This window comes from Pseudomonas sp. NUPR-002 (assembly GCF_056322725.1).
In genome coordinates, this window is record NZ_CM150476.1 from 4,591,433 (window position 1) to 5,504,487 (window position 913,055).

The following is a 913,055-nucleotide window of genomic DNA, read 5'->3' on the forward strand; positions in this document are numbered from 1 at the left end:
TCCGTTTCAATGCAACCTACCGCAATCGATAGCAAAAACCCTTCCCACGAGCGCGTCGCCTTTATCCAGGCCTGCTGGCACAAGGATATTGTCGATCAGGCACGTAAAGCCTTCGTCGAAGAAATGGGTGTTTTGGGCTATCAGGCAAGCGATATCGATTTCTTTGAAGTCGGTGGCGCCTTCGAAATTCCTTTGCACGCCAAGCTGCTGGCCCGCAGCGGCCGCTACGCCGGCATCGTTGCCGCAGGCCTGGTGGTTGATGGCGGCCTGTACCGTCATGAGTTCGTGGCCCAATCGGTGATCAGTGGCCTGATGCAGGTGCAACTGGAAACCGAAGTGCCGGTCTTCTCGGCGGTGCTGACCCCGCACCACTTCCATGCTGGCGATGAACACCAGAACTTCTACTTCGAACACTTTCTGGTCAAAGGCGCTGAAGCGGCAAAAACCTGTGCGGACACCCTGCAGAAACTGCGCGCCCTGCGCCGCAATGAGCTGCCACAGAAACGCGTAGGCTAAAACCAGGTGGGAACGGGCTTGCCCCGCGATTGCGCTCTGCCAGGCACAGCGCGATCGCGGGGCAAGCCCGCTCCTACAGGTTCAGGCCAGGTGGTCTGGGGTGGTTGGTACCACCAGAATGCCGGCACGCAAGCCGTTCTTGACTTTGGGGTTGGGGAAAATGATGCGCGCACCCTCCTCCTCGACAATCCAGCGCGTACTGCTCAGGTCTTCTGCTAGCAGATAACCCTTGGACAACTCGGAAAAGTTCTCGATGTCCGCCGGCAGGTGCAGGTGGAAGCTGTCGCTGTGCTTGATGATTTCGCGGGCAACACTGAACAGCTGCAAGCCATCCAATGCGTCAGGCTCGGAAGGCTCATTGCCTTCGATAATCTGCTTGAGCCGGGTTTCCAGGCGATCAAGGTTGACCTGCTCGTTCTGCCCGAACGGCCGTGCCTTGCCCAGCTCCAGGGTAAAGGCTTCAGCTTCCAGCTGCTCATAGGTGAACGCGGTGAAGGTCACCGACACCTTGCTTTGCAACAGCACCGCCTCCATACCAGCGGCGCGCAGGCGTGCCAGCTCGCGACGCGAATGCTGACGCCCCTCCTTGAATGGATACAGGGCGAACTGCTCGATCTTCGAACCACGAATGGCGGTATGCAGGTCGTAGTGCAACCGGTTACGCCCGGGAACACTGAAAAAAGTGGTGGCCAAACGCTCAAGCTCACAGGCGCGCAACGCCTCCGAACCACTGGACAGTTCATGCCGACCATTGAACAGGCGATTGACGTCCTGCTCGATATAGCGCTCCCCCTTGCGAATCGCTTCGGGGTTGCCAAACAGAAACAGAATCCGCGCCCGCGGCTTGATCTCGCCCCGGGCAATGCCATGCAGCAACTCGTCGAGCAACTCGATGGGCGCGGTTTCATTGCCATGGATACCCGCCGACAACAGCAGGTCCATGCCATTGTCACGAGCTTCAGGAGGACGCACTTCAAGTGCGCCCTCACCCAGCCAGCGCATGCGCACGCCGTCGACAGTCAACTGGGTCTTCTCTGCCGGTTCACGACCGGCCAGGGTCAGTTCGAGCAGTTTGCCGAGGGCGAGCATGGGCTATTCCTTAGTGATGGTGGCCGCAGTCAGGACCATGAACGTGATCATCATCGTCGCCGGCGTCGGCCGGTTCCATTTCCAGTTGCAGGCTGACCAGATTGGTGGCCAGCGGACGCAGCAAGAGGTTGGCGTACTCGGTGTCGTCTTCTTCAACGTCGACGCCGATCAACAGCTGACCACGGCCATCCTGCTGAATCCAAACCTCCTTGCCTTGCCAGACCACCGCAAAGCGCGTGCAGGATGTTTCCAGCTGGGTACCATCGTCATCTTCAAGGATCAGCTGCAGGGCGTCGGACATAGTCGAATTCTCTCTCAAGGTTGGAGTTGGAACGGATAGACCGAACCCAGTTTGAGGATCTGGGTCAGTTCATCCAGTGCCGTACGACATTCGAGCAACAGCTGCGGGTCCGCTAGGTCGGATTCGCTCAGGCGGTCGCGGTAGTGCTTGTCGACCCACTGGGTCAGGGTGTCGTACAGCGGCGCCGTCATGATAACCCCTGGATTGACCGCTGCCAGTTCAGTTTCGTTGAGTGCGACGCGCAACCGCAGGCACGCCGGGCCACCGCCGTTCTGCATGCTCTGCTTGAGGTCGAAAACCTTGACCTCGGTAACCGGACCGCCAGAAGCAGTCAGGCTCGACAGGTAAGCCCAGACCCGCTCGTTGTTGCGGCACTCTTCCGGCACGATCAGCAGCATCGAACCATCGGCACGGGACAACAGCTGGCTGTTGAACAGGTAGGAACGCACTGCGTCCTCCACCGTGACAGCCGAGCGCGGTACACAGATCGCCTTGAAGTTACCGCCCCGTTTAGCCAGTTTAGCTTGCAGTTGGCCAAGCATTGCCTCGGTCTCGAGGAAGGCATCTTCGTGATAGAACAGCACCTCGCCGTTGCCCACGGCGATCACATCATTGTGAAACACCCCCTGGTCGATCACGGCAGGGTTCTGCTGAGCATAGACAACGCCCTCTTCGCTCAGCCCATGCAGGCGCGCGACGGCCTGGGAAGCCTCAAGGGTCTGGCGGGCCGGGTACTTCTGCGGGGCCGGGTAACGGGTGTCGAATGCACTGCGGCCATACACGAAAAACTCAACCCCGGCCTCGCCGTAGCTACGGCAAAAACGCGTGTGGTTGGCCGCGCCTTCATCACCGAACTGTGCCACCGCGGGCAACGCGGCGTGATGCGCAAAATGCTTGCTGTCGGCGAACATCGCGCCCAGCACGCGGCTGGTGGTCGGGTGTTCGATGCTGCGGTGGTACTTGCAGTTCAGGTTGGCCGCGGTGAAATGCACACGGCCGTCGGCGGTATCAGCACTCGGGCTGACCGTCGCAGCGTTGGCGACCCACATGCTCGATGCCGAGCAACTGGCGACCAGCAACGGCATCGCCTCTTTGGCGGCACGCTGAATCACCTCGGCGTCGCTACCCGAGAAACCCAGACGGCGCAGTGCAGCCACATCCGGGCGCTCCTGCGGAGCAAGGACGCCTTGCTGGAAGCCCATTTCCATCAGCGCTTTCATCTTCGCCAGGCCCTGACGCGCTGCTTCGCGCGGGTTAGAGCCCTGCTGGCTGTTGCTTTGCGAAGCAACGTTGCCGTAAGACAGCCCGCCGTAGTTATGCGTCGGTCCCACCAGACCATCAAAGTTCACTTCAAACGATTTCATCGGCAAGGCTCCGTGGACCTTTTGTTATAGGGAGACGCCTGGCGTCAGCGTGGCAGGCAGGGTCAGGCTGGCGGTCTCCAGCGAGGCTACCGGGTAAGCGCAATAGTCGGCTGCGTAATAGGCACTGGCACGGTGGTTACCGCTGGCACCCACACCGCCAAAGGGTGCACTGCTGGCCGCACCGGTCAGCTGCTTGTTCCAGTTGACGATGCCGGCACGGCTTTGCAGCCAGAAGTACTGGTAGCGTGCATGAGAGTCGGACAACAAGCCGGCCGCAAGGCCGTACTGGGTGTTGTTGGCCTCGGCGATGGCCGCATCGAAATCGCTGTAGCGGATAACCTGCAGCAGCGGACCAAAGAATTCTTCGTCTGGGCGGTCGGCTACCGCCGTCACATCGACAATACCTGGCGTCAGCAACGCCGCAGAGGCTTGCGGCTGGGTCATTGTCAGCAACGACACCGCACCATTAGCCAGCAACTGCGCCTGAGCATCGAGCAAGGCCTTGGCTGCGGCCAGGGAAACCACCGAGCCCATGAACGGCGCAGGCTGTTGATCGAAGGCACCAACCGAGATGGTTTTGCACACTTCAACCAGACGCGTGAGCAACGAATCGCCCCATGCGCCTTGTGGCACCAACAGGCGACGCGCGCAGGTGCAACGCTGACCGGCGGAAATGAAGGCCGACTGGATGATGGTGTAGACCGCCGCATCGAGGTCTTTGACCTCATCGACGACCAGCGGGTTGTTGCCGCCCATTTCCAGCGCCAGGATCTTGTCCGGGCGACCGGCGAACTGCTGGTGCAACAGGTTGCCGGTACGGCTGGAGCCGGTGAAGAACAGCCCATCGATGCCTGGGTTGGCGGCCAGCGCCACACCGGTTTCACGGGCGCCCTGAACCAGGTTCAGCACGCCCGCCGGCAGGCCGGCCTCAATCCAGCATTTGACGGTCAGCTCGGCGACCTTGGGGGTCAGCTCGCTCGGCTTGAACACCACCGTGTTACCGGCCAGCAACGCCGGAACGATGTGCCCATTGGGCAGGTGGCCGGGGAAGTTGTAAGGGCCGAACACCGCCACCACACCATGCGGTTTGTGGCGCAGCACTGCGGTGGCATCGGCCAGCGGGCCGCTTTTCTCACCGGTACGTTCGCGGTAGCTCTGCACGGAAATGGCAACCTTGTTGACCATGCTGGTCACTTCGGTAGCGGCTTCCCACAGTGGTTTACCGGTTTCTTCACCGATGCAGTGGGCAAGTGCGTCAGCGTTAGCCTTGAGCGCTGCGGCGAAGGCTTCCAGCACGCTGATGCGCGCCTCCAGCGACTGCAACGCCCAGCCTGCAAAGGCCTGGCGCGCGGCCCGAACAGCGCTGTCGACCTGGGCGGCGTTGGCGCCCTGGCCTTGCCAGATAACCTGTTGGCTGACCGGGTTCAGCGACTGCAGCGCCTCGCCCTGCCCTGCCTGCCAATGGCCGGCGATATAGTGAGTCGTCATTACTTGGCCTCCCGGGCGGCAGACAGCGGCACGGCACGCACCTGATCACCGGCGCTCAGGCGCAGGCGTTTTGCAGTCAACGGATCGACCACCAGGGTACCGGCCGCCAGGCGCGCCGGTGCCGCGGTGATGCGGCACTCTTCGCGCTTACGGTTATGAATGATGAACGGCGTGGCGTCGTCGCCTGGCGTGCCGACTGCCAGCACCAGGGCCTGGCTGTCGTGCACCGCACGAATCTTGCTGGTTTCGCATTCCACCGCCGGGCCTGCGTCGAAGATGTCGACATAGCCCTGGTAGCTGAAACCTTCACCCTTGAGCATCGCCAGCGCAGGCTCGGTGTCGGTATGAACACGCCCGATCACGCTGCGCGCATCCTCGGAAAGGAAGCAGGTGTACAGCGGAAACTTGGGCATCAGCTCGGCGATGAACGCCTTGTTGCCAACACCGGTCAGGTAGTCAGCCTGGCTGAACTCCATTTTGAAGAAGTGCCGCCCCAGGCTTTCCCAGAACGGTGAACGCCCCTGCTCATCCGACATGCCACGCATTTCGGCAATGATCTTGTTGCCGAACAGTTCGGCAAACTCGGCAATGAACAGCAAACGCGCCTTGGCCAGCAGGCGGCCATTGAGGCCGGTGCGATAGTCGCTGCGCAGGAACAACGAGCACAGCTCGGAATTGCCGGTCAGGTCGTTGGCCAGAAACAGCGTGGGGATCTCCCGGTAGATGTTCAGTTCCTGGGAGGCACTGACCGTCAGACCGACCCGGTAGTTGTACCAAGGCTCACGCAAGCCGACGGCACCGGCAATGGCGGAAATACCGACCACCACGCCTTCGTCGTTTTCCAGCACGAACAAGTAGTCTGCGTCACCGCGCTCAGCTTCGCCACGGAAGGTCTTCTCAGCCCAGCCGACCCGGTGCGACAGGCGCTCCTCGTTGGCCGGCAAGGTGGTCAGGCCGGTGCCGGTGCTGCGCGCCAACTCGATCAGCGCAGGTAAATCGCTGCTGCGTACGGGACGAACGATCATGCTATCTCCTCGGGCGGCGGCCTTTGGCCTGCCGCAAAACTCGACCTGGGGTGCTCGGTTATCGAACCGCAGGGATCAAACCGCTACCAGACGCACACTGGCGCCCTCACCGACGCCCAGGGCTTCGGCCGCTTCAAGACTCAGGGTCACCGGCTTACCCGGCACCCAATCCAGCTCCAGCAGTACCGCGCGGTAATCCTGCAACTGGCCATTGCAAACCAGGTAAGGCCGCCCGCCTTTGACCACGGTGCTGTCGAGCTTGACCGGCACCACACGGCTCTGGGCGATGGAACGGATGCTCGACACCCGCGCATGCAAGGTCGGGCCGCCGTCGAAAATGTCGATGTAGTGATCGGTCTCGAAGCCTTCGCGCATCAGGATGTCGAAGGTAATCTGCGCGCGCGGATGCACCTGGCCCATGGCCTCTTGCGCGGCGTCCGGCAGCAGCGGTACGTAGATCGGGTAATGCGGCATCAGTTCAGCCAGGAAGGTCCGGCTCTTGAGGCCACACAAGCGCTCGGCCTCGGCATAGTTGAGGTCGAAGAAGTTACGCCCGATGGCGTCCCAGAACGGCGAGTCGCCGCTTTCATCGCTGTAACCGACGATTTCGGTCACCACCGAATCAGCGAAACGCTCCGGGTGCGCCGCCATGAACAGCAGGCGGCCGCGGGAATTGAGCTCCGACCAACCGGTGCCGACCAGCTCTGGCAACACGTAGAAGCTGGTCAACAGGCTGTTGCCGGTGAGGTCATGGCACTGCGAAAGCACGTGGATCTTGTTGTGGATCTTCAACTCGCGCGAAGCATGCACAAAGGTCTCGTTACGAAAGCTGTAGAACGGCTCGGAATAACCGGCCGAAGCGACAATCGCCGAGCAGCCAACCAGCTTGCCGGTATCACTGTCTTCGAGCACGAAGAAGTAACTTTCTTCGCCATTGAAACTGACCTCGGCTGCGAACGACGTCTCCGAGGCGGCGATCTTGTCGCTCAGACGACCGGCATCATCCGGCAAGGACGTGACACCGATGGGGCTGTCCGCTGCCAGACGCTGTACTTCGCCCAGATCAGCCATTTGCGCGGGGCGCATCACCAGCATGGTGTCACTCCTTTCGGGAAAACAGGCCAGCCACTGCCGGCACAGAAAAAAAACAGCAAGCGCCCACCAGGCACGTGCTCTGAAATTCGGATTCACCGGCCCCCCAGGGCCGGCGAAAGGACCGCAGGCGCCTATCAGGCCTGGGTCAGGGTTGCCGCAGCGCGCTCGAAACGATCCAGACCTTCATCGATATCGGCATCTTCAACCACCAGGCTCGGGGCCAAACGCACCACGTCCGGGCCAGCCTGCAGCACCATCAGGCCTTCTTTTTCGGCAGCGTTGAACACGTCTTTGGCCTTGCCTTTCCAGGCATCGGACAACACGCAGCCAATCAGCAGGCCAACACCACGCACTTGGGTGAACAGGCCGTACTTCTCGCCGATCTGCTCCAGGCGAGCCTTGAACTTCTGATGCTTGGCCTTGACGCCCGCCAGCACCTCAGGGGTGTTGACCACGTCCAGCACGGCATTGGCGACAGCACACGCCAGCGGGTTACCGCCGTAGGTAGTGCCGTGGGTGCCAACGGTCAGGTGCTTGGCCAGGGCTTCGGTGGTCAGCATGGCGCCGATCGGGAAGCCGCCGCCCAGGCTCTTGGCGCTGGACAGGATGTCTGGGGTTACGCCGTAGTGCATATAGGCGAACAGCTCACCGGTACGGCCAACACCCGTTTGCACTTCGTCGAAAATCAGCAGCGCGTTGTGCTTGTCGCACAGCTCACGGGCACCTTGCAGGTAGGCGATATCGGCCGGAACTACACCGCTCTCACCCTGGATCGGCTCGATCACCACCGCGCAGGTCTTGTCGGAGATCTGCGCCTTCAGCGCTTCCAGATCGTTGTACGGCACATGGCTGATACCGGTGATCTTCGGGCCGAAACCGTCGGAGTACTTCGGCTGACCGCCGACGCTCACGGTGAACAGGGTACGACCGTGGAAGCTGTTAACGGTGGCGATGATTTCGTGCTTTTCCGGGCCGAAACGGTCGTGGGCGACACGACGGGCCAGCTTGAAGGCAGCCTCGTTGGCTTCAGCGCCGGAGTTGCAGAAGAACGCGCGCTCGGCAAAGGTGGCATCGACCAGCTTGTGCGCCAGGCGCAGGGCCGGTTCGTTGGTGAACACGTTCGACACGTGCCACAGCTTATTGGCCTGTTCGGTCAGTGCGCCGACCAGCGCCGGGTGTGCGTGCCCCAAAACGTTCACGGCGATCCCGCCCGCGAAGTCGATCAGCTCGCGGCCCGACTGATCCCAGACTCGGGAGCCCGCACCACGAACGGGGATAAAAGCCGCCGGTGCGTAATTGGGGACCATTACCTGGTCGAAATCGGCGCGTTGCACCGGAGCTTGCTCAACGGACATCGGAGTCTCCTGAAGAGGAACGCCTGCCTGGAACTGGCGAGCGATGGGGGGATTGTAAGGACAGATTGGCGCCCGACATTGCCGCCAAGCGACAACTTCTTATAGCGCCAAACCCTGTTTTACCAAGGCTTTCGGCAATGCGACAAATAGGGTCGCAAAGGCGCAGTTTAAACGGTGCGGGGAATGAGTGGGAAACTCTGTAGGAGCGGGCTTGCCCCGCGATTGGGATCAATCGGACACACCGCTATCGCGGGGCAAGCCCGCTCCCACAGAGGATGAGCAGGACCGTTGGATCAGCCGCGCTCGGCGGGTACCGAGGACAATTCGAAGGGGCTGCTGCTACGTCGCTGGTTGCGATCTTCCCGTGGCGTTGCACCAAAGAAGTTGCGGTACGCGCTGGAGAAGTGCGGCCCCGACGAAAAGCCGCACGACAAGCCAATCTGAATGATCGACTTGCTGGTTTGCATCAGCATCTGCCGCGCCTTGTTCAGGCGCAGCTCAAGGTAATACTGACTCGGCACGCGATTGAGGTACTGCTTGAAGATCCGCTCCAACTGACGCCGCGACACACAGACATGCTGGGCAATTTCGTCGGTGGTCAACGGTTCTTCAATATTGGCTTCCATCAGCAGCACGGCCTGGGTCAGCTTCGGATGGCTCGAGCCCAGACGATTCTGCAGCGGAATACGTTGACGCTCGCCACCCTCACGAATGCGCTCGACCACCAACTCTTCCGACACCGCTCCGGCCAGCTCTGCGCCATGATCCCGAGCCAATACTGCCAGCAACAAATCGATCACCGACATGCCGCCACACGCCGTCAGACGATCACGATCCCAGTCAAACAGATGGCTGGTGGCGATGACCTTGGGGAAGCGCTCGGCAAAGTCATCCTGCCAACGCCAGTGCACTGCTGCGCGGTAACCATCCAACAAGCCCAACTGAGCCAGCGGATAAACACCCGCCGACAGACCACCGACCACACAACCGGCACGCGCCAGCTGCTTGAGCGAACTGGCCAACCCCGACGCCACCGCCTGTGGCGGCTCATCGGCAAGCAAAAACAGCTTATGGCACCCTTCGAGACGCCCCGCCCACGGCTCACCCGGCAAGCGCCAGGCACCTTCGGCCGCGGGTTCGGCCTGCAGGAACGACAATTCGTAGACCACCTCTGGATGCACGCGCTGAGCTACCCGCAAAACCTCTTCGGCCAGCGCCAGGGTCAGTGCTTTGGTGCTGGGCCAGATGAGAAAACCGATGCGTTGGGTGGTCATGGGGTGCGGTCCGAAACCTGAGAGAGGTCAACAAGATAAAGCCTGGTCAGGCTGCGAATGATTCGCAGCATGACCCATTTTGGTGCAATACGGCAATCTTACTTCAGGCTGCCCGACAGGAACTGCTGCAGACGCTCGGATTGCGGGTTGACCAGGACCTCACGCGGGTTACCGCTCTCCTCCACCAGCCCCTTGTGCAGGAACACCAATTGGTTCGACACCTCGCGGGCAAAGCCCATTTCGTGGGTCACTACCACCATGGTGCGGCCTTCCTGAGCCAGCGACTGCATGACCTTGAGCACGTCACCCACCAGCTCCGGGTCGAGCGCCGAAGTCGGCTCATCAAACAGCATGACTTCCGGCTCCATGGCCAGCGCACGGGCAATCGCCACACGCTGCTGCTCACCACCGGACATGTGCCCAGGGTAGGCGTCCTTGCGATGCGCTACACCAACCTTGGCCAGGTAGTGCTCGGCTTTTTCCAGCGCATCTTTCTTCGACATGCCCAGCACATGCACCGGTGCTTCGATGATGTTTTCCAGTGCAGTCATGTGCGACCACAGGTTGAAGTGCTGGAACACCATCGACAGGCGCGAACGCATGCGCTGCAACTGCTTGGGATCGGCCGCCTTGAGCGCGCCATCCTTGTTCGCCACCAGCTTGAGCTCTTCGTTGTTGAGCAGAATCTTGCCGGCATGCGGCTGCTCAAGCAGGTTGATGCAGCGCAGGAAAGTACTCTTGCCCGAACCGCTGGAGCCGATAATGCTGATCACGTCGCCCGCTTTTGCCGCCAGGGACACGCCCTTGAGCACTTCGTGGCTGCCATAGCGTTTATGCAGGTCTTGGACTTGAAGTTTGTACATGCTGTCGGTTCTCACAAAGCTGTCAGTCTTGAGCTAACGCCCAGGGCAAAAAAGTTACCGCAGGCCTCAGGCCTTGCGCGGCGCCATGTAGCCGAGCCAACGCCGCTCGGCCAGCTTGAACAGGCGCACCAGAATGAACGTCAGGCACAGGTAGAACAGGCCGGCGGTGATGTAGGCTTCGAACGGCAGGTAGTACTGGGCATTGACGGTGCGCGCCGCGCCGGTGATGTCGATCAGGGTAACGATCGACGCCAGGCTGGTGGTCTGCAACATCATGATCACTTCATTGCTGTACTGCGGCAGCGCACGGCGCAGCGCCGAGGGCAGCAGAATGCGGCGGTACATCTTGATCCGCGACATCCCCACCGCCTTGGCCGCTTCAATCTCGCCATGCGGTGTAGCGCGCAGGCTACCGGCGATGATTTCTGCGGTGTAGGCGCTGGTGTTGATGGCAAACGCCAGGCACGCACAGAAGGTGGCGCTCGACAGCCACGGCCACAGGAAGCTCTCGCGTACCGCCTCGAATTGCGCCAAGCCGTAGTAGATCAGGAACAGCTGCACCAGCATCGGCGTGCCACGAATCACATAGGTGTAGAGCCAAGCGATCAGGTTGACCAATGGTTGCTTCGACACCCGCATCAGCCCCAGCGGAATAGCCGTCAACAATCCAAAGAACAGCGATAGCGCCAGCAACTTGAGGGTGGTCAGCAGTCCGCTCAGGTACAGCGGCATTGCTTCCCAGATGACGTTGTAGTCAAAAATCATAGTTCAGCCGCCCTTACGCCAACCGAGTAGCGCTTCTCAAGGTAACGCAGGGCCAGCAGCGAGACGCTGGTAATCACCAGGTACAGGGCTGCGACCGCCAGGTAGAAGGTAAAAGGCTCACGCGTGGCATCCGCCGCCTGCTTAGCCTTGAACATCATGTCCTGCAGGCCGACCACCGAAATCAGTGCCGTGGCCTTGGTCAGGACCAGCCAGTTGTTGGTAAAGCCTGGAATCGCCAGGCGGATCATCTGCGGCACCATGACCCGGAAGAACACTTGAAAGCTGCTCATGCCATACGCCACACCGGCTTCGGCCTGACCCTTGGGAATGGCCATGAACGCGCCACGGAAGGTTTCCGAAAGGTAGGCACCGAAAATAAAGCCCAGGGTACCGACACCCGCCGCCAGCGGATTGAGATCGATGTAATCGTCATAACCGAGCAGCGGCGCCACACGGTTGAGCAGGTCCTGACCGCCGTAGAAAATCAGCAAAATCAGCACCAGATCGGGAATTCCGCGGATCACCGTGGAGTACAGATCGCCCAGCCAGGCCAGCCAGCGCACTGGCGACAGGCGCAGGGCCACACCGATAAGACCGAGTACAATGGCCAGGGCCATGGACGACAAGGCAAGCTGCAGCGTTAGCCACACGCCGTCGAGGATAACTGCCCCGTAGCCTTTCAACATGATGAGGTCCTCGACCTTAGGGATGAAAAAATGGTGCAAACCTCAGAGTCTCTGCTGCTTGCACCATTACACAGGTGAAACGTCGATATTTACTTGGCTTCAGGGCCGTAAATGTCGAAGTTGAAGTACTTGTCCTGAATCTGCTTGTACTTGCCGTTGGCGCGGATGGCCGCGATGGCAGCGTTCAGACGATCCAGGTTGGCTTTGTCGCCCTTGCGTACGGCAATGCCGACGCCGTCACCGAAGTACTTCACGTCAGTGAAGGATGGGCCAACGAAGGCAAAGCCTTTGCCCGCGTCAGTTTTGAGGAAGCCATCTTCAAGCAGCGTAGCATCGGCAACGGTGCCATCCAGGCGACCGGCAGCTACGTCCAGGTAGATTTCGTTCTGAGTGCCGTAAGGAACGATGGTCGCGCCTTGCGGAGCCAGGACTTCCTTGGCGAAACGGTCGTGGATCGAACCGCGCTGCACACCGATTTTCTTGCCCTTGAGCTCAGCCAGGTTGTCGCTGACGGTGGTGCCTTCCTTCATCACCAGACGCGCTGGAGTCAGGTAGTACTTACCGGTGAAGTCCACGGACTTCTTGCGATCTTCAGTGATCGACATGGACGACAGGATGGCGTCGATCTTGCGCACTTTCAGCGCCGGGATCAGGCCATCGAATTCTTGCTCGACCCAGGTGCACTTGACCTTCATCTCTTCGCACAGGGCGTTGCCGATGTCGTAGTCGAAGCCGACGATGCTGCCATCGGGGGCTTTCGAGGCGAACGGTGGGTAGGCGGCCTCGATACCGATTTTCAGCGGTTTCTCATCAGCCAGCGATGCCAGGGAAAACACGGACAGCGCCAGTGCGCCAAGCAGTGCGAGTTTCTTCATCTGGAACTCCATCGGTAAAGGGCAATACCAGGCAACGGATAACAGCCACCTGATTCGCGAATGGGTACAACGCGAGCTGCGAAGCGTAGTCAAAAGGGCTGACAACACCACGAGCGAGTGATCGGCATTTTAGCGACAGCACCGAAGCCGATATTTCTTCAATGCGACAACTAGTTACAGAAGCGCAGGAACGCGGGGGCGGGGATATTGACAGATTTCACGGAATATGCAAAAGCAAAAAGACAAATAACCAATCAACGAAGCAATAAGCGGGCCTATTATTGGCAAAGCCTTCTAATCCGGCAAGCGTAGCGTTTCAGCTTGTTTAAATCGGTGGCGAGGTTGCACTGATTGCGGGCGAAACGTTTCCCTACGCCCCGTTACTGAGCTTAGGCGGTGACAGTTAAGGTTACCGATGATTGTCGAAGTAACAGAATGCACAAAGCCCCGCATTGCGGGGCTCTTTTCGCGGGGCAAGCCCGCTCCTACAGGATCTACTCTGTGGGAGCGGGCTTGCCCCGCGATGCTTGATCAGGCCGAAGCCAGATTCATCGACTTGTGCGTATCGATCAAATGCTGCACCACACTCGGATCAGCCAGGGTCGAGATATCTCCCAGCGCATCGTACTCAGCAGTAGCAATCTTGCGCAGGATACGCCGCATGATTTTGCCTGAACGGGTCTTCGGCAAACCTGGCGCCCACTGGATGACATCCGGCGAGGCAATCGGGCCAATCTCTTTGCGCACCCAGTTCTTCAACTCAAGACGCAGCGCTTCGCTTGGCTCTTCACCACCATTGAGGGTGACGTATACGTAGATGCCCTGCCCTTTGATGTCGTGCGGCACACCCACCACCGCAGCCTCGGCCACTTTCGGGTGGGCAACCATGGCGCTTTCGATTTCGGCGGTACCCATGCGGTGCCCGGAAACGTTAAGCACGTCATCCACACGCCCCGTGATCCAGTAGTAGCCGTCTTCGTCGCGACGCGCGCCGTCACCGGTGAAGTACATGCCACGGAAGGTCTTGAAGTAGGTATCAACGAAACGATCGTGGTCGCCGTACAGCGAACGCGACTGGCCCGGCCAGGAATCGAGAATCACCAGGTTGCCTTCAGCGGGGCCGTCAATCAGGTTACCCAGGTTGTCGACCAGCGCCGGCACCACACCGAAGAATGGACGCGTTGCCGAACCCGGCTTGAGCGCGGTAGCCCCTGGCAGCGGGCTGATCAGCACGCCTCCGGTTTCGGTTTGCCACCAGGTATCCACGATCGGGCAGCGCTGCTTGCCGACGGTCTGGTAGTACCAGTTCCAGGCTTCCGGGTTGATCGGCTCGCCCACCGAGCCCAGCAAGCGCAGGCTGGAGCCATCAGCACCGGCAACTGCCGCCTGACCTTCAGCCATCATTGCGCGAATGGCAGTCGGCGCGGTGTAGAGAATATTGACCTTGTGCTTGTCGATGATCTTCGACACCCGGGTGATGTCCGGGTAGTTCGGCACACCTTCAAACAGCAAGGTGGTCGCACCGTTGGCCAGCGGGCCATAGACAATGTAACTGTGACCGGTAACCCAGCCCACATCCGCGGTGCACCAGTACACCTCGCCCGGACGGTAGTCGAACACCCGCTCGTGGGTCAGCGCGGCGTACACCAGATAGCCACCGGTGGTGTGCAGCACACCCTTGGGCTTGCCGGTAGAGCCGGAGGTATAAAGGATGAACAGCGCTTCTTCGGCACCCATTTCTTTCGGCGCGCAATGGCTGGAAGCAACCTTCATCAGGTCTTCGTACCAGATGTCGCGGTGCTGGTGCCAGGCAATGTCGCCACCGGTGCGCTTGCACACGATGATCTTCTGCACGCTGGCCGTTTCCGGGTTGGTCAGGGCCAGGTCGACGTTGGCCTTGAGTGGCGTACGACGGCCACCGCGCAGGCCTTCATCAGCAGTGATCACCACCTTCGACTTACAGTCAATGATGCGCCCGGCCAATGCCTCAGGAGAGAAACCACCGAACACTACCGAGTGGATCGCACCGATACGGGCACAGGCCAGCATGGCCACAACCGCCTCGGGAATCATCGGCATGTAGATGGTGACCACATCCCCCCGGTGCACATCCTGACCGCGCAGGGCGTTGGCAAACTTGCACACCTGTTCGTGCAGTTCGCGGTAGGTAATGTTGCGGTGTTCGGAAGGGTCATCACCTTCCCAGATGATTGCCAGTTGATCACCACGCTCGGCAAGGTGGCGGTCCAGGCAGTTGTAGGAGACGTTCAGAGTGCCGTCGGCAAACCATTTGATATCGACGTGGTGGTCGTCGAAGGAGGTCTGCTTGACCTTGGTAAAGGGCTTGATCCAGTCCAGGCGCTGCGCCTGCTCACGCCAGAAGCCGTCCGGGTTGATCACCGACTGCTGGTACATGGCCTTGTAGGTCGCCTCATCAGTCAGCGTGGTGGCCGCAACCTCGGGACGAACGGGATACAGGGGAGCCGCACTCATCTTTATCTACCTCGGTGTAATAGTTGTTTTTGTATGACCTCGTTGTAACTGTACCAGACCGCGCCGGCCATTCGACGTTGGTAGTAACACCACGCTCATTTGCGCCCGTGCAATTGACCGCAGGCTCAAGACCGGGCACCCGCAGGAAAAAATATATTTCTGCCGCGCCAAGTAAGCGATTGTTACAGTTTTCGCTAAAAGTGTTTATCAAAACGTCATCTGTTTCAGCTAGACGCCGCCCCCTAAAATTCACTCCGCCAGCAACGGCATCGAGATTAACTTCTTGTAACAGCCCCCACGAAGGCCGTTAATCCCGAGATAACTGTGATAGTTGAACTTTAGTAGTACACGCGGCGCCACAAGTGCCGCGCACCCTCTTACGACCTTAGACAGGTAAAATGAAAATGAAAGCTTTACTGGTATTGGCACTTGGCGGTGTTTGCAGCGTGGCGTTGGCCGACGAAGTTGCAAACGGTGGCGCCGAGCAGATTCCGGTTGAACAGTACAGTTATTCGCAACATCTGGACATCGCCAAAGTCATTTCCATGAGCGAAGTCCCGAACGTCTGCGAAGTGGTGCCTGCGCGCATGACCTATGAAGACTCGCAGGGCCAACGGCATATTCTTGAGTACCGTGTAATGGGCAACGGTTGCTCCAACGGATAATCAAACGATTACCGCTCGCCGCGCCTCGATCACCCTGACCGGGGCGCGCGGTTCAAACACTCAGGACACCTTTGTTATACCCACCCTCAATAATCCTGAAACTTTAATCCCGTTATTCTGCCGACTTGCCGACTCCATGTTCGCGCAACTTGTTGGCTATCGTTGTATGTGAAACACCAAGGCGCTTACCCAACGCCCGGCTGCTTGGAAACTCACTCATCAATTGTTCCAGCACCGCTTTTTCGAAACGTCCGACAATCTCGCCCAAATCACCTTCCAGGGAAAACTCGCCCAGCGGTTGCCGCGCGCCATAGTCGGGCAAACGAATGTGTTCGACTTTGACCACCCCGCCATCACACAGCGATACCGCCTGAAACAGCACGTTCTCCAACTGGCGCACGTTACCCGGCCAGTGATACTGACTCAGACGCTCCATTGCCGCTGGCGCCAGGCGTGGCAACGGGCAACCGATCTGGCGGCTGGCCTGATCGAGAAAGTGCTCGACCAGCGGTGGCAAGCCATCCAGGCATTCGCGCAACGGTGGAATATGCAGGGACAGCACGTTAAGGCGGTGGTAAAGGTCCTGACGGAACTCGCCGCGCGCGCACAGCTCGGACAAGTCGACCTGGGTCGCACAGATCACCCGTACATCCAGGTACACCTCTTCATCGCTGCCTACCCGCCGAAAGCAGCCGTCCTGCAGAAAGCGCAACAACTTGACCTGCAAGCGCGGGCTCATCTCGCCCACGCCGTCGAGAAACAGGGTGCCGCCAGCCGTCAACTCCAGCAGCCCCAGCTTGCCTTCAGCCCGAGCGCCCTCGAAAGCCCCCGGACCGTAGCCGAACAGCTCGGTCTCAGCCATGGACTCAGGCAAACCGGCACAATTGAGCGCCATCAACGGCGCCTGCCCACGCGGGCTGGCCAGGTGACAGGCACGCGCCAGCAACTCTTTGCCGGTGCCGGTCTCCCCCTCAATCAGCAGTGGCGCGTCCAATGGCGCCATACGCCGCGCCTCGCGCACCACCGCCGCCATCACCCGCGAACTTTGGAAGATGCTGTCAAAGCCGCGCAGCTCCTGTTTGCGCACGTTGTAGATGCGCTCACCAATGCGGTCCGCGCGGTGCAGGGTCAACACTGCCCCGGCCAGCGCTTCGCTGTCGTCGTGCTCGGATTGCAGTGGCGCAATATCGGCCAGGAACACATCACCTTTGACCTTGACCCGCAGGCCATTGATACGCGACTTGTTGGCGCGCACCAGCTCAGGCAAATCAAAGTCTTCGGCATAGCGTGACAGCGGGATGCCCGGCACTTCGTCCACCCTCACCCCGAGCAACTGCGCCGCCGCCCGGTTCGCCGCAACGATGGAGCCACCCATGTCGATCGACAGCACCGGAAAATCCAGGGCCCCGAGCAAAGCATTGAGTTCCATGTGCCGCCGCTCGCTCGGCATCAGCCCCACGCGTTTGACCCCGAACACCCCGGCAATCGACTCAAATTTCGGGCGCAAGGCCTGAAACTGCAGATTGATCAGGTTGGGGCAATGCAGGTAGATGGCATTGCCGTGCTCGCCACCCACCTCACCGCGGGCCACGTTGATGCCGTACTCCACCAACAGGTTGAGGATGTCACGCAGGATGCCGATGCGGTTTTGGCAATGCACTTTGATACGCATGAAATGTCCTACAAATAGGTCTGGAACGCGGCGTAACAGCTGCCGGGGAGACAGCTTTTTGCTTATCCGGCAGAATTTCCGTAAAGATTACGTGACAAAACGCGGCGTAGCGACGGTGATTACCCCTCGATATTTCAGCCTTTTGCCCAATTCGTAAAATAATCGTTACAGAAAACACCCCGTTTAGCCAGCCCTACTCCCTGTCGCAGCGATGCAAAACAGCGCGTTGCGGGTTATCTCTTAAGCAACGGCTTGAACACATAACAAGAATGGCCCTCAGCAGGAGAGCAGTATGAAACAGACGCAATACGTGGCTCGCGAGCCCGATGCGCAAGGGTTTATCGACTACCCGCAAGAAGAACATGCGGTGTGGAACACCCTGATTACCCGCCAACTGAAAGTGATCGAGGGCCGTGCATGCCAGGAATACCTGGACGGCATCGAACAACTGGGCTTGCCACACGACCGCATCCCACAGCTGGGCGAAATCAATAAAGTGCTGGGCGCCACCACTGGCTGGCAAGTTGCCCGCGTGCCTGCGCTGATCCCCTTCCAAACCTTTTTCGAACTGCTGGCGAGCAAGCGCTTCCCGGTTGCGACCTTCATTCGTACCGTAGAAGAGCTCGACTACCTGCAGGAACCGGACATTTTTCACGAGATCTTCGGCCACTGCCCGCTGCTGACCAACCCATGGTTCGCCGAGTTCACCCACACCTACGGCAAGCTCGGCCTGCAGGCGACCAAAGAAGAACGTATATACCTGGCCCGTCTTTACTGGATGACCATCGAGTTCGGCCTGGTCGACACGCCACAAGGTCGCAAGATCTACGGTGGCGGCATCTTGTCCTCACCTAAAGAGACTGTGTACAGCTTGTCTGAAGAGCCAGAGCACCAGGCCTTCGACCCGCTGGAAGCCATGCGCACGCCATATCGCATCGACATCCTGCAACCACTGTACTTTGCCCTGCCGAACCTCAAGCGCCTGTTCGACCTGGCCCACGAAGACATCATGGGCATGGTCCACGCGGCGATGAAGATAGGCCTGCACGCACCGAAATTTCCACCTAAGGTTGCTGCCTGAGCCACCTTGCAAACCAATAACAAACCACTTGCGGAAAACCTTATGAACGCCTTGAACCAAGCCCACTGCGAAGCCTGCCGTGCCGATGCTCCACAGGTCAGCGATGAAGAACTGCCGGTACTGATCAAGCAGATCCCGGATTGGAACATCGAAGTCCGCGACGGCATCATGCAGCTGGAAAAAGTCTTCCTGTTCAAGAATTTCAAACACGCCCTGGCCTTCACCAATGCTGTTGGCGAGATCTCTGAAGCCGAAGGCCATCACCCAGGCCTGCTGACCGAGTGGGGCAAAGTCACCGTGACCTGGTGGAGCCACTCGATCAAAGGCCTGCACCGCAACGACTTCATCATGGCCGCGCGCACCGACGAGGTCGCCAAAACCGCCGAAGGTCGCAAGTAATGCACTTCGGCGCGATTGAGCGCGTACCTGGCGATCCGATTCTGGGGCTGATGGAGGCTTACGCCAACGACAGTAACCCGCACAAGTTCGATCTCGGTGTGGGCGTATTCAAGGACGCCCAGGGCCTGACGCCGGTCCCTGCTGCAGTCAAACTCGCCGAACAGCGCCTGCTCGACCAACAGTCCAGCAAAAGCTACGTCGGCGGTCATGGCGATGCCGATTTCGGCCGCCTGATCAGCGAGCTGGTGCTCGGCAGCCAGTCACCAGTACTGGCCGCCAAGCGTGCCGGCGCCACCCAAACCCCGGGTGGCACCGGCGCCCTGCGCCTGGCGGCGGAGTTCATTGCACACTGCCTGCCCGGCCGTGGCATCTGGTTGAGCAATCCGACCTGGCCGATCCATGAAACCATCTTCGCCGGTGCCGGCCTCAAGGTCAGCCACTACCCTTACGTCGGTGCCGATAACCGCCTCGACGTCGGCGGTATGTTGGCCAGCCTGGAAGCTGCACCCAAGGGCGACGTGGTGCTGCTGCATGCCTGCTGCCACAACCCGACTGGTTTCGACCTGTCTCAGGATGACTGGCGTGCAGTGCTGGAAGTGGTTCGCCGTCGCGAGTTGCTGCCACTGATCGACTTCGCCTATCAAGGCTTTGGTGACGGCCTGGAACAGGATGCCTGGGCGGTGCGGTTGTTTGCCGCCGAACTGCCCGAATTGCTGATCACCAGCTCCTGCTCGAAGAACTTCGGTCTGTACCGCGACCGCACCGGCGCGCTGCTGGTGTGCAGCCACGATGCCGAAAAGCTGCTGGATGTACGCAGCCAACTGGCATGGCTGGCACGCAACCTGTGGTCGACGCCGCCGGATCACGGGGCCGCAGTGGTCGCCCTGATTCTTGGCGATGCCGCACTCAAGCAGTTGTGGGTCGAAGAAGTCGAGGCCATGCGCCAGCGCATTGCCGAGCTGCGTATCGGCCTGGTCGAAGCACTGGCGCCGCACGGCTTGAGCGAACGCTTTGCTCACATTGCTGCGCAACGCGGCATGTTCTCCTACACCGGCCTGTCGCCGGAGCAGGTCAAGCAACTGCGTGAACGGCACAGCGTGTACATGGTCGGTACCGGCCGGGCGAACATCGCTGGCGCCGATGCCACCCGCCTGGGTGCACTGGCTGCAGCCATCGCTGACGTCTGCCGCTGAACCACATCCTGTGAGGGCGGGCTTGCCCCGCGATGCGATCTGACTGACAAATCGCTATCGCGGGGCAAGCCCGCTCCTACAGGGTGAGTCCGCCCTCTCACCTGCCACTAAGCAGGAAAATTCATACTGTCATCCAGACTCCTGTATCCTGCACAGGCTTTTTACAAGCCACGCGCGCCTTGCGCAGCCTTTCCACACAACTTGCGAGGAACGACGAGATGCATGAAATCCCGAATCTTCCCTTCCCAAGCCTGAACCCAGAAGAGCAGACACCTGCCACTCACAGCGCCGAAGCAGCCCAGGCTGACCACGACGGCGACGAAAACCCCAGCGCCGACCAGGAATAACCGCGCAACAGTCAGACTGTGTGAAAACGGCTGATGCAGGGACTACCCCGTCTATTCGTTTTCACACCGTCAAGAATCCTCACCGACGAATCCCCGCCCATGCCCCATTCACCGCGCCCCCTTGCGGTCACCCTGCAAGTCGTCTCCATCGTCCTCTTCACCTTTATTGGCTACCTGAACATCGGCATTCCCCTGGCCGTGCTGCCCGGCTATGTGCATAACGACCTGGGCTTCGGCGCGGTGGTCGCCGGCCTGGTCATCAGCGTGCAGTACCTGGCCACCCTGCTCAGCCGCCCCTACGCCAGCCGCATCATCGACAACCTGGGCAGCAAGCGCGCGGTGCTGTATGGCCTGGCCGGATGCGGCCTCAGTGGTGTGTTCATGCTGCTTTCAGCCTGGCTGCAGCATGCGCCGTGGTTGAGCCTGGGCAGCCTGTTGATCGGCCGCCTGGTGCTGGGCAGCGCTGAAAGCCTGGTGGGTTCTGGCTCGATTGGCTGGGGGATCGGTCGGGTGGGCGCCGAGCACACCGCCAAAGTGATTTCCTGGAACGGCATTGCCAGTTATGGCGCATTGGCGATTGGCGCACCGCTGGGCGTGGTACTGGTGCAGCAACTAGGGCTGTGGAGCATGGGCGCCAGTATTATCCTGCTGTGCCTGCTGGGGTTAGCGCTGGCCTGGCCGAAAACCGCCGCACCGATTGTTGCTGGCGTGCGCTTGCCCTTTTTGCATGTGCTCGGGCGGGTTTTCGGCCACGGCGCCGGGCTGGCCCTGGGTTCGATCGGCTTTGGCACCATCGCCACCTTCATCACCCTGTACTACGCCAGCCACACCTGGAACAACGCAGCGCTGTGCCTGAGCCTGTTCGGCGCCTGCTTCATTGGCGCACGCCTGCTGTTCGGCAACCTGATCAACCGCATCGGTGGCTACCGGGTAGCGATCGCCTGCCTGTCGGTCGAGACCGTGGGCCTGCTCCTGCTCTGGCAGGCGCCCACCGCCGAGCTTGCGCTGGCCGGTGCAGCGCTCAGCGGTTTCGGCTTTTCCCTGGTGTTTCCAGCCTTGGGTGTAGAGGCGGTGAACCTGGTCCCAGCCGCCAACCGTGGCGCGGCGGTGGGCGCTTACTCGCTGTTTATCGACCTGTCGCTGGGCATCACCGGGCCGCTGGCTGGCGCCATTGCTGCCGGCTTCGGTTTTGCCTCGATCTTCCTGTTCGCCGCTATCGCTGCCCTGGGCGGCTTGCTGCTGAGCCTTTACCTGTACCGTAAAGCCCGCTTACAACCCGCACACACCTCACAACCGCTTCAGTAATCGACCTTGCCACGCCCGGCCTTGATCGCCCCACGCTTGCCCTTGGAGTCAAGGCGTCGGGTTTTCGAGCCCAGCGTCGGCCGGGTTGGGCGGCGTGCTTTCTCCACCTTGACCGCCGACACAATCAGCTCACGCAGACGCTCCAGCGCATCCGCTCGGTTCTGTTCCTGCGTGCGGTACTGCTGCGCTTTGATCACGATTACCCCATCACGGGTGATGCGACTGTCGCGCAAGGCCAGCAAGCGCTCCTTGTAGAAAGGCGGCAACGACGAGGCCTGGCTATCGAAGCGCAGGTGTACCGCGCTGGAAACCTTGTTGACGTTCTGCCCGCCAGCACCCTGGGCGCGGATGGCATTGAGCTCGATTTCCTGATCGGGAATCTGCACGGTATTGGAAATGATCAACATCGATTCACAGGCCTGACAAGGCCATGAGGATACCGCAAAAGCAAAAGCCCGGCGCTAGGCCGTAATACTGTTCATTTACGTCATTGGCTTTGAGGATGTGAACTTATCCATTCAGTGTGGCGGCTCCACTGGTCCTTTCCGCCTTTACGGCGAAAACGACAAGCGACAAGCCTACAGGTCACACCAACCGAGACAAGCGAAACTAACGCCAGCCCAGGCGCCACCCGTAACTTAGCGACTTCCGGATCGCGGTGGGAGCGGGCTTGCCCCGCGATCTGGTGCGATATTGCAAATCGCGGGGCAAGCCCGCTCCCACCCTGTGTCCGCTCCATACACCAAGAGCAAAGGAGGCCGCCGTAAGGGCGGAAGGGGCCAGCACAGCCGCCACACTGAATGGATAAGCCCACATTCGCAAACACAAAGCCAAAGCCAATCTCCCCGGCAATCCGTGCCCCCTAAAAAAAACGCCACGACCTCATCAGGATCGCGGCGTTTTTCTTAAGTGCGCTTCATTAAGGCGCTAGGCCGGGCTTTTGCTGTTCACTGCAGCTTACTTGGTTGCAGCGTTCGCCTCAGGCAGGCGACGGGCACTGCGATTGTTCTTCAGTGCATAGCAGGCATACATCACCACCAGCCACACCGGAATCGCATACACCGACACCTGGATACCCGGGATCAGCAGCATGATGCCCAGGATCAGCACCACGAAGGCCAGGCAGATGTAGTTGCCATAGGGGTACCACAGCGCCTTGAACAGCGGCTTCTGGCCAGTCTTGTTCATGTGCTGGCGGAACTTGAGGTGCGAGTAGCTGATCATCGCCCAGTTGATCACCAGGGCAGCTACCACCAGCGACATCAGCAGCTCCAGCGCATGCTGCGGGATGAAGTAGTTCAGCAGTACTGCCACCAGCGTCACCGCCGCCGAAGCCAGGATCGAACGCACCGGCACACCACGCTTGTCGATCTTCGCCAGGCCTGCCGGAGCGTCACCCTGCTCGGCCATGCCGTAGAGCATACGGGCGTTGCAATAGGTACCGCTGTTGTACACCGACAGCGCGGCGGTCAGCACCACGAAGTTGAGGATGTGCGCAGCGACATCGCTTCCGAGCAACGAGAACACCTGAACGAACGGGCTGGCGCCATAGGTGCCACCGGAGGCATCGAGGCTGCTCACCAGGCTATCCCACGGGGTCAGCGACAGCAGTACCACCAGGGCACCGATGTAGAAAATCAGGATACGGTAGATCACCTGGTTGATCGCTTTCGGGATCACGGTTTTCGGTTTGTCGGCCTCTGCAGCGGTGAAACCGAGCATTTCCAGGCCACCGAACGAGAACATGATGATCGCCAGCGCCATGACCAGGCCGCTTACGCCATTGGGGAAGAAGCCACCGTGCTCCCACAGGTTGCTCACCGAAGCCTGCGGACCACCGCTACCACTGACCAGCAAGTAGCTACCCAGGGCAATCATGCCAACAATAGCCAGCACCTTGATGATCGCGAACCAGAACTCCGCCTCGCCAAACACTTTGACGTTGGCCAGGTTGATGGCGTTGATCAGGATGAAGAAGGCTGCAGCCGAGGCCCAGGTCGGGATCTCCGGCCACCAGTAGTGCACATACTTACCGACGGCAGTCAGCTCCGACATACCGACCAGAATGTACAGGACCCAGCAGTTCCAGCCGGACAGGAAGCCGGCAAAACCACCCCAGTATTTGTGCGCGAAGTGGCTGAACGAACCGGCCACTGGCTCTTCGACGATCATTTCGCCGAGCTGGCGCATGATCATGAAAGCGATGAAACCACAGATCGCATAGCCGAGAATCATCGACGGGCCCGCCGACTTCATCACGCCAGCCGATCCCAGAAACAGCCCGGTACCAATTGCACCGCCCAGGGCAATCAACTGGATATGGCGATTTTTCAGGCCGCGCTTCAGCTCGCCTGAATGCGTGTTTTGTCCACTCATGAACGGAGTCACCTACATTGTTTTTATCTGTGACGGAATCGGACCCACCGCGCTCGTGGCGCAGCGGAATTATCAAGGGGGTTACCTTGAGGATCTTGGACAACTGCTGCCCTTCCAGGGCAAAAGCCGTGGGCGAATCAGCCGGGTGTCAGCAAGAGTGCGCGGTACGCATTGGGGTCACAGGTAAAACGCGGCGCATTGTATACCCCTGCTGACGCGCAGGGGTCAACACGTTGCGTGATTGTCTGATGACAAAACGCACCGTTCCTGAGGAAAGAATGAAGCCTGGGGAGGTAATCGGCGTGCATGGCGCCTCCATTTGTTCTTATTGAATGCCCGGCTCTCCGGCCTGGCTTTGCACTCGGCAATGCGCACATCTCACCGCCCCGGCGCGTTGCGGGCAAGCACCTGAGGTGTGCGTAAATGCCGCTGGGCGGATTTTTCCGGCAAGTTCTGTTTACAGCTGCGCCGGGCTGCGGAAACACCAATGCACAGCGGGGCAAGTTGTAACGATTTATTTACAAGATGGTGCAAAAAGTTGCCAGGGCGGACGAGCGTGTTCGTAAGGTGATGAAATTACAGGCAAAAAAAAGCCAACCTAACGGTTGGCTTGATCGACGTGGGGGCGGGTTTGCCCCGCGATGCGATGAGACTGACAGATCGCTATCGCGGGGCAAGCCCGCTCCTACACCCGTCAGGGCCGTGGCTTGTTACGGGTGCTGCCTGGGCGCTTTGGCGCTGGCTTGCCACGTTTGTTCATTTCACTTGGGCGTTCAGCCACGGTGCTACGACCACGGCCACCCTCCTTGCGCGGCGCTTCTTCACGCGGCTGGCGAGCCGGACGTTCAGCAGCGGCACCGTCGTGCGCCGGGCGCAGGGTCCGTACGCGCTCACCACGGCCCAATGGACGGGTGGACTTGCGCTGCAGGCGCTCCAGCTTGTCTTTGGTCTTGTGGTTGAGCGCTGGCATCGCTACCGGCGTCAGGCCCACTTCGGCAGCAAGGATGTCGACTTCCTGCTGGCTCATTTCGCGCCAGCGGCCCATCGGCAGGTCGGAGTTGAGGAACACCGGACCAAAACGTACGCGCTTCAGGCGGCTGACCACCACGCCCTGGGATTCCCACAGGCGACGTACTTCACGGTTGCGGCCTTCCATCACCACGCAGTGGTACCAGTGGTTGAATCCTTCACCGCCAGGCGCTACCTGGATGTCGGTAAAGCGCGCCGGGCCGTCTTCAAGCACCACACCGGCCTTGAGGCGTTCGATCATGTCTTCGTCGACTTCACCCCGTACACGCACTGCGTATTCGCGGTCCATCTCGTAGGACGGGTGCATCAGGCGGTTGGCCAGCTCACCATCGGTGGTGAACATCAGCAAACCGGTGGTGTTGATGTCCAGGCGGCCGATGTTGATCCAGCGGCCTTCTTTAGGCCGTGGCAGGCGGTCGAACACGGTCGGACGGCCTTCCGGGTCGTCACGGGTGCAGATTTCGCCATCGGGTTTGTTGTACATGATTACCCGACGCACGGTCTCGGCAGACTCTTCGCGCTTGATCAGGCGGCCATCGACAGAAATGGCATCATGCAGGTCGACGCGCTGGCCCAAGGTGGCGTCTACGCCATTGACCTTGATCCGGCCCTGGCTGATCCAGGCCTCGACGTCACGGCGCGAACCCACGCCGATACGCGCGAGAACCTTTTGCAGTTTCTCGCCTGAGGGTGGCAATGGTTGGGTTTCTTGCAGGTCTTTATCACTCATCTGGGCACCTCCCGGTGTACATATTGAAAGCTGATTCAGGCGAACGAGCGCCAAAAAGGTCGCGAATCATACGCTGATCGCGCCGTAAGCGCACCTGAGACTAGCTGAAATTCTTCAGGTCGGCGGCTGATTCGCCTTCTGCGTCCGAAACCTGGGTTTCTTCAACTGCAGGCTCTTCTTCCAGCAAATCGTCAAAGTCGGTCTTGAGCCCCTCTTCCATCGCATCGAGCTCGACCAGCAGGCTGCGGAAACTGGTTTCCTCAGGCGCTGCCTGCGGCTCGGCGCTTTCATCGGCCAAGGCCTGCAGGTGCTCCGGTACCGGTGCGTCATCAAGCTCCAGCAGCGGTTCAGGCTCCATTTCGCGCAAGTCGGCCAGGGCTGGCAAGTCGTCGAGGTTCTTCAAGTTGAAGTGATCGAGGAAAGCCTTGGTGGTGGCGAACATCGCCGGGCGGCCCGGCACCTCACGGTAGCCGACAATACGAATCCACTCGCGCTCCAGCAGGGTTTTGACGATGTTGCTGTTAACCGCCACGCCGCGCACATCTTCGATTTCGCCGCGGGTAATGGGTTGGCGATAGGCAATCAGGGCCATGGTCTCCAACAGGGCGCGCGAGTATCGCTGTGGCCGCTCTTCCCACAATCGCCCTACCCAGGGGGCGTAGTCTTCGCGAATTTGCAGGCGATAGCCCGACGCCACTTCCTTGAGTTCAAACGCACGGCCATTGCAGGACTTGCGCAGCACTTCCAGGGCTTTCTTGAACACAGCGGGTTCAGGGCGCTCAGCTTCTTCGAAGAGTTCGAACAGGCGCTCCAATGATTGCGGTTTTCCCGAGGCCAGTAAAAAGGCTTCAAGCAGGGGCGCCAGGTCGCGCGGATCGGTCAGGTTCATGGCGTTGCTCGTGGTCACTCAGCCCGGGCGCGGACGTGGATCGGCGCAAAAGGCTCATTTTGCACCAGTTCGATCAAGGATTCCTTCACCAACTCAAGAATTGCCATGAAGGTCACCACAACACCCAGCTTGCCTTCTTCGGCGCTGAACAGCTCGACGAACGGTACAAAGCCACCGCCCTTGAGGCGCTCCAGCACCTCGCTCATGCGTTCACGGGTCGATAACGCCTCACGGCTGATCTGGTGGCTTTCGAACAAGTCACCACGGCGCATGACCTCGGCCATCGACAGCAGCAGCTCTTCCAGGCTGACTTCCGGCAGCAGCTTGCGCACCTTGGCCTGCGGTGCATCCAGGCGCGGCACGATAATCTCGCGGCCTACCCGGCTCAAGCCATCGATGCCTTCGGCGGCGGCCTTGAAGCGCTCGTACTCCTGCAGCCGGCGGATCAACTCGGCACGCGGATCACCCTCTTCCTCCTCGATTTCAGCCGAACGCGGCAACAGCATGCGCGATTTGATCTCCGCCAGCATCGCCGCCATCACCAGGTACTCGGCCGCCAGCTCCAGGCGCACCGACTTCATCAGCTCGACATAGCCCATGTATTGGCGGGTAATTTCCGCCACCGGAATGTCGAGAATGTCGATGTTCTGTTTGCGGATCAGGTAAAGCAAAAGGTCCAGCGGCCCTTCGAAGGCCTCGAGGAAGACCTCCAGGGCATCGGGCGGGATGTACAGGTCGACCGGCATTTCGGTCATGGCTTCGCCATATACCAATACCAGCGGCAGTTCCTGCTGCGCGCCTGCCTGAGGGTCGACGCTCTGCTCGGTAGTGGGGGCCTGGGTCACGCTTCAACCATGAACGGTGCCGGATCGCCGCAACCGACGCGAATGACCTCCGGTTCATCGCCGGTCAGGTCGATCACGGTGGAGGCCTTGAGGTCACCGAAGCCGCCATCGATGATCAGATCGACATGGTGCTCAAGTCGCTCACGGATCTCATAGGGGTCGGTCATAGGTTCTTCATCACCCGGGAGAATCAGGCTGACGCTCATCAAGGGCTCGCCAAGCTCTGCCAACAGCGCCAGCAGGATGGGGTTTTGCGGCACGCGCAAGCCGATGGTGCGGCGTTTTTCATGCAGCAGCAGGCGTGGCACTTCACGCGTGCCGTTGAGGATGAAGGTGTACGGGCCCGGCACATGGGCCTTGAGAATGCGGAAAATACCGGTGTCGATCTTGGCGAACACACCCAGCTGAGACATGTCGCAACACATCAGGGTGAAGTTATGGGTCTTGTCCAGCTGTCGCAGGCGACGAACCCGCTCCACGGCACTCTTGTCACCGATCTGACAGCCTATGGCATAGGCCGAGTCGGTGGGGTACACCACCACACCGCCCTTACGAATGATTTCCACGGCCTGTTTGATCAGGCGCGGCTGCGGATTCTCCGCATGAATCTGGAAAAATTGACTCACATGCTCTTCCTGTTCAGTCGGCCGCGATAGGCTGCTCATGTTTGAATCGACGCCACAAAGGTGGCAGATCCTCTGGCAGTGGCCGGTAGGCACCGATCTCGCCCCAGGTGCCGGGGCCATGGAAGTCACTGCCGGCACTGGCCAGCAGACCGAACTCACGGGTGAGGATGGACATGGTCCCCACCTGCTCGGCCGGCATCATCCCATTGACCACTTCCAGTGCCTGGCCGCCTGCTTGAATATAGTCGGCAATTAGCCGTCGGCGCTTGCTGCGGGTTAATTCGTAGTGCATCGGGTGCGCCAGGCTGACCCAGGCATCGGCATTGCGCAGGGTTTGCACGGTCTCGTCCAGGGTCGGCCAGTGCAGTTTGACGTCACCCAGCTTGCCGGCGCCCAGCCACTTGCGAAACGCCTCGGAACGGTCCTTTACAAAGCCTGCACGCACCAGGAACTCGGCAAAATGCGGGCGCGCTGGGGCGTTTCCGCTGTCACCCAGTTCCTGCTGGATGAGCCGCGCACCGTCGAGCGCACCCGGCATGCCTTTGAGCGCCAACCGTCGGTCGATTTCTTCGGCGCGCAGCCAGCGCCCACGGTGCAGCGATTCAACCGCTTCAAGCAAAGGCGCAGCGTCCAGGGCAAAGTTGTAACCCAACACATGGATGGTCGCGCCACCCCACGTGCACGATAGCTCGATACCGCTGACCCACTGCATGCCCAGAGTCAGGGCTGCGGCGCGGGCCTCCTGCTGGCCTTCAAGGGTGTCGTGGTCGGTCAGCGAGAGCATCCGCACGCCGTGCTCATGGGCCCGGGCGACCAGTGCCGTCGGCGACAAGGCGCCGTCGGAGGCCGTACTGTGGCAGTGCAGATCAACATTCATAGGTGGCGCTTTCGCTGTCATTGATGTTTGTTATTATGCCGTCACATCCTGCTTCTGGCTGCCACTGTGAAACAATTCATCGATTTCATCCCGCTGCTCCTGTTTTTCATCGTCTTCAAACTCGAACCTCGCGCCGTCGAATTCGCCGGACACAGCTTCGAACTTGGAGGCATCTTCAGTGCCACAGCGATGCTGATCATCAGCTCGGTGGTGGTCTACGGCGCGCTGTTCATCCGCCAGCGCAAGCTGGAAAAGGGCCAATGGTTGACGCTGATCGCCTGCCTGGTGTTCGGCGGCCTGACCCTGGCCTTCCACAGCGAAACCTTCCTCAAATGGAAAGCCCCGGTGGTCAACTGGCTGTTTGCCGTGGCGTTTGCCGGTAGCCACTTCATCGGCGACCGCGTGCTGATCAAGCGCATCATGGGCCATGCCATCAGCCTGCCAGACGCCGTCTGGACTCGCCTGAACCTGGCCTGGATCGTGTTCTTCCTGTTCTGCGGCGCCGCCAACCTGTTTGTTGCCTTCACCTTCCAGGACATCTGGGTTGACTTCAAGGTGTTCGGCAGCCTCGGCATGACCGTGCTGTTCCTTGTAGGCCAGGGCTTCTACCTGTCCCGCCACCTGCACGACAGCGACCCGACAACCCCGCCTACCACCCCGAAGCATGAGGACTGAGATGCTCTACGCCATCATTGCCAGTGACGTTGCCGACTCCCTGGAAAAACGCCTGGCCGCCCGTCCGGCGCATATCGAACGCCTGCAACAGCTCAAAGAACAAGGTCGCGTGGTGCTGGCCGGCCCGCATCCGGCCATCGACAGCAATGACCCAGGCGCCGCCGGTTTCTCCGGCAGCCTGATCGTCGCCGAGTTCGAGTCGCTGAGCGCCGCACAAGCGTGGGCCGATGCCGACCCGTACATCGCCGCCGGCGTGTACGACAAGGTAGTGGTCAAGCCGTTCAAGCAAGTCCTGCCGTAACCTGCTGTACGCGGTGCGCCACTGCGCGCACCGCTCCCTGCCTTTTACCGACGCAACTGCTCATTATTCTCGTCTGTCAGCCGACAACCTGCTGAATCGACAAGAATCAGGAGTTCCAATGCGTCAAGGTCCGTTGTCCCTGCTGCTGTGCCTGTTGTTGCTGACCCCGCTCGCCCAGGCCGAAGAGCCCGCTACCTCCAGCACCCCGCTGTCGCTCAGTGCGGGCAGCCAGATCACCGAGTTGCAACAACGCCTGCAGGAAAGCGAACGCCTGCGCGAAGCGCTGAGCCAACAACTGCACAATGCCGACAGCGAGCGCGAAAGCGCCCAGCTCACCCGCCTGCGCCAGGAAAACCAGCGTTTGAAGCTGGCCCTCAAGGAACTCCAGGCCAATGCCCCGCAACGCCTGATCACCGACCAGCAACAATGGTTCGTGATTGGCGGTGCAGTTGCCCTCTTTGCCGCACTCTGCGGTATCTTTGCCAGCGGCGGACACAGAAAGCGTCGGCAATGGTTGAATTGAGTGAGTCATGAGCGAGCTGTTACTGATTGATGATGACCAGGAACTGTGCGAGCTGCTCGGCAGCTGGCTAACCCAGGAAGGTTTTGTCGTGCGCGCCTGCCACGATGGTCAGAGCGCCCGCAAGGCACTGGCCGAGCAGGCGCCGGCAGCAGTGGTACTGGATGTGATGCTGCCCGATGGCAGCGGCCTGGAGCTGCTCAAGCAATTGCGCCATGAGCACACCGAACTCCCGGTGCTGATGTTGTCGGCACGTGGCGAACCGCTCGACCGGATTCTCGGCCTGGAACTGGGCGCCGATGACTACCTGGCCAAACCGTGCGACCCACGTGAACTGACCGCGCGCCTGCGCGCCGTGCTGCGCCGTAGCCATCCCAACGCCACACCCAGCCAGATCGAAGTGGGCGACCTGTCGTTCAGCCCCGCCCGTGGCGTGGTCAGCATCGACGAACATGAGCTGACCCTGACCCTGTCCGAGAGCCGTATTCTTGAAGCCCTGCTCAAACAGCCGGGCGAACCGCTGGAAAAACAGGAGCTGGCGCAAATTGCCCTGGGCCGCAAACTCACCCTGTACGACCGCAGCCTGGACATGCACGTCAGCAACCTGCGCAAGAAAATCGGCCCGCACCCCGATGGCCGCCCGCGCATCGTGGCCCTGCGCAGCCGTGGTTACTATTACAGCCTGTAATGTCAGCAACGCGCCGGGGCATCTTTACCGAAGCTTTACCCTTGCCTGACCGCCGCTGACCTTGATCTCCCTAAACTGGGCTCATCCGGTAATCACCGGCCCTTGAAAGGAGAGACACCATGCGCAAGACCCTTATCGCCCTGATGTTCGCTGCCGCACTGCCGACCGTCGCTATGGCCATGCCAGAAGACGGCCCGCGCCACGGCGATCACCACCGCGGTGGAGCGCCTTTCGCCCAGCTGGACCTGAGCCGCGAACAGCGTCAGCAAATCGGCAAACTGATGGGCGAGCAGATGAAAAGCCGTCAGGAAATCACCAAGCGCTACCTGGAAAAACTCCCGGCAGCCGACCAGAAAGCCCTGAAAGACGAGCTGCAAACCAAGCGCGACAAGACCCAGGCCGATATCCGTGCCCTGCTCAAGCCTGATCAGCAGAAGAAGTTCGATGAGCTGAAGAAAGAGCAAGACCAACGCCGCGCCGAATGGAGCGAGTTCAAAGCCTGGAAAGCTGAAAAAGCTACCAAGGCCCAGTAAGCTGACAACCACCCGCCCGGCCTGCCCCTGCGCAGGCCGGTTTTTTTGCCGTTAAGGAGCCTGCCTTGCGTTCATTGTTCTGGCGCATCCTTGCCAGTTTCTGGCTGGCCATTGCCCTGGTCGCGGGTTTGTCGATCCTGCTCGGGCACATATTGAACCAGGATGCCTGGATTCTCAGCCGCCACCCGGGCCTCAACACCTTGGCGCCGAAGTGGACCCAGCTCTACGAACAGCAAGGGGTGGAGGCGGCTCAACGCTTTCTGGAACGGCGCAAGCACCGCTACAACATCGACGTACAGGTACTCAACGACAGCGGCGACGCGGTGGTCCCCGGGACCTTTCCACGCCGTGCAGCAGCCTTCGAGGCACGCCGTCACAACGACGATCGACGCTTGCCCTGGCGCCGCCTGACCGAGGAGTACACCAGCCCCGAGAGCGGCGACACCTACCTGTTGATCTACCGCATTCCGCACCCGGAACTCGACGCCTGGCACCGCGAAAGCCTGTTGTGGCCGCTGAGTGCCCTGGGGATTGCGCTGGTGGTACTGACCTTGTTCAGCCTGTTTGTAACGCTTTCGATTACCCGCCCGCTCAGCCGCCTGCGCGGTGCGGTGCATGACCTTGGACAAACCACCTACCAGCAAAACAGCCTGGCGCGCCTGGCCAACCGGCGTGACGAATTTGGCGTGCTGGCCAATGACTTCAACCGCATGGGCTCACGCCTGCAGAGCTTGATCGGCAGCCAGCGCCAGTTGTTGCGCGACGTTTCCCATGAACTGCGCTCACCCTTGGCCCGCCTGCGCATTGCGCTGGCCCTGGCCGAGCGGGCAGAACCGGAACAGCGCCAGGCCTTGTGGCCACGCCTGACCCGCGAGTGCGATCGCCTGGAAGCGTTGATCAGCGAGATTCTGGTACTGGCGCGGGTCGATGCCGAGCAAGCGCGCGCGGAAACGGTGGATGTGGATGCCCTGGTGCAGGCGGTTTACAAGGAAACCCAGTTCAATGCCCCAGACCAACTGATACAGCTGAATTTGCAAAGCGGGCTAACCCTGCAAGGCTGGCCAACCCTGATCGAACGGGCGCTGGACAACCTGCTGCGCAACGCCCTGCGCTTCAACCCGCCGGGGCAGCCGATCGAGGTCACGGTGGTACAAGACGCTGAGCGCATCGTGCTCAGTGTGCGTGATCATGGGCCGGGGGTGGCCGTGGAGCACCTGGCGCAGTTGGGCGAGCCGTTCTTTCGTGCGCCGGGGCAAAGCGCGGCAGGCCACGGCCTGGGGCTGGCCATTGCGCGCAAGGCGGCCGAGCGTCATGGCGGTAGCCTGACACTGGAGAATCATCCGCAGGGTGGCTTTGTGGCTCGGTTGGAGTTGCGTGGTTGATGGGTAAATCGCATCGCGGGGCAAGCCCGCTCCTACAAAACCTGTAGGAGCGGGCTTGCCCCGCGATCAGCCCTCAACCCCAGGCTGTCACAAAGTCCGCAGTAGCCAGCACCGGCGCTGTGCGCGGTTCAGTTTGCGGCGTCCCCACGTACAGGAACGCCACGATTTCTTCCTTTTCACCCAAACCCAAACCCGCAGCAACCTGCTTGTTGTACGCCAAATCACCGGTACGCCAAACCGCCCCAACGCCCTGAGCATGGGCCGCCAGCAGAATGCCGTGAGCGGCACACCCCGCCGCCAGACGCTGCTCCGAGACCGGCACTTTGAAGTGATCCTGCAAGCGCGCAATCACCACCACCAGCAACGGCGCACGCAGTGGCATGGCGCGGGCCTTGTCCAGGTCGGCGGCGCTGGCATCGCCTTTGCTTTTGACGGCGTCGGCAAACAGTTCGCCCAACTTCACCCGCCCCTCACCCTCGACCGTCAGGAAGCGCCAAGGCCGCAATTGGCCGTGGTCCGGCGCCCGCAAGGCGGCCTGAAACAGTGCCTCGCGCTGTGCGGCATTGGGCGCAGGTTCGACCAGGCGTGGTACGGAAACACGGTTGAGCAATGCGTCGAGAGCCTCCATCGGCTACCCCCTAAAGAGAAATGTGCAGCTATTCTAGCGTTTACTTAAAAAGGTCCATAGGTAGAATGGCGCCCTTCCGTTACGAGTCAGAGCAGATCACATGGCGTTGCCGACCTTAAGGATCATTGGTTTCATCATCGGCATCTTCCTGATCACCCTGGCGATCAGCATGGTCGTGCCCATGGCCACCCTGGTGATCTTCGATCGCACAGGCGACCTGCCATCGTTCCTCTGGGCCAGCATGATCACCTTTGTCGCCGGGCTGGCCCTGGTGCTTCAAGGGCGCCCTGAGCACGTCCATCTGCGTCCACGGGACATGTACCTGCTGACAGTCAGCAGTTGGCTGGTGGTGTGCATCTTTGCGGCCCTGCCGTTTCTGCTCACCCAACACATCAGCTACACCGACGCATTCTTCGAAAGCATGTCCGGCATCACCGCCACCGGCGCCACCGTGCTCAGTGGTCTGGACAGCATGTCACCGGGCATTCTGATGTGGCGCTCGCTGCTGCACTGGCTGGGTGGCATCGGCTTTATCGCCATGGCCGTGGCCATTCTGCCGCTGCTGCGCATCGGTGGCATGCGCCTGTTCCAGACCGAATCCTCGGACCGCTCGGAAAAGGTCATGCCACGCTCGCACATGGTCGCCAAGTCGATCGTTGCCGTGTATGTGGGCTTCACCGCCCTGGGCGGGCTGGCGTTCTGGCTGGCGGGGATGAACGTGTTCGACGCCATCAACCACGCTATGTCGGCGATTTCCACCGGCGGGTTTTCCACCTCCGACCAGTCCCTGGCCAAATGGCAGCAGCCCGCCGTGCACTGGGTGGCGGTGGTGGTGATGATCCTCGGCAGCTTGCCGTTTGCGCTGTATGTATCGACCCTGCGCGGCAACCGCAAAGCCTTGATCAAGGACCAACAGGTCCAGGGCCTGCTGCTGATGTTGGTGGTGACCTGGCTGGTGCTCGGCACCTGGTACTGGGCGACGACCAAACTGCACTGGCTCGACGCCTTGCGCCACGTGGCGCTGAACGTCACCTCGGTGGTCACCACCACCGGCTTTGCCCTGGGCGACTACAGCCTGTGGGGTAACTTTTCGCTGATGCTGTTTTTCTACCTGGGCTTCGTCGGCGGTTGCTCCGGCTCGACGGCTGGCGGGATCAAGATTTTCCGTTTCCAGGTGGCCTACATCCTGCTCAAGGCCAACCTCAATCAGCTGATTCACCCGCGCGCGGTGATCAAGCAGAAATACAACGGCCACCGCCTGGACGAAGAAATCGTCCGGTCGATTCTGACCTTCTCGTTTTTCTTCGCCATTACCATTTGCGTGATCGCACTGCTGCTGTCGTTGCTCGGCGTTGACTGGATGACGGCATTGACCGGCGCCGCCAGTACCGTCTCCGGCGTTGGCCCGGGCCTGGGTGAAACCATTGGCCCGGCCGGTAACTTCGCCACCCTGCCCGATGCGGCCAAGTGGATTCTGGCAGGCGGCATGCTGCTGGGCCGCCTGGAGATCATTACGGTGCTGGTGCTGTGTATGCCGGCGTTCTGGCGTCACTGACCACGGCTTCAGCGCCCTGCTCGGGCGCTGGCGCGACACTGCCTTCGCCCATACGCGTGCGATACTCGCTCGGCGTCAGGTCGAACCAGCGGCGAAAGGCGCGGAAGAAGTTGCTTGGGTCGGCAAACCCCAGCAGGTAGGCAGTTTCCAGCAGGGTCATAGTGGGCTGCGCCAGGTACTGTTCCGCCAGCTCACGACGGGTATCGTCGAGCAACGTCTGAAAACTGGTGCCCTCTTCCTGCAGCCGACGTTGCAGGGTGCGCTGCGACAGGTGCAAGGCCTGGGCAACCATCTCGCGCTTGGGTTCGCCTTGTGGCAACACCCGGCACAACACCTGGCGAGCACGATGGGTTACCCGGCTTTCGGAGAAACGCGCCAGGTACTCGCCGGCAAAACGATCATGCAGTATGGCCATGGCTTCGTTAGCGGTCGGCAGCGGCGCCTCCATGTCGGCGCGCTCAAACACCAGCGCATCATGGGCCGCCCCAAACACCAGTGGCGCATGAAAGGCGGTTTTGTAAGGTGTGACATCCAACGGCTGCGGCCCCTGGATCAGCACGCGTCGCAGTTGTATCACCCGCCCACTGAGCCAGCTGCACAGCGACAGCGCACACGCCAATGAGGCTTCGGCGCTGTGGCGGGTGGGCGGCAGATGGTCACCGTGCACGGTAAGGACCAAAACGTAGCCTTCCGGCCCCAGGGTGAAACTCAGATCGGAACTTTCGGCGATGATGCGCTGGTAGCGCACCAGGCGCTCGAACCCTTCAGCCAGGGTGCGGCTGGACATCAACGCGTAACCCACGACATGGAATGAAGCCGGCCGAACCACCCTGGCCATGTTCAGGCCAATGGCCTGATTGCCGGAAAGCTCGACCGCCAACTGCCACAGACGGGTCATGGAGTCCTGGGTAAAGCGAGCGTCGGGGTCATCCAGCGCGGCAAAGTCCAGACCGAGCTGTTTGAACATGGCGCGGCAATCCAGCCCTTCCAGCTCGAGTGCCTTGACGATCCCTGATGCCCAGCTTGCTGACGTGGTTCTCTCGCTCATGGCTGGCTTCTTATGTTCAGGCTGTCCGCTCCTGCGGCGAACGCAAAGGATACTTAATTGGCGCCAATTGTCACTGCCCAACGATTTTACTCACTCTAGACTCAGTTCAGGCTCCACGTCGTGCATCTTCGTCCCTATCGTGAGCCTTGGGAGTTGGGTTATGAGCAGTCCTCAGCAATTTCACAGTTTCGCCGAGTTCTATCCGTATTATTTACAAGAACATAGCAACCCGGCCTGTCGACGCCTGCACTTCGTCGGCACTACCCTGGTCATCGCTTTACTCGCCTTTACCCTGGGAAGCGGCAAGTGGCTGCTACTGCTGGCGGTACCGTTTGCCGGCTACGGTTTCGCCTGGATCGGCCATTTCTTTTTCGAGAAAAACCGCCCCGCCACCTTCACTTATCCGCTGTACAGCCTGATTGGCGACTTCGCCATGTACCGCGACATGCTGCGCGGTAAAGTGTCCTTCTGATTGTGCCCCGCTTCAACGTCGCGCCTGCGACGCGGTACACTGCTGCCACGGTTTGGAGGACAGCCTGATGAGCAACAGCTCGATACTCTCTGTGCGCCATTACAGTGACGCCTTGATTGCCCACAGCCATGCACACCCGCAACTGGTGTTTGGCCTGCGTGGGCAATTGGACTTCGAGCTTGACGGTTGCGGGGCGCGCATCGAACGCCAAGGCCTGATCGTGGTGCCAGGCGGCTCCCACCACACCTGCGCCAGCGTCAGTGGCAGCCAATGCCTGGTGCTTGATGTGCCTGGCGATAGCTGGCTCAGCAACAGCCTCGGTGAACAGGCCTCGGCCAGTCAACGCCTGCTTGAGCGTCGTGGCTCACTGATGCTGAACCACCACCAACAGCAACTGGTCGACTGGTTGGCGGCCGGCCCGGCGGTCGACCCGTTGATGGCGCAGCAAGGTGCCGTGTTGTTATTGGCCAGCCTGAACCGCACATCAGCCCCGGCTGCCGAGCACAAGCAACTGCCCTTTGCCAGTTTCGATGCCTACATCGAGCAAAACGCTGCCTACCCCTTGCAGGTTGCCGACCTGGCCCGTTTGGCTGGGCTGTCCAGCGCTCGCCTGCATGCCCGCTTCAGCGCTGAGGCGTCGATCACGCCGATGGATTACATCCGCCAGCGTCGCTTGCTCAAAGCCCGCCGCCTGCTGCGCGAGACGGCGTTGCCGATCGGCGAGATTGCCGCTCAAGTCGGCTACGCCTCACAAAGCGCTTTCGCTGCCGCCGTACTGCGCACCTTCAACTGCTCGCCCCGGGCGTTGCGGCAAGAGTCTGGCGACAACTGACGCGAGGCGTGCGACAGACACCGGGGCGATGTCCTTTTACACTGCCTGACAATTTCTCGGTGGCAACAACTGTCTTGCACCACCTGTAGGAGCGGGCTTGCCCCGCGATAGCGAAGTAACTGAGCAGACGCGATCGCGGGCCAAGCCCGCTCCTACACAAGGCCGTCAACAAGGATCATCATGAATCACCGCACCGCCCTCGGCGCCCTGCATATCGGCGCACTGTTTTTCGGTCTGACCGGCGTTTTCGGCAAGCTGGCCCAAGCGGCGCCGTCGATCATCGTGTTTGGCCGCGCAGCCTTTGCGGTACTGGCTCTGGGCATCTTCGCCCGCTTCGCACAAAAAGCCTGGCAACCCTTGCACACTCAGGACTGGCGCCGTCTGACGCTGGGCGGCGTGTTACTGGCCGGGCATTGGGTCAGTTTCTTTATTGCGGTGAAAGTCGCGGGGGTAGCGATTGCTACCTTGGGCTTCGCCAGTTTTCCAGCCTTCACGGTCATCCTTGAAGGCCTGCTGTTTCGCGAGCGGGTGCGCAGCAACGAAATCATTCTGGTGGTGCTGGTGAGTATCGGCTTGGTTATGGTCACCCCAGACTTCGACCTGGCCAGCCAGGCCACCGGCGGCCTGCTCTGGTCATTGCTTTCCGGTTTGCTGTTCTCGCTGTTGTCCCTGACCAACCGGGCGTCCAACGGTCGCGTGCCCGCCGTGCAGGCAGCGCTGTGCCAGAACGCGGTAGTCGCGCTCTGCCTGTTGCCGGTTGCGGCCCCTGCGTTATCCGAAGTGCCAGCGCTGGACTGGCTGTGGATCGCCCTGCTCGGAGTATTCTGCACCGGCGTCGCCCACAGCCTGTTCGTCGCCAGCCTGGCGGTGATCAAGGCGCGCACCGCTGCGGTGGTGTTCGCTCTGGAGCCGGTCTACGGCATTGCCCTGGCCTGGCTGATTTTCGCCGAGGCGCCGACCCTGCGCATGCTGTTCGGAGGTGTACTGATCATCCTCGCCATCGTCATCTCCAGCCGCCTGGCCGCCAGCAATCAAAGCACTAAGGCGGCTGCGGCTTGAGGCCGCTGAAGATCACGGGCGGTCGTTGTGGCCCAGGTCACGCTGCGGATCAATCTGGTCACGCACCCGCTGCTTGAGTACTTTGGCTTCAGGGAAGCCGCCATCGGCCTTGCGCTCCCAGATCTGCACGCCATCGCAGGTAATCCGGAAGGCGCCGCCGGTGGCAGGCTCAAGCGATACCCGGGCAAGGTCTTGCCCGAATGTGCTGAGCAGTTCCTGGGCCAGCCAGGCGGCACGCAGCAGCCATTGGCATTGGGTGCAATAGGTGATGACAATTTCGGCTTTGTCGACATTCACAGCGATCAGTCTCCTGACAGGCGGGGATGCTTATACTAGCGGTCTTTAGCCTTTGCTCCGAGAGTGCATGATGCACCGCTTGCTGTTTTGCCTACTGCTGTTGTTCATTTCCTTCCCACTCCTGGCTGCCGAACCACCCCAACCGAAAATCGGCCTGGTGTTGTCTGGCGGTGCGGCCCGTGGCCTTGCCCATATCGGCGTGCTCAAAGCCCTGGAAGAGCAAGGCATCAAGGTCGATGCCATTGCCGGTACCAGCATGGGCGCGGTGGTCGGCGGCTTGTATGCCTCGGGCTACAGCATCGAGGAGCTGGAAAAGCTCGCCTTGGGTATCGACTGGAAGCAGGCCCTTTCCGATGCCCCGCCACGCAAGGACGTACCCTTCAGGCGCAAGCAGGATGACCGCGACTTCCTGGTCAAGCAGAAACTCAGCTTTCGTGACGATGGCAGCCTTGGCTTGCCGCTGGGCGTGATCCAGGGGCAGAACCTGGCGCTGCTGCTGGAAAGCCTGCTGGCCCACACCAGCGACACCCGTGACTTCGACAAGCTGCCCATCCCCTTCCGCGCCGTGGCCACCGATATCGCCAGTGGTGAGAAAGTGGTGTTCAACCGCGGCCACCTGCCGCAAGTCATTCGCGCCAGCATGTCGATTCCGGCGGTATTCGCCCCGGTCGACCTGGATGGCCGGCTGCTGGTCGATGGCGGTATGGTCGACAACATTCCCCTGGACGTTGCCCGCGAAATGGGGGTAGACCTGGCCATCGTCGTTGATATCGGCTCACCACTGCGTGATCGCAAGCAAATGACCACCGTGGTCGATGTGCTCAACCAGTCGATTACCCTGATGACCCGGCGCAACTCCGAGGAGCAACTGGCGCAATTGCATCGCGACGACATCCTCATCCAGCCGCCGATGGCCAGTTTCGGCGTGACCGATTTTGGCCGCGCCCAGGACATGATCGACGCCGGCTACCGTGCGGCCCGCGCCCTGGACGCACGCCTGGCAACACTCAAACGCCCCGACAGTAACGACGCCGAGCTGACGGCTGCGCGCTCACCAAGCCAGCGCACACCCGTCATTACCGCGATCAGGATCGAGAACGACTCGAAAGTCAGTGACGATGTGATCCGTTTCTACATTCGCCAACCCATCGGCGAGCCCCTGGAACTGGGCCGCCTGCAGACCGACATGGGCACCCTCTACGGCCTGGACTATTTCGACCGGGTTCAGTACCGAGTGGTGCACAAGGGCAGCGACAACACCCTGGTGATCAATGCCCGCGGTCGCCGTGGCGGCACCGACTACTTGCGCCTGGGCCTTAATCTGTCGGATGACATGCGCGGTGACAGTGCGTTCAACATAGGTGCCAGCTACCGGGTCAACGGTATCAACCAGCTCGGTGCCGAATGGCTGACCCGCGCCCAGATAGGCGACCAGCAAGAGCTGTACAGCGAGTTCTACCAACCACTGGATGCCGGCTCACGCTACTTCGTCGCCCCGTATATCGACCTTGGCTCACAGAACATCGAGGCCACCCTGGACGACGATCCGATTGCCGAATACCGCCTGGAACGCTACGGCTTCGGCTTGAACCTGGGGCGCCAGATCGGCAACAGCGGCGAAATCCGCTTTGGTGTGGGCCAGGCCTGGGGCAATGCCGAGGTGCGGATTGGCGATCAAGACCTGCCGCATTTCAGCTTCAATGAAGGCTTCTATGAGCTCAAGTATTCGTTCGACACCCTCGACAATGTCTACTTCCCGCACAGCGGTGAGGACATCAGCCTGACCCTGCGCCAGTACGACCCGGACCTTGGCTCTGACCAGCGCTACCGGCAATGGAACTTCAAACTGGACAAGGCGCTGAGCAGCGGCCCCAATACCTGGGTGCTGGGCGGCCAGTACGGTCGCACCATTGATGACGCCGAAGTGGTCACTTCCAGCTTTGTATTGGGTGGCGCGCGGCAGCTGTCTGGCTTTCGTCAGGATTCGGTATCTGGCCAGAACATGAGCCTGATGCGCATGGTCTACTACCGCCGACTGACGCCACGGGCGTACCTGCCACTGGACTTCCCGCTGTACCTGGGTGGGTCATTGGAACGTGGCAGGTTGTGGAACAATGACAACGAATTCGACAGCGGCTACATCAATGCCGCCAGTATTTTCGTTGGCTTTGAAACGCCGCTGGGCCCGTTGAACTTCAGCTATGGTGCCAACAGCGAAAATCAGAAGGCGTTGTACCTGAACCTGGGTCACACCTTCTGAGGCCGGTCAGGACTTTTCCAGGTTTGCCAGGATGCGCGCGTGAACCTTCATGCACACGCGCATGTCCTCTTCGTCAACACCGCTGAATAGCTCGGCGCGCAACGCATTGGCAATGGTTTCGATCTGGTCGATCAGTGGCTTGGCCGGTGGGCACAGGTGAATTTTCTTGGCCCGCCGGTCTTCCAGCACCGCCTGGCGCCGAACCAGGCCCTGAGCTTCCAGGCTGTCGAGCAAACGGGCCAGGGTCGGCCCTTCAACCCCCACACTTTGCGCCAGCTCACGCTGAGTGGGGGCTTCGTCAAATCGGGCCAGATGCAGCAGCACCAGCCAGCGGGCCTGGGAAAGATTGAGCCCGGCCAGGCGGCGGTCCAGTTCGGCGCGCCAGCCTCGTGACATCTGGGCCAGCTGCATTCCGAAACGATGTTGATCGGTCAACGACATAGAGAACTCATCATCAGAACTAATTATTAGTCAGCTAACCATGCTCCTGCGTAACAGGCAAGGCTCAGCAGGGTTGTAGCTGTCTGACAATCGTTTTAAAAGATGACAAAACGCCGCTTACATCTCAAATTCCGCTGCCAACGCCGCCCTTACGCAATACAGCACCCCTTCCGGCACCCGCGCACCAAACTGCTCGGCAACCGCCGATACCGGTGGTAACTCGCCTTCACCGTCGAGGAACGCATCCTGGATTTCTTCGAGCAGATCTTGCGGTAGATCCAGGGCTTGCTCCAGCGACAACTGCTGACGGCCAATGGCTTCGGCCAGCAGGCTGTAAACATTCTTCTCGCTGCAGTTCAGTTGCCCGGCGATCTGCGCCGGGGTCATGCCGGCACGCGCCAGGCTGGTCAGCTCGTGACGCAGGTCGGCCACCTGAGGCGGTGCCTCGGCAGCGCCACCGAGCACTTCGAGGAAGGCCGCGCCGTAGCGTTCCAGCTTGCGCGCACCGACACCACTGACCTGCGCCATTTCGCTGAGGCTGGCGGGCTGGCTGCGGAGCATTTCCAGCAGGGTCGAGTCGGGGAAGATAACGTACGGTGGCACACCATGCTCTTCGGCCAGCTTGCGCCGCAGCGCGCGCAGGGCTTCCCACTGTTCGCGCTCGTCGCCACGCACCAACTGGCTGGCCGGGCTTGCGCCACTGCTGCTGCCTTTGCTGGTGGTCTGCGGCTTGAGGTCACGGCGCAACTCCAGGCTCACCTCACCGCGCAACAAAGGCCGGCAAGTGTCGGACAGGCGCAGGCCACCGTAGCCTTCCAGGTCGATGTCGGCCAGACCACGCGCCACCAACTGGCGGAACAAGGAACGCCATTCGCCCTCGGAGCGGTCTTTGCCAACGCCGTACACCGCGAGTTTTTCATGGCCGAAGTTACGAATTTTTTCGTTGTCGCGGCCCAGCAACACATCCACCAGGTGACCGACACCATAACGCTGGCCGGTGCGGTACACCGCTGACAGGGCCTGGCGTGCAGGTTCGGTGGCATCCCAGGTCTGTACGCCATCGATGCAGTTGTCGCAGTGCCCACACGGCTGCGGCAGTTCTTCGTCGAAGTAGTTGAGCAAGGTCTGACGGCGGCAACGGGTCTCTTCACACAGCGCGAGCATGGCGTCGAGCTTGTGTTGCTCGATGCGCTTGTGACGCTCGTCACCTTCGGAGTTCTGCAGCATCTGCTTGAGCATCACCATGTCTTGCAGCCCGTATGCCATCCAGGCATCAGCTGGCAGGCCATCACGCCCGGCCCGACCGGTTTCCTGGTAGTAGGCTTCCAGCGACTTGGGCAAGTCCAGGTGGGCAACGAAACGTACGTTGGGTTTATCGATACCCATGCCGAAGGCGATGGTGGCGACCATGATCAGGCCTTCCTCGTTGAGGAAGCGGCGCTGGTTCGAGGCTCGGGTCTCGGCAGGCAGGCCCGCGTGGTACGGCAATGCCGGAAAGCCCTGGTCGCACAGGTACGCGGCAACGTCGTCAACCTTCTTGCGCGACAAACAATAGACAATCCCGGCGTTGCCACGCCGATCACCGAGGAACGCCAGCAACTGCTTGCGTGGCTGTTCCTTGGGCACGATACGGTAGAAGATGTTCGGCCGGTCGAAGCTCGACAGGAAGCGCTCGGCATTCTGCAGGTGCAGGCGCGTGACGATCTCTTCACGGGTACGCATGTCCGCAGTGGCGGTCAGGGCGATGCGTGGCACATGGGGAAACAATTCGGCCAACTGCCCCAGTTGCAGATACTCGGGACGGAAGTCATGCCCCCATTGCGAAACGCAGTGGGCCTCGTCGATGGCAAACAGGGCAATGTCCAGGTTGCGCAGAAAATCCAGCATGCGCGGCTGCACCAGACGCTCCGGTGCCAGGTAGAGCATTTTTACCTCGCCACGGCGAATACGCCCGGCCAGGTCACGTTGCTGCTCCGCACTCAGGGTCGAATTCAACGATGCGGCGGCCACCCCCAGTTCGTCGAGGGTTGCCACCTGGTCTTCCATCAGCGCGATCAGCGGCGACACCACCACCGCCAGGCCCGGACGCAACAGTGCCGGCACCTGGAAGCACAGGGATTTACCGCCACCGGTGGGCATCAACACCAGCGCATCGCCACCTTTGGCTACGCATTCGATGATCGCCCCCTGGCGGCCTCGAAAGCTGTCGTAGCCGAAGATGTCCTTGAGGACGCGCTGAGCCTGTTCGAGCATAAAAACTCCATAAATCGCAAAACCATCCTGGCCACAGGCTGGATGAAAACCTTCGCCGCCACAGCTAAAAATGCGTAAGCGGCTTTTACCTGAGCGCCCTGTTGCAGCGCCAAGGTGCAAAAGCCCGGCAGTATACCCGAGCGTCACCTTGCGCAGGGGCCTGCGCGATAGGCGTGATCCTTTGCCTTGCAGGGGCCGCAAGATGCTAGAATTCGATCATCGTTTATTCCCAAGGTAGCCCTGTAATGTCCTTCGCCGAGCAATTGACCCGCCTGCAAGCCTTCCTCGACGCCGATGAGCTGCACGAAGAAGCGCTGGACTACGTTGCCGCCCACGGCTACCTGACCGCTTTGTCGATTGGGACCGAAGCAGTTCCGGAGCGCGAATGGATCGACGCCCTGTTTGCCGAAGAGCCCCGCTACAAGGACGACGCCCAGCGTGAAGAGATCGAAGCCACGCTGATCCAGCTCAAGGCGCACATCGCCCGCCAGCTGGCCAGCGACGAGGAATTCGAGCTGCCGTGCGACCTCGACCTGGGCGACGATCCGGACGATTCCGAACTGCGCGGCTGGTGCATCGGTTTCATGGAAGGCGTGTTCATGCGCGAAGAAGCCTGGTTTGAAACCGCCGAAGAAGAAGTCAGCGAGATGCTCCTGCCGATCATGGTCGGTTCCGGCCTGTTCGACGAACAACCGGAATTCGCCGACATCGCCAGCGACGCCAACCTGATGGACGACATGATCGTGCAGATCCCCGAGGCCCTGACTGCGCTGTACCTGCTGCAGCACGCGCCTGACGAAAAACCTGCACCAGCGTTGCTCAAACCACGCCACCACTGAGTTGGCGTCAGTGCGCTACCTGCTGCTGGCCATCGGCTGGCTCAGTGTTGCGTTGGGAGTGATCGGCATTTTCCTGCCGGTATTGCCGACCACTCCGTTCCTGCTGCTGGCCGCCGCCTGCTTCGCCCGCAGTTCACCGCGCTTTCACCAGTGGCTGGTCAATCATCCGCAGCTGGGGCCGTGGATTCGTGATTACCTCAGTGGTCAGGGCATTCCGCTCAAGGGCAAGGTGTATGCCATTGGTCTGATGTGGTTGAGCATTGGCTTGTCGTGCTACCTGGTGCCGCTGCCATGGGCGCGCGGATTCATGCTGACCAGTGCCGTGCTGGTCAGCATTTACATCCTGCGGCAAAAAACCCTGCGACGGCCCTCCTGAGCCGTCTCCACTGTAGGAGCGGGCTTGCCCCGCGATGCGGTGTGGCTGACCCACCGCAATCGCGGGGCAAGCCCGCTCCTACTTACACCGTGTCCACCTTCAATGAATGATCATTGAGCATGCCGTTGATAATGGTGGCGGTGTCCTGCCCTGCCGCAATCACGCCTCCGGCACCTGCAGTCACGCCGTAATGCTGAGCCAGGTTGACGCCCTCCAGATCAATGATCTGGCTCGGCGCCGCACCCGCCACGGCACTCACTTCGATGGTCGACACCACCCCTGCCCCACTGCCGGTGACTTTGAAGTGCAGATAATCATCCAGTGACGCCGTGGTCGGGTTCTCACCTTGCAACAGTTGCGACAGGTCCAGACGATCCGTGCCCGGGGTGAAATCGGTGACCACATCATGCCCGGTATTACCCTGTTGCCAGAGGAAGGTGTCGGCACCTGTCCCGCCCGTCAAGGTGTTGTTCCCCGGCCCGCCGATCAGCACATCATCACCGCCACCACCCACCAGGGTGTCATTGCCCTTGCCCCCCACCAGCAGGTTGGCAACGCTGTTGCCGGTCAGGCTGTCGTTGTAGTCCGAACCGATCAGGTTTTCGATCGAGCCCAGGGTGTCACTGCCTGCACCCAGGGTATTCTGTGCCCCTGTCAGGTTCAGGTTGACCGTCACGGCACTTGAAGCACTGGCATAGCTGGCGGTGTCGATTCCCGCGCCACCGTCAAGCAGATCATTGCCCAGGCCACCTATCAGCAAGTCGTTGCCATTGCCGCCATGCAAAGTGTCATGGCCGCTACCGCCGACCAGCACATCATTGCCGTCACCACCATTGAGTGTCGTGGCGGTATTGCCGGCCACCAGGACATCGTCGTTGCCGGTTCCGTTGAGGGTATCGCCAGCCTGATAGCTGATGTCCACCGCGCCGGTGCTGCTACCGCCATGTCCATCGCTTACGCTGTAGCTGCCGTTGTGCAGCGGTGTGCTGTCCTGGGCATCTGCGTAGTTGATGCTCATGTTCAACTCGTAGTACTCGGAGCGACCAGTAGTGCTGCCGCTGAGGTTGGTACGGTTGACCAGGTTAATGGTGTAGACCCCGTCATGGCTGGCGGTAAAACTGTCGCCATCGACAATCGTCTGGTAGGCGCCACCGGCATCCTTCCACTGCATCAACAGATTGTCACTGGCCAAGCGGTTGTGATCGAGGGTCAGCTTCTCACCCTGCTTGAGGGTGACGGTGATCAGGTCCTCATCGTTGGCGTTACCGTTGCTGACTGAACCGAGGAAGCCACTAACGATCACCGCCGCAGTCATCGACGCTGCCGGCCCGGTGAACGAACTGCGCGCCACGTTGAGCAATTGGTTGCTGGCATTACCGGCGCTGGTGCCGCTAAAGCCCAGGGTTGGTGCCGTGCTGCCCACTGTGAAGTCGCCACCACGCGCCGCCCAGCCGGTATTGAAGGTTGTTTGCGAAGCGCTCAGTGGATCCTTGTTGGCATCGCTGTCGTTGGCCAGCAAGGCTTCACCTGGCAGGCTGATGCTGTTCGACAGAATGTTGGTGATGACATGGTCGGCACCCGCCACCGGGTCAGCGTTGGAGTACACCTTGACCACCAGCGTGGCGCTGCTGGTGTCGCCGTCATTGTCACTGACCACAAAGCCGATCTGCTCGACCTTGGTGCTGCCGGTGTCTTTGGGCGGTGTGTAGGTAAAGTCTCCCGTGTCCATGTCTACCACAATACTGCCGCCTAGCGCGGTTTTCACGGTGATGCTGTTGGTGGCCGTATCGAAGGTGCCACGATCCGCTGCGCCGCTGGTGGCGTAAGCGCCGGCGCCGCTGTTGCCCTTCGGATCGAAGGTGTACGTGGTGCCATCAATCAGCAACGACTTGATGAAGCCGCCGTCGGCGCCGAAGGTACCGCCACTGATCAGGCTGCCGGTAACCGGCGCGCCCTGCACGGTGCCAGACAACACCGAATTGAGCTGGTTAAGGTCAGTGACGATGTTGGAGTTGGTGTTGGTGTGGGTACTACCGTCATAGGCCAACGGGTTGAGGTTGTCAGCATTGACGCCGTTCCCCAGACCAATGGCATACGACTTGATCCCGTTGGCATCAAGAAATGCCTTCCACGACGCCTCATCCGTTGTATCAATACCTTGCGAAGTGCTGGAAGGCTCGCCGTCCGAGAAGAAGTAGCCGATATTTTGCGCACCGGTGAGCTTGCCACTGGTGGTGAAGGCCGATTTCGCCCCCGCAACCGCCGCGTCGTAGTTGGTACCACCACCTGCACTGAGACCGGCGACAATCGTCTTGGCGTCAGCGACCGACACCCAACTGGTGGTTTTCACCGTTGAGTCGGAACTGAAGGTGACGATTTGCACTTTGACATCGCCCATCTCGTCATATTTGTCGAGCAAGGCGTTGATCGCTTGCTTGGCAAGCCCCAGGCGGCTTAGCCCGGACACACCGGAGCCATCGTTCATGCTGCCGGACACGTCGATGGTCAACAGCAGGTTCGAGTCGATCTGCCCTGGTGTCACCGAGCGCTCAGCGCCCACCGCCGAAGCCACATCATCGACAATATTGACGTCGATGGTGGCCGTCTTGGTGCTGCCATCAGTGTCGGTCACCGTCACCTTGATGGCTTCATTGAGGTTATTGATGCCATTGCCATCGGCATGGCTTTCGCTGTCCTTCAGGGTGTAGGTGTAGCTGACTACTCCGGTGCTCGGGTTGTAGCCGGTAATGGTGATCGAGTTGCCCAGCGGCGTCACACCGGTTTGTGGGACACCGTTGACCACCCCGCCGCTGACCAGGGTAATGCTGCCTACGGTCAGGGTTTGCAGGCCATCAGGCGCCGTCACCGTGAAACTGCCAGAGCGGGTCAACGCCGAAGCATCAGGGCTGCTGCCGTCACTGAGGTTTTTCTCGTAAACCGTCAGCTCACCGCCATTAACGTTCAGGCCGTCGATCGTAACGGGGTGGTCCTGATTGCTGACGTTAAGCGTCAACGTCGCCTTACTGCTGTCACCGTCAGCGTCCTTGAGGGTGTAGGTGAAGGTTTCGACACCGTTGCCACCACCGTGCAGGTTGATGAAATCCGGATCATTGGTGTTCAGGGTGTAGGTGTACGAACCGTCAGCCGCCAGTACCAGAGTGCCGTAAGTGCCTTGGATGGTTTGCGGGGTGATCGGGCCGCTGGTGATGCGGTCGGCGCCCTGCACATCGTTGGTCAGCACGTTGCCGGTCAAAGTCAGCTGATTTTCAGTGGCAGTGATCGGGTTGACGTCGTCCATGGCCTTGGGTACGTCATCAACGATGTTGATGTCCACCGAGGCGGTGGCCGAGCTGCCGTCGGTGTCGATCGCCACCACCTCAATGCTTTCCACGAGGTTGTTGGCGCCATTGCCGCTGGCATGCGCTTCGTTATTGAGCAGCGTGTAGGTGCCGGTCACGATGCCCGTGATCGGGTCGTAGCTATGGATGGTGAAGGTGTTACCCAGCGGCGTCGGTGCATCGATCGGCAAGCCCACGGCGACACCGCCGCTGACGATGCTCACCCCGCCGATGGTCAGGGACTGCAGGCCATCCGGGGCGACCACGGTGAAGGTTCCGCCTTTGGTCAGTGCCCACTGGTCCGGGCTGCTGCCGTCGCTGAGGTTCTTCTCGTAGAAGGTCAGCTCGCCACCGCAAATGTCCAGGCCGTTGATGACCACCGGGTCGTTGATGTTGCTGACGTTGAATTTCAACGACGCGGTGCTGCTATCGCCGTCGGCGTCCTTGAGGGTGTAGGTGAAGGTTTCGACACCGTTGCCACCACCGTGCAGGTTGATGAAATCCGGATCGTTGGTGTTCAGGGTGTAGGTGTACGAGCCGTCAGCCGCCAGTACCAACGTGCCGTAGGTGCCCTGGATGGTTTGTGGGGTGATCGGGCCGCTGGTAATGCGGTCGGCGCCCTGGATATCGTTGGTCAGGACGTTGCCGGTCAGGGTCAGGTGCTGTTCGGTGGCAGTCACCGGGTTGACGTCGTCCATGGCCTTGGGTACGTCATCAACGATGTTGATGTCCACCGAAGCGGTGGCCGAGCTGCCGTCGGTGTCGATCGCCACCACCTCAATGCTTTCCACGAGGTTGTTGGCGCCATTGCCGCTGGCATGCGCTTCGTTATTGAGCAGCGTGTAGGTGCCGGTCACGATGCCCGTGATCGGGTCGTAGCTATGGATGGTGAAGGTGTTACCCAGCGGCGTCGGTGCATCGATCGGCAAGCCCACGGCGACACCGCCGCTGACGATGCTCACGCCGCCGATAGTCAGGGACTGCAGGCCATCCGGGGCGACCACGGTGAAGGTGCCGCCTTTGGTCAGCGCCCACTGGTCCGGGCTGCTGCCGTCGCTGAGGTTCTTCTCGTAGAAGGTCAGCTCGCCACCGCAAATGTCCAGGCCGTTGATCACCACCGGGTCGTTGATGTTGCTGACGTTGAATTTCAACGACGCGGTGCTGCTATCGCCGTCGGCGTCCTTGAGGGTGTAGGTGAAGGTTTCGACACCGTTACCACCACCGTGCAGGTTGATGAAATCCGGATCATTGGTGTTCAGGGTGTAGGTGTACGAACCGTCAGCCGCCAGTACCAGAGTGCCGTAAGTGCCTTGGATGGTTTGCGGGGTGATCGGGCCGCTGGTAATGCGGTCGGCGCCCTGCACATCGTTGGTCAGCACGTTGCCGGTCAAAGTCAGCTGATTTTCAGTGGCAGTGATCGGGTTGAAGTCGTCCATGGCCTTGGGTACGTCATCAACGATGTTGATGTCCACCGAGGCGGTGGCCGAGCTGCCGTCGGTGTCGATCGCCACCACCTCAATGCTTTCCACGAGGTTGTTGGCGCCATTGCCGCTGGCATGCGCTTCGTTATTGAGCAGCGTGTAGGTGCCGGTCACGATGCCCGTGATCGGGTCGTAGCTATGGATGGTGAAGGTGTTACCCAGCGGCGTCGGTGCATCGATCGGCAAGCCCACGGCGACACCGCCGCTGACGATGCTCACGCCGCCGATAGTCAGGGACTGCAGGCCATCCGGGGCGACCACGGTGAAGGTGCCGCCTTTGGTCAGCGCCCACTGGTCCGGGCTGCTGCCGTCGCTGAGGTTCTTCTCGTAGAAGGTCAGCTCGCCACCGCAAATGTCCAGGCCGTTGATCACCACCGGGTCGTTGATGTTGCTGACGTTGAATTTCAACGACGCGGTGCTGCTATCGCCGTCGGCGTCCTTGAGGGTGTAGGTGAAGGTTTCGACACCGTTACCACCACCGTGCAGGTTGATGAAGTCCGGATCGTTGGTGTTCAGGGTGTAGGTGTACGAGCCGTCAGCCGCCAGTACCAGGGTGCCGTAAGTGCCTTGGATGGTTTGCGGGGTGATCGGGCCGCTGGTGATGCGGTCGGCGCCCTGCACATCGTTGGTCAGCACGTTGCCGGTCAAAGTCAGCTGATTTTCAGTGGCAGTGATCGGGTTGAAGTCGTCCATGGCCTTGGGTACGTCATCAACGATGTTGATGTCCACCGAGGCGGTGGCCGAGCTGCCGTCGGTGTCGATCGCCACCACCTCAATGCTTTCCACGAGGTTGTTGGCGCCATTGCCGCTGGCATGCGCTTCGTTATTGAGCAGCGTGTAGGTGCCGGTCACGATGCCCGTGATCGGGTCGTAGCTATGGATGGTGAAGGTGTTACCCAACGGCGTCGGTGCATCGATCGGCAAGCCCACGGCGACGCCGCCGCTGACAATGCTCACACCGCCGATGGTCAGGGACTGCAGGCCATCCGGGGCGACCACGGTGAAGGTGCCGCCCTTGGTCAGTGCCCACTGGTCTGGGCTGCTGCCGTCGCTGAGGTTCTTCTCGTAGAAGGTCAGCTCGCCACCGCAAATGTCCAGGCCGTTGATGACCACCGGGTCGTTGATGTTGCTGACGTTGAATTTCAACGACGCGGTGCTGCTATCGCCGTCGGCGTCCTTGAGGGTGTAGGTGAAGGTTTCGACACCGTTACCACCACCGTGCAGGTTGATGAAGTCCGGGTCGTTGGTGTTCAGGGTGTAGGTGTACGAGCCGTCAGCGGCCAGCACCAAGGTGCCGTAGGTGCCCTGGATGGTTTGTGGGGTGATCGGGCCGCTGGTAATGCGGTCGGCGCCCTGGATGTCGTTGGTCAGGACGTTGCCGGTCAACGTTATCTGCTGCTCGGTAGCGGTGACCGGGTTGGTGTCATCGATGGCTTTGGGTACATCGTCAACGATGTTCACATCGATCGAGCCACTGGCCGTGCTGCCATCCGTGTCGGTGGCCACTACGGTGAAGCTTTCACTCAGGTTGTTGGCGCCATTGCCAGTAGCGTGAGCCTCGTTGTCGAGCAAGGTGTAGGTGTACGTCACCACCCCGGTGCTGGCGTTGTAGCCAGTGATGGTCAGGGTGTTGCCTTCTGGGGTGACCGTCGATTGCGGGAAGCCGACCGCGCTGCCGTTCGACACCACCGTGATGCCACCAACGGTGAGGGTTTGCAAACCATCTGGGGCAGTCACGGTGAAGCTACCGCCTTGGGTCAGCGCACCGGCATTCGGGCTGCTGCCGTCGCCGAGGTTTTTCTCGAAGACCGTCAGTTCACCGCCTTCTACGTTCAGACCATTGAGGGTGACCGGGTCGTTGAGGTTGCTGACGTTCAGCTTCAGGGTCGCGGTGCTGCTGTCACCATCGGCGTCCTTGAGGGTGTAGGTGAAGGTTTCGACACCGTTGCCGCCACCGTGCAGGTTGATGAAATCCGGATCATTGGTGTTCAGGGTGTAGGTGTACGAACCATCAGCCGCCAGTACCAGCGTGCCGTAAGTACCCTGGATGGTTTGCGGGGTGATCGGGCCGCTGGTAATGCGGTCGGCGCCCTGGATGTCGTTGGTCAGGACGTTGCCGGTCAACGTTATCTGCTGCTCGGTAGCGGTGACCGGGTTGGTGTCATCGATGGCTTTGGGTACATCGTCAACGATGTTCACATCGATCGAGCCACTGGCCGTGCTGCCATCCGTGTCGGTGGCCACCACGGTGAAGCTTTCACTCAGGTTGTTGACGCCATTGCCAGTAGCGTGAGCCTCGTTGTCGAGCAAGGTGTAGGTGTACGTCACCACCCCGGTGCTGGCGTTGTAGCCAGTGATGGTCAGGGTGTTGCCTTCTGGGGTGACCGTCGATTGCGGGAAGCCGACCGCGCTGCCGTTCGACACCACCGTGATGCCACCAACGGTGAGGGTTTGCAAACCATCTGGGGCAGTCACGGTGAAGCTGCCACCTTGGGTCAGCGCACCGGCATTCGGGCTGCTGCCATCGCCGAGGTTTTTCTCGAAGACCGTCAGTTCACCGCCTTCTACGTTCAGGCCATTGAGGGTGACCGGGTCGTTGAGGTTGCTGACGTTCAGCTTTAGGGTCGCGGTGCTACTGTCGCCATCGGCGTCCTTGAGGGTGTAGGTGAAGGTTTCGACACCGTTGCCGCCACCGTGCAGGTTTATGAAATCCGGGTCGTTGGTGTTCAGGGTATAGGTGTACGAGCCATCAGCGGCCAACACCAAGGTGCCGTAGGTACCCTGGATGGTTTGTGGGGTGATCGGGCCGCTGGTGATACGGTCAGCACCCTGGGTGTCGTTGGTCAGCACGTTGCCCGTGAGGGTCAGTTGATTCTCGGTGGCCGTCACGAGGTTACTGTCGTCGACCGCAGCAGGCGTGTCGTCAACGATATTCACATCGATCGAGCCACTGGCCGTGCTGCCATCCGTGTCGGTGGCCACTACGGTGAAGCTTTCACTCAGGTTGTTGGCGCCATTGCCACTGGCGTGAGCCTCGTTGTCGAGCAACGTATAGGTGTAAGTCACCACCCCGGTGCTGGCGTTGTAGCCAGTGATGGTCAGGGTATTGCCTTCTGGGGTGACCGTCGATTGCGGGAAACCGACCGCACTGCCGTTCGACACCACGGTGATACCGCCAACAGTCAGGGTTTGCAGACCATCGGGAGCGGTCACGGTGAAGCTGCCACCTTGGGTCAGCGCACCGGCATTCGGGCTGCTGCCGTCGCCGAGGTTTTTCTCGAAGACCGTCAGTTCACCGCCTTCTACGTTCAGACCATTGAGGGTGACCGGGTCGTTGAGGTTGTTGACGTTCAGCTTCAGGGTCGCGGTACTGCTGTCACCATCGGCGTCCTTGAGGGTGTAGGTGAAGGTTTCGACACCGTTGCCACCGCCGTGCAGATTGATGAAATCCGGATCATTGGTGTTCAGGGTGTAGGTGTACGAACCATCAGCCGCCAGTACCAGCGTGCCGTAAGTACCCTGGATGGTTTGCGGGGTGATCGGACCACTAGTGATACGGTCCGCGCCCTGGGTGTCGTTGGTCAGCACGTTGCCGGTGAGGGTCAGTTGATTCTCGGTGGCCGTCACGAGGTTACTGTCGTCGACCGCAGCAGGCGTGTCGTCAACGATATTCACATCGATCGAGCCACTGGCCGTGCTGCCATCCGTGTCGGTGGCCACTACGGTGAAGCTTTCACTCAGGTTGTTGGCGCCATTGCCGCTGGCGTGAGCCTCGTTGTCGAGCAAGGTGTAGGTGTACGTCACCACCCCGGTGCTGGCGTTGTAGCCAGTGATGGTCAGGGTGTTGCCTTGTGGGGTGACCGTCGATTGCGGGAAGCCGACCGCGCTGCCGTTCGACACCACGGTGATACCGCCAACAGTCAGGGTTTGCAGACCATCAGGAGCAGTCACGGTGAAGCTGCCACCTTGGGTCAGCGCACCGGCATTCGGGCTGCTGCCGTCGCCGAGGTTTTTCTCGAAGACCGTCAGTTCACCGCCTTCTACGTTCAGACCATTGAGGGTAACCGGGTCGTTGAGGTTGCTGACGTTCAGCTTCAGGGTCGCGGTACTGCTGTCACCATCGGCGTCCTTGAGGGTGTAGGTGAAGGTTTCGACACCGTTGCCACCGCCGTGCAGATTGATGAAATCCGGATCATTGGTGTTCAGGGTGTAGGTGTACGAACCATCAGCCGCCAGTACCAGCGTGCCATAGGTACCCTGGATGGTTTGTGGGGTGATCGGGCCACTGGTGATGCGGTCGGCGCCCTGCACATCGTTGGTCAGGACGTTGCCGGTCAGGGTCAGCTGGTTTTCAGTGGCGGTGGTGGCGTTGCTGTCGTCAACGGCAGTCGGCGCATCGTCGACAATGTTTACGCCAATGGCGCCACTGGCCGTGCTGCCATCGCTGTCGGTGGCCACCACGGTGAAGTTCTCGCTCACATTACTGGCGCCATGAGCCCCAGTTCCAACAAGCGTGTAGGTGTAACTCACCACCCCGGTGCTGGCGTTGTAGCCAGTGATGGTCAGGGTGTTGCCTTCTGGGGTGACCGCCGATTGCGGAAAGCCGACCGCACTGCCGTTGGACACCACAGTGATGCCAGCAACGGTGAGGGTTTGCAGGCCATCCGGGGCGGTGACAGTGAAGCTGCCGCTCTGGGTCAGGTCGGCGCTGTTCGGGCTGCTGCCAACATCGAGGTTTTTCTCGAAGACCGTCAGCGCGCCGCCTTCGAGATTCAGGCCATTGAGGGTAACCGGGTCGTTGAGGTTGCTGACATTGAGCTTCAAGGTCGCGGTGCTGCTGTCGCCATCGGCGTCCTTGAGGGTGTAGGTGAAGGTTTCGACACCGTTGCCACCGCCGTGCAGGTTGATGAAATCCGGGTCGTTGGTGTTCAGGGTGTAGGTGTACGAGCCATCGGCGGCCAGCACCAGGGTGCCGTAGGTGCCCTGGATGGTTTGCGGGGTGATCGGTCCACTGGCGATGCGGTCGGCGCCCTGGATATCGTTGGTCAGCACATTGCCGGTCAGGGTCAACTGGTTCTCGGTAGCACTCACCGGGTTGCTGTCATCCAGCGCCTTCGGTGCGTCGTCGGTAACGACGATGTTCAATGAACCACTGGCCACATCGCCGTCGGTGTCACTGACCGACACGCTGATGCTTTCACCCAGTCCGCCATTACCGGCCGGATGCGTCTCAGCGCCGGTCAGGGTGTAGCTGTAACTGACCACGCCGGTGGCCGGGTTATACCCGGTTATGGTCAACAGGTTACCCAATGCGGTGGTGATCGACTGCCCCACTCCAGTCACAACGCCAGCGGTGACCACATTGATGCCACCAACATTGAGATTGAACACCCCGTCCGGGGCCAGCACGGTAAAACTTCCGCTTTGGGTCAATGCCGCCGGGTCACTGGCCGAGCCCTGGGCCAGGTTGGCTTCGTTCAGGGTCAAGCCACCGCCTGCCAGATCCAGGCCATCAAGGGTGACGGGGTGATCCACAGGAGGAACTACGGGCGGAATATCGTCGTCATTCGTGATCAGACCGAACTCCCGATCGGCCGGCTCGGCGAAACCATTGAAGCCTGCCGTGGGGAAGCCAATGGTCGGATCGACCCGTCCGGCCACTTCGCTCAGCAACACAAAAGAGTGACCACCACCCAGCGCCCCCGATGACCCGCCACTGCCAGGACCGGCTGCGGTCGGGTCGGCCTCTTGGCTGGGGTCAGCACCGGCAGCGATGGCTTGCTGGAGTTTTTCCACATCGGTGAGCTGCGCCTGGCTGGGTGCCTGGGCTTCAGGTGTATCCACCTGCGGCGCTTGATTGGCCAGTAGCTGCGGCGAGAGCTCCAGACTGCTGTCACGGCCCAAGGTCAATTCGCTGCCATTTTGCAGATGAACGGCAACCGCCCCGACCGCACCGGTCTGCAGCTGCTCGCCAGCAAACAGCCGGTCACCTTCGCTGAGCTGCCGACGTGTGCCGTCATTGGCCACCGCGAAGACCTCGCCGACGACTTTGCTGACAACACCGATTAACTTGGCCATGAGCGCTCTCCTCCGCTGCGGAACGTTTTTTCGCAGAAAAGCGCTGTGAATCTCGCGTGGTCAGCCCGCTGCACCTGCACTGAGCCAACACTCGGAAAGTGCCGCAGGCGTAGGTGGACTTCAATGAAATCAACACCTTCGCCAGGCAGTCACTCAATGAACGTGGAAATCAATCTGGCACTTTGGCATCTGCCAAAAAATTGTCGCCAATGACTGACCTTCCTCCATCCCCTCCGCTACATCCGTGCCCTTTGCCGCAAAAACTTCTGATTATTGTTTGACGCCTGAAAAACGCACCCTCGCGCAGAATTGAGAGGGCGCCTGATATGAACAATGTCTTGCTTTCCTTAGACCGCATAAGTTTTTTTTCGCATAACCCTTATGAAAAATTCTTCTTAGCTCGCCTTATAAATGTTCTTAGCTTTCCTGTTACAAGCCTGAAACGGTTTGCACTTAAATTTGCGTCAACTTTATGACGCCAGCTGCACAAAAAATTAGAAATCAGGGAGTAGTACCCCATGCGCGTTTTGACCCCCATCACCGGCGCAATTCTTTTGGCTATGGCATGTGCCAATGCTCAGGCGATGTCACTTACGGAGGCTGTACAAAGCGCCGTGGACCAACATCCGGAAATCAACGCCAGCCGTAACAGCCGCTTGTCAGCAGATGAAGACGTCAACGTCGCCAAAGGCGGCTGGTACCCACGCGTCGATCTGGTGGCGGGTTACGGCCGGCAGAAGTCAGACAACACCAACACCCGCAGGACCAACCCCGACGGCAGCACCGATCACAACAAGGAAACCCTGAACTACACCCAATCTGACCTGCGCCTGCGGCAGATGCTGTTCGACGGTTTCAACACCCCGAACGAGGTCGGCCGCACCGAAGCGGTGGTCAACTCCCGTGCCTACTTCACCCAGGCCACTGCACAGAGCGTTGCCCTGCGCGCTATCGAGGTGTACCTGGAGGTGCTCAAGCGCCGCGAGCTGGTGACCCTGGCCACCAACAACCTGCAGGCGCACCTGCGCGTCAACGACCAGATCGGCTTGCGCAGCGAGCGTGGCGTCGGCAGCACCGCTGACCTTGACCAGTCCACCGCCCGTCGCGCCCTGGCGGAAAACAACCTGTACACCGCCGAAGTCGACCTGGCCGATGCCGAAGCCAACTTCTACAGCGTAATCGGCCGCGTCCCGGACGAGCTGGAAACCCCGGTCACCATCAAAGGGGAAATGCCCGCCAGCCTACTCGACGCACGTCAGGACATGCTTGAGCACAACCCCTATCTGAAGTCGGCCCAGGCCGACGTACAAGCTGCCGAGCAGCAGTACGAGGTCGCCAAGTCGCCGTTCTATCCACGCCTGGATGCAGTGTTGGCCACCGGTGCCAACAACAACACCGCTGGCCAGGTCGGCCATGACAACAACGACTGGCAAGCCGGTGTCGAACTCAGTTACAACCTGTTCCGCGGCGGCAGCGACAAGGCCCGCCTGCAGTCGGATGCCCACAAGATCAACCAGGCCATGGACATCCGCAACAATGCCTTGCGCACCCTCAACGAGGATCTGGCGCTGTCCTGGAACGCCATGACCAACGCCCGCAAGCAAACCCCGACGGCACGCGAATACGCCGACACCACCACCCGTGTGCGCGCGGCCTATCAGGATCAGTTCGGCCTTGGCCAGCGGACCCTGCTCGACTTGCTCGACAGTGAAAACGAGCTGTACAACGCCAATCGCCGCTACACCGAAGTGCGCTACACCGAGGAATTCTCGATGTACCGGGTGCTGGCCAACATGGGCGAATTGCTCAACAAGCAACGGATCTCACTACCGCCTGAGGCCATCGCCAAGAGCGAAGTGAGAAGCGAGGCGCGTTTGCCCGACATGCGTTAATCCCCCGACTCGCTGCAGGAGTAGGCCATTGTGACCAGCATGCAACCTGCGAGCTCGGCGGCGGATCCGCGCCTGAGTTTCGACGACCCGTTACTCGATGGACTGCTGATTCTGTGCAAGCTGCATGGGTGCACGGTCAGCCGCACCGGCCTGAGTGCCGGGCTGCCGCTGGCCCAGCAACGCCTGGGCCTTGACCTGCTGCCACGGGCCGCTGCCCGCGCCGGTTTGCAGGCGCGGGTGCTGCGCCGGGAACTGGGCGCCATTTCCGCGCTCAACCTTCCGGTGCTGCTGCTGCTCAAGGAGGGCCGCTGCGCGGTGTTGCGCCGCTGGGGCGATGACGGCAGGGCGTTGATCCTGCCGAGCGAAGCCGAAGGCGGCGAACAATGGGTCAGCCGTGAAGAGTTGGCCGAAGCCTACAGTGGCGAGGCGTTGTTCGCCCGCCCCCGGCATGAGCTCGAAGACCTCCGCACGCCGTTGATGCCACGGGTCAACGCCTGGTTTCGCGACACCCTGAAGCTGTCGCGCTGGCTGTACAGCGATGCGGTGTTGGCCAGTTTGCTGATCAACCTGCTCGGTCTGATGGTGCCGTTGTTCGTCATGCAGACCTACGACCGTGTGGTGCCCAACCAGGCCATCTCAACCCTGTGGGTATTGGTCGCCGGCTTGTTGATCGGCACCCTGTTCGAATTGATTCTGCGCGTGGTTCGCGCCCATTTGCTCGATCAGGCCGGGAAGAAAACCGACCTGATCCTCTCTGCCACCTTGTTCGAGCGCATCACCGGCATGTCGATGAAGGCGCGCCCGGCCACCGTCGGCGGCTTTGCGCAAAGCATTCATGACTTCCAGGGCTTGCGTGAGTTTCTCACCGCCGTGACCCTGACCAGCGTCATCGACCTGCCCTTCGTCGCCCTGATGCTGCTGGTGATTGGCCTGCTCGGCGGCTGGCTGGTGATCATTCCGCTGATTGCCTTCCCGCTCACCATCATTTTTGCCCTGTTGATCCAGGTGCGTCTGCGCGACACCGTACAAAAAAGCCTGGCCCTCGGAGCCGTGCGTCAGGCTTTGTTGATCGAAACCCTCGGCGGCCTGGAAACCCTCAAGGCCTGCAGTGCCGAAAGCGAGCGTCAGTACCAGTGGGAAAGCACCCATGGCGCCCTTACCCGGCTCGACGCCCATGCCCGCAACCTGTCGGCGCTGGCCACCAACGGCACCCTGTTCATCCAGCAGTTCTGCGGCATGGCCACCATCGTCGCCGGGGTCTACAGCATCATTGCCGGCAACCTCAGCGTCGGTGCGCTGGTCGCCAGCTACATGCTCGGCAGCCGGGTGCTGGCACCGCTGGGGCAAATCGCCGGGCTGATCACCCGCTACCAACAGGCGCAGCTGACCATGCGCAGCACCGACGCCCTGATGGCATTGCCGCAGGAACGCCAGGCCGGACAGCAACCGCTGGAGCGCACGCAACTGCGCGGCGCCCTGGAAGTCAGCCATGTCACCTTCCGCTATGCCGGGCAGAACGCCGCCGCGCTCAACGCAGTGAACTTCAGCGTCAAACCCGGCGAACGCATCGGCATCATCGGTCGCAGCGGCTCGGGCAAAAGTACCCTGTCGCGTCTATTGATGGGCTTTTACGAGCCGGACGAAGGGCAGATCCTGCTCGACAACCTCGACCTGCGCCAACTCGACATCGCTGACCTGCGCACGCAGATCGGCTACGTTGCCCATGATCTACCGCTACTCGCCGGTAGCCTGCGCGACAACCTCACCCTCGGTGCACGCTATGTCAGTGACGCGCGCATGCTGGAAGTCGCAGAGCTGACCGGCGTCAGCGAACTGGCACGCCAGCATCCGCAAGGTTTTGACCGCCCGGTGGGCGAACGCGGCCAGTTGCTTTCCGGTGGCCAGCGCCAGGCCGTGCTGCTGGCCCGGGCGATGCTACTGGAGCCGCCGATCATGATCCTTGACGAACCCACCAGCCACATGGACAACGCCAGCGAAGATCAGCTGCGCCAACGCCTGCATGGCTGGGTGCAGGGCAAGACCCTGCTGCTGGTGACTCACCGTACCTCGATGCTCAGCCTGGTTGACCGCCTGCTGGTGCTGGACAACGGCAAGGTGGTGGCCGACGGGCCGAAAGAAGCGGTTATCGATGCTCTGCGCAAAGGCCGGGTCGGGTCGGCCATCTAGGGGGTCCAGTCATGTCCATCAGCCAAGGCCTGCGCAGTTACTTCCAGAGTTTCGGCAAAACCGCCGAACACGACTACATGCCGGATCTGGCCGGCGCGACGTTACAGGACTCACCGCGCCTGTCGCGCGTCACCGTGTGGCTGGCAGCGGCGCTGCTGCTGGTCGCGCTGGTGTGGGCCTGGTTTGCCGTGCTCGACGAAGTGACCATGGGCGAAGGCAAGGCCATCCCCTCCAGCAAGGTGCAAGTGATCCAGAACCTGGAAGGCGGCATCGTCACCGAGATTTTTGTCCGTGAAGGGCAAGTGGTGAACAAGGGCGATACCTTGCTGCGCCTGGACGACACCCGCTTTCAGTCCAACAAAGGTGAGAGCGAGGCCGATCGCTATGCCCTCACTGCCCAGGTCGAACGCCTGTCTGCCGAGGCCGAAGGGCGCCCATTCGAGGTGTCGGAAGAGGTACGCAGCAAGGCGCCGCAAGTGGCCGAAGACGAGATGTCGCTGTATCAATCCCGGCAGCGGCGCCTGAGCAGTGAAAAGCAGACGCTCAATGAACAGCTGCGGCAGAAAACCCAGGAGCTGGCCGAGTTCCGCTCCAAGGCCGAACAATACCGCTCAGCCTTGGCCCTGCTGCAGCAGGAACTGAATATGTCGACACCGCTGGTAGGCACCGGAGCCATTTCACCGGTCGAGATCCTGCGCCTCAAGCGCAGCACCGTGGAAGCCCGTGGTTCGCTCAACGCCACCACCCTGGCGATTCCCCGGGCTGAAGCGGCGGTGGCAGAGATCAAAAGCAAAATCGAAGAGTCGGAAGCGGGATTCCGCTCGGAGGCAGCCAAGGAACTCAACGAGAAACGTACCGACCTGTCGAAGATCACCGCTTCAAGCATTGCCATCGATGACCGCGTTTCGCGTACCACGGTGGTCTCGCCCGTGCACGGCATCATCAAATTGCTCAAGGTCAACACCATTGGCGGTGTGGTTCAGCCGGGTAGCGACCTGGTGGAAATCGTACCGCTGGAAGACAACCTGCTGATCGAAGCCAAGGTCCGCCCGCAAGACGTAGCCTTCCTGCACCCGGGGCAGTCGGCGATGGTCAAGTTCAGCGCCTATGACTACACCATCTATGGCGGGCTGAAAGCCAAGCTTGAGCTGATCAGCGCCGACACCGTGACCGACGACAAGGGCAACTCGTTTTACCTGATCCAGGTGCGGACTGATAAAAACCATCTGGGCGGTGACAACAAACCCTTGCTGATCATCCCCGGCATGACTGCCACCGTGGACATCATCACCGGGCACAAAAGCGTGCTGGACTACCTGCTCAAACCGGTGCTCAAAGCGCGGACCGAAGCGATGCGTGAGCGTTGATCGATCGCCTGTGGGAGCGGGCTTGCCCCGCGATTGCGGTTTGTCAGCTACATCGCATCGCGGGGCAAGCCCGCTCCCACAAAGCCTGTAGGTTTACCCGCGAGATCGTCAGCGCAGGTGGTTGCGCTCGAAAGTCTCGCGGCCCATCGCCGCAATCTGCCCCTCGATCAGGGCTTCGAACGGCGTGAGCAAGGCATCGAAACTCAGCGGCGCCTCCAGCACATTCAACGCCTGCACCACCGCCTCCAGCGTCGACAACGCCCCTTCTGCCGGCGCTTTGCGCAAGCGATAACGCGAAGGCAGCACCTGAGCCAGGGTCACCCGTGGCAAGCCGGCCAGCAGTGGATTCACATGCAGCAACTTACTCGCTTTGCGCCACGTACCATCTGGCACCACCAACAACCACGGCCGCTCATCTGCAGCACCACTGTAAGTCATCAGCGGCTGCGCGCCCTCCCCCGGAAACAGCAAGGCACTGCGATACCCTGGCACTTCGATCAACCCAGCCAGATCCTCGAACACTTCACCCACCCGCAGCTCGCAATTACGCAAACCCAACGCCGCCAGTTTTGCGGTGTTGAGGGCGTGACGCACTTCACTGGGATGCTGCAACAGCAGCACGCGGGTACGGCTATCGAGCGAGGGGATCAGCGGGCAAAGGCAATGGGTTTGTGGGCGCAGGCAGCGCTCGCAGTGGATTCTGGACATCGGGTTCTCCTGGGCAGGCAAAGTGTGCCACAGCACCCCCGAAAAAAGCCCACTTCCCTGTGGGGAAACGAAAAGCTTCAGCGGTTGAAACGTTCGGCCAGGCTGTACAGATAGTCGGCCATGCGCTCCAGGTCCTGACTGATCTCGGCGCCCTGCTTGGCCTGCCCGGCACTGTGATCGCACAGTTGAGCAATGCGGGTGATCTGCTGATTGATATCTTCAGCCACATGGCTTTGTTGCTCGGACGCCGTGGCCATTTGCTGACTCATGCCGGTAATCCGGCTAACCGCTTGCGTGATCCCCACCAACGCCGACTGCACCGCTTCGACACGCTGCACACTTTCCCGGGAGATCTGCTCGCCTTTGCTTGCCGTCGATACCGCGCGCTGCGCCCCGTCACGCAGCGAAGCAATGATCTGATGGATTTCCTCGGTGGAGCTGCGGGTACGTTGCGCCAGCGAGCGCACTTCATCGGCCACGACGGCAAAACCACGCCCCTGCTCTCCGGCTCGCGCCGCTTCAATGGCGGCATTGAGTGCCAAAAGATTGGTTTGCTCGGCAATCGAGGTAATCACATCCACCACGCTGCCGATCGACTGGGTCTGCTCGGCCAGGGCGTTGACCGCCTGACCAATGTCGTTCACCGCATCGCTCATGCTGCCCATGGCCCGCAAGCTTTGCTGGGCCAGGTCACTGCCCTGCTGCGCCAGTTGATCGGCATCTGCCGCTGCGGTGGCGGTGTTCTGCACGTTGTGGGTAACTTCCTGAATGGTCGCCGCCATCTGCGCAATCGCCGTTGCCGACTGATCGGTCTCACTGCGCTGACGGTCGAGCATCTGTGCCTGAGCACCGGACAAATCGGACGACTGCGCCGCCCGTGACTTGACCCCGACACCAGCGTCCACCAATCGGGTCAGGGCGGTTTGCAAGCGCGCTTCTTCGCTGATGATGGCCAGGTCCAACTGCCCCTGCAGCCCGCGGTTGTCGCTGTAGGTCAGGGCCACAATCGGGCTGGTGAAGGCTTTCGGGTGCTCCGCCAGGGTGCGTTTGATCACCCGGTTCTGACGTGACTCGATCAGGTACCAGGCACTGAACAGGCTGGTCATCAGCACACCCAAGGCAGCGTACTGCGGCAACCACAGGTAACCGGCCGTCGATAGCAGCCCGGCACCGAGCAGCGGCCAGCCATGCTCGACAACCTCACCCACCCGCGCCGCCAGGGGCACTGCCGCACGCCCCTGGCGCAAGCGTGCATACAACGCCGTTGCACGGCGGATCTGCTCACGGCTCGGCACCGAACGCACCGACTCGTAACCACTGATCCGCCCGTTCTCGTAAATCGCCGTCACATAGGCGCTAACCCAGTAACAGTCGCCGTTCTTGGCCCGGTTCTTCACCACGCCCATCCATGGCTTGCCCTGCTTGATGGTCTCCCACATATGGCCGAACACCTCCGGTGGCATGTCCGGATGCCGTACCAGGTTGTGTGGCTGACCGAGCAACTCGTCGTAGGTGAAGCCGCTGATGGCGACAAACGCGTCATTGCAATAGGTGATGCGGCTGTTGAGGTCCGTGGTGGAGATCAGCCGTTGTTCGCTGGGGAAGGTTCTTTCGTGTTCAGTGACGGGCAAATTCATCCGCATAGGTGCGATACCTGCCGAAAGATGATGGGAAAGTGACATCAACGCAGTACAGGTTTAGCAGAGCATTTGCGGGAAAGTAGCCGGTTTGCCGAACAAATTTCCGGTTCTATTGACGTTTTTCAGGTGTCATTTCGGTCAGGCCGGGGTTAGCTGCGCCTTGAGCAAGTCGCGGAAGGTCTGAATCAAGGGTTCACGGCTGCGCCCACGGCGAATGATCATGGAGAACGGCGCCTGATAGCCGAAGGTTGCCGGTGACAACACGCGCAAATCGCCCTTGTCGGCCCAGGCCTGGGCATAGTGTTCTGGCAGGTAGCCGATGTAGGCGCCAGACAGCACCAGGATCAGCTGCGCCTCCATACTTTCCACGGTCGCCGCACTGTGCTTGAAACCATGGCGGGCCAGCTCGGCCTGGCTCCAGTAGCCGCGCCCGACCATGCGCTGCTGAGTAATGACCTGCTCGGGAATGCGCCGTTCATGGAACAGCGGGTGGCGGTTACTGCAGTACAACCAGTGCTGCTCGCGGTACAGCGGTTGATAGACCAGCCCGCTCATGCGCGTCGAAAACGCGCCGATGGCCAGATCCAGACGGTTGTCTTGCACGCCCAACTGCAACTCGTAGGGGCTGGAGACCGACAAGTGCAAATGCACCGCCGGGTGCTCCTGGCTGTAAGCACCAATCGCTTCGGCCAGCGGCAAGGCGCGGTCGCCTACCGTCGAGTCGATCACCCCAAGGTTCAGCGTACCGCGCAACTCGCCTTTAAGCGCCGCAGCGTATTGCTCGAAGCCGTCCATTTCAGCCAGCAGGCGCAGGGTTTCCTGGTGGAACAGTTCGCCCTTGCTGGTCAGGCTGAAGCCGCCGCGCCCGCGATGACACAGCACGATGCCCAGCGCCGCCTCCAGCTGGCTCATGTAGGTACTGATCGCTGAGGTAGACAGGTTGAGCTCGCGCTGGGCGTTAGCGAAGCCTTGATGGCGCACAACACTGACGAAAATGCGCAGAAGTTTCAGGTCAGGCAGTGCAGAGGCCATGGTTTACAGGTCCGGAAAGGCAACAGGATGGCAAAAGTCTAACCAGATCGCCGCCATTAGTTTAGAAAAATCTGAACTAAGTATTTGCCTGTAGCGATTCTTTTCACTCACTACCTTTTGCAAACTCTGCCGCAATGCACCTGCTTGCCAGCGTTTCAGGGCTTTTTATGGCCCCGCAAGACAGGTTCCAACAACTAGAACAATCGAATCGATGAGGCCCGACCGTGGACAAGATTCTGCACCAACCACTGGGCGGCAACGAAATGCCGCGCTTCGGCGGCATCGCCACCATGCTCCGTCTCCCGCACCTGCCAAGCGCCGAAGGCCTTGATGCTGCTTTCATCGGCATTCCCCTGGACATCGGCACTTCGCTGCGCTCCGGCACCCGTTTCGGGCCACGGCAGATCCGCGCCGAATCGGTAATGATCCGCCCGTACAACATGGCCACCGGTGCTGCGCCGTTCGATTCGCTGTCGGTGGCCGATATCGGTGACGTGGCGATCAACACCTTCAACCTGCTTGAAGCCGTGCGCATCATCGAAGAAGCCTACGACGAGATCCTCGAGCACAACGTCATCCCGATGACCATGGGTGGCGACCACACCATCACCCTGCCGATCCTGCGTGCGATCCACAAAAAGCACGGCAAGGTAGGCCTGGTGCACATCGATGCCCACGCTGACGTCAACGATCACATGTTCGGCGAGAAAATCGCTCACGGCACCACCTTCCGCCGCGCCGTGGAAGAAGGCCTGCTGGACTGCGACCGCGTGGTGCAGATCGGCCTGCGCGCCCAGGGCTACACCGCTGAAGACTTCAACTGGAGCCGCAAACAAGGCTTCCGTGTGGTCCAGGCTGAAGAGTGCTGGCACAAATCGCTGGAACCGCTGATGGCTGAAGTTCGCGAGAAAGTCGGTGGTGGCCCGGTGTACCTGAGCTTCGACATCGACGGTATCGACCCGGCCTGGGCCCCAGGTACCGGCACCCCGGAAATCGGCGGTCTGACCACCATCCAGGCCATGGAAATCATCCGTGGTTGCCAGGGTCTGGACCTGATCGGCTGCGACCTGGTGGAAGTCTCGCCACCTTACGACACCACCGGCAACACCTCGTTGCTCGGTGCCAACCTGCTCTACGAAATGCTCTGTGTCTTGCCGGGCGTTGCTCGCCGCTGACCGACAGGCACCAGGAGCTACAACGAGGCAGGAGCCATGATCGCCGGTGTGCACGCACAGCCGGCGAAGCAGACGAATGACCGGCGCCAGGCTTGCCTGGCGTCAGGATCGCTCTCACCATAATAAAGATAATTGGAGACACCCATGGCCTTAGACTTATTCGTTGTCTTGATCTATGCGGCCGGCATGCTCGGGCTGGGCTGGTACGGCATGCGCAAAGCAAAAACCCACGAAGACTACCTGGTAGCCGGACGTAATCTGGGCCCAAGCCTGTACATGGGCACCATGGCCGCCACCGTTCTCGGCGGCGCGTCGACGGTAGGTACGGTAAAGCTGGGCTACGTGCACGGTATCTCCGGCTTCTGGCTGTGCGCGGCCCTGGGCCTGGGCATCATTGCCCTGAACCTGTTCCTGGCCAAGCCCCTGCTGCGCTTGAAGATCTTCACCGTGACCCAAGTGCTGGAGCAGCGCTACAACCCTATGGCCCGTCAGGCCAGTGCGGTGATCATGCTGGCCTATGCGCTGATGATCGCGGTGACCTCGACCCTGGCGATCGGTACCGTACTGCAGGTGCTGTTCGACATGCAGTTCTGGGCTGCCATCCTGCTCGGCGGTGGCGTTGTCGTGGTGTACTCGACCATCGGTGGCATGTGGTCGCTGACCCTGACTGACATCGTTCAGTTCGTGATCAAGACCGTTGGCCTGATGTTTGTCCTGCTGCCAATCTGCCTGTACCGCGTCGGTGGTTGGGACGAGCTGGTCGCCAAGCTGCCAAGTGCCAGCTTCAGCCTGACCACCATCGGCTGGGACACCATCATCACCTACTTCCTGATCTACTTCTTCGGCATCCTCATCGGTCAGGACATCTGGCAGCGGGTGTTCACCGCCCGCGACGAGAAGGTCGCCAAGCGCGCCGGTACCGTTGCGGGTGTCTACTGCGTGGTCTATGGCCTGGTGTGTGCGCTGATCGGTATGGCCGCCCATGTGCTGTTGCCAGACCTTGCCAATGCCAACAATGCCTTTGCTGCGATCGTTAAGTCCGCCCTGCCAGATGGCATCCGCGGCCTGGTAATTGCTGCTGCGCTGGCTGCAATGATGTCCACTGCCAGTGCCGGTCTGCTGGCTGCTTCCACAGTGCTGACCGAAGACCTGCTGCCCAAACTGCGTGGCGGCAAGCAGTCGAGCCTGGCGGTCAACCGCCTGTTCACCCTGCTCACCGGTATTACCGTACTGGGTATTGCTCTGGTGGTTGAAGACGTGATCAGCGCCTTGACCCTGGCCTACAACCTGTTGGTCGGCGGCATGCTGGTACCGCTGATCGGTGCGATCTACTGGAAACGGGCAACCACCGCTGGCGCAATCACCAGCATGGCCCTGGGCTTTGTCACCGCCCTGGCGTTCATGGTCAAAGATGGTATGGACGCCAACACCCCGATCTACTACAGCCTGGCGATCGCCTTGGTCAGCTTTGTGGTAGTGAGCGTAATGACTCGCCGTCCGGCGGGTGCTGTGAATCTGGCCTGATTGGCCTAACGGTGGCCGTCGCATCAGCTAGATGCGGCGGCCCAAGCCAGGCGCCTAGCGACGTGGCTGGCGCTTGCGCTGCTCCTCATCGGTAGGGATCGGCACTGGCTGTAATGGCGGTGGAATCAAACCCAGAGCCGCAGCCAGGTCATGAAGCCAGTTGAACAGATTATTTCTCATAACTCCCCCTCACGGGTCAGCCTGCACGGCATTTCAGTCCTGCGATGCTTCATACAGATCATAGTCCTATGTCGTACTTTACGCATGCTCTAGGACTACAAGTTGGGTCGAAGTTGATCTTAATCAAGCGCTGACCGCCACTTGCGCCGACCGTTCAACTGTTTCCCCTTGTTGCAGGTCGATCCAGGCGCTCAGATTCGCCCCGCACATCCCTTTACGCCACATCAACCAGGTAGTGGCCAGATCAAACGGCGCTTGCAAGCGGTGCGCGGCGACACGCTCGCGACCTGGCAAGCTGTCGAGCATCGACTGCGCCATCAAGGCCACCCCCGATCCGGCGATCACACAGGCCAGCATGCTCGGGTAAGACTCGATCTCCATCACCCGCCCCATCACCGCATGATCATGTGCATACCAGGCCTCCAGGCGCATGCGGTAGGAGCAGCCCTGACGAAAGGTAAATACCGCACGCCCAGCGACATCCACAGCGCTGCGAACCGGAGGGTGATCGGGCTCGGTGATCAGCACCAGGGTTTCATCGCAGAGCGGTACACCATCCAGCCCGGCCAGGGCCAGCGGGCCGTCCACCAAAGCGGCGTCCAGGCGGCCGCTGAGCAAGCCCTCAAGCAGTTCGCCGCTGGGCGCCGCCTGAACCTGCAGGTTCACCGCCGGATAGTCCTGGTGATAACGCGCCAGCAGCGCCGGCAGGTGAATGGCGGCGGTGCTGTACATGGTGCCAAGGGCAAAATCCCCCGCCGGTTGCCCGCCCTGCACGGCAGCGAACGCTTCATCACGCAGCGCCAGCATGCGCCCGGCGTAATCGAGCAGCACCTTGCCCGCCGGCGACAGCTGCAAACGCTGACGCTCGCGGCGAAACAACTCGACGCCCAACTGCTCTTCAAGCTGACGCAAGCGCGTAGACAGGTTCGACGGTACCCGATGCAAGCGCTCGGCGGCCCGGGTGATCGAGCCCTCCTCGGCGACCGCCTGAAAAATGCGCAGTTGGCTGAGCTCCACGAGTTATTCTCCAGAACAGAACAAGTTAGTCATGATTATTCAATTTTACTGAAAGTCAATCACTCTTAGCCTGACGGTCATCGCCCACCGCCTCAGGAACATCGCCATGCCGCCGCTCATTCAACTCCTCGCCAGTGCCATTGCCCTGATGATGGCCATGGGTATCGGACGCTTCGCGCTGACCCCGCAATTGCCGCACCTGCTCAGCGAAGGTCAGATCAACCTGACCGCCGCGGGTCTGATCGCTGCGGCCAACTACCTGGGTTATTTTCTTGGTGCCCTGGATGCCATGCGCGCCCGCCGCCCGGGTCAGGTCCGCGCCCGCTTGCACGTCGGCTTGTGGCTGTGTGTGGTGCTGACCCTGGCCTCGTTCTGGGCCAATGGCTTCTGGAGTCATCTGGCCTTGCGCTTCGGTACCGGAGTGGCCAGCGCCTGGGTGCTGGTGATGCTCACCAGCCTCAGCCAGCAGGTAGCCGCGACGCACAACCGTGCCCGACTGGGCGCCATGGTGTTCGCCGGGCCTGGCGTGGGGATCATGCTCACCGGCCTGCTGGCGCTGCTCAGCAACCTGTACGGCCTGGGGTCTGCGCCCCTGTGGCTGATCTATGCCGCTACCGCCCTGTTCCTGCTGCTGGCGGCGCTGCCGTTCCTACCGCGTGTGCACGCTACAGCGCCCGGTGCCAGCCCCACTGCCGGACATGGGCCAACGAGGGAGATTGCACGTTTAGGGCTGATCTATGCGCTCTACGGAATCGGCTACATCATCCCGGCTACGTTCATGTCACAAATGGCCAGCGCACGCTTTCATGGCCAGTGGCTGGCTGACCTGTTCTGGCCAGGATTCGGATTGGCCGCCGCCGTCGGTGTCATCGTGGTCAGCCTGCGCCGAGCGCACTGGGGCAGCACCTCACGCTGGTTATTGGCGACACTGTGGTTGCAGGCTGCCGGGGTGTTCGCCTGCCTGCTGGGCAATGGCCTTGGTCTGGCCCTGGGCGTGCTGTTGTGCGGCACGCCGTTTCTGGCCTGCATGCAGCTGGTGATGCAGCGCTCGCGAGAGCTGTCGCCCCATGCCAGTCAGCGTAACACCGGTTTGCTGACCGCCTGCTTTGCTCTCGGCCAGCTCAGCGGCCCCTTGCTCGCGGCCTTGAGTAACCAGTTCGCCGCAGGCCTGCAACCGGCGCTGATGGTCGCCGGCAGCGGCCTGCTCGTGGCGGGGGCGCTGCTATGGCGCAGCCAGCCTAGCCGAGCCACTTGCGCAAGTGGCGGCGCACCCACTGCTCAGCACTAACCAGGGTAACGCCGAGCAACACCATTACCGCGCCCAGCACGAAGTTCAGGCTCAGCGGCTCATCCAGCAGCAACACACCGAAGGTCACCCCGAACAACGGGGTGATGAAAGAGAACACCGCCAGGTTCGACGCCAGGTAACGGCGCAGCAACCAGAACCAGGTCAGGTAACTGAAGAACGACACGATCAGGCCCTGGAACAGCAAGCTGCCGATCGCCAGCGTGGTGAAGTGCACCTGCGTGACCTGACCACTGAGCACCGCAATCAGCAACAGGCCGACAAAACCCACCGCCAGTTGATAGAACAGCGTCAGGGTCGCCGGTGCTTCCGACAGCCGTGAGCCGCGCACCACCACCGTGGTTGCGCCCCAGGCCAGACCGGCCAGCACGCCAAAGGCGTCGCCCAGCAACATTCGGCTGTCCATGTCGGACCATGACACACCGCCAGCGAAGGCGTAGGCAATACCGCCAAAGGCCAGCACGATACCCAGCCACTGCAATGGCCGCAGGCGCTCGCTGGGCAACAGGAAATGCAGGCCCAGGGCCGTGAATACCGGGGCGGTGTAGAGGAACACCGACATATGCGCGGCTGAAGTCAGCTTCAAGCCTTCAGCGATGAACAAGAACTCCAGGCCGAACAAGGCACCGGCCAACAGGCCGCCACGCCAGGTGTGGGCTACCTGATCCCAGCCACCGCGAAAGCACATCAGCAAGCCAACCAGCACGGCCGCCATCCCCGAGCGCAAGGCCTGTTGCATCACTGGCGCGATATCTGGCGCTGCGAGCTTGATCATCACCTGCTGAATGCCCCAGATCAGGCATAGCACCAGCATCACTTGCAGGGCGAAGGCATCGGTATTGCGACGGGTGGCGCTCATTGCCAGCACCGGCTAATGGCTAACAGCATGGAAAAATCTCGGCAGTGTGGATCCAACGGCAATTATCCACGGCGGCGGCGCTTGATTGCCAGTCTTTGTGTTTGAACTTTGCCTGCCGCCAGGGCATCAACCGCAACACCCAGTCAGCGGAGCGCTGCCGATGAAAACCCTATTGAACATTGCTGCCGCCGCCAGCCTGTTGCTGGCCCTGCCCAGTTGGGCGTGCACGCTTGAAGAGGCGACGGAGAAACGTGAAGAACTGGCCAAGGAAGTCTCGCGGCTGACGGAGCAGAATCCGCAGAAGGCCAAGGAGATCAATGATGAGTTGAAAGGCATGAAGCTGGAGAGCGCCAGCAAAGACTTGCCGGACAAGTGTCAGCTGATCAATAAACGGTTGCAGGAGCTGCGGGAAGCGCAGAAGCAGGTTTGAAGCCATCGCGGGGCAAGCCCGCTCCCACAGAGCGTTGTAGGAGCGGGCTTGCCCCGCGATTCAGGCGTTACTCAGCAGCCGGCTTACGACGCTTGAGTGGCGCCAGGCCGTCAGCACTGGCCAGCGGCGCATTCGGTTTTGGCTTGGCCGTCGGCTTGCGCTTGGCAACGACTTTCTTGTCGCCCTTCTTGTCGGTCTTTTTCTTCTTCACGCCTGCGGCCTTGCCCGACGCCTTGACCTTCTTCGGCCCGCTGTAGGTGCCTTTGACTTCCTTGATGACACGACGCTCGAAGCTCTGCTTGAGGTAGCGCTCGATGCTCGACATCAGGTTCCAGTCGCCGTGGCAAATCAGCGAAACCGCCAGGCCTTCGTTACCGGCGCGGCCAGTACGGCCGATACGGTGCACGTATTCATCACCGCTGCGTGGCATGTCGAAGTTGATCACCAGGTCCAGGCCGTCAACGTCCAGGCCACGCGCAGCGATGTCGGTTGCCACCAGCACTTTCGCGCCGCCTTGCTTCAGGCGCTCGATGGCCAGCTTGCGGTCTTTCTGGTCTTTGTCGCCGTGCAGAACGAAGGCTTTGAAGTCTTTGGCCACCAGGTGACCGTAGATGCGGTCGGCCATGACCCGGGTGTTGGTGAAGATGATCGCCTTCTGGTAGGTCTCGTTGGCCAGCAGCCACTGCACGATCTGCTCTTTGTGCTGGTTGTGGTCAGCGGTGATGATCTGCTGGCGGGTACCGTCGTTGAGCTGGCTGACGGTGTTGAGCATCAGGTGCTCAGGCTCTTTGAGGACCTTGGTGATCATGTCGCGCAGGCCTGCACCGCCGGTGGTGGCGGAGAACAGCAGGGTCTGTTCGCGGTTCGGGCACTCGCCGCACAGGCGTTCGACGTCTTCGGCAAAGCCCATGTCGAGCATGCGGTCGGCTTCGTCGAGCACCACCACCTGCACGTGCTCAAGCTTCAGGTTGCCGGCGTTCAGTTGCTCAAGCATACGGCCCGGGGTGCCAACCAGGATGTCCGGCACCTTGCGCAGCATGGCGGCCTGTTCCTTGAAGTCTTCACCGCCGGTGATCATGCCGGCCTTGATGAAGGTGAACTGGGCAAAACGCTCGATTTCCTTGAGGGTCTGCTGCGCCAGCTCACGGGTTGGCAGCAGCACCAGGGCGCGGATCTCGACACGTTTTTGCTTCAGATCGACCAGGCGGTTAAGCACCGGCAGCACGAACGCTGCGGTTTTGCCGCTACCGGTTTTCGCCGTTACCCGCAGGTCACGCCCCTGCAAAGCCAGAGGAATGGCGGCCGCCTGCACTGGAGTCGGCTCTACGAAGTTCAGTGCAGCAACGGCTTTGAGCAGGCGTTCGTGCAGGGCGAATTGGGAAAACACGGGTGTACCTCGGGCATGTGCAGAAATTCAGCCGTATAGGGTAACGTTTTCCAGCGCCTTAGCCGAATTTCTTTTGGCACTGTTGGACCTTTCCGGGCTCTAATAGTCGCTCTTTTTCACTTCGGACACGTCAACTACCGCATGGCTATTGAACAGTTCTGGCAAAACGCCCTCGATTTGTGGGGCACCCTCGACCAACATCCCGTACTGCACGCAGGCCTTGGCCTGGGCCTTCTGCTGGCCATCGCCCTGGTGCTGGGCCGGGTGGCACGCTTTCTGATCCTGCATGCTGTCAAACTACTGGCCAGACAGCCGGCACTGCACTGGGTCAACGACCTGCTGCAAAACAAGGTGTTTCATCGCCTGGCGCAAATGACGCCGTCACTGGTGGTGCAATTCGGCCTGAAACTGGTGCCGGAGCTCAACGCCACCAGCCAGCATTTCCTCGGCAACGTCGCGCTGGCCTTCACCATCCTGTTCCTGATGCTGGCGATCAGCGCCCTGCTCGATGCCCTGCTGGACATCTATGCACGCACTGAACACGCACGCACCCGCTCGATCAAAGGCTACGTACAACTGGCCAAGATGGTGCTGTACGTGTTTGGCGCGATCATCATCGTCGCCACCCTGATCGACCGCTCACCGCTGTTGCTGCTGTCGGGTCTGGGTGCAATGTCGGCGGTCATTCTGTTGGTGTACAAAGACACCCTGCTGTCGTTCGTCGCCAGCGTGCAGTTGACCAGCAACGACATGCTGCGGGTCGGCGACTGGATCGAAATGCCGCAAGTCGGTGCCGATGGCGATGTGGTGGACATCACCCTGCATACGGTCAAGGTACAGAACTTCGATAAAACCATCGTTTCCATTCCGACCTGGCGGTTGATGTCCGAGTCGTTCAAGAACTGGCGCGGCATGCAGCAGTCAGGTGGGCGACGGATCAAGCGCAGCCTGTTCATCGACGCTGGCGGCGTACGTTTTCTGAACAACGATGAAGAACAGCGCCTGAGCCAAGTGCGCCTGCTGACCGATTACATGACCCGCAAACGCAGCGAGCTCAAGGCCTGGAACGAGGCTCAAGGCAATGTCGCCGAGCTGTCGGCCAACCGTCGGCGCATGACCAACCTCGGCACCTTCCGCGCCTATGCCCTGGCTTATCTGAAGAGCCACCCGGAAATCCAGCCGAACATGACTTGCATGGTCCGCCAGATGCAGACCACCGCCCAGGGCGTGCCGCTGGAAATCTACTGCTTCACCCGCACCACCGCCTGGGGCGATTACGAACGCATCCAGGGTGACATCTTCGACTACCTGCTGGCGGTCATGCCGGAGTTCGGCCTGAGCCTGTATCAGCAGCCTAGCGGCAACGACCTGCGTGCCGGGCTGCTACCGTCGAGCCTGCCCAGCCCACAGCGGACGCTGACTGCCGAGACGACCGAGCCATAGCGAGGCGAGGATCACCGCCCCACCGATGAACAACCTGCCCAGCGGCTCGTGCTGATTCCAGATCAGCAAGTTGAGCAGCAGCCCCACTGGCACGTGCAGGTTGTTCATCACCGCCAGGGTCGCGCCGGATACCAGGCAGGCCCCCTTGTTCCACCAGTACAGGCCCAGCGCCGTCGGGCACAGCCCGAGGAACAGCAACACCAGCCATTGCACATCGGTGCTCGGCAGGTGCTGGCTGTTGCCGAATGCCAGGAACGCTGGCAATACCACCAGCAAAGCGCCCAGGTAGAAATAGCCAAAGCGCCGGTAATGCGGCAGGTCGCTGGGGTTACGAGCAATCAGATGACGGTACAGCACCTGACCGGCGGCATAGGTGAAGTTGGCCAGTTGCAGCAACAGGAAGCCGATGAAGAAGTCCGGGCTGATGCTGTCGAAGCGGATCACCGCCGCACCTGCCACGGCTACCAGGGCTGCCACCAGTGCCCAAGGGTTGAAACGCCGGTTCAGGGCGTCTTCGATCAGGGTTACGTGCAAAGGCGTGAGGATGGTGAACAGCAACACCTCCGGCACCGTCAACACCCGGAAGCTCAGGTACAGGCACACATAGGTGATGCCGTACTGCAGCGCGCCGATCAACAGCATCGAACGCATGAAGCGCGGCTCAACCTGACGCCAGCGGGTCAACGGCAAAAACACCAGGCCAGCCAGCACCACACGCGCCAGCACTGCGAAATAGCTGTCGACGTGCCCCGCCAGGTACTCGCCAATCAGGCTGAAAGAAAATGCCTGGATCAGCGCGACGATCAGTAAATAGCCCATGTTTGCCCCTTGCAGTGAAGGCGGCGACCTTAGCTTTTCACCGATCGCGGGGCAAGCCCGCTCCCACCGGGGCTGTGCTCAACCTTCGGTGGGAGCGGGCTTGCCCCGCGATTTTCAGGCATAAAAAAGCCCGGTCATGGACCGGGCAGGCACACCCAAGGGAGCAACAGGTGTCAGGCGGGAAAATTCAGTTGCTGACTCAGGCCACCGCAGCCAGTTGAGCCTTGGCGTGATTGAGGCCCTTCTCATGGAAGTCACCGCCCAGGTTCAGGCCTTCAGCGTGAATGAAGGTGACGTCATGGATACCGATAAAGGCCATCACCTGACGCAGGTACGGTTCCTGATGGTCGCTACTGGCACCTGCGTGGATACCACCGCGGGCGGTCAGGATGTAGGCCTTCTTGCCGGTCAGCAGGCCTTGCGGGCCGGTTTCGGTGTACTTGAAGGTGATGCCGGCACGCAGCACGTGGTCCAGCCAGGCTTTCAAGGTGCTCGGGATGGTGAAGTTGTACATCGGTGCAGCCAGCACCAGCACATCAGCCGCCAGCACTTCGTCAGTCAGCTCGTTGGAACGGGCCAGGGCCTGCAGTTCGTCGCCGCTGCGCTGGTCTTCAGGCTTCATCCAGCCACCGAGCAGGTTGGCGTCCAGGTGCGGCACCGGGTTGACGGCCAAGTCACGCAGGGTGATCTGGTCGCCAGGATGGGCGGCTTGCCACTGGCTGACGAAATCGCGGGTCAGTTGCCGGGAGATCGAGTCCTGCTGGCGGGCGCTGCTTTCGATAACGAGTACATGGGACATGGGGTTGCCTCCATCGGCAAATGCGGTAAGTCGATGGAGGTAAGATTAATCAGCTACTGATCGATTAAAAAGCGTAAAATCTGGGTGCAATCTATCAGTTTATTTGTTTTATTGTGGCAGTACGCTAGCCTCTACAGCACAACCCGCGACTTACTGCGGCTTGCAGTCCAGGCTGATACGCAGCTTGATGATTTCGCGGTTGAACTTGGCCGTGACGTCTTTGCTTTGCTTGGCCGGCACCTGTACCCGGCGCACCCTGGGGGCTTCCGGGCCATTGCGGAACAGTACCTTGCACTGCGCGGCCACTTCGCCGTAGTTGTTTAGGGTGATCGACCCCATGTCACGGTCAGTGTCGTACGTGGTGTAGTCGAGCTTGACGCCATCGAGCTGTTTTTCCACATCGATGGGGTACGCCAAGGCTGTGAGCGGAAGCAGGGCCAGCAGTACAGCACAACATTTCTTCATACGACGCTCTCCATGAAAGAGCGCCAGCTTAGGACAACAGGAGCCGAAGATGAAAGCGCCGCGCGTTACCCTGGATCAGTGGCGGACCCTGCAAGCAGTGGTCGACCACGGTGGTTTTGCCCAGGCGGCCGAAGCGCTGCACCGTTCGCAATCTTCGGTGAGCTACACCGTGGCGCGCATGCAGGATCAACTCGGCGTGCCATTGCTGCGCATCGACGGACGCAAGGCGGTGCTGACCGAAGCCGGTAACGTGCTGTTGCGCCGCTCCCGGCAACTGGTCAAGCAGGCCAGCCAGCTGGAAGACCTCGCCCACCATATGGAACAGGGCTGGGAGGCTGAAGTACGCCTGGTGGTCGATGCCGCTTACCCCAACGCCCGCCTGGTGCGCGCACTGAGTGCCTTCATGCCGCAAAGCCGCGGCTGTCGCGTACGCCTGCGTGAAGAAGTGCTGTCCGGGGTCGAGGAAGTCCTGCATGAAGGCATCGCTGACCTGGCCATCAGCGGTTTCAATATTTCCGGCTATCTGGGTACCGAGCTCAGTTCGGTGGAGTTCGTCGCCGTCGCCCACCCGGAGCACAGCCTGCATCGCCTGGGCCGTGAGCTGAACTTCCAGGACCTGGAAAGCCAACTGCAAGTGGTGATCCGTGACTCGGGCCGCGCCCAGCCGCGCGACGTCGGCTGGCTTGGCGCGGAACAGCGCTGGACCGTCGGCAGCCTGGCCACCGCCGCGACCTTTGTCAGCAGCGGCCTGGGCTTTGCCTGGCTGCCCCGCCACCTGATCGAGCGGGAGTTGCGCGAGGGCGTACTCAAGCCCCTGCCACTGGATCAGGGTGGCAGTCGCCATCCACTGTTCTACCTTTACTCCAACAAGGACAAACCCCTGGGCCCGGCCACGCAGATTCTTATCGAATTGTTGCGCAACTTCGATACCGCGCCGCTGGACGTGCCCTTCGCCGCCCCCGCCCAAGCCTGACAGGAATCACGCCCATGGCCTATTTCGAACATGAAGGTTGTTCGCTGCACTATGAGGAATATGGCCAGGGTGATCCGCTGGTGCTGCTGCATGGCCTGGGCTCCAGTTGCAAGGACTGGGAGATGCAGGTGCCAACACTGGCCCGGCACTACCGGGTGATTCTGCTCGACATCCGCGGCCACGGCCGCTCCGACAAACCCCGCGAGCGCTACAGTATCCAGAGCTTCAGTGCCGACCTGCTGGCACTGCTCGAACACCTGCAATGCGGCCCGGTGCACCTGGTTGGCCTGTCGATGGGCGGCATGATCGGCTTTCAGTTTGCCGTCGATCATCCTGAGTGGTTACGCAGCCTGTGCATCGTCAACAGTGCTCCTGAAGTCAAACGCCGCACCGCCCAGGACTGGATCTGGTGGGCCAAACGCTGGGCCCTGGCCCGTGCGCTCAGCCTCGAAGCCGTCGGCAAGGGCCTGGCGGCGCGCTTGTTCCCCAAACCGCAGCAGGCCGACCTGCGCCGCAAGATGGCCGAACGCTGGGCGCAAAACGACAAACGCGCCTACCTGGCCAGCTTCGATGCCATTGTCGGTTGGGGCGTGCGCGAACGTCTGGGGCAGATCCGCTGTCCTACCCTGGTTATCAGCGCCGACCAGGACTACACCCCGGTCGCCCTGAAAGAACATTACGTGCGCCTGATGCCTCAGGCGCGGCTGGCGGTCATCGAAGATTCGCGGCACGCTACACCCTTGGATCAACCCCAGGTTTTCAACCAGACGCTGCTGCAGTTTCTGGCAGCGTCCACCACCTCTCAAGGAACATTGAGCCCATGCTGAAAAAACTTCTGCTTGCCACCTGCTCGGTCGTCTTCGCCGCCAGCGTCATGGCTGCCGACAAAGCCCCCCACGTTCTGCTCGACACCAGCTTCGGCCAGATCGAAGTGGAACTCGACCCGGTCAAGGCACCGATCAGCAGCAAGAACTTTCTGGAGTACGTGGACAGCGGCTTCTACAACAACACCATTTTCCACCGTGTGATTCCTGGCTTCATGGCCCAAGGCGGTGGTTTCACCGCTGACATGCAGCAAAAGCGCACCAACGCCCCGATCAAGAACGAAGCCAGCAACGGCCTGCATAACACCCGCGGCACCCTGTCGATGGCGCGCACCTCCGACCCGAACTCGGCCACCAGCCAGTTCTTCATCAACGTGGCGGATAACGATTTCCTCAACCCCGGCCGCGATGCGGGCTATGCGGTCTTCGCCAAAGTAGTCAAAGGCATGGACGTGGTCGACCAGATCGTCAACTCGCCCACCACCGTCAAGCGCGGCATGCGCGACGTACCGGCCGACCCGGTGTACATCAAGTCGGCCAAACGCATCGACTGACCCACTGCCTCACAAGGACGTGAGCCAAGGCCTGAGGGTCTACCTGAACAGGAGTTGCCTTTTTCATGTTGTTCCGTCGTTTCGAAAAGCTGATCGATATTTTTCGTGAAGCCCCCAGCGCGTCGCCGCCCAGTACGGTATTGCCGTTCTACCTGTACTACCTGCGGCAGGTGTGGCCCAGCTTTGCTGCGCTGCTGGTGGTCGGCCTGATCGGCGCAATCATTGAAGTGGCACTGTTCAGCTACCTGAGCCGGATCATCGATCTGGCTCAGGGCACCCCTAACATCAACTTTTTCAGCGAACACGCCGGTGAACTGATCTGGATGCTGGTAGTAGCGCTGTTGCTACGCCCAGTGTTCGTTGGCCTGCACGACCTGCTGGTGCACCAGACCATCAGCCCCGGCATGACCAGCATGATCCGCTGGCAAAACCACACCTACGTGCTCAAACAGAGCCTGAATTTCTTCCAGAGCGATTTTGCCGGGCGCATTGCCCAGCGCATCATGCAAACCGGCAACTCACTGCGTGACTCGGCCGTGCAGGCGGTGGACGCACTGTGGCACGTCCTGATCTATGCCATCAGTTCGCTGGTGCTGTTTGCCGAGGCCGACTGGCGCCTGATGCTGCCGTTAATCAGCTGGATCCTCTGTTACATCGGCGCGCTGTACTACTTTGTGCCACGGGTCAAAGCCCGTGCGGTGGTGTCGTCCGATGCCCGCTCCAAACTGATGGGGCGCATCGTCGATGGCTACACCAACATCGCGACCCTCAAGTTGTTTGCCCACACCGATTTCGAACAACAGTACGCCCGCGAAGCCATCAGCGAGCAGACTGAAAAGACCCAACTGGCCTCCCGCGTGGTGACCAGCATGGACGTGGTCATCACCAGCCTCAACGGCCTGCTGATCGTCACCACCACCGGCCTGGCCCTGTGGCTGTGGAGCCAGTCGCTGATCAGCGTTGGCGCCATTGCCCTGGCCACTGGCCTGGTCATCCGCATTGTCAACATGTCCGGATGGATCATGTGGGTGGTCAACGGCATCTTCGAAAACATCGGCATGGTTCAGGACGGCCTGCAGACCATCGCCCAACCGGTGACCGTGACCGACCAGCCCAACGCCCCGGCGCTGAACGTCGAACGTGGGGCAGTGAAGTTCGAGAATGTCGGCTTTCGTTACGGCAAAGGCAGCCGCATCATCGATGGCCTCAACCTGGAGATCCGTCCCGGCGAGAAAATCGGCCTGATCGGCCCCTCGGGCGCGGGTAAATCGACCCTGGTCAACCTGCTGCTGCGCCTGTACGACCTGGAAAGCGGACGCATCCTCATCGATGGCCAGGATATCGCGCTGGTATCACAAGCCAGCCTGCGCGCGCAGATCGGCATGATCACCCAGGACACCTCGCTGCTGCATCGTTCGATCCGCGACAACCTGCTGTACGGGCGCCCCGACGCCAGCGAGGAAGCGCTGTGGGAAGCCGTGCGCCGCGCCCGCGCCGACGAATTCGTCCCGCTGCTGTCCGACGCCCAGGGGCGCACCGGTTTCGATGCCCATGTCGGAGAGCGTGGGGTCAAGCTCTCGGGCGGGCAGCGTCAGCGCATTGCCATTGCCCGGGTGCTGCTCAAGAACGCCCCGATCCTGATCATGGACGAAGCCACCTCAGCCCTGGACTCGGAAGTCGAAGCGGCGATTCAGGAAAGTTTGGAGACCCTGATGCAAGGCAAGACGGTGATCGCCATCGCCCACCGCCTGTCGACCATTGCACGCATGGATCGCCTGGTGGTGCTGGAAAAAGGCCGGATTGCCGAGATGGGCAGCCATGCCGAACTGCTCGCCCAGCAGGGCTTGTATGCACGCTTGTGGCACCACCAGACCGGCGGATTCGTGGGCATCGAATGAACCAAACTGTGGGAGCGGGCTTGCCTGTGGGAGCGGGCTTGCCCCGCGATGCGGTGTCACAGGCAGATCGCTATCGCGGGGCAAGCCCGCTCCTACAGGCAAGCCTTCAGCCTTGGCGATAGGGCAAGGCGCTGCGTGCCTCTTCGGCATAGGCCAACACCCCTGCCCGCTCTTGCTGCAGAAATTCGTCTACCGCCCGGCGCAATCCTGGATGCAGCAGATAGTGCCAAGACCGAGTAATCACCGGCTCAAAGCCACGAATCAGTTTGTGCTCGCCCTGTGCACCGGCATCAAAGCGCTGCAGCCCCTCGGCAATGGCAAAGTCCATGCCCTGATAGAAACAGGTCTCGAAGTGCAATCGATCGAACTCATCCACGCAGCCCCAATAGCGGCCATACAGGCTATCGCCACCGACCAGGCTGAACGCCATGGCAACCTCGCGCCCGCCCTGGCGCGCCATGACCACGCGGATGGCCGACGGCATGCGCTCAGCCAGCAGGCTGAAGAATGAACGCGTCAGGTACGGTGCCCGGCGACGCACCGCGTAGGTGTTGGCGTAACAGGCGAAGACAAAATCCCACTGCGCCTCGCTCAACTCATCACCGCGGTACCAGCGAAACTCGATGCCCTGCCCGGCCACTTGCTCACGCTCCTTGCGCATCTGTTTGCGCTTGCGTGAGCTGAGGCTGTCGAGAAAGTCCTGAAAATCCCGATAGCCCTGGTTGCGCCAGTGGAACTGACACCCCAGACGCTCCATCCAGCCCGCTCGCGTGCGCATGAGCGCGTCGCCTTCGGCATCGGTGAAGTTGATGTGTGCCCCCGACAGCCCTTGGCCTGCCAGGTCCTGGCTGAGCTGATCGATCAGTTCGCCAGCAGCCTGCGCGCTGCCCAACAGCCGCGAGCCTGTGACCGGCGAAAACGGCACCGCACCAAGCAGCTTGGGGTAATAGGCAATGCCGGCCCGCTCACAGGCGTCGGCCCAACCGTGATCGAACACGTACTCACCGAAGGAGTGGGTTTTCTCGTAAGCCGGCAACGCCGCCTGCACCTGCCCTGCCGCATCGGTTAGCAAGCGATGCGCGGGCGTCCAGCCAGTACGTGGGCTGACGCTGCCGCTGTCTTCCAGACTGCTGAGGAAGGCATGGCGTAAAAACGGTTGTGCACCCGGCACCAGGGCATCCCAGCTGGCAGGTGAAAGTTCGGCGAGTTTTGACAGGATTAGGCTAGGCATTGGCGCAGTCTGCCTCTTCACGCCAACGAAAAAAAGGTGCTTCACGGATTATTGGACTGAACCAGTGGGAGCGGGCTTGCCCCGCGATTGCGGGCTGCCTGCCACATCGCAATCGCGGGGCAAGCCCGCTCCTACCCGAGACAAAAAAAGCCCCGCACAGGCGGGGCTGAAGATCTAACGGATGAGGAGCGGTATGGCTTAGAACACGTACTGCGCGCGCATGACGAAGCCGTCGCCGCTGTCGTCGCCGACACTGTTTTCGGCGTTGTCGACTTTGGCTTTGACGTATACGCCGCTGAGCTTGATCGATTCGTTGGCGTACCAGTTCACACCGACGTTGTGCACCTTGGCTTCGATGTCGCTGACATCGGCGAATGCACCGTTGTCATCGTCAGTGCTCAGGTGGTCGTAGCGGTAGAACACTTCCCAGGCGCCGATCTGCTTGTTCTGCGGCTTGATCGCATCGAATTTGCCCAGCTTGTAGCCACGCGCTTCGCCGGTCAGGGTGTAGGCCAGTTGACCGTAGTAGCCAGTCGATTTGATGTCAGAGAACGCGTCGTCGTCGGCCTGAGTGTCACGCTTGATGTATTCGCCCTGTACCGAGAACGGGCCCATGGCCCATGCCGCTTCCAGGTTCCAGGCCTTGTCGGTGTCAAAAGCACCGGCAGGGGTGTTGTTGGCACCACCGAGGACCAGACGGTTACCGTTGTCACCGGCATCCTGACCACCATCGGTGCTCACCCCGCGCATGCCCAGACGGCTGCGGATGCGGCCATCGAACGCGGTGTCGGAGAGATCACGCTGGGCGTAGTTGATACCGAAGTGCAGGACGTTACCCGCTTCGTGCATCGGCGCGAAAACGCCGCGCAGGTTGAACTGCTTGGTGCTGTCGCCATCCTTGTCCTGGTTGGTGGCATCTTTGGCGAACACACCTACCGAACCGTACAGCGAGTCACCGGCGTTACCCGATGCCTGCAGACCCATGCCGCCGTTGTGCGAGTTGGTCCAGTCAACCAGGTCGTAGGCAGCGGTACGCTCTTGCGCGGTGACCCACTTGGAGCTGGTGGCTTTTTCCAGACCGAATTCAGGGTCGAAACGACCCACCTTGATCGACACTGGCTTGAAGCCGTTGTAGGCCAGCGAGGCTTCGTCGAAGTAGCCATCTTCGGAGCGGTTGTCGCCACCGGAGTTGTGCGAGAAGTCGTAAGCGATGGCGTAGGCCCAGTCGGTGTACATCACACCGCCCAGTTCCAGGTAGGCGCGGCGGAAGTAGCCAGCGTCGGCAGTGTTGCCGTTTTTGGTGTAGAAACCGTCAAAACGGCTGTAGTCCGCCTGAACACGACCGCCCAGCTTGAAGCTGAATTCCTTGTCGGTGGTAGCGACCTCGAGGCCACCTTTGGTCTTGACTACGATATCGGCGCCGTCGGTGGTCACGGTACCCGCGAAAGCCTGGGCGGTAACGGCCATGGCCAAGGCGCTGGCTGCGAAACCTGCGAAGTGCTTACGGATCATCGAAGAAGCTCCCCTACTTTATGGTCTTGATAATGTTGGAAAAACACGCGGCTTGAGCCACTTGTGCTGGGGAGGAATCTTGGCGGGGGGTTATGTCAGATCAGTGGCTTTTATATAAATGTTTTATTACAGGGGAACTTTTTTACTTCGAATACGAATAAGCAGAAAAGCCCCATTGCAGGGCCTTTCAGCGGGTTTCAGGGCTGTTTTGGCGGCTGTTGCGCGCGGGTCATGCGCTGGACGATTTCGTCAACATCGTCTACCGCAGGCTCCGGCATCGCCTTGATGGTTGCCTGAGTCAGGCGCAATTGTTTGATGAAGCGACGGCAGTTTTTACAGAACAACAAGTGCTGGCGGGCCAGCAGCTTTTCACCCAGGGCCAATTGCCCATCCAGGTAATCGCTTGAGCAGGCCACCAGTTCCTTGCAACTCAGCATTGGCCGGTCTCCTCAAAGTGTTCAAGGGTGGCAAAGACTTTCAGCCTCGCCCGGTGCAGCAGCACGCGGACATTGGAGAGCGATAGGTCGAGAAGATTACAGATCTCCTCCAGCTCCAGGCCCTGACGCTCGCGCAGCACCAGTACGCTGCTTTGCAGTTGCGACAGGCTGAGCAGGGTGTGCTCCAGGCACTCGCGCAACTCATCCTGGCTGAGCAGCGCTTCAGGCGAGTCAGTGTGCCAGGAGGAAGGCGCCAACAGCCAATGACCATCACCGGCAAAGCGCTCATCACCGACAGTGCCATGCGGGGCAGGCAAGTCATCCAGCAACACTTCGCGGCGGTTCTGCTTGTAGCGGGTTTTGGCAGCATTGGCGGTGATGGTCAGCAGCCAGGTCTTGAGGCTGGAACGCCGCTGAAAACCCGGCAGGCCGCGTACCACGGCCAACCAGGCATCCTGCACCGCTTCGTCGGCCTGACGGCTGCCAAGAATGGCGTAGGCCACCGCGCGCATGGCGCCCTGGTAGGTGTTGACCAACTCCTTGTAGGCCTGTTGATCTGCTCGCAACAGGCGCTCTAGCAGGCGCGTTTCGAAATCGGCAGACATTGCCACCTTATCCTTAGCAGGCGTTGTATTACCCGCCGATTCAGCGCTTGCGCAAAATCACGCTGCCGATCGAATAGCCAGCACCAAAGGAGCTGAGCACGCCCAGGGAACCTGCGGGCAGGTCGTCCTGATGTTTGTGCAGGGCAATCACCGAGCCGGCTGAACTGGTGTTGGCATAGCTGTCGAGAATCACCGGTGCTTCGGATTCCAGGGCGTCACGGCCGAGCAGTTTCTTGACGATCAGGTGGTTCATGCTCAGGTTGGCCTGGTGCAGCCAGAAGCGTTTGACGTCGCTGACGCTGATGCTGTTGTCGGCCAGGTGCTGGGCGATCAGCTCGGCCACCATCGGGCAAACTTCACGGAACACCTTGCGGCCTTCCTGAACGAAGAGTTTGTCGGCAGCGTCGATACCCTCTTCGGCAGCACGGTTGAGGAAGCCGAAGTTGTTGCGGATATTGTTGGAGAACTGCGTCAACAGTTTGGTGCTGACGATATCGAACTGATGCGCCGAAGTGGCGAGGTCGGCACGTTCCACCAACACGGCGGTGGCAGCATCACCAAAAATGAAATGGCTGTCACGGTCGCGGAAGTTCAGGTGGCCGGTGCAGATTTCCGGGCTGATCACCAGAATCGCGCGGGCCTGGCCCAGTTGCACGCTGTTGCAAGCCGTCTGGATACCGAAGGTGGCCGATGAGCAGGCAACGTTCATGTCGAAGCCAAAGCCGTTGATGCCCAGTGCCTGTTGCACTTCGATGGCAATCGCCGGGTACGGGCGCTGCAGGTTGGAGCAGGCGACGATCACGGCATCGACGTCGGCGGCCGTACGGCCGGCGCGTTGCAAGGCCTGCTCAGCCGCAGCGACACCCATCTGGCAGAGAATCGACGGCTCGTCGTTGGAACGCTCCGGCAAACGTGGCTTCATGCGCTGCGGATCGAGAATACCGGCTTTGTCCATGACAAAGCGACTCTTGATGCCCGAGGCTTTTTCGATGAAGGCGGCGCTGGACTCTGCCAGTGCCTGCACCTCGCCGCGCTCGATGGCCTGGGTGTTGTCAGCATTGAACTGCTTCACATAAGCGTTGAACGATTCCACCAGCTCTTCGTTGGAGATGCTGTTGGCCGGGGTGTACAGGCCGGTGCCGCTGATGACGACGTTATGCACGGTCGTTCCTCTGTTAAGGGTCGATGCCCGCCGGGCAACGGCCTGTTCGATTCGGTCAGCTAGCACGTTAGTGCCAACTTATGTGCGTACTCAACCCGCCAGCGGACGCGCTGCCGGGCACTGCATTCGGTATCGGTTGCTGCCGGCAAGATCGGCGCAGCAGCAACGAATATCGGCCAAGTGTGCCACAAGTAAAGGGCTTTAGGCTTCTACCAGACTCCACTGCTTGCTGAGTCTTTTGTCAGAAACCGGCACTTTTGTACCCAGTTGCTGAGCGAACAGCGACACCCGATATTCCTCCAGCCACCAGCGGTAGAGGGTCAGCTGCTCATCGCGCTTGCCTTCCTGGGCGTGCTTGTCTGCGCGCGCTTTAAATTGCGCCCACAGATTGCCCAGCTCACCGCTCCAGACCCGGTCCTTCTGCACCTGGCTGCCCAGCTTTTCCAGGCGCAGCTCGATGGCCTTGAGGTAGCGCGGCAGTTCCTTGAGCCACAGCCCAGGCGTTTCGCGGACAAAGCCTGGGTACACCAGGTTGCTCAGTTGCAGCTTGATGTCATTGAGGGCGACGGCCTGAGCCAGATCGATCTTGCCTTTGAAGCGCTTCTGCAAGCCGTGCCAGAGTTTGAGGATTTCCAGGGTCAGGCGGGCCAGACGCTCGGCATGCTCAGTCCAGCTACCGCGCTTGCGCTCGGCCAGCGAGGCCAGCCCAGCACCATCGCGCGGCAGGCTGCTTTCACCGTCGAGAATGCAGCTGTCGAGGCTGGCCAGGAGGATGTCTTCGACCAAGGCCTCGATTCGTCCCAGCTCGCGGTACAGCAAGCCCAGTTCGGTCAACCCCGGCAATTTGCCGCGCAGGAACTTGGCCGGCTCGGCCAGTTGTTGCAAGAGCAAACGCTGCAAGGCGCGGCGATGCTGGAACTCGGCTTCGGCCAGGGTCGAGAAGCGCCCTTCCTTGACCGTGCCGTTTTCTTCGACCAGCGCCGGGTACACCGTCATCGACAGGCCGGCAATCTTCTGCTGGGCCGTCTCGGCGACCTGGGCAAAGGCCTTGGCCTGTACCGGCTGCTGGCTTTTCTCGGTCTGTGGCACTGCCAGTGCGGCCTGGCTTGCGGCAACGAAACGTGCGGTCAATTCGGCCAGGTCGCGGCCTTCGCCGAGGAACTTGCCTTGGCCATCGACCACTTCCAGGTTCATTTTCAGGTGATTGTCCACCTGCCCCGCCGCTTCGGCCCAGGCTTCATCGCTGACTCGCGCGCCGGTCATGCGCAGCAGTTCACGGCCCAGCGCCTGCGGCAACGAGCCCTCGGCGAAAGTCATGCGCTGCAAGGCGGCCCTGACAAAGTCCGGTACCGGCACGAAATTCTTGCGCAAGGCCTTGGGCAGGTTGCGCACCAGGGCAATACATTTGGCTTCCAGCAAGCCCGGCACCAGCCACTCCAGGCGCTCGCCCGGCAAACTCGGCAACAACGGCGCCGGCACACGCACAGTCACACCGTCGCGCGGATGGTTGGGCTCAAAGTGGTAGCTGAGCGCCAGGCTCAGGTCACCCAGACGCAAGGTATCGGGATACTGCGCGGCAGTGACCTCGCTGGCCTCACGCGCCAGCACGTCTTCCTCGCGCATGATCAGCAGTTGCGGGTCTTTCTGGCTGTGGACCCGGTACCAACTGTCGAAGGTCGCAGTCTGATGAATCTCGGCGGGCAAGCGCGCTTCGTAGAAACCGTACAGGGTTTCGTCATCGGCGAGAATGTCGCGACGCCGGGCCTTGGCCTCCAGTTCGTCAAGCTGTTCGAGCAGACGGCGATTGGCGCTCAGGCACTTGGCCTTCGACTGGATTTCCCCGCCCACCAGCGCCTCACGGATAAACAGCTCCCGGGACATCACCGGATCGACCGGGCCAAAGTGCACCGGGCGACGGCCCACCACGATCAAGCCATAGAGCGTGACCTGCTCGTACGCCACCACCTGGCCGCGCCTCTTCTCCCAGTGCGGCTCGAAATGGTTTTTCTTGATCAGGTGGGTGGCCAGCGGCTCGATCCAGTCCGGCTCGATTTTCGCCACCATGCGCGCATAGAGCTTGGTGGTTTCCACCAGCTCAGCAGTCATGATCCACTGCGGGCGCTTTTTACCCAGCCCGGACGACGGGTGAACCCAGAAGCGCCGTTGACGCGCGCCCAGGTAGTCACCGTCTTCGCTCTTCTGGCCAATCTGGCTGAGCAACCCGGAGAGGATCGCCTTGTGCAGTTTCGGGTAGTCGGCCGGTTCTTTGTTGAGGCTCAACTGCAGGTCACGGCAGATCAGGCTCAGTTGCCGATGGGCATCGCGCCACTCACGCAGGCGCAGGTAGTTGAGAAAGTTCTTCCGGCACCAGTTGCGCAGCGGGCTGGCGGTCAGGGCCTGGCGTTGCTCTTCAAAACCACGCCACAGGTTGACCAGTGCAGCAAAGTCCGAGTCGCTATCTTTCCACTGCGCATGGGCCTGATCGGCCGCCTGTTGGCGCTCTGGCGGGCGCTCTCGCGGGTCTTGCACCGACAAGGCACTGGCAACGATCAACAGTTCATTGAGGCTGCCTTGCTTGGCACCTTCAAGCAGCATGCGCCCCAGTCGCGGGTCGACCGGCAAGCGCGCCAGCTGCCGCCCCAGCGGCGTGAGCTGGTTTTCCCGGTTGACCGCTGACAGCTCCTGCAGCAGGTTGAAACCGTCGCTGATGGCCTTGCCATCCGGTGGCTCAATGAAGGGGAACGCATCGATTTCACCCAGGCGCAGGTGCAGCATCTGCAGGATCACCGCCGCCAGGTTGGTTCGCAGGATCTCCGGATCGGTAAATTCAGGCCGCGCGTTGAAGTCTTCTTCGCTGTACAGGCGCACGCAGATACCCGGCTCAACCCGGCCGCATCGGCCTTTACGCTGGTTGGCACTGGCCTGGGATACCGCCTCGATCGGCAGGCGCTGAACCTTGGCGCGGTAGCTGTAGCGACTGATTCGCGCGGTACCGCTGTCGATCACGTAACGAATGCCCGGTACGGTCAACGAGGTTTCGGCAACGTTGGTCGCCAGCACCACACGGCGGCCGGGATGGGATTGGAAAATCTTCTGTTGCTCGGCCGGTGACAGGCGCGCATACAACGGCAGGATTTCGGTGTGGCGCAACTGCGCCTTGCGCAGCATTTCTGCGGCATCGCGAATCTCCCGCTCGCCGGGCAGGAACACCAGGACATCGCCCGAGCCCTTGCCTTGGCTGCGTTCGAATGCAGCGATTTCGTCGAGGGTGGCGAGAATCGCCTGGTCCACGGTCAAATCGTCTTCGACCTGATTGCCCTCTTCATCCTGCTCGCTGGTCAGCGGCCGGTACCAGGTTTCCACCGGATAGGTACGGCCAGACACTTCGATGATCGGTGCATCGTTGAAGTGTTTGGAGAAGCGCTCCAGGTCGATGGTCGCCGAGGTGATGATGACCTTGAGGTCGGGGCGCCGTGGCAGCAGGGTTTTCAGGTAGCCGAGCAAAAAGTCGATGTTCAGGCTGCGTTCATGGGCTTCGTCGACGATGATCGTGTCATAGCGCTCAAGAAAACGGTCGTGCTGGGTTTCTGCCAGGAGAATACCGTCGGTCATCAGCTTGACCAGGGTGTTGGCATCGCTCTGGTCTTCGAAACGCACCTGATACCCCACCAGCGCCCCCAGCGGTGTGCCGATTTCCTCGGCCACCCGGGTAGCGACGCTGCGTGCGGCAATCCGCCGTGGCTGGGTATGGGCAATCAGGCCATGCTGACCACGGCCAAGTTCCAGGCAAATCTTCGGCAACTGGGTGGTTTTACCCGAACCGGTTTCGCCAGCAATGATCAACACTTGATGCGCCGCCAACAGCTTCTTGATTTCGTCACGCTTGGCGGCAATCGGCAGGCTGTCGTCATAACGAATGCTCGGCACACTGGCCTTGCGCGCCGTGACTTGGGCGCAAGAGGCCTGGACCTTCTCGACCCACTGCGCCAGCTTGGCTTCGTCGGGGCGTTTGCGCAGTTCATGCAACTGCCGGCGCAGGCGATGGCGCTCGGCAATCATGGCGTGATCGAGGTTTTTCAGCAGTTGATCGATAGCGTGGTCAGTCATGGGGGCTTTTTAGTCGTGCAGGTGAGCCTGCTTTTTCATGATCGGCATAGGAAGGGTTGCGATTGTCGCAGATTTACCCCCGCTCGGCACCGCACCCGTAAAGGCCAGGTGACTGTAGGAGCGGGCTTGCCCCGCGAAGCGATGTGACAGAAAGATCGCGATCGCGGGGCAAGCCCGCTCCTACAGGCAGGGCCTGATGGATAAGCCCACCTCAAGCCCCCTTTGTTTAGCCGCCCACAACCTAAAGGTATACAAAGGCTGATTTAATGAACCTTCACTGGCGTGGGAGTATCCCGGCATGACTTCGCCCCTGTGCCTACCCCGCCCGCTATCGCGCCCTTCGTTCCCGAAGGTACGGGCCCGCTCCGGGGAAAATCCGCTGGTTCATATCATTCTCGCCTTTTGGGCCTTGTGGCACTGCCGCCATGCCCGCCCACCAGACGCCCTGCTCGCACTAGACTGAATCGAACGGCCAGTCCCTGGCCGACCCTATTTGTCATGACTGTTGCCCTTCGGCGGCTGCAGTCCTGTGCGCCTGACAGCGCGAGCGAGAGCACCATGCAATTTGCCCCCATCGAGCAAGCCCGAACGTTCCTGGCCAACAACCCTGATATCGAGATGATCGAACTGTTCATTCTCGATGCCAACGGCGTACCACGCGGCAAGCTGCTGCACCGCGAAGAGCTGCTGGCGGTGTATGAAAGCGGCCGTCCGCTGCCCAGCACCATCCTTGGCCTGACCCTGAACGGCGACGATGTGGAAAACTCAGGCCTGGTGTGGGACGTCGGCGACATCGACTGCCGTGCCTATCCGCTGGAAAACAGCCTGGTGCGCCTGCCCTGGCGGCAGATTCCCACGGCGGCAGTACAGGTCAGCATGCACCCTACAGAAGGCATGCCGGCAACCATCGCCGATCCGCGCCACCTGCTGGTCAAGGTTATCGACGCGCTTAAAGCCGAGGGTTACCACCCGGTGATGGCCTGCGAGCTGGAGTTCTACCTGCTCGACCAGAAACGCGACAGCCACGGTCGCCCGCAGGCCGCACTGGACGCCGACGGCGGGCGCCCGCGCAGCACTCAGGTGTATGGCTTGCGCGAGCTGGAACAGATCGAACCGTTCCTCGCTGACCTGTATAGCGCCTGTAAAGCCCAGGGCATTCCAGCGCGCACGGCCATCTCCGAATACGCCCCCGGCCAGGTCGAAATCACCCTGGAGCACGGCGATGCATTGCTGGCCATGGACCAGGCCGTGCGTTACAAGCGCCTGGTCAAAGGCGTAGCGCACAAGCACGGTATGCAGGCCTGCTTCATGGCCAAGCCGTTCGATCACCTGGCTGGCACCGGCATGCACATGCACGTCAGCCTGGCCGATGCCCAAGGCAATAACCTGTACGCCAGTGAAGACAAGGCCGGTACACCGCTGCTGCGGCATTCGGTCGGTGGCATGCTCAAGCACCTGCTCGACTCGCTGCTGCTGTTCTGCCCCAACGCCAACTCCTACCGCCGCTTCCAGGCCAACAGCTATGAGCCGCTGGCCCCAACCTGGGGTGTCGATAACCGCACCGTAAGCCTGCGTGTACCCGGCGGCCCGGCCAACAGCCGACATGTCGAACACCGCATCTGTGGCGCCGACGCCAACCCTTACCTGGCGGCTGCAGCGATTCTGGCCAGCCTGCACCACGGCATCCGCCAGCAGCTTGATCCCGGCGCGCCGGTGGAAGGCAATGGCTATGCCCAGGCCAAAGAACTGCTGCCTACCGACTGGCTCACCTCGCTTAAAGCGCTGGAGTCGTCGGAGTGGGCACGTGAAGCATTCGGAGAGGCCTTCCTCGGCGTGTACCTGGCAGTCAAACGCGCTGAGTACCGGCAGTTCATGGCCGAAGTTGGCGAGCAGGATTGGCGCTGGTACCTGACCCAGGCCTGATGTCTTTTTATTTTTGCGCCAAGGATTTGTTATGAACGCAGCCGCAAATACCGGCACCGCTCAACGCAGTGCCTCCTACTACACCGCCAGCCTCAATGACAGCACCGAATACCCAACGCTCAAAGGTACGGTAAAGGTCGATGTGGCGATTATCGGTGGCGGATTTACTGGCGTGGCCAGCGCCGTAGAGCTGGCCGAGCGCGGCCTGAAGGTGGCCATTGTCGAGACCAACCGCATCGGCTGGGGTGCCAGCGGACGCAACGGTGGCCAGGTCACCGGCAGCCTGTCGGGCGATGAGGCGATGCGCAAGCAGATGCGCGAAAAGCTCGGCGCAGACGTCGATGACTTCATCTGGCACCTGCGCTGGCGCGGCCATCAAATCATCGAACAGCGTGTCGAGCGCTACGGCATTGCCTGTGACCTTAAACGCGGCCACTTGCATGCCGCCATGAAAGCCTCGCACCTGCAGGAACTGCAGGCGTTCGAAGCCGAAGCACAGCGCCGCGGCATGGGTGAGCAGGTGCAGTTGCTCGACCGCAAGGCCGTGGCCGAACACCTGCAAAGCCCGCTGTACATAGGGGCGCTGAAGAACCTGCGCAACCTGCACCTGCACCCGCTCAACCTGTGCCTGGGCGAGGCGCGCGCCGCCCACAGCCTGGGCGCGCTGATCTTCGAAAACTCCGAGGTGCTGGAGATTGTCCACGGCCCGCAACCGGCCGTTGTCACCGCGCACGGTCGGGTCGAGGCCAAGCAGATTCTGTTGGCCGGTGACGTGTATCACAAGCTGGAAAAGCGTCAGCTCAAAGGCAAGATCTTCCCGGCCATGGGCGGCATTGTCACCACCGCACCGCTGGGTGAGCTGGCTGCGCAGATCAACCCCCAGGACCTGGCGGTGTATGACTGCCGCTTTGTGCTTGACTACTACCGCCTGACTGGCGATGGCCGCTTGTTGTTCGGCGGTGGTGCCAACTATTCGGGCCGTGACTCACGGGATATCGCTGGCGAATTGCGCCCCTGTATCGAGCGCACGTTCCCGGCGCTCAAGGGCGTGCCGATCGAGTTCCAGTGGAGCTGTGCCATGGGTATCGTGGTCAACCGCATTCCGCAGTTGGGCAAGCTTTCCGACAATGTCTGGTACTGCCAGGGTTATTCCGGGCACGGTATCGCCACCAGCCATATCATGGGCGAAATCATGGCCGAGGCACTGACCGGAACGCTGGAGAAGTTCGATACCTTCGCAGGCTGCAAACACATCAAGGTGCCGATGGGCGATGTGCTGGGCAACCCGTTGCTGGCGGCGGGGATGTGGTATTACCAGATGCTTGAGAAATTGCGTTAAGGCTGAAAAGCATCGCGGGGCAAGCCCGCTCCCACAGTGGATACCTGTAGGAGCGGGCTTGCCCCGCGATCATTCATTGCCTCAAGCGATCTTCTTCAGGCCCAGCTTCTTCAACTCTTCATCACGCAATTCACGACGCAGGATCTTGCCAACGTTGGTGGTTGGCAGCGCATCACGGAACTCGATGAAACGCGGCACCTTGTAGCCGGTCACATTGGCACGCATGTGGGTCATGACTTGCTCTTTGGTCAGCGTCACACCCGGCTTGGCAACGATAAACACCTTGATCACTTCGCCAGATTTTTCGTCCGGCACACCGATCGCGGCACACTGCAGCACGCCCGGCAGGGTCACCAGCACGTCCTCCAGCTCGTTGGGGTAAACGTTGAAACCCGACACCAGAATCATGTCTTTCTTGCGGTCGACAATGCGCATGTAGCCATCAGGCTGGATCAGGGCGATGTCACCGGTCTTCAACCAGCCTTCGCTGTCGAGGATCTCGGCGGTAGCTTCCTGGCGCTGCCAGTAGCCCTTCATGACCTGCGGGCCTTTCACGCACAGCTCACCAATTTCGCCCAGCGGCAGTTCGACACCGGCATCATCGATGATTTTGCACAGGGTCGAAGGAACCGGAATACCGATGGTCCCGACCTGGTTCTGCTCGGCCGGATTGACCGTTGCCACCGGGCTGGTTTCGGTCATGCCATAACCTTCACAGATGGCGCAGCCGGTGACCGCTTTCCAGCGCTCGGCAACACTCAGCTGCAAGGCCATACCACCGGAGAGGGTGATTTTCAGCGCCGAGAAATCCAGCTTGCGGAAGTTTTCGTTGTTGCACAGGGCTACGAACAAAGTGTTCAGGCCGACAAAGCCACTGAACTTCCACTTCGACAGTTCCTTGACCATCGCCGGCAAATCGCGCGGGTTGCTGATCAGGATGTTGTGGTTGCCGATCAGCATCATCGCCATGCAATGAAAGGTGAAGGCATAGATGTGATAGAGCGGCAACGGGGTGATCAGGATCTCGCAACCTTCGTTGAGGTTGGAGCCCATCAGCGCCCGGCACTGCAGCATGTTGGCCACCAGGTTGCGGTGGGTCAGCATGGCGCCCTTGGCCACACCGGTAGTACCGCCGGTGTACTGCAACACGGCAACATCGTTGCTGCCCGGGTTGGCTTCCTGCACCGGCTTGCCAGCACCTTTGCTCAATACATCATTGAACTTCAGGGCCTGCGGCAAGTGATAGGCCGGCACCATTTTCTTCACGTACTTGATCACGCTGTTGATCAACAGACGTTTTACCGGTGGCAGCATATCGGCCACTTCGGTGACAATAACGTGCTTGACTTGGGTCTTGGGCACCACCTTCTCGGCCAGGTGCGCCATGTTGGCCAGGCACACCAGTGCCTTAGCGCCGGAGTCGTTGAACTGGTGCTCCATTTCCCGCGCGGTATACAACGGGTTGGTGTTCACCACGATCAGGCCCGCACGCAGGGCACCGAACACCGCAACCGGATACTGCAACACGTTGGGCAGTTGCACGGCGATACGATCGCCGGGCTGCAGGTCTGTATGGTGCTGCAGGTAGGCGGCAAAGGCCCCCGACAACTCGTACAGCTGGCCGTAGGTGAGGGTTTTGCCCAGGTTGCTAAAGGCTGGTTTGTCAGCAAAGCGTTGGCAGGACTGTTTCAATACTGCCTGGATGTTCGGGTACTCGTCAGGGTTGATCTGCGCCGCAACCCCGACTGGGTACTTATCCTTCCAAAAATTTTCGATCATGGAAGCCCACTCCTCAAGCACCAGCGAATTCTTCACCGCAGTCGATGCGATTATTATTGATATAAGATTACGGTTTATTGCAAACCAGATCATCAAAAGCGGGCCGAGAGTAGCAGCTTTACCAAGGGTCGCCTAGAGCTAAAGCAGCCCGGATAGTCACAAAAATGACTCTTGATCAACGCGTAGTCATTTTTAGAGTAAAAAGACTAGCAGGAGCGGATTTGCCCCGCGATTGCGGGGTTGCCCGCACAATCGCATCGCGGGGCAAGCCCGCTCCTACAAGGGGTTAGGCGATGTCGCGCAGCTCGCGGCGCAGGATTTTACCGACCGCCGTCATCGGCAATGACTCACGCAAAACAATCTGTTTCGGCACTTTGTAGCCGGTGAAATTGGCCTTGCAGTAGGCTTTGAGCTCTTCCAGGCTGACCCCGCCTTCACGCGGCACCACAAACAGCTTCACCGCTTCACCGGAGCGCTCGTCCGGGATGCCGATGACCGCGCAGTTGGCCACTTGCGGGTGGCCCATGACCACTTCTTCGATCTCGTTCGGGTACACGTTAAATCCCGAAACAATAATCATGTCTTTTTTGCGGTCGACGATGCGGGTAAAGCCGTCGGGATCGATGACGGCGATATCACCGGTCTTGAACCAGCCCTCGCTGTCCAGCGCCTCGGCCGAGGCCTCCGGATGCTGCCAGTAGCCCTTCATGACCTGCGGCCCTTTGATGCACAGTTCGCCGCGCTCACCCAGCGGCTGCTCGATGCCGGCATCGTCGACGACCTTGAATGCCGTACCCGGCACCGGAATCCCCACCGTGCCCAAACGTGCCAGCTTGCCATAGGGGTTGGTACTGGCCACCGGCGAGGTTTCAGTCAAGCCATAGCCTTCGACGATGCGGCAACCGGTGAGGCTTTCCCAGCGTTCGGCGGTGGCGGTTACCAATGCCGTGCCGCCCGAATTGGTGACTTTAAGGGCAGAGAAGTCTAGGTTCTTGAACTCTGGATGATTCATCAGCGCCACGAACAAGGTGTTCAACCCCAATAGCCCGGAGAACTTCCACTTCTTCAGCTCTTTGATGAAGCCCGGAATGTCCCGCGGATTGGTGATCAGCACGTTGTGGTTGCCGGTCACCATCATGCACATGCAGTTCGCGGTAAACGCATAGATATGGTAGAGCGGCAGGGGTGCAATCATCACCTCCTGGCCCTCTTTGATCAGGCGCTGCCCATCGTCGCCATGCTGGGAAAACACTGCCAGCACCTGGAGCATGTTGGCCACCAGGTTGCCGTGGGTCAGCATCGCGCCCTTGGCCAGGCCAGTGGTGCCGCCGGTGTATTGCAGCACGGCGATGTCATCGAGGCTCAGGGCAACCTGTTTCGGTACCGTGCCACGCCCCTGGCGCAGTGCCGTCTTGAACGACACGGCCTGAGGCAGTTGGTAGTCCGGCACCATCTTTTTCACCTTGGCGACGATGGTGTTGACCAGCCAGCCTTTGGCGGCGGGCAGCATGTCGCCCATCTTCGCTTCGATGAGGAAGTCGATGCTGGTGTCGGGCAGTACTTCTTGCACCAGCTTGCCGAACATGTTCAGGTAAACCAGCGCCCGGGCCCCGGAATCCTTGAACTGGTGGCGCATTTCACGCGCGGTGTACAACGGGTTGGTGTTAACCACGATCAGCCCGGCACGCATGGCGCCGAACACCGCAATCGGGTACTGCAGCACATTGGGCATCTGCACTGCGATACGGTCGCCCGGCACCAGGTCGGTGTATTGCTGCAGGTAGGCAGCAAAGGCCGCTGAGTAACGATCCAGCTCGGCAAACGTCAGGGTGACCCCGAGGTTGGTGAAGGCCGGACGATCAGCAAATTTTTTGCACGAGCGCTCAAACACCTCGACCACAGACTTGTAAGCATTCATGTCTATGCTTGAAGGAACGCCTGCGGGGCGCTTGTCATTCCAGAAATCAGCCTGCATTTATTCTTGTCCTCATACCTTAGCCGCTCCTGCCCTCTTGCCTGCTTGGCATAGAAGGTGTTGTGCCGACGTTAGCAGGTATGAGGCATACGGCAAATACGCCAAGCGCTGTCATTAACATTGTGAATCTTGTTTGTCGCTGCCCTTCGATTGCACGCTTGGGTTATACACTGAGCTGACTTCTCATCTGTGCGCACAAGGACTCGCCATGCACCACGATGCGTTCTGGCTACCGGCCAGCGATCACTGCAGCTTGTATGTCTACCAATGGCTGCCGAGCACGCCAATCAAGGCGGTGGTGCTGCTGGCCCATGGTATGGCCGAACATGCCGGTCGCTACCAACGCCTGGGCCAGGCCCTGAGCGCGGCGGGCTTTGCCTTGCTGGCCCACGATCAGCGCGGTCATGGCCGCACTGCTGAACTGGGCACCCTTGGCCTGTTCGCCCGCCATAATGGCTGGAGCGCGGTAGTCAATGACCTGGGATTGCTCAGCCAGCACATTGGTCAGCAATTTCCTGGCACTCCGGTGTTCCTGTTTGGCCATAGCATGGGCAGCTACATCGCCCAGGCTTACCTGATGCACCATGGCGCCAGTCTGCAAGGGGCGATTCTCAGCGGCTCGAACTTCCAGCCTCCGGCGCTGTACCGCGCAGCCTGCCTGATTGCTCGCCTGGAAGCCTGGCGCCAGGGGCCACTGGGGCGCAGCGGGCTGATCGACTGGTTGTCGTTCGGCTCATTCAACAAAGCCTTCAAACCCACCCGCACGGCCTTCGACTGGCTCAGCCGCGACAGCGCCGAAGTCGATCGCTACGTGGCCGACCCGCTGTGCGGCTTTCGCTGCAGCAACCGCTTGTGGATCGATTTGCTGATGGGCCTGGAGCAAATCAGCTTGCCGGCCAACCTCAAACAGATCGATCCGAACCTGCCGATTCTGGTAATGGGCGGTGAATGTGATCCGGTCAGTGCCGGCAAGCGTCTGAAGGATCTGGCCGGTGCTTTGCGCCTGGCAGGCAATCAGCATGTGCAGTTGCAGCTTTACCCGCAAGCGCGACATGAACTGCTTAATGAAACCAACCGTGACGAGGTCACGGCCGCCGTCATCGACTGGCTGGAGCACACGTTGGCCCTGTGCCGCCCTGCCCGCAGCGAATGATGGTTGTGCCCTTGTCCCACGCAGGAACCTACTCGATGACCCAGGTCACCAACACGCCTTACGAAGCCCTTGAAGTCGGCCAGACCGCCAGTTTCAGCAAGACCGTCGAAGAACGTGACATCCAGCTGTTCGCAGCCATGTCCGGTGACCACAACCCGGTGCATCTGGATGCCGAGTTCGCCGCCAAGAGCATGTTCAAGGAGCGCATCGCTCACGGCATGTTCAGTGGCGCGCTGATCAGCGCTGCGGTGGCCTGCGAGCTGCCTGGCCCAGGCACCATTTACCTGGGTCAGCAAATGACCTTCCAGAAACCGGTGAAAATTGGTGACACCCTCACCGTGCGCCTGGAAATCCTCGAGAAGCTGCCCAAGTTCAAAGTGCGCATTGCTACCCGCGTGTTCAATCAGCACGACGAACTGGTGGTCGATGGCGAAGCGCAGATCCTGGCGCCACGCAAACAGCAAACGGTTGACCTGGTCAGCCCGCCAGCGATCAGCATTGGCTAACGCGACAACTCACTCAGGCGCCGTTCGATAAACCGCCGTTCGGCGCCTTGCAGAGTCAGACCCAGCGCCGTCTGGTAGGCATCACGCGCCTGATCCAGTCGCCCCAGTTGCCGACACAATTCGGCACGGGCGGCATGGGCCAGGTGATAGTCCTGCAACTGGCCGCGCGCCAGAATCGCCTCCACGGCCAGCAACCCCGCCAGCGGCCCGTCACGGCTGGCCAGGGCAGCGGCGCGATTGAGCTCCACCACCGGTGATGGCCAACCGCGCAACAGCACGTCATACAACCCCACGATTTCTTCCCAGTCGGTTGCTTGGGCACTGGCCGCTTCGGCATGCACGGCAGCAATCGCCGCCTGCAGGCTGTACACCCCGAAACGCTGGCTGCGCAATGCCTGTTGAACCAGCTGGCTACCCTCGGCAATCAACTGGCGGTTCCACAGGCTGCGGTCCTGTTGATCGAGCAGGATCAATTCACCGTTGGCATCACTGCGCGCGGCTTGGCGCGATGCCTGTAACAGCATCAGCGCCAACAACCCCAAGACCTCTGGGTCCGGCAGCAGTTGCTGCAGCAATCGTCCCAGGCGGATGGCTTCATCGCTGAGGTCATTGCGCATCAGCTGGTCACCCGAGGACGCCGAATAGCCCTCGTTGAAAACCAGATAAATCACACGCAAAACGTTGTCCAGACGCTCGGGCAGTTCCGCCAGCGACGGTACTTGATAAGGAATCTGCGCATCACGGATCTTGGCCTTGGCCCGTACGATACGCTGGGCAATGGTGGCCGGGCTGAGCAGGAAGGCGCGGGCGATTTCCTCGGTGGTCAGGTCGCAGACTTCTCGCAGGGTCAACGGCACCTGCGCATCATCGGCCAGCGCAGGATGACAGCACGTGAAGATCAGGCGCAGACGGTCGTCTTCCAGCTCCTCGGCTGTCACCTCATCCTCCTGTAGCGCCTCCAGCGCCATCATCAATTGCGTCTGCGAGCGATCGAAACGCGCCCGTCGCCGCAGGCCATCAATGGCTTTGAAGCGGCCGGTAGACACCAGCCAGGCGCGTGGATTAGTGGGGATGCCATCGCGTTGCCAGCGCTCGACGGCGACGAAAAACGCTTCGTGCATGGCCTCCTCGGCCAGGTCGAAATCCCCCAACAGACGAATCAGGGTCGCCAGAATCCTTCGCGACTCGTGCTTGTAGACCGACTCGACTTCGCTGCGTACCGAGTCCGCGACCGTCATCAGCCCGGCATCTGCTTGGTCACCAAGGTCACCAGACGATCCAGGCTTTCGCCCCAGCCGCGATGAAAGCCCATTTCCTCATGGGCCAGGCAATCGGTCGCGCTCCAGTGCCAGGCGCGTGCGGTGTACTGGGTTTTGCCCTTGACGTCTTCAAAGGTCACCACCGCGGTCATGAACGCCTTGTTCGACGGCACCCAGCCCGGCCCGAAGGCATCGGTGAAGACGATCCGCTCCGGGCTGACAATTTCCAGAAACACCCCCTGATTGGGGTACTCGGCACCGTCCGGAGCCTGCATCACCGTGCGAAACAAACCACCCACCCACAACTGCATTTCACACAAAGGCGTGGTCATGCCGTTGGGGCCCCACCAGCGTGCGAGCAGATCGGGTTCGGTCCAGGCCCGGAACACCTTGCTGCGCGGCGCGTCGATCAGGCGGGAAAGAAACAGCTCGTATTGCGCTGCCCCGGGTGGTTGAAAGCTCATCATGTGGTTCTCCTGCGCTTTAGGGTTGCAACTCGCGGATCGGCCTCACTTCGATGCTGCCTACCCTGGCGGCAGGAATGCCCTTGGCAATGTTCAGGGCTTCGTTCAAATCACGGGCATCTACCAGATAAAAACCCGCCAATTGCTCTTTGGTTTCGGCAAATGGCCCGTCGGTCAGGCTCATGTGCCCACCCCGCACCCGCACGGTGGTGGCGGTCTGCACCGGCTTGAGTGCTTCGGCCGCCAGCATCCGCCCGCTGCCCTGTATCGACTCGGCATAGGCCATGCATTCGGCATCGGCGGGACTGTCGGGCAGGCTGTGCAGCAGCCCTTCTTCACAATAGACCAGGCATAGGTACTTCATCGTCATCTCCAGCGCAGCGGCAAAGTGCAATTCGGCATAATGCTCAAGGTGCTCAGCTCAAGGCTTGAGCGAGAACAGCGCGGCGCCGGTCTCCATGTCGAACGGTGCCGACCAGTGCTCGTGAATGACTTTCCATTGCCCGTTGATCCGTTTGTATCCAACGCTGACGCGCATGTAGCAGCTTTTATCCTCACCGCCCTCTTCACTGGCCGGGCCGCAACGATTGAGCCAGTGCGCCAGGGCCAGCTCTGGGGTGGCATGAATCTGCAGCTGTTCCATTTCAAAGATCATGTCGCCAGGGCAATGCTCCATGCAGGCCTGCCAATGGGCCACATAGGCCGCCTTGCCTTTGAACTGCAAGGCTTTGACCGCGTCGAAGGCGACGATGTCGTCAGCGTATGGCGCGGTAATGGCCGGGATATCACGGGCGCGGACGGCAGGAATCCAGCGTTCGATCAGTTGGCGGACTTCGTTTTCGGCAGCACTGCTCATGGTCATGTCCTCATGGGGGTCGACAAAGGTCAGGCGCCGAAGCAATCAGCGCATTCACAGATGGTCGAACGACGAAGTGAGGAATCGACAGGCTCAGTAAAAGTTTTCGCTACTTTACGGAAGGCTGGTAGGAGCGGGCTTGCCCCGCGATTGCGGTCTTTCAGTTAAATCGCATCGCGGGGCAAGTCGGGTCGCCGCACCGCCGCTCCCACTGAATAGCCATTCAAGACATTTACTCCTACCTGGCTATTACCGAAGCGGCAGCCAGATTTCCATCACGCTACGGCTGTCGAACGGATCGAAATCCTCGCCGTAACGCTCGAACTCCGGGGCCTGCGCGGCTTGCTCGCCCGACGCTGGCAACCAGTCGTTCCAGATGGCCTGGAACGTCGCCTTGAGGTTGTCGAGGCTGCCGTGATGTTCGAACACCGCATAGCGCTGGGGCGCGAGGTGAACCTGCTGGAAGTCGGCAGGCAGCACTTGGCCATCGGCAACCTGCACGCCGGCAATGTAGTCGAAGTGGCCTTTACCGTCGGCGTTGCAGCACACGCCATAGGTATGCGCCCCCAGCTGGCCGGGCACCCGGCCGATGTGCGGTTCGAAACGCTGCCACAACTGAGGAATACTGCTGATCGTAGCCGCCGTGAAGCGCCCGCCGATACCGGCAATGATCAAGGCATCGGCCTGTTCAAAGCGTACGGGGTGCACTGCAGCATCAATCGGGGTCGACATATCCTTTGCCTTATTTGAACAAGGAGCCCCTCGCGGGGCTCCGGGTTGATCTCATGGGAGGAAACCACTGGCTGCCGAGCGTTTGGCACGTTTGGCGGCACGTTTTTCTTCAGCGGTTTTCATAGGTTTTTTCTTGGCCATTTTTTTCGCATCAAGACCTTTCATGTCGAAGATCCTCCGGCCTGACGGCGCCTGCACACGGGCACCCCGAGTGATTATAGACCCGCTGTGGCCGCCGGCACGGCGAGGATGAACTCGCGGTAGCCGGACACAATCACATAGACCGCGAAGTAGCCAAAAATCGCCGACGACAACAGGTAACTCCAGGTGAGCAAGCGGTTACCCAACAGCCGCCCGCCATGACTGGCAATCAAGCACAACGACACACACCACAGCACCCCGGCGGCAAAAAAGCCGGACAAAAACAGGCCGGCATCCATCAGACTGCCACCGCCGGATCGCGAAATCAGCACACCGCCGACCGCCGCGAACCAGAGGATCGAACTGGGCGACGACATCGCCAGGAAGATTCCGCGCAAAAACTCACGCCAGGACGACTCCACCACCACTTCCCCGGGTTGCACATGGCCTTCCCCGCGCCAGGCTGCCAGAAACATCTTCACCGCAAACCACACCAGCATCACCGAGCCGCCCAGCCACAGCACCCAGCGCACGGTCTCGAACTGCAGCAACACAGTCATGCCCGCCAGCGCTGCGATCGCAAACAGCAAATCGCCGACACAGGTCCCCAGGCCAAGCCAGAACCCCTGAAGGAAACCGCGCTGCATCGCCAGGGTAATCATGGCGATATTGGCGATACCAATATCCAGACACAGGGAAAGGCTGAGCAGAAATCCATTGGAAAAGGGCATGGGTATTCCATTAGCGGGCAGTGAAGACGGGCGCTATTAGAACGGGAATAACCATGGTTGTATTGGAAAAAGTTGCCCTTTGCCTTAGCCCGCCAACACCTGCGCATACCGCTGCCGATCAACATTGGCGCCACTGAGGACCACCGCCACCTTGCGCCCCTGCTGACGTTCGCGCTCCTGAAGCAATGCCGCCAGCCCCGCCGCCCCTGCGCCTTCTGCGGTGTTGTGCGTATCTTCGTGGTAGATGCGCATGGCCTGGGCGATCTCGTCATCGCTGACCCTGACGATCCGCGCGGCATGCTGGTGGATGATCTCGAAGGCTTCCGGCACCGGCATGCGGCAGGCCATGCCGTCGGCAAAGGTGTTGGCCGTGGCGGTGGTAACGATGCGGCCTTGCTCGAAACTCAAGGCAAAGGCGTCGGCGGCGCTGGACACCACACCCACGATCTCGGTCCGCAGCCCCAGCAGGTTGCGCGCCTGGATCAACCCGCAAATGCCGGAGCCCATGCCAATCGGCACATACACACAATCGAGCTCGGCCACCGCGTCGAACAGTTCCAGTGCATAGGTGGCAACCCCGCGCACCAGTTGCGGGTGGAACGACGGCACCATTTCATAGCCATGCAGTTGCGCCTGACGCGCGGCTTCTTCCCGGGACTGATCGAAATCAGCACCGTACTCGATCAGTTCAGCGCCTTGCGCGCGCATCGCCGCGTTCTTTTCTCGGGAGTTGCCTTGTGGCACCACGATAATGATCGGCAACCCGGCATTGCGCGCGGCCAGGGCCATGCTCTGCCCGTGGTTACCACGGGTGGCAGTGACCAGGCCACGCACCTGCGGCTTGTGCTCAAGCAGCCACTGCACATACAGCAGGCCGCCGCGTACTTTGAACGCACCGGTCGGCGCATGGTTTTCATGTTTGACCCACACCTCGCAGCCCAGGCGCTCGGCCAGTCGCGGCCAGGCATATTGAGCCGTGGCAGGCACATGGGCATGCACCAGGCGGGCAGCTTCACGCAGGGCACTCAGGTCGAACATGGAACACCTCGGTCGCAGTGGATTTGACCTGATCCTAGCGCCGGGCCATTGTATGGGTAAAACCTTATATTGCATGGCCAACAATAAATGTGGACCCCTACCCTCCCCGACAGCGAGCAACCGCGTTACCTGGCACTGGTCGATGCGATTGCCGACGCCATCGAGTGCGGCGACCTCAAGGTCGGTGAACGCCTGCCGCCACAACGCCGCCTGGCCTGGGCGCTCGGGCTCAATCCCAGCACCACCCAACAGGCCTACCGTGAAGCGGCGGTAAGGCACCTGGTCAGTGGCGAGGTCGGGCGCGGCACTTACGTGCTGGCCGGCAGTAAAGAAGCCACGCTGTTCCACCTCAAAGAACAAAGCGGCCCGTCGCAACTGATCGACCTGTCCACCAACGTGCCAGTGATCGATCCCCACAGCGATGACATCGAACGTACCGTGCAGACGTTGCTGCACGAGGGCGCGGTGCGCAGCCTTGAGCATTACCTGAGCGCCGACGCATTGTTGATGGCCCGTGCGCAAGGGGCGGCGTGGCTGGCCAATCGCGGCTTGCACCTGAGTGCCAGTCAGGTTCTGTTATGCGGCGGCGCGCAACAGGGGCTGTTCAGCCTGCTGCTGTCGCTGTGCCAGGCCGGTGAGCCGGTGCTGGTCGAGGCCCTGACCGCTCCCGGCATCAAAGCCGCCTGCCGCCAACTGCGCCTGCCCCTGCACGGTATCGCCCAGGACGACCAAGGCATTCTGCCAGACGACCTTGACCGGGTTGCCCGGGCAACCGGAGCGCGAGTGGTGGTGCTTACCCCGAGCCTGCAGAACCCTACCGGTGCCTGCATGGGCCGTGAACGCCAGCAGGCCGTGGCCGAGGTGGTGCGTCGGCATGGCCTGCTGCTGATCGAGGACGATGTCTATGGCGCGCTGACCGATCAACCGCCGCTGTGGCCCTTGCTGGGGCAACAGGGAATACTGATCAGCAGTTTGTCGAAAACCGTCGCAGCGGGGCTACGTCTGGGCTGGATCGTCGCTGACCCGCTGCTGCTGGCCAGGGTTGATCCGCATGCCCAGGCCACCCATTGGCAGGTATCGCCGCTGAACCTGCAGATTGCCTGCCGCTGGATCAGCGACGGCACAGCAAACCGCAGGCTGGCCTGGCAACGCGAGGAGGTTGCCCAACGCTGGCGCCTGGCGCGCAAGCTGCTGGGCAGTGAGCGGCTTTACGCCCAGCACCCTTCGCCACATATTTGGCTACGCTGCCCGCTGCCAGCCCAAACCCTGGTGCAGCGTTGCCGGGCCAATGCAGTCGAAGTGGTGCCAGTCGATGTATTTGCGGTGAAACAGAGCGAGTTGTCGGCAGTGCGCATCAGCCTTTCAGCCGCCAGCAGCCGTGCACAGTTGAAACAGGCCCTGGTGCGGGTAGCCCAGGCGATGGAGGCAACATGAGTGGTGTGTTTCGTCAGGCCGAGCAATTTCTGGCCGCCCTTGATCCACAGTGGGCCGCGCACATTCAGGCCATCGGCCCGTGCCTGCACCAACCGCGCCCGGAACGTGATCCGTACCAGGCACTGGTACGCGCCATTGCCTACCAGCAACTGCATGTGAAAGCCGGCGATGCCATTCTCGGGCGCTTTCTGGCGCTGTATCCAGGGTGTGACTTTCCCAGCCCGGAGCAAGTACTGGCGACGACACCGGAACAACTGCGCGCCTGCGGTTTTTCCGCCAACAAACTGGCCACGATCCAGGGCATCGCCAAGGCGCGCCAGCAAGGGCTGGTGCCCGACCACCAACAGGCGCTGACACTCGACGATGAGCAATTGATCGAACGCCTGGTGAGCTTGCGTGGCGTCGGCCGCTGGACCGTGGAAATGCTGCTGATCTACACCCTCGAGCGCATGGACATCCTGCCCGCCGATGACTTTGGCGTACGCGAGGGCTACCGCCGCCTGCAAGGCCTGGACGCGCAACCCAACCGCCGACAGATGATCGAGCTTGGAAATGCCTGGCGCCCCTATCGAACCATTGCCGCCTGGTACCTGTGGCGCGTGCCGAGTACACGAATTTGAACGCAAGACCCGGAGTTTCCATCGCGGCTCACTCCCCTACTCTGGACCTGTCCCTACTCACCCAGAGCATCCCGGCATGAGCCAAGACAAACCCCGCATCAGCGAAACCGACCCACGCTGGCAAGCGATCCTGGCCCGCGACGCAGCAGCCGACCAGCGCTTCGTGTATGGCGTGCGCACCACGGGTGTGTATTGCCGACCCAGCAGCAGTGCGCGGCGACCACGCATCGAGAACGTCGAGTTCTTCGACACCCCGGCACAAGCCGAAGCCGCCGGCTATCGCCCGAACAAACGGCACGCGGCAGACCAGACGCTAATGGCCGAACAACACCGGGCACAGGTCACCCGCGCCTGCCAGCTGATCGTACAGGCCGAGTCGGCCCCCAGCCTCAACCAACTGGCCGAGCAGTTGAACATGAGCCCTTATCACCTGCACCGTGTGTTCAAGGCCATCACCGGCGTCACCCCCAAGGCGTACGCTTCGGCGCATCGAGCAAGTAAAGTGCGCACACAGCTACACAGCGCCGGTAGCATTACCGATGCGCTGTACCAAGCCGGGTTCAATTCCAACAGCCGCTTTTACGAATCCAGCAATGCCCGTTTGGGCATGACCCCGGGGTCTTACCGGGCCGGAGGGGCTAACACCACGATTCGTTTTGCCATTGGCCAATGCTCTTTAGGGGCGATTCTGGTGGCGCAGAGTGACCGCGGTATCTGCGCCATTCTGCTCGGCGATGATCCGCAAGTACTCCTGGAAGATCTGCAAGACAAGTTTCCCAACGCGAACTTGCTCGGTGGCGATGCCGAGTTTGAATCGCTGGTGGCCAGAGTGGTGGGATTGATAGAACTACCGGCGGTCGATCTGGATCTACCGCTTGATTTGCGTGGCACTGCTTTTCAGGAACGGGTCTGGCAGGCCTTGCGCAGTATCCCGGCAGGCACCACCGCCAGCTACGCCGAAATTGCCCAACGGATAGGCTCGCCCAAGGCGGTGCGCGCCGTCGCTCAGGCCTGCGCCGCCAACGCCCTGGCCGTGGCCATTCCCTGCCACCGCGTGGTGCGCAGCGACGGCAACCTCTCAGGTTACCGTTGGGGCGTTGAGCGCAAGCGCCAACTGCTGGAACGTGAACGTCAGTAAAGCGCTAAGGGTTGCTCGGGCCGGGTTGATCAGCCGTTGCTGCAACCATTACCCATGGCGCGGTACTCAAGGGTATGACGCTGCCCCTGGTGGTCTTCATAGACCATGGTGGCGGGTACTACTTCACAGACATTGGGAAGCGTCGACAAACTGATCACCTTGGCAATATCCAGGTTGGTCGAGTAGTCGTATTGTTCATACACCGGCTGAGTATTGGCTGTTTTAACTTCATCAGCCAGGGCAAAAGAAGAAACACCAACAAGCGCAAGTACAAGTAAACTTTTCATAATAATAAGCCTGCAAAGCAATCAAACTAATCGATTGACTTCATTGGCCAACAGGGGCGCGGAGAAGTTGCTATATCTGACACTAGGACATAACACGAAGTACCGGTCCCGCTGCTATTTCTTGTGGGGACAAACATAGTTTACAAGTTGCCAAACACGGTTAAATCCCTGAACTTAACATTCACTGTTACCGAATCGGTAACAATCCGCCGGGATTCTCACCCTCGACAGGCGCCGTCACTGCGTGTAAAAGCCCGAGCCAGAGCCGCTGCCGGGACATTGCCATGACCACCTTACGCTACTGCCTGCTGACCGAAGCCGAACGGCCGCTGCTGAATAAATTCTACAAAAGCCAGGGTTCGTCCATGCGTGCAGCCGCTCAAGGGCAGCTTTGGGTGGCACGGGCAGAGGCAATCATCGCCGCGTTGTGCCTGAGCGCAGTACCGGGTGGCAATTGGCTGACAGGCTTATGGGTAGCGCACGATTTCCGAGGCCAGCAGATTGCCCGAGGTCTGGTCGACGCGGCGCTGCAGCGCTGCGAAGGCAGCGTCTGGCTGTTCTGCCACCCCGACCTGTTGCCCTTCTATCAACGCCTGCAGTTCGACCCTTGCACAGACATGCCTGCGATTTTGGCTGAACGCCTGGAACGCTACCAGCGCAGCAAGCGCTTGCTGGCGATGCTGCGTACTCAGTCGTCGCTGGCAGGGTCTAGCCCGGGAAACAACACGTCGGTGTAGCCGAACTTGTTGAAGTCATGGATGCGCGACGGGTACAAACGCCCGATCAAGTGATCACATTCGTGCTGCACGACGCGGGCATGAAAACCGTCGGCCAGGCGATCGATCACCTGGCCTTGCGGATCGATGCCTTCATAGCGAATGCTGCGAAAGCGCGGCACAACACCGCGCAAGCCCGGCACCGAGAGGCAGCCTTCCCAACCGTCTTCGACTTCGCTGCCTAATGGGGTGATCTGCGGATTGAGCAGGATGGTCTGCGGCACCGGCTCTGCATCCGGGTAACGCTCGCTGCGTTCGAAGCCGAAGATCACCAACTGCAAATCGACACCGATCTGCGGCGCCGCCAGGCCTACACCGCCGACGTGGCGCATGGTTTCGAACATGTCAGCAATCAGCTGCTCGAGTTCGGCGCTGCCGATCAGGTGCGCAGGTACCGGTGGCGCGATACGCAGCAGGCGTTCATCGCCCATTTTCAGAATGTCACGAATCATGGGATGTACGACTCAAGGGTTCACCTTCCGGCGTGGCCGGGTGGTCGAGCGAATGATCGCGGCCCAGCCCGGAAACATGCTTTTTATCATGATCCTCCGTCAGCTCGCCTGCTTCTTTTTCACCCGGATTTTTACCTTCAGTAGACATATGCTCGATCACCGCATTCATCTCCGCGCCTAACAACAGCACGGCAGCAGAAATATAGAAATACAGTAGCAACACAATAATCGCGCCGATACTTCCATACATCGCGTTGTAGTCTGCGAAGGTTTTTACGTAATAACCAAAGCCTAACGAGGCAACAATCCACACCACCACCGCCAGCACGGAGCCGGGGGTAATAAAGCGAAACTCCTGTTTGACGTCGGGCATCACGTAGTAGATCAAGGCGACCGCCACCATCATCAGAATGATGATCGCCGGCCAGCGCAATATCGTCCACAAGGTGACAATGAACTCCTGCATGCCAATCTGCGCGGCAATCCACTCCATCACCTGCGGCCCCAGCACCATCAGGGCGGCCGCTGCCAGCAACATTCCGGCGATACCCACGGTGTAGATGATCGACAAGGGAATGCGCTTCCACACCGGGCGGCCTTCAACCACGTCATAGGCGGCGTTCATCGCCCCCATCATCAGCCGCACACCCGCTGAGGCCGTCCACAGGGCAATGACAATACCCACCGAGAGCAAGCCGCCTTTGGACTGCTGCAATTGGTCGATCACCGGGTTGACCTGCTCCAGGGCCTGGGGCGGCAACACCAACTCCGACTGCAAGCGCAACCAGGAGAAAAAGTCCGGCAGGTGCAGAAAACCAATCAGGGCGATGAGAAACAACAGGAAGGGAAACAGCGAAAACAACATCTGGTAGGCCAATGCCGAGGCATAGGTAGACATCTCGTCATCGAGAAATTCCTTGACGGTGCGCACCAGCACGCGATGCAACGGCAAGCCGCGCAAGTCGGGGAAAATCATAGCGTCTCCTTTCGCCACTGGAGGGTCATGGCCACGGTTCCTCATTAAGGTCTGCAGTAAAGTCTAAACGACGATCAACGCAAAGTTGCTATTGATTGCTGCAGATAGCACAACGGCCACTTATCGCGGCCGTTGCGGAACTGCTCCTACATCAATCAAGGCTTTTTCACTGCATCCTTGACCTTACCGGCCACTTGCTGGGCTTCGCCTTTGATTTCCTGAGCCTTACCCTCGGCGCGCAGCCGGTCGTTGTCGGTGACCTTGCCGATGCCTTGCTTGATGTTACCAACCGCTTCGTTGGCCATGCCTTTGACTTTGTCTTTAGTGCCACTCATGGGAGTTCTCCTGAAGGGGAAAAACGGGCTGTCAGCGTTGACAGTCAGTGGACCCATGGCCGATTGGCAGAGTTTCAATTATTTTCCCGGCGGCCAACTCCCTGGCCGGTCAGCGGTTCAACGCCTGGCACTGGTTGCGCAGGTCACTGTCTTTGATGCTGCCGCAGCCGCCCTTGCCTTGCTTGGCATAGCAATAATTGCGTTGGTCACTGTCAGAGATCGATCCGCAACCGCTACCACGGGTTTCGGCGTAGCAGGCATTGCGCAGGTCAGCATCGCCGATCGAGCCACAGCCGCTGCCGCTTTGACGGGCGTAGCAGTAGTTGCGCTGATCGCTGTTGGAGATCGAGCCGCAACCACTGCCGCGGGTTTCGGCGTAACAGGCGTTGCGCAAGTCAGCATCGCGGATCGAACCACAACCACTGCCGCCTTCCCGGGCATAGCAATAATTGCGTTGGTCAGCATCGCGGATACTGCCGCAGCCGGCATAGGCATAACTGCTGAGCAGCATCAGCAGCGCTATCAAGACTTTCATGGGTAATCTTCCGTGGGGGCAGGTCAATACTGGCAACACCTTAAGATGCCATCAAATTGAGATCAAACCCTGTGTAAAGTTCCGCCCACGCGCACGCCGCTTTATGTTTGCGTGCGATCCCAGCACAATAGTCGACCTTTCAAGCGTCACCCGTAGGAACCTGCATGAAACTCGACAAACCCGCCGCCATCGCCCGTCGCAATCTGGAACTGGGAAAACCGGTACTAACCAGCGACAACACCCTGTTTGCCGTGCTCGACAACAAGCGCAGCCTGTGGTGGTTTGATGTGCCGGTGAAACTGGTATTGCGCAAAGGCGCGGCCGACTGGGTCAACCTGCTGCTGCACACGCCTGAAACTGACGAGTTGCAACATTTGAAGGTGCCGGTGAACTTCCTCAAGGCGCATCTGGAAAAAGTGGAAGTGCGCCACCCCGGCAAGCGGCGCTCCACCATCAGCCTGGCCCTGAGCGCCGACCGCGACTCGTTGCTCCAGGACCTGCGCCCGGGCGGCGAAAACCTGAACTTTGCAGGCTTTCGCCAGGCCTGATCAGAGCAGTTCGATGCGGTCAGCGTGGATGACGATGCGGCCATCCTTGTACAAGGCGCCGATGGCCTTTTTGAAGTTGCCCTTGCTGACCCCGAACATATCGCTGATCACCTGCGGGTCACTCTTGTCGCTGACCGGCAGCACGCCATTGGCGTCCTTGAGTTTGCTCAGGATCTTGTCGTTCAGGCTGCTGGCCAGCGCCTGGCCGACCGGCTGCAGGCTCAGGGCAATCTTGCCGTCGCTGCGCAGCTCCTTGATGTAGCCCTTCTCCTGCTTGCCCGAACGCAGGAACTTGAACACCTCGTTCTTGTGAATCAGGCCCCAGTGCTTGTTGTTGATGATCGCTTTGAAGCCCATAGGGGTTTCTTCGACCACCAGCAAATCGACTTCCTGGCCGGTGCTGTAGTTGGCTGGCACCTTGTCCAGATAGCGATCCAGACGCGCAGTGGCGGTGATCCGCCGCGTGCGTTTGTCCAGGTAGGCATGCACCACGCAGTACTCGCCCTGGCGCATCTGGCGCTTTTCTTCGGAGTACGGCATCAACAGGTCTTTAGGCAAGCCCCAGTCGAGGAAGATACCGATGCTGTTGATTTCCTTGACCTTGAGGCTGGCGAACTCGCCGACCTGCAGTTTGGTCTTTTCAGTGGTTGCGATCAGCTTGTCTTCACTGTCCAGGTAGACGAAGACGTTCAGCCAATCTTCGACCTCGGTGGGCGTGTCCTTGGGAATGTAGCGGTTAGGCAGGAGGATTTCGCCATCCGCGCCGCCATCCAGGTACAGGCCGAAGTCCGTGTGTTTCACGATTTGCAAACTGTTGTAACGCCCAACTAAAGCCATTTCCGGAAATCCTCATTGCGAGCCCGGCATTCTACACCCAACCGGCAAAAGGAACCGCAATGAGCCATGCTGTTCTATAAACACAAGCAAGCCACTGCAAGGATTTGCCATGTACGCCTGCCTGTCCAAGTACTTGCGCCCCTGCCTGTTTCTGCTTGTCCCGGCCCTCCTGGCCGTGGCCTGCAGCCGCATTGACCTGGCCTACCGCAACCTTGATGTGCTGGTGCCCTGGTCGCTCGACGACTACCTGAACATGAACCGCGAGCAAAAAGCCTGGCTCAACCAGCGCCTCAAACAACACCTGGCCTGGCATTGCCGCACCCAGTTGCCGGGCTATCTGACCTGGATCGATGAAGTCCGACAAATGGTCGTCAGCGGTCAGGTGACCGATCAGCAGGTACAGGCCCGCACCCAGGAGGCCAAGCAGGCCATTGCCAAAGTGGCCGACCAGGTCACGCCTTCTGCGGCGCAGTTGCTCAAGGCGATGAACGACGAGCAGGTGCGCGAGATGCGTCAGGCTTTTGCCGAAGACATCCGCGAGCGTCAGGCCAGGTTGGCCAAAACACCCTTGGCCCGCCAGGTGGAAGCGCGAGCCGAACGCATGGAGAAGCGCTTGACGCCCTGGTTGGGCGAGCTGAATACGCAGCAGCAAGTGCGGATCATGCTCTGGTCGCAAAGCCAGGGCGAACAGAGCCGTCAATCGATTGCCAACCGGGCCAACTGGCAGGCGCAGTTCAGTGCGGCCATGGATCAGCGCAACAGCGCGGCTTTCGAGCCGCGCCTGGAGCAGCTGTTAAAACACCGCGACAGCCTCTGGACCCCGGAATACCGCGTGGTCTACCAGCGCAGCGAACAGGCCGCGCAGCAGTTGCTGGTAGACCTGATGGCGCAAAGCAGCGCACAGCAGCGCCAGCACCTGGAGCTCAAGCTCAGCCAGGTGCGCAAAGACTTCAGCGAGCTGAAATGCCTGAAAAGCTAACCCACCCTCAAAAAAATGCAGACACTGTGGGAGCGGGCTTGCCCCGCGATAGCGATCTATCTGTCACATCGCTTCGCGGGGCAAGCCCGCTCCCACCGATCCTGCTTGGACAGTTGCTCCCACCTACCGCGGTTTGCGGCGGTAGGGGAAGACGTCGATCACTTTGCCGCCGCGGATCGCTTCCTGCAGGCTCTTCCAGTAATCGGCATCGTACAGCTCGCCATGCAGTTGGCTGAACAGCCGACGCTGACCGCTGTCGGCAAACAGGAACGGCGGAAACTCTTCCGGGAACACGTCATGCGGGCCGATCGAGTACCAGGGCTCACCAGACATTTCGTCTTCCGGGTAACGCGGCGGCGGGATGTAGCGGAAGTTGACCTCGGTGAGAAAACAGATTTCGTCGTAGTCATAGAACACCACCCGGCCATGGCGGGTGACGCCAAAGTTCTTCAGCAACATATCGCCGGGAAAGATATTCGCCGCCGCCAGTTGCTTGATGGCCATGCCATAGTCTTCCAGCGCTTCGCGCACCTGGGCGTCGTTGGCGTGCTCCAGGTAGAGGTTGAGCGGGGTCATGCGCCGCTCGGTCCAGCAGTGGCGCACCAGCACGGTGTCGCCCTCCACCGCCACCGTCGACGGCGCCACCTCCAGCAGCTCGGCCAGGCACTCGGGCTCGAACTTGCTCAACGGAAAGCGAAAGTCGGAAAACTCCTGGGTATCGGCCATCCGCCCAACCCGATCAACGCTTTTCACCAAACGGTACTTCTCGATCACCGTGGCCCGATCCACGCTCTTGGACGGCGAGAAGCGGTCTTTGATGATCTTGAACACCGTATTGAAGCCCGGCAGAGTAAATACGCTCATGACCATACCGCGCACACCCGGGGCCATGATGAAACGATCGTCAGTGCTGGCCAGATGGTTGATCAAAGCACGGTAAAACTCGGATTTACCATGCTTGTAGAAGCCGATCGAGGTGTACAACTCGGCGATGTGCTTGCCCGGCAGGATGCGCTTGAGAAAGCTGACAAAGTCAGCCGGTACCGGCACATCCACCATGAAATACGAACGGGTGAAGGAAAAGATGATCGACACTTCAGCTTCATCCGTGATCAACGCATCGATCTCGATGCCATGCCCCTCGCGGTGCAGCAAAGGGATCACCAGTGGCCACTGTTCATCCTGGGTATATAGGCGCCCAACCAGGTAAGCGCCCTTGTTGCGATACAGCACCGGTGAAAACAGCTCCACCGCCAGTGCCGGGTCTTTGCAGACCCAGTCCGGCAGGCTCTCGCGCAACTGCCCTTCGAGCCGCGCCAGGTCCCCTTCGAGGTCACCGTAGGCGACGTCAAAGCAATAGTCGTCGAAGATCTGCGTCAACACACTGGCCAGGCCACTTCGGGGCCGATAGGTGCGCGTTTGTGCCGCTCGCTCGTGACTGCGCAACGATGGCCTGGTGGTGTGAATGAACATCGAGCCGTCACTGATCAGGTCGTGACTGAACAGGCTGCAGAAGATCGAGTTGTACCAGGTCTCCGACAGTTCATCGTCCAGCCGTGGATCAATCAGGCCGATGTAGGCGCTTTTCACCAACGGCCACTGCGCTACATCCAGCAGCACTTCGTCCTCGAATGCCTGATGCAGCCAGCCGCTTACCTCGCTGACCTTTTCCTCATACAGATTGATACGCGCAGCCGACGCGCTCTGGGTCTGTGGCCACTGCGCTTGCTCGAAGCGGGCACGGGCGCCGATGGTGATCTGACGAAAATGCTCACGGTAATCGTCGAAACCATCGAGGATCATCCGGGCGATAGCGGCGGCCGGCCAGTGCTGGGGCATACATCAGACCTCTGCGGGAATGTCGAAGCCTGAGCTTAGCCAGTCGCCGTGAGCAGGGAAAGCCTGGCGGCACGGCGGTAATGGCCAAAATTAACGACACAGGAATTTCAACGCAAGAAAGGGAGAGAGCCTGCAATGGGTTATGGCGTAAACTCGCGCCCCGCCCCATTGGATCCAGAGCCGCCACATGAGCCCCATCGCCATCACCCGCCTGTTGATACTTGCCGCTGTGTGGGGGGCCAGTTTTCTGTTCATGCGCATCATTGCGCCGGTGCTGGGCACCATTCCCAGTGCGTTCTTTCGCGTATCGATTGCCTGTGTGGGGCTGCTGGTCATTCTCGCTCTGCTGCGGGTGCGCTGGGACTTCAACGGCAAACTCAAGGCCTGCCTGGTGCTGGGCATGATCAACTCGGGGATCCCGGCCACGCTCTATTCGGTAGCGGCCCAGGTGTTGCCGGCCGGTTATTCGGCGATTTTCAATGCCACTACGCCGCTGATGGGCGTGTTGATTGGCGCGTTGTGCTTTCGTGAGCCAATGACCCTGACCAAACTCAGCGGGATTTTCCTGGGGTTGTTCGGCGTCGGCATCCTCAGTGGCGCGGGGCCGGTGGCGTTTGACCATCAACTGCTGCAAGGCGCCCTTTCGTGCCTGGCGGCGACCACTTGCTACGGCTTTGCCGGCTTTCTGGCGCGGCGCTGGCTCGACCAGCAGGGCGGTCTCGACAGCCGACTGTCGGCGCTGGGCAGCATGATGGGGGCGACGTTGTTGCTGTTGCCGCTGTTTGCCTACAGCGTGATGACGCAACCACCGGCAAGTTGGGGCGGTTGGCAGGTGTGGCTTTCATTGTTGGGGCTGGGCCTGGTGTGCACGGCGTTTGCCTACATTCTGTATTTCCGCTTGCTCAGCGAGATCGGCCCGGTCAAAGCCAGTACGGTGACCTTTATGATTCCGGCCTTCGGGGTGCTGTGGGGCGCGTGGCTGCTGGATGAGCCGCTGTCGATGGCACACCTGTACGGTGGCGTGTTGATTGCTGTGGCGTTGTGGTTGGTGCTTAAACCCACTGCAGTGCGTGCCTGATCGCGGGGCAAGCCCGCTCCTACCGGTAGGAGCGGGCTTGTCCCGCGAAAGCGAGGTCAATCAACCTGAAGCTGTAACCCCGGCTTGCGGAACACGAACAGCAACCCGATCACGATCAGCCCCATACCCAGCACACTCAATGCCGCCAGGCGGTTACCGAAGATCAGGTAGTCCATCAGTGCCGTCACCGCTGGCACCAGGTAGAACAGGCTGGTGACATTGACCAGATTGCCACGGGCGATCAGCCGGTACAGCAGCAGGGTCGCCAGCAGCGAAACCACCAGCCCCATCCATAGCAAGGCCCCGATAAAACTGCCGGTGAACTCGACGTGCAGCGGCTGCAGCGGCGCAATCAGCGCACACATCAGCAGCCCGGCGATGTACTGCAGCGGCAAGGTTCCCATCGGGTTGCTGGTGATGCGCTTTTGCATGATCGAGCCCCAGGTCATGCTCGCCAGCGCCAGCAAGGCGAACAGCATCCCGGTCAGGGAAACGCCGCCCAGATTGATGCTCTGGTAAACCACCATGATCAGCCCGCTCAAGCCCAACCCCAAGCCGAACAGGCGACTCCAGGAACGCTGACGCTCCATCACCACCACAGTGAGGATGGGTTGCACCCCCATGACCGTGGCCATCACGCCAGGGGTAACCTGAGTGTTCAGTGCCAGCAAATAGAAGATCTGATAGGCGCCGAGCAACACACACCCGGTCGCCAGCGCCTGCCACACCGCCGCTCGCCCGCGCGGCCAGCGCAACTTGAGCAACGGCGCGAGCAGCAGCAAGCCGCACAGGGCCAGCGCCGAGCGCATCAACAGAAAGGCAAAGGGACTGGCATGGGCAAGGCCCAGCTTGGAAACGATCGCCCCGCTACTCCAGAGCAGGACGAACAGGCTGGTGGTGGCCGCCGAGGCCACGGTTTCTTTCGATAGAGCAAACATGAATGCCACCTGTAATTCGGGCAAATAAGCCGAACGGTGCCGCCCGCGCGGGGCAACTAACCGTATTCAGTAGGGTGCAAAAGTGTCGGGACGCAGCGATTGGCCGCTTAGCCCAGCACTACCACGCGACTGACAGGTGGTGGGTAGTGACTGATCATGGCCGGCTGCTGAGCCCCACGCACGACTACCACCGCGTTGGGCGCGGTAGCGAATACGGTGCTGAGTGGGGAAGCTGGCATGAGCAGGTCTTCGGTGAGGTGAAGTGGATCTGACTATAGCGGTGAGTTTATCGCGGGGCAAGCCCCCACCTGGCCTGTGGGAGCGGGCTTGCCCCGCGAACACGGGCGAAGCCCGTGCCATTCACCGCAGTGCCTGCTTCGCGGGGCAAGCCCGCTCCTACAGGAGCCCCGCGATGCTTTATCAGAACAACCAGCGGTACAACAGGTATGCCACCACCACCGCCAGCACCGGACGCAGCACCCGGTACATCTTGGGATTGGCACGCTTGAATTGCTTGACCTGGCCACTGATCACGTTGCTGAAGCGCTTGCTCCAGGCATACGCCTGGTTGATCCCGCCGACCCGTTCGTCATCGGTGTTCTGCGGCGCGGTAGCACGGCCGAGGAAGGCACTGACCTTACGGTTGATACGGGTCATCAGCGAGCTGTTGAGCGGGCGCTCGACGTCGCAGAACAGGATCACCCGCGTCGTTTCGGTTTCGTTCTTCACCCAGTGCACGTAAGTTTCATCGAACATCACGTCTTCACCGTCGCGCCAGGCATAAGGCTGACCATCAACGTAGATCCGGCAGTTGTCTGAGTTCGGCGTCGACAGGCCCAGGTGATAACGCAAGGAACCGGCAAACGGATCACGGTGCGGGTTGAGGTGACTGCCACCAGGCAGCAGCGCAAACATCGCGCCCTTGACGTTGGGGATGCTGTTGACCAGTTCCACGGTTTTCGGGCACAGCACCTCAGCCGACGGCAACGCTTTGTCGTACCACTTCAGGTAGAAACGCTTCCAGCCTTTCTTGAAGAAGGAACCGAAGCCTGCGTCGTTGTCTTTCTCGGCAGCCCGGATGTAGCCCTCATCGAACAGGTGCATGGCCTCTTCGCGAATGACTTGCCAGTTGTCCTTGAGCACGTCCAGCTCGGGAAAGCGTTCGCGGTCCAGGTATGGCTTGGATGGCACGCCAGAGAACAGGTACATCAAGGCGTTATAAGGGGCGAACAGCGCCGAGTGGTTGACGAACTGGCGCAGCATTGGCAAGCGCGCCTTGCCGCGCAGGTGTACGTACAGCGTGCTGCCGAAAAACAGCAGCAATACACCGGCCTTGGCGACAAAGGAAAAAGTCATGCATCACTCCTTGGAATTTCGATCAGGCTATCGCTGCCTGATTAATCGAGCATCATAAACTGATCCGGCCCCGGTAAAAATAACCGTTGCCAGCATTCAGTGTTAAGGATTGTGCAATAAACCCCGGCGCATTTTTTTGCGCCGGGTCAGCCTCGAAGCCCGTTACTGCAGGTTTTCCTGGTCGGTGAACAGGTCGCTGAAGAGCATGCTCGACAAGTAGCGCTCACCGGAGTCGGGCATAATCACCACGATGGTCTTGCCTTGCATTTCCGGTTTTTCTGCCAGGCGCACCGCCGCCGCCATGGCCGCACCACAGGAAATCCCGCAGAGAATCCCCTCTTCCTGCATCAAGCGCAGGGCCATGGCCTTGGACTCCTCGTCGCTGACCAGCTCGACCTGGTCGACCATGCTCAGATCAAGGTTGTTCGGCACAAAACCGGCACCGATGCCCTGGATCTTGTGCGGGCTTGGCTTGATCTCTTCACCGGCCAGCGCCTGGGTGATCACTGGCGATACCCGTGGCTCTACCGCCACCGAAAGGATCTGTTTGCCCTGGGTCTGCTTGATATAACGCGAAACGCCAGTAATGGTGCCGCCGGTGCCGACACCAGCGACCAGTACATCGACCGCGCCGTCGGTATCGTTCCAGATTTCCGGACCGGTGGTTTTTTCGTGGATCGCCGGGTTGGCCGGGTTATCGAACTGGGCCGGCATGAAGTATTTGGACAGGTCGCTGGCGACGATTTCGGCGGCCTTTTCGATGGCGCCTTTCATGCCCTTGGCAGGTTCGGTCAACACCAGTTCGGCGCCGAGGGCCTTGAGCACCTTGCGGCGTTCGATACTCATCGACGCCGGCATGGTCAGCATCAGCTTGTAACCACGGGCTGCAGCGACGAACGCCAGGCCGATGCCGGTGTTACCCGAGGTCGGCTCGACGATGGTCATGCCGGGCTTGAGCTTACCGCTGCTTTCGGCATCCCAGATCATGTTCGCGCCAATCCGGCATTTGACTGAATAGCCCGGGTTGCGCCCTTCAATCTTGGCCAGAATGGTCACCCCACGCGGGGCGATGCGGTTGATCTGAACCAGCGGCGTGTTGCCGATGGAGTGCGCATTGTCAGCAAAGATACGGCTCATGACGGGGGTCCTTTTAGCACCGGAGCAGAAAACTTCAAGGGTAAGCCTGCCTCTTGGGCGAGTCCACCCCTGACACCTTTTGCAAGGTTCTGGCCCTGACCAAGTCAGCAAGTGACGCTCCATTCAGAGACTGAATAGAGCGTCTGCGTTCCCAGTCGCCCGGAGCCCGCGTTATAGTCGCGTATAACAATTTTTCCGCCAGGGGCTGCTTACCCCGGCGCTACGGTAGAGGATCGGTTCATGAAGTTCGAAGGCACCCGCTCATACGTCGCCACAGACGACCTGAAACTGGCAGTCAACGCGGCGATCACCCTGGAGCGGCCGTTGCTGGTCAAGGGCGAACCCGGCACCGGCAAAACCATGCTCGCCGAACAGCTGGCCGAATCCTTTGGCGCCAAGCTGATTACCTGGCACATCAAATCGACCACCAAGGCCCATCAAGGCCTCTACGAGTACGATGCGGTCAGCCGCCTGCGCGATTCGCAACTGGGCGTCGACAAAGTCCATGACGTGCGCAACTACCTGAAGAAAGGCAAGCTCTGGGAAGCGTTCGAATCCGAAGAGCGGGTGATCCTGCTGATCGACGAAATCGACAAGGCCGACATCGAGTTCCCCAACGACCTGTTGCAGGAACTGGACAAGATGGAGTTCTACGTTTACGAGACCGACGAGACGATCAAGGCCAAACAGCGCCCGATCATCATCATTACCTCGAACAACGAGAAAGAACTGCCCGACGCCTTCCTGCGCCGCTGCTTCTTCCACTACATCGCCTTCCCGGACCGCGACACCCTGCAGCAGATCGTCGATGTGCACTACCCCAACATCAAGAAAGACCTGGTCAGCGAAGCGCTGGATGTGTTCTTCGATGTGCGCAAGGTGCCAGGCCTGAAGAAAAAGCCGTCCACCTCCGAGCTGGTCGACTGGCTCAAGCTGCTGATGGCCGACAACATCGGCGAAGCCGTGCTGCGTGAGCGCGATCCGACCAAAGCCATCCCGCCCCTGGCCGGTGCCCTGGTGAAAAACGAACAGGACGTGCAACTGCTTGAGCGCCTGGCGTTCATGAGCCGTCGCGGTAACCGCTGAGTCGGGAGGCAATTGCCATGCTGCTCAATCTGTTCAATGAAATGCGCGCGGCCAAGGTGCCGGTGTCGGTGCGCGAACTGCTGGATCTGCTCAATGCACTCAAGCAGCGGGTAACCTTCGCCGACATGGACGAGTTCTACTTCCTGTCGCGGGCGATCCTGGTCAAGGACGAGCGCCACTTCGACAAGTTCGACCGTGCGTTCTCCGCCTATTTCAAAGGCCTGGAGAACCTTGACCGGCATCTGGAAGCCTTGATTCCCGAAGACTGGTTGCGCAAGGAATTCGAACGTTCGCTGACCGATGAGGAGCGCGCGCAGATCCAGTCGCTCGGGGGCCTGGACAAACTGATCGAAGAGTTCAAAAAGCGCCTGGAAGAACAGAAGGAACGCCATGCCGGCGGTAACAAATGGATCGGCACCGGTGGCACCAGCCCGTTCGGCTCAGGCGGCTTCAACCCCGAAGGCATTCGTGTCGGCGATGCCGGCAAACGCCAGGGCAAAGCGGTCAAAGTCTGGGATCAGCGCGAATACAAGAACCTTGATGATCAGGTCGAACTGGGCACGCGCAACATCAAGCTGGCCCTGCGCCGCTTGCGTAAGTTTGCCCGTCAGGGGGCGGCTGAAGAGCTGGATATCGACGGCACCATCGACCACACCGCCCGCGATGCCGGCCTGCTGAACATTCAGATGCGCCCGGAGCGACGCAACAGCGTGAAATTGCTGCTGCTGTTCGACATTGGCGGTTCGATGGATGCGCACGTAAGAATCTGCGAGGAGTTGTTCTCGGCCTGCAAGACCGAGTTCAAGCACCTGGAGTACTACTACTTCCACAACTTCGTCTATGAGTCGGTGTGGAAGAACAACATGCGCCGCACCTCGGAACGCACCTCGACCATGGACCTGCTGCACAAGTACGGCGCTGACTACAAAGTGGTGTTTGTGGGCGATGCGGCCATGGCGCCTTACGAGATCACCCAACCGGGGGGGAGCGTCGAGCACTGGAACGAAGAAGCCGGCTACGTGTGGATGCAGCGTTTCATGGAGAAATACAAGAAGCTCATCTGGATCAACCCCTACCCCAAGGACACCTGGGGCTACACCGCCTCGACCAACATCGTGCGCGAGTTGGTCGAAGACCGGATGTTCCCGTTGACCTTGCGCGGCCTTGAAGAAGGCATGCGCTTCCTGTCCAAGTAACACCACCCGGTAGGAGCGGGCTTGCCCCGCGATAGCGGTGTGTCAGGCAAACCGAAATCGCGGGGCAAGCCCGCTCCTACCAGCGCTGCAGATAATCTCGATGCTGCTGCCAGGCCAGCGCCTGCACCACCGGCCTGAACCGTACCACACTCCCCGGCAACCGCTGCGCCAGCCTGGCCAGGGCCAGCGGCGTCAGCGCCCCGAGGCGCGGGTAACCACCAATGGTCTGGCGATCATTGAGCAGCACAATCGGCTGCCCATCCGGTGGCACCTGCACTGCCCCCAACGGAATCCCCTCGGAAATCATCGGCGCCCCTTGATACTGCAAGGCAGGCCCTAGCAAGCGCATGCCCATTCGATCAGCGCGGCTGTCGAGGGTCCATTCTCGGTTGAATGCCTCGAACAGGCTGGTGCCGCTAAAATCACCGATCTGCGCGCCGAGCACCAAGTCGAGCGGGCTGTCGTCACTCAGGTCTGGCCGCAGTGCCTCGGGGACGACCTGCAGTTCAGGTGCAGCCCCTCGGTACTCCAGTGTTTGCCCCTTTGCCAGCGCTGATCCCAGGCCATCGAGCCCACCCAGTTCCTCGCGCACCACACTGGCACAACTGCCCAACACCTGCGGCGCCGTGAAGCCACCCGGCGCCGCCAGATAGGCACGCGCACCCTGCAACGGCTGATTCAGGCGCAAGCGCTGGCCGCGTTTGAGGGTAAAACTGGCCCAGGGCTTGAGTGCTTCGCCGTCGATTCGCGCATCCAGATCAGCCCCCGCCAAAGCCAGGCAGCAATCCTCTTCAGCCACCAGGCTGAAGCCACCGAGGGTGACTTCCACCACCGCCGCATCGCCCGGATTGCCCAGCAGCCAGTTGGCCCAGCGCATCGACACCCAGTCCAGCGCGCCGCCCTGGGTCACGCCCAAATGGCGCACGCCAAAGCGCCCAGCATCCTGCAACAGGCACAGCGGGGTGCTGGCCTCAATCGACAAGCGGCTCATGACAACGCCTCCAGCGGGGTATCGTCGCCGCCCAGGTTGATGAAGGTGGCGTGATCCACGGCGACAAAGCGCACCCGGTCGCCCGGCTGCAACAGGCTGTAGCCATCACGCTCACGGTCGAACAGCTTGCTCGGGGTGCGCCCTATCAGGTTCCAGCCACCGGGAGACACTGCAGGATAAGCAGCGGTCTGGCGCTCGGCAATGCCGACGCTGCCGGCCGCCACACGCTTGCGCGGGGTCGCCAGGCGTGGCGCCGCCAACGCTTCTTCAACCAGGCCCATAAAGGCAAAACCCGGGGCAAAGCCCAAGGCAAACACCTGATACTCGCGTTCACTGTGGCGGCGCACGATATCGGCCACGCTGGTGCGGCAACGCTCGGCCAACAGGCTCAGTTCCGGCCCCACACTCAGGTCATACCACACCGGCACCTCATGTTGCCGCCCGCCACTGCCGTTGTCGGCTTGCAGATGCTCCAGTGCTTCGCGAACCAGTATCCGCGCCTGCTCCGGCGACAGTTGCAGCAAGTCGAAATGCACCATCACCGTGGTGTAGGACGGCACCAGATCAATCAGCCGCTCGGCGAACACCGCGCGCAAACGCTGAGCAGCAGCCAGCATCCACGGCATGTTGGCCTCATCGATGGCGTCGAACAGGCGCACCATCAGGCAGTCGATGGCCACCGTTTCAATGCGGTAGTTCATACCGCCACCAGCGCATCAAGGGCCTGGCGGATCTGCTGTACCGCTGCCACCGAACTGTCGTTATCGCCGTGCACGCACAAAGTATGGGCCTGCAGGCGCAGTTCACTGCCGTCCACGGCGATCAAGGCTTCGCCGCGGGCCAGGCGCAAGGCCTGGTCAACAATGCGCGCCGGATCATGATGCACCGCACCCGGCAGACGCCGCGACACCAGGTGACCGGCCGCATCGTAGGCGCGGTCGGCAAACGCCTCGAACCACAGGCTGACGCCGTATTCATCACCCAACGCCTGGGCAGCGCTGTTATCGGCCGTAGCCATCAGCATCAGCGGCAAGTCCCGGTCATAGCTGGCGACCGCTTCGAGCACTGCACGCAGTTTCAGCGGGTCGGCCATCATGTCGTTGTACAGCGCGCCATGGGGTTTGACGTAGGCAACCCGGGTTCCCTGGGTACGGCAGATGCCATCCAGTGCACCGATCTGGTAATGCAGCAGATCGCGAATTTCCTCGGCACTGCAAGCCATCGAACGGCGGCCGAAGCCGGCCAGGTCCTGATAGGCCGGATGGGCGCCGATGCGCACGTTGCTGGCCACAGCCAGGGCCACGGTCTTGCGCATGATGCCAGGGTCGCCGGCATGGAAACCGCAAGCGATATTGGCGCAATCGACAAAGGGCATGACCTGGGCGTCCAGGCCCATGGTCCAGCTGCCGAAACTCTCACCCATATCGCAATTCAGTAATAGGCGGCTCACGTCTGTGACTCCTTCAGGCTCGGCCTTAGTGGGCTTCAAGTTCTTTGCCGCGGGTTTCCGGCAGGCTCAACGCTGCCAGAATTACCACTCCGTAGGACACGGCGGCAAATCCGCCGATACCCAAGCTCAGTGGCACCTTCTGGCTGAGCATACCGATCAGCAGCGGGAAGAACGCCGCCAGTGCGCGGCCGATGTTGTAGCAAAAGCCCTGCCCCGAACCGCGAATACGGGTAGGGAACAGTTCAGTCAGAAACGCCCCCATGCCGCTGAAAATACCCGAGGCGAAGAAGCCCAGTGGAAAGCCCAACCACAGCATCACGCCATCGCTGACCTGCATCTGGGTGTACAACAGCACGATAATGAACGAGCCCACGGCGAACAGAATGAAGTTCTTTTTCCGGCCCAACAGGTCGGTGAGATAAGCGCTGATCACATAGCCGACATAAGAGCCGACGATCACCATGGCCAGATAGCCGCCGGTACCGAGCACGCTCAGGCCACGCTCGTTCTTGAGGAAGGTCGGCAGCCAGGAGGTGATCGCGTAGTAACCGCCCAGCGCACCGGTGGTCAGCAGCGAGGCACGAATCGTGGTGAACAGCATGCCCGGGGCAAAAATTTCATAGAAATGCGACGGCGCTTCGGTTTTTTCCGCGGCCTTGGCCTGACGGTAGATTTCCGGGTCTTTGACCAGGCGGCGCACAAAAATCACAAACACCGCTGGCACGATGCCCAGCAGGAACAGGGCACGCCAGGCATCTTCCGGCGGCAGCAGGCTGAACAGCACTGCGTAGAGAATGGCGGTCAGGCCCCAACCAATGGCCCAGCCCGACTGCACCATGCCCACGGCTTTGCCGCGATCCTTGGCGCGAATCACTTCGCCGATCAGTACCGCGCCTGCAGTCCACTCACCGCCAAAGCCGAAGCCCATCAGGGTGCGTGCGATCAACAGTTGCTCATAATTCTGGGCAAAGCCGCAAAGGAAGGTGAAAAAGGCGAACCACAGCACCGTCAGTTGCAGGGTGCGTACCCGGCCGATACGGTCGGAGAGGATGCCGGCGATCCAGCCGCCCAGCGCCGACGCGATCAGCGTGGTGGTGTGAATCAAGCCCGCTTCAGCGGTGGTGATGCCCCACAGGGCGATCAGGGTGGGGATGACGAAGCTGAGCATCTGGGTGTCCATGCCATCGAGGCCGTAGCCGATCTTGCAGCTCCAGAAGGTCCGTCGTTCCTGTTTGTTGATATTGCGGTACCAGTCAAAAGGACCGGCCACTGACCTGGATTCGACCTGTTGCTGCACGCCCGATGGGTTCATGGTTGCCTCAGCTTGTTGGTATTGTTTTAAAGGCGGCGATCTTTGTCGCAACCTGACTGTCATTTTTCGATGGGCACGTTTTGTCGTCCAACGAGAAAAACCAACGGTCTGGCATAAGAAAAATTTGATCAGTGAGTGCCGCATGAACCTCAAGTTCCTTGAAACCTTCGTCTGGGTCGCCCGGCTCAAGAGTTTTCGCCTGACCGCCGAAAAGCTCTTCACCACCCAGGCGTCGATCTCCAGCCGTATCGCTGCACTCGAAGCCGACCTTGGGGTCAAGCTGCTGCTGCGTGACTCACGCGGGGTGAGCCTGACCCCTGAGGGCAGCAAGGTCCTGGAGTACGCCGAGCAGATGCTCGACACCGCCAAAGCGCTCAAGCAATCGCTCGACAGCGACCGCGCCAAGGTCGGGCGTGTACGCCTGGGGGTGATGGACACGGTCATTCACACCTGGATGAGCCCGCTGGTCTCGGAACTGATGGAGCGCTACCCACAGGTAGAAATCGAATTGGTCGCCGATACCGCGCTCAATTTGCGCGAACAGCTGCAAAAAGGCTTTCTTGATGTGATTCTGCAAACCGACCTGCTGCGCCAGGAATCGATCCGCAGCCTGGACCTGGCGCGCTACCCGATGGGCTGGATCGTTGCCAGCCAGTCCATCTACAACCGCGACTACGCCTCGCTGGCCGAATTGGCCCGCGAGCGCATCGTGACCTTTTCGAAAAACTCCCGGCCACACCAGGAAGTCCTCAGCCTGCTACAGGCCGAAGGCGTCAGTGCACCACGTTTGAACTGTGTGAACTCGGTGGCCGCCATTACCCGCTTGTTGCGTGACGGCTTCGGCATCGGTGCCCTGCCCCCCGCACTGGTCAGCGAAGAACTGGCGCGCGGCGAACTGACCCTGCTGCCGCTGGCGCAGCAGCCGCCAAGCCTGGAACTGGTGGTGGCCTGGCAGACTGGGGTCGAACTGGTGGATGAAGTGGTAGCGCTGTGCCGCAATGTGCTTGAACGCTATGCCGCCAACGCCGGCCCTGAGCGGATCCGGCTGGTTTAGCGCCAGCTCTCCGCCACCGCTTTGCGACGGCCACCAAGCAGCACCCAGCCGATCAGCAACAGCAGGCTTTCCACCAGCAGCGCCAGCAGCAAAGCACAGCTCAAGCCCCAGGCCAGCGCCTCGGGAGCGAGCAGAATCTGGTAGCTGTAGCCTTTGAGGGTTTCCTCACGCAACTGGCTGTCGGCATTCACCAGCACATGCCAGGTCCGCTGCAGCCAAGGGCCCTGAAGAATCTGCCATTCACTTTCAAAGCGTCGATTGCGGATCAACAGGCTGTCGATGCTGTTGGCATCGCTGTTGAACACCGGATCATCGCTGCTGCGGTAATGACGCACCAAGGCCTGCAGGTCACCATTGAAGAAGCGCCGGGCGGTTGCTTCGAAGCCTTTCAGGCCTTCGCGGGACTCCAGCAAATGCGCCTCGACGCGCTGGCTGTAGTCATTGATCAGGCCAGGTACCTGCAGCCCTACCAGCAAGCCGAAGGTGAACAACAGCAACCGCAGGTAACTTCTGAACATGACCTATCCCTTAGCGTTGTCCTTGAGCGATGCACTCACCACGGCGCCACAAGGCCCATTGACCCGGTTCGTAACGCTGCCAGGTTTCGTTCTCGGTCAGCGCTTCGGTGGCGATTACCGTGACCACATCATTGGGTGTGGTTTCGGCCTGAAAGTCGACGATCATGTCGACATCCTTGAGCCGCGCCGGGCCGAAGGGCGCGCGGCGAGTGATATGCACCAGCTTGGTCGAGCAGAAGCAAAACAGCCAGTCGCCATCGCTGAGCAGGCAGTTGAACACACCCTTGCCACGGTACTCGGCACAGGCCTCAACCAGCACCGGCAGCAGCTCTTCAACCTCCACCGGCTCGGGAAACGCCTCGCGCACACGGTTGAGCAGGTCGCAGAAGGCCGCTTCGCTGTCGGTATCGCCAATCGGTCGATAGAAGCTTGCCTGACCTTTGAACTCGCCCAACTGGCCGTTATGGGCGAAGCACCAGTTGCGTCCCCACAACTCACGCACGAAGGGGTGGGTGTTGGACAGGCAGACCTTGCCAACGTTGGCCTGGCGAATATGGCCGATCACCACCTCGCTTTTGATCGGGTAGCGCTGCACCAGATTGGCCACTTCCGACTCACAGCTGGCCGCAGGGTCCTGGAACAGGCGCAAGCCGCGGCCTTCGTAGAAGCCGATACCCCAGCCATCGCGGTGCGGCCCGGTGCGTCCACCGCGCTGCATCAGCCCGGTGAAGCTGAAGACGATGTCCGTCGGCACGTTGGCACTCATGCCCAATAGTTCACACATGCTTGGCTGCTCCCGAGCAAAGACTACAAGCGCGGTTCAACCCGCGGACGGTTGCCACCCTGCGGCGCCTGGGGCGCATCGCGATAACGGTCGCGGCTGTCGGCGCTGAACGCCTCGTCGGCCACCGCCGGCCCGGCATCACGCTGTACGGCGGCTTCGGCCTGCTCGCGTCGCGCTTTGGCGCGTTTTTCCAGCGGCCAGCGCAGCACCACGAACACGCCGTACAAGGCGAATGCGATCATGCCGTACATGGCCAGGTCGGCGGCGGCACGCAAGGCGTTGTTACCGACCTTGAACAGCAGGTCGAGCGCGGTAATGGCAATGGCGGGGGCGAACTTGTCTTTGACCGGGTCGATGATGGTCGGGGTCAGCAGCAGGACTGCCATCAGCACCCGCAGCGGTTCACGCAACCAGCGCCACATCCAGCGGGTCAGGCGAAAGCCCACCGCCAGGCAACCCAGGGCAGCCAGGGCGTAGAGGCCCCAGGCGAGCAGATAGTCGTTCTCGGTCATGGTGTCCGTGGCAAGCTAAGCAAATAGACGCTTATGATAAACACATTTGAGCGCGCAGGCGCCCCCCAGCCAAGAGATCACCGCATGTCCGCAGACGCCACCGCCCCCCTCGCCCCGATTGCCCGCAAGGCCGAAGGCGCTGATCCTTATGCCTGGCTTCAGGAACGCGACAGCCCCGAAGTCATCGACTACCTGAACGCTGAAAACAGCTATCAGCAAGCGCAACTGGCCGACCAGGCCGCGCTGCGCGAACAGCTGTTCGAAGAGATCAAAGGGCGGATTCTGGAAACCGACCTGTCGCTGCCCTCGCCCTGGGGTCCTTACCTCTACTACAGCCGCACCACGGCCGGCGAAGAGTACCCGCGCCATTACCGCTGCCCACGCCCGGCGGACGACTCCAACAGCGTCGATGAAAGCCAGGAAGAACTGCTGCTGGACCCGAACCAACTGGCCAACGGCGGGTTTCTTTCGCTCGGTGCCTTCAACGTCAGCCCCGACCACCAGCGCCTGGCCTATAGCCTCGATACCAGCGGCGACGAGGTCTACACCCTGTACGTCAAAGACCTGACCAGCGGTGAAATCGAGCAACTGCCGTTCGAAGAGTGCGACGGCAGCATGACCTGGGCCAACGACAGCCAGACCCTGTTCTTCGCCACCCTCGACGACACCCACCGCCCGCACAAACTGCTGCGCCATCGCCTCGGGCGCGAAGGTAGCCAACAGGTATTCGAAGAAACCGACGGGCGTTTTTTCCTGCATTGCTACCGCGCCAGCTCCGAGCGTCAGCTGATCCTGCTGCTCAACAGCAAGACCACCAGCGAAGCCTGGGTGCTCGATGCCGAACAGCCTGACGGCGACTTCACCTGCCTGGCGGCGCGGGTCGAAGGCCATGAGTACTTCCCCGACCATGGGCAGCTTGACGGCCAATGGCGTTGGTTCATCCGCACCAACCAGGATGGCATCAACTTCGCCCTGTACCAGGCCGACAGCGAACAGGTCCCGACCCGCGCGCAATGGCAGTTGTTAGTGCCGCACCGCGATACGGTGATGCTCGAAGGCCTGAGCCTGAACGCCAGCGCCCTGTGCCTGAGCCTGCGTGAAGGCGGGCTGCCAATCATTGAAGTGCACCCGCAGGGCCTTGCGCCTTACCGGGTCGAACTGCCCGATGCGGCCTACAGCCTCTATGTGCAAGACAGCCTGGAATTTGTCAGCAGCCGCATCCGTCTGCGTTACCAGGCCCTGAACCGCCCGGCGCAGGTACGCCAACTGGAGCTGGCCGACGGCAGCCAGCAGGTGCTCAAGGAAACCCCGGTACTCGGCCCGTTCGACCCGGACGCCTACGTCAGCCAGCGCTTGTGGGCCACCGCCAGTGACGGCACCCAGGTGCCGATCAGCCTGGTGCAGCGACGCAGTGACCTGGGCAAGCCGGTGCCGCTGTACCTGTATGGCTACGGCGCCTACGGCGAAAGCCTCGACCCGTGGTTCTCGCATGCGCGCCTGAGCCTGCTCGAACGCGGCGTGGCCTTCGCCATTGCCCATGTGCGTGGCGGTGGTGAGCTGGGCGAGGCCTGGTACCGTGCCGGCAAGCAGGAGCACAAAACCAACACCTTCAACGATTTCATCGCCTGCGCCGAACACCTGATCGCCCAAGGCGTGACCCGCGCCGACCAATTGGCCATCAGCGGCGGCAGCGCGGGCGGCCTGCTGATCGGCGCGGTGCTCAACCAGCGTCCTGAACTGTTCAAGGCAGCCATTGCCGAGGTGCCGTTCGTCGACGTGCTCAACACCATGCTCGACCCGGAACTGCCGCTGACCATCACCGAATACGACGAGTGGGGCAACCCGGAAGATCCCGAGGTGTACGCGCGGATCAAGGCTTACGCGCCCTACGAGAACGTCAAAGCCCAGGCCTACCCAGCCCTGCTGGTAGTGGCGGGCTATAACGACAGCCGCGTGCAGTACTGGGAAGCGGCCAAGTGGGTGGCCAAGTTGCGCGTTACCAAGACGGACAACAACCTGTTGCTGCTGAAAACCGAAATGGATGCCGGCCACGGTGGGATGAGTGGGCGCTATCAGGGTCTGCGGGATGTGGCGCTGGAATACGGCTTCGTCTTCAAAGTGCTGGGTATCGCCTAGTGGGAGCGGGCTTGCCCCGCGATGCGGTGTACCAGACAGACCGCAATCGCGGGGCAAGCCCGCTCCCACAAGGGGTGCAAGACAGGCTTAGTCCGCTGGTGACTTGTATTTGCTGTCTTGGGGCGTCAGCCCCGGCAAAGGCTGGTCCCTGGGCGGAGCCGGTACTTTGATGGCCGGCAGCAGCGGCGAGCCCGGCTTCGCATCGCCCGCACGCGGGATGCTGCTGGGGGTAATCTGTGGGTACGGGGTCGGGGTCGCGGTGCCCGGCGCCCCCGGTACCGGGGCGATCGTTCGCGGCTGCAAATCGGCAGCCAGCACCGGCTGCAGGCAGGCAAGCATGAGGATGGCAATGGTCGAACAGCGCATGCGCAGTCTCCTTGAAACACCTCCTCACAGGCTACGCCCAAGTTCAGCGCTTTGCCTGTCCGAACAGACCATCAGCACGCTAAACTTCAGGGTATAACCGTACCAAGCCCGATAAAAGGTAATCCCATGAGTTCGTCATCCTCTGCCGCCGCCACCGCACGGCTCGACCGTATCCTCGCCGACGCCAAGCGCGACAAGGAGATGGGCTATCGCGACAAAGCGCTGAAAATGTACCCGCACGTCTGCGGCCGTTGCGCCCGCGAGTTTTCCGGCAAGCGCCTGAGCGAGCTGACCGTGCACCACCGTGACCACAACCACGACAACAACCCCCAGGACGGTTCCAACTGGGAGTTGCTGTGCCTGTACTGCCACGACAACGAGCACTCGCGCTACACCGACCAGCAGTACTTCAGCGAAGGCTCCACCAGCAGCCCGACCACCGCCAAGGCCACCCACAACCCGTTTGCAGGGCTGGCCAGCCTGCTGAAAAAGGACTGATCACAATCCCCTGCCCCACGGCGGCCGGCAAGCCCGTATAATCGCGTTCTTTTTTGCGAAGGGCCCCGGCACGTGGCGAACAAACGGTACAGCTGCATTGGTCTGTTCAACCCCAAGTCAGCGGAGAACGTCGGTTCAGTGATGCGCGCGGCGGGTTGCTACGGCGTCAACTCGGTGTTTTACACCGGCAAGCGCTATGAGCGCGCGCGCGACTTCGTCACCGACACCAAGCGCGTGCACTACGACATTCCGCTGATCGGCATCGACGACCTGCAAAAAATCATTCCGCTGGGCTGCACGCCGGTGGCGGTAGAGCTGGTCGACGGTGCCCGACCTTTGCCTGAATACACCCACCCCGACCGCGCCATCTACATCTTCGGCCCCGAAGACGGCTCGCTCGACCCGAGCGTGCGGGCCTGGTGCGAAGAAACCATCTACATTCCAACCCAGGGCTGCATGAACCTCGCCGCCACGGTCAATGTGGTGCTCTACGACCGCCTGGCCAAGGGCCTGAACACGCGCTCCGGGCCAAAGTTCAAGTAATCCGCATTAGCGCAGCAGTTTGCTCGACAACACTTCAGACTGACGCCCCAGCACACTCTCGCTGAGCTGGATGAACTCTTCGGTGCTGACGGTGCTCAGGCGCATCAGCGCACGGGTGACGTCGTCCAGCGAGCGCTGGTTGTGCGAATGCAGGCGGATTTCCCGGTCCAGTGCCTGCAGCAGCAGTACACCGCGCGCGGTCACGGCACTGTCAACCTGCTCGCCGCGCAAGCTGGTGACTTTGCCGCCACGCAGCTCAAGCCCGGCCTGCAGCGCCTGATAGCGATCGTCCGTAATACCGCCAGCACGGCGCAGCAATTCGATGGCGTAATACTCGTTGATACTCTCAGCGATCCAGTCGCTGGCCTGGCGGTCGTTGATCTGCGCAAAGACATGCACCAACTCGCGCAACAACGGGCTTGACCCGGTTTCACTGACCAGCGGCCGGCTGCTGTGCAGGTAAATCGAATGATGGCCGGCCCGCGTACCGCGCCACAGCTGATCGCGAGCCCCGACCAGCAGCAGTTTCGGCGGATTGCGCGGGAACACCGCCTGCAATTGCGGCCAAACGAAGGTCAATAGCGTCAGGTTATCCAGACGGCGCATGCCCTGCCCTTGCGGCGCGGCCACACTGACTTCGGTTTCACCCAGGCGCGCGCGCCGGGTACCGATGCTGCCAGCGACCATCCAGCCAGTGGGGCGGTCGAACAGGCGCGAGACGTTGTCGATACGAAAGCGCTGTTTACCAATACGTGGCCAAGGCGTCTCGACGCTCTTCCAGCCGCTGGGCAGTTCAAACGTCAGACGGGCCACCAGCTCGGTGCCATCCTGCTGGTCAAGGCGCGCTGGCGGCACCAGGTCATCGCCGCGAAACAATGCCCAGTCGGGGGTTATCCGGGTTTCGTAGCTGCCGTTGCCCAATCGATGAGCCAGCTTTACACGGTAGCTCAGCTCGCTCTTGCCGGGCGCCGGTTGCCACTGCCCGCGCAGGCCTTCGCCTTGCAGTTGCCATTGGCCGTCGGCCTTGAAATCGCTGTAGGCATGCTGCTTGCCCAGGTCGAAATCCAGGCTGCGCACCGCAGCGCCCTCGGCCAGGGTCAAACGCACCTCGGCCTGCTGGCTGTCGGGGAGCAGACGAACGTGATAATCCAGATTGACCTTCTTCGCCCAGGCCGGTGAGCTGGCCAACAGACCCACAGCCAACAGCCAATGGCACTGCACACGCATACAGAAACTCCTTGTTCCCCAACGCGATGTCCGGCGAGCCAGAGCGGCTCAGCCGGCGCGAAAAATCAGATGCTCTTCCCAGTCATCCTCATCGACGCTGTTCTCGCTCAACATGCGTCCAGACTGGGAAATACGCTGTTTGTGTACCTGTTCGCGGTCGCCGCACACCAAATGGTGCCAGTCAGGCAGATCCTTGCCTTCGCTGATCAGGCGATAGCCGCAGGTGGTCGGCAACCATTTGAACTGATCGGCCTTGCCGGGCGTCAGCTGGATGCAATCGGGTACCACCTTGAGTCGATTCGGGTAGTCGCTGCACTGGCAGGTGTTGAGGTCCAGAAGTTTGCAGGCGATACGGGTGTAATAGACGCTGTTGTCGTCTTCGTCTTCGAGCTTTTGCAGGCAGCACAGGCCACAGCCATCACACAGCGACTCCCATTCCTGGCGGTCGAGCTGTTCGAGGGTTTTACGCTTCCAGAAGGAATCGGCGCTGGCAATCATGTAACGGATGTCCTGTTTCAATAGAGGCGCCGCAGTGCGGCGGCGCCAGTCTAGGGCGAGTCTTGCGCCATTGCCAGACCGCTTGTCAGGGCCGACACGACACAGTAGTTTGGCCCAGGTTTTCAATTCCCCATTCCAGCTGCCAAGGAACTCGCCATGAGTGCTAATCCTCGCGTTGCCGACCACGCCATCGACGATCAATTCATCCAGCGCTGGTCGCCTCGCGCCTTCACCGCCGAACCGATCAGCGAAGCCACCCTGCTGAGCTTCCTCGAAGCCGCCCGCTGGGCGCCTTCGGCGTACAACTCGCAGCCATGGCGGTTCCTTTATGCGCGTCGCGATACGCCGAACTGGCAGCGTTACCTGGGCCTGCTCAACGAGTTCAACCGCAGCTGGGCGCAACACGCCTCGGCGCTGGTGATCGTGATCTCCAAGACCACCTTCGCCGCCCCTGGCAGCAGCGAAGAAAAACCGGCCTTGTGGCACACCTTCGACACCGGTTCTGCCTGGGGTCACCTGGCCCTGCAGGCCAGCATCAGTGGCTGGCACACCCATGGCATGGCGGGCTTCGACCAGGAACTGACCCGCAAAGCGCTGAAAATCCCTGAAGGCTACGACCTGCACGCCGTGGTCGCCGTGGGCAAGCTGGGCGACAAAGCCAGCCTGGCAGAGGCCCTGCAGGCCCGTGAAATGCCTAGCCCGCGCCGTCCGCTGAGCGAACTGGCAGCTGAGGGCGATTTCAGCTTGTAACAGCAGGTAGGAGCGGGCTTGCCCCGCGATTGCGGTGTGTCAGTGACGTTGCATCGCGGGGCAAGCCCGCTCCTACTAATAGCCCCGCAAGAAATCCACTTCCCCGCGCAATGCCTGCCCTGCTTCATACGCCCGCAGATTCTCGACAAACAGCCGCACCATCGCCGTCGGCGAGGTCGGTGCCGAGCTGTGTCCGGTCAACAGCAGGCCAAGCGCCGTCCAGAACGGATGGCGGGCCGGCAACGGCTCCTGACGACACACATCGATCACCGCCCCGGCCAGATGCCCAAGCTTCAGGGCCTCGACCAGGTCGCCGTCCACCACGGCAACACCGCGACCGGCATTGATGAACAACGCATCAGGATTGAAACGGGCAAACAGCGCAGCATCGTACAGGTCATGGGTCGCCGGGGTATCCGGCAACAGGTTGACCACATAATCAACCTCGCCCACCAGCCGCCCCAGTTCGCTGAGCGCCGCCACTTCGATAAAGGGCGCCTGCTCACGTGCCTGGCTGGCGACGCCGTACAACTTGACGCCAAAGGGCAGAAGAAACTCGGCAACGCGCTGACCGATGTCACCGGTACCGACGATCAACACCCGGCGCCCTTCCAGGCTGTGCCCGGTGCGATCATCCCACTTGCGTTCCACCTGGCTGACCAGGCGCGCCAAGACCTCACGCTCGTGCCCCAGCATGTAGGTCAGCACGTACTCGGCCATGACCTGGCCGAAGATGCCAACCGCACGGGTCAGGCGATAGTCACGTTGCAAGCCGCTGGCCAGCAACGGGGTGATCCCGGCCCAGGTCGACTGCAGCCATTGGGGCTGGTGCCCCTGGCGCAACAACGTCGCGAGCAAATCGGGCTGTCCCAGCCACACCGGGCACTGGCCAGCCTGGTCAGCCAGTTCGGCCGAGTCTCCACTGGTCAGCACCTCAAGGTCCGGGGCGGCCTCGCGCAGCAGGCGGGCGTAAAGGGCATGATCCTGTTCAGCGATCAAAACACGCATGTTCGTACAACCTTGGCAGAAACACTGAAGGCCGCCAGGCCCTGGGCCGTGGCGGTATCACAGCAAACAGGCCGGGCTCAGACCGGGTCGTTGCGACGCAGCAGCTCTTCGGGCAGGTGCTCGATGTACTCGTCTTCGGCGGGCGGCATCTGCAGGTGGTAACCCTGCTGCTCGAGGTTTTCCAGGACCTTGGCGATATCTTCGCGGGCCAGTTGGCGCTCTGGGGTGAGGACCAGGTCGAAGGCGTGCACCGGCTTGCCGAAAAATGGCAGCAACCCTTCAGGGACGCGCTCCAGGCCATCGGCCTTGAGGACGTAAAGGTACATTTCGTTCTTGCGCGGGCTCTTGTAAATCGAGCAGATACGTTTCATTGCGGTTCTCCAGCGCTGGCCAGACAGTCGAGCAGCGCTTGCCCCATACGTTCACGGCGCCAGCCGCGCAACGAATCGGGTAGTTGATAAGGCCCAGAGGGATAACCACTCTTGAGCAGCGACTCCAGGATCTTCTTGCGCAACATCAGCTCGGGAGCAATGTTCAGGCGCTCGGCCTCAGCCTGGCCAATGGCGCGCAGTTGTTTGAGCAGCGCCGAGGCTTCGATCGGCAGCGGCTCGGGCACCGCGGGCGGCCATTGCGCAGGCGGCAGGCTGGCGGCCTGCTTGATCAGTTGCAACAGGAACTCGCCATCCTGACGAATGGTGCGCGGATGCATGTCTTCGATTTTCGCCAACGCCGACAGCGAATCCGGCTGGGTTTTGGCCATTGGCCACAAAGCATTCTCACGCAAAATGCGGTTGCGTGGCAGGTCGCGGGCGCGCGCTTCCTGCTCACGCCACGCACACAGCTCGCGCAGAACCGCCAACTGTGCCCGGGAGAGTTTCCAGGCCAGTTTGGCGTCGCGGTACAGCTCACGCGGGTCGGTTTCCCGGCGCAGTTGGGCAACCAGTTCGGCGCCGTCTTCCAGCACCCAGGCGTGCTTTTCGTCCGACAGTTGCGGGCGCAGGCGCTCGTACAGTTCGGCCAGGTGTACCGCATCTTCAGCGGCGTAGCTGACTTGGGTGTCCGACAACGGCCGCTGCAGCCAGTCGGAACGCGTCTCGCCCTTGGGCAGTTCGATACCCAGCACTTCTTGTACCAGGCGCGAATAGCCCATGGAAAAGCCCAGGTTCAAATAGCCGGCGGCCAACTGGGTGTCGAACAGTGGCGTAGGCAAACTGCCAGTCAGGCGTGAGAGCACTTCAAGGTCTTCACTGCAGGCGTGCAGCACCTTGATCACGCTGGTGTCTTCCAGCAACTCGGCCAGTGGTTGCCAGTTACCGATACGCAGCGGGTCGATCAGGTAGGCACGCTCGCCGTCGCCGATCTGGATCAACCCGGCAATCGGATAAAAGGTTTCAACCCGCATGAACTCGGTGTCGACTGCCACGAAGGGCAGTTGGCGCCACTGCAGGCAGTGTTCAGCCAGGCTGCTATCGTCGCAAATCCAGTGAATATCGATGGCCACAAGGCTCTCCCACTAACAATGGCGCGCAGTATATACGGCGTAGGCCATTGCCGGTAAACCTGTGGGAGAGGTAGTCAGCCACCTCGCATAACGGGTCAGGCCCGCTTCTGAAGCGTCGGCCGGCAACGAGCGAACATGTCTAATTGTTGATCGTAGACCGCCGTACGCACCTGCAACAGACCGAGCATGGAATGGAACAGATTGTCCTGGCTCAGGGGTTGGTCACGCTCCTCGTTCAGACAATCGGTATCAACAGCGAAATCCTGGCGATAACTGTCAGAAAACCAGGCCAGCATCGGTACATGCTTCTGCTGCTCCGGCGCCAGCATATAAGGCGTGCCATGCAGGAACAGGTTGTATTCCCCCAGCGACTCGCCATGGTCAGACAGGTAAAGCATGGCGGTATCGACCTTGTCTTGCTTGCTGCGCAGGATATCAATCAGCGACGCCAGCACATGGTCGGTGTAGACCAGGGTGTTGTCGTAGGCATTGATAATGCTTTGCTCGCTGCATTGGTTCAGCGCGTTGCTCAGGCACACCGGAGTAAAACGCTCAAATTGCATCGGGTAGCGCTTGAAGTATTCCGGACCATGGCTGCCCATCTGGTGCAGCACCAACACGGTGTCTTGTTGCAAGTTGTCGATCATCGAAGCCAGTCCTTGCAACAGGATCTCGTCATGGCATTCGCTGTCGGTGCACAGCGGTGAATCCTTGGTATTGCTGACATCTTCGAATTGCACCCGGTCGCAGGTGCCCTTGCAGCCAGACTGATTGTCACGCCAATGCACACTCAGGCCGGCGCGCTGCAGTACATCAAGCAAGCCTTCCTGGCTCTTGGCCTTGCTGGCTTTGTATTCGTCACGGGTGAAACCAGAGAACATGCACGGCACCGACACCGCTGTTTCGGTACCGCAGGAGTGGAAATCACTGAACGCAATCAGCCCTTGCTCCTTGCTCAATTGCGGCGTGGTGTCACGGCTGTAGCCCAACAAACCAAAGTTCTGGGCCCGTGCGCTCTCGCCCACCACCAGTACCGTCAGCGACTTGCGGGTGTGTTGTTGCCAGGCTGGGTCACGCTGGGCGTCCTCGCCGATTTTGACAAACGGCTTGGTCGCCGTGCCGAGCTGTTCACCGACATAACCGAAAGAGGCGCCGACCACATTACTTGGCACCAGCATCAGGCGAATTTCATGATGGTTGCGAAACAGCGAAGCCAGCCCCTGATAGTTGAGCAACGCCACTACACCCAACAACGCCACGCAGGCAATACTCGCAACGAACTTACCAAACAGCTCACGGTACCAGACGCGAAATTTGATCGGTGTCTTGTACAACAACAAGGACGGCACGACACCCAACAACAAAATATAAACACCTAATTTTAACGAGAGTAAATCACGCACTTCCGCCGGATTAGTTTCAGCGGTATTTCGCAACATGCCCACATCAATCAATACACCGTATTGATTCATGAAATAAGCCGCGCCCGCACCGGCCACAAACAACACCACCAACACCGGCTTCAGCACCCGGCGAAACGCCACGAAGGTCAGCACCAGGTTGAATGCGCAGAAGATCAATACTGCAAAGGCCAGACGCAGCAGGACACCTGAGACACCAGGTTCAACAACGCTGGACAAGTGACTCCAGAGTACCGAGTTGTAGGCAACAAGCAGGTACAGACTGGCAAGCAACGTAACCCATTCGGCCCGCAGTGGTTTGATCTTCAAGATGATGCTCGCTTGGTAATTATTCGGTAAACGCGCCGTTGCAGCGCACTTCTCAGACCAAGCGAACGTTAATTAGAGCGGTATGAATTTTTTGTGAAAAAGACGCCAACATTTAGTGGGCTGGCGTCTATTTAATCATTACATTTTTTTCACATTAGTTATGCACGCAGCACTAACCCGGCAGGTGTAGTTTTGAATAAGAGTCCCGATCAATATCCAGCACCTCGACACACAGCTGGATATCCACCCCCGCCGTGCCCGGCACCTCCTCGTGGAGCACCGCCAGCAGGCTCGCTGACAATTGTCGCTTCACCTCGGCAGAGCGGCCGCTGAGGATCGCCAGCTTGATATGGGCGAAGGCCCGCGCGCTCATCGCCGTGCCCACCCGGTAATGGGCCAGCGCCACCGCACGGCTTTTGATATCCAGCTCATCGGCGAACTGACCGCTGCCAACCAGGGCATGGTTCAGGCGCAACAACAGGCGGTCGACGTCCAGCGCAGGCAGGTTTTCGCTGTATTCCACGTGTAGATGAGGCATTGCAGGGGCCTTGGGCTCAGAAATGTTGCAACAGACTACCTCAACCACGGAACCCGACAAACACGGCTATTCTCATAGTTCATGACTTCCACCCCAACCCCCGAGAGGTGAAGAAATGCCGACCAAGCACGATCTGCTCGCAGACTTGAACATCAAAAAAGATGAGTTCGACGCCAAGAAGAAAACCGATTCACGGTTAAGCGAGCTGCACGACAAGTACAACGCCATCGATGCCGAAGTGCTCAAGGCAGAATCCAGCAGCGCCAGTGATGATCAAGTCACGTTGCTGCGAAAAAAACGCCTGCTGATCAAGGACGAAATAGTGTCCCACCTGAAACCGTAACACCTGTAGGAGCGGGCTTGCCCCGCGATAGCGGTTTGTCAGGTACCACGCTATCGCGGGGCAAGCCCCCTCCTACGTGCGTCAGGGCCGGGTCCAGACGACTGGGAACCAATCTTCACGCATACGCTCGCCGGTGCTCAGGCCAATCCCCGGAAACGGTGGCGAAGTGCGCCCCGGGCGCTGAATGTAGCGCACGTCATCCCCCATAAAGCGTGTTGAAAACGCCCGCCGACGATTACTCCCAGCGTTACCGGCAGCGCCGTGCACGGTGCGAAAATCGAACACCACCGCATCCCCAGGCTCAAGCTCCGGCGAGAGAATCTCATACTCGCCGTTCTCCACATCCGGCATGTCCATGAACAGGCTTTCACCGGAGCCGGCATCGGTAGCACCATAAAAATCCTTGTTGCTGGCCCAGCTTTTCGGCCGCACTGGCTTGGGCCAACGATGCGACCCCAGCACCACGCTCAGGGTGTTGTGGCGGGTGACCGGATCCAGCGGAATCCAGTAGCTGGCGGTCTGCAGGCCATCGACACAGTAGTAGGGTAAGTCCTGGTGCCAGGGCGTCGGTTTGGAGGTGCCAGGCTCCTTGACCAGAATATGCTCATGGAACACCTGCACTTCACGCGATTGCATCAGTTCACCGGCAATCGCCGCAGCTGGAGAACGAAGCACGAAATCGGTGAAGGCCGGAATGCGCTGCCAGTTGCAATAGTCTTCAAAGAAGCGCCCGCCTTCACCGCTGCCGACGTTCTCGATGGCAAAGGCGCTGGGGTCCGCGAGATTCTGTTCGAAACCTTCACGCAAGCGCTCGATCCAGTCGCTGAATACACCGCGTAACACGATCGCTCCATCACGTTGAAACTGTTCGATATCGGCTTTCATCGGGGGCAGTCCTCTCTTGTTGTAGTGAACAAAAGTATTGGACGCCGTTCTTGGCCCGGTAAACGACACTTTGCCTATTCGCCACTATCAGCATTCTGTATGGCCCGCCTTATTGTCAGGCCCGGCAATTGGCCGGTTAATAACCCTGCCTGTCTCCTTCGGCGCCTTGCCACTGAACAATAAGAACAATGAGGAGTTACCTGGGATGAACGATCACAACACCGTCCTGCGGCGGGGTTTGAGCACCCGTCATATCCGCTTTATGGCGCTCGGTTCTGCAATTGGCACCGGGCTTTTCTATGGTTCCGCTTCGGCGATCAAACTGGCAGGGCCTTCGGTGCTGCTGGCGTACTTGATTGGCGGGGCGGCCATTTACATGATGATGCGCGCCTTGGGCGAGATGGCCGTGCGCAATCCGGTGTCGGGCTCGTTCGGCCAATACGCAAGCCAGTACCTGGGCCGCTTTCCCGGCTTTTTGACCGGTTGGAGTTATGCCTTCTCAATGCTGGTGGTGTGCCTGGCAGACGTCACCGCGTTCGGCGTTTACATGGGCTTCTGGTTCCCGGAAACACCCCGCTGGATCTGGGTATTGGGCATCGTGTTTTTCATCGGTGCCTTGAACCTGTGTAGCGTCAAAGTGTTTGGCGAACTGGAGTTCTGGCTGTCGCTGCTGAAGGTCACCGCGATTGTGTCGATGATCCTTGCCGGTGCCGCAGTGCTGATGTTCGGCATCCAGTTGGGCGGCTCGGGCGAGACAGTGGCCACGGTCAGTAACCTGTGGAGCTACGGTGGCTTCTTTCCCAATGGTGTGGGCGGCATGATCGCCTCGTTCACCGTAGTGATGTTTGCCTTCGGTGGCGTGGAGATGATCGGCATTACCGCCGGTGAAGCCCGCGACCCGCAGCGGGTCATCCCGAAAGCCATCAACTCGGTGCCGCTGCGCATTCTGCTGTTCTACGTGTTCACCCTGTTCGTGCTGATGTCGATTTACCCCTGGACCCGGATCGGCAGCGAAGGTAGCCCCTTCGTGCAGATCTTCAGCGGCCTGGGCATCGAGTCAGCGGCAACCTTGTTGAACATCGTGGTGATTTCAGCGGCGGTGTCAGCGATCAACAGCGATATTTTCAGTGCCGGACGCATGATGTACGGCATGGCCCAGAACGGCCAGGCACCGGCCAGTTTCTCTCGCCTGTCACGCTTTGGCGTACCGTGGATGACCGTGGTGGTGATGGCGATTGCCCTGTTGTTCGGGGTGCTGCTCAACTACCTGGCACCAGAAAACCTGTTCCTGATCCTGGCGGCGGTAGTGACCTTCTCGATCGTTTGGGTGTGGCTGATGATCCTGCTGTCGCAGATGGTCATGCGCCGTGGCATGCGCGCTGACGAAGTGGCCAAACTGCACTTCCCGGTGCCGCTGTGGCCGGTAGGCCCGGCTTGTGCGGCGCTGTTCATGCTGTTCATCTTCGGCGTTCTGGCCTGGTTCCCGGATACCCGCATGGCCCTGTATGTCGGTATCGGCTGGTTGTTGCTGCTATCGCTCGGCTACTGGCTGTGCCTGGCGCGCAAAGGCAAAGCCCTGGCGCCCGCGGCTGATCCGGCGAGTTAAGTCAGACCGCGAACTGCTCGCTCGCCCAGTCGAGAAACGCCTGCGCCGCCGCAGACGGGCGCATGGCGCTGGACTGGGCCAACACCACTGGCTGAGGGCTGACGCTTTCGAGCAGCGGCCGACAGGCCAGTGGTTTGCCGTCGTAACTGCAATCCCCCACCGGCCGCGTGCACGACAACGCCACGCCATAACCATGGGCGACCAGCCCGCGCTGCATCTCGAAGGTCTGGGTCAGCTGTGTTGCTGCGGGTTGCAGATCGTGGGCCCAGAACAATGAGAGGAAATACTCGCGGGTTCTGGCGATGTCTTCGAGGATCAGGCACTCGGCGGCCAGATCGACCAGCGAAACCTTCTCCTGCGACGCCAACGGGTGATCGGCAGGCAGCAGCGCATACGGCGCCAATTGCGCCAATACACGTTTCTCGATTGGTGAATCCAGGCCGACATCGTAGGTCAGTGCCAGCTCGGCCTTACCATCGCTGAGTCGGCGGTTGACTTCGGCCAGGTCGGCTTCGAACAGGGTGATGGTGACTTCGGGATAGCGCAGGCGAAAGCCGCTGAGCAGACGTGGTGCGTAGTAAGGGCCCAGGTCCTGGAAACAGATCAGGCTCAAGGCACCGCGCACAGCGGGTTGTTCCTCGCTGCGGCCACTGATTGCCGTGGCCAGGTTGAGCATCTCCCGTGCCTGCTCCAGCAGCGTGCGCCCCGTCGGGGTCAGCTCCAGGCCGCGGCTGACCTGACGGTGAAAGAGTTTTTCGCCGAGGGTCGCTTCCAGCTGCGACAACGCCAGCGACACCGAGGGTTGGGAGATGTGCTTGGCGCGCGCCGCTGCGCTGACGCTACCTTGCTCGGCAGCGGCAACGAAGTACTCCAATTGACGCAAGGTGAAACCAATCATCGCAGCGCCCCGACAGTTGCTTGCACAGTCGGGGCATTATGGCGGGTTTGCCCGCAACCCGGTAGGAGCGGGCTTGCCCCGCGATAGCGGTCCGTCTCTCACACCGCCTCGCGGGGCGAGTCCATTTAATTACACGCGTTCTTTTACCGCTTCCTGCGGCGGCTCGCTGCTGTGCGCGCTGCCCCAGATTTCTGCGTCGATCTTGCCTTCAAGCTCCGGGTAGTCCTTGGCGTTGAACTCCGGCGTACCTACCGCGTTCTGGGCAAAGTAGTCGCGGGTCAGCTTGATCACTACACCCGACAGCAAGCAGATCGCAATCAGGTTGATAGTCGCCATCAGGCCCATGGCCGCGTCAGCCGCATCGAATACGGTAGCGACACTTTCGTAAGCACCCCAGACCACCATCAACAGCGCAGCAGTACGCAGCACGGTCAGGCCCAGCCGGGTGTTCAGCTTCAGGTACACCATGGCGTTTTCGGCATAGGTGTAGTTACCAATGATGGAGGTGAAGGCAAAGAAGAAGATCGCGATGGCGATGAAGTACTGCCCAGCCCAGCCGATGTGCTCGTTCATGGCCGCCTGAGTCAGCGGCGTGCCGGTCATGTCAGGGCCAGGCACCACACCGGAAAGCAAGATCATGATGGCTGTGGCGGTGCAGATCAGCAGTGTGTCGATGAACACGCCCAACGCTTGCACAAAGCCTTGCGAGGAAGGGTGATGCGGATTGGGGGTGGCGACCGCCGCGATGTTCGGCGCCGAGCCCATGCCCGCTTCGTTGGAGAACAGCCCGCGCTTGACGCCGTTGAGCAATGCCCCGGCCACACCGCCGACTGCCGACTCAAGGCCGAAGGCGCTCTTGACGATCAGCATCAGCACGCCAGGCACTTCGCTGATGTTGGTGACGATCACGTACACCGCAACCAACAGGTAGGCGCCCGCCATGAACGGCACGATCCATTCGGCAATACGGGCAATCTTCTTGATGCCACCGAAAATCACCAACCCGGCCAGCACGGCAACCACCACGCCGGTGGTCAACTTCGGCACGCCAAACGCGCCAAGGGTGGCATCGGCAATCGAGTTGGCCTGCACCGCACCAAACACCAGGCCAAAGGCAATGATCAGGCACACCGAAAAAATCACCGCAGCCCACGGCGCATTCAGCCCCCGGGCAATGTAGAACGCCGGGCCACCGCGATACTCACCGTTGCTGTTACGGACTTTGTACAACTGCGCCAGGGTGCTTTCGGCATAGGCCGTAGCCATGCCCAACGAAGCGACCACCCACATCCAGAACACTGCGCCCGGGCCACCGAGGGTAATGGCCACGGCGACACCGGCCAGGTTACCGGTACCGACCCGCGAGGCCAGGCTGGTACACAACGCCTGGAACGGGGTAATGCCCGATGCATCATTGGCAGGTGCGCGCAGCACCGAGCGAAAGAACTCGGGCAAATGGCGAAACTGGATAAAGCCCAAGCGGACAGTGAAGAAGATACCTGCAGCCAGCAGGCCATAGATCAGAACATACCCCCAGAAGAAGGTATTAAGTGCGTTGATCACGGCGGTCATTGTCTGTTCCCAAATAAAGCGCAGGGCCGGTTAAGGGCCCTGCTCAGTCTGTAAAGCTACCGACGTCGAGAGCGACTCGGGCTTACTTAAATGTGCGAAGCCTGTAGCCAAGGCAGTAGCCCGCAGTTTCAACAACCTGTTTAGGCATCACCGGCTTGGTGACGAACGCTATCGAGCGTCAACGCCCGAATCGACCAACCTGCACGGACAGGTGAGTTGGCGATTGTGATGAAGGCCGACATGATAGCAGATCCCGTCGCCGCCATCGGCGATGAGGCATTTGCAGCGCCTCAACACCTCGTAGAAGCCGCAAGCATTAACCAACGGCAATGCTCTGGTCACCTGACATTTCTATCAGTATCGAGCAATCGCGGCAGACGGTAGCCTCGTGTTCACCCACGACTTGAGGTGATCAACATGGCCGGACAATTGGACCCTGAGTATGGCAACAATGGCGCCGCCCCAATTCCTGCAACGCCACCTCGTAATCCGGATACGGAAACCCTGCAGACACTCACCCAGTGCGTAGACGCAAACGGGGTCAGCGCATTTTGTGGATACCTCGCCGATGAACCCAGCGATGAAAACCCGCTGTTCACTCGACTGCTGGCGAACGGCGAGTGGGATGAGGTTACCGGGCATGTACCGCCAGAACCAACAGGCGATCCGAATGAGCCCGACGGCCTGTTCGCGTTTAAAACCCTGAACTCAGTTGAAATCGGCAGCGAAACTAACTACCTGACTGTTTCGGCGCCGGTCTACTTCAACTATAAGAAAGGCACTTATCTGGAATACTTTGCAGTAGGGCGCTTCGATGAAGACTTCAGAGCCGTCCCGGACTTTGGTTACAGAGGCTTTGCTTACCCACACCCAGGAGCACCTTGGGAAATTCTCAGCAACAAAATGCTACGCTCACAGTGCAGCCACTATAGTTCTACCCGCGCGCTGCTTTACTGGACCAGGCGCCCCATTGCACTTATCAACAATACAATCCGGGTGATCTATCCACAGTTCATCTCTGACATAGATGATAATGAGTCGACTTCCACCTGGATAGCACTGCTGTCGCCACAAACAGGTCAATTGGCTGCGGGGTTAGGCAACAACCGTGACAAGTACCAGATGCCACTCACTGATGCCTGGGGTGAACCGCTTGAGTTGCATCGCGCTGTTTTTCTGAATGACGGCGGTTTTCTGTTGCTGGCACGCACGCAAGACACCCGTAACGTTGTGCTGCGCCGCTACTTCGACAACGGCCTGCCCGACGAAACGTTTGCCAACGGTGAAGGTCAAGTAGTGCTTCCCAGCTCGTACAGCAAGCGCTACGGCATGGGCGTAAAAAACAATCGAGTTATCGTTTCCGAAGGGACTCAATACGATGTGGATGAACCTTCAACTGTTTACTGCTACCGCCTGGACGGTTCAATCGACGAAACCTTCAACGCCGGTGAGGCACTGAGACTTGGCAGTGGCTTAAAACTCGATCACGCACAGTTCGACGCACAAGGGCGAATTGTATTGGCAGGCACCCAGTATCTTCCGCCACCCGACAGCGCTCTGAATGTGGTGCGATTGCTACCTTCCGGTGAGCTCGACGAGACGTTCGGCGAAGGTGGATTTTATGACGGAGCCCCCTACTATGCTGCCGCCAACGACCTGTTCGTGACCGACAATAAAATACACGTGCTGTCACTGTTTCCCGTGCAAGGCGCTGCCCCCTTCTATGAAGTCATGCTGAAAATCCTTGATTGAGCCTCGGCTAGCCGTTCATCGCGGGAGGGGGCCGCGATGAACGGTGCCCTCACCTTTACCGCGTACCGCGCTGGCGCAACGCCGACGGCATGAAGTAGGCGTCTTCAGGTATCGGCTGGGAGAAGTCCACGGTTTGTGGCTCTTCGTTGTCCAGGTTCTGCACGTAGTAACGCCGCGCCTGCAAGTCATGGAACACGTCCAGCGAACTCCAGGTGGTAGGCAGGTCGTAGAAGTTTTTCAGGTAGCCCATCGACACCCGCCACAACTGCCCACGGCCGTCATACTGATCAACCAGGGCCGCCCCCCAGCTATCTTCGTCGAGAAACAGCACGCGCTTGGAGTAGATATGCCGCGCGCCACTTTTCAGCGTGCCTTCGACGACCCACACCCGGTGCAACTCATAACGAGTGTGCTTGGGGTTCAGATGCCCAGGCATGAGCAGATCGGCGTACTTCACTTCAGGGCTTGATACTTTGTAGTTGTTGTACGGAATGTAGATTTCTTTCTTGCCCACCAGCTTCCAGTCATAACGGTCTGGCGAGCCGTTGAACAGGTCGGTGTCATCCGCCGTACGCAGGCCGTCGGACGAGGCGATCGGCACGTCGTACGCCAGGTTCGGGGCGCGCCGCACACGGCGTTGACCGGCGTCGTAGATCCAGGCCTGGCGTGGGTCGGCGACCTGGTCGAGGGTCTCATGCACCAGCGTCGCGCCACCGGCCAGTCGCGCCGGGCTTTTCACGAAGGTCAGGTAGTAGAACAGGATGTTTTTCAGATCAGCAAACTGCCCGCCCGGGCGGTAGTAGTTGAACATCCCTTCCTGTTGCGAGGTCACCAGGGCGAAGCTGCCATTGCGCTGCACCGGTGCTTCAGATGCCCGCCGCACCACATAAATGCCGCGGTAGCGGGTGATATGGTTCCACAACGCCTCTACGCCATCTTTGGGGATCGGGAACGGCACACCGCCGTAGGCGTCGCTGAAGCCATTGCCGCCTTCGAGCAACTTGGCCGAGGTGGCGTTCTTGAAGGTGTTGTCGTACAGCCACTGCGGTGCTGCACCGGAACGGCGGCTAGGGTAGACCGGCATCTGGAAGGTGTCGGGGTAGCTGTTGAACAGGGCGATCTGCCCGGCACTCAACTGGTCTTTGTATTGCTCCAGATTGGCCTTGGTAATGGTGAACAACGGCTGGTCTGCGGCAAACGGGTCAACATGGTGCTTGCCCGGCACATAACCGGCCGGCGCCTGGGTGATACCGCCGTCCCAGGCGGGGATGGTGCCGGCAGCGTTACCGGCACGCTCGGCGCCCATCGGCGTCAAGGTGGTTTTCAGTTGTTCGGCCTGCTGGGGCGAAACCGCCGCCAGCGCCGTGCCAGCCGCCAGGCTCAGAACCAATGCCAGGCTGGTCTTGAGCAATCGTGGTGTGTGCAGCATAAACATTCTCCGAGTTGAAACCGAGCCTCAGGCCTTGGGGGCTGAGCGCTTACAGGAAGTACTTGAGGTTGAAGCCGACGTTGTCACGGTCGCGAATGCCGTTGTTCTGGCCACCGCCATAGAACTCGGTGTACTGCAGTTCTGCTTCGAACTTGTTCTGGTAGTTGGCCTTGACCCCGAGGCTGTACGCCTTGCGGCCCTCGATGGTGTTGCCGGCCTGGTAGCTGTTGCCCTCGAAGTCATCCTTGTAAACGATGTAGGGCGAGAGGTTGACCCCGGCGTAGACATCGTTCCAGGTGGCGTTGAGCATCGCCGTGTAGCTGTAGGAATTGCGGTTGACCTGATCCCCACGATCACCACCAGACACGTACGAGGTATTGCCGCTACCGGCGTAATAACGGCTGCTACCGTCATAGGCGGTGTAATGCAGGCTGCTGCCGCGCAAGTGCTCGGACGCCACTTCGAAGACGCCGTAGATCGAGTCAAACGACAGCCCCGGGCCGAAGCTGTAGATCGTGCCCAAGGATGCGTTGAAGGCTTCCACCCGTTCGGCGTTGTTGATCTGACTGTCGAGCTGAACCCTCTGCCCGCCGACGTTGATGGTTTGCCCGGCGGCAGCGGCAGCAGCGCCATTGGCCAGGTCGCCGATCAAATCGTTGGTGGCCGCGATGCCGATCGGCAGGTTGGGCCGGTACGCCAGCTCACCGAACACCGAGGCCTGGCCGACGGTGGTGTTGAAACTGAAGCCGTACATGCGGATGTCTTCGGCGTAACGCCGATGGGCCTGGATGTTGCCCATGACGTCGGCAGTGGCCAGACCACCCGCCAGCGCTCCGGCCTGGCTGCCCGCCACACCGGCCAGCATATTGGCCAGGGCGTTCATGTCGATGCCCTGATAACCGCCCAGATCTGCCGAGATGGTCGGTTCCTTGGCGTGGTAGTTGACCATGTACAGGCCGAACTCGGTGCTGTTGAGCTCTTCAGCGATGTAGCGGAAAGCAAAACCGAACTGGCCGTCGTTGCGGGCGTTGATGTCTTTGCCGATGGTTGCCACCTTCAGCGTATTGCCAAAGGCGGGTGTCACACCGTTGGCATACAAGCCGGTGCTGCCCAGCACCTGACGGAAGAACGGGTCGTTACCCAGGGCTTCGTAGACGTTGATGACGTTGCCGAAACCCGGCACTGGCGAGTCCAGCGCGGTGCCGCTGAAGTCGTTGTAGGCGGTGTTGCCACCATCGGCAAACAGGTCGGTCTGCGAATAGAACGTGCCGACCGGGTCGATGCGGGTTTCTTTCCAGTTGGTCTGGTAGAAGCTCTCCATCGTCAGGTTGTCGGTCAGGCCGATGTTGAAACTCACCGCCTCCACCGGCATCAGCACCTCTTTGACCTCAGCACCCGGCAAGCGGAACTTCGCCGCGTCCACCGGGTTGGTGGTGTTGATGCCGCCGCGATAGAACATGCCTTCGCCCCAGTTGAACACCTGGCGTCCCACACGCGCGGTCAACGGCATCTGCGCTACATCCCAACTGCCATAGACATAGGCGTCGAGCATCTCGATGCGGCTGCCGGCGATGTCGCGAGTCTCGTCGGTGAAATGGTCGTCGTTGGGGTAGCTCTGGCTTGGCTGCGACGGGCTGTTGTTGCGGTAGTAGTCGTTGCGTTTGTCCATCAACTGGGTGTCGTAGAACGCGGTACCGCGCATGAACACACCGTAGTTCTGGTAGTTGGCTTCCAGCTCCGAGGTGATCTTGTACACCTCGGAAACCAACCCGGTATCGAAGTTACGGTTACCGTCGTTGGTGTTGATGTCATCGTTGCTTTTGTCCCGCCCCTGCACCCGCCACAAGCGGCCGTAAGACAAGGTGGTGTCGAGCGAGCCGGTGACCTGGTTGTCGAGCAACTTGAACTCGACCGCCTGTGCCCCTTCGACGGCGAACAGCTGCAACAGCCCTGCCAGCCCTACCCCGGATATCACTGCGCCGGATTGGCGTAATCGAATCCCCATGGTGTGTTCCTCCCTTTGCAGATCTTGTTGTTTTTGTGTCTGGTCAGCGGCTACGGCGCTGCGTTGCCAACAACCGATGGCGCCAGCCCGGCTCCGACATAGATGCGGCTGTGCGCACCGAAATGCCCGAGCAAGGCAAACAGTTGCTGGTTCATTGGCGGGTGGTCGTAGTGTTCGCGCTGCAGCTGATTACCCGCACTGAAACTGCTGGTGGCCGGCGCGCTGGCCAGCCATTGACCAATGGCCTCATCGAACGCCGCCCCGGCGTCGGCCGACTGCGCGCTGACCACCTCGCGCAGGTAGTCCACTGAATACGCGGGGTAGTCGGCGTCTTGCGCGGTGTCGACATAGGCCTGGATCATCGGATGCAGCGGTTGAGCACTGCGCAGCAGGCGGGAGAGCCAGGCGGCCTGATACTTCTCCACCTCCATGTGGCGCGTGGCGGCCTGTTCGATGGCTTCGCGCTTATCGCTGTCATCGCCAGCCAGGGCCTTGCCTTCCATCAGCAGCATGCTCAGCAACCCCACCCCGGGCAGCGGTTTGGCGTGATACGGCTGGGTCAGGTCTTGGACGTGGTGCAGGCCCCAACCGAGAAAGCGGTAGCCCCAGTAAGGATGGCCAGTATCGAAGGCCAGGCGCGCCAGGCCCAGGTACTGGTAAGCGCGCCAATCTGGCCAGCTGCGCTCCAGAAAACCGGCGGCGGCATACACCACCGGGTTTTCGTGAAAAAAGCCCATATGGAACGGTGCCTGCGAGCTGTACTGGAAGCGCTCATCACCGAATGGCTGCGGGCCGAAGCCATACAGCGCCGCCACCTCACCCTGGTTGTCACTGAACAGATTGATGTCGTGACCGTAATCCGGCTCGTCGGCGGCGCTGGCCAGCACCGCCAGGGGTGCCACTTTTTCGCCATTGGCCAGGGCGATAAAACGCTGCTGATTCCAGGGTGATAGGGTCTGCTCGACCATCACCTGCTCGGCCTTGAGGTGTGTACGCTGCGGTTGGTCCTGCCCGGACAACGGCTGGATAACCATGGCCAGGTGGATCTGCGGGTTGATACGCAGGGCCATGAGAAACGCCTGACGCGGATTGCTCCCTGCTTCGGCGGGCAGTTTCAGCGCATCGGGGCGTGGCGGGTACTGGGTGAAATGCTGACGAGCGAAGCGCTCCTGTTCGTCCAGCAGTTGCACGATGGCCGGGTACTGCTGAGTGAGAAACTGCTCCAGCGGCTCGACTTCTACCAGCGGCGCATCGCGCAAAGCGGGCAGGTTCTGCAAGGCGAGATAACTGCCTACCGTATGGTTCGACCAACCCCAGGCGGACGGCGCGATGCTGCACAGCAGCAGGAGAGTTTTCAGCTTCATTGCTTTTGTTCTTATAGGAAGTGCTTGAGGGCTGAGCCTAACAACCGGCCCTGCCCCTGACACTGTCCGATGTCGCCAAAAAAACTCTCCAATAGCGCCACAAGCAGCCTCTGTGGGAGCGGGCTTGCCCCGCGAAGCGATGTACCAGACAGACCGCAATCGCGGGGCAAGCCCGCTCCTACAAAGGGCCTAGGCCGGGTAGCCGGTGATCTGCCGGATACTCTGGTACAGCGGCTTGAGCCGACGGTACATGCGCAGGTACACCTCGTTGTACAACCGCTCATACACCTGCTGCGCTTCAGGCTGCGGCTGGAACACCGCACCGACACGGGTCATCGCCGCAATCGCCGTAGAAAAGTCGGCGTACAAGCCCAGCCCCACCGCACAACAAATCGCCGCGCCCAGGCCAGAGGCTTCATACACATGCGGACGCTCTGCCGGCAGGCCGAAAATATCCGCCGTCAGTTGCATCGCCGCGTCGCTTTGCGAGCCACCACCGGCAACCCGCAAACGGTTGATCGACTGCTTCGAGCGCTTCTCGAGTTTGTCCTTGCCCTGACGCAGGGCATAGGCCAACCCTTCCAGGATCGCCCGGTAGATATGCGCACGGGTGTGCACATCGCCAAAGCCAATCATCGCGCCTTTGGCTTCCATGCCCGGCTCACGAATGCCCGGCGACCAGTAAGGTTGCAGCATCAGCCCCATGGACCCGGGCGGCACCGCATTAACCAGCTCATCGAACAGTTGCTCCGGCTCCAGCCCCTGCTCTTTGGCCTGCTGCATTTCCCGCAGACCGAACTCGTGCTTGAACCAACTGACCATCCAATAGCCGCGGTAGATCATCACTTCGCAGTTGTACTGATCCGGAATCGACGCCGGATACGGTGGAATCAACGGCACGATCTCCAGGTAGCGCGAGCGCGTCGTGGTAATCGTCGCCGTGGTGCCATAAGACAGACACACCGTAGAGGCATCCACCACCCCGGCACCCAGCACCTCACAGGCTTTATCGGCACCCGCCGCAATCAACGGAATGCCCTCGGGAATGCCGGTCACCCGGCTCGCTTCGGCACTGATGTGCCCCAGGGTTTCCCCCGGTTTGAGCAAGCTCGGCAATTGCTCCGCACGCACAGCCAGCGCCTGCCACTTCCAGTCTTTGGGCGCGGCCCAGCGCAGGCGTTTGAAATCGAATGGCAGGTAGCCGACACAGCAGCCCACCGAGTCAACGAAACGGCCGCACAGACGATGGGTGAGAAACCCCGAGAGCAGCAAAAATTTGTCGGTCGCCGCCCATACCTCTGGCTGCTGTTGGGCGATCCAGTTGGCCTCGGCCTGGGCGCGGAAATAATCCACGGTGGCCTGCGCCCCGACCAGTTTGAACAACCAGCCCCACGGTCCCTTGATCCCGCCCTCGACCTCGGCCTGACGCTGATCGAGCCAGAGAATCGCCGGGCGCAGCGCATTGCCCTGGGCGTCGACGTTGATCACCGTGCCGCGCTGGGTGGTCAGCGACACACCGGCAATCTGCGAGCGATCAACATTGGTTTGCTGCCACAGCAACTGGCAGGCTTCCCCCAGTTTGGCCCAGTAGTAATCCGGTTCCTGCTCGGCCCAGCCGGGATGAGCCGAGGTGTAGGCCTGCAGCTCGACCTTGCCCTTGCCCAACAGGTTGCCCTGCAAATCGAACAACAACGCGCGCACGCTCTGGGTGCCATTGTCGATTGCCAGCAGGTAGCGCTTGTTCTTATCGTTATCCATGGAGCTCTCTTCAAGGGGCAATCAATGTGTGGCGTCCGGCAAGCCATGATGGCGTTGCCACAGATCCCGATAGCGCTGCTCTTCCGTTTCCCAGCGTAGGTCGTCCCAGCCCAGGCGTGACTGACACAACTGGCGAATGGCCGGCAGATACGCCTGCGCCCCTTGCGCCAGCAGCAGGCCGATGCGGGTGCGGCGCAGCAACAGATCATCCAGGTGCAGCACCAGTTCGGTGTCGCAGGCCAATGCCAACTCCGCCCACAGCGTGTTGCTGGCACCGACCGTGGCGCAGCCCAGTTGCTCCAGCAACAACGCCAAGCGTGGCAGATCGCGGCCATAACGCCCGGACACGCGACGCCACTGGCTGCTGCTGAGGGCGGGAATCGGCAACGCGGGCACCGGCGCAAACACCGCCGCGCCGTCGTCGCTGAGCTCGCGCCCGAGCATCTGCGCGCACACCTTGAGCACTTCCAGCGCCTGGGGTCGGAAGGTGGTCAGCTTGCCACCGGCGAGGGTCACGCAACCGGGTTCCTGCCACAGCACATGCTCACGAGTTTCATTGGACGGGCTGCCCTGCTGCCCACCCTGCGCACTGCCGACCACCGGGCGAACACCCGACCAGGTCGACAGCACATCGCTGGCAACCACCTCGGCCTGGGGAAACTGCTGGGCACAGGCAGCCAACAGGTAATCGAGTTCTTCGCCGCTGATGCTGGCGCTGTGGTCGAGATCCTCCTGGTGATCGAGGTCGGTGGTGCCGACCACCGTGGCCCCTTCCCAGGGAAATACAAACACCGGCCGCCGGTCGCGGGCGTGTAAAAAGGTAAAAGCCTGCGCCACCGGCAAACGCCAGCCAGGCAACACCAGATGGCTGCCACGCAGCGGTCGCAATTGATGGGGCGCGTCGCTCGGGCGCAGGCGTTCGGCCCAGGCGCCGGTCGCCACCGCCAGGGCGCGGCACTGCAGTTGCAGCGACTCACCGCGCTCAATGTCTTCAACTTGTACGCCACACACCCGGCCGTTTTCACGCAGCAGTTGCTGAACACGCATGCCATTGAGCGCCAGTGCGCCATCGGCGCGTGCTTCGGCCAGCACACGCATGACCAGGCGCGCGTCGTCGGTCAGGGCATCGACAAAACAGGTGCCACCCAACAGCTTCTCTTGCTTCAACCCCGGCGCCAGAAAACTCAGCTGCTGCGCGTTGTGAAAGCGATGATTGCGCCGTCCGGCCAGGGCGTCGTACACGCTCAACAGCCCACCGAACACACGCGGCCCGGGAAAACCACCGCGGTAGTGCGGCATCAAGAAGCTCGCCGGCTCCACCAGCCCCGGCGCCTCATCGAGCAGGCGCTGGCGCTCGTGCACCGAGTCGCGGGTCAGGCGCCATTGGCCCTTGGCGATATAGCGCAAGCCGCCATGGACCATCTTCGACGATCGGCTGGAGGTGCCCCAGGCAAAGTCGCGCTGCTCCAGCAACAGGCAGCGCCAGCCACGCCGCGCGGCTTCGCGCAGAATCCCGGCGCCACTGATACCGCCACCAATGACGATCAAGTCCCAGGTTTCAGCCGCCAGGGTTGGCAGCACCTGCTGACGCCACGCGGCATTCCAGTCCTGGCTCATGCCGTCACTCCTGCAACAGGGTGCCGGGATTCAAACGCCCGGCCGGGTCGAAGTGCTGGCTGAGTACCTGCAGGGCATCCAGCGTCAATGCGCCTTTCTCGCGCAACAGGTAAGGGGCATGGTCTTTGCCCACGCCATGCTGGTGGCTGATGGTGCCGTGGTTGTCGACGATGGTCTGGCTGGCCGCATGCTTGAGTGCCTGCCAACGCGCCAGGGTCGCCGCATAACTCTCAGCCGGGCGGAACACATAGGTGGTGTAGATACTCGAGCCTTCGCCATACACGTGCGACAAATGAGTGAACACATGCACCCGCTCGCCCTCTGCGGCCAGGCCATCACGCAAGCTGCTTTCGATACGCGTGAGCAGGTTGTCGACGTTGCTCCAGTCGGTGGCCGTTTCCAGCGTGTCGACCACATAACCGGCGTTCCACAGGTTCTCGCGCAGGTAGGGAAACCGAAAGCGATTCTGTGCCCACTTCTTGCCCAGCAACGTACCAGTGAACACCCCGCCGAACGCCTTCAAATGCTTGCGCGCCTGACGCAGCGACAGGGCATTCTGCTGACGGTTGCCGGTAACGCCGAAGGTCAGCAGGCACTTCCCCGCGCCAGCACCACGCAGGGCCAGGTACTTCTCCAGCCAGGCGATCTGCTGTGGGTGCCCGGCCAGGGCCAGTTGGGTCTCGGTTTCCACCGTATTCGACAAGCGCAGCATCGACAGCGGCACACGCGCCTGGGCCAGCTCGCGGATGGCTTGCAGGGCACGCTTCCAGTCCGGCAGGAACACCCCGTAAAAACGCTCATCGGCAGGCAGCGCGCAAACCCGTACCTTGACCTCGGAAATGATCCCGAAGCGGCCCTCACTGCCAAGCACCACTTCGCGCAGGTCAGGCCCGGCGGCCGAGGCCGGAAAGCTGGCGATCTCCAGGGGGCCGGCGAAGGTTTCCAGGGTGCCGCCGGCAAACAATTGCTCGATCCGCCCATAGCGCAACGACTGCTGACCACTGGAGCGACTGGCCACCCAACCGCCCAGGGTCGACAGCTCCCACGACTGCGGAAAATGGCCAAGGGTATAACCGCGGGCGCGCAACTGGCTTTCCACTTGCGGCCCGGTGGCGCCGGGGCCAAAGGTGGCCAGCAGGCTCTGCTCGTCAAGATCGAGCAAGCGGTTCATCCGCGCCAGTGAGACCGTCAGCACCGGGCGCGTGGAAGTCGGCGGGTTGATGTGCCCGGCAACCGAGGTACCGCCACCGTAAGGAATCAGGCACAGGTTCTGCGCCTCAGCCAATGCCAGCAACTCGCGTACCTGTTCGGCACTCTGTGGAAACGCCACCGCATCGGGGTAAGTGCCCAGCCGCCCTTCACGCAACGCCAGCCAGTCCGGCAGGCTCTGGCCACGGGCATGCAGCAGGCGATCGTGGGTCTCTACGCTGTACAACGGGTGCGCGGCCAGGCGCGACGCCGGAACGCGAGCCAGGGCCGTATCCAGCGAAGCATCGGGCAACGCCGCGCCAGCCCCCACCCGCGCGGCGAGAAACCCCGCGCCCTGGGCCGGCAGCTCGACCACCGTAGTTGCATCCCCCCAGCCGTTCCAGCGTCGCATGCACGTGTCCTTTTATGGTTCTTATTTGGTTACAGTTATGGCGCCTATAGTAGCCAGTTGCTCCAAGCTGTCACGGTCGCATCCGGCCAGCCGAAGTAGCCAATTGAGCCAACCCGCACACGCCTGCAGCCATTTACTTTGGCGGCGCTTTCAACTTACCTTGCAGGGCTTACCGCTGCGCCAGCCGGCCCCGATCAAAGGAACCCGATCATGCACTCCCTCGGCTACACCTCGCTGCCGCCCCTGCTCAAGTACGTGCGTCATGCTGAACAGCTGGGCGTTGCCATTGAACCGGCGCTAGCAGTGGCCGGTTTGCAGGCCGAACACCTGAGCGACAACAGCCTGCGGCTGCCGGGCGAAGTCCACGAGCACCTGCTCGACTACTTCTGCGAACACTCCGGCGACCCGTTGTTTGGGCTCAACTCGGCGCGCTTCGTGCTGCCCAACTCCTGGAGCGTGCTGGGCTACATCACCATGAACTGCGCCACCCTGGGCGATGCCATGAACCGCATCATGCCGTTCGAGAAACTGGTTGGGGACATGGGCGTGAGCCGCGCCGAACTGCAGGGTGAGCAGGTACACCTGATCTGGAACTGCCGCCACCAGCGCCCGCGCATCCGCCGCCACCTGGTGGAAAACGTGCTGGGCTCGTGGCTGCAATATGCGCGCTGGATCGCCGACACCCAACTGTCACCGGCGGCGGTATGGCTTGAACATGCGCAGCCAGCAGACACCGAAGCGGCTCAATACGAGCAGTTCTTCGACTGCCCGGTGCTGTTCGACCAGCCCTACTCGGCACTGATTGTGCCGCTGCCCTACCTGCAACTGCCGTTGCGCCAGGCCGACGCGCACCTGCTGCGCACCCTCGAAGAACACGCCCTGAGCCTGATGGCCAGCCTGGAAGATGCGTCGCTGGAGCAACGCGTGAAAAACGTTTTGCGTCAACTGCTCAAAGAAGGCCTGCCACGCAAAGAACAAGTGGCAGAACACTTCGCCATCTCAGTACGCACCCTGCAACGCCAGTTGCACCAGGCCAACACCTCTTACCAGCAGATCCTCGACAGCCTGCGCCAGGAACTGGCCGAACACTACCTGCTGCACAGCACCTTACCGATCCAGGACATCGCCCAGTACCTGGGCTTCACCGAACCGCGCTCGTTCCACCGCACCTTCAAAAGCTGGCGCGGCATACCACCGGGCGAGTTTCGCCAGACCTACCGGGAACCGACCGGCTAAGCAAAGCGCTGCCAGCGCTAGCGCTTTTGCTACTGCAGCAGCGCGCAGACTCATCACTTTCTCTAATCAACAATTACGAGTATTCATTCAACTAATAGCGCCAGGCACGGCAGACTACCCCACTTACCTGTACTGGAGCTGATCGATGGCTGGCGAAAAATCCATATCCGCGTTACTGCAAGGCATGAGCCCTCACCTCAACCAGGGCGAATATGTGTTCTGCAGCGTTACAGACTTTTCAGGGCTTGCTCCCGAGCAGATCATCGGTAGCTTCCGCGAGCAGGAAGGCCTGACGCTGATCGTCGAACGCAGCCGCGCCGATGCACTGGGATTGAAATACGACTTCGTCGCGGCGTGGATTACCCTGACCATCCACTCGGCACTGGATGCAGTGGGATTGACCGCCGCCTTCTCTGCAGCCCTGGGCAATGCCGGGATCAGTTGCAACGTGATTGCTGCGTACTACCACGACCACGTGTTTGTGGGCGTTGATGACGCTCAGAAGGCTATGTCGGTGCTGGAGGGGTTGTCGCGGGCTGCGGGATAACCTGCCTCACACCCTACAAGCTTGCTGGCGCTACGCGCACCGGGTTGGCTATTAGTGCAGGGTGTTACTTGAACCAGTCGGGGGCTCTTCGGCCAGGGCAATTTTACTGGGGACATCAACCCTCTATAACTTTCCGCCTAGCGCCCTCTTGCAAGCAACAATCTTATATCCACTTCAGAAAGCCGCACCTCAGCAGAGGTTAAACTGTGAACCTTACCGGACTTGCAAATTCGTTATAGGACCTAGTAGAAGGCGAGAACGCCAAACAGATTGCCTCTCCTTCAACCTTGTATTTCATATAATAGCTACCTATTTCAAAATCGAGAAACACTCCTTGAATTGCATCTGACCCATCAGGCTCTAACCCCCCTCCAGTAGCATCCTCCCCTGCACCAATGAAAACGCGCCCAGAAGGAAATTTCAAATAAACACCACCAAACTCCCTAAGCAAATCCTCCTGTATCTTTACTTGATACCTACCATCTCCCCCCACATTCAAAAAAGCAATATTGCCCTCGTTCATCTCTAAAAGCTCATCAACCTGAATACTCCACCAATCACATGTATCATCTATTCGATGCTGTATTGCTTGAAGATCAAACACAACCAAAGTCGCAGTATCAGTAACCACAGAAAACCCTTGATTCATATATCACTCCAAAAATCATCTCAAAAATAACATTTCCGAATTTCCAACCAACCCACCCACCAACAATCAAATCAACAGGATTGATCCTTTACAAACCTGGGCTTTCAACTAATCTCCTTGACACTTAGGCACGCCTATCGCATACATTGAGCACCAGTATAAATGGCTGACCTTGCGGTCTTTCGCCAGGCCACTGCAACCGGTTTTTTAAGCAGATCACAACCAACTCTTTGCGCATCGAGAAACCTGACTAACCAATTATAGCTCTTTGATTGCTTGACCAACCATATCGCTAAAAAACCCTTGAAAACTATGATAAATAATATTTTTCTCTTTTGTCCGCTTGAAGGAGGGTTTCGTTTCTACTATAACAGGTTCCCCAGACTCACCGATGACCGAGGTATCTATTGAGTAAATTGGACCATACCCTGAAGCTTTAACTACAATCATCGAATCGTCTGCATCACCATCTGCACGAGCACTTTTTGTGGCAAAGGCAACACTAGGGATAGCTACTGCATCAACACCGCCCTTGGTAATCCCATAATAGGTATCACCTGCAAATGATAAGGCTCCATATTTCTTGAGAAACTCAACATATGACTCAGGAAACTTTACACCCAACGCCTTTTCGAACTCCCTTATCACTTCATCGGTTGCACCACCAGAAAATGCAGGATCCTCTCCGCTCGCATTAATTTTCAACTCCAGCTTTTCAATATAGCTCATATGCGTACCAGTTAACCCGCGAAATCGTATTGGTAATGGCGGCGTTCTAGGTTGTAGGCATGTTCCACCTGTAGCAACGTGTTAACGCCAGTGTTATGCATCTTTGAAAAGTTGTCGGCAGGCAGCATTGACGCGGACGGCCACGTTTGCGCCACATCGCGTCGTAACCAAAGCAACTGATAAGTTTCCCCTGAGTCCGATACATCTCGCGGTGCAGGTCATCACGCCCCATATCGCTAATCACTTGGCCGCCCAAGTTCAGCTGGTGCAGGTGGTCACTGCCGTGACTCGCACTTCGTCGCTGAGCCGACTGATCGTAAGCAAAGCTGTAGGTGGCGCTGTTCTCGTTGACCAACGCGGTCAGGCGCAGGGCCTTGTCGTATTCGTAACGCACCCGCTGGCCTTTGGCATCCTGCCGGCTGCTCGGCAGCCCGCGAGCGGTGCGTAGCAGGCGGGTGGTCTGGCCCTTACCGTCGGTGTGGCTGAGCACCTGGCCGTAGACGTTGTAGGCGAAGGTTTCCGCGCTGCCGTCCGGGTAGTCGATGCGCAGTACTTCGCCGTCGGGTTTGCGCTCCAGTGTGGTGGTCTGGTTCAGCGCGTCGGTGACGGCGACCAGGTGCTGGCGTTCGTCGTAGCGGTAGTAGGTACTTTTGCCCGAGCAGTCCTGATAGCGCTCGACTTGCGCCAGGGTGTTCCACCACAGGTATTTGGACTTGTAGGTCGCGTCGATGATGGTGTGCGGCAGGCCATCGTCGCCGTTGAGGTATTCGGTCAGGTTCCCCAAGGCATCGGTTTCGGCAAGCAGGTTGCCCTTGTCGTCGTAGCGCGCCTGCCAGGTGCTGCCATCCGGGTAGGTGACTTTCGTCACCAGCCGGGTCAGGTGGTGGTATTCGTAGGTGGTCTTGCGACCGAGCGGGTCGCGCTCTTCCAGCAGGCGGGCGAATTCGTCGTAGGTGAAGCTGAGCTGGTTGCCGTCCGGCAAGCTCAGGCCGACCATGTTGCCGTGTTCGTCCAATTTTATTACGAGTTGGCGGCCAGCTAGATATCAAGCCTGAGGTGGACTTTATGACAAAAAAAATGAGGCGAAAGTCGCCTCACTGAATTACTCCAATTTTTAAAGATCAGCCGCACTCGATACGTAAAAAAACATATCCAACCGCGACCATCAATCAAAAAAACCAACTTCCAGATTAACCAACCAACTTAACCCGCAAACTATACAATTAATTCCCAGCCCCACAAATTAGCGGCAGACGACGCAGGTACACTTTCCAGACTCAAGCAAATCTTGTCGCAAGCTGATTTTAACGAAACCCGTAAAAATCACGCTTCCTCAATCATAGCCACATCTCCACCAAGGGAGGAGACGAGCGTATCGAACAACCCATCAATATCTTTTGCTACCAAATACAGGTGACCACACTCACCCTGCTCTGCGATGTCATATTTATTAACTGAATCGCCCTCATGCAAGTGAGTTCGATCCCAGTAATAAACACCTTCCCGGCCGGGCTCACTTATCAGTACGTAGGGATTCCCACCCCCATCCTCGCCAATGGCAAACACGCCTTTTATGAAACTCAACTCGTCAATAAATTCACTATTGAAACTAACCAAGTCGTTACACTCCTCCTCCGGAACGACCCCGAAAAGTCGGTCAAAGCTGATAACACCCTCATCAATGGCTGGCAACGGCAATTGACCGAAATCTGGCTCAGTCAAATAAAAACCGTTCATACGCTTTAGCAACTGCCTATAGCTATCAGGCAGCACTACTTTCAGCGCAGACTCAACTGCATTTATCTCAGAATCACTTAGGCCAGCTTTATATACAATCGGCATAATTTCACCCAATTAACAAGAAGTCTTCATATTTTTGACACCACCGGAGTGGGTAAATCTGTTATGTATCTTTTTAGGGACCTCTTGCATCGTCTTCATATTTTCATGGTGATGCCAAGTGTTCTTTGAATAATCAGCCTTTCCTTTAGGTGCAAGAGCATCCGACTTACCGAAATCGCCACCAGGGTTCTTACCATGATTCCCTTTCAGGTCAGGGACATCGACCTGCTGCCGTTGATACGGTGTGAAATCCGGATGACCTTCAGGATACCTTACGATATTACCTTCCCAGTCTTGATAAACCCAAGTACGACCTTCAACTTCCATGTGAACCGACCCGCCCTTATCCAGCCATTTAGCTATATCGGGGGAGTGAGATGGCTTTGCATTCCAACCCCACGGGTCGATCCATGCAATTGGATTTACTGCATATTGATAGAGGTTTATACCTCCGGACAGACCTATTGGGTCCTGTGTGATGAAGCGGCCCGATTCAGGATCATAGAATCGGAATGTATTGTAGTGTAGACCTGTCTCTGAGTCAGAGTACTGCCCCTGAAGCCGCAAGTTCTGCTCAACTTCATTGACCGTCAGTTGTTCAATCGCGCCCCAGGAGCGATAGGTTGCCTGCCAGACAATCTCGCCCTCGCTGTCGGTCAGCTCCAGCGGCGTACCAATCTGATCAGTATGGAAGTAGTAGACCTTCTGCTCTTCCCCTTCCGCCTGATCAACCCGCGCCAACGGCGCATAGCTTCCCGGCTCATACAGGTACAAGATGCTCTGCCCAGGCGTCTCCTCGCGCAGCATCCGCAGCCCTTGCCAGAGGAAGCGTTTCTGCTCAACCTCACCGTTGAGTTCTGCCTGCTTGCCAACCCGCCGCCCCAAGCTGTCGTACCGATACCGTCCGGTACTTTCCAGCTTGCCATTGACCAGCGTCTCAGCCCGCACCAACCGGTTTTCACAGTCATAGCTAAAGCGCTGCAACTTGCTATGTCCCGAGCGCTTCTCAATCAGGTTGCCCCACGGGTCGTAGCGGTATTCCTGATCCCGCCACCGACTGATGCGGTTGTCCTTGACCTTGTCGAACTGCCGGGCATTGAAGTCCAGGCGGTTGGCGGCTGGGTCGTAGCGGAACTCTTCACTGCCAATCAACGAGCCGGTATCACGACTGTGCAATTGGCCATTGGCTTCGTACTCGTATTTGATCTCGCCGCGTAGCTTGTCCAGCGTGCGCACCAGTTCGCCTGCCGGGTCGTATTGATAGCGGCGGTGAATCGGGTTGTAGGCATGCTCCACCAGTAGCGACGTGTTAATGCCGGTGTTGTGCACCTGGGACAGCTTGTCGGCAGGCAAGGTCGAGGCAAACTGCCACGCCTTGCGCCCCATCGCGTCGTAACCAAAGCAACTGGTGAGCTTGCCCTGGGTCCGGTACACCTCGCGGTGCAGGTCATCACGCTCCATGTCGCTGATCACCTGACCGTCCAGGTTCAGTTGGTGCAGGTGGCCGCTGCCGTAGTACAGGTGGTTGACCTTGCGGCCATCCGGCAGGGTCAGTGTGGTGAGGTTGCTGAGGGGGTCGTATTCATAGGTGAGCGTGCCATCCGGGGTGACCTCTTGCGTCAGACGCCCCAGCCGGTCGTAGGCGTACTCCAACTTTTCTTCGCTAACGCCGAGTTGCTTACCGAGCCCAGTCGGTTGCCGCTCGATGCTCAGCAAGCGGTCGCCATCGTCGTACTGGAAGGTTTGCTGCGTATCGCTGTTGATCTTGGTAATCAAGCGCCCAATGCGGTCGCGTTCGAACAGGGTATGGCGCTGCGGGCGTTCGGCGTTTTCGCCGTAGCCGATCTCGTCGAGCCGGGTCAGGTGGCCGCCGTCGTTGTAGCTGAAGCGCCGGGTCAGGTTATCGACCCGCACTTCTTCACTGAGCCGATCCGACAGGTCGTAAGCAAAGCTGTAGGTGGCGTTGTTCTCGTTGACCAACGCGGTCAGGCGCAGGGCCTTGTCGTATTCGTAACGCACCCGCTGGCCCTTGGCATCCTGCCGGCTGCTCGGCAGCCCGCGGGCGGTGCGCAGCAAGCGGGTGGTCTGGCCTTTGCCGTCGGTGTGGCTGAGCACCTGGCCGTAGACGTTCTAGGCGAAGGTTTCCGCGCTGCCGTCCGGGTAGTTGATGCGCAGTACTTCACCGTCGGGTTTGCGCTCCAGTGTGGTGGTCTGGTTCAGCGCATCGGTGACGGCGACCAGGTGCTGGCGTTCGTCGTAGCGGTAGTAGGTGCTCTTGCCTGAGCAGTCCTGATAGCGCTCGACTTGCGCCAGGGTGCTCCACCACAGGTATTTGGACTTGTAGGTCGCGTCGATGATGGTGTGCGGCAAGCCAACATCATCCGACAGCATCAAATCTCACTAAAAGCTTCTTACTTTCAACCTTACGTACAAAAGTCTCCGACACAATCGGGTCAATCCATATCACGCCTTCAACAAATAAAAAATCCAGACCACCAGTCTTTAACTCATCAATACAAAGCTTTTTTATACCTCGAACCTTGTAGTCATTATCCAGCTCACCCGCCTTAACCTTATTTAAAATCATGGTTTTCCCAGAGTACTCTGACTGCTCATAGTCAAAGCATGAGACCTTCTCGTCAACATGGATAAGAAAGTACTCCTCCTCAACAGGCTTTCCGCTAAAATATTTCACTTCAGCACGAATAAAACTCGCCTCAGAATTGACTTCATTAAAAACATTTTTCAATTCTCCAGATACGAAAAATGCGCCACATGTTGTCAAAAAGAAGTCAGAGCTCAGATTGCGAACCCTCTTATCCAAGATCACCTCTATGGACAAACCTGATATAGACAAAAGCCTCCCGACTTGATAGTAATCTTCAAGCACTGGAAAAATAATACCTCACCATCAGTGTACCCTCCATCTACCACCTCATGGCACATTGAGTAATAATTCATAACACCTCCTAAACACTCAAAACCTAAAATCCCCCACGGACTAACGCCACGTCATCTACCAACAAAAACCTACCCTATAAATGACAAGACTTGCTTAGCATACTCCCCTGCCTTCGGAACCCTAGACTCTTTTAGGTATTTCTCTAAGTACCTCCCCCCTTTTTTCGCAAGCAGAAACTCTATCGCATTAGCCAACAAAAAGCCTGGGGCATAACCTAAATTTTCGCTTTCAAACTCATCATCTTCTTCATCAGGTTCTTCACCCACAGGATATTCCTGCTCTTCTGAAGCCCCGTCTAAAGCCTTATACTTTCTAATTGAATAGTCTCTTATTTCATCTGATCCAGCCTCAAATACAGCTTTAAGCTCTTCAATCGACAACCCCGATCGATCAAAAGCCGCCGCATCAAAATCACAAAACAACTCCGAAAGCTCTTCACATATAGTAATACCCACATCTTTCTTTAGTTGGGAAACTATATTCTGATAAGCCTCTGAATTGACAACGCCACTTACAACATCTGAACTAGTACTCACCAAACATTTACTCCCTTAATAACTTTTATCAAATCGTACCCAACATGGCGATACAAATCTACGGCCTCATGCTCCCACGGAGTTAGCGAAAGTAAGTTTTCTTTATCATGTACCCCGGCCCCACCAACTCGCTGCGGGATGTCATTATGATGAAGCTCCAAAGTCATTTCCTTTTTGGTCACCGCGAAGGTTTTCCTGTTCCTTACTAGAACAGTCATTTTAGGAGCTTTACCTTCCGCCATCCGAGCAAGGTTGGCAGGAGAATATGCCTGAGTAGGGGCTTTAGCCTCAGCTTTCCAGTAGTTCTTACGCGCAGTCCCCCAGCACTCCCATCCCCAAGGATCAATCCAGCCCGTTGGGCTCGGTACGTATCGATAAAGGTTGAACCCTCCATCCAATCCAATCGGATCCTGCGTTACAAACCGCCCGACCTCCGGATCGTAGTACCTGAACGTGTTGTAGTGCAGCCCCGTCTCTGAGTCAGAGTACTGCCCCTGAAACCGCAAATTCTGCTCGACTTCATTGACCGTTAGTTGCTCAATCGCGCCCCACGACCGATACGTCGCCTGCCAGACAATTTCTCCATCGCTGTCCGTCAGCTCCAGCGGCGTACCAATCTGATCAGTATGGAAGTAGTAGACCTTCTGCTCTTCTCCCTCCACCTGATCAACCCGCGCCAGCGGCGCATAGCTTCCCGGCTCATACAGGTACAGGATGCTCTGCCCGGGCGTCTCCTCGCGCAGCATCCGCAGCCCTTGCCAGAAGAAGCGTTTCTGCTCAACCTCGCCGTTGAGTTCTGCCTGCTTGCCAACCCGCCGTCCTAGGCTGTCGTACCGATAACGCCCGGTACTTTCCAGCTTGCCATTGACCAGCGTCTCAGCCCGCACCAACCGGTTTTCACAATCGTAGCTAAAGCGCTGCAGCTTGCTGTGCCCCGAGCGCTTCTCAATCAGGTTGCCCCACGGGTCGTAGCGGTATTCCTGATCCCGCCACTGCTTGATGCGGTTGTCCTTGACCTTGTCGAACTGCCGAGCATTGAAGTCCAGGCGGTTGGCGGCAGGGTCGTAGCGGAATTCTTCACTGCCAATCAATGAGCCGGTATCGCGGCTGTGTAACTGGCCATTGGCTTCGTACTCGTATTTGATCTCGCCGCGTAGCTTGTCCAGCGTGCGTACCAATTCCCCCGCAGGATCGTACTGGTAGCGCCGGTGAATCGGGTTGTAGGCATGCTCCACCAGTAGCGACGTGTTAATGCCGGTGTTGTGCACCTGTGACAGCTTGTCGGCAGGCAACGTTGACGCAAACTGCCACGCCTTACGCCCCATGGCGTCGTAACCAAAGCAACTGGTGAGCTTGCCCTGGGTCCGGTACACCTCGCGGTGCAGGTCATCACGCTCCATGTCGCTGATCACCTGACCGTCCAGGTTCAGCTGGTGCAGGTGGCCGCTGCCGTAGTACAGGTGGTTGACCTTGCGACCATCCGGCAGGGTCAATGTGGTGAGGTTGCTGAGGGGGTCGTATTCATAGGTGAGCGTGCCATCCGGGGTGACCTCTTGCGTCAGACGCCCCAGCCGGTCGTAGGCGTACTCCAACTTTTCTTCGCTAACACCGAGTTGCTTACCGAGCCCGGTCGGTTGTCGCTCGATGCTCAGCAAGCGGTCGCCGTCGTCATACTGGAAGGCCTGCTGCGCATCGCTGTTGATCTTGGTAATCAAACGACCAATGCGGTCGCGTTCGAACAGGGTATGGCGCTGCGGGCGCTCGGCGTTTTCGCCGTAGCCGATCTCGTCGAGCCGGGTCAGGTGGCCGCCGTCGTTGTAGCTGAAGCGCCGGGTCAGGTTATCGACCCGCACTTCTTCACTGAGCCGATCCGACAGGTCGTAAGCAAAGCTGTAGGTGGCGTTGTTCTCGTTGACCAGCGCGGTCAGGCGCAGGGCCTTGTCGTATTCGTAGCGCACGCGCTGGCCTTTGGCATCCTGCCGGCTGCTCGGCAAGCCGCGGGCGGTGCGCAGCAAGCGGGTGCTCTGGCCCTTGCCGTCGGTGTGGCTGAGCACCTGGCCGTAGACGTTGTAGGTGAAGTGTTCTGCTGTGCCGTCCGGGTAGTTGATGCGCAGTACTTCGCCGTCGGGTTTGCGCTCCAGTGTGGTGGTTTGCTTCAGCGCGTCGGTAACGGCGACCAGGTGCTGGCGTTCGTCGTAGCGGTAGTAGGTACTTTTGCCTGAGCAGTCCTGATAGCGCTCGACTTGCGCCAGGGTGTTCCACCACAGGTATTTGGACTTGTAGGTCGCGTCGATGATGGTGTGCGGCAAGCCGTCGTCGCTGTTGAGGTATTCGGTCAGGTTCCCCAGGGCATCGGTTTCGGCGAGCAGGTTGCCCTTGTCGTCGTAGCGCGCCTGCCAGGTGCTGCCATCCGGGTAGGTGACTTTCGTCACCAGCCGGGTCAGGTGGTGGTATTCGTAGGTGGTCTTGCGACCGAGCGGGTCGCACTCTTCCAGCAGGCGGGCGAATTCGTCGTAGGTGAAGCTGAGCTGGTTGCCGTCCGGCAAGCTCAGGCCGACCATGTTGCCGTGTTCGTCCAGGTCGATGGCGTAGCGTTCGCCACCATAGTCCCGGCTGGCAATCACGCGGTGGTCGGCGTTGTACTGCACCTGCAGCTCGCGCCCGAGCACATCAGTGGCCCAACTGCTGCGGGCGTCGAGGTCGTAGCGAAAATGGAAGTGCTCACCATCGCTGGTCCAGTGCTCCACCACGCGTGGCGCACCGCCAAGGGTTTGCCAGCGGTAGTGGCAGCCCAGGCCCAGGGCGTTGCTGTGGCTCACCATCACGTCTTCGGCGTAGCTGAAGCGCCGCACCGAATCGCCGTTGCGGTTGATCACTTCACTCAGTTGGCCGTGTGCGTCGTAGCGGTACTGGGTGAGCGTTTCAACCGGCTGGTTGTTCACCACACGCTTGATATCGGTCAGACGGCCCAGCGGGTGATCGTAATGCAGGTGCACGCGGGTGCCGCCGGTGGCGCTGATGTCGGTGAGTGTGCCGTCGGGCGTGCGGGTGAAATGCAGGAAGTGGCCGAGGGCGTTTTCGATACGCTGCAGCGGGACGTTGCGGTTGTCGTCTGGCACTTCACCGAAGTAGAAGAACAGGTTGTCGAGGGTTTGCAACAGGTAGTGACCGCCCTCGCTGCACACCAGGTACACCTGCTCGTGCGGGTTGTAGATACGCTCGCCCGGTTGCAGGGTAACGAACGGGACTTCCCGGCCCTGGTTGTCGGTAAGGTAGATGAAGCTGCCTTGGCGGCGCAGGCTCTGTTCCCAGGGCAGCACCCAGCCGCGACCGAGCACGCTGTCGACGGTGAGGTCGCTGGCGTAGAAACGCGACCATTCAATCGGCATCAGGCCGGGCAGGCTGAAGTCGATTTCATCGGGAATCAATTTGCGCCCGGTGGTGAGATCGACCGGGTTGCCGATCAGCCCGCCAATCGCCTTGCGCGCCACCGGCTCCACCACGTAGCGGCTGGCCACCTCGCCAGCAACGAAGCCTGCGGTGAACTTCAAGGCGCAGGGCATAACCGCTTTCATGCCGGCCTGGGTGCCGGCCTTGAGCAATTGAGCAATCCCCCCGGCGGCACCGGCAATGGCCATCAGCACATCCACGGTGGTGCGCAGCCATTGCGGGATTTCGTCGTCGACTGGCAGGTAGCGGTAGGTGCCGCCGCCGATGATGACGTTGTCCGAACCGCCAGAAATCGTAGCGCCGCAGGTCAGCTTGTCGCCCTTGCGCGCCGCCGCCACGCTGTTGATGAAGACGTTGGTCGAGCCTTCGGCAATCTGCACCGGCCCTGGATGCTTGTCGCAGGCGCCGATGCTTTTCTCGACGCGCGCCGCTTTACGGCTATTGATGAACACATTGGGGGAGGCAGTGGTAATCGTCCCGGAGGGGGATGAAAACAGACTGCCTATCGCCTCCCCGGCGGCAGTCAGCAAGCTGCCTCCGATGCCCGCTGCGAGGCCGGCCAGCAAGGCCACGCCAAACCCGCAAGTGAACGTGGCGATGGCCACTGTAGCCACCAGCGCAATGCCCAGGGCAGCTCCGATCAGGAACCCGCCCAGCGCGCTGGTGTGCGATATGTCGTCGCCGAACCTGGCCGCTTCGAACATGAGGAATTACTCCTGTTCGCCGTGCTCGGCACTGGTGTTGGCAGGCGTGCGCGGGGTGAAGCTGGCGAGCAGGTTGTCCCAGTCCTGATTCTGCTGGGGGCTGAAGTCGGCTTGTGCGGTGGTGGAGAAAATCAGCGCACGCCCGGGGCTGATGATGAAGGCGGCCTGGCGCTGGTACAGCGGGCGACCCTGGTTCATGTAATAGGCGTCGATCTGCACGCCAGCGATTGGCGCAGTGGCCGAAAGCGAGACCGCCTTGTTGCCCATGCGTGTGTAGCCGCGCAACTTAGAGGTCAGCATTTTGACCTGGCGATCCACATAGGCCTGCAATGTTTCGTCAGGCAGCAAGACGTCACGCGAGACAGTGATGCTCAACGGTGCAGGAACACTGGCCCCCAAGACGAACATGTTGACCGTGCGATCCTCAAAACCTGCTGGCAGCGCAATGCCGCCTTCCTGCAACGCGTAATCCATACGATGAAAATTCCTGATAGCAAAAATAGTGGGGGGTCAGCGCAGCGCGAGGTTATCGAGCATGCGGTCGAATTCAGCCAGCCACTGGCTCAAGCCCGGCTTGGTCGGGTCAATCACGCAGGAGATGTCCAGCCATTGCGCGGCGTCGCTGCCTTCGACAGGCACCAGCGTCCCGACCAGGCGCCCGTGTCGGGGCTCATGACCGGCAGCGAAGTGAAAGTCCAGCGCCTTGGCCGGGCTGCCTGCCACATGGCAGTCGCGCTGACGAATCACGCGCAGCTGTGGGTTCACTTCACGCAAGGCTTGAATTGCAGCGTCGAACAGTTGCTCCAGCGTCTGCGTGGAGCGCACATCGCGGCGGCGGATGTTGAGGGTTACCGATTCCCCTTCGTGCTCGAGGGTGGTCTGGACGTCGCGAAACCGGAAACCCACCGGAAATAGCAGATTGAAACCGCCGAAGGTAAAACCGCTGGCGACGTTCTGCAGGGCAACTGGCAGCGGTTCTGGTTCGGGCAGAGGGGCTGGTACGCTGGCTGCTTGCGCCAGCTCGGCCAGGCGACTTGCTTGCTGCTCGGCTTCGCGCCGCGCAGAAATGCGGTCGTAGATAGAGGACCTGCTCATCGTCAGCAGCCTCAGTCGTTGATCCGCACGGCGGCGCCGGTGATCTGCGTGGTGTCGGTGCTGGTGGTGGTAATGACCTTGCCTTTGATCTCGATACCTTCCGGGGTCAGCGTAATGCTGCTAGCCCCCACCTGCAGGATGATGTGCTGTTTGGCGCTGACCTGAATGAACTGGTTGTCCACCTGCAAGGTGTACGAGCCTTCCTGAACATTGACCAGCGTGTCTTTCTTGATGATTTCCTGATGCGCACCACCGACCGTGATCGTCCGGTTATTGCCCACATCATGGGTCTCATCCAGTTCGATCTCGGTGTCCATGTTCCGCTCGGCGTGCATGATGATCTGCTCGGCGCCAGACTTGTCTTCGAAGCGGAAGAAGTTCGCGGTACCGCCATCGCCTTTCATCGAGCGGGTCAGAAAACCACTCTGCGTCTTGTTCGCCGGCAGCGACCACGGCGGCGTGTTGCTGCTGTTGTACAGGCTACCCATGATCAACGGACGGTCTGGGTTACCGTCGAGAAACACCACCACGACTTCATCGCCAACCCGTGGGATCTGGATGCTGCCGAAACCGCCGCTGGCGCCGGATTGGGCGACGCGCACCCAGCATGAGCTGTGGTCGTTGAATTCGCCGTTGCGGTCCCAGTGGAACTGGATCTTCACCCGGCCCAGTTCGTCGGTGTAGATCTCTTCGCCGGGTGGGCCGACGATGATGGCTGTTTGCGGGCCAGCGATGCTCGGCTTAGGCGTGCTCAGTTGTGGACGAAACGGAATTTTCTTGCGCACGCAGATGAAGGTGTTGAAGTAGCTGGCCTGCTGGCCGCTGAGGTAGTTGTTGTGGCCTTCACTTTCCACGCGCATCAGCAAGAATTGACGGTCTTCTACGGCGCCCTGATCGTGGGAGTAGTGTTGTAGCAACTCGAAGGTGTAGCCGGGCTTCATGGCGCGGCAGTTGCTCGCGCCTTCGAACTTCTTGCCGCGCAGTTCAAGGGCTTCAATGCGCAAGCGCAACAGGGTTTCGCCTTCGTCGTAGGTGCCGTGGGTGTACTGGCCGGGGAAGTCGTAGATTTCAAAGCTCTCGACATCACCCTGCTTGTTCACACTGTTCATCGCCACCGGCAGGCGGTTGTTGGGTTGGCGGTAATCGAAGGTTTGCGTGGCCATCTTGCCGGACTGCAGCTGGCGGTTACCGCTCCACTGGGTGATGGAGTCGGCGGTCTCGGTAACCGAAGCGCTGTGGAAACGGATTTGCGGTTGCTCGGGGATATCCACCAAGGTGCTGGAGTCATCGCAGATGATCATCGTGTGACCTTCGGCGGTGTGCTCGAAGTAGTAGAACATCCCCTCTTCCTCCAGCAGCCGCTGGACGAAGTTGAAGTCAGACTCGCGGTACTGGGTGATGTAGGTATAGCGCTTCTGCGGTCGGGTCAGGCGGAACTCGTGGCGGGAAAACGCCGGGCACAGGGCGAACACCTGGGTGACCACTTCCTCGACCGTATTGCCCTGGAATATCCGGGTGTCGAAGCGGTTCTTGAGCATCGAGAACCACGGGTTGAGGGTGGCAGTGTAGCGGGCCATACCGCCGTCGCTGCCGATGCTGGCGAAGCGCGTGAGGTAACCGGTGATATAGCGTGGGCCGCCAGCTGCCAGCTCAATTTCGATGCTGACGTGCTGGCCCATCATCGACTTCAACGGCACGCCGGAGTCTTCACACACCAGCAGCAATTCGTAGTTGAATGCCCGCGACAGGCCCTCTGCGCCCTTGAAGGTTTCCAGCAGCAGTTCCTGCTCGGGGTTGGCCAGGTTGTGAAACTTGAACAGGCGGCGGTTCTGCGGCGACAGCAGCGCGGTGGCCAGGTCCATGATCATTCTAAATCTCCTTGAAAACACGGCCAGCACGCTTGCGCGATGCTCAGCTACAACTCTGATCTTGCGGGCGCATCAGGCAGGCGCGCGTCATGCGTGTAGCCTGTGGAATCATGCGACTGCCCGCTGCGCGGAAAGTGCCATCACTCACCTTGATTTAATGCGACCTGGTTCACATTCCCGAATACCAGGCGAGCAGAAAGGCCCAAAGGAGACACTGGCAAAAGCTACCCTGTCAACTCGCTGCAGCCCACATGGCACACGGGATACAGCGAAATTCAGCAGTAGCATATAGCCACCACCGACACCCTTCACCGGTTGCCCTGGGCAGCCGTGTCCCTTGCCGAATCGCCCGTGGCAGAAGGACTTAGGGGCGTGCACAACGGCGCAACACAAGGGCTTGTGCATGCGCACCAATCACGTCGAATTGCTACCTGCCGCCCGAACGAAAAATCGAAGAAAAATGTTACATAACGTGGCCTGGTTCAACTTTCTCAGCATTTTTTCGCCCTGGCCTAAAGCTTCCAAGAACGCCAGCAGTTCTGGCGCTCGCGGCTATCACTTAGACCAGACAGGCCTAGCGATATTTAATTGCCATCATTGCTGTGCAGGGTCGGCATGAGAACAATGAGCACCCGTCTGGACCTTCTCGCAAGCGCTGAGGTCTGACGCGAAATGCAGCGCAGGACGCCGAAGCGCTGCCTACTGCCATGGACAGTGAAGCGAAAATGGACCTTTTAGCCAACACCCCCAGTTGGGGAGACATCGAGCGCAACCTCGAGCAGAAATTCAGCGCACTCAACCAGAGCGTCGATAGCGGCCTGAACAGTGCCCACGAGGCCTGGGATGGTTTCAGCCGACGGGTGAGCAACGGCGCCAATCAGACCTATGGCTACCTCGGTGGCGAGCGCATCGACAACGTGCGCCAGGCCATGGCCCTGTCCTACCCGATCATTCAATACAACCTCAAGCGCAAGTGGTCCTCGATTGGCATCGAGCAGATCCTGCCGGTGCTGTTGCAACTGGTCAAAGAGGTCTCCATGATTCTCGGCGGCAGTGTAGCGGTGGGCACCCTGGCCGGTGGTGCGGCCGGTGCGTTCGCCTTTGGTGTCGGCGCGGCCCCTGGAGCCGTGGCGGGCGCCGGTATTGGCCTGCAGGTGGGTAACCTGATCCTCATGGGGCTGGGGCTGTCGGCGATTGCCGAATACTTCTACCAAGGCCTGCCAGCATGCCTGTCGACCTTGCAGCAAGGGATGGCCACCGCCTGGTTTGCCGAGGATGGCCTCAAACCTGCCGGCCTTGACCCAAGCGGCGGCTCCGCAGCGCAGGCCGAGGAGCGTGTCGAGCGCGCGGCGCGTCAACTGGCCCGCGGACAGGAGCAATTAGTGCTGCTGTTGTTGACCGCCATCGTCACCTACCTGACGCGTGGGCAGATGAAGGCCGGGGTGATGAGCAGCATGGAAAGCATTGCCACACGCAGTGCCCGTTTGCAGGCCGAGATTTCCAACAAGCAGTTGGCGGCCTGGTTGGCGAAAAACGAGCAGAAGCTGCTGACGCAGGCGGAGCTGTTGGTGAAAGAACCCACACCGCTTAATCGGACCTATCCCGAATCTGCTCCTTCGTCGCAACACGCTCCAGCCCCCCAGAAGATCGACAACACACCTTTAAATGCCATTGAACGCCCGCTGCTCGGGAAAACGACTTTGCCAGGCAGGGTAATTGGTGAGTTTGACATGGTCAGCAATCCTGGTCCTCTGGCAGAAATCAGAGGAAATCCAGCCGCAAACTTTTCTGGGGGCCGCTATCGCGCCATCGAGCTTTATGAGGATACGGTGCTTCATCGCGGCGGAGACATTAATGGGAAGTCACTAGGGCAATGGTTTACAGAAGCTCCCCCTACATCCGTTGCTCAAGTTCGGATTGACACCGCTGTCAAACCTCAATGGATTGATGGATTGACTGGTGAATTGACGGGAAGCTCACCAATTAATACCGTGTATTCGGTTAAGATTCCTGCAGGTAGCATCGTTTACGAAGGCCCCGTAGGCAACCAAGGCGGCATTTATGTCGGAGGTCAGAATATCCATCAGATTTTCGTGCAAGAACCTTGGAAAATGCCAGGCGTTGAAACGCTGGGACAGCCAACTCCATTAAAGTAAAGTCAAAATGAATAACATTAAAGCGGCAGAACTCCTGAAAGAACTTAAAGAGATTTATCACCGAGAAGGCTGCTACAGCTTCGACGGAGGTATAAACTCTACAATCAAGGCACTTTCAAACAGCGTCACTCGGAACGACCCGCATTGGGAGCGTGCAGCCTCCCTATATAGAACTATGGCCGGATCCAAGTCGGGCTTCTCAGATGTTTACGTTGACGCTGGCACTTCGCAGGAACGGGTCGCAGCCAATATCAAGCTGGACAATATTCGGCAAGATCTATGGGAGGCTTTTGAGAGGGTTTGATTGATAGTGTCGATCTCGTCGCACAGCTGAGCAGGGCTTGCGCTCGCAATCCACTCTACGGGATTCTGTTCAATAAACTCGACTAAGCAAAAGCCGTTTTTGAAGGGCGGGAGCCAGACAAATACAAGCTCCAACTCAGCATAGGCACCATCGCATCGAAGGAGTTCGAAGAAAATGATCCCGATTGAAGGACGCCTACTACGTGGCCATTCAGTCTGCTCGCGGACTCAAGATCCAATTTCCCGATTGTTTGCCCACGCGACTCCCGCCTTTCAGCTTGCCAAAGTTTTAATAATGACCACACACCAACCCTATGAATTCCACGAGCGATCCCCACTTCTATTTCGCCTCGTGGCTTTTCTTACTTGTCTATTGACCGCTACCCTAGGCTTACTATCAGCCTACTGGCTCAAGAGCGACGTACTGCCGTTACTCGGCAATCTTTTTAGAAATGCACCCATCGTGATTACGCCATACTTGGGCTTTATGCTGATCGCCATGTGCACAGCTAGCCCAATACTTGTCATAACCTCGGCATACGCATGCTGGCACGCCAAAAAATTTGATCCGCCGGCCAACACTCGACTACACCGATTTCAATACAACTCATATAAATTGACACTATGGTCAATGATCTGCATAGCGCCGGTACTGGCGATACTAGTAACACTAGCCTTGTGGGCCAAGGGATACACACCCTGTCAAAAGTTACTAATTTCCGGTTCGGCCTGGAAAGTGTATTGGGTCAACGATTCGCGATATTGCTTCAAGCCTGACTCCTATACTAGCGACAATAAGCCCTGTAAGCGCATAGGGGATAAGAATGTATGTGTCCAGTTTGATGAGTGACAATAATTACCAAGCTGCTTGTTTCGAACAGTTTGATCGTGTCTTGCTCACGTACTGCAGGGTAGCCATCAGCATCGAAGTTTCGCAGCGCACTATAATGCGACCCACCTATCGCCTGCCCGAGCCCTGACGATGGCATCGTACTCCACACAGTTGCCCCCTGGCCTTTCGCCTCTCAAGCTCAGGCTGCTAGCCGTCGGCATGATCGCCACATTCCTGCTGGTAGGCGCCATCTCGGTTTATGCGTACATCCACTACCTGTTCCCGCTGTACGGCAGACTGCTGCGCGGCGCTCCCGTCGTGGAAACCCCGTACCTCGCGTTCGGTCTGCTCATGGCGCCGCCGGCACTGGCCATCCTGCTCGTTGGCAGTACGATTTGCGCCTGGACCGGAGAAAAGTTCGACCCTGCCCCTGGTTCACGGCTGCACCGTTTCCAGACACTGATGTTCGGGGTGTCGCTGAAGACGCTGATCTATGTAGTCCCTGCCGTGATGGTTTTAACGACCGTGGCATTGCTGGCCAGGGGATATTCGCCCTGCTCGAAACTGTTGATATCAGGTTCTGCCTGGCAGCTGTTCTGGGTCAATGATGAGCGGGTATGTTTCAAGCCAGACCATTACATCAACGACAACTGGCCATGCAAGGTGATCGATGGCAAGGACGTCTGCGTTCAGGTCGATGGCCGTTGACAGCGTCGGTGGTTGAGAAACGAATAGTCGCGCTTGTACGACCAATGCCAGGTAAGCCATGAAACCCACAACGCCCCTCGACTATGTGCAGAAGGCTATCGATCTCACTGAAGAGCGGAAAAGGGTTTGCCCTCGCAATCCACTTTACGGGATGCTGCTCAATCAATTGGACTTGGTAAAAGCCGTGTTCGAAGGGCGCGAGTCAGACAAATCCAAGCTCCACCAACTCAGCATGGGCGCCATCGCAGCAAAGGAGTTCGAGGACAATGATCCCGAACTTGCCCGCGTCTTGAAGGACGCCTACTACGTGGCCATTCAGTCTGCTCGCGGCCTCAAGATCCAGCCGCCCGATCGATTGCCAACGCACAGATCCGGCCGCCCTGTGAATACTGATCGCTTGAAGCTCAAATCGCTGGCACTGCGGGCCATCCTCGACAACCTCAAGCTGCACATCCCAGCCGCCAGGCGGTTGGGTGTCGAACTGGAACCGCTGCTGGAGTTGGCTGAGCAGCAGATGATCCTGACGCCCATGGAATGGCATGAAATACCGGGTCGCTGCCTGCTCACCGAAGAAGGGCTGCAGCAGTACGCCGAGCTTGAACACGCCTTTGCAGAGTTTCGTATCGAGTTGACGGGCGGCGAGTCCCCTGTCCTGCGTCGGCTGATGGCGAACATGGGTGGAAAGCCAACGGAGGGGTAACGGGGTATGGGTGGGAAATTTACGTTATGGGCTGGGGTACTGCCATGAACCAGGATGCACTTGAATATGCCGCTATCCATCTGCGCAACCTGCTAGAGCGGTACCAGCTCCAAGAGCCTGCTGCAGCGCTCTTACTACGTGAGCTGAATGGCTTGATTGATCGCGCTTTGAGACAGGAAATTACTGCGCCTATGGAGCCGCGGGATATCCCCGGCCATCGCTACTTTACTGAAACCCCATTAGGTTCATATCGTGACCTCGAGGAGCTATACGCTTCATTTTATGTGGAGCTCATCGACGGCCGAAGTTCAAGAGCCTTTCAGATGCTACAAGCCAAAATGAATAGGCCCTGATCACTCAACGAGTGAGAGGCGTCACCTGCGTCTATCCTCGTAACGCCATGAAATTGAACTCGTCTATAGGCAAGAGGCAATTGCATGAACACTGATCGCTTGAAGCTCAAATCGCTGGCACTGCGGGCCATCCTCGACAACCTCAAGCTGCACATCCCAGCCGCCAGGCAGTTGGGTGTCGAATTGGAACCGCTGCTGGACTTGGCGGAGCAGCAAATGATCCTGACGCCCATGGAATGGCATGACATTCCGGGTCGCTACCTGTTCACCGAAGAAGGGCTGCAGCAACACGCCGAGCTTGAACACGCTTTTGCGGAGTTTCGTATCGAGTTGACGGGCGGCGAGTCTCCTACCCTGCGTCGATTGAAGGCAAGCATGGGTGAAAGGCCAACGGAGTGGTAACGGGCTGCCGGTGGGAAATTTACGTTGCGGGCTGGGGTACTGCCATGAACCTGAATGGACTTGAACACGCCACTAGGCTCTGTACAAAACTCAGGACACTCTCGATGACAACCCACCCCAGGACATTCAGCGACACCTTCACCAGCCTTGAATTCCGCTTCTCCCTGGGCAGCGAGACAAGCACCAACTGCCGTTATCTTTCCATCCCCGTCAGCAACGGCATGGTCGATTACGAGGAGCACTATGCCATCGAGGATGCACATTTCCATGCCTGGATGCGTGAGCCTTGTGCGGCGCTGCCAATGGTTATCCGCTGCCGTCGCCGGCAGATGGATCATGCGTTGTTGATGCCGCCAGGTGCCAACCGAGGGACTTCGGGTGAGCGCGGTTTCAGCGTGGTGGAAATCGCGACGATCATGGGGCGGATTGCCCAATTGCTGCGTGATGGGCATTGCCCCAGTTGGGCCAGTGGCATCGAGGATCAACGCGCACGGTTGTCGCACGAGAGTGATGAAGTGCGCAGGAGCATCTTGGGGATGTATGGCGGCATGGGGTCGATCTGCGATCTGGTGCTGTATCGCGACGGCGTGCTGTTGCGACAAGCCACCGATGAGCTGCATGAGCTATTGGGATGGCTGCATGAATGGGGCGCGAGGCTCGTTTAGCCAGCGGTATACCTGTAGGAGCGGGCTTGCCCCGCGATTGCGGTCTGTCAGTCATAGCGTATCGCGGGGCAAGCCCGCTCCTACAGAGGCTTCGGCGCGACGTATTTCGTCGCAATGCCATCACTGATTCTCCATTTGTCAAGCCCCGCCCGAGGCCTGCAATGCGACAAAAAATGAGACTCACCTCACATTTTCTTAAATAATTTCTCAGCTATTTTCTCGGCTGTTTTTCCCGCCTAAGACCCACGCCTTACAGGGCCTGCCCCAGATTTTTCGCACCCTCCGCAGACATGAGATGTCAATGAGACACCATTGCGCCCGTTCATAAAACAGGGAAAAAATCGCCGCCCTCGCTGGAACTAATTCCAGGACGAGCTGCCCTATTCGGCATTACTGGCAACACGATATTCATGTGCCAGTACCGTGCCTCAGGCTTGCGCCCGCGGCGTTTCAGGACGAACACCACGCTTCATGGATGATGTACCAATGACACAGACGTTTGACGTCGAAGCACTGATCAAACTGCGTACCCAGACGCGGGCAATCTCCGATGCGCTCAAGGCGCAGGCGGCAGATTATCTCGCCACGCTGGCACCGCTGATCCGTCCTCAAACGCTGTTCGGCGAATACCTGCAGGGCGCGCAACGCAGTAGCGGGCGCGAAACCCAGGGCCATTTTCAGTCGCTCATCGAACTCTACGAACGCATCGGCTCGGCCGCACCGTTCCAGCTGGTCAGCGCGCTGGACGTACCGCTCAACCTGATCAGCACCACCCCCGAATTGTTCCCGCTGGAATACGACAAGGTCCTCGAGCAGAGCGGCCAGGTCATCCGCATTACCAGCCCGACGCGCTGGGTGGTGGGCTTTCACGCCTTCGACCTGGCGCAGTTTCGCAACGTCATCAAAGACCCCAACCGCAGCAGCGCCGAGCTGTACCGCTTCGTGGTGCACTACCTGGTGCTGTTCTACTGCCTGAGCAAGTCGCCAGGCCTGGGCCGACTGTTCGAAGGCCTGCGCTACGGGCTGAGCTTCGAGCGCCTCAAAGGCTTTGGCGACCTGCCCTTCTGTGTCATCAGCTCGCCGGTGCGCTCGCAACTTCCTGACGACGCCGTTATCCGCAGCAGCACGCAGATTGCCGGTAACACCAGCTTCGAAGAACTGGTGGGGCGCGACAACATCATGGAAATGAATGACGACATCCGTCAGCGCCTGCTGCTGACGATCGAAGGACTGTAACGCGCAGCGCCCAGCAATGGGCCACGCAATGATTCGCAGCGAATTGCTCGCACTGGAGAACACGATGGCGAAGAAGGAAAGCACCCAGCACAAACTCGACCGCGTTCGCGCACCTCGGGTCCATATCACCTACGACGTGGACATCGGCGATGCCATCGAGAAAAAGGAACTGCCCTTTGTCGTCGGCGTGCTGGGCGACTTCTCCGGCAACCCGCTGGAACCCCTGCCCAAGCTCAAAGACCGCAAGTTCGTGTTCATCGACCGCGACAACTTCAACGGTGTGCTCAAGGGCATCAAGCCCCGCCTGACCTACCGCGTCGACAACACCCTGGCCAAGAACGGCACCCAGTTGGGCGTTGAACTGAACTTCAACAGCCTCGAAGACTTCGAGCCTCAGAACGTGGTCAAGCAGGTTGAGCCGCTGCGCAAGCTGCTGGAGGTGCGCAACAAGCTGGCTGACCTGCGCAACAAGATGGGCGGCAACGACAAGCTCGAAGAGCTGCTGATGGACGTGCTGCAGAACACCGAAAAGCTCAAGACCTTGGGCAAGGAATTCGGCCGTGAAGCCGAAGTGAACCCGTCCAGCGACGATCGCGCCTGAGCAGGAGCCTGAACATGACCGACAAACAAACCGCACCGCAAGAGGCCGGTGATCTGGTCGAAGTGGAAAACTTCGCCCCGCAACCCTCGCTGCTCGACAGCATCATTTCGCAAAGCCGCGTGGCCCGTTCCGAGACTGAACGCAGCCGCACCCGTGACCTGATTGGTGAGCTGGTGAGCCAGGTACTCGAGGGTGAAATGACCCCGAGCAAAGACCTGATCGCCGTGCTCGACGCACGCATCGCCGAGATCGATTCGATGCTCTCCGAGCAGATGAACGAGATCATGCACGCCCGTGAGTTCCAGCAGCTGGAAGCGTCCTGGCGCGGCCTGAAGTATCAGGTCGACCAGACCGAAACTAGCACCACGCTGAAAATCCACCTGCTCAATGCCTCGAAGAAAGACCTGGTACGTGACCTCAAGGCCGCCAGCGAATTCGACCAGAGCGCGCTGTTCAAGAAGGTCTACGAGGAAGAGTACGGCACCTTCGGTGGCGCACCGTTCGGCATGCTGATCGGTGACTACGAGTTCAAGCGCAGCCCCGAAGACATGTACCTGCTCGAAGAGATCTCGCATGTTGCCGCCGCGGCCCACGCGCCGTTCATTTCGGCTGCTTCGCCCGAGCTGTTCGGCTGGGACTCGTTCACCGAAATGTCTGGCCCCCGCGACCTGGCGAAGATCTTCGACACCGTCGAATACGCCAAGTGGAAGTCGTTCCGCGCCTCGGAAGACTCGCGCTACGTTGGCCTGACCTTGCCGCACGTACTCGGCCGCCTGCCCTATGGCCCGGATACCACCCCGGTGGAAGAATTCAACTTCGTTGAAAGCGTCGACGGCCGCGACCACGGTAAGTACCTGTGGATGAACGCCGCCTACGCCCTCGGCACCCGCGTTACCGATGCCTTCGCCCGCTACGGCTGGTGCGTGGCGATTCGCGGTGTCGAAGGCGGTGGTCTGGTCGAGGGCCTGCCTACCCACACCTTCAAGACCGACGACGGCGAAATCGCCCTCAAGTGCCCGACCGAAATCGCAATCACCGACCGCCGTGAAAAAGAGTTGTCGGACCTTGGCTTCATTCCGCTGGTGCACTGCAAGGGCACCGACTACGCCGCGTTCTTCGGCACCCAGTCGGCGCAAAAACAGAAGCAGTACAACACCGACATCGCCAACGCCAACGCACGCCTGTCGGCGCAACTGCAGTACATCTTCGCCACCTCGCGCATCGCCCACTACATGAAGGCGATCATGCGCGACAAGATCGGCAGCTTTGCGTCGCGCATGGATGTGGAGCGTTTCCTCAACCAGTGGCTGGCCAGCTATGTGCTGCTCGACGACACCGCCAGCCAGGAAGCCAAAGCCAAGTTCCCGCTGCGTGAAGCACGTGCCGAGGTGTTCGAGGTACCGGGCAAGCCAGGCGTGTACAAGGCCGTGACGTACCTGCGCCCGCACTACCAGCTCGACGAACTGACCGCCTCGCTGCGCCTGGTCGCCGAACTGCCGCAAGGCGCCCGCGGCTGACCGCCCCGTGTGTACAGGGATGACACATGAGTAACCAGGCCCGCCTGCTGCCCTCACTGCTCGACCGACTGCTGGACGACCGTCCGCACCAGTCGGCCGAGCCGGCAGTGCAGCGCACCTGTTCGCTGGCCGAGTACAAGGCGAGCATCGTCCGCGACCTGGAGGTGCTGGTGAACACCCGCCAGCCCCTGGTCGCCGAGGAGCTCAAGGGCTTCAGCCAACTCGGTGGTTCCATCCTTGAATACGGCATGCCCGACTTCATCAGCCGCAGCGTGCTCGACCCGCAAGATCGCCGGATCATTCAGCAACAGCTGGAGCGCGCGATCAGCACCGGCGACCGACGTTTTCGCCGGGTTCGCGTACAGCTGTTGGCCCAGCAGAACGGCCACCGCATGTTGACCTTTCGCGTGGACGCCGTGTTGCGTCTGCAAGACATCAGCCGCCAGGTGTCATTCGACGCCGTGCTGCAGGTCAACACCCAGGAATACAAAGTGCAGAACCTCAACTGATGCTCGACGAACTGCTGCCCTACTACGAAAAGGAACTGTCGCACCTGCGCTTCCTCGGCCAGGAGTTTGCTACGCAGTACCCGAAGATTGCTTCGCGGCTGCTGATCGAAGGCGACAACTGCGAAGACCCGCACACCGAGCGCCTGATCGAGGCGTTCTCGTTCCTGTCTGCACGGGTGCACAAAAAGCTCGATGACGAGTTTCCGGAAATTGTCGAGTCGTTCCTTGAGGTGCTGTACCCGCACTACCTGCGCCCTACCCCGTCGATGTCGATCGCCGAGCTGAGCCTGGGCAAGCATGAAAAGGTCACCGAGGCCTACCACGTAGCCCGTCATACCGAAATGCACGCCAATGCGGTCGAGGGCGTGGTCTGCAAGTTCCGCACCTGCTATCCGGTGGAGCTCTGGCCGATCGCCGTGCAACAGGCGTCGTTCACTGAAATGGAACGCTCGGCGTTCAACGGCCACAGCGCCGATCTGGTGGCGCGCCTGCGCATTCGCCTGGAAGCGACGGGCGATGCCCTGTTCGGCCAACTGGCGCTGGAGCGCCTGCGCTTCTTCCTCGATGGCGAAGCCACGCTGATGCTGCAGCTGTACGAGCTGCTGTTCAACAACCTGGCCAAGGCCACCTTGAGTTTCCAGGACCAAGGCCGCAACCGTGAAATTGCCCTGCCAGCCAATGCCCTCAGTGCCGTCGGCTATGGCCGCGACGAAGGCCTGGTGGACTACGCCGAGCGTTCGTTCCTGGGCTATCGGCTGCTGCATGAATACTTCACCTTCCCCGACAAATTCATGTTCTTCGACCTCAGCGGTTTTGCCCGCATTCTGCAGGGCAAGGCCATCGAGCACGTCGAGATCAATTTCTACTTTTCCGACTACGACCTCAGCGAGCGCCTGGCGCGGCTGACCCAGAACATCGGGCGTAACAACTTCAAGCTCAACTGCACACCGATCATCAATCTGTTCCGCCAGCAGGCCGAGCCGATCAAGCTCACCCACACTCAGCACGAATACCCGGTTACCCCGGACATCCGCCTGCACAATGCCGCCGAAGTGGTGTCGATCGACCGCGTGCGGCGGGTGCGCAAGCTCGGTGGTATCGACCAGGTCGGCACCTGTCAGCCGTTCTTCGAGCCGCGTGGCGAACAAGATCCGCACACCAGCTTCTGGATCGCCCGCCGCCGCAACCAGGGCGATGCCACCGCCATGAGTATCCGTGTGGTTGACCGCGACCTGGAACTGATCGACGGCAACAGCGACACCCTGAGCATCAACCTCACCTGCAGCAACCGCGATGTGCCGCTGATGCTGCCGTTCGGTGGCGAGCGTGGCGACTTCAACATTCCGGCCAATTCGGTGATCAAGGACATCCGCTGCCTGCGCAAGCCTACCGCCACGGTACGCGTGCCGCTGGGCAAGGGCCTGATCTGGCGGCTGATCGCGCACCTGTCGCTCAACCACCTGTCGTTGGTCAGCCAGGGTCGCGAAGTGCTGCTCGAACTGCTGTCGCTGTACAACTACCGCAACGTCGCAGCCATCCGTAAGCAGATCAACGGCATCAAGGCGATCAGCAGCGAACCGGTGGTGGCACGCATCGGCCACCCGCGACCGAACTTCGTCCGTGGCGTGGGCATCACCCTGACCCTGGACGAGAGTCAATTCACCGGTAGTGGCGTGTTCCTGTTTGCCATGGTGCTGGACCACTTCTTCGGCCAGTACTGCTCGATGAACAGCTTCACCCAACTGACCTTGCGCACCCAACAACGAGAAAAGAGAGTCGTCCAATGGCCAGCACGCACTGGCGATCAGCCCCTGGTCTGATCGATCAGGCCCGAGCCGAGCCGCACCGATTCGAATTCTTTCAATTGGTGCGCCTGCTCCGCCTACATTACAGCCGCACCGGGCGAATGGATCTGGCCACCCGGCCGCACGAAGATCCACTGCGCTTTCGCAGCCAACTGTCGCTGGCGTTTCCGGCCAGTGAGGTCAGTGACCTGCACTTCGAACGTGAAGGCAAAGTGTCGCCGGCCGGGCTACCGCTTTCAGAAATCCAGGTCACCTTCATGGGCCTGGTCGGGCCGTCGGGCGTGCTGCCACGGCCGTACACCGAGTTGTTGCTCGAACGCCACGTGCAGTACCGCGACGATGCCGCCCATGCGTTTCTCGACATTTTCTCGCACCGCATGACCACGCTGTTCTACGAGGCCTGGCAGAAGTACAAATTTCATATCGAGCACGAGCGCAACGGTGCTTCGGGCTTTGATGGCTACCTGCTCAACCTGGTCGGCCTGGGCCCGCGCGCGCAACAGTTGAAGTTCGAGCAGCAGCCGTCGGCGCTGCGCCGCGAACTGTTCAGCTACTTCGCCGGGCTGCTCAGCCAGAAGCCACGCAACGCGCTCAATCTCGAAGTGATGCTGGGCTTCTACTTCTCGCTGCCCGTCAAGGTCAAACAGTTCGCCGGACGCTGGCTGAACCTGCAGCCTGAACAGTGCACCCAGCTCGGCCGCAAGAACGCGCAACTGGGCCACAGTGCCGTAGCCGGTAAGCGCGTGTGGGATTACCAATCGTGCATCCGTATCGAGCTGGGCCCGTTGAGCCTGGCCGATTACCAGCGCGTGCAACCCGGTACCGAGGACTTTCGCAAGCTGGTCGAGCTGGTGCGCTTCTATATAGGTGCAGAGCTGGACTTCGAAATTGCCCCCCGCCTCAAGCGCGAGGCCGTTCCACGCGCCCAGCTGGGCCGTAGCGGCAACGTTGCCCTGGGCTGGCTGGGCTGGCTCAAACGCCCTGAGCGTGACGTAGAACCTTCGCGTTGCGCCGTCTTCCACATTCCTTACGATGGGGTCGCCTTGTGAACCTGAAGTCTCTGTTCGCCAAGCTCAACGAAACCAGCCGCACGGCCACTGAAAGCGCGGCGGCCCTGTGCCTGTCGGAACACCACTACGATGTCGAAGTGGAGCACCTGCTGCTGCAACTGCTCGACTCCAGCGACAGCGACTTGCCGCAGATTCTGCGCCATTACGAGGTGGTCGCCGAGCGCCTGCAGGCACAACTGGTGACCGCCCTGGGCACCTTCAAGAAAGGCAACAGCCGCACCCCGGCACTGTCGCCGCACATCACCCGCCTGATCGAGCACGCCTGGGTACTGGCCTCGATCGAATACGGCGTCGGCCAGGTGCGCAGCGCCCATTTGCTGCAGGCCTTGCTCGACGACGCCGAGCTGCGCCGCGTGGTGATTGCCTCGGCGCCGGAGCTGGAGAAAATCAATGTCGACGACCTGCGCCTGAACCTCACCGCCCTGGTGGAAGGCAGCGCCGAATCCAGGCTCGCCAGCCCCCTGGGCAGCCCCGCAGCGCCGGTAACCGCTAACACCAAGGCCGGAGGCAAAACCCCGGCCCTGGACCAGTACACCATCAACCTCACCCAGAGCGCCCGGGAAGGCCGAATCGACCCTGTGCTGGGGCGTGAGTTCGAAGTGCGGCAGATGGTCGACATCCTCACCCGTCGGCGCCAGAACAATCCGATTCTCACCGGCGAGGCTGGGGTCGGCAAAACGGCCGTGGTCGAAGGCCTAGCCCTGCGCATCGCCCAGGGCGACGTACCGGCCGTACTCAAGACGGTGGCCCTGCACACCCTGGACCTCGGCTTGCTGCAGGCCGGCGCCGGGGTCAAAGGCGAGTTCGAAAATCGTCTGAAGGCGGTGATCGAAGAGGTCAAACGCAGCGTGCACCCGATCATCCTGTTCATTGACGAAGCCCACACCTTGATCGGCTCCGGTGGCCAGGCCGGGCAGAACGACGCCGCCAACCTGCTCAAGCCGGCCTTGGCCCGTGGTGAGCTGCGGACCATCGCCGCCACCACCTGGGCTGAATATAAAAAGTACTTTGAAAAAGACGCCGCCCTCGCCCGCCGCTTCCAGGTGGTCAAGGTTGAAGAGCCAGACGAAGACAAAGCCATCCACATGTTGCGCGGCCTGCTCGGCAAGATGCGCGAGCACCACAAGGTGGCGGTGATGGACGAAGCGCTGGTACAAGCCGTGCGCCTGTCCAACCGTTACATCACCGGTCGCCAACTGCCCGACAAGGCGGTCAGCGTGCTCGACACCGCCTGTGCGCGCATTGCCCTGGCGCAGTCGTCGCAGCCCGGTGCGCTGGAAGACTGCCGCCGGCAGATCGACAACCTGCAGGCCGAAATCGCCGTGCTCGACCACGAAGCCGGCAAAGGTCACGACCATGCCCGCCGCCTGGGCGAACTGCAGGCCGCACTAAAAGTTGAACAGCAACACGAACAACAGCTGAACGAACAGTGGCAACAGGAGCTGGCGCTGGTCGAGCAGCTCAAGGCCCTGGACGCCGCCAACGACGCCGATGCCCAGCAGCTCAACGCCCTGCGCGCCGAGTTGAGCCGGGTGCAAGGCGACCAGCCGTTGGTCCACGCGCTGGTCGATACCGGCGCCATCGCCCAGGTGATCAGCGGCTGGACTGGCATCCCGCTGGGCAAGATGCTGCGTGATGAAATCGACACCGTGCAGCGCCTGCCAGCCCTGCTCGGCGAACGCGTGCTGGGGCAGGACCACGCCCTGCACGAGATCGGCAAGCGCATCAAGATTTCCCGCGCGCGCATGGAAGACCCGAACAAGCCTATCGGCGTGTTCCTGCTGCTCGGCCCCAGCGGCGTAGGCAAGACCGAAACTGCCCTGGCCCTGGCCGACACCTTGTACGGCGGCGAGCGCAACCTGATCACCATCAACATGTCCGAGTACCAGGAGGCCCACACCGTGTCGAGCCTAAAAGGCTCGCCACCCGGCTACGTCGGTTACGGTGAAGGCGGCGTGCTGACCGAAGCGGTACGGCGTAAGCCATACAGCGTGGTGTTGCTCGACGAGGTGGAAAAAGCCCACCCCGACGTGCTCGAACTGTTTTTCCAGGTGTTCGACAAGGGCGTGCTGGACGACGGCGAAGGCCGTGAGATCAACTTCCGCAACACGGTGATCATCCTTACCTCCAACACCGGCACCGAACGGATCATGCAGACCTGCCTGTTTGCCAACCCGTTGCCCACCCCTGAAGCCATCGTTGACGGTTTGCGCAGTGAACTGAACCAAGTGTTCAAACCGGCGTTCCTCGGTCGCCTGAGCATCGTGCCGTTCTACCCGGTGCAAGACCAGGTGCTGGAACGCATCGTCGCCCTCAAGCTCGAACGCATCGCCAAGCGCTTTGCCCGCAACCATCAGGCCGTACTCAGTTACGACGAGGCGCTGGTCAAGGCCATCGCCGAACGCTGCACCGAAGTCGACAGCGGGGCGCGCAACATCGACAACATCCTGTCGCAGACCCTGATGCCCGAACTCGCCCAGCATGTGCTCGAACGCATGGCCCAGGACACGCCAATCGAACGCCTTGTGATTGAGCTGGGCAGCGATGGCGATTTCGCCTATCGCCTGGCCTGACGAGTACCCGGAGGTTTAACCGTCATGCACCACAACCCGACCGTCCTCAAGCGCCTGATCGCCGCCGCCCTGCTGCTGACGCTTGCCGGCTGCGGCGTCACCGACCGTATCGGCAAACGCATGGAAGACAGCTGGGCGGCCGACATGCTGGCCGACAGCGAGAAAGTGATTCTGACCGCCGATGGCGGTAACCAGCTCAACCCTGATGTCGAGGGCAAGCCGTTGTCGGTGGTCATGCGCGTTTACCAGATGACCGACCTCGAACGCTTCGCCTCGGCCGACGCAGACACCCTCTGGGATGCACCGGAAAAAGCCTTGGGCAACACCCTGGTCGAAGCCCGTGAGATCACCTTGCTGCCGGGCATGGGCCAGATCGACCAGTGGCCGCTGGCCAAAAGCACCCGTTACGTCGGCGTCGCTGCGTTCTTCCGTAATGATCAGGATGCCCGCTGGAAGGTCGCCTTCGACGCCAACTCGCTGCGCAAGGACGGTATCTGGTTCTCGTCCGACGGCCTGCGGGTGCTGGTGGACGACACCACGATCACCGCCATGCGCGGCATGGATGTGCTGAACAAACCCGCCACCGCCGAACAGCTTGCCATCGCCCAGCCAAAGGCTGTGGCGCCGAGCCTTGCCGACAAAGCGCAAGACGCCGTCATCGACAAGGCCAGCGACGCCGCCGGCCAGTCAGCGCGCAACGCCATGGATTCAACCTTCAACTCTTTAGTGGATAGCGTCAAATGAGCAAGCAGAGCCGGGTGATGTGGTCAGAAGGCATGTTCCTGCTGCCCCAGCACTTCCAGTATCAGGATGAGTTCCACCAGCATCAGCTGGCCGAGGCAAGCCTGCGCAGCACCCCGTTCCACTGGGGCGTGCAAACCTTGCAGGTGGACGAAGATGCCCTGGCCAACGGCTCGCTGCAGCTCAAGCGCCTGAAGCTGGTGTTCCCCGACGGCAGCCTGTACGACGCACCGCAGCACGACCCGCTGCCGGCCGCTCGCGACCTCAAAGACCTGCTCAAGGCTAACGATCTGAAGGTCTACGCCGCACTCAAGTTGCCCGAGCCGTTTGGCCTCAACTACGTCGAGGACGGTCAGGAGCACAAGGCCTCGCGGCGCTTTCGCAAGCAGTTCGACACCCTGCCCGACCTCAACGAAGGCGAGCTGGAAAACGAAATCACCAGCCTGCGCCTGAACGTGGTGTTGCTGGTCGATGGCGACAGCCTCGATGGCTATAGCCACTGCCCGCTGGCCAAGTTAACGCGCAACAGCATGGGCGGTTTCAACCTCGACCCGCACTTTGTTCACCCTACCCTGCACCTGGGCAGCCACGAGACCCTGGCCGGTATTGGCAAGCGCCTGCTCGGTGCCCTGCAGGCCAAGAGCAAAGCCCTGTCGGGGCGCCGCCGTGAACGTGCCGACCAGATCGCCGAATTCGGCTCCAGCGACGTCACCCTGTTCTGGCTGCTCAATACCGTCAACCGCGCCCACCCGCAACTGGCTCACCTGCTGACTCACCCGCGCCTGCATCCGGAACGCCTGTACCTGTTCCTTGCCGACCTTGCCGGTGGCCTGCTGACCTTCACCCTCGACAGCCAGCTCAGTGACCTCCCCGAGTACGACCACCACGACCCGGCAGCATCGCTGGTCAAGCTCGACGAGATGATCCGAGTGATGCTCGACAACGTTGTGCCCAACCAGTGCATCGTCATCGACCTCAACCAGACCAAGCCGTCCTACTGGCAAGGCCAACTGCGCGATCCACGCCTGGCCGAGGCCGATTTCTATATTTCGGTGCACGCCGACATGCCCGGTGCCAGCCTGCTGGAACTGGTGCCGAGAGCGTTCAAGGTCGGTTCGCCGGAAGACATCGAGGTGGTGGTCAACAGCGCCATGCCCGGTGTCACCCTCAACCATGCGGCTCGCCTGCCTAACGCGATTCCGGTGCGCCTGGACAACCAGTACTTCGCCATCGAGCCGCACGGCCATGTCTATGAGCGAATGATGAGCGCCCAGAGCATCTGCTTCTATGCGCCCAGCGCCTTTACCAACCTCAAGCTCGAACTGATGGCGGTGCTCAAATGACCGAAGCCGTACTGCAGCAGGGCGCCGATTCGGCCGCCCACGACAAGCCGACCCTCAAAGCGCTGGCCCAGGATTTCATCAGCATGGCGCTGATTGTCCGCCGCGGGCGTCAGGTCACCTCGGTGCCGGCCTTCGAGGGTAGCGTCGAGCGCTTCTTCACCAACCTCGAACACGAAGCCCGCGCGGCCAACTATAGCGTCGAACAGGTCAAAGACACCCAGTACGCCCTGTGTGCATTCCTCGACGAAAGCGTGCTGCGTTCGGGCGACAACGAACTGCGTCGGCACTTCGAATTGCAACCGCTGCAGTTCCGCTACTTCGGTGTGCACCTGGCCGGTGAAGGCTTCTTCGAGAAGGTCGACGCGCTGCGGGCCGACGTCAAAGGCAACATCGACGTGCTTGAGGTCTACCACCTGTGCCTGGCCCTGGGCTTTGAGGGCAAGTTCAGCCTCGGCCAGAAAGACCAACTGCGCTACCTGGCCAACACCCTGGGCCAGGATATCGCCCGCTATCGCAAGCCACCAAAAACCCTGGCACCCGACTGGGCGCTGCCCGACCAGGTGTCACAGATGCTGCGCCACGAGGTGCCGTTGTGGGTGTACCTGGCGTTGATCGCGCTGGTCTGCGTCGCGGTGTACCTGACGCTCGACTGGCTGCTCGACAAGGACGTCGCTGCCCTCTCCGAACAAATCCGCCAGCTGTTCAGTGCCTGAGCACACCTCAGGTAGCCGAGTCAGGAAGACATGAAAACACTACTGCGTCTGTTGAAGAGTTTCTGGATTCTCCTGCCACTGTTGTGGCTGGCGAGCCTGTTGATGTGCTGGCTGCTGGCGCCACTGCTGCCGTGGTTGCACAACCATGTAGCGGAGGCCATGGCGATCATCAGCGCCTGCTTCTTGTTGCTGATCGTGTTGCGCCAGTACCAGCGTATCCGCGCCGAACACAACCTGGAAAACCTGCTGCAGATCGAGGTCGACCGCTCGTGGAATGCCACCGGTGAATTCCGTGACCAACAGGTGCTGCGCGAGCGCCTCAAGCATGCCATTACCATGCTGCGCACCGACCGCTCCACCGGTGGCGGTGGCAAGGCGGCGCTGTCTGACCTGCCGTGGTACCTGGTCATGGGTATGTCGGCTGCGGGCAAAACCTCACTGCTGACCCACTCGGGCCTGTCGGCCAGCATCGCCACGGCCAACGACAGCGAAAGCGGCACGCAGCACTGCGACTGGTACTTCAGCCCCGACGCGGTGATGATCGACACCGCCGGCCGCTACCTGCGTGACGACCAGTCGGCCAGTGAGTTCTCGGCGTTCTTGCGCATGCTGCGCAAACAGCGTGGCAAGGCCGCGATCAACGGCCTGGTGCTGGTGGTCAGCCTGCCCGAGCTGCTGGCCGCCAACAGCGATGAGCGCAATGCCCTGGCCGCGCAGCTGGTGGCGCGGGTGGAGGAGTACACCGAGTGCCTGGGCGCCAACCCGCCGATCTACCTGATGTTGAGCAAAACCGACCAGCTGCCGGGCTTCAACCAGGCGTTCGAAGGTCTCGATCTGCATGATCGCCAGCAGCCGCTGGGCATGACCTTCGGCCTGGCCGAGATTCGCAACAACGGCTTGCATGCCGTGCTCGAAACCCGCCTGAAAAACCTGCAGAGCCATATCGGCCAACACGTCGACGCGCAAATGATCGCCCTCGGTGCCGAGGCCGACAGCACCCTGGTGAACTTCCCACAGTACTTTGCCGCGCTGAGCGGCGTGCTCGAACAATTCCTCGAGCATTTCACCCGCGCCCACCGCGCCAGCGCCCCGCTCCTGCTGCGCGGCCTGTACTTCACCAGCGCAGTGCAGACCCACCAGCACCTGGGCCAGGTCTACGAAGACGCCATCGCCGAGGACTTCGCCCTGCAGGCCGCCGACGATGACGGCAGCCAGACCACTGGCAAACCCCAAGGCAACCGTAGTTACTTCATCACCGACACTTTCCGCCGGGTGATCTTCCCCGACCGCGACCTGACCCTGTACCAGTCACGCCAGAACCGCCAGGGCGCGTTCAGCCCGCTGCTGCTGGGCCTGGCCGCCGGCGCTGGTGTGTTGTTCATCGCCTGGCAGGCGCTGTCGTTCGTCAACAACCGGCAATGGCTGGACAGCCTGCGCGGGCAACTGACACACCTGGAGCAGGCCGACGACCGCGAGCAACTGCTGGCCGCCGGTAAAGGATTGCAAGTGCTGCGCCAGCAGATGGCCAGCGTCGAGGCACATCGCCTGCAAGGCGTGCCCCTGCAGCTGGGGGCTGGCCTGTACCAGGGTGAAGCGATCCACCAGGTCACCCGCAGTGCCTACCTGGAACAACTGCGCAGCCAGGCGCTGGAACCGATCTCGCGTAACCTGCAGGTGCAGATGCGGTCCTTCAACACCTTCGCCAGCGGTATCAACCAGGCGCTGGAGTTCACTCCGGCACCCGCGCCAAAACGCCGTAACGGCAAGCCGTTGGCGCCAACAGTCGCCGCCAGCGCGCAGGCAGCACTGGGCACGACCCGCATCGCTGGCTATGCCGCCAAGGTCAATCTGGCGACGGCTAACGATGCCGCTGATCTGTCGGCTACCACCGGTGGCCTGTCGCTCTCCGAAGAAATGCTCGGGCGTCTGGACGAGCAGCAAGTGGCGTCGATCATCGATGCCTACAACACCCTCAAGCTGTACCTGATGCTGACCGAACCCCAGGCGCACCCCGATCCGGCCTTCGTCGCCGCCAGCCTGCCCCAGGCCTGGGCCAGTGCCGCCAACGAAGGCACCTCGGCCGACGCCGGGGTAATCGAAGAAAATGCCCCGCTGTATGTGCAACTGCTTGAACAGGGCCAGGCCCCATCGCTGCCACGCAACGAACAGCTGATCAGCGAAACCCGGCAGAACCTCAAGTCGTTCATGCTCTCCAGCTCGCTGGTCGACCGCGAATACCTGCGCCTGCAACTCGAAGCCAGCCGCCAGTTTCCGGCACTAAGCCTCAACGACCTGGTTGCGCAGCCTGGTCGCGCGCTGCTGCACGGCTCCGCTGGCGTACCGGCGATCTACACCCGCCAGGGCTGGGAAACCTTCGTCAAACCCGAGTTGATCAAGCTGGTGTCGGGCAACCTGCGCAACGAATCCGACTGGGTGCTGGACGGCGAAGGCGGTGACGCCATCGTGCAGAAGGCCAATTTCGTGCGCGAGTTCATGACCCGCTACAAGCGCGATTACACCCAGGCCTGGTACAAGATGATCAGCAACGTTGGCGTACGCCACTTCGCTGACCTGGCCTCGGCCACCCAGCAACTAGGGCTGCTCAGCGACGTGCAAAACTCGCCGGTGAAAAACCTGCTGGCCGCGGTCAACGACAACACCCAGTGGGACCTGCCGATCAAGCGGGAAATCCCAAGCCCCGGCGCCGTCCGCGTGGATGGTTTCTGGAGCAAGGTCAGCGGCCTGTTCGACGACAAGGACACCCTGGCCACTACCGTCGCCCCGGTGTTGCCGGCAATCGACGACGGTAGCCTGGCCAAGCGCTTCGAACCGGTGTCGCGGGTGTTCGCCGCACACAACGCCGAAGGTGCTGACAGCACCATCATGGACCGCTACCTGGCGGCACTGCGCAAGCTCAAAGTGCGCATGAACAACATCCAGCGCTCGCAAGACGTGGGCAAAAGCAGCAAGCAGTTGATCAGCGAAACCCTGGAGGGCCAGCCGAGCGAAGTGACCACCGTGCGCAACTACGTGGAAACCAGCGTCGACACCAGCCAGGACGGTTTGTCGCGCTCGCTGCAGGCGCTGTTCAGCCTGCCTATTCAGTACGCCTGGGAAACCTTGCGCGACCCGGCCGGCCAACAGATTGCCAAGGCCTGGGCACAGCAGATTGCCAAGCCGTGGGAGCAGGTCATGGCGCACCGCTACCCCATCGCCAACGGCAGCCGCAACGAAGCGTCGGTCAAAGACCTGCAACGCTTCGTCGATCCCGACAGTGGCTTGTTGCCCACCTTCAAACGCAATGAAATCGGCAACCTCTCCGGCGGCGAAGGCCTGGGCCTGGGCGATGGCAAGGCAGCGGCGCTGGTCAATCCGGGCATGCTCAGAAGCATCGACAAGGCCAGCTCGGTGGGCCAGGTGATCGCCAGCTTGTCTGATCGCGACAACGGCTTCGAGATCATGCTCGATCCGTCGGCCAACTTCACCGACATCGTCTTCACCCTCGACGGTCAGGAGCAGCATTACCGCAACGGCCGCAGCAGCTGGAGCCGGTTCGCCTGGCCTGGCACCAGCAACGCACCGGGCGCACGCCTGGACGTGATCACCCTGAGCGGCGCACGCATTACCGTGTTCGACTTCCCCGGACGCTGGGGCCTGCTGCGCATGAACGAAAGCGCCCGGGTCGAAGACCTCGACGGCATCCAGCAACGCTTCAGCTGGAACACTGCCAACGGTCGGGTGAGCCTGGTGGTGCGTAACTTCGGTGGGGTCAAACTGACCGACCTGGGTGACGTCAAGGCGCTGAGCGCCCTCAACGACAGCGGCCGGGGCGTGCAATGATCGGCTGCTTCGGCAAGCTCCCGTCGAGCGCGGATTTCGTCAGCCTGCATGGCGCGGCGGAAGAAGTCTGCGAGTTCGACGCCTGGCTGCAGTCTTCGCTGGCGGCCATGCGCCACTGCGATGACTGGCAGGCGTTGTTCGACCCGCTGCCGATGTGCTTCTTCAGCTACCGCGCGCGCAGTGGCAACTGGCTGCTGGGCGGCATGCTCAGCTCGTGCGATGCCAGCGCGCGGCGCTACCCGTTTTTCATCTTCCAACTGCTCAAGGGCCAGGAAGGTGAAGCGCTGCTCAACCCGTTCACCCTGGGCGAGCTGTTCAGCGCGCAAATCAAGCCATTGCTGCACCAGGCGGTGCAAGGCTGCGAGCCTGCCACCTTGTTCGAGCGCATCAAGGCGCTGCGCCCACTACAGGCTCAGGACCTGGACCTGTTCCGCCGCGTGCATGCCAAGTTCCTCCATGACTTCAGTTTCAACGACATTGCCCGGGCGCTGCACGGCTCCTGGCCGAGTTTTGACAACGCCACGGCGCTGGCGCACCTGCAAGCAACATGGGCATCGCTGCACGGCGATTTCGACGGTGGCATCGAGCTGCCACTGCCTGCTGAGCGCGGCCTGAAGAACCCCACCGCCGACCTCTGGCTGACCTGGCTGACGCGCATGAGCGGGCGCCACGACATACCGGCGGTAAGCCTGCTGGCCGACGATTTCATGCACCCGCGGCTGTTCTGCTTCCCGTCGCGTCACACCAGCAGTGCCTATCGCCTGCTCAGTGGCAGCGCCGAGCCCCGTCAGCATCTGCAACTGCTCAGCCCGATGCCATCGGCAGCCCGCTTACACGATTACGACCGACCTCTTGAACACGTCATCGACCAGTTCGTCGATGCGCTGGATGCGACGCCTGTATGAACAAGATCAAGTACTACTGTCTGCGCTACCAACCCTACCTGCTGGGGGTGGCCTTCTTCCTGGCAATCTTCGTGGTCTGGGCTATCGGCCATGCCTTGGGTTTCGCCTCGTTGCACAGCCTGCTGGCCGGTATCGGCGTGTTCCTGCTGCTGTCGGCGGGCTATGTACTGCTGCTGTACCGCGGCGTCGGCCAGCATCACAACCTCGAAGGACTGCTGCGCGACGACGCCGACCAGGCCGTGCTCAACGCCTCACCGGCTGACCGCGAAGAAGTCAGCCTGTTGCGCGAGCGTCTGCTGCAAAGTATCGAGCGTCTGCACAGCAACAAACCGCGCGCAACGGCGGCCAAAGACGCCCTGTATGCCTTGCCCTGGTACCTGGTGATCGGCCAGCCTGCGGCGGGCAAGAGCACCATGATCCTGCAGTCGGGCCTCAACTTTCCCTACGCCGAACGCGAAGGCGCGCGGGTCGCAGGCCTGGGCGGCACGCGCAACTGTGACTGGTTCTTCAGCGCCGAAGCCGTGCTGCTGGACACCGCCGGGCGCTACATGAACAGCCCGGAAGAAGCCGGCAAGTGGCGGGGTTTTCTGCAGCTGCTGCGCCAGCACCGTCAGCGTCGGCCACTCAACGGCCTGATCGTCAGCGTCAGCATCGCCGACATCCTGCAGGGCTCGGCCGAGGATCGGGAGCGTGTGGCCAAACGCCTGCGCGAGCGCATCCAGGAAAGCTGCGCGCTGCTTGAAGTGCGCCTGCCGATTTACCTGGTGTTCACCAAGTGCGACCTGATCCCCGGCTTCACGCCGTTCTATCGCCAACTGGACGACACCGCCCGCGGCGAAGTCATGGGCAAGACTTTCTCGCACAAGGGCTATGAGCAGGCCGACTGGGGCCAGCGCTTCGGCAAGGCCATGGACGAGCTGAGCAGCTACTGGCAGCAGGTGGCGAACCAGCAACTGGTGCAGCAGGACATCCTGATCACCCGAGAGAACCACGCCGCCTATCGCTTCCCGCTGGAGCTGGCCGCGCTCAAGCCGCGCCTGCAGCAGTTCGTCGACAGCTTGCTGCGTGCCAACCCTTACCAAAATGCCGAACTGCTGCGCGGCTTCTACTTTACCGCCGCGCTAGAGGCCGACGAGGCCCAATGGGGCAGCCATGGCCAGCACGTCGCCGAGCGCTTTGCCCTTGAGCACGGCCAAGGGGCGGCAAGCAATGCCAGCCACGCAGCACCGATGTTCATCAACAGCCTGTTTCGCAAGGTGATCATTCCCGACCAGCATCTGGTGGCGCTGTACACCAGCAATCAACGCCAACGGCGGCGCAAGGCCACCTGGGTTGCCGCCGCCAGCCTGGCAGGCCTGGTGCTGTGCAGCCTGTGGGGCTGGTCGTACTTCAATAACCGCAGCACCCTGGCCAGCCTTGCCAGCGAACTGGCCCTGGCCAAGACAGAAGACAAAAACGCCAGCGGCCAGTACACCGCCTGGCACAGCCTCGATCGCCTGCGTTTCTGGAGCGAGCACTATTACCAGCAGCACCACCAGCAGGGTGTGCCGCTGCGCATGCGCCTGGGCTTGTACCAGGGCTATTCGGTGGAGCCGCTGCTGCGTGCCCGCTACTTCGCTACCCTGCAGAACGTGATGCTCAAGCCCACGGCCGACAACCTCACCCGCACCCTGTACCTGCTGACCACGCTCAAGGTTTACCAGCGCAATACCACGCAGTTGCAAGCGGTGAGCGGCATCGACAGCGTCGAGGCCGAGGCTTTGCCACACGACAACCGCGCGCAGACGATTGCCGACTTCGGCAAAGCGACCCTGGACACCTACGTGATGCTCGCGCCTGCGCAACGCGAAAAGGCTGATCCGGCGTTCCTCAAGGCGCACCTGCCCGATTACTGGTACCCGGCCATCGCCCGTCACACAGGCCAGAGCATGGCAGACGCAAGCGATGCCAGCGGTAACCAGGACTACCTGTACGCCAGCCGCCAGATCACCTTCTACAGCGACCAGATCCGCGAGCCGGACGTGCCGCGCATCCTCGACAACGCCTTCCTGATGTCCAGTACGCGCAACTACATCAACAGCCTGCAGGCCCAGTCGCTGCGCTCGATCGAGACCATCACGCTGGAGTCCGACACCCTGTTCGCGTTTGGCCGGGCCGACTTCCAGAGCCTGCGCAATGAAGGCCAGAACCAACTGAGTGCGATCGCCAGCAAACTGCTGAACACCCCCAATATCGGCAAGATCATCATCTCGGGGCATGCCGACCAACTCGGCGACAAGCAAGGCAACCTGCAGGTTTCCAAGCAACGCGCACAAACCATCCGCACTTACCTGGTCGGCAAGGGTGTACCTGCCGAACTGGTCGTCGCCCAGGGTGAGGGCAGCCGCAAGCCGCTGGTCAATTGCGATCTGCAACAACCACGAACACAACTGATCAAGTGCCTGGAGCCCAATCGCCGGGTGGAAATCGAAGTGCGCGGACTCAACTGAGGCCGCGTCGCAAGAACCGGTCGCCCGAGCCTCACCGGAGGAGGCCCGGGTGGCGGCAAGCTACCTCTGCTGGCGTGATCACAGAGGTCAAAACCAAAGGGCGCATGAGTGTCCCTTTAAATGATGTTAATGGAGAGTTTCACAATGGCTTTTGACGCGTATATCCAAATCGACGGCATCCCAGGCGAAGTACTGGATGAAAAACACAAGGACTGGATCGAAGTGCTGGGCTACGAGTACGGCGCCACCCAGGCCACCTCGGCGACCGCCAGCTCCTCGGGCGGTGCATCCTCCGAGCGCGTAGCACTGAGCGACTTCAAGATCCGCAAGGCTGTCGACAAGGCCTCGGCCAAGCTGTTCGAACACTGCTGCACCGGCAAGCACATTGCCAAACTGAAGCTCAACGTCAACCGCGCCGGTGGTGACAAAGTCACCTACCTGACCATCGACATGGAAGAAGTTGTGGTGTCGTCGGTCAAGTTCCTCGCCGGCGGCAACCAGGCCGGTGAAGACAAGGCGGTCAGCGACCTGCCAATCGAAGAAATCAGCTTCAACTTCGCCCGTATCAAAACCACCTACACCCAGCAGAACCGTACCGACGGCCAGGCTGGCGGCAACATCGTCGGCGGCTGGGACCGCACCGCGAACAAAGTTTTCGCCTAAGCGTTTGTTTGCGATGGGCCGTACACACGGCCCATACCACGCAGCGTGCCGGCCTGGCCGGCGCGCTTCCCCTCCCCTGATCAGAGTGCTTTATGCCTGAATTCCTCAATGACCTTTCGCTGGCCGAACTGACCGCGCCGATCAACGGTGGCAGCGGCGAAGACTTGAGCTTCTCCGCCTTGTTCGACCAGATCAAGGAGGCACGCCGGGCAGACCCTGACTACTTGACCCAGGGCGACTGGCAAGCCGACCTGAAGACCGCCGACTGGGAGAAGGCCATCAACCTCTCCGCCCAGGGGCTGGCGCAACAGAGCAAAGACCTGATGCTGGTGGCCTGGCTCAGCGAAGGCCTGGCCCAGCGCGAGCATTTTCAGGGCATTACCTTCGGCCTTGAACTGACCGCGCGGATCCTCGACACCTTCTGGGACACCGCCCACCCCTCACTCGAAGACGGCCTGGACGAACGGGCTGCGCGCCTGTCCTGGCTGAAAACCACCCTCACCGACATTGCCGGTGGCTTGCCCATTACCCAAGGGCAGCATTTCGGCGTGCTGCGCTATGACGAATCACGCCATGTAGAGAACCTTGCCTTGCAAAATGCCAAGGCGATGCAAAGCGCATTGGACGAGGGCAAGATCAACGCCGAGATCTTCCAGCGCTCAGTGGCACTGAGCGACACCGAACACCTGCGTACCAAGGCCCAGCAAATCGCCGCCAGCTTGCAGGCCTGCAATCACCTGCAAGCGACCACCGACCGCCTGTTCGGCCACGAAGCCCCGAGCTTCGCCAGCCTTGCCGACATGCTGGCGCGGGCCGGCCAACTGGCAGAAAAGCTGCTCAAGGACCGCGGCGTCGAACTGCACCCGGTGGCCGTGGCAACACCCGAACCCAGCGCCGCAACGCCCCCTGCCGCCGAATCAGGTGAACCGATGACCACCAGCCCCCAGGCCACCGCGCCCGCGCCAATGCGCACCACGCCACTGACCCGTGATGAAGCCTTCACCATGCTCGCGGGCATCGCCCAGTTCTTCAAACAGAGCGAACCGCAAAGCCCGGTCCCCTACCTGATCGAGCGCGCCATCAAATGGGGCAACATGCCGCTTGAAGGCTGGCTGAGTGACGTGATCAAGGACAGCAATGTAGTGGACAACATTCGTGATGTGCTGGGGACGCGCGAACAGCGATAAGGCGGCCAGAAAGCCTCGGCGGGGGCACTGGCAATTGCAACGCCAGTGCCTGGCGCACTAAATGCAGTCGCCAAAAACACAAAACCCCTGGCTTCTCGTGAGAAGTCAGGGGTTTCGCGCTTTACATGTATGGCGGAGAGATAGGGATTTGAACCCTAGGTACTGTTGCCAGTACAACGGATTTCGAATCCGTTTTAAACCTCATAAATTATTAATCTTTTTTCATCAAACTCAATAATTTCAACACCTTAAACAACACACAACACAACAGCACTCCACATAATTCGGGGGACCAATTCCCCCAAAATTCCCCCAAGATTCTTGATAGCATTTCGGCACCATATTGGCTGGACAGCGGCTTTTGCGCCGCGATCCAGCCTCGGAGCTAGCGCGAAACTCCCTGCTTTCAACAGGAATTGGAAATGGAAATTAAGAACAACCCGGTAGGACGCCTCTATGCCATTTTGCGCGAGGCCAGTGGTCACGGTGATGGGTCGCCAACTCACGCTGTTTGGCAGACAGTGCTTGGTGTGCCTAATGGGGACACTGGAGCGCTACTGAAAAGCATTGCGAATCTGATCCACCTCCAAGGCGAGGCTAAGCAAGCCTTAATTGACGGGATCCCTGGCGACCAAACCATCTATCTCGCTCCTTTTGCAAAGATTGATAATCTTTTCAAAAAAATTGACCTCACATCTAGGTGGGCTCAGCACAGACAACATCTAGACGAGGCCACTCTGAGCGCTTTGGCATTTGGGGATCACGTCCTTGAGCCTCAGTTTGGCAAGACGACCTTAAATGCTGATCTGGTAAAAACGTTCGTTGAGCAACTGGATAAACTGCTGCTGCAGTGCATTGACTCTGACCTACCCGTTGCACTAAAACGCTTCTTCAAGGATAACCTTGAGTCGCTGCGCCAGGCTCTGCTCTCTTACAAAATTTATGGAGCACAGGGAATTGAAGACGAAATAGACCGCATTTGGGGGACGATGAGCCGCCACAGTGCAGATATTAGCGATCAGGTGAATGGCTCTTCAAAAGGGCTTATGAAATCCATATTTGAGCTCATCGGCAATGTAAACAACTCGATACAAATAACAGAGACAACTCTAAAACTAGCCGGACCAGTAATTGCCCCATGGCTGCCTTTCCTGGCCTCAATCAGCTCCTAACCCAAAGCCCAGAAAATATGCCAGACAAGCAAATAACCAGCTGGCATTAAGCAGTATTGCAATGAGAATTATATATGAGACCTAGTAAATTAAAAATTACATTTGAAATACCCGATAACGAGGAACTTAGACCCTTCATAGGCGTCGATACTATGGATCTTGTAGATACCGCCATCGAGCAGGGCTTACCCGAGCAGTCAACGCTTTTGAGTCTGATCCATCAAGCTGGAGGAGAGTTTGACCTTCAATCACTTCTTGAAGAGCATGTCATGTCGTGGGAGCCAGAAAGCCGACCTGAAGCCGCAGAAGTCGTAGCCAACTGGCTAGAGTCAGTAGCTGCTGTCTTCAGGCGCGGGAGCCAGGACTTGCTATTAGAGCTAAAGCATCGCGAGCAACCCATAACGCGCTGATCGAGAACTGCTGCTTGTCCCTTTTCAGCTCAATAAATCCCCATCATCCATGGCCAGAACAACGAGAAACCAATGGACGGAGCTCAATTTTTTAAGGAACAGTATGAGGGCCTAGCAAATAGGTATGTCGGGCTGACTTCTGACATCTACCTAGTCCCGCCAGAAATAATTGGTGACGGGTCAGACCTTCTAGAGAGATATAAAGTCGAGTTCGATGAGAAGCTTTACTTTGAGGACTCTGCGATTGAGTTTGAGTCGCCATCCGAGTACGGTGCAGGCGGCGCAGGCGGCTACACTATTAACTTCCTAAAATCCGGAAAAGGCTGCAGCGCGGTTTTCATTAACGAAAACGCTCTAACCCCCGATGCTGCCGAGAATATAAAATGGCTTTGGCGATACAACGCATTGCACCATGAGCTTATGCACGCACTGGATTTCAACAGGCAAAAAAACTTCAACACTGCAGAAAGAACTATGGATCTGGTGGGCGCCGAGGCATTTGCTGACTTCAAAACATTACAGCACTTGAGTAGCAAGCTCTCCAATGGCTTCATGAAAATCGCATTAAAAGAGTACGCATCCAACTCAATAACTATGAACGAGAGGGGAGGAATACGATCAAAAATTTATGAGCGTCTCACTAAAAAAATAGACGCCAAAACAATAGAGCACTGGGCTTCAATAAGCATTTGAATTAATTCCTTGAGTGAGCTTGAAATGATCACACTCACCAAGCTAAACCTTTTAGGTGGATGGCGGTTCGCTAGCGCGAAGTCCACATTGGCAACATCCTCCGCGCCACTTCTAATTGCCCATATGCTTACTACAAGGGACAGAAAAATCAACTCACTGCCTCCCTCGAATATTAATCATTAGATGAACCGAAGAAGGCAATTGAGAGAAATTCCTGAGATCCTGACACTCTTCAGGCGGTGCAGGCTCAAGGAAGCATAGTGCGCACGTACGCTTGGCACGCTCGCAGAGCGATTAATCCTTCGTCACCGTCTCCGGTGATGACGACAATTCGTTGAGCATGCGCTGGGTCAAGTTCGCCTCGCGCGGCTCCATGAACCACGCCGCCGGCGTTGGTGGTGGCTGACACTCCACTGCCACCACTTGGGGTGGCGAGTAGGACTGACAGCCGGAGGTCAGCAGTAGCGAGGCGATCGCGCAGCAGAGAAATATTTTTCTGTGCATCACTAAATTCCTTGAAGTGGGTTTCGTCTAATGACTTGAGGCGAGCCTCAAGCACCTGCCGCCGCCCCTGCTCTCCCTTCTGCCAATCGATCACAGCCATGGCAGCAGCCTCTCGCTCCCGCTGGTAGGCCAATCCCTGGTCGGCCAATTCTTGGCGCACCTCAGCAGCGTCGAGCTGGCTCGCTCCTACGCGAATTTGCTGGGCTCCAGCGACCACCAGCAACGCCAGAACCCACCAGCACCAGCCCGGGACAAGCTTCAGCCAGTTCATGCTGCCTCCAAAAACAGCATCCGCTCGGCCTCGCGGCGCCGCACCAGCCCTGGCAGCACCTTACCGCCCGCCTTGTTCCAACGTGGGAATTGCTCGGCGGCGCCGGCGTAGTCTCCGGCATTGAGCTTGCGCAGCAGCGTCGACGACTCAAGATTGGCCGCGCCGAGGTTGTAGGTGAAGCTGAGCAAGGCATCCCACTGATTGGCGTTCAGCGGTACCGTCACCAGGCGCGAGACTTCCGGCTCGAAGCGCTGCACATCATTGAGCAGCATGCGTTCGGCCTGTTCCTTGGTGACCGACATGCCAGGCTTAACCCCACGGGTGGCGCCATAGCCGATGGTCCAGACGCCGACGGCGTCCCGATAGGCCAGCGTGCGCAGGCCCTCAAAGGACTTGATCAGGCTTAAGCCCCGTTGCGATGTACGCATTCTCTTTTCTCCAGGCAAAAATAAACCCGCTCGATGGCGGGTGCTTTGGGTGCGGTAAAAGTCAGGCCGGTGGCGCTGGCCAGTCGATTGTGTCGGGGTAGCCTGGCTGCTCAGGTACGCGAATGAGCGCGATGCGGTATTTCTTCCAGGCCTTCAGGGTATCGGCCTCAGCAGTGGTGGCCTCTTCAAGGTCCACGGCGTCCTGCAGCGGAGCAATGGCAGCATCGGCGACCCGGCGCAGGGTCAAGGCTTCTTGCTCAGCGTCCTTGACCTTCATCAGCGGCAACATGGTAGCGATCTCTTCATCACTGGCCTGCCACCAACCGACCGCGCCATATTTGGCATGCACCAGCGTGGTTCCATCGGTCCAGTGAACCGCCCTGGGCAATGCTGAGCGCAGTAGTGAGACCAGTCAGAGATGTAATGTCACTGTTTGAACCCCGCGCTGCCGCTCCGATGTTCTGGAGCAGCGTAGGCACAGAGGTAGCCCCGCCGAACAATGCCAACGTACCGCCAAAATCGTTGACGATCTGACGCAGTCGGTCCGCTGATTCCTTCACGTAACCCTGCATTGGCGCCAGACCGTAGGAGCCGCCAGCAACAGTGGCCCCCTGGTACGCAGGCAGAATGCTGAGCACCATAGCGCTGGTGATGTTAGTCACTTCGTACCAGCGGCCATCGGGCCCCTGAAGCGCATCGCCAACCCGGGCGTTCGCTGGAAAGTTGGTGCCAGTACCGGTCACCGTCGTTTGGCCGGCCGTGATCGCGACCGTGCCTGTTCTGTACCAGGGCATGGAAGATCTCCAATTTGAAAAGTGATTTAAAGGGGTTTCATTGGGCGGGAGGCAAACAGCGTGCCGGCCGGGCCGGAATATCCGGATACTTGCCGAAGAAGGTGGTGCCGTCGCTCTTATTCTTCGTATCCCGACGCCCAAGCCGATTCTTGCCGCTAAGCTTCGAACGGTCGCGATTGGTGGTATGAGTTCCGCCGACAGCGTTGATATCAGCACGGTGGTACAACTTGCCTGAGTACCCTTTGGTGCCGTACTCGATGAAGCGTAAGTAGAAGTAGCGCTGATTGTTGAGTTTGCCGCGCAGGCCAATCTCAGCATTCAGGCCGCTGGACGATACGAACGCCGTCAGCGCTGCTGCGGCATCGCCTGTGTCTTTCGGTACCAGGCTTTTCATCGTCCCCAGGATACGGTCAGCTGCCACCTGCATTGCCGGCTTTAGCTCGTTGTCCACGTTCCTGTGAATGTTGTGCAGCAGCCGACGAAGCTTGAAGTCGCCGGACATTCGAGATCGGCGAACCGCCATGGGTCACTCCTTGGCCGGCTCGGCCTTGGCTGGTTTCACGGCCTTTTCTACGACTTCCTCGGCATAGCCGCGGACAATCAAGCCTTTGCCGATATCAGCCGAGACTTCGAAGGTTTCACCCTTCGCACGGTCGCCGACGGCGCCCGAGAGCACACCCAGTGCACGGATTTTCATTGTTCACCTCATGGGTTCGGGACGCTGGAGCAGAGCAGCCGCAGCATGTCCCGTTCGTTGTTGGGCAGCGGGGCCTCGACTTTGTAGGTCTTGCCCGTGCGTTTTTCGGCTAGCCGCCAGCCGGCCTCGATGTCCGACCGAGGGCGGATGCGAATCTCGGCGCTGATCACCACCTGCAACTGCTCGGCCACAGGCGAAACCCGGCCGGTCGGAGTAGTGACCTCCGCCCAAATCTCACCCGCCTCCAGCCAAGTTTCATCAAAGCCGCCGGAGCTGTTCTGCTCCCTGTGAAGCTTGAGCACCCGGCAGCGGTGTCGCATGGGTCCGGCTCTCATCAGAAGCGTTTCCTGTACCAGAGCAGCCTTTCGACTGCGAGAGGCATGGCGGTGGCGATGGTGCCCACGGCCACGGCCTCGCGATTGGCGTACCAGTGACCGACCAGCAGCAGGACTGCCTGCTCGACATCGCTGGTCAGCCCCATTTCCTCGGGCTCAACTGGGTCTGTTTCGACCAGCTTTCGGTCGCAGTGCTGCTCGACGTGTGCCTTGGCCGCTGCGACGTAGCCGCCAATCAAGACATCTTCTTCGTCGCCGTCGACCCGCAAATGCATCTTCACGCTAAGCAGGTCGAGCATCTACTTGGCCTCTTTCGGCGCGACTGGCTTGGCTTCCTTGGGCTTGGCCAGCCGCGGCTTACCATTGGCATCGATCTCAACTGCCAGGCCCTTACCGATCAGTGTGTGAGCGTATTCGTCATCGGCTTCTTCGAAAGTCGCGCCGGCCTTGATCTTGTTGGAGTCGGCGCCCAACAGCGCGCCATTACCAACGAAGCCCCACAGAATCTTGATTTTCATGCTGCCTCCAGAAACGAAGAGGCCGGCAATGCGCCGGCCTTCGTTGGGGTTGGGTTACACGCCAGTCGGGAACCGGCCTTTGAGTGACCGTACGTAGGTGATCCTGCACCTTTAGTAGAGCGTCGAGCTCCTCATCTGCCCGCACCATGTCGCGGATCGGGATATAGGAGTTGTCAGCGATTTCCTTCGTCGGCGCCAGGATGATGAACTCACCCGAGGGCCGCCAATTCAGGATCAATGCCGTGAGCATGATTCCGGCGGCGATCGTGGACTTGCCGTTCTTCTTGCTGATCAGCAGCATGAACTCGCTGACCAGGCGCCGGCCTTCATCCGGGTCGTAGGCCCCGAAGATGGCGGCTACGAACTGATTGACCCAGTCGCGCACAGTCTCCGACATCAGCGGGCTGCCGGTGGCATCGACCATGCGGAGTGCACCGAACACATCGAGGGCTTCCTCGGCCTCGGCCGGGAACAGCGGCTTGAAGGGAATCAGGCTCTGGCGCGCAACGATGCGCTGCTCCCAATCGGGGCATGCAGTTGTCCAGTCCGTCATTTCACCGACCTCAGCGGCCCACGCCGGGCGCCGAACTTACCGGTCGAGGCCTGCTCAGCTTTGGCCTGGGCCTGGTCCTTCTTGCCGCTCTCCCCTTTGCGAGGATGCACGAATGGCATCAAGGCCTTGGCTGCATCGACGCGCAGCTTTGGCTCAGACTCCAGGTCGTTCATCACCGACAGCAGAAAGTCCTTCGGGTCGCGGTGCAGTAGCGCCTGCATAAGGTCGAAGCCGGCCGGCTCCGGGTCGTCGTGTTCGTCCTTCGCTGGGGCCGACTCGGTCGCCGTCTCAGCCTGCGGGGAGGGTTCCGGCGCATGCTTAGCTTTAACATGCGCTTTAACATCTGGCGGCATCAGACCCAGGGCGCGGAGCTTGGCCAACTCGGCCGCCACATCCTTGTCCTTAACCAGCCGAGACCCCGACGCAGACGCTGTCTTCTCCGAATAACCAGCCGCCACAGCTGCGTCCCGATTGGACGCACCTTCCCTAAGCGCAGCGATGAATGCGCGCTTTCGGGATGTTAAAGCCATTTAACAAAAGTCCTGTGGGGGAAAAAAATCTGTACGTGGGGTCGAGGGCGGTCTAGCTACATGAGAATTACTATCATTTGACCACCCCCTACCCTACCAGCACGTCAATGGCGTGCTTCGATGGCGCCTCAGCCCGCTGCGCGCCATTCTGCTGACGGTCAGCCAAGCAGGCCAGCAGCCTCCTCGGCCTGCTTCACCGAGTCGTGACAGGTCTTGCAAAGCGACTGCCAGTTAGTCTGATCCCAGAAGAGATCCTTGTCGCCGCGGTGCGCGACGATGTGGTCAACGATGTTGGCGGCAGTCGTTCGGCCTTGCCGAGCGCAGTAGACGCACAGCGGGTTGTCGCGCAGGTACTGCTCTCGGGCCTTCTGCCACTTGTAGTCGTAGCCGCGCTGGGAGCTGGTCATGCCGCTCCTCCAGCTGCCTGGTGACACCACCTTGACCCGCGAGCCTGCACTTTCCTTGATCCGAGAACCCAGCGTCTTGAGCCTAGCCATCAGTTACGCCTCAAGGGCGAGCTTGATCATCGCCATAGTCGCGCCGATCAGTGCAGCCGGCGAGCTGGCAGCGAGCGCGAGCACTTCAGCCTCGGCCTTGGCCACCTCGGCCTGCTCTTCCTTCGGCATCTCGCTGACCATGCCCTTGAGTTGGTAATACTCGGCCTTGCTACTGGCTTGGCTCATTGCGCTCTCCAGTGGTGATGCCGGCCTTCTTGGCCAGGAACTGTGTATACAAACCGAAGCCAGGACGCAAGCGGAAAGACCCGCCATCTCTACGGACTGTGGCCTAGCATGTTTTCCGCGCTGCCCGTTATTTAGTTTGCAGCCTTAGTAAAGCCGTCCTTTACCCAGATGACGATTCTGCAAACGATGAACGGGCTTAAGTACGCAGCTAACGAAATAGCCGCCGTGTATGCAAGATGATCAAGGCGCATATCTAGCCATTGAAGCGGCGTTTTACCGATGAAAAATAGCCAGCCAATAACCGCTATAAGCCCTACGACAATACATACTCTGCGAATCCCTTCCGGCAAACTAAACATCTTCACTCCTTTGATAACTTGCACTGATTTGAAAATTGAAATTAACCAAGCTTTTCGGCGAGGTCCTGCGGGCTGAGGTGGGTGTAACGCTTGAGCATTGCCAGTGTTTTGTGGCCAGTGATACTCGCGACCTCCATCATGGTGAAGCCGCGCTCGAAGAATCGACTGGTCGCCTCGTGACGAAGATCATGAAGGCGCAGCCCTTCTATTCCAGCAGCCTCACAAGCCCTGGGAAAGTAGTTGCTGATTGTGTTGAGGGCTAGATTGAAGTATCGGCCGCCGTTGATCGGCGTGGGTAGCCCCTCGAGCAGAGTGATTGCCCGAGAGGACAGCGGTACCGCCCGACGCTCACCGTTCTTCGTGTCTTCTAGGTAAGCGACCTTGCCTCGCACTTGGTCGCGGCGCAGCAGCAGCAATTCAGATCGGCGCATTGCCGTCTCTACCGCCAATTCAATGAACACCGGAAGCTGGGCATTCATCTGACCTGCAGACTTGTAGAGAGCAGTGAGCTCTGCTGGCGTTGGGCGCCGATCACGCTCCTTGCTGCCCTTCGGCATGCGGATCGCCCGGCACGGGTTGGTCAGTCCTTCAATGCCCCATTCCTTGGTGGCCACCGTGTAGAGATGGCTGATCACGGCCAGGTTGAGGCGTACTGTCGCCGTCGACTTCCCTTCCTTCAGTTCGGCATCGCGGTAGGCCGCCATGTCGCTTGAGCGGATGGCTGCCAGACCTTTGGTGGCGAGCTTGTGCTCCTTCCACTTCTTGATGCGGACCTCTTCCTGCTTGGCGCCCTTCTTGGTCGAGGTCACCTCGGACAGGTATCGGTCCAGCGCCTCGGCCAGGGTAGTGCTCTCGGCCTCGCGCATATCGACAAAGCGCGCACGCGACATATCACCTTCGATCTCGGCAGCCCAGCGCTGAGCTTCCGCCTTAGTGTCGAAGGTGGCGGAAAGAGTTGGATATCCTTTTCTGCGGATCTGGGCGCGCCAGGCGTCCCCGCGTTTCTCGTAGTAGGCCATGGCGGGGATGATAGCGGACGCTTGGGGGAATATCACCCTCCCCCAATTCCCCCAAATTTCCCCCAAACGAAAAAAGCCCCGAGGGCTATAAGCGCTCGGGGCCTTTAATATGGCGGAGAGATAGGGATTTGAACCCTAGGTACTGTTGCCAGTACAACGGATTTCGAATCCGTCCCGTTCGGCCACTCCGGCATCTCTCCAGTGGCGCGCATGATACCAGCAGTTTGCCGAAAGGCAAAGCCTGTTTGCGAAAAAAATTCGCGTGGTATCAGGCGCTTGCGTGAACTTGCCGCTTACAGCGGCACGCCCAGGCGCTTGGCAACTTCTTCGTAGGCTTCGATAACGTCGCCCAGACCCTGACGGAAGCGGTCTTTGTCCATTTTCTTGCGGGTTTCTTTGTCCCACAGGCGGCAGCCGTCCGGGCTGAACTCATCACCCAGAACGATCTCGCCGTGGAATACGCCGAACTCCAGCTTGAAGTCGACCAGCAGCAGGCCTGCGTCGTCGAACAGCTTGTTCAGCACTTCGTTGACCTTGAGCGACAGGGCTTTCATTTTTGCCAGTTGCTCAGCAGTGCCCCAACCGAAAGCCACTACGTGGGATTCGTTGATGAACGGATCGCCTTTCTCGTCGTTCTTGAGGAACAGTTCGAAGGTCGAAGGCTCGAGCTTGATGCCCTCTTCCACGCCCAGGCGCTTGACCAGGCTACCGGCGGCGTAGTTACGCACAACGCATTCAACCGGGATCATGTCGAGCTTCTTGACCAGGCACTCGTTGTCGCCCAGCAGTTTGTCGAACTGGGTAGGAATGCCGGCTTCTTCAAGCTTTTGCATGATGAAGGCGTTGAACTTGTTGTTCACCATACCCTTGCGGTCGAGCTGTTCGATACGCTTGCCGTCGAACGCCGAGGTGTCGTTGCGAAACAGCAGGATCAAGCGGTCAGCGTCGTCAGTTTTGTAAACCGACTTGGCTTTGCCGCGGTAGAGTTCTTCACGTTTTTCCATGATGGGCTCCGCTTGCTAAATAAGATGGGCTAGACGATTTCGCGCCAGTCGAGCCCGCAATCCTGGTTGGCCACTTGCAGCCAGTCCGGGTCGCACCCGAGGGTGTCGACGAAACATTGCCGGGCCAGCTGTGGCTGGTTGTTCTTGCTACTGAGGTGGGCCAGCACCAGATGCTGCAGGTTCTGCCAACCCAACTCCGACACCAGGCGCGCGGCCTGATGGTTGTTCAAATGTCCGTAGTCGCCACCCACCCGCTGCTTGAGAAACATCGGGTAAGGCCCGCGTCCGAGCAAGTCGCGACAGTGGTTGGCCTCGATCAGCAAGGCATCCAGGCCCTGGTAACGTTCCAGCAGCGCGGCGTCGTAGGAGCCAAGGTCGGTCAGTACGCCGAAACGGCGGCTGCCGTCGTCAAACACATACTGCAACGGCTCCAGCGCGTCGTGGCTGACACCCACCGCCTGGATACACAAACCACCGATCTGCAGGTGCTCATCGGCTGCCAGAAACCCTGCTGCCTCAACCGGTTTGCGCATGCCCCGCAGGGTGCCGCGGCTCAGGTAGACCGGTACATTGTAGCGCCGTGCCAGCAACCCGACCCCATGCACGTGGTCGGCATGTTCATGGGTCACCAGCACCGCACTCAACTGCTGGGCTGAAACGCCGAGCAGCGCCAGGCGCCGCTCGGTTTCGCGCAGGGAAAAGCCGCAATCAACCAGAACAAGGGTATTGTCACTGGCGATCAGCGTGCCATTTCCCTGGCTTCCACTTCCAAGTACGGCGAAGCGCACTTAACCCAGGTTGTCCTGAATCACGCTCAGCACGCGACGGGCAACATCTGCCGGGGCCACGGTGTTGATGTTCTTCTCGACAGTAACCTGGACGCTGTCACCGACCTTGCTCAGACGCACCTGGTAACGTTCGGCACGGGCTTCACGCTCTTCAGCGCTTGGCGCGCTGCCGAACAGCTTGCCGAAGAAGCCAGGCTCCTGGTCTTTGGCCTCGGCTTTTTCAGCCAGGTTGATGTAGTACAGGCCCAGGCTGCGGTTGATGTCTTCAATGCGCCATTCGCCCTGCTCCAGCGCCCGGCCCACACTGGACCAGGCACGGTCAAGGTCGGCGCCCAGGTTCAGTACCGGGTTGCCGCTGCCGTCTTCGCTCAGGGTTACGCGGCTTGGTGCGTCGAAATCACGTGCAGCGAGCAACGACACCGAACCGCCCTTCTCGGCGCTGCGGGTCATGCTGGCAAGCATTTCGTCGACCAGCATGGCGTCGACACCGGTGTTCTGCGAACTGCTCGGGAACGCCGTATCAGCCGTGCTGCCCGCCGGGCGCTCGATGCTGACGATGTAGACTTCACTGGTGTTGCGCTGAACGCCTGGCTCGATGCGCACACGGGCACGCACTTCGTTGTCACGGCTGCTCGAGGCACTGGCCAGACGATTGGCCATGGCACCGGAAAGTTCGTCAAAACGCTGCCAGGTGGTGTTGAACTCACCGGTTTGCGGACGTTCTTCAGCGATACGGAAACCGTTGTCTTCAAAGAACTGCCGGGCCACTGGCCAGACTTCGGCCGGCGAACGCTGGGCCAGTACCCAACGGCTGCTGCCGCTCTTCTGCAGGCTGAAGTCGCTGATGTCGGCGCCTGCGCTCAACGGCTGCGGACGTGGCACCTCGAACTCGCCCTTGACGTTGTCATCGGCGACGTTACGCGGGATCGGCAACAGCGGGTCAAGGCGCTTGGCGCTGCTGATGTCCGGTGGCAGCTGCATCGGCGCCTTTTGAGTGGCCTCCAGGTAGTCGCTGCCGCGGTCACGGAAGTAACCCTCTTCGCCCCACAACCAGCCACAACCGCTGGTGCTGGAGATGATCAAGGCAAGGGCGGAAAGTCCAGCCAATCGCTTCATGCGGTGTACGTCCTCAATTAATACTGCAGGCCGCACTGGCGCATCGCCTGGCGTACCGTGTCGTGACAGGATTCGCTCAGCCAGGTCAGCGGCAGGCGGATGCCTTTGTGCATCAGGCCCATTTCCACCAAAGCCCACTTCACCGGAATCGGGTTGGCTTCGATGAACAGGTCTTTGTGCAGCGGCATGAGTTTTTCGTTGATTGCGCGAGCCTTCTCGGCATTGCCCTCAAGGGCGGCCTCGCACAGATCGGCCATTTCGCGCGGGGCGACGTTGGCGGTAACAGAGATGTTGCCTTTGCCGCCCATCAGGATCAGCTCGACAGCGGTCGGATCATCGCCAGACAGCACGATGAAGTCCTTGCTCACGCCGTCAAGGATGGCCTTGGCGCGCTTGAGGTCGCCGGTGGCTTCCTTGATACCGATGATGTTCGGCACGGTGGACAGGCGGATCACCGTCTCGGCCTGCATGTCGCAGGAGGTGCGGCCGGGAACGTTGTACAGAATCTGCGGGATGTCGACGGACTCAGCGATGTGCTTGAAGTGCTGGTACAGGCCTTCCTGGGTCGGCTTGTTGTAGTACGGTACTACCAGCAAGCAGGCGTCGGCGCCAGCGCTCTTGGCGTTGCGGGTCAGGTGCACGGCTTCGGCGGTGGAGTTCGCACCGGTACCGGCGATCACCGGAATAGGCTTCTTGCTGTGCTTGACGCGCTCGACCACGTGCTTGATGACCAGGATGTGCTCTTCGACATCCAGGGTCGCGGACTCACCGGTGGTGCCGACTGCAACGATCGCATGGGTGCCGTTTTCCAGGTGGAAGTCTACAAGTTTGTCGAGGCTGTCCCAATCAAGACGCCCTTGTGCATCCATGGGTGTGACCAGTGCCACCATACTGCCCGCAATCATGAAACTGCTCCTGCCGGAAAAAGAGAGCGGTAATGGTACTGGCGCCAAAGGCCTTGCACAAGCGAAGCTGGAGGCTTGAGCATTCCCCTCGGCGGCCATTTTCGCTACCCTTCTCTCTTTGATCGGTACACAGCGGCCCGCCGGGCTGCCGACAACCTGCGCAGGCAGTGCCCAAAGCCTCGATCCTGAGCCCCGGGACCACGCCCACCCGCCATTCTGACCCGTCAGGTACCGACCGCTCATCGCTTTAGGAATGCTGCATGTCCACCCCCACCATTCGCGAACAATTCCTTGTCATCAGTGCCCTGGGCGCCAACCCCATGGAACTGACCAACATCCTGTGCCGGGCCAGTAACGACAATCGCTGCTCGGTGGTGACTTCGCGCCTGACTCGTCACGGCGAGTGCAGTGCCCTGGTGCTGCAGGTTACCGGCAGCTGGGACGCCCTGGCGCGCTTCGAGGCGGCCCTGCCGGGGCTGGCCAAGAAGCACACCTTCACCGTGAATGTGGTCAGAAGCGCCGAGCTTGAAGTGCGGCCGCTGGCCCTGCCGTACGTGGCCTATGTGAGCGCGGCCTATCGCCCGGACATCATCAATGAGCTGTGCCAGTTCTTCATCGACCACCATGTCGAGCTGGAAAACCTCACCTGCGACACCTACCAGGCCCCACAGACCGGCGGCACCATGCTCAACGCCACGTTCACCGTGACCCTGCCGGCCGGCACGCAGATCAGCTGGTTGCGTGACCAGTTCCTGGACTTTGCCGATGCCCTGAACCTGGATGCGCTGATCGAACCTTGGCGCCCACAGAACCCACTGTAAGGAAATTACCCATGGCCGTTGCACTCGATCAAGCCGTTGCCGACTTCCAGGCCCAGGCCACCAGTGGCCAGAGCGTCAGCCTGGCGCAGCTGAAGGGCAAGCAAGTGGTGCTGTACTTCTACCCCAAGGACAGCACCCCAGGCTGCACCACTGAAGGCCAGGGTTTCCGCGACCAGCATGCGGCCTTTGAAGCGGCCAACACCGTGGTGTTCGGTGTTTCACGTGACGGCATCAAGTCGCACGAGAACTTCAAGGCCAAGCAGGCGTTTCCGTTCGAGCTGATCAGCGACAAAGACGAAGCGCTGTGCCAACTGTTCGACGTGATCAAGCTGAAGAAGCTGTACGGCAAGGAATACATGGGCGTAGACCGCAGCACCTTCCTGATCGACAAGAACGGTGTGCTGCGCAAGGAATGGCGTGGGGTCAAAGTACCGGGGCATGTGGATGCGGTACTGGCTGAAGCTCAGGCCCTGAACAAGGCCTGATATTGATCGCAGCCCCCTGCTGTGGGAGCGGGCTTGCCCCGCGATAGCAGTGTGTCAGCCAGATCGCCTCGCGGGGCAAGCCCGCTCCCACCTGGAGTGTGGGCTTGCCCCGCGACAGGCCTCAACCTCTCCTCAGCCCCATGTGCACATCATCGATAATTGCCTTGGCAAACCCGCTGAGGTAATAGGCAGCCCACACCGTGCTGTCGTCTTCGTCCATAACACCAGCCATGATCAATTTGTGCACGCAGCCAAGCAAGGTTGAAGCCTGCTCCAGCGCGTAGTCACAGGGAACGCCCGGTGCAATTTGAAACAAATCGATAGGTGGCTGCTGGCTGCTGATAAAGGTTGCGATGCCAACCGTCTCAGGGCGCGATTCGTTGTTCATGCCTGCGCCCTCCGTTTCGTGGAGTGGTAAGGGCTGGTAGCAAGAGAAAGTGGTGGGTCGGGGACTAACTTTTTCATGGCGTAACTCCTAGTTCCATCAGGAGCTGCCACCTCTCCTTCTCACAGGAAAGGGTGGCAGCCGTACGCGGGGTGAGAAACCGAGGGAACATAGGAAAACTCGGCCAGACCGAAGTCTGCCCGCGCACGGCCGCCATTAACTGCATGCCGCTATATTCATCATCGGGTTCTCACGCCCGGTCGCCAAAACAGACGACCAGAGGAAATTAGCCCTGATGCACTTTCCGTACAACAGCGAAAAGGCGGCAGCGTGCGTAGGATAGTTCCGAAAGCTATCCGGGGTAATTGTTTTGATGCCGGAATTTATCGCGGGGCAAGCCCGCTCCCACCTGGAATTACTGACTCTGTGGGAGCGGGCTTGCCCCGCGATGCGGTTACAACAACGGCGCAACCACCGGCTCACGCCTCGGCCAGGCATCCAGTACGGCCTTGAACAGCGTCGCCAGCGGGATCGCAAAGAAGATCCCCCAGAAGCCCCACAGCCCGCCAAACAGCAACACCGCACAGATGATCGCCACCGGGTGCAGGCTGACCGCTTCGGAGAACAACAGTGGCACCAGTACGTTGCCATCCAGCGCCTGGATGATTGCATACACCGCCATCAGGTAGATGAACTGATCACCCCAGCCCCACTGGAACAGTGCAATCAACGTCACCGGCACTGTAACCACCACCGCACCGACATACGGCACCACCACCGACAAGCCCACCAGCAACGCCAACAGCGCCGCATAGTTGAGCCCCAGGGCAATGAAGGCGATATAGGTCGCCACCCCGCAAATCAGAATTTCGATGCCTTTGCCGCGGATGTAGTTGGCAATCTGCCGGTTCATTTCTTCCGCCACCCGGGTCATCAGCGCCCGCTCACGGGGCAGGTAACCACTGACCCAGCGCGCAATCACTTCGCGGTCTTTGAGGAAGAAGAACACCAGAATCGGCACCAGCACCAGGTAGATCATGATGTTGACCAGCAGCGGCAGGCTGGACAGCGAAAAGGTCAGCGCCCACTGGCCGAATTTGCCGATTTCGCCGCGCATGGCTTCGATGGCCTGCAGTACCTGCTCATCAGAGACCAGGTGCGGGTAGCGCTCGGGCAACAGCAGCAACAACGACTGCCACTTGCCGAGCATGCCCGGCAATTCGTTGAACAAGGTGATCAACTGATGCCAGAGCAACGGCACCAGCACCAGCAAGAACACCGCCAAGGCGCCCATGAACAGGGTGAACACCAGCCCCACTGCATAGCGGGTCGGCACCCGCAGGCGCTCCAGGGCGTTGACCAGCCCCTGCATGAGAAACGCCAGCACCATCCCGGCAAGCACCGGCGCCAGCATGCCGCCAAGCGTCAGGACCGCGGTAAACGCCAAAAACAACAACACCGCCAGCACCACTGCTTCTTCATCCGAGAAGTAGCGCTGCATCCAGTCGCGAAGCACCTTGAACATTAACAATCCTTAGGAGAGAAAAACTCAGGCTTTACGCAGCCAGTAGGTGTACACACCTGCCTCGGCTGTTTCGAGCAACAGCGTATGACCGGCCAATTTGGCAAAAGTGCGAAAGTCACGCTGCGATCCGGCATCGGTGGCCAGCACCTTGAGCACGGCGCCACTGGCCAGGCGGTTGAGTTCCATTTTTGCCTTGAGCAACGGCAACGGGCAGTTCAGGCCGCAGGCATCAAGTTCGGCGTCATACGTCGGGGTAGTGCTCATCGGGGCTCCGGGCAGGTTCGTTCAAGCTTCGTAGAATACCGCCACTGGTCGCCAACGTGTGAGCCAGCTACAGTAAGGTTCTTTGTCGACCAGAGCTTCGTGCATGAATTTACTGCGCCCCACCCTGCTGACGCTGGCCTGTTTGATGGCGCTCCCCAGCCATGCCGACGACCTGCCGTCACTTGGCGACGCCAGTTCTGCCATTGTCTCCCCACAACAGGAACACCAGCTGGGCCGCGCCTGGCTCAGCCTGCTGCGGGGCAATGTCAATCAACTGAACGATCCCCAGCTCAAGGATTATGTCGAGACCAGCGTCTATCGCCTGGCAGAAACCAGCCAGTTACAAGACCGACGCCTGGAATTCATCCTCATCGACAGCCGTGAACTCAACGCCTTCGCCGCCCCTGGCGGGATTGTCGGGGTCAACGGCGGTCTGTTCCTCAATGCCCAGACCGAAGGCGAATACGCCTCGGTACTGGCGCACGAATTGGCGCACTTGTCGCAACGCCACTTTGCCCGTGGAGTCGAGGCTCAGCAGCGTATGCAGTTGCCGATGATGGCGGCCTTGCTGGCCGGTATCGTCGCTGCGGCTGCCGGCGCCGGTGATGCCGGTATCGCCGCGATTGCCGGTACCCAGGCCGCTGCCATTCAGGAACAACGGCGCTTCTCCCGGCAGAACGAACAGGAAGCCGACCGCATCGGTATCCTTAACCTGGAGAAGGCCGGCTACGACCCGCGCAACATGCCGAGCATGTTCGAGCGCCTAATGCGGCAGTACCGCTACGATGCCAAGCCGCCTGAATTCCTCCTGACTCACCCGGTAACCGAATCGCGTATCGCCGACACCCGCAACCGCGCGGAACAAGCGCCCAAGGGCGGCACCGAAGACAGCCAGCGCTATCAGTTGATTCGCGCCCGCGTTGCACTGATCTACGAAGGCACGCCGGGCCTGGCTGCCAAGCGCTTCCGTGCCCAGCTCGATGAAAACCCGAACCTCGATTCGGCGCGCTACGGCCTGGCGATTGCGCTGATCAAAGGCGGACGCCTGAACGAAGCACGCGACGCGCTCAAGCCTTTGCTGGACAAGGCCCCCAACGACATCACCTACAACCTGGCGCAGGTTGACCTGGACATCACCAACAACCGCCTGGGCGATGCGCAGCAACGGGTTGAGCGCATGCGCTCGCTGTACCCGGCGAACTACCCGCTGCAGCAGGCGCGGATTGATCTGCTGCTCAAGCAGAACCGCCCAGCGGACGCCGAGAAAGCCCTGGATGCCTTGCTCAAGAACCGTCCGGACGACCCTGATGTTTGGTACGACGTGGCCGAGGTGCGTGGGTTGTCAGGCAATACCATTGGCCTGCACCAGGCCCGTGCCGAGTACTTTGCTTTAGTAGGCGATTATGATCAGGCGATACAGCAGCTTGACTATGCCAAGCGGCGGGCGGGCAACAACTACGTGTTGGCGTCGAAAATCGATGCGCGCCAGCGTGAGTTGCTGGAGCAGCAGCGGATGATCAAGGAAATGATGCGCTGAGGGTTTGAGAAGCATCGCGGGGCAAGCCCGCTCCCACAGTGAACACCTGTAGGAGCGGGCTTGCCCCGCGATAAATCACTCAAGCATTACCAGACAGCTTCATGCGCGCAGCCTGGGTGAAATCGAGCATGCGCTTGAGCGGCTTGATCGCCTGTGGAATCAGCGCAGGCTCCACGAAGATCTCATTGCTACCCTCACGCAGGCACTGCAAGGTGCGCTCCAGGGTGTTCATGGCCATCCACGGGCAATGCGCGCAACTGCGGCAGGCCGCGCCGTTACCGGCAGTAGGCGCCTCGATGAAGACCTTGTCAGGGCACAGCTGCTGCATCTTGTAGAAGATGCCGCGGTCGGTGGCCACGATGAAGGTTTTGTTCGGCAGGGTTTGCGCCGCAGCAATCAGCTGGCTGGTAGAACCCACGGCATCGGCCAGGTCGATGACCGACTCAGGCGATTCCGGGTGCACCAGGATCGCAGCATCGGGGTACAGGGCTTTCATGTCGGCCAGCTGGCGCGATTTGAACTCTTCGTGAACGATGCAGGCACCGTCCCACAGCAGCATGTCGGCACCGGTTTGCTTCTGGATGTAGCGCCCCAGGTGCTGGTCTGGGCCCCAGATGATCGTTTCGCCGTTGTCCATCAGGCTCTCGACGATCTCCAGTGCGCAACTGGACGTCACCACCCAGTCGGCACGGGCTTTGACCGCCGCCGAGGTGTTGGCATACACCACCACGGTACGCTCCGGGTGCTTGTCGCAGAACGCGGAAAACTCTTCTACCGGGCAACCCAGGTCGAGCGAACAGGTCGCTTCCAGGGTCGGCATCAGCACGCGTTTTTCCGGGTTGAGGATTTTCGCCGTCTCGCCCATGAAACGCACACCGGCAACGATCACCGTGCTGGCTTCGTGCTTGTTGCCGAATCGGGCCATTTCCAGCGAATCGGACACGCAGCCGCCAGTCTCCTCGGCCAGTGCCTGGATCACCGGATCACAGTAGTAATGGGCGACCAACACCGCGTTTTGCGCCTTGAGTTCGGCGGCGATGGCGGCGCGGTATTCGGCCTCTTGCTCGGGCGTCAGCGGCTTGGGCTGCTTGGCGTCGAGGTGGGCTTGGACCAAAAGGCGTTCGGAAATCTGGGTCATGATCGCTGGACCTGCAGGCGCTTGTGCGCGTAAGTCGAGTGTATCACCGAGCCCTGGCAAATCGGTTACAGGCTCTGCAGGCAAGGCGCTCAATGGCAGTGCAGGCAGAACCAAAGACCTTCTGCGGCCTCGGGTTTTTATGGGATGCCGAAGGCTACAGATAATCGGATGAATTCAAAAGGTTTTTTTAGTCAAACAAGCCCCGAGGCGACCAGACAGCCGCCCCGGAGCCGGTGATCAACCCTCAGCGCCCTGCATGGCACTGATGTTGGCCATAATGAGACTGGCGAACTGCTCGACGGTCATTTTCTGGCCGTTGAACTCCACCATGCCGTTGGCATAGTGCAGGTTGGCAAGGATATCGTTGCCCTGCACCGTGGCCATCTGGCTTTGCTGGGCAATCATGGCGACCATTTCACCAGCCTGCGACGCCTGCTGAGCCAGCACCTGCGCATCGCTCTGCCCTTGCAGGCGGGCCTGCAGCGTGGCCAGGTCACCGACCATCGGCTTGGACACCTGCAGCTTGCTCTGCAACTGAGAGATCAACTGCTTGTACAGTTCAGCTGGCGGCAGCTCCAGAGAGGAAGGCTTGTCCAGCACCACGCTCAAGCTGAAGCGGCTTTCACCGTTGGCGGTCTTGAACGAGAACTCATCCAGGGCGATTTGTGGCTTGGCCGCCAGCACTTGTTGCAGGTTGGCGGTGAACTGGGTTCTTTCCTGCTCGGTCATCGGCAACGACGGCAAGGCCTCACCTTCCAGGGCTGCCGCCTGGAACTCCGGCAGACGAGTCTGATACCAGGCAACCAGAGCCTGAATAGCCGGGATGTCGAAGTTCTTCACGCTCCAGAGCATCTGGGTCGAACCAATCGGATTGCCATCAAAGTTGATGTCACCGATTTTGTAGACCATGTTGCCGGAGAACTTGTCGCCGTCAGCGCGGTACTCGTTGTTCTGCTCCAGTTGCTTGAAGCGCAGCGCTTTTTCCTCCTGGCCAAGCAACGCACTGACCTCGCCCAGGCCCATGCTCATGGTGCCAACATAAAAACCGTACGCGCTGCGGCTCATGTCGCCGCCCAGCTTGAGGTCTTTGAGCTCCACCTTCAGCGGGGTACCGTTCGCCTCGGTCAGGTTCAGGAACAGGCTGGCCGAATCGCCAGTGAAGGTGACCTGCTCACCATTGCGAGTACCGGTGCCTTGAATCTGCAGCCCGGAGAACTTCACCTGGGTTTCGCCCGCCTCGCTCACCTGCATGGGCGGCATGATCAGGGTGCCGTCGGTTGAGCCGTCGTAACCCAGGGTGCTCTGGCCGTACAGCGGCGCAACACCACCACTGGCGGCAAACAGGCCCTCGGTGAAGGCGTCCTTTTCTACGGCAAAGTTGCTGGTGGCCATTGCTGGCATCAGCTTGAGCGACTTGACCCGAGACCAAGGAAAAGGGCCGTGCTCCATATGATCGACAAAGCTCATTTCGAAGCTTTGTAGTTCATCACCGACCATCAGGTCTTTGACCTTGAAGCGGTAATGCGCGGTACTGGTGAACAGTTGCGTGTCCAACGACGTCAGTTCCAGGGTCATGCTGCCACCCACCCCGCTCGATTGCTTGAGCTGAATGTTGGCTTGGGTCATGGCCTGTTCGAGCACGCCTGGCAATTGCTTACCGGTGTACCAGGCTCCTGCCGTCGCCACTGCGGCCACGGCAACCACGAGCCCTGAAAGTACACCCACTGTCTTCTTCATGAATTGTCCCGCTTGTCCATTTGTTAAGAGTTGTTGCAGCAAGGCCGGTGGCCTATTCGTTTACGTCCATGTACTCACGGGCCCAGACGATGTAGTCGCCCGGTACGGTGTAGGTATGGGTAAGTTCGGTGGCGCTCAGGTCCGAGGCGCTACTGGTGATCCGGCGCTGTTCGCGCAGACAGTCGTAGGTTGCTTTGATCGCCGCGAAGTAAGCGCCATGGCCGTCGACGGCAATGCGCACACCCAATTGTGCCAAACGCGCGTCATCGTGCAACTGTGGATTGCCATAGGTGACCAGCATCAAGGGCACGCTCAGGTGCTTGGCGATCTGCTCAAGGTGTTCGAAATCACGAATGCCGACCATGCACAGGGCATCGGCGCCAGCGTTCTGATAGGCCACGGTACGGGCGATCACTTCTTCAACCGGAATCAGTGCAGCGTTGGTCCGGGCGATAATCGACAGCTCCGGATCGACGCGCGCCTCCAGGGCTGCGCGAATTTTGCCAACGCCTTCGGCAATGCTGATCAGGTCGGTGGATTTGCGCCCGAACTGGGCAGGCAGCAAGGTGTCTTCGATGGTCAGCGCGGCGATACCGGCACGTTCCAGTTCAGTCACCGTGCGCATGACGTTCAGGGCGTTGCCGTAGCCATGGTCGGCGTCGGCAATCACCGGCAACTGGGCCACCCGGCCAATACGCGTGGCCTGCTCGGCGAACTCGCTGAGGGTGATCAGGGCAAAATCAGGTGCAGCCAGCACCTGCAGGGAAGCGACCGAACCACCGAGAATGCCCACCTCGAAACCCAGGTCGGCGGCGATACGTGCTGACATCGGATCAAACACGGAAGCCGTGTGGTAACAGGCGGGAGAAGCAAGGAGTTGACGAAACGCGCGACGCAGGTCTTGGTGGGAGGCTCTTGGCATGGTCTTTCCGATTTATCGACTTCATTTATTGGAGAGAACATACCACTGCAGGCCCTCTGACCGACAGCATCAGATAGCCGGCTTTTCCCTGCTCAAGTGCGCTGCTGCGTTCGTTTCAGCGTCTCACTGGGCAACTCTTTGAACAGTTGCTGGTAGCTGCTGGAGAAACGCCCCAGATGCCAGAACGACCAATGCATGGCTACTTCTGCCACGGTACTGGAACCCGCCCGACTGCCTAGCAACTCACGGCGCGCACTGTTCAGGCGGCGCAAGCGCAGCCAATGTGCCGGGGTCATGCCGGTGAACGCCTTGAACGCCTGCTGCAGTTGACGCAACGACACCCCGGCAACCTGCGCCAGCTCCAGCAAGTTAAGGGTTTCCTCTGGACAATCGGCGGCCCACTCGCCCACCCGGCGCATGATGTTGCGCTCTTCCGAACGCCGCCACAAAGCGCCACGATCCAGGCAAATGCACGCGTTATCGAGGATAAACAAGCAGTCTTCGAACAGCTGTTCAGCGAGGGCTTCGCGGCTCGGCGGATCGATCTCCTGCCCAAGACGCGTCAGGGTGCTGCTCAGCCAGCGGCCGAACAGCGCGTTCTGCGTAGAGTTGAGTGGCGCCATGAACAGACCTTCAAGGCGGCCGATGTCCAGGCGATGGCGCTGAACGAACTCGGGGCCGAACACCACCGCCACTTCCTGGTAGTTCTCCGGGGTGATCCAGATGTTGCGGCTTTCGCCATTGAGCAGGTACAGGCTGTTGTCGGTGCGGTCGAAACAGAACGCCAGGGCCCCCGGTGGCGCGCTGAAATTCTGCTCGACCCGGGTATTCATGAACTCTTCGTAAATTTCCACCCCGTGCAAGTCCAGGCAGCGCACTTGGCCTGCGAAATGCCCCGGCGACATCTGCTGGTAATGCTGAGTCCAGCTGGGCGTGGCACGCACCTGTTCGCCGACATCGGCAGTGCTGAATGCTTGTACTTGAAGCGAATTTTCCGCGCTCATGAGCTGCTCTTTACGCACTCTTTTGGTGCGTTTTGTCTTGCAGAAAGTGGATAGATGGATGTGCAAAGCTCGCCCAAGATAAACCGCAACGCGCTGCAGGGGAAGTCGTCCAGACGGCATACCGGCCTTGAACGCTGGTCCTGGCGCGTAATAAAACCAATAACGAGGTCTTTATGAATGCCCCTTTCGATCAGCTGTCTGCGTGGCTGAAAGAACACAAGATTACCGAAGTCGAGTGCGTGGTCAGTGACCTGACCGGTATCGCCCGCGGCAAAATTGCACCCACCAACAAGTTCCTGCATGAGCGAGGCATGCGCCTGCCGGAAAGTGTGTTGTTGCAAACGGTAACCGGGGATTTCGTCGACGACGATATCTACTACGACCTGCTCGATCCGGCCGATATCGACATGATCTGCCGCCCGGACTCGGCTGCGGTCTACGTGGTGCCATGGGCGCTGGAGCCCACCGCCATCGTCATCCACGACACCTTCGACAAGCAAGGCAACCCGATTGAGCTGTCGCCGCGCAACGTCCTGAAAAAGGTCCTCAAACTGTATGCCGACAAAGGCTGGCAGCCGATCGTCGCACCGGAAATGGAGTTCTACCTGACCCAACGCTGCGAAGACCCAGACTTGCCGCTGCTGGCACCACTGGGTCGCTCTGGCCGCGCCGAAAGCGGTCGGCAGTCGTTCTCCATCGATGCTGCCAACGAATTCGACCCGCTGTTCGAAGACGTCTATGACTGGTGCGAAGCCCAGGGCCTGGACCTCGACACCCTGATCCACGAAGACGGCCCGGCGCAGATGGAGATCAACTTCCGTCACGGCGACGCCCTCGACCTTGCCGACCAGATCACCGTATTCAAGCGCACCATGCGCGAAGCGGCGCTCAAGCACAACGTCACCGCCACCTTCATGGCCAAGCCCGTGGGCGATGAGCCCGGCAGCGCCATGCACCTGCACCAGAGCGTGGTCGACATCGCCACCGGCAAGCCGATCTTTGTCAACGACGACGGGCAGATGAGCGAGCTGTTCCTGCACCACATCGGCGGCCTGCAGAAGTACATCCCCAAGGTACTGCCGATGTTCGCCCCCAACGTCAACTCGTTCCGCCGCTTCCTGCCCGACACCTCGGCACCGGTAAACGTCGAATGGGGTGAAGAGAACCGCACCGTGGGCCTGCGTGTACCTACCTCAAGCCCAGAGGCGATGCGCGTGGAAAACCGCTTGCCGGGTGCCGACGCCAACCCCTACCTGGCGATTGCCGCCAGCCTGCTGTGCGGCTACCTGGGCATGGTCGAGAAGATCAACCCCAGCGCCCCGGTACAAGGCCGCGCCTATGAGCGACGCAACCTGCGCCTGCCGATCACCATCGAAGACGCCCTGGCCAACATGGAAGACTGCCCGAGCGTCGAGCAGCACCTGGGCAGCAAGTTCGTCCGTGGCTATGTCGCGGTCAAACGCGCCGAACATGAAAACTTCAAACGGGTCATCAGTTCCTGGGAGCGTGAATTCCTGCTGCTCAGCGTCTGAGCAATACCGCGTTACCCACATCGATAAAACAATTTAAAAAAGGTGTCGATATGCGTTCATTGAAAACAGTTGCAAGTGCAACCCTGGCGCTGCTGGTCAGCGCCGTGGCCCAGGCCCAGCCCAGTGTCAGCGTGTACAACTGGACCGACTATATCGGTGATACCACCCTGGCGGACTTTCAGGGCAGCACCGGTATCAAGGTCATCTATGACGTGTTCGACTCCAACGAAACCCTGGAAGGCAAGTTGCTGGCCGGTCGTACCGGCTACGACGTGGTCGTGCCTTCCAACCATTTCCTCGCGCGCCAGGTGTCTGCTGGCGCGTTCCTCAAGCTCGACCGCAAGCAATTGCCGAACTGGAAGAACCTCGACCCGGTGCTGCTAAAGGCCTTGGAAGAGAACGACGCCGGTAACCAGCACTCGGTTCCCTACCTGTGGGGCACCAACGGCATCGGTTACAACGTCGACAAGGTCAAGCAGGTGCTGGGCGTCGATCACATCGACTCGTGGGCGGTGATGTTCGAACCGGAAAACCTGAAAAAGCTCAGCAAGTGCGGCGTGTCGTTCATGGACTCGGCTGACGAGCTGTTCCCGGCGGTGCTCAACTACATGGGCATGGACCCACGCAGCAGCAACCCGGAAGACTACAAGAAGGCCGAAGCCAAGCTGCTGACCCTGCGCCCCTACATCACCTACTTCCACTCCTCGAAGTACGTCTCGGACCTGGCCAACGGCGATATCTGCGTCGCCTTCGGCTACTCCGGCGACGTGTTCCAGGCAGCCAACCGCGCCAAAGAAGCCAACAACGGCGTGAAAGTGGCCTACTCGATCCCCAAGGAAGGCAGCAACCTGTGGTTTGACCTGCTGGCCATCCCTTCCGATGCCAGCAACCCGAAAGAGGCCTACGCCTTCCTCAACTACTTGCTCGACCCCAAGGTGATCGCCAAGGTCAGTGCCACGGTCGGCTATGCCAACGCTAACCCACCGGCCAAGCAGTACATGGATGCCGAGCTGGTCAATAACCCTGAGATCTACCCGCCGCAGGAAGTGCTGGACAAGCTCTACGTATCCAACACCCCGACTCCGGCGATCATGCGCCTGATGACCCGCTCCTGGAGCAAAGTGAAGTCGAACAAATGAGCCAGGACACCGCAATGAATACTGCTGCACAACATGCCAGCTCCTACTACCGGGCATCGGTCGGTTCGATGCCCGAACACCCAGCCCTCAACGCCGATCTGATTGCCGATGTGTGCGTCATCGGCGGCGGCTTTACCGGCGTCAACACCGCCATCGAACTGGCCCAACGCGGCCTGTCGGTGATCTTGTTGGAAGCCCGGCGCATTGGCTGGGGCGCCAGCGGGCGCAACGGCGGCCAGCTGATCCGCGGCATTGGCCATGAGGTCGAAGGGTTTGCCCGCTACGTCGGCCAGGACGGCGTCAAATACCTGCAGCGCGCCGGTATCGACTCGGTCGAGGTGGTGGCCGAGCGCATTCGCGAACACAACATCGACTGCGACCTGCGCTGGGGCTTTTGTGAACTGGCCAATACACCCGCGCAATACGCGGCCTTTCGTGACGAACAACACAGCCTCGCTGCCTTGGGCTACCGGCACGAAACCCAACTGGTCAGCCCTGAGCAGATGCATGAGGTGGTCGCCTCCTCGGTGTACGCTGGCGGCCTGATTGACCGCGGCTCGGGCCACCTGCACCCGCTCAACCTGGTGCTGGGCGAAGCGCGCGTTGCCGCTTCGCTTGGCGTGAGGATTTTCGAACACAGCCCGGTGCTGGAGATCAATCATGGCAGCACCGTGCAGGTTCGCTGTGCGCACGGCAGTGTGCGCGCCGGCAGCCTGGTGCTGGGCTGCAACGCGCACCTGGAGGAACTGGAACCACGCCTGAGCGGCAAGGTGCTACCGGCCGGTAGCTACATCATTGCCACCGAGCCGCTGTCACCGGCGCTGGCCAATGAACTGATCCCGCAGAACCTGGCACTCTGCGACCAGAAAGTCGGCCTGGATTACTATCGCCTGACAGCAGACAAACGCCTGCTGTTTGGCGGTGCCTGCCATTACTCCGGGCGCGACCCGCTGGACATTGCCGCGTACATGCGCCCGAAAATGCTCAAGGTGTTCCCGCAACTGGCCAATACCCGCATCGAGTTCCAATGGGGTGGCAAGATCGGCATTACCGCCAACCGTTTCCCGCAAGTCGGCCGCCTGTCCCAGCACCCTAATGTGTACTACGCCCAAGGCTATTCCGGTCACGGTTTGAACGTCACACACTGGACCGCACGCTTGCTTGCCGAGGCCATTCATCTCGGCCACAGTCAGGGCATGGACGTCTTCAGTGCTGTACCGCACATGACCTTCCCCGGCGGCAAGGCATTGCGCTCGCCGCTATTGGCCCTGGGGATGATGTGGTACCGGCTGCGCGAAGCACTGGGCTGAGTGCAGCGATTTCTCTGCGGCCGCTTGCGAGCACCTTAATTGCAGCTATTTTCAATTAAGTTCTGGTCTCAACCGATGATCGGCTTCGGAGGGAATCGACAGATGAATACCGCTCGCTGGCGCCTGGCTCAGGGCGCACTGCTGGCTGCCCTGGCGTTAACCGTTGGCGGCTGCACCAACATTGATGCGCGCACCACCGAATACGTTGGTGCACCGCATTTTGCCCCGACCAACGCCGGCGCGGTCGAGGTGCTGCGCACCGAGCCGTTGCGCCCGCATGACCGCCTCGGCGAGATTGTCGTCGACGCCAGCGTCGAACCACCACCGCCGATTACCGAGGTCGAGCAGAAGCTGCGCGAGCAGGCTGCCAGTATCGGTGGCGACGCCGTTGTGGTGGTCTATGACCGCATCCAGCCGGTGTCCGCCTACGTCAGTGGCCCGCTGTGGGACCGCGATATTCACTCCATTGAAGGACGCAAACTCAAAGGCATTGTCATCAAGTACAGACAATGAGACGAAGACTGCTGGGCCTGCCTGTGGCGTTGCTGCTATCGATCGCCACCGCCCAGGCCGAGTTCAATGCCAGCCTCGACGAAGCCCGGCAGATCGCCAAGGAAGCCTATCTCTACGGCTTTCCCGTAGTAGAGATGTACAAGACCCTGTTCACCCAGGCCGTGGACATGGGTAGCCCAGGCTATAAAGCCCCGTTCAACCAGATTGCCAACAGCGACGAGGTGTTCGTAACGAACGACGGCGCCCCAAACCTGGACACGCGCTACTCATGGGTATGGATGGACCTGCGCAGCGAGCCCCAGGTACTGACCCTGCCGCCGATCGAAGACAACCGCTACTACTCCACGCAACTGATCGACCTCTACACACAGAACTTCGCCTACCTGGGCACCCGCAGCAGCGGCAACAAAGGCGGCCACTTCTTGATCGCCGGGCCAGCCTGGCAAGGGCCCACACCTGACGGCATCGACAAGGTGATCCACAGCGACAGCCAGATCGTCTATGCCCGCTACCGCACCCAAGTGTTCAACGAGGCAGACCTGAGCACTGTCAGGGCGATCCAGCAAGGCTACAACGTCGAAGCGTTGAGCAGCTTCCTCGATCAGTCGCCTCCTCCGATCCTGCCGGCTGTCGCGTGGATCAGGCCACAGCCCGGCATCAGCGACAGCCCGGCACTGTTCCGTTACCTGAACTTCATGATGGCCTTCGCCCCCGCGCAAGACAGCGAAAGCGAACTGCTGCAGCGCTTCAGGAAAATCGGCATCGATATCGACAAGCCGTTCGAGGAAAGCACCCTGGATGCCGAGCAATACCAGGCGCTGCAGGCGGGGATTGACGACGGCAAGGCAGCGTTTGCCGCATTCAGGAAGGACTTTATCGATACCCATAAAGTGAGTAACGCCGACCTGTTTGGCCGCGATGAACAGCTCGACAACCCGTACCTGTACCGCTATGCCGGCGCTGCACTCGAGCTATTCGGTGATTCCGTCGAAGAAGCCACACAGATGAACTACGCCAGCGATGCGCGGGGCCAGCCCCTGGATGCCGGCACATACGCCTACACCTTGCACTTTGCCAAAGGCCAATTGCCGCCCGCTCGAGCCTTCTGGTCACTGACCCTGTACGACGGCGATAGCCGACTGCCGATCGACAACCCGCTCAAGCGCTACCAGATCACCTCACGGATGCTCGATCAACTCAAACGCGATGCGGACGGCGGCCTGACCCTTTACCTGCAGCACGAAGCACCCGGGAGCAACCTGCAGAGCAACTGGCTGCCGACGCCGGACGGGCGCTTTTACGCCATGTTGCGGCTGTACATGCCTGGCCCGCAGGTTGCCAGCGGACAGTGGAAACTGCCAGCGCTGACACCTCAGAAGTTGCCGTAGCTGACCCTCAGCTGGAAGCAGGCAGCACGCTCAACGGGTCCAAGGGCTTGCCGTTCTGACGAATCTCGAAATACAGCTGCACGCGATCGGCATCCAGGTCACCCGCTTCGGCAATCTTCTGGCCCTTGCTGACGGTTTGGCCTTCCTTGACCAGCAACTTGCTGTTGTGGCCGTAGACACTGGCATGCGAGGTGCCGTGCTGAAGGATGATCAGGTTGCCGTAACCGCGGATATTGGTGGCAAACGCAACCTTGCCACCCAGACTGGCGAACACTGGCTGCCCTTGGCGAGCGGCGATACGAATGCCCTTGCTGAGTTTGTCGGCCGCCGAGTACCGGCCAATCACCGCCCCTTCCAGCGGCCACGCCCAACCACGCAAGGTCACCTTGGAGGCCGGAGCAACCGGCTTCTGTTTGCTCGCGGTGCGGGTTGCAGGGCGCGTAGTGGTTTTGGCGCCGCCAAAACGGATGGTCTGGCCAACGTTTACCGCATAAGGCGGATTGATGCCGTTGTAGCGCGCCAATTCCTTGAAATTCCAGCCATGGCGTGAGGCGATCGAATACAGGGTATCGCCACGCTTAACCTTGTAACTGCCCGCCACCACCTTGTTGGCAGAAACACTCTGGCTGGGGGGCTGAGAACTACAAGCAGATATCGCCAGCATCAGGGCGATCAGAACAATTCTGAACAAAACACCACATCCTTTCCCACACACCAGTAAGCCTGCGACCGCACATCAAGCAGAGGCAGCTGCTACGCGTTGCGCCCTTAATGTAGGCGATAAAACTGTCCAGATCGGAGCTGCACAACATTCTGGACACCGCTTTGACTTCATCCATCGGCCAGTCCCACCACGCCGCCTCCAGCAGCAAGGTGCGCACCTCTTCCTCAAAGCGCCAGCGGATCTGCTTGCAGGGGTTACCGCCGACCACCGCAAAGGGTTGCACATCACGGGTGACCATCGCCCCAGCCGCCACAATCGCGCCGTGACCAATGGTCACCCCGGAGAGGATGACTGCATTGGTGCAAATCCAGCAGTCGCTACCAATGACCACATCGCCTTTGCTCGGCGCGTAATCCTTGATGTCTTTGACTTCATCGACCATTGCCGGAAAGGGATAGGTGGTAAGCCAATCCGTGCGATGCTCACCACCCAGCAAAATCTGCACACCCGCAGCGATCGAGGTGTAGGAGCCCACCTTGAGCACCGCGTCGTCGCCAAACTCGACCACTTCGGGAATCCCGTAGGTGCCTACGCCCACGGTGTATCGCGGGTACTGCAGACGGATTTTCTCGGCCGAACGTTCAAGCTTGTCCATCGCGCGCAGTCGCTTGCGCTCTCGCCGATTCTTCAGGATGTCGAGAAGCTTCACACAGGATTCCTTGCTGGCAGCAATTTTGCTTTTATTAGAGGGGCATCAGCGGTGCAGCACCAAGCGCTTCAGGCGCCTGAACGTTGTTCGGTTGTAGTGCTTCAGCGGAATTGAACGCAACAGGCGCCAGGCGTACTTCTTGTCCGACACCACCGCGTACTTCAACGCTTTGTGCACCAACACCGCCCTGCCCTTCTCATAGCCTGGATGGGACTTGAACGGCGCCATGGCCCGCATATCGGCATCAAGCAACACCTTGAAGCGCTTCGACAGGTTATTGGGGTGACGACGGTAGCGTGTTACACATACCGGTATCTCATGCACCTCGTAACCCTTGCTGGCGATGCGCAGGGTCATCTGAAAGTCCTGAACCTTGATCGTCGGGTCGTAGAAGTTGGCAGCCTTCATGGCCTCCATGCGGTACAGCGCCCCCGGCGCGCCCATGACCACCGCCCCGCTGACAATCTCATCGAAGCTGTATTTCTTCACTTTGGTGCGGTGCTGCGTCTTGATCTCGACACCGTCACTGTCCATGTAGGAGATCAGTGCGCCCACACACCCGACCTTAGGGTGTTCGTCGAGGTAACGCGCTCTCACGCTGATCGAATGAGGCAGCATGATGTCGTCCAGATCAGGCGTTGAAACGTAAACGCCCTTGGCATGGGCCAGGCCATTGTTCAGGGTAGCGCTGACCCCTTGGTTGGCCTGGGTGAAGAGCTGAAAGTCGTAGGTCTGCTGCAACGCGCGCAGCATGGCGACACTGTTGTCGGTCGAGCCATCGTCGACGATGATTACTTCGAAGTTGCCATAGTCCTGAGCAAAAATGCTCTGCAGGGCCACCTCAAGGTACTTCTCGGCGTTGTAGCAAGGGGCGACGATCGACACCAGCGGCTGTGTAGGCGCGGCCTGGGGATCTGCGTTGATACGACCATCAGTCATTGTTGCTTCATGCCTCATGCCTGACCCGGCTAGCGGATCTGTTCCTGATTGGAGCCAAATTTGAATTGGGCACCATGATGCGTGAAGTCGGCGCCGTTGTCATGAGCTGTGCCGACCTACAGTTCAACTGCCCGAAGTTTTTAACAGTCAGAAACGACAAAGCCCGCGACCTTTTCAGGACGCGGGCTTTGACTTACAGCGTATGGTGGGTCGTGTAGGATTCGAACCTACGACCAATTGGTTAAAAGCCAACTGCTCTACCAACTGAGCTAACGACCCGTTGGATGGCGCGTATAATACTGATTTCTAACAGGAAATCAACACCCCATCGCAAAATAATTTAAAAATATCGTGTTGGGTCTTCTACACCCGCCGCTTTAAAGCCGTCGGCGCGCAGGCGGCAGCTGTCGCATTTACCGCAGGCACGGCCTTCGTCGTCGGCTTGATAGCAGGAAACCGTCAGGCTGTAATCGACGCCACGGGCAACACCGGCCTGGACGATCTGCGCCTTGCTCAAGTTTTGCAGCGGCGCCTGGATGCGAAAACCTTCGCCCTCGACACCGGCCTTGGTGGCCAGGTTGGCCATGCGCTCGAACGCCTCGACGAACTCCGGACGGCAATCAGGATAGCCCGAATAGTCCACCGCGTTGACACCGATAAAGATATCCCGCGCCTCAAGCACCTCGGCCCAGCCCAGCGCCAGGGACAGGAACACGGTGTTACGTGCTGGCACGTAAGTCACCGGGATACCCTCACTCGGCGCCTCAGGCACGTCAATACTGCTGTCGGTCAGGGCCGAACCGCCAATGCCGTCCAGGTTCAGGCCAATCACCTTGTGCTCAACCACCCCCAGGTCACGGGCAACCCGTGCAGCGGCGTCGAGCTCGGCACGATGACGCTGGCCGTAGTCGAAGCTCATGGTGTAGCAGCTGTAGCCGTCGGCCTTGGCCATGGCCACCACAGTGGCCGAGTCCAGGCCACCGGAAAGCAGAATTACCGCACGTTTCTCAGTCATTGCATTCACTCCTGTCAGCGTCCCGGCTCGTCATTCCACAGCAGCTTGTGCAGCTGCAGTTGAAAACGAACCGGCAAATTGTCGGCCACGATCCAATCGGCAAGGTCAGTTGCACTCACCTGGTGGTGGCTTGGCGAGAACAGCACTTCACCCGCTCGCTTTTCCAGGCCGTACTGAATGAGTTTGGACACCGCCCAGTCATAGTCTTCACGCGAACAAATGACGAACTTGACCTGATCATTCGGGGTCAGCAGCTCGATGTTCTCGTAACGATTACGGTGCACTTCCTCGGAACCCGGGGTTTTCAGGTCAACGACCCGACTGACCCGCGTGTCGACCTTGGAAATATCCAGCGCGCCGCTGGTTTCGAGGGAAACGTCATAGCCCGCGTCACAAAGCTGCTTGAGCAGAGGAATGGCATTGGGCTGGGCCAGCGGTTCGCCGCCGGTGACACAGACATAGCGCGGCTTGAAGCCGGCGACCTGTTCGAGGATCGAGTCGAGGGTGCGGATGCTGCCACCGCTGAAGGCGTATTCGCTGTCGCAATACTGGCAGCGCAGCGGGCAGCCGGTGAGACGGACAAATACCGTGGGCAGCCCGGCGGTACGCGTTTCACCCTGCAAAGAGTAAAAAACTTCGGTAATACGTAATGTTTCTTGCATAGTCGCCACGGGCGTAACAGCTAAACAGGCTGTCCGCCTCCGTCAGGCACCGCTGAAAACCCGTCATCGCGTAGTTTACAGCAGCGTATTTCAATAAAAGGGCGGTGATTCTAACGAAAAAACCCGCGACTAGCGCGGGTTTCTTTTGTAACGCCTGACTTAGAGCTTCTGCAGATCGCGCTGAGCCAGTTGTGCAGCGGAAGTCCCCGGGTACTGGGTAATGACTTGCTGCAGTATGCCTTTGACCCGGTCAGTGTGACCCAGGCGGCGTTCTACGTCGGCCAGCTTGTACAGCGAATCAGGCACTTTGTTGTGCTTGGGATACAGCTGGCTGACCTTGGCGAAGGCTTGACCGGCGGCTTGCAGGTCGCCCTTTGCCAGGTTCACTTCACCCAACCAGTATTGGGCGTTGCCCGCATACTGACTGTTGGGGTACTTGCGCAGGAAGGCGTTGAACGCCTGACTGGCCTTGTCGAAATCCTTGGCTTTGATCAGGTCGAAAGCTGCATCGTAATAGAGCTTTTCCTTGGCCGGATCGCCAGGTTCGCCACTTGCGGCAGGTGGCTGCGCAGCAGCGGCACCTGCAGCAGCGCCGGCGGCGGCTTCGCCACCAGCGGCAGAATTCTGTGGAGCCTCGGTTGGAGCACCGGTTCCGATACGCCGATCCAGGTCCTGATAACGCTCCAGGCTTTCCTGTTTCATGCGCGCAACATCGTTTTGCAGCTCTTCGATGATGCCTTGTTGACGCGATAGCTGATCCTGCATTTGTTGCAGCTGCAGGAACAGCTGACCCTGCGCCGAGGCAGGGGCCGTAACCCCTCCCCCGGCGTAGGCGCCGTTCGTACCATAACCCGCCGGTGGATAGCTGCTTGCGCCGCTATAGCCAGCGTTGTCATCAACAACAGGAACCTCAGCCCACGCCACGAGTGGCAGGCTGAGCGCCAGGACGGTTACAGCACGACGGCACATTCGCATATCGAATTACTTACGCAGTTCGACGCGACGGTTTTGAGCCCAGGACTGCTCGTCGTTGCCGGTAGCAACTGGACGCTCTTCGCCGTAGGAAACCAGTTCCAGTTGGGCAGGAGAAACGCCTTGCAGAACCAGGTAGCGTTGAACGGCTTTCGCACGACGCTCGCCCAGAGCCATGTTGTATTCGCGAGTACCGCGCTCGTCGGTGTTGCCTTCCAGCACGACGCGAGCGCCGTTGCCTTTCAGATCCTTGGCGTGAACGTCCAGAGCGCGCATGGCTTCTGGCTTCAGGTCCGAGCTGTCGTATTCGAAGTAGAAGGTGGTGATTGCGCGCAGAGCAGCTTCTTCGCTCAGGCTGCCGTCAACAGCGCCAGTGTTGGCACCGTAGCCAGCGTTAGGATCAACAGCGCCTTGACCAGCGTCGTCGCCGCCTTTCGAAGAGCAACCTACAGCCACGGCCATAGCCAGGGCCAGCGCAGCAAACTTACCAAACTTCAGCATTTCCATCGTGAAACTCCTAATGAACCCCAATGTGTTAAGTACAACGTAAAGCGCCGCGTCAGTTCAGGTAAGGGGACCAGGACGGTTCTCTGACTTCGCCTTGAGCGGTAGGAAGCGGGAGCCTCACGCGTCCGTTGAGAGAGACGAGCATCAAGACTCCCCGGCCCTGCTGGCGGGTGGCGTAGATTAGCATGGTGCCGTTGGGCGCAACAGTAGGAGACTCATCAAGACTTGTTTCAGAGAGAATCTTTACACTGCCGCGTTGCAAATCTTGTGCAGCCACCTTGAAGTTGGTGAAACCTTGTTGACGATGAATCATCACCAGGGTCTTTTCATCCGCCGAAAGTTTAGGGTTAGCGTTGTAGTTACCTACAAAAGTTACGCGCTCGGCACCGCCACCGGAAACATTGGTTTTATAAATCTGTGGTTTGCCGCCACGGTCGGAAGTGAAGTAGATGGTCGAGCCATCTTTACCCCAGAACGGTTCGGTGTTGATACCCGGGCCTGCGGTAACACGCGACAACTGACGCGAGCCCATGTTCATCACGTAGATGTCCGGGTTGCCGTCTTTGGACAGCACGAACGCCAGGCGCGAACCATCTGGCGACCAGGCTGGTGCACCATTGAGGCCTTCGAAGTTGGTGATCTGCTCACGACGGCCAGTATCGATGTGTTGAACGAAGATGCGCGGACGCTTCTGCTCGAACGACACATAGGCAATACGCTTGCCATCCGGCGCAAAGCGCGGCGACAGGATCGGCTCGCGCGATTGCAGCAGGGTTACCGCACGGGCACCGTCGTAGTCCGAACGTTGCAGGGTGTAACGGGTGTTGTTAGTGGAGAAACGCTCGGCCGTCACGTACAGCATACGGGTCGAGAAAGCGCCCTTGATGCCGGTCAGCTTCTCGAACGACTGGTCGGCAATGTAGTGCGACATATCGCGCAACTGATCAACCGTGCCCGAAACGCTACCGGTCAGCACTTGCTGCTCGGTGGCGACGTTGAACAGCGCGTATTGCACCTGCAGACGACCACCGGCCGGCACAATGCTGCCAACCATGACGTACTGGGCGCCCAGGGCTTTCCAGTCGCGGAAGATCACTTCGCTGGCCTGGCTCGGCTGGCTGATCATGTTCTGGCGTGGGATCGGCGAGTAATAACCAGAGTTGCGCAGGTCATTACCGATGATGTCAGCCATGTCTTCAGGCAGCACGCTACCGCCCTGCAGACCGAAGGGTACGACTGCGATAGGCGTGGCGCGATCACTGCCGCTGGTGACCAGAATGTTCTTTTCTTCTGCGACGGCCATTCCTGCTGCGCAGCAGAGAACGACCAGCAGTCCTCGAAGAAGTTTAATCACAAGGCTAGATCCTCAGGTGTGAATGTCATCTTGAATGAACGATAGGGATTGAATTCGCTCGGTTTCAAGCCCTGCATTTCGGTTAAACGGCCGATGTTCTTGACCGCGGCAACTGCCGAGCTGTCAAACGGACCATCGCCACTGGAGCGCGCTACGCTCACCGAAGTAATGGTGCCATCAGGCAGCATGCCGATCTGCAGAACCACCGTCATGTTCTTGCGTGCAGAAGGTGGACGTGCCCAGCCCTCAGCCGCCCGCGCACGGATCAGGTCGTCGAAGTCGCCGGCTACCTGGTCACCCTGCTCGTCAGCCAATGCCTGTTGCCGCTCGGTGGTGTCAGACAGCAGCTCGGCCAGGGCCTGGGCTTTCTTGTCTTCCGCCGCTTTACGGGCTGCATCCTGAGCCTTCTTCTTGGCCGCATCAGCTGCGGCTTTCTTCTTGGCGTCTTCAGCGGCCTTTTTCTTGGCCTCTTCAGCCACGGCTTTCTTCTTGGCATCCTCGGCCGCCTTCTTCTTGGCGTCCTCGGCGGCTTTTTTCTTGGCCTCTTCAGCGGCTAGCTTCTTGGCCTCTTCGTCAGCCTTTTTCTTGGCTTCCTCTTCGGCCTTCTTCTTGGCGATGTCAGCCTGTTGCTTCTCAGCGGCTTTTTTCGCCTCTTCAGCTTTCTTGGCTTCAGCCGTTTTCTTCGCCTCGTCTGCCTTCTTGGCTTCCTCGGCTTTCTTGGCTTCGGCCTCAGCGCGCGCTTCTTCAGCCTTTTGAGCGGCTTCTTCCTTCTTTTGTTCCGCAGCTTTCACCGCTTGCTGCTCGACCTTCTTCTGCTCCATCTGCTCTTCTTCGGTCTGGCGCGAAGCGGTTTTCTTCGCTTCACCCGCAATCTTCTGATTGGTCTGGGTGGTGGCCTGACTTTTCGATTTCAGCTGGTACAGGGTTGCCTGGACAATAGGCTTGGCCGGCGGCAGTTCCGGGGTAAAGGCGAAGCTGACGAACAGCATGCCGAACACCAGAACGTGCAGCGCAATGGCCCAGACGCTGGGCCAGAAATAGCTTTCCGAGGCGGATGGCTCTCGCTGTTGCATCAGGGCGCCTCGGTAATCAGGCCAACGTTACCGACACCTGCCTTCTGCAACCCGCCCATGGCACCCATGACCGCGCCGTAGTCGACGGATTTGTCGCCACGGATGAAGACCTGGGTCTGTTTGCCCTGGTCGCGCCCGGCGGCGATGATCTTGGTCACCGCGTCGGTCATTTGCGGCAAGGTCATGGCCTTGTCCATCTGCTTGTCGGTGTCGACTTCACTGCCAAGGTTCCAGTAATAGGTCTTGTCAGCCTTGATCGAAATAGTCAGGACCTGGACGTTGTTGTCCTGCGGCAAGGCTTCACTGGAAACCTTGGGCAGGTCGACCTTCACGCCCTGGTTGAGCATCGGTGCGGTCACCATGAAAATGACCAGCAGTACCAACATCACGTCGATGTAGGGCACCACGTTCATCTCGGCGACCGGCTTGCGTTTGTGGCGAACTCGGGCCATGGGCTTTTACCTGATCACTCTTCGCTGGTGTGCACTTTGCGGTGCAGGATGGCCTGGAACTCGTCGGCAAACGTGTAGTAACGGCCGATCAAGACTTCACTGCGGGCAGCGAAACGGTTGTAGGCAATTACCGCTGGAATGGCGGCGAACAGGCCGATCGCGGTAGCGATCAGTGCCTCGGCGATACCCGGGGCAACGGTGGCCAGGGTCGCTTGCTGGGCAGTGGCCAGGCCACGGAAGGAGTTCATGATGCCCCATACGGTACCGAACAGGCCGATGTACGGACTGGTGGAACCCACGGTGGCCAGGAACGGCAGGCTCTGCTCGAGCTTTTCTTCCTCACGGGAAATGGCAACGCGCATGGCGCGGCCAACACCTTCCATTACCGCGTCAGGATCAACACCTGGCTGCTGACGCAGGCGGGAGAACTCCTTGAAACCGGCACGGAAGACTTGCTCGACACCCGAATCCGGATCCGGGTTGCTACCGGCCTGACGGTACAGTTTGGACAGATCGATGCCCGACCAGAAACGCTCTTCGAAGCTGTCCAGCGCTCGACGACCGGCGCGCAGCATGGTGCTGCGCTGAAAAATCATGATCCATGACGTTACCGATGCGGCAACCAGAGCCAGCATGACCAGCTGCACCACGATGCTGGCATTGCTGACCAGGCTCCACATGGAGGTATGGTCGACGACGTTAGCTTCCACGCTTAATCTCCTGCATTTGAATGAATACCCGGCTCACCAGCCTCGGCGAAGGCCGCTCGCAGTACTGGGGGAATAGCCCGGGGTTTGAAAGTGTCGGCGCGCACACAGGCCACCAGGAACTGCCCTTCGCAGAGCAGCGTTGCATCTTTTTCGCGCCACACCTGCTGCACGAAACGCAGGCTGGCGCGATTCAACTCAAGCACTTGCGCGGTAACCCGCAACTCGTCGTCCAGCCGCGCAGGCGCGTGATAACGCGCCTCGCTGGAGTGGACCACGAACAGCAGGTTCTCCTGCGCCAATGCCGACTGGGCAAAGCCCAAGGCACGTAACCGCTCGGTGCGGGCACGTTCCATGAATTTCAGGTAGTTGACGTAATACACCACACCGCCTGCGTCAGTGTCTTCGTAATAGACCCGACAGCGATGTGCGAACGACTCAAGCCCATTTTGCGCGCGCATACTCTAGTGCTTACTCCTCAGCTTGCCAATCCGCCCCGGCAACTGTTTTTTCATCGATTATGTCGTATTGCCAGCGTGGCGCTTCCATGACTGCCGATAGGACCACGAAAACCGCAGATAAATCTGTCATTCATCGGTCTGGGCGGAAAAACCTTCGCCATTGACCGACTCGCCGAGCCGATTGGGGATGTTCAGGCCGAAATGCAGGTAGGCGTGCCGGGTCACTACACGCCCCCTTGGCGTACGCATGATGTAACCCTGCTGGATCAGATAGGGTTCAAGGACATCTTCAATAGTGTGACGCTCTTCACTGATGGCCGCCGCCAGGCTGTCGACACCGACCGGACCGCCATCGAATTTCTCGATCATGGTCAACAGCAAGCGCCGGTCCTGATGGTCGAAACCACGCTCGTCAACATCGAGCAGGTTCAGCGCCATGTCGGCAATCGACTTGGTAATCTGGCCTTTACCGCGCACCTCGGCAAAATCGCGCACGCGGCGCAGCAAGCGGTTGGCGATCCGCGGTGTGCCGCGGGCACGCCGGGCAATCTCGAAGGCGCCCTGGTCTTCAATCGGCAAACCCAGAATGCCACCGGAGCGACTGACGATGGTCGCCAGGTCTTCGGTATTGTAGAACTCCAGGCGCTGAACGATACCGAAACGGTCGCGCAACGGGTTGGTCAGCATGCCGGCCCGGGTGGTGGCGCCAACCAGGGTGAACGGTGGCAGGTCGAGCTTGATCGAACGTGCCGCCGGCCCCTCTCCGATCATGATGTCGAGCTGGAAGTCTTCCATGGCCGGGTACAGCACTTCTTCGACGACCGGCGACAATCGATGGATTTCATCGATGAACAGCACATCGTGCGGCTCAAGGTTGGTCAGCAACGCCGCCAGGTCGCCAGGACGCTCGAGGATCGGCCCCGAAGTGCTCTTGATCGACACGCCCATCTCCTGGGCGATGATGTTGGCCAGGGTGGTTTTGCCCAGCCCCGGCGGGCCGAAGATCAACGTGTGGTCCAACGATTCGCTGCGCCCACGGGCCGCCTGGATGAACAACGCCATCTGCTCACGCACCACCGGCTGACCAATGTATTCGGCCAGGCGCAACGGGCGGATCGCCCGGTCCTGAACCTCTTCACGGTCGCGCCCGCTGGCGGCTATCAGTCGATCTGCTTCAATCACTTAGATCATTCCCTTCAGGCTGCGGCGGATGAGTTCTTCGCTGCTCAAGCCCTTGGCATTGACGGCAGCCACTGCCTTGCTCGCCTCTTGAGGTTTGTAACCCAGGGAAATCAAGGCACTGACTGCATCGGTTTCGGCGCTGGAGACACTCGCAACAGGCGACGGCCCATTCGGCACCAGGGCGAACATCGCTGGCGAGGTTTCCCAAGCCTTGAAACGGTCCTTGAGTTCGACCAGCAGGCGCTCGGCAGTCTTTTTACCCACGCCAGGTACCTTGACCAGCGCCGAAGCATCCTGGGCCTGCACACAGCGTACCAGTTCGTCGACTTCCAGGCCCGACATCAATGCCAGGGCCAGTTTCGGGCCGACACCGTTGAGGCGGATCAGCTCACGAAACAGCTCGCGTTCGCGCTTTTCATAGAAGCCGTACAGTAAATGGGCGTCTTCACGCACCACCAGGTGAGTGTGCACGGTAACCGGCTCACCGACTTTCGGCAGGCGGTACAGGGTGGTCATGGGCACTTCAAGCTCATAGCCCACGCCATTGACATCGACAATCAGGTGCGGCGGCTGCTTTTCAGCCAGTGTGCCGCGCAAACGTCCAATCACGTTGCAATCCTTCCTTATGGGCGCCGGCAAATAACCGGTCAACCCTAGCAGCAAATGCAACAGCCTATGCCATTGCTCGGTCAAAATTTGTTTCAGCGCATGATGCGATCAGAGCCGCAGGCGTCCACTGCGCCGACGTGCGGTACCCAGGCCGTGAGGTATCAGGCTGGAGCGGGTATGGGCATGGCACAAGGCGATGGCCAGCGCATCGGAGGCGTCGATCTGCGGTTTTTGCGTCAACTTGAGCAGGTGCATGACCATCATCTGCACTTGTTCCTTATTCGCTCCACCTGTTCCGGCAACGGCTTGCTTGACCTGGGTTGCGCTGTACTCAGCGATTTCCAGGCCTTCCTCAATGGCCGCCACGATGGCCGCGCCACGGGCTTGGCCCAGCTTGAGCGCGGAGTCGGCATTGCGCGCCATGAACACGCGCTCGATGCCCATGGTCACCGGGCCGTATTGGCTGATGATCTCGCGCACACCGCGAAACACTATCTGCAAGCGCTCAGGCAACTCGCCACTACCCGTTCGAATGCACCCGGAAGCCACGTATTCGCAGCCACGCGCCCCTTGGCGCACCACACCGTAGCCAGTAATGCGCGAGCCAGGGTCGATGCCAAGAATCAGAGTCATATCGCCTGCATACTCATTGTAAAGACAGAAGCCGGATCCACCTGCAGGTGAATCCGGCCTTGAAAACAGCCATGTAGGAGCGGGCTTGCCCCGCGATTGCAGCAATCGCGGGGCAAGCCCGCTCCTACAGGGGTTAGCTGAGTTGTTCCATGACCGCGTCAGGGATTTCAGCGTTGGAATAGACGTTCTGCACGTCATCCAGGTCCTCGAGCATGTCGATGAGCTTGAGCACCTTTTGCGCACCGTCCAGGTCCAGCTCGGCGCTGGTGGTCGGCTGCATGACGATTTCGGCGTCTGCGGCCTTGAAACCTGCTTCTTCAAGGGCGTTACGCACAGCGTAGAAGCTGGCGAAAGAGGTGAACACATCGAAGGAGCCATCTTCATTGCTGACCACATCATCAGCATCGGCTTCCATCGCTGCCTCCATCAACGCATCTTCGTCGACCCCGGCAGCAAAGCTGATCTGACCCTTGCGCTCGAACAGGTAGGCCACAGATCCGTCGGTACCCAGGTTGCCACCACATTTGCTGAAGGCATGACGCACGGCGGCAGCAGTACGGTTGCGGTTGTCGGTCATGGCCTCGACCATGATCGCTACGCCACCTGGACCGTAACCCTCATAGCTGAGTTCTTCAACGTTATCGGCTTCGGTCGCGCCAGCACCGCGGGCAATCGCCCGGTCGATGATGTCACGACTCATGTTGGCTCCCAGCGCCTTGTCCAGCGCCAGGCGCAGCCGCGGGTTGGAGGCCGGATCGCCGCCGCCCTGTTTGGCGGCGACGGTCAGCTCACGAATCCACTTGGTGAAGATCTTGCCTCGCTTGGCGTCCTGGCGCTCTTTGCGGTGCTTGATGTTTGCCCATTTGGAATGACCAGCCATAACGCACTCCGAATCCTTTGAAACAATGCCAAGCCCCTGCCCGGCGCTAACCTGGCAGGGGCCATAAAAATCAGTACGGCTTAACGCAAAGGCGCATCCATGTGGATGCGCCCGGGGTCTACTTACTCAGCCTTGGGCTGTTCGCGCAGACGAATGTGCAACTCGCGCAGGGCCTTGGCGTCAACCAGGCCTGGGGCCTGGGTCATGACACACGCAGCACTCTGGGTTTTCGGGAAGGCGATCACTTCACGAATCGACTGAGCGCCGGTCATCAGCATGACCAGACGGTCCAGACCGAAGGCCAGGCCACCGTGCGGTGGAGCACCGAACTTCAGGGCGTCGAGCAGGAAGCCGAACTTCTCTTCCTGTTCTGCCGCTTCGATACCCAGCAGACGGAACACCGCCTGTTGCATTTCCTTGCGGTGGATACGGATCGAACCGCCACCCAGCTCGGTGCCGTTGAGCACCATGTCATAGGCACGCGACAAGGCGGTGGCTGGGTTGGCCTCCAGCTCTTGCGGGGAGCACTTCGGCGCGGTGAACGGGTGGTGCAGCGCGGTGAAGCTGCCGTCGTCGTTTTCTTCGAACATCGGGAAGTCGACAACCCACATCGGTGCCCACTCACAGGTGTGCAGATTGAAGTCGTTGCCGACCTTGATCCGCAGGGCGCCCAGCGCCTCGCTGACGATCTTGGCCTTGTCGGCGCCGAAGAACACGATGTCGCCGTCGACCGCACCAACGCGATCGAGGATCACGTTGAGGTTGGCCTCAGGGATGTTCTTGACGATTGGCGACTGCAGGCCTTCAACGCCCTTGGCGCGCTCGTTGACCTTGATGTACGCCAGGCCCTTGGCACCGTAGATGCCGACGAACTTGGTGTACTCGTCGATACGGCTGCGCGGCATGCTCGCACCGCCAGGTACGCGCAAGGCAGCAACACGGCTCTTCGGATCGTTGGCCGGGCCACTGAACACCTTGAACTCGACTTCCTTGAGCTGGTCGGCAACGTCAACCAGTTCCAGCGGAATACGCAGGTCTGGCTTGTCGGAACCGTAGCGGCGCATGGCTTCTTCGAAGGTCATGTGCGGGAATTCGCCGAATTCCAGGTCCAGGACTTCCTTGAACAGCTTGCGGATCATGTTCTCGGTCAGGCCCATGATCTCGTCTTCATTGAGGAAGCTGGTCTCAATGTCGATCTGGGTGAATTCTGGCTGGCGATCGGCACGCAGGTCTTCGTCACGGAAGCACTTGGCGATCTGGTAGTAGCGGTCGAAACCGGCCACCATCAGCAGTTGCTTGAACAGCTGTGGGGACTGCGGCAGTGCGAAGAAGCTGCCCGCATGGGTACGGCTCGGCACCAGATAGTCACGTGCACCCTCTGGCGTGGCGCGGGTGAGGATCGGCGTTTCAACATCGAGGAAGCCGTTTTCGTCGAGGTAGCGACGGATGCTCGAGGTGATGCGCGAGCGCAGACGCAGCTTCTCGGCCATTTCCGGACGACGCAGGTCGATAAAGCGATAGCGCAGGCGGGTTTCTTCGCCAACGTCGGAGTATTCGTTGAGCGGGAACGGCGGGGTTTCGGCTTCGTTGAGCACGGTCAGCTCGTAACCCAGCACTTCGATGGCACCGGAGGCCATGTTGGCGTTTACCGCGCCAGCCGGACGGGCGCGCACCTTACCGGTGATCTGCACCACGTACTCGCTGCGCACACGGTCGGCGGCAGCGAAGCTGTCAGCGCGATCCGGGTCGAAAACGACCTGTGCCATGCCTTCGCGGTCACGGATATCGAGGAAAATCACCCCGCCGTGGTCGCGGCGACGATGGACCCATCCGCAAAGGGTAATTTCCTGACCTTCCAGGCTCTCGTTCAGTTGGCCGCAATAATGGCTGCGCATCATGATGGTGGTTTCGCTTCTCGTCATTCGTGTGTTCAGTGGAGGCCTTGGCGCCACAAAGGGCTAATAGTGCAAGACCCTGCCGGTGCAATTCAACTCAGTCAGCTTTGTCGCCGCCTGCCAGGTTCTTTTTTGCACCGGTCTTGAAGTCGGTTTCGTACCACCCGGTACCGCCCAGGCGGAACCCCGGGGCAGAAATCAGCTTCTTGAGCTCGGGCTTCTGACACGCCGGGCAATCGCTCAGCGGCGCGGCGCTGATCTTCTGAAGGACTTCCATCTGGTGATCACAGGCAGCACATTGATAGTCGTACAGGGGCATAGGCGTGTCTCGTTAACCACAGCTCAAGCTGCTTCAGGCAGTAAAGAGCGGGATTATATATGGTTAAGGAGTGCTGTGCAGCCCGGCAACCGACTAGCGTGTTACCTGCGGCCCCAACAGAAAGACCACACAGACCACCCGGATCAGCCCGCTGAAATTTCTCACCCCGCCATGGCGCAGGTGTACCTCGCGATCGACGTAGGACAGCACTGCATTGACCGAGCACTGGTTGAGTTCAGCAATCCGCTCAAGGATTCGCCAGTAAACCGCCTCCAGTCGCAGACAAGTGGCAAATCCGTTCAAACGCACCGAGCGCGACATCGGCTGAGCCAGGCTCATATTGAAGCTCTCTTCGAACGGATCGAACCCTTGCTTGTCCAGCCCACCTGTCGCACGCCCGCCACGGCTCATCCATGAAGACATATAAAGCACCACGCACTCTGACTAACCAGGAAGTAACCCCGAGCAATTCTGTTCACTCAGGGACATACCCTAATAAAGCGCTGTAGTGCGGTTTGCTTCCAGCAGACCGACCCACTCTCACTGTAGGACTGCTCGACAACTTACAAGGGATCGCATAACGAAAGAACAGCTTCCCGGATAACGATAAATGCCCGGGGCAACCATCCACCCGGGCATTTATTTCAGCAGAGAATTATCCAGCTGATTATTTATCTTCGAGCAACGAGCGCAGCATCCATGCGGTCTTCTCATGCACCTGCATGCGCTGGGTCAGCAGGTCTGCAGTCGGCTCGTCACTGACCTTCTCGAGCAACGGGAAAATGCTGCGCGCCGTACGCGTCACGGCCTCCTGACCTTCGACCAGCTGCTTGATCATTTCATTGGCAGGCGGCACACCCTCTTCTTCCTTGATAGAAGACAAGCGGGCATAGATTGAATAGGCACCCGGCGCAGGAAAGCCCAAGGCACGAATACGTTCGGCAATGGAGTCGACCGCCAAGGCCAGTTCGTTGTATTGCTCTTCAAACATCAAGTGCAATGTTCGAAAGGCCGGCCCGGTGACGTTCCAGTGAAAGTTATGGGTCTTCAGATAAAGTACATAAGTATCTGACAAGAGCCGCGACAATCCATCGACAATGGACTTGCGATCCTCTTCGCTGATACCGATATCAATAGCCATGCGATTCCCCTTTCATGATGTTTGATGATCAAGCAGGTACACCCCACTGTATCAAGACTTACCAGCAACTGCAGCCTTGCAGCTGCGACACAGGGCTGCAGGTAACCAAGGCGCTGAACGCAAGCAAGCGACACACGGTTTGCCGATGATTTGAGAAGCCCAGGGGTTTGCTGTTAAATAGGCGCCGTGCCACCCCTGACGATAGTCACAACAGGGGCGCATAGGCTGACCTTATTTTTCACGTTTTTGCGCTTCTCATACCCATGCGCGCCGTGACGTCAGCTCTTCCTGTGATATGCCTTATCAATGTGAGCCAACCAACATGTTCAAGATCGTCCACCTGTTGACGGGCGCTGCAGCTTTGCTGCTGTCCTTCATACCTAGCTTAAGAACCGACGCAGTCCCGCTACTGCAGCAACCGGAAGCCGTTTACCTGGCCCTGTTCGGCTTGCTGAACCTGCTCCTCGCCCCGGTAGTGCCGCAACATTACAAAGGCGCCCGGCTACAGCTGCAACGCCTGAGCAGCGCTCTACTGGTGCTGGCTGTGGTGCTGCAAACACTGACGCTGCTTGCCCGCCCGGAACTGGGCAATTTGCCAGCACTGGGCTGCACGCTGCTGGCTGTTACCCTACATCTGGTTGCCGGCTTCCTCAAAACGGGCAGCACGCACAACCAGCACAGCCAATACGACATGAGCAACCGCGATACCGGCACGGTCAAGTGGTTCAACACGTCCAAGGGTTTCGGCTTCATCTCCCGCGATTCGGGTGATGACATCTTCGTGCACTTTCGCGCCATTCGCGGCGAAGGCCATCGCGTTCTGGTCGAAGGTCAGCGCGTTGAGTTTTCGGTCATGAACCGCGACAAAGGCCTGCAGGCCGAAGACGTGATTGCCGCCCCACGGCGCTGAAACGCTATCCATAAAAAACCGCGGCGCCTGGGCGACCGCAGTTTTTTTATGGTTCTTCACGGATTTCCGGGGCAGGATTGGCCTTGGCTTTGAGGGCTGCGAGCTTATCCAATTGCGGTGGTGCCGAGTGGAAGTGCCTGGAGGACTTGTCGCGGTGGGAGCCAGCGGTTTTGCCTCCTTTCTCCAAGAAAAAAGGCGGAAGGGGCCAGCCCAGCCACCCCTTCAAATGGATAAGCCCACAGCCCTCGAAGCCAATCCGTGAAGAACCTTTTTCATGCCTGAAGGCAACGCCACTCAATAATGAGGCGGTGGCGCCTCTTCTTCGCTGCTTTGATACTGCCCGACCATTTCCTCATAACGCTTGAGCAAAGCCGCCATCTGCAGCTGCAGACGCTCAACCGCCCGCTGCTGCTCGACCAGCACATCGTTGAGGGCCTGGATCGTATCGTCCTGAAACGCCAGGCGGCTTTCCAGCTCGGTTACCCGCGCTTCAAGTGTCATTGCTCACACCTCGACGAATCTGATGTCGTCATTATTACTGAGCACTGTTTTCAGACGCTCGCGCACGTGTGCAACCTGATCTGACTCATAAGCTACAGCAGGCTTGTTTCCCCACACCGGAGCTGGCCAGGCTGGATCGTTGCGCTTGCGCACAATGACATGCATGTGTAGTTGGCTGACTACATTACCCAGGGTTGCGACATTCATTTTGTCTGCGGCAAAACTATCTTTCAGGGTTTCGGCCAGAAAGGTGGTTTCTTTCCAGAGTTGCGCCTGATCGCTGTCACTCAATTGAAACAATTCACTGATATCTGCACGACGCGGCACCAGAATGAACCAGGGATAGTTGGCATCCTTGCTCAGCAACAGCCGACAAAGAGGAAAATCTCCCAACACAAAGGTGTCTTCTTGAAGACGTTGATCCAAATCAAACACGGAGAATCTCCTACAACTATTTAATACTTTGCCTGCGAGCCACAGCAGTGCGAATGCTGCAGGATACCGCTAACCGCCTCCCGGAGCATGACCAAAGGCGTATGTTCCGAGAAAAAACGCACCACACCGGGGCTCACCTCTGCCGCCGTCCGACAAACGGGCAGGTAACAGCCCGAAACGTAACAAAGCGCTACTTTTCGCACCAAAATGAGGCTCCCCTTGTGCGACCAGCCCCCAAAACATCCGCAAAGTACTCAGCTAGCGGCTTTAACGGTAACGACTTAACCCAAAGGACAGCTTTTTTCTTATTCCCGCCCCGCCTGCTGGTTCGAACCAAAAGATCTTAGCCCCCCGGATTTGCGGCACCGTGCAGCCTCCAGCTGCGCCCGGCGTGAAAATTTTGTGAACGGCAGCAGCTTTTGAGCACACTTTTTGCTTTCTCATTCGCCACAGTCGGCACGACACCTGCATTGAGTCGGTGAAGCGCGACAAATAACAACAGTTGCATGGGTTAACCAGGGAGTTCGGGAGTCGGGGGGTTAGATTGTTTTTGCCTACCCTTAAACCGCCTAGAGCAGCGCTGGAGTTGAACGCCCCGCAAAACCGGGACGTGATTTGCGACAGGGACATAACCGTTAGCGACATGACCGTAAAGTTACCGAAAGGTTCTTTTCCCCCATATCGCCAACAACAGTCAGCGTGATATACATTTCCGCCGACACAAAAAGAAAGAGCCGCGCCGCATAAAAAAACCAATCGGCGACGGCAGTACTCTTCCTAAAAACCAAAGGAGCAAGTCACGATGCGCGTGATGAAGTGGAGCATGATCGCCCTGGCTGTTTGTTGCAGCAGGCACCTCGCAGATGGCAATCGCCTCGTCTCAGAGTGAATCCAAGGGCTTTGTTGAAGACAGCTCGCTGAACGTTAAAACTCGCATGCTGTATTTCAGCCGCGACTTCCGTAACGTTCCTAACGATGAACAAAGCCGCGTTGAAGAGACCGGCCTGGGCTTCCTCGGCACCTTCGAGTCCGGCTTCACCCAAGGCACTGTCGGTTTCGGCGTTGACGCCATCGGCATGCTCGGCCTGAAACTGGACAGCGGCAAGGGCCGCGCTGGTACCGGTCAGTTCCCTACCGGCTCTGACGGCCGCTCCGAAGACTCCTTCTCCGAAGGCGGTGGCGCAGTCAAAATGCGCATTTCCGACACCGTCCTGAAGTACGGTACTCAGTTCACCTCCATGCCAGTACTGGCAACTGACGACAGCCGCCTGCTGCCTGAAACCGTTGAAGGTTTCTTGCTGACCAGCAAAGAAGTCAAAGGCCTGGAACTGAACGCCGGTCGCTTCACCGCACTGAACGCACAATCGCAGTCTTACCACGACAGCATTGGCGGCCTGGACGATGACCGCAACAAGAACCCTGGCCTGACCCAGGCTGACGTGGTCGGCGGTACTTACGCCTTCACCGACACCCTGAGCTCCAGTGTCTACTACTCCCACGTAGAAGATCACTTCCGCAAATGGTACGGCAACATCAACTGGGCCCTGCCGATCAACGATAACCAAGGCCTGGTGTTCGACTTCAACATCTATGACACCAAGTCCATTGGCGACAACCGCACCGGTGCGTTTGCCACCCGTGGCGGCGAGCTCGACAACACCGCATTCAGCCTGTCCGGCGCCTACAACATTGGCGCGCACACCTTCACCCTGGCCTACCAGGCGCTGAGCGGTGACGGTGACTACGCCTACGGCATCGACGGCGGCGGCTCGATCTTCCTGGCCAACTCCATCGCCCGTTCCGACTTCAACGCCGAAGACGAAAAATCCTGGCAGGCACGCTACGACCTGAACTTCGCTGAGTTCGGCGTTCCAGGCCTGACCTTCATGACCCGCTACGCCCGCGGTACCGATGCCAAGACCCGCACCACCGACGACGGTAAGGAATGGGAACGCGACATCGACATCAAGTACGTGCTGCAAGAAGGCGCAGCGAAGGACCTGAGCTTCCGCGTTCGTCAGGCCACCTACCGCTCTGGCGATGGCGTTTACTACGGATCGCCATCGATCGACGAACTGCGTCTGATCGTCGAGTACCCGCTGAGCATCCTGTAAGCCCCGGGCTTTCAGTATTCCCAGCACGAAAGAGCCCGGCACTGCCGGGCTTTTTCTTGTCTCGATTCGGGCTGACAACGCCGTCGTGCTCCGGCATCCTGTACGCCACCGAATCGCCCCCGTACAATGCGGGGTCATTTTAAGTCTTAAGCAACCGACAACGGCCTACCATGCGCACCAGTCAATATTTGCTCGCTACTCAAAAAGAAACCCCGTCCGACGCGGTCGTCATCAGCCACCAGCTCATGCTGCGGGCCGGCATGATCCGCAAGCTCGCATCCGGCCTTTACACCTGGCTGCCGATGGGCCTTCGGGTTATGCGCAAGGTCGAGACCGTGGTCCGCGAGGAAATGAACGCCGCCGGCGCCCTGGAAGTGCTGATGCCAAGCATCCAGCCTGCCGAACTGTGGCAGGAGTCTGGCCGCTGGGAGCAGTACGGCCCCGAGCTGCTGCGCCTGCAAGACCGTCATGGGCGCGATTTCTGCGTCGGCCCGACCCACGAAGAAGTGATCACCGACCTCGCCCGCAACGAGCTCAACAGCTATAAACAGCTGCCATTGAACCTGTATCAGATCCAGACCAAGTTCCGTGACGAGATCCGTCCGCGCTTTGGCCTGATGCGTGGCCGCGAATTCATCATGAAGGATGCCTACTCCTTCCATGCCGACCAGGCTTCCCTGCAGGAAACCTACGACCGCATGCACCTGGCCTACAGCAACATCTTCACCCGCCTGGGCCTGGACTTCCGCCCAGTACAAGCCGACACCGGCTCGATCGGCGGTAGCTACTCCCACGAATTCCACGTACTGGCCGAATCCGGCGAAGACGATGTGATCTTCAGCGACAGCTCCGATTACGCTGCCAACATCGAGAAGGCCGAAGCCATTCCACGGGAAACCGTGCGCCCGGCGCCAACCGAAGAGCTGCGCCTGGTCGACACGCCGAACGCCAAAACCATCGCCGAGCTGGTAGAGAACTACAGCACGCCGATCGAGAAGACCGTCAAGACCCTGATCGTGCATGCCGCCGAAGAAGGCAAGCTGGTTGCGCTTATCGTCCGTGGCGACCACGAACTGAACGAGATCAAGGCTGCCAACCTGCCAGAAGTCGCCAGCCCGCTGGTCATGGCCAGCGACCAGGAACTGCGTGACGCCATCGGCGCCGGTGCAGGCTCGCTCGGCCCGCTGAACCTGCCAATCCCTTGCATCATCGACCGTTCGGTTGCGCTGATGAGCGACTTCGGCATCGGTGCCAACATCGATGACAAGCACTATTTCGGCGTCAACTGGGAGCGCGACCTGCCAGTTCCACAAGTGGCAGACCTGCGAAATGTCGTTGAAGGCGACCCAAGCCCGGATGGTCAGGGCACGCTGGTGATCAAGCGCGGCATCGAAGTCGGGCATATCTTCCAGCTGGGCACCAAGTACAGCGAAGCACTCAAGTGCCAAGTCCTGGGCGAAAACGGCAAGCCTGTGACCCTGAGCATGGGTTGCTACGGTATCGGTGTTTCGCGCGTGGTGGCGGCTGCCATCGAGCAGAACTATGACGAAAACGGCATTATCTGGAGCGACACCCTGGCCCCATTCCAGATCGCTCTGGTACCGCTGCGCTACGAAACCGAGCAGGTGCGTGAAGCGACCGACACGCTCTATAAAGAGCTGACCACCGCTGGCTTCGAAGTACTGCTGGACGACCGTGACAAGAAAACCAGCCCGGGGATCAAGTTTGCCGACATGGAACTGATCGGTATTCCGCACCGGATCGTGGTCAGCGACCGCGGCCTGGCCGAAGGCAACCTGGAATACAAGCACCGCACAGAGCGTGACGCGCAAGCACTGCCACTGGCTGAGGCGCTGTCGTTCCTGCAAGCCCGCATTCGTCGCTAAGCCAACGCAAGAGTAATCATGTTCAAGCGAAGTACCTTTCCCCTGGGGGGCGCCGCACTGTGCGGCGCCCTGTTACTCAGCGGTTGCGCCAACCAGATGTCGCAGCGCAGCGAGCATGAGGAACGCATCGAGCGCAAGCTGCTCGAACACAGCCTGCAAGTCGATGTCGGGGACCCGAAGGTGCTCGAACTGCCGCAGCGGCGTGTGCGCATTCACGAACAGAAAAACTTCGAAGTCACCGAGTTCGAAGTTACCCGTCGTTATGACCGCTACACGCCCTACCAACCCTGGCGGGAAATCTACGAGATCCCGTTGGGGGCGGTGGCAGTGGTTGCCGGCGTTGGTGCCAATGTGGTCAATATCTTCGCGCTGGGCAACCTGCCCGACAGTGTCACGCGCGACTGGTTCAGCTACGGCGTCGACGGCCTCAACCCGTTCATGAATGCTCAGTCCAACGGTCGCGCCCAGCAAAACCTTGCCGGGATCACCGAGATTCAGAAGGACAAGCGCCAGGAATACACCAGCCTGCCGTGGAGCGACCGTCCGGTTGAAGTCAAGGCTGGCAAAATAAGCCATACCCTGACCACTGACCGCAACGGGGTGTTGCTTCTGAACCTGCTCGACAGCCCGTTCTCCGAACAGAACCTGACTCACATTGGCACGTTGCACCTGCAAGTCGCCGATGAGGACAACAATGTCCGTGGCGATGCCAGCCTGCTGATCAGCAGCACCTTGCGCAGCAAACTGGTGGAAGCCCACGACTTGATTTTTGATGACCTTGAAGACGACGAAGTCAACCAATGGGTACATCGGGTCAAGCGCTTGTCTGAGCTGGGGCTGGAAGAAGAGGCCAGCGAGCTGGAACAGAGCCTGATCGAACTCACGCGCAACGATCCTGAGTTGCAGCAGGAGTTTCTTCAGGCACTGACCAAGGATGCCGGCCGCCTGGTGGCCGATCCTGGCGTGCATTGATTGACTTATCGCGGGGCAAGCCCACTCCTACCGTAGGAGCGGGCTTGCCCCGCGATAGCATTCACACACCATCGCGACCAAACAGTTCCAACTGCTCATGACCCGCGCGTAAATCCTGCAAACGCACACCAATGCCCAGCAGCCTTACTGGCTTGCCGCCACGGGCAAATGCCTGGCTTAGCAACTGCTGGTAACTGGCAAGGTCACGCCCGGCGCCAGACTGCTCCAGGGTCGTCTGGGTAAAATCGTGAAACTTCACTTTGACGAAAGGTTTACCCGGCCGGTAGCTATCGTCGATGCGTGCCACCCGCCCTGCCAGGGAGGCCATCAGTTCCGGGAGTTTTTCCAGGCAACTGTTCAGATCAGGCAAATCGGTGTCGTAGGTATTTTCCACACTCACCGACTGACGGCGACTGTCATTGTGCACAGCACGATCATCGATCCCCCGCGCCAGCCCCCACAAACGCTCGCCAAAGCTGCCGAACTCACGGGCCAGGGCCAGGCGACTCCAATCACGTAGCTCCAGGCAAGTACTGATGCCCAGGCGCCCGAGTTTGTCCGCTGTGACCTTTCCTACGCCATGCAGCTTACTGACCGGCAGCGCGGCAACGAAGGCCTCGACTTCATTGGGGGTGATGACAAACTGACCATTGGGCTTGCGCCAGTCGCTGGCTATCTTGGCCAGGAACTTGTTCGGCGCTACGCCCGCCGAGACGGTGATGTGCAGTTGCTGGGCAACCCGACGGCGAATATCGGCAGCAATGCGTGTTGCGCTGCCAGCAAACCAGCTGCTATCCGAAACATCCAGATAGGCTTCATCCAGTGACAAAGGCTCGATCAGGTCGGTGTAGTCGCGAAAGATCGAGTGAATCTCCCGGGAGGCTTCTTTATAGGCATCCATCCGTGGCTTGACGATCAACAGATCAGGACACAGTTTCAGTGCATGCCGGGACGACATGGCTGAGCGCACACCATAGGCCCGCGCCTCATAGTTGCAGGTAGCGATGACCCCACGCCGGTCAGCCGAGCCCCCTACCGCCAACGGACGCCCCACCAGACGCGGGTCGTCACGCATTTCGATAGCCGCGTAAAAACAATCGCAATCTATATGGATGATCTTGCGCTGGGACATCTGCGGCCTAGGCCATAGCTGAAAATGGTGTAAGTAGTATCTCACCGCTGCGCACCAATACACCACTTAACACTGGATGAATATACACATTAACTGTCAGAAGGCCCCGCCCACCGGCCTCACAGGCTTCGTTGAACGCGCTAAGCATTTGAACAAAAAAGGATTTCTTCAAATGAGCGCTTGACACGACAGCGCATAACTGTAGAATTCACCTCACAGGCGCGGGATGGAGCAGCCTGGTAGCTCGTCGGGCTCATAACCCGAAGGTCGTCGGTTCAAATCCGGCTCCCGCAACCAGATTCAGAAAAGGCCACTCTTCGGAGTGGCCTTTTTCTTTGCCTGAAAAAAGGCATCGGCATAAATATATTGAAAATCAACAGTTAAGCGTTGACAGCCTGAGCAAAGGCTGTAGAATGCGCCCCATCAGACGCGGGATGGAGCAGCCTGGTAGCTCGTCGGGCTCATAACCCGAAGGTCGTCGGTTCAAATCCGGCTCCCGCAACCAAACATCGAAAAAGGCCACTTTGCAAAAAGTGGCCTTTTTTGTATCTGCGTTTCAGCCCCCCTCCTCTCAGCCCGCGCGGCAATATAAATTTTCTTTAACTATCCTCTTGGTATGCAGCGGCCCGATCATAGTGGCCATGACTTTCCATAGGGATTGGTACCTTGGCTGGATTCTTTCCTCCTGGCGTGCGCCCTTCAAGAGATGTTTGATGCGCAGCCACACACCCGACACCGAAGCTCCTGTCACTTCCGCTCTGCCCGTTGCCGCACAACGTTTGCGCTGGATTGAGCGCTTGAGCCGCTACAAGCAGCCCATCGGCCTGGCAGTGACGTTACTGCTGTTCAGCATTGCCCTGATCGCTTGTCGCCATCTGCTCAGCGAACTGGACATCTATGCTCTGCATGATTCGCTGCTCAGCGTGCCGCCCGCCTCGCTGGGCGGCGCGCTGCTGGCAACCGTGGTGGGTTTCGTTATCTTGCTGGGTTACGAGTGGTCGGCCAGTCGCTACGCAGGTGTCAAACTGCCGCCCCAGACCTTGGCCATGGGTGGTTTCAGTGCTTTTGCCATTGGTAACGCCATAGGCCTGTCACTGCTCTCCGGTGGCTCGGTGCGCTACCGGCTTTACGCGCGCCAAGGCATTGGTGCGGCAGAAGTTGCGCGCATGACCCTGTTCGCCAGCCTTTCGCTAGGCTGTGCCCTGCCACCACTGGCCGCCATGGCCACCTTGAGCAACCTGCCGGCAGCGGCAACAGCCTTGCATTTACCCCAAGCATTGCTGGCAGGCATCGCCCTGGCAGTGCTAGGCCTGGCGGCCCTGCTGGTTCACGGCCTGTACCGCCGGCGTCTGCCGGAACAGCCACAGGCCGACAACTTGCTGGTGCGGGTCGGGCGTCGCACCCTGCGCCTGCCCGGTGCACGCCTGACGGCCCTGCAACTGCTGATCACCGCTCTGGACGTGGCCGCTGCGGCAACCGTGTTGTACCTGCTGCTGCCTGAAGCGCCACCCTTTGGGGCTTTTCTTCTGGTATACCTGCTGGCCCTGGCAGCCGGGGTGTTGAGCCACGTACCCGGTGGTGTCGGGGTGTTTGAAGCGATCCTGCTGGCCGCCTTTGCCGATCAACTCGGTGCTGCGCCACTGGCTGCGGCCTTGCTGTTGTATCGCCTGATTTATGTTGTGCTGCCATTGCTCCTGGCCTGCGCCTTGTTGTTGGCCAGCGAGGCACGACGCTTTTTGCTCACCCGCCAGGCCATACGCGCAGCATCCGGACTGGCCGCCCCGGTGCTGGCGGTGCTGGTGTTTCTCTCTGGCGTCGTCCTGTTGTTCTCTGGCGCCACACCGGAAATCGACGAGCGCCTGGAGCACCTGGGTTTTCTGATTCCCCATCGCCTGATCGATGCCTCGCACTTCGGCGCCAGCCTGATCGGTGTGTTGTGCCTGCTGCTGGCCCAGGGCCTGCGCCGCCGCCTGTCTGCCGCCTGGATGCTAACCACCATCTTGCTGCTGGTCGGCGCCCTGCTCTCACTGCTCAAGGGCTTTGATTGGGAAGAGGCCAGTATTCTGACCTTCACCGCCTGCCTGCTGGCGCTGTTCCGTCGCTCCTTTTACCGCCCCAGCCGCTTGCTTGAGCTGCCGTTCTCGCCGACCTACCTGGTCGCCAGTGCCTGCGTACTCGCGGCGTCGATCTGGCTGCTGTTGTTTGCCTATCAAGACGTCCCTTACAGCCATCAGCTGTGGTGGCAGTTCACCCTGGACGCCGATGCCCCTCGCGGCTTGCGCTCTGCCCTGGGCAGCGCGATTTTGCTGGTGGTCGTCGCCCTGACATGGCTTCTGCGCACCGCACGTCCGGTCATTCACTTGCCAGGCGCCGAGGAGCTGCAACGCGCCAAACAGATCCTGCAGGCCTCGGACCAACCCGATGGCGGCCTGGCGCTAACCGGCGACAAGGCGCTGCTGTTCGATCCTGAAGATGATGCGTTTCTAATGTATGCCCACCGCGGTCGCAGCCTGGTTGCCCTGTACGACCCGATTGGCCCAGCGCAGAAACGCGCCGAGATGATCTGGCAGTTCCGCGACCTGTGTGACGTTCACCATGCCCGCCCGGTGTTCTATCAGGTGCGCGCGGAGAATCTGCCGTTCTACATGGACATCGGCCTGACCGCGATCAAGCTGGGCGAAGAGGCACGGGTCGACCTTCATCGCTTCGACCTGGAAGCCAAAGGCAAGGAAATGAAAGACCTGCGCTACACCTGGAATCGAGGCGGCCGCGATGGCCTGAGCCTGGAAGTGCATGAACCAGGACAAGCGCCACTGGAGGAGCTAAAAGCGATTTCCGATGCCTGGCTAGGTGGCAAGAACGTGCGTGAGAAAGGTTTCTCCCTCGGTCGTTTCAGCCCCGAATACCTGCAACATTTTCGCATTGCCCTGATCCGCTTCGAGGGCCGCCCGGTGGCGTTTGCCAACCTGCTGGAAACCCACAGCCGCGAACTGGCAAGCCTCGACCTGATGCGCGCCCACCCACAAGCGCCAAAGCTGACCATGGAGTTCATGATGGTCGGCCTGATCCTGCACTATAAAAGCCTGGGTTACGCCCGCTTCAGCCTGGGCATGGTGCCACTTTCCGGCTTGCAACCACGTCGTGGCGCGCCATTGACTCAACGTTTGGGCTCGATGGTGTTCCAACGTGGAGAGCAGTTGTACAACTTCCAGGGGCTGCGCCGCTTCAAAGACAAGTTCCAGCCCGACTGGGAACCCCGCTACATGGCCGTGCCGGCCGGACTCGATCCGCTGGTGGCACTGGCCGACACCGCCGCCCTGATCGCAGGCGGCCTGACCGGATTGGTGAAACGCTGATGATTCGACGCTACTGGCCGTACTTCCTGGCAACCCTGGCCCTGAGCTTGCTCGCTGCCGTTCTGGGCTTCTGGCTGTGGACCCGCCCTGCACCCGAGCCACGCCTGGAACACTTGACCCTGGGCGATGGCAGTAGCCTCACCCGCACGACGCCTGGCACCCACACCAAAGCCCACGTGGCCATCGCGGTCACTCAGGATCAAGCGCTGACCGACAAGCAACTGCTGAACCTGAGCCAAAGCGGCGAAGCACAGATCGTACAAGTCATCCTGCCACCCAGCGACTGCACCTTACAGCAAACTGCACTGAATCAGGCCCTGCAACAATTGCAGGGCCCGGCCTCCGTGGTCGCGGGTATCGGCCCAGGTGCCGCACAAGCCTGGCAGTGGTTGGCGACACAGAATGACGACAAAGCCCTGGCGATCTCGGTAGATTTCAATATCGAGCGCGCCGGCTGCGCCAGCCCTTTACCGAAGTCGGCAGCCCACGGCCACTGGAATGTGGCCTGGAACGACAACCCCGACGACGCCAGCGCAGCGTTTGTACGCGACCAAGCCAATGCCGAAACCAGCATCAGCGATTACGACATCCACCTGCCGCAAGTGCTCAAGGCGCAGCTGACCCAGGCTTTGCTGGGTGAAGAAGGCAACGCCATGAGCATCCCGGTGGTCGAGGTACCCGCCGGGCAGACCACCGATACTGTGACCCTGTTCCTCTCCGGTGATGGTGGCTGGCGTGACCTGGACCGTGATGTTGCCGGCGAGATGGCAAAACTCGGTTATCCCGTGGTCGGCATCGACACCCTGCGCTACTACTGGCAGCACAAAACACCCGAACAAAGCGCCATAGACCTCTCGGAGCTGATGCAACACTACCGTCAGAAATGGGGCACCAAACGCTTTGTGCTGACCGGCTACTCCTTCGGTGCCGACGTTCTACCGGCGATTTACAACCGCCTTCCCGAGGAAGACCAGAAGCGTATCGACGCGGTGATTCTGCTGGCCTTCGCCCGCAGTGGCAGCTTTGAGATCGAGGTCGAAGGCTGGCTGGGCAACGCTGGCAAAGAAGCGCCTACCGGACCGGAAATGGCCAGGCTACCGGCGGCGAAAGTGGTGTGTATCTACGGTGAAGAAGAAGCTGACGAAAGCGGCTGCACCGACCACACCGCCGTTGGCGAACGCCTGAAACTACCAGGCGGCCATCACTTTGACGAGAACTACCCGGCACTGGCCAAGCGCTTGATCAGCGATATCGAAACCCGCCAGGGCAAAACCAGCGTCGCCGAACAGAACTGACCCTTTATCAACTGTCTTGCACTACCTGTGGGAGCGGGCTTGCCCCGCGAACACGGGCGAAGCCCGTGCCATTCACCGCAGTGCCTGCTTAGCGGGCCAAGCCCGCCCCTGCAGAACCCGTTATATTTCAACTTGGGTGCCCAACTCGATCACCCGGTTCAACGGCAAGTTGAAGAAGCGCAAAGTACCGTTGGCATTCTTCAACAGGAACGCAAACAACATCGCCCGCCAACGCGCCATCCCCACCAGCCGCGACGGAATCACCGTCTCCCGGCTGAGGAAATAGGTAGTGCGCATCGGGCTGAAGTCCAGCCCCTCCAGATGGCATAGCTTCAACGCGGCCGGCACATCCGGTTCGTCCATGAAGCCAAAGTGCAGCAGCACGCGGTAAAACCCCTCGCCATAGGCTTCAATTTCAAACTGCTGCTGCGCCGGCACCCTCGGCATGTCTTCACTGATCACCGTCAACAGCACCACCTGGTTGTGCAGCACCTGGTTATGCAACATGTTGTGCAGCAACGCATGGGGAACGGCATCCTGCCGGGCGGTGAGGAACACCGCCGTGCCCTCGACCCGGTGCGGCGGCTGCACGCGAATACTGCTGATAAACAGTGGTAACGGCAGGCTGCCTTCATCCAGGCGCTCAACCAAAATCTGCTTACCGCGCTTCCAGGTGGTCATCAAGACAAACAAGGCGATCCCCGCCAGCACCGGAAAGGCCCCGCCCTGCACCACTTTCGGCACGTTGGCGGCAAAGAACAGGCCGTCGACAAACAGGAAGCTGAGCAGTACCGGTACCGCCAGTATCGGTGGCCACTTCCACAGCAACAGCATGACGGTCGACACCAGCAGCGTGGTCATCAGCATGGTCCCGGTCACTGCCACGCCATAGGCCGACGCAAGCGCGTCAGACGACTCGAAGGCGAGCACCAACAGGATCACGCCAACCATCAGCGCCCAGTTCACCGCGCCGATATAAATTTGCCCTTGCTCGTCATGCGAGGTGTGCTGGATTTGCATGCGTGGCACATAACCCAGCTGGATAGCCTGGCGCGTCAGCGAGAAGGCCCCGGAGATCACCGCCTGAGAGGCAATCACCGTTGCCATCGTGGACAGGCCGACCAACGGTATCAAGGCCCAACTTGGCGCCAGCAAGTAGAAAGGGTTACGCGCCGCCTCCGGGTTCTGCAAGAGCATCGCGCCCTGCCCGAAGTAGTTGAGTACCAATGCCGGCAGCACCAAGGCAAACCAGGCGCGTGCAATCGGTTTGCGGCCAAAGTGGCCCATATCGGCATACAGCGCCTCGGCCCCGGTCAAGGCCAGCACCACTGCGCCGAGAATGGCGACGCCCATACCAGGGTGAACAATGAAAAAGCGCACAGCCCACACCGGATTGAACGCTTTGAGCACTTCAGGGCTCTGGGAAATGCCATGCACGCCCAACGCCGCCAGGACCAGAAACCAGACGACCATTATCGGGCCAAACAAGGTACCAATCCGTGCAGTGCCATGCTTTTGAATCAAAAACAACCCAACCAGCACAACCAGTGCAATCGGCACAACCCAGTGGTCGATCCCGTCGAATGCCAGCCCCAGGCCTTCCACCGCTGACAACACCGAAATGGCCGGGGTGATCATGCTGTCGCCATAAAACAGCGCAGCGCCAATCAGGCCGCACACCACCATTACCGCACGCAACTTGGGGTACGGCGCTGACGCCCGCCGGGCCAGGGCGGTCAGGGCCATGGTGCCACCTTCACCCTGGTTGTCGGCACGCAGGACGAACACCACGTACTTGAACGAGACAACCCAGATCAACGACCAGAAGATCAACGCCAGGATGCCCAGCACGCCGTCATGATTGACCGGCACGCCATAATTGCCGGAAAACACTTCTTTGAGGGTATACAGGGGGCTGGTGCCGATATCACCGTAAACCACCCCGACTGCCGCCACCAGCAGGCTCAGCGGCCTGGCCGCCGAATGCCCCGATTGCGCCTGATCGCTTGCCTGAACCATCCGTCGCTCCTGCAACCAAGACCCGTGGGCCAGTAAAACGTTAAAATGCTCGCAGCCACACCACGCGCGCTTGCAGAGCCCGATGTAAACACAGGCATATCGTCGCGAAGCATAGCTTAGCGTTCGTCGCTTTTCTGCTGGTCAAGTGACTTTGCGCCCGCTAGAATTGCGCACTTTTTGATCAGAGGCGCTGCTAGCGCCCAACAGGACAGCGCGCTTGTGGCACGACTGTCCCCCTTACACCGAGGTTAGTCATGTCCACCACTCCTACGCCAACCACGCCTAAGGTCGGCTTCGTATCTCTGGGATGCCCCAAGGCCCTGGTCGATTCCGAGCGCATCCTGACCCAGCTGCGCATGGAAGGCTATGAAGTCGTGCCCACCTATCAGGACGCCGATGTGGTGGTGGTCAATACCTGCGGCTTTATCGACAGCGCCAAGGCCGAGTCCCTTGAGGTCATCGGTGAAGCCATCAAGGAAAACGGCAAAGTCATCGTTACCGGCTGCATGGGTGTCGAGGAAGGCAACATCCGCGACGTGCACCCAAGCGTGCTGGCCGTAACCGGCCCGCAGCAGTACGAACAAGTGGTTACCGCAGTGCACGAAGTGGTACCACCGCGCCAGGACCACAACCCGCTGATCGACCTGGTGCCGCCGCAAGGGGTCAAGCTGACGCCGCGCCACTACGCCTACCTGAAGATCTCCGAAGGCTGCAACCACAGCTGCAGCTTCTGCATCATTCCATCGATGCGTGGCAAACTGGTCAGCCGTCCGGTGGGCGACGTGCTGAGCGAAGCCGAGCGCCTGGTCAAGGCCGGGGTCAAGGAAATCCTGGTGATTTCCCAGGACACCAGCGCCTACGGCGTCGACGTCAAGTACAAGACCGACTTCTGGAACGGCCGTCCGGTCAAGACCCGCATGCTCGAACTGTGCGAAGCCCTGAGCAGCCTGGGTGCCTGGGTGCGCTTGCACTACGTTTACCCGTACCCGAACGTCGACGACATCATCCCGCTGATGGCCGCCGGCAAGATCCTGCCGTACCTGGACATCCCGTTCCAGCACGCCAGCCCGAAAGTGCTCAAGTCGATGAAGCGCCCTGCCTTCGAAGACCGCACCCTGGCGCGCATCAAGAAATGGCGCGAACAGTGCCCGGAGCTGATCATCCGCTCCACCTTCATCGTCGGCTTCCCAGGCGAAACCGAAGAAGACTTCCAATACCTGCTCGACTGGCTGACCGAAGCCCAGCTCGACCGCGTCGGCTGCTTCCAGTACTCGCCAGTCGAAGGCGCCCCGGCCAACGACCTGGGCCTGGATGTTGTTCCGGACGACGTCAAGCAAGAGCGCTGGGATCGTTTCATGGCCCATCAGCAGGCAATCAGCACCGCCCGCCTGCAACTGCGTATCGGCCGCGAAATCGACGTGCTGATCGACGAAGTTGAAGAAGAAGGCTCGGTAGGCCGCAGCTACTTCGACGCGCCGGAAATCGACGGTAATGTGTTCATCGATGGCAACCACGGCTTCAAGCCGGGTGACACCGTGCGCTGCCGGGTGACCGACGCCGACGAGTACGACATGTGGGCTGAACCCATCTGACCGTAGCGGTTGAAAATAGCCCTGCCGATTCTGGCGGGGCTTTTTTTTGCTTCTTCACGGAGAGCGTTGAGGGCTGTGGGCTTATCCATTTGATGGGGTGGCTGGGCTGACCCTGCCGGTGGGAGCGGGCTTGCCCCGCGATTTGCTGTATCGCACCAGATCGCGGGGCAAGCCCGCTCCCACCGCGACCAGCCCTCCAGGTGCCACCACAGCAATTGGATAAGCCCACAGCCCTCAACGCTCTCCGTGAAGAACCCAAAAAAGGATCTTTACGGAATGCCGGGGAAGAATCTTTTTTTACAACTATCGTTCTCTCAATTACCCAAGGAGAACAACGCAATGTACAGGCACAACAACGTGCAGACTCCAAGCTTCAGCGACTACCCGGAGCTGGCGCGTGTCTGGGAAGCGTCGGTGCGTGCGACCCATGATTTCCTGCCCGAAAGCTATATCTGCCTGTTGCGTGAACTGCTACTGAGCCAGTACCTCGATGCAGTGATGCTGATCTGCTGCAAGGATGCCCGCCAGCGCATCACCGGTTTTGCCGGGGTGGCCGCCGGGCGCGTGGAAATGCTGTTTATCGATCCGGCCCTGCGTGGCCAAGGCCTGGGCAAACGCCTGTTGCGTTATGCCATCGACGAACTCAATGCCGACCAGTTGGACGTTAACGAGCAAAATCCCCAGGCATTGGGTTTTTACCTGCGTCAGGGCTTCGAAGTTGTAGGACGCTCGGAAACGGATGGCATGGGCCAACCCTATCCCTTACTCCACCTAAGGCTGATTCAGGCAGAATCCGTCAAAACTGGCTGACAGAAAGCGTAATACTTTTCTGAAATGCAGTGAAATCGCAGATTAATGCCCGGACGGGCGAATGTAGCCGGGCCTGAGTGCGCCCGGACGGTTACAATAGGCATCTTTCCCTATGCCTACGGCTGTCGTCATGTCTGAACCCATTCGCCTTTCCAAACGCCTCATCGAACTGGTCGGTTGCTCCCGCCGGGAAGCAGAACTGTACATCGAAGGCGGCTGGGTCACTGTCGATGGGGCTGTGGTTGACGAACCGCAGTTCAAGGTAGCCGACCAGCGCGTCGAGCTGCTGGCCGGCGCCCGCGCCGAAGCCCTGGAACCGGTCACCCTGTTACTGCACCAACCGGCCGGGCTGGACATCGAGAGCGCCTGTCGCAGTATCACAACCAGCAACCTGTCGGCCGAGCACAGCCAGGGGCGTCGCCCACTCAAGGGGCATTTTGCCCGTTTGAGCTGCGTCGCCCCCTTGCAGGACGGCGCCAGCGGCCTGCAAGTGTTCACCCAGGATTGGCGGGTAACGCGCAAGCTCAACGCCGACCTGGCCAAGCTTGAACAGGAATATGTGGTTGAGGTCAGCGGTGAAATGATCGCCCACGGCCTGGAGCGACTTAACCGCGGGTTCACCTGGAAGGGCAACGAACTGCCGAAGATCAAAGCCAGCTGGCAAAACGAGACGCGCCTGCGCATGGTCCTGAAAAACCCGCAGCCGGGTCTGATTGCCTTGCTGTGCAGCAGCGTTGGCGTCACGCCGCTGAGCATGCGCCGGATTCGCCTGGGCGGCGTTTCCATGAGCAAGCTGCCGCTGGGCCAGTGGCGCTACCTGGCGAGCAGCGAAAGATTCTAGCAACAAGGCGCCGCCACCCGGGCAGCGCCCCGAACAGGATTGTCACCATGATTCACAACGATGTACTGCGCAGCCTGCGCTACCTGCTGGACGTCAACGACGCCAAACTGGCCGATATCATCAAGCTTACCGGCTTCAATGTCAGCACCAGCGACATTGCCGGCTACCTGAAAAAAGAGGATGAAGAAGGTTTTGTTCGCTGCCCCGACGAAGTCATTGCGCACTTTCTCGATGGCCTGGTGATGTTCAAGCGCGGCAAAGACGATAGCCGCCCTGCGCTGCCCATCGAACTGCCGGTGACCAACAACATCATCATGAAGAAACTGCGGGTAGCGTTCGAGCTGAAGGAAGACGACCTGCACGCGATCCTCAAGGCTGCCGATTTCCCGGTGTCCAAGCCAGAGCTGAGCGCTTTGTTCCGCAAAGTCGGGCATAACAACTACCGGCCCTGCGGTGACCAACTGCTGCGTAACTTCCTCAAGGGTCTGACCCTGCGGGTTCGTGGCTGAGCCGCCGATGAACTACAGCGTTGCACCGATCGGTTTTGTTCGTTCCTGCTTCAAGGAAAAGTTCGCCATCCCGCGCCAGCCTCAACTGGCGCCTGCGGCGCGTGGCGTGCTGGAGCTGCTACCGCCGTTTGACAGCGGTGATGCCGTGGCCGGGCTCGAACAGGTCAGCCATGTGTGGATCCTGTTCCTGTTTCACCAGGCCCTGGAAGACAAACCCCGGCTCAAGGTGCGCCCACCGCGCCTGGGTGGCAATACCTCCATGGGTGTGTTTGCCACCCGCGCCACCCACCGACCGAATGGCATTGGCCAGTCGGTGGTGCGCCTGGAAAAAGTAGAGGCCGGGCGCTTGTTGCTGTCGGGCATCGACTTGCTCGATGGCACCCCGGTGCTTGATATCAAGCCCTATGTGCCCTATGCCGACGCCGTCAGCACGGCGACTAACCAGATGGCCAGCGCGCCGCCTGCGCCAATTGCCGTCAGTTGGAGCGACAGCGCCCTGCCCCAGGCTTGTGAGCACGCCCAGCGCCTTGCAGAGCCGCTGGTAGAACTGATCGAACAGTGCCTGGCCCAAGACCCGCGCCCGGCGTACCAGATCCCGGCGCCGGAGCGTGTATACGGGGTGAAGTTCTGGGATGTGCAGGTGCGCTGGCACTATCCGCAGCCGGATCAGATCCGCGTGTTGGAAGTGGTGTTGGATTAGTGACCTGTAGGAGCGGGCTTGCCCCGCGATACCGGTTTGTCTGTCAGATTGCATCGCGGGGCAAGCCCGCTCCCACACCAGAGGTCAATAAAAAAAAGCAGGCCTAGGCCTGCTTTTTTTGTTTCAGCGTTGCTTACTTCTCAACGAAGGCACGCTCGATCAGGTAGTCGCCTGGCTCACGCATACGCGCCGAAATCTTCAGACCGAAGCTGTCGAGCACTTCGCTGGTTTCGTCGAGCATGCTCGGGCTACCGCAGATCATTGCACGGTCGTCCTGAGGATTGATCGGCGGCAGGCCGATGTCGCTGAACAGCTTACCGCTGCGCATCAGGTCGGTCAGACGCCCCTGGTTCTCGAACGGCTCGCGGGTAACGGTTGGGTAGTAAATCAGTTTATCGCGCAGCGCCTCACCGAAGAACTCATTCTGCGGCAGGTGCTCGGTGATGAACTCACGGTAGGCGACTTCGTTGACGTAACGCACGCCGTGAACCAGGATCACTTTTTCGAAACGCTCATAGGTTTCCGGATCTTGGATGACGCTCATGAACGGCGCCAGGCCAGTGCCGGTGCTCAGCAGGTAGAGGTGCTTGCCTGGGTTGAGGTCGTCCAGCACCAGCGTGCCGGTAGGCTTCTTGCTGATGATGATCTCATCGCCTTCCTTCAGGTGCTGCAGCTGCGAGGTCAGCGGGCCATCCGGCACCTTGATGCTGAAGAACTCCAGATGCTCTTCCCAGTTCGGGCTGGCAATCGAGTAGGCGCGCATGAGCGGGCGGCCGTTGGGCTGTTGCAGGCCGATCATCACGAACTGACCGTTCTCGAAGCGCAGACCCGGATCGCGGGTGCACTTGAAGCTGAACAGGGTGTCGTTCCAGTGGTGAACACTGAGGACACGTTCGTGGTTCATGTTGCTCATGTACGGGCTCCTGAAATAAAACGCAGCGCTAACCTAGAGCGCGATTGCGCGATAGTTTAGTGCGAGCGACAATATCTGTTAAATGAATTATCAAGATATGTCTTATCGGTTATATAGATATGCGATTTACGCTTCGTCAACTCCAGGTGTTCGTCGCCGTAGCCCAGTATCAGAGCGTCTCGCGAGCCGCAGGCATACTGGCGCTATCGCAATCGGCTGCCAGTACATCGATCACCGAACTTGAGCGCCAGTCCAGCTGCCAGCTGTTTGACCGTGCCGGTAAACGCCTGAGCCTCAACGCGCTGGGCCATCAACTGCTGCCACAGGCCGTGGCCCTTCTCGATCAGGCCAAGGAAATCGAAGATTTGCTCAACGGCAAATCCGGCTTCGGCTCCCTGGCGGTCGGCGCCACCCTGACGATTGGCAATTACCTGGCCACGCTACTGATCGGCAGTTTCATGCAGGTCCACCCGGAAAGTCAGGTCAAGCTCCATGTGCAGAACACTGCGCATATCGTGCAACAGGTCGCCCACTATGAAATTGATCTGGGTCTAATCGAAGGCGATTGCAACCATCAGGATCTTGAAGTGCAACCCTGGGTGGAAGACGAGCTGGTGGTGTTTTGTGCCCCGCAACACCCACTGGCCAGCCGCGGCCGGGCCAGCCTGGAAGAGCTCACGCACGAAGCCTGGATTCTGCGCGAGCAAGGCTCCGGTACCCGTCTGACCTTCGACCAGGCGATGCGCCACCACCGCTCCAGCCTGAACATCCGCCTGGAGCTTGAACACACCGAAGCTATCAAGCGTGCTGTGGAGTCTGGCCTGGGCATTGGCTGTATTTCACGCCTGGCACTGCGCGATGCCTTCCGGCGTGGCAGCCTGGTCGCGGTGGAAACTCCGGAGCTGGACCTCGCCCGACAGTTCTATTTCATCTGGCACAAGCAGAAGTACCAGACTTCCGCCATGCGCGAGTTTCTTGAACTGTGCCGTAACTTTACCGCCGGTGTGCGGCGTAGTGATCAGATCGTTCTGCCCAACATCGCTTAGAGCAGAATCACCGCCCACACCAGTCCGACTATCGTCAGCGCTACCATTTGGGCAGCGCTGCCCATGTCCTTGGCATTTTTCGACAATGGATGACGGTCCAGGGAGATCCGGTCGATGGCGGCCTCGATAGCCGAGTTGAGCAGTTCAACGATCAGCCCCAGCAGGCACACGGCAATCAGGATCGCCCGTTCGGCGCGGCTGACATCCAGCCAGAACGCCACGGGGATCAGCACCACATTGAGCAGCACCAGTTGGCGGAACGCCGCTTCACCGGTAAAGGCTGCGCGCAGACCGTCAAACGAGTAGCCGGCAGCATTGAAGATACGTTTGAGGCCGGTCTGGCCCTTGAAAGGCGATGACATAAAGGTCACTTCATCCACTGAAAAATGCGCAGCAGCCTAGTTTAGGTCGGGTCAAAAAAGCGTGAAGACTGTGACTTCAGCTGGAAGAAACCGATTCCAATTGTTGCAACAGCAGGGCCGCCTGAGTGCGCGTACGCACGCCAAGCTTGCGGAAAATCGCCGTCACATGGGCCTTGATGGTCGCTTCCGAGACGTTCAGCTCATAGGCAATCTGCTTGTTGAGCAACCCTTCACAGACCATGGTCAACACCCGGAACTGCTGCGGCGTGAGGCTTGCCAAGCCCTCACTGGCGGCCTTGGCCTCTGCCGAGACATCAACTTTTTCGAAAGCCTGCGGCGGCCACCAGACTTCACCGTCGAGGATCTTCTTCACCGCATCCTGAATCACTTCCAGTGAGCTGGACTTGGGAATGAAGCCACTGGCGCCAAACTCTCGCGATTTCACTACGACGGCGGCCTCTTCCTGAGCCGACACCATCACCACCGGAATTTGCGGGTATTGCCCGCGCAGCAGCACCAGGCCTGAGAAACCGTAGGCACCCGGCATGTTCAGGTCCAGCAGTACCAGGTCCCAGTCGGACTTTTCTGCGAGGTGGGTTTCCAGCTCGGCGATGCTTGCCACTTCTACCAGGCGAACATCGGGCCCCAGCCCCAGGGTTACAGCCTGACGCAGGGCACTGCGAAACAGCGGGTGGTCATCGGCAATCAGGATTTCGTACGTGGCCATTAATCTAATGATCCTGTTCTGTGCAGGCGCAGGGAGGAAGAATAGGCGCCTGGCGGGCAACTCAAGGTGTTGACGGCATAGACCGCACACCCAAAAGGCACTTCAAGGCCAGGAACAGCGATGTTTCAAGCCTTGTACATGCCCGAATCGGCGCCAAGGATGCCGAGCCAGAACCGGGTGGTCAAGTTGATTACCCGGTCAAGCCATGCACACATTGGTCGCCAGCCTGGCCATTATGACGCAATGCGCCACAAAGGAAGGTATGCAAACGCTGGTGCACGGCATCCTGCTCATCTACCGGCCACTGATGCTTGGCGCTCAGGTAGTGGGTGCTGAATACATCCAGGTAGGCATCCAGGGCTTGCGCGGCGTGCTGATCACCCGCCAGCTCCAGGCACATTGCAGCTACCTCAGCAGTGCAAAAGTGATCGTCACGCTTGGAGCGCCGCAAGCGGTAGCGCGACAACTGCTCGGGTTGCAAGCTGAGCACCGGGAAGCGATCCAGGTACGGGCTCTTGCGAAACATCTTGCGCGCTTCAGTCCAGGTCGCATCCAGCAAGATGAACAACGGTCGCTTGCCAGGCTCGCGCACCACCTCGCTGACGACCCGCTGCGGCTCGACGAACTCCCCCGGAAAAACAATGTAGGGCTGCCAGTGCGGTTGATCAAGCAAGGCTAGCAGTTGTTCATCGACAGCCGTTCGCTGCCAGCTGAACGCCGAGGTGTCGCTGATCAGGTCAGCGATCAACCAGCCGGTGTTACTCGGTTTCAACGGCTCGGTGTCGTGCATCAGCAGGCACATGGCTGAATCGGAAGGCACTTGCGGACGCCAGGCGCACAGGCAATGGCTGAAAATCACTCGGCAATGCGGGCAACGAGGCGCCCGTGATCCGCGCGCAACGAACGGTTTGACACTGCGCGCCAGGCGCTCGGCGCGCAAGCGCGATACGGCATGACTCATGGCAACAGACTGTATAGGCAAGAAAGAGAGGGCACAGCGCGAACTCGGCAAGACAAGGAAACCGCGCCAGTTTAACAGAGCCCGCTGAGCGGCAGATGGTATTTGCCGTGCAGGCTGCCTGCCGACTCCCCTATAATCCTTCCCCTGTCGTTACCTGCTGGCGCCCCGCTCTGCACGTGAGGGAACACCGTGCGCAGTTGCCGGTCAAATCGCCAGTTACCGAACCAGGAGAAATTCATGCTGCGCTTCATCGCCCCGACCTTGAGCCTTTTGCTCGCCCTGCCGCTGGCCGCCACCGCCGCTTCCAAGCAGGAATACGAACTGAGCAAAATGCTGCAGAAAGTAGCTACGGAAAGCAGTGTGGGCACGCCGCGAGCGATCAACGAGGACATTCTTGATCAGGGCTATACCGTTGAAGGCCGGCAGTTGATCAACCACCTGAGCGTACGCGCCAGCCACGCCCAGCAAATGCAGGCCAACCCGGAAAAAGTGCGCGACCAACTGGGCGCCAGCGTGTGCAAAAACACCGGCTACCGCCAATTGCTGGCCAAAGGTGCAGTGCTGACCTACCGGTTCACCGAATACAAGACCAACCGCCAGGTGGGCGAACAAGCGTTCGATGCCAAAAGCTGCGGCATCAAGCTGAGCAAATAAGCCTAGGCCAGCTCCTCGCTGTCGCGCCGCTGCTTTTCATCGGCGCGCAGTTCAGCCACCAGGGCCTGGACGTAACGTGAGTGCCGCTTGCCGCCCCCCAAGCGCCGCAGACACTCTTCTTCAAGGCTCAGGTTATTGGCCTGGGCCGAGCGCTCGAGCTGCTCAAATAGCTGGGCATCGAGCTCCAGATTAAGCCGTTGCATAATAAAGCCTCCCTGCACAACTACAGTCTCTCACGCCTCCAGTTAACCAGACCCACGCCTGGCCTGGCCCCTGACTGACGAGCGGTCTGCCTCACCTCCTCTGCTACCTCCCACAGTGAAGATCCTTTCGGCACAAATAGCCATCAACGTCTAGATTGATAGCAAGCGCCCGCCCGTTTCAGGGCTCGCACAGGGGGATGCCTGCCTACGCCTTGCCTTTGCAGGGCGGAGCAAAACGACAATGAGCCCACCACCACTGCACTAAGACCTTGCAGGTCTACTGCAATGCTCGAGGCGCACACTCGAGCCACAGCAGCCAGCGACACACGCAGTGTCGCGGCCGGACACACTAAGTTCCGGTCAGAGGTTTTGCTGCAGAAGGAGACGTTGAATGCCGTACCAACCGAACGAACTGCTGGCGAGTCACTTCAAGAACACCGGAATCGATCTGAGCAAGCTGGAAGAACAACTCAAGCAGGTTGCTCCAGACAGCCCCAACCTACCGCTGTACCGCGACATGATGCTGACAGTCCTGCGTATGGCCCAGGACGACAGCAACCGCTGGAACGCCAAAATCACCCTGCAAGCCTTACGCGAGCTGGACCACGCCTTTCGCACCCTTGAGCAGTACAAGGGGCGACGCAAGGTCACGGTGTTCGGTTCGGCACGTACCCCGATCGAACACCCGATGTATGCGTTGGCCCGTGAGCTGGGCGCCACCCTGGCGCGCTCGAACCTGATGGTGATCACCGGTGCCGGTGGTGGCATCATGGCCGCTGCGCACGAAGGGGCTGGGGTTGATCACAGCCTGGGCTTCAACATCACCCTGCCGTTCGAGCAGCATGCCAACCCCACGGTCGACGGCACGGACCGGCTGCTGCCGTTTCACTTTTTCTTTATTCGCAAACTGTTCTTCGTCAAAGAAGCCGATGCTCTGGTGCTCTGCCCAGGTGGTTTCGGCACCCTCGACGAAGCGCTGGAAGTGCTCACGTTGATCCAGACCGGCAAGAGCCCGTTGGTACCGGTTGTGTTGCTCGATTCCCCTGGCGGTAACTTCTGGCAGGACGCACTGAACTTCATTACCCGCCAATTGGAAGAGAACCGCTACATCCTGCCCAGCGACCTGAAACTGTTGCGTCTGGTGCAAAGTGCCGAAGAAGCCGTGGAAGAGATCAACCAGTTCTACAGCAACTACCACTCAAGTCGTTGGCTGAAGAACCAGTTCGTGATTCGCATGCATCATCCACTCAGCGAGGGGGCATTGCTCGACCTGCAAGAAGGCTTTGCCGACCTGCGCCTGAGCGGCCAGTACCACCAGCATGCCTATTCAGGGGAGCATCATGACGAGGCCCGGTTCAGCCACCTGACGCGCCTGACGTTCGCCTTCAATGGCCGCGACCAGGGGCGCCTGCGCGAGCTGGTGGACTTTATCAACCTCTCGGAAAACTGGGCCAAGCCTGAACCAATGCACACCACACAACGCGCCCGTGAAGCCTTGAAGGTCACCTAGCCCTGGCGTTGCGCTAATCGTCCAAGCCTCGGCCGCTCAACAGGCGGCCGACCATCTCCATGGAAAAACCACGGTAGACCAGAAAACGGGTTTGCTGTGCGCGGGCGCGCGGGTCGCCAGGCAACTGGCCAGAAAACTTGCGCTGCCAGACATCCTGCAATTGCCCTGCCCAATCCACCGCGCATTCGCGCAGGGCCTGGTCGATATCGCTGCGTTGCAGGCCGCGCTGGCTGAGTTCTTCGCGAATACGCGCCGGGCCATAGCCAGAGCGCGAGCGGTAGCTGATGAAGCTTTCCAGATAGCGGGCTTCACTGAGCAGGCCCTCTTCCGTCAAACGGTCGAGTTCCTGGTCGATCAATTCGGGGGGAGCGCCGCGCTGACGCAGTTTGCGCGTCAGCTCGACTCGACCGTGCTCGCGGCGTGCGAGCAGGTCCATGGCTGTCCGCCTTACGGCGACGGGAGTATCGAGTACGACGGACATGACAACGATCAGTAGCCAGCTTCGGCGTCGGCCAGATCGTCTTCAGGCTCAGCATTGACGGCAGCCGCTTTACCAGCCGCATCAACCGCGCCAGCGCTCAGCAGTTTGTCGCGGATCTGCTTCTCGAGGGTGGCGGCAATTTCCGGGTTCTCTTGCAGGAACTTGGCCGAGTTGGCCTTGCCCTGACCGATCTTGCTGCCCTGGTAGCTGTACCAGGCACCGGATTTTTCCAGGAAGCCGTGCAGCACGCCGAGGTCGATGATTTCGCCATTGCGGTAGATGCCCTTGCCGTACAGAATCTGGAATTCAGCCTGACGGAATGGCGGTGCCACCTTGTTCTTGACGATTTTGACGCGGGTTTCGCTACCAACCACTTCGTCGCCTTCTTTCACCGCGCCAGTACGGCGGATGTCCAGACGAACCGAGGCGTAGAACTTCAGCGCGTTACCACCGGTGGTGGTTTCCGGGCTGCCGAACATGACGCCGATCTTCATACGGATCTGGTTGATGAAGATCACCAGGCAGTTGGCGTTCTTGATGTTACCGGTGATTTTACGCAGCGCCTGGGACATCAGACGGGCTTGCAGGCCCACGTGCATGTCACCCATTTCGCCTTCGATTTCAGCCTTGGGTACCAGAGCAGCCACGGAGTCGACGATGATCACGTCAACGGCGTTGGAGCGCACCAGCATGTCGGTGATTTCCAGGGCCTGTTCGCCGGTGTCCGGCTGCGAGACCAGCAGGTCGTCGACATTGACGCCCAGCTTGCCGGCGTACTCGGGATCGAGGGCGTGCTCGGCGTCGACGAAGGCGCAGGTCGCGCCCATTTTCTGGGCTTGAGCGATCACCGACAGGGTCAGCGTGGTTTTACCGGACGACTCAGGACCGTAGATCTCGACGATACGGCCTTTTGGCAGACCGCCAATGCCCAGGGCAATGTCCAGGCCCAGGGAACCGGTGGAAATGGCCGGAATCGCCTGACGCTCGTGGTCGCCCATGCGCATGACCGCGCCTTTACCGAATTGACGCTCGATTTGCCCCAGGGCCGCAGCCAAGGCGCGCTTCTTGTTGTCGTCCATTGAAGTCCTCACGTAATCGATAGGGCCTGACGGCCAGAACACCTGTATAAGTAGCCAGTATTATTCCACAGGCTTTTGTTCCCGCCTACCCCCGATGTGCGATTTACTCTGCACCAAGCTGTAACAAGCCCTCTAGCGCGGCGATTACCGTTTGTCGGCGGACCTCATCGCGGTCACCATCAAAGTGCCTGCGCTCGCTGCTCACATGGTTGCCGTCGGCCCAGGCCAGCCACACCGTGCCCACCGGTTTTGCCGGTGAACCACCGTCTGGCCCGGCCACGCCACTGACCGCTACCGCGAAACGCGCACCGCTGGCCGCCTGGGCACCACGCACCATGGCCTCGACCACCTCCTGGCTGACCGCGCCGACCTGTCCGAACAAGCTTTCCGGCACCTGCAGTTGGCGGGTCTTCTGCTGATTGGAGTAGGTCACATAGCCGGCTTCGAACCAGGCCGAACTGCCTGGAATCCGCGTGATCGCCTCGGCAATACCGCCGCCGGTGCAGGATTCGGCCGTGGTCACCTGGGCCTTGAAGCGTCGCAGGTGTTCGCCCAAACGGGCAGATAGTGCAGTGATCGGGTCCATGGCACGCTCCTGGAAAGATTGCTGCCTACCCTACACCAGCAGGCGCTGGCCGACACAGCTTCAGTGTTGCAGCGTTTGCACATACGCCTGACAGGCACGCAGAACGATCAGTCCCAGATCTCCCCGGTCGGTGATGGCGATAATTCGTCGAGCATGCGCTGGCTCAAGTCCGGCGCGTACGGGGTCATGATCCATGCCGGTGGCGGCGGAGGTGGCTGGCACAGCGGCAACGGGGTCGGCACCCAGGAGGACTGACAGCCGCAGATCAGCAGTAGCCAGGCGGTCACGCAGACGAGCTTGAGCCTGTTGAGCATCGAGTAGCTCCTGATAATGGGATTGATCGTTGGCCTGGATCTGCTGCTCCAACACCTGACGTTGCTGACGTTCGCCAAGCTGTTGACGCGCGAGGTTTTCAGCCTGCTGCTGGCGCTCCAGAGCATGAGCCTGCGCTTGCTGCGCCAGCTGCTTGCCGTAACGCCATGCCTGCACCTGCCAGACCAGCGCGCAGACCAGCAGCACCAGCAACAGCGCTGGCAAGCGCCTCAACACAGCACTTCCCGAGCCCGCACCCAGAGCTTCAGGCGATCCTCCAGACCATTGAGCCCGCCGTTGATGTGACGGGTGATGCGGTTGAACTCCGCGCGGTCGGCCAGAGCGTTGAGCCCGCGCGAATGCCAGAACCAGGCTGCCGACTCGCACGCCCAGCGTGGCTGCTCCAGTAGCTGCGGTAAGTCCAGCAATCGTTCATCGCCAAACAGCGCCATGCTGCAGGCATGGTAGTTGTTGCGACCGGTAATCTGGATCAAGCCTCGGCCGCAATACAGCTGGCCATCGCCATCGGCCTCAGGTGTATTGCCCAGTCGCAAGGCGAGATTGCCGGTGTCATAACGCGACAGGTAGCGCTCACCGCCCAGCTCTTTGACATAACGCAACTGGCCGGACTCATGCCCGACCTGCGCCAGAAACGCCGCCACGCGTCGCGGCGAATCAATCTCCCAGCGCTGCATGGCGGCATTCAGCGCGGGTACAAAAACGCCCGCTTGCTGGCGGGCATTGGGGAAAATCGACAACAGTGTTTTTTCAGTAATGTCCATATGTACCTCCTCTGTATCGGCCATCCATTCACTTGCGCGGCTTGGTACCCTTGGCCCTGGCTTTGCCCTGCTTGCCGCCATTGCACTCGACCGTGGTCGTCCAGCCGGCGTTGCTGAACACCTGTTCCACTGACTCCACCAGGTACTCACCATCGAGCCCGGCCTTGAAACCTTTGAGATCAACGCTGCGTTCGGTAAACAGATCGGTACGCCCCGGCATTTCCAGGCGCACATTGGCAGTACTGCGATTGAGCGCTGCCAGCCGGGCTTTGGCAGCCTGCTCTGCCGACGCCTTGTCTGGGTAAAGGTGGCGGTCGGTATGCACCGGCGCTGCCCCTTGTGGTGCGTCGGCGTTTGCCAGTTCGATTACCCTGGCCTGGCCATTGCGCGGGTCTTGATGGCGGGCCTGTACGGCCTTGTATGTGCCCTTGTCCGCCAGACGAATCTGCCAATGGGTGACATCCGCGCGGCGCAGGCCGACAATCCCCAGAGCCTTGCCGTTTGCGCTGTGCCCGCCCTGGCGCGGCAGCACCAGCAAGGTGCCATTGGCGAGCTTGGCCGTGCAGTCGTATTGCTTGGCCAGGCGGGTAATGAAGTTGAAATCGGACTCATTGAACTGATCGACCCGCTGCAATCGGGTCTGCACCGGGCACGCCGGTTGCCAGCCATTGCGCGCGGCGATGTCACGCACAACCTGCAGCAATGGAACATCCTCCCAACTGCCGCTGCGTATGGTCTTGCCGGTGCCGCGCATGTCACTGGCCTTGCCCCGGATAATCACGCTATCGGGTGGCCCGGACAGCTCGACTTCATCCACGGTGTAGCGCCCCAGACGGGTCAGTGTCTGGCCGGCGTACCCCAAGTGAATTTCAATGACCGCCCCGCGCGCGGGTAACATCACGGCGCCGTCTCGGTCATCGATACGCAGCTCGAAATCGTCCGACTCCATGCCCGGTTTATCGGTTGTTCGCAGTGACAATAATCGGTCGTTGATCAACGTGGTGATGTCGTTGCCATCAGCGATGATTCGAAAAACGGGTTGCATGGCTCAGGCTCCAGAAAAGCAAACCCCGCACATGGCGGGGTTCGGTAGCGGTAAAAATGAGCAGGCCGTCAATCCCATAACTGAACCGTGGCATCACTGGCGATGGGCAATTCTGGCAGCAGAATCAGAATGCCGGCACGCAATGGTTGGGCCTGGTCAGCCAGGCCTTGGTTGGCGTTGAGCACCGCTTCGACGCTACCGTTCAGGTGCCCGTAGAAGTGCTGACACAGGGTGTCGAGTACATCCCCTTCAGAGGTTCTGCAGATCGTCGCCATAGCTCACAAACTCCAGGGTGAAACCTTGTTTACGCGGGATGCCGCCGGCCAGCAGGTAGCGCTGTTCTTCGTCGATGCTGGTCAGGCACCAATTACCCAACACCTGACCGTAGCCCGTCACCAGGCTCAACGGGCGTAACAGTCGGCCGAAGCTGCGCAGTGTCTGCAGCTGGCCAAGCCCGCCTTTGAGCGCTGGAAACACTGCGCCGCGGATGTTGATTTTTTCCTCCCCAAGACTCACTGCCTGCTGGGCAGCGCTGCGCGTCAGGCGCTCTTGCCCGACCCAGCGAAAACTGGTCTGCCGACGCAGCTCTTCGAATGCGGCGGTGTCGAGGTTGAAGTAATAAGCGGGCGACACGCCATCCAACGGTTGCAAGATCAACAGATGAGGAAAGGGTTTGACCGCCTCCGCTGCCGGGGTGACATCGGGCATAAAGCTGCCGACAGGCAAAATGTTACTCAGCGATGGATGGATCTTGCCGGCAATCTGATTGATCTTCGCCGCCGCCTTGGCGACCTGCTCGCCGAACACCTGGACCTGTCCCTGCACCTGGACCACCTTCGCCAACCCTTGGTTGTACTTGTCCACGACCTTTTGCACAGTCTTTTGTGCGGTATCAATGGCGCGCAGGGTGCGTTGCAGCTTGGCGCCAATCACCGGCCCGACATAGGGGATGGCTTCCAGATCGGCAACCACCGCCTTGATGTCGCTGACGGCACCATTCATGGGTTCCAGCACTTTGTCGATGCTATGGCGCCCATCCTCTCCGGCCTTGACCACGTGGCGCAGGGCTGACTGTAGTTGTTGCATGTAAGTCATGGGGGCTCCTTAAACGTAGACATGCGGCACGTCGGACAGTTGCCGGGAAGTCGCCATGCGCATCAGTTCCTCCAGCTCACGACGTACCATGGCTTGCAAGTTCTGCGCGAGCTGAGTGGGATCGGAAACGCTGCCTTGAACAGTGATGGGCATGTTGGGCGTGAAGGTGAATTGCTGATTAACCGCAGGTGCCGTAACGAGTTCAGGGTTCGCTTTGAGCAGCATTGGTAAGGCCTGACTCTCAGGTGCAGCGCTGGCCAGTGAACGCACCAAATCGCCCGGTCGTGCTGCAGCCAGTGCGTTATCGGTAGGCTTGTCAGCTAATGGCTGCTCACTGCTGGGCGTCACCAGGCGCTTGCCCAGCCAACCGCCAATGGCATCGCCCGCCATACCACCAAGCATGACACCAATGGACGTTCCGACCACTGGAATAACCGAGCCCACAACACCACCGATCACCGATCCCAACAAGCCGCCAGCCGCAGCACCGTAACCCTCGGCTTTTTGTTCTGCGGTACCCGCAGTCAATGCCGTGGAGATGACCCTGTCACCGGCCTCCTGAACCGCGGGGCGACGAAAGCGATTGATCAGGCTGCCAACTTTGCCAACCGATGCTGCCTGCTTACTCGGTTGAGCAGAAACAGCGCCAGCCGATGCCGGTGCGAACCCCACTCCGCTACGTCGCCTTTTTCCAGAGGGCGGGACTTTCGAAGCCTGTGAGTGAGCTTTGTTCTGCCGGTCCCGAACAGGACGAATTCGCTTCCTCTCTTGCAAGCCAGTACAACAACCGATGTCACTGGCGTTGACGACGAACACATTAAGCGGATCGTTGAACGCAAAGGCACTAGTCGGACCTGCGCTTGTCTCAGGGCTGCCCTGTACTGCCTCCTCCGGTATCGGCGAACCTTTAAACCGATGGCGTACCTTATCCAGCAGACTGCGAACGACAGTGCCGCCTTTGAGCGCCAGCAATGTCGTGCCAAGCGCTGCCACACCGACAGTCAGCCATTTGACTGCATCCGGCGCTTGGGCGAATGCGTTTGCCTTTTCTTCGACGACCCCAGCCACCCAGTCCGATAACGGCCGAACGGAATCCCCCAGGCTGAGGAGCGCGTTATCGACACCATCGGACGCTTCGCTCAAGCGCCGCTCTGAAGTGTCTCGGCGTGCCTCCATATCCGCGTCAAGGATGCTGGTAGCCCCCTCAACTTGAGGCTTCTCAAACGTTGCATCCAACTGCTGATGCTGCGCATCCGCAAGGGGAGCAGCAGCGCCCTCCCCCGACCCCTTGCGCTGGGACACTATGATCTCCAGTGCCCTTTTCAGCTCATCCGGCCCGGCTATTTTCGGGTGACTCAGCAGTTCGCTGATCAAGCGCGTAGTGTCCCCAATAGCGGCATCCTGCCCAACTGAGAACGTCGCCGCCACGGGTGCGTATTCCAGGGCTTTGTCCAGCCCCATGCCCGTGCCATACAACTGTTTGATCAACATCGCGGCCTGATTGCGTTCCATCCCGGTGTCGGTGGTGATCTTCTTCACCGCGGCAATCACGTCCTGCTCTGTCAACGAAATCTTTACGCCATCAGCCTTCACACTTGCGCCTTGCGCAGAAGACTTTTCATCCTTTGGCAGACCCGCACTGATGGTGATATCACGGATGATCTTCTGGAACTGCGCACTGATCTGAGTGGGCAACAAAGCCGCCCGCCCGTAGGTAATCGCCTGACCGACTATTGGCAGCCCCTCAAAGGCTGACAGGTTGTCCCTTTCAGGTGTTGCCTCGGTTGTTGCCGAACCGCTACTGCCCTCCTGCACCAGCACTGGCTGCGGCTTGCGCAGCGCGATCAATTGCTGTTCAAGCAGACTCAGTGTTGTGTCCAGATAAGGTCGCAACTCCGCCAATCCGCAACAGCTGCCCGCCGCTGCAGGTTTCATCTGGTCAGGCAGGCGTAATCCTTCGGCGGATATTCTTTCCAACACCTGGGTGTTTTTCTTGATCTGGTCTTCGACCCGTTTGAGCGCGATACCTATCGTGAAGATAACGGAGGCACCCAGCTCCAGTGTCGATATGAAACTCCTTACCATCTGCTCCCCCTATCGCCAGGTCACCGGCTTAATCCGTGAGCCACCAGACCATGTCGCTGAACGACATGGTCATGATTTCGGCGGCGGAAAAGTTCAGCTCTTTGGCGAGCCGCTTTGCCGCCGCTCTCTGCACGGCGGGGTCAAACCTCGTCGTCTTGCACCAGACGAAAATAACCGGCCTGCAAACGGCTGTAGTCCTTCAGGGCAAGCCCTTCCAGATCCTTGATACCGACTTCGGCCAACGAGGCGAACAGGTTCAGTTCGCGCTGTTCATCATCGTTATTGGCCGTCGATTGCGCCGCACGAATGTCACGCACCGTTGGCGCACGCAGCGACAGGCTGTCAACCTGCACGCCGTTGGCTTCGGAGCGTTTGCTCAGTGTCACGACTACACGTTCGGCACTCACGCTCAACCAGCCTGGGGTCTTGTTTGCCTGGCTCATACAGCCTCCTTACAGGCCCAGGGCCGAGCGTTGCGCGGCGAGTTGATCAACGCCATTGATGACGCGCTTCATACCCAGCGGATCAATTTCGTAAATCAGCTGACTGTCCACTTCCAACTTGTAGTAGGTCAGCGCCACGTTGTGTTTGATCTCAGCCTTGTCGCCTGCCTTCCAGTCGCCCATGTCGACTTCTTTGAGGGCTCCGCGCAGGGTCACGACGACCGGCGTGACACGCCCCTTGAGGCCTTTGAAGGCACCGCGGAAGGTACCGCTGAACGACGAGCCGTCGGCCAGGCCGAAGAACTTCAGCGACTCGCGACGCACGCCGGTGGTGACGAAACCGGCTTCCTGCTTTTCCATGCCCATGTCGAGTTCGATCGGCATGTCCATGCCGCCGACACGGTGCTCTTCCATCTTCAGGGTCAGTTTGGGCAGGGTCAGGCTGGGTACATCGCCCTGGAAGCTGACGCCATCGACGAACAGGTTCAGGTTGGCCAGGGTTTCGGGAATCATTGCCATGGTTGTTGCTCCTTGATTAAGCGGCTTGGTCGAGGACTTCGGTCAACCACTGGTTGGTGACCTCGACACGGAAATTCGGGTTTTCGGCAGGCGGCACGTCGGTGAAGCGGATGTTCCAGTACACCTTGCCCTGCTCCAGCTGGCTGGCGGTGTTGAGCTCGGCGTCGGCGAACACCTCGAAATTGATGATTGCGCCCTGGGCCTTCAGATCACGCATGAACGCCTGCAGACCTTCGGTCACGTCCTTGACGTAGGTCGCGGTGATCGATCGGTCGACTGCCCACTTGTGGCCGTAGAGGATTGCGTCCATGACGATGTCCATGGTCCGCACGCGGGTGACGAATGCCCATTTCGGATCGCTGCTCAGGGTGCGGTTGCCCCACAGGCGGTAGCCGTCATCACGAATGATGGTGGTGATGTTGGCGTTGTTGAGCAGGTTGGCCCGGCAGGTGGCGTCGCCATCCAGATACTCGATGGAGCGGCTGGTGCCGGTGAGGCCGACAAACTCTTTGTTCGATGGCGAAGCCCAGAAGCCATACTCAGTGTCGGTCCAGGCAAACAGACCGGCGACCCAGGCCGAGGCTGGTGCATCGACGGTGGCATCTGCGGTGGTGTCCCAGTACTGCACGCCTGGATCGACCAGGAACGCGCGCTTGGCGCCGAAGTTTTCGGCATAGGCAATCGCCGCTTCATCGGTGGTGTTAGGGCCATCGAGAATCGCCAGGCCACGCAGCTTGTCAGCCAGGGCTACCAGTGCGGTGCCGATTGCCAGGGTCGCGCTGTGCTTGGGTGTAACCAGCAGCCGAGGCTGAGTGTTGAAGCGGCTTTTGCCATCGAGCAGCGCCTGCAGACCGGTACGCTTACCATCGGCCAATACTCCGCCGATGATCGCCGAGGTTTGCTCGGCAGCATCCTCGAATTTGGCCACGCCACAGGCAACGATGACCGCCTTGGCGCGGCTATAGATCGCTTGGCAGGCCTTGGTGATGGCTGCATCGGCACCGAAGGCGGCGATAGCTTCACGCTCGCTGGTGATCAGCACCAGATCATTGACCTTGGCGCTGGCAGTCGGGCCTTCGGTGAAGGTGTCGACCAGACCGATGATCGAGGAAGAAGGCAGTGCGATAGTGCGCGCGCCGGTGTCGACGTTGGTAACGGTAACGCCGTGGAAGAATCCACTCATAAATAAATCTCCAGAAATGCGAAGGCCCCGCGGTGCGGGGCCTGGTGTGGTGTTGCGGAAAAGAAAACGCCCCGTGGGTGCGGGGCGTTATTGGATGTGTTCGGCTAGCCAAAGTGGCGCCGTGGGACGTAGTTCAACGTCGGGGAAATTCTGCGATTGCGGCCAGTCGCGCAGTGTCTGTAAGTAGGCCAGCAGATCCATAAATTGCTCACTGCTCAAAGTCGTTGGCCTGCTGATTTCTTGTTCGTCACGATGGCGATCTCGCAGCCACTGTCGAGACGCCAACTCACCATCACGCCACTGACGTTCAGCGGTGGCCAGCTCCGACAAGCCAGCAACCCGCTCGGAAAACACATCATTTTCGAACAGCCATCCCGGCAGAACTTCTGCCGAGCACGGCCACCATTTCAGGTCAGGATGAAAACGCCCCTCGGGGTCAATGTCCGTCACTTCCATGACGATGCCGTTTTCTACTCGTGCCCACATAATTATCACCACTGAATAAGTACGGTGCCAGCGCCACCGGCGCCGCCGTTATAGCCATAAGTGGCGCCAGATCCACCGCCACCACCGGCGCCGCCTTGGGTGCCCGGATTGTTGCCTTGTGTAGCGCGCGCGCCCGCGCCGCCGCCGGAGCCGCCCCAGGTCCCATAACTCACGTGACCGGGGCCGGTTCCCGTGTTGTAGTCCCCACCAATGCCCCCGCCGCCGGGCCCAGGCCCATTTGAAACGGAGTTGCCTACACCCATTCCGCCAGTCCCGCCGGTCGCGGAGAAGATAGTGCCGAACGACGACGTGCCACCGGATTCACCCACTCCACCAGCCACCGTAGCACCGGCACCGCCGTCGCCGACGGTAACCGTCACCGAAGAAATTCCGTCGAGGTTAACTAGTTTCTGCGCAAAGCCGCCCCCCCCCCCCCCGCCGGACCCCATATTGGCTGTACCGGAACGCCCGCCACCACCACCGCCGCCGATCACAGTGACCCAGGCCTTTTTAACTCCCACGGGGACAGCCCAGTTGAATACACCGGCTGCTCTGTAGCCCAGCGTGCCACGAAAAGGCAGGTGCGAGTGCTGGGTAATTTCAGTCCATGTCGGCTGTACGCCGGCAGTAATTTTCACTCCCACGAACACTCTGGTAACCGCGTAAGTGTTGATGATCGCAATGAACGTTTTGTAGCCCGGGTTACTGTAACCACCACCCACCACAACCGACATTGATGTATCTCCAGTATCCGCTGGACCTCCAATACTGGCTTGAGAGTTATTCGATGAAAACGCGCGGTACAGCCCAGGCCGCAAATCGACGCTAAAGTCGGTAATTAGCGGTTGGTTGGCAGCCTCCGGTCCAAGCCCATAGGTATCGAGTAAGGCCCGGACCCGCTCAACGGTCGTGATCTGCTCCCACTTGGTCCAGACACCTTTAGCGTTACGCGTGCGCATACATGTAATCGGATCGATGGCGTTGACCAGGGAGTCCCAAAGCTGGGTGGCCATATTGCTGCTGCCACGCTCCATATGGAGCACAGTGCCATTCGGGATCTGCCCGACCCCTTGCGGGGCAGGGTATATCGGTTTCACCCCAGTGGTCTCGGCTGAAACCATGTACACGCCGTTGTCCACGAGTTCATCAATATTGCCGGTGTAGCTGAACGCCGCATTACCCAAGCCGAATCGCGCCAAGATTGCCCGAACCGTAGCCGCGTTGGCGATCTTGGTGCTGATGTCGGTACCCGTCAATGTCGGGACGGTGGGCGCTCCGGTGAGTGCCGGGCTTGCCAAAGGAGCCTTGAGGGCCAGCAAATTGGTCATCGACGTGGCAAAGTTAGGATCATTGCCGAGGGCGTCAGCCAGCTCTTTAAGAGTATCCAATGCTGCGGGCGACGATCCCACCAGCGCCGAAATAGCGGCCTGCACAAATGCGGTGTTAGCTGCCAACTGGCTGTTGTTACCCGCCGCAACGTTCGGGACACTCACCGATCCGGTGAAAGTTGGGCTCGCCAAGTTAGCTTTGAGCGCCAAGGCTTGATCAACGTGGGTTTTGGTGTAGACGTCAGTCAGACCATAACCGGCGACAGTGGTCGGATTGGTTGCCGCCACCACGCGCCCATAAGCGTCCACCGTAACGCTTCGATAGGTGCCCGCAGCAACACCGGTGCGGCCAAACGCCATTTCAAACACCAACGCCGTCACACCTAGCGTGACCGGGCCATCAGCCACCAACTGCCAGGCACTGTCGGCATTAACAGAGCCCTTCTCCACCAGCACCAGCAGGCCGGGGGTGACTTTGTCACTCGCTCCCGCATCCGCGCAACGGGTCCAGGGGCCGCCCGCAACCACTTGATACAGACCATTGTCTTTCGCAGCGGCCTGATGCTTGACCAACACCCGCGCCCCCGCCGTCAGCGCCACCCCATCGACGGTCTGCAGCCCACTCAACGTGATAGCCGCCGTGGTAGCCACCAACACCGAATGTTTGAAATCCTGCTTGGCCAGTTCCTCGGTAACCCACTCACGGGTAGCCAGTACAACGCTCGGATCAATCTTCAACTGCACATTGCTGGCGCTACTCACCACCAGGTTCATCCGCACCACTTGAGTACGGCCTGAGCCCTGACTGAGCAGCGGCTTGTAGGTCGGCGCACAGTTGGCCACCGCAACCATATCGCCATCGGCGTCGTACAACGCGATCTCACGAATCCAGCGGCCACCGACGTCTGCCGGAATCACCTGTTCAGCCACAATGATCGAGCTGTCTTTGTCGTCGACCTTGAGCTGATTGAGCGGAGCCCGGCGCCATTCATTGAGCAAGGCCCGGGCTGCGGCATCGGGCATTGGCAGCGCCGGGTTCTCGACGCCGTTCGGGTTACCGTCGCCAACGGCCATCTGGGTAATTTTCCAGGGAATACCCAACGCATCAGCGTTGGCTTGTTTCGCTGCGCCCACGTTGGTGAGCAGCGCATAGAACTGAGAAGTCTGATCGACCATTAGTAGATGTCCATATAGTCAATGGTGTGCTCTCGGCCGCCGCGCCCGATGCTGCCGGTCACTGCAATGTCTGTGGCTGCAGGCGGGTAGATGTCGAGCGTGTCGCCGTCATAGAGTGAGGTGCCCATGTACAGGGCACCGGCGGTTTCCAGGCTGATGACCAGCCCGGTCATGTGTCTGCTGACGGGCCTGGCGTCATCGATCAGCCAGGTCAGTTCCTGGTAGGTTTCGTCGCTGATGCCGGCGTCAGAGACACCAATTTTCAAGGCAAAGGTGCCAGGCACGCCTTGAGGCTGAGTCTGAAACCACTCTTCAACCTCAATCAGGTAGCCGAACGGTTCCACCACCCGGCGCAAGGCGCCGATGGTGCCTTTGTGGGCATGTACGTTGAAGGCCGAGCGAATCACCGAGCGCTTGATGCTGTCAGGCCAGGCTTCGTCCCAGCGATCCACCGACCAGGCCCAGGCCAGTTGGTGCAACAGGTGAGGTGGACAAGTGTCCGGGTTGTACAGTGCATGCAAGGGTATGTCGGTGATTTCCGCACTCGCCGCCTCGATGGCGCGCTCGAGTTCAGTGCTGTTGAGCGGGAGCAAGCTGTTCATGTCAGCCTCCTCGCGTCACGGTGATCGCTTCACACCAGGCGGCTTGCGCCAGGGTCGGGCGCAGATCGGTCCAGTCGTTCAGATCAACCCGGCTGACGCCATTGATATGCAGTTGAGCGTCTACCCCTGAGCGTGCGACTTCAACGCCCAAACGCCGCCGAGGATTGACCCAGGCCTGCAGACGGCGCTTGCACTCGGCCAGGGTAGCTTCGATTTCCGGGCCATTGCCGCTCATGTGCACCACGGCATTGATGCGGTACGGCAAGATCGCAGCGCTCTGCACCGTCAGTCGGTCTGCCACTGGTCGCACGTCGTCATCGTTTAGTGCGGCGCGCACGGTTTCCAGTAGCGCAGCCCCGGCCACGCCATTGCCCTCCAGTGCCAGCACAGTTACCACCACAACAGCAGGCGACGGGCTCTGCGCCGTAGCATCGGCCACTAAGCCAGAAGCATTGCGGGCATGCAGGATGTAGCTGTTGCGTGGCCCGGCCGTGGTCAACCCTTCGTAAACCAGTTGAATACGCTCGCGCAGCGCATCATCTTCCTCGAGCACTTGCGGGGTTGGTGGCACCGTACTCAAGTCCTGGGGCTGGACCACCAACCGCTGCAGGTGCACATTGGCCGCCAGATGGTCGAGGTCACTGCCTTGCGCATAAGCCAACAGCAGAGACTTGGCCGCATCGTTGACCCGTGCGCGATTAAGCAGCTTGCGATAAGCACCGACTTCCAACAGCTTGGTCACCGGATCGCTCTCGAGCAGTGCGTCCCAGTTGTCGCCCATATGTGAGCGAAAAGTGCTCAGGTCCTCCTGGAAGATGTCCTCGAAATCGAGGTCTTCCAGTACCTGTGGCGCGGGCAACGCCGAAAGATCCAGGCTACTCATGCCATTACCTCCAGCGTCTGGCTGTCACCCAGGTACTGCCCATTGAGCTGCAGGGTGATCTGCCCGCCAACCACCGCCAACACCCGCACCGTCTCAAGTTTCAGGCGTGGCTCCCAACGGCTGAGGGACCTGGCTACTTCGGCTTGTACCGCACTTTTCCAGCCGTCATTGACGGGCAGATCGACAAAGCGCCGCAGCGCGCTGCCATAGTCCGGGCGCATGCGGCGGCTGCTCAGCGGGGTGGTCAGAATGTCTTCAATCGATTGACGCACATGCTCGATGCCCGACAGCGAGGCACCGGTGCGGCGATTCACTCCGATCATCGGGTTACTCCTTCATTGTTCTGGACATGATTTCTCCAGGCGTAAAAAAGCCCGCATTGGCGGGCTGAGTTCAGTGCTTGTGGTTGGCGCTGTTGCCAGCGGTGTCGATGATCTTTCCCGCGCCAAGGATGTCGCCGGTTACCCGTAAAAGCCCGTTGATCTGCACCTCACCGGTCAAGGTAATGTGGGTGGCTTTGGCCTCGATGGAATTGGCGGTAACCACTGCCGAGCTGGCGCCAACCTTGAGGGTCAGGGTGCCCGTGGGCAGATCGATGGTGTAGCTGTTGGCTTGCCAGTCGTAGACCAGCGAGCCACCGTCTTCGAAACGCCACACCTCAACGTGGTCGCGGTTATCCGCGGGATCACCAGCATTGCCGTACAGGCCCGGAATAAAGGTGCCTTGAGCAGGCTCTCCGCTGGGGTTTAGTAGAACGCCTTGTTCACCGAGGCTGGGTGAGCGCCAGTGCCGCGCTTTACCTGCGGCCTGGCTGTGCCAGCGGACCCAGGCGCTGGTCCAGCCGGCACCGTCGGATACCCGTACCCTGGCAGCGGCAAGATCGACCCCAACCACCTGGCAAGGGATGATCATTGCAGCCAGCATTCGATCATGGGCGGCACTGGCGTAGCTCATGCCAAGTCCTCCGGTGACTGGTAAGCGTCTTCGTTGCCAGGACCGGTATCCGGGCTGAAAGCAAAAGCCAATGGCCCTGGCTCATCGGGCCATGGCCAGGACACAGCACCCAAGCGCACCACTTGCTGCCATTGCACCAGCCAGGTCGTCGCCGGCATTGCTACAGCGGGCACTGCGCGCACATTCGTGGCACCTTCAACAAAGTCCAACGCCCAGAACTGCTTGCGCAGCAACACGGCAAGTTCGCTTGCCAGAGTGACAGCCAGCAAGGGTGCCTGCGCACTGGCTGGGTCAACCAAGATACGGGCCTCGAAGCCTGCGCTGATGCCCGAGCGGCCATCGCCCGGATCTACGCCTGGCTCAAGGCCGGTGATGGCGAAGAGCAACGCGGGCAGGACTGTGGAGGCGTCGGCTACCGCATAAGCGCCAACCGTCTCAAGCGTCGGAATAGCGACCTTGATAGCAGCGGTAATCGCTTCATGTAATGTCGTCAGTTCGTTCATATGCCCTCCTGGGCGACAGTCGCAACGGCCAGTGTGGAGGCGCGCGGCGCAGGATTGATTGGCCAACGGTGTCACCAGGCCGCGAGCACCTCACTCCTTTGTGCCTTGTTTATGGAACTCAGAAGGCTGCGCTTCGACCCCCAAGCGCCTCGCCGCCCAACGCTCATACAAGCCGATCGCCACATCCGCCCCGGCCATCGCCGTCAGGCAACCAAAAGCACTAGCTGTCCAGATCGACATGCCGCTGGCATACAGCAGCATCACCGTGGATACGCCGCAGACCATGCAGGCCCCCGAACGTAAAAGCAGGCGGCGAAACAGCGCCCAGCCTCGGGTGCCGGCTTTGTCTGCACGCCACATTTCTCCGGAAAGGCCACCCAGCAAAGCGAGGATGATCACCAGCCAGATCGGCATTTCCAGTAACGTCTGTTGCTCGTTTGTCACTGCCCTGTCTCCTTATGCAATGGCGCATGGGATTTCGCCCATCGCCGTTGTTGTGCAACCGATTTCTCGGCATTCCAAAAAGCCCGGTTCGCCAGGCTTTTCAGTAATGCGTTGATGAACCGCCCGCCACGACTGGTGCGCTGGACCGTTCCGCTTCATGTTGTTCTTCCGACCGCGGCCGCCTGCCCGCCGGATAACTGTTTACGGTGCTTTACGCTGCACACCCGGGTCAGTTGCCAACCCTCTGAACAGTTCAGGCCTGTTCATCGCTGCCTTTGTCACTGCCGGTGTCGACCGGCTTGAGACAAAGATTATGCACTGATGCATATGCAGTCAATGCATTTATGGAAACATTTATGCATGGGAAAATGCAAATATGCATGTAGTCCTTATGCCGTAGGGCTTGCAGCACTTTTCAGCAGACGAAAAAAAACCCGCCTAAGCGGGTTTCTGATGATCTGCGGGCAGTTCAGCGAGCGTACATGCCCCACCAGAACACATGACCGAGGATGCTGATCTGCTCTTCCTGCATCTGCTGGAAGCTGTAGTCCTCGTCCGGATGTTCTTCACGATTGAAGCTGCGCAGGCGAATGCCGGTTGGCAGGCGATAGAGCTGTTTGACCCGCAACTGACCGTTGTGATTGATGGCGTACAAGTCACCATCAACGATATCGCCAATGCCGCTCTTGCCAGCGTTCACCCCAACCGTGGCGCCGTCGCGCAATACCGGCAGCATGCTGTTGCCACGCACGGTGACGCACTTGGCCTGGTCGAACTGCACGCCATTGTGACGCAGGCTGCGCTTGCCGAAGCGCAGGCTGGCTTTCTCGCTTTCTTCGATGACGAATCGTCCTGATCCTGCTGCCAACTCGACCTCGCGAAGAAACGGAATGGAAACCTCATCGTCCTCGATGGGGGTGTCGTCATCCCACAGGCTGATATCGTGCAACTCGGCATGACTGCGGGTTAGCGGAGCTTCGCGACTCTCGCCAAGCTCGACGCGGCCGCGCAGTTGATCGGTGCTCACGCCGAAGTACTCGGCGATTTTCGACACATGCTTGTCGGAAGGATCGACGATCTTCTCGCTGAGAATGCGCGACAAGGTGGATTGCGGCACGCCGGTACGCCGGTGCAACTCCGTGGGGGAGATACCGTGGCGGTCGAGCAGTGCTCTTAAGACGGAAGCTACGTTGCGTTTTTGCATAATCTGCATAATGCGGGCGCTTTATGCAAAATGCAATTGCCGATATGCAGCTGAATGCATGGACAAATGGTCACAGCGGGGGTGTTGGCCTCGGCATCCGGCGCAAAATCCCTGTAACATTGCGCGCTTGCCTTTGGTCTTAACGACGCTGCGAGCCAAGTTTCTGTAATGAGCGATCTTTCCGCACACACCCCGATGATGCAGCAGTACTGGAAGCTGAAAAACCAGCACCCGGATCAGCTGATGTTCTACCGCATGGGCGACTTCTACGAGATCTTCTATGAAGATGCGAAGAAGGCCGCAAAACTCCTGGACATTACCCTGACGGCCCGCGGGCAATCGGCGGGCCAGTCGATCCCCATGTGTGGCATTCCCTTTCACGCAGCCGAGGGCTACCTGGCCAAGCTGGTGAAGCTGGGCGAATCGGTGGTGATCTGCGAACAGGTCGGCGATCCGGCAACCAGCAAAGGCCCGGTGGAACGTCAGGTGGTGCGGATTATCACCCCCGGCACCGTCAGCGACGAAGCCTTGCTCGATGAGCGCCGCGATAACCTCATTGCCGCGGTGCTGGGTGATGAGCGTCTGTTCGGCCTGGCCGTACTGGATATCACCAGCGGCAACTTCTCTGTGCTGGAGATCAAAGGCTGGGAAAACCTGCTCGCTGAGCTTGAGCGCATCAACCCGGTGGAGTTGCTTATTCCAGACGACTGGCCACAAGGCCTGCCGGCAGAGAAACGCCGCGGCGCCCGCCGTCGTGCGCCGTGGGATTTCGACCGTGACTCGGCCCGCAAAAGCCTCTGCCAGCAGTTCGCAACCCAAGACCTCAAAGGCTTCGGTTGCGAGAAGCTGACGCTGGCGATCGGCGCCGCCGGTTGCCTGTTGGGCTACGCCAAGGAAACCCAACGCACCGCCCTGCCCCACCTGCGCAGCCTCAAGCATGAGCGCCTGGACGACACCGTAGTGCTCGACGGCGCCAGCCGCCGCAACCTTGAGCTGGATGTAAACCTGGCTGGGGGCCGCGACAACACCCTGCAGTCGGTCATCGACCGCTGCCAGACCGCCATGGGCAGCCGTTTGCTGACCCGCTGGCTGAACCGCCCATTGCGCGACCTGAAAGTGTTGCAAGCCCGGCAAGGTTCGATTCGCTGCCTGCTCGATAGCTACCGCTTTGAGAAACTGCAACCGCAGCTCAAGGAAATCGGCGACCTCGAGCGGATCCTCGCCCGTATCGGCCTGCGTAACGCCCGCCCTCGGGATCTGGCGCGCCTGCGCGACGCCCTCGGTGCGCTGCCTGAGTTGCAGAACGCCATGGCTGAGCTGGAAGCGCCACACCTGGCGCGCCTCGCCGCCATTACCGGCACCTACCCGGAATTGGCCGACCTGCTGGAAAAGGCCATCATCGACAACCCGCCAGCGGTAATCCGCGACGGCGGCGTGCTCAAGACCGGCTACGACAGCGAGCTGGACGAGCTGCTGGCGATGAGCGAGAACGCTGGCCAGTTCCTGATCGACCTGGAAGCCCGCGAGAAAGCTCGCACCGGTCTTGCCAACCTGAAAGTCGGCTACAACCGCGTGCACGGCTACTTCATCGAACTGCCCAGCAAGCAGGCCGAACAGGCACCGGCTGACTACATTCGCCGCCAGACCCTCAAGGGTGCCGAGCGGTTTATCACCCCGGAGCTGAAAACCTTCGAAGACAAGGCGCTGTCGGCCAAAAGCCGCGCCCTGGCCCGCGAGAAGATGCTCTACGACGCCCTGCTCGAGACCCTGATCGGCCACCTGGCGCCGCTGCAGGACACCGCAGCAGCCCTGGCCGAACTGGATGTACTGAGCAACCTCGCCGAGCGCGCGCTGAACCTTGACCTGAACTGCCCGTCGTTCGTCGATGAGCCGTGCATGCGCATCACCCAGGGCCGCCACCCGGTGGTCGAGCAAGTGCTGACGACGCCGTTCGTGGCCAACGACCTGGCATTGGACGACAACACCCGCATGCTGGTGATCACCGGCCCAAACATGGGCGGTAAGTCTACTTACATGCGCCAGACTGCACTGATCGTGCTGATGGCCCACATTGGCAGCTTCGTCCCGGCCGCCAGTTGCGAGTTGTCACTGGTCGATCGGATCTTCACCCGTATCGGCTCCAGCGATGACCTGGCCGGTGGGCGTTCGACCTTCATGGTCGAGATGAGCGAAACCGCCAACATCCTGCACAACGCCACCGACCGCAGCTTGGTGCTGATGGACGAAGTCGGCCGCGGTACCAGTACCTTCGACGGCCTGTCGCTGGCCTGGGCGGCGGCAGAGCGTTTGGCTCAATTGCGCGCCTACACCCTGTTTGCCACGCACTACTTCGAACTCACCGTGCTGCCGGAAAGCGAACCGCTGGTGGCCAACGTGCACCTGAACGCCACCGAACACAACGAACGGATCGTGTTCCTGCACCACGTGCTGCCAGGGCCGGCCAGCCAGAGCTACGGCCTGGCAGTGGCGCAATTGGCCGGTGTGCCGACGCCGGTGATCCAGCGTGCACGTGAGCATCTTGGCCGTCTGGAAACCGCCAGCCTGCCACATGAAATGCCTGCTGCACCCAAAGGTGCAGCTGATGTACCGCACCAAAGCGACCTGTTTGCCAGCCTGCCTCACCCAGCCATCGAGAAGCTTGGGAAGCTGGACCTGGACAACATGACGCCGCGTCAAGCTATCGAAATGCTCTATACACTAAAGACTCTGTTATAACGCGAGCCCGCACAAGCTGATAGAATCCCGCGCGGTTTGGTGGTGCTGCAGGTTACTAGCCTGGCCTGCAGCCGAAGGACCAAACCGAGCGACCCTGTCTGGATGGGTATCGCTGCCGTCGCCTGAGGAGAGAATTAGAAATGACCTTCGTCGTCACCGACAACTGCATCAAGTGCAAGTACACCGACTGCGTAGAAGTCTGTCCGGTGGACTGCTTCTACGAAGGCCCGAACTTCCTGGTCATTCACCCGGATGAGTGCATCGACTGTGCACTGTGCGAGCCTGAATGCCCTGCCCAAGCCATTTTCTCGGAAGACGAAGTGCCAAGCGGCATGGAAAACTTCATCGAGCTCAATGCCGAGCTGGCAGAGATCTGGCCAAACATCACCGAGCGTAAGGACGCCCTGCCGGACGCTGAAGAGTGGGATGGCAAGCCAGGCAAGATTGCCGACCTGGAGCGCTAAGCGCTGCGGATCAAAAAAGGCCCTTCGAGGGCCTTTTTTTATGCGGCTGTGGGAGCGGGCTTGCCCCGCGATGCAGTGTCATTGGCGAAACGCGATCGCGGGGCAAGCCCGCTCCCACCGCGACAAGCCCTCCAGTCACCTCCACTCGGTCTCCTGAAGTCGCTAAGTTACGGTTGGGGGACTTGTAGGTTTGTCGCTTGTCGCTTTGTTTTTGCATTTGCTTTGCGTGCGCGTTAGTTCAGGCGCCGCGATTTGCGACTTCAGGAGGCTGAGTGGAGGTATTGCGGAGTGAGGTGACGGGCAGGAGCCCGTCAAGCGCTTCGGGCCATGGATGGCCCGTTAGCGCGGTCCTCGCGGGAGCAATGCCGGAGCGAGGGAACCCGGAGCGCAGCGTAGGGCCGGATGCAGGAGCGAGCGGTTTGCCTACTTTTCCAAGAAAAAGTAGGCCGCCGTAAGGGCGGAAGGGTCCAGTGGTGCCACCACAGCAATTGGATAAGCTCGCAACCCTCAAAGCCAAAGCCAATCCTTTCCCGGAAATCCGTGAAAAACCCAAAAAAAAGGGGCGGTTTGACCCGCCCACATTTTTTCCGTAGTCCCTTTATTCCCTGTCATCGTCCTGATGAATCGCGTCCTGCGATGTCCTTGGCCGTCATCCTTGAAAGCCTGTGTCAGTCCGTAGACACAGTTCAGATACTAGCGACTGCAGTAATTCCGGCAACGGGCCAAAGCTCTCAAAAAGCTGCAGAAACCCAACTGCAACAAAGTAAAAATCTCTTATCTATCAAGCAGCTACAAAAAAACTCACACTGGAAACGACAACGATTTACTAGAACCTATAGCAATGGCTTACATAACGAGTAAGCAAAAGCCTACATGGAAAACAACAGTAGCAACCTCGCTGGCTGCTTTTGGCTAAACCCGGATGTTTCCGCTGCAACGACAGGACATATCCAAACCAGGACGCGTTGCCGACACAAACAAAAACGCCTCGATCATATCGAGGCGTTCTTTGCTGCAGCATGCTTACTGCCTATAGCGTGTAGCTTACCGCTTACTGAAACAACGACTCACTGGACAGGCCGTTCTTCTCAAGGATCTCGCGCAGACGCTTGAGGCCCTCGACCTGAATCTGCCGAACCCGCTCACGGGTCAGACCGATCTCCAGCCCTACATCTTCCAGGGTACTGCTTTCATGCCCGCGCAGACCGAAGCGGCGAATCACCACCTCACGCTGCTTGTCGGTCAGTTCACCCAGCCATTGGTCAATGCTCTGGGACAAGTCATCGTCCTGAAGCAGTTCGCAGGGATCGGTGGGGCGATCGTCAGTCAGGGTATCGAGCAGGGTTTTGTCTGAATCTGGCCCCAAAGACACGTCTACCGACGACACGCGCTCGTTGAGCCCCAGCATGCGCTTGACTTCACCAACGGGCTTCTCCAGCAGGCTGGCGATCTCTTCCGGGGACGGTTCGTGATCGAGCTTCTGGGTGAGTTCGCGCGCCGCGCGCAGGTAAACGTTGAGTTCCTTGACCACATGAATGGGCAAGCGGATGGTACGGGTCTGGTTCATGATCGCCCGTTCGATGGTTTGCCGGATCCACCAAGTGGCGTAGGTAGAGAAACGGAAACCACGTTCAGGGTCAAACTTCTCGACCGCACGAATCAGGCCCAGGTTGCCCTCTTCGATCAGGTCCAGCAGCGAAAGCCCGCGATTGACATAGCGCCGGGCGATTTTCACCACCAGCCGCAGGTTACTTTCGATCATGCGCTTGCGGCCGGCCGGATCACCACTTTGCGACAAGCGCGCAAAATGGACTTCTTCCTCTGGCGACAGCAAAGGCGAAAAGCCGATTTCATTGAGGTACAACTGGGTTGCATCAAGCGCCCGAGTATAATCGATGTACTTGTGCTGCTTGAGCGAAGAGCCTTGTTTAGCCCTGGTCCGAACCGAAGGTACAGCAGGTTCGTCTGACACCACATCCGTTTCCAAAACGATGCCCGTCTCCATCAGGAGCACTTCATCGTCGATGTCAAACTCCGGCACTTCTTTACTGAGAGCCATTGTTATAGTCCTTTGCTGAGTTCGAACTCAGACTCGAGCGGCGCCCAGATCCTTGGCATCGCTGGAGCCTGTCCCCTCTACGCGAGGAACAGGCCGGGTACTAGCAATCAACGACGCGGCAGGAATTGCAGCGGATCAACAGGTTTGCCCTGGCGGCGAATCTCAAAATGCAGCTTCACCCGGTCTGTGCCCGTGGAACCCATTTCGGCAATTGTCTGCCCAACTTTGACCTGCTGTCCCTCCCGAACCAAAAGCCTGCGGTTGTGACCGTAGGCACTGACGTAGGTATCGCTGTGCTTGATGATGATCAACTCGCCGTAGCCCCGCAAGCCACTTCCGGCGTAGACAACTGAACCATCAGACGCAGCAAAAACAGGCTGTCCCAAATCACCGGCGATATCAATGCCTTTATTCAAACTGCCGTTTGAAGCAAATTTTCCAATCAGTACGCCACTGGCCGGCCACCCCCAGCCACCCACTGCGCGCTCTGCGGCAGACACCTGAACCGGTGCCGGTGTGGTGGTGGCGACTACAGGCGCCGGAGCCGGTGCAGGCGTCACTGGGGTGGTCGTTACAGGCTTGGCTGGTGTGCCTGCCGGGCGCGTGGTGATGGTGGTCTTGCTCGACGGCGAGGACGAGGTGGTCACCACGGTGGTGGCGCCTCTGGCCGGCCCGTTGGTGCCGCCGTCAAAACGGATCGCCTGGCCAGGACGGATGGTGTAAGGCGCTGCAATGTTGTTGCGCGCTGCCAGGGCCTTGTAGTCCCAGCCATAGCGAAAGGCGATGGAGTAAAGGGTATCGCCAGGGCGAACGACGTACTGGCCGCTGGTGGTAGCGGGACGCTTGGGCGCCGTTGCAGTACGGTCGACCACACGAGCACCGCTGCTGGTGGACGTGCTGGAGCAACCCGACACCAGCGAACCTACGGCAAGTGCAATCAGCAGAAGCTTGAAGCTCGAATTTCCTCTGCACTGCTGAATGATTGTGTGACTCACCCGCCGCTCCCTCTCATGGTGACTGCTGTGAAAATGCAATATTGTTGCAATTATAACCGAGGGCATACGCCTTGCGGATGCCGGGCATGCGCAAAATGTGAACCCCGACCGAACAGGGTAGCCCGCCAGATAGACAGGGCAAAGCCAGAGGAATTCGCTTGCGCTGAAAAAAAGTCCTGATCAGGCCAGAGGACCGGTCAGCAACGGCACAAAACGCACAGCACCCAGTACCTGCTGCGAGAAACCATGCTCTTCACGCACGATCAGCATCAAATGCTGGGTGTCGCCTGTCGGCCCCACGGGAATGACCATGCGCCCACCCGGAGCAAGTTGGTCAAGCAATGCCTGGGGAACTTCCTGAGCCACTGCGGTGACGATGATGCCATTGTAAGGTGCCAGCGCCGGCCAACCCTCACAGCCGTCGCCCCAACGGAATACCACGTTACGCAGGTTGAGTTCGGTCAAGCGCTCCTTGGCGCGATCCTGCAGGACCTTGATGCGCTCTACCGAGAATACCCGTTCGACCAGTTGCGCGAGGATCGCCGTTTGATAACCCGACCCGGTGCCAATCTCCAGCACCTTGTCCAGCGGGCCCGCCTGTAGCAGCAGCTCACTCATGTGCGCGACCATGAACGGCTGAGAAATCGTCTGGTTGTTGCCGATCGGCAACGCGGTGTCCTCATAGGCGCGGTGTGCCAGTGCCTCATCGACGAACAGGTGCCGGGGCGTACGGCGCAGCACGTCGATGACCTTGGGGTTGGACACACCTTCTTCGATCAACCGCTGAATCAGCCGCTCACGGGTTCGCTGCGAGGTAAAACCGATACCATGGCGCATCAGATCCTCCTGTTCACGCATCAGAGCAGCCCCTCCAGCCAACCATCCAGACGCTCGAAAGCATCATTGAAGGTGCGGTCGAGCTGCAATGGTGTGATCGAAACATACCCTTGCATCACCGCATGAAAATCCGTGCCGGGGCCACCATCTTCGGCATCCCCCGCCACCGCGATCCAGTAGCCTTCCTTACCCCGTGGATTAACCACCTTGGTCGGCGCCGCAGCACGGGCGCGATGCCCCAGACGTGTGAGCTGAATGCCGCGGATATGCTCAAGCGGCAAGTTGGGAATATTCACATTGAGCACGGTTCGCGGCGGCAATTCCAGGCTCTTGTGCGCCTCGACCAGCTTACGCGCAAAGTACGCCGCCGTCGGCAGGTTGTCGGGCAGGCGCGAGAGCAGCGAGAACGCGAAGGAGGTACCACCCAGGAAGCGCCCCTCAAGGGCAGCGGCCACGGTGCCGGAATACAGCACATCGTCACCCAGGTTCGCACCCAGGTTGATCCCCGACACCACCATGTCCGGGGTCGTCTCCAGCAGACCATTGAGCCCCAGGTGCACGCAGTCGGTCGGCGTCCCGTTGAGGCTGATGTAGCCATTGGCCAAGGTTTGCGGACACAGCGGCCGGTCGAGCGTCAGCGAACTGCTGGCGCCGCTTTTGTCTTGATCCGGGGCAATGACCACACAGTCGGCATAGTCCGCCAGCGCAGCATGCAGCGCTGCAAGTCCGGGGGCGGTGACACCATCATCATTCGAAATCAGAATACGCATGGGCTGTCCGTCTGCCCTGCCGACACCAGATCAACGAGCTCGCGCACCACCACGGTGGCAAAGCATCCGGCCGGAAGGACGAATTCCAGTTGCAGAATATCAGGCTCGGGATAATGCCACGTCAGACCGCCAATGGGCAGTCGCAGGATACGACGCTCATGGCTCATGCCTGCCCGCGCCAACCATTGGCACAACGCTGCGTGCTGCTCACCGATTCGCTGTTCCAGCGCACCAGCGACACCCGCCGCAGTTGACTGCCCTTCGCCCCACAGCGGGCCGGTAGGGTGCAAGTCGAGAATAGCCAGGCGCGGATCGGAACACTCCGCCTCGCCGGCCGGAAAAAAGCTGCGGCTGTCGGTAAAGGCTAACAGGTCACCGACCTGAGCCTGCTGCCAGCTGCCATCGGCTACACGCTGTGCCAGGACCTGGTTGAACAGATAGCTGCGTGCACTTGAGAGCAGCCGTGAGCGCACATTGCGCTGCTCCGGCAAGGCCTGGCGCTCCGCCCAGTCGCGGGCATCGTGCACATTGCCACCCTCATGACCGAAGCGTTGCGCGCCAAAGTAATTGGGAACTCCCTGAGCTTTCAGTTGCTCAAGGCGGGCGTCCAGCGCCGGGTGATCGGCGTTCAGGCCGGTCAGGCGCAAGGTGAAGCCGTTGGCCGAATGCGCACCGCGCTGCAATTTGCGCGAATGGCGGGTCTGCTTGAGGATGCTCAGGGTTTCGTTTTCCGCCGCGCTCAAGTCTGGATCGGCCTTGCCCGGCAGGTGCAGGCTGAACCATTGACGGGTCAGGGCCTGGCGATCCTTGAGGCCGGCATAACTGATATTGCGCAGCGGCACACCGGCTGCACGGGCCAGGCGGCGGGCAGCTTCTTCGGTATTGAGGTCGCGTTTTTCGACCCACAACCACAGGTGCTCGCCCGTACCAGACAAAGGAATGTCGAGGACTTCGTCAACCTGAAAGTCTTCAGCGACGGCCTTGAGAATGGCGCTGCCAAGTGCCGGGCCCGATGCACGCGGGCCGAGAAGTTCCAGTTCGGTCATGCTGGCAGCAACAAGGCGACGGCGTGAACCGCAATGCCTTCTTCGCGACCGGTGAAGCCAAGCTTCTCGGTAGTGGTGGCCTTGACGTTGACCTGATCGAGCTCGACCTGCAGGTCTTCGGCAATCAATGCGCGCATGCTGTCGATATGCGGTGCCATCTTCGGCGCCTGGGCGACGATGGTGGCGTCTACGTTGCCGACCTGCCAGCCTTTGGCCTGCACGATCTTGACCACGTGACGCAGCAACACACGGCTGTCAGCGCCCTTGAACTGCGGATCGGTATCAGGGAAATGCTTGCCGATGTCGCCCAGCGCAGCGGCGCCCAGCAGCGCATCACTCAGGGCGTGCAGCAACACGTCGCCATCGGAATGGGCCAGCAGCCCGAACCTGTGCGCAATGCGCACCCCACCCAAGGTGATGAAATCGCCTTCCGCGAAGCGGTGCACATCGTAGCCGTGGCCAATACGCATAAAAAAACGCCCTGATTGAGTCAGGGCGTGATTCTACCTGCTTTGGCGAGCCTTTGGCTCATTTGTAGGGAAGCTCCTACAACAAACCCAGTGCCACCCCATGATGGCGCAGATGCTCGTCGATAAAGCTGGCAATGAAGTAGTAACTATGGTCATAACCTGGCTGCAAACGCAGCTCCAGAGGATGGCCAACTGCCTTGGCCGCCTGCAGTAACGCCTGCGGTTTTAGCTGGTTTTCCAGGAAGTCATCACGATCCCCCTGATCGATCAGCAACGGCAAGCGTTCCTGCGCCTCGGCGATCAGTACAGTGGCATCCCATTCGCGCCAGCGCGTGCGGTCTTCGCCAAGGTAGCGGGAAAACGCCTTCTGCCCCCACGGACAATCCATCGGGTTGCTGATGGGCGCGAACGCCGACACCGAGTGATAGCGCCCGGGGTTGCGCAGTGCGCACACCAGCGCGCCATGGCCGCCCATCGAGTGACCGCTGATACCACGGCGATCGGAGGCAGGGAAATGCGCCTCGACCAGCTTCGGCAGCTCTTGCACCACGTAATCATGCATGCGGTAGTGCTGAGCCCAAGGTTGCTCGCTGGCGTTCAGGTAGAAACCCGCGCCCAGGCCAAAATCCCATGCACCGTCGGGATCGCCCGGCACCTGAGGCCCACGCGGGCTGGTGTCGGGAGCCACGATGATCAGTCCCAGCTCGGCGGCGAGCTTGTGCGCGCCGGCCTTTTGCATGAAGTTCTCGTCGGTGCAGGTCAGGCCGCTGAGCCAGTACAGTACCGGTAGCTTTCCGCCCTGCTCCGCCTGCGGCGGCAGGTAGACGGCAAACACCATGTCGCAACCGAGCACTTCGGAGCGGTGCCGGTAGCGCTTGTGCCAACCACCGAAGCTCTTCTGACAGGAAATGTTTTCCAGGCTCATGGCAAACCTCAGAAGTGGATGACGCTGCGGATGCTCTTGCCTTCATGCATCAGGTCGAAAGCTTTGTTGATGTCTTCCAGGCCCATGGTGTGGGTGATGAAGGTGTCCAGCGGGATTTCGCCTTTCTCCGACATCTCCACGTAGCTTGGCAGCTCGCTGCGGCCACGTACGCCACCGAACGCCGAACCGCGCCAGACCCGGCCGGTCACCAGCTGGAACGGACGGGTAGAGATTTCTTGACCGGCGCCAGCCACACCAATGATCACCGACTCACCCCAGCCCTTGTGGCAGCACTCCAGGGCCGCGCGCATCAGTTGCACGTTGCCGACGCACTCGAAGGAGAAGTCCACTCCGCCGTCAGTGAGGTCAACGATGACTTCCTGGATCGGGCGGTCGTAGTCTTTCGGGTTGACGCAATCGGTAGCGCCGAGCTGCTTGGCGATTTCAAATTTGCTCGGATTGATGTCGACGGCAATGATGCGCGAGGCCTTGGCCTTGACCGCGCCGATGATCGCCGAAAGCCCGATGCCGCCCAGGCCGAAGACTGCCACGGTGTCGCCCGGCTTGACCTTGGCGGTATTGAGCACAGCACCGATACCGGTGGTCACACCACAGCCTAGCAGGCAGACCTTCTCCAGCGGCGCTTCTTTCTGGATCTTGGCCACGGAAATTTCCGGCAGTACGGTGTACTCGGAGAACGTCGAGGTGCCCATGTAGTGGAACAGTTGCTGGCCTTTGTAGGAGAAGCGCGTGGTGCCGTCCGGCATCAGCCCTTTGCCCTGGGTCGCACGAATCGCTTGGCACAGGTTGGTCTTGCCCGAGCGGCAGAATTTGCACTGGCCGCATTCTGGGGTGTACAGCGGAATGACATGATCACCCACCGCCACCGAGGTCACGCCCTCGCCCACCGCCTCGACAATAGCGCCGCCTTCATGGCCGAGAATCGACGGGAAGATACCTTCCGGGTCGGCACCGGAGAGGGTGTAGGCATCGGTATGGCAAACACCGCTGGCGACCACACGCAACAGCACTTCGCCCGCCTTGGGCATGGCCACATCGACTTCGACAATCTCCAGCGGTTTCTTGGCCTCGAAGGCAACGGCGGCACGGGACTTGATCATCAATCTTCTCCAGCTAAGGGGTCAGTTCAAGCTGGAAGTGTAATTCATCGCCATTTGCTTAATAATCCAGGCAAAGACAAAACATTATTGCTGTTCAGGGATAATCGATGAGTAGCCGCTGGGAAGGTATCGACGAGTTTGTCGCAGTCGCCGAATCAGGTCAGTTCACCGCGGCGGCGGAGCGCCTGGGGGTTTCGTCTTCGCACATCAGCCGCCAGATCGCCCGCCTTGAAGACCGCCTGCAGACGCGCCTGCTGTACCGCAGCACGCGCAAAGTCACTTTGAGCGAAGCCGGGCAAACCTTCCTGCAGCACTGCCAACGCCTGCAAGATGGTCGCGAGGAAGCCTTACGCGCGATGAGCGATCTGACCAGCGAACCCAAGGGCTTGTTGCGCATGACCTGCGCGGTTGCCTATGGCGAGCGCTTTATCGTGCCGCTGGTCACGCGCTTCATGGCGCTGTACCCGCAATTGCGGGTCGATATCGAACTGAGCAACCGCACCCTGGATTTGCTGCACGAAGGGATGGACCTGGCGATTCGCCTGGGCCGGTTACAGGACTCACGCCTGATTGCCACGCGCCTGGCGCCGCGCCGCATGTACCTGTGCGCTTCACCGGCGTATCTGGAGCGGTACGGTCGGCCGCACAGCGTGTCGGAGCTGGCCCGGCACAATTGCCTGATTGGCAGTTCAGATATCTGGACCCTGCAGCAGGACGGTCGGGAGCAAGGTTTGCGGGTGCAAGGCAACTGGCGCTGCAACAGCGGCCAGGCGGTACTGGATGCGGCGTTGCAGGGCGTGGGGTTGTGTCAGTTGCCCGATTACTACGTGCTTGAGCACCTGAAAACCGGGGCGTTGGTGTCGCTGCTTGAGGCGCAGCAGCCGCCTAATACGGCGGTGTGGGCGTTGTATCCGCAGCAGCGGCATTTGTCGCCGAAGGTGCGTAGGCTGGTGGATTATTTACGTGAGGGGTTGGCGGGGTTACCGGAGTATCGCGGGGCAAGCCCGCTCCCACAGGGGTGATGTAGAGCCCGCGATTACTTACGCTGACTCCAACGCTGACGCAACCACTCCAGGTCTTCCGGCCGGGTGACCTTGATGTTATCGCTACGCCCTTCGATCAACCGCGGTGATTGCCCGGCCCATTCGATCGCCGATGACTCATCGGTGATTGCCACATCCGCCACCAGGCTATCGGCCAGCGCCCGGTGCAGCGCGCCAAGGCGGAACATCTGCGGGGTATACGCCTGCCATACCGTGCTGCGATCAATGGTCTTGCTGACCCGGCCATCGGCGTTGGCACGCTTGAGCGTGTCGCGGGCCGGCACGGCCAACAGCCCACCAACTGGATCGTCCGCAAGCTCGAACAGCAAGCGGTCGAGGTCGCTGCGCGCCAGGTTCGGGCGAGCGGCGTCGTGCACCAGCACCCAGTCACTGTCGGCAGCGCCTTGGGCGTGCAGCAACAGCAAGGCGTTGAGCACCGAGTCTGCGCGCTCCTGGCCACCAGCGGCACGCTGGATGCGCGGGTCACTGGCACAGCGCAAGCCCGGCCAGTAAGGATCGTCAGCAGCAACGCTGACTACCACCCCTTTGACACAGGGATGGTCAAGAAAACAGTCGAGGCTATGCTCGAGAATGGTCTTGCCGCCCAACTGCAGGTACTGCTTGGGACGGTCGGCAGCCATGCGGGCACCAACACCCGCAGCGGGAATCACGGCCCAGAAGGCCGGCAAGGTCTGGTTCATTGGGCAAGCTGGTAGAGGGTTTCGCCCTCTTTGACCATACCCAATTCATGGCGAGCCCGTTCTTCGACGGTTTCCATACCTTTCTTCAACTCCATGACTTCTGCATCAAGCACGCGATTACGCTCCAGCAAACGCTCGTTTTCGGCGTGCTGGTCAGCAATCTGTTGCTTGAGTTCGGCGACATGGGCCAGGCTGCCATTGCCTACCCACAAACGGTACTGCAGGCCACCGAGCAGCAGGAGCAGAACGAGGAACAACCAATAGGGACTGCGCATCAGGGTATCCAGTGGAAAAAGACTGCCACCTCTGCAGGGCACTGATGGCACGAAGCCTGGCCGAAGCCAGGCTTTGTGTATTCAGACCTGCTGCAATGGCATGCAGAACACTCAGTATGGTTGTTCTGCACACCTTGGCTGCTGTCTTTTTACCATCTCTTGCTTAGCCGCGAAACTCGGCACGACCACGGTACACAGCCTTGCTGCCCAGTTGCTCTTCGATACGCAGCAGCTGGTTGTACTTGGAAACGCGGTCGGAACGGCACAGCGAACCGGTTTTGATCTGGCCAGCAGCGGTACCTACAGCGAGGTCGGCAATGGTCGAATCTTCGGTTTCGCCCGAACGGTGCGAGATGACGGCAGTGTAACCGGCAGCCTTGGCCATCTGGATGGCTTCCAGGGTTTCGGTCAGCGAGCCGATCTGGTTGAACTTGATCAGGATCGAGTTGCCGATCTGCTTGTCGATGCCTTCTTTCAAGATCTTGGTGTTGGTCACGAACAGGTCGTCACCGACCAGTTGTACCTTGGCACCGATCTTGTCGGTGAGGATCTTCCAGCCAGCCCAGTCGGACTCGTCCAGACCGTCTTCGATCGAGATGATCGGGAAACGCTCGGTCAGACCCTTCAGGTACTCGGCAAAACCTTCGGCGTCGAACGACTTGCCTTCGCCGGACAGGTTGTACTTGCCGTCTTCGTAGAATTCGCTGGCCGCGCAGTCCAGTGCCAGGGTCACGTCGGTGCCCAGCTTGTAACCAGCGTTGGCCACAGCTTCAGCGATGGCGCCCAGGGCGTCTTCGTTGGAAGCCAGGTTAGGTGCGAAACCACCTTCGTCACCTACAGCGGTGTTCAGGCCACGGGCCTTGAGCACGGCTTTGAGGTGATGGAAAATTTCGGTGCCCATGCGCAGGCCATCCGAGAAGGTCTTGGCGCCAACCGGCTGAACCATGAACTCCTGAATGTCGACGTTGTTGTCGGCGTGCTCGCCACCGTTGATGATGTTCATCATCGGAACCGGCATCGAGTACTGACCCGGGGTGCCGTTGAGGTTGGCGATGTGCGCGTACAGCGGCAAGTCCTGATCCTGTGCAGCGGCCTTGGCAGCAGCCAGCGACACGGCGAGGATGGCGTTAGCGCCCAGGTTGGCTTTGTTCTCGGTGCCGTCCAGCTCGATCATGGCGCGGTCGAGGGCTTTCTGGTCAACCGGATCTTTACCCAGCAGCAGGCTACGGATCGGGCCGTTGATGTTGGCAACAGCTTTCAGTACGCCCTTACCCATGTAACGGCTCTTGTCGCCATCACGCAGCTCCAGCGCTTCGCGCGAGCCAGTGGAAGCACCGGACGGCGCGCAGGCGCTGCCGATGATGCCGTTGTCGAGCAGCACGTCCGCTTCTACGGTAGGGTTACCACGCGAATCGAGAACTTCACGACCTTTGATGTCGACGATTTTTGCCATTGTTGTAAGCACTCCAGAATTGACGAAAACAACGCAGCTGAAAAAAATCTTTGCCGTTCGCCTGGCTGTTGAAAACGGGCAGGCCTGACGAAAGCGTGCCCCTGACCCGTGGGTCAGGGGTTGAACGAGCGGTACTTTACCGGAGAAATGAGGATTACGCGGTTTCTACCGTCGGAAAACTCTTCACCAGATCGTCCAGTTGCTTGAGCTGGGCCAGGAATGGCTCCAGTTTGTCCAGGCGCAGGGCGCATGGACCGTCGCACTTGGCGTTGTCCGGGTCAGGGTGGGCTTCAAGGAAAAGCCCGGCCAGGCCCTGGCTCAGACCGGCCTTGGCCAGGTCGGTAACCTGGGCACGGCGGCCACCGGCGGAATCGGAGCGACCACCCGGCATCTGCAGGGCGTGGGTCACGTCGAAGAACACCGGGTATTGGAACTGCTTCATGATACCGAAGCCGAGCATGTCAACCACAAGGTTGTTGTAGCCAAAGCTCGAGCCACGCTCACAGAGGATCAACTGCTCGTTACCGGCTTCCTCGCACTTGGTCAGGATGTGTTTCATTTCCTGAGGTGCGAGGAACTGGGCTTTCTTGATGTTGATCACTGCGCCCGTTTTGGCCATGGCCACCACCAGGTCGGTTTGACGCGACAGGAAGGCAGGCAACTGGATGATGTCGCACACGTCTGCCACGGCTTGCGCCTGGTGCGGCTCGTGCACATCGGTAATCACGGGCACGTTGAAGGTGCGCTTGATCTCTTCGAAGATCTTCATCCCCTCTTCCAGGCCTGGGCCACGGTAAGAGTTGATCGACGAACGGTTGGCCTTGTCGAAGCTGGCCTTGAACACGTAAGGGATACCGAGCTTCTCGGTAACCCGCACGTACTCTTCGCAGACCTTCATAGCCAGGTCACGGGACTCCAGCACGTTCATGCCGCCGAACAGAACGAACGGCTTGTCGTTGGCGATCTCGATGTTACCGACGCGGATGATCTTCTGAGTCATGTATCAGGCCTTGTTCTTTTGAGCCAATGCAGCCTTGACGAAACCGCTGAACAGCGGGTGACCGTCACGCGGCGTCGAGGTGAACTCAGGGTGGAACTGGCAAGCGACGAACCACGGATGATCCTTCGACTCGACCACTTCGACCAGCGCGCCGTCGCCGGAACGACCAGAAACCTTCAGGCCCGCTTCGACCAGCTGTGGCAGCAGTTTGTTGTTCACTTCGTAACGATGACGATGACGCTCGACGATCACGTCCTTGGCGTAGCAATCGTGGACTTTGGAGCCGCTTTCCAGCTGGCACTCCTGAGCGCCCAGACGCATGGTGCCGCCCAGGTCGGAGGCTTCGTCACGGGTCTCAACAGCGCCGGTGGCATCTTCCCACTCGGTGATCAGACCCACTACCGGGTGACCGCTGTTGCGATCGAACTCGGTGGAGTTGGCATCTTTCCAGCCCATGACGTTACGGGCGAACTCGATCACAGCGACCTGCATGCCCAGGCAGATACCCAGGTACGGAACCTTGTTCTCGCGAGCATATTGCACGGCAGTGATCTTGCCTTCGACACCGCGCAGGCCAAAGCCGCCCGGTACCAGGATCGCATCGGCACCTTCGAGCAGGCTGGTGCCCTGGTTCTCGATGTCTTCGGAGTCGATGTAACGCAGGTTGACCTTGGTACGGTTCTGGATACCGGCATGGCTCATCGCTTCGATCAGCGACTTGTAGGCGTCCAGCAGTTCCATGTACTTGCCGACCATGGCGATGGTGACTTCATGCTCAGGATTGAGCTTGGCATCAACCACCTTTTCCCACTCGGACAAGTCAGCGCCATTGCACTGCAGGCCAAAGCGCTCTACGACGAAGTCGTCCAGGCCCTGGGCGTGCAGCACGGCAGGAATCTTGTAGATGGTGTCGACGTCTTCCAGCGAAATCACCGCACGTTCTTCAACGTTGGTGAACAGGGCGATCTTGCGACGCGACGACACATCGACCGGATGGTCGGAGCGGCAGATCAGCACATCAGGCTGCAGGCCGATGGAGCGCAGCTCTTTGACCGAGTGCTGAGTCGGCTTGGTTTTGGTCTCGCCAGCGGTGGCGATGTACGGCACCAGCGTCAGGTGCATGAGCATGGCGCGCTTGGAGCCTACTTCAACGCGCAGCTGACGGATTGCTTCGAGGAACGGTTGCGACTCGATGTCACCTACAGTACCGCCGATTTCCACCAGGGCCACGTCGGCATCGCCAGCACCCTTGATGATGCGGCGCTTGATCTCGTCGGTGATGTGCGGAATGACCTGGATGGTCGCACCCAGGTAATCACCACGGCGCTCTTTGCGCAGCACGTGCTCGTAGATACGGCCGGTGGTGAAGTTGTTGTTCTGGGTCATGGTCGTGCGGATGAACCGCTCGTAGTGGCCCAGGTCCAGGTCGGTTTCGGCGCCGTCGTGGGTAACGAACACTTCACCGTGCTGGAACGGGCTCATGGTGCCCGGGTCGACGTTGATGTACGGGTCCAGCTTGAGCATGGTGACCTTGAGCCCCCGCGCCTCCAGGATGGCCGCCAATGAAGCCGAGGCAATGCCTTTCCCCAATGAAGAAACAACACCGCCCGTGACGAATATGTAGCGCGTCATGTAAAACCCTAGAAGTCTGCGTTAAAGCGGTCTGCGCCGCCGGGGAAAGCGAAGGAAGGCCGAAGCCCCCGATCACCTGCGTCAATCACAGTGCTACTTAAAAAACTGCCGCGTCTGGACAGACCGGGGGCTATAGACCCGGTACGGAGCTCGCTACACATTTTTAGAATCGCCCAGCAAAGAACTGCTTGGTAATCGGCAACTGCCGTGATTTCAGGGAAGCCACAGAAGTTGTATCAAGAAGGGAGCGTAGTCTACCGGAATGTGCCTTTCATCTCAAACCTTGCGCGCTCGTCGGTACACACCACTGCAATTGCCAGGCTCCCTGGCTCAGTTGCGGCAGGTTGGCCACTGCCAGCAACTGCTCGCCACAATAGAGCAAAGGCAGGCGGCCACGGACGAATGCCGGTAGCTGCAGCTCGTTGAGCAGGCGCTTGAGATCACGCTGGCCCCGCCCCTGAATCGTCAGGGTTTCGCCCCCCTGCCGATAGGCAATGTGCAACGCCCCCTGCGGCAACGTGCCGCTGAGGCTGACGCTGCCATTATCACTCAGCGCCAGCGGCGTAGCCGGATCGGCCCAGTGTTGCGGCGCCTGCGGCGCACTCAGCCAGGGCCCAGCCAGCCACCAGATGCGTGAGTGACTGCGATGCAGCTCGCCGTCGGTCAGACGCCATCGTGGCCGCCCGTCGGATGCTGCATCACGCAGTGCCTCCCAGCCGGCCCAATGCCGGGTATCGGGCAAACGCGTGCGTTGCGCCAGCCAGAACTGCAGGGCGTTGCGCTGACGGGCAGGCGACAACTGGCGCAGCACGTCCAGGTCCAGCGAATCGAGGCCGAGCCAGTCGAAAGGGCTCGCGGAAGCCGCCAGTGCCAGATCCTGAATTGCCAATTCATCCAGCAGGCCTTGCGCCTCACTCAAGTGCTCTGCACTTCGCGCCAGGCTTTGCGCCGCCTGCGGCCAACGGTGCAGCAGTGCCGGGAACACCTGATGACGCAGGTAGTTGCGGGAAAACTGCAGGTCGTCGTTGGACGGATCCTCAACCCACAGCAGACGCTGTGCCTGAGCATAACGCCGCAGCTCTTCGCGTGCGACGCCAAGCAGCGGCCGAACCAGCTCCCCCTGACCGAGCGGGCGCTGCTCAGGCATCGCCGCCAAGCCACGCAACCCGGCACCACGCAGCAAGCGAAACAACAGGGTTTCAGCCTGGTCTTCACGGTGCTGCCCGGTCAACAGCACTTCGCCCGGACGCAGGGCATCAGCGAAGGCCGCATAACGCGCCTCGCGGGCACCCTGCTCCAGGCTGGCACCCAGGCTGACCTTGACGTGGATGATCTGTAGTTCGATGCCAAGATCGTCGCACAGCCGCTGGCAATGGGCTGGCCAGGCATCAGCAGCCGCTTGCAGGCCGTGGTGGATGTGGATGGCGCGGATCGCAGGCAGGGGATGTTGGCGGGACAGGCTGGCCAACAGGTGCAGGAGCACTGTGGAGTCGAGGCCGCCAGAGAGGGCGACGCACCAGGCGGGGGCCTGGAGCCAGGGGGATAGTACGCGCTTGAGATCGATCATCGGTTTGCAACCGATCGCGGGGCAAGCCCACTCCCACCGTGGGAGCGGGCTTGCCCCGCGATGACCTCAAATCAGAGCCCGTAGCTCATCAGACGGTCATAACGGCGCTTGAGCAGCGCGTCGTTGTCGAACTTCTTGAGCATGTCCAGCTGCTCGATCAGATCACCACGAATGGACGCCGACATTTTAGCCGGATCACGGTGGGCACCACCCAGCGGCTCAGGGATGACCTTGTCAACGATACCCAGGCCTTTCAGGCGCTCGGCGGTAATACCCATGGCTTCGGCAGCGTCAGAGGCTTTTTCGGCAGTCTTCCACAGGATCGAAGCGCACCCTTCTGGCGAAATCACCGAGTAGGTGGAGTACTGCAGCATGTTCAACTGGTCGCATACACCAATGGCCAGCGCACCGCCGGAACCACCCTCACCGATAACGGTGGCGATGATCGGGGTTTTCAGGCGCGCCATGACCCGCAGGTTCCAGGCAATCGCTTCGCTCTGGTTACGCTCTTCAGCGTCGATACCCGGGTAAGCGCCCGGGGTGTCGATGAAGGTGAGGATTGGCATCTTGAAACGCTCAGCCATTTCCATCAGGCGGCAGGCCTTGCGGTAGCCTTCCGGACGCGGCATACCGAAGTTGCGGCGCACTTTCTCACGCACTTCACGGCCTTTCTGATGACCGATCACCATCACTGGTTTGTCATCCAGACGCGCGATACCACCGACAATCGCGGCGTCGTCAGCGAAGTGCCGATCACCGTGCAGCTCGTCGAACTCGGTGAAGATGTGGTCGATGTAGTCCAGGGTGTATGGACGACGTGGATGACGCGCCAGGCGGGCGATCTGCCAGCTGGTCAGGTTACCGAAGATGCTTTCGGTCAAGGTGCTGCTTTTGTCTTGCAGACGGGCGATTTCATCGCCGATGTTCAGCGAGTTGTCATTGCCAACCAGGCGCAGCTCTTCGATCTTGGCTTGCAGGTCAGCAATCGGCTGTTCGAAATCCAGAAAATTCGGGTTCATAGGCATCCGTCTAGGGTCTACGGCCAGGCGGCCGGCCGGTTGATCCGTTTGGCGCCCTACCTTAAGGGATCAGGCGCATTCAGGTCGAGATTAAAAATTCATCGATATTGCAAAAAGACGTTCTCACGCCCGAACTGGTCACGCAGTGCCTGAATCAGACCATCTGCCGGGTCGATTCGCCAGCTTTCACCAAACTGCAGCATCGCCCGGGCATCGCTGCCGGTGTACTCCATCGTCACCGGGCAAGCACCCCGGTGCTGGCGCAGCAGATCGCCCAACCAGTTAAGACGATCGCCCTTGAGCGCGTCGCGGTGGATTTTCAGGCGCAAGCTTTCTGCCAGGTTCGTTCGCGCATCTTCCATGCTCATGACCCGCTTGACCCGCAAGCGCAGGCCGCCGGAGAAGTCATCGTTGCTGACCTCGCCTTCGACCACCACCATGGCGTCGGTCTGCAACAAGGCCTGCGCGGCCATGAAGGCATCGGCGAACAACGAAGCCTCGATGCGGCCTGAGCGGTCATCGAGGGTGACAAAACCCATCTTGTCGCCCTTTTTGTTCTTCATCACCCGCAGGGCAATGATCATCCCGGCGACCGTCTGGGTATCGCGGGCCGGTTTCAGGTCGATGATGCGCTGGCGGGCGAAACGGCGGATCTCACCTTCATATTCGTCAATCGGGTGACCGGTCAGGTACAGGCCCAGGGTGTCTTTCTCACCCCGCAAGCGTTCCTTGAGCGTCAGTTCGCGGGCCTTGCGGTGATTGGCATAGACATCGGCATCGGCTTCAACGAACAACCCGCCAAACAAGTCGGCATGCCCGCTGTCGGCAGTGCGTGCGGTTTGTTCGGCAGACTTGATCGCTTCTTCCATGGCTGCCAGCAACACCGCGCGGTTGCGGTCGATGTTGGCCTGATAGGCCTTGAGCTCATCGTGGAAAAACGGCCCCAGGCGATCCAGGGCGCCACTGCGCACCAGCGCGTCGAGGGTGCGCTTGTTGATGCGCTTGAGGTCGACGCGCTCACAGAAATCAAACAGATCCTTGAACGGACCGCCCTGGCGCGCTTCGACAATGGCCTCTACCGGCCCCTCACCCACGCCCTTGATCGCCCCCAGGCCATAGACGATACGACCATCATCATTGACCGTGAATTTGAAGTCGGAGGTGTTTACGTCTGGCGCATCGAGGCGCAGCTTCATGCTGCGTACTTCCTCGATCAAGGTAACGACCTTGTCGGTGTTGTGCATATCCGCCGACAGTACCGCAGCCATGAACGGCGCCGGGTAGTGGGTTTTCAGCCAGGCGGTCTGGTACGACACCAGGCCATAGGCGGCGGAGTGAGATTTGTTGAAGCCGTAACCGGCGAATTTCTCTACCAGATCGAAGATGTTACCCGCAAGGTCGCCATCGATACCGTTGCTGGCACAACCCTCAATGAAGCCGCCACGCTGCTTGGCCATTTCCTCGGGCTTTTTCTTACCCATGGCCCGGCGCAGCATGTCCGCGCCACCCAGGGTATAGCCAGCCATCACCTGGGCAATCTGCATCACCTGTTCCTGATACAGGATGATGCCGTAGGTCGGCGCCAGTACCGGCTGCAGGCCGTCGTACTGGTAGTCCGGGTGCGGGTAAGCCAGCTCGGCGCGACCGTGCTTACGGTTGATGAAGTCGTCCACCATGCCCGATTGCAGCGGGCCGGGACGGAACAGTGCTACCAGTGCAATCAGGTCTTCAAGGCAGTCGGGCTTGAGCTTTTTGATCAGCTCTTTCATACCCCGCGATTCAAGCTGGAATACCGCCGTGGTTTCGGCCTTTTGCAGCAGCTCGTAGGTTTTCTTGTCATCGAGCGGGATGAAGTCGATGTTCAGGTCATCCAGGCCCTGCTTGGCCTGCTCGCGGTTGATGGTTTCCATCGCCCACTTGATGATGGTCAGGGTCCGCAGGCCGAGAAAGTCGAACTTCACCAGGCCCGCTGCCTCGACATCATCCTTGTCGAACTGGGTGACCAGGCCGCCGCCCTCTTCATCACAGGCGATCGGCGAGAAGTCGGTGAGCTTGGTCGGCGCGATAACCACACCACCGGCGTGCTTACCGGTACCACGACAGACACCCTCAAGCTTGAGGGCCATGTCCCAGATTTCCTTGGCATCCTCATCGGTCTTGAGGAAGTCGCGCAGCACTTCCTCCTGCTCGTAGGCCTTTTCCAGGGTCATGCCGACTTCGAACGGGATCATTTTCGACAGGCGATCAGCCAGGCCGTAGGACTTGCCTTGTACCCGCGCCACGTCGCGCACCACCGCCTTGGCGGCCATGGTACCGAAGGTGATGATCTGGCTGACCGCATTACGGCCATAGGCGTCGGCCACGTACTCGATGACCCGGTCGCGGCCATCCATGCAGAAGTCGACGTCGAAGTCGGGCATGGAAACCCGCTCGGGGTTGAGGAAACGTTCGAACAGCAGGTCGTAGGCCAGCGGATCGAGGTCGGTAATCTTCAATACATAAGCGACCAACGAACCGGCACCCGAACCCCGGCCCGGGCCTACCGGCACACCGTTGTTCTTGGCCCACTTGATGAAGTCCATAACGATCAGGAAGTAACCGGGGAAGCCCATCTGGATGATGATATCCAGCTCGAACTTCAAGCGATCGAGGTAAACCTGACGTTTTTCTTCGTAGTTTGGCGTGGTGTCTTTCGGCCACAACACCGCCAGACGCTCTTCCAGACCTTCATGGGAGACATGCCGCAGGTAATCGTCGATGCCCATGCCATTGGGGGTGGGGAAGTCCGGCAGGAAGTGCTTGCCCAGCTGGACCTGGATATTGCAACGCTTGGCAATTTCCACGGTGTTGGCCACGGCGTCAGGCAGATCGCTGAACAGCTCGGCCATTTCTTCCGGGCTTTTCAGGTATTGCTGATCACTGTAATTGCGCGAGCGGCGCGGGTCGTCCAGGGCGCGGCCTTCACCGATGCATACGCGGGTTTCATGGGCGTCGTAGTCCGACTGCTTGATGAAACGCACATCGTTGGTCGCCACCAAGGGCGCGTTGAGCTTGTCGGCCAGAGCCACTGCGGCATGCAGGTATTCTTCGTCACCGGCGCGGTTGGTGCGCTGCACTTCGACATAGAAGCGCTCTGGGAACATCGCCATCCAGTCTTGCAGCAAGGCCTGGGCTTCGTCGAGGTTGCCACTGAGCAACGCCATGCCGATATCGCCCTCTTTGCCCGCAGACAGGGCGATCAGGCCCTCACTGGCCGCTGGGATCCAGTCACGCTCGATAATCACCAGGCCATTACGCTGGCCTTCGACCCAGCCGCGAGAGATCAACTCGGTCAGGTTGCGATAGCCCTTTGCATCCATGGCCAGAAAGCAGATGCGTGACAGCGGCGCGTCGGGATCGGCATTGGCCAGCCACAGGTCGGCACCGCAGATCGGCTTGATCCCCGAGCCCATGGCGTTTTTGTAGAACTTGACCAGCGAACACATGTTGCTCTGATCAGTCACCGCCACCGCCGGCATGTTCATCGCGGCCAATGCCTTGGCCAGCGGCTTGATCCGCACCAGGCCATCGACCAGCGAGAATTCAGTGTGCAGGCGAAGATGAACGAAAGAAGCCGACATGATGATCCTATAGCAGCACAAAACAACAAGGCCCGGATTGTACCGGGCCTTGATGAAAACATCAGCCAGCGCGGGGTAATCCCGGCTACTGAAACTTGTCCGGGTACGTCAGCTTGCGGCGAACCCGTTACTCAGCGCCTCCCGTGCCTCCAGCGCAGCGCGCACCGGTGCGAAAGAGCGACGATGAATCGGTGTCGGCCCCAGACGCGCCAACGCCTCAAGGTGCACCGGGGTCGGATACCCCTTGTGCCCACCGATGCCATAACCCGGATAGATTAGCTCGAACGCTGCCATTTCCCGGTCACGGGTAACTTTGGCGAGGATCGAAGCGGCAGCAATCGCCGGCACCTGGCTATCCCCCTTGACCACTGGCGATGCAGGCACCGACAGCTTGGGGCAACGATTACCGTCGATCAGCGCCAGTTTCGGCGTGACATCCAGGCCTTCGACCGCGCGCTGCATGGCCAGCATAGTGGCGTGCAGAATATTCAGCTCGTCGATTTCCTCGACTTCGGCGCGGGCAATGCAGAAGCTCAGGGCTTTTTCGCAAATTTCATCAAACAGCTTTTCGCGGCGCGCCTCGGTGAGCTTCTTCGAGTCGTTAAGGCCAAGAATCGGCCGCTGCGGATCGAGAATCACCGCAGCGGTTACGACTGCGCCACACAGCGGCCCACGGCCGACTTCATCGACGCCGGCCACCAGGTCTTCGACCAGCGTGAAGTCCAGTCCCATTTGCATCTATCGGCTTTCCAGCAGGGCCAGCACCGCTTCAGCTGCCTGATTAGAGGCATCGCGGCGCAGGGTTCGGTGAATCTGATCAAAACCTTCAGTCTGCTGCACACCACCTTCGACCAGCGGCGCCAGGGTCTGGGCCAAGGCTTCAGGCGTGGCCGCTTCCTGCAACAACTCGGGCACCAGCATGCGCTGTGCCAACAGGTTCGGCAGGGACACGTAAGGGCTTTTGACCAGGCGTTTGAGAATCCAGTACGTCAGCGGCGCCAAACGGTAGGCCACCACCATAGGGCGCTTGAACAACAACGCCTCAAGGGTCGCGGTACCCGAGGCGATCAACACCGCATCGCAAGCGGCCAAAGCCTGGTGCGAGCGTCCGTCGAGCAGGGTCAAGGGCAGGTCGCGACCTTCAAGCATCTGTTCAAGTTGCGCACGACGCTCGGCATTGGCACAAGGCGTGACAAAACGCACGCCTGGTACCAATTCACGCAAGCGCTGCGCGGTATCGAGGAACAAGGCGCCCAAACGCCCCACTTCCCCGCCGCGACTGCCAGGCATCAACGCCACCAGCGGCCCGTCACTGAGCCCCAGTTGTTCACGTGCTGCCCGGCGATCAGCCTCAAGCGGAATGCTGTCAGCCAGCGGATGGCCGACAAAACGCACTGGCACACCCTTCTCTTCGTAGAACTTGGCCTCGAAGGGAAACAGCGTGAGCATCAAGTCGCAGCCTTCACGGATTTTCAGCACACGCTTCTGCCGCCAGGCCCAGACCGATGGACTGACATAGTGCACGGTCTTGATCCCGGCCTTGCGCAGGTTCAGCTCGATGTTGAGGGTAAAGTCGGGCGCATCGATACCGATGAATACGTCCGGGCGCTCCTCGATCAGGGTCTGGATCAGCAGCTTGCGGCGCTTGAGCAGCTCACGCAGGCGCCCCAGTACCTCGACCAGGCCCATCACCGCCAGGCGTTCCATGGGGAAGTAAGACACCAGGCCTTCAGCCTGCATCAACGGCCCGCCGACACCGATGAAACGCACCTGAGGATGGCGCGCCTTGAGCGCACGCATCAGTCCGGCACCGAGAATATCGCCGCTGGCCTCGCCAGCCACCAGCGCTACACAGTACTCAGCCATGATCAGCGCGTGATGCCGCGGGTAGAGTTCTGGATCGACTGGAGGAATACGTCGACTTCAGGGAACTGCGAGGCAGGCTCAGCCAGCTCGGCAATCGCTTGTTCAACAGTAAGCCCCTGACGGTAAACCACCTTGTAGGCACGACGCAGGGCGTGAATTGCCTCTTCGCTGAAACCACGACGGCGCATGCCCTCGAAGTTCATGCTGCGGGCCTCGGCGGGGTTACCGAATACCGTGACATAAGCCGGTACATCCTTGCCGATGGCGGTACCCATGCCGGAAAAGCTGTGAGCGCCGATATGGCAGAACTGATGCACCAGGGTAAAGCCGGAAAGGATTGCCCAGTCATCAACGTGCACATGCCCGGCCAACGCGGTGTTATTGACCAGAATGCAGTGGTTGCCGATGACGCTGTCATGGCCGATGTGGGCGTAGGCCATGATCAGGTTGTGATCGCCCAACGTGGTTTCCGAACGATCCTGCACGGTGCCACGGTGGATGGTGACGCCTTCACGGATGACATTGTGGTCACCGATCACCAGGCGCGTTGGCTCACCCTTGTACTTGAGGTCGGGGGTATCTTCACCTACCGAGGAAAACTGGTAGATGCGGTTGTGCCGACCGATACGGGTTGGTCCCTTGAGGATGACATGCGGACCGATGACGGTCCCCTCCCCGATCTCGACGTCCGGACCGACGATAGACCAAGGGCCTACTTCGACGCCGTCGGCAATCTTTGCCGACGGATCGATGATTGCCCGAGGGTCAATCAAACTCATAGTTTACGTTCCGCACAGATGATCTCGGCCGAGCATACCGGCTTGCCGTCGACCGAAGCCTGGCACTCGAACTTCCAGATCTGGCGCTTGCAGCTGATGAACTTGGCCTCGAGGATCAGTTGATCGCCTGGCAGCACCGGCTGACGGAAACGCAGTTTGTCGGAACCCACGAAGTAGTACAGGGTACCGTCCGCCGGTTTCACGTCGAGCATCTTGAAGCCAAGGATACCGGCCGCCTGGGCCATGGCTTCGATGATCAGCACGCCCGGCATGATCGGGTGCGCCGGGAAGTGACCATTGAAGAAAGGTTCGTTGATGCTGACATTCTTGTAGGCACGAATGCGCTGGGCCTCGACGTCCAGGTCCACTACCCGGTCCACCAGCAGGAACGGGTAACGGTGAGGCAGGTATTCGCGAATCTCGTTGATGTCCATCATTTCGGGGGGAAGCCTGTAGTAAAGATAGGGAGCGCCCGCTTTGGCCAGGCGCTCCTTTTGCAAATCAAAGAGTCAGCCTGTGGCTATTCACTCTCGATCAGGAAATGGTATCAGCCTTCTGATGAAGTCTGGCTGCCTGAGGTCACGACCTCGATACGCTTTTCCACCTGTTGAAGGCGTTTAGCCATCTCGTCTAGCTGACGTATCCGTGCAGCGCTTTTGCGCCACTCGCCCAGCGGCTGCATTGCCGTTCCGGAAGAATAAGCCCCAGGCTCGGTGATCGAGCGCGTGACCATGGTCATACCAGAAACGAAAACGCCGTCGCAGACGTCGATATGCCCCACCATGCCAACACCGCCGGCGATGGTGCAATGCTTGCCAATCTTGGTACTGCCGGAAATGCCGACACAGGCCGCCATTGCCGTGTGATCACCAATCTGTACGTTATGGGCGATCTGGATCTGGTTGTCGAGCTTGACGCCATCACCGATCCGGGTATCAGCCAGGGCACCACGGTCGACTGCAGTGTTAACACCGATTTCGACATCGTCACCGATGCTCACACCGCCGATCTGGGCAATCTTCTGCCAGACACCTTTTTCATTGGCAAAGCCGAAGCCTTCACCGCCAATGACCGCGCCAGACTGAATGACCACGCGCTTACCGATGCGCACGTCGTGGTACAGCGTAACGCGTGGGGCCAACCAGCCACCTTCACCGATCACGCAACGGGCGCCGATGAAGCACTGCGCGCCGATAGTAACGCCCGGCCCGATCTGTGCACCACTTTCGATGACCGCACCGGCACCAACGCTGGCGCTGGCATCAACCTGGGCATCGTCAGCAACCACGGCGCTGGGATGAATTCCCGCTACAGCCCTGGGCTTTGGATCAAACAGGTGAGAAACACGTGCGTAAGCAAGGTACGGGTCAGGGACGATCAGAGCGTTGCCGCTAAAACCCTCAGCATCGGCAGCCTTGAGCAGCACAGCGGCGGCATGGCTGTCACCGAGGTACTTGCGGTACTGCGGATTGGCGAGAAAGCTCAATTGACCCGGCCCGGCTTCCTGAAGGGTTGCCAGGCCAGTGATTTCCAGCTCCTCGGGGCCACTCAAGGTGGCGCCGAGGAACTCGGCCAACTGGCCGAGTTTCATGGTCACAGTCATGCTCAACGGGACTGGTTCATGCGCTCGATGACTTGGCGAGTGATGTCGTACTGAGGTTTGACATCAATCACCGCGCCACGCTCGAGCACCAGGTCGAAACCGCCCTTCTTGATCACTTCTTCAACTGCGCCATCAAGCTTTGGCTTCAGCTGCTTGAGCATTTCACGGTCAGCAACGGCCTTGGACTCGTTCAGCTCCTTGGACTGGAACTGGAAGTCACGGGCTTTCTGCTTGTATTCAAGCTCCAGACGCTCGCGCTCTGGCTGGGCCATTTTGTCGCCACCCGCACGGATACGGTCGGCAATGCCCTTGGCGCTGCTTTCCAGGTTCTTCAGCTTGGTCAGCTGTGGGCCGAATTTCTTCTCGGCATCAACGGCGTATTTCTTCGCCGCATCCGACTCCAGCAGTGCCATCTGATAGTTCAGAACGGCAACTTTCATTTCGGCGAAAGCCGGGGTTGCGATCAGGGTCGCAGCCAGTACTGCCAGTTGGGTCAACTTACGCACGATGCACTCCTACAGAATCCGATGTCGTTAGCAGAGGGCCGACCTTAGAAGGTCTGACCCAGAGAGAATTGGAACACCTGGGTATCGGCTTCGTCCGGCTTCTTCACTGGCATGGCCAGGCTGAAGCTCAACGGACCAAGCGCGGTGATCCAGGTCACACCCAGGCCGACGGAGCTGGCCAGACCCGACAGGCCGACCTTCTCGCAATCCGGCTGGGAGCCGCAGTTGGTATCGAACACGTTACCCACATCCCAGAATACCGAGGTGCGCAGCGAGCGTTGGTCCTTGACGAACGGCAGCGGGAACAACAGTTCTACACCACCCTGGACGAGGACGTTACCACCGAACGGCAGCGGATCCTGATCCGGGTCGGCGACGGTACCCGGGTTGTGACCGTCACTCGGCGTACTGCGCGGACCCAAGCTGCTGTCCTTGAAGCCACGAACCGAGTTGAAACCACCGGCATAGTAGTTCTCGTAGAACGGCAGACCCGACGTACCACCGAAACCATCACCATAGCCCAGTTCAGTGTGCAGACGCAGGGTGTAGTCGTTAGTGATTGGCTTGAACAGCTGACCACGGTAGTCGAGTTTGAAGAACGACAAGTCGCTGCCTGGGGTGGTTGCCTCAAGCACCAGGCTTTGAGAGTGACCACGGGTAGCCAGCACGCCCTTGTTCAGGGTCGACTCGGACCAACCGGCCGAAGCCTTGAAGTTCAGGTACTTGTCGCCTTCTTCTTCAACGAAATCAAAGATCTCGTCAACGGTGTACTTACCGGTTTTGATCTCGTCCTGCTGCGCCGTCAGGCCGAAGGTCAGGCGCGAGGTTTCGCTGATCGGGTAACCCACGCTGACGCCTGCACCCAGGCTGTCGACCGCATAGCTGGCAACGTCAACGTCGAGGTCGTCGTAGTCAGTGGTGCGATAGAACGCGTTGTAACCCAGGCTGACGCCATCAGCAGTCCAGTAGGGGTCAACGAAGCCGAAGTTGTAGCGACTCTGGTATTCGCTGCGGGTCAGGCCGATGGACACCTTGTTACCGGTACCGAGGAAGTTGGTCTGGCTGATCGAACCACCGAGGATCAGGCCGGCGCTCTGGGCGAAACCGACGCTGGCGGTGATCGAACCGGAGGCTTGCTCTTCAACACTGTAGTTGACGTCGACCTGGTCGTCGGTGCCCGGAACGGCCGGGGTCTCGACGTTGACTTCCTTGAAGAAGCCCAGACGCTCCAGACGGGTCTTGGACTGGTCGATCAGGTAGGTCGAAGCCCAGCCGCCTTCCATTTGACGCATTTCACGGCGCAGCACTTCGTCTTCAGACTTGGTGTTGCCACGGAAGTTGATACGGTTGACGTAGGCACGCTTGCCCGGATCGACCACGAAGGTGATGTCGACAGTGTGGTCTTCGTCGTTTGGCTGTGGCACGCCGTTGACGTTGGCGAAGGTATAGCCTTCGTTACCCAGACGACGGGTGATCAGCTCGGAAGTGGTGGTCATCACCTTACGCGAGAACACCTGGCCCGGCTGCACCAGCATCAGCGACTTGACCTGGTCTTCCGGCACCTTGAGGTCACCGGACAGTTTTACGTCACGAACGGTGTACTTCTCGCCTTCGTTGACGTTGACCGTGATGTAGACGTGTTTCTTGTCTGGCGTGATCGAAACCTGGGTGGAGGCGATGTCCATGTTGATGTAGCCGCGGTCCAGGTAGTAGGAACGCAGGCGCTCCAAGTCACCGGAAAGTTTCTCACGGGCATACTTGTCATCGTTTTTGAAGAACGACAGCCAGTTGGTGGTCTTCAGCTCGAACAGGTTGACCAGGTCTTCCTCAGGGAAGACGGTATTGCCAACTACGTTGATGTGCTGGATTGCAGCAACCGTGCCTTCGTTGATCTTGATCTTCAGACCTACGCGGTTACGTGGCTGCGGCACGACTTCGGTGTCGACCTCTGCCGAGTAGCGGCCCTGGGCAACGTACTGGCGCTGCAGTTCGTTACGCACACCTTCAAGGGTGGCGCGCTGGAAGATCTCGCCTTCGGCCAGACCCGATTGTTTCAGACCTTTCATCAGGTCTTCGGTGCTGATGGCCTTGTTGCCTTCGATTTCGATGCTGGACACCGAAGGACGCTCGACTACGGTAATAATCAGGACATTGCCGTCACGGCCCAGTTGGATGTCCTGGAAGAAACCGGTCTTGAACAGCGCACGAGTGGATTCCACCAGGCGACGGTCATCGGCCTCATCGCCGACGTTCAATGGCAAAGCACCGAAAACGCTGCCCGCGGAAACCCGCTGCAGACCATTGACGCGAATATCGGAGATGGTGAAGGACTCGGCGTGAACTTCAGCGATCATCAGTACGGCGAGAACCGCAGTTAGCAGCAGACGTTTCATGAAGTCCTTTCTTATTCCAACTGGCAATAAACGACCCGCCGCGGGACGCGGCAGGTTCGCAATTGAGCGAAGCTTTACAGTCGACCCAAATCGTTTATCAGGGCAAGCAACATCACCCCGACTACCAAACTGATACCGATCTGGACCCCCCAACCTTGCACCCGATCTGAAAGCGGACGACCACGCGCCCACTCAATCAGGTAGAACAGCAAATGCCCCCCATCCAGTACTGGAATGGGCAGCAAATTAAGAACCCCCAGGCTAATGCTCAGGTAGGCGAGGAAATTAAGGAAATCCCCAACACCTGACTGGGCTGAAGCGCCCGCCACTTTAGCAATGGTTATCGGTCCGCTCAAGTTTTTTACCGAGAGCTCGCCGAACAGCATTTTCTTCAACGATTCGAGGGTCAGCACACTCATGTTCCAAGTGCGCGAAAGCCCCTCACCTACGGCCTCCAATGGCCCATAGCTCACCTCGCGAAGCATGGCATCCGGCCACTTAACTGGCTTTACGCCAGCCCCGAGATAACCGCTGATCGACTTACCTTCACCACGTGTGGCCAGGGTCACCGGGATATCCAGGGTCGCGCCGTTACGCTCGACCTGCAGCAAGACCTTGCTGCCAGCACGGCCACGCACGGAGTCGACAACCTGCTGCCAGTCATTCAAGGCCTGACCATCAAGGCTGAGCAGGCGGTCACCGGTTTGCAGGCCAGCCGCCTTGGCGGGCCCTTTAGGGTCCAGCTCAGCGAGCACCGGCGACAGTGCCGGACGCCACAGACGCAAGCCAAGGGAGCGAATTGGGTCAGGCTCGTCCGCACCTTTGAGCCAATTATCCAGGGTCAGCACATGCGCGCTGTCGACGGTCGCGCCCTCTTCGCGCACATTGATGTGCAACTGGCCGCTCTCGCCCAGACGACGAATCAGCTGCAGGTTGACCGCCGACCAACCCGTGGTCGCCTTGCCATCAATGGAAACAATTTCCTGGCCAGCTTTCAGCCCAGCGGCCTCGGCGATACTGCCTGCCTCGACACCACCGATGACCGGACGCTCCTGTTGAGTGCCAAGCATTGCCAGCACCCAGAAGAACAGAATCGCCAGGAGAAAGTTGGCGATCGGCCCCGCCGCCACGATTGCAATGCGCTGACGCACCGACTTGCGATTGAATGATTGCTCGATCTGGTCGACCGGCACTTCACCCTCACGCTCATCGAGCATCTTGACGTAGCCACCCAGCGGAATGGCAGCCACCACGAATTCGGTACCATGACGGTCGTGCCAGCGCAGCAAAGGCGTGCCGAAACCCACGGAAAAACGCAGCACCTTGACGCCACAACGCCGGGCCACCCAGAAGTGACCGAATTCGTGAAAGGTGACCAGCACACCCAATGCCACCAGGGTGCCGATAATCATGTAGAGCGCACTCATATCTTTCTCCGAATGACGTTCAGCCCAGCCAGGTCACTGGCCTCAGCACCCGTGTTGGTTCAACCACTGCCCCGCCAACCGCCGGGCGCGCTGATCGGCAGCAAACACCGCATCGAGCGACTGCACAGCAACGACCGGCTCCTGGTCGAGTACTTGTTCGATCATACTCGCGATCTGCGGGAAACGAATGCGCCGCTGGAGAAATGCCTCCACGGCAACTTCATTGGCCGCATTGAGCATTGCCGGCGCACTGTTGCCCGCCTCGGCCGCCTGACGCGCCAGACGCAAACAAGGGAAACGTTGCTCATCAGGTGCCTGAAAGTCCAGGCGTGCAACGGCAAACAGATCGAGCGGCGCTACACCGGAATCGATGCGCTGCGGCCAGGCCAGTGCATTGGCAATCGGCGTGCGCATGTCCGGGTTACCCAGTTGTGCCAACACCGAGCCATCGACATAGTCGACCAAGGAGTGAATCACGCTCTGCGGATGCACCACCACCTCAACCTGAGCTGGACGCGCATCGAACAGCCAGCACGCCTCGATCAGCTCCAGGCCTTTGTTCATCATGCTGGCCGAATCGACCGAAATCTTGCGCCCCATGGACCAGTTGGGATGCGCACAAGCCTGCTCCGGAGTGACCTGAGCCAGCTCGGCCAAGGGTGTTTCGCGAAACGGCCCACCAGAGGCGGTCAGCAGGATACGCCGCACACCGACCTGGGACAGGCCGCGGGCGTAGTCACCCGGCAAGCATTGGAAAATCGCGTTGTGCTCGCTATCGATCGGCAACAACACTGCGCCACTGCGCTGAACCGCCTGCATGAACAGGGCGCCGGACATCACCAGCGCTTCTTTGTTAGCCAACAGCACCTTTTTGCCTGCTTCGACGGCCGCCAACGTTGGGCGCAAACCCGCCGCTCCGACAATCGCTGCCATTACGGCATCGACTTCAGGGCTTGCCGCCACTTGGCACAAACCCTCTTCGCCTTCGAGCACTTCGGTACGCGAGCCAGCCGCCGCCAGTTGCTCACGCAACTGCTGCGCCGCCTCGGCCGACGGCACCACGGCAAACACTGGCGAATGGCGCAGACACAGCGCTAGCAGCTCTTGCAGTCGCGAGTAACCACTAAGCGCGAACACCTGATAACGCTCCGGATGACGAGCGATCACATCCAGAGTGCTCAAGCCGATCGAGCCCGTGGCACCCAGTACGGTAATACGTTGCACGCTGCTCACATCACGCCCCAGTTGGCTGCCCAGAGCAGCACCGCAAACAGCGGGATGGCCGCAGTCAGGCTGTCGATACGGTCCAGAACGCCACCGTGGCCGGGCAACAGATTGCTGCTGTCCTTGATGCCGGAGCGACGCTTGAACATGCTTTCGGTCAGATCGCCGACCACCGACACCAGCACCACGACAGCAGCGCCCAACAGGCCCAGCAGCAACGCGCTGACGCTCCAGCCGCGATTGATCCCCACGACCAGGGTAATGACCAAGCTTAGCGCCAAACCACCGTAGACACCCTCCCAGCTCTTGCCAGGACTCACCTGCGGTGCCAGCTTGCGCTTGCCGAAGGCACGTCCGGAGAAGTAGGCGCCGATATCCGCACCCCAGACCAGCACCATGACCGCCATGATCAACCAGTTGCCCAACGGCCAATGCTTGAGCAGCACCAGGCCTTGCCAGGCCGGCAACAGAATCAGCAAACCGATCAGCAAACGACAGGCCACACTGGACCAGAGTTCGCTGGTACGCGGGTAGGTCAGCACCAGCCAGGTCGCTACACCCCACCACAGCACCGAAGCCCCTAGCACCCAGGGCGCCAGGTCCGGCATGAGGTAGAGCAGCATCAGCAGGCCTGCCACCACGGCGGCATAGGCTACGCGTACAACTTGCGCAACCAGACCTGCCAGGCGCGCCCACTCCCAGGCCCCCAGGGTCACCACCAGGCCGATGAACAGGGCGAAATCGCCGCCATCGAGCAGGAAGAAGCCGCCCAGGGCAATGGGCAGCAGGATCAGCGCTGTGATGATGCGTTGTTTAAGCATTAAGCACGGGCTCCAGCTTCGACCTGCTCGCTGGTTTTCCCGAAACGGCGCTGGCGCGAAGCGTAATCGGCCAGCGCAGAGCGCATGGCCTCGTGTTTGAAGTCCGGCCAGTACAGGTCGGAGAAATACAGTTCGGCGTAGGCCAGCTGCCACAACAGGAAGTTGCTGATGCGATGCTCGCCACCGGTACGAATGCACAGATCGGGCAGCGGCAGGTCGCCGGTTGCCAGGCAGGTTTGCAGGAGTTCGGGGGTAATGTCGTCCGGGCGCAGATGCCCGGCCTGAACCTCACGCGCCAGGCGCTGAGCGGCCTGGGCGATATCCCACTGGCCGCCGTAGTTGGCAGCGATCTGCAGGATGAAGCGATTACTGCCAGCGGTCAGCGCTTCGGCTTCGCGCATGGCGGCCTGCAGCTCAGGGTGAAAGCGCGAGCGATCACCGATGATGCGCAGACTGATGTTGTTGTCGTTGAGGCGCTTGGCTTCTCGGCGCAAGGCCGAGAAGAACAGCTCCATCAACGCACCGACCTCTTCGGCCGGTCGCTGCCAGTTTTCACTGGAGAAGGCGAACAGGGTCAAGACCTCGACCTTGGCCTCGGCACACACCTCGATGACCGCGCGCACTGCGTCGACACCCGCCTTGTGCCCGGCTACCCCCGGCAGCAAGCGCTTCTTCGCCCAGCGATTATTCCCATCCATGATGATCGCGACATGGCGCGGCACCGATGAGGACACACCCTGTTTGGTCTTTTCCATTAAAAAAGTCCCGACCTTTAAACGGCCATCAGGTCCTTTTCTTTCTCTTCGGTGGCCTTGGTGATCTGGGCCTCGGTATCTTTCGTCAGCTTGTCGATATCAGCGATGGCGCGACGCTCTTCGTCTTCACTGATTTCCTTGTCTTTGACCAGCTTCTTCAGTTCACCCAGAGCATCGCGGCGGATGTTGCGCACAGCAACGCGAGCGTCTTCGGCCGCACTGCGGGCCTGCTTGGTGAAGCCCTTACGGGTTTCTTCAGTCAGGGCTGGCATGGTGATCAGCAGCAACTCACCCAGGTTGGTCGGGTTGAGATTCAAACCGGCGCTCTGGATGGCCTTGTCAACGGCAGCGAGCATGTTGCGCTCGAAAGCCACGACCTGCAGGGTGCGCGAATCTTTCACGGTGACGTTGGCGACGCCGCTGATCGGGGTGTCGACACCGTAGTAAGGCACCATCACGCTTGCCAGGATGCTTGGGTGTGCCTTGCCGGTACGAATCTGGCCGAACGCATACGCCAGAGACTCCAGGGATTTCTGCATGCGCGCTTGGGCGTCTTTCTTGATTTCGTTGATCATTTTTGAACTTCCTCGATCAGAGTTCCTTCAGCGCCACCATGCACGATATTCAGCAAGGCGCCGGGCTTGTTCATGTTGAAGACGCGCAACGGCATCTTGTGGTCGCGGCACAGACAGATTGCCGTCAGGTCCATTACGCCCAGCTTGCGATCCAGCACTTCATCGTAGGTCAGATGATCGAACTTCTCGGCATGCGGGTCTTTGAATGGATCTGCAGTGTATACACCATCGACCTTGGTTGCCTTCAATACCACGTCGGCATCGATTTCGATGGCGCGCAGGCAGGCTGCGGAGTCGGTGGTAAAGAACGGGTTGCCAGTACCGGCAGCGAAGATTACAACTTCTTTGGAGTTCAGGTGGCGCATGGCTTTGCGGCGATCATAGTGATCGGTCACGCCTACCATGGAGATCGCCGACATGACGATAGCGGTGATGTTCGCGCGCTCGAGCGCATCACGCATGGCCAGGCCGTTCATTACCGTGGCCAGCATACCCATGTGGTCACCGGTAACGCGATCCATGCCAGCCGCGCTGAGCGCTGCACCACGGAACAGGTTGCCACCACCGATCACCAGGCCGACCTGAACGCCGATACCGACCAGTTGGCCGACTTCCAGCGCCATGCGATCCAGGACCTTGGGGTCGATCCCGAACTCTTCCGAGCCCATCAGGGCCTCGCCGCTAAGCTTGAGTAGAATGCGTTTATAGCGAGCTTGATAACCACTGCCCTGCTGAGCCATTGCGAATCTCTCCTGCGGCGTTTTGAAAAAATCTTGCGGGCTGTTTTCAGCCTGCGCGTAACTCTAGTGTGGCGCAGCTACTGCGCCAGCGGGAGGCAGTCTCGTAAACCACCTGCGCTTTGACAAAGAGGCTGCGCGCGTGAGCGGGCAGCCTCTTCGGGGCGACAGAAGTGAATCTGTCTTATTGCTTGGCAGCAGCCAGCTGAGCAGCAACTTCTTCAGCGAAGTTGTCAACTGGCTTCTCGATGCCTTCGCCGACTTTGAAGTAGGTGAAGGAAACGATTTCAGCACCGGCTTTCTTGGCCAGTTCGCCGACCTTGATTTCCGGGTTCATGACGAAGGCTTGCTCAACCAGGCTAGCTTCGGACAGGAACTTGGAGATACGGCCTTTGACCATGTTCTCAACGATGTTCTCTGGCTTGCCTTTGATCTTCTCTTCGTTCAGCTGCAGGAAGACGGCCTTTTCACGCTCGATGGCTTCTGGCGAAACTTCCGACGGCAGCAGGAACTCTGGGTTGCTTGCCGCTACGTGCATGGCGATTTCTTTGGCCAGCTGGACGTCGCCGCCCTTCAGGACAACCGCAACACCGATTTTGTTACCGTGCAGGTAGGTACCGACAACGTCACCTTCAACACGTACCAGACGGCGGATGTTGACGTTCTCGCCTACTTTGGCAACCAGTGCTTCACGAGCAGCTTCGCGCGAAGCGATCAGCGGAGCGGCATCGGTCAGCTTCTCGGCGAAAGCTTGTTCAACGCTTTCAGCAACGAAGTTTTTGAAGTCGTCTTGCAGAGCCAGGAAGTCGGTCTGCGAGTTCACTTCCAGCAGGACGGCAGACTTGTCGTCAGCCTTGATGGCGATGGCGCCTTCAGCAGCAACGTTACCGGCCTTTTTAGCAGCCTTGATGGCGCCCGAAGCGCGCATGTCATCAATGGCTTTTTCGATGTCGCCGCCAGCCTTGGTCAAGGCTTTCTTGCAGTCCATCATGCCTTCGCCGGTACGCTCGCGCAGTTCTTTAACCAGCGCTGCAATAATCTCTGCCATTTCAAATTCCTCTTGGATAGGTTTTCAACCATTCCACCCGATACTTGACGGGCGTTCAATTCTGTAAATCCGCTTATCAGCAGTCATGCCAGACAAGCATGCAACGGCGATACTGACAAACGGATTTCAAGGTGGCAAAAAGGGGGCCTAGCCCCCTTTTTGCGTGCCAAGTAGACGCCAGGCGTCAATTACTCAGCAGCTGGTGCCGCTTCTTCAGCGTAAACTTCGGTACCACCGGCAACGTTGTTGCGACCACGGATAACGGCGTCAGCCATCGAACCCATGTACAGCTGGATAGCGCGGATGGCGTCATCGTTACCTGGGATGATGTAGTCAACGCCTTCTGGGCTGCTGTTGGTATCGACAACGCCGATAACCGGGATGCCCAGCTTGTTGGCTTCGGTGATAGCAATGCGCTCGTGGTCAACGTCGATCACGAACAGGGCATCAGGCAGGCCGCCCATGTCCTTGATACCGCCCAGGCTGCGATCCAGTTTTTCCAGGTCGCGGGAGCGCATCAGGGCTTCTTTCTTGGTCAGCTTGGCGAAGGTGCCATCTTCGGCCTGGGTTTCCAGGTCGCGCAGACGCTTGATCGAAGCACGGATGGTTTTGTAGTTGGTCAGCATGCCGCCCAACCAGCGGTGATCGACGTACGGCGAACCGCAACGTGCTGCTTCTTCAGCAACGATCTTGCCAGCGGAACGCTTGGTGCCGACGAACAGAATCTTGTTTTTGCCCTGGGCCAGACGCTCGACGAAAGTCAGTGCGTCGTTGAACATTGGCAGGGTTTTTTCAAGGTTGATGATGTGAATCTTGTTGCGCGCGCCGAAAATGTACTTACCCATTTTCGGGTTCCAGTAACGGGTTTGGTGACCGAAGTGCACACCGGCCTTCAGCATATCGCGCATGTTGACTTGGGACATGATAGTTCCTTGATAAGTCGGGTTGGGCCTCCACGTATCCCAATGACCAACCCAGGATCCGTGGATCAAGGGCACCCAGGTCATCGTGTCGACACGTGTGTGGGTTTAAGCTTTGGGGGCTATCCCCGCAAAGCGGCGCATTTTATACCACACAAGCGCGGCAAACGGAACCCGAATTAACATCGCTGAAAGCAGCTGCCTTGAATGGCCTGGTAGGAGCGGGCTTGCCCCGCGATTGCGGCTTGCCAGCCACCTCGCTTCGCGGGGCAAGCCCGCTCCCACCCTAGAAGGTGCAAGGCAACTGCAGTGAGCAGCATTTCGTCCGTCACTGTCTTTTGCACCGCCACGCTAATCGCGCCAGAATGCCTCTATATAAAGGTTGTATCGCCGCTGCTCTGGTAGAATCCGGCCTTTCCTCAGATTATTCGCGCATTCAAGCGCCGTAGAGAGCCTGCAATGACCGTTACCATCAAAACCGCCGAAGACATCGAAAAGATGCGCGTCGCCGGCCGCCTGGCCGCCGAAGTGCTGGAGATGATCGAAGAGCACGTCAAGCCTGGCGTCACCACCGAAGAACTCGACCGCCTGTGCCACGACTATATCGTCAACGTCCAGAAGGCGATTCCCGCGCCGCTCAACTACAAAGGCTTCCCCAAGTCGATCTGTACTTCGGTCAACCACGTGGTGTGCCACGGCATCCCGGGTGACAAACCACTCAAGGACGGCGACACCCTGAACATCGACGTGACCGTGATCAAAGACGGCTATCACGGCGACACCAGCCGTATGTTCCACGTCGGTAACGTGCCGGTCTGGGCCGAGCGCCTGTCGCAGGTCACTCAGGAATGCATGTACAAGGCCATCGAGCTGGTCAAACCGGGCTGCCGCCTGGGCGACATCGGCGAAGTGATCCAGAAGCACGCAGAAAAGAACGGCTTCTCGGTGGTCCGCGAATTCTGCGGCCACGGTATCGGCAAGGTGTTCCACGAAGAGCCGCAGATTCTGCACTACGGCCGCGCCGGTACCGGCATGGAGCTCAAGGAAGGCATGACCTTCACCATCGAGCCGATGATCAACCAGGGCCGTGCCGACACCAAGGTACTGGGCGACGGCTGGACGGCCATCACCAAAGACCGCAAGCTCTCGGCGCAGTGGGAACACACACTGGTGGTAACTGCCACGGGCTACGAAATTTTCACCCTGCGTAAAGACGACACCATTCCCCGCACGTCGGCCTGATTCAAACAGGAAAGTGACTCGATGCCCCAGGTGGATCCCGAGCTGTTCGATCGCGGCCAGTTCCAGGCGGAACTGGCCCTCAAATCCAGCCCTATCGCGGCCTTCAAGAAGGCCATCCGCCAGGCGGGCGAAGTGCTCGACAAGCGCTTTCGTGAAGGCCGCGAGATCCGCCGGCTGATTGAAGACCGCGCCTGGTTCGTCGACAACATCCTGCAACAGGCCTGGAACCAGTTCGACTGGAGCGATGAGGCCGATATTGCCCTGGTGGCGACCGGCGGTTATGGCCGCGGCGAGTTGCACCCCTACTCCGACATCGACCTGCTGATCCTGCTCGACAGTGCTGATCACGAAGTATTTCGCGATTCGATCGAACGCTTGCTGACCTTGCTCTGGGACATCGGCCTGGAAGTAGGCCAGAGCGTGCGCTCGATCGACGAATGCGCCGAGCAGGCCCGCGCTGACCTGACGGTTGTCACCAACCTCATGGAAAGCCGCACCATCGCTGGCCCCGAGCGCCTGCGCCAGCGCATGTTGGAGGTCACCAGCACCGCACACATGTGGCCGAGCAAGGAATTCTTCCTGGCCAAGCGCGCCGAACAGAAGGCGCGCCACCACAAGTACAACGACACCGAATACAACCTGGAACCCAACGTCAAAGGCTCGCCCGGCGGCCTGCGCGATATCCAGACAGTACTGTGGATTGCCCGGCGCCAGTACGGCACCTTGAATCTGCACGCCTTGGCCGGTGAAGGTTTTCTGCTGGAAAGTGAAAATGCCTTGCTGGCTTCTTCCCAGGAGTTCCTGTGGAAGGTCCGCTATGCCCTGCACATGCTTGCCGGCCGCGCCGAAGACCGCCTGCTGTTCGATCATCAGCGCAGTATTGCCGCGCTGCTCGGCTTCAGTGACGAGAACCCCAAGCGCGCCATCGAGCAGTTCATGCAGCAGTACTACCGGGTGGTGATGAGCATTGCCGAGCTCAGCGACCTGATCATCCAGCATTTCGAAGAAGTCATTCTCGACGACGACACTGGCAGCACCCAGCCCCTCAACGCCCGTTTCCGACTGCACGATGGTTATATCGAGGCGGTACGGCCGAACGTGTTCAAGCGCACGCCGTTCGCCATGCTGGAAATCTTCGTGCTGATGGCCCAACACCCGGAAATCAAAGGCGTGCGTGCCGACACGATTCGCCTGCTGCGTGAACACCGGCACCTGATTGACGACGATTTCCGCAACGATATTCGCAACACCAGCCTGTTTATTGAACTGTTCAAGTGCGAAATCGGCATTCATCGCAACCTGCGGCGCATGAACCGCTACGGCATTCTGGGCCGTTATCTGCCCGAGTTCGGGCTGATTGTCGGGCAGATGCAGCACGACCTGTTCCATATCTATACCGTCGATGCGCACACCCTGAACCTGATCAAGCACCTGCGCAAATTGCAGTACACGCCGGTATCAGAGAAGTTCCCGCTGGCCAGCAAGCTCATGGGGCGCCTGCCGAAGCCCGAACTGATCTACCTGGCTGGCCTTTACCACGACATCGGCAAAGGCCGTCAGGGCGACCACTCGGAGCTGGGCGCCGTGGATGCTCAGGCGTTCTGCCTGCGCCACCAATTGCCGGTATGGGACAGCCGCCTGGTGGTCTGGCTGGTGCAAAACCACCTGGTCATGTCGACCACAGCTCAGCGCAAAGACCTTTCTGACCCACACGTGATCCATGACTTCGCCCAACAGATGGGCGACGAGACCCGTCTGGATTACCTCTACGTGCTGACCGTGGCCGACATCAACGCCACCAACCCCAGCCTGTGGAACTCCTGGCGCGCCAGCCTGTTGCGCCAGCTGTACACCGAAACCAAGCGCGCCCTGCGCCGCGGCCTGGAGAACCCACTGGATCGCGAAGAACAGATTCGCCAAACCCAGAGCGCGGCACTGGACATCCTGATCCGGGAGGGCACCGACCCGGACGATGTCGAACAGCTCTGGGCGCAGCTGGGCGATGACTACTTCTTGCGTCACACCGCCGCAGACGTAGCCTGGCACAGTGACGCCATCCTTCAGCAGCCGGCCGATGGCGGCCCGCTGGTACTGATCAAGGAAACCACCCAGCGCGAGTTTGAAGGCGGCACCCAGATCTTCATCTACGCGCCCGACCAGCACGACTTCTTCGCTGTAACCGTAGCGGCCATGGACCAGCTCAACCTGAACATCCATGACGCACGGATCATCACCTCCAGCAGCCAGTTCACCCTCGACACCTACATTGTGCTCGACAACGATGGCGGCTCGATTGGCGACAATCCGCAACGGGTCAAGGAGATCCGCGACGGCCTGACCGACGCCCTGCGCAATCCGGACGATTACCCGACCATCATCAAGCGTCGCGTACCGCGCCAGCTCAAGCACTTCACCTTTGCCCCGCAGGTCACCATTCACAACGACGCCCAGCGACCGGTCACCATCCTCGAACTCAGCGCCCCCGACCGCCCGGGCCTGCTGGCGCGGATTGGCAAGATCTTCCTGGAGTTCGACCTGTCACTGCAGAACGCCAAGATTGCCACCCTCGGCGAACGGGTCGAAGACGTGTTCTTCATCACCGATGCCGACAACCAACCGCTGTCTGACCCACAACTGTGCAGCCGCCTGCAGGATGCCATCGTCGAGCAATTACGCGTCGACCAGGCCGCAGCGACAACCGTTTCCCGCCTGACCATTTAACGTTTGACGAGACCCAGCGCCGATGAACACCGATTTGCTCCAGCTTCAGCCCTACCCGTTCGAGAAACTCCGCGCCCTGCTCGGCAGCGTCACGCCCGCCGCCGACAAACGCGCTATTGCCCTGTCGATCGGTGAGCCCAAGCATGAATCGCCAGCGTTCGTCGCCCAGGCCCTGGCCGACAACTTGCCGCAAATGGCCGTGTACCCGACCACGGTGGGCCTGCCTGCCCTGCGTCAGGCCATCACCCGCTGGTGCGAACAGCGCTTTGGCGTGCCCAGCGGCTGGCTGGATGCCGACAAACACGTGTTGCCGGTCAATGGCACCCGCGAAGCCTTGTTCGCCTTCACCCAGGCGGTGGTCAACCGCAGTGCCGACGGCCTGGTGATCAGTCCCAACCCGTTCTATCAGATCTACGAAGGCGCAGCCCTGCTGGCCGGTGCCACCCCGCACTACCTGCCATGCCTGGACAGCAACGGTTTCAACCCCGACTTCGATGCAGTCTCAGCCGACACCTGGAAGCGCTGCCAGATCCTGTTCATCTGCTCCCCGGGCAACCCCACCGGTGCCCTGGTGCCGATGGACACCCTGAAAAAGCTGATCGCCCTGGCTGACGAGCACGACTTTGTGATTGCCGCCGACGAGTGCTACAGCGAACTGTACTTCGACGAACAAAGCCCGCCACCAGGCCTGTTGAGCGCCTGCGTAGAGCTGGGACGCAGTGATTTCAAGCGTTGTGTGGTGTTCCACAGCCTGTCCAAACGCTCCAACCTGCCGGGCCTGCGCTCAGGCTTTGTTGCCGGTGATGCTGAAATCATCAAACCGTTCCTGCTGTATCGCACCTATCACGGCTGCGCCATGCCAGTGCAAACCCAGCTGGCGAGTATCGCCGCCTGGAACGACGAAGAGCACGTGCTGGCCAACCGCGACCTGTATCGCGAGAAGTTCGATGCGGTGCTGGACATTCTGGCGCCAGTACTGGATGTACAGCGCCCGGATGGCGGCTTCTACCTGTGGGCCAAGGTACCTGGCGATGATGCAGAGTTCTGCCGCGGCCTGTTTGAAACTCAGCACGTAACGGTAGTACCGGGCTCCTACCTGTCGCGCGAAGTGGATGGCGTTAACCCAGGCGCCGGGCGTGTACGTATGGCGCTGGTTGCGCCGCTGGCCGAGTGTGTCGAAGCGGCGGAGCGGATTCGCGACTACCTGAAGGCTTGAGGTCGCATCGCGGGGCAAGCCCGCTCCTACTAGTGGGAGCGGGCTTGCCCCGCGAAAACATCGCTACTTGACCTTCCCCAGATTCGCCTCACTCAGGTCCAGCTCCTCCAGCACCTGACGCACCACGTCATCCCCAACCTGATGATGGCGGTGCAGCTTATACAGCTCCAGGCGCTGGGCGCGCAGGGCACGCAGGCGCAGGCGCCGCTCCAGCAGATCCATCTGCTCCGCCAGTGCCTGGGCCTCTGCACTGTCGTTGAAACTGTCCAATTGATGCCGGTACTCTGCCATCAGACGCGCTTTCAGCTCAGCCGCCAACGCCGCCTGAGCCGCATCCGGGGTAGCGCCCGGCTCAACCAGTTCTTCAGCTTCCAGCGCGTGAATCGCCGCTTCGGCGGTCTGTCGCCAGACCTCCTTGGCCTCCTGACGCATGGCGTCATCCGGGCTTTTGCTCATCCCTCGCAGCAACAGGGGCAAGGCAATACAGGCCGAGGCCAGCGACAACAGAATCACCCCGGCCGCAATGAAAATCAGCAAGTCGCGTTCAGGAAAGGCTTCGCCCGCACTGATCAGCAACGGCACCGACATGACACCGGCCAAGGTCACCGCCCCCCGCACCCCACCGATGGTCAACAGCCAGCAGGATCGGGCATTGGGCGCCACCACCAGGTCGGCCTTGCCGCGCCAGCGACGGATCACCCCGATCAAACGCCAGATGCTCTGCACCCAGACAAAGCGCAACGCCACCAGCACGGCAAAAATCGCCACCACATCCAGGCAGCGCCAGAGCAAGGTTGGCATCAAGGTCGCCTCATGGCTGGTCACTGCCTTGATGATGTCGGGCAACTGCAAACCCAACAGCAGGAAGATCAGGCCATTGAAGCTGAACTCCAGCAACGACCAGACGCTGCGGTTGAGCAAACGTGTGCTGGTCTGGCGCGGCAACAGATCAAGCCAGCTTTGCATCATCCCCGCCGCTACGGCGGAGAGAATCCCGGAAGCGCCCAGGCGTTCGGCCAGTACGTAGGCGGCAAACGGCAACAGCAACATGAACACCACATGGGTGGCCGGGTCGTCCCAGCCACGGGCGATCATCCAGGCGCGCAGGCGCCCAACCAGCCAACTCAGGGCTACACCGGTGGCCAAACCACCGAGGGCCACCAGCACAAAAGTCACGCTGGCCTCGGCCAACGAGAACGCACCAGTGATCGCTGCAACCAAGGCAAACTTGAAGGTCACCAGGCCAGTGGCGTCGTTCATCAGCGCCTCACCTTGGAGCATGTGCATCAAGGGCGTCGGCAGGCGGTCCTGGGCAATGGCCGATACCGCCACGGCATCGGTGGGCGACAGCACTGCCGCCAGGGCAAAGGCCACGGGCAGCGGGATGCTGGGCAGAATCCAGTGAATGAAATAACCGGCACCGACCACGGTAAACAGCACCAAGCCTACGGCCAGGGTCAGAATCGGGCCACGCAAACGCCAAAGGTCACGCTTGGGCATGCGCCAGCCATCGGCGAACAGTAGCGGCGGCAAGAACAGAAACAGAAACAGCTCAGGGTCCAGGGCTACGTGAAGCCCCAGGGTCGGCCAGGCCAGCAATGCCCCGGCAGCGATCTGTACCAGCGGCAACGGCAACGGGATCACCCGCCCGACAAGTTTGGAGACACTCACCAGCATCAGCAGGATGAGAACGGTGTAGGCTGATTGCATACGGCGTGTACCCTTCGATTCAGACAGTCAACGGCGCTTCTGTTACCCGCAGGCAGGCATTGCCATTGAATCGACATAGTAGACGTTCAGGATGCGGGCGCGCCGCTGCACAAAAGTCGCAGGCGGCGTCGAAACCTGTAACACAATGCTACAAAGTACATCGGTGAGACCAACCCAACGCGGTCGACCGTGGCATAATCCTTCACCATTTTTTCCCAGGAGGGGCAAGACATGACCAAACGCGACACGCCATTGCACCTTTATGGAATCAAAGCCTGCGATACCATGAAGAAAGCCCGTACCTGGCTGGAAGATAAAGGCCTGGGTTACGACTTTCACGACTACAAAACCCAGGGTATCGACCGCCAAAGCCTGACCCGCTGGTGCGACGAGCACGGCTGGGAAATCGTGCTCAACCGCGCAGGCACCACGTTTCGCAAACTCGAAGACGCCCAGAAGGCCAACCTCGACCAGGCCAAGGCCATCGAGTTGATGCTGGCCCAACCCTCGATGATCAAGCGCCCGGTGCTCGATCTTGGCGAGCGTACGCTGGTCGGCTTCAAACCGGACCTGTACGCCGCCGCCCTGCAGTAATGCGGCGCCACGCTTTCATTCAATTTCGCAAGAGGTAACTGCATGTCCACTACCCTGTTCAGCCTGGCCTTCGGTGTCGGCACCCAGAACCGCCAAGGTGCCTGGCTGGAAGTTTTCTACGCTCAACCGCTGATCAACCCGAGCGCCGAACTGGTTGCAGCTGTAACCCCGGTGCTGGGTTACGAAGGTGGCAACCAGGCCATCGCCTTCAGCAATGCTCAGGCTGCACAGCTGGCTGATGCCCTCAAGGGTGTCGACGCCGCCCAGGCCGCCCTGCTGACCCGCCTGGCTGAAAGCAACAAACCGCTGGTTGCGACCCTGCTGGCCGAAGACGCCGCCCTGAGCTCCACCCCGGAAGCCTACCTGAAGCTGCACCTGCTCTCGCATCGCCTGGTCAAGCCTCATGGCCTGAGCCTGGCCGGCATTTTCCCGCTGCTGCCAAACGTTGCCTGGACCAGCCAGGGTGCCGTCGATCTGGCCGAACTGGCCGAACAGCAGCTGGAAGCGCGCCTCAAAGGCGAACTGCTGGAAGTGTTCTCGGTCGACAAGTTCCCGAAAATGACCGACTACGTCGTGCCTGCCGGCGTGCGTATCGCCGACAGCGCCCGTGTGCGCCTGGGCGCCTACATCGGCGAAGGCACCACCATCATGCACGAAGGCTTCGTCAACTTTAACGCTGGCACCGAAGGCCCGGGCATGATCGAAGGCCGCGTTTCGGCCGGTGTGTTCGTCGGCAAGGGCTCGGACCTGGGCGGCGGTTGCTCGACCATGGGCACCCTGTCCGGTGGCGGCAACATCGTCATCAAAGTGGGTGAAGGCTGCCTGATCGGCGCCAACGCCGGTATCGGCATTCCGCTGGGTGATCGCAACACCGTTGAAGCCGGCCTGTACATCACCGCCGGTACCAAGGTGAACCTGCTCGACGAGAACAACCAGCTGGTCAAAGTGGTCAAGGCCCGCGACCTGGCTGGTCAGACCGACCTGCTGTTCCGCCGCAACTCGCTCAACGGCGCGGTGGAGTGCAAAACCCACAAGTCGGCGATCGAGCTGAACGAAGCGCTGCACGCCCACAACTAAGTGGTACCATCGGGTCTGGCCTACCGCCAGGCCCGATATTCAGGTCCGATCATCATGTTCCAGCCCTCCCCGTGGCGCGCCGACTTTCCGGCTATCGCCGCTCTGCAACGCCAGCACCAGACCTACCTGGACAACGCTGCTACCACGCAAAAACCACAACTTCTGCTCGATGCTCTGAGCCATTATTACGGCCACGGCGCCGCCAACGTGCACCGTGCCCAACACCTTCCCGGCGCCCTGGCCACCCAGGCCTTTGAACGCAGCCGGGAAAAAGTCGCTGGCTGGATCAATGCCAGTGATAGCCAACAGATCGTGTTCACCCATGGCGCAACCTCCGCCCTGAACCTGCTGGCCTACGGGCTGGAGGGGCTGTTCGAAGCCGGTGACGAAATCGCTGTCAGTGCGGTGGAACACCACGCCAACCTGTTGCCCTGGCAGCAACTGGCCCGGCGGCGCCAGCTCAAACTGGTGATTCTGCCGCTGGACAACCGCGGCCTGATCGATGTGCAAGCGGCCCTGCAGTTGATTGGCCCACGCACCCGCCTGCTGGCGCTCAGCCAACTGTCGAATGTCCTCGGCGCCTGGCAGCCATTGGCGCCTCTGCTGGCTCACGCCCAGGCCCAAGGCGCGCTGACCGTGGTCGATGGCGCCCAGGGTGTGGTGCATGAACGCCAGGACATGCAGCAACTGGGCTGCGACTTTTACGTGTTCTCCAGCCACAAGCTGTATGGCCCCGACGGGGTCGGCGTACTGTATGGTCGCAGCGAAGCGCTGGCACGTCTGCGCCACTGGCAATTCGGCGGTGAGATGGTGCAGGTTGCCGACTACCACAGCGCCAGCTTTCGCCCGGCGCCGCTGGGTTTCGAAGCCGGCACACCACCTGTCGCCAGTGTGATCGGCCTGGGCGCCAGTCTCGACTACCTGGCGGGGCTCGATGCCAACGCCGTCGCCGAGCACGAAGCCGGCTTGCATCGTTACTTGCTGCGCGGCCTCAATGATCGCGAAGGCATACGTTTACTCGGCCAGCCGCAACTGGCGCTGGCGAGTTTCGTGGTCGAAGGCGTGCACAACGCCGACCTCGCCCATATGCTCACCGAACAGGGCATCGCCGTGCGCGCCGGGCACCACTGTGCCATGCCGCTGCTGAAAAGCTTCGAGCTTGAAGGGGCGATCCGTGTGTCGCTCGCCTTGTACAACGACTCCGACGACCTGCAACGCTTCTTCGACGCACTGGATCAAGCCCTGGAGTTGCTGCGATGACTCTGCCTGCCAATGCACGGAGCGCACTCGGCGCCTTCGAACAGGCGTCCGGCTGGGAGCAACGGGCTCGCTTGCTGATGCAATGGGGTGAACGCCTGGCGCCGTTGAGCGAGGCGGAAAAGTCCGAAGCCAATCGCGTTCATGGCTGTGAGAGCCAAGTGTGGCTGGTGGCCGAACAAACGGCTGGCCACTGGCATTTCAAAGCGGGCAGCGATGCGCGGATCATTCGCGGCTTGCTGGCGCTGCTGCTGGTGCGTGTCGAAGGCTTGTCGAGCGCCGAACTGCAGCAACTGGACCTGCCCGGCTGGTTCAACCAACTGGGCCTGGGCCGCCAACTTTCGCCTTCACGCAGCAACGGCCTGAACGCCGTGCTGCAGCGCATGGCTCAATTGGCTGCGGGCGTCTGAGCCTTGGCCTGGCGCTCGCAAGGGCGCCTTGCCCCTGCTACCAGCTTCTCTACCGCTTTGCTGGCGGCGACCATGCCGAAGGTTGCCGTCACCATCATCACCGCGCCAAAGCCTCCGGAACAGTCGAGCTTGACGCCCTCGCCGACAAAACTCTTCTGCAGGCAGACACTGCCGTCGCCCTTGGGGTAACGCAGCTGCTCCGTAGAAAACACACAGGGCACGCTGTAGTTACGGGTAACTGTGCGGGAAAACCCGTAGTCGCGGCGCAGGGTTGAGCGCACGCGCGAGGCCAACGGGTCATTGAAGGTTTTGTTCAGGTCGGCGACACGGATCTGGGTCGGGTCGATCTGCCCACCTGCGCCACCGGTACTGATGATGGTGACCTTATGGCGCTTGCACCAGCCAATCAGCGCCGCCTTGGCCATGACACTGTCGATGCAATCGATCACGCAGTCGATGTGCTCGCCAATGTACTCGGGCAGGGTTTCCTTGGTAACGAAATCCACCACCGCGTGCACGGTGCACGCCGGATTGATCGCCCGCAGGCGCTCCGCCATGACTTCAGCCTTGGCACGGCCAATGTTGCCCTCCTGAGCGTGCAACTGGCGATTGGTGTTGCTGACACAGACATCATCGAGGTCGAACAGAGAGATTTCGCCTACGCCGCTGCGCGCCATCGCCTCTGCCGCCCAGGAGCCGACACCGCCGATGCCGACGATTGCCACATGGGCCTCGCGCAGGCGCTGCAGGCCGCTGTCACCGTATAACCGGGCAACACCGGCAAAGCGTGGATCATCTGTACTCATGGCCATACCCCGAAAAAACCGGCGCGCATTATAGGCCTGTTCCGCCCTGATGCCATCCTGCTTCAGACCCGTTGACCATGTAGGAATTAGTAAAGTCAGCGGTAATCCTGCTTTAATGTCCTACGCAACTCCTAGTCTTGGAAGACAACAGCACGGGCCTCAGAACTTCAGCACCCGAAGTCAATCTAACCATTGCCGCCAGATTGCTCCTACAAAGCATAGGCGGACAAAGCGCAGAATCCGCGCCTTTTGGCGCCCGCCCGTTCCACCTTTCGGAACCCGAACTATCTATGTCATCGCGTAAATTTGGTATCAACCTGGTGATAGTCATGGCCATCGCCGCGCTATTCACCGGGTTCTGGGCCCTGATCAACCGCCCTGTTTCCGCCCCCAACTGGCCGGAGCAGATTTCTGGCTTCTCCTATTCGCCGTTCCGTCTTGGCGAAAGCCCACAAAAGGGCCAGTACCCCACTGAGGACGAGCTGCGCCAGGACCTTGAGCAACTGAGCAAGCTGACCGACAGTATTCGTATCTATACCGTCGAAGGCACTCAAGCTGAAATTCCGCGCCTGGCTGAAGAATTCGGCCTGAGGGTGACCATTGGTGTGTGGATCAGCCCTGACCTTGAGCGCAACGAGCGGGAAATCCAGAAAGCCATCGAGCTGGCCAACAGCTCGCGCAGTGTCGTGCGGGTAATGGTCGGTAACGAGGCGCTGTTCCGCGAAGAAATCACCCCCGAAGCCTTGATCCAGTACCTGGACCGGGTGCGTGCGGCGGTGAAAGTCCCCGTCACCACCAGTGAACAGTGGCATATCTGGAAAGACCACCCGGAACTGGCCAAACACGTCGACCTGATCGCAGCGCATATTCTGCCGTACTGGGAATTCATTCCGATGAAAGACGCCGGTCAGTTCGTACTGGACCGCGCCCGTGATCTGAAACAGCTGTTCCCACGCAAACCGCTGCTGCTGTCCGAGGTAGGCTGGCCCAGCAACGGGCGCATGCGCGGTGGCGCTGATGCCACCCAGGCCGACCAGGCCATTTACCTGCGTACCCTGGTGAACAAACTCAACCGCCAGGGTTACAACTACTTCGTCATTGAAGCCTATGACCAGCCGTGGAAAGCCAGCGACGAAGGCTCGGTGGGCGCCTACTGGGGCGTGTTCAACGCCGCGCGTCAGCAGAAATTCAACTTTGAAGGCCCGGTAGTAGCCATTCCGCAATGGCGCGTACTGGCCGTAGGCTCGGTGGTGCTGGCGATGCTTTCGCTGACCCTGCTGCTGATCGACGGCTCGGCGCTGCGCCAGCGTGGCCGTACCTTCCTGACCTTTATCGCCTTCCTCTGTGGTTCGGTGCTGGTGTGGATCGGCTACGACTACAGCCAGCAATACAGCACCTGGTTCAGCCTGACCGTGGGCTTCTTGCTCGCGCTCGGTGCGCTCGGGGTGTTCATTGTGTTGCTGACCGAGGCGCATGAACTGGCCGAGGCGGTGTGGACGCACAAACGCCGCCGCGAGTTCCTGCCGGTACAGGCCGACAGCGCCTACCGGCCGAAAGTCTCGGTGCATGTACCGTGCTACAACGAGCCGCCGGAAATGGTCAAACAGACCCTCAATGCCCTGGCAGCCCTGGACTACCCGGACTACGAAGTGTTGATCATCGACAACAACACCAAGGATCCGGCGGTCTGGGAGCCGATCAAGGCGCATTGCGAGCTGCTCGGCGAACGCTTCAAGTTCTTCCACGTCTCGCCCCTGGCGGGCTTCAAGGGCGGCGCGCTGAACTACCTGATCCCGCACACCGCCAAAGATGCCGAAGTGATCGCGGTGATCGACTCGGACTACTGCGTGGACCGCAACTGGCTCAAGCACATGGTGCCGCACTTCGCCGACCCGAAAATTGCCGTGGTGCAATCGCCGCAAGACTACCGCGATCAGCACGAAAGCACCTTCAAGAAGCTGTGCTACAGCGAGTACAAGGGCTTCTTCCACATTGGCATGGTTACCCGTAATGACCGCGACGCGATCATCCAGCACGGCACCATGACCATGACCCGGCGCTCGGTCCTGGAAGAGCTGGGCTGGGCGGACTGGTGTATCTGTGAAGACGCCGAACTCGGCCTGCGGGTGTTCGAGAAGGGCTATTCGGCCGCCTACTCCCACGAAAGCTACGGCAAGGGCCTGATGCCCGATACCTTTATCGACTTCAAGAAACAGCGCTTCCGCTGGGCCTATGGTGCGATCCAGATCATCAAACGCCATGCCGCCAGCCTGTTGCGCGGTAAAGACTCGGAGCTCACCCGTGGCCAGCGCTATCACTTCCTGGCCGGCTGGTTGCCGTGGATTGCCGATGGCATGAACATCTTCTTCACCGTCGGCGCCCTGCTATGGTCGGCGGCGATGATCATCGTGCCGCAACGGGTTGATCCACCGCTGCTGATCTTCGCCATCCCGCCGTTGGCGTTGTTCGTGTTCAAAGTCGGCAAGATCGTGTTCCTCTACCGTCGCGCGGTCGGGGTTAACCTCAAGGATGCCTTCGCCGCTGCTCTGGCCGGTCTTGCGCTGTCGCATACCATTGCCAAGGCGGTGTTGTACGGTTTCTTCACCAGCAGCATTCCGTTTTTCCGCACGCCGAAAAATGCCGACAGCCATGGGTTTATGGTGGCGCTTTCGGAAGCACGCGAAGAACTGTTCATCATGTTGCTGCTGTGGGGCGCTGCGGCCGGTATTTACCTGGTGCAGGGCTTGCCGAGCAATGACATGCGCTTCTGGGTGACCATGCTGCTGGTGCAATCGTTGCCGTATCTGGCGGCGCTGATCATGGCGATGCTGTCATCGCTGCCCAAACCCGTGGATGCCGCCCAACCCGCCCAAGCCTAACAACCTTCCGGTGGGGGCAGGCCCGCTCCCACCGGTCACCCTCATCTGACCGATTTGCTATAAGATAACGCCCCTCGAATTCGTGCCCTGCCTTGCCCCCGGAGTTTCTTCAATGACGGCCCCAGCCGACCTTTCGCCTACCCTAGAACTGGCCTGCGACCTGATCCGTCGCCCTTCGGTGACCCCGGTCGATGCCGACTGCCAGAAACAGATGATGCAGCGCCTGGGCGATGCCGGTTTCATGCTGGAACCGATGCGCATCGAAGACGTCGATAACTTCTGGGCCACTCATGGCAGCCAGGAAGGCCCGGTACTGTGCTTTGCCGGTCACACCGACGTGGTGCCCACCGGCCCGGTGCAAGCCTGGCAAAACGATCCGTTCGATGCCCTGATCGACGCCGACGGCATGCTCTGCGGCCGTGGCGCCGCTGACATGAAAGGCAGCCTGGCGGCCATGGTCGTGGCCACCGAGCGCTTTGTCGCCGACTACCCGAACCACCGCGGCAAGGTCGCGTTCCTGATCACCAGCGACGAAGAAGGCCCGGCCCACCACGGCACCAAAGCGGTCATCGAGCGCCTGGCAGCGCGCAAAGAGCGCCTGGACTGGTGCATCGTCGGCGAACCGTCGAGCACCAGCCTGGTCGGTGACGTGGTCAAGAACGGTCGTCGCGGCTCGCTCGGCGCCAAACTGACCGTGCGCGGCATTCAGGGCCATGTGGCCTACCCGCACCTGGCCAAGAACCCGATTCATCTGGCCGCCCCGGCCCTGGCAGAACTGGCCGCCGAGCACTGGGACGAAGGCAACGCGTTCTTCCCGCCTACCAGCTTCCAGATCTCCAACCTCAACTCCGGTACCGGCGCAACCAACGTGGTGCCGGGCGAGCTGACCGCGCTGTTCAACTTCCGCTTCTCCACCGAGTCGACGGTTGAAGGCCTGCAAGCCCGTGTCGCAGCGATCCTCGACAAGCACCAGCTCGACTGGCATGTCGACTGGGCGCTGTCCGGCCTGCCGTTCCTGACCGAGCCGGGCGAGTTGCTCGACGCCGTGGCGGCCAGCATCAAGGCTGTTACCGGCCGCGAAACGCAACCATCGACCAGCGGTGGCACCTCCGATGGCCGCTTCATCGCCACCCTGGGCACCCAGGTGGTCGAACTGGGCCCGGTCAACGCCACCATTCACCAGGTCAATGAACGCATCCTGGCCAGCGACCTCGACGTGCTGACCGAAATCTATTACCAGACCCTGACCCGGTTGCTCGCCTGATGCTCACCTGCCCGCTCTGCAGCGCTGCGCTGAGCCCGGTCGATAACGGTGTGGCCTGCCCGGCCGGACACCGCTTCGACCGCGCCCGCCAGGGCTATCTGAACCTGTTGCCGGTCCAGCACAAGAACAGCCGCGACCCTGGTGACAACCAGGCGATGGTTGAAGCACGCCGTGACTTTCTCAATGCCGGGCACTATGCCCCGGTGGCCCGCCGCCTCGCCGAACTGGCTGCCGAGCGCGCCCCCGCGCGCTGGCTGGACATCGGTTGTGGCGAGGGGTACTACACTGCGCAGATCGCCCAGGCCCTGCCGGCCGCCGATGGCTATGCCCTGGACATCTCGCGCGAGGCCGTCAAACGCGCATGCAAACGCAACCCGGCGCTGACCTGGCTGGTGGCGAGCATGGCGCGGGTGCCGCTGGCCGATGCCAGCTGTCAGTTCCTGGCCAGCGTGTTCAGCCCCCTCGACTGGCAGGAGGCCTTGCGCCTGTTGGCGCCGGGCGGAGGCCTGATGCGTGTCGGCCCCACCAACGAACACCTGATCGAGCTGCGTCATAAACTCTATGATGAAGTGCGCGACTACGCTGACGACAAGCACTTGGCCCTGGTACCTGCTGGTATGCAGCACGCCCACAGCGAAACGCTGAAGTTCAAGCTGAGTCTTGCCGATGGCAAGTCCCGCGCCGACCTGCTGGCCATGACCCCTCATGGCTGGCGCGCCAGCGCGGAAAAACGAGCAGCCGTCATCGAGCAGGCCGAGCCTTTCGAGGTCACGGTATCGATGCGTTACGATTATTTTGTGCGCCAAGACTGAGCACACCCGGAGCCCCCATGCGCCAACCCGATATCGAGATTTACCTCAAAGACGCCGACGTCGATCACAAGCAGATCGCTGCCTGGCTCAGCGAAACCCTGGGCACCTGCAGCGATTGGCAGCAAAAAGGTCAGACCTACAAGTGCATGGCCGGTAACATTCCAGTTACTTGGTTACCGAAGGCTGTAGGCAAATGGAACAGTCTTTACCTGGAAAGCGATCAGACGCCGTGGGCAGATGACATCGCTTGCGCGCGTGCCGCCTTCGCTGCCTTGCAGGTCGAAGTGCGCTGCGCACCGGGAAGCTGGGTCGAAGAAGAAGGTGAAGAAGATGCCGATCGCTGGATCCGCATCAGTGCCGACGGTGAAGAAGAAATCACCTGGCGCACGCAGTAACTTCAGGTTCAACGCTGCAAGCTACAAGTTACAAACCTGGCACGGCCGGCTTGCAGCTTGTAGCCTCAAACATGCGATCTAAAGCGCTTACAGCCCGATTACGTCTTCTGCCTGCAGGCCTTTCTGGCCTTGGGTCAGACTGTATTCAACCTGTTGCCCCTCGATCAACGTGCGATGCCCCTCACCACGAATGGCACGATAGTGAACGAACACATCGGCGCCACCTTCACGCTGAATGAAGCCATAACCTTTGGCGTCATTGAACCACTTAACACTTCCAGTCTCACGAGACGACATCTGAACTACTCCGGGTTTTTATTTTGGAATCGCCTTGTAAGCAGAGGATCACCTGCCTCTGCCGACACAGCTTGAGGATTACTCCTGCAAGCTGCGGACCGAGTATATGTCAGGCTCGAAATAATTTTTATGACCGTCGAGCATTTTGCTGAACTTGCGCAGATACGTCACACTAACCGACTGAGCAAACACTCGAAAAATTTACCCAGAGCACACACTGTATGACCCGTTCTCCCCTGCGCCGCCTGATCTTTGGCGCTCTGCGTCGCCTGTTGTACCTGTGGGTGCGTTCCGAGACTATCAATCAATCCTCCTTCACCCTGAACCTGGATCGTAGCCGTCCGGTGTTCTACGCCCTGCAATCGCCATCGCTGACCGACCTGGCAGTGCTCGACCGCGAATGCACTAAAGCCGGGCTACCCCGCCCGGTCTTGCCCGTAAACGTTGGCTCGCTGCAGGAGCCAGCGGCGTTTTTCTACCTGACCCCGGAACCTGACTGGCTTGGCCGTCAGGACAAGCGCGGTGCGCCACCGACCCTGTCGCGGTTGGTCAGTGCGGTCAGCCAGCATGCCGAGGAAGATGCGCAGATCATTCCGGTCAGCGTGTTCTGGGGCCAGTCACCAGCCAGTGAGTCGAGCCCCTGGAAACTGCTGTTCGCCGACAGTTGGGCGGTGACCGGCCGCCTGCGCCGCTTGCTGACGGTGCTGATTCTGGGACGCAAAACCCGCGTGCAGTTTTCTGCGCCCATTCATATGCGCGAACTGGTCCAGCACAACAAGGGCCACGAACGCACGGTACGCATGGCCCAGCGCATGCTGCGGGTACACTTTCGCAACCTCAAGACTGCCGTTATCGGCCCGGACATTTCGCACCGGCGCAATCTGGTCAAAGGCCTGGTCCACGACCCGCTGGTTCGCCAGGCCATCGCCGACGAGGCCGAACGCGAAAACATCCCGCTGGCCAAGGCTGAGGCCCAGGCCCTGCGTTATGGCAACGAGATCGCCTCGGACTACACCTACACCGCGATCCGTTTCCTTGAAGTGGTACTGAGCTGGTTCTGGAACAAGATCTACGACGGCATCAAGGTCAACCATATCGAGCAGGTGCAAGGCATTGCGCCGGGCCACGAGGTCATTTATGTGCCCTGCCATCGCAGCCACATCGACTACCTGCTGCTCTCTTACCTGCTGTTTCGCAATGGCCTCACACCACCGCATATTGCCGCCGGGATCAACCTGAACATGCCGGTGATCGGCGGCCTGCTGCGTCGTGGCGGGGCGTTTTTCATGCGTCGCACCTTCAAGGGCAACCCCCTGTACACGGCGGTGTTCAACGAATACCTGCACACCCTGTTTACCAAGGGTTTCCCGGTGGAGTACTTCGTCGAAGGTGGCCGTTCGCGTACCGGGCGCATGCTCCAGCCGAAAACCGGCATGCTGGCCATTACCCTGCGCAGCTACCTGCGCTCGTCGCGCACGCCGATCGTCTTTGTACCCGTGTACATCGGCTATGAACGCGTGCTCGAAGGCCGCACCTACCTGGGCGAGCTGCGCGGTGCTAGCAAGAAGAAAGAGTCGATCTTCGACATCTTCAAAGTGGTTGGCGCACTCAAACAGCGCTTCGGCCAGGTGGCAGTGAACTTCGGCGAGCCGATCCGCCTCGGCGCCTTCCTCGACCAGCAACAGCCTGGCTGGCGTGAACAGACGCACGCCCCGCAGTTCCGCCCCGCCTGGCTCAATGAAACCACCTCGCGCCTGGGTGAGAAGGTGGCCCGCCATCTGAATGAAGCGGCAGCGATCAACCCGGTCAATCTGGTGGCCCTGGCGCTGCTCTCCACCAGCCGTCTGGCCCTGGACGAACGCGCCCTGGCGCGGGTTCTGGACCTGTACCTGGCGCTGCTGCGCACAGTGCCCTACTCACCGCACACCACCTTGCCGGACGGTGACGGCCTGGCCTTGATCAGCCACGTCAAAGGCATGGACCTGCTGGCCGAGCAGAGCGATGCGCTGGGCAAGATCCTCTATCTGGACGAGCAAAACGCGGTATTGATGACCTACTACCGCAACAACGTGCTGCACATCTTCGCGCTGCCCGCGTTGTTGGCGAGCTTCTTCCAGAGCAGTTCGCGGATGAGCCGCGAGCTGATCCTGCAATATACCCGGGCGCTGTACCCGTACTTGCAATCGGAGCTGTTCATTCGCTGGGAGCTCGACGAACTCGATGCGGTCATCGATCAATGGCTGGAGGCTTTTGTCGAACAAGGCCTGCTGCGCTACGAGAACGGCGTGTACATGCGCCCGGCACCAAGCTCACGCCAGTTCGTGCTGCTGACCTTGCTGGCGCGCGCCATCACGCAAACCCTGCAGCGCTTCTACATGGCCACGGCACTGCTGCTCAACAGCGGCCAGCACACGCTGAGCGCTGAAGAACTGGAAGACTTGTGCGTGGTCATGGCCCAACGCCTGTCGATTCTGCATGGCCTCAACGCGCCAGAATTTTTCGACAAAACCTTGTTCCGTCATTTCATTCAGACCCAGATCGAGCAGGGCGTACTGCGCCCGGATACCCAAGGCAAGCTTGGCTACCATGAGAAACTCAGCGAACTGGCCGAAGGGGCGGCCAAGCGGGTGCTGTCGGCGGAAGTTCGCCTGTCAATCCGCCAAGTGGCCCTGCATCGCAGTGAAGACGCCAGCGAATCCCCGGCATAAAGGAGTTACCGATGAAAAAACTGTCCCTGATCCTGCTTGGCAGCCTGCTGGCCGCCTGCAGCAGCACGCCTGAGCCTTCCAAGGCCAGCCTCGACGGTGAAGTGTTCTACCTGCAACGCATCGCCCTGCCGCCTGCCGCCACCCTGAGCGTCAGCCTGCAGGACGTTTCGCTGATGGATGCCCCGGCCGTGACCCTGGCCAGCCAGAATGGCCCGATCAAAGGTAACGTGCCACTGCCCTTCCACCTCAGCTACGACCCGGCCCAGGTCAAGCCCGGCCACCGCTACGCCGTTAGCGCGCGCATCGAGCTGGACGGCAAACTGCTGTTCATCAATACCGAACACCACGGTGTGAAACTCGACGGCTCCGACTCGCAACCCGTACGCATCAAGGTTGATGCGGTTCGCTGAATGTCGCTCTGACTCTAGATAAGGAAGCTGCCATGCTCCGCTCTGCTCTTAAATTCACCGGCCTGTGCGCCGGCGTGCTGCTCTCGGCCAACGCACTGGCACTGTCGCTCAGCGACTTGTCGCAAAAAGACGCCTCGGGCGGCCTCAAAGATGCCCTGACCCAAGGCGCCCAGGTGGCGGTCAAGCAACTGGGTACGCCCGGTGGTTTTAGCAACAACCCTGAAGTGCGCATCGAACTGCCGGGCAACCTCGGCAAAGTGGCGAAGAAAATGAAGCAATTCGGCATGGGTGCCGAAGTCGAACAGCTGGAAACCAGCATGAACCAGGCGGCTGAAGCGGCGGTGCCGCAGGCCCAGGCGTTGCTGGTCGAGGCAGTGAAGAAGATGACCGTTGACGATGCCAAAGGCATTCTGGCTGGCGGCAACGACTCGGCCACCCAATACCTGAACAAAACCAGCCGCGAACAGCTGCGCGCCAAGTTCCTGCCGATTGTCAAAAAGGCCACTGATCAGGTTGGCCTGGCCCAGCAATACAACAGCTTCGCCGGGCAAGCGGCAACCTTGGGAGTGCTGGATGCCAAGAATGCCAATGTTGAAGGCTACGTGACCGAGCAGGCGCTCAATGGCCTGTTCGAGATGATTGCCAAGCAGGAAGAAAGCATTCGCCAGAACCCGGCACAAGCCGCTACGGGCTTGGCCAAGAAGGTGTTTGGCGCGCTGTAAGGCATTTCGCAGTGTGGGAGCGGGCTTGCCCCGCGAAGCGATTTGTCGGGTAGATCGCTTCGCGGGGTAAACCCGCTCCTACAGGGGCTTATTCAGGTCTTCTTCACTCTGAACCAGGCGGCATACAGCGCCGGCAGGAACAACAGTGTCAACGCCGTCGCTACAATCAGCCCACCCATGATCGCCACCGCCATCGGCCCGAAGAATACGCTGCGTGACAGCGGGATCATTGCCAGCACCGCCGCCAGTGCGGTCAGTACAATCGGCCTGAAGCGCCGTACCGTCGCCTCGATAATCGCCTGCCAGCGGTCCAGCCCGGCGGCAATGTCCTGTTCGATCTGATCGACCAGAATCACCGAGTTACGCATGATCATCCCCGACAGGGCGATGGTCCCCAGCATGGCGACAAACCCAAACGGCTGGCGGAACACCAGAAGGAACAAGGTCACGCCGATCAGCCCCAGCGGCGCGGTAAGGAACACCATCACCGTGCGCGAAAAGCTGCGCAACTGCAGCATCAGCAGGGTCAATACCACTACAATGAACAACGGCACACCGGCGTTCACCGACTTCTGCCCACGAGCTGAGTCTTCCACGGTGCCACCGACTTCCAGCAAGTAGCCATCAGGCAGCTCGGCACGCACCGGTTCCAGGGTCGGCAGGATCTGTTTGACCAGAGTGACCGGCTGTTCCTTGCCATAGATATCGGCACGCACCGTCACGCTCGGCAGGCGGTTGCGATGCCAGATGATCCCCTCTTCGAAACCGTACTCAAGCGTCGCCACCTGCGACAACGCCACACTGCGGCCATTGTCGGTCGGCACTGCCAGGCTTGGCAGGCCAGCCAGGTCCTTGCGTTCCTGCGCCGTGCCGCGCAGGAGGATTTCGATCAGTTCATTGTCTTCGCGGAACTGGCTGACCGAAGAGCCGGTCAGCGAGCTTTGCAGAAATTTGGCGAGATTTGCCGTGCTGACCCCCAGCGCCCGGGCACGATCCTGATCGATGTTGAGGTACACCACCTTGCTCGGCTCTTCCCAGTCCAGGTGCACGTTGACCACATGCGGGTTCTCGCGCACCTTGGCCGCCACCTTGCGCGCCAGCGCACGGACTTGCTCGATGTGCTCGCCGGTGACGCGGAACTGCACCGGATAGCCCACGGGCGGGCCGTTCTCCAGACGCGTAACCCGCGAACGCAGGTCAGGGAACTGCTCATCCAGGGTACTGATCAGCCAACTGCGCAGGGCTTCACGCTCTTCGATGGTCTTGGCCAGTACCACGAACTGGGCAAAGCTGGCAGCAGGCAATTGCTGGTCCAGCGGCAGATAGAAACGCGGCGAACCGGTGCCGATGTAAGCCACGTAGTTGTCGATACCGGCACGTTCCTTGAGCAACGCTTCGAGGCGTTTGACCTGTTCGGCAGTGTTGTTGAGCGAAGCACCTTCGGCCAGTTTCAGATCGACCATCAGTTCCAGACGCCCGGACGCCGGGAAGAACTGCTGCGGCACGAAACGGAATAACAGGATGCTGCCGATGAACAACGCCAGGGTAGCGACGATCACGGTTTTACGCCGTTCCACGCACCAACCCACTAAACGCCGTACTCGCTGGTAGAACGGCGTGGCGTACGGGTCCGGGCCACCGCTTGTGGTGCCGTGCTTGGCGGCATGCAATTTGGCCAGATCGGGCAGCAGGCGTTCTCCCAAGTACGGCACAAACACCACCGCGGCAATCCACGAAGCCACCAGGGCGATGGTCACCACCTGGAAGATCGAGCGGGTGTACTCACCAGTGCTGGACTGGGCCGTGGCAATCGGCAAAAAGCCTGCGGCGGTAATCAACGTACCGGTGAGCATCGGGAACGCGGTGCTGGTCCAGGCGTAGCTTGCCGCTTTGATACGGTCGAAGCCCTGCTCCATCTTGATCGCCATCATTTCAACGGCAATGATCGCGTCGTCCACCAGCAGCCCCAGGGCCAGCACCAAGGCCCCGAGAGAGATTTTGTGCAGACCGATGCCCAGGTAGTACATGGTGGCGAAGGTCATCGCCAGCACCAGTGGAATGGCCAGCGCCACCACCAGGCCGGTACGCATCCCGAGCGAGAAGAAGCTCACCAGCAACACAATTGCCAACGCCTCGACCAGCACCCGGACAAACTCGCCAACCCCGGTTTTCACCGCCGCCGGCTGATCGGAGACCTTGCGCAGCTCCATACCCGCTGGCAGATTGCTGGCAATGCGGGCGAACTCGGCTTCCAGGGCTTTGCCCAATACCAGAATGTCGCCACCGTCTTTCATCGACACGGCAAGGCCAAGGGCATCCTGGCCCATGAAGCGCATCCGCGGCGCGGGCGGATCGTTGAAGCCGCGGCGCACGTGTGCCACATCACCGATACGGAAGGTGCGGTCGCCGACACGGATCGGGAACTGTTCGATCTGCTCAACTGTGTCAAAGCGACCGCTCACCCGCAGCTGCAAGCGTTCGCTCGGGGTTTCGAAGAAACCGGCGGTAGTGACTGCGTTCTGCTCCTCCAACGCTTGCTGCACAGCGGCCAAAGGCAGGCCCAGCGTAGCCAGCTTGAGGTTGGACAGCTCGATCCAGATCTTTTCGTCCTGCAGCCCGAGCAGCTCGACTTTGCCGACGTCCTTGACCCGCTGCAGCTGAATCTGCACGCGGTCAGCGTAATCCTTGAGCACGGCGTAATCGAAACCTTCGCCGGTCAGCGCATAGATATTGCCGAAGGTGGTGCCGAACTCGTCGTTGAAAAACGGCCCCTGAATGCCGGGCGGCAGGGTGTGGCGGATGTCCGCGACCTTCTTGCGGATCTGGTACCACAACTCGGGAATATCGGCCGAATGCATCGAGTCACGTGCCACGAAAGTGACCTGGGATTCACCGGGGCGCGAGAAGGAAACGATCTTCTCGTACTCACCGGTCTCCATCAGCTTCTTTTCGATACGCTCGGTGACCTGGCGCGATACTTCCTCAGCACTGGCGCCCGGCCAGTTGGTGCGAATCACCATGGCCTTGAAGGTAAAGGGCGGGTCTTCGCTTTGCCCCAGTTTGGTGTACGACAAGGCGCCAACCAGCGCCAACAGAATCATCAGGAACAGCACGATCTGCCGGTTGCGCAAGGCCCAGGCGGAAAGGTTGAAACCCATCGGACTTACTCCTTGGCCGCCAGATTCACCACACGATTGGAACGATCCACCGGACGTACCTGTTGCCCCTCCTGGAGCACATGCACGCCGGCCGCCACTACCCAGTCCGAAGCGTTGAGGCCTTCGAGTACCGGCACACTGTTTTCGCCGTATGCCCCGACCCGCACCGGCACACGTTTGAGGGTGTTGTTGGCCTCTACGCGCCAGACGTAGGTCTGGCCGTTCTCGGCGGTCAGCGCCGACAGCGGCACCGCCAGGGGCACCTGTTCGCCATGCTCGATGTAAACCCGGGCACTTTGGCCGAGTTCTGCCGGGACCTTACCGGCCGTGAAAGCGATGCGCGCCGCGAAGGTGCGCGAACGCGGATCGGCCGAAGGCGACAGTTCGCGGATGCGCCCGTTGAAACGTTGATCCGGTTGCGACCACAGCTCGACCGACACCGGCTGGCCGACCTTGAAGCGCCCGAACTGCTGCTCCGGCAAGCCGATCAATACTTCTCGCTCGCCATCGGCGGCGAGGGTGAACACGGTCTGGCCAGCGGCAACCACTTGCCCGACTTCAACCTGACGCTTGGCGATCACCCCGTTTTGCGAAGCACGCAAGACCGCGTACTCAGCCTGATTGCCGGCCACATCAAACTCGGCACGCACCTGCTTGAGGCGGGCAACGCCAGCGCGGTAGAGGTTTTCCGCATTGTCGTACTGGGAATGGCTGACCATCTGCCGATCGAGCAAGGTTTTGTAGCGATCACGCTCGGCCTTGACCAGGTTCAGGTTGGCTTCGGCGGCCGCCAATTGTGCACGGCTGGCCTCCAACTGCAGGCGCACATCTTGTGGGTCCAGCTCGGCCAGTGGCTGATCGGCCTTGACCCGCTGCCCCTCCTCCACCAGGCGCTTGCTAACCTTGCCGCCAATGCGAAACGCCAGGTCAGGTTCAAAGCGCGCATGCACTTCACCCGGGTAACTGTCGGCGGTGGCACTGGCCGACTGCGGCTGCACCACCATGGCGGGGCGCAGGGAAGTCTGGGGTGCGCTTTCCTGTCCACATGCAGAAAGCAGCAAAGCAAGACCGACAGGCAGAGCGAGGGGCAAGGCATGGCGCAACATGATGAATGACCTTTCGCGAGTGGCGCTTTGAATATTTATACTGGCGAGTATATTAAATCAGCGAACCACAACCGGGAAGCGTGCGCCCAAGAGAAAAAACGTATTAACAGGCTTTTGTTATGACGATATCTGCCTGCTCGTAACGGGTCGGCGATGTACCATGGTCTCTTACCGGAATCTGTATAAGCCCTCATGCCCAACGACCTAACCGCTCCCGTCGGCCCCGGCCGCCCCAAGGACCTGGCCAAACGCCAGGCCATTCTCGAGGCGGCCAAACAGCTGTTTCTTACCCTTGGCTATGCCAACACCAGCATGGATGCGGTCGCGACAGCGGCAGGTGTTTCAAAATTGACGGTCTACAGCCACTTTACCGACAAAGAGACGCTGTTCAGTTCAGCGATCTACGCCACCTGCACCGCGCAGCTGCCGGAGCTGATCTTCGATTTACCCGACGGCGTGCCGCTGGAGCACGTGCTGCTCAATATCGGCTGTGGTTTCCAGGCCCTGATCAGCAGCGACCAGTCAGTACAGTTGACCCGCCTGATCATGACCCTGGGCGCTCAAGACCCCAAACTCAGCCAGATCTTCTTCGAAGCCGGCCCGCTGCGGGTGCTGCGCGAAATGGAGTCGCTGCTGCGGCGCGTCGATCAACTGGGCCTGTTGCGCATCGAGCATCCCGACCAGGCGGCGGAACACTTTTTCTGCCTGCTCAAGGGCGCGCCGAACTATCGCTTGCTGCTCGGCTACGCCCCGGCACTGGACGCCGAGGCGGCCCGCGCCCATGTCACGCAGGTGGTGAGTATGTTTCTACGCGCCTATCGCCCCTGATCAAGCCTTGAGGGCTTTTTTCGGGTAGATGTCGTAGCGGCTCGACTTGCCTTCCAGGCTGTGGCTGGGCTTGGGTCCGTCGATAATCGGCGCCTTGCGCGGGCGCTTGACCACCACCCGGTGGCTGGCCAGCGCCAGTGCCGCTTCGAGCAGCGCCGGCGCGTCGAGGTCATCACCGACCAGCGGGCGGAACACCCGCATCTCCTTTTTCACCAAAGCGCTTTTGTCGCGGTGCGGGAACATCGGGTCAAGGTAGATCACCTGCGGCGGCTCGCCCTGCCAATTGCGCATGCGCTCGATGGCATTGCCGGTGAGCAGGTGCATACGCGCGACAATCGGGCCGACTTCGGCATCCGAGGCGGCGCGGGCCAGGCCGTCTTCCAGCAGCGCGGCAACCAGCGGCTGGCGCTCGATCAAGGTCATCTGGCAGCCCAGGCTGGCCAGCACGAAGGCATCTTTGCCCAGCCCTGCCGTGGCATCGAGCACCTGCGGGCGCACGCCTTGAGCGATGCCCACCGCCTTGGCGATCATCTGCCCGCTACCGCCGCCGAACACCCGCCGGTGCGCTGCCGCGCCTTCGACAAAGTCCACACGTACCGGCCCTGGCGCTTGCGGGCCCAGTTGCTGGATCTGCAGCCCGCTGGCACCCACCTGCACGGCAAACGCTGCGTTGTCGTCCGCAAGCGGCAGGCTCAGGCGCTGCGCCCATGCCTGGGCCGAAGCCTGATAATCGGCTGCCAACGCCTCGACCCGGATACCGCCGTCCGCCAGTTGCTCCACCATCAAATCCTGTACTCAAAAAAATTAAATGATCGTCGGCCACGGCCGATAACGAAGTATTCGCTATTTTGCCAGACCTTCACGGCCCGCGACTGCCATGACCGACATTCTTCAGCTCAGCTCAGGTTACATCTCGACGGTAGGCAACTACGGTCGGCACAACACCCAGGCACTGGGCGGCGTCAGCCACCTGTGGCAGGACTTCTTTGCCCGTGCCCTGGCTGAGCAGCAAGCTGAAGATAGCGACGGTCAATTCACGGCCATCGAGACCGTCGACGAAGTGACTGGCGAACCTGTGGGTGGCAGCCAAGTACTGGCGCATATCAATCGTCAGCGTTTGTGCGATGTGCAAGACACCGAGATCGCCCCACCTGAGCCGTTGTTCCTGCCGATTGCCGAGTTCGAACCGGAACTGCTGGAAAAGCTTGCGCCGCCCTACAGCGATGTCGAATTGATCGAGCAGCAGCGTCAGCTGGACATCAGCAACAGCTGGGTTCGCCCGGTGGTGATGAGCCAGGGCCATCCGCTGCCTGAACCCGGCCCTGGGCCGGCCCCCAAAGCGCTGTTCCTACCAATCGCCGAATTCGAGATGGACCTGCTCGACAACGCCCCGGAGCCGTTCGACGAACCTACCCTGGTGGCCCAACAATCGGCGCTGGACTTCGACACCCGCTGGGCACGCCCGGTGGTGTTGAACAACGTGCGCATCGCAGCCTGAGCCTCATCGGCAGATCTGCCAGAACCCCATGTCCAGATGAAAGTGATTCCGGTGGGCGGCGTTGTAGTCCGGCCCCAACACGGTATTGAAGCTATCGCAGGCACTGGCGTGCACATCCCTTAGAAAGCGCGCCTTGCGCCCCTCCCCCGGCCAGTCCTTGAGCAACTGAATGCGCTGACCATCGGCCAGACGAAACCCGGCGATGTCCAGGGCGTTGGCCGAGGCATGCTGGCTCAGCCGCCCGACCTTGCGGTTGTACATATTGCGACAGGCATAGCTACCCAGATGATCGACCTGCACCACCGGTTGCGCGAACGCGCGTTGCGCCGCCGGTTGCAGCGCATGGCGCTCAAACAGGGCGTAAGCCACCGCCAAGGGGCAACTGGCGACGAAGCTGCTGCTCAGGCGCACCGATGAGCCCTCGACGCGCACCACGTTTTCCAGCGGGCACGGCGCCCCCGCCGGGCTGTCGGCCTGTTTGCGATAGCGCAGCTCCGAGGTTGCCAGGGCTTGCGCACACAGCTGCGGATCGTCGCGCAAGCGCCCCAGTTTGTAGGGCGTCAGCAGGTTCGCGGGATCACGTACATCCAGGGTCGCCCAAGGGTTCCACGCCGCCGGCAGGCGCCAGCCCAATTGCCAGGCCGTCACCACAAACGCCACCAACAGCAGACATAACAGCGCGACGAGCGTCTTGCGCAACGCAGTCAACGCCTGAACAACTGATTGAGCTGGGCAAAAGGCAGCGCCTGATCGGCATAGTCGAAACGACCGTCTGCGCGAATGCCTTCAGCGGCGCGCAGAAACGCGCCATAGGCCGCCCTGGCCAATGACGAACCGACACTGATGCGCTTGACGCCCAGCGCCTGCACATCGGCGAAACTAAGCGCCATGCCACTGACACCCATCAGCAGGTTCACAGGCTTGGGCGCTACCGCCTGCACCACACGGCGGATCTCTTCAGCCGTGCGTAGCCCCGGTGCGTAGAGCACGTCAGCGCCTGCTTCGGCGAAGGCTTGCAGGCGGGCGATGGTGTCGTCCAGGTCTTGCTGGCCGTGCAGCAGATTGTCGGCACGGGCGCAAAGCATGAAGGGGAAATCCAGGCTGCGGGCAGCGGCCACTGCCGCTTCGACTCGCTCGACTGCCAGGTGAAAACCGTAGATCGGCGCCTCGCTGTTACCGCTGGCGTCTTCGATGGAGCCCCCCACCAGCCCGGCTTGCGCAGCCTGCACAATGGCAGCGGCACAGCCTTGGGGGTCATCGCTGAAGCCGTTCTCAAGGTCTGCCGCCACCGGCAACGCGGTCGCATCGACAATGCTGCGGGCGTTCGCCAGGGTTTCGTCGAGCGTCAGCGCGCCTTCGGCATCCGGCCGGCCAAGCGAAAAGGCAAGCCCGGCACTGGTGGTGGCCAGTGCCTCAAAGCCCAGGCTTGCCAACAGTTTGGCCGAGCCGGCATCCCAGGGGTTGGGAATGACAAAAGCGCCCTCGCGTTCATGCAGGGCTTTGAAGGCTTCGGCACGTAAGGTCTGTACATCCATGATCACGGCTCCCGGGCAGGCGGCAGGTCGCGTTCAGAGCAGGCCGAGTTGTTCAGCCTCGGGGGCTCTGTCCAGTTCAGGCAAAGCCGCCAGCCCAGGCAAACGCTCCATCAAGCCTCGATGAAAACGCTGCGCCAATGCTGCGGCCAAGCGGTTATCGGCAGTATGCAGGAAAACATAGGGGCTGCGACCTTCTTCGATCCAGGCCGCTACTTTGTCCAGCCACGGCAACAGAAACGGCTCGTTTGCCTCCAACTGCGGATGGCCAATGAAACGCACTTGCGGATGCTGGCTGAAAGCAGTCGGTCGCGGCGGTACCCGTGGCTTTTTCGACTGGGCATGCACAACACCCGGGTCATCCGAGGTGCAGCTGAACAACGCGCGCGGATCCAGGCAGATGCGTTCGACGCCGCGCCCTTGCAGCAAACGGTTGAGCTGGCGTTCCTCATCGCCTCTGGCGAAGAACGCACGGTTGCGCACTTCCACAGCAATTGGCACGTCGACTTCATTCAGAAAGGCAATCAGCTCAGCGATCCGCGCCGGGCCAAAGGTTGAGGGCAGTTGTAACCAGAACGGTGCCACGCGCGCGCCCAAGGGCTTGAGCAACTCAATGAAGGAGTGCGCCACAGGCAGCTGCTCGCGCAAGTCACCGGCATGGCTGATGTCGCCAGGAAACTTGGCTGTGAAGCGAAAATGCGCGGGCATGGTTTGCGCCCAGCGTTCAACCGTGGCCGGTGCCGGGCGGGCATAAAAGGTGGTGTTGCCTTCTACGGCATTGAATACCTGGCTGTACAGGCCAAGAAACTCGCTGGTCTTGGCGTCAGCCGGATAGAGGTAGTCACGCCAGGCGTTTTCACTCCAGGAGGGACAACCAAGAAAATAGGGAAGCGTGGACAGACTCATCCATCAAATGTACAGGTCCAGCCCCAGCACTTCCATCTCCCAGTCAACGAAACCTGCAGTGGTCAGGTAGCTAGCCAGGGCCTGAGCGGTGCGTTTGTTGCGCGCGCGAGGGAAAATCATGTCCTGCTGGCGTGCTGGCAAACCCGCCGTGCGCGCCTGGCCGCTGCTGGCCTGAGGCTGTACTTCGAACTCGCCCGGCAGATCCTCGTCCACGTCATCGTTACGAACCGGTGCTTTGCGCGGAGCCCGCTTGATGGGGTAGGACTGTGAGGAAAAACCGTCTATGCGCATGGCGATCTTCTCAAGAACAATGATGGCAATTTAGCAGCATCAGAATTCCTTCGCTAATGCCCGAACGATAACTAGACCACAGTTTGGGCCAAAGGTTTTATTTGCACTTGGAATAATAGACGAGTAGGAGCGGGCTTGCCCCGCGATGCGATGTAACTGACAGACCACAATCGCGGGGCAAGCCCGCTCCCACAGGTGGTGCAAGTCAGTTGCTCCCACCGGGTGTTACCGCGCTTTCGGGGTTGCCACGTTATCGCGCAGGTAGACAGGCTGAGCCTGGTCAGCCGCAATCGCCTCGCCCCGCTGCCAGGCAAAGGTCGCCAGGGTCAGCAAGTCTTCGGCATGCGGCAGCAGGCTGGCATCCTGGCCGCTCAGGGCCACTGGAATGCGCTCGGCATAACCCCAACCGGTACCGGCGCCAAACCACTCGCCACTGACGCCTTCCGGCAGAACAGCGCGCTCGGGGGCCAGTACCGCTTCGTTACCCAGCAGGCGCATTTCACCGTCGACCGCCTGATAGCAGCCCCAGTACACCTCATCCATGCGCGCATCGATGGCGGCCGCCACCTGCGTTACACCCTGCTCACGCAAGGCACGCTGGGCCAGCACCGCCAGGTTCGACACCGGCAACACCGGACGCTCCAGGGCGAAAGCCAGGCCTTGCACCACACCGATGGCAATACGTACGCCAGTGAAAGCGCCCGGGCCACGACCGAAGGCAATGGCATCCACGGCAGACAAGGTGGTGCCAGCATCGGCCAGCAGTTGCTGGATCATCGGCAGCAGTTTCTGGGCGTGCAGGCGTGGAATCACCTCGTAATGGCTGGAAACCTTACCGTCGTGCAGCAAGGCAACGGAGCAGGCTTCAGTGGCGGTATCCAGGGCCAGCAAGGTGGTCATCGGGGTATCCAGGCGAATGAAAAAAGAGCGGCATTATAAACAACAACGGCCCGCAAGCGGGCCGTTGTCTGCGTACCAAGCGTCAATCAGCTCAGTGCAGCCAGAACCTTGGCGGTGATGGCTTCAACCGAACCGACGCCTTCAATGTGGCTGTACTTCGGTTTGCCCGCATTAGCAGCCGACAGCTTCTGGTAGAAGTCCACCAGGGGCTTGGTCTGGCTGTGGTAGACCGACAGACGATGACGCACGGTTTCTTCCTTGTCGTCGTCGCGCTGGATCAGGTCTTCGCCAGTGGCGTCGTCCTTGCCTTCGACTTTCGGCGGGTTGTACTGGATGTGGTAGGTGCGGCCCGAGGCCAGGTGCACGCGACGACCCGCCATGCGGCCGACGATTTCTTCGTCGTCCACGGCGATCTCGACCACGGCATCGATATCGACGCCTGCAGCAACCATCGCTTCAGCTTGCGGAATGGTGCGGGGGAAACCATCGAACAGGCAGCCGTTGGCGCAATCTGGCTGAGCGATACGCTCCTTGACCAGGCTGATGATCAGCTCATCGGAAACCAGCTGACCGGCGTCCATGACTTTTTTCAGTTCCAGACCCAGCGGGGTGCCAGCTTTGACCGCGGCACGCAGCATGTCGCCGGTGGAGATCTGTGGAATACCGAACTTTTCGGTGATGAACTTTGCCTGAGTACCTTTACCGGCCCCGGGAGCTCCCAGCAGAATCACGCGCATATTGTGCTCCTCATTTTTGTAAGCAAATCAATGGAGTCGGCGCAGAGGGCCAAGTCCGGAATTTGGGTGATGACTACAAATCAGTCAAAAGGCTGCTCAAGATACACAGCGCCTTCGAGCCACACAAGCGCCCGAAAGTTGGAAAAAACCACACACACTCACCGCACAAAGCACAGGTTGCGCCGAGCGCAACCCATTGCTTTGCAAGCATTCTCCCCTCTCTGTCGAGGCAATTGATGACACTGCGCGCTGGCTCAACCGGTATTGCGCAAGCCGGCCGCGATACCCGCCACAGTGACCAGCAGGGCCTGCTCCAGCGGGCTGTCCAGAGCGGCTTCCTGCTTGCGCGAACGTGCCAGCAACTCGGCCTGCAATAGATGTAGCGGGTCCAGGTAGGTGTTGCGCAAGCGGATGAATTCCAGGGTTTCCGGGCTGTGTGCCAGTAGCACCGGCTGCCCGGTCAGACCCAGCACCACCTGGCACGCCTGCGACAATAGGTCGCGCAGATGCGCACCCAAAGGTCGCAGTTCTGGTTGCACTAGACGTTCGTCGTAGGAGCGGGCGATATCGGCATCGGCCTTGGCCAGAACCATTTCCAGCATATCGATACGGGTGCGGAAGAACGGCCACTGCTCGCGCATTTCGGCCAACAGCTCGCCCTGCCCGCGCTTCAGCGCGTTGTTCAACGCTGCCTCCCAACCCAGCCAGGCGGGCAGCATCAGACGCGTCTGCGTCCAACCGAAGATCCATGGAATCGCCCGCAGGCTTTCGATTCCCCCGGCGCGGCGCTTGGCCGGACGGCTGCCCAACGGCAAGCGCCCCAGTTCCTGCTCTGGTGTCGATTGGCGGAAGTACTCGACGAATTCGGGGTTGTCGCGCACTACGCCACGGTAGGCCTTGACCCCATCAGCGGCCAGCTCGTCCATCAGCGTACGCCAGGCCGGCTGCGGTGGTGGTGGCGGCAATAAGGTCGCTTCCAGAACGGCGGCCAGGTACAGGTTGAGGTTTTGTTCGGCGATGTCTGGCAAGCCGAACTTGAAGCGGATCATCTCGCCTTGTTCGGTGGTGCGGAAGCGCCCTGCTACCGAACCTGGCGGTTGCGACAGAATGGCCGCGTGAGCCGGGCCACCGCCGCGCCCCACCGTGCCACCGCGACCATGGAACAACAGCAGCTCGACCTGCTGCTCGCGGCAGATGCGTACCAGCGTTTCCTGGGCCCGATACTGCGCCCAGGCGGCTGCCGTGGTGCCCGCGTCCTTGGCCGAGTCGGAGTAACCGATCATCACTTCCTGAGGGCCGTGCAGCGCACTGCGGTAGCCCGGCAAACCGAGCAGGCGCTCCATCACCGGGCCAGCGTTATCGAGGTCGGCGAGGGTTTCGAACAGCGGCACCACCCGCATGGGCCGCTGTACCCCGGCCTCTTTGAGCAGCAACTGCACCGCCAACACATCAGAAGCCGCACCGGCCATGGAGATCACGTAAGAGCCCAGGGAAGCCGCAGGCGCAGCAGCGATCTCACGGCAGGTGGCCAGCACCTCTGCGGTATCGGCCTGGGGTTTGAAGTAAGCCGGCAGCAGTGGGCGACGGTTGTTGAGTTCCTGCGCCAGAAAGGTGATGCGCGCCTCTTCATCCCAGTCGGCGTAACGGCCAAGACCGAGATACTCGGTGATCTCACTGAGCGCGGCGGTGTGCCGAGCCGCATCCTGACGCACATCCAGACGTACCAGGAACAGGCCAAAAGTCACCGCCCGGCGCAGGCAGTCAAGCAACGGGCCGTTGGCAATCACGCCCATGCCACAGGCGTGCAACGACTCGAAACACAGGTGCAAGGGTTCGAACAGGTCGCGGTTGTCGTGCAATACCTGGGGCGAAGGCGTCTGCGCCGAGGTCAAGGCGCTGTGCGCCCAACTGCGGGTTTCGCGCAGGCGGTCGCGCAATTGCTTGAGTAGCACGCGGTACGGCTCGGCGGCATCGCCCACCTTGGCCCGCAGCGCGTCACTGGCCTGCTGCATGGACAATTCGGCGGCCAGCGATTCGATATCGCGCAGGAACAGGTCTGCGGCCATCCAGCGCGCCAGCAACAGCACCTCTCGGGTTACTGAAGCGGTGACATTGGGGTTGCCGTCACGATCACCGCCCATCCATGAGGCAAAGCGGATCGGCGCAGCTTCGAGCGGCAGGTGCAGGCCTGTGGCCTGGTGCAACGCCTTGTCGACTTTGCGCAGATGATGCGGAATAGCGTGCCACAGTGAGTGCTCGATCACCGCAAAGCCCCACTTGGCTTCATCCACTGGCGTTGGCCGGGTGCGCCTGATTTCCTCGGTGTGCCAGGCTTCGGCAATCAGCCGCTGCAGGCGCTCACGAACGTGCTCGCGCTCGGCGGGGATCAAGTCGCGATGATCTTGCGCCGCCAGTTGCGCGGCAATCGCATCGTACTTCTGGATCAGGGTGCGGCGCGCCACTTCAGTGGGGTGGGCGGTCAACACCAGTTCGATGTTCAACTTGCCAAGTTGGCGCGCCAGCGCGTCGTCACTGTGCCCGGCGGCTTTGAGCCGCGCCAGCAGTTCGGGCAACACCCGGGCTTCGAAGGGTGCTGGCTGATCGGCGTCACGACGACGAATCAATTGGTACTGCTCGGCGATGTTGGCCAGGTTGAGAAACTGGTTGAAGGCGCGTGCCACCGGCAGCAGTTCGTCTTCGGCCAGGTCGTTGAGGGTTGAACTCAACTGCTCACCAGCCCCACTGCGATCGGCCTTGGCGCTGCGCCGAATGTCTTCGATTTTTTGCAGGAACACCTCACCGTGTTGTTCACGAATGGTGTCTCCCAACAACTCGCCCAACAAATGAACATCTTCACGCAAGCGCACATCGATATCAGTCATCAGCCTTAGTCTCCGGCATTCCTGGAAAACCGCTCTGGCCCCAGAGTGCCCCAGTACCGGTCATGCTTTCAAGGCAGACCAAAGGCTGCGCAGTAGCTACGCTGAAATCAGATCCCTGAGGATTGAAGAGGTCATCATGAAAATTCGCGAGCTTGCCAAGTACTGGGAACAGAACGCCAAAGGCCGCCTCAGCCCCACTGGCCACGTTCTGCATCTGGATGTGGAGTCGACGGCACGTTTGGCGGCCCTGGCCGAAATGTACCCCAAGCGTCGCCCCGAAGAGCTGCTGGGCGAACTGCTTGGCGCAGCCCTTGAAGAGCTGGAAGCGAGCTTCCCGTACATCCAGGGCCAGCAGGTGATTGCCACCGATGAAGAGGGCGACCCGCTGTACGAAGACATCGGCCCAACACCGCGCTTTCTGAAATTGTCGCGTCGCTACCTGCAGGACATAAACAGCCACAACGACGAATCAAGCCACTGACCCCCCGCCTCTTGAGCCGATAACGGGCGCCTGCGCAGGCGCCCGCGTACCACGGCGCACCTCGGAAGTTCCGAAAAAAACGACTGACCGATCAGTCAGTAAAAGCCGTAATTTTGCGGCAATTTTTTCTGAACTATCGAAAAAACACCTCGGTCACAGCCAGTAGCCATCACGGCAATTCCCTCGCGCCGACGGCGACGAGGCGCCTATGGACTGTTACGGAATTCACTGTTCATCAGGAGTGATCCAATGGAGCTGACCACTATGAAGACCCGTACTACTAATCCCTCTCCCACTCACCTGCGCGGGCTCAAGCTGAGCCTACTGGCACTGGGCAGCAGCCTGGTGCTGGCCGGATGCGCCGGCAAGCCACCCAGCGAGCAGTACGCGGTGACTCAATCGGCGGTGAACTCGGCTGTCAGCGCCGGCGGCACCGAGTTTGCCGCCGTGGAAATGAAAGCGGCGCAGGACAAACTCAAGCAGGCGGAAATCGCCATGCACGACAAGCAGTACGCCGACGCCAAACGCCTGGCCGAGCAGGCCGAGTGGGATGCGCGGGTTGCCGAACGCAAGGCGCAGGCGGCCAAGGCCGAAAAGGCCGTGCAGGATGCCCACGAGGGCGTTCAGGACCTGCGTGAGGAAGGCATGCGCAGCACGCAGTGATGCTGCGTTGCCGCCCCCTGTTCTCGTAATTGATCAAAGGATGACCTTATGCGCACCCAGATGATGATTCCCGCCCTGCTGGCCCTGAGCGTTGCTCTGGCGGCCTGCTCGACACAACCGAACGCCAACCTGGAGTCGGCCCGCAGCAACTTCTCGACCCTGCAGAGCAACCCGCAGGCGAGCAAAGTCGCCGCCCTTGAAACCAAGGACGCCCAAGACTGGCTGAACAAAGCCGATGCGGCGTACCAGAACAAAGAAGACGTGCAGCACGTCGATCAGTTGGCTTACCTGACCAACCAACGCGTCGAAGTGGCGAAGCAGACCATTGCCCTGCGCACGGCAGAAAACAAACTGCAAGACGCCTCGGCCCAGCGCGCCAAAGCCCGCCTGGATGCGCGCGACGCGCAGATCCAGAAACTGCAGGACAGCCTCAATGCCAAGCAGACCGATCGCGGCACCCTGGTGACCTTTGGCGATGTACTGTTCGACTTCGACAAGGCCACGCTCAAGAGCAGCGCCTTGCCTAACATCACCACCCTTGCGCGCTACTTGCAGGAAAATCCGGATCGTCAGGTGATTGTTGAGGGCTACACCGACAGCAAAGGCAGCGCCAATTACAACCAGTCACTGTCCGAGCGCCGCGCTGGCGCTGTGCGTATGGCGTTGGTGCGTGCAGGGGTAGAACCGGCACGCATCGTTGCGCAGGGATATGGCAAGGAGTTTCCGGTGGCGGACAACGCCAGCAACTCAGGCAGGGCGCAGAATCGCCGGGTCGAGGTGACCATCTCCAATGACAACCAGCCAGTGGCACCGCGCACGGTCAGCCAGGCGCATTGATTGATCACTGGTGGCAACTACCTGTGGGAGCGGGCTTGCCCCGCGATTCGGTGTGGCAGACGAGCCGCAATCGCGGGGCAAGCCCGCTCCTACAGGTGGTGCAAGACAGTTGCTCCCACCTCCCCCGGGATGCGTTTATTCCTCAACCTGCTGCGGCGTTTCCTGCCCCAGGCAACGAACCGCCTGCTTCTTGCTGTCCACCAGCACGCCGGTCAGGCCTTTTTGCGAGGTGTCGAACAACACCAGTACGCCATCCACACACTGGGCCACCTGGTTGGCCGGCTTCAACGAGATCTTGTAGTCCTCCCCCGGCACTGTCTTGAGCATGGTGAAATCCGACAGCAGCAGCGCGTCTTCAGGCTTGGCGAAATGCAGGTAGCCGTAGTACCACAGCGCGCCAACCGTACCGATGATGCTGCACACACCGGTGATAATCAGGGGAATAGCGTTACGTTCTTCACTCATTGTGACGTCTCGTCAGGGTAATTGGGGACTTCGGCCAAACGGCGTAATCCATTGAAATGTGCCGGGTCGTCCAGAAAGCGCAGCATGACCTGACGCCAGGTGCGGTCGGCAAAGGTCTGCACATGGCCACCGCGGGTCAGTTGTAGCACCCGGGGTGGTGGCGCGGCCTGGTACAGCTGGATGCCGTTGGTAAGCGGCACGATGGCATCATCGATGCTGTGGAAAAACAGTTTCGGTGGCGTTTTCAACTGACTGATCGAATGGATCGCACTGTCACCGTCGGGGACCAGCCACGACAGCGGCACCTGAAAGGGCCAGGTCATCCATGAGTTGCTCAGGGCGAATTGTCCGACCTGACGGTAACTGGCCGGTACGCCGTCAAACACCAGGGCCTTGAAGCGCTTGGCCTGCTGTGGGTGCTGGGCCAGGTAATGAATGGCCATGGCGCCACCGAGGCTCTGCCCCAGCAGTACCTGCGGCTTACCTTGCACTTCGGGTGCCTGGTCCAGCCAGTTGAGCGCTGCCTCGATGTCCTGGTAAACCTCAGGCAACGTTGGTTCGCCCTGGGACAGGCCATAGCCGCGATAGTCCAGCAGCAGTACCTGATAGCCCTGCTTGGGCAGCCACCAGCTGCCACCCAGGTGCCAGGCCAGGTTGCCACCGTTGCCATGCAAGTGCAGCACCGTGCCTTTGACCTCCACACCCGCCTTGGCCGGCAGCCACCAGCCATGCAGGCGCGTGCCGTCGGCGGCGGTGAGGGTGATGTCACGGTACTCCAGCTTGGCCTTTTGCGGGGTAAAGGGTTGGCCAGGCTCAGGGTAGAACAACAGTGAACTGCAACCACCCAGACTCAGTAACACCAGCAGCAGGCCGATGAGCCTGCAGCGGGTATCAGAGAATATTCGAGTAATCGGCTTCAATCCGGTCCAGGCTCAGGTGGTTGAGGAAGTTGGAGAAACACATCCACGCCGACAGCGCATTGAGGTCGCGAAACTGCTCCGGCAGGTACTTGGGCGGTTCAACCAGGCCCTCATCGACCAATTGGCGCAAGGTACGCATGTCTTCAAGGGTGGTCTTGCCGCAGAACAACAGCGGGATCTGCTCAAGCTTGCCTTTACGCACGGCCAACTGAATATAGTTGTAAACCATGATAAAGCCCTTGAGGTAGGACAAGTCCTTGGTAAATGGCAAGCCATTGGGCACCGAACCCCGGAATACCCGGCTGGCATTGCCGTAACTCTCCGGCATGCCGAACCCCTGGGCGCGGAAGAACTCGTAGACCTGCATGAAGTCGGCGCCCTCCTCGACCATGTGAATGGCGCGGGTACGGTTGGTCAGCTTGCGCAGGCGGCTCGGATAGGAGGCAAAGGCAATCACCTCCATAAGAATCGCCAGGCCTTCCTGGGTCACGGTCGACGAGGGCGGGCCCTTGGCCAGGAAGGTACAGATCGGCTGGTTCAGGCCATTGAGGGTGGTACCGACATGCACCAGGCCTTCGTGCACTTCCAGGGCACGAACATCACGGCTGTTGAACATGGCGTCGGCGCGAATCTTGATGTAGTCCGCCCCTGCCGCCGCGTCGGCGACAATGCCATCAGACTCGAACACGCGGATGGTGTCTTCGGCTTCGTTGAACACCTTGTTCAGGCGGCCTTGCAGCATCTCCACTGCCTGTTTGGCGGTAAGGTTCTTCGGTTCGTCCTTCAGGTCGCCACGGCCGTCGATGTTGTTCAGGTAGTCCGAAAGCATCAGCCCCAGGTCAGCCAGGGTCGGATCGCCAGCATGAAATGCATCGGACGCCGCCCCATACAGCTCCTGGGAGATCAGGCCGAAATCCTCGGTGCCACGCGCCTCCAGCATGCGCACTACCATGCGGTATTCCTTGCACATGCGCCGCATGATTTGCCCAACCGGGTTGAACTGACCCAGTTGCCGGGTGATATCGCGCTCGATGTTCTGGAACTCAAGCTTGACTGCGCTGGAATCGAACGACAGCGGCCGCCCCAGGTAATAGGCGCGGTCCACCTGCGGCGGCTCCTTGCCTTTGGTCTTGAGAAAAGCCTGGCGGATGCTGTCGTCCCACTTCACTGCATCGAGCACGCGAATGGGCGTTTGCGCCAGGACAATGCGATCAGACAGGGCACGAATTGTCTGCTGGTACTCGTCCACCCTAAACTCCTTGAATGGTCTGTATGACTTGCCTTGACTACTTGCCAGCGCGCTGGAAACGCGCCACTTCGATGAACAGGTCGGAGTTGGCCGGGTCATCCAGGTAGGCCAGAACCCGCTCGGCCGGGCTGTCGATCAACACGCCTTCGCCGTTGTCTTCAGGTACCTCATAGGTACGCCCGCTGAGCTCTTTCTTCGCCACCGCCTGATTGACCTGCTCGACATCGAGGTTGTAGATCACCAACTCTTTGCCATCGACAACATCGAACCCGCCGATCAGGAAGTTACCGCCCAGGCGCTTGGGCACACCGGCCGAGAGGTACCAGCGATTACCGTGTTTGGACACGGTAAAGGCGTACTCATCGCGCTTCTTGTCCTTGCCGACAGCCACTGCCTTGTAAGCATTACCACCGCTGCGGCTGATGGTCAGGCTCAGGGGTTCGCCCCAGGCGTCCTTGCTCGACCATTTGCCCAGCAGGGCCTTGGGCGCCGCTTCGTTGGCCGGCATTGGCTCATTGAAGGTCACCAGACAACCACCCAGCAGCAAAAACGACAACGCCAACAGCAGACTTCTGGCTTTCATCGGGTTCTCCTTGAAAAAGAGTCGCGTCTCACACAGCAGCCAGCACCAGATGCAGATACCGGGTAAGGATAGCGAGCATCTGCGCTTGCGCATCGGCGCGTGAGGCGTCGAGCAGGCCCTGATATTCCATCTGCTCGATAATCGCCGTCAACACCAGCGCATCTTGCTGGGGTTGGCGCGAGCCCAGCACCTGCAACATCTGCCCGGCGCCACGCAGCAGAATCTGCTCGTGCAGCTTGACCAGCTCGGCCAGGCGCGGGCACAACAGTGCCTCCTGGCGAAAGGCCTGCTCAGCCATCAGGAAGTCACGACGATTGTGCAACTGCCGCTGCACGTAGTCGGCGGTCATCTTTGCGATTTCATCGGCCAGGCGCGCGCGGCACTGCGGGCTTTGATCGCCTTGGGCGAGCAACTGGCGCAGGACGATTTCGGTGTGTTCCCACAGCTTGGCCATGTAGGCCGCACTGCGTTCCACGTACTGGGCGAAGGTATCGGTGAGCAGGTCTTCAATGTCTTTGAAGTAGTACGTCGTTGCCGACAGTGGCACACCGGCTTCAGCGGCTACCGCGCGGTGCCGCACACCGCGAACACCTTCGCGCACGACAATGCGCATGGCGGCATCGAGAATGTCCTGACGGCGCTGTTCACTGCCCTGGCGACTGGCCTTGCGGCCCTGATACTGAACACTTTCGGCAACCGACGTGGCAACGCCAGCGGCGCCTTGTTGGGCCATTGCAGGAGTCACAGCTGATTCACCCCTAAGGTGTGGAAGGTGCTGTAGGAGCGGGCTTGCCCCGCGATCGCCGTGTGTCGGCACATCGGATCGCGGGGCAAGCCCGCTCCTACCGGCAACAAAAAGCCGCCCCGAAAGGCGGCTTGTTCAATAGGCTCAGGCCTGTGGGCGCATGTGCGGGAACAGGATCACATCGCGAATCGATGGCGAGTTGGTCAGCAGCATCACCAAACGGTCGATACCGATACCTTCACCAGCGGTTGGCGGCATGCCGTATTCCAGGGCACGTACGAAGTCGGCGTCGTAGTGCATGGCTTCGTCGTCGCCAGCGTCCTTGTCGGCCACCTGGGCCATGAAACGCTCGGCCTGGTCTTCGGCATCGTTGAGCTCGGAGTAGGCGTTGGCGATCTCACGGCCACCGATGAACAGCTCGAAACGGTCGGTGACGTTCGGGTTTTCGTCGTTACGACGAGCCAGCGGCGACACTTCGAACGGGTATTGGGTAATGAAGTGCGGCTGCTCCAGCTTGTGCTCGACCAGCTCTTCGAAAATCATCACCTGCAGCTTGCCCAGGCCTTCGAAGCCCAGCACCTTGGCACCGGCTTTCTTGGCGATTTCACGCGCCTTGTCGATGTCTTGCAGGTCGGCAGCGGTGATCTCAGGGTTGTACTTGAGGATCGAGTCGAACACCGACAGGCGCACGAATGGCTCGCCAAAGTGGAACACCTTGTCACCGTACGGCACGTCAGTGCTGCCCAGTACCAGCTGAGCCAGTTCACGGAACAGCTCTTCGGTCAGGTCCATGTTGTCTTCGTAGTCAGCGTAGGCCTGGTAGAACTCGAGCATGGTGAACTCGGGGTTGTGCCGGGTCGAAACGCCTTCGTTACGGAAGTTGCGGTTGATTTCGAAGACTTTCTCGAAACCACCGACCACCAGACGCTTGAGGTACAGCTCCGGCGCGATACGCAGGAACATGGCCATGTCCAGGGCGTTGTGGTGGGTTTCGAACGGCTTGGCCGCGGCACCACCCGGGATGGTCTGCAGCATCGGCGTTTCGACTTCGAGGAAGTCACGCTTGATCAGGAAATTGCGAATGTGGTTGATGACCTGCGAGCGCACGCGGAAGGTGTCGCGCACTTCTTCGTTGACCATCAGGTCGACGTAACGCTGGCGGTAGCGCTGCTCGGTGTCGGTCAGGCCGTGGTGCTTGTCGGGCAGCGGGCGCAGCGACTTGGTCAGCAGGCGCACGTTGGTCATTTCGACGTACAGGTCGCCCTTGCCGGAGCGCGCCAGGGTACCTTCGGCGGCGATGATGTCGCCCAGGTCCCAGGTTTTCACCGCAGCCAGGGTTTCTTCCGGCAGGGTTTTGCGGTTGACGTAGACCTGGATGCGACCGGTCATGTCCTGGATCACCATGAACGAGCCACGGTTGAGCATGATACGGCCGGCAACTTTGACCGGAATCGCTGCAGCTTCCAGCTCTTCCTTGGTCTTGTCGACATACTGTTTCTGCAGGTCGTTGCAGTAGCTGTCACGGCGGAAGTCGTTGGGGAAGGCATTGCCCTTGGCGCGCTCGGCAGCAAGCTTTTCCTTGCGCAGCGCGATCAGGGTGTTTTCTTCCTGTTGCAGGTCTTGCGGGTCGGTCTTGAGGTCGCTCATGTCGTCATTCTTTCCATCAGGTGTTCGTTGCCCCTCGCGGATGAGGGATCGCGGGGCAAGCCCGCTCCCACGGGCCCACCACGGCGTAAATGCTTACAGCCCCTGCTTGAGGCTTGCTTCCAGGTATTGGTCGAGGTCACCGTCCAGCACCTTCTGGCAGTCGCTGCGCTCGACGCCGGTACGCAGATCCTTGATGCGCGAGTCATCAAGCACGTAGGAGCGGATCTGGTGGCCCCAGCCAATGTCCGACTTGCTGTCTTCCAGGGCCTGCGATGCAGCGTTGCGCTTCTGCATTTCCAGCTCGTACAACTTGGCCCGCAACATTTTCATCGCGGTGTCTTTGTTGGCGTGCTGGGAACGTTCGTTCTGGCAAGCCACCACGGTGTTGGTCGGCACGTGAGTGATACGCACGGCCGAGTCGGTGGTGTTTACGTGCTGACCACCGGCACCCGAGGAGCGGTAGGTGTCGATACGCAGGTCAGACGGGTTGATTTCGATATCGACCTTGTCGTCGATCTCGGGCGAGACGAACACCGCCGAGAACGAGGTATGGCGACGGGCGCCGGAGTCGAACGGGCTCTTGCGCACCAGGCGGTGAACGCCAATTTCGGTACGCAGCCAGCCGAACGCGTACTCGCCCTTGATGTGCACGGTGGCACCCTTGATGCCGGCGACGTCACCTTCGGAAAGCTCAATGATGGTCGCGTCGAAACCGCGCTTGTCGGCCCAGCGCAGGTACATGCGCAGCAGGATGTTGGCCCAGTCCTGCGCTTCGGTGCCGCCGGAACCGGCCTGGATGTCCAGGTAGGCGTTGTTCATGTCCATTTCGCCGCTGAACATGCGACGGAACTCAAGCTGGGCCAGGTGTTCTTCAAGGCTCTGCAGCTCGGTCACGACGTCGCTTACGGCGCCTTCGTCATTCTCCTCGACGGCCATGTCGAGCAGGTCTTTGCAGTCGGCCAGGCCACCGGACATCTTGTCCAGGGTCTCCACGACCTGCACCAACAGGGCGCGCTCACGGCCCAGGCTCTGAGCGTACTCGGGCTTGTTCCAGACGGCAGGGTCTTCCAGTTCGCGGTTGACTTCGATCAGGCGGTCAGCTTTTTGATCGTAGTCAAAGATACCCCCGAATAGACTGGGAACGCTCGGTGAGGTCCTTGATGGTATTCAGGATCGGTTGGATTTCCATGGGCGGGCAACTCTCGTGCGGAATCGGTAGAAAAGCCGGGGATTATAACCGAGTCTGCGGTTCGGCGGCAGTCCGTCGGGCGGCTTCGATCAACCTGCTGCCAGCGGTAAAACCCTGTCCTGCTGCGCTGTCGGTAGGGGCACCTGATATTTCTGTCAGTAGCGCTTGCCGCCGAACGAGGATGCAATGGGCAGGCTGTGCGAGCGCAATCGCACTATCGCTCAAGCCTCCAGGAGTGGGATCGACATGAGTACACAAACGCCCTTCAGTCGTAAGAAAATGCTGGAAGTCATTACGCTGGAACTTCCAAAACCAGTCAAACCGCCCTATTTCCCCGACGCCGAAGACGGAACGCTTCACTGGAACCGGCTTCCACTGAATACGCCGGTCATATTCGACTATCCCGGCCACTCCGGGTTGGAGGGGCTGCAAGCGCTGGAAATCACATTGATCTTCAACAACAACGACTGGTACAAAAAAGCCTTTCCCGGGGCGCAAGAACAAGCGCCATTTACCGCCGACGACACCATCAATAAGAACCGCCTCAGCGGCGAGGAAGTCATTGTCGAATGTCTTATAAAGTGGGTATTTAGCGACAGAATCGAAGAGCTGAGAGGCATTCGAGAAAGGTATGCCATTTCTCGGGACTAAGCGCCCTGTAGGAGCGGGCTTGCCCCGCGATTGCGATGTGTCAGTCACATCACATCGCGGGGCAAGCCCGCTCCTACGGGTGTGTGGGGTTAGGCTACCCCTACCTGATTGCGCCCATTGTTCTTGGCCAGATACAAGCCCTTGTCCGCCGCCGAGATCAGTTGTCGGCAATGGCTGCCAATGGTCGGGGTCTGGGTGGCCAGGCCGATACTGACGGTCAGGTGCGAGTTGGGCTCAGGCATATCGTGGGCAATGTTCATCGCCGCCACGCTCTGACGCAGCTTCTCCGCTACCAGGCGCGCACCACCCGGCGACGTGTTCGGCAAGATCAGCACAAACTCTTCGCCACCGTAACGGGCCGGCAGGTCGCTTGGGCGTGAACAGGAGTTGCGGATCGCCTCGGCCACTTTGCGCAAGGCTTCATCGCCCGCCAGGTGACCGAAGGTATCGTTGAACGCCTTGAAGTAATCGACATCGATCATCAACAACGACAGTTGCGTCTGTTCACGCATCGCCCGACGCCATTCCAGCTCCAGGTACTCATCGAAATGCCGGCGGTTCGACAGACCGGTCAGGCCGTCTGAATTCATCAGGCGCTGCAGTACCAGGTTGGTGTCGAGCAACTGCTGCTGGCTGACACGCAAGGCGCGGTAGGCCTCGTCGCGTTGCAGCAGAGTCAGGTAGGAACGCGAGTGGTAGCGAATGCGCGCTACCAATTCGATGTTGTCGGGCAGCTTGACCAGGTAGTCGTTGGCTCCGGCCGCAAAGGCCGCGCTTTTAACCAACGGATCTTCCTTGGTCGACAGGACAATGATCGGGATGTCCTGGGTTGCCGGGTTGTTGCGGTACTCACGCACCAACGTCAAGCCGTCAAGCCCGGGCATGATCAGGTCTTGCAGGATCACGGTCGGCTTGATGCGGATCGCCTGGGCCACCGCCTGGTGCGGGTCGGCGCAAAAGTGGAAGTCGATGTTGTCTTCATGAGCCAGGCCGCGTCGCACCGCCTCACCGATCATGGCTTGATCGTCGACCAACAGGACCATTGCCGAATTTTCATTCGTGGCCGGGAATCCGTCGAGCGGTAATTCATTCATACGCTGTCACCTGGTCACTGCCGGATACCCGACGTGGCACAATACATATCGTCATTTTGGAAAAATTTCCATCAATCGTGCAGCAATCCGTTCTAAAGGACGAATTTCCATGGCCGCGTCGATTGCCGCCGCAGCCTTGGGCATGCCGTACACGGCGCTGCTTTGTTGGTCCTGAGCAATGGTCAGGAAGCTCTGTTGGCGCATCAGTTTCAGGCCTTGAGCGCCATCTCGCCCCATGCCTGTCAGCAGTACGCCCACTGCGTCGCCGCGCCAGTAGCGGGCCACGCTTTCAAAAAATACGTCGATCGAAGGCCGGTAGATCTCGTTGACCGGCTCGGCGGTGTACGCCAGGTTGCCGCTCTTGAGCAGGCGAATGTGATGGTTGGTGCCCGCCAGCAATACCTGCCCGGCCTGCGGTGGCTCGCCCTCGCAGGCCAGGCGCACCCTCAGCCCTGAAGCACTGCTGAGCCATTCGGCCATGCCGGCGGCAAACACTTGATCAACGTGCTGAACCAGGACAATGGCGGCAGGAAACTCTCGCGGCAAGCCTTTGAGCAAGACTTCCAATGCCGCCGGCCCTCCGGCCGATGAGCCAATCGCCACCAGGCACTGGCGCTGCGCCACCTCACGCAGCGGTGCCGCGATCGGCCGCGGTGCGTTGCTGCGCTGCTGACCGATCAACCAACCGATATTGAGGATCTTGCGTAACAGCGGCGCCGACGCTTCCTTGGGGTCACCGGCGCCCAGGCTCGGGGTATCGACCACGTCCAGCGCGCCATAGCCCATGGCTTCGAACACGCGGTGCACGTTCTGTTGCCGGTCGACGGTCACGATCACAATTGCGCAGGGCGTCTCGGCCATGATCCTGCGCGTGGCTTCGACCCCGTCCATCACCGGCATGATCAGATCCATGAGGATCAGATCGGGTGTCTGTTCCGCACAGCGCTTCACGGCCTCGGCGCCATTGCTGGCGACCCAAATCACCTGATGCGCGGGCTCAAACGCCAACGCCCGGCGCAGGGCCTCCACGGCCATGGGCATGTCGTTGACGATAGCGATTTTCATCCTTGCGCTCCCCCGATCAACTCGACCACCGCATCCAGCAAGGCGTCATCATGAAAACTGGCCTTGGCCAAATAGTAGTCGGCTCCAGCCTCCAGTCCACGACGACGATCTTCTTCCCGATCCTTGTAGGAAACCACCATCACCGGCAAGGTCTGCAAACGACTGTCCCGCCGCAACAAGCTGACCAGTTCGATACCATCCATGCGCGGCATATCGATGTCGGTGATCAGCAGGTCGAAATCCTCGCTGCGCAAGGCGTTCCAACCGTCCATGCCATCGACTGCAACCGCGACTTCATACCCGCGATTACTGAGCAACTTGCGCTGCAGCTCGCGCACGGTGAGCGAATCATCAACCACCAGAATACGTTTTCGCGCCGCCTCACGGACATTGCGCTGGCCACGCTCGATGCGTTCCAGGCGCCCGGTACTGAGCAATTTATCGACCGAGCGCAGCAAGTCTTCAACGTCGATGATCAACACCACGCTACCGTCATCGAGCAAGGCCCCGGAAGAGATGTCCTGCACCTTGCCCAACCGTGGATCGAGCGGCATCACCACCAGCACACGCTCGCCGATCAGGCGCTCGACCGCGATACCGTAGAGCATGTCACGCTCACGGATGACCACCACTTTGATCGTCTGGCCTTCGGCTTCACGCGCGGGGCGATTGAGCAACTGGCTCGCCGCGACCAGGCCGATGTGCCGCCCGTCATGCCAGAAGTGCTGCCGCCCCTCGATCTGCACGATAGCGTCAGTCGACAGCTCCAGGGTGCGCTCAATGTGCGCCAGCGGAAAAGCATAGGCCTCATCGGCCACTTCAACCACCAGGCTGCGCACCACCGACAGCGTCAGCGGTACCTCCAGCTGGAAGCTACTGCCCTGCCCGCGGGTCTGGGTCAGCACGATAGAGCCGCGTAGCTGACGCACCATATGCTGCACAGCATCCAGGCCAACGCCACGCCCGGACACTTCGGTAACCTGGTCGCGCAAACTGAAGCCCGGCAGGAACAGGAACGTCAGCAACTCGGCTTCGCTCATCTGCGCCACGGTTTCGGCGGGCGACAGTTGACGCTCGATAATGCTCTGACGCACCCGCTGCAGATCAATACCGGCGCCATCGTCGCTCAGTTCCAGGACCAAAAGGCCGGCCTGATGGGAGGCGCGCAAGCGGATCTGCCCTTCCAGTGGTTTGCCGGCCAGCAAGCGGCGTTCCGGCAGTTCGATGCCGTGGTCAACCGCATTGCGTAGCAGATGGGTCAATGGCGCTTCGAGTTTTTCCAGAATGTCGCGATCAACCTGGGTTTTCTCGCCTTCGATTTGCAGGCGCACTTGCTTGCCCAATGAGCGTCCCAGGTCGCGAACCATACGGCTTTGCCCGGTCAGCACATCGGCAAACGGGCGCATCCGGCAGGCCAGCGCGGTGTCATACAGTAATTGCGAGCGCTGGTTCGCTTGCCAGCCGAACTCATCGAGGCCTGTCACTTGCTGCAGGAGAACCTGTTGGGTCTGCTGCAACAACTGTTGAACCTGGGCCAGCGCCTCGTGAACTTCCGGACTCTGGTCGCTGTGTTGCAACTGGCCTCTAAGCCCGTCAAGCGCCTGAATGCTTTGATTGTGCATACGCTTGAGGCGCTGCATGGTCGCCAGGTAGGGCTTGAAGCGCTGAGTCGCAACCAAGGCCTTGCTCGACAGGTCAAGCAAGCTGTTAAGGCGCTCGGCGGTGACCCGCAAGACGCGCTCGCCACCCTCTTTGTTGCGCGCCCCTTTACGCGGGGCGAGCACCTCCGGCTCAAGCTCAGCCACAGCGGGCTCAAGCACCGGCTCTGCCATCACCGGCAGCGGCTCGCTGACCGGCAATGGCGCGGGCGCCTGGGCTACGCTTGGCGCCGGTGTGGCGGCAGGGTCAAGCAGCGCGGCCATTTGCACGAGGAACGCCTGCACCGCCGGTTCCAGCGAAGCATCTCCCGGTGTGGCGATACGCATCAGCAGGTCGGTGCCTTGCAGCAGCGCGTCGATATGCTCCGGGCGCAGCAGGATCCGGCCTTCCTGAGCGCTTACCAGGCAGTCTTCCATCACATGGGCAACACTTACCCCGGCATCGACACCGACAATCCGCGCCGCCCCTTTCAGGGAGTGGGCTGCACGCATGCAGGCTTCCAGCTGATCGGCCTGGGTCGGGTTGCGCTCCAGTGCCAGCAGACCGGCGCTGAGCACCTGGGTCTGTGCCTCAGCCTCCAGGCCGAACAGCTCGAGCAACGACGCATCCCGCATTTGCTCTGGGGTCATGAAAGGCTCCGGTTCACAGCCGTCAGCAGCTGTTCTTCATCCAGTACGCGTACACTGCGTCCACGCCATTGCAGCACGGCTGCGGTAAAGTCCGTCTCGCCCTGCTCATGCACCAGGCGTTCAGGGTCCAGGCCGTGGATACCGTCAACTTCATCGACGCGTACCACCACCGAACCACCGGGGGCGCCAAGGATCAACATGCGCGGCATCACCCGATTCGAGGTGCTGCCAGTGGCGCTCGACGCCATCCCCAGCAGGTCAGGCAGCGACAAGCACGGCACCAGTGCTCCGCGAACATTGGCAACCCCCTGCAGCACCTGCGAACGCTGGTGCGGCAATGAGTGCACCGGCTGTAGCGGTGCAACTTCTACCAGGCAGCGCGTGGCCAGCGCCAGCCACTCTTCACCCAGGCGAAACAGCAACATCGAACGGCCGGCCCGCGCTTGCTCTACCTGCACCTGCTCGTGTGCATCTTGAGCCAACGCGTAGCGATCCAGCAGGCGCGTGGCGGCATGCGCATAGGTATCGCAGTTGCGGCAGTGAATATGGTCAATCAACAACGGGCAGCTTTTATCGCCGCGGATGCCGATGCGGTTCCAGCAGTCATCAATAGCGCTGGCGTCACTGGCGACAACATGTACCTGATCGTCTGCAATCATTGTTCAGCCTCTCGATCAGCTTGGCGTGCAGCACGCTCCTGCAAACGACGGGCCCCTGCGCTATCGCCCTGGGATTCAAGCAATGCTGCCAGGTGTGCCAATGCCTCGGCATGCTGCGGGTCAAGGTACAGGGCCTTGCGGTAATGGCTGAGCGCCTCACCGGCGTCACCGGCTATATCGCTGAGCAGGCCTTGCCAGTAGAACACCTGAGCATGCGGTGGGTATTGCTTCAGGTAGCGCGCACACGCGGCCTGGGCTTCGGTGCTGTTGCCGGTATTGGCCAAGTGGGCGATCTGCGCCAGCAGCTCGGCACTGCTGTCAGTCGTATTTTTTTGAGCAGCCACAGGCGCTGGCGTCGCCTTGAACGGGCGCACAGGTGCCGGCAACGGCCGTGGTGCAAGGGGAACCGCTGGCGGTATTGGTGCCATGGTCAGCGGTTTGCTGACAAACGAAGGCTCTGCTTCGCTCTGGCGTACATAAGCAAACGACTGGGCAATCCCCAGCGGACGCATGCCCATGCGCGCCAACAGGCTGCCTTCGGCGGGCCCGATAAACAGTACGCCCTGCTCGTGGATCAGGCTCTTGAGCACCTCGAACACCCGTTGTTGAGTCGGTACATCGAAATAGATCAACAGATTGCGGCAGAACACAAAGTCATAACTGCCAGCCCGCGCCTTCAGCGCAGGATCGAGCACGTTACCGACCTGCAGCTTGACCTGCTGGCGTACCCGTTCATGCACCACATGAACATCATCGCTGAGGTCAAAATGCCGCTGGCGAAACTCCAGCTGCGCGCCGCGAAAGGAGTTGCGCCCGTAGCGCCCTTGCTCGGCGCGACTGATCGACAGTGGGCTGATATCAATCCCTTCAACACGGAACGAATGCCCGGTGATGCCCGCGTCCAGCAAGGTCATGGCAATCGAGTAAGGCTCTTCACCGGTCGAACACGGCAAGCTGAGAATGCGCAGCGGTCGAGTACCGGCCAGCTCGGCCAGGCGCTTGCTGGCCAACCCCGCGAGCGCGGTAAACGACTCTGGATAGCGGAAAAACCAGGTCTCGGGAACGATCACCGCTTCAATCAGCGCCTGCTGCTCCTCGGCCGACTGCTGCAAGCGCAGCCAATAGTCGTCCAGATCAAAAGCATCCACAGCGGTGCAACGTTGGCGCAACGCGCGCTCAACCATTGGCGCGCCGATCGAGGCAACATCCAGGCCGATGCGCTCCTGCAAGAAACGAAAAAAACGTTGTTGACTGCTCATGGCTGTTCCATACGCTCAACCTGTTCGTCAGGCACGGGATACAGCAGCGCTCGCACCGCTTCGCTGAGCAGGTCCTGGACACTGATGCGCTGCACCAGGCCATGGGCGTCTTCACGCACCGGCCCCAGGTAAGGGGCCTGCTGGTTGTCCAGGCCGTAGGGCTGAAATTCGTCGGGCTGGCAACGCAATGTGTCGGTGGCCTGCTCGAGAATCAACCCCAGCAGCAGTTCCGGCCGCTGCGGGTCAACCCGATAATGCACCAGCACCAATCGGGTACTGGTGCGTATAGGGGCGGGCAATCCAAAACTCAAGGCGCCGATATCAATCACCGGTACCAATGCGCCGCGATGGGCCAATACCCCGGCAACCCAGTCCGGGGTGTGGGCGATGGGCTTTAACGGCAAACGCGGCAACACCTCGGCGACCTCATGGGCGTCAAGGGCGAAGCGCTGCTCAGCGATTCTGAACAACAGGTGCAAGACCCCGTGGGAACTTGCGCCGTTGCGGTGACGGGACTGAAGATCGGTCATCGGCGGATCAGACTTTGAACCGCGATACACCGCCACGCAGGCCGCTTGCCACCTGACTCAACTCATCGATGGCAAAGCTGGCCTGGCGCAGCGACTCCACGGTCTGGCTGCTGGCATCACCCAACTGCGCCAGCGCATGATTGATCTGCTCGGCACCAGTGGCCTGGGCCTGCATCCCCTCGTTGACCATCAACACCCGCGGCGCCAAGGCCTGGACCTGATGGATGATCTGGCTCAGTTGCTCGCCGACCTGCTGCACCTCGAACATGCCGCGGCGCACTTCTTCGGAGAATTTGTCCATGCCCATGACCCCGGCAGACACTGCCGACTGGATTTCACGGACCATCTGCTCGATGTCATAGGTTGCGACTGCGGTCTGGTCGGCCAGACGCCGTACCTCGGTGGCCACCACGGCAAAGCCGCGGCCATACTCACCGGCTTTCTCTGCCTCGATGGCGGCATTGAGCGACAGCAGGTTGGTCTGATCGGCCACTTTGACGATGGTCACCACCACCTGATTGATGTTGCCGGCCTTCTCGTTGAGGATCGCCAGCTTGTTGTTGACCAGATCGGCGGCGCCCATCACCTGATGCATGGTCTCTTCCATGCGTGCCAGGCCTTGTTGGCCGGAACCGGCAAGAATCGAAGCCTGATCCGCAGCGGAGGTCACCTCGGTCATGGTCCGCACCAGGTCACGCGAGGTGGCCGCAATTTCCCGCGAGGTGGCACCGATTTCGGTAGTGGTGGCGGCGGTTTCAGTAGCGGTCGCCTGCTGCTGCTTGGAGGTAGCCGCGATCTCGGTAACAGACGTGGTGACTTGCACCGACGAACGCTGCGCCTGCGACACCAGGCTGGTGAGCTCGCCCATCATCTCGTTGAAGCCGGTTTCCACTGCGCCGAATTCGTCTTTGCGCTCCAGGTTCATGCGCACACTGAGGTCGCCACTGCTGAGTTTGTCCAGGGCATGCACAATGCGTTGCATGGGCGCGGTAATTGCGCGCATCAGCAGCAAGCCGCAAATGGCGGCGGCAATGATTGCCAGCACCAGCGAAATGATCATGCTGAATTTAGCCGTGACCACGGCCTCAGAGATCGAATCCGCCGCGTCTGTGGCCGATTGGCGGTTGCGTTCGATCACGCTGTTCAAGTGATTACGTCCGGCAGTCCAGGCCGGCGTCAGCACCTCGTTGATCAGGCGATCGGCTTCGCTGTACTGCTTGCGACGGTAGGCATCGAGGACCGTTTCGATGGACTTGATGTAGCCCTCTTCGAAACGTACGAACTCGTCGAAACTGGCTTGATCCGCCGGATCCTTGATAGTCCCTTGATAGCTGGCCATGTGCTGTTTCAAGCGCGCTTCGTAGCTCTTGTACAGGTCCATGTCAGCGGTGGTGAGCTCACGGTCATCACTCAAGCCCACCAGCTGCTGGGTCAACACGTAACTGTCGACCCAGGCACTGCGTATCATCGAGCTGTAGTAGACCCCGGGAATGCTATCGGAGCGAACTTCTTCCTCGCCGGCTTCGATCGTCACCAGCCTTGAGTAGGCAGCCACCACCATCAACAGCATGATGGCGATAATCACGGCGAAGCTCGCCAGAATCCGTTGGCGCAAGGTCCAGTTTTTCACAGTCAGCCCTCAAGTGTTCTACGCGCGCAGAAAAATGCGCAGAGTATAGCCTAGGCACTGTGGGCATTTGCGGCTGACTTGCAGGCTGGAATGGGCCAAAAGGCCAGCACTCTGGCCAGTGGCCCGCAATCATTGGCCGATAGCGTGTTTCACCTGATTTTCCAGTTCAACTTTCAACGTCGGATCGAGTTTGAGCTGGCGTGCCAGTTCCTCCAGGTAGGCGCGTTCCATGAAATGCTCTTCGTCCACCATCATGACGCTGGCAATGTACATTTCAGCGGCCATTTCCGGTGTTCTGGCGGCGCGCGCGACGTCGGCCGGGTCCAGCGGCTTGTTGAGTTCGGCGTGCAGCCAGTGCTGCAGTTCCTGGTCGTTGTTGGAAAGCTTGACGAACTCGCCTTCGATCAACGCCCGCTCGCGCTCATCGACATGGCCATCGGACTTGGCTGCCGCCACTAGGGCCTTGAGGATCGCCTGGCTATGCTGCTCGACCTGGGCAGGTGGCAAGCGATCGAGGGTCTGCGGCTCGCCTTGCACGGCAGCGCCCTGCTTGGCCTGCCAGTTGCCGTAGGCTTTGTAGGCCAGCACGCCAAGCGCTGCCAGACCACCATAGGTCAAGGCTTTGCCGCCGTATTTGCGCGCTTTTTTGCTGCCCATCAGCAGGCCCATCGCACCGGCTGCCAACGCGCCGCCGCCAGCGCCAGACAACAAACTGCCCAGGCCACCGCCACCTTTGCCACCCAGCAGGTCGCCTAGCCCACCACTTGCAGATGGTTTGCCGGCAGACGTTTTTCCAGACTGGTTCTGCAGCAGTTCCTGACCGGATTTGAGCAGTTGATCAAGCAAGCCACGGGTGTTCATCGGGCACCTCCTAGGACACGAAAATAATTCCCAAGAGTACTGCCGCAAGCTGAAGCTAAGCTGAATGCATTTGCTTCCAGATGTTGCTCGATGTGTACGAAAAACGACATGGCTGAGTAAGCCATTGCTACATACCCGAAGATCAGCACTACGCTTAAAGCGATGTGCCAGCGCTTTCATGACTGCCCCGATGATAATTTGAACAAGAGGGAACACCATGCTCGTGAACAACACCGCTTTGCTCAGCACCCTGAGTATCGCCTTGCTGGCCAGCGCCAGCCTGCAGGCCGCTGAGCCGCTCAAAGCTGTAGGGGACGGCGAAGGCCAGCTGGATATCGTCGCCTGGCCCGGCTACATCGAGCGCGGGGAAAGCGACAAAGCTTACGACTGGGTCAGCGGCTTCGAAAAAGAAACCGGCTGCAAAGTCAGCGTCAAGACTGCCGCCACCTCCGATGAAATGGTCAGTTTGATGACCAAAGGTGGTTACGACCTGGTCACCGCCTCGGGCGATGCATCACTGCGTCTGATTGCCGGTAAACGCATTCAACCGATCAATACCGCACTGATCCCCAACTGGAAAAACCTCGACCCGCGCCTCAAAGACGGCGCCTGGTACGTGGTTAACGGCCAGGCCTACGGCACGCCTTATCAATGGGGCCCTAACGTCTTGCTGTACAACACCAACGTGTTCAAAACACCACCCACCAGTTGGAGCGTGGTGTTCGAAGCGCAAGACCTGCCAGATGGCAAACCGAACAAAGGCCGGGTTCAGGCCTACGACGGGCCGATCTACATCGCCGATGCCGCGCTGTACCTGAAATCGGCCAAGCCTGAGCTGGGCATTCAGAACCCCTACGAGCTCAACGAAACCCAGTACAAAGCGGTGCTTGAGCTGCTGCGCCAACAGCAGCCACTGATCCATCGCTACTGGCATGACGCGACCGTGCAGATGAGCGATGTGAAGAACGAAGGGGTGGTCGCTTCCAGCTCCTGGGGTTACATGGTCAACACCCTGAAGGCCGACAACCAGCCAGTGTCGTCGGTGATTCCGAAAGAAGGCGCCACGGGCTGGGCCGACACCACCATGCTGCATGCCGAGGCCAAGCACCCCAACTGTGCGTATAAGTGGATGGACTGGTCGCTGCAGCCCAAGGTACAGGGTGACGTAGCGGCCTGGTTTGGATCTCTGCCTGCGGTACCGGCTGCATGCAGCGGTAGCGAGTTGCTGGGAGCCGAAGGTTGCAAGACCAATGGTTTCGACAACTTCGACAAGATTGCCTTCTGGAAAACTCCGCAGGCTGAAGGTGGCAAGTTCGTGCCGTATAGCCGCTGGACCCAGGACTACATTGCGATCATGGGCGGGCGTTAAGGCCCTGTTCGCGGGGCAAGCCCGTTCCCACTGGCCTGTGTGGGAGCGGGCTTGCCCCGCGATGCATTCACCCACCACCGGGAGTATCGCAGCATGACCCTTGCCGTCCAGTTCACCGACGTGTCTCGCAGTTTCGGTGAGGTAAAGGCCGTTGACCGGGTGTCGATCGACATCCGCGACGGCGAGTTTTTCTCCATGCTCGGCCCTTCCGGCTCGGGCAAAACCACCTGCCTGCGTCTGATTGCCGGCTTCGAACAGCCCAGCGCCGGTTCCATCCGCATTCACGGCGCCGAAGCCGCCGGGCTACCGCCGTATCAGCGCGACGTCAACACCGTGTTCCAGGATTACGCCCTGTTTCCACACATGAACGTGCGCGATAACGTCGCCTACGGCCTGAAGGTTAAGGGCGTCGGCAAACAGGAACGCCTGGCCCGCGCCGAAGAGGCCCTGGCCATGGTCGCCCTGGAAGGCTACGGGCAACGCAAGCCGGTGCAACTGTCGGGCGGCCAGCGCCAACGCGTGGCCCTGGCCCGCGCGCTGGTCAATCGCCCACGGGTGTTGCTGCTCGACGAACCACTGGGCGCACTCGACCTGAAACTGCGCGAACAAATGCAAAGCGAACTGAAGAAGCTGCAGCGCCAGCTGGGCATCACCTTCATCTTCGTGACCCATGACCAGACTGAAGCGCTGTCGATGTCTGACCGCGTCGCGGTGTTCAACCGCGGGCGTATAGAACAGGTCGATACACCGCGCAACCTGTACATGAAGCCGGCAACGACCTTTGTTGCCGAATTCGTCGGTACCTCCAACGTGCTACGAGGCGAGCTGGCGGCCCAGTTGAATGGCAGCCAACAGCCCTTCTCGATCCGCCCGGAGCATATCCTGCTGGGCGAACACGCCACGGCAACCGATGACGTGCAGATCAGCGGCCTGTTGCACGATATCCAGTACCAGGGCAGCGCCACCCGTTACGAACTGAAGCTGGACAACGGCCAACTGCTCAGCGTCAGTCAGGCCAACAATCAATGGCAGACCCAGGCTGTGCCCTGGCAACCCGGACAGCGCCTGCAGGCGCGCTGGGCACGCGAAGCCATGACGCCGCTACAGGAAACCGTCGTGGCCGAGGGTCCGTAAATGAACCTGGCCCTGCGACGCTTCTCCAACCTGCTGTACCGGCGCCCCAACCTGTACCTGGCGTTGCTGTTGATACCGCCCTTGATCTGGTTCGGAGCGATTTACCTGGGCTCATTGTTGAGCCTGCTGTGGCAGGGTTTCTACACGTTCGACGACTTCACCATGGCGGTCACGCCGACCCTGACCCTGACCAATTTCGCCGCACTGTTCAACCCGGCCAACTTCGACATCATTCTGCGCACCCTGACGATGGCCATTGCCGTGTCGATCGCCAGCGCCACCCTGGCCTTTCCGATCGCCTACTACATGGCGCGCTACACCAGCGGCAATATCAAGGCCTTCTTCTACATCGCGGTGATGATGCCGATGTGGGCCAGCTACATCGTCAAAGCCTACGCCTGGACGCTGTTGCTGGCCAAAGGCGGCGTGGCCCAGTGGTTCGTCCAGCAGTTCAACCTGGAGCCGCTGCTGCAGTTCATTCTGGGCATCCCGGGCGTGGGCGGCAGTACCTTGTCGACTTCGCACCTGGGGCGTTTTCTGGTGTTTGTCTACATCTGGCTGCCGTTCATGATCCTGCCGATCCAGGCCTCGCTGGAGCGTTTGCCGCCGTCGTTGCTGCAGGCTTCGGCAGACCTCGGTGCCACGCCGCGGCAAACCTTCATGCAAGTGATTCTGCCGCTGTCGGTACCCGGCATTGCGGCCGGTTCGATCTTCACCTTCTCGCTGACCCTGGGCGACTTCATCGTGCCGCAACTGGTTGGCCCACCCGGCTACTTCATCGGCAGCATGGTCTATGCCCAGCAGGGTGCGATCGGCAACATGCCGATGGCGGCTGCCTTCACCCTGGTGCCAATCGTGCTAATCGCCATTTACCTGTCCATCGTCAAACGCCTGGGGGCTTTCGATGCACTCTGAACGCGCATCCTGGGGCCTGCGCCTGGCCGCCTGGGGCGGGCTGGTGTTTCTGCACTTCCCGATCCTGATCATCTTTCTGTATGCCTTCAACACCCAGGATGCGGCGTTCAGCTTTCCGCCCCAGGGTTTTACCCTGAAGTGGTTCAGCGTGGCCTTTTCCCGGCCTGACGTCCTTGAAGCCATCAAGTTGTCGCTGCAGGTCGCCTGCCTTGCGACCTTGATCGCTTTGGTGCTGGGCACCCTGGCGTCAGCGGCGCTGTACCGGCGCAGTTTTTTTGGCAAGGAAAGCATTTCGCTGATGCTGATCCTGCCGATTGCCCTGCCGGGGATCATTACCGGTATCGCCCTGCTTTCAGCGTTCAAAACCCTGGGTATCGAACCTGGGATTTTCACCATCGTCGTTGGCCACGCGACCTTCTGCGTGGTGATCGTCTACAACAACGTCATCGCCCGCCTGCGCCGTACGTCCCATAGCCTGATCGAGGCATCGATGGACCTCGGCGCCGATGGCTGGCAAACCTTCCGCTACATCATTCTGCCCAACCTGGGCTCGGCGCTACTGGCTGGCGGCATGCTGGCCTTCGCCCTGTCGTTCGATGAAATCATCGTCACCACCTTCACCGCCGGGCACGAGCGCACCTTGCCGATCTGGTTGCTCAACCAGCTCAGCCGGCCGCGCGATGTGCCGGTGACCAATGTGGTCGCCATGCTGGTGATGCTGGTGACCATGCTGCCGATTCTCGGCGCTTATTACCTGACCCGCGGCGGCGAAAGCGTTGCCGGCAGCGGCAAATAACATTAGGAGGACCTGAACATGCAAACCCGACTGCTGATTAATGGCCAACTGATTGCCGGTGAAGGCAACGCGCTGGCAGTGCTGAACCCGGCACTGGGCAGTGTCCTGGTGGAAATCAACGAGGCCAGCGAATCCCAGGTCGATGCTGCCGTACGCGCCGCCGACCACGCCTTCACCAGCTGGTCGCAGACCACCCCCAAAGACCGTTCGCTGTTGTTGCTGAAACTGGCGGACAGTATCGAGGCGCATGGCGAGGAGCTGGCCCGCCTGGAGTCCGACAACTGCGGCAAACCCTATGCCGCAGCACTGAACGACGAAATCCCGGCGATTGCCGATGTGTTCCGCTTCTTTGCCGGCGCCAGCCGTTGCCTGGCGGGCTCCGCCGCTGGCGAATACCTGCCCGGGCACACCTCGATGATTCGCCGCGACCCGCTGGGTGTGGTCGCCTCGATTGCCCCGTGGAACTACCCGTTGATGATGGTCGCCTGGAAGATCGCTCCGGCCCTGGCTGCCGGTAACACCGTGGTGCTCAAACCGTCGGAACAGACACCGCTGACCGCCTTGCGCCTGGCGCAACTGGCCGCCGACATCTTTCCTGCCGGGGTGCTGAATATTCTGTTTGGCCGTGGCCCGAGCGTCGGCACGCCGCTGGTCACCCACCCAAAAGTGCGCATGGTGTCGCTGACCGGCTCGATCCCCACCGGCGCCAACATTATTGCCAGCACTGCCGACAGCGTAAAACGCATGCACATGGAACTTGGTGGCAAGGCGCCGGTAATTATCTTCGACGATGCCGATATCGATGCAGCAGTCGAAGGCATTCGTACCTTCGGCTTCTATAACGCCGGGCAAGACTGCACCGCCGCCTGCCGTATCTACGCCCAGAGCGGTATCTATGAGCAGTTCGTGGAAAAGCTCGGCAAGGCTGTGGCCAGCCTCAAGCATGGGCTGCAGAACGATCCGCAAACCGAGCTCGGACCGCTGATCACCGCGCAACACCGCGATCGCGTAGCCGCCATGGTCGAACGTGCCATCGCTCAGCCGCACATACGCCTGATCACCGGTGGCAAGGCCGTGCCCGGTGATGGCTTCTTTTTTGAACCGACGGTGCTCGCCGACGCCCAGCAAGACGACGAGATTGTCCGCCGTGAGGTGTTCGGCCCGGTGGTCTCGGTGACTCGTTTTGACGATGAAGACCAGGCGCTGACCTGGGCCAATGACTCGGACTACGGCCTGGCCTCGTCTCTGTGGACCGGCGATGTCGGACGCGCTCACCGCCTTTCAGCACGCCTGCAGTACGGCTGTACCTGGGTCAACACGCACTTTATGCTCGTCAGCGAAATGCCCCACGGCGGTCAGAAACTGTCTGGCTACGGCAAGGATATGTCCCTGTACGGGCTGGAGGACTACACCTGCGTTCGGCATGTGATGTTCAAACACTAAGGTAAGGAAACCCATGGAAATTACCCGGCGCGACTTCATCAATGGAGTCGCTATCGGCATCGCAGCCGGCCTGACGCCGCTGCAACTGCTGCAAGCGGCCGAAGGCGGCCGCTACTACCCGCCAGCGCTGACCGGCCTGCGCGGCAGCCACGTCGGCGCCTTCGAAGTGGCCCACCAGATGGGCTGGGAGAAGACTACCTTCGATACCGACGCACTGCCGATCAGCGAAACCTACGATCTGGTGGTCGTCGGTGGTGGCATCAGCGGGCTGGCAGCCGCCTTCTTCTATCGGGAAAAACACCCGTCAGCGAAAATCCTCATCGTTGAAAACCACGACGACTTTGGCGGGCATGCCAAGCGCAACGAGTTCAGCGCCGGTGGGCGGATGATTCTTGGCTACGGTGGCAGCGAAGCCTTCCAGTCACCCAATCATCTGTACAGCGCCGAGGTCAACGCGCTGCTGAAAAAGCTCGGAGTCGACATCAAGCGCTTTGAAACCGCCTTCGACCGCAGCTTCTATCCAGACCTGGGTTTGTCACGCGGGGTATTTTTCGACAAAGAACACTTTGGTGAAGACAAGCTGGTTAGCGGCGACCCGACGCCGATGGTGGCTGACGACATCGCGCCCGAGCAGCTTAACGCGCGCTCGGTGCGCGATTTCATCAATGACTTCCCGCTGTCGCCAAGCGACCGGCAAGCGCTGATCGACCTGCACGAAGCGCCCCGCGACTACCTGGCCGGCAAATCGCAGGCAGACAAGACGACCTACCTGGAACGCACCAGTTACCAGGATTTTCTGCTCAAGGACGTCGGTCTGTCAGCGACGGCGGTGAAGTACTTTCAGGGCCGTACCAATGACTTCATGGCCCTGAGTATTGATACGGTAGCGGCGGCAGACGCCTACTACGTTGGCTTCCCCGGCTTTGCCGCCATGAACCTGGAGCCGATCGGCGAGGAAGCCCAGGCGGAAATGGAAGAACCGTACATCTATCACTTCCCCGACGGTAACGCCTCGCTGGCACGCTTGCTGGTACGCAGCCTGATTCCGTCGGTGGCTGCGGGCAACGATATGGAAGACATCGTGCTGGCCAAATTCGACTACAGCCAGCTTGACCGCGCAGGACAGCCGGTACGCTTGCGCCTGAACAGTACCGTGGTCAGCGTGCGCAATCACGAGGGTGGAGTGAATGTCGGCTACAGCCGAGACGGGCAACTGGCCCAGGTGCGCGGCAAACACTGCGTGCTGGCCTGTTACAACATGATGATCCCGTACCTGTTGCGCGACCTGCCCGCCGAGCAGGCCCACGCCCTGAGCCAGAACGTGAAGTTGCCGCTGGTCTACACCAAGGTCATCGTGCGCAATTGGCAGGCCTTTCAAAAGCTCGGCGTGCATGAAATCTACGCCGCCACCCAACCGTACAGCCGGATCAAACTGGACTACCCGGTCAGCATGGGTGGCTATGAACACCCGCGCGATCCGGCGCAGCCCATCGGCTTGCACATGGTCTATGTGCCAACCAGCCCCGACAGCGGCATGAACAGCCGCGACCAGGCGCGTGCCGGCCGTGGGCGCCTGTATGGCACCCCATTCGAAGAACTGGAAACGCAGTTGCGCGAACAACTGCAACGCATGCTCGGCCCGGGCGGTTTCGACCACAACCAGGACATTCTGGCGATCACCGTCAATCGCTGGCCGCACGGCTATGCCTGCTTCACCAATACCCTGTACGACGATCCTGAACAGACCGAGCAATGGATGGAACTGGCGCGCAAACCGTTGGGCAACGTCAGCATTGCCAACTCGGATGCGGCCTGGAGCGCCTATGCCCATGCCGCAATTGACGAAGCCTGGCGAGCAGTCGGAGAACTCACGTAGGAGCGGCGGTGCGGCGATCCGACTTGCCCCGCGATAGCGATTCTTCTGATAGAACGCAATCGCGGGGCAAGCCCGCTCCCACCGGTCAGTTCAGATCAATCGCGCAAATCTGACTCATGAATAGGATTGGCCCGGCTGGTCGCACGCTGATACTGCGCCGGCCAGGTTGCCTTGTTGCCGCCCAGGTCATCATCGGCATGCAATGGCCAATAAGGATCACGCAGCAGCTCGCGCGCCAGGAAAATGATATCGGCCTGCGCCGTACGCAAGATGGTTTCAGCCTGCATCGGGTCGGTAATCATGCCGACCGTCCCTGTGGCAATCCCTGCCTCTTCCCGCACTTTGGCAGCAAACTGCGTCTGGTAGCCTGGGCCGGTAGGAATCTCGGCATTCACCGAGGTACCACCGGACGACACGTCGATCAGGTCCACACCCAAAGCCCGCAAGCGCTTGGCCAACGCCACGGTTTCATCCGGGTTCCAGCCATCTTCCACCCAGTCGGTCGCCGACAGCCGCACAAATACCGGCAATTCCTCCGGCCAGACTTCGCGCACGGCTTCCGTCACCTGCAAGGTCAGGCGAATGCGGTTTTCGAAGCAACTGCCGTATTCATCCCGGCGCTGGTTGCTCAAGGGTGATAGGAACTGGTGCAGCAAGTACCCGTGGGCGGCATGCACTTCAACCACCTTGAAACCTGCTTTCAACGCACGCTGTGCAGCATCGACAAACGCCTGGATAACCTCATCGATCTGCGCCTTGGTCATTTCCGCAGGGGGGGTGTGCTGTGGATCGAAGGCGATCTTCGAGGGCCCGATGGGCAGCCAGCCGCCCTCTTCGACTTTGACACTGCCCGATTTACCCAGCCAGGGCCGATGGGTACTGGCCTTGCGCCCGGCATGCGCCAGTTGAATACCCGGTACCGCGCCCTGGGCGGTTATGAAACGGGTGATACGTTGCAACGGCGGGATCTGTGCGTCATCCCACAGGCCCAGGTCCTGGGCGGTGATGCGGCCATCGGCGGTGACCGCCGTCGCTTCAGTGAGAATCAGCCCGGCACCGCCCACCGCACGGCTGCCCAGGTGAACCAGGTGCCAGTCATTGGCCAGGCCATCGACACTGGAGTATTGGCACATCGGTGAAACTGCAATGCGATTGGGCAAGGTCAGGTGGCGCAGGGTGTAGGGCTCAAGCAGCAGGCTCATGGGGCACCTCTCAAATCAAGTGGTAAGGCTCCAGATGGTTGACCGGCCGACCACAGAATCTTCCCCGCAGGTTCATCGACCAATCATTTTGAGCCTAGACCACTTTGCCCCCGGGGTTAGCGCGGTTCCATATGCGCGATCATCAGCTGTACGCTTTCCTGACCACGGAACTCGTTGACATCCAGCTTGTAGGCCAGCTCGACCCAACGCACGGTCGGGTTGGGCCACACCTCGCGATCGACACCAAAGGCAATGCCGTCGAGCCTGACCGAACCGCACTCGCTTTTAAGCACCACTTTCAGGTGACGTTCGCCCACTACCCGTTGCTCAACCAGTTGAAACACCCCATGAAACAGTGGCTCGGGGAAGTGCTGGCCCCACGGCCCGGCATGGCGCAGGGCACGTGCCAGTTCCAGGTGAAACTCTTCAACCGCCAGCGTGCCATCCGACAACAGTCGCCCGGTCAGGTCGTCTTCGCGCAGTTGCCTGCGTACTTCTTCATCGAACGCCTGGGCAAAGGCCGGGAAGTTGTCAGCCGGCAGCGACAAGCCAGCGGCCATCGCGTGGCCACCGAACTTGCTGATCAGTTGCGGATGACGCGCCGCGACCGCATCCAGCGCGTCACGAATGTGAAAACCCGGCACCGACCGCGCCGAGCCCTTGAGCATGCCCTCACCGGCATCGGCGAAAGCAATGGTTGGCCGGTGATAGCGCTCTTTCAGGCGCGAGGCAAGAATACCGATCACGCCCTGATGCCAGTCCGGTTCAAACAGGCACAGGCCGAAGGGCATCGACTCCAGCGGCAAGTCTTTGAGCTGGGCCAAGGCCTCGCGCTGCATGCCCTGCTCGATGGACTTGCGGTCCTGGTTCAGCTCATCCAGTTGACCGGCCATCTCCCGCGCCAGGTTCGGGTCGTCGCTGAGCAGGCATTCAATGCCCAGGCTCATGTCGTCCAGACGACCGGCGGCATTGAGCCGCGGCCCGAGAATAAAGCCAAGATCGGTAGAGGTGATGCGCGCATGGTCGCGGCGGGCGACCTCGAGGATTGCCTTGAGTCCCGGCCGTGCCCGCCCTGCCCTGATCCGTTCCAGGCCCTGATGCACCAGGATGCGGTTATTGGCGTCCAGCGGCACCACGTCGGCAACGCTGCCCAATGCCACCAGATCGAGCAATTCGCCGATGTTCGGTTGCGCTGCGTTGTCGTAGTGGCCGAGGCTGCGCAGGCGCGCGCGCAATGCCATCAGCACATAGAAAATCACCCCGACACCCGCCAAGGCCTTGCTCGGGAAGGTGCAGCCTGGCTGGTTGGGGTTGACGATGGCATCGGCCAACGGCAGTTCATGTCCGGGCAAATGGTGATCGGTGACCAGCACCTTGAGCCCGGCAGCCTTGGCCGCCGCCACGCCTTCGACACTGGAAATGCCGTTGTCGACGGTGATCAACAACTGGGGTTGGCGCTCAAGGGCAACCTGGACGATTTCCGGGGTCAGGCCGTAACCGTATTCAAAACGATTGGGCACCAGGTAATCGACATGCGCTGCGCCGAGCAAACGCAAACCCAGCATCCCCACGGTACTGGCGGTGGCGCCATCGGCGTCGAAGTCGCCAACGATCAGAATGCGCTGGCGTTCGGCCAGCGCTTCGACCAGCAAGTCGACCGCTGCATCGATGCCCTTGAGCTGCTGGTAGGGCAGCAGGCGTGCCAGGCTTTTGTCCAGCTCTGCGGCACTTTGCACGCCACGGGCGGCGTACAGACGGGTCAGCAGCGGTGGTAGATCGCCGAGAGCGGGCAGGATGGCTGGCAAGGGGCGTGGTTCGATGCGCATGAGGGTTCTTTCGGGGGAGTTGGGTAGGTTATCGCGGGGCAAGCCCGCTCCCACAAGGCCTTCTGTAGGAGCGGGCTTGCCCCGCGATCAGCAGGTCAAGAATCAGCCGCGCTCACCGAGCAACCACTGCAATTGGACTTCATGCTGGCCACGGTCGTCAGTCACGAACACCGTGCCTTCACTGATCATCACGTCCCATTTGATCGCCCGCGGCATGTCGGTGGCCAGGGTTTCCAGGACCTCTTGCGGAACAGCGGCAATGTTCAGGTTCTTGAGGTTCTTCACTGCCGGAATCACCTTGTTTTCCCACACGCGCAGGCTGCCGTAGGCCAGCAGGCTGGTACGCTCGGTGCGGCGCGAACACCAGGTCAGGCGTTCGGCATCCGGTTGACCGACTTCGATCCAGTGCAGGATGCGGTCATCCAGACTCTTCTCCCACAGCGCAGCTTCGTCGACATCCGACAGGCCGCGACCAAAGCTCAGTTGCTCGTTGTACCACAGGGCATACGCCAGCAGGCGCACGGCCATGCGCTCCTCGGTTTCCGACGGATGCCGGGCGATGGTCTGCTTGACGCTTTCGTACACGCCGCGGTCGAGGTCGGTGAGGTTCAGTTCAAACTTGTAGGTGGTGGACGGCTGGGCCATGGACGGGCTTCTTGCGGCAAGGAAAGTCGCCCAGTCTAACCGATCCGCAGGCTCCTTGCGCCGCGGCAGTATCTGCACAGGCGCAGCTGTGATAAAAACGGGAGTTCTGACCAGCTGCCACGGACGCCTTATGCCTACGCCCAGCAAACCCCTCGCCGGCCTTAAAGTCATTGAACTCGGCACCTTGATCGCCGGCCCGTTTGCCTCGCGCATCTGCGCGGAGTTCGGCGCGCAGGTGATCAAGGTCGAATCGCCCGACGGCGGCGACCCGCTGCGCAAATGGCGCAAGCTCTATGAAGGCACGTCACTGTGGTGGTTTGTCCAGGCTCGCAACAAACAGTCGCTGACCCTCAACCTCAAGCACGCCGAAGGCATTGAGATCCTGAAAAAGCTGCTGGCCGAAGCGGACATCCTCATCGAAAACTTCCGCCCCGGGGTGCTGGAAAAGCTCGGGCTGGGCTGGGACACCTTGCACGCCCTCAATCCGAAGCTGGTCATGGTGCGCCTGTCCGGCTTCGGCCAGACCGGGCCGATGAAAGACCAACCCGGCTTTGGTGCGGTCGGTGAATCCATGGGCGGGCTGCGCTACATCACCGGTTTCGAAGACCGCCCGCCAGTACGCACCGGGATTTCCATCGGCGATTCGATTGCCGCGCTCTGGGGTGTAATCGGTGCACTGATGGCCTTGCGTCATCGCGAGGTCAATGGCGGTGCAGGCCAGGTGGTCGATGTCGCCTTGTATGAGGCGATCTTCGCGATGATGGAAAGCATGGTGCCCGAGTTCGATGTGTTCGGTTTTATTCGCGAACGCACCGGCAACATCATGCCCGGCATCACGCCTTCGTCCATTCATACCAGTGCCGATGGCAAGCATGTGCAGATCGGCGCCAACGGCGATGCGATCTTCAAGCGCTTCATGCAAGCGATCGGCCGTCAGGACCTGGCCGACGACCCGGCGCTGGCCAGCAATGACGGCCGCGACCTGCGTCGCGACGAACTGTACGCGGTGATCGACCGTTGGGCCCGTAGTGTGCCGCTGGACACCTTGATGCAGGTGCTCAATGACGCGCAGGTGCCCGCCAGCAGAATCTTCAGCGCTGAAGACATGTTCAGCGACCCGCAATTCCTCGCCCGCGAAATGTTCCTGCAGGCCAAACTGCCCGACGGCAAACCGTTCAAGATGCCGGGGATCGTGCCCAAGCTCTCGGAAACGCCGGGTTCCAGCGAATGGGTCGGCCCGGAACTGGGCGCGCACACCGAACAATTGCTCGGCGAGCTGGGTTATGACGCACCGGCCATCGCCCGCCTGCGTGAGCAGGGCGCGGTATGACACGTCGCAACTAATCCTGTTACCAGCCTGAGGGTGGAGACTCGTACATGAGCAAACGCGGGCGCCTGCGCTGTCGTACGCTGTTGTCACTGCTGAGCTGTACCTTGCTGAGTGCCATTCCCGCTGCGGCCTGGGCCAAGGAGCGCATGCTCTGGGTGCTGCGCGACCTGCCGCCCCTGACCATTTTCGAAGGCTCGAGCAAAGGCCAGGGGGTGGTGGACCAGCTGCTGCCCCTGCTGATCGAGCAGATGCCCGAGTACGATCACAGCATCATCCGGGTCAATCGCGCACGCGGCAATCAAATGCTCCAAGAGCACCGACTCACCTGTGACCCTACCCTGCTATGGACCCCGGAGCGCGCGCAGTATGTGCATTTTTCACAGCCGAGCCTCGGGGTGCTGAGCAGTGGGTTGGTGGTCCGTAAGCAAGACCAGCCACTGCTCGCGCCTTACGTGAACAATGAGGAGGTCGACCTGCGTACACTGCTTGCCGGTACGCCGCTGAAACTGGGGGTGGTTGCCGAGCGCAGCTACAGCCCTCCGGTGGACGCCCTGCTCAAAACCCTGCCCACCGAGACGCTCAGCCGCCACTACGGCAATGATGCAGTCAGCAACTTGCTCGAGATGCAAAAGCGCCAGCGTCTGCAGCTGTTGCTGGGCTATTGGCCAGAAGCGCGTTACCTGATTCAGCAACAGGGCTGGCAAACCAGCGACTACCGCTTTTATCCCATTCAAGGCGTGGCCCGTTACCAGTTCATCCACGTCGGCTGCGCCGATACGCCATTGGGGCGTGAAGCCATCGGCCATATCAACCAACTGCTCACGTCACTGCGCCGCGATACATTGCCAAACCTGTACGCACAGTGGCTGGACCCGAACCTGCGTGAGCGCTATCTGCAAGACAGCCAGCAGTTTTTCCCCGATTCGCCATGAGCAGGCAAAAAGAAGCCCCGGACGTTGGGGAGACCGCCCGAGGCTAAATCGAAGTCTGATGGGACTTCATCTGACTGTTGAGGAGCACCGGAGCAAAGCGCCGCTCAACTGTCCTTGCATGCTCTGATTGCTGGCTGCGCTAAAGGTTCCTTCGCAGTCATCGTGCAAAGCACTTTCATTGCGAGTGGCGATCCACTCGAGCAACGCCTCCCCCGGCATTGGCCGGGCGATGAAGTAGCCTTGCAGGACCGGCTGCCCCAGTGCCTTGATCGCCTGCAGGTCGTCAGCAGTTTCCACGCCTTCAACGACCACGTTCAGGTTCATGCGCTGCGCCATGATCAAGGCACCGGCCACCACGGCGGCCTTGCGGCCATCCTGGCCCATGCCGCGAACGAACTCGCTGGGCAGCTTCAACTCGCTGAAGGGTAATTCGAGCAGACGCTGCATATTGGATTCGCCCATGCCAAAGTCGTCGATAGACAACTGGCAGCCCAGAATGCGCAGATGCAACAAGCCTTCAAGCTGACGATCATTCAATGTGCTGCCTGCAGTTTCGACAATTTCCAGGGTCAAGTCATTGGCCGCAACCGCATGGCGTTGCAACGCGGCCTTGACCTGCTGATGAAAGTCTTCGCGCAGCAACAGTTGTGGAGCAATATTGACCGCCACCGGCAGAGCTTTGCCAGTCGATGCTTGCACTTGTGTGCTAAATGCCAGCGCGTGGTCCAGTACATGCCAGCTCAAGGTGTCAATCAGGTCGGCGCGTTCAAACAACGGAATGAACTGCGCTGGCGACAAGGTCCCCAGGCGAGGGTGCTGCCAGCGTACCAGCGCCTCAGCGCCGACCAACGCGCCGTCCAGGGCAACCTTGGGTTGGTAGTGAACAACCCACTGCTCTTTACTGTGCGCCAGTTCGGATGCGCTCAGGTCCAACAGTTTTTTTGGAAGCTGCACAGTGGCAGGCTGAGGCTCGCCAGGCGCCTGCTGCAGATAACGGCGCAACAGCTGGTTCAGGAGCAGGCAACTGGCCGGCTTTTGCACGCTGCCCAGTACAGTCAGGCCCATCTGCTCAGCCAGCGCCGCTACACCGTCGATCACACTCATCTCAGCGCTACTCAAAATGACCAGCGCACGGGCCAGGTTGTTTTCGGCCAGGTGGCGAATCAATTGCAGGCCGTCTGCACCTTCGATCTGCAAGTCGCAAATGGCGATATCGACCGGTCCCCGATGCGCTAGCGCCTCGCAGGCGACCGCCACGGACTCTGCGGTCAGCACGTCAAATACGCCGTTGGCATTGAGCATCTGATGCAAGGCCATCAGTTGGAATGGGTGATCCTCCAGAATCAGGACCTTGAGTGAGCGCATGTGCTTTACCCCACTGTTGCAGTCAGGCGTCACTCTAGACAAACGGTTTATTGCTACCTATCAGAAATTTCCTAAAGTTGTGAAGGACGAATCTAACTGCGTGGGACCGGGCTTGCCCCGCGATGCGATGTGCCTGGCAAATCGCAATCGCGGGGCAAGCCCGCTCCCACCGCCAAAAAAAAGCCCGTCAGTGACGGGCTTCGTTCGGCTCGATCAGAGCGGCTTGCCACGGTTGCCATGCTGGCTGACAAAGGCCTGTACCGCCTTGAGGTCGTTGGCCAGCACCGTGCACTTCTCTTCACGGGAGAACAGGTCGCTCAAATGCGCTGGCAACTCCAGCGCCTTGCCGACACCGGCCTTTTCCACCGCTTCAGGGAACTTGACCGGATGCGCGGTACCCAGCACCACCATTGGCGTATCCAGGCTGCGGCGGCATTCGCGGGCGGCTTTAACGCCGATGGCGGTGTGCGGATCCAGCACTTCACCAGTCTGGGCGAAGACTTCAGCGATGGTTTCGCAGGTTTGCGCGTCGTCTACGGCCAGCGAGTCGAACAGCTTGCGCGCTTCGGTCCAGCGATCTTGTTCGACGCTGAAACCGCCACCTTGCTTGAAGCTGTCCATCAGACCGGCAATGGCTGCACCATTACGACCGTGCAGGTCGAACAGCAGGCGCTCGAAGTTGGACGAGACCATGATGTCCATCGACGGCGACAGGGTCGCGTGCAGGGTTTCCTTGACGTACTGATTGCCGCTCATGAAGCGGTGCAGGATGTCGTTGCGGTTGGTAGCGACGATCAGCTGGCTGATCGGCAGGCCCATGTTGCGCGCCAGGTAGCCAGCGAAGATGTCGCCGAAGTTGCCGGTAGGTACCGAGAACGCGATCGAACGCGCCGGGCCACCCAACTGCAGGGCTGCGTGGAAGTAGTAAACGATCTGGGCCATGATCCGCGCCCAGTTGATCGAGTTGACCGCCACCAGGCGAGTGCCCTTGAGGAAGCCCTGGTCAGCGAAGCTGGCCTTGACCATTTCCTGGCAGTCGTCGAAGTTGCCTTCGATGGCGATGTTGTGGATGTTCTCACCGAAGATGGTGGTCATCTGCCGGCGCTGAACTTCCGACACACGCTGATGCGGGTGCAGGATGAAGATGTCGACGTTGTCGCAACGACGGCACCCTTCGATGGCGGCCGAACCGGTGTCGCCACTGGTGGCGCCGATGATCACCACGCGCTCGCCACGCTTGGCCAGCACGTGATCGAGCAGGCGACCGAGCAGTTGCAGGGCAAAGTCCTTGAACGCCAGGGTCGGGCCATGGAACAGCTCCAGCACCCATTCGTTGCTGTTCAGCTGACGCAGCGGCGCGACGGCGGCGTGAGCGAACTCACCGTAGGTTTCTTCGAGGATTTTCTTGAAATCGGCATCGGCAATGCTGCCGGTGACGAACGGGCGCATCACCCGGAATGCCAGCTCGTGATACGGCAGGCCAGCCCAGGAAGCAATTTCTTCTTGCGTGAAACGTGGCAGATTTTCCGGCACGTACAAGCCGCCATCGCTGGCCAGGCCTGCAAGCAGGACGTCTTCGAAATTCAGGGCCGGTGCCTGGCCGCGGGTACTGATGTAGCGCATGTGTGCAAACCTTTATGTGAGCTTCAAGTTTCAAGCTTCAAGCCGCAAGTCCCCGTTATCGGGCGTTACCTTGCAGCTTGCAGCTGACCGCTTGCAGCTAATGTCAATTCAGTTGTTCGACGCGGATACGTACCACGTTGCCGACCACATCCTGCAAGGCTTCCAGGGCGGTAATGGCGTCGTTCATGCGTTGTTCGACCACACTGTGGGTGAGCAGGATCATTGGCACCAGGCCGTCCTGTTCCTCGACTTCCTTCTGCATGATCGACTCGATGTTGATGCCACGCTCCGAGAGGATGCTTGCGACCTGGGCCAGCACCCCTGGGTGATCCTTGGCCTGGATGCGCAGGTAGTACGCCGATTCGCAGGCTTCGATCGGCAGAATCGGATGTGCCGACAGCGCATCGGGCTGGAAGGCCAGGTGCGGAACGCGGTTTTCCGGATCGGAGGTCATCGCGCGGACCACGTCGACCAGGTCGGCGATTACCGACGAGGCGGTAGGCTCCATGCCGGCGCCAGCGCCGTAGAACAGGGTCGAACCGGCGGCATCGCCATTGACCATCACAGCGTTCATCACGCCATTGACGTTGGCGATCAGACGGTCGGACGGGATCAGCGTCGGGTGTACGCGCAGCTCGATACCGTTGGCAGTGCTGCGTGCTACGCCCAGGTGCTTGATCCGGTAACCCAGCGCCTCGGCGTAGTTCACATCAGCGGTGGTCAGCTTCGTGATGCCTTCGGTATAGGCTTTGTCGAACTGCAGCGGGATACCAAAGGCGATCGAAGCCAGAATGGTCAGCTTGTGCGCCGCATCGATGCCTTCGACGTCGAAGGTCGGGTCGGCTTCGGCGTACCCCAGGGCCTGAGCTTCTGCCAGCACGTCGGGGAAGGCCCGGCCTTTCTCGCGCATTTCCGTGAGGATGAAGTTACCGGTACCGTTGATGATCCCGGCTACCCAGTTGATGCGGTTGGCCGACAAGCCTTCACGAATCGCCTTGATCACCGGAATACCACCGGCCACGGCGGCTTCGAAAGCGACGATAACGCCTTTCTCGCGCGCCTTGGCAAAGATCTCGTTGCCGTGCACAGCGATCAGCGCCTTGTTGGCGGTAACCACGTGCTTGCCATTGTCGATGGCTTTGAGCACCAGATCGCGGGCCACGGTGTAGCCACCGATCAACTCAATGACAATGTCGATTTCCGGGTTCGTGGCAACATCGAATACGTCAGCGGTAATGGGGGTACCGGTAATCTGGCAATTCGGGTTTGGCGAACGCATGGCAATCTGTGCCACTTCAATACCACGCCCGGCACGGCGGGCGATCTCCTCGGCGTTTCGCTGAAGTACATTGAAGGTTCCGCCACCGACGGTCCCCAACCCACAGATGCCTACTTTGACCGGTTTCACTGTGAACTCCCCATTGAACGAACGGCCTGCAGCCGTTCGTGAAAACAGCCGCCTCCCCATGGTGGCGGCTTGCTTGTTGATTTATTTGCTGCCGGCCAACGCCAGCTTGGCAACCTGTGGCGCCGGTTGGTAACCCGGGATCACCTGGCCGTCCTCAAGGACGATGGCCGGGGTTCCGTTGACACCAATCGACTGGCCCAGCTGGAATTGCTTGGCAACCGGGTTGGCGCACTTGGCAGCCTTGATTTCTTTGCCGTCGATCATTTTGTCCAGTGCGCCTTTACGGTCGCTGGAGCACCAAACGGCTTGCAATTGTTCATCGCCCGGGGAACCGAGACCCTGGCGCGGGAAGGCAACGTAACGCACTTCGATACCGCGGCGGTTCAACTCAGGGACTTCGGCGTGCAGCTTGTGGCAGTACGGGCAGGTCGTGTCGGTAAACACAGTGATGTGCGATTTGGTTTCGCCCTTGGCAGGATAAACCACCATCTCGGCCGCTGGAATAGCATTAATGCTCTTGGCGATGGCCTGACGCTCGGTTTTTTCGGTCAGGTTGACCGGTTTACCGTCCTGAATCTGAAACAGATAGCCCTGCACCACGAACTGGCCGTCGGCGCTGGCATACAGCACGCGACCACCTGCGAGCTTGACTTCATACAGACCGTTCAGCGGGCTGGTGGCAACACTCTCGACGGGCACGCCGATGTCCAGCGTCTGCAAGGTCTTGCGGATCGCCTGCTCGGCGTTGTCGGCGGCAGCGGCAAAGGTGCTGACCAGCGCCAGGGCGGCGGTGGCGATAATCTGGGTCACGCGCATGGAAACTCCTGAAGGCGGGCAAAGGGTCGGTCACGCAGCACGCAGACTGAAATGGCGGCGCTCGGACGGCCCTTGATACAAACCGTCCAAGCCTACCACAACCTGTCGGCACAGACCGACCCCGCACGCGACACGCGCCAGCGATCAACCTCTGGGGTGATGACGGGCATGCAGCTCCTGCAAACGTGCCCGGGCGACATGGGTGTAGATCTGGGTAGTCGACAAATCGCTATGCCCCAGCAGCATCTGCACCACACGCAGATCAGCGCCATGGTTGAGCAAGTGAGTGGCGAAGGCATGGCGCAGGGTATGCGGCGACAGGCTCTTGCTGATACCCGCCACCTGGGCCTGATGCTTGATCCGATGCCAGAAGGTCTGGCGGGTCATCTGCTCGCCGCGCAGGCTGGGGAACAGCACATCGCTCGGGCGCCCGTTGAGCATTTCATTGCGCCCATCGCGCACGTAGCGCTCCAGCCATACCACCGCCTCTTCGCCCATCGGCACCAGGCGCTCTTTACTGCCCTTGCCCATCACCCGCAGCACGCCTTGGCGCAGGTTGACCTGATCCAGGGTCAGGCTAACCAGCTCTGTGACGCGCAAGCCGCAGGCGTAGAGCACTTCCAGCATGGCACGGTCACGCTGGCCAATCGCTTCACTCAGATCCGGTGCTTGCAGCAACGCTTCTACGTCGGCCTCAGACAGCGACTTGGGCAGCGGCCGACCTAGCTGTGGCATGTCGACCTGCAGCGTTGGATCAACAGCGATCAACTTTTCGCGCAGCAAATAGCGGTAAAACCCGCGTACGCCAGAGAGAAAGCGCGCCGTCGAGCGCGGCTTGTAGCCCTGATCCAGGCGCCAGGCCAGGTGATCGAGAATCAGCTCGCGCCCGGCGTCAGGTAATGCCACACCGTGCTCCTGCAGCCAACCATTGAACAGCGCCAGGTCACTGCGGTAGGACTCGCGGGTATTGTCGGCCAGGCCTTTTTCCAGCCACAGGGCATCAAGGAACTGGTCAATCAGGGGATGCTCTAGTGCGGGCATGACAACTCGAAGGCAAAAGACATAAACGAAAAATAAACGCTAGTCTTCCACAACACGGTTGGCATAGGGAATTGGAATGAGCGAAGAACAGATTTTGCTGACCTTCGGCGGCATCGGAGCTGCCGCCCTCGCCTGCCAGTGGTTGGCCTGGCGCCTGAAACTACCGGCCATTCTCTTCCTTCTGCTCAGCGGTATTCTGGCCGGCCCGGTGCTGGGCTGGCTCGACCCGCAAGAAATGTTCGGCCCGCTGCTGATGCCGCTGGTGTCGCTGGCGGTGGCACTGATTCTGTTCGAGGGCAGCCTGACCCTGCACTTGTCGCAGTGGAGCGAGATCGGCTCGGTGGTGCAGCGCATGGTGACCCTCGGCGCGCTGTCGACCTGGATCATCATTACCCTGGCAACCCACTGGCTGCTCGGCTTTGACTGGATGCTGGCGACCTTGTTCGGCACCTTGACCCTGGTCACCGGCCCAACAGTGATCGTGCCGATGCTGCGCGTGGTACGGCCGAAATCAACCATTGCCAATATCCTGCGCTGGGAAGGCATCGTCATTGACCCGATCGGCGCCCTGCTTGCCGTGGTGGTCTACAGCTTCATCATTGCCAGCGCCGCAGGCGAAGGGCTGAGCCACAGCCTGATGACCTTTGCCGGAGTGATTCTCTGCGGCAGTGCCTTTGGCGCCGCTGGCGGCTGGATTCTCGGTCAGATCATGCGTGAACAGTGGCTTCCCGAATACCTGCACAACCTCGCCTCACTGGCTGCCGTGCTGGGAATTTTCATCGCCTCCAACCAGGTCATGCATGAATCCGGTTTGCTGGCGGTGACCATCATGGGGATGTGGCTGGCCAATATGAAAGGGGTGGATGTCCGGCAGATTCTGCACTTCAAGGAAAACTTGAGTGTGCTGCTGATTTCCGGGCTGTTCATCCTCCTGGCGGCACGCCTGGACCTGAACGCCCTGATCGGCCTGGGCCCGGCCGTGCTGGCGCTGTTGCTGGTGATCCAGTTGATTGCACGGCCACTGAACGTCGCCCTGTCGACCTGGGGCTCGCAACTGAACTGGCGTGAGCGCACCCTGCTCAGTTGGATTGCGCCGCGCGGGATCGTTGCCGCAGCAGTGTCGGCGATCTTCGCTGTACGGTTATACGAGGCAGGGCACCAGGGCGCTCTACTACTGGTGCCACTGACCTTTGCGGTGATCATCGGCACGGTGGTATTGCAAAGCGCAACGGCACGGCCACTGGCCCGCCTGCTGAAAGTTGCCGAACCGGCCCCCAGCGGCTTTCTGATCGTCGGTGCCAACCCACCTGCCCGGGCCATCGCCAAAGCCCTGCAGCAACTCGACTGCCGCGTGCTGCTGACCGACTCCAGCTGGGAGAATATTCGTGCCGCGCGCATGGAAGGATTGCCCACCTACTTTGGCAACCCTGCCTCGCAGCATGCCGATGCGCACCTGGACCTGGTTGGCCTCGGCCACCTGCTCGGCCTCTCGCCTTCAGGGGAGCTGAACACTTTGGCCTGCGCGCGCTTTCGTCATGACTTTGGTCATGCGCGCTTGTTCGTGCTGGCCAGCGGCCTGGAAACCCGGCGCAGTGACAAGCATCGCGCCAGTGACGAACACCGTGGTCATGTTCTGGGGAGTCAGGCGCTGACATACGTACAGCTCGCCAACCAGATGCACCACGGCGCCGAGTTGTACAGCACGCACCTGACCGATGCTTTTGGCTGGGAGGACTATCAGGCCCTGCATGGCGAACGGGCGACCTTGCTGTTCGCCCGCGACGCCAGCGGCTGGGTGCATGTGTTCGGGCCTGACAGCGTGCTCAAGCCCAGCGCCGGGTGGACGGTGGTGGCGTTGATTCAGCCGGAGTGACCGCAGGTGGGAGCGGGCTTGACCCGCGATTGCGGTTTGTCTGTCATGCCCTCTCGCGGGGCAAGCCCGCTCCTACAGGCCGGGTAATACGGGGACCGGGCGTTTGTCTTCATCGATCGCGACAAAGCTGAACAGGCCATGTATGGCCTTCTCGCGGCTGTCGCAGCTCATGCTTTCGACAAACACTTCAACCTCAACCTTGAGGCTGGTATTGCCCACCGTCGCTACGCGGCCTACCAGTTCAACGATGGAACCTGCAGCAATCGGGTGTTTGAAGTCGATACGGTCAGTAGACACGGTGACCAAAGGCAAACGGCAAAAACGCGTTGCGGCGATGAACGACACTTCGTCCATCCAGGCCAGGGCAGTGCCACCAAACAAGGTGTTGTGGTGGTTGGTGGTAGACGGGAACACCGCTTTGGTGACGCGGGTCACCGACAGTTCGGTACGGCGTTCGATTTCCTGCTCTCTGGGGCTCATAACACTCACATCGGGGACAAATTACAGACAACAAAAAAGCAGCCCGAAGGCTGCTTTTTTTCGCATGGCGACCGTAGCCGCCGGTCAAACTGTCATCAGGACAGTTTTTCCTTGATGCGAGCGGCTTTACCGGACAGGTCGCGCAGGTAGTACAGCTTGGCTTTACGCACGTCACCACGACGTTTCACGGCCAGGCTGTCGATTTGCGGGCTGTAGGTCTGGAAAGTACGCTCAACACCAACACCGTTGGAGATCTTGCGAACAGTGAAAGCACTGTTCAGACCACGGTTACGCTTGGCGATGACAACGCCTTCGAAAGCCTGCAGACGCGAACGGTCACCTTCCTTCACTTTCACCTGAACGACGATGGTGTCGCCCGGGGCAAAGGTAGGGATCTCTTTGCTCATCTGCTCAGCTTCGATCTGCTGAATGATTTTGTTGGTCATGCTGTGCTCCTAAGGTAAATCGTCGGATCTACCATCGATACGTTAACTATCGTCCCGCTCTCGGAGGTACTCCTCGAGCAGCTTCTTCTCTTCTCCAGAAAGTGAGCGACTTTCCAGAAGATCGGCGCGTCGTTCATAGGTCCGCCCAAGGGACTGCTGTAAACGCCATCGCCGGATGTGTGCATGGTTGCCACTAAGCAACACGTCGGGAACACGCTGATCCGCATACACCTCCGGTCGGGTGTAGTGCGGGCAATCAAGCAGACCATCAGTGAAGGAATCTTCCTCCGCCGAGTCCACATGCCCTAAAGCTCCGGGCAGCAGCCGCGTAACCGCATCAACCAGGACCATTGCCGGTAGCTCGCCACCAGACAATACGTAGTCCCCAATCGACCACTCTTCATCAACATGAGCTTCAATAAAGCGCTCGTCGATGCCTTCATATCGACCGGCTATCAGAATCAACGATTCATGCCTCGCCAGGTCTTTGACCGCCGACTGTGTCAGCTTGCGGCCTTGCGGGCTCAGGTAAATCACCTTCGCCGCCTCTCCGGTTGCCTGCCTGGCATGTACCAGGGCGTCTTCCAGAGGCTTGATCTTCATCACCATGCCCGGACCACCGCCAAACGGCCGATCATCCACCGTATGGTGACGATCTGTGGTGTAGTCCCGCGGGTTCCAGCAGGTCAATTGCAACAACCCCTGTTTCACCGCTCGGCTGGTAATGCCGTACTCACTGATGGCCGAGAACATCTCGGGGAACAGCGTGATGACGTCTACGCGCAGGCTGGCCATTGCTTAGAAGTCCGCGTCCCATTCCACCCTCATTTCGCCTGCATCCAGGTCGATTGCCAGCACGCATTGCTCTGTATAGGGCAACAACCGCTCGCGATCATCCAGGCTGCCCGCGCAGGGCTTGACCACCAATACATCGTTCGCGCCGGTCTCCAACAGGTGATCAACCTTGCCGAACAGTTGTTCGTCCTGGTTGATGACTTTCAGACCTACCAACTGGTACCAGTAGTACTCGTCGCTAGGCAGGTTGGGCAAAAGGCTCCGCGAGATACAAATCTCATAACCGCTCAGAAGACGGGCTTCATCACGATCATCGAGGCCTTTGAGCTTGGCGACCAGATCCTTTTGAGTGGAACGGCCACTGACCAGCTCTACCTGTTTCACCACGCCTTCGCGCCGAAGCGTCCAGTTGCGGTACTCCAACAGGTTTTCAATCGGATCAGTAAAGGAATACACCTTCACTTCGCCGCGAACGCCGTGAACCGAGAAAATCTTGCCAACAACGATCAGGTCATTAGCACTTTCTGGCGTCGCGTTCATATTGCTCAGGCAGCAGCCTTGGCAGCTTCCTTCAGCAGCTGAGCAACACGCTCAGACGGCTGTGCGCCAACGCTCAGCCAGTGAGCAACGCGGTCTTCTTTCAGGGACAGACGAACTTCCTGACCACGAGCGATAGGGTTGAAAAAACCAACCTGCTCGATGTGCGAACCGGTAACCGGGTTACGCGAGTCGGTCACGGTCAGGGTGTAGAATGGGCGCTTTTTGGAGCCGCCACGGGCAAGACGGATGGTTAGCATTGAACATCGTTCCTGTAGTCGGTGCTGCAAATCATAATGCACAGCGGGCACACGGGTGCCCGAAAGGCCGCATATTCTCAAGGAATATCCGGACTTTTGCAAATGCCTTTTTACCAATGGTTAAAAGGCTTGCCTGCTGATCTGCGGTTTGCGCTGCCCTCTCTATAAAGGCAGCAGTGTCCCGCCAACGGCGGGGTTCCGATCGCCGGCCCACTTTCGCGCCGACGATCTGAATCGGGTTACAGCTTGGGCATGCCGCCGCCGGGCATCATACCGCCCAGGCCGCGCATCATTTTGGCCATGCCGCCTTTGGCAGAAAACTTCTTCATCATCTTCTGCATTTGCTTGTGCTGCTTGATCAAGCGGCCGATGTCCTGCACCTGGGTGCCGGAACCCATGGCAATCCGACGCTTGCGCGAACCGCTGATCAGCTCAGGGTCACGGCGCTCGGCCGGGGTCATGGAGTTGATGATCGCTTCCATTTGCTTGAACTGCTTTTCGGCGGCGCCCTGGGCATTGCCCATCTGCGCCAGATTGACACCGCCGATGCTTGGCAGTTTGTCCATCAGGCCACCGAGGCCGCCCATGTTCTTCATTTGTTGCAGCTGATCGCGGAAGTCTTCGAGGTCGAAGCCCTTGCCCTTCTTCAGCTTCTTGGCCAGTTTGTCGGCCTTTTCTTTGTCGAGGGTCTGCTCGGCTTGCTCGATCAGGCTGAGCACGTCACCCATGCCGAGGATGCGCGAGGCAATACGGTCAGGGTGGAACGGCTCGAGCGCTTCGGTCTTTTCACCCATACCGATGAACTTGATCGGCTTGCCGGTAATGGCGCGCACCGACAGCGCCGCACCGCCACGGGCGTCACCGTCGACCTTGGTGAGGATCACGCCGGTCAGCGGCAGTGCGTCGCCAAAGGCCTTGGCGGTGTTGGCCGCGTCCTGACCGGTCATGGCGTCGACCACGAACAGGGTTTCGATCGGCTTGACCGCGGCGTGCAGGTCTTTGATCTCGGTCATCATTTCGGCGTCGATGTGCAGACGACCGGCGGTGTCGACGATGACCACGTCGATGAATTTCAGCTTGGCTTCGCGGATCGCCGCTTCAGCAATGGCCACAGGCTTCTGGCTGATGTCGGACGGGAAGAAAGTAACGCCGATATCACCCGCCAGGGTTTCCAGCTGTTTGATCGCCGCCGGACGATAAACGTCGGCCGAGACCACCATGACCGACTTCTTCTTGCGCTCTTTAAGAAAGCGCGCCAGCTTGCCGGCGGTGGTGGTTTTACCCGCACCCTGCAGACCGGCCATCAGCACCACGGCCGGCGGCGCAGCATTGAGGCTCAGCTCTTCGTTGGCCGCCCCCATCATCTCTTCGAGCTCGGCCTGGACAATCTTCACGAAGGCCTGGCCTGGGGTCAGGCTGCGCGACACTTCGGTGCCGACCGCACGCTCTTTGATCTTGTTGACGAAATCCTTGACCACCGGCAGGGCGACGTCAGCTTCGAGCAGCGCCATGCGCACTTCACGCAGCGTGTCTTTGATGTTGTCTTCAGTCAGCTTGGCCTTGCCAGTGACATGGCGTAGCGTCTGTGACAGACGGTCGGTCAGGTTTTCAAACATGGTGATCCTTTCAGGCTCTGTAGAACCGAGGTTTATCAGCTGCCTCTGGCGTATTCGACGGGCCTTGGGCAGGGGCAGGTCGGCGATTATAACGAAGACTCGGCCCAGCGCACACCTCGCCGTCGGCTAGCAGTCTTCCTTGGCGGACGCGTTCTATGCCAAACTCAACTCTTTTCGGGCTTGCCTAACAGGACTTATGCTCCCTTTGTCACCCAGCTTGCTACCCAATTTGATCGCCGCCTGCCTGTACGCGGCCGCGACCTTCTATCAAGGCTCCCGTCTGGCGCAAGGCGCCAAGGCTGACAAACGCCTGCTCGGCGTGCTCGGCCTGCTGGCCGTTATTGCCCAGGGCACGGCGCTCTGCTGGCAGTTACTCACGCCGCTGGGCCTGAGCCTGGACTTCTTCAGTGCCGCCAGTCTGATTGCCACCGCAGTGATTGCCCTGACCCTGCTGGCCTGCCTGCGCATTCCGGTGGAAAACCTGCTGCTGTTGCTGTTCCCACTGGGCATGCTCACGGCACTGACGTCGCAGTTCGCGCCACCGGGCACCGTGCCATTGATCAATGAAGAGCCGGGCATCCTCGCGCATATCCTGCTGTCGATCCTGGCCTATGGCATGTTCACCATTGCCGTGTTCCAGGCGTTGTTGCTGCTGCTTCAGGATCACCAGCTCAAGCACAAACACCCATCGGGGCTGATCAAGAACTTCCCGCCCCTGCAAACCATGGAAAGCCTGCTGTTCGACTTTCTCTGGGCCGGCTGGGCGTTGCTGTCGCTGTCGCTGATTTCCGGCTGGCTGTTCCTCGACAACCTGTTTGCCCAGCACCTGGTGCACAAAACCTTGCTGGCCTGCCTGGCATGGATTGTCTTCGCCGTGCTGTTGTGGGGCCGTACGCGCCTGGGCTGGCGTGGTCACAAGGCAATCCGCTGGACCCTGGCCGGTTTCTGCCTGCTGATGCTGGCCTACTTTGGCAGCAAGCTGGTGCGTGAATTCATCCTGCATATCTGACGGGCACAGGTAAATGGACGCTCTGCCGTTAGGACCCTTACTTGCCATAATGGCATTGGCCCTGCTCTGGTCGGCACTGTTCACGGCGGTGGATGCCGCCCAGCAGCAACTCAACGCGGCACGGCGCAACGACCTGACGGGTGAACACCCGGAGCTGGCGGTAACCCCACAGTCTCTGGTGCTCTGCTCGACCCTGGGCAAACTATTGGTGCTGGCCCTGGCCTGCTTACTGGGCCAACGCTACAACGGCGAACAGGGCTTTTGGCTGGCCGGCGTGAGTGCCGCCGCCCTGCTGCTGGTACTGGCCGAATACCTGCCGCGACAACTGGCCCGCCGTAACCCGCACACCTTCATTACCTTGGGCAACAGTCTGCTCAAGGCACCCCTGAAGCTACTCCAGCCCCTGGCCTGGTTGCTCGACAGCTGCGCCCGGCTGTTACTGCGCCCCTTCCGCGTTCAGGCCCATGCGGTCAGCCTGCATGAGTTGCACGAAAGCGATGCCGACAACGAAGAACACCCACAGGCCGAGCACCGCCTGAACCTGCCGGAAAGCCTGCTGGCGCTGGATAAAGTCACCGTCAATGACATCCTGGTGCCGCGCAACGATGTCGACGGTATCAACCTCGACGAGCCGATCGAAAAGATCATCGAGCAACTGATCATCAGCCGCCATACCCGGCTGCCGGTGTATCACAGCGACATCAACCAGGTGGAAGCGGTACTCAACACCAAGCTGATCAGCCACCTGCTGCCCAAGGCCGAGCTGAGCCGCGAAGCCCTGCATGCCGCCTGCTACGACCCGTACTTCGTCCCCGAAAGCACGCCGCTGCAAATGCAGCTGCTGAACTTTCACAAGCAACAGCGGCGCCTCGGCGTGGTGGTCGACGAATACGGTGAGGTACTGGGCATCGTCACCCTTGAAGACATTCTCGAAGAGATCGTCGGCGAGTTCGAAGACGAGCACCACCAGGAAAACCCGCACATTCACCCGCAAGCCGATGGCCGTTTCGTTATCGAAGGCGCGGTGTCGATACGCGAGCTGAACCGCAGCCTCGGCTGGCACCTGCCCAGTGACGGCCCGAAAACCCTCAACGGTCTGGTCACCGAAGCCCTGGAAAGCATCCCGCCGAGCGCTGTGTGCTTGAAAATCGGCCGATATCGCCTGGAAATTCTCGAAACAGAAGACAATTGCGCCAGCCGCATACTGGTCTGGACTGTCCCTCGCTAGCTATACTCCCATCACGCTTACCCAGCCTGGCCGTCACGCTTGCTACCCGCTTTCAGCGCCTCCCGGCCAGTGCGCACCACTGAATAACGCGCTTTTACCGGCACTGCTTCACACCCCGCAACAGTGCCCGCGCCGCCCCTACCCCCAACGGGCGTATGCTCAGTCACGCGATCAACAACAATACGCTCGGGCCATTGTGTGCCGCTGCCTGCCTGTGCAGCTCGGCTGCAGTGCCCGTGGAGCACTCGACTGTCAGGGACAATCGCATGACAACCAGCAGCACATACTCCGAAACCACTCAGGCCAGCCCCGGCAATTCCCCGGCACGGGTCGCCACTGCCAGCTTCATCGGCACTGCCATCGAGTTTTACGACTTCTACGTTTATGCCACCGCCGCCGCACTGGTGATCGGGCCGGTATTTTTTCCGCAGACTTCTGGCACCGCGCAGATGCTCTCGGCCTTCCTTACCTTCGGTATCGCCTTTCTCGCTCGCCCTCTGGGTTCTGCGCTGTTCGGCCACTTCGGTGACCGTATCGGGCGTAAATCGACCCTGGTCGCCTCGCTGTTGCTGATGGGCGTGTGTACCACACTGATCGGCGTGCTACCGGGCTACGACAGCATTGGTGCCTGGGCGCCGATCCTGCTGTGTGTACTGCGCTTCGGCCAGGGTTTGGGGCTGGGCGGTGAATGGGGCGGTGCAGCCCTGCTGGCCACTGAAAACGCGCCCAAAGGCAAACGCGCCTGGTTCGGCATGTTCCCGCAGCTGGGCCCCTCCATTGGTTTTCTGGCAGCCAACGGCCTGTTCCTGGCCCTAGCCATGCTGCTCACCGACGAGCAGTTCCGTAGCTGGGGCTGGCGCATTCCCTTCCTGCTCAGCGCAGCACTGGTGATCGTTGGCCTGTATGTGCGCCTGAAGCTCGAAGAAACGCCGATCTTCGCCAAGGCCGTAGCCCAGCACCAACGGGTGAAAATGCCGGTTGTCGAGCTGTTCTCGCAATACTGGATGCCGGTGCTGCTGGGTTCGGCGGCGATGGTGGTGTGCTACGCGCTGTTCTACATCTCGACGGTGTTTTCGCTCAGCTATGGTGTCTCGACCCTGGGTTACAGCCGCGAAACCTTCCTCGGCCTGCTGTGCTTCGCAGTCTTGTTCATGGCCCTGGCCACGCCGCTGTCGGCCTGGCTCAGTGACCGTTATGGGCGCAAGCCGGTGCTGATTGTTGGTGCGGTACTGGCGATTCTCTCGGGCTTTGCCATGCAGCCGCTGTTGACCTCGGGCTCCACTGCCGGAGTGGCACTGTTCCTGGCCATCGAGCTGTTCTTGATGGGGGTGACGTTCGCACCGATGGGCGCGCTGCTGCCTGAGCTGTTTCCGACCCATGTGCGTTACACCGGGGCGTCGGCGGCCTATAACCTCGGCGGTATTGTCGGCGCGTCGGCAGCACCCTTCTTCGCCCAGAAGCTGGTGGCGATGGGTGGATTGAGCTGGGTGGGGGGCTATGTGTCAGCGGCGGCGCTGTTGAGCCTGATTGCTGTGTTATGCCTGAAAGAAACCCGGCATTCGGAGCTGTAAGGCTCATAGGGTTTGATTTGTGGGAGCGGGCTTGCCCCGCGATGCGATGTCACAGATAAATCGCATCGCGGGGCAAGCCCGCTCCCACCGGGATTACAACTCTACCTTGACTGCCTGGGAAGCACGGGTCGCCTTGGCGCGTGCAGCCTCGATCGACTCATCACGGGCCAGGCACACGCCCATGCGGCGCTGGCCGTTGACTTCAGGTTTGCCAAACAGACGAATGGCGGTATCCGGCTCGCTCAACGCGGCACCGAGGTTGGCGAACGCGGTTTGTTGCGACTGCCCTTCCACCAGGATCACCGCCGAGGCCGACGGCCCGAACTGACGGATCAACGGAATCGGCAAGCCAAGAATGGCCCGCGCATGCAGGGCGAATTGCGACAGGTCTTGCGAGATCAAGGTCACCAGGCCGGTGTCATGTGGACGCGGCGACACTTCGCTGAACCACACCTGATCGCCTTTGATGAACAGCTCTACGCCAAACAGTCCGCGGCCACCCAGCGCCTCGGTCACGGCCTTGGCCACACGCTCGGACTCGGCCAGGGCTTTCGGGCTCATGACCTGAGGCTGCCAGGACTCCTGATAATCGCCCTTCTCCTGACGATGACCAACCGGTGCGCAGAAGGTGGTGCCTCCGACATGACGCACGGTCAGCAAGGTAATTTCGTAGTCGAAATCGATGAAGCCTTCGATGATCACCCGACCCTTGCCTGCACGGCCGCCTTCCTGCGCGTAGTCCCAGGCTTTCTGGACATCGTCGTTGCTGCGCAGCAGGCTCTGGCCTTTGCCGGAGGAACTCATCACCGGCTTGACCACGCACGGGAAACCGAGATCTTCGACCGCCTTGCGGTAGTCTTCGAAGGTGTCGGCGAAGTGGTAGGGCGAGGTCGGCAAGTCCAGCTCTTCGGCCGCCAGGCGGCGAATGCCTTCACGGTTCATGGTCAGCTGAGTGGCACGCGCGGTGGGCACCACGTTGAAGCCTTCGTTCTCCAGCTCAACCAGGGTCGCAGTAGCGATGGCTTCGATTTCCGGCACGATGTAATGCGGCTTTTCAGCCTCGATCACTGCGCGCAGGGCGGCGCCATCGAGCATGTTGATCACATGGCTGCGATGCGCCACCTGCATGGCCGGCGCATCGGCGTAACGGTCCACGGCAATCACTTCAACGCCCAGGCGCTGCAGCTCGATCACCACTTCCTTGCCCAGCTCGCCGCAGCCACACAGCAGTACGCGGGTCGCTGTTGGCGACAATGGGGTTCCGATACGGGTCATTTCAGGTCCTCAGAGGGAAGGATTCCAGGGCCGCCCTTCAAGGGGCAACCCGGTGAAAAGGAGCGCCATTTTACATGAAGCCGGGCGCAGGGCCTCAACCGGCAAGGGCACGCTTGCGCAGACGCCAGGCCATGATCAGCCACACCGCTGTAACGCCTGCGAACTTGGAGGCCAGGGCGGTACCAACGACCGCAGGGGTCAAGGCGCCGATCATGCCAAAGAAGATGAACGTGTCGATCGGGATGCTCAGCGCTGAACTCAACCACAAGCGGTCGTGCAGCGGGCGCTTGGTGATGCTGAACACCAGCCAGTCGATCAGCTCCGAGACCGCAAAGGCAGTGGCACTGGCCAGGGCGATGGCAGGCTCGGAGGTGACATACGACAGCACCAGCGCTACCAGCATGGCAACCAGCGCGCCATGACCATAGCGGGTCTGCACCATGTCGCGGAGGATAAATACCAAACCGCCCCAGGCCGACCAGATGACATCCAGGTGCGGGGCGCTGGAGAAGGCGTAGTTGATCAGCACAACGCTGCTGATATAGGCAATCAGAAAAGGCATGGGATTAACCGCAGGGCAAGCGCTACAGGGTACTTGAGCAACCGCCTGCGGCCAAGTGGTGGATCAGCAGGTAGCGCCGCTGACGTTGAGGATCAGCCCGGCAGCCACGGCGCGCTCGTGGCACAGCTTGAGCACCTGACGGCGCTCGTTGTTGTCCATCCGCCCCCAGCGGGTAATTTCCATGGCGCTGCGCTGACAGCCGGTGCAGATGTCAGCGTCATCCAGGGCACAGATATGCACGCAGGGTGAGGCAACCGGGCGCTCAGTACTGCTCATCAATCCTCCTGGGGTGCCAGATCACGGGCATAGCGCTCGGCGTTATGCACGTAATGCGCAGCGCTGGCCTCAAGCATCTTCTTCTGCGCCTCGGTCAGCTCACGCACGACCTTGCCCGGCGAGCCCATGACCAACGAACCGTCGGGGATTTCCTTGCCTTCAGGGATCAACGCATTGGCGCCGATGATGCAGTACTTGCCGATACGCGCACCGTTGAGGATGACCGCATTAATGCCTACCAGGCTGTAGTCGCCCACCGTGCAGCCGTGCAGCATGGCGTTGTGGCCGATGGTTACCCCGGTGCCCAGGGTCAGCGGCGAGCCCATGTCGGTGTGCATCACCGTACCGTCTTGCACGTTGCTGTTCTCACCGATGTCGATCAGCTCGTTGTCACCACGCAACACCGCGCCAAACCAGACGCTGGCCCCCGCTTGCAGGCGTACCTTGCCGATCAGCGTGGCAGTGGGCGCCGCCCAGCTGCGTGGATGGGTTTCGACCCGCAGGTCGCCCAGACGGTATTTCATGCGTAGTTCCTCACGGTCCGGCAGTGGTGGCGGGTGAGCCCGCTCAAATTGGAATGAAGCGCTCAGGCGGTTGATGCAGATTGATCCGGGCATCGTAAAGCAAGTTGACCAGCTCGACGATCATGATCGCCGACAAGCCCCAGATTTTGTACTCGCCAAAGCGATAGCTGGGCACATACCAACTGCGCCCCTGGTAATCGATACGGTGGGTGTGGTCACGCGGATCCTGGCGGAAGAACTCCAGCGGCACGGTAAACACTGCGGCAATTTCCGCATCATTGGCCTGGTATTCGACGAAATCGGGTATCAGCCCGACGAAAGGCGTGACCTTCAAACCATGCAGGGAGATCAGCGGGCTCAAGGGACCGATGATTTCCACCAGCCCGGGCGGCAGGCCGATTTCCTCTTCAGCTTCGCGCAAGGCGGTGAATACCAGATCTGGGTCTTCCGGGTCGCGGCGCCCGCCGGGAAACGCAACTTCGCCACCATGGGTAGACAGCCCCTTGGCGCGCAGGGTCAATACCAGCTCAGGCTCTTCACTACGGGTAATGGGCAATAACACCGCTGCCTCGGGAAAACGACGATCGGTTTCCAGGGTGCCCGGCGTATGACTGCTCACGCGGCGAAGTAGCTCGTCCAGCATTGCTCTCTCTCGATTCCAAAGCCCGGTCTGCATGATGCACCAAAGCCGCGAGTCGCCCAAGCCCCGAGGTGAACCGGCTTGCAGCCGCAGCGAAAGTCGCGCAAAGATAAGCACAACCTATAGGAATAAAAGCATGAAATTCTGTAGTGCGTGCGGTAATCCGGTAATTCAGCGCATACCCGAAGGCGATACACGTCTGCGCTATGTGTGCGAGCACTGCCAGACCATCCATTACCAGAACCCCAATATCGTCGCGGGCGTGTTGCCGACCTGGGGTAGCCAGGTGTTGTTGTGCCGCCGGGCCATCGAACCGCGCCGCGGTTACTGGACCTTGCCGGCAGGTTTCATGGAGAACGGCGAGACCCTTGAGCAGGCCGCCCGTCGCGAAACCATCGAGGAAGCCTGCGCCCGCGTCGGGGCAATGAGCCTGTATCAGCTGTTCGATTTGCCACACATCAACCAGGTGCATGTGTTCTTTCGTGCCGAACTCGCCGACCTGGCGTTTGCCGTGGGCGTCGAAAGTCTGGAAGTGCGACTTTTCGACGAAAGTGAAATCCCGTGGGATGAGCTGGCTTTCCGGACCGTCAGTCGTACCCTAGAATGCTATTATCGCGACCGCATCGAGCAGCACTACCCGATTGGCAACGAATGTTTGCCGCCCTTGCTCGTTCCGTCACTCAACACCTAGTTCTCAGGGATATCGTTTCATGCGCTGGTTGCTTGCCCTTTTCTGCCTCAGTGTGGCTTCGGTGTCACAGGCAGGGTTTACCGAAACGATTGTGACCAAGCCTATCCAGAAGGTCGCGCCCTCCCCGCTCAAACCCACACCCGGTACGCCTGCGCTGATCGAAAAGATCCTGGTGATCAAGTCCGAACGTCGCCTGCAGCTGATCAGCGGTGGCTCCCCCCTGAAAACCTATCGCATCTCGCTGGGCAAGCAGCCCAAAGGCCCAAAACTGCAAGAGGGCGACAAACGCACGCCTGAAGGCCTTTACTGGATCGACTGGCGCAAGGAAAGTGACCGCTACAACCTGGCCATGCATGTGTCCTACCCGAACATCAGTGATTCGGCGCGGGCCCGACGTGAAGGCGTACCGCCTGGTGGCATGATCATGATCCACGGCACACCGCTGGATGAAGAATACCCCGAAGAATTCTTCCATACCCTGGACTGGACCGAGGGCTGTATCGCCATGACCAACCGCGACATGCGTGAGGTCTGGGACATGGTGCCAGACGGCACGCTGATCGAAATTCGCCCTTGATCTGACCTCCGCATCTCCCTTCCGGCGCTTGCGCCGGAAATTCCCTACCCGGTTCAAGCTTGAGCCTTACCGGCTGATCGGCTTCGTACCGCATCCATACGAATAGCAGCGTCCATAGAATCCGTGCAATCGGATTGCCTGGTGTGTTTTCAGCACCCACTACCCTGGACGCTACTGTATGCCCACTACCCTACGCCGCACCGCTGCACGCCTTTGCCCGCGGCAAATAACCTGCCTGGTCCTGGGCATTGTGGGCTCGCTTGCGTGGACGGCGCAATCAGCCAACGCTGACAGCCTGCCCGCCGTGCAACAACTCCAGGACCTGCGCCTGCAGCGCGAACAGCTGGAGCAACGCCAGCGCCTGCGAACGCTACAACGCTCGGATCAACCCGCACCTGCCACAGCTAACGCCGACGCACCTGCCCCGGCCGACAGCGGCCCCTGCTGGCCTGTGCACGGGGTCCGCCTGGCCGGCAATCAGCAGCTGTCTGCTGCCGAGCTCGCCGACACCTTGCGGCCGCTGATCACGCCGTGCATAAGCGCTGCCCGGATCAACCAGATGCTCAAAGCCATTACCCAGCACTATGTCCAGGCCGGGTATGTGGCCAGTCGCCCCTACCTGGCCAGTCGCCCGGTGGCCGGAGGCACGCTGGACATCGTGATCGTCGAAGGTTTTGTCGAGTCGATCGAACTGAGCGGGCCCGACCTGCCCCTTTCACTGAACAGCGCCTTCCCAACCCTGCTGGGCAACCCCTTGCGCCTGACCGAACTGGAACAAGGCCTGGATCAGTTGAACCGCCTGAAAGCCTTTGACCTGGGCCTCGACCTGCTACCCGGCAGCAGCGAAGGCGCGACCCGGGTGGTGGTGGTCCCCCGCCAGATAAACCGCCGCTGGCACCTGGGCAGCAGCGTCGACAATCGCGGTAGCGAATCGACCGGGCGCGAGCGCCTGAGCTTCAGCCTGGGCCTGGACAGCCCGCTGCAGCTCAATGACTTCCTGCAGCTTTCTACCAATACCACCGTGCACACCGGCCCCAGCTACAGCCGTGGTTACGGCATTTACTACAACATCCCTTACGGCGCCTGGAGCTATGCACTGGGCTTCAACCAGGTGCACTACCAGGCACCACTCCCCGGTCGCGACCTGCGCAGCAGCGGCCGAAGCGACTTCTACAGCCTGGGCCTGGAGCGCAGCGTATGGCGCAACCAGCGGGGATTGCTCAGCGCCAGCCTGCGTCTTGAGCACAAGCGCCTGGACAATCGGCTGGGCGATCAACGCCTGCACGTGCAAAGCCCGACACTCACCAGCATTGAGGCAGGGCTGAACGCTCTCTGGCTCGAAGACGGTCTGTGGAGTGCTTATCTGGGCATCAGCCAGGGCGTGGACGGGTTTGGTGCCGACCATGACGTTTTGTTTCGTCACGCTCCGCAACCACACTTTCGCAAGTACCGCGCAAGCCTCCTGCACCTGCGCCAAGGCCGAGATCCGAGCTGGCCGTGGCGCTGGCAAAGCGAGCTGAACCTGCAATACAGCCCCGATGCCTTGCCCGCCGTCGAGCAGCAACTACTCAGCGACAGCACCGGCGTACGCGGCTTTCGCCAGCAAGTGATTTCCGCTGCCAGCGGTGCGATCTGGCGCAACACCCTCAGCCAGCCTCTGGCCCTGGACCTGCCCCGCGGTCTGGTGCTGCGCCCACAACTGGGCGTGGACATGGGCTGGAGCAAATTTGACCACGGCAAGCCGCCGCAACGCGCGCTCGGTGCCCACAGTGGCGTTGAACTGAGCCTGCCCGGCAGCCGCCTCACCCTCGACTACCAGCGCGCGCTGTATGCCAGCGCAACACACCGCCAGCAGCTCGAATCGGGCTATTGGCTGCTGGAGTGGGTACTGAACATCTGATGTCCACAACAACAAAGAGAGACGACCCTGATGTCCACCAAAACGCGGCAACCTTGTGCACCCCTTGAGCGACTCAACCCCAATCACCTGCGCTGGGTGATTGCCCTGACCCTGCTGACACCTTACGTCAGCCTTGCAGACAACGGCCTGCAAGCCGCTAGCGGAGCGAGCGGTACCCCCTTGATCAACAACCAGCATGGCGTGCCGGTGATCGACATCGTTGCCCCCAACGCCAACGGCCTGTCGCACAACCAGTTCCTCGACTACAACGTCAACAAGCCCGGTGTGGTGCTCAACAACGCGCTGCAAGCCGGACAGTCACAGCTGGCTGGTGCCCTGGCTGCCAACCCGCAGTTCCAGGGGCACGCGGCCTCAACCATCCTCAATGAAGTGATCAGCCGCAACGCCTCACGCATCGAAGGTGCGCAGGAAATCTTCGGCCGCCCGGCCGACTACATATTGGCCAACCCCAACGGCATCACCCTCAACGGCGGCAGCTTTATCAATACCACCCGCGCAGGCTTTCTGGTCGGCACCCCTGAGCTTGAGAACCAGCGCATCAAGCACCTCGACACCCGCACGGCCAGCGGGACCTTGACGATTCTCCAGGGTGGCCAGAGCAACCTTGACGGTGCGCTTGACTTGATCGCCCCACGCATCTACGGCGTGGGGCCGTTGACTGCTGGCGCGGACCTGAACCTGACGGCTGGGCGCAACCTGATACGCGACACTGATCGCCAGGTGCTCGAACACCTCGCCGCCGCCACTGGCAGCCTTGACGCCAGCCTGCTCGGCGCCATGCAGGCCGGGCGGATCCGCATCGTCAGCACCGCCGAAGGCGCCGGTGTGCGTGTAGGGGCACACCTGCAAGCACGCGAAGGCATCGCCATCGACTCAAAGGGTGGCCTAGAGATCAGCGGGACGGCACAACAGCGAAGCCGTCTGAGCACCGAGCAAGGCGCGGTGAACTTGCACGCCGCAGACGATCTCAGCATTACTGCTGTTGAGGTCAAGGGACCACAGATCCACGCCGAGGCCGGAAACAACCTGACCCTCGACACGCAGGTACGCGAGGCAACCAAGCGTGACCGTGACCACTACAAGAAGCGCTGGTTGTTCGTCACCACCGAAACCTTCAACCGCGACACCACCCGCACCGACCGCGAGCATCAGGGCAGCCAGTTGCACGCCAGCCAGGACATCAACCTGAAGGCCGGCAAGGACATCAATCTGCTTGCCGCCAACGTCCGGGCCGAGGGTGATCTCAGCGTCAACGCCGGTGATGCACTGAACATCAGCGCCGCGATCGACAGCCATCAAGTCGACGAACAGATCCGTCATCGCAAACACCTGTGGCGGGGCGATAAGAACAGCAGCAAATACCAGGAGAAGGTCAAGGCCAGCGAGTTGTCCGCCAGGCAGATAGCCCTGACGTCGGGGGGGCAGACAAAAGTGCAAGCAAGCACGCTGACCAGCAGCGCGGATATGACCCTCAAGGCTGGCGCTGTAGAGGTCAGCACAGTGTCCCTGAAAAATACCAGCCAGACCAAGGACTACGGTGGCGATCTGGTCTCCGGGAGCTTTTTTGGCAAGGACGGAAAAACCGACGCCGAGGGGCAGACCGCCAGCGGCAGCACCCTTCAAGCTGGCGGCGCACTGACAGTAATGGCCGACCAGGTTCAGATCAAAGGCTCGAAGGTCAACAGCAAGGGCGATGCGCTGCTGCTCAGCGAAAAAGGCTTGTTGACGGTCGAAGCCGCGCAAAGCCAGTCCACCGTCAGTCAGCAGGAGAACGACAGCAAACTGTTCGGGCTGATCGCCGATAAAACCCGGCGCGAGGAGCAGCACAAAGACGTGCTGATCAGCGACCTGGATTCGCAAAGCAACCTGCGCCTGGCCAGCGCCGATGAGCTGCGTGTACTCGGTGCCAAGCTCAACGCCAAACAGCAACTGCAGCTGCAAGCCGAGAAAGACATTACCGTCAGCGCGGCCGAGCAATCCCAGAACGTCACCCGCCACCAGCAAAGCCAAGGTTTCACCGCCAGCGCCGGCCAAGTGCCGCTTGCCGGTGAGGACAAGCCCGACTCGCACCAGTACAGCGCCTCGGTTGGCTATAACGTGAACACGGTGGAAAGCACTCAAAACGAAACGACACAGATCGCCAGCACCCTTTCCGCCGGGAGCGTGCAAATCGAGAGTAAAAAGGACGCCAACCTCCAGGCGGCAACCATCAGCACCACCGCAGGCGACCTGCAAATCACCGCTCAGAACGTCAACCTTGCAGCGCGTCACAACCAGCAATCAACTACCAGCGAACCCCGTCAAAGCGGCGGCAACCTCAGGGTCGGCGGGGGTATCGACAACATCAATAGCGCCTTCGAGGGCTACCACAAGGAAAAAAACCTTGAGGAAAACGCCAGCCAGGCGCAACGCACCCAGTTGGCTGCCAGTGGCAACCTGAACATCACCACCGGCACACTGATCAGCGAGGCCGCGAAACTGACTGCAGGCAATGCCTTGGTGATTAACGCCGACACCGTGGAAAACCGTGCGGTAGACGACACCAAGAGCTCCCGACTCACAGAGAAGAACTGGCAGGCCAGCCTGGGCGCCAGCGTTGCTTATCAAGACCTGACCCGCCCGATTGAAAACCTGATCCTTGGCAAGGAAGCCAGTCGCTTCCAACAGGCCTCGGTTGAAGATGCACTGACAGCGCCAAGCCTGGGGGCCGAACTCAACGGCGCGCACCTGAACCGCGCCTCAACCGAACAATCCAGCAGCGCTCAGGTCAGCGAACTGAAAGGCGCCAGCATCGCCGTCAAAGCCGACACGCTCAACGACACAGGTACCCGCTACCGAGCAGAACAGGGACCACTGTCGATCCAGGCTGGAGCGCACAATTTCGCCGCCGCACATGACAGCAGCAGCAAAACCATCAATCGCCTGGATGTCGAGGGCACCGTCCGCGTCGACACCACCACCGGCAGCGATGTCAACGTGCGCCTCTCGGGCAAAGGCGGCTCGCTGGAGCACGTCGAAACCAAGCTCACCGCCCGGCCCGGCAGCCTGTATGGGCAAACCGGCATCCAGATTCAACTGGGGAGTGACGGCGTCTACGAAGGCACTCAATTCGATGCCGGCGACGGCGCATTGAAACTGCTGGCCGATGGCAACCTGCACCTGAATCAGGCCAACGACAGCCAGCACAGCAGCGTGAAACAACTTGAAGGCAACGCCTGGGCCAAAGGCGGTAACACTCCGGTCGGCAAAGCCCTCGACCTGCGTGGTTACCTGAACCACAAGACCCTCGACAGCACCGACACTCAGGCGCGGGTCGCAACAATAGATGCCAAAGGCGACGTACAACTGCAAGCCGGGGGCGATCTGCAACTGACCGGCACCCGGATCGGCACCAGCACTGCCAACGTCAACAACATCGACTTGAGCAGCACCGGCAAACTTCAGGTCAAGGCAGCCACCGATACCCACAAAGCCCAGGGCAACACCCTGCGTGGCGGGCTGGAACTGCAAGCCAAAGGCACCACTGATGGCAAGGGTGGAGCCATTGGCGGGCACTTCGGTAACGGACGCATCGACGAAAACAGCAGTACGGCCAGTGGCGCCCAGTGGTTTGCCAAAGAGCAACTGACACTTAGCAGCGCCGCCTCACAAGCTGACGCCGTGCACCTGCAAGGGGTCAATGCTACCGCTAAACAGGTGAATATCAGCGCCAACAACGGCGGTATGCTGATTGAAGCAGCCAGCAGTTCGGAGCAGCGCAATAACCTCAACATCACCGCGGGTGCCGGATTCAACGCCGCTCCCGGTGCAACGTCTGAGCAAAACAAGCGCGGTTTGCATGGCCGAGTACAGGTGAACATCGACCGCCGTGACAACCTGACCTACGAAAACAGCCAGTGGCGCGCCGGGCAGATCACCCTCAGCAGCCTGGCGGACACTCGCCTGCAAGGGGTTCGTATGGACGCCGAGCGCATCGGTGGCCAGATCGGCGGTGACCTGCAGATTGCCAGCCTGCAAGACCGCGTCAATGCGTTGAAGGTCGAGGTGGACGGACGACTGAGCAAGGAGAAGAACCCGCAAGGCTATACCAACGCCGCCAACGCACTGGCCGGGCCGTTGAGTGGCAAAACCGACAAACATGTCGGACCTGTCGTGCAGGCAGTCGAACCAGGCTTGTCGCCAACATTGAACGTCAAGGTCGAGCACACCCAGCGTGAAAGCGTTGCCAGTCAGGCTGTACTCAGCGGCCGAGACGGCATCGCCCTGGCGGTCGGAGGCGAAACGACGCTCACCGGTGCGCGCCTGCAATCGGTTGCAGGCAAGGTTGAGTTGGGTAACGGAGCGGTAACTCAAGAAACCCTGAACGGCCGCGACTACCGCCGTGAAGTGGGTATCAACGCCTCTAACGCACCCGTCGATCTCACCACCGGTTTGATCGATGCGTATCGTGGGTCAAGCGGCACTGGAGGGGAAAACAGCGTGGATCTTGGCGTGCTTCGCACCAGCGGTCATGACCGCAGCACTACCCTGGCATCAAGCATCACCCAGCGCTGAGGCTGCTAAGGCAATAACCGGTAGGAGCGGGCTTGCCCCGCGAGGCGATGTGGCTGAAGGACCGCTATCGCGGGGCAAGCCCGCTCCTACTCCCGATTTCCGGCCTCAGAATTCGGCGAGCTGCCAAACCTCATAAGCCGGTGTTTCATAAGGATGAGCCTGCTTGAGTGCAGCAACCACCGGCCTGATCAGCGCGTCAGCCACCACCAACTCCACCCGCCACTCTTCGACCTGTTCGACCACCCCGCTCTGCCCGATGAACGGCTGGCTGCCGTCCAACGGGCGGAACTGACCCTGGCCCAACACCTGCCAGGCACAGCAGTCGTAGTCGCCGATGCGTCCGCCGCCAGCGGCGAACACAGCGGCCTTGACCACTTCTACATGGCTGGTCGGGACGAAGAAGGCGAGCTTGTACACCCTTAGTTCACCCAGACCCGCGCATTACGGAACATACGCATCCAGGCTGCGTCTTCGTTCCAATCATCCGGACGCCAGGAGTTCTGCACCGCACGGAACACCCGCTCAGGGTGCGGCATCATGATGGTGACGCGACCGTCGCGGCTGGTCAGACCGGTAATACCGCGCGGCGAGCCGTTCGGGTTGGCCGGATAGGTTTCGGTGACCTTGCCATGGTTGTCAACAAAGCGCAGCGCTACGCAACCGGACAGGTCCGCCTGCAGCAGGGCTTCCTCGCTTTCGAATTCGGCATGGCCTTCACCGTGGGCGATGGCGATCGGCATGCGCGAACCGGCCATACCCTGCAGGAAGATCGAGTTCGACTCCTGAACCTGAACCATGGCCACACGGGCTTCGAACTGCTCGGAGCGGTTGCGCACGAAGTGCGGCCAGTACTCGGTACCCGGAATCAGCTCGTGCAGGTTGGACATCATCTGGCAACCGTTGCACACGCCCAGGGTAAAGCTGTCGGTACGCTCGAAGAAGCCCTGGAAAGCGTCACGGGCACGGCTGTTGAACAGCGCCGATTTCGCCCAGCCTTCACCGGCACCCAGCACGTCGCCGTACGAGAAGCCGCCACAGGCCACCAGGCCTTTGAACTCATTCAGGTCGACACGACCGGCGAGGATATCGCTCATGTGCACGTCGATAGCGTTGAAGCCCGCGCGGTCAAAGGCTGCAGCCATTTCGACCTGACCGTTGACGCCCTGCTCACGCAGGACCGCAACCTGAGGACGCACGCCTTTCTTGATGTAAGGCGCGGCGATGTCGTGGTTGACGTCGAAGCCGAGCTTGGCGCTCAGGCCCGGATTGTCTTCTTCCAACAGACCGTCGAACTCTTGATCAGCGCAGTCGGCGTTATCACGCAGGCGCTGGATCTGGTAGCTGGTTTCAGCCCACTGACGTTGCAGCAGACGACGGTCGCCTTTGAACAGTTCTTCACCAGCGAACTTGATCAGCACTTCGCTGTTGTTGATCGGCTGACCGATCACCGCAACGCAGTCTTCGCCCAGGCCGGCAGCACTGAACTGCGCCAGCACTTCGCCGGTAGCGTCCTGGTGTACCTGAATGACCGCACCCAGCTCTTCGTTGAAGAGGATGGCGGCGATCTTCTCGCGTTTGCTGGTCAGGGTGTCCAGTTCCAGCTCCACACCGCAATGACCGGCAAAGGCCATTTCCAGCACGGTGGTCATCAGACCGCCGTCGGAACGGTCGTGGTAGGCCAGCAGATGACCGTCGGCGTTCAGGCCCTGGATCACGGCGAAGAACGCTTTGAGGTCTTCAGCGTCGTCGACGTCCGGTGCCTGGGCACCCAGCTTGCCATGGGTCTGCGCCAGGATCGAGGCGCCCATGCGGTTCTGGCCGCGGCCCAGGTCGATCAGGATCAGATCGGTTTCACCCTTGTCCATGCGCAGTTGCGGGGTCAGGGTCTTGCGAATGTCGGTCACCGGGGCGAAACCGGTAACAATCAGCGACAGCGGCGAGGTAACGGACTTCTCGGTGCCCTCTTCGCTCCACTTTGTCTTCATCGACATCGAGTCTTTGCCGACTGGAATGGTCAGGCCCAGCTCAGGGCACAGGTCCATGCCGACGGCTTTGACGGTGTCGTACAGACGCGCGTCTTCACCCGGGTGACCGGCTGCAGACATCCAGTTGGCCGACAGTTTGATGTCGGAGAGTTTTTCGATGCGCGACGCGGCCATGTTGGTCAGCGTTTCACCGATGGCCATGCGGCCCGACGCCGGGGCGTCGAGCAGGGCCAGCGGGGTACGCTCACCCATGGCCATCGCTTCACCGGTGTACACGTCGAAGCTGGTGGCGGTGACGGCAACGTCGGCCACCGGAACCTGCCACGGGCCAACCATCTGGTCGCGGGCAACCAGGCCAGTAATGGTGCGGTCGCCAATGGTGATCAGGAAGCTCTTGCTGGCTACGGCCGGGTGACGCAGCACGCGCTCGACCGAATCTTTCAGCGCCAGCGTGCTTGGATCGAAATCGTCGCCCACTTCCGCCTCGCGGGACACCGAGCGGTGCATGCGTGGCGGCTTGCCCAGCAGCACTTCCAGCGGCATGTCGACCGGGGTGTTGTTGAAGTGGCTGTCGGTAACGGTCAGGTGCGCTTCTTCGGTGGCTTCGCCTACGACCGCGAACGGGCAACGTTCACGCTCACAGATGGCCTTGAAGCGCTCGAAGTCGCCCGCGCTGACGGCCAGCACGTAACGCTCCTGGGATTCGTTGCTCCAGATTTCGTGCGGGGCCATGCCCGGCTCGTCGTTGGGCACGTTGCGCAGCTCGAAGCGACCACCGCGGCCACCGTCGTTGACCAGCTCAGGGAAGGCGTTGGAAATACCGCCAGCGCCAACGTCGTGGATGAAGGCGATCGGGTTGTTGTCGCCCAGTTGCCAGCAACGGTCGATGACCTCCTGGCAGCGGCGTTCCATTTCCGGGTTTTCGCGCTGTACCGACGCGAAGTCCAGATCAGCGGAGCTGGCGCCAGTGGCAACCGAAGAGGCTGCACCACCACCCAGGCCGATCAGCATGGCCGGGCCGCCGAGCACGATCAGCTTGGCACCGACGGTAATCTCGCCTTTCTGGACGTGATCTTCGCGGATGTTGCCCATACCGCCAGCGAGCATGATCGGCTTGTGATAGCCGCGTACTTCTTCACCGTGCGGGGTGTTGATCGACTGCTCGAAGGTACGGAAGTAACCGGTCAGGGCCGGACGGCCGAATTCGTTGTTGAATGCCGCGCCGCCCAGCGGGCCATCGACCATGATGTCGAGGGCGTTGACGATGCGCTCAGGCTTGCCGTACGGCTTTTCCCACGGTTGCTCGAAACCCGGGATACGCAGGTTGGAGACGGTGAAACCGGTGAGGCCAGCCTTGGGCTTGGCACCGCGGCCGGTGGCACCTTCGTCACGGATTTCACCACCGGAACCGGTGGACGCGCCGGAGAACGGCGAGATGGCGGTCGGGTGGTTGTGGGTCTCGACCTTCATCAGGATGTGCACCGGCTCCTGCACCGCGCCGTACTGGCGGGTGTCAGGGTTCGGGAAGAAACGCCCGGCAACACTACCGACGATCACCGAAGCGTTGTCCTTGTAAGCGGACAGCACGCCTTCGTTGTGCATCTGGTAGGTGTTCTTGATCATGCCGAACAGGCTCTTTTCCTGAGCCTGGCCGTCGATGTCCCAACTGGCGTTGAAGATCTTGTGGCGGCAATGCTCGGAGTTGGCCTGGGCGAACATCATCAGTTCGATGTCGTTCGGGTTACGCGAAAGGCCCTGGAAAGCGCTGACCAGGTAGTCGATTTCGTCTTCCGCCAGGGCCAGGCCCAGGTCGACGTTGGCTTTAGCCAGTGCAGCACGGCCACCACCGAGGATGTCCACCGAGGTCATCGGCTTGGGCTGGGCATGGCTGAACAGACCGGCGGCATCTTCCAGACGACCGAGAACGATCTGGGTCATGCGGTCGTGCAGCTGCTGGGCGACGAGGGCCGCGTCGGCCTCGCTCAACTCACCGGCGACGTAGTAGGCAATGCCACGTTCCAGACGCTGGACGTTTTCCAGGCCGCAGTTGTGGGCGATGTCGCTGGCCTTGCTCGACCAGGGCGAGATGGTGCCGAAGCGTGGCATCACCAGGAACAGGCGACCGGTCGGCTCCTGTACCGGTACGCTCGGGCCGTACTTGAGCAGGCGCGCGAGCACTTGCTGTTGGTCGGCAGTCAGATCGCCGTCAACCTCGGCGAAATGAGCGAATTCAGCGTACAAACCACTAACAGCGGGGACTTTCTGACTCAATTGCTCGAGTAATTTACCGTGGCGAAAGGCAGAAAGGGCAGGAGCGCCGCGCAGGATCAACATCGTCGGGACAGCCTCAGGAAGGGGGTGTGCTTAGAGGCCGTGCATTCTAGCCTAAATCCGAGGCTTTCGGCACCCGCAACACAGCATTCTGACGCGGCCGCGTGTCGGCGGATCAATCCGGACTCGGGGGTCAAAAAACTGCCTGCTCCGCGCGGTTCCCTCGGCGCTGAGGCAAACCGTGCTAGCAGACAAGCAAATCGTTGTCGAGATATGGCGGGGCCTGTGCTTTGCGTATACTGCAACCTATGTTCGCCCAAACTGCTTTGCGCCAGCGCTGCGCCAGATGGCTCATCGCAATCGGACTCTTCCTGATGCTCGGTGCCTGTGTTGAAAAACCCAGCACCCTAGAGCGCGTCAAGGAGGACGGTGTACTGCGCGTGATCACCCGCAACAGCCCGGCCACCTACTTCGAAGACCGCAACGGTGAAACCGGCTTTGAATACGAGCTGGTCAAACGCTTTGCCGACGAACTGGGCGTCGAGCTGAAGATCGAAACCGCCGACAACCTCGACGAGTTGTACGACCAGCTCGGCAAGCCCTCCGGCCCGGTGCTGGCTGCAGCGGGCCTGGTCAGCAGCGAGCGGCGCAAGGCCCAGGTACGGTATTCGCACCCCTACCTGGAAGTGACCCCGCAAATCATCTACCGCAACGGCCGCTCACGCCCGACCAATGCCAAAGGCCTGGTCGGCAAGAAGATCATGGTGCTCAAAGGCAGCTCGCATGCCGATCAACTGGCAGAGCTGAAAAAGCAGTATCCGGCGCTTGAATATGAAGAATCTGACGCGGTGGAAGTGGTTGACCTGCTGCGCATGGTCGATGAAGGTCAGATCGACCTGACCCTGGTGGATTCCAACGAATTGGCGATGAACCAGGTGTATTTCCCCAATGTACGGGTAGCCTTCGACCTCGGTGACTCGCGCGACCAACGCTGGGCAGTGGCGGCCGGTGACGACAACAGCCTGCTCAACGAGATCAACGAATTTCTCGACAAGGTTCAGAAGAACGGCACTCTTCAGCGCCTGAAAGACCGTTACTACGGCCATGTCGATGTGTTGGGCTACGTCGGTGCCTACACCTTCGCCCAGCACCTGCAGCAGCGCCTGCCGCGCTATGAAAAACACTTCAAGGCATCCGCCAAGAAAGAACAGGTCGATTGGCGCCTGTTGGCCGCCATCGGCTACCAGGAATCGATGTGGCAGGCTGAAGTCACCTCCAAGACCGGCGTCCGCGGGCTGATGATGCTGACCCAGCGCACCGCTCAAGCCATGGGCGTGTCCAACCGCCTGGACCCGGTGCAGAGCATTCGCGGTGGTGCCAAGTACTTCATGCATGTGAAGGAACAGCTGGACGACTCGATCAAGGAACCGGACCGCACCTGGTTTGCCCTGGCGGCCTACAACGTCGGCGGTGGTCACCTGGACGACGCACGCAAACTGGCCAAACGCGAAGGTTTAAACCCGAACAAGTGGCTGGATGTGAAGAAAATGCTACCGCGCCTGGCGCAGAAGCAGTGGTACAGCAAAACCCGCTACGGCTATGCCCGGGGTGGTGAGCCTGTGCATTTCGTCGCCAACATCCGCCGGTATTACGACATCCTCACCTGGGTGACCCAGCCGCAGCTGGAAGGCAGCCAGGTAGCCGACGGCAACCTGCACGTGCCGGGCGTCGACAAAACCAAACCGCCTGAAACCACCCCGCCCCTGTAGGAGCGGGCTTGCCCCGCGAAGCAGCTTCACTGACCCACCGCAATCGCGGGGCAAGCCCGCTCCCACAGTTGTGATGCAAGTCAGGCTTTGGCGCGGCGCGCCTTGAAGAACTCGGAGAGAATCGCGCCGCATTCTTCTGCCAGCACCCCTCCCTCGAACAATACCCGGTGGTTGAGAAAGCCCTGGGTAAAAAACTGCCCCTGGCTCTGCACCACGCCCGCCTTGGGCTCCAAAGCCCCGTATACCACCCGGGCAATGCGCGAATGGACAATCAAGCCGGCACACATGCTGCACGGCTCCAGCGTCACGTACAGGGTGCTACCCGGCAGACGATAGTTGCTCGCCGCCTGGGCAGCAGCACGGATCGCGACCATTTCGGCATGGGCACTGGGATCGCTGCCGCTGATCGGGCAGTTGAAACCGCGGCCAATCACCTGCCCATGCTGCACCAGCACCGCACCCACCGGCACCTCGCCCATGGCCGCGCCCTGCTGCGCCAGTTCCAGCGCCTCGCGCATGAAGGCCTGATCGCGGCTGCGGTCGATGATCTGTGGTTGACGCATCAAACCACCTCGATCGCGGCCATCAGGCCGGTTTCCATGTGGTCGATCACATGGCAATGGAACATCCAGGTGCCAGGGTTATCAGCAACCAGCGCCACCTGAGCGCTCTCGTTCTTGCCCAGCAGGTAGGTATCGGTGAAGTACTGCTCGGGGAATTTGTGCCGGTTCGAGGTCAGTACCTTGAAACTCATGCCATGCAAATGGATCGGGTGCTGGTACTGAGTCATGTTCTTGAGCTCGAAAATATAGCTCTTGCCCTTTTGCAGCGTAGCAATCGGCCGCTCGGCACAGGTTTTGTCGGTGATGTCCCAGGCCTGGCCGTTGATCTGCCAGAGGCTTGGCGGCTTGCCGTTCTGAGTGTTCACCGACACCGAGCCTACCCATTCAAAATTGAAGTTGAGCTTCTCGGCATTGGCCAGGTCGGGCTCGGCAATCGGGTTGGCCGGCAGGGCTGGCGGCCAGTCACCTGGTGCCTCGCTGCTGGCCACTGAACGCAAGGTACCCAGGCGCACCGAGCCATCGCGCAACGACAGCTCCTCACCGGCAGGTGGCATCTTGATCGCCAGGCAAATGCGCATGCCCGGGCCAAGCCAGTAATCCTTGCCCAACGGCCGTGGGCTGATCGGGTTGCCATCGAGCGCGTAGATCTTGGCTTCGAAATTGCCCTTGAGGTTGATCCGGTAAGTCAGGGTGTTGTCGAGGTTGAGCAGGCGCACCCGCACGATTTGCCCTTCGGGCATCTCGACCACCGCATTGGCCTGGCCATTGATGGTGATCAACCGCCCGGCCGTGCCACCACGAGCGGCTTCACGGGGGATGCTGAACGGCAGGTAGGCGCCCTGCTCGTCCACATGCCAGTTTTTCAGGCTCAAGGTGCGTTCATGCTTGAAGCCGGTAGGCTCACGCTCTTCAACGATCAGCGGGCCCACCAGGCCTTTGCCGAGCTCTTCGGAGCTGTTCACGTGCGGGTGATACCAGTAACTGCCGGCATCCGGCACGCGGAATTTGTAATCGAAATATTCGCCCGGCAACACCGGCAGTTGCGAGACGTACGGCACCCCGTCCATTTCCAACGGCAGGCGAATGCCGTGCCAGTGAATGGTGGTGGCCACCGGCAGATGGTTAATAAAGCGCACCCGCAGCCATTCGCCCTGGCGCACCCGCAACTCGGTGCCCGGTGCCGACGGGCCGAACGCCCAGGCCTCGGTTTTATGCCCGGAAACCAGTTCGACATCCAGCGGTGCGGCAATCAGCTCGTAATCATGCCCGGCATTCGGGTCGGTGCGCCCCAACCAGTAACGGGATGCGCCACCGGCGCCCAGACCGATTGCCACCAGGCCGGTCAGGCCACCGAGAATTTGTCGCCGGGTAAAAGACATGCAGCACGTACCTCGTATTGCCAGAAACAACACGCCGGCACCTTGCCAGGTACCGGCGATGAAGGGCGAATACGATACACCTGCAATTGCGAAAGATTAAGTGAAGAGTTGCCGCAGGGCCTGACGCCTCAGTTCCTGTGCAACGTCCAGGCATCGGCAAACGGTGCCGAGCCTTTGTCGTAGGGTTTGAACATGACCATGTAGACCAGGCCAATGCCAATCACCACCGCCGACGTCAGCACGATGCCGTAGTTGCTGTACCACGGCGCATCCGGGGTACGTGGCCAGGACATGTTGATGATCGCCAGCAGCCCGTAGACCAGCGCCAGGATGTTCACGATCCAGCCCCAGCCGCCGAGGGTGAACTGGCCGGCAGGTTTCCAGCCTCGCAGCCGGGCAAACAGCGCGCCGCCAACAATCATCTGGAAGGCCAGGTAAATGCCGATGGCGGCAAAGCTGACGATGATGGCGATGGCATTTTCCAGGTAGAAACCGGCGCAGACGATGGCCGCCGGAATCACCCCACAGGTGATCAATGCCGCCGTGGGCACACGGGTATTGGGGGACAGGCGCTTGAGCACGCCGCTGCCCATGACCATTTCGTCGCGGGCAAAGGAGTACAGCAAACGGCTGGCCGCCGCCTGCAGGCTCAGCACACAAGAGACGAAGGAAACGGTGATGACCGCTGTGACGATCTTCCAGCCGGTCGGCCCGAAGGCGTTGCCCATGATCGTCGACATCGGGTCTTTGTCTTCGCCAGACAACACCTTAGCAATGTCCGGAACCGCCAGAATCAGTGCCAATGCGGCGAAGATCGCTGCACCGCCACCGATGTAGATGGTCATGCGCATGGCCTTGGGAATACGCTTGCTCGGGTTTGGCGTCTCCTCCGCGACATCACCGCACGCTTCAAAGCCGTAATAGAGGAACATTCCCGCCAACGAAGCGGTGAGGAACGCAGGCCAGTAGCTGCCATCGATGCTGATGTCGAAGGTATTGAACAGCACCGACAGCGGCTGATGACGCTCGAAGATCAACAAGTAACCGCCGATCACCAGCGCGCCGAGCAACTCGCAGATGAACCCGAACATCGCCACTCGGGCCAGCAGCTTGGTGCCGCTCAGGTTCAGCAAGGTTGCCATCACCGTCAGCGCCAGCGCCACAAAGGTGTTGGTCACCGGGCTCGGTTCGAAGCCCAGCATCGCAGCGATGTAAGGGCCAGCCCCGAGAGCGACGGCAGCAATGGTCACGCACAGTGACACCGAATAGATCCAGCCGACCATCCATGCCCAACGCTTGCCCACCAGACGCCGGGCCCAGGGATAAACACCACCGGAAATCGGAAACTGCGATACCACCTCACAGAAAATCAGGCAGACCAGCATCTGCCCGAATCCAACCAGCAAATACGACCAGAACATCGGCGGCCCGCCTGCCGCCAGGCACAGGCCGAACAGCGTATAGACGCCGACGACCGGTGACAGGTAGGTGAAGCCCAGCGCAAAGTTTTCCCACAGGCTCATGCTTCTTTCGAAGTTCGAGGTGTAGCCAAGCGCCTTGAGCTGGGCGGCATCGCGGTCCGCTGCAGTAAATTCGGGACTGTTCATGTTGTTATCCTGAGGACAGGGTCCTGTCGGCTGTTATTGTTTTTGCTGTGCAGACTTACAACTTGATCCAGGTCGCTTTGAGTTCGGTGTACTTGTCGAACGCGTGCAGTGATTTGTCGCGGCCATTGCCCGACTGTTTGAATCCGCCGAACGGCGCCGTCATGTCGCCGCCGTCGTACTGATTGATCCACACACTACCGGCGCGCAGGGCTTTGCCAGTCAGGTGAGCTTTGGAGAGGTCGCTGGTCCACACCGCCGCCGCCAGGCCGTACGGCGTATCGTTGGCGATGGCGATGGCTTCTTCGGCGCTATCAAAACTGATCACCGAGAGCACCGGGCCAAAAATTTCTTCCTGAGCAATCTTCATGGCGTTGCTGACGCCATCGAAAAGGGTGGGCTCGACGTAGGTGCCACCGGTTTCCTGCAGTGTGCGCTTGCCGCCCAGCACCAGTTTGGCGCCGTCGTTCAGGCCAGATTCGATATAAGACAGCACGGTGTTCATCTGCTGGTTATCGACCAGGGCACCGACGTTGGTTTGCGGGTCCAGCGGATTGCCCGGCGTCCAGCCTTTGAGCGCCTCGACCACCAGTGGCAGAAAGGTGTCTTTGATCGAACGCTCTACCAGCAGGCGCGAACCGGCGGTGCAGACCTCGCCCTGGTTGAAGGCAATCGCGGCGGCGGCCGATTCGGCGGCGGCCTGCAGATCGGGAGCGTCAGCGAAGACGATGTTCGGGCTCTTGCCGCCGGCTTCCAGCCAGACGCGCTTCATGTTCGACTCACCGGCGTAGATCAGCAGTTGCTTGGCGATTTTGCTCGAACCGGTGAACACCAGCGTATCGACATCCATGTGCAGGGCCAGAGCCTTGCCCACGGTGTGACCATAGCCTGGCAGCACGTTGAATACCCCGGCAGGGATACCCGCTTCGATGGCCAGCTGGGCAATACGGATGGCGGTCAGCGGAGACTTTTCCGAGGGTTTGAGAATCACCGAGTTGCCGGTCGACAGCGCCGGGCCGAGTTTCCAGCAGGCCATCATCAGCGGGAAATTCCACGGCACAATGGCGGCGACGACGCCCACCGGCTCGCGGGTCACCAGCCCGAGCTGGTCTTGCGCGGTGGCCGCCACTTCGTCGTAGACCTTGTCGATGGCCTCACCACTCCAGCTCAGCGCTTGCGCAGCACCCGGCACATCCACCGCCAGCGAGTCGCTGATCGGTTTGCCCATGTCCAGGGTTTCCAGCAGCGCCAGCTCGTCGGCGTTGGCTTCGAGCAACGCGGCAAAACGCAGCATGATCTGCTTTCTGTCCACCGGCGCCATGCGCGACCAGACGCCCGAATCAAAGGTGGCGCGGGCCACTTCAACAGCACGATCGACATCGGCGGCAGAGCAGCTGGCAACCTTGGCCAACAGGCGGCCATCTACCGGGCTCATGCAATCGAAAGTATCTCTGTCGATGCTGTGGGTGTAGTCGCCACCGATAAATGCGCGCCCTTCAATCTTCAGTGCCCGTGCGCGAGCTTCCCAAGTGCCAAGCGTTGGAGTGGTCATGACGGTACTATTCCCCTGTGTCGATGCTCATGCCTGTCAGCGCTGCCGGGGGATCCCGGAGCCAGGCTTTTTGTTAAACATATGAAACCGTATCTTATGTTCAAAAAACTGCCAAACTGCGTGTCGTTTTTGCCTGAAAACGACACGTATCGGACTGTTAACGGCTTGAAACAGGCTTTTTTGTTGCATGACACGCGGTAGATGTCTAAAAGAAATCTAGTTCCATATTTTTTGCGGCGACCAGGATGACTGAAGCGAATAAAGTGAACCGCCTGTCTTTGTTACAGGTGAGCCAGGAAGGCAAACCCGAGGAAGTCGCTCGCCGCCTGATCGAGGTCATCGACCTCGGTCTGATCAGCGAAGGCGAGCAATTACCCAGTGAAAGCGAGCTGGCCAGCCGCTTCGGCGTGGCCACCGTTACCTTGCGCGATGCCTTGGCGATCTTGCGCCAACGAGGCGTTGTCGCTACTCGGCGCGGAAGAAATGGCGGCAGTTTTGTCTGCGCCCCGGTGGAGGTGTCCGATGAGTTTCTCAACGCCAGGCTGAGCGCCATGAGTTCGCTGGAACTACGCGATCTGTGCGACGAGCAGATCGCTATTTCCGCCACCGCCGCAGCCCTTGCCGCAAGCCGCTCCTCCAGCGCCCAGCAGCAACGCCTGGAGCACTTCGTGACAGCGCTGCAGGAGGCCACCAGCCGCAGCGAACTGCGTCGCGCTGATGCGCGTTTTCACATCGAAGTGGCGGTGGCCGCGCAATCGGTGCGCCTGACCCACGCAGAAATGCGCCTGCAGTCAGAGATCGGTGAGCTGCATTGGATCTGCACCAGCGACCTCCAGAAAAACACGGCGCTGGCCGAACACCGGGCCATCCTCCAGGCAGTCGTGGCCGGAGAATCCAACCTGGCCAGTGCACTGACAGAGGCCCATGTCAAAGAAGGCATGAAGCGCTTGATGGATTTGCGCTTCCAATTGCTGGCGCAGCAAGAGAGCAGACAGTCATGATCGCAACACCACAAAGCGATGAAGTTCGCCAGTGCACCCAGCGCCTGGAACAGGTGTTCAGCACCATCTTCGAGCAACTCGACACCTTGGCCGAACAGGTGGTGACGGTGTGGGACGCACTTGCCGTCGAGGGTAGAAAGCCCACCTCCAAAGACCTGGCGTTTCTGCAGACGACCATCGAGCAGCGGCTGTCAAACAACGACACCTACACCCACGGCACCGGCGTGGTGGTGGAACCGGGCGAGCTTGCCGATCAAGAACTCTTCCTTGAATGGTTTTATCGCCCGGTCAGCGGCAAAATCGCGCCGCTGATGCTTAACTTCAATCGCCAGAGCGAAAGCTTCTACAACTACCAGGGCATGCCCTGGTTCACCCGGCCCAAGTCGACCTTGCAGCCATCGGTCGAAGGGCCCTTCGTCGACCTCTACGGCACCGAACTGTATGTACTGGCCTTCTCTGTACCGATCGTCGCAAGCGGGCATTTTGTTGGCGTTGCGGCAGCAGACATTGCCATGCACGAATTCGATCAACTGCTCACCCGCTGCCTGCTGCGCATGAACAATGAAGCGTTCATCATCAACGGCGAAGGCCGCATCGTCGCAGCGAACTCCACCAACTGGTTTGTCGGCAACATGGCCAGTCGCCCGGCCGCGGCCAAGGTGCACAAGCTCAATCCACTCTCGATTGACTGGTCGCTGGTGGAACTGCCAACGCCGCGCTAGGGCGCTGCATGGCTGGGCAAAACCGATTTGCGCGTTTCTAACAACAGCAATAATCGAAGAGGAAATACCATGCAGCGGCTATCGCTTCGCCTTGTCAGCCTCCTGGCCATTCTCCTGTTTACCCAGTTGTCGTTTGCAGCGGATAAAGACAAAACCCTGGAGGTCATCACGGCCTACATGAGCGCCTGGAACAAACACGACCCTGATGCGGCGGCACAGTATTTTGCCGAAGACGGGGAGTTTCTCGATGCCTCCGTCGGAGTGCCAAAAGTCGGCAGAGAAGCGGCCAGGGTCGAGGTGATCAAACTGTTTATCGATGCCGTGCCAGACCTGAAATGGAAAATGCTCGGGCAGCCGATCGTCGACGGCGACAACATCGCCTTCGAGTGGCAGTTCGACGGCAACAACACCGGCGCCTGGGCGCCCGAGACACCGGCGACCAACAAGCCGCTGTCGTTCAAGGGCGTGAGTTTCATCAAGCTCAAGGACGGCAAGATCGCCTCGCAGCATGACTACTACGATGCGTTGTCGTTCAACAAACAACTAGGCTGGTAACCGTCGGTAGGAGCGGGCTTGCCCCGCGATGCGGTGAAACAGACGAATCGCAATCGCGGGGCAAGCCCGCTCCCACCGTTCGCAATTCAGGGCCTAGAGCCTGGGGTGAACTACACCTGGCGGTGCGGTGGCCGGGTCGAGGAATTCAACGGGCGTGAGCCTGGTCTGTAGCGCCAGCCGCAAATCACCCTGCACGATGCCATCGGGATTGCCCATGCTAGGCAGGAAATACTCGCCTGGATCAAGCGTTATACCGGTCGCCTGCCCAGGGCCGGCATCAACGATACGCAAGCCGGGCACCCCTTGCAGCTCGGCGACGCCGGGTACTTTTTTGTAGAAGTTGCTGTGCGTATTGCCGACCAGGGCTACCCATCGCTCAGTGGGCCTGGCGGCCTCTCTGATCGAAATCGTCTGATGGGCGTAGTAATTCATCATTTTCTGGCGCAACGGGTTACCCCAATACACCGCATCCAGCCCGTCCAGCCGATAGCTCGCGACACAGTCGATCGCTTGCACACTGATTCGGTTGGCTCGCGCCTTTCTCACCAGCTCCAGAAAGTTGTAGCGAGCACCCGGGTCAGTGAAATGGCCCTCATCCAGTTCCCGCAGGTAACCCTCCAGGTTGCGCGTCATTCGCCCGGTACGGGCAAAGGCATCCAAGTCGAGTTGGTGCATGTCGCTCATCACGTGCTCAAGATAGAGCGTGCGTACTCCGCTGTCATACAACGGTTTGAAGTTGTCCATCAGCCAGCGCTTACTGGCGACCGAGGCATGCGACTCTCCAATCACCAGGCCTTTATGCCGCTCAAGCAACTCGATGAACGCCCGTTGTGGTGGAACCGATGCGGCAGGCTCCGTCACTTCGACGTAAGGCAATTCGGGCCAGCCGGCAAAGAATCCACTGGCATCTTCACTCAACTGTTGGCGGACTCGCTGCAAGCTGTCGCACACGTCATTCAAGGGCGACTGCGGATCAAAAAAATCACCGGAGAGCATCCGCCGGTTACTCATACTGATCAGTTCACGCATGGCCGGACGGGATCTGACCGGTACCTCATAGCTCCCTGCTGGAACCTCGAAAGCCGAATAATCAACAACTTCAGCTGGCGGCTCAGGCGTCAATCCGCCCAGACACTGGCCGCCACCGCGCAAGCAGGGAGACTCGAACACTTCCCACTGCCCCGCCTCATTCATACGGACAGGAATACCGCCCGCGAAGGAAAACGGATCTTCCTCGGCAACAATCATCCAGCTGCCCAGCGTCGAGTCGTAACGCACGCGATACGACAGTCCGGACATCTCGATGTATTGCCCACCATCAGCAAGGGTACTGACACCCCGCAAGGAGCCTGCCGCGGCGGGAGGAACATTGACCAGCGCATTCCCAGTAAAATCTTCCAAGGCTTGCTCGGAACTGCTGCCCAACGGAATCAGAAAGGGAAGATTAAGCACTATGTCGACACTCGCCAGAATCGCTCCCAACACACCTGCGTGGCGCTCTTCAATAGTGTCGCCATCAACCGCCTGCTCAGCGTTCAGCGCTACTCGGGCTACCCCAACCGCAACCAGCAACAGCGCCAGCGGCCAGCCCGCCGGTACCATAGGGCCAAGCAGGCGAGCCACTGCATTGAGGTAACCGATCCACAATTGAACGCGTAACTCGGAATTGGTACGCAAGACCGCGTCGACTTCGTTGCACATACGCTGCCTGGCGCTATCACGAACCCAGGTAAACACCTCGCCTCTGATCGGCTCCCACCGCACGTGCGCAGCAAACTGCTCGACACTTCCCTTCGCAAAGCCCTGTAGCTGGCTGCGCAATGCTCGCAGGCTTTGCGACTCAGCGGTAAAGTGCGCCAGCAACTGCTCAGTACTGTCGGGCACCTGAAGCCAGCCGAACAGGTACTCAGCCAGTGCCTGCTCGCTGTCGAACCCCTTGAAAGACGGTACGTTACCCGGCAAGTAAAGGACGTGATGGCCGTCCTGCACCTGCAGCCAGATCGCGTCAGTGGATGGCTTGCCGCACAGGCTCAACGTGCCAATCTGGACGCCCGCCTGCGGCGGTTGCATCTGTTCGAAGTGCTGCAGTTGTGGGGCGATGCCACTGTCGAACCCAATAGCGTCGAACACCTGCTGCAACTGTAATGCGTCCAGTTGCCCGCTCAAGCCCGCTTGCAAGGCTTCAGACAAATAGTTGAGCTTGGCCAGGGTGCGAACATCGTCGCTATGATTCTCCCAGAACGTGGTTGCTTTACGTTGGTATACGGCACCGAAATCCAGCACCCAAAACGCATTGAGAACGCGCTGAGGTTCCAGGCGCACCTCATTGCTCTCGTCGTAATAACCGGCCTCGGGGCCCTCAGAATAGAAACCACCGTACGTAGACAGCAGGTCCGAAGCGTCCTGATCACCGACACGAAATCGCCGTATGACCAACTCGGTCAAGCTCAGCGATTGCTCCGGGGGACCGCCGTGCTGCCAGCCGGTAAATGTCCTGCTGCTGCTCATTGCCCCGGTAAAGCGATGCCAATAGACCTGATCCGGATCCAATTCGGGCAGACCTTCAGCACCGAGCAGATCAAGCGCAGCCTGACGAGCATCTGCCTTCATGTCAGGGAAGGCGAGCACCACTCGCCGGGCAATCGCCGAGAGTTCGTTGTGCAAGGTCAACGTCAAAGATGTTTCGTTCATCGCAGCGGCTTCCATGTTTAGGGAAGCCCACTGTGCGATTTCTCAAGGCGCCACGGCGTTACATGTTTACTGCGTTAAAAAAACGCTTTCATTGTCTACGGCGCCTGGCATTTTGACTCTGTCTGGCTCCCACTGCTCAGAATCAGACTCCAGCAACCGCCCGACCGGGCACACGCTCATCACCGAGTTGAATCGGTAAGATGAGCCAGGCTGGGTTTCATAGCCTTCAGGCCAAGGCCCGCGAGGTGCCGCACCTGCTCATCGGTATCCTGTGTTGCCAGGCGTAGTGCCTCGACGGCTCGAAGCGTGTCGTCGGGCAGCAGGCCACGGTTATTCAATCCACTCACAGCATGACGACGAATGGCTACGTGTGGTGAAAGCAAACCGCGCAAGGCTTCGCTGACATCGGCCGTGGTGGTATCGATCCGGCCGTAGACGTCTTCAAGGGTCTCTTCAACAGCAGCCCGAAGCTCTGGACGCTGATCAAGCAAGCGCTCAACGGGTGTGTAGTTCAGCACCGGTGGCTGCACGCCCCGCCAGCGGAATCCGTCAAAGTTGGCGCAAATCCCCGCGACAGCGACGTCGGGCGCTTGCTGCATAAGCCAGTCGAAATCCTCAAGGTAACCCAAGGCATTTGTGCACCAGTTGCGGGTCGACTGCTTACAGGCCTCAATCGCCTGTCGGCGCAGGGCCTGGATGACGGGCTCTTCAGCCATGCCGGCCAGCCCGAGAATACGCGCGGCAGCGCTAGACGCTTTGTGCCCGTTGAGCCGTTCGATAAGCGCTGCCTGTGCGGGACGGCCGTTGGCAATCAGCCAGCGCTCTGCGTCTTCCCCCGAAATGCCCTCCAAACAATGTAAGCGGCTGACGTAGAAGGCGACCTGCTCGGCAAGCGGCAAGGCAGCAACATCGCGCAAGGTGTTTTCAATGGCCAATTCAACAGGGAAATTATCCTCGAACTGTTGGCGGGTCATGCTGCGCTTGGCCAAAGGCATATAGCCAGCAACGTCATGAAAAATCACCACGAAGCCTGGCGTCACACCAGGATGCTGACTGAAATGGCGGCCCAGCGACCTGGCGGCACGACTAACGGTGACCAGCAAGCGTTGCTCAGCCGCTTGCCATTGGCGCGGGCCAAGCCGATTGGCGTGGGTTTGCAACTCATCATCGAGCCGCGTGAACGGCTCACCCGCGCAGATTTCCCAATCCCAGCGCCAGTCCGCCGGGTTCCACTTCACCGAACTGAAGCTTTCATCTTCCTCGTCGGGGTAGTCTTCGCTGAGTGCTTGCAGGCTGTTTGCGGCAAAGCTGGGCAGCGACAGAACCGCCTCTTCTTCTCGGTAGCTGGCATGAAACGCTGCGGCGTACAAAGGGCTGCCCTGCTTATCGAGCAGCGTTTGCAGTGTCTGTCTGGCGGCGTCGAACAGCGCCTGTTCCAGAGCCTTCCAATTCATCATTCAGGTCCTTGCTGACAAATGAGTTCAGCCGAGCAAATCGAGCATTCCCTCAAGGGTGTTTTCCAGGCGGGCTAATTCAATGTGCTTGCCATCGCCATATTCAGCGATATGCAGCGCACATTCAACGATCACCGTGAGCCCCAATGGTGCTCGATGGCCGGGGTATTTGCGCAGCAGGACGTTGAACCTCGAGTGATCGAAGCCCGCGAAGGCCGGATGTTGGGTGTCGTGCTGGATGTGTATGTCTCCAGCGATGGCCGTTGACGGCTGCAGGCTTCGAGCACTCTTGCGATGGTCTCAGTTGCTCCTGGGAGCCTCTGGCTATTGCGTTTCAGTGGGCTGTAGCACTTCGACATCATCGCCAGCGAAATGCTCAGTGGTTACAGGTGCATTGGGATGCATCGAGTGTGAACCGTTTCTCCCGACTAACTGGGTATATCCCAAGGCGTCATCGTCAGCGATTTGTTCGGTGGCTATAGGCGCGTTGGGATGCATCGAGTGTGAACCATTTCTGACGACGGCCTGGACAAATCCAGATTCGTCGTCGACAGCGTCGTAGGGCTCTGCAAACGCTGTCATGCACGATGCCGTGAGTAGTGCAAAGGTCATCGCGCTCCTTATGGTAGTACTCATTGTCATACGCCTCCGTTTAGAGTCGCATCTGGTAGTTTGAACCTCTGAAACAAAAGCAGGACTGCAGGTGACCGACGGCTAGGCCCCAAAAAGCCGAAAGCCCGCTGTTAGGCGGGCTTCAGGGTGTTTCACGCTAGCGCAGGCCGGTCAGTGCCCGGCGTGGGATCATTCCCACTCGATCGTTGCTGGCGGCTTGCTCGACACGTCGTAAGTAACGCGGGAGATGCCTTCGATCTCGTTGATGATCCGGCCGCTGACGGTTTCCAGCAGTTCGTACGGCAGGTGTGCCCAACGCGCGGTCATGAAGTCCACGGTTTCTACGGCACGCAGGGCGACAACCCAGGCGTAACGACGGCCATCACCGACGACACCCACCGACTTGACCGGTTGGAATACCACGAATGCCTGGCTGGTCTTGTGGTACCAGTCGGCTTTGCGCAGTTCTTCGATGAAGATGTGGTCGGCGCGACGCAGCAGGTCGGCGTATTCCTTCTTCACTTCACCCAGAATACGCACACCCAGGCCCGGGCCTGGGAACGGGTGACGGTAGACCATGTCGTACGGCAGGCCGAGTTCCAGGCCGATCTTGCGTACTTCGTCTTTGAACAGTTCGCGCAACGGCTCGACCAGCTTGAGGTTCATTTCCTCCGGCAGGCCACCGACGTTATGGTGCGACTTGATCACGTGGGCTTTGCCGCTCTTGGCGCCAGCCGACTCGATGACGTCAGGGTAGATGGTGCCCTGGGCGAGGAACTGGATGTTGTCCAGTTTGCTGGCCTCGGCATCGAAGATGTCGATGAAGGTACGGCCGATGATCTTGCGCTTCTTCTCTGGGTCCGCTTCGTCAGCCAGGTTGTCCAGGAACTGCTTTTCAGCGTCGGCGCGGATCACTTTGACGCCCATGTTCTCTTTGAACATGGCCATCACCTGGTCACCTTCGTGCAGGCGCAGCAGGCCGTTGTCGACGAAAACGCAGGTCAGCTGGTCGCCGATGGCGCGGTGCAGCAGCGCAGCAACTACCGAGGAGTCGACGCCGCCGGACAGACCCAGCAGGACGTTGGCCGAACCCACTTGCTCACGTACCTGGGCAATGGCGTCTTCAACGATGTTCGACGGGGTCCACAGGGCTTCACAGCCGCAGATGTCCTGGACGAAGCGCGAAAGAATGCGACCGCCTTGTTTGGTGTGGGTCACTTCCGGGTGGAACTGCACGCCGTAGTAGCCCAGGGCATCGTCGTACATGCCAGCGATCGGGCAGCTCGGGGTGCTGGCCAGGACGCTGAAGTTACCCGGCATCTGGGTGACCTTGTCGCCGTGGCTCATCCACACGTCCAGGCCCAGTACGCCGTCATCGTCGACATGGTCTTCGATGCCGTCGAGCAGACGGCTCTTGCCGACCACGTCAACGCGGGCATAACCGAATTCGCGCAGCTCGGAACCTTCAACCTTGCCGCCCATTTGCTCGGCCATGGTCTGCATGCCGTAGCAAATGCCCAGTACCGGGACTTTCAGGTCGAACACAGCTTGCGGGGCGCGCGGGCTGTTGGCTTCGTGCACGGACTCAGGGCCGCCGGCAAGGATGATGCCGCGCGGGTTGAATTCGCGAATCGCTTCATCGTCCATGTCGAACGGGTGCAGTTCGCAGTACACGCCGATTTCGCGCACGCGGCGGGCGATCAGCTGGGTGTACTGGGAACCGAAGTCGAGAATCAGGATACGGTGAGCGTGAATGTCGAGGGCCATGACTCAATCTCTGATGCAGCTGCAAGCTTCAAGCCGCAAGCTGCAAGTTGTTCGGGGGGAACGCGGTAGCTGCTGCAGCGCAACTACCGCTTAAAGCTAGAAGCTTGTAACTGACGACTGGAGGCGTTAGCCGACCCGGTAGTTTGGCGCTTCTTTGGTGATTTGTACGTCATGCACGTGGGACTCGGCCATGCCGGCACCGGTGATACGCACGAACTCTGGTTTGGTGCGCATCTCTTCGATGTTGGCGCTGCCGGTGTAGCCCATCGAGGAGCGCAGGCCACCCATCAGCTGGTGGATGATCGCGGTCAGGGTGCCCTTGTACGGCACACGACCTTCGATACCTTCCGGTACCAGCTTCTCGGCACCGGCCGAGGAGTCCTGGAAGTAACGGTCCGAGGAACCCTGGGCCTGGGACATGGCGCCCAGCGAGCCCATGCCACGGTAAGCCTTGTAGGAACGGCCCTGGAACAGTTCGATCTCGCCGGGTGCTTCTTCGGTACCGGCGAACATCGAGCCCATCATCACCGCGGAAGCGCCAGCAACGATGGCCTTGGACAGGTCGCCGGAGAAGCGGATGCCACCGTCGGCGATCAGCGGAACACCGGTGCCTTCAAGGGCTGCGGCAACATTGGCGATGGCGCTGATTTGCGGCACACCGACACCGGCAACGATACGGGTGGTGCAGATCGAGCCAGGACCGATACCGACCTTGACGGCGTCAGCGCCGGCTTCGGCCAAGGCTTTGGCCGCAGCGCCGGTAGCGATGTTGCCGCCGATGACCTGAACCTGCGGGAAGTTCTCCTTGACCCAGCGAACGCGATCGATCACGCCTTTGGAGTGGCCGTGAGCGGTGTCGACCACCACCACGTCAACGCCGGCGGCAACCAGTGCGGTAACGCGATCGCCGGTGTCTTTACCGGTGCCGACCGCAGCGCCAACGCGCAGACGACCCTGGTCGTCCTTGCTGGCCAGCGGGTAGGCCTTGGCTTTTTCGATGTCGTTGACGGTCATCATGCCTTTGAGGGCGAATTTTTCGTCGACGATCAGCACGCGCTCGATGCGGTGCTTGTGCAGCAGTTCACGCGCTTCGTTCTTGTCAGCGCCTTCCATGACCGTGACCAGACGCTCTTTAGGCGTCATCACTTCACGGACAGTGGCGTCCAGGCGGCTTTCGAAGCGCACGTCACGGGAGGTGACAATACCGACCAGGTCGCCATTGTGCAGTACCGGAACGCCGGAAATGTTGTTCAGACGGGTCAGTTCGAACAGGTCACGCACCGTGGCATCAGCCTCGATGGTGATCGGGTCTTTGACCACACCAGCCTCGAACTTCTTGACCTTGCGCACTTCGGCAGCTTGCTGCTCGATGGTCATGTTCTTGTGGATGATGCCGATGCCACCTTCCTGGGCCATGGCAATGGCCAGGCGGGCTTCGGTCACGGTATCCATGGCGGCGGAAACCAACGGAATATTCAGCTCGATGCCACGGGTCAAACGGGTCTTGAGACTGACTTCATTGGGTAGTACCTCGGAATAACCAGGCACTAGGAGAATGTCGTCGAAGGTCAGGGCTTCTTGGCTGATACGCAGCATCGCGGGGGCTCCCGGGCGGGAAAAATGGAAGCGCGCCATTATACTCATCCAGAGCCTTTCGCTCAATGCAAAGATCGGCCTTCGGTCAGTTACCGGCGCGGCTTACCTCAACGACCGCCACCGGCTGATCCAGCCAGTCGGCGAAGTCATCGAGAAAAGCCTGCTTGAACTGTGCCGCGCTCCAGTTATTGAAGATGAAACCCAGGTTGGAAAACGCGCAAGGTTGCAGAAACAGAAAGCCATTGATGTCGTCTTCGTGACCACACAACGGGCAAATGAAGTTGTCGGTTTGCCCCGGCATCCATTCTTCCAGGCTTTCGAACAGCGCCACGCCCACCTCGCGGCGGCACTCGGCGCAGCCGGCCTCTTCGAGAAAGCCATCGAGCGGGGTATAGATGCAACGTTTGCTGATCACTTCCAGGCCATTGACGGCCTGACCGTAAGGCAGCAATTCCGGCCGCTCCACCACTTTGCGCGCGCCTTCAGCAATGGCGTAGGCCATACGGTTGCCGGTGCTGCCGCAGGTGCTCAGTTGTTCCTCGATGATTTTCTCGCGCACCAGCCAGCGCAGAATCGCCCGGGCGCGGGGCTCATGCACAGGAACCGTGGAAATCTTCGGGACAATGATGCTCTGGGTAATCATGACGGCAGCCAAACATGCTCAAAGCGGCCAGTTTACCTCACTCAGGTAGCGACCGATCAGGGCAATGCCGCTGGCCAGCACCAGCCAGCTGACCAGCCGCACAAAGGCGTCTCGTGACATGTTCAAGGTCAGACGCCGGCCCAGGTACACACCGATCAGCATCACCGGCAGCAAACACAGCGCCAGCACTATCAACGGAAGGTCGGCATACACCCCGGCGATCAGAAACAGGCTCAGGCGCACCACCGTGCTGCAACTGATCAGCGCACTTTGAGTCGCCCGTGCCTGCTCGTTGGAGGGCAAGCGGGCGTTGAGATAAATCGCATAGAGAAACCCACCGCTGCCAAACAAGGCACCAAACAGGCCGCCCGCGGTTCCCATAGGTACCGCCCAGGCCGCCGCAAGCTGTGCTGGCCTGGCCTTCACCGCCAGGCTGTACAAGGCGTAAGCGCTGATAAAAAGGCCCATCAACAGCAACAACAGGTCGGATTTGAGCGTGAGCAAAAACATCACACCGAGGGTGCATCCCAGGGCCATGCACGGTAGCAGGCGCAGCAATTCGCTACGGGCCACCGCTCTGCGTGCTGGCAGCCAGTTACCAAGGGCGGCGACGAAATCCAGTAGCACCAGCAACGGGATGATCTGCGACAGCGGCATGAAGTTGATCAACACAGGTCCCGCTATCAGCGCGGTACCGAAACCCGCGATGCCGAAAACGATGTAAGCGGCACCGACACCGAACAGAATTGGCAGCCAGTCGAAGGCGCTGAAGGGTAATTGGGAAAGCAGAGCCGAGAGCATGGTGGTCGCCAACAGTGAAGGTGAAGAAACTTTACCCAGCCGCTAGCCATGCCGACTAATATGCATTTTCGCCAGCAGACATCTCGAAACGGCATAGCACTAATGATCTCCACCCGTCAGTTGCGCTACTTCGTTGAAATCGCCGAGAGCGGCAGCTTCAGCGCCGCCGCCGAGCGCCTGTTCATCGCCCAGTCCGCCCTGAGCCGGCAGATCAAAGAGCTGGAGTCGCAGCTCGATACCTTGCTGTTCGAACGCACTGCTCGCCAGCCGCGCCTGACCGCTGCCGGCCAGGCCTTCTTGCCAAGAGCCCGTACCTTGCTGATCGACCTGGAAAAAGCCCAACAGCTGGCTCGGGATGTCGGCCAGGGGGTGAGCGGCAATCTGCGCTTGAATCACTCGAGCACCGTGCCCTTGACCGGGCCGTTATTGAGCCGCCTCAGCAGTTATCTGCATGAGCATCCAGGTGTGGCCATGGACATCGCGCAGCAGTCTTCTGAAATGCAACTGCAGGAACTTGCGCAAGGCCGTCTGGAAATCGGCCTGTTGCGCCTGCCAGTGTTGCGCCAGCACGAAGGGCTGTGTGTCCAGCCGCTGTTCGAAGAACCTTTGTTGCTGGCCGTCGCCGAGAATCATCCGCTGGCCGGAGAAACCCGCGTTTGTCTGGCGCAACTGCGTGACCTGCCGTTTATCTCCATCCCCCACCATCAGCGTGGCGGCTTGAGCTACCTGTCTGCCGAATTGTGCATGCGCGCCGGATTCTTCCCGCAAGCTGCGCGAGTGGTGTCACGCAAGACAACCCAGTTGCAGTTGATCCAGGCCGGATTCGGTGTGGCCTTGTTACCCAAGTCCATGCAGGAAATAGCACCGCCATCGCTGAAGTTCATTGCCCTGGCGGACGAAGGCTGCGCCAGCACCGTGGCCTTGGCCTACCGCCAGGACGCCGGAACATTGGTCAGGCAATTCGTCGAACACATGACCCCGTAGGCGCGGGCTTGCCCCGCGCTACGATCTGCCTGACAGATCACAATCGCAGGACAAGCCCGCGCCTACCGCGCCAGTGCAACATTGCTTTATGATGCTGCCCCATGATCAAAGACCCTTTCGAAAGACTCGGCCTGGACCGCGAAGTCCTCACCGTCAGCCAGCTCAACGGCCGCGCCCGGGTGCTGCTCGAAGACGTGTTCCGTAATGTCTGGGTTGAAGGCGAAATCTCCAACCTCGCCCGCCCGGCGTCCGGCCATGTCTATTTCACCCTTAAAGACAGCGGTGCTCAGGTGCGCTGCGCACTGTTCCGCCAGAACGCCGTGCGCGTGCGCCAGGCCCTGCGTGACGGCCTGGCAGTCAAGGTGCGCGGCAAGGTCTCGCTGTTCGAAGGCCGTGGCGACTACCAACTGATCCTCGATACGGTCGAACCGGCCGGCGACGGCGCACTGCGCCTGGCCTTCGAAGCGCTCAAGGAAAAGCTCGGAGCCGAAGGGCTGTTCAGCGCCGAACGCAAGGTCGCCCTGCCCGCCCACCCGCAACGCATCGGCATTGTCAGCTCGCCGACAGGTGCGGTGATCCGCGACATCATCAGCGTGTTCCGCCGCCGTGCCCCGCAAGTCGAACTGACCCTGATCCCGACCGCCGTGCAAGGCCGTGAAGCCATCAATCAGATCGTGCGGGCCTTGCAACTGGCCGATGCCGGCGGCTTCGACGCGCTGATCCTGGCCCGTGGCGGTGGTTCGCTGGAAGACCTCTGGTGCTTCAACGAAGAGCCAGTGGCGCGCGCGATTGCCGCCTGCGTCACGCCGATTGTCAGCGCCGTCGGCCACGAGACGGATGTGTCGATCAGTGACTTTGTCGCCGACGTACGCGCACCCACGCCTTCAGCTGCGGCCGAGTTGCTGGCGCCGGACAGCAGCGACCTGCAGCGCCGTATCGACAGCCTCAAGCGTCGCCTGCTGCTACGCATGCAGAGCCGCCTGAGCCACGACCGCCTGCGCCTGGATGGCCTGACCCGACGCCTGCGCCACCCCGGCGAGCGCCTGCGTCAACAAGCGCAACGTCTGGATGACCTGGACATGCGCCTGCGCCGCGCCTTCGAACAACGCCTCAACCAACGCCGCGAGCGCCTGGCGCGCCTCGATACCCGCCTGGCTGCGCAGCATCCCGGACGCACCCTGGCCTTGCTCAAGCAGCGCCTGGACAGCCTGTCCGAGCGCTTGCCGCGGGCCATGCGCGAAACGCTCAAGGACCGTCGCCAACGCCTCCAGGCGCACATGCAAACCCTGCACGTGGTCAGCCCGCTGGCCACCCTAGGACGCGGCTACAGCATCCTCCTCGATGAGCGCGGGCAGGCCATTCGTAGCGCCACCCAGACCCAAAACGGCCAGCGCCTGACTGCCCGCCTGGGCGAAGGTGAGCTGCAGGTACGCGTTGAAGACAATCACCTGACCCCGGTCACGCTTTCATTACTGGACTGAACCATGCCCCGTTTGTTTGCCCCGTTGATGCTGCTGTGCCTGATGTTCGCCAGCAGCGCCCAGGCCAGCTACATCACCCGTCAACTGAACAAACCGGTACCCGGTGGAGTTGCGGTTGTTAACCTTGGCCCGGCAGCCCAGGCGCCCAGCGCACGCTTTGATGGCAAGCCGGTGCTGGTGGTCAAGGAGCAGGACAACTGGCTGGCCATCGTCGGCATCCCGCTCACGCAAAAGCCCGGCCAGGCGAAGATCACCCAAGGCACACGCACCCTCAGTTTCAACGTAGGCAGCAAGAAGTACCCGGAACAGCGCATCACCTTGAAGAACAAGCGTCAGGTCAATCCTGATCCGGCCGACCTCAAGCGTATCGACGCCGAATTGGCCGAACAGCTCAAGGCCTACCGCAGTTTCAGCCCTACCCTGCCGAGCAACCTGATGCTCGACAAACCGGTCAATGGCCCACTGTCGAGCAAGTTCGGCGTGCGCCGCTTCTTCAATGGCGAAGAGCGCAACCCGCATGCCGGGCTGGACTTCGCCGTGCCTGCTGGCACACCGATCAAAACCCCGGCCAACGGCAAAGTGATTCTGGTGGGCAATTACTTCTTCAATGGCCAGACAGTGTTCGTCGATCATGGCCAAGGCTTTATCAGCATGTTCTGCCATATGTCGAAGATCGACGTGAAGCCCGGCCAGCAGCTCAGCCGCGGCGCAGTGGTCGGACGGGTCGGCGCAACCGGCCGGGCAACAGGCCCGCACATGCACTGGAACGTCAGCCTCAACGACGCGCGGGTAGACCCAGCCATCTTCATCGGTGCCTTCCAGCCCTGATTCCTATGGGTGAACTGTCTTGCACCACCTGTGGGAGCGGGCTTGCCCCGCGATAGCGATTTGTCTGTTTCACCGCATCGCGGGGCAAGTCGGGTCGCCGCACCGCCGCTCCCACAGGATGATCAAGGCAGTTGCTATGACAGCGGATTTCCCAAGCTGGCAAGTCATCGCAATAAAATATGATCCCACCTCAATAAATCGCTATAAAATTTCGACTTCTTTGATTTTTTAAGCATTCCTCTCAAATTTTTCGCAACACTTGCCATCTTTAACCTCACTGGGTAGGGTTGAAGACATGAAAACCTTTCAGACCCTCATTCTGCTTCGTCAACACCGCAGCCTCTGCCTGGTCAGTGCACGACTACCAAGCTGAATCGCGTCGCCTCGCCTTTTCATCTCGTTTTCGTTCGGCAGGCCACCTTCATCAGGCCGCACACTAAAGGATTGCTTTTCATGACCATGCTCAAAGACCCTTCGAAAAAATACAGTGCCTTCCCTACCGTCAACTTGCCTGACCGTACCTGGCCATCGAAGACCATCACCCAGACGCCTATCTGGTGCAGCTCCGACTTGCGTGATGGCAACCAGTCGCTGATCGAGCCGATGGATGCGGTGAAGAAGCTGCGTTTCTGGAAGACCCTGGTCAGTGTCGGCGTGAAAGAGATCGAAGCCTCTTTCCCTTCGGCATCGCAAACCGATTTCGACTTCGTTCGTACCCTGATCGAAGACGGCCATATTCCTGATGACACCACCATCCAGGTGTTGACCCAGGCCCGTGAAGACTTGATCGCCCGTACCTTCGAATCGCTGCGCGGTGCGAAAAAGGCCATCGTCCACCTGTACAACGCCACCAGCCCATCGTTCCGCCGTATTGTCTTCAACCAGGACAAGCAAGGCGTGAAAGACATCGCGGTGAACGCGGCCAAGCTGTTCGTCAAATATGCCGCCCAGCAGCCAGAAACCCAGTGGACGTTCCAGTACTCGCCAGAGACCTTCAGCGCCACTGAACTGGAGTTCGCCAAGGAAGTCTGTGATGCGGTGATCGAGGTGTGGAACCCGACGCCTGAGCACAAGATCATCCTCAACCTGCCGGCTACCGTCGAAGTGTCGACGCCGAACATCTACGCCGACCAGATCGAGTGGTTCGGCCGCAACGTCAACCGTCGCGACAGCGTGATCATCAGCCTGCACACCCACAACGACCGTGGTACTGGCGTGGCCGCCACCGAGCTGGGCCTGATGGCCGGTGCCGACCGTGTCGAAGGCTGCCTGTTCGGCAACGGCGAGCGTACCGGTAACGTCGACCTGGTGACCTTGGCCCTGAACCTCTACACCCAAGGCCTGGACCCACAGTTGGACTTCTCCGACATCGATGGCGTGCGCAAGGTGGTCGAGGAATGCAACCAGATTCCGGTGCACCCACGTCATCCATACGTTGGTGACCTGGTTCACACCGCGTTCTCCGGCTCGCACCAGGATGCGATCCGCAAGGGTTTCACCCAGCAGAAAGACGACGCCAAGTGGGAAGTACCGTACCTGCCGATCGACCCGGCCGACATCGGCCGCAGCTACGAGGCAGTCATCCGCGTCAACAGCCAGTCGGGCAAAGGCGGTATTACCTACCTGCTGGAACAGGAATACGGCATCAGCTTGCCACGCCGCATGCAGATCGAGTTCAGCCAGGTGGTACAGGGTGAAACCGACCGTCTGGGCCTGGAAATGACTGCCCAGCAGATCTACAACCTGCTGCACCGCGAATACTTGCAAGCCAACTCGCCGTACGCGCTGGTCAGCCATCGCCTGCAGGAAGAGAACGGCAACAGCAAGGTTGAGGTTGAAGTGTCCAGCGAAGGTGAAACCACCCTGCACTGGCACGGCAAAGGTAACGGTGCCCTGGAAGCACTGGTCGCAGGCTTGCCGGTAGCCGTGGAAATCATGGACTACAACGAGCACGCCATTGGCGCCGGTACCAACGCCAAAGCCGCGGCGTACATTGAGCTGCGTGTTGCCGGTGGTCGCCCGGTGCATGGTGTGGGTATCGATGAAAACATCACCACTGCCAGCTTCAAGGCCCTGTTCAGCGCCCTGAACCGCTCGTTGACGCAACAGGCTGCCGCCAAAGCCGCCTGACGCTGAGCCCGCTGCACTAGAGCCCGCCTGCTTCAGGCGGGCTTTTTTGTGCGCCGATTTTAAAACGCCATCACTTTGACCTCAGCCGTCGTTATACTGCGGACCCGCTTCATTTTCGTAGACACCACCTGTAAGGACGCAGATGAACCACGCCCAGCCTTGCTCCAGGGTCAAGCCATGAAGGGCATGGCTTCCAGCACCCTGATGGCGATCGTCGAAGATCATTCCCGTAGCTATGAACTGCGCATGAACGAGATCGATCATGCCCACCTCCCCCTCGTGGGACGCTACCTGCGCATCGATCAGGACCTCATCGACTACCTCAGCCCCATTGTTGCAGACACCTTCAGCCCCCTACCCGGCGCCCCTGCAAAGCTGGCCCAACTGCTGAACGCGAGCCGTGCCGAACACGAACGCCTGCGCAAGCTGTTGGCCGAGCAGGAACGGGAAATCACCCAGGCGCTGCGCAACGACAGGGAAGTTCGCGCGCAACGTGATGAAGTTGACCGCCAGGCACTGGCCAGGCTGCAACACTCACCCGAATACCAGCGCGTGTCGCAGCAACTTCAGCACGCACTGGACGCCGAACAGCAGGCTGAAATCGACTTCATCGAAGTGCGCGACGAATGCAACGTCAAACTCCCACAGTACCAAGCGCACCCGATCTACAACTTCCTGCGTGATCGTCACTACGGCACTGCCGAGTACAACGGCGGGCCTGTGGCACGCGTACTCGACGGCTGGCTGGCCAAACGGGTCAACTTTCGCATCAATCTGGAAAACGAACAGATCCTGCTGGAAATGCAGGACTATAACGAAACACTGCAAAGCGAACGGCAGGCCAATCTGGAAGCACTGCAGGAGGAGATGTACGACCTGCAGGCTGAGGCACAGCGCACCGCCGGCAAAGAAGCGCTCAACGTCAAACAGAAGCTGCTGGCCCGCCAGATCTTCGCAGCCAAGCAGCGTGCCCGAGAACTGCGGGAAGAACTCGTGCCACTGCTCGTCAACGAAGACCCGGACTTTCTGGCCGGTTTGCAACTGATCAGCGAGCAGACGCGTGGCAAGGACATGAAGGACTTGCTGGAAGAACTGGCCCCGGCACTGGCCTCAAATCCACAGGCGGGCGCACGGCTGCAGGCACTGCGTGCGGAACGCTTGCACATCGTCCAGGCGCTGGACAACTGCCACGAGCGGCAAGTCGCGGCCGAAGACGCTTGTGAGTTGGCCAAAGACCTTGAAAGCCAACTGCGTATTCACCTGTTCGGCAGCCTGAATTGCGACGAAGACTGCGACTGCAACTGCCATTGCACTCCACACCTCAACGGCTGTTCATATGACTATTGCAGTGTTCAAGATTGCGACTGCGATTGTCACGAGGAGTGCTTCTGCCTCTACGACTACGACAATGGCGGACAGCTCGACGCCTCGCTGGATGTTGCTCAACTACTGAGCAGCTACATGAAGCGCGAAATTACCCTGGATTACCTGCTGGGCCTGCTCGATACCCAGTTCCTTCCTGACAGCGAAACCTCCCCCCACGTACACTCGGCAGCCGCTGGCTGCGCCACCTCGTAAGGACACCCCATGAGCCAATACCTGGAAAAGGCCCTCAGCAACCTGCGCAGCATCGGCATCAACTTCCTTCAGCCGACTCAACAAGCGCCGGTGCTTGCTCTGCTCGATCGCATTGCCGACTACGACAACACGCGGGTCACTTCGATTGCCACCGTGCTGCAGCAATCGACCGCGTTTAACACGATGGTGCGCGAGCAGATCGAGGGCATGGACATCTCCACCCGCTTCATGGACATCACCGACAGTTTCACCTCGGTGCGTGAAGATGCCGCAGACATGGCCGGCTGGATGGATGACGGTCGCCTGGACACCGTAGAACGCCTCAAGCTGGCGTGGATGAACGTGCGTCGCGGCTCGATCCCCAGCCGCTTCAACGACATCCGCGAGCACTACCTGCAAGTGTGCAAGTCGGCCAACGACCAGATTTCCCGCGAGAACGTCATCCTTGAGTCCTACATGGACTTCCGCCTGGCAATGAAAACCGCAGAAGTCGATGCCCAGGAAGTCCTGGCGCTGGCTGGCAAAGTGTTGGCCGAACGCACCCAGCAGCTCGATGCCGCCAACAGCGCGGTAACGGCAGCCGAAGGCCAGGAACCGGCCCGCCGCGCTGCCCTGGAACTGAGCCGCGACGAAGCCGTGCGCGCCTTGCAGAACGAAGACAAGCGTTATCAGATCATCAAGGACATCGCCGATGACCTGCGTGTGGGCTACAACACCGCAGAGATGGTCTTTGCCCGTATCAGCCAGGTACACGTGATCAAAGAGCGTCAGTACCAGCGCATGGTGTCGTTCTTCTCCACCAACGAAGTGGTACTCACCAGCCTGGCGGTGTCGTTCACCGCCAACAGCGGTATGGCCGAAGCCACCCAGACCCTCAACGCCACCACCGAAGGCATAAGCAAAGGCCTGGAAGCGCTGGGCGAAATCGGCAACCAGCAACTGGGCGCGGCCGTTAAAGCCAGCTATGGCTCCACCTTGCGCGTCGACGCCGTGCGCTCGCTGGCCCAGGCCATGCTGACCTTCCAGAACGACATGAAAGGCCTGACCGACACCTACCGTGCCGAGTCGACCAATGCTGCCCGGGAAATCGCAGCCTGCGTCGAAGACGCCAAGCGTTCCTTTGCCGACTTGCTGGCCAAGGCCGGGCAATGAAGCGGGGATCACTCTCCGAACAGATGGGGGCCATGGCCCTCGTCGACCAGCTTCGCCATCAGCAACGCCAGATGCGCGAGCACCTGGATCTGCATCGGCGCCGCACGGAAGTCGCCGAGCGGATCAGGGCGTATTACCAGCAGCAGGGCATCGAGTGTGACGATGCGCTGGTGGAACAAGGCGTGCGCGAATTCTTCGACCGCCGCCTGATGTTCGAAGCCCCTACGCTGTCGAAAACAGAACAGCTGATCGCTTGGCTGTTCATGTGTCAGACGCAGTTCAAGAAAGGCTTGATCTGGCTATTGCTTCTGGCGCTGGTTGTCGCCATCAAGACTTGGACGATGCTTGACGACAAACCAAGCGCTACCCAAGCACCGGCCAAGGCCCAGGCCGTTCAGGCGCCAAAAGCTGCTGAAAGCGTGCCTGAAAGCGCCAACATGCAACGCTACAAGGCACAGCTCAAGCGCTTGGCCAGCATGCCGCTCAACGCGGATCTGCAAACGCAGATGAACGCCTATGCGCAACGTGTGAAGACCATTATCGACAAAGGTGACCCTGAGTACGTAGAGAATGTACTCGTGGAAATGCAACAGCAGATGGACTTTCTCGGTAACGAATATCTGCTGGAGCTAGTGGACCGATCAGGCGAACAGACCGGTTTTGAGCATTGCGCCGATCGCGCACTGTGCAAGACGTCGAAAACCGCCGGACGCAAGTGGTACCTGATGGTCCAGGCGGTCGATGCTCAAGGGAATGTCGGTCACATCCCGTATTTTCGTAAAGATGTTGAGGAAATGCGGGTTCACACCTCCATCGCGGTGCCGGTGAGCCACGCCGCGTATCTACAGGCTGTGAAGGACAAACACGACAACGGCCGCGTGGACCAACGCGATATTGGCTACAAACCTGCTTACACCATGGACCTGGCGTTCGATGAGCGCGCGCTCAATGAGCCACTGATCGATGAAGACTCGCCGGGGCTGAACATTACTCACAGCTTCTGAGAACCCAATCGCGGGGCAAGCCCGCTCCTACCGGTCTGTGGGAGCGGGCTTGCCCCGCGATGCGCAAAAAAAAGGGGCGCCGACCAAGCGCCCCCAAACCGTGTAGCACACAACGAATTCGATTTAGCCCAACAACTCCATGGCCTGCGCACTACACTCGGTAATCCGCGACCACTCGCCGTTCTTGATCCAGTCACTGTTCAGCATCCAGGTACCGCCCACACACATCACATTGGGCAACGCCATGTAACTTTGTACATTGCTCAGGTTGACCCCACCGGTCGGGCAAAAACGCACATCGCCAAACGGGCCGGCAAAGGCTTTGATCGCTGCTACGCCGCCGCTGATCTCGGCTGGAAACAGCTTGAAGCGCCGGTAGCCCAGGCAATAACCCATCATGATTTCCGACGGTGTACTGATACCCGGCAGCAACGGAATGTCGCTATCCACGCCCGCTTCGAGCAAATCCTGAGTAATCCCAGGGGTGACGACGAACTGCGCCCCGGCCGCTTCAACGGCGGCAAACGTCGTGCGATCGAGCACGGTGCCGGCACCGATGCACAGCTCCGGACGCTGCTCGCGCAACACCTGGATGGCCTTCAAGCCATGCGCCGAACGCAGGGTCACTTCCAGGGTCTTGATGCCACCCGCGGCCAAGGCATCGGCCAACGGCAGGATGTCGCTTTCGCGGGCAATGGTGATCACCGGCAGAATGCGCGCCTGGGTGCAGATCTGATCGATCCGGGCAATCTTGTCGGTCATCGAAACTCCCGGCTGTTTCAGTTCATGCGTGGTCATAACGGCGGATCCTTGGCTCATGGGCACCAGTAAATATCCAGAGGGTCTTGTAGAAAGGCGCGAATCGGCATCGCGGCAATGTCCGAGCCCTGCAGTGCGGCGCGCAGGGTAGCGAGTTTGCCTGGGCCTTGCACAGACAACACGGTGAATCCGGCCTGGGCGAGCAAGGCGCGGGTCATGCTCAGGCGCTGATGCGGCACACTCGGCGCCAGCATCGGCAAGCAGCGCCGCGAGCTGTGACGGTCGAGGCCTTCGCTGAGATTCGGGCTGTTGGGGAACAACGAGGCGGTATGCCCGTCGTCGCCCATGCCCAGTACCAATACGTCGATTGCGGTCAGCTTGGCCAAGGCCTGGTCAGCCTCGACCGCAGCCGCTTCGAGGCTGGCTGCAGGGCGATAAAGGCTGAGAAAACTCGCCTTGGCCGCCTTGCCGGTCAACAAATGACGCTTGAGCAGCCCGGCATTGCTGTCGGCATGCTCAACCGGCACCCAACGCTCATCGGCGAGGGTAACCAGCACCTTGGACCAGTCCAGCGGCTGCTGAATCAGTGCCTGAAAAAATGCCACCGGACTACGCCCGCCAGACACCACCAGGGTCGCCTGGCCTTTCGCCGCAATTGCAGCGTTCAGGCGTGCGGCGACATCCTTGGCCAAGCCTTCGGCCAATTGCGCAGCACCGCTAAAGTCGTGCGCCGTTACGTTAGCCGGCAGTTCAAGTTCAGATATCGCCATACCACGACCTCCCATCACGCGTAATCAGTGCAATCGAGCTCATCGGCCCCCAGGAGCCAGCGGCATAAGGCTTGGGCGCATCGCCACTGTGCTTCCAGCCGGCGATCAACTGATCACACCATTTCCACGCGTATTCGATTTCATCCTTGCGTACAAACAGGTTCTGATTGCCGCGCATCACTTCCAACAGCAAACGCTCATAGGCATCGGGAATCCGCGCGCTGCGCCAGGTGTCGGAAAAATTCAGCTGCAACGGCCCGCTGCGCAGTTGCATGCCCTTGTCCAGGCCCTGCTCCTTGGTCATCACCCGCAGGGAGATGCCTTCGTCCGGCTGCAGGCGGATGATCAGTTTGTTACCGATCTGCAAACGCTGTTCCGGGGCGAAGATGTAGTGCGGGGTCTCTTTGAAGTGGATGACAATCTGCGAGAGCTTTTGCGGCATGCGCTTGCCGGTGCGCAGGTAGAACGGCACACCCGCCCAGCGCCAGTTGCGGATATCGGCGCGCAGGGCGACAAAGGTCTCGGTGTCGCTCTGGGCGTTGGCGTTGTCTTCTTCCAGGTAACCGGGCACGGATTTGCCTTCGCTGTAACCCGCAATGTACTGACCGCGCACCACATGGGTGCTCAAACCTTCACCCGTGATCGGCGCCAGCGCCTTGAGCACTTTGACCTTCTCATTGCGGATGCTGTCGGCAGAGAGGTCACTGGGCGGGTCCATGGCGATCAGGCAGAGCAGCTGCAGCAGGTGGTTCTGGATCATGTCGCGCAGTTGCCCGGCTTTGTCGAAGTAGCCCCAGCGCCCTTCGATCCCGACCTTTTCAGCCACGGTAATTTCTACGTGGGAGATCGAATTCTGGTTCCACTGGGTTTCGAACAGGCTATTGGCAAAGCGCAGGGCAATCAGGTTCTGAACGGTTTCCTTGCCCAGGTAATGGTCGATGCGATAGACCCGATCTTCCGGGAAGTACTGCGCCACGGCATCGTTGACCCGCCGCGACGAGTCCAGGTCATGGCCGATCGGTTTTTCCAGCACTACCCGGGTACGGGCACTGAGGCCGACCTTGTCGAGGTTCTCGCAAATACCGCCGTACACCGCGGCAGGTGTGGCGAAATAGGCGATCAGTTGATTGCCGTCATCGACCTGCTCGGCCAGCGCCTGGTAATCCTCGCCCTTGAGGAAATCGACATGCACATAGCTCAGGCGTGCGAGGAAGCGCTGCAACACCAGCGGCTCGATCTGCCCGGCCGGGACGAACTCGCGCAAGTGCGCCTCGATCGACGCCAGGTGCTCGGCCACGCTGCCCGCCTCGCGGGCCAGGGCCAGCACCCGCGTATTGCTGTGCAACAGGTCGGCGCGGTCGAGCTGGTAGAGCGCCGGAAACAGCTTGCGCAACGCCAGGTCGCCAAGGGCGCCAAACAGGGCAAAGGTGCAAGGTTCAACGCTGATCGATGCCATGATGTTGGTTCTTTTATCAAGTTGAGCTAGAAATACCGTTTTCATTCCCAGTTTTCAAGGAATAATGTAGTAAAAACCACAACATTTTACTCAGTGGCAGATTCAAGTGGTGCGCCCTCCATGCCACCAGTACGATAAGCCACCGCGTCAACCGCTCACGGCTTCTGCCGTCGGGCCGCCTCATCGACCCAAGGACACATACCCATGGACCGCGTGCGAAACCTCCTGGAACAGATCCAGGGCCGCCTCGAAGAACTGAACAAGGCTGAGCGTAAAGTCGCCGAAGTCATTTTGCTCAACCCCCAGCAAGCCACGCGCTTCAGCATTGCCGCCCTCGCCCAGGCCGCCAAGGTCAGCGAACCAACGGTCAACCGCTTCTGCCGCTCGTTCGGCGTCAGTGGCTACCCTGAGCTGAAACTGCAACTGGCGCAAAGCCTGGCCAGCGGCGCCGCTTACGTCAGCCGCGCGGTTGAAGCCGATGACGACCCGGCCTCCTACACCCAGAAAATCTTCGGCAGCGCCATTGCCTCGCTGGACAGCGCCTGCCAGCAGCTCGATCCGCAGCTGATCAGCCGCGCGGTCGACATGCTGATTCAGGCACGCCAGATCCACTTTTTCGGCCTCGGTGCTTCAGCGCCGGTGGCACTGGATGCGCAACATAAGTTCTTCCGATTCAACCTCGCCGTTTCGGCCCACGCCGACGTGCTGATGCAACGCATGCTGGCCTCGGTGGCACACACCGGTGAGCTATTTGTCATCATCTCCTACACCGGCCGCACCCGCGAGCTGGTCGAAGTCGCACGCCTGGCCCGGGAAAACGGCGCCTCGGTACTCGGCCTGACCGCCGCCGACTCGCCGCTGGCCAAAGCCAGCAGCCTGAGCCTGAACATACCGCTGCCAGAAGACACCGATATTTACATGCCGATGACTTCGCGCATCATCCAGTTGACCGTACTCGACGTATTGGCCACCGGCATGACCTTGCGCCGCGGCGTCGACTTTCAGCCGCACCTGCGCAAGATCAAGGAAAGCCTCAACGCCAGCCGTTACCCGATCGACGACGAACTCAACTGAGCAATTGCGCCTGCAAACGCAGGTGAGCCTGCTCACCTGGCGCCAAACTCAAGCTGTCACTGCTGCCACTGGCGGCCTCAACACAGACGAAGCCCAGCGTTTCACTGCTACTGACCCCCATCAATGGCCGACTGCCGGGGTGCCAGACGATGGTGTCCTCACTGTCACCGGTATCGATGCTCAACTGCCGCTGCCAGGCCGGGTCGTGTAGCTGGACGTTCGCCGCATTGGGGAAGACCCGCTGACAGCCGCCAAACACCTTCAGGGCGCCTTTCTGGCGACAGGCCTGACGGTTCAAACGGTCATAACCCTCAATGTTTTCTAGCCCAGACAGCGCTATCTCAGAAACGTCACTAATACGCCAGTAAGCCAGCAGAGCATGACTCAGCTGACAGGGTTGGCTGTCTTGATGTTCGGTACTTAACTGCAATTCCATGCGTTTGCCCAGCCTGGCCGACAGATCGACCTGCCAGTCGCACAGCTGTAGCCGCCACTTGAGAGTCACGCCGTCTGGGTCTTCGCTGCTGTCGATCAGCTTCCAGTCGAGCAACCGCGCCCAGCCGTGGGCTGGCCACATGTCTTCGCTGGGGTGACGGCCATACCAGGGCCAGCACACCGGAACACCACCGCGAATGGCACCAACCTGTGGCCACTGGGCTGCACACCACAACCAGGGGCGTTCGCCTGTGGGCTGGAAATGCAGCAACTGCGCGCCCTGGCGGCTGAACACGGCCTGGCACTGGGGATGATCGATGATCAGCACATCGCGCTGCTGGTAACGCTCCCACTCGAAGGTCGGTCTAGGCCTCTGCGAAGTGAAGAAGCGTTGTAGCGGGTGCTCGGGCATAACGGGGACTCTTGTTGTTAGTTTGGGCCTTTATCGCGAAACAAGCCCGCTCCCACCAGGTAGGGGCGGGCTTGTTTCGCGATCAGCTCGTAAATTTACAACATATTGCCTCAGAACGACGACTGAATCTTCAAGCCGGCGACCAGCGCGTTATCCACCTCGTCTACCCCACCCGGGCTTTTGATGTACTGCAGGTTGGGGCGCACGGTCAGCCAGTTGGTGACATGCACACCGTAATACAGCTCGGCGTTGTACTCGGTCTTCTGGATTGGCACGAAGTTGGGGTTGTCGTAATCATCAATACCGCTCTGCTGGTTGAGCAGTTCAGCGCGGTCTTTCACATCGTCGTTGACGTGGATGCGTGCCACGCCAAAGCCGATGTCATCCTTGGGCCGGGCATCGAAGGCGCCCTTGTAGACCAGCCCAACCTGCTGATAGTTGTCGACCACGTTGGTGGCTTTGTCATGCACGGTGAAGTTGGCGAACAGGCTGAGGCCACGGCTGGCATCGCCGTTATGCGCGGTGACTTGCTGCTGCGCCACCACCCACCAGCCATGTTTGCTGGAGTGCGACTTGAAGTCGTTGCCGGTAATGGCCTGCGGCTGGCCATTGACGTCGTCGAACACATCGTCGGCCTTGGCCGTGCTGTAGTAGTAACCCAGACGGTATTCACCCGGCAGTGCGTTGACCTTGGGCGACCACACCAGTTCGAACGGCAGGATCATGCCCTTGGTGCCACTGCCACTGAGCTTGAAGCCGTTACCGGTCTCGAGGTTGGAAGGGTTTTGCTCATACACCCCGACCTGGGCGAAAAACTCCGGAGTGAGGTTGTATTTGACCCGCAGCGCCCACTGGCTCACCGGCCAGTTGTACCAGACGCTCCCCACCCAGTTGCCGACCTGTGAGCCGCAAAACGCCAGGTTCTGGAAATCGCAGGGAAAGCTGTTGAAGTCCTCGCCTTCGCCAAAACGCCCAAGCTTCACGTCCAGGGCGCCGTCGAAGTACTTCTGCTTGATCCACATCTGGGTCAAGCGCCAGGTCTGACCACGGCCCCAGACTTCCTGCACGGAACTGAACTGCCCGGCACGCGGGTCGCTGATGCGGTCGTTGGACAGGTTGCGCCCGCTACGCTCGGTGATCGCCAGCTTGAACTCGGCGTCGTGCCAGCCGAGGATCTTCTCCAGATCCAGGTGAGCGCCAAGCGCGAACTGGTCACTGTACCGTGCCGTTTTGTCGTCGTTGTAGCCACCGTTGAGGTTGCCTGCCACCTCACCGACGTAGTCCAGGGTGAAGTCGTAGCCCTTTTCCAGCAGCTCGGTACGGGTTCCGCCCCAATCACCGCTCATCCATTTCGAATCGGCAGAAAAAGCCTCGGCCGCGTGCGCCCCGCAACTGACGCCCAATGCCGTCAACAGTCCCAATGGCAGCAGCGGCGTGATGCGTTTGAAGTGATCCATCCCGTGTGTCCTCATTTTATTGTTGTTGGTGGGCTTGTATGACGTGCAACCGGTTCAACGACCCTTGAACTGCGCGACCTTGTCCTGAGCAGAACGCTGCGCGACATTCACGCCCAGGCGCTCGCCGCTGGCGGCATCGAACAGCAGTACCCGCGCCGGGTCGAACTGCAGGTTCAGGGTGTCGCCGACCTGAACCGCAACATCCGGCGTCAGGCGGCAACACACCTTGGTCTGGTTGAGGGTGACGAACACCAGTAGGTCGGGGCCGGTCGGTTCGGTGATCTGCACCTCGGCGTGAATACTCGGCAAACCATTGGCCTGCGCCGGGGCCAGGGCGATCTGTTCAGGGCGGATGCCGAGGATCACCTCGCGCTCCTCAAGCCCGGCATCATTGAGCCCTAGCGGCAGTTCACAACGGGCCTGGCCGCTGTCGAGCAAGGCCTGCAAGCGGCCGTCCTTGCGCTGCAAGCGCAGAGGAATGAAGTTCATCGGCGGCGAGCCAATGAAACTGGCAACAAACAGATTGGCCGGATCGTTGTAGATCTGCTGCGGGGTACCGAACTGCTGGATCAGCCCGTCCTTCATCACCGCCACCTTGTCGCCGAGGGTCATGGCTTCGATCTGGTCGTGGGTGACATACACCGTGGTAGTTTTCAGGCGCTGGTGCATGAGTTTGATCTCGGTACGCATCTCCACCCGCAGCTTGGCGTCGAGGTTGGACAGCGGCTCGTCGAACAGGTAGATCTTCGGCCGCCGCGCCAGTGCCCGACCCATCGCCACACGCTGTTGCTGACCACCGGAGAGCTGGCCCGGCTTGCGCGTGAGCAGGTGCTCGATCTGTAACAGCTTAGCCACCCGCGCCACTTCTTCATCGATCGCCGCCGCCGACAGCTTGCGGATCTTCAGGCCGAAGGCGATGTTGTCGCGCACGTTCATGGTCGGGTACAGCGCGTACGACTGAAAGACCATGGCGATATCGCGGTCCTTGGGGCTCATGCCACTGATGTCGGCAGCGTCCACCAGGATCGCCCCGCCGCTGATCTGTTCAAGCCCGGCAATGCAGTTCATCAAGGTTGATTTACCGCAGCCAGAGGGCCCGACCAGAATCAGAAACTCCCCGGAGTCGATCGCCAGATCGATGTGCTTCAAGGTGTCCGGCTGACCGCTGCCGTAGGTTTTGTTGACGTTGCGCAGTTCAAGCGTTGCCATGTTGATTCACCCCTTGACCGCGCCGGCAGTAAGCCCGCGCAGGAAATACTTGCCAGCCAGCACATAGACCAACAGGGTCGGTAACCCGGCGATCATCGCCGCCGCCATGTCGACGTTGTATTCCTTGACCCCGGTGCTGGTGTTGACCAGGTTGTTCAGGGCCACGGTGATCGGTTGCGCGTCGCCGCTGGCGAACACCACACCGAAGAGGAAGTCGTTCCAGATCTGGGTGAATTGCCAGATCAGGCAGACCATGATGATCGGCACCGACATCGGCAGCAGAATGCGCAAAAAGATGGTGAAAAAGCCCGCCCCGTCCAGGCGCGCCGCCTGCACCAGCGCATCGGGCACACTGCAGTAGTAGTTGCGGAAAAACAGCGTGGTGAAGGCCAGGCCATAAACGATGTGCACCAGCACCAGACCCGTGGTGGTACTGGCCAGGCCGAGCTTGCCGAGGGTGAAGGAGGCCGGTAGCAGTACGGTCTGAAACGGCAGGAAACAGCCGAACAGCAACAGCCCGAAAAACAGCTGCGAACCGCGAAAGCGCCACATCGACAGCACATAGCCATTGAGCGCACCGAGCAGGGTCGAGATCAGCACCGCCGGCACGGTGATTTTCACCGAATTCCAGAAGTAGCCACCGACGATGTCCCAGGCTTTGATCCAGCCCATGCCGGTGACCACCTCGGGCCAGCTCAGCAGGTTGCCGGTGCGGATGTCATCCGGCGATTTGAAACTGGTCAGCAGCATCACAATCAGCGGGATCAGGTACAGCGCGCAGGCCAGCAACAACGTCGCGTAGATGCTGATGCGGCTGAAGCTGAACCTACGGGGAGCCAGGGATCTAGTCATGGCGCTTGTTCCTCAGTTCCGAGTACAGGTAAGGCACCAGGATCGACAGGATCGCCCCGAGCATCAGGATCGCACTGGCCGAACCCATGCCCATTTGCCCGCGGCTGAAGGTGAAGGAATACATGAACATCGCCGGCAGGTCCGAGGCATACCCCGGCCCGCCTGCGGTCATTGCCGCAACCAGGTCGAAGCTCTTGATCGCGATATGCGCAAGGATCATCAAGGCGCTGAAAAACACCGGGCGCAGGCTGGGCAGCACAATGCGCAGGTAGATGCTCGGCAAGCTGGCGCCGTCGACCTGAGCAGCGCGAATGATCGACTGATCGACACTGCGCAAACCCGCCAGAAACAGCGCCATGACAAAGCCCGAGGCTTGCCATACCGCAGCGATCACCAGGCAGTAGACGACCCGGTCCGGGTCCACCAGCCAGTCCAGGCGAAAGCCTTCCCAGCCCCAGTCGCGGAGCATCTTGTCCAGGCCCAGGCCTGGGTTGAGCAGCCACTTCCAGGCAGTGCCGGTGACGATCATCGACAGCGCCATGGGGTACAGGTAGACCGTGCGGATAAACCCTTCGCGACGGATACGCTGGTCCAGCAACACCGCCAGCAGCACGCCGATCACCAGGCTGATGGCAATGAACAGACCGCCGAACACCAGCAGGTTCTTGCTCGCCACCCACCAGCGGTCGTTTTCCAGCAACCGGGTGTATTGCGCCAGCCCCACCCACTTGTAGCTGGGCATGAAGCTGGAGTTGGTAAAGGACAGGATGAAGGTCCAGAGGATGTAGCCATAAAAGCCCACCAGGACGATCAGCATGCTGGGCGCCAGTACCAGTTTGGGCAGCCAGCGTTGCAAAGCATCGACGGGCGAGGCCTTGTTGAATGTGGCAACAGTGTTCATGGGGTGGCTCCGTGTTGGAGGGTATCGCGGGGCCCGGTGGGAGCGGGCTTGCCCCGCGATCGTTTACTTGGCCGACTTGATCGCCGAATTCAGTTGCTTGACCGCCGTTGCAGGGTCCGCTTTCGGGTCGTTGAGGAAGTTGGTGACCACATCGAAGATCGCCCCCTGCACCGCCAGGGAAGTCGCCATGTTGTGCGCCATGCTTGGCTGCAGGCCATCGCCTTGCTCGGCGTATTTGAAGTCCACGGCGGACTTCTGCGTGCAGGCGTCGAACTGGCTCATGTCCATGTCCTGACGCACCGGCAGCGAGCCTTTGTTCTGGTTGAACACCGTCTGGAACTGCGGTTCAAGTGCAACCTTGGCCAGGTCATTCTGGGCCTTGATGTCGTTCGGGTTCTTGAGCTTGAACATCGCCAGCGAGTCGATGTTGTAGGCAAAACTGCCTTGAGTGCCTGGGAAGGCCACGCATTGGTAGTCCTTGCCGGCTACCTTGCCCGCCGCCGTCCATTCGCTCTTGGCCCAGTCGCCCATGATCTGCATGCCAGCCTTGCCACTGATGACCTCGGCAGCGGCGATGTTCCAGTCACGCCCGGCGCGATTAGGGTCCATGTAGGTACCCAGGCGCTGCAGGGTCTTGAACACCTCGACCATTTGCGTACCGGTCAAGGTCGCTTCATCCAGCTCGACGAAGGCCGCGTGATAGCCCTTGGGGCCGAGGATGCTCAGTGCCAGGTCTTCGAATACGGTGCTGTCCTGCCAGGGCTGACCGCCGTGGGCCAGGGGAATGAATCCCGCCGCTTTGAGCTTGTCGGCAGCCGCGAAGAGTTCATCGAGGGTAGTCGGTACGGTGGCGCCCGCCTTGGCAAATACCTCGGGGTTGATCCACAGCCAGTTGACCCGGTGGATGTTCACCGGCACGGCCACGTAATGGCCGTCGTATTTCATGATCTGCGCGACTTTCTTCGGCAGCAGGGTGTCCCAGTGATTGGCCTCGGACACTTCATCGAGTTCGGTGAGCAAACCCAGCGCCCCCCACTCCTGAATATCCGGGCCCTTGATCTGTGCAGCGGCAGGCGGGTTGCCGGAAATGGCGCGGGTCTTGAGCACGGTCATGGCCGCTGCGCCGCCACCACCGGCGACGGCGTTGTCCTTCCAGATAAAACCGTCTTTCTGCACCTGCGCCTTGAGTGTTTCAACGGCCTTGGCTTCGCCACCGGAGGTCCACCAGTGCAGCACTTCAACGGTACCGGCATCAGCGGCCAGGGCGCTCAGGGGCAACAAGGAGGCAAGAGAAACGACAGCAGCGAGACGATTGATCGCATTCATGGGGCGGAACCTTTTCTTGTTGTTATGCAGGTGCAAGTCGTGGTGCTTGCGCTTGCATCGGAGTCTAACCAGCCGCTTGGCGGGCGGAGGTAACGAAGGGATGCGCAAATGTCACAGGCTGGTGACATTTGTCGGAAGGCTCTGTCAGTCGTGGCTACGGGGCAGGCTCAAGGTCACGCGCAAACCGCCTTCACGCAGGTTGCGCAAGCTCACTTCGCCGCCGTGGCTGTGGGCAATATTGCGCGCGATACCCAGGCCCAGACCGTAGCCCTGCTGCTGCCCGGCCAGGCGAAAATGCGGCTCGAACACCTGCTCCAGACGCTGCTCGGGCACGCCCGGCCCCTCATCGTCGACCTGCAAGACAAACCCTGACTCACTGTCGAGCACCCGTAAGTGCGCACGCTCACCGTATTTCAGGGCGTTGTCGATCAGGTTGCCCATGCAGCGCCGCAGTGCCAGCGGCTTGCCCGGATACGGCGCCAGCGCCCTACCCTCAAGCGTCACCCGGCCACTGGCCAGGTACGGCTCGACCAGGCAATCGAGGGCATGGTTGAGATCAACGGGTTCGATGTTTTCGTGGATGTCGGTGTCTTTGACGCATTGCAACGCGCCTTTGACCAGCATCTCCAGCTCATCCAGATCACGACTGAACTTCAACTGTTGTTGCTCGTCTTCAAGCAATTCAACACGCAGGCGCAGACGGGTAATCGGCGTGCGCAAGTCATGGGAGATGGCGCTGAACAACTGGCTGCGCTCGGTCAGGTATCGGCTGATACGCTCACGCATGCTGTTGAACGCCCGGCCGACTTCAACCACCTCACTGCCGCCACCTTCCAGCACCGGCTCGACCTCAGCGCCGAGCGACATCTCCCGCGCGGCACGTGCCAAACGCTTGAGCGGACGGCTCTGCCAGTGCACCAGCAAACCGATGAACAGCAGCAGGAAAAAGCTGGTGAGGCCAATGAACCAGATCTGCTGACGAGGCAAGCCTTCATCTTCGAGGCTGGTATAGGGCTCGGGCATCAGCGAGGCGATATACAGCCATTCACCCTCAGCCAGACGGATCTGGGTGACCAGTATCGGTGGATTGACCGGTTCCAGGGTCAAGGCGTAGTGCGCCCAGGAACGCGGCAGCTCATCGAGCTTCAGACCACTGTTGAAAATCCGCAGGTCTTGCGGGCTGACGAATTCAAGGGAGATGTCCATCTGCGCCCCCAGGCGCTGGCGCAGCACTTCATCTACCGCGCTGATTACCGCCTGCTTGCGCGGTGTAGCCGGCAGCGTCTGCATGTCCAACGGTTTGTCGTTGAGCGACACCACAAAACGTGTGCCGCCCATACTGCGCAATTGGTCGAGGACCATCGGCCGGTAAGCCAGCGGCAGTGAGCGGAAGTAACTGACACTGGCACTCATCGAATGCGCCAGGCTGCGGGCGCTGGCGACCAGGCCCTCCATCTGGCTGGCGCGCAACTGCGACAGCCAGATCAAGCTCGACAACCCTTGGGCCAGCAGCACCACCAACAGCGTCAACAGCAGCATCCGCCCCAGCAACGAGCGCGGCAGCGGCAGGCGCCAACGCCCTTCAGTGCGCGGGCGCAACACTGGCCGCCAACAGGTAGCCACTGCCGCGCACGGTGCGGATCAGCCGCGGCGGTTTTTGCGTATCACGCAGGCGTTGACGCAAGCGGCTGACCGCCATATCGACGATGCGATCCAGCGGCATCGGCTCGCGCCCGCGGGTGGCGTTGCCGATGGTGTCGCGGTCGAGAATCTGCTGCGGGTGATCGAGGAACAACTTGAGCAAGGCGAAATCGGCACCGGACAGAATCACCTCTTCACCATCGCGATGAAACAAGCGGTGGCTGATGGTATCCAGGCGCCACTCATCGAAGGCCAGCACATCACCGCCGTTGCGCTCCTGACCAAAGCCGGCACGGCGCAACAGCGCCTTGATACGCGCCTGCAATTCACGCGGGCTGAAGGGTTTGCCCAGGTAATCATCGGCGCCCAGCTCCAGGCCGATGACCCGGTCGGCCTCATCGGAACTGGCGGTGAGCATGATGATCGGCACCTGAGACTGTTGCGGGTGCTGACGCAGCCAGCGGCACAGGCTGAAACCGTCTTCATCGGGGAGCATGACATCCAGAATCACCAGATCGTACTCAGCGTGCTGCAGTGCCTGGCGAAAGCCCTGGCCGTCAGCCACGGCCTGCACACTGAAGCCGGCACGGCTGAGGTAGGTTTGCAGCAGTTCGCGGATGTCCTGATCGTCGTCGACCAGCAGTATCGACTTGCTCACAGCTCGGTTCCTTGTAGGAGCGGGCTTGCCCCGCGATCGCGGTGTGTCAGTTATATCGCATCGCGGGGCAAGCCCGCTCCCACCGACTGCTGCAATGCCACGCCAGCACCGAGCAGACCGGAAAACTCGGCGGTCACCAGCCACACCGGCACCTCGTTGAAGTAGCCGCTCATGCAGCCTTTCTCAGCGAAACTGCGGGCAAACCCGCTGCGCAGAAACAGCTCGGCGAAACGCGGAATGATGCCGCCAACAATGTAAACGCCACCACGGCCGCCAAGGGTCAACACGTTATTGCCGGCCACGCGCCCGAGAAAACAACAGAACTGCTCGATAACCGCCAGGGCCACAGGCTCACCTGCCAACGCTGCCTCGGTAATCGCAGCCGGGGTTTGCAGGGTTGCACTGTAGCCGTCCAGGGCGCAGATCGCCTGGTACAAACGTAACAAGCCGCCACCGCTGAGCACGGTTTCGGCACTGACATGCCCGGTGTCGTTGGCGATGTGCTGGCGGATCTGCGCCTCGCGGGCATTGCCCACCGGCAGGTCGACATGGCCACCTTCGCCTGGCAGGGCGAGCCAGCGGCCATCGTCCAATCCCAACAGGGTCCCCACCCCCAACCCGGTTCCAGGGCCGATCACCACTGCCGGGCGCCCGGCTTGCGCCGTGCCCTGGCAAACCGTGCGGTACTCATGTGCCTGCAGGCGAGTCATGCCCAGGGCCATGGCGGTAAAGTCATTGATCAGCAACAACTGCTCGACCTGCAAGCTCTGGCAGAACGCCTGACGACTGAGGCGCCAATGGTTGTTGGTAAAGCGAAACTCATCGCCACTGACCGGGCCGGCCACCGCCAGGCAAACTGCACCCTGGTCACCTTTGCTCAACCCCTGCGCCTGCAGGTAAGCACCGATGGCCTGCTCCGGGCTGGTGTAATCCGCCGTGGCATATACCTGCACCGCATGCATCTGGTTGTTTTCCCAGAGCGCAAAGCGCGCGTTGGTGCCGCCGATATCACCGACCAGGGCGCGCTTCATTTCAGCGTTTCCAGGGCCGACGTGAAGGCGCTGGCGCCCTGCTCTGCCGGGCTCAGGGCCATGCGCATGAAGCCGAACAGCTCACGCCCGCAGCCCAGATCGCTGCCGCCTGGCGCCGCCGCATTAGCCCGATCGGCCCATTCAACGGCATCGACTTGCACCGTCAGGGTGCCAGCAACCCCGTCGACGCGAACAATGTCGCCGTCGCGCACGCGCGCCAGCGGGCCGCCGTCGAAGGCTTCCGGGCAGACATGAATGGCCGCCGGGATTTTCCCCGAAGCCCCCGACATACGCCCATCGGTAACCAGCGCGACTTTGAAGCCGCGGTCTTGCAACACGCCGAGGAACGGGGTCATCTTGTGCAGCTCCGGCATGCCGTTGCAACGCGGGCCCTGGAAGCGCATCACCGCAACAAAATCACGCTCCAGCTCACCGGCCTGGAACGCATCGGCCAGGGCTTGCTGGTCATGGAATACCCGCGCCGGTGCTTCCACCACCTGGTGCTCAGGGGCGACCGCCGAGACTTTCATGACGCCACGGCCGAGGTTGCCTTCCATCACCCGCAGCCCGCCTTCCGGAGAGAATGGCCGGGCCACCGGGCGCAAGATCGCTTCGTCCAGGCTCGCTTGCGGCCCTTGGCGCCAGACCAGCTTGCCGTCCTGCAAGAACGGCTCCTCGGTGTAGCGGCGCAAGCCATGGCCGGCCACGGTGTTGACGTCTTCATGCAGCAGCCCGGCATCGAGCAACTCGCGAATCAGGAAGGCCATGCCGCCGGCCGCCTGGAAATGGTTGATGTCGGCTTTGCCGTTCGGGTAAACGTGCGACAGGGTCGGCACCACTTCCGAGAGGTCAGCCATGTCTTGCCAGGTTAGTTGGATACCGGCGGCCTGGGCAATCGCCGGCATGTGCAGGGTGTGGTTGGTCGAACCGCCGGTGGCGTGCAGGGCAACGATGGAGTTGACCAGCGCCTTCTCGTCGACGATTTCGCCCAGCGGCATGAAGTCGCCGCTGGCCTTGGTCATCCGCGTGACCTGCTGCGCCGCCTCGACGGTAAGCGCATCGCGCAGCGGCGTGTACGGGTTGACGAACGATGCCCCCGGCAAGTGCAGGCCCATCACTTCCATCAACAGTTGGTTGGTGTTGGCGGTGCCGTAAAAGGTGCAGGTACCCGGGCTGTGGTACGACTTCATTTCCGATTCCAGCAACTCTTCGCGGCTGGCCTTGCCCTCGGCATAGCGCTGACGCACATCGGCCTTTTCCTTGTTGGAAATGCCTGAAGGCATCGGCCCGCCGGGGACGAAAATGGTGGGCAAGTGACCGAAGCGCAGTGCGCCCATCAACAGGCCCGGAACGATCTTGTCGCAAATTCCCAACATCAGCGCCGCATCGAACATGTTGTGCGACAGGGCAATGGCCGTGGACATGGCGATCACTTCGCGGCTGGCAATCCCCAGCTCCATGCCCGGCTCACCTTGGGTGACGCCATCGCACATGGCCGGTACACCACCGGCAAACTGCCCCACCGAACCGATGTCACGCAGCGCCTGTTTAATCTGTTCGGGGTAATGCTGGTAAGGCTGGTGGGCCGAGAGCATGTCGTTGTAGGAAGACACGATAGCGACATTGGCCGCATTCATCATGCGCAGGCTGTTCTTGTCCTGGGTGCCACATCCAGCGACACCGTGGGCGAAGTTGGCACATTGCAGCTTGGCCCGCATCGGCCCGTCACTGGCTGCCCCGCGAATCAACTGCAAGTAGCGCTCACGGGTGGGACGGCTGCGAGCGATCAGCCGTTGGGTGACCTCAAGAATGCGCGGATGCATGTACTGAACTCCAGGCTATCGGTGGTTGCGACCTCTGCGGCGGTTTCCCTAATCAGCATTCGCCACCTAGGCTCAAAGGCAGGGGTGGCTGCTGGGGGAGGAACAGCTTGGCCGATCGCTCGTTGTAGATTAAATAAAATACTGCCAGTAAAAAGGCTTGTTTTCTATTTTTTTACGAATAATCTTGTAATTCCAACAACAAAATCAGATTCAGTGAAGCAGTAGCTCATTTTTTTGGGCTTCACCCGGTCTGCCAGAGGTAGCTCTATGACCCTTCGTATCGCAATCAATGGCTTTGGCCGCATTGGCCGCAACATCCTTCGCGCACTCTATACCCAAGGCTACCGCCAGGACCTGCAGGTCGTCGCCATCAACGACCTGGGCGACAGCGCCATCAATGCCCACTTGCTCAAGTACGACAGCGTGCATGGCATCTTCGCGGCCAGTGTCGAGTCCGACCATGAAAGCCTGACCGTCAATGGCGACCGCATTGCCGTCAGCGCCATTCGCAACCCGGCCGAGCTGCCGTGGAAAGCCGAAGCCATCGATGTGGTATTTGAATGCACCGGGCATTTCACCGACAGGGCCAAAGCTGCCGCCCATCTTACTGCCGGGGCGCGTAAAGTCATTATCTCGGCACCGGCCAAAGGTGCCGATGCGACCGTTGTGTATGGGGTCAACCACGACATTCTGCGCCCTTCGCACCAGATCATTTCCAGCGCCTCTTGCACCACCAACTGCCTGGCGCCACTGGCTCAGGTACTGCACCGCGAGCTGGGTATCGAGCAGGGCCTGATGACCACCATTCATGCCTATACCAATGACCAGAGCCTGACCGATGTGGCCCACAGCGACCCGTTCCGCGCCCGCTCGGCCACCCAGTCGATGATCCCGAGCAAAACCGGTGCTGCCGAAGCGGTAGGCCTGGTGCTGCCGGAGCTGGCGGGCAAACTCACCGGCATGGCCGTGCGCGTACCGGTGATCAACGTGTCGCTGGTCGACCTGACCGTCAACCTCAAGCGCGACACCAGTGTCGAAGAGGTCAACAACCTGTTCAAAGAAGCCAGCCGCCACTCCAAAGTGCTGGGTTACAACAGCCTGCCGCTGGTGTCGTGCGACTTCAATCACAACCCGCTGTCGTCGATTTTCGACGCCAACCACACCCGCAGTAACGGGCGGATGCTCAAAGTGCTGGCCTGGTATGACAACGAATGGGGCTTCTCCAATCGCATGCTGGATAACTGCCTGGCGCTGTTTAACGCGGTGTAATGCTGTGGGAGCGGGCTTGCCCCGCGAAGCGATGTGACTGATACACCGCAATCGCGGGGCAAGCCCGCTCCTACATGCACACAAGCACCTACACTTGACCAATGCGTTTATGATAAGCATTATCATTCGCTTCGTATTGCTCAGGTACCGCTGTGAGCCAGTCCCAGTTCAACACTGTTTTCCTCGCTCAGCGGGTCAGCCTGCTGCGTACTTTGCAGCGCATGGTGGATAACCCCAGCACTGCCGAGGACCTGTTGCAAGAGACTTACCTGCGCGTAACCCGGGCGCTGGGCGAACGGCCGATCGAGCATCTGGAGCCGTTCGTGTTCCAGACCGCCCGCAACCTGGCGCTCGACCACTTGCGCGCACGCCGGGCGCAATCGCGCAACCTGGTTGACGATGTGCCCGAGCAGGTTCTGCACAACGTCGCCGCACCCACCAGTAGCGCCGAAGACGCCGCCCATGCCGAACAATTGCTCCAGCGCCTGAGCGTCAGCCTCGGGCAACTGACCGCCCGCCAGCAGCGAATCTTTATCCTCAGCCGTCTGCACGGCGCCAGTTACCTGGAGATTGCCGAACAGCTAAATGTTTCCGCCAGCACGGTTCAGAAGGAACTGAAACTGATCATGGCCATCTGTGTCGGCGTTGCCAGTCGTCTGAACCGCGATTGACCTTGGCTTGCCACACACGCCGATACGCTTGATCATAATTAGAATTACAAGACCACCCAGGATCTACCGTGACCGATAGCGCCCCTCATCGCCCTTCGCCGCCAGATTCGGCTGCCTGCGACAGTGCCATGGACCAGGCGCTGGACTGGCTGATCCGCCTGCAATGCGCCAGCGCCGAAGACACCCAGGCATTCGAAGCCTGGCTGGAAGCCGACCCTGCCAACGCCCAAGCCTATGTTGAAGCCGAAGCCCTGTGGCAAGGCGACAGCGTCCGTCAGGCTGCCAGCCAGATGGCCCAGAGCTACCGCCCTTCACGCCTGGCGCGTTTACGCCCGCACTGGAAGCCGTTGGCCGCTGCGGCGGTGCTGCTGATTGGCGTGTTCACCGTCGGCAACCTGCCCATGCGCCTGCAGGCCGATCACCTGACCGTGGTCGGTGAGCGCCAGCGCCTGCAACTTGAGGACGGCTCCAAAGTACTGCTCAACACCAACTCAGCATTCTCCAGCGACATCAAGGCCGGCCAGCGCGTCGCCCGTTTGTATCAGGGCGAAGCCTTCTTTGAAGTGGCCGCAGGGCTCGGCCAACCCCTTGAACTGCAAGCCGGGCCGCTGCGCGCCAGCGTTCGCGACAGCGACTTTGCCGTGCGTTACCTCGATGGCGAGGCTCAGGTGCGTGTGCAACGTGGCGACATCGACCTTCAAGCCAGCAGCGACCAACGCATTCGCCTGTCCAGCGGCGACAGCATCCGGGTCGGACCCAATGGCTTTGGTCAACGTGAACGCGTCGATACGCAAAAAGACCTGGCCTGGGTCCAAGGCCGGCTGATTTTCGAGAACTGCCCGTTGAGCCAGGTCATCGCCGAACTGCGCCGCTACTACCCGGGGCTGATCATCTCCCGCAACGAGCGTCTGGAGCAGGTGGCGGTCACTGGTAACTACCGCCTGGACCAACCCGTGGAAACCTTGCGCTCGCTGGCCCACATCACCTCGGCGCAACTGCATGAGTTCCCGGCCGTGGTGATTTTGAACTGACTGGAAAGTATTTTTACGCGATGCCCTGAAGCGATTCGTCTCGTTATAGCCAATGCAACTGATTCTTATTTTTGAGATCGGTCAGCACCTATAACATTCGCGCGACAGGGAGCGCTTTCGATGTCCACTGGTTTCACTCGTCGGTCTTCAGACACCTCACGTACGCCTGGCCTGCAACGTTGCACGCTCTCCCTGTTGACCCTGGCCATGCTGGCCAGCGGCGCTTGCAGCCTGCCTGCACTGGCCGCCGAACCCGCCCAGGCCAGCGCTGCACGCAGCGGCGACTACCGCTTTGCGATCGGCCAGCAGCCGCTGGTGTCGGCGCTCAATGCCTTTACCGCCGTCACTGGCTGGCAGGTCGGGCTGCCGGCCGAACTGGCCGAAGGCGTTGCCTCGCCAGGCGTGCAAGGTTCGCTGAAAGCAGAAGTCGCCTTGCAGCGCCTGCTGGTTGGCACCGGTTTGAACTTCCGCACCCTCAGTGCCGGCAACGTAGTGCTCGAACGCAGCAACTCCAACGCCATCGCCCTGCAACAGATCACGGTCAGTGCCACCCGTAGCGCCCAGGACATCAGCCAGGTGCCCAGCACGGTAACCGTGCACACCCGCGAACAACTCGACCGGCAGAACGTCAACAGCATCAAGGATCTGGTGCGCTACGAGCCCGGTGTATCGGTGAGCGGCACCGGCCAGCGCAGCGGTCTGAATGGTTACAACATTCGCGGTATCGACGGTGAGCGGATTCTCACCCAGATCGACGGTGTCTCTGTACCGGATGGCTTTTTCAACGGCCCTTACGCCCAGACCCAGCGCAACTACGTCGACCCGGAAATCGTCAAGCGCGTAGAAATCCTCCGTGGCCCGGCTTCGGTGCTGTACGGCAGCAACGCTATCGGCGGTGCGGTGAGTTACTTCACCCTCGACCCCGAAGACATCATCAAGCCCGGCCAGGACGTTGGCGCGCGCCTGAAGACCGGCTACAGCTCGGCCGATGAAAGCTGGCTGACCTCCGGCACCGTCGCGGGCCGACACGGCGAGTTCGATGGCTTGCTGCACCTGAGCCAGCGCAACGGTCACGAAACCGAATCCTATTACGGCAGCAACAATGGCATTGGCCTGGACCGCACCGGTGCCAACCCACAGGATGTACGCACCACCAACGTCCTGGCCAAGCTGGGCTGGGATTACGCCGACGATGCGCGCCTGGCGTTGACCTACGAGAACTACAAGGACGACCGCGACAGCAATCAGAAAAGTGCCATCGGCGGTCCGTTCGGCAATGGTCGTCCGCTAGGCATGTACCAATCGCGTACCGGCAATGAGACCGTCACCCGTGAACGCTTCGGCATTGCCCATGAGTTTGCCGTGGACAGTCTGGTTGCCGACAACATCAAGTGGAGCCTGAACTACCAGATCGGCAAGACCGAGCAGAGCACCGAGGAGCACTTCGTCCCCTTCGTCCGTGATGTGCTGCGTACCCGAAACACCACCTACAAGGATCGCCAGTGGGTGTTCGATGCGCAACTGGACAAAGGCTTCGCGGTGGGAGAAACCGAGCATCTGCTGACCTACGGCACCACCCTTAAACAACAGAAAGTCACCGGTGCACGCAGCGGACAAGGCACCTGCCTGGCCCGCGGCGTCAACTGTGCCGCGGCAGGTGCGCCGAGCCCTGATGACTTGCTGCTCAAGTCCAGCGACTTCCCGGACCCGACCATCAACACCTACAGCCTGTTCGCCCAGGACGAAATCCGCTGGAACCAATGGACCTTCCTGCCCGGCGTGCGCTACGACTACACCCAGCTCAAGCCGCACCTGACCGAAGAGTTTCTGCGCACGGTCAACCCGGCTAACAGCTATGGCACCAACGATGAGGAAAAAACCTGGCATCGCCTGTCGCCCAAACTCGGTGTGACCTACGCCTTCAACGACAACTACACCTGGTACGGCCAGTACGCCGAAGGCTTCCGCACACCGACTGCCAAAGCGCTGTACGGGCGCTTCGAAAACCTCTCCACCGGGTACGTTGTCGAACCCAACCCGGACCTTGAGCCGGAGAAAAGCAAAAGCTACGAAACTGGCCTGCGCGGCAACTTCGACGCGGGGAACTTCGATGTCGCAGTGTTCTATAACAAGTACCGCGACTTCATTGATGAAGACGCCATCGCACCGGGCTCGCTGTCGAGCGTGTTCCAGACCAACAACATCAAACACGCCACCATCAAGGGTGTGGAGTTCAAGGGGCGCTTGAACCTCGATCACTTCGGTGCCGCTCAAGGCCTCTACACCCAGGGCTCGGTGGCCTACGCCTATGGCCGTAACGACGACAATGGCCAGCCGCTCAACAGCGTCAACCCGCTGACTGGCGTGTTGGGCCTGGGCTACGAGCAGGACCGCTATGGCGCCTTGCTGAGCTGGACCCTGGTCAAACACAAAGACCGTGTCGACGACAACGCCTTCAACGCGCCGGACGGTACCAGCAGCCAGTTCAAGACCCCAGGCTATGGCGTGCTTGACCTGGCCGGTTTCTACAAAGTCACCGATGACGTCACTATCAACGCTGGCCTGTACAACCTGACTGACAAGAAATACTGGCAGTGGGACGACGTGCGCGGCTACGACGGTGTCGGCGAAGCTGGCGCGGTCAACCCGGCCAACCTCGATCGCTTGACCATGCCGGGGCGTAATTTCGCCATCAATCTGGTGTGGGATATCTAAACGCTTCGCGGGGCAAGCCCGCTCCCACCAATCCGGTAGGAACGGGCTTGCCCCGCGATGAGGTGAGGATTTTTTACTGTCGTACGTCTTCTCGTTCGTCTAGTCACTAGGCACGCCCATTTCGCAAGGAATCACCATGACCGCCGCTACCCCTACCGAACGCGCCAGCCTGCGTTCGCAACGCCTCAACCAGCTGACCCATGCCCCGCATACCGAGCTGGACGCCCTGGTCAAATCCCACGCGCCGTTCGAAACCCGCGAAAGCTTCGCGCGCTTCGTGGTTGCCCAGTACCTGTTCCAGAACGAACTCAAAGCGCTGTACACCCAGCCAGAGCTGATTGCCATCGTCCCTGACCTGGCTGAGCGCTGCCGTGCCGAACAGGCCGGCCTCGACCTCGCTGACCTGAACACCGAGATTCCCGGCGACTTCCCTGGTGCCGTGCAGAACCCGAGCCTGGGTGAGGCCATGGGCTGGATCTTCGTTTCCGAAGGCTCCAAGCTTGGCGCCGCGTTCCTGATCAAGCGTGCCGTGGTACTGGGCCTGTCCGACAGCTTCGGTGCCCGTCACCTGGGTGAACCAGCCGGTGGCCGTGCCGAGGGCTGGAAACAGTTCACCCGCATCCTCGACAGCCTGGAACTGAGCCCTGAGGAAGAAGCCAAAGCCGAACAAGGCGCCGTAGCAGCCTTCGAGCGCTTCACCGAATTGCTCAAACACGCTTACGCGACTGCGCCTAAAGCCGAATTGGCCTGATGCGTCACACCCGGTTACCCTCGTGGTAACCGGGCCTCACCCGTGCAATCGACGACCTCATGACCCGTCCCGCAGCTTCAAAAATCTCCCGCCTGCTGTATGGCCTTCTGGCCTATGTCAGCTTGGCCATCGGCCTGGTCGCAATCGTCGTGCCTGGCTTGCCAACCACCGAATTCATTCTGCTCGCCGCCTGGGCCGCCACACGCAGCTCACCGCGCCTGAGCGCCTGGCTGGAAAACCACCGACTGTTCGGCCCGATTCTGCATAACTGGCGCAATGGCAAGGTAATCCAGCGTCGCGCCAAACTCAGCGCCACGGTCAGCATGGTGCTCTGCGCCAGCCTGATGCTGGTGTTTCTTGAGCACCGCTGGCCGGTGTTTCTCGCCATTACCGGCATGACCCTGGGCAACCTGTGGATCTGGTCACGCCCAGAAGCCCCGCCCTTGAGCACCAGCGACCGCTCGTCAGTCCGTACTCATGGTTAACGCTATAACGCCGATGACCTGTTATCGCTAAATGGATGTGGCGAAGCGAACCGCCCTGGTTCGCTCTACCTCTGGCCAGTCCTTTAGCGAGTACGTGCACCATGTTCGACACGCTTTCCATCCGCCTTAAAATCGTTCTGCTTTCCGGCTTCTGCCTGCTCGGCGTGGTTGCCCTGGTGGTCGGTATCAACCTGTATCAGTCGAACCAGAGCGATGAGCTGGTGGGTGAAGCCAGTACCAGCATGCTCACCCGCAACGTTCAGGCCCAGCTGCAAGCCCGAGCGGGTGAGAAAGCCGAAATGCTGCGCCGCGCCTTCAGCAGCAACGAGGCCGTCATCACTGCCCTTGCTGACCAAGTCAGTGATCTCCAGCAACTGGCCAGCACGCACGCCTTGAGTGGTGGCGACCTGCGCGACGCGATCAACCAGAGCCTGGCTACCACCTTCAAACGCAACCCGAACGTGCTGGGCATCTGGATGGCATTCGAACCCGGCGCACTGAACGCCGACGACGCAGCCTTCGCCAACGATGCCAAGCACATGAGCAACGAAAGTGGCCGCTTCGCCAGCTACTGGAGCCGTGCCCAAGGTGCCGCCTTGAACACGGTGATCAGTGACGCAGACCTGACCAAGACCGATATCAACCTCAGCGGCACACCTTACAACGTCTGGTACACCTGCTCGCTGCACAGCGCACGCTCTTGCTTGCTCGAACCCTACGCCGACACCGTCGGCGGCAAGCAAATGTTGATGACCAGCATCACCTTGCCGCTGTTGCGCAACGGCAAGGTGATTGCCGTGACCGGCGTCGACATCTCCCTCGACACCTTGCAGGCCGCAGCCAGCAAAGCCCAGCAGTCGCTGTTCGACGGCGCCGGGCACTTGATGATCGTATCCCCCAGCGGGCTGTTGGCCGCCAACAGTGATGACGCCAGCAAGGTCGGCAAGAACATCGCTCAGACCCTCGGTGCCGAAGGTCAACAGGCGGTGCAGAAACTGGCGGGCAACCAGCCGGTCATCCTTGAGCAAGGCGAATCCATCCGCGCCGTCACCCCCGTGCAGCCGGTTACTGACAGCAAAGCGTGGGGCATTGTTATCGACCTGCCCAAGCAGGTGTTGCTGGCCGATGCCATCAGCCTGCAAAACACCCTTGAGCAAGCACGCACCAGCGGGACTATTAAAGTCGTGCTGTTCGCCGCGCTGGCAGGCCTGGGCGGCCTGCTGTTGATGTGGATGACCGCCACCGGCGTCACCCGCCCACTGAATAACGTAGCGAAAATGCTTGAGGACATTGCCAGCGGCGATGGCGACCTGACCCAACGTCTGCGCTACGCCCGTCAGGATGAACTGGGCCGCCTGACGTCAGGCTTCAACCGCTTCCTCGACAAACTGCAGCCGACCATTGCCCAGATCAAGCAAAGCATCACCCAGGCCCGCAGCACCGCCGATCAGTCCTCAGCCATTGCCCAGCGCACCAGCGAAGGCATGCAGGTGCAGTTCCGCGAAATCGATCAGGTGGCCACGGCCTCCAACGAAATGAGCGCCACCGCCCATGACGTTGCCAACAGCGCCGCCAGTGCCGCAGATGCCGCACGAGGCGCCGATCGTTCAGCCAAAGACGGCATGGCAATCATCGAGCGCAGCACCCGCGACATCACCGTGCTGGCTGAAGAGGTGAGCAAAGCCGTTGGCGAAGTCGAAGTGCTGGCGCAGAACAGCGAAAAGATCGGCTCGGTGCTGGAAGTGATCCGCAGTATCGCCGAACAGACCAACCTGCTGGCCCTCAACGCTGCCATCGAAGCGGCGCGTGCCGGAGAAAGCGGACGCGGCTTTGCCGTGGTGGCTGACGAAGTGCGCAACCTGGCACGCCGTACCCAGGACTCGGTCGAAGAAATCCGTCAGGTGATCGAACGTATCCAGAGCAACACCCGCGAAGTCGTCGCCACCATGCACTCCAGCCACGGCAAGGCCCAGGAGAATGCCGGACAGATCCACCAGGCGGTCGAAGCTCTGGACCGCATCAGTGAAGCGGTTACCGTCATTAGCGACATGAACCTGCAGATTGCCAGTGCTGCTGAGCAGCAAAGCGCCGTGGCTGAAGAGGTGAACCGCAATGTCTCGGCGATTCGTGGCGTCACCGAAACCCTGACTGGCCAGGCTGCTGAGTCGGCGCAGGTGAGCAGTCAGCTCAACACCTTGTCGACCCAGCAAATGGCCTTGATGGATCAGTTCAGGGTCTGACAACTGCAGGAGCACCTGCTTTGCACCATCTGTGGGAGCGGGCTTGCCCCGCGAAGCGATGTGATTGACACATCGCAATCGCGGGGCAAGCCCGCTCCCACAAACAAGTCAGCTTTCACCCTTTATAGGGTCAACAGCCCTGCATACAGGCTGTACGCCGCCACCCCTGCCCCCACCAACACCGCCGCAAAAATTACCTTCTCCCAATGCGTGAACAGGCTCTGACCCTGCTCACGCTTGGCCCGGGCGAACAGGATCACACCTGGTGCATACAGCAGGGCCGACAACAGCAAATACTTCAGCCCGCCGGCATACAGCAGCCACACGGCGTACACCAGGGCAACCCCGGCAATGAACAGGTCTTTGCGCCGCGCCCCGGCCTGGCCTTCATAGCTCTCGCCACGCACTGCCAGCAATACGGCATAGGCCGCCGACCACAAGTACGGCACCAGAATCATCGACGATGCCAGGTAGATCAGGCTGGTGTAAGTGCCCGCCGAAAACAGCGTGATCAGCAAAAACAGCTGAATCATCACGTTGGTCAACCACAGCGCATTGGCGGGCACATGGTTGGCATTTTCTTTGGCCAGAAAGCGCGGCATGGTCTGGTCGCGGGCAGTGGCGAAGAGGATCTCGGCACACAACAACGCCCACGACAACAAGGCCCCCAGCAACGAGATGGCCAAGCCAATGCTGATCAGCAAAGCGCCCCAAGGCCCGACGATATGCTCAAGCACCGAGGCCAATGAAGGGTTCTGCAACGCCGCCAGCTCCGGTTGGGTCATGACCCCCAGCGACAACACGTTGACCAGCACCAGCAAGGCCAGCACGCCAATGAAGCCGATCACCGTGGCCTTGCCGACATCCGAGCGCTTCTGCGCCCGACCTGAGTACACGCTGGCGCCCTCGATACCGATGAACACGAACACCGTCACCAGCATCATGTTGCGCACCTGATCGAGCACGCTGCCGAATTTCGGGTTGCTCAGACCCCAGATGTCGCGGGTGAAGATGTCCGCCCGAAAGGCCACCGCAGCAATGACGATGAACATCACCAGCGGCACGATTTTCGCCACGGTGGTCACCTGGTTGATGAACGCTGCCTCCTTGATGCCACGCAGCACCAAAAAGTGCACAGACCACAGCAGCAACGAAGCGCAGGCTATGGCAATGGGCGTGTTGCCTTCGCCAAACACCGGAAAATAGAAGCCCAGGGTGCTGAACAGCAGCACGAAGTAGCCGACGTTGCCCAGCCAGGCACTGATCCAGTAGCCCCAGGCGGACGAGAAGCCCATGTATTCACCGAATCCAGCCTTGGCGTAGGCATACACCCCGGAATCAAGCTCCGGCTTGCGGTTGGCCAGGGTCTGGAAGACGAAGGCCAGGGCCAACATCCCCACCGCCGTGATGCCCCAGCCGATCAACACCGCTCCTACGTCGGCACGCGCAGCCATGTTCTGCGGCAAGGAGAAAATCCCACCGCCGATCATCGAGCCGACCACCAGCGCGATCAACGCACCCAGGCGCAGTTTTTGTCCAGGTTCGGACATGCAAATCCCCTTTCTGTCTCGTCTTTGTAACCTAAGGTGTACATGCTGAATTAAATATGGATTCAGTCTAGTCGTTTATAAATATTCCGTCTTTAAAACTAAATCGCTCATAACTACGACGTCTATGCCAAACAAACTAAATGGTGAGTTTTGTGCACTACCGCCGTCGCTTCAAGTAAATAAGAAAAAATCTCGTCAAAAATTTGCGAAAGCTGTGAAACGGGCTAGTTTCAAATCTCGCAGGCTGTCAGAGCGAATGCTCTAAACACCATGGAGGTGCCTGTGCACGAGGCTTGCAGCATTGCCGTCGGCATACTCCGGGGGAGCTCTTTCAGTCAAGGACAGCAATGGAATGCTCTATTAACTGACCTGAATCAGCTTATGAAAACGTCGCCGGATTTATTCTGGCGTCATCTCTTCTCCTGATACGGAGTTATTCAATGTCAGACGCTCCCGGAAAACTACGACTCGGTGCGCTGGTAGCACTTGTAGTCGGCTCGATGATCGGCGGCGGGATCTTTTCGCTGCCACAAAACATGGCTGCCAGTGCCGATGTTGGCGCTGTTCTGATCGGTTGGGGAATCACTGCCATCGGCATGCTGACCCTGGCCTTCGTCTTCCAGACCCTGGCTAACCGAAAGCCGGACCTTGACGGTGGGGTATACGCCTACGCCAAGGCCGGATTTGGCGATTACATGGGTTTCTCGTCCGCCTGGGGCTACTGGATCAGTGCCTGGCTGGGCAACGTCGGCTACTTCGTGCTGCTGTTCAGTACCCTGGGCTACTTCTTCCCGATTTTTGGCGAGGGCAACACCCCGGCTGCCATCATCGGCGCCTCGGTATTGCTGTGGGCCGTGCATTTTCTGGTGTTGAGGGGCATCAAGGAAGCGGCCTTCATCAACCTGATCACCACCGTAGCCAAGGTCGTGCCGCTGGCGCTGTTCATCCTCATCGCCCTGTTCGCCTTCAAGCTGGATATCTTCACCGCTGACATCTGGGGCTCGATGAACCCGGACCTGGGCAGCGTGATGAACCAGGTGCGCAACATGATGCTGGTGACGGTGTGGGTGTTCATCGGTATTGAAGGTGCGAGCATCTTCTCGGCCCGCGCAGAAAAACGTTCAGACGTCGGTAAGGCAACAGTCATCGGTTTCATCACCGTGCTGCTGTTCCTGGTCCTGGTCAACGTGCTGTCGCTGGGCATCATGACTCAGCCTGAGCTGGCCAAACTGCAGAACCCATCGATGGCCGCTGTGCTTGAGCACGTGGTTGGCCACTGGGGTGCGGTGCTGATCAGCGTCGGCCTGATCATCTCGCTGCTCGGCGCCCTGCTGTCGTGGGTGCTGCTGTGCGCCGAGATCATGTTCGCCGCCGCCAAAGACCACACCATGCCGGAGTTCCTGCGCCGCGAGAACGCCAACCACGTACCGGCCAACGCCCTGTGGCTGACCAACGCCATGGTGCAGATCTTCCTGATCATCACCCTGTTCTCGGCCAGTACTTACCTGTCGCTGATCTACCTCGCCACCTCGATGATTCTGGTGCCTTACCTGTGGTCGGCAGCCTATGCCTTCCTGCTGGCATGGCGTAGCGAGACTTACGAGCAAGCGCTGGCTGAACGCAAGAAAGACCTGATCATCGGCGGTATCGCCCTGATCTACGCCATCTGGCTGCTGTACGCCGGTGGTGTGAAGTACCTGCTGCTCTCGGCGCTGCTGTATGCCCCTGGCGTGATCCTGTTCGCCAAGGCCAAGCGTGAGGTCGGCCAACCGATTTTTACCAACGTGGAGAAATTGCTATTCGCCGCCGTTGTCATTGGCGCCCTGGTGGCTGCCTATGGCCTGTACGACGGCTTCCTGACTCTGTAACCCCCGTATTCGAAACTTGGAGGAAATGAACATGTCCACGGAAAAAGTTAAGTACGGCGTACATTCTGAAGCCGGCAAACTTCGTAAAGTAATGGTCTGCTCCCCAGGCCTGGCGCACCAGCGCCTGACGCCAAGCAACTGCGACGAGCTGTTGTTTGACGACGTCATCTGGGTCAACCAGGCCAAGCGTGACCACTTCGACTTCGTCACCAAAATGCGTGAACGCGGCATCGAAGTGCTGGAAATGCATAACCTGCTGACTGATATCGTTGCCATTCCCGAAGCGCTCAAATGGATCCTTGACCGCAAACTCACCGATGACACCGTCGGTGTGGGCCTGAAAAACGAAGTCCGCAGCTGGCTCGAAGGCCTTGAGCCACGCCACCTGGCCGAGTTCCTGATCGGCGGTGTAGCCGGTGAAGACCTGCCAGAAAGCGAAGGCTCCGGCGTGATCAAGATGTACCGTGATTACCTGGGCCACTCCAGCTTCCTGCTCGACCCACTGCCAAACACCCAGTTCACTCGTGACACCACTTGCTGGATCTACGGTGGCGTGACGCTGAACCCGATGTACTGGCCAGCGCGACGTCAGGAAACCCTGCTGACCACCGCGATCTACAAGTTCCACCCTGAGTTCACCGGTGCCGACTTCGAAGTCTGGTACGGCGATCCGGACAAGGACCACGGCAAGTCGACCCTGGAAGGCGGCGACGTCATGCCAATCGGCAACGGCGTGGTACTGATCGGCATGGGCGAGCGCACCTCGCGTCAGGCCATCGGCCAACTGGCTCAATCGCTGTTCGCCAAAGGCGCAGTCGAGAAAGTCGTGGTGGCGGGCCTGCCGAAATCTCGCGCCGCGATGCACCTGGACACCGTGTTCAGCTTCTGCGACCGCGACCTGGTCACGGTCTTCCCGGAAGTGGTGAAAGAAATCGTTCCGTTCGTCATCCGTCCAGACGCCAGCAAGCCTTACGGCATGGACGTACGCCGCGAGAACAAAACCTTCATCGAAGTGGTCGCCGACTCCCTCAACCTGAAGAAACTGCGCGTCGTCGAAACCGGCGGCAACAGCTTCGCCGCCGAGCGCGAACAGTGGGACGACGGTAACAACGTGGTGGCCGTGGAGCCTGGTGTGGTCATCGGTTATGACCGCAACACCTACACCAACACCCTGCTGCGCAAAGCCGGTGTCGAGGTCATCACCATCAGTGCTGGCGAACTGGGCCGCGGCCGTGGCGGTGGCCACTGCATGACCTGCCCAATCGTTCGCGACCCTATCGACTACTAAAACGACCATCAACCCGGCCGCGCCTACCCGGTAGCGGCCGGGCCGATCACCGAATCCAAGGAGAGTCATCATGGCGTTCAACATTCACAACCGTAACTTGCTGAGCCTGGAACACCACACCACCCGCGAGTTGCGTTACCTGCTGGACCTGTCCCGCGACCTGAAACGCGCCAAGTACACCGGCACCGAGCAGCAACACCTCAAAGGCAACAACATCGCGCTGATCTTCGAGAAAACCTCGACCCGCACCCGATGCGCCTTCGAAGTGGCCGCCTACGACCAGGGCGCCAACGTCACCTACATCGACCCCAACTCCTCGCAGATCGGCCACAAAGAAAGCATGAAGGACACCGCACGTGTTCTGGGCCGCATGTACGACGCCATCGAGTACCGTGGCTTCAAACAGGAAATCGTCGAAGAACTGGCCAAGTTTGCCGGTGTTCCCGTGTTCAACGGCCTGACCGATGAATACCACCCAACCCAGATGATCGCCGACGTGCTGACCATGCGTGAGCACAGCGACAAGCCACTGCACGACATCAGCTACGCCTACCTGGGCGATGCCCGCAACAACATGGGTAACTCGCTGCTGCTGATCGGCGCCAAGCTCGGTATGGACGTACGCATCTGCGCCCCTAAAGCCCTGTGGCCGCATGACGATCTGGTCGAGCGCTGCAAGAAATACGCGGAAGAAAGCGGTGCGCGCATCACCCTCACCGAAGATCCGAAAGCGGCAGTCAAAGGCGTCGACTTCATCCACACCGACGTCTGGGTGTCGATGGGCGAGCCGGTTGAAGCCTGGGCCGAGCGTATCCAGCAACTGCTGCCTTACCAGGTCAACGCCGAGCTGATGAAGGCTACCGGCAACCCACGTACCAAGTTCATGCACTGCCTGCCAGCGTTCCACAACTCCGACACCAAGGTCGGCAAACAGATCGCTGAACAGTATCCAAATCTGAAGAACGGCATCGAAGTCACCGACGACGTCTTCGAATCGCCAGCCTGCATCGCCTTTGAGCAAGCGGAAAACCGCATGCACACCATCAAGGCAATCCTGGTCTCCACCCTGGCCGACCTGTAATCCGTAGGAGCGGGCTTGCCCCGCGAATGCGATGTGTCAGTGACATCGCATCGCGGGGCAAGCCCGCTCCTACAAGCACTTTTCTCAGAAGGAATTTCATCATGCGTATCGTTGTTGCATTGGGCGGTAACGCCCTGCTGCGCCGTGGCGAACCCATGACTGCAGAGAATCAACGCGCCAATATCCGTATTGCCGCCGAACAGATCGCCAAGGTCCATCCGGGCAATGAGCTGGTCATTGCCCACGGTAACGGCCCACAGGTTGGCCTGCTGTCGCTGCAGGCGCAGTCCTATAAGCCGGACGAAGCCTATCCGCTGGACGTTCTCGGGGCAGAAACCGAGGGCATGATCGGCTACATCATCGAGCAAGAACTGGGCAACCTGCTGGCCTTCGAAGTGCCGTTCGCCACCCTGCTGACCCAGGTTGAAGTGGATGGCAACGACCCGGCATTCAAAGACCCGACCAAGTTCATCGGCCCGGTGTACAGCAAAGAGGAAGCCGATCGCCTGGCCAAGGAAAAAGGCTGGGTGGTCAAGGCCGACGGCGACAAGTTCCGCCGTGTGGTAGCCAGCCCGAGACCCAAGCGCATCTTCGAGATTCGTCCGATCAAGTGGCTGCTGGAAAACAAAACCGTCGTGATCTGTGCAGGCGGTGGCGGCATTCCAACCAAGTACGACGCAACCGGCAAGGTGCTCAGTGGCGTCGAGGCGGTCATCGACAAAGACCTCTGCTCGTCATTGCTGGCTCAGCAGCTGGAGTCTGATCTGCTGGTTATCGCCACCGACGTCAATGCCGCGTACATCGACTGGGGCAAACCTACTCAGAAGGCGGTCGCCGAGGCGCATCCCGATGAGCTGGAACGGCTTGGTTTCGCTGCCGGCTCCATGGGCCCGAAAGTCCAGGCGGCCTGCGAGTTTGCCCGTAATACCGGCAAGGTTGCAGTGATCGGTTCGTTGTCTGATATCGAAGACATTGTCAAAGGTACTGCCGGCACCCGTGTCAGCACGGCCAAGCCTGGAATAAGCTACCGTTGATGCAGTTGGGCGGATCTCGGGTCCGCCCGTTTCAACCTTCCAGAGGACTACACCATGGCAACCTTTACCCCTGGTCATCTACACATCGAACGCCATGCATTGAACACGGCCGATGTGAGTTATGACATCAGCCTCGATTATGAGGTCGCCTCAGACCCGAGCAAAGGCAAAGGCATCCAGTTCAAGATGCATGGATCGATTCAAGGCAAAGCCATGGACGAACCGTTTTTCCTGCCCAAGGAAGAAGCCTACAACTTCGCCCGCAATGTGACGCAGATTGCTGAGAAATACGGCATTCCCAAGCACTTGAGCAATATCGGCTCGGTGCACAAGCACTACGATCTGATGTTCGAAGATATCCGCGAAAAACTGAACATGAAATCAGGCGACCCGGTTGACCTGAAAGATTTCGAGTAGCCTCAAAGGCCTCATCGCCGGGCAAGCCCGCTCCCACCGGAGCGGGCTTGCCCGGCGATTTAGGGCATACTTGCCCGCTTCGGCAGCCTTGAACCCGTTTCCCTCATGCGCATTCACGTCAGTTTTATCGACCGCGTCGGTATCACCCAGGAAGTGCTGGCCCTGCTGGGCGCCCGCAACCTCAACCTGGATGCGGTAGAGATGGTCCCGCCCAACGTCTACATCGATGCCCCGACCTTGAGCCCTGGCGTGCTGGAAGAACTGCACGATGCCCTGCTCAATGTCCATGGTGTGCAAACGGTACGCGTGGTCGATATTCTGCCCGGCCAACGCCGCCACCTGCAGCTCGATGCCCTGCTCGCCGCGATGAGCGATCCGGTGCTGGCACTCGATAGCGCCGGCCACATCATTCTCGCCAACCCGGCGCTGATTGCCCTGTATGGCCAGGAACCGGTCGGCCTGTCAGTCGCTGAACTGTTCAACGACGCCGGGCTGCTCGCCACCCTGATCGAAAACGGCTTTCACTTGCCGATGCGTGAAGTGCTGCTCAACGGCCAGACCCTGCTGCTCGATGCCACACCGATTACCAACGCCGGTGCCCTGCTGACCCTGTACCCGCCCAACCGCATCGGTGAACGCCTGTCGGCCCTGCATCACGACCACGCCGAAGGCTTCGATGCCCTGCTGGGCGACTCGCCAGCAATCCGTACCCTCAAAGCCCGTGCCTTGCGCGTAGCCGCTCTCGACGCACCGCTGCTGATCAATGGTGAAACCGGTACCGGCAAAGAGCTGGTCGCGCGTGCCTGCCACGCGATCAGCAGTCGTCACAGCGCACCGTTCCTGGCACTGAACTGCGCAGCGTTGCCGGAGAACCTCGCGGAAAGTGAACTGTTCGGTTACGCTCCCGGCGCCTTCACCGGTGCCCAGCGCGGCGGCAAACCAGGGCTGATGGAACTGGCCAACCAGGGCACCGTGTTTCTCGACGAAATCGGCGAGATGTCGCCCTACCTGCAGGCCAAGCTGCTGCGTTTTCTCAACGACGGCAGCTTTCGCCGCGTTGGCGGCGACCGTGAGATCAAGGTCAATGTGCGGATCCTCAGCGCCACCCACCGCGACCTGGAGAAGATGGTCGCTGACGGCAGCTTTCGTGAAGACCTGTTCTACCGTTTGAATGTCCTCAATCTGCAGGTCCCGCCACTGCGCGAGCGCGGCCAGGACATCCTGCTGCTGGCCCGTTACTTCATGCAACAGGCCTGCACGCAGATCCAGCGACCGCTCTGCCGCCTGGCACCGGCGACCTACCCGGCGCTGCTGGGTAATCGCTGGCCGGGCAATGTGCGCCAGTTACAGAACGTCATCTTCCGTGCTGCTGCAGTGTGCGACAGCAACCTGGTCGATATTGGCGATCTGGATATCGCCGGCACCTCGGTGGCGGGCGAGCACGGCGGCGAAGTCGATAGCCTGGAGCAAGCGGTGGAGGATTTCGAACGTGCGTTGCTGGAAAAACTCTATGCCAGCCACCCGTCTACACGGCAACTGGCAACGCGCCTGCGCACCTCACACACCGCCATTGCCCACCGCCTGCGCAAGTACGGCATCCCCACCAAGGCCTGAATGCAGCCTCAGCTGTAGCGAAAACGCTACGGCGTAATGAAATCGCTACGGAGCGTTTCCAGGGCTGTATGGCAAGGTTTTGATCCACCTGATGTTTTTCTTTTGTCCTGCCGTGTAGCGATTTCGCTACACGGCAAAATTTCATTCATCTCGAATAAAACATAACTCTTTGTTTTTTAACGATTTTTTATTTATGGCCGCAATATTGCTATGGAAACACTACCTATCTGTGCTCAGCGCCGTACCTGAGCCACGCCTGTTCCCGAGGAGTTTCCATGAGCGAGTTGCGTTTTACCGAAGATCACGAATGGCTGCGTACTGAAGCTGACGGCAGCGTCACGGTCGGGATCACCGCTTTCGCCCAGAACGCGCTGGGTGATGTGGTCTATGTGCAGTTGCCAGAGCTGCAAAGCTATGACCAGGGCACCGAAGCCTCGACGGTCGAGTCGGTAAAAGCGGCAAGCGGCGTGTACATGCCGTTGAGCGGCGAAGTGGTCGCAGTCAACCACCAGCTTGAAGCCAACCCTGAGCTGGTCAACGAAGATCCTTTGGGCGAAGGCTGGTTCTTCCGTTTCATTCCAGCCGATGCCGGCGCCGTTGCGCAACTGCTCGACCAGGATGCCTACGACCGCCTGATCAAAGCCAACGCTGACGCCTGAGGACTCGCCATGACCATCAATCTCGGCACTGCCAACGAATTCATCGCCCGTCATATCGGCCCACGCCAGAATGACGAACAACAGATGCTCGCGGCCCTCGGCTTCGACTCCCTGGATGCCATGAGTGCCGCTGTCATTCCTGACAGCATCAAGGGCACCAGCGTGCTGGAACTGGGCGCAGGGCAAAGCGAAGCCGACGCCCTGGCTTCAATCAAAGCCATTGCCGGCAACAACCAGCTGTTCAAGAACTTCATCGGCCAGGGTTACTACAACTGCCACACCCCGGCGCCGATCCTGCGTAACCTGCTGGAAAACCCGGCCTGGTACACCGCCTACACCCCGTACCAGCCAGAAATCTCCCAAGGCCGTCTGGAAGCACTGCTGAACTTCCAGACCTTGATCAGCGACCTCACCGGCCTGCCGATCGCCAACGCCTCGCTGCTCGATGAAGCTACCGCTGCCGCAGAAGCCATGACCTTCTGCAAGCGCCTGAGCAAGAACAAGACCAGCCACGCTTTCTTCGCTTCCGTGCATTGCCACCCACAAACCCTCGACGTGCTGCGCACCCGTGCCGAGCCGCTGGGCATTGAAGTGGTTGTCGGTGACGAGCGCGAGCTCGACGATGTCAGCGCCTTCTTCGGCGCCCTGCTGCAGTACCCAGCCAGCAACGGTGACGTCTTCGACTACAGCGAACTGGTCGCGCGTTTCCACGCCGTCAACGCCCTGGTCGCAGTAGCTGCTGACCTGCTGGCCCTGACCCTGCTGACGCCACCGGGTGAGTTCGGTGCTGACGTCGCCATCGGCAGCGCTCAACGCTTCGGCGTGCCGCTGGGCTTCGGTGGCCCGCACGCCGCCTATTTCTCGACCCGCGATGCGTTCAAACGCGACATGCCAGGCCGTCTGGTCGGCGTGTCCATCGACCGCTTCGGCAAGACTGCACTGCGCCTGGCCATGCAAACCCGCGAACAGCACATCCGTCGCGAGAAGGCCACCAGCAACATCTGCACCGCCCAGGTGCTGCTGGCCAACATCGCCAGCATGTATGCGGTCTACCACGGTCCGCAGGGGCTCAAGCAAATCGCCCAGCGCACCCACGCCCTGACCGCGATCCTTGCCGCTGGCCTCAAGCAAATCGGCGTCAGCGTTGAAACCGAAGCGTTCTTCGACACCCTGACCCTGGCCACCGGCGACGCGACTGCGGCCCTGCACGACAAGGCCCGCAGCCAGCGCCTGAACCTGCGCCAGATCGACGCCCAGCGCCTGGGCCTGTCGCTGGACGAAACCAGCACCCAGGCTGAGGTTGAAGCACTGTGGCAGCTGTTTGCCGACGGCAAGGCCGCTCCAGACTTCGCTGCCCTGGCCGCCAGCACCGCCGCGCAACTGCCTGCTGCCCTGCTGCGTCAGTCAGCAATCCTCGAGCACCCGGTATTCAACCGCTACCACAGCGAAACCGAGCTGATGCGCTACCTGCGCCGCCTGGCCGACAAAGACCTGGCCCTGGACCGCACCATGATCCCGCTGGGTTCGTGCACCATGAAGCTCAACGCCGCCAGCGAAATGATCCCAGTCACCTGGGCCGAATTCGGCGCCTTGCACCCATTCGCACCGGCTGAACAAAGCCAGGGTTACCAGCAACTGACCGACGAACTGGAAGCCATGCTCTGCGCCGCCACCGGTTATGACGCCGTGTCGCTGCAGCCGAACGCCGGCTCCCAGGGCGAATACGCCGGCCTGCTGGCCATCCGCGCCTACCACCAGAGCCGTGGCGATGCCCGCCGCGACATCTGCCTGATCCCGTCTTCGGCACACGGTACCAACCCGGCCACCGCCCACATGGCCGGTATGCGCGTGGTCGTGACCGCCTGTGACGCCCGCGGCAACGTCGATATCGACGACCTGCGCGCCAAAGCCATCGAGCACCGCGAGCACCTGGCTGCACTGATGATCACCTACCCGTCGACCCACGGCGTGTTCGAAGAAGCGATCGGCGAAATCTGCGCGATCATTCACGACAACGGCGGCCAGGTGTACATCGACGGCGCCAACATGAACGCCATGGTCGGCCTGTGCGCTCCGGGCAAGTTCGGCGGCGACGTTTCGCACCTGAACCTGCACAAAACCTTCTGCATCCCGCACGGCGGTGGCGGCCCGGGTGTCGGCCCGATCGGCGTCAAGTCGCACCTTGCACCGTTCCTGCCTGGCCATGGCCATATGCAGAACAAGCAAGGCGCAGTCTGCGCAGCGCCGTTCGGCAGCGCCAGCATTCTGCCGATCACTTGGATGTACATCCGCATGATGGGCGGTGCCGGCCTCAAGCGTGCTTCGCAAATGGCCATTCTCAACGCCAACTACATCGCCCGCCGCCTGGAAGAGCACTATCCTGTGTTGTACACCGGCAGCAATGGCTTGGTGGCACACGAGTGCATCCTTGACCTGCGCCCGCTCAAGGACAGCAGCGGCATCAGCGTTGATGACGTGGCCAAGCGCCTGATCGACTTTGGCTTCCACGCCCCGACCATGTCGTTCCCGGTAGCGGGCACGTTGATGATCGAACCGACCGAAAGCGAGTCCAAGCAAGAACTGGATCGCTTCTGCGAGGCGATGATCCGCATCCGTGAAGAGATTCGTGCGGTGGAAAACGGCAGCCTGGACAAAGACGACAACCCGCTGAAAAACGCCCCGCACACCGCCGCTGAACTGGTCGGTGAGTGGAGCCATCCGTACAGCCGCGAGCAAGCGGTGTATCCGGTGGCAACACTGGTGGAAGGCAAGTACTGGCCTCCGGTCGGTCGCGTCGACAACGTGTTTGGCGACCGCAACCTGATCTGCGCTTGCCCGTCGATCGAGAGCTATCAGGACGTCTGATGGCCTCATCGCGGGGCAAGCCCGCTCCTACTGTGGGAGCGGGCTTGCCTCGCGATCCCCTTCATCACAATAGGGCACGACCATGTCACTGAGCGTCTTCGACCTGTTCAAGATCGGCATCGGCCCCTCCAGTTCCCACACCGTAGGCCCTATGCGCGCTGCCGCGCGTTTTGCCGAAGGCCTGCGGCGCGACGGCCTGCTGACTGCCACGGTCAGCGTCAAGGCCGAACTCTATGGCTCACTCGGTGCCACCGGCAAAGGCCATGGCAGTGACAAGGCGGTGTTGCTTGGCCTTGAGGGCGAGCACCCCGACAGCGTCGATACCGACAGCATTGCCGCCCGCCTGCAGCAGATCCGCAGCACTGGGCATCTGAAACTGCTGGGCGAGCACGACATCGAGTTCAGCGAAAAACAGCACCTGGCGATGATTCGCAAGCCCTTGGCCTATCACCCCAACGGCATGATCTTTCGTGCCTTTGACCAGGCCGGTCTGCAGATTCGCAGCCGCGAGTACTACTCGGTGGGCGGTGGCTTTGTCGTCGATGAAGACGCCGCCGGTGCCGACCGCATTGTCGAGGACAGCACTGCGCTGCCCTTCCCGTTCAAAACCGCCAAAGAGCTGCTCGGCCACTGTGCCGCGCAGAACCTGTCGATCAGCCAGATCATGCTGGCCAATGAGGCGGCCTGGCGCCCGGAAAGCGAAACCCGCGCTGGCCTGCTGCGAATCTGGCAGGTCATGCAGGACTGCGTTACCGCCGGTTGCCGCAACGAAGGCATCCTGCCGGGTGGGCTCAAGGTCAAGCGCCGGGCTGCAGCCCTGTATCGCCAGCTGTGCAGCAACCCGGAAGCCAGCTTGCGCGACGCGCTGTCGGTACTCGACTGGGTCAACCTCTACGCCCTGGCCGTCAACGAAGAGAACGCCTTCGGCGGGCGCGTGGTCACGGCCCCAACCAATGGTGCCGCAGGCATCGTCCCGGCGGTTTTGCACTACTACATGCGCTTTATCCCCGGCGCCAACGAAGACGGTGTGGTGCGCTTTCTGCTCACCGCCGCAGCGATTGGCATCCTCTACAAGGAAAACGCCTCGATCTCCGGTGCCGAAGTCGGTTGCCAAGGCGAGGTGGGGGTGGCCTGTTCGATGGCCGCTGGTGCCCTGTGCGAAGTCATGGGGGGCAGCGTGCAGCAGGTGGAGAACGCCGCTGAGATTGGCATGGAACACAACCTGGGCCTGACCTGCGATCCGATCGGCGGGTTGGTTCAGGTGCCTTGCATCGAGCGCAATGCCATGGGCTCGGTCAAGGCTATCAACGCGGTACGTATGGCACTGCGCGGTGACGGTCAGCATTTCGTCTCCCTCGACAAGGTCATTCGCACCATGCGCCAAACCGGCGCCGACATGAAAAGCAAATACAAGGAGACCGCCCGCGGCGGTCTGGCCGTCAACATCATCGAGTGCTGACACCCTCTCAAGCCCCAAGGAGTCATCAATGTCTACCGATACACTGCTGCAGACCCCGCTGCACGCCCTGCACCTTGAACTGGGGGCACGCATGGTGCCGTTCGCCGGCTACGACATGCCCGTCCAATACCCGTTGGGGGTGATGAAAGAGCACCTGCACACCCGCGAACAGGCAGGCCTGTTCGATGTCTCGCACATGGGCCAGATTCGCCTGAGTGGCGCCAACGCCGCCAAGGCCCTGGAAACCCTGGTACCGGTCGACATCATCGATTTGCCGGTCGGCATGCAGCGCTACGCGATGTTCACCAACGAACAAGGCGGCATCCTCGACGACTTGATGGTCGCCAACCTGGGCAACGACGAACTGTTCCTGGTGGTCAACGCGGCCTGCAAAGACCAGGACCTCGCCCACCTGCGCGAGCACATCGCTCACCAGTGCCAGATCCAGCCGCTGTTCGAAGAACGCGCGTTGCTGGCGCTGCAAGGCCCGGCAGCGGTCAACGTCCTGGAGCGCTTGGCCCCTGAAGTTGCGAAGATGACCTTCATGCAGTTCCAGCCGGTGCAACTGCTCGGCGCCGACTGCTTTGTCAGCCGCTCTGGCTACACGGGTGAAGACGGCTTTGAGATTTCGGTGCCTGCCGAGCAGGCCGAAGCGCTGGCCCGTCGCCTGCTGGCCGAGCCGGAAGTGGCACCGATCGGCCTTGGCGCGCGTGACTCGCTGCGCCTGGAAGCGGGCCTGTGCCTGTATGGCCATGACATGAATGCCCAGACTACACCGATCGAAGCCAGCCTGTTGTGGGCGATTTCCAAGGTCCGTCGCGCAGACGGCGAGCGTGCCGGTGGCTTCCCGGGTGCCGAAAGCGTGTTCGCCCATCAACAAGGTGGGGTTGCGCGTAAACGCGTCGGCCTGCTGCCACAAGAGCGTACGCCAGTGCGTGAAGGCGCCGAGATTGTCGACGAAGCGGGCACTGTCATCGGTACGGTGTGCAGCGGCGGCTTCGGGCCAACCCTGAACGCCCCGGTGGCAATGGGTTACCTGGATGCAGCGCACACTGCACTGGACACAAACGTCTGGGCGATTGTTCGCGGCAAGCGTGTGGCAATGAAAGTCAGCAAGATGCCATTCGTAGCCCAGCGTTACTACCGCGGCTGAATCGTTAGTTGAAACTTTGTGTCATGTAGCGTTCGAGTTTTCGAATTCGAACGCTTTTTATAACAATCGAAAAGCAACGCAACAGCGCTTGGAATGAGGCGGAAAAAAATCGACCGAACGGCTGCTAAAAGGTAGAACGGCAGCGGCTTTGAGGGCTTGTTTTTGCCGACAGAGTTAGCGTAGAGTCACTGCACTGTGTTTGCATGGGTCGCTATGGTTCGTGACCTGGGCAGTAGCGCTGAGATTTGCTACAACCCGTTCGACGTCTCTTACTTTCCTGCAACCCAGCCCAGTACTCTTTCATTTGGAAGAAGCTGTTACTAATTCTAAGTTTCAAAGGAAATAAGACAATGTCCCAACGTCAGAGCGGTACCGTCAAGTGGTTTAACGACGAGAAAGGTTTTGGTTTCATCACTCCAGAAAGCGGTCCGGATCTGTTCGTACACTTCCGCGCTATCCAGGGTAACGGCTTCAAGAGCCTGAAAGAAGGCCAGAAAGTCACCTTCATCGCCGTGCAGGGCCAAAAAGGCATGCAGGCTGACGAAGTTATCGCGGAAGCCTGATTCCCGATTAAAAAGCCCCTGCTGGCAACAGCAGGGGCTTTTTTGTGCCCGCTGAAAACCTGTGGGAACAACTGTCTTGGTCATCTTGTGGGAGCGGGCTTGCCCCGCGATTGCGATTTGCCTGTATCAGCGCATCGCGGGGCAAGCCCGCTCCCACACACACAGATCAACGAATTGGCTGCGTATTCTCGTAGAATGGCGGTTTTGCCAAAGGAGGGCCTGTGTATGCCCAAGCAGTTGTTGCAGCCCCAGGGCGATTTCCCTGCCGTTGGCCTGGGTCGGCGCCTGGCCGCCATGTTCTACGATTTCCTGTTGTGCACCGCGCTGCTGATCGTTACCGCCGGGGTGTACAAGATGATCCAGATGGCGATCATCGGTGAGACGCGCATGCGCGCGTTGACCGACGCTGGCGCCCTGGACGGCGACCCGTTGCTGTCGACCCTTTTGCTGTTCGCCCTGTTCGGCTTTTTCGCCAAGTTCTGGACCCACGGTGGGCAGACACTGGGCATGCAGGTATGGCGCATACGCGTACAGAACGCCGACGGCAGCGCAATCAGCCTGTGGCAGGCGCTGCTGCGCTTCCTCGTTGCCATCGCCTCGTGGCTGTGCCTGGGGCTGGGTTTCATCTGGTCGCTGTTCGACAAGCGCCAGCGCAGCTGGCACGACATCTACTCCGATACCCAACTGGTCCAGCTCCCGAAACGCAAATAGCAGCTGTAGGAGCGGGCTTGCCCCGCGATGCGATATGCCTGACAGACCCCTATCGCGGGGCAAGCCCGCTCCTACAGTGCCCACAAAAAAGCCGACCCTAGGGTCGGCTTTCTTATGCCTGCAAACCTACCCGGCTCGCCGCAACATCCACAGCCCGGCACCGGCGCATATCGCTGCAGGTATCACCACAGCCAGCAACGGCGGGAAGCCGAAGACCTGGCTGGACGGCCCGAGCAGGTCCTGAGCAATGCGGAACACGAAGCCCACCAGTACCCCGGTGAAAACCCGTTGCCCCAAGGTTACCGAACGCAGCGGACCAAAGATGAACGAGATCGCCATCAACACCAGCGCAGCAGTGACCATCGGTTGCAACACCTTGGTCCAGAACGCCAGCCAGTAGCGGGCATTGTTCAGGCCCTGATCAGACAGGTAGTGGATGTAGTCCCACAGGCCGGTGATCGACAGGGATTCAGGCGCCAACACCACGGTGTTGAGCAACTGAGGGGTAACCGTCACATCCCAGCGCTCTACCGGAGCCTTGATGACTTCGGTGTGATCGCCACGGAAATGCGTGGTGGTCACGTCGCTCAATTGCCAGTGATCTTCCTGATACTGGGCACGACGGGCAAAGCTCGAGGTCACCAGATGGCGCTCGTTATCGAAACGGTAGCGCGTGACACCGTACAACAGGCCATTCGGCTGCACCGAGTTGATGTGTACGAACTCTTCACCCTGACGGTGCCACATCCCGCGCTTGGAGCTTTGCGCATCGCCGCTGCCCTGAGCCAGCGAGCGGTCGGCCTGGGCCTTGTTCTCGGTGACCGGCGCCAGGTACTCACCAATCAGGATACCGACCAGCATCAGGACCAGCATCGGCTTCATTACCGCCCAGACGATGCGCCCGATGGAAACCCCGGCCGAACGCATGATGGTCAGCTCGCTGCTGCTGGCCAGGCTGCCCAAGCCAATCAGACAGCCGATCAGTGCAGCCATCGGCAGCATGTCGTACAGACGCCGTGGCGCGGTCAGCAGAACGAAGCTGCCCGCATCCCAGAGGGTGTAGCTGTCGGTGATGTCACCCATCTCGTCGATGAAGGCAAACAACGACGCAAGGCCGAGAATAATGCCGAGCACGGCAATGATCGCCAGCAAGACGCTCTTGCCGATGTAGCGGTCGAGCTTAACCATGAGCCACCTCCGCACGACGCGCGGCGCGCTTGAGGCGCAGTGGCTCCCAGTACATCAGCCCCAGGCCGATGAGCAGGAAGACTCCGTGGACCCACCAGATGCCCAGACCGATCGGCAATTTGCCTTTCTCCAGAGCACCACGTACAGCAATCAGCATGGTCAGGTACGCCATATACAGAAGAATCGCCGGCAGCAGCTTGAGGAAGCGGCCCTGGCGCGGGTTGACCCGTGACAGTGGCACCGCTAGCAGGGTGACCACGAACACCAGCAGCGGCAACGACAGACGCCATTGCAGTTCGGCACGTTCACGACGGCCATCGCTGGCAAGCAGTTCGGACGTCGGAATGGCTTCACGGTCAGTAATTTCTTCGCTGACCTCAGGTTTGGGCAGCAGCACGCCGTAGGTGTCGTACTTGATGGCGCGGTAGTCGGCCTGCCCCGGGTTGCCATCATAGCGGTAGCCGTTTTCCAGAATCAGGTAACGGTTACCGTCGGCACCGATTTCCTGACGGCCTTTTTCAGCGACCAGCACCGATGGCGCGCGTTCCTTGGTCTTGTCCTGAGAGAAGCGTTTCTCGGAAATGAACACCCCGGCCAGGTTGGCGCGGTCTTCGGACAGTTGCTCGGTGTAGGTGACCCGAGAACCGTCGCGCAAGGTCTGGAAGCGACCAGGCACCAGGGTATCGAACTCGGTCAGGGCATCTTGCTGGTTGATGATCTGGGCGACCTGGGTGACGCCCTGAGGCGCCAGGCCGAGGCTCAGCCAGGCCACCAGTACGGCAACCAGGGCCGCCGGTGCCATGGTCATGCCAAGCAGGCGCTGCTGGCTCATGCCAGTGGCCGACAGCACGGTCATTTCGCTTTCAAGGTAAAGCCGACCGTAAGCCAGCAGGATGCCCAGGAACAGGCCCAGCGGCAGGATCAACTGCAAAAACCCTGGCAGACGGTAGCCCATGATCAGGAACAGTACACCCGGATCGAGCATACCTTGGGCCGCCTGGGCCAGGTACTTGATGAAGCGCCCGCTCATGATGATCACCAGCAGCACGGCGCTGACGGCACTCAAGGTCACCAGGACCTCGCGGGACAGATATCGGAAGACGATCAAACCAGACACTCCTGGGTTGTCAGGCTCGGACAGCCAAACAAAAAATCCATAACAGCCAAGAATAGTTGCTGGCTCGCCACAGCGAACCGGCAAAAAAGTTGGCGCATTATCCTGTGATTGGCCGTGCCTGTCACTGGCGATGCTCAATGCTTCATTAACGGGGTTGTCAGGGCGGTCCGAGCAGGCTCAAACTGGCAGCTTTATCACTGGCCTGCAACCACGCGGCCAGCTCGCTAGAAGTGCCCGCACCGACAGCGCGCAAAGACAGATCATTCGGGGAACTGACATGGAACTGGTTGTAAAAAGCGTAGCCGCTGCATCCTTGAAAACCGCCACTCTGGTACTGACGGTCGGTGAAGGCCGCAAACTCGGCGCCAGCGCCAAGGCAGTCGATGAAGCCTGCGGCGGTGCGCTGAGTGCCGTACTCAAACGCGGCGACCTGACCGGCAAGCTGGGCCAGACCCTGCTGCTGCAAAGCCTGGCCAACCTCAAGGCCGAGCGCGTGCTGCTGGTCGGCACCGGCAAAGACAGCGAACTGGGTGACCGCAGCTGGCGCAAGGTGGTATCCGCTGTGCTGGCGGTCCTCAAAGGCCTCAATGGCACGGATGCAGTGCTGGCGCTGGACGATGTCGCGGTCAGCGGCCGCGATGCCTTCTATGGCAAGTCGCGCCTGCTGGCCGAAACCCTGCTCGACGGCGAGTATGTGTTTGACCAGTTCAAGAGCAAGAAAGCCGAACCGCGTGCCCTGAAGAAAATCACCCTGCTGGCCGAGAAGGCCGGTGCCGCCGAGGTCGAGCGCGCCGTCAAGCACGCCACTGCCATTGCCAGCGGCATGCGCTTCGCCCGCGACCTGGGCAATCTGCCACCTAACGTTTGCCACCCAAGCTTCCTGGCCGAACAGGCCAAGGGCCTGGGCAAAGCCTACAAGGGCCTGAAGGTCGAGGTACTCGACGAGAAGAAGATCAAGGAACTGGGCATGGGCGCGTTCTACGCCGTTGGCCAGGGCAGCGACCAGCCGCCACGCCTGATCGTGCTCAACTACCAGGGCGGCAAAAAGAGCGAGAAGCCTTTCGTGCTGGTGGGCAAAGGCATCACCTTCGACACCGGTGGCATCAGCCTCAAACCTGGTGCCGGCATGGATGAAATGAAATACGACATGGGCGGTGCCGCCAGTGTCTTCGGCACCCTGCGTGCGGTGCTTGAGCTGCAACTGCCGATCAACCTGGTGTGCCTGCTGGCCTGTGCTGAAAACATGCCAAGCGGCGGCGCCACCCGTCCCGGCGACATCGTTACCACCATGAGCGGGCAGACGGTCGAAATCCTCAACACCGACGCCGAAGGCCGTCTGGTGCTGTGCGATACCCTGACCTACGCCGAGCGCTTCAAGCCTCAGGCCGTGGTCGACATCGCCACCCTCACCGGCGCCTGCATCGTCGCGCTGGGCAGCCACACCTCGGGCCTGATGGGCAACAACGAGGAACTGGTCAATCAACTGCTCGACGCAGGCAAGCGCGCCGACGACCGCGCCTGGCAACTGCCGCTGTTCGATGAGTATCAGGAACAGCTCGACAGCCCGTTCGCCGACATCGCCAACATCGGTGGCCCGAAGGCTGGCACCATCACTGCCGGTTGCTTCCTGTCGCGCTTTGCCAAGGCCTACAACTGGGCCCACCTGGACATCGCCGGCACCGCCTGGATCAGCGGCGGCAAGGACAAGGGCGCCACTGGCCGCCCGGTGCCGCTGCTGACCCAATACCTGCTTGATCGCGCCAACGCCTGAGTGAGTGCCGCGCGCCTGTGCCCTTGAGCGCAGGCGTGCGGTCGGCAGACCATGAGCAAAAAAGTAGATTTCTATATCCTGCCCAGCGACGCCCCCTCGGCGCGCCTGGATTTCGCCTGCAAGCTGTGCGAGAAGGCTTGGCGCATGGGCCACCAGGTTTACCTGCATTGCGCCGACGCCGGGCAGCGCGACGAACTGGATGCCCGCCTGTGGGCCTTCAAGGGTGAAGCCTTCGTCCCGCATTCGCGTGCCGAAGATCAGCCCCAAGGCAGCGTGGTACTTGGCCTCGGCGACGATCCCGGCAGCCACCAGGACTTGCTGATCAACCTCGACCTCAAGGTGGCGCCGTTCGCCGAACGCTTTGCCCGTATCGCCGAAATCGTCGTCGAAGAACAGACGATACGTCAGGCTGCCCGAGAGAGTTTTCGTTTCTACCGCGAACAGGGCTATGCTCTGCAGGACCACCGCTTACAGCGACTCTGAAGATGACGGACAAACCCACTCCCCTGCCCCAATCCGCACACCTGCTGGACGATCTGGAATCGATCCGTCAGCTGCTGGGCGACGAATCCCTCGAGCCGCCGCTGCTGACCGACACGGTCGAAGAACAGATTCCGCTGCTGCTTGAAGAAGCAGTAGCCGAGCCGCCTGCAGCCCCACAGCCGCCGGCAGACCCACAGGCCCGGCGCCAGGAAACCCTGCTGCACCTGGATGCCGAACTGCGCGCAGCGGCGCAGTTGATCATGCAGGACGTCATCAACGACTTCACCCCGCACATCGAGAACGAGATCAAACGGCGCCTCGATGCCCGGCTTGAACGTTTGCTCAATCCCTGAATCGCGGGGCAAGCCCGCTCCCACAGAAGATTGCACACCGCCTGTGGGAGCGGGCTTGCCCCGCGATGTTTTTTCCTCCTGCCATCACCTCGTGCTACGCCCCGGCACTTATCCCCGTTATACTGCTCGGCTTTCCTGAATAAATGCCATAGGGTCCCGCCGCGCATGGATAAGACCTACCAGCCGCACGCTATTGAAACTTCCTGGTACAACACCTGGGAGTCCGAGAATTATTTCGCTCCGCAAGGCGCGGGCGATTCTTACACCATCATGATTCCGCCGCCGAACGTCACCGGCAGCCTGCACATGGGTCATGGTTTCAATAACGCGATCATGGATGCCCTGATCCGCTTCCGCCGCATGCAGGGTCGCAACACCCTGTGGCAGCCAGGTACCGACCACGCCGGTATCGCCACCCAGATGCTGGTAGAGCGTCAGCTCGAAGCCAAAGGCCAGAACCGCCACGACCTGGGTCGCGAAAAGTTCCTGGAAAAGGTCTGGGAGTGGAAGGATCAATCCGGTGGCAACATCAGCCGCCAGATTCGCCGCCTGGGCTCTTCGGTCGACTGGAGCCGCGAGCGCTTCACCATGGACGACGGCCTGTCGGAAGCGGTGAAAGAAGCCTTCGTACGCCTGCACGAAGACGGCCTGATCTACCGCGGCAAGCGCCTGGTCAACTGGGACACCAAGCTGCACACGGCAATTTCCGATCTCGAAGTGGAAAACCACGACGAGAAGGGCCACCTGTGGAACCTGCGCTACCCGCTGGCTGACGGCGCGAAAACCGCCGATGGCAAAGACTACCTGATCGTTGCCACTACCCGTCCGGAAACCATGCTCGGCGACGCCGCCGTGGCCGTGAACCCGGAAGACGAGCGCTACAAGGCACTGATCGGCAAATTTGTCGAGCTGCCGCTGGTAGGCCGCCGCATCCCGATCATCGGCGACGACTACTGCGACCCTGAATTCGGCACCGGCTGTGTGAAAATCACCCCGGCCCACGACTTCAACGACTACGAAGTCGGCAAGCGCCACAACCTGCCGCTGCTGAACATCTTCGACAAGAACGCCTTCGTTCTGCCGGCCGCCCAGGTCTTCAACCTCGACGGCAGCGTCAACGAAAGCATCGACGCCAGCCTGCCTGCGCAGTACGCCGGTCTCGACCGCTTCGTTGCGCGCAAGCAGATCGTTGCCGATTTCGACGCCGCCGGCCTGCTGGTCAGCGTCGATGACCACGCCCTGAAAGTACCGAAAGGCGACCGTTCCGGCACCGTCATCGAGCCGTGGCTGACCGACCAGTGGTACGTGTCGACCAAACCGCTGGCCGAGCCTGCGATCGCCGCGGTCGAAGACGGCCGCATCCAGTTCGTGCCCAAGCAGTACGAAAACATGTACTTCTCCTGGATGCGCGATATCCAGGACTGGTGCATCAGCCGTCAGCTGTGGTGGGGCCACCGTATTCCGGCCTGGTACGACGAGTCCGGCAAGGTCTATGTCGGCCGTAGCGAAGAAGAAGTACGCGCCAAGCACAACCTCGGTGCCGACGTGGTCCTGAACCAGGACAACGACGTACTCGACACCTGGTTCAGCTCGGGCCTGTGGACCTTCTCGACCCTGGGCTGGCCGCAGCAAACCGAATTCCTCAAGACCTTCCACTCCACCGACGTGCTGGTTACCGGCTTCGACATCATTTTCTTCTGGGTTGCCCGGATGATCATGCTGACCATGCACCTGGTGAAGAACGAGGACGGCACCCCGCAGGTTCCGTTCAAGACCGTCTATGTCCACGGCCTGGTGCGCGATGGCCAGGGCCAGAAGATGTCCAAGTCCAAGGGCAACGTCCTTGACCCGCTGGACATCGTCGACGGTATTACCCTGGACGAGCTGCTGGAAAAACGTACCAGCGGCATGATGCAGCCCAAGCTTGCCGAGAAAATCGCCAAGCAGACCAAGGCCGAGTTCCCGGAAGGCATCGCCAGCTACGGCACCGACGCCCTGCGTTTCACCTTCTGCTCGCTGGCGTCCACCGGTCGCGACATCAAGTTCGACATGGGCCGCGTCGAAGGCTACCGCAACTTCTGCAACAAGATCTGGAACGCGGCGCGCTACGTGCTGGACAAAGGCGAAGACTGCGGCCAGAACGGCGAAGCCTACGAGCTGTCGCTGGCTGATCGCTGGATCATCTCCCAGCTGCAGCGCACCGAAGCCGAAGTGACCCGCCAGCTTGAGCAGTTCCGCTTCGACCTAGCCGCCCAGGCCCTCTACGAGTTCATCTGGAACCAGTATTGCGACTGGTACCTGGAACTCTCCAAGCCTGTGCTGTGGGACGAAAACGCCCCGGTCGAGCGCGCTCGTGGCACCCGTCGCACCCTGGTGCGCGTGCTGGAAGTCGCCTTGCGCCTGGCGCACCCGTTCATGCCATTCATCACCGAAGAAATCTGGCAGCGCCTGGCGCCGCTGGCCGGTGCGCAAGGCAAGACCATCATGCTGCAGCCGTGGCCAGTGGCCAACGAAAGCCGTATCGATGCGGCGGCCGAAGGCGACATCGAATGGCTCAAGGAACTGATGCTCGGCGTGCGTAACATCCGCGGCGAGATGAACATCGGCCCGGGCAAGCCACTGCAACTGTTCCTCAAGAACGCCAGCGCTGAAGACCAGCGCCGCCTGCAGGAAAACGAAGCGCTGCTGAAAAAGCTGGCGAAGATCGAATCCTTCACCGTGCTGGGCGAGCAGGATGAAGCACCGCTGAGCGCCACCGCGCTGGTCGGTGATCTGCAAGTGCTGGTGCCAATGGCTGGCCTGATCGACAAGGACGCTGAACTGGCGCGCCTGAACAAGGAAATCCAGCGTCTGCAAGGCGAAGTCCAGCGTGTGGGTGGCAAGCTGTCCAACGCCGCCTTCGTCGACAAGGCACCGCCTGCCGTCATCGACAAAGAGCGCGCCAAGCTGGCCGAAGCCGAACAGGCCCTGGCCAACTTCACCGAGCAGCATGCGCGGATTGCAGCGCTGTAACACGCGCTGATTTCAGCGACGCCATCGCGGGTCAAACCCGCTCCCACAGGACACCCTGTAGGAGCGGGCTTGACCCGCGATGCGTTCTACCGGACCCACACCATGACCACAGCCAACAAGCCGACCCTGCACCCGCGCAATCGCCACCAGGGCCGCTACAACTTTCCTGATCTGATCAAAAGCAGCCCTGAACTGGGCCAGTTCATGATCACCAACCCCCACGGCAAACCCAGCATCGACTTCGCCAACCCCGAAGCGGTGCGAGTGTTCAACCGTGCTCTGCTCAAGGCGCAGTACGGCATCCAGCACTGGGACATCCCGGCCGACTACCTGTGCCCGCCGATTCCCGGCCGTGCCGACTACATCCATGTATTGGCCGACCTGCTCGCCGAAGACAACAACGGCGAAATCCCACGCGGCGCTCAGGTGCGGGCGCTGGATATCGGCGTCGGTGCCAACTGCATCTACCCCCTGCTCGGCCACAGCGACTACCGCTGGCGCTTTCTCGGCTCGGACATCGACAGCACGGCGCTGGCTGCCGCCAAGGCCATCGTTCACGCCAATGGCCTGGACAAGGCCATCAGCCTGCGCCAGCAAGGCAACCGCAAGCACATCCTGCTGGGCCTGCTCAAAGACGACGAGCGTTACGACCTGACCCTGTGCAACCCGCCCTTTCACGCTTCACGGGACGAAGCCACCCGTGGCAGCCAGCGCAAATGGCGCGCCCTGGGCAAGGCCGATCCCAAGCGCAAACTGCCGGTACTGAACTTTGGCGGGCAGAACAATGAACTGTGGTGCGAAGGTGGTGAAATCCGCTTTGTCAGCCAATTGGTGGCCGAAAGCGCTGCGCTTGGCCAACAGGTGATGTGGTTCACCTCGTTGGTGTCCAAAGCCTCCAACCTGCCGGGCATTCAGGCAGCGTTGAAAAAAGCCGGCGCACTCGAACAGCGCGTGGTCGAAATGGGCCAAGGGCAAAAGCAAAGCCGCATGGTGGCCTGGACCTTCCAGGATGCCACCACCCGCCAAAAACGCTGGTCTCGGTAGGAGCGGGCTTGCCCCGCGATCGCGGTTTGTCTGTCTCACCGCATCGCGGGGCAAGCCCGCTCCCACAGGCCGGTGTTCCCACAGGCACAAAAAAACCGCGTTCGGCTCACACCGGACGCGGTTTTTTCAAGCTGCTTACAATTACTTGTTTACAGCGTCGGTCAGCACTTTGGCTGGCACGAACTTGACGACTTTCTTGGCAGCGATTTCGATGGCAGCGCCAGTCGAAGGGTTGCGGCCGGTACGGGCAGGACGCTCGGTGATTTTCAGTTTGCCAATGCCTGGCAGAGTGATTTCGCTGCCATTTTCCAGTTGATCAGCAACGATCTGACCCAGTTGCTCCAGAGCGTTACGCGCGGTGGTTTTTGGCGCGTCGATAGCTTCGGCGATATCGGCGATCAGTTGGTCTTTGGTCAATGCCATGGTGGTGTTCCTTCCCTATCAAATTCAGTGAGTATGCAGAGTGCTACGTCGGTCATCGAGCCAGACCTGCGGGGGTATCCGGCGGTCCGGTGTTACAGCCACGTCAATCGCGTATGTAGATACGTAAAACGACGTTTGGTTCGACGCGACGTGAGCGGTCTGCCAGCAATGCGCCACACACGGGGCGCAAGACCGGGCAAAACTACCACAGGAATGGATAAATATCCGCTGCTGACAGGGCAAATGTGCAGGTTTTTCGGGGCTTTGCGCGAAAAAACGCAAAAAATTGAACAAAAAACGAACAACCGACATTTCTGCCAACATCTGGCCGCTGAATCACCTCTGCGCTGAGGTACACTTGGCAACTTTGCAACGCGGCCAGCACCGCCCATTTTCAACCGAGAATCCCATGCCGATCCGTCATTGCATTGTCCACCTGATCGACAAAAAACCCGATGGCAGCCCTGCTGTCCTGCACGCTCGCGATTCGGAACTTGCCGAGTCCAGCGCCATCGAAAACCTCCTGGCCGACCTCAACGACAGCTACAACGCCAAACAAGGTAAAGCCTGGGGTTTCTTCCATGCCGAGTCCGGCGCCCACCCGTTCAGCGGCTGGCTCAAGGAGTACCTGGAAGACGGCAGCACCTTTACCGCCTTCAGCCGGGTAGCCGTTGAGCACCTGCAAAAACTGATGGAAGAATCCAACCTCTCCGTCGGCGGCCACGTGCTGTTTGCTCAATACCAGCAAGGCATGACTGAGTACCTGGCGATCGCCCTGCTGCATCACAGCGAAGGGGTGGCGGTAAACGCCGAGCTCGATGTCACGCCGTCGCGCCACCTGGACCTGGGGCAGTTACACCTGGCCGCACGGATCAACCTGTCCGAGTGGCAGAACAACAAAAACTCAAAGCAGTACATTTCCTTCATCAAAGGCAAAAACGGCAAGAAAGTCTCGGACTACTTCCGCGACTTCATCGGCTGCCAGGAAGGTGTCGACGGCCCGGGCGAAACCCGCACGCTGCTCAAGGCCTTCAGCGACTTCGTCGAAAGCGAGGATCTGCCCGAGGAAGCCGCCCGGGAGAAAACCCAGACCCTGGTCGAGTATGCCACCAGCCAGACCAAGGCCGGCGAACCCGTCACGCTGGAAGAGCTGTCCGGGCTGATTGATGAAGACCGTCCGCGCGCCTTCTACGAGCACATTCGTAACAAGGACTACGGCCTGTCAGCGGAAATTCCTGCCGACAAACGCACCCTGAACCAGTTCCGCCGCTTCACCGGCCGCGCTGAGGGCTTGTCGATCAGCTTTGAAGCCCACCTGTTGGGCTCGAAGGTCGAGTACGACGAAGAGGCCGGCACCCTGATCATCAAAGGCTTGCCGACACAGCTGACCGATCAGCTCAAGCGCCGCAAGGACTGAGCCCTGCCCAGGAGGCCACCAGCGCCTCCTTGGCACTCTTGCGCAGCTTCTTCACCAGGCGCTCGTGGCGCAGCGCCTGGGACTTGTCTGGCCACTGCTCGACGTACACCAGCGCCTGTGCCGGACTGGTCAGAAAATACCGCGCGCCACGCCCACGCTGATGCATCAAAAAGCGCCGCTGCGGATCGTCACTGATCCCACAATACAGCGCACCATTTTCCGCCCGTACCAGGTAAACATACCAGGGCTTGCTTACCCGATCCGGAACATTTTCACTCACGACGCGTACTCCGTTTGTCACTAGTTTGGTGAGGCCTAGTCAAAAAGGACTTCACCATGTACAGATTATCCGCACCTTGTTTTGCCCTTTGCTTACTGTCGTTCAACGCTCTGGCCTTCATTGGGCCGCAGACGGCGGCAGACATGCAAAAAAGTTTCGACACCACACCTGAGCACTGTGGCAGCAATGCCATTGCGGCCCATGAATGCTCTGGTGTATTGGTCCGATCAACCCGCCCGTCCCCGTCCTACCACACGTGGCATCATAGCCAGAACTCGAAAACCAAAGGCAGCGTTTCCTTCTCCTACTTGCGTTCCGATATCCCGATTGAACGCCTGGCCGAAGACGGTCGCAGCGGCTTCACCCTCTATCCTCTGCAACAGCGCCCTCAAGACTCACTGCCATACGAGGTACTGTGCACATGGCCAACCGATGGTGACAGCTGGACTCGTGATTCCCGTGGTTGTGGCGACAACAGCCGCACCACGCAAGTTGAAACGCTTTGCCACCAACAGGGCATAGCGACAGCCGAAGACTGGATCGTCAATTACCGCGGCAATGCTGACCACAAGAGCCAGTGCGCGTTCGACGCACAGCATGCAAATGCGGCAGAACGTGCCAGTACGTTCTATCAAGGCCTTCGCGTAAAACAGCTGTACCGGGACGAACTGCCCTATCCCTGGAATGAAGTCATGATCGGCGCCTGGGACGAAACCAAGTCCTCTACCCTGCCGATCCAGTCATTCTTCTACATTGCCGGGCTGCCCAATGCGCTGGAACAGGCACGTGCCGATCAGCAGGACTGGCTCGACACTAACGCCAACTTCATTCCGGTGATCCGCATTGAGCTGCCGAAAACACCAGAAGACACCACGACGTTCAGCTACCGCGAGGAGGACCAGGCCGTTGATGCAATGCTCTGAGACTACTGACGCTGGAAGCTGCGTAACCCTTTGAGTGCCTGAGCGCGCACTTTGTTACGCAGCAACGGCGACCAACCCAGTAGCAATCCCGGCAGGCCCAGCGCCTGCCGCGACCAGCGCCATAGATCGAAATGGTCGTGATGTTCACAGATTTTGCCGTCGCGAATGACGAAGCGCGCCTGTATATCGTTGACCACAACACGACCGGTCTGGCTGAACAGGTAGGTGGCGACCCAGTGGGCCGTGCCGCTACTGTCATCGGCCCGTACGCTATCGAATGTCAGGGTAAAGTCCTTGGCGCGGGAGGTAAGCATCCGCCACATATCGCCTGCATCCTTAGCGCGCAACGTGCCAAAGGCCGGATCACTGAAGAGGATGTCGTCGCTGTAGCAAGCCACCATCGCCTCAGCGTCCAGACGCTGGAACGCCTGATAGAAGCGGGTAATCAAGACAGTGTTGGCTTCACTCATTGGGCGGGTCCGTTTCCGATGGAAGAGACCCGCACCATAATCTGCTCACGTAGCAAAAAGCTAGCTACTGCGGCCTCACACCCGCTCGCTGACGACCTGAACATGCAGATTGCGCCCGGCCTTCAAACCGAAGGCAATCGCCCCCACGCCCAGCACTGCGAAAATCCAGCCCACGGCATTCCAGCCACCGGTCAAGTCATGCACCAGCCCAACGGCGAACGGCCCCATCGAGGCCAAGGTATAACCGACACCTTGCGCCATGCTCGACAGGTTAGCCGCTACATGGGCATCACTGGAGCGCAGCACGATCAAGGTCAGCGCCAGGGCAAAGGTACCGCCCTGGCCCAGCCCGAGCACGATGGCCCAGCCCCACAGGCCATCGAGCGGCGCATACAGGCAGCCAAACAGGCCAGCCAGGGCCAGTAGCATGACCACAACAATGGCCAGGCGCTGATCCTTGCCGCGGGTGGCCAGCCACGGCGCACTCAGCGAGCTGATCAACTGCACGATCACCGAACCGGACAACACCAGCCCGGCCTGGGTCGGGGTAAGGCCACGGCCGATCAGAATCGACGGCAACCAGCCGAACACAATGTAGGCCAGCGAAGACTGCAAGCCCATGTACAAGGTGACCTGCCAGGCCAGCGGGTCACGCAGCAGGCCACGCACCCGATAAGCGACATGATGCGCACCATGGCCCTGACGCGCCTGAGGCAGCCAGATGAGCGCCGCCAGTACCGCGGGTATCAACCAGAAACCCAGGCCCCATGACCAGCTGTCGCCAAAGTGCTCACTCAGCGGCACCGTAGCACCCGCGGCCACCGCTGCGCCCAGGCACAACGCCATGGTGTAGACCCCGGTCAAAGTACCGGCATGCCGGGGAAAATCGCGTTTGACGATACCCGGCAGCAGCACGCCGATCACGCCGATGCTTGCGCCGGCCATGATACTGCCGACAAACACGCCCGTGCTGCCGAAGGCGCTGCGTACTGCAATCCCGGCGGCCAGGGTCAGGAGGATACCGAGGATGACCCGTTCACTGCCGAAGCGCCGGGCAAGTATCGGTGCCAACGGCGCGAACAGGCCCAGGCATAACACGGGCAAAGTGGTCAGCAAACCGGCCTGGGAAGCGCTCAGCCCCAGGCTTTCGGACACCAGGCTGAGCAGCGGTGCCATGCTCGACAACGCCGGGCGCAGGTTCAACGCCACCAGCAACAGGCCAAGCAGCAACAGCCAGGGGCGCTTGAGCAGCACCGGCTGCTGTTGTACCTGTTCATCGTCGGCTTCGGCATCAATCAGCAGTTCTTCGAGCTCGGTATCGCGCGCCGCATGGGTGCGGGTCAGTTGTTCGGCCATGGCCTTGTTACCTCAGGATTCTATAAGGGTGCGCGTCAGGTGCTTGGCCCGCTGCACATCGCGCTGCTCGATGGCATCGAGGATCTGCCCGTGCAGGTCGAATACCGACTGGCAACGGGGTGCGTGGGACATGTTCTGTTGCAGTGCGTTGGCGACCACACCGGAGAAGTAACGGTACAGCTCGCTTAATGCCGGGTTGTGGGCGGCATCCACCAGACGCTGATGGAACAGCAGATCGCAGGCGACATAGACATCGACCTCACCATGAAAATGCGCTGCACTGCCTTCCAGCGCTTCGCGCAACCCACACAGGTCAGCCTCGGTACGGCGTATAGCCGCCAGGCCGATGGCCTCCACTTCAAGAATGTGCCGAGTCTCCCGGGCATGTTCCGGTGAACAGCGAGACATCGCCTGCACCGCCTGCAGAGGATCGAGCTGGGTACGCAGGTAGCTGCCATCACCCTGGCGAACCTCAACCACGCCACTGAAAGCCAGCACACGCATGGCTTCACGCACGGTATTGCGGCTGATGCCCAACTCCACCGCCAGCTCCGGCTCGGTCGGCAAACGCTGACCTACCTGCCATACCCCTTCGAGAATACGCAGGCGCAATTGCTCGACGGCCAGATCAACCAAAGAGCGGCGCACCAGCTCTTTTCCATTACTTGCCACTGACTCACCCAATCATCCTACGAATTCTTGCAGCATAGCTGATCAGCACGATTGTCGGAACCACCTGTCATTTTTGCCAGTTGCGGCACTTGCCGGGCTTTGTGACGCTGCACCAGGCCTCTCTCAGGTGGACCAGCCCATGTCAAAGCTCAAAGGTGTGTCTGTACTCGCCGCGCTGGCTGCCCTGGCAGTCATTGCAATCTTCCAGTTCAAGCCTGATTCCACTGTGCAGGCGCGCTCGCCAAAGACATTGCTGATCGGTATGGATGGCGTGCAACTGCAGCGCTACGAACAGCTCGGCAGCAACCTTAATCTGCAGCGCCTGCACTACAACAAGGCCTACGCGGGCGGCGTTACCGGCAGTTCAAGCCGACAATCGACCATCAGCGGCCCAGGCTGGACCACCCTGCTCAGCGGGGTTTGGGCGAACAAGCATGATGTAATTTCCAACCAGACCAATCTGCGTGTGAACCCTGAGTTTCCCAGCCTGTTCAGACGCGTGCGCGACGCGTCACCGAGCGCGTACATCGCCAGCATCGTCCATTGGGCACCGATCAACACCGCGTTTCTGCTCGAAGACGTCAAATCCAATGACCTGGTTGAAACTCAAGCCTCCGATGCGCGGGTGATCGCCAGGACACTGGAAGTCCTCTCCCAGACCCGCGCAGACTTCACCTTCATTCAGCTCGATGAGCCTGATCAAGCAGGCCATGACGCCTGTTTTGGAGCGGGTTACAACAATGCCTTGCGTGTCGCCGACAACCAGTTAGGGCAACTACTCGACGCAGTCGAAGCGCGCGCCCGGGAAAATCCCGATGAAGACTGGCTGGTGCTCGTCACCACCGATCACGGCCGCGATACGCAAGGCTGCGGCCACGGTGGCGATTCGGAACAGGAAAAGACCGCGTTCATTGCCAGCAACAAGCCACTGAACGCCGAGCTCACCTCGCCTAGCCCACCCGCAGAAAACCCGGGGCCCAACGACCTGTACGGTTTTACCAACCAGGCTGCAGTGGCGCCTACGGTTTTGCGCCATATGGGCATCACGCTACCAACGTCATGGCGCCTGGACGGCACGCCACTGCTGGGAGAAACCGGAGTGCGCAAGGCTCGCGCCGATCAGGCAACGGCTCGCCTGCTGTGGAACAGCCAGGAGAGTGGGGAGGTGGTTATCGAGAAAAACGGGCAGCGCGTTGCGCAAGTGAAGGCCGATGTTCAGCAGTGGGTTGATCCCCAAGGCATGAATGACAAGGCCGATTACACCCTGACGCTGAACGGTACACCGGCGGCCGTCAGGATCGCGGGGCAAGCCCGCCCCCACCTGGTGGGAGCGGGCTTGCCCCGCGATGGCTGTATCAGTTCAACGCATCAAGCAGCGCCTGATTCATCTCCGGCGTGCCAATGGTGATACGCAGGAACTGGTTGATCCGCGCCTGCTTGAAGTGCCGCACAATCACGCCCTGCTCGCGCAGCTTGGCTGACAATTCAGCAGCATCGTGCTGCGGATGACGGGCAAAGATGAAGTTGGCGGCCGACGGCAACACTTCAAAACCACGGGCCACCAGCTCAGTGACCAGTTGCTCGCGGCTGTCGATGACCTTGCGGCAAGTGTCGTCGAAGTACGCACGATCAGCGAACGCCGCCGCTGCACCGACAATCGCCATACGATCGAGCGGATAGGAGTTGAAGCTGTTCTTGATCCGCTCCAGCGCCTCGATCAGGTCAGGATGGCCCACGGCCAGACCCACCCGCAGACCAGCCAGGGAACGCGACTTGGACAGCGTCTGGGTGACCAGCAGGTTGTCATAGCGATCAACCAGGCTGATCGCCGTTTGCCCGCCGAAATCAATGTAAGCCTCGTCGACTACCACGACCGTTTCCGGGTTGGCTTTGAGCAGTTGCTCGATCGCCTCCAGCGCCAGCAGGCAGCCGGTCGGGGCATTGGGGTTGGGGAAAATGATCCCGCCGTTCGGCTTGGCATAGTCCTCGACGCGGATCTGGAATTGCTCATCCAGCGCTACCGTTTCGTAGGGAATGCCGTACAGGCCACAATACACCGGGTAGAAGCTGTAGCTGATATCCGGGAACAACAGCGGCGCGCCGTGCTGGAACAAGCCGTGGAAAATGTGCGCCAGCACTTCGTCCGAGCCATTGCCGAGGAACACCTGGTTGCCTTTGACCCCGTAGTACTCGGCCACCGCCTGCTTGAGCAGGTCGCTGTTCGGGTCCGGGTACAGGCGCAGATTGTCATTGAGCTCACCGCGCATCGCTTCCAGCGCCTTGGGCGACGGGCCATACGGGTTTTCATTGGTGTTGAGCTTGACCAGCCTGGCCAGCTTCGGCTGCTCACCCGGAACGTAAGGCACCAGGTCCTTGACGAAGGGGCTCCAGAATTTACTCATGTTCAGTTCCCCTTGTTGTCGGAAACGATACGGTATTCAGCACTACGGGCGTGGGCAGTCAGCGATTCACCACGCGCCAGCACCGAAGCGGTGTGACCCAGTTCCGAGGCGCCTTGCTCGGAGCAGAAGATGATCGACGAACGCTTCTGGAAGTCATACACCCCCAGTGGCGAGGAGAAACGCGCAGTGCCCGAGGTTGGCAACACGTGGTTCGGACCTGCGCAGTAGTCGCCCAGCGCTTCGCTGGTGTGGCGGCCCATGAAAATCGCCCCGGCGTGGCGGATCTGCGGCAACCAGGCTTGTGGATCAGCCACCGACAGCTCCAGGTGCTCCGGTGCGATGCGGTTGGCAACGTCCATGGCTTGCTGCATGTCACGCACCTGAATCAGCGCGCCGCGGCCATTGATCGAGGTTTTGATGATCTCGGCACGTTCCATGGTCGGCAGCAGCTTGTCGATGCTGGCGGCGACTTTGTCGAGGAACGCGGCATCCGGGCTGACCAGAATCGCCTGGGCGTCTTCGTCGTGTTCGGCCTGGGAGAACAAGTCCATGGCAATCCAGTCCGGATCGGTCTGGCCGTCACACACCACGAGGATCTCCGACGGCCCGGCAATCATGTCGATACCAACCTGACCGAACACATGGCGCTTGGCAGTGGCGACATAAATGTTGCCAGGGCCGACTACCTTATCCACCTGCGGCACGCTTTCGGTGCCGTAGGCCAGTGCCGCGACCGCCTGGGCGCCACCAATGGTGAACACCCGGTCGACACCGGCAATGCAGGCAGCCGCGAGCACCAGTTCGTTGACCTCACCACGCGGGGTTGGCACCACCATGACCACTTCGGCAACACCGGCCACCTTGGCCGGAATCGCGTTCATCAGTACCGACGAAGGATAGGACGCTTTGCCGCCCGGCACATACAGACCGGCGCGGTCCAGCGGCGTGACCTTCTGGCCAAGCACCGTGCCGTCGGCTTCGGTGTAGCTCCAGGAGTCCTGCTTCTGCCGCTCGTGGTAGATACGCACGCGGTTGGCCGCCTTCTCCAGGGCTTCGCGCTGGGCAGGGGTGATGCGCGTCAGGGCCAGCTCAAGGCGCTCACGGCCCAGAATCAGGTCGTCGATCGATTTGGCATCAACACCATCGAAACGCTGGGTGAACTCGACCAGCGCCGCATCGCCACGCTCACGCACAGCCTTGATGATGTCGAGGACTCGCTGGTTGACCGCGTCGTCAGACACGCTTTCCCAGCTCAACAGATGATCCAGATGTCGGGCGAAATCCGGGTCAGCGGCATTGAGTCGGGCAATTGCAGTGGACGTGGTCATAGCGAGGGCCTCAATAAATGGCGAATGCTCAGGCGCCCTAAGCTACCAGTCCATCCGCGCGGGCACCCGAGAAAATTGGCTATGACGCGGATAGACGGGCGCGACAGCGAAGGTCGCGCGCAGGTATCAGCCGCGGTGTCGCGATTCGACAGCTTGGCGCAAGGTGTCGATCAGGCTCTGGATGCGGGCGTGCTGCATCTTCATCGAAGCCTTGTTGACCACCAGCCGGGAACTGATGGTGGCAATCATTTCCTGGGGTTCCAGGCCATTGGCACGCAGGGTGTTGCCGGTATCGACAACGTCGATGATCTTGTCAGCCAGGCCGATCAGCGGCGCCAGCTCCATCGAACCGTAGAGTTTGATGATATCGACCTGACGGCCTTGTTCGGCATAGTAACGCTTGGCGACATTGACGAACTTGGTCGCTACACGCAGACGGCCTTTGGGCTCGGCGGCGCCGATTGCACCGGCGGTCATCAGTTTGCACTGGGCAATCTTCAGATCCAGCGGCTCATACAGGCCTTGGCCACCGTACTCCATCAGCACGTCCTTGCCGGCCACACCCAGATCGGCGGCGCCATGCTCGACATAGGTCGGCACGTCGGTCGCCCGGACGATCAACAGGCGTACGTCGTCCTGCGTCGTGGGGATGATCAGTTTGCGGCTTTTGTCCGGGTTCTCGGTCGGCACAATACCGGCTTCTGCCAGCAACGGCAGGGTATCGTCGAGAATCCGACCTTTAGATAGCGCGATGGTCAACATGGGAAACGTCGGTCCTTATGCGGCTACAGCCGGCCGGACCTGATGGCCCGACCGCATTCAATTCGGTGCAGCAGTTGGATGGCGCGTCCCTGCGCCGCTCACAGACTAGCCCGGTACGCGACGGATTTTCGCGCCCAGCATCTGCAGTTTTTCTTCGATGCACTCATAGCCACGGTCGATGTGGTAGATGCGGTCGATCAGGGTGTCGCCTTCGGCAACCAGCGCCGACAGCACCAGGCTGGCCGAAGCCCGCAGGTCGGTAGCCATGACTGGCGCGCCCTTGAGGGTTTTGGTGCCGGTAACGATCGCAGTGTTGCCTTCAACCTGGATCAGGGCGCCCATGCGGTGCATTTCGTACACGTGCATGAAGCGGTTTTCGAAGATCGTCTCGATCACCGCACCAGTGCCTTCGGCAATGGCGTTGAGCGAGATGAACTGCGCCTGCATGTCGGTCGGGAACGCCGGGTAAGGAGCGGTACGCAGGTTGACAGCTTTTGGCCGCTTGCCGTGCATGTCCAGCTCGATCCAGTCTTCACCGGTGGTGATTTCGGCGCCGGCTTCCTTGAGTTTTTCAAGGACCGCTTCGAGGATGGTCGGATCGGTGTCCTTGACCTTGACGCGGCCACCGGTAACGGCAGCGGCGACCAGGTAGGTACCGGTTTCGATACGGTCGGGCATGACGCGGTAGGTTGCCGAACCCAGGCGCTCGACGCCGTCGATGGTGATGGTGTCGGTACCGGCACCCTGAACCTTGGCGCCCATGGCGTTGAGGAAGTTGGCCAGGTCAACCACTTCCGGCTCGCGCGCAGCGTTCTGCAGCACGCTGCGGCCTTTGGCCAGGGCGGCTGCCATCATGATGTTCTCGGTACCGGTCACACTCACGGTATCGAAGAAGAAGTGCGCGCCACGCAGGCCGCCTTCAGGCGCCTTGGCCTTGATGTAGCCGCCTTCGACCTCGATTTTCGCGCCCATGGCTTCAAGGCCACGGATGTGCAGGTCAACCGGACGCGAACCAATTGCGCAACCGCCAGGCAGGGCCACTTCAGCCTCGCCGAAACGGGCAACCATCGGCCCCAGTACCAGGATCGAGGCGCGCATGGTTTTCACCAGCTCGTACGGCGCGACCAGGGTCTTGATGGTGCGTGGGTCGATCTCTACGGCGAGCTTTTCGTCGATCACAGGCTCGATGCCCATGCGCCCGAACAGTTCGATCATGGTGGTGATGTCGTGCAGGTGCGGCAGGTTGCCGACCGTTACCGGGCCATCGCAAAGCAGGGTACCGGCCAGAATCGGCAGGGCCGCGTTCTTGGCACCGGAAATGCGGATTTCGCCATCAAGACGAGTACCGCCAGTAATAATCAGTTTATCCATTTCTGTCTCGCCGCCAATTTAGGCTCAGTTGCGCTCAGCCCAGGCTGCGCTGCTGAAAAATTTCATGGTTACCGCATGGATGCTGCCATCGGTGATCCACGGATTAAGATGAGCATAGATCTGCTGCTGACGCTTGACCGGGCTCAGGGCCGCCAACTCGTCGCTGATCACGTTCAACTGGAAGTTGCAGCCTTCGCCTTCAACTTCGACCCGGGTTCCCGGCAACTTTTCTTCAAGGAAGTTCTTAACTTCTACGGCCTGCATGCTCAACCTCAATCGGCGCCCAGTGCGCGCGGGTCGGCCATCATACAAAAAAGCCCCTCGCCTGCGAACCCCGTAAACGGAGACTCTGACGGAGGGGCCAGTTACTTGCTGGTGGTCATTGACCGGCCAGCACTTCTTCGAGGTCATAAACCTCAGCGATTTCGCGCATGTCCTGCGGCATGGCGCGCACCTCGACCGCCTTGCCAGCCGCCTTGCCATCACGCATGAATGCCAGCAACAAGGACAGGCCAACGCTGCTCGACTTCTCTACCTGCGCGCAATCAAGCACCAGGGTTGCGGCCTTGCACGACGCGATCAAGGCCTGGCCCTGTTTGCGCAATACCGGCCCGCTGCGGTAGTCGAGCACTCCGGCCAGGCTCAGCAGGCCTGGCTCGGTCATCGCCACACTGCTCTGACTCATTGCTCTTGCTTCTCGGCGGCTTCCTTGGCCTTGGCCACTTCGCCCGCCCAACCGTCGATGGTCTTGTCCAGGTCGTTGCCATTGCGATTCATGGCATCGGCGAACTGGTCACGGAACAGCTTGCCGATGTTGATGCCATTGACGATGACGTTACGCACTTTCCACTCACCATTGAGCTTGGTCATGGTGTAGGAAACCGGGTAGATAGCGCCATTGTTGCCCTTGACGGTCATATCGACGCTGGCACGGTCCTCGCCATCGGCCTTGGCGTTGCCCACGGTGATGCCCTGGTTGTTGTACTCAAGCAAGGCATTGCCATAGAACTGCATCAGGCTGCGCTTGAAGTTCTCCTGGAAGCGCTGCATCTGCTCCGGAGTGGCTTTGCGCGAGTACTTCACGGTCATGATGCTTTTCGAGATGCCATCGGCATCCACCACCGGACCGAGGTTGTTGTTCAAGGCCTCATAGAAGGCACTTGGGTTGGCCTTGTATTGCTCCTTGTTGGCCTTGAGGTCGGCCAGCAACTGGTTGGTTGTGCCCTGAATCACTTCTTTGGGCGACTGGGCAGCTGCGCCAGCCACCAACGGCAATGCAGCCAGCAGTACCAGCAAGCCGCGTCGCAGGATAGAAATCATGGAAACTCCTTATTTAGCTTCTTTGCCAACGGTATTGAGCAGGAACTTGCCAATCAGATCTTCCAGCACCAGCGCCGACTGAGTGTCGTGGATGGTTGCACCATCCTTGAGCATCGATTCTTCTCCGCCCACGCTGATACCAATGTACTTCTCGCCGAGCAACCCAGCGGTGAGGATAGATGCAGTGGAGTCGGTAGGCAGGTTGTCTACGCGTTTTTCCAGCTGCAACGTCACCCGACCGGTGTAGGTATCACGATCCAGATCGATGGCCGTGACCTTGCCGATGGTCACACCGGCCATGGTCACTTTAGCTCTGACCGTCAAACCGGCGATATTGTCGAAGTTTGCATAAACTTTATAGGTATCGCTGCTCGGGCTTGCCGACAGGCCGCTGACGCGCAGGGCCAGCAGGATCAGCGCCAGTATCCCGGCCAGGAGGAACAGGCCGACACCGATTTCCAGGGTGCGGTTTTGCATCAGAAATCTCCAAACATCAAGGCGGTCAGAATAAAGTCCAGACCCAGAACTGCCAATGAGGCATAGACCACGGTCTTGGTGGTGGCACGGCTGATCCCCTCTGAGGTGGGCTCGCAGTCATACCCCTGGAATACGGCAATCCAGGTAACAACAAAGGCAAAAACCAGGCTTTTGATCACGCCATTGAGAACATCGTCGGTGAACGACACGCTGTTTTGCATGTTCGCCCAGAACGAGCCTTCATAAACGCCCAGCCAGTCCACCGCCACCCACGAGCCACCCCAGATACCGACCACGCTGAAAATCAGCGCCAGCAACGGCAGCGAGATGAAACCGGCCCACAGGCGCGGCGCAACGATGTATTTAAGTGGATCGACACCGATCATTTCCAGGCTGGACAACTGCTCGGTGGACTTCATGTTGCCGATCTCGGCGGTCAATGCCGAACCGGCACGCCCGGCGAACAACAAGGCGGTAACCACCGGCCCCAGCTCACGCAGCAAGGTCAGCGCAACCATCTGCCCGACGGCCTGTTCCGAGCCGTACTTGGTCAGGATGCTGAACCCTTGCAGGGCCAGCACCATACCGATGAACACCCCGGAAACGACGATGATCGCCAGCGACAACACACCGACGGAGTACAGCTGCTTGACCAGCAATTGAAAGCCGCCACCGGTCCCGCTGCGCCCGACCAGCGAGTGCAACAGGAACAGGAACGAACGGCCGAGCACGGCCAGCACGTCAATGGCCGAGCGGCCGAAGCGACGAATGCGTTCGAGTAAGGATTTTCTGCGCATCAACGCTTCCCCAGAAGATCGGCGCGGTAATCCGGCGCAGGAAAGTGAAAGGGCACCGGGCCATCCGGGTCGCCTTTCATGAATTGGCGAATGCGCGGGTTATCGGAGCCCATCAACTCGTCCGGCGTGCCCTGCCCCAGCACCTGACCATCGCCGACCACATAAATGTAGTCAGCAATACTGGCGGTCTCGGCCAGGTCGTGAGACACCACGATGCTGGTAATGCCCAAGGCATCGTTGAGCAGGCGGATCAGGCGCACCAACACGCCCATGGCGATCGGGTCCTGGCCAACGAAGGGCTCGTCGTACATGAGGATCTGTGGGTCCAGGGCAATGGCCCGGGCCAGCGCTACGCGGCGCTTCATGCCACCGGACAATTCGTCTGGCATCAGCTCGATGGCACCGCGCAAGCCCACGGCCTGCAGCTTCATCAAGACGATGTCACGGATCATTTCATCGGACAGCTGGGTATGCACCCGCAGCGGGAACGCGACGTTCTCGAACACATCCAGGTCGGTGAACAGCGCACCGCTCTGGAACAGCACGCCCATCTGCTTGCGTGCATCGAACAGGTCGCTGCGCGACAGCGCAGGCAGATTTTGCCCGGCCACCCAGACTTCACCGCTGGACGGGCGCAACTGTGCGCCCATCAGACGCAACAGTGTGGTCTTGCCGCACCCGGAAGGTCCCATGATGCCGGTGACCTTGCCGCGGGGAATGCGAATATCGACATTATTGAAGATACTGCGCGAACCGCGCTTGAAGGTCACACCCTTCAGCTCGACCGCGTAGGCGTTATCAACGCTCATCTAGACTCCTTGCAATGCAGCCTTCTCACTCAGACGCGCGCCCCCTTCATGGAGACACGCACGCCCTGAGCGGGCCGAACAGGCGGCGAACTATACCATCGCTGATAGCAGCGCCCCAAGGCCAGCGCAGTGCTTGTTCAGGCTGGGTTAAGGTTGCTCGGCGACTGTATGACAATCACAAGGTGAGGGATTTGCGCATTACCGCTATAATCGCCGCCTTTTCATCAGGCAATCCGATTTTCGACATGAGCCAATCCAGCGACCTGATCCAATCCGCGCAGCGCACCATTCGTTTCGAACTTGAAGCGGTTGAGGGCTTGCTTGCCCACATCGACGCCGATTTCGTCAAGGCGTGCGAGCTGATCCTGGCCAGTAAAGGCCGGGTCGTGGTGGTCGGCATGGGCAAGTCCGGGCATATCGGCAACAAGATCGCCGCGACGCTGGCCAGCACCGGTACACCGGCCTTCTTCGTTCACCCGGCCGAAGCCAGCCATGGCGACATGGGCATGATCACCCGCGACGACGTCATTCTTGCCCTGTCCAACTCCGGGTCGACCAACGAGATCGTTACCCTGCTGCCGCTGATCAAACGCCTCGGCATCCAGCTGATCAGCCTGACCGGCAACCCTGACTCGCCGCTGGCCAAAGCCGCCGAGGTCAACCTTGATGCGCGCGTCGCCCAGGAAGCCTGCCCATTGAATCTGGCACCGACCTCCTCGACCACTGCTGCGCTGGTACTGGGCGACGCCCTGGCGATTGCCCTGCTCGAAGCACGCGGCTTCACCGCTGAAGACTTCGCCTTCTCGCACCCGGGCGGCGCCTTGGGCCGCCGCCTGCTGCTGAAGGTCGAGAACGTCATGCACGCTGGCGATGAACTGCCTCAGGTGCAACGCGGCACCCTGCTCAAAGACGCACTACTTGAAATGTCCCGCAAAGGTTTGGGCATGACGGTTGTGGTCGAAGCCGACGGACGGCTGGCCGGGATCTTCACTGACGGCGACTTGCGCCGCAGCCTGGACCGCAATATCGACGTGCACAGCACCCTGATCGAAGCGGTCATGACCGTGCATGGCAAAACCGCCCGCGCCGAAATGCTTGCCGCCGAAGCCCTGAAAATCATGGAAGACCACAAGATCAGCGCACTGGTGGTCATCGACAAGGACGAGCGCCCGGTTGGCGCCCTGAACATGCACGACCTGTTGCGTGCGGGAGTGATGTAAATGAGCCACGACCTGCTCCAGCGCGGCAAGGCCATCAAACTGGCTGTGTTCGACGTGGATGGCGTACTGACTGATGGCCGCCTGTACTTCCTCGAAGACGGCAGCGAATTCAAGACCTTCAACACCCTCGACGGCCAGGGCATCAAGATGCTCATGGCCTCGGGCGTAACCACGGCAATCATCAGTGGGCGCAAGACCCCGGTGGTCGAGCGCCGCGCCAAGAACCTCGGCATCCCCCACCTGTATCAGGGCCGTGAAGATAAATTGGTGGTATTGGACGAGCTTCTCGGCCAACTCAACCTAAGCTATGAACAGGTTGCCTATCTGGGCGACGACCTGCCAGACCTGCCGGTGATCCGCCGCGTTGGCCTGGGCATGGCCGTGGCCAACGCTGCAGCCTTTGTCCGCGAGCACGCCCACGGGATCACCCAGGCCCGTGGCGGTGAAGGCGCCGCCCGCGAATTCTGCGAGTTGATCCTGCAAGCCCAGGGCAATCTCGACGCGGCCAACGCCAATTACCTGTAGAGCGACACATGTTCAGTAAAAAAATCCGCACCATTGCGCTGTTCAGTGTGATTACCGCCTTGCTGGTGGCAGTCGGCTACTGGAACATCGGCCCTGAAAGCTTTCTCGACAAGCCGGTAGCCCGTGTCGACGAAAAGGCCATCGACTATTACGCCACCAACGCCCACAGCGTGCAGTTTTTGCCTGACGGCAAAATGCAGTACGAAATGACCGCCGACAAAGTGGAGCATTTGATGGTCAGCGAGGTCACCCTGCTGACCAAGCCCGACCTGCAAATGTACCGTGGCACCACCTACCCTTGGCATGTGCAAAGCGAGAAAGGTGAGGTCAACCCTGACGGCTCAGAAGTGGAACTGATCGATTCTGTGCGGGTTGCCCGCACCGACGAAAAAAACCGCACCATGATCATTACCACCAGCCGGATGACGGTGTTCCCGCAGAAGCAATATGCGCAAACCGAGCAAGCCGTTAGAATCGACGGCGCCGACGGCGTAACTACGGGCAACGGAATGAAAGCGTATTTGAAAGACGGCAGGATGGACCTGCTGTCCAACGTAAGAGGACAGTATGAGGCTCGTTAAAACCCTCCCCTTTTTGCTCAGCCTGAGCGCAGCACTGGGAAGCGCGAGCGCCTGGGCCCTGCCGAACGACCGCGACCAGCCTATCCGCATTCAGGCTGACAACGCGCACCTGGATGACAAGAAAGGGGTTGCCACCTACACCGGCGACGTCATCATCACCCAGGGTTCGATGATGATCAAAGGCAACACCGTAACCATCACTCGCGCCGAATCCGGCGACATCGACGTGGTGACCTCGGTGGGCAACCTGGCCTACTTCGAGCAGCAACAGAGCGCTGCCAAGCCAGACAAGATGCAAGGCTATGCCGTTACCATCCAGTACCAGGCGCAAAAAGACCTGGTGGTGCTGACCGACCGCGCCAAAGTGGTCAATGAAGGCAATACCACCGAAGGCGAGAAGATCGTCTACAACACCAAGTCCCAGGTAGCGACTGCCGGTCGTGGCGGTAACGTCACCACCCCACGTCAGCGTATCGACATGGTGATCCAGCCGAAGAAGAAGGCCGAGTAAATGGCGACCCTCAAAGCCCAGCACCTGGCCAAGAGCTACAAGAGCCGACAAGTGGTCCGCGATGTCAGCATGTCGATCGACAGCGGCCAGATCGTCGGCCTGCTCGGCCCTAACGGCGCCGGCAAAACCACCTGCTTCTACATGATCGTCGGCCTGGTTCAGGCCGATCAGGGCCGCGTCCTGATCGACGACCTGGATGTCAGCCACCAGCCCATGCACGGCCGCGCCCGTGCTGGCATCGGCTACCTGCCTCAGGAAGCGTCGATCTTTCGCAAGCTGTCGGTTGCCGACAACATCATGGCGATCCTCGAAACCCGCAAAGATCTCGATACCGCCGGGCGTCGCAAGGAGCTGGAAAGCCTGCTGCAGGAATTCCACATCAGCCACATTCGCGACAACCTCGGCATGAGCCTTTCCGGCGGCGAACGTCGCCGCGTGGAGATCGCCCGCGCCCTGGCCACTGCGCCGAAGTTCATCCTGCTCGACGAACCCTTTGCCGGTGTCGACCCGATTTCGGTTGGCGACATCAAGCAGATCATCCACCACCTCAAGGCCAAGGGCATCGGTGTACTGATCACCGACCACAACGTCCGCGAGACGCTGGATATCTGCGAAACCGCTTACATCGTCAACGATGGTCAGCTGATTGCCGAAGGCGATGCAGAAACCATCCTGGCCAACGACCTGGTCAAAGAGGTGTATCTGGGCCACGAGTTCCGCTTGTAAGTTCGAAGCGACACAGCGCTTGCCTTGGGTGGCTGGCCCGGTGAAAACCGGCTTAATTGTTACAGCACCCTAGGCAAACGCTCCAATTTCAGGCATATAACTTGCTTAAAATTGGCGCTTCGGTGCCCTAGTAGTGGATGGCGCATGTGCGCCGGCGACAAAGGTGTTAAGCCCCTGCCATGAAACCATCGCTCGTCCTAAGAATGGGCCAGCAACTGACGATGACCCCGCAGTTGCAACAGGCCATCCGCTTACTCCAGCTGTCTACCCTGGACCTCCAGCAGGAAATCCAGGAAGCGCTGGAATCCAACCCGATGCTCGAACGTCAGGAAGACGGCGACGACTTCGACAACAGCGACCCGATGGCCGACAACGCCGAGAACAAGCCTGTTGCCGAAGTTCAGGACACCAGCTTCCAGGAAACCACGCAAACCGTGGACAACCTGGAAGACGGCGAATGGAGCGAGCGCATTCCCAACGAGCTACCGGTCGACACCGCCTGGGAAGATATCTACCAGACCAGCGCCAGCAGCCTGCCCAGCAACGACGATGACGAGTGGGACTTCACCACCCGTACTTCGGCGGGCGAGAGTCTGCAAAGCCACCTGCTCTGGCAGTTGAACCTGGCGCCGATGTCCGACACTGACCGGCTGATTGCCGTCACCCTGATCGACTGCATCAACAACCAGGGCTACCTCGACGAAACCCTCGAGGAAATCTGCGAGTCGTTCGACCCCGAACTGGATATCGAGCTCGATGAAGTTGAAGCGGTGTTGCACCGCATTCAGCAATTCGAGCCTGCCGGCGTCGCCGCCCGCAACCTCAGCGAATGCCTGCTGCTGCAACTGCGCCAACTGCCCGCCAGCACCCCGTGGATGGCCGAGGCACAGCGCCTGGTACGTGACTACATCGACTTGCTCGGCAGCCGCGACTACAGCCAGCTGATGCGCCGCATGAAGCTCAAGGAAGACGAGCTGCGCCAGGTCATCGAACTGGTTCAGAGCCTCAACCCACGCCCCGGCTCGCAGATCGAATCCAGTGAAGCTGAGTACGTGGTGCCCGATGTCATCGTGCGCAAAGACAGCGAGCGCTGGGTGGTCGAGCTCAACCAGGAAGCCGTGCCACGCTTGCGGGTCAACCCGCAGTACGCCGGCTTCGTCCGCCGCGCCGACACCAGCGCCGACAACACCTTCATGCGCAACCAGTTGCAGGAAGCCCGCTGGTTCATCAAGAGCCTGCAAAGCCGCAACGAAACCCTGATGAAGGTCGCCACCCAGATCGTCGAGCACCAACGCGGGTTCCTCGACCATGGCGACGAAGCCATGAAGCCGCTGGTGCTGCACGACATCGCTGAAGCGGTGGGCATGCACGAGTCGACCATTTCCCGGGTCACCACCCAGAAATACATGCATACCCCGCGCGGAATTTACGAGCTGAAGTACTTTTTCTCCAGCCACGTGAGCACCTCCGAAGGCGGTGAATGCTCGTCTACAGCGATCCGCGCGATCATCAAAAAACTGGTTGCTGCGGAAAATCAGAAAAAGCCATTGAGTGACAGCAAGATCGCTGGTTTACTGGAGGCACAAGGTATCCAGGTAGCCCGTCGCACCGTCGCCAAGTACCGCGAGTCCCTCGGCATCGCACCGTCGAGTGAACGCAAGCGACTGATGTAGCCCCTGAGATAACCACCGCAGTTCAGTGGCAGGCGCAACACCTGCCTCTTATGCACGGGCAACAAAGGAGAAGCTGTATGCAAGTCAATATCAGTGGACAGCATGTAGAAGTCACCCAACCGCTGCGCGAGTACGTCGAACAGAAACTGAAGCGGCTGGAAGGACACTTTGACAAGATCACCAACGTAACGGTGATCATGAAGGTCGAGAAACTGCAGCAGAAAATTGAAGCGACGCTGTTTATTCCCGGCGGCGAAGTGGTTGCAAATGCCGAACACTCAGACATGTATGCAGCGATCGACGCCTTGACCGACAAGCTCGACCGCCAACTGAAAAAACACAAGGAAAAACAGCAAAGCCTGCTGCAAGGTGCAGCGGCCCGCTGATCCCCCTCATCCATGATCCGACTTGAAACCATCCTGACCCCCGGCCGTTCCCTGGTGAACGTGCCGGGTGGCAGTAAAAAGCGCGTACTCCAGGAAATCGCCACGCTGATCAACCGGGAAGCCCCGGACCTGGAGATGCAAGACGTTTTTGAAAGCCTGGTTGCCCGGGAGAAACTCGGGTCGACTGGTTTTGGTAATGGCATTGCCATTCCACATTGCCGCCTCAAAGGCTGCTCATCCCCCATCAGCGCCCTGATGCACCTGGATGCACCGATCGACTTCGACGCCATCGATGGCGCCCCGGTCGATTTGCTGTTTGTCCTGCTGGTTCCAGAAGCGGCCACCGATGCGCACCTTGAGCTTTTGCGCCAAATTGCCAGCATGCTTGACCAAAAGGTCGTGCGTGACCGGCTGCGTGCCGCCGATAGCAGTGAAGCCCTGTACCAGGTTGTACTGGACGCACAAAACGGGCTTTAAACTATGCGCCTAATTATCGTCAGTGGCCGATCCGGCTCCGGCAAGAGCACCGCCCTCGCAGTTCTGGAGGACAACGGTTACTACTGCATCGATAACTTGCCGGCAGGGCTGCTTCCGCAATTGGCGGAAAATGCCCTGATCAACACCGAGCTGATGCAGCCCAAAGTGGCGGTATCGATCGATGCCCGCAACCTGCCCAGCCACCTGACACGCTTCCCCGAGCTGCTTGAAGATGCACGCAGTCGGCATATCCAGTGCGATGTACTGTACCTGGACGCCGATGAAGACACCCTGCTCAAGCGTTTTTCCGAAACCCGCAGACGTCACCCACTGACCAACGCCAATCGCTCGCTGGCCGAAGCGATCCGGGTCGAGAGTGACTTGTTGGGGCCGATTGCCGACCTTGCCGACCTGAAAATCGACACCACCAACCTGAACCTGTATCAGTTGCGTGACTCGATCAAACTGCGTCTGCTGAACCAGCCGGAGCCCGGTACTGCGTTTCTGGTCGAGTCGTTCGGCTTCAAGCGCGGCATGCCGGTCGATGCCGACCTGGTGTTCGATGTGCGCTGCCTGCCCAACCCGTATTGGAAACCGGAGCTGCGTGAGCATTCCGGCCTGGAGCAGCCAGTGATCGAGTACCTGGCCGCCCAGCCCGATGTCGAGGAAATGTTCCAGGACATCTCCAGTTACCTGCTCAAGTGGTTGCCGCGCTTCGCCGCCAGTAACCGCGCGTATGTCACCATTGCCATTGGCTGTACCGGTGGTCACCACCGTTCGGTGTACCTCACCGAGCGCCTGGGCCAGTTGCTGCAGCAATCTCTGAAGAACGTCCAGGTTCGCCACCGCGACCTCTAGCCCACAGGACCACCGCCGCGATGCCCGCTCGTGAAATCACCATCATCAACAAGCTGGGGCTGCACGCCCGGGCTGCGGCAAAGTTTGTCGGCGTGGCCGGACGCTTCCCCTGTGCAGTGCGTATCGGTCGTGCGCCAGAAAAAATGATCGACGGCAAGAGCATCATGGCGGTGATGATGCTCGCCGCCGGTAAAGGCACCCAGGTGCACCTGCACACTGAGGGTGAAGAAGAAGACGCAGCACTCGATGCGCTGGTCGAACTGATCAACAACTACTTTGACGAGGGCGAGTAACCGCCCTCGCTTCGCCTCACGCCATCGCCGTATCCATCACCATCATCAAACAGAAGCCAATGCACAGCCCCAGGCTCGCCAGGCGATGATGGCCATTGCTGCGTGATTCAGGAATGATTTCCTGAGTCACCACCAGCAACATCGCGCCCGCCGCACAGGCTAGCCCTAACGGCAGCAACAACTCGGCCACCGTCACCAGCCAGGCGCAGATCACTGCCGCCAACGGCTCGACCAACCCGGACGCCGCACCAATGGCAAACGCCTTGAAGCGCGCCATCCCGGCCCCAGCCAGCACCAGCGCAATGACCAGGCCTTCGGGTACATCCTGCAAGGCGATGCCCATCGCCAGGCTATCGGCATCCGGCATGCCACCGCCCGCCGACACGCCAATGGCCATGCCTTCGGGAATGTTGTGGGCAATGATGGCGATCACGAACACCCAGATCCGTGCAGCGATCACCGGCTGCTGCGTACTGCCCACCAAGGCCTCAGGTGAGGCGCCGGATACTTTTAGATCGACCAGGTAAAGGCAGAAGGCGCCAAGCAGCAGACCGAAACTGATCAGTCCCCCAGCGCCCCATTTCCCCAGGCCAATTGCGGCGGCAGCATCCAGCCCCGGAATGATCAGGGAAAATGCAGTGGCCGCCAGCATTACCCCGGCACCAAAACCTAGCAAGGTATCGGCCAAGGCTACCGGCATGCTCCGGATCACCAGCACCGGCACCGCGCCCAATGCCGTTCCCAGCGCGCACAAGGCACCGCCTTCAAGCGCACGCATCATCCGCGGCTCAAGGTCTAGCCAGGCAAACCCTTTTGCCACCAGCAAGGCACAGCCGACCAGTAGCAACAAGGTCCCCAGCGCCAGGCGAAACAGGCGCACACTACCAATGGACATCACATCCGAGCGCATACCGGTTCGACTCACACGAGGGCGGCGGTGTAGCGACGCTCTACTTCGGACCAGTCGATCACGTTGTAGAAGGCGCTGATGTATTCAGGACGGCGGTTCTGGTACAGCAGGTAGTAAGCGTGTTCCCACACGTCCAGCCCCAGAATCGGCGTGTTGCCGTTCATCAACGGGCTGTCCTGGTTGCCACTGCTTTCCACCACCAGTTTCTTCTCCGGGGTAACGCTGAGCCAGGCCCAGCCGCTGCCGAAGCGGGTGAGTGCAGCCTTGGTAAACGCCTCCTTGAAGGCATCGAAGCCACCCAATTGCTCATCAATCGCCTTGGCGACCGAGCCTTGGGGCTCACCACCGCCCTGAGGCGACATGACCGTCCAGAACAGCGAATGGTTGGCATGGCCGCCACCCTGGTTGATCACTGCGGCCTGCAGGTTCTGCGGCAGTTGTTTGACTGCGGCCACCAGTTGCTCGACCGGCCATTTTTCCCATTCGGTGCCCTCAAGCGCTGCATTGAGGTTATTGATGTAGGTCTGGTGGTGCTTGCTGTGGTGAATCTGCATGGTCTGGGTGTCGATGTGCGGTTCCAGCGCATTGTAGGCGTAAGGCAATGCAGGCAAGGTATGAGGCATTATCAGTGGATTCCGTAATGATGAGCTGAAGACCCTGCGCGTTCCTGACCGGCGATAACCACCGGCTGAGGGCCATGGCGATGGAGCAGGCGCTCAGTACGCGGGTACTGGCCGTACTCACTGATGAAATTCAGTAATTCGGTGTAGGTCTTGCTGCTGTGGCGCAGCGCCGCTTCGCGCAGCGCTGGCGCCAGCCGAGGGTCCTGCATGGCTTGCAACAACCGCTGGTGGATGGCGCAGAGGTACTCTGCGCTCTCCTGCGGCTGGTTCAAACGCAAGTGCAGGTCGGCCAGGTTGTGATGTGCAATCACACACACCGCCACCGCTTCGTCGGCGTCATGCCAGCGCTCGAACAACACCTGGGCCAAGGCCAGGGCCTGGAGATACAACTCGCGGGCATCGACCAGTTCGCCTTGATCGAACAGGCGATTGGCAATTTCGGTGGTGCGTTTCCAGTGCTGCATGACAAACCTCCAGTGCGGTATCAGATACCGCCAGCCGTGAGCTTTTCCGGGTCGAGCAGCACTTCCAGCTGGCTGCGTGGCAGATCGGTGTGCTCCAGGGCCACCTCAATGATCGGACGCCCCTGCTTGTAGGCGGTCTTGGCGATCTCCGCAGCTTTCTGGTAGCCGATGATCGGGTTCAGGGCGGTGACCAGGATCGGGTTACGCGCCAAGGCTTCTTTCAGCTTGGGCTCGTTGACCTTGAAGCTGGCAATCGCTTTGTCGGCGAGCAGGCGGCTGACATTGGCCATCAACTCGATGCTGCTGAGCAGGTTCTGGGCAATGATCGGTAGCATCACATTGAGCTCGAAGTTGCCCGACTGCCCGGCCACGGCGATGGTGGCGTCGTTGCCGATAACCTGAGCGGCGACCATGGCGGTGGCTTCCGGAATCACCGGGTTGACCTTGCCAGGCATGATCGACGAACCGGGCTGCAAGCCTTCCAATTCAATCTCTCCCAGGCCTGCCAGCGGTCCGGAGTTCATCCAGCGCAGGTCGTTGGCGATCTTCATCAGCGCTACCGCCGTGGTTTTCAGCTGACCCGACAGGGCAACCGCAGTGTCCTGCGAGCCGATCAGGGCGAACAGGTTCTGCCCCGGGGTGAACGGCACCTTGGTCAGCGCAGAGAGCTGCTGGCTGAATCGTCCGGCAAACTCAGGATGAGCGTTGATACCGGTACCCACGGCAGTGCCGCCCTGGGCCAGTGCCTGCAGCGCCGGCAAAGTCGACTCCAGGTGCGCGATGGCGCCCCTGATTTGCGCCGCCCAGCCGCCGAGCACCTGGCTCATGCGCACCGGCATGGCATCCATCAAGTGGGTACGGCCGGTCTTGATGAAGGGGTGAACCTCTACCGCCTTGCGCTCGATGACCTGCACCAGGTGCTTGAGCGCTGGCAGCAGCTGCTCATGCAACGCCAGCGCCGCACTCACGTGGATCGTGGTGGGGATAATGTCGTTGCTGCTTTGCCCACAGTTGACGTGATCGTTCGGGTTGACCGTGTCGCCGAGGATCCGGCTGGCCAGGGTGGCGATGACTTCGTTGGCGTTCATGTTCGAACTGGTGCCCGAACCGGTCTGGTAGATGTCCACCGGGAAGTGCTGGATGAAGTCACCGGCCAGCAATTGTTCAACCGCCTTGACGATGGCAGTGCCCTGCCCTTCGTCCAGTTGCTGCAGTTCGATGTTGGCTTTGGCCGCAGCGGCCTTGGCCAGCAGCAGCGCCCGAATGAACTGGGTTGGCATACGCTGCTGGCTGATCGGGAAGTTGTTCACCGCGCGCTGGGTTTGAGCGCCATACAGGGCCTCGGCCGGCACCTGCAGTTCACCCATGCTGTCACGCTCGATACGGGTATTACTCATCATCAAGTCCTTGCATCAGTTCAGCGAAAGAAATGGAAGGCAGCAGCGTGCAGTTGGCCAATTGCAGGGCAAATGGCTGCCAACGCTGGCCGTGCTCACCACCGTCGAGCTTGCGTAGCTGCAACAGTGGCTTCCAGGCCTGGTCCAGGCACAGGCAGCGCCAATGCCAAGGCAGCATTTGGTCGCAAGCGGTGTCCAGAAGCAGGCGGAATGAAGTCAGGGCGACGGTCCAGGCAGAGGTATCGGTGCAACACACCAGATAACGACCTTCGGCCAGGTAGTGATCGATCAAGCGCGGCTCGTCCGGCTCCATCGCGCAACGGATGCGGCGGCTGAGCCAGCGCCAGTTTTCGAGGTAGGGCAATTCGTGAAGGACGGATTTCATGAACATCATCGCCTAGATAATGATATTCATTATTAATTGATAATCAGAATCAGTTCAAGGATGCAAAAGCAGAAAAACAAAAAGCCCGACACAAGGCCGGGCTTCTCTGATGTTGCCTGTAGGTGGGGGCTAATTGCTGTAGGAGCGGGCTTGCCCCGCGATAGCGGTCTGTCAGCCCCATCGCCTCGCGGGGCAAGCCCGCTCCCACAGGTGGAGCAAGACAGTTGCTCCCACAGAGGATCTAGCTGCCAGCCACGGTCATGCGTTCGATCAGTACCGAGCCAGTATGGATGTTGCTACGGGTTTCCAGATCATTACCGATCGCGACAATTTGCTGGAACATGTCTTTCATATTGCCGGCAATCGTGACTTCCTGAACGGCAAACTGAATCTCGCCGTTCTCCACCCAGTAACCCGCCGCGCCGCGTGAATAGTCACCGGTGACCATGTTCAATCCATGCCCCATCAGTTCGGTCACCAGCAGCCCACGCCCCATGCGCCGAATCAGCGCTGCCTGATCTTCAACGCCATGGGTGACGAACAGGTTGTGCACACCACCGGCGTTGGCGGTGCTCGGCAGGCCGAGTTTACGTCCGGAATAAGTACCCAGCACGTAGGAGACCAGCTCACCTTTCTCGACGAACGGTTTGGCGTAGGTCGCCAGGCCATCGCCGTCGAACGCCGAACTGCCCAGGGCACGCATCAAGTGTGGCCGCTCATCCAGGGTCAGCCAGCTGGGGAACAGGCGCTGGCCCATGGCGCCATCGAGGAACGATGACTTGCGGTACAGGTTGCCGCCAGAAATCGCCGACAGGAAACTGCCAAACAAGCCCCCAGCCAGCTCGGCGGAGAACAACACCGGCACCTCGCAGGTCGGTACCGGACGCGCACCCAGGCGGCTGGCAGCCCGCTGCGCTGCGCGCTGGCCAATGCTGCGTGGATCGGCCAGCAATTCACCCTGGCGATTGACGTCATACCAGTAGTCCCGCTGCATCTGCCCGTCGGCTTCGGCAATCATCACGCAGCTCAGGCTGTGGCGGGTCGAGGCATAGCCACCGATAAAACCGTTGCTGTTGCCATACACACGGCAACCCTGGTGGGTATTGAGCGTGGTGCCGTCGGCATTTTTGATCCGCGCATCGGTATCGAATGCGGCCGCTTCGCAGGCCAGCGCTTTCTCAATAGCCTGCTCCGGGGTGATGTCCCAATTGTGATACAGGTCGAAGTCCGGCAGATCACGCGCCATCAAGGCTGGATCGGCAAGGCCGGCGCAATCGTCCTCGGAGGTGTGCTTGGCAATCGCCAATGCCGCCGCGACCGTTTCGCGAATCGCCTCGCTGCCGCTGGCCGAAGTGCTGGCCGAGCCTTTGCGCTGGCCGACGTACAGGGTGATGCCAAAACCCTGGTCACGGTTGAACTCCACGGTTTCCACTTCACGCTGACGCACCGAAGTCGACAACCCCTGCTCCAGCGACACCGCCACTTCACAGGCGCTGGCCCCCTGGCGCTTGGCTTCGGCAATGATCTGCTCAACCTGCTCCTGCAACGCTGGCAGGGCCTGTGGACCTACGCTCTGGACTGAACTCATGGTTTTCTCCACTCAAATTCTGCGTTCGGCACGGGTCAATCTACGACCGGGCCGGACAAGCGGCCCCCGACTGGTTATCATGGCGGCGATTCTCAGCGGACTGCCCCCATGGTTGATTCTTACGACACCGCCTTCGAAGGCGAAAAAAGCAAAACCCAGATCAAGCGCGAAATGCAGGCGTTGGTCGAGATGGGCGAGCGCCTTACCACGCTCAAGCCCGACACCCTGGCCAAACTGCCTCTGACCGACGAGCTGCGCGCGGCCCTCGAAGAGCACAAGCGGCACACGGCGAACGAGGCTAAACGCCGTCATCGCTCGTTCATCGGCAAGCTGATGCGCGACCAGGACATCGACGCGATCAATGCACTGCTTGAGCAACTCGATGCCTCCTCTCGCCAGTACAACGAGCGCTTCCACGGCCTTGAACGCTGGCGCGACCGGCTGATCGACGGCACCGATGAAGTCCTGGAGAAGTTCGTCCAGGAATACCCGGAAGCCGACCGCCAGCAACTGCGCTCGTTGATCCGCCAGGCCCAGCATGAGCTGAAAACCAACAAGCCGCCTAGCGCCAGCCGCAAGATCTTCAAGTACATTCGCACCCTGGACGAGGTTCAACGCGGCCTGCGTTGAGCCCCGCGACCGGGCAGGCGCCCTGCCCGCCCGGTTTCATCCTCATGCGCCCGTGCCACCCACGGTAATCGCATCGATCTTCAGGGTTGGCTGGCCAACGCCAACCGGCACCGACTGACCATCCTTGCCACACGTCCCCACACCACTGTCCAGCGACAGGTCGTTGCCGACCATCGACACCCGGCTCATGGCTTCGGGACCATTGCCAATCAGGGTCGCGCCTTTGACCGGTGCAGTGATTTTGCCGTCTTCGATCAGATAGGCTTCGCTGGTCGAGAAGACAAACTTGCCACTGGTGATATCCACCTGACCGCCGCCAAGGTTGGCGCAGTAGATGCCGCGCTTGACCGATTTGATGATTTCTTCAGGGTCGCTTTCGCCTGCGCGCATGTAGGTATTGGTCATGCGCGGCATGGGCAAGTGGGCATAGGACTCACGGCGACCGTTACCGGTGACTGCCATGCCCATCAGGCGGGCATTGAGTTTGTCCTGCATGTAGCCTTTGAGGATGCCGTTCTCGATCAGCGTGGTGCATTCGGTGGGGGTACCTTCGTCGTCCACGCTCAGCGAGCCACGACGGCCTTCCAGGGTACCGTCGTCGACAATGGTGCACAGGCTCGACGCCACTTTCTCACCCATATGGCCGCTGTAGGCCGAGCTGCCCTTGCGGTTGAAGTCGCCTTCCAGGCCGTGCCCCACGGCTTCATGCAGCAGCACGCCAGACCAGCCGGACCCCAGCACCACTGGCAGGGTGCCCGCTGGCGCCGGAATTGCCTCCAGGTTGACCAGGGCCTGACGCAGGGCTTCACGGGCAAAGCCCATCACCCGCTCGTCGGTGAAATAGCGATAGTCGGTACGCCCGCCACCGCCATGACCGCCACGCTCACGCCGGCCGTTCTGCTCAACGATCACACTGACGTTGAAGCGCACCAGCGGACGCACATCGGCTGCCAGGCTACCGTCGGCGGCGGCGATCAGGATGCGCTCCCAGACCCCGGCCATGCTCACGGTGACTTGCTGAATCCGTGGGTCCAGGGCGCGGGTAGCGGCATCAACACGCTTGAGCAGCTCGACCTTCTCGGCGCGGCTGATCACTTCCAGCGGGTTGTCGGTGCCATACAGTTGGACCACGTCCTGGCTTTTGAAGGCCTGCACAGTGCCGTTCTGCCCAGCGCGGGAAATCGAGCGCGCGGCACGCGCCGCCGATGTCAGCGCTTCGAGGTTGATCGCGTTGCTGTAGGCGAAACCGGTTTTCTCACCGGACTGGGCACGTACACCCACGCCTTGGTCGAGGTTGAAGCTGCCTTCTTTGACGATGCCGTCTTCAAGCGCCCAGGATTCGGAAATCTGCCCTTGGAAATACAGGTCGGCAGCATCGATACCCGGTCCGGCCAACTCTCCCAGCACTGACTGCAGGCTATCGAGGGTCAGCCCTCCCGGCGCCAGCAAGTGCTCGCTGACAGTGGATAACATCTCGCTCATAGTCACTCCGAGGTGTGCGCAGGCCGCAAGGCGTCCTGCGAGAAAAAGCGCCGGTGCAAGGCCACCGGCATCCGCGCCCGAATGGACGCCTGTTCGCTGCTGTCGCGTTCGGCCAGCAGCACGGCCTCGCCGCAGTCCTGTTCGGCGACGATACGCCCCCAGGGATCGACGATTGCCGCATGTCCATAGGTTTCCCGTGGCCCCGGGTGTGTACCGCCCTGGGCGGCGGCCAGCACGTAGCACTGGGTTTCGATTGCCCGCGCACGAATCAGCACATGCCAATGCGCCGCCCCGGTCACTGCGGTGAATGCCGCCGGAGCAGTGATCACTTCGGCGCCGGCGGCGCGCAAGGCGCTGTACAGTTCAGGAAAGCGCAAGTCATAACATACGCTCAAACCCAGCCGCCCGATTGGGGTGTCTGCCACCACCACCTGGCTGCCGTGGGCATAATCGTCAGACTCCCGATAACGGCCGCGGTTGTCGGCAACATCGACATCGAACAGGTGCAGCTTGTCGTAGCGCGCAACCGTCTCGCCATGCTCGTCAATCAGCAGCGAACAGGCGTGCGACTTGGCGTCGGCAAGCCCTTCGGGCGGCAACGGCAGCGTGCCGGCCACCACCCATAACTTGAGGTCGCGGGCAGTCTGTTTCAACCACGGCAGGATCGGCCCCTGGCCCAAGACTTCGGCACGGCCGATGGCAGCACTGTCGCGCCGCCCCATGGCAGCAAAATTCTCTGGCAACACCGCCAGCCGCGCACCGCCCTCTGCCGCCTGTTCGAGCAGGCGCCGCGCCTGCTCCAGGTTGGCCAGGATATCGCTCTGACTGACCATCTGAATGACTGCTGCCTTCATGCACGCTCCTGACATTACTTGTCGAACGGTTTTACAAAGCTGATTTTAGGCTCTTTCACCGGCCCTTCGACGCGATAATGCACACTGGCATAACGCGCCACCCGGTCACCGAGGAGGCGATCGACCAGAAACAGTGCACCACCGACGGCCGGCGCGCCGACAATCAGCGCGGCCAGCGGCAGGTTGTTGGATATCGGCAAGCTCACTTGCAAGTTGGCATCGACGCGGTCGCGCACCATGTCCAACGTACCATCAAGCTCAAAGTTGCTCGACGGCCCGGTGACGGTGATCGGCTCGCGGGTAACATACACACCTTCGCTGGCCACCAGCAGGCCTTTGACCCGGTCATAGCTCAGGCCTTTGTCGAACAGGTCGGAAAAGTCCAGGCGCAAACGGCGGCCAATCGAGTTGAAGTTGAGCAAGCCAAACACCCGCAGGGCCTGAGCGCCGCCTTCGACCTCGACAAACTGGCCTTGGCGCAAGGCCGCATCGAGACTGCCGGAAAGCCGGGCCAGGCTCACCCAGGCGGGCGATCCAGGCCAGCGGGCATCGGCATCCAGACGAAAATCGCGACTGGTGACGGTAGGAGCAAAATTCCACGCCTTGAGCACGTCAGCCAGGTTCTTGCCTTCGAGGCGCCCTTTGTACCAACTGCTACTGGCGCCCGGAGCGCCTTCCCAGGCGCCGCTGCCGTCGATCTGCAGGCCCTTGAGGTTGAGGTCCAGGTCGTTGAGGGTGATGCCTTTGGCACTGGAGCGCACTTTCACTGCTGCGCTGCCGAGCAGGTCATCGCCACGAAACAGCTTGTCGACGTTCAGGTCAATCGACGGAATCTTGCGCGGATCGATGGCCGCCATCGGGTCGGGGGCGTTAGGGACGGTGACCTCGGCGGGATCCTGCGGCGGCAGGTGTAAGGTCTGCAGGTTCACCACCAGCGGTGCACCTTTGGCGTCCGGCATACGAGCGTTGCCGATGACTTCCTTGCTGTCCAGGCGCAACGACCAGTTGTTCGGATTGCGCACCAGACGTACCACCGCCTGGTTCAGTTCAAGGCCGGCAGCCTTGAGGCGGCCGATGCTCAGGTCAACGCCGCGTAACAGCTGACGGGCACTGCCGCTCGGGTCATTACCGGTCATACCGTCCATTTGTTGCTGCCAGGGCGCCAAGTCCAGCTCTGGCAAACTGCCACGCACCTGCACACCCTGCGCACTCGGCAACTGCGCGCTGCCACTGCCGAACACCAGCTCGCCACGTCCCTGATCCAGCTTGTCCATGGGGGCGGCATACAGCGCGTTAGCCACATTGGCATAGCTGAAATTGAAGCGCCGCTCAGGCCCTTGCAAGGACATGCCGAACTGACTGTCGCGGGTTTCATCGGCACTTTTGCCGAACGGCGCTGGCAGGTTGATGGCCAGGCCCTTGAGGCTGGAGTCAACCTTGAGCTGATTGTCACGGCTACCCAGGTTGAGCTGCAGTTGATAGGGAATTTCCCCGGCCAATGGCAGCGCCTGCTTGACCTGCAACCATTGGGTCAGCGCCGACAGGGCCACCTGCCCTTTGGCCTGAACACGCGTTTGCAGCTCACCAGGTTTACCTTCGGCAAAAATCTGTGCGGTGATGGGTTTGTCGAAGACCCGGGCGCTGATGTTCTGTCCGCTGAGCCCTTTGCCGTAATCAAAACGGAAAGCGCCCTTGAGCTGCTTGAGCTCAAGCTCCGGGGCAGCAATTTTCAGGCGTGCGTCGCTGGTATCGAAATCCACCACTACTTGCGGTTGCTGGCCTTTAGCCAAAGGCACGTCGAGTTTGAGTTTGCCTTTGAGTTTGCCTTGACCTTCCCAGCCAGCGAACAGCGCGGCAGTGCCAATTGGTGCTTCCTGGAGGATTTTCAAGCCGTCGCCCAGGCCACCGTCGAATGCGCCGTCCAGGTACATATGGCTGTGCTCACCGCTGGCGACATGCGGAATATTGACCCGCACATCGCTGACCTGGGTGTCGAGCAACTGCCCGCGGCTGGCGTTTACCCGTACCCCGTCGTCGTCGATGAACACCTCACCGTTCACCTGCTGCACTTGCGGCCAGCCAGGCTGGAAGTCGAGCGCGGCGTCATGCACCTTGAAGAACAGGCTGATGCTGCGTGCCTGCTCGGCAGCGCCATGGTTGAGCGAGCCCTGATACTGGAAGTAGCCTTCATCGACCGCGCCCTTGAGAATGGCGGTACGCAGCCATTCGTCGAGCGCCGGGCTCAACACCTCGGGCAAGTACTTGGCGGTGTAGCGGCCATCGCCTTCGACCAGGCCGACACGCAAGTCCATGTAGTCTTCACGCGTTTCATCGAACAACAGGCGAATGAGGAAGTCGCCGGCAATCTTGCCCTCTTCGCCCAGGACTTTCAGGTAGGGGGCGATGAGCGTGAAACCTTCCTGGTCCAGGCGCCAGGTCAGGCGTGCGTTGGCTTTCTGGTAATTCCAGGGTTTGGCGAAGATCGGGTACAGGTGCAGCATGAACGCGTCGGTATCCAGACGCAGTTCACCGTGCCCGAGGTCGCCGCTGATGCTGCCGCTGACGTTCCCCGCCGCTGGCGCACCGTGGTAGGCACTAAAGCCGACCCGTTCGAGATTGGCGGCAAAGCTCAGGCGCTGGTCGCCGGTCGCTTTTGGGCGGATATCCAGCTGGACATTGCGCAGCAGGCCTTTGACGTTCAGCCCCTCAACCACCGCCATTACATTGTCTGGCAGTGGCGCCAAGGATTCGATCAGGGGTGTCAGCGGCGTCAAGTCGAGACGATCCGCCTGGATTTTCCAGGTTTCTTCGCTGGTTTCAGTGGCGGCGCTCTGATTGAGCTGCAGGTGCGACTCCCAGCGGGTCTTGCCCAGGCTCATGGCAAGCGAGTCGAGCTGCACATCAAAGCCCTGGGTCTGACGCTGGAACCAGGCGTTGACGGCGAGGTTCTCGATACTGGCCTGCTCACGGCCGGTATAAGCCCCGCGCAGCTGCGGAGCATTGAGGCGTACCACGGCGCTCTGCACCTGGCCCTTGCCCCAGTTCAACCAGAACTCACCACCGGCCTTGAGTTCCTTGGCCTGCCATTGCCCCAGCATGCGCGGCGGGAGCCAGCGCGCCCAATCGCTCTGTGGCAGGCTGAGGTAGGCTTCGATTTCAGCATCGCGCCAGTGCGCTGCGCGAATACGGCTGCGCAGGCTCAACGCCAGCGGCTGACCATCGGGCAAGGTCAGGCGGGCATCCAGACGCTGGCGTACGCTGCCGGTCTGCAAGCCGAGGTTCACATAAGTAAGGGTCAGCGGGTCGCGCTGGTAGGGCTCGAGGGTGATCTGGCTGTCGAGCACGGTGATCTTCGACACCGCCTGCATACGTTGCAGCACCTGCTGCGGGTCCAGCGGCTGATCATCGGTTTTCGGCAGTCCGTCCAAGCGCCAGGCGCCGTTTTCGTCCTCACGCAGGCTTAGCTGCAGGCCACCCACTTCCAGGTTTGCCAGGCGCAGCTGACGATCCATCAGGCTGGCCCACAGGTCCGGCACCACCTTGACCCCATCCAGGCGCAACGCGGTGACACCCTCGCCAACCTGAATATCGTTAATCGCCAGCACTGGCGCGAGGCCACTCCAGTGACCTTCCAGGCTGCCAATGTGCACAGGCATGCCCAAGGCCTGCTCGGCTTTGTCTTCGGCTTCGGCGCGGTACTCGGCCACCAGTGGCACCAGTTCTCGGCCAAGGCTGACATACAGCGCCACCAGTACCGCCAGCAAGGCGCAGATGCCCAGGCCCCAGCGGGTCATCGCGCCCAGAACGCGGATCAGACGCTCCATGGCAATGGCCCTCCGGATCGTGCCTTAACTATGGCCGCAACCGGGCGCTTTGCCAGCCCTTGCAACAGCCAGGTACCTTCAGACGTCAGAGCAGCACCACATCATATTGCTCCTGGGAGTACATGGATTCGACCTGAAAACGAATGGTGCGACCAATGAAGGTCTCAAGTTCAGCCACATTACCTGACTCTTCGTCCAACAGCCGATCGACCACTTTCTGGTTGGCCAGCACTCTATAGCCTTCAGCCTGATAGGCACGGGCTTCGCGGAGAATTTCGCGGAAAATCTCGTAACAAACTGTCTCTGGGGTTTTCAGCTTGCCGCGTCCCTGACAGCAAAGGCAGGGTTCGCACAGCACCTGCTCCAGGCTTTCGCGGGTGCGCTTGCGCGTCATCTGCACCAAGCCCAACTCGGTAATACCGATAATGTTGGTTTTGGCATGATCGCGCTCAAGCTGCTTTTCCAGGGTCCGCAACACCTGGCGCTGATGCTCTTCATCTTCCATGTCGATGAAGTCGATGATGATGATGCCGCCGATGTTGCGCAGACGCAGCTGCCGGGCAATCGCGGTAGCGGCTTCCAGGTTGGTCTTGAAAATGGTCTCTTCAAGATTGCGATGGCCGACGAAGGCACCGGTGTTGACGTCGATGGTAGTCATCGCTTCTGCCGGATCGACCACCAGGTAGCCGCCGGACTTGAGCGGCACCTTGCGGTCCAGCGCACGCTGGATCTCGTCTTCAACGCCATACAGGTCAAAAATCGGCCGCTCACCCGGGTAGTGCTCCAGGCGGTCAGCGATTTCTGGCATCAGTTCGCCGACAAACTGCGTGGTTTTCTGGAAGGTTTCCCGCGAGTCGATGCGGATCTTCTCGATTTTCGGGTTCACCAGATCGCGCAGGGTACGCAGGGCCAGGCCCAGGTCTTCATAGATTTCGGTAGGTGCGCCCACCGTTTTGATCTGCGCGCCAATCTGGTCCCAGAGCCTGCGCAGATAACGGATATCCATGAGGATTTCATCGGCACCGGCACCCTCGGCCGCCGTACGCAGAATAAAGCCGCCGGCGTTCTGGATGTTTTCCTGGGCAACGCAGTCGGTAACCACCTGCTTGAGGCGCTCACGCTCGGCTTCGTCTTCGATCTTCAGGGAGATGCCGACATGGCTGGTGCGTGGCATGTACACCAAGTACCGCGAAGGGATCGACAGCTGAGTGGTCAGCCGCGCGCCTTTGGAACCGATCGGGTCTTTGGTGACCTGCACCACCAGGCTTTGCCCTTCATGCACCAGGGCACTGATGCTTTCGACCGACGAGCCTTCACGCTGGGAGATTTCCGACGCGTGAATGAAGGCCGCTCGATCCAGGCCAATGTCCACGAATGCCGCCTGCATCCCTGGCAATACGCGAACCACTTTACCCTTGTAAATGTTGCCGACAATGCCACGCCGCTGAGTGCGCTCTACATGCACTTCCTGAAGAACACCGTTCTCCACCACCGCCACGCGTGATTCCATCGGTGTGATATTGATCAGAATCTCTTCACTCATGGCCGGCTCTCGTCAAAGGACTTCAGTAATGATGGATCGCCCGCGGGCGGCTGGCTAGCAGCGTGCTGTACCTCGATTAACGGGCCGACGCCAATTGCCAGCAAGGGACGGCAAATTGCGCCAGCAACTCAGCGGTTTCATTCAGCGGCAAGCCCACCACCGCGGAGTAGCTGCCTTCGATGCGTTGTACGAACACCGCACCCAACCCTTGGATCGCGTAGGCACCGGCCTTGTCCAACGGCTCGCCGCTCGCCCAGTAGGCCTGTGCCTGTGTGCTCGAAATCGGGCCGAAACGCACGTCGCTAGTCACACATACGCTAAGGCAGCGCTGTTGATCCGCCACGGCAACGGCCGTGAGCACTTGATGTTCACGACCCGAGAGCGCCGCCAGCATGTCCAGGGCATCGTCGCGATCGACAGGTTTTCCGAGAATCCGCCCATCGAGCACCACGGCGGTGTCTGCACCCAGTATCGCTACCCGGGTGGCGACATCAGGCGCTAACGCCGCCAGGCCGGCACTGGCCTTGGCCCGGGCCAGACGCTCGACATAAGCGGGTGCAGCCTCGCCCGGCAACGGGGTTTCATCGACCGCGGCGCTGAGGGTGGTGAAGGGAACGCCGATCTGGGTCAGCAGTTCCCGACGGCGGGGTGAAGCAGAGGCCAGGTACAACGGGGTCATCGTGACTTCTCCCTGTCAACGTCGGGTAGCGGGCTTAGTTGATGCTAAGGCGTAAACGCAGCCCACGCAGGGCGAAACTGATCCACGGCCAGAGCAACGCACTGATGACTGCCGACCAGATCAGCGCCAGGGTCGGCAGGCGGTTGCCCGTCAGGGCACTCAGCCACAGCTGCACCAGCTGGGCCAATCCGAATATCACCAGGATGACCAGGCTTTGCTGCCACATCGGGAACATCCGCAGGCGTTGTTGCAAGGTCAGCACCAGGAAGGTGATCAGGGTCAGGACCAGAGCGTTCTGCCCCAGCAACGTGCCGTACAACACGTCTTCGGCCAGGCCCAGGATAAAGGCTGTGGTCATACCGACCTTGTGCGGCAAGGCCAAGGTCCAGAAGGCCAGCAGCAAGGCCAGCCACATCGGCCGGAAGACTTCCATGAATTGCGGCAACGGCGAAACGCTGAGCAGCAGGCCCAACAGGAATGTCAGCCAGACCACCCAGCCGTTTCGGCTGCGAGTACTCACCATCAGTGTCTCTCCCGGGAAGGGGTCGGGGCAGCGCCGCTGGCCGCAGCCGGGGCAGGCGCTGGCGTACTCACCGGTGTTGCAGGTGCAGCAGCGGGCGCCGTGGCTGGCGTAACTGGCGTGGCTGCAGCGGCTCCGGGAGCCGGGGCTGCTGCACCTGGCGCTGTGGCCTCGGTGCTGCCCGGCAGGCCCTGGCGGTCAGCCGCTTCCTGAGCCATGGCGGCATCAGTGGCACGCTGCTCGGGGGTACGGCTGTCGGTGAACACCAGCAACAGGTAGCGGCTGCGGTTCAGCGCTGCGGTGGGGATTGCCCGTACGATCGCGAACGGTTGACCGGAGTCGTGGATCACTTCTTTGACCGTGGCTACCGGATAGCCCGCCGGGAAACGTTGGCCCAAGCCAGAGCTGACCAACAGGTCGCCTTCCTTGATGTCTGCGGTGTCCGCCACATGGCGCAACTCCAGACGCTCAGGGTTACCGGTACCGCTGGCAATCGCCCGCAAACCGTTACGGTTGACCTGCACCGGAATGCTATGGGTGGTATCGGTCAGCAACAGAACCCGTGCGGTGTAAGGCATCAGTTCGACCACCTGTCCCATCAGCCCGCGGGCATCGAGCACCGGCTGGCCAAGCACCACGCCATCACGCTCGCCCTTGTTGATGAGGATACGGTGGGTGAACGGGTTGGGATCAACGCCGATCAGCTCGGCGACTTCGACCTTCTCGTTGACCAGTGCCGACGAATTGAGCAACTCGCGCAGGCGCACGTTCTGCTCGGTCAGGGCGGCCAGTTTCTGCACACGCCCTTGCATCAGCAAGGCTTCGGTCTTGAGTTTTTCGTTCTCGGCGATCAGCTCGGTGCGGCTGCCAAACTGGCTGGCAACACCCTGCCACAGACTCTGTGGGAAGTCGGTGATGTGATAGGACTCCATCAGCACCAGTCCCATCTGGCTACGCACCGGTTTGAGCAGGGTAAAGCGCGCATCGACCACCATCAGGGTGATCGCCAGCACAACCAGCACGAGCACGCGCACACCCAGTGAAGGGCCCTTGGCGAAAAGCGGTTTAATAAGCCGCTCCTCGTGGACGACGATTCAAGAGGTCATTCATACGAACGCACCGGCCTGCTTAGGAATTGACGGAAAATTACGCCCACGCGGACGTAAGCCCAGCACATACAGGTAGCACTGTGAGCACTACCTGTAAACCGGGCGGCATGTGTACTGCGGCCAGCTTACTCGCTGGAAAGCAGGTCCATGGTGTGTTTGTCCATCATTTCCAGGGCGCGGCCACCGCCACGGGCAACACAGGTCAGCGGATCTTCGGCAACGATCACCGGCAAACCGGTTTCCTGGGCCAGCAGTTTGTCCAGGTCACGCAGCAGCGCGCCGCCACCGGTCAATACCAGACCACGCTCGGCGATGTCCGAAGCCAGCTCGGGAGGCGATTGCTCCAGGGCGCTCTTGACCGCTTGCACGATAGTTGCCAGGGATTCCTGCAGCGCTTCGAGCACTTCGTTGGAATTGAGGGTGAAGGCACGTGGTACGCCCTCGGCCAGGTTACGGCCGCGGACATCGACTTCACGCACTTCGCCACCTGGGTAGGCGGTACCGATTTCCTGCTTGATGCGCTCGGCGGTGGATTCGCCGATCAGGCTGCCGTAGTTACGGCGCACGTAGGTCACGATCGCTTCGTCGAAGCGGTCACCACCGACACGTACGGATTCGGCATACACCACACCGTTCAGGGAGATCAGTGCAATTTCGGTGGTACCACCACCAATATCGACGACCATCGAACCGCGCGCTTCCTCGACCGGCAGGCCGGCACCGATGGCGGCAGCCATTGGTTCTTCGATCAGGAACACTTCGCGGGCACCGGCGCCCAGCGCCGATTCACGGATGGCACGACGCTCAACCTGCGTCGACTTGCACGGTACGCAGATCAGCACACGTGGGCTTGGCTGCAGGAAGCTGTTCTCGTGGACCTTGTTGATGAAGTACTGCAGCATTTTTTCGCAAACGCTGAAGTCGGCGATCACGCCATCTTTCATCGGACGAATGGCAGCAATGTTGCCGGGCGTACGGCCCAGCATGCGCTTGGCTTCGGTACCGACCGCGACGACACTTTTCTGGTTGCCGTGAGTACGAATGGCCACAACCGAGGGCTCATTCAGGACGATACCGCGCTCACGCACGTAAATAAGGGTGTTGGCAGTGCCCAGGTCGATAGATAGATCGCTGGAAAACATGCCACGCAGTTTCTTGAACATGGGAAAGTGACCCTAGGCAACGCGTGGGTAAAAAAGTGCGGCAAACTCTAACAACGGCGGGGATTTTGGGCAAGGCGCCAATATGTTAAATTGGCAGTTTTTCCGAGCAAGCCAGCACACGATCGCGGCCTTATGACCGTAAATCTGCCAGCATGTTCCTCATCGCGGACCAATTCCGTTTGTTCCCCCAGGAGATCCCCATGGCGCTTGAACGCTGCGACGTGGAAAAGATCGCTCACCTGGCCCGCCTGGGCCTGAATGAAGCCGATCTGCCACGCACTACCGATGCCCTGAACAGTATTCTGGGGCTGGTCGACCAGATGCAAGCCGTCGACACCACTGGTATCGAGCCGTTGGCTCACCCGCTGGAAGCCAGTCAGCGCTTGCGTGCCGACATTGTTACAGAAAGCAACCATCGTGACAGCTACCAAGCCATTGCTCCGGCGACGGAAGGTGGTCTGTACCTGGTTCCGAAAGTCATCGAGTAAGGGAATAGAGCCTGCCATGCATCAATTGACCCTGGCCGAGATCGCCCGCGGACTCGCCGACAAGTCGTTTTCCTCCGAAGAGCTGACCCGCACCCTGCTGGCGCGGATCAACCAGCTCGACCCGCAACTGAACAGCTTCATCAGCGTCACCGAAGAGCTGGCCATCGGCCAGGCCCGCGCCGCCGACGCCCGTCGCGCCGCCGGTGAAAGCGGTGCCCTGCTGGGCGCGCCGATTGCCCACAAAGACCTGTTCTGCACCCAGGGCGTACGCACCAGCTGCGGCTCGAAGATGCTCGACAACTTCAAGGCGCCCTACGACGCCACCGTCGTCAGCAAGCTCGCCGAAGCCGGCGCGGTGTCGCTGGGCAAGACCAACATGGACGAGTTCGCCATGGGGTCGGCCAACGAGTCGAGCTACTACGGCGCCGTGAAAAACCCATGGAACCTTGAACACGTACCCGGCGGTTCCTCCGGCGGTTCGGCGGCAGCCGTTGCCGCACGCCTGCTGCCGGGTGCCACCGGCACCGACACCGGCGGCTCGATTCGCCAGCCTGCAGCACTGACCAACCTCACCGGCCTGAAACCGACGTACGGTCGTGTTTCGCGCTGGGGCATGATCGCTTACGCCTCCAGCCTCGACCAGGGCGGCCCGATGGCCCGCACCGCCGAAGACTGCGCGCTGATGCTACAAGCCATGGCCGGTTTCGATGCCAAGGACTCCACCAGCATCGACGAGCCAGTCCCGAATTACAGCGCCAGCCTCAACGGCTCGCTCGAAGGCCTGCGCATCGGCCTGCCGAAGGAATACTTCGGCGCCGGTCTTGACCCACGCATTGCCGACCTGGTCCAGGCCAGCGTCAAAGAGCTGGAAAAGCTCGGTGCCGTGGTCAAGGAAATCAGCCTGCCAAACATGCAGCACGCAATTCCTGCGTACTACGTGATCGCCCCGGCCGAAGCCTCGTCCAACCTGTCGCGTTTCGACGGTGTGCGTTTCGGCTACCGCTGCGAGAACCCGGCTGACCTTACCGACCTGTACAAGCGCTCGCGTGGCGAAGGCTTCGGTGCCGAAGTGCAACGGCGCATCATGGTCGGCGCCTACGCCCTCTCGGCCGGCTACTACGACGCCTACTACCTGCAGGCGCAGAAAATCCGCCGCCTGATCAAGAACGACTTCATGGCCGCCTTCAACGACGTCGACGTGATTCTCGGCCCAACCACGCCAAACCTGGCCTGGAAGATCGGCGCCAAGAACAACGATCCGGTCGCTGCGTACCTGGAAGACGTCTACACCATTACCGCCAACCTGGCCGGCCTGCCGGGCCTGTCGATGCCGGCCGGTTTTGTCGACGGTCTGCCGGTTGGCGTGCAGTTGCTCGCCCCGTACTTCCAGGAAGGCCGCCTGCTCAACGTCGCGCACCGCTATCAGCAAGTGACTGATTGGCACACTCGCGCACCTAACGGCTTCTGAGGGACCATCACATGCAATGGGAAGTTGTCATCGGGCTGGAGATTCACACCCAGCTCGCCACCCAGTCGAAGATTTTCTCCGGCAGCGCCACTACCTTCGGTTCCGAGCCGAACACCCAGGCCAGCCTGATCGACCTGGGCATGCCCGGCGTACTGCCGGTGCTCAACCAGGAAGCGGTGCGCATGGCGTGCATGTTCGGTCTGGCGATTGACGCCGAGATCGGCCATCACAACGTGTTCGCGCGCAAGAACTACTTCTACCCGGACCTGCCCAAGGGCTACCAGATCAGCCAGATGGAACTGCCGATTGTCGGCAAGGGCCACCTGGACATCGCCCTGGAAGACGGCACGGTCAAGCGCATCGGCATTACCCGCGCGCACCTTGAAGAAGACGCCGGCAAGAGCCTGCACGAAGACTTCAGCGGCTCCACCGGTATCGACCTGAACCGTGCCGGCACACCGCTGCTGGAAATCGTTTCCGAGCCGGAAATGCGCAGCGCCAAAGAAGCGGTGGCTTACGTCAAGGCCATCCACGCCCTGGTGCGCTACCTGGGCATCTGCGACGGCAACATGGCCGAAGGCTCGCTGCGTTGCGACTGCAACGTGTCGATCCGACCAAAAGGCCAGGTTGAGTTCGGTACCCGCTGCGAGATCAAGAACGTCAACTCGTTCCGTTTCATCGAGCGCGCGATCAACAGCGAAGTGCAGCGCCAGATCGAGCTGATCGAAGACGGCGGCAAGGTCATTCAGGAAACTCGCCTGTACGACCCGAACAAAGACGAAACCCGCTCCATGCGCAGCAAAGAGGAAGCCAACGACTACCGTTACTTCCCCGATCCAGACCTGCTGCCGGTGGTGATCGAAGGTGCGTTCCTCGACACCCTGCGCGCCACTCTGCCAGAGCTGCCACCGCAAAAGCGCGAACGCTTCCAGAGCCAGTTCAGTCTGTCGGCCTACGACGCCAACGTACTGGCCTCCAGCCGTGAACAGGCCGACTACTTCGAACAAGTGGTTGAAGTGTGTGGCGATGCCAAACTGGCTGCCAACTGGGTCATGGTCGAGCTGGGCAGCCTGCTCAACAAGCTGGGCCTGGAAATCGACCAGTCGCCGGTTAGTGCCGCGTACCTGGGCGGCATGCTCAAGCGCATCCTCGACAACACCATCAGCGGCAAGATCGCCAAGGTCGTGTTCGAGAAGATGGCCGCTGGCGAAGGCGATGCCGACCAGATCATCGAGGCCGAAGGCCTGAAACAAGTGACGGACAGCGGTGCGATCGAGAAGGTCCTGGACGAAATGCTCGCGGCCAACGCCGAGCAGGTCGAACAGTACCGCGCCGCCGATGAAGCCAAGCGCGGCAAGATGTTTGGCTTCTTCGTCGGTCAGGCGATGAAAGCGTCCAAGGGCAAGGCAAACCCGCAGCAAGTGAACCAATTGCTCAAGAGCAAGCTCGAAGGGTAATTGCGTCGCCTGCTTTTCGCGGGGCAAGCCCGCTCCCACAGTGTTCACCTGTAGGAGCGGGCTTGCCCCGCGAAGCCACCCCTTGGAGCACTAACACACATGTGGCGTCCCTTCAGCGCACTCGCGCTCTTTTCCCTGCTGGCCGGTTGCGCCAGCCACGATGTAGATCCCCGCGGTTACGACCAGTCCGGCACCGCCTCCTATTACGGCTCCCGCCACCACGGTAAACGCACCGCCAGCGGCGAACCCTTCAATCAAAATGCCATGACTGCGGCCCATCGCAGCCTGCCCTTCGGCACCCAGGTCAAGGTCACCAACCTGAAGAACGACCGCAGCGTGATCGTGCGTATCAACGACCGCGGCCCGCACACCCGTGGCCGATTGATTGACCTGTCACGTGCCGCAGCAGAAAAACTCGGCATGATCCGTAGCGGAACCGCGCGCGTACGGGTACAAAGTCTCAGCGACTGAACCTGATACGGAGCATCACCATTTTCGACCTGGCCGCCTTACCCACCTTCAGCCTGCTACAGATGGCCTTTGGCTTGCTGCTGCTCATTGCCGGTGCCGAATTGCTGGTTCGCGCAGCACTGCGCCTGGCCGCCAGCCTGCAAGTGCGCCCACTGATCATCGGCTTGAGCCTGGTGGCCTTCGGCAGCAGTGCACCGCAGCTTACCGTCAGCCTGCAAGCGGCTTACAGCGGCGCGCCGGATGTGGCGGTAGGCAGCGTGATTGGCAGCAACATATTCAATATCCTGGTGACCCTTGGCCTTGCCGCCCTGATCATTCCCTTGCGCGTCTCGCGCCAGCTGGTGCGCCTGGACATCCCGCTGATGATCGGCGCCAGCCTGGTGGTGTACCTGCTGGCGCTCAACGAACTGCTCGGACGCCTGGAGGGCGCGCTACTGCTGCTCGGCCTGGTGGCCTACCTGGCGGTGCTCTGGCATCAGTCGCGGCACTACGCCCGTACTTTTCCGGCCCCTGGCCCTCGCCCTCAACAAGGGGCAGGCTTCTGGCTCACCAGCCTGCTGCTGATGCTGACGGGGTTGGGTTTGCTGAGCGTGGCCGGGCACCTGTTGCTGGAGGCGGCCGTTGAAGTGGCGGGCGACCTGGGACTGTCGGAGCGGGTCATCGGGCTGACCGTGGTGGCGATCTGCACCTCGCTACCCGAACTGGCCACCTCGCTGATCGCCGCCCTGCGCGGTGAGCGCGAAATTGCCGTGGGTAACGTCATCGGCAGCAACCTGTTCAACTTGCTCGCGGTGCTGGGTCTGACCGCTCTGGTAGCCCCGGAGCCGCTGTCGATCTCACCCAATGCCCTGGATTTTGACCTGCCGGTAATGCTCGGTGTCGCCGTCCTGAGCCTGCCGGTGTTCTACTCCGGCTACCGGGTAACCCGCGCCGAAGGTCTGGTGTTTCTTGGCTTGTACCTGGCTTATGGTCTGCATGTGGTGGCCTTCACCATGGGCATACCACTGGCCACCCGCCTGGAAAAACTGATGCTGTTCTATGCACTGCCAGTGCTCGGGACGTTGCTGCTGTACACGACCCTGCGCGCCTGGCGCCGCCAACACTAAGGAAAACAAGATGGGCGATACCACCAAATCCGGCGAACACGTCCGCCGTCAGGTCATGGGCGACGCGTTTGTCGATCGTGCCTTGGGCAATGCCACTGAGTTCACCCAGCCGCTGCAAGACTTCGTCAACGAGCATGCCTGGGGCAGCGTCTGGAGCCGTGAAGGCTTGCCGCTGAAAACCCGCAGCCTGATCACCCTGGCCGCACTCACGGCACTCAAGTGCCCACAGGAACTTAAGGGTCACGTGCGTGGCGCCTTGAACAATGGCTGCAGTGTCGAGGAAATTCGCGAAGCGCTGCTGCATTGCGCAGTGTACGCCGGTGTACCGGCAGCCATTGATGCCTTTCGCGCCGCTCAAGAGGTGATCGACAGCTACCAGCAGAGCTGATCGATCACCCTCACAAGGCCGTCAGTTGGCAGTAACGGCGGCCTTCTCACCCTTCTTCTTCAGCCAGAAGGCCACCGCCAGCACCGCCAGCCAGGCTGGGATCAGCAGCACCGAAATGCGGATACCCGGCGTCAGGTACATGATCACCAGAATCAGGGCGAGAAACGCCAGGCACACGTAGTTGGTGAGCGGGTAACCCCAGCTTTTATAGAATGTGGTCTGGCCAGCCGCCGCTTTGGCACGGCGGAACTTCAGGTGGGTGATGCTGATGATGCCCCAGTTGATCACCAGCGACGACACCACCAGCGCCATCAACAGGCCAAAGGCTTCGGCCGGCATCAGGTAGTTGATCACCACGCACAAGCCAGTCGCCAACGCCGAAATCCCCAGCGCCGCCAACGGTACGCCACGCGCATTGACCTTGAGCAGACGCTTGGGCGCATCGCCTTGGGTTGCCAGGCCAAACAGCATGCGGCTGTTGCAATACACACAGCTGTTATAAACCGATAGCGCCGCCGTGAGCACCACCAGGTTGAGGATGGTCGCGACCAGGTTGCTGTCCAGGGCGTGGAAAATCATCACGAACGGGCTGCCGCCCTGCACGACTTTCTGCCACGGATACAGTGACAACAGCACCGCCAGGGCACCGATGTAGAAAATCAGGATGCGATAGATCACCTGGTTGGTTGCACGCGGAATGCTGTGCTTGGGGTTGTCGGCTTCGGCCGCCGTGATCCCCACCAGCTCCAGGCCGCCAAAGGAAAACATGATCACCGCCAGCGCCATCATCAGCCCGCTGACGCCATTGGGGAAGAACCCGCCGTATTGCCACAGGTTGGCGACGCTGGCATCAGGACCACCGTTGCCGCTGATCAGCAAGTACCCCCCGAAGGCGATCATGCTGACAATGGCAACCACCTTGATCAAAGCAAACCAGAACTCCATCTCGCCAAACACCTTCACTTGGCTGAGGTTGATCAGGTTGATGATGACGAAGAAGATTGCCGCCGTTGCCCAGGTAGGGAAGCCGGGCCACCAGTACTGGATGTAGATCCCCACGGCGGTCAGCTCGGCCATGCCGACCAACACGTACAGCACCCAGTAGTTCCAGCCGGACATGAAGCCGGCGAATTCACTCCAGTAGCGGTGGGCAAAGTGACTGAAGGTGCCGGAAACCGGCTCTTCGACCACCATCTCGCCCAACTGGCGCATGATAAAGAAGGCAATCAAGCCGGCAATGGCGTAACCCAACAGCACCGATGGGCCGGCCAGCTGGATGGTCTGGGCAATCCCCAGGAACAAACCGGTGCCGATCGCGCCACCCAGCGCAATCAACTGAATGTGGCGATTTTTCAGCCCGCGGTGTAACCGCTCCGGGGTGATCTCTTCTTGCATGTAGTGTCCTCGAGGCTAAGAGGCCGTATTGGAATTATTTTTCACAGGATCTAGATCCAGCCGCCCCACTGCAAGAAAAAGATGCCGATATTGGTGGTAATAGCGGCCATCAGCGTGGTTATTACAATAATTGCCGCCGCTAACTGGTGATTGCCATTGGTCGACCGTGCCATCACATAGCTCGCCGCAGCGGTGGGGCTGCCGAAGTAAAGGAACAAGATACCCAGCTCGGCACCCCGGAACCCACAGAGAAAAGCTCCCAGGGTGGCAAGCAGAGGCAACCAGACCATCTTGAGCAGGCTCACGCTCAGCGCGATCCCGCCACTTTGCCGTAATGACGCCAGCGACAAGGTGCCACCAATACAGATCAACGCCAGTGGCAGGGTCATCTGTGCCAGGTAGTCACTCGAGGTCAGCAGCCAGTTCGGCAGTGCCACTTGAGCGTAGGCCATCACCGCTGCCACCAGCACGCTGATGATCAAAGGATTGCGCAAGATGCTCTTGCAGATGCTCCACGGGTCGGACTTGGCGCTTGGGCTGTACACCGCCAGCACCACCACCGACAACGAGTTGTAGAGCAGGATTACCAGGCCAGCGAGAACCGCGCCCAGCGAAATGCCATAGTCACCGTACATACTGGCCGCCAGTGCCAGGCCGATCACCCCGTTGTTACCGCGAAACGCGCCCTGGGTGTAGATCCCGCGGTCTTCGCGCGGGCAGCGCCAGATGGCCAGGCCCCAGGCCAGGCCGAAACCGATCAGGGTTGCGATGGCGAAGTACAGCAACAGCCCCGGCTGCACCGCCGCGCTCAGGTCGGCGTGATAGATCCCCAGAAACAGCAACGCCGGCATACAGACGTTGAAGACCAGTGCTGACGCGGTATGGATGAAGCCGTCATTGATCGCATTGATGCGTTTAAGCAGCACGCCCATGAACAGCATGGCAAAGACCGGCGCCGTGATGTTCAGCGTCTGGAGAAAAAGGGCGAGCATGCACGGCGATCCTGGTGGCTGTCGTTAGGAGGCTAATGATACGCCAACAACAGCTGTCGCGGAGCATGTAGGAGCGGGCTTGCCCCGCGATGCGGTGTGCCTGATGAACCGCTATCGCGGGGCAAGCCCGCTCCTACAGGAAGTCAGCCCGGGGGTCAGCGCCGAACCGGGCGTTTCTGCAGTTTGCGCTGCAAGGTACGCCGGTGCATGCCCAGCGCCCGCGCGGTGGCCGAGATGTTGCCTTCGTGCTCGGTCAGCACCCGCTGAATATGCTCCCACTGCAGGCGGTCAACCGACATGGGGTTTTCCGGCACCAGGCTGTCGAGGTCAGCGTGCTCGGACAGCAGCGCTGCCAACACGTCATCGGCATCGGCCGGTTTGCACAGGTAGTTGCAGGCACCACGCTTGATGGCCTCGACCGCCGTGGCAATGCTGGAGTAACCGGTGAGGATTACCACGCGCATTTCCGGGTCGAGCTCAAGCAGCTTGGGCAGCAGCACCAGGCCCGAGTCGCCGTCCATTTTCAGGTCCAGGGTAGCGTAGTCGGGCACGTCCTGCTGCGCCAGCACCAAGCCTTCTTCAGCGGAGCCCGCTGTGCTCACGCGAAAACCCCGACGACTCATGGCCCGGGCCATGACGCGGGTAAAGGTGGCGTCGTCATCTACCAGCAACAGGTGCGGGAGCTCTTCGCCTTCAACCTGGATTTCATCACTCATCACACTTCTCCTCGCGCATCACGCGGCAGGCGTAGCTCGGTGAGCGTACCGCCTTCCTCATGACTATAGAGTTTTACCGAGCCGCCAGCACGGGTGACGCTGGCCTTGCTCAAGAACAGGCCCAGGCCAAAGCCTTTGCCCTTGGTAGTAAAGAACGGTTTACCGATGGCCTCGGCAATGGCCGCCGGCACGCCCGGACCATGATCCCGAATGCTGATCACCATATCGTGCGCATCCCAGTCCAGGCGCACTTCAAGGTCATCCGGACAGGCATCAGCTGCATTGTTCAACAGGTTCAGCAGCGCCTGGGTCAAATCAGGCGGCGGCGCCAGGCGCGGCACGCTGCCCTGGCCCAGGCGCTGGAAGCGATAGCTGGCTTCGGGGCGCATCAGGTGCCAGCGGTTGAGGGCTTCATCCAGCCAGGCGGTGACTTCCTGATTTTCCACGGCCATGCGCCGGTTGGCTTCTGCAGCCCGCACCAGGTTTTGCAGGGTTTCCTTGCACAGCTTGACCTGATCCTGCAGCACTGCCAGGTCTTCTTGCAGCAGCGGGTCGCTGTGGTCCTGGCGCATTTCCTTGATCAGTACGCTCATGGTCGCCAGCGGCGTGCCCAGTTCGTGGGCGGCACCGGCAGCCTGGGTAGCGACGGCCAACAGTTGCTCATCGCGCAGGCCCTCTTCACGCCGCTCGGCGCGCAGTTGCTCCTGACGGCGCAATTCTTCGGCCATTTTTGCCGCAAAGAAGGTGATCACCGCAGCGGCCAGGGCAATGCTCAACCACATGCCATAGACCTGCATTTTTTCCCGCGCCATCGGGAAGGTCTCGAGTGGGTAGAACTGCACCAGCAGCAAGCTGTACGCCGCCAGGGCAATGCCCGAAAGAATCAGCGAATACACCCACGGCAAGGTCACCGCAGCAATCGCCAACGGCACCAGGTAATAAGACACGAAGGGGTTGGTCGAGCCGCCGGAGTAGTACAGCAAGGCGCTATGGATCAACAGGTCGCAGGCCAGCTGGAGGGCATATTCCATCTCGGTGACCGGCAACGACAGGCGCAGGCGCAATGCGGTGAACGCACACAGCAAGCTCGACAAGCCAAGCGTGATAACCAGCGACAGCCAAGGTAGCGGCAGCAGCTCGGTCCAGTAGGCAACGCCCACCGAGCCGGCCTGGGCGGCCAATACCAGAATGCGGATGAAAGTCAGGCGCCAGAGGTTCTGACGTGTTGCCGATAACAGTTGTACGGGGGCGAGCATGAGCTCTCCTGATGAGTGCTCCAGGGCGAATCGTGGCGAGTATACCGAAGCTGTGCCGCGCTCTGCAGGCATGCGGCAAAGCGCCACACTTTTTTACAGATCAATGATGGCCTTTTTGAACCTCACTACACTCTTGCGAGTCTCATGGGCCTGCGTGGAATGGATTTCAGTGCGTCCACGCCTCATTTTCAAGGAGTCATACATGCTTAATTCCCGCCGCAGCGCCGCCCTGGTAATGGCCACCAGCCTGCTCGCCAGCCTGCCTGCACTGGCCGAAGCGCCACGTTACAACCAGATCTCGCTGCGCGCTGAAGTCAGCAAGGAAGTCCCGCGCGACCTGATGGTGGTGACCCTGTACAGCGAAGCGCAGAACAGCGATCCGGGCAAGCTGGCCAAGGAAATCACCGAAACCATGAACAAGGCGGTGCAACAGGCCCGCGAGGTCAAGGAAGTTAAAATCAGCCAGGGCAGCCGAAACAGCTATCCGATCTACGACAACAAGGGCCAGAAGATCACCGGCTGGCGTGAACGCGCCGAGCTGCGCCTGGAAAGCGCCGACTTCCCAGCCTTGTCCAAGCTCACCGGCGAGTTGCTGCAACAGCTGAAGATGGGCGGCATGGACTTCTCCATCGCCCCGGCCACGCGCAAAACCAGCGAAGACGAACTGCTCAAGGATGCTGTCAACGCCTTCAAGACCCGCGCTCAACTGGCCACCGAGGCCCTGGGTGGCAAAAGCTACAAAGTGGTCAACCTGAACCTCAACAGCAGTGGCTATCCTCACCCTTACATGCGCAGCGCGCCGATGATGATGAAAGCCAGCATGGATGCCGAAGGCGCAGCACCGAGCCCCGAGATCGAAGCCGGTACCAGCCAGGTCAGCCTCAGTGCCGACGGTACCATCGAAGTGCAAATGCCCTGAGTAGCGTTACTTTTTGTACTGTTTCGCGGCAGCCCTGACTGCCGCGAACAGGGTTACCTGCCGCAACCAAGCGCACCATTCTGGTGCCAGGCGTGACCACGCCTACGCATAACGTCTCCGAAACATATTGAATTACCCCCTCGCAAACGATCAACTCCGTAGAAAATTATACGGATGCGACATTCCTGTACGTTCGTCCCACTGTTTCTCCCGACACATCCTTTTGAGTGTTGCATTGGGTATGGGGCCTGCATAAGTATCCGCAGGTCGGCTCACGAGGCCACCTCAAATTCAAAAATGACAACAATGAGGCCACCATGCTCAAACACGCGGTCATTCCGTTCCTGGTCGGCGCAGGCTTGCTTGCCGGCGCACCTTCTGCCCTCGCGGCAACCAATCTGGTGTTCTGCTCCGAAGGCAGCCCTGCTGGCTTCGACCCAGGTCAATACACCACAGGAACCGACTTCGATGCCTCAGCCGAGACTGTTTTCAACCGCCTGAGCCAGTTTGAACGTGGCGGCACTGCTGTTATTCCGGGCCTGGCAACCAGCTGGGATGTTTCCGACGACGGCCTGACCTACACCTTCCATCTGCGCCAAGGGGTCAAGTTCCACACCACCGACTTCTTCAGGCCCACCCGCGAATTCAACGCCGACGACGTGCTGTTCACCTTCAATCGGATGCTCGACAAGGACATGCCGTTCCGTAAGGCCTACCCGACCGAGTTCCCGTACTTCACCGACATGGGCATGGACCAAAACATTGCCAAGGTCGAGAAGCTTGACGATCACACCGTCAAGTTCACCCTCAACGGCGTCGATGCCGCGTTCATCCAGAACCTGGCAATGAGCTTCGCCTCGATCCAGTCCGCCGAATACGCCGATCAGCTACTCAAGCAAGGCAAACCTGCTGACATCAACCAGAAGCCGATCGGTACCGGGCCATTCGTGTTCAGCAAGTACCAGAAAGACGCGCAGATCCGCTTTAAAGGCAACAAGGACTACTGGCAGCCCGAGGACGTGAAGATCGACAACCTGATCTTCGCCATCACCACCGACGCCTCGGTGCGTATGCAAAAGCTGAAAAAGAACGAGTGCCAGGTCACCCTGTTCCCGCGCCCGGCCGACATCGAGCCGCTCAAGGCTGACCCGAACCTGAAGATGCCTGACCAGGCCGGCTTCAACCTGGGTTACATCGCCTACAACGTGATGGACAAGATCAAGGGCAGCAACGAACCCAACCCGATGGCCCAGCTCAAGGTCCGTGAGGCGCTGGACATGGCGGTGAACAAGCCGGAGATCATCAAGTCGGTGTATCAGGGCGCCGGTCAACTGGCGGTCAATGCCATGCCGCCAACCCAATGGTCGTACGACACCACCATCAAAGACGCACCGTTCGACCCGGAGAAAGCCAAGCAACTGCTCAAGGAAGCCGGCGTCAAGGAAGGTACCGAAATCACCCTGTGGGCGATGCCGGTGCAACGTCCATACAACCCAAATGCCAAACTGATGGCCGAAATGCTGCAGTCTGACTGGAAGAAGATCGGCATCAACGCGAAGATCGTCAGCTACGAGTGGGGTGAGTACATCAAGCGCTCCAAAGGCGGCGAAAACGGCGCCATGCTCATCGGTTGGAGCGGTGACAATGGTGACCCGGACAACTGGCTCGGCACCCTGTTCGGCTGCGATGCGATTGCCGGCAACAACTTCTCCAAATGGTGTGATCCTGAATACGACAAGCTGATCAAGCAGGCCAAGGCCACCTCCGATCAGGCCAAGCGTACCGAGTTGTACAAGCAAGCCCAGCACCGCCTCAAAGACCAGGTGCCGATGACCCCTATCGCCCACTCCACGGTCTATCAACCCATGCGCAACACCGTACAGGACTTCAAGATCAGCCCGTTCGGTTTGAACTCCTTCTATGGGGTAAGCGTGAGCAAATAGCAGCCGCCCTGCCAACCCTGCGATGCCGGTATCCGGCATCCGGGGTTGCCTGTGGCTGACCGGGAAGACGTGAGCAAATGTTACGACACGGAAAAGTCGCAGCATCTCCGAGAAAATTCCTACACACCCTTGCGTAATTGCAACCTAGCAGCGGACACACGTCGCACCTAACGTCGTGAGTACCGCCACGGGTGCTCTGCGCCTGGCTGTGCGCTCTGGACCGCTGAACAACAACAAAGGACAAGGGATCGCCATGCGCCGTACCGCATTTTTTACAACGCTACTAGGCCTCGGCCTGCTTACCCAGGCCCCACTGAGCCTGGCCAAGAATCTGGTGTTTTGCTCCGAGGGCAGCCCCGGTGGTTTCGACACCGCCCAGTACACCAGCGCCACCGACAACGATGCTGCTGAGCCGATCTACAACCGCCTGGTCGAGTTCGAGCGCGGCGCGACTGCGGTCAAACCGGCATTGGCTACCCGCTGGGAAGTTTCGCCCGACGGCCTGACCTACACCTTCCACTTGCGCGAAGGCGTGAAGTTTCACAGCAACAAAACTTTTACCCCCAGCCGCGACTTCAATGCCGATGACGTGCTGTTCACCTTCAACCGCATGCTTGATCGTCAGCACCCGTTCCGTAAGGCCTACCCCACCGAGTTTCCGTACTTTGTCGGCATGAGCCTGGACAAGAACATTGCCCGGGTCGAGAAGACCGCGCCGATGACCGTGGTGTTTACCCTCAACAGCATTGATGCCGCGTTCGTGCAGAACCTGGCGATGAGTTTCGCCTCCATCCTTTCCGCCGAATACGCCCATCACCTGATGGTTTCCGGGCGCCCCAGCGACATCAATCAGCAACCGATTGGCACCGGCCCATTCGTGTTCCAGCGTTACCAGAAGGACTCGCAGATCCGCTATCGCGGCAACAAGGACTACTGGGACCCAAACCAGGTCAAACTTGAACAACTGATCTTCTCGATCAACACCGACCCTTCCGTACGCATTCAAAAGCTGCGCAAAAATGAATGTCAGGTCACCGTGAACCCACGCCCGGCGGATCTCGATGCGCTGAAAAGCGATGCAAAACTGCAGGTGATCGAAAAGCCCGGCTTCAACCTCGGTTACATCGCCTACAACGTGCAACACAAACCCTTCGACCAACTGCAGGTTCGCCAGGCCATGGACATGGCGGTGAACAAGTCAGCCATCGTCCAGGCGGTGTATCAGCATGCCGGGCAACTGGCGGTTGGCAGCATGCCGCCAACGCAGTGGTCGTATGACGACAGTATCAAGGACGCCGCGTACAACCCGGACAAGGCCCGTGAGTTGCTGAAAGCCGCCGGGGTCAAGGAAGGCACCGAAATCACCTTGTGGGCCATGCCAGTGCAACGCCCGTACAACCCCAACGCCAAGCTGATGGCCGAGATGCTGCAGGCCGACTGGGGCAAGATCGGCTTCAAGGTCAAGATTGTCAGCTACGAGTGGGGCGAATACCTCAAGCGCACCAAGGACGGCGAACACGATATCTCGCTGATCGGCTGGACGGGCGACAACGGTGACCCGGACAACTGGCTGGGCACCTTGTACAGCTGCGATGCCATCGGCAGTAACAACTACTCCATGTGGTGCGACCCGCAGTACGACGCGCTGGTCAAGCGGGCCAAGACCATCACCGACCGTGAACAGCGCAGCGTGATTTATCAACAGGCCCAACAGTTGCTCAAGCAACAAGTGCCGATCACCCCGATCGCCCACTCGACGGTCAACCAACCGCTCAGTGCCAAGGTCGAGGACTTCAAGGTAAGCCCCTTCGGGCGCAACGTCTTCTCTGGCGTAAGCCTGGATTAAACCCTGCATCGGTCAAGGGAGTGCGACCCACTCCCGCGACTCCGTGCAGCCTGAATATGCGCGTTTGTCGCAGAACAAACGTTTGCAGCCCTTGTTTCACCGCAAAAAACGCCCGGCTCACAAGGCTAGGCGCCAACTAATAAAAAGATAAGAAAGGGAGCTTTACCTTGAAACGATCCACATCTGCAGTATTGGCCTTGTCCCTCAGCAGCCTGTCGGCCATGGCCCAGGCTGAAACCGTCAGCCAGGACTTCGTGCCTATCAGCGTCAAATCCACCAGCGCGCAAAGCGCAGCCAGCGGCTTCATCGAAGGGCAAAGCCTGTCCGGTTCGACCCGTAACTGGTATGCCCGCGAGCGCGCCACACGCGCGCCGCTGTGGAAGTACTACAAGAGCGATGGCAGCCGCCACGACACCCACAGCCGCGACAACTGGGTGCAAGGCACCATCCTCAACTACAGCTCGGGCTTTACCGAAGGCACCATCGGCTTCGCCACTGAAGTCGCCGCCTACAACGCCATCGCCCTGGAGCAAGGCCGCGCCGCCGTGGCCGGGCCGAACAACCGTACCCTGACCCACAGCGACGGCGATGTCATCGGCCAGTGGAGCAAAATGGGCCTGGCCAACGTCAAGGCCCGTGTTTCCAACACCACCCTGACTGCCGGTCGCCAGTCGGTCGATACCCCGGTGATCGCCTTCATCGGCAACCGTGCGCTGCCATCGAGCTTCCAGGGTGTGAGTATTCACAGCGAAGAGTTCGATAACCTGTCGTTCGACGCTGGCACCTTCGACCGTGTGTCACCGCGTACCGAACAGAGCCTGAGCAAATTTCGCTCCGAGTATGGCAATGGCACGGAAACCGACCGCATCAGCATGGTCGGCCTCAACTACCAGCCGCTCAAGAGCCTGACCACCAGCCTGTACGCCTCCAAAGTCGATGACTTCTGGAACCAGTACTACGTCGGCGCCAATCACGTGCTCGGCGACAGCTCGGTGCTGAGCCTGACCACCGGCTTGAACTACTACAAAACCCAGGACGAAGGCCAACGCAAGCTCGGCGAAATCGACAACGACACCTACAGTCTGTCGCTGGGCCTGACCCATCAGGCGCACAACCTGACCTTCTCCTACCAGCAGGTCAACGGTAACGAATACTTCGACTACCTGCATGAAACCAACGCCATTTTCCTGGCCAACTCCCTGCTCTCGGACTTCAACGGCCCGAACGAAAAATCCATGCAGATCGCCTACGTGCTGAACATGGCCCAGTACGGTGTGCCTGGCCTGAAGTTCAACCTGTACAACGCCCGTGGCTGGGGTATCGATGGCACCCACTACACCGGCACCGCCTACGACGTGAAAAACCTCGACGGCGAAAACCACTACGAGTGGGGCATCGGCACCAGCTACGCGGTACAAAGCGGTGCGCTCAAGGACACGACCGTCCGGGCCACCTATACCGCACACCGTGCCAGCAAAAACCAGGGCGACGGCAGCCTCGATGAGCTGCGCATCGTCACCACCATTCCGTTCAACATTCTTTAAGTGCGCCAGTTGCCACGGCCGGTTCACTGAATCGGGCGTGGCGGCTACGCTGGCTTAATTGATAGCAGGGAGGTTTCATGAAATTGCTACCGCTACAGGCTGCCCTGGCAGCCATCCTGTTGAGTGCTGCGGCGGGCCTGGCGGCCAAGCCGCTGGTGGTGTGTACCGAAGCCAGCCCGGAAGGCTTCGATATTGTTCAATACACCACGGCAGTTACCGCTGACGCATCGGCCGAAACCGTGTTCAACCGCCTGGTCGACTTCAAGCCCGGCACCACTGACATCCAGCCAGCCCTGGCCGAACGCTGGGAGATCAGCGACGACGGCCTGACCTACACCTTCCACCTGCGCCAAGGGGTGAAGTTTCACACCACCGACTACTTCACGCCGACCCGGGAAATGAACGCCGATGACGTGCTGTGGAGTTTCCGCCGTCAGCTGGACCCGAATCACCCGTGGCATAACAAAACCAGCATCGGCTTTCCGTATTTCGAGAGCATGGGGTTCAAAGACCTGCTCAAAAGCGTCGAGAAAACTGACGACCACACCGTGGTGTTCACCCTCACCCGCCCTGAAGCACCCTTCCTGCCTGACCTGGCGATGGCCTTCACCTCGATCTACTCCGCCGAGTACGGCGACCAGTTGCTCAAGGCCGGCAAGACCGCCGAGCTCAACAGCAAACCGATCGGCACCGGCCCGTTCATTTTCCAGCGCTACGTCAAAGACGCCCAGGTGCGCTACAAGCCCAACCCTGACTACTTCCGTGGCAAGCCACCGGCCGATGCGCTGATCTTCGCGATTTCCAGCGACAACAACGTGCGCCTGCAAAAGCTCAAAGCCAACGAATGCCAGGTAGCGCTCTACCCCAAGCCCGATGATGTGCAGAACATCAAGACGGATCCCAAGCTGAAAGTGGCCGAGATGGAAGCGTTGACCACCGGCTACATTTCGCTCAATACCGAGCACAAGTACCTGAGCGATGTACGCGTGCGCAAAGCCATCAACATCGCCTTCGACCGCCAGACCCACGTCGACCAATTGTTCGGCAAGGGCAACGCGCTGGTCGGCGTCAATCCCTACCCACCGACGCTGATGGGCTACAACACCGCCAACCAGAATCCACCACGTGACCTGGACAAAGCCCGCGCCCTGCTCAAGGAGGCCGGTGTGCCGGAAGGTACGGTCCTCACCCTGTTCACCCGCAACGGTGGTGGGCCGACCAACCCCAACCCGCAACTGAGCGCACAGATGCTCCAGGCCGACCTGGCCAAGATCGGCTTGAAGGTCGAAATCCGCGTGATGGAATGGGCCGAAATGCTGCGCCGCGCGAAAAACGGCGAAGCTGACATGGTTTCGACCGGCTGGGCTGGCGATAACGGCGATCCGGACAACTTTCTCACCCCGCTGCTGAGCTGCGATGCGGTGAAAAGTGGTGAGAACTATGCCCGCTGGTGCAATCAGACATTCCAGACGTTGATCGACAAAGCACGCACCATCACCGATACGAATGAGCGCGCAGCGCTCTATGCAAAGGCGCTGGCGGTGTACGATGAGGATCAACCGTGGATCAGCATGGCGCATCCAAAGATGTTTACCGCCATGCGTGCAAACGTGGAGGGGTACCACATCAACCCCCTCACCAATAACAACTTCGCCACTACCCAGGTGAAGTAGAACAAGAACGACCGCCGGCGCCCTACCCGGGTGCTGGCGGGCATGCCTGACCGGCTGATGAGGTACACCAGAAGATGTTAAGTTTTATTGCCCGGCGTTTGGGACTCTTGATCCCGACCTTCTTCGGCATCACCTTGCTGACGTTCGCGCTCATACGGCTGATACCCGGAGATCCGGTTGAAGTCATGATGGGAGAACGCCGGGTCGACCCGGAAATGCACGCCCAGGCCATGGAGCGCCTCGGCCTGAACAAACCGCTGCCCGAGCAGTACCTGGACTACGTCAGCAAGCTGGCCCAAGGTGATCTTGGCGAGTCGCTGCGTACCCGCGAAAGCGTGTGGAGCGAGTTTCTCACCCTGTTCCCGGCGACCCTGGAACTGGCCATTGCGGCACTGTTCTTCGCCGGCATCATCGGCCTGCTGGCCGGGGTGATCGCCGCCCTCAAGCGCGGCTCGCTGTTCGACCACGGCGTCATGGGCATTTCCCTGGCGGGCTACTCGATGCCGATCTTCTGGTGGGGCCTGATTCTGATCATGTTCTTCTCGGTCAGCCTGGGCTGGACCCCGGTCTCCGGGCGCATCGACCTGCTGTACGACATCGAGCCGAAAACCGGTTTCATGCTGATCGATACCCTGCTCAGCGACGAAGAAGGCGCGTTCAAAGACGCCCTGATGCACCTGATTCTGCCGGCCATCGTGCTGGGCACCATTCCGCTGGCGGTGATCGCCCGCATGACCCGCTCGTCGATGCTCGAAGTGCTGCGCGAAGACTACATCCGCACCGCTCGGGCCAAAGGCCTGTCGCCGGCACGGGTGGTGTTCGTACATGGCCTGCGCAACGCCTTGATCCCGGTACTGACCGTATTCGGCCTGCAGGTCGGCACCTTGCTGGCGGGCGCGGTACTGACCGAAACCATCTTTTCCTGGCCGGGCATCGGCAAGTGGCTGATTGAAGCCATCGGCGCCCGTGACTACCCCGTGGTACAGAACGGCATCCTGTTGATTGCCTGCCTGGTGATCCTGGTCAACTTCGTCGTGGACATCCTCTACGGCCTGGTTAACCCACGCATCCGTCATCAGCGCTGAGGGCCATGTCATGACAACTCCACTTGCCAAATCCGTCACTACCCAAGCCACTGCCGTTGACCAGAGCCTGCTCTACCCTTCGCCCTACAAAGAGTTCTGGCAGGCGTTTTCACGCAACAAAGGCGCCGTTGCCGGGCTGATGTTCATGAGCGTCGTGGTGTTTTGCGCGCTGTTCGCGCCGTGGGTCGCTCCGCACAACCCCAGCGAGCAATACCGCGACTTTCTGCTGACTCCGCCGGTATGGCTCGAAGGCGGCACCTGGCAGTTCATTCTCGGCACCGACGAACTCGGCCGTGACCTGCTCTCGCGCCTGATCCAGGGCTCGCGCCTGTCGCTGCTGATCGGCCTGTCGTCGGTGGTGATCTCGCTGATTCCGGGGATTTTCCTCGGCCTGCTGGCCGGCTTCTTTCCGCGCCTCCTCGGCCCATCGATCATGCGCCTGATGGATGTGATGCTGGCCTTGCCCTCGTTGCTGCTGGCCGTGGCCATCGTCGCCATCCTCGGCCCTGGCTTGATGAATACCGTGATCGCGATTGCCATCGTCGCCCTGCCGTCTTATGTGCGTCTGACCCGCGCGGCGGTCATGGGTGAACTGAACCGTGACTACGTCACCGCTGCCCGCCTGGCCGGTGCCAGCCTGCCACGACTGATGTTCGTCACCGTACTGCCCAACTGCATGGCGCCACTGATCGTTCAGGCCACCTTGAGTTTCTCCTCGGCGATTCTCGATGCTGCGGCCCTGGGCTTCCTCGGCCTGGGTGTGCAGCCGCCAACCCCTGAGTGGGGCACCATGCTGGCTTCGGCCCGTGACTACATCGAACGCGCCTGGTGGGTAGTGAGCCTGCCGGGTCTGACCATTTTGCTCAGCGTGCTGGCAATCAACCTGATGGGTGACGGACTGCGCGATGCGCTGGACCCGAAACTCAAGAATGCCGCCTGAGGAGATCGCCATGTCACTTCTAGAAATCAAGAATCTGAACGTGCGCTTTGGCGATGCCAACGCGGTGCCGGTGGTTGATGGTCTCGACCTGACGGTGAACGAGGGCGAGGTGCTGGCCATTGTCGGTGAGTCTGGCTCAGGCAAGTCGGTGACCATGATGGCCTTGATGGGCCTGATCGATGCCCCCGGGCGGATCACCGCCGACGCCCTGACCTTCGACGGCACCAACATGCTCAAGCTCAGCGGCCGGCAACGGCGCAAGGTGGTCGGCAAGGATATGGCGATGGTCTTCCAGGACCCGATGACCGCCCTCAACCCGAGCTACACCGTGGGTTTCCAGATCGAAGAGGTGCTACGCCAGCACCTCGGCCTGCGCGGTAAAGCGGCGCGCCAACGCGCGCTGGAGCTGCTCAAGAAGGTCGAGATTCCAGCAGCCGAAAGCCGTCTGGACGCCTATCCGCATCAACTCTCTGGCGGTATGAGCCAGCGCGTGGCAATCGCCATGGCCATCGCCGGTGAGCCCAAGTTGTTGATCGCTGACGAACCGACCACCGCACTGGACGTAACCATCCAGGCGCAGATCATGGAGCTGCTGCTCAACCTGCAGAAAGAGCAGAACATGGCCCTGATTCTGATCACCCACGACCTGGCCGTGGTCGCCGAAACCGCCAAGCGCGTCTGTGTGATGTATGCCGGGCAAGCGGTGGAAGTCGGTCAGGTGCCTGAGCTGTTCGATGTGCCTGCCCACCCCTACAGCGAAGCCCTGCTGGCGGCGATCCCCGAACACAGTGAAGGCGCCGAGCGCCTGGCGACCTTGCCGGGTATCGTCCCCGGTCGCTACGACCGTCCTGAAGGCTGCCTGCTGTCACCGCGCTGCCCGTATGTGCAGGACAACTGCCGACGCCAGCGCCCTACCCTTGATCCCCAGGCGCACAGCCAGGTCCGTTGTTTCTACCCGCTGAACCAGGAGGTGGCGTAATGACCGTCGTCCTTACCGCCCGTGAACTGACCCGTCACTACGAAGTTTCCCGTGGCCTGTTCAAAGGCCATGCCCTGGTCCGTGCACTCAATGGTGTGTCGTTTGAACTTGAAGCAGGCAAGACCCTGGCTGTAGTGGGTGAGTCAGGTTGCGGCAAATCGACCCTGGCCCGGGCGCTGACCCTGATCGAAGAACCTTCCTCCGGCTCGCTGAAAATTGCCGGTCAGGAAGTCGCCGGGGCCAACAAGGCCGAACGCAAACAACTGCGTAAAGACGTGCAGATGGTGTTCCAGAGCCCTTACGCCTCGCTCAACCCGCGGCAGAAAATCGGTGACCAACTGGCCGAGCCGCTGCTGATCAACACCAACCTGTCGAAGAGCGAACGGCGGGAAAAAGTCCAGGCGATGATGCAGCAGGTCGGCTTGCGCCCGGAGCATTACCAGCGTTATCCGCACATGTTCTCCGGTGGTCAGCGCCAGCGTATCGCCCTGGCGCGGGCCATGATGCTGCAACCGAAAGTGCTGGTAGCCGATGAACCAACCTCGGCGCTCGACGTGTCGATCCAGGCCCAGGTGCTGAACCTGTTCATGGACCTGCAGAAAGAGTTCAACACCGCTTACGTGTTCATCTCCCACAACCTGGCGGTGGTGCGCCATGTTGCCGATCAGGTGCTGGTGATGTACCTCGGCCGCCCGGCGGAAATGGGGCCCAAGGAGGATATCTACAGCAAGCCGTTGCACCCTTACACCCAGGCGCTGCTGTCGGCCACCCCGACCATTCATCCAGACCCGCTCAAACCGAAGATCAAGATCGCCGGTGAGCTGCCCAACCCGCTGAACCCACCAACCGGTTGCGCTTTCCATAAGCGCTGCCCGTATGCCACTGAGCGTTGTGCGGCTGAAGAGCCAGCGTTCCGGCCGGTGGGGACGCGGCAGGTGGCGTGTCATTACGCGGAGCAATTCTTGTAAATCAATCGCGGGACAAGCCCGCTCCCACAGGGATTTTCACCACCGCTGTGGGAGCGGGCTTGACCCGCGATTAAAGCCTCCCTCACTATCTGCCAATGACCCCAAACCCACTCCCCGACGGCCCGGAACAAACCCCGGAAACCGCCGCCACCGTCATGCGATATCACCTGTGTTGGAAGCATCGCGACCTGGACGGGGTAATGGCCTTGTACCATCCAGATATCCAGTACAACGACTTCTTCCTCAACCGCGTGATGCACTACGCCGAGTTGCGCGATTACGTACGCGCCAGCATGCCGCGCGAGGTCGATGAAGATATCGTCCACAGCGACCGTATCCGCGTCGATGGCTGTACCGCCTTTATTCAGTATCAAGTGACGCTGCGCGGCGGCGAAGGCCTGGTGGCATTCCAGTCCAGCGAAGCGATCACTGTGCGCGACGGGCTGATCTGGCGGGTCAATGAATATGCCTCGCTGGTACGGGAAGCCAAGCCGCAACCCGGTCAATCGGATGTGCGCCCGACCATCAGCCGCCTGGGCCTGTCGCCCCGGCAATTGAGCGCCATGGCTCAGGACCTCGAAGACTACTTCCTGCGTCAGCAGCCCTACCTCGACCCGGAACTCGACCTGCAACGGGTAGCCCGCGAGAGCGGTTACAGCCGTAACCAGATCTCCTACCTGCTCAACCAGGTGCTCGGCCAAAGTTTCTACCGCTACGTCAACCAGGCACGCCTGCAGCACCTGCTCAAAGGCCTGGAATTGTCGCCTGCCAACGCCAAGGTCGACGACCTGGCCTTTGCCGCCGGTTTCAATTCGCTGTCGGCTTTCTACAAGTGTTTTCGCCAGCACACCGGGCTTTCGCCCAAGGCCTGGGTCAAGCAGAATTCTCTGCGTGCACGCAGCTAAGACAACGCCCCCCGCCAGCTTCTAGGATCGCCCACAGACCGTAACGGATGTGGAGCCGAACAGCATGCAGGCATGGCGCAAGATCAGCCTTTGGATGGACCAGCTCGATGAGCCACTGAGCCCGCGTGCGGCGCTGCAGCAGGATCTGGACGTGGATGTCTGCATCATCGGCGCCGGTTACACCGGGCTCTGGACTGCCTACTACCTCAAGCAGCAGGCGCCACAGCTGAACATCGCCATCGTTGAAGCCAACATCGCCGGCTTCGGCGCCTCCGGGCGCAATGGTGGCTGGCTGATGGGCAACTTGCTGGGCGAAGACCGTCTGCTGGCGGCCAGTTCCGCCGAGCAACGCCGTGCCTCCTACGACCTGCTGCATGGCATTCCCGATGAAGTGCAACGCGTGCTCGAACGCGAAGCCATCGACTGCGACTACCGCAAAGGCGGGGTGCTGTACTGCGCAGCGCGCTACCCGGAGCAGCAAGCGACCCTGCGCGCTTACCTCGACAAACTCTACAAACAAGGCTTGAACGAAGCCGATTACCGCTGGCTGAGCCCGGAACAACTGGCGACACAGCTGCGCGTGCGTAAACCCTACGGGGCGATCTTCAACCCCAACGTGGCCACCATTCAACCGGCCAAGCTGGTGCGCAGCCTGGCGCGTACGGTAGAAGGCCTGGGCGTGCGCTTGTACGAAAACAGCCCGGTGATCGACTGGCGATCGGGTGAGGTGCGCACGGCGCATGCTCGCGTCAAATGCCAGTGGCTGGTGCCGGCCGTCGAAGGCTACTCGGTCAACCTGCCGCCACTGGGGCATTACCAGATGCCGGTGCAGAGCCTGATCGTTGCCACCGAGCCATTGCCACAAGATGTCTGGGAAAAGATCGGCCTCAACCGTGGCCAGGCCTTCAGCGAAAACAGCCGCCAGGTCACCTACGGCCAACGCAGCGCCGACAACCGCCTGATATTCGGCGCCCGTGGCGGATACCGCTTTGCCGGGCGCCTGCGCGAAAACTTCGACCTCACCACCAGTGAAATCGAACTGCGCCGCTACCTGTTCGGCGAATTGTTCCCACAGCTCAAGGACGTTGCCATCACCCACGCCTGGGGCGGCAATTTAGGGATGGCCCGGCGCTTCCAGCCGCACATGCTGTGTGACCGCAAACAAGGCATCGCCCTGGCCGGTGGCTACGGTGGCGAGGGCGTCGGCGCCAGCAACCTGGGCGGACGCACCCTGGCCGAGCTGATTCTCGAACGGCGCAGCGAGCTGACCGAACAACCCTGGGTCCATGCCGACAGCGCGCTGTCGCGTCTCAAAGGCTGGGAGCCGGAGCCGTGCCGCTGGCTGGGCTACAACGCCATCATCAAGAGTTTCGTCCATGAGGACCAGACCCTCGCCAACCCCGACAGCGCACCGTGGCGCCGCCGCCTGGCCAGTGGTGTCGCGGACTTCATGGAAGGTTTCATGCGCTGACTTTTCGTTCCCCCTGCACAGGATTCACCGGTATGAGCATTACCCAGTTCAAGAACACCGACACTGTCGCCTTACAAGAATCGAACCCGGTCGCCGTGCCCCTCGGTGAGCCTGTATCGATTGCCTCGGTGACCGCTGTCGAGCGCACTGACGGCGTCGAAACCGGAATCTGGGAATGCACCCCAGGGCGCTGGCGGCGGCAGATTGTGCAGCAGGAGTTTTGCCACTTCATCAAAGGCCGCTGCACCTTCACCCCGGATGGTGGCGAGCCGCTGACCATCGAAGCTGGCGACGCAATCATGCTGCCAGCAAACAGCACCGGCATCTGGGACATCCAGGAGACCGTGCGCAAAACCTACGTACTGATTTTCTGATCATTTGATCGCCTGCCTCCTTCGATAAAAACAGACAAAGCAAGGAATCCAGACATGCGCCCATTGCTCATCGCCCCGCTGTTGCTGGCGACATCCATGGCCCAGGCGGCCGACTCGGTGAAGATCTACAACTGGTCCAGCTACATCGCCCCCGATACCCTGAAAAACTTCCAGCAAGCCAGCGGCATCGTGCCGACCTACGACGTGTTCGACAGCAACGAAACCCTCGACGGCAAGCTGATGACCGGCAACTCCGGCTATGACGTGGTATTCCCCTCCAACCACTTCATGGCCCGGCAGATCCAGGGCAAGGCGCTCAAAAAACTCGACAAGAGTCAGCTGCCGAACTGGCAGAACCTCAACCCGGTGCTGCTCAAGGCGTTGGAGGTGAACGACCCGGGCAACCAATACGGCTTCCCCTACCTGTGGGGCAGTACCGGCATCGGTTACAACATCGACAAGGTCAAGGCTGTGCTGGGCGACGATGCACCAGTGGATTCCTGGGACCTGATCTTCAAACCCGAATACATCAGCAAGCTGAAAAGCTGTGGCGTCGCGGTGTTGGACAATGGCCCGGAACTGCTGCCCATCGCCCTGAACTACCTGGGCCTGCCGCACCACAGCCAGGACCCGAAGGACTACGACAAAGCCAAAGAACTGTTGATGAAAGTGCGCCCTTACATCAGCTACTTTCACTCCTCCAAGTACACCGGCGACCTGGCCAATGGCGACGTTTGCGTCGTGGTGGGTTTCTCGGGCGATGTGCTGCAGGCGAAAAACCGTGCAGAGGAAGCGAAGAACGGCATACAGGTCGGCTACTCGATCCCGAAAGAAGGCGCGCCGATGTGGTTTGACATGGTTGCCATGCCGGCCGACGCCCCGGACGAAAAAGCCGGCTACGCCTACATGAACTACCTGTTGCAACCAGAAGTGATGGCCAATATCAGCAACTACGTGCAGTACGCCAACGGCAACCACAAAGCCGATACGCTGGTAGACCCGGCCCTGAAGGCCAACACCATGATCTACCCGAGCGACGAAATGCTCGGCAAGCTGTATGCACTGGAAGCGATGCCAGCCAAGATCGACCGCATTCGTACGCGGATCTGGACCAGTATCAAGGCAGGGAACTGAAATGATCGCGGGGCAAGCCCGCTCCTACCAGATCGGTAGGAGCGGGCTTGCCCCGCGATGCTTTTTACTACTTAGTGATGCTCACGCGTCGCACGGAACTGCACATCGGGCCAGCGCTCTTCCATCAGCGCCAGGTTGACCCGCGTCGGCGCCAGGTAGGTCAGGTGACCACCGCCGTCAACCGCCAGGTTTTCCACAGCCTTGTTCTTGAATTCCTCAAGCTTCTTCTTGTCGTCACAGCTGATCCAGCGCGCGGACCAGACGGTGATCGGCTCGTAAGCGCATTCGACCTTGTACTCTTCCTTCAGACGGCTGGCGACCACATCGAACTGCAGCACACCCACCGCACCAAGGATGATGTCGTTGCTACGTTCAGGGAAGAACACCTGGGTTGCACCCTCTTCGGCCAACTGCTGCAAGCCCTGACGCAACTGCTTGGACTTGAGTGGGTCTTTCAGGCGCACACGACGGAACAATTCCGGGGCGAAGTGCGGGATACCGGTGAAGCCCAGGGCCTCGCCTTCGGTGAAGGTGTCACCGATCTGGATGGTGCCGTGGTTGTGCAAACCGATGATGTCACCAGCCCAGGCCTCTTCCAGCTGCTCACGCTCGGAGGAGAAAAAGGTCAGAGCGTCGCCGATGCGCAGGTCTTTGCCGGTGCGCACATGGCGCATCTTCATGCCCTTCTCGTAGCGTCCGGAACAGATGCGCATGAAGGCGATACGGTCGCGGTGCTTAGGGTCCATGTTTGCCTGGATCTTGAACACGAAACCGCTGAACTTCTCTTCGGTCGGCTCGACGCTGCGCTCGTTGGCAACCCGTGCCAACGGACGTGGCGCCCAGTCGACAACGGCGTCGAGTACATGGTCGACCCCAAAGTTGCCCAGCGCGGTACCGAAGAACACCGGCGTCAGTTCGCCACGCATGAACTCGTCCTGGTCGAACTCGTGGCAGGCGCCCTGCACCAGCTCCAGTTGCTCGAGGAAGCGATCGTACTCATCACCCAGGTGGGCGCGGGCTTCGTCGGAGTCGAGCTTCTCGATGATCTTCACCTCGGTACGCTCGTGGCCGTGGCCCGGGGTGTAAACGATGATGTAGTCACCCGAGAGGTGGTACACACCTTTGAAATCACGGTAGCAACCGATCGGCCAGGTGATCGGCGCGGCCTTGATCTTCAGGACCGCTTCGATTTCGTCGAGCAGTTCGATCGGGTCGCGGATGTCACGGTCGAGTTTGTTGATGAAGCTGACGATTGGCGTGTCACGCAGACGGCACACGTCCATCAGGGCGATGGTCCGTGGCTCAACGCCTTTACCGCCGTCGAGCACCATCAGGGCCGAGTCCACCGCGGTGAGGGTGCGGTAGGTGTCTTCCGAGAAGTCTTCGTGGCCCGGGGTATCGAGCAGGTTGATCATGTGATCGCGGTAAGGGAACTGCATGACCGAGGTGGTGATCGAGATACCACGCTGCTTCTCCATCTCCATCCAGTCGGAGGTGGCATGGCGGTCGGACTTACGCGACTTCACCGTACCGGCAACGGAGATCGCCTTGCCCATCAGCAAAAGCTTTTCGGTGATGGTGGTCTTACCGGCGTCGGGGTGGGAAATAATGGCGAAAGTGCGGCGCTTCGCGACTTCGGCGGCCTGGTTGGTCATGGGAAATCGCCTGACAGGTGGTTCAAAAAAGGGCGCAGATTATAGCCCAGACTTAACCCTGAACTGAACCGTTGGGTAGATTAACACTGGCCAAATGCCGCTTCAGATGGGAACCTTTACGGCTGTGGAGGCGTCCACTCCCCTGATTTGCAATCGGTCATGACCGTTCGTCAGGGTCGGTTTCACTAGCTCTACGAGCCTGACGAGGCTTCGCTCATGGCGTGTTGTTCCGCTCCGGAAAACGCGCTGCTTATCGCGATCACGCTGCCTGTCACCTGGAATGGTGACCGCCACGGGAGTGTGTTCGCCGACAAAAAAAAGGAGTCCGCCTGTGGCTAAACGCTATGGCAAGGGGCTGATGGGATGTGCCTTTGCGCTCGTCATCCTGGCCCTGCTGATCCACTGGATCGGCATTGATACGATCGCGCGCTATCGCGCCGATCTGTGGTTCTACCTGCAGGCACACCTGGTGTTGGTGCTGCTGTCGATGGTGGCGGCGTTAGCCGTGGGCATACCCGCTGGGATTGCCTTGAGTCGACCGCACAGGGTCGACCGCGCCGAACGTTTCATGCAGTTTTTCAATATTGGCAACACCATCCCCCCGCTGGCCGTTCTGGCCATTGCCCTGAGTTTCCTGGGCATCGGCGCAGGTCCGGCGATCTTCGCTTTGTTCCTCGCCTCCCTCCTGCCTATCGTGCGCAACACCTACGAAGGCCTGAAAAACGTTCCCGTCTCGCTCAAAGAAGCCGCCACCGGTATCGGCATGACGCCACGCCAAAGCCTGTGGAAGGTCGAACTGCCCAATGCCGTGCCGATCATCATCGGCGGTGTGCGGGTGGCCCTGGCGATCAACGTCGGCACCGCACCGCTGTCGTTTCTGATCGGCGCCAACAGTCTGGGCAGCCTGATTTTTCCCGGCATTGCCCTGAACAATCAGCCACAACTGCTGCTCGGCGCTGCCTGTACCGCCTTACTCGCCCTGCTGCTTGACGCCCTGGTGGCGCAAGGCAGTCGACGTTGGCTTGAACGCGGCCTGGCCCACTAAGCGAAGGAACTCCAATGAAAAGAATCGCCTTGTTACTGGGCGCGGCCCTGCTGTTCTCGGGATTTACCCACGCCGCGACAAAACCTGTGATTCGCCTCGGCGCGCGGGTGTTCACCGAGCAAACCGTGCTGGCCGAAATCACTGCTCGCTACCTCAATCAGCATGGTTTCGATGTACGCATCACGGGTGGGTTGGGCAGCAATCTGGCGCGCAGCGCGCACGAAACCGGGCAGCTGGACATGGTCTGGGAATACACCGGGGTGTCGCTGGTGTCCTACAACCATATCGAAGAGCGCATGCCCAGCGCGGCGGCCACCTACGCCAAGGTCAAGGCGCTAGATGCGCAAAAAGGCCTGATCTGGCTGACCCCGTCGAAATTCAGCAACACCTACGCCCTGGCCCTGCCGCACAAGATCGCTGAGCAGTACCCGCAGGTAAACACCATCAGCCAGCTGAACCAGGTGCTGCGTGAGGAACAGGACCGCGACCACCTGGTGGCCCTGGATACCGAATTCGCCAACCGTCCCGACGGACTGGTCGGCCTCACTGAAACCTACGACCTGCAACTGACCCGCCGCAACATCCGCCAGATGGATGCAGGCCTGGTGTACACCGCGCTGCGCAACGGCCAGGTGTTCAGTGGTCTGGTGTACACCACTGACGGCCGCCTGAGCGCCTTCAACCTGAAGCTGCTCGAAGACGACAAACACTACTTCCCCGACTACACCGCCGCCCCGGTGGTGCGCAAGGAAGTCCTCGATGCTCACCCGCAGTTGGCAACCCTGCTCAAGCCATTGGCCGAGCAACTGGATGACCAGACCATGCGGGAGCTCAACGCCAAAGTCGACGTCGAGCACCAGAGCCCAGGCAAGGTAGCCGCCGAGTACCTGCGCCAGCATCCACCTGCACAGGAGCAGCCATGACCATGCTCGATACTTTCATTCATCTGGACTGGGCCCAGGTGCTGCAACTGACCTGGCAACACATCACCCTGGTCGGTATTGCCGTGAGCCTGGCGATTCTCTTCGGTGTGCCGCTGGGCATTCTGATGACCCGCTTTCCGGCCCTCGCCGGTCCACTGCAAGCCTGCGCCACGGTGCTGCTGACCATTCCTTCAATCGCCCTGTTCGGCTTGCTGCTGCCGTTCTATTCGAAATTCGGCCAGGGGCTGGGGCCGCTGCCGGCGATCACTGCCGTGTTTCTTTATTCACTGCTGCCAATCCTGCGTAACACCTACCTGGCGCTGACCAATGTCGAGCCCGGTATCCGTGAAGCCGCACGTGGCATCGGCATGACCTTCGGCCAGCGCCTGCGCATGGTCGAGCTGCCCATTGCCGTGCCGGTGATCCTCGCGGGCGTGCGTACCGCCGTGGTGATGAACATCGGCGTCATGACCATCGCCGCGACCATTGGCGCCGGTGGCCTGGGCGTTCTCATCCTGACTTCCATCAGCCGTAGCGACATGTCGATGCTGCTGGTCGGCGCCTTGCTGGTGAGCCTGTTGGCCATCTTCGCTGACCTGCTGCTGCAAATCCTGCAACGTGCCCTGACTCCAGAAGGACTGCGCAAATGATCGAACTTCAACACCTGAGCAAGACCTTCCACGCCAACGGTAAAGACGTCAAAGCCGTCGACGCCGTGAGCCTGACCGTCAATGAAGGCGAGATTTGCGTATTCCTTGGCCCGTCCGGTTGCGGCAAGAGCACCACCTTGAAAATGATCAACCGCCTGATCACCCCGACCTCGGGCAAGGTGCTGATCAACGGTGAAGACACCAGCGGCCTGGACGAAGTGACCCTGCGCCGGCGCATTGGCTATGTCATTCAGCAGATCGGCCTGTTTCCCAACATGACCATCGAGGAAAACATCACCGTGGTCCCGCGCCTGCTCGGCTGGGACAAACAGAAATGCCACGAGCGCGCACGCGAGCTGATGAGCATGATCAAGCTTGAGCCTAAGCAGTATCTGCAGCGCTACCCGCGTGAGCTATCCGGTGGTCAGCAACAGCGTATCGGTGTGATTCGCGCCTTGGCGGCCGAGGCACCGTTGCTGTTGATGGACGAACCGTTCGGCGCGGTCGATCCGATCAACCGCGAGATGATCCAGAACGAGTTTTTCGAGATGCAACGCGCGTTGAACAAGACGGTGATCATGGTCAGCCATGACATCGACGAAGCGATCAAACTGGGCGACAAGATTGCGATTTTCCGCGCTGGCAAATTGATTCAGATCGACCATCCCGACACCCTGCTGGCGCACCCGGCCGATGACTTTGTCAGCAACTTTGTTGGCCAGGACAGCACCCTCAAGCGCCTGCTGCTGGTACGTGCCGAAGACGCCGCCGACAATGCGCCATCGGTGAGCCCGCAAACGCCGGTCAGCGAAGCGCTGGAGTTGATGGATGAGCACGACCGGCGTTATGTGGTGGTAACTGATGCGCAGAACAAAGCCATGGGCTACGTGCGCCGACGCGACCTGCACCGCCAGCAAGGCAGCTGCAGTGACTTCCTGCGCAGCTTCAATGCCACCGCTGCACACGATGAGCACCTGCGCATCCTGCTGTCACGCATGTATGAGTTCAACCGCTCGTGGTTGCCGGTGCTCGATGCCGAGCAAGTGTTTCTCGGTGAAGTCACTCAGGAATCGATTGCCGCTTACCTGAGTTCAGGGCGTTCGCGCGGCGGCAAGACCAGCATCGTCTCACCGGCTGAAGCTCTGGCCTGATCTCTCTGCGCCGCGATTGCGATATGACTGACACATCGCAATCGCGGGGCAAGCCCGCTCCTACGGGATCAGAAGCCTACGCTGGCTTGTACGTAGAAGGTGCGCGGCTCGCCGAGGTAGATACCCGAGTTGTTGTCGCTTGAGCGGGTGTAGTACTGCTTGTCGAAGATGTTCTTCACCCCCGCCGCCAGCTTCAGGTTCGACAGTTCCTGGCCAAAGTCATAACCACCACGCGCAGCCCAGGTCACATAACCTGGAATGTCACCGTACTGGCCATCAGCACTTGGCTCGGTGATGTAGTTGCCGTTGAAGCTGCCGTCTTTGTTCATCCCGGTACCCGGCGCACGCTGCTTCGATTGGGCGAAGGCATCGAGGTTCCAGGTCCAGCGATCGATCTGGTAACGCAACCCGGCAGTCGCCACTTGCCGCGAGTAGAACGGCAGGTCGCGACCCTTGAAGCCGGGGATCTCGCCTTCATAGGTGGCGCGGGTGTAAGTGAAGCCGGCGTTGGCACTCAGGCCCTGCAAGCGCGGATCGAGGCCCGACAGGTCGTAGCGCACCGACGCTTCAATCCCCTGGTGCTTGGTAGCGCCGAGGTTGGTCCAGCCAATGTCGTTGCTGATGTACTGCAGCTCATCGTCAAAGTCGATGTAGAACGCGGTCAGCTCGCCACCCCAGGTGCCGTTGTTGTAGCGCGTACCGATTTCATAGGTCTTGGCTTTTTCCGGCTCCAGGCCATTGGCGGTCTGGTCGCCCTTACCACCCTGGCCAAGCTGGAAGTACTGCAGGCTGCCGAACGAGGTTTCGTAGTTGGCAAACAGCTTCCACTCATCCGACAGGTGATACATCACGCTCAGCGCTGGCAACGGTTCGTTGCTGGAGATGCTGCGGTTTTTCTCCTGCACCCGCTTGCCATCAGTACCGATCACCGGGCGCTCGTGCCAATCGGTGTTGATGTGTTCAAAACGGATACCGGGGGTGATGGTCCAGTTGCCGACATCAATCTTGTCGTCGATGTAGTACGCACTGGCTTCAGTGCCACCGGTACGGTCCTGGTACACATGGCCGTCAGAGCCAGGTGCTGGGGTCGGTACGTTGTCGATCAAAGCCAGGCGAGTCGCCTGCTCGTGCATCGCTTCTTTAAGGTAGCGGTAACCGACGCTGACTTCCTGCGTGGTCGGGCCTGCGAAGAAGATCCGCGACAGGCGAGGCTCGATCCCGAAGGTGTGGTAGCTGCGCGGGTACGACGACAAGGTCTCTTGGTCACGGGCGGCGATACTGCTGCCACGGAAGCTGTCGGTGTAGTAGGTCAACACTTCGAACTGGGTGACATCGTCGATCTGGCGCAGGTACTTGAGCGATACGTCTTTGCGCCGTCCACTGAAGGTGTCGTAGTCACGGTCGGACTGGTACGGGTCGTCATCGAACTGCGCCTGGGTCAGACCGCCGGGCATGTCGGCCTTGGCATCGTAATAGTGAAAGTTCAGCCACAGTTCATCGCTGTCGGTGACCGCCCAGTGGGTTTTCAGCAGCACGTCATCGATGTCGTTGTCGTTGTTGCTGCTGCGGTAGCCATTGCCGTTGACCCCGGAATACAGCAATGCTGCGCCCAGGCCGTTGTCAGCGGTACCACCGAGAAACGCCGACTCGATATGCTTCCAACCACCATGACGGGAGGTTTCCATGGTGGTCGACAGCTCACCTGTAGCCTTCTCCGGAATCGCCCGAGTGACGAAGTTGATGACCCCGCCGACGTTTTGCGGGCCATAACGCACCGAGCCTGCACCACGCACAACGTCGATGCTGTCGAGGTTGCCCGAAGAGATCGGCGCCATCGACAACTGCGGCTGGCCATACGGGGCGAAGGCCGCCGGAATACCATCGATCAGCACAGTGGAGCGTGGCGACAAACGCGAAGTCAGGCCGCGCACACCAACGTTCAGTGCAATGTCACTGCCGCCGGTACCGTTCGAATCCTGCACCTGTACGCCGGGAATGCCACGCAATGCATCGCGCACGTTCATCGCGCCTTCTTCGACCATCGCTTCACGACGCACTACCGTACGCGCCCCCGGATGGTTCTGCACCACCGTTTCCTCAGCGTTTCCCAGCCAGTCGCCTACGACTTTGACGTCGGTGGGTGCCAGCTCAAGGCTGCCCGTGGTCAAAGTACCAGCGGTCTGGGCAGGTTTGAGCACCACGGTGCCCTGGGAAATCTCGTAGGTCAGCCCGCTACCTTGCAGCAGCGTCTGCAACGCCTGCTCCGGCGCCAGGGTGCCCGACACGGCCGGGGCTTGCTTGCCGGCGACCAGCTCAGGGCTGAAGAACAGTTGCAGCGAGGTTTGCTGTCCCAGTTGGCTCAGGGCCGAAGCCAGCGGCTGGGCCTGGATCTGGATAGCGGTTGTAGGCTCGTCAGCATAGCTGCTGGCAATACCGCCACTGACCGCCAGGGCCAGCGCCAGAGGCAGCAGTCGGGTACGCAAGCGTGGTGCAGAACGCGGGGAAAACTTGTTGTTGTTCACGTCTTCGAGAAATCCTGAGGGGCCGGATAAAATGCCATCTGCATGCAAATGGAAATGCTTGGCAGTTGCAGTTGGCCAGGAAGACGAACAACTGAAAAAAAACCTGAATTTATTTTGAAATTATTTCGCTGGAGCCATCGGCATGGGTCTTGATAGCCACGGGCAGGATGCTCGGCAGGGCCCGCAACAACGCATCGGTATCGTCACTGCTGAAGGTGCTGCTCAGGCGTAGCGCGCCTACTTTTCCATCGGCAACGCGCAGGGGTTGAGCGCGATAACGCGAGACTTCCTCAACCACTTCGCTCAATGGTGCGTCATTGAACACCAGCTTGCCGTTGCGCCAGGCGGTCAGTGCAGCAGCGTCCACTGCATAGGGTTTGGCGACCGTGCCGCGGGCATCGATGTGGGAGCCAAGCCCGGCGGTGAGCAATGCCTGGCTGGCATCACTGCCTTGCACGTTGACCGAGCCTTGCTCCACGGCTACCCGAGTGCGCGCCGGGTCCAGGCGCACGTCAAAACGGGTACCGGTGACCGTGACCGTGACCGTGCCCTGAGCGGTACTCACGACAAATGGCCGCGCGCTATCGTGGGCGACACTGAACATCACTTCGCCGGCCGTCAGCTGGATGCGCCGTTGCCCGGCACTGAAGTCGACCGTCAGTTGCGTACGGCCATTGAGTTCCAGATGCGAGCCATCCGGCAGATCGATCTGGCGGCGCTCGTTGAGTGCAGTGTGAAGCTGATCCTGATAGTTGAGCTGATGATGCTGCCAACCGAACCAGCCCAACCCCACTGCCGCTGCAGCCACACTCGCCGCCAAGGCTTGCTGAATGAAGCGCCGACGTGGCAGTTGGCGCACCGGGTCTGCCTGGCACAAAGCCTCAAGACGCGCACGCGGCAGCGCATCGGCTGCGCCCCAGAGCTGGGCGAGCACATCGTATTCGTATTGATGCTGAACGTGCTGTGCCAACCAGGTATCGAGTTGCGCCTGCGCCTCTGCGCTCAGCGCGCCGTCGCAGCGGCGGGCAAACCATTGGGCTGCCTCATCGCGCACGGCTTCTCGGCCACACGGGCACGCATCGTTATTCATGAAAACATTCGCCTGACTCATCTCGTCGACACATCCAGGTGCTCACGCAGATGCCGGAGCGTGCGAATCATATACTTTTCGACCATGTTCTTGGTCAAGCCCATGCGCTCGGCGATTTCCGCCTGGGTCAGCCCTTCGAGTTTCTGCCAGATGAACACCCGTCGGCAGTTCAGCGGCAACTGCGCCAGGGCCCGCTCAACGCTGTCTGCCAGCTCGATGGCATGCATGTAAGCCTCCGGGTCGCCACTGAGGTCGCTGCCGGGATCGATGATGTCTTGTTCAACGGCCTGACGGCGGTCTTCGCGGCGGTAGCCATCCACGGCAATGTTACGCGCGGTCTGGTGCAGATAGGCGCGCGGCTGCTCGACACCGGCCTGGTCATTTTCCAGCACCCGCACAAAGGCATCATGTGCCAGATCCTCGGCCTGCTGGCGATTGCGCAACTTGCGCGTCCAGGTGCCGATCAGCTCATGGTAGTGGTCAACAAAGCCTTTGTGTCGCGACACGATGCAGGGTCTTCGCCAAGCGTGGAGAATGACGCGAATAGTAATGTTTCTTATTAAGTCGGGCAATTGAAGTTCTTGGTGGGCGACGAAGCGTGCTGCGGGCAAAAAAAATTTGCCGCTGGACACCCTGGAAAGCGCTGCAAGGTACGAAAAAAAAATCGAACGGCTGGGCCTTTTTCTCGGTGCAGCAACCCGCTGCTTCTCACGCACCTATTTGAGGCTTTTTTAACGCTTTGGTCGCTAATTTCGCCGATCAGGGGATACACAAGCGAACTTGCCGAATCCCTGAACGTTCTCTGGGTATATCGGTATTTTTAACGCTTTTGTCATCAAATTGAACGCCTACTGTTTACCTGGGTCGGTTACAAAGTGGCTGGCCAAGACGGGGCGACAAACGTGTGCAAAATCGCGACGTTTTTTGTTGATCTTGAGCCCCTCAGGTCCTAAAGTTCGCGCCGAACGTCCATGCTGGAAACGATCCATCCGGCTCAAGTACTGACGACGAGACAGCAAGGTCACCCGTAGCTCGCTTTATCACGCACGGTTGACCTTTTTGCTTTCGGCGACATGCCTTGGGAAGTAGGCGAACCAAAGTGGGGATACGGAGGGCGTTCAGTTGCAGCCACTTTTTTATTCAGTTTGCCCATGGAGTCCCTAAGCATGTCGATTCAGGTCGAAGACTACTTCGCGCGCGATACCTTCCAGAAAATGAAGGCATTCGCCGACAAGCAAGAAACCCCGTTCGTGCTCATCGACACGCAGATGATCAGCCAGGCCTACGATGACCTGCGCGCCGGTTTCGAATTCGCCAAGGTCTACTACGCGGTCAAGGCCAACCCTGCCGTCGAGATCATCGACCTGCTCAAGGAAAAAGGCTCGAGCTTCGACATCGCCTCGATCTACGAGCTGGACAAAGTGCTTGGCCGTGGCGTCAGCCCTGATCGCATCAGCTACGGCAACACCATCAAGAAGTCCAAGGACATCCGCTACTTCTTCGACAAGGGCGTGCGTCTGTATGCCACCGACTCCGAAGCCGACCTGCGCAACATCGCAAAGGCGGCACCGGGTTCCAAGGTTTACGTGCGCATTCTCACTGAAGGCTCGACCACTGCCGACTGGCCGCTGTCGCGCAAATTCGGCTGCCAGACCGACATGGCCATGGACCTGCTGATCCTCGCCCGCGACCTGGGCCTGGTGCCTTACGGCGTATCGTTCCACGTTGGTTCGCAACAGCGTGACATCAGCGTCTGGGATGCGGCGATCGCCAAGGTCAAAGTGATCTTCGAACGCCTGAAAGAAGAAGACGGCATCGAACTCAAGCTGATCAACATGGGTGGCGGCTTCCCGGCCAACTACATCACCCGTACCAACAGCCTGGAAACCTACGCTGAAGAAATCATCCGTTTCCTCAAGGAAGACTTCGGTGACGACCTGCCGGAAATCATCCTTGAGCCAGGCCGTTCGCTGATCGCCAACGCCGGCATTCTGGTCAGTGAAGTGGTGCTGGTAGCACGTAAGTCGCGTACCGCTGTCGAGCGTTGGGTCTACACCGACGTGGGCAAATTCTCCGGCCTGATCGAAACCATGGACGAGTCCATCAAGTTCCCGATCTGGACCGAGAAGAAAGGTGAAATGGAAGAAGTGGTTATCGCAGGCCCGACCTGTGACAGCGCCGACATCATGTACGAGCACTACAAGTACGGCCTGCCGCTGAACCTGGCCATCGGTGACCGCCTGTACTGGCTGTCGACCGGCGCCTACACCACTAGCTACAGCGCCGTAGAGTTCAACGGCTTCCCGCCGCTGAAAGCCTTCTATCTGTAATGAAGAACGGGCCGAAAGGCCCGTTTTTTTGGCTAAGGCTTCACCGGCCCTTTGTGGGGGCAACTGTCTTGCACCACTTGTGGGAGCGGGCTTGCCCCGCGATTGCGGTTTGTCTGACACACCGCAATCGCGGGCCAAGCCCGCTCCCACCGATCAAGCCTGTGCTTGCAACTGCGCCAAACGTGCGGCATACGCCTGTGCCAGGCTGCGAATTTCAGGCTGCTCTGCGTGCTCCAGCGCAGGTCCGGCTACTCGCAGAAAATTCGCGTTACCGCCCTCCAGCGCTTGCTGCAACCACATCAAGGCATCTTGTGTGCGCCCTTGAGCGGCCAATACCCCGGCATGGCTGAACTGCCCACGAAAATCCCCGGCCTCAGCCGAGCGTTGATACCAGCGCTGTGCACCCTGAACATCACCCGGACAATGCACGCCATCTTCCAGATAACGACCCAGTAGATTCATCGACTTGGCGTGGCCCTGCTCGGCCGCCTGCCGGTAACAGGCCAGTGCCAGCACATGATCCTGACTGACACCACGGCCTGTGGCCAACAGGTTGGCGTAGTTGTAGAGCCCCCAGTCCAGCCCACGCTGTGCTGCCTGCCGGTAGTGACGTGCGGCCTGAGCCTGATCAACTTCACCGCCCCAGCCATGCTCCAGGCAGCGCCCGAGCATGTTGTCAGCCATGACGCTGCCCCCCTCGGCGGCAATGGCAAACCAGCGCCGCGCCAGGCTTGGGTCTTTCTCGATGCCACGGCCGTCGAGCAGGATCTGCCCCAGCAACAATTGCGCCTCGACGATGCCCTGCCCGGCCGCCGCCAATATCGCCTGGGCTGCCTTGGCTGGGCTGTGTTCAAGCATCTGGCTGAACTGCTCGCTGTCCAGTTCCTGGCGGTTACGCAACGCAAAAGCCATGACTCAGACCTCGACCCAGCGGCGCAACAGGTTGTGGTAGGTACCAGTAAGTTGGATCAACGCCGGGTGCTCGGGCATGTCGGCGGTCAGCGCCTGGATGGCGTTGTCCATCTCGAACAGCAAGGCGCGCTGGCTGTCTTCGCGCACCAGGCTTTGTGTCCAGAAGAACGCAGCGTAGCGTGCACCCCGGGTCACCGGGTTGACCTTGTGCAGGCTGGTGCCCGGGTACAGCACCAGATCGCCTGCGGCCAGCTTCACCTGCTGTACGCCGTAGGTGTCCTGAATCACCAGTTCACCACCGTCGTAATCCTCAGGGTTGCTCAGAAACAGCGTTGAGGACAGGTCAGTACGCACCCGCTCGTGGCTGCCACGGGGCTGACGCAAGGCGTTGTCGATGTGAAAACCGAAATTGCCCCCTTCGCGATAGCAATTGATCAACGGCGGAAACACCTTGTGTGGCAATGCCGCCGACATGAACGTCGGGTGCTGCCACAAGCGTTCGATCAAGGCCGTGCCGATTTCCTTGGCCAGCGGATGGCCTTCGGGCAGTTGCAGGTTGTGCTTGGCCTTGGCCGACTGATAGCCCGCGGTGACCTTGCCGTCTGCCCATTCGGTCTGCTCCAGCGCTTCACGAATACGCATGACTTCCTCGGTGGAGAACAGTCCGGAGATGTGTAGCAGCATGGCGCAGGCACCTGTGAGCAAAAGAGATGCCAATGGTATTGATTCCCATTGATCAACCACAAGCCTTTTCAGATGGGTGCGACGTTTCAGCTCAGCAATCCGGAAGTTACAAATTGTAAAGATTGTAAATTTCGAACAAATAGCAATCCTTCTCAATTGTTACTCATATTTGTTTACATTATATTTCGCGGCCTTTGAAACCGGGGAAGGGGACCACCATGCCGCGTCACTACGTGCCAACCGCTGTCAGTTCACCACGCTTGCTCGCCTCCGCCATCGGCGTGGCACTCACTGCCACCTCTGCAGCGCACATGGCGTATGCCGCAGAAGCCGAGCCAGCCAAGAACGGCGCGATTGCCCTGGACGCTACCAGCGTGACCGGTCAGGCCGATGCGGCAAACACCGACTACAAGGTGGAAAGTGCCTCTTCGCCGAAGTACACCGCGCCGCTGATCGATATCCCGCGCAGCGTGACGGTGGTCCCTCAGCAAGTCATCAAGGACACCAACGCCCTCACCCTGCAGGACGCCTTGCGCACTGTACCGGGTATCACCATGGGTGCCGGTGAAGGTGGCAACCCGTCCGGCGACCGCCCGTTCATTCGCGGCTTCGACTCCCAAGGTTCGATGTACCTGGACGGCGTGCGTGACACCGGCTCGCAAACCCGTGAAATCTTTGCCATTGAATCGGTAGAAGTGGCCAAGGGCCCTAACTCGGCCATCGGCGGTCGCGGCGCTGCAGGCGGCACCATCAACCTGGTGAGCAAGCGCGCGCACCTGGGTAACTCCACCGACGGCGCATTCACCTGGGGCTCGGACCAGACCCAACGCTACACCTTCGATGGCAACTACCAGTTCCTCGACACCGCGGCGTTCCGTCTGAACCTGATGAGCCACGAAAGCAATGTCGCCGGTCGCGATGAAGTCAACTACGACCGTTGGGGCGTGGCGCCGTCGCTGGTATTCGGCCTGGGCACAGAAACCCGCCTGTACCTGGACTACTACCACGTAGAAAGCAACGACCTGCCAGACTCCGGTATCCCTTACAGCCTGAAGTCCGGTAGCTCGGCCAACCGTACTTCGGCGAACCCCGACAAGCCGACTGACGGCGGCGACAGCAACAATTTCTACGGCCTGGTCGATCGCGACTTCTACAAGAGCCGTGCAGACATCGCCACCATCGCCCTGGAACATGACCTGAGCGACTCGCTGACGATCAAGAACACCCTGCGTCACGGCAGCACCCTGCAGGACTACATCTACAGCCAGCCGGACGACAGCAAGGGCAACATCCTCAAAGGCGAAGTATGGCGCCGTCCGAACAACCGCGTGGCGAACACCACCACGACCACCAACCAGACCGACCTGTTCGGTGAGGTGTACATCGGCGGGTTCAAGAACACTTTCTCTACCGGTATTGAGCTGAGCCGCGAAGTCTCGAACAAAGAAGGCTACGACGTTACCGGGTTCAAATCAGGCGATTGCTCCACCGGCGAAGGTTTGATTCCGGGCGTGTGCACGTCATTCCCTAACCCCGACCCGAATGAAGCATGGGGCGGTAGCGTTGCGCGTAACGATCTGGGCACCGATACCGCTGGCAGCACCCGTGCCATTTACCTGACCGACACACTGGAGTTGGACCCGGCCTGGTTGCTGACCATGGGCCTGCGTTACGACCACTTTGAGACCAAGGCCAAGACCAAAGCCTTGAATAAACAGGGTGCCGTTACTCAATTCAAAACCGAAGACACCAGTGAGTTCATCACCGGTCAACTGGGCCTGACCTGGAAGCCTGCTGAAAACGGCAGCATCTACATTTCCTACGCGACCTCGGCGACGCCTGCCGGTGCTTCGTTGGGTGAAGGCAGCGACGGCAACCCTTTGCTGACCGCTACCACCACCAGCGAGCTGAAACCGGAAGAAACCACCAACTATGAAATTGGTACCAAGTGGGATCTGCTGGATCAGCGCCTGAACCTGACGGCTGCGGTCTTCCGCACCGAAAAAGAGAACGCCCGCGTACTGGTCGACGCCAACACCTACCAGAATGCTGGTAAAAGCCGCGTCGACGGCCTGGAACTGACCGCTACTGGCAAGCTGACCAACAACTGGCAAGTGTTCGCCGGCTACACCTACCTCGACTCCGAGCTGGTCGACGGTGGCTCCCAGAGCGTGAAAGGTGTGCTGGTCGACGGCTACAACGACGGCAACCAGATGCCTAACACGCCGAACAACAGCCTGACCTTGTGGACCACCTACAACGTCACGCCGAAGCTCACCGTCGGTGGTGGTGCGTTCTACTCTGACGACGTCTTCGGCAACGTCACCAACAGCGTGATGGTCGATTCGTACTGGCGTTACGACGCAATGGCCAGCTACAAGCTGACCAAAAACGTCGACCTGCAGTTGAACGTGCAAAACCTCACCAACGAGGTCTACTACGACAAAGCCTACGGCGCTCACTACGCCAACCAGGCCCCGGGCCGCACTGCCCTGCTGACCACCGCCGTGCACTTCTAAGCACGCTGACCAGCAAGCCCCGTTCACTTCGGTGAGCGGGGCTTTCGTGTATCAGGGCATAATACGCGTCGCATTCGCATTTGCAGCAAGACAAGGTGATAGATGTGCTGAAGAAATCCCTGTTTCAACTGCACTGGTTCTTCGGCATCACTGCCGGCCTGGTGCTGGCCTTGATGGGAGTTACCGGGGCAATCTGGGCGTTCCAGGATGAACTGCTGCGCCTGTTCAACCCCGACGTGCTCAAGGTCGAGGTACGCCAGGAAGGCGTGTTGCCAATGCCCGAACTGGTGCGCCGGATCGAAGCCGAGCAAGGTGACAAGGTGGCGATGCTGTCGGTGGCCTCTGAAGGCGACACGGCCGCACGCGTGTTCTTCACCCCACCGCCCGGCGAGCGCCGCGGCTTGATGCGCTACGCCGACCCCTATACCGGCAAACTCCAGGGCGAGGTCAGCGGTCAGGCCTTCTTCGACCTAATGCTGCAACTGCACCGTTTCCTGGCCATGGGCGACACTGGCCGACAGATCACCGGTGCCTGCACCTTGATGCTGATTTTCTTCTGCCTATCCGGCTTGTACCTGCGCTGGCCGCGCCAGGCGCTGAACTGGCGCACCTGGCTGACCCTGGACTGGGCCCGGAAAGGCCGCGCGTTCAACTGGGATCTGCATGCCGTGTTCGGTACCTGGTGCCTGCTGTTCTACCTGCTGTTCGCCCTCACCGGCCTGTTCTGGTCGTATGAATGGTACCGCGAAGGCCTGAACAAACTGCTCGCCGATGCCCCGGCGGCAGGCGAACAGCACAAGCGTGGTGAAGGCCGCGGGCGCCCAGGCGGCGCACCGGGCAAAGACGCCAAGCCGCTGGTGGTTGACTATGACGCGGTGTGGGCCAGCCTGCAGGCTGTCGCCGGCCCGAAGATGAGCAACTACAACCTGCGCCTGCCACCAGCCGGCGGCCAGCCCGCGATGTTGTTCTACCGCCTTGAAGGCGCCGCGCACGAACGCGCCTTCAACACCCTGACCTTCGACCCGGCCAACGGCCAGGTGAAAAAGGTCGAACGCTATGACGACAAGTCCTTCAAGGCGCAATTGCTCGCCAGCGTCTACGCGTTGCACGTGGGCAGCTATTTTGGCCTGACCGGACGCATTCTGTTTGCCATCGCCAGCCTGACCATGCCGCTGTTCTTCGTGACCGGCTGGTTGCTGTACCTCGATCGTCGGCGCAAAAAACGCCAGGTACGTGCGGCGCGCAGCAACCTGCGGCCTGCCGAAACGCAAGGCAACAGCTGGTTGGTGGGCTTCGCCAGCCAGAGCGGTTTTGCCGAACAACTGGCCTGGCAAACCGCTGGCCAACTGCAGGCCGCCGGGGTGCCCGTGCAGGTACGTCCACTGGCCGAGCTGACCGAAAATGATCTGCACCAGGCTGAACGCGCGGTGTTCGTGGTCAGTACCTTCGGTGATGGTGAAGCCCCCGACAGTGCGCGCGGTTTCGAGCGCAAAGTGCTCGGCCAACCGTGGGCGCTGAGCAACCTCAACTACGCCCTGTTGGCCTTGGGCGACCGCCAGTACCCACAGTTCTGTGGGTTCGCCCGCCGTCTGCAGGCATGGCTTGGCGAGCGTGGCGCCACCAGTGCCTTCGCCCCGGTGGAAGTCGACAGTGCCGACCCGGCGTCCCTGCAGCTATGGCAGCAGAAACTGGCACAACTGACCGGCAGCACGCCACCCGCCGCGTGGCAGGCACCGGTATTCGACAACTGGACGCTGACTCAGCGCCAGTTGATGAACCCCGGCAGCCAAGGCTCGTCGGTTTACTTGCTGGGGCTGACGCCGCCGCAACCCACGCAGTGGCAGGCCGGTGATCTGGTGGAAATCCTGCCGCGCAACAACCCGCACAGTGTTGAGCAGTTCCTGCGCGGGCTGGGCCTGGATGGCCAAGCGCGGGTCGAGGTCGACGGCCTGCAGGAGAGCCTGCTGCAAGCGCTGGGCAGCCGCCAGTTGCCCAGCAGCCGCGAGCACTTGGTCGGCTTGCACGCCCAGGCCCTGGTGGATGCCCTGATTCCACTGGCAGCGCGTGAATACTCGATTGCCTCGATCGCCAGCGATGGCGTGCTGGAACTGATTGTGCGCCAGGAACGCCACCCCGATGGCAGCCTGGGCCTGGGTTCAGGCTGGCTGACCGAATACCTGGCGGTGGATAACAGCGTCAGCTTGCGCCTGCGCAACAACAGCGGCTTCCACGTGCCGGCGCCGGCAACACCGATGATCTTGATCGGTAACGGCACCGGCCTGGCCGGCTTGCGCAGCCTGCTCAAAGCCCGCATCGCAGCCGGTGAGCAGCGCAACTGGTTGTTGTTCGGCGAGCGTAACCAGGCGCACGACTTCCTCTGTGGTGATGAACTGCAAGACTGGGTGCGTACCGGTGAACTGGCGCGGTTAGACCTGGCCTTCTCGCGCGATCAGGCACACAAGGTCTACGTGCAGGATCGCTTGCGTGAACAGGCAGTTGAATTGCGTCGCTGGCTGGATGAGGGCGCGTCGATCTACATCTGCGGCAGCCTGCAAGGCATGGCCAGTGGTGTCGATGCAGTGCTCAATGAAGTGCTTGGGGCTGCTCGGGTCGAGCAGTTGATCGAGGCGGGGCGTTATCGGCGCGATGTGTATTGAGTGATCGCGGGGCAAGCCCGCTCCTACAGGAATAAACGCTGTAGGAGCGGGCTTGCCCCGCGATTGCGTTCAATGCAGTTCGAAGGTATCGGCATCCAGATTAGCCGGAAAGCGCGTGCGATACGCCGCCAGATCGGCCGAGCTCAACACCACGGTAAACACCCCGTCCGCCTCCCCCGCACTCAGCAAGCTCTCGCCCTGAAAGTCCAGGACCTGGCTGTCGCCCGAATAGGCGAAACCCTTACCATCAGTACCTACCCGATTCACCGCCGCCACATAACACAGGTTCTCAATCCCCCGAGCTGGCAACAAACGGTTCCAGTGCTGACGACGTGCCGCTGGCCAGTTGGCGGTGTACAGCAACAGGTCGGTGTCTTGCGCGTCACGGCTCCACACCGGGAAACGCAGGTCATAGCAAATCAGCGTGCGCACCCGCCAGCCCTTGACCTCGAACTGCACCTGACGCTCGCCCGGGGTGTAGTGCTTGTGCTCACCGGCCATGCGGAACAGGTGGCGCTTGTCGTAGAACAGGATCTCGCCATCCGGTCGGGCCCAGAGCAAGCGATTGCGGTGGCTACCATCAGCGGTCTGGATAATCACACTGCCGGTTACCACTGCATCGAGCTTCTTCGCCTGGCTTTTCAGCCACTTATAGGTCGGGCCGTTTTCCGGTTCGGCCAGGCTCTCGGACTCCATTGAAAAGCCTGTGGTGAACATCTCCGGCAGGATGATCAGGTCAGCCCCTCGGGCTTGCTCCAACAGGGTTTCGAAATGCTCGTAGTTGGCCAGACGGTCGTGCCAGGCCAAGGTGGTCTGGACCAAGGCAACTTTCAGATTAGGCAGAGCACTCAGATCGCGCATAGCTTCTCCGCTGCCTGGCGCAGCGTCTCCTCGCGTTTGGCAAAACACAGGCGCACCAGGCGCTGTTTGGGAATGGCTTGCTGGTAGAACACCGACACCGGAATGGTCGCCACGCCGTGCTCACGGGTGAGCCACAGCGACATCTCGACATCGTTGAGGTCCGGGCGAATCGCCGAGTAGTCGACCAGCTGAAAGTAGGTGCCGCGGGTTCGGCTGAACTGGAAACGCGACGCTTCCAGCAGGTCGCAGAACAAGTCGCGCTTGGCCTGGTAAAAACCCGGCAGCTCTTCGACATGCTCAGGATGCTCGGCCATGAAGTCGGCCAATGCCCATTGCAACGGTGTCACACCGCAGAAGTTGACGTACTGATGGACCTTGCGCAACTCGCTGCTCAAGGCCGGTGGCGCGACCACATAGCCGGTTTTCCAGCCGGTAACATGGTAAGTCTTGCCAAACGAACTGACCACGAAGGCACGCTGGTACAGCGCTTCAACGCTCAGCACACTGGCATGCTGCACACCGTCGAACACCAGGTGCTCATACACTTCGTCGCTGATCAGGTAAATGTCGCGCTCGGCAATCAACAACGCCAGCTTGTCCAGGTCGTCGCGGCTGATCAGCGCACCACTGGGGTTGTGTGGCGAGTTGAGAATGATCATGCGCGTACGTGGGCTTAGCGCGTCGGTAAGCTTCTGCCAGTCGATGGCAAATTGGCCGTCAGTGAGCTGCACATGCATACAACGCCCGCCGGCCAGTTCAACCGCAGGCTCGTAGCTGTCGTAGCACGGGTCGAAGACAATCACTTCATCACCACTGCGAACCACCGCATGGATAGCGCAGAAGATCGCCTCGGTAGCGCCTGGGGTGATGGTGATTTCTGTCTCGGCATCGACACTGACGCCATAGCTACGAGCAATTTTGCTCGCCACTTGCTGACGCAACGCCGGCAGGCCGGTCATCGGGCAATATTGGTTGTGACCGGCACTGACATGCCGACCTACCGCATCAAGCAGGGCTTGCGGGCCGTTGAAATCAGGGAACCCTTGAGACAGGTTCAAGGCGCCGGTTTGCACGGCGAGTTGGGACATGGTGGTAAAGATGGTCGTGCCGACATTCGGCAACTTGCTGCTGATCATGGAGCCCTCTTTTCCTGCAGAACAATCCGGCGTTCAAGGGAACGAGCATAGCGGATTGAATGGTCAGGAAAAAGGTTGTAACCGTCGCAGCCTGATCGCGGGGCAAGCCCGCTCCTACTGTAGGAGCGGGCTTGCCCCGCGATACACTCAGCGCTTGTCTCTGCGCTTCTTCTCAGCTTTCTTGTGGTGCGACATCAAGCGACGCTTCTTGTTGACCTGACGGTCAGTCAAGGTGTTCTTGTTGCCTTCATACGGGTTGTCACTGCCTTTGTACTCGATACGGATCGGCGTACCGACCAGCTTGAGTACCCGGCGGTAGGTGTTTTCCAGGTAGCGCGAGTAGGACTTGGGTACTTTCTCGACCTGGTTACCGTGGATCACGATGATCGGCGGGTTGGCGCCACCCAGGTGGGCGTAGCGCAGCTTGATCCGGCGACCATTGACCATCGGCGGCTGGTGATCGCTGACCGCGTCTTCGAGGATCTGGGTCAGGCGGCTGGTCGGCCAGCGGGTCACCGCCGACTTGAACGAAGCCTGTACCGATTTGTACAGGTTGCCCACGCCAGTGCCATGCAGCGCCGAGATGAAGTGGATGTCAGCGAAGTCGACGAAGAACAACCGGCGCTCAAGCTCGGTCTTCACATAGTCGCGCTCGCTCGGCTGCATGCCGTCCCACTTGTTCAGGGCGATGACGATGGCACGACCGGCTTCCAGGGCGAAGCCCAGCAGGTTGAGGTCATGGTCAACCACGCCTTCACGGGCGTCCATGACGAAAATCACCACGTTGGCGTCTTTGATCGCCTGCAGGGTTTTGACTACGGAGAACTTTTCAACTTCTTCGTGGATCTTGCCGCGCTTGCGCACCCCGGCGGTGTCAATCAGGGTGTACTTCTCTTCATCACGCTCGAACGGGATGTAGATACTGTCACGCGTGGTGCCCGGCTCGTCGTACACCACCACACGTTCTTCGCCGAGCATGCGGTTGACCAGGGTCGATTTGCCGACGTTCGGACGACCGATGATGGCGATCTTGATCCCATCTTTTTCGCTCGGCCCCGGAATGCGCACGGCTTCCTCGCCTTCGGCGACGTCCTCGTCGAGGGCTTCGTCTTCCTTGTCACGTGGGACTTCGCCCAGCACCAGCTCCATCAGGCCGTTGATGCCGCGGCCCTGAGAGCCAGCCACCGGAATGGCGTTGCCCATGCCCATCGGCGCGAACTCGGCGCGGGCGGTGTCCGGATCGATGTTGTCGATCTTGTTGGCCACCAGGAACGACTGCTTGTTGCGCTTGCGCAGGTGCTCGGCAATCATCTGGTCGGCTGCGGTCATACCGGCGCGAGCGTCGACCAGGAACAGCACGTAGTCGGCTTCTTCGATGGCCATCAGCGATTGCTCGGCCATTTTCTCGTCCATGCCCACTTCGTCGCCGGTGATACCACCGGTGTCGATCAGGATGTAGGTGCGGCCCTGCCAGCGGGCTTCACCGTACTGGCGGTCACGAGTCAGCCCGGACAGATCGCCGACGATTGCATCGCGGGTCTTGGTCAGGCGGTTGAACATGGTGGATTTACCGACGTTCGGTCGGCCCACCAGGGCGATTACGGGAACCATGCGGCTCTCCATTGCATAAATTCAGAAAATACAAAGGCCGCTGCACTGCAGCGGCCGGAGTTCGGGCGGCACCCAAAGTGCCGCAGCCCGAGGCCTGTACGGCCTCAAGCATAGCCTCAGCGGATGGTCAGCGCCTCGAGCTTGCCGCTGTTGCCGTACACATAGATGGTGTCACCCACCACCAGCGGACGGGCACGCAGGCCATCGCTATCGATACGCTCACGACCGACGAAGCGACCATCAACCTGGCTGAGCAGGTGCAGGTAGCCTTCCAGGTCACCCACCGCTACGTAGCTGGAGAACACTTCCGGCGCCGACAGCTGACGACGGGCCAGCGAATCGTTGGTCCACAGCGCACTCGAAGAGCGCTCATCGATACTTTCCACGGTACCCGAAGCCAGGCTCACGTAGACGTTACCGAAGCCCTGGGCCACACCGTTGTAGCTGGAGGCATCGCGCTGCCACAGCACCCGGCCGCTTTCCAGATCAAGGCCGGCAACGCGCCCCTGATAGCTGGTCACGTACAGGGTACCGCCAGACAGCAGCAGGCCACCGTCGATGTCGACAACACGGTCAAGCTCAGAGCGGCCTTGCGGAATAGCGACACGCTGTTCCCACACCGGCACACCGTTACGGGTATCGAGTGCGACGACTTTACCAGTGGACAGGCCCGCGACCGCCAGATGGTTGGTCACGATTGGCGCACCGGTACCGCGCAGGGTCAGTACTGCCGGAGTGCTTTCGTAGATCCAGCGGCGATCACCGGTGCTGGCGTCCAGGCCAATCACGCGGTCGTCCTGGGTTTGCACGACCACAACGTCACCGTTGCTGGCAGGCGGCGCCAGTACTTCACTGGTCACCCGCGAGCGCCAGCGCTCTTCACCAGTGCTGGCATCCAGCGCGATCACATCGCCACGCAGGGTGCCGAGCATGACCAGGCCATAACCGACACCTACCGCGCCGGAAACAGGCAGTTCAAGGTCCTTTTTCCAGGCCACGTCACCGTTGTTGCGATCCATGGCCATTACGATGCCGGTTACATCGGCAGCGTAGATACGATCATTCTCGATCGCCGGGACCAGCATATTGAAGGATTCGCCCTGACCGTCACCGATCGAACGGCTCCACTGCTTCTTCAGGACCACTTCCTCGGTGAACTTGGTCAGCTCGGCCGGTGGCAATTCCTTTTTGCTATTGCTGCTGCAACCCACGGCCAGAAGGGCCAGGGTCAGCACTGCTGCATGTTTCCAACCGATCACGTCACGCATCCCCTTTGGCCAGGTCGTCGAGCTTGAGTTGCAAACCACCGATCGCAGCGTCATCAGACAGCGCGGCCTTGGCCTTTTCATAAGCGGCATGCGCATCAGCAGCACGCCCCAGCTGTACCAGCAAGTCACCTTTGAGCTCTTCGCGGCTGGCCAGGAACGCTTTATCGGCGTCGCCATCGAGCAGTTTCAGTGCGTCTTCAGCCTTGCCCTGGGCAGCCATCACACGTGCCAGGCGCTGACGGGCGATTTCGCCCAGGGTCGCGTCGGCTGGCTTGTCGACGATAGCCTTGAGTTCGGCTGCAGCATCATCAAGCTTGTTGGCCTCGACCGCGACCTTGGCCACGAACAGGCTGCCGTACTGGGCGTAGGCAGAACCGCCAAACTCGTTCTTGAGTTTGCCGGACAGTTCAGCAACCTTGGCAGCATCCGGTTCGCCACTTGGCGTCAGGGTGGTTTCCAGCAGGGCCTGATAAAGGTTCGAGGCGCCTTGCGACTGGTTGCCCTGGTACTTCTGGAAGGCTTGCCAGCCAAACACTATCACCAGTGCCAGCAGGCCGCCGGTTACCAGTGGCTTGCCGTTGCGCTGCCACCAGTCCTTGAATGCCGCCAGCTGTTCATCATCGGTACTCGACACCCCAATACTCCTTTTCACCAAATCGGCTGTTGAACCGCTTCACGCCTGCGCGAGGGAAGCTTCCAGGTGCTCTGCCAGAGCATCCCAGGCAATGTTTTGTTGTTCGCCCTGGCCACGCAGGGGTTTGAAACCTACCACTTGTTGCGCCAGTTCGTCGTCCCCCAGGATCAAGGCGAACAGCGCATTACTCTTGTCGGCCTTCTTGAACTGGCTCTTGAAGCTGCCAGCACCGGCGTTGACCTGCAAACGCAGGTTCGGCAGGCGATCACGCAGACGCTCGGCCAGGGTCAAGCCCGCCAGCTCCGCCTGCTCGCCGAAGGCGCACAGGTAGACGTCGACGGTGCGGTTGATCGACTCCGGCACTTGTTCCAGGGTTTCCAGCAGCAAAATCAGACGCTCGATACCCATGGCGAAACCAACACCCGGGGTCGGCTTGCCGCCCATTTGCTCAACCAGGCCATCGTAGCGGCCACCGGCACACACAGTGCCTTGCGAGCCGAGTTTGTCAGTGACCCACTCGAACACCGTCTTGCTGTAGTAGTCCAGACCACGCACCAGCTTGGTGTTGATCACGAACGGAATACCGGCGGCATCCAGTCGGGCCTTCAGGCCTTCGAAATGCACCCGCGACTCTTCGTCCAGGTAGTCTTCAAGCTTCGGCGCGCCGACCAGTACCGCCTGGGTGTTGGCATCTTTACTGTCGAGGATGCGCAGCGGGTTGGTTTTCAGGCGACGCTGGCTGTCTTCGTCCAGTTGCTCCAGACGCGCCGAGAGGAACTCGACCAGCGCATCACGGTAGCGAGCACGCGCTTCGCTGGTGCCCAGGCTGTTGAGTTCAAGCTTGACTGCGTCACGGATGCCCAAAAGGCCCCACAGGCGCCAGGTCAGCACGATCAGCTCGGCATCGATGTCCGGGCCGTCGAGGTTGAAGACTTCGACGCCGATCTGGTTGAACTGGCGATAACGACCTTTCTGCGGGCGCTCGTGGCGGAACATCTGGCCGATGTACCACAGCTTCTGCACCTGGCCACCGCCAGTGATACCGTGTTCGAGCACAGCGCGCACACAGGCTGCGGTGCCTTCCGGGCGCAGGGTCAGGGAGTCACCGTTACGGTCGGCAAAGGTGTACATCTCTTTTTCGACGATGTCGGTCACTTCACCGATCGAGCGTTTGAACAGCTCGGTGAACTCGACGATCGGCGTGCGGATCTGACGATAGCCGTAGGTGTCCAGCAGGCCGGCCACGGTGCTCTCGAAGTAGCGCCACAGTGGAGTCTGCTCGGGCAGGAGGTCGTTCATGCCACGGATGGCTTGCAGCGATTTGCTCACGAAAAGTCCTTACGAATCTGGGTATCAGCCACGGGCGATCAACGCCGCGTCGGCTTCGGCCTTTTCGGCCGCTTTCTGGCGGATGAGCCTTTCCAGCTCATCGACCAGGTTGTCATTGGTCAGCTTCTGCGACGGCTTGCCATCGATGTAGATCAGGTTCGGCGTACCACCGGTCAGCCCGACATGGGCTTCCTTGGCTTCACCAGGACCGTTGACCACACAGCCAATCACGGCCACGTCCATCGGTACCAGCAAGTCTTCCAGGCGCCCTTCCAGCTCGTTCATGGTTTTCACCACATCGAAGTTCTGCCGCGAGCAGCTCGGGCAGGCGATGAAGTTGATGCCACGCGAACGCAGGTGCAGGGACTTGAGGATGTCGTAACCGACTTTGACTTCCTCAACCGGATCAGCCGCCAGGGAAATGCGAATAGTATCGCCAATTCCTTCGGCGAGCAGCATACCGAGGCCGACAGCGGATTTCACCGTGCCCGAACGCAGACCACCGGCTTCGGTGATGCCCAGGTGCAGCGGCTGAACGATCTGTTTGGCCAACAGGCGGTAGGCTTCGACGGCCATGAACACGTCGGAGGCCTTGACGCTGACCTTGAAGTCCTGGAAATCCAGGCGGTCGAGGTGCTCGACATGACGCATGGCCGACTCGACCAATGCGGCTGGAGTAGGCTCGCCGTATTTTTTCTGCAGGTCTTTTTCCAGGGAACCGGCGTTGACGCCGATGCGGATCGGAATACCGCGGTCGCGCGCAGCATCAACCACTGCCTTGACGCGATCTTCACGGCCGATGTTGCCCGGGTTGATACGCAGGCAATCAACACCCAGTTCAGCCACGCGCAGGGCGATGCGGTAGTCGAAGTGAATGTCGGCGACCAACGGCACGCTGACCTGCTGCTTGATGCGGCCGAAGGCCTCTGCGGCGTCCATGTCCGGTACCGAGACACGGACAATATCGACGCCAGCATCTACCAGGCGATTGATTTGCGCCACGGTGGCAGCAACGTCATTGGTGTCGGTGTTGGTCATGCTCTGGACGGCGATGGGGGCATCGCCGCCGACAGGTACATTACCTACCCAGATTTTTCGCGATTCGCGACGTTTGATCGGTGATTCGCCGTGCATGACTTATTGTCCCAACTTCAGGCGAGCAGTCTCGCCACTGGTGAACGGCGCAACGTCAACAGGCTGGCCGTTGTAGCTGACCTGCGCACCCCGGGCAAAGCCCAGGCGTACTGCAAACGGCGGTTTGCCGGTCAGGTCCAGGCTGTCGCCCTTGCGCTTGATAGCGCTGAACAGCACCTTGCCGTTGCCGTCAGTGACCGAAGTCCAGCAATCGGCAGTGAATTGCACATGCAGCTTGGCACTGCCGGCTGGAGCCGGAGCCGATGCTACAGGGGCCGGGGTAGCGGCTGGGGTAGCAGCGGCGACCACCGGAGCGGCAGGCACGACCGGAGCAGGTGTTGGCGCTGGTGCTGGCACTGCGGCAACCGGTGCGACAGGCGCTACCGCGGTGGCTGCAGGTACGGCAGGAGCAACTGCAGTGCTCTCTGGCGCCTGTGGCGCAGGTGCGGTTTCAGCGGATTCCGTGGTCGCCGGGGCTGGATCCAGCGTCAGCGGTGTGGTCTGTGCTTGCTGCGCAGCGTTGACCGCCTGGTCTTCCGGCTCGTCCAGTGGATGGATCTGGGTGGTGCCGTCGGCGCTTTCGACCTCGACGTGCTCCAGGGCCATGTTGACCAGGTCTTTGCTGCGCTGGCTGCTTTGATCCTGCCACCAGAAGAAACCACCGCCGATCACCACGACCAACAGCAACAGGCTGACCACACGCAGAATATTGTGCGACAGACGTACCGGCTCTTCGATACGCCCCAGCGCGTGCACATCGCTGCCCTGGGCGTCGGTCCCCGTGCACTGGTCGAAGGCTTGCACCAGGACAGCCTGGTCCATATCCAGCAGTTTGGCGTAGGCGCGGATGTAGCCACGGGCAAAGGTGTGCCCTGGCAGCTTGTCGAAGGCGCCGGTTTCAAGGTTGTTCAGGGAACTCACGGTGAGGTTCAACTTGTGAGCCACTTCGGCCTGCGACCAGCCCCTGTTCTCTCGGGCCTGACGCAGAGTTTCACCTGGATTCTCGCGAGTCGCTGCTGCTACTTCGGGATGCGCCGCTTTCATCATTGCTCCGACAGGTATTGCTGATATTCCGGCGTACCGGGATAAAGTCGTTGTAATTGCAGGCCCAACTCCTTGGCCATGTTCCGTTCATCGAAGACGCTGGCCAGGCGACTGCCCAGCAACAAGCTGCGGGCACTGTGGTCGCTCAGCTGGCTGAAACGATCGTAGTAGTCTCGGGCCGGCACATAATGCCTGTCTTCGTAAGACAACTCAGCCATTTCCAGCAACGCGCGTGGTTGCTGCTGGTTGAGCCGTAACGCTTTTACCAGATACTCCTGGGCCTGATCGCGCTGACCAAGCCGCAAGGCCGTCAGGCCAAGGCTCTCGAATACCCGTGAACGCTCAGGATACAGGGTATCGGCTGCGGCTTGGGCAAACATCTGCTGCGCCAGCGCGTATTGCCCCTGAGCATAAAGGAAACTGCCGTAATTGTTACGGACTCGTGTGTCGTCCGGGCGACTGGCCAGGGCCTTTTGATAGTGCTTCTGGGCCAGCTCCGGCTCGTCTTCGGCCTGATACACCAAAGCCAGGGCACCGTTTGCAGCGGCGTCCTGGCTATCGAGATCAAGCGCCTTTTTCAGAGGCGCTTTGGCTTGTTCGGTCAAACCTTGTTGCAAATATCCCAACCCCAACTGAACGTAGGCCTGACCGGCCTGCGCTCGACCCTCGCGACTCGTCAGCGTGTCCGGACTCCCGCTGGACACGCAGCCTGCAAGCAGGGCGAGCGACAGGATCGACAGCGCGACGCGCAAGGTCATGGAGTTCCTCTCTTCAGTTGCGAACGGCGCTGTCTTGCAGGTCGCCGTCGGCGTTCAACTGACGCACGGCGATGTAGCGCTCGCTGCGGCGGGTGCGGTCCATCACCTGCCCAACCAACTGGCCACAGGCCGCATCGATGTCTTCACCACGGGTGGTGCGCACCGTCACGTTGTAGCCGGCATGATGCAAGTGGTCCTGGAAACGGCGGATGGCGTTGTTGCTCGGCCGCTCGTAACCGGAATGCGGGAACGGGTTGAACGGAATCAGGTTGATCTTGCACGGTACGTTCTTGAGCAGCTCGGCCATTTCCACGGCGTGTTCGAGCTTGTCGTTGACGTCCTTGAGCAAGGTGTACTCAATGGTCAGTACACGCTTTTCGCCCAGTTGCGACATGTAGTTCATGCACGCTTCGAGCAGAACCTTGAGCGGGTACTTTTTGTTGATCGGCACCAGTTCGTTGCGCAGCGCATCGTTCGGCGCGTGCAGCGACAGGGCCAGGGAGACGTCGATGTGCTTGGCCAGCTCTTCGATCATCGGGACCACGCCGGAGGTGGACAACGTCACCCGGCGCTTGGAAATACCGTAGCCGAGGTCGTCCATCATCAGGTGCATGGCGGCGACTACGTTGTCGAAGTTCAGCAGCGGCTCGCCCATGCCCATCATCACCACGTTGGTGATGGCACGGTCGATTTTTGCCGGTACGGTGCCGAACGACTTGTTGGCAATCCACACCTGGCCGATGACTTCGGCGGCGGTGAGGTTGCTATTGAAACCTTGCTTGCCGGTGGAGCAGAAACTGCAGTCCAGGGCGCAACCGGCCTGAGATGAGACACACAAGGTGCCACGCTTGCCCTGGGGGATGTACACGGTCTCGACGCAGCTGCCGGACGCCACACGCACGACCCACTTGCGGGTACCGTCGCTGGAGATGTCCTCGCTGACCACTTCCGGACCGCGAACCTCGGCAACTTCCTTGAGCTTTTCGCGCAAGGCCTTGCCGACGTTGGTCATGGCGTCGAAATCATCGACGCCAAAGTGGTGAATCCATTTCATTACCTGACCGGCACGGAAACGCTTCTCCCCGATTGAGTCGAAGAATTTTTCCATTTCCGGCTGGGTTAGCCCCAACAGGTTAGTTTTGCCAGTCGATGTCGTCATGGATTCACCCTCACCCGTAAGCTTTCGCTTAGCGAGTGGTTACCTCGGTAGCTGCGAAGAAGTAAGCGATTTCGCGAGCAGCAGCGGCTTCGGAGTCCGAACCGTGAACAGCGTTGGCGTCGATGGATTCAGCGAAGTCAGCGCGGATGGTGCCTGGAGCAGCTTCTTTAGGGTTGGTAGCGCCCATCAGCTCACGGTTCAGAGCGATAGCGTTTTCGCCTTCCAGAACCTGAACAACTACTGGACCGGAAGTCATGAAGGCAACCAGGTCGCCGAAGAAACCACGAGCGCTGTGCTCAGCGTAGAAGCCTTCAGCTTCGGCTTTGGACAGTTGCTTGATTTTCGAGGCAACGATTTTCAGGCCGGCGTCTTCGAAGCGAGTGGTGATCTTGCCGATCACGTTCTTGGCAACGGCGTCAGGCTTGATGATGGAGAAAGTACGTTGAACAGCCATGGTGAAACTCCAGAAACGTTGAGTGAAGCGAAAAATTAAACCCGCGAATTATACGCGGGTTCTGGGGGATTGCCTAACCTGCTGAGCGCGCTCAGTCGGCTTCTTCGATCCAGGCCGCCTGGATGGCTTCGAGAACCTTCTCGCCACCACGTTGCGGATCGTCACTGAATTCCGGCAAGGCCAGCACCCACTGGTGCAGATCGACGAAATTCACATAACGAGGATCGACTTCCGGCTTGCTTTCGGCAAGCTGAATTGCAATTTCAAGTACATCAACCCATTTCAGGCTCATGTCAGCTCCAGATCAATGCGGCGCTTCGGCGGCGTGGTTGAGGGAGTACTTGGGAATCTCGACGGTGATGTCTTCGGTCCCGACCTTGGCCTGGCAGGTCAGGCGCGAGGTAGGCTCCAGGCCCCAGGCGCGGTCGAGGTAGTCCTCTTCCAGCTCGTCGGCTTCGTTGAGCGAATTGAACCCTTCACGAATGACGCAGTGGCACGTGGTGCAGGCACAAACGCCGCCGCAGGCGCTTTCAATCTCGATATGGTTGTCGTGGGCCACTTCGAGAAGGGAGGTACCGGTCTCGGCCTCTACGACCATACCGTCCGGACAGAACTTCTCGTGGGGCAGAAAAATCACCTGCGGCATCAGTTATTCCTCGATCTCATTCAGGTTGCGCCCGGCCAACGCGGCTTTTACCGTCGAATCAAGGCGACGGGCGGCAAAGGCATCGGTCACCTGCGACAGACGCTTGGTCTGCTGCTCGATGGCGGCGCCATCGGTGCCGTTGATCAAATCACGCAAGTCTTGCATCTGTTGTTCTATGGCCAGACGCTCTTCGGCATCCAGCAGGCGCTCGCCATCGGCATCCAGCGCGCCTTGCACCGCTTCAAGCAGGCGCTCGGCATCCACTTGGTGCTCGCGCAACTGACGCGCCACCTTGTCGAAACCGGCATGCTCGAAAGAATCCTTGAGCATGCGGGCAATTTCGCCGTCGGTCAGGCCGTAGGAAGGCTTGACCTGGATGCTCGACTCGACGCCCGAGCCCAACTCCCGCGCCGAAACGCTGAGCAAGCCATCGGCGTCGACCTGGAACGTCACGCGAATTTTCGCCGCACCGGCCACCATCGCCGGAATGCCACGCAGTTCGAAGCGCGCCAGCGAGCGGCAGTCACTGATCAGTTCACGCTCACCTTGCAGCACGTGAATCATCATCGCCGACTGGCCGTCTTTGTAGGTGGTGAACTCCTGGGCACGGGCAACCGGGATGGTGGTGTTGCGCGGAATCACCTTCTCCATCAGCCCGCCCATGGTCTCCAGCCCCAGGGACAGCGGAATCACGTCCAGCAGCAGCAACTCGCCACCATCGCGGCGGTTACCGGCCAGGGTATCGGCCTGGATTGCAGCACCAATGGCAACCACCTGGTCCGGGTCGATATCCGTCAGCGGTTGACGACCGAACAGCTCACCAACAGCGCTGCGCACGCGGGGCACTCGGGTCGAACCACCGACCATCACCACCGCACTCACCTCTTCCAGCTCAATGCCGCTGTCGCGCACGGCGCGGCGGCAGGCTTTGAGGCTGCGGGCGATCATCGGCTCGATCAGCGCATCGAAGGCGGCACGAGTCAGCTCGGCTTGCCAACCTTCGTAGCTCACCGTCACAGCATCGGCGCCGGTCAGGGCTTCCTTGGCTGCACAAGCGGTTTCCAACAGGCGACGCTGAGCACTGGGGTCGAGGTCGGACGACAGCCCGGCGGACTGTACGATCCAGCTGGCGATGGCATGGTCGAAATCGTCGCCACCCAACGCGGTATCGCCACCGGTTGCCAGCACTTCGAACACACCGCCGGTCAGGCGCAGGATCGAAATATCAAACGTACCGCCACCCAGGTCATAGATGGCCACTACGCCTTCGGCGTTCTGGTCCAGACCGTAGGCCACTGCGGCCGCAGTCGGCTCATTGAGCAGGCGCAATACGTTCAGGCCAGCCAGACGCGCGGCATCTTTGGTGGCCTGACGCTGGGCGTCATCGAAATAGGCAGGCACTGTGATGACCGCACCGACCAGCTCGCCACCCAGGGTTTCTTCCGCACGCTGGCGCAAAACCTTGAGGATGTCAGCCGAGACTTCCACCGGGCTCTTCGGACCCTGGACGGTGTCGATGAACGGCATGTGCGACTCGCCGCCGACAAAGCGGTAAGGCAGTTGCTCACCCAGCTGCTTGACGTCGGCCAGACCACGACCCATAAAGCGCTTGACCGACAACACGGTATTGAGCGGATCGCTGGAAGCAGCATCGCGCGCCTGCTGACCGACATCGATGTGGTCAGCGTGATAGCGCACTGCCGAAGGCAGGATGACCCGACCTTGGGCGTCAGGCAGGGGCTCGCTACGGCCGCTGCGCAAGGCGGCAACCAGGGAGTTGGTGGTACCAAGGTCAATCCCCACCGCCAGGCGGCGCTGGTGCGGCTGAGGACTCTGACCGGGTTCGGCAATCTGCAGTAGGGCCATGCTTATCTGAATACCAGGGGCGCCGCCAACGGCAGCGCCGAGTTAATCGTCGAGGCGCTCTTCCAGCTGGCGCACTTCATAGGCGAGCTTGTCGAGAAACTGCATGCGGCGCATCAGGCGCTCGGCCTGTTCACGCTGCGCAGCATCATCCCAGCAGGCGGCGAAGTCCTCGTTGAGCGCTTCCTGAGCGGCCTTCAAGCGACGCTTGAAGGTGGCGACGCCATCGAGGTCGGCACTGTCCTGCAGGTCTTCGAGTTCTTCGCGCAATTGCATCTGCTGCAACAGGAACTCGGGATCGTGGACGGTGACTTCCTGCGGCACTTCATGACCGCCGATCGCCAACAGGTAGCGGGCACGCCGGGGCGCGCTCTTGAGAGTCTGGTAGGCCTCGTTCAGTGCAGCCGAACGCTCCAGCGCCAGGCGCTGTTCACGTTCGGAGGCATCGGCGAAGCGATCCGGATGGACCTCGCGGGCCAGCTCGCGGTAGCGAACGGCCAACTTGTCGAGGTCCAGGCGGAAGCCAGGTTGCAGGTCAAACAGGGCGAAATGACAAGGAGTACCCACGCGCAGCCTCAAACGTTGAAGCTTTCGCCGCAGCCACACTCACCGCGCACGTTGGGGTTGTTGAACTTGAAGCCTTCGTTCAACCCTTCCTTGACGAAATCCAGTTCGGTGCCGTCGAGGTACGTCAGGCTCTTCGGATCGATGATGACCCGCTGGCCGTGACTTTCGAAAACCTGGTCTTCGTCTGCCAGCTCATCGACGAATTCCAGCACATAGGCCAGGCCCGAGCAGCCGGTGGTGCGTACGCCAAGGCGAATACCCACGCCTTTGCCGCGTCCATCAAGGGAGCGCCGCACGTGGTTGGCGGCGGCTTCTGTCATGCTGATAGCCATCGAGACTCCTTACCTGCAACAGGCGAACTTAGAGCAAACCTTTCTTCTGCTTGTAATCGCGAACAGCCGCCTTGATGGCGTCTTCGGCGAGTACCGAGCAGTGGATCTTCACTGGCGGCAACGCCAGTTCTTCGGCCAGCTGGGTGTTCTTGATGGTTTCGGCTTCATCCAGCGTCTTGCCCTTCATCCACTCAGTGGCCAGGGAGCTCGAAGCGATGGCCGAACCACAGCCGTAGGTCTTGAACTTGGCGTCTTCGATGACACCCTGCTCATTGACCTTGATTTGCAGACGCATTACGTCGCCGCACGCAGGAGCGCCGACCATGCCGGTGCCGACATCCGGGTCTTCGGCATTCATCTTGCCGACGTTACGCGGGTTTTCGTAGTGGTCGATGACCTTTTCACTGTATGCCATGGTGCAATTCCTTCCTCATCAGAGAGCCGCTCTTGCCGGCGACTACTTAGTGCGCAGCCCACTCAATCTTGGAGATGTCGACGCCGTCTTTGTACATATCCCACAGCGGCGACAACTCGCGCAGCTTGGTCACGGCCTCGCAAACCTTCTGCGCGGCGTAGTCGATTTCTTCTTCGGTGGTGAAGCGACCGAAGGTAAAGCGGATCGAGCTGTGTGCCAGTTCGTCGTTGCGGCCCAGGGCGCGCAGCACGTAGGACGGCTCGAGCGAAGCCGAAGTACAGGCCGAGCCGGACGAAACGGCCAGGTCTTTGAGCGCCATGATCAGCGACTCGCCTTCGACGTAGTTGAAGCTCAGGTTCAGGTTGTGCGGGATACGCGCAGTCATGCTGCCGTTGATGTACAGCTCTTCCAGGCCTTCGACCTGCTTGTAGAAGCGGTCGCTCAGGGCCTTGATGCGCACGTTTTCGCTGGCCATCAGCTCTTTGGCAATGGCGAACGCTTCACCCATGCCAACGATCTGGTGAGTTGCCAGGGTGCCCGAACGCATGCCGCGCTCGTGACCGCCGCCGTGCATGGTGGCTTCCAGGCGCACACGAGGTTTGCGGCTGACGTACAGCGCGCCGATACCTTTAGGGCCGTAGGTTTTGTGAGCGGAGAACGACATCAGGTCGACTTTCAGCTTTTGCAGGTCGATTTCAACCTTGCCGGTCGACTGCGCGGCGTCAACGTGGAACATGACACCGCGTGCGCGAGTCAGCTCGCCGATAGCGGCGATGTCGTTGATAGTGCCGATTTCGTTGTTGACGTGCATGATCGACACCAGAATGGTGTCATCACGCAGGGCAGCTTCGATCATGGCCGGGGTGATCAGACCATCGGCGCCTGGCTCGATGTAGGTCACTTCGAAGCCTTCACGCTCCAGCTGGCGCGTGCTGTCCAGGACAGCCTTGTGCTCGATCTTGGAGGTGATCAGGTGCTTGCCCTTGGTGCCGTAGAAGTGCGCGACGCCCTTGATTGCCAGGTTGTCGGATTCAGTGGCACCACTGGTCCAGACAATTTCCCGCGGGTCGGCGTTGACCAGGTCAGCGACCTGGCGGCGGGCGTTCTCGACCGCTTCTTCGGCCTTCCAGCCAAAGACGTGGGAGCGCGACGCCGGGTTACCGAAGTTTCCGTCGACCAACAGGCAGTCGCTCATTTTTTGAGCAACGCGAGGGTCGACCGGTGTGGTCGCGGAGTAATCGAGGTAGATCGGCAACTTCATTGAATATCTCCTATCAGGCGGTCGCGTCGCGCGTCGAAACGGTCATTCGACGGCGGACGTCTCAATCTTGTCCAGCTGCGGTGCCCGGCCTGCGATACGACGCAGGTCCTGACGCTGGGCGACTTCTTGTACTTCACGGCGAGTAACAAGGTCAGCCAGGCTGATGCCGCTGAGAAACTCGTGAATCTGCTGGCTCAGGTCACACCACAAGTGGTGTGTCAGGCAGGTATCGCCGGAATGGCAATCACCCAGCCCCTGGCAGCGTGTTGCGTCGACCGATTCATTAACCGCGTCGATGACCTGGGCAACCTGAATGCTCTCCATGCTTCGCGATAGCTGATAGCCACCGCCAGGGCCGCGCACACTGGAAACCAGGCTGCTGCGGCGCAGCTTTGCAAATAGCTGCTCCAGATAAGATAGGGAGATGCCTTGGCGTTCGGAAATGTCGGCCAGAGACACCGGCCCATGCTGCGCGTGCAACGCCAGGTCGAGCATGGCGGTCACGGCGTATCGGCCTTTTGTAGTCAGTCGCATGGCTAGTAGGTACCACGGGGTTTCAGGATGGGAGCGAGTATGCTATTCCCGAGCATTTAAGTCAACTATAAGACCTAGTGCTTTAGTCGGGTTTACCGTTGGACGGCGGCCGAATGATAGCAAACTAAGGGGCGTCTGCGCACGCCCCATCTGTCAATGCGTCGAGGCGTCGCTTCGGGCCTGATCCTTGATCTGGGCAAAGTCCTCTTCGCGCAATGCCGGCAGGTCCTTGGCGCAGTAGTCACTGCCAAGGTTCTTCAGCGCTCCGCACATACCTTCAAGACGCCCATCGACCGCCTGCAAGTGGTCGAGCAACTGACCAATGGCGCGCGCTACCGGGTCCGGCATGTCCTCACTCACCCCGTAGGCGTCAAAACCGATCTTCTCCGCCATCGCCTTACGCTTGGCTTCAACCTCGGCGTCGGTCTTGATGATGATCCGCCCTGGAATGCCAACTGCCGTAGCACCCGCCGGCACCGCCTTGGTGACCACAGCGTTAGAGCCTATCTTGGCACCGGCGCCGACAGTGAATGGCCCCAGCACCTTGGCCCCAGCCCCCACCACCACGCCATCTTCCAGGGTCGGGTGACGCTTGCCTTTATTCCAGCTGGTACCGCCCAGGGTCACCCCTTGGTACAAGGTGACATCATCACCGATCTCGGCGGTTTCACCGATCACAATGCCCATGCCGTGGTCGATGAAAAAGCGCCGCCCGACCTTGGCCCCCGGGTGAATCTCGATACCGGTCATCCAGCGTCCGAAGTTCGATACCAGTCGCGCCAGCCATTTCCAGTCACGCTTCCACAGCGCATGCGCAGCCCGATGCAGCCAGATCGCATGCATGCCCGGGTAACAGGTCAGCACTTCAAAGGCATTGCGCGCCGCCGGGTCACGGTGGAAAACGCTCTGAATATCTTCATGCAGACGCTCGAACATTTACTGATCCTTGCGCTTATGCGGCTCGCCACGGGCCACTTTCTGGGTCTCCGTGAGAATGCCGCGCAAAATACTCATTTCCGAACGATTGACCGAGCTACGCCCATACAAGCGACGCAGGCGCGGCATCAAGTGCTTGGGCTTCTCCGGGTCGAGAAAGCCGATATCGACCAAAGTCTTTTCCAGGTGCTGATAGAACAGCTCCATCTCATCCATGGTCGCCAGCTCGCTACTGCGCACCGACGTCACTTCGAATTTCTCGACCTTTGAAGGCTGGCCCTCGGCGGCCAACCAAGCCATGCGCACTTCGTAGGCCAGCACCTGCACGGCAGCCGCCAGATTCAACGAACTGAAATCCGGGTTGGACGGGATATGCACATGGAAGTGGCAACGCTGCAGCTCTTCGTTGGTCAGACCGGCGTACTCACGGCCGAACACCAAGGCAATTTCCTCGCCTTGGGCAGCGTGCTCGATAACCTTGCTACCGCATTCGCGCGGATCGACCAACGGCCAGGGGATGCGCCGCTCGCGGGCACTGGTGCCGAACACCAGGTTGCAACCGACCAGCGCCTCTTCCAAGGTGGCGACCACCTGCACACCGGCAAGCACATCATCGGCACCCGACGCACGGGCATCGGCCTCGTGGGACGGGAAGTCCAGCGGATCGACCAGCACCAGGCGCGACAAGCCCATGTTTTTCATGGCACGCGCAGCGCCGCCGATATTGCCGGGGTGGCTGGTATTAACCAGAACAACACGAATATTTTGCAGCAAGGCGAGCGCTCACAGACACGGGATAGAAGGCGTAAATCTTACAGAACCGACCGACTTTACGCTACGAAAGCAAATGCCACCCTTCTTCGCGCAAAGTTTTCTGCTAGAATGTCCGGCTTTCTTTAACGACCCAGGTGAAACGTCCATGCAGCCTATGCTGAATATCGCGCTGCGCGCCGCCCGCAGCGCCAGTGAATTGATTTTCCGCTCCATCGAGCGCTTGGATACCATCAAGGTTGATGAAAAAGACGCCAAGGATTACGTCTCGGAAGTCGATCGCGCCGCAGAGCAAAGCATCATCAATGCCCTGCGCAAGGCCTACCCGAACCACACCATCCGTGGCGAAGAAACCGGCCTGCACGCTGGCAGCGGCGAAGAAGGCAAGGACTACGAGTGGATCATCGACCCACTGGACGGCACCACCAACTTCCTGCGCGGCGTTCCGCACTTCGCAGTCAGCATCGCCTGCAAATACCGTGGCCGCCTTGAGCACGCCGTGGTACTGGACCCTGTCCGCCAGGAAGAATTCACCGCCAGCCGTGGCCGTGGCGCGCAACTGAACGGTCGTCGCCTGCGCGTCAGCCCACGCACCAGCCTGGAAGGCGCACTGCTGGGTACCGGCTTCCCGTTCCGCGACAACCAAATGGCCGACCTGGACAACTACCTGGGCATGTTCCGCGCCCTGGTTGGCCAGACCGCCGGCATCCGCCGCGCCGGCGCTGCCAGCCTCGACCTGGCCTATGTTGCCGCTGGTCGTTTCGACGCCTTCTGGGAGTCGGGCCTGTCGGAGTGGGACATGGCAGCAGGCACCCTGCTGATCCAGGAAGCAGGCGGCCTGGTTAGCGACTTCACCGGCGGCCACGACTTCCTTGAGAAGGGCCACATCGTTGCCGGTAACACCAAGTGCTTCAAAGCTGTGCTGACTGCTATCCAGCCGCACCTGCCAGCCTCGATCAAGCGTTAAACCTCGATCGAGCACAAAAAAAGCACCCCTCGGGGTGCTTTTTTTGTGCCTGTTGTAGGAGCGGGCTTGCCCCGCGAAGCGATCAGTCTGACGTACCGCAATCGCGGGGCAAGCCCGCTCCCACAAGCCGTTATTGGCCTGGCTGTGCCTCGCTGAGGATCAGCTTGCCTTCTTTATCCAATGGGATCTGCGCGCCCGGGTCGCGATCCATGCGGACCTGCCCGACCTTGTCGCCAATCGAATACTTGACGTCATAGCCCACCACCTTCTCGCTCAGGTCGTTGACCGTGTTGCAGCGCGTTTGCGTTGTGGTGTAGGTATCACGCTCCTGCATACCTTCCTGCACTTTGTTACCGGCATAACCACCACCGACAGCACCGGCCACCGTGGCGATCTTTTTACCGGTACCACCACCAATCTGGTTACCCAGCAAACCACCCGCCACAGCACCCAATACGGTACCGGCAATCTGATGCTGGTCCTTGACGGGCGCCTGACGCGTCACCGTTACGTCCTTGCACACTTCGCGCGGCGTTTTGACGGTCTGCTTGACCGGTTGCACCGCCATTACCTCAGCGTACTCCGGCCCACTCTTGACCAGGTTGTAGGTAGCTACAGCACCTCCGGCAGTCACACCGACAGCCCCCAGAACCGCACCCACCAGCATTGACTTGTTCACGTGAACCTCCTGATCGTACCTGCAGGACATTGCCCGCCTTCTCCCTGCCTTGGAGCATAAAAAAAGGCGCGAGTTCAATACTCGCGCCTTCTTGTACGACCAGCTGTGTGGGAAAAGTCCTTACGGACGATCATCCACCCCTTCAGCCTTGGCTGGAGGAATCAGGTCTTCACTGGTCAGATTCAGCCAGATCAGCACCACGTTAGCGATGTAGATCGACGAGTAGGTACCCGCCATAACACCGATGAACAGTGCCAGCGAGAAGCCCCACAGGTTGTCGCCACCAAAGAACAGCAGCGCAGCAATGGCCAGCAAGGTCGACACCGAGGTCGCCACGGTACGCAGCAAGGTCTGGGTGGTCGAAATGTTGATGTTCTCGATCAGCGACGCCTTGCGCAGAACCCGGAAGTTCTCACGCACTCGGTCGAATACCACGATGGTGTCGTTGAGCGAGTAACCGATAATCGCCAACACCGCCGCCAGTACTGTCAGGTCGAAGGTGATCTGGAAGAACGACAGGATACCCATGGTCACGACCACGTCGTGGATCAGCGACAGGATCGCACCCAGGGCGAACTTCCACTGAAAGCGGAACGCCAGGTAGATCATGATGCCGCCCAGGGCCAGCAACATGCCCAGGCCACCCTGGTCACGCAGCTCTTCACCCACCTGCGGACCCACGAACTCGACGCGCTTGACCACTGCCGGGTTATCACCGCTGACTTTCTGCAGCGCTTCAGCAACACGGTTACCCAGCATCGGGTCATCACCCGGCATCCGCACCAGCAGGTCAGTGGTGGCGCCGAAGCTCTGCACCACTGCATCCTGGAAGCCGGCCTTGACCAGCTCTTCGCGCACCTGCCCGAGGTTGGCCGGACGCTCGTAGGTCAGCTCGATGAGCGTACCGCCGGTAAAGTCCAGGCCGAAGTTGAGCCCTTTGTAGAACCAGCTGAACAGCGCCAGTACGGTAAGAAGCAGGGTGACGCCGAACGCAACGTTGCGCACACCCATGAAGTTAATGGTACGTAACATGGCAGCCCCTTAAACCCACAGCTTCTTGATATCACGCCCACCGCAGGTCAGGTTGACCATTGCACGGGTCACCATAACGGCCGTGAACATCGAGGTGAAAATCCCGAGGGACATGGTTACCGCGAAGCCCTTGACCGGGCCAGTGCCCATGGCAAAGAGAATACCGCCGACCAGCAATGTGGTCAGGTTGGCATCGACAATCGCGGTATAGGCACGGTTGAAGCCTTCGTGGATGGCGCGCTGCACCGACATGCCATTGGCCAGCTCTTCGCGAATCCGCGAGAAGATCAGCACGTTGGCGTCGACCGCCATACCCATGGTCAACACGATACCGGCGATACCCGGCAGGGTCAGGGTTGCCCCCAGCAGCGACATCAACGCCAGCAGCATGACCATGTTACCGGCCAGGGCGATGGTGGCGATCAGGCCAAAGAAGCGGTAGATCGCCATGATGAACAGCGATACGAACAGCATGCCCCACAGGGATGCATCGATACCCTTGGTAATGTTGTCAGCACCCAGGCTCGGGCCGATGGTACGTTCTTCAGCGAAGTACATCGGTGCGGCCAGGCCACCCGCACGCAGCAGCAGGGCCAGCTCGGAGGATTCGCCCTGACCGTTGAGGCCAGTGATACGGAACTGGCTGCCCAGCGGCGACTGAATGGTCGCCAGGCTGATGATCTTCTTCTCTTCGGTGAAGGTCTGGACGGCGACGTCTTTTTCTACGCCATCGACCATCTGCTTCACATAGCGCGTGGTTGGACGCTGCTCGATGAAGATCACCGCCATGCTGCGACCGACGTTACTGCGCGTTGCGCGGTTCATCAGTTCGCCACCATGACCATCCAGACGGATGTTCACTTGCGGACGGCCTTGTTCGTCGAAGCTGGCTTGCGCGTCGGTTACCTGGTCACCGGTGATGATCAGGCCACGCTCGACCGCAGCCGAACGCCCACCCTCACGGAACTCGAAGGTTTCGGTGGTCGCTTTCGAGGCACCCGGCTCAGCCCCCAGACGGAACTCCAGGTTGGCGGTTTTACCGAGAATACGCTTGGCTTCGGCGGTGTCTTGCACGCCTGGCAGCTCGACCACGATACGGTTGGCGCCCTGGCGCTGTACCAGCGGCTCGGCAACACCCAGCTCGTTGACCCGGTTACGTACCGTGGTCAAGTTCTGCTTGATCGAGTATTCACGGATTTCCGCGACCTTGGCCGGGGTAATCGCCAGACGCAGCACCGACAGGCCATTACGCTCGGTGGTGGTCAGCTCGAAATCATTGAAATTCTTGCGGATCAGGCTACGCGCCTGTTCGCGGGCTGCATCATCGGCGAAGCCCAGCTGGATACCGCCATCTTGTTGCGGCAGGCTGCGGTAGCGAACACGCTCCTTGCGCAGCAGGCTTTTGACTTCACCTTCATAGACTTTCAGACGGGCCACCATGGCCTTGTCCATGTCTACTTCAAGCAAAAAGTGCACACCACCGGACAGGTCCAGACCCAGCTTCATCGGGCTTGCACCCAGATTACGCAGCCATTGCGGAGTGGTTGGGGCCAGGTTCAGCGCAACTACATAGTCATCGCCCAGTGCCTTGCGCACAACATCCTTGGCTGGAAGTTGGTCTTCCTGGTTGGTCAGGCGCAGCAGTGCACCCCTGCCCTTCTCGCCCAGGCTCGCGGCCTTGACCTTGATACCGGCATCGACGAGCGCTTTGCTTGCGCGATCCAGATCTGCCTGAGTGACCTGCAGCGCCGTACTGGCACCGCTGACCTGGACGGCCGGATCATCAGGGTAGAGGTTGGGAGCGGAATAAATAAAACCGATCGCCAGTACCACCAGGATCAGTGCGTATTTCCACAGAGGGTATTTGTTCAGCATCACGCCGCCCGTTCAAGACGCGGGGCGCCTTGCGCGCCCCGTCGATTGGTAAAAAACTGAAACTTAGATCGCTTTGAGCGTACCTTTTGGCAGGGTCGCGGCAACGGCGCCCTTCTGGAACTTCAGTTCAACATTGTCGGAAACTTCCAGCACTACGAAGTCATCGGCAACTTTGACGATCTTGCCAGCGATACCGCCGTTAGTGACAACTTCATCACCTTTTTGCAGGTTGCTCAGCAGGTTCTTCTGCTCTTTGGCACGTTTGGCCTGTGGGCGCCAGATCATCAGGTAGAAGATAACCAGGAAGCCAACCAGGAAAATCCACTCAAAACCGGTTCCGGCTGGGCCGGCGGCAGGGGCAGCGGCGTCCGCGTAAGCGGCGGGGATCAGAAAGCTCATTTAGCACTCCAGTTGCAAGTCAGTACTTGTTAGGGATCGACAGAACATCAGTCCAAGGGCGGCACAGGAAGCCCGCGCTTGGCGTAAAAGGCATCGACAAAGGCGGCCAATGTACCTTGTTGAATAGCCTCGCGTAAACCAGCCATCAATCGCTGGTAATGGCGCAAGTTATGGATGGTATTCAACATACTGCCCAACATTTCGCCGCACTTGTCCAAGTGATGCAGATAAGCACGGGAGAAGTTCTGGCAGGTGTAGCAGTCACAGGTCGGATCCAGTGGCGAATCATCATGGCGATGGAACGCGTTACGGATTTTCAGCACGCCGGTATCAACGAACAGATGGCCGTTGCGCGCATTGCGCGTAGGCATCACGCAGTCAAACATGTCGACGCCGCGGCGCACACCCTCAACGAGATCTTCCGGCTTGCCTACCCCCATAAGGTAACGAGGTTTGTCAGCAGGCATTTGGGCCGGCAGGTAATCCAGCACTTTGATCATTTCGTGCTTGGGTTCACCCACCGACAAGCCGCCAATGGCCAGGCCATCGAAGCCAATCTTGTCCAGCCCCTCAAGCGAGCGCATGCGCAGGTTCTGGTGCATGCCGCCCTGAACAATCCCGAACAACGCCGCCGTGTTGTCACCGTGGGCGTTCTTCGAACGCTGAGCCCAGCGCAGCGACAGCTCCATGGAGATGCGCGCGACATCTTCATCGGCCGGGTACGGGGTGCATTCGTCGAAGATCATCACCACGTCGGAGCCCAGGTCACGCTGTACCTGCATCGACTCTTCCGGGCCCATGAACACTTTCGAGCCATCCACCGGCGAGGCGAAGGTCACACCTTCTTCCTTGATCTTGCGCATGGCGCCCAGGCTGAACACCTGGAAACCGCCGGAGTCGGTGAGGATCGGGCCTTGCCACTTCATGAAATCGTGCAGGTCGCCGTGGGCCTTGATCACCTCGGTACCCGGGCGCAGCCACAGGTGGAAGGTGTTACCGAGGATCATGTGCGCGCCGATAGCCTCGATATCCCGAGGCAGCATGCCCTTGACCGTGCCATAGGTACCCACCGGCATGAACGCCGGGGTTTCGACCACGCCACGGGGGAACGTCAGGCGGCCGCGACGGGCCTTGCCGTCGGTGGCCAGCAATTCGAAGGACATACGACAGGTGCGACTCATGCTTGATCCTCGGGGCCGCGCGGCGCCGGATTGCGGGTGATGAACATGGCATCACCGTAACTGAAGAAGCGGTACCCGTGCTCGACCGCCGCCGCATAGGCAGCCATGGTCTCGGGGTAACCGGCGAAGGCTGAAACCAGCATCAACAGCGTGGATTCAGGCAAATGGAAGTTGGTGACCAGCGCATCGACCACATGGAACGGCCGGCCTGGGAAGATAAAGATGTCGGTATCACCGCTGAACGCCTTGAGCACACCATCGCGGGCTGCGCTTTCCAGCGAACGCACGCTGGTGGTACCGACCGCAATCACCCGCCCGCCACGGGCACGGCAGGCTGCCACGGCATCCACCACATCCTGGCCGACTTCCAGCCACTCTTTATGCATGTGGTGATCTTCGATGCGCTCGACCCGCACCGGCTGGAACGTACCCGCGCCAACGTGCAAGGTAACAAAGGCGGTTTCCACGCCCTTGGCGGCGATTTTGGCCAACAGCTCTTCATCGAAGTGCAGCCCGGCGGTAGGCGCGGCGACCGCACCGGCGCGCTCGGCATACACGGTTTGGTAACGCTCGCGGTCGGCGCCCTCATCGGGGCGGTCGATATAAGGCGGCAGCGGCATGTGCCCGACACGGTCGAGCAGCGGCAGCACTTCTTCGTTAAAGCGCAGCTCGAACAACGCATCGTGACGGGCCACCATCTCGGCCTCGCCACCACCGTCGACAAGAATCTGCGTACCGGGCTTGGGCGACTTGCTGGAACGCACATGCGCCAGCACGCGATGACTGTCCAGTACCCGCTCGACCAGAATTTCCAGCTTGCCGCCGCTGGCCTTCTGGCCAAACAGCCGCGCCGGAATCACCCGGGTATTGTTGAACACCATCAGATCGCCCGGACGCAGGTGCTCGAGCAAATCGGTGAACTGGCGATGAGCCAGCGCCCCGCTTGGCCCGTCGAGGGTCAACAGACGGCTGCTGTGGCGCTGCGCCAGCGGATGGCGAGCAATCAGAGAATCAGGGAGCTCAAAGGCAAAATCAGCGACGCGCATGATGGTGTTCGGTTTGACAGGGCCGCAAAGTTTAGCCGAAAAGACAAAAATTCACCATGAAACGTGATTGACCAACGGTAGGCACCTCTCTATACTTCGCCGCCACAAGCCCTGATGGCGGAATTGGTAGACGCGGCGGATTCAAAATCCGTTTTCGAAAGGAGTGGGAGTTCGAGTCTCCCTCGGGGCACCAAACGCTAAAAAAGCCGACTGAAAAGTCGGCTTTTTTTATGCCTGCGATTTGTCCGAAACCCTGCCCCGTTATCGCACCACACCACACGCCACACGCGCCCCGCCGCCGCCCAGCGCCATCGGGTGGTCGCTGTGGTTATCGCCACCGGCATGCACCATCAGCGCGTGCCCGGCGAACTCCGCAACCTTCAGGCGCGGCGCCAGTACGGGATACGTCGCGGTGCCCTGCGCACTGACATACAGCGCGGGCAGGTCGCCTTTATGCCCGGCATCGTCGTAAGGCCCCTTGTGGCTGTTGGTGGCCCCCGGGTCCCAATGCCCGCCCGCAGCACCAGCCGGCAGCGGTTTGCCATCGACCATCGTGGCGTCGCAAGACGGCTTCTCATGCAAATGAAAGCCATGCACACCTGGTGGCAGGTCGCGAAGGTCAGGGGTCAGCAGCGTCCCGTAGGACACCTGCTTCAAGGTAATCATGCCGATCGGTTTGGCAGTACCGTCCGTGCCCACCAAAGCCATCTCCACCGTCTGCGCCTGGGCTACAGCCGCGGCGCTGAGGAGTGCGCCAAACAAGAATACTTTCATCGTGTTGCTCCATGGTTTTCAGTCGTACTGCGGCAGCCACAAGCGGCCTTTGCTGCCGAGCTGGCGCCCACCTTAACAAGCTGATCACCGAAGCAAGCCGTGCATTACGTTTCCAACCTTGTCTGCCAGAGCGTGTGCGACCGGCAGTGAATAAGGTTCTTCACGGATTGTCAGGGAAGGGTTGGCTCTGGCTTCGAGGGCTGTGGGCTTATCCATTTGATGGGGCGGCTGGGGTGGCCCCTTCCGCCTTTACGGCGGCCTCCTTTTTTCTTGGAAAAAGGAGGCAAAACCGCTGGCTCCTGCATCCGGCCCTGCCGGTGGGAGCGGGCTTGCCCCGCGATCTGGCGCGATACAGCAAATCGCGGGGCAAGCCCGCTCCCACCGCGACCAGCCTTCCCTTCGATAGCTCCACGCTTTTAGCTTCTGGCTTTTGCATCCGCGCTAGTTCAGGCGCCGCGGTCTGCGACTTCAAGAGGCTGAGTGGAGGTATTGCGGAGTGAGGTGACGGGCAGGAGCCCGTCAAGCGCTTCGGGCCATGGATGGCCCGTTAGCGCGGTCCTCGCGGGAGCAATGCCGGAGGGAAGGAACCAGAAGCGCAGCGTAGGGCCGGATGCAGGAGCCAGCGGCTTTGCCTACTTTGCCCAAGAGCAAAGTAGGCCGCCGTAAGGGCGGAAGGGGCCAGTGATGCCACCGAAGCAATTGGAAAAGCTCAAAGCCAAAGCCAAAGCCAAAGCCAATCCTGCCCCGAAAATCCGTGAAGAACCATAAAAAACCCCCTGCTACATCAGTAGCAGGGGGCTCTCGACTAATCCGCAAACGAACTAGTCAGCGCAACTCTAAAATTACTGCTGTTGTGGCAGCTTATCGATCGGACCGCAGCCGCCAATAACTTTAGAGATGGAAACCGAAGGGTGGAACAGGTAGTCGTACGAGCAGTTTTTTGGCTGGTTGTAGACTTGACCGGTGCAACCCGAAAGAAGTGCTACGCCCGAAACTACAGCAATAGCAACCGATGCTTTCAACAGCTTTTTCATACTAAGTCCTTTAAATTATGAAGCACCGCCTTCTGGCGGAAGCGCGATTATACGCAAAGCCCCCGAAACTCTCCAGTCGAGTTACCCCCTCGCCAGTCAATGGCCAGTTCGACAAGTCAAATCATTGGCAATTGATGGGTAACGCAGTGAATGCCTCCGCCGCCTGCAGCAATCGCATCGATATTGAGCTGCACTACTTCATGCTCGGGATAGAGCTCGCTCAACAAGTCGAAAGCCTTGGTATCAGCGGCCTTGTCACCAAACTGTGGAGCAATCACCGCACCATTGATGACGAAGTAGTTGATGTAACCCGCAGCAAAATCCGGGTTGTTCTTGCTGAAGCGACTATTACGCGGCTTAAGCGGTGGCGATACGGTATGCACTTTGAGCTTTCGGCCATCCGCGTCGGTCGCGTTGTTAAGAATTTCCAGGTGCGCCTTGGTCACTTTGTGATCATACGACTCAGGATCAGTGTCCAGGTTGGCGATGATTACACCCGGCTTAACAAAGCGTGCGTAGAAATCAACGTGGGCATCGGTGATGTCCTTGTTCTTGATACCCGGCAGCCAGATGATTTTGCGCAGCCCCAAACACGCCTTTAGTTCTTCCTCAACTTCAGCCTTGCTCCAGCCCGGATTGCGGTTGGCATTTATCCAGCAACTTTCGGTCATGATCGCTGTGCCGTGACCATCAACTTCGATGCCGCCACCCTCTCCCACCAGCTCACTGCGCAAATAGGTGGCCTGGGCATTATTGGCCACTAACCTCGCCACCCGCGCATCATTGGCATGCTGTTGCTTATCTCCCCAGCCGTTGAAGTTGAAGTCGACCGCCCCCAGGTCACCGGCTTCGGTGATGACGAAGTTGGCGCCGATATCACGCATCCAGATGTCATCCAGTTGAGTGGTGACAAAGGTAGTGTTTTTACTGCCGCACAGTTCTTCAGCCAACTCCCGCTCGCTGGCCCGACACAACACAGTAACCGGTTGATAACGTGCGATAGTGCTGGCGATCAAACCAATGGCTTCTTGTACATCCGCCGTGAAGTCCTCCCAGATCGCCCCCTGCGCACCAAATGAAACAAAGGCGCACTGTTGCCTGTCGCCCTCATCGGGCATGAACCACTGTTTACCGCCAGCAGCCAGCGCCCGAGGGGCGCTAAAGCCCAGGCCCATGGAGGCGACCAAACCTAAGCCTGCAGTCGCTGAAACCTGTTTTATAAACTCACGACGCGTTGGCATCTGGATGTCTCTCTAACGCTTGAATGACCGCAACCGTCAATGTCCCGGTGCTGTTTTGAACTTGGTCCACACCCGCATCCGCGCACGCATGTCGGACTGTGGAATATCTTTGCCGGTCACCAGTCGATCAAAGGCGGCCTCGTCCGGATAGATGTCCGGGTTGTTGCGCATCTGCTCTTCTACATCAGGCCGCGCCTTGGCATTGGAGGTAGGGTAACCGGTGAAGTTGCTGATGGCCGCCATGTTCTGCGGGCGCATCACGAAGTTGATAAAGGTATAGGCGTACTCCGGATGTTTGGCATCGACCGGAATCGCCATGTTGTCCATCCATACCGTGGTGCCTTCTTTGGGGATGCGGTATTGGAAGCTGACTTTCTTATTGGCGGAATCCGCCGTGCGCTGAGCCTGGGTCATGTCGCCGCTGTAGCCCAGCGACAGGCACAGGTTGCCGTTGACCAGGTCGGTGACCGGCTGCGACTGGAACTTGCGAATGTACGGGCGGACTTTCATCAGCAGTTCACTGGCCGCGGCCAGGTCCTCTTTCTTCGCGCTGCGCGGCTCACGCCCCAGATAGTTGAGCACCACCGCCAAAACCTCGTCCGGCGAATCGATCATCGAGATCCCGCAGTCGGCAAACTTTGCCGCCAGTTCCGGCTTGAACAGCAGGTCAAGGCTGTTGACCGGCGCATCAGCCATACGTTGGCGGATCTGCTCGTCGTTGTAGGTCAAGCCGATGGTGCCCCAGGTGTAGGGCACCGTGGCCTTGATCGCGTGCGGGTAATGACTGCGCAGCTTTTGCAAACCTGGCTCGACATCGTTCAGCGCCTCGAGCTTCGAAGGGTCCAGCGCCTGCAGGCTACCGGCACGCATCAAGCGCTCGGCCACGGTATCGCCCGGGAAGATCAGGTCGTAACCGCTGCCACCCGTCATCAGCTTGGCCTCCAGCACTTCGCTGCCATCCATGACGTCGTAGATCACCTTGATTCCGGTTTCGGCGGTGAAGCGCGACAGGGTGTCTTCGGCAAAATAGTCTGCCCAGTTGTACAGGCGCAGGGTCTTTTCTTCAGCCTGAGCCGAGGTCATCGAGGCCCCCAACGCCAGGCCGAGGGAGAGCAGCAAATGCTTGTGGCTGATGTTCATCTCACACCCCTTGGGTCTTCCAGCATGCATTGACTTGACGGCCATCGAGCCCCAGCAGCGGGGCGTACATTTCCGGGCGGCGATCGCGGTAAACGCCCCAGGTCAGGCGCTCTTCACGCATCGTGGCCAAGTCCAAGCGCTGCACCAGAACGCCCGGGGTGCTGCGGTCGGCTTCGGCCAGCATCTTGCCCTTGTGATTGCAGATGAACGACGAGCCGTAGAAGGTCATTTGCAATTCAGGGTCGGTGGTGGCCGCTTCCAGCCCCACGCGGTTGGCCGCCACCACTGGCAAAATATTGGCTGCAGCATGACCGCGCATTGCCATTTGCCAGTGATCACGCGAATCCAGCTCGGCAGCGCCTGGTTCCGAGCCAATGGCGGTCGGGAACAGCAGCACTTCGGCGCCCATCAACGCCAGGCAACGAGCGGTCTCGGGGAACCATTGGTCCCAGCAGATACCGATACCCAGACGCCCGAAGGCCGTGTCCCAGACCCGGAAACCGGTATCGCCGGGGCTGAAGTACTCCTTCTCCTGATAACCGATAGCGTTGGGGATGTGCGTCTTGCGATACACCCCCAGCAAGCGGCCATCGGCATCGGCCACACTCAGCGAGTTGAAGTAGGCATTGCCGGCTTTTTCGAACCAGCTCAACGGCAGTACCACACCCAGTTCCTTGGCCAGGTTCGCAAAGCGTTTGAGCACGTGGCTGTGTTGATACTCTTCAGCCAGTTCCAAGTGCTTGTGGTGCTGTTCAATGCAAAAGTAAGGCGTAGCAAACAGCTCTTGCAGCAGAATGACCTCGGCGCCTTGGGCGGCGGCTTCGCGCACCAGTTGCTCGGCGCGGTCGAGGTTGTGCTGCAAATTCCAGCTGCAAGGCATTTGCGTGGTAGCAACAGTCAGCAGGCTCATCGCTTTACCCCTTCACCGGCCAGGCTGGCTGCTGCTGGGTGATGCAATGCACCCCGCCGCCGCCATGCGCCAGATGATTGATCTGTACCGGCACCACTTCGCGCCCCGGGAACGCCTTGGCCAGCACTTGAGCTGCTTCCTGATCAGCTTCAATGCCGTAGGCCGGCATGATGATCGCGCCATTGGCGATGTAGAAGTTGGTGTACGAAGCGCAGAACACTTTGGCATCAACGTCGACCGCTTCGCTGGCTTCGTACAGCTCCATAATTTCAAAGCGTCGGCCCTGTGCATCAGTGGCCAACTCCAGGGCCCGACGGTTTTCACGGGCAACCTGGGCGTACACCGATCCCTGGTCGTGCGTCGCATCCACCAGCAACACGCCAGGGCGAGCGAATGCACAGACGCCATCAACATGGCCGTCGGTTACGTCACCAGTGACAAAGTCCGGGTCGCCCGGCAGCCAGATGGTCTTTTTCACGCCGAGGAAACGCGTGAAGATTTCTTCGATTTCCGCCTTGCTCATGCCGGGGTTGCGATTGGGATTGAGCAGCACCGATTCGGTGGTGATCAGAGTGCCTTCGCCGTCCACGTGGATGGCGCCACCTTCATTGCTCAACGCCGTGCCAAAGCAGCTCAGGCCCAGCTGATTGAGGATGCGCCGCGCCAGGCCTTCATCCAGGTCATGCGCCGACTTGCCGCCCCAGGCGTTGAAGCGCCAGCTGACACCCGCCAGCCCCTGTTGTGGATGGCAGATAAAGCTTGGGCCGGAGTCGCGGCACCAGCTGTCATTGACCGTCAGCTCGATCAGTTCGACGTTCGCGCCACACAACGCATGGCACTGGCGCGCCCCGAAGGATCGACGACCATCTTCACCGGTTCGAAGCGAGCAATGGCATTGGCAACACGGGCAAAGTCCACCTGAACCTGTTCAAGGGTTACCCCCCAGCCAGACTCCCACAGCGGTTTATTGTGTGGCCAGACCATCCAGGTCGCTGCATGGTTAACCCACTCTGCGGGCATGAACCAACCACTGTTCAGATCGCCATTGCACTGCATGCTTCTCACCTTTCAGTTAAGTGATTTTAATTACTGAAAACCGCGCTTGCGGTAAGAAACTCAATGCTATGGCTTCATAATCGTGACAACAAACGATAGATTTAGCCGACAACTGATCAGTAGAGCTTATCAATGCTAAAGCACTGGCCTCCCTTGAACGCCCTGCGCGGCTTTGAAGCTGCCGCGCGCCTGGGCAGCTTCCACAAAGCCGCCGAAGAGCTGCACCTGACCCAATCGGCAATCAGCCAACAGATCCGCAGCCTGGAAACCTTTCTGGAACAACCGCTGTTCTTTCGCAGCGGCCGCAGCGTCAGCCTGACCGACGCCGGGTACGACCTGCAAAGCACCACCCAGGCCATGCTGCAGCAACTGTCAGTTGGCATCCGCCGTCTGGAGCAATACCGCAAACCCAACCAACTGGTGGTCAACACCACACCGGCATTTGCCCGGCATTGGCTGCTGCCACGGTTGGGCGACTTTCATCGCCAGCATCCGGAAGTTGATTTGTGGTTGTTCACCAGCTTCGACCCGCCAGACATGGCCACTCAAACCATCGACCTGAGCCTGCGTGACGACCTCAGCGCCCAGGCCGAATGCAGCCACCTGACGCTGTTCCGTGATCGCCTGTATCCGGCGTGTCATCCGGATTTGCTTAACACCCCCGCCGAACAGCGCACCACCTTGCACGGCGAACGGGAAATGGACTGGAGCCACTGGGTGGTTGAAGGCGGCGAAGATGTCGGGCAACGCAGCAATGGCCTGAACTTCTCCGACCCTGGCCTGTTGCTCGATGCCGCCTGCGCGGGCCATGGCATCGCCCTGGTCAGCCAGTTACTGGCGGGCCAGGCCCGCACTCAAGGGCTATTGCAGCCACTGTGTGGGCAAACGGTGCGTGGTCCTGACTGGAGTTGTCTGACTCATCGGGACAGCGAGAAAAGCCCACTGACGCGGAGCTTTAGTACGTGGTTGCAGGGGTGTTTGGTGGATGAAAGGGACAGATAAATCTCTATTTCGTGTAGTCCAATTCCCAAGCATAATCCCCGGGCACTTCAGCTGTTGCGCCTGCCTCGGTGGCTGCCTAGTCTTGGTCGGTCGTTGCCAATTCAACGACCGGTTTTGACAGACCGCCCCTTACTTAGGCGCTACAACTGTCTTTATGGCAACTGTATGCGGGGCACACTCGTGTGCGCCAGGTTCCTAAGTCCCTGGTCTGTCAACCTGCGTACAGCTGCCACCCATTCGTTTGACAGCGGTAAGTGGCAGCTCCACAGACTTGGGAGCCAATCGTGCTGAAAATCGTCCCCGATCCCCCGCTTCTTCCCACCGACATTCCACATTGCATCGAAGACGCCCTGGTGTACGCCTCCGAGCATCTGACTTGTGCACTGGCCGTCACTCAGCAAGCCGTGTTGCTGCAACCTGACATGCACGGGCAAGCGCTGGTGCGTGCAGCCGTGCATGAAATGGAGACCGCGCGCAGTCGTGTTGAGCAGGCCCTGGCCTGCATTCAGATGGCGAGCTGACTGTAGGAGCGGGCTTGCCCCGCGATAGCGATCTGTCTGTTACATCGCATCGCGGGGCAAGCCCGCCCCCACAGGTAATTGCTCCCACCGCAGATCAGCAACCACTCAAGGTTGCCGGACGCCGTTCACCTTCAAAGAAAAACGGCCGAATCCGCACACCAATCACGTTGCCAGCATAGGCAGCAAGCAACCACAACCAGCCATGCACACTGCCCGAGGCAATGCCGCTGAAGTACGCGCCGATGTTGCAGCCATAGGCCAGGCGCGAACCGTAACCAAGCAACAGTCCGCCAATCACCGCCGCCACCAGCGAGCGCACAGGGATGTTCAGGTTCGGCGCGAAGCGACCCGCCAGACCTGCCGCCAGCAGCGCTCCGAGCACAATGCCAATATCCATCACCGTGGTGACATCCTCCCACAGCGGTGAGGCCAACGCCTTGGCATTGGCCGGCACCTGCCAGAACGCCCAGCTACCAACGTCTACACCCAATCCACCAAGGGTTTTCGCGCCCCACAAGGCAAACGCAGAGGTGATGCCCCAGGGGCGACCGGCCAAGGCCAGGGTCAGGTAGTTGAGCAATGCCAGCGCCACCGCGCCCCACAACAGCGGCCAAGGCCCACGCAGAAAACGCCGCAGCCCCTGATGCTCGCTGCGCACTGCAGGTTCGAGCTGACCATGACGGCGCTTTTCCAGCAGCACCGTTACCCCGGCAATCACCGCGAACACCAGCAGGCTCAGAAGCAACGCAGGCAGCAGGCCAAAGGCCTGAACAATCGAAGTGGCCGGGAACGACGGCAGCGCGAACCACCAATCAACGTGATGGGTGGCCGTCACCGAACCAATGATGAAGAACAGCAACGTCACCAGCATCCGGGCGTTACCGCCACCGACCGTGAACAAGGTACCGGAGGCACAACCGCCGCCCATCTGCATGCCGATACCGAAGATGAACGCACCGAACACCACCGAGACCCCGGCCGGCGCAACCAGACCTTTGACCGGCTGGCCGAACAAGGTGCCAGCATCCAGCGCCGGGAAGAACAGCAACACCGCGAGGGTGAGCATCACCATTTGTGCCCGCAGGCCTGCGCCGCGACGCTCGTTGATGAACACACGCCAGGCTGACGTGAAGCCAAAGGCGGCGTGGTACAGGGTCAGGCCCAAGGCTGCACCGACGATCAACAGCAACACCTGATTGGTGCCGACTCGGGCCTGCAGGAACAGGGCACCGATGAGTAACAGCGCCAGGGCAAACAGCGGCGCAGCAAGGCGGCGTTCAGGCGCGAGAGGGACAGAGAGGCTCATGGCAATTTCCGGATAGCGGTTTACAGGCGGCAATTGTACCTGCGCAATCCGCCAGGCAGTGTAGGATTCCCCTACCCCTCGTCCTTGAGCGAACCACCTTATGCAACTGACCCATCGCCCCGTCCAGGCCCAGGACATTGCCGTGATCTGCTGCTTTCCCCAAGGCCCGGACGAATTGTTCTACATGTTCCCCAAGGCCCAATACCCGCTAACGCCTGCACAACTGAGCGAGGCCATTGCCCAGCGAGCCGGCTCGACTGTGGTCGAGGGAGACGGCGCGGTGCTGGCCTTTGCCAATTTCTACAAGGCCGAACACGGTGGTGTGTGTGCCCTCGGCAACGTGGTCGTGGCGCCCGCTGCCCGCGGTCATGGTGTAGCGCGCTATCTGGTGCAAAGCATGATTGACCTGGCTCGCAGCCAGTTCGACGCGCGTGAAGTCTGGGTGTCGTGCTTCAACAACAATACAGCCGGGCTGTTGCTGTATCCGCAGTTGGGCTTTACCCCCTTCGCCATCGAGGAGCGTCAGGGCCCCGGCAACACGCGAGTGGCCTTGGTGCAGATGAAGCAGACGCTTTAGCGCGCAAGTACTTACCAGCGCAACAACCGAGGCCCGAGCAAGGCATCGATCACAGTTGGAATCGCCATCCCCAACACGTACCAGACGCCCCAGAACGGCACCTCCATCTCAGGGCAGTGCAGGCAGTAAGCCAGGGTTGCCGACGCGCTGGCCAGTAGTCCTGCGACCCCACCGGCCAGGCGCAATTGGGTGGGGGCCAAGTCTTGCAAGGCGCGGAACAGGGCAATGAAGCCGGGGATCGACAACAACGCGATGTTGAAGGGGCACGTGCGCCAGGTACGGCCAAAGATCTGTGCCAGCTGCTGTTCTTCAGGAACGCCGCTCAATACCACCAGCGTTGCCGCCCAGACACCGAGCAGCGGAACGCCGATACCCGCCCAACGCGGCCCTACCGCAAGGCCAGGACGCACCAGGCGGTTGAAGACCAGCAGCGCCCCGAGCATCAGTGTGGCCGGCAAGGCCAGCTTGGCCCAGAACAGTGGCGTTTGCGCGACCACGGCAATATCGTCACGTACGCCGAACAACAGCACGGTCAGCAGCACGGCGCCAATCAGGGCGACCAGAATCGCAAGGCTCAAACGGCGAGCAAACATACGCTGATCCACCGGTTCGTTGCCCGTGGCAAGCAAAGCAATCAGCTCGTCAGTTTTCATCATGCTCCTCGTATCATCGCGGCCAGCGCCTTGAGCCCCCTGTGTATGCCGATTTTGACTGCCGAGCCGGAGAGCCCGATCAACTTGGCAGTTTCCTCGACCGACATGCCCTCCAGCTTGACATGAACAATCGGCAGCCGTTGCTTGTCTGGCAAACGTTGCAGCAATTTGCTCAGGTCTCGCCTGGCCTGCTCAGGCTCCTGCTGCTCCTGGGCAAAGAAGTCTTCACTGTCGTCGAGTACATCATTCAGTGCATCCCGGCGGCCATAGCCACGCAGGTTATCGGCCAGTTTATAGCGCGCGATGGCCTGAACCCAAGCGGTCAATGGTTGTTCGCGCTGGTAGCTGTGGCGGGCGTTGTGCACCGCCAGCAACACTTCCTGCAGCAGGTCTTCGACATCATCCGGGCGGGTATACAGACGCTTGCGCAGATACCCACGCAGATGCCCGCTCAACTGATGCAGAAATTGCCGATACGCCTGCGCATCGCCATCCAGCCCTGCCACCAGCAAGCCTTGTAGCGATGCTTCACGCATGCGCAACAGTTCACTCTGAGTAGTTCGTTCCATCGAAGGCTCTGGTTACAAGGGAACAGAAGAAAGTGTCTGAACACCAGACAGTGCTGCCAGAAACCATAGCGTTTTCAGCGCGCCCCCGAAAAGACCAAAAAAAATCTTGTATCACTGTAACCGCTTCGCCAGCCCCGGCGAATTACTTCACGAGCCGCGAGCAACGATGCCCGGCCACCCCACCCTTGGAGACTGAAAAAATCATGAAAACTTTCGCCGCTACCGCCGCCGCCCTTGCCTTCGCCTCGATTGCCGGTACTGCCGTTGCTGCCTCCGATGCCCCGGCTCCTGCGATGGAAAAATGCTACGGCATCTCCATGGCCGGCAAGAACGACTGCAAGGCAGGCGCCGGCACCAGCTGCGCCGGCACTTCGAAAACCGACTACCAGGGCAATGCCTGGAAAAACGTCCCGGCCGGTACCTGCACCTCGATCAAGACGCCTCACGGCATGGGCTCGCTGACCCCAAAACAAGCCTGATCTACCGCACCTGCAGAGGGCGACGCGACCATGAACAAACTCTCCTCCCTGGGCGCAGGCCTGGGACTCAAAGCCGAACACTACGAAGCGGCCATAGACTGTACGGCCCCTGGCTTATGGTTCGAAGTGCACCCGGAGAACTACATGGTCGCTGGCCCTCGACTGACCTGGCTGGAAGCCATTGCCGAGCGCCATCCGCTCTCATTGCATGGCGTGTCACTGTCGCTGGCGGCTGATCAGTTGCCTGATATCGACCACCTGCATCGACTCAGGGCGTTGGTCAACCACGTGCAACCGGCACTGCTTTCCGAACACCTGGCCTGGTCCACCTGGCAAGGGCAGTACCATCCTGACCTGCTGCCTTTCCCGCGTAGCCATGAAGCTTTGCAACGCATCGTCGAGAACATCCACTTTGCCCAGGACATCCTCGCCCGCCCCCTGGCCATAGAGAATCCGAGCCACTACGCGCACCTTGAAGGGCATGACTACAGCGAAATCGAGTTCCTCACCGAACTGGCCCGGCGTACCGGCTGCAGCCTGTTACTCGACATCAACAACGTTCAGGTCAGCGCCCACAACATGGGCTTTGACGCCCTGGCCTATCTGGATGCGTTTCCAGCATCGTTCATCAGCGAAATTCACCTGGCCGGTTACAGCCAGGACGCCAACAGCTCGCTGCTGATCGACTCCCACGACACGCCCATCTCTGCAGAGGTTTGGGCACTGTATCTACACGTACTGCAACGAATTGGCCCGCGCCCGACATTGATTGAGCGTGATGACCAGATCCCGTCTTTTGCTGAACTGCTGCGTGAACGCGACACCGCGCAAACCTTGCTCGACAGTGTAGGTGAGCATCCATGAACAACGTATCGCTTGGCGCTTTCCAGTCCGACTTCATCGCCGCCCTGTATGGCCATTCGAATCCGTCCGAGCTATTGCCATTAACCCGTCAGGCTGGCTTTACGGTCTATCGCAATACCGTGCTCAAAGGCTGCGTCGATGCCTTGCAGGCTAACTTTCCGAGTGTTGAACGGCTGGTCGGCAATGACTGGTTTCGTGCCGCTGCAGCGATACATGCCGTGCAGGCTCCGCCTTCCGATGCCCGACTTATTCTGTATGGCGAACAATTCGCCGCCTTTCTCGAACAATTCGAACCGGCTCAAAGCCTGCCTTACCTGGCCGATGTGGCCCGTGCAGACCGTTTATGGATCGAAGTACACATCGCTGCTCAAGACAGCGCCCTGGACGTGGAAGCGATGAGCCGCATCAGCCCCGAACACCTTGGCCAGCAGCAACTGCGCCCACGTACTGACGTGCGTTGGCAGTGGTTCGCCCAGCAACCGATCTACAGCATCTGGCACAGCAACCGCCAGGCCTTGGCCTTACCCGAACCGCTCGACTGGCACGGCGAGGGCATGCTACTGCGCCGCCAGGCCGGCCAGGTGCTGTGGCAGCCGCTTGGCCAAGCCGAGTGCATCTTTCTCGACGCGTGCGCTGCGGGGCTGCCACTGGAGGCCGCTGCCAATCAGGTGCTGGCCTTCGATTCAACCCTGAATTTCACCACTCTGCTCGGCCAGCTTCTGGCGGCCGAAGTATTTGCCTGAACACCTGTCGGCCTGACGGTCGTGACTGGAGAACGCCATGCATACACTCAGCGACATTCCCCATAAACAGCCTGACGCCGGTAGCACTCTTTGGTCACGCTGCGCCGCGCAGTTACAAGGCTTGATCAGCGATTCGTTGATATCACTGGTTGCACGCCTTGGCATTGCCGCGATTTTCTTTCTTTCAGGCCGAACCAAGGTCGAGGGTTTTCTGAGCATCACCCCCAGCACCTTTGAGCTGTTCAGAAGCGAATACGCGCTGCCGCTACTCTCGCCCTGGTTGGCAGCCCATCTGGCGACTTATGCCGAGCACCTTTTTCCATTGCTGTTGGTACTTGGATTGTTCACTCGCTTTACCGGTTTGGCACTGCTGGGGATGACTCTGGTGATTCAGGTGTTCGTTTACCCGGATGCCTGGCCCACTCACCTGAGCTGGGCGGGCTTGCTGTTGGTGGTGATCGGTCGTGGCGGCGGACGCTGGTCGCTGGATCGCTTCTTGGGTATTCGCTAAGCCCGCACGAAACGCTGCCTGAGCACATCACTCAAGGCATCCACCAACAGCACCAGCACCAGCATGGCGATAATCACCGTGCTGGCCTGGGCTTCCTGGAACAGGCTCAGGGTGGTGTAGAGCATCTGCCCCAAGCCGCCCGCACCAACGAAGCCCAGCACACTGGCCATACGGATGTTGTTTTCCCAGCGGTACAAGCTGTAGGCCAGAAGCTGTGGCCAGAGGTTGGGCAACGTGCCAAAGCAGAATGCAGCGACTTGGCTGCCACCCTGCAGGCGGATCGCTGCAGCAGGTTCCGGCGGGGCATTTTCCAGTGCTTCAGCAAACAGGCGACCGAGCACACCCGAGGTGTGCAAAGCCAGCGCCAGGGTACCGGCATTCGGCCCCAGCCCCGCAGCCAACACGGTAAGCGCCGCCCAGACCAACTCCGGTATCGCCCGCAGCGCATTGAGCAATAAGCGTGCAACGGCTTGCAGCAGCGCACCGAAACGCCCTGCCGCCGGCAAGGCCAGCAACAGGCCAAGCATCACCGCCAGCAGCGTTCCCAGGCCAGACATGGCCAAGGTCTCCAGCGCGCCCTTGGCCACGGCGCGCATATGTTCAGGGCTTACATCCGGGCTGAGAAAGCGCACCGCATAGCTGCCCATCTGCCCCAGCCCGCCATTGCCGAACAGCGCCTGCAAGTCGAGATTCAAGTAAGCAAACGAGCCCACCACTGCCGCCAGCAGCGCCAGAATCAGCGAGACGTTGATCAACCGCCTCATGACAACCTCGCCCGCAGCAAACGGCTCAGTTGGTCCGCTAGCCACACCAGCACCAGGAAAGCGAGGAGCATGCTCGCCACTTCAGCGCCCGCGAACATGCGCATCGACAAATCGATTTGCTGGCCCAAACCACCGGCACCGACAAAGCCCATGACCACCGAGGCGCGTATCGCACACTCCCAGCGGTACACGGTATAGGACACAAGCTCCGCCGCCGCATCGGGCAAGATGCCATAGAAGAACGCACTCAAACGACTGCTGCCTGCCTGAAGCAGCGCATGCGCCGGGCGCTGATTCACCGACTCGTAGATCTCCGCATAGACCTTACCCAGCATGCCGCTGTAGGTAATAGCGATGGCCAATACCCCAGCGGTCGGACCCAAGCCCACAGCTCGAACGAACAGCAGTGCCCAGACGACTTCTGGCACGCTGCGCAAAAAAATCAACAGCCCACGCACCGGCAAGCGCACCGTACGCGACCAGAACCCCAACCGGCCTGCGCGTGACGCCGCCCCCATCGACAGCGCCCTGCTCGCCAGCAGGCTGGCCGGGATCGCCAGCACCAGGGCCAAGGCCATACCGGCAGTAGCTACCGCCAACGTCTGTAACGTCGCCGTCCACAATAGGGCGAGAAACTCCGGCTCATGCGCTGGCGGCCAGAACGCGCTGAGAAAATTACCCATCTCACGCCGATTCTCAGCCTGCAACAGAACACCCGGATTAAGCTCACTCAGCTCAATGCCGGGCCAGAGCAACGCGATCGCCAGCAGGGTCAGCAATAACCTGGGAAATGCAGCCGGGTCGCGGCTGTCAGCCGTCAGCATCGTGGAATCTGCAGGTGTGTCGTTGCCACCGGCTGCTGGGGCGAACCGAGTTGCTCGTTGGCATACAGGGCATCGAGCATCTCGCGGGTGACGTCTACGGCGTGTCGATCGAACGCGACCTGCCCATCACGAATGCCGATAACGCGCGGGAAGTGCGCCAACGCCAGCTCTACCGCATGCAAGCTGGCAACCAGGGTAATACCGCGATCACGGGCATACTGATTCAAGGTAGTCAGGCTATGCTCAGCCAGCACCGGGTCCATCGCTGAAACCGGTTCGTCGGCCAGCAGGATGTCCGGTTGCTGGTACAACGCCCGGGCAATACCAACCCGCTGCAATTGCCCGCCCGACAACTGCCCGCACTGGGCAAAAAGCTTGTCAGCCATGCCCAGCCCGGACAGCACCGTTCGTACACCTGGAATATCGCTGGGATGCAACAGATTGAGCAGCCCGCGCAAAGTGCCCCACTGCCCCAGGCGCCCGGCCAGCACTGCGGTTACCACCCGCTGGCGGGGAGGTAGCGGCGGTGCCTGGTGAATCAGGCCGATCCGTGCGCGCAGACGCTGACGAGCCTGCGCGGAGAGCCGCCAGGGCGCCTCTCCGAGCAGCTCGATACTGCCGTCGCTGGGCGCCACTGCGCTGGCGATCAGATTCAGCAAGCTGGACTTGCCGGCGCCCGAAGGCCCAATGATCGCCACCCGTTCGCCGGCCTCAACGCGCAAGTCTATCGCTTGTAATGCCTGAACCTGACCCAAGCGCAGACTCGTGCCGTTGAGTGTGATCGTCACTTGAGCAACTCAGCGGCGCGAGCAGCCTCCTCGATGCCCTTGTAATTGTCCGGGCTGGTTTCGATAAAGCGGCTCGCCGCCTGCAGATCGAGAATCTCTTTGTCGGCTGGCTTGGCGGGGTCAAGGTCAAGGAACGCTTGTTTGATCTTCTCTTTCAAGGCCGGGTCAAGGCTGCCGCGCACCGTCCAGTTGTAGTCGTAGTATTGCGGGGTGGTGGCGAACACCGTGACCTTGTTGGTGTCGACCTTGCCCGAGTCCACCAGCTTTTGCCAAACACTGGCGTTGAGCACGCCGGCGTCGACTTTACCGGCCTGCACCCACGCCGCCGTGGCGTCATGAGCGCCGGAATAGGCAACACGGCTGAAGTAGGTTTCCGGCTTGATGTTGTTGTCCTTGAGCATGAAATAGCGCGGCATCAGGCTACCGGAGGTGGACGAAACCGAACCGAACGCGAAGCTCTTGCCCTTCAGATCAGCCAGGCTTTTGATCTTGGGGTTGGCGGTGATGAATTTGCTGGTGAACTTGGCATCTTGCTCACGCTGCACCAACGGCGTCGCGGTCGGGCTCTTCAAATGCACTTGAACGAAGGTGAACCCGCCCAGCCAGGCCATGTCCAGGCGGTCGGTGGCCAGCGCCTCGACCACTGCCGGGTAGTCGGCTACCGGCACGAACTCAACCTTCATACCCAGTTTCTGCTCCAGGTACTGGCCCAACGGCTTGAACTTGCGCAGCAATTCAGTCGGCGCTTCGTCAGGGATGGCACTGACCTTGAGGGTATCGGCCGCCTGGGCCAGGAAGGATGAGCACGACAGCATGAGACCGGCAAACAGCGCCAGAGGACGTTTGAGCATCAGGGATTCTCCGGTTCAATAGCGGGGAAACAGCCTTCTTCGGGCTGGCTTCCGAATTATAAGAGGCATCGGCGCAAAGACCAGCTTTGCTACAATCGGGCCTCACGATATTTCGAGGTGCGTATGAGCGAGCCGATTCGTCTGACCCAGTACAGCCACGGCGCCGGTTGTGGCTGCAAGATCTCTCCGAAGATGCTCGAGGTGATTCTCGCCGAAAGCGGTACTCAGGCGTTGGACCCGAAGCTGTGGGTCGGCAACGCCTCACGCGATGACGCTGCGGTGTACGCCCTCGATGATGAGCGCGGTGTAGTCTCGACCACCGACTTTTTCATGCCGATTGTCGATGACCCCTACGACTTCGGCCGTATCGCCGCCACCAATGCCATCAGCGATATCTACGCCATGGGGGGCGACCCGCTGATGGCCATCGCCATTCTCGGCTGGCCGATCAATGTGCTGGCCCCGGAAGTGGCCCGTGAAGTGATTCGCGGCGGTCGTGCGGTATGCGCTGAAGCCGGTATTCCGTTGGCCGGCGGTCACTCCATTGATGCCCCTGAACCCATCTTCGGCCTGGCCGTCACCGGTGTAGTGCAAAAGCGCCACATGAAGCGCAATGACACCGCCACCCAAGGCTGCCGTCTGTACCTGAGCAAACCGTTGGGCATTGGCATCCTCACCACTGCGGAGAAAAAATCCAAGCTGCGTGACCAGGACAAAGGCCTGGCCCGTGACTGGATGTGCACCCTCAACACCCCAGGCAGCCGCTTTGGCAAACTGGCCGGGGTCAAGGCGATGACCGATGTGACCGGCTTCGGTTTGCTTGGTCACCTGGTCGAGCTGGCCGACGGCAGCGGCTTGAGTGCGCGCCTTAACTACAGCGCCGTACCGCGCCTGCCAGGCGTCGAGTATTACCTGGCAGAAGGCTGTGTACCTGGCGGTACGCTGCGCAATTTCGACTGCTACGGCGACAAGATCGCCCCGCTGAGCGACGAGCAAAAACACCTGCTGTGCGACCCGCAAACCAGTGGCGGCTTGCTGGTTGCAGTAGCACCGGAAGGTGAAGAGGAGTTCCTCGCTGTTGCGGCTGAACTGGGCCTGAACCTCGCGCCGATCGGCGAGTTGGTTGAGCGACAGCGTTATGCGGTTGAGGTGCTGTAATGCGTGAGAACACCACCGACTACCGCCAGCTGTTCTTGAATGATGTACCGATGATGGACATGCGCGCCCCGGTCGAATTTGCCAAGGGCGCGTTCCCCAATGTGATCAACCTGCCATTAATGAATGATGTTGAGCGGCAGAAGGTGGGCACCTGCTACAAACAGCAAGGGCAACAGGCGGCTATCGCCCTCGGCCACCAACTGGTCAGCGGCCAGACCAAGGATCAGCGCATCGCCGCTTGGGCGGCGTTCGCCCGCGCCAACCCTGAAGGCTACCTGTACTGCTTTCGCGGTGGCCTGCGCTCACAGATCAGCCAACAGTGGCTGCAGAGCGAAGCCGGCATCCAGTACCCCAAGGTGATTGGCGGCTACAAGGCCCTGCGTAATTTCCTGCTGCAAACCACACAGTCTGCGGTAGCCGAATGTGATTTCGTGCTGATTGGTGGCCTGACCGGCACCGGTAAAACCGAAGTGCTGCAGGTGCTGGACAACGCCGTGGACCTCGAAGGCCATGCCAACCACCGCGGCTCCAGCTTCGGTAAACGCGCGACCGGGCAGCCTGTACAGATCAACTTCGAAAACAACCTGGCCATCGATGTGCTGAAAAAACGCGCACGCGGCATTGAGCAGTTTGTGCTTGAAGATGAAGGCCGAATCGTCGGCAGTTGCTCGTTACCGCTGGAGCTTTACCAGGGCATGCAGCACTACCCTCTGGTCTGGCTGGAGGACAGTTTCGAGCATCGCGTTGAACGCATTCTCAGCGACTACGTCACCAACCTGTGCGCCGAATTCGTTGCCCTGCATGGCGGCGAACAGGGTTTCACACTGTTCGCCGAACGCCTGAAGCAGAGCATGGGCAATATCCTCAAGCGCTTGGGCGGTGAGCGCTACCAACGCTTCTCGGCTCTGCTGCAGCAGGCCCTGGACGAGCAGCAACGCACTGCGACGGTCGACCTGCACCGTGCCTGGATCAGCGGCCTGCTCAGCGAATACTACGACCCGATGTACGCCTATCATCGTGACAGCAAGGCTGAGCGTATCGAGTTTTCCGGCAACCAGGTTGAAGTGCGCGAGTACCTCAAGGCTCGCGCAGCCAGGCACTGATGGTCTTGACCGTTAATACCCGTTCAACCCTGACAACTCGGTGGCGCGGGCCTTGGTCATTTCAAGCACACACCCTGCACCATTGAGTTGATCGATGGTGCCGCCAGTGAGCCGATAATACAGTTCGCAATTGGCGTCCCGGTACTTGATCCACGCCCGTTGGGCATCACGCAACTGCCCTTGTTGCGCTGGCTCGAGGGCGGCCATGGCGCTTTTGTAAGCAGCGTTCAGGCGCGCATCTTGCTGTTCGATCTCGGCACCGATGCACGCTTTGCTCGCCACTGTAGTTGCAGCATTCTGCATGCATTGGCTGTAGGCGGCCGAGTCGCTCTGGGCATTGGCAAAGGGGACAATGGCGCTCATCAGCGTGAGCGCCAGCAGTGAATGCTTCATCCACACAACTCCATGTAAGGGCCGGTCAGAATGCCGGGCAGCAGACGCTTGCACAAGCCCTCCTAGCGAGCACACACCTGCGCCACCCGTTCGCGTAACCAACGGTGCCCCGCTTCACCCTCGCGCCGCTGATGCCAGGCCTGCTGAAAGCCAAATGCCTTGATCGCCAGTGGCGGTTCGAAGCGGCGTAAGCGCGGGTCGAGCTTGCCGTTGTCGAGGCTACGCCGGGCAACGGTGAGCACCAGATCAGTGCCGGCAATCACCTCCTGCGCCGCCGCCCAATGCGGCAACGCCAGTGCGACTCGGCGACGGGCCCCGATCGCGGTAAGCGCCAGATCGATTTCATTGTCGATGCCAGCGCGCACCGCCACCAACACATGAGGGCGGGCCAGCCAATCGGCCAGATTCAAACCGCCGCGAGCAGGCAACCCGCCGCGGTCGGCAATGCAGGTAAAGCGTTCTTCGAACAGCGTTGCAACGCGCAACTCAGCAGGCAATTGTGGAAACACGCCGAGCGCCAGATCGGCTTCGCCATCGAACAAATGGCCCAGCATCGCCTCACGGCTGCCCTGAATTACCACCAGATCAATTCCCGGCGCTTCCTCACGCAGCACTCGCATCAGTCCCGGCAACACCACACGGGCGCCGTAGTCCGACATAGCCAGACGAAAACTGCGCTGCGCCTTGCGCGGGTCGAAACCGGGCTGGGCAAGCAATCCATCGAGTTGTTCCAGGGCCTGCTGCAACGGCTCGATCAAGGCCTGGGCACGGGCTGTGGCCTGCAGGCGCCCTCCGCGGCGTACCAACAACGGATCGGCGAACAGTTCGCGCAGCTGTGCCAAGGCATGACTCACCGCCGGCTGGCTGCGATGCAGGCGCAACGCCGCGCGCGACACGTGTTGTTCGGCCAGCAAGGCATGCAGGGTCAGCAGTAGGTTCAGGTCAATACGGCGAAGATCATCCATAGAACGAATAACTCCCGTGCAGCATTCGAATTTCCATTAACGCAGTGCATAGCCAAGACTTTAACAAGCCATCTTCAAGGAGTCTTGCTATGAGCTTGTCGTTCACCCCTGCCGCTTTGCTGCCGCTGCTTATCGCCTTGCTAGCGGGGGCCGCAGTACCTTTCCAGGCTGGCAGCAATGCGGCCTTGGGCCGCCTGCTCGGGCATCCGCTGTGGGCCAGTCTGGTGTCGTTGGGCATCAGTGTGTTGCTGGTGATTCCAGCGCTGCTGGTGCTGCGCGCGCCGCTCCCGCAAGTGGGCGCCTTGAGCCAAGCGCCCTGGTGGGCCTGGCTAGGCGGTGTGGGAGGTGTTGCCTACATCACCGCAGCGTTGATGCTCACTCCGCGTCTGGGGGCGGCCGGGTTTATCGTCTGTGTGATTGCCGGTCAGGTGGTGTCATCCCTGCTGATCGATCAATGGGGCCTGATGGGCCTGGCGCAGCGACCGGTAAACGGCGTGCGCCTGGCCGGGGTCGGCCTGATTGTGCTCGGTATGCTGGTGGTGCAGTGGGGGACGTCGACTGCCGCTAGATAGTGTCCGGGTCAAGCGGCTGGACCGCCGCTGGTGGTTCTAAAGCACGATCCATTTCGAACCGCAGACTGGGCGCTTGCAGGGCAACGTTGATCACCACCCCGAGCACCACCAGCAGCACGCCATCCAGCCAGTGCCAGCCCGGTATCGTCAGGCCCTGACGCACCTGGTGACACCACCAGGCCTGCCCCAGGCAAAAGCCGATGATCGCTAGCAGCCAGATATAGAACCCCGGTGCAAAGTGCGTCAGGTTGACGAAGTTGTAGCTGCGGTTGTCGGGCAGTCGGTCGATCCCCAGGCAGGTCAGGGCCAGGTACAACGCGCCCAGCCCCAGCGCCAGCGATACCCAACGCCAACGCCGGTGCAGGAGTATCGCCAATCCCAACAAAGGATTGGCGAACCAGCCGAACATCCCGAACACCAGACCCCAAGGGCCGTACAGCAGCGCCTGCAAAGCATGCAGGCGCCCGTCACCACTGAGGTACATGGCGTTGAAGCCAAGGCTTACCAGGAACAGCACCAGGGTGAGCGAAACGTAACGCCTGGCAATCATCCGGCATCACGCTCAAGCAGCAGGCCGTAGAGCCCCGAATCGGACAGCTCCCCAGCCACGCACCAGCGCTCACGCAGCACGCCTTCAAGGGTAAAGCCCAAGCGCTCGAGGGTGCGTGCCGAAGCAACGTTGCGTGGATCGATTTCCGCTTCAAGACGGCGCATGTTCAGCTCACTGGCCAGGTACTGAACAAACAGCTCCAGCGCCTCACCCATGAAGCCCTGCCCTTGTGCAGCCGTGGACAGGCAATAGCCGATCTCACCGCGGCGCGAGGCGCTTTCAAGACTGGAACACTGGCACATGCCAATCAACTCGCCGTTGTCACGGCGGTAGATGCCAAGCTTGAGCAATTCGCCTTGCGCGTAGGCCTGGCGATCCGCTGCCAGTGCTGCCTGCGCTTGTTCAAGGTGAGCCCAGGGCGCGTGGTTCCAGTAACGCATGACCTGAGGATCAGCCATGATCTGCAGCCATGCACCGGCATCCTCGGCAGTCATCGGCCGCAACTGCAAACGCGGGCTAGGCAAGCAAAGGTCCTGGGGAAATACGTAGGGGTGCGACACGGGGGGAGAACTCCTGTTCTGTCCGAAGAGTCGCACAGTCTACCCTAACGCTGTTGCGCGCTGGGCTGGAAGCCTTCAGGCGACCTCAGCGCCCTCATCGGGCCACAGCGGCTCGTTGGCTTCCAGGGGTGGCAAGCCATAGGCAGCCCGCGCAGCATCGCAGCTCGGGTTTGCCTGACCGTTGACCCAGGCGGCATCGAATTCGCGACACGGGCTGGAACGCTGTTCGTAAAGGCTGCAACTGACGCCTTTGCCAATCTCGCCTTCAAGGCCAATGCAACGGCAGGGTTTGCTGTCGGTGCCGATCATTGCCACACGCGTGGGGTTGATCTGCACCACCATCTCGTCGGGTACCAGACCTCCCGCCGATTGGCACTCACCCCAGAAAAATGACACACGGAAATACCCGCAGCAGGCGCCGCAGTTCAAACAAGGATTATGTTCGGACATGATGAAAAGACGGGGGGCAAGTTTATCGTTATTGGGAGAAAACCCGCCGCCATTCTATGCTTCGCCAGCGCTTTGAGAAGGGGGGAGATGTAGAAAAATATTGCGCCTGACGGGCGGTTGAAATTGCCCGTTTGCGAAGTTGATGACCGCCGACTGCCAGCCCGCAATAAGATGCGACAATCTCTCAAATGCATCTGATTCGCACAGCTAACTCGACCTATGGCGATGCGCAGAACACCTTCGAGGTACCGGGCTATACGCTGGTCGACGCCATGCTCAAGTATGACTTCGGCAAGGCGGATGCCTCGCTGGAGGGAGTATCGGCGGCGGTCAACGTCAAGAACGTGAGTGACAAGTACTATGTGGCTGGCTGACGGCAGCAACCGCCTGTAGGAGCGGGCTTGCCCCGCGATGCGATGCGTCTGAAAAAACGCAATCGCGGGGCAAGCCCGTTCCTACGGATTACTTCTGGGCCTTGCCCACCCCATCGGCACGGAACATCTGGCGAATACCGCGCACCGCCTGACGGATGCGGTCCTGGTTTTCGATCAAGGCAAAGCGCACATGATCGTCGCCGTAGTCACCAAAGCCGATGCCTGGCGACACACAGACTTTGGCCTCGGCCAGCAGCTTCTTGGAGAACTCCAGCGAACCGAGGTGCGCGTACTCTTCCGGAATTTTCGCCCAGACGTACATCGAGGCCTTGGGGTTCTCGACCATCCAGCCCATTTCGTGCAGGCCTTTGACCAGCACGTTGCGGCGCTGACGATACTGTTCGGCAATATCCCGCACACACTGCTGATCACCTTCAAGGGCGGCAATTGCAGCCACTTGCAGCGGCGTGAAAGTGCCGTAGTCGTGGTAACTCTTGATCCGCGCCAGGGCGCTGACCAGTTCCGGATTGCCAACCATGAAGCCGATACGCCAGCCGGCCATGTTGTAGCTCTTGGACAGGGTGAAAAACTCCACCGCGATGTCCTTGGCGCCTGGCACCTGCATGATCGACGGCGCTTTCCAGCCGTCGTAGACGATATCGGCGTAGGCCAGGTCGTGGATCACCAATACGTCGTACTGTTTGGCCAGCGCCACTACCCGTTCGAAGAAGTCCAGCTCGACGCACTGCGCGGTCGGGTTGGAGGGGAAGCCGAGAATCATCATTTTCGGCTTGGGAATCGACTCGCGAATCGCCCGTTCCAACTCGTTGAAGAAATCCACACCCGGCACCAGCGGCACCGAACGCACCTGCGCACCGGCAATCACTGCACCGTAGATATGGATCGGATAGCTGGGGTTGGGTACCAGCACGGTATCGCCATGATCCAGGGTGGCCAGCATCAGGTGGGCCAGGCCTTCCTTGGAGCCGATGGTGACGATGGCTTCGCTTTCCGGGTCGATCTCGACGTCGTAACGTTCCTGGTACCAGCGTGAGATGGCCCGGCGCAAACGTGGAATACCGCGGGAGGTGGAATAGCCATGCGTGTCTTCACGCTGGGCAACCTGCACCAGCTTCTCGACGATGTGCGGCGGCGTAGCCCCATCAGGGTTGCCCATGCTCAGGTCGATGATGTCCTCACCACGACGGCGTGCAGCCATCTTGAGTTCGGCGGTGATGTTGAAGACGTAAGGGGGGAGACGATCAATGCGCGCAAAGCGGCGCGGCGAACCTTGGTCAGCCATGGCTTCCTCGAAGACGTAAGCGCCCGGAACCGTCCGAGCGACGTTGGCCACTGCGGTGGCCGGTGCCAACAATAGAGCCTGGGTAGGCCGCCTGTCCAGTCGAGGAAGAAAATACCGGGCTGCTTACCCTGGCTCCGGCGGCGGTCAGCGAATTTCCTGATAGGTTGTCATGTCCCACTTGATTGGCGCCGCAAGCGCGCTGTCAGGCTGGAATGCAGCCCCCTGAATACTGGAGAAGGCCGTGTCCTTGTCGCCCAGGCACACAGAGCGCTGGTCATCTTTGGACTCGGTTACCAAGGTGTAAGAATGTTTGTGCATCGCCTGGTACTTGCCATCATCGCTGATCATCGCCTGATGGTAGTTCTGAAGAGCTTTGTCATCGAGCTTGAGCATTTTCTGCAGTTTAACGCCCCAATTCGTCAGGCAGACTTCGGCAAAGTGCCGAACCACCAAGCCAGGTTCGGCCAGCACTTTACCGCCTGTTGCACCATCCGCCGAGGCATTACCCACCAAGGTGGCATGCCGACCTGGCATCGGGTAGACATGGCAACGCGTTCTGACGTGGGCTTTCGGGATCACGCAGGCAAATCCCTTGGAGCGCTCGTCACGGGAAAAGAAGCCAACATACTGCTTCACGTTTTCGCCTAACTGCACGCGATGACGGTCGAAGTTGCCAATACCGGGCACCGGGTCGATCGCGAAAATGTTTACTGGCAGATCCTTCAACTGATTGTCGGCCAGCAAGGCGTTGGCGAGCATATGGCAACTGACGCCACCTCGGCTCCAGCCGACCAGATTGATCTGGGTCGGGATGATGCCGTCCTTGCGGAACTGCTTGATGATCTGCTCCTGGAGCATCTGTGGGGTAATCGGGCGATTGCCATAGTTGTAAGTACGCCAGAACCAGGAGGACGTTGCCGTTGCATCCGGAATCGGCACACCTGCGGCTTTCAAGCGCTTGTAATCATCTTCACTCAGCTCATTGCGCTGCCAGTTGCTCTGGCCTTTGATGATTTGCAGTGCGTGTTGAACATTTTCTTCCCAGCCTTTGCCAAACAGGGTCTGGTTCCAGTTGAAGTAACCACCCGGCTCGACAAACAGATCATCAGATTGCAAATCGCCACTGCCCGGGCCGTCGACCGCGATCCAGTGGGCAAACTCCTTGCCCTGATCGTTCGCTGCCAATGTCGAGACCAGCTCGCCATTCCAGAAGTTGGGGTTTTTATCATCGAATCGATGCGAACCGGTGCCGCAGAAATAAACAGTCATTACGCTCATATGGGGGTCCTCCATGGATGAATGTCACCGCACTCTATCCACAGCGCCTTGCCGCCAGCAGAGGGCAAATCGCCCCGGCAGCAAGGCCTGCGCCACAAACAAAAACGCCCCGGTCCTTGCGGCCCGGGGCGTTTTTGTTCAACCCGTCATACTCAATGTATGTAGGTCATCAGCACATCGGTCGGCACCTGGGTGTCCAGCGACATCATCACGCTCAGGGCAGTGATGGTGAAGATCGAGAACACGAACACCTTACGTGCCCACGCACGATCATCAGCAGCCTTGTAGCCGGTCCAGGCCATGTACAACCAGTACATGCCCATGGCGGCGGCAACAGCCAGGTAGCTGGTACCCGCGTAGCCACCCAGGGTCAGCATCAAGGTTGCGACCAGGAAGGCCACGATGTACCAGAGGATGTGCTTCTTGGCGACCTCGATGCCACGCTTGACCGGCAGAACCGGAATCGAGGCAGCCAGGTAGTCATTGAAGCGGAAGATCGCAATGGCATACGAATGCGGCATCTGCCAGAGGCTGAACATCACCAGCAGGGTCAATGCAGCCAGGTCGAAGCTGTTGCTTACCGCGCAGTAACCGATCACCGGAGGCATGGCACCGGACAGGCTGCCAACCAGGGTGCCGTGCACCGATTTCCGCTTCAGGTACAGGCTGTAGAAACCCACATAAATGATGAAGCCGATCAGGCCGAACAGCGCTGCCAGGGCATTGGCCTGCACGTACAGCAGGCCAAGGCCGACCACCCCGAGCAGGGTGGCGTAGGCCAAGGCGACTTTCAGCGAGATCTGGCCCTGAACCATCGCACGGTTCTTGGTGCGCTCCATCTTGATGTCGATGTCACGGTCGATGCAGTTGTTGAACACGCAACCGGACGCCACCACCAGCGAAGTACCAATCACCGTGGCCAGGAATAGCATGAAGTCGACATGCCCTTGCGCGGCAAGGAAAAAACCGCCTGCCACAGAAAGCACGTTACCGAAAATGATCCCCGGTTTGGTGATTTGGATAAAGTGCTTAATGGACATGCCGTCTTACCTCACTTCGCCATCATGCTGGTGTGGATGCTGAACATGATCCACAGCGACAGGCCCACCAACAGAGCAATGACCATCGCTGTAAACAGGAAGGTCGTCACGTTGGAGCGCTGTGCTTCGGAACGGTCCATGTGCAGGAAGTACACCAGGTGTACCACCACCTGAATGACCGCCAGCGCCACCACGATCATGACCGTGATGTCTTTCGGCATGCTTGGGTACATGACCAGGCCGAACGGAATCGCCGTCAGAATTACCGACAGGACGAAGCCGATCAGGTAGGACTTCACGCTGCCGTGGTTGCCCTCGGCGTGGCTGTTATGTGCGTTAGCCATTTACAGAACCCCCAGCAGATAGACAACGGTGAACACGCAGATCCAGACCACATCGAGGAAGTGCCAGAACAGGCTCAGGCAGCTCATGCGGGTCTTGGAGGTGTTGGTGATACCGTGCTTGCTGATCTGGTACATCAGTACCGCCATCCAGATCAGACCGGCAGTCACGTGCAGACCGTGGGTACCGACCAGCGCGAAGAACGCCGACAGGAAACCACTGCGCTGCGGACCGAAGCCTTCGGAGATCAGGTGATGGAACTCATAGATTTCCATCGCGATAAAGCCGGCACCGAGCAGGAAGGTGATAGCCAGCCAGCCCAGCACGCCGCCCTTGTTGCCTTTGAACAGCTGCAACATGGCGAAACCGAAGGTGATACTCGACAGCAACAGCAGTGCGGTTTCAACCGCGACAAAGTCCAGTTGGAAAATGTCATGACCCGACGGGCCGCCGGCAAAACTGCCGGACAGCACCGCGTAGGTGGCGAAGAGCGACGCAAACAGGATGCAGTCGGTCATCAGGTACAGCCAGAAACCGAAGACGGTCATCTGGCCCGAGTCGTGGTGGTGATCGTCATGCCCATGGTCGTGACCATGAGCATGAGTGTCTGCATTGATTACATGACTGGACATTGATTAAACCTGCTCAAACGATTTGACACGTGCGCCCACCGGCGAACCGGTAGCCAAGCCCAGGGACTTCATGCGCTCGCCTTCGATGCGCGCCACTTCCTCGGCTGGAACCATGTAGCCCTGGTCATCACGCGCAGCGTGAGCAACGAAGACTGCGATGGTCGCAACCAGGCTAGCGCCAACCAGCCACCAGATGTGCCAGATGAAGGCGAAACCGAATACGGTGAGCAGCAGACCCATGAACAGACCGGTAGAGGTGTTGTTCGGCATGTGGATCGCTTCGTACTTGGCCGGAACCTTGTACGCAACACCGGCTTCCTTGGCTTCGTGCCAGGCATCCAGGCCAACTTTCTCAGGCATGTGAGCGAAGTTGTAGAACGGAGGTGGCGACGAAGTCGACCATTCCAGGGTACGGCCGCCCCATGGGTCGCCGGTCACGTCCATGTTGTCCTTGCGGTCGCGAACCGAAACGTACAGCTGGATCAGCTGGCAAGCGATACCGAACAGGATCAGCACGGCGCCGAATACGGCTACGTACAGGTAGGGTTCCCACAGTGGGTTGTCGGAGTGGTTCAGACGACGGGTCATACCCATGAAGCCCAGTGCGTACAGTGGCATGAAGGCCACGTAGAAACCGGAGATCCAGAACCAGAAGGCAGCTTTGCCCCACTTCTCGTTCAGGGTGAAACCGAAGGCTTTCGGGAACCAGAAGGCGAAGCCGGCAATGTAGCCGAATACCGCACCACCGATGATCACGTTGTGGAAGTGAGCGATTACGAACAGGCTGTTGTGCAGAACGAAGTCAGCACCTGGAACAGCCAGCAGTACGCCAGTCATACCACCAATGGAGAAGGTAACCATGAAGCCCAGGGTCCACAGAATCGGCGCGGTGAAGCGCAGACGGCCCTGGTAGATCGTGAACAGCCAGTTGAACAGTTTCACCCCGGTCGGGATCGAAATCAGCATTGTAGCCAGACCGAAGAAGGTGTTGACGCTGGCGCCAGAACCCATGGTGAAGAAGTGGTGCAGCCATACCGCAAAGCCCAGTACCGCGATCGCGCCGGAAGCGTAGATCATCGATTTGTGGCCGAACAGACGTTTACCCGCGAAGGTCGAGGTAACTTCCGAGAACACACCGAAAGCCGGCAGGATCAGGATGTAAACCTCAGGGTGACCCCAAGCCCAGAACAGGTTGACGTACATCATCGGATTGCCACCAAGTTCATTGGTGAAAATGTGGAAATCCATGTAACGGTCAAGCGTCAGCAGTGCCAGAGCAGCAGTCAGGATCGGGAACGAAGCAACGATCAGAACGTTGGCCCAGGTGCAGGTCCAGGTGAAGATCGGCATGTCCATCAGCTTCATGCCAGGCGCGCGCATTTTCAGCACGGTGACCAGGAAGTTGACGCCCGTTAGTGTCGTACCTAGACCTGATAGCTGTAGCGCCCAGATGTAGTAGTCCACCCCCACCCCAGGGCTGTACTGGATCCCCGCTAGTGGCGGATAAGCAACCCAACCGGTCTTGGCGAACTCACCAACACCCAGGGAGATGTTGACCAGCAGCACACCTGCCAGCAGCAGGTAGAAGCTCAGGGAGTTCAGGAACGGATAGGCAACGTCACGTGCACCGATCTGCAGAGGCAGCGCCAGGTTCATCAGGCCGGTGAAGAATGGCATCGCCATGAAGATGATCATGATCACACCGTGAGCGGTGAAGATCTGGTCATAGTGTTCAGGCGGCAGATAGCCTTCGGAGCCACCCGTGGCCATCGCCAGCTGGGTACGCATCATGATGGCATCGGCAAAACCACGCAGCAGCATGATCATTGCGACGATGATGTACATCACGCCGATTTTTTTGTGGTCAACCGTGGTCAGCCACTCGGTCCACAAGTAGGTCCATTTCTTGAAATAGGTGATTGCACCAATCACCGCGAGACCGCCGAGCGCGATCATGGCGAGTGTCACCATGACTATCGGCTCGTGATACGGAATCGCATCCAGGCTTAGTTTACCGAACATCTCTTACTCCTCTGCCCCAGCAGCTGAATGCATACTCACGTCCATCCCTTCGGTACCGGCCGCTTCTTTGCTCTGCTCTTTTTCGTGGACCGGCCGGCCGCGGTTCATGCCTTCGTACTTGTCGACGATGGACTGGAACTGCTCAGGCGAGGCCACGCTGTACAGCGCGACTGGATTGTTTTCGCTAGTTTTGGCCAATTCCGCGTATTCAGCCGCATCCAGCTGTTTAGGCGATTGCTTGACTTCGTTCACCCATGCCTCGAAATCGGCCTGGGAGGTGGCGGTTGCCTTGAACTTCATACCGGTGAAGCCAGCACCGCTGTAGTTCGCCGAGATACCGTCGAACTCGCCATTTTCGTTGGCGATCAGGTGCAGCTTGGTAGTCATACCGGCCATTGCGTAGATCTGACCGCCCAGGCCCGGAATGAAGAACGAGTTCATTACCGAATCGGAGGTCACGCGGAAGTTAACCGGGGTGTTCGCCGGGAAGACGATCTTGTTGACCGTGGCAATGCCTTGTTCCGGGTAGATGAACAGCCATTTCCAGTCCAGGGCGACCACGTCGATCTGCACCGGCTTCACATCGGAAACCAGTGGACGATACGGATCCAGCTCGTGGGTGGTCTTGTAGGTCACATAGCCCAGGGCAATGATGATCAGAACCGGAATGGTCCACACCGCCACTTCGATCTTGGTCGAGTGCGACCAGTCTGGGGTGTAGGTCGCTGCCTTGTTGGAAGCACGGTACTTCCAGGCGAACGCGAGGGTCATGAAAATGACAGGAATCACCACCAGCAACATCAAGCCGGTAGCGATCAGGATTAGGTTCTTTTGCTCAATGCCGACCTGGCCCTTCGGGTCGAGCAGGGTCCAGTTGCACCCACTGAGTAAAAGCATGCCTAAAAAGGGCAGAATGCCAAACAGTCTGGGGTAACGCTTTTTACTCATCTCACGACCTCTAGAGCAGCTTGCTTCAATGCAATTTGTGTTTTGGTCGCCAACACTTCGTCCTGCCAAGCGTTAGCATTTATGGGATCGAATACGGTCATACCTTGAGGCCAGCTGCGGCGGCTCGGCATTGACCGGGTATTACGGTGCTTATTGTTTTGACTTCGTAGGCAACAGGCCTGTATTCAGACCAATTCCATTTGGTGCGGGAAATCACGGAGGGGGGTCAGCCCGGCATCGCCGCAGGCGATGCTCGTCAGAGTCAGCAAAAGAAGCCTTAAGCTCCTTTAATCCTGCGACTCGCAAGCGGTGCCGAACGGAAATTGGGGGCGATTGTAGATAGGTCGACATTCAAAGACTATGACTAATTGAGCAACAGTCTTTTACAGAAACTGTAATAATCAGTGCTAAAAAATCAGTTTCGCGACAGTTTGTCGCACCCTCTGCAATACCCCTGAAGCCTTTGTATTTCAAGGCCTCAGGGTTGATTCAGATCAATGCTGGTGCGACGTTGCAGGAAAGATCCATTGCACATCAGACTTGCATCAACACATGACTTTTGTCTAAGGCTTGCGACGGTTGCGGTAGATGCCCAACGGCACCAGAACCGCCGTCAGAATGAACGCCAACAATGCCCATTGCGCTAGGGAAAGTCCCAATACCGGCGGGTAAGGCGTGGAGCAGAATCCGTCGACCTGGAACACCAATGGCAGCACCGACGCCAGCGGCAAGCCGTCAACAATTGGTTGCAAAGTATCTATTCCGCAGCTGACCGCCGGGTTGGCCAGAATATACACATGGTTACCGGCGGCAGCGATACCGCCAATGGCACTGAGCACCACCAGGCCTTCAAGGACGGTGAGGCTGCGGCGCCCCGGCATGGCGGCACCGATAAAAGCGAACACGGCAATCAACAGCAACGCATAACGCTGCAGGATACACAGCGGGCAGGGTGCCTCGCCGAGAACGATCTGCATATACAAGGCACCGCCGATCATGGCCAGGCAGATCAGCCCCAGCAGTACCAGAAAGCGCCGTTCCCGGTTCAGGCGCGATGATAGCTCGTTCATTACTTATCCTTGGTTGATTGAATGGCTCTACTGCCTGCCCGGAATTCTACACGCTCAAGCAGACCTTGAAGAACGGTAAAAGTGCCGCGCCAGCTAGGCTCAGGCCGACATCGCGGCCTGGCAAAGCAGATTGCTCAATTGCCACTATCTTAGTGCTGTGGATTACCCTATCATTAACACTGTACAAATAAACAGTATCGACTCTATCGATTTTCAAAAGGCATGTGAGGTGATGAATGGCCGTCGAAGTGGTATACCGCAGCAGCCGCGATCTGGAGCGCTTGTTCATGGATAAAGCCGAAGCTGACCGTCACGACAAAATGCTTGTTTTGCGTTCTGCATAATCTTGTCTATACCTAGCACAAGCAGCTTGCTAGCTGCTGGCAAGCCTGTTTTCTCGGCGGGGTATGACATTGACAATTATCAAAGACATAATCGCGCGGGCGGACCATCCGTTTGAAAATCTTGAAGAGCGGCCTCTCTCCCTCTTTGCCAGAGACCATATTCCTCAGGGGCAGCGCATTACTAGCACGCTCCGCTATCTCGAGTGCTACCTTCAGATTACGGATCAAACGCTTACCTATCAGGATGTCGCGTCCACTGCCAGCGATGAGATTCTCGCCACGTTTTGCGGCGCTCTATCAAGCCCGAAATTCGCCACCCTAACTAAAGGGACGATTTCTACAATCATTAGAAAACTTACGGCTGTCGTAAACTGCGTCAGATCCCAACATGACGCCCCGCCCTTTTCAACGTTTGGTTCGGATACGACCGCCAATCCATTATTTATCAAGTATCGTTCAGCCTTTGAAAGCTTACATTTGAATGAGGAGAAAGTCTGGTACTGGTCCGGGTGGGCATGCCTCAACGGAGCAGGGAAAACTGTCAACTTACCCCTCGTCAACGTTTATTACTCATATGGTAGGAAATTCACCCAGCTGTTATACAACATATGCGAAACGTATCTTGCAGGCCGTCGCTTGCCAAACATTCAATTTGTCAGTTTATTTAGCTCGTACCTTTCCATATATCCAAATGAGTTCGACGAAGCGGATTTTAGCAACAAAGATGGCTCCACTCTTTTTTTCAGCGCCCTGTGGAGACACCTTTACCTTAGCTCCGTAGAAAAGAACCTACATCATGAGACTGCCATAGCTTCTTGGCGCTATCAAATTATACCGTTTATCAAAACCCAACTTATTCCGAATGGTCTTTTTGCAAAACCTGATTGTCTCGCCGATCCGGCCCCGACCGATTCACGCGGACAAAACAAAAATCTAAAAGAACGCTCGGGCGGAATTGTAAAAGCCAATCTCTTGACAGAGATCCCCCTCCATATCTCAGATGACGAAGCATTTCGACACCTGAAAAGACGGATCATTTTCTGCCATAGCGCAGCAATTGAATGGTGTAACAGAGTTGTTCAAAGGGTTCAGACTGCCAACAAGAGACTCGCTCTTTTAGCTCGAGATGGCAAACCTATACTTACGGGCTCCAGACTACACGATGAGCCTAACGCCTGGCTCGCGTCGAACGATAATCCAGACCAGCTAAAAAATCTCGCCGCAACCCTAGAAATATATGGATACGACGAACTCCGACGCGTTCTCAAAAACTGCAACGTTTCTCACGGCCCCATTGCTGAAAGCCTAGGACTACCAACCACTGACGCTTTAATACCAATATGCATAAAACTTATTTCATTAGACCCTAAGATCACCCCAAGTTTTCTCACCAGCGTGGCGATCTTTGATAAAAATGGCAAGTGCAGGGGTATAGACTCGGGAGACACAATAGAATACCTGCATGGCCATAAAGATCGGCGCGGCCCCAGCAAATCTGAAATTCGAATTCCACTGAATGAAGAATCAAAGAAAATAGTTCAACTACTAGTTGACATCACTTCACCACTGCGTGCGTCCTTAAAAAAAACAAACGACCCACGATGGCGAAAGCTACTGCTGACCTCCAGGCAATTCGTGGGCCCTCCATGTGAGTTCGGGTGCAAAGCAAAAACTGACGACGGACGAGTAAAGAACCTAGTAAACGAACTCACAACAACCCATGACTTATCCCATTGGAAACCGGAAGAACTCGAGCACTTCGCCAAGGCTATTCTCTGCCCCTCAAAAATGAGAACCACATCCGGCGTCGTACATTTCCTAGAGACTGGCAGCCTCCATTCGATGGCAAAGGTATTAGGTCACGCTAACTACGACCCAAAATTACTAGCGACCTACTTACCCACAAGTATCTTGCATTACTTTCGGGACCGGTGGGTTAGAGTTTTTCAGACAGGGGTAATAGTTCAAGCAATGAAGTCCAGCAAGCTCCTACTAGAGGCGACAAATTTCACTAATGACCATGAGCTCGCCTCATTTCTGGAAAACCACACACTACCTGACATAAACGAAGAAACTCTGCCTATCTTACCAGATCCAACTCGACCAGGCAACACCAAGGTCCTTATATCAATTAGTTTGCCCGTCGCGAGAATACTACTGACCTTGAAAGAGCGTAGAGAAGAAGTCGAATTGAGCGAAAACCTTATGCATTGGGCAGAGTTTTGCGAGCACTTACTTGACCATCTACATTCTGATAAAGACAACAGCTTTGAAGCCCTCGAAGTATTCAAACTTGCGAAGGAACTTGGCCCAATGAGCGACATAGGCATCTCATCAAATGGATAACCTAGACTTCCTCAAAGCAAATATTGAGTACTTTGATAAGTATTTCGGAAGCGAACCCACACCATTCGATTCAGCCCCCTTCCTTAAAAACAAATTTGAAGCGGAAACTTGGGATCTCGACTTTGGTCTATCCGAACCTATGCGCATCGACTTCAGAATCTTGGTCGAAACCGTCCCCCTTACATCTTGCTTGGATGGAGATTTGTGCAGACTTTTTAAAAGGTGGATTTGCGCTGCCGGAACAAACTACAACCCGATGTCCACACTATCAAATTCGACAATGCAAAGGAAGGTTGCAAATACAGTCGGTGTGATTGACTGGCTACTAATTAATAACGACAGCTTCCGCATACACGAACATGGCTTAAAATTGCTTAACAGCAACAATCTTAAGGCGCTGCTTGCAAGCTGTGGCCGCTCACCCAACCTTTCTACTGTGGTGTATGAATGGCCAGAAAAACTTAGAGGCTTCCTGAAAGGTTTAGTTGAGTCAACCCCAAAAATTGAAATTTATCAGGCACTCGAAGATTACCCAATCTTGACGGAGCCATGGGAGGAGTTATCGCAAAGTATCCTAGAAATCGAGGATGCGCTGCGTGACGATTTCCCGCAACGCGAAGATATTTGCACGGTGCGAGCGGCGCTTTGGCTTGCGGGATTTTACATTTGCGGCCCGCGATCAGCACTCACTATCGACACAACAAAAATAGCTAGAATCCTATATGTGAATACATTAGGCGGAGTAAAACACTATCCGATCCCTACTTTTTTCGTGCTAAAGCCTCGCAACTATCAAGTCCCTGAGTTCTCACGGGTTCCCGTACGCGCAAGACATGCAAGTATGACTCCGCCTGCAACCGGAGCGATTCTTTCAACATTTGAAGTTTTAAGGGTGTTACGACAGAACTCTAATCTCACACCAGTTTCAGATCTCGAAATCCCATCCTCGGAATACCTTGAGGAGCAGTTTAACCTAAGCAAAGTAGGACGTTTCACCTCGCTGCCTGTAGCGCTCACCCTAAAGTGCCTTAGAGACTCAATTGAATTCTATCTTGAATATGGCAAAGCAATCATTTCAAGCTACCTAAGGCTAATGGAATCAGTGATAATTATGGGAATACCGTATCAATCCACACGATGCGAGTCTATTGATATATCCCGCTACCTAGATGGAAAATTGAGCGCACTCAATGTAAATGTCTGGAACAAGCAATTTTCTTCCCGCACCAGAAAAAACGACCCTAACTTCAAGGCGAAATTTGACTCGCTTCGATCAACTCCCTCACTCCACGAACTCATGCAGGTACTACTGGGGGCGATCCAAGTCACGCTAGGAGTACTACAGGCTCGGCGTGCTTCGGAACTGAGGAAAATTATCGCAGGCCAATGCCTTTCCTCAGACCACCGATCCCTTGAAACAGTCAATCGAAAAACCGGGCTTTACGGACTGAACGTAAAAATTGTTCGACCAATACCCCATATCGCTGCGGACATGATTCAAAGCTTAGAGACCATGCAGGCAAGCCTAATAAAACTTGGCTTACTCGACCGGCACAGAGAAGTACTAAGCGGGCCATTAAAAAACGGCAGGCTCGAGAACTTGCACCCGCACACATCTCAGTTGAAGTTCGACATTTTTTGCGATTACTTTCAAACTCCCCTAGACGATAGAGGGCGTCGGTTTTATTTGCGGCATCACCAACTTCGACGATTCTTTGCGCAAGTTTTCTTTTGGCATCAAACAGAAAAAGAAGACACTTTGGATATTTTGAGGTGGGTGCTTGGCCACGGCGATAGCGAGATGATTTACCACTACATTACCGAAAGCACACCAGGTCAGGTCTTGAGAGAGGTGAAAGCAGAGTGGGGCGCACGGATGCTTCGCGCAGAGCCCGATAAGGTAAGTAACCTTACCACTTTCATACAAAAGCATTATCAAATATCTGATTTTGCAATACTACCAGAAGAACAAATAGAAGAGTATCTACTCTATTGCATTTCGACCGGATCAGTAAAAATAGAACCAGAATTTCTGACTGGCTCGGACGGCACCCCTTATAGAATCATCGCCACAATTCGAGACAAAGGAAATAATACATGAGTAGCGCTACTCAAGAGCAGTCAATCCAAAATTTGTGCAAACTACTAGTTTTAGTTTCTGCTAATCCGGCCGCATACTTACAAGACTCTGTGCTTCTTTCATCGCTCAAAAGCCAGGGAAAGCTGTCGAGCTATCACTCTGAAAAGCTGGGGATTTCCAAAACATCATTGAACACATTGAAACGTCACTGTGAGCATTACGCTCCTGGTGGGTTTACGCACTTGGATCAGCTACGGGCCAGCGCTTTGAGTGCAGTGACACAGGCTACTACGCCGACCTCGGTAAAACGAAAAAGTCAAAAAGACACAATAGCCAAACTCACACAAGAAAATGCTCAGCTGAATTTGGATCTATTGGCTATAACCAAGCTGCTGCGACTATCCATGCGCCAAACTCGGTCCTTTGCTCAGCTTTGCAACGACAGCGTAGCATCGGCACTTTATGCAAAAGAATCAAGCGAGCTGCTTGATATGCTGTCAACTGTGGGAACGTTAGCGGGCAAGCTTCATGAAAAAGCTCTATAAACATATTAACACCAATCAAAAACTTCCGTTCGCTGTTAAACCTGATCACTCGATCATCCTCAGTGATGCAGGAAATATCCCAACACTTAGATGGCCAAGCGGCTCGTGGTGCATCGAAGCTAACATATGGCTATTGGAGCTCTATGATAGGGGGCTTTCAAGAAGCGACAGAGGTGGTTCACTACTCTCTTACGCCACAAACATTAGCCACCTGATACGTTATTGCGATGCACAAAATACAAGATTTCTTGATCTCACCGATTTGCAATTCAATTTTTTTGTCACAACCCTACTCGGCCAACGCAGAGCGGATGGTACAAAACTACGCACCCAAAACACAGTTAAAAACATTGCAAAAAACTGCGTAGACTTTATCGATTTTTTATCTAGAGAGTTCCATTCACCTAGTCGCTTAACCATTACAGCAATAGAACAAACGATCTTCACTCCCGACGGATCAAAGCTTATTCGAAACTCAAAGTCTCACTCGGCGATACCTCCAATGACAAGGGTCGAGGAGCGTTTCCCAATAAATATTGAGACAATAAAGTGTCTTCGCCTTGCCGCAGCTGCAGACGCATCGGCGTCCCCATATGTCAAATCAAGACGACGTGTCATGATCCGCTGCTTCGAGATGCTAGGGGCGAGGCGCGCGGAGGTAGGGCAGCTTCGGGTGAGAGACGTTAGAGCAGCGGTCCAGACACAACATTTGCGGGTCGTCACTCTAAAAGGTGGTGTCAGACGCAGCATAAACCCGGCTGCGGACGATTCTGGGCGATTCAGAGAAATCCCGATATCTCAGGCAGATTTAAAATTACTTACGGACTACATTGAGTACGTGAGAGCTCCCCTAGCACGTAGACTCAAGACCACGCACGACTATCTATTTCTGAACGAAAGAACTGGGAACCCCCTGACACCAAACGCTTTCACAGCTGAAATTCAACACATCGCGAAGCTAGGAAAAATTTTGGACCCTGTTAGTCCGCACCTATTTCGCCACCGTTTCATAACAAAAATATTTGTTGCAGAAATTCTGAGACAGAAAGCCGACAGCCTTGAGGATTTCAAACAAGCAATACTGGAAACAGAGTCTCTAAAGCGTAAGATTCAGGAGCTAACTGGCCATCGACGTCTTGCATCATTAGAACGCTACATCCACCTAGCATGGGAAGAGGCAATGGCGATATCCAAGACCTCACCGAAGTTCAAAACACTGACGGAGATCGACGCCATACGGGAGCAAGCAACGGCGCTGCTGGCTAACCTTACAGAACAGCGTCCCTCCAAGGAAACTAAAGCATTACTCGACTTGCTGCTGTCATTCGAAGCGCTACTTTGATTCATTTTGATAGTTTTATCTTACAATCGCCTCTGCACAGATGCGACTCAGCATGTAAAATCGATTCTGAGCATCTTGCTCAGCTAAACCTACACCACATGAGGGCCAGACATGGCTGTAGAAACTCTCTACCGTAGCACACGTGATTTGGAGACTACTTTTTTGGACAGGAAGCTTGCTGACGCCCATGACCAAATGCTTGAGCTTAGTGAATCACTGACCCAGCTTCTATTAAAAAATGTTCCTGGTATCTCTGAGGACATTGCTGAGGAAGCGAGCATCTTCATGGCTAAGAATCGAGCTATATTTGCCGTCGCATTTAAAAATAACATTTCGGCTCTTGACGAACTAAACACTACAAAATAATAAAACTACCGCCGTCGTAACCCCTGCCCTGCCGGCAGACGCCGGTTCGAGCGCGGGAGGATGAGTGTCAGCACGCTGCGGACTCCCGAGGCTCGTTTAGGAGCAACTGTTCAATGCCCGTAATATCAGCCGGAATTGTCATCATGCTACCGCACCAGCGACGACAACCTAGCAAACCTTTATTTCGTAAAGATCATCTACTGCTGCGATAGTGAAAATCCGATGGCCGCGAGCAACCGACTGCACGAGACCTGCGACGCCAGTGACCAGCTACTCTAGTTCAGCCTCCACTAAGGCTCGGGCTCTCATTGCCATCATCATGCCACTCTGAAATTAGACACTTCCCAAAAAGCACTACCTCTGATACTTCGGATAGCCTGGCAAAGAAGACTAAAATAAGAATGGCAAGGTAATTACAATGTAGACAAGCAATAGCACCTTCAAATATGCATAGAACATATGCAATCGCACCAACGCCTGCAACCGCCCTATAATAAAATATTCATTAACAGAGTCTTAGGTCATTTTCAACGCGAACCACACCCTAAGTTTACTGCCACCGACACCCTCGGCACATTCAATTTTTTGCTACAAATGCAGCGTTTCCCGGCCTAATCTGCCTGTCAGCCGTGACCATCATCAACCGCGGGATACCATAGAACCCGCTATGCTCAGGTGGGTAAGCCAACATAGATGTCAGAAAGCTTGCAACCATATTACAAATTTGTAGGATTTCGCCAAAGCCCTTTACTTCACGTTAAAATTCACACGCCATAAAGTGACCATGAGGTATGCTTAATATTAGAGACATACTGAGTGCTATGCACTACTCCGACCTACCTTTGCAACCTACAGCGATGTTATTAGTGCACTAGGCAAACTTCTCACCCCTCACATCTTGAGATCAATTATGCGCGTGCTAGTTGTGGAAGACGAAATAAAGACTGCTGAATATCTTCAGCAGGGCCTCTCCGAAAGCGGGTATGTCGTTGATATAGCGCATAATGGTGTTGACGCCCTACACTTATTTAGTCACAACACCTACTCGCTAGTTCTTTTGGATGTGAACCTACCTGGCATTGATGGCTGGGATCTTCTCCAAACGATCAGACATACGAGCCGTGTTCGCATCATCATGCTGACCGCTCGCGGCCGTATCAATGACAAACTCAAGGGCCTAGACGGCGGGGCAGATGATTACCTCGTTAAGCCGTTCGAGTTTCCAGAGCTGCTCGCCCGTATTCGATCGCTGCAGCGACGCGGCGATGAGCTCGTAGAAAAGAGCACACTCAAAATCGGCGACCTGGAGCTGGACTCTGAACGTCATCGGGTGTTCCGGGGGGGAACACGGATTGACCTCACCACGAAGGAGTTTGCCTTGTTGCGCTTGCTGATGAGCCGTACAGGCGAAGCACTGACACGCTCACAAATCATCTCGCTGGTCTGGGACATAAGTTTCGATTGCGACACCAACGTCATTGATGTCGCTATCAGGCGCCTGCGCTCGAAGATCGATGATCCATTTGAAACCAAACTCATTCATACGCTGCGAGGCGTTGGGTACATTTTTGAGGAGCGTGCATGAGGCCATTCAGCCTGGCCGTAAAGCTGGGACTTAAAGTTGGGTTGATGAGCGCGACTTTGTTGCTGATGTTTGCCACCTTCGGCTACCTGATGGTGGGCCAAGCTCTTGAAAGGACGGCACGAAGTGATCTCGTCGTCAAAATGAGCGGGATGGCTCACAATCTGTCCAGCATTACGGACATTTCCGGCGTTACCGCAGACGCACATCAGCTTGTCGACCTGGTCATGGGCCATAACAACCTGTACGTGAGCATTTTCCAGCCGGCACAGAGTCAGACCCCGCTACTCACGATTGGGTCCAAGCAGGTCAACCAAGAGGTACACCAGTTCCGCGCCACTGTACAGATGGAAGAATATGAGTGGCGCGACTCGCTGGACAGACCGATGCTGAGCACGTCGCGCATCATGCAATTAGGAAATGGCAGAGAGGTAAGCGTCTACATGACCATGGACCAGACCTCCAACAAGGCTCTGCTAAAGGCGTTGTTGACCTGGGCTCTAATGGTATCCCCCCTCCTCCTTGCGCTAATCCTCGTCATCGGCTGGTGGACCGTCCGCCGCGGCTTATTGCCACTGACTAAGTTCTTGAAAGTCGCATCAAAGATCTCCACCGAGAGTCTTGAGCATCGACTCCCAACCAATGGCATGCCGGCAGAACTGAAGGAGCTAGCTGATGGGATCAACATCATGCTCGCTCGCTTGGATGATGGCGTGCAGCAGCTCTCGCAGTTTTCTGACGATCTCGCACACGAGCTCCGGGCCCCCCTTTCTAACCTGATGGGCAAGGCCCAGGTAGCGCTGACTAGGGATAGATCACCTGAGGAATACCGTGACGTGCTCGAATCCTGCACTGAGGAACTGGACCGTATGAGCCGTATGGTTTCCGACATGCTCTTCCTAGCCCAGGTCAGCCATCCGGCTTCCTTGGTCGATTTCGAGGCCATTGTGTTGGTGGACGAAGTTCAGCGGGTGTGCGACCTTTTCAGCATCACGGCTGAGGAAAGTGAAGTCCAGCTGCAGATCTCTGGCTGCGCGGACGTAGTGCAAGGGAACAGGCTGATGATTCAGCGTGCAGTCTCGAACCTTCTTTCCAACGCGATCAGATACTGCCCAAGCGGAAGGACAGTCTTTGTCAGAGTCCATAGAGGACCGAGCGGCGTTACACTGAGCGTAGGCAATCCTGGCCGTGGAATCCCCAAAGAACATCTGCCACATTTGTTCGAACGCTTTTATCGAGTAGACAAAAGCCGCGCAAGGAGCGAAGGCGGCACAGGGCTAGGCTTAGCCATTGTCCAATCAATCATGTGCCTGCACCACGGCGTGGCTGATGTAGAAGTTGTCGATGAGAATTTCACATGGTTCCATCTGAGCTTTCCAGAAGAACATGCGAGACATCACGCCAGCGGGGTCACTTAAGTACAAACGGCTCAATTTAGAATTTAACTCAGCGATACACCTTGTAGAAGAGAGGGTCTGTCGATAGGCGGGTCTCTCTCATTCAGCAAAGACCCTTAACGCTCCATGATTTGCGGATCCATAGAGACGCGAAAATCTCTCCATAAGTGCACAAAATAATATACGTTAACTTTCTCCTGAGCGCTTACGGCATCCAAGCTATAGGCCAAATACATGGTCGGGCAAACACATATCAGCGCCAAAATTAAGAATTCAGTCGGTACGGTCAACACATACCTTTTAGCATAAGCAGGCATACGTTTCAGATCTGCAAAAACTACTGGTTGGTCGCTGATAAGCAGTGAACAGTTCGAAAATCATCGGTTTAATTACCTCATCAACAACGAGAAAAGCAAAAGAGTGCGCTTCTGTCACCGCCCCGACAACGCTGAGATAGACACCACGCCCATGAATTTAAGGGCTAAAGACTGTGCACCGCTCCGGAACATGACGGAATTGTAATTATTGACTCATCATGGCGTTAGCTTCTCGTTCCTAAACTGCTAAGCAACAAAGGCAGCCACGCTGGCCAGCCTACTAGTATGTTCAGAGGCTCATCATGAGATTTGTAAAATTTATCGCTGTTGGTAGCTTGCTTCTTGGTCTCATGGGCACTGCTTATGCTGAAGGAGGCTTCGAACGAGCGAAAAGCTTCACCGAAGACTTCCGAGCAGAACAGGCCCGTCTCTGGGGCGATCAGTCGGAAAAAAAGAATGGGCAAGATGCACAGCAACAGAAAGAGCCCGAAAAACGCCAGGAAAAGTCCGACAACTAATCGGAATGGAGCCGGACTCCTAATGACAATATTGACGAACAAAAAGCCAGGTAGTTGCCTGGCTTTTTAATTCTAATTTTGGTTTATCTTTTCTAGCTGGCTCAGCCTTGGCCTCTCCAGCAAAACCGCCCGTCTCAAACTTAACGTTATGCCGTTTACACAACAGCAGCTGAATGACGTTGACTTCAGTGATTTTGCTGTCGCTCACACCAGCGTGCAGTCTGGGCCCGTTAAAATATGCCATCATACGGCCACCTTGTAGAATCCTTGATATTCTCGGACTTATCGTTGCGGTAGAACTCCCACGAGTACGAGTGACGTCCTAGACAGATGGCTGGTGCTGGTTGATTCAACATCCAGCCAAGCCTGTACAGCGTCAAACTGGTTCTGAGGCAAGCTTCGATAATTCCCACAAAGATGATGCTCCACCCCAATGTTGGGTAACGCCACAGCACTGCTCTCCGCCGCGAATAGTAGGGACAAACCAAGCTGAATCGAAATGGTACCATACGGTTTCCGGGCCATCAGACCGATTCCCCATAACTCTTTACTTCTGCAGGGTGAACGAAAACGCCCTACACAGTTCCAAATCCTGAACTGATTAGCTTCGGCCTATCCATCCAGGTCAACGCGCTGCAAAAGAACTCAAGAAAGCGTGACCCGCATCGTTAAAATCGATTTCAAATAAAAAATGCCAGGCACTGCCTGGCATTTTTGAGTTCGTATTTTTTGCAATCAAAGATAACCTACTTATTATTGATACAGGTAGCAAACATTGAGTATCGAAAAGTCTTTAGTGTACCCATGGAGTCTTCGAAGGTCATGAGCCTTGGGTAGACTGAGCAGTTTCGAGGGTCTTGAGACTGCCGTACAAACTTAGCCACGTCGATCTTCATACCGTATTTGTAGTCTTGAATATCCGGCATTGGTTTACCATTTTTCTCGGCGTAGGCAGCTACGGCCTTCTGATGCTCCTGAATGAACTGCAGCTGACGTTCCTCGGAATAAGTATTGGCTTGCGCAGTCACCGAGAAGATAACCAGCGCCGCAGTAACAATAAGCTTTTTCATAATACTCTCTTAAATTAACCATCTCGAGAGTACCTTAGCAATACGTTGGCATCACCGACATGACAAAAAACTTACAATTTTGAAAGCTAATGCCATTCACTTAGTTCTAATCAAGTAGAAAAAGCCCACAACAAGTGTTGTGGGCTATTCAGTGCGAATCGTCAATTTGTGACTTTAAGTAAACAGCATTGCGCTCAAGAGCAGTTTTTTTACTTACACAAAAATAGCGCTGTGAACTTAACGCGTGCGATGGGCCAAGCGGTAGAGCAATGGCAGAACCAACAGCGTCAGCGCCGTTGAGGACAGGATTCCACCAATCACCACCGTCGCCAGAGGCCGCTGAACTTCCGCACCCGTGCCAATGGCAGTAGCCATCGGAATAAAGCCCAGAGACGCCACCAAGGCAGTCATCAGTACAGGTCTCAGACGAGTCAACGCGCCTTCGCGAATGGCCTCATCCAGCCCCATGCCGTTCTCACGCAAACTACGAATGAAGGAAATCATGACCAGGCCGTTGAGTACCGCCACACCCGACAACGCAATGAAGCCCACCCCTGCAGAGATCGAGAGCGGAATATCACGCATCCACAACGCCATTATCCCGCCTGTCAGTGCGAAGGGCACGCCGGTGAATACCAGCAGGCCATCTTTGACATTGCCGAACATCATGAACAGCAGCGTGAACACAAGCAACAGCGATACTGGCACGACAATCTGCAGGCGCTTGGCCGCTGACTGAAGCTGCTCGAAGGTGCCACCCCAAGTAGTCCAATAGCCTGCAGGGACACTCACCGCCTCAGCGATTTTGCTCTCAGCCTCGGCGACAAAAGAGCCGATATCACGGCCGCGAACGTTCGCGGTAACCACCACGCGGCGCTTGCCACTTTCACGGCTGATTTGGTTCGGACCTGGTGCGAAAACCACACTCGCCACATCAGCCAAACGCACAAACCCTGGACCGTCTAAAACATCGCCATTGGCTAGGCGAATAGGCAACTGCTGGATTTTGTCGACGTCATTGCGCCACTCATCGGCCAGGCGAACCTGGATATCGAAGCGCCGGTCACCTTCAAACAGCGCTCCAGCTTCGCGCCCACCGATGGCGGTGGAAATGGCGTCCTGAATCTCCGATACATTCAAACCAAATCGCGCGGCTTTCTCACGGTCGATTTGTATGCTGAGCATCGGTAGGCCAGTGGTCTGCTCAACCTTCACATCGGCTGCCCCCGGAATACCCTCCAGCACCTCAGCGATTTGCTCGGCGGTCTCGTTCATCACGTCCATGTCGTCGCCAAACACTTTCACCGCGACGTCACTGCGCACGCCGGAGATCAGTTCATTGAAACGCATCTGGATGGGCTGGGTAAATTCGTAGTTGTTGCCGGAAACCTGTTCGACCGCTTCCTGCATCGCCGCAACCAGATCGGCTTTGCTGCGATCAGGATCCGGCCACAGCTCGCGCGGTTTGAGCATGACAAAGTTGTCCGCCACGTTCGGTGGCATTGGATCGGTCGCGATTTCAGCAGTTCCCAGCTTGGCGAACACCGTATCAACCTCGGCAAAGGATTTGACCCTTTGTTCAAGCTGCACCTGCATGTCAATCGCTTGCGAGAGGCTGGTGCCTGGAATGCGAAGAGCATGCAGCGCGATATCGCCTTCATCAAGACTCGGCACGAACTCACTACCCATCCGCGAAGCAACCAAGCCTGAAAGCACCATGATGACTGCTGCAATGGTCAACACCAGCGGCTTGCTTACCATGACCCAATCCAGCAACGGCGCGTAGCCTTGCTTGACCCAAATCATCAAGCGGTTTTCTTTCTCGCTGACGTTGCCATTGAGGAACAGCGCAACAGCCGCCGGGACGAACGTCACCGAGAGGATCATAGCCCCCAACAGTGCAGTCACCACGGTAAACGCCATCGGGTGGAACATTTTGCCTTCCACACCAGTCAACGCAAAGATCGGGAGGTACACCACCATGATGATCAGTTGACCGAACAGCAGCGGACGACGCGCTTCCTTCGAGGCAGCGAACACCTCATGGAAACGCTCGTTACGGGTCAGTGCTCGACCCGCGGCGGCTTGGGCGTGGGCCAGTCGCCGCACGCAGTTCTCAACGATCACCACGGCACCATCGATGATGATACCGAAGTCGAGCGCACCGAGACTCATCAGGTTCGCGCTGACCTTGTTGCTGACCATGCCCGTGAAGGTGAACAGCATCGACAGCGGGATCACCATTGCGGTGATCAGGGCGGCACGGATGTTGCCTAGGAACAGGAACAGGATCGCTATAACCAGCAGGGCGCCTTCGATCAGGTTCTTCTTCACCGTACTAATGGCTTTGTCAACCAATACGGTGCGGTCATAGACCGTCTTCGCCATGACCCCTTTCGGCAGGTTGCGATTGATCTCGCTCAGGCGCTGGTCGACAGCCTGCGATACATAGCGACTGTTCTCACCAATCAACATGAACGCCGTGCCGAGTACCACCTCCTGACCGTTTTCAGTTGCGGCACCGGTACGCAGCTCCTTACCCAGGCCCACCTCAGCCACATCACCGATACGGACAGGAACGCCATCGGTGTTCTTGATGATTATGTTGGCGATGTCTGCAATATTGCCAACTTGCCCTGGAGCTCGGATCAGGTACTGCTCGCCGCTGCGTTCGATGTAGCCCGCACCGACGTTGGCATTGTTGCTTTCCAACGCAACTACAATGTCCTGCAGGCTGACGCCATGGGCGACCAAGAGCTCCGGCTTGGGTGAAACTTGGAACTCCTTGGCATAGCCGCCAATGGTGTTGATCTCAGTAACACCTTTGACAGTTCGTAGCTGCGGCTTGACGATCCAGTCCTGAATCTCACGCAGATCCATCGGCGTGTAGGCGCTGCCATCCGCTTTTTTCGCGCCTTCTTGCGCCTCAACGGTCCACATGTAGATCTCACCCAGGCCAGAGGCAATGGGTCCCATGCTCGGTGATAGATCCCTGGGAAGATTGCCACGGGCTTCTTGTATCCGCTCATTCACCAACTGACGAGCGAAGTAGATGTCCGTACCGTCTTCAAAGATGACAGTGACCTGCGAAAGCCCATAGCGCGAGATGGAGCGCGTCTCCTGCAGGTTGGGGAGCCCCGCCATGACCGTCTCAATCGGGAAAGTCACACGTTGTTCGGTCTCCAGCGGCGAATATCCCTTGGCCTCGGTATTGATCTGCACCTGCACGTTGGTGATATCGGGAACCGCATCAATCGGCAATTTCTGGTAGCTGTAAACACCCAACGCTGCCATGCCGAGAATAGCCAGCAAAACCAGCCAGCGCTGATCGATTGCGAAGCGAATTAATCGTTCGTACATGTAAATTTCCCCTAAAGCGCAGCATCACCGCGCTCTCCAGTACGGATGCGCAATGCGTCAGTCAAAGGGGATACGGCGACGATTCCGTCACCGGGTACACCTGTGTGGGCAGCCTTCTCTATGGCCTTGACGATCTCATCGGCAACATCGTCGGAACAAAACGCTAGCAGCACGAGATGCTGATGGGCGTCGGGGTTCCACTCGTCTGCGATGTAACTGTGATCTTTACCATGGCCACGCGGGTGACCATAAGCAGGCAGGATGGTAAACCCAGGCAGATGCGGCAATGCGTGCAACGCTTGCTCGACGGCCTCAAGCCGAACCGGGCGAAAAATGGCAGTAACTTGTTTCATAGCTCAACTCCGAATTAGTGGTCATGGCTCGCGCCGGCTTTGCCTAGCTCAGCTTTGATCAGAAAACTGTTCTTCAGTGCGTAACGATCACCCACCTTCAGACCCGAGATAACTTCTACGAAGCGTCCGTCGGACTTGCCAAGTTCAACAGGCCGAGCCTCCAACTGGTTATCGAAGCGGCCGAATACCACCTGCCAGTCTCGAACGGTCTGGATCGCCTCGACCGCCACAGCAACGGGAACATCGCTCTCCGCAGCAACCACCTCGACGGTCACCGGCAAACCGGGACGCCATACCCGATCTGGATTAGCAAGAACGATGCGAGCCGTTGCGGAGCGGGTTTGTGCCCCAACCAGAGCGCTGACATACGAAATGGTACCCTCCGCCTTGGCTACGAATGCACTGGAGCTCACTACAACTTTTTGCCCTTCGGCGATTACGCCCAGGTCCTTTGCCGCGATGGTTGAATCCACCCACACAGTCGACAAATCCGAAACGGTAAAGACCGCAGAGTCCTCTTTGAGAACTTCACCAACCGATATGCTTTTGCTGGTTATCACGCCATCAATAGGAGAGCGAATCTCGAACTCGGTGAGGTTCTGGCCTTTGGCTGGAGTACCGCCCAGCGAGGCGATTTGTTGCTGGACGCGCTGCACCGCGATAGCGGCTTCCTGCATGGCAACCTGCGCCTGTAGGAAGTCCTGTTCGGCAGAAATTTTCTCTTCCCACAATTGCTTTTCACGCGAGTAGGTCGTGCGGGCAAGCGCCGAACGCTGCTGTGCAGCAAGCAGCTCGCCACGCAGTTCGGCAAGCGCTTGGCTGGATATCTTGGCCAGCACCTGGCCCTTGCGGACCGTATCGCCAGCACTAACTGCCACCGAATCGACCCGACCGGCAAGTTGCGGGGTCACCTGAACCGTACGGTCGCCGTTATAGCGAACCTCACCGAGCACCTGCAGCGTGGAAGCAATTTTCGCGGGACCAGCAGTGGCGAGCGTGACGCCACCCTGCTCAAGCTGCACATCCGTCATGGTCACGCGGGCCTCAACCTGCTCGTAACCGAACGAGTAACTTTTGCCTTTGTGCTTGGCGCTGATGGAAACCTGGAAAGAATGAGGCTCTACGACAACGGCATCGCCACGAAGATAATCATTCTCTTTGCTGAAGCTGATGAGTTGTGGAGCCTGCCCAAGACGCGACAAAGTCACTTGCGCAGTACTGGCAGCTGGGTCTAGAAGCTTTCCGTCCAGGTAGGTATAGAGCCGGAACTGAGGCTCTACGCCTTCCTCAAAAATCGTCACTTCAAGCGCGTAATTACCCTCAGTGAAAAGCTTGCCACCATGCTCGCCCTTGGTGGCCTCTTCGATCTCATGATGCTCTTCATCTGCATGTTCGTCGGCATCTTCATGCACCTCCGCCGAAGCTTCGCCGTGGTGCTCGGGATCTGAGTGAGCCGACGCTTCCTCATGACTTTCACCATGACCATGGCCTTTTTCCCCGGACTGACCCGGGTTTCCACTTAGAATTAGACCCGCCGCGGCCAAACCGATTACGACAACGGCCGCAATCATCAGCCGCTGCTTTCGGGGAGTTGTTGATGCCATTGGTAACTCCAAATTATCAAAAATATTGAACTTGACTCATGTCCCGAAGGTGACAAAACACACTCGATAAACATGAAGTTGTTCTGTAACCAGGCGAGGCGTCATGCCGTATGCCCGAGTGTGCTCAGCCTTCGCACACAGCCCTGCTAATCTCGCGGCGCGCTTCATTGGTGCCCGACTCAATGATTGCCGCATGACGAAGAAAATGTCTGGCAGGCTCAACGAACGCCGGCATCCGAACCGACGTAGCCGTAAACCCGTTCCACCTGAGCACGCGCATTGGTTGCCGCAGCCAACGAGTCGAGGTACTGGCCACGAGAAACGATCAAGGTGCGCTGGGCATCCAGTACCTCGATGAAACCGAATTTGCCCATCTCGAATCCGCGAGTGGCGGTATCCACAGCTTGTTGGGCAGAGGGCAGGATGGTCTGGTCATAGGACTCAACTTCCTGCATGGCGGTAGCCCACTGGTTCAAAGCAGTTTGAGTTTCGCTACGCAACCTCAACTCCACAGCATTACGTTGATCACGGGCCTGATCAGCCCGGCGAGCAGCAGAAAGGATGTTGCCCTGGTTACGGTCGAACAGCGGAAGTGGCATCGATAATCCAACTAAATTGACTCTTTCCCGTTCTGAACGGTCGTACTGGCTACCAATGCTAACTGTCAGATTCGGAATACGCTGGGCCTTCTCCGAGCCGAGCGAAGCGTCATTCTGGTCGATTTTCGCCACGGCCTGACGCATCTCAGGGGTTTGATCCAACCTGGCCAACAACTCCGCTGGCCGTGGCGGTGTGCCCGGAGACAAGGTGGGTGACTCAAGGCGGTCGAAGACCGTAACTGCGCTGCCAGTGATCTGAGCCAACTGCTGATATGCCGTAGATTTCTCCGTTTCGGCACGACGCACCTGCAGCCTGGCCTCGGCTAACTGCACTTGAGCTCGTGTAGCCTCTACCGGTGAGGATTTACCCGCCCGCACGCGGCCATCCACGATACGCAGTCCGCGCTCGGTCAAGTCAAGAGACTGCTTGGCCAGGTCGAGCCCCGTCTGGGCTCGCAGGGCTGCGTAGAACGCTTGCACAACATCGGCTCGTAGACCGTTCACACGACGCTCCAGCTCCATCTGTGCGATCCCCTGGCCGAGCGTAGCAACTTCGATTCTGGCGGCCCGTTTTCCACCAAGTTCCAAGGGTTGGGCAATCGATACGGAGGTGGTACTGGTGTCTCGCTGGGTGTCTTCAACCTCGTATGAAATCTCCGGGTTAGGGATGAGACCAGCCTGCTTACGAGCCCCGTCGGCAATGCCAATTTCCTGCCGTGCAGCGGCCATATCAGGGTTGGAATCCATCGCAGTGGAAAGTGCTTGGGAGAGGTTAATGCTTTGCCCAGCGAGTGCTGCAGGTGTAATCAGGCCCGTAATTAGCGCACAGAGCGCAAGTAGCCTCCAAGGAGACTGTGAGGTCTTTAACAAGACATTTCTATCGTACCGGGGCACTTTCATGATCCTCGTGCGCAAACTTCGATAAAGCTTGGCGAGAATGCAGAAATAGCTGCCAAGCCCCACTGGATTAGGTGATGGCACTCTAATCAGCGATAGCTATCAGAGGGGTGGCTGGAAAATTACAATTTCGTAATCAATCGAAGCTTTGCCCGTAAACCTTGTAGAAACTGCGTATCCAATGGGGTTTAAGGAAGGGCTGTACATGGCAGCGCGAGCGCCCTATACAGTGAATAACAACAACATGACAAAATTGTAATTATCTTATCACTCTCCCGTTATCTTCCGCCTGTAAGTATTGCGCAAGGCGCTTCGCTACGCGCGCCGCCGGGTCAGAACAATCACCTAAACACCCGAGTCGGACAATCATAATAAAAGCTGCCGCAATCGAAGGAGCATTGAATGAGAAGTAAATTGTCGCTTTACCTGGCCGCATGTTCTGCGCTCGCCGGCAGTTATGCAGTTACAGCCCAGGCAGAGGAAAAAGCAGAAGGTTTTATTGAGGGCAGCAGCCTCACCGTTTTGAACCGAAACTTCTATTTCAATCGTGATAACCGTGACAGCTCCGCCCCCACTTACAACAGTGGCAAGGGCAACACGAACGGCTACTCCGAAGCATGGGCTCATGCAATCATCACCAATTTTAATTCGGGCTTTACCCAAGGCACCGTTGGTTTTGGTATAGACGCCTTCGCAATGATCGGCCTCAAGCTTGACACCGGTGACGGCCGAAATGGCGGCCGCAGCTCCTTTGACGTACTCCCGGTCAACAGCGAGGGCGAAGCGCGCGATGAATACACCAAGCTGGGTGGCGCCGCTAAAGTTCGATTCTTGGACACCGTGGTGAAAGTCGGGGACGTGTTCCCTCTCACTCCGGTGGTTGCTTTCGGCGATTCACGCCTGCTGCCGGAAAGCTTCCGCGGCGTTACTGCCGAGAACACTAGCTTTGAGGGCCTCACCATCCAGGCCGGTCGTCTGCATTCGATGAGCCAGCCAGTCTCTAGCGATATGCGCGATAAGTTTGCGACCTTCTATGGTGGCCCAGTTGACTCACCTTGGGTTGGCTACGGCGGTGCTGACTATGACGTCAACGAGAATATCAGCGTGAGCCTCTATGCCAGCCGCCTGAAGGACGTCTGGAACCAGTATTATGCTGGTTCCAGCTTCAGCTACCCCCTCAATGACGACGTCGCGCTGATTGGTGGCCTGAACTACTACCGTGCGCTCGATGAAGGCAAACAGTTGCTGGGCGATTTCGACAACAGCATCTGGAGCGCTAAGGTCGGCGTTCGCTTCGGCGGCCATACGCTGGCTCTTTCTCATCAGCGCAACAACGGCGACGATGACTTCGACTATCTGCGCCAGTCTGACTCCATCTTCCTCGATAACTCAATCCAGTACAGCGACTTCAACTCGCCGAATGAGCGCTCGTGGATGCTACGCTACGACCTGAACATGACCAGCTACGGTATCCCTGGTCTTTCGTTCATGACTCGCTATGGCAAGGGCACTGACGCCGACTACTCCAACGCTAACCAGTTTTACATGCGGACCGATGATAACGGCAATCCACTTACCGACCAGAAGCGATGGGAACGTGACATCGAAGTCAAGTACGTAGTGCAGACTGGGACCGCCAAAGACCTTTCTTTCCGGGTACGCCAGGCTAACACTCGCGCCACGGCATTTGAATCGGACCTAGATGAGGTCCGCCTGATCGTCGAATACCCACTCTCTATTCTGTAAATACCTCATAGGATCAGTGATCCCTGAGCACTAATTCTATTAGGCCGTTGAGCACCACTCGTTCCACTAATTCACCTTAAGAAGCTTAATTGCTCCTTTGGTTAGAGGTGAATATTTGGCGCCCTCTGGGCGCCTTTTTTTTTCGTGGTTAAAATTCGAGAAGCCGTCCAACTTTCACCATCACATGACGATGCAACTCGTGGCTGCACCAATGTTCCGCCTCCTCATCGAGTGAGGTCTCTTTGTAATCAGACCTCAACGCACCCAACACAAAAACCAGAAATAAAAAATACTTCATACTGTCATGCTGCGAACCATAATAGCGGCTGATATCACCTCCAAGCCAAGCTGCGACACAATATATCGCCAGGCTATCAGCCATATTACCAATAAATTACAAATGCGTTATTTAGACCCTGAGTGCCAAAAATTGATTTACTATTTTACTAAATACTACCGGCGCACAGGCGCTATTTAATTGCTCAGCGATATCGAGACAAAACCCCATGCGAATTCTGGTAATTGAGGACGAGGTAAAAACAGCGGAGTACGTGCGACAAGGGCTTACGGAAAGTGGTTATGTTGTAGATTTCGTGCACAACGGCCCTGATGGCCTCTTCCTAGCCAAGCAGCATGAATACGAACTTATCATCCTCGATATTAACTTGCCAGAGATGGATGGTTGGCAAGTGCTCGAGCTGCTACGGCGAAAAAACTGCCCTTCGCGCATTATGATGCTGACCGCAAGAAGTCGCCTTGCAGATAAAGTCAGAGGATTGGAAAATGGTGCGGATGACTACTTGGTCAAGCCGTTTGAGTTTCCGGAGCTCTTAGCCCGCGTACGAGCCTTGATGCGTAGAGCGGATCATCCTGCCTCGGTTGAGATCATTCAAGTAGCAGATCTGGAGCTGGACCAGAGCCGCCATAGAGCCTTCCGAGACGGCCAACGTATTGATTTAACTACGAAAGAGTTTGCTCTGCTGCATTACCTGATGCGCAACTCCGGCGTGGTCTTAAGTCGCACACAAATAATCTCGCAGGTATGGGACATGAACTTCGACTGCGACACGAATGTAGTGGAGGTCTCAATTCGCAGACTCCGAGCCAAAATAGATGACCCCTTTGAAACCAAGCTCATCCATACACTGAGAGGTGTAGGATACGTGCTAGATAAACGTTGAAAACTTACACCACAAACCATACGCCACCCTTAGCACACTAAAAACCCCGTCAAAGCGGGATTTATTTAGCGTGAGAAATCTCGCAGCTTATAATGCTCTATTCAAAGCTTAATCTCGCCTACAACTTCACCAACAGCATCTTCAAAAATTCTATATTTGTGGGTATTTTTCGGACACCCACTTTCAAAATTTAATAACACACCAGCTGATATATCGCTATAACTAGATGAGCTGTCATAGCGCTTCAGCGATACGATTGATCATCTTCTGCAAGCTAGAACCTTCAAGTGAACGTTCTTTTTCGAGGCAGGGATTCTCAGCCCTCACAGATGAAACAATATGCCTCACCACTGATCTTATATTATTTCTACCCATGTCAGGGAAAGCAGTTGAGACACGGACAGCACACGTATTGCAAAAATGAATCAAAGTGTGATTGCCAACGCCATTGAAGCGATGCCGGAGGGTGGCCGGCTAGATATCAGTACCACACTGTCTGCCGATGGGCTAAAGCTCCACTCTCGATCAACGATACCGGTAAAGGCATGACCCGCCAGCAAGAGATGATGGCGTTCAAATCCTTCTACACCATCAAACTGGGTGGGTTGGGTATCGGTTTGATCATGGTCAAGCAGATCATGGAGCGCTTTGGCGGGGAAGTCAGTCTCAGTAGCCAAGAGCAGGCGGGGACCAGTGTTTGTCTCTGTTTCAAAGTCGCGAGCTGATCTCTTACCGTGAAACCGTGTCAGTCGACTCCGGACGCACAGCAGATCGATTCGATAGGGATTCGATAATCCGGCACTCTTCAATCACGCCGCCTTGGCAGCACGCGATCAACCGTGTCAGCTCGCTTTCCAGGCCTTGTAGATCACGGATGCGCTCTCTCACTTGAGCAAGCTGTAGTTCGACTTTGGCATCGACTGCTGCGCAGGAGTGTTCCTTCCGATCCGCCAGGCCGAGCAGTTCGCGTACATCATCAAGGCTGAAACCCAGCCCACGGCTGCGTCGAATAAACAGCAGGCGATCGCGCTCGATTTCCGTGTAGAGGCGGTAGCCCGCGGGAGTTCTGGTGGCTGAAGGTAGCAACCCCTGCTGCTCGTAATAACGGATGGTCACGGCCTTGGTGTCTGTGGCCTTGGCCAACTGACCTACGGTGTAGTTCGGTACAGTCATGGTGCTTGACCTTATAGTTGCTAGAACCTTCATGCTATCGCAATCGGTCATGCGTGAGGATGGGAAAATGGACAGCTGCTGCGAAAACAAAGCCGGCGAACTAGCGCAGTTGCGCGCCCGACAAAGCCGCATTCTCTACATCGTTCTGGCCATCAATGCGGTGATGTTCGTGGTGGAGTTTGCCGCCGGTTTGATTGCGAGCTCTACCGCATTGCTGGGCGACTCGCTGGACATGTTTGGGGACGCCTCGGTTTACGCGGTGACGCTGTTTGTACTGCACCGAAGCGTCCGAGCGCGCGCCGGGGCGGCCTTGTTCAAAGGCGGCTTTATGCTGCTCTTCGGGCTTGTGGTGGTCGCCGACGCTGCTCGCAAGTTGATCATGCAAGAAGTGCCTGAAGCGGATTGGATGGGGGTGGTCGGGTTTATCGCATTGGCTGCCAATGGCATCTGCTTCTATCTGCTGTTTAGCCACCGCAGTGATGACTTGAACATGCGCTCGACCTGGCTGTGTTCACGTAACGACCTGATTGCCAATACCAGTGTGATTATCGCGGCTGGTTTGGTGGCTCTAACTGGCAGCCTGTGGCCTGATATCGCGGTGGGTCTGGCGATTGCTGCACTGTTCCTGCATTCCGCTGGACAGGTCCTTCGCGAAGCCTGGCATGAGTGGAAGCTCAATCCGCAGCCGGAGGTGGTCGCTGAACCTGCTGAATGTTGCGCAGTGGAGCCTACTAAACCTGCTGCTTCCTGCTGCGCCCCGGTATCCAATGCGGTCTCAACGCGCGAAGGGTCAAAGCCTATGCTGGTAAGCCTCTGTGAGCCCGGACAATCCCCGGCAGAGCCGACTGAGGTCAAGTCGTGCTGTGGGCCCAAACACTCCAACTAACTGGCTTCAACACAAGGATAGTCATGATGCAACGGATCGGACGACAGCTGGCTGCTGTGCTATTGCTGCTAACAGCAAATGCTGCAATGGCCCAAGTGCAAGTACAGAACGCGCAGCTTCGGCTGCTACCCGGTGACTTACCGGCCGCAGGTTACTTTACGTTGACGAACACCGGTGCTGAGCCGGTTGCGCTGAATGGTGCGCAAAGCGACATGTTCGGCCAAGTCATGATTCATCGAAGTATCCAGGAAAATGGCATGGCTAGAATGCAGCATATTGATCAGGTACAGGTACCTGCGTCAGGCACCTTGGCCTTTGCTCCCGGTGGTTATCACTTGATGCTGATGCAGCGCCAGAAGCCGCTAGCCCTCGGTGATCAGATTGCGATAACGCTTCAATTTGCTGATGGTCAGACGCTCCCGGTGACCTTTACTGCAGTGCCTCCAGGCGCTAACTGAGGAACGCATATGAACCACGGCGTTACCCCCAGCTCTTGGATGTTGTTACTGCTGGCCTGGCTGCTCGCGCTAGCTTCCACACTAGCGGTGCTATTTGTTGGAGAGGTGATGGGCCAGGAGCCTTGTGTGCTGTGCTGGTTCCAGCGAGCCTTTATGTTCCCGCTTGCGATCATTTTGGCTATTGCTTGCTATCGCTCAGATTTTGCGGTCTGGCGCTATGCGTTACCACTCGCGATCGGTGGTGGGTTGGTTGCGCTGGGGCACAGCCTGCTCTATGCAGGCCTGCTTCCGCAGCCAATTGTGCCCTGTACTGCGACCGGTCCATCCTGCACTGACGCTGGCATGACGCTGTTTGGCGTTGTTCCGCTGCCTCTGTTAGCACTAGCTGCCTTTATGTCCATTTCTGTCCTGCTGCTTATCATCCGTCGGAGCTCTACCACATGAATCGTCGTACCCTGGTCCTGACCATCAGCATTCTGGTGCTGGCTGCCTTTGGTGCGGCTGTCATGTTGTATCAACCAACACCGACCCCACCAGCTCAAACTTCAACGATGCCCCCTGCCGAACCGCCTGTCAGGGCTACGGCCAATCTGGTGCGCTTCCATTCACCTGCGTTCGGTAAGGCAAACGCCCCGGTCACCATTGTCGAATTCTTTGATCCTTCTTGTGAGGCGTGCCGGGCTTTCTATCCCTACGTCAAAAAGATTCTCGCGGAGCATCCTGACGATGTTCGTCTGGTCTTGCGCTATACGCTTTTACACCAAGGTTCAGAAGAGGTTGCCCGTCTGCTCGAGGCATCGCGAAAGCAGAATCTCTACCAGCAAGTGCTGGAGGCGGTTTTGGAGGCCCAACCAGGTTGGCATGATGATCCTCAAGTAGCCAAGGCGTGGGAGGCTGCGCAAGAGGTCGGTCTCGATCTGGATAAAGCCCGTTCAGACATGCGGTCTGCGGGGGTTGATGCGGCGCTTAAAGTCGACATGCAGGATGTTAAAGCCTTAGCCGTACAGGGCACTCCGACGTTCTTCGTAAATGGTCAAAGCCTGAACGAGTTCAGCCCGCAGGCACTGCGTCAATTGGTCCGTGATGAGGTCGCCAAAACCAAGGAGTAATGTCATGCACTGGTTCGAGAACCGTGTCCCGCCCCCCTTGGTAGCGGCGATTTGCGCTTTGTTGATGTGGCTCAGTGCAGCGCAATGGCCGGCCGTAGAGGCGCCTCTGAGTTGGCGCCTTGTCGGCTCCCTTGTGTTATCAGTGATTGGCGCCGGTGTTTGTTTGGCAGGCGTAATTTGCTTCCATCAGGCCAAAACAACGGTCAATCCGTTGAAACCAGCATCGGCTTCAGCCCTGGTTACTTCAGGTATCTATCGCGTGACTCGAAACCCCATGTACCTGGGCTTTGCATTGGCCTTGGCGGCGTGGGCGGTGTTTCTTGCTTCACCCTTCGCTTTGCTGGGAGTTGCGGCGTTCGTCCTGTACATCAATCGTTTTCAGATCCTGCCGGAAGAACGTGCCTTGCGTCGGTTGTTTGGTGACGATCTGGATAAGTATTGCGCTCGTGTTCGCCGCTGGATTTGAAGTTCAGTTTTGCGCCCCTATAAAAAGCTAATGATCGCAAGCTGCTTCGCGAGTACCACCAAAACACCAAAGTCCGAACATCACGAGACAATCGTTTCATGAGCATGTACTTTCGCCAGCTGCTCGCTCGAGCGCCCATCGGAGGGCAACACCGATGACTAAGGACACCCTACCGGTGGATGCGCCTGACTTGGTGCGACCAGCGCCTGTTAGCTTGGCACAAGCACTGTGGTTCTGGCTGAAGCTCGGCTTTATCAGCTTCGGCGGGCCTGCGGGTCAGATCTCGATCATGCACCAGGAGCTGGTAGAACGTCGGCGTTGGATATCAGAACGGCGTTTTCTCCATGCATTGAATTACTGCATGCTGCTTCCTGGGCCAGAGGCACAGCAGTTGGCGACCTATATCGGCTGGCTGATGCATCGCACTTGGGGTGGGGTGATTGCGGGTGGGCTGTTTGTGCTCCCTTCGCTGTTCATTCTAATTGTGCTGTCATGGGTCTATATTGCCTTCGGTGACGTTCCCATCGTGGCTGGACTGTTCTATGGCATCAAGCCTGCAGTCACCGCCATCGTGGTCCATGCCGCTCATAGAATCGGTTCAAGAGCACTCAAAAACGGATGGCTGTGGGCCATTTCTGCCGCTTCGTTCGTCGCGATTTTCGCCTTGAATGTTCCTTTCCCCGTCATTGTCCTGGTCGCGGCACTGCTGGGTTATCTGGGCGGCCGCCTTGCCCCAGAAAAATTTCGCACTGGTGGCCACGGTACCGCGAAGAAATCCTATGGCACGGCTCTGATCGATGATGACACCCCAACGCCTGCACACGCCCGGTTTCGCTGGTCTCGGCTAATGCTGCTGATACTGGTAGGCGTCCTGCTGTGGTTGTTACCCATGGGCCTCCTGACCGCGATGTTTGGCTGGAACGGGACGTTCACCCAAATGAGCTGGTTCTTTACCAAGGCAGCGTTACTGACGTTCGGTGGTGCGTATGCGGTGCTGCCCTATGTCTATCAAGGCGCTGTGGGGCACTACGGCTGGCTGACCCCGACCCAAATGATCGATGGCCTGGCCTTAGGTGAAACCACACCTGGTCCGTTGATCATGGTCGTGGCGTTCGTTGGCTTCGTCGGCGCTTATGTCCAGCAGGTTTTTGGTCCTGAGCAGACGTTCCTAGCCGGTGCCGTAGCGGCGAGCTTGGTGACCTGGTTCACTTTTCTGCCTTCCTTCCTGTTCATTCTGGTCGGTGGGCCCTTGGTCGAGTCGACCCATAACGAACTGAAATTCACTGCGCCACTCATCGGCATCACAGCTGCCGTGGTCGGAGTGATCCTGAACCTGGCGATGTTTTTCGGTTACCACGTACTCTGGCCCAATGGATTTGGAGCAGGTCTGGACTGGCCGTCGCTGGTAATTGCGATAGCCGCTGCCATTGCACTGTTTCACTTCAAGCGCGGTGTCATTCAGGTACTACTCAGCTGCGGTATAGTCGGTTTGCTGGTGTACGTGGTGCGCAATGGACATTGGGGAGCATTCTTTCAACTGTGGTCCTGATGACCACCATTGGGAATGGCCCAGCAACCGCTGGGCTTTGCCGCTTAGTGACAGTGGTAGCCGCCAGTTTTGTGGTTGGTGTGGCAACCCTTGGAATCGGTACCACCACTGTGCGCAAACGCAGCAACCGAAGAGAACGAAAGGACAGCAGCAATAACGAGAGAAACAACTTTCATCAGGCTAACTCCATGCGTAGTTTTTATAGGCGGAATCTTCCACCACGCACAGAGTATGGCTATTTGCCTTCATCAAACAAGAGCTTGCGGGTTCAGTTGTGGGTAAGCCGATGAAAGGCATTCTATGCCTCACAGACACAAGCGGAGAGCTAGCAATGCGACCAAGTGGCCTGGATAGAACCAATACCCCCACTGACGTACCGGTTGTACATTGAAATGCAGGCTCTGGCGCAGGAGCCACAAGCCTAGAAGCGGAGCGGCGCAGGCAGTGCCCAAGGCTAGGATCGACGGAGTGTTTAGATCCAGAGCCCGGGCGACGATGCTGCTGCGAGTATTGATCAATACGCACAGGAGTGCAGGCAGTAACCACAGTATGCCTGGCCGCTTGATCGCAATAAGCACTGTCGCTGGTACAAGGACGCCATAGAACCCGTACATCAGCGTATCGTTGAGCAGATAGGCAAGCGCCCCTGCGGTGATTGCAAGGGCCCCAGCCAACCACGTGCGATGATGAATCCCCCACGTGACCAGCAGCCCCAGTGTCAGAGTCACCAAGACATTGAATAGTCCAGAAGTGCTGATGTAGCGATAGGGAACCTCGGAAATGATCGCGAACAGGATCATCAAGATGAGGTATCGACCATTGGCGGCTGTCAGTAGCTCGCCGGGGCCCGTACGCGCCACATTGGCGGCAATCGCTACGCAAAACAGCGGAAAGGCGAGCCGTCCAACGATAAACAGGTCGCCCATTTCGGGCCACACCAAGCGCAGGTGATCGATGAACATTGTGATCATGGCTAACCACTTGATCAGGTCCTGGCCGGCATTGCGATTCTTGATGACCGGTGCTGTTAGCTCATACGCGCTCATCACGAGCCTCCCAGGACGAGCACTGTGAGCAGTAGATAACGTCCCCCCTTGGCCAGGGTGACGATCAAAAAGAAGCGCCACAGGGGCTCACGCATAATGCCCGCGACCAGGGTTAGAGGATCGCCAATGATCGGAGCCCAGCTGAGTAGCAAGGACCAGTGGCCGTAGCGTTGATAGGACTGCTGGGCTTTTTCGAGCTTGCTCTCACTAACCGGAAACCAACGTTTGTGCCGGAAGTGCTCGATGCTGCGCCCAAGCACCCAGTTAACCAACGAGCCCAAAACGTTGCCGGTTGTGGCCACCAGTAGCAGAGTAAGGGGCAAATATTTCTCGGAGACCAGCATGCCGGCGAGTACTGCCTCTGACTGCATGGGCAGCAAGGTGGCGGCACCGAGTGCCGCCAGAAATAGGCCGATGTAGCTGGTCAGTTCGAACACTGAGCAGGCCCCTCAGCTGTTCAGTCCGATCCAGCCATGGAAGCCTACATAGAGGCCGACACCGATAATCAGGACGCTGGAGAGGTAGGGCGCACGCCGCGCCACGGTACCCAGCCATGGCCAGCGATTGGACGCTTGTCTTGCACCAATCGCTGCTGCGCTCCCTACTGCCACTAGGGTAAGCGCCAAGCCAATGCTGAAGCACAGAACCAATATGGCGCCAAGTGCGACTTCTTTAACCTGGAGGCAGAGCAGCAATACCGTGATGGCTGCAGGGCATGGAATAAGGCCACCGGTCAGGCCAAACATGATGATCTGCCCCGTTGTCACTTCCCGATTGGTAAAGCGCTTACGGATGTCGTTGGCATGAGCACGCTCATGCGCGTCCTGGTAGTCATCGACGGACAGCTCCAAGCCCTCCCGCTCGGAATGTATGTGGCCATGATCGTGCTCGCGGTAATCGAGATCATAGTCATGCGAATGGCCAGCATGCCCGAGACTGAGCCGAGCGCTGAATTCATGGGGTTCAGGAATATCAACCGTGGATTGGAGATACCCTTCCCGCTCGACAAACGCGAATTGCTGGCTCTTCCCGTCGGACCTGGTGGTGGTCAATAGAACTTGAGCAGCCGGCCAGGCATGGCCACTCAGCACTTTCATCCGCCAGTGCGGGGGCATACCGTCTTCGAAGATTGAAAGCTCGATCCGGCCATGGCCGGTATCAATACGGTGAGTCTCATCGTGAAGCCCGTGGTCATGATCACTATGATGGTGATCATCGCCTTGCTCGAACTTGAACATCTGCTCGCCACGCCACGTCCGCCAAAGCATCCACAGGGCAATCACAATGATCAGGGCAGAAGATGCGAGCTGGAAGTAAGGCTCTGTAGTCTGAGCATCCAGCCCCTTACCCAGGTACATGCCACCGATTGCGACCAGCCAGACCACCAGCGTGTGGGAAATCGTGGCGGCAAGGCCCAACAGGATTGCCTGCTTCACAGAGCCACGAATCGCAACGATGAATGCAGCCATCATGGTTTTGGAATGACCAGGCTCAAGCCCGTGGAGAGCACCCAGCAAGATGGCACTGGGAAAATACAGCCAGGCGTGGGCTCCACCCTGCTGTAGCAAATCTGCGAAGTTCGGCATGGGGAACCTAAAGGTACTTGGTGATTTGCTTGAATTCTTCAAGCGATGAGCGATCCCCGTTACTCAATGCCACGACGGTGTCTTCCAGGCAGTGGTCGATGTGATCCTGAATGAGCGTCCGCTTGGCTTGGCAAACCGCTTTTTCAACCGCATGCAGCTGCTGTGCGATGTCGACGCACTCACGGCCCTCCTCGATCATCGCAATGATGCTTCGCAAGTGGCCGTCCGCACGCTTGAGGCGCTTGATGATCGCTTCGTGGCTTTGATGGATATGTGTATGACCATGTGGGTGGTCATGGGCATCGAGGTGCACATGCTCAGTCATGACTTGAGTCTCTGGTTTCGATGAATTACGCTGGCATCGTATCCCCCCCGGGGGGATACTTCAAGCACGCTTCAGATTCTTTGGAATAGGCCTGAAAGGCACCTGTGATGTTTAGTCGTTCTCTATCAACGATGGTGATTCTTGCTCTCGCTCTGGCCGTTATCTCGGCGTGGACGGGGCATGCCTATACGTTGTCAGTGCCCGGTAAACATCCTGTAGCAGAGGTGGTGCAAGGAGCTGAGTATGATCACAGCCATGGAGCATCAACTTGTACACAGTGCTCCGACCATTACCACTCGCCATTAACCCCTGATCACCAGCACGAGACCCCTCAGCTGAGCTCTACGGTGCAGCTTTGTGCACAGCAGAAGCCTCTCGTGCGGCTCACCGCACCAGGGCATTCACTTCCCCGATCTCCAATATTCCTGATCGAGCGCCCCCCCCGTCCTCCGATTGCTTCCTGACCATTGCCGCACAGCGGCTCAAGATCATTGCAACGTAGGATTGATCCATGCACTTGCACCCAACAAGTGGCGGGGATGTGTTCGCTATGCGCCCACATCGACCGCTATTGCTGCTCTTTTTACTTGTCGCATCGCTTTGTTTAGGCATGCCCGAGACGTTGGCTCATGCCGTCGCCGAGGGGGATAAAGGCTTTATTCAGGAAAGCTCGGGCGTGATGCTCTTGCCGTTCATCTACATGGGCGCCAAGCACATGATGACGGGGTACGACCACCTGTTGTTTCTGTTCGGGGTGATCTTCTTCCTGTACCGAATGAAGGATGTCGGGCTCTACGTAACGCTGTTTGCCGCCGGGCATTCGGTCACCCTGTTACTAGGCGTGCTCACGGAAATCAACATCAGCTCGTATGTCATCGACGCCATCATCGGTTTCTCCGTGGTGTACAAGGCGCTCGACAACCTGGGCGCGTTTCAACGCTGGTTTGGCTTCCAGCCGAACACCAAGGTAGCCACGCTGGTGTTTGGCCTGCTGCATGGTTTCGGCCTGGCGACTAAGATCCAGGAGTACGAGATCTCTTCAGATGGCCTGATTCCCAATCTGATTGCCTTCAACGTTGGCGTTGAAATCGGTCAGCTGTTGGCGCTTGGCAGCATTCTCATCCTGATCGGCTATTGGCGGCGGACAGCCAGCTTCTGGCGCCATGCCTACATCGCCAATGTCGCCATGATGAGTGCCGGCTTCCTACTTATGGGTTACCAGTTAACCGGCCTGCTTGTTTCCTCGTAAGGAATTCTGACTATGTTCAATACCCCGCTTCCAACTGCAAGTGAACTGCCCAGCAGCCGTCAGCTCGTCCGTTCCACCGTGATCGCTTTGGCAACTGCCTTGGGTCTGCTGGTGACGGTGGTGATGCCTTCGGAATACGCCATTGATCCCACTGGGGTCGGTCGAGCTTTGGGGCTGACACAAATGGGTGAGCTGAAAATCAGCTTGGCGCAAGAGGCATTGGCCGATGCTGCGCCGCCACAACCAACCGCTGCTATTTCCACGTCCGTGGTCGCCCCAGCGCCGCAACCAGTGGCTCAAGTGCAGCCTATGGCCACCCCGACTGCACAACCCACCACAGCAGCACCTGCGGCAAAAACGGACTACATGACCTTGACGCTCAAGCCAGGCGAAGGCCGAGAAATCAAGCTGGAGATGCGCAAAGGCAGTACAGCCAGCTACGAGTGGACCGCGACTGGCCCGGTCAACCATGACACTCATGGAGAGACCTACAACGCAGCCCAAGGCGACTTCCACAGCTACAGCAAAGCCAAGCAGGTAAAGGGCGACACAGGAGAGATCACTGCTCTATTTGACGGCACCCATGGTTGGTTCTGGCGTAACCGCACCAACAGCGAGGTGACCGTCTCGTTGAAAACCTCTGGCGACTATCTCTCTGTCAAAAAGTAACCCGCTGATACCGCGCTCCAACGAATCGTTGGGGCGCGCTTCATCACTTCCCTTAGGAAAAGAATCTTATGAAGTTCCCAGCTGCGCTGCTCCCAGGGAGCAAGACCTATTCTCGAACTCATAGACTCCATCGCTACGCCTGTCCACAATGAATAGGATCTACAGAATTTCGAGACCTTCGGTCTGGTATGTGAGCACACCCCATCCGTGCGATTCACAATGTCTGCAAAATCTCTTTCGAACAGAGCCTAGGCTTACGACAAAGTAATCATCCGGCAAATGGCACTTACTCCCCTCATCACTCAAGACCGTATCCCAGGTGACCTACAGGATGTGGTCGTTGAGATCATGCGGCTCGACGCAGCACTTCGCATCAACGTCCCCCCACCGCTACGGCTCCCTCTGATGGAGCATCTTCATAAGGTAAACTCGTATTACAGCAACAAAATTGAGGGCAACTCCGCTCTACCGGCAGACGTGTTAAGCACCCATGAAATGCCAACCGACGTCAAAGTCGCAAATGAGTTAGAGAAGATTAAATGCCACATTGAAGCGCAGAAACGCCTGGCGGATGACCCGATCGCAGATTCGCTAATCTGTACCAGGGACGCAGTCGCACGTATGCACCGGGAGCTCTACAAAGGCATACCCGACGTGCTACTGGACATGAAAGTCAACGACGATGGTGAGAGCATCCGTATGGTCCCGGGGCAGTTCAGGGATCGGGGTGTTAGGGTCGGCAAGCACATCCCGCCAACTGCCGAGAAACTTATGTCCTACATGAATTGGTTCGAAACCGCCTACCGGTTGGACCGGCACCACGGCATCTCACCAATTCTGGCTGCTGCAGCTGCGCATCACCGACTGATGTGGATTCACCCATTCGTGGATGGTAATGGCCGCACAGGTCGCCTATTCACCGACCAGTATCTCAAGGCCAGTGGTCTGGGTGGTTCAGACTTGTGGTCAATGTCCCGTGGCTTCGGCCGCAACGCCGAGGCGTACTATGCAGCGCTGAATGCTGCTGACCATGTTCGCAAAGGCGATTTCGACGGACGTGGCGAGCTCTCCGATGCAGGGTTGCTGAAATTCACTCGCTACTTCGTCGAGACCGCTCTCGATCAGGTGAATTATTTCAGCTCCATACTAGAACCACGGATGCTGAATCAGCGGATCGACAACTACTTCCAACAGCGGCATCAGGAAGCTTTCTACACCATAAAAGGTGAGGTGTTGCCGGAGTTCAGCATCAAGGCTTGCGAACTCTACAAGGATTTGCTGTGCCACGGTGATCAGTCGAACGACGCTATCCAAATCAAAATGGGCTTAAGCGAAAGTACAACCCGAACCCTTCTTTCGCAGATGGCCGACGAGGGGTTGATCAAATGGGAGGGACTCAAGTCGGTTTCTCTAAGCCTCTCCCCTTACTCTATCGAGTTCCTGTTCCCGTCCCTCTGGTAATCGATTGGCCTTGAACGTCATAAGCTGAGACTTACTCACCGCCGCCCCTCTGACCTCAAGTCTGATCCCTTTGAGCCCCACTTTCTGAGTCGAGAGCGGTCAATCATGAGCGACTGCTTTCCACCCCCAAAGCAGACCTCCCTAAGTCACCCCCTGAAACGGAGCGCTGATTGCTACCGGCAGAGAAGGGATGTCAATCTGGGCGCAGGTGAGCAGATCAGCTCTCACTGCTGAACAGCATCACTTCGTTTCTGCCGCGCTGCTTGGCTTCGTACATGGCTTGATCAGCGGCCTTGCTAAGGTTGTCGGTATCTTGTGCGTGATGTGGGTACCCTTCAGCTATGCCTGAGCCCGACTTACGAAGATGTAATCGGCCCATCATTCGAACGACAGGTCCATTCCCTTAAGATTCAGTCACGTCAAATAGGAGTGATGAACATGAGAATTTTTAAAGGAATTGCCGCTTTGCTGATCCTGACCGCATCCTCGACCGCATTGGCTGAGGGCGGATCCGACCGATTGCACGGAAAGATGATTCAGGCGAATGAACAAGCTATGCGCGCTTATGCCGCTGCCAATGGAAAAAAACCACCAGAGGTAACCCACTATCGCTACGGGATGAAACTCGACATTGCGAAAGTGATCAGTATGACCTCGAACCGGGGTACCTGTGACGTGATGCCGGCGCAAATGACCTATGAAGACTCGACTGGAAAGCTCAACATTCTTGAGTACCGCACAGCCGGCATAGGTTGCCGCGGTCAGAGTTGACTGATCAGGATGCCCTCCCCACAATAAAAACGGCGCCTACAAGGCGCCGTTTTTATTGGTCTAAGGAAGGGTTAGTGGCCTGGATATTCTGCAACCACTTCATCACCTCCGCTCTTGGTGAGGCCGATGACCTGATAAGCATGCGTAACACCATCCACTTCCATCCCTGGAGAGCCTGCGGGCATCCCTGGCACGGCAATGCCAAGCAGGTCACTTCGCTTTGCCAGCTCTCGAACTTGTTCAGCTGGGACATGCCCCTCAACAAACTTTCCGTCGATCACTGCGGTGTGACAGGACGCTAAACGTGGCACGACCCCGAGATTCTGCTTTACAGCACTCATATCGGTTTCAACGTGATCGATGACCTTGAAACCATTCTGTTCCATGTATGCAACCCACTTTGTACAGCACCCGCAGTTTGCATCTCGGTGCACATCGATCGCGGTTGGCACGGCTGCGTAAACTGGCGGTAGCGTGAGAAATGCAGCAAGGGCGGTCAACCTCAGGAAGCGGCTTTTAACTTTCATGGGGATGCTCCTTTCCATCACTGTGCGTATGAGTCTTCGGAGTCGGCTTGGAGTGATGATCACTATCAGCTTCGGCCGCGTCATGACCGCCGTGATGGTCGGTGTCAGGCTTGGCGCTGGCGGGATCAGCGGAAGGTGAATGATGCGCCTCTGCTTGCCCCATATCGTGATGGCCTCCTGTGGAGGCAGGCTTGCTGTGGTGGCCAGGCTTATTCCCGCCATGCTGACCTTCATGATTGTGCATCTCACTTTCCCCACCGCCGTGCTGGTGCCCGCCACTGGTTGCTACCAGCGCTTTGTACTGCTCAGCGTTCATCTGCGGTAGTTGGTCCAGAAATGCGACAATGCCCCAGATATATTGATCACCCATGCTCTTGCCCCAAGCAGGCATGCCGGTGGCCTTGATACCATGTTTAATGGTCCAGAACGCAGCGGCGGGACCATCGTCTAGGCCAATCTTGGTGAGGTTGGGAGGAGACGGATACAGTGCTTGGCTGAGCTCAGTCTTATCAACCCCTGGGGCGAGATGACAGCCAATACACATGGCATTGTAGTTCCCGGCGCCAGTACGAATCAGGGTTTCATCCTTTAGATTCGGTACCTCGATATCTCGTGCGCGAACCTCGATAGAGCGATCCCGCGCCATGGAGAGGAATGCATGGACTGCCGGAAAGTGAGGATCATCAGCACCAACGTTGACCAGGCCGAAATACGCGACCCCCAGAACAGCCGCACTACCCAAGGCGCCTGCTGCCACAAGCGTTGTAATTGTTTTCTTCATGTCAGGTGCTCAAAACCACATCCGAATGCCAGCAACGAATCGGGCTTCATCCACATCCCCATCTTCTTCGCGAATCAGGTCTGCAGTTTTGCCGTAGGAGCGGCTCCAGGTGACGCCTATGTAGGGTGCAAATTGGCGAACGAGCTCATATCGTAAGCGCAGTCCAACTTCGGTGTTGGCGAGACCGGAACCTACGCCACGCGCAGGATCGTTTTTGCCATAGAAATTAGCTTCTGCGGTAGGCTGCAGGATCAGGCGATTAGTCAGGAGGATGTCGTATTCGCCTTCCAGCCGTGCGGCGCTCTGACCATTCTCACCAATGAAAGCGGTAGCTTCAGCTTCGAATTCGTACAGCGCCATGCCCTGAATACCGAAAGCTGCCCATGTCTGGGGAGATTCTGGTTTGAAATCCTGGCGAACCCCAGCAACCACATCCCACCAAGGACCGATTGAGCGCCCGTATAAAAGCTGTAGCTCGGCATCCTCGGTAACGCCATTTGTGCGCTCGCCCTCAGAACGGATCCATAGCCGGTTGATGTCGCCCCCAACCCATCCCGAAGCATCCCAAGCCAGCGTGCTGCCTTCGTCTGCGTCCTGGTACTCAAGCTGATCCAACAAGAAGAAGCTGTTGATACCGCTATCGTGAACTTCATGACCGCCCAGTGGAGGAAACGCCGCGTTTCGGTCCGCATCAGTCAGTACAGGAATCGGAGTACGACTGGTCGCCGTGGGGGCATTAGCAGAACCGTGGTCCATCTTCGAATGATCCATGGCTCCGTGATCCATACCTTCCATGCTCCCATGGCCCATCTTGCTATGGTCCATGGAGTCCTTGCTTCCCTGCATGGAGCTATGATCCATCTTGCTGTGATCAACAGAAGTGGCCTTTTTCGGCTGCTTGCTTGCCCCCATCTGGCTGTGGTCCATTCCCTGCATCGCGCTTTGTGAAGAGGCTGGATCCGTTTGCATAGACCCATGCCCCATCGCTGAATGGTCCATTTCTTCAGCCGCAAAGCTAGGCGCACCATTCAGTGCGCTGAGGGACACAGCCAATGCCAAGAGCGATGGTCGTGCCAGCCTATTGGTCATCTTTCCCTGCCTTAGCTTTGTCGCCGCCGTGCGAATCCATCATTTCGCTGTGATCCATGCCTTCCATCGACCCATGATCCATACCCTTCATAGATCCATGGTCCATGCCTTTCATAGAGCCATGATCCATTCCTTCGGCTTGCTTACCCTGTGCGCCCTTGGTTCCGGCGTTGGATTTAGCTGAACTCGGGGCGTCAGCAGACTTCTGGGTATGTTGCTCATGATTTTCACTGGACCACGAGGAAGGGGCATAAACAGCCAGAAGACCTACCATGGCGGCAGAGAAGAAAAAGGCGCTACGTTTCATTGGTTTGCTCATCTCAGATCTCCAGATTATTCGTCCACACGGACTTCTCGGAACATGCCCATTTCCATGTGGAGCAGTAAGTGGCAGTGATAGGCCCATCGCCCTAAAGCATCGGCAGTCACGCGATAACTTCGTTTTGAGCCAGGAGGCATGTCGATAGTGTGTTTGCGCACCATGAAGTTACCGTCCTCGTCCTCCAGGTCGCTCCACATGCCGTGGAGATGGATGGGATGAGTCATCATGGTGTCGTTGACCAAAGTGAGGCGAAGACGCTCGCCATACTTGAGGCGCAGGGGCTCTGCATCAGAAAACTTAATCCCATCAAAAGACCATGAGAACTTTTCCATATGTCCGGTGAGGTGTAGTTCGATAGTGCGACCAGGCTCTCGGCCGTCTGGATCAATGAAAGTGCTTCGCAGATCCGCATACGTCAGGACACGGCGTCCATTGTTGCGCAGTCCGATTCCTGGATCGCTCAACTTAGGCGTCGGCGACATCGTCTGCATGTCGACCAAGGGGTTGTTGGTCTCCGAATCTGGGTGAGTCTGCATGGCTCCGCGCATTCCAGACATGCTGCTGTGATCCATGTCGGCCATCTTGCTGTGGTCCATGCCGGCCATGCTGCTATGGTCCATCCCAGCCATCTTGCTGTGATCCATGCCGGCCATGCCAGGCATACCGCCCTGCGTTGACCCGTGATCCATTCCGCCCATATCGCCGTGATCCATGCCCATATCGCTCATCGAGATGAGAGGACGCGGATCAACTGCTGGCACGGGAGCTTGCAAACCTTCACGTACGGCCAATGTGCCCCTGGAGTACCCTGTGCGATCCATGGTTTGCGCGAAAATGGTATAAGCCTGCGCGTCATCCGGCTCGACGATTACATCGTAAGTTTCTGCAACCGCTATTCGAAACTCATCGACCGTCACCGGTTTGACATGCTGTCCGTCGGCTGCGACCACAGTCATTTTCAAACCGGGAATCCGCACATCGAAGTACGTCATGGCCGAGGCGTTGATAAAGCGCAACCGGATCTTTTCGCCCGGCTTGAAGATGCCCGTCCAGTTGCTGCCCGGGGCGTGGCCATTCATGAGATAGGTGTAGGTATAGCCGCTCACATCAGCCAGATCGGTTGGGCTCATGTTCATCTCAGCCCACATTTTCCGGTCCGCCACGGCAGCTGACCATCCCATCTCGCTTACGTCGTTGACGAAATCGCCAACCGTGCGTTTGTGGTAGTTGTAATAGTCCGACTGCTTCTTGAGCTTGGACAGAACTCTGGCAGGGTCCTCATCGGTCCAGTCGCTAAGCATGACCACGTAATCCCGTTCATAGGTGAACGGCTCGGGCTCCTTTGCATCGATGACCAATGCACCGTACACCCCGACTTGTTCCTGTAGCCCAGAATGGCTGTGGTACCAGTAGGTCCCGTTCTGATGGACCTTGAACTTGTACTCATACATGCCATCAGTTGCGATGCCATGGAAGCTCAGGCCAGGCACACCATCCATGTTCGCCGGCAGGATGATGCCGTGCCAATGGATGGAAGTATCCTGCTTCAAGCGGTTGCGAACTCGGAGCGTGACAGTGTCACCTTCGCGCCACCGAAGAATTGGTCCAGGCAGCGAGCCGTTGATCGCCATTGCCGTACGAGCCGCTCCGGTGATGTTGACCGGCAGCTCACCGATGTACAGATCAAAATCGGTGCCTGTCAGCACATTAGGTTGGCCAGGGCTGGTCACGGCCCAGACCGGCGTGCGCCACATGCCCAATCCACCAAGTAGTCCAGTAGCGGCCAGGCCTTTGACGAAGGATCGTCTCGTGGTTTTGCTTTGCATGCCGTAGTGTCCAGTCAGTCAGGTAATTCGCTGATATTCGGGCTGTTCGAGGTCGAAGGTCCCGATTTCCTTAGGATTCCCACAAGCCTTGTAGACTTTTCAGAAAGCACAAGCCGCGGTGGGAAAGAGCAATCTGAAACTGCCACATAACAGATTCCCGAGTGATTACATTTCTGTAAGCTCGGCTCAGCAGCTCTCATGCTTCGCTTGTTTGTGAATCTCAGCTGCTACCGGCGCCTGGTCCTTCTTCTGCTGTGCAAGCTGATTCGTACTCACGGAGGTCTGCCGGGCTGCCTCCATCCTTGCAAAGATGCGGTCGGCACCGCCTTCAGCCAGAGCAAGGCTAGACATGCCAAAGGTGACCATCATCACGAGCGTTTTGATCAAGTTCATCAGTTGTGCCTCAGCGGGTTACGGTGAGCCCCAAGGGCTTCAGGCTTAGGGTCACATTAGCTAGCCTGCGCTTTCAGAAAGCTGAGCTGGGTATTACAGTTCTGTCAGGTTCTTGCGACTGATCATTCCACCCGGCCAAACGTCTGCTGCGGAGACTGAAACGAAATGACTGAATCTGGCCCCAAAAAAACGGCGCCGTTTGGGCGCCGCTAGGCCAAAGGAGCAGAGGGGAACGGCCGTGAATTCGGGGTTATGGATGACACTCCTTGTCCGCCATCATTAGCTTGTGCTCACGGACCATTTGACCAAGGACCTCATCCACCATCTTGTCGTGTTTCTCCATCCACGCTAGATGTTCATCCTTTGACATGCCTGCTTTGGGATGGTCTTGATGCAGCTGGCTCATCAAGTCCTGCAACATGGCCATGTGCTCTTTCATGTGTACATGCCGTTGGCCGAGGTCAGCTTTCTCCGCTTTTACCAGTACGGCCTCGGCCTGGTCCCGAAGTAACTGGATTCTTTCGAGCGCACGGTCGCTTCCACCTTCAGCGAACACAGTTGAAGACAGCAGCATAGCTGTAGCAAGAAGCACTGGTTTGAGCGATTTCACAGGACGATCTCCACCAGGTTGTCAGGGTCACTGCTACCGCTAACGGCAGGCACGATTGCGATGCCTGTCATAACAGACCGTAGACAGGACTCCCTGACAGCTGCCTGATGCCTACATTACTTTTGCGTCAGGTTCTGGTTGGGCGGCTTTTTTGCTGCAAACTGGACATGTACACCATTGGGGTCAAAGCACATGAAACTACTCGTAGCTGAGGATGAGCCAAAAGCCGGAGCCTACTTGCAGCAGGGCCTCGCAGAGGCAGGTTTTACTGTTGATCGTGTCCTCTCGGGTACCGACGCCCTTCAACATGCACTGAGCGAAAGCTACGACCTACTGATTCTCGACGTGATGATGCCGGGGCTAGATGGCTGGGAAGTCCTGCGGATGGTTCGCGCGGCAGGTAAAGACGTCCCTGTCTTGTTCCTGACGGCTCGTGATGGCGTAGACGATAGAGTGAAAGGCCTTGAGCTAGGGGCCGACGATTACCTCATAAAACCATTCGCATTCTCAGAGCTACTCGCTCGGGTCCGTACGCTACTGCGCCGGGGCATCAGCTCGTCAGCTCAAACCACCATGAAAATGGCGGATCTTGAGGTTGACCTTCTCAAGCGGCGTGCCACTCGAAACGGCAAGCGAATTGATCTGACAGCAAAGGAGTTTTCACTTCTAGAGCTTCTGATGCGGCGTCGCGGTGAAGTGCTGCCCAAATCCCTAATTGCATCCCAAGTGTGGGACATGAATTTCGACAGCGACACCAATGTGATCGAGGTGGCGATTCGGCGGCTGCGGGCAAAGATTGATGACGACTTTGCTCCGAAGCTCATTCACACAGCCCGAGGCATGGGCTACATGATGGATACAACTGAGTGATGCTGTCACAGTCCTCACTCGTCAAACGTCTGACCTTGATGATCATGTTCGCGGTCATCGCTGTACTGGCGGTCGCAGGCATCAGCTTCAACATGCTGAGCCAACATCACTTCCGAATGCTCGATGAACAAGCGCTATTCGAGAAGCTGGAGTCGACAAGACACATCCTGTCGATCCAGGCACCGGGAGCAAGGCTTGAAGGGCTACGACCGCAACTAAGCGCATTATTAGGCGCCCACCAGGATCTGACGGCGGAGATCCTCAACTCAGACGGTGCTGTACTGTTTTCAGATCTCAAAACCGTGCAGATCCCCGATCGTTACAAGCGTGCTGAAAAAGAAACCATGTGGGAATGGCAGGACGAATCCCATAACTTCCGCGGCGTCACGTCTCACGTCAAGATCCCAGGCGACCTAGCCCCCGGCACCGTCATGCTGATGCTGGATATCACCAGCCATGCGCATTTCTTTGAAACCCTGCAACGGTGGTTCGGAGTCGGTTTGGTTATCAGCGCGTTGGTCAGCGCAGGCTTGGGTTGGCTAGTCGCGAAAAGTGGGCTGCGTCCCGTCGAGCAGATCACGAAGGTTGCGACGTCCATGTCTGCTAGGTCACTCCAAGAACGCATCCCTCTGGAACCTGTGCCACTTGAACTTCAAGAACTGATCTTGTCCTTCAACGGAATGCTCGCACGCTTGGATGACGCATTCGTTCGCCTATCCAACTTTTCGGCCGACATCGCACACGAGTTAAGAACCCCGGTGAGTAACCTGCTAACGCACACCGAGGTCGTGCTGACCAGGAAACGCGATTTGGACGCGTATGAGGAGAACCTGTACTCGAATCTGGAGGACCTGAAGCGGATGTCCCGCATGATCGATGACATGCTCTTCCTCGCCAAGGCCGACAACGGGCTCATCATTCCTGAGCAGGTCGACATCAAACTTGAAGATCTCGTGTCCAAGCTTTTCGAGTACTACCAATTACTGGCTGAGGATCGAGGAGTACGGCTAAGCCTTCATGGAAGGGGAATCATCACTGGAGACCGTCTGATGATTGATCGAGCTGTCTCCAATATCCTCTCGAACGCCATGCGATACACGCCGGAAGGAAAGGAGATCGCGGTGGAGATCCAGCATTCCGCAGACCAGGTGACACTCACCATCCGAAATAGCGGAGCCACAATTGATTCGCAGCACATCAACAAGATCTTTGATCGTTTCTACCGTGCCGACCCTGCGAGGCGGGAGGGTGGTCCCAACAATGCAGGGCTCGGTCTTGCGATCACCCGTTCCATTGTAGAAGCACACAAAGGTAGAGTCTGGTGCACCTCATCTGAAGGTTTGACCGCCTTTCACTTTGCTTTTCCCGCCGATCAACAGGAAGCGGCCGGGTAGCGAACTCTTGTGCCATCAATGTTGCGCTAACCAATTTCACCAACACTCACCCACATGACCCGTTTGTCACCACTGTGCAGCCAAGCGTGACACCTCGTCTGCTACGGGTAACAGTTTTCAGTCACTCAATTTACAGCCTGGATCTTGAACTCTTCGGGAAAAAGCCGACTGCTCATGGAACCGCCTAGTTGGCCTCATTCTGAGGCATTGTGATGTCTGCGAAACTCGGAACGGTTCACTCTTCCTAAGAGATTTGTAATTGTCCGGTGCGTGAGCAGCGACTAGACTCCCCAACATGAAACGCTACATACGGTGTTGCCTCATTTTCCTGGTTAGCCTGGCGCTTCCCCTCAGTGGGATGGCGGGTATCGAGGCACCGACTGAACCCTGCCCGATGAAGACCATGGGCATGGCGATGATGGACGACATGGGCATGGACTGCTGCAACGATATGAAAAGCCCTGCCGAACACGGCAAGCCCTGCAAGCCGGGCCAGGAATGCAAGACTGGCGGCATGCTGCAAGTCTCGATCATCAAGCCTCCTGTTACCTTGTCCAGCCCCGTCGTGACGTCCGTCTTCGGCGATTTCCTACCTACGCAGCCCCTTTCAGGGGTATGGCGACCGCCCTGCGCCTGATTCCTGTACCACACTGAGTCCCATCGGCCATTGATGCGATGGCATACCTGCGTGCATGTCTGAAGAGGCGCGCGGTGATTCATCACAGGAATCGTGAACATGAACTCTAAGTGCTATTGCACAGGTTGGTCCCTCGTGGCCGGTCTGCTGGCAAGCGTACTGGCATTGTCGAGCGTCGCCGCCCCGCTGACCCTCGATGAAGCCCTGCGGCTAGCCGAAAACAACGCCCCCTCACTGACGGCCCAAGCGGCCAAGCTGCAAGCTGCCAGCAGTGCCGCAATCCCCGCAGGGGAATTACCCGATCCCAAGTTGCTGCTGGGGGTACAGAACTACCCGATTGGCGGTCCCGATCGCTGGAGCCTTGACCAGGACTTCATGACCATGCAAATGGTTGGGGTCATGCAGGAGGTGCCCAACCGCGACAAGCGCCGGGCGCGTACCGCGGTCGCCGAAGCGGCCGTTGATCGAGCCGCGGCTGAAGGTCAAGTCGAGCGATTGAATGTCCGGCAGGCCACGGCATCGGCCTGGATCAGCAGCTATTCAGTCGAGCGTAAAGAGGTGCTGTTCCAGGATTTTTACAAAGAAAATCGTCTGTTGAGCGATACCGTCCTGGCGCAGATCGCCGGTGGCCGAGCCCAGCCTGCCGATGCGATCACACCCAGGCAGGAAGCGGCGCAATTGGCAGAGCAACAGGACGATCTGATTCGCCAGCGAGCACAAGCTCGAGCGGCTCTCAAGCGCTGGATTGGCGCCGCCGCCAATGACCAGCCTGTGGGCCGTCTGCCGGAATGGCCTGTCGATAGCTCGAGCTATTCCCACAAGTTGCAACATCATCCTGAACTGGCAGCGTTTGCACCGATGACCCGCGAGGCTGAAGCCAAAGTGCGCGAAGCCGAAGCGGAAAAGCAGTCCGACTGGAGCTGGGAAGTCGATTATCAGCGCCGCGGGCGGGAGTTTGGCGATATGGTCAGCGTGCAACTCTCATGGGACCTGCCGTTGTTCCCCGGCTCCCGACAAAATCCCAGGATCGCCGCCAAACACGCCGAGCTGAATCAATTGGAAGCCGAGCGCGAAGCTCTTACACGCGAGCATACCCTGCAACTGGAAGCTGATTTGGCTGACTACGAGCGTCTAAACCGTGCCGTGAGCCGCAGCCGGGAAACCCTGGTCCCCCTGGCCAAGGAAAAGGTTGGACTGAGCATGGCCAGCTACCGCGCAGGGAAAGGCGACCTGGCGTCTGTTATCGCGGCCCGACGTGAACTCATCGAGGCTCGCCTTAAACAAATTGACGTCGAAGAACAGCGAGCGCTGACGAATGCTCGCTTGTATTTCAACTACGGGGACACCAGCCGATGAGCACTCGAATCTGGAAAGGGGGTTTGCTGGCAGGCTTCTCGGTGGCCATAGGCCTTGGTGGCGGCTACTGGTTCGCTCAGCAACGCATGAACACAATGCCTGATGCGCTCACACAGCAGGCTCCCAAAACGCAAGACGAACGCAAGGTGCTGTATTGGTACGACCCGATGGTGCCGCAGCAGAAGTTCGATAAACCGGGCAAATCGCCCTTTATGGACATGCAGCTGGTACCACAATACGCGGATGGCACAACCACCGGTGCCGCCATCAGCATCGACCCCGACCTGACTCAGAATCTGGGCATGCGCCTGGCAAACGTCACCCGTGGCGTCCTCGCTTCTAGCCTGGACGTTGTCGGCGTGCTGGCATTCAACGAGCGGGAAGTTGCGGTGATTCAGGCACGTACCGCTGGCTTTGTGGAACGGGTCTATGCCCGCGCCCCAGGCGACCTGCTCACGGTGAATGCACCATTGGCGGATATCCTGGTACCGGAGTGGGCTGCTGCCCAGGAAGAATTCCTCGCACTTAAACATAATGGCGATGCCGACTTGCTGGCAGCGGCCCGCCAACGACTCCGCCTCACGGGAATGCCCGCGGCACTGATTACTCAGGTAGAGCGCAGCGGCAAGGTCCAGCCGAACTTGACCCTTACCAGCCCCATTGGCGGTGTGCTGCAAGAGTTGAATGTCCGTACGGGCATGACCGTGGCGGCTGGCGAGACGCTGGCCCGGGTCAATGGTTTGAGCAGCGTCTGGCTGGCGGTGGCCGTTCCAGAGTCGGAAACTGGATCAATCATCGTCAGACAGACGGTAGAAGCACGCCTGCCAGCCTTCCCGGGGACAGTGCTCAACGGCACGGTCAGTGCGATTCTGCCGGAAACCAATCCGGACAGCCGCACTGTCCGTGTGCGAGTCGAGCTCCCCAACGCTGACGGGCGACTCAGACCGGGAATGACAGCGCAAGTGCGTCTGAACCGTACGACCGAGCAAAGTACGTTGTGGGTGCCGAGCGAGGCAGTCATCCGTACTGGCCGGCGCACGCTGGTGATGCTCGCCGAAGACGCGGGTCGCTACCGTCCGGTAGAAGTGCAACTCGGACTGGAAAACGACGGCAAGACGGTAATATTGAAAGGCTTGCAGGAAGGTGAACAGGTAGTCAGCTCCGGACAGTTCTTGCTCGACTCCGAAGCCAGCCTCAAGGGCATTGTCGCAACCACGCTGGAAGTACCAGCACCACCCACTGCCGCCTCCGCCCTTCATGAGTCAGAGGGGCAAGTCCTGCAGATCAATAGCCAAGATGTCACGCTTGCCCACGGTCCGTTCAAAACATTGGGTATGCCAGGCATGACCATGACCTTTCCGTTAGCAACCCCTGCGCTCATGCAGGGGCTCAAGTCGGGCGACAAGGTTCGTGTATCCGTCAGTCAAACCGATGATGGTTTGCGCGTTGAGCGCCTGGAAAAACTAGGGGATCAGCCATGATTGCGGCTCTTATCCGCTGGTCAGTGGCTAACCGCTTCCTGGTGCTATTGGCCACGCTGTTTGTCACGGCCTGGGGCGTCTGGTCGGTGCAGAGCACGCCCATCGATGCGCTGCCAGATCTGTCCGATGTGCAGGTGATCATTCGCACCCCGTATCCGGGCCAGGCACCGCAGATCGTCGAGAACCAGGTGACCTACCCGTTGGCCACCACCATGCTCTCGGTGCCAGGGGCGAAAACCGTGCGCGGTTATTCCTTTTTCGGCGACAGCTTTGTGTACGTGCTGTTTGAAGACGGTACCGATATGTATTGGGCTCGCTCCCGGGTGCTGGAGTACCTAAGCCAGATACAAAGTCGCCTGCCCGCCAGTGCCAAGCCGGCATTGGGGCCAGATGCCACTGGGGTGGGCTGGATCTATCAGTACGCCCTGGTGGATCGCACCGGTGGACACGACCTAGCGCAACTCCGTGCACTTCAAGACTGGTTTCTCAAATTTGAACTGAAGACCCTGCCCAATGTGGCGGAAGTGGCCACCGTGGGCGGCATGGTCAAGCAGTACCAAGTGCAGCTCGATCCGCTCAAACTGGCCAGCCTCGGCATCACCCAGGCGCAGGTCACCGAGGCGATTGGCAAGGCCAACCAGGAAACCGGCGGCGCCGTGTTGGAGATGGCGGAAACCGAGTTTATGGTTCGTGCGTCAGGCTACCTGAAGACATTGAATGACTTTCGAGCAATTCCACTCAAGCTAGGTGCCGGTGGCGTACCAGTAACTCTCGGCGAAGTCGCAACGATCCAGTTGGGTCCAGAGATGCGTCGCGGTATCACTGAACTCGACGGCGAAGGCGAGACCGTCGGCGGCGTGGTGATTCTGCGCAGCGGCAAGAACGCTCGCGAGACCATCGCAGCAGTCAAAGCCAAGCTCGACGAATTGAAGAAAAGCCTACCGACCGGGGTGGAAATCGTCACTACCTACGATCGCAGTAAGCTGATCGACCGCGCCGTGAAAAACCTCAGCCACAAGTTGCTCGAAGAGTTCATCGTCGTCGCCTTGGTCTGCGGGATATTTCTGTGGCATCTGCGCTCATCCCTGGTGGCCATTATCTCGCTGCCGGTCGGGGTATTGATGGCCTTCATTGTCATGCGCTACCAGGGAATTAACGCCAACATCATGTCCCTGGGCGGGATCGCCATCGCCATCGGTGCCATGGTCGACGCCGCAGTGGTGATGATCGAGAATGCTCACAAGAAGATCGAGGCATGGCACGCGGCCCATCCCGGGCAAGAGCTCAAGGGTGAACATCATTGGCTTGTAATGACTGAAGCTGCGACCGAGGTAGGGCCAGCGCTGTTTTTCTGCCTGTTGATCATCACTTTGTCGTTCATCCCAGTGTTCACTCTGGAAGCACAGGAGGGGCGGCTGTTCGGGCCCCTGGCGTTCACCAAAACCTACGCCATGGCGGCGGCAGCCGGATTATCGGTGACACTAGTGCCGGTGCTGATGGGCTACTGGATTCGCGGACGAATTCCCAATGAGGAACAGAACCCGCTGAATCGCTGGTTGATCAGGCTCTATCAACCCGCCTTGGACGCAGTGCTGCGTCGGCCCAAAGCCACTATGCTGGTCGCCCTGCTGGTGTTTCTCAGCACACTATGGCCGATGTCCCGGTTGGGGGGTGAGTTCCTTCCTCCACTGGACGAGGGCGATCTGCTCTACATGCCTTCGGCGCTGCCAGGGTTGTCGGCGCAGAAAGCGGCGCAATTGCTGCAGCAGACTGACCGTCTGATCAAGACGGTGCCCGAAGTCGAACACGTCTTCGGTAAAGCAGGCCGCGCCGAAACCGCTACCGACCCGGCGCCACTGGAGATGTTCGAAACCACCATTCAGTTCAAGCCGCGTGAGCAATGGCGACCCGGCCTGACCCAGGAAAAGTTGGTGGAGGAACTGGATCGGGTGGTCCGTGTGCCGGGATTAACCAATATCTGGATCCCGCCGATTCGCAATCGCATCGATATGCTCGCCACTGGGATCAAGAGCCCGATCGGGGTGAAAATTGCCGGTAGCAACCTGACAGAGATTGATGCAGCCACTCAGGCGGTTGAGCGCGTGGCCAAGGACGTACCTGGGGTCAGTTCTGCGCTGGCTGAGCGCCTAACCGGTGGCCGTTACATCGACGTGGATATCGACCGCAAAGCCGCTGCCCGCTATGGGCTGAACATCGCCGATGTGCAGTCAATCGTCGCCGGCGCAATCGGCGGTGAAAACATCGGGGAGACCATTGAGGGACTGGCACGCTTCCCAATCAATGTGCGATATCCGCGCGAGTGGCGTGATTCGCTCGGCGCCCTGGAGCAACTGCCGATCTACACCCCACTAGGAAACCAAATCACCCTTGGCACGGTGGCTAGGATCAAGGTCAGCGACGGTCCGCCGATGCTCAAGAGCGAGAATGCAAGGCCTTCCGGATGGGTGTATATCGACGTGCGGGGGCGGGATATTGCCTCGGTGGTCGCCGACTTGCGCCGTGTCGTCAGTGAGCAGGTCAAGTTGCAGCCAGGGATGAGCTTGAGCTACTCGGGGCAGTTCGAGTTTCTCGAAAGGGCCAATGCCCGACTCAAGCTGGTAGTGCCGGCCACTCTGCTTATCATTTTCGTCCTGCTCTATCTGACCTTTGCTCGCCTCGACGAGGCCTTGTTGATCATGGCCACGCTGCCATTCGCTCTGACCGGCGGAGCATGGTTCCTCTATCTGCTGGGCTTCAATTTGTCGGTGGCCACCGGCGTTGGCTTTATCGCCCTGGCCGGTGTGTCTGCCGAATTTGGAGTGATCATGCTGCTGTACCTGAAGAAGGCCTGGGCCGAACGTGAAGACCTCGGTGACAACACAGAGCGTGGGCTGGTCGAGGCGATTCGCGAAGGTGCGGTGCTGCGTGTTCGACCCAAGGCCATGACCGTCGCCGTCATTATCGCCGGCCTATTGCCGATACTCTGGGGCAGCGGGACCGGTAGTGAAGTGATGAGTCGCATCGCTGCACCGATGGTCGGTGGCATGGTCACGGCTCCCTTGCTTTCTCTCTTTGTCATTCCGGCGGCCTATCGCTTGATGCGCCGTCGGCACCTCCCCGTTGTATCCACCAACCCTCAAGGTAAAGCCGTATGAAACTGACCCTGATTGCCGTTGCAAGCACCGTTGTCGCACTGTCTCTTTCCGCACAGGCGGAGGACATGCCGGGAATGAAGAAGGAGGCTATGCCCATGGAGGGCATGCAGATGAAGCAAGAGACCAAACAGGCTCCAGTGGCCAAAGCGGAGGGAACGATCAAGGCTATCGATACTACGAAGCACACAGTGACGATTGCGCATGGCGCCGTGCCGGCCCTGCAGTGGCCCGCCATGACCATGGCATTCAATGCAACAACCGAGCAACTGGCAGGCCTGAAAGCTGGGGATCAAGTAGCGTTTGAGTTTCGTGCCGAGGGTATGGCAGCCACCATAGTGTCGATCAAGCCCCTGAAATAACAATGGCATGGATGGCTGATTCGACCTTCACAAGCAGTTATCGAACCTGCCATCCACCATTCTTGGGCGTACAGGTCAGCGAAAGGTCGGCAGCCCCACGGGATAGTGAAGAGTTGATTGCTCCACCATCCTCTTGATTGACTCCTTGGGTTTGAAGGATGGTTTCATGCGCCTGAAGTAGGCGCCCTTTTCCAACAAGTACCCTGTGTCACCCGTTTGTGGTGACGTAGCCAAATCGACGCGACTGGCGAGGGAGTCGTTGTGCGCAGCAATGGCCGGCCGCTGCCTGAGGCGGATGAGATCATCGTGGCCACGGGTTTACATCCCAATCTGCAGCCCCTAAGTGAGCTGCGGCTGGCAATTGACCAAACCACTCAAAGCCCTGCTCAGTTGGCTCCATTGATCGATCCAAACGAATACAGCTTCGGCACCGTTCGCCCGCATGGTCTCGACGAGTTAGGGACTCGGTGAACAGTCTCGGTCCATCGCCCTGCCAGAGATCAGATCTGGCGGGGTACTTTAGGTGCGTCTAAACCACAGCAACCGCGCTGCTCCTGGATCGGTGGGCACTTCACCGAGCCAAACGAACAGAACACACAACAGTCACCAGGATTCGGGCGTAGCAGGGTCTTGCAGCTGTCACACTCGTAGAAGAACTGGCAGGCGTCCGTGGGCATGACCTCCTGCTTGGCGAAGCCGCAATGCGGGCAGGTCAACACGGATTCAAGGATGATGGCGCTCATAGCTGCCCCACTTATGTACGGTGCCTGCCCTGTAAAATACTGGAGCCGGACCGATGGCGCGAGTAGAGGATGCTCGAAGCGCCATTATGTGGATCAGTATGCGACGTCTTAAACTTGAGAGCCCCATGAACAGAGATACCCTTGAGCAAAACCAGATACCTATCTACTTCGTCGCGGTGATAGTCGCCGCACTCGGTGGGCTTCTGGCTCCATCCTCTGCACAGGGGTTGTCGGCCTTGATTACCCCTAGCATCGCCATACTGATGTACGCGATGTTCCTGCAGATTCCCTTCCTGAATCTGCGAGAAGGACTGCGCAACAAGCCCTTTATGGCAGCGCTCATGGTCACCAACTTCATCCTGATCCCGCTGCTGGTCTGGGGGCTGACCCGCTTTCTGGAAGGCCAGCCAGCCATTCTGATTGGTGCGCTACTTGTCCTGCTGACGCCCTGCATCGACTATGTGGTGGTGTTCACCCACATTGGCCGGGGCGACTCACGCTTGATTCTTTCAGCTACCCCCATCCTGCTGCTACTCCAGCTCGCGTTGCTGCCGCTCTACCTCAGTCTTATGCTTAGCGGTAACTCCGGGGTTGAGATGCAGGTCGGCCCATTCCTCGAAGCCTTCTTGGCGCTGATCGTGGGTCCCCTGATCCTGGCCCTGTTGACCGAGGCCCTGGTCAAACGCTCCACAGTAGTAAAAGTCTGGGCCGATGCCTGGGCCTGGTTGCCGGTACCGGCGATGGCGGCAGTACTGATCGCTGTAGTCGGCTCCCAGATCGCCCCTGTGGTGAACCAGATCGAAAAGCTCGCACCGGTGCTGCCTGTATATATCGCCTTCGCTTTCCTGGCCCCGATGATCGGCGCCTTGGTCGCGAAGATGTTTAAACTGCCCGTCGGAGCGGCCAGGGCGGTGACATTCAGTACCTCGACGCGCAATTCGCTGGTGGTCCTGCCGCTCGCCCTGGCCTTGCCCGAAGAACTGCGCGGACTCGCTGCCGCCGCAGTCATCACCCAGACCCTCGTTGAGCTGGTTTTCGAGTTGATCTATGTTCGAGCGATTCCATCGCTCCTTTGCCGGGATCGATCGACGACCACAGCGTCGCTCAGTCGCTGACTGCGTCACGAAACAGGCGTCTGCAACTTCCAGTTTCGATCCGTTGTCCCGCCAAAGATCAGGCTTGGCGGGGTGAAGCTGATAGCTGAGACGGGTGATCCTTGCCCAGATGATGAAGCAGTCGAGGCATTAGGTAACTGGCGTCAGCACCCACGCCCCTGAGTGTTGCCGAGGCGAAGTTACGTTGCTTCGGCAAGCCTACGAAGTACAAGCCAGGCACCTTGCTGGCTACACCGTTGTGTTGCAGCACACGTCCACTCCGGTCTGCGACCGGGAGGCCTGACAGGAAATCAAGGTTTGGCTGGAAGCCCGTCGCAAAGATCAGCGCATCGACTTGGGTCGTGCTTCTGTCCGGCCAGACAACAGCATCGGATAGCACTTGCTGGAACATTGCCCTACGCCGGAATCGACCGGCGTTGAGGGCCTTCCGGTACTTGCCAGTGTCGAGCACGGGAGTGCTCTGGTCACTCAACCATCGTGTTTGCTCCAGCCTGGTGAATTTCAGCCAAGCATGAAAATCGAGCCCGAGGATTCGCTGCGGGAAGAAACGGATTTTCTCGCGGGTTGCCAGCACTACCTCGGCGACGCCTGCAAGCTCATAAGCGATCTGGACAGCTGAGTTCGCGGCTCCAACCACTACGACGCGCTGGCCAGTAAAGGGCTCTGGCGTTCGATATGCTGAGCTATGCAGACATGTCCCTGAGAAGCCCTCCAACCCAGGAACGCTGGGCGTGAACGGCCGGCTAAATCCTCCCGATGCTACGACCACAGAACGTGCGGTGAGGATCGCTCCGGTGTCGCAGCGAACCTCAAACACCTTTTCCTTCTGCGCTACGCCCACCACTCGGATGCCGCCCTGAAAAGGCAGTCGAAACTCGGCAGCGTAGGCCTCCAAGTACTTCACCACCTCGTCCCGTAGCGGATAGCTCTTGGGGTCACCAGGAAACGGCAGCCCCGGCAGCGCTGAGTGTTCAGCCGGTGAGAACAGCTGCAGGCTGTCGTAGTAGTTACGCCAGTTTCCGCCTGGGCGTATCTGCTCATCAATGATGAGAAAATCCAAGCCGTGATGCTGCAAGTGCCAACCAAGCGCCAAACCTGCTTGGCCTCCCCCAATGACAACCACATCCAAAGTACGACTCAATTCATTCATATGTGCACACTCATGCATATATCAAGAGAAAAAAAGCCACGCTACGGGCAGCACAGCGAAACCAGACCCTTGGTTCGCTGGAGGAGGCCCTCCAAACGCTCGACGATCGCCCCGCCATTCACTTCATAGAAAACCTGTCTGCCCACTTTGGTGGCTTTCACGATGTGAGCGTCGTGCAGCACCTGTAAGTGCCTTGAGATCACAGAGCGCTCCTGCGGCAAAGCTTTGGCTATTTCGCCGACATCCGCCCTCCCTAACTGAAGCACGCGCTTGAACACCGCGACCCTAGAGGGTTCGCAGAGAGCTTTGAAGAAGGCTTCATCCAGCGACTCAATGGCAGCATCGATGGCTTGGGCGCGGAGATTGTCAGTAGTCGTCATGAGAGCAATATATGTGCATGAAGACGCACATGTAAAGCCACCCATCATCACAAGCTTGCGATACATTTGGAAAATCGTATATTTGAAAAACCATATATTAGCAGAGCATCTAGTGATGACTGGCAAGATCCGCGTCCTGTTTGTTTGCACCGCCAACGCTGCTCGCTCCCAGCTCGCCGAAGCATTGCTCCGGCACACAGACCCTGTGCGCTTCGAAGCTTTCAGCGCAGGCACTCAGCCTGGCGTAGTCGACCCGCGAACCTATGCCGCCCTTGAGCACCTCGCCATCGACTCCAGCGCCCTGCGTAGCAAATCCATCGACGAGTTCGCCAGTGAACACTTCGACTACGTCATTACCCTCTGTGACAAGGCCGCCCAGGAATGCCAAGCGCTTCCGGCTTTTGGCGAGCAGCTGGTATGGAGCTTCGAAGACCCTGTCACCAGCGACAAACACGACGCCTTCCGCCACACGCTTCACGAGATTCATGAACGCATCAAGATGTTCGTCCTCGTGAAAACCAAACACTGAGAACCGCTATGACTGACTCGCTGACCCCTACCAAGGTTTTCAAATGCCTCGCCGACGAGACACGCATTCGGATGATGTTGCTGATCGCTCGCGAGGAAGAGCTCTGCGTCTGTGAACTGACCTGTGCGCTGGAAGAAAGCCAGCCCAAGGTTTCCCGCCACCTAGCGCAATTGCGTACGTGTGACCTGCTGGAAGACCGCCGGCAGGGTCAATGGGTTTACTACCGGCTACATCCCGAACTGCCCGCCTGGGTACGCGAGGTCTTGGCAACGACGCTGGAGGCCAATCACGAATGGCTGAGTACCAGCTCCAAACGACTGGACACCATGGGTGGCCGCCCACAGCGCGTGGCCTCCTGCTGCTGATCACTGCCGAGAAAAGCCGATGAAAGCTCTGTTCCTCTGCACCGCCAATAGCTGCCGCAGCATCCTGTCCGAAGCCATGTTCAACCACCTGGCCCCGACCGGTATGAAGGCCTTCAGCGCCGGCAGCCAGCCCAAGGGCGAGGTACATCCGTTGTCCATCGCCGCGTTGCAGCGCGCCGGTATTTCCACCGATGGTCTCAGCAGCAAGTCCAGTGATTCACACGCCGAGTTAGCCCCGGATTTTGTCATCACCGTCTGCGACAAGGCCGCTGGCGAAGCATGCCCCGTGTTCTTCGGGCCGGCAGTAAAAGCTCATTGGGGGCTTTCCGATCCGTCGGACCTGCAAGGTAGTGCCGCCGAACTGGACGAGGCTTTCGACGCCACGCTTGAACACATCAAGCGCCGCATTACGGCATTTCTCGCATTGCCTTTCGAACAACTGGATGCCGCCCAGCTCAAGGCCGAGCTGGCGCGCATCGGAACGCTCTGACGTTAAGGGAGATTCACCATGAGCAAGAGCCGCCTTTCATTCCTCGATCGCTACCTAACGGTCTGGATCTTTTTGGCCATGGGCCTTGGCATTGGCCTCGGCAGTCTCTTCCAGGGACTGCCTGCATGGCTGAACAGCCTGTCGGTTGGCTCGACAAACATCCCCATTGCCATTGGCCTGATCGTCATGATGTACCCGCCATTGGCGAAGGTGAAATACGAGGAGCTGCCACAGGTCTTCAAAGACAAGCGCATCCTCGCCTTGTCGCTGATTCAGAACTGGGTGATTGGCCCGGTGCTGATGTTCGGGCTGGCTGTCGTATTCCTCTCCGACAAGCCCGAGTACATGACCGGCCTGATCCTCATCGGCTTGGCACGCTGCATCGCCATGGTGCTGGTGTGGAACCAGATCGCGGGCGGCAACAACCAGTACGTTGCTGGCTTGGTCGCCTTCAACAGCATTTTCCAGATCCTGTTCTTCAGCGTGTATGCCTGGATCTTCCTGGGCCTTCTGCCGCCGCTGTTCGGCCTGGAAGGTAGCGTCATCGAAACCAGCTTCCTCGAAATTGCCCAATCGGTACTGATCTATCTGGGTATCCCATTCCTGGCTGGCTTCCTGACCCGCAAGATCCTGATCAGCCGTAAGGGCTCCGCGTGGTACGAGGAGCGCTTCATTCCGAAGATCAGCCCGCTGACGCTCGTAGCGTTGCTGCTGACCATCGTCGCCATGTTCAGCCTGAAAGGCGACATGGTGCTGCAACTGCCTCTGGATGTGCTGCGCATCGCCATCCCACTGACCATCTACTTCGTGGTGATGTTCTTCATCAGCTTCTGGATGGGCAAGCTGCTGGAAGCCGACTACCCACGCACCACTGCGCTGGCATTTACCGCTGCCAGTAACAACTTCGAACTGGCCATTGCCGTGGCCATTGCCACTTTCGGCCTTGCCTCGCCGGTAGCCTTTGCCACCGTCATCGGGCCTTTGGTGGAAGTACCGGTACTGATCTCTCTAGTTGGCGTTGCCTTGTGGCTCAAGCGTCGCTGGTTCGATCAGCCATCTGGTGCCTTGTCCCAGGAGTGAAATCATGACCGAACACCATATCCCCAACATCGACAGTGAACTGATCGATCTGCCGTCCTCCGAAAAGCTGGCGATCGAGCAGCAGTCCACTCACAAACCGCGCATCCTGCTGTTGTATGGATCGACCCGCGAACGCTCTTTCAGCCGCCTTCTGACTGAGGAAGCGGCTCGCCTGCTGGAGCACTTCGGCGCCGAGACGCGGATCTTCAATCCGTCCGGCCTGCCGCTGCCGGATGACGTACCCGACGACCACCCCATGGTCAAAGAGCTGCGCGACCTGGTGCTCTGGTCGGAAGGCATGGTCTGGTGTTCGCCAGAACGCCACGGTGCGATGACCGGCGTGTTCAAGTCGCAGATCGACTGGATTCCGCTGAGCATGGGTGCCGTGCGGCCGACGCAGGGCAAAACCCTCGCGGTGATGCAGGTCTGCGGTGGCTCGCAGTCGTTCAACGTGGTCAACCAGCTGCGCGTGCTCGGCCGCTGGATGCGCATGTTCACTATCCCTAACCAGTCGTCAGTGCCGAAGGCCTATCTGGAGTTCGACGAAGCGGGCCGCATGAAGCCTTCTGCGTACTATGACCGCGTCGTCGACGTGATGGAGGAGCTGGTGAAGTTCACCCTGCTTCTGCGTGATCGTGCCGACTACATGGTTGATCGCTATTCCGAACGTAAAGAGTCCGCTGAAGAACTGTCGAAACGCGTCAATCAACGCTCCATCTGAGGCTTTTGAGCATGCAACTGCACCCGTATTCCGTGCTGACTACTCCACAGTTGATCGGCCAACTAATCTTCACCCCGTGCCCTGGTACCAAGGACACGTCGGTCTCCCAGGCTCTGGCAACACTGCGCGATGCCGGCGCGAGCGCACTGGTAACCCTGATGCCGGATGAAGAGTTGCTGCAGAACGAGGTCGATCTACTGCCTGAGGAATGCCAGCTGTTGGGCCTCGAATGGTTCCACCTGCCGGTGGAGGATGATCAGGCTCCCGGTGAGCCCTTTGCTGTCGCCTGGGAAACCCATCGGGAGCGCCTAAAAGAGCTGGTGATGGCTGGCAAATCGATCGCTATTCACTGCAAGGGTGGCTCGGGTCGTACCGGCTTGTTCGCAGCCCGCCTGATGATCGAGTGCGGTATCCCTGTGCACGAGGCCATCGCTCAGGTTCAGGCCCTGCGCCCGCGAGCGATTCAAAACCCTGCACACGTCAACTACATCAATCAGTTCACCAATACCCTCTGACCGCTCGCGAACCGCGACTCGAGAACAAGAAAATGGCAATCAAAGTAGGCATCAATGGGTTTGGACGTATCGGTCGCTTGGCGCTGCGCGCGTCCTGGGACTGGCCGGAATTCGAATTCGTACAGATCAATGACGCGGCCGGGGACGCTGAGACCCACGCCCACCTGATCAACTTCGACTCGATCCACGGACGCTGGCAACGCGAAGCAGGTGCAGAAGGCGACTCGGTGGTGATCGATGGCAAACGCATCAAGGTCACAGCGAACAAGACCATCGCCGACACCGACTGGTCGGGCTGCGACCTGGTCATCGAGGCCAGCGGCAAGATGAAGTCGGTAGCCGTGCTCCAGGCCTACCTGGATCAGGGCGTCAAACGCGTGGTGGTCTGTGCCCCGGTGAAGGAAAAAGGCGCGCTGAACGTGGTGATGGGCGTAAACCAGCACCTGTTCGACCCGGCCCAGCACCGCATTGTCACCGCCGCTTCCTGCACCACCAACTGCCTGGCTCCGGTGGTCAAAGTGATTCACGAGAACCTGGGCATCCGCCACGGCTCGATCACCACCATCCACGACCTGACCAATACCCAGAGCATCCTCGATACCCCGCACAAGGACCTGCGCCGCGCCCGTGCCTCAGGCATGAGCCTGATCCCGACCACCACCGGTTCGGCCACAGCGATCGCCGAGATTTTCCCCGAACTGCGCGGCAAGCTGAATGGTCACGCCGTGCGCGTACCGCTGGCCAACGCCTCGCTGACCGACTGCGTGTTCGAGGTGGCGCGTGAAACTACGGCTGAAGAGGTCAACTTGCTGCTGAAGGCGGCTGCCGAAGGCCCGTTGAAGGACATCTTGGGTTACGAAGAACGCCCACTGGTGTCCATCGACTACCGCACCGATCCGCGGTCTTCGATCATCGATGCGCTGTCGACCCTGGTGGTCAATGGTACCCAGGTAAAAATCTACGCCTGGTACGACAACGAGTGGGGCTACGCCAATCGTGCAGCGGAGCTGGCCCGACTGGTCGGCGCGGCGGAGTAAACGGCGATCATGAAGGCGTTGTCAGCCCTGTCCACACAAGTGCGCCAGTACCTGCTGGTTACCGGCAACTACTGGGCCTTCACCCTCACCGACGGCGCGTTGCGCATGTTGGTGGTTTTGCACTTCCATACGCTGGGCTACACGCCGCTGCAGATCGCCGCGCTGTTCCTGTTCTACGAAATTTTCGGCGTGATCACCAACCTGGTGGGCGGCTACCTCGGCGCTCGCCTGGGGCTCAATCGCACCATGAACATTGGCCTGGGCATGCAGGTGCTGGCCTTGCTGATGCTCACGGTTCCGGCGGCCTGGCTGACGCTGCCTTGGGTGATGGCAGCCCAAGCCTTGTCCGGCATCGCCAAGGACCTCAACAAGATGAGTGCCAAGAGCTCTATCAAGCTCTTGGTGCCAGATAGCCAGCAAGGCACCCTCTACAAGTGGGTAGCCATCCTCACCGGCTCGAAAAACGCGCTCAAAGGCGTGGGCTTCTTCCTCGGCGGTGCACTGCTCGCGCTGCTCGGCTTCTCCATGGCGGTGCTGGCCATGGCGGCGGTGCTGGCATTGATCTGGATAGGCAGCTTGCTGCTGCTGAAAAAAGACCTGGGCAAGGCCAAGGCCAAACCAAAATTCCGCGACATGCTGTCCAAAAGCCGGGCGATCAACATCCTCTCGGCCGCACGATTGTTTCTCTTTGGCGCTCGCGACGTCTGGTTCGTCGTAGCGCTGCCGGTCTACCTGAGCACCACATTTGGTTGGGACTTCTGGTTGGTCGGCGGCTTTCTTGCCGCCTGGATCATCGGCTACGGCATCGTGCAGTCTTTTGCCCCCAGCATCACCGGCAAGCAGCGTGGCCATGTGCCAGACGGCCGAGTAGCCTTCACCTGGGCTATCGCGCTGGCCGGACTGCCCGCACTCATTGCTCTGGGGCTGAGCGCAGGCTGGTCGGGTCAGGTGGTATTGCTTGGTGGGCTGATGCTGTTCGGCGTGCTGTTTGCCGTGAATTCATCGCTGCACAGCTACCTGATCGTTAGCTATGCCAAGGAAGACGGGGTCTCACTGGACGTGGGCTTCTACTACATGTCCAACGCTCTGGGACGACTGCTCGGCACCCTGCTTTCCGGCTGGGTGTTCCAAACTTATGGCCTGGAGGCTTGCTTGTGGGTATCGAGCGGTTTTGTACTGGCTGCCGCTCTCATCTCAATCGCCTTGCCCAGGCACGACGAGACTCCACAGCAGCCAAGCTGAACAGCGACCATCAGGCAGGGGCTCTCATGCCTCCGCCTTTACCAGTAACTGCTCGATTTCAGCGACAGTGCTGCGGGCTGTACGGGTAACCCCGATCAAAGTCGCTGACGTCGATCCCGTCCACTCGCCATAGGCCACCAGCCAACGCCTGGGTTCGCTCACAGCACGAGTCCCTCGACCGCCACTCGCCCTTCCTCGGTAACCACCCCAAGGCTGGCTAGATGCCCTTAAGCCGGTTTGAATCCGGTGCACCAGATCACTGCATCGACTGCCGTCTCCGAACCATCGGCCCAGACCACACCATGAGGTGTGAAGCGCACGAAGGGGCATACAACGTGCAATACGCCCCGTTCACGTGCCTCGACCACGGAAAGTGCCGCAGCAAGAATTTAGCATTGCGGCGCACCTGGTCGGGTAGTGCCCCATTTTCGAGAGCTCGATTTAAAACTCAAGGGTGGCAAATACTGTGCGAGTACGTTCTCGGGACGGCAATGAGGCATCCGCGGTTCTCTCGGGAGAACGGCATTAACCGCCATTTCGGAGCTACTGCCTAGAAATGTGGGTGTGCGGCGACTTCTCTCTTTCGCTAACGCATAGCAGTATACTTCCCCATCTCAAAGCAGCCTCGTGCTGCTGTGGCGTGCCAAGGAGAAGTGGGCGTTATGTATGACGCAGAATCAGTTTTCAATCCAAGTTTCCGCCTTGTTCCTAGCCTGCCAAATGAAGAACTAAGTAGAGACCTCTACATGGAAACCTTCTTCAATCTAGAAGAGCCGGACGCTTGGTACCCGTACCCTGAGAATCGCTGGCACCGCCTTGCCCGCATTTTCCCAGACCGTATCGTCACTTATCCGGTATTCACCAATCCGCATGCACAACGCTACCTCACTTGTAGACACGGCCGAATCAAGACCATTGTTTATGAAATGAAATATGTCCAGGGTTTACCTGAGTCTTCGGATGCAGCTCTCACGCTGATCGACATGTACTTAACGTCGCGGTTATGGAATAGCAGTAACTTTGGTCTTGGCTTGATCAAAGATCTGGAACCCATATGTGCTGGCCTGATGCGTGTGCCCGACCTAAATACCTTGGTAGTGACCCACGACGATCAGATAAAGATTGATCGCAATTGCGCGCGCATTCCAGAGCGGCAGTTGGATGACTTGAGGCGCACGTTCGATAAGGCCAATCGCAGACTGAAGGAACGCATCCGCGTAGCCAAGCAGTGGCATGTTCGCAACGCGCTGCTGGCAAAACTAGCACCCTCGCAATTCCCTGCCTTGGTCCAAGTGACTAGCACCGGTGAAATGGTCGAGTACCGAATGGCCAGCACCAAGCCCTCTCCAGCCATGGAGAAACAGCAACGACAGGCATCGGTGAGAACCGTTAGGCAGAATGCCAGACAGATTGCCAAAGACGCCCCGCATGAGCTACTCAATCTACACGCTGAAATTGAGCGAGTGACGCTCGCTAACATGATCGAGCTCTTCGAGAAGAAGCTTCAGCAACAGCTCACCGAAGCTCATTGGCAGCGTTTTTTTGAAGACAACACGTTCATCTTGTCACTGCTGTTCGCCCGACCGGTAAAGCTGCTTCACACTCAGTTCCATGCGCAAATGTCCGGTATCGATGGCTCCGGTGCTCAAATCGGGGACTTTCTTTTTCGAGAGCTAGGGCAGCCGCTGGCGATTGTTGAGATCAAAAAACCGTCCAGCCCCCTCATGCAATCAAGTGCTTATCGCAACGACAAAGTGTTCGGACCGCATGCGGAACTCAGCGGCGCGGTTACACAGGTTCTCTACCAGCAAACCGCGTTGCGCAGTAATTGGCTGTTTCACCAAAGCAGTTTGCAGGGCTCCCAACCAGATACGATCAAATGCATAGTCATCTGCGGCACCACGCCGACTGAACCCGAACCGCGGCGCTGCTTCGATATCTTTCGACACGCTTGCAAGGATGTGGAAGTCGTCACCTTCGATGAACTTCTGGACAAGCTGAGGTTGCTGCTCCAACACCTCAGCCATGACAAGACTCACAATGAAGGAGACACCGGCAAGCAGAGTTGAAGTGATGGGCGGTAATCCAAGCGTCGCGGACCGTCAAAATGAACTAGCAATCGGGTCATAGGTTAGCTAGCCCATAGCGAGGTTGGTCTACTTGCGAGCCGGGAGTTCTTCAAATCCAGCTGCGATCAAATCCCCGCGTAACGCTTTTAGGCTTGAGTTGGGCACGGCCAACCAAAACAGGTTCCTGGCTCTCGTGACTGCTACGTATCCAATACGCCCTTCCTCGGTAACCGTGCCCGCCAATAACGCTTCAACGTTCGGCTTCTTCGCTACATACAGAACCGCGCCAATGGATTCGCCTTTCACCTGGTGTACAGTCTCGACTCTGATTCCATGGCCGCCCTCTTGAGGCCCCGCAGCGCCGGTGAGCGGAAGTTCCAGCAACCCGGTCTTCGCCAGTTTGTTGCCTAGAGTGCCTACAGCTTTCAACCCAGACTGTTTCTCGATGGCTGCGAGAAGAATCCTGATATTCATCATGAGCTTCGGATGCCACTCAGTTTTGGCTAACAGCAACGATGATGGCAGTCCTGTCTCGGCGTTGCGAATGAAAGCCCATAGCAATCGTCTGAGCCTGAGCATCCACCCTTCATGGGGTGCTCCTTGCAGGTTTGAGCTAAGCCCATTTGGGGGGTTGTTCAGCAATCCCACGACAGCCCGGCATACAAATTTAAAGCACTCTTGGTATCGACCTTGCTGGTCTCGAAGCAAAGACGCTTCTGTGAGCATTGCGATCGTACCTTTCCCAGGAGGGGCGACGTTCCCGGCCAACACCGCGGCGCGCCCCGTCCCTCGGCTGAGAATTACCGCATCCTTGTACTGCATACCCAGTTCATCGATATGAGCCTTGAAAGCATCGAACAGCTTGGGCAGTTCCGATTCCTTGTACCCTACGAAATATGCTCCGCCTTGTTCGGGCTGCCGATCTGGCTCATCGTCCCGGCCGCAGAGCAAATTGGCGATATTGATGATCGGGGGCAGTGAGCGGTAGTTACGAGTGAGCTTGTAGCCAGTCACCCCAATACGATCCGTATAGGTGTTCAGGAAGGCGCCGTCAGCGCCAGCGAAGCCGTAGATGCCCTGGTTTACATCACCAATGAGGGAGACTTGTACCCCAGCACCGATGAGCAACTCCAAGATAGCCTGATGCACAGTGCCCAGGTCCTGGGACTCATCAACCAGAAGCTGCGGATACCGGCCTGCCAGAGCACGTAGAACTGCAGGCTGGTGGACCAAGGTCCGATACACCCAGTACCGGCCGAGTTCATGAGTGTAGGCACCTGTGCGGCCAAGGCGATTGACCGTGTTTAGAGCCTTTCCAGCATCGAGTTTTTCCACGCCGTCACGTGTATCGGTGAAGAAGTAGTGATTGCCATTCTGCATGCCGACTTTGATGTCTTTGACCGGCAGAGGGCGGCCCTCCTCTGGCCAATATTGAAAACTGGCCAAGAAAGGCTCTGAGCCTGACACCAGGTATGCTGCTTGAGCCGCAGCCATTGTTCGGTAAGCATGGGGACGCAATACATGCTGGGTGAAAAACCCATCAAGCGTGTCCACCTCCACGCGTTTGCGATTGGCGTCATCCGGCAGGGCCGAAGCGAGCTGTGCGTACCCCTTGTTGAACGTATTGACCGCAACATTGGAGAAAGACAAAAGCACGACCCGACCACGGCTGTTGTCCATCTTCTGCCGGATGGCAATCAGGCGCCTGATTGCCGTAGCCGTTTTGCCGCTCCCAGCGCACGCCGTGACAGCGATAGGCCCCAACGGCGCATTGATTATGTCCTTCTGCTCTTCGGAGAGCTTCATGGTTTGGCCGCTCCCTGGCAGACATGCTGGATGGCTTTCTGAAGATAGTCAGGGACTGCGCAATCAGGCGTTTTGGCGATCTGCTCAGCAAATGCCTGACCGAATCGGCCCTTTTGCACATTGCTACTACTGTCTTTGCGCTCGAACATCCCGCAAAACAGCGCCTTGGCCTTTGCAGTGTTGTCTGGTTGAGCATCCACGATCTTGCGTAGTGCTTTTGAGATACGTGGGTGGGGGTCGGCTAACGCAGTAAGCATGGGACCGCGATTCGCCTCAAGCAGTGCCAGATCGTATTCCAAGGTTTTCAGACCGTGGAAGACCTTCACAAAAGCGTCTTCGGACTCCTTCATCTTGACGGTGTTGCTAGACAATCTCACATCGTCTCCAAACGATGGATAGACCTCTTTCCTTTTAACCTTTTTCTTCTTCACCGGTTCGGCGACCGGAACTTCCTCTTCAGGCGCATCCGTTTCTTCCATGTAGGCAGCCTCGGCAAGCAGATCCTCAATCCCTTCCGCATCCAGCTCGCCCTCTGCAGGGCCCTGTACCTCTTCTTCTTCGAAAGGATCAGCGTCGGTCACGACAGCGACCGGAATTCGTAGGCCTTTCTCACCAAACAGCGGCAAGAAGGAATCGAAATTGAGCCCCTCGACACTGATCAGACTGACACCGTACTCCCGGAGATCAAGATTCATAAGCTTGGCGAGCGCATCGACAAGCATGAGCTCCGCAGCACCTTCGACGAAAATGACCCGGCGGGCAAAAAACAACTCGGCTCTGGTCACGTCCAGATAACGCTCAAGCTTTTCCCGTTTACCCTTGGCAAATTTGATGTCACGGGGGAAGAAAGTCTCCACGCCGGCATCGCTCTCTACCAGGCATACCAGAGACTCGAGCTTTGAATTGCTGGCAAAATTTGGGGAGTGGCTGGTGACGAACAGTTGCACTGACTTTTCGCCTTCATTCGTCGGCACGCCTGCGAGATACCGCAACAGCACACGCTGCAATTGAGGATGCAGATGCGCCTCTGGCTCCTCGACAATCAAGCTTCGATAGGCTGCGTCAGGGTTTTTGGCCAGCTCGCTGAGCACTACCGCCATGAAAATCAGGTTGTTGAAGCCCAGTCCGTTCTGCTCAATCTCCAAAGCTTCAGCGGTGAGGGAAAGCCGAGCAGAAAGACGCTGGAAATCTGTTGCGCTAAGCCCAACAGCGAGCGTCTGTGCCAGCTGCTCTCCCATCATTAAGCCATGTCGAGACGATATCGCGGTATGGGTGCTTTGGATTGACTCGTTCTGCTGGAGTTTTTCATCCAGTTCTTTCAGCGCCGCGTTGATTGCTTCACGACCTTCATCATCCGTAAGCAAATGCAGCAAACGTGCCAGCTGGCTGTTACGGCTAGGTCGAAGCCCCTGCGCGGCATCTCGCAAAGGCTGCAAATAGACACCACGAAGGTTTTCCATCATATCGGAGGTAAGTGCAACCTCCTGGTGATCGCCGCACCAGCGTTTTACTCTGAAGCGACCCGTCTGATCCGCATCGGTGTACCTGACGTGAACATGCGCCTCCATAGTCTTGTCAGCGCACGGCTTGAGCGCTGCAATAAAGTCCGCTTCATCCTCGTGGCTGAGATCTCTGAAGACAAAATGGAAGTTAATATCGCCAGTCGGTTCGCCTTCAACCGGGCGATGTCGGTCCGAAACATCGAGACGGGGATAGGGTTCATCATGTCCCGCGAGAAGCGTCCGGAGCGCATCCACTACCGCGCTTTTGCCTACGTTGTTTGGCCCTACCAGCACATTCAAACCAGGCTGAAATTTCAGCGTGGCTTCGCGCAGCTTGCGGAAGTTCTTGATGGTCAGCTCAGCGAGGTACATGAAGGTCTCCATCCTTGTTTTTACGGATGAAATACTATTCGAGATGAAATGTGCAATAGGACAGTGCGTCAGATAAAAATGGGAGTTTCAGCGCTGTGTGGATGGAAATGGATCGATCCTTCCCTGGCGAGCGATGACCAGCTGGGGCAGGCCAAACCGCTACGCTGAAGAGGCAGATAAAAAACTAGGCTCGGTTCGAATGAAAATCACTGGCCGTGTGGAAACTGAGGCGGTGACTGATGTGCGTTGCGATGTGTGCGACGGCTCACCCGTCTGGACAACGGCAATCTGCAGTATGGGATGCCCCAAGCACACTGGGATGTCATTATTTCATCGCCTTGCGAATGATGTTGAGTGATCCTCCGGCAAGGCGATCAACAGGTTCTGTATCCGCGCCGCTCACGAGGGCAATGTCCCGGAAGCGGCTTCGTTTTTCGGTGCGTGCGGCCAGCCGGGATAGAGCCTCTATCCGGCAGAGCTCCACCCCCAATTCGCTTCGATTCTCGGATTTCATGATGTCTCGAGTGCGTCAATAGACGCCATACTCAAGCCTCACCAGGTGGTCGACGACTTGTCGGTAGCGATCAGCATCTGCCAGCAGACTACAGGGCGTGCGCATGTCCAAGCCAAGAGCTGGCCGCGACAACCATTCGGATGCTAACCGGTAACTGCCCAAGACGTAGGCCGCCTGGTTCATGACCTGACTTCGACGCGCCACGAAGCACCGGTGCGGGGTGCTCCAACAACCGGCTAGCGAAGGAAAACAGGGTCCTATAAGGATGATCGCTGCCATATAGCTTCCGCCACCACCATGCGCTTTTTGGTCACGTTTACCTTACTCCATTGGCCGCTGCACATCGTCGCCGGCAGGATGACTGGTAGCGTTCATTTATCGGCCGGTGGCACTGCTGATGAGTAGTGATTCCCATCCGGCCTCTCCGAATTGAGGAGCCTTGGGGAGTGCGACGTCGGTAAAAAGTCGCGCTCAAGCCACCAATGACATGGTCATTTTTGCGGTAGGGCTCTCTTGCTCGTTTGGAGCCGGAGGCTTACTGAATAATTTTGGATGGCAAGTGTTGAATGCGTTTTTGCTGCCGTGGTTGGGTTGCGCTGCGTTGGCGATCATATGGCATCTAATCGCGAACAGACGCGCCAATCTTACTGGCGTGACTCAGAAAACTTGAAGTTTTCCAAGAGGGCTCGCGTGACTGCGTCAAGGAAGCGTGAACGACCCAAGCGTTGAAATTATCAGCTTTTTTATTAAGCAAGACGTATTGCCCGGACGCTTACGTTTTAACTATCTAAAAACAATGCTCAGTTTTCGCCTCCTACTCAGAGCCTATGAATAACATCGTCAAAAGGCTTAGTAGATTTCTAGCAACTCCGTACGAAACGTCGGCAAGAAGTGTAGGCTGCACGAGTCTTCAATAGTCGACCACTCAACCCCTACGTCTCTCGCTGCTGTAGTCGGTAAAGGCGACGAAACGCTGATTGTGGCTTGGTCTTCGAGGCACTCAAAACCGCAATACTCAGGGGTTAACTCGACCTCGATACGCCCGCGATGAACATGATGAATCACCGCTAGATCTTCCGGAAGATCTAACGATAGGCGCTCCGAGAACGCTTTCAATGAGGGCTCTGCAAGGACGTAAAGCCAGGCCATGGCATCCTGAGGACCGATTCGGCGAAGAATTCGTCCCAAAACTTGGCGATAGTGCAACTCCGTACGGATACGACTGAGGTAACAGCATACCTGCAGACGAGGAATATCTGTCCCTTCGCTGATCATTCCCACCGCCACAATCCAGCGTCCCGTCCCGATTCGGAACTCGTCGATAGCTTCCTGAGCATCTGGTGTTTGATTGGTTACCACTTGACAACTTTCCCCTAACCGACTTAGTTCATCAGCTATGAGATGAGCATGTCTGATACTGGCAGCTACAATAAGGCCACCGGCATCAAGAGTTTCTAGTCGGATCTCATCCAGTTTTCTGCACCCAAGCTCGAGAATTTGACTGACCAACTCTCGTTGCGACAGCAAATATTCAAACGTCACCGGCGAATCGCCGAGCAGTTCAGCGATACTCGAATAAGTGTTGACCGTGGAGCTTTTCCCGCTCCGAGTCGTTACCTTCACCGCACCGTTATCGATGAGGACAATCCGGGGGGATCGGCATACAAGATCGTTTATAGCTGCCTTGAGTCCATATTTGAAGTCACAGAGTATGCGCCCATCCGGATTGGAGTATCTGGCGAGCACAATCGACCTTTCATCAGAACGCCAGGGAGTGCCTGACAAGGCAAGAGTATACGTAGCCCGCCCTTGAACTCTCTCAATAATCAGCTGCCCCCAAGTGTTCCCGAGCGAAAGTTCCGCTCCAGCGCAGTGATGTATCTCATCGAACACCGCAAAAACACGATACTGATCAAGGAGAGCCCAGAAGCTTTGATCTTGATAATCCATCCCTTGATAGGTCGAAACCGCACCGACAGCGCCAATACGGCCATCGAAACGGAGTCCTAGGTGAGATTCGAACGTGCCCCTGAAGCCCTCTACGGTCTGACAAGACGGCGCGAAGCAAAGGATCAAGTCAATTTTATCGCTGAGCAAGAGACGCCGAGCGACCTCAGCCGCCATCCGCGTCTTACCCGCCCCAGGTGTCGCCTGGCAAAAGAAATGTGGGAATTTTGCGTAGTGCTCCAAGGCCGCGTCTACGCAATCACTCTGCCATTTTCGAAGCGAACTCATACAATGCTCAAAAATTTGAGTGTTTTCTCTACGGCCTTTAGATGCCCGAGAAGTCGGGAGCCGCGGTCGCGTGCTTCAAGGAATTCGTCTTCTACCTGCTCTTTCAACTGCGGCATCTCTTGCATCAACTGCTTATATCGTTCGGCTTCGCCCATGGATGACAGCAGATCCAGCCGTATCTCCTTGGCCAATTCTTGTAGGCGGCGTACAGCCGACTCCTCTACTGGCTCCTCCCCATATGCCGTATCGGCCCGAGCGGGCTGCTCCGAGCTACACCGATCCACCAAGTCGAGAGTGAGATGTTCGGGTTGGGTGAGTACTCGATAGGTTTTACCACGACCCGCACGACTATCCTCTGCGCGCACCCATCCGACACGAATCAGACGGCGTATCTGATCATGGATGTATCGCCAGCACTCGACCATGGACTTGGGAGGTGAAGCGAGCTCTCGAACGTAGGCATCTCGTAACTCACGCGTCGTGAAACGCAAGAGTGCTTCGTCCTGAAATAACTCAAAGATGCGCCTGTCGAGCCTAAACGTAGCCGATTTCATACAGGCACCTGAAAGGTTCAAACAGCAGTGAAATGCGGATTATAAACCGTGGCCTCTGCATCCGTAAACGACGGAAAGTTCCGCCTTGAATTGTTCGAGGCGGTCATGCAAGAGTTGGCGAAGGAGTTGGGCAGACGAATCCGGGAACGGAGAAAGGCCATAGAATTGTCCCAAGAGGCTCTGGCGCTAGCCTGCCAATTGGACCGGAGCTATATGGGCCGCATCGAGCGAGGTGAAATGAACGTCACTGTCGAAAAGCTCTATAGAATCGCCCAGCAGTTAGGCTGTCATCCACGAACCCTATTGCCGTGAAAGTAGCCTGCTGTACAGGCGCTGGGGCTGCCTCCCCATGAACGTCCGAAGACCAACGCAGAAGCGGTCGAGAAAACCCTACTCCCGTAAGAGCCAATGCCTGTGGGATCAGCGACCTTCTAGTTCTCTTGCTAGCTGGACGTTACAGATGCGCCATCTCTAAAGACTGACATTGACGCTGTCTGCGCTAAATTTCGAGAGATGTGGGATTCCGAAGCTTAACTCTGAAAAAAAAAATGAGTTCACTCGCTGCTCCAGTGGCAATTTCAATCTCGACGCTCATCTTCTATTGGTAGGATCCACCGGCCCAGTCGCCGACCGATACGGGGTCGTTGCGGTCCCCAACTCGCCCAGACAAATGAGTAACCAAACATCCCGGCGCTAGCTTACCCGTTGCTGAACGTGGATAAGGAGGTGTCACATCTGCCTTCAAGAAGAATCGATCATTGACAGGATTTAGCCTCACTCTGCTGTAGAAAGCAAAATGCTCGAGCTGGCCGAGCTGCTCGCCGAGGTCCTGAAAAAGGCCGTGCCGTCGCTCAGTGAACAACAGGTCGAAGATGCAGGCATCTATATGGCTAAAAACCGCGACGTGTTTGCCAAAGCGTTCAAGAGCCAGCCAGACGCCCTGTCCGAGCTGCTTTCTGGCACGCCAGACGAGTAACACTCATGTGTTGTAGATCAAGCGCTCGGCAAGCATCTGCGCAACTCGCGCCGGAGAGCGCTTTTCTGCCTGGGCGTGAGCAAACACTTCGGTTAGACGCAAAGGAATGCGCGCCAAATGGCCGGTAATCGTGCTCAACGACTCGCCGCGGTGTTTGAGCGCCACGTAGATCAGCCCACCGGCATTGATGACGTAATCAGGCGCATACAGAATCCCGCGGCTTTCCAGTTGGTCGGCCACCTGCAAGGTGGTCAGCTGGTTGTTGGCCGCACCGGCCACTGCCGCACAGCGTAGCTGCATCACACTCTGGCCATTGAGCACCGGCCCTACCCCACAGGGTGCGAAGATATCGCAGGGCGTGCTGATCAACATCTCGTTGGCCACCGGCCGCGCGTTGAACTGTTCGATCGCCAGTTGCACCTTGCCCTGGTCATGGTCGCTGACCAGTAATTCGGCACCTGCGGCATGCAACTGTTCAGCCAGCGCATAACCGACATTACCCAGCCCCTGTACCGCCACGCGCAAACCTTCCAGGTTGTCGCTCCCCAGGCGCGCCATGGACGTGGCACGAATGCCGGCAAACACGCCCATGGCGGCATGCAGCGAGGGATCACCGACAGCAGTGGTACTGGTGACGTGCTGGGTGGTCTGGGCAATGCAGTCCATGTCCAGGGTCGAGGTGCCGCTGTCGACGGCGGTAATGAACCGGCCTTGCAGGGTGTCGACGAAGCGACCGAAGGCCTCGAACAGCGCAGCACGGTTTTCCACATGGGGGTTACGAATGATCACCGCTTTCCCGCCACCCTGTGACAGGCCCGCCAGCGCCGCTTTGTAACTCATGCCCTGGGCCAGGCGAATGGCGTCGATCATGGCGCTGTCGTCATCGGGGTAAGCCAGATAGCGACAGCCACCCATCGCTGGCCCCAAGTGTTCGCTGTGAATGGCGACCACAGCCTTCAGGCCCGTTGCGGGGTCAATGCACAGGTGCAGCGATTGCGTGTGGGTACTTTGCATCAGCGCGAACATCAGCGGGCTCCTCAGTGAGGTGCTGATCCCAGTATAGGCCGCACATTGCCGCTTGATGACAATGCCCGGACCACTGGACGAAAGGCGTTGCCAGCGCTACAAAATAAGCTGGAGCGGAGATTTTCATGAGCCCACGCCAAGCCTGCCTTGCCTGTCTGGAACGCGATCCGGTTGCCTTGCTGGAGGCAGCGTTATGGGTTGCAGTTGAACACGACAGCAGTGTCCAGCCGCTGGCCATCATGGCTCAGGTCAAAGCACTGCAACAGGAGGTCAGTGCCGGTCTGCCGATGCTGCCGCTCAGCGAACTGGCCCAGCCGCTGTTACGCCAGCTCAACGCCATGGGCTTTCAGCAGGATGAGTACCACCCCCTACGCCCCCAGGCAGCGTTGCTCGATAAAGTACTGGAGCGCCGTCGTGGCCAGCCGCTCGCCCTGGCGTTGCTGACCCTGGAATTGGCGCATGGCTTGTCGATCCCGCTGGAAGGCGTGAATTTCCCCGGGCATTTTCTCTTGCGTGTTCCCGGCGCCGACCACCTGCTTGACCCGTGCGGAGGCCGCAGGCTCTACCCGGCGGATTGCCGTGAACTGCTCGGACGCCAGTTTGGCCCACAGCTGCAGCTCAACGCCGAACACCTGCTTACCGCCAGCCCCAAGCAGATGCTCCAGCGTCTGTCACGCAACCTGCGCCAGTTGCACTCAACCCACGACGACGACCTGGCCGCGCTCAAGGATGCCGAACGCGTGCTGCAGCTAGGCCCCGCCACGGCCAGCGACTACCTGGCCCGCGCCACCCTGTACCAACACCTGGAATGCCCACAGGCCGAGCGCTTCGACCTGGAGCATGCGTTGCTACTCAGTGACGACCCCATACAACGCCTGCGCCTGACCGAACGCCTGGGGCAGTTGCATCCCCCTGCCCCTTCAGTGCACTAGGTTTTTCATACAGAGCCTAGGGACTGCTGCTCACGGCGTGTCGGGCTGCCTTGCCGGATGAGCCTGGATAAACGCCGGGTGCTCCGCCGCCAGATCGGCGACACGGCGAATACGTGGGTAGTCGCTGAGGCCGATGCCGAAACGCTCGGCAGCATACAACTGCGGGAGCAGATAGACATCTGCCAACCCCGGCTCTTCGCCAAAGCAGAAGCCGTCATCGCCGATCAGCTTTTCTACCGCCGCCAGCCCTTGGCTGATCCAGTGCGCGATCCAGGCATTGACCTGCTCTTCACTGAAGCCCGAGCCACGCAGCTGATTGAGCACGCTGACATTGTGCAGCGGATGCACATCGCAACCGATCAACGCTGCCACGCCGCGAGCCTGTGCGCGCTGCACCGCGTCTGCGGGCAACAGCGCCGGCTGTGGATAAACCTCTTCCAGGTACTCGATGATCGCCGGTGACTGCACCAGCAGTTCACCGGAGTCGATCCGCAAGGCCGGCACCCGGCCCTGTGGATTGAGTGAAAGAAAATCCGCCTCAGTCTGTTCGCCCTTGAGCAAGTTGACTGGCACGTACTGGTACTCAAGCTGCTTGAGCGCCAGGGCAATTCTCACCCGGTAAGACGAGGTCGAACGGAAGTAGTTGAATAAATCCATGGCCCTGCCCTCTTACTTGGCTGGAAGAATCTTGCCGCGGCATTCACCAAAGCCGATCGATGCCACGCCCTCACGCACGCAACGGGCACGCAGGATGATCTCGTCACCGTCTTCAAGGAACTTGCGTACTTCACCCGAGGCCAGCTGCACCGGCTCTTTGCCGCCCTGGGTAATCTCCAGCAGGCTGCCGAACTGGCCAGGCTGTGCCCCAGACAAAGTGCCCGAACCAAAGAGGTCGCCCGGCTGCAGCTGGCAACCGTTGACGCTGTGGTGAGCGACCATCTGCGCGACAGTCCAGTACATGCTTAAAGTATTGCTCAATGTCAGGCGATGGGCGGGCAGGTTTTGCTCGCGCATGCGCTCGGTCAGCAGCAGCACCTCCAGCTCGATGTCAAACGCACCGCCAGCCTGGTCACGCTTGTCGAGCAGATACGACAGCGGCTGAGGGTCGCCCTCCGGGCGTGCAGGCTGAGCGCAACGGAACGGCTCCAGCGCTTCGGCAGTGACCACCCAAGGGGAAATCGTCGAGATGAAGCTCTTGGACAGGAACGGGCCAAGCGGCTGGTATTCCCAGGCTTGAATATCACGGGCAGACCAGTCGTTGAGCAGGCAGAAGCCGGCGATGTGCTCAGCCGCTTCAGCCACTGGAATCGCATCGCCCATGTCGTTGCCCTGGCCGATCCAGATCCCCAGCTCCAACTCGTAGTCCAGGCGCGCGCAGGGGCCGAAGCTTGGCTCGCTCTGGCCAGCCGGCAGGGTTTGGCCTTTGGGCCGGCGGACATCAGTGCCAGACGGGCGAATGGTAGACGCACGGCCGTGGTAGCCGATCGGTACGTACTTGTAGTTGGGCAGCAGCGGGTTGTCCGGACGGAACAGCTTGCCGACGTTCTTGGCGTGTTCGATACCAACATAAAAGTCGGTGTAGTCGCCGATCTGCGCGGGCAGGTGCAGTTGGCACTCGCGGCTATCAATCAACAACGGTTTCAGCACAGCCTGATGCTCGCTGTGCTCACCAAGCAGTTCCAGCAGGCGCTCACGCAGGGCGACGCGAGCAACACGGCCGAGGGCGAAAAAGGCGTTCAAGGCACCGCCACGGGTAGCCTCGACGGCAGCACGGGCCTGACCGTCGAACAGGCCAGCAGCCAGTACGGCTTCAAGATCGAGAATTGCATCGCCAATGGCCACGCCACAACGCTTGGCTTGGCCCTGGTGAGTGAAGATCCCCAATGGCAGGTTCTGCAGTGGAAAATCGCGATGCCCGTTGGCGTGTTCGACCCAACTGCGGGCAATAGCGGACTGATTCATGGGTTATCTCCGATGTGGGGTGAAGGTGCTCGGCAAAGTCGCCCAGCATCTATCGTAGTCGGCCTGCAGTTGCGGGCATTCAAGAGCATGGCGGCTCGGACGCAGCACCTGGCTGGTCTCGAACATGAATGCCATGGTGTTGTCGATCTTGTTCGGTGCAAGATCGACGGCAATGGCCTTGGCGCACGTCTCGGCGTCTGGGCCATGGGCACTCATGCAACTGTGCAAGGACGCGCCACCGGGCAGGAAGCCTTCGGCTTTGGCATCGTATTCGCCCTTGATCAGCCCCATGAACTCGTTCATCAGGTTGCGGTGGAACCATGGTGGACGGAAGGTGTTCTCGGCCACCATCCAGCGTGGCGGGAAAATCACGAAGTCGAGGTTGGCCATGCCCGGCACGCTGGTCGGCGAGGTCAGCACGGTAAAAATCGATGGGTCCGGATGGTCGAAGCTGACCGTGCCGATGGTGTTGAACCGGCGCAGGTCGTATTTGTACGGCACGTTGTTGCCGTGCCAGGCGACGACGTCCAGTGGCGAGTGGTTGAGCTCGCAGCCCCACAATTCGCCGAGGAACTTTTGCACCAATTGCACCGGGCCTTGCTGGTCTTCGTAGTGGGCCACCGGCGCGAGGAAGTCGCGAGGATTGGCCAGGCCGTTACTGCCGATCGGGCCCAGGTCTGGAATTCGCAGCGGGGCACCATGGTTTTCGGCAATGTAACCGCGTGCCTGGCTGTCGAGCAGTTCGACGCGGAACTTCAAGCCACGCGGCAGCACGGCAATTTCCAGCGGTTCGACCACCAGCACGCCCAGCTCGGTTACAAGGCGCAGGCGGCCCAGCTCCGGCACCAGCAGCAGTTCGCCGTCGGCGTTGAAGAACACCCGCTCCATCGAGCGGTTCACGCAGTAGTTGTAGATGCTGATACCGGCAGGTTTCTCGCCAGCCGAATTGGCGGCCATGGCTACCCAGCCATCAATGAAATCAGTTGGCTCACTCGGAATCGCCTGTGGGCTCCAGCGCAGGCGGTTAGGCGTTACTGCGCCCAACGGGCCGCCGGCCAACTGCCGCTCCAGACGCTCGAAGCGCGGGTGCAGGGCCGAAGGGCGAATGCGGTACAGCCAGGTACGGCGCTGCTCGCTGCGGCTCATGGTGAAGGCGGTACCGGAGAACAACTCGGCATACAGGCCGTAAGGGGCCTTTTGCGGCGAGTTCTGCCCAACCGGCAAGGCGCCAGGCAAGGCTTCGCTGGCGAATTCGTTGCCGAATCCGCTCAAGTAATCGAGGACGGGGGTGCTTTCGAGGTTCATCGAGCCTCCGGGCCCAATGCAGGCCGGTTGATGGCAGTTGGCTGCAAACCGTTCGCGGTGGCAGTCGCTCTGCGTTATTTTTATCGTAATTACATTACGCATAACGTAATTTGATTGACGAAGACCGTCAAGCTATAAAGACGCCCACCTCGACTACCCGGATCGAATGCACCATGGCCAAAGCCAGCTCCCCCGCCGACAGCGCCGGCAAACAGAAGGTCCGCTCGGCCGAAGTCGGTACCGACATTCTCAAGGCCCTGGCGCAACTGTCGCCCTCGACCTCGCTGTCGCGTCTGGCCGAGCATGTCGACATGCCCGCGAGCAAAGTGCACCGCTACTTGCAGGCGCTGATTGCCAGCGGCTTTGCCGAACAGAACCCGGCCACCAACCACTATGGCCTGGGCCGTGAAGCATTGCGTGTGGGCCTGGCGGCGCTGGGCGGGATGGACGTACTGAAAGTCGCGGCCATGCCGCTGTCACAGCTGCGCGACGCACTCAACGAAAGTTGCTTCATTGCCGTTTGGGGTAACCAGGGGGCAACGGTGGTCAACATTGAACCCGCAGTGCGCGCGGTGACCGTGGTTACCCAGATTGGTTCGGTGCTGCCACTGCTCAGCTCATCGACCGGTCTGGTGTTCGGCGCCTACTTGCCGGAGCGTGAAATCCTCGAACTGCGCGAGCAGGAGCTGGCGGTATCGGGGCACAACGCCAGTGAATATGAAACCTTGTTTGCCAGCATCCGTGAACGCGGCCTGCACCATGTCCATGGCTTGCTGATGCCTGGCGTCGACGCGCTCTCGGCGCCGGTATTCGATGCCATGGGCAAGATTGCCGCCGTGTTGACCGTGGTGGGCCCGACCTCGATTTTCCACGCCGACGAACAAGGCCCGGCCGCTCAGCAATTGCTGGCGGCAGCGAAATTGATCAGCTGGCGCATGGGCTACGAAGAAACGCCTTGAGTGTGCCGGGCACTGTTGCCAGAGGCGCAACAGTGAATGTCACAATTGACTATTTTTCCTTCCAAGTCAGCGTCTTATCCTGTTTACAGCTGGGGCGCAGCCTGCGCTTTCTGGCACCAGGTTCACCGACGTTGATTTTGAAGCTCCTTGATCTGCGTCTTACTTGGCCGCTGCTTTGCAGCGGCCTTTTTTATGCGCGTGTAGGAGCGGGCTTGCCCCGCGAAGCGTTGTGTCTGACCAACCGCAATCGCGGGCCAAGCCCGCTCCTACCGGTTTAATCGTCGCTATCGTCGAAGTGAAAACGATGCAGCACGCGATGGGCAATGGGCGCCAGAATCAATCCGATGCTGGCCACGAATACCAATCCCACATACAAGCCATAAGCCGCGAAGAACAGCTTGCCGCCCATACTCTCGGGCAAGATCACCGGCCCTACCCCACCCAGCAGCAACGTGGCGTTGAAGATCGCATCGTGCAAGGGAATGTGCGGCTCAAAGTACAGGTGCCCAAGCACGCCGAAGAGAATCGAGGCCACCAGCAACAGGCAAGCCGCCAGGGCATGGCGCAACAATCGAAAGCGAAATTGACGGGGCGACAGCACGGCCTCGGTCTTGGACTCGTACATCCTCTGTACTCCTGCATCGGTCATGGCCGCCCAGCATAGGCAGGAACTTGCGGCGACCTCAACCGGCTTGCCCCGCGATGCGGTGTGTCTGAACTAACGATATCGCGGGGCAAGCCCGCTCCTACAGGGCGAACTTTTGCAGGTTGGCCATCATTTGCTGCAACGCCTCCAGGCTGTCGCGCGGGTGCACGGCGTCGGTAAAGTCACCCACCGCCTGCCAGTTGGCCGCGACATCCTCCGGCGTAAAGCCTTGATGCGGGTTGAAGCCCACGCCGAGACTGCGCTCCCAACGCACTTTACCCACCCAGCCACCGCCCACCTCATACAAGCCGCCGCTGTCCTGGCACTGCTCGCTGCCCAGGTAAACCACCAGCGGGCTGATCAGCTCTGGCTTGAGCTGTTCAAAGACTTGCTGCGGAATCAGCCCTTCGGTCATGCGCGTGCCGCCAGTGGGGGCAATGGCATTGACCAGGATGTTGTGCTTGCGCCCTTCAATCGCCAAGGTACGGGTCAGGCCATAGAGGCCGAGCTTGGCCATGCCATAGTTGGCCTGCCCAAAGTTGCCATAGATACCAGAAGTCGAGGCGGTGAAAATCACCCGCCCTGCGTTCTGCTCACGCAGGTGCGGCCAAGCGGCACGGGTCACCTTGTAGGCACCTTCAACATGCACGCGATACACCTGATCCCAGTCGCTGTCTTCCATCTTATGGAAGGTCTTGTCACGCAGGATGCCAGCGTTGTTGACCACCACATCGACGCGGCCAAAGGTGTCCAGCGCCTGCTCGACAATCCGCTGACCATCGGCCACTGAATCGTGGTTGGCCACCGCAGTGCCGCCAGCGTCACGAATCTGCGCTACAACGCAGTCTGCCGCAGAGGCGCTCGCGCCTTCGCCATGGGCCGAACCGCCCAGGTCGTTCACCACAACCTGTGCACCGTGGTGCGCAAACAGCAAGGCATGAGCCCGCCCCAAGCCGCCACCAGCACCGGTCACAATCACCACTTTATCGTCCAGGCGTACCGATTCGTTCATGCTCAACACTCCAGGGAAACCAGCAAGGAATGCCCGAGTGTCGGCCAGCACCTGCCAGCACACAATCAAGCGGGCTCCGGGTGAATGGCAGGCAATAAGGTCAGCCGATGATAAAACCGGCCTGGCCGCTCAGGACCAGGCCACTCTCTGCGCAATCGTTGCCAGCGGCTGTTCGCGAAACGCCAGATAGTGGCGCAGCACCTGTGCCGGTGCTTCGGTGTGGGGGTAGTGGCCGATGCCTTGCAGCAATACGGTATCGGGATTGGGTACCAGTTGCTGGTAGCGTTCCAGCATGTGGGCACCAGAGACGGGATCGACTGCACCGTTGATAAAGCGCAGCGGTACGCCCTCTTTTTGCAGGGCCGCGACCCAGCGCTCACGATGCACCACCCGTTCAGGCAGATAGCCGATCAACTTGTGCAGGATCCGGGTACCGCGGTTGGCTGCCACCAGGCTCCAGCAGTCATCCAGCGCACTTTCACTGGGATGCGTGCACGGGCCATAGACCTGCGTCACGTTACGCACCAAGTCGTCGCGCCCGAACGAGCGAGCCACCAGCCAGCCCAGGCGGCTGAGCAACAGTTTCTGGATCAGCAGGGTTCGATGCCGCTCAGGAAACAATCCACCGTTGAGAAATACGCAACTGGCGATGTTCGCGCGCCCTTCATGATGGCGTGCCAGCAGCTCTTGGGAAACGCTGTCACCGTAATCATGGGCAAATAGATGCACCGGCTGCTCAACCTTCAGGTGTTCGAGCAGAGCCTGCTGCAAATCGGCCTGCTCGATCAGGCTGTAGTTATGATTCAGGGGTTTGGCCGAGTCGCCAAACCCGAGCATGTCGCAGGCAATTAGCCGAAAGCGCTGGGCCAGTGGTGCCCACAGGTAGTGCCAGTCCCAACTGGCGGTGGGAAACCCGTGGATAAGCAGTAGCGGTTCACCTTGCCCTGCTGTCCAGTAACGAATCGTCTGGCCGCGGAACGAAAAGTTCAGGCCCCGGGTACGCCAGACGCACAATGGAATCTCGGCCAAAGGCATCAGCGTAACCCCGGTAAAAAGAGGAGCGTTGTGTTGAGCAAGGCATCAGTTGCGATCATTGCAATCACCTCGGCACATTCGTGTGCTCTACTGCGGGACAGTCTAGTAGGCCCACCGTCGAAGGTAAGTTGCATTGGCAGCCAGCTTATTGACTCTGTGAGTCAGGCCGTCAATAAGCGCGCTCGGTCACACTATAAGTACCAGTAACGGTGCGGCGAACAAGTTGAGTAAGCCGGTCAGCACCATCACCAGGCCTGCCACAGAGCCTTCTTCCCCCCCTACTTCATGCGCCCGGCTGACCCCGGCGCCATGCGCCCCGACCCCGAACAGCGCACCACGGGCTAAGGGTGTGCGCAGCGGCAGGAACTTGAGCAACACGCCACCGAGCATGGCCCCCAGAACACCGGTGAACATCACGAACACCGCCGTCAACTCAGGCACCCCACCTAAATCCTGCGCCAGCGGCATGGCGAACGGTGTAGTAATCGAACGGGGCAGTAACGACAAGCTCACGGCGCTGTCGAGTGACAACAAATGCGCCAGGCCCCAGGAGCTGGCAATGGAGGCCGAACTGCCGACCAGCATGCCCATTGCCAGTGCTGGCCAATGGCGCGCCAACAGGGCGCGCTGTTGCCAGATCGGTATGGCAAACGCCACCGTTACCGGCCCCAGCACCGACATCAACCAGTGGGTGTCACGCGCATACTCGGCGTACGCGGTGTTCAACGGAATAGCCACCGCCAGCAGCAACACTGGCACCAAAATCAGCGGCGACAGCAGGTAGCGCCCAGTGCGCCGATACAACCAGCGGCTGCCCAGGTAGGCCAAAAGCGTCAGCGCCAGCCAGAATAAAGGCATCGGTTCAAAGGTCATGGCGCATTCTCCAGCGGCATACCCATTCCACGGTCAGCGCGGTCAGCACCATGACCACCAGGGTACTGACCCCGATGACCAGCAGAATCCGCCAACCCTCGTCACGTACCAGGCTGCCGTAATCAAGCAGGCTCATCAGCGCCGGTATAAAGAACAGCAGCATTTCAGCCATCAACAAACCAGCGCCCAACTGCAGGGCCGCCGGCTTCAGCCAGCCGAGAGCGAACGCCACTAACAGCAACGCCAGGCCCATCACCCCACCGGGAATCGGCCAGCCGAGCCAGGCCGCCAGTTGGCCGCCGAATGCATACAGGGCCAGAAACACCGTCAACTCGGCAAGCAGGCGCAGGAAGCGTTTGATTGATGCAGGTTTCATCGCAGGGGACCTCTTCAAGGCTTTATTTTAGAGGCCCGTTCGCTACGCTAAAAACGAATTGTTAGACTAGCTTCCATTCCACAATGGAATTTCGATCATGGAATTCAAACAGCTGCGCAGCTTCGTTGAAGTGGTCCGCCACGGCGGCTTCACCCAGGCATCGCAAACCCTGAACATCAGTCAGTCAGCGGTGAGCAAGCAAGTGGCTCAGCTGGAACAGGACCTGGGCGTGGTACTGCTTGATCGACAGGGATCGCAACTGCACCTGACAGACGCCGGAAAGATCGTGCTGGAACGCGGCGAAACCCTGTTGCGTCTGCGCCAGGAACTGAGAAACGAACTCGATGACCTCAGCCATCTGGGCCGTGGTGAACTGCGCCTGGGCCTGCCTTTGCTGGGCAGCGATGCGCTGTTTGCCGGACTGTTTGCCGAATACCGGCGGCGTTATCCGAACATCAGCATTCATTTGCTTGAAGGCGGTAGCCGCAGCGTCGAGCAGGCGGTATTGAGCGGCGAACTGGAACTGGGTGGCAGCTTGACGCCGAACGATCCGGCGTTTGCCTTCCAGCCATTTTGCAATGAAGCACTGGATGCGCTACTGCCGATCGATCACCCACTGGCCAATAATGGCCAGATCAGCCTGGCGCAGTTGGCCGATACGCCGTTTCTGCTGTATCAACGCAGCTTCGTGCTCAATGATCGGCTGCTCAGTGCCTGTCAGCAGTTGGGGTTCACCCCACGCGAAGGTGGGCGCAGCGGCCAGGCTGACTTTCTCGCAGCGCTGGTCGCTGCCGGCCAGGGTGTGGTGTTGCTGCCCCGCGTGGTGGCGCGGGGCCTGGAGCGCCCGGGGGTGGTTCGCCTGGAATTGAGCGAACCCGCAGACTTGCGTTGGGACATCGCTTTCATCTGGCGCCAGGGCGCCTACCTGTCGCGTGCCGCCCAAGCCTGGCTGCAGCTGCTACGCGAGCAACCGCAGCCGGGCTGATCAGCCGCGCAGGTTGCCGATCAGCTCAGCTAGCCACGGCTCGGCGTCAGTTTCCGGGGTGACTGTTTCGCTGGCATCCAGGCGCAACATTGGCTGCACCTCGTTGATGCCCAGTTCGGCGAACAGTTCGCGCATTTGCTCGCCACCGCCACAGAAGGTGTCGCCATAGCTGGAATCGCCCAGGCCAATCACCGCACCCGGCAGCCCGCGCCAGGCGGCTGGCAACCGATCACGTATTTCGCTGAACAGCGGCATCAGGTTGTCGGGCAGCTCACCCATACCGGTGGTCGAAGTCACGGCCAGGAAGGCTTCGGGGGCAAAGCCCTGGAGGTCTTGCAAGGTCGCGCGGGCAGCGTGCCAGGCCTCGAAACCTGCGGCCTTGAGCAGTGCCTCGGCATGCCGTGCGACTTCTTCGGCCGTACCGTAGACCGACCCGGAAAGGATAGCGACTTTCATAGTAGATTCCGAAACTGAGTAAAAACGTAGGATACTAGCATCGGACACTGGCAAAAGGCCGCATTCTTCACGTGTGAGCCCCAGACCAATCCTCTAGAATCAGCCAGCGCGCCTAACCGACTACCTTGCGAACCCTGCCGATGATCAACGCCCAACTGCTGCAACGCATGATTGATGCCTCCAACGACGGCATTGTGGTCGCCGAACAGGAAGGCGATGACGACACCATCTTGATCTACGTGAATCCGGCATTTGAACGCCTGACCGGCTATGAGGCCAACGACATCCTCTACCGCGACTGCCGCTTTTTGCAGAACGATGACCGTGATCAGGCCGCACGCGATGCGATCCGTGCCGCGATCAAGAGCGGCCAGCCAAGCCGGGAAATCCTGCGCAACTACCGCAAGGACGGCAGCGTATTCTGGAATGAGCTGTCCATTACTCCGGTGGTCAACGAGGCCGACCAACTGAAGTATTTCATCGGCATCCAGAAAGATGTCAGCCGTCAGGTCGAGGCCGAACAGCGGGTAAAGCAATTGGAAATCGAGCTGGCGCAGGCACGGGCACGCATTGCTGAACTAGAAAACGACCAACGGTAAAACTAAACCACCGAATGGTTGTCCATGACGGTGACGAAACGCATTCACGACTGACACGTTCGAGTTCGACCATGCAAGCAAACGCCCTCCTGACCCAGGATGAGTTGGATTTCATCAGGTCCATGCAGCACGCCCCACAGCCCGCGTCGGCTGAGTCGTTGTCGCGCCTGATGGTCAATGCTGGCAGCGAAATCAAAAGCCTGCTGACGCAATTGATTGCCCAGGAACAGGTCACCTTGCAGGCGCAGTTCGATAACCACCAGATGACCTTTCCCCTGCACCTGGTCGAAGACGAGTTCCATTCCCTGCAGTTGCAACTGGGTGCACCGCACATCTACGAAGAAGGCCCGATGGTGCGGCCATGGCGCCTGACCCTGGCAACGCCGCTGGCGCTGGAAGATGAGCTGGGCCTGAGTACCGGCCTGTGGGTGCGGGAAATTTCGTTCAAGGGCGTGTTGCTGGAAGTACGTGATCAGCCCAAACCACCGAGCCGCTTCGACCTCTGGTTCGCACCGGATCATTGCGCCCCGATTGCCCTGCACGGCGTGCTGCAGCGCCGCACCGGCCGCAACCTGGCGGCCTACAACCTGAGTGGCAGTCAGCCGTCAGAAATCGAACGGCTGCGCGAGTACATTCTCCAGGCCCATCGTCAGGCCCATCCGGAGTTACACCCTCAGCTGTCCAGGTGACCGGCCAGGTATTGCTGCAAGCGTCGGCGCATCAAACGACCTTCGCTGCCCAGGCAAGCCACTTGCGAACCGATCAAACTATCCTGGGCCAGGTCGGCGGCCTCCCCGGCCAACAGCACGGGGCATTCCACAGTCAAGGCCAGGCGGGCCAGGCGCTTGGGCAGATCTTGCGCTGGCGGGTGGTTTGAGAACAGCACCAGTGCGTGGGGCGTCATGCGCTCACACACCAGGCCCAGCTCTTCTACAGGCTGACCCAGGCCTAACACTGTCACGCCGATATCGCTGCTCCCCAACAGCAATGCCGCGACCAACAACTCCAGCTCACGGCAATGGCCAGGGATCGCCGCGAGCAACACCCTGACTTCTTGCTGTTCGGCAGAGAGTTGCAGCCGCTGCAACACACGCCCACGCAGAAATCCGTCGAGAAACAGCCATTCGCTGAAATGGCCAAAGGCTTCTTTGGTACTGCGAAGCTCCTGCCACACCGGCAAAAAGATGTCCTGGAACGCCACTACCAACGGGTAGCTGCTGAACACCTGGCCGTAAACCTGTTCCAGGCGCTGCGCGTCAAACGCTCTGACGGCCTGGCGCAGTTGCAACTGCCATTGTTTGTAGTCACCCACACAAGCCTGGATAGATACAGGCTCGGATTGCGGTTTCAGGCTTTGGCTGCGGGCAAGCACTTTGCCGACCTTGCTGACCGCCACGCCCCGCTCGATCCAACCCAAAATGGTGCGGACTTCTTCAATATCGGCGTGAGAATACAGGCGATGCCCACTTTCGGTGCGTGTTGGCTGAATCAGCCCATAACGACGCTCCCAAGCCCGCAAGGTGACCGGGTTGATACCGGTCAAACGCGACACTTCGCGAATGGGGAAGAGTTCCTCGTGATTGAGGTCGCCAGGACTCAACGAAGGCTGGGCAGGTTCAAGCATTGCCGGAAAACCACGATATTTGGGGGACGTGGCCCATTCTACTCTGGGCAACGGGAGAGCGACCACGCCCATTTCTTTGAGCAGGTATGACGTCAGCACTGACGAGTCAGGTTAATTCAGGAATAATCTGCGCCCGATTTTTGCATGCAAGCAGATGCCGTCCACCACCCCGGACGCATTTCATGGGCAGGCCACCCGCCACGCCCAGTTGCCAGGAGATACACAATGTCTACCCCTCCGGTTACCTTGATGGTGACACGCCGCGTCGCTGCCGGCCGCTATCAAGACCTCATGAGCTGGCTGCACGAAGGCGAACAGCTGGCCACCGACTTCACCGGCTACCTGGGCTCCGGCGTCCTGGCCCCACCGCCCCAAGGCGATGAATTCCAGATCATCTTCCGCTTCACCAACGAGCAGACCATGCAGGCCTGGGAGCACTCGGCATCGCGCAAGGCCTGGCTGAGCCGCGGCAATGGCCTGTTCGAACAACCGCTGGAACTACGCGCCAGTGGCCTGGACGGCTGGTTTGGCACCAATCCGGTGCAGCGCCCACCGCGCTGGAAACAAGCGGTGGCAATTTGGCTGGCGTTCTTTCCGGTCTCGTTACTGTTCAATCTGCTGTTCGGTCACTGGTTGAGCGCTCTCGAACTGGTGCCGAGAATCTTGCTCAGCACGCTGGGGCTCACGCCGTTGATGGTGTACTTCTTCATTCCGCTGTCGACCCGTTTGCTGGCCAATTGGCTCAATACCCCGGCGCGCCGCCCCGGGCCGCAGGGTGCGCGCAACCCCGCCTAGTTCGGGTATGCTGGGGGCTACCTGAAAAGAACCTGAAAAAGTTGACCGCCCCCACCATGAACAGCCCAATTCTTGTCACCGGAGCCAGCCAGCGAGTCGGACTGGCGCTGGCCGTGAACCTGGCGCAGGCCGGCCATACCGTGGTCAGCGCCAGCCGAAGCAAAAGCCCTGAGGCGGCCCACCCCAACATCATCCAGTTCCAGGCCGACCTGTGCCGGGAAGACGACCGCCTGGCCCTGATCGAACACCTGCAAAACCACTATGACGGCCTGCGCGCCATCGTCCACAACGCCTCACTGTGGCTCGATGATGACCTGGCCAACCTCAACACCATGTTCAAACTGCACGTCGAAGCGCCCTACCACCTGAACCTGGCGCTGGGCGAGCAACTGCTGAAAATGGACAAGGCCGACATCATCCACATCTGCGACGAGACCTCTTCGCGCGGCAGCAAGAGCCACATTGGCTACGCCGCCACCAAGGCCGCATTGCAGAACATGGTGCTGTCATTTGCCGAAAAGTACGCACCAAAGGTCAGGGTCAACGCCATCTTGCCAGGGCTGCTGATTCTCAAGGAGAACAGCGATGAAGCCTACCGCAAGCAAACCCTGAAAAAGGCCCTGCTGGAATTCGAGCCTGGCGCGCAGCCTCTGATCGAGGCCGTGCAGTTTCTGCTCGAAAGCCAATACAGCACCGGCAGCAATGTGGTGATCAACGGTGGCCGCCACCTGAAAAGCCGCATCGCGGTAGACTGACGCATCTTTGTGACGAGAACGACCATGAACGACCAACAGAAACTCGAGCTCGAAGCGGCGGCGTTTCGCCGTCTGGTAGCTCATCTGGACAGCCGCAAGGATGTGCAGAACATTGACCTGATGAACCTCTCCGGCTTCTGCCGAAACTGCCTGTCCAAGTGGTACAAGGCCGCTGCCGATGAGCGTCAGATCGAGCTGAGCATGGACGAGGCCCGCGAAGTGGTCTACGGCATGCCGTACGCCGATTGGAAAGCCCAATACCAGAAAGAAGCCAGCGCCGAACAGCAAGCGGCGTTCGCCAAAGGAAAACCCAATGTCTGATCTGAACACCCTGCGCAGCAGCCTGAAATCGGGCGAACATCAATTCGCCGACACCCTGGCCTTTATCGCCGCCCACTACGACTACCAGCCGCAAGCGTTCAACAACGGTGGCGTAGAAAGCGCTGCCGGGCAGAACGAAGGCTCCTGCAAGACCCTGGGCCTGGCGCTGCTTGAAGGCCTGAGCACTGAAGAAGCGCTGCTGGCCTTTGGCGAGCATTACCGCTCGGTGCTGGCTACCCCTGAAGGTAGCGACCACGCCAACATCCGCGCCCTGATCAAACACGGCCTGAGCGCAGTGAAATTTGCCGAGCAGCCACTCAAGGCTCGCTAAACGCCGTCAGGCATCCTGGCGTGTCGTCGGCCAGTTGCCCCTGCTGCAACCACTGCAGGGCAATTGGCCAGAGCCGTTGCTGGAAGCGGTTGTGGAAAAAAGCGAAATGGCCAATCTGCGCCACATCGATATCGTCAGGTGCGATACGCAGATGGCTACGGTCGCTGGATGTGAAGTAGCCCAGTAAACGTTCGATCGCCGGGATCGTACCGAAAGGGTCATCGGTCAGGCTGATCGCCAGGGTTTGTGCTTTGACCCGGGCAAACGGCAAGTCCGCCACCGTTTTCGCGCTGGGGCGCAGCTCATAGGTTGCGGTCCTGGTCGTCCAATCCTGTACCACGCCTGCAGGCGTGTCCTCCAGCCAGCCCAGGCGCTTGCCCGGAAAATAGCCAAACACCCGCGTCAGCAAGGGCATCACCAGGTGCCATTTGCCCAACAGTTGCCAGCGACTGTCGGCGGCATAGTCCCGCCAGTAAGCGAACTGTGCCCCCACGGTTACCAGCCTGCGCACCTGAACTGACGACGCCGCCAGCCCCGCCGCGCAGCCACCGAAGCTGTGACCGACGACATCAATCGGCTGCCCGGGAAACTCGCGCACCGCGCGCTGCACCATGGCCTCGAAATCCAGCGCCCCCCAATCAGTCCAGGAGGCGTTGAAATGACGCATGGAGGCTGGGCGCGACTCACCGATGCCGCGATAGTCATAGGTCATGACATCGAAGCCGTGGCTGAACAGATACTGGGCAAATCGCGCGTAATAGCTGCAACGCACCGAGGTTGCGGCGTTGATGATCACAACCGGGCGGGTGGTGTCTGGCAGCTCATGGCGCCAACAAAAGCCACCCAGCAGGTAGCCATCGCCTGCACGCTCTTGAAAAGCGCACGCGGTGTTGCTGGCGGCTGGCAAAGGGGGAAATGTTTCGAGGCTGCTCATAGGGAAACCTCAAACAGTCACTCCCGCCGCGCGAACGCAGCGGGGGTGGACAGGGGTGATTACAGCTCGATGCAGTCGAACTGTACGTCAGTGGCAACGTCGGCGTCATAGTCGACATCCGCACGCTCGAAGCCGAACAGGTTGAGGAACTGCTTTTTGTAACCGGCGTAGTCGGTCAATTCAAACAGGTTCTCGGTGGTCACCTTAGGCCACAGGGCCTTGCAGGCATCCTGCACGTCATCACGCAGTTCCCAGTCGTCCAGACGCAGACGGCCTTCGCTGTCCAGCTCTACTGGTTTGCCGTCTTCACGGTACATACGATCACGGAACATGCGGTCGAGCTGGTCTTGAGTACCTTCGTGGACCTTCTTCTCTTTCATGATCTTGAAGACCATCGACAGGTACAGCGGCATTACCGGGATGGCCGAGCTGGCTTGAGTCACAACCGACTTGAGCACAGCAACGTTAGCAGAACCACCAACCTTCGTGCCGAGACGCTTGGCAGTTTCGTCCAGATCCTGCTTGGCTTTGCCCAGCGCACCGTGCCAGTAGATTGGCCAGGTGATCTCGGTGCCGATGTAGCTGAAGGCTACGGTGCGAGCTTGCGGTGCCAGCACGCCTGCTTCATTCAGGGCATCGATCCACAGCTCCCAATCCTGACCACCCATGACGGTCACAGTGTCAGCAATTTCTTGCTCGGTAGCGGGTTCGATGGCCGCTTCGATGATCGTGTCTTTGTTGGTGTCGATAGCGGTCGACTTGTACGGCTCGCCGATCGGCTTGAGTGCCGAACGCACCAGTTCACCAGTCTTCGGCAGCTTGCGCACTGGCGATGCCAGCGAGTAGATCACCAGGTCAACCTGGCCGCCCATTTCGTTTTTGATCAGCTCGATAACCTTGGCGCGTGCTTCGTCAGAGAAGGCGTCACCATTGATCGACTTGCTGTACAGGCCTTCTTGCTTGGCGAACTTGTCGAAAGCAGCAGCGTTGTACCAGCCAGCGGTACCGGCTTTGGTTTCAGTGCCCGGTTTTTCGAAGAACACGCCCAGGGTGTCAGCGCCAAAACCGAATGCCGCAGTGATACGTGCCGCCAGGCCATAACCGCTGGAAGCGCCGATCACCAGGACCTTTTTCGGACCATCCTTGCGCACGCCCAGCTTGCGGGTGGCTTCGATCTGATCACGTACGTTCAGCTCGCAACCGGTCGGATGCGTAGTGGTGCAGATAAAACCGCGAACTTTAGGATGGATGATGGCCAATGTCTGTACCTCTTCAGTGAATATGCTGAGGGAGCCGAATCGCGAGGACTCGAGGTTCCGTTGCTGTGAGGGTGAGACTACACCCGCAGCGTTGCCGACACATCCGACTCCCCGGAATCCTTCAGGGCGCTACTTTGTCACAGCGTGGAAAACTTCAGCAACCGCTGCCTCAGACTCTAAATGCACTGATCAAGCGCTTCAATTCCATCACCTGGGCTGACAACTGGCGGCTGGCATCCTCGGTTTGATGCGCGCCCTGGGTGGTGTGTTCGGCGGCGCGATTGATTTCGACGATGTTCTGGTCAATGTCCTGAGCCACGGCAGTTTGTTGTTCCACTGCAGCAGCGATCTGCTGGTTCTGGTCAACGATACTGCCGACTGCGCCGAGGATGTTCTCCAGCGCCTGCTGTACCTGCTGTGACTGCTCGACGGTGCCAGCCGCCACCTGATGGCTGGCGTCCATGGCCTTGACCGCCGCACCGACACCATTGTGCAGCCGGGAAATCATCTGCTCGATTTCTTCGGTTGAATGCTGGGTACGCTTGGCCAGGGTCCGCACCTCATCGGCCACCACCGCAAAACCACGTCCCTGCTCGCCGGCGCGTGCGGCTTCGATGGCCGCATTGAGAGCGAGTAGATTGGTCTGCTCAGCGATGCTCTTGATCACCTCAAGCACGCGGCTGATCGCCTGGCTGTCACTGGCCAGCTGGTTGATCACCTCCACCGATTGATCGATTTCCCCGGCCAGGCGCACGATATTCCCCTGCTGGGACTCGACCAGACCACGACCACTGACGGTTTCCTGATTGACGCTATGGGCACTGTTGACCGCAGCGGCGGCGCTGCGCGCCACCTCCTGGGCGGTCGCCGACATCTGGTTCATGGCCGTAGCCACCTGTTCGATCTGCCCACGCTGGCCGCTGACCGCCTGATTGCTGCGTGCCGATACTGCATGCACCTGCTCGGTCTGGCGCTCCACCTCTAGCACCGTGCGCCCCACCTGCTCGATCAGGTCATGGATGCGCTGCACTGTGCCGTTGAACACCTGGCCCAACTCCCCCAGCTCATCGCGGCTGTTGGCGCGAAAATTCACGGTCATGTCGCCGGCCGCAACCTTGTCCATCACCGCACCGAGGGTTTTCAGGGTATGCCGGGTTGAGGCGTAGAAGCCGCCGTACAGGTAGACAATCAGCAAAAATACAGCGGCCAGGGCCGATACCAGCAGCACCATGTGCAACTGATGCTTGCCCAGGCGCTGCTGCAATTGCTGGTCGAGGAATTCGCCAGTGGCAGTGTTCAGCGCATAGGTCTGCGCCATCAGGTTGCTGACCTGCTGATAAAACGCAGACCAGGGCGCGTCGAGGGTGTCGGCCATGACCACCTGCTCTTCGATCATCTCGCCCGCCCGCTTCAACGACGCCTGGCTGGCAGCGGCCAAGGTACCGAGTTGCACGTTTGCAGCAGGATCGCTGGCCAATGCATCTTCGACCTTGAGTGCGTAGTTGGCGGCGAGTTTGTCCAGACGCTGCAACACATCTTCAAAACGCGTACTGGTCGCCGAATTGAGAAAGCCCTGGCCCAGCGAATAAGCGCCCATGGCCCGGCCGTCACCGAGTATCTGGGTCACCTCCGGGGTGACAGTGGTCATCAACTCAGTGAGTTGGCGAATCACCGGGTCGCTGTCCTGATTAAGGCCGGCATGGCTGGCGATCAATTTGCTCAGCACCTGGGCCTGGCCTAACAGTTTGTCCAGGTGGGCAACCTTGCTTGTCAGTGAAGACTCCGCCTGCGCGGTCTTGAGCACGCTGAGCATTTCGTCGCGCTTGGCACGAAAATCTGCGGCCTGTTGCTCATCAACGGTCACGGCGTTGAGCCCGGCGAGGCGGCTCTGCACCTGTTGTTGGAGGCGCGATATCTGCGATTCCAGATCCGCTGCCTTCCCCGACTGCCCGAGCACGGCATTGATCTGCACCAGGCTACCCAGGGCCTCCAGATCACCTCGCAAGGCCAGGCTGCTGTTGAGCAGCGCAAGGCTCTGCAACTCGACCTGGGTTGCTCGGAACTGTGCGTAGGAGTCGCGGACCAGATAAAAGTTGGTCACCAGCATGGGCAGGAAAAACAGAATACTAATCAGGCTGAACTTCATCCCGAAGCTCAAACGATTCATCAGCGCGATGGCCGGATACAACAGGCTCTTCACGGGCAGTCCCCTCCGATTCTTATTGTTCTGCGCGCACAATGGCACTAGGCCACTGATGTTTTTCACCAGCCTCTGTATAGCGCATATCGGAACGGGGTTTTGTAACTTAAGGTTAAGCAGCAAAAAATCTGCGTGTAGGAGCGGGCTTGCCCCGCGATTGCGATCCAACAGACACACCGCAATCGCGGGGCAAGCCCGCTCCCACAGCAAGCCCGCACAATTAGTAGTAGGGATCAGCCCAGCACGGTCCACAGGGCGAAGCAGGCGTACCACAGCACCGCAGAACGCAGCAGCAGTTCCCACAGTGAATCCAGCCCTACCAACCCCTCGGGGCCTGCAGGAGCACCTTTAGGCATCTCTCCGGCAACATGACCGACCGCTGCGATCAATCGGGCCGCCGGGATGTTCCAGTGCAACAGCTCATGCAGCATCACCCGGCTGACGGAAACAAAGTTACCCACCAAGGCAAAGCTCACACCCAGCACCCGCACCGGTGCCCAGTCGAAGGCATGGCGCAATTGCTGGGCACGTTCGCGCAGCGCTGCAGATTGGGAATGTTCCGCCGTCAGCGCGAGCAAGCGGTAGGCCAGCGCCGCGGCAGGCCCCAGCAGCACATACCAGAAAATCACCGCAAAAAAGCTCTGGTAGGCTTGCCACAATAGGTGGCCCTGAACCCGTTCCAGCAGCGAAGAAGCATCGTCTCCGGTCACGCCCAGATCGCGCTCGGCCACATGCACCGCAGCCTGCTCATCGCCCCGCCGCCAGGCATCGCGAAACGGGCCAAGCGAGGCTTTGACATCGCCTCGGCCCAGGCTGTAGATCAGCACCAGTAAGTGCAGCGGGAGTGCCAACAAACCATAGGCAACCGGTTCCAGCACTTGATCCAACATGGCCAGCAACAGCACTGGCGCGAGTACCAGGATTGAAAGCACCCACCACGGATGCGCCTTGCTGTTGCGCTCCAGGCGCGCCAGTTCGCTGCGAAAGAAGCCATCGCGTTGCAATTGCTGACGAAAGGCCGAGAACTTCTCGACCCACAGCACCAGTAACAACACCAGAAAACTCATGATTCGCCCCCATTTCCTTGCAAGGCCGCACGATAGCGCGGCCAGTCAAAGGCCGGCCCCGGGTCGGTCTTGCGCCCCGGAGCGATGTCGCTGTGGCCTTGAATCCGTTGTGCGTCGATGGCCGGCCAGGCAGTCTGGATCTGCTGGGTCAACGCCTGCAAAGCCTGGTACTGAGCATCGGTAAATGGCAACTCGTCGGTGCCTTCAAGCTCGATACCGATGGAAAAGTCGTTACACGCCTCACGCCCGGCAAAGCTGGACACCCCGGCATGCCAGGCACGATCCAGGCAAGAAACGAACTGAGTGACCTTGCCGTCACGCTCGATGAGAAAATGCGCAGAGACGCGCAGATGCTTGATCCCTTCAAAATACGGGTGTTCATTGGGGTCCAGGCGGTTCTGGAAAAACTCCTGGACCTTACCGGTAGCGAACTGCGCCGGCGGCAGGCTGATGTTGTGGATCACCAGCAGGGAGATAACCTCGCCTTCGGCACGGGCATTGAAATTCGGCGAGGGGCAATGGGTAATACCGGCGAACCAGCCTGTAGCGCGGTCCAGTTGCATAGAAGATCCTGAGGTACAAGAGCACAGCCCCAGTATGCCCCGAGGCGTGAGCGGATGCATCGTAAAACGTGTAGCACGCTAGCGTGCCTGGTGGCGGCGCAACTGACTGACCACTGACTCCAGCGCCCGGTCGAAAAGCAAGGTGTCGTCGAGCAGGCGCGCATTGCCACGGCGCAAGGCAACCGCCAGTGCCATGGGTGAAAACTCACGCGCCTTGAGGCCGGTGCGGTTGGCGAAAATCAAGGTGTCGGTGCTGTCGATCCGGGCAATCAGTTTGCAGCGCAGCCCCTCACCCTCTTCGATCAGCTCCAACCAGTTGCCGATACGCAGGCGCTGCACTTGCAGTACCGCCGGATCATCATCTGCCAGACGCACCGGGCTCTGGACCGGCGCCGGATGCTCTGGACAGGCCAGAACGATTTCGTCGAGCACCAACACCCGCTCGGACTCCTCCGGGACCGCCTCGAAGCTGGCGTAGCGGCTGTCGAACGCCTGAACGTGCAAGGCTTCCAACTGGGCAAAGAATTCACGGGTGGCAAACGGATCGAACGCAGCGCTGGCCAAACCATCGCGCAAAGCCTTGAGCAGACCGGGTACCACCTCCAGCAGGCGTCGCAATGCCTGCGGTTGGCTGTGCAGTTCGACACTCCAGATCAGCTCATCCATGGTTTCCAGCCCCTGCAGCCAAGCGGGCGAGGTGTCCCCATGTTTAAGACAAGCGAGCAACAGCGTCTGGCTCCAGGCCTCTTCGATCAAGCGCACCACAAATTTGGGTAATGTCTTGCCCAGCAGGCGACGGTTGATTTCCTGTTCCACCCGCTGACGCGCAAGTTGGGCCCGGGCGCGGCCCTCTTCAGCATCGCGGGTACGTTGCTCCAGCAGTTCATTGCGTCGGCGCTCATCACTGTTGAAGGCAAGAAACTCGGCCAGCAATTCGGAAAAAATCGCCGGATCATCGTCAAAGTCGTTGAGCAGACGTTGCACGATCTTTTCCACCCGCACATACAGCGCATCGCGCTGACAATCGTCATTGGCGCCCCAGCCCATGGCGGCGGTAGCCATCTCATTGAGCAAGCGCCGCGCCGGATGGTTGCCGCGGCTGAAGAAGCTTTTATCCAGTACCGCGACTTTGAGCATCGGAATCTGCATGCGCCCGATCAAGGTGCGTAACGACTGCGGCAGGTTGTGATCGCCCAGAATGAAGTCGAAGAGCATGGCGATCAGGTTGATTACATCCTCATCAACGCCCTCGACTTTGCGGTAGGTGCCGCTCTTCATGCTAACCCGAGTCAGTAATTGCTCAAGCTGCTGATGCAGGTCGAAGTCGTCAACCTCGCCACCAAGCGGTACGTAGTGTTGCAGGTGGGAGAGCAGGCGCAACAGGTCGTGAGTACTGATCGGCTGCGTCGGATTGCACGCTTCGACCCGTGGCGCGACCCGCCCGCGCACCCTCGACAGCAGCGTCTGCAGCGAGGTGAACACCGCCTGTTCATTGGCATCGAGCTCAGCCTGCGGCGCCCCGCCCTGGCCGTGGCGGGCGCATTGCGGTGAACGTTCAACCGGGTGCACCGAAACACGCCGCGCCGGCACTGCCTTGAGCTGCGGCAACACACCGGTGGCGACCAATAGTTGATTGGCTTCCGCGTATAACTGATCGGCATCCTGCAGAACATAGCGCTCGAACAATTGCAGGATAATCAGCTTGACCTTGACGCCAACCCCCAGGGTGCGCCCGGCCTGAAGGAAGTACTCGCAGAGCATGGCCGGCCCCAACGGATTGCCCAAGTCATCCAGCGCCTGACTGGTCAACGCCGAAAAGCGCAAGGTCAACTGGTTAAGCGCGAGGCCATCTCGGGTCAGGGCGCGATCGACCATGACCTCCAGGGCCGCAGTGCGCTCCAGCGCCTCTTTACTTTCCGGTGCAGGCGTTGCGTAGCCCCCGGTAATCGTGGGGGCGTTCTGGCCGAGGCGCGCGAACGCCTCATAGAAGCGATCGAGGAAGCCGCGCTCGATGTTCATGCGTTTGTGGCGCAAATCGCGCATCGCTTCGAACAGGGCGTTCTGTGCGCTGTTGCTGGCGGCCTTGTCGGCCATTTCGAACAGGGTATCGTCAGCATTGTCGAACAGCGCCTGCAGGCCTTGGCGCAGTTGCAATGCGGCTTTGTCGCGAACTTGCAGGAGCACTACCGGTAGACGAGCAAGAGGCGCGTTGAACGCCTGATCGATGGTTGCCTTGATCGGCACCACCTTCCCGTCATTGTGCATCCCGAACTCCTTGCAGGGTAATCTTGAAACTGAGCGGCAGATCGTCAAAGCCATGACGTCAAATACAAGTCGCATTATCTGGCAAAATCAAGACACTCGCCAGCACAGGCTGCCCTATAATCGCGAGCACTTAGCTTGTGGAGCCCGCCATGCCGAATTTACGCCTCGCCAACCTGACCGCTGAAATCGAAGCCAACGTGCGCCGTGCGTTGCTGGAAGACATCGGCAGTGGCGACATCACCGCCCAGTTGATCCCGGCCGAGCGCCTGGCCAAGGCCACCATCATTACCCGTGATGACTGCGTGATCGCCGGCAGCGCCTGGGTCGACGCCGTGTTTCGCCAGCTCGATCCGCGCGTGGCAGTGCACTGGCAAGTAAAGGATGGTGATCGGGTGAAGGCCAACCAGCCGTTGTTCCACCTCGAAGGTCCGGCCCGTTCGCTGCTGACAGGCGAGCGCAGCGCGCTGAACTTCCTGCAGATGCTCTCCGGTGTGGCTACCCGTGCGCAGTTCCTCGCCGACCTGGTCGCCGACACCCAGGTGAAACTGCTCGACACCCGCAAAACCTTGCCCGGCCTGCGCCTGGCACAGAAGTACGCGGTGACCTGTGGCGGCTGCCACAACCACCGCATCGGGCTGTTCGACGCCTTCCTGATCAAGGAAAACCACATTGCCGCCAGCGGCGGTATTGCCCAGGCCATCAACGCCGCGCACAAAATCGCCCCGGGTAAACCGGTGGAGGTTGAAGTGGAAAGCCTGGATGAACTCAAACAAGCGCTGGATGCCGGTGCCGACATCATCATGCTCGACGAGTTGAGCCTGGATGACATGCGTGAGGCCGTGCGCCTGAACGCTGGCAAAGCCAAGCTTGAAGCCAGTGGGGGTGTCAATGAAAGCACCCTGCGGGTGATTGCCGACACTGGCGTGGACTACATCTCTATTGGTGCCATGACCAAGGATGTGAAGGCGGTGGATCTGTCTATGCGTCTGAGCCTGTAAAGCATCGCGGGGCAAGCCCGCCCCCACAGGAGAGGGCTTGCCCCGCGATCAGTTCCAGCAGAATCAGGCGTTCTGCAGGCCGTCCAGGTAACGCTCTACGTCCAGTGCCGCCATGCAACCCGCACCGGCCGAAGTAATGGCCTGACGGTAAACGTGGTCGGCCACGTCACCTGCGGCAAACACACCTTCAACGTTGGTGGCGGTAGCGTTGCCGTCACGGCCGCCGTTGACCACCAGGTAGCCGTCCTTGAGGGTCAGCTGGCCTTCGAACAGCGAAGTGTTCGGGGTGTGGCCGATTGCGATAAACACGCCGTCAACCTTGATCTCATCGAAGCTGCCGTCGTTGTTCTTCAGACGCGCACCGGTGACACCCATGTCGTCACCCAGCACTTCGTCCAGAGTGGCGTTGAGTTTCAGCTCGATCTTGCCTTCGGCAACGCGGGCGTTGAGCTTGTCGATCAGGATCTTCTCGGCGCGGAAGGTCTCACGGCGGTGAACCAGGGTGACCTTGCTGGCGATGTTGGCCAAGTACAGCGCTTCTTCAACAGCCGTGTTGCCACCACCCACTACGGCCACTGGCTTGTTGCGGTAGAAGAAACCATCGCAAGTTGCGCAGGCGGAAACGCCCTTGCCCATGAACGACTCTTCCGAAGGCAGACCCAGGTAGCGAGCGCTGGCACCGGTAGCGATGATCAGGGCGTCGCAGGTGTAAGTGGCGCTGTCGCCCTTGAGGGTGAATGGCTTGCTGGCCAGATCAACGGCGTTGATATGGTCGAAAACCACCTCAGTTTCGAAGCGCTCAGCGTGTTCTTGCATACGCTGCATCAGTGCCGGGCCGGTCAGGCCGTGGGCGTCGCCCGGCCAGTTGTCGACTTCGGTGGTGGTGGTCAGCTGGCCACCCGCCTGCATGCCGGTAATCAGCAGCGGCTTGAGGTTAGCGCGGGCGGCGTAGACTGCAGCGCTGTAACCGGCAGGGCCGGAACCCAGGATGATCACTCGCGAATGACGTACTTCAGACATGTCACACTCCTGTCGGGCTGGCACTGACTGGCCAGGCCGTATTGCCGGGATCGCCGGCTGGAATAAAAAAGAACCTGCGAAGCACTTGGGGAAGGCTTTGAGCCGCAGGTTCTGAAAACCGTTAAACCGCAGCCTTACAGGCTGGCAGCGTTCTCTGCCAGGTAGTCGGCAACGCCCTTGGCATCGGCCTTCATACCTTTCTGGCCTTTACGCCAGCCAGCCGGGCAGACTTCACCGTGCTGTTCAGTGAACTGCAGGGCCTCTACCAGACGGATCATTTCGTCAACTTCACGGCCCAGCGGCAGGTTGTTGACGACCTGGTGCTGAACCACACCTTGCTGATCGATCAGGAACGAAGCGCGCAGGGCAACGCCGTCTTCGTGCTCAATGCCGTAGGCACGGGTGATTTCGTGTTTGACGTCGGCAACCATGGTGAACTCGACCTCACCGATCCCGCCCTTCTCGACCGGCGTGCTGCGCCAGGCGTGGTGAGTGAATTGCGAGTCGATGGAAACACCAACCACTTCCACACCCAGCTCACGGAATTTGTCCATGCGGTTGTTGTGGGCAATGATTTCCGACGGGCAGACAAAGGTGAAGTCCAGCGGCCAGAAGAACAACACGACATATTTGCCGCGCAGGGAGGAAAGCTTGAAGCTGTCGACGATCGAACCGTCGCCCAGCACCGCCGCCGCATCAAAATCAGGGGCTTGCTTGTTGACCAGAATGCTCATGGAAACTCCTTGAAGATTAGAATTCGAAGGCGTTGAAAAGATGTGCGCACTTTAGCGAGGCCGCAGAGATTAAGGAAATATCCTTAGACAATCCACCTTATAGGCCCGCTCTATTCATCAGTAAGGGCTGCAGCTGTTTGTCTATGAGGCCCGCTTCGCCAGAGTGACGAGCTTTTGTTACAGCCCGTTTCCCAGATTGCGACGTGCTTTCGTCAACCGCTCAAACTCGGTAAGGTCAGCGCGTTTGCCTTTACCCGGAGCCTTCTATGCAAGCCCCTGTCCTCTCTGGCCCTCAGTACCTGCGTGAAGGACTGAAACTGGTCCTGAGCCCGAGCCTGCGCCTGTTCGTCTTACTGCCACTGGCAGTCAACCTGCTGCTGTTCGTCGGCCTGATCTACTTTGCTGGCCATCAGTTCAGCCTCTGGGTCGATACCTTGATGCCCAGCCTGCCGAGCTGGCTGAGTTTCCTCAATTACCTGCTGTGGCCATTGTTTGTCGCCTTGGTGGCCTTGATGGTGTTCTTCACCTTCACCATGCTGGCCAACATCATTGCTGCGCCGTTCAATGGCTTTCTTGCGGAAAAGGTCGAAGTGGTGGTGCGCGGCACCGATGACTTCCCCGCTTTCAGCTGGGGTGAACTGGCCGCCATGGTGCCACGCACCCTGGGCCGCGAAGCGCGCAAGCTGGGCTATTTTCTGCCACGGGCACTGGCGCTGTTCATCCTGTCGCTGATTCCGGTGGTGAACATCGTTGCCGCACCGTTGTGGCTGCTGTTCGGTATCTGGATGATGGCCATCCAATACATCGACTACCCGGCCGATAACCACAAGATGAGCTGGCAGGACATGCTTGCCTGGCTGCGCGAAAAGCGCTGGCAGAGCCTGGGTTTTGGCGGCATCACCTACCTGGCGTTGATGATTCCGTTCGTCAACATCCTGATGATGCCGGCCGCCGTGGCGGGTGCCACGCTGTTCTGGGTGCGCGAGCGCTAACCTGCGCGCCCTGTGGGAGCGGGCTTGCCCCGCGAAGCGATGTGGCTGGCACACCGCAATCGCGGGGCAAGCCCGCTCCCACAACAAGCCCGCTCCTACAGGCGGTGATTAGTTACTTAGCTGGTTGGAAAACTGCCCCACCGCATTCACCACTTTCATTGCCCCTTCCTGGATCTCGACAATCACCGTGCCGGTCTCTCCGGCCAGGGTCAGGCCTTGCTCAGCCTGGCGTTTGCTGCTGTCGATGATGTCCACCGCGGCCTTGGCCAGTTGCTCGTTCTGCTGCACCACCCGGGCAATTTCTTCAGTGGCACTGCTGGTGCGCGACGCCAGTTGCCGTACTTCGTCGGCCACCACGGCAAAGCCGCGGCCCTGTTCGCCAGCACGGGCGGCTTCAATGGCGGCGTTGAGCGCCAGCAAGTTGGTTTGCCCGGCAATGTCGCTGATGGTTTTGATGATCGAACCAATCACCTGAGACTGTTTGTCCAGTGCCTGAATGCCATCGGCAGCCTGTTGCATGTACGACTCCAGGCCGCGCATTACTTCAACGGTCTGGGTCACCACATCGGTAGCCTTGCGCGCGCTGGTATCGGTCTCCACCGAGGTGCTGTAGGCAATATCGGCTGCTTCAGCGACGGCCATTTCCTGATTGACCTGATCCGTGATCACGGTGGCAAATTTGACCACTTTGTAGAGCACGTCATGGGCATCAATGATCGGGTTGTAAGAAGCCTCCAGCCAAACGACGCGGCCATGCGCATCCACACGTTTGAAGCGCTCGGCAATGAACTCGCCACGGCGCAACCTGTCCCAGAACGCCTGGTAGGCAGTGGAGTTGGCCTCTTCCGGTTCACAGAACATACGGTGGTGTTTGCCGACCACCTGTTCCAGGCGATAGCCCATGGTCTGCAGGAAGCGATCATTGGCGGTCAGAACCTCACCTTGCAGGTTGAATTCGATCACCGCCGTAGAGCGCATCAGCGCCTTGATCAGGCTTTCATGCTCACGCGAAGACTCGATGGTGCGGGTAAGGTCGCTGGAGTGCAGGGTGAAATACTTCAAGCGCCCTTCGCCGCTCTTCACCGGCTGCAGAATCGAGCGCAACCAGGCCTCCTGACCGTTGCCACGCAGCAGGCGGAAGGCACCGTTGAGGTGTTCGCCACGGGTGATGGCGGTTTTCATCCGCTGGTAGAAATCCAGCTGCTTGACGTGAGCCGGTACGATTTCTTCGATGTTGCGTCCGATCAATTGATGACTGCTGTACAGCATCTCTTTCTCGAAATTGCTGTTAACCGATTCGATTCGCCCTTGAGGATCGAGCTGCAACACCAGCATCTCGCTATCAAGGCTGCTTTTGACCTGCTCCATCGACAGCAGCTCTTCGCGCAGCTGGAGGTTTTCTTTTTTCAGTTTGCTGTTGAACATCAACGCTCTCCTGGAGCGAAATCGGTCATTCGAATGTCTCTGCATCGGCTGAATACCGGGCATTCTTGAGCACTTTCCTGGGATTTTTTTCCAGCCGGAAACGCCGAAAATCGGGCGTCATGAATTAGTCACAATTACGTCACAGCAGCGCAATTTTGGCCGCTGAAACTGGTGGCCATGAGCGCACCCTCCCTACACATCACCCTCATCAGCGAAACCTATCCGCCCGAGATCAACGGCGTGGCCAATACCCTGTGGCACCTGAGCGAAGGTCTGCGCCTGCGCGGCCATCAGGTCGAGTTGGTACGCCCACGCCAGGCGAGTGACCCTCTGACGGACGACGACCAGCCGCGCCTGCTCTGTCACGGCTGGCCGCTGCCCGGCTATCCGGGTTTGCAGTGGGGGCAGGTTTCGATGCACAAGCTGATGCGGCGCTGGCGTCGGCAGCGCCCGGATGTGCTGTACATTGCCACCGAAGGGCCATTGGGGCTGAGCGCTTTACGTGCGGCACGTCGGCTGGGAATCGCCGTGGTCAGCGGCTTTCACACCAACTTCCATCAATACTCCAACGAGTATGGCCTGGGGTTGCTGAGCCGATTGCTGACCCATTACCTGCGCTGGTTTCATCGGCGCACACACACCACGCTGGTGCCCAGTGTCAGCCAACGCCTGGAGCTGGAACGCCGTGGCTTCGACAACCTGACGCTCACCGCCCGTGGCGTTGACAGCCAACTGTTCAATCCCGGCAGGCGCAGCCAGGCCCTGCGAGAACAATGGGGACTGGGCAATGATGATATCGCCCTGATCTATGTCGGACGCCTGGCGCCGGAGAAGAACCTTGGCTTGCTAAAGCGCTGCCTGCACGCAGCGCAGCAGAGTTATCCACAGCGGCATATCAAATTGATTGTGGTCGGTGACGGGCCACAGCGCAGTGCCCTGCAAAAACAATTACCCGATGCCCTGTTCTGCGGCGCTCAGCGCGATGAAACGCTGGCAGAACACTATGCCTCGGGCGACATCTTTCTGTTTCCCAGCCTCACTGAAACCTTTGGCAATGTAGTGCTCGAAGCCTTGGCCTCAGGCCTGGCGGTGGTGGCCTACGATCAAGCCGCTGCTGCCCAGCATATTCGACACGGCCATAGCGGCGCGCTGGCCATGCCCGGTGATGAAGATGCCTTCATTGATGCCTGCAACTGGTTGCTGGAAGACGCCGAAGCGTTGCGCAGGGTGCGCTTGAACGCCCGCTGCCATGCCAGCCGGCAAGGCTGGCCGAGCATCATCGAGCAGTTTGAAGGCCACTTGCGCGATGCCTGCCAGCCAGGCCGAAGCGCCCCGGCGCTCCAGCCTGCGGCAACCCTGGCGATCAAACCAGAGTCGTCAACGCCTCGCGGCTGAAGGGCAGAATGTCCTGTTCGCGACCATCGCGCACCTTGGCTGCCCAATCGGCATCGACCAACAACGCCCGCCCCACCGCCACCAGGTCGAACTCATCGTTGTTCAAGCGCGTCAGCAGGTTTTCCAGGCTGGCCGGTTGCGCCACTTTGTCGGTGGCAACCATGAACTGCAGGAACTCGCCGTCCAGGCCCACGCTGCCCACAGTGATGGTCGGTTTGCCGGTGAGCTGGCGCGTCCAGCCGGCCAGGTTCAACTCAGAGCCTTCGAACTCCGGCTCCCAGAAGCGTCGGGTAGAACAGTGGAAGATATCCACACCAGCGTCTGCCAGCGGCTGCAGAAACGCGCCCAGCGCATCGGCACTTTCAACCAGGCGAGCGCTGTAGTCCTGCTGTTTCCACTGCGAGAAACGGAAAATGATCGGGAAGTCCGGGCCCACCGCTGCGCGCACGGCCTGGATCAGCTCAATGGCAAACCGCGAGCGCCCGGCCAGGTCACCACCGTATTCATCGGTACGCTGATTGCTGGCCGCCCAGAAGAACTGGTCGATCAAGTAACCGTGGGCGCCGTGAATTTCCACGCCGTCCATGCCAATGCGTTGCGCATCGCGTGCGGCCTGGGCAAAAGCCTCGATCACTTCGCCAATATCCTCGCGGCTCATGCCTTGGACCACCAACTGACCGTCCTTGACCTTCTCGCTTGGGCCGTAGCCCGGCACGCTGGCGTCTGGCTCGGTACCGAGGCGGCGCACACTGCCCACATGCCAGAGTTGCGGAACGATGCGACCGCCTTCGGCGTGCACGGCATCGACGACCTTTTTCCAGCCCGCCAGCGCGTCTTCACCATGGAAACGCGGCACATTCGGGTAGCCGTTGGCCGCTTTGTGATCGACTGTGGTGCCTTCCGTAATGATCAACCCGACACCGGCGGCAGCACGGCGGCGGTAATATTCGACCACTTTGCCATGCGGCACGCCGCCCGGGCAGAAAGTACGGGTCATGGGTGCCATGACCACGCGGCTCGGCAGCTCAAGGGTGCCCAGTTGAACAGGGGTGAACAGTGCGGTGGCAGACATGCGGCGCTCCAGAGAAGTAGGAATGCGCCTGAGGATAGGGTGAGCCGTCAGTGTGGCCCAGTACTATTGATTTGAGTGATTTAACAGCATCGCGGGGCAAGCCCGCTCCCACCAACCCCGTAGGAGCGGGCTTGCCCCGCGATCAGCGCATCAGGCCAGAGCCTTCTCGATCGCCTGCACCACGGTCGAATCATCCGGCGCAGTGCGTGGCGAGAAGCGCGCCAGCACCCGGCCATCTTTGCCAACCAGGAATTTTTCGAAGTTCCAGGTGATGTCCCCAGGGAACTCGGCACCTTCACCGGCCAGCAAACGGTAGAGCTGATGACGCTCGGTGCCGTTGACTTCCAGCTTGCTGCTCAACGGGAACGTCACACCGTAATTCACACTGCAAAACTGCTTGATTTCATCGTCAGTGCCTGGCTCTTGCCCGGCAAACTGGTTGCACGGCAAACCCAGCACACTGAAGCCTTTGCCTTTGTACTGCTGATACAGGTTTTCCAATGCTGCGTATTGCGGGGTCAGGCCACACTTGGAGGCGACATTGACCACCAGCACTACCTGGCCCTTGAACGGCGCCAGAGGCAACTCCTGGCCATTCAGCGCCTGCAACTTCAGGTCGTGAAATGCACTCATGACGTACTCCCTCTCCAGATCCCGGTTGCCGCTGCGGGCTGCAATCAGTAGCACCAGCCCATTAAAAAAGCGCCCTGCCAAGCCGTCTTCTCCTGCAGGAGAGAGACAAACTTGCCCGGACGCCTTCGCGACTCTCTGAGCTTAGCGCAGAAAATCAGTGGTGATGGCCACCTTCGCCATGGACGTGGCCATGAGCCACTTCTTCTTCGCTGGCGTCACGAATGTTGACGACTTTGACTTTGAAGTTCAGGCGCTGACCGGCCAGTGGGTGGTTGCCGTCGACAGTCACGTCGTCGCCGTCCAGATCACGGATGGTCACGATCTGCATTTGACCGTCTGGCGCGGAAGCGTGGAACTGCATACCGACTTCCAGTTGGTCGACGCCTTCGAACATGCTGCGGTTCAGGGTGCTGACCAGTTCAGCCAGGTATTCGCCGTAGGCGTCTTCCGGCTCGATGGCGACTTCCAGCTCGTCACCGGCAGCTTTGCCTTCCAGGGCTTTTTCCAGGCCTGGAATGATGTTGCCTGCGCCATGCAGGTAAACCAGCGGAGCGCCGCCGGCGGAGCTGTCGATGACCTCACCAGCGTCGTTGGTCAGGGTATAGTCGATGGAGACAGCCTTGTTGGCGGCGATCAGCATGGGGCGAGACCTTTTGCATAAGAATGTAGAACCAACAAGTGTAACCAACGCATCGCCTGAAAGCGAACGCAACCCGGACAAACGGAAATGCTCATGTCCCGGTGGGAGCGGGCTTGCCCTGCGATTGCGGTGTGTCAGTTCGATCGCTATCGCGGGGCAAGCCCGCTCCTACAGCACCCCCACCTATCAGTTGGGTGCCGATAGCGATACCCTTGGCAATTGATTCTTTTTGCACAGCTCACCTCGAGAAGCTCGCATGCAGACATTTTTCATTGCGCCGACCGACTTTGGTGTCGGCCTCACCTCTATTAGCCTGGGCCTGGTCCGCACCCTTGAACGTGCCGGGCTGAAAGTCGGCTTTTTCAAGCCAATTGCCCAGCCGCATCCCGGCGACACCGGCCCCGAGCGCTCCACCGAACTGGTGGCCCGCACCCACGGGCTGAAACCACCGCAGCCGCTGAGCCTGGCCCATGTCGAGCGGATGCTGGGCGATGGTCAACTGGACGAGTTGCTGGAAGAAATCATCACCCTGTACCAACAAGCCTGCATCGGCAAGGACGTGGTGGTGGTTGAGGGCATGGTCCCGACCCGTCACGCCAGTTATGCCGCCAGGGTCAACCTGCACCTGGCCAAAAGCCTGGATGCCGAAGTGATTCTGGTGTCGGCACCGGAAAACGAAGTGCTTACCGAGCTCTCGGGCCGGGTCGAGTTGCAAGCACAACTGTTTGGCGGGCCAAAAGACCCTAAAGTGCTCGGCGTCATCCTCAACAAGGTGCGCACCGATGAGAGCATGAGTGTGTTCGCCGAACGCCTCAAGGAACACTCGCCGCTCCTGCGCGGCGATGACTTCCGCCTGTTGGGCTGCATTCCCTACCAGGCCGACCTCAACGCCCCGCGCACCCGCGATGTTGCCGAACTGCTGGGTGCCCAGGTGCTCAACGCCGGTGACTATGAACAACGGCGGATGAACAAAATCATCATCTGCGCCCGCACCGTGGCCAACACCGTGCCGTTGCTCAAGCCCGGAACACTGGTGGTCACCCCGGGCGATCGCGACGACATCATTCTTGCCGTGAGCCTGGCCGCGATCAACGGTGTGCCCCTGGCGGGGCTGCTGCTAACCAGCGACAGCAAACCCGACCCGCGCATTCTCGAACTGTGTCAGGGCGCCCTGCTGGCCGGCCTACCAATCCTCTCGGTCAGCACCGGCTCTTACGACACCGCCAATCAGCTCAACCAGTTGAACAAGGAAATTCCGGTCGATGACCGCGAGCGCGCGGAAATCATCACTGATTTCGTTGCCAGCTACCTCGACGCTGACTGGCTGCACCAGCGCTGCGGTACGCCGCGCGAGCTGCGCCTGTCGCCAGCAGTGTTCCGCTATCAGTTGATCCAGCGCGCTCAACAGGCCAACAAACGCATCGTGCTGCCAGAAGGCGCCGAACCGATGACCGTGCAGGCCGCGGCTATCTGCCAGGCGCGTGGAATCGCTCGCTGTGTACTGCTGGCCAAGCCCGACGATGTTCAGGCCGTGGCCCGGGCCCAAGGCATCAGCTTGCCCGACGGCCTGGAGATTCTTGACCCCGACCTGATTCGCCAGCGCTACGTCGAACCCATGGTCAGCCTGCGCAAGAGCAAGAGCCTGAATGCGCCGATGGCCGAGCAGCAACTGGAAGACCCGGTGGTGATCGGCACCATGATGCTGGCCCTGGATGAGGTCGATGGCCTGGTGTCCGGCCTGGTCCACTCCACCGCCAACACCATCCGCCCGGCCTTGCAGTTGATCAAGACCGCACCGGGCTGCAGCCTGGTGTCTTCGGTGTTCTTCATGCTATTTCCCGAGCAGGTGCTGGTGTACGGCGACTGCGTGATGAACCCGCACCCCAGCGCCAACGAACTGGCCGAAATTGCCTTGCAAAGCGCCGACTCTGCCGAAGCCTTCGGCATCACCCCACGGGTTGCCATGATCAGCTACTCCAGCGGTGATTCGGCCAGTGGTGAAGAGGTGGAGAAAGTCCGCGAAGCCACCCTGCTGGCGCAGGAAACCCAGCGCAGCCTGCAGATCGACGGGCCATTGCAGTACGACACCGCCGCCAACCTGGAGATTGCCCGGGAACTGGCGCCCAACAGCCAGGTCGCAGGCCGCGCCACTGTGTTCGTGTTCCCCGACCTGAACACCGGCAACACCACCCACAAGGCGGTGCAGCGCAGCGCCGATTGCGTCAGCCTCGGGCCGATGCTCCAGGGCTTGCGCAAACCGGTCAATGACCTGCCACGCGGCGCCCAGGTCGATGACATCGTCTACACCATTGCCCTGACCGCGATTCAGGCCAACCGCTCATTGGATAGTTGAACATGCTCGGATTTCTACCCGCGCCACTGCGCGGGGTCATTGCCTCGCTGCTACTGGGGCTGAACACCATCGTTTGCTGCACCCCGTTGTTCATCGTCAGCCTGTTCAAGTTGTGCCTGCCGTTTGCGCCAGCACAACGGCTGACCGACGAGTTGATGCGCCATATTCATGAAACCTGGATCAGCAACAACAATGCCTGGATCAACCTGCTGGGCAAGGCCCGCTGGCAGGTTGAAGGCCTGAGCGGCCTGGATTACCAGCACAGCTACCTGATCACCAGCAACCACCAGAGCTGGGTCGACATTCTGGTGCTGCAGTACGTGCTGAACCGGCGTATTCGCCCGCTGAAATTCTTCCTCAAGCAGGTCTTGATCTGGGTGCCGGTGATCGGCCTGGCCTGGTGGGCCTTGGGCTTCCCGTTCATGAAGCGCTATTCCAAAGCGTATCTGGCCAAGCACCCGGAGAAGGCCGGCAAAGACCTGGAAACTACCCGTCGCACCTGCGCAAAATTCCGCGGCAAGCCTACGGCCATTTTCAACTTTGCCGAGGGCACCCGCTTCACGCCTGAAAAACATCGCCAGCAGCAGTCGCCCTATCAGCACCTGCTCAAGCCCAAAGCCGGTGGCATCGCCTTTGTACTGGATGCCATGGGTGAGCAATTGCAGTCGATCATCAACGTCACCCTGCACTACCCTGCCGGTGCGCCGGGGTTCTGGGACTTACTGTGCGGGCGGGTGAAGCACATCGTCGTGCATATTGAAGAACTGCCGATTCCGCAGGCGTTTCTCGGCCGCAACTATGACCAGGATGAGGCCTATCGCCTGGCCTTTCAGCAATGGATCAACCAGCTGTGGCAAGACAAAGACGCCCTGCTGACTCAGCTGCGACAAAACAACCGCGTGTGAGTCTGTCAGGAGCATCTATGCTTTTGGCTTCATCAGCCCTCACACGGAAAGTAAGCCTATGAAACCGTTGCGCACCCTGACCCACGCTGTCGCGCTTGCCACCCTCATGACTGCCGCGAGTTTTTCGGTGCAGGCAGACGATGTACTGATCGACGCCGTTGCTAGTGAGAAAATCGTCGACACCAAGGTACTGGCCGTCGATGTGGATAAACGCCTGGTAACGGTCGCCGGCCCCAACGACAGCCAGGTGCCGATCCAGCTGAGTGAAAACGCCAAAGACCTGCATAACCTCAAGGTGGGTGATCTGGTTAACATCAAGGTCAATCGCTCGGTCGCGACTGTGCTGGACACCAAGGTTGGCGGTGAGCCAGGGGTGAGCAAAGAAGCTGGTGTGATTCGCGCCACCAAAGACAACCCCAACCCTGGTGGCGAAGCGTTCCGTCAGGTCAAAGTCACCTCGAAGATCACCAAGATCGACCTGAAAGAACACGAAGTCACCCTGCTGCCGCCTGATGGCCCGCAGAAAGTGGTGAAGGTTGAAGATCCGGAACTGCAGTCGCGGATGAAAAACCTCAAGGTCGGTCAGACCGTCGACATGGTGTTTACCGATGTGCTGAAGATCACCACCAAACACTGAGTTTGACCTTCCCTGGTAGGAGCGGGCTTGCCCCGCGATGCGATGTGGTTGACAGCCCGCGATCGCGGGGTAAGCCCGCTCCTACCGGCAGTCATCTGCTGGGGGCATGCAGCAATGCCAAAAAAAAAGGGGAGCTAAGCTCCCCTTTTCGTTGTGCGTGACGCTTACTGGTACTGCTGACCAGGAATCGGCTTGAGGTTGACCTCTACCCGACGGTTCTGCGCACGGCCATTGGCATCGGCGTTGCTGGCAATCGGCTGGTCCGGGCCCAGGCCGCGGGCAGATACACGGCTGGCATCGACGCCCTGCGAGGTCAGGTAGGACACCACCGATTGCGCACGGCGTTGCGACAGGTCCATGTTGTGCTGGCGGCTGCCAGTGCTGTCGGTGTAGCCGACCACTTCAATGGTGTTCTGGTTGAACTGTTTGAAGGAGTTGGCCAGGTTGTTCAGCGGCGAGTAGAAGCTCGGTGCGATGTTCGCAGAGTCGGTCGCGAAGGTGATGTTGCCAGGCATGATCAGCTTGATCTGATCGCCCTCACGCTGCACTTCAACGCCGGTGTTGGCCATGCTTGCACGCAGGGCCGCTTCTTGTTTGTCGGCATAGTAGCCGTAGCCTGCGGCAGCGGCACCGACGGCGGCAGCACCGATCAGTGCACCTTTACCACGGTTGTTATGGTCGATCGCGGCACCGGCAATGGCACCGGCCAGCGCACCCAGACCGCCGTACTTGGCGGTTTTGCTCATTCCGGTGGAGCCTTGTTGCGCCTGACCCTGCTCGTTGTAAGGGTTCTGGCCAGCGCAGCCAGTCATCAGGGCGGCAACGGTAGCGACGATAATCAAACGACGCATGGTGAACATGGACAAGCTCCTACTGTAATTCGAAAGTGCGGCAAACCGGATAGCGGTTGTATGCCAGGCTTGGATTGCAAAATAGTGGAAAAATTCCCTGGCGATTCAGGCGCGAACGAACGGGTTCTGGCGCATTTCATCACCCAGGCGTGTATCGGGGCCGTGGCCGGTGACCACCGTGGCGTCTTCATCCAGGGTGTACAGGCGCTGTTTGATCGAACGAACGATGGTGGCGTGGTCTCCGCCCCACAGATCCGTGCGGCCAATCCCGCGGCGGAACATGGTGTCGCCAGCGATCAGCAACTTGGCATCGGCGAACCAGAAACTCATCGAGCCCGGTGTATGCCCAGGCGTGTGCAAGGCGACTCCGCAACCACAGGCCAGCTCTTCGTCATCGGCCAGCCAACGGTCTGGCGCAGGTACAGGCGTGTAGGGCACACCGAACATCTGGCACTGCATTTCAAGGTTATCCCAGAGGAACTGGTCATCCTTGTGCAGGTGCAAGGTGGCGCCGGTCTTTTCCTTCAACTGCCCGGAGGCAAGGAAATGATCCAGGTGAGCGTGGGTGTGGATGATGCTCACCACCTTCAAACCATGAGCGTCCAGACGCGCGAGGATCTGCTCATGATTGCCGCCCGGGTCGACAACGATGGCTTTCTTGCTGATCGGGTCGCCAATAATGGTGCAGTTGCACTGCAACGGCCCGACCGGGAAGGTTTCGCGGATGAGCGAGGGTTTTCCGGCTTGCATGGGGTGTTCCTGTGAAATTGTGCTGTTTCGCCTGACGCGTTGGCAGGCATTGTACACAAGGCGCCGGGCCGATCAGAACGCATGAAAAATCATTAATCCACCCTCGGCATCCGGGCTGGCGTCGGAAAAACCCTTGACCGCATAGAGCTGGACCTTCCACTGCTGGCTGAGCTTATGGGTGACAAACAGGGTGAGTTCCTGAATCTGTGAACCGGTAGAAACGACTTTCTGGCGCCAGTCATAGGAAGCCCCCGCCGTGGTACGTACCGCCACCGGGGTAACGAAACCCAGACCGGCAAACACCGGGTCGTCGAAATCACTGTCAGGGGGATCGCCATACTTTTTCCAGCCCAAGGTGGCGAAGCCGGTCACCGGACCGAATGCCTTGGCAATATCCACCTGAGCGGTGTAGTCGGTTTCACCGGTGCCCAGGCATTGGTCTTCATCTGCGGTGGGGAATTTGACCTTGCCGATCAAGTCGACCAGCACACCGCCTTCACTGCCATCGAGCAGGGCGTAACCGGCACTGGCGACGGTGTCGCCCAAACCGCTTTCCACATCTCGGCAACCACCCGGTAACGGGTCGCCATCCGGCCCGACTTCGGGATTGGTGATGCGTAACCAGGGCACGGTGACCTTGTAGGTCATCGGGCCGGTTTCATACTTGCCCACTACCGGGACGTACCAGATTTCCGAGGTGGTCTCGGTGCCATAGTCACCACTTGAATAATCGAGGCCAATGGCTGTGCTGAAGGTATCGGCTACGGCGCCGTGGCTGAAAAACAGACTGGCAAGCAATGTGAGCGTGGGTCTCATCGTCACCTCAAGGTCTCAGCAGAAACACTGTCGGGCTTACCCAGCCTAGTTGCTAATTTGACCCCTGTGCTGGCTTCTAATGATCCGAACGCTCCGGGCGGTCTACTTTCTCGGCCTTCTCGGCTTTTTCCACTTTCTCGGGCTTTTCAACCTTTTCGACTTTCTCGACCTTCTCGGGTTTTTCGACCTTTTCTACTTTCTCAACCTTCTCGGGCTTTTCAACCTTTTCTACTTTCTCAACCTTCTCGGGTTTTTCGACCTTTTCTACTTTCTCAACCTTCTCGGGTTTTTCGACCTTCTCTACTTTCTCAACCTTTTCGGGCTTTTCGACCTTCTCCGCCTTCTCGACCTTCTCAGGCTTTTCGACTTTCTCTGCGTTCTCGACCTTTTCAGCTTTCTCGATCTTTTCCGGCCGCCCGCTGTGGTCCTCTTTCTCGGTCGTTTCCACTTTCTCGACGCGTTCTGACTTTCCGGAGTTATCCACAGCGTCGACCTTGCCATCGTCTTCACGCCCACTGCGCTCATCGCCACCATGGCTGCTGTCGCTACGCACGCTCTGAGTCTCAGCGCTGTGATCGCTGCTACCGCTTCCAGAGTTGTCCGTGCGCTGTTCGCTGTCGTCGTCCGAGTGATTGTTTCGTCCGGAGCGATCGCCAGCCGGTGTCTCGACACGGTCAGCATGAAGCTCGACGCGAGTTGCGCGCACCTCCCGTGCGCCGCTGAGCACGCCACTTACCCGCACGCGCTGATCCAGGGCCAACGCCGTGGGCTGTTCACCGACAAACACCGTGTCGCGCCCCAGCGTCACGTTGAAGCCACCCACTACCAGGCGCCGATCCTGTCGACCTTGCACCAGGCCTTCAACCACGACGTCGCGGACCCGACCGGCAAATGGCAGGCTTGGATCAGTCCGGGTTTGCGCCACTTCCAGCTGACGCCCTGACCACTGGCCACGCACCAGCACTTCCGGCGCCGCTGCAACGCGGCTGCCCAGTTTCAGCCCCTGGAGGCTTCCGTTGCGGTCAATCGAGCCAATCGCACTGGCCGCCTTGAGGCCCGGCGCACGCTCGATGCGGCTGGCCACAACCTCGCCATTGGCGCTACGCAGCCCACTGACCTTGACCGGCTCACCGGGGCGCAGTCCTTGCGCCACCCGTGCACCATTGGCCAGGCGCACGGGTTGGCCCATCACCCGCAGCGGCGTTGAAGCACCGGGCAACGCGGTCAGCGGCCCCTCATACACGTGCAGAATTGCAATCCGCCCAGCCTGCAGGCCGCGCTGGGTGGCGAACGATTCCACGGCAACCACCTGGCCGATGGCCAAGTGTTCCGCGCTGGAGGCAACGCCGTTTTCACTCACGGGTACATCTTTGCTGAAGTGCACTTCCATGCCGTTGAGGCAAATGGAGGCAAACCCGGTGATGGTGCCGACGATCCCGGTGCCACCACTGCCGCCGGGTGAGCCGATCGGCATACCGGTACCGCCGGTTCCACCGGGACGCAGCTGTTGCGGTGCACCACTGCCACCGACCCCGCCATCGTCGTAGTCGATACCGGTACCGCCTGTGCCCCCAGGCCGGGCTCCGGTTCCGCCAATTCCACCAGGCGCCTGTACGCCGGCAGCGTCGGTCATCCCCACTTCATCGCGGCTGATGCACGCTGGCGCTGCACTAGCCCATGAAGGCAGCCCCAGGCTCAACGCGAAGCCCAGGACCATGGCAACGGTGTGAAAACGGCGCAGAGGCGAGGTCATGGATCAGGCGCCGTCGGTGAAGTGGGCTCAGTGTAGAAATACAGCCCGATGGTGATGCGCTGACGCGGGTCAAGGCTGGACAGATCTTGGGCTTCCAGGTCAGCGGCAAGCCGACTGAAGCCGAGCAGCGTCTGCATGCCGTCACCGGCCACCACCTCGCGCAAGGCTTCGACACTGGCTGGGCTCAAGGCATCGTAGTGCACGCTGCGCTCAAAGAAGGGTTGGGCCTGCTCAGTCAGGTTATGCACCGCAGCGCAAGCGTGGTCGTGCAGGTTGTGGCCCAGGTAGGCGGCTTTCTCATCAAAGCCTTTCTGTGGCACAAACGCCTGGGCCTGAAGGTGCACGCAATCCTGATCGTCCAACTGCACCACACCCAGGCGCAACCATTCGTCGAGCACCACCCGCGCGCGAATGTCGGTACTGACCTGCGCCACCAATGCATCGAAAGAGGCCTCGCCGCCAACACTGGCCAACCTCGGTAGAGGCAACGCCTGGCCGGCTTGCTTGCAGAACGGTGCGCAGTTGGTCCAGGCGTTGACCAACTGCGCACCCAGGGTAATGTTCTCCGGCAGCGCCATGCTCGCCGTATCGCCTTCATGACGCAGGCGCCTGACATCCTTACGATGGACGCCGGTGAGCAAGCTGATGCGGCTGTCACTCGCGGCTTTGTCGTCCAGACGAAACTCGCGGTCAGCCACATCGACAAAGACCTCCTTGAGCAGGTCGGCGAACACCGTATAGGTGACGCCTTTGCGAAGCATCAGCCGCACCAGAGGCCGCATGACACGTCGCAAAGCGCTCAATAGCGAAGGAGGAAGCGTTGGTGCTTGCATTGCCTTCAATCAGCTCCTGCCGTTGTCGTCACCAGGTTCGCCGCCGACGTGATTGCCACGGTCATCACCCGGTTCGCCACCCACATGCTCACCACGGTCATCGCCAGGCTCACCGCCCACGTGATTGCCATGGTCGTCGCCAGGTTCGCCGCCAACATGATTACCATGGTCATCGCCGGGCTCACCACCCACATGATTGCCATGGTCATCACCGGGCTCACCACGAGCGTGATTGCCATGATCATCACCAGGCTCTGAATGGTTGCTGCTGCGCCCGGAGTTCGAGTTGCTGGCGTGCCCTTGCCCGGCATCGCCATGGTCGCTGCCGCTATGACCGCTGCCACCGCTGCTACCACTGCCGTTGCCAGCATGGCCACCACCATTGCCGCTTCCACCATGGCCGCCTGACCCTCCGCTGCCGCCGCCGTGACCACCGCCACCACTGCCGCCACCGTGACCGCCGCCACCACCTCCGCCGTGGCCGCCACCTCCGCCACCATGGCCGCCACCGCCACCACCGCCGTGACCACCCCCGCCACCGCCACCGCCATGTCCCCCACCTCCGCCGCCACCATCTTTGGCGTAGGCGCTGGAGCTATGGGAAATCGTATCGGGGATCAAAACGAGGGAGGCCGACAGCACGCCGCCGATGGCCATCGCCAGTAGAGCTTTGTTGAACAGCCGGTAAGTCTGCATCTTCCGTCTCCTGGTCATTCACCGCGAGAAACGCCACATCAAGCCGGGACTGGTTTTGACTTGTTCTGAATTCTTTGCGTGGGAAATTTTCCCACATCAAAAACCTAGACCTCTTTCATCAGCGCTTCAAGCTGCGCGCAAGAAAGCCGACCAGTGGAGCAGACACGGTGGGAGATACCAGTCTTGATCATCCGGTGTGGGAGCGGGCTTGCCCCGCGAGCGATCCTACGGCAGGTAAAGTGTGAACAGCCCACCGCCCAACGGCCCGCCGTTGGCAATCTCGATATGCCCCTTGACCCCATTGCGCTCGTGCAGCGCGGCGATACGCGCGGCAAAGTACAGCCCCAGGCCGGTGCTGCCACTTTGCGCATCAATGCCCTGCACATAGTCGTGTTGGCGTTCAAGCATATAGGTCGGGAAACCCGGGCCGTCGTCGTTGATGCTCAACAGCAACTGCTCGCCTTCTTCGCTGACCGTGATCAACAGGGTGTGACCGGCATAGCGGATGGCATTGTTGAGGATGTTGGCCACCACTGAGCTCACCAGCTCGCGGTCAAAAAAGCCCAACGGGCTGGCAGTTTCGATGCGCCAGCTGGCAAGAATGTCGCGGTGCTGCAGCAGGTTCTGTTGGGCGGCCAACTGCGCCTCGATGAAATCATCCAGCTCGTGATAGTCCGGACACATTGGCAATTGATTGACGCCCAGTTTGTATAGCCCCAGCAACTGCACCAACATGCCATTCAGGTGAGTGAACTCATGCTCCATCACCCCCTGCTCGCTGCCGCTGCGCTGCGCTTCTGGCAAGCGTGCCAACCACTGGCTGTGGGCCTGGGTCAGGGCTGACAGGGAGTTTTTCATGTCGTGTACGGTGGAGGCGATCACCGTGGAAAAATCCAGCCCCTGGTTGTTCTGGTTCATGCGCCAAAGGCTCGAATGTGCAGTTTACGGTAGCGCTCGTAACGGCTATCGCTCTCGGGGATACCGGCGACGCAGGTCAGGCAGGCGCGGCATTCGTCCATGATGGCTTCTGGTGGTGTTTCACCGCCAATGCGCAACAGCGCCTGAGCCGTGTTGAGGGCGATACTGATGTTCTTTGGCTGCAGCTTCAGGGCCCGGCGGAACAGCCCCAGCGCTTCACTGAGTTGCCCGCCCTGATAGCTGCGCACACCTTGACGGTTAAGATCGACAGCCTCGGTTACCGCCCCCAGTACAGAGGCGTCATCGGTCAAGCGCGAAACGCTCTGCATCACCTTGGGGTCGTCGCCGTAGGTCTCTACACAGCTTTTCAGAATCGAAGTGCCAGCTGATTCCTGTCCGAGCTTTTGCAACTGGGTCGCCACCACCAAGGCTGCCTCAACAGAGAAAAACTGCTCCATCTTGTCCAGCCGGGCCATGGCCTGCTCGGTCAGCTTGGCGGCGGTTTCGGCATCACCGGCCTGCTGCAGGCTGGCGGCTTTCATCAGCCGCGCACGCACCTGCAAACCCTGGTCTTCAACGTTTTCCTTGGCCACTTCGCTGAGCACCGTGTTGATCTCGACGCGGGTACGCGCGTCCAGGCCGTTACCGGCATTCTTGTTCATCAGCGCCTGGACCAGGCCGAGGTTGCTCTCCGGGTCTTTGTAGCGTGAACTCTGCCCCTGGTTGACCGCATGCCGATAGGCTTTTGACGAGGTATCGAAGTCGTCATTGCCCAGCGCCAGCTTGCCCAGCATCATCTGCCGGCGTACCGCCAGCGGCGACAAACGCACCGCTTCTTCCAGCACACCCTGAGCGCGCTTGGTTTCTCCCAACGCGACCAACACTTCCGCCAGCCCGTCGTAGAGCCCCGGCATCATCGGGAAGGCCTTCAGAGCCTGCTCGTAAACGCCCTGGGCCTGGGAAAATTGGTTGCGCTTGTGCAGCAGGCTCCCCAGCGCCGCATAGGCCCAAGGCGTGGCCCGGCTGGAGATAATGGTGGTGAGGAACTTCTCCAGCTCGTCGTACCGATTCAACGCCCGCAATGCATCGGCACGGTAACGCAAACACAGGGGCGCAAAACGCGGGTCTTTCTTGCACAGCTCGGCGCACGCGGCCAACACTTCGGCCGGGCGGCCGCGGTCCAGGGCCTGCAGAATCGGCTTGAGCAAGGTCTTGCGCTGCACCAGTTTTTCCAGACGCTGCGCCAGGCCGATACGGTTGAACGGCTTGGTCAGGTAGGCGTCCGGTTCATGTTCCAGGGCACTGAGAACAATGGCCTGGCTGGTTTCGGCAGTCACCATGAGAAACACGCACTCATGGCTGATCAACTTGTCGAGGATCAGGTCCTCAAGCACCTGCTGGCCGTTCTTCTTGCCATCACCGAGGTGAAAGTCCTGAAGGATAAAGTCATAGCGCTTCTGCGCGCACATGCGCAGCGCCTGCTCACCGCTGTCAGCGGTGTCGACATCACGCACCCCCAGCTCGCGCAGCATGGAGCGCGCAGAGCTGCGGAAATCCGAGAAATCGTCGACGATCAGAAAACTTTTTTGGCTGTAGACCTGCATCCACGCAACCTGACATGACAAATAAAAAAAGGATGCACAGACCGCAACAATCACAGGCTGGCTTCGCGGGTGAATCCGGCGTGACCTGAAGGGCTCGTGCCTGGCGTTATGCGCAGACACCTGTGTTGGCAAGGCGGAACTGATTGTCACCGCTGCGTTTGGCCTGATACATGGCCAGGTCCGCCAGGTGAATCAGTGTGTCCATCGTTGCGGCATGATCGGGATAGACCGCCACTCCCAAGCTGGTACCCACCTGCAACATCTCACTGGAAATGATCATGGGAAACGCCAGTGACTCGATCACATTGCTGCAAATCAGGTGCACTTCTTCCTCCACGCCCTCCCCAGGAGAAAACCCTTCAAGGATCAGCACGAACTCATCGCCACCGATCCTGGCCACAGTATCGGCCGTGCGCAGCATTTGCTTGAGCCGTTTGGCGACAAACATCAGCACCTGGTCGCCAATGGCGTGCCCATGAAGGTCATTGATGTCTTTGAAATCGTTGAGGTCGAGAAAGGCTAATGCCACCCGCGTGTTGGTCAGCCGGGCTTTCTCCACGGCCAATGCCAGGCGCTGCTCGAACACCAGGCGATTGGGCAGTCCGGTCAACACATCGTTGTGGGCCAGGTTATGTAGCTGGTTCGCCCAGGCTTTTTCTTCGGTGATGTCGCGAACCACGCCCATCATTTTTACCGCCACACCCTGGGCGTTGCATACCACGTTTCCGGTCTCGCGCAGCCAGCGAATACTGCCGTCGGGCCAGACCACGCGGTACTCCTCATCGTGGTTTTCACCGGTTGCAATGCAGCGCAATTCACCGGCCCGCACCTGGGCGCGGTCATCCGGATGCACGCTGGCGCAAAAGCGCTCATAGCTGGGGACGATTTCCCCGACCTGATAGCCAAACATGGGATAAATAGCATCGGACCAGTAGAGCTTTTCCGTATCGATATCCCAGTCCCAGGTACCGATACGGGCAAAATACTGGCTGCGCTTGTAGCGATCGATATCTTCTGGCAGCACAGCGCTACCCAGCGCTTGCCCCCCGCTCAGCGTATCCAGATGCTGACGGCATTCACGCAACTGCCGCCCGAGCTCACGCCCGCGCAGCAACGCACGTACCCACAGGATCGACACGACCCCCAAACCAATCCATGGCGCGACGATGTACAGCGTCTGCGTCATCACGAAGCGCTCTAAAATGATAGCAAGCAGCCATCATCTTCGATCCTCAGGTCGGCGTAAAGCCTGGCATCGGTGTTGGCTCAGCGCGCCACCTGGCAGGTCAGTTCGGCGCCGTACCATTTCACTTTCGCTTCGCCTTGATGCTCCCAGAACTCGACGCCCTGGGCACCGTACTTGCTGCCACTGGCCGAAGGTTGGGCAATAGCGATGGTTTGGTCATCACCATACGTGAGCACTGCCGCCTGGGGCTCGAGTGTGTTGTAAAACACGGCGGTAAAGGCTTTGCTGTCGTCGTTGCAGTCAAACTCCACGGCTGCGGGCACCTGTACCGCGCCAGACTGGATCTGCAATTTGACGATACGCACCTGATACTGCTCCAGTACGCAGGCATCGACATCACTGGCTTTCCAGCATTCATCACGACCCTTGATCCAGCCGCGCTGGGTGGCCTTGAGCTGCTTTTGCGACTCGCTGTCGGCTTGCCCGAGCACGCGTTTGTAGAGCGCCGCAAGCTCACGATCGAGCTTGCTCAATTGGGGGCTTTGGCACACCTTGAGCGCCACACCTTCGGCCTTGTCACATGAGAATGACGGTCCGTCTGCCGCCAGCGCTAGGGTTGTGGATAACCCGCAGGTCAACAGCACCAGAGTGCAGACACGGAACATGGCAGAGCCTCCAGCAGGAATGATCCTGCCACAGAGTACAGCAGAAACTCCCCTGCTGGCCGCACATCCGCTCGTCAGGCCAGCAAGCCCAACGCCTTGGCCCGCGCAACAGCCTGAGTGCGTCGCTCGACACCCAGTTTGCTGTTGATATGACTGGCGTGGGTTTTGACCGTGTGCAGCGAAATGAACAAGCGCTCACTGATTTCCTGGTTGGAGCAGCCTTGGGCGATCAACTCCAGCACAGATTTCTCCCGGGCGCTCAACGCTTCGCAACTGCCGTTGGACACTTCCGGGGTATCCACCGCCGGTAACAATGACAGCAGGCTGGCCTGGGTCGGGCTGGCGGGTTGTATCAGCAGTTGTTCACGTAACCATTGCGGGTGCTCCTGCAGCAACCGCTGGAACGCCTGCAAGGATCCACCGCGTCCGGCTTCCAGGGCCAATCCCAGCAGATCACGGGCCTGCGAGTCGTTATTGTTGGCCAGCAACAAGCCCATCCATTGGCACAACGCCGTCACACACAGTAACTGCCCGCCACTGGCCTGACCGCGTTCCACCAGCGCTTGCAAGCGCTGCGCAGACAGCGCCAGGCGCCCCTGAGTACGTTCGAGCAAAGCCTGCTGCAGTTCGATATGCAACCCCAGCAGCGGATGAAACTCGGGGGCTGCGGCCGCCTTCTGGCCGCTATAGGTCTGGCTCAGGCGCAACAACCAAGACTCGGCCAGGTCAGTACGCCCCTGCCCCAACCAGAGCTCGCATTTAACCAGGGTAATCATCGCCAGATAGAAAATCGGCGGTACATCCCAGATGTGCATCAACCGCTCAGCCTCGGCCAACTCGGTGAAGGCTTCGGTAAAACGCCCCTCGCGCCCATCCATTGAGGCAATCACGCAATGACCGATCAGCACGCTGATATCACGGCAAGCCCGCGCCTCGGCCAGACCGGCACGTAAACGGCTGCGGCCAGCTTGGGTTTGCATACGCGCGGCCAACAAGTAGCCCTCGTACAAGGTCAGGCGCGCGCGCACCGCATACAGGCGCTGCGCCGATAATCCCTGCAAGCGCTGCAGGCCCTGGTGCACTTCATCCAGGGCGCGCAACACTTCACCACGCGCATGCAGCACCCGTGCACGGTCGTAGTGTGCCAAGGCTTCAAACAGCGGATTGCCAACGCGCTGCGCCAACTCCAGCGCCTCGCGGTTGCAACTGCGCGCCCGTGAAAAGTCAGCCTCGACGATGGCCAGGTTGGAGAGTGTCGACAAACACACCAGACGCTGGCCATAGCGTTTTTGCGGCAGGCTGCGCAGGGCTTCGATGCAATAGGCGCGGGTGCGCTCTCGATCACCACGGCCACGGGCGATGACACCGCTTAACGCCAGCCATTGCGCTAGCATCGAGCGCTGAGCTGTTGCCGACGGCGCAGGCAAAAAGCGCGTCAGATGACTGGCCAGCTCTTCGGCCGCGTCGAGCTGCCCGGCCAGACCCAAGGCCCAGCTGTACAACACAATCAGCCGTGGTGTGCTGATCAACAGGCTGTCGGGCAGGTCCATCTTCCAGCGCAGCAACATCCCGACGTTCTGCTCGGCCAGCAGTTGCTCTTCCGACAGGTTCTGGACCAGGTTGGCAGCGACATCCAGATGCCCGGCGCGCAAGGCCTGCTCTACCGCTTCATCGAGTAAGCCCTGGTTGTGAAACCAACGGCAGGCGCGCAGGTGCAGGCTCGAGAGTGGCAGGCTGGGCTGGCGGCTGCGCAACAGGTCGGAAAACAGATGGTGGTATCGGTACCAACGACCATTTTCATCCAGTGGCACCAGAAACACCTGATGCGTCTGCAGGTAAGCGATGATCTCGGCGCTATCGTGACTCTCACGCAGGGCATCACACAGTTCACTGCAGAAGCGTTCCTGGCAGGCCGTGTCGTTGAGAAAGGCCTGAACCTCGGCGGGCAGAATGTCGATCACTTCTTCAAGCAGGTAATCGCGAATCAGCCCCTCGCCACCGTGCAAGGCCTGAGGCAAGGCACTGTCGCCGCCCGCCTCGCTGCTCGCCAGTTGCCAGAAACGCAGCCCGGCAATCCAGCCGTCGCTGCGCAGGATCAAGTTGTCCAGCGCCTGGCCGCGCAAGCCGCTGGGCTGCTGGCCCAATACAGCCAGCGACTCTTCGGGCGTCAGGCGCAGGTCCTGTTCGCTAAGTTCAAGTAACTGGCGTGACAGTCGCAGGCGCGCCAAGTGCCAATCCGGGCGCAAGCGGCTGGTCACCAACAGGACCAACCCGGGTGGCAGATGATTGAGGAAGAACTGCAGGCAGCGATCGAGCACCGGGCCCTGTGCCAGATGATAGTCATCCAGTACCAGCAACAACGGATTGTGCGGCTGCAGATGTTGAGCCAGCTCATCGAGCAAACCGTCCAGCCACTCTTCAAAGGCGAAGGGTTGATGGCGCTGCCGCATCTTCAGCAGGCCAAGGGCCTGGCCGCCCAGAGCCGGGCAATACTGCTGCAAGCCTTCAAGCAGCCGTTCAAGAAAGCGCCCGGGGTCATTGTCTCGGCGGCTCAAACCCAGCCACAGGCTGCTCCAATGGTTGGGCAAGCCTTGGCAGAACTCGACAGCCAGCGAGCTTTTGCCAAATCCCGCTGGCGCATTGACCAATAACAAACGGCCACCCAGCCCCGACTGCAAGCGCTGGCATAAACGCGCCCGAGGCACATGCCCTTCAGGCAGTGGCGGACGATAGAAGCGTCCCTCCAGGACGTCCATGGCCTGGCTGGCGAACCCTTGCGTACGGGACAGATCAGTCATGGCCGGCTCGTTTTAGTTAGAGATTCTTCGGCGGTACGATCTGGGCAGACTAACGGGTTAAAACGCACATTTGAAGATGATTGCCGCGCATTGCGGCAAAAAGACTACAACAAAAAGCAACAATGCCGTTTGTGTATGACAGGGCATAAACAGAAACGCCCCGGCAAGCCGGGGCGTTCTGGGAGATCACACGGAGGTTTGTAACTTAGCGCACACCTTCCTGGCGAAGCGCTGCGGGCTGGAAGTCGCTGATGCTGGCCGAGAATCCGAAGTCGTAAGCCTTCTTCTCCTCGTTCTTCATGCCCAGTGCCAGATAGCGACCCGACTGCAGGTCGTAAATGGCTTCCAGGGTGTACCACGGCACCTGGACGTTGTAGTAGTCCTGGGAGTGGGCCTCGGAAACGCGCCACAGTTGATCACGACCGTCGTACTGGTCGATCACTGCAGCCTGCCAGGTGTCTTCGTCGATGTAGAAGTCACGCTTGGCGTAGATATGACGCTGACCCGGCTTCAAGGTGGCAACCACGTGCCAGACACGGCGCAACTCGTAGCGGCTCAGGTCCTGGTTGATGTGCCCAGGCTTGATGATATCGGCGTACTTGAGCTTCGGATCGTCGAGCTTGTAGCTGTTGGAGGCAATGTACATCTCTTTCTTGCCTTCCAGCTTCCAGTCGTAGCGGTCTGGTGCACCGTTGAACATGTCCAGGTTGTCGGAAGTACGCAGGCCATCGGCTGCGGTACCCGGGCCATCGTAGGACACTTGAGGCGCCTGGCGCACACGACGCTGACCGGCGTTGTAGACCCACGCTTTACGCGGCTCCTTGACCTGGTCGAGGGTCTCGTGGACCAACAGCACGGTACCGGCCAGGCGCGCTGGCGCGGTTACCTTCTGCTTGAAGTAGAACAACACGTTGCCGGGGTTGGCCGGGTCGTAGCCCTTGATCTTGTCACGGAAGACAAACTGATCCTGGAAGTACACCAGGCTGTAGGAGCCATTGGTTTGCGGCGTGGCCTGGGTCACCAGGCGGGTTACGCTGCCCCCGCGATAGCGGGTGATGTGGTTCCAGATAACTTCAACGCCACTTTTGGGAATCGGGAACGGCACCGCCGTGGTGAAGTTCTCCAGGCCGTTGCCGCCGGCGACCAGGTTGGTGCTGGTGGCGTTTTTCTTGATGTCGGCGAACACCTGATCCGGCACGGTCGATCCGCGGTGGGTCGGGTACACCGGAATCTTGTAGCTGTCAGGGTAGCGCTTGAGCATTGCCACCTGGCCTGGGGACAGCTTGTCTTTGTACTGGTCGACGTTCTGCGCGGTGATGGTGTAAAGCGGTTTTTCACCCGCATACGGATCGGCCAGGAAGCCCTTGGCGTCAACGGCACCGGCATTTTTGCCCAGTGGCTTCCAGGCACTGATCGAACCATCGGCGTTACCAGCCTTCTCCGCGCCCATTGGCGTCAGGGTAGTGCCGAGCTTGGCCGCCTCGTCGGCGGACACTGCCGCCATGACGCTGGTGGCCAGCAGCGACAGGCCCAATACACCGGCTTGCAGCAGATTCTTGGTCATTTTCATGTTCATGCTCATCCTGAATCCGTGTTCTTAGAAGTTCACGCCGAAGCTGAGGGCGATGAAGTCGCGGTCATCCACGGTGCTGTACTTGCCGTCGAAGAAGTTGGTGTACGACAGGCTGGAGGTGTAGGTGTTCTGGTACTCAGCGTCCAGACCCAGGCTGATCGCCTTGCGCCCTTCCTCGAAGTTGCCACCTGGACCCGGGGAGTAGCCAGAAACGTCATGCGACCAGGCCACGTTAGGCTTGAGGTTGACCCCGGCGAACACGTCGTTGTAGTCCCAGATCGCACGGGCGCGGTAACCCCAGGAGGTGCTGGTGGTGAAACCGTCGTTCTCGCATTTACGCGACAGGTTGGTCGTCGGAGCGTTGTTGCCTGCGCCGCTGATGGTCCGGCCGTTGAGGAACTCACAGGTGTTGAGCGGGCCAGTCGGCTCCAGTGGGCCAGGGCCGAACACCGGGTCGCGGCCATAACGCATCTTGTGCGCGCTCTCCAGGCCACCAACGTGGGTCACACCGACCTCACCCACCACGGTCAGACGGCTGGCGCCCATGACCTGGTCGAAGAAGTGAGTGAGTGTGGTCTGGAACTGGGTGATTTCCTTACGGGTATAGCCGTGCTGGTCCTGGCCTGGCACGCCCTTGAGCAGCGACGCGTTGCCCAGGCCTGGGATTGGCGTAACACCGGAGTAAAGGATGTCGGTGGTATTGAGCTGCACCGGCGCGTTCGGGCGGTAGCTCAGCTCACCGCTCCACGCCGTACCGGTAGGCAGGGTGGTGGAGAAGCTCAGGCCGTACAGGCGAATGTCTTCAGGGTACTCGACGAAGTACTGCGAGTTACCGGCAACAATCAGCGGTGCCAATGGCTGCAGGTTAGTCGGCAGGTTTTGCAAGCCGGCATACACCGACGGATCGGCACCCGTGGCACTGAAGATCGGCGCACGGCTGTGGTAGTTCATGAAGTAGGCACCGAACTCGGTGTCCAGCGGTTCGAACATATAGCGAAACGCAACACCGAACTGGCCGCTGTCACGCGCATCACGGTCCGGACCACGGTCGACTTTCACGCCTTCTGCGTTGATATCGACACCCTGGCTTGCAAGGAAGCCCAGTGCCTGTGGTGGCAGGCTGCGGCTGCTGTTGAGCAGACGCAGGTTGTCGGTACAGCCGTCAGCGATGACGTCCGGTTGCGAGAAGAAAGTGCCACAGTTGTCGACGACGGTCTGGTCCCATTCGATCTGGTAGAAGGCTTCTGCCGACAGGTTGTCGGTCAGGCTCTGCGAGACGTAGAACATGTTGACCGGAATCAGGCCTTCCTTGACTTCAGCACCTGGGCGGCGGAACGCGGCAACGTCGATCGGGTTGATCGAGTTGATACCGCCGCCGATGAAGGTACTTTCACCCCAGCTGACCACCTGCTTGCCCAGACGCACCGAGCCTGGCTGGTCGGCAATGGAGTAGTTGTGGTACACGAAGGCGTCGAGAATCTCGCCACCGGCGGACTTGGCGCCCTCTTTGCGATTGGAATCGCTGATGTCCTTGAACGGACGGCTTTCGTCCTTGAGTTCGAAGTCATACCAGTACTTGCCACGGACGAACACACCGGTGTCGCCGTACTTGAGCTCCAGGTCATGGATGCCCTTGAAGATCTTCGAGAAGGTCTCACCGCGTTTGAAGTTCAGGTGGCCATCGTCGGAGGTTTGCGACAAACCTTTACCGCCGTTGTTGACGCCAATCAGATTCTGGTTCGGTTTCTCGGTAGACCAGCTCGCCCCGATAGACAGAGACGAGTCGAACGACCCTTCGATTTCACCGATGTTGAAACTGACGCCGAATGCAGGACCGGCGAGCGTAGAAGCGAGGCTGACAGCCAAGGGCAATTTTGCCCGGCGCCAGAACAGATTTACTGATGTCATCGACGCTACTCCATGTACTTTCTTTATTTTTATGGCAGTGAGTCCTTTGCAGAAACGCCTTAATCGACGGGTGTAAGTGCACCGAAATCGTCGAGCAAGTGGCCAGGCACATGCATGTGCAGCCCCCCATTCCTGAAAATCCCCTGACCCGACTATAGCCAGCAGGTACTCCTGCTAGATCCCTCTAAAGTGTGATTTGTATGTTTACTGATACAACGCTGCAGTAGGAGCAGGCCTACTTGCTGGCTGGGCAAGCATGGCTGAAATTTGTCATATGACAAGGCGAAAATGTGTCTAGCCTGCGGGTCGCACTCGGTCGAGCGCGACCCGCAGCAGCTTAGAGGGTAGAGAGGAAGGCGCTGTTACTGGCTTGCCATTGGGTGATGTCCAGGCGGATGCGCTTCTTGTCGAGCTTGCCGACACTGGTCTTGGGAATTTCAGTAACAAGCGCTATCTGACTGGGGATCGCCCACTTGTTGATGTGCCCAAGTTCAACGAATGGCTTGAGGTGTTCCTTGAGTGCCTTGGCATCGATAACCTGCTGTTCATGCACCACCAACAGGGCAAAAGGCCGCTCGCCCCACTGTGGATCGGCAACCCCGACCACGGCCACTTCGCGGATCGCCGGATGACGGCTGATGAGGTCTTCAAGCTCCAGCGAGGAGATCCACTCTCCGCCGGTTTTGATCACATCCTTGATACGGTCACGAATGTCGATCACGCCCATGCTGTCGAGGGTGGCCACATCGCCAGTGTGTAACCAGCCGCCCTGCCACAGCTCGGCGCCCTTCTCCGGTTCGCGGAAATACCCCATGGTCAGCCAGGGTGCTCGCAGCACCAGCTCTCCCTGGGTTTCACCGTCATGAGGCAGAAATTTCCCTTCAGTATCGACAATTGCAGACTCAACCAGCGGCACCGGTACACCGGCCTTGATTCGGTAGGTAATGCACTCATCTTCGCTACCGGCCAGCAACTCTTCGTTCAGGTGCGCGCAAGAAACCAACGGGCAAGTTTCCGACATGCCGTAAGCGGCGGTCAGTTGAATGCCACGGGCCTTGGCCGCCTCGTACAAGGCGCGGTTCAGCGCACTGCCGCCAATGATGATCTTCCAGCCACCGAAGTCCTGACCTTGCGCGCCTTTGGCATTGAGCAGCATCTGCAGAATGGTCGGTACACAATGGGAAAAGGTGACCTTCTCCTTACGCCACAGCTCGCAGAGCATTTCCGGCTCGTAGCGCCCTGGATACACCTGCTTGACCCCGAGCATGGTGGCCACGTACGGGATACCCCAGGCATGCACGTGGAACATCGGGGTGATCGGCATGTACACATCGTCACTGCCGAGCAAGCGCACGCTGTCGATACTGCCAGTAACCGACGCTGCGGCCAGGGTGTGCAGCACCAACTGGCGGTGGGTGAAGTACACGCCTTTGGGGTTGCCGGTGGTGCCAGTGGTGTAGAAGGTGGTGGCTACCGAGTTTTCATCAAAATCTGGAAAGTTGTAGACCGGGCTCGCCGCAGCCAGCAGTTGCTCATACTCGCCGATCAGGTTCGGCAACTCTGCCGTTTTGCTCTCGGCGTCGGTCAGCAGCAGGGTTTTCTCGACGGTGGTCAGTTGCCCGGCGATGCCTTGATACAAGCCGACAAAGTCGCTGTTGACCAGCACGAAGCGGTCGTCAGCGTGGTTCATGGTGTAGAGGATCTGTTCCGGTGACAGGCGCACGTTGATGGTGTGCACCACCGCGCCGATCATCGGAATGGCAAACATGCATTCCAGGTAACGATGGCTGTCCCAGTCCATCACCGCGACGGTGTCACCGGCCTTTACACCGGCCTCGGTCAGCACGTTGGCCAGGCGCGCGATGCGCTCGTTGAGGGTCAGGTAGCTATAGCGCAATTGATCGCGATAGACGATCTCGCGGGTTTTCTCGTAGCGGCTGCCAGACAACAGCAAGCGTTTGATCAACAGCGGATACTGATAAGCGTCCTCGGCAGGCGCAATGACACGAGTCTGCAACATAAGAGTCCCTTTTCTAGAGTGCACGAGTTGGGCAAGACATGACCCACTCTAGAACGCCACAACGTCGGCCAAATCAGCCAAAGGAATGATTTGGCCGACGTTGTGGCTATAGGCTTATTGCGCTTAATGCATTTCGGTAAAGGCGATCTTCACACCCAGGGCAATCAGCACCGCGCCCATGGTGCGGTCAAACCAGTGGCCCATGCGGGCAAAACCGGCACGCACACGCTGCTGGCTGAACAGCATGGCCACCAGGCAGAACCACAGGCCAGTGGCGACCGCCAGGTACACACCGTAACCGGCCTGGACCGCCAGCGGCGTATGCGGGTTGATCACCACGGTAAACAGCGACAGGAAGAACAAGGTTGCCTTGGGGTTCAGGCCGTTGGTCATAAAGCCGGCAACGAAAGCGGCACGCGGGGTGCGCTCGACCGTCGAAGCCTGCACCGCGTCACTGCCAGGTGCGGCCGGACCGGCACGCAGCGCTTTGTAACCGATGTAGAGCAAATACGCCGCTGCCAGCCATTTGAGCGCATTGAACAGCACAATCGACTGCGACACGATCAGGCCGATGCCCAGCAACGAATAGCCCACATGCAGGAAAATCGCCGAGCCCACACCAAAGGCTGTCCAGGTACCGGCGCGGCGCCCATGGGTCACGCTCTCACGGACCACAACAGCAAAATCGGGGCCGGGGCTGGCCACGGCGAGCAGGTGAATCAAAGCAACGGTGAGAAATTCAGCCCAGTACATGGGGGGCTCCTGGCAGCAGTAGATGAAATCAGCAGATCCGTACATTACGCCCTAGACACACCCCGTAACAACCGCCATCACCCACCCTCCGGTAGGAGCGGGCTTGCCCCGCGATTGCGATGTGCCTGACGAACCGCGAGCGCGGGTCAAGCCCGCCCCTTCCGCTTGACTCTCCCCTTAAGGGCAATCTCTAAGCTGCGCACTTCACCTAATTGAGCTGCCTGCCATGAACACTCGCGTACTGGTCATCCTCGGCCACCCCTCAAACCAGAGCTTTTGCGCCGCCCTGGCCAGCACTTACGTCGCCACTGCACGCGCCCGCGGCCAGGATGTCCAGGTGCTTGAACTGGGGGCGTTGAATTTTGACCCGGTATTGCGCAATGGCTATCAACCGGAACAAGTGCTGGAGCCCGATCTGCTGCACGCCCAGGGCCTGATCCAATGGGCCGAACACCTGGTGTTTGTATTCCCGATCTGGTGGGGTGGCATTCCAGCACTGTTGAAAGGTTTTCTCGACCGCGTGCTGCTGCCTGGGTTTGCCTTCAAGTATCGCAGCCACTCGCCCTTCCCCGAACAACTGCTCAAAGGCCGCAGCGCCGACCTGCTGGTGTGCATGGACACCCCGCCCTGGTATTACCGCTGGGTGTACCGTATGCCGGGCCTGCACCAGATGCGCCGAACCACCTTGGGGTTTTGTGGAATCAGGCCTCAAAAGACGTTAACGTTTGGCCCCATCATCAGCTCAAGTGCAGCGCAACGCGATACCTGGTTACGCCGGGCACGCACGTTGGCCAGCGCCAGGTAAAAGGACGTTCGATGTATATCGGCAAAGCCGCGCAGTTGTCCGGAGTGACGATCAAATGCATACGCCACTACGAGCACATCGGCCTGTTGCCTGCGCCCAGGCGCCAGGGCAACTATCGCATCTATGATGAACAGAGCGTGGCGCTGCTGCACCTGATCAAGTGCGCACAGAAGCTTGGCTTCAGCCTCAAGCAGATGCAGGCAATGGTCAGCGAGAACGGCCCCGGTGACTTGCCGCTGGCGCGCATAAAGCAGGCCATTGCCAGCAAAAAAGCACAACTGCTGGCGCAGATCGCCGACCTGCAGCAGCAACAGCAGAACCTGCTGGCTTTCGAGGCCAGCCTGGAGCAAAGCCGTTACGATTGTTTTACCTATCCGACCTGAGCCCGACCGTCATCCACTGGAGCCTCCATGTCCACCCTTCGCCGCGCCGTTTTCCTCGATCATCACTCTCTGGACCTGGGCGATCTCAGCCTCGATCGCCTGCGCGGCTGCTTCGATGAGCTGCAGCTGTATTCGGCCACCGCGCCGGAGCAAGTCACTGAACGCTTGCTGGGTGCGACCGTGGCCATCAGCAACAAGGTGATGATCGACGCCAGCACCCTCGCCGCCTGCCCCGGCCTGAAGTTGATTCTGGTGGCGGCCACCGGCACCAACAACGTCGACCTGCAAGCGGCCCGCGCCCAAGGCATTGTGGTCAGCAACTGCCAGGGCTACGGCACGCCGTCGGTCGCCCAACACACTCTGGCCTTGCTGCTGGCGCTGGCCACACGCCTGCCGGACTATCAGCAGGCCGTAGCCAAAGGACAATGGGCACGGGCCAAGCAGTTTTGCCTGCTGGATTTCCCGATCGTCGAACTGGAGGGCAAGACCCTCGGCATGCTCGGTCATGGCGAACTGGGCGGCGCGGTTGCGCGCCTGGCTGAAGCCTTTGGCATGCGCGTGCTGCTGGGGCAATTGCCCGGACGCCCGCCGCGCGAAGACCGCTTGTCGCTGGATAAACTGCTGCCGCAAGTGGATGCCCTGACCCTGCACTGCCCGCTCAACGAACACACCCGTAATCTGATCGGCGCCAAAGAACTGGCCCGGCTCAAGCCGGGCGCTTTTGTCATCAACACCGCCCGTGGTGGTTTGATCGACGAGCAAGCGCTGGCCGACTGCCTGCGCGCCGGCCATCTGGGCGGTGCCGCCACCGACGTGCTAAGTGTCGAACCACCGGTGCAGGGCAACCCGTTGCTGGCGGGTGACATCCCACGCCTGATCGTCACCCCCCACAGCGCCTGGGGCGCGGTGGAGTCGCGCCAGCGCATCGTCGAACAGCTGAGTGAAAACGCCGAAGCGTTTTTTGCCGGCAGCCCGCGCAGACAGGTCGGCTAAGGCACACCTGGCTCTGATAAACTGCGCCACTTTTTCAGGAGCCGCCCCCATGGACCCGCGCAGTGAAGTGTTGCTTCGTCAGGCCGAGCTTTTCCAGGGCTCGCTGTTACTTGCCGGCCTGCCTGCCGATGACCTGCTTGGCAAGCTGCCAACAGCCCGTGGCTGGAGCTGGCATGCCGGCGATCAGGCAGCACTCGATGCGCGCTTTGCCGGCCGCAGCCACTTCGGCGTAGAGGCACCCGTCGAAGATTTCGACGCAGCGGTACTGTTTCTGCCCAAATCCCGCGACCTGGCCAATTACCTGCTCAATGCCCTGGCTTCGCGACTGGCCGGGCGTGAGCTGTACCTGGTCGGCGAGAAACGCGGTGGCATCGAAGGCGCGGCAAAACAACTGCATGCCTTTGGCAAGCCGCGCAAACTCGACAGCGCGCGCCATTGTCAGCTGTGGCAAGTCACCGTAGAGCACGCGCCACAAGCCAAACCACTGGAAAGCCTGGCCGAGCGCTTTGAACTGCCATTGGCCGATGGCCCACTGCAGATCGTCAGCTTGCCGGGTGTGTTCAGTCATGGCCGCCTCGACCGTGGCACCGCCCTGCTGCTCGAACACCTTGAGCAACTGCCTGTCGGTCATGTCCTCGACTTCGGTTGTGGTGCCGGCGTACTGGGCGCGACCATCAAACGACGCTACCCGCAAAGCCAGGTCACCCTGCTGGATGTGGACGCCTTTGCCGTGGCCAGCAGCCGTTTGACCCTGGCAGCCAATGGTCTGCAAGGCGAAGTCATCTGCGGCGACGGCATCGATGCGGCACCGCGTGGCCTGGAAGTGATCCTGAGCAACCCGCCGTTCCATACCGGCGTGCACACCAACTACCAGGCGTCGGAGAATCTGCTGAAAAAATCGGCCGATCATCTGAAAAAAGGCGGCGAACTTCGCTTGGTTGCCAACAGCTTCCTGCGCTACCAACCGCTGATCGAAAGCGCCCTGGGCAACTGTGCGGTACGTGCCGAAGGCCAAGGCTTCAAGATCTACCAGGCAACACGCGGTTAAAATCAGGGCTTGCCGAAACGGATTTGCCTAGGCAGAATCCGCTCCGTCCTAGGGGAGTAGTCTCCCGCGAGCACCCAGCTCGCCCGGTACGCGTCAACATACTTGGTCCACAGACCATGGCGCGTGCGACCCACGGTCCGCACAGACGGACCCAGGGTTTGACAAGACCTATGACACGCACACCTTACCCGGGGCGGGAAGGTAGTACGTGTCATAGCCGTGTCGACCCGCCCCCGTAGGAATCCTGATGCTGGAATCATTACTCGTCCCGACCGCAATCGTCGCCCTCGCCGAAATTGGCGACAAGACCCAATTGCTCGCGCTCATTCTCGCCGCCCGCTTTCGCAAGCCTTGGCCAATCATTGCCGGCATCATCGCCGCGACCCTGGCCAACCATGCTGCCGCTGGTGCTGTGGGTGCCTGGGTCAGTACCTTCTTCTCTGCAGCTACCCTGCACTGGATCCTGGCTGCAAGCTTTGCTGCCACGGCCCTGTGGACACTGATCCCGGACAAAATGGACGATGACGAGGCCAGCACGGCACGGCGCTTTGGCCCGTTCCTGACGACGCTGATAGCATTTTTCATTGCCGAGATCGGCGACAAGACCCAAGTCGCAACGGTGATGCTGGCAGCCCAGTACCCGCATTTGATCATGGTAATTATCGGCACCACCCTGGGCATGTTGATTGCCAACGTGCCGGTGGTATTGGCGGGCAACTTCGCCGCCGAGAAACTGCCGCTGACCCTGATTCGTCGCCTGGCTTCGGCGGCGTTCTTCGTACTGGCGGCTGTGGCTGTTTATTCGGCCATGCAAGTCAGCGGCTGGATAGGCTGAATGCAGTTTGTAGGAGCGGGCTTGCCCCGCGATAGCGCTGTGTCAGTCACATCGCTATCGCGGGGCAAGCCCGCTCCTACACAGGGTTACTTTTTGGCGTTTTCGTACAGCGGCATGACTTTCGGAATCGCCGCCCGCAACGAAGCCTGACGGCTGTCAGAGGCCGGGTGCGTGCTCATGAACTCTGGCTGCGAACCACCGGATGCGGCCGCCATTTTGTCCCACAGGGTGATCGCCGCGTTCGGGTTGTAGCCGGCACGCGCGGCCAGCTCCAGGCCAATCAAGTCGGCTTCGTTCTCGTTGGCGCGGCTGTTGGGCAAGGTCATGCCGTACTGCACCACGGTGTCAGCCAGGGCCATGCTGTCCTGGCCCAGGCCCAACAAGGCACCGGCGCCCTGACGGGCCATCTCGATACCATAAGCCTTGGACATCGCTTCACGACCGTGCTCACGCAGGGCGTGGGCGATTTCATGGCCCATGACCGCAGCGATCTCGTCATCAGTCAGCTTGAGCTTGTCGATCAGCCCGGTGTAGAAAAAGATCTTGCCGCCAGGGCCACAGTTGGCGTTGAGCTCGTCGCTCTTGATCAGGTTGACCTCCCAGTTCCACTGCGCGGCATCCGGACGGAACTGCGGCGCCTGGGCAATCAGCCGGTCCGCAATCACGCGAATCCGCTTGGCATCAGCACTGGTCTTGTCGAGCACGCCTTTGCTCGACGCTTCGCCCACGGTTTGCTGATACGACTGGGCATACATCTGGTTGACCTCATCGGTCGACAGCATGCTGAACATATATTGCTTACGCTCGACACCCACGGCACCGCCGCTGGTGGTGTTCACGGCCTGGCATCCGGCGAGCAGTACGCTGGCACTCAGGGCGCTGACAACTAGTAACTTACGCATGAAAACACTCCATTCGAACATGCCGCGTATCCTAGGCCGACTCGAGTGAGCCCGCTACACCCTGAACGAAGATTTCTCCAGACGGCGCTCATGCTTTGTCGCGCCCGCGCCGATAACGCAAGGCAGACGCCTTTTATTGTGGTTGGAGTCCTTCATGAAGTTCAGGTCGATCCAGTTTTCCGTTGCGGCCCTGGCTGGCGCTATTGTCTTGAGTATAGTTGCCGCCCTGGTGCTCTACGCCGTGTATTCCGGCCAGCGCACTCAGGAGCTGGTGCAGACCCGCACCCAGCAACAGTTCGAGGCGGTGATCGAACAGCGCCTGAGCGCCCTGGCCCGGACCCAGGTCAGTGAAATCCAGCGCGGCCTGGAAGCGCCTCTACTGATCGCCCGCGGACTGGCCACCAGCAACGCAATGCTGGGCATGCAGGACGCCAACGGCAGTCCGCTGCTGAAAATCGAACGTGAACAACTGATCGCGCTGCTCAAGCAGACCGCCGTGACCAACCCGCTGATCCTCGGCACTTACCTGGGCTGGGAAGCCAACGCGCTGGACCATGAGGACAGCCGCTTCATAGGGACCTCCATCACCGGTATCGACAGCACCACTGGGCGTTTCCTGCCCTGGTGGTTTCGCAATGATGACGGCAGCCTTGGCCTGGACAAGCTTGCCGACGTCAACGATCAAACCATCCTCGCCACCGGTGTACGTGCCAGCGAGTACTACCTGTGCCCACGCGAGTCGAAGAAGGCCTGTGTCATCGACCCCGCACCTTACAAGGTAGGCGACAAGGTGGTGATGCTCGCCTCCTTCGTCGAACCGATCCTGATCGACGGCCAGTTCCAGGGGATCGCCGGTGCCGACTTGTCGGTGAACTTCATCCAGGAACTGCTCAACACCGCCGACCAGCAACTGTATGAGGGCGCCGGTGAACTGGCACTGGTGTCCGGCAACGGTCGCCTGGTTGCCTTTACCAAAGACCCGAGCAAGTTCGGCGAAAAGGCCAGCGATGTACTTGATGGCGGCGTCGCAACCACCCTCAGCCAGCTCAAAGGCGAGAACCTGCGTTATCAGGTGAACAACGACGCCGGACGCATCGAGCTGTATCTGCCGTTCAAAATCGGCAATACCGATGCCCGCTGGACCCTGCTGCTGGAGTTGCCACTGAGCGCCGTGATGGCCGACGTCAACCAGTTGCAGAACGAACTCAGTGCGCAACGCAGCACCGACCTCACCGGCATGACCCTGATGGGCCTGGCCATCGCCGCCCTCGGCCTGCTGGTGATCTGGCTGCTGGCCCACGGCATTGCCCGGCCGCTGCGCCAGATGGTGGCCATGCTCGATGACATCGCTCAGGGCGAAGGTGACCTGACTCGGCGCCTGAGCAGCGACCGTGCCGATGAACTGGGCTCGATCGCCAAAGGCTTCAACACCTTCCTGGCCAAGCTGCAGGCGATGATCAGCCAGGTGGTGGCCTCAGTGCAGAAAGTCAGTGACTCCTCGGAGCACACCGCCGACATCGCGATCCGCACCAACCAGGGCGTGCACAAGCAAATGGCCGAAATCGACCTGGTGGCCACTGCGGTGCATGAAATGACCGCCACTGCGCAAGACGTTGCGCGCAACGCCACCCATGCCGCTCAGGCCGCCAGCAATGCCGATCAGGCCGCCCATCAGGGCCTGCAGATCGTGCGCAGTACTTCGCACTCGATCAGCGCCCTGGCCGAAGAAATTGGCCGCGCCGTGGGCGTGGTGCAGAACCTCGCCCGCGACAGCGAGAACATCAACGCGATTCTGATCGCCATTCGCGCCATTGCCGAGCAAACCAACCTGCTGGCACTCAACGCCGCGATCGAAGCCGCACGCGCGGGTGAACAAGGCCGCGGCTTTGCCGTGGTGGCCGACGAAGTGCGCAACCTGGCGCAGAAAACCCAGCAAGCGACCGAAGAAATTCAGCAGATGATTCAGCAACTGCAGCAGGGCACCCGCGATGTCGTGCGGGTCATGGAAGACAGCCAGGGCAAGACCGATGACAGCGTGCAGCAGGCCGCACGCGCTGCCGAGGCGCTGGAAAGCATCACTCAGGCGGTGTCGGTGATCAATGACATGAACACCCAGATTGCCAGCGCAGCGGAAGAGCAAAGCGCCGTCGCCGAAGACATCAACCGCAATGTCATCAACATTGGTCAGGTGGCCAACGAGGTGGCCGGTGGGGCTGATGAGTCGAGTAACGCCAGTGCCGAACTGACCAAGCTGGCCGAGCAACAGCGGCGCCTGATCAATCAGTTCAGGGTGTAATCATCGCGGAGCCGGTGGGAGCGGGCTTGCCCCGCGATGCATTCAAGCCGGCGTCAAACACTCCGGCCCATTGAGTTTGGGGTCATTGACGAAGTTGGCCAGCACCCGCTCGCGCAACGTCGCCTGGCTGCTGGCCAGCAGCTCATGCAGGCGCGCCATCGGTGTCTCAGGGTCCAGCCAGGCCGCCTGCCCTGCGGCATTGAGAATCAACGGCCGACGCTGGTCCATTGCCGCCTGGGTAACCACTGCCGTACTCAGCCAGACCTGATCCTGCACCGGGTACGCTTCCCAGATTGCCGCAAAGAACAACGACGAACCTTCTCCCGGGGTCAGCCAGTAAGGCCGTTTGCGCACGTTGCCTCGCCACTCGTAAAAGCCGTTGGCCGGCATCAGGCAGCGACGCAGGCGCAATGCCTCACGAAACATCGGTTGTTCGGCCAGGGTCTCGGCGCGGGCATGGGCGGGTGTGCGCGACAAGTCCGTCAGCCAGGCCGGGGTCAATCCCCAGCGGGCGCGCGCCAAAGTCATCTGGCCCTGCTCAAGCTGACGCTGGATCAGTACAGAGGCACCCGGGGAAATATTCCATTGAGCCTGTTGGTCGGGTGGAAACCCCGGCAGTGCAGCAAAGGCCGGAGACCAGCGAAACAGCGCGTAACGTCCACACATGGGAGATAAAAACCTAGCAAATCAGGGTGCCCGGAATGTGCTCCGGTTCGTCGCCAGCCAATGGCTGGGCTGCATTGTACGCGGCGATCAGCTGGCGTGCGTACTCGGCCTGTTCATCGGCAACCGCCAGCCCCAGCAGGCCCTGCATCGGCAAGTCGCCCATCGCCCCCATCAGGTCACGGCCAACCAGGTGAACCTGAATACCTTCACTGTCGAGCATGCCGATCAGCATTTCGGCCTCCAGCAGGCTTTCCGGCTCATAGATTCGCTGCATCAGTCATTCTCACCGTAAACGTCGAGCATCCACTCTTCTCCGTGCACCTGCAGCACAAACCTGATGGGTTTGCAGCAGACCTGGCAGTCCTCGATGTATTCCTGATCACCGCCAGAGAGGTCCACCGTGGTCTCGACTTCTTCACCACAATAAGGGCAATCGTAGAACGCAGTTTCCAGCATCGCGGCCTCCGCAGTGACTTATGCGTATAATTGCCGGTCTATTTACCGGACCTGAGCGTGTTCGAGCCGTTTTTCGAAACCCGGCCCTACCTATTACCCTAGCCGTTTCCAACAAGAGAGCATGATGGGCGAATTCGATGCCATCCGACCGTACGACGACGCTGAGGTCCCTGCCGTTCTGGCACGCCTGCTCAGCGACCCGGCATTCCTCGATATCCTCACCCACTTCCGCTTCCCGCGCATGGCCGGTGCTTTCGGTTGGCTGCTAAAGCCCTTGATCGCCCGTCGCCTGCGCAAAGAGTTTGCGGGTGTCAGCTGCGTGTCGACCCTGCAGGACAAAGTCGAGTATTACGTTGACCATACCATTGAGCGAGCCACCGACGGCGTGACCTACACCGGCGTCGAGCAGCTCAAGTCCGGCACCGCCTACCTGTTTCTGGCCAACCACCGTGACATCGTCATGGACCCTGCGTTCGTCAACTACGCGGTGTACCACGCCGGCCTGCCGACGCCGCGGATCGCCATCGGCGACAACCTGCTGCAAAAGCCGTTCGTCAGCGACATGATGCGCTTGAACAAGAGCTTCATCGTCCACCGCTCGATCAGCGGCCGCCGCGAGAAGTTGGCGGCTTACCAATTGCTTTCGGCCTATATCAACCATTCGATCCGCAACGACGGTCAGTCGATCTGGATTGCCCAGGCTGAAGGCCGCGCCAAGGATGGCGACGATCGCACCGATTCGGCAATCCTGAAGATGTTCCATATGAGCCGTAAGGATGAGCCCTTCGGTGCGGTGATTCAGTCTCTGCACCTGAGCCCGGTGTCGATCAGCTATGAGTACGACCCCTGCGATCAGGCCAAGGCGCGCGAGCTGTACATCCGCGCTACCACCGGCAGCTACACTAAAGCGCCCGGTGAAGACGACATCAGCATCGCCCAGGGCATCACTGGCTATAAGGGGCGTGTGCACATCAACTTCGCGCCACCGGTAACGGCGTTCTTTGAAGACACCAAACAGTTGGCAGCGGAGATCGATCGGCAAATTCTGGGGGGCTACCGGTTGTTCCCGGTGCACTACCTGGCGTATGCGCAGTGGGCTGATGCAGATCCGGCGCTGGAGGTGCCAGCGGCGGCCAAGGTGTTCCCGGCCGACGAACTGGCCCGGGCCCAGGCAGAATGGCAACGTCGCCTGGATGCCTGCCCGGCTGAGCAGCGGCCATACCTGGTGCAGCAGTATGCGACGCCAGTGCGTAATCAGTATCGGGTCAAGGCGGGGTTGGCGCTTTAAAACATCGCGGGGCAAGTCGGGTCGCCGCACCGCCGCTCCCACAGTGGGAGCGGGCTTGCCCCGCGAATCAATTCAAACCCAGGTACTGAACCAGGACAACAGCAGCGCCAGCGCCAGGAAGGCAAAGCCCAGAATGTAGTAAAAGCGGTTGATACGCTGGGTCATACCATCGACCACCGCTTCATCGCTTGGCGCCCCGGCCAGCGCTTGCGCTTCACGCCGCCGGGCGCTGTGCAACAACAGGCCACCGGGGCAGGTAATCACCAGCGCCAACAGGTTGATCAGCTTGGCCGGATGGGCAGCGATCAGCCCCCAAAGCATTTGCAACGACATTACAGAACCTCGAAGTCATAACTGCGGGCATTCTACCCAAGCAGCGCTGCAACTCCTGACCTTTTCGACCAAATGTAGGAGCGGGCTTGTCCCGCGATGCGATATATCAGACAGATCGCAATCGCGGGGCAAGCCCGCTCCCACCAGAATTACTCGCCGAGGATCTGGCCGATGGCCTGGTCCTTGAACAGACGGGTCAGGGCGTCGCTCAGTACATCACCCACCAGCTTGGTGTTGGTTTCCTGGTTTGGCGCCATGCCAAAGCGCTGGTCCAGCGAGGCGCCGTAACGGCCGCTGTAACGGCGGTTGGCGTTGGAGACGTCGGCCTTGAAGGTCGCACCGATAGTGGCTTCGGTCACGTACATGCCTTCTTTAGGCGACTGGTACTTCAGTTCGGCCAGGGTCACGGTCAGCTGAGGGGCGTTGTAGGCGTTTGGCGACGGCGTGAAGCCCAGCAGGCGCACCGCTGCCTCAGCCTGAGCCTGCAGCTTAGGCAAGACGTCGTTGCTGGTGACAGTGATAGCGCTGGTTTCAGGGTACAGGCCACCGCGTGTGCCCAGGGTTTGTGAAGCACGGCCATCGACCACCTTGACCACCACCGGTTGACCATGGCCGACCGGCGCCAGCTGGGCGGTGAGTTTGGGTTGCGGGCTGAGTTGTTGCGGGCTGTGGGCACAACCGACCAGGGTCAGACTGGTCACCGCGATCAAACCGAACAACAAACGTTGCAACATGCTCATCTCTCCAGAATAGGCAGCAAAGGCCGCCAGTATAACCAGCAGGGCGTAGCCCAGCCATCGCTGTGCCATTAACGAATAAGACAGACGCACGTGCTGTCGGTTCGCTGTCACAATCGATTCATCACCTGGCGATTATTCTGGCGCCCAGAACACGCCTAGAGGAAAACATCATGTCCGGTTTCTGGACTTCACTGTTCGCCCGCCAGCCAATGCGCAGCTTCGCCCGGCTCGACGCCCAAGGGCACTGCCTGGCGTTCAAGCAATGCGCCACGCTGCCGAGTGCTGGCAATTGGGTAGAAATCAACGAAATTCGCCTGGCCTGGCTCAATCGCCCATTGCCTGCCAACGCCCGGGTTTGCCCCCTTCCCCGCCGCAACTGGGTACAACGCAGCCTGACCGCCTGAACCGTGCATCAATAAAAGTCGTTAATAAAGATCATTTCTGCCCGAGACATCGTTATAATCTCCCCCCGATTATAAGGACGTCTCCTGATCGGGCCTCGCAGCACCGCCAATGTTCATCATCGGCATCCTCCGCACCGCCCACAGAGAGCCTTCCACACAGGTCTTGCACCAGCCAGTGTGCCTGCTCCATTGCGGCCCTCTGCTCTGCCTGAACCTGCCCGGCCTGCCATCGCGCAGACCATTTTGAGGTTCACGACTCCAAAAGAGCGTGAAAAAACGGGTTTTCACAACTTCACGAGAGTGTGGCGAGCAATGAACAGTCTGGCATGTGCAAAAGCACCTAAAGTGTCCCGAACAGCCCTGAACAGCTGGCAACAGTGCTCATCCAGGATGAGTGCCTGAGGCCGGTCCATAACGCACGACGGACACCTTGACCATAAGTCGAATTGCCGCACCGGCCGTAAAATGCGTTCATAGGCAACGCAAAGCCCGGTTGGCGGTGTCCGCTGAAGTTGCAAAAACTGCGAAATATCGGACATGGCGATCCTGGCCAAGCCAGGGATCCTATGCTGTCAATTTGGTGCTGTAGATTTTGGAGACGCGTTAATGGCGCAGAACGAAGCAGTCGATGTAGTACTGGTAGGGGCAGGCATCATGAGTGCCACCCTGGCCGTACTGCTCAAGGAACTCGACCCGGCAATCAAGCTGGAAGTCGTCGAGTTGATGGATTCGGGTGCCGCGGAAAGTTCCAACCCGTGGAACAACGCCGGGACCGGCCATGCCGGGCTGTGTGAACTGAACTACACGCCGCAGGCCGCCGACGGCAGCATCGACATCAAGAAAGCGGTCCACATCAACACCCAGTTCGAGGTGTCCCGGCAGTTCTGGGCCTACCTGAGCAAAAAAGGTGCGTTCAGCTCGCCACGGGCGTTCATCAACCCGGTGCCACACCTGAGCTACGTCGAAGGCGAAAAGGGCGTCAGCTTCCTGAAGAAGCGCTTCGAGCTGCTCAAGCAGCACCATGCCTTCGCCGAAATGGAATACACCGAAGACAAATCGGTGATGAACGAGTGGATGCCGCTGATGATGCCGGGTCGCCCTGCCGACCAGACAATCGCCGCCACCCGCGTCATGAAAGGCACCGACGTTAACTTCGGCGCCTTGACCAACAAGTTGCTCAAGCACCTGGCCAGCGCGCCGGATGTCCAGGTCAAGTACTGCAAGCGCGTGACCGGCCTGCGCCGTAACGGCAGCGGCTGGACCGTCAGCATCAAAGACGTCAACAGCGGCAGCAGCCGTGAAGTCGACGCTCGCTTCGTGTTCCTCGGCGCCGGTGGCGCGGCACTGCCGCTGCTGCAGCAATCGGGCATCGAAGAAAGCAAAGGCTTTGGCGGCTTCCCGGTCAGCGGCCAGTGGCTGCGCTGCGACAACCCTGAAGTGGTGAAGAAGCACCAGGCCAAGGTGTACAGCCAGGCTGCGGTAGGCTCGCCACCGATGTCGGTGCCGCACCTGGACACCCGCGTTGTCGATGGCAAAACCTCGCTGTTGTTCGGCCCGTACGCCGGCTTCACCACCAAGTTCCTCAAGCACGGCTCGTTCATGGACCTGCCGCTGTCGGTACGCATGGGCAACATTGGCCCGATGCTCGCCGTAGCCCGCGACAACATGGACCTGACCAAGTACCTGGTCAGCGAAGTGATGCAGTCGATGGAGCAACGTCTGGACTCGCTGCGCCGCTTCTACCCTGAAGCGAAAGCCGAGGACTGGCGCCTGGAAGTGGCTGGTCAGCGTGTGCAGATCATCAAGAAAGACCCGAAAAAAGGCGGCATCCTGCAGTTCGGTACCGAACTGGTAGCGGCCAAAGACGGCACACTGGCTGCGCTGTTGGGCGCCTCCCCGGGTGCTTCGGTGACGGTATCGATCATGCTTGAGCTGATCGAGCGCTGCTTCCCCGAGCAAACCAAGGGTGCCTGGGCAGCCAAGCTCAAGGAAATCTTCCCAGCCCGGGAAAAGGTCCTGGCCGCCGACGCTGCGCTGTATCACAAGATCAGCGCACACAACGACGAGGTCCTGGGCCTGGTCGAAAACAGCCCGGCGCAGCACTACGCGTAACGCGCCGGCATAAAAAAACGCCCTTCGGGGCGTTTTTTTATGCGTGCTGTAAATCAGCCACGTGCCTTGTCGATGATCTCGATGTACTCGGCCGCGTTGCGCTGATCGCGAATCTGATCGACGAAGGTCTTGCCGTGTTCGTCTTTGCCGTCAACGTCCAGCCCGGCTTCGACGAAGAAACCGACAAAACGCTCGAAGTCATCGATGCGCAGGCCACGGTAGGCCTTGATCAGCTTGTGCAGCGAAGGTGAAGTGGCATCCGCCGGTTCGAACTGCAGGAAGGATTTGACGTACTCGTCACTGATCTCATCCCCAATCACTTGCTTCTTGTCTTTACGCATTGCCGACTCCAACTGAACCATCACGGACATTTTCACGGGCGGGCAGTTTACCCTCGCCCAGCACTGGCGCTCAACGCGCGCGTACGGTTCCGGTATGCAGATCGGCCCAGACATGACCATTGGCGTAGCTGAGGAACTGTACGTACACGGTGTTATTGCGTAGCAGGTCGAGAATGACCGGGTATTGGCTGCTTGGATAGTTCAGGCTCAGGACCTTGCGCTTGTCATCGTACACCGGCTTTTTCAGGCTCTTGCTCTCGGCATCGAAACTGATCACCACCTGACTGATCGTCGCCCCTTTGCTCAGAGGCTTGCCTTTCAGGCGCAGGAGCAACGGTGATGTCACCGGAATCGGCTGCTGGTTGGACTGACGCTGATTGCCCACCACCACGGAGTAATCGGTAACCTGAAGCAGCTGCTGGGCCTCGTGAGCCTCTTGGCGCAGCGCCAGGTCATCGGGGGGCAGGAACTGGCTGTGCAAGGGCGCAGCAGCCAAAGGCATGCTCAACAGCAGAAGAAGGGGAACGATTGCGCGCATGACAGGCTCCTTAAGGCGGCCTGGCACTGTAGCACGTTGTAGGAGCGGGCTTGCCCCGCGATGCAGTGTCACAGGCGAACCGCAATCGCGTGGCAAGCCCGCTCCCACCGGCGGCTAGAACTGCGCGCGCATCCAGGCTTGATAGGCGGCCACCCCAGGCTCGCCTTCACGCGGCGCCCAACTGGCCAGCTCACCCTCACCCACCGGACGATAAGGACCAGACTTGCATTCGAACATCATGCTGTCGGCTTCCAGCACCACCAGGCCATGAAAAGTCCCTGGCGCCAGATCGACCCCCAGGCAATCACCCCCGGCTTCCAGCACGCGCTTGTCCATAACCGCACCAGACTCATCAAAGATCAGCAACCCAAGCTTTCCGCGCAGCACGATCAGGCACTCGGCCTTGTCTGCCGAGAGGTGCCGGTGCGGCGGGATGTAAGTTGATGGCTGGAGCCCCACCGCCATACGGTGACAGGGCTCCTGCATGTCATGGAAATTATGGTGCTGGCGACCGCGCGGGTTGGCTGCTGCCTTGCTGGCCAGCTCGGTAAACAACGCTTGGTCGAGAAATCCGGGCTGGCGCATAGGATTAGAGCCCTTTGACCGCGTAGATGCCATTGGCGTTGCGCCAGTAGCCCTTGTAGTCCATGCCATAGCCGAATACATAGCGGTCAACACAGCTCAGGCCACAGAAGTCGGCCTTGAGCTCTGCGCTGGCCTTGCGATCATGGTCTTTGTCGATCAGCACGGCAGTGTGCACGGCACGGGCACCGGCATGTTTGCAGAAGTCGATGATCGCGCTGAGGGTGTGGCCTTCGTCGAGGATGTCGTCAATGATCAGCACATCACGGTCGATGAACGAAACTTCCGGCTTGGCTTTCCAGAACAAATCGCCACCGCTGGTCTGATTGCGATAGCGGGTAGCGTGCAGGTAGGAAGACTCCAGCGGGAACTGCAGGTGAGTGAGCAGCTTGCCCGCGAAAATCAGGCCACCGTTCATCACACAGAACACCACCGGGTTGCTGTCGGCGAGTACTTCGCTGATCTGGGCGCCAACACGGGCGATGGCGGCCTCTACTTCGGCTTCGTTGTACAGGCAGTCAGCCTCTCGCATGACTTGACGGATATGCTCGAGATCAGCGGACATGGCGCTCTCCAGGGGGCTGCAAATAAGAAAAGCGGGCAAAGGTACGCATCCGCAGGCGTCAGATCAAGCATTTATGGACTAACGTCCAGAATGCCTATAGGACACACACGGCTGAATAGATTAATCTACCGCGGTTTTTTTGCCCGCCCCCGGAGCTTTCCCTATGCCTACCCGTGAGATCCGCCATCCGCTGATCCGTCATAAGCTCGGCCTGATGCGCCGCGCTGATATCAGCACCAAGAATTTCCGCGAACTCGCCCAAGAAGTCGGCACGCTCCTGACCTACGAGGCCACCAAAGACCTGCCCCTCGAAACTTACGAGATCGAAGGCTGGTGCGGTAAGGTCCAGGTCGAGAAAATCGCCGGTAAGAAAATTACTGTAGTACCGATTCTGCGTGCCGGCATCGGCATGCTCGACGGTGTGCTCAGCCTGATTCCTGGCGCCAAGGTCAGTGCTGTGGGTGTTGCCCGCAACGAGGAAACCCTCGAAGCCCATACCTACCTGGAAAAACTCGCACCGGAAATCGACGAACGTCTGGCGTTGATCATCGACCCGATGCTGGCCACTGGCGGCTCGATGGTCGCCACTATCGACCTGCTGAAGAAAGCCGGCTGCAAAGATATCCGCGCGATGGTACTGGTTGCCGCGCCGGAAGGTATTGCCGTGGTCGAGAAAGCGCACCCGGACGTGCAGATCTATACCGCGTCGATTGACGAGCGCCTGAACGAACACGGCTACATCATTCCGGGCCTGGGCGATGCCGGCGACAAGATTTTCGGCACCAAGCAGAAGGACGCCTGAACATGCAGGATGAGTTCAACGACCCGCTTTGGCGTCAGGTCGTCTCTGGCGCGCAGATGCTCTTTGTAGCCTTCGGCGCGCTGGTACTGATGCCGTTGATCACCGGCCTCGACCCGAACGTCGCGCTGTTCACCGCGGGCTTGGGAACTCTGCTGTTCCAGATCGTCACCGGCCGCCAGGTTCCGGTGTTCCTTGCTTCGAGTTTCGCCTTCATCACCCCGATCATTCTCGCCAAAGGCCAGTTCGGCCTGGCCGAGACCATGGGCGGGGTGATGGCTGCCGGCTTCGTCTACACCTTCCTCGGCCTTGCCGTGAAGATCAAAGGCACCGGTTTTATCGACCGCCTGCTGCCACCGGTAGTGATTGGCCCGGTGATCATTTCGATCGGCCTGGCAATGGCACCGATTGCCGCCAACATGGCAATGGGCAAGGCCGGTGACGGCACCGAGCTGCTGCCTTATGGCACCGCGATGATGATCTCGATGCCGGCGCTGCTCACCACGCTGATCGTCGCCGTGTTCGGCAAGGGCATCTTCCGCCTGGTACCGATCATCGCTGGCGTGCTGGTTGGCTTTGGCTTGTCGTTCTATTTTGGCGTGGTCGATACCGCCAAGATCGCCGCTGCGCCATGGCTGGCCCTGCCGCATTTCACGGCACCGGCGTTCAACTGGCAAGCGATCCTGTTCATCGTGCCTGTGGCCCTGGCACCTGCTATCGAGCATATCGGTGGCGTAATCGCCGTGGGCAGCGTGACGGGCCGGGATTACCTGAAAAAGCCTGGCCTGCACCGCACGCTGCTGGGTGATGGCATCGCCACCACCACTGCCGGCCTGTTCGGTGGCCCGCCCAACACCACCTACGCGGAAGTGACCGGCGCGGTGATGCTGACCAAGAACTACAACCCGAAGATCATGACCTGGGCGGCGATTTTCGCCATTACCCTGGCATTCATCGGCAAGTTCGGTGCTTTGCTGCAGAGTATTCCGGTGCCGGTAATGGGCGGGATTCTGTGCTTGCTATTCGGCTCGATCGCAGCGGTAGGCATGAACACCATGATTCGCCACAAGATTGACCTGGGCGAAGCGCGCAACCTGGTGATTGTCTCGGTCACGCTGGTATTCGGTATCGGCGGTGTGCTGGTCGGTACCGGTACCGGCCCAGATGACTGGGGCCTGAAAGGCATCGCGCTGTGTGCCATTGTTGCGATCATACTGAACCTGCTGTTGCCGGGTAACGACGGCTGGAAGAACAAGGTTCAGGATTGAATGTATCGCGGGGCAAGCCCGCTCCCACCTGGACTGTGGGAGCGGGCTTGCCCCGCGATCACCCTCTCAAATCTTCTCGCACATACCCTTCAACGCCTGCACCCACTGCGGATGATCATTCAGGCACGGCACCAGCACCAACTCCTCCCCGCCTGCCGCCACGAACTGCTCGCGCCCGCGATCGCCGATTTCCTCCAGCGTCTCGATGCAGTCGGCAACAAACGCCGGGCACATCACCATGAGCTTTTTCACACCTGACTGCCCCAGCTCGTCCAGACGGGTTTCAGTGTAGGGCTCGATCCATTTCGCCCGTCCAAGGCGCGACTGGAACGACACCGACCACTTGCCATCAGGGATGCCCATTTTTTTCGCGAACGCCTGGGCTGTGCGCAAGCATTGGCCGCGATAGCACACGGCAAGCATCTCGGGCGAGGAATCCCGGCAGCAGTCTTGCGCCTGGAAATCATGGGTCCCGGTCGGGTCGAGTTTTTTCAGATGCCGCTCAGGCAAACCATGGAAGCTCAGCAACAGGTGGTCGTAATCCTGTTCGAGATAAGGCCGCGCACTTTCCACCAGGGCGTCGATGTACTCCGGCCGGTCATAAAACGGCTGCAGCACCGCCAACTCCAGCGGCAATTGCTGCTGCGCCAGCACCTGTTTGGCTTGCTCGACCACGGTAGTCACTGTGCTATCGGCGAACTGTGGATAAAGCGGTGCCAAGGTAACTTTACGCACACCCTGTGCGGCCAGACGCTGCAGCACGGTCGGCAATGACGGCTCACCATAGCGCATGGCGATTTCCACCGGCCCGTGTTGCCAATGCTCACGCATGGCCGCCTGCAAACGCCGAGTCAGCACCACCAGCGGCGAGCCTTCATCCCACCAGATCGAGGCGTAAGCATGGGCCGACTGCTCGGGACGCTTGATCAGAATCAGCGAAACCAGCAGGCGGCGCACCGGCCAAGGCAGGTCGATAACGTAAGGATCCATCAGAAACTGATTCAGGTAACGGCGTACATCGGCCACCGAAGTGGAAGCCGGCGAACCCAGGTTGACCAGCAGCAGAGCGTGATCGGTCATGCAACGTCCTAGTTCAGAGGCGCCTGGACAAGTCATCCAGCGCCGATTGCAAATCATTGAAACGGAAAGTGAAACCCGCAGCAAGCAAGCGCACCGGCCGTGCCCGCTGGCCACCCAGCAGCAGCGTAGACAGCTCGCCCAACCCGGTCTTGAGCACCAATGCCGGCAGCGGCATGAGTGCAGGACGGTGCAGGGCGCGCCCCAGACGCTTGGCAAACTCGCTATTGCGCACCGGCTCAGGGGCGCAGGCATTATAAGGACCGCTGGCGTCCTTGTGCTGCAAGAGAAAATCAATCAAGGCGATCTGGTCATCTATATGAACCCATGGCATCCACTGCCGGCCATCGCCGATCGGCCCGCCCAGCCCCAACTTGAACGGTAAACGCAGGCGCGACAAAAAGCCGCCCTCACTGGAAAGCACCAACCCCGTACGCACCAGCACCACACGCACCCCCAAGGCTTGTGCCTGCTGGGCGGTTTCCTCCCAGGCAATGCACAACTGGCTGGCAAAGTCCTCTTTCACCGGTTGCGAGGCTTCGGTCAATTCGCGCTCGCCTCCGTCACCGTACCAGCCAACCGCAGAACCGGAGATCAGCACTTCAGGGCGCTGCTGACGACGCTCAAGCCATGCCAGCAACTGTTCGGTGAGGGTGATGCGGCTACCCCACAGCACGGCACGGCGCCGACTCGTCCAGGGGCGATCAGCAATCGGTGCGCCCGCGAGATTGATCACCGCATCGACCGGTTCATCCTCGCCCAATGCGTCAAGGCGGGCGATACCGCGAACACCCGTCCCACACAATTTCCCCACCTGCTCAGGGCGCCGACTCCAGACCGTCAGACGGTGCCCCTGCTTCAACCAATGCTGGCAAAGTTGTTGACCTATCAAACCCGTACCGCCGGTCAGCAATATATGCATGGCTGTGTCCTCACATGGCGCACCCTGGTCTATTTTTAAGATCAAGGCACTTTTTTGACCGCACGCTCTCGGATAAACATAGGTCAACCTACAGCAGCTAACGGAAGCATCTTATACGCATCTAATAAGTTGTACAGGTTTGACCGACAGCGTAGTCTGTAACCAGCCAGGTTCGAAGAGGCCATCATGACTGTACCTATCGCGATCATCGGGGCCGGCATTGCCGGCCTGTCAGCAGCCCAGGCGTTGCAAAAAGCCGGGCAGGCCGTGCATTTGTTCGACAAAGGACACGGCAGCGGTGGTCGCATGGCCAGTAAGCGCAGCGATGCCGGCGCCCTGGATCTGGGCGCGCAATACTTCACTGCCCGCGACCGGCGTTTTGTCGACCAGGTCCAGCAATGGGTCGCGGCCGGCTGGGTCGCCGAGTGGAAGCCGCAGCTCTACAACTACCAGAACGGTGTGTTGAGCCCATCGCCGGACGAACAAACCCGCTGGGTCGGCGTGCCACGCATGAGCGCGATTACCCGTGGCTTGCTCAAAGACCTGACCGTCAATTTCACCTGCCGGATCGCCGAAGTGTTTCGTGGCAAACACTACTGGCACCTCCAGGACACCGATGGCTGCAGCCATGGCCCCTACAGCCGGGTCATCGTCGCGGTGCCTGCGCCGCAGGCCACGCAGTTGCTGGCCGCGACCCCCAAGCTTGCGGCAACCGCTGCGAGCGTGCAGATGGACCCCACCTGGGCCATCGCCCTGGCCTTCGATACACCGCTGGATACCCCCATGCAGGGCTGCTTTGTGCAAGACAGCTCGCTCGACTGGCTGGCGTGCAACCGCAGCAAGCCCGGGCGTGACGAACACATGGACACCTGGGTACTGCATGCCACCTCCAGCTGGAGCAAACAGCACATCGATCTGAGCAAAGAGGCGGTGATCGAACAGCTCTGGGGGGACTTTGCCGAACTGGTCGGCTGCGTCGTGCCGGCACCGACCTTCTCCCTCGCCCATCGCTGGCTGTACGCCCGTCCGGCCAGCAACCATGAATGGGGCGCCTTGGCCGATGCCGACCTGGGCCTCTATGCCTGCGGCGACTGGTGCCTGTCCGGACGCGTCGAAGGCGCCTGGCTCAGCGGCCAGGAAGCGGCGCGGCGGTTGCTCGAACACCTGGAGTGAGCGCAGCTTTCGGTTTCTAGCGGCCTAGTCCTGTACAAGTTTATTGACTTGTACAAGATGCCTCTTATGATAGTCATGTACATCTATTTTCTTTGTACAAGATTATTTGGAGCTCGCCATGGATTCCTCCCCCGCCATTCGCAAGCCCAGAATCGCTGTCAGTGCCTGCCTGCTCGGTGCCGAAGTACGCTACAACGGCGGGCATAAGGCCTCTCGCCTGTGCAACGCGCTACTCAGTCAACACGTCGATTTCGTCCCGGTATGCCCAGAAGTCGCCATCGGCCTCGGGGTGCCTCGCGCGCCGATCCGCTTGATCGGCGATCCCGCTGCCCCGCATGCCGTGGGCACGCATGACCCGGCGCTCGACCTCTCCGGCCCGCTACGTGCCTATGGACAGCAAATGGCTGCCGACCTCACAGACATCAGCGGCTACATCTTCATGCAGAAATCCCCCTCGTGCGGGCTGGAGCGGGTCAAGGTCTACAGATCCAACGGCAGTCCCACTCATGAGGGCGGCCGGGGCCTGTACGCTGCAGCCTTTTGCCAGCAACGCCCCGACTTGCCGGTCGAAGAAGAAGGACGCCTGTGCGACCCGGTACTGCGGGAAAATTTCATCGGTCGGGTCTACGCCTACGCCGACTGGCAACAGCTGCTGGCGCAAGGGCTCAGCCGTGGCGCGTTGATCGCCTTTCATGCCCGCTACAAATACCAATTGATGGCCAACAACCCGCAGCAGTACAAAGTCCTGGGCAAACTGCTGGGCAGCATGACCCGCGACGACGACCCGCAGGTGCTGGGTCCGCGCTACTTCAGCCAACTCATGGCGGCGTTGCGGCGCTGCGCCAGCCGCGGTAATCACAGCAATGTTCTGCTGCACCTGAGTGGCTACCTGCGCGATGCACTGAGCTGCGAAGACCGGCAAGAGATGCGTCAGCTGATCAACCAGTACCACGCCGGTATCGTGCCGCTGGTGGTCCCCCTGACCCTGCTCAAACACCATTTGCGCAGCCACCCGGATGCGTACCTGCTGCAACAGGTCTACCTGCAACCGCATCCGGAAAGCCTGAGCCTGCGCAATGCAATCTGAGCAGCTGTTGCCGATTCGTGAGGTTACCCAGCAGACCGGCGTCAATCCGGTCACCCTGCGTGCCTGGGAGCGGCGCTATGGCCTGATCGTCCCGCAGCGCAGCGGCAAGGGCCACCGGCTGTACAGCCACGAAGATGTTCAGCGCATTCGCAACATCCTGCACTGGCTGAACCTCGGCGTTGCGGTGGGCCAGGTCAAAGACCTGCTCGACAGCGCCCCCAGCGAAGCCCCGCCAGCGCCAGACAACGAATGGTCACTGCTGCGCCAGCAGATGATCGAAGCCATCGCAAACCTCGCCGAACCCCGCCTTGAGCAAAAACTTAACCAGGCGATGGCGCTTTACCCCGCCACCACACTGTGTGAACAGCTGTTGCTGCCGTTGCTGAGCGCCCTGGAACTGCGTTGGCAGCAACAGTTCGCGGCACGCCTTGAACAAGTGTTTTTCTATTCGTGGCTGCGCAGCAAGCTGGGCGCCAGGGTTTACCACAACAACCATCAACTCAGCGGCTCACCGCTGCTGCTGGTGAACGGCACACACCTGGCCTTCGACCCGCACTTGTGGCTCTGCGCCTGGCTGGTGAGCGATGCCGGCTGCCAGGTGCACGTGCTGGACTGGGTACCCCCGGCCAATGAACTGGCGATCGCCGTGGCACGCCTGCAACCACGGGCCTTGCTGCTGTGCCTTGGCCAAACCGTCAACCTGCGCCAGCTGCAACGTAGCCTGGCCAGCGTCGATATTCCAAAACTCCTGAGTGGCAACGCCATCAGCATTCACCGGGACGCTCTTCAAGCGGGCTCAGACCCTGATCTGCACCTGTTCGATAGCCCTGTTGACGTGCTTAACGGCCTGCAGCGTTTGCGCCTGTTGCAAGCGCGACTGCCATGACCCTTGCCGTTTTTTGATTGGGGAACACCATGCAACTGATCTGGTTGCGCAGCGACTTGCGCGTACACGACAACACCGCACTGGCGGCTGCCTGCGAGCAGGGGCCAACCCTGGCTGTCTGGCTGGTGAGTGCGCAACAGTGGCGCAGCCACGATGACGCCCCGTGCAAAGTCGATTTCTGGTTACGTAACCTGAAGGCCCTCAGCGTGCAGCTTGCTGCACTGAACATACCGTTGTTGATCCGCGAGGCCGACACCTGGGAGCAGGCGCCCGCAGTCCTGATGCAGATCTGCAGCGAACATCAGGTACACGCTCTGCACCTGAACGAAGAATACGGCGTCAACGAAAGTCGCCGCGATCAAGCCGTCAGCGATGCGCTGTCACAAGCAGGCATAGCCGTGCATCGCCATCTGGACCAGTTGTTGTTCAAGCCTGGCAGCATCCTGACCCGCAGCGGTGGCTATTTCCAGGTGTTCAGCCAGTTTCGCAAGGTGTGCTACGAGCGCCTGCACCTGAGCCTGCCGCGCCTGCAACGCACACCAGCGCCCCAGGCACCGCTGGCAATCCGCAGTGACGAGGTGCCCAGCCAGGTAACCGGATTCGCCCCGCCCCCTGACGGCCTGCGCCAGCTCTGGCCCGCCGGTGAAGACGAAGCTCATGAACGCCTGCAGCGCTTTATCGATGAAGCCGTGGACGACTACCAGCAGCAACGTGACATTCCTGGCTGCCCCGGCACTAGCCAGCTCTCCGCCTATCTCGCGGCAGGTGTGATCTCGCCTCGCCAGTGTCTGCACCGAGCCCTGGCGCACAACCAGGGAGAATTCGATAGCGGCAACGTCGGTTTGGTCACCTGGATCAACGAATTGCTCTGGCGAGAGTTCTACAAGCACATTCTCAGCGGCTACCCACGCGTGTCCCGGCACCGCGCCTTCCGCCAGGAGACCGAAGCCCTGCCCTGGCGCCATGCCCCCGACGAGTTGAAGGCCTGGCAAGAAGGTCGCACCGGCATCCCAATCATCGACGCGGCGATGCGCCAACTGCTTGCCACGGGCTGGATGCATAACCGCTTGCGGATGGTCGTGGCGATGTTCCTGACCAAGAACCTGTTGATCGATTGGCGTGAAGGCGAGCGTTTTTTCATGCGTCACCTGATTGATGGCGACCTGGCGGCCAACAACGGCGGTTGGCAGTGGAGCGCCTCTACCGGCACCGATGCCGTGCCCTATTTCAGGATTTTCAACCCGGTAAGCCAATCCCGGCGATTCGACAGCCAAGGCCGTTTTATCAAAACCTGGCTACCCGAGTTGGCCGAGCTCGACGAAAAAAATATCCACAGTCCTATGCTGAGTGGAGATCTTTTTGCTACAAGTAATTATCCACACCCAATTGTGGACCTCGGCAGCAGTCGCCAACGTGCATTGACTGCTTTTAAGAATTTGTCCTCGCGGCAGCTTAAGGATTCGCCACTTGAACATATTCACCGGCAAACGCATATGGATTACCGGGGCTAGCAGCGGCTTGGGGCTGGCATTTGTCGAACAACTGCTGGAGCAGGACGCACTGGTCATAGCCAGCGGCCGGAATTGTGACGCGCTTCACAGTTTGCACCAGCAGTACCGACCCAGATTGGTATTGTTTGAGGGCGATCTGACTGATCCCGCTCAAGCAGATCTAGCGGCCAGGCAGATTGCGGAACGCTGGGGCGCACTCGATTGTCTGATAATCAATGCCGGGGCTTGCGACTACCTGTCACCCGATACATCGGCAAACGCTATATTTGAAGGCATTGCCCGCACTAACCTTGATGCCTCCCGCCATTGTCTGACAGCTGCCGTACCGCTCTTGCAGCGCGGTAGTTCACCTCAAATAGTTGGCGTGCTTAGTCGCTATTCATCGCTGCAGTTGCTCAAACCCAACGAGCCGGAAACTGCGCAAAACAGTTTGATGCAGCTGTTCGAAGAGCAGCGCACGATGCTTGCCGAGCACGCGATCGATTTGACCATTGTCAAACCACAGCGATTGGACGATTCGCATGCGCAGGAAACGGTGATATTAGAGTACTGGAGCGCACACACCGCAGCAGAAGTGATCCTCGATCACCTGTCTGATCGCCAAACCCACCTACTGCTTGAAGCCATGCACCTGAGCACGCTCTGGCCGCTCCCCAGGTAATTAACCGGCCCTGCAATCACGACAGGGCCGGACAGGCTTACAACGGCATGCGGTAATGAATGGCGTAACTTTCTGCACCGTCGTTAGGCGTTTGCAGTCCGCCGTTGGAGTAATGGATGGCGCGCACGCCAACTTCATGCCCACCGGCGAAGCGCAAACCGAAACCAATTCGGTCTTCGAACTGGAAAGACGATCCCAAATCATTGTTTTCAAGCTCAGTGCTTGAAAATGCCGCGACCCCAATACCGGCTTCGATATAGGGTTTTACCGACTCTCCGGCAAACTCGTAAACGAACACCGGCGCAAAAGACAGGCTGTGGTTACTTGCCGTCTCATCACCGTCCCAATAGGTGTAGCCCGCATCCCAATAACCGGTCACTCGACCCACGCTAGTTTGCCACCAACTGGCATCCCAATTCGATTGCAAACCCAAGCGATAGGTCATGGTCGAATCACCGGTTTGCCCAACAGAAAATGAAACATCTGCCGCTTGCGTTGTGAAAGATTGCCCCAGGGTCACGGCTGCAACTGCAGCCAAACAAAGCAGTTTCTTCATGAGAAACGTCCTTTTTTTCCTAATGCTAATGTCGGTTCTTCTGCCTCGTTGGACAGAATTATAGAAATCGGCGCAACGCTGTTAGTTCAACAGAATGTGGGTGCTTAGTGCACTGCTTACACAGTGAAGCTTCGCACACTGTCAGATTTATTCCACAACATTGGAAGTATCTTTCGCAAGTGATCAGGGCTGGCACTGGTCCAGAACTGTGCTTCTCGCGCCGGGCCATCAGCCAGCAAGTACCGCTCTGCCAAAAGCCGTTGCAGCTGACGGGCGACGGCGGCTCCGGTATCGATGATGGCGATCGAGGGCGGCACCATGTGTGCCAACAGCGGCTTGAGGAAGGGATAATGCGTGCAGCCCAGAATCAAGGTGTCACAGCCCGCCTCCAGCAGCGGCTTCACATACCCCGCCAGCAATGCTCGCAGGGTCGGGCTGTTCAGATCACCGGCCTCGATGCACTCGACCAGCCCCGGGCAGGGCTGGGTCACCACATTGACATCGTTGGCAAACCGATCAAGCAACGCGGCAAATTTGGCGCTCTGCAATGTACCGGTGGTCGCGAGTACGCCAACCACGCCGCTGCGGGTTGCCGCCGCAGCAGGTTTTACCGCAGGCTCCATGCCGACCAGGGGCCAGTCCGGGTATTGTTCGCGCAGGTCGGCCACCGCCGCGACGGTTGCGGTATTGCACGCCAGCACCATCGCCTTGGCGCCTTGTTCACGGAAAAACTCGGCAACCAGGCGGCAACGCTGGCGGATAAACTCCGGCGTTTTCTCGCCGTAGGGGATGTGCCCACAGTCGGCGACGTACAGCAGCGTTTCATTGGGTAGCAAGCGCTGGATTTCGGCCAGTACCGACAAGCCGCCGACCCCGGAGTCGAAAACGCCGATTGGCGCTGCTGCGCGATCAGTCATCGCGCCCGCCACATACACCGCAGCCTGGGTCACGCTTGACGCGCAGTTCACGAAAACGCGTGCCGAGGGCGTCGATCAACAGCAATCGCCCCACCAGTGGCTCACCGAAACCGGCCAACAACTTGAGCGCTTCGAGTGCCTGCAAACTACCCACCAGGCCTACCAACGGGCCTACAACGCCGGCTTCACTGCAGGTCAGCTCAGCATCGCTGCCATGACCATACAGGCAGTGATAGCACGGGCTTTGCGGGCGACGCGGATCGAAGACTGACAGCTGCCCTTCCAGACGAATCGCCGCACCACTGACCAATGGCTTGCCCTGCGCCACGCAAGCGGCATTGACCGCCTCGCGGGTGACGAAATTGTCGGTACAGTCGAGCACCACATCCACCGCCTGCACGGCAGCAGCAAGGGAGTCTTCATCCAGGGCGCTGCGGTGGGCCAGCAAGCGCACTTCAGGGTTGATCGCCTGCAGGCGAGCCAACGCGGAATCCACTTTGCTCATGCCAACCGATGCGGTGTCGTGCAATACCTGGCGCTGCAAGTTGGTCAGGTCAACCGTATCGAAGTCGGCCAGATGCAGCTCGCCGACCCCTGCCGCCGCCAGGTACAAGGCAACCGGCGAGCCCAGGCCACCGAGACCGACGATCAATACACGGCTGTCTTTGAGCCGCAACTGGCCGTCGATATCGATCTGAGCCAGCAGGATCTGCCGGCTATAGCGCAACAGCTCCTGATCACTTAGCACGGCAGGCGTCCCAGGCTGATACGTTGATGACCACCCAGATCGACACGGCTTTCGACCTGCTCGAAATTGCTCTGTACCAGCAGTGCGCGTACCGCTTCGGCCTGATCGTAACCATGTTCGAGCAGCAACCAACCGCCGGGCTGCAGGTGCGCAGGAGCCTGATTGATGATCGTGCGCAAATCATCGAGGCCATCGGCACCGGCCACCAGCGCGCTGCTCGGTTCGAAGCGCACATCGCCGGCAACCAGATGCGGATCTTCGGCGGCAATGTACGGCGGATTACTGATGATCAGTTCGTAGCGTTCGCCCTTGACCGAGTCGAACCAGTGGCTGCTACGCACTTGAACGTTATTCAACTGCAAGCGCTGGCGATTGCGCTCGGCCAGTGCCACCGCCTCAAGCACGCGATCCACGGCCATCACCTGCCACTGCGGCCGCTCACTGGCCAGTGCCAGGGCGATCGCCCCGGTACCGGTGCCCAGATCCAGCACACGGGCCGGGTTCGGCGGTAACAATTCCAAGGCTGTTTCAACCAGCAACTCGGTGTCCGGGCGCGGAATCAGGGTATGCGGCGCCACTTCCAGGTCAAGGTTCCAGAAGCCTTGCTGACCCAAAATGTACGCCACTGGCTCGCCGCTACGGCGCCGCTGCAGGTACTCGGCGAAAGTCAGCGCCGCTTCGCTGCTGACGATCCGCTCAGGCCAGGTATGCAGATAACTGCGCGACTTGCCAATGGCAGCGGCCAGGAGCAGCTCCACATCCAGGCGCGCGGTAGGCGAATCCGGTAGCTCCGCGGCGCGGAGCAGGCTGGCGATAATCGTCATTTACTCACCCAGTGCAGCCAGTTGGTCAGCCTGATACTCGGCCAGCAGCGGCTCGATCACCGCGTCAACACCACCGGCCAGTACATCATCCAGGCAATACAGGGTCAGGTTGATACGGTGATCGGTTACCCGCCCTTGTGGATAGTTGTAGGTACGGATCCGCTCGGAGCGATCACCCGACCCCACCAGCAGCTTGCGCTCGCTGGCCATTGCATTCTGTGCCGCGCTGGTTTGCATGTCGTTGAGCTTGGCCGACAGCCAGGACATCGCCCGGGCGCGGTTTTTGTGCTGGGAGCGTTCTTCCTGGCACTCGACGACGATGCCGGTTGGCAAGTGGGTGATGCGGATCGCCGAATCGGTTTTGTTGACGTGCTGACCACCAGCGCCGGAGGCGCGGTAGGTATCGACACGCAAGTCGGCCGGGTTGATCTCGATCGCCACTTGCTCGTCAGGCTCGGGCAGTACCGCCACGGTACAGGCCGAGGTATGGATACGGCCCTGGGATTCGGTTTCCGGCACACGCTGGACGCGGTGGGCACCCGACTCGAACTTCAGCTTGCCATACACATGATCACCCTCGACGCGGGCGATGATTTCCTTGTAGCCGCCGTGCTCACCCTCGTTTTCCGAGAGGATTTCCAGGCGCCAGCCGCGGCGCTCGGCGTAGCGCGAGTACATGCGGAACAGGTCGCCGGAGAAGATCGCCGCCTCGTCGCCACCGGTACCGGCGCGGATTTCCAGGAACACGTTGCGCCCGTCGTTGGGATCCTTGGGCAGCAGCATGCGCTGCAGCTGGTTCTCCATTTCGGCCAGCTGTTCTTTGGCTTCGCGCACTTCCTCTACGGCCATTTCCCGCAGGTCAGGGTCGCTGTCTTTGAGCAGAGCCTGAGCCCCTGCCAGGTCGTCTTGCACTTTGCGCCACTGGGCGTAGGCGGCAGCAACGGGCTCGACTTCGGCATATTCACGGGAATAGGCGCGAAAACGGGTCTGGTCGGAAATGACTTCGGCATCCCCCAAAAGGGCAGTCAATTCCTCGAATCGGTCCTGGAGGGTGTCCAGCTTATTGAGCAGCGACGCTTTCATTGCGGGGTTTTATCCGTCGAACCCTCATTGAGGGCAAAGAGTTCCTGAGCCATGGCCAGCGCATCGAGGCGGCCTTCGGCAGAGAGCTTTTTCAGTTGCACACTGGGTGCATGGAGCAATTTGTTGGTCAGCCCGCGCGCCAGTTGTACCAGCACCTCTTCGGCGCTATTACCATTGGCCAGCAAGCGCTGGGCCTTTTGCAATTCTTCGTCGCGCAGGCGTTCGCTCTGCTGACGGTAGGCCTTGAGCACATCGACCGCAGCCAGTTCACGCAGGCGCTGCATGAAATCTTCGGCGCCTACCGACACTAGCTCTTCGGCCGCCTGGGCCGCACCCTGGCGACTCTTGAGGTTTTCAGCAACCACATCGTGCAGGTCGTCGACGGTATACAGGTAAACGTCGTCCAGCTCGCCGACTTCGGGCTCGATGTCGCGCGGTACGGCGATATCGACCATGAAAATCGGCTTGTGTCGACGCAGCTTCAACGCACTTTCCACTGCACCTTTACCGAGGATCGGCAATTGGCTGGCCGTTGAGCTGATAACGATATCGCTGTTGACCAGTTCTTGCGGGATATCTGCCAGCAACACAGCGTGCGCGCCAAACTGTTCGGCCAGGGTACTGGCCCGCTCCAGGGTACGGTTGGCAACCACGATACGCCGAACGCCCTGCTCGTGCAGGTGGCGCGCCACCAGGGTAATGGTTTCACCGGCGCCGATCAGCAACGCCTGGCTCCGCCCCAGGTCGCTGAAGATCTGCTTGGCCAGGCTGACCGCAGCAAAGGCTACCGACACCGGGTTTTCACCGATGGCGGTGTCGGTGCGTACCTGCTTGGCCGCACTGAAGGTGGCCTGGAACAGACGGCCGAGCAACGGACCAATGGTGCCGGCTTCACGCGCTACAGCGTAGGCCGACTTCATCTGCCCGAGAATCTGTGGTTCGCCCAGCACCAGCGAGTCGAGCCCCGAGGCCACGCGCATCATGTGCCGCACCGCGTCATGGTCTTCGTGGATATAGGCACTGGCGCGCAGTTCATCCAGGCTCAGCTGATGGTATTCAGCCAGCCAGCGCAGAATCGACTCGGCGGCCAGGTGGTCCTGCTCTATATAGAGTTCACTGCGGTTACAGGTCGAAAGGATCGCAGCCTCGCGGCTGGCGGTCAGCCGGCAGAGCTGCTGCAAGGCGTCCACCAGCTGCTCTGGGGTAAACGCCACGCGCTCGCGTACGTCTACCGAGGCAGTCTTATGGTTGATACCGAGGGCAAGAAAGGCCATGCAAGATCGCTGATTGTGACGAGAAGCCGATAATTGTCCTACTTCACAGGTTTCAGAACAACCACCGCTCGCTATTGTCTCTATAGTCTACCTCTACCGAGACCTTCGCTTATGGGTTTGCCCCGGCGCTTGTGTCATGATGATCCGACCGCTGGTAAGCCGCCCAAATCCTGATTATGAATAGATCCTACGCATTGCTCCTTGCCTTGGCCCTGCTCCAGGGCTGCCAGACCTTGGCCCCCGACTCAACGGATGCCCAGACGCCTGCCCTCGATGCCGCGCAAAAGCAGCCGGAAAAGCCTGTGGTCTATGGATCGTTCAGCCAGGACACCGTATTCAACCTGTTGAGCGCTGAACTGGCCGGCCAGCGCAACCGTTTCGACATCGCCCTGGACAACTACGTCAACGAGGCCATCAAAACCCAGGATGCTGGCGTGTCCGAGCGTGCTTACCGCATTGCCGAGTACCTGGGCGCCGACCAACCGGCGCTGGATACCGCACTGATCTGGGCGAAAAACGATCCGGACAATCTCGATGCGCAGCGCGCTGCAGCCATCCAGCTGGCACGCGGTGGGCGCTACGATGAGTCGATGACTTATATGGAGAAGGTGCTGCAGGGTAAGGGCGACACGCATTTCGACTTCCTCGCCCTGTCGGCTGCCGAAACCGACCAGGACACCCGCGACGGCTTGCAGAAGAGCTTCGATCGACTGCTGCAGAAATACCCGAACAACGGCCAACTGGTGTTCGGCAAAGCCCTGCTGCTGCAACAGGATGGCAACGCCAACGCGGCGCTGGCGCTACTGGAAGAGCATCCGCCTGAAGAAGGCGAAATTGCCCCGGTTCTGCTGCGTGCGCGCCTGCTGCAAAGTGTCGGACGGGGCGAAGAAGCCCTGCCGCTGTTGCAAAAAACCATCCGCCAGTACCCGGACGACAAACGCCTGCGCCTGACCTACGCCCGCACCCTGGTCGAGCAGGATCGCCTGGAAGAGGCCAAAGTCGAGTTCACGACCCTGCTTGAGCAGTACCCGGATGACGATGAACTGCGCTACTCCCTGGCCTTGATCTGCCTGGAAACCAAGCACTGGGACGAAGCGACCGGCTACCTGCAGGAACTCATCGAGCGTGACACCCACGTCGATGCGGCGCACCTGAACCTGGGGCGCATCCATGAAGAGCGCAACCAGCCGCAAGCAGCACTGGATGAGTACGCCCTGGTCGGCCCGGGCAATGACTACCTGCCAGCGCAATTGCGCCAGGCCGATATCCTCGTGGCCAATGGCCGCAGCAGCGAAGCCTCGCGACGCCTGGCACTGGCCCGCGACACCCAGCCGGACTACGCCATTCAGTTGTACCTGATTGAAGCCGAAGCCCTGGGCAACAACGAAAAAGACGCGCAGGCCTCGCAGGTGCTGGAGCAGGCTTTGAAGCAATACCCCGACGACAACAACCTGCTGTACACCCGCGCCATGCTGGCGGAAAAGCGCAATGATCTGGCGCAGATGGAAAAAGACCTGCGCAGCATCATTGCCCGCGAGCCGGAAAACGCCATGGCCCTCAACGCCCTGGGTTACACCCTGGCCGATCGCACCACACGTTACGCCGAAGCCAAAGAACTGATCGAGAGAGCCCACCAGATCAACCCGGACGACCCCGCCGTGCTCGACAGCCTGGGCTGGGTGAACTTCCGCATGGGCAATCTGGATGAAGCCGAGCGCCTGCTGCGCCAGGCCCTGGAACGTTTCCCCGACCACGAAGTTGCCGCTCATCTGGGCGAAGTACTGTGGGCCAACGGCAAGCGCCGCGAAGCCCGCCAGGTCTGGGCCAAAGCCATCGAGGCCCAGCCTGACAGCCCCATCCTGCGCAACACCGTATTGCGCCTGACCGGATCCGAGACTCTTTAAGCCTATGTTTTTGCGCCACTGCATCACCTTCACCCTGATCGCCCTGCTTGCCGGTTGTGCCGGCTTTGGTTCCCGTGAAGCCCTTCAGGGCCAGGGCAACCCGCAGCTGTGGCGTGAGCACAAACAACAACTGAGCAGCCTCGATGGCTGGCAGATCAACGGCAAAGTCGGCATCCGCGCGCCAAAAGACTCCGGCAGCGGCACCCTGTTCTGGCTGCAACGCCAGGACTATTACGACATTCGCCTGGCCGGCCCGCTGGGCCGTGGCGCCGCACGCCTGACCGGGCGCCCCGGCGGCGTTGTGCTGGAAGTTGCCAATCAGGGTCGTTTCGAAGCGAAGAACCCTGAGGCACTGCTGGAAGAACAACTGGGCTGGGAATTGCCGGTATCGCACCTGGTCTGGTGGGTACGCGGCCTGCCGGCGCCCGAAAGCAAAAGCCAGCTGACCCTGGACGGCGACAGCCGCCTGGCCAGCCTCAAACAGGACGGCTGGGACGTGCAGTACCTGAGCTACATCGAGCAGAACGGCTACTGGCTGCCGGAACGCCTGAAGCTGCACGGGCAAAATATCGACGTGACCCTGGTGGTCAAGGACTGGCAGCCACGCCAGCTGGGGCACTGATATGTCTGTCTTGACCCTGCCGGCACCGGCCAAACTCAACTTGATGCTGCACATTCTTGGGCGGCGCGCAGATGGCTACCATTTGCTGGAAACCCTGTTTCAGTTTCTCGACTACGGCGATGAGCTTTCCTTCGCCGTGCGCGAAGACGGCGAAATCCGCCTGCACACCGAGATCGACAACGTCCCCCATGACAGCAACCTGATCGTCAAGGCCGCACGCAAACTGCAAGCGCTCAGCGGCTGCCAGCAAGGCGCCGACATCTGGCTGAAAAAAATCCTGCCCATGGGCGGCGGCATTGGCGGTGGCAGTTCGGATGCCGCCACTACCCTGCTCGGTCTTAACCACTTGTGGCAGCTCGACTGCAGCGAAGATCAGTTGGCTGAACTGGGCTTGAGCCTGGGCGCAGACGTTCCGGTGTTCGTTCGCGGGCATGCGGCATTCGCCGAAGGTGTAGGCGAAATCCTTACCCCTGCGGATCCCGAAGAACCCTGGTATGTCGTGCTGGTCCCGCAAGTATTTGTTAGTACAGCAGAAATTTTTTCGCATCCGCAGTTGACACGTGATTCTTTGCCCCTTAAGATGCGCCCCGTTCCCAAGGGAAACAGTCGAAATGACTGCCAACCGGTCGTAGAGCAGCGCTACCCAGAAGTACGCAACTCATTGAATTTGCTCAGCAAATTTACTGAGGCTAGACTCACCGGAACTGGAAGTTGTGTGTTTGGGGCCTTCCCAAGCAAAGCTGAAGCTGATAAAGTTTTGGCCCTTCTTGCAGATACCCAAACAGGGTTTGTAGCAAAAGGAAGCAACATTTCGATGTTGCATCGTGAGCTGCAAAGTCTGCTCTAGGAATCGAGTACAGGGTACTCGCAGCAACAGATACAGGGGCGTCGCCAAGCGGTAAGGCAGCAGGTTTTGATCCTGCCATGCGTTGGTTCGAATCCAGCCGCCCCTGCCATTTTCCTATACTCATCCAGGTATACCCTCAGCCTTCAGGTACTGCGCGTGTCCAAGATGATGGTCTTTACGGGGAACGCTAACCCCGATCTGGCTCGGCGTGTCGTACGTCAGCTGCATATCCCTCTAGGTGATGTTTCTGTCGGTAAATTCTCCGACGGCGAAATCAGCACTGAGATTAATGAAAATGTTCGTGGTAAGGACGTTTTCATCATTCAGCCGACTTGCGCGCCAACCAACGATAATCTGATGGAACTGGTAGTGATGGCTGATGCCTTCCGCCGCTCCTCAGCGTCCCGAATCACTGCCGTGATTCCTTACTTCGGATATGCCCGCCAGGATCGCCGTCCGCGTTCGGCGCGTGTAGCTATCAGCGCCAAAGTCGTCGCTGACATGCTCACCGTCGTAGGTATCGACCGTGTTCTCACCGTCGACCTGCACGCTGACCAAATCCAAGGCTTCTTCGATATTCCTGTAGATAACATCTACGGCTCCCCCGTTCTGGTGGATGACATCGAAGACCAGCGTTTCGAGAACCTCATGATCGTGTCCCCGGACATCGGCGGCGTCGTGCGTGCACGTGCTGTTGCCAAGTCCTTGGGTGTCGATCTGGGTATCATCGACAAACGCCGTGAAAAGGCTAATCACTCCGAAGTGATGCATATCATCGGCGACGTCGAAGGACGTACCTGTATTCTCGTCGACGACATGGTCGATACCGCCGGCACCCTGTGCCATGCGGCCAAGGCCCTGAAAGAACACGGCGCTGCCAAGGTTTACGCCTACTGCACGCACCCTGTCCTGTCGGGTCGGGCGATCGAGAATATCGAGAACTCCGTGCTGGACGAACTGGTGGTTACCAATACCATCCCGTTGTCCGCAGCTGCACAAGCCTGTGACCGTATCCGTCAACTGGATATCGCACCGGTTGTTGCTGAAGCGGTTCGCCGCATCAGCAATGAAGAATCGATCAGCGCGATGTTTCGCTGAGGGTTTTACCCTCGCGAGATCACGTTGACGTAAAGCGCCCCGCCCCAACACTGGTTGTTGGGGCGGGGCTTTTTTGCCAACCCCGCTTTGGCGCTGGTCGCAAACGCCATTCGGGGGCAAGGCTATTTTGGAGATACAAAATGACTGATTTCATCCTGAACGCCCAAGCGCGTACCGACCTGGGGAAAGGTGCGAGCCGCCGCCTGCGTCGTATCGCCTCCAGCATCCCTGCCGTTGTTTACGGTGGTGACAAAGAAGCGCAGTCCCTGACCATCGTGGCCAAGGAAATCGCCAAGCTGTTCGAAAACGAAGCTGCTTTCAGCCACGTCATCGAACTGAACGTTGACGGCGTCAAACAAAACGTCGTTGTCAAAGCGATGCAGCGTCACCCGTCGAAAGGCATCATCCTGCACGCCGACTTCGTTCGCGTTGTTGCCGGCCAGAAACTGACCGCCAAAGTACCAGTGCACTTCGTCAACGAAGAAGCTCCGGTCAAGAAAGGCGGCGAAATCTCCCACGTAGTGGCTGAGATCGAAGTTTCCTGCGAAGCCAAAGACCTGCCTGAGTTCATCGAAGTCGACCTGGCTAACGCCGAAGTCGGCACCATCGTTCACCTGTCGGACCTCAAAGCTCCGAAAGGCGTCGAGTTCGTCGCTCTGGCTCACGGTAACGACCTGGCTGTTGCCAACGTTCACGCTCCGCGTGTTGCGCCTGAAGCTGCAGAAGGCGCTGCCGAGTAATTTACTCAGCACGCCGGTGTTGATCGGGTTACAGTGCCCCGCACTGTAACCCCAACTCCAAGGAAGAGCCCCTGACGTGACCGCCATCCAACTGATCGTCGGCCTGGGAAACCCTGGCCCCGAATACGAACAGACCCGGCATAACGCAGGGGCTCTTTTCGTAGAACGCATCGCTAGCGCCCAGCGTGTCAACCTGACTGCTGACCGCAAATATTTCGGCCTGACGGCTAAGTTCAGCCATCAGGGCAACGACGTCCGTCTGTTGATCCCGACCACCTACATGAACCGCAGCGGCCAGGCCGTTGCTGCACTGGCGAATTTTTTCCGCATCCCGCCAGATGCCATCCTGGTGGCCCACGACGAACTCGACCTGCCTCCCGGCGTCGCCAAGCTCAAGAAAGGCGGCGGCCATGGTGGGCATAACGGCCTGCGTGACATCATTGCGCAGCTCGGCAACAACCAAGACTTTCACCGTCTGCGGCTTGGCATTGGCCACCCGGGTGACAGCAGCAGGGTATCCGGCTTCGTCCTCGGCAAGGCGCCACGCGCCGAGCAGGAAAAGCTGGACGCCAGTATCGATTTTGCCCTCGGCGTGCTGCCGGACATCCTCGCCGGCGATTGGACGCGTGCGATGAGAGAGCTGCACAGCCAAAAGGCCTGACTCTTTGAAGAGGCATTCACCATGGGTTTCAATTGCGGCATCGTCGGTCTGCCCAACGTCGGCAAGTCCACCCTGTTCAACGCCCTGACCAAATCCGGCATCGCGGCAGAGAACTTCCCCTTCTGCACCATCGAGCCGAACAGCGGCATCGTGCCGATGCCTGACGCGCGCCTGGATGCCCTGGCTGCCATCGTCAAGCCGAACCGCGTGCTGCCGACCACCATGGAGTTCGTCGACATCGCCGGTCTGGTAGCCGGTGCTTCCAAAGGTGAAGGCCTGGGCAACAAGTTCCTGGCCAACATCCGCGAAACCGACGCCATTGCCCACGTGGTGCGTTGCTTCGAAGACGAGAACGTCATTCACGTCTCCAACAGCGTCGACCCCAAGCGCGACATCGAGATCATCGACCTGGAACTGATTTTCGCCGACCTCGACAGCTGCGAGAAGCAACTGCAGAAGGTTGTGCGCAATGCCAAGGGTGGTGACAAAGACGCCCTGGCACAGAAAGCCATCCTGGAAAAACTGATCCCGCACTTCACCGAAGGCAAGCCTGCACGCAGCCTGATGAAGAACATGGCAGACGACGAGAAGGCGCTGATTCGCGGCTTCCACCTGCTGACCAGCAAGCCGGTGATGTACATCGCCAACGTTGCTGAAGACGGCTTCGACAACAACCCTCACCTGGACGTGGTCAAGGCCATCGCCGAGGAAGAAGGCGCTGTTGTAGTACCGGTGTGCAACAAAATCGAAGCCGAGATCGCCGAGCTCGACGACGGTGAAGAGAAAGACATGTTCCTCGAAGCCCTGGGCCTCGAAGAGCCTGGTCTGAACCGTGTGATCCGCGCCGGTTACGCGCTGCTCAACCTGCAGACCTACTTCACTGCCGGCGTGCAGGAAGTACGCGCCTGGACCGTACGCGTGGGCGCCACCGCTCCGCAGGCTGCTGGCGTGATCCACACCGACTTCGAGAAAGGCTTCATCCGTGCTGAAGTCGTCGCCTATGACGACTTCATCCAGTACAAGGGTGAAAGCGGTGCGAAAGAAGCCGGTAAATGGCGTCTGGAAGGTAAAGACTACATCGTCAAAGACGGTGATGTGATGCACTTCCGCTTCAACGTCTGATCGCTTCCGCGAAATTAAAGCCCCCGTAATCGCTTGGCGATACGGGGGCTTTTTTTGGGGGAGCGGGCTTGCCCCGCGACGCAATGTCACTGACACACCGCAATCGCGGGGCAAGCCCGCTCCTACAGTGTTTCAGGAGGCGCTGCGCAGCGCCTTGCGGTAATCCCCTGGAGACTGCCCGGTCCACTTGCGGAACGCCTTGCGAAAGTTAGCCGCTTCAGAGAAACCAACCTGGGCAGCCAGGTCGTCCATAGGCATGTCACTCTGTTGCAAGAATTCGATCGCCAGCGCACAGCGCACTTCATCCAGCACGCTCTGGTAGGTGCGTTGGTACTCGGACAGGCGCCGGTGCAGGGTACGAGTCGACATCCCCAACGTCTGCGCCACCGTCTCCACGCCGGGAAAGCGTCCGCTGCGGCTCAGGCAGGCCATGCGCACCGCCTCGATCAGGTCCGACTCATCCGGCAGGCTGGCCACCAGTTGCTGGCAAAAACCCATGCTCATCGCCGAGGTGATCGGGTTGGCGTTGGGGCAAGGCAGCTGCAGCACACTGGCGTCGAAGCGCCACTCCATCACCTCGGCGCCGAACTCCACCGGGCAACGGAAGAATTCTTCATAGCTTCGCCAATGCTCCGGAGCCGGGTATGGCAGTAACAGCCGCCGGGACGGAAAGGGCTTTTCCAGCACGCACTGAACCAGCGACTGGATTGAAGCGAACCAGAACTCGGTCGCCACCGGCATCAGCTCACCCAAGGCATAGAAGCCTTGGCCGATGAACACCCCCTCATCACCTTCCAGGCGGAACGATTTCTCGAAGATCGGCCCGAGCAAGCGGATGTGCCTGACACCGAATTCAACCGCATGACCGAAGGTTTCGCTGCTGACCAAGGCGTAGCCGAAGATCCCGAAGTCGCTCAGGCGTTGCCTCGCACCTGCACGCAGTCCGCTGTCGGGATGGTGCATCAAGCGTTGCATGTTGGCGAAGATCGCCAGCTTCTGCCGATGGGAGATGCGGGTAGCCGGGTCGAGTACCTGTGCCGGTGACAGCTCGGTGCCCTCAAGCAAGCCCTCACCCTCCACGCCCTGGGCCTGCAGTTCAGCCACCAGGGCCGGCAAGCCCAGCATGTTGTGCTGCACAACGTCCATGGCGGTGCCATAGCTACCGACGATCAGCTGGGTCATCCAAAGGCCTCCCTTTCAGCATTGGCAGAAATTAACCCCCACGCTGGCGTATTACAACCTCCCGTCGCGCGACACAACGTTGCATCTTCAGTCTGGTCGATTCACCGAAAAAAATAATAAGACCCGAGGCTGTCATGAGAAGACTGTTTGCCCCTGCGCTTGCCGCGTGCCTGCCGCTGATCCCCCTGCCAGTACTGGCCAGCGAGGCCCCTCTGAACATCGTGCGTATCGGCTATGCCGATATCCAGTTCAACACCGACTCGGGCGATATGACCGGCATGCCTGGTACCACCCCCGACTATGTCCAGGCCACCGTGCGTGACAGCAGCACCCTGGCACTGATCTACGAACGCCGCCTTAGCGGGCCGTGGTCGCTGGTGTTGCAGAGCGGTGCGCCACCGGTCATCGACTTCGATGGCGCTGGCAGTGCCGCGCCGCTGGGCAAGGTCGGCAGCGCCCGCGCCTGGTTCCCGGCAGTGCTGATTGCCTACAACTTCGAGCTGTTTGGCCTGCAGCCCTATGTCGCCCTCGGGGTCAATTACACCTGGTTCAGCGAAGAGAAGATGACCGCGGCCTACACCCGCGCATTCGGTGGCACCTCCAGCACCTCCGAGCTCGACGACTCGTTTGGCGCCGTGGCCAAGGTCGGCGTGGAGATCCCCTTGGCCGACAACTGGAGCGCCGGTTTTTCCTACTCGCGTTACTGGATCGACACCACCGCCACCATCAAGACCCAGACCCCGGGCCTGGGTGAGGTCAAGCGCAAGATCGATGTCGAAGCAGACCCGGACGTCTATGCGTTCACCATCGGTTACCACTTCTGACCTTGCCTCCAACCCTCAAGGAGCCCAGACATGAGCACTGAAGACATGAACGACACGTTCGACTACATCGTCATCGGCGGCGGCTCGGCAGGCTGTGTGATCGCCAGCCGCCTGAGCGAAGACCCGGCCATCAGCGTCTGCCTGATCGAGGCCGGCAGCAGCGACAAAAGCGTACTGATCCAGGCGCCGGTGGGGATGGTCGCCATGCTGCCGACGCGGATCAACAACTGGGCCTTCGAGACCGAGCCGCAACCAGGCCTCAACGGCCGTCGCGGCTACCAGCCACGCGGCAAGACCCTCGGTGGCTCCAGCTCGATCAACGCCATGCTCTACGTACGCGGACATCGCCAGGACTATGACCAGTGGGCGGCACTGGGTAACCAGGGCTGGTCCTATGACGAGGTGCTGCCGTACTTCATCAAGTCCGAGCGCAACCAACGCCTGAACGACGCCTACCATGGCCAGCACGGCCCGCTCAGCGTCGCCGAGGTGAGCTGCCCGAGCGCCTTGAACGCCGCATTTATCCAGGCTGCCGGGATCAACGGCATCCAGCGCAGCGCTGACTACAACGGCGCCCGCCAGGAAGGCGCATTCATGTACCAGGTCACCCAGCACAATGGCGAGCGCTGCAGTGCGGCCAAAGCGTTCCTGACGCCCAACCTGCAGCGTCCGAATCTCAAGGTACTGACCTCGGCTACGGTCGAGCGCGTAGTGCTGAACGCCGCGCGCGCCACCGGCGTGCAATTGCGCCAGGGCGGCAAGCGCATTGTGCTCAAGGTACGCCATGAAGTGGTGCTCAGCGCCGGCAGCTTCGGCTCGCCCCAGTTGCTGATGCTCTCGGGCATCGGCCCGCGCGAGGAGCTGGATAAGCACGGCATCGCGATCAATCACGAACTGCCGGGTGTAGGCGAGAACCTTCAGGACCACATCGACTACGTGTACACCTACCTCAGTCCCGACAAAGCCAACACCTTCGGCTGCTCACCCACCTTCAGCTGGAAAATGCTCAAGGCCATGGCCCAATGGAAGCGTGAACGCAAAGGCCTGGTGACCTCGCCCTTCGCCGAGTCCGGGGCGTTCTTCAAAAGCCATCCGGACCTGGAGGTTCCCGACCTGCAGTTGATCTTCGTCCCGGCCATCGTCGATAACCATGCGCGCAACCTGCGTCTGGGCCACGGCTTCAGTTGTCATCTGACCCTGCTACGGCCGAAAAGCCGTGGCAACGTCCGCCTGGCCAGCGCCGATCCAACAGCGGCGCCGCTGATCGACCCACGCTTCTTCAGCGCACCAGAGGATCTGGAGGTGCTGATGCGCGGTGCCGACATCCAACGCGCCATCCTCGATGCTGCGCCGCTGGCGCCCTATCGTGGTAAGCCCCTGTATGCGCTGGCGCAACACGACCGCAAGGCCGTCGAACAAGACATCCGCAACCGCGCCGACACCCAGTACCACCCGGTAGGCACCTGCAAGATGGGCCACGACCCGCTGGCAGTGGTCGACGACCAATTGCGCGTGCATGGCATCGCCGGTCTGCGCGTGGCCGATGCCTCGATCATGCCGACACTGATTGGCGGCAACACCAACGCCCCGAGCATCATGATCGGAGAAAAAGCCGCCGACATGCTGCTGCGCAGCCGTCGGGAGGGATGAGCCATGAACGATCTGTCACTGCTCAGCGACACGGCTGAAATCGAACACATGCAACGGGTGCTGGAACGGCAGCGTCAAGCGTTCAACGCCCAGCCTTATATTCCGCTCAAGGTTCGTCGCGACAACCTCAAGCGCCTGATCGGTGCCTTGCGCCGTCATCAGCACGCGATCGTCGCTGCCCTGGAAGCCGACTTCGCCGGCCGCGCTGCATTCGAAACCTTGCAGATCGAGGTGCTCGGCCCTCTGCTGCATGCCCGCCATGCCCTCGCCCACTTGAGCCGCTGGATGAAACCTCAGCGGCGCAAAACCGAGCTGTTGTTCCTCGGCAACCGCGCTTGGGTGGAGTACCAGCCCAAGGGCGTGGTGGGCATTATCGGCACCTGGAACTTCCCCCTGTACCTGACCCTGGGACCGCTGATTACTGCCTTGGCAGCCGGCAACCGGGCGATGATCAAGGTCTCGGAGTTCGCTCCGCACAGCCGCCAGGTGCTGAAAAGCATGCTCGCCGAGCTGTTCAGCGAGGATGAGGTCGCGGTGTTCGGTGGCGAACTGGCCGCCGCTCAGGCGTTCACTGCACTGCCACTGGATCACCTGGTGTTCACCGGTGCGCCGCAAGTCGGTCATCACGTGATGCGCGCTGCGGCCGAGCATCTGGTGCCGGTGACCCTGGAACTGGGCGGCAAGTCACCGGCGCTGCTCGGCGAGCATGCGGACCTGCAGGACGCCGCCTTGCGCATCGCCCATGGCAAGGGTTTCAACGCTGGCCAGGTATGCGTGGCGCCCGACTATGTGCTGGTCCCCGAGGGCAAGGCGCAGGTGTTCGCCGAGGCGGTCAGGCAGGCCTTCGAACGGCTGTACCCGGACCCGGCCACCAGTGCCGATTACACCAGCATCATCAGCGAGCGCCATGCCCAGCGCTTACAAGCGCTATTGGCAGATGCCCGCGCCAAGGGCGCAACAATTCTGAGCTGCCGCAGTTCGTCTGACACACCAAGGCGCCTGCCCCTGCAGGTGATCACCGATATCAGCGAAGACATGCGCGTGGCCCAGGAGGAACTGTTTGGCCCACTGCTTCCAGTGATCGAATACCGCGACCTCAACCAGGCCATCACCTACATCCAGGCCCGCCCGCGACCGTTGGCGCTGTACCCCTTTGGGCTGGACAGCCGCCAGACCGAGCACCTGCTCAAGCACACCCACAGCGGCGGCGTGACCCTGGATGACTGGGCCTGGCATGTGTTCCAGCACGACCTGCCTTTCGGTGGCATAGGTAACTCCGGCATGGGTTCCTACCATGGCGAGGAAGGTTTCCGTGCGCTGTCCCATGGCAAGTCTGTGTTTAAGCGCCAACGCTGGTTCCCGACCCAGCTGTTCTATCCGCCCTATGGCCGATGGCTGCAGCGCCTGGTGGTGAAGTTTTACCTCGGCTAGCAAGGAGACTGGCGTGCTGCCCGCCCGGGGGCGCGCCAGTCAACCGCCCAGCGCAATGATCGCGGCCATCAATGCCGTGCCGACCACCGCCAGCAGCGCCCCGCTCTTCCAGCGATTGCCGCCGCAATAGCGCGCCAGCAGCCACCCCGATGCGAACAACATGGCCAGGGCCACAAGGTTGGAGCCACGAATGGCCAGTGCGGTGTTGTCGGTCAACAGAAACGGAATGACGAGTGGGAAGGTCGCCAGCACCACCAGCAAGAAGATCCCAAAGGCTCCTTTGAAATCATCCACACCCAGACGCGGCGCCTCCGGTAGCGGGGCGTGAGCCAGCAAGCGCAGGCGCAGCATCTCCATTTCATAAGCATCTGCCGCCGCAGCAATACGCTCCGGCAACAAAGCGGCAAGCAGCGCCCGCCCCTCTTCGGCAGTGCAGCCGCTGCGCAAGCGCCTGAGCAGGTTCTGGTTGCGGGTGCGCTCGGTCCAGGTCTGCAGCAGGTAAACCACGGCGTCGGCCAGACCCCAGGCCAGATTGCAGCCCAATGCCGCGATCAGCATGGTCTGGGCTTCATCGCGCCCGGAGGTCGCCACACTCAGCGTACCGACGAAGGTCATGGCCATCAGCAAGCCGAAAATCACCTCGGTGACGCGTTCGATTGGATCGAGAATCGGCCGTCGTCGGTCTTGTGTCACACGCACTTCTGTCAATACCGCTCTCCTGAGGATGCGCTACATTCCTGCTGATCGCTTGCAGCTTGTCGCTCAGCTTATCGCACACAAGGACAGCCCCAACAGGAGTTCCATGAAAGACACCGGCCCCTCATCACCTGCGAGCAACCAAGCGCCGGGCAAAGCCGAACAGGGCTGGAGGCGCTGGTTTCCAGGACTGCTAGTGCTGCGCGGCTACCAACCCGCCTGGCTGCGCCGGGATTTGATCGCCGGCCTGGTGCTGACCACCATGCTGGTACCGGTGGGCATTGCCTATGCCGAAGCCTCGGGTGTGCCGGGTATTTACGGCCTGTATGCGACCATCGTGCCCTTGCTGGCCTACGCGTTGTTCGGGCCAAGCCGCATTCTGGTACTGGGGCCGGATTCGGCGCTGGCGGCGATCATTTTGGCCGTAGTGTTGCCACTATCAGCAGGCGACCCCGGTCGCGCCATCGCCTTGGCCAGCGCGATGGCGTTGGTCTCCGGACTGGTGTGTATCGCCGCAGGCCTGCTGCGCCTGGGGTTTATCACCGAGCTGCTGTCAAAGCCGATCCGCCACGGCTACATGAACGGCATCGCCTTCACCGTACTGGTCAGTCAAACCCCCAAGCTGTTCGATATTTCGGTAGACAGTACCGGCCCCTTGCAAGACATCTTCGGCCTGTTCAAAGCCCTTGCCGCGGGCCAGGCCAACTGGGTCGCCTTTGCTGTCGGTGGCGCCACGCTGGCGCTGATTCTGCTGCTTCAGCATTTCAAGCGCGCTCCGGTGATCCTGATTGCAGTGGTACTGGCAACCCTGGCGGTCGGCGCACTGGATCTGGATGCCAGCCATGCAGTGAAAGTGCTGGGTTCGGTCCCGGAAGGCCTACCTGGCTTGGCTATTCCCTGGTTGCGGGCCGAGGATCTTCGGCCGGTATTGATGGGTGGGCTTGCCGTGGCCCTGGTGTCCTTTGCCGATACCAGCGTGCTGTCACGGGCGTATGCCGCCAAGCTGCGCACCCCGGTAAACCCGAACCAGGAAATGCTCGGGCTGGGCGCCGCCAACCTGGCGGCCGGTTTGTTTCAGGGTTTCCCCATCAGCAGCAGTTCTTCACGCACGCCGGTGGCTGAAGCGGCCGGTGCCAAGACCCAACTGACCGGGGTGTTTGGCGCGCTCGGCGTCGCGCTGCTGTTGCTGCTCGCCCCCAACCTGCTGCAAGACCTGCCCAACAGCGCGCTGGCCGCCGTGGTGATCGCCGCGGCGATTGGCTTGTTCGAGTTCAAGGACCTCAAGCGCATCTACCGCATTCAGCAGTGGGAGTTCTGGCTGTCGATCACTTGCTTTGTTGGCGTTGCGACCCTGGGTGCGGTGCCGGGTATCGGCCTGGCAGTGGTTATCGCCGTAATCGAATTTTTGTGGGACGGCTGGCGCCCGCATTACGCGGTATTGGGACGTGTCGACGGCATCCGCGGCTATCACGACATCAGTCGCTATCCACACGCCCGCCGGGTACCTGGCCTGGTGCTGTTCCGCTGGGATGCACCGCTGTTCTTTGCCAACGCCGAACTGTTCCAGACCTGTGTGCTGGAGGCCGTTGCCGCGTCCCCCACCCCGGTTCGCCGCGTGGTGATCACCGCCGAGCCGGTCACCAGCGTGGACGTCACCTCGGCAGACATGCTGATCGAGCTGGGCGAAACGCTGCGCAGGCAAAACGTCGAACTGCGCTTTGCCGAAGTTAAAGACCCCGTACGCGAAAAGCTCAGCCGCCTGGAAGTGCTCGAACACATTGGCAGCGACGTGTTCCAGCCCACCGTCGGTGCGGCGGTAGATGCCTATCTGGAGGAACACCAGATCGACTGGACGCCTTGATCCGCGCCCGGACGCCGGGGCTGACTTCAGTCAGCCGCCGCCCAAAATGCCAGGTCTATACTCCGAACAGCCTGCAACCCCAGGCGTCCCTTTCAGCTGACGAGGCATCGCAACATGGCCAAAAAGAAGGATAAAGAGAAAGACCTTGGACCTATCGGGCGCAAGGACTACGAGCATGAACTCAAAGCCCTGCACGTTGAACTGGTCAAACTGCAGCAGTGGGTGACCGCCAAGGGGTTGAAGGTCTGCATTGTCTTTGAGGGCCGTGATGGCGCTGGCAAAGGTGGCACCATCAAGGCCATCACCGAACGCGTCAGCCCGCGCGTGTTCCGCGTTGTGGCGCTGCCGGCACCGACCGAGCGCGAGAAGAGCCAGATCTACGCCCAGCGCTACATCCAGCACATGCCCTCGGCCGGTGAAGTGGTGATCTTCGACCGCAGCTGGTACAACCGCGCAGGCGTTGAACGGGTCATGGGCTTCTGCTCCGACGACCAGGCGAAAAAATTCCTCGCGGTCACCCCGTTGTTCGAAAAGATGCTGGTCGAGTCCGGGATCATTCTGATCAAGTACTGGCTGGAAGTCAGTGCCGAAGAACAGCAACGGCGCCTGGAAGATCGCATCACCGACGGCCGCAAGATCTGGAAACTGTCGCCGATGGACCTCAAGTCGTTCACCCGCTGGGACGACTACACCCGCGCCCGCGATGAAATGTTTGCGGCCACCGATTCCTCCTGGGCTCCTTGGTACATGGCCCATTCCGAAGACAAGCGCCGGGTACGTTTGAACATCATCAGCCACCTGCTCAAGCAAGTGCCCTACAAGGACATCACCCAGCAAGAGCAGATCAAGCTGCCCAAGCGCGGCAAGATCGGGCAGTACAAAGGGACCAATTACCCGTTCCGCCTGATTCCCGAGCGATTCTGAGCCGGTCTGCCCCGCGATTTGCTCAAAGTGGTCGTAGGACTGATCCTGCGCACTTCGTCGATCTCAGCAGCTTGTCCGGGGAAGTGCAATACACCCAAAAGGCGGGGCGAGGCTTTGCCTGATCTACTCAACATGCAGTCGAACTGAAGCAGAAGACACGCTTAGCGGTGGGAGCGGGCTTGCCCCGCGATGCGATGTAACTGATACACCGCAATCGCGGGGCAAGCCCGCCCCCACCGGAGGTTGCCTTAATAGCCATTCAAGCTGCCCAGGTAGAGGTTGAAGTGCAAAAAAAGAGGACCAGCGGGGCTAGGCACATTTTAAGTTGTACGATAACGTATCTCTACTCGAGTACCACTGCGTCTTCCTTTGTGTCCTACAGGGTGTTCTACAACAATGAATCCACAAGAACTGAAATCCATCCTTTCCCACGGCCTGCTGTCCTTCCCGGTCACCGACTTCAATGCCCAGGGCGACTTCCACCGCGCGGGCTACATCAAGCGCCTGGAATGGCTGGCACCTTACGGCGCCAGTGCCCTGTTCGCCGCGGGTGGCACCGGTGAGTTCTTCTCCCTGGCAGCCAGTGAGTACTCAGAGATCATCAAGACCGCCGTTGATACCTGCGCCAGCAGCGTACCGATTCTCGCCGGCGTCGGCGGCTCGACACGTCAGGCCATCGAATACGCACAAGAAGCCGAACGCCTGGGCGCCAAAGGCTTGCTGTTGCTGCCACACTACCTCACCGAAGCCAGCCAGGACGGCGTTGCCGCCCACGTTGAAGCGGTGTGCAAATCGGTGGATATCGGCGTGGTGGTTTACAATCGCAACGTCTGCCGCCTCAATGCCGTGCAGTTGGAGCAGTTGGCTGAACGCTGCCCGAACCTGATCGGTTACAAGGACGGCCTGGGAGATATCGAACTGATGGTGTCGATCCGCCGTCGCCTGGGTGATCGCTTCTCCTACCTCGGCGGTCTGCCTACCGCTGAGGTGTATGCGGCGGCCTACAAGGCGCTGGGTGTGCCGGTGTATTCCTCGGCGGTGTTCAACTTCATCCCGAAAACCGCGATGGATTTCTACCATGCGATTGCCCGGGACGATCACGCTACCGTGGCCAAAATCATCGACGACTTCTTCCTGCCTTATCTGGACATCCGTAACCGCAAGGCCGGTTACGCCGTCAGTATCGTCAAGGCTGGCGCCAAGATCGCCGGTTACGATGCCGGCCCGGTACGTACGCCGCTGACCGATCTGACCCCAGAAGAGTACGAAATGCTCGCTGCGCTGATGGACAAGCAGGGTGCGCAATAACACCTGACGTACCTGGGCGACACGACGTCGCCGGAGCCGAAGCCTGACCCTTCGGCTCCTCCACAACAGAACCCCGCACAAAAATAATTAGTGGGAGAACATCGGCATGCAAGCGACTAAAAAAACGCATGTGCGCTACCTGATCCTGTTCATGCTGTTCATCGTGACCACGATCAACTACGCCGACCGCGCCACCATTTCCATCGCCGGCTCCAGCCTGCAGAAGGATCTGGGGATCGACGCCGTCACCCTCGGCTACATCTTCTCCGCCTTTGGCTGGGCCTATGTACTGGGCCAGATCCCTGGTGGCTGGCTGCTCGATCGTTTTGGCTCAAAGAAAGTCTATGCCCTGAGCATCTTCACCTGGTCAGCCTTTACCGTACTGCAAGGGTTTGTCGGCTACCTGCCGGTCGCCAACGCGATCATCGCCCTGTTCATGCTGCGCTTTCTGGTCGGTTTTGCCGAAGCCCCCTCGTTCCCCGGTAACGCCCGGATCGTAGCGGCCTGGTTCCCGACGGCCGAGCGCGGCACGGCCTCGGCGATCTTCAATTCGGCGCAGTACTTCGCCACGGTGTTGTTCGCCCCGCTGATGGGCTGGATCGTCCACGCCTGGGGCTGGGAGCATGTGTTCATCGTCATGGGGGTACTGGGCATCCTGTTCTCCATCGCCTGGATGAAGCTGATCTACAACCCCAAAGAGCACCCGATGATCGGTGCCACCGAGCTTGAACACATCGAGCAGAACGGCGGCCTGGTAGACATGGACAAACCCAAGGCCGCTGGCAGCAGCGGGCCGAAATGGGATTACATCAAGCAACTGCTCAGCAGCCGCATGATGCTCGGTATCTATCTGGGCCAGTACTGCATCAACGCCATCACTTACTTCTTCCTGACCTGGTTCCCGGTGTACCTGGTACAGGAGCGCGGCATGTCGATCCTCAAGGCCGGTTTCATCGCCTCGCTGCCGGCAATCTGCGGTTTCATCGGCGGCGTGCTCGGCGGGATCATTTCCGACCACCTGCTGCGCCGTGGCAACTCGCTGACCTTCGCCCGCAAGGCGCCGATCGTGATCGGTTTGATGCTGTCGACGTCGATGGTCATCTGCAACTACGTCGATGCCGAATGGATGGTGGTGGGCATCATGGCCCTGGCGTTCTTTGGCAAAGGCCTGGGTGCGCTGGGCTGGGCGGTGGTGTCCGACACCTCACCCAAACAGATTGCCGGCCTGTCTGGCGGTATGTTCAACACCTTCGGCAACATCGCCTCGATCACCACACCAATCATTATCGGCTACATCATCAGCGCCACCGGCTCGTTCAAATGGGCCCTGGTGTATGTGGGTGCCAATGCGCTGGTCGCGGTGTTCAGCTACCTGGTGATTGTTGGCCCGATCAAGCGTATCGAGCTGCGTGAAGATGCCAGCAAGAACGGCAACCCCCAGCCTCAGCCTGCCACCGGCACGCTCGCTGAATCGCGCCGTTGAGTGAAACGCCTGCGGCTCCGGTCGCAGGCTCGTTGACTAGCCTGAATACAGTATAAGAAGGGCCACCCCATGCACATGATCGAACACGCCGATTCACCCCGTTACGTACGCCTGCATGAACAGGACAACGTTGTTGTCGTGGTGAATGATCAAGGGGTTGCTGAAGGCAGCCGTTTTGCCGATGGCCTGACCGTGACAGAAAGCATCCCGCAGAGCCACAAGGTGGCATTGCTGGACATCGCCAAGGGCGACAAGGTGGTACGTTACGGCCAGGTGATTGGCTATGCCTTGCAAGATTTGCCACAAGGCAGCTGGGTCAAGGAAACCCAGCTGGCAATGCCCTCGGCTCCTCCCCTGGACAGCTTGCCGATGTCTGACGCGGTGCCGGCCGCCCTGCCTCCTCTTGAAGGCTATACCTTCGAAGGCTATCGCAATGCCGACGGCACGGTCGGCACGCGCAACATCCTCGGGATCACCACCACCGTCCAGTGTGTAACCGGCGTACTGGAGCACACGGTCAAACGCATTCGTGAAGAGCTGCTGCCCAAGTATCCGCATGTCGACGACGTGGTGGCCCTGACCCACAGCTATGGCTGTGGCGTGGCGATCAATGCCCGCGACGCTTACATTCCCATCCGGACCGTGCGCAACCTGGCGCGCAACCCGAACCTGGGCGGCGAAGCACTGGTGATCAGTCTGGGCTGCGAGAAGCTTCAGGCCGGTCAGGTCATGCATGAAGACGACCCTTCCGTCGACCTCAGCGAGCCCTGGCTGTACCGCTTGCAGGATGCCAGCCACGGCTTTGCTGAAATGGTCGAGCAGATCATGGAACTGGCCGAAGTACGCCTGAAAAAACTGGACCAGCGCCGCCGCGAAACCGTGCCGGCCTCGGAGCTGATCCTCGGCATGCAGTGTGGCGGCAGCGATGCCTTTTCCGGCATCACCGCCAACCCGGCGTTGGGCTACGCCTCGGACCTGTTGATTCGTGCCGGCGCGACGGTGATGTTCTCGGAGGTTACCGAGGTGCGCGACGCCATCTACATGCTGACCTCACGCGCCGAAACTCCGGAAGTGGCGCAAGCGCTGGTGCGGGAAATGGATTGGTACGACCAGTACCTGCAGCGCGGCGAAGCCGACCGCAGCGCCAACACCACGCCGGGCAACAAAAAAGGCGGTCTTTCCAACATTGTCGAAAAATCCCTGGGCTCGATCGTTAAATCCGGCAGCAGCGCCATCAATAGCGTGCTTGGCCCGGGTGAGCGGGTGTCCGGCAAGGGCCTGGTGTTTTGCGCCACCCCGGCCAGCGACTTTGTCTGCGGGACCCTGCAACTTGCAGCCGGGATGAACCTGCATGTGTTCACCACTGGCCGTGGTACCCCTTACGGCCTGGCCATGGCTCCGGTGGTCAAGGTCTCGACCCGCACCGAACTGGCCGAGCGCTGGCCCGACCTGATCGACATCGACGCCGGGCGTATCGCCACCGGCCGAGCCAGTATCGAAGAACTGGGTTGGGAACTGTTTCACTACTACCTCGATGTCGCCAGCGGCCGCACCCAGACCTGGGCCGAACGTTACCGCCTGCACAACGACATCACCCTGTTCAACCCCGCTCCGATTACCTGACCCGCAACTCACCCCTTGGCCCTGTTTCAGGGCCAAGGCAGTTGGCCTCAATGTCAGCCATGTTATACGACGTCAGTTATCAAACCTTACCTACAGAACCCGGAGATCTTCATGTCCATCGTTCTTGGCCACAACTTCATCGCCGGGGCACGCAGTGCTGCAGGCACACAACAACTGCAAAGCCTCAACGCGAGCACCGGCGAAGCCTTGCCGTTCAGTTTCATCCAGGCCACCGAAGCAGAAGTGGACAGTGCCGCACGTGCCGCCGAAGCGGCCTTTGTTGAATATCGCCAGCTGAGCCCGAGCCGTCGCGCCGAGTTTCTCCTGGCCATCGCCGACGAACTGGATGCCCTGGGCGATGACTTCGTGGCCATTGTCTGCCAGGAAACCGCACTGCCCGCCTCGCGTATCCAGGGTGAGCGTGCCCGCACCAGTGGCCAGATGCGCCTGTTCGCCCAGGTGCTGCAGCGTGGCGACTTCCTGGGTGCGCGCATCGACCTGGCACTGCCGGACCGCAAGCCGCTGCCCCGGGTCGATCTGCGGCAGATGCGCATCGGCGTGGGCCCGGTTGCGGTGTTTGGCGCCAGCAACTTCCCGCTGGCCTTCTCCACCGCTGGCGGTGATACCGCCGCCGCCCTGGCAGCCGGTTGCCCGGTGGTATTCAAAGCACACAGCGGCCACATGGCCACGGCCGACCTGGTCGGCTGCGCCATCACGCGCGCGGCCGAATGCACTGCGATGCCCAAGGGTGTGTTCAACATGATCTTCGGCGCGGGTGTTGGTGAATGGCTGGTGAAACACCCGGCCATCCAGGCGGTCGGCTTCACCGGCTCGCTCAGCGGCGGCAATGCCCTGTGCAAAATGGCAGCCGAACGCCCGCAACCGATTCCGGTGTTTGCCGAGATGTCGAGCATCAACCCAGTGATTCTGCTGCCACAGGCCCTCGCCAGCCGCGGCGAAACCGTGGCCACGGAACTGGCGGCGTCGGTGGTCATGGGTTGCGGTCAGTTCTGTACCAACCCAGGCCTGGTGCTGGGCGTACGCTCACCCGCCTTCAGCGCATTCCAGGCGCAGCTGCAAAGCCAAATGGCCAGCCAGGCCGCGCAAACCATGCTCAATGCCGGTGGCCTGCGCAGCTACAGCAACGGTGTGGAGCACCTGCACGCGCACCCAGGCATTACCCACCTGGCAGGCCGGCCACAAGAAGGTAACCAAGCCCAACCGCAACTGTTCAAGGCCGATGTAGCGCTGCTGCTCAACGGTGATGAACTGCTGCAGGAAGAAGTGTTCGGCCCGACCACCCTCATTGTTGAAGCCGCTGACGACGCCGAACTCAAGGCCGCTTTGCAGGGTCTGCGCGGGCAACTGACTGCCACTTTGATTGGTGAGGCGAGCGACCTGCAGGCCTATCAATGGCTGGTGCCTTTGCTGGAGCAAAAAGTTGGACGCATCCTGGTCAACGGCTACCCGACCGGGGTGGAAGTCTGTGACGCCATGGTGCATGGCGGCCCTTACCCGGCGACTTCCGATGCGCGCGGTACCTCGGTGGGCACCCTGGCAATCGACCGCTTCCTGCGCCCGGTGTGCTACCAGAACTACCCTGAAGCCTTGCTGCCCGAAGCCCTGCGCAACAGCAACCCACTGGGCTTGAAGCGCCTGGTCAACGGCGAGTGGTCAACCGCCTCAATCGCCTGATGTCCGTAGGAGCGGGCTTGCCCCGCGAAGCGATGTAACCGATACACCGCTATCGCGGGGCAAGCCCGCGCCTACATGGCTTCGGCTTGTTCGTGCGCCAGGCGCAGGCGTTCGCGACTGTTGGTCAGATGCAGGCGCATCGCCGCACGGGCCGCTTCGGCATCCTGACGGGCAATCGCTTCATAGATGGCTTCATGCTCATGACTGAGCCGGCTCATGTAATGCTGCTGGTCATCATGGGCCAGACGCGCCGAGTTCAACCGGGTGCGCGGGATGATGCTAGTCCCCAGGTGAGTCATGATGTCGGTGAAGTAACGATTGCCCGTGGCCATGGCAATCTGCAGATGAAACTGAAAATCCGATGCCACCGCATCGCTGGCATGGGCCACGCTTTCGTTGAGGGCATCCAGCGCATCACGCATCGCCGCCAGTTGCTCGGCACTGCGGCGCGCCGCTGCCAAACCTGCCGACTCGACCTCCAGGCTGATGCGCAACTCCAACACCGCCAACACCTCACGCAAGGTAACGATGGTGGCCGGGTCGATACGAAAACCACTCGGGCTCGGCGTATCCAGCACAAAGGTGCCGATGCCATGGCGGGTTTCCACCTGACCGGCTGCCTGCAAGCGCGAGATCGCCTCGCGCACTACGGTGCGGCTGACACCCTGCTCTTGCATGATCGCCGACTCGGTCGGCAATTTATCGCCGCGCTTGAGATGGCCATCACGGATCTGCTCGGTGAGGATCGTTACCAATTCCTGGGCCAGGCTACGCGGTTTTCTGCGGGCGCGTGGCAGTGCGCTCTGGTCTTTCATATCGAACATCTGTCCCGAATATTCTTCAATCCGGATCATAGCGCAATTGGTTGTACGATCACATGCACCCGTGTCATTGCGCCGTTTTCAGCCGGTACGCCTTGCGGTTGGCGCTGCGGGCGAAGCACACGAACAACGCAGCCATGATCGCCAGCGCCATCGGCAGGCCATGTGGTGCGACATTCATGGCCGCGCCACTGAGCAATGGCCCGATCAAGCTGCCCACACCCCACAACAGCCCGACGCTGGCGTTGGCGGTCACCAGGTCCTGACCCTTGAACTGCTGACCAATCAGCACCAGCGCCAAGGTGTACACCCCACCCGCCACCGCACCGAGCACCACCAATGCCGGCCACAGCAGCCATTGCACCTGCAGCAACCAAGGCAATGCCAGGCCGATCAGCATCGCCACCACGCCACACACCAGATGCACCAGGGTCCGTTCGCTGCGGTCTGCGAGCCAGCCCAAGGGCAACTGGAACAGCATGTCGCCGGTGAGGATCACCGTCACCATCAACGCCGCCACGCCCACGGCAAAGCCGTGACTGGAGGCATACACCGGCATCAGCGACAGAATCACCGCATCGAAGAACGAGAAGAACAACACGCCCATGCACAGCGCCGGGGCGACACGGAAAAAGCCTGCCAGCGAGAAGCTCTTGTCGGCATCCTCGCCATGTTCGACATGATCGTTGGGCACCGTCAGCACGATGCACAGCAACGCCAGACCATAGCAGCCGGTGACCACCGCGTTTACCCAAGGGCTCTGCGCCCCCAGCAACGCCAACATCGCCGGGCCGAGCATCTGAAAACCCGTGAAGGCGGTGGCATACAGCGCCATGATCTTGCCGCGGTTGTGCTCCTCGCTCAGCTCATTGACCCAGGACTCGCCAAGAATGATTGCGATCCCCATGCCAATACCCAAGCCCAGGCGCAGCAGCGCCAGCAGGTAGATCGAAGAGAACGCCCACTCGAGCAGGCCGATGCTTAGCGCGCACAAGCCGAAGCACAGCAGGTAGATATTGCGCCGCGTCAGGTGTCGGCAACAGGCATCGACCATAAACGCCGAGAGCATCATCCCCGCCGCTGGAATCGCCGAGAGAATACCGATCTGCAAGGTACTGGCGCCGCTATCGAGCAAACGCAGCGACACCAATGGCAAGCTCGCCCCAAGACTGAAACCGACCACCGAAACAGCGAACAACAAACCCACCAACAAACGCGTATTCATTACCACTCCACACTTACCGGCGCAGGTGCGACATCGCGCCTGCGCAGGCGCACACATGAGCAAAACAGTTCAGATGCGGACGAACACCGCCACGGCAAAAGGCCGGGCGTGCAGCCGCCAACTCAGCAGGTGTGGAGGTGAGGCGAAAAAGTAAAGGCGAACAGCACGCTGCGCCGACGCTTGAGCACAGTATCGCTCGGCCAATCGCAGCAACGGGTCAGGACGACCGGCTGGGGTTGCGCGAATGTAAGGCTGAAGCGGCTCATACGTCGGTTACACAGGAAGGAATGGGCGGCACTCTAGGAGAAGCCATGCCACCCGTCAATAGCCCGTTCTTGAGCCTTCAGCGCTTGGCGGTAGACGGCAGCAGGATCGCCAGCAAACCGAACAGGGGCAAATACGAGCAAACACTGTAGACGTACTCGATGCCTTTGAGGTCGGCCAGGTAACCAAGCAATGCCGCGCCGATACCGCCAAAACCGAACATCAGGCCGAAGAAAATCCCGGCGATCATGCCGACGTTACCCGGCACCAGTTCCTGGGCATACACGACAATCGCCGAGAACGCCGAGGCCAGGATAAAGCCGATGATCACGCTCAACACACTGGTCCAGAACAGGTCGGCGTACGGCAGCGCCAGGGTGAATGGCGCCACGCCGAGAATCGAGAACCAGATCACCGCCTTACGCCCGATACGGTCACCGATCGGCCCGCCAAAGAAGGTCCCGGCCGCCACCGCGCCGAGGAACAGGAACAGATGCAGTTGCGAGCTGGCGACCGAGAGGTCGAACTTCTCGATCAGGTAGAAGGTGAAGTAGCTGGTGAGGCTGGACATATAAAAGTACTTGGAGAACACCAGCAGCCCCAGCACCACCAGCGCCCCGGTGACCCGCCCGCGCGACAGGCCATGGGTTGCAGCCTGCCCGGCCTTGGCTTTGAATAGATTGAGGTGCTCGCGATACCAGCGGCTCAAAGCGTAGGTCACCAACACCGCCGCCACGGCAAACAAGCCGAACCAGGCCACATTGCCCTGGCCGAATGGAATGATGATCGCCGCCGCCAACAACGGGCCGAACGCGGAACCGGCGTTACCGCCCACCTGAAAGGTTGACTGCGCCAGACCATATCGTCCGCCCGAGGCCAGCCGGGCAATCCGCGAGGTTTCCGGATGGAAGGTCGAAGAGCCAATGCCCACCAGTGCTGCAGCCAGCAGAATCATCGGGAAGCTGCCGACGTACGCCAGCATGACAATCCCCACCAGGGTACACAGGGTGCCCAGCGGCAGCAGATTCGGCATCGGCTTGCGGTCGGTGTAAAAGCCCACCCACGGCTGCAGCAACGACGCGGTGATCTGGAAGGTCAGGGTAATCATCCCCACTTGGGCAAAGGTCAGCCCGTAGTTGTCCTTGAGCAAGGGATAGATCGACGGTAGCACGGCCTGGATCAAGTCATTGATCAGATGCGCCAGAGCGCAGGCGGCGATGATCCGCATGACCAGCGGGCTGCTCTGCGCAGTCGTGGCACTTGCGGGCGAAAGGGACGAGGCACTGCTTACAGCCATGACAAAGTCTTCCATCCGGTGGTTGGGATCCAATTATCCAGAATTCGTTAGCAAGCGCACGATTCTTTTCGACGAGCGTCACACCTACATTCTTGCTAATGATTCTCACTAGCTATAGCATCCTTCCGGTTTTCGGCCCTTGGTCCCTGCTCAGAGCATTGCGTCCGCCATGAATTCATCGCCCACTTCCGTACCCTCGACCGGCCCTGGTACACGGATACGCCAGGCAAAACGACGTGAAGCACCACGCGCCTGGCTAGGCTGGGTGATCGCTGCCGGTGTGTTACTGGCCGCCGGATTGCTCGTGTTTACCCAACTGCCCTACCTGCAACGGCTGATCAGTGATGTCGCCACCGCCCCGGGCGAACGTCGGCAGATCCAGTTGGCCGATGGCTCGCGGCTGACGCTGGACGGCGCCAGCGCAGTGAATGTCGATTTGCGCGGAGCGGTGCGCAAGGTGCGCGTTGTTCAAGGCCAGGTGTTCATCAATGTGATGCTTGATGGTCGCCCTTTTGAGGTCGATCTCGGCGACAGCCGGATTCAGGTGTTTGGCACTCACCTGTCAGCCAGCCGCGGCCGTGACCACGACGAAGTGATCTTGCTCAAGGGCAAGCTGGAAGTCATTGGCCAATATGGTGAAAAACGCTTGCTCAGCCAGGGCCAGCGCCTGATCGTCCGGGGTGCGAGCCTGGGCCAGGCGGAAAAAGTCGATGCCGAACGCTTGCTGGCCTGGCGTGACGGCCAGCCTTCCAAGCCCCCTGTCCGCTAAGCAATTGATCACACGATTATTTTTTTGAAAAAGAGTGTTGACAGGTGTCCGTTTAAAGCGAATAATGCGCGCCACTTGGCTACATAGCTCAGTTGGTTAGAGCATAGCATTCATAATGCTGGGGTCCGGGGTTCAAGTCCCTGTGTAGCCACCAAGTACCGAAAAATGGCTTACCGCAAGGTAGGCCATTTTTTTTTGCGTCTGCGATTTGTGGGAGATACCGTCTTGCACTGCCTGTAGGAGCGGGCTTGCCCCGCGATGGCGACCCTCCAGACACATCGCTTCGCGGGGCAAGCCCGCTCCTACAGACACAGCATCAAGCCAACGCAATGCTGGCTTAATGAGAAAGATTGTCATTATACTCCAGCCCTCTCCCGGTCCCGCCCGAGCAAAGGAAAGCGCTGCTGTGCTGGAAAAATTGTTCACCCAACATTCATCTGCTCTGCACCGTTACCTTCTGCGCAAAAAATGCACGCCAAGCCTGGCGGCGGATCTGGTGCAGGAAACCTTTCTACGCCTCGCTCAACTGGATAACCTGGAGAGCGTTCTTCGCGGGCCGTCCTATCTGTTCCGGGTCGCCCACAATCTGATGATCGATCACTATCGGCGCTACGGTGAAAAACGCTTCGACACCGATGCCACGGCGTTTTTCGAAACCCTGGTCGACGAAAGCAGCCGCCCTGAAGAACAGGCCATCGACGCGCTGGAACTGGAGCACCTGGAGAACCTGCTTGAACGCATGCCTGCACGCACCCGCGATGTGTTCCTGTTGCTGCGTGTCGAAGGCATGACCCACAAAGAGACCGCGCGCTATTTACGGATTTCCACAAGCTCTGTACAAAAACACATGGCGATGGCCCTGGCTAAAATCGGCAGGGAGCTGGAACCAGGCCCAGAAGGCTAGGCCTTGTGTACGATAAAAAGCGATAAGGTAGCCAGACAACACCGTGAATGCTTCTCCACAGAATATCGACCCGATAGAGCAGGAAGCTGCCGAATGGGTGGTGCGCCATCGTCAAGGACGGCTGTCGGCGCGCGAACAAAAGGCATTCCAGCACTGGCTGGCGGCCGACCCTCTGCATGCCGCTGCTGCTGAGCGAGCGAATCGCGCCTGGAAGGCCACTGCACAGCTCAAGCGCCTGCCCGGATACAGCAAACCTCAGCGCCCGCCACGCCCGCGCTGGTTTCAGTTACCTCTCGCCACCGGCAGCGCTGCAACCGCCCTGGCCCTGGGCTGCTGGATGCTGCTGGCCCCGCCCTTCTGGCTACAAGCACTGAGCAGTGACTATCACACCGGCTTTGGCGAAACCCAGCAGATCACCCTGGCCGATGGCAGCCAGGTGGAACTGGGCAGCCACAGCATCCTCAATGTGACCTACGACGATCAGACCCGGCTGGTGCGCCTGAGCCAGGGCGAGGCGGTATTCACTCCCGCACCGGTGACGGATCAGGAACGCCGCCCCTTCACCGTACGCACCGCAGGCGCCGATATCACTGCACGCGGCACGCAATACTTGGTCGGTGTGGGCGACAACCGCGAAGGCTGGGTGGGTGTGCTGCAGCATCAGGTCGAGGTCGATCTGACCCATCGCGAGCTGGAAGACGCTGCCGGCTCTGCCCTGCTCGATCAAGGCAAGAGCCTGCGCTTCAGCCCGAGTTCCGGCCTGGTGCCGCTGAATGTCAGCCCGGACGAGCTGGCCAGCTGGCAGGAAGGCCGCCTGGTGTTCCAACGCGAATTGCTCGCCGATGCCGTGGCACGCATCAATCGCTACCGTGCTGGCTTGGTGATGGTCAGGGGCGATGCCCTGCGTAATGTTCAGATCAGCGCGGTGATGCGCCTGGATAACCTCGACGACGCCCTCAAGCGTCTGGCGGCGCAGGCCCATGCACGGATCATCGACCTGCCTGGGTTCACCCTGATCTACTAAAAAAGAATAAAAAACAATAACAATAGATCATAACGATCTATTGCGTTTTTTCCGCTGCACCGTTCTCACTACACGTAAATAAATCTTATTTGCTTTTAGTGAGGCCGGTTTTGCAAACGCAAGGGAATAACAACAAGCGCAAGCTTTCAAAGCGCACCCGCCTGAGCCTGGGCGTGCAGTTAGCCGTTTTAGCAGTGATCGCTGATGCCGCCACACTTGGCGCCGTTCACGCCAACCCGAACATGAGTGCAACGCACGCATCGTCCCAGGGCGCACTCCACGCATTCAACATCCCCTCGCTGGCGCTGGATGAAGCGCTGGTGCTGCTGGCCCGTCAAGCCGGTGCCGAACTGTACATCGGCAGCAGCAACTTCGCCGGCGCGTATGGCAATCCGGTTCAGGGTCGCCTTTCTCTGGAAGCGGCGCTACAGCAATTGCTGGCGAACAAAGCCGTCACTTTCAACGTCACCGGCCAACCCGATCGCCCGGTCATTCAGGTGCAGTCCGGTGCAGGTGCCTCAGGCCTTGAAGAAGGCGACCTGCACCCCACCTACGTACACGGCGCCGAATACCAGGAGTCGCGCGACGTAAAGGGCTACAACGACATCTACGATCAGGACATCTCCTCGGTGTACGCCGGCAAGGAGCAGATCGAACGCTACAAAGGCGCCGCCCCCGCCGACCTATTCAAGGGCATGCTCAACGTCTACAGCGGCGACGCCCGTAACAGCGGCGCGCTGGACCCGAACATCCGCGGCATTCAGGGCCCGGGCCGGGTACCCTTGACCATCGACGGCACCGAGCAGGCACTGACCGTGTACCGGGGCTACAACGGCGCCAACAACCGCAACTATATCGACCCCAACCTGATCGGCAGCATCAAGGTGATCAAGGGGCCTAACATGGAGCGTAACGTCTACAGCGGCGTCGGCGGCGCGGTGGTGGCCAGCACCATCAACGTCGATGACGTGCTCAAGGAAGGCCTTGAGTACGGTGGTGAATTCAAGATCGAGGGCAGTAACAACTCGGTTTCGCCAAAGCTGCCGACGTTGATGACCGGGCAAATGCCAGGCCCAGACTATCAGCACGTTCCGATCTACTCCTACTTCGACCCTTCGCTGTACAAACAACCGCGCACCAGTAGCAGCAACGATCTACTGTCCAGTGACGACTATGCCTATCGCCTGGCCCTGGCCACCCGCCAGGAAAAGTTCGAGCTGTTGACCGCCTACGCCTACCGGGAAAAAGGCAACCACTACGCGGGCAAGAACAAAAGCGACTTCTATTCAACCGGCAAGAAGGTGAACGGCCATTGGGACCACATTCCCAACCTGGCGAACATCTACAAACCGGGCAATGAAGTACCCAACACCTCCAGCAAGATGGAGTCGTGGCTGGGCAAAGCCAAACTCAAGATCGATGAAGACCAGTCGCTGGAATTCGGCTACCGCGACACCGATGCGCTGTACGGTGAAATCCTGCCGTCGCGGATCTCCTTCTTCTCGCCCGGCACCCTGTTCGACGCCGCGACCCATGGCGTGCCGCAGTGGCCGCTGAGCCATGTGGAAAGCAAAGCCTACAACCTGGAATACAAACTCAAGCCTGAGGGTAACCCGTGGGTGGATTTCTACTCCAACCTCTGGGCAACCAACACCCGCAGCGATACCTACAGCAGCGGCGGCGTGCCAAACCACACCACCATGACCGACCCGGTGTTCAGAAACACCGCGATAGCCAACGCCAAGCACGACCGTGTCGGCCTGACCGTCAGCAACAAGTTAAAACTGCTCGACAGCCTCGACTTGACCCTGGGTGGCAGCTACCAGCATGAAAAGCTGGGCTCCAGCGACGACTACTACGACACGGCCATCAACACCACTTTGCGTATGTATCCACGCAAAGGACGCAGGGAAGAACAGGAATACAACTTCAACTTCGATTGGCACCCGGTGAGCTTTGCCCGATTCAATGCCGGGATGCGTTATTCCTCGTACTGGGCCTTTGATGATTACTTGAAGGAGCGCCAGGAGAAGGACGGAAAAACAACCGCTACCGTGGCAACCGGAACGCAGGTTGCTTACACCACAAGAAAGGAACTTACGAGCGCTGAGCGGCAAGCAAAAATTGACAAGACGATTGAAGACAACCAATTCTTCTGGGACATGTTCGGCCTCACCGAAGCACAGCGGCAAGAGGCAATCAATTTAATCAAATCAGAAACCTCTTTCATTGAAGAAACCCAGCATCTAGCCGCCTGGGAAAACAATGGCAAAGGTAAGTACTCTCGCAACAACAACCCTTGCGCAAATTTTCAGGACCCGCGTGAAAAGCTTATTTCATGCAGCAACCATGGATACAACTACGGTGATGTAGATGCAAACGGCAACCCCATTTTCTACGAGAAAGATGTAAGCGCTAAACACCAGAAAGATCACGGTTGGACGCCTTCGCTCGCTGCCACCTTCTACACCTCCGAAAATGGCCGATTGTACCTTCGCTACAGCGAAGCACTGCGTTACCCGAGCATGTTTGAAAGCACCGTCGGGTTCTCTTCTTCCACCAACCCGTGGGGGTTGAAACCGGAGCATGCGCGCAACTATGAGGTCGCCTACGTCCACAACTTGTCCGGCCTCGGCGGCAGTGAAATTGCCGACATCAAGCTGACGTACTACCACAACACCACCAAGGATGTAATCGAGCGCGACCCGATGATGCGTTTCGAAAACCTCGAAAAGCAGACCACCGCTGGCCTGGAGTTTCAGGGCCGATATGACAATGGACGCGTATTCACTGACATGAGCATCGGCCATGTCCTGAAGAATAAAGTCTGTGATGAACATTCTGCGATCATGCTTGACCCGAGCGGCTCTACACCCAATTGCGTGGATGACGGCTTTGTCGGTGGTTATCTTGTGAGTATGGCCATGCCTGAATGGTCAGCCAACTTGGGGGTTGGGGCACGATTCTTCGAGCGAAAACTTGAAGTTGGCGGGCGGGCCATTTATTACAAACAACACGAAAGCAAGTTCTATAACAACTATGGCAGCAGCGCCATGGTCAGTTACTACCTGAACACGCCGATGTCGTGGGACGACATCATTACTTATGACGCCTACATAAATTACAAGTTGAGCGACGACGCTTCCATAGAGTTGACCGGCACCAACTTGACCAACCTTTATTACATCGACCCACTGACGCGCTCGGCCATGCCCGCACCAGGTCGAACGTTGAAAATCGGCTTTACCACTACTTTCTAAATTTCGGGGAGGGGTACTACATGGGAGGCTGAAAAGCTGCTTGGCAAATGCTTGACGTGTTGAATTAACTTTAATTAATCAATGGATCCTGAATTCATAGAATAAGTGCAACGTTTGAAACGATAGGCAGAGAGTCAGCCACCGGTAGAATCCAGGCTCTCACACCGAAGGATTCAAGCGCAGATGACTACGCATTACCGGCAGCTGACTCAGGGCCAACGTTACCAGATTGAGGCCGGTCTGAGCGCCGGAAAAAGCCAGGCAAGCATCGCGAAACAGGTTGGCGTACATCCCTCGACGATCAGTCGTGAGGTTCGCCGCAACAGCTCCCAGAAGACCTACAAAGCGGTTGCTGCGACCCATGAAAGTGATGCCCGTCGAGCGCAGGCGCGCAAGCACTGCAAGCCATTAACGTGGTTCAGCCATTATCTGCCGCTCTGGCTAAAACACGGTATGAGCCCGGAGCAGATTGCTCAGCGCCTGAAGCAAGAGCAGCCGGAGCGCGCGGTCAGTCACGAGTGGATTTATCGGTTTATCGCCACCGACAAACACGCAGGTGGCGAGTTATACAAGTATTTGCGGCACCGCAGGAAGCTGTACCGAAAACGCTACGGAAGCCACGACCGGCGCGGACAGTTGCGTAATCGCGTATCGATAACCGAGCGCCCTGCTGAGGTCGAAGCCCGCGAGCGTCTAGGTGATTGGGAGGGTGACACGGTGCATGGCGTAGGCGGCAATCTGGTCACGCTGGTTGATCGTAAAAGCGGCTACCTGAGCGCCTATCCGGTCAAGCGCAGGACGCGCCGGCAGGTAACGCGGGCGATCAATCTGTTGCTCAAGGGGCATGCTGTTCACACGCTGACGCTGGATAACGGGAAGGAGTTTGCCGGGCATGAACGCATTGCGCATCGGAGCCAGTGCCAAGTCTTTTTTGCAGAACCCTATTCATCCTGGCAGCGAGGCACTAATGAAAATACCAACGGCCTGCTCCGGCAGTATTTTCCCAAGGGCGGCGACTTCAGCAAGCTGACCGTCGAGGCGGTCAGTCGCGTGGTAACGAAGATCAATTTACGCCCGCGAAAACGCCTGGGCTGGAAGACGCCGTACGAAGTTTATGCAGGGGCGAGCGTTGCACTTATGTGTTGAATTCAGGGATGAACAAATGAAATCTTTCAACTACACCGTACTGGCAGTTGCACTCTTTGGTCTGGCTGGCGTTGCTCAGGCTGCGACTTCTTCCGGGCAAAGTTACGATACTGCAATTGTCGTTGGCGGCACCCAAGACGCAGGCATACCCAATCACCCAAGTGCCAACGGTGTTCCGGCGGTTGGCGTCAAAGCCTTCCACAACGGTGCAAAAGTTGCCTTCAGCGGCCTGAAAGGCATGGTCCCCACCGACACTCATGGTGTCACCACCATCACCGCAGCCATGATGCCTCCCTCCCACTCGGCATTGGGCAACTTCGACTTCAAACAGGTTGCCAGCCAGCAGGTGTACTACGGTGAGTGGTCGCAGAGCGGCGCCAACAACGATCCAACTCGCACCGTTTATTACTCTGGTGACACCACCGGCCGCGTACTGCCAACCGCCAGCGTGACCTACGCCGTGCAGGGCATCAACAACTACTCCGGCGGTAACCTGATGTCCGGTGAGCTGACTGCATCGTTCGGCACTGCCGCGCCAACACTGACCGGCTCGTTGAGCAACAGCACCCTGAAAGTTGCGCTCAACGCCAACATCAACACGGCTAACGCCAGCTTCAGTGGTAACGCCTCGGCCCTCAACCCAACCAGCAATGCCATTCTGTCAAGCGGCACCACCCAAGGCAGCTTCTTCGGCGCAGGCGCCACCGCCTCGGTGGCCGGTATCGCCAAGTTTGCCAACCGCAACTACGACACCGCTTTCGGTGGCGTTCGCAAGTAAGTAGCGGGTTGATCCTGAAGTAGCACCATCGAGCAAGTGCCTGCAGGTCGGGCACTTGCTTTTGGTGCATTGAAGCGACTCTGAGAGCCTGGTAATGCCCCAGTTCTATTGCAAGCGATCACTCACGCACCACCTTCTGCCCTTTTCCCTGCTGATGTTCACGACCCAGGCCGCACTCGCCGCCGATCAGGACACCAGCCTGCGCCTGAACCAATCCATCGAGTACCGCGCCAACCAGCAAGAGCGCGAGTTTCTCAAAGACGAACTGCCCAACGACACCGCCGCGCCACTGCTGACCATCGACGGCCAAAGCTACAGCGTTGGCAACAACCTCGATGAACTGGGCCGCGCGGTGTACTTGTCCATCGAGCGCCAGCAATGGCTGCACGCCAAGGACTACCTCCAGCGCTACACCGCCTTGCCCGGCCACGACCCGATGCTCACCGCCTACGCCAACGGTGCCCTGGCCCGCGCTTCAGGTGATCTCGACCAGGCCGAGGACTACTATCGCCAACTGCTGGCGATGCAAGCGGACTTTCTCCCCGGTCGCCTGGAACTGGCGCGGGTGCTGTTCGAGAACCGCAAAGATCGCGAATCGACCACCGCATTCAAACAGATCAGCAGCAGCCTCAGCCCCTCGGATGCGCAGGCCATGGGCCTGGGCAAAACCGTGGACAGTTTTCTCCAGGCCCTGGACCACCGCGAAGACTGGCAAGGCTCGCTGGCCGTCGGCCCAATCTGGGCCGACAACCTCAACCAGTCCTCTGAAAGCACCGTGGTGTACCGCATGGAGACTGATCAGGGCCCCTACCTGATCACCCGCTCGCTGCCCAAGGCGGTGTCGGCCCACGGCGTGGATTACGAAGGCACGCTGAACAAACGCGTGGCCATCAGCGGCCATCACGGTGTGTTCATGCGTTCGCTGTGGTACGGCCAGGCCTACGACAAAGAGAGCAAGTACAACGAAGGCACGCTGATCAACAACGTCGGCTACAGCTACCACGACGCGCGTAACCAGTACTCGCTGGGGCCCTCATACGAGTTCAACACCATTGGTGACAATGCCATGTACAGCGCCTGGGGGCTGCGCGGCGAGTGGATGCACACGCTGTCGGCCACGCGCATGTTCAAGCTTGAAGGCGACTACAAAGACATGGCCTACAAGCACGACATCAACAGCAACCTCGATGGCGATACCAGCTCGGTGTACGCCACCTTGTGGCAGGCCCTGCCCCGGCAATGGACGCTGTTCGGCGGCATCGATTTCAGCGACCGCAACGCCCAGGACCGCACCGCCGCCTACTTTCAGAAGGGCCTGCGCCTGGGCGTCGCCAAGGACTTCGAGGTGGGCTTGAGTGCGGTGCTGTTCGCCTCGTACCGCACGCGCCAGTACGACGCCTACAGCGCCATCCTCGATGACCGGCGCAATGAAGACGAGCAAAGCTACACCTTCATTCTGCGCGCGCCGCGGCTGGCCGTGTATGACCTGGTGCCGAGCCTGACGGTCAAGTACAACAAGGTCGAGAGCAATATCGACTGGTTGTATTCCTACGATAGGAACAGCGTCAGTTTGAAGCTGGAGAAACAGTTTTGAAGATCGCGGGGCAAGTGGGAGCGGGCTTGCCCCGCGAAAAGCCACCCGTCAAGGCTGCTCAACAGAAACACGGGTCACCCAAGGCGTATATTGCTCGATCCTGATCGGCAAACTACGCGCCAGCAAGCGTAACGCCCGCTGACTGTCATCGGCAGGCAGTACAGCCGTTACCCGCATCAGCTGCAGCGCCTTGGCATCGAACACCAGGTAACCCGGGTGATTGCGCGCCAGCCGCTCAAGCACCACGTCCAGGGATTGGTCACGCACCCGCAACTGATGCAGCTCCCACGCCTCATCGATCGCCGCCGCATCGATGCGCTGCAGTGCTCCTGGCCCAGCGCTGTCAAAGCGCAGTTCCTGCCCGGCCTGAACGGCCACACGTTTATCGGCACTGTCGACCTCGGCAGCCGACTCGATCATCGCCACCCGACTGAAGTCAGGTAGTTGCTCGACCACAAAGCGGGCAGACAGTGCACGCACACTGCCGTGCTCGGTCAACACTTGAAAAGGCCGTGCTTCATCCTTGACCACATCCACCCGAATTTCCCCGCGCACCAGGCGGACCGTACGGCGCCGACCATCGAACTGCAGATCAACCGCCGAACTGCCATCAAGGCTGATACGGCTGCCATCGGGCAGTTGCTGCATGCTCCACTGAGCGGTATTGGTGCGAATATCGGCCAACAGGTACGACGGCGGAAACTGCTGCAAGGCGACCCCCACCGCCAGCAACAACAGGGCAGCCAACGCCAACGCCTTGAGCGGCTGACGACGCGTTCGTCGCCGGGCAATGCTCTCCAGCGCCAGCCGTGCGGACTCACGCGGCAAGTCACCCAGCGCCGCCAGGCTGCCTTGCAACCGCTCGATAGCCTGCAAATGCTCAGGATCGGCATCGAGCCAGTCGCGAAAGGCATTACGCTCGGCCGCATCGACGTTGCCGTCCAGACGCACCAGCCATTCGGCAGCTTCTTGCAGCACGCGAGCAGAAGGAGACTTGTTCATATCAACGCACGTTGGCCACTACCACCGCCAGCCCTAGCCCCATTAAAGCGACACCAATTAGCCGATCGACCAGCAACTGCCTGTCCAGCATGATCCGGCGTAAAGATGACGAAGAAAAGAACAGCGCGACCAGGCTGAACCACAGCCAATGGGCCGCCGACATGAACAGACCGTAGCCAAGACTGGTCGCCAACGCACTCCCCGGCTGTACTACCTGAGTGTAGGCACTGACCACAAAGAGCATGGTCTTGGGATTGAGTGCGTTGGTCAGAAAGCCCGAGCGAAACGCTGCCAGTTCACCGAGCTGACTGCGCGGCGTATCGCCTTCCAGAGAAATCCGCGTGGTGTTTGTGAACGACTTGTACCCCAGGTAAATCAGGTAGCCCGCCCCCAGCACCTTCATCGCCAGAAACAATGTCGGGGTCTGGCTGATAATCACGGCAATACCGAGCACGGTGTACAACACATGCACCTGCACACCCAAGGCGATCCCCAACGCAGCGGACAACCCGGCACGACGGCCAAAGGCATAGCTGCTGCGGGTGACCATGGCAAAGTCGGCACCCGGGCTGATCACCGCCAGCACGGTGAACAGCGCAATGGCAAATAGCTCGTTCACAAAAAGCTCCTCGATCTGCTAAAAAAACACACAGAACATTGATTCAACAACACCCCGTAGGAACGGGCTTGCCCCGCGACCCCTCAGCACATACCCCTATTATCAAAACCTTCGCCCAGCAAAAAAAACGATTTATAGTGCGACAAATCCGCTAGTTTTCCTCACACATATGAAGCTCCCAGCCCTCTCTGCCTTTCGCTATTTCGACGTCGCCGCCCAGACCCAAAGCTTCGTGCGCGCCGCCGAGCTGCTCAACGTCACCCACGGCGCAGTGAGCCGCCAGGTGCGGCTGCTGGAAGAGTCGTTGGGCGTGGAATTGTTCGAGCGGCGCAACCGGGCGATCTTCCTCACCCCGGCGGGCCGCGCCCTGCACGGCACCACCCTGTCGGTGTTCGAGCAGTTGCAAGGCGCGGTCTATCGCCTGCAACAACAGGCCCGCGAGAACGTGCTGGTGCTGTCGTGCGAGCCAACCATCGCAATGAAATGGCTGATCCCTCGCCTACCGGCCTTCCATGCCGCACATCCCGACATCCACCTGCACCTGGTCGCCGCCGGTGGCCCCATCGACTTTTCCCGCAGCGGCGTCGACCTGGCCTTGCGCCGCGATGACTTTCGCTGGGACGCTGACCTGCATGCGGTAAAGATCTGTGACGAATGGGTCGGGCCGGTGAGCAGCCCGCAACTGAGCTACCCCGACCAAGGTCTGGACGGCCTGCGCCTGCTGCACAGCGCATCGCGCCCCGGCGCCTGGAACACCTGGTTGCGCCACAGTGGCGAGTCAGACAAGGGCAGCAGTCGCGCCGATTACGAACATTTTTACCTGTGCATCCAGGCGGCCGTCGCCGGGCTGGGCGTGGCCATGGCGTCGTTTCTGATGGTGCAGGACGAAATCGACAGCGGTCAGTTGCAGGCGCCGCGCAGCTTCCTACAGGATCAATCGGCGTATTACCTGCTGTGCCCGCAGGCGATGGCTGGCGATGACAACTGCCTGCGCTTTACCCGGTGGGTCAGCGAACAAGCCAGCGCCTGCCTGGCTCATTTGCTGTGAGTCAAACCGTTCCCCGGCAAGGCACAAAACGAAGAACCAGCAGTGAAATCCCCGCCCCAGGTGCGAAAACCTGCCGTATCGATATGAATGCGCCCTGACGGGTATCGCCCCAGGCCCATGTTCCAGGCCTTACCCTGGGTTTGCCAGAACGTGCACAGCGGGTTGGGATCGGCCCAGGACGGCAGCAGCAGATCAACTGCAAATGACTGGGTATGGGCACTGCCCAGCGCGCCACCGGCGCAGCGATTCAGCCGTGGGTCGCGGTACGCCGATACCACTTCGTAGCGCGGCAATATGCCTTTCTCGGTCAGCGTCTTGAGCAATTGCAGGGTCGAGCGTACGGCTGGCCACTGCGCAGCGGGCGCCACGGCAAAGGGTTGTGCCGAGCACAAGCGCCAGTCACTGGCCGAGCGCAGCAACTGCGAAATCGGCACCACCCCGTACAGGCGCGCGTCCACCAGCATCTCCCGGAACCCGCGTGTTTCATGGTCGCCAGCCCAGTGGGCGAACATGTACAGATCTCGTTCATCGCCCTGCGCCTGGACACTGCTGAACAGCGCCAACAGAACACCCGCGTGAATACCCGCCTTGCGCCACACGGCCATCAGCATTCTCTCCTTCCCTGTACGCGGAAAACGTCTTATGTATGGCAACCCTCCCGTCGCGAGGAGGTCATGACAAGGAGTTAAGCATGTACACCACCGCACGACTGGCACTCGGACTGAGCGCTCTGCTCGGCAGCGCTACCGCCTTGGCCGATAGCCAAATCAATCTGGGTGACGAGGCACGCGTGGCGCGGCTGTTCGCCTACCCCAACAACTGCAACGTGATCTGCTTCCGTGACTGGACGCTGGAAAAAACTGTTGAGCATTACCTGAGCCAAAGCGTGCAACGTGATGGCTACCCCGCCGCTAACGTTCGCGTCAGCCGCGACAATCATCACCTGTACGCAGAGATCCAAGGCGTGCCCAGTGATTACAGCAAGCCACTGGCAGCCTTGCTCGACACAGGTGAACTGGCCTATCAGGGTGCCCGTCAACTGAACAGCGAAGGTAAGTGGGCCTATAACTGGAGCCTGTTCCTGCCGCTGGGCATGGCCCTGGAAAACCGCCGCAGCATTGAACTGCTGCACTTTCCGCCGGACTACTCATTGACCCAGGCCCAGGACTACCTGCGCTCCAACACCACCGACCGCTGGGCCACGCTGCTGACCCACAACGGCATCCCCAGCGAGCAGACGCCGGCTTACCAGACCATCATCGACATCGCCCCAATCGCCGCCCCCGCCAGCGCCGGTAAAGCGCTTGAAGGGGTGTATGGCTACTTCACGGACTACCAGGTGCGCATGGTCCGGGAACTCACCCATACGGGCAGTGGCGCCTCGCTGCCGATGGTCGCGTTTGGTGCGCCGGTGCGTAGCTGGATCGAGCAACAATATGGGCCTGAACTGGGTGTGCTGGGGCTGGTCAGCATCCAGCCGCAAACCGGACAACGCGTGGCCGTATTGGGCGCCAACCACCCCAGTGCGATCTGGTATGCCGCAGACAAGAAAAACCACGATGGTGATCAAGACCAGGCCGACAAAGCGGGCTTGAAAATGATGGGCCAGGATTTGAGTGCAGCCTGCTGGCAGGCGGGCATGGGGCGAAATCCGCTGGCGGATGCCCAGGCCACCTTGGGGGCCTGCACACAGAAATGGCAGGTGACGGCGAAGAAGCAGACCTGCGAGCTGTTCTTTCGCAGCATTCGCGACATGACACCGGTACAGGCTGGTGCCAAGTGCAACACCGGTGCAGTGACGCGCATGCTGCGCGACCTGAAGAACACCTGACTCTTCTGTAGGAGCGGGCTTGCCCCGCGATAGCAGTGTGTCAGTTACATTGCATCGCGGGGCAAGCCCGCTCCCACAGACAGAGTGATCAGTCTTGTGGGCGCAGCCGGTACTGCGGCGGCAACTGCTCAGGGCCACTGATGGTGGTGTTCAGGCTCTTCCAGCGACCATCCTTGATGCCATAGATGCAGCCATGGATCGACAAGCTCTGCCCACGGTGCCAGGCGTTCTGCACAATGCTGGTATGGCCGACGTTGGCCACCTGCTGAATGACGTTGAGCTCACACAGGCGGTCCACCTTGGCTTCGCCTTCCAGCGCCGCCAGCTCGTTGCGTTTCTCGTAGTACAGGTCGCGAATCGAGCGCAGCCAGCCGTCGATCAAACCCAGCTGTCGATCTTGCATGGCCGCACGCACGCCGCCACAGCCGTAGTGGCCGGTGACCAGGATATGTTTGACCTTGAGCACATCCACCGCGTACTGAATCACCGACAGGCAGTTCAGGTCGGTGTGCAGCACCACGTTGGCGACATTGCGGTGCACGAACAGATCACCCGGCAGCATGCCGACGATCTCGTTGGCCGGCACCCGCGCATCGGAACAACCAATCCAGAGGAATTCAGGCGTTTGCTGCCGAGCGAGCTTGGCGAAGAAATCCGGATCTTTCTGTTTGATCGCATCGGCCCAACGCGCGTTGTTATCAATCAGCTCTTGTAGATCGTGCATGCTCGCCTCTTCTCACTCAATCAGGGTACAGGCCATCACCAGGGCATCTTCGCGCCCTCCAGCGACCGGGTAGTAGTCGCGGCGGCGGCCGATTTCGTTGAAGCCGTAGCGCTCATACAAGCGGTAGGCCGACTGGTTGCTGGCACGCACTTCAAGGAAGCACTCACGACCGTTCAGCTCGTAGGCGCGCTTCATCAGCTCTTCCAGCAGACGCAAACCCAGGCCACGACCCTGGCTTTCCGGCTTGACGGTAATGTTGAGCAGGTGCGCTTCGTCGATGATCACGTTGATCACGCCGTGCCCCACCTGTTGCTCGCCTTCGAACATCAACCAGATTTCATAGGACTTTAGCCCGTCGAGAAAAATCCCCCGGGTCCAGGGGTGGCTGAAGGCGGCGTATTCGATTTTCAGTACGGCATCCAGATCCGCCTCGGTCATCCGGCGGAAGCTGATTGTGTCACTCATCACTTGGTTTCCAGCGCGCCATCAGCCGGCGCATGGCTTGCCAGACGTCCGCTTTGCGTTGCGGCTCGTCCATCAACAACTCAAGCCCCGGCAAGGCCCAGGCAGTGCCCAGGCCTTGAACCGGCAGCTCGCGGTAATAGGCCTCGGCGTCTGCCTCACCGGCGTAACGCACGGCAGGCAATCCGATCAGCCAAATGCAAACACTCGGCGTTTCTTCCAGCCGGGCCTGAATAAAGCCCTGGACAAAATCGGTGGCCGCTTGTGGCCCCTGGTCAAGATTGCCACGCACCAGCAACGGCCAACGCACCGGCTCGCCAATGATCTGCGGGCTGTCGGGCAAGCCGGCGGCACGTAGCATGTCTTTGAGCAACAGGTAGGAGGGATCGCGGCTCTGGAACGGCTCGCCAGTCGCCAGCTCTACCAACAGCAGGCAGCTGCCAGCTCGCAACAATTGCAGGGCAAAGCGCGGTGGCGGCAGTGGCTTGGGCTTGAAGACCTCTGCAACTGGTTCAGCCGACTCCACTGGCTTGCTGGCAGCCTTGGGCGAATTGCCAGGGCGCGGAATCTCGATCTTCGGTCGCTCGCCACTGCGCGCCTGCGGCGCATTGACCAACACCGGCGCAGGCGCCGCCGACGGCGCGTCGAACTCGGGCAGCGCCTCAGGCACCAGTGGCTGCAACAGCTCTGGGCGCGAAGGGGCGGCGAACGGCAGCTCGGTACGCGGCAGCCAGTGCACCACTTGCATGGCGTTGAGGTAAGCGCGGCGGCGGGACTCGATTAACAAGAAGGATCGGCCATCTGTGGATAAGTCAGGGCCAGTATTCTAACGTTGTTCGCCGCCGGGCGCCGCTGTTGATCGGCAGAAAACCGCCCAACAGCAGCTTCGAGCGATCAGGGGGTGAATCGACAGGCGCCTGATGCAGTACAATCGGCGCTTTTATTTGGCAACGAGTCGAACCGCCAATGATCGAACCCAAGCGCGTCCTGCGCGCCCTAGCCGAACACTGGGCCTTGCTCGAGCCCCTGTGCGAGCGCTTCGACGGGGGCACCCTGAGCCTCGGCGAACTGCGCCAGCAACTGGCCAACCAGCAGTTGGAGAGCACGCCCCAGGACATCACCAGCCTGCTCGATGTGTGGATCCGCCTGGATATTCTCGTGCCGGTGGCGAAAAGCCCCAACCGCTTCGAGCTCAATGCGCAGATCCACGACTTCCTCGCCTACCTGCGCCGCGAACACCGCCTGGGCCTGTGCCTGGAGATCGAGGCCTACCTGCGTCACCTGGAGCGTCTGGCCGGGCACATTCAGGACGCCTTCGAGATTCGTGACGGCAACGACCTGGCGCGTCAGCTGCGCCTGCTCGACATGCGCGTTCGCGACGTTCTGAAAAAACTCGACAACGACGAACAGGCCCTGGTTGCCGTGGCCGAACGGGCCAAGACCAGCGATCGCCAGATCCCGCTGCGCCAGCGGTATGCCGAGGTGCTCGCGACCTGGGATGAATACGTCGAACCAATGATCCAGCTGGTGAACGCCGACGGCGCCTTCGAACAGGGCGTGCGCAAGGTCGAAACCGTGCTGCTGCGCCTGCTCGGTGAACAGGCGCGCCTGGGCCACCTGGTCGATGACGACATGCTGCTGCGCACCCACGCGCGCATCCTGGAAATGCAGACCAGCGCCCAGCTGACCTTGCGCCATGCCCGCGAACTGCTGCTGCCGCTGCGCGAAGAAGCCCGCCGCCACAACGCCGTGACCCGTGGCGCCGCCCTGGCCCTGTCGGTGATCCGCCGCAAAGGCCTGGACGCCGTGCCGCAGGCTGCCATGCCGATGTTCACCCGGCCGCAGAGCACTTTCCTCGGCAGCGCCAGCCAGGTCGAGGCCTATGTCTACGCCCTGGCCCGCTTCGAACCGAAACCTGCGCGCTTCCCCAAAGCGCACAAGAGCCACAAAGGCGAGGCGCCGCGCGCACCGCGTACGGTCAAGGAAATGCTCGAACGCTGCGAAGACGCCCTGCCACTGCCCGACCTGATGGTCTGGCTGCTGGAGCAAGAGCCTGAAGGCGCCACCGATGAACTGCTGTACTGGTTCTCGCGCCTGTCGCGGGAAAAACGCTTTACCCGCGAGCGCCTTGAACGCCGCGAATACACCACCCGCGAACACCTGGTCAGCCTGCGCTCCTTCGCCCTGACATCGAGCCGCGAACCATCGCCTGAGCCTACTGCGAGCCCTGCCCATGCATCTTGATCTTTCCGAACTGTCCCAGCTCGCACCGATCTTCCGCGAGCTGTTCAAGGGCTTTCACATCAGCCGCCGCGACCCGGAGCTGTACGCCCAACTGTCGAATTTCCAGGACCAGTACCGTGGCCTGTTCAAGGCCCTGGGTTTTGAACTGGTCTGCGACACCCGTGGTTTCTATTACTTCGTTCCCGACCAGGCCGCCGCGCAGGTCAACAAGACCGCCCAGCGCCTGTCGTTGTTCACCTTCATTCTGGTTGAGCACCTGGCCGACCAGGGCCGCGACCCGATGTCGGTGCTCGATGGCGGCAGCCTTGGCCGCGATGAGCTGCCGTCGATGCTGGAGAAGTACCGCGACCTGTTCATCCAGGCCGAAGTGCAAACCCCGGACGAGCTGGAAGAAAAGATCATGCGCCGCATGACCCAGCTCGGCTTTGCCCACGAAGAAAACGGTATCTACCGCTTCCTGCCACCGATGCACCGCTTCCTCGACGTGTGCCTGTCGGTCCAGCAAGACCGCGACCTGGCCGCCAGCCTGCACAGCAACTTGCCGTTGCCAACGCCGGTGCTGGTCGAAGAAGAAAGCCCGGAAGAGCTGAACCGTACCGACGACCCGCTCGACCTCAGCCCGTTTGAAGAAAGCGAAGAAGACGCCTTGGCCCGCGCCATCGCCGAAGAGCAACAGGAGATTGACGCATGAGCCAGGAACGCTACGGCATTCGCCGCTTCGCACTGCTCAACACCGCCGGCTACAGCCTTGGCCTGTTCCCCCTGGAACACCCGCTGTCGGTCTACGGTGCCAACAACCTGGGCAAGAGTGCCTCGATCAACGCCCTGCAGTTCCCGATCCTGGCGCGCATGTCCGACATGAGTTTCGGCAAATACAGCCTGGAGCAGTCGCGGCGTTTCTACTTCGCCAGCGACACCAGCTACATCCTCTGCGAAGTCAACCTGCCCCACGGCCCCCATGTGATCGGCGTGGTCGGTCGCGGCCCGGGTGGCGGCTTCGGTCACCAGTTCTTCGCCTATGCCGGTGAACTGGACCTGGCGCATTACCAGAAGAACGACACCTGCCTGCGCCAGAAAGAGCTGTTCAGCAACCTTGAGCGCAACGGCCTGAAAGCCTACGAGCTCAAGCCCGACGAACTGCGCCGTCTGCTGGTCGGCGGCCACACGACGGTGCCGCTGGACCTCACTCTGATCCCGCTGCGCTCCACCAGCGAGCAAAGCCTGAAGACCTTCCGCGCGCTATTCATCAACCTGCTGCACATGCGCGAAATTACCGCCGCCAAGCTCAAGCAGCTGTTCCTCGATGCCTTCGAGCACAGCCTGCGTTCGGGCAGCGTCGACTACATCGCTGCCTGTGAAGAGGCGTTCCGCGATGTCCGTCGCATGGAGCAGGACTACAACTCGCTGGTAGCTGCCGGCCCGCTGGTCGAGGCCCTGGCCAACGGCGTGGTCCAGCGCGACATCCTGCGCGGCAAGCTGCATCGTCTGTCACCGCTGCTCGACTCGCTGCTCGGCACCTGGCAAGACTACGCCAGCGCCCGCAAAGAAGAGCTGGTGATCCAGGCCGAGCACTATAAGAACGAGCAGGACAGCCTGCAGAACGACCAGCGCGGCGGCACCCAGGAGCTGATGCGTCTGGAGCGTGAAATCACCGGCGTACAGCGCTGGCTCGGCGAGCTGTCAGTACTCAAGCACCGCTTTGCCCTGGTCGATGACGTCAAAGTGCTAGAACAGCAACTGCTGGCCGCCAAAGACGCCCACGACGAGCTGGCCGGTGCGCTGGCGCAATCGCGTCAGTTCAGTGCCGAAGACCTCGAAGAGCGTCTGCGCGACCTGGAAAAACGCCTGAAGTCGGTGAAACAGCAACTCGACCACGCCGACAACAACAGCTACGCACGCCTGCGCGAAGAGTTCTCCCAGCAAGATGTCGAGCGCCTGATGCGCCTGTTCAACGGCGCCCTGTTCAGCTTGCCGCTGGGCGAGCGCGGCATCGAGCTGGACGACAGCGACGTCTGGGTCAAATCCCTGGAGGCGGTGCTCGACGGTTTCAAAGGCGAGCGTTTCGAAGCCCCGGGCCTGTCGATTGACCTGTCGCACATCGAGCCGCCAGCGCTGCAGGCCCTGGCCGACCGTGCCGCCCTGCGCGACCAGAAGGAACGTCTGGAGAAAGAGCTCAAGCAGCTGAAAACCCAGCAGGCTGTGGCCGCCGACCGCGCCGCCAGCAAGACCCAGACCGAAGCCTTGTATCAGCAAGTGCTGGATGCCCAGAAGGCGCTGGAAGACTTCCGCCGCAGCCAGACCCTGGCCGCCGAAGAAGGCGACAAGCTTGAACAACTGGCGCAGATGGAAGCCGCCCAGGACGAACTCAAGCGCTCCAGCGATGCCTTTACCGAGCGCGTCCAGCAACTGTCGGCCAAGCTGCAACTGGTCGGCCGCCAGATTGCCGACATGGAAGCCAAGCAACGCACCCTCGACGACGCCTTGCGCCGCCGTCAGTTGTTGCCTGCCGACCTGCCGTTCGGTACGCCGTTCATGGAACCGGTCGACGACACCATGGACAACCTGCTGCCGCTGCTCAACGACTACCAGGACAGCTGGCAAGGCCTGCTGCGGGTCGATGGCCAGATCGAAGCGCTGTACGCTCAGGTACGCCTCAAGGGCGTGGCCAAGTTCGACAGCGAAGACGATATGGAACGTCGCCTGCAGTTGCTGATCAACGCCTACTCGCACCGCACCGAAGAAGCCCTGACCCTGGGCAAGGCGCGCCGTGCAGCCGTTACCGACATCGCCCGGACCCTGCGCAACATCCGCAGCGACTACGACAGCCTCGAGCACCAGCTGGCCCTGTTCAACCGCGAAATCAACAAGCGTCAGGTCTCCAACCTGGAGAGCTTCCGCATTGTGCTGGCGCCGAACAAAGAAGCCCTCAAGCACATCGACCAGATCATCCACAGTGCTGGTCAGTACGAAGAAGGTGAAACCCTGTCGGTGTTCGACCTCAACGCCAGCGCCGAACAGGACAACAAGAACGAAGAGGCCAAGGAGTACCTGGCACGGCTGGTGGCGGCCAACCACAACCAGTTGGGTCTGAAAGACTTGTTCGAATTGGCCTTCGAGATCACCAAGGTTGGTGGTCAGCCGGTGATCCACACCGACATCGACGGTGCGGCCTCCAACGGCACCACCATGACCATCAAGGCGCTGACCAACATGTACTTGTTGCTGCACCTGATGGACCGCGACCTGGCGGGCCGTGTACGCCTGCCGTACTACCTCGACGAAGCCGCCGACATCGACGAACGCAACCAGGCAGCACTGCTGGAAACCAGCTTGCAGCTGGGCTTCGTGCCGATTCTGGCCAGTGTTAAACCGCAGGTCTCGGCGCACGTTGCCATCGACCTGGAAGGGGGTAGCGGGCCGAACGGGATCTACATCGACGAGGCCGACTGGAAGTACATCAGCCGTCGCGATGTGGAGAAGGCGGTGGTGCGTAAAGAAGAAGAGGAAGAAGCTTCGGTGTGAAGCTGATCGCGGGGCAAGCCCGCTCCCACCAGACCAGTGGGAGCGGGCTTGCCCCGCGATGTATCACTTGGCCCAGGGCAAAATCGGAATCGCCGTCACCGCATTCTGCGGGCTGCCTTCGATCAGCCGATCCGAGTACACCAGGTAAACCAGGGTGTTGCGCTTCTTATCGAGGAAGCGCACTACCTGCATGGTCTTGAACACCAGCGAAGTGCGCTCTTTGAACACTTCCTCGCCATCCTTGAGCTGCCCCTTGAAGTTGATCGGCCCCACCTGGCGGCAGGCGATCGAGGCTTCAGCGCGGTCTTCCGCCAGGCCCAGGCCACCCTTGACGCCACCGGTCTTGGCCCGCGACAGGTAGCAGGTCACGCCTTCCACCTTAGGGTCGTCGAAGGCTTCAACGACGATACGGTCGTTCGGCCCGACAAACTTGAACACGGTCGACACCTGGCCGATTTCCTCGGCCGCTGCCAGTACCGGCACTGCCAGCAGCGCGGCTGCCACTATCCCTTTGAGCACGGTTGTTTCCTCAGACCAGAATCAGGTTGTCGCGATGTACCAACTCGGGCTCGGCGATGTAGCCCAGCAGGCCTTCGATCGCTTCAGACGACTGCCCGATGATTTTCTGTGCTTCCAGGGCACTGTAGTTGGCCAGACCGCGGGCAACTTCAAGGCCATCAGGCCCGACACAGACGACCATTTCGCCACGGCGGAAGCTGCCCTGCACGGTCTTGACGCCAACCGGCAACAGGCTCTTGTGGTCGGTACGCAGCGCTTTCACCGCGCCATCATCGAGCACCAGGGTGCCGCGGGTCTGCAGGTGACCAGCCAGCCATTGCTTGCGAGCCGCGAGCATACCGCGCTCAGGCGACAGCAAAGTGCCCAGGCGCTCACCAGCCTTGAGGCGATCCAGCACGCGCTCCAGGCGCCCGCCAACGATGATGGTGTGGGCACCGGAGCGTGCTGCCAGACGCGCAGCCCGCAGCTTGGTCTGCATGCCGCCACGACCCAGTGCGCCGCCGGTGCCACCGGCCACCGCATCCAGGCTTGGATCGTCAGCACGGGCTTCGTAGATCAGTTGTGCATCAGGGTTGTTACGCGGATCGGCATCGAACATGCCGTCGCGGTCGGTGAGAATCACCAACAGGTCGGCTTCGACCAGGTTGGCCACCAGCGCTGCCAGCGTGTCGTTGTCGCCGAAACGGATTTCGTCGGTGACCACCGTGTCGTTTTCGTTGATCACCGGCACCACACCCAGGTCAACCAGGGTGCGCAGGGTGCTGCGGGCGTTGAGGTAACGCTTGCGGTCGGAGAGGTCGTCGTGGGTCAGAAGAATCTGCGCGGTGTGCCGGTCATGCTCGGCAAAGCTCGACTCCCAGGCCTGCACCAGCACCATCTGACCGATCGAGGCGGCAGCCTGCAACTCGTTCATCGCTGCCGGTCGCTTGGCCCAACCCAAGCGGCTCATCCCGGCGGCAACCGCCCCGGACGATACCAGTACCAGTTCAACACCTGCCTCATGCAACGCCACCATCTGCTCGACCCAGACACCCATGGCCGCGCGATCCAGGCCCTTGCCATCTGCTGTCAGCAGGGCACTGCCGATTTTCACGACCCAGCGCTGCGCACCCGTCACCTTGCTCCGCATCTTCTTCCAACCTATATAGATCTTTAGATACTAAAACGCCGCTCCAGAGAGCGGCGTTTAGTGTACTGCAACGCGTCAGTCGCGCACGTAAATGATTTCCGGACCGTCTTCGTCGTCGTCATCCCAATCATCGTCATCGTCGTCGCCGATGTCGTGCACGCTCTTCACGCCGCTACGGCGCAGCGCACGGGCATCGTCCAGTGCTTGCAGCTGGGCACGGGCTTCGTCTTCGATGCGCTGATCGAGATCAGCCAGCTCTTCGGCGTAGGCCGGATCGTTGGCCAGGCGGTCGGCGCGGTCTTCGAGGTAACGCATGATGTCGCGGCTAAGCTGCTCGGTGCCCTGCTTGGAGATCGCCGAGATCACATAGACCGGGCCTTCCCACTGCAGACGCTCGACCACTTCCTTGACGCGCTCATCACGCTCGTCGTCCATCAGCATGTCGCACTTGTTCAGCACCAGCCAGCGATCACGCTCGGCCAGCGACGGGCTGAAGCGGGTCAGCTCGTTGACGATCACTTCGGCGGCATCGGCGCTGTTGCTTTCGTCCAGCGGCGCCAGGTCGACGAGGTGCAGCAACAGGCGCGTACGCGCCAGGTGCTTGAGGAAACGGATACCCAGGCCAGCACCGTCGGAGGCACCTTCGATCAGGCCAGGAATGTCGGCGATGACGAAGCTTTTCCAACGGTCGACACTGACCACACCCAGGTTCGGCACCAGGGTGGTGAACGGGTAGTCGGCGACTTTCGGCTTGGCGGCCGATACCGAACGGATGAAGGTACTCTTGCCAGCGTTCGGCAAGCCCAGCAGACCAACGTCGGCCAGCACTTTCATTTCCAGTTTCAGGTCACGCTGCTCACCCGGTTTACCCGGTGTGGTCTGGCGTGGCGCACGGTTGGTACTGGATTTGAAGCGGGTGTTGCCCAGGCCGTGCCAGCCGCCCTGCACCACCATCAGCTTCTGACCTGGCTTGACCAGGTCACCGATGACTTCCTGAGTAGCGGCGTCGATCACCGTGGTGCCGACCGGCACGCGCAGGATCAGGTCGTCGCCCTTCTTGCCGGTGCAGTCGGTGCTGCCGCCATTGGAGCCGCGCTGGGCTTCGAAATGACGGGTGTAACGGTAGTCGACCAGGGTATTGAGGTTTTCGTCGGCAACCATGAACACCGAGCCGCCATCGCCACCGTCACCGCCGTTGGGACCGCCGTTCTCAATGAATTTTTCGCGGCGGAAGCTCATGCAACCGTTACCGCCATCACCGGCTTTTACCCGGATCGATACTTCATCAACAAACTTCATAAAAATCGCCTCTCGTCAGCTGGACGAGCTGAGTGACACAAAGACATAAGGCTCTTGCAAAAATGAGCGCGGCGGCCCCCGTCAACGACCGAAACACCAGCGCCGGCAGCCCATACAAACAGCTTTGCAAGAGACTCACCCCACAAACGAAAAAGCCCCGTCGCGAGACAGGGCTTTTCCAGCGTGCGCACGATTACTCGGCGACAACGCTCACGTAACGGCGGTTGAACTCGCCTTTTACTTCAAACTTGATCTTACCCGCGATCTTGGCGAACAGGGTGTGATCTTTACCCATGCCAACGCCGTAGCCAGCGTGGAATTGGGTGCCGCGCTGACGCACGATGATGTTGCCAGGAATGATAGCCTGGCCGCCATACATCTTCACGCCAAGGCGTTTGGCTTCTGAGTCGCGACCGTTACGGGTACTACCACCAGCTTTTTTGTGTGCCATGGTTCAATTCTCCAGAAATGGGATTTAGGCGATTAAGCCGAAATACCGGTGATCTTGATTTCGGTGAACCACTGGCGGTGGCCCATACGCTTCATGTGGTGCTTACGGCGGCGGAACTTGATGATGCGCACTTTGTCGTGACGACCTTGCGAGATCACTTCAGCAACAACCTTGGCACCAGCAACGACTGGAGCGCCGATGTTCACGTCGTCGCCATTGGCAACCAACAGAACGCGGTCGAAAGTTACGGATTCGCCAGTGGCGACTTCCAGTTTTTCGATTTTCAGGTATTCACCTTCGGCGACTTTGTACTGCTTGCCACCGGTAACAATTACTGCGTACATGGGTATTTCTCCGATAATCCTGCTCACCCAGCTCTTTATAGGAAGAGTATTGGCTGGCATGGCTGCATAGGGCTGGAACGGCCCAGTGCAATTGCGTAAGGCAGGTGCTGCCCAGGAAGTTCAGGGTGCGCGATTGTACGCAACGCGCCCGTTCCTTGCAAGTCCCGCCCCCGGCCCGCAAGGACCGCGCCTTGACACACCGGGACCCGCGACCTAGCATGCCGCGCAACCTTTATGGAGCACCTGTGGCCGATGCAACCCCAAGCTTTCTACCGCGCGGTAGCGGACGATTTCAGCGCCGTTGACGAGATTATCAAGAAACAGCTGACTTCGCGTGTACCGCTGGTATCGAAAATCGGCGATTACATCACTTCAGCCGGTGGCAAGCGCCTGCGCCCGTTGCTGGTGCTGCTGTGCGGCAAGGCGCTGGGTCGCGAAGGCGACGATGTGCGCCTGCTGGCCGCCACCATCGAATTCCTGCACACCGCCACCCTGCTGCATGACGACGTGGTCGACATGTCCGGCATGCGTCGCGGCCGCTCCACTGCCAATGCCCTGTGGGGCAACGCACCGAGCGTGCTGGTCGGCGACTTCCTCTATTCGCGCTCGTTCGAAATGATGGTCGAACTGGGCTCGATGCCGGTCATGCAGATCCTCTCCAAGGCCACCCGGGTCATCGCCGAAGGCGAAGTCCTGCAGTTGTCCAAGGTGCGCGATGCCAGCACCACGGAAGAAGTCTACATGGACGTCATCCGCGGCAAGACCGCCATGCTGTTCGAGGCCTCGACCCACAGCGCCGCGGCCCTGGCCGAGGCCACGCCAGAGCAACGCGAAGCCCTGCGCACCTTTGGTGACCACCTGGGCGTGGCATTCCAACTGGTCGACGACCTGCTCGACTACAAAGGCGATGCGCAAACCCTGGGCAAGAACGTCGGCGACGACCTGGCTGAAGGCAAGCCAACCCTGCCGCTGATCTACACCATGCGCGAAGGCACTGCCGAGCAGGCTGCGCTGGTACGTCAGGCCATCCAGAAAGGCGGTATCGAAGACCTTGAAAGCATCCGTGCTGCGGTCGAAGCGTCCGGCTCCCTGGACTACACCGCACAATTGGCACGCGACTACGTGGCCCGTGCAATTGCCTGCCTGGACGTGCTGCCGGCCAGCGAATACCGTGACGCACTGGTTGAACTGAGCGAGTTTGCGGTCGCGCGTACGCACTGATTCCGAGCTGTCTCCTATCGCGGGGCAAGCCCGCTCCCACAGCGTCCTGTGGGAGCGGGCTTGCCCCGCGATTGCTTTCCCCCTCTGACAGACAAAACCCTATACAATGTAGGTCTTGTATCTGTACGTCCTAGAGGAACCCTAGTGAGCACTTTGCCACCCTGCCCTAAATGCAACTCCGAATACACCTACGAAGACGGCGTCCAGCTGATCTGCCCCGAGTGCGCACACGAGTGGTCTGCCACCGGTGAAGCCGAGGCAGCGAGCGATGAAGCGGTCAAGAAGGACTCGGTGGGCAACGTCCTGCAAGACGGCGACACCATCACCGTGATCAAGGACCTTAAAGTCAAAGGCACCTCGCTGGTGGTCAAAGTCGGCACCAAGGTCAAGAACATCCGCCTGTGCGATGGCGACCACGACATCGACTGCAAAATCGACGGTATCGGGCCGATGAAGCTGAAATCGGAATTCGTCCGCAAGGTCTGAAGCCCTGTGGTTTCGGGGCTGGCTGCCAGCCTCGAAACCCCTCGCTGCACCACTGGGCATATTTTTGCCAATAGCCCCTTGCTATTTTGATAATAAGAATTATTCTCATTGGACGCTTCCAAGGAGAATAGCCATGACTTATCTGATAGACGCCTGGCTTGACCGCCCGCACCCTTACCTGCGCATCCTGCATCGGGAAACCGGTGAGGTCTGTGCCGTGCTCGAGCAAGAAGCACTGGACGAGCTGCGCGACCAGGGTGATCTGGACCTTAACGGTTTGAATTCAAGCGAGCCGATTGTGCTCAAGGAACTGGTGAGGAACCTGTTCCTGTTCTGCTATGCGCGGGCGTTGCGCCCGAATGCTGAGCTGTATTGAAAGCATCGCGGGGCAAGCCCGCTCCTACAGGAGCGGCTTGCCCCGCGATAGGTATTACAGAACGTCGAGCAGTTCGACGTCGAACACCAGTACGCTGTGCGGCGGGATGCTGCCAACGCCCTGAGCGCCGTAAGCCAGCTCGCTCGGAACGTACAGGCGCCATTTGCTGCCGGCGTTCATCAGTTGCAGGGCTTCGGTCCAGCCAGCGATCACGCCGCCAACCGGGAATTCTGCTGGCTGGCCGCGCTCGTAGGAGCTGTCGAACACAGTGCCGTCGATCAGGGTGCCGTGGTAGTGAGTGCGCACGCTGTCTTCACGGGTAGGCTTGGCGCCTTCACCGGCGGTCAGCACTTCGAACTGCAGGCCCGAAGCCAGGGTGGTGATGCCGTCACGCTTGGCGTTTTCAGCCAGGAACGCTTTGCCTTCGCCAGCGGCGGCTTCGGCCTTGGCTGCAGCTTCAGCCTGCATGATGTCACGGATGACTTTGAAGCTGGCCGACAGGTCTTCTTCGCTAACGCGGCTGGCCTGGCCATTGAAGGCGTCGGTCAGACCGGCCAGGATGGCGTCCAGGCTGACACCCGGTGGCGGGTTGTCGCGCAGTTGGCCACCCAGTTGACGGCCGATGCCGTAGCTGACGCGGGTTTCGTCGGTAGACAGATTGATTTCGGACATTTGCTTGCTCCGCAGCAGGGCGCACGACAACCGCGCCCTTTATGAAAAGGGCGAGCAGCCTAGCACACTGCGGCAAAGCAGTTCAGCTACCAGGCAGAACGTCGTGGCATCGGTATTTTCAAGTCGCCGTCACCGGTGTTGCTGCCGCCGACCATTTCGTCGTCCATCGACCAGTGCACCAGATGCAGCGGTACCGCAGGCAAGCCGTCGAGCAGACGCTGGGCATCGACCACCGAATGCACTTTCAGACGTTGCCCCTTGGAATCGGACAGTGGGTGAGCGTGGCCTTTGACACGGGCCTCAAGAATGAAATCGCCGCCTTCCAGGGCTATCAGGTTGAGCTCTTCGACATGACCGGCCTTGGCCTCTGTGTTCAGTTGTTGAAGGTTCATTGCGATACCTCGCTACTGGAACGTTGAGCAGGCTTTTCAAGTGACCGTTCATTTTTTGTACAGCCTGCGCCAAAGCACAAGGCAAAAACGCAACCGCCCGTCCGTTTTACAACGGACAGGCGGTCATTTGTGGCGTCAAACAGCGCGATCAGTGCTTGGTCAGCTTGTCCAGGTAGCCCATGGCAAAGGCCGAGACCACGAAGGTCATGTGGATGATGACGTACCACATCAGGTACTCGGTCTCGATGTTCCGCGCGTCCATGAACACCCGCAGCAGATGGATCGAGGAGATCGCCACGATGGATGCTGCCACCTTCATCTTCAGCGAAGAGGAGTCCATCTTGCCCAACCAGTTGAGCTTTTCCTTGCTCTCGTCGATGTCCAGTTGCGAGACGAAGTTCTCGTAGCCGGAAATCATCACCATCACCAGCAAACCACCGACCAGGGCCATGTCGATCAGCGAGAGGATCACCAGGATCAGGTCAGCCTCGGCCAGCGAGAAGATGTTGGGCAGCACATGGAAGATCTCCTGGAAGAACTTCAGTGCCAGCGCCAGCAGGCCCAACGACAGACCAAAATAGATCGGAGCGAGTAGCCAGCGCGAGGCATACATCGCATTTTCGATAATACGTTCCATTGAAAACTCGTCAGGTGGCGAAAATAGCGAGCGCGAGTATAAACAGCCAGCCATGACAGAAAAAGCCCGTGGCACGCTGCCACAGGGGCAGCGCCAGGGAGAAGCGGCAAATACGCGAGTGCGGCGTCAGGTTTCCGGATTGAACTGGAAATCACCAACGTGATGGACGCGCTCACCATTGACCCGCCGCAGCTGGGCTTGCAGGTGCACACTCCAGATCTGCGGATCGTCGGCTACCTGATAACCGTGCAGGGTCAGGCTATCGACGATGGCTTCAAGCACCGACTCGGCCACGAAGGGACCATGAAAAGGCCCTTGGGATTTGATTGCAGAAGGTTGCTCACCGGCCATACCGGCGGCGAATAATAGGGTCCACATGCCGTTGTCGCCGGCCAGTGGGCGAATGCTGCATTCAATGCGGGTCACCAGGCCCAGGCATTGGCGGGTGAGGCTGAGGCTGCGCGGCATGGCGACGATCCTCGGGAAACCCTTGTTCAACCCTGCGGGCAAGGCTGTTTCTATCCTGAAATGACTGCATTCCCTGACTAGAAGAATAGAAGAATTCTGCTCTCGCGTAGAAAAACCGGCGCCCAGCGGTACTGACCGCTGCGGCGCCGATTATTTGACTCAGGACGTCTTGATCTGCGCGGCGGCTTGTTGAGCCAGCGCTTGCTCGGCCTGCTCCTTCTCGGCCTCTTTAAGGTCCTCTTCGCTGATCATTTCGGCGATCACCCGCAAGCGTTCCACCACACGGGCGTTGACGCTGCCCTCGGGGAATTCGCCGTCGGCATTGGGTTCACCGGCCGGCTCGCCCACCAGCAGGCTCAATGCCTCGTCGGCCTGGCTGACGGCATAAACGTGGAACATGCCCTGGCGCACCGCCTGCAACACCCGTTCATCGAGCATCAAGGTGGCAACGTTAGCCCGCGGGATGATTGCGCCCTGTTCGCCAGTCAGTCCGCGTGCTTCACACAAGCGGAAGAAACCTTCGATTTTCTCGTTGACCCCACCTACTGCCTGCACTTCACCGAACTGGTTGATCGAGCCGGTGATGGCGAAGCATTGCTTGAGCGGTGTCTTCGACAAGGCGGAGATCAGCGTACAGACTTCACCCAGCGACGCGCTGTCACCGTCGACATAACCGTAGGACTGCTCCAGGGCAATACTCGCCGAGATGGCCAGGGGGAATTCCTGGGCATAGCGGCTGCCGAGGTAACCGGTGAGAATCATCACCCCCTTGGAGTGAATCGGCTGGCCGAGGTTGACCTCGCGCTCGATGTCGACGATGCCGCTACCGCCCGGATAGACCGTGGCCGAAATACGCGCCGGTATCCCGAACGCCGAATCCCCTACCTCCAGCACGGTGAGGCCGTTGCACTTGCCAACGGCCGCGCCTTCGGTGTCGATCAGGATGATCCCCGCCAGCATGTCGTCGAGAATCCGCGCCGATACCCGGCCGGTACGCGTGGCCTTGGCCTTGAGCGCCCGCTCGATATGACCGGCATCGGTCATCTCGTCGTTGGCCAGGTGACGGATAAAGTCCGCCTCGCTGACCAGCTGGAACAGGTCGCCAATGCGGGCCGACAAGCGCCCCTGGTGTTCAGCCAGACGCGCACTGTAAGTGGCCAGGCGCGCCACGGCGTCGGCGCTTAGCGGCGCCATCCCCTCTTCGCTGGTGCGCGTTTTGAGCAACTGGGCGAACTGCTCCAGGCTCTCGTCGACCATGGGAATGTCTTCGTCGAAATCGACCAGCACCCGGAACATCTCCTGGAAGTCCGGATCGTGGTCCTGCAGGGCGTAATACAGCTGGCGCGAGCCGATGATCACCACCTTGATGTTCAGGGCGATCATCTGTGGGTTGAGGGTGACGGTGGCCAGGCGGCCAAATTCGCCCAACGGCGACTCCATCTTCAGCTTGCGTGACTGCAGGGCACGCTTGAGCGCATCCCAGACAAATGGCTCACCGAGCATCTTCTCCGCTTCCAGAATCAGGAAGCCGCCATTGGCGCGGTGCAACGCACCGGGGCGCAGTTGGCGGTAGGTGGTGTACAGCGCCCCCTGATCAGTGCTGTATTCGATCCGGCCGAACAGGTTGTCGTAGGTCGGGTGCGGCTCGAACACCACCGGCGCGCCGCCACTGGCATGATGGCCTACTACCAGGCTTGGCGAGTACTGCTCTTCCAGCAGCTTGCGCGCCTGGGCATCGGTCTTGCTGTCATCCACCAGTTGCTCGACCACCGTGCGCAGCAGGTTGACTTGCACCCCTTGCAGGTAGGCGCAGACGCCAGCGTTTTCTGCGTATTTTTCCGACAGTGGCGCCAGCAACGGCTGGAGCGCCAGGGTGATGGTCTCTTCGTTGAGTTGGCGTAGCTGATTGTTCGACTCACGCTTCCACTGCGGCAGGCTGGCCAGCTCCTCATTGAGGCGCTCCTCCAGCTCAGCGATGTCTTCATGGAAACGTTCGCGCTCGGCCTCGGGCAGCTGGGCAAACTCCGCCTCGTCCAAGGCCTTGCCGTCGGCCATCGGGGTGAAGGCGACGTTGCTGCTGTCTCGGTACAGGGCGACATCCTTTTCCAGCGAGGCGCGCTCGATGACATCCAGCGCGCGGTCGTAACGCTGATTGAAGGCGCGGTCGATGGCGCTCTTCTTCTGTTGGTAAGACGGGTGCTCGAACACGGCCGGGAACGTCGCCAGCAGGTTGTCGATCAGGCCACCAACGTCGCTGATGAAAGCCCCAGCACTACCTGGCGGCAGTTCCAGTGCACGCGGTTCGCGAGGCTCGTCGAAATTATTGACATAGACCCAGTCCGACGGCGTCTGCAGGCGCTTGCCTTCGGCCTTGAGGTAACGCTTTACGAACGAAAAACGCCCGGTGCCGGGCTCACCCATGACAAACACGTTGTATCCGGGACGTGGCATGGCGACGCCAAATTGCAAGGCTTCGACAGCACGTTCCTGGCCAAGCACACCGCGAAAAGGCTCCAGATCATTGGTGGTGGAAAAGTCGAACTGTTCGGCGGAAAACGGCCGGGTCAAGGCTTCTGGCGCAAGACGCAGGCTCGCAGCGACAGGATCGGGCATCGGGCTTCCTTACTTCGGCGGGGCAGATGAAAGCATTCTGGCGCTGCCTGCCTGCGCCTTGCAAGGCTCATTGGCACAATATGTCGCAGGGGCGAAAACCTGCACTACGTCAACATTCCTCAGCAATTTTTCGCAATAAATCACGGAACCCTTAGATCGTGCCTAAACTCCATAACTGCGCGGCTGGGTAAACAACCGACCCGCCCCTGGCAACTCTGCTGACAGACACGCCAGATCACCCTGACCTTTGGTATCTACGACTAGAAAGAGAACAAAGCTATGAAACGGATTCTTCTGGGTACTCTGTTCACCGCGGTCTCCCTCAACGCCATGGCCCAGGCGCCCGGCGGACCGGACTGCGGTTGGGGCAACATGCTGTTCGAGGGCCAGCGCGGTACTCCGGCCCACTTCCTCGCCTCCACCACCAACGGCACCTCCGGCAACGCCACCTTCGGCATGACCTCGGGCACCAACGGCTGCTCGACCAACGCGGCACTGACCTATGGCGGCAAATCCTGGTTTGCCATGAATGGCATGATGAATGAGCTGTCCGAAGACATGGCAAAAGGCCAAGGCGAAGCCCTGACCACTTACGCCGTGGTGCTTGGGGTAGCACCAGAAGACCGTGCGCATTTTGCAGCGGTCACTCATCAACACTTCCAGGACATTTTCAAAACCGCGGACGTCACCGCTGAAGATGTTCACACCAACACCCTGGCGGTGCTCAAAAGCGATCCACGCCTGGCCAAATACGCAACCCAGGCTTAAGCTCGGCCCACCCGCCCCACACCGGGGCGGGTTGTTTCTTGCCTCTATCGGCATCATTCAGACGTAGTTGCCCGACATGCTCAAACGCCTTGCTTACCTGGCGCTGTGTGCCTGCGCCCCGTTGCATGCTGCACCCTCAATCGATGACGCGCGCCTTGCGCAGTTGGCCTCTGACCGCTACTGGATCTCCCTGGGGCACTATGAAACCGCCAAGCTTGGTGGCTGGCGCAGCTATGTCGATGACCGGCGTTTCTTCCTCGCCGCAGACGGTGCCCATCACCCCGACCAGGAACTACGTGCCACGCTGCAGGCGCTGTATGCACCGGCGAGCCTCGGTGAGCAGCACGCGCAGTGCGTGTTCCCGGCCCGTACCCGCTGGCTGCGTGAGCAACTGCAACTTGATGATCTTCCGGCGCCAGACTGCAAAGAATTCACACAATGGTTCAAGGACGTCTCGCCGCACAGCGCGGTGATGATCTTCCCTGCCGCGTACCTCAATAGCCCGTCCTCGATGTTCGGTCATACCTTGCTGCGTATCGATCAGGCCGATGTGCAGAGCAACGATACGGCCCTGCTCAGCTACGCGATCAATTTTGGCGCCTACATCGAAGGCAACGACAACAGCATCCTCTACGCCTGGAAAGGCCTGATGGGTGGCTATCCGGGGCTGTTTGCCCTGGTGCCCTATCAGGAAAAGCTCTCCGAATACCGCAGTTTGGAAAACCGTGACCTGTGGGAATACCGGCTGAACCTGACGCCGGAAGAAACCGCGCGCATGGTCGAACACATCTGGGAACTCAAGCAGATCCAGTTCGACTACTTCTTCTTCGACGAGAACTGCTCGTACCGTCTGCTGGAACTGCTCCAAGTGGCGCGCCCGAGCCTGGACCTGACCTCGCAGTTCCCGCTGACGGCCATCCCCACTGACACCGTCAAGGCAGTCAAACAGTCGGGCCTGGTCGAGCGCATTGACTATCGCCCGTCACGCGAGCGCGAGCTGCTGGAACGCGCCAAGCCGCTCGATGCCGCGGAGCAACAACAAGTGCTTGCCGTCAGTGCCGACACCGCCTACCTGCAGAGCCCCGAATTCACCGCCCTGCCCCGCGAGCGCCAGGCGCTGGTTCAGGATGCCGCCTACCGCCTCGAACGCTACCGGGCCAACGGCCAGGAGCGTGACCCGGCACGCACACAACGCAGTTTCGAGCTGCTGCGGGCGATCAACCGTAACCCCGCGCCCGAGTTGGACATCGAACGCCCAGGCTTGCCTGAAGACGGCCATCAATCGCGCACCTGGCAACTTGGCGTGGGGACTCGCGAAGACCGCGCCTTCGCCGAATATGGCCTGCGCATGGCCTACCACGACCTCAACGACAACGCCTACGGCTTTCCCCTCGGTGCGCAGATCGAGATCCTCCAGCTCAAGTTGCGTCAGTACGAGAATAACGACTGGCAGGTGCAGCGCTTCGACCTGGCGACCATTCGCTCGCTGACGCCACGCAACGACCTGCTGCAGCCTTGGTCCTGGCAGGTGAGCGGTGGTCTGGAGCGGGTGCTGGGCAAGCATGACGACGACGTGCTGGTCAGCCACGTCAACGGTGGCGCCGGGGGGACCTGGCAGTTGGCCGACGACATGCTCGGGTTTGCGCTGGGTACGGTGAGGGTTGAGCACAATAACGACTTCGCGCAGTTCATTGCTCCAGCGGCGGGTTTCAATACCGGGCTGCTGTGGCGCAACCCGCTGGGCACGCTGAGCGTTGAAGCCAAGGGGGATTACTTCACCAATGGCGAAGTGCGTCGCAGCTTGAGCCTGAACCAGCAGTGGGAACTGTCCCGCGATCTGGGGTTGCGGCTCAGTGCCAAGCGTGAGTTCAGCCAACTGGCAACCGCGCAGAACGAGGTGATGCTGGAATTGAAGTGGTATCACTACTGAACAATGTAGGAGCGGGCTTGCCCCGCGATTGCGAGCTGTCAGTCACATCGCGATCGCGGGGCAAGCCCGCTCCTACAGGTGCTTCATGGTGATTTCACGTGGCGCCGACAATTCCCCACCTAGACTTATCCACAATGCGTGGAGAGTTCGAAGATGCAGCGGTTTGCTTGGGTGCTGGGCGTAATGGTGTTACTCACGGGGTGCCAAATCACCCATGAGCAGTTGATCGATCAAGGCTATCCACCGGCGTACGCCGATGGCTTTCAGGACGGCTGCAGCAGCGGTCGTCAGGCCGCCGGGGTGATGGCCGGGGATTTTCGCAAGGACGTGCCACGCTACCTGCACAATCGCCAGTACGAAACCGGCTGGGACGATGGCTTCCGCCAGTGCCACGCCATGCAGGAAAGCCAGGACCAGCAGGATTACCGCGCACGCCACTGGGATGAGCGCGACGAGCAGTGGCAGGAAGAGAAAGACCGCGATGCGGCACGCGCCTATAAGCGCTAGGGACAAGCTTCAAGCGGCAAGAAAAAGCAGTGCGGGCTACGCTTCAATCGCCGAGCCATCAGCCTGCACAGGGAGCTTGTCGTGAGCCGAGCATTCGTTAATGAAGACCACGCCGCTGCTCAAGCCGATCAACCGGTCGAGCGCCAGATCAGCACACAACCCAACTATGTCACTGCCCAGGGCCTTGCTCAGTTGCAGCAGCGGGTCAGTGAATTGCACGCGCGCCACAACGAGCTGCAAGCTCAAGGTGAACACGCCGACAAGCAGCAACTGGCCGACACAGAGCGCGATCTGCGCTACTTCAATGCGCGTGTACAGAGTGCCCTGGTGGTGCCAAAGGCCAGCGCTTCAGATCGCGTGCAGATTGGTAGCGGTGTGACCTTTGTCGATGAGCACAACCAGACGCATCAGGTGCAACTGGTCGGTGAAGATCAGGCCGATGCGGGCAAGGGCCTGATCAACTGGGGCTCACCGCTGGGCCGGGCGCTGCTGGGGGCTGCGCCCGGTGATGAGGTGTTGTGGCGACGACCGGCAGGGGATCTGTCGATCGAGATCGTCGCCATCACCCCAGAGGCTTAAACCACGCCTTGGGCCAGCATGGCATCGGCGACTTTGACGAAGCCGGCGATGTTGGCACCTTTGACGTAGTTGATACGGCCGTTTTCTTCGCCGTAGTGCACGCAAGCGTGGTGGATCGACTGCATGATGTTGTGCAGTTTGCTGTCCACTTCACCGGCGGTCCACAGCAGGCGCATGGCGTTCTGCGACATTTCCAGGCCGCTCACGGCCACGCCGCCAGCGTTGGAGGCCTTGCCCGGAGCGAACAGAATACCTGCCTCGATGAAGATATCCACAGCATCGAGGGTGGTTGGCATGTTGGCGCCTTCAGCCACGCAGATGCAGCCGTTGCGCAGCAGGGTGCGGGCGTCTTCGCCGTTGAGTTCGTTCTGGGTGGCGCACGGCAAGGCGATATCGCATGGCAGGTTCCATGGGGTCTGGCCCTTGCGGAACTCCAGGCCAAAGCGCTCAGCCAGCTCGCTGATGCGCCCACGCTTGACGTTCTTCAGTTCCATCAGTGCATCCCACTGCTCGTCGGTCAGGCCGGCTTCGCAGAACAGGGTGCCTTCGGAGTCAGACAGCGAGATCACTTTACCGCCCAGGTCCATGACCTTACGCGCGGCGTACTGGGCCACGTTGCCGGAACCCGAGATCGCGACGCGACGACCGTCGATGCGCTGGTCCTGACGCTTGAGCATCTCTTCGGCGAAGTACACGCAACCATAGCCGGTCGCTTCCGGGCGGATCAGGCTGCCGCCGTAGGTCATACCTTTGCCGGTCAGTACTGAGGTGAACTGGTTGGCCAAACGCTTGTACTGGCCGAACATGAAGCCGATCTCGCGAGCGCCGACACCAATGTCGCCCGCCGGAACGTCCAGGTCTGCGCCGATGTGGCGATACAGCTCGCTCATGAAAGCCTGGCAGAAGCGCATGACTTCAGCATCGCTCTTGCCCTTCGGATCGAAGTCCGAGCCGCCTTTGCCGCCGCCCATTGGCAGCGAGGTCAGGGAGTTCTTGAACACCTGCTCGAAGGCCAGAAATTTCAGCACGCCAATGTTGACCGAAGGGTGGAAACGCAGACCGCCCTTGTACGGGCCGATCGCGCTGCTCATCTGGATGCGGTAGCCGCGGTTGACCTGGACCTTGCCAGCATCATCAACCCAGGAAACGCGGAACAGGATGGCCCGCTCAGGCTCGACCATGCGTTCGAGAATACCGGCTTGCAGGTAATGAGGGTTAGCCTCGAGGAAAGGCCAGAGGCTACGTAGCACCTCTTCAACAGCCTGGTGGAATTCAGGCTGGGCAGGGTCGCGCTGTTTCAGGCGCGCAAGGAAGTCTTCGACGGATTCGATCATGTAGACATTCACCAGATAGAGTTGGACTTATGTTTTTTTCCCAACTTTACCAAGAACCGCTCGCACTGGAACAGGGCGCCATGTCGTTTTTATGAAATTTATTGGTGCATTTGTATAAGTGTATACATTCTCTGTAGGAGTGGGCTTGCCCCGCGAACAATTCCACTGACACACCTAAATCGCGGGGCAAGCCCGCTCCTACAGGGCCGAAGAGGCGAAAAAAAACGGGGCCCACAGGCCCCGTTTCAGTGCAAACCCCGAAGCGTTATGCCAGTTTTTTGTGCCGTACCCGGTGCGGCTGGGCAGCAGCTTCGCCGAGGCGCTTCTTGCGATCGGCTTCGTACTCGGTGTAGTTGCCTTCGAAGAACACCGCTTGCGAATCGTCTTCGTACGCCAGGATGTGCGTGGCGACACGGTCCAGGAACCAGCGATCGTGAGAGATCACAATGGCAGCGCCAGGGAAGTCCAGCAGGGCTTCTTCCAGCGAACGCAGGGTTTCTACGTCGAGGTCGTTGGACGGTTCGTCGAGCAGCAGGACGTTGGCGCCTTCCTTGAGGGTCAGGGCCAGGTGCAGACGGCCGCGCTCACCACCGGAGAGGTCTTTGACGAACTTCTGCTGATCGCCACCTTTGAAGTTGAAGCGACCAACGTAGGTACGCGACGGGATTTCATAGGTGCCGATGCGCAGTTGGTCGGAACCGTCGGAGATTTGCTGGAACACGGTCTTGTTGCCGTCCAGGTCTTCGCGGCTCTGGTCAACGCAAGCCAGTTGTACGGTTTCACCGATCTCGATGCTGCCGGAGTCCGGCTGTTCCTTGCCCATGAGCATGCGGAACAGGGTCGATTTACCGGCACCGTTACCACCGATAACACCGACGATGGCGCCTTTTGGCATGCTGAACGACAGGTTGTCGATCAGGACGCGATCGCCATAGCCTTTGGTGACGTTCTTGAACTCGATGACTTTGTCACCCAGTCGCGGGCCAGCCGGGATGTAGATCTCGTTGGTTTCGCTGCGCTTCTGGAATTCCTGCGATTGCATTTCTTCGAAGCGTTGCAGACGAGCCTTGGATTTGGACTGACGGGCCTTGGCGCCTTTGCGCACCCACTCCAGTTCCTCTTTCATGGCCTTTTCATGAGCCGACTGCTGCTTGGATTCCTGGGCCAGACGATCAGACTTGGCTTCCAGCCAGCCCGAGTAGTTGCCTTCGTACGGAATACCGGCGCCGCGGTCGAGCTCGAGGATCCAGCCGGCGACGTTGTCGAGGAAGTAACGGTCGTGGGTAATCGCTACCACGGTGCCCGGGAAGTCGTGGAGGAAGTGCTCCAGCCAGGCGACGGAGTCGGCATCCAGGTGGTTGGTAGGTTCGTCGAGCAGCAGCATGTCTGGGGCCGACAGCAGCAGGCGGCACAGGGCCACACGACGCTTCTCACCACCGGACAGGTGCTCAACTTTGGCATCCCAGGCCGGCAGGCGCAGGGCATCGGCGGCCACTTCCAGCTGGCGCTCCAGGTTGTGACCATCGCTGGCCTGCAGAATGGCTTCAAGCTTGGCCTGCTCGGCGGCCAGCTTGTCGAAGTCGGCATCCGGCTCGGCGTAAGCGGCATAGACTTCGTCCAGGCGCGCCTGGGCGTCCTTGATTACGCTGACCGCTTCCTCGACCACTTCACGGACGGTCTTGGTCGGGTCCAACTGTGGTTCCTGTGGCAGGTAACCGATGTTCAGCTCTGGCATCGGGCGAGCTTCGCCGTCGAACTCTGTGTCGACGCCAGCCATGATCTTGAGCAGGGTGGATTTACCCGAGCCGTTCAGGCCGAGCACGCCAATTTTGGCGCCGGGGAAAAACGACAGGGAGATGTTCTTCAAGATTTCCCGCTTCGGCGGGACAACTTTGCCCAGCCGATGCATGGTATAGACGTAAGAACCTGTTTGTCCGTGTTTGTCGCCTTTTGCCATCTTTAAAAACACCTATGAGTCAGATACTGCGCGGCTTTCGAGTATTTTTAGCATGCGTTGCAAAAAATCAAAAAAGTCACGCTTATGATTGAGGCTGCTTTGATTCGTTACTATACTTGAAAACGTTACGTTTTGGAGGCAAGCCGTGGGTCATCAAATCGTAGAGATAAGGGTTGATGGTGCTAGAGGAAAGGTGTTGGTGCAAGAGCACATGCCTGTTTACTACCCGAACCTTTATATGACCTTGGAGCAGTCAGGTCGGGCATTGAACACACAGCACAAGTATTTAGAGCACATCGGAGTGGTCGAGGACTTTCTGGAGTATGAGTCAATTGACCTGATCGCTCGCCTGGAGGAGCGGCCGAAATCTCGCTACTTAACTGATAGTGAGATTTCACGCTTTGTCGCTGACGCGGCATTACACAAATCAACCCTGGACAAAAAATACAGAGGTGTACATCTGACTCCAACGGCCTACAAAACAGTGGGTAGAGTCCATGCGCAGCAGCGTCTTGAAGCCGTACGCGACTATCTCAAATTTCTGTACGAAAAGCTGGGTGACGAGACGACGCGAGATGCCGCCGCCGATGACGTCGAGCGGCGTTTCAATCGCAAGATAAAGGCAGCCAAGCCTGCCTGGAAAAAGGTCAGAAACAGCGACATGAAGGGGCTGACCAATCAGGAGCGAGATCTCTTGTTAGAGATCATGCATCCTGAGAGCACTAAGAACCCCTTTGCAAATGAAGCGTTGAAGCTGCGCAATTATATTATTTTGCTCTTGGGGCTGGATATGGGGCTACGCCGTTCCGAAATGCTTTTGATTAAGCTCGGAGATATTCGGTGGCACAGCAGACAGCTCTCAGTTGTCAATCTTGAGAGCGAGGAAGTCGACCCGCGCACTTTGGCTCCGCAATTCAAAACCCACGAGCGCATACTGGAAATGGGTGACGATCTTATCTTCGCACTGAAGAAATATGTGGACACCTACCGCATCTCTAAAAGGGGGCCGTCTGCGGCAAAAAAACACCCCTTTCTACTGGTATCTCATCGACGCAATGAAGGTAGGCCACTGAGTATCAAAGCCCTTGATGGCATCCTGCCTCGGGTTGGTAAAGTAGTACCTGAACTGATACATATTCACCCCCATATATTGCGTCATGATGCAGTCCACACATTACTTGAAAGCATGCGAGAGGAGTTGGAAACACTTACCCCAGAGGATCGCACGACAAAGGTTCAAAAAGTTCTTACCTATGCTTTTGGATGGAGTTCTGAATCTAATATGCCAAGCCTCTATGGGGCGAAATTCTGGAAAGAAGAAGCAAATAATGCGATGAAAAAGCGCTCTGATAAATTCAAAGCTATCAGAGAAAGTGTCGAGACCAAGTCTGGCAAGAGACACGCAGAATGAGTCTCGAAGTTTCAGCACTTAAGGCCCCCTCACAGGACTCTCTTGATGCGTGGCTGAATACACCTCGCCTTGCCAAATGTGGCGCGTACTTCACTCCCTCTGAACCGATGTGGTGGCCTGATAGGTCATCCCGTAGCTCGATCAACTGGCAAGCCGCAATCGCCTGCGTTTCATTCGATTGGCAACGCTGGCTACACGCCGCCTTGGCTTATCGCATGGCAGAGGTTTCACAGGGAACTAATGGGCTAGTTGCTTCAATTCTTTCGCGTGCTGCGCAGGTGGGACTAAATCCCCTCAATGAGGATCACCTGATTGATTTGCGCGAGCGTTTTAATATGGGGGAGCTTTCCGCACTGATCGGCTTCATGGGATTTTGGCAAACATGCGAATCGCTCGAACAGCGACCTTCGCAAGCCCTGATTGAAGCTTACAACGCACTACGCAAGAAGAAGCGATCCCAAAATGATGTCATCTTGCGCTTGGATCCTGAGCAGGGGCCTTTCATTCAGACTGAGCAAGACGCCCTGCATCAGTGGGCGCATGAACAGTTCTGTCACGGCAATTTAGACCCTGAGCGCTACCTCTATTTACGTCTAGCGATGATCTATGGGCAGCGTGGCTCACAACTACGCATGATGGTTTTTGATGATTTTATCAAAACCGAGCGGGGCTACCTTATACGAATATTTTGGGCGAAGCAAAAAGACAATGATGCGGGATGGCGAACAGCGTCCGAGACCTTCAACTTAGATGAAGATCTTTACGACACGGTACAGGCCTACAAGGCGATTGTTCAAGCTCAACTTGAGCAGGAATATCCTGGCCGAGCCGATTGGAATAAAGCGATCAAGCATGTACCACTCTTTCGCCGTAAGCTAGATCATAAATTAAGGGATAACAAAACAGTTCCCGTAATAATTGACCTCCCTGATCAAAAATCTTTGGAGCATGCCCCCCAGACTCAGTTTCATATTTCCGGCGGAGTTATAAGAGCTTGGTTATTGCAATTGGAGAGCATGCCTGGATTTCCCATCTCTCCGCGGACACATCAGCCTCTCAAAATTTCTAAAGGCCATCGATTCAGACATACGCTCGGTACCGATCTCTCGAACGCGGGACTGGATGAGTGGTCAATCGCCAGCGCACTGATGCACTCCGGTACACGCACCGTACGTAAATACCGAGCAGTATCTGCTGAGTTAATGAAGCTGATTGACGAGAAGATGAGTGATCATCTCGCGATGGTCGTTGGAGCTTTTACGGGCACCATCGTGACGGATCGTGCTGCTGCAAAAAATGGGGATCGTGAAGACCGAATGATTGAAGACCTTGCCGTCTGCGGTGCCGATAAAGCCTGCCACCTGGATGCCCCATTTACATGTTACGGATGCATTAAATTTCAGCCACTCTTTGACGCAGATCACAGCGCCGCACTTGCGCGACTGGAGCGCCGACGCGCACAAACCATCACCAACGATAAAACTACGGGAGTTCTATGGGATCGCGCCATTCTGGCATGTCGCAAGGTAATTCTTGATTGTAACGCGCTACGCGAATCAGGCAAGGCAAGTGTAGTAGACGTATGAGCAATATCATCGATTTTAAACCCCTTAGCCACCTTAAAGCCGCCGCGCAGTTGGATGCCTTTCTCGCTTGGGCAAAAGCCACTTTGCCCAAGGGAACTCTTAACCAACGAGTTCATCCGGGAATTCGTTGGGATATGGACTCATGGCATAATTCGGGAATTAAATCTTGCGCCTTCACCGCACATGGATCACCGAGAAATTCGAATCCAAAAGACAAAAAATATATGCAGCCGGCGTTCATGGATTTCGCCAAAGCGCTAGTTGTATATTACAGGGTATTTCGAGGAAAGAAATCGGCTAAGGACATGCTCTCCGGCGCAAGAATTCTTGAGGTTGCGTTGGTCGAAGTGACTGGTTCAAGCGACATTACGAGGGTATCGGCCGCTATCTGCAACAGAGCTTGTGAAAAACTCAAAGCTGAATTTCCTGATGGAAATAGTGCATACATTAGGAGCAAGCATCTCGAAAAAATAATCGTGCTGATGAGAGATAAAGGATTACTCGCGCATCCCTTTCGATGGACTTCGCCGCTGCAATATAAGAGCTCAGGCACGCTTAAGGAGCAGCAGAGAAGTCGTGAGAAAAAACTACCGAGCCGCGAGTCAATTCAAGCCCTGGGTGAGCTTTTTAATAACGATTTGACCAGTCCGCTAGACATTATAACCGTCTCAGCATGTGCCCTTTTGCTCAGCCAACCTAGTCGCATCGGTGAATTAGCCGATGTTGAGCGCGATTGCGTGTTATTCAAAAACGATGCTGATGGCGGTCATCGCATGTTCCTGCGCTGGTACGCTGAGAAGGGTTTTGGAGCAACGACTAAGCCCGTTATTGCAGGTATGGAGTCTTCAGTGGAGCGTGCCATTAAGCTTCTGACACCGATCACTGATGAGGCCCGCACGTATGCAGCATGGCTCGAAGATCACCCCGACGAATTTCCGCCGCATGAGGGTGTGCCTCTCAAAGGCCAAGATGATCCGCTCTCTTATGATGAGGCCTGTGCGGCGCTTAAGAGTAAGTTTAATAAGCCACATCCAGCGCGGCAAATTTTTGAAACTAAATGGCTTGATTCCTTGGCAAAACGCACAGCATTAAGTCCCGAAGCTCAGGCGGTACTGGATGAGATACGACAAGGGTGGGATACCGGCAACGGAAAGCGAATCTATGTGAACGGTAAGCTCAATCACTATCAGTTTAATGATAAAGCAGACATTACGTTACGCAAACTCAATATCCTTGTCCGCGAGAAGTACCTACCTAAAGACTTTCCGTACACCACGCCCGCGGAAGACGGTAAAAAGCGCGTGAAGTATCGTGACGCGTTGTTTACGGTGCGAACAGGCAGCTTGCCAGATGAGACAAAAAGTGCCGTCGCAATGCAGCGCGACTTTGGAGTGGAGATCGCTGCCAACAACACGCGAATGACAGCACAACTAGGGGGAGCTTCGCAGTCGCAAAGTATTTTCCAGAGACATGGGTACGGCGACCTTAAGGTGAACACACACGCCTTTCGCCACGAACTTAATACGGAAATGCATAGGGCGGGCCTTTCACAACTGCTGATTGATGCGTTTTCAGGACGCACAACTAAGGGCTCGACCTATAACCATGTAACTATTGAAGAACGAACTCAAGCGGTTGCAGCTGCACACCCTAAAACCAAACACAGTAATGCTGCGAAGTGCTTGGAAAATATTAGAACCAATAAACCTCTAACACTCAGTGATTTGATCGATCTTAGCGAGGGAGACCAAGATCGAGTTATCCATAAAACCCATCTCGGTATTTGTATTCATCAGTTTGAGAGTGAGCCGTGCCCCAAAATGGGCGCATGCCTGACTTGTGGAAACCTGGGCTGTGTCAAAGGTGATGATGTAAAGCTAGCCAATCTCAAGGAAGAGAGAGCTTACCTGAAACAGCGCTATGAGAAAGCTGTGGCTGCCGAAGCCGGTAATGTCTTTGGTGCCTCTGAGTGGCGAAAAAAAGTAGGGGGGGATCTAGTCAAATGCGATGCATTAATCAAGCTCTTAGAGAGCCCGGAGCTCAAGAACGGCGACATTGTGTGGAACCTTGATAATGGCTGGAACCTGACCAAGAATGCTGCTGCAATGGCGGGACTTATCGATGCAAAAACAACTGAAGCGCCGAGACACGCAGCGCTGCCCTCCTTAGATGAGCTATCGGCTATGCTAGACAAAATTGAGGTATAGCGATGGGACATTTAACGAAGAAAGACGAAGCACGCATCATCAAGCTAATTGAAGAGTGGTGTGAACCCAAGCTGACCTGGCCTCTTTTAGTCGAGGCCTGCAAAACCAAGCTAAGCATCAGTCGTGCTCGCCAGTCCTTGATGAAGCTGCCAGCTGTAGACATGGCAATGAAGGTTCGCAAGGCTGCGCTCAAAGCGCCAACTGAGAAGCCAGGCTGGGTTAAAGATATCCACCAAGCCAATGAGCGTATCGAAAAGCTGACTGAAGCCAATCAGCAGCTCAAGGCAGTTAATAAGCAACTTCTTGCACGCTTCCTCACATGGCAGGCCAATGCGGATATGCATGGCGTATCTCAAGCGATGCTGGATAGACCGCTGGTGCATTTCAGGAAGTAATACATGCTGTTCTTGCTTGGCTGCAGCGTATCTCGATGGCATTTTTGCCGGGCTGCTCATACCCGGCCACGGCCTGCCAACTCCCCCATAGCAGCAGATAGCCCTGGTGCTCCTGAAAAGTCAGTGTGGGCACTGTTACAACATGGAATTGTTCAAGCGGGGCTGGCGTGACGTACCACAGAGCCACATAAGCGGCCACTAGGACCGAAGCGTGGGAGACAATGAGGTAGCGAAAATAGGCATGGTCGAGTTCCTTTCGAGAGCCTGGCAGTCCTGGCCGGTTGCAAGGAGGGGTACGACCATAAATTGAGTCTATTCCCTGAGTAGTTTCACGTAAGGAGCTAACTCAAGCCACAGACTCGTGTCGGCCCAGACCGTGTAAAAACGTTGGCATCGTCCTTGCTGTGATTTGATGGATTCAAAATCAGCGGGGGACGCCAATGAAGCGCTTTATCCAGGGAGAGCACCGAGGGCAAAGCACACTGCTTCCCGAGAGCTTGGATGACTACGTGGCGGACACCAACCCGGTGCGGGTGGTCGATGTTTTCGTCGATGAACTCGACCTTGGCCTACTGGGTTTCGAGGGTGTCGTCCCGGCGGAAACCGGCAGACCCGCCTACCATCCTGCTGACCTGCTGAAGATCTACATCTACGGTTACCTCAACCGTATCCAGTCCAGTCGACGTCTCGAACGCGAGAGTCAGCGCAACGTTGAGTTGATGTGGCTGACCGGACGTTTGATGCCGGACTTCAAGACCATCGCCAACTTCCGCAAGGATAACGGCAAGGCAATCCGCGGCGTCTGTCGGCAGTTCGTGGTGCTGTGCCAGCAACTTGGCCTGTTCTCTGAAGCGCTGGTAGCCATTGATGGCAGCAAGTTCAAGGCGGTCAACAACCGTGACCGCAATTTCACCAGCGCCAAGCTTCAGCGGCGAATGGAGGAGATCGAGTCCAGCATCAACCGTTACCTGACCGCACTGGATACCGCTGATCGCCAGGAACCGGCCGTGGCGCAGGTCAAAGCCGAACGCCTCCACGACAAGATTGCGACCTTGAAAACTAAGCTGCGGGAGCTCAAGGAAGTCGAGGTACAGCTCAACGAAACACCGGATAAACAGATCTCCCTGACCGATCCCGATGCCCGCTCAATGAAGACCCGGGGCAGCGGAATAGTCGGCTACAACGTGCAGGCGGCGGTCGACGCGAAGCACCACCTGATCGTGACCCACGAGGTCACGAACGACGGGGTCGATCGAGACCAACTGAGCTCCATGGCCAAGCAAGCGCGAGAGGCCATGGGTGTCGAGGAACTCTCGGCGGTCGCAGACAGAGGGTATTTCAAAGGCGAAGAAATCCTGGCGTGCCATGAGGCTGGAATCACCGTTTTCGTGCCCAAGACGCTGACCTCGGGAGCGACAGCGGCTGGTCGCTTCGGCAAAGGTGATTTCATCTATGACGCAGCCAAGAACGAGTATCGATGCCCGGCTGGGCAAAGCCTGATCTGGCGGTTCTCAAGCGTCGAAAAAGGGCTGAAACTGCACCGCTACTGGAGTTCGCATTGCCAGGGTTGTGCGTTGAAAGAGCACTGTACGCCTAGCTCAGAGCGCCGAGTGAGCCGATGGGAGCATGAGGCAGTGCTCGAAGCGATGCAGAGTCGCCTGGATCAAGCGCCTGAAATGATGCGAATCCGCCGTCAGACGGTCGAGCACCCGTTCGGCACGCTGAAGAGCTGGATGGGCGCCACCCACTTCCTCACCAAGACTCTCGACCGAGTGAGTACCGAGATGAGCCTGCATGTGCTCGCCTACAATCTCAAACGCGTGTTGAACGTGCTGGGCAGCGGTGCCCTGATGGCAGCGATGAAGGCCTGAGGCCTGTTCTACGACTCGTACCGCCCTCCAGCAGGCGTACTGAAGCCGAAAGTGCCATAGCAACCAGAATTATCGATTGCGCCTGATTGGGCCTCCGACGGCCTCCTAGACGCTGAGAAAATCCCCGGAAGTTGATGGTCATCGTTTGCTGCGTTTTTACACGGTCTGGGCCAATAGCGGACGCTAGTGATAAGTCGAATCTACGCCAAAAAGCGGGCAGCGCCTGGCGGCTGGGTAATCCACCATTTCCATTGGCTGCCACCTGGAAATTCTCCCAGACATAAGAGTTCGGCATGGTCCACGTAGTGGTGTGGCGAGACCTTGCGGAGCGATACAGGCCAGCCTTAATGGGTTCGAAGCTGCTCCAGGTCAAAGGCAAGCTGGAGAATCAGTCCGGGGTCGCGTCACCCAAACAGGAAATCTGCTGCTCGCGGATGTTCGGCAAGCGCTTGCGCGAGCTGGAGCCGATCAAGGAGGCAGTGGCGGCGTACGCCGCCCGGGCCAGCGAGAAGCTGAGGGCACAGCAGTCACTGTGCAAGCGTGTCCGAATCAGCATCCGTACCGGCATGTTCAATCCCGACGAGCCCAAGTTCGCAAAAGGCGTGGTGTGTGAGCTGCCGTATCCCACCGACGACACCCGATACATCACCCGGGCGGCGATCGCCGGTTTGGAGCACATCTATCGCGAGGGCTTTTCGTTCAGCAAGGCCGAGGTCCTGCTAATGGATCTGTGCCAGCGTGGCGAGTACACCGACGATCTATTCGCTCAAACCCAGTCCGCTGCGTCGGAGCGGGTTATGGGCGTGCTCGATGCAATCAACGCCAAGTGGGGCCGCAACACCCTCCGGCCCGGCCGCGTAACCACCGCGCCGGACTGGGGCACGCGACGGGAGATGATGAGCCAAAGTTTCACGACCAAGCTGGATCAGTTGTGGGTGGTGCGGTGCAACTAGGCGAGTGGCTGATACGAGTTTTTGCAATGGATGATATCGGCCAAAGCGAAGGTCAGATCAAATCCCACCAAACGGTAGATTTGCCTTCCATTGTAAATCATAGAATCTGTCAGCTTGTAAGAGCGTTGAGAAACGCCCAGCGATGAGGAGTTACTCCTATAAGTCAATCTTGCGCCCGTGTGAATCGGTAAAACAGATTTGGTTCGCTGACGATGTATAAATAGCCGTCCGTGTCGGTCGTTACACCCTCTGCCTGGGGAATACCTTTCTGCAACCCAGCAAAACCGGTGGCCAAGGAGCGAAAACTCACGACTTTCCCCACATCCGTCATTTCAATCAGCAGCTTCGACTCGTCGCTGAGTAGGAGTAGATGACCGCTTCGTTGATCGAACACGACCGAAGATAAGTCAGTCGCGAAAATCTTGCTATTTACCAAGTCCGACATGTCGCGCACATGAAGGGAAAGGCCGCCTTCAAGACTTGCACGTAGTCCGCTCACCTCCAGCAGCTGGCGGGGGTCACGCTCCCGCGTGAGAAATAAACGGTCTCGTTTCAGATCGTACGCAAGCCCCTCAAGACTTTTGTTGTCCTGGTTGCCCAGCGCCAAGGTGAGAGCTGGATACTTCTCGCGGCTTATCGAGCGATTTGAAGAAAGCTCGCCATTATCTTCCAAGGGCACATCCACGATGACCAGACTCTGACGACGCTCCTCAGCGATTGCCAGCTGGCCGTTACCAACGTAGGACACCGCCTCTACATCATGGAACCCGTCCAGGCTGTAGCGTCTCAGCAAATCGCCTTCGCGACTTAGAGCCAGCAGTTCATTAGGTCCGTTGGTAACTGCCCACAACAGATTCTGGTCAGGGTCGAAGGTCAGTCCGGAAAGGTTGTTCTCTACACCAGGAACCGGCTTAGCATCCAGCTCGACCTGATAAGCCGGCAGCCATACTGAGCTCTCATTCCAGTCGTCGGTGTGCCAGTAGGTCTTTACCCAAAAATACAACCGGTCATCAAGATGCTTGGTACGGATTTGAAATATGGCGAAAATTACTAGGAACAGCACCACCCACAGCCAGACGTGGGTTCTTCGCGTTTTAGTGGATCCTTTTTTCTTGCCTATCGACATTCAAATTCTCAATTAATGGGAGTGACGAATCGGAGATTTCAACCTGACTCACCGAGACTGGCACAACTAATACATAGGGATGCAGCCGGGTCGAACTCCAGGCGGCCCGGAGCAATAGGCTCACCGCACTGAGCGCACCAGCCATACTCACCCTCATGCCAGCGTTTTAGCGCCAGTTGCAGCCGCACCCGTTCCTGCTTCGTGCGGCTGCGGATGGCATCGTTCATCGCTTGCTGTTGGAGTGCATCCATTCTCGAAATACGACCTACTTTGCTCTGATCAAGCTCCACCGATTGCGACCGTGCTTCGGCACCTTCCAACAGGCGCTCCAGCTCGGCCGCCTTTCGATCCAGCAGCGCTTTGAAATAGGCGAGATCCAGCGGTTTATCCATAACCAATCAGCGCAGCAGGAGCAGCGGACTTGTGGTGGAACGCAACATACTTGTTGTGGTGCTACCGACCAGGAACTGGCGAATACGGGAATGACCGTAGGCGCCCATCACAAGTAGGTCGATGGCATGCTCGTTCTGATAGGCATGCAGGGTGGGCTCAACTTCACCGCTACGGATCGCGGTATGAACGGTGAACCCTGAGTCGAGCAGGGCTTTTTGTGCCCAGCCAAGCTGCGATACCGATTCTTCGTTTTCCGATCCGACCATAACAATGTGGACTGGCAGCCCCCTGAGCAGAGGGCTGGACGCCAGCATCTCCACGCCTTTTCGCGTGGTAGCGCTGCCATCGAAGGCCACCAACGCGCTTTTGGGCTCCTTGAATGCTGTCGGAGTAACGAGAACTGGCCGATGCATGATTCGAATCACGCTTTCCAGCTGGCTTCCGACGTGCTGACTCAGACTACCGCTGGATTCGCCCTGGCGGCCGATGACCAGCAACCGTATCTCGTCTTCCAATGCCTGGAGGCTTTCCAACAACTCGCCGTGGCGCTGCTTGGATTCCGGTGAGGTAACACCGTTTCCAATCGCGCGCTCTTTGGCGTTCGCTAGCATGATTCGCCCTTGTTCAAGCGCCAATTTGCTGCGCTGTTCATCCAGAGAGGCAAGTTCATCGAGGAGATGCTCGCGGCTGCCGAGTCCGATATTGCCGCTCAGGTTCGCTGCAACCGGATATTGTTGTTGATCTAATACGTGCAGAAAGGTCAGCGGAGCTTGCAAACTCCGACTGGCCCAGGCTGCATAGTCGCAAACCGCTGGAGCCGAAGCGGAACCGTCGATGCAGGCGATTACATTGGTCATTGTTGTTCTCCTTTTAGTGGCCCATTAGTTGATCAATGGCGTCCGGCTTATCGTGCACGCCAAAGCGGTCAACGATAGTGGCGCTCGCTTCGTTGAGTCCCAGCACCTCAACCTCGGTCCCCTCACGGCGGAACTTGATGACTACCTTGTCCAGCGCGGCAACTGCGGTGATATCCCAGAAGTGAGCACGGCTCAGATCAATGGTTACCTTGTCTACTGCTTCCTTGAAATCGAATGCAGCGATGAACTTGTCAGCGGAGCTGAAGAACACCTGCCCGATGACGGTATAGCTTCGATGTTCACCTGCCTCGTCCAAAGACGAAGCGATATCCATGTAATGGCCAACCTTGTTGGCGAAGAACATCGCGGCTAGCAATACGCCGGCGAGTACGCCGTAGGCCAGGTTGTGGGTTGCGACCACGACCACCACGGTTACGACCATGACAATGTTGGTCGACAATGGGTGTTTCTTCAGATTGCGTAACGAGTCCCAGCTGAAGGTACCGATCGAGACCATGATCATCACTGCCACGAGCGCGGCCATTGGAATTTGCTTCAGCCAATCACCGAGGAAGACCACCATCAGCAAAAGGAAAACGCCCGCAGCCAAGGAGGAAAGGCGAGTACGTCCACCGGACTTAACATTGATGATGGACTGACCAATCATCGCGCAACCAGCCATACCGCCGATCAGACCGGACGCGATGTTAGCCACACCTTGACCCTTGCACTCACGGTTCTTATTGCTGGGTGTGTCGGTCAAGTCGTCCACAATGGTCGCGGTCATCATCGACTCTAGTAGTCCAACGACGGCCAGGGCTGCCGAGTACGGGAAGATGATTACCAGCGTCTCGAACGTCAGCGGCACGTCTGGCCAGAGAAAGACTGGCAGCGTATCGGGCAATTGCCCCATATCACCTACAGTCCGAATATCCAATCCAACTGCAATGGCAACAGCCGTCAGCACGATGATGCATACCAGGGGCGATGGGATGAGCTTTCCAATCTTCGGGAGATACGGAAAGAGATAGATGATCCCTAGGCCTGCGGCTGTCATTGCATAGACGTGCCAGGTGACGTTCGTCAGTTCGGGCAGCTGCGCCATGAAGATCAGGATTGCCAGAGCATTGACGAAGCCTGTAACCACTGAGCGTGAGACGAATCGCATCAGCGAGCCGAGTTTCAGGTAGCCAGCAAAGATCTGCAGCACGCCACACAGCAAGGTGGCAGCAAGGAGATATTCGAGGCCGTGGTTCTTCACCAGTGTGACCATCAGCAGGGCCATAGCGCCTGTGGCGGCCGAAATCATACCCGGGCGCCCCCCTACGAAAGCGATAACCACAGCGATGCAGAAAGAGGCGTAGAGGCCAACCTTAGGATCAACTCCGGCGATGATCGAAAAGGCGATGGCCTCCGGGATCAGAGCCAGTGCCACGACGAGGCCGGCGAGAATGTCGCCACGTATATTGGTCAGCCAGTTTTGCTTGATTGTTTGCAGCATCAGTAAATCCAAGGCAATGGACGCAACGGCACCGTGCCGCAGTGGCGTGCCGAGTGTGTCGAGTCGAGTTGTAGGTATCGAGTGACAATTCTTTCGAATGGTCGGATTGCTGCAGGCGCAGCAAGACGAATCAGCTATCAGTAGGCTGATTCAAGGGAGGGGGCGTTGCGCTATGGCGGCGTAGGCAGCCAGATAGAGATTGTCAAAACGTTCATTCTGTCAGTGATTTTCAACAGTCAGAGCTGAATAAGGCAGCAGACCATACCATAGAGCGCATGGTGATGCGACTCGGTGGGCAAGGCCGAACCTCATGTATAGGGTCTCGCTTATCCAGCATTACCGAGAATCATGGCTCGCCGTAGGCATCGTTGCCGGCGAGCACGGAATTCTGGAGTCTGGCCTGATCCCACGCTCGCAGTTGCTCGGCCAGCGCCACGGAAAAGCCCTGCACGGCTGACCAGCGCAGGTGGATGGCATCTACGAAGGCCGCTGGTGGAGCGACCCATTCGCGATCGGCGTTCCAGTATTGCGCGCCGCCATTGCCTGCGATGGCAGCCGTCAGCTTCTCGTCGAAACGGGTGAGGAAGCTGCCGTCGGCATCGATCTTGGCTTTCCACTGCGGGTGCAGGGGCGTGGAAACCACCAGCAGCTGGCGTTGCTCGTTCTTCAGGCGTTTCGACAGTTCGCCCAGGGCGACAAAGCAGCTGTCATCCAGCGCGTCCGGTTTGTCGTAGAACAGGCCGCGATCACCCTGCGGCTCCAGCGGCCCGTCGCCATGGCGGGTGAACACCAGCGGGTCCCATTCGATCTCGTTGGCCCGCTGCGCCTTGACCGTCTGCGCATTGCGCAACAGCGAACGCGGCGAGAAGTAGCGCATGTAGTAACCCCAGCGTGAGGCCCGCTGATAAACGTAGTGATCGGCATCCTCGCGGTCGAACACCGCATCCGGCACTTTCCAGCAGCCGGCGAAGTCCAGCGGATCGACGATCATCACCACTTGGCGGACGCTCGGTTCACGATCCAGCAGCCAGTTGGCGACATAGGTCGACTGGTTGGCGTGCAGGCCGCAGAACGCACCGTTGAGCGGACGCAAGCCGGGCGTCTGTTCGATCAGCACGTCGCCATCGACATGGCGCCAGGCGACCGAGGAACCAACGATCAGCAGGTTCGGATCGGCGATGGGGTTGTGCCGCAGAAAGTGTAGCTTTTCGTCCACACACAGGCTGTTGGAGAAGGCCGGTGGCGGCAGGTTGTCGGTGTGATTGAGCCAGGCGAGCAGGGCGGCAAAGCCGCCGAGCATCCCGAACAGCCCGGCGAACATGCCCAGCAGGTAGCCGGCACGTATCCGCCGCTGGTCTGCTTCGGCCCGGGCGGCAACGCCGTCCGGGCATGTATCGACGGATCTGGCCATGACTCATCGCCCTCCGAGTTTGGTCTGGATCAGTTGCGCGAAGTGGCCAACGTTCTTCAGCGATTCCAGTTCGGCGGTGCGGAACTTGATGCCGAAGCGTTGCTCGGCGGCCACGATCAGCAGCACATGGGTCTGGCTGTCCCAGCCATCGATGTCGTCGGCGGTGGTTTCGGACGTGAGGACGATATCGTCATCGTCGAACACGTCATGGAAGACCTGGGTCAGCGCCTGGAGAATTTCCTTTTCGTTCATGCTTGCACCTGGATGTGATGGTTGATGGAAGCGCGCGAGGCCAGCTCGTAGCGCCAGAAACTTGCATCGGCGATGGCGTCGGCAGGGGCGGGGCGCTGCTCGAAGCCCAGCCGCGGATAGTGTTCGGCAACCATGCCGTTGCGTTCGGTGGGGCGGTATTCGCCGACCAGTGCACCCCAGCCGGCAGTTGCTGCCGCATCGGCCAGCACCTCCAGCACGGCCATCTCGACTTCACGCCCCAGCACGCGGCAGCTCATCAGCCAGCTGTCGATCAGCAGTTCGTCAGCCTCGATGGCTGTATCCGGTCGCGCCAGCACCACGCTGATCAGGCCGTTATCGCCGAACTTGTCTTCCAGCCGCAGGGCCAACGCGATAGTTTGCGGATCGCTGGCCATGCGCTCGACTTCGGCTTCGGTATAGCGGCGGGTGGTGAGGTTGAACTGATTGGTCTTGTTGATCAGCTGGGTGGCTCGGGCCAGTTCGGTGGCGCCGATGTGGCTGACGCGCAGCACCATCTGCAGCCCGCGCAGGTAGCCTTCCATGTCCGTGGCCTGATTCAGCGCGGCCTTGCGTTCGGCATTCAGCGCATAGCTGCGGCCGCGCTCGGCGTCATCGGAGGTAAAGGACACGGCCTCGAAATAACCCGCGGCGGCGATGCGTGCGGGGTAATCGGCGACATCGTCGGGCAGTTCCGGTACGGCGACTTCCGGCAGCTCGCGGCGCACGATGTCGCGCTCGGCGGGGTTGTCGTCGACGAACACCAGGCTATCCAGACCGATATCGAGCATGCTCGCGATGCGCCGCAGGTTGCCGGCCTTGTCTTCCCAGTTGGCTACGAATGCTGCGATATCGCTGCGCTTGAGGGCCATCTCGGTATGTTCAAAGGCTGCTTCGGCAACGTGCAGGTCGTTCTTGCTGCACACCGCAAGAATTACCCCGCGGCGCGCCAGTTGCGCGGCATAACGCTGGAAGGCGAGAAACGACTCGCCACTGGGGCTGCCCAGGCCGAGCTGGATACCGTCGATGCCGTCATCACCGATCACACCGCCCCAGAGGGTGTTGTCCAGATCGAGTACCAGGCATTTGCGCGACAGCCCGGCAGTGGCCGCTGCGATCCGTGCCAGCTGCTCGCCATAAAGCGGTGCCAGGGTCGGGCTGACCAGCTGCTTGGCCTGATGCCAGCGCACCGGCTCGCCCAGGCCGTCGCCATAAGCGGCTGCGTGCCAGGCCAGATCGAGCAGCAGCACGCCATCCTCGCGGGCAGCGGCTCGGATGGCGGCATTCAACCGTTCGATGACTGCCCGCGGCGAAGCCGGCACCAGTGCTTCGTAAGAGCCGAACAATGGCGGCGCCACTGGCACCAGGGTTTGCTGCACCACCTGCGCGGCATATCGCTCGCGGGCCCGGCGCCAGAGCAGGCGCAGCTCATCGACGCGCTCCGCCACGGCGGCATCCACCTCCGCCTGGCTTGCCTGCAGGGGCAGTTGCAGCGGCGCGTCATGGGCGTCCAGCGCCAGCACCACCAGTTGCGGGGCGAAGGCGTTCAGCGCCGGGTCATCGGCCAGCAGCGCCTGGCGATACATGCCGTAGGGCGCAACGTGCAACGACAGCGCCAGCCGCCGCTGCAGACCGGCCACGCGGATGGCCGGCAGCAGGTGATCGACCGTATGCGAGGACAGCAATGCCACCCGCAGTGGCGTCAGGCGTGCCGCCGCGGCGTGCTGCTCGATGCCGGCGGCAGCCAGCTTGTCCAGTCGCGCGGTGAGGGTGAAATCCCGTTGATGAGCGGCCAGCTTGACGGCTTCATGCAGCCGCTGCAGCGGATCTTCGATGCGTTTGGCTTGGCCGATGGCGCCGGACAGATCCGGGTGTGTCGGCAGCCAGGAGAGCTGTTGCATACCTGGGACTCCTTGTCGTGGTCAGAACTGGAAGTAGAGGAACTCCGTCGGTGCCATGGAGAAGGCGATCGCCAGGGCGAAGAAACCGAGGACGCCTACGGCCATGCCGTGGATCGCCGTCGGCCGCCAGGCGCTGACCGGCAGCAGCCGTTCGGTCCAGTGCGGCTGGGGCTGGAAGTTGAGCGCGGTGCGGAAATGGCCCATCCACTGCTGCACGTTGGGCATGCCCCAGACGAAGACCAGCAACGCGGCGATATAGACGAAGTCGGAGCGATCCATCGCCGTGCTGGTCGGGCTCAGGCCGAGCATGCCGGCAAGGATCGCCATGGCGGTCGGCACGTCGCTGGCGCGGAAGAACACCATCGCCACCACCACGCAGCCAAAGGTCAGCGCGACGGCCGCGGCCTTGTGCCACCAGATGTCGCTGTCCAGCTTCCAGCCCTGACGCGCCTTCCAGGCACGCCAGCCGTGGGCGACCACCAGATAGAAGCCGTGCAGCAGGCCGAAGGCGACGAAGTGCCAGCCGGCGCCGTGCCAGATGCCGGAAATGAACATGGTGAAGACGGTGGGGTAGGCGACCAGCGCAAAGAAAGTGCCGGCGGTCATCTTGCCCCGCCGCGGCTGAGGCTTGCCGGCCGCCATGCGCGCGCGGGTCACGCGCAGCACGATGGGGTTGTAGATGTAGGCGGTGAGGAAACGCGTCAGCGTCATGTGCCAGCGCGACCAGTAGTCGATGACGTTGCGCGCCTTGAACGGGCTGTTGAAGTTCGCCGGCAGGCTGATGCCGAACAGCAGCGCCAGCCCGATGGCCATGTCGCTGTAGCCGGAGAAGTCGAAGTAGATCTGCAGTGTGTAGGTCAGCGCGCCGGTCCAGGCGTCGTAGAAGGCCGGGATGGTGCCGTCGGCGGCCAGGCTGAAGACCGGGGTGGCTTTCAGCGCGAGGGTGTCGGCGATCACCACCTTCTTGAACAGGCCGAGCAGAAACACCGTGGCGCCCAGCGACAGGTTGTCGATGCGCGCGCGGAAGCTGTCGCGGTCGTTGAACTGCGCAAGCATTTCAGCGTGGTGGGTGATCGGTCCGGCGATCAGCTGCGGAAAGAAGCTGATGAACAGGCAGTAGTTGGCGAAGTCGTGTTCTTCCACCACGCCGTCATGGGCATCGACCAGGTAGGCGATCTGTTGGAAGGTGAAGAAGGAGATCGCCAGCGGCAGGATGATGTCTTCCACCCGCCAACCGAGATCCAGCGCTGCGTCCAGCGTGCCGAGCAGAAAGCCGGTGTACTTGTAGTAGACCAGCAGCAACACGTTGGCCGCGACCGCCAGCCCGAGCACCAGACGTGAGGGGTGCCGGCGCAGGTAGCCACCGAGCAGATAGTTGACCAGCATGCTGCCGACCAGCAGCGGTACGTAAACCGGGTTCCACCAGCCGTAGAACACCAATGAGACGACGGTTAGCCAGATCACCGCGAGCCGCTGTCGGCCGGATCCGGTTAGCACGAAGAATCCAATCAGCACCACCGGAAGAAAGCCGGCGATGAATTCCACCGAATTGAAAAGCATCTTTCCCTATCCCTGCTCAGCGTACGTGCATCGCTGCCCAGGCCGCCGGCAAGGCGGGGCGAGTCATCCATAAAGTCCTAGCGCCACGCCACCGACAATCCATCCTGGTCGGCTTTGCGACATCCTCGGTCCCTCAGTGGGTGCTCGCTCGGGTTACGGCCACCTTGGCCGGCTACCCCTGAGCTCCTATGACTCGGACGTGACGGTGTAAAAAAAAGTTTCAGCGTTTGTTGCACCGCCGAGCGTTTTATTGCCGCAGGTCAAAAGAGCCCCGGCGGACGCGGCCTGCAGCCCATTTCCGTCGGTCGGGAACGTTCCCGGCATTTTTCAAGGCTCGGAAAATTTGAGCGCGAACGAGTTACTGGCGTGTTCGGGCGACCGTTCAGCGCCGGTCAAATTCCGACGAAGGGAGCGGCTCAGGCCGCGCGTATAAAGTACGAAGAAGAGTCGAGTCGCGCCCTAGTATTCGCGGAGGTTGTAACGCAAGGACGGCGGCGCCGTCGACGAGCCGCTGCTCAACATCGACAGCGGCTTACGGCAGGTGATGCTTGGCGCCCGTGCCTCTCGATAGCGATTGCCGTTAACAGCGAACCGATGAGATGTGCAGCCGATCAGAATCCGCTTTTAACGATTGGAGGGTCGCCTGAAGATCGGCACGCCAAGGCGTCGGCGATATCCCAAATGTGCTCTCAAAAAGGCGACAGTCCAGCACGGACCAGGCAGGGCGCTTGGCTGGCGTTGGATATTCTTCTGTTGTGATAGGCGTCAATCGCGGAGAGCGTCCAATAATTCCTGCTCTGGATACATGATCGAATATGGCTTGAGCAAACTCGAACCAGGAGCAATGTGACTGACCGCTGAAGTGATAGAGCCCCCATGGCAGCTTTCCGTCTGATTGATAACGCTGAGCGAGTTCAAGCAGGACCGAAGCGATACGCTCGCTACTGGTTGGGCACCCTACCTGGTCATCGACGATACGCAGCTCCTTTTCGCCTGTCAGACGCAGCATCGTGTTCAGGAAGTTGCTTCCATATGCCCCATAGACCCAGCTGGTCCTTAAGATCAGGTGCTTCTCCACCTGCTGCACCTGAGCCTCTCCATCACGTTTACTCGCACCATAGACGCTGAGGGGGGCTGTTTTGTCGTGCTCCACATAAGGGCGGCTGTGCTTCCCGTCGAAAACGTAGTCGGTGGAAAGATGGAAAATTGGAATACCGTGGCTGTCAGCGTGTCGTGCCAAGTTTCCTGCACCGTCTCGGTTAACTCGATAGGCAGCTTCCACACTCGTCTCAGCAGCGTCGACGCCGGTAAACGCGGCGGCATTGACGATAAGGTCTGGCTTCAGTAGCTCGATCTTCTCCAAGACAGACTGGCCGTTGCCAACATCAAGCTCGGCTTTAGACATGCCGATAATGCTCCACCCATACTCGGTGCCTTGTTCGACTAGATTGCGTCCTACCTGACCGTTGCAACCGGTGACTAATATCTTCACTTTCAGGGCTCTTGAGAAATAAAGAACGTTCTTTATGAGATGAAATAATCGATGGTTCAATCACTTAGCGTCAGATCGTAGCTCTGCATTTCCCAGCTACGCCTGATTCGTGTGAAAACCTTGCTGTACAGACATCTAAAATACTTTAGCCATAATCGCAGAGCATGCAGGAGGCCATTGCATTGATTATGCGGACCCAATGGGACAGGTAATGAATTGAGGTGTGAGGGACGGCTATCCATTGCCAGAGACTCTATCAAGTGACCCATGATCAGACGCTCAGCGCATGGTTCTGGTTCCCGCGAGACCGTGCTTGAACTGCGAAGCTGTTCCTGGTGCGATCGAAGATGTGGGGGTGAGGTAGGCGCTATAGCGGATCAGTGAGCGCATGTAGTAATGCCAAGCGACTACCTGGTTGCAATATCAGTGCAGCTCCTTTGGAAGGCTGAATCGGACACCTGCTTGACCGAAGCGGTCGCTTGCTGGGCGGTAGCTTTCGGCCAGAAGCAGCCAACAGCGGACATCAGGCGCCTACAGAAATAGGGGCTATTCAGTTGCTGCCTAGATTGATGAAAAGGCCATGTATGCTACAAGTTTGATGAACAATTGAGATGACCAGTTTGCAAAGGAGTGTGAGCAGTGATTGGATGGTTTATGGCTGGCAACCGCATGGCTTCGCTAGCAGGAAAATGGGCGGATGCTACGAGCCTCAATCCGGGCGATAATGGCCAAATAGCTCTGTTTGCTAGGGAGTTGATGAGGCGAACTGGTCTTCGTGCAGAGGATGCGTGGATTCGGAGCCTAATCAAGTGGATTCGCAATCACCCTGACTCGGAGTCGAGAGTCGTCCTCGCCACGGCTCTGATCCGCTTTCTAGATATTTATGAGCATAGCGCTGGGTTTTCGCCACCTGAATTCAACACATAAGTGCAACGCTCGCCCCTGCATAAACTTCGTACGGCGTCTTCCAGCCCAGGCGTTTTCGCGGGCGTAAATTGATCTTCGTTACCACGCGACTGACCGCCTCGACGGTCAGCTTGCTGAAGTCGCCGCCCTTGGGAAAATACTGCCGGAGCAGGCCGTTGGTATTTTCATTAGTGCCTCGCTGCCAGGATGAATAGGGTTCTGCAAAAAAGACTTGGCACTGGCTCCGATGCGCAATGCGTTCATGCCCGGCAAACTCCTTCCCGTTATCCAGCGTCAGCGTGTGAACAGCATGCCCCTTGAGCAACAGATTGATCGCCCGCGTTACCTGCCGGCGCGTCCTGCGCTTGACCGGATAGGCGCTCAGGTAGCCGCTTTTACGATCAACCAGCGTGACCAGATTGCCGCCTACGCCATGCACCGTGTCACCCTCCCAATCACCTAGACGCTCGCGGGCTTCGACCTCAGCAGGGCGCTCGGTTATCGATACGCGATTACGCAACTGTCCGCGCCGGTCGTGGCTTCCGTAGCGTTTTCGGTACAGCTTCCTGCGGTGCCGCAAATACTTGTATAACTCGCCACCTGCGTGTTTGTCGGTGGCGATAAACCGATAAATCCACTCGTGACTGACCGCGCGCTCCGGCTGCTCTTGCTTCAGGCGCTGAGCAATCTGCTCCGGGCTCATACCGTGTTTTAGCCAGAGCGGCAGATAATGGCTGAACCACGTTAATGGCTTGCAGTGCTTGCGCGCCTGCGCTCGACGGGCATCACTTTCATGGGTCGCAGCAACCGCTTTGTAGGTCTTCTGGGAGCTGTTGCGGCGAACCTCACGACTGATCGTCGAGGGATGTACGCCAACCTGTTTCGCGATGCTTGCCTGGCTTTTTCCGGCGCTCAGACCGGCCTCAATCTGGTAACGTTGGCCCTGAGTCAGCTGCCGGTAATGCGTAGTCATCTGCGCTTGAATCCTTCGGTGTGAGAGCCTGGATTCTACCGGTGGCTGACTCTCTGCCTATCGTTTCAAACGTTGCACTTATTCTATGAATTCAGGCCAGAAACAAAGGGCGCTGCAAGACAGGCTGCGAATGATGTTCTGCGTATTAGAGAAGCCCAGCCGCAAGCTACTTATACCTTAGCTCCTCCCGCGCACCGGACCGCACCGGCCAAGACTTTTGATCCGTTGGCATTGAGCCGTCAGGTTGGCTCTGTCATCACAGATGATACGACTAAGTGGGAGGTGTTCACTGCTGCACTCGACTATATCAAAGAGGTCTATGGCCACGAATGCAGCAAAAAGGCTGACGTGGAAAATAACTTTGCCCATATTACTCAAAACGCTTCGCTGTCTGTTTTGGGTTGCTATGCCGTGGTAGGGCGTTTAGTCGTTTTTTATTTCTTTGACGAATTGCGCAAGGTAGTTCAGCAAGGAAAATTCAAAGGCTTCAACATGACTTGGACTGTAAAGCTACTAGACCAAACACGTGATTGGTCTGCAGCGAATAATGAGCAAGATTGGGTGGATGCTCGCTGCGTGGCTGTAGATCGCGCGCTGAGTGAAAACATTCAATACTTCCATCGCCATATCAGCTAAAGAGCGTAATTGACCACCCATTTGCATTCGACTTGACCAGTCGCTTGCATCGGACGTGACCAGTCCACTGGCCAAGCCTGACAGGTGTAAATCAACTCTAAACTGCCGCTCACCAAGGGCGGAAATCGGCCAAAAGCGGGCTTTAGATGGCAGTCCCACTTGACTGTCAAGGTTCGCTACGGTGTTAGCTGCGGCTTCCAATGCATCAACTGACTCGACCGGAGATGGCTGGACGGCAACGGTTCCCGTTGTCTCGTAGGGCGCTGACTGGACGCTAGAGAGGGCATCTGCCGCGGCCTCTTGGCGAGTAGCGCCTGGCTGGCAGCTCGTTGCGCCATTTCCTGGCAGGCAGAGGGACACACGATCAGAACGTAACTGGGGTATTGACCCAGAGAATACGCGCTTCGCTATCGCCACCGTTTCGGTAACCATGGGGTAGGTTGCTGGGGAAATGAAAAGCATCGCCCGCCGTCAGGCTGTAGGTGTGCTCACCGATAGTAAGCTCGATACTGCCCGTGAGTACGTAACCCATTTCCTCGCCGGGATGCTCAATCAGACCATCGCTGGCCACCCCTGGAGCCACAATATGGATATTGCCCTGCAGCAGGCCGCCCTTCTGCAGATGGGTGATGCGCTCCAGACCGATCTCGCCATCCTTGTTGCGTTTGACGAAACGCTTCACCGGCCTGTCTCCAGCACGCAGCACCGGCTCATCGGATACCCACTCCTCCGATGTAAGTGTCGACACGTTGCTACCCAGGGCCCCTGCCAGGCGGTGAAGCATCGCCAGCGAAGGTGACGCAGCATCGTTCTCCAGCTTGGAGATCAGACTCTCCGAGCAGCTGGCGGCGACGGCCACCTGCTTGAGGGTCAGCCCGGCAACCTTGCGTGCATGGCGCAGGCGCATGCCCAGGCTGGGCAGACCGTCGGTGTGGTGAGCCTTGAAAGAAGGGGTAGGACTGGGTTTACGCATGCGCATCTCAATCAATGAGTGACGAAGGGGAGCAGCCATGAGCGGCGCAGTATCGTCCAAGGCGGGCGCGAAGTTTAAGCCGTGCCCACCTCACCGCCACTGCTAGCCGTCAAGCCAAGCCCGTGCCAGAGGGCTCAAACCTGCCAGCCGATTAGCCGGCACTGACCACAAAGTGCACTTCCACCGGATTCAGGTCGTTGATCGGCACGATGTCCTGTGGGCAGGCCGACATGACCACCACGCAGTCTATAGCTGCCTGGATCTCCACGTAGTCACCGGCCTTGGATACCGGAGGCAGCCACTCGATGCTGTAGTCCGAATTGACCGGAATGTTCATCCACAGGTTGAATGGCTGAGGGACTTCGCGGGCACGCAAACCGATGGCCTGCAAGGCCAGGCGCATATTGTCGGCGCAGCTATCGTGGTAACCCTCAACACCGAGGTTGGTGTAGCGATGCAGATCGCAGGCGGCGATCAGGGTGTCGTGCACGCCTGGCGAGGTGTCGGTGAGCAGCGTGCCGATGGACCGGCGGCGGTTGCTGAACAGCTCGTCACCCGCCTTCGGAATGATTCGGTCGATATGCGCGCGGGCATGTTCCATGGAGAGAAATTCACTGAGGTCTTTGGCATTGAACAGCCAGGTGTCGCACACCTGGGTGCCGTGGGTGTTGATGATCTTGATGACCTCACCCGCCTTCAAGCGCACGGCACGGCCGCAGCGTGCCGGCACGGTGTATGTCTTGCCGAGTTCCGGCGTACCGTCGGCCGACAGCGGCTCGTTGAGGGTGGCGTTGGTGCCCAGCGAGGCGCCGTTGTCGAGCTGGCAGCAGGCGGGGTAATCGTGGGCGTGGTTCGAATGGCTCATGGTCGCTCCTAGGTGGGCAAGGACAGGTCAGGCTTGTTCAGCCAGTTGGACGAGGCTCCAGGCCAGCGCACGGGCGCCGACTTCGAGCTGGGAAGGTTCGGTGTATTCCTTGGGGTTGTGGCTGATGCCGTCGCGGCTCGGCACGAATAGCATGCCGGTCGGGCAATGCGTCGCCAGGTACATGGCATCGTGAAAGGCGCCCGAGCGCAGGCTCAGGGATGCTTCGCCAGTGGCGTCGGCGGCCTGCTGAAGCACGTCGACGACAGCTGCATCGAACGCCACTGGCGGATGACTAAAGAGCATCTGCAGTTCGGCCTGCGCGGGCAGGCAATCGGCCAGCGCCGCGTCGAAGGCGTCCAGCACGGCACTGTCGGCGTGCCGGAAGTCGATGCTGAAAGTCACCTCTCCGGCTATTGTGTTGATCGAGTTGGGCAGCACGTGCCAGCGTCCGAAGGTCAGGCGCTTGTCGGTGCCCGCCAGGCGCTCGGCCAGGGCGTCGATGGCTGGCAGGCAGCCGGTAGCCAGCAGCATCGCATCCTGACGCATGTCCATCGGCGTGGTGCCGGCATGGGCGGAGGCCCCATGGCAGCGGACCTGGTACCAGCGCACACCCTGAATGCCGGATACCACGCCAAGCGGCACACCCGCGCGTTCCAGCACCGGCCCCTGTTCGATATGCAGTTCGATGAAAGCATGCGCGGCGATCCTGTCGCGCAGCGGTAGCCCGGCGAAACGTCGGGCATGCTCGTCCAGAGCCTCACCGACACTGACGCCCGAAGCATCCAGGCTGTCTCGATAGGCAGCCATGCGGGTCGGTTCGACGAAGGCGCTGGAGCCCATGGCTCCGGGGCTGAAACGACTTCCCTCTTCGTTCGTCCACACCACCAATTCGATGGGGCGGCGCGTGCGCAAGCCCTGATCGTGCAGCGCCAGCAGGCACTCCAGACCGGCCATCACGCCGTAGCAGCCGTCCAGATGACCACCGCTGGGCTGGGTATCGATATGGCTGCCGGTCATCACTGGCGGCAGATCCTCCAGGCCGTCGAGGCGGATGAACAGATTGGCGCAGGCATCCGTCCATACGCGGCAACCGATACGCTGCGCCTCGCCGATCAGCCAGGCACGCGCCTCGAAATCTTCTGCGGAAAGCGCTTGGCGATTCATCCCGCCGGCCTGTAACGCGCCGAACCCGGCCAGGGTATCGAGCAGGCCATGCAGACGCTCGGCACGCACCGCCGCCATCACCCGTTCGGCATTCATTGGCACATCTCCTGGCGTGGCGTCAGGCTGCGGTTGAACCAGGGTTTGAGGAACTGCCTCAGGCGGTCGGTGGCGGGTGCCTGGAACATCGTCGCCGGCGCACCGGTTTCGACGATCTGCCCAGCTTCCATGAACACCACCTGGCTGGATATCTGTGCGGCGAAACTCATCTCGTGGGTTACCATGACCATGGTCATGCCGTCGCTGGCCAGGCCGCGAATTACCTGCAGTACCTCTTCTACCAATTCCGGATCAAGCGCCGACGTCGGCTCGTCGAGCAGCATTAGGCGAGGCTTGACCGCCAGCGCCCGGGCGATACCGACGCGCTGTTGCTGCCCACCGGACAGTCGTGCCGGATAGGCGCCAATCTTGGCTGCCAGGCCAACCCTTTGCAGAGCGGCCTCGGCCAGCGAGCGCGCGTCGGTTCGGTTCAGACGCTTGCCCAGCAGCAACGGCGCCATGACGTTTTCGAGCACCGTCATGTGCGGCCAGAGATTGAATTGCTGAAACACCATGGCCAGCGGTCGACGTACCTCGGCGATGATGGCGGCGCTGTCTTGGTCGGTTGGGCGCCGTCCGGGGCCGCTGTAACCAAGCAGCTGGCCATCGATCCATACCTCGCCCTGGTCATAGGCTTCGAGGAAATTCATGCAGCGCAGGGCAGTGGTCTTGCCGGAGCCGGAGGGGCCGATGAGCGAGACGATCTCACCAGCCCGGACACTGAGGTCGAAGCGCTGCAGTACGGTATTGGCGCCGTAGGACTTGCCCACGCCGCGCAGTTCAAGAAGGGGCAGGTTGCTCATCGGGTCATCCTCGCAGGTAGCGCGTTGCGCGACGGCCGAGCGCAGCGGCGGCGAAACCCACCAGCAGCGTCAGCAGCCAGTACGAAAGCACCAGCAGCACGTAGGGCACGACATAGGAAAAGGTGTTGGACACGATCTGTCCGGCGGTCATGGTCAGCTCCGGCACGGTAATGATCGACGCCACCGCGCTTTCCTTGATGGTCAGGATCACCTGATTGCCCAAAAGCGGCAGCGCGAACGCCAGCGCCTGGGGCGTCTGAATGTGCCAGAAGGTCTGGATGCCGCTCAGACCATGCACCTGCGCGGCCTCTAGCTGACCAATCGGCACGCTGGCCCAGGCCGAACGAAGCAACTCGGCGAAATAGGCCGCGCTGTAGAGGCACAGTGCAAGAATGCTGGCCTCGATGGCGTCCAGGGTCACACCAAGCACTGGCAGACCGAAGTAGATCAGCAACAGTTGCGCGAGGAACGGTGTGCCGCGCACCAGCCAGACATACAACCGATACACAGCAATGAAGCCAGGTACCGCCAGGCGCAACGCGTTGAGGGTAAAGCCCAGCAGCAGGCCCAGCGCCGCACCGGAAAAACTGATGCCAAGGGTGACCAGCAGCGCATGGCCGAAATCGGGAAGGTGATTCATCCAGTTCTCCATCAGCTGCGCGCCTGCCAGCGACGCTCCAGCTGGCGCCCGAGCAGAGCCAGCAGGCTGGTCAGCGCCAGGTAGAACAGTGCGGCGACGAGATATACCTCCAGCGGGCGGTAAGTCTGCGAAACCAGTTGCTGGCTGACCCGCATCAGGTCGGTGATGGAGATCACCGAGACCACTGCCGACACCTTGATCACATCGATCAGCTCGGAAATCAGCGCCGGCAGGGTCAGACGTACCACTTGCGGCAACTGGATGTGCAGCAGCGTGCGCCAGCGACCGATGCTGAACACCGCAGCGGCCTCCAGCTGCCCTGCCGGGATAGCAGCGAAACCGCTACGCAGGATTTGCGATTGGTAGGCCCCAGTATTCAGGGCCAATGCCAGACCGGCGGCGACCAGCGCCGGCACGTCCATGCCCAGCCCGGCAGGCAAATAGAAGAGCAGCAGCAACTGCGCCAACATCGGCGTGCCACGGAAGAAACTCACATAAACCCTGGCGAACGCTACGCAACCTCGGCTGCGACTGCTGCCCAGCAGATAGATCAGCACGCCGAGAACGAAGCCCAGCAGCATCCCGGCCAGGCACAGCCACAGTGTGGTGAGCGCACCGTCGAGCAGAGCAGGCCAGTAGAGTGCGAAGCGAACGCCGAAGTCATCCATGGTCAGCGACTCAGATGCTCGGCTCGGGCATGGCGTCGGCCGGCACATCCATGGTGAAGCCGAACCATTTTTCCTGCAGGGCCTTCATGGTGCCGTCACGGTTAGCACGGGCGATACCGTCGCTGAACAGTTTGACCAGGCTGGCGCTGTCGGCATCCTTGCGGCCGACCCAACCGTAATAGGTCTGCGGGCCGAGCATGTCGCTGAGCGTGCTGAACACGCCAGGACGCGACTTGATCAGCGGGCCGAGGTTGGACAGCGACTGGGCAACGCCATCCAGGCGGCCCAGCGCTAGATCGGCGTACGCCTCGTCGAAGCTGACGTACTCACGAATGGCCTTGAGGCCAGGCTGGCCGGCGTCCTTGAGTTTCTGGTCATAGGCCTGCAGAACCTGCAATTGGCCGGAGCCGCTCTGCGAACCGACCACCTTGCCGTTGAGATCGTTCAGGCTGCTGATCGAGTCGTCATTGCCACGCTTGAGCAGTGCAACGGTGGACTCGGCGATCGGCACGGTGAAGGCGAATTGTTCGAAGCGCGCCTTGTTGACGGTCACAGAGGTCACCACGAAATCGAACTTGCCTGTATCCAGACCCGGCAAAATGCCTTGGAAGGGTAGGTCGAGTTGCTTGACCTTGACCTCCGGCAGATCCTTGAGCACGTAGGTCATCAGATCAGCGCCATAGCCGACGATCTTGCCGTTCTCCACCGATTCGAACGGTGCGAAGCGGGCTTCGGTGGCGATGGTAATTTGCTTCTTCTGCTGGACGCGTTGCAGCAGGTCGTCGGCGTGGGCCAGGGAGCTGGCGAGCAGAGTGGCCAGGGCAAATGTCAGGTTTTTCACGGCACGGCGTTGCATGGCGAGACCTCTTCTTGAAGAGATGGATATTTATTCAAGCAACTTGAATAAATGTACATGAGCATGAATCGTGCCAGCCTGTGGACAGGTTGCCGGATGGGAAAAATGGGCTGAGCGAAGATCATTGCGCACCATTGGTGAGCAGATGGGAGATTAGATGGGCCGCGATGGTGCTCGCCGAAAGTGTCGTCTGGTCTCGATCATCAGCACGCCTTGCGGCCGGTCTCAACCGTGAGCCAGGGCGTCCATCATCTAAGCTCTAGCGATGCAGGACCAGATCGATGAAGGTTGCCCTAGCAGTGGTCCAGTTGGGGCGGGTACAGACCCCGGCGTTTAAGCCGGTAGATGGCAAACGGCTTCCAGATTCACTCCGTCAGAGGCCAATATATAAGGCGCGTAATAGTTGGAGTGGTAATGGGGTCTGATGCCGGGTGCTCAATTATCGCGTCCGCCAGCTGCCGAAAAGAGACACTGCTGGTCGGCTGCTATCGGCCAAAAGCGGCCTGTAGCAGGCAGCGTAAAAGGTCAGGAGCTGACGGCCACCGAACAATGTCTCCGTCCATGGCAGTTGGTTGCAATAGGTCTGAAGCGACCCTTGGCTCAGGATTGAATCGGTTAGCCTGCAGCTGCGCGAACCTCACCAATGCAGCTGCCTTGATGAGAGACTTGGGCGCTGTGGCTTGCTTAGGCTTGTCTGCGCAGGTCAAAAAACTGGCAACCAGAGTTGAGACCCACCAGCCAACCAACCCTAGAGTGGTATTCCCGATACTTTCAATAACAGGGAATGCGTATGAAACTCAAACTCTTGGCGACGGTTCTAGTGGGCGCCGCTCTGACCGCCGGGTATCAGTACCTTGCCGTCCCCGACCTGCAGAAGAAAGACCCCGACGCCGGCCTCAGCCGTGATGAAATCCGGCAGCGCGATGAACGTGCGCAGGAGAACTGGGCCTACTCACTGGGGCTGCAGGCCTATGTCTGGGGCCTGCCGCTGACCATCACCGACCGTGAACGCCTGCTGCGACTGAATGAGCGCAAGCTGAAATTCGTCACCGAGCGCCAGATCTGCCCCTGCGCCCCCATCAACCAGATTGGCCACATGACCAAGCTGGCTACCTCGCAGGATGAGCTGCCTTATACACCCAACAACGACACGATCTACAGCGGCGTCATGCTGGAGCTCAAGGATGATCCGGTGATCCTCAGCCTGCCGGATGTCCAGGACCGCTACTGGAGCGTGCAGGTCGCCGATGCCTATCTGGAGAACCTGCCCTATATCGGCACCCGGGCGACCCAGGGCAAGGGCGGTCACTATCTGTTCGCCGGCCCTGACTGGCAGGGCGAAGTACCCACAGGCGTCGAACTGCGGCGCCTGTCGACCAACTCCGGCGCCCTCGCCCTGCGCTACGGGGTGAGCAAGGAAGATCCTCAGGACCTGCCCCGCGTGCTGGAACTGCAGAAACAGGTGCACACCACCTCGCTCAGCAATTGGGGCAAGCCCGATGGCTTTGGCAAGGTGACCACCGTGAAGATGTCCCGCAAGGAATACAGCGGCGACCTGGCCCTCTTCGAGCGCATGGTCGATCTGCTGAATGAGAACCCACCGCGTTCGGAGCAGCGCGCTGCCGTGTCCATGTTCCAGAGCATCGGCATCGAGCTTGGCAAGCCCTTCGATGCCAGCCGGCTGCACCCGGCCACGGTGGCTGGCCTTAAGCGTGCACTGGCCGACAGCCAGGACCTGATGACTTGGAAGGTGAAGTACCGCGGCACGCCCTACCCGACCCGCTGGAACAACCTGCACGAGGGCAGCTACGGCTTCCACTTCATCAACCGCGCAGAGGGTGCGCTCGAAGGTCTGATGGTGCATGACCGCGAAGAAGGGGTGTACTTCAGCACCTATGAAGATGGCACCGGCCAGTTGCTTGATGGCCAGCAGCGCTACATCTTGCACTTCGAGCGTGATGCACTGCCCCAGCTTCAGGACAAGGGTTTCTGGTCCATCACCCTGTACGGCACCAACTTCCAGCTGGTGGACAATGCCATCGACCGCTACTCCATCGGTGACCGGACCCCGGGACTGACCTACAACCCGGACGGTTCACTGACGCTATATATCCAGCACCAGCCCCCCACCGGGCTCGAAAGCAACTGGCTGCCTTCACCTGATAAAGGGTTGTTCCGTTTGAACTACCGCATCTATCTGCCCGATGAGAAGACGCGCAATCCAAAGACGCTGCAGCAGTTCATTCCGCCCATCCAACCCCAGGCGCGCAGCTGAGCCCAACATGCCGGGGCGCCCTCTCGCCCCGGCTGACTCAGTGGCGCTCCCTGAGCGCGCGCCGGTACTGTCCGGGACTGCCACCGGTCCAGCGCTTGAAGGCACGGTTGAAGCTGCTCTGGTCGATAAAACCCAGATTGAATGCAATCTCGTTCAGGCTCATCCCCGACATGCCCAGATAGCGCAGCGCCAGGTCCTGTCGAATCTCATCCTGCAGTTCTTTGAATGATGTGCCCTCCTCGGCCAACTTGCGATGCAGGTTGCGGCCACTCATGTTCAGGCGCTCGGCAATGTGCTCTAGCCCAAGCTTGTCGCTACTGAGCAAGGCGATGATCTCCTTGCGCACTTGCAGGCTGACCTGCTCGTGGCGCATTCGCCCCAGATAATCGCGCAACAACTGCTCGTTCATTCCAGCAATCATGGCGTTGGCCGCCGGCAGCTCCCGATCCAGCACGCCGGAAGCCATCAGCATGACATTCGCCTCGGCGCCAAAGTACACGGGCACGCCGAAAAACTGTTCAAAAGCCTCTAAGCGGTGAGGTACCGGACGGCACAAACGAACCTCGAGCAGCCCTTCGGCAGCACTGGCTCCAAGTAACTCGCGAAAGGTTCTGAACAACACCCCCATGAAGGCATCAACAGGGAAAAATGGCCGCTGTGCCGAACCGGAGCTATCAGAGCCCAGTATCAATGCCACCCCCACAGGGCTCTCGACCACCTCGATTGCCGCGATGGTAGTGACCACCCGCACATAGCGCTGCAGCCGATCGAGCGCCTCTCGCAGGGTGGAGCTGGCCTGCAGCGCAAAGATCAGGGCATTGAGGTGAGTCGGATAGAGATTGGCAGCGACCTGAAGACCAAAAGAGTCATCGCCGGTCCGTTCGACACAAAGCCGCCAGAGCTTCCACATGTTGACCACGGCAACTCGCAGCTCTGGATCACGAATCACCCTGGGATCGATACCGGCCTCCAGCATCAGCGGCACCGCCTCGATGCCATACCCCTGCAGCGCTCGCTGAATAGCCAGCGCCCAGGTGGCAATGGTCGTATGGGCTAGTTCGTGGGGCGGACTGCTCATCCGAATTCCTGTCTGAAATTGTCAAAAACGCGGCTGTGCGCGCCAAGAAACAAGGGACTTACGCGGCCTATCTTAAGCCCCCCGGCAAGCGGGGCAACCGTTTGCACTCACAACAACAAAAACAGTTTCCGAGGCATACCATGCACCAATTACGCAGAGGCCATGGCGCCCTTGTGTTTACACTGCTGGCCGTCAACAGCACGCTCTGCCACGCCGCTACCTTCGAACTCGACAACGGCATCAGCGGCCGCTGGGACACCAGCCTGTCAACTGGCATGAGCATCAGCACCAGCGATCCAGACAGGAATCTCCTGCCCACTGTCTATGACGGACGCGCCGCCGGCATCAACGGTAACGACGGGCGCATGAACTTCAAAGCCGGAGACACCATATCAAGGGTGGTCAAAGGTACCACCGAACTGGCGCTTAGCCGGGACAACCTCGGGCTGCAGATCAGCGGCAAATTCTGGCACGACGACCTGCTGGAAAACGGCGACGCCCGCTTCAAGGACTTCGACGACTCGGGCTTCGATTCGCTGGCCAAGTTTTCCGGCGCCGAACTGATGGATGCCTACGTCTGGGGCGAATTCCAGCTCAATGACCGGCCGCTGGATCTCCGTCTCGGTCAGCAGGTCCTGAGCTGGGGGGAAAGCACCTTCATCCAGGGCGGCCTCAATGTGATCAACCCGATCGACGCCAACGCCCTAACCACGCCCGGGGTCGAGATCAAGGAAGCGCTGATTCCGGTCAACCTGTTCAATCTGTCGCTTGGCATCAGCGAGAATCTCTCGACCAGCGCCTTTTACCAACTGGAATGGCGCGCCACGGTACAGCCAGGTTGCGGCACCTTCTTCGCCCAGTCGGATGCCAGTCAGCCAGGCTGCGGCCCACTGTATGCCGTTTCAGGTCGAACGGAAGCGCAACAGGAGAACATGCAGCTGGTCAATCCGCTGCTGCCGGCCGGGGCCAACATGGTTATTCCGCGAATCAGCGACGATACCCCCGCAGATGCCGGGCAGTGGGGGGTGCGCCTGGACTACTTCGCCGAAGAGCTGAACAGCACCGAGCTTGCCTTCTACGTGATGAACTATCACAGCCGGCTGCCCTATACCAATGCGATCACCGCCGACTATTCCAAGCGTCCGGGCAGCGGCTTCTTCCTACCCGGAGTTACCAACAACCCGCTCTATGGTGGCAGCAACGCCAAGCCGCTGGCCCAGGCGCCGCTCTACCAGATGGCCTTCCCCGAAGACATCCGGCTGTACGGCATCAGTTTCAACACCTCAGGACCCTGGGGTATCTCTATGTCCGGCGAGCTGAGCCACAGGCCCAACCAGCCGATCGCCATCAACGGTCAGGACTTTCTCTACGCCAGCGGCTTTCTCGACACCGAGTCACCCATCGTCGACGAACTGTTTGGCCTGGACATTCAAGCCCCGGGAAGCGGCCCTATTCTGGCCAAAGCCGCCGGCCTCTATGGGACACAGGTGCAGGGCTATCGGCGCAAACCGGTTAGCCAGCTGCAACTGACGGCCATGCAAACTTTCAGCGACATCTGGGGCGCAGATAACCTGCTGTTGATTGCCGAAGTCGGCACCGTGCACGTGGCGGATCTGGAGCCGGTCGAGACCCTGGCCTATGGCCGCGACGCCGTCTACGGTTCCGGCGTAGAAGGTGCCGCCATTGCCTGCAAGAACCCGGCGTTGAAGCAGGACTACTGCCAACGGGAGGGATATACCACGCCCTGGTCCTGGGGCTATGCAGCCCGAGCCAACCTGACCTACAACGACCTGCTGCCGGGCACCGTGGTCACCCCATCGTTGGCCTGGCGTTATGACGTCGAAGGTTATGCCCCCTCTCCGGCTCCGCAATTCGTCGAAGGCCGCCAGGCCGTCACACTGGCCGTGAACTTCGACTATCTGGAGCGCTACAACGCCGCCGTCAGTTACACCGACTTCTTCGGTGGCGACTTCAATCCGCAGACCGACCGCGACTTCATCTCATTCACCCTTGGCGCCAAGTTCTGAGGACTTATCCATGCTTAATAGCCCAATCTCCCGCCACACACTCCTGGCACTAAGCCTGATGATCAGCATGCCCGCTTTCTGTGCCGTCTCGGCCGAACAGGCGGCACAGCTAGACCAGCAACTAACGCCCATGGGCGCCGAACGTGCTGGCAATACCGACGGCAGCATCCCCGCCTGGGACGGCGGATACAAGCCATCGACCTCAGGCGGAGCGCTGGTCGATCCCTATGCCGCCGAGCAACCGCTACAGCGCATCGACTCCGGCAACATGGCGCAATTCGCCCAGTGGCTGAGCCCAGGCACGCAAGCCATGCTCCGTCAGTACCCGCAGAGCTTCCATCTGCAACTGTATCCCTCGCACCGCAGCGCGGCCTATCCCGAGTCCATCCTGAAACAGAGCCGGCAAAACGCCACCCGGATCAGACTGAACGCCAGTGGTAGTGGCCTGGAGGGTGGCTACACCAGCGGCGTGCCGTTCCCCGTCCCCCTGCGTGCCGAAGAGGTTATCTGGAACCATGTCACCCGCTACCGTGGCGGGGCGGTCAAGCGCGAGGTTCACCGCATGCCGGTGCAAACCAGCGGTGCCTATCAGGCCAGCCTCATCCGCCAGACACAGGTCTTTGCCAGCAATGTCCGGGACAACACGCCAGACAGCAATCTGCTCTTCTATTTCATCGGCCAGACCCTGGCTCCGGCGCGCCAGGCCGGCAACATCGCCCTGATTCACGAGCCCCTGGATCAGGTACAAACCCCACGCCAGGCCTGGGCTTACAACGCCGGACAGCGGCGTGTCCGGCGAGCCCCTACACTGGCCTACGACTCACCACAGAACAGCTCGGATGGCCTGGCCACATCGGACAACATGGATATGTACAACGGTGCGTTCGATCGCTACGACTGGACCCTCAAAGGCAAGCGCGAACTGTTGATTCCTTACAACAACTACCGACTGCACGACAAAGGGCTGAAGTACGCACAAATCATCCAGCCTGCGCATTTGAATAGCGACTACGTGCGCTATGAGCGGCATCGGGTCTGGGAGGTAGAGGGAAAGCTCAAAGCAGGCCAGCGCCACATTTACGACAAGCGCACGTTTTTCATTGATGAGGACACCTGGCAGATTGCCCTAGCGGACCATTACGACGCCCGTGGTGAGCTATGGCGAGTATCGGCAGCCTACCAGTTGAACTTCTACAACGACCTGGTGCCCTGGATGACCGCCGAGGCTATTCATGATCTGCAGTCTCGCCGTTATCTGGTCAGCGGCCTGAGTAATGAGACCCCGAGCGAGGCCAGCTTCGGCCATGAGGCTCTGCGCCAAGACTTCAAGCCAGATGCCTTGCGCCGCTTGGGCGGGAAGAACTGAAGGATCGGTCTTCGGCGAGTCAGCCACCGGCGTCGGACGACGATCTGCTGCAGGTTGACCGCCTTGCCATGCCCTTCCCTAACGGGCCAACCAAGCATCTTGGCGCTGGCGCACGGTGGTATCGTGGGCCAGAAGCACCTCGATAAAGCATTGCGCAGCAAGTGATAGGCGTCTGCCGCGCAGATGAGCAATCCCGAAACGCCCGCGCAGGCCAGGGTCAAGGCTGCGTAAAGCCTGTAAGTCGCCGCGCCGCAGTTCGTCTTCCACCATAAACCAAGGCAATATTGCCAGCGCCTCACAGCCCTGTAGGAGCTGTTTGATAATGGCCGAGCTATCGCAGGTGATGGCCAGCTTCCACTGCTCACGCCAGGTGTTCTGTAAGGCTCTAGGTAGGCGCTTGAGCAGCTGCTCACGAATATCCTCGGGAAGGTTGGGTCCGGCCAGTGGATACTTCAACAGCATCTCCAGACTAGGCTCGGGGTGCTCAAGCAAGGGATGACCGGCGCGGCACATCGGCAGCGTGTGGTGCTCACCAAGGGCCTGTATCGTATAGCTGGGGTCGTCCTCGATCTCGTGCAAGTCGGCCACCAGCAGATCTATTTCCCGGCGTTGCAAACGCGCGGGCAGTTCTTGCCAGGGTGCCAACACCACCTCCAAATGCACGCCGGGGTGCGCGCGGTTCAAAATGGCCAGCACCGGGGCGACAAGCGCGGCGCCGGCAAACGGACCTACTCCCACACGCAACTCACCTTGCTCCAGGCCGCGCGCCAATTGTAGGTCACGCTGCAAGTCCTGGGCGTGCAGCAGCAGTTGCCGGGCATGCTGCAATAACAGTTCGCCCATCGTTGTGGGGGTCACTTCGCGGTGGCTGCGATCAAACAGCTGCTCGCCAACCTGAGCTTCCAGCGCTTGCAGGCTGCGGGTCAGCGCCGGCTGGGAGAGGTGCAGCGCCTCTGCGGCGCGGGCAAAGTTGCCATGTTCGACCAGGGCCAAGGCATGACGCAGGTGACGGAACTCTATATTCATGTCTTTTGCTCATCAATTAAATGATTTGATTGCATTGGACGCATAGTAGATCGCACGCCATGCTCTGACCAGACACTCTCTGGAGAACGCCGATGAACCTGCCCTATCGCTGGATGCTAACCAGCACCTTGTTGCTACTCAGTGCATGCAGCGACGGCCCTGCGCCCAGTCACAGCGCCGCCACGCCACGCACGCAAGCTGCCCAGGCCGAGGTGGCGCAGAGCTATGACCTGAGCCATGTCGAGGGCCTAGCCCAGGCACGCCGCGGCCTAATTGCCACGCCTCAGGGCCAGGTGCGCGATGCCGAAGGCGAAGTGATCTGGGACTTCGATAGCTTTGCGTTTATCCAAGGTGAGGCCCCCACTACCGTCAACCCCAGCCTGTGGCGGCAAGCGCTGCTGAATAACCAGGTTGGGCTGTTCAAAGTCAGCGACAAAATCTATCAGCTACGCGGCTTCGACCTAGCCAACATGACGCTGATCGAAGGCGACAGCGGCTGGATTGTCATCGACCCGCTAACCAGCCGGGAAACCGCCGCCTTCGCTATGGACTTCGTTGCACAACATCTGGGCTCACGCCCGGTGAGCGCGATGATCTTCAGCCACAGCCATGTCGATCACTTTGGCGGTGCTCTCGGCGTGATCAGCGCCGAAGACGCCAAGGTGCGTCAGCTACCGGTGATTGCCCCGGCTGGGTTTATGGAAGAGGCCACCAGCGAAAACCTGATGATGGGCATCGCCATGGCCCGCCGTGCCACCTTCATGTACGGCAAGCGCCTACCGCGCAGCGCCGAGGGCCTGGTAGACAACGGCCTGGGCAAGGCGGTTGCCTTCGGGCACATGGGCATTCTGCCGCCCACCCAACTGATCGACGGCCGCGAACAGACGCTGGACGTGGATGGAGTGCGCTTCGTCTTCTACAACGTACCCGAGAGTGAAGCCCCGGCGGAAATGACCTTCAGCCTGCCGGAGCTGAACGCCTTTGGCGGCGCCGAGCTACTCTCGCAAACCCTGCACAACCTGTACACCCTACGCGGCGCCAAGGTACGCGATGCCTTGCAGTGGGCCAACTACATCGACGCCAGCCGCGCGCAAGCCGCTGGCGCCGAGGTGCTGTTCAACCAGCACCACTGGCCAGTGTGGGGGCAGGACAACATCCAGACCTTCCTCACCACCCAGCGTGATGCCTACCGCTACCTGCACGATCAAACTGTTCGCCTGATGAATGCCGGCCTCACCGCGCCGGAGATCGCCGAGCAACTGCACCTGCCGCCCAGCCTCGACCGCCATCTGAACGTGCACGACTACTACGGAACCCTCAAGCACAACGTGCGCGGCATCTATCAGTTCTACCTAGGCTGGTTCGACGCCAACCCGGCCAACCTCGACCCACTGCCGCCGGTGGCCGCCGCCGCCAAGTACGTGGCCCTGGCCGGCGGCCGTGAGCCGCTGCTGGCAGCCGCCGAGCAAGCCTATGCCGAGGGCGATTACCGCTGGGCCGCGGAGCTGGGCAAACATCTGCTCTATGCCGATCCGGACAACCAGGGCGCCCGCGATCTGCAGGCACGCAGCTTCGAGCAACTGGGCTATCAGGCCGAGTCGGGGCCCTGGCGCAACTTCTACCTGAGTGGCACCTATGAGCTGCGCCACGGCCTGCCGGAAGAGGGTTTCACTCCGGTAATGATGCTCGATATGCTCAAACACACCGCTCCCGAGCGCTTCCTGGACGTGATGGCCACCAAGCTCAATGGCACGGCGGCAGCCGACAGCGCGCTGCGTATCAACCTCAACTTCACCGACAGCGGCGCGCGCTATCACTTGTGGATCGAGAACGCCGTGCTGCATCACCGCCGTATGAATGAAGGCGAAGTCGCCGAGGCCGACGCCAGCCTCAACCTGAGTAAGGACTTCTTCTTGCAGATAATCAGTGGGCAAGCCGGCGCCGCAGCCCTGCTCAGCTCCGATCAGGTGTCGATCGACGGCAACCCCCTGGCCCTTGGGCGCTTCTTCAGCCTACTGGATCAGCCAGACGGACGCTTCCCCATTGTCACGCGGTAGTAATTGGACTATGCCAACCAATTGCGCCGAGATAAAGTGGCGGGCTTGGCCGTACCCGCAAACAGGTCCAGCTATCGTAGAGCCCTCGATAGTTAGACTTAAGCCCCATGTTGCTGTGAGTGGAGCTGGCCGTTTTCACTCTGACTGGCTGCACAGGTGTTTTGAATCATCTTGGATAGGATGCTTCGGGCCGGAAGTAGCACCTAGCTAACGGCTGCTTTTGGCCGATAGCTGCCCGCCAGTAGTCGCAGTTGTGGCCTGGGTGTATCCTAAGGTTACTTGCTCCGAGACTTTGTTGGCATCCGCCTCCCCTTGGAGACACATGAAAAAGCCCGCCTTATGGCGGGCTTTTTGTTTGGCACTTAGTGGCCGTAATCCCCCGCTTGCGACAAGCAGATATTGGCCGGAAGAATGTTTGCCAAACGCGACCGTACTTAGTGGTGCAAACGCCTAGCCGCTAGCCCGTTACTCCATGCTTCGCCCAGTCTTTGTACTGGGCTTTTTGTCCTCAGCCTTATCGACCCACTTTGTTGCTCAGCCGTAATACAACAAGTGAATCGCATCGAGTTCTTTATGCAAATGAGCCCGGGGCTAATCAGGTGAAGAGCCGTTCCCAGCTTCGCTGCACGAGCTGCCTGCATGGATCAGGAGCGCCGCCAAAACAGCGTGTGGAGACTTGCGACAGGTTCGATTGATAGGTTATCGGGTAGCCGTCCTGATTCAGCAAAACACCTTGAGCCCCAATCAGCAGCGCATGCCCCGCTACTACGTCGTGCGCTCCAACAGGAACCAACGACATACCCGCAATAGCTTCCCCGGCAGCAGTAAGCGCGAGCCTGTAGGCAATGCTCGGCATGGGGACAAATCCAGCTGGGGCACACAGTTCTGTGTTGAGCTCTGGTCTTGTTTTGGCCGCGGTGCTAACTAGTACTTCAGATCCAGCAGTTAGAGCTTGGTCGCGGAGGCAGGGCTGAATAGGTTGACCATTCCTTATTAGGCCGGTCAGTCCAGCTTCCCAGGCAATGCAGTCAGGGCCTCGATCAGTCACAGGGGCATAGACTACCCCGAGAACTGGTTGCGAGTTGCGTAGCAGGCCCACGGAAATAGCCGACCCACGTTTACCCTTCAGGAAGTCGGCGGTTCCGTCATTTGGATCGACTACCCAGCAAAACTCGGCACCAGTGAGCCGGCTGCCCGTCTCTTCCCCCCAGAAGTCGCAGCTGATCAGTTCAAGGAGGTCCTTTCGGACAGCTCGTTCTATCTCGATGTCGACATCTGCTTTATCGCCAGAGCCTCGGGGGCCATCTGGCCGTTCCCACTCAGCCGCCAGGATCCGCCCTGAAGCGCGCACAGATTTGATTACCTGGGATAAGTATTTCAATACCCGCCTCTATAGGATGGTCGATTGCTACCAGCAGAATACTCCCGGAGCTTGCTTCGTGTAGACGAGTTGCCAGGTCACCAGTCCAAATCCGTAGAACACTCATTGCCTGAGGACTATGCTGTCATTCGACCCGCAGATGAAATTGCAGTCCCTATTAGCGCTTTGCTGCTTGGTCGGTAGGGCCCAGCATCGACGGCGATACAGGGCTTACAAACACTACCTGGATCTGTGACGCATCTGCAGTCCGTGCCCGCTCATCTTCAAAAAGAACTCTGCCATCGCGGAGGCGATAGACCAAGCTGGATCTGCCCTCAAGGCCAACCTTGGCGATCTCGATTAGCTCGTCCATCTGCCAATTGCCTGTTCCATTTAAATGCCCAGGGCTGACCAACAGGACACGTTCGATCTGGAGTTGGTGCTCTGTGCTGTCCGCAAGCTCGATCAAATCAGTTAAGTCGTAAACATAGAACGTTGTGGAGCGATGCTCGGCGCCATCGAACTCGATTAATGCAACGTGAAACCACGGATAGGTCGTGGGGTACTCAACGTAACGCCAGGAGTGTCCTCCCCGGACTAGCGCGCCCATGGGGACTTCGGCGTGATCGAAAGTAAGGAACATGAACTTATCCGGCAAATTGTCTCCTGCAGATTGTAGCTCTAAAGAATACAAAATTGCTTCATCGTTCCTTTTGCGGAGTCGGCAAATGGAACTGAAAAAGGCTTTCGGATTGGCGCTACGGCAATTCCGAAACTCGAAGGGTCTGACCCAGGAGGATTTTTCACGTCTCAGCAGTCGGACTTATATGAGCACGCTTGAGAGAGGCCAGAAGATGCCCAAGCTCGATAAGGTCGACGATCTCTCCCGGATGATCGGCATTCACCCCGTGACACTTCTTGCGGGGTGTTACCTCAACCTTGAAAACGAGCTAACCATGGATGAGCTGCTTGATAGAGTCCGTGATGAGCTGCAACAAACCCTGTTGGTGGCTCCAGCCGGGGCGCCACCTAATGCGTGAAAATGCGCCCGGAATTTAACCTTTCCTGCTGCACATCGGTTGCTCAGGTCTAGGCAGTTCTGGCCTCGGCAGGCCTGAAGAAAAAAGACCACCATAGCACTAACAAAAAGTTAAGTTTTGAGAGCAAATTCGACCTTGAATCGGTAAAACCTAACTAAAAATCCCACTCAAACGCAGAACCCAAAGAAATCGAGGAGCTGAATAGCTTGGAGGCCAATGAAAATGCGGATTTACCCCAGCAACGAAAACATGACTAAAAACTAATGAGGCAGATGGGTGTATTGAGCCATGGAAAAACCTAGCGTCAGAGACGAAAAAAAGTGCGCGAAACAGATGAAGGGAGCCATAGCCCCCAGGAAAGGGCCAAAGCTACCGCAATGCGCCTTGTTGGGCAAACCGCCGACGAACAGAGCTGGCACTTTGCCACGTTTGCAGGCATGCTAGCCGCCCTTCGGGCGTCGGCTTATAGTGCGCATCCGGAGTAGCCGCCAGGGACCGTGGCGCTTGCAAGCCAGCAGCTCTAAACCTGCCATCCAGCCATCCCGCAGGATCATCGCTTGACCAATCTCTCTCAGCCGACACCCCTGCGCACGCCATCCAGCGCATCCGGCTCTCCTTTACGAGGCTCCTTGAAAGGCGCGTTGGCTCTGCTGGTGTTGCTGCTGCTCGGTCTGCTGCTTTGGCAACTGGTCGACCAATACCGTCACACCCAGGCCGACCAATACCAGCACAGCCTCAATGCCAGCGCCGAACTGGCTGACCACATGGCGCTGAACATGTCGTTCAAAGCGCAAGTGGCACAGAATATTGTCCAGCCTTACCGTTCGTCGCCAAGTCCTGCGCAGCTACCCGTGGTGTTCGACCAGGTAAAGGCACAGATACCTGCGTTGCACAGCCTGGCATGGCTCGATGCCAGCGGCAAAGTGCTCGCCGACAGCCTCGCGGGTACACCCGACCTTAGCGCGTTGGATGAACTCCTGCGCCTGAGCCAGGGCCGCAGCTTTTACTTCAGCAACTCCGCCGACAATCGGCAGGTCTACCTGTTGCTGCGCCAGCCGGGCGATGAGTCGGGCTACTGGCTGCTGCGCCTGACGTCAGCGTACTACAGCGAACTGACGCCGGCCCAGGGCCGCCCCAGCCACCCCTTGTGGCTCCTGGAAAACAGCCGCAGCGGTGAGGTGATCAACCGCCACCCGCCTATCCCGGGCAGTGATGAGCCGCTGCACAGCGTGATGCTCGCCTTTCTCGACAACAGCACCTGGCAACTGCGCGGCCTGTTCGATGCAGGGCTGGCGCGCGAACAACTGTTGCCGGCACTGATCGGCAAATGCCTGCTTGGCTTGTTCTGCGCCCTGCTGCCTTTGCTGGCGTTGATCAACATGCGCCGTCGGCACCGCATGCTGCAGGAGAGCCGTCGGCGCTATCACGATATTTTCGAAGGTGCTGGCGTTGCCTTGTGCGTGCTCGACCTGTCCGGCCTGAGCGCACAGCTGGAGCGCCATCGCCTGCGCAATCGCCAGGCCCTGCGCCAGCGCCTGACCTTTGATCGCGCGCTGCGCCGTACCTTGTTGCAAGAGCTGAAGGTGACCGAGGTCAACCAGGTAGCCCTGCAACTGCTTGGGGTCAATTGCTGCGACGACGCCTGGCGTTGCTTGGTCGAGGGTAGCGAAGCCGGTATCGAAGGCATTGGTGTGCAGTTGCTCGAAGCGGTGCTGGACAACCAGCAGCAGCTGGAACTCGAGGTGCTCCTGCCGGTTGCAGGCGGCCAGGACCTGCACCTGTGGCTGATGGTGAAGTTCCCTGAACAGTGTCGTGATTCCGAAGCGGTCATTCTGAGCATCAGCGACATCACCAGCCGCAAGCAGGTCGAGCTGTCGTTGCTGGAGCGCGAAAGCTTCTGGTCGAACGTCGTGCGTACCGTGCCCGACCAGTTGTATGTGCAAGATGTGCAAAGCAAACAAATGCTCTTCAGCAATCGCAACCTCGGCTACACCCTGGGTTACGACCGTACGCAACTGGCACAGATGGGCGAACGTTTCTGGGAGATCCTCCTGCACCCGGACGATGCTCAACAGTACCGTCAAGTTCGTCAGCAACTGCTTGGCTCCGGCTGCGTCGAGCAACTGCATTGCCAGTTGCGCTTTCGCCATCAGGATCAACGCTGGCGGCGTTTCGACATTCGTGAACAAGCCCTGACCCGCGACAGCAATGGTGTAGTGACGCGCATTATCGGTTTGGGCAAGGACGTCACCGACCAGATCGAAGCCAGTGAGTCACTGCGTGACAGCGAGCAGCGTTACCGCATGCTGGCGGAAAGCATCAGCGACGTTATTTTCTCCACCAACAGCCAGCTCGAGCTCAACTATGTCAGCCCATCGGTGCAGGCGGTGCTGGGCTACGAGGTGCAGTGGATCTTCGACAATGGCTGGCATTCGACCATTGCCAACCCGGCGCAGTTGACCGGCATTTACCATTTGGTCGAGCGGGTCAATCGGGCCTTGGGTAACCCTGAGCAACTGGAACAACTGCGCACTCAATTGCCCAATCAACTGTTCCTGTTTGACTGCCTGCGCGCCGATGGCCGCAAGATTCCGATCGAGCTGCGTCTGGTGCTGGTGTGGGACGATCAGGCACGCTTCGAAGGTATCCTCGGGGTTGGCCGCGACATCAGCCAGCAGCGCCGCGCCGAGAAAGACCTGCGCATGGCGGCCACGGTTTTCGAGCACTCGACCTCGGCAATCCTGATCACCGACCCGGCCGGCTATATCGTTCAGGCCAACGAAGCGTTCAGCCGCGTCAGCGGCTATGCCGTAGCCGATGTACTCGACCAACTGCCCAGCATGCTGACGGTAGACGAGCATCAGGAAGCCCACCTGCGCTACGTGCTCAAGCAGCTCAATCAACGGGGCACCTGGGAAGGTGAAGTCTGGCTCAAGCGCCGCAGTGGCGAGCACTACCCGGCCTGGGTCGGCATTACCGCAGTACTCGACGACGAAGGCGACCTGGCCAGCTACGTGTGCTTCTTCACCGACATCAGCGAGCGCAAGGCCAGTGAACAACGGATTCACCGCCTGGCCTACTACGACGCCCTGACCCACCTGCCGAACCGCACGCTGTTCCAGGACCGCCTGCATACCGCCTTGCAACAGGCCGAGCGGCAGAAAGCCTGGGTGGTGCTGATGTTCCTCGACCTGGACCGTTTCAAGCCGATCAACGACTCCCTCGGCCATGCCGCAGGCGATCGCATGCTCAAAGACATGGCCGAACGTTTGCTGGATTGTGTCGATGACGATGACACGGTGGCGCGCATGGGCGGTGACGAGTTCACCCTGCTGCTGCAGCCGCGGGCCACGCGGGAAATGGCCTTGAACCGTGCCATCCATGTGGCTGAGCAGATTCTCAGTAGCCTGGTGCGGCCGTTCGTGCTGGAAAACCGCGAGTTCTTTGTCACCGCCAGTATTGGCATTGCCCTGAGCCCACAGGATGGCAGTGAGCTCAGTCAGTTGATGAAGAACGCTGACACCGCCATGTACCACGCCAAAGAGCGTGGCAAAAACAACTTCCAGTTCTACCAGGCCGACATGAACGCCAGCGCCCTGGAACGCCTGGAGCTGGAAAGCGACCTGCGCCATGCCCTGGAGCAGAACGAGTTCATTCTTTATTACCAGCCACAGTTCAGCGGTGACGGTAAGCGCCTGACCGGTGCCGAAGCGCTGTTGCGCTGGCGTCACCCGCGTCGCGGCCTGGTGCCACCGGGCGACTTCATTCCGGTCATCGAAGAGCTGGGCCTGGTGGTGGATGTTGGCGACTGGGTGCTCAAGGAGGCCTGCCGCCAGCTCAAAGTATGGCATCAAGCCAAGGTCCGGGTACCCAAGGTTTCGGTGAACATCTCGGCCCGCCAGTTCTCCGACGGCCAGCTCGGCACACGGATCGCCACTATCCTCAAGGATACGGGCCTGCCGCCGGCCTGCCTGGAGCTGGAACTGACCGAGAGTATCCTGATGCGCGAAGTCAACGAAGCCATGGCGATCCTCGACAGCCTGAAGAAGCTCGGCCTGAGTATTGCCGTCGATGACTTCGGCACCGGTTACTCGTCGCTCAACTACCTCAAGCAGTTCCCCATCGATGTACTGAAGATCGACCGCACGTTCGTCGACGGCCTGCCCGAAGGCGAACAGGATGCGCAGATTGCCCGGGCGATCATCGCCATGGCCCACAGCCTGAACCTGGCGGTTATCGCCGAGGGTGTGGAAACCCACGAGCAACTCGAGTTTCTGCGCGAGCATGGCTGCGATGAGGTGCAGGGTTATCTGTTCGGGCGGCCGATGCCGGCCAACCAGTTCGAGGCCCAGTTCAGCAACGAAACCCTGTTTATGTTTGAGTGAGATCGCGGGGCAAGCCCGCTCCCACAGTCCGGTGGGAGCGGGCTTGCCCCGCGATCCTTTCACCTTCTCATTCATAATGAAGCCCACTTGTCTGCGACATGACGCCCTTTCATATGCCAGACAAAAGCTGATGAGGTAGAATGCGCGCTTATTTCAGCACGATCCTTGAGGACCGCCATGTTCAGCCGTGATTTGACCATTGCCAAGTACGACGCCGATCTCTTTGCCGCTATGGAGCAAGAAGCTCAGCGTCAGGAAGAGCACATCGAGCTGATTGCCTCGGAAAACTACACCAGCCCGGCTGTCATGGAAGCCCAAGGCTCGGTTCTGACCAACAAATACGCCGAAGGTTACCCAGGCAAGCGCTACTACGGCGGTTGCGAATACGTCGACGTGGTTGAGCAACTGGCTATCGACCGTGCCAAGGAACTGTTCGGCGCCGACTACGCCAACGTCCAGCCACACGCCGGTTCGCAAGCCAACAGCGCCGTTTACCTGGCCCTGCTGTCGGCCGGCGACACCATCCTGGGCATGAGCCTGGCCCACGGTGGTCACCTGACCCACGGTGCCAACGTCAGCTCCTCGGGCAAACTGTACAACGCTGTTCAGTACGGTATCGATGCCAACGGCCTGATCGACTACGACGAAGTCGAGCGTCTGGCGGTCGAGCACAAGCCAAAAATGATCGTTGCCGGTTTCTCGGCCTACTCGCAGGTGCTGGACTTCCCACGCTTCCGCGAAATCGCTGACAAAGTCGGTGCCTACCTGTTCGTCGACATGGCCCACGTTGCCGGCCTGGTCGCTGCAGGCGTGTACCCGAACCCGGTGCCATTTGCCGACGTGGTTACCACCACTACCCACAAGACCCTGCGCGGTCCACGTGGCGGCCTGATCCTGGCCCGTGCCAACGCCGACATCGAGAAGAAACTGAACTCGGCCGTATTCCCAGGCGCCCAGGGCGGCCCGCTGGAGCACGTGATTGCCGCCAAGGCAATCTGCTTCAAAGAAGCCCTGCAGCCTGAGTTCAAAGCCTACCAGCAGCAGGTCGTGAAGAACGCCCAGGCTATGGCCGGCGTGTTCATCGAGCGTGGTTTCGACGTGGTTTCCGGTGGTACTCAGAACCACCTGTTCCTGCTGTCGCTGATCAAGCAGGAAATCTCCGGTAAAGACGCCGACGCCGCCCTGGGTCGCGCCTTCATCACCGTCAACAAGAACTCGGTACCAAACGACCCACGTTCCCCGTTCGTGACCTCCGGCCTGCGCTTCGGCACCCCGGCTGTCACCACTCGCGGCTTCAAAGAGGCTGAGTGTAAAGAACTGGCTGGCTGGATCTGCGACATCCTGGCCGACCTGAACAACGAAGCAGTGATCGACGCTGTTCGTGAAAAGGTCAAGGCCATCTGCGCCAAGCTGCCGGTATACGGCAACTGATCGCAGTCGCTTGATGTAAAAAAACCCGGCGCCTACGCCGGGTTTTTTTTGCTCCTACAGGGCGGCGAAGCCCTCGCGGATCTTGGCCTCGGGCAATTCGTCGGCAATAAACACCATCACGCTTTCGCGCGCCTCACCGGGTTGCCATTCGGTATCCCAGTCAAAGCCATAGAGTTTCAGCACACCCTGGAACACCAGGCGCCGATCTTCACCGGCAATGTTCAACACGCCTTTGTAGCGCAACAGCTGCTTGCCATGCTCTTCGAGCAACTGGTTCATGAAGTCGCTGAGGCGGTCGATGTCCAGCGGTGCCTCCGTGCGTAGCACCAGGCTGGAAATGCGATCAGGCGTAACGGCCTGGCTGACGGGACGCAAACTCAAGCCGCCCCCAAGGTCGGCATTGAGGTTGAAACCGCGCACATCGAGCAATTCGGCCAGGTCGATGCGGCCGTGGTCGACCACCCGAATCGGCGCACGGCGGTTGATTCGCCCAAGGCGCTCGCTCAGCGCCACAAAACTGTCTGCGTCAACCAGGTCGGTCTTGCTCACCAGCAGGCGGTCGGCAAAGCCCACCTGAGCCTGGGCGATGGCTTGGGTCAGGTGCTGCTCGGCATGCGCCGCATCGACCAGGGTGATGATGCCGTCGAGCAGGTAGCGCTCGCGCAGCTCTTCATCGATGAAAAACGTCTGAGCTACCGGTGCCGGGTCGGCAAGGCCGGTGCATTCGATCACCAGGCGGTCGAAGGCAATCTCGCCGGCGTCCAGGCGTTCCAGTAGCAGGACCAGGGCTTTGGTCAGGTCGGTATGTATGCTGCAGCACACACAGCCGTTGGCCAGGGTCATGACCTGTACCGGTTCATCGCCTAGCAACTGGCTATCGATGCCAGCGTCACTGAATTCGTTCTCGATCACGGCGATTTTCAGGCCGTGCTCAGCCTTGAGGATGTGTTTGAGCAGCGTGGTTTTGCCAGCACCGAGAAAGCCGCTCAGCACTGTTACGGGAATAGGAGAGTGCAAACGCAGTTACCTCGGTTGGAATTTGATGCGGGGGTCGCGGGGCAAGTCGGGTCGCCGCACCGCCGCGCCTACGAGGAGCCCGGCTAGCCGGGCTCCCACAGGATCAACAGCACTTAGGCCCACCCTTGCCACCGTAACGCGCCTCTTGGCGTTCGCGGAAGAACGCCTCGTAGCTCATCACCGGTTTGTCCGGGTGTTTGGTCTGCATATGCTCGACGTAGTTGTCGTAGTCGGGCATGCCGACCATCAGGCGGGCTGCCTGCCCCAGGTACTTACCCAGTCGACCGAGATCGTTGAACATCACTGCATTCCTCTTCGATTAGGCATCTGGCAGCGCCTGGAACGGGGACTCTTTGTCAGTCCGTTCTTTTTTACCCAGGGCACCGAAACCGACCTTGAGTGCAAAGAACAGAATGCTGAAGACCACAATCAGGAACAGGATCGTCAGGCCGGCGTTGGTGTAGGCGTTGAAGATCACATGCTGCATCTGGCCGATGTCCTTGGCTGGCGCCAGTACCTGCCCGGCGTCAAGCGCCACGCTATACTTGTTGGCCAGGGCCAGGAAGCCGACCGCCGGGTTTGGATCGAACAGTTTGATGAAGCCCGCGGTGGTGGTGCAGATCAGCAGCCACAGTGCCGGCAGCAGGGTGACCCACATGTAGCGCTGGCGCTTCATTTTGATCAGCACGACGGTGCCGAGCATCAGGGCGATACCGGCCAGCATCTGGTTGGAGATGCCGAACAGCGGCCACAAGGTATTGATGCCACCCAGCGGGTCGATCACGCCCTGGTACAGCAGGTAACCCCACAGCGCCACGCAACCGCCAGTGGCGAGCAGGTTGGCACCCCAGTTCTCGGTACGTTTGAGGGCTGGAATGAAGCTGCCCAACAAGTCCTGGAGCATGAAGCGACCGGCACGGGTACCGGCGTCCACTGCAGTAAGGATGAACAGCGCCTCGAACAGGATCGCAAAGTGGTACCAGAAGGCCATGGTGTTTTCACCCGGCAGCACCTGGTGCAGGATCTGCGCGATACCTACCGCCAAGGTCGGGGCACCACCGGCACGGGCCAGGATGGTGTGCTCGCCGATGTCTCGGGCGACCGCCTCCAGTGCATCCGGGGTAATGGTAAAGCCCCAGCTGCTGACCGTCTGCGCCACTGCCACAACGTCAGAACCGACCACTGCCGCCGGGCTGTTCATGGCGAAGTAGACGCCTGGCTCGATCACCGACGCTGCAACCATGGCCATGATCGCCACGAACGACTCCATCAGCATGCCGCCGTAGCCGATGTAACGGGCGTTGGTTTCGTTATCCAGCAGCTTGGGCGTGGTACCCGAGGAGATCAGGGCGTGGAAGCCCGACACCGCGCCACAGGCAATGGTGATGAACAGGAACGGGAACAGCGTACCCTTCCAGACCGGACCGGTACCGTCGGTGAACTGGGTCAGCGCCGGCATTTTCAGCTCGGGAGCGATGATCAGGATACCGATGGCCAGGCCAACGATGGTGCCGATCTTGAGGAAGGTCGACAGGTAGTCACGTGGTGCCAGTACCAGCCACACCGGCAGCACTGCGGCGACAAAGCCGTAACCCACCAGCATCCAGGTGATCTGCACGCCAGTGAAGGTGAACGCCGGGCCCCACACCGGATCGGCGGCAACCACGCCACCCAGCCAGATCGACGCCAGCAACAGCACCACACCGATAATCGAGATTTCACCGATACGGCCCGGACGGATGTAGCGCATGTAAATGCCCATGAACATCGCGATCGGGATGGTCGCCATCACCGTGAACATCCCCCACGGGCTCTCGGCCAGGGCCTTGACCACGATCAGCGCCAACACCGCGAGGATGATGATCATGATCAGGAAGCAGCCGAACAGGGCAATGGTGCCGGGAATCCGGCCCATTTCTTCGCGGACCATGTCACCCAGCGAACGACCGTTGCGGCGGGTGGACATGAACAGGACCATGAAGTCCTGCACCGCACCCGCCAGCACCACACCGGCAATCAGCCAGAGCGTACCGGGCAGGTAGCCCATCTGCGCAGCCAGCACCGGCCCGACCAGGGGGCCTGCACCGGCAATTGCGGCAAAGTGGTGACCGAAAAGGATGTGTTTGTTGGTCGGCACATAGTCCAGACCATCATTGTTGAGCACCGCCGGGGTAGCCCGACGCGGGTCCAGCTGCATCACCTTGGTGGCGATGAACAGGCTGTAGTAGCGATAGGCGACCAGGTAGATGGCCACCGATGCGACGACGATCCACAAGGCGTTGATGGCCTCGCCACGGCGCAGGGCGACCACACCCAGCGCACAGGCTCCTATGACTGCCAGCGCCAGCCACGGAATGTGGCGTAGCAGGCTATTATTGTTGTTCATGGTTTGCTTCCAGCTAGTGGATAAAAGACAGCCTTTCGAGTCTAGCGATACTGACAGGAAAGACCACCCCCCACGTTGGTCTAGAGCCTCTAACGCGGGTTGAACAAAGCTCGTTATGCGCCCTTGTGCGGAGCTTGGCAAGTGCTGAGCTATAGTCAGGAAGAACCCCGGAGTGCCCGAACATGAGCGACCATCCAGAACGTCGACGCTTCAAACGTGTTCCCTTCGATGCGCCCACCGAACTGGTGCAGGGCGAACAGCGCTGGCCAGTCAACCTGCTGGACATTTCACTGAAAGGCATATTGATCGAATCACCCGAACCCTGGGATGCAGATCCCGAGCAATTGTTCGATGCCGTGATTCATCTGAATGCGGATGCCGAGGTGCAAATGCAGGTGCAACTGCGGCATGTGGATGAGCAACAGCTCGGCTTCATCTGCCAGCACATTGACCTGCACTCCCTGGAACATTTGTGCCGCCTTATAGAGCTGAACCTGGCCGATCGCACTGAACTGGAGCGCGAGTTCCACGAACTGATCGAAGTTTAGAAACTCTTAGCTTCCTAACTACCCGCCCCTCGCTTTCTTTCCTGTCCAGTCAGACAGCTTTCCCCTTCGAGACCACAGTGCCTGCAAGAGGCCCTGTGGTGCTTGCGCTCGGCCGTTGGAACAGAAACTGCATCCAACCCTTGACCCAAGACCTTAGTAGGACTGTTCCTACGCAAATCAAAAAATTGTATACAATTGTTCTGGCATTCAGATGTAGGACTTGTCTACAGTAGCGACACAACAATAAACAGAGACCCGCCCCATGAATACGTCCTCCCCTAGCACGTCTTCAGCGTCACGTCCTGAAGACGAGAACCTGGGCCTAGGTGCCAACCTGGCGTACGGCCTGCAACATGTTCTGACCATGTATGGCGGCATCGTCGCCGTGCCACTGATTCTCGGCCAGGCAGCTGGCCTGACGTCGGCGGACATTGGCCTGTTGATTGCCGCATCGTTGTTTGCCGGTGGTTTGGCAACCCTGTTACAAACCCTTGGTCTGCCGTGGTTTGGTTGTCAGTTGCCGTTGGTGCAAGGGGTTTCGTTTGCCGGGGTCGCGACCATGGGCGCGATCCTCAGCAGTGAAGGCGGTGGCGGTTTGCCTGGGGTATTGGGCGCGGTAATGGCCGCATCGCTGATCGGCTTTCTGATCACACCGGTGTTCTCACGGATCACCAAATTCTTCCCGCCACTGGTCACCGGTATCGTCATCACCACCATCGGCCTGACCCTGATGCCGGTTGCGGCACGCTGGGTGATGGGCGGCAACAGCAAGGCGCCGGACTTCGGCAGCATGGCCAACATCGGCCTGGCCGCTCTGACCTTCGCGATCGTGCTGATCCTCAGCAAGCTGGGCAGCGCCACCATCTCGCGCCTGTCGATTCTGCTGGCCATGGTCATCGGTACCCTGATTGCCTGGTCGCTGGGCATGGCTGACTTCAGCAAAGTCCTCGACGGCCCGCTGGTGGCAATGCCATCACCTTTCCACTTCGGTATGCCGACCTTCCACATCGCCGCAATTCTGTCGATGTGCATCGTGATCATGGTGACCCTGGTGGAAACCTCGGCAGACATCCTCGCCGTCGGTGAGATCATCGACACCAAAGTCGACTCCAAACGCCTGGGCAACGGCCTGCGCGCTGACATGGCGTCGAGCATCCTGGCCCCTATCTTCGGTTCCTTCACCCAGAGCGCATTCGCCCAGAACGTCGGCCTGGTTGCCGTCACCGGGGTCAAGAGCCGCTACGTGGTAGCGACAGGCGGGGTCATTCTGGTGGTGCTCGGCCTGCTGCCGATCATGGGCCGGGTAATTGCTGCCGTACCGACTTCGGTACTCGGTGGTGCTGGTATCGTGCTGTTCGGTACGGTGGCCGCGAGCGGTATCCGCACCCTGTCCAAGGTCAGCTACAAGAACAACGTCAACCTGATCATCGTCGCCGCTTCGCTGGGCTTTGGCATGATCCCGATCGCCGCGCCAAACTTCTACGCGCAGTTCCCTAACTGGTTCGAGACCATTTTCCACTCCGGCATCAGCTCGGCGGCGATCATGGCCATTGTCCTCAACCTGGTGTTCAACCACTTCACCGCCGGCAACTCCGATCAACAATCGGTCTTTGCTGCCGCCTATGAGCGCACCATTCACTACTCGGATATCTCCGCCCTGCGTGACGGCGACTATTTCGAAGATGGCAAGCTGTTCAACGCCGAAGGCAAAGAGGTACCGGTGATGACCGAAGGTGAGCATGGCGAGCCACCGACACGACGCGCCGCTGTCTCGGAACACTGATCAGTGTAGGAGCGGGCTTCCCCGCGATAGCGATGTATCAGCCACATCGCATCGCGGGGCAAGCCCGCTCCTACAGCCGCCCCTACTCGAACAAGGCATCCAAGGCTTGTTCAAGACGCGTCACGGCAATCACCTGTAGCCCCGCCGGGGCTTCCTTGGGGGCATTGCCTTTGGGCACGATGGCCCGCTTGAAGCCATGCTTGGCCGCCTCTTTCAGGCGCTCCTGACCACTGGGCACAGGGCGCACCTCGCCCGACAATCCCACCTCACCGAATACCAGCAGGCCGTTATCCAGCGGGCGATTACGCAAGCTGGACATGATCGCCGCCATCAACGCCAGGTCAGAGGCCGTCTCCAGCACTTTCACCCCGCCCACGACGTTGAGGAATACGTCCTGGTCATGGGTCGGAATGCCGCCGTGGCGGTGCAGCACCGCCAGCAGCATGGCCAGACGGTTCTGGTCCAGGCCGAGGGTTACCCGCCGAGGGTTGGACAAGTGGCTGTCGTCAACCAGCGCCTGCACCTCGACCAGCATCGGTCGAGTGCCTTCCCAGGTGGCCATGACCACACTGCCGGGCACCTCTTCCTGAGCCCGGGTAAGAAAGATTGCCGAGGGGTTGGAGACTTCCTTGAGGCCACGGTCGGTCATGCCGAACACGCCCAACTCATTGACCGCTCCAAAACGGTTTTTCACCGCGCGCAGCAAGCGCAGCCGACCATCGGACTCACCCTCGAAATACAGCACTGTATCGACCATATGCTCGAGCACCCGCGGGCCGGCCAGCGCACCTTCTTTGGTCACGTGACCAACCAGGAAGATCGCCGTGCCGCTCTGCTTGGCGTAACGCACCAGCAATGCGGCGCTTTCACGCACCTGCGACACGCCACCGGGGGCCGACTGAAGCTGTTCGGTGAAGATGGTCTGGATCGAGTCGATGACCATGACCTTGGGTTTCTCTACCCGCGCAGTGGCGATGATCGCCTCGATACAGGTTTCGGTCATCACCCGCAATTGATCCTGTGGCAGGCCCAGGCGTCGGGCGCGCATGGCAACCTGCTGCTGGGACTCTTCGCCGGTGACATATAAAGCTGGCATACGCGTGGCAATTGCACACAGCGTCTGCAACAGGATGGTCGATTTACCGATACCAGGGTCGCCACCGATCAGCACCACCGAGCCATCGACCAGACCGCCACCCAACACCCGGTCCAGCTCGGCGCTGGCGGTGGTGAAGCGGGGAATTTCTTCGACGCTGACTTCGGCCAGGGTCTTGATCTGCGCCTGCTGGCCAGCCCAGCCGGTGCGCCCGCTAGGCGGTGCAGCGCCGCCACTTTCCAGCACAGTCTCCACCAGGGTGTTCCAGGCACCGCATTCGCCGCACTGCCCGGCCCATTTCGGAAAGGTCGCGCCGCACTCAGTGCAGCCGTACATGCGCTTGGCCTTGGCCATGGGGACGGTCCTCGGAAAAAGTGAGCATGATAGCCGACCTCGGTGGCCGCGACCGCCACTGAAACGCACAAAACTATTCGATCTAACTACAGCGCAAAGCAGCAGCGCAGAGCATGAAGCGCGTAGCTGAATTACACTGGGTTGACCAAACTCATCTGTTACAAGGAATAAACCATGGGCGTGCTCAGTGAATTCAAGGCCTTCGCGGTCAAAGGGAATGTGGTCGACATGGCCGTCGGTATCATCATCGGCGCCGCCTTTGGCAAAATCGTTTCATCTTTCGTAGGTGACGTGATCATGCCGCCAATCGGCCTGTTGATTGGCGGTGTGGATTTCAGTGACCTGGCGATCACGCTCAAGGCGGCCGAAGGTGATATACCGGCGGTGGTGCTGGCCTACGGCAAGTTCATCCAGACGGTACTGGACTTCGTCATTGTCGCCTTCGCGATCTTCATGGGCGTCAAGGCCATCAACCGCCTCAAGCGCGAAGAAGCAGCCGCCCCTGAAACGCCACCTGCGCCAACTAAAGAAGAAGTCCTGCTCACCGAGATCCGCGACCTGCTCAAGGCGCAGAACCGGCAGCCCTGAATCCAAAACAAAAACGGCGCCCCTGGCGCCGTTTTTGTTTTGCCCAGTCGACTTACCAGTAGTTTTCCACCGCTACCTGCCCAGGGCGGCGGCTCAGGCTCAGGTTCAGCCCACGCTGCTTGAGCACCTGGCGCGTGTCGTCAATCATCTGTGGATTACCGCAGAGCATTACCCGCGAGTGCTCCGGTGTCAGTGCCAAGCCGGCGGCGCGCTCAAGTTCACCATTCTCGATCAGCGTGGTGATGCGCTCATTCAGCGCGCCCGGATACTGCTCACGCGTAACCACGGGAATGAACTGCAACTTGCCAGCGAATTCAGCCAGATAGTCGCGCTGCTCAAGACCGGCGATCAGGTCCAGATACGCCAGCTCTTTCGCCTCTCGCACCGAATACACCAGCTTGATCGACGCGAAACGTTCCCAGGCTTCAAAATCCTGAAGGATCGAGACGAACGGTGCGATACCGGTGCCGGTCGCCAACAACCACAGGTCCCGGCCGTCGGCAAATCGATCCAGCGTCAGAAAACCAAAGGCCTGACGGTCGATCAGCAAGCTGTCACCTTCCCTCAGTCGGCTCAGCTCGCTGGTGAACTCCCCGCCCGGCACCACAATAGAAAAGAAGTCCAGGTGTTCGTCATGCGGCGCCGACACCATCGAGTAGGCGCGCCACACCACACTGCCATCGGCCTTG

852 protein-coding genes, 7 tRNA genes, 20 pseudogenes and 1 riboswitch (1 of these 880 cut by a window edge) are annotated in these 913,055 nt (G+C 59.7%); of the genes and pseudogenes, 365 read left to right on the forward strand and 514 right to left on the reverse strand.

Annotation, left to right across the window (positions count from 1 at the left end):
• The first annotated feature begins 9 nt into the window (after positions 1–9).
• Positions 10–516 (forward strand): 6,7-dimethyl-8-ribityllumazine synthase, encoded by a 507-nt coding sequence (locus ACVWSC_RS21025; RefSeq protein ID WP_442109000.1) that lies wholly within the window; start codon positions 10–12, stop codon positions 514–516.
• An 81-nt stretch (positions 517–597) separates the two neighbouring features.
• Here the strand turns inward: ACVWSC_RS21025 and astE are convergent, their stop codons facing one another.
• The 13 genes from astE to acs all read right to left on the reverse strand — a co-directional run bounded on the left by astE (position 598) and on the right by acs (position 15,189).
• Positions 598–1,605, reverse strand: a complete 1,008-nt coding sequence (gene astE / locus ACVWSC_RS21030) for a succinylglutamate desuccinylase (protein WP_442109001.1) — start codon at positions 1,603–1,605, stop codon at positions 598–600.
• Positions 1,606–1,615: 10 nt separating this feature from the next.
• Positions 1,616–1,906 carry a topoisomerase II gene (locus ACVWSC_RS21035; RefSeq protein WP_010226660.1) on the reverse strand — a complete coding sequence of 97 codons (291 nt, stop codon included), beginning with the start codon at positions 1,904–1,906 and terminating at the stop codon, positions 1,616–1,618.
• 14 nt (positions 1,907–1,920) lie between these two features.
• A complete protein-coding gene (gene astB / locus ACVWSC_RS21040) occupies positions 1,921–3,270 on the reverse strand; it encodes an N-succinylarginine dihydrolase (protein WP_442109002.1) in 1,350 nt (449 codons plus the stop codon).
• Between the two features lie 24 nt (positions 3,271–3,294).
• Positions 3,295–4,758, reverse strand: coding sequence for a succinylglutamate-semialdehyde dehydrogenase (gene astD / locus ACVWSC_RS21045; RefSeq protein WP_442109003.1), 1,464 nt, complete (start codon positions 4,756–4,758; stop codon positions 3,295–3,297).
• The gene (astA, locus tag ACVWSC_RS21050) at positions 4,758–5,783 is read right to left on the reverse strand and encodes an arginine N-succinyltransferase (RefSeq protein ID WP_442109004.1); all 1,026 of its coding nucleotides are present in this window, start codon (positions 5,781–5,783) and stop codon (positions 4,758–4,760) included. Before astA ends, astD begins: the two co-directional genes overlap by 1 nt.
• A gap of 75 nt (positions 5,784–5,858) precedes the next feature.
• Positions 5,859–6,878 (reverse strand): arginine/ornithine succinyltransferase subunit alpha, encoded by a 1,020-nt coding sequence (gene aruF, locus ACVWSC_RS21055; protein WP_133217357.1) that lies wholly within the window; start codon positions 6,876–6,878, stop codon positions 5,859–5,861.
• Between the two features lie 134 nt (positions 6,879–7,012).
• Positions 7,013–8,233, reverse strand: a complete 1,221-nt coding sequence (locus ACVWSC_RS21060) for an aspartate aminotransferase family protein (protein ID WP_442109005.1) — start codon at positions 8,231–8,233, stop codon at positions 7,013–7,015.
• A 293-nt stretch (positions 8,234–8,526) separates the two neighbouring features.
• Positions 8,527–9,507 (reverse strand): transcriptional regulator ArgR, encoded by a 981-nt coding sequence (gene argR, locus ACVWSC_RS21065; RefSeq protein WP_442109006.1) that lies wholly within the window; start codon positions 9,505–9,507, stop codon positions 8,527–8,529.
• Between the two features lie 98 nt (positions 9,508–9,605).
• On the reverse strand, positions 9,606–10,370 hold the full coding sequence (locus tag ACVWSC_RS21070) for an ABC transporter ATP-binding protein (protein WP_133217360.1): 765 nt from the start codon (positions 10,368–10,370) through the stop codon (positions 9,606–9,608).
• A gap of 66 nt (positions 10,371–10,436) precedes the next feature.
• Positions 10,437–11,135, reverse strand: coding sequence for an ABC transporter permease (locus tag ACVWSC_RS21075; protein ID WP_442109007.1), 699 nt, complete (start codon positions 11,133–11,135; stop codon positions 10,437–10,439).
• Complete coding sequence (locus ACVWSC_RS21080) at positions 11,132–11,821, reverse strand: ABC transporter permease (RefSeq protein ID WP_442109008.1); 690 nt, start codon at positions 11,819–11,821, stop codon at positions 11,132–11,134. Before ACVWSC_RS21080 ends, ACVWSC_RS21075 begins: the two co-directional genes overlap by 4 nt.
• An 89-nt stretch (positions 11,822–11,910) precedes the next feature.
• Positions 11,911–12,696, reverse strand: a complete 786-nt coding sequence (locus ACVWSC_RS21085; RefSeq protein ID WP_442109009.1) for an ABC transporter substrate-binding protein — start codon at positions 12,694–12,696, stop codon at positions 11,911–11,913.
• Positions 12,697–13,227: 531 nt separating this feature from the next.
• A complete protein-coding gene (gene acs, locus ACVWSC_RS21090) occupies positions 13,228–15,189 on the reverse strand; it encodes an acetate--CoA ligase (RefSeq protein ID WP_442109010.1) in 1,962 nt (653 codons plus the stop codon).
• A 404-nt stretch (positions 15,190–15,593) separates the two neighbouring features.
• Here acs and ACVWSC_RS21095 point away from each other — a divergent pair, with 404 nt between their 5' ends.
• Complete coding sequence (locus ACVWSC_RS21095; protein WP_442109011.1) at positions 15,594–15,854, forward strand: DUF2790 domain-containing protein; 261 nt, start codon at positions 15,594–15,596, stop codon at positions 15,852–15,854.
• A gap of 112 nt (positions 15,855–15,966) precedes the next feature.
• On the opposite strand, the gene ACVWSC_RS21100 is transcribed toward ACVWSC_RS21095, so the two are convergent.
• Entirely contained in the window at positions 15,967–17,526 is a 1,560-nt protein-coding gene (locus tag ACVWSC_RS21100) for a sigma-54-dependent transcriptional regulator (RefSeq protein ID WP_442109012.1), read from the reverse strand.
• A gap of 292 nt (positions 17,527–17,818) precedes the next feature.
• On the opposite strand from ACVWSC_RS21100, the gene phhA reads away from it, so the two are divergent.
• The 5 genes from phhA to ACVWSC_RS21125 all read left to right on the forward strand — a co-directional run bounded on the left by phhA (position 17,819) and on the right by ACVWSC_RS21125 (position 21,851).
• Positions 17,819–18,607: a phenylalanine 4-monooxygenase gene (gene phhA / locus ACVWSC_RS21105; RefSeq protein WP_442109013.1), complete on the forward strand. Its 789-nt coding sequence runs from the start codon at positions 17,819–17,821 to the stop codon at positions 18,605–18,607.
• Between the two features lie 42 nt (positions 18,608–18,649).
• The gene (locus tag ACVWSC_RS21110) at positions 18,650–19,006 is read left to right on the forward strand and encodes a 4a-hydroxytetrahydrobiopterin dehydratase (protein ID WP_038613492.1); all 357 of its coding nucleotides are present in this window, start codon (positions 18,650–18,652) and stop codon (positions 19,004–19,006) included.
• The gene (locus ACVWSC_RS21115) at positions 19,006–20,199 is read left to right on the forward strand and encodes an amino acid aminotransferase (protein WP_442109014.1); all 1,194 of its coding nucleotides are present in this window, start codon (positions 19,006–19,008) and stop codon (positions 20,197–20,199) included. The genes ACVWSC_RS21110 and ACVWSC_RS21115 overlap by 1 nt, the downstream gene beginning before the upstream one ends.
• Positions 20,200–20,417: 218 nt before the next feature.
• Entirely contained in the window at positions 20,418–20,546 is a 129-nt protein-coding gene (locus ACVWSC_RS21120; RefSeq protein ID WP_442109015.1) for a hypothetical protein, read from the forward strand.
• 99 nt (positions 20,547–20,645) lie between these two features.
• Positions 20,646–21,851, forward strand: coding sequence for an MFS transporter (locus tag ACVWSC_RS21125; RefSeq protein WP_442109016.1), 1,206 nt, complete (start codon positions 20,646–20,648; stop codon positions 21,849–21,851).
• Here the strand turns inward: ACVWSC_RS21125 and arfB are convergent.
• The 7 genes from arfB to ACVWSC_RS21160 form a co-directional block, all read right to left on the reverse strand.
• The gene (gene arfB, locus ACVWSC_RS21130; RefSeq protein ID WP_442109017.1) at positions 21,845–22,258 is read right to left on the reverse strand and encodes an alternative ribosome rescue aminoacyl-tRNA hydrolase ArfB; all 414 of its coding nucleotides are present in this window, start codon (positions 22,256–22,258) and stop codon (positions 21,845–21,847) included. The genes ACVWSC_RS21125 and arfB overlap by 7 nt on opposite strands.
• Before the next feature lie 550 nt (positions 22,259–22,808).
• Complete coding sequence (locus ACVWSC_RS21135; protein WP_442109018.1) at positions 22,809–24,227, reverse strand: amino acid permease; 1,419 nt, start codon at positions 24,225–24,227, stop codon at positions 22,809–22,811.
• A 694-nt stretch (positions 24,228–24,921) separates the two neighbouring features.
• Positions 24,922–25,986 carry a 23S rRNA pseudouridine(2605) synthase RluB gene (gene rluB, locus ACVWSC_RS21140; RefSeq protein ID WP_442109019.1) on the reverse strand — a complete coding sequence of 355 codons (1,065 nt, stop codon included), beginning with the start codon at positions 25,984–25,986 and terminating at the stop codon, positions 24,922–24,924.
• A 100-nt stretch (positions 25,987–26,086) separates the two neighbouring features.
• A complete protein-coding gene (gene scpB, locus ACVWSC_RS21145; protein WP_442109020.1) occupies positions 26,087–26,875 on the reverse strand; it encodes an SMC-Scp complex subunit ScpB in 789 nt (262 codons plus the stop codon).
• Between the two features lie 14 nt (positions 26,876–26,889).
• Positions 26,890–27,588: a segregation and condensation protein A gene (locus ACVWSC_RS21150; protein WP_442114347.1), complete on the reverse strand. Its 699-nt coding sequence runs from the start codon at positions 27,586–27,588 to the stop codon at positions 26,890–26,892.
• Between the two features lie 128 nt (positions 27,589–27,716).
• On the reverse strand, positions 27,717–28,346 hold the full coding sequence (locus tag ACVWSC_RS21155; protein ID WP_442109021.1) for an L-threonylcarbamoyladenylate synthase: 630 nt from the start codon (positions 28,344–28,346) through the stop codon (positions 27,717–27,719).
• A 13-nt stretch (positions 28,347–28,359) separates the two neighbouring features.
• A complete protein-coding gene (locus ACVWSC_RS21160) occupies positions 28,360–29,223 on the reverse strand; it encodes a PHP domain-containing protein (protein ID WP_442109022.1) in 864 nt (287 codons plus the stop codon).
• Positions 29,224–29,289: 66 nt separating this feature from the next.
• On the opposite strand from ACVWSC_RS21160, the gene ACVWSC_RS21165 reads away from it, so the two are divergent.
• The 6 genes from ACVWSC_RS21165 to ACVWSC_RS21190 all read left to right on the forward strand — a co-directional run bounded on the left by ACVWSC_RS21165 (position 29,290) and on the right by ACVWSC_RS21190 (position 33,322).
• Complete coding sequence (locus tag ACVWSC_RS21165; protein WP_442109023.1) at positions 29,290–29,898, forward strand: septation protein A; 609 nt, start codon at positions 29,290–29,292, stop codon at positions 29,896–29,898.
• A gap of 1 nt (position 29,899) precedes the next feature.
• Positions 29,900–30,199, forward strand: a complete 300-nt coding sequence (locus ACVWSC_RS21170; RefSeq protein ID WP_442109024.1) for a YciI family protein — start codon at positions 29,900–29,902, stop codon at positions 30,197–30,199.
• Between the two features lie 118 nt (positions 30,200–30,317).
• Complete coding sequence (locus ACVWSC_RS21175) at positions 30,318–30,722, forward strand: SH3 domain-containing protein (RefSeq protein WP_442109025.1); 405 nt, start codon at positions 30,318–30,320, stop codon at positions 30,720–30,722.
• 7 nt (positions 30,723–30,729) lie between these two features.
• Positions 30,730–31,407, forward strand: a complete 678-nt coding sequence (locus tag ACVWSC_RS21180; protein WP_442109026.1) for a response regulator transcription factor — start codon at positions 30,730–30,732, stop codon at positions 31,405–31,407.
• 119 nt (positions 31,408–31,526) lie between these two features.
• Positions 31,527–31,940, forward strand: coding sequence for a Spy/CpxP family protein refolding chaperone (locus ACVWSC_RS21185; protein WP_442109027.1), 414 nt, complete (start codon positions 31,527–31,529; stop codon positions 31,938–31,940).
• 65 nt (positions 31,941–32,005) lie between these two features.
• Positions 32,006–33,322 carry a sensor histidine kinase gene (locus ACVWSC_RS21190; RefSeq protein ID WP_476461709.1) on the forward strand — a complete coding sequence of 439 codons (1,317 nt, stop codon included), beginning with the start codon at positions 32,006–32,008 and terminating at the stop codon, positions 33,320–33,322.
• Between the two features lie 73 nt (positions 33,323–33,395).
• Here the strand turns inward: ACVWSC_RS21190 and ACVWSC_RS21195 are convergent, their stop codons facing one another.
• Entirely contained in the window at positions 33,396–33,950 is a 555-nt protein-coding gene (locus tag ACVWSC_RS21195) for a nitroreductase family protein (protein WP_442109029.1), read from the reverse strand.
• 100 nt (positions 33,951–34,050) lie between these two features.
• Here ACVWSC_RS21195 and ACVWSC_RS21200 point away from each other — a divergent pair, with 100 nt between their 5' ends.
• A complete protein-coding gene (locus tag ACVWSC_RS21200; RefSeq protein WP_442109030.1) occupies positions 34,051–35,505 on the forward strand; it encodes a TrkH family potassium uptake protein in 1,455 nt (484 codons plus the stop codon).
• Here the strand turns inward: ACVWSC_RS21200 and ACVWSC_RS21205 are convergent.
• The gene (locus ACVWSC_RS21205) at positions 35,462–36,553 is read right to left on the reverse strand and encodes an AraC family transcriptional regulator (protein ID WP_442109031.1); all 1,092 of its coding nucleotides are present in this window, start codon (positions 36,551–36,553) and stop codon (positions 35,462–35,464) included. The genes ACVWSC_RS21200 and ACVWSC_RS21205 overlap by 44 nt on opposite strands.
• A 160-nt stretch (positions 36,554–36,713) precedes the next feature.
• Between ACVWSC_RS21205 and ACVWSC_RS21210 the strand changes: the two genes are divergently transcribed.
• The 3 genes from ACVWSC_RS21210 (at position 36,714) to ACVWSC_RS21220 (ending at position 38,916) form a co-directional block, all read left to right on the forward strand.
• Positions 36,714–37,025 carry an Mpo1-like protein gene (locus tag ACVWSC_RS21210; RefSeq protein WP_442109032.1) on the forward strand — a complete coding sequence of 104 codons (312 nt, stop codon included), beginning with the start codon at positions 36,714–36,716 and terminating at the stop codon, positions 37,023–37,025.
• Positions 37,026–37,092: 67 nt separating this feature from the next.
• Positions 37,093–37,857: an AraC family transcriptional regulator gene (locus ACVWSC_RS21215; protein WP_442109033.1), complete on the forward strand. Its 765-nt coding sequence runs from the start codon at positions 37,093–37,095 to the stop codon at positions 37,855–37,857.
• Between the two features lie 180 nt (positions 37,858–38,037).
• A complete protein-coding gene (locus tag ACVWSC_RS21220; protein ID WP_442109034.1) occupies positions 38,038–38,916 on the forward strand; it encodes a DMT family transporter in 879 nt (292 codons plus the stop codon).
• Positions 38,917–38,928: 12 nt separating this feature from the next.
• Here ACVWSC_RS21220 and ACVWSC_RS21225 read toward each other — a convergent pair whose 3' ends face one another.
• A complete protein-coding gene (locus tag ACVWSC_RS21225; protein WP_442109035.1) occupies positions 38,929–39,213 on the reverse strand; it encodes an Rdx family protein in 285 nt (94 codons plus the stop codon).
• 70 nt (positions 39,214–39,283) lie between these two features.
• Between ACVWSC_RS21225 and ACVWSC_RS21230 the strand changes: the two genes are divergently transcribed.
• Positions 39,284–41,473: a patatin-like phospholipase family protein gene (locus ACVWSC_RS21230; RefSeq protein WP_442114348.1), complete on the forward strand. Its 2,190-nt coding sequence runs from the start codon at positions 39,284–39,286 to the stop codon at positions 41,471–41,473.
• Positions 41,474–41,479: 6 nt separating this feature from the next.
• On the opposite strand, the gene ACVWSC_RS21235 is transcribed toward ACVWSC_RS21230, so the two are convergent.
• A complete protein-coding gene (locus ACVWSC_RS21235; RefSeq protein WP_442109036.1) occupies positions 41,480–41,914 on the reverse strand; it encodes a MarR family transcriptional regulator in 435 nt (144 codons plus the stop codon).
• A gap of 117 nt (positions 41,915–42,031) precedes the next feature.
• Positions 42,032–44,167 carry a DNA helicase RecQ gene (gene recQ / locus ACVWSC_RS21240; RefSeq protein WP_442109037.1) on the reverse strand — a complete coding sequence of 712 codons (2,136 nt, stop codon included), beginning with the start codon at positions 44,165–44,167 and terminating at the stop codon, positions 42,032–42,034.
• 245 nt (positions 44,168–44,412) lie between these two features.
• Here recQ and ACVWSC_RS21245 point away from each other — a divergent pair, with 245 nt between their 5' ends.
• Together ACVWSC_RS21245 and ACVWSC_RS21250 are read left to right on the forward strand one after the other, a co-directional pair.
• Entirely contained in the window at positions 44,413–45,006 is a 594-nt protein-coding gene (locus tag ACVWSC_RS21245; RefSeq protein WP_442109038.1) for a UPF0149 family protein, read from the forward strand.
• A 1-nt stretch (position 45,007) separates the two neighbouring features.
• Positions 45,008–45,382 carry a YbaN family protein gene (locus ACVWSC_RS21250; RefSeq protein ID WP_442109039.1) on the forward strand — a complete coding sequence of 125 codons (375 nt, stop codon included), beginning with the start codon at positions 45,008–45,010 and terminating at the stop codon, positions 45,380–45,382.
• A gap of 82 nt (positions 45,383–45,464) precedes the next feature.
• On the opposite strand, the gene ACVWSC_RS21255 is transcribed toward ACVWSC_RS21250, so the two are convergent.
• A complete protein-coding gene (locus ACVWSC_RS21255; RefSeq protein ID WP_442109040.1) occupies positions 45,465–56,279 on the reverse strand; it encodes a retention module-containing protein in 10,815 nt (3,604 codons plus the stop codon).
• Between the two features lie 518 nt (positions 56,280–56,797).
• On the opposite strand from ACVWSC_RS21255, the gene ACVWSC_RS21260 reads away from it, so the two are divergent.
• Genes ACVWSC_RS21260 through ACVWSC_RS21270 form a run of 3 tightly spaced genes read left to right on the forward strand, consistent with a single transcriptional unit; the run spans position 56,798 to position 61,725 of the window.
• The gene (locus ACVWSC_RS21260; RefSeq protein ID WP_442109041.1) at positions 56,798–58,171 is read left to right on the forward strand and encodes a TolC family outer membrane protein; all 1,374 of its coding nucleotides are present in this window, start codon (positions 56,798–56,800) and stop codon (positions 58,169–58,171) included.
• 39 nt (positions 58,172–58,210) lie between these two features.
• Positions 58,211–60,358, forward strand: a complete 2,148-nt coding sequence (locus ACVWSC_RS21265) for a type I secretion system permease/ATPase (protein WP_442114349.1) — start codon at positions 58,211–58,213, stop codon at positions 60,356–60,358.
• An 11-nt stretch (positions 60,359–60,369) separates the two neighbouring features.
• Complete coding sequence (locus ACVWSC_RS21270; protein ID WP_442109042.1) at positions 60,370–61,725, forward strand: HlyD family type I secretion periplasmic adaptor subunit; 1,356 nt, start codon at positions 60,370–60,372, stop codon at positions 61,723–61,725.
• Positions 61,726–61,833: 108 nt separating this feature from the next.
• Here ACVWSC_RS21270 and ACVWSC_RS21275 read toward each other — a convergent pair whose 3' ends face one another.
• From ACVWSC_RS21275 to ACVWSC_RS21290, 4 genes and pseudogenes are all read right to left on the reverse strand, one after another.
• The gene (locus ACVWSC_RS21275) at positions 61,834–62,433 is read right to left on the reverse strand and encodes a tRNA-uridine aminocarboxypropyltransferase (RefSeq protein ID WP_442109043.1); all 600 of its coding nucleotides are present in this window, start codon (positions 62,431–62,433) and stop codon (positions 61,834–61,836) included.
• A 77-nt stretch (positions 62,434–62,510) separates the two neighbouring features.
• Positions 62,511–63,485 (reverse strand): annotated as a pseudogene (locus ACVWSC_RS21280) (methyl-accepting chemotaxis protein); the annotation flags it as partial.
• Positions 63,486–63,764: 279 nt separating this feature from the next.
• Positions 63,765–64,115 (reverse strand): annotated as a pseudogene (locus ACVWSC_RS21285) (PAS domain-containing protein); the annotation flags it as partial.
• Positions 64,116–64,211: 96 nt separating this feature from the next.
• Positions 64,212–65,105 (reverse strand): LysR family transcriptional regulator, encoded by an 894-nt coding sequence (locus ACVWSC_RS21290; protein WP_038613562.1) that lies wholly within the window; start codon positions 65,103–65,105, stop codon positions 64,212–64,214.
• A 224-nt stretch (positions 65,106–65,329) separates the two neighbouring features.
• On the opposite strand from ACVWSC_RS21290, the gene speB reads away from it, so the two are divergent.
• Complete coding sequence (gene speB, locus ACVWSC_RS21295; RefSeq protein WP_442109044.1) at positions 65,330–66,280, forward strand: agmatinase; 951 nt, start codon at positions 65,330–65,332, stop codon at positions 66,278–66,280.
• Between the two features lie 144 nt (positions 66,281–66,424).
• Positions 66,425–67,804: a sodium:solute symporter family protein gene (locus tag ACVWSC_RS21300; RefSeq protein WP_442109045.1), complete on the forward strand. Its 1,380-nt coding sequence runs from the start codon at positions 66,425–66,427 to the stop codon at positions 67,802–67,804.
• Positions 67,805–67,858: 54 nt separating this feature from the next.
• On the opposite strand, the gene ACVWSC_RS21305 is transcribed toward ACVWSC_RS21300, so the two are convergent.
• Positions 67,859–67,984 (reverse strand): PA1414 family protein, encoded by a 126-nt coding sequence (locus ACVWSC_RS21305; protein ID WP_256205393.1) that lies wholly within the window; start codon positions 67,982–67,984, stop codon positions 67,859–67,861.
• 123 nt (positions 67,985–68,107) lie between these two features.
• Complete coding sequence (gene ptrR, locus ACVWSC_RS21310) at positions 68,108–69,001, reverse strand: putrescine utilization regulator PtrR (RefSeq protein WP_442109046.1); 894 nt, start codon at positions 68,999–69,001, stop codon at positions 68,108–68,110.
• 106 nt (positions 69,002–69,107) lie between these two features.
• On the opposite strand from ptrR, the gene ACVWSC_RS21315 reads away from it, so the two are divergent.
• A complete protein-coding gene (locus tag ACVWSC_RS21315; protein WP_442109047.1) occupies positions 69,108–70,289 on the forward strand; it encodes a YbfB/YjiJ family MFS transporter in 1,182 nt (393 codons plus the stop codon).
• Here the strand turns inward: ACVWSC_RS21315 and ACVWSC_RS21320 are convergent.
• Positions 70,240–71,166 (reverse strand): DMT family transporter, encoded by a 927-nt coding sequence (locus tag ACVWSC_RS21320; RefSeq protein WP_442109048.1) that lies wholly within the window; start codon positions 71,164–71,166, stop codon positions 70,240–70,242. The two genes, ACVWSC_RS21315 and ACVWSC_RS21320, sit on opposite strands and share 50 nt — an antisense overlap.
• A 160-nt stretch (positions 71,167–71,326) precedes the next feature.
• Here ACVWSC_RS21320 and ACVWSC_RS21325 point away from each other — a divergent pair, with 160 nt between their 5' ends.
• On the forward strand, positions 71,327–71,596 hold the full coding sequence (locus ACVWSC_RS21325) for a hypothetical protein (RefSeq protein WP_442109049.1): 270 nt from the start codon (positions 71,327–71,329) through the stop codon (positions 71,594–71,596).
• A 67-nt stretch (positions 71,597–71,663) separates the two neighbouring features.
• On the opposite strand, the gene ACVWSC_RS21330 is transcribed toward ACVWSC_RS21325, so the two are convergent.
• Entirely contained in the window at positions 71,664–72,983 is a 1,320-nt protein-coding gene (locus ACVWSC_RS21330) for a DEAD/DEAH box helicase (RefSeq protein WP_442109050.1), read from the reverse strand.
• Between the two features lie 141 nt (positions 72,984–73,124).
• On the opposite strand from ACVWSC_RS21330, the gene ACVWSC_RS21335 reads away from it, so the two are divergent.
• Entirely contained in the window at positions 73,125–74,426 is a 1,302-nt protein-coding gene (locus ACVWSC_RS21335; RefSeq protein ID WP_442109051.1) for a mechanosensitive ion channel family protein, read from the forward strand.
• Here the strand turns inward: ACVWSC_RS21335 and ACVWSC_RS21340 are convergent.
• From ACVWSC_RS21340 to ACVWSC_RS21350, 3 genes are all read right to left on the reverse strand, one after another.
• Positions 74,367–75,245 carry a carboxylate/amino acid/amine transporter gene (locus ACVWSC_RS21340; protein WP_442109052.1) on the reverse strand — a complete coding sequence of 293 codons (879 nt, stop codon included), beginning with the start codon at positions 75,243–75,245 and terminating at the stop codon, positions 74,367–74,369. The genes ACVWSC_RS21335 and ACVWSC_RS21340 overlap by 60 nt on opposite strands.
• A gap of 199 nt (positions 75,246–75,444) precedes the next feature.
• Positions 75,445–76,044 carry an FMN-dependent NADH-azoreductase gene (locus ACVWSC_RS21345; protein ID WP_442109053.1) on the reverse strand — a complete coding sequence of 200 codons (600 nt, stop codon included), beginning with the start codon at positions 76,042–76,044 and terminating at the stop codon, positions 75,445–75,447.
• 150 nt (positions 76,045–76,194) lie between these two features.
• A complete protein-coding gene (locus ACVWSC_RS21350; RefSeq protein WP_442109054.1) occupies positions 76,195–76,509 on the reverse strand; it encodes a 3-phosphoglycerate kinase in 315 nt (104 codons plus the stop codon).
• A gap of 49 nt (positions 76,510–76,558) precedes the next feature.
• On the opposite strand from ACVWSC_RS21350, the gene ACVWSC_RS21355 reads away from it, so the two are divergent.
• The 4 genes from ACVWSC_RS21355 (at position 76,559) to ACVWSC_RS21370 (ending at position 80,758) form a co-directional block, all read left to right on the forward strand.
• A complete protein-coding gene (locus tag ACVWSC_RS21355; RefSeq protein ID WP_442109055.1) occupies positions 76,559–77,482 on the forward strand; it encodes a PA3225 family LysR-type transcriptional regulator in 924 nt (307 codons plus the stop codon).
• Positions 77,483–77,496: 14 nt separating this feature from the next.
• The gene (locus ACVWSC_RS21360) at positions 77,497–78,309 is read left to right on the forward strand and encodes an alpha/beta fold hydrolase (RefSeq protein WP_442109056.1); all 813 of its coding nucleotides are present in this window, start codon (positions 77,497–77,499) and stop codon (positions 78,307–78,309) included.
• Complete coding sequence (locus tag ACVWSC_RS21365) at positions 78,303–78,860, forward strand: peptidylprolyl isomerase (RefSeq protein ID WP_442109057.1); 558 nt, start codon at positions 78,303–78,305, stop codon at positions 78,858–78,860. Before ACVWSC_RS21360 ends, ACVWSC_RS21365 begins: the two co-directional genes overlap by 7 nt.
• A gap of 65 nt (positions 78,861–78,925) precedes the next feature.
• Complete coding sequence (locus ACVWSC_RS21370; protein ID WP_442109058.1) at positions 78,926–80,758, forward strand: ABC transporter ATP-binding protein; 1,833 nt, start codon at positions 78,926–78,928, stop codon at positions 80,756–80,758.
• A 106-nt stretch (positions 80,759–80,864) separates the two neighbouring features.
• Here ACVWSC_RS21370 and ACVWSC_RS21375 read toward each other — a convergent pair whose 3' ends face one another.
• The 6 genes from ACVWSC_RS21375 to hrpA all read right to left on the reverse strand — a co-directional run bounded on the left by ACVWSC_RS21375 (position 80,865) and on the right by hrpA (position 89,812).
• The gene (locus ACVWSC_RS21375; protein WP_442109059.1) at positions 80,865–81,989 is read right to left on the reverse strand and encodes a GNAT family N-acetyltransferase; all 1,125 of its coding nucleotides are present in this window, start codon (positions 81,987–81,989) and stop codon (positions 80,865–80,867) included.
• 198 nt (positions 81,990–82,187) lie between these two features.
• Positions 82,188–83,501: an OprO/OprP family phosphate-selective porin gene (locus ACVWSC_RS21380; RefSeq protein WP_442109060.1), complete on the reverse strand. Its 1,314-nt coding sequence runs from the start codon at positions 83,499–83,501 to the stop codon at positions 82,188–82,190.
• A gap of 197 nt (positions 83,502–83,698) precedes the next feature.
• Positions 83,699–83,938, reverse strand: a complete 240-nt coding sequence (locus ACVWSC_RS21385) for an anti-sigma factor family protein (protein WP_442109061.1) — start codon at positions 83,936–83,938, stop codon at positions 83,699–83,701.
• Positions 83,932–84,543 carry an RNA polymerase sigma factor gene (locus ACVWSC_RS21390; RefSeq protein ID WP_442109062.1) on the reverse strand — a complete coding sequence of 204 codons (612 nt, stop codon included), beginning with the start codon at positions 84,541–84,543 and terminating at the stop codon, positions 83,932–83,934. Before ACVWSC_RS21390 ends, ACVWSC_RS21385 begins: the two co-directional genes overlap by 7 nt.
• Positions 84,544–84,583: 40 nt before the next feature.
• Complete coding sequence (locus ACVWSC_RS21395; protein ID WP_442109063.1) at positions 84,584–85,705, reverse strand: beta-ketoacyl-ACP synthase III; 1,122 nt, start codon at positions 85,703–85,705, stop codon at positions 84,584–84,586.
• A gap of 201 nt (positions 85,706–85,906) precedes the next feature.
• Positions 85,907–89,812, reverse strand: a complete 3,906-nt coding sequence (gene hrpA, locus ACVWSC_RS21400; RefSeq protein ID WP_442109064.1) for an ATP-dependent RNA helicase HrpA — start codon at positions 89,810–89,812, stop codon at positions 85,907–85,909.
• 558 nt (positions 89,813–90,370) lie between these two features.
• Here hrpA and ACVWSC_RS21405 point away from each other — a divergent pair.
• Both ACVWSC_RS21405 and ACVWSC_RS21410 read left to right on the forward strand, forming a co-directional pair.
• Positions 90,371–91,735 (forward strand): glutamine synthetase family protein, encoded by a 1,365-nt coding sequence (locus tag ACVWSC_RS21405; RefSeq protein ID WP_476461710.1) that lies wholly within the window; start codon positions 90,371–90,373, stop codon positions 91,733–91,735.
• A gap of 31 nt (positions 91,736–91,766) precedes the next feature.
• A complete protein-coding gene (locus ACVWSC_RS21410) occupies positions 91,767–93,074 on the forward strand; it encodes an NAD(P)/FAD-dependent oxidoreductase (RefSeq protein ID WP_442109066.1) in 1,308 nt (435 codons plus the stop codon).
• An 81-nt stretch (positions 93,075–93,155) separates the two neighbouring features.
• Here ACVWSC_RS21410 and fadD1 read toward each other — a convergent pair whose 3' ends face one another.
• Both fadD1 and fadD2 read right to left on the reverse strand, forming a co-directional pair.
• Positions 93,156–94,853, reverse strand: a complete 1,698-nt coding sequence (fadD1, locus tag ACVWSC_RS21415; protein WP_442109067.1) for a long-chain-fatty-acid--CoA ligase FadD1 — start codon at positions 94,851–94,853, stop codon at positions 93,156–93,158.
• 286 nt (positions 94,854–95,139) lie between these two features.
• Positions 95,140–96,828, reverse strand: coding sequence for a long-chain-fatty-acid--CoA ligase FadD2 (fadD2, locus tag ACVWSC_RS21420; protein ID WP_442109068.1), 1,689 nt, complete (start codon positions 96,826–96,828; stop codon positions 95,140–95,142).
• A 208-nt stretch (positions 96,829–97,036) separates the two neighbouring features.
• Between fadD2 and ACVWSC_RS21425 the strand changes: the two genes are divergently transcribed.
• Positions 97,037–97,981, forward strand: a complete 945-nt coding sequence (locus tag ACVWSC_RS21425; protein WP_442109069.1) for an alpha/beta hydrolase — start codon at positions 97,037–97,039, stop codon at positions 97,979–97,981.
• A 35-nt stretch (positions 97,982–98,016) separates the two neighbouring features.
• Entirely contained in the window at positions 98,017–98,487 is a 471-nt protein-coding gene (locus tag ACVWSC_RS21430; RefSeq protein ID WP_442109070.1) for a MaoC family dehydratase, read from the forward strand.
• Here the strand turns inward: ACVWSC_RS21430 and ACVWSC_RS21435 are convergent.
• The 7 genes from ACVWSC_RS21435 to ACVWSC_RS21465 form a co-directional block, all read right to left on the reverse strand.
• The gene (locus tag ACVWSC_RS21435; protein WP_442109071.1) at positions 98,484–99,725 is read right to left on the reverse strand and encodes an RNA polymerase sigma factor; all 1,242 of its coding nucleotides are present in this window, start codon (positions 99,723–99,725) and stop codon (positions 98,484–98,486) included. The two genes, ACVWSC_RS21430 and ACVWSC_RS21435, sit on opposite strands and share 4 nt — an antisense overlap.
• Positions 99,725–100,210 carry an SRPBCC family protein gene (locus tag ACVWSC_RS21440; protein WP_442114350.1) on the reverse strand — a complete coding sequence of 162 codons (486 nt, stop codon included), beginning with the start codon at positions 100,208–100,210 and terminating at the stop codon, positions 99,725–99,727. The genes ACVWSC_RS21435 and ACVWSC_RS21440 overlap by 1 nt, the downstream gene beginning before the upstream one ends.
• 19 nt (positions 100,211–100,229) lie before the next feature.
• Positions 100,230–100,574, reverse strand: coding sequence for a YciI family protein (locus ACVWSC_RS21445; RefSeq protein ID WP_133217427.1), 345 nt, complete (start codon positions 100,572–100,574; stop codon positions 100,230–100,232).
• 57 nt (positions 100,575–100,631) lie between these two features.
• On the reverse strand, positions 100,632–101,066 hold the full coding sequence (locus ACVWSC_RS21450; RefSeq protein WP_442109072.1) for a YybH family protein: 435 nt from the start codon (positions 101,064–101,066) through the stop codon (positions 100,632–100,634).
• A 249-nt stretch (positions 101,067–101,315) separates the two neighbouring features.
• Positions 101,316–101,798 (reverse strand): GyrI-like domain-containing protein, encoded by a 483-nt coding sequence (locus tag ACVWSC_RS21455; RefSeq protein ID WP_442109073.1) that lies wholly within the window; start codon positions 101,796–101,798, stop codon positions 101,316–101,318.
• A gap of 215 nt (positions 101,799–102,013) precedes the next feature.
• Positions 102,014–102,670, reverse strand: coding sequence for a LysE family translocator (locus ACVWSC_RS21460; protein ID WP_442109074.1), 657 nt, complete (start codon positions 102,668–102,670; stop codon positions 102,014–102,016).
• 84 nt (positions 102,671–102,754) lie between these two features.
• The gene (locus ACVWSC_RS21465; protein ID WP_442109075.1) at positions 102,755–103,708 is read right to left on the reverse strand and encodes a threonine dehydratase; all 954 of its coding nucleotides are present in this window, start codon (positions 103,706–103,708) and stop codon (positions 102,755–102,757) included.
• A gap of 87 nt (positions 103,709–103,795) precedes the next feature.
• On the opposite strand from ACVWSC_RS21465, the gene ACVWSC_RS21470 reads away from it, so the two are divergent.
• The 3 genes from ACVWSC_RS21470 (at position 103,796) to ada (ending at position 106,900) form a co-directional block, all read left to right on the forward strand.
• Positions 103,796–105,142 (forward strand): aminotransferase-like domain-containing protein, encoded by a 1,347-nt coding sequence (locus ACVWSC_RS21470; protein WP_442109076.1) that lies wholly within the window; start codon positions 103,796–103,798, stop codon positions 105,140–105,142.
• Positions 105,139–105,762, forward strand: a complete 624-nt coding sequence (locus tag ACVWSC_RS21475) for a DNA-3-methyladenine glycosylase family protein (RefSeq protein ID WP_442109077.1) — start codon at positions 105,139–105,141, stop codon at positions 105,760–105,762. Before ACVWSC_RS21470 ends, ACVWSC_RS21475 begins: the two co-directional genes overlap by 4 nt.
• 76 nt (positions 105,763–105,838) lie before the next feature.
• Positions 105,839–106,900, forward strand: coding sequence for a bifunctional DNA-binding transcriptional regulator/O6-methylguanine-DNA methyltransferase Ada (gene ada, locus ACVWSC_RS21480; RefSeq protein ID WP_476461711.1), 1,062 nt, complete (start codon positions 105,839–105,841; stop codon positions 106,898–106,900).
• A 29-nt stretch (positions 106,901–106,929) separates the two neighbouring features.
• On the opposite strand, the gene ACVWSC_RS21485 is transcribed toward ada, so the two are convergent.
• Positions 106,930–107,187, reverse strand: coding sequence for a DUF2790 domain-containing protein (locus ACVWSC_RS21485; protein ID WP_442109079.1), 258 nt, complete (start codon positions 107,185–107,187; stop codon positions 106,930–106,932).
• 284 nt (positions 107,188–107,471) lie between these two features.
• Here ACVWSC_RS21485 and ACVWSC_RS21490 point away from each other — a divergent pair, with 284 nt between their 5' ends.
• Positions 107,472–107,924, forward strand: coding sequence for a GNAT family N-acetyltransferase (locus tag ACVWSC_RS21490; protein ID WP_442109080.1), 453 nt, complete (start codon positions 107,472–107,474; stop codon positions 107,922–107,924).
• Here the strand turns inward: ACVWSC_RS21490 and def are convergent.
• The 4 genes from def to ACVWSC_RS21510 all read right to left on the reverse strand — a co-directional run bounded on the left by def (position 107,876) and on the right by ACVWSC_RS21510 (position 110,261).
• Positions 107,876–108,415, reverse strand: a complete 540-nt coding sequence (gene def, locus ACVWSC_RS21495) for a peptide deformylase (protein WP_442109081.1) — start codon at positions 108,413–108,415, stop codon at positions 107,876–107,878. The genes ACVWSC_RS21490 and def overlap by 49 nt on opposite strands.
• Complete coding sequence (locus ACVWSC_RS21500) at positions 108,405–109,391, reverse strand: YihY/virulence factor BrkB family protein (RefSeq protein WP_442109082.1); 987 nt, start codon at positions 109,389–109,391, stop codon at positions 108,405–108,407. The genes def and ACVWSC_RS21500 overlap by 11 nt, the downstream gene beginning before the upstream one ends.
• A gap of 155 nt (positions 109,392–109,546) precedes the next feature.
• Positions 109,547–109,726, reverse strand: coding sequence for a CsbD family protein (locus tag ACVWSC_RS21505; protein ID WP_128322283.1), 180 nt, complete (start codon positions 109,724–109,726; stop codon positions 109,547–109,549).
• 109 nt (positions 109,727–109,835) lie between these two features.
• The gene (locus ACVWSC_RS21510) at positions 109,836–110,261 is read right to left on the reverse strand and encodes a hypothetical protein (protein WP_442109083.1); all 426 of its coding nucleotides are present in this window, start codon (positions 110,259–110,261) and stop codon (positions 109,836–109,838) included.
• 164 nt (positions 110,262–110,425) lie between these two features.
• Here ACVWSC_RS21510 and ACVWSC_RS21515 point away from each other — a divergent pair, with 164 nt between their 5' ends.
• On the forward strand, positions 110,426–110,809 hold the full coding sequence (locus ACVWSC_RS21515) for a hypothetical protein (protein WP_442109084.1): 384 nt from the start codon (positions 110,426–110,428) through the stop codon (positions 110,807–110,809).
• On the opposite strand, the gene ACVWSC_RS21520 is transcribed toward ACVWSC_RS21515, so the two are convergent.
• Positions 110,810–111,646, reverse strand: a complete 837-nt coding sequence (locus tag ACVWSC_RS21520) for a CvfB family protein (protein ID WP_442109085.1) — start codon at positions 111,644–111,646, stop codon at positions 110,810–110,812. It lies immediately after the preceding gene.
• A gap of 109 nt (positions 111,647–111,755) precedes the next feature.
• On the opposite strand from ACVWSC_RS21520, the gene ACVWSC_RS21525 reads away from it, so the two are divergent.
• Positions 111,756–112,625: a DUF6279 family lipoprotein gene (locus tag ACVWSC_RS21525; RefSeq protein WP_442109086.1), complete on the forward strand. Its 870-nt coding sequence runs from the start codon at positions 111,756–111,758 to the stop codon at positions 112,623–112,625.
• 123 nt (positions 112,626–112,748) lie between these two features.
• On the opposite strand, the gene aceK is transcribed toward ACVWSC_RS21525, so the two are convergent.
• Complete coding sequence (gene aceK / locus ACVWSC_RS21530) at positions 112,749–114,464, reverse strand: bifunctional isocitrate dehydrogenase kinase/phosphatase (protein ID WP_442109087.1); 1,716 nt, start codon at positions 114,462–114,464, stop codon at positions 112,749–112,751.
• 187 nt (positions 114,465–114,651) lie between these two features.
• On the opposite strand from aceK, the gene ACVWSC_RS21535 reads away from it, so the two are divergent.
• A complete protein-coding gene (locus tag ACVWSC_RS21535; protein ID WP_442109088.1) occupies positions 114,652–115,542 on the forward strand; it encodes a DMT family transporter in 891 nt (296 codons plus the stop codon).
• 56 nt (positions 115,543–115,598) lie between these two features.
• Here the strand turns inward: ACVWSC_RS21535 and ACVWSC_RS21540 are convergent, their stop codons facing one another.
• The 4 genes from ACVWSC_RS21540 to cysK form a co-directional block, all read right to left on the reverse strand.
• Positions 115,599–116,480 carry a DMT family transporter gene (locus ACVWSC_RS21540; RefSeq protein ID WP_442109089.1) on the reverse strand — a complete coding sequence of 294 codons (882 nt, stop codon included), beginning with the start codon at positions 116,478–116,480 and terminating at the stop codon, positions 115,599–115,601.
• Between the two features lie 107 nt (positions 116,481–116,587).
• Positions 116,588–116,719 (reverse strand): hypothetical protein, encoded by a 132-nt coding sequence (locus ACVWSC_RS21545; RefSeq protein ID WP_442109090.1) that lies wholly within the window; start codon positions 116,717–116,719, stop codon positions 116,588–116,590.
• A 181-nt stretch (positions 116,720–116,900) separates the two neighbouring features.
• The gene (locus ACVWSC_RS21550; protein WP_442109091.1) at positions 116,901–117,836 is read right to left on the reverse strand and encodes an aspartyl/asparaginyl beta-hydroxylase domain-containing protein; all 936 of its coding nucleotides are present in this window, start codon (positions 117,834–117,836) and stop codon (positions 116,901–116,903) included.
• A 162-nt stretch (positions 117,837–117,998) separates the two neighbouring features.
• A complete protein-coding gene (gene cysK / locus ACVWSC_RS21555; RefSeq protein WP_442109092.1) occupies positions 117,999–118,973 on the reverse strand; it encodes a cysteine synthase A in 975 nt (324 codons plus the stop codon).
• A 240-nt stretch (positions 118,974–119,213) separates the two neighbouring features.
• Between cysK and ACVWSC_RS21560 the strand changes: the two genes are divergently transcribed.
• Positions 119,214–120,059 (forward strand): AAA family ATPase, encoded by an 846-nt coding sequence (locus tag ACVWSC_RS21560; protein WP_133217446.1) that lies wholly within the window; start codon positions 119,214–119,216, stop codon positions 120,057–120,059.
• Positions 120,060–120,076: 17 nt separating this feature from the next.
• Positions 120,077–121,255, forward strand: coding sequence for a vWA domain-containing protein (locus ACVWSC_RS21565; RefSeq protein WP_442109093.1), 1,179 nt, complete (start codon positions 120,077–120,079; stop codon positions 121,253–121,255).
• 76 nt (positions 121,256–121,331) lie between these two features.
• Here ACVWSC_RS21565 and ACVWSC_RS21570 read toward each other — a convergent pair whose 3' ends face one another.
• From ACVWSC_RS21570 to ACVWSC_RS21585, 4 genes are read right to left on the reverse strand one after another with little or no spacing between them, the layout of a single operon-like run.
• The gene (locus ACVWSC_RS21570; RefSeq protein WP_442109094.1) at positions 121,332–122,246 is read right to left on the reverse strand and encodes a 5-oxoprolinase subunit C family protein; all 915 of its coding nucleotides are present in this window, start codon (positions 122,244–122,246) and stop codon (positions 121,332–121,334) included.
• On the reverse strand, positions 122,243–122,947 hold the full coding sequence (gene pxpB / locus ACVWSC_RS21575) for a 5-oxoprolinase subunit PxpB (RefSeq protein ID WP_442109095.1): 705 nt from the start codon (positions 122,945–122,947) through the stop codon (positions 122,243–122,245). The genes ACVWSC_RS21570 and pxpB overlap by 4 nt, the downstream gene beginning before the upstream one ends.
• Complete coding sequence (locus ACVWSC_RS21580; protein WP_442109096.1) at positions 122,944–123,696, reverse strand: 5-oxoprolinase subunit PxpA; 753 nt, start codon at positions 123,694–123,696, stop codon at positions 122,944–122,946. The genes pxpB and ACVWSC_RS21580 overlap by 4 nt, the downstream gene beginning before the upstream one ends.
• Before the next feature lie 25 nt (positions 123,697–123,721).
• On the reverse strand, positions 123,722–125,008 hold the full coding sequence (locus ACVWSC_RS21585; RefSeq protein ID WP_442109097.1) for an MFS transporter: 1,287 nt from the start codon (positions 125,006–125,008) through the stop codon (positions 123,722–123,724).
• Between the two features lie 142 nt (positions 125,009–125,150).
• Between ACVWSC_RS21585 and ACVWSC_RS21590 the strand changes: the two genes are divergently transcribed.
• Positions 125,151–126,062 (forward strand): LysR family transcriptional regulator, encoded by a 912-nt coding sequence (locus ACVWSC_RS21590; protein WP_442109098.1) that lies wholly within the window; start codon positions 125,151–125,153, stop codon positions 126,060–126,062.
• On the opposite strand, the gene ACVWSC_RS21595 is transcribed toward ACVWSC_RS21590, so the two are convergent.
• The 3 genes from ACVWSC_RS21595 to ACVWSC_RS21605 are packed head-to-tail and all read right to left on the reverse strand — an operon-like array spanning position 126,059 to position 127,876.
• Positions 126,059–126,580, reverse strand: coding sequence for a DUF2937 family protein (locus ACVWSC_RS21595; RefSeq protein ID WP_442109099.1), 522 nt, complete (start codon positions 126,578–126,580; stop codon positions 126,059–126,061). The two genes, ACVWSC_RS21590 and ACVWSC_RS21595, sit on opposite strands and share 4 nt — an antisense overlap.
• A 10-nt stretch (positions 126,581–126,590) precedes the next feature.
• Positions 126,591–127,364: a class II glutamine amidotransferase gene (locus ACVWSC_RS21600; RefSeq protein WP_442109100.1), complete on the reverse strand. Its 774-nt coding sequence runs from the start codon at positions 127,362–127,364 to the stop codon at positions 126,591–126,593.
• Positions 127,365–127,387: 23 nt separating this feature from the next.
• A complete protein-coding gene (locus ACVWSC_RS21605; protein ID WP_442109101.1) occupies positions 127,388–127,876 on the reverse strand; it encodes an MFS transporter in 489 nt (162 codons plus the stop codon).
• Positions 127,877–127,960: 84 nt separating this feature from the next.
• Here ACVWSC_RS21605 and ACVWSC_RS21610 point away from each other — a divergent pair, with 84 nt between their 5' ends.
• On the forward strand, positions 127,961–130,012 hold the full coding sequence (locus tag ACVWSC_RS21610; RefSeq protein ID WP_442109102.1) for a S9 family peptidase: 2,052 nt from the start codon (positions 127,961–127,963) through the stop codon (positions 130,010–130,012).
• Positions 130,013–130,099: 87 nt separating this feature from the next.
• On the opposite strand, the gene ACVWSC_RS21615 is transcribed toward ACVWSC_RS21610, so the two are convergent.
• Complete coding sequence (locus ACVWSC_RS21615; RefSeq protein ID WP_442109103.1) at positions 130,100–130,378, reverse strand: hypothetical protein; 279 nt, start codon at positions 130,376–130,378, stop codon at positions 130,100–130,102.
• Between the two features lie 126 nt (positions 130,379–130,504).
• On the opposite strand from ACVWSC_RS21615, the gene ACVWSC_RS21620 reads away from it, so the two are divergent.
• Positions 130,505–130,876 carry a YajD family HNH nuclease gene (locus ACVWSC_RS21620; RefSeq protein WP_133217458.1) on the forward strand — a complete coding sequence of 124 codons (372 nt, stop codon included), beginning with the start codon at positions 130,505–130,507 and terminating at the stop codon, positions 130,874–130,876.
• Positions 130,877–130,948: 72 nt separating this feature from the next.
• Entirely contained in the window at positions 130,949–131,419 is a 471-nt protein-coding gene (locus ACVWSC_RS21625; RefSeq protein ID WP_038613734.1) for an RNA methyltransferase, read from the forward strand.
• Between the two features lie 6 nt (positions 131,420–131,425).
• On the opposite strand, the gene ACVWSC_RS21630 is transcribed toward ACVWSC_RS21625, so the two are convergent.
• Together ACVWSC_RS21630 and ACVWSC_RS21635 are read right to left on the reverse strand one after the other, a co-directional pair.
• Complete coding sequence (locus ACVWSC_RS21630) at positions 131,426–132,640, reverse strand: hypothetical protein (RefSeq protein WP_442114351.1); 1,215 nt, start codon at positions 132,638–132,640, stop codon at positions 131,426–131,428.
• Between the two features lie 54 nt (positions 132,641–132,694).
• On the reverse strand, positions 132,695–133,144 hold the full coding sequence (locus ACVWSC_RS21635; protein WP_442109104.1) for a YcgN family cysteine cluster protein: 450 nt from the start codon (positions 133,142–133,144) through the stop codon (positions 132,695–132,697).
• Between the two features lie 156 nt (positions 133,145–133,300).
• On the opposite strand from ACVWSC_RS21635, the gene ACVWSC_RS21640 reads away from it, so the two are divergent.
• Entirely contained in the window at positions 133,301–133,894 is a 594-nt protein-coding gene (locus tag ACVWSC_RS21640; protein ID WP_442109105.1) for a nitroreductase family protein, read from the forward strand.
• Between the two features lie 75 nt (positions 133,895–133,969).
• Here ACVWSC_RS21640 and ACVWSC_RS21645 read toward each other — a convergent pair whose 3' ends face one another.
• From ACVWSC_RS21645 to ACVWSC_RS21665, 5 genes are all read right to left on the reverse strand, one after another.
• The gene (locus ACVWSC_RS21645; protein ID WP_442109106.1) at positions 133,970–134,902 is read right to left on the reverse strand and encodes a D-2-hydroxyacid dehydrogenase; all 933 of its coding nucleotides are present in this window, start codon (positions 134,900–134,902) and stop codon (positions 133,970–133,972) included.
• A gap of 77 nt (positions 134,903–134,979) precedes the next feature.
• Positions 134,980–135,273 (reverse strand): YcgL domain-containing protein, encoded by a 294-nt coding sequence (locus ACVWSC_RS21650; protein WP_115088258.1) that lies wholly within the window; start codon positions 135,271–135,273, stop codon positions 134,980–134,982.
• Positions 135,270–136,403: a ribonuclease D gene (gene rnd, locus ACVWSC_RS21655; RefSeq protein WP_442109107.1), complete on the reverse strand. Its 1,134-nt coding sequence runs from the start codon at positions 136,401–136,403 to the stop codon at positions 135,270–135,272. The genes ACVWSC_RS21650 and rnd overlap by 4 nt, the downstream gene beginning before the upstream one ends.
• Before the next feature lie 95 nt (positions 136,404–136,498).
• Positions 136,499–138,136, reverse strand: a complete 1,638-nt coding sequence (locus ACVWSC_RS21660) for a phosphoethanolamine transferase (protein ID WP_442114352.1) — start codon at positions 138,134–138,136, stop codon at positions 136,499–136,501.
• Positions 138,137–138,305: 169 nt separating this feature from the next.
• Positions 138,306–138,671 carry a 5-carboxymethyl-2-hydroxymuconate Delta-isomerase gene (locus ACVWSC_RS21665; RefSeq protein ID WP_442109108.1) on the reverse strand — a complete coding sequence of 122 codons (366 nt, stop codon included), beginning with the start codon at positions 138,669–138,671 and terminating at the stop codon, positions 138,306–138,308.
• Positions 138,672–138,786: 115 nt separating this feature from the next.
• Between ACVWSC_RS21665 and ACVWSC_RS21670 the strand changes: the two genes are divergently transcribed.
• The gene (locus ACVWSC_RS21670) at positions 138,787–139,014 is read left to right on the forward strand and encodes an HP1242/YdcH family protein (RefSeq protein WP_442109109.1); all 228 of its coding nucleotides are present in this window, start codon (positions 138,787–138,789) and stop codon (positions 139,012–139,014) included.
• 81 nt (positions 139,015–139,095) lie between these two features.
• Here ACVWSC_RS21670 and ACVWSC_RS21675 read toward each other — a convergent pair whose 3' ends face one another.
• Positions 139,096–139,899: a phytanoyl-CoA dioxygenase family protein gene (locus ACVWSC_RS21675; protein WP_442109110.1), complete on the reverse strand. Its 804-nt coding sequence runs from the start codon at positions 139,897–139,899 to the stop codon at positions 139,096–139,098.
• 205 nt (positions 139,900–140,104) lie between these two features.
• Between ACVWSC_RS21675 and ACVWSC_RS21680 the strand changes: the two genes are divergently transcribed.
• Positions 140,105–141,505, forward strand: a complete 1,401-nt coding sequence (locus tag ACVWSC_RS21680) for an amino acid permease (RefSeq protein ID WP_442109111.1) — start codon at positions 140,105–140,107, stop codon at positions 141,503–141,505.
• Position 141,506: 1 nt separating this feature from the next.
• Here ACVWSC_RS21680 and ACVWSC_RS21685 read toward each other — a convergent pair whose 3' ends face one another.
• Both ACVWSC_RS21685 and ACVWSC_RS21690 read right to left on the reverse strand, forming a co-directional pair.
• Positions 141,507–142,403 (reverse strand): LysR substrate-binding domain-containing protein, encoded by an 897-nt coding sequence (locus tag ACVWSC_RS21685; RefSeq protein ID WP_442109112.1) that lies wholly within the window; start codon positions 142,401–142,403, stop codon positions 141,507–141,509.
• A 129-nt stretch (positions 142,404–142,532) separates the two neighbouring features.
• A complete protein-coding gene (locus ACVWSC_RS21690) occupies positions 142,533–143,975 on the reverse strand; it encodes an alanine/glycine:cation symporter family protein (protein ID WP_442109113.1) in 1,443 nt (480 codons plus the stop codon).
• A gap of 417 nt (positions 143,976–144,392) precedes the next feature.
• Here ACVWSC_RS21690 and ACVWSC_RS21695 point away from each other — a divergent pair, with 417 nt between their 5' ends.
• A complete protein-coding gene (locus ACVWSC_RS21695; protein WP_442109114.1) occupies positions 144,393–145,727 on the forward strand; it encodes a delta-60 repeat domain-containing protein in 1,335 nt (444 codons plus the stop codon).
• Between the two features lie 55 nt (positions 145,728–145,782).
• Here the strand turns inward: ACVWSC_RS21695 and ACVWSC_RS21700 are convergent, their stop codons facing one another.
• From ACVWSC_RS21700 to ACVWSC_RS21725, 6 genes are all read right to left on the reverse strand, one after another.
• The gene (locus ACVWSC_RS21700; RefSeq protein WP_442109115.1) at positions 145,783–147,156 is read right to left on the reverse strand and encodes a DUF1329 domain-containing protein; all 1,374 of its coding nucleotides are present in this window, start codon (positions 147,154–147,156) and stop codon (positions 145,783–145,785) included.
• A 49-nt stretch (positions 147,157–147,205) separates the two neighbouring features.
• Entirely contained in the window at positions 147,206–149,161 is a 1,956-nt protein-coding gene (locus ACVWSC_RS21705; protein ID WP_442109116.1) for a DUF1302 domain-containing protein, read from the reverse strand.
• Between the two features lie 50 nt (positions 149,162–149,211).
• Positions 149,212–150,525, reverse strand: coding sequence for a phospholipase C/P1 nuclease family protein (locus tag ACVWSC_RS21710; protein ID WP_442109117.1), 1,314 nt, complete (start codon positions 150,523–150,525; stop codon positions 149,212–149,214).
• A 189-nt stretch (positions 150,526–150,714) separates the two neighbouring features.
• Entirely contained in the window at positions 150,715–152,283 is a 1,569-nt protein-coding gene (locus ACVWSC_RS21715) for an FGGY-family carbohydrate kinase (RefSeq protein WP_442109118.1), read from the reverse strand.
• A 21-nt stretch (positions 152,284–152,304) separates the two neighbouring features.
• Positions 152,305–153,900, reverse strand: coding sequence for a glycerol-3-phosphate dehydrogenase/oxidase (locus ACVWSC_RS21720; RefSeq protein WP_442109119.1), 1,596 nt, complete (start codon positions 153,898–153,900; stop codon positions 152,305–152,307).
• Between the two features lie 4 nt (positions 153,901–153,904).
• Positions 153,905–155,500: an FAD-binding oxidoreductase gene (locus tag ACVWSC_RS21725; RefSeq protein ID WP_442109120.1), complete on the reverse strand. Its 1,596-nt coding sequence runs from the start codon at positions 155,498–155,500 to the stop codon at positions 153,905–153,907.
• A gap of 210 nt (positions 155,501–155,710) precedes the next feature.
• Here ACVWSC_RS21725 and gliR point away from each other — a divergent pair, with 210 nt between their 5' ends.
• Positions 155,711–156,736: an AraC family transcriptional regulator GliR gene (gliR, locus tag ACVWSC_RS21730; RefSeq protein ID WP_442109121.1), complete on the forward strand. Its 1,026-nt coding sequence runs from the start codon at positions 155,711–155,713 to the stop codon at positions 156,734–156,736.
• A 145-nt stretch (positions 156,737–156,881) separates the two neighbouring features.
• On the forward strand, positions 156,882–157,283 hold the full coding sequence (locus tag ACVWSC_RS21735) for an ACT domain-containing protein (protein ID WP_442109122.1): 402 nt from the start codon (positions 156,882–156,884) through the stop codon (positions 157,281–157,283).
• Between the two features lie 199 nt (positions 157,284–157,482).
• Here ACVWSC_RS21735 and ACVWSC_RS21740 read toward each other — a convergent pair whose 3' ends face one another.
• The 13 genes and pseudogenes from ACVWSC_RS21740 to ACVWSC_RS21800 all read right to left on the reverse strand — a co-directional run bounded on the left by ACVWSC_RS21740 (position 157,483) and on the right by ACVWSC_RS21800 (position 171,118).
• A complete protein-coding gene (locus ACVWSC_RS21740; RefSeq protein ID WP_442109123.1) occupies positions 157,483–157,932 on the reverse strand; it encodes a DUF6386 family protein in 450 nt (149 codons plus the stop codon).
• 258 nt (positions 157,933–158,190) lie between these two features.
• Complete coding sequence (locus tag ACVWSC_RS21745; protein ID WP_442109124.1) at positions 158,191–158,661, reverse strand: SMI1/KNR4 family protein; 471 nt, start codon at positions 158,659–158,661, stop codon at positions 158,191–158,193.
• A 14-nt stretch (positions 158,662–158,675) separates the two neighbouring features.
• Positions 158,676–159,697: pseudogene (locus tag ACVWSC_RS21750) on the reverse strand (type IV secretion protein Rhs); the annotation flags it as partial.
• A gap of 287 nt (positions 159,698–159,984) precedes the next feature.
• Positions 159,985–160,515: an SMI1/KNR4 family protein gene (locus ACVWSC_RS21755; RefSeq protein WP_476461712.1), complete on the reverse strand. Its 531-nt coding sequence runs from the start codon at positions 160,513–160,515 to the stop codon at positions 159,985–159,987.
• On the reverse strand, positions 160,516–160,830 hold the full coding sequence (locus tag ACVWSC_RS21760) for an HNH endonuclease (RefSeq protein WP_442114353.1): 315 nt from the start codon (positions 160,828–160,830) through the stop codon (positions 160,516–160,518).
• A 66-nt stretch (positions 160,831–160,896) separates the two neighbouring features.
• Positions 160,897–162,618 (reverse strand): annotated as a pseudogene (locus tag ACVWSC_RS21765) (RHS repeat-associated core domain-containing protein); the annotation flags it as partial.
• 15 nt (positions 162,619–162,633) lie between these two features.
• Positions 162,634–162,894: a hypothetical protein gene (locus ACVWSC_RS21770; RefSeq protein WP_442109126.1), complete on the reverse strand. Its 261-nt coding sequence runs from the start codon at positions 162,892–162,894 to the stop codon at positions 162,634–162,636.
• Positions 162,881–163,393 carry an imm11 family protein gene (locus ACVWSC_RS21775; protein ID WP_442109127.1) on the reverse strand — a complete coding sequence of 171 codons (513 nt, stop codon included), beginning with the start codon at positions 163,391–163,393 and terminating at the stop codon, positions 162,881–162,883. The genes ACVWSC_RS21770 and ACVWSC_RS21775 overlap by 14 nt, the downstream gene beginning before the upstream one ends.
• Before the next feature lie 140 nt (positions 163,394–163,533).
• Positions 163,534–164,001, reverse strand: coding sequence for a hypothetical protein (locus tag ACVWSC_RS21780; protein ID WP_442109128.1), 468 nt, complete (start codon positions 163,999–164,001; stop codon positions 163,534–163,536).
• Positions 163,998–168,155, reverse strand: coding sequence for an RHS repeat-associated core domain-containing protein (locus ACVWSC_RS21785; RefSeq protein WP_442109129.1), 4,158 nt, complete (start codon positions 168,153–168,155; stop codon positions 163,998–164,000). Before ACVWSC_RS21785 ends, ACVWSC_RS21780 begins: the two co-directional genes overlap by 4 nt.
• 6 nt (positions 168,156–168,161) lie before the next feature.
• On the reverse strand, positions 168,162–168,629 hold the full coding sequence (locus ACVWSC_RS21790; RefSeq protein ID WP_442109130.1) for a DcrB-related protein: 468 nt from the start codon (positions 168,627–168,629) through the stop codon (positions 168,162–168,164).
• Positions 168,630–168,665: 36 nt separating this feature from the next.
• Complete coding sequence (locus ACVWSC_RS21795; protein ID WP_442109131.1) at positions 168,666–169,250, reverse strand: DcrB-related protein; 585 nt, start codon at positions 169,248–169,250, stop codon at positions 168,666–168,668.
• An 11-nt stretch (positions 169,251–169,261) separates the two neighbouring features.
• The gene (locus tag ACVWSC_RS21800) at positions 169,262–171,118 is read right to left on the reverse strand and encodes a type VI secretion system Vgr family protein (RefSeq protein WP_442109132.1); all 1,857 of its coding nucleotides are present in this window, start codon (positions 171,116–171,118) and stop codon (positions 169,262–169,264) included.
• Between the two features lie 725 nt (positions 171,119–171,843).
• Between ACVWSC_RS21800 and ACVWSC_RS21805 the strand changes: the two genes are divergently transcribed.
• From ACVWSC_RS21805 to ACVWSC_RS21930, 26 genes and pseudogenes are all read left to right on the forward strand, one after another.
• Positions 171,844–173,274 carry a DUF6861 domain-containing protein gene (locus tag ACVWSC_RS21805; RefSeq protein ID WP_442109133.1) on the forward strand — a complete coding sequence of 477 codons (1,431 nt, stop codon included), beginning with the start codon at positions 171,844–171,846 and terminating at the stop codon, positions 173,272–173,274.
• 7 nt (positions 173,275–173,281) lie between these two features.
• Positions 173,282–173,578 (forward strand): hypothetical protein, encoded by a 297-nt coding sequence (locus tag ACVWSC_RS21810; RefSeq protein ID WP_442109134.1) that lies wholly within the window; start codon positions 173,282–173,284, stop codon positions 173,576–173,578.
• A 134-nt stretch (positions 173,579–173,712) separates the two neighbouring features.
• Positions 173,713–173,766: pseudogene (locus ACVWSC_RS21815) on the forward strand (hypothetical protein); the annotation flags it as partial.
• Between the two features lie 862 nt (positions 173,767–174,628).
• Positions 174,629–175,117 (forward strand): hypothetical protein, encoded by a 489-nt coding sequence (locus tag ACVWSC_RS21820; RefSeq protein WP_442109135.1) that lies wholly within the window; start codon positions 174,629–174,631, stop codon positions 175,115–175,117.
• A gap of 58 nt (positions 175,118–175,175) precedes the next feature.
• A pseudogene (locus tag ACVWSC_RS21825) lies at positions 175,176–175,469 on the forward strand (immunity protein Tsi6 family protein); the annotation flags it as partial.
• 392 nt (positions 175,470–175,861) lie between these two features.
• A complete protein-coding gene (locus tag ACVWSC_RS21830) occupies positions 175,862–176,170 on the forward strand; it encodes a hypothetical protein (protein WP_442109136.1) in 309 nt (102 codons plus the stop codon).
• Positions 176,171–176,254: 84 nt separating this feature from the next.
• Complete coding sequence (locus ACVWSC_RS21835) at positions 176,255–176,572, forward strand: hypothetical protein (RefSeq protein WP_442109137.1); 318 nt, start codon at positions 176,255–176,257, stop codon at positions 176,570–176,572.
• Positions 176,573–176,676: 104 nt separating this feature from the next.
• The gene (locus ACVWSC_RS21840; RefSeq protein ID WP_442109138.1) at positions 176,677–177,237 is read left to right on the forward strand and encodes a DUF6966 domain-containing protein; all 561 of its coding nucleotides are present in this window, start codon (positions 176,677–176,679) and stop codon (positions 177,235–177,237) included.
• A 486-nt stretch (positions 177,238–177,723) separates the two neighbouring features.
• Positions 177,724–178,473, forward strand: a complete 750-nt coding sequence (locus tag ACVWSC_RS21845) for a hypothetical protein (protein WP_442109139.1) — start codon at positions 177,724–177,726, stop codon at positions 178,471–178,473.
• Positions 178,474–178,537: 64 nt separating this feature from the next.
• Positions 178,538–179,074: a type VI secretion system contractile sheath small subunit gene (gene tssB, locus ACVWSC_RS21850; RefSeq protein ID WP_442109140.1), complete on the forward strand. Its 537-nt coding sequence runs from the start codon at positions 178,538–178,540 to the stop codon at positions 179,072–179,074.
• Between the two features lie 14 nt (positions 179,075–179,088).
• Positions 179,089–180,591, forward strand: coding sequence for a type VI secretion system contractile sheath large subunit (gene tssC / locus ACVWSC_RS21855; protein ID WP_442109141.1), 1,503 nt, complete (start codon positions 179,089–179,091; stop codon positions 180,589–180,591).
• Between the two features lie 26 nt (positions 180,592–180,617).
• Positions 180,618–181,100 (forward strand): type VI secretion system baseplate subunit TssE, encoded by a 483-nt coding sequence (gene tssE / locus ACVWSC_RS21860; RefSeq protein WP_442109142.1) that lies wholly within the window; start codon positions 180,618–180,620, stop codon positions 181,098–181,100.
• The gene (gene tssF / locus ACVWSC_RS21865; RefSeq protein ID WP_442109143.1) at positions 181,100–182,920 is read left to right on the forward strand and encodes a type VI secretion system baseplate subunit TssF; all 1,821 of its coding nucleotides are present in this window, start codon (positions 181,100–181,102) and stop codon (positions 182,918–182,920) included. Before tssE ends, tssF begins: the two co-directional genes overlap by 1 nt.
• Positions 182,884–183,954 (forward strand): type VI secretion system baseplate subunit TssG, encoded by a 1,071-nt coding sequence (gene tssG, locus ACVWSC_RS21870; protein WP_442109144.1) that lies wholly within the window; start codon positions 182,884–182,886, stop codon positions 183,952–183,954. Before tssF ends, tssG begins: the two co-directional genes overlap by 37 nt.
• Entirely contained in the window at positions 183,951–186,548 is a 2,598-nt protein-coding gene (gene tssH, locus ACVWSC_RS21875) for a type VI secretion system ATPase TssH (protein ID WP_442109145.1), read from the forward strand. The genes tssG and tssH overlap by 4 nt, the downstream gene beginning before the upstream one ends.
• A gap of 24 nt (positions 186,549–186,572) precedes the next feature.
• Positions 186,573–187,292, forward strand: a complete 720-nt coding sequence (gene tssJ, locus ACVWSC_RS21880) for a type VI secretion system lipoprotein TssJ (protein WP_442109146.1) — start codon at positions 186,573–186,575, stop codon at positions 187,290–187,292.
• Positions 187,289–188,632 carry a type VI secretion system baseplate subunit TssK gene (gene tssK / locus ACVWSC_RS21885; RefSeq protein ID WP_442109147.1) on the forward strand — a complete coding sequence of 448 codons (1,344 nt, stop codon included), beginning with the start codon at positions 187,289–187,291 and terminating at the stop codon, positions 188,630–188,632. Before tssJ ends, tssK begins: the two co-directional genes overlap by 4 nt.
• On the forward strand, positions 188,629–189,345 hold the full coding sequence (gene icmH / locus ACVWSC_RS21890; RefSeq protein WP_442109148.1) for a type IVB secretion system protein IcmH/DotU: 717 nt from the start codon (positions 188,629–188,631) through the stop codon (positions 189,343–189,345). The genes tssK and icmH overlap by 4 nt, the downstream gene beginning before the upstream one ends.
• Positions 189,346–189,375: 30 nt before the next feature.
• On the forward strand, positions 189,376–193,185 hold the full coding sequence (locus ACVWSC_RS21895) for a type VI secretion protein IcmF/TssM N-terminal domain-containing protein (RefSeq protein WP_442109149.1): 3,810 nt from the start codon (positions 189,376–189,378) through the stop codon (positions 193,183–193,185).
• Positions 193,182–194,090, forward strand: coding sequence for a type VI secretion system-associated protein TagF (gene tagF, locus ACVWSC_RS21900; protein WP_442109150.1), 909 nt, complete (start codon positions 193,182–193,184; stop codon positions 194,088–194,090). The genes ACVWSC_RS21895 and tagF overlap by 4 nt, the downstream gene beginning before the upstream one ends.
• A complete protein-coding gene (tssM, locus tag ACVWSC_RS21905) occupies positions 194,087–196,579 on the forward strand; it encodes a type VI secretion system membrane subunit TssM (RefSeq protein WP_442109151.1) in 2,493 nt (830 codons plus the stop codon). Before tagF ends, tssM begins: the two co-directional genes overlap by 4 nt.
• A 144-nt stretch (positions 196,580–196,723) precedes the next feature.
• On the forward strand, positions 196,724–197,242 hold the full coding sequence (locus ACVWSC_RS21910; protein ID WP_442109152.1) for an Hcp family type VI secretion system effector: 519 nt from the start codon (positions 196,724–196,726) through the stop codon (positions 197,240–197,242).
• 92 nt (positions 197,243–197,334) lie between these two features.
• On the forward strand, positions 197,335–198,429 hold the full coding sequence (tssA, locus tag ACVWSC_RS21915) for a type VI secretion system protein TssA (RefSeq protein WP_442109153.1): 1,095 nt from the start codon (positions 197,335–197,337) through the stop codon (positions 198,427–198,429).
• A gap of 422 nt (positions 198,430–198,851) precedes the next feature.
• Complete coding sequence (locus ACVWSC_RS21920) at positions 198,852–199,601, forward strand: hypothetical protein (RefSeq protein WP_442109154.1); 750 nt, start codon at positions 198,852–198,854, stop codon at positions 199,599–199,601.
• Between the two features lie 74 nt (positions 199,602–199,675).
• Positions 199,676–200,011, forward strand: coding sequence for a hypothetical protein (locus ACVWSC_RS21925; protein ID WP_442109155.1), 336 nt, complete (start codon positions 199,676–199,678; stop codon positions 200,009–200,011).
• Between the two features lie 72 nt (positions 200,012–200,083).
• Positions 200,084–200,704, forward strand: coding sequence for a hypothetical protein (locus tag ACVWSC_RS21930; protein WP_442109156.1), 621 nt, complete (start codon positions 200,084–200,086; stop codon positions 200,702–200,704).
• A gap of 247 nt (positions 200,705–200,951) precedes the next feature.
• Here ACVWSC_RS21930 and ACVWSC_RS21935 read toward each other — a convergent pair whose 3' ends face one another.
• The 19 genes and pseudogenes from ACVWSC_RS21935 to dapA all read right to left on the reverse strand — a co-directional run bounded on the left by ACVWSC_RS21935 (position 200,952) and on the right by dapA (position 211,208).
• Entirely contained in the window at positions 200,952–201,479 is a 528-nt protein-coding gene (locus ACVWSC_RS21935) for a lysis system i-spanin subunit Rz (protein WP_442109157.1), read from the reverse strand.
• Positions 201,476–201,907 (reverse strand): lysozyme, encoded by a 432-nt coding sequence (locus tag ACVWSC_RS21940; RefSeq protein ID WP_442109158.1) that lies wholly within the window; start codon positions 201,905–201,907, stop codon positions 201,476–201,478. The genes ACVWSC_RS21935 and ACVWSC_RS21940 overlap by 4 nt, the downstream gene beginning before the upstream one ends.
• 61 nt (positions 201,908–201,968) lie before the next feature.
• Positions 201,969–202,256 carry a tail fiber assembly protein gene (locus ACVWSC_RS21945; RefSeq protein WP_442109159.1) on the reverse strand — a complete coding sequence of 96 codons (288 nt, stop codon included), beginning with the start codon at positions 202,254–202,256 and terminating at the stop codon, positions 201,969–201,971.
• A gap of 482 nt (positions 202,257–202,738) precedes the next feature.
• Complete coding sequence (locus ACVWSC_RS21950; protein ID WP_442109160.1) at positions 202,739–203,224, reverse strand: HK97 gp10 family phage protein; 486 nt, start codon at positions 203,222–203,224, stop codon at positions 202,739–202,741.
• 3 nt (positions 203,225–203,227) lie between these two features.
• Positions 203,228–203,398: a hypothetical protein gene (locus ACVWSC_RS21955; protein WP_442109161.1), complete on the reverse strand. Its 171-nt coding sequence runs from the start codon at positions 203,396–203,398 to the stop codon at positions 203,228–203,230.
• Between the two features lie 8 nt (positions 203,399–203,406).
• Entirely contained in the window at positions 203,407–203,733 is a 327-nt protein-coding gene (locus tag ACVWSC_RS21960; protein ID WP_442109162.1) for a phage head closure protein, read from the reverse strand.
• Complete coding sequence (locus ACVWSC_RS21965; RefSeq protein ID WP_442109163.1) at positions 203,733–204,032, reverse strand: head-tail connector protein; 300 nt, start codon at positions 204,030–204,032, stop codon at positions 203,733–203,735. The genes ACVWSC_RS21960 and ACVWSC_RS21965 overlap by 1 nt, the downstream gene beginning before the upstream one ends.
• A complete protein-coding gene (locus ACVWSC_RS21970) occupies positions 204,033–204,251 on the reverse strand; it encodes a hypothetical protein (RefSeq protein WP_442109164.1) in 219 nt (72 codons plus the stop codon).
• 76 nt (positions 204,252–204,327) lie between these two features.
• A pseudogene (locus ACVWSC_RS21975) lies at positions 204,328–204,804 on the reverse strand (terminase large subunit domain-containing protein); the annotation flags it as partial.
• Complete coding sequence (locus ACVWSC_RS21980) at positions 204,801–205,334, reverse strand: terminase small subunit (RefSeq protein WP_442109165.1); 534 nt, start codon at positions 205,332–205,334, stop codon at positions 204,801–204,803. The gene ACVWSC_RS21980 and the pseudogene ACVWSC_RS21975, both read right to left, overlap by 4 nt.
• 158 nt (positions 205,335–205,492) lie before the next feature.
• On the reverse strand, positions 205,493–205,831 hold the full coding sequence (locus ACVWSC_RS21985) for an HNH endonuclease (protein WP_442109166.1): 339 nt from the start codon (positions 205,829–205,831) through the stop codon (positions 205,493–205,495).
• Between the two features lie 3 nt (positions 205,832–205,834).
• Positions 205,835–206,017: a hypothetical protein gene (locus tag ACVWSC_RS21990; RefSeq protein ID WP_442109167.1), complete on the reverse strand. Its 183-nt coding sequence runs from the start codon at positions 206,015–206,017 to the stop codon at positions 205,835–205,837.
• A 131-nt stretch (positions 206,018–206,148) separates the two neighbouring features.
• Complete coding sequence (locus ACVWSC_RS21995; protein ID WP_442109168.1) at positions 206,149–206,376, reverse strand: hypothetical protein; 228 nt, start codon at positions 206,374–206,376, stop codon at positions 206,149–206,151.
• Positions 206,377–206,417: 41 nt separating this feature from the next.
• Positions 206,418–207,395 carry a tyrosine-type recombinase/integrase gene (locus ACVWSC_RS22000; protein ID WP_442109169.1) on the reverse strand — a complete coding sequence of 326 codons (978 nt, stop codon included), beginning with the start codon at positions 207,393–207,395 and terminating at the stop codon, positions 206,418–206,420.
• 110 nt (positions 207,396–207,505) lie between these two features.
• Positions 207,506–207,595 (reverse strand) — tRNA-Ser (locus ACVWSC_RS22005).
• 93 nt (positions 207,596–207,688) lie between these two features.
• Positions 207,689–208,399 (reverse strand): phosphoribosylaminoimidazolesuccinocarboxamide synthase, encoded by a 711-nt coding sequence (purC, locus tag ACVWSC_RS22010; RefSeq protein ID WP_028943109.1) that lies wholly within the window; start codon positions 208,397–208,399, stop codon positions 207,689–207,691.
• Between the two features lie 29 nt (positions 208,400–208,428).
• Complete coding sequence (locus ACVWSC_RS22015; RefSeq protein ID WP_442109170.1) at positions 208,429–209,187, reverse strand: MBL fold metallo-hydrolase; 759 nt, start codon at positions 209,185–209,187, stop codon at positions 208,429–208,431.
• The gene (bamC, locus tag ACVWSC_RS22020) at positions 209,188–210,303 is read right to left on the reverse strand and encodes an outer membrane protein assembly factor BamC (RefSeq protein ID WP_442109171.1); all 1,116 of its coding nucleotides are present in this window, start codon (positions 210,301–210,303) and stop codon (positions 209,188–209,190) included.
• Between the two features lie 17 nt (positions 210,304–210,320).
• Positions 210,321–211,208, reverse strand: coding sequence for a 4-hydroxy-tetrahydrodipicolinate synthase (gene dapA, locus ACVWSC_RS22025; RefSeq protein ID WP_442109172.1), 888 nt, complete (start codon positions 211,206–211,208; stop codon positions 210,321–210,323).
• 260 nt (positions 211,209–211,468) lie between these two features.
• Between dapA and ACVWSC_RS22030 the strand changes: the two genes are divergently transcribed.
• Positions 211,469–212,029 carry a glycine cleavage system transcriptional repressor gene (locus tag ACVWSC_RS22030; protein WP_442109173.1) on the forward strand — a complete coding sequence of 187 codons (561 nt, stop codon included), beginning with the start codon at positions 211,469–211,471 and terminating at the stop codon, positions 212,027–212,029.
• 11 nt (positions 212,030–212,040) lie between these two features.
• The gene (locus ACVWSC_RS22035; protein ID WP_442109174.1) at positions 212,041–212,514 is read left to right on the forward strand and encodes a peroxiredoxin; all 474 of its coding nucleotides are present in this window, start codon (positions 212,041–212,043) and stop codon (positions 212,512–212,514) included.
• Between the two features lie 121 nt (positions 212,515–212,635).
• On the opposite strand, the gene ACVWSC_RS22040 is transcribed toward ACVWSC_RS22035, so the two are convergent.
• The 3 genes from ACVWSC_RS22040 to ACVWSC_RS22050 form a co-directional block, all read right to left on the reverse strand.
• Complete coding sequence (locus ACVWSC_RS22040) at positions 212,636–212,902, reverse strand: DUF3077 domain-containing protein (protein ID WP_442109175.1); 267 nt, start codon at positions 212,900–212,902, stop codon at positions 212,636–212,638.
• 451 nt (positions 212,903–213,353) lie between these two features.
• Complete coding sequence (locus ACVWSC_RS22045; RefSeq protein ID WP_442109176.1) at positions 213,354–214,424, reverse strand: AI-2E family transporter; 1,071 nt, start codon at positions 214,422–214,424, stop codon at positions 213,354–213,356.
• A gap of 24 nt (positions 214,425–214,448) precedes the next feature.
• Positions 214,449–214,688, reverse strand: coding sequence for a sulfurtransferase TusA family protein (locus ACVWSC_RS22050; RefSeq protein ID WP_442109177.1), 240 nt, complete (start codon positions 214,686–214,688; stop codon positions 214,449–214,451).
• A 103-nt stretch (positions 214,689–214,791) separates the two neighbouring features.
• Between ACVWSC_RS22050 and ACVWSC_RS22055 the strand changes: the two genes are divergently transcribed.
• Entirely contained in the window at positions 214,792–216,225 is a 1,434-nt protein-coding gene (locus ACVWSC_RS22055) for a M48 family metalloprotease (protein WP_442109178.1), read from the forward strand.
• Between the two features lie 79 nt (positions 216,226–216,304).
• Here the strand turns inward: ACVWSC_RS22055 and nadA are convergent, their stop codons facing one another.
• The 4 genes from nadA to ACVWSC_RS22075 all read right to left on the reverse strand — a co-directional run bounded on the left by nadA (position 216,305) and on the right by ACVWSC_RS22075 (position 221,026).
• Positions 216,305–217,363: a quinolinate synthase NadA gene (nadA, locus tag ACVWSC_RS22060; protein WP_442109179.1), complete on the reverse strand. Its 1,059-nt coding sequence runs from the start codon at positions 217,361–217,363 to the stop codon at positions 216,305–216,307.
• Positions 217,364–217,600: 237 nt separating this feature from the next.
• Positions 217,601–219,100 (reverse strand): YdgA family protein, encoded by a 1,500-nt coding sequence (locus tag ACVWSC_RS22065; RefSeq protein WP_442109180.1) that lies wholly within the window; start codon positions 219,098–219,100, stop codon positions 217,601–217,603.
• A gap of 52 nt (positions 219,101–219,152) precedes the next feature.
• Positions 219,153–220,022 carry an isocitrate lyase/PEP mutase family protein gene (locus ACVWSC_RS22070; protein ID WP_442109181.1) on the reverse strand — a complete coding sequence of 290 codons (870 nt, stop codon included), beginning with the start codon at positions 220,020–220,022 and terminating at the stop codon, positions 219,153–219,155.
• A gap of 92 nt (positions 220,023–220,114) precedes the next feature.
• Entirely contained in the window at positions 220,115–221,026 is a 912-nt protein-coding gene (locus tag ACVWSC_RS22075) for a helix-turn-helix domain-containing protein (protein ID WP_442109182.1), read from the reverse strand.
• A 173-nt stretch (positions 221,027–221,199) separates the two neighbouring features.
• Between ACVWSC_RS22075 and ACVWSC_RS22080 the strand changes: the two genes are divergently transcribed.
• The 5 genes from ACVWSC_RS22080 to ACVWSC_RS22100 all read left to right on the forward strand — a co-directional run bounded on the left by ACVWSC_RS22080 (position 221,200) and on the right by ACVWSC_RS22100 (position 226,908).
• Positions 221,200–222,558, forward strand: a complete 1,359-nt coding sequence (locus ACVWSC_RS22080; RefSeq protein WP_442109183.1) for a glutamine synthetase family protein — start codon at positions 221,200–221,202, stop codon at positions 222,556–222,558.
• Between the two features lie 50 nt (positions 222,559–222,608).
• On the forward strand, positions 222,609–223,697 hold the full coding sequence (locus ACVWSC_RS22085; protein ID WP_442109184.1) for a polyamine ABC transporter substrate-binding protein: 1,089 nt from the start codon (positions 222,609–222,611) through the stop codon (positions 223,695–223,697).
• A 14-nt stretch (positions 223,698–223,711) separates the two neighbouring features.
• Positions 223,712–225,007 (forward strand): NAD(P)/FAD-dependent oxidoreductase, encoded by a 1,296-nt coding sequence (locus tag ACVWSC_RS22090; RefSeq protein ID WP_442109185.1) that lies wholly within the window; start codon positions 223,712–223,714, stop codon positions 225,005–225,007.
• 102 nt (positions 225,008–225,109) lie between these two features.
• On the forward strand, positions 225,110–225,520 hold the full coding sequence (locus tag ACVWSC_RS22095; protein WP_442109186.1) for a hypothetical protein: 411 nt from the start codon (positions 225,110–225,112) through the stop codon (positions 225,518–225,520).
• Positions 225,521–225,528: 8 nt separating this feature from the next.
• On the forward strand, positions 225,529–226,908 hold the full coding sequence (locus ACVWSC_RS22100) for a DUF1254 domain-containing protein (RefSeq protein ID WP_442114354.1): 1,380 nt from the start codon (positions 225,529–225,531) through the stop codon (positions 226,906–226,908).
• Positions 226,909–226,915: 7 nt separating this feature from the next.
• Here the strand turns inward: ACVWSC_RS22100 and ACVWSC_RS22105 are convergent, their stop codons facing one another.
• From ACVWSC_RS22105 to ACVWSC_RS22205, 21 genes are all read right to left on the reverse strand, one after another.
• Positions 226,916–227,572, reverse strand: a complete 657-nt coding sequence (locus tag ACVWSC_RS22105) for a peptidoglycan DD-metalloendopeptidase family protein (protein ID WP_442114355.1) — start codon at positions 227,570–227,572, stop codon at positions 226,916–226,918.
• Positions 227,550–228,227 (reverse strand): CatB-related O-acetyltransferase, encoded by a 678-nt coding sequence (locus ACVWSC_RS22110; RefSeq protein ID WP_442114356.1) that lies wholly within the window; start codon positions 228,225–228,227, stop codon positions 227,550–227,552. Before ACVWSC_RS22110 ends, ACVWSC_RS22105 begins: the two co-directional genes overlap by 23 nt.
• 99 nt (positions 228,228–228,326) lie before the next feature.
• Entirely contained in the window at positions 228,327–229,220 is an 894-nt protein-coding gene (locus tag ACVWSC_RS22115) for a glycosyltransferase family 2 protein (protein WP_442109187.1), read from the reverse strand.
• Positions 229,221–229,423: 203 nt separating this feature from the next.
• Positions 229,424–229,499: transfer RNA gene (locus ACVWSC_RS22120), tRNA-Lys, on the reverse strand.
• 61 nt (positions 229,500–229,560) lie between these two features.
• Positions 229,561–230,235: a 7-cyano-7-deazaguanine synthase QueC gene (gene queC, locus ACVWSC_RS22125; RefSeq protein ID WP_442109188.1), complete on the reverse strand. Its 675-nt coding sequence runs from the start codon at positions 230,233–230,235 to the stop codon at positions 229,561–229,563.
• A gap of 14 nt (positions 230,236–230,249) precedes the next feature.
• Positions 230,250–230,897 (reverse strand): 7-carboxy-7-deazaguanine synthase QueE, encoded by a 648-nt coding sequence (gene queE / locus ACVWSC_RS22130; protein WP_442109189.1) that lies wholly within the window; start codon positions 230,895–230,897, stop codon positions 230,250–230,252.
• Positions 230,898–231,056: 159 nt separating this feature from the next.
• Positions 231,057–231,872: a tol-pal system protein YbgF gene (gene ybgF / locus ACVWSC_RS22135; protein ID WP_442109190.1), complete on the reverse strand. Its 816-nt coding sequence runs from the start codon at positions 231,870–231,872 to the stop codon at positions 231,057–231,059.
• A 6-nt stretch (positions 231,873–231,878) separates the two neighbouring features.
• On the reverse strand, positions 231,879–232,376 hold the full coding sequence (gene pal / locus ACVWSC_RS22140) for a peptidoglycan-associated lipoprotein Pal (protein ID WP_028943075.1): 498 nt from the start codon (positions 232,374–232,376) through the stop codon (positions 231,879–231,881).
• Between the two features lie 52 nt (positions 232,377–232,428).
• On the reverse strand, positions 232,429–233,679 hold the full coding sequence (gene tolB, locus ACVWSC_RS22145) for a Tol-Pal system beta propeller repeat protein TolB (RefSeq protein WP_442109191.1): 1,251 nt from the start codon (positions 233,677–233,679) through the stop codon (positions 232,429–232,431).
• Positions 233,680–233,726: 47 nt separating this feature from the next.
• On the reverse strand, positions 233,727–234,803 hold the full coding sequence (gene tolA, locus ACVWSC_RS22150; RefSeq protein ID WP_442109192.1) for a cell envelope integrity protein TolA: 1,077 nt from the start codon (positions 234,801–234,803) through the stop codon (positions 233,727–233,729).
• On the reverse strand, positions 234,803–235,255 hold the full coding sequence (gene tolR, locus ACVWSC_RS22155; RefSeq protein ID WP_065761580.1) for a protein TolR: 453 nt from the start codon (positions 235,253–235,255) through the stop codon (positions 234,803–234,805). The genes tolA and tolR overlap by 1 nt, the downstream gene beginning before the upstream one ends.
• A 14-nt stretch (positions 235,256–235,269) precedes the next feature.
• Complete coding sequence (tolQ, locus tag ACVWSC_RS22160) at positions 235,270–235,965, reverse strand: protein TolQ (RefSeq protein ID WP_133216835.1); 696 nt, start codon at positions 235,963–235,965, stop codon at positions 235,270–235,272.
• Between the two features lie 2 nt (positions 235,966–235,967).
• Complete coding sequence (ybgC, locus tag ACVWSC_RS22165) at positions 235,968–236,423, reverse strand: tol-pal system-associated acyl-CoA thioesterase (protein ID WP_442109193.1); 456 nt, start codon at positions 236,421–236,423, stop codon at positions 235,968–235,970.
• A gap of 126 nt (positions 236,424–236,549) precedes the next feature.
• On the reverse strand, positions 236,550–237,605 hold the full coding sequence (gene ruvB / locus ACVWSC_RS22170; RefSeq protein ID WP_442109194.1) for a Holliday junction branch migration DNA helicase RuvB: 1,056 nt from the start codon (positions 237,603–237,605) through the stop codon (positions 236,550–236,552).
• On the reverse strand, positions 237,606–238,214 hold the full coding sequence (gene ruvA, locus ACVWSC_RS22175; protein ID WP_442109195.1) for a Holliday junction branch migration protein RuvA: 609 nt from the start codon (positions 238,212–238,214) through the stop codon (positions 237,606–237,608).
• A gap of 108 nt (positions 238,215–238,322) precedes the next feature.
• Positions 238,323–238,847: a crossover junction endodeoxyribonuclease RuvC gene (ruvC, locus tag ACVWSC_RS22180; RefSeq protein WP_442109196.1), complete on the reverse strand. Its 525-nt coding sequence runs from the start codon at positions 238,845–238,847 to the stop codon at positions 238,323–238,325.
• 133 nt (positions 238,848–238,980) lie between these two features.
• Complete coding sequence (locus tag ACVWSC_RS22185) at positions 238,981–239,727, reverse strand: YebC/PmpR family DNA-binding transcriptional regulator (protein ID WP_442109197.1); 747 nt, start codon at positions 239,725–239,727, stop codon at positions 238,981–238,983.
• 122 nt (positions 239,728–239,849) lie between these two features.
• Positions 239,850–241,625: an aspartate--tRNA ligase gene (aspS, locus tag ACVWSC_RS22190; RefSeq protein ID WP_442114357.1), complete on the reverse strand. Its 1,776-nt coding sequence runs from the start codon at positions 241,623–241,625 to the stop codon at positions 239,850–239,852.
• A 94-nt stretch (positions 241,626–241,719) separates the two neighbouring features.
• On the reverse strand, positions 241,720–241,941 hold the full coding sequence (locus ACVWSC_RS22195) for an FmdB family zinc ribbon protein (RefSeq protein ID WP_442109198.1): 222 nt from the start codon (positions 241,939–241,941) through the stop codon (positions 241,720–241,722).
• 93 nt (positions 241,942–242,034) lie between these two features.
• Positions 242,035–242,364, reverse strand: a complete 330-nt coding sequence (locus tag ACVWSC_RS22200) for a ribbon-helix-helix domain-containing protein (RefSeq protein WP_442109199.1) — start codon at positions 242,362–242,364, stop codon at positions 242,035–242,037.
• Between the two features lie 244 nt (positions 242,365–242,608).
• Complete coding sequence (locus ACVWSC_RS22205) at positions 242,609–243,082, reverse strand: Dps family protein (protein WP_442109200.1); 474 nt, start codon at positions 243,080–243,082, stop codon at positions 242,609–242,611.
• 322 nt (positions 243,083–243,404) lie between these two features.
• On the opposite strand from ACVWSC_RS22205, the gene ACVWSC_RS22210 reads away from it, so the two are divergent.
• The gene (locus ACVWSC_RS22210; RefSeq protein WP_442109201.1) at positions 243,405–243,992 is read left to right on the forward strand and encodes a cold shock domain-containing protein membrane protein; all 588 of its coding nucleotides are present in this window, start codon (positions 243,405–243,407) and stop codon (positions 243,990–243,992) included.
• Between the two features lie 294 nt (positions 243,993–244,286).
• Here the strand turns inward: ACVWSC_RS22210 and ACVWSC_RS22215 are convergent, their stop codons facing one another.
• Entirely contained in the window at positions 244,287–244,493 is a 207-nt protein-coding gene (locus ACVWSC_RS22215; RefSeq protein WP_442109202.1) for a SlyX family protein, read from the reverse strand.
• A 3-nt stretch (positions 244,494–244,496) separates the two neighbouring features.
• Positions 244,497–244,928 carry an HIT family protein gene (locus ACVWSC_RS22220; RefSeq protein WP_442109203.1) on the reverse strand — a complete coding sequence of 144 codons (432 nt, stop codon included), beginning with the start codon at positions 244,926–244,928 and terminating at the stop codon, positions 244,497–244,499.
• An 802-nt stretch (positions 244,929–245,730) separates the two neighbouring features.
• Here ACVWSC_RS22220 and ACVWSC_RS22225 point away from each other — a divergent pair.
• The 3 genes and pseudogenes from ACVWSC_RS22225 (at position 245,731) to ACVWSC_RS22235 (ending at position 249,900) form a co-directional block, all read left to right on the forward strand.
• Positions 245,731–247,042, forward strand: a pseudogene (locus ACVWSC_RS22225) (OprD family porin).
• Between the two features lie 170 nt (positions 247,043–247,212).
• The gene (locus ACVWSC_RS22230) at positions 247,213–248,928 is read left to right on the forward strand and encodes a proline--tRNA ligase (protein WP_442109204.1); all 1,716 of its coding nucleotides are present in this window, start codon (positions 247,213–247,215) and stop codon (positions 248,926–248,928) included.
• 18 nt (positions 248,929–248,946) lie between these two features.
• Positions 248,947–249,900 (forward strand): hypothetical protein, encoded by a 954-nt coding sequence (locus ACVWSC_RS22235; protein ID WP_442109205.1) that lies wholly within the window; start codon positions 248,947–248,949, stop codon positions 249,898–249,900.
• 61 nt (positions 249,901–249,961) lie between these two features.
• On the opposite strand, the gene dinB is transcribed toward ACVWSC_RS22235, so the two are convergent.
• The gene (dinB, locus tag ACVWSC_RS22240; RefSeq protein ID WP_442109206.1) at positions 249,962–251,032 is read right to left on the reverse strand and encodes a DNA polymerase IV; all 1,071 of its coding nucleotides are present in this window, start codon (positions 251,030–251,032) and stop codon (positions 249,962–249,964) included.
• A 220-nt stretch (positions 251,033–251,252) separates the two neighbouring features.
• On the opposite strand from dinB, the gene ACVWSC_RS22245 reads away from it, so the two are divergent.
• From ACVWSC_RS22245 to ACVWSC_RS22260, 4 genes are all read left to right on the forward strand, one after another.
• Positions 251,253–251,329, forward strand: a tRNA-Met gene (locus ACVWSC_RS22245).
• Between the two features lie 131 nt (positions 251,330–251,460).
• A tRNA-Met gene (locus ACVWSC_RS22250) sits at positions 251,461–251,537 on the forward strand.
• 208 nt (positions 251,538–251,745) lie between these two features.
• Positions 251,746–254,388 carry a bifunctional lysylphosphatidylglycerol flippase/synthetase MprF gene (gene mprF, locus ACVWSC_RS22255; protein WP_442109207.1) on the forward strand — a complete coding sequence of 881 codons (2,643 nt, stop codon included), beginning with the start codon at positions 251,746–251,748 and terminating at the stop codon, positions 254,386–254,388.
• Positions 254,388–255,683, forward strand: a complete 1,296-nt coding sequence (locus ACVWSC_RS22260; protein ID WP_442109208.1) for a virulence factor family protein — start codon at positions 254,388–254,390, stop codon at positions 255,681–255,683. Before mprF ends, ACVWSC_RS22260 begins: the two co-directional genes overlap by 1 nt.
• 120 nt (positions 255,684–255,803) lie before the next feature.
• Here ACVWSC_RS22260 and ACVWSC_RS22265 read toward each other — a convergent pair whose 3' ends face one another.
• Positions 255,804–257,702, reverse strand: coding sequence for a potassium transporter Kup (locus ACVWSC_RS22265; RefSeq protein WP_442109209.1), 1,899 nt, complete (start codon positions 257,700–257,702; stop codon positions 255,804–255,806).
• A 254-nt stretch (positions 257,703–257,956) separates the two neighbouring features.
• On the opposite strand from ACVWSC_RS22265, the gene rimO reads away from it, so the two are divergent.
• From rimO to tsaA, 5 genes are all read left to right on the forward strand, one after another.
• Positions 257,957–259,294 (forward strand): 30S ribosomal protein S12 methylthiotransferase RimO, encoded by a 1,338-nt coding sequence (gene rimO, locus ACVWSC_RS22270; protein WP_442109210.1) that lies wholly within the window; start codon positions 257,957–257,959, stop codon positions 259,292–259,294.
• A 339-nt stretch (positions 259,295–259,633) separates the two neighbouring features.
• Positions 259,634–260,104 carry a GNAT family N-acetyltransferase gene (locus tag ACVWSC_RS22275; RefSeq protein ID WP_442109211.1) on the forward strand — a complete coding sequence of 157 codons (471 nt, stop codon included), beginning with the start codon at positions 259,634–259,636 and terminating at the stop codon, positions 260,102–260,104.
• 130 nt (positions 260,105–260,234) lie between these two features.
• Complete coding sequence (locus ACVWSC_RS22280) at positions 260,235–260,945, forward strand: rRNA pseudouridine synthase (protein ID WP_442109212.1); 711 nt, start codon at positions 260,235–260,237, stop codon at positions 260,943–260,945.
• 47 nt (positions 260,946–260,992) lie between these two features.
• Positions 260,993–261,454 carry a YehS family protein gene (locus tag ACVWSC_RS22285; protein WP_442109213.1) on the forward strand — a complete coding sequence of 154 codons (462 nt, stop codon included), beginning with the start codon at positions 260,993–260,995 and terminating at the stop codon, positions 261,452–261,454.
• Positions 261,455–261,461: 7 nt separating this feature from the next.
• On the forward strand, positions 261,462–262,154 hold the full coding sequence (tsaA, locus tag ACVWSC_RS22290) for a tRNA (N6-threonylcarbamoyladenosine(37)-N6)-methyltransferase TrmO (protein WP_442109214.1): 693 nt from the start codon (positions 261,462–261,464) through the stop codon (positions 262,152–262,154).
• 133 nt (positions 262,155–262,287) lie between these two features.
• Here tsaA and fpr read toward each other — a convergent pair whose 3' ends face one another.
• Entirely contained in the window at positions 262,288–263,067 is a 780-nt protein-coding gene (gene fpr, locus ACVWSC_RS22295) for a ferredoxin-NADP reductase (protein WP_003222277.1), read from the reverse strand.
• Positions 263,068–263,186: 119 nt separating this feature from the next.
• On the opposite strand from fpr, the gene ACVWSC_RS22300 reads away from it, so the two are divergent.
• Positions 263,187–264,113: a LysR family transcriptional regulator gene (locus tag ACVWSC_RS22300; protein WP_442109215.1), complete on the forward strand. Its 927-nt coding sequence runs from the start codon at positions 263,187–263,189 to the stop codon at positions 264,111–264,113.
• Here ACVWSC_RS22300 and ACVWSC_RS22305 read toward each other — a convergent pair.
• From ACVWSC_RS22305 to ACVWSC_RS22315, 3 genes are all read right to left on the reverse strand, one after another.
• Complete coding sequence (locus ACVWSC_RS22305) at positions 264,110–264,475, reverse strand: diacylglycerol kinase (protein WP_442109216.1); 366 nt, start codon at positions 264,473–264,475, stop codon at positions 264,110–264,112. The genes ACVWSC_RS22300 and ACVWSC_RS22305 overlap by 4 nt on opposite strands.
• Positions 264,476–264,551: 76 nt before the next feature.
• Complete coding sequence (erdR, locus tag ACVWSC_RS22310) at positions 264,552–265,202, reverse strand: response regulator transcription factor ErdR (RefSeq protein ID WP_442109217.1); 651 nt, start codon at positions 265,200–265,202, stop codon at positions 264,552–264,554.
• A gap of 190 nt (positions 265,203–265,392) precedes the next feature.
• Complete coding sequence (locus ACVWSC_RS22315; protein WP_442109218.1) at positions 265,393–266,163, reverse strand: tRNA-uridine aminocarboxypropyltransferase; 771 nt, start codon at positions 266,161–266,163, stop codon at positions 265,393–265,395.
• 237 nt (positions 266,164–266,400) lie between these two features.
• Between ACVWSC_RS22315 and ACVWSC_RS22320 the strand changes: the two genes are divergently transcribed.
• Positions 266,401–266,817 (forward strand): quorum-sensing-regulated virulence factor family protein, encoded by a 417-nt coding sequence (locus ACVWSC_RS22320; RefSeq protein ID WP_442109219.1) that lies wholly within the window; start codon positions 266,401–266,403, stop codon positions 266,815–266,817.
• 2 nt (positions 266,818–266,819) lie between these two features.
• On the opposite strand, the gene ACVWSC_RS22325 is transcribed toward ACVWSC_RS22320, so the two are convergent.
• Positions 266,820–267,020 carry a hypothetical protein gene (locus ACVWSC_RS22325; RefSeq protein WP_442109220.1) on the reverse strand — a complete coding sequence of 67 codons (201 nt, stop codon included), beginning with the start codon at positions 267,018–267,020 and terminating at the stop codon, positions 266,820–266,822.
• 391 nt (positions 267,021–267,411) lie between these two features.
• Between ACVWSC_RS22325 and ACVWSC_RS22330 the strand changes: the two genes are divergently transcribed.
• Positions 267,412–268,530, forward strand: a complete 1,119-nt coding sequence (locus ACVWSC_RS22330) for an LOG family protein (protein WP_442109221.1) — start codon at positions 267,412–267,414, stop codon at positions 268,528–268,530.
• Between the two features lie 13 nt (positions 268,531–268,543).
• On the opposite strand, the gene recX is transcribed toward ACVWSC_RS22330, so the two are convergent.
• From recX to ACVWSC_RS22440, 22 genes and pseudogenes are all read right to left on the reverse strand, one after another.
• On the reverse strand, positions 268,544–269,011 hold the full coding sequence (recX, locus tag ACVWSC_RS22335) for a recombination regulator RecX (protein ID WP_442109222.1): 468 nt from the start codon (positions 269,009–269,011) through the stop codon (positions 268,544–268,546).
• A gap of 8 nt (positions 269,012–269,019) precedes the next feature.
• On the reverse strand, positions 269,020–270,090 hold the full coding sequence (recA, locus tag ACVWSC_RS22340) for a recombinase RecA (RefSeq protein ID WP_442109223.1): 1,071 nt from the start codon (positions 270,088–270,090) through the stop codon (positions 269,020–269,022).
• 103 nt (positions 270,091–270,193) lie between these two features.
• A complete protein-coding gene (locus ACVWSC_RS22345) occupies positions 270,194–270,676 on the reverse strand; it encodes a CinA family protein (protein ID WP_442109224.1) in 483 nt (160 codons plus the stop codon).
• Positions 270,677–270,736: 60 nt separating this feature from the next.
• On the reverse strand, positions 270,737–271,222 hold the full coding sequence (locus ACVWSC_RS22350) for a lysis system spanin subunit (protein WP_442109225.1): 486 nt from the start codon (positions 271,220–271,222) through the stop codon (positions 270,737–270,739).
• Positions 271,219–271,770, reverse strand: a complete 552-nt coding sequence (locus ACVWSC_RS22355) for a glycoside hydrolase family 19 protein (protein ID WP_442109226.1) — start codon at positions 271,768–271,770, stop codon at positions 271,219–271,221. Before ACVWSC_RS22355 ends, ACVWSC_RS22350 begins: the two co-directional genes overlap by 4 nt.
• Positions 271,771–271,798: 28 nt before the next feature.
• Positions 271,799–272,815, reverse strand: coding sequence for a phage late control D family protein (locus tag ACVWSC_RS22360; protein ID WP_442109227.1), 1,017 nt, complete (start codon positions 272,813–272,815; stop codon positions 271,799–271,801).
• Between the two features lie 68 nt (positions 272,816–272,883).
• On the reverse strand, positions 272,884–273,090 hold the full coding sequence (locus ACVWSC_RS22365; protein WP_442109228.1) for a tail protein X: 207 nt from the start codon (positions 273,088–273,090) through the stop codon (positions 272,884–272,886).
• A complete protein-coding gene (locus ACVWSC_RS22370; RefSeq protein ID WP_442109229.1) occupies positions 273,065–273,910 on the reverse strand; it encodes a phage tail protein in 846 nt (281 codons plus the stop codon). The genes ACVWSC_RS22365 and ACVWSC_RS22370 overlap by 26 nt, the downstream gene beginning before the upstream one ends.
• A gap of 9 nt (positions 273,911–273,919) precedes the next feature.
• The gene (locus ACVWSC_RS22375) at positions 273,920–275,995 is read right to left on the reverse strand and encodes a hypothetical protein (protein ID WP_442109230.1); all 2,076 of its coding nucleotides are present in this window, start codon (positions 275,993–275,995) and stop codon (positions 273,920–273,922) included.
• 140 nt (positions 275,996–276,135) lie between these two features.
• Complete coding sequence (locus ACVWSC_RS22380; RefSeq protein ID WP_442109231.1) at positions 276,136–276,438, reverse strand: phage tail assembly protein; 303 nt, start codon at positions 276,436–276,438, stop codon at positions 276,136–276,138.
• A 9-nt stretch (positions 276,439–276,447) separates the two neighbouring features.
• The gene (locus ACVWSC_RS22385; RefSeq protein ID WP_442109232.1) at positions 276,448–276,957 is read right to left on the reverse strand and encodes a phage major tail tube protein; all 510 of its coding nucleotides are present in this window, start codon (positions 276,955–276,957) and stop codon (positions 276,448–276,450) included.
• Positions 276,958–276,973: 16 nt separating this feature from the next.
• On the reverse strand, positions 276,974–278,140 hold the full coding sequence (locus ACVWSC_RS22390) for a phage tail sheath subtilisin-like domain-containing protein (RefSeq protein WP_442109233.1): 1,167 nt from the start codon (positions 278,138–278,140) through the stop codon (positions 276,974–276,976).
• Between the two features lie 87 nt (positions 278,141–278,227).
• Positions 278,228–278,626 carry a phage tail assembly chaperone gene (locus ACVWSC_RS22395; protein ID WP_442109234.1) on the reverse strand — a complete coding sequence of 133 codons (399 nt, stop codon included), beginning with the start codon at positions 278,624–278,626 and terminating at the stop codon, positions 278,228–278,230.
• A gap of 5 nt (positions 278,627–278,631) precedes the next feature.
• Positions 278,632–279,954 (reverse strand): glycine-rich domain-containing protein, encoded by a 1,323-nt coding sequence (locus ACVWSC_RS22400; RefSeq protein ID WP_476461752.1) that lies wholly within the window; start codon positions 279,952–279,954, stop codon positions 278,632–278,634.
• Between the two features lie 84 nt (positions 279,955–280,038).
• Positions 280,039–281,130 (reverse strand): annotated as a pseudogene (locus ACVWSC_RS22405) (phage tail protein); the annotation flags it as partial.
• Entirely contained in the window at positions 281,130–281,732 is a 603-nt protein-coding gene (locus tag ACVWSC_RS22410) for a phage tail protein I (protein ID WP_442109237.1), read from the reverse strand. The pseudogene ACVWSC_RS22405 and the gene ACVWSC_RS22410, both read right to left, overlap by 1 nt.
• A 1-nt stretch (position 281,733) precedes the next feature.
• Complete coding sequence (locus ACVWSC_RS22415) at positions 281,734–282,615, reverse strand: baseplate assembly protein (RefSeq protein WP_442109238.1); 882 nt, start codon at positions 282,613–282,615, stop codon at positions 281,734–281,736.
• Complete coding sequence (locus ACVWSC_RS22420; protein ID WP_442109239.1) at positions 282,612–282,938, reverse strand: GPW/gp25 family protein; 327 nt, start codon at positions 282,936–282,938, stop codon at positions 282,612–282,614. Before ACVWSC_RS22420 ends, ACVWSC_RS22415 begins: the two co-directional genes overlap by 4 nt.
• A gap of 70 nt (positions 282,939–283,008) precedes the next feature.
• Entirely contained in the window at positions 283,009–283,569 is a 561-nt protein-coding gene (locus ACVWSC_RS22425; protein WP_442109240.1) for a phage baseplate assembly protein V, read from the reverse strand.
• Positions 283,566–284,072: a hypothetical protein gene (locus ACVWSC_RS22430; protein WP_442109241.1), complete on the reverse strand. Its 507-nt coding sequence runs from the start codon at positions 284,070–284,072 to the stop codon at positions 283,566–283,568. Before ACVWSC_RS22430 ends, ACVWSC_RS22425 begins: the two co-directional genes overlap by 4 nt.
• 90 nt (positions 284,073–284,162) lie before the next feature.
• Positions 284,163–284,516: a phage holin family protein gene (locus ACVWSC_RS22435; RefSeq protein WP_442109242.1), complete on the reverse strand. Its 354-nt coding sequence runs from the start codon at positions 284,514–284,516 to the stop codon at positions 284,163–284,165.
• Between the two features lie 469 nt (positions 284,517–284,985).
• Positions 284,986–285,729: a LexA family transcriptional regulator gene (locus tag ACVWSC_RS22440; protein WP_442109243.1), complete on the reverse strand. Its 744-nt coding sequence runs from the start codon at positions 285,727–285,729 to the stop codon at positions 284,986–284,988.
• 159 nt (positions 285,730–285,888) lie between these two features.
• On the opposite strand from ACVWSC_RS22440, the gene mutS reads away from it, so the two are divergent.
• Together mutS and fdxA are read left to right on the forward strand one after the other, a co-directional pair.
• Positions 285,889–288,456, forward strand: a complete 2,568-nt coding sequence (gene mutS, locus ACVWSC_RS22445; RefSeq protein WP_442109244.1) for a DNA mismatch repair protein MutS — start codon at positions 285,889–285,891, stop codon at positions 288,454–288,456.
• Between the two features lie 140 nt (positions 288,457–288,596).
• Complete coding sequence (gene fdxA, locus ACVWSC_RS22450) at positions 288,597–288,920, forward strand: ferredoxin FdxA (protein ID WP_003252355.1); 324 nt, start codon at positions 288,597–288,599, stop codon at positions 288,918–288,920.
• 1,051 nt (positions 288,921–289,971) lie between these two features.
• Here fdxA and rpoS read toward each other — a convergent pair.
• The 8 genes from rpoS to ACVWSC_RS22490 all read right to left on the reverse strand — a co-directional run bounded on the left by rpoS (position 289,972) and on the right by ACVWSC_RS22490 (position 297,143).
• A complete protein-coding gene (gene rpoS, locus ACVWSC_RS22455) occupies positions 289,972–290,979 on the reverse strand; it encodes an RNA polymerase sigma factor RpoS (RefSeq protein WP_442109245.1) in 1,008 nt (335 codons plus the stop codon).
• Positions 290,980–291,086: 107 nt separating this feature from the next.
• Positions 291,087–291,974, reverse strand: a complete 888-nt coding sequence (locus ACVWSC_RS22460; RefSeq protein ID WP_442109246.1) for a peptidoglycan DD-metalloendopeptidase family protein — start codon at positions 291,972–291,974, stop codon at positions 291,087–291,089.
• A 180-nt stretch (positions 291,975–292,154) separates the two neighbouring features.
• Entirely contained in the window at positions 292,155–292,811 is a 657-nt protein-coding gene (locus tag ACVWSC_RS22465; RefSeq protein ID WP_442109247.1) for a protein-L-isoaspartate(D-aspartate) O-methyltransferase, read from the reverse strand.
• A gap of 20 nt (positions 292,812–292,831) precedes the next feature.
• Positions 292,832–293,581, reverse strand: coding sequence for a 5'/3'-nucleotidase SurE (gene surE / locus ACVWSC_RS22470; RefSeq protein ID WP_442109248.1), 750 nt, complete (start codon positions 293,579–293,581; stop codon positions 292,832–292,834).
• Entirely contained in the window at positions 293,569–294,627 is a 1,059-nt protein-coding gene (gene truD / locus ACVWSC_RS22475) for a tRNA pseudouridine(13) synthase TruD (RefSeq protein WP_442109249.1), read from the reverse strand. The genes surE and truD overlap by 13 nt, the downstream gene beginning before the upstream one ends.
• On the reverse strand, positions 294,624–295,097 hold the full coding sequence (ispF, locus tag ACVWSC_RS22480) for a 2-C-methyl-D-erythritol 2,4-cyclodiphosphate synthase (protein WP_442109250.1): 474 nt from the start codon (positions 295,095–295,097) through the stop codon (positions 294,624–294,626). The genes truD and ispF overlap by 4 nt, the downstream gene beginning before the upstream one ends.
• 76 nt (positions 295,098–295,173) lie before the next feature.
• Positions 295,174–296,022, reverse strand: coding sequence for an S-formylglutathione hydrolase (fghA, locus tag ACVWSC_RS22485; protein ID WP_442109251.1), 849 nt, complete (start codon positions 296,020–296,022; stop codon positions 295,174–295,176).
• An 8-nt stretch (positions 296,023–296,030) separates the two neighbouring features.
• Entirely contained in the window at positions 296,031–297,143 is a 1,113-nt protein-coding gene (locus tag ACVWSC_RS22490) for an S-(hydroxymethyl)glutathione dehydrogenase/class III alcohol dehydrogenase (protein WP_442109252.1), read from the reverse strand.
• Positions 297,144–297,250: 107 nt separating this feature from the next.
• On the opposite strand from ACVWSC_RS22490, the gene ACVWSC_RS22495 reads away from it, so the two are divergent.
• Positions 297,251–298,165, forward strand: a complete 915-nt coding sequence (locus ACVWSC_RS22495) for a LysR substrate-binding domain-containing protein (RefSeq protein WP_442109253.1) — start codon at positions 297,251–297,253, stop codon at positions 298,163–298,165.
• A gap of 14 nt (positions 298,166–298,179) precedes the next feature.
• On the opposite strand, the gene ispD is transcribed toward ACVWSC_RS22495, so the two are convergent.
• The 23 genes from ispD to rpsB all read right to left on the reverse strand — a co-directional run bounded on the left by ispD (position 298,180) and on the right by rpsB (position 324,110).
• A complete protein-coding gene (ispD, locus tag ACVWSC_RS22500; RefSeq protein WP_442109254.1) occupies positions 298,180–298,887 on the reverse strand; it encodes a 2-C-methyl-D-erythritol 4-phosphate cytidylyltransferase in 708 nt (235 codons plus the stop codon).
• Positions 298,884–299,162 (reverse strand): cell division protein FtsB, encoded by a 279-nt coding sequence (gene ftsB, locus ACVWSC_RS22505; RefSeq protein ID WP_442109255.1) that lies wholly within the window; start codon positions 299,160–299,162, stop codon positions 298,884–298,886. Before ftsB ends, ispD begins: the two co-directional genes overlap by 4 nt.
• A gap of 163 nt (positions 299,163–299,325) precedes the next feature.
• Positions 299,326–300,615 carry a phosphopyruvate hydratase gene (gene eno, locus ACVWSC_RS22510; RefSeq protein ID WP_442109256.1) on the reverse strand — a complete coding sequence of 430 codons (1,290 nt, stop codon included), beginning with the start codon at positions 300,613–300,615 and terminating at the stop codon, positions 299,326–299,328.
• A 154-nt stretch (positions 300,616–300,769) separates the two neighbouring features.
• Entirely contained in the window at positions 300,770–301,615 is an 846-nt protein-coding gene (gene kdsA / locus ACVWSC_RS22515; RefSeq protein ID WP_442109257.1) for a 3-deoxy-8-phosphooctulonate synthase, read from the reverse strand.
• Positions 301,616–301,618: 3 nt separating this feature from the next.
• Complete coding sequence (locus ACVWSC_RS22520) at positions 301,619–303,247, reverse strand: CTP synthase (protein ID WP_442109258.1); 1,629 nt, start codon at positions 303,245–303,247, stop codon at positions 301,619–301,621.
• 271 nt (positions 303,248–303,518) lie between these two features.
• Entirely contained in the window at positions 303,519–304,814 is a 1,296-nt protein-coding gene (gene tilS / locus ACVWSC_RS22525) for a tRNA lysidine(34) synthetase TilS (protein ID WP_442109259.1), read from the reverse strand.
• A 71-nt stretch (positions 304,815–304,885) separates the two neighbouring features.
• Positions 304,886–305,833 carry an acetyl-CoA carboxylase carboxyltransferase subunit alpha gene (locus ACVWSC_RS22530; protein WP_442109260.1) on the reverse strand — a complete coding sequence of 316 codons (948 nt, stop codon included), beginning with the start codon at positions 305,831–305,833 and terminating at the stop codon, positions 304,886–304,888.
• 98 nt (positions 305,834–305,931) lie between these two features.
• Complete coding sequence (dnaE, locus tag ACVWSC_RS22535) at positions 305,932–309,453, reverse strand: DNA polymerase III subunit alpha (protein WP_442109261.1); 3,522 nt, start codon at positions 309,451–309,453, stop codon at positions 305,932–305,934.
• Between the two features lie 108 nt (positions 309,454–309,561).
• Complete coding sequence (gene rnhB, locus ACVWSC_RS22540) at positions 309,562–310,191, reverse strand: ribonuclease HII (protein ID WP_442109262.1); 630 nt, start codon at positions 310,189–310,191, stop codon at positions 309,562–309,564.
• Positions 310,192–311,319 (reverse strand): lipid-A-disaccharide synthase, encoded by a 1,128-nt coding sequence (lpxB, locus tag ACVWSC_RS22545; RefSeq protein ID WP_442109263.1) that lies wholly within the window; start codon positions 311,317–311,319, stop codon positions 310,192–310,194.
• 2 nt (positions 311,320–311,321) lie between these two features.
• Positions 311,322–312,098: an acyl-ACP--UDP-N-acetylglucosamine O-acyltransferase gene (gene lpxA / locus ACVWSC_RS22550; protein ID WP_442109264.1), complete on the reverse strand. Its 777-nt coding sequence runs from the start codon at positions 312,096–312,098 to the stop codon at positions 311,322–311,324.
• The gene (gene fabZ, locus ACVWSC_RS22555; RefSeq protein ID WP_038613986.1) at positions 312,095–312,535 is read right to left on the reverse strand and encodes a 3-hydroxyacyl-ACP dehydratase FabZ; all 441 of its coding nucleotides are present in this window, start codon (positions 312,533–312,535) and stop codon (positions 312,095–312,097) included. The genes lpxA and fabZ overlap by 4 nt, the downstream gene beginning before the upstream one ends.
• Before the next feature lie 110 nt (positions 312,536–312,645).
• Entirely contained in the window at positions 312,646–313,701 is a 1,056-nt protein-coding gene (gene lpxD / locus ACVWSC_RS22560) for a UDP-3-O-(3-hydroxymyristoyl)glucosamine N-acyltransferase (protein WP_442114358.1), read from the reverse strand.
• A 2-nt stretch (positions 313,702–313,703) separates the two neighbouring features.
• Positions 313,704–314,207, reverse strand: coding sequence for an OmpH/Skp family outer membrane protein (locus ACVWSC_RS22565; protein WP_038996736.1), 504 nt, complete (start codon positions 314,205–314,207; stop codon positions 313,704–313,706).
• A 44-nt stretch (positions 314,208–314,251) separates the two neighbouring features.
• Positions 314,252–316,600 carry an outer membrane protein assembly factor BamA gene (gene bamA / locus ACVWSC_RS22570; protein WP_442109265.1) on the reverse strand — a complete coding sequence of 783 codons (2,349 nt, stop codon included), beginning with the start codon at positions 316,598–316,600 and terminating at the stop codon, positions 314,252–314,254.
• 74 nt (positions 316,601–316,674) lie between these two features.
• A complete protein-coding gene (rseP, locus tag ACVWSC_RS22575; RefSeq protein WP_442109266.1) occupies positions 316,675–318,027 on the reverse strand; it encodes an RIP metalloprotease RseP in 1,353 nt (450 codons plus the stop codon).
• 42 nt (positions 318,028–318,069) lie between these two features.
• Entirely contained in the window at positions 318,070–319,260 is a 1,191-nt protein-coding gene (ispC, locus tag ACVWSC_RS22580) for a 1-deoxy-D-xylulose-5-phosphate reductoisomerase (RefSeq protein WP_442109267.1), read from the reverse strand.
• On the reverse strand, positions 319,257–320,072 hold the full coding sequence (locus ACVWSC_RS22585; RefSeq protein WP_442109268.1) for a phosphatidate cytidylyltransferase: 816 nt from the start codon (positions 320,070–320,072) through the stop codon (positions 319,257–319,259). Before ACVWSC_RS22585 ends, ispC begins: the two co-directional genes overlap by 4 nt.
• The gene (uppS, locus tag ACVWSC_RS22590) at positions 320,072–320,827 is read right to left on the reverse strand and encodes a polyprenyl diphosphate synthase (RefSeq protein ID WP_442109269.1); all 756 of its coding nucleotides are present in this window, start codon (positions 320,825–320,827) and stop codon (positions 320,072–320,074) included. Before uppS ends, ACVWSC_RS22585 begins: the two co-directional genes overlap by 1 nt.
• Positions 320,828–320,844: 17 nt before the next feature.
• On the reverse strand, positions 320,845–321,402 hold the full coding sequence (frr, locus tag ACVWSC_RS22595; protein ID WP_442109270.1) for a ribosome recycling factor: 558 nt from the start codon (positions 321,400–321,402) through the stop codon (positions 320,845–320,847).
• Positions 321,399–322,142, reverse strand: a complete 744-nt coding sequence (gene pyrH / locus ACVWSC_RS22600) for a UMP kinase (protein WP_010224848.1) — start codon at positions 322,140–322,142, stop codon at positions 321,399–321,401. Before pyrH ends, frr begins: the two co-directional genes overlap by 4 nt.
• 181 nt (positions 322,143–322,323) lie before the next feature.
• Positions 322,324–323,187, reverse strand: a complete 864-nt coding sequence (gene tsf, locus ACVWSC_RS22605) for a translation elongation factor Ts (RefSeq protein WP_442109271.1) — start codon at positions 323,185–323,187, stop codon at positions 322,324–322,326.
• 188 nt (positions 323,188–323,375) lie between these two features.
• On the reverse strand, positions 323,376–324,110 hold the full coding sequence (rpsB, locus tag ACVWSC_RS22610; protein WP_038614011.1) for a 30S ribosomal protein S2: 735 nt from the start codon (positions 324,108–324,110) through the stop codon (positions 323,376–323,378).
• 456 nt (positions 324,111–324,566) lie between these two features.
• On the opposite strand from rpsB, the gene map reads away from it, so the two are divergent.
• From map to dapC, 3 genes are read left to right on the forward strand one after another with little or no spacing between them, the layout of a single operon-like run.
• On the forward strand, positions 324,567–325,349 hold the full coding sequence (gene map, locus ACVWSC_RS22615) for a type I methionyl aminopeptidase (RefSeq protein WP_128322427.1): 783 nt from the start codon (positions 324,567–324,569) through the stop codon (positions 325,347–325,349).
• A 21-nt stretch (positions 325,350–325,370) separates the two neighbouring features.
• A complete protein-coding gene (locus tag ACVWSC_RS22620; protein ID WP_442109272.1) occupies positions 325,371–328,070 on the forward strand; it encodes a [protein-PII] uridylyltransferase in 2,700 nt (899 codons plus the stop codon).
• Positions 328,071–328,092: 22 nt separating this feature from the next.
• A complete protein-coding gene (gene dapC, locus ACVWSC_RS22625) occupies positions 328,093–329,286 on the forward strand; it encodes a succinyldiaminopimelate transaminase (RefSeq protein WP_442109273.1) in 1,194 nt (397 codons plus the stop codon).
• 63 nt (positions 329,287–329,349) lie between these two features.
• On the opposite strand, the gene ACVWSC_RS22630 is transcribed toward dapC, so the two are convergent.
• Positions 329,350–330,996 (reverse strand): Na+/H+ antiporter, encoded by a 1,647-nt coding sequence (locus ACVWSC_RS22630; protein ID WP_442109274.1) that lies wholly within the window; start codon positions 330,994–330,996, stop codon positions 329,350–329,352.
• Positions 330,997–331,227: 231 nt separating this feature from the next.
• Between ACVWSC_RS22630 and ACVWSC_RS22635 the strand changes: the two genes are divergently transcribed.
• Genes ACVWSC_RS22635 through ACVWSC_RS22650 form a run of 4 tightly spaced genes read left to right on the forward strand, consistent with a single transcriptional unit; the run spans position 331,228 to position 334,334 of the window.
• Positions 331,228–331,590 (forward strand): ArsC family reductase, encoded by a 363-nt coding sequence (locus tag ACVWSC_RS22635; RefSeq protein ID WP_442109275.1) that lies wholly within the window; start codon positions 331,228–331,230, stop codon positions 331,588–331,590.
• 42 nt (positions 331,591–331,632) lie between these two features.
• Positions 331,633–332,667 (forward strand): 2,3,4,5-tetrahydropyridine-2,6-dicarboxylate N-succinyltransferase, encoded by a 1,035-nt coding sequence (gene dapD / locus ACVWSC_RS22640; protein WP_442109276.1) that lies wholly within the window; start codon positions 331,633–331,635, stop codon positions 332,665–332,667.
• A gap of 54 nt (positions 332,668–332,721) precedes the next feature.
• Positions 332,722–333,927: an aminotransferase class V-fold PLP-dependent enzyme gene (locus tag ACVWSC_RS22645; protein WP_442109277.1), complete on the forward strand. Its 1,206-nt coding sequence runs from the start codon at positions 332,722–332,724 to the stop codon at positions 333,925–333,927.
• Positions 333,924–334,334, forward strand: a complete 411-nt coding sequence (locus ACVWSC_RS22650; protein WP_442109278.1) for a SufE family protein — start codon at positions 333,924–333,926, stop codon at positions 334,332–334,334. The genes ACVWSC_RS22645 and ACVWSC_RS22650 overlap by 4 nt, the downstream gene beginning before the upstream one ends.
• Here ACVWSC_RS22650 and tcdA read toward each other — a convergent pair.
• On the reverse strand, positions 334,313–335,140 hold the full coding sequence (gene tcdA / locus ACVWSC_RS22655; protein WP_442109279.1) for a tRNA cyclic N6-threonylcarbamoyladenosine(37) synthase TcdA: 828 nt from the start codon (positions 335,138–335,140) through the stop codon (positions 334,313–334,315). The genes ACVWSC_RS22650 and tcdA overlap by 22 nt on opposite strands.
• Before the next feature lie 290 nt (positions 335,141–335,430).
• Between tcdA and ACVWSC_RS22660 the strand changes: the two genes are divergently transcribed.
• The 4 genes from ACVWSC_RS22660 to ACVWSC_RS22675 all read left to right on the forward strand — a co-directional run bounded on the left by ACVWSC_RS22660 (position 335,431) and on the right by ACVWSC_RS22675 (position 340,490).
• Positions 335,431–338,019 carry a glycosyltransferase gene (locus tag ACVWSC_RS22660; protein ID WP_442109280.1) on the forward strand — a complete coding sequence of 863 codons (2,589 nt, stop codon included), beginning with the start codon at positions 335,431–335,433 and terminating at the stop codon, positions 338,017–338,019.
• Between the two features lie 112 nt (positions 338,020–338,131).
• Positions 338,132–339,283: a succinyl-diaminopimelate desuccinylase gene (gene dapE / locus ACVWSC_RS22665; protein WP_442109281.1), complete on the forward strand. Its 1,152-nt coding sequence runs from the start codon at positions 338,132–338,134 to the stop codon at positions 339,281–339,283.
• A complete protein-coding gene (locus tag ACVWSC_RS22670; RefSeq protein ID WP_442109282.1) occupies positions 339,283–340,095 on the forward strand; it encodes a putative RNA methyltransferase in 813 nt (270 codons plus the stop codon). The genes dapE and ACVWSC_RS22670 overlap by 1 nt, the downstream gene beginning before the upstream one ends.
• Positions 340,096–340,112: 17 nt before the next feature.
• The gene (locus tag ACVWSC_RS22675) at positions 340,113–340,490 is read left to right on the forward strand and encodes a hypothetical protein (protein ID WP_442109283.1); all 378 of its coding nucleotides are present in this window, start codon (positions 340,113–340,115) and stop codon (positions 340,488–340,490) included.
• 87 nt (positions 340,491–340,577) lie between these two features.
• Here ACVWSC_RS22675 and ACVWSC_RS22680 read toward each other — a convergent pair whose 3' ends face one another.
• Positions 340,578–340,787 carry a cold-shock protein gene (locus tag ACVWSC_RS22680; protein WP_028942973.1) on the reverse strand — a complete coding sequence of 70 codons (210 nt, stop codon included), beginning with the start codon at positions 340,785–340,787 and terminating at the stop codon, positions 340,578–340,580.
• A 221-nt stretch (positions 340,788–341,008) separates the two neighbouring features.
• Here ACVWSC_RS22680 and plsB point away from each other — a divergent pair, with 221 nt between their 5' ends.
• From plsB to ACVWSC_RS22695, 3 genes are read left to right on the forward strand one after another with little or no spacing between them, the layout of a single operon-like run.
• On the forward strand, positions 341,009–343,495 hold the full coding sequence (plsB, locus tag ACVWSC_RS22685; RefSeq protein ID WP_442109284.1) for a glycerol-3-phosphate 1-O-acyltransferase PlsB: 2,487 nt from the start codon (positions 341,009–341,011) through the stop codon (positions 343,493–343,495).
• 11 nt (positions 343,496–343,506) lie between these two features.
• Positions 343,507–343,905 carry a YbaY family lipoprotein gene (locus tag ACVWSC_RS22690; RefSeq protein ID WP_442109285.1) on the forward strand — a complete coding sequence of 133 codons (399 nt, stop codon included), beginning with the start codon at positions 343,507–343,509 and terminating at the stop codon, positions 343,903–343,905.
• A 32-nt stretch (positions 343,906–343,937) separates the two neighbouring features.
• Positions 343,938–344,627: a DUF4197 domain-containing protein gene (locus ACVWSC_RS22695; protein ID WP_442109286.1), complete on the forward strand. Its 690-nt coding sequence runs from the start codon at positions 343,938–343,940 to the stop codon at positions 344,625–344,627.
• A gap of 92 nt (positions 344,628–344,719) precedes the next feature.
• Here the strand turns inward: ACVWSC_RS22695 and ACVWSC_RS22700 are convergent, their stop codons facing one another.
• Together ACVWSC_RS22700 and ACVWSC_RS22705 are read right to left on the reverse strand one after the other, a co-directional pair.
• On the reverse strand, positions 344,720–347,785 hold the full coding sequence (locus ACVWSC_RS22700; protein ID WP_442109287.1) for an efflux RND transporter permease subunit: 3,066 nt from the start codon (positions 347,783–347,785) through the stop codon (positions 344,720–344,722).
• Positions 347,786–347,790: 5 nt separating this feature from the next.
• Entirely contained in the window at positions 347,791–348,891 is a 1,101-nt protein-coding gene (locus tag ACVWSC_RS22705) for an efflux RND transporter periplasmic adaptor subunit (RefSeq protein ID WP_442109288.1), read from the reverse strand.
• Positions 348,892–349,083: 192 nt separating this feature from the next.
• Between ACVWSC_RS22705 and ACVWSC_RS22710 the strand changes: the two genes are divergently transcribed.
• Entirely contained in the window at positions 349,084–349,719 is a 636-nt protein-coding gene (locus ACVWSC_RS22710; RefSeq protein WP_442109289.1) for a TetR/AcrR family transcriptional regulator, read from the forward strand.
• Here ACVWSC_RS22710 and ACVWSC_RS22715 read toward each other — a convergent pair whose 3' ends face one another.
• The gene (locus ACVWSC_RS22715) at positions 349,720–350,502 is read right to left on the reverse strand and encodes a class I SAM-dependent methyltransferase (protein ID WP_442109290.1); all 783 of its coding nucleotides are present in this window, start codon (positions 350,500–350,502) and stop codon (positions 349,720–349,722) included.
• 94 nt (positions 350,503–350,596) lie between these two features.
• Between ACVWSC_RS22715 and ACVWSC_RS22720 the strand changes: the two genes are divergently transcribed.
• Positions 350,597–351,217: an energy transducer TonB gene (locus tag ACVWSC_RS22720; protein ID WP_442109291.1), complete on the forward strand. Its 621-nt coding sequence runs from the start codon at positions 350,597–350,599 to the stop codon at positions 351,215–351,217.
• 3 nt (positions 351,218–351,220) lie between these two features.
• On the opposite strand, the gene ACVWSC_RS22725 is transcribed toward ACVWSC_RS22720, so the two are convergent.
• The 7 genes from ACVWSC_RS22725 to ppc all read right to left on the reverse strand — a co-directional run bounded on the left by ACVWSC_RS22725 (position 351,221) and on the right by ppc (position 358,465).
• On the reverse strand, positions 351,221–351,916 hold the full coding sequence (locus tag ACVWSC_RS22725; protein WP_442109292.1) for an extensin-like domain-containing protein: 696 nt from the start codon (positions 351,914–351,916) through the stop codon (positions 351,221–351,223).
• Between the two features lie 5 nt (positions 351,917–351,921).
• Positions 351,922–352,752, reverse strand: coding sequence for an isocitrate lyase/PEP mutase family protein (locus tag ACVWSC_RS22730; protein ID WP_442109293.1), 831 nt, complete (start codon positions 352,750–352,752; stop codon positions 351,922–351,924).
• A gap of 33 nt (positions 352,753–352,785) precedes the next feature.
• The gene (locus ACVWSC_RS22735; protein WP_442109294.1) at positions 352,786–353,655 is read right to left on the reverse strand and encodes a DUF72 domain-containing protein; all 870 of its coding nucleotides are present in this window, start codon (positions 353,653–353,655) and stop codon (positions 352,786–352,788) included.
• 3 nt (positions 353,656–353,658) lie between these two features.
• The gene (locus tag ACVWSC_RS22740) at positions 353,659–353,946 is read right to left on the reverse strand and encodes a hypothetical protein (protein ID WP_133216939.1); all 288 of its coding nucleotides are present in this window, start codon (positions 353,944–353,946) and stop codon (positions 353,659–353,661) included.
• Between the two features lie 225 nt (positions 353,947–354,171).
• Positions 354,172–354,846: a tRNA (adenosine(37)-N6)-threonylcarbamoyltransferase complex dimerization subunit type 1 TsaB gene (gene tsaB / locus ACVWSC_RS22745; protein WP_442109295.1), complete on the reverse strand. Its 675-nt coding sequence runs from the start codon at positions 354,844–354,846 to the stop codon at positions 354,172–354,174.
• A gap of 86 nt (positions 354,847–354,932) precedes the next feature.
• Positions 354,933–355,583: an adenylate kinase gene (gene adk, locus ACVWSC_RS22750; protein WP_442109296.1), complete on the reverse strand. Its 651-nt coding sequence runs from the start codon at positions 355,581–355,583 to the stop codon at positions 354,933–354,935.
• 254 nt (positions 355,584–355,837) lie between these two features.
• Positions 355,838–358,465: a phosphoenolpyruvate carboxylase gene (gene ppc / locus ACVWSC_RS22755; protein WP_442109297.1), complete on the reverse strand. Its 2,628-nt coding sequence runs from the start codon at positions 358,463–358,465 to the stop codon at positions 355,838–355,840.
• Between the two features lie 136 nt (positions 358,466–358,601).
• Here ppc and ACVWSC_RS22760 point away from each other — a divergent pair, with 136 nt between their 5' ends.
• The 3 genes from ACVWSC_RS22760 to lptF (ACVWSC_RS22770) all read left to right on the forward strand — a co-directional run bounded on the left by ACVWSC_RS22760 (position 358,602) and on the right by lptF (ACVWSC_RS22770) (position 360,446).
• Complete coding sequence (locus tag ACVWSC_RS22760; RefSeq protein WP_442109298.1) at positions 358,602–358,946, forward strand: pilin assembly protein; 345 nt, start codon at positions 358,602–358,604, stop codon at positions 358,944–358,946.
• A 249-nt stretch (positions 358,947–359,195) separates the two neighbouring features.
• Positions 359,196–359,609 (forward strand): DUF4398 domain-containing protein, encoded by a 414-nt coding sequence (locus tag ACVWSC_RS22765; RefSeq protein WP_442109299.1) that lies wholly within the window; start codon positions 359,196–359,198, stop codon positions 359,607–359,609.
• Between the two features lie 48 nt (positions 359,610–359,657).
• Entirely contained in the window at positions 359,658–360,446 is a 789-nt protein-coding gene (lptF, locus tag ACVWSC_RS22770) for a lipotoxin F family OmpA-related lipoprotein LptF (protein ID WP_442109300.1), read from the forward strand.
• A gap of 135 nt (positions 360,447–360,581) precedes the next feature.
• On the opposite strand, the gene ACVWSC_RS22775 is transcribed toward lptF (ACVWSC_RS22770), so the two are convergent.
• From ACVWSC_RS22775 to prfB, 7 genes are all read right to left on the reverse strand, one after another.
• Entirely contained in the window at positions 360,582–360,911 is a 330-nt protein-coding gene (locus ACVWSC_RS22775; RefSeq protein WP_442109301.1) for a PA3694 family proteiin, read from the reverse strand.
• On the reverse strand, positions 360,908–361,831 hold the full coding sequence (locus ACVWSC_RS22780) for an alpha/beta hydrolase (protein WP_442109302.1): 924 nt from the start codon (positions 361,829–361,831) through the stop codon (positions 360,908–360,910). Before ACVWSC_RS22780 ends, ACVWSC_RS22775 begins: the two co-directional genes overlap by 4 nt.
• The gene (locus tag ACVWSC_RS22785) at positions 361,803–363,080 is read right to left on the reverse strand and encodes a flavohemoglobin expression-modulating QEGLA motif protein (RefSeq protein WP_442109303.1); all 1,278 of its coding nucleotides are present in this window, start codon (positions 363,078–363,080) and stop codon (positions 361,803–361,805) included. The genes ACVWSC_RS22780 and ACVWSC_RS22785 overlap by 29 nt, the downstream gene beginning before the upstream one ends.
• 37 nt (positions 363,081–363,117) lie before the next feature.
• A complete protein-coding gene (locus ACVWSC_RS22790; protein ID WP_442109304.1) occupies positions 363,118–363,663 on the reverse strand; it encodes a hypothetical protein in 546 nt (181 codons plus the stop codon).
• A 28-nt stretch (positions 363,664–363,691) separates the two neighbouring features.
• The gene (locus tag ACVWSC_RS22795) at positions 363,692–364,396 is read right to left on the reverse strand and encodes a TetR/AcrR family transcriptional regulator (protein WP_442109305.1); all 705 of its coding nucleotides are present in this window, start codon (positions 364,394–364,396) and stop codon (positions 363,692–363,694) included.
• Positions 364,397–364,552: 156 nt separating this feature from the next.
• Complete coding sequence (lysS, locus tag ACVWSC_RS22800; RefSeq protein WP_442109306.1) at positions 364,553–366,055, reverse strand: lysine--tRNA ligase; 1,503 nt, start codon at positions 366,053–366,055, stop codon at positions 364,553–364,555.
• Between the two features lie 93 nt (positions 366,056–366,148).
• A protein-coding gene (gene prfB / locus ACVWSC_RS22805; protein ID WP_442109307.1) for a peptide chain release factor 2 occupies positions 366,149–367,244 on the reverse strand; the annotation gives its coding sequence in 2 pieces (ribosomal slippage) (positions 366,149–367,171 and positions 367,173–367,244; 1,095 coding nt in all).
• 246 nt (positions 367,245–367,490) lie between these two features.
• Here prfB and ACVWSC_RS22810 point away from each other — a divergent pair.
• Positions 367,491–367,895 carry a hypothetical protein gene (locus ACVWSC_RS22810; RefSeq protein WP_442109308.1) on the forward strand — a complete coding sequence of 135 codons (405 nt, stop codon included), beginning with the start codon at positions 367,491–367,493 and terminating at the stop codon, positions 367,893–367,895.
• 89 nt (positions 367,896–367,984) lie between these two features.
• Here the strand turns inward: ACVWSC_RS22810 and ACVWSC_RS22815 are convergent, their stop codons facing one another.
• From ACVWSC_RS22815 to ACVWSC_RS22850, 8 genes are all read right to left on the reverse strand, one after another.
• On the reverse strand, positions 367,985–368,989 hold the full coding sequence (locus tag ACVWSC_RS22815; protein ID WP_442109309.1) for a diguanylate cyclase: 1,005 nt from the start codon (positions 368,987–368,989) through the stop codon (positions 367,985–367,987).
• Positions 368,990–369,040: 51 nt separating this feature from the next.
• Positions 369,041–370,054, reverse strand: coding sequence for a chemotaxis response regulator protein-glutamate methylesterase (gene cheB / locus ACVWSC_RS22820; protein WP_442109310.1), 1,014 nt, complete (start codon positions 370,052–370,054; stop codon positions 369,041–369,043).
• On the reverse strand, positions 370,051–372,342 hold the full coding sequence (locus ACVWSC_RS22825) for a hybrid sensor histidine kinase/response regulator (RefSeq protein ID WP_442109311.1): 2,292 nt from the start codon (positions 372,340–372,342) through the stop codon (positions 370,051–370,053). The genes cheB and ACVWSC_RS22825 overlap by 4 nt, the downstream gene beginning before the upstream one ends.
• Positions 372,339–373,001 (reverse strand): chemotaxis protein CheW, encoded by a 663-nt coding sequence (locus tag ACVWSC_RS22830; protein ID WP_442109312.1) that lies wholly within the window; start codon positions 372,999–373,001, stop codon positions 372,339–372,341. Before ACVWSC_RS22830 ends, ACVWSC_RS22825 begins: the two co-directional genes overlap by 4 nt.
• Complete coding sequence (locus ACVWSC_RS22835) at positions 372,998–374,260, reverse strand: CheR family methyltransferase (RefSeq protein ID WP_442109313.1); 1,263 nt, start codon at positions 374,258–374,260, stop codon at positions 372,998–373,000. Before ACVWSC_RS22835 ends, ACVWSC_RS22830 begins: the two co-directional genes overlap by 4 nt.
• Complete coding sequence (locus ACVWSC_RS22840; RefSeq protein ID WP_442109314.1) at positions 374,257–374,790, reverse strand: chemotaxis protein CheW; 534 nt, start codon at positions 374,788–374,790, stop codon at positions 374,257–374,259. The genes ACVWSC_RS22835 and ACVWSC_RS22840 overlap by 4 nt, the downstream gene beginning before the upstream one ends.
• Before the next feature lie 7 nt (positions 374,791–374,797).
• Positions 374,798–376,360, reverse strand: coding sequence for a methyl-accepting chemotaxis protein (locus ACVWSC_RS22845; RefSeq protein ID WP_442114359.1), 1,563 nt, complete (start codon positions 376,358–376,360; stop codon positions 374,798–374,800).
• 189 nt (positions 376,361–376,549) lie between these two features.
• A complete protein-coding gene (locus ACVWSC_RS22850) occupies positions 376,550–377,281 on the reverse strand; it encodes a tellurite resistance TerB family protein (RefSeq protein ID WP_442109315.1) in 732 nt (243 codons plus the stop codon).
• A 217-nt stretch (positions 377,282–377,498) separates the two neighbouring features.
• On the opposite strand from ACVWSC_RS22850, the gene ydcS reads away from it, so the two are divergent.
• From ydcS to ACVWSC_RS22880, 6 genes are all read left to right on the forward strand, one after another.
• On the forward strand, positions 377,499–378,650 hold the full coding sequence (ydcS, locus tag ACVWSC_RS22855; protein ID WP_442109316.1) for a putative ABC transporter substrate-binding protein YdcS: 1,152 nt from the start codon (positions 377,499–377,501) through the stop codon (positions 378,648–378,650).
• A gap of 93 nt (positions 378,651–378,743) precedes the next feature.
• Positions 378,744–379,784, forward strand: coding sequence for an ABC transporter ATP-binding protein (locus ACVWSC_RS22860; protein WP_442109317.1), 1,041 nt, complete (start codon positions 378,744–378,746; stop codon positions 379,782–379,784).
• A complete protein-coding gene (locus ACVWSC_RS22865) occupies positions 379,785–380,699 on the forward strand; it encodes an ABC transporter permease (RefSeq protein ID WP_442109318.1) in 915 nt (304 codons plus the stop codon). It abuts the gene before it with no gap.
• Positions 380,689–381,495, forward strand: a complete 807-nt coding sequence (locus tag ACVWSC_RS22870) for an ABC transporter permease (protein ID WP_442109319.1) — start codon at positions 380,689–380,691, stop codon at positions 381,493–381,495. The genes ACVWSC_RS22865 and ACVWSC_RS22870 overlap by 11 nt, the downstream gene beginning before the upstream one ends.
• Positions 381,496–381,513: 18 nt before the next feature.
• A complete protein-coding gene (locus ACVWSC_RS22875; RefSeq protein ID WP_442109320.1) occupies positions 381,514–382,938 on the forward strand; it encodes a gamma-aminobutyraldehyde dehydrogenase in 1,425 nt (474 codons plus the stop codon).
• Between the two features lie 13 nt (positions 382,939–382,951).
• Entirely contained in the window at positions 382,952–384,814 is a 1,863-nt protein-coding gene (locus tag ACVWSC_RS22880; RefSeq protein ID WP_442109321.1) for an NAD(P)-binding protein, read from the forward strand.
• A gap of 95 nt (positions 384,815–384,909) precedes the next feature.
• On the opposite strand, the gene ACVWSC_RS22885 is transcribed toward ACVWSC_RS22880, so the two are convergent.
• From ACVWSC_RS22885 to ACVWSC_RS22895, 3 genes are all read right to left on the reverse strand, one after another.
• Positions 384,910–386,016, reverse strand: a complete 1,107-nt coding sequence (locus tag ACVWSC_RS22885; protein WP_442109322.1) for an NADH:flavin oxidoreductase/NADH oxidase — start codon at positions 386,014–386,016, stop codon at positions 384,910–384,912.
• A 116-nt stretch (positions 386,017–386,132) separates the two neighbouring features.
• Positions 386,133–387,842, reverse strand: a complete 1,710-nt coding sequence (gene recJ / locus ACVWSC_RS22890; RefSeq protein WP_442109323.1) for a single-stranded-DNA-specific exonuclease RecJ — start codon at positions 387,840–387,842, stop codon at positions 386,133–386,135.
• A gap of 102 nt (positions 387,843–387,944) precedes the next feature.
• Positions 387,945–388,487 carry a YaeQ family protein gene (locus ACVWSC_RS22895; RefSeq protein WP_442109324.1) on the reverse strand — a complete coding sequence of 181 codons (543 nt, stop codon included), beginning with the start codon at positions 388,485–388,487 and terminating at the stop codon, positions 387,945–387,947.
• A 130-nt stretch (positions 388,488–388,617) separates the two neighbouring features.
• Here ACVWSC_RS22895 and ACVWSC_RS22900 point away from each other — a divergent pair, with 130 nt between their 5' ends.
• Positions 388,618–389,817, forward strand: coding sequence for a CaiB/BaiF CoA transferase family protein (locus ACVWSC_RS22900; protein ID WP_442109325.1), 1,200 nt, complete (start codon positions 388,618–388,620; stop codon positions 389,815–389,817).
• A gap of 47 nt (positions 389,818–389,864) precedes the next feature.
• Positions 389,865–390,749: a TIGR02285 family protein gene (locus tag ACVWSC_RS22905; RefSeq protein ID WP_442109326.1), complete on the forward strand. Its 885-nt coding sequence runs from the start codon at positions 389,865–389,867 to the stop codon at positions 390,747–390,749.
• Positions 390,750–390,815: 66 nt separating this feature from the next.
• Here ACVWSC_RS22905 and ACVWSC_RS22910 read toward each other — a convergent pair whose 3' ends face one another.
• The 5 genes from ACVWSC_RS22910 to xerD all read right to left on the reverse strand — a co-directional run bounded on the left by ACVWSC_RS22910 (position 390,816) and on the right by xerD (position 397,002).
• On the reverse strand, positions 390,816–392,114 hold the full coding sequence (locus ACVWSC_RS22910) for an EAL domain-containing response regulator (RefSeq protein WP_442109327.1): 1,299 nt from the start codon (positions 392,112–392,114) through the stop codon (positions 390,816–390,818).
• A 213-nt stretch (positions 392,115–392,327) separates the two neighbouring features.
• On the reverse strand, positions 392,328–393,737 hold the full coding sequence (thrC, locus tag ACVWSC_RS22915) for a threonine synthase (RefSeq protein WP_442109328.1): 1,410 nt from the start codon (positions 393,735–393,737) through the stop codon (positions 392,328–392,330).
• 103 nt (positions 393,738–393,840) lie between these two features.
• Positions 393,841–395,145, reverse strand: a complete 1,305-nt coding sequence (locus tag ACVWSC_RS22920; RefSeq protein ID WP_442109329.1) for a homoserine dehydrogenase — start codon at positions 395,143–395,145, stop codon at positions 393,841–393,843.
• An 81-nt stretch (positions 395,146–395,226) separates the two neighbouring features.
• Entirely contained in the window at positions 395,227–395,961 is a 735-nt protein-coding gene (gene dsbC, locus ACVWSC_RS22925; protein ID WP_442109330.1) for a bifunctional protein-disulfide isomerase/oxidoreductase DsbC, read from the reverse strand.
• 144 nt (positions 395,962–396,105) lie between these two features.
• Positions 396,106–397,002 (reverse strand): site-specific tyrosine recombinase XerD, encoded by an 897-nt coding sequence (xerD, locus tag ACVWSC_RS22930; protein WP_442109331.1) that lies wholly within the window; start codon positions 397,000–397,002, stop codon positions 396,106–396,108.
• A gap of 76 nt (positions 397,003–397,078) precedes the next feature.
• Here xerD and ACVWSC_RS22935 point away from each other — a divergent pair, with 76 nt between their 5' ends.
• Positions 397,079–398,875 (forward strand): cation:proton antiporter, encoded by a 1,797-nt coding sequence (locus tag ACVWSC_RS22935; RefSeq protein ID WP_442109332.1) that lies wholly within the window; start codon positions 397,079–397,081, stop codon positions 398,873–398,875.
• A gap of 72 nt (positions 398,876–398,947) precedes the next feature.
• Here the strand turns inward: ACVWSC_RS22935 and ACVWSC_RS22940 are convergent, their stop codons facing one another.
• The 6 genes from ACVWSC_RS22940 to ffh all read right to left on the reverse strand — a co-directional run bounded on the left by ACVWSC_RS22940 (position 398,948) and on the right by ffh (position 403,009).
• Positions 398,948–399,355: an acyl-CoA thioesterase gene (locus ACVWSC_RS22940; protein WP_442109333.1), complete on the reverse strand. Its 408-nt coding sequence runs from the start codon at positions 399,353–399,355 to the stop codon at positions 398,948–398,950.
• A gap of 95 nt (positions 399,356–399,450) precedes the next feature.
• Positions 399,451–399,801 (reverse strand): 50S ribosomal protein L19, encoded by a 351-nt coding sequence (rplS, locus tag ACVWSC_RS22945; protein ID WP_010220244.1) that lies wholly within the window; start codon positions 399,799–399,801, stop codon positions 399,451–399,453.
• Positions 399,802–399,843: 42 nt separating this feature from the next.
• Positions 399,844–400,596 (reverse strand): tRNA (guanosine(37)-N1)-methyltransferase TrmD, encoded by a 753-nt coding sequence (gene trmD / locus ACVWSC_RS22950; protein WP_442109334.1) that lies wholly within the window; start codon positions 400,594–400,596, stop codon positions 399,844–399,846.
• Positions 400,597–400,599: 3 nt separating this feature from the next.
• Positions 400,600–401,136, reverse strand: a complete 537-nt coding sequence (rimM, locus tag ACVWSC_RS22955; protein WP_442109335.1) for a ribosome maturation factor RimM — start codon at positions 401,134–401,136, stop codon at positions 400,600–400,602.
• 5 nt (positions 401,137–401,141) lie between these two features.
• Entirely contained in the window at positions 401,142–401,393 is a 252-nt protein-coding gene (gene rpsP, locus ACVWSC_RS22960; protein WP_133216979.1) for a 30S ribosomal protein S16, read from the reverse strand.
• A 239-nt stretch (positions 401,394–401,632) separates the two neighbouring features.
• The gene (gene ffh / locus ACVWSC_RS22965; protein WP_442109336.1) at positions 401,633–403,009 is read right to left on the reverse strand and encodes a signal recognition particle protein; all 1,377 of its coding nucleotides are present in this window, start codon (positions 403,007–403,009) and stop codon (positions 401,633–401,635) included.
• A gap of 196 nt (positions 403,010–403,205) precedes the next feature.
• Here ffh and ACVWSC_RS22970 point away from each other — a divergent pair, with 196 nt between their 5' ends.
• The 3 genes from ACVWSC_RS22970 (at position 403,206) to ACVWSC_RS22980 (ending at position 406,817) form a co-directional block, all read left to right on the forward strand.
• Positions 403,206–404,018, forward strand: coding sequence for a cytochrome C assembly family protein (locus ACVWSC_RS22970; RefSeq protein WP_442109337.1), 813 nt, complete (start codon positions 403,206–403,208; stop codon positions 404,016–404,018).
• Positions 404,019–404,031: 13 nt separating this feature from the next.
• Positions 404,032–405,246, forward strand: coding sequence for a transporter associated domain-containing protein (locus ACVWSC_RS22975; RefSeq protein WP_442109338.1), 1,215 nt, complete (start codon positions 404,032–404,034; stop codon positions 405,244–405,246).
• Between the two features lie 266 nt (positions 405,247–405,512).
• Entirely contained in the window at positions 405,513–406,817 is a 1,305-nt protein-coding gene (locus ACVWSC_RS22980; RefSeq protein WP_442109339.1) for an MFS transporter, read from the forward strand.
• 93 nt (positions 406,818–406,910) lie between these two features.
• Here ACVWSC_RS22980 and purT read toward each other — a convergent pair whose 3' ends face one another.
• The 5 genes from purT to ACVWSC_RS23005 all read right to left on the reverse strand — a co-directional run bounded on the left by purT (position 406,911) and on the right by ACVWSC_RS23005 (position 410,097).
• A complete protein-coding gene (gene purT / locus ACVWSC_RS22985; RefSeq protein ID WP_442109340.1) occupies positions 406,911–408,092 on the reverse strand; it encodes a formate-dependent phosphoribosylglycinamide formyltransferase in 1,182 nt (393 codons plus the stop codon).
• 94 nt (positions 408,093–408,186) lie between these two features.
• Positions 408,187–408,654: a VUT family protein gene (locus ACVWSC_RS22990; protein WP_442109341.1), complete on the reverse strand. Its 468-nt coding sequence runs from the start codon at positions 408,652–408,654 to the stop codon at positions 408,187–408,189.
• Between the two features lie 63 nt (positions 408,655–408,717).
• A complete protein-coding gene (locus ACVWSC_RS22995) occupies positions 408,718–408,930 on the reverse strand; it encodes a DUF1289 domain-containing protein (RefSeq protein WP_442109342.1) in 213 nt (70 codons plus the stop codon).
• The gene (locus ACVWSC_RS23000; RefSeq protein ID WP_442109343.1) at positions 408,930–409,454 is read right to left on the reverse strand and encodes a gamma carbonic anhydrase family protein; all 525 of its coding nucleotides are present in this window, start codon (positions 409,452–409,454) and stop codon (positions 408,930–408,932) included. The genes ACVWSC_RS22995 and ACVWSC_RS23000 overlap by 1 nt, the downstream gene beginning before the upstream one ends.
• 43 nt (positions 409,455–409,497) lie before the next feature.
• Complete coding sequence (locus ACVWSC_RS23005) at positions 409,498–410,097, reverse strand: CoA pyrophosphatase (RefSeq protein ID WP_442109344.1); 600 nt, start codon at positions 410,095–410,097, stop codon at positions 409,498–409,500.
• A 133-nt stretch (positions 410,098–410,230) separates the two neighbouring features.
• Between ACVWSC_RS23005 and ACVWSC_RS23010 the strand changes: the two genes are divergently transcribed.
• The 4 genes from ACVWSC_RS23010 to ACVWSC_RS23025 all read left to right on the forward strand — a co-directional run bounded on the left by ACVWSC_RS23010 (position 410,231) and on the right by ACVWSC_RS23025 (position 417,837).
• Positions 410,231–410,785: an NUDIX hydrolase gene (locus tag ACVWSC_RS23010; protein ID WP_442109345.1), complete on the forward strand. Its 555-nt coding sequence runs from the start codon at positions 410,231–410,233 to the stop codon at positions 410,783–410,785.
• 19 nt (positions 410,786–410,804) lie between these two features.
• Positions 410,805–411,362, forward strand: coding sequence for a L,D-transpeptidase family protein (locus ACVWSC_RS23015; RefSeq protein WP_442109346.1), 558 nt, complete (start codon positions 410,805–410,807; stop codon positions 411,360–411,362).
• 178 nt (positions 411,363–411,540) lie between these two features.
• Positions 411,541–413,262, forward strand: coding sequence for a ShlB/FhaC/HecB family hemolysin secretion/activation protein (locus ACVWSC_RS23020; protein ID WP_442109347.1), 1,722 nt, complete (start codon positions 411,541–411,543; stop codon positions 413,260–413,262).
• A gap of 30 nt (positions 413,263–413,292) precedes the next feature.
• Positions 413,293–417,837, forward strand: a complete 4,545-nt coding sequence (locus tag ACVWSC_RS23025) for a hemagglutinin repeat-containing protein (protein WP_442109348.1) — start codon at positions 413,293–413,295, stop codon at positions 417,835–417,837.
• Between the two features lie 105 nt (positions 417,838–417,942).
• Here ACVWSC_RS23025 and ACVWSC_RS23030 read toward each other — a convergent pair whose 3' ends face one another.
• On the reverse strand, positions 417,943–418,254 hold the full coding sequence (locus ACVWSC_RS23030; RefSeq protein ID WP_442109349.1) for a YqfO family protein: 312 nt from the start codon (positions 418,252–418,254) through the stop codon (positions 417,943–417,945).
• A 2-nt stretch (positions 418,255–418,256) separates the two neighbouring features.
• The gene (purL, locus tag ACVWSC_RS23035) at positions 418,257–422,156 is read right to left on the reverse strand and encodes a phosphoribosylformylglycinamidine synthase (RefSeq protein ID WP_442109350.1); all 3,900 of its coding nucleotides are present in this window, start codon (positions 422,154–422,156) and stop codon (positions 418,257–418,259) included.
• A 245-nt stretch (positions 422,157–422,401) separates the two neighbouring features.
• On the opposite strand from purL, the gene mltF reads away from it, so the two are divergent.
• Positions 422,402–423,862, forward strand: coding sequence for a membrane-bound lytic murein transglycosylase MltF (gene mltF, locus ACVWSC_RS23040; RefSeq protein ID WP_442109351.1), 1,461 nt, complete (start codon positions 422,402–422,404; stop codon positions 423,860–423,862).
• An 80-nt stretch (positions 423,863–423,942) separates the two neighbouring features.
• Here the strand turns inward: mltF and tadA are convergent, their stop codons facing one another.
• From tadA to ACVWSC_RS23060, 4 genes are all read right to left on the reverse strand, one after another.
• Positions 423,943–424,425 (reverse strand): tRNA adenosine(34) deaminase TadA, encoded by a 483-nt coding sequence (gene tadA / locus ACVWSC_RS23045; RefSeq protein ID WP_442109352.1) that lies wholly within the window; start codon positions 424,423–424,425, stop codon positions 423,943–423,945.
• Positions 424,425–425,804, reverse strand: a complete 1,380-nt coding sequence (locus tag ACVWSC_RS23050; RefSeq protein WP_442109353.1) for a multicopper oxidase family protein — start codon at positions 425,802–425,804, stop codon at positions 424,425–424,427. The genes tadA and ACVWSC_RS23050 overlap by 1 nt, the downstream gene beginning before the upstream one ends.
• 128 nt (positions 425,805–425,932) lie before the next feature.
• Positions 425,933–427,411 (reverse strand): APC family permease, encoded by a 1,479-nt coding sequence (locus ACVWSC_RS23055; RefSeq protein WP_442109354.1) that lies wholly within the window; start codon positions 427,409–427,411, stop codon positions 425,933–425,935.
• A 55-nt stretch (positions 427,412–427,466) separates the two neighbouring features.
• Positions 427,467–428,960 (reverse strand): aldehyde dehydrogenase, encoded by a 1,494-nt coding sequence (locus ACVWSC_RS23060; RefSeq protein ID WP_442109355.1) that lies wholly within the window; start codon positions 428,958–428,960, stop codon positions 427,467–427,469.
• Between the two features lie 245 nt (positions 428,961–429,205).
• Between ACVWSC_RS23060 and ACVWSC_RS23065 the strand changes: the two genes are divergently transcribed.
• The 3 genes from ACVWSC_RS23065 (at position 429,206) to ACVWSC_RS23075 (ending at position 431,238) form a co-directional block, all read left to right on the forward strand.
• Positions 429,206–429,961, forward strand: a complete 756-nt coding sequence (locus ACVWSC_RS23065) for a FadR/GntR family transcriptional regulator (RefSeq protein ID WP_442109356.1) — start codon at positions 429,206–429,208, stop codon at positions 429,959–429,961.
• Positions 429,958–430,683, forward strand: coding sequence for a cache domain-containing protein (locus ACVWSC_RS23070; protein WP_442109357.1), 726 nt, complete (start codon positions 429,958–429,960; stop codon positions 430,681–430,683). Before ACVWSC_RS23065 ends, ACVWSC_RS23070 begins: the two co-directional genes overlap by 4 nt.
• A 69-nt stretch (positions 430,684–430,752) precedes the next feature.
• Complete coding sequence (locus ACVWSC_RS23075; protein ID WP_442109358.1) at positions 430,753–431,238, forward strand: ester cyclase; 486 nt, start codon at positions 430,753–430,755, stop codon at positions 431,236–431,238.
• Positions 431,239–431,331: 93 nt separating this feature from the next.
• On the opposite strand, the gene ACVWSC_RS23080 is transcribed toward ACVWSC_RS23075, so the two are convergent.
• On the reverse strand, positions 431,332–433,944 hold the full coding sequence (locus ACVWSC_RS23080; protein ID WP_442109359.1) for a dermonecrotic toxin domain-containing protein: 2,613 nt from the start codon (positions 433,942–433,944) through the stop codon (positions 431,332–431,334).
• Between the two features lie 164 nt (positions 433,945–434,108).
• Positions 434,109–435,386 carry a DUF4303 domain-containing protein gene (locus ACVWSC_RS23085; protein ID WP_442109360.1) on the reverse strand — a complete coding sequence of 426 codons (1,278 nt, stop codon included), beginning with the start codon at positions 435,384–435,386 and terminating at the stop codon, positions 434,109–434,111.
• 108 nt (positions 435,387–435,494) lie between these two features.
• Between ACVWSC_RS23085 and ACVWSC_RS23090 the strand changes: the two genes are divergently transcribed.
• Complete coding sequence (locus tag ACVWSC_RS23090) at positions 435,495–435,650, forward strand: hypothetical protein (RefSeq protein WP_476461713.1); 156 nt, start codon at positions 435,495–435,497, stop codon at positions 435,648–435,650.
• A gap of 534 nt (positions 435,651–436,184) precedes the next feature.
• Here the strand turns inward: ACVWSC_RS23090 and guaA are convergent.
• The 4 genes from guaA to ACVWSC_RS23110 all read right to left on the reverse strand — a co-directional run bounded on the left by guaA (position 436,185) and on the right by ACVWSC_RS23110 (position 440,802).
• Positions 436,185–437,762 carry a glutamine-hydrolyzing GMP synthase gene (gene guaA, locus ACVWSC_RS23095; RefSeq protein WP_442109361.1) on the reverse strand — a complete coding sequence of 526 codons (1,578 nt, stop codon included), beginning with the start codon at positions 437,760–437,762 and terminating at the stop codon, positions 436,185–436,187.
• 126 nt (positions 437,763–437,888) lie between these two features.
• Positions 437,889–439,358 carry an IMP dehydrogenase gene (gene guaB, locus ACVWSC_RS23100; RefSeq protein WP_442109362.1) on the reverse strand — a complete coding sequence of 490 codons (1,470 nt, stop codon included), beginning with the start codon at positions 439,356–439,358 and terminating at the stop codon, positions 437,889–437,891.
• 85 nt (positions 439,359–439,443) lie between these two features.
• Positions 439,444–440,001 (reverse strand): sugar ABC transporter ATPase, encoded by a 558-nt coding sequence (locus tag ACVWSC_RS23105; protein WP_442109363.1) that lies wholly within the window; start codon positions 439,999–440,001, stop codon positions 439,444–439,446.
• Between the two features lie 18 nt (positions 440,002–440,019).
• Complete coding sequence (locus tag ACVWSC_RS23110; protein WP_442109364.1) at positions 440,020–440,802, reverse strand: sulfite exporter TauE/SafE family protein; 783 nt, start codon at positions 440,800–440,802, stop codon at positions 440,020–440,022.
• Between the two features lie 102 nt (positions 440,803–440,904).
• Here ACVWSC_RS23110 and ACVWSC_RS23115 point away from each other — a divergent pair, with 102 nt between their 5' ends.
• From ACVWSC_RS23115 to leuA, 4 genes are all read left to right on the forward strand, one after another.
• On the forward strand, positions 440,905–441,786 hold the full coding sequence (locus tag ACVWSC_RS23115) for a LysR family transcriptional regulator (protein ID WP_442109365.1): 882 nt from the start codon (positions 440,905–440,907) through the stop codon (positions 441,784–441,786).
• 101 nt (positions 441,787–441,887) lie between these two features.
• Positions 441,888–443,267, forward strand: a complete 1,380-nt coding sequence (gene xseA, locus ACVWSC_RS23120; protein ID WP_442109366.1) for an exodeoxyribonuclease VII large subunit — start codon at positions 441,888–441,890, stop codon at positions 443,265–443,267.
• Positions 443,268–443,270: 3 nt separating this feature from the next.
• The gene (locus ACVWSC_RS23125) at positions 443,271–444,095 is read left to right on the forward strand and encodes a peptidoglycan DD-metalloendopeptidase family protein (protein WP_442109367.1); all 825 of its coding nucleotides are present in this window, start codon (positions 443,271–443,273) and stop codon (positions 444,093–444,095) included.
• A gap of 453 nt (positions 444,096–444,548) precedes the next feature.
• Entirely contained in the window at positions 444,549–446,225 is a 1,677-nt protein-coding gene (leuA, locus tag ACVWSC_RS23130) for a 2-isopropylmalate synthase (protein ID WP_442109368.1), read from the forward strand.
• A gap of 81 nt (positions 446,226–446,306) precedes the next feature.
• On the opposite strand, the gene ACVWSC_RS23135 is transcribed toward leuA, so the two are convergent.
• Positions 446,307–446,489: a hypothetical protein gene (locus tag ACVWSC_RS23135; RefSeq protein ID WP_442109369.1), complete on the reverse strand. Its 183-nt coding sequence runs from the start codon at positions 446,487–446,489 to the stop codon at positions 446,307–446,309.
• Here ACVWSC_RS23135 and ACVWSC_RS23140 point away from each other — a divergent pair.
• From ACVWSC_RS23140 to ACVWSC_RS23150, 3 genes are read left to right on the forward strand one after another with little or no spacing between them, the layout of a single operon-like run.
• Complete coding sequence (locus tag ACVWSC_RS23140) at positions 446,472–447,803, forward strand: coiled-coil domain-containing protein (protein ID WP_442109370.1); 1,332 nt, start codon at positions 446,472–446,474, stop codon at positions 447,801–447,803. The two genes, ACVWSC_RS23135 and ACVWSC_RS23140, sit on opposite strands and share 18 nt — an antisense overlap.
• A gap of 9 nt (positions 447,804–447,812) precedes the next feature.
• A complete protein-coding gene (locus ACVWSC_RS23145; protein ID WP_442109371.1) occupies positions 447,813–448,955 on the forward strand; it encodes a merozoite surface protein 3b in 1,143 nt (380 codons plus the stop codon).
• On the forward strand, positions 448,952–449,959 hold the full coding sequence (locus ACVWSC_RS23150) for a DUF6384 family protein (protein ID WP_442109372.1): 1,008 nt from the start codon (positions 448,952–448,954) through the stop codon (positions 449,957–449,959). Before ACVWSC_RS23145 ends, ACVWSC_RS23150 begins: the two co-directional genes overlap by 4 nt.
• A gap of 123 nt (positions 449,960–450,082) precedes the next feature.
• On the opposite strand, the gene ACVWSC_RS23155 is transcribed toward ACVWSC_RS23150, so the two are convergent.
• From ACVWSC_RS23155 to zwf, 3 genes are read right to left on the reverse strand one after another with little or no spacing between them, the layout of a single operon-like run.
• Positions 450,083–450,757, reverse strand: a complete 675-nt coding sequence (locus ACVWSC_RS23155; RefSeq protein ID WP_442109373.1) for a bifunctional 4-hydroxy-2-oxoglutarate aldolase/2-dehydro-3-deoxy-phosphogluconate aldolase — start codon at positions 450,755–450,757, stop codon at positions 450,083–450,085.
• 17 nt (positions 450,758–450,774) lie between these two features.
• On the reverse strand, positions 450,775–451,488 hold the full coding sequence (pgl, locus tag ACVWSC_RS23160; RefSeq protein WP_442109374.1) for a 6-phosphogluconolactonase: 714 nt from the start codon (positions 451,486–451,488) through the stop codon (positions 450,775–450,777).
• Complete coding sequence (zwf, locus tag ACVWSC_RS23165) at positions 451,475–452,944, reverse strand: glucose-6-phosphate dehydrogenase (RefSeq protein ID WP_442109375.1); 1,470 nt, start codon at positions 452,942–452,944, stop codon at positions 451,475–451,477. Before zwf ends, pgl begins: the two co-directional genes overlap by 14 nt.
• Before the next feature lie 213 nt (positions 452,945–453,157).
• Here zwf and hexR point away from each other — a divergent pair, with 213 nt between their 5' ends.
• Positions 453,158–454,018 (forward strand): DNA-binding transcriptional regulator HexR, encoded by an 861-nt coding sequence (hexR, locus tag ACVWSC_RS23170; RefSeq protein ID WP_174242320.1) that lies wholly within the window; start codon positions 453,158–453,160, stop codon positions 454,016–454,018.
• Here the strand turns inward: hexR and ACVWSC_RS23175 are convergent.
• The 10 genes from ACVWSC_RS23175 to edd all read right to left on the reverse strand — a co-directional run bounded on the left by ACVWSC_RS23175 (position 454,011) and on the right by edd (position 465,763).
• Positions 454,011–454,865 (reverse strand): D-hexose-6-phosphate mutarotase, encoded by an 855-nt coding sequence (locus tag ACVWSC_RS23175; RefSeq protein ID WP_442109376.1) that lies wholly within the window; start codon positions 454,863–454,865, stop codon positions 454,011–454,013. The genes hexR and ACVWSC_RS23175 overlap by 8 nt on opposite strands.
• A gap of 110 nt (positions 454,866–454,975) precedes the next feature.
• The gene (locus ACVWSC_RS23180) at positions 454,976–456,322 is read right to left on the reverse strand and encodes a carbohydrate porin (RefSeq protein WP_442109377.1); all 1,347 of its coding nucleotides are present in this window, start codon (positions 456,320–456,322) and stop codon (positions 454,976–454,978) included.
• Between the two features lie 54 nt (positions 456,323–456,376).
• Positions 456,377–457,531, reverse strand: coding sequence for an ABC transporter ATP-binding protein (locus tag ACVWSC_RS23185; RefSeq protein ID WP_442109378.1), 1,155 nt, complete (start codon positions 457,529–457,531; stop codon positions 456,377–456,379).
• A gap of 6 nt (positions 457,532–457,537) precedes the next feature.
• Positions 457,538–458,383 carry a carbohydrate ABC transporter permease gene (locus ACVWSC_RS23190; protein WP_442109379.1) on the reverse strand — a complete coding sequence of 282 codons (846 nt, stop codon included), beginning with the start codon at positions 458,381–458,383 and terminating at the stop codon, positions 457,538–457,540.
• Positions 458,376–459,284: a carbohydrate ABC transporter permease gene (locus ACVWSC_RS23195; protein WP_442109380.1), complete on the reverse strand. Its 909-nt coding sequence runs from the start codon at positions 459,282–459,284 to the stop codon at positions 458,376–458,378. The genes ACVWSC_RS23190 and ACVWSC_RS23195 overlap by 8 nt, the downstream gene beginning before the upstream one ends.
• Positions 459,285–459,347: 63 nt before the next feature.
• The gene (locus ACVWSC_RS23200) at positions 459,348–460,610 is read right to left on the reverse strand and encodes an ABC transporter substrate-binding protein (RefSeq protein WP_442109381.1); all 1,263 of its coding nucleotides are present in this window, start codon (positions 460,608–460,610) and stop codon (positions 459,348–459,350) included.
• A 144-nt stretch (positions 460,611–460,754) separates the two neighbouring features.
• Positions 460,755–462,149: an ATP-binding protein gene (locus tag ACVWSC_RS23205; protein ID WP_442114360.1), complete on the reverse strand. Its 1,395-nt coding sequence runs from the start codon at positions 462,147–462,149 to the stop codon at positions 460,755–460,757.
• Positions 462,150–462,192: 43 nt separating this feature from the next.
• A complete protein-coding gene (locus ACVWSC_RS23210; protein WP_442109382.1) occupies positions 462,193–462,909 on the reverse strand; it encodes a response regulator in 717 nt (238 codons plus the stop codon).
• Positions 462,910–462,959: 50 nt separating this feature from the next.
• On the reverse strand, positions 462,960–463,940 hold the full coding sequence (locus ACVWSC_RS23215) for a glucokinase (RefSeq protein WP_442109383.1): 981 nt from the start codon (positions 463,938–463,940) through the stop codon (positions 462,960–462,962).
• Positions 463,937–465,763 carry a phosphogluconate dehydratase gene (edd, locus tag ACVWSC_RS23220; RefSeq protein WP_442109384.1) on the reverse strand — a complete coding sequence of 609 codons (1,827 nt, stop codon included), beginning with the start codon at positions 465,761–465,763 and terminating at the stop codon, positions 463,937–463,939. Before edd ends, ACVWSC_RS23215 begins: the two co-directional genes overlap by 4 nt.
• A gap of 267 nt (positions 465,764–466,030) precedes the next feature.
• On the opposite strand from edd, the gene gap reads away from it, so the two are divergent.
• From gap to ACVWSC_RS23260, 8 genes and pseudogenes are all read left to right on the forward strand, one after another.
• On the forward strand, positions 466,031–467,032 hold the full coding sequence (gene gap / locus ACVWSC_RS23225) for a type I glyceraldehyde-3-phosphate dehydrogenase (protein ID WP_442109385.1): 1,002 nt from the start codon (positions 466,031–466,033) through the stop codon (positions 467,030–467,032).
• A 152-nt stretch (positions 467,033–467,184) separates the two neighbouring features.
• Complete coding sequence (locus ACVWSC_RS23230; protein ID WP_442109386.1) at positions 467,185–467,703, forward strand: RNA polymerase sigma factor; 519 nt, start codon at positions 467,185–467,187, stop codon at positions 467,701–467,703.
• Between the two features lie 68 nt (positions 467,704–467,771).
• A complete protein-coding gene (locus ACVWSC_RS23235) occupies positions 467,772–468,734 on the forward strand; it encodes a FecR family protein (RefSeq protein WP_442109387.1) in 963 nt (320 codons plus the stop codon).
• A gap of 120 nt (positions 468,735–468,854) precedes the next feature.
• Positions 468,855–471,449, forward strand: a complete 2,595-nt coding sequence (locus tag ACVWSC_RS23240) for a TonB-dependent receptor (protein WP_442109388.1) — start codon at positions 468,855–468,857, stop codon at positions 471,447–471,449.
• Between the two features lie 136 nt (positions 471,450–471,585).
• Positions 471,586–472,200 carry a biliverdin-producing heme oxygenase gene (locus ACVWSC_RS23245; RefSeq protein ID WP_442109389.1) on the forward strand — a complete coding sequence of 205 codons (615 nt, stop codon included), beginning with the start codon at positions 471,586–471,588 and terminating at the stop codon, positions 472,198–472,200.
• 59 nt (positions 472,201–472,259) lie between these two features.
• A complete protein-coding gene (locus ACVWSC_RS23250; protein ID WP_442109390.1) occupies positions 472,260–472,685 on the forward strand; it encodes a YbaN family protein in 426 nt (141 codons plus the stop codon).
• Positions 472,686–472,984: 299 nt separating this feature from the next.
• A pseudogene (locus ACVWSC_RS23255) lies at positions 472,985–474,067 on the forward strand (methyl-accepting chemotaxis protein); the annotation flags it as partial.
• Positions 474,068–474,169: 102 nt separating this feature from the next.
• Positions 474,170–474,925: a methyl-accepting chemotaxis protein gene (locus tag ACVWSC_RS23260; RefSeq protein WP_442114361.1), complete on the forward strand. Its 756-nt coding sequence runs from the start codon at positions 474,170–474,172 to the stop codon at positions 474,923–474,925.
• Between the two features lie 122 nt (positions 474,926–475,047).
• On the opposite strand, the gene arcD (ACVWSC_RS23265) is transcribed toward ACVWSC_RS23260, so the two are convergent.
• Complete coding sequence (gene arcD / locus ACVWSC_RS23265) at positions 475,048–476,475, reverse strand: arginine-ornithine antiporter (RefSeq protein WP_442109391.1); 1,428 nt, start codon at positions 476,473–476,475, stop codon at positions 475,048–475,050.
• Positions 476,476–476,915: 440 nt separating this feature from the next.
• Between arcD (ACVWSC_RS23265) and arcD (ACVWSC_RS23270) the strand changes: the two genes are divergently transcribed.
• The 12 genes from arcD (ACVWSC_RS23270) to ACVWSC_RS23325 all read left to right on the forward strand — a co-directional run bounded on the left by arcD (ACVWSC_RS23270) (position 476,916) and on the right by ACVWSC_RS23325 (position 491,187).
• Positions 476,916–478,343, forward strand: coding sequence for an arginine-ornithine antiporter (arcD, locus tag ACVWSC_RS23270; protein WP_133217027.1), 1,428 nt, complete (start codon positions 476,916–476,918; stop codon positions 478,341–478,343).
• A gap of 31 nt (positions 478,344–478,374) precedes the next feature.
• Positions 478,375–479,631: an arginine deiminase gene (gene arcA, locus ACVWSC_RS23275; RefSeq protein WP_442109392.1), complete on the forward strand. Its 1,257-nt coding sequence runs from the start codon at positions 478,375–478,377 to the stop codon at positions 479,629–479,631.
• A gap of 70 nt (positions 479,632–479,701) precedes the next feature.
• Complete coding sequence (locus ACVWSC_RS23280; RefSeq protein ID WP_442109393.1) at positions 479,702–480,712, forward strand: ornithine carbamoyltransferase; 1,011 nt, start codon at positions 479,702–479,704, stop codon at positions 480,710–480,712.
• A 101-nt stretch (positions 480,713–480,813) separates the two neighbouring features.
• The gene (gene arcC, locus ACVWSC_RS23285; protein ID WP_442109394.1) at positions 480,814–481,746 is read left to right on the forward strand and encodes a carbamate kinase; all 933 of its coding nucleotides are present in this window, start codon (positions 480,814–480,816) and stop codon (positions 481,744–481,746) included.
• Positions 481,747–481,800: 54 nt separating this feature from the next.
• On the forward strand, positions 481,801–482,163 hold the full coding sequence (locus tag ACVWSC_RS23290; protein ID WP_442109395.1) for a DUF5064 family protein: 363 nt from the start codon (positions 481,801–481,803) through the stop codon (positions 482,161–482,163).
• Between the two features lie 105 nt (positions 482,164–482,268).
• Positions 482,269–483,777, forward strand: coding sequence for a sigma-54-dependent transcriptional regulator (locus ACVWSC_RS23295; RefSeq protein ID WP_442109396.1), 1,509 nt, complete (start codon positions 482,269–482,271; stop codon positions 483,775–483,777).
• A 275-nt stretch (positions 483,778–484,052) separates the two neighbouring features.
• Complete coding sequence (gcvH, locus tag ACVWSC_RS23300; RefSeq protein WP_442109397.1) at positions 484,053–484,436, forward strand: glycine cleavage system protein GcvH; 384 nt, start codon at positions 484,053–484,055, stop codon at positions 484,434–484,436.
• 9 nt (positions 484,437–484,445) lie between these two features.
• Positions 484,446–487,301 carry an aminomethyl-transferring glycine dehydrogenase gene (gcvP, locus tag ACVWSC_RS23305; RefSeq protein WP_442109398.1) on the forward strand — a complete coding sequence of 952 codons (2,856 nt, stop codon included), beginning with the start codon at positions 484,446–484,448 and terminating at the stop codon, positions 487,299–487,301.
• A gap of 82 nt (positions 487,302–487,383) precedes the next feature.
• Positions 487,384–488,760 carry an L-serine ammonia-lyase gene (locus tag ACVWSC_RS23310; RefSeq protein WP_442109399.1) on the forward strand — a complete coding sequence of 459 codons (1,377 nt, stop codon included), beginning with the start codon at positions 487,384–487,386 and terminating at the stop codon, positions 488,758–488,760.
• 28 nt (positions 488,761–488,788) lie between these two features.
• The gene (gene gcvT / locus ACVWSC_RS23315; RefSeq protein WP_442109400.1) at positions 488,789–489,913 is read left to right on the forward strand and encodes a glycine cleavage system aminomethyltransferase GcvT; all 1,125 of its coding nucleotides are present in this window, start codon (positions 488,789–488,791) and stop codon (positions 489,911–489,913) included.
• A 350-nt stretch (positions 489,914–490,263) separates the two neighbouring features.
• Positions 490,264–490,476, forward strand: a complete 213-nt coding sequence (locus tag ACVWSC_RS23320; protein ID WP_010220199.1) for a cold-shock protein — start codon at positions 490,264–490,266, stop codon at positions 490,474–490,476.
• Between the two features lie 225 nt (positions 490,477–490,701).
• Entirely contained in the window at positions 490,702–491,187 is a 486-nt protein-coding gene (locus tag ACVWSC_RS23325; protein ID WP_442109401.1) for an RDD family protein, read from the forward strand.
• Between the two features lie 126 nt (positions 491,188–491,313).
• Here ACVWSC_RS23325 and lptG read toward each other — a convergent pair whose 3' ends face one another.
• Complete coding sequence (gene lptG, locus ACVWSC_RS23330) at positions 491,314–492,375, reverse strand: LPS export ABC transporter permease LptG (RefSeq protein ID WP_442109402.1); 1,062 nt, start codon at positions 492,373–492,375, stop codon at positions 491,314–491,316.
• Complete coding sequence (lptF, locus tag ACVWSC_RS23335; protein ID WP_442109403.1) at positions 492,368–493,483, reverse strand: LPS export ABC transporter permease LptF; 1,116 nt, start codon at positions 493,481–493,483, stop codon at positions 492,368–492,370. The genes lptG and lptF (ACVWSC_RS23335) overlap by 8 nt, the downstream gene beginning before the upstream one ends.
• 286 nt (positions 493,484–493,769) lie before the next feature.
• On the opposite strand from lptF (ACVWSC_RS23335), the gene ACVWSC_RS23340 reads away from it, so the two are divergent.
• The 5 genes from ACVWSC_RS23340 (at position 493,770) to rlmF (ending at position 500,155) form a co-directional block, all read left to right on the forward strand.
• Positions 493,770–495,263 carry a leucyl aminopeptidase gene (locus tag ACVWSC_RS23340; RefSeq protein ID WP_442109404.1) on the forward strand — a complete coding sequence of 498 codons (1,494 nt, stop codon included), beginning with the start codon at positions 493,770–493,772 and terminating at the stop codon, positions 495,261–495,263.
• Positions 495,264–495,314: 51 nt separating this feature from the next.
• Positions 495,315–495,746, forward strand: coding sequence for a DNA polymerase III subunit chi (locus tag ACVWSC_RS23345; protein ID WP_442109405.1), 432 nt, complete (start codon positions 495,315–495,317; stop codon positions 495,744–495,746).
• 2 nt (positions 495,747–495,748) lie between these two features.
• Positions 495,749–496,099, forward strand: a complete 351-nt coding sequence (locus ACVWSC_RS23350; RefSeq protein ID WP_442109406.1) for a DNA polymerase III subunit chi — start codon at positions 495,749–495,751, stop codon at positions 496,097–496,099.
• Between the two features lie 165 nt (positions 496,100–496,264).
• The gene (locus tag ACVWSC_RS23355) at positions 496,265–499,111 is read left to right on the forward strand and encodes a valine--tRNA ligase (protein WP_442109407.1); all 2,847 of its coding nucleotides are present in this window, start codon (positions 496,265–496,267) and stop codon (positions 499,109–499,111) included.
• 102 nt (positions 499,112–499,213) lie between these two features.
• Positions 499,214–500,155, forward strand: coding sequence for a 23S rRNA (adenine(1618)-N(6))-methyltransferase RlmF (gene rlmF, locus ACVWSC_RS23360; RefSeq protein ID WP_442109408.1), 942 nt, complete (start codon positions 499,214–499,216; stop codon positions 500,153–500,155).
• Positions 500,156–500,296: 141 nt separating this feature from the next.
• Here the strand turns inward: rlmF and ACVWSC_RS23365 are convergent, their stop codons facing one another.
• On the reverse strand, positions 500,297–500,578 hold the full coding sequence (locus ACVWSC_RS23365; RefSeq protein WP_009398256.1) for an HU family DNA-binding protein: 282 nt from the start codon (positions 500,576–500,578) through the stop codon (positions 500,297–500,299).
• 409 nt (positions 500,579–500,987) lie between these two features.
• On the opposite strand from ACVWSC_RS23365, the gene yejK reads away from it, so the two are divergent.
• The gene (gene yejK / locus ACVWSC_RS23370; RefSeq protein WP_442109409.1) at positions 500,988–501,995 is read left to right on the forward strand and encodes a nucleoid-associated protein YejK; all 1,008 of its coding nucleotides are present in this window, start codon (positions 500,988–500,990) and stop codon (positions 501,993–501,995) included.
• On the opposite strand, the gene ACVWSC_RS23375 is transcribed toward yejK, so the two are convergent.
• Positions 501,976–502,275 (reverse strand): GIY-YIG nuclease family protein, encoded by a 300-nt coding sequence (locus tag ACVWSC_RS23375; protein WP_442109410.1) that lies wholly within the window; start codon positions 502,273–502,275, stop codon positions 501,976–501,978. The two genes, yejK and ACVWSC_RS23375, sit on opposite strands and share 20 nt — an antisense overlap.
• A gap of 143 nt (positions 502,276–502,418) precedes the next feature.
• Here ACVWSC_RS23375 and ACVWSC_RS23380 point away from each other — a divergent pair, with 143 nt between their 5' ends.
• Complete coding sequence (locus ACVWSC_RS23380) at positions 502,419–503,198, forward strand: hypothetical protein (protein WP_442109411.1); 780 nt, start codon at positions 502,419–502,421, stop codon at positions 503,196–503,198.
• 2 nt (positions 503,199–503,200) lie between these two features.
• Here the strand turns inward: ACVWSC_RS23380 and ACVWSC_RS23385 are convergent, their stop codons facing one another.
• From ACVWSC_RS23385 to ACVWSC_RS23395, 3 genes are all read right to left on the reverse strand, one after another.
• Positions 503,201–503,668: a nuclear transport factor 2 family protein gene (locus ACVWSC_RS23385; protein WP_442109412.1), complete on the reverse strand. Its 468-nt coding sequence runs from the start codon at positions 503,666–503,668 to the stop codon at positions 503,201–503,203.
• A 75-nt stretch (positions 503,669–503,743) separates the two neighbouring features.
• Complete coding sequence (locus tag ACVWSC_RS23390; protein ID WP_442109413.1) at positions 503,744–505,024, reverse strand: CynX/NimT family MFS transporter; 1,281 nt, start codon at positions 505,022–505,024, stop codon at positions 503,744–503,746.
• 12 nt (positions 505,025–505,036) lie between these two features.
• Entirely contained in the window at positions 505,037–505,696 is a 660-nt protein-coding gene (locus ACVWSC_RS23395) for a FadR/GntR family transcriptional regulator (RefSeq protein WP_442109414.1), read from the reverse strand.
• Between the two features lie 139 nt (positions 505,697–505,835).
• Between ACVWSC_RS23395 and ACVWSC_RS23400 the strand changes: the two genes are divergently transcribed.
• Positions 505,836–507,104 carry an alkaline phosphatase family protein gene (locus ACVWSC_RS23400; RefSeq protein WP_442109415.1) on the forward strand — a complete coding sequence of 423 codons (1,269 nt, stop codon included), beginning with the start codon at positions 505,836–505,838 and terminating at the stop codon, positions 507,102–507,104.
• Here ACVWSC_RS23400 and hisC read toward each other — a convergent pair.
• The 10 genes from hisC to ACVWSC_RS23450 all read right to left on the reverse strand — a co-directional run bounded on the left by hisC (position 507,052) and on the right by ACVWSC_RS23450 (position 514,962).
• Complete coding sequence (hisC, locus tag ACVWSC_RS23405) at positions 507,052–508,098, reverse strand: histidinol-phosphate transaminase (protein ID WP_442109416.1); 1,047 nt, start codon at positions 508,096–508,098, stop codon at positions 507,052–507,054. The two genes, ACVWSC_RS23400 and hisC, sit on opposite strands and share 53 nt — an antisense overlap.
• Positions 508,099–508,100: 2 nt before the next feature.
• A complete protein-coding gene (gene hisD, locus ACVWSC_RS23410; RefSeq protein ID WP_442109417.1) occupies positions 508,101–509,426 on the reverse strand; it encodes a histidinol dehydrogenase in 1,326 nt (441 codons plus the stop codon).
• 126 nt (positions 509,427–509,552) lie between these two features.
• A complete protein-coding gene (gene hisG / locus ACVWSC_RS23415) occupies positions 509,553–510,188 on the reverse strand; it encodes an ATP phosphoribosyltransferase (RefSeq protein ID WP_442109418.1) in 636 nt (211 codons plus the stop codon).
• Between the two features lie 105 nt (positions 510,189–510,293).
• Positions 510,294–511,559 carry a UDP-N-acetylglucosamine 1-carboxyvinyltransferase gene (gene murA / locus ACVWSC_RS23420; protein WP_442109419.1) on the reverse strand — a complete coding sequence of 422 codons (1,266 nt, stop codon included), beginning with the start codon at positions 511,557–511,559 and terminating at the stop codon, positions 510,294–510,296.
• 24 nt (positions 511,560–511,583) lie between these two features.
• Positions 511,584–511,823, reverse strand: coding sequence for a BolA family protein (locus ACVWSC_RS23425; RefSeq protein WP_028942843.1), 240 nt, complete (start codon positions 511,821–511,823; stop codon positions 511,584–511,586).
• Positions 511,824–511,938: 115 nt separating this feature from the next.
• Complete coding sequence (locus ACVWSC_RS23430) at positions 511,939–512,244, reverse strand: STAS domain-containing protein (protein WP_442109420.1); 306 nt, start codon at positions 512,242–512,244, stop codon at positions 511,939–511,941.
• Complete coding sequence (locus tag ACVWSC_RS23435; RefSeq protein WP_442109421.1) at positions 512,241–512,879, reverse strand: MlaC/ttg2D family ABC transporter substrate-binding protein; 639 nt, start codon at positions 512,877–512,879, stop codon at positions 512,241–512,243. Before ACVWSC_RS23435 ends, ACVWSC_RS23430 begins: the two co-directional genes overlap by 4 nt.
• Positions 512,880–512,888: 9 nt before the next feature.
• A complete protein-coding gene (mlaD, locus tag ACVWSC_RS23440) occupies positions 512,889–513,356 on the reverse strand; it encodes an outer membrane lipid asymmetry maintenance protein MlaD (protein ID WP_442109422.1) in 468 nt (155 codons plus the stop codon).
• Positions 513,356–514,153: a lipid asymmetry maintenance ABC transporter permease subunit MlaE gene (gene mlaE, locus ACVWSC_RS23445; RefSeq protein WP_442109423.1), complete on the reverse strand. Its 798-nt coding sequence runs from the start codon at positions 514,151–514,153 to the stop codon at positions 513,356–513,358. Before mlaE ends, mlaD begins: the two co-directional genes overlap by 1 nt.
• Positions 514,153–514,962, reverse strand: coding sequence for an ATP-binding cassette domain-containing protein (locus ACVWSC_RS23450; protein WP_442109424.1), 810 nt, complete (start codon positions 514,960–514,962; stop codon positions 514,153–514,155). The genes mlaE and ACVWSC_RS23450 overlap by 1 nt, the downstream gene beginning before the upstream one ends.
• Positions 514,963–515,207: 245 nt before the next feature.
• Here ACVWSC_RS23450 and ACVWSC_RS23455 point away from each other — a divergent pair, with 245 nt between their 5' ends.
• From ACVWSC_RS23455 to ACVWSC_RS23500, 10 genes are all read left to right on the forward strand, one after another.
• The gene (locus ACVWSC_RS23455; protein WP_442109425.1) at positions 515,208–516,182 is read left to right on the forward strand and encodes a KpsF/GutQ family sugar-phosphate isomerase; all 975 of its coding nucleotides are present in this window, start codon (positions 515,208–515,210) and stop codon (positions 516,180–516,182) included.
• Positions 516,183–516,707: a KdsC family phosphatase gene (locus tag ACVWSC_RS23460; protein WP_442109426.1), complete on the forward strand. Its 525-nt coding sequence runs from the start codon at positions 516,183–516,185 to the stop codon at positions 516,705–516,707.
• Between the two features lie 8 nt (positions 516,708–516,715).
• Entirely contained in the window at positions 516,716–517,288 is a 573-nt protein-coding gene (lptC, locus tag ACVWSC_RS23465) for an LPS export ABC transporter periplasmic protein LptC (RefSeq protein ID WP_442109427.1), read from the forward strand.
• Positions 517,275–517,799, forward strand: a complete 525-nt coding sequence (lptA, locus tag ACVWSC_RS23470; RefSeq protein WP_133217060.1) for a lipopolysaccharide transport periplasmic protein LptA — start codon at positions 517,275–517,277, stop codon at positions 517,797–517,799. Before lptC ends, lptA begins: the two co-directional genes overlap by 14 nt.
• Positions 517,800–518,525: an LPS export ABC transporter ATP-binding protein gene (gene lptB / locus ACVWSC_RS23475; protein WP_442109428.1), complete on the forward strand. Its 726-nt coding sequence runs from the start codon at positions 517,800–517,802 to the stop codon at positions 518,523–518,525.
• A gap of 179 nt (positions 518,526–518,704) precedes the next feature.
• Entirely contained in the window at positions 518,705–520,198 is a 1,494-nt protein-coding gene (locus ACVWSC_RS23480) for an RNA polymerase factor sigma-54 (RefSeq protein WP_442109429.1), read from the forward strand.
• Positions 520,199–520,275: 77 nt separating this feature from the next.
• Complete coding sequence (gene hpf / locus ACVWSC_RS23485) at positions 520,276–520,584, forward strand: ribosome hibernation-promoting factor, HPF/YfiA family (RefSeq protein WP_133217063.1); 309 nt, start codon at positions 520,276–520,278, stop codon at positions 520,582–520,584.
• A 12-nt stretch (positions 520,585–520,596) separates the two neighbouring features.
• Positions 520,597–521,061, forward strand: coding sequence for a PTS IIA-like nitrogen regulatory protein PtsN (gene ptsN, locus ACVWSC_RS23490; protein WP_442109430.1), 465 nt, complete (start codon positions 520,597–520,599; stop codon positions 521,059–521,061).
• Between the two features lie 3 nt (positions 521,062–521,064).
• The gene (rapZ, locus tag ACVWSC_RS23495) at positions 521,065–521,919 is read left to right on the forward strand and encodes an RNase adapter RapZ (protein ID WP_442109431.1); all 855 of its coding nucleotides are present in this window, start codon (positions 521,065–521,067) and stop codon (positions 521,917–521,919) included.
• Positions 521,920–521,939: 20 nt separating this feature from the next.
• Positions 521,940–522,212: an HPr family phosphocarrier protein gene (locus ACVWSC_RS23500; protein ID WP_442109432.1), complete on the forward strand. Its 273-nt coding sequence runs from the start codon at positions 521,940–521,942 to the stop codon at positions 522,210–522,212.
• Positions 522,213–522,228: 16 nt separating this feature from the next.
• Here ACVWSC_RS23500 and ACVWSC_RS23505 read toward each other — a convergent pair whose 3' ends face one another.
• The 6 genes from ACVWSC_RS23505 to pmbA all read right to left on the reverse strand — a co-directional run bounded on the left by ACVWSC_RS23505 (position 522,229) and on the right by pmbA (position 527,579).
• Entirely contained in the window at positions 522,229–523,122 is an 894-nt protein-coding gene (locus tag ACVWSC_RS23505) for a ZIP family metal transporter (protein WP_442109433.1), read from the reverse strand.
• Positions 523,123–523,133: 11 nt separating this feature from the next.
• Entirely contained in the window at positions 523,134–523,745 is a 612-nt protein-coding gene (locus tag ACVWSC_RS23510) for a superoxide dismutase (protein ID WP_442109434.1), read from the reverse strand.
• Positions 523,746–523,747: 2 nt separating this feature from the next.
• Positions 523,748–524,209 carry a hypothetical protein gene (locus tag ACVWSC_RS23515; protein WP_442109435.1) on the reverse strand — a complete coding sequence of 154 codons (462 nt, stop codon included), beginning with the start codon at positions 524,207–524,209 and terminating at the stop codon, positions 523,748–523,750.
• A 20-nt stretch (positions 524,210–524,229) separates the two neighbouring features.
• Positions 524,230–525,606, reverse strand: a complete 1,377-nt coding sequence (gene fumC, locus ACVWSC_RS23520) for a class II fumarate hydratase FumC (RefSeq protein WP_442109436.1) — start codon at positions 525,604–525,606, stop codon at positions 524,230–524,232.
• A complete protein-coding gene (locus tag ACVWSC_RS23525) occupies positions 525,599–526,000 on the reverse strand; it encodes a FagA protein (RefSeq protein WP_442109437.1) in 402 nt (133 codons plus the stop codon). The genes fumC and ACVWSC_RS23525 overlap by 8 nt, the downstream gene beginning before the upstream one ends.
• 232 nt (positions 526,001–526,232) lie before the next feature.
• Entirely contained in the window at positions 526,233–527,579 is a 1,347-nt protein-coding gene (gene pmbA / locus ACVWSC_RS23530) for a metalloprotease PmbA (RefSeq protein WP_442109438.1), read from the reverse strand.
• Positions 527,580–527,687: 108 nt separating this feature from the next.
• Here pmbA and yjgA point away from each other — a divergent pair, with 108 nt between their 5' ends.
• A complete protein-coding gene (yjgA, locus tag ACVWSC_RS23535; RefSeq protein WP_442109439.1) occupies positions 527,688–528,209 on the forward strand; it encodes a ribosome biogenesis factor YjgA in 522 nt (173 codons plus the stop codon).
• 42 nt (positions 528,210–528,251) lie between these two features.
• Here yjgA and tldD read toward each other — a convergent pair whose 3' ends face one another.
• From tldD to mreB, 8 genes are all read right to left on the reverse strand, one after another.
• On the reverse strand, positions 528,252–529,691 hold the full coding sequence (gene tldD, locus ACVWSC_RS23540; protein ID WP_442109440.1) for a metalloprotease TldD: 1,440 nt from the start codon (positions 529,689–529,691) through the stop codon (positions 528,252–528,254).
• A gap of 2 nt (positions 529,692–529,693) precedes the next feature.
• Positions 529,694–530,545 carry a carbon-nitrogen hydrolase family protein gene (locus tag ACVWSC_RS23545; RefSeq protein ID WP_442109441.1) on the reverse strand — a complete coding sequence of 284 codons (852 nt, stop codon included), beginning with the start codon at positions 530,543–530,545 and terminating at the stop codon, positions 529,694–529,696.
• A 14-nt stretch (positions 530,546–530,559) separates the two neighbouring features.
• On the reverse strand, positions 530,560–534,369 hold the full coding sequence (locus ACVWSC_RS23550; protein WP_442109442.1) for a YhdP family protein: 3,810 nt from the start codon (positions 534,367–534,369) through the stop codon (positions 530,560–530,562).
• 85 nt (positions 534,370–534,454) lie between these two features.
• Positions 534,455–535,912 (reverse strand): ribonuclease G, encoded by a 1,458-nt coding sequence (gene rng / locus ACVWSC_RS23555; protein ID WP_442109443.1) that lies wholly within the window; start codon positions 535,910–535,912, stop codon positions 534,455–534,457.
• 76 nt (positions 535,913–535,988) lie between these two features.
• Positions 535,989–536,591, reverse strand: coding sequence for a Maf family protein (locus ACVWSC_RS23560; RefSeq protein WP_442109444.1), 603 nt, complete (start codon positions 536,589–536,591; stop codon positions 535,989–535,991).
• Positions 536,592–536,625: 34 nt separating this feature from the next.
• Positions 536,626–537,114 (reverse strand): rod shape-determining protein MreD, encoded by a 489-nt coding sequence (mreD, locus tag ACVWSC_RS23565; RefSeq protein WP_442109445.1) that lies wholly within the window; start codon positions 537,112–537,114, stop codon positions 536,626–536,628.
• A complete protein-coding gene (gene mreC, locus ACVWSC_RS23570) occupies positions 537,114–538,145 on the reverse strand; it encodes a rod shape-determining protein MreC (protein WP_442109446.1) in 1,032 nt (343 codons plus the stop codon). Before mreC ends, mreD begins: the two co-directional genes overlap by 1 nt.
• Before the next feature lie 200 nt (positions 538,146–538,345).
• Positions 538,346–539,383 carry a rod shape-determining protein MreB gene (gene mreB, locus ACVWSC_RS23575; protein ID WP_008371426.1) on the reverse strand — a complete coding sequence of 346 codons (1,038 nt, stop codon included), beginning with the start codon at positions 539,381–539,383 and terminating at the stop codon, positions 538,346–538,348.
• Between the two features lie 200 nt (positions 539,384–539,583).
• Here mreB and gatC point away from each other — a divergent pair, with 200 nt between their 5' ends.
• From gatC to ACVWSC_RS23605, 6 genes are all read left to right on the forward strand, one after another.
• Positions 539,584–539,871 carry an Asp-tRNA(Asn)/Glu-tRNA(Gln) amidotransferase subunit GatC gene (gene gatC / locus ACVWSC_RS23580; protein WP_133216665.1) on the forward strand — a complete coding sequence of 96 codons (288 nt, stop codon included), beginning with the start codon at positions 539,584–539,586 and terminating at the stop codon, positions 539,869–539,871.
• Positions 539,872–539,887: 16 nt separating this feature from the next.
• Complete coding sequence (gene gatA, locus ACVWSC_RS23585) at positions 539,888–541,339, forward strand: Asp-tRNA(Asn)/Glu-tRNA(Gln) amidotransferase subunit GatA (protein WP_442109447.1); 1,452 nt, start codon at positions 539,888–539,890, stop codon at positions 541,337–541,339.
• 11 nt (positions 541,340–541,350) lie between these two features.
• Positions 541,351–542,796, forward strand: coding sequence for an Asp-tRNA(Asn)/Glu-tRNA(Gln) amidotransferase subunit GatB (gene gatB / locus ACVWSC_RS23590; RefSeq protein ID WP_442109448.1), 1,446 nt, complete (start codon positions 541,351–541,353; stop codon positions 542,794–542,796).
• A gap of 99 nt (positions 542,797–542,895) precedes the next feature.
• On the forward strand, positions 542,896–543,267 hold the full coding sequence (locus ACVWSC_RS23595; RefSeq protein ID WP_442109449.1) for a septal ring lytic transglycosylase RlpA family protein: 372 nt from the start codon (positions 542,896–542,898) through the stop codon (positions 543,265–543,267).
• Positions 543,268–543,329: 62 nt separating this feature from the next.
• Entirely contained in the window at positions 543,330–544,373 is a 1,044-nt protein-coding gene (locus ACVWSC_RS23600; RefSeq protein WP_442109450.1) for a calcium/sodium antiporter, read from the forward strand.
• Between the two features lie 10 nt (positions 544,374–544,383).
• Complete coding sequence (locus tag ACVWSC_RS23605) at positions 544,384–544,761, forward strand: carboxymuconolactone decarboxylase family protein (protein ID WP_442109451.1); 378 nt, start codon at positions 544,384–544,386, stop codon at positions 544,759–544,761.
• 21 nt (positions 544,762–544,782) lie between these two features.
• On the opposite strand, the gene ACVWSC_RS23610 is transcribed toward ACVWSC_RS23605, so the two are convergent.
• The 4 genes from ACVWSC_RS23610 to ACVWSC_RS23625 all read right to left on the reverse strand — a co-directional run bounded on the left by ACVWSC_RS23610 (position 544,783) and on the right by ACVWSC_RS23625 (position 549,120).
• Positions 544,783–546,156: an amino acid permease gene (locus ACVWSC_RS23610; protein WP_442109452.1), complete on the reverse strand. Its 1,374-nt coding sequence runs from the start codon at positions 546,154–546,156 to the stop codon at positions 544,783–544,785.
• A gap of 50 nt (positions 546,157–546,206) precedes the next feature.
• On the reverse strand, positions 546,207–547,148 hold the full coding sequence (locus ACVWSC_RS23615; RefSeq protein ID WP_442109453.1) for an AEC family transporter: 942 nt from the start codon (positions 547,146–547,148) through the stop codon (positions 546,207–546,209).
• Positions 547,149–547,303: 155 nt separating this feature from the next.
• Positions 547,304–547,864 carry a response regulator transcription factor gene (locus ACVWSC_RS23620; protein WP_045184713.1) on the reverse strand — a complete coding sequence of 187 codons (561 nt, stop codon included), beginning with the start codon at positions 547,862–547,864 and terminating at the stop codon, positions 547,304–547,306.
• A complete protein-coding gene (locus ACVWSC_RS23625; protein WP_442109454.1) occupies positions 547,864–549,120 on the reverse strand; it encodes an ATP-binding protein in 1,257 nt (418 codons plus the stop codon). Before ACVWSC_RS23625 ends, ACVWSC_RS23620 begins: the two co-directional genes overlap by 1 nt.
• Positions 549,121–549,322: 202 nt before the next feature.
• Here ACVWSC_RS23625 and ACVWSC_RS23630 point away from each other — a divergent pair, with 202 nt between their 5' ends.
• The 13 genes from ACVWSC_RS23630 to ACVWSC_RS23690 all read left to right on the forward strand — a co-directional run bounded on the left by ACVWSC_RS23630 (position 549,323) and on the right by ACVWSC_RS23690 (position 564,901).
• The gene (locus ACVWSC_RS23630; RefSeq protein ID WP_442109455.1) at positions 549,323–550,039 is read left to right on the forward strand and encodes an SIMPL domain-containing protein; all 717 of its coding nucleotides are present in this window, start codon (positions 549,323–549,325) and stop codon (positions 550,037–550,039) included.
• A 317-nt stretch (positions 550,040–550,356) separates the two neighbouring features.
• Positions 550,357–551,982: an ABC transporter substrate-binding protein gene (locus tag ACVWSC_RS23635; protein WP_442109456.1), complete on the forward strand. Its 1,626-nt coding sequence runs from the start codon at positions 550,357–550,359 to the stop codon at positions 551,980–551,982.
• Positions 551,983–552,235: 253 nt separating this feature from the next.
• On the forward strand, positions 552,236–553,828 hold the full coding sequence (locus ACVWSC_RS23640; RefSeq protein ID WP_442109457.1) for an ABC transporter substrate-binding protein: 1,593 nt from the start codon (positions 552,236–552,238) through the stop codon (positions 553,826–553,828).
• A gap of 221 nt (positions 553,829–554,049) precedes the next feature.
• Positions 554,050–555,372: an OprD family porin gene (locus tag ACVWSC_RS23645; protein ID WP_442114362.1), complete on the forward strand. Its 1,323-nt coding sequence runs from the start codon at positions 554,050–554,052 to the stop codon at positions 555,370–555,372.
• A gap of 77 nt (positions 555,373–555,449) precedes the next feature.
• Positions 555,450–557,045: an ABC transporter substrate-binding protein gene (locus tag ACVWSC_RS23650; protein WP_442109458.1), complete on the forward strand. Its 1,596-nt coding sequence runs from the start codon at positions 555,450–555,452 to the stop codon at positions 557,043–557,045.
• A 74-nt stretch (positions 557,046–557,119) separates the two neighbouring features.
• The gene (locus ACVWSC_RS23655) at positions 557,120–558,130 is read left to right on the forward strand and encodes an ABC transporter permease subunit (protein WP_442109459.1); all 1,011 of its coding nucleotides are present in this window, start codon (positions 557,120–557,122) and stop codon (positions 558,128–558,130) included.
• A 10-nt stretch (positions 558,131–558,140) separates the two neighbouring features.
• Positions 558,141–559,070 carry an ABC transporter permease subunit gene (locus ACVWSC_RS23660; RefSeq protein WP_442109460.1) on the forward strand — a complete coding sequence of 310 codons (930 nt, stop codon included), beginning with the start codon at positions 558,141–558,143 and terminating at the stop codon, positions 559,068–559,070.
• A 10-nt stretch (positions 559,071–559,080) separates the two neighbouring features.
• Positions 559,081–560,049 (forward strand): ABC transporter ATP-binding protein, encoded by a 969-nt coding sequence (locus ACVWSC_RS23665; protein ID WP_442109461.1) that lies wholly within the window; start codon positions 559,081–559,083, stop codon positions 560,047–560,049.
• The gene (locus tag ACVWSC_RS23670; protein WP_442109462.1) at positions 560,049–561,017 is read left to right on the forward strand and encodes a peptide ABC transporter ATP-binding protein; all 969 of its coding nucleotides are present in this window, start codon (positions 560,049–560,051) and stop codon (positions 561,015–561,017) included. The genes ACVWSC_RS23665 and ACVWSC_RS23670 overlap by 1 nt, the downstream gene beginning before the upstream one ends.
• 95 nt (positions 561,018–561,112) lie before the next feature.
• Positions 561,113–561,922, forward strand: a complete 810-nt coding sequence (locus ACVWSC_RS23675) for an AraC family transcriptional regulator (protein WP_442109463.1) — start codon at positions 561,113–561,115, stop codon at positions 561,920–561,922.
• 64 nt (positions 561,923–561,986) lie between these two features.
• Positions 561,987–563,393 (forward strand): NAD(P)/FAD-dependent oxidoreductase, encoded by a 1,407-nt coding sequence (locus ACVWSC_RS23680; protein WP_442109464.1) that lies wholly within the window; start codon positions 561,987–561,989, stop codon positions 563,391–563,393.
• Positions 563,394–563,425: 32 nt separating this feature from the next.
• Positions 563,426–563,767, forward strand: coding sequence for a cupin domain-containing protein (locus ACVWSC_RS23685; protein ID WP_442109465.1), 342 nt, complete (start codon positions 563,426–563,428; stop codon positions 563,765–563,767).
• Positions 563,768–563,821: 54 nt separating this feature from the next.
• A complete protein-coding gene (locus tag ACVWSC_RS23690; RefSeq protein WP_442109466.1) occupies positions 563,822–564,901 on the forward strand; it encodes a polyamine ABC transporter substrate-binding protein in 1,080 nt (359 codons plus the stop codon).
• Between the two features lie 71 nt (positions 564,902–564,972).
• Here ACVWSC_RS23690 and ACVWSC_RS23695 read toward each other — a convergent pair whose 3' ends face one another.
• Entirely contained in the window at positions 564,973–566,556 is a 1,584-nt protein-coding gene (locus ACVWSC_RS23695) for a peptide chain release factor 3 (RefSeq protein WP_442109467.1), read from the reverse strand.
• Between the two features lie 331 nt (positions 566,557–566,887).
• On the opposite strand from ACVWSC_RS23695, the gene ACVWSC_RS23700 reads away from it, so the two are divergent.
• The 4 genes from ACVWSC_RS23700 to ACVWSC_RS23715 are packed head-to-tail and all read left to right on the forward strand — an operon-like array spanning position 566,888 to position 570,325.
• Positions 566,888–567,601, forward strand: coding sequence for an ABC transporter permease (locus ACVWSC_RS23700; protein ID WP_442109468.1), 714 nt, complete (start codon positions 566,888–566,890; stop codon positions 567,599–567,601).
• Positions 567,602–567,615: 14 nt separating this feature from the next.
• The gene (locus tag ACVWSC_RS23705) at positions 567,616–568,524 is read left to right on the forward strand and encodes a glycine betaine ABC transporter substrate-binding protein (protein WP_442109469.1); all 909 of its coding nucleotides are present in this window, start codon (positions 567,616–567,618) and stop codon (positions 568,522–568,524) included.
• Positions 568,521–569,174, forward strand: a complete 654-nt coding sequence (locus ACVWSC_RS23710) for an ABC transporter permease (protein ID WP_442109470.1) — start codon at positions 568,521–568,523, stop codon at positions 569,172–569,174. The genes ACVWSC_RS23705 and ACVWSC_RS23710 overlap by 4 nt, the downstream gene beginning before the upstream one ends.
• Positions 569,171–570,325, forward strand: coding sequence for an osmoprotectant ABC transporter ATP-binding protein OsmV (locus ACVWSC_RS23715; RefSeq protein WP_442109471.1), 1,155 nt, complete (start codon positions 569,171–569,173; stop codon positions 570,323–570,325). The genes ACVWSC_RS23710 and ACVWSC_RS23715 overlap by 4 nt, the downstream gene beginning before the upstream one ends.
• A 68-nt stretch (positions 570,326–570,393) precedes the next feature.
• Here ACVWSC_RS23715 and ACVWSC_RS23720 read toward each other — a convergent pair whose 3' ends face one another.
• The 3 genes from ACVWSC_RS23720 to ACVWSC_RS23730 all read right to left on the reverse strand — a co-directional run bounded on the left by ACVWSC_RS23720 (position 570,394) and on the right by ACVWSC_RS23730 (position 574,443).
• Positions 570,394–572,847, reverse strand: a complete 2,454-nt coding sequence (locus ACVWSC_RS23720) for a TonB-dependent siderophore receptor (RefSeq protein WP_442109472.1) — start codon at positions 572,845–572,847, stop codon at positions 570,394–570,396.
• A 109-nt stretch (positions 572,848–572,956) separates the two neighbouring features.
• Positions 572,957–573,937, reverse strand: coding sequence for a FecR family protein (locus ACVWSC_RS23725; protein ID WP_442109473.1), 981 nt, complete (start codon positions 573,935–573,937; stop codon positions 572,957–572,959).
• A gap of 17 nt (positions 573,938–573,954) precedes the next feature.
• Positions 573,955–574,443: a sigma-70 family RNA polymerase sigma factor gene (locus tag ACVWSC_RS23730; RefSeq protein WP_442109474.1), complete on the reverse strand. Its 489-nt coding sequence runs from the start codon at positions 574,441–574,443 to the stop codon at positions 573,955–573,957.
• 660 nt (positions 574,444–575,103) lie between these two features.
• Between ACVWSC_RS23730 and ACVWSC_RS23735 the strand changes: the two genes are divergently transcribed.
• Entirely contained in the window at positions 575,104–576,267 is a 1,164-nt protein-coding gene (locus ACVWSC_RS23735) for a type III PLP-dependent enzyme (protein ID WP_442109475.1), read from the forward strand.
• A 153-nt stretch (positions 576,268–576,420) separates the two neighbouring features.
• Here ACVWSC_RS23735 and ACVWSC_RS23740 read toward each other — a convergent pair whose 3' ends face one another.
• Positions 576,421–577,179, reverse strand: coding sequence for a tetratricopeptide repeat protein (locus ACVWSC_RS23740; RefSeq protein ID WP_442109476.1), 759 nt, complete (start codon positions 577,177–577,179; stop codon positions 576,421–576,423).
• Between the two features lie 3 nt (positions 577,180–577,182).
• A complete protein-coding gene (locus tag ACVWSC_RS23745; protein WP_442109477.1) occupies positions 577,183–577,863 on the reverse strand; it encodes a Fe2+-dependent dioxygenase in 681 nt (226 codons plus the stop codon).
• Between the two features lie 218 nt (positions 577,864–578,081).
• Here ACVWSC_RS23745 and ACVWSC_RS23750 point away from each other — a divergent pair, with 218 nt between their 5' ends.
• Both ACVWSC_RS23750 and ACVWSC_RS23755 read left to right on the forward strand, forming a co-directional pair.
• Positions 578,082–580,382 carry a TonB-dependent receptor gene (locus ACVWSC_RS23750; protein ID WP_442109478.1) on the forward strand — a complete coding sequence of 767 codons (2,301 nt, stop codon included), beginning with the start codon at positions 578,082–578,084 and terminating at the stop codon, positions 580,380–580,382.
• A gap of 104 nt (positions 580,383–580,486) precedes the next feature.
• Entirely contained in the window at positions 580,487–583,039 is a 2,553-nt protein-coding gene (locus ACVWSC_RS23755; protein ID WP_442109479.1) for a PepSY domain-containing protein, read from the forward strand.
• Positions 583,040–583,108: 69 nt separating this feature from the next.
• On the opposite strand, the gene ACVWSC_RS23760 is transcribed toward ACVWSC_RS23755, so the two are convergent.
• The 21 genes from ACVWSC_RS23760 to trmJ form a co-directional block, all read right to left on the reverse strand.
• Positions 583,109–583,900 carry an amidohydrolase gene (locus tag ACVWSC_RS23760; RefSeq protein ID WP_442109480.1) on the reverse strand — a complete coding sequence of 264 codons (792 nt, stop codon included), beginning with the start codon at positions 583,898–583,900 and terminating at the stop codon, positions 583,109–583,111.
• Positions 583,888–585,036, reverse strand: a complete 1,149-nt coding sequence (locus ACVWSC_RS23765; RefSeq protein ID WP_442109481.1) for a pyridoxal phosphate-dependent aminotransferase — start codon at positions 585,034–585,036, stop codon at positions 583,888–583,890. The genes ACVWSC_RS23760 and ACVWSC_RS23765 overlap by 13 nt, the downstream gene beginning before the upstream one ends.
• Positions 585,037–585,183: 147 nt before the next feature.
• Positions 585,184–586,647 (reverse strand): ribosome biogenesis GTPase Der, encoded by a 1,464-nt coding sequence (gene der / locus ACVWSC_RS23770; RefSeq protein WP_442109482.1) that lies wholly within the window; start codon positions 586,645–586,647, stop codon positions 585,184–585,186.
• Positions 586,648–586,763: 116 nt separating this feature from the next.
• Positions 586,764–587,906 (reverse strand): outer membrane protein assembly factor BamB, encoded by a 1,143-nt coding sequence (gene bamB, locus ACVWSC_RS23775; protein WP_442114363.1) that lies wholly within the window; start codon positions 587,904–587,906, stop codon positions 586,764–586,766.
• A 1-nt stretch (position 587,907) separates the two neighbouring features.
• Positions 587,908–588,549 (reverse strand): YfgM family protein, encoded by a 642-nt coding sequence (locus tag ACVWSC_RS23780; protein ID WP_442109484.1) that lies wholly within the window; start codon positions 588,547–588,549, stop codon positions 587,908–587,910.
• A gap of 39 nt (positions 588,550–588,588) precedes the next feature.
• Positions 588,589–589,878 (reverse strand): histidine--tRNA ligase, encoded by a 1,290-nt coding sequence (hisS, locus tag ACVWSC_RS23785; protein WP_442109486.1) that lies wholly within the window; start codon positions 589,876–589,878, stop codon positions 588,589–588,591.
• 24 nt (positions 589,879–589,902) lie between these two features.
• Complete coding sequence (ispG, locus tag ACVWSC_RS23790; RefSeq protein WP_442109488.1) at positions 589,903–591,012, reverse strand: flavodoxin-dependent (E)-4-hydroxy-3-methylbut-2-enyl-diphosphate synthase; 1,110 nt, start codon at positions 591,010–591,012, stop codon at positions 589,903–589,905.
• 3 nt (positions 591,013–591,015) lie between these two features.
• Positions 591,016–592,056, reverse strand: a complete 1,041-nt coding sequence (locus ACVWSC_RS23795) for a RodZ domain-containing protein (protein WP_442109490.1) — start codon at positions 592,054–592,056, stop codon at positions 591,016–591,018.
• Complete coding sequence (gene pilW / locus ACVWSC_RS23800) at positions 592,056–592,814, reverse strand: type IV pilus biogenesis/stability protein PilW (protein WP_442109492.1); 759 nt, start codon at positions 592,812–592,814, stop codon at positions 592,056–592,058. Before pilW ends, ACVWSC_RS23795 begins: the two co-directional genes overlap by 1 nt.
• A gap of 13 nt (positions 592,815–592,827) precedes the next feature.
• Positions 592,828–593,973, reverse strand: coding sequence for a dual-specificity RNA methyltransferase RlmN (rlmN, locus tag ACVWSC_RS23805; RefSeq protein ID WP_133216619.1), 1,146 nt, complete (start codon positions 593,971–593,973; stop codon positions 592,828–592,830).
• Between the two features lie 28 nt (positions 593,974–594,001).
• The gene (ndk, locus tag ACVWSC_RS23810; RefSeq protein ID WP_128322646.1) at positions 594,002–594,427 is read right to left on the reverse strand and encodes a nucleoside-diphosphate kinase; all 426 of its coding nucleotides are present in this window, start codon (positions 594,425–594,427) and stop codon (positions 594,002–594,004) included.
• Between the two features lie 91 nt (positions 594,428–594,518).
• Entirely contained in the window at positions 594,519–594,719 is a 201-nt protein-coding gene (iscX, locus tag ACVWSC_RS23815; RefSeq protein WP_028942766.1) for a Fe-S cluster assembly protein IscX, read from the reverse strand.
• 12 nt (positions 594,720–594,731) lie between these two features.
• On the reverse strand, positions 594,732–595,073 hold the full coding sequence (gene fdx / locus ACVWSC_RS23820) for an ISC system 2Fe-2S type ferredoxin (protein WP_442109495.1): 342 nt from the start codon (positions 595,071–595,073) through the stop codon (positions 594,732–594,734).
• 3 nt (positions 595,074–595,076) lie between these two features.
• Positions 595,077–596,939 (reverse strand): Fe-S protein assembly chaperone HscA, encoded by a 1,863-nt coding sequence (gene hscA, locus ACVWSC_RS23825; RefSeq protein ID WP_442109497.1) that lies wholly within the window; start codon positions 596,937–596,939, stop codon positions 595,077–595,079.
• 42 nt (positions 596,940–596,981) lie between these two features.
• Positions 596,982–597,503: a co-chaperone HscB gene (hscB, locus tag ACVWSC_RS23830; RefSeq protein ID WP_442109499.1), complete on the reverse strand. Its 522-nt coding sequence runs from the start codon at positions 597,501–597,503 to the stop codon at positions 596,982–596,984.
• Positions 597,504–597,511: 8 nt separating this feature from the next.
• On the reverse strand, positions 597,512–597,835 hold the full coding sequence (gene iscA, locus ACVWSC_RS23835; RefSeq protein WP_442109501.1) for an iron-sulfur cluster assembly protein IscA: 324 nt from the start codon (positions 597,833–597,835) through the stop codon (positions 597,512–597,514).
• A 28-nt stretch (positions 597,836–597,863) separates the two neighbouring features.
• On the reverse strand, positions 597,864–598,250 hold the full coding sequence (gene iscU, locus ACVWSC_RS23840) for a Fe-S cluster assembly scaffold IscU (protein WP_002552476.1): 387 nt from the start codon (positions 598,248–598,250) through the stop codon (positions 597,864–597,866).
• Positions 598,251–598,296: 46 nt separating this feature from the next.
• Positions 598,297–599,511, reverse strand: a complete 1,215-nt coding sequence (locus tag ACVWSC_RS23845; protein WP_442109503.1) for an IscS subfamily cysteine desulfurase — start codon at positions 599,509–599,511, stop codon at positions 598,297–598,299.
• Positions 599,512–599,553: 42 nt separating this feature from the next.
• On the reverse strand, positions 599,554–600,045 hold the full coding sequence (gene iscR / locus ACVWSC_RS23850) for a Fe-S cluster assembly transcriptional regulator IscR (RefSeq protein ID WP_133216612.1): 492 nt from the start codon (positions 600,043–600,045) through the stop codon (positions 599,554–599,556).
• Positions 600,046–600,198: 153 nt separating this feature from the next.
• On the reverse strand, positions 600,199–600,981 hold the full coding sequence (cysE, locus tag ACVWSC_RS23855; protein ID WP_442109505.1) for a serine O-acetyltransferase: 783 nt from the start codon (positions 600,979–600,981) through the stop codon (positions 600,199–600,201).
• Positions 600,982–601,755 carry a tRNA (cytosine(32)/uridine(32)-2'-O)-methyltransferase TrmJ gene (gene trmJ / locus ACVWSC_RS23860; protein ID WP_442109507.1) on the reverse strand — a complete coding sequence of 258 codons (774 nt, stop codon included), beginning with the start codon at positions 601,753–601,755 and terminating at the stop codon, positions 600,982–600,984.
• 145 nt (positions 601,756–601,900) lie between these two features.
• Between trmJ and suhB the strand changes: the two genes are divergently transcribed.
• Positions 601,901–602,719, forward strand: a complete 819-nt coding sequence (suhB, locus tag ACVWSC_RS23865) for a type III secretion system regulator SuhB (RefSeq protein ID WP_442109509.1) — start codon at positions 601,901–601,903, stop codon at positions 602,717–602,719.
• Positions 602,720–602,849: 130 nt separating this feature from the next.
• On the opposite strand, the gene ACVWSC_RS23870 is transcribed toward suhB, so the two are convergent.
• The 6 genes from ACVWSC_RS23870 to queA form a co-directional block, all read right to left on the reverse strand.
• The gene (locus ACVWSC_RS23870) at positions 602,850–603,398 is read right to left on the reverse strand and encodes a glycine zipper 2TM domain-containing protein (RefSeq protein ID WP_442109511.1); all 549 of its coding nucleotides are present in this window, start codon (positions 603,396–603,398) and stop codon (positions 602,850–602,852) included.
• Between the two features lie 120 nt (positions 603,399–603,518).
• The gene (secF, locus tag ACVWSC_RS23875) at positions 603,519–604,430 is read right to left on the reverse strand and encodes a protein translocase subunit SecF (RefSeq protein ID WP_442109513.1); all 912 of its coding nucleotides are present in this window, start codon (positions 604,428–604,430) and stop codon (positions 603,519–603,521) included.
• Between the two features lie 9 nt (positions 604,431–604,439).
• Positions 604,440–606,305 carry a protein translocase subunit SecD gene (gene secD, locus ACVWSC_RS23880; RefSeq protein WP_442109515.1) on the reverse strand — a complete coding sequence of 622 codons (1,866 nt, stop codon included), beginning with the start codon at positions 606,303–606,305 and terminating at the stop codon, positions 604,440–604,442.
• Positions 606,306–606,368: 63 nt separating this feature from the next.
• Entirely contained in the window at positions 606,369–606,704 is a 336-nt protein-coding gene (yajC, locus tag ACVWSC_RS23885; RefSeq protein ID WP_010223473.1) for a preprotein translocase subunit YajC, read from the reverse strand.
• Positions 606,705–606,751: 47 nt separating this feature from the next.
• On the reverse strand, positions 606,752–607,867 hold the full coding sequence (gene tgt, locus ACVWSC_RS23890; protein ID WP_442114364.1) for a tRNA guanosine(34) transglycosylase Tgt: 1,116 nt from the start codon (positions 607,865–607,867) through the stop codon (positions 606,752–606,754).
• 14 nt (positions 607,868–607,881) lie between these two features.
• Positions 607,882–608,931 (reverse strand): tRNA preQ1(34) S-adenosylmethionine ribosyltransferase-isomerase QueA, encoded by a 1,050-nt coding sequence (gene queA, locus ACVWSC_RS23895; RefSeq protein ID WP_442109517.1) that lies wholly within the window; start codon positions 608,929–608,931, stop codon positions 607,882–607,884.
• A gap of 108 nt (positions 608,932–609,039) precedes the next feature.
• Between queA and ACVWSC_RS23900 the strand changes: the two genes are divergently transcribed.
• Positions 609,040–609,124, forward strand: a tRNA-Leu gene (locus ACVWSC_RS23900).
• Between the two features lie 68 nt (positions 609,125–609,192).
• On the opposite strand, the gene sodC is transcribed toward ACVWSC_RS23900, so the two are convergent.
• From sodC to ACVWSC_RS23930, 6 genes and pseudogenes are all read right to left on the reverse strand, one after another.
• Positions 609,193–609,705, reverse strand: coding sequence for a superoxide dismutase [Cu-Zn] SodC (sodC, locus tag ACVWSC_RS23905; protein ID WP_442109519.1), 513 nt, complete (start codon positions 609,703–609,705; stop codon positions 609,193–609,195).
• 842 nt (positions 609,706–610,547) lie between these two features.
• Positions 610,548–610,739 carry a YhfL family protein gene (locus tag ACVWSC_RS23910; protein WP_133216705.1) on the reverse strand — a complete coding sequence of 64 codons (192 nt, stop codon included), beginning with the start codon at positions 610,737–610,739 and terminating at the stop codon, positions 610,548–610,550.
• Positions 610,740–610,855: 116 nt separating this feature from the next.
• Positions 610,856–611,980, reverse strand: coding sequence for an agmatine deiminase family protein (locus ACVWSC_RS23915; RefSeq protein ID WP_442109521.1), 1,125 nt, complete (start codon positions 611,978–611,980; stop codon positions 610,856–610,858).
• 36 nt (positions 611,981–612,016) lie between these two features.
• Entirely contained in the window at positions 612,017–613,120 is a 1,104-nt protein-coding gene (locus tag ACVWSC_RS23920; protein WP_442109523.1) for an extracellular solute-binding protein, read from the reverse strand.
• A 1-nt stretch (position 613,121) separates the two neighbouring features.
• Complete coding sequence (aguB, locus tag ACVWSC_RS23925; protein WP_442109525.1) at positions 613,122–614,030, reverse strand: N-carbamoylputrescine amidase; 909 nt, start codon at positions 614,028–614,030, stop codon at positions 613,122–613,124.
• Between the two features lie 4 nt (positions 614,031–614,034).
• Positions 614,035–615,086 (reverse strand): annotated as a pseudogene (locus tag ACVWSC_RS23930) (agmatine deiminase family protein).
• Between the two features lie 132 nt (positions 615,087–615,218).
• Between ACVWSC_RS23930 and ACVWSC_RS23935 the strand changes: the two are divergent.
• Together ACVWSC_RS23935 and ACVWSC_RS23940 are read left to right on the forward strand one after the other, a co-directional pair.
• Positions 615,219–616,088: a LysR family transcriptional regulator gene (locus ACVWSC_RS23935; protein ID WP_442109527.1), complete on the forward strand. Its 870-nt coding sequence runs from the start codon at positions 615,219–615,221 to the stop codon at positions 616,086–616,088.
• A 284-nt stretch (positions 616,089–616,372) separates the two neighbouring features.
• Positions 616,373–616,609, forward strand: a complete 237-nt coding sequence (locus tag ACVWSC_RS23940) for a hypothetical protein (RefSeq protein ID WP_442109529.1) — start codon at positions 616,373–616,375, stop codon at positions 616,607–616,609.
• A 94-nt stretch (positions 616,610–616,703) separates the two neighbouring features.
• Here ACVWSC_RS23940 and ACVWSC_RS23945 read toward each other — a convergent pair whose 3' ends face one another.
• Complete coding sequence (locus ACVWSC_RS23945; RefSeq protein ID WP_442109531.1) at positions 616,704–617,915, reverse strand: YeeE/YedE family protein; 1,212 nt, start codon at positions 617,913–617,915, stop codon at positions 616,704–616,706.
• Positions 617,916–618,015: 100 nt separating this feature from the next.
• Between ACVWSC_RS23945 and ACVWSC_RS23950 the strand changes: the two genes are divergently transcribed.
• The gene (locus ACVWSC_RS23950; RefSeq protein WP_442109533.1) at positions 618,016–618,492 is read left to right on the forward strand and encodes a GNAT family N-acetyltransferase; all 477 of its coding nucleotides are present in this window, start codon (positions 618,016–618,018) and stop codon (positions 618,490–618,492) included.
• A gap of 11 nt (positions 618,493–618,503) precedes the next feature.
• Here ACVWSC_RS23950 and ACVWSC_RS23955 read toward each other — a convergent pair whose 3' ends face one another.
• Both ACVWSC_RS23955 and ACVWSC_RS23960 read right to left on the reverse strand, forming a co-directional pair.
• Positions 618,504–619,145 carry a DUF1109 domain-containing protein gene (locus ACVWSC_RS23955; RefSeq protein ID WP_442114365.1) on the reverse strand — a complete coding sequence of 214 codons (642 nt, stop codon included), beginning with the start codon at positions 619,143–619,145 and terminating at the stop codon, positions 618,504–618,506.
• Positions 619,145–619,714, reverse strand: a complete 570-nt coding sequence (locus ACVWSC_RS23960; RefSeq protein ID WP_442109535.1) for a sigma-70 family RNA polymerase sigma factor — start codon at positions 619,712–619,714, stop codon at positions 619,145–619,147. Before ACVWSC_RS23960 ends, ACVWSC_RS23955 begins: the two co-directional genes overlap by 1 nt.
• A 203-nt stretch (positions 619,715–619,917) precedes the next feature.
• Here ACVWSC_RS23960 and ACVWSC_RS23965 point away from each other — a divergent pair, with 203 nt between their 5' ends.
• Genes ACVWSC_RS23965 through ACVWSC_RS23980 form a run of 4 tightly spaced genes read left to right on the forward strand, consistent with a single transcriptional unit; the run spans position 619,918 to position 622,311 of the window.
• Positions 619,918–620,193: a BufA1 family periplasmic bufferin-type metallophore gene (locus ACVWSC_RS23965; protein ID WP_442109537.1), complete on the forward strand. Its 276-nt coding sequence runs from the start codon at positions 619,918–619,920 to the stop codon at positions 620,191–620,193.
• A gap of 30 nt (positions 620,194–620,223) precedes the next feature.
• Positions 620,224–621,057 (forward strand): MNIO family bufferin maturase, encoded by an 834-nt coding sequence (gene bufB, locus ACVWSC_RS23970; protein WP_442109539.1) that lies wholly within the window; start codon positions 620,224–620,226, stop codon positions 621,055–621,057.
• Complete coding sequence (locus tag ACVWSC_RS23975) at positions 621,054–621,800, forward strand: HvfC/BufC family peptide modification chaperone (RefSeq protein WP_442109541.1); 747 nt, start codon at positions 621,054–621,056, stop codon at positions 621,798–621,800. Before bufB ends, ACVWSC_RS23975 begins: the two co-directional genes overlap by 4 nt.
• Before the next feature lie 37 nt (positions 621,801–621,837).
• Positions 621,838–622,311 (forward strand): DoxX family protein, encoded by a 474-nt coding sequence (locus tag ACVWSC_RS23980; protein ID WP_442109543.1) that lies wholly within the window; start codon positions 621,838–621,840, stop codon positions 622,309–622,311.
• On the opposite strand, the gene phnE is transcribed toward ACVWSC_RS23980, so the two are convergent.
• Genes phnE through ACVWSC_RS24000 form a run of 4 tightly spaced genes read right to left on the reverse strand, consistent with a single transcriptional unit; the run spans position 622,308 to position 625,538 of the window.
• Positions 622,308–623,075: a phosphonate ABC transporter, permease protein PhnE gene (phnE, locus tag ACVWSC_RS23985; RefSeq protein WP_442109545.1), complete on the reverse strand. Its 768-nt coding sequence runs from the start codon at positions 623,073–623,075 to the stop codon at positions 622,308–622,310. The genes ACVWSC_RS23980 and phnE overlap by 4 nt on opposite strands.
• Complete coding sequence (locus tag ACVWSC_RS23990; protein WP_442109547.1) at positions 623,072–623,899, reverse strand: PhnE/PtxC family ABC transporter permease; 828 nt, start codon at positions 623,897–623,899, stop codon at positions 623,072–623,074. Before ACVWSC_RS23990 ends, phnE begins: the two co-directional genes overlap by 4 nt.
• Positions 623,893–624,687, reverse strand: coding sequence for a phosphonate ABC transporter ATP-binding protein (locus tag ACVWSC_RS23995; RefSeq protein ID WP_442109549.1), 795 nt, complete (start codon positions 624,685–624,687; stop codon positions 623,893–623,895). The genes ACVWSC_RS23990 and ACVWSC_RS23995 overlap by 7 nt, the downstream gene beginning before the upstream one ends.
• Complete coding sequence (locus ACVWSC_RS24000; protein ID WP_442109551.1) at positions 624,684–625,538, reverse strand: putative selenate ABC transporter substrate-binding protein; 855 nt, start codon at positions 625,536–625,538, stop codon at positions 624,684–624,686. Before ACVWSC_RS24000 ends, ACVWSC_RS23995 begins: the two co-directional genes overlap by 4 nt.
• 123 nt (positions 625,539–625,661) lie before the next feature.
• Here ACVWSC_RS24000 and selD point away from each other — a divergent pair, with 123 nt between their 5' ends.
• Entirely contained in the window at positions 625,662–626,696 is a 1,035-nt protein-coding gene (gene selD, locus ACVWSC_RS24005) for a selenide, water dikinase SelD (protein WP_442109553.1), read from the forward strand.
• The gene (mnmH, locus tag ACVWSC_RS24010; protein WP_442109555.1) at positions 626,696–627,799 is read left to right on the forward strand and encodes a tRNA 2-selenouridine(34) synthase MnmH; all 1,104 of its coding nucleotides are present in this window, start codon (positions 626,696–626,698) and stop codon (positions 627,797–627,799) included. Before selD ends, mnmH begins: the two co-directional genes overlap by 1 nt.
• A 12-nt stretch (positions 627,800–627,811) precedes the next feature.
• Here mnmH and ACVWSC_RS24015 read toward each other — a convergent pair whose 3' ends face one another.
• Both ACVWSC_RS24015 and ACVWSC_RS24020 read right to left on the reverse strand, forming a co-directional pair.
• On the reverse strand, positions 627,812–628,192 hold the full coding sequence (locus ACVWSC_RS24015) for a lysozyme inhibitor LprI family protein (RefSeq protein WP_442109557.1): 381 nt from the start codon (positions 628,190–628,192) through the stop codon (positions 627,812–627,814).
• A gap of 62 nt (positions 628,193–628,254) precedes the next feature.
• Positions 628,255–629,157 carry a LysR family transcriptional regulator gene (locus ACVWSC_RS24020; protein ID WP_442109559.1) on the reverse strand — a complete coding sequence of 301 codons (903 nt, stop codon included), beginning with the start codon at positions 629,155–629,157 and terminating at the stop codon, positions 628,255–628,257.
• 89 nt (positions 629,158–629,246) lie between these two features.
• Here ACVWSC_RS24020 and ACVWSC_RS24025 point away from each other — a divergent pair, with 89 nt between their 5' ends.
• On the forward strand, positions 629,247–629,729 hold the full coding sequence (locus ACVWSC_RS24025; RefSeq protein ID WP_442109561.1) for a DMT family transporter: 483 nt from the start codon (positions 629,247–629,249) through the stop codon (positions 629,727–629,729).
• Here the strand turns inward: ACVWSC_RS24025 and ACVWSC_RS24030 are convergent.
• The 3 genes from ACVWSC_RS24030 to ACVWSC_RS24040 form a co-directional block, all read right to left on the reverse strand.
• Complete coding sequence (locus ACVWSC_RS24030; protein WP_442109563.1) at positions 629,722–630,279, reverse strand: hypothetical protein; 558 nt, start codon at positions 630,277–630,279, stop codon at positions 629,722–629,724. The genes ACVWSC_RS24025 and ACVWSC_RS24030 overlap by 8 nt on opposite strands.
• On the reverse strand, positions 630,276–630,803 hold the full coding sequence (locus ACVWSC_RS24035; protein WP_442109565.1) for a GNAT family N-acetyltransferase: 528 nt from the start codon (positions 630,801–630,803) through the stop codon (positions 630,276–630,278). Before ACVWSC_RS24035 ends, ACVWSC_RS24030 begins: the two co-directional genes overlap by 4 nt.
• 111 nt (positions 630,804–630,914) lie before the next feature.
• Positions 630,915–631,289 carry a YkgJ family cysteine cluster protein gene (locus ACVWSC_RS24040; protein ID WP_442109567.1) on the reverse strand — a complete coding sequence of 125 codons (375 nt, stop codon included), beginning with the start codon at positions 631,287–631,289 and terminating at the stop codon, positions 630,915–630,917.
• A gap of 188 nt (positions 631,290–631,477) precedes the next feature.
• Here ACVWSC_RS24040 and ACVWSC_RS24045 point away from each other — a divergent pair, with 188 nt between their 5' ends.
• Positions 631,478–631,663: a TonB-dependent receptor domain-containing protein gene (locus ACVWSC_RS24045; RefSeq protein ID WP_442109569.1), complete on the forward strand. Its 186-nt coding sequence runs from the start codon at positions 631,478–631,480 to the stop codon at positions 631,661–631,663.
• An 88-nt stretch (positions 631,664–631,751) separates the two neighbouring features.
• Here ACVWSC_RS24045 and alaC read toward each other — a convergent pair whose 3' ends face one another.
• From alaC to ACVWSC_RS24085, 8 genes are all read right to left on the reverse strand, one after another.
• On the reverse strand, positions 631,752–632,966 hold the full coding sequence (gene alaC / locus ACVWSC_RS24050) for an alanine transaminase (protein ID WP_442114366.1): 1,215 nt from the start codon (positions 632,964–632,966) through the stop codon (positions 631,752–631,754).
• A gap of 144 nt (positions 632,967–633,110) precedes the next feature.
• The gene (locus ACVWSC_RS24055; RefSeq protein ID WP_442109570.1) at positions 633,111–634,244 is read right to left on the reverse strand and encodes a hypothetical protein; all 1,134 of its coding nucleotides are present in this window, start codon (positions 634,242–634,244) and stop codon (positions 633,111–633,113) included.
• A 152-nt stretch (positions 634,245–634,396) separates the two neighbouring features.
• Positions 634,397–635,284 carry a heme o synthase gene (gene cyoE, locus ACVWSC_RS24060; protein ID WP_442109572.1) on the reverse strand — a complete coding sequence of 296 codons (888 nt, stop codon included), beginning with the start codon at positions 635,282–635,284 and terminating at the stop codon, positions 634,397–634,399.
• 11 nt (positions 635,285–635,295) lie between these two features.
• On the reverse strand, positions 635,296–635,628 hold the full coding sequence (cyoD, locus tag ACVWSC_RS24065) for a cytochrome o ubiquinol oxidase subunit IV (RefSeq protein ID WP_442109573.1): 333 nt from the start codon (positions 635,626–635,628) through the stop codon (positions 635,296–635,298).
• Complete coding sequence (locus ACVWSC_RS24070; RefSeq protein WP_442109575.1) at positions 635,629–636,258, reverse strand: cytochrome o ubiquinol oxidase subunit III; 630 nt, start codon at positions 636,256–636,258, stop codon at positions 635,629–635,631.
• A 3-nt stretch (positions 636,259–636,261) separates the two neighbouring features.
• Positions 636,262–638,280, reverse strand: a complete 2,019-nt coding sequence (cyoB, locus tag ACVWSC_RS24075; RefSeq protein ID WP_442109577.1) for a cytochrome o ubiquinol oxidase subunit I — start codon at positions 638,278–638,280, stop codon at positions 636,262–636,264.
• Positions 638,281–638,283: 3 nt separating this feature from the next.
• A complete protein-coding gene (gene cyoA / locus ACVWSC_RS24080; RefSeq protein WP_442109579.1) occupies positions 638,284–639,228 on the reverse strand; it encodes a ubiquinol oxidase subunit II in 945 nt (314 codons plus the stop codon).
• Positions 639,229–639,791: 563 nt separating this feature from the next.
• On the reverse strand, positions 639,792–640,298 hold the full coding sequence (locus tag ACVWSC_RS24085; protein WP_442109581.1) for a disulfide bond formation protein B: 507 nt from the start codon (positions 640,296–640,298) through the stop codon (positions 639,792–639,794).
• 236 nt (positions 640,299–640,534) lie between these two features.
• Here ACVWSC_RS24085 and ACVWSC_RS24090 point away from each other — a divergent pair.
• The 9 genes and pseudogenes from ACVWSC_RS24090 to ACVWSC_RS24130 all read left to right on the forward strand — a co-directional run.
• Positions 640,535–640,630, forward strand: a pseudogene (locus ACVWSC_RS24090) (YebG family protein); the annotation flags it as partial.
• An 81-nt stretch (positions 640,631–640,711) separates the two neighbouring features.
• The gene (locus tag ACVWSC_RS24095) at positions 640,712–642,988 is read left to right on the forward strand and encodes a hypothetical protein (RefSeq protein WP_223123679.1); all 2,277 of its coding nucleotides are present in this window, start codon (positions 640,712–640,714) and stop codon (positions 642,986–642,988) included.
• Positions 642,981–645,089, forward strand: coding sequence for a hypothetical protein (locus ACVWSC_RS24100; protein WP_191832352.1), 2,109 nt, complete (start codon positions 642,981–642,983; stop codon positions 645,087–645,089). The genes ACVWSC_RS24095 and ACVWSC_RS24100 overlap by 8 nt, the downstream gene beginning before the upstream one ends.
• On the forward strand, positions 645,086–645,613 hold the full coding sequence (locus ACVWSC_RS24105; protein ID WP_191832353.1) for a hypothetical protein: 528 nt from the start codon (positions 645,086–645,088) through the stop codon (positions 645,611–645,613). Before ACVWSC_RS24100 ends, ACVWSC_RS24105 begins: the two co-directional genes overlap by 4 nt.
• Entirely contained in the window at positions 645,597–646,955 is a 1,359-nt protein-coding gene (locus tag ACVWSC_RS24110) for a tyrosine-type recombinase/integrase (RefSeq protein WP_280042726.1), read from the forward strand. Before ACVWSC_RS24105 ends, ACVWSC_RS24110 begins: the two co-directional genes overlap by 17 nt.
• 111 nt (positions 646,956–647,066) lie before the next feature.
• Positions 647,067–647,321, forward strand: coding sequence for a YebG family protein (locus ACVWSC_RS24115; protein WP_191832355.1), 255 nt, complete (start codon positions 647,067–647,069; stop codon positions 647,319–647,321).
• A gap of 910 nt (positions 647,322–648,231) precedes the next feature.
• The gene (locus ACVWSC_RS24120) at positions 648,232–648,906 is read left to right on the forward strand and encodes a heavy metal response regulator transcription factor (RefSeq protein ID WP_191832356.1); all 675 of its coding nucleotides are present in this window, start codon (positions 648,232–648,234) and stop codon (positions 648,904–648,906) included.
• The gene (locus ACVWSC_RS24125) at positions 648,903–650,321 is read left to right on the forward strand and encodes a heavy metal sensor histidine kinase (protein WP_191832357.1); all 1,419 of its coding nucleotides are present in this window, start codon (positions 648,903–648,905) and stop codon (positions 650,319–650,321) included. Before ACVWSC_RS24120 ends, ACVWSC_RS24125 begins: the two co-directional genes overlap by 4 nt.
• A 598-nt stretch (positions 650,322–650,919) precedes the next feature.
• Complete coding sequence (locus ACVWSC_RS24130) at positions 650,920–651,135, forward strand: hypothetical protein (RefSeq protein WP_191832358.1); 216 nt, start codon at positions 650,920–650,922, stop codon at positions 651,133–651,135.
• A 19-nt stretch (positions 651,136–651,154) separates the two neighbouring features.
• Here the strand turns inward: ACVWSC_RS24130 and ACVWSC_RS24135 are convergent, their stop codons facing one another.
• The 6 genes from ACVWSC_RS24135 to ACVWSC_RS24160 all read right to left on the reverse strand — a co-directional run bounded on the left by ACVWSC_RS24135 (position 651,155) and on the right by ACVWSC_RS24160 (position 659,021).
• Positions 651,155–651,382, reverse strand: a complete 228-nt coding sequence (locus ACVWSC_RS24135) for a hypothetical protein (protein WP_442109585.1) — start codon at positions 651,380–651,382, stop codon at positions 651,155–651,157.
• Between the two features lie 499 nt (positions 651,383–651,881).
• Positions 651,882–652,205: a DUF2790 domain-containing protein gene (locus ACVWSC_RS24140; RefSeq protein WP_191832360.1), complete on the reverse strand. Its 324-nt coding sequence runs from the start codon at positions 652,203–652,205 to the stop codon at positions 651,882–651,884.
• A 237-nt stretch (positions 652,206–652,442) separates the two neighbouring features.
• Complete coding sequence (locus tag ACVWSC_RS24145; protein ID WP_038614575.1) at positions 652,443–655,565, reverse strand: efflux RND transporter permease subunit; 3,123 nt, start codon at positions 655,563–655,565, stop codon at positions 652,443–652,445.
• An 11-nt stretch (positions 655,566–655,576) separates the two neighbouring features.
• The gene (locus ACVWSC_RS24150; RefSeq protein ID WP_038614576.1) at positions 655,577–655,918 is read right to left on the reverse strand and encodes a P-II family nitrogen regulator; all 342 of its coding nucleotides are present in this window, start codon (positions 655,916–655,918) and stop codon (positions 655,577–655,579) included.
• Between the two features lie 14 nt (positions 655,919–655,932).
• On the reverse strand, positions 655,933–657,522 hold the full coding sequence (locus ACVWSC_RS24155; protein WP_038614578.1) for an efflux RND transporter periplasmic adaptor subunit: 1,590 nt from the start codon (positions 657,520–657,522) through the stop codon (positions 655,933–655,935).
• Positions 657,523–657,740: 218 nt separating this feature from the next.
• A complete protein-coding gene (locus ACVWSC_RS24160) occupies positions 657,741–659,021 on the reverse strand; it encodes a TolC family protein (protein WP_191832361.1) in 1,281 nt (426 codons plus the stop codon).
• A 399-nt stretch (positions 659,022–659,420) separates the two neighbouring features.
• On the opposite strand from ACVWSC_RS24160, the gene ACVWSC_RS24165 reads away from it, so the two are divergent.
• From ACVWSC_RS24165 to ACVWSC_RS24175, 3 genes are all read left to right on the forward strand, one after another.
• Positions 659,421–660,764 carry an OprD family porin gene (locus ACVWSC_RS24165; RefSeq protein ID WP_038614579.1) on the forward strand — a complete coding sequence of 448 codons (1,344 nt, stop codon included), beginning with the start codon at positions 659,421–659,423 and terminating at the stop codon, positions 660,762–660,764.
• A 506-nt stretch (positions 660,765–661,270) separates the two neighbouring features.
• On the forward strand, positions 661,271–661,945 hold the full coding sequence (locus ACVWSC_RS24170; RefSeq protein ID WP_038614581.1) for a heavy metal response regulator transcription factor: 675 nt from the start codon (positions 661,271–661,273) through the stop codon (positions 661,943–661,945).
• A 545-nt stretch (positions 661,946–662,490) separates the two neighbouring features.
• Positions 662,491–662,670 carry an ATP-binding protein gene (locus ACVWSC_RS24175; RefSeq protein ID WP_038614583.1) on the forward strand — a complete coding sequence of 60 codons (180 nt, stop codon included), beginning with the start codon at positions 662,491–662,493 and terminating at the stop codon, positions 662,668–662,670.
• Positions 662,671–662,674: 4 nt separating this feature from the next.
• On the opposite strand, the gene ACVWSC_RS24180 is transcribed toward ACVWSC_RS24175, so the two are convergent.
• Positions 662,675–663,118: a MerR family transcriptional regulator gene (locus tag ACVWSC_RS24180; RefSeq protein ID WP_191832362.1), complete on the reverse strand. Its 444-nt coding sequence runs from the start codon at positions 663,116–663,118 to the stop codon at positions 662,675–662,677.
• 67 nt (positions 663,119–663,185) lie between these two features.
• On the opposite strand from ACVWSC_RS24180, the gene ACVWSC_RS24185 reads away from it, so the two are divergent.
• The 6 genes from ACVWSC_RS24185 (at position 663,186) to chrA (ending at position 667,586) form a co-directional block, all read left to right on the forward strand.
• Complete coding sequence (locus tag ACVWSC_RS24185) at positions 663,186–664,004, forward strand: cation efflux transmembrane domain-containing protein (RefSeq protein ID WP_191832363.1); 819 nt, start codon at positions 663,186–663,188, stop codon at positions 664,002–664,004.
• Positions 664,005–664,027: 23 nt separating this feature from the next.
• Positions 664,028–664,462, forward strand: coding sequence for a copper chaperone PCu(A)C (locus ACVWSC_RS24190; protein ID WP_262405544.1), 435 nt, complete (start codon positions 664,028–664,030; stop codon positions 664,460–664,462).
• 9 nt (positions 664,463–664,471) lie between these two features.
• The gene (locus tag ACVWSC_RS24195) at positions 664,472–664,906 is read left to right on the forward strand and encodes a disulfide bond formation protein B (RefSeq protein ID WP_038614586.1); all 435 of its coding nucleotides are present in this window, start codon (positions 664,472–664,474) and stop codon (positions 664,904–664,906) included.
• Complete coding sequence (locus tag ACVWSC_RS24200) at positions 664,903–665,571, forward strand: DsbA family protein (protein ID WP_038614587.1); 669 nt, start codon at positions 664,903–664,905, stop codon at positions 665,569–665,571. The genes ACVWSC_RS24195 and ACVWSC_RS24200 overlap by 4 nt, the downstream gene beginning before the upstream one ends.
• A 4-nt stretch (positions 665,572–665,575) precedes the next feature.
• On the forward strand, positions 665,576–666,037 hold the full coding sequence (locus ACVWSC_RS24205) for a methyltransferase family protein (RefSeq protein ID WP_038614588.1): 462 nt from the start codon (positions 665,576–665,578) through the stop codon (positions 666,035–666,037).
• A gap of 154 nt (positions 666,038–666,191) precedes the next feature.
• Positions 666,192–667,586, forward strand: a complete 1,395-nt coding sequence (gene chrA, locus ACVWSC_RS24210; RefSeq protein WP_191832364.1) for a chromate efflux transporter — start codon at positions 666,192–666,194, stop codon at positions 667,584–667,586.
• Positions 667,587–667,630: 44 nt separating this feature from the next.
• Here chrA and ACVWSC_RS24215 read toward each other — a convergent pair whose 3' ends face one another.
• The 5 genes from ACVWSC_RS24215 to ACVWSC_RS24235 form a co-directional block, all read right to left on the reverse strand.
• Positions 667,631–667,762 carry a YHYH domain-containing protein gene (locus ACVWSC_RS24215; protein ID WP_191832365.1) on the reverse strand — a complete coding sequence of 44 codons (132 nt, stop codon included), beginning with the start codon at positions 667,760–667,762 and terminating at the stop codon, positions 667,631–667,633.
• 129 nt (positions 667,763–667,891) lie between these two features.
• Positions 667,892–668,632 carry a TraX family protein gene (locus ACVWSC_RS24220; protein ID WP_191832366.1) on the reverse strand — a complete coding sequence of 247 codons (741 nt, stop codon included), beginning with the start codon at positions 668,630–668,632 and terminating at the stop codon, positions 667,892–667,894.
• The gene (locus tag ACVWSC_RS24225; RefSeq protein WP_191832367.1) at positions 668,632–669,069 is read right to left on the reverse strand and encodes a YqaA family protein; all 438 of its coding nucleotides are present in this window, start codon (positions 669,067–669,069) and stop codon (positions 668,632–668,634) included. The genes ACVWSC_RS24220 and ACVWSC_RS24225 overlap by 1 nt, the downstream gene beginning before the upstream one ends.
• Before the next feature lie 12 nt (positions 669,070–669,081).
• Positions 669,082–670,218 carry a nickel/cobalt efflux protein RcnA gene (locus ACVWSC_RS24230; protein WP_191832368.1) on the reverse strand — a complete coding sequence of 379 codons (1,137 nt, stop codon included), beginning with the start codon at positions 670,216–670,218 and terminating at the stop codon, positions 669,082–669,084.
• Positions 670,219–670,225: 7 nt separating this feature from the next.
• Positions 670,226–670,543 (reverse strand): metal-sensing transcriptional repressor, encoded by a 318-nt coding sequence (locus ACVWSC_RS24235; protein WP_191832369.1) that lies wholly within the window; start codon positions 670,541–670,543, stop codon positions 670,226–670,228.
• A 511-nt stretch (positions 670,544–671,054) separates the two neighbouring features.
• Here ACVWSC_RS24235 and ACVWSC_RS24240 point away from each other — a divergent pair.
• The 3 genes from ACVWSC_RS24240 to ACVWSC_RS24250 all read left to right on the forward strand — a co-directional run bounded on the left by ACVWSC_RS24240 (position 671,055) and on the right by ACVWSC_RS24250 (position 673,922).
• The gene (locus ACVWSC_RS24240; protein ID WP_442109594.1) at positions 671,055–671,792 is read left to right on the forward strand and encodes a HupE/UreJ family protein; all 738 of its coding nucleotides are present in this window, start codon (positions 671,055–671,057) and stop codon (positions 671,790–671,792) included.
• Positions 671,793–671,804: 12 nt separating this feature from the next.
• Positions 671,805–672,461, forward strand: coding sequence for a transmembrane anchor protein (locus ACVWSC_RS24245; protein ID WP_191832371.1), 657 nt, complete (start codon positions 671,805–671,807; stop codon positions 672,459–672,461).
• A 279-nt stretch (positions 672,462–672,740) separates the two neighbouring features.
• A complete protein-coding gene (locus tag ACVWSC_RS24250; RefSeq protein WP_191832372.1) occupies positions 672,741–673,922 on the forward strand; it encodes a Fic family protein in 1,182 nt (393 codons plus the stop codon).
• Positions 673,923–674,154: 232 nt separating this feature from the next.
• Here ACVWSC_RS24250 and ACVWSC_RS24255 read toward each other — a convergent pair.
• A pseudogene (locus ACVWSC_RS24255) lies at positions 674,155–674,304 on the reverse strand (diguanylate cyclase domain-containing protein); the annotation flags it as partial.
• Positions 674,305–674,360: 56 nt separating this feature from the next.
• Between ACVWSC_RS24255 and ACVWSC_RS24260 the strand changes: the two are divergent.
• Positions 674,361–674,693, forward strand: coding sequence for a DUF2790 domain-containing protein (locus ACVWSC_RS24260; RefSeq protein ID WP_191832374.1), 333 nt, complete (start codon positions 674,361–674,363; stop codon positions 674,691–674,693).
• 71 nt (positions 674,694–674,764) lie between these two features.
• Here ACVWSC_RS24260 and ACVWSC_RS24265 read toward each other — a convergent pair whose 3' ends face one another.
• From ACVWSC_RS24265 to ACVWSC_RS24295, 7 genes are all read right to left on the reverse strand, one after another.
• The gene (locus ACVWSC_RS24265; RefSeq protein WP_191832375.1) at positions 674,765–675,220 is read right to left on the reverse strand and encodes a DUF411 domain-containing protein; all 456 of its coding nucleotides are present in this window, start codon (positions 675,218–675,220) and stop codon (positions 674,765–674,767) included.
• Entirely contained in the window at positions 675,210–676,001 is a 792-nt protein-coding gene (locus tag ACVWSC_RS24270; RefSeq protein ID WP_280042751.1) for a c-type cytochrome, read from the reverse strand. Before ACVWSC_RS24270 ends, ACVWSC_RS24265 begins: the two co-directional genes overlap by 11 nt.
• Before the next feature lie 9 nt (positions 676,002–676,010).
• A complete protein-coding gene (locus ACVWSC_RS24275) occupies positions 676,011–677,090 on the reverse strand; it encodes a copper resistance protein B (RefSeq protein ID WP_280042754.1) in 1,080 nt (359 codons plus the stop codon).
• On the reverse strand, positions 677,080–677,409 hold the full coding sequence (locus tag ACVWSC_RS24280) for a hypothetical protein (protein WP_038614600.1): 330 nt from the start codon (positions 677,407–677,409) through the stop codon (positions 677,080–677,082). The genes ACVWSC_RS24275 and ACVWSC_RS24280 overlap by 11 nt, the downstream gene beginning before the upstream one ends.
• A 14-nt stretch (positions 677,410–677,423) precedes the next feature.
• Positions 677,424–679,238, reverse strand: a complete 1,815-nt coding sequence (locus ACVWSC_RS24285) for a copper resistance system multicopper oxidase (RefSeq protein ID WP_191832378.1) — start codon at positions 679,236–679,238, stop codon at positions 677,424–677,426.
• Positions 679,239–679,424: 186 nt separating this feature from the next.
• Positions 679,425–679,631: a co-regulatory protein PtrA N-terminal domain-containing protein gene (locus ACVWSC_RS24290; protein WP_191832379.1), complete on the reverse strand. Its 207-nt coding sequence runs from the start codon at positions 679,629–679,631 to the stop codon at positions 679,425–679,427.
• Between the two features lie 250 nt (positions 679,632–679,881).
• The gene (locus ACVWSC_RS24295) at positions 679,882–680,241 is read right to left on the reverse strand and encodes a co-regulatory protein PtrA N-terminal domain-containing protein (RefSeq protein ID WP_191832380.1); all 360 of its coding nucleotides are present in this window, start codon (positions 680,239–680,241) and stop codon (positions 679,882–679,884) included.
• 192 nt (positions 680,242–680,433) lie between these two features.
• Between ACVWSC_RS24295 and ACVWSC_RS24300 the strand changes: the two genes are divergently transcribed.
• The 8 genes from ACVWSC_RS24300 (at position 680,434) to ACVWSC_RS24335 (ending at position 689,964) form a co-directional block, all read left to right on the forward strand.
• Positions 680,434–681,111, forward strand: a complete 678-nt coding sequence (locus tag ACVWSC_RS24300; protein WP_191832381.1) for a heavy metal response regulator transcription factor — start codon at positions 680,434–680,436, stop codon at positions 681,109–681,111.
• Positions 681,111–682,505 carry a heavy metal sensor histidine kinase gene (locus ACVWSC_RS24305; protein ID WP_280043375.1) on the forward strand — a complete coding sequence of 465 codons (1,395 nt, stop codon included), beginning with the start codon at positions 681,111–681,113 and terminating at the stop codon, positions 682,503–682,505. The genes ACVWSC_RS24300 and ACVWSC_RS24305 overlap by 1 nt, the downstream gene beginning before the upstream one ends.
• 295 nt (positions 682,506–682,800) lie before the next feature.
• Entirely contained in the window at positions 682,801–683,142 is a 342-nt protein-coding gene (locus ACVWSC_RS24310; protein ID WP_191832382.1) for a hypothetical protein, read from the forward strand.
• A gap of 99 nt (positions 683,143–683,241) precedes the next feature.
• Entirely contained in the window at positions 683,242–684,498 is a 1,257-nt protein-coding gene (locus ACVWSC_RS24315) for a TolC family protein (RefSeq protein WP_191832383.1), read from the forward strand.
• Positions 684,495–685,979 carry an efflux RND transporter periplasmic adaptor subunit gene (locus tag ACVWSC_RS24320; RefSeq protein ID WP_191832384.1) on the forward strand — a complete coding sequence of 495 codons (1,485 nt, stop codon included), beginning with the start codon at positions 684,495–684,497 and terminating at the stop codon, positions 685,977–685,979. Before ACVWSC_RS24315 ends, ACVWSC_RS24320 begins: the two co-directional genes overlap by 4 nt.
• Positions 685,976–689,134 (forward strand): efflux RND transporter permease subunit, encoded by a 3,159-nt coding sequence (locus tag ACVWSC_RS24325; protein ID WP_191832385.1) that lies wholly within the window; start codon positions 685,976–685,978, stop codon positions 689,132–689,134. The genes ACVWSC_RS24320 and ACVWSC_RS24325 overlap by 4 nt, the downstream gene beginning before the upstream one ends.
• Positions 689,131–689,493: a copper-binding protein gene (locus ACVWSC_RS24330; protein WP_191832386.1), complete on the forward strand. Its 363-nt coding sequence runs from the start codon at positions 689,131–689,133 to the stop codon at positions 689,491–689,493. Before ACVWSC_RS24325 ends, ACVWSC_RS24330 begins: the two co-directional genes overlap by 4 nt.
• A 261-nt stretch (positions 689,494–689,754) precedes the next feature.
• On the forward strand, positions 689,755–689,964 hold the full coding sequence (locus tag ACVWSC_RS24335) for a hypothetical protein (RefSeq protein ID WP_262405545.1): 210 nt from the start codon (positions 689,755–689,757) through the stop codon (positions 689,962–689,964).
• A 29-nt stretch (positions 689,965–689,993) separates the two neighbouring features.
• Here ACVWSC_RS24335 and ACVWSC_RS24340 read toward each other — a convergent pair whose 3' ends face one another.
• Positions 689,994–690,236: a GDCCVxC domain-containing (seleno)protein gene (locus tag ACVWSC_RS24340; protein WP_191832387.1), complete on the reverse strand. Its 243-nt coding sequence runs from the start codon at positions 690,234–690,236 to the stop codon at positions 689,994–689,996.
• 125 nt (positions 690,237–690,361) lie between these two features.
• Here ACVWSC_RS24340 and ACVWSC_RS24345 point away from each other — a divergent pair, with 125 nt between their 5' ends.
• A complete protein-coding gene (locus ACVWSC_RS24345; RefSeq protein ID WP_191832388.1) occupies positions 690,362–691,351 on the forward strand; it encodes an arsenic resistance protein in 990 nt (329 codons plus the stop codon).
• A gap of 58 nt (positions 691,352–691,409) precedes the next feature.
• Here ACVWSC_RS24345 and ACVWSC_RS24350 read toward each other — a convergent pair whose 3' ends face one another.
• Both ACVWSC_RS24350 and ACVWSC_RS24355 read right to left on the reverse strand, forming a co-directional pair.
• Positions 691,410–692,501 (reverse strand): flavin-containing monooxygenase, encoded by a 1,092-nt coding sequence (locus ACVWSC_RS24350; RefSeq protein ID WP_191832389.1) that lies wholly within the window; start codon positions 692,499–692,501, stop codon positions 691,410–691,412.
• Positions 692,502–692,542: 41 nt separating this feature from the next.
• Positions 692,543–692,881, reverse strand: coding sequence for an ArsR/SmtB family transcription factor (locus ACVWSC_RS24355; protein WP_191832403.1), 339 nt, complete (start codon positions 692,879–692,881; stop codon positions 692,543–692,545).
• Between the two features lie 115 nt (positions 692,882–692,996).
• Here ACVWSC_RS24355 and ACVWSC_RS24360 point away from each other — a divergent pair, with 115 nt between their 5' ends.
• From ACVWSC_RS24360 to arsJ, 8 genes are read left to right on the forward strand one after another with little or no spacing between them, the layout of a single operon-like run.
• Positions 692,997–693,410 carry an arsenate reductase ArsC gene (locus ACVWSC_RS24360; protein ID WP_191832390.1) on the forward strand — a complete coding sequence of 138 codons (414 nt, stop codon included), beginning with the start codon at positions 692,997–692,999 and terminating at the stop codon, positions 693,408–693,410.
• An 8-nt stretch (positions 693,411–693,418) separates the two neighbouring features.
• A complete protein-coding gene (locus ACVWSC_RS24365; RefSeq protein ID WP_191832391.1) occupies positions 693,419–693,775 on the forward strand; it encodes a metalloregulator ArsR/SmtB family transcription factor in 357 nt (118 codons plus the stop codon).
• A gap of 19 nt (positions 693,776–693,794) precedes the next feature.
• Entirely contained in the window at positions 693,795–694,265 is a 471-nt protein-coding gene (locus tag ACVWSC_RS24370; RefSeq protein ID WP_191832392.1) for an arsenate reductase ArsC, read from the forward strand.
• An 18-nt stretch (positions 694,266–694,283) separates the two neighbouring features.
• Positions 694,284–695,345 carry an ACR3 family arsenite efflux transporter gene (arsB, locus tag ACVWSC_RS24375; protein WP_191832393.1) on the forward strand — a complete coding sequence of 354 codons (1,062 nt, stop codon included), beginning with the start codon at positions 694,284–694,286 and terminating at the stop codon, positions 695,343–695,345.
• Between the two features lie 4 nt (positions 695,346–695,349).
• Positions 695,350–696,066: an arsenical resistance protein ArsH gene (arsH, locus tag ACVWSC_RS24380; RefSeq protein WP_191832394.1), complete on the forward strand. Its 717-nt coding sequence runs from the start codon at positions 695,350–695,352 to the stop codon at positions 696,064–696,066.
• Positions 696,067–696,077: 11 nt separating this feature from the next.
• Positions 696,078–696,581 carry a cyclin-dependent kinase inhibitor 3 family protein gene (locus ACVWSC_RS24385; RefSeq protein WP_191832395.1) on the forward strand — a complete coding sequence of 168 codons (504 nt, stop codon included), beginning with the start codon at positions 696,078–696,080 and terminating at the stop codon, positions 696,579–696,581.
• Positions 696,582–696,613: 32 nt separating this feature from the next.
• Positions 696,614–697,618 (forward strand): ArsJ-associated glyceraldehyde-3-phosphate dehydrogenase, encoded by a 1,005-nt coding sequence (locus ACVWSC_RS24390; RefSeq protein WP_280042767.1) that lies wholly within the window; start codon positions 696,614–696,616, stop codon positions 697,616–697,618.
• A 9-nt stretch (positions 697,619–697,627) separates the two neighbouring features.
• Entirely contained in the window at positions 697,628–698,860 is a 1,233-nt protein-coding gene (gene arsJ, locus ACVWSC_RS24395) for an organoarsenical effux MFS transporter ArsJ (RefSeq protein ID WP_280042769.1), read from the forward strand.
• A gap of 24 nt (positions 698,861–698,884) precedes the next feature.
• Here the strand turns inward: arsJ and ACVWSC_RS24400 are convergent.
• Positions 698,885–699,228: pseudogene (locus tag ACVWSC_RS24400) on the reverse strand (pyridine nucleotide-disulfide oxidoreductase); the annotation flags it as partial.
• Positions 699,229–699,522: 294 nt separating this feature from the next.
• On the opposite strand from ACVWSC_RS24400, the gene ACVWSC_RS24405 reads away from it, so the two are divergent.
• Positions 699,523–700,929: a Shedu immune nuclease family protein gene (locus tag ACVWSC_RS24405; RefSeq protein ID WP_442109606.1), complete on the forward strand. Its 1,407-nt coding sequence runs from the start codon at positions 699,523–699,525 to the stop codon at positions 700,927–700,929.
• A gap of 87 nt (positions 700,930–701,016) precedes the next feature.
• Here ACVWSC_RS24405 and ACVWSC_RS24410 read toward each other — a convergent pair whose 3' ends face one another.
• From ACVWSC_RS24410 to ACVWSC_RS24435, 6 genes are all read right to left on the reverse strand, one after another.
• Positions 701,017–702,735, reverse strand: a complete 1,719-nt coding sequence (locus ACVWSC_RS24410; RefSeq protein WP_191833608.1) for a UvrD-helicase domain-containing protein — start codon at positions 702,733–702,735, stop codon at positions 701,017–701,019.
• Positions 702,732–704,609, reverse strand: coding sequence for an ATP-dependent nuclease (locus ACVWSC_RS24415; protein ID WP_191833609.1), 1,878 nt, complete (start codon positions 704,607–704,609; stop codon positions 702,732–702,734). Before ACVWSC_RS24415 ends, ACVWSC_RS24410 begins: the two co-directional genes overlap by 4 nt.
• A 325-nt stretch (positions 704,610–704,934) precedes the next feature.
• The gene (locus ACVWSC_RS24420; protein WP_191833610.1) at positions 704,935–705,123 is read right to left on the reverse strand and encodes a hypothetical protein; all 189 of its coding nucleotides are present in this window, start codon (positions 705,121–705,123) and stop codon (positions 704,935–704,937) included.
• A gap of 15 nt (positions 705,124–705,138) precedes the next feature.
• Positions 705,139–705,402, reverse strand: coding sequence for an antitoxin Xre/MbcA/ParS toxin-binding domain-containing protein (locus ACVWSC_RS24425; RefSeq protein ID WP_367619275.1), 264 nt, complete (start codon positions 705,400–705,402; stop codon positions 705,139–705,141).
• A gap of 570 nt (positions 705,403–705,972) precedes the next feature.
• Positions 705,973–707,358 (reverse strand): DEAD/DEAH box helicase, encoded by a 1,386-nt coding sequence (locus tag ACVWSC_RS24430; protein ID WP_191833613.1) that lies wholly within the window; start codon positions 707,356–707,358, stop codon positions 705,973–705,975.
• On the reverse strand, positions 707,355–707,912 hold the full coding sequence (locus ACVWSC_RS24435) for a hypothetical protein (RefSeq protein WP_191833614.1): 558 nt from the start codon (positions 707,910–707,912) through the stop codon (positions 707,355–707,357). The genes ACVWSC_RS24430 and ACVWSC_RS24435 overlap by 4 nt, the downstream gene beginning before the upstream one ends.
• Before the next feature lie 105 nt (positions 707,913–708,017).
• Here ACVWSC_RS24435 and ACVWSC_RS24440 point away from each other — a divergent pair, with 105 nt between their 5' ends.
• The gene (locus tag ACVWSC_RS24440; RefSeq protein WP_038616969.1) at positions 708,018–708,224 is read left to right on the forward strand and encodes a helix-turn-helix domain-containing protein; all 207 of its coding nucleotides are present in this window, start codon (positions 708,018–708,020) and stop codon (positions 708,222–708,224) included.
• 484 nt (positions 708,225–708,708) lie between these two features.
• Complete coding sequence (locus ACVWSC_RS24445; protein WP_442109610.1) at positions 708,709–708,888, forward strand: YebG family protein; 180 nt, start codon at positions 708,709–708,711, stop codon at positions 708,886–708,888.
• Between the two features lie 3 nt (positions 708,889–708,891).
• Here the strand turns inward: ACVWSC_RS24445 and ACVWSC_RS24450 are convergent, their stop codons facing one another.
• Entirely contained in the window at positions 708,892–709,914 is a 1,023-nt protein-coding gene (locus ACVWSC_RS24450; RefSeq protein WP_442109612.1) for a Leu/Phe/Val dehydrogenase, read from the reverse strand.
• A gap of 125 nt (positions 709,915–710,039) precedes the next feature.
• Between ACVWSC_RS24450 and ACVWSC_RS24455 the strand changes: the two genes are divergently transcribed.
• On the forward strand, positions 710,040–710,846 hold the full coding sequence (locus tag ACVWSC_RS24455) for a SirB1 family protein (protein WP_442109614.1): 807 nt from the start codon (positions 710,040–710,042) through the stop codon (positions 710,844–710,846).
• A 30-nt stretch (positions 710,847–710,876) separates the two neighbouring features.
• Here ACVWSC_RS24455 and maiA read toward each other — a convergent pair whose 3' ends face one another.
• From maiA to hmgA, 3 genes are read right to left on the reverse strand one after another with little or no spacing between them, the layout of a single operon-like run.
• Positions 710,877–711,503 (reverse strand): maleylacetoacetate isomerase, encoded by a 627-nt coding sequence (gene maiA / locus ACVWSC_RS24460; RefSeq protein WP_442109616.1) that lies wholly within the window; start codon positions 711,501–711,503, stop codon positions 710,877–710,879.
• A 12-nt stretch (positions 711,504–711,515) separates the two neighbouring features.
• A complete protein-coding gene (gene fahA / locus ACVWSC_RS24465; RefSeq protein ID WP_442109618.1) occupies positions 711,516–712,808 on the reverse strand; it encodes a fumarylacetoacetase in 1,293 nt (430 codons plus the stop codon).
• A 3-nt stretch (positions 712,809–712,811) separates the two neighbouring features.
• Positions 712,812–714,113, reverse strand: a complete 1,302-nt coding sequence (hmgA, locus tag ACVWSC_RS24470) for a homogentisate 1,2-dioxygenase (RefSeq protein ID WP_442109620.1) — start codon at positions 714,111–714,113, stop codon at positions 712,812–712,814.
• A gap of 173 nt (positions 714,114–714,286) precedes the next feature.
• Here hmgA and ACVWSC_RS24475 point away from each other — a divergent pair, with 173 nt between their 5' ends.
• Positions 714,287–715,072 carry an IclR family transcriptional regulator gene (locus ACVWSC_RS24475; protein ID WP_442109622.1) on the forward strand — a complete coding sequence of 262 codons (786 nt, stop codon included), beginning with the start codon at positions 714,287–714,289 and terminating at the stop codon, positions 715,070–715,072.
• Between the two features lie 274 nt (positions 715,073–715,346).
• Here the strand turns inward: ACVWSC_RS24475 and ACVWSC_RS24480 are convergent, their stop codons facing one another.
• From ACVWSC_RS24480 to ACVWSC_RS24500, 5 genes are all read right to left on the reverse strand, one after another.
• Positions 715,347–715,697 carry a hypothetical protein gene (locus ACVWSC_RS24480; protein ID WP_442109624.1) on the reverse strand — a complete coding sequence of 117 codons (351 nt, stop codon included), beginning with the start codon at positions 715,695–715,697 and terminating at the stop codon, positions 715,347–715,349.
• Between the two features lie 121 nt (positions 715,698–715,818).
• Positions 715,819–716,730 (reverse strand): SDR family oxidoreductase, encoded by a 912-nt coding sequence (locus ACVWSC_RS24485; RefSeq protein ID WP_442109626.1) that lies wholly within the window; start codon positions 716,728–716,730, stop codon positions 715,819–715,821.
• A 129-nt stretch (positions 716,731–716,859) separates the two neighbouring features.
• Positions 716,860–717,765, reverse strand: a complete 906-nt coding sequence (locus ACVWSC_RS24490; protein WP_442109628.1) for an alpha/beta fold hydrolase — start codon at positions 717,763–717,765, stop codon at positions 716,860–716,862.
• Positions 717,766–717,951: 186 nt separating this feature from the next.
• Entirely contained in the window at positions 717,952–718,638 is a 687-nt protein-coding gene (locus tag ACVWSC_RS24495; protein WP_442109630.1) for an LrgB family protein, read from the reverse strand.
• A complete protein-coding gene (locus ACVWSC_RS24500; protein ID WP_442109632.1) occupies positions 718,628–719,014 on the reverse strand; it encodes a CidA/LrgA family protein in 387 nt (128 codons plus the stop codon). Before ACVWSC_RS24500 ends, ACVWSC_RS24495 begins: the two co-directional genes overlap by 11 nt.
• A 97-nt stretch (positions 719,015–719,111) precedes the next feature.
• Here ACVWSC_RS24500 and ACVWSC_RS24505 point away from each other — a divergent pair, with 97 nt between their 5' ends.
• Positions 719,112–719,999, forward strand: a complete 888-nt coding sequence (locus ACVWSC_RS24505) for a LysR family transcriptional regulator (RefSeq protein WP_442109634.1) — start codon at positions 719,112–719,114, stop codon at positions 719,997–719,999.
• On the opposite strand, the gene ACVWSC_RS24510 is transcribed toward ACVWSC_RS24505, so the two are convergent.
• Positions 720,000–720,455 carry a flavodoxin gene (locus tag ACVWSC_RS24510; protein ID WP_442109636.1) on the reverse strand — a complete coding sequence of 152 codons (456 nt, stop codon included), beginning with the start codon at positions 720,453–720,455 and terminating at the stop codon, positions 720,000–720,002.
• Between the two features lie 140 nt (positions 720,456–720,595).
• Between ACVWSC_RS24510 and ACVWSC_RS24515 the strand changes: the two genes are divergently transcribed.
• Positions 720,596–721,054 (forward strand): PAS domain-containing protein, encoded by a 459-nt coding sequence (locus ACVWSC_RS24515; protein WP_442109637.1) that lies wholly within the window; start codon positions 720,596–720,598, stop codon positions 721,052–721,054.
• A gap of 71 nt (positions 721,055–721,125) precedes the next feature.
• Entirely contained in the window at positions 721,126–721,743 is a 618-nt protein-coding gene (locus ACVWSC_RS24520) for a hypothetical protein (protein ID WP_442109639.1), read from the forward strand.
• Here the strand turns inward: ACVWSC_RS24520 and ACVWSC_RS24525 are convergent.
• Positions 721,728–722,678, reverse strand: coding sequence for a MerR family transcriptional regulator (locus tag ACVWSC_RS24525; RefSeq protein WP_442109641.1), 951 nt, complete (start codon positions 722,676–722,678; stop codon positions 721,728–721,730). The two genes, ACVWSC_RS24520 and ACVWSC_RS24525, sit on opposite strands and share 16 nt — an antisense overlap.
• A gap of 225 nt (positions 722,679–722,903) precedes the next feature.
• On the opposite strand from ACVWSC_RS24525, the gene ACVWSC_RS24530 reads away from it, so the two are divergent.
• From ACVWSC_RS24530 to ACVWSC_RS24545, 4 genes are read left to right on the forward strand one after another with little or no spacing between them, the layout of a single operon-like run.
• Positions 722,904–723,473 carry a putative antibiotic biosynthesis monooxygenase gene (locus ACVWSC_RS24530; RefSeq protein ID WP_442109643.1) on the forward strand — a complete coding sequence of 190 codons (570 nt, stop codon included), beginning with the start codon at positions 722,904–722,906 and terminating at the stop codon, positions 723,471–723,473.
• A gap of 56 nt (positions 723,474–723,529) precedes the next feature.
• A complete protein-coding gene (gene folM / locus ACVWSC_RS24535; RefSeq protein WP_442109645.1) occupies positions 723,530–724,228 on the forward strand; it encodes a dihydromonapterin reductase in 699 nt (232 codons plus the stop codon).
• Positions 724,229–724,252: 24 nt separating this feature from the next.
• On the forward strand, positions 724,253–724,549 hold the full coding sequence (locus ACVWSC_RS24540) for a DUF1244 domain-containing protein (protein ID WP_442109647.1): 297 nt from the start codon (positions 724,253–724,255) through the stop codon (positions 724,547–724,549).
• On the forward strand, positions 724,542–724,880 hold the full coding sequence (locus ACVWSC_RS24545) for a HopJ type III effector protein (RefSeq protein WP_442109649.1): 339 nt from the start codon (positions 724,542–724,544) through the stop codon (positions 724,878–724,880). Before ACVWSC_RS24540 ends, ACVWSC_RS24545 begins: the two co-directional genes overlap by 8 nt.
• Here the strand turns inward: ACVWSC_RS24545 and ACVWSC_RS24550 are convergent.
• The 7 genes and pseudogenes from ACVWSC_RS24550 to ACVWSC_RS24580 all read right to left on the reverse strand — a co-directional run bounded on the left by ACVWSC_RS24550 (position 724,867) and on the right by ACVWSC_RS24580 (position 733,168).
• The gene (locus ACVWSC_RS24550) at positions 724,867–725,814 is read right to left on the reverse strand and encodes an alpha/beta hydrolase family protein (protein ID WP_442109651.1); all 948 of its coding nucleotides are present in this window, start codon (positions 725,812–725,814) and stop codon (positions 724,867–724,869) included. The two genes, ACVWSC_RS24545 and ACVWSC_RS24550, sit on opposite strands and share 14 nt — an antisense overlap.
• A 59-nt stretch (positions 725,815–725,873) precedes the next feature.
• Complete coding sequence (gene fabV / locus ACVWSC_RS24555; protein ID WP_442109653.1) at positions 725,874–727,073, reverse strand: enoyl-ACP reductase FabV; 1,200 nt, start codon at positions 727,071–727,073, stop codon at positions 725,874–725,876.
• A gap of 169 nt (positions 727,074–727,242) precedes the next feature.
• The gene (locus ACVWSC_RS24560) at positions 727,243–727,956 is read right to left on the reverse strand and encodes a methyl-accepting chemotaxis protein (protein ID WP_442114367.1); all 714 of its coding nucleotides are present in this window, start codon (positions 727,954–727,956) and stop codon (positions 727,243–727,245) included.
• A 141-nt stretch (positions 727,957–728,097) separates the two neighbouring features.
• Positions 728,098–729,240: pseudogene (locus ACVWSC_RS24565) on the reverse strand (HAMP domain-containing protein); the annotation flags it as partial.
• A 266-nt stretch (positions 729,241–729,506) separates the two neighbouring features.
• On the reverse strand, positions 729,507–730,340 hold the full coding sequence (gene ampE / locus ACVWSC_RS24570; protein ID WP_442109655.1) for a regulatory signaling modulator protein AmpE: 834 nt from the start codon (positions 730,338–730,340) through the stop codon (positions 729,507–729,509).
• The gene (gene ampD / locus ACVWSC_RS24575) at positions 730,337–730,903 is read right to left on the reverse strand and encodes a 1,6-anhydro-N-acetylmuramyl-L-alanine amidase AmpD (protein WP_442109657.1); all 567 of its coding nucleotides are present in this window, start codon (positions 730,901–730,903) and stop codon (positions 730,337–730,339) included. The genes ampE and ampD overlap by 4 nt, the downstream gene beginning before the upstream one ends.
• A gap of 78 nt (positions 730,904–730,981) precedes the next feature.
• The gene (locus tag ACVWSC_RS24580; protein WP_442109659.1) at positions 730,982–733,168 is read right to left on the reverse strand and encodes a DUF1631 domain-containing protein; all 2,187 of its coding nucleotides are present in this window, start codon (positions 733,166–733,168) and stop codon (positions 730,982–730,984) included.
• 149 nt (positions 733,169–733,317) lie between these two features.
• Here ACVWSC_RS24580 and nadC point away from each other — a divergent pair, with 149 nt between their 5' ends.
• Positions 733,318–734,166: a carboxylating nicotinate-nucleotide diphosphorylase gene (nadC, locus tag ACVWSC_RS24585; RefSeq protein WP_442109661.1), complete on the forward strand. Its 849-nt coding sequence runs from the start codon at positions 733,318–733,320 to the stop codon at positions 734,164–734,166.
• Positions 734,167–734,229: 63 nt separating this feature from the next.
• On the opposite strand, the gene trxB is transcribed toward nadC, so the two are convergent.
• Together trxB and ACVWSC_RS24595 are read right to left on the reverse strand one after the other, a co-directional pair.
• A complete protein-coding gene (gene trxB, locus ACVWSC_RS24590) occupies positions 734,230–735,186 on the reverse strand; it encodes a thioredoxin-disulfide reductase (RefSeq protein WP_442109662.1) in 957 nt (318 codons plus the stop codon).
• 134 nt (positions 735,187–735,320) lie between these two features.
• On the reverse strand, positions 735,321–735,920 hold the full coding sequence (locus ACVWSC_RS24595; protein WP_442109664.1) for a peroxiredoxin: 600 nt from the start codon (positions 735,918–735,920) through the stop codon (positions 735,321–735,323).
• Positions 735,921–736,186: 266 nt separating this feature from the next.
• Here ACVWSC_RS24595 and cysZ point away from each other — a divergent pair, with 266 nt between their 5' ends.
• Complete coding sequence (gene cysZ, locus ACVWSC_RS24600) at positions 736,187–736,912, forward strand: sulfate transporter CysZ (RefSeq protein ID WP_442109666.1); 726 nt, start codon at positions 736,187–736,189, stop codon at positions 736,910–736,912.
• A 108-nt stretch (positions 736,913–737,020) separates the two neighbouring features.
• Here the strand turns inward: cysZ and ACVWSC_RS24605 are convergent, their stop codons facing one another.
• Positions 737,021–738,337, reverse strand: coding sequence for a methyl-accepting chemotaxis protein (locus tag ACVWSC_RS24605; protein WP_442109668.1), 1,317 nt, complete (start codon positions 738,335–738,337; stop codon positions 737,021–737,023).
• 177 nt (positions 738,338–738,514) lie between these two features.
• On the opposite strand from ACVWSC_RS24605, the gene ACVWSC_RS24610 reads away from it, so the two are divergent.
• Positions 738,515–739,732, forward strand: a complete 1,218-nt coding sequence (locus ACVWSC_RS24610) for a glycosyltransferase family 4 protein (protein WP_442109670.1) — start codon at positions 738,515–738,517, stop codon at positions 739,730–739,732.
• Here ACVWSC_RS24610 and ACVWSC_RS24615 read toward each other — a convergent pair.
• The 3 genes from ACVWSC_RS24615 to ACVWSC_RS24625 all read right to left on the reverse strand — a co-directional run bounded on the left by ACVWSC_RS24615 (position 739,701) and on the right by ACVWSC_RS24625 (position 742,077).
• Entirely contained in the window at positions 739,701–740,804 is a 1,104-nt protein-coding gene (locus ACVWSC_RS24615) for an NADH:flavin oxidoreductase (RefSeq protein ID WP_442109672.1), read from the reverse strand. The two genes, ACVWSC_RS24610 and ACVWSC_RS24615, sit on opposite strands and share 32 nt — an antisense overlap.
• Positions 740,805–740,954: 150 nt before the next feature.
• Entirely contained in the window at positions 740,955–741,437 is a 483-nt protein-coding gene (locus tag ACVWSC_RS24620) for a glutathione peroxidase (protein ID WP_442109674.1), read from the reverse strand.
• A gap of 154 nt (positions 741,438–741,591) precedes the next feature.
• Positions 741,592–742,077: an FKBP-type peptidyl-prolyl cis-trans isomerase gene (locus ACVWSC_RS24625; RefSeq protein WP_128322723.1), complete on the reverse strand. Its 486-nt coding sequence runs from the start codon at positions 742,075–742,077 to the stop codon at positions 741,592–741,594.
• On the opposite strand from ACVWSC_RS24625, the pseudogene ACVWSC_RS24630 reads away from it, so the two are divergent.
• From ACVWSC_RS24630 to ACVWSC_RS24645, 4 genes and pseudogenes are all read left to right on the forward strand, one after another.
• Positions 742,046–742,162 (forward strand): annotated as a pseudogene (locus ACVWSC_RS24630) (DUF3565 domain-containing protein); the annotation flags it as partial. The gene ACVWSC_RS24625 and the pseudogene ACVWSC_RS24630 sit on opposite strands and share 32 nt — an antisense overlap.
• A gap of 171 nt (positions 742,163–742,333) precedes the next feature.
• Positions 742,334–744,430, forward strand: coding sequence for a phosphate acetyltransferase (gene pta, locus ACVWSC_RS24635; protein WP_442109677.1), 2,097 nt, complete (start codon positions 742,334–742,336; stop codon positions 744,428–744,430).
• 2 nt (positions 744,431–744,432) lie between these two features.
• Positions 744,433–745,335 (forward strand): acyltransferase, encoded by a 903-nt coding sequence (locus ACVWSC_RS24640; RefSeq protein WP_442109679.1) that lies wholly within the window; start codon positions 744,433–744,435, stop codon positions 745,333–745,335.
• Positions 745,336–745,393: 58 nt separating this feature from the next.
• Entirely contained in the window at positions 745,394–745,972 is a 579-nt protein-coding gene (locus tag ACVWSC_RS24645; protein WP_442109681.1) for a hypothetical protein, read from the forward strand.
• A gap of 164 nt (positions 745,973–746,136) precedes the next feature.
• Here the strand turns inward: ACVWSC_RS24645 and ACVWSC_RS24650 are convergent, their stop codons facing one another.
• From ACVWSC_RS24650 to ACVWSC_RS24720, 15 genes are all read right to left on the reverse strand, one after another.
• Positions 746,137–746,832, reverse strand: a complete 696-nt coding sequence (locus ACVWSC_RS24650; protein WP_442109682.1) for a YiaD family glycine zipper/OmpA-like lipoprotein — start codon at positions 746,830–746,832, stop codon at positions 746,137–746,139.
• Between the two features lie 96 nt (positions 746,833–746,928).
• Complete coding sequence (locus ACVWSC_RS24655) at positions 746,929–747,573, reverse strand: MBL fold metallo-hydrolase (protein WP_442109684.1); 645 nt, start codon at positions 747,571–747,573, stop codon at positions 746,929–746,931.
• A gap of 72 nt (positions 747,574–747,645) precedes the next feature.
• Positions 747,646–748,389, reverse strand: coding sequence for a hypothetical protein (locus tag ACVWSC_RS24660; RefSeq protein WP_442109686.1), 744 nt, complete (start codon positions 748,387–748,389; stop codon positions 747,646–747,648).
• A gap of 76 nt (positions 748,390–748,465) precedes the next feature.
• Positions 748,466–750,142: a DUF5666 domain-containing protein gene (locus tag ACVWSC_RS24665; protein WP_442109688.1), complete on the reverse strand. Its 1,677-nt coding sequence runs from the start codon at positions 750,140–750,142 to the stop codon at positions 748,466–748,468.
• Positions 750,139–750,975, reverse strand: coding sequence for a DUF6502 family protein (locus ACVWSC_RS24670; RefSeq protein ID WP_442109690.1), 837 nt, complete (start codon positions 750,973–750,975; stop codon positions 750,139–750,141). Before ACVWSC_RS24670 ends, ACVWSC_RS24665 begins: the two co-directional genes overlap by 4 nt.
• Positions 750,976–750,984: 9 nt before the next feature.
• On the reverse strand, positions 750,985–751,671 hold the full coding sequence (locus ACVWSC_RS24675; RefSeq protein ID WP_442109692.1) for a hypothetical protein: 687 nt from the start codon (positions 751,669–751,671) through the stop codon (positions 750,985–750,987).
• 225 nt (positions 751,672–751,896) lie between these two features.
• Positions 751,897–752,589: a sensor histidine kinase gene (locus ACVWSC_RS24680; protein WP_442109694.1), complete on the reverse strand. Its 693-nt coding sequence runs from the start codon at positions 752,587–752,589 to the stop codon at positions 751,897–751,899.
• Positions 752,586–754,193, reverse strand: a complete 1,608-nt coding sequence (locus ACVWSC_RS24685; RefSeq protein ID WP_442109696.1) for a response regulator — start codon at positions 754,191–754,193, stop codon at positions 752,586–752,588. The genes ACVWSC_RS24680 and ACVWSC_RS24685 overlap by 4 nt, the downstream gene beginning before the upstream one ends.
• Before the next feature lie 106 nt (positions 754,194–754,299).
• Positions 754,300–755,379 (reverse strand): diguanylate cyclase domain-containing protein, encoded by a 1,080-nt coding sequence (locus tag ACVWSC_RS24690; protein ID WP_442109698.1) that lies wholly within the window; start codon positions 755,377–755,379, stop codon positions 754,300–754,302.
• 80 nt (positions 755,380–755,459) lie between these two features.
• Entirely contained in the window at positions 755,460–756,044 is a 585-nt protein-coding gene (locus ACVWSC_RS24695; RefSeq protein WP_442109700.1) for an MliC family protein, read from the reverse strand.
• Positions 756,045–756,118: 74 nt separating this feature from the next.
• Positions 756,119–758,842 (reverse strand): winged helix-turn-helix domain-containing protein, encoded by a 2,724-nt coding sequence (locus tag ACVWSC_RS24700; RefSeq protein ID WP_442109702.1) that lies wholly within the window; start codon positions 758,840–758,842, stop codon positions 756,119–756,121.
• Positions 758,843–759,047: 205 nt separating this feature from the next.
• The gene (locus ACVWSC_RS24705; RefSeq protein WP_442109704.1) at positions 759,048–760,412 is read right to left on the reverse strand and encodes a DUF1329 domain-containing protein; all 1,365 of its coding nucleotides are present in this window, start codon (positions 760,410–760,412) and stop codon (positions 759,048–759,050) included.
• A 27-nt stretch (positions 760,413–760,439) separates the two neighbouring features.
• Positions 760,440–762,323, reverse strand: coding sequence for a DUF1302 domain-containing protein (locus ACVWSC_RS24710; protein ID WP_442109706.1), 1,884 nt, complete (start codon positions 762,321–762,323; stop codon positions 760,440–760,442).
• Between the two features lie 337 nt (positions 762,324–762,660).
• Entirely contained in the window at positions 762,661–764,343 is a 1,683-nt protein-coding gene (locus ACVWSC_RS24715) for a fatty acid--CoA ligase (protein WP_442109708.1), read from the reverse strand.
• Positions 764,344–764,466: 123 nt separating this feature from the next.
• The gene (locus ACVWSC_RS24720) at positions 764,467–765,096 is read right to left on the reverse strand and encodes a LysE family translocator (RefSeq protein WP_442109710.1); all 630 of its coding nucleotides are present in this window, start codon (positions 765,094–765,096) and stop codon (positions 764,467–764,469) included.
• Positions 765,097–765,322: 226 nt separating this feature from the next.
• On the opposite strand from ACVWSC_RS24720, the gene ACVWSC_RS24725 reads away from it, so the two are divergent.
• The 5 genes from ACVWSC_RS24725 to ACVWSC_RS24745 all read left to right on the forward strand — a co-directional run bounded on the left by ACVWSC_RS24725 (position 765,323) and on the right by ACVWSC_RS24745 (position 769,160).
• Positions 765,323–765,901, forward strand: a complete 579-nt coding sequence (locus ACVWSC_RS24725) for an NAD(P)H-dependent oxidoreductase (protein WP_442109712.1) — start codon at positions 765,323–765,325, stop codon at positions 765,899–765,901.
• A gap of 11 nt (positions 765,902–765,912) precedes the next feature.
• Positions 765,913–766,284: a MerR family transcriptional regulator gene (locus tag ACVWSC_RS24730; protein ID WP_442109714.1), complete on the forward strand. Its 372-nt coding sequence runs from the start codon at positions 765,913–765,915 to the stop codon at positions 766,282–766,284.
• Positions 766,285–766,311: 27 nt separating this feature from the next.
• Complete coding sequence (locus tag ACVWSC_RS24735; protein WP_442109716.1) at positions 766,312–767,277, forward strand: 2-hydroxyacid dehydrogenase; 966 nt, start codon at positions 766,312–766,314, stop codon at positions 767,275–767,277.
• A 49-nt stretch (positions 767,278–767,326) separates the two neighbouring features.
• Positions 767,327–768,325 carry a methyltransferase gene (locus ACVWSC_RS24740; protein ID WP_442109718.1) on the forward strand — a complete coding sequence of 333 codons (999 nt, stop codon included), beginning with the start codon at positions 767,327–767,329 and terminating at the stop codon, positions 768,323–768,325.
• Between the two features lie 38 nt (positions 768,326–768,363).
• A riboswitch (yybP-ykoY riboswitch) is annotated at positions 768,364–768,485 on the forward strand.
• A gap of 87 nt (positions 768,486–768,572) precedes the next feature.
• The gene (locus ACVWSC_RS24745) at positions 768,573–769,160 is read left to right on the forward strand and encodes a TMEM165/GDT1 family protein (RefSeq protein ID WP_010225776.1); all 588 of its coding nucleotides are present in this window, start codon (positions 768,573–768,575) and stop codon (positions 769,158–769,160) included.
• Between the two features lie 86 nt (positions 769,161–769,246).
• Here the strand turns inward: ACVWSC_RS24745 and ACVWSC_RS24750 are convergent, their stop codons facing one another.
• Positions 769,247–770,062, reverse strand: coding sequence for a M48 family metallopeptidase (locus ACVWSC_RS24750; RefSeq protein WP_442109720.1), 816 nt, complete (start codon positions 770,060–770,062; stop codon positions 769,247–769,249).
• Between the two features lie 1,246 nt (positions 770,063–771,308).
• On the opposite strand from ACVWSC_RS24750, the pseudogene ACVWSC_RS24755 reads away from it, so the two are divergent.
• Together ACVWSC_RS24755 and ACVWSC_RS24760 are read left to right on the forward strand one after the other, a co-directional pair.
• Positions 771,309–771,503 (forward strand): annotated as a pseudogene (locus ACVWSC_RS24755) (HAMP domain-containing protein); the annotation flags it as partial.
• A gap of 111 nt (positions 771,504–771,614) precedes the next feature.
• Positions 771,615–772,358, forward strand: a complete 744-nt coding sequence (locus tag ACVWSC_RS24760) for a methyl-accepting chemotaxis protein (protein ID WP_442114368.1) — start codon at positions 771,615–771,617, stop codon at positions 772,356–772,358.
• Between the two features lie 42 nt (positions 772,359–772,400).
• On the opposite strand, the gene ACVWSC_RS24765 is transcribed toward ACVWSC_RS24760, so the two are convergent.
• The 3 genes from ACVWSC_RS24765 to ACVWSC_RS24775 are packed head-to-tail and all read right to left on the reverse strand — an operon-like array spanning position 772,401 to position 773,480.
• The gene (locus ACVWSC_RS24765; protein ID WP_442109722.1) at positions 772,401–773,024 is read right to left on the reverse strand and encodes an SOS response-associated peptidase; all 624 of its coding nucleotides are present in this window, start codon (positions 773,022–773,024) and stop codon (positions 772,401–772,403) included.
• A gap of 13 nt (positions 773,025–773,037) precedes the next feature.
• Positions 773,038–773,298 carry a putative signal transducing protein gene (locus tag ACVWSC_RS24770; RefSeq protein ID WP_442109724.1) on the reverse strand — a complete coding sequence of 87 codons (261 nt, stop codon included), beginning with the start codon at positions 773,296–773,298 and terminating at the stop codon, positions 773,038–773,040.
• A complete protein-coding gene (locus ACVWSC_RS24775; RefSeq protein WP_134064296.1) occupies positions 773,298–773,480 on the reverse strand; it encodes a CPXCG motif-containing cysteine-rich protein in 183 nt (60 codons plus the stop codon). The genes ACVWSC_RS24770 and ACVWSC_RS24775 overlap by 1 nt, the downstream gene beginning before the upstream one ends.
• A 121-nt stretch (positions 773,481–773,601) precedes the next feature.
• Between ACVWSC_RS24775 and ACVWSC_RS24780 the strand changes: the two genes are divergently transcribed.
• Entirely contained in the window at positions 773,602–774,768 is a 1,167-nt protein-coding gene (locus tag ACVWSC_RS24780) for a 1-acyl-sn-glycerol-3-phosphate acyltransferase (RefSeq protein ID WP_442109726.1), read from the forward strand.
• A 72-nt stretch (positions 774,769–774,840) separates the two neighbouring features.
• On the opposite strand, the gene ACVWSC_RS24785 is transcribed toward ACVWSC_RS24780, so the two are convergent.
• Positions 774,841–775,101: a hypothetical protein gene (locus tag ACVWSC_RS24785; protein WP_133212023.1), complete on the reverse strand. Its 261-nt coding sequence runs from the start codon at positions 775,099–775,101 to the stop codon at positions 774,841–774,843.
• 149 nt (positions 775,102–775,250) lie between these two features.
• Positions 775,251–775,835, reverse strand: coding sequence for a YajG family lipoprotein (locus tag ACVWSC_RS24790; protein WP_442109729.1), 585 nt, complete (start codon positions 775,833–775,835; stop codon positions 775,251–775,253).
• A 176-nt stretch (positions 775,836–776,011) separates the two neighbouring features.
• Between ACVWSC_RS24790 and ACVWSC_RS24795 the strand changes: the two genes are divergently transcribed.
• The gene (locus ACVWSC_RS24795; RefSeq protein ID WP_442109731.1) at positions 776,012–776,245 is read left to right on the forward strand and encodes a hypothetical protein; all 234 of its coding nucleotides are present in this window, start codon (positions 776,012–776,014) and stop codon (positions 776,243–776,245) included.
• Positions 776,246–776,851: 606 nt separating this feature from the next.
• Positions 776,852–778,357, forward strand: a complete 1,506-nt coding sequence (gene mqo / locus ACVWSC_RS24800; protein WP_442109733.1) for a malate dehydrogenase (quinone) — start codon at positions 776,852–776,854, stop codon at positions 778,355–778,357.
• Positions 778,358–778,410: 53 nt separating this feature from the next.
• Here mqo and ACVWSC_RS24805 read toward each other — a convergent pair whose 3' ends face one another.
• The 4 genes from ACVWSC_RS24805 to ACVWSC_RS24820 all read right to left on the reverse strand — a co-directional run bounded on the left by ACVWSC_RS24805 (position 778,411) and on the right by ACVWSC_RS24820 (position 780,383).
• Positions 778,411–778,698, reverse strand: coding sequence for a PA4642 family protein (locus ACVWSC_RS24805; RefSeq protein ID WP_133212031.1), 288 nt, complete (start codon positions 778,696–778,698; stop codon positions 778,411–778,413).
• Between the two features lie 70 nt (positions 778,699–778,768).
• The gene (locus ACVWSC_RS24810; protein WP_442109735.1) at positions 778,769–779,236 is read right to left on the reverse strand and encodes a hypothetical protein; all 468 of its coding nucleotides are present in this window, start codon (positions 779,234–779,236) and stop codon (positions 778,769–778,771) included.
• 114 nt (positions 779,237–779,350) lie between these two features.
• Positions 779,351–779,821: a WbuC family cupin fold metalloprotein gene (locus ACVWSC_RS24815; RefSeq protein ID WP_442109737.1), complete on the reverse strand. Its 471-nt coding sequence runs from the start codon at positions 779,819–779,821 to the stop codon at positions 779,351–779,353.
• A gap of 4 nt (positions 779,822–779,825) precedes the next feature.
• Positions 779,826–780,383 (reverse strand): hypoxanthine-guanine phosphoribosyltransferase, encoded by a 558-nt coding sequence (locus ACVWSC_RS24820; protein WP_442109739.1) that lies wholly within the window; start codon positions 780,381–780,383, stop codon positions 779,826–779,828.
• 163 nt (positions 780,384–780,546) lie between these two features.
• Here ACVWSC_RS24820 and upp point away from each other — a divergent pair, with 163 nt between their 5' ends.
• Positions 780,547–781,185 carry a uracil phosphoribosyltransferase gene (gene upp, locus ACVWSC_RS24825; protein ID WP_403044306.1) on the forward strand — a complete coding sequence of 213 codons (639 nt, stop codon included), beginning with the start codon at positions 780,547–780,549 and terminating at the stop codon, positions 781,183–781,185.
• A 2-nt stretch (positions 781,186–781,187) separates the two neighbouring features.
• Complete coding sequence (locus ACVWSC_RS24830) at positions 781,188–782,450, forward strand: uracil-xanthine permease family protein (protein ID WP_442109741.1); 1,263 nt, start codon at positions 781,188–781,190, stop codon at positions 782,448–782,450.
• A 66-nt stretch (positions 782,451–782,516) separates the two neighbouring features.
• On the opposite strand, the gene hemH is transcribed toward ACVWSC_RS24830, so the two are convergent.
• Both hemH and ACVWSC_RS24840 read right to left on the reverse strand, forming a co-directional pair.
• Positions 782,517–783,530: a ferrochelatase gene (gene hemH, locus ACVWSC_RS24835; protein WP_442109743.1), complete on the reverse strand. Its 1,014-nt coding sequence runs from the start codon at positions 783,528–783,530 to the stop codon at positions 782,517–782,519.
• A gap of 13 nt (positions 783,531–783,543) precedes the next feature.
• A complete protein-coding gene (locus ACVWSC_RS24840; RefSeq protein ID WP_442109745.1) occupies positions 783,544–784,449 on the reverse strand; it encodes a TIGR01777 family oxidoreductase in 906 nt (301 codons plus the stop codon).
• 186 nt (positions 784,450–784,635) lie between these two features.
• On the opposite strand from ACVWSC_RS24840, the gene ACVWSC_RS24845 reads away from it, so the two are divergent.
• The 5 genes from ACVWSC_RS24845 to ACVWSC_RS24865 all read left to right on the forward strand — a co-directional run bounded on the left by ACVWSC_RS24845 (position 784,636) and on the right by ACVWSC_RS24865 (position 789,767).
• Positions 784,636–785,622, forward strand: coding sequence for an NAD(P)/FAD-dependent oxidoreductase (locus ACVWSC_RS24845; protein WP_442109747.1), 987 nt, complete (start codon positions 784,636–784,638; stop codon positions 785,620–785,622).
• Between the two features lie 118 nt (positions 785,623–785,740).
• Positions 785,741–786,709 (forward strand): YbgA family protein, encoded by a 969-nt coding sequence (locus tag ACVWSC_RS24850; RefSeq protein WP_442109749.1) that lies wholly within the window; start codon positions 785,741–785,743, stop codon positions 786,707–786,709.
• A complete protein-coding gene (locus tag ACVWSC_RS24855; RefSeq protein WP_442109751.1) occupies positions 786,699–787,595 on the forward strand; it encodes a MerR family transcriptional regulator in 897 nt (298 codons plus the stop codon). The genes ACVWSC_RS24850 and ACVWSC_RS24855 overlap by 11 nt, the downstream gene beginning before the upstream one ends.
• Positions 787,596–787,624: 29 nt before the next feature.
• Complete coding sequence (phrB, locus tag ACVWSC_RS24860; protein WP_442109753.1) at positions 787,625–789,106, forward strand: deoxyribodipyrimidine photo-lyase; 1,482 nt, start codon at positions 787,625–787,627, stop codon at positions 789,104–789,106.
• Positions 789,063–789,767: an SDR family NAD(P)-dependent oxidoreductase gene (locus ACVWSC_RS24865; protein ID WP_442109755.1), complete on the forward strand. Its 705-nt coding sequence runs from the start codon at positions 789,063–789,065 to the stop codon at positions 789,765–789,767. The genes phrB and ACVWSC_RS24865 overlap by 44 nt, the downstream gene beginning before the upstream one ends.
• 37 nt (positions 789,768–789,804) lie before the next feature.
• On the opposite strand, the gene ACVWSC_RS24870 is transcribed toward ACVWSC_RS24865, so the two are convergent.
• From ACVWSC_RS24870 to hemA, 6 genes are all read right to left on the reverse strand, one after another.
• Positions 789,805–790,323, reverse strand: coding sequence for an acyloxyacyl hydrolase (locus ACVWSC_RS24870; protein ID WP_442109757.1), 519 nt, complete (start codon positions 790,321–790,323; stop codon positions 789,805–789,807).
• A 116-nt stretch (positions 790,324–790,439) separates the two neighbouring features.
• Positions 790,440–791,240, reverse strand: coding sequence for a glutamate racemase (gene murI, locus ACVWSC_RS24875; protein WP_442109759.1), 801 nt, complete (start codon positions 791,238–791,240; stop codon positions 790,440–790,442).
• Positions 791,233–791,988 (reverse strand): molybdopterin-synthase adenylyltransferase MoeB, encoded by a 756-nt coding sequence (locus ACVWSC_RS24880; RefSeq protein ID WP_442109761.1) that lies wholly within the window; start codon positions 791,986–791,988, stop codon positions 791,233–791,235. The genes murI and ACVWSC_RS24880 overlap by 8 nt, the downstream gene beginning before the upstream one ends.
• Positions 791,982–792,812 carry a peptide chain release factor N(5)-glutamine methyltransferase gene (prmC, locus tag ACVWSC_RS24885; RefSeq protein ID WP_442109763.1) on the reverse strand — a complete coding sequence of 277 codons (831 nt, stop codon included), beginning with the start codon at positions 792,810–792,812 and terminating at the stop codon, positions 791,982–791,984. The genes ACVWSC_RS24880 and prmC overlap by 7 nt, the downstream gene beginning before the upstream one ends.
• On the reverse strand, positions 792,813–793,895 hold the full coding sequence (gene prfA, locus ACVWSC_RS24890) for a peptide chain release factor 1 (RefSeq protein WP_442109764.1): 1,083 nt from the start codon (positions 793,893–793,895) through the stop codon (positions 792,813–792,815).
• Positions 793,892–795,169 carry a glutamyl-tRNA reductase gene (hemA, locus tag ACVWSC_RS24895; RefSeq protein WP_442109766.1) on the reverse strand — a complete coding sequence of 426 codons (1,278 nt, stop codon included), beginning with the start codon at positions 795,167–795,169 and terminating at the stop codon, positions 793,892–793,894. Before hemA ends, prfA begins: the two co-directional genes overlap by 4 nt.
• Positions 795,170–795,345: 176 nt before the next feature.
• Here hemA and ACVWSC_RS24900 point away from each other — a divergent pair, with 176 nt between their 5' ends.
• The 8 genes from ACVWSC_RS24900 to ychF all read left to right on the forward strand — a co-directional run bounded on the left by ACVWSC_RS24900 (position 795,346) and on the right by ychF (position 802,163).
• The gene (locus ACVWSC_RS24900; RefSeq protein ID WP_442109768.1) at positions 795,346–797,073 is read left to right on the forward strand and encodes a tetratricopeptide repeat protein; all 1,728 of its coding nucleotides are present in this window, start codon (positions 795,346–795,348) and stop codon (positions 797,071–797,073) included.
• 4 nt (positions 797,074–797,077) lie between these two features.
• A complete protein-coding gene (gene lolB, locus ACVWSC_RS24905) occupies positions 797,078–797,695 on the forward strand; it encodes a lipoprotein insertase outer membrane protein LolB (RefSeq protein ID WP_442109770.1) in 618 nt (205 codons plus the stop codon).
• A gap of 1 nt (position 797,696) precedes the next feature.
• Positions 797,697–798,542: a 4-(cytidine 5'-diphospho)-2-C-methyl-D-erythritol kinase gene (ispE, locus tag ACVWSC_RS24910; protein ID WP_442109772.1), complete on the forward strand. Its 846-nt coding sequence runs from the start codon at positions 797,697–797,699 to the stop codon at positions 798,540–798,542.
• 34 nt (positions 798,543–798,576) lie between these two features.
• Positions 798,577–798,651: transfer RNA gene (locus ACVWSC_RS24915), tRNA-Gln, on the forward strand.
• A gap of 47 nt (positions 798,652–798,698) precedes the next feature.
• Positions 798,699–799,640, forward strand: coding sequence for a ribose-phosphate pyrophosphokinase (locus ACVWSC_RS24920; RefSeq protein WP_009405962.1), 942 nt, complete (start codon positions 798,699–798,701; stop codon positions 799,638–799,640).
• Positions 799,641–799,780: 140 nt separating this feature from the next.
• Positions 799,781–800,380, forward strand: a complete 600-nt coding sequence (locus ACVWSC_RS24925) for a 50S ribosomal protein L25/general stress protein Ctc (RefSeq protein ID WP_442109774.1) — start codon at positions 799,781–799,783, stop codon at positions 800,378–800,380.
• A 76-nt stretch (positions 800,381–800,456) separates the two neighbouring features.
• Complete coding sequence (gene pth, locus ACVWSC_RS24930) at positions 800,457–801,041, forward strand: aminoacyl-tRNA hydrolase (protein ID WP_442109776.1); 585 nt, start codon at positions 800,457–800,459, stop codon at positions 801,039–801,041.
• A 21-nt stretch (positions 801,042–801,062) separates the two neighbouring features.
• Positions 801,063–802,163 carry a redox-regulated ATPase YchF gene (gene ychF, locus ACVWSC_RS24935; protein ID WP_442109778.1) on the forward strand — a complete coding sequence of 367 codons (1,101 nt, stop codon included), beginning with the start codon at positions 801,063–801,065 and terminating at the stop codon, positions 802,161–802,163.
• Between the two features lie 132 nt (positions 802,164–802,295).
• Here ychF and ACVWSC_RS24940 read toward each other — a convergent pair whose 3' ends face one another.
• Positions 802,296–803,345 (reverse strand): AraC family transcriptional regulator, encoded by a 1,050-nt coding sequence (locus ACVWSC_RS24940; RefSeq protein ID WP_442109780.1) that lies wholly within the window; start codon positions 803,343–803,345, stop codon positions 802,296–802,298.
• Positions 803,346–803,479: 134 nt separating this feature from the next.
• Between ACVWSC_RS24940 and ACVWSC_RS24945 the strand changes: the two genes are divergently transcribed.
• Genes ACVWSC_RS24945 through ACVWSC_RS24955 form a run of 3 tightly spaced genes read left to right on the forward strand, consistent with a single transcriptional unit; the run spans position 803,480 to position 807,250 of the window.
• Positions 803,480–804,169 (forward strand): OmpW/AlkL family protein, encoded by a 690-nt coding sequence (locus ACVWSC_RS24945; RefSeq protein ID WP_274126685.1) that lies wholly within the window; start codon positions 803,480–803,482, stop codon positions 804,167–804,169.
• Positions 804,170–804,199: 30 nt separating this feature from the next.
• Positions 804,200–805,819 carry a GMC family oxidoreductase gene (locus ACVWSC_RS24950; protein WP_442109782.1) on the forward strand — a complete coding sequence of 540 codons (1,620 nt, stop codon included), beginning with the start codon at positions 804,200–804,202 and terminating at the stop codon, positions 805,817–805,819.
• Between the two features lie 3 nt (positions 805,820–805,822).
• Positions 805,823–807,250: a coniferyl aldehyde dehydrogenase gene (locus ACVWSC_RS24955; RefSeq protein ID WP_442109783.1), complete on the forward strand. Its 1,428-nt coding sequence runs from the start codon at positions 805,823–805,825 to the stop codon at positions 807,248–807,250.
• A gap of 39 nt (positions 807,251–807,289) precedes the next feature.
• Here ACVWSC_RS24955 and ACVWSC_RS24960 read toward each other — a convergent pair whose 3' ends face one another.
• Positions 807,290–807,958, reverse strand: a complete 669-nt coding sequence (locus ACVWSC_RS24960; protein WP_442109785.1) for a hypothetical protein — start codon at positions 807,956–807,958, stop codon at positions 807,290–807,292.
• A 94-nt stretch (positions 807,959–808,052) separates the two neighbouring features.
• Between ACVWSC_RS24960 and ACVWSC_RS24965 the strand changes: the two genes are divergently transcribed.
• The 6 genes from ACVWSC_RS24965 to ACVWSC_RS24990 all read left to right on the forward strand — a co-directional run bounded on the left by ACVWSC_RS24965 (position 808,053) and on the right by ACVWSC_RS24990 (position 816,840).
• A complete protein-coding gene (locus tag ACVWSC_RS24965) occupies positions 808,053–809,807 on the forward strand; it encodes a SulP family inorganic anion transporter (RefSeq protein ID WP_442109787.1) in 1,755 nt (584 codons plus the stop codon).
• A gap of 114 nt (positions 809,808–809,921) precedes the next feature.
• On the forward strand, positions 809,922–810,731 hold the full coding sequence (gene ppk2 / locus ACVWSC_RS24970) for a polyphosphate kinase 2 (RefSeq protein WP_442109789.1): 810 nt from the start codon (positions 809,922–809,924) through the stop codon (positions 810,729–810,731).
• 396 nt (positions 810,732–811,127) lie between these two features.
• Positions 811,128–812,039: a 5-dehydro-4-deoxyglucarate dehydratase gene (kdgD, locus tag ACVWSC_RS24975; protein WP_442109791.1), complete on the forward strand. Its 912-nt coding sequence runs from the start codon at positions 811,128–811,130 to the stop codon at positions 812,037–812,039.
• 106 nt (positions 812,040–812,145) lie between these two features.
• The gene (locus tag ACVWSC_RS24980; RefSeq protein ID WP_442109793.1) at positions 812,146–813,522 is read left to right on the forward strand and encodes an MFS transporter; all 1,377 of its coding nucleotides are present in this window, start codon (positions 812,146–812,148) and stop codon (positions 813,520–813,522) included.
• Positions 813,523–813,591: 69 nt separating this feature from the next.
• Entirely contained in the window at positions 813,592–815,145 is a 1,554-nt protein-coding gene (gene garD / locus ACVWSC_RS24985; protein ID WP_442109795.1) for a galactarate dehydratase, read from the forward strand.
• Positions 815,146–815,256: 111 nt separating this feature from the next.
• Positions 815,257–816,840, forward strand: coding sequence for an aldehyde dehydrogenase (NADP(+)) (locus ACVWSC_RS24990; protein WP_442109797.1), 1,584 nt, complete (start codon positions 815,257–815,259; stop codon positions 816,838–816,840).
• A 71-nt stretch (positions 816,841–816,911) separates the two neighbouring features.
• On the opposite strand, the gene ACVWSC_RS24995 is transcribed toward ACVWSC_RS24990, so the two are convergent.
• From ACVWSC_RS24995 to ACVWSC_RS25005, 3 genes are all read right to left on the reverse strand, one after another.
• Positions 816,912–817,655: a FadR/GntR family transcriptional regulator gene (locus ACVWSC_RS24995; protein WP_442114369.1), complete on the reverse strand. Its 744-nt coding sequence runs from the start codon at positions 817,653–817,655 to the stop codon at positions 816,912–816,914.
• 73 nt (positions 817,656–817,728) lie between these two features.
• Entirely contained in the window at positions 817,729–818,886 is a 1,158-nt protein-coding gene (locus tag ACVWSC_RS25000; RefSeq protein WP_442109799.1) for an MFS transporter, read from the reverse strand.
• Between the two features lie 343 nt (positions 818,887–819,229).
• Positions 819,230–820,447: an MFS transporter gene (locus ACVWSC_RS25005; RefSeq protein WP_442109801.1), complete on the reverse strand. Its 1,218-nt coding sequence runs from the start codon at positions 820,445–820,447 to the stop codon at positions 819,230–819,232.
• A 169-nt stretch (positions 820,448–820,616) separates the two neighbouring features.
• On the opposite strand from ACVWSC_RS25005, the gene ACVWSC_RS25010 reads away from it, so the two are divergent.
• The 8 genes from ACVWSC_RS25010 to ACVWSC_RS25045 all read left to right on the forward strand — a co-directional run bounded on the left by ACVWSC_RS25010 (position 820,617) and on the right by ACVWSC_RS25045 (position 829,922).
• Positions 820,617–821,216: a FecR family protein gene (locus tag ACVWSC_RS25010; RefSeq protein WP_442109803.1), complete on the forward strand. Its 600-nt coding sequence runs from the start codon at positions 820,617–820,619 to the stop codon at positions 821,214–821,216.
• 77 nt (positions 821,217–821,293) lie between these two features.
• Positions 821,294–821,370: transfer RNA gene (locus ACVWSC_RS25015), tRNA-Met, on the forward strand.
• Positions 821,371–821,622: 252 nt separating this feature from the next.
• Positions 821,623–822,120: an RNA polymerase sigma factor gene (locus ACVWSC_RS25020; protein ID WP_442109805.1), complete on the forward strand. Its 498-nt coding sequence runs from the start codon at positions 821,623–821,625 to the stop codon at positions 822,118–822,120.
• Positions 822,121–822,163: 43 nt separating this feature from the next.
• The gene (locus ACVWSC_RS25025) at positions 822,164–823,144 is read left to right on the forward strand and encodes a FecR family protein (RefSeq protein WP_442109807.1); all 981 of its coding nucleotides are present in this window, start codon (positions 822,164–822,166) and stop codon (positions 823,142–823,144) included.
• 173 nt (positions 823,145–823,317) lie between these two features.
• A complete protein-coding gene (locus tag ACVWSC_RS25030) occupies positions 823,318–826,404 on the forward strand; it encodes a TonB-dependent receptor domain-containing protein (RefSeq protein WP_442109809.1) in 3,087 nt (1,028 codons plus the stop codon).
• 183 nt (positions 826,405–826,587) lie between these two features.
• Positions 826,588–827,550: an IS30-like element ISPsme1 family transposase gene (locus tag ACVWSC_RS25035; protein WP_442107591.1), complete on the forward strand. Its 963-nt coding sequence runs from the start codon at positions 826,588–826,590 to the stop codon at positions 827,548–827,550.
• A 16-nt stretch (positions 827,551–827,566) separates the two neighbouring features.
• Entirely contained in the window at positions 827,567–828,328 is a 762-nt protein-coding gene (locus ACVWSC_RS25040) for a Slam-dependent surface lipoprotein (protein ID WP_442109811.1), read from the forward strand.
• Positions 828,329–828,422: 94 nt separating this feature from the next.
• On the forward strand, positions 828,423–829,922 hold the full coding sequence (locus ACVWSC_RS25045; protein WP_442109813.1) for a surface lipoprotein assembly modifier: 1,500 nt from the start codon (positions 828,423–828,425) through the stop codon (positions 829,920–829,922).
• Positions 829,923–829,970: 48 nt separating this feature from the next.
• Here the strand turns inward: ACVWSC_RS25045 and ACVWSC_RS25050 are convergent, their stop codons facing one another.
• Positions 829,971–830,924: a FecR family protein gene (locus ACVWSC_RS25050; protein WP_442109815.1), complete on the reverse strand. Its 954-nt coding sequence runs from the start codon at positions 830,922–830,924 to the stop codon at positions 829,971–829,973.
• A 1-nt stretch (position 830,925) separates the two neighbouring features.
• Positions 830,926–831,543: a LysE family translocator gene (locus tag ACVWSC_RS25055; protein WP_442109817.1), complete on the reverse strand. Its 618-nt coding sequence runs from the start codon at positions 831,541–831,543 to the stop codon at positions 830,926–830,928.
• A gap of 169 nt (positions 831,544–831,712) precedes the next feature.
• On the opposite strand from ACVWSC_RS25055, the gene ACVWSC_RS25060 reads away from it, so the two are divergent.
• Positions 831,713–832,591, forward strand: coding sequence for a LysR substrate-binding domain-containing protein (locus ACVWSC_RS25060; RefSeq protein ID WP_442109819.1), 879 nt, complete (start codon positions 831,713–831,715; stop codon positions 832,589–832,591).
• Here the strand turns inward: ACVWSC_RS25060 and ACVWSC_RS25065 are convergent.
• A complete protein-coding gene (locus tag ACVWSC_RS25065) occupies positions 832,579–833,202 on the reverse strand; it encodes a D-Ala-D-Ala carboxypeptidase family metallohydrolase (protein WP_476461714.1) in 624 nt (207 codons plus the stop codon). The two genes, ACVWSC_RS25060 and ACVWSC_RS25065, sit on opposite strands and share 13 nt — an antisense overlap.
• 80 nt (positions 833,203–833,282) lie before the next feature.
• Between ACVWSC_RS25065 and ACVWSC_RS25070 the strand changes: the two genes are divergently transcribed.
• Positions 833,283–834,422 carry a hypothetical protein gene (locus ACVWSC_RS25070; protein ID WP_442109823.1) on the forward strand — a complete coding sequence of 380 codons (1,140 nt, stop codon included), beginning with the start codon at positions 833,283–833,285 and terminating at the stop codon, positions 834,420–834,422.
• An 88-nt stretch (positions 834,423–834,510) separates the two neighbouring features.
• Here the strand turns inward: ACVWSC_RS25070 and can are convergent, their stop codons facing one another.
• Genes can through ACVWSC_RS25085 form a run of 3 tightly spaced genes read right to left on the reverse strand, consistent with a single transcriptional unit; the run spans position 834,511 to position 836,395 of the window.
• On the reverse strand, positions 834,511–835,146 hold the full coding sequence (can, locus tag ACVWSC_RS25075) for a carbonate dehydratase (RefSeq protein ID WP_442109825.1): 636 nt from the start codon (positions 835,144–835,146) through the stop codon (positions 834,511–834,513).
• Between the two features lie 12 nt (positions 835,147–835,158).
• On the reverse strand, positions 835,159–835,611 hold the full coding sequence (gene rimI / locus ACVWSC_RS25080) for a ribosomal protein S18-alanine N-acetyltransferase (protein WP_133215307.1): 453 nt from the start codon (positions 835,609–835,611) through the stop codon (positions 835,159–835,161).
• Positions 835,604–836,395 carry an energy transducer TonB gene (locus tag ACVWSC_RS25085; protein ID WP_442109827.1) on the reverse strand — a complete coding sequence of 264 codons (792 nt, stop codon included), beginning with the start codon at positions 836,393–836,395 and terminating at the stop codon, positions 835,604–835,606. The genes rimI and ACVWSC_RS25085 overlap by 8 nt, the downstream gene beginning before the upstream one ends.
• A gap of 179 nt (positions 836,396–836,574) precedes the next feature.
• On the opposite strand from ACVWSC_RS25085, the gene mksB reads away from it, so the two are divergent.
• The 3 genes from mksB to mksF are packed head-to-tail and all read left to right on the forward strand — an operon-like array spanning position 836,575 to position 841,374.
• On the forward strand, positions 836,575–837,852 hold the full coding sequence (gene mksB / locus ACVWSC_RS25090) for an Mks condensin complex protein MksB (protein ID WP_442109829.1): 1,278 nt from the start codon (positions 836,575–836,577) through the stop codon (positions 837,850–837,852).
• Positions 837,842–838,543: an Mks condensin complex protein MksE gene (gene mksE, locus ACVWSC_RS25095; protein WP_442109831.1), complete on the forward strand. Its 702-nt coding sequence runs from the start codon at positions 837,842–837,844 to the stop codon at positions 838,541–838,543. Before mksB ends, mksE begins: the two co-directional genes overlap by 11 nt.
• Positions 838,540–841,374 carry an Mks condensin complex protein MksF gene (gene mksF, locus ACVWSC_RS25100; protein ID WP_442109833.1) on the forward strand — a complete coding sequence of 945 codons (2,835 nt, stop codon included), beginning with the start codon at positions 838,540–838,542 and terminating at the stop codon, positions 841,372–841,374. Before mksE ends, mksF begins: the two co-directional genes overlap by 4 nt.
• 63 nt (positions 841,375–841,437) lie before the next feature.
• On the opposite strand, the gene ACVWSC_RS25105 is transcribed toward mksF, so the two are convergent.
• From ACVWSC_RS25105 to rplU, 5 genes are all read right to left on the reverse strand, one after another.
• Entirely contained in the window at positions 841,438–841,893 is a 456-nt protein-coding gene (locus ACVWSC_RS25105; protein ID WP_442109835.1) for a CreA family protein, read from the reverse strand.
• Positions 841,894–841,903: 10 nt separating this feature from the next.
• On the reverse strand, positions 841,904–843,022 hold the full coding sequence (gene proB / locus ACVWSC_RS25110) for a glutamate 5-kinase (protein WP_442109837.1): 1,119 nt from the start codon (positions 843,020–843,022) through the stop codon (positions 841,904–841,906).
• 75 nt (positions 843,023–843,097) lie between these two features.
• On the reverse strand, positions 843,098–844,321 hold the full coding sequence (cgtA, locus tag ACVWSC_RS25115) for an Obg family GTPase CgtA (protein WP_442109839.1): 1,224 nt from the start codon (positions 844,319–844,321) through the stop codon (positions 843,098–843,100).
• Positions 844,322–844,514: 193 nt separating this feature from the next.
• On the reverse strand, positions 844,515–844,772 hold the full coding sequence (gene rpmA / locus ACVWSC_RS25120) for a 50S ribosomal protein L27 (RefSeq protein ID WP_128322830.1): 258 nt from the start codon (positions 844,770–844,772) through the stop codon (positions 844,515–844,517).
• 32 nt (positions 844,773–844,804) lie between these two features.
• Positions 844,805–845,116, reverse strand: coding sequence for a 50S ribosomal protein L21 (gene rplU / locus ACVWSC_RS25125; RefSeq protein ID WP_038614793.1), 312 nt, complete (start codon positions 845,114–845,116; stop codon positions 844,805–844,807).
• A 252-nt stretch (positions 845,117–845,368) separates the two neighbouring features.
• Here rplU and ACVWSC_RS25130 point away from each other — a divergent pair, with 252 nt between their 5' ends.
• The 3 genes from ACVWSC_RS25130 to ACVWSC_RS25140 all read left to right on the forward strand — a co-directional run bounded on the left by ACVWSC_RS25130 (position 845,369) and on the right by ACVWSC_RS25140 (position 847,199).
• On the forward strand, positions 845,369–846,337 hold the full coding sequence (locus tag ACVWSC_RS25130) for a polyprenyl synthetase family protein (protein ID WP_442109841.1): 969 nt from the start codon (positions 845,369–845,371) through the stop codon (positions 846,335–846,337).
• A gap of 144 nt (positions 846,338–846,481) precedes the next feature.
• Positions 846,482–846,823, forward strand: a complete 342-nt coding sequence (locus ACVWSC_RS25135; protein ID WP_133215287.1) for a zinc ribbon domain-containing protein YjdM — start codon at positions 846,482–846,484, stop codon at positions 846,821–846,823.
• Positions 846,824–846,956: 133 nt separating this feature from the next.
• A complete protein-coding gene (locus tag ACVWSC_RS25140; RefSeq protein ID WP_442109843.1) occupies positions 846,957–847,199 on the forward strand; it encodes a PA4570 family protein in 243 nt (80 codons plus the stop codon).
• A gap of 54 nt (positions 847,200–847,253) precedes the next feature.
• On the opposite strand, the gene ACVWSC_RS25145 is transcribed toward ACVWSC_RS25140, so the two are convergent.
• The 5 genes from ACVWSC_RS25145 to ACVWSC_RS25165 all read right to left on the reverse strand — a co-directional run bounded on the left by ACVWSC_RS25145 (position 847,254) and on the right by ACVWSC_RS25165 (position 851,981).
• Positions 847,254–847,871 (reverse strand): FKBP-type peptidyl-prolyl cis-trans isomerase, encoded by a 618-nt coding sequence (locus ACVWSC_RS25145; RefSeq protein ID WP_442109845.1) that lies wholly within the window; start codon positions 847,869–847,871, stop codon positions 847,254–847,256.
• Positions 847,872–847,957: 86 nt separating this feature from the next.
• On the reverse strand, positions 847,958–848,263 hold the full coding sequence (locus ACVWSC_RS25150) for a DUF6482 family protein (RefSeq protein WP_442109847.1): 306 nt from the start codon (positions 848,261–848,263) through the stop codon (positions 847,958–847,960).
• A gap of 148 nt (positions 848,264–848,411) precedes the next feature.
• Entirely contained in the window at positions 848,412–848,900 is a 489-nt protein-coding gene (locus ACVWSC_RS25155; RefSeq protein WP_133215279.1) for a TIGR00645 family protein, read from the reverse strand.
• 126 nt (positions 848,901–849,026) lie between these two features.
• A complete protein-coding gene (locus ACVWSC_RS25160) occupies positions 849,027–849,368 on the reverse strand; it encodes a PA4575 family protein (protein ID WP_442109850.1) in 342 nt (113 codons plus the stop codon).
• Positions 849,369–849,527: 159 nt separating this feature from the next.
• Positions 849,528–851,981, reverse strand: a complete 2,454-nt coding sequence (locus ACVWSC_RS25165) for a Lon protease family protein (protein ID WP_442109852.1) — start codon at positions 851,979–851,981, stop codon at positions 849,528–849,530.
• A gap of 279 nt (positions 851,982–852,260) precedes the next feature.
• Between ACVWSC_RS25165 and ACVWSC_RS25170 the strand changes: the two genes are divergently transcribed.
• The 4 genes from ACVWSC_RS25170 to ACVWSC_RS25185 all read left to right on the forward strand — a co-directional run bounded on the left by ACVWSC_RS25170 (position 852,261) and on the right by ACVWSC_RS25185 (position 855,765).
• Complete coding sequence (locus ACVWSC_RS25170) at positions 852,261–852,749, forward strand: DUF3015 domain-containing protein (protein WP_442109854.1); 489 nt, start codon at positions 852,261–852,263, stop codon at positions 852,747–852,749.
• A gap of 76 nt (positions 852,750–852,825) precedes the next feature.
• Positions 852,826–854,679, forward strand: a complete 1,854-nt coding sequence (locus tag ACVWSC_RS25175; RefSeq protein ID WP_442109856.1) for an Lnb N-terminal periplasmic domain-containing protein — start codon at positions 852,826–852,828, stop codon at positions 854,677–854,679.
• A 153-nt stretch (positions 854,680–854,832) separates the two neighbouring features.
• On the forward strand, positions 854,833–855,186 hold the full coding sequence (locus tag ACVWSC_RS25180) for a hypothetical protein (RefSeq protein ID WP_442109858.1): 354 nt from the start codon (positions 854,833–854,835) through the stop codon (positions 855,184–855,186).
• An 81-nt stretch (positions 855,187–855,267) separates the two neighbouring features.
• On the forward strand, positions 855,268–855,765 hold the full coding sequence (locus ACVWSC_RS25185) for a GreA/GreB family elongation factor (protein ID WP_442109860.1): 498 nt from the start codon (positions 855,268–855,270) through the stop codon (positions 855,763–855,765).
• On the opposite strand, the gene gdhA is transcribed toward ACVWSC_RS25185, so the two are convergent.
• Both gdhA and ettA read right to left on the reverse strand, forming a co-directional pair.
• A complete protein-coding gene (gene gdhA / locus ACVWSC_RS25190; RefSeq protein ID WP_442109862.1) occupies positions 855,762–857,099 on the reverse strand; it encodes an NADP-specific glutamate dehydrogenase in 1,338 nt (445 codons plus the stop codon). The two genes, ACVWSC_RS25185 and gdhA, sit on opposite strands and share 4 nt — an antisense overlap.
• Positions 857,100–857,364: 265 nt before the next feature.
• Positions 857,365–859,056 (reverse strand): energy-dependent translational throttle protein EttA, encoded by a 1,692-nt coding sequence (gene ettA / locus ACVWSC_RS25195; RefSeq protein WP_442109864.1) that lies wholly within the window; start codon positions 859,054–859,056, stop codon positions 857,365–857,367.
• Between the two features lie 145 nt (positions 859,057–859,201).
• Between ettA and ACVWSC_RS25200 the strand changes: the two genes are divergently transcribed.
• The 6 genes and pseudogenes from ACVWSC_RS25200 to ACVWSC_RS25225 all read left to right on the forward strand — a co-directional run.
• On the forward strand, positions 859,202–860,467 hold the full coding sequence (locus tag ACVWSC_RS25200; RefSeq protein ID WP_024014373.1) for a site-specific integrase: 1,266 nt from the start codon (positions 859,202–859,204) through the stop codon (positions 860,465–860,467).
• Complete coding sequence (locus ACVWSC_RS25205) at positions 860,464–862,053, forward strand: site-specific integrase (RefSeq protein ID WP_024014374.1); 1,590 nt, start codon at positions 860,464–860,466, stop codon at positions 862,051–862,053. The genes ACVWSC_RS25200 and ACVWSC_RS25205 overlap by 4 nt, the downstream gene beginning before the upstream one ends.
• The gene (locus tag ACVWSC_RS25210; RefSeq protein WP_024014375.1) at positions 862,050–864,260 is read left to right on the forward strand and encodes a hypothetical protein; all 2,211 of its coding nucleotides are present in this window, start codon (positions 862,050–862,052) and stop codon (positions 864,258–864,260) included. Before ACVWSC_RS25205 ends, ACVWSC_RS25210 begins: the two co-directional genes overlap by 4 nt.
• Positions 864,261–864,262: 2 nt before the next feature.
• Positions 864,263–864,655: a hypothetical protein gene (locus ACVWSC_RS25215; protein WP_024014376.1), complete on the forward strand. Its 393-nt coding sequence runs from the start codon at positions 864,263–864,265 to the stop codon at positions 864,653–864,655.
• A gap of 440 nt (positions 864,656–865,095) precedes the next feature.
• Positions 865,096–866,526 (forward strand): IS1182-like element ISPa7 family transposase, encoded by a 1,431-nt coding sequence (locus ACVWSC_RS25220; RefSeq protein ID WP_023098450.1) that lies wholly within the window; start codon positions 865,096–865,098, stop codon positions 866,524–866,526.
• Positions 866,527–866,924: 398 nt separating this feature from the next.
• Positions 866,925–867,479, forward strand: a pseudogene (locus ACVWSC_RS25225) (DinB/UmuC family translesion DNA polymerase); the annotation flags it as partial.
• A 163-nt stretch (positions 867,480–867,642) separates the two neighbouring features.
• Here ACVWSC_RS25225 and ACVWSC_RS25230 read toward each other — a convergent pair.
• From ACVWSC_RS25230 to ACVWSC_RS25275, 10 genes are all read right to left on the reverse strand, one after another.
• A complete protein-coding gene (locus ACVWSC_RS25230) occupies positions 867,643–868,605 on the reverse strand; it encodes an SdiA-regulated domain-containing protein (RefSeq protein ID WP_023102015.1) in 963 nt (320 codons plus the stop codon).
• 38 nt (positions 868,606–868,643) lie between these two features.
• Positions 868,644–868,997: a TraR/DksA family transcriptional regulator gene (locus ACVWSC_RS25235; RefSeq protein WP_014597086.1), complete on the reverse strand. Its 354-nt coding sequence runs from the start codon at positions 868,995–868,997 to the stop codon at positions 868,644–868,646.
• A gap of 6 nt (positions 868,998–869,003) precedes the next feature.
• The gene (locus tag ACVWSC_RS25240; RefSeq protein WP_017244583.1) at positions 869,004–869,855 is read right to left on the reverse strand and encodes a universal stress protein; all 852 of its coding nucleotides are present in this window, start codon (positions 869,853–869,855) and stop codon (positions 869,004–869,006) included.
• Between the two features lie 13 nt (positions 869,856–869,868).
• Positions 869,869–871,356 carry a SulP family inorganic anion transporter gene (locus ACVWSC_RS25245; protein ID WP_008567161.1) on the reverse strand — a complete coding sequence of 496 codons (1,488 nt, stop codon included), beginning with the start codon at positions 871,354–871,356 and terminating at the stop codon, positions 869,869–869,871.
• Between the two features lie 346 nt (positions 871,357–871,702).
• Positions 871,703–872,767: a hypothetical protein gene (locus tag ACVWSC_RS25250; RefSeq protein WP_008567162.1), complete on the reverse strand. Its 1,065-nt coding sequence runs from the start codon at positions 872,765–872,767 to the stop codon at positions 871,703–871,705.
• 3 nt (positions 872,768–872,770) lie between these two features.
• Positions 872,771–873,019 (reverse strand): acyl carrier protein, encoded by a 249-nt coding sequence (locus tag ACVWSC_RS25255; RefSeq protein ID WP_008567163.1) that lies wholly within the window; start codon positions 873,017–873,019, stop codon positions 872,771–872,773.
• The gene (locus ACVWSC_RS25260; protein ID WP_023102014.1) at positions 873,016–874,917 is read right to left on the reverse strand and encodes an HAD-IIIC family phosphatase; all 1,902 of its coding nucleotides are present in this window, start codon (positions 874,915–874,917) and stop codon (positions 873,016–873,018) included. Before ACVWSC_RS25260 ends, ACVWSC_RS25255 begins: the two co-directional genes overlap by 4 nt.
• A gap of 21 nt (positions 874,918–874,938) precedes the next feature.
• Entirely contained in the window at positions 874,939–876,477 is a 1,539-nt protein-coding gene (locus ACVWSC_RS25265) for an MBOAT family O-acyltransferase (protein ID WP_017244581.1), read from the reverse strand.
• A gap of 580 nt (positions 876,478–877,057) precedes the next feature.
• On the reverse strand, positions 877,058–877,969 hold the full coding sequence (gene rfbD, locus ACVWSC_RS25270) for a dTDP-4-dehydrorhamnose reductase (protein WP_017244580.1): 912 nt from the start codon (positions 877,967–877,969) through the stop codon (positions 877,058–877,060).
• 916 nt (positions 877,970–878,885) lie between these two features.
• Positions 878,886–879,848, reverse strand: coding sequence for an IS30-like element ISPsme1 family transposase (locus tag ACVWSC_RS25275; RefSeq protein WP_442107591.1), 963 nt, complete (start codon positions 879,846–879,848; stop codon positions 878,886–878,888).
• Positions 879,849–879,920: 72 nt separating this feature from the next.
• Between ACVWSC_RS25275 and ACVWSC_RS25280 the strand changes: the two genes are divergently transcribed.
• Positions 879,921–880,484 carry a hypothetical protein gene (locus ACVWSC_RS25280; RefSeq protein ID WP_442109869.1) on the forward strand — a complete coding sequence of 188 codons (564 nt, stop codon included), beginning with the start codon at positions 879,921–879,923 and terminating at the stop codon, positions 880,482–880,484.
• Positions 880,485–880,848: 364 nt separating this feature from the next.
• On the opposite strand, the gene ACVWSC_RS25285 is transcribed toward ACVWSC_RS25280, so the two are convergent.
• The 7 genes from ACVWSC_RS25285 to ACVWSC_RS25315 all read right to left on the reverse strand — a co-directional run bounded on the left by ACVWSC_RS25285 (position 880,849) and on the right by ACVWSC_RS25315 (position 886,549).
• On the reverse strand, positions 880,849–881,457 hold the full coding sequence (locus ACVWSC_RS25285) for a cupin domain-containing protein (RefSeq protein WP_023102011.1): 609 nt from the start codon (positions 881,455–881,457) through the stop codon (positions 880,849–880,851).
• A gap of 151 nt (positions 881,458–881,608) precedes the next feature.
• Positions 881,609–882,322 carry a DUF1989 domain-containing protein gene (locus tag ACVWSC_RS25290; RefSeq protein WP_023102010.1) on the reverse strand — a complete coding sequence of 238 codons (714 nt, stop codon included), beginning with the start codon at positions 882,320–882,322 and terminating at the stop codon, positions 881,609–881,611.
• Between the two features lie 27 nt (positions 882,323–882,349).
• Positions 882,350–883,582, reverse strand: coding sequence for a M20 family metallo-hydrolase (locus ACVWSC_RS25295; protein ID WP_023102009.1), 1,233 nt, complete (start codon positions 883,580–883,582; stop codon positions 882,350–882,352).
• Positions 883,579–884,385: an amino acid ABC transporter ATP-binding protein gene (locus ACVWSC_RS25300; protein ID WP_023102008.1), complete on the reverse strand. Its 807-nt coding sequence runs from the start codon at positions 884,383–884,385 to the stop codon at positions 883,579–883,581. The genes ACVWSC_RS25295 and ACVWSC_RS25300 overlap by 4 nt, the downstream gene beginning before the upstream one ends.
• Positions 884,386–884,389: 4 nt before the next feature.
• Entirely contained in the window at positions 884,390–885,025 is a 636-nt protein-coding gene (locus tag ACVWSC_RS25305; protein WP_023102007.1) for an amino acid ABC transporter permease, read from the reverse strand.
• An 11-nt stretch (positions 885,026–885,036) separates the two neighbouring features.
• Complete coding sequence (locus ACVWSC_RS25310; RefSeq protein WP_023102006.1) at positions 885,037–885,693, reverse strand: amino acid ABC transporter permease; 657 nt, start codon at positions 885,691–885,693, stop codon at positions 885,037–885,039.
• 10 nt (positions 885,694–885,703) lie between these two features.
• On the reverse strand, positions 885,704–886,549 hold the full coding sequence (locus ACVWSC_RS25315; RefSeq protein ID WP_023102005.1) for a transporter substrate-binding domain-containing protein: 846 nt from the start codon (positions 886,547–886,549) through the stop codon (positions 885,704–885,706).
• A 790-nt stretch (positions 886,550–887,339) separates the two neighbouring features.
• Here ACVWSC_RS25315 and ACVWSC_RS25320 point away from each other — a divergent pair.
• Entirely contained in the window at positions 887,340–888,824 is a 1,485-nt protein-coding gene (locus ACVWSC_RS25320; RefSeq protein WP_011911464.1) for a DUF1254 domain-containing protein, read from the forward strand.
• Positions 888,825–888,861: 37 nt separating this feature from the next.
• Here the strand turns inward: ACVWSC_RS25320 and ACVWSC_RS25325 are convergent, their stop codons facing one another.
• On the reverse strand, positions 888,862–889,902 hold the full coding sequence (locus tag ACVWSC_RS25325; RefSeq protein ID WP_003302555.1) for an AraC family transcriptional regulator: 1,041 nt from the start codon (positions 889,900–889,902) through the stop codon (positions 888,862–888,864).
• A 173-nt stretch (positions 889,903–890,075) separates the two neighbouring features.
• Between ACVWSC_RS25325 and ACVWSC_RS25330 the strand changes: the two genes are divergently transcribed.
• Together ACVWSC_RS25330 and ACVWSC_RS25335 are read left to right on the forward strand one after the other, a co-directional pair.
• On the forward strand, positions 890,076–891,929 hold the full coding sequence (locus ACVWSC_RS25330) for a DUF1302 domain-containing protein (protein ID WP_003302556.1): 1,854 nt from the start codon (positions 890,076–890,078) through the stop codon (positions 891,927–891,929).
• A 10-nt stretch (positions 891,930–891,939) separates the two neighbouring features.
• Positions 891,940–893,295 (forward strand): DUF1329 domain-containing protein, encoded by a 1,356-nt coding sequence (locus ACVWSC_RS25335; RefSeq protein ID WP_036999587.1) that lies wholly within the window; start codon positions 891,940–891,942, stop codon positions 893,293–893,295.
• 78 nt (positions 893,296–893,373) lie between these two features.
• On the opposite strand, the gene ACVWSC_RS25340 is transcribed toward ACVWSC_RS25335, so the two are convergent.
• A complete protein-coding gene (locus ACVWSC_RS25340) occupies positions 893,374–894,321 on the reverse strand; it encodes a LysR family transcriptional regulator (RefSeq protein WP_003302559.1) in 948 nt (315 codons plus the stop codon).
• Between the two features lie 92 nt (positions 894,322–894,413).
• Between ACVWSC_RS25340 and ACVWSC_RS25345 the strand changes: the two genes are divergently transcribed.
• Positions 894,414–896,378 carry an alkyl/aryl-sulfatase gene (locus tag ACVWSC_RS25345; RefSeq protein ID WP_003302560.1) on the forward strand — a complete coding sequence of 655 codons (1,965 nt, stop codon included), beginning with the start codon at positions 894,414–894,416 and terminating at the stop codon, positions 896,376–896,378.
• Positions 896,379–896,973: 595 nt separating this feature from the next.
• On the opposite strand, the gene ACVWSC_RS25350 is transcribed toward ACVWSC_RS25345, so the two are convergent.
• The gene (locus ACVWSC_RS25350; protein ID WP_313450970.1) at positions 896,974–897,729 is read right to left on the reverse strand and encodes an inositol monophosphatase family protein; all 756 of its coding nucleotides are present in this window, start codon (positions 897,727–897,729) and stop codon (positions 896,974–896,976) included.
• 187 nt (positions 897,730–897,916) lie between these two features.
• Positions 897,917–898,381, reverse strand: coding sequence for a hypothetical protein (locus tag ACVWSC_RS25355; protein WP_125850681.1), 465 nt, complete (start codon positions 898,379–898,381; stop codon positions 897,917–897,919).
• Between the two features lie 85 nt (positions 898,382–898,466).
• Between ACVWSC_RS25355 and ACVWSC_RS25360 the strand changes: the two genes are divergently transcribed.
• The 4 genes and pseudogenes from ACVWSC_RS25360 to glyA all read left to right on the forward strand — a co-directional run bounded on the left by ACVWSC_RS25360 (position 898,467) and on the right by glyA (position 904,594).
• Positions 898,467–898,778 (forward strand): helix-turn-helix domain-containing protein, encoded by a 312-nt coding sequence (locus tag ACVWSC_RS25360; RefSeq protein WP_024014395.1) that lies wholly within the window; start codon positions 898,467–898,469, stop codon positions 898,776–898,778.
• A gap of 557 nt (positions 898,779–899,335) precedes the next feature.
• A pseudogene (locus ACVWSC_RS25365) lies at positions 899,336–900,263 on the forward strand (PDC sensor domain-containing protein); the annotation flags it as partial.
• 71 nt (positions 900,264–900,334) lie between these two features.
• Positions 900,335–903,163, forward strand: a pseudogene (locus tag ACVWSC_RS25370) (sensor domain-containing protein); the annotation flags it as partial.
• Positions 903,164–903,340: 177 nt separating this feature from the next.
• On the forward strand, positions 903,341–904,594 hold the full coding sequence (gene glyA / locus ACVWSC_RS25375) for a serine hydroxymethyltransferase (protein WP_442109877.1): 1,254 nt from the start codon (positions 903,341–903,343) through the stop codon (positions 904,592–904,594).
• Between the two features lie 54 nt (positions 904,595–904,648).
• Here glyA and yjiA read toward each other — a convergent pair whose 3' ends face one another.
• From yjiA to ACVWSC_RS25390, 3 genes are all read right to left on the reverse strand, one after another.
• Positions 904,649–905,611: a GTPase gene (gene yjiA, locus ACVWSC_RS25380; RefSeq protein ID WP_442109879.1), complete on the reverse strand. Its 963-nt coding sequence runs from the start codon at positions 905,609–905,611 to the stop codon at positions 904,649–904,651.
• Between the two features lie 103 nt (positions 905,612–905,714).
• On the reverse strand, positions 905,715–905,912 hold the full coding sequence (locus ACVWSC_RS25385) for a YbdD/YjiX family protein (protein ID WP_028944033.1): 198 nt from the start codon (positions 905,910–905,912) through the stop codon (positions 905,715–905,717).
• An 18-nt stretch (positions 905,913–905,930) separates the two neighbouring features.
• Positions 905,931–907,997, reverse strand: coding sequence for a carbon starvation CstA family protein (locus tag ACVWSC_RS25390; protein WP_442109881.1), 2,067 nt, complete (start codon positions 907,995–907,997; stop codon positions 905,931–905,933).
• A 182-nt stretch (positions 907,998–908,179) separates the two neighbouring features.
• Here ACVWSC_RS25390 and ACVWSC_RS25395 point away from each other — a divergent pair, with 182 nt between their 5' ends.
• Complete coding sequence (locus ACVWSC_RS25395; RefSeq protein WP_442109883.1) at positions 908,180–908,545, forward strand: PilZ domain-containing protein; 366 nt, start codon at positions 908,180–908,182, stop codon at positions 908,543–908,545.
• A gap of 262 nt (positions 908,546–908,807) precedes the next feature.
• Positions 908,808–910,328, forward strand: coding sequence for a nucleobase:cation symporter-2 family protein (locus ACVWSC_RS25400; RefSeq protein ID WP_442109885.1), 1,521 nt, complete (start codon positions 908,808–908,810; stop codon positions 910,326–910,328).
• A gap of 82 nt (positions 910,329–910,410) precedes the next feature.
• Here the strand turns inward: ACVWSC_RS25400 and radA are convergent, their stop codons facing one another.
• Positions 910,411–911,778 carry a DNA repair protein RadA gene (gene radA / locus ACVWSC_RS25405; RefSeq protein WP_442109887.1) on the reverse strand — a complete coding sequence of 456 codons (1,368 nt, stop codon included), beginning with the start codon at positions 911,776–911,778 and terminating at the stop codon, positions 910,411–910,413.
• A gap of 174 nt (positions 911,779–911,952) precedes the next feature.
• On the opposite strand from radA, the gene mscL reads away from it, so the two are divergent.
• Entirely contained in the window at positions 911,953–912,366 is a 414-nt protein-coding gene (mscL, locus tag ACVWSC_RS25410; protein WP_442109889.1) for a large-conductance mechanosensitive channel protein MscL, read from the forward strand.
• A gap of 52 nt (positions 912,367–912,418) precedes the next feature.
• Here mscL and ACVWSC_RS25415 read toward each other — a convergent pair whose 3' ends face one another.
• Positions 912,419–913,055: the 3' portion of a ferredoxin--NADP reductase gene (locus ACVWSC_RS25415; RefSeq protein WP_442109891.1), read on the reverse strand. 140 nt of this gene lie beyond the right edge of the window; only the last 637 of its 777 coding nucleotides appear in the window; the start codon falls outside the window, past its right edge; it ends in the stop codon at positions 912,419–912,421.

Excerpts from the sequence above, each read along its gene's own strand:
- ACVWSC_RS21665 (WP_442109108.1), bottom strand. The coding sequence starts at position 138,671 with ATGCCTCATCTACACGTGGAATACAGCGAAAACCTGCCTGCGCTGGAC.
- ACVWSC_RS21895 (WP_442109149.1), top strand. The coding sequence starts at position 189,376 with ATGAAAACACTACTGCGTCTGTTGAAGAGTTTCTGGATTCTCCTGCCA.
- ACVWSC_RS21635 (WP_442109104.1), bottom strand. The coding sequence starts at position 133,144 with ATGATTGCCAGCGCCGATTCCTTCTGGAAGCGTAAAACCCTCGAACAG.
- ACVWSC_RS24530 (WP_442109643.1), top strand. The coding sequence starts at position 722,904 with ATGTCTACCCCTCCGGTTACCTTGATGGTGACACGCCGCGTCGCTGCC.
- astB (WP_442109002.1), bottom strand. The coding sequence starts at position 3,270 with ATGAAATCGTTTGAAGTGAACTTTGATGGTCTGGTGGGACCGACGCAT.
- ACVWSC_RS21455 (WP_442109073.1), bottom strand. The coding sequence starts at position 101,798 with ATGTCGACCCCGATTGATGCTGCAGTGCACCCCGTACGCTTTGAACAG.
- ACVWSC_RS22680 (WP_028942973.1), bottom strand. The coding sequence starts at position 340,787 with ATGTCGTCTCGTGAGACTGGAAGTGTTAAGTGGTTCAATGACGCCAAA.
- edd (WP_442109384.1), bottom strand. The coding sequence starts at position 465,763 with ATGCATCCGCGCATTCTTGAGGTCACCCAACGGCTGATCGCTCGCAGC.
- ACVWSC_RS21245 (WP_442109038.1), top strand. The coding sequence starts at position 44,413 with ATGTCCTTCGCCGAGCAATTGACCCGCCTGCAAGCCTTCCTCGACGCC.
- eno (WP_442109256.1), bottom strand. The coding sequence starts at position 300,615 with ATGGCAAAAATCGTCGACATCAAAGGTCGTGAAGTTCTCGATTCGCGT.
- ACVWSC_RS22410 (WP_442109237.1), bottom strand. The coding sequence starts at position 281,732 with ATGAACAGCTTGCTCCCGCTCAACAGCACTGAACTCGAGCGCGCCATC.
- ACVWSC_RS24720 (WP_442109710.1), bottom strand. The coding sequence starts at position 765,096 with ATGTACTGGGCTGAATTTCTCACCGTTGCTTTGATTCACCTGCTCGCC.
- ACVWSC_RS21275 (WP_442109043.1), bottom strand. The coding sequence starts at position 62,433 with ATGTCCAGAATCCACTGCGAGCGCTGCCTGCGCCCACAAACCCATTGC.
- ACVWSC_RS21170 (WP_442109024.1), top strand. The coding sequence starts at position 29,900 with ATGCTCTACGCCATCATTGCCAGTGACGTTGCCGACTCCCTGGAAAAA.
- ACVWSC_RS23725 (WP_442109473.1), bottom strand. The coding sequence starts at position 573,937 with ATGAATAACGATGCGTGCCCGTGTGGCCGAGAAGCCGTGCGCGATGAG.
- ACVWSC_RS21235 (WP_442109036.1), bottom strand. The coding sequence starts at position 41,914 with ATGTCGTTGACCGATCAACATCGTTTCGGAATGCAGCTGGCCCAGATG.
- ACVWSC_RS22790 (WP_442109304.1), bottom strand. The coding sequence starts at position 363,663 with ATGAAAGCCAGAAGTCTGCTGTTGGCGTTGTCGTTTTTGCTGCTGGGT.
- murA (WP_442109419.1), bottom strand. The coding sequence starts at position 511,559 with ATGGATAAACTGATTATTACTGGCGGTACTCGTCTTGATGGCGAAATC.
- ACVWSC_RS22670 (WP_442109282.1), top strand. The coding sequence starts at position 339,283 with ATGCTCACCTGCCCGCTCTGCAGCGCTGCGCTGAGCCCGGTCGATAAC.
- ACVWSC_RS23010 (WP_442109345.1), top strand. The coding sequence starts at position 410,231 with ATGAAATTCTGTAGTGCGTGCGGTAATCCGGTAATTCAGCGCATACCC.
- ACVWSC_RS21735 (WP_442109122.1), top strand. The coding sequence starts at position 156,882 with ATGGCTGGCGAAAAATCCATATCCGCGTTACTGCAAGGCATGAGCCCT.
- ACVWSC_RS21085 (WP_442109009.1), bottom strand. The coding sequence starts at position 12,696 with ATGAAGAAACTCGCACTGCTTGGCGCACTGGCGCTGTCCGTGTTTTCC.
- ACVWSC_RS22065 (WP_442109180.1), bottom strand. The coding sequence starts at position 219,100 with ATGAAGAAGACAGTGGGTGTACTTTCAGGGCTCGTGGTTGCCGTGGCC.
- aguB (WP_442109525.1), bottom strand. The coding sequence starts at position 614,030 with ATGAGCCTGCTGACTGTTGCTACCACGCAAATGCCTTGCAGCTGGAAT.
- ACVWSC_RS25305 (WP_023102007.1), bottom strand. The coding sequence starts at position 885,025 with ATGAATCACCTTCCCGATTTCGGCCATGCGCTGCTGGTCACCCTTGGC.
- ACVWSC_RS22205 (WP_442109200.1), bottom strand. The coding sequence starts at position 243,082 with ATGGCTATTGATATCGGTATCAGCGAAGAGGATCGCAAGTCCATTGTC.
- ACVWSC_RS25245 (WP_008567161.1), bottom strand. The coding sequence starts at position 871,356 with ATGCTGCAAACAATCAAGCAAAACTGGCTGACCAATATACGTGGCGAC.
- rpsP (WP_133216979.1), bottom strand. The coding sequence starts at position 401,393 with ATGCTAACCATCCGTCTTGCCCGTGGCGGCTCCAAAAAGCGCCCATTC.
- ACVWSC_RS23180 (WP_442109377.1), bottom strand. The coding sequence starts at position 456,322 with ATGGATCACTTCAAACGCATCACGCCGCTGCTGCCATTGGGACTGTTG.
- tssC (WP_442109141.1), top strand. The coding sequence starts at position 179,089 with ATGACCGACAAACAAACCGCACCGCAAGAGGCCGGTGATCTGGTCGAA.
- ACVWSC_RS25290 (WP_023102010.1), bottom strand. The coding sequence starts at position 882,322 with ATGAGCCATTCGAACCACGCCCACGATTACCCCGCCTGCTGCCAGCTC.
- ACVWSC_RS23695 (WP_442109467.1), bottom strand. The coding sequence starts at position 566,556 with ATGACCAACCAGGCCGCCGAAGTCGCGAAGCGCCGCACTTTCGCCATT.
- rpsB (WP_038614011.1), bottom strand. The coding sequence starts at position 324,110 with ATGTCCCAAGTCAACATGCGCGATATGCTGAAGGCCGGTGTGCACTTC.
- ACVWSC_RS22330 (WP_442109221.1), top strand. The coding sequence starts at position 267,412 with ATGCCGTACCAACCGAACGAACTGCTGGCGAGTCACTTCAAGAACACC.
- trmD (WP_442109334.1), bottom strand. The coding sequence starts at position 400,596 with ATGGCCAGCCTGCGCGTAGACGTCATCACGCTGTTCCCCGAGATGTTC.
- ACVWSC_RS22825 (WP_442109311.1), bottom strand. The coding sequence starts at position 372,342 with ATGACCCCAGAGCAAATGCGGGATGCGTCGTTGCTCGAGCTGTTCGGC.
- ACVWSC_RS24045 (WP_442109569.1), top strand. The coding sequence starts at position 631,478 with ATGCATCTGATTCGCACAGCTAACTCGACCTATGGCGATGCGCAGAAC.
- ACVWSC_RS22430 (WP_442109241.1), bottom strand. The coding sequence starts at position 284,072 with ATGAACGAACTGACGACATTACATGAAGCGATTACCGCTGCTATCAAG.
- arcD (WP_442109391.1), bottom strand. The coding sequence starts at position 476,475 with ATGTCCGAACCTGGACAAAAACTGCGCCTGGGTGCGTTGATCGCGCTG.
- ACVWSC_RS23650 (WP_442109458.1), top strand. The coding sequence starts at position 555,450 with ATGAAATTGCTACCGCTACAGGCTGCCCTGGCAGCCATCCTGTTGAGT.
- ACVWSC_RS25240 (WP_017244583.1), bottom strand. The coding sequence starts at position 869,855 with ATGACCAATGTAATCGCCTGCATCGACGGTTCCGCTTCGGCTCCAGCG.
- ACVWSC_RS23340 (WP_442109404.1), top strand. The coding sequence starts at position 493,770 with ATGGAACTGGTTGTAAAAAGCGTAGCCGCTGCATCCTTGAAAACCGCC.
- ppk2 (WP_442109789.1), top strand. The coding sequence starts at position 809,922 with ATGGCCAAAAAGAAGGATAAAGAGAAAGACCTTGGACCTATCGGGCGC.
- ACVWSC_RS21745 (WP_442109124.1), bottom strand. The coding sequence starts at position 158,661 with ATGAGCTATATTGAAAAGCTGGAGTTGAAAATTAATGCGAGCGGAGAG.
- ACVWSC_RS21790 (WP_442109130.1), bottom strand. The coding sequence starts at position 168,629 with ATGGATTACGCGTTGCAGGAAGGCGGCATTGCGCTGCCAGCAGGTTTT.
- astA (WP_442109004.1), bottom strand. The coding sequence starts at position 5,783 with ATGATCGTTCGTCCCGTACGCAGCAGCGATTTACCTGCGCTGATCGAG.
- phnE (WP_442109545.1), bottom strand. The coding sequence starts at position 623,075 with ATGAGGCGGTTGATCAACGTCTCGCTGATTCTGGCGCTGCTGGCGGCA.
- ACVWSC_RS25150 (WP_442109847.1), bottom strand. The coding sequence starts at position 848,263 with ATGAACCTTCAACAACTGAACACAGAGGCCAAGGCCGGTCATGTCGAA.
- ACVWSC_RS22440 (WP_442109243.1), bottom strand. The coding sequence starts at position 285,729 with ATGCAGATTATGCAAAAACGCAACGTAGCTTCCGTCTTAAGAGCACTG.
- ACVWSC_RS22185 (WP_442109197.1), bottom strand. The coding sequence starts at position 239,727 with ATGGCTGGTCATTCCAAATGGGCAAACATCAAGCACCGCAAAGAGCGC.
- ACVWSC_RS21545 (WP_442109090.1), bottom strand. The coding sequence starts at position 116,719 with ATGCCAGCTTCCCCACTCAGCACCGTATTCGCTACCGCGCCCAACGCG.
- ACVWSC_RS24615 (WP_442109672.1), bottom strand. The coding sequence starts at position 740,804 with ATGTCTGCCACCGCACTGTTCACCCCTGTTCAACTGGGCACCCTTGAG.
- ACVWSC_RS21120 (WP_442109015.1), top strand. The coding sequence starts at position 20,418 with ATGCATGAAATCCCGAATCTTCCCTTCCCAAGCCTGAACCCAGAAGAG.
- ACVWSC_RS23630 (WP_442109455.1), top strand. The coding sequence starts at position 549,323 with ATGCTTAATTCCCGCCGCAGCGCCGCCCTGGTAATGGCCACCAGCCTG.
- tssF (WP_442109143.1), top strand. The coding sequence starts at position 181,100 with ATGCTCGACGAACTGCTGCCCTACTACGAAAAGGAACTGTCGCACCTG.
- ACVWSC_RS21615 (WP_442109103.1), bottom strand. The coding sequence starts at position 130,378 with ATGCGCTGTTCGACCATTGCCATCCTCATGCTTGCCTGCCTGCAGCCG.
- rimO (WP_442109210.1), top strand. The coding sequence starts at position 257,957 with ATGTCCACCACTCCTACGCCAACCACGCCTAAGGTCGGCTTCGTATCT.
- cysZ (WP_442109666.1), top strand. The coding sequence starts at position 736,187 with ATGCAAGCCCCTGTCCTCTCTGGCCCTCAGTACCTGCGTGAAGGACTG.
- ACVWSC_RS23750 (WP_442109478.1), top strand. The coding sequence starts at position 578,082 with ATGCCGCGTCACTACGTGCCAACCGCTGTCAGTTCACCACGCTTGCTC.
- ACVWSC_RS23295 (WP_442109396.1), top strand. The coding sequence starts at position 482,269 with ATGCGCATTCACGTCAGTTTTATCGACCGCGTCGGTATCACCCAGGAA.
- ACVWSC_RS21985 (WP_442109166.1), bottom strand. The coding sequence starts at position 205,831 with ATGGCTAGGCTCAAGACGCTGGGTTCTCGGATCAAGGAAAGTGCAGGC.
- ACVWSC_RS21590 (WP_442109098.1), top strand. The coding sequence starts at position 125,151 with ATGAACCTCAAGTTCCTTGAAACCTTCGTCTGGGTCGCCCGGCTCAAG.
- ACVWSC_RS21100 (WP_442109012.1), bottom strand. The coding sequence starts at position 17,526 with ATGCGTATCAAAGTGCATTGCCAAAACCGCATCGGCATCCTGCGTGAC.
- ACVWSC_RS22095 (WP_442109186.1), top strand. The coding sequence starts at position 225,110 with ATGAATACCGCTCGCTGGCGCCTGGCTCAGGGCGCACTGCTGGCTGCC.
- ACVWSC_RS23125 (WP_442109367.1), top strand. The coding sequence starts at position 443,271 with ATGCCCCGTTTGTTTGCCCCGTTGATGCTGCTGTGCCTGATGTTCGCC.
- ACVWSC_RS21370 (WP_442109058.1), top strand. The coding sequence starts at position 78,926 with ATGTTGTTCCGTCGTTTCGAAAAGCTGATCGATATTTTTCGTGAAGCC.
- ACVWSC_RS24030 (WP_442109563.1), bottom strand. The coding sequence starts at position 630,279 with ATGATTGCCAGGCGTTACGTTTCGCTCACCCTGGTGCTGTTCCTGGTA.
- tolB (WP_442109191.1), bottom strand. The coding sequence starts at position 233,679 with ATGGCCGTCGCAGAAGAAAAGAACATTCTGGTCACCAGCGGCAGTGAT.
- ACVWSC_RS23975 (WP_442109541.1), top strand. The coding sequence starts at position 621,054 with ATGAACAACGTATCGCTTGGCGCTTTCCAGTCCGACTTCATCGCCGCC.
- ACVWSC_RS24655 (WP_442109684.1), bottom strand. The coding sequence starts at position 747,573 with ATGCAAGCCGGAAAACCCTCGCTCATCCGCGAAACCTTCCCGGTCGGG.
- ACVWSC_RS24580 (WP_442109659.1), bottom strand. The coding sequence starts at position 733,168 with ATGCACAATGACGGGAAGGTGGTGCCGATCAAGGCAACCATCGATCAG.
- ACVWSC_RS24100 (WP_191832352.1), top strand. The coding sequence starts at position 642,981 with ATGGATAACCTAGACTTCCTCAAAGCAAATATTGAGTACTTTGATAAG.
- pilW (WP_442109492.1), bottom strand. The coding sequence starts at position 592,814 with ATGACCTTGCGCGTCGCGCTGTCGATCCTGTCGCTCGCCCTGCTTGCA.
- ACVWSC_RS24165 (WP_038614579.1), top strand. The coding sequence starts at position 659,421 with ATGAGAAGTAAATTGTCGCTTTACCTGGCCGCATGTTCTGCGCTCGCC.
- ACVWSC_RS21600 (WP_442109100.1), bottom strand. The coding sequence starts at position 127,364 with ATGTGTGAACTATTGGGCATGAGTGCCAACGTGCCGACGGACATCGTC.
- ACVWSC_RS24670 (WP_442109690.1), bottom strand. The coding sequence starts at position 750,975 with ATGCAAGCACCAACGCTTCCTCCTTCGCTATTGAGCGCTTTGCGACGT.
- ACVWSC_RS25000 (WP_442109799.1), bottom strand. The coding sequence starts at position 818,886 with ATGAATACGCGTTTGTTGGTGGGTTTGTTGTTCGCTGTTTCGGTGGTC.
- ACVWSC_RS21410 (WP_442109066.1), top strand. The coding sequence starts at position 91,767 with ATGAACGCAGCCGCAAATACCGGCACCGCTCAACGCAGTGCCTCCTAC.
- ACVWSC_RS23350 (WP_442109406.1), top strand. The coding sequence starts at position 495,749 with ATGACGGACAAACCCACTCCCCTGCCCCAATCCGCACACCTGCTGGAC.
- iscA (WP_442109501.1), bottom strand. The coding sequence starts at position 597,835 with ATGGCTATCAGCATGACAGAAGCCGCCGCCAACCACGTGCGGCGCTCC.
- ACVWSC_RS22990 (WP_442109341.1), bottom strand. The coding sequence starts at position 408,654 with ATGCCTTTTCTGATTGCCTATATCAGCAGCGTTGTGCTGATCAACTAC.
- ACVWSC_RS22215 (WP_442109202.1), bottom strand. The coding sequence starts at position 244,493 with ATGACACTTGAAGCGCGGGTAACCGAGCTGGAAAGCCGCCTGGCGTTT.
- ACVWSC_RS23185 (WP_442109378.1), bottom strand. The coding sequence starts at position 457,531 with ATGGCAACGCTTGAACTGCGCAACGTCAACAAAACCTACGGCAGCGGT.
- ACVWSC_RS22740 (WP_133216939.1), bottom strand. The coding sequence starts at position 353,946 with ATGCGCATAGACGGTTTTTCCTCACAGTCCTACCCCATCAAGCGGGCT.
- ACVWSC_RS24595 (WP_442109664.1), bottom strand. The coding sequence starts at position 735,920 with ATGAGCATTCTGGTCAACAAGCAAGCCCCTGATTTTGATGCGGCGGCG.
- ACVWSC_RS23965 (WP_442109537.1), top strand. The coding sequence starts at position 619,918 with ATGAAAACTTTCGCCGCTACCGCCGCCGCCCTTGCCTTCGCCTCGATT.
- ndk (WP_128322646.1), bottom strand. The coding sequence starts at position 594,427 with ATGGCTGTTCAACGTACTTTCTCCATCATCAAGCCTGACGCCGTTGCC.
- ACVWSC_RS21470 (WP_442109076.1), top strand. The coding sequence starts at position 103,796 with ATGTGGACCCCTACCCTCCCCGACAGCGAGCAACCGCGTTACCTGGCA.
- ACVWSC_RS24560 (WP_442114367.1), bottom strand. The coding sequence starts at position 727,956 with ATGAACCAGATGTCGGCGACCGCCCAGGAGGTGGCGCGCAGCGCCGCC.
- ACVWSC_RS24385 (WP_191832395.1), top strand. The coding sequence starts at position 696,078 with ATGCAACTGCACCCGTATTCCGTGCTGACTACTCCACAGTTGATCGGC.
- mreB (WP_008371426.1), bottom strand. The coding sequence starts at position 539,383 with ATGTTCAAGAAACTGCGTGGCATGTTTTCCAGCGATCTATCTATCGAC.
- ACVWSC_RS21690 (WP_442109113.1), bottom strand. The coding sequence starts at position 143,975 with ATGACCGCCGTGATCAACGCACTTAATACCTTCTTCTGGGGGTATGTT.
- ACVWSC_RS24110 (WP_280042726.1), top strand. The coding sequence starts at position 645,597 with ATGAAAAAGCTCTATAAACATATTAACACCAATCAAAAACTTCCGTTC.
- zwf (WP_442109375.1), bottom strand. The coding sequence starts at position 452,944 with ATGGCATCGATCAGCGTTGAACCTTGCACCTTTGCCCTGTTTGGCGCC.
- ACVWSC_RS23505 (WP_442109433.1), bottom strand. The coding sequence starts at position 523,122 with ATGCGCTCGGATGTGATGTCCATTGGTAGTGTGCGCCTGTTTCGCCTG.
- ACVWSC_RS21550 (WP_442109091.1), bottom strand. The coding sequence starts at position 117,836 with ATGACTTTTTCCTTTGTCGCCAAGGCCGGTGTATTGCTGCTGTTTTTC.
- ptsN (WP_442109430.1), top strand. The coding sequence starts at position 520,597 with ATGATCCGACTTGAAACCATCCTGACCCCCGGCCGTTCCCTGGTGAAC.
- ACVWSC_RS21500 (WP_442109082.1), bottom strand. The coding sequence starts at position 109,391 with ATGATTTTCCCCGACTTGCGCGGCTTGCCGTTGCATCGCGTGCTGGTG.
- rimM (WP_442109335.1), bottom strand. The coding sequence starts at position 401,136 with ATGAACGCGACGCCAGAAAGTGCTAATGACCTGATCGTTGTTGGCAAG.
- ACVWSC_RS22285 (WP_442109213.1), top strand. The coding sequence starts at position 260,993 with ATGATTCACAACGATGTACTGCGCAGCCTGCGCTACCTGCTGGACGTC.
- arsJ (WP_280042769.1), top strand. The coding sequence starts at position 697,628 with ATGAAGGCGTTGTCAGCCCTGTCCACACAAGTGCGCCAGTACCTGCTG.
- ACVWSC_RS21605 (WP_442109101.1), bottom strand. The coding sequence starts at position 127,876 with ATGACCGAGAACGACTATCTGCTCGCCTGGGGCCTCTACGCCCTGGCT.
- lptA (WP_133217060.1), top strand. The coding sequence starts at position 517,275 with ATGAGGCTCGTTAAAACCCTCCCCTTTTTGCTCAGCCTGAGCGCAGCA.
- ACVWSC_RS24215 (WP_191832365.1), bottom strand. The coding sequence starts at position 667,762 with ATGAAAGTTGTTTCTCTCGTTATTGCTGCTGTCCTTTCGTTCTCTTCG.
- cyoA (WP_442109579.1), bottom strand. The coding sequence starts at position 639,228 with ATGAGTAAAAAGCGTTACCCCAGACTGTTTGGCATTCTGCCCTTTTTA.
- ACVWSC_RS21355 (WP_442109055.1), top strand. The coding sequence starts at position 76,559 with ATGAAAGCGCCGCGCGTTACCCTGGATCAGTGGCGGACCCTGCAAGCA.
- ACVWSC_RS24015 (WP_442109557.1), bottom strand. The coding sequence starts at position 628,192 with ATGAAGCATTCACTGCTGGCGCTCACGCTGATGAGCGCCATTGTCCCC.
- ACVWSC_RS25390 (WP_442109881.1), bottom strand. The coding sequence starts at position 907,997 with ATGAACAACAATAATAGCCTGCTACGCCACATTCCGTGGCTGGCGCTG.
- ACVWSC_RS21475 (WP_442109077.1), top strand. The coding sequence starts at position 105,139 with ATGAGTGGTGTGTTTCGTCAGGCCGAGCAATTTCTGGCCGCCCTTGAT.
- leuA (WP_442109368.1), top strand. The coding sequence starts at position 444,549 with ATGACCATGCTCAAAGACCCTTCGAAAAAATACAGTGCCTTCCCTACC.
- ACVWSC_RS22700 (WP_442109287.1), bottom strand. The coding sequence starts at position 347,785 with ATGGGTTTCAACCTTTCCGCCTGGGCCTTGCGCAACCGGCAGATCGTG.
- ACVWSC_RS22765 (WP_442109299.1), top strand. The coding sequence starts at position 359,196 with ATGGAGCTGACCACTATGAAGACCCGTACTACTAATCCCTCTCCCACT.
- aceK (WP_442109087.1), bottom strand. The coding sequence starts at position 114,464 with ATGCCCCAGCACTGGCCGGCCGCCGCTATCGCCCGGATGATCCTCGAT.
- maiA (WP_442109616.1), bottom strand. The coding sequence starts at position 711,503 with ATGGATTTATTCAACTACTTCCGTTCGACCTCGTCTTACCGGGTGAGA.
- cysE (WP_442109505.1), bottom strand. The coding sequence starts at position 600,981 with ATGTTCGAGCGTCTGCATGAAGATATTCAGAGCGTTTTCCACCGTGAC.
- ACVWSC_RS23205 (WP_442114360.1), bottom strand. The coding sequence starts at position 462,149 with ATGCTGCTGTTGACGCTGTTGGTGGTGCTGCTGGCCCAAGGGTTGTCG.
- ACVWSC_RS22385 (WP_442109232.1), bottom strand. The coding sequence starts at position 276,957 with ATGGCAATGATTCCCGAAACCCTGGCCAACCTGAACCTGTTCGTCGAT.
- ACVWSC_RS21560 (WP_133217446.1), top strand. The coding sequence starts at position 119,214 with ATGAAGTTCGAAGGCACCCGCTCATACGTCGCCACAGACGACCTGAAA.
- rlmN (WP_133216619.1), bottom strand. The coding sequence starts at position 593,973 with ATGACGACATCGACTGGCAAAACTAACCTGTTGGGGCTAACCCAGCCG.
- ACVWSC_RS25300 (WP_023102008.1), bottom strand. The coding sequence starts at position 884,385 with ATGAGCAACCTGCCCCTTCTTGAACTGCGCGGCGTGGGCAAGTCCTAC.
- ACVWSC_RS22520 (WP_442109258.1), bottom strand. The coding sequence starts at position 303,247 with ATGACGCGCTACATATTCGTCACGGGCGGTGTTGTTTCTTCATTGGGG.
- lptF (WP_442109300.1), top strand. The coding sequence starts at position 359,658 with ATGCGCACCCAGATGATGATTCCCGCCCTGCTGGCCCTGAGCGTTGCT.
- surE (WP_442109248.1), bottom strand. The coding sequence starts at position 293,581 with ATGCGTATTCTGATTTCGAATGATGATGGTGTCACCGCCCCCGGACTT.
- ACVWSC_RS23365 (WP_009398256.1), bottom strand. The coding sequence starts at position 500,578 with ATGGCATTGACCAAAGACCAACTGATCGCCGATATCGCCGAAGCTATC.
- ACVWSC_RS25215 (WP_024014376.1), top strand. The coding sequence starts at position 864,263 with ATGGGACATTTAACGAAGAAAGACGAAGCACGCATCATCAAGCTAATT.
- ACVWSC_RS24240 (WP_442109594.1), top strand. The coding sequence starts at position 671,055 with ATGCACTTGCACCCAACAAGTGGCGGGGATGTGTTCGCTATGCGCCCA.
- ACVWSC_RS24780 (WP_442109726.1), top strand. The coding sequence starts at position 773,602 with ATGATGGGCGAATTCGATGCCATCCGACCGTACGACGACGCTGAGGTC.
- ACVWSC_RS21910 (WP_442109152.1), top strand. The coding sequence starts at position 196,724 with ATGGCTTTTGACGCGTATATCCAAATCGACGGCATCCCAGGCGAAGTA.
- recA (WP_442109223.1), bottom strand. The coding sequence starts at position 270,090 with ATGGACGACAACAAGAAGCGCGCCTTGGCTGCGGCCCTGGGGCAAATC.
- ACVWSC_RS23450 (WP_442109424.1), bottom strand. The coding sequence starts at position 514,962 with ATGAGCGTTGATAACGCCTACGCGGTCGAGCTGAAGGGTGTGACCTTC.
- fdxA (WP_003252355.1), top strand. The coding sequence starts at position 288,597 with ATGACCTTCGTCGTCACCGACAACTGCATCAAGTGCAAGTACACCGAC.
- ACVWSC_RS24790 (WP_442109729.1), bottom strand. The coding sequence starts at position 775,835 with ATGTTGCAACGTTTGTTGTTCGGTTTGATCGCGGTGACCAGTCTGACC.
- ACVWSC_RS21585 (WP_442109097.1), bottom strand. The coding sequence starts at position 125,008 with ATGAACCCATCGGGCGTGCAGCAACAGGTCGAATCCAGGTCAGTGGCC.
- ACVWSC_RS21740 (WP_442109123.1), bottom strand. The coding sequence starts at position 157,932 with ATGAATCAAGGGTTTTCTGTGGTTACTGATACTGCGACTTTGGTTGTG.
- ACVWSC_RS24940 (WP_442109780.1), bottom strand. The coding sequence starts at position 803,345 with ATGACCCAGCTGATCGTCGGTAGCTATGGCACCGCCATGGACGTTGTG.
- fpr (WP_003222277.1), bottom strand. The coding sequence starts at position 263,067 with ATGAGCAACATGAACCACGAACGTGTCCTCAGTGTTCACCACTGGAAC.
- ACVWSC_RS21325 (WP_442109049.1), top strand. The coding sequence starts at position 71,327 with ATGAAAACCCTATTGAACATTGCTGCCGCCGCCAGCCTGTTGCTGGCC.
- ACVWSC_RS21380 (WP_442109060.1), bottom strand. The coding sequence starts at position 83,501 with ATGATCCGTAAGCACTTCGCAGGTTTCGCAGCCAGCGCCTTGGCCATG.
- ACVWSC_RS23845 (WP_442109503.1), bottom strand. The coding sequence starts at position 599,511 with ATGAAGTTGCCGATCTACCTCGATTACTCCGCGACCACACCGGTCGAC.
- ACVWSC_RS24495 (WP_442109630.1), bottom strand. The coding sequence starts at position 718,638 with ATGACCTTTGAACCGATGCCTTTATTCTGGCTGGCGCTGACGCTTTTG.
- ACVWSC_RS24945 (WP_274126685.1), top strand. The coding sequence starts at position 803,480 with ATGAGAAGACTGTTTGCCCCTGCGCTTGCCGCGTGCCTGCCGCTGATC.
- ACVWSC_RS22280 (WP_442109212.1), top strand. The coding sequence starts at position 260,235 with ATGTCTGAACCCATTCGCCTTTCCAAACGCCTCATCGAACTGGTCGGT.
- guaB (WP_442109362.1), bottom strand. The coding sequence starts at position 439,358 with ATGCTGCGTATCAGCCAAGAAGCCCTGACCTTCGACGACATTCTCCTA.
- ACVWSC_RS24845 (WP_442109747.1), top strand. The coding sequence starts at position 784,636 with ATGACTGTACCTATCGCGATCATCGGGGCCGGCATTGCCGGCCTGTCA.
- ACVWSC_RS23055 (WP_442109354.1), bottom strand. The coding sequence starts at position 427,411 with ATGAACAGTCCCGAATTTACTGCAGCGGACCGCGATGCCGCCCAGCTC.
- selD (WP_442109553.1), top strand. The coding sequence starts at position 625,662 with ATGAGCGAGCCGATTCGTCTGACCCAGTACAGCCACGGCGCCGGTTGT.
- gatC (WP_133216665.1), top strand. The coding sequence starts at position 539,584 with ATGGCGCTTGAACGCTGCGACGTGGAAAAGATCGCTCACCTGGCCCGC.
- ACVWSC_RS22875 (WP_442109320.1), top strand. The coding sequence starts at position 381,514 with ATGCAAACCCGACTGCTGATTAATGGCCAACTGATTGCCGGTGAAGGC.
- ACVWSC_RS23715 (WP_442109471.1), top strand. The coding sequence starts at position 569,171 with ATGATCGAACTTCAACACCTGAGCAAGACCTTCCACGCCAACGGTAAA.
- ACVWSC_RS24170 (WP_038614581.1), top strand. The coding sequence starts at position 661,271 with ATGCGAATTCTGGTAATTGAGGACGAGGTAAAAACAGCGGAGTACGTG.
- ACVWSC_RS24450 (WP_442109612.1), bottom strand. The coding sequence starts at position 709,914 with ATGTTCGCGCTGATGCAAAGTACCCACACGCAATCGCTGCACCTGTGC.
- ACVWSC_RS25295 (WP_023102009.1), bottom strand. The coding sequence starts at position 883,582 with ATGAATGCCGAACGGGTGATGGCGGCGGTGCGTGCCGAGCGTCTGCAT.
- ACVWSC_RS24950 (WP_442109782.1), top strand. The coding sequence starts at position 804,200 with ATGAGCACTGAAGACATGAACGACACGTTCGACTACATCGTCATCGGC.
- ACVWSC_RS23740 (WP_442109476.1), bottom strand. The coding sequence starts at position 577,179 with ATGGCTTTTGCGTTGCGTAACCGCCAGGAACTGGACAGCGAGCAGTTC.
- ACVWSC_RS24345 (WP_191832388.1), top strand. The coding sequence starts at position 690,362 with ATGAACAGAGATACCCTTGAGCAAAACCAGATACCTATCTACTTCGTC.
- lysS (WP_442109306.1), bottom strand. The coding sequence starts at position 366,055 with ATGAGCGACCTCAAGACCGACCCGCAAGACCTGCAACAGGAAGAAAAC.
- ACVWSC_RS24490 (WP_442109628.1), bottom strand. The coding sequence starts at position 717,765 with ATGCCTTTGGCCGAGATTCCATTGTGCGTCTGGCGTACCCGGGGCCTG.
- ACVWSC_RS22315 (WP_442109218.1), bottom strand. The coding sequence starts at position 266,163 with ATGAGTCATGCCGTATCGCGCTTGCGCGCCGAGCGCCTGGCGCGCAGT.
- ftsB (WP_442109255.1), bottom strand. The coding sequence starts at position 299,162 with ATGCGCAGTCCCTATTGGTTGTTCCTCGTTCTGCTCCTGCTGCTCGGT.
- ACVWSC_RS21125 (WP_442109016.1), top strand. The coding sequence starts at position 20,646 with ATGCCCCATTCACCGCGCCCCCTTGCGGTCACCCTGCAAGTCGTCTCC.
- ACVWSC_RS21760 (WP_442114353.1), bottom strand. The coding sequence starts at position 160,830 with ATGGAAGTTGAAGGTCGTACTTGGGTTTATCAAGACTGGGAAGGTAAT.
- ACVWSC_RS24410 (WP_191833608.1), bottom strand. The coding sequence starts at position 702,735 with ATGAAGCTCTCCGAAGAGCAGAAGGACATAATCAATGCGCCGTTGGGG.
- ACVWSC_RS23190 (WP_442109379.1), bottom strand. The coding sequence starts at position 458,383 with ATGACTAGATCCCTGGCTCCCCGTAGGTTCAGCTTCAGCCGCATCAGC.
- ACVWSC_RS22815 (WP_442109309.1), bottom strand. The coding sequence starts at position 368,989 with ATGAATGAATTACCGCTCGACGGATTCCCGGCCACGAATGAAAATTCG.
- ACVWSC_RS23525 (WP_442109437.1), bottom strand. The coding sequence starts at position 526,000 with ATGATGTTCATGAAATCCGTCCTTCACGAATTGCCCTACCTCGAAAAC.
- ACVWSC_RS25035 (WP_442107591.1), top strand. The coding sequence starts at position 826,588 with ATGACTACGCATTACCGGCAGCTGACTCAGGGCCAACGTTACCAGATT.
- chrA (WP_191832364.1), top strand. The coding sequence starts at position 666,192 with ATGACTAAGGACACCCTACCGGTGGATGCGCCTGACTTGGTGCGACCA.
- mksB (WP_442109829.1), top strand. The coding sequence starts at position 836,575 with ATGATCGAACCCAAGCGCGTCCTGCGCGCCCTAGCCGAACACTGGGCC.
- ACVWSC_RS21570 (WP_442109094.1), bottom strand. The coding sequence starts at position 122,246 with ATGAGCCGCTTGTCGATTGAGGCCAGCACCCCGCTGTGCCTGTTGCAG.
- ACVWSC_RS24545 (WP_442109649.1), top strand. The coding sequence starts at position 724,542 with ATGTCTGATCTGAACACCCTGCGCAGCAGCCTGAAATCGGGCGAACAT.
- ACVWSC_RS23515 (WP_442109435.1), bottom strand. The coding sequence starts at position 524,209 with ATGCAGCACTGGAAACGCACCACCGAAATTGCCAATCGCCTGTTCGAT.
- ACVWSC_RS22735 (WP_442109294.1), bottom strand. The coding sequence starts at position 353,655 with ATGAGTCTGTCCACGCTTCCCTATTTTCTTGGTTGTCCCTCCTGGAGT.
- ACVWSC_RS22390 (WP_442109233.1), bottom strand. The coding sequence starts at position 278,140 with ATGAGTGGATTCTTCCACGGCGTTACCGTTACCAACGTCGACACCGGC.
- fahA (WP_442109618.1), bottom strand. The coding sequence starts at position 712,808 with ATGAATCAGTCCGCTATTGCCCGCAGTTGGGTCGAACACGCCAACGGG.
- thrC (WP_442109328.1), bottom strand. The coding sequence starts at position 393,737 with ATGCGCTACATCAGTACCCGCGGCCAGGCACCGGCCCTGAATTTCGAA.
- ACVWSC_RS22415 (WP_442109238.1), bottom strand. The coding sequence starts at position 282,615 with ATGAGTAGCCTGGATCTTTCGGCGTTGCCCGCGCCACAGGTACTGGAA.
- ACVWSC_RS25180 (WP_442109858.1), top strand. The coding sequence starts at position 854,833 with ATGCAGCGGTTTGCTTGGGTGCTGGGCGTAATGGTGTTACTCACGGGG.
- ACVWSC_RS24700 (WP_442109702.1), bottom strand. The coding sequence starts at position 758,842 with ATGACTGATCTGTCCCGTACGCAAGGGTTCGCCAGCCAGGCCATGGAC.
- ACVWSC_RS24405 (WP_442109606.1), top strand. The coding sequence starts at position 699,523 with ATGTATGACGCAGAATCAGTTTTCAATCCAAGTTTCCGCCTTGTTCCT.
- ACVWSC_RS24810 (WP_442109735.1), bottom strand. The coding sequence starts at position 779,236 with ATGCGCGCAATCGTTCCCCTTCTTCTGCTGTTGAGCATGCCTTTGGCT.
- ACVWSC_RS24140 (WP_191832360.1), bottom strand. The coding sequence starts at position 652,205 with ATGAAAAAGCTTATTGTTACTGCGGCGCTGGTTATCTTCTCGGTGACT.
- ACVWSC_RS24270 (WP_280042751.1), bottom strand. The coding sequence starts at position 676,001 with ATGAAGAAAACAATTACAACGCTTGTGGCAGCAGGCGCCTTGGGTAGT.
- ACVWSC_RS21435 (WP_442109071.1), bottom strand. The coding sequence starts at position 99,725 with ATGACGGTCGCGGACTCGGTACGCAGCGAAGTCGAGTCGGTCTACAAG.
- ACVWSC_RS23355 (WP_442109407.1), top strand. The coding sequence starts at position 496,265 with ATGGATAAGACCTACCAGCCGCACGCTATTGAAACTTCCTGGTACAAC.
- ACVWSC_RS21305 (WP_256205393.1), bottom strand. The coding sequence starts at position 67,984 with ATGAGAAATAATCTGTTCAACTGGCTTCATGACCTGGCTGCGGCTCTG.
- glyA (WP_442109877.1), top strand. The coding sequence starts at position 903,341 with ATGTTCAGCCGTGATTTGACCATTGCCAAGTACGACGCCGATCTCTTT.
- ACVWSC_RS25275 (WP_442107591.1), bottom strand. The coding sequence starts at position 879,848 with ATGACTACGCATTACCGGCAGCTGACTCAGGGCCAACGTTACCAGATT.
- ybgF (WP_442109190.1), bottom strand. The coding sequence starts at position 231,872 with ATGCGAATGTGCCGTCGTGCTGTAACCGTCCTGGCGCTCAGCCTGCCA.
- ACVWSC_RS21075 (WP_442109007.1), bottom strand. The coding sequence starts at position 11,135 with ATGATTTTTGACTACAACGTCATCTGGGAAGCAATGCCGCTGTACCTG.
- hpf (WP_133217063.1), top strand. The coding sequence starts at position 520,276 with ATGCAAGTCAATATCAGTGGACAGCATGTAGAAGTCACCCAACCGCTG.
- ACVWSC_RS22040 (WP_442109175.1), bottom strand. The coding sequence starts at position 212,902 with ATGAACAACGAATCGCGCCCTGAGACGGTTGGCATCGCAACCTTTATC.
- ACVWSC_RS23250 (WP_442109390.1), top strand. The coding sequence starts at position 472,260 with ATGACCCGTCCCGCAGCTTCAAAAATCTCCCGCCTGCTGTATGGCCTT.
- ACVWSC_RS21710 (WP_442109117.1), bottom strand. The coding sequence starts at position 150,525 with ATGAAGCTGAAAACTCTCCTGCTGCTGTGCAGCATCGCGCCGTCCGCC.
- ACVWSC_RS22260 (WP_442109208.1), top strand. The coding sequence starts at position 254,388 with ATGATTCGACGCTACTGGCCGTACTTCCTGGCAACCCTGGCCCTGAGC.
- plsB (WP_442109284.1), top strand. The coding sequence starts at position 341,009 with ATGACCCGTTCTCCCCTGCGCCGCCTGATCTTTGGCGCTCTGCGTCGC.
- ACVWSC_RS25235 (WP_014597086.1), bottom strand. The coding sequence starts at position 868,997 with ATGGATAAACCGCTGGATCTCGCCTATTTCAAAGCGCTGCTGGATCGA.
- ACVWSC_RS24420 (WP_191833610.1), bottom strand. The coding sequence starts at position 705,123 with ATGAAATCCGAGAATCGAAGCGAATTGGGGGTGGAGCTCTGCCGGATA.
- ACVWSC_RS21160 (WP_442109022.1), bottom strand. The coding sequence starts at position 29,223 with ATGAATGTTGATCTGCACTGCCACAGTACGGCCTCCGACGGCGCCTTG.
- ACVWSC_RS21430 (WP_442109070.1), top strand. The coding sequence starts at position 98,017 with ATGACCCAGGTCACCAACACGCCTTACGAAGCCCTTGAAGTCGGCCAG.
- tldD (WP_442109440.1), bottom strand. The coding sequence starts at position 529,691 with ATGAGCGAGATGTTATCCACTGTCAGCGAGCACTTGCTGGCGCCGGGA.
- ACVWSC_RS24480 (WP_442109624.1), bottom strand. The coding sequence starts at position 715,697 with ATGTACGAGTCCAAGACCGAGGCCGTGCTGTCGCCCCGTCAATTTCGC.
- ACVWSC_RS21925 (WP_442109155.1), top strand. The coding sequence starts at position 199,676 with ATGAGACCTAGTAAATTAAAAATTACATTTGAAATACCCGATAACGAG.
- hisC (WP_442109416.1), bottom strand. The coding sequence starts at position 508,098 with ATGAGTAAATTCTGGAGCCCCTTCGTCAAGGACCTGGTGCCTTACGTT.
- cyoB (WP_442109577.1), bottom strand. The coding sequence starts at position 638,280 with ATGTTCGGTAAACTAAGCCTGGATGCGATTCCGTATCACGAGCCGATA.
- ACVWSC_RS22305 (WP_442109216.1), bottom strand. The coding sequence starts at position 264,475 with ATGTCATCGCCTTTCAAGGGCCAGACCGGCCTCAAACGTATCTTCAAT.
- ACVWSC_RS21095 (WP_442109011.1), top strand. The coding sequence starts at position 15,594 with ATGAAAGCTTTACTGGTATTGGCACTTGGCGGTGTTTGCAGCGTGGCG.
- icmH (WP_442109148.1), top strand. The coding sequence starts at position 188,629 with ATGACCGAAGCCGTACTGCAGCAGGGCGCCGATTCGGCCGCCCACGAC.
- ACVWSC_RS24765 (WP_442109722.1), bottom strand. The coding sequence starts at position 773,024 with ATGTGTGGACGTTACGCGCTGTTTCGCTGGTCTCCGGCCTTTGCTGCA.
- ACVWSC_RS23545 (WP_442109441.1), bottom strand. The coding sequence starts at position 530,545 with ATGAAGGCAGCAGTCATTCAGATGGTCAGTCAGAGCGATATCCTGGCC.
- ACVWSC_RS24705 (WP_442109704.1), bottom strand. The coding sequence starts at position 760,412 with ATGAAAATGACCAAGAATCTGCTGCAAGCCGGTGTATTGGGCCTGTCG.
- ACVWSC_RS24205 (WP_038614588.1), top strand. The coding sequence starts at position 665,576 with ATGCACTGGTTCGAGAACCGTGTCCCGCCCCCCTTGGTAGCGGCGATT.
- ACVWSC_RS22045 (WP_442109176.1), bottom strand. The coding sequence starts at position 214,424 with ATGTTCAAGGTGCTTCGCGACTGGATGCAGCGCTACTTCTCGGATGAA.
- tssB (WP_442109140.1), top strand. The coding sequence starts at position 178,538 with ATGGCGAAGAAGGAAAGCACCCAGCACAAACTCGACCGCGTTCGCGCA.
- ACVWSC_RS21820 (WP_442109135.1), top strand. The coding sequence starts at position 174,629 with ATGATCGCCACATTCCTGCTGGTAGGCGCCATCTCGGTTTATGCGTAC.
- ACVWSC_RS21365 (WP_442109057.1), top strand. The coding sequence starts at position 78,303 with ATGCTGAAAAAACTTCTGCTTGCCACCTGCTCGGTCGTCTTCGCCGCC.
- phrB (WP_442109753.1), top strand. The coding sequence starts at position 787,625 with ATGCAACTGATCTGGTTGCGCAGCGACTTGCGCGTACACGACAACACC.
- tssM (WP_442109151.1), top strand. The coding sequence starts at position 194,087 with ATGAACAAGATCAAGTACTACTGTCTGCGCTACCAACCCTACCTGCTG.
- ACVWSC_RS21970 (WP_442109164.1), bottom strand. The coding sequence starts at position 204,251 with ATGAAAATCAAGATTCTGTGGGGCTTCGTTGGTAATGGCGCGCTGTTG.
- fabZ (WP_038613986.1), bottom strand. The coding sequence starts at position 312,535 with ATGATGGACATCAACGAGATTCGCGAATACCTGCCTCACCGTTACCCG.
- ACVWSC_RS21340 (WP_442109052.1), bottom strand. The coding sequence starts at position 75,245 with ATGGGCTATTTACTGATCGTCGCGCTGATCCAGGCATTTTCTTTCAGC.
- ACVWSC_RS24485 (WP_442109626.1), bottom strand. The coding sequence starts at position 716,730 with ATGAACGAATCGGTACGCCTGGACGATAAAGTGGTGATTGTGACCGGT.
- ACVWSC_RS24275 (WP_280042754.1), bottom strand. The coding sequence starts at position 677,090 with ATGACCAATAGGCTGGCACGACCATCGCTCTTGGCATTGGCTGTGTCC.
- ACVWSC_RS24160 (WP_191832361.1), bottom strand. The coding sequence starts at position 659,021 with ATGAAAGTGCCCCGGTACGATAGAAATGTCTTGTTAAAGACCTCACAG.
- arsB (WP_191832393.1), top strand. The coding sequence starts at position 694,284 with ATGAGCAAGAGCCGCCTTTCATTCCTCGATCGCTACCTAACGGTCTGG.
- ACVWSC_RS21950 (WP_442109160.1), bottom strand. The coding sequence starts at position 203,224 with ATGGCGGTTCGCCGATCTCGAATGTCCGGCGACTTCAAGCTTCGTCGG.
- ACVWSC_RS24685 (WP_442109696.1), bottom strand. The coding sequence starts at position 754,193 with ATGCAGGTCTACAGCCAAAAAAGTTTTCTGATCGTCGACGATTTCTCG.
- ACVWSC_RS21350 (WP_442109054.1), bottom strand. The coding sequence starts at position 76,509 with ATGAAGAAATGTTGTGCTGTACTGCTGGCCCTGCTTCCGCTCACAGCC.
- ACVWSC_RS23090 (WP_476461713.1), top strand. The coding sequence starts at position 435,495 with ATGCAGCGCACATTCAACGATCACCGTGAGCCCCAATGGTGCTCGATG.
- ACVWSC_RS23645 (WP_442114362.1), top strand. The coding sequence starts at position 554,050 with ATGGCCCAGGCTGAAACCGTCAGCCAGGACTTCGTGCCTATCAGCGTC.
- ACVWSC_RS21675 (WP_442109110.1), bottom strand. The coding sequence starts at position 139,899 with ATGAAAGCCGATATCGAACAGTTTCAACGTGATGGAGCGATCGTGTTA.
- ACVWSC_RS23115 (WP_442109365.1), top strand. The coding sequence starts at position 440,905 with ATGATCTCCACCCGTCAGTTGCGCTACTTCGTTGAAATCGCCGAGAGC.
- ACVWSC_RS23595 (WP_442109449.1), top strand. The coding sequence starts at position 542,896 with ATGTGGCGTCCCTTCAGCGCACTCGCGCTCTTTTCCCTGCTGGCCGGT.
- ACVWSC_RS23910 (WP_133216705.1), bottom strand. The coding sequence starts at position 610,739 with ATGAAAAAGCTGTTGAAAGCATCGGTTGCTATTGCTGTAGTTTCGGGC.
- ACVWSC_RS22320 (WP_442109219.1), top strand. The coding sequence starts at position 266,401 with ATGCTGCGCTTCATCGCCCCGACCTTGAGCCTTTTGCTCGCCCTGCCG.
- ACVWSC_RS24735 (WP_442109716.1), top strand. The coding sequence starts at position 766,312 with ATGTCCACCCTTCGCCGCGCCGTTTTCCTCGATCATCACTCTCTGGAC.
- ACVWSC_RS25040 (WP_442109811.1), top strand. The coding sequence starts at position 827,567 with ATGAAATCTTTCAACTACACCGTACTGGCAGTTGCACTCTTTGGTCTG.
- ACVWSC_RS21255 (WP_442109040.1), bottom strand. The coding sequence starts at position 56,279 with ATGGCCAAGTTAATCGGTGTTGTCAGCAAAGTCGTCGGCGAGGTCTTC.
- ACVWSC_RS21650 (WP_115088258.1), bottom strand. The coding sequence starts at position 135,273 with ATGAAACGTATCTGCTCGATTTACAAGAGCCCGCGCAAGAACGAAATG.
- can (WP_442109825.1), bottom strand. The coding sequence starts at position 835,146 with ATGCACGATCTACAAGAGCTGATTGATAACAACGCGCGTTGGGCCGAT.
- ACVWSC_RS23980 (WP_442109543.1), top strand. The coding sequence starts at position 621,838 with ATGCATACACTCAGCGACATTCCCCATAAACAGCCTGACGCCGGTAGC.
- ACVWSC_RS24320 (WP_191832384.1), top strand. The coding sequence starts at position 684,495 with ATGAGCACTCGAATCTGGAAAGGGGGTTTGCTGGCAGGCTTCTCGGTG.
- cyoE (WP_442109572.1), bottom strand. The coding sequence starts at position 635,284 with ATGTCCATTAAGCACTTTATCCAAATCACCAAACCGGGGATCATTTTC.
- ACVWSC_RS22325 (WP_442109220.1), bottom strand. The coding sequence starts at position 267,020 with ATGCAACGGCTTAATCTGGAGCTCGATGCCCAGCTATTTGAGCAGCTC.
- yjgA (WP_442109439.1), top strand. The coding sequence starts at position 527,688 with ATGGTTGATTCTTACGACACCGCCTTCGAAGGCGAAAAAAGCAAAACC.
- ACVWSC_RS24625 (WP_128322723.1), bottom strand. The coding sequence starts at position 742,077 with ATGCTGATCGCCGCCAACAAGGCTGTCTCCATCGACTATACCCTGACC.
- ACVWSC_RS21080 (WP_442109008.1), bottom strand. The coding sequence starts at position 11,821 with ATGTTGAAAGGCTACGGGGCAGTTATCCTCGACGGCGTGTGGCTAACG.
- ACVWSC_RS24750 (WP_442109720.1), bottom strand. The coding sequence starts at position 770,062 with ATGCGTAAGTTACTAGTTGTCAGCGCCCTGAGTGCCAGCGTACTGCTC.
- ACVWSC_RS23620 (WP_045184713.1), bottom strand. The coding sequence starts at position 547,864 with ATGAGTGATGAAATCCAGGTTGAAGGCGAAGAGCTCCCGCACCTGTTG.
- ACVWSC_RS21315 (WP_442109047.1), top strand. The coding sequence starts at position 69,108 with ATGCCGCCGCTCATTCAACTCCTCGCCAGTGCCATTGCCCTGATGATG.
- astE (WP_442109001.1), bottom strand. The coding sequence starts at position 1,605 with ATGCTCGCCCTCGGCAAACTGCTCGAACTGACCCTGGCCGGTCGTGAA.
- ACVWSC_RS25360 (WP_024014395.1), top strand. The coding sequence starts at position 898,467 with ATGGAACTGAAAAAGGCTTTCGGATTGGCGCTACGGCAATTCCGAAAC.
- ACVWSC_RS22080 (WP_442109183.1), top strand. The coding sequence starts at position 221,200 with ATGAATGCCCCTTTCGATCAGCTGTCTGCGTGGCTGAAAGAACACAAG.
- ACVWSC_RS21360 (WP_442109056.1), top strand. The coding sequence starts at position 77,497 with ATGGCCTATTTCGAACATGAAGGTTGTTCGCTGCACTATGAGGAATAT.
- prmC (WP_442109763.1), bottom strand. The coding sequence starts at position 792,812 with ATGACGATTATCGCCAGCCTGCTCCGCGCCGCGGAGCTACCGGATTCG.
- ACVWSC_RS24430 (WP_191833613.1), bottom strand. The coding sequence starts at position 707,358 with ATGAGTTCGCTTCGAAAATGGCAGAGTGATTGCGTAGACGCGGCCTTG.
- ACVWSC_RS23615 (WP_442109453.1), bottom strand. The coding sequence starts at position 547,148 with ATGCTCGCCCTTTTTCTCCAGACGCTGAACATCACGGCGCCGGTCTTT.
- ACVWSC_RS24525 (WP_442109641.1), bottom strand. The coding sequence starts at position 722,678 with ATGCTTGAACCTGCCCAGCCTTCGTTGAGTCCTGGCGACCTCAATCAC.
- ACVWSC_RS22910 (WP_442109327.1), bottom strand. The coding sequence starts at position 392,114 with ATGCGCTCACTCAAGGTCCTGATTCTGGAGGATCACCCATTCCAACTG.
- adk (WP_442109296.1), bottom strand. The coding sequence starts at position 355,583 with ATGCGCGTGATTCTGCTGGGAGCTCCCGGGGCCGGTAAAGGTACTCAG.
- ACVWSC_RS25260 (WP_023102014.1), bottom strand. The coding sequence starts at position 874,917 with ATGCAACAGCTCTCCTGGCTGCCGACACACCCGGATCTGTCCGGCGCC.
- ACVWSC_RS22760 (WP_442109298.1), top strand. The coding sequence starts at position 358,602 with ATGAAAATTCGCGAGCTTGCCAAGTACTGGGAACAGAACGCCAAAGGC.
- ACVWSC_RS24900 (WP_442109768.1), top strand. The coding sequence starts at position 795,346 with ATGAATAGATCCTACGCATTGCTCCTTGCCTTGGCCCTGCTCCAGGGC.
- ACVWSC_RS24820 (WP_442109739.1), bottom strand. The coding sequence starts at position 780,383 with ATGTCCGCTGATCTCGAGCATATCCGTCAAGTCATGCGAGAGGCTGAC.
- fadD2 (WP_442109068.1), bottom strand. The coding sequence starts at position 96,828 with ATGCAGGCTGATTTCTGGAATGACAAGCGCCCCGCAGGCGTTCCTTCA.
- arcD (WP_133217027.1), top strand. The coding sequence starts at position 476,916 with ATGTCAGACGCTCCCGGAAAACTACGACTCGGTGCGCTGGTAGCACTT.
- ACVWSC_RS24850 (WP_442109749.1), top strand. The coding sequence starts at position 785,741 with ATGGATTCCTCCCCCGCCATTCGCAAGCCCAGAATCGCTGTCAGTGCC.
- ACVWSC_RS24770 (WP_442109724.1), bottom strand. The coding sequence starts at position 773,298 with ATGCAGCGAATCTATGAGCCGGAAAGCCTGCTGGAGGCCGAAATGCTG.
- gap (WP_442109385.1), top strand. The coding sequence starts at position 466,031 with ATGACCCTTCGTATCGCAATCAATGGCTTTGGCCGCATTGGCCGCAAC.
- ACVWSC_RS22850 (WP_442109315.1), bottom strand. The coding sequence starts at position 377,281 with ATGAACACCCGTGGCTTGCTTGATCAACTGCTCAAATCCGGTCAGGAA.
- ACVWSC_RS24660 (WP_442109686.1), bottom strand. The coding sequence starts at position 748,389 with ATGAGACCCACGCTCACATTGCTTGCCAGTCTGTTTTTCAGCCACGGC.
- ACVWSC_RS24265 (WP_191832375.1), bottom strand. The coding sequence starts at position 675,220 with ATGAAAGTTAAAAGCCGCTTCCTGAGGTTGACCGCCCTTGCTGCATTT.
- ACVWSC_RS24085 (WP_442109581.1), bottom strand. The coding sequence starts at position 640,298 with ATGAACGAGCTATCATCGCGCCTGAACCGGGAACGGCGCTTTCTGGTA.
- ACVWSC_RS23685 (WP_442109465.1), top strand. The coding sequence starts at position 563,426 with ATGAGCATTACCCAGTTCAAGAACACCGACACTGTCGCCTTACAAGAA.
- ACVWSC_RS24540 (WP_442109647.1), top strand. The coding sequence starts at position 724,253 with ATGAACGACCAACAGAAACTCGAGCTCGAAGCGGCGGCGTTTCGCCGT.
- ACVWSC_RS22975 (WP_442109338.1), top strand. The coding sequence starts at position 404,032 with ATGGACGCTCTGCCGTTAGGACCCTTACTTGCCATAATGGCATTGGCC.
- ACVWSC_RS23990 (WP_442109547.1), bottom strand. The coding sequence starts at position 623,899 with ATGCTGACGGCTGACAGCCGCGACCCGGCTGCATTTCCCAGGTTATTG.
- ACVWSC_RS21405 (WP_476461710.1), top strand. The coding sequence starts at position 90,371 with ATGCAATTTGCCCCCATCGAGCAAGCCCGAACGTTCCTGGCCAACAAC.
- ACVWSC_RS23080 (WP_442109359.1), bottom strand. The coding sequence starts at position 433,944 with ATGGAAGCCGCTGCGATGAACGAAACATCTTTGACGTTGACCTTGCAC.
- ACVWSC_RS22730 (WP_442109293.1), bottom strand. The coding sequence starts at position 352,752 with ATGGATGTACAGACCTTACGTGCCGAAGCCTTCAAAGCCCTGCATGAA.
- garD (WP_442109795.1), top strand. The coding sequence starts at position 813,592 with ATGCACATGATCGAACACGCCGATTCACCCCGTTACGTACGCCTGCAT.
- ACVWSC_RS25340 (WP_003302559.1), bottom strand. The coding sequence starts at position 894,321 with ATGAATATAGAGTTCCGTCACCTGCGTCATGCCTTGGCCCTGGTCGAA.
- ACVWSC_RS24350 (WP_191832389.1), bottom strand. The coding sequence starts at position 692,501 with ATGAATGAATTGAGTCGTACTTTGGATGTGGTTGTCATTGGGGGAGGC.
- trxB (WP_442109662.1), bottom strand. The coding sequence starts at position 735,186 with ATGTCTGAAGTACGTCATTCGCGAGTGATCATCCTGGGTTCCGGCCCT.
- ACVWSC_RS23655 (WP_442109459.1), top strand. The coding sequence starts at position 557,120 with ATGTTAAGTTTTATTGCCCGGCGTTTGGGACTCTTGATCCCGACCTTC.
- bamA (WP_442109265.1), bottom strand. The coding sequence starts at position 316,600 with ATGAAACGTCTGCTGCTAACTGCGGTTCTCGCCGTACTGATGATCGCT.
- ACVWSC_RS24200 (WP_038614587.1), top strand. The coding sequence starts at position 664,903 with ATGAATCGTCGTACCCTGGTCCTGACCATCAGCATTCTGGTGCTGGCT.
- ACVWSC_RS23600 (WP_442109450.1), top strand. The coding sequence starts at position 543,330 with ATGGCCTTTGGCTTGCTGCTGCTCATTGCCGGTGCCGAATTGCTGGTT.
- ACVWSC_RS22050 (WP_442109177.1), bottom strand. The coding sequence starts at position 214,688 with ATGAGCACTACCCCGACGTATGACGCCGAACTTGATGCCTGCGGCCTG.
- ACVWSC_RS21220 (WP_442109034.1), top strand. The coding sequence starts at position 38,038 with ATGAATCACCGCACCGCCCTCGGCGCCCTGCATATCGGCGCACTGTTT.
- radA (WP_442109887.1), bottom strand. The coding sequence starts at position 911,778 with ATGGCCAAGGCCAAGCGCATGTACGGCTGCACTGAGTGCGGCGCGACC.
- ACVWSC_RS23920 (WP_442109523.1), bottom strand. The coding sequence starts at position 613,120 with ATGAACATCAGCCACAAGCATTTGCTGCTCTCCCTCGGCCTGGCGTTG.
- mprF (WP_442109207.1), top strand. The coding sequence starts at position 251,746 with ATGCGCAGCCACACACCCGACACCGAAGCTCCTGTCACTTCCGCTCTG.
- ACVWSC_RS22650 (WP_442109278.1), top strand. The coding sequence starts at position 333,924 with ATGACTCTGCCTGCCAATGCACGGAGCGCACTCGGCGCCTTCGAACAG.
- ACVWSC_RS23385 (WP_442109412.1), bottom strand. The coding sequence starts at position 503,668 with ATGAGTGAAGCCAACACTGTCTTGATTACCCGCTTCTATCAGGCGTTC.
- mqo (WP_442109733.1), top strand. The coding sequence starts at position 776,852 with ATGGCGCAGAACGAAGCAGTCGATGTAGTACTGGTAGGGGCAGGCATC.
- ACVWSC_RS23430 (WP_442109420.1), bottom strand. The coding sequence starts at position 512,244 with ATGAGTCAGAGCAGTGTGGCGATGACCGAGCCAGGCCTGCTGAGCCTG.
- kdgD (WP_442109791.1), top strand. The coding sequence starts at position 811,128 with ATGAATCCACAAGAACTGAAATCCATCCTTTCCCACGGCCTGCTGTCC.
- ACVWSC_RS25325 (WP_003302555.1), bottom strand. The coding sequence starts at position 889,902 with ATGAGCAGTCCGCCCCACGAACTAGCCCATACGACCATTGCCACCTGG.
- ACVWSC_RS23665 (WP_442109461.1), top strand. The coding sequence starts at position 559,081 with ATGTCACTTCTAGAAATCAAGAATCTGAACGTGCGCTTTGGCGATGCC.
- ACVWSC_RS22635 (WP_442109275.1), top strand. The coding sequence starts at position 331,228 with ATGACCAAACGCGACACGCCATTGCACCTTTATGGAATCAAAGCCTGC.
- ACVWSC_RS22210 (WP_442109201.1), top strand. The coding sequence starts at position 243,405 with ATGTTCAAGATCGTCCACCTGTTGACGGGCGCTGCAGCTTTGCTGCTG.
- rng (WP_442109443.1), bottom strand. The coding sequence starts at position 535,912 with ATGAGTGAAGAGATTCTGATCAATATCACACCGATGGAATCACGCGTG.
- mltF (WP_442109351.1), top strand. The coding sequence starts at position 422,402 with ATGTTCGCCCAAACTGCTTTGCGCCAGCGCTGCGCCAGATGGCTCATC.
- ACVWSC_RS22675 (WP_442109283.1), top strand. The coding sequence starts at position 340,113 with ATGCGCCAACCCGATATCGAGATTTACCTCAAAGACGCCGACGTCGAT.
- ACVWSC_RS21685 (WP_442109112.1), bottom strand. The coding sequence starts at position 142,403 with ATGATTGGTTTCACCTTGCGTCAATTGGAGTACTTCGTTGCCGCTGCC.
- ACVWSC_RS22860 (WP_442109317.1), top strand. The coding sequence starts at position 378,744 with ATGACCCTTGCCGTCCAGTTCACCGACGTGTCTCGCAGTTTCGGTGAG.
- ACVWSC_RS23260 (WP_442114361.1), top strand. The coding sequence starts at position 474,170 with ATGCAGGTGCAGTTCCGCGAAATCGATCAGGTGGCCACGGCCTCCAAC.
- ACVWSC_RS24055 (WP_442109570.1), bottom strand. The coding sequence starts at position 634,244 with ATGAGCGTAATGACTGTTTATTTCTGCGGCACCGGTTCGCATCGATTC.
- ACVWSC_RS21960 (WP_442109162.1), bottom strand. The coding sequence starts at position 203,733 with ATGAGAGCCGGACCCATGCGACACCGCTGCCGGGTGCTCAAGCTTCAC.
- ACVWSC_RS21060 (WP_442109005.1), bottom strand. The coding sequence starts at position 8,233 with ATGTCCGTTGAGCAAGCTCCGGTGCAACGCGCCGATTTCGACCAGGTA.
- ACVWSC_RS22055 (WP_442109178.1), top strand. The coding sequence starts at position 214,792 with ATGAATTTACTGCGCCCCACCCTGCTGACGCTGGCCTGTTTGATGGCG.
- xerD (WP_442109331.1), bottom strand. The coding sequence starts at position 397,002 with ATGCCCGCACTAGAGCATCCCCTGATTGACCAGTTCCTTGATGCCCTG.
- dinB (WP_442109206.1), bottom strand. The coding sequence starts at position 251,032 with ATGTCCCAGCGCAAGATCATCCATATAGATTGCGATTGTTTTTACGCG.
- ACVWSC_RS23380 (WP_442109411.1), top strand. The coding sequence starts at position 502,419 with ATGCAAAAAAGTTTCGACACCACACCTGAGCACTGTGGCAGCAATGCC.
- ACVWSC_RS22810 (WP_442109308.1), top strand. The coding sequence starts at position 367,491 with ATGAGTACACAAACGCCCTTCAGTCGTAAGAAAATGCTGGAAGTCATT.
- pxpB (WP_442109095.1), bottom strand. The coding sequence starts at position 122,947 with ATGAACTACCGCATTGAAACGGTGGCCATCGACTGCCTGATGGTGCGC.
- ppc (WP_442109297.1), bottom strand. The coding sequence starts at position 358,465 with ATGACTGATATCGATGTGCGCTTGCGTGAAGATGTTCATTTGTTGGGC.
- ACVWSC_RS21805 (WP_442109133.1), top strand. The coding sequence starts at position 171,844 with ATGGACCTTTTAGCCAACACCCCCAGTTGGGGAGACATCGAGCGCAAC.
- ACVWSC_RS24435 (WP_191833614.1), bottom strand. The coding sequence starts at position 707,912 with ATGAAATCGGCTACGTTTAGGCTCGACAGGCGCATCTTTGAGTTATTT.
- ACVWSC_RS21835 (WP_442109137.1), top strand. The coding sequence starts at position 176,255 with ATGAACACTGATCGCTTGAAGCTCAAATCGCTGGCACTGCGGGCCATC.
- ACVWSC_RS22995 (WP_442109342.1), bottom strand. The coding sequence starts at position 408,930 with ATGAGCAGTACTGAGCGCCCGGTTGCCTCACCCTGCGTGCATATCTGT.
- ACVWSC_RS23500 (WP_442109432.1), top strand. The coding sequence starts at position 521,940 with ATGCCCGCTCGTGAAATCACCATCATCAACAAGCTGGGGCTGCACGCC.
- ACVWSC_RS22420 (WP_442109239.1), bottom strand. The coding sequence starts at position 282,938 with ATGATCGGAGTGAATCGCCGCACCGGTGCCTCGCTGTCGGGCATCGAG.
- ACVWSC_RS21485 (WP_442109079.1), bottom strand. The coding sequence starts at position 107,187 with ATGAAAAGTTTACTTGTACTTGCGCTTGTTGGTGTTTCTTCTTTTGCC.
- ruvC (WP_442109196.1), bottom strand. The coding sequence starts at position 238,847 with ATGACTCTGATTCTTGGCATCGACCCTGGCTCGCGCATTACTGGCTAC.
- ACVWSC_RS24855 (WP_442109751.1), top strand. The coding sequence starts at position 786,699 with ATGCAATCTGAGCAGCTGTTGCCGATTCGTGAGGTTACCCAGCAGACC.
- ydcS (WP_442109316.1), top strand. The coding sequence starts at position 377,499 with ATGCTCGTGAACAACACCGCTTTGCTCAGCACCCTGAGTATCGCCTTG.
- phhA (WP_442109013.1), top strand. The coding sequence starts at position 17,819 with ATGAAACAGACGCAATACGTGGCTCGCGAGCCCGATGCGCAAGGGTTT.
- ACVWSC_RS21795 (WP_442109131.1), bottom strand. The coding sequence starts at position 169,250 with ATGAGCAGGTCCTCTATCTACGACCGCATTTCTGCGCGGCGCGAAGCC.
- ACVWSC_RS24175 (WP_038614583.1), top strand. The coding sequence starts at position 662,491 with ATGACCCGCCAGCAAGAGATGATGGCGTTCAAATCCTTCTACACCATC.
- recX (WP_442109222.1), bottom strand. The coding sequence starts at position 269,011 with ATGTCCGTCGTACTCGATACTCCCGTCGCCGTAAGGCGGACAGCCATG.
- ACVWSC_RS25170 (WP_442109854.1), top strand. The coding sequence starts at position 852,261 with ATGAAACGGATTCTTCTGGGTACTCTGTTCACCGCGGTCTCCCTCAAC.
- truD (WP_442109249.1), bottom strand. The coding sequence starts at position 294,627 with ATGACCGAACTGGAACTTCTCGGCCCGCGTGCATCGGGCCCGGCACTT.
- ACVWSC_RS23480 (WP_442109429.1), top strand. The coding sequence starts at position 518,705 with ATGAAACCATCGCTCGTCCTAAGAATGGGCCAGCAACTGACGATGACC.
- ACVWSC_RS24455 (WP_442109614.1), top strand. The coding sequence starts at position 710,040 with ATGAGCCCACGCCAAGCCTGCCTTGCCTGTCTGGAACGCGATCCGGTT.
- ACVWSC_RS22360 (WP_442109227.1), bottom strand. The coding sequence starts at position 272,815 with ATGCAACCCGTTTTTCGAATCATCGCTGATGGCAACGACATCACCACG.
- ACVWSC_RS24230 (WP_191832368.1), bottom strand. The coding sequence starts at position 670,218 with ATGCCGAACTTCGCAGATTTGCTACAGCAGGGTGGAGCCCACGCCTGG.
- ychF (WP_442109778.1), top strand. The coding sequence starts at position 801,063 with ATGGGTTTCAATTGCGGCATCGTCGGTCTGCCCAACGTCGGCAAGTCC.
- ACVWSC_RS24150 (WP_038614576.1), bottom strand. The coding sequence starts at position 655,918 with ATGAAACAAGTTACTGCCATTTTTCGCCCGGTTCGGCTTGAGGCCGTC.
- ACVWSC_RS23670 (WP_442109462.1), top strand. The coding sequence starts at position 560,049 with ATGACCGTCGTCCTTACCGCCCGTGAACTGACCCGTCACTACGAAGTT.
- ACVWSC_RS23455 (WP_442109425.1), top strand. The coding sequence starts at position 515,208 with ATGAGCCAATCCAGCGACCTGATCCAATCCGCGCAGCGCACCATTCGT.
- ACVWSC_RS24925 (WP_442109774.1), top strand. The coding sequence starts at position 799,781 with ATGACTGATTTCATCCTGAACGCCCAAGCGCGTACCGACCTGGGGAAA.
- tgt (WP_442114364.1), bottom strand. The coding sequence starts at position 607,867 with ATGTCCTTCGAATTGCTGGCCACCGACGGCAAGGCCCGTCGCGGCCGC.
- ACVWSC_RS22195 (WP_442109198.1), bottom strand. The coding sequence starts at position 241,941 with ATGCCCCTGTACGACTATCAATGTGCTGCCTGTGATCACCAGATGGAA.
- ACVWSC_RS23765 (WP_442109481.1), bottom strand. The coding sequence starts at position 585,036 with ATGATCAGCAGCAAGTTGCCGAATGTCGGCACGACCATCTTTACCACC.
- ACVWSC_RS24040 (WP_442109567.1), bottom strand. The coding sequence starts at position 631,289 with ATGTCCGAACATAATCCTTGTTTGAACTGCGGCGCCTGCTGCGGGTAT.
- ACVWSC_RS24715 (WP_442109708.1), bottom strand. The coding sequence starts at position 764,343 with ATGTTGCAGACTCGTGTCATTGCGCCTGCCGAGGACGCTTATCAGTAT.
- ACVWSC_RS25220 (WP_023098450.1), top strand. The coding sequence starts at position 865,096 with ATGAAGCGCTTTATCCAGGGAGAGCACCGAGGGCAAAGCACACTGCTT.
- ACVWSC_RS24125 (WP_191832357.1), top strand. The coding sequence starts at position 648,903 with ATGAGGCCATTCAGCCTGGCCGTAAAGCTGGGACTTAAAGTTGGGTTG.
- guaA (WP_442109361.1), bottom strand. The coding sequence starts at position 437,762 with ATGGCCCTCGACATTCACGCTCACCGTATCCTGATTCTCGACTTCGGT.
- ACVWSC_RS22720 (WP_442109291.1), top strand. The coding sequence starts at position 350,597 with ATGACCGACATTCTTCAGCTCAGCTCAGGTTACATCTCGACGGTAGGC.
- ACVWSC_RS25400 (WP_442109885.1), top strand. The coding sequence starts at position 908,808 with ATGAATACGTCCTCCCCTAGCACGTCTTCAGCGTCACGTCCTGAAGAC.
- ACVWSC_RS22630 (WP_442109274.1), bottom strand. The coding sequence starts at position 330,996 with ATGCAATCAGCCTACACCGTTCTCATCCTGCTGATGCTGGTGAGTGTC.
- ACVWSC_RS21695 (WP_442109114.1), top strand. The coding sequence starts at position 144,393 with ATGGCCGGACAATTGGACCCTGAGTATGGCAACAATGGCGCCGCCCCA.
- ACVWSC_RS22530 (WP_442109260.1), bottom strand. The coding sequence starts at position 305,833 with ATGAACCCGAATTTTCTGGATTTCGAACAGCCGATTGCTGACCTGCAA.
- ACVWSC_RS21290 (WP_038613562.1), bottom strand. The coding sequence starts at position 65,105 with ATGGCCTCTGCACTGCCTGACCTGAAACTTCTGCGCATTTTCGTCAGT.
- ACVWSC_RS22345 (WP_442109224.1), bottom strand. The coding sequence starts at position 270,676 with ATGGACCCGATCACTGCACTATCTGCCCGTTTGGGCGAACACCTGCGA.
- ACVWSC_RS21640 (WP_442109105.1), top strand. The coding sequence starts at position 133,301 with ATGAGTGCTAATCCTCGCGTTGCCGACCACGCCATCGACGATCAATTC.
- pyrH (WP_010224848.1), bottom strand. The coding sequence starts at position 322,142 with ATGGCTCAGCAGGGCAGTGGTTATCAAGCTCGCTATAAACGCATTCTA.
- recQ (WP_442109037.1), bottom strand. The coding sequence starts at position 44,167 with ATGCTCGAACAGGCTCAGCGCGTCCTCAAGGACATCTTCGGCTACGAC.
- ACVWSC_RS23690 (WP_442109466.1), top strand. The coding sequence starts at position 563,822 with ATGCGCCCATTGCTCATCGCCCCGCTGTTGCTGGCGACATCCATGGCC.
- queC (WP_442109188.1), bottom strand. The coding sequence starts at position 230,235 with ATGACTGAGAAACGTGCGGTAATTCTGCTTTCCGGTGGCCTGGACTCG.
- ACVWSC_RS24840 (WP_442109745.1), bottom strand. The coding sequence starts at position 784,449 with ATGCATATATTGCTGACCGGCGGTACGGGTTTGATAGGTCAACAACTT.
- ACVWSC_RS24805 (WP_133212031.1), bottom strand. The coding sequence starts at position 778,698 with ATGCGTAAAGACAAGAAGCAAGTGATTGGGGATGAGATCAGTGACGAG.
- ACVWSC_RS23710 (WP_442109470.1), top strand. The coding sequence starts at position 568,521 with ATGACCATGCTCGATACTTTCATTCATCTGGACTGGGCCCAGGTGCTG.
- ACVWSC_RS22230 (WP_442109204.1), top strand. The coding sequence starts at position 247,213 with ATGCGCACCAGTCAATATTTGCTCGCTACTCAAAAAGAAACCCCGTCC.
- mscL (WP_442109889.1), top strand. The coding sequence starts at position 911,953 with ATGGGCGTGCTCAGTGAATTCAAGGCCTTCGCGGTCAAAGGGAATGTG.
- ACVWSC_RS21465 (WP_442109075.1), bottom strand. The coding sequence starts at position 103,708 with ATGTTCGACCTGAGTGCCCTGCGTGAAGCTGCCCGCCTGGTGCATGCC.
- ACVWSC_RS24250 (WP_191832372.1), top strand. The coding sequence starts at position 672,741 with ATGGCACTTACTCCCCTCATCACTCAAGACCGTATCCCAGGTGACCTA.
- ACVWSC_RS21345 (WP_442109053.1), bottom strand. The coding sequence starts at position 76,044 with ATGTCCCATGTACTCGTTATCGAAAGCAGCGCCCGCCAGCAGGACTCG.
- ACVWSC_RS21525 (WP_442109086.1), top strand. The coding sequence starts at position 111,756 with ATGTACGCCTGCCTGTCCAAGTACTTGCGCCCCTGCCTGTTTCTGCTT.
- ACVWSC_RS25160 (WP_442109850.1), bottom strand. The coding sequence starts at position 849,368 with ATGCCGCGCAGCCTCAGCCTCACCCGCCAATGCCTGGGCCTGGTGACC.
- ACVWSC_RS24220 (WP_191832366.1), bottom strand. The coding sequence starts at position 668,632 with ATGAGCGCGTATGAGCTAACAGCACCGGTCATCAAGAATCGCAATGCC.
- ACVWSC_RS21965 (WP_442109163.1), bottom strand. The coding sequence starts at position 204,032 with ATGCTCGACCTGCTTAGCGTGAAGATGCATTTGCGGGTCGACGGCGAC.
- ACVWSC_RS24640 (WP_442109679.1), top strand. The coding sequence starts at position 744,433 with ATGCTCGGATTTCTACCCGCGCCACTGCGCGGGGTCATTGCCTCGCTG.
- ACVWSC_RS23175 (WP_442109376.1), bottom strand. The coding sequence starts at position 454,865 with ATGCCCGAGCACCCGCTACAACGCTTCTTCACTTCGCAGAGGCCTAGA.
- ACVWSC_RS21800 (WP_442109132.1), bottom strand. The coding sequence starts at position 171,118 with ATGATCATGGACCTGGCCACCGCGCTGCTGTCGCCGCAGAACCGCCGC.
- hisD (WP_442109417.1), bottom strand. The coding sequence starts at position 509,426 with ATGACCACGTCCACTGCAATTGCCCGACTCAATGCCGCTGACCCGGAT.
- ACVWSC_RS21265 (WP_442114349.1), top strand. The coding sequence starts at position 58,211 with ATGCAACCTGCGAGCTCGGCGGCGGATCCGCGCCTGAGTTTCGACGAC.
- ACVWSC_RS24785 (WP_133212023.1), bottom strand. The coding sequence starts at position 775,101 with ATGTCGTTGCAAATGCTTTGGGGGCTGATCGCTGCCCATCCGGCCAAG.
- ACVWSC_RS24235 (WP_191832369.1), bottom strand. The coding sequence starts at position 670,543 with ATGACTGAGCATGTGCACCTCGATGCCCATGACCACCCACATGGTCAT.
- ACVWSC_RS23110 (WP_442109364.1), bottom strand. The coding sequence starts at position 440,802 with ATGCTCTCGGCTCTGCTTTCCCAATTACCCTTCAGCGCCTTCGACTGG.
- dapD (WP_442109276.1), top strand. The coding sequence starts at position 331,633 with ATGTCCACTACCCTGTTCAGCCTGGCCTTCGGTGTCGGCACCCAGAAC.
- queA (WP_442109517.1), bottom strand. The coding sequence starts at position 608,931 with ATGCGCGTCGCTGATTTTGCCTTTGAGCTCCCTGATTCTCTGATTGCT.
- map (WP_128322427.1), top strand. The coding sequence starts at position 324,567 with ATGACCGTTACCATCAAAACCGCCGAAGACATCGAAAAGATGCGCGTC.
- ACVWSC_RS23675 (WP_442109463.1), top strand. The coding sequence starts at position 561,113 with ATGACCCCAAACCCACTCCCCGACGGCCCGGAACAAACCCCGGAAACC.
- ACVWSC_RS24115 (WP_191832355.1), top strand. The coding sequence starts at position 647,067 with ATGGCTGTAGAAACTCTCTACCGTAGCACACGTGATTTGGAGACTACT.
- arcC (WP_442109394.1), top strand. The coding sequence starts at position 480,814 with ATGCGTATCGTTGTTGCATTGGGCGGTAACGCCCTGCTGCGCCGTGGC.
- ACVWSC_RS23760 (WP_442109480.1), bottom strand. The coding sequence starts at position 583,900 with ATGCGCGATCTGAGTGCTCTGCCTAATCTGAAAGTTGCCTTGGTCCAG.
- ACVWSC_RS23915 (WP_442109521.1), bottom strand. The coding sequence starts at position 611,980 with ATGCCAACGCGTCGTGAGTTTATAAAACAGGTTTCAGCGACTGCAGGC.
- ACVWSC_RS25005 (WP_442109801.1), bottom strand. The coding sequence starts at position 820,447 with ATGGCTGTAAGCAGTGCCTCGTCCCTTTCGCCCGCAAGTGCCACGACT.
- ACVWSC_RS25310 (WP_023102006.1), bottom strand. The coding sequence starts at position 885,693 with ATGGATGACTTCGGCGTTCGCTTCGCACTCTACTGGCCTGCTCTGCTC.
- nadC (WP_442109661.1), top strand. The coding sequence starts at position 733,318 with ATGCCGAATTTACGCCTCGCCAACCTGACCGCTGAAATCGAAGCCAAC.
- ACVWSC_RS24870 (WP_442109757.1), bottom strand. The coding sequence starts at position 790,323 with ATGAAGAAACTGCTTTGTTTGGCTGCAGTTGCAGCCGTGACCCTGGGG.
- rapZ (WP_442109431.1), top strand. The coding sequence starts at position 521,065 with ATGCGCCTAATTATCGTCAGTGGCCGATCCGGCTCCGGCAAGAGCACC.
- ACVWSC_RS21930 (WP_442109156.1), top strand. The coding sequence starts at position 200,084 with ATGGACGGAGCTCAATTTTTTAAGGAACAGTATGAGGGCCTAGCAAAT.
- fdx (WP_442109495.1), bottom strand. The coding sequence starts at position 595,073 with ATGCCGCAGGTGATTTTTCTGCCCCACGAGAAGTTCTGTCCGGACGGT.
- ACVWSC_RS24025 (WP_442109561.1), top strand. The coding sequence starts at position 629,247 with ATGAGCTTGTCGTTCACCCCTGCCGCTTTGCTGCCGCTGCTTATCGCC.
- ACVWSC_RS22090 (WP_442109185.1), top strand. The coding sequence starts at position 223,712 with ATGAATACTGCTGCACAACATGCCAGCTCCTACTACCGGGCATCGGTC.
- ACVWSC_RS21070 (WP_133217360.1), bottom strand. The coding sequence starts at position 10,370 with ATGTACAAACTTCAAGTCCAAGACCTGCATAAACGCTATGGCAGCCAC.
- hscA (WP_442109497.1), bottom strand. The coding sequence starts at position 596,939 with ATGGCCCTACTGCAGATTGCCGAACCCGGTCAGAGTCCTCAGCCGCAC.
- ACVWSC_RS23400 (WP_442109415.1), top strand. The coding sequence starts at position 505,836 with ATGTCAAAGCTCAAAGGTGTGTCTGTACTCGCCGCGCTGGCTGCCCTG.
- ACVWSC_RS24105 (WP_191832353.1), top strand. The coding sequence starts at position 645,086 with ATGAGTAGCGCTACTCAAGAGCAGTCAATCCAAAATTTGTGCAAACTA.
- ACVWSC_RS23425 (WP_028942843.1), bottom strand. The coding sequence starts at position 511,823 with ATGCAGGCCGTAGAAGTTAAGAACTTCCTTGAAGAAAAGTTGCCGGGA.
- ACVWSC_RS25250 (WP_008567162.1), bottom strand. The coding sequence starts at position 872,767 with ATGGCCAGATCCGTCGATACATGCCCGGACGGCGTTGCCGCCCGGGCC.
- ACVWSC_RS21450 (WP_442109072.1), bottom strand. The coding sequence starts at position 101,066 with ATGAGCAGTGCTGCCGAAAACGAAGTCCGCCAACTGATCGAACGCTGG.
- ACVWSC_RS24815 (WP_442109737.1), bottom strand. The coding sequence starts at position 779,821 with ATGCGCCAGCCCGGATTTCTCGACCAAGCGTTGTTTACCGAGCTGGCC.
- ACVWSC_RS25210 (WP_024014375.1), top strand. The coding sequence starts at position 862,050 with ATGAGCAATATCATCGATTTTAAACCCCTTAGCCACCTTAAAGCCGCC.
- ACVWSC_RS24285 (WP_191832378.1), bottom strand. The coding sequence starts at position 679,238 with ATGCAAAGCAAAACCACGAGACGATCCTTCGTCAAAGGCCTGGCCGCT.
- ACVWSC_RS25165 (WP_442109852.1), bottom strand. The coding sequence starts at position 851,981 with ATGCCCGATCCTGTCGCTGCGAGCCTGCGTCTTGCGCCAGAAGCCTTG.
- ACVWSC_RS21425 (WP_442109069.1), top strand. The coding sequence starts at position 97,037 with ATGCACCACGATGCGTTCTGGCTACCGGCCAGCGATCACTGCAGCTTG.
- ampE (WP_442109655.1), bottom strand. The coding sequence starts at position 730,340 with ATGAGTTTTCTGGTGTTGTTACTGGTGCTGTGGGTCGAGAAGTTCTCG.
- ACVWSC_RS24370 (WP_191832392.1), top strand. The coding sequence starts at position 693,795 with ATGAAAGCTCTGTTCCTCTGCACCGCCAATAGCTGCCGCAGCATCCTG.
- ACVWSC_RS24965 (WP_442109787.1), top strand. The coding sequence starts at position 808,053 with ATGAAAGACACCGGCCCCTCATCACCTGCGAGCAACCAAGCGCCGGGC.
- ACVWSC_RS23145 (WP_442109371.1), top strand. The coding sequence starts at position 447,813 with ATGAGCCAATACCTGGAAAAGGCCCTCAGCAACCTGCGCAGCATCGGC.
- ispD (WP_442109254.1), bottom strand. The coding sequence starts at position 298,887 with ATGAACCAGACCTTGCCGGCCTTCTGGGCCGTGATTCCCGCTGCGGGT.
- ACVWSC_RS25335 (WP_036999587.1), top strand. The coding sequence starts at position 891,940 with ATGCTTAATAGCCCAATCTCCCGCCACACACTCCTGGCACTAAGCCTG.
- ACVWSC_RS22970 (WP_442109337.1), top strand. The coding sequence starts at position 403,206 with ATGCTCCCTTTGTCACCCAGCTTGCTACCCAATTTGATCGCCGCCTGC.
- ACVWSC_RS25265 (WP_017244581.1), bottom strand. The coding sequence starts at position 876,477 with ATGCTTTTCAATTCGGTGGAATTCATCGCCGGCTTTCTTCCGGTGGTG.
- purC (WP_028943109.1), bottom strand. The coding sequence starts at position 208,399 with ATGGAAAAACGTGAAGAACTCTACCGCGGCAAAGCCAAGTCGGTTTAC.
- ffh (WP_442109336.1), bottom strand. The coding sequence starts at position 403,009 with ATGTTTGAAAACCTGACCGACCGTCTGTCACAGACGCTACGCCATGTC.
- ACVWSC_RS24130 (WP_191832358.1), top strand. The coding sequence starts at position 650,920 with ATGAGATTTGTAAAATTTATCGCTGTTGGTAGCTTGCTTCTTGGTCTC.
- ACVWSC_RS24365 (WP_191832391.1), top strand. The coding sequence starts at position 693,419 with ATGACTGACTCGCTGACCCCTACCAAGGTTTTCAAATGCCTCGCCGAC.
- ACVWSC_RS21670 (WP_442109109.1), top strand. The coding sequence starts at position 138,787 with ATGCCGACCAAGCACGATCTGCTCGCAGACTTGAACATCAAAAAAGAT.
- ACVWSC_RS24830 (WP_442109741.1), top strand. The coding sequence starts at position 781,188 with ATGCAGGATGAGTTCAACGACCCGCTTTGGCGTCAGGTCGTCTCTGGC.
- ACVWSC_RS21610 (WP_442109102.1), top strand. The coding sequence starts at position 127,961 with ATGTCCGCAGACGCCACCGCCCCCCTCGCCCCGATTGCCCGCAAGGCC.
- ACVWSC_RS24665 (WP_442109688.1), bottom strand. The coding sequence starts at position 750,142 with ATGACCTCGCCTCTGCGCCGTTTTCACACCGTTGCCATGGTCCTGGGC.
- ACVWSC_RS21955 (WP_442109161.1), bottom strand. The coding sequence starts at position 203,398 with ATGAAAATCCGTGCACTGGGTGTGCTCTCGGGCGCCGTCGGCGACCGT.
- ACVWSC_RS22495 (WP_442109253.1), top strand. The coding sequence starts at position 297,251 with ATGAGTAGCCGCTGGGAAGGTATCGACGAGTTTGTCGCAGTCGCCGAA.
- rimI (WP_133215307.1), bottom strand. The coding sequence starts at position 835,611 with ATGAGTGACACAATCAGCTTCCGCCGGATGACCGAGGCGGATCTGGAT.
- ACVWSC_RS23310 (WP_442109399.1), top strand. The coding sequence starts at position 487,384 with ATGTCACTGAGCGTCTTCGACCTGTTCAAGATCGGCATCGGCCCCTCC.
- ACVWSC_RS23460 (WP_442109426.1), top strand. The coding sequence starts at position 516,183 with ATGAGCCACGACCTGCTCCAGCGCGGCAAGGCCATCAAACTGGCTGTG.
- ACVWSC_RS24355 (WP_191832403.1), bottom strand. The coding sequence starts at position 692,881 with ATGACGACTACTGACAATCTCCGCGCCCAAGCCATCGATGCTGCCATT.
- ACVWSC_RS23085 (WP_442109360.1), bottom strand. The coding sequence starts at position 435,386 with ATGATGAATTGGAAGGCTCTGGAACAGGCGCTGTTCGACGCCGCCAGA.
- hrpA (WP_442109064.1), bottom strand. The coding sequence starts at position 89,812 with ATGACTGACCACGCTATCGATCAACTGCTGAAAAACCTCGATCACGCC.
- ACVWSC_RS21115 (WP_442109014.1), top strand. The coding sequence starts at position 19,006 with ATGCACTTCGGCGCGATTGAGCGCGTACCTGGCGATCCGATTCTGGGG.
- ACVWSC_RS25010 (WP_442109803.1), top strand. The coding sequence starts at position 820,617 with ATGAATTCATCGCCCACTTCCGTACCCTCGACCGGCCCTGGTACACGG.
- ACVWSC_RS22395 (WP_442109234.1), bottom strand. The coding sequence starts at position 278,626 with ATGTGGGCACGAGTAGAAAACGGCATCGTCATGGAAGTGACGGACATT.
- ACVWSC_RS21645 (WP_442109106.1), bottom strand. The coding sequence starts at position 134,902 with ATGCGTGTTTTGATCGCTGAACAGGATCATGCCCTTTACGCCCGCCTG.
- ACVWSC_RS24955 (WP_442109783.1), top strand. The coding sequence starts at position 805,823 with ATGAACGATCTGTCACTGCTCAGCGACACGGCTGAAATCGAACACATG.
- gatA (WP_442109447.1), top strand. The coding sequence starts at position 539,888 with ATGCATCAATTGACCCTGGCCGAGATCGCCCGCGGACTCGCCGACAAG.
- cyoD (WP_442109573.1), bottom strand. The coding sequence starts at position 635,628 with ATGGCTAACGCACATAACAGCCACGCCGAGGGCAACCACGGCAGCGTG.
- ACVWSC_RS23150 (WP_442109372.1), top strand. The coding sequence starts at position 448,952 with ATGAAGCGGGGATCACTCTCCGAACAGATGGGGGCCATGGCCCTCGTC.
- ACVWSC_RS24605 (WP_442109668.1), bottom strand. The coding sequence starts at position 738,337 with ATGTTCAACAGCAAACTGAAAAAAGAAAACCTCCAGCTGCGCGAAGAG.
- ACVWSC_RS21715 (WP_442109118.1), bottom strand. The coding sequence starts at position 152,283 with ATGGATAACGATAAGAACAAGCGCTACCTGCTGGCAATCGACAATGGC.
- ACVWSC_RS22840 (WP_442109314.1), bottom strand. The coding sequence starts at position 374,790 with ATGACCGATCTTCAGTCCCGTCACCGCAACGGCGCAAGTTCCCACGGG.
- tssJ (WP_442109146.1), top strand. The coding sequence starts at position 186,573 with ATGCACCACAACCCGACCGTCCTCAAGCGCCTGATCGCCGCCGCCCTG.
- ACVWSC_RS24650 (WP_442109682.1), bottom strand. The coding sequence starts at position 746,832 with ATGTTCACCATGCGTCGTTTGATTATCGTCGCTACCGTTGCCGCCCTG.
- secF (WP_442109513.1), bottom strand. The coding sequence starts at position 604,430 with ATGTTACGTACCATTAACTTCATGGGTGTGCGCAACGTTGCGTTCGGC.
- rplS (WP_010220244.1), bottom strand. The coding sequence starts at position 399,801 with ATGACCAACAAAATCATTCAGCAGATCGAAGCTGAGCAGATGAGCAAA.
- ACVWSC_RS21700 (WP_442109115.1), bottom strand. The coding sequence starts at position 147,156 with ATGCTGCACACACCACGATTGCTCAAGACCAGCCTGGCATTGGTTCTG.
- ACVWSC_RS22935 (WP_442109332.1), top strand. The coding sequence starts at position 397,079 with ATGAGCGAAGAACAGATTTTGCTGACCTTCGGCGGCATCGGAGCTGCC.
- ACVWSC_RS23135 (WP_442109369.1), bottom strand. The coding sequence starts at position 446,489 with ATGATCGATCTCGTTCATGCGCAGTTCATAGCTACGGGAATGATCTTC.
- ACVWSC_RS21205 (WP_442109031.1), bottom strand. The coding sequence starts at position 36,553 with ATGAGCGAGAGAACCACGTCAGCAAGCTGGGCATCAGGGATCGTCAAG.
- ACVWSC_RS21195 (WP_442109029.1), bottom strand. The coding sequence starts at position 33,950 with ATGGAGGCTCTCGACGCATTGCTCAACCGTGTTTCCGTACCACGCCTG.
- ACVWSC_RS21375 (WP_442109059.1), bottom strand. The coding sequence starts at position 81,989 with ATGCCTAGCCTAATCCTGTCAAAACTCGCCGAACTTTCACCTGCCAGC.
- ispE (WP_442109772.1), top strand. The coding sequence starts at position 797,697 with ATGTCTGTCTTGACCCTGCCGGCACCGGCCAAACTCAACTTGATGCTG.
- ACVWSC_RS24645 (WP_442109681.1), top strand. The coding sequence starts at position 745,394 with ATGAAACCGTTGCGCACCCTGACCCACGCTGTCGCGCTTGCCACCCTC.
- ACVWSC_RS23560 (WP_442109444.1), bottom strand. The coding sequence starts at position 536,591 with ATGACCCCGTTGTACCTGGCCTCTGCTTCACCCCGCCGTCGGGAACTG.
- ACVWSC_RS23155 (WP_442109373.1), bottom strand. The coding sequence starts at position 450,757 with ATGACCACGCATGAACTGAAACAGCCGGGAGTTTCGATGACCGACAAG.
- mlaE (WP_442109423.1), bottom strand. The coding sequence starts at position 514,153 with ATGCGCAGAAAATCCTTACTCGAACGCATTCGTCGCTTCGGCCGCTCG.
- lolB (WP_442109770.1), top strand. The coding sequence starts at position 797,078 with ATGTTTTTGCGCCACTGCATCACCTTCACCCTGATCGCCCTGCTTGCC.
- ACVWSC_RS25060 (WP_442109819.1), top strand. The coding sequence starts at position 831,713 with ATGAAGCTCCCAGCCCTCTCTGCCTTTCGCTATTTCGACGTCGCCGCC.
- gatB (WP_442109448.1), top strand. The coding sequence starts at position 541,351 with ATGCAATGGGAAGTTGTCATCGGGCTGGAGATTCACACCCAGCTCGCC.
- ACVWSC_RS22375 (WP_442109230.1), bottom strand. The coding sequence starts at position 275,995 with ATGGTAAGGAGTTTCATATCGACACTGGAGCTGGGTGCCTCCGTTATC.
- ACVWSC_RS21300 (WP_442109045.1), top strand. The coding sequence starts at position 66,425 with ATGGCCTTAGACTTATTCGTTGTCTTGATCTATGCGGCCGGCATGCTC.
- ACVWSC_RS21260 (WP_442109041.1), top strand. The coding sequence starts at position 56,798 with ATGCGCGTTTTGACCCCCATCACCGGCGCAATTCTTTTGGCTATGGCA.
- ACVWSC_RS22490 (WP_442109252.1), bottom strand. The coding sequence starts at position 297,143 with ATGATCAAGTCCCGTGCCGCCGTTGCCTTCGAGGCCAAGAAACCGCTG.
- pmbA (WP_442109438.1), bottom strand. The coding sequence starts at position 527,579 with ATGAGTTCAGTCCAGAGCGTAGGTCCACAGGCCCTGCCAGCGTTGCAG.
- lpxA (WP_442109264.1), bottom strand. The coding sequence starts at position 312,098 with ATGAGTTTGATTGACCCTCGGGCAATCATCGATCCGTCGGCAAAGATT.
- argR (WP_442109006.1), bottom strand. The coding sequence starts at position 9,507 with ATGACCACCCAACGCATCGGTTTTCTCATCTGGCCCAGCACCAAAGCA.
- mksF (WP_442109833.1), top strand. The coding sequence starts at position 838,540 with ATGAGCCAGGAACGCTACGGCATTCGCCGCTTCGCACTGCTCAACACC.
- iscX (WP_028942766.1), bottom strand. The coding sequence starts at position 594,719 with ATGAGCCTGAAATGGGTTGATGTACTTGAAATTGCAATTCAGCTTGCC.
- ACVWSC_RS22830 (WP_442109312.1), bottom strand. The coding sequence starts at position 373,001 with ATGATTGCAGACGATCAGGTACATGTTGTCGCCAGTGACGCCAGCGCT.
- bamC (WP_442109171.1), bottom strand. The coding sequence starts at position 210,303 with ATGAAGCGATTGGCTGGACTTTCCGCCCTTGCCTTGATCATCTCCAGC.
- ACVWSC_RS23390 (WP_442109413.1), bottom strand. The coding sequence starts at position 505,024 with ATGGCCGAACAACTGACCCGCACCCATGCGGCGCGCGATACCGAGCTC.
- ACVWSC_RS21200 (WP_442109030.1), top strand. The coding sequence starts at position 34,051 with ATGGCGTTGCCGACCTTAAGGATCATTGGTTTCATCATCGGCATCTTC.
- folM (WP_442109645.1), top strand. The coding sequence starts at position 723,530 with ATGAACAGCCCAATTCTTGTCACCGGAGCCAGCCAGCGAGTCGGACTG.
- ACVWSC_RS22900 (WP_442109325.1), top strand. The coding sequence starts at position 388,618 with ATGCCTACGCCCAGCAAACCCCTCGCCGGCCTTAAAGTCATTGAACTC.
- ACVWSC_RS24300 (WP_191832381.1), top strand. The coding sequence starts at position 680,434 with ATGAAACTACTCGTAGCTGAGGATGAGCCAAAAGCCGGAGCCTACTTG.
- alaC (WP_442114366.1), bottom strand. The coding sequence starts at position 632,966 with ATGGCTGACCAAGGTTCGCCGCGCCGCTTTGCGCGCATTGATCGTCTC.
- tsaB (WP_442109295.1), bottom strand. The coding sequence starts at position 354,846 with ATGACCACCTTGCTGGCCCTGGATACCGCCACTGAAGCCTGCTCCGTT.
- suhB (WP_442109509.1), top strand. The coding sequence starts at position 601,901 with ATGCAGCCTATGCTGAATATCGCGCTGCGCGCCGCCCGCAGCGCCAGT.
- ACVWSC_RS24185 (WP_191832363.1), top strand. The coding sequence starts at position 663,186 with ATGGACAGCTGCTGCGAAAACAAAGCCGGCGAACTAGCGCAGTTGCGC.
- ACVWSC_RS21110 (WP_038613492.1), top strand. The coding sequence starts at position 18,650 with ATGAACGCCTTGAACCAAGCCCACTGCGAAGCCTGCCGTGCCGATGCT.
- mreD (WP_442109445.1), bottom strand. The coding sequence starts at position 537,114 with ATGGTGAGTACTCGCAGCCGAAACGGCTGGGTGGTCTGGCTGACATTC.
- uppS (WP_442109269.1), bottom strand. The coding sequence starts at position 320,827 with ATGGAAAAGACCAAACAGGGTGTGTCCTCATCGGTGCCGCGCCATGTC.
- yajC (WP_010223473.1), bottom strand. The coding sequence starts at position 606,704 with ATGAGCTTTCTGATCCCCGCCGCTTACGCGGACGCCGCTGCCCCTGCC.
- ACVWSC_RS24680 (WP_442109694.1), bottom strand. The coding sequence starts at position 752,589 with ATGAACCAGAACAACCAGGGGCTGGATTTTTCCACGGTGATCGCCTCC.
- mksE (WP_442109831.1), top strand. The coding sequence starts at position 837,842 with ATGCATCTTGATCTTTCCGAACTGTCCCAGCTCGCACCGATCTTCCGC.
- ACVWSC_RS24690 (WP_442109698.1), bottom strand. The coding sequence starts at position 755,379 with ATGACGCAGACGCTGTACATCGTCGCGCCATGGATTGGTTTGGGGGTC.
- secD (WP_442109515.1), bottom strand. The coding sequence starts at position 606,305 with ATGCTGAACAAATACCCTCTGTGGAAATACGCACTGATCCTGGTGGTA.
- acs (WP_442109010.1), bottom strand. The coding sequence starts at position 15,189 with ATGAGTGCGGCTCCCCTGTATCCCGTTCGTCCCGAGGTTGCGGCCACC.
- ACVWSC_RS22030 (WP_442109173.1), top strand. The coding sequence starts at position 211,469 with ATGTCCACCCCCACCATTCGCGAACAATTCCTTGTCATCAGTGCCCTG.
- rpoS (WP_442109245.1), bottom strand. The coding sequence starts at position 290,979 with ATGGCTCTCAGTAAAGAAGTGCCGGAGTTTGACATCGACGATGAAGTG.
- ACVWSC_RS21445 (WP_133217427.1), bottom strand. The coding sequence starts at position 100,574 with ATGAAGTACCTATGCCTGGTCTATTGTGAAGAAGGGCTGCTGCACAGC.
- upp (WP_403044306.1), top strand. The coding sequence starts at position 780,547 with ATGCCTACCCGTGAGATCCGCCATCCGCTGATCCGTCATAAGCTCGGC.
- ACVWSC_RS24730 (WP_442109714.1), top strand. The coding sequence starts at position 765,913 with ATGTATATCGGCAAAGCCGCGCAGTTGTCCGGAGTGACGATCAAATGC.
- hisG (WP_442109418.1), bottom strand. The coding sequence starts at position 510,188 with ATGTTGACCATCGCGCTATCTAAAGGTCGGATTCTCGACGATACCCTG.
- ACVWSC_RS23195 (WP_442109380.1), bottom strand. The coding sequence starts at position 459,284 with ATGAACACTGTTGCCACATTCAACAAGGCCTCGCCCGTCGATGCTTTG.
- ACVWSC_RS23245 (WP_442109389.1), top strand. The coding sequence starts at position 471,586 with ATGACCGCCGCTACCCCTACCGAACGCGCCAGCCTGCGTTCGCAACGC.
- queE (WP_442109189.1), bottom strand. The coding sequence starts at position 230,897 with ATGCAAGAAACATTACGTATTACCGAAGTTTTTTACTCTTTGCAGGGT.
- ACVWSC_RS23050 (WP_442109353.1), bottom strand. The coding sequence starts at position 425,804 with ATGTCTTTTACCCGGCGACAAATTCTCGGTGGCCTGACCGGCCTGGTG.
- mutS (WP_442109244.1), top strand. The coding sequence starts at position 285,889 with ATGAGCGATCTTTCCGCACACACCCCGATGATGCAGCAGTACTGGAAG.
- rnhB (WP_442109262.1), bottom strand. The coding sequence starts at position 310,191 with ATGCAAATGGGACTGGACTTCACGCTGGTCGAAGACCTGGTGGCCGGC.
- aruF (WP_133217357.1), bottom strand. The coding sequence starts at position 6,878 with ATGCTGGTGATGCGCCCCGCGCAAATGGCTGATCTGGGCGAAGTACAG.
- ACVWSC_RS24610 (WP_442109670.1), top strand. The coding sequence starts at position 738,515 with ATGAGCGCACCCTCCCTACACATCACCCTCATCAGCGAAACCTATCCG.
- ACVWSC_RS23960 (WP_442109535.1), bottom strand. The coding sequence starts at position 619,714 with ATGGAACGAACTACTCAGAGTGAACTGTTGCGCATGCGTGAAGCATCG.
- ACVWSC_RS24310 (WP_191832382.1), top strand. The coding sequence starts at position 682,801 with ATGAAACGCTACATACGGTGTTGCCTCATTTTCCTGGTTAGCCTGGCG.
- ACVWSC_RS23640 (WP_442109457.1), top strand. The coding sequence starts at position 552,236 with ATGCGCCGTACCGCATTTTTTACAACGCTACTAGGCCTCGGCCTGCTT.
- rpmA (WP_128322830.1), bottom strand. The coding sequence starts at position 844,772 with ATGGCACACAAAAAAGCTGGTGGTAGTACCCGTAACGGTCGCGACTCA.
- ACVWSC_RS25355 (WP_125850681.1), bottom strand. The coding sequence starts at position 898,381 with ATGTTCCTTACTTTCGATCACGCCGAAGTCCCCATGGGCGCGCTAGTC.
- ACVWSC_RS22355 (WP_442109226.1), bottom strand. The coding sequence starts at position 271,770 with ATGGACATTACTGAAAAAACACTGTTGTCGATTTTCCCCAATGCCCGC.
- ACVWSC_RS24510 (WP_442109636.1), bottom strand. The coding sequence starts at position 720,455 with ATGAAAGTCGCTATCCTTTCCGGGTCGGTCTACGGTACGGCCGAAGAA.
- arcA (WP_442109392.1), top strand. The coding sequence starts at position 478,375 with ATGTCCACGGAAAAAGTTAAGTACGGCGTACATTCTGAAGCCGGCAAA.
- lptG (WP_442109402.1), bottom strand. The coding sequence starts at position 492,375 with ATGGTTAAGCTCGACCGCTACATCGGCAAGAGCGTCTTGCTGGCGATC.
- ACVWSC_RS23735 (WP_442109475.1), top strand. The coding sequence starts at position 575,104 with ATGTCGATTCAGGTCGAAGACTACTTCGCGCGCGATACCTTCCAGAAA.
- ACVWSC_RS23240 (WP_442109388.1), top strand. The coding sequence starts at position 468,855 with ATGTCCACTGGTTTCACTCGTCGGTCTTCAGACACCTCACGTACGCCT.
- ACVWSC_RS21705 (WP_442109116.1), bottom strand. The coding sequence starts at position 149,161 with ATGGGGATTCGATTACGCCAATCCGGCGCAGTGATATCCGGGGTAGGG.
- gliR (WP_442109121.1), top strand. The coding sequence starts at position 155,711 with ATGCACTCCCTCGGCTACACCTCGCTGCCGCCCCTGCTCAAGTACGTG.
- ACVWSC_RS24180 (WP_191832362.1), bottom strand. The coding sequence starts at position 663,118 with ATGACTGTACCGAACTACACCGTAGGTCAGTTGGCCAAGGCCACAGAC.
- ACVWSC_RS21830 (WP_442109136.1), top strand. The coding sequence starts at position 175,862 with ATGAACCAGGATGCACTTGAATATGCCGCTATCCATCTGCGCAACCTG.
- ACVWSC_RS24995 (WP_442114369.1), bottom strand. The coding sequence starts at position 817,655 with ATGAAAGACCAGAGCGCACTGCCACGCGCCCGCAGAAAACCGCGTAGC.
- ACVWSC_RS23745 (WP_442109477.1), bottom strand. The coding sequence starts at position 577,863 with ATGCTGCTACACATCTCCGGACTGTTCTCCACCGAGGAAGTCATGCGT.
- ampD (WP_442109657.1), bottom strand. The coding sequence starts at position 730,903 with ATGCAACTGGACCGCGCTACAGGCTGGTTCGCCGGTATTACCCATTGC.
- ACVWSC_RS22115 (WP_442109187.1), bottom strand. The coding sequence starts at position 229,220 with ATGACTGATGGTCGTATCAACGCAGATCCCCAGGCCGCGCCTACACAG.
- ACVWSC_RS22865 (WP_442109318.1), top strand. The coding sequence starts at position 379,785 with ATGAACCTGGCCCTGCGACGCTTCTCCAACCTGCTGTACCGGCGCCCC.
- rlmF (WP_442109408.1), top strand. The coding sequence starts at position 499,214 with ATGACCACAGCCAACAAGCCGACCCTGCACCCGCGCAATCGCCACCAG.
- ACVWSC_RS25205 (WP_024014374.1), top strand. The coding sequence starts at position 860,464 with ATGAGTCTCGAAGTTTCAGCACTTAAGGCCCCCTCACAGGACTCTCTT.
- ACVWSC_RS24505 (WP_442109634.1), top strand. The coding sequence starts at position 719,112 with ATGGAATTCAAACAGCTGCGCAGCTTCGTTGAAGTGGTCCGCCACGGC.
- ACVWSC_RS24390 (WP_280042767.1), top strand. The coding sequence starts at position 696,614 with ATGGCAATCAAAGTAGGCATCAATGGGTTTGGACGTATCGGTCGCTTG.
- tcdA (WP_442109279.1), bottom strand. The coding sequence starts at position 335,140 with ATGAGTACAGATGATCCACGCTTTGCCGGTGTTGCCCGGTTATACGGT.
- ACVWSC_RS22275 (WP_442109211.1), top strand. The coding sequence starts at position 259,634 with ATGTACAGGCACAACAACGTGCAGACTCCAAGCTTCAGCGACTACCCG.
- ACVWSC_RS23105 (WP_442109363.1), bottom strand. The coding sequence starts at position 440,001 with ATGATTACCCAGAGCATCATTGTCCCGAAGATTTCCACGGTTCCTGTG.
- ACVWSC_RS23065 (WP_442109356.1), top strand. The coding sequence starts at position 429,206 with ATGACTGAAGCGAATAAAGTGAACCGCCTGTCTTTGTTACAGGTGAGC.
- ACVWSC_RS21810 (WP_442109134.1), top strand. The coding sequence starts at position 173,282 with ATGAATAACATTAAAGCGGCAGAACTCCTGAAAGAACTTAAAGAGATT.
- pal (WP_028943075.1), bottom strand. The coding sequence starts at position 232,376 with ATGGAAATGCTGAAGTTTGGTAAGTTTGCTGCGCTGGCCCTGGCTATG.
- ACVWSC_RS25385 (WP_028944033.1), bottom strand. The coding sequence starts at position 905,912 with ATGTTCAACGATCTCGGTCGACTGGGTAAGTACCTGGGGCAGGCAGCC.
- ACVWSC_RS21185 (WP_442109027.1), top strand. The coding sequence starts at position 31,527 with ATGCGCAAGACCCTTATCGCCCTGATGTTCGCTGCCGCACTGCCGACC.
- gdhA (WP_442109862.1), bottom strand. The coding sequence starts at position 857,099 with ATGATCGAATCCGTCGAAGACTTCCTTGCGCGCCTGAAACAGCGCGAC.
- purL (WP_442109350.1), bottom strand. The coding sequence starts at position 422,156 with ATGTTGATCCTGCGCGGCGCTCCTGCCCTTTCTGCCTTTCGCCACGGT.
- ACVWSC_RS21175 (WP_442109025.1), top strand. The coding sequence starts at position 30,318 with ATGCGTCAAGGTCCGTTGTCCCTGCTGCTGTGCCTGTTGTTGCTGACC.
- ACVWSC_RS24440 (WP_038616969.1), top strand. The coding sequence starts at position 708,018 with ATGCAAGAGTTGGCGAAGGAGTTGGGCAGACGAATCCGGGAACGGAGA.
- ACVWSC_RS21565 (WP_442109093.1), top strand. The coding sequence starts at position 120,077 with ATGCTGCTCAATCTGTTCAATGAAATGCGCGCGGCCAAGGTGCCGGTG.
- ACVWSC_RS22870 (WP_442109319.1), top strand. The coding sequence starts at position 380,689 with ATGCACTCTGAACGCGCATCCTGGGGCCTGCGCCTGGCCGCCTGGGGC.
- ACVWSC_RS23945 (WP_442109531.1), bottom strand. The coding sequence starts at position 617,915 with ATGAGCCTCTCTGTCCCTCTCGCGCCTGAACGCCGCCTTGCTGCGCCG.
- ACVWSC_RS21940 (WP_442109158.1), bottom strand. The coding sequence starts at position 201,907 with ATGCGTACATCGCAACGGGGCTTAAGCCTGATCAAGTCCTTTGAGGGC.
- ACVWSC_RS24520 (WP_442109639.1), top strand. The coding sequence starts at position 721,126 with ATGCAAGCAAACGCCCTCCTGACCCAGGATGAGTTGGATTTCATCAGG.
- ACVWSC_RS22645 (WP_442109277.1), top strand. The coding sequence starts at position 332,722 with ATGTTCCAGCCCTCCCCGTGGCGCGCCGACTTTCCGGCTATCGCCGCT.
- ACVWSC_RS23320 (WP_010220199.1), top strand. The coding sequence starts at position 490,264 with ATGTCCCAACGTCAGAGCGGTACCGTCAAGTGGTTTAACGACGAGAAA.
- ACVWSC_RS24425 (WP_367619275.1), bottom strand. The coding sequence starts at position 705,402 with ATGGCAGCGATCATCCTTATAGGACCCTGTTTTCCTTCGCTAGCCGGT.
- ACVWSC_RS21320 (WP_442109048.1), bottom strand. The coding sequence starts at position 71,166 with ATGAGCGCCACCCGTCGCAATACCGATGCCTTCGCCCTGCAAGTGATG.
- dapC (WP_442109273.1), top strand. The coding sequence starts at position 328,093 with ATGAACACCGATTTGCTCCAGCTTCAGCCCTACCCGTTCGAGAAACTC.
- ACVWSC_RS24315 (WP_191832383.1), top strand. The coding sequence starts at position 683,242 with ATGAACTCTAAGTGCTATTGCACAGGTTGGTCCCTCGTGGCCGGTCTG.
- ACVWSC_RS22105 (WP_442114355.1), bottom strand. The coding sequence starts at position 227,572 with ATGCTGGCGATATCTGCTTGTAGTTCTCAGCCCCCCAGCCAGAGTGTT.
- ACVWSC_RS22365 (WP_442109228.1), bottom strand. The coding sequence starts at position 273,090 with ATGGCGACGATCTGCAGAACCTCTGAAGGGGATGTACTCGACACCCTG.
- ACVWSC_RS22795 (WP_442109305.1), bottom strand. The coding sequence starts at position 364,396 with ATGGCCCAACAAGGCGCCGCTGGCGTTGCCACGTCGGTTGCCGAAAGT.
- ACVWSC_RS21515 (WP_442109084.1), top strand. The coding sequence starts at position 110,426 with ATGAAACTCGACAAACCCGCCGCCATCGCCCGTCGCAATCTGGAACTG.
- tsf (WP_442109271.1), bottom strand. The coding sequence starts at position 323,187 with ATGGCAGAGATTATTGCAGCGCTGGTTAAAGAACTGCGCGAGCGTACC.
- ACVWSC_RS23635 (WP_442109456.1), top strand. The coding sequence starts at position 550,357 with ATGCTCAAACACGCGGTCATTCCGTTCCTGGTCGGCGCAGGCTTGCTT.
- ACVWSC_RS23950 (WP_442109533.1), top strand. The coding sequence starts at position 618,016 with ATGCAACTGACCCATCGCCCCGTCCAGGCCCAGGACATTGCCGTGATC.
- ACVWSC_RS21595 (WP_442109099.1), bottom strand. The coding sequence starts at position 126,580 with ATGTTCAGAAGTTACCTGCGGTTGCTGTTGTTCACCTTCGGCTTGCTG.
- ACVWSC_RS25045 (WP_442109813.1), top strand. The coding sequence starts at position 828,423 with ATGCCCCAGTTCTATTGCAAGCGATCACTCACGCACCACCTTCTGCCC.
- ACVWSC_RS24675 (WP_442109692.1), bottom strand. The coding sequence starts at position 751,671 with ATGCAGACTTACCGGCTGTTCAACAAAGCTCTACTGGCGATGGCCATC.
- ACVWSC_RS22880 (WP_442109321.1), top strand. The coding sequence starts at position 382,952 with ATGGAAATTACCCGGCGCGACTTCATCAATGGAGTCGCTATCGGCATC.
- ACVWSC_RS22660 (WP_442109280.1), top strand. The coding sequence starts at position 335,431 with ATGTCATCGCGTAAATTTGGTATCAACCTGGTGATAGTCATGGCCATC.
- ACVWSC_RS21920 (WP_442109154.1), top strand. The coding sequence starts at position 198,852 with ATGGAAATTAAGAACAACCCGGTAGGACGCCTCTATGCCATTTTGCGC.
- ACVWSC_RS25395 (WP_442109883.1), top strand. The coding sequence starts at position 908,180 with ATGAGCGACCATCCAGAACGTCGACGCTTCAAACGTGTTCCCTTCGAT.
- ACVWSC_RS24245 (WP_191832371.1), top strand. The coding sequence starts at position 671,805 with ATGTTCAATACCCCGCTTCCAACTGCAAGTGAACTGCCCAGCAGCCGT.
- ACVWSC_RS24325 (WP_191832385.1), top strand. The coding sequence starts at position 685,976 with ATGATTGCGGCTCTTATCCGCTGGTCAGTGGCTAACCGCTTCCTGGTG.
- ada (WP_476461711.1), top strand. The coding sequence starts at position 105,839 with ATGAGCCAAGACAAACCCCGCATCAGCGAAACCGACCCACGCTGGCAA.
- ACVWSC_RS24360 (WP_191832390.1), top strand. The coding sequence starts at position 692,997 with ATGACTGGCAAGATCCGCGTCCTGTTTGTTTGCACCGCCAACGCTGCT.
- ACVWSC_RS21460 (WP_442109074.1), bottom strand. The coding sequence starts at position 102,670 with ATGCCCTTTTCCAATGGATTTCTGCTCAGCCTTTCCCTGTGTCTGGAT.
- ispF (WP_442109250.1), bottom strand. The coding sequence starts at position 295,097 with ATGCGTATTGGCCACGGCTACGATGTGCACCGCTTCGCGGAAGGCGAT.
- ACVWSC_RS24475 (WP_442109622.1), top strand. The coding sequence starts at position 714,287 with ATGGCCAAAGCCAGCTCCCCCGCCGACAGCGCCGGCAAACAGAAGGTC.
- ACVWSC_RS21505 (WP_128322283.1), bottom strand. The coding sequence starts at position 109,726 with ATGAGTGGCACTAAAGACAAAGTCAAAGGCATGGCCAACGAAGCGGTT.
- kdsA (WP_442109257.1), bottom strand. The coding sequence starts at position 301,615 with ATGACTCAGAAGATCATCCGCGTCGGTAACATCGAGATCGCCAACGAC.
- ACVWSC_RS23345 (WP_442109405.1), top strand. The coding sequence starts at position 495,315 with ATGAGCAAAAAAGTAGATTTCTATATCCTGCCCAGCGACGCCCCCTCG.
- ACVWSC_RS21035 (WP_010226660.1), bottom strand. The coding sequence starts at position 1,906 with ATGTCCGACGCCCTGCAGCTGATCCTTGAAGATGACGATGGTACCCAG.
- dsbC (WP_442109330.1), bottom strand. The coding sequence starts at position 395,961 with ATGCGCGTGACCCAGATTATCGCCACCGCCGCCCTGGCGCTGGTCAGC.
- purT (WP_442109340.1), bottom strand. The coding sequence starts at position 408,092 with ATGACCCGTATCGGAACCCCATTGTCGCCAACAGCGACCCGCGTACTG.
- fumC (WP_442109436.1), bottom strand. The coding sequence starts at position 525,606 with ATGAGTAATACCCGTATCGAGCGTGACAGCATGGGTGAACTGCAGGTG.
- tssK (WP_442109147.1), top strand. The coding sequence starts at position 187,289 with ATGAGCAAGCAGAGCCGGGTGATGTGGTCAGAAGGCATGTTCCTGCTG.
- ACVWSC_RS24155 (WP_038614578.1), bottom strand. The coding sequence starts at position 657,522 with ATGGCATCAACAACTCCCCGAAAGCAGCGGCTGATGATTGCGGCCGTT.
- cgtA (WP_442109839.1), bottom strand. The coding sequence starts at position 844,321 with ATGAAGTTTGTTGATGAAGTATCGATCCGGGTAAAAGCCGGTGATGGC.
- ACVWSC_RS23025 (WP_442109348.1), top strand. The coding sequence starts at position 413,293 with ATGTCCACCAAAACGCGGCAACCTTGTGCACCCCTTGAGCGACTCAAC.
- ACVWSC_RS21535 (WP_442109088.1), top strand. The coding sequence starts at position 114,652 with ATGAGCCCCATCGCCATCACCCGCCTGTTGATACTTGCCGCTGTGTGG.
- ACVWSC_RS21335 (WP_442109051.1), top strand. The coding sequence starts at position 73,125 with ATGGCTATTGAACAGTTCTGGCAAAACGCCCTCGATTTGTGGGGCACC.
- ACVWSC_RS23215 (WP_442109383.1), bottom strand. The coding sequence starts at position 463,940 with ATGAAGCGCGCCCTGGTCGGTGATATCGGCGGCACCAACGCGCGCTTT.
- lptB (WP_442109428.1), top strand. The coding sequence starts at position 517,800 with ATGGCGACCCTCAAAGCCCAGCACCTGGCCAAGAGCTACAAGAGCCGA.
- ACVWSC_RS22885 (WP_442109322.1), bottom strand. The coding sequence starts at position 386,016 with ATGAGCCTGCTGCTTGAGCCCTACACCCTGCGCCACCTGACCTTGCCC.
- ACVWSC_RS21270 (WP_442109042.1), top strand. The coding sequence starts at position 60,370 with ATGTCCATCAGCCAAGGCCTGCGCAGTTACTTCCAGAGTTTCGGCAAA.
- ACVWSC_RS21980 (WP_442109165.1), bottom strand. The coding sequence starts at position 205,334 with ATGGCTTTAACATCCCGAAAGCGCGCATTCATCGCTGCGCTTAGGGAA.
- arfB (WP_442109017.1), bottom strand. The coding sequence starts at position 22,258 with ATGTTGATCATTTCCAATACCGTGCAGATTCCCGATCAGGAAATCGAG.
- ACVWSC_RS21725 (WP_442109120.1), bottom strand. The coding sequence starts at position 155,500 with ATGCGACGCTGGAACGGCTGGGGGGATGCAACTACGGTGGTCGAGCTG.
- ACVWSC_RS25315 (WP_023102005.1), bottom strand. The coding sequence starts at position 886,549 with ATGCAACGCCGTGCCGTGAAAAACCTGACATTTGCCCTGGCCACTCTG.
- ACVWSC_RS22235 (WP_442109205.1), top strand. The coding sequence starts at position 248,947 with ATGTTCAAGCGAAGTACCTTTCCCCTGGGGGGCGCCGCACTGTGCGGC.
- ACVWSC_RS22000 (WP_442109169.1), bottom strand. The coding sequence starts at position 207,395 with ATGGCCTACTACGAGAAACGCGGGGACGCCTGGCGCGCCCAGATCCGC.
- ACVWSC_RS23140 (WP_442109370.1), top strand. The coding sequence starts at position 446,472 with ATGAACGAGATCGATCATGCCCACCTCCCCCTCGTGGGACGCTACCTG.
- ACVWSC_RS24305 (WP_280043375.1), top strand. The coding sequence starts at position 681,111 with ATGCTGTCACAGTCCTCACTCGTCAAACGTCTGACCTTGATGATCATG.
- ACVWSC_RS24445 (WP_442109610.1), top strand. The coding sequence starts at position 708,709 with ATGCTCGAGCTGGCCGAGCTGCTCGCCGAGGTCCTGAAAAAGGCCGTG.
- bufB (WP_442109539.1), top strand. The coding sequence starts at position 620,224 with ATGAACAAACTCTCCTCCCTGGGCGCAGGCCTGGGACTCAAAGCCGAA.
- ACVWSC_RS23015 (WP_442109346.1), top strand. The coding sequence starts at position 410,805 with ATGCGCTGGTTGCTTGCCCTTTTCTGCCTCAGTGTGGCTTCGGTGTCA.
- tadA (WP_442109352.1), bottom strand. The coding sequence starts at position 424,425 with ATGCGTCAACCACAGATCATCGACCGCAGCCGCGATCAGGCCTTCATG.
- ACVWSC_RS23660 (WP_442109460.1), top strand. The coding sequence starts at position 558,141 with ATGACAACTCCACTTGCCAAATCCGTCACTACCCAAGCCACTGCCGTT.
- ACVWSC_RS24515 (WP_442109637.1), top strand. The coding sequence starts at position 720,596 with ATGATCAACGCCCAACTGCTGCAACGCATGATTGATGCCTCCAACGAC.
- murI (WP_442109759.1), bottom strand. The coding sequence starts at position 791,240 with ATGACTGATCGCGCAGCAGCGCCAATCGGCGTTTTCGACTCCGGGGTC.
- ACVWSC_RS24710 (WP_442109706.1), bottom strand. The coding sequence starts at position 762,323 with ATGACATCAGTAAATCTGTTCTGGCGCCGGGCAAAATTGCCCTTGGCT.
- ispG (WP_442109488.1), bottom strand. The coding sequence starts at position 591,012 with ATGCACGGCGAATCACCGATCAAACGTCGCGAATCGCGAAAAATCTGG.
- ACVWSC_RS21995 (WP_442109168.1), bottom strand. The coding sequence starts at position 206,376 with ATGTTTAGTTTGCCGGAAGGGATTCGCAGAGTATGTATTGTCGTAGGG.
- ACVWSC_RS22300 (WP_442109215.1), top strand. The coding sequence starts at position 263,187 with ATGCGATTTACGCTTCGTCAACTCCAGGTGTTCGTCGCCGTAGCCCAG.
- ACVWSC_RS22715 (WP_442109290.1), bottom strand. The coding sequence starts at position 350,502 with ATGGTGGAGCAACTGGCGGACGGCGGTATCCGGGTCGAGGCGTTGGCA.
- ACVWSC_RS23075 (WP_442109358.1), top strand. The coding sequence starts at position 430,753 with ATGCAGCGGCTATCGCTTCGCCTTGTCAGCCTCCTGGCCATTCTCCTG.
- ACVWSC_RS24145 (WP_038614575.1), bottom strand. The coding sequence starts at position 655,565 with ATGTACGAACGATTAATTCGCTTCGCAATCGATCAGCGCTGGCTGGTT.
- ACVWSC_RS21540 (WP_442109089.1), bottom strand. The coding sequence starts at position 116,480 with ATGTTTGCTCTATCGAAAGAAACCGTGGCCTCGGCGGCCACCACCAGC.
- ACVWSC_RS24280 (WP_038614600.1), bottom strand. The coding sequence starts at position 677,409 with ATGAGCAAACCAATGAAACGTAGCGCCTTTTTCTTCTCTGCCGCCATG.
- ACVWSC_RS22835 (WP_442109313.1), bottom strand. The coding sequence starts at position 374,260 with ATGAGCAGTCAACAACGTTTTTTTCGTTTCTTGCAGGAGCGCATCGGC.
- ACVWSC_RS22895 (WP_442109324.1), bottom strand. The coding sequence starts at position 388,487 with ATGGCCCAGCCGTCCACCACCTACAAGTTTGAACTGAACCTCACCGAC.
- ACVWSC_RS22370 (WP_442109229.1), bottom strand. The coding sequence starts at position 273,910 with ATGACTTACATGCAACAACTACAGTCAGCCCTGCGCCACGTGGTCAAG.
- ACVWSC_RS24260 (WP_191832374.1), top strand. The coding sequence starts at position 674,361 with ATGAGAATTTTTAAAGGAATTGCCGCTTTGCTGATCCTGACCGCATCC.
- rplU (WP_038614793.1), bottom strand. The coding sequence starts at position 845,116 with ATGTACGCAGTAATTGTTACCGGTGGCAAGCAGTACAAAGTCGCCGAA.
- ACVWSC_RS22265 (WP_442109209.1), bottom strand. The coding sequence starts at position 257,702 with ATGGTTCAGGCAAGCGATCAGGCGCAATCGGGGCATTCGGCGGCCAGG.
- ACVWSC_RS22845 (WP_442114359.1), bottom strand. The coding sequence starts at position 376,360 with ATGCTGTTGATGGTGGTGGCTGCCTACTCAAGGCTGGTGACGATCGAA.
- ACVWSC_RS25155 (WP_133215279.1), bottom strand. The coding sequence starts at position 848,900 with ATGGAACGTATTATCGAAAATGCGATGTATGCCTCGCGCTGGCTACTC.
- ACVWSC_RS24500 (WP_442109632.1), bottom strand. The coding sequence starts at position 719,014 with ATGAAACCTGCATCAATCAAACGCTTCCTGCGCCTGCTTGCCGAGTTG.
- ACVWSC_RS24740 (WP_442109718.1), top strand. The coding sequence starts at position 767,327 with ATGGACCCGCGCAGTGAAGTGTTGCTTCGTCAGGCCGAGCTTTTCCAG.
- ACVWSC_RS21620 (WP_133217458.1), top strand. The coding sequence starts at position 130,505 with ATGAGTTCGTCATCCTCTGCCGCCGCCACCGCACGGCTCGACCGTATC.
- ACVWSC_RS24760 (WP_442114368.1), top strand. The coding sequence starts at position 771,615 with ATGGCCGAAATCGACCTGGTGGCCACTGCGGTGCATGAAATGACCGCC.
- cheB (WP_442109310.1), bottom strand. The coding sequence starts at position 370,054 with ATGAAAATCGCTATCGTCAACGACATGCCCATGGCCGTGGAGGCCCTG.
- ACVWSC_RS24695 (WP_442109700.1), bottom strand. The coding sequence starts at position 756,044 with ATGTTCCGTGTCTGCACTCTGGTGCTGTTGACCTGCGGGTTATCCACA.
- ACVWSC_RS22200 (WP_442109199.1), bottom strand. The coding sequence starts at position 242,364 with ATGTCTTCATGGATGAGCCGTGGCGGGCGTGCGACAGGTGGGCTGGAC.
- scpB (WP_442109020.1), bottom strand. The coding sequence starts at position 26,875 with ATGAACCTGACCGATCCGCGCGACCTGGCGCCCCTGCTTGAAGCCTTT.
- ACVWSC_RS24415 (WP_191833609.1), bottom strand. The coding sequence starts at position 704,609 with ATGTACCTCGCTGAGCTGACCATCAAGAACTTCCGCAAGCTGCGCGAA.
- ACVWSC_RS24775 (WP_134064296.1), bottom strand. The coding sequence starts at position 773,480 with ATGCTGGAAACTGCGTTCTACGATTGCCCTTATTGTGGTGAAGAAGTC.
- dapA (WP_442109172.1), bottom strand. The coding sequence starts at position 211,208 with ATGATTGCGGGCAGTATGGTGGCACTGGTCACACCCATGGATGCACAA.
- tsaA (WP_442109214.1), top strand. The coding sequence starts at position 261,462 with ATGAACTACAGCGTTGCACCGATCGGTTTTGTTCGTTCCTGCTTCAAG.
- ACVWSC_RS24020 (WP_442109559.1), bottom strand. The coding sequence starts at position 629,157 with ATGGATGATCTTCGCCGTATTGACCTGAACCTACTGCTGACCCTGCAT.
- ACVWSC_RS23200 (WP_442109381.1), bottom strand. The coding sequence starts at position 460,610 with ATGAATGCGATCAATCGTCTCGCTGCTGTCGTTTCTCTTGCCTCCTTG.
- ACVWSC_RS23550 (WP_442109442.1), bottom strand. The coding sequence starts at position 534,369 with ATGGAGCGTCTGATCCGCGTTCTGGGCGCGATGACCCGCTGGGGCCTG.
- dapE (WP_442109281.1), top strand. The coding sequence starts at position 338,132 with ATGACGGCCCCAGCCGACCTTTCGCCTACCCTAGAACTGGCCTGCGAC.
- nadA (WP_442109179.1), bottom strand. The coding sequence starts at position 217,363 with ATGACCCAGATTTCCGAACGCCTTTTGGTCCAAGCCCACCTCGACGCC.
- ACVWSC_RS24550 (WP_442109651.1), bottom strand. The coding sequence starts at position 725,814 with ATGAGCAGCCTCGAAACATTTCCCCCTTTGCCAGCCGCCAGCAACACC.
- ACVWSC_RS23935 (WP_442109527.1), top strand. The coding sequence starts at position 615,219 with ATGCTAAAGCACTGGCCTCCCTTGAACGCCCTGCGCGGCTTTGAAGCT.
- yejK (WP_442109409.1), top strand. The coding sequence starts at position 500,988 with ATGCCGATCCGTCATTGCATTGTCCACCTGATCGACAAAAAACCCGAT.
- ACVWSC_RS23005 (WP_442109344.1), bottom strand. The coding sequence starts at position 410,097 with ATGCTGGACGAGCTACTTCGCCGCGTGAGCAGTCATACGCCGGGCACC.
- ACVWSC_RS23290 (WP_442109395.1), top strand. The coding sequence starts at position 481,801 with ATGGCAACCTTTACCCCTGGTCATCTACACATCGAACGCCATGCATTG.
- ACVWSC_RS22035 (WP_442109174.1), top strand. The coding sequence starts at position 212,041 with ATGGCCGTTGCACTCGATCAAGCCGTTGCCGACTTCCAGGCCCAGGCC.
- ACVWSC_RS24745 (WP_010225776.1), top strand. The coding sequence starts at position 768,573 with ATGCTGGAATCATTACTCGTCCCGACCGCAATCGTCGCCCTCGCCGAA.
- ACVWSC_RS22980 (WP_442109339.1), top strand. The coding sequence starts at position 405,513 with ATGACAACCAGCAGCACATACTCCGAAACCACTCAGGCCAGCCCCGGC.
- rluB (WP_442109019.1), bottom strand. The coding sequence starts at position 25,986 with ATGAGTGATAAAGACCTGCAAGAAACCCAACCATTGCCACCCTCAGGC.
- ACVWSC_RS22465 (WP_442109247.1), bottom strand. The coding sequence starts at position 292,811 with ATGCGCCATGGTATCGGTTTTACCTCGCAGCGAACCCGTGAGCGGCTG.
- ACVWSC_RS24190 (WP_262405544.1), top strand. The coding sequence starts at position 664,028 with ATGATGCAACGGATCGGACGACAGCTGGCTGCTGTGCTATTGCTGCTA.
- ACVWSC_RS21720 (WP_442109119.1), bottom strand. The coding sequence starts at position 153,900 with ATGAGCCAGGACTGGAATGCCGCGTGGCGTCAGCAGGTGCTGCCAACC.
- hemH (WP_442109743.1), bottom strand. The coding sequence starts at position 783,530 with ATGACCGATCACGCTCTGCTGCTGGTCAACCTGGGTTCGCCGGCTTCC.
- tssE (WP_442109142.1), top strand. The coding sequence starts at position 180,618 with ATGAGTAACCAGGCCCGCCTGCTGCCCTCACTGCTCGACCGACTGCTG.
- ACVWSC_RS22905 (WP_442109326.1), top strand. The coding sequence starts at position 389,865 with ATGAGCAAACGCGGGCGCCTGCGCTGTCGTACGCTGTTGTCACTGCTG.
- ACVWSC_RS21230 (WP_442114348.1), top strand. The coding sequence starts at position 39,284 with ATGCACCGCTTGCTGTTTTGCCTACTGCTGTTGTTCATTTCCTTCCCA.
- ACVWSC_RS23610 (WP_442109452.1), bottom strand. The coding sequence starts at position 546,156 with ATGCAAGAAGAGATCACCCCGGAGCGGTTACACCGCGGGCTGAAAAAT.
- ACVWSC_RS21180 (WP_442109026.1), top strand. The coding sequence starts at position 30,730 with ATGAGCGAGCTGTTACTGATTGATGATGACCAGGAACTGTGCGAGCTG.
- ACVWSC_RS25320 (WP_011911464.1), top strand. The coding sequence starts at position 887,340 with ATGAAACTCAAACTCTTGGCGACGGTTCTAGTGGGCGCCGCTCTGACC.
- ACVWSC_RS25130 (WP_442109841.1), top strand. The coding sequence starts at position 845,369 with ATGCAACCCCAAGCTTTCTACCGCGCGGTAGCGGACGATTTCAGCGCC.
- pta (WP_442109677.1), top strand. The coding sequence starts at position 742,334 with ATGCAGACATTTTTCATTGCGCCGACCGACTTTGGTGTCGGCCTCACC.
- ACVWSC_RS21770 (WP_442109126.1), bottom strand. The coding sequence starts at position 162,894 with ATGCTGTCGGATGATGTTGGCTTGCCGCACACCATCATCGACGCGACC.
- erdR (WP_442109217.1), bottom strand. The coding sequence starts at position 265,202 with ATGGCCACGTACGAAATCCTGATTGCCGATGACCACCCGCTGTTTCGC.
- ACVWSC_RS23605 (WP_442109451.1), top strand. The coding sequence starts at position 544,384 with ATGGGCGATACCACCAAATCCGGCGAACACGTCCGCCGTCAGGTCATG.
- ACVWSC_RS25070 (WP_442109823.1), top strand. The coding sequence starts at position 833,283 with ATGTACACCACCGCACGACTGGCACTCGGACTGAGCGCTCTGCTCGGC.
- ACVWSC_RS24725 (WP_442109712.1), top strand. The coding sequence starts at position 765,323 with ATGAACACTCGCGTACTGGTCATCCTCGGCCACCCCTCAAACCAGAGC.
- ACVWSC_RS22070 (WP_442109181.1), bottom strand. The coding sequence starts at position 220,022 with ATGCCAAGAGCCTCCCACCAAGACCTGCGTCGCGCGTTTCGTCAACTC.
- ACVWSC_RS21215 (WP_442109033.1), top strand. The coding sequence starts at position 37,093 with ATGAGCAACAGCTCGATACTCTCTGTGCGCCATTACAGTGACGCCTTG.
- ACVWSC_RS22110 (WP_442114356.1), bottom strand. The coding sequence starts at position 228,227 with ATGGACAAGCTTGAACGTTCGGCCGAGAAAATCCGTCTGCAGTACCCG.
- ACVWSC_RS25065 (WP_476461714.1), bottom strand. The coding sequence starts at position 833,202 with ATGCTGATGGCCGTGTGGCGCAAGGCGGGTATTCACGCGGGTGTTCTG.
- pgl (WP_442109374.1), bottom strand. The coding sequence starts at position 451,488 with ATGGCGATATCTGAACTTGAACTGCCGGCTAACGTAACGGCGCACGAC.
- ACVWSC_RS23325 (WP_442109401.1), top strand. The coding sequence starts at position 490,702 with ATGCCCAAGCAGTTGTTGCAGCCCCAGGGCGATTTCCCTGCCGTTGGC.
- ACVWSC_RS21680 (WP_442109111.1), top strand. The coding sequence starts at position 140,105 with ATGAACGATCACAACACCGTCCTGCGGCGGGGTTTGAGCACCCGTCAT.
- ACVWSC_RS23020 (WP_442109347.1), top strand. The coding sequence starts at position 411,541 with ATGCCCACTACCCTACGCCGCACCGCTGCACGCCTTTGCCCGCGGCAA.
- xseA (WP_442109366.1), top strand. The coding sequence starts at position 441,888 with ATGATCAAAGACCCTTTCGAAAGACTCGGCCTGGACCGCGAAGTCCTC.
- ACVWSC_RS21135 (WP_442109018.1), bottom strand. The coding sequence starts at position 24,227 with ATGAGTGGACAAAACACGCATTCAGGCGAGCTGAAGCGCGGCCTGAAA.
- ACVWSC_RS23510 (WP_442109434.1), bottom strand. The coding sequence starts at position 523,745 with ATGCCTCATACCTTGCCTGCATTGCCTTACGCCTACAATGCGCTGGAA.
- ACVWSC_RS22075 (WP_442109182.1), bottom strand. The coding sequence starts at position 221,026 with ATGAGCGCGGAAAATTCGCTTCAAGTACAAGCATTCAGCACTGCCGAT.
- cysK (WP_442109092.1), bottom strand. The coding sequence starts at position 118,973 with ATGAGCCGTATCTTTGCTGACAATGCGCACTCCATCGGCAACACGCCG.
- ACVWSC_RS23280 (WP_442109393.1), top strand. The coding sequence starts at position 479,702 with ATGGCGTTCAACATTCACAACCGTAACTTGCTGAGCCTGGAACACCAC.
- ACVWSC_RS25230 (WP_023102015.1), bottom strand. The coding sequence starts at position 868,605 with ATGTCGATAGGCAAGAAAAAAGGATCCACTAAAACGCGAAGAACCCAC.
- arsH (WP_191832394.1), top strand. The coding sequence starts at position 695,350 with ATGACCGAACACCATATCCCCAACATCGACAGTGAACTGATCGATCTG.
- ACVWSC_RS25345 (WP_003302560.1), top strand. The coding sequence starts at position 894,414 with ATGAACCTGCCCTATCGCTGGATGCTAACCAGCACCTTGTTGCTACTC.
- recJ (WP_442109323.1), bottom strand. The coding sequence starts at position 387,842 with ATGCGCATCGAACCACGCCCCTTGCCAGCCATCCTGCCCGCTCTCGGC.
- ACVWSC_RS21025 (WP_442109000.1), top strand. The coding sequence starts at position 10 with ATGCAACCTACCGCAATCGATAGCAAAAACCCTTCCCACGAGCGCGTC.
- prfA (WP_442109764.1), bottom strand. The coding sequence starts at position 793,895 with ATGAAAGCGTCGCTGCTCAATAAGCTGGACACCCTCCAGGACCGATTC.
- ACVWSC_RS22940 (WP_442109333.1), bottom strand. The coding sequence starts at position 399,355 with ATGAGCCCCAGAGAGCAGGAAATCGAACGCCGTACCGAACTGTCGGTG.
- aspS (WP_442114357.1), bottom strand. The coding sequence starts at position 241,625 with ATGATGCGCAGCCATTATTGCGGCCAACTGAACGAGAGCCTGGAAGGT.
- der (WP_442109482.1), bottom strand. The coding sequence starts at position 586,647 with ATGGTTCCCGTAATCGCCCTGGTGGGCCGACCGAACGTCGGTAAATCC.
- ACVWSC_RS21785 (WP_442109129.1), bottom strand. The coding sequence starts at position 168,155 with ATGTTCGAAGCGGCCAGGTTCGGCGACGACATATCGCACACCAGCGCG.
- ybgC (WP_442109193.1), bottom strand. The coding sequence starts at position 236,423 with ATGCGCGCGCAAAATGGGCTTGAGTCGTTCGCACATCGCTGTCGGGTC.
- ACVWSC_RS25175 (WP_442109856.1), top strand. The coding sequence starts at position 852,826 with ATGCTCAAACGCCTTGCTTACCTGGCGCTGTGTGCCTGCGCCCCGTTG.
- hemA (WP_442109766.1), bottom strand. The coding sequence starts at position 795,169 with ATGGCCTTTCTTGCCCTCGGTATCAACCATAAGACTGCCTCGGTAGAC.
- ACVWSC_RS21520 (WP_442109085.1), bottom strand. The coding sequence starts at position 111,646 with ATGGCTTTAGTTGGGCGTTACAACAGTTTGCAAATCGTGAAACACACG.
- ACVWSC_RS25145 (WP_442109845.1), bottom strand. The coding sequence starts at position 847,871 with ATGTCCGAAATCAATCTGTCTACCGACGAAACCCGCGTCAGCTACGGC.
- tolA (WP_442109192.1), bottom strand. The coding sequence starts at position 234,803 with ATGCAACAGCGAGAGCCATCCGCCTCGGAAAGCTATTTCTGGCCCAGC.
- ACVWSC_RS22085 (WP_442109184.1), top strand. The coding sequence starts at position 222,609 with ATGCGTTCATTGAAAACAGTTGCAAGTGCAACCCTGGCGCTGCTGGTC.
- ACVWSC_RS24195 (WP_038614586.1), top strand. The coding sequence starts at position 664,472 with ATGAACCACGGCGTTACCCCCAGCTCTTGGATGTTGTTACTGCTGGCC.
- fghA (WP_442109251.1), bottom strand. The coding sequence starts at position 296,022 with ATGAGCCTGGAAAACATTTCCTGTCAGAAGAGCTTCGGTGGTTGGCAC.
- ACVWSC_RS23625 (WP_442109454.1), bottom strand. The coding sequence starts at position 549,120 with ATGCTCGCCCCCGTACAACTGTTATCGGCAACACGTCAGAACCTCTGG.
- ACVWSC_RS22710 (WP_442109289.1), top strand. The coding sequence starts at position 349,084 with ATGCCCAACGACCTAACCGCTCCCGTCGGCCCCGGCCGCCCCAAGGAC.
- ACVWSC_RS23705 (WP_442109469.1), top strand. The coding sequence starts at position 567,616 with ATGAAAAGAATCGCCTTGTTACTGGGCGCGGCCCTGCTGTTCTCGGGA.
- ACVWSC_RS23070 (WP_442109357.1), top strand. The coding sequence starts at position 429,958 with ATGATCGCAACACCACAAAGCGATGAAGTTCGCCAGTGCACCCAGCGC.
- ACVWSC_RS25255 (WP_008567163.1), bottom strand. The coding sequence starts at position 873,019 with ATGAACGAAAAGGAAATTCTCCAGGCGCTGACCCAGGTCTTCCATGAC.
- ACVWSC_RS21385 (WP_442109061.1), bottom strand. The coding sequence starts at position 83,938 with ATGCTGAGTTGCAAGGAACTGGTGGCCTGCTCAAGCGATTACCTGGAT.
- ettA (WP_442109864.1), bottom strand. The coding sequence starts at position 859,056 with ATGGCAAAAGGCGACAAACACGGACAAACAGGTTCTTACGTCTATACC.
- ACVWSC_RS21390 (WP_442109062.1), bottom strand. The coding sequence starts at position 84,543 with ATGTCTGCCGATTTCGAAACGCGCCTGCTAGAGCGCCTGTTGCGAGCA.
- astD (WP_442109003.1), bottom strand. The coding sequence starts at position 4,758 with ATGACGACTCACTATATCGCCGGCCATTGGCAGGCAGGGCAGGGCGAG.
- ACVWSC_RS23955 (WP_442114365.1), bottom strand. The coding sequence starts at position 619,145 with ATGAAAACTGACGAGCTGATTGCTTTGCTTGCCACGGGCAACGAACCG.
- tilS (WP_442109259.1), bottom strand. The coding sequence starts at position 304,814 with ATGATCGATCTCAAGCGCGTACTATCCCCCTGGCTCCAGGCCCCCGCC.
- proB (WP_442109837.1), bottom strand. The coding sequence starts at position 843,022 with ATGCGGAGCAAGGTGACGGGTGCGCAGCGCTGGGTCGTGAAAATCGGC.
- ACVWSC_RS21935 (WP_442109157.1), bottom strand. The coding sequence starts at position 201,479 with ATGAACTGGCTGAAGCTTGTCCCGGGCTGGTGCTGGTGGGTTCTGGCG.
- ACVWSC_RS23680 (WP_442109464.1), top strand. The coding sequence starts at position 561,987 with ATGCAGGCATGGCGCAAGATCAGCCTTTGGATGGACCAGCTCGATGAG.
- gcvT (WP_442109400.1), top strand. The coding sequence starts at position 488,789 with ATGTCTACCGATACACTGCTGCAGACCCCGCTGCACGCCCTGCACCTT.
- ACVWSC_RS25050 (WP_442109815.1), bottom strand. The coding sequence starts at position 830,924 with ATGAACAAGTCTCCTTCTGCTCGCGTGCTGCAAGAAGCTGCCGAATGG.
- ACVWSC_RS21440 (WP_442114350.1), bottom strand. The coding sequence starts at position 100,210 with ATGAGCTTTCAACCACCCGGGGCAGCGCAATACGAGCTGTTTCTTTCC.
- iscU (WP_002552476.1), bottom strand. The coding sequence starts at position 598,250 with ATGGCATACAGTGAAAAGGTCATCGACCACTACGAAAACCCGCGTAAC.
- ACVWSC_RS24330 (WP_191832386.1), top strand. The coding sequence starts at position 689,131 with ATGAAACTGACCCTGATTGCCGTTGCAAGCACCGTTGTCGCACTGTCT.
- ACVWSC_RS21510 (WP_442109083.1), bottom strand. The coding sequence starts at position 110,261 with ATGAAAGTCTTGATAGCGCTGCTGATGCTGCTCAGCAGTTATGCCTAT.
- ACVWSC_RS22775 (WP_442109301.1), bottom strand. The coding sequence starts at position 360,911 with ATGAGTGAAGAACGTAACGCTATTCCCCTGATTATCACCGGTGTGTGC.
- dnaE (WP_442109261.1), bottom strand. The coding sequence starts at position 309,453 with ATGTCGGCTTCTTTCGTTCATCTTCGCCTGCACACTGAATTCTCGCTG.
- ACVWSC_RS24340 (WP_191832387.1), bottom strand. The coding sequence starts at position 690,236 with ATGAGCGCCATCATCCTTGAATCCGTGTTGACCTGCCCGCATTGCGGC.
- ACVWSC_RS21845 (WP_442109139.1), top strand. The coding sequence starts at position 177,724 with ATGACACAGACGTTTGACGTCGAAGCACTGATCAAACTGCGTACCCAG.
- lpxD (WP_442114358.1), bottom strand. The coding sequence starts at position 313,701 with ATGACTGTGACCATGAAACTCGGCCAGTTGGCCGAGTTCCTCGGCGCC.
- ACVWSC_RS23060 (WP_442109355.1), bottom strand. The coding sequence starts at position 428,960 with ATGACCACTCCAACGCTTGGCACTTGGGAAGCTCGCGCACGGGCACTG.
- iscR (WP_133216612.1), bottom strand. The coding sequence starts at position 600,045 with ATGCGACTGACTACAAAAGGCCGATACGCCGTGACCGCCATGCTCGAC.
- lpxB (WP_442109263.1), bottom strand. The coding sequence starts at position 311,319 with ATGGCTGAGTACTGTGTAGCGCTGGTGGCTGGCGAGGCCAGCGGCGAT.
- ACVWSC_RS24290 (WP_191832379.1), bottom strand. The coding sequence starts at position 679,631 with ATGAACTTGATCAAAACGCTCGTGATGATGGTCACCTTTGGCATGTCT.
- mnmH (WP_442109555.1), top strand. The coding sequence starts at position 626,696 with ATGCGTGAGAACACCACCGACTACCGCCAGCTGTTCTTGAATGATGTA.
- lptC (WP_442109427.1), top strand. The coding sequence starts at position 516,716 with ATGTTCAGTAAAAAAATCCGCACCATTGCGCTGTTCAGTGTGATTACC.
- ACVWSC_RS25285 (WP_023102011.1), bottom strand. The coding sequence starts at position 881,457 with ATGCGTAAACCCAGTCCTACCCCTTCTTTCAAGGCTCACCACACCGAC.
- ACVWSC_RS24795 (WP_442109731.1), top strand. The coding sequence starts at position 776,012 with ATGTCCGGTTTCTGGACTTCACTGTTCGCCCGCCAGCCAATGCGCAGC.
- ACVWSC_RS24070 (WP_442109575.1), bottom strand. The coding sequence starts at position 636,258 with ATGTCCAGTCATGTAATCAATGCAGACACTCATGCTCATGGTCACGAC.
- frr (WP_442109270.1), bottom strand. The coding sequence starts at position 321,402 with ATGATCAACGAAATCAAGAAAGACGCCCAAGCGCGCATGCAGAAATCC.
- ACVWSC_RS22400 (WP_476461752.1), bottom strand. The coding sequence starts at position 279,954 with ATGACCAATTTGCTGGCCCTCAAGGCTCCTTTGGCAAGCCCGGCACTC.
- ACVWSC_RS21840 (WP_442109138.1), top strand. The coding sequence starts at position 176,677 with ATGACAACCCACCCCAGGACATTCAGCGACACCTTCACCAGCCTTGAA.
- ACVWSC_RS23000 (WP_442109343.1), bottom strand. The coding sequence starts at position 409,454 with ATGAAATACCGTCTGGGCGACCTGCGGGTCGAAACCCATCCACGCAGC.
- ACVWSC_RS21990 (WP_442109167.1), bottom strand. The coding sequence starts at position 206,017 with ATGAGCCAAGCCAGTAGCAAGGCCGAGTATTACCAACTCAAGGGCATG.
- mlaD (WP_442109422.1), bottom strand. The coding sequence starts at position 513,356 with ATGCAAAACCGCACCCTGGAAATCGGTGTCGGCCTGTTCCTCCTGGCC.
- def (WP_442109081.1), bottom strand. The coding sequence starts at position 108,415 with ATGATTCGTGACATTCTGAAAATGGGCGATGAACGCCTGCTGCGTATC.
- ACVWSC_RS24000 (WP_442109551.1), bottom strand. The coding sequence starts at position 625,538 with ATGCTCAAACGTCCTCTGGCGCTGTTTGCCGGTCTCATGCTGTCGTGC.
- ACVWSC_RS24990 (WP_442109797.1), top strand. The coding sequence starts at position 815,257 with ATGTCCATCGTTCTTGGCCACAACTTCATCGCCGGGGCACGCAGTGCT.
- sodC (WP_442109519.1), bottom strand. The coding sequence starts at position 609,705 with ATGAAAGTATTCTTGTTTGGCGCACTCCTCAGCGCCGCGGCTGTAGCC.
- ACVWSC_RS24980 (WP_442109793.1), top strand. The coding sequence starts at position 812,146 with ATGCAAGCGACTAAAAAAACGCATGTGCGCTACCTGATCCTGTTCATG.
- ACVWSC_RS21490 (WP_442109080.1), top strand. The coding sequence starts at position 107,472 with ATGACCACCTTACGCTACTGCCTGCTGACCGAAGCCGAACGGCCGCTG.
- ACVWSC_RS22705 (WP_442109288.1), bottom strand. The coding sequence starts at position 348,891 with ATGTTGCGCCATGCCTTGCCCCTCGCTCTGCCTGTCGGTCTTGCTTTG.
- ACVWSC_RS23795 (WP_442109490.1), bottom strand. The coding sequence starts at position 592,056 with ATGAAAGCGGCGCATCCCGAAGTAGCAGCAGCGACTCGCGAGAATCCA.
- rseP (WP_442109266.1), bottom strand. The coding sequence starts at position 318,027 with ATGAGTGCGCTCTACATGATTATCGGCACCCTGGTGGCATTGGGTGTG.
- ACVWSC_RS22690 (WP_442109285.1), top strand. The coding sequence starts at position 343,507 with ATGAAAAAACTGTCCCTGATCCTGCTTGGCAGCCTGCTGGCCGCCTGC.
- ACVWSC_RS24135 (WP_442109585.1), bottom strand. The coding sequence starts at position 651,382 with ATGATGGCATATTTTAACGGGCCCAGACTGCACGCTGGTGTGAGCGAC.
- gcvP (WP_442109398.1), top strand. The coding sequence starts at position 484,446 with ATGACCATCAATCTCGGCACTGCCAACGAATTCATCGCCCGTCATATC.
- hmgA (WP_442109620.1), bottom strand. The coding sequence starts at position 714,113 with ATGAACCTCGAAAGCACCCCCGTCCTCGATTACTTGAGCGGATTCGGC.
- ACVWSC_RS22585 (WP_442109268.1), bottom strand. The coding sequence starts at position 320,072 with ATGCTTAAACAACGCATCATCACAGCGCTGATCCTGCTGCCCATTGCC.
- ACVWSC_RS23435 (WP_442109421.1), bottom strand. The coding sequence starts at position 512,879 with ATGATTTCTATCCTGCGACGCGGCTTGCTGGTACTGCTGGCTGCATTG.
- fadD1 (WP_442109067.1), bottom strand. The coding sequence starts at position 94,853 with ATGATCGAAAATTTTTGGAAGGATAAGTACCCAGTCGGGGTTGCGGCG.
- tolR (WP_065761580.1), bottom strand. The coding sequence starts at position 235,255 with ATGGCCCGAGTTCGCCACAAACGCAAGCCGGTCGCCGAGATGAACGTG.
- ACVWSC_RS22695 (WP_442109286.1), top strand. The coding sequence starts at position 343,938 with ATGCTCCGCTCTGCTCTTAAATTCACCGGCCTGTGCGCCGGCGTGCTG.
- ACVWSC_RS24620 (WP_442109674.1), bottom strand. The coding sequence starts at position 741,437 with ATGAGTGCATTTCACGACCTGAAGTTGCAGGCGCTGAATGGCCAGGAG.
- ACVWSC_RS21210 (WP_442109032.1), top strand. The coding sequence starts at position 36,714 with ATGAGCAGTCCTCAGCAATTTCACAGTTTCGCCGAGTTCTATCCGTAT.
- tssA (WP_442109153.1), top strand. The coding sequence starts at position 197,335 with ATGCCTGAATTCCTCAATGACCTTTCGCTGGCCGAACTGACCGCGCCG.
- ACVWSC_RS24120 (WP_191832356.1), top strand. The coding sequence starts at position 648,232 with ATGCGCGTGCTAGTTGTGGAAGACGAAATAAAGACTGCTGAATATCTT.
- ACVWSC_RS22380 (WP_442109231.1), bottom strand. The coding sequence starts at position 276,438 with ATGAGCCAGGCAAACAAGACCCCAGGCTGGTTGAGCGTGAGTGCCGAA.
- ACVWSC_RS22620 (WP_442109272.1), top strand. The coding sequence starts at position 325,371 with ATGCCCCAGGTGGATCCCGAGCTGTTCGATCGCGGCCAGTTCCAGGCG.
- ACVWSC_RS22425 (WP_442109240.1), bottom strand. The coding sequence starts at position 283,569 with ATGAGCTACGCCAGTGCCGCCCATGATCGAATGCTGGCTGCAATGATC.
- gcvH (WP_442109397.1), top strand. The coding sequence starts at position 484,053 with ATGAGCGAGTTGCGTTTTACCGAAGATCACGAATGGCTGCGTACTGAA.
- ACVWSC_RS25140 (WP_442109843.1), top strand. The coding sequence starts at position 846,957 with ATGACTTATCTGATAGACGCCTGGCTTGACCGCCCGCACCCTTACCTG.
- tagF (WP_442109150.1), top strand. The coding sequence starts at position 193,182 with ATGATCGGCTGCTTCGGCAAGCTCCCGTCGAGCGCGGATTTCGTCAGC.
- tssG (WP_442109144.1), top strand. The coding sequence starts at position 182,884 with ATGGCCAGCACGCACTGGCGATCAGCCCCTGGTCTGATCGATCAGGCC.